The following is an 895529-nucleotide window of genomic DNA, read 5'->3' on the forward strand; positions in this document are numbered from 1 at the left end:
CCCAACGGTTGTTTCACGATTCGGTCACGTCTCGTGGGAATGGGAAGTAGTACAAGAACAGCGACGTTGATCGAGTAATTCCGGTAGGTAGAACGTATCACCACAGTCCGTACATCTCATCTGAACTGAAACATCCACCTCGAGATCGCCCGTCTGAAGGTGGCCGTTCTCCACCCCGCGGTCGATCGTACTCTGGATCACGTTTACTGCTCTCGATCTGGCACCCTGAGTGGTATTGGTTATCTGATCGAATGGGGGGAGAGATTCGTCGGGAGTCACCTCGACACAATTCTGTAAATGTGATCGGGTAGTGACGTGTGAAACGAATGCAGATTCGAGCGTCGAAACGTCAACCCCCGCGTCCGACAGTCGAGCACGCACCTCAGCACGCTTGATATCTGATGTCGAATCGTGCCGGAGAACTTCGTACACGTCTTCCGCGATCTCGTCTCCGGTCAGTGCCGCATGGAGGCTCCGGTTTTGCTCGACATCTGCATCTTCAAGGGCCCGAGCGACGATATTCTGGTTGAAATACGCTGCGATCTTGCGAAAACTATCACCGGCTCTCCGTTTGGTCGAAAGCTCCGAGAGCAACTCCATGGAGTCAAACCGGGAAGCGGTCCGCTGAACTTTACAGCAGGGGGGGTCGTCCAATCCGTCACCGTCTTCAGGTCCAGACGTATCGGAAGCCGGCGTCACGCTGAGTGTTTACTCGATTCTCGATAATATCGGTTGCGATCAACGGAGCGATACACGATTTCGAGTTGTTCGAATCAGTTTTTTTAAGCCACGAACGTTCAGATATACGATGACCGAATGAGCGAACCTACGAACCCGAGAGCAAACGACTCACTCGCTGCTGGGAAACTTTCGCTCTCCGTTCGAAACATTGGCGGTATTCGCGAGAAGCAGGTGACGTTCGAACCGGGTGTGACACTACTTACCGGCCCGAACGCAACCAACAGGACTTCTCTCCTCAGAGCGTTTATTGGCGGGTTGGGCGGTTCGGCTGGCGTACTACGACGTGGGGCCGATAGTGGGCATGTCGGAATCACGATCGACGACCAGGAATACACGCGTCGGTATGAACGCACGGCAGGTGGAATTCACACGACTGGCAACCCGTATACTGAAATCGAGGATGTGGTTGATCTATTCGTCTCTCTGCTCGAAGATAATCCGATTCGGCGCGCAGTCCGTTCCGGAGCGGATCTCACAGACTTGCTTCTGGCCCCTGTCGACACCGACGAACTCGAAGCGGAAATTTCATCCCTCAAATCGGAGCGGAAACGAATCGACGAACGGTTGAATTCGATCGACAGGGAGCGGAACCGTCTCCCCAAATTGGAGAATCGCCGGACTGATCTCCGAGAGGAGATTGCGGAAATCGAATCGAAGCTCGACGAGTTGCGTGACGAGACCGGGAACGTAGAATCGGTGGAGACGGAGTCGGACGAAATCGAGTCGATCCGGCGCGAGTTTGAGAAGACACAGACGGAACTCAAAAAGACCGAATCGGAACTCGAAACCCAGCGAAGTATCCGGGAGGAATTACAATCGGATTTGGAGCAGATTCGCGAAGAACTCGCGGAACTGGAACTGCGTAAGGGAGAACTCGAAGAGATCACACAGGATGTGGATCGCCTCCAAGAGCGAGAAACCACACTCTCATCGACGGTCAACGAGCTATCTACGATCGCCAAGCAAACCCGTGACGTATTGGCCGGAGACGAGACGGTCGTATCGGAGTTGGCGCCCGATGATACGGTGAGTGACCTGGATCCGGCAAGCCAGTCGATAGAGTGTTGGACGTGTGGAAGTCAGGTCAAGCGCCACGCAATTATGGACCAACTCGATGCAATCGAGCAACTCGCCGATAAAAAACGAGCAGAACGTCGGCAGGTCCGTACTCAGCTCGATGAGTTGGAATCCCAGCGAAACAAGATCGAACAGGGAATCGATCGTCATCAAGAATTGACCGACCGCGAGCGCGAGATCCGAGAGGGACTCGAACAGCGAACAGAGATAATCACAGAACTGGTCGATAAAGCCGAATCACTCCGTGAAAAGCTAACGGAGAAACAATCCGAGCTAGAGGCGGCGCAAACTGAGGACAGCAACGAAGAGCTCAACCTGTATGAAGAAGTGAGTGAACTCGAGTACGAACGAGGGCAACGTGAACAAGCGCTCCAAGAGGTCAACGAGGACATAAGCGAGATTGAGTACCAACTCGGAAAGTACGAGGATCTTGAGGCTCGTCGGAACGATCTGACGGATGAGTTGAAAGCTCTCCGGTCACGGATCGAAAGGATCGAACGGACGACGGTTGAGACGTTCAATCAGCAGATAGAGGCGATCATCGATCGACTCGAGTACGAGAACATTGCACGGGTGTGGCTGGAACGACGTTCGAAGGGGAATGACACCACGTTTGATCTCCATATCGTCCGGGAAGACGAATCGGGGACGGTGTATGAGGATTCCATCGATCATCTCAGCGAAAGTGAACGAGAAGTAGTGGGAATCGTGGTCGCCCTGACTGGCTACTTGTCTCACGATATACAAGAAGAGGTGCCGATACTCCTACTGGATTCGTTAGAGGCCATCGATGCTGACCGAATTAGGGAGCTTGTCGATTGTATCAGGACTCACAGTGAATTTCTTGTCGTCGCACTCCTCGAGGAAGACGCTGCGGCGTTTCAGAATTCATATCACCGGATCGACGCTACGGAGCAACTTAGCTGATTGTCCTCCGATCACCCACTCTGCCCCGGGCAGACGAGCGAATTAAACTGAACTGGGTCAGGTTCTGTCGTCCAAAGTGGGTGAGGGGTCGTCGTAACGACGATTTAGGTGTCGCTCAGGCACTTTGGTCCCCCGTGTATATCGATGACGACCGTCGAGAATGTCATATGCGTGTCGAAAAAAGTAGCTCGTAGCGCGGCCAACCGTGTCGATATCCGTTCGCGAGCGGCTTCAATATCCGAGTAGAGCACCAGTGCGTGCTTGATGAGTCGGTGATCTTCCCTGTCTCGCGCCCGAAAGTGATCGATGAGCGTGCGGATTTCGCCGAAGGGCAGTCGCGTGTCGGCCGGTCGGGAGAGCGTCGTCTCGCCGGCCTCGACACGGCGCAGCTGACCCTGCTCGACGAGATCCTGAATTTCTGGGTCAGTGATGCCTGACACAGTGTTTCTCAGATAGCTATAAGTTAACTTGGCTCACAGTCGACCCCACCAGCGAACCGTTATGCACCATCGTCAGTAGTAGTCTGGTGGTGGTGGCGTCGCAGCACACCAACTTTGTTTGCAACCGTCGCCGCTAGGTCTCGGAATGCTTCTGCGGTCTTCGCGTCGTCCTGACGAACGATCGGCTCGCCGGCGTCGGCGCCCACACGGATCGCCGGATCCAGCGGAAGCGATCCGAGGTATGGGACATCGACCGTGTCGGCCAGAGTTCGGCCACCATCCTCGCCGAAGATTTCGTGAGCGTCTCCGCAATTAGGGCAGACAAAGCCGCTCATGTTCTCACCGACCCCGACGGGACTATCGAGTACGCAAACCCGGCCGTCGAGTCGGTCACTGGGTACGAGCGAGACGAGGTACTGGGAGAGAATCCCCGACTCTGGCAATCGGGGAAACACGGCGACGACTTTTATGCAGAGCTCTGGGAACAAATCACGTCAGGGTCGATCTGGGAAGGTGAACTGGCGAATCGCCGGAAATCAGGGGAGCTACTGTGGATAGACGCTACGATCGCTCCGATCACCGAGGACGGAGACGCGAATCGCTACGTCGCGATCGAGCGTGACATCACCGAACGAAAGGAACGCGAAATACGCATCGAGGACCAGAACGAGCGCTTAACGGTGCTGAACAATACGAACGAAGTGCTCCGCGATATCAACCGCGAACTCGTCGCTGCGTCGACACGCGACGAGATCGAGGACGCCGTCTGTGAACAGTTCGCCTCGTCGGAGCTCTTCGATGTGGCTTGGGTCGGTCGTCAAGGACTCGTCAGCGGTACTGTTAGCCCGCACTCGTGGGCTGGCAGCGACCTCGGATCGCTCGAAGATCATATCGAAGCACTGTCTACCGCCGATCCGACACCGGTCGAGCAGGCACTGGGGGAACAAGACCCCGTGTTTGCCGACGTCGAGGATGACCGATCGCAGACTGTCGACAAAAAACGGTGTGTCGTAGTTCCGCTTGCCTACCACGATGCGGAGTATGGCGTCCTCGGTGTAGTCACTAGCAACTCGGACGCGTTTGACCTGATCGAACGGGATGTATTCATCGAACTCGGTCAAACGATCGCAGACGCCATCAGTGCTGTCGAAAGCAAGCAAACACTCATATCAGACAGCGTAACCAAATTGGAGTTCCGGTTAACAGGAGTCGACGAGCCGCTGGCAAAGATGGCAGCACGGCTCGATCGTACGGTCACAGTCGAACACGTCGTCGACGACGGCAACGAGAATCAGATCCAGTACGTTACCGTCACCGACTCCGAGCCGGAAGCCGTCGTCGAGTACGCGGCCGACGCCGACTTCATCGATACCGTACAGCACGTCTACACGTACGAAAACCGGGCGCTTTTCCGGCTATCGGTCGACGAACGGTCGATCGTCACGACGTTAGCGCAGTACGGGGCAAGCATCGAGTCGTTGTCGATTACTGGAACCACCGGACGACTGGTCGCAAGGGTAGCCAGTTCGAACGACATTCGAAGCGTCGTCGACGCGCTTCGGACGACCTACGACGGGCTGACGCTGGTCGCACAGCGAGAGCACGAGCGGGACGTACAGACTGAAGCCGCCTTCCGAAAACAGCTGACAGCTGCGTTGACGGAGCGACAACGGGAGGCAGCCCGAACCGCGTACTTTTCAGGGTTCTTCGATTGGCCACGTGAGCACAGCGGGGAGGAAGTCGCGTCGATGATGGACATCTCACAGACGACGTTCACCCAGCACCTTCGGGCAGCGGAAAAGAAACTCTTCGAAGCACTGTTCGACGAGACAGTAGCCACTTAGTTGAACGAACTCCGCTTCTCTGGTTCATGCTCGCGGGCGTGCTATAGTGAGCCATCATCCTGGAACTAGGGTGGGAGACGGATACCGGGAATCTCAGACGCAGTCGATGTAAACATCCGCTGCTCTCCGGATGAATCCATTTTCGCTGCCGCGGCTATAATACGGTGTATCCGGTGGTCTTTCACCGTTCGACCGACGATCCAAAGCTCCTAGAGCGTGTCGTCGGGGCCGTTGTTACTCACCCCGACGACGAGGTATCCAGAAGCGGTCACACTCGTCGCGAATAGTGGCGGCCCCAACCTCCCACTCGAAAACTCACCGAAGCGCGAACAAATCACCGATCGAACAGGACAAGTGTTACTGCGGTCGAGTTCACCGATGGCGTCGAACTCGTGTCTTCGGGAGTGGGCGAACTGTCTCGGTTACGGGCTGACGGCTGTGCGTATCTGAAACCCTGAGCGATCGCGATTAGAAGAAGAGCGTCGGGATCGTTTTCCGGAAGATATTGAGGGAAATGAGGAACAGCAGCCCGACGACAAACCGGTTGAACTTCTCCTGATCGACCTCCAGTCGTCGCAGGTACGTCCCGAGTAAGAGCCCGACGATCGTCACGACCGCGATGACCGATCCGAGCCAGAGGCGATAGGTCGTCATGAGCTCCGTAAAAAACACCATCTGGAGAATCCGCACCGTGAAGATTGTCCCAAGCACCATGGAAAGCCCGCCGATATACCGCTCGACATCCCGTTCAAAGGTGTGGAAGTAGGCCGGCAGCAACGGGCCGAGATTGGCGGCAGCCAGCAGGAACCCCTCGAGGAAGCCAGCGACGCTGAGGCCGATCGGATGATGCGCCTCCTCGATGGTCACGAAGTTCTCCACGACCTGAAAGACCACGTACCCGAGGATAATGAGCGCGATGAGGAACGGAACGATGGGGCCCGTCCGGAACTGTGCGAGAAAGAACACACCGAGGACCGATCCAACCGTCGCGAGGGCCAATAACACCCATTCCTCGCGAACGAACTCGAGTCCGGTGTCAGTCTCGCCGATCTGGAACATGTTGATCATCCACGGTGGGATCGCGAGGACGACCACCGCGAGCGTCGGGTCGATCACCGACGCGAAAATTGGGGTAGTGATCAGAGCATATCCAAACCCGATCATACCCTTGACCGCCCCCGCAAGGACCGCGACGACGACGAACAGGGCGAGGAGGTTAACGGAGACGTCCGACTGAACGCCTTTCGCGATGTTCTCCACGCCGGGGAAAAAGACGACTGATCCGGCGACGACCGCGAGGGTCGCCACCATCATCACCACTTCGCGATACCGGAGATTCCGCAAATTCTTGAGGAACTGTACTGCGTTGAGGTGGGAGTGGGATGAACTCATATCGGATCAAAACGCTTGTGCGACTCTGATCTGCAAAGACAGGTGATACTCCCGCACTCTTTGCCCTTTCTTCGCCGGTGATAACCGACCAAACCACAGACACCAACGAACGGGAAAAGAACGGGTACAGGCTATTTGGGCCGGATATTCGTCACGATACGGGAGAGATAGGAATCATAGATAGCGGCAAAATACGAACCACTCGCATCTCAACGACAGTAACACGCTATTTCGTCGTGATGGGGGCCATTGAACTCGCGCTCTAAGTCTTGGGCGCCACTTACCACAGATTCCACCAAGATCAGTGGGTACACAGATGGTCTTCCAGCCTGTTCGGGTCGTTTCGTAGCTGTGTGAAAGTTTCTCTAATAGACTGACAGTACTCAAAACAGGAAGCGGCTCCGCCGGACGGGATGTCGCAGTAACGGTCGATTCGCCTGAATCCTGACACGTCTCAAGCAACTCTTTGGCGCCGTGGCGTCCATACTCCAGTGCCGGTGAACGTGATCGCCCGCCGGGTGCCATAACCTCGGACGCACACGGTTCCCCGCCGCGGTTGACGACACTGATTCGGCGAACTTTGGGAAAGAACGCTTTTCCATTGCGCTGTCTCCACCGACGATGGGAACGTCGTCGCCGCGGTGGAACGCACCGTCACAGGCTGCACACGTCGACAGCCCGTTGCCAAGCAGTTCGTGCTCGTTTTCGGCGACGATCGACGCCCATGTGTAAATCGTGTCGCCGGTCGACGTGGAGAGCTCGCGGACCTGGCCGTCTGGAACTGCGTCCTCGATGCGGCCGTGTCGGAACTACGCACCGAACTGCTCGGCCTGCTCTTTCCCGCGTTGGACGAGGTCCATGCCGCCGACGCCGTCGGGGGCCCGAGACGGACCGCGACATCGATCGTCAGCGTGGGGCGACCGCCCGGCCGGTCGCCCGCAAGAGAGAAGGGGTCGAAATCGGCTCGTCCGGCGTAGATCGCTACCGGGAGGTCAGCTATCCCCGAGCCGGGATGACAAGATTTCGCGTCTCATCGGTCAGTTACTCGGTGTACCTCTCGATCAGAGAGCGCAGTTGATCTTCGCCCTGCACCCCGACGATTTCTTCGACCTGCTCGCCGCCGGCAAACAGAATCAGGGTCGGGACGCCCCGAACACCGTAGGCTCCAGCGAGCTGCTGGTTGGCGTCGACGTCAACCTTCACGACAGCGGCGTCGGTCTCTGCGGCGATCGTTTCAACGACCGGTTCGAGCATCTGGCACGGCCCACACCAGTCGGCATAAAAGTCCGTGAGGACGACATCGTGTTCGGCGACGACATCGTCGAGTTGGGTGCCTCCATCGATGTGGATGGGTTCGTCCGTAGTATCGCTTCCGTCCGTGGATGCAGTATCAGTTGCCATCACTAGCTTATAGGCGCCAGCGCTAATTAAGAGTTTTGGGACTCATATACAATACTACAAACCTCGACGAGCGGGCGAGGACACCGATGGGTTCTCGACCTCTTCGGATTAAAACTCAGTTCTCCACTGGTAAATCGGGAGACTACGTAAAAAAGATGCAGCGCTATCCTTCGACGGTTGGAGCCGAGGCTTCGGACTGTTCGTATTTGTCCTCGAACTCCTGGATGAGTTGGCCCATCTTCGCGTACCAGTCGTTGAGCATCCGCTGCATGTCGTCTGCGATCTGTGACGGATCCGTCGGCGAGTAGACGTGGTAGTAACCGCCCTGGTCGTAGTTGATCTGATTCTTCTCGATGAAGCCCGTCTGCAGTAGCCGCTGGACGGCCCGGTAAGCGGTGGAACGCTCCCGCTCAACGGCATCGGCGATCTCGTCGACGGTCAGTGGTTCTTCGGCCTCGACGAGTGTCCTGAAGCATTTCTTGTCGAGTTCTTTGAGACCGTGGAAGCACTCCAACAGTCCCTCACACTCCATATCTCGACGGAGTTGGTCAGACATCGAGTCCGGCATTGTTATCATCCTCACGTAGGTACTGAGTTATTAAAAGACTTTTGTACAGTTTGTACAAGTTCGTGATGTCCCAACTGTATCAGGACGGGAACGGCGCGCGAGTCATTCCTCGTCCATCCGTTGGAATCGATAAGGTGGCTCTTTCCCACGCCTTCAGCCGTGGGATCCCCGAGGGTTGGGATGGTAGGATTTGCAGTCTGCCCGTTCTTTCGGTGTGACCCGTCCGCTCTGTTCCAGTTTCCGTCATCGCGGTTGGACGTGGGGAGTAGCGGTTCTGCGAGATGGCTCGTGGCTATCGAACTCCAGTGCGTACGTAGCTGATTTCAGGCGTGAGCTCTCGTGCTCATGACACACCCAGTGTACGCCAGCGACCGAGAAGCACAGCCGGGCTGAGTGGAGTTTCAACCGCGTCCTTGCGAGCAATCAAATGACAAGTTCAGATTGTTTTCCTGTAGCTGTGCAAGATACGACGCGGGTATCTGGTATCGGAGTCGTCGATAGATTCGCTTTCATCGATCCCATACCTCTGCCGGTCGAGGGTCTCCGGACCGCCGACCCGCTCCCACAATCGTGTCAGTCCACCACTGAATCACCCTCCCCACGTTCGTGGACCCAGACCGTCGAAATTCGGGTCCCCTCAACGCTCGTCACCTCGACGACGTACCCATCGACCTCGACGTGATCGCCACGCTCTGGTGCACGGTTGAGTTGCTCGAGTACCAGTCCACCGATCGTTTCGACCTCTTCACTCGTGAAATCCCCCTCGATCCTGTCGTTGATCTTCGACAGCGAGACGCCCCCGTCGATGTCGTGCCCCTCGTCGCCACGCCGGCGAATCGAGGGTTCCCGCTCGTCCATATCGAACTCATCCCGAAGGTCTCCAACGAGCGCCTCGACGACGTCTTCGACCGTTGCGATCCCCTCAAATGCCCCCCACTCGTCGATAACTGCGACCATTTGTTGTTGATCTTCCCTGAACTGTTTCAGGAGATCGCTCAGTGCCATCGTCTCGGGAGCGATGACGATCTCGCGGGCGATATCGTCGACTACCTCGGCGTCCCCGGGCTCCACCTCGGCTCGTAACACGTCCTTGACGTCCACGAATCCGATCACTTGGTCGCCGTCGTCGGCATCAAGAACGGGATAGCGGGTATGACCAGCCTCGAGGATGATCGACTGGAGGTCGGACAGCGCGGCGTCCGCCGAAACGCTCACCACGTCCGGTCGTGGAACCATGACCTCCCGCACCACGATGTCGTCGAGATCGAAGACCCGTTCGATCATCGTCACTTCCGCAACGTCGATGTCTCCTTGCTCACTGGATCGAGTCAGTACCCGGAGGAGCTCCCGTTCGCCGAGTGTCTCATCCGTTTCGGAAGCGGGGGGCACACCGAGCGCCCGCGTGAATGCGTTGGCAGCCCCGTTAAAGACGACGATACCCGGATAGAGGAGGTAATAGAAGACTTTCATCGGCGGGGCGAGGAACAGGGAGAGTCGCTCGGTCTGGGCGATTGCGAGCGTCTTCGGTGCGAGTTCACCGAAGACGACGTGGAGGAACGTGATGACACTGAAGCCGATTGCAAACGCGACGAGATGGATGAGACCCTCCGGGAGAATCGGTTCCAGTACGGGTTCGATGAGCGCCGCCACGGCTGGTTCGCCGACCCATCCCAACCCGAGCGAGGCGATGGTGATACCGAGTTGCGTCGTCGCGAGATAGTCGTCAAGTCCCACCATCACTTCTTGGAGCGTCCCCGCGCCGGGGCGCCCCTCTTCAACAAGTTGGTCGACCGATGTCCCTCGTATCCGTACGAAGGCGAACTCTGCAGCGACGAAAAAGCCGTTCAACACCACCAGAGCCAGTGCAAGGACGACTTGGGCCAGCGAGAGTGCGACATTTACCATCGGTGGGTCTGGAAGCTAGGGGTACTCGGTTGTCGTGTGTCCATACACGAGTCTCTCGTTCCATCTACTAAAATCATTTAAGACAACGCCAAAGCGAGCTGACTGTTATGTGTATCGAATCAGTCCGATATCTATCCTCACCGAGACTGCCCTGTTGAACACCCCTATTGAGGGTTCTGCGGCCCCGGCGATACCTCGATCCGGGACTACGTGATCTTTCAGAGCGTTTCAGGAAGGCGGGAATCGGCAACGGGTATATTGACTCCTAGATAACAACTTCACTCGTATGACCTCAGACCGTGTCATCGACCTGCTCCAGAAGGCCTACGGCGACGAGATGGAGACCGTGATGAACTATCAGACGAACGCGATCGTCTTGGACGGCGTCCGGGCCGAAGAGATCAAGCAGAGTCTCCAGCAAGACATTCAGGAGGAACTGACACACGCCGGGCAACTCGGGAACCGACTCAAGCAGTTGGATGCCCGACCACCTAGTTCGGCGGAGTTTACCCCCCGACAGGACTCGTTGCGACCTCCCAAGGATTCGACCGACGTCCTCTCTGTTATCCGAGGCGTTCTCGACGCTGAAGAGGACGCTATCGAGACGTATCGATCGCTTATTGACGCTGCCGAGGACGCCGACGATCCGGTCACCGAAGACCTCGCAGTGACGATCCTCGCCGACGAGGAAGCCCACCGAACCGAATTCCGGGGCTTCGAAAAGGAATATCAAAACGACTGAGCCATCTCGGCACAGAACCGAGACAGGAGTTGATCGAGAACGCCATCAGCCACAACGACGATCCGTCGTCGACGCTACGAATCGAGGTGGCGTCCGGAGCCGACCGACACGAGATTTGATTTCACGACGACTGCGACGGCATCCCGGACTACGAGTGGGCGGTCGTCACGGGCGAACGGGAGATCACACAACTCACCCACGGCAGCGGCCTCGGTCTCTGGTTCGTGCGCTGTGTAACCGATTCCGACGGGGGAGCGGTACGGCGGAGATGGAGCGAGGACGGCGGAACGACGGTTCGTCTTCGTCTCCGGCCGACCACCTCCGCCTCGGAGCGGATCGCTCCCCACGACGTACCGGAAGAGTGATGCGATCGACCCAACCGTTTAACCCGTCACGCGTCCGATGGTCACGACGATGCCATCAGCGAAGCCGACCGTTCTCCTCGTCGACGACGAAAAGGACGTCGTCGACGTCTACGCGCTGGCGTTTGCCGAGGACTACCACGTCCGCAAAGCGTTCGGGGGTCAGGAGGCACTCGAGAAGGTAGACGACGCCGACGTGGTCCTGCTGGACCGTCGGATGCCGGGGCTATCAGGCCGTGAGGTACTCGCGAAGATTCGGGATCGGGATATCGACGTTCGAGTCGCGATGGTAACCGCCGTCGATCCCGACTTCGACATCACGGAGATGGGGTTCGACGCTTACCTGACCAAACCGGTCGGTGACGAGGAACTCCGCGAGACCGTCGACGGACTGCTCACCCTCTCGACGTACGACCAGCAGGTGCGCGAACGATTCGCCGTCGCGGAGAAACTGGCGGCGCTGGAGGCGGAGAAACCGAGCGGGGAACTCGCCGAGAGCGAAGAGTACGAGGCGTTGACGGAGCGGGCGGCGGAACTCGACGCGCGCGCCTCGGAGACGGTTGGCGAGATGGACCCAGGTGCCTTCGGGAAAGCGATTTCGGGGATCGAACACCCTGACGACGAGTAGTCGAACGCCGAGCGAGGGCCGGTCGGCTCAGGCGTACTTCGCGACGACGTTCAGGATCTCGTCGAGTTCGTCGCCGTCGAGCGAGTAGCGGCCGTGGGCGAACACCGAGCGGAGTTCGTCCCGGTCCATCGGGAGCAGGTCCGCGATCTTGAACGCAGCAACCTCGTCGACCTGATCGAGTTCGAGCAGTTCCTCGACGAGGTTGCGGGACTCTGCCCCGTCGAGGATGGCGAAGGTGTTGGCGTGCTCGATGGCGCGTGCGAGTTCGTACCGCATCTCGCGGTCCACGTCGGCGGCCCGCTCCGCCTCGACTTCGGCGAGGAGCTCTTTGACCTCCGAGACGGTGACGAACTCCTCGTCGAGTTGCTCTTTGAAGATTGTCATCGGGCGACTACTGCTGAGCCTTCAGGTGTGCCGGACGCGCGATGATCGTCTTCTCCTTGCCGCCGTCGTTGATCTCGATCTGGAAAGCCCGGCCCTGGGTGCCGACGACGGTCCCGGTGTGGCCGTTGAAACGGGGGTGGAACCGACCCTCGGAGACGCTGGGATCGAGCGTGAGGTGGACTTTCTGACCGACGTCGTACTCCTGAATCGCGCGCTGCGGTGGGGACGCGCCGCGGTCCCGCGGATCGTTCGAGAGCTTTCCGCGCGTCCCTTTCAGCGGACCGTTTGAACTCGGCATTGTCGTGAAGATGATTACTATGGTGGCGATTATAAATGGTGCGTTCCGCGCTTCAGATCCGGCCGACGTTCTCGACGGAGACGCTCTCGACGTCGTCGACGCCGGAGAACGCCTCCTCGACGGCCTCCGTCCCGCCCGCGTCGTCGGGGACGATCACGGTCGGGAGCAGCGCCACGAGCCCGAACGCGACCTCGTCGCGCTCGAACCCGTTGATCTTCGCGCCCTCCGGGAGCGACGCTTCGAGTCGCTCCTGGAGTTCGTCGAGGTCGATCTCGGGGCTCTCGGGCATCACCTTCATTTTGGCGGCGACCTTGCCCATCCCTACGGCCCCCTGAACCCGCAGTCGGGACACTCATAGAGGTTGCTCTGTTTGCGACATTTCGCACAGCGATAGATCTGCTGCCCGCAGTCCGGGCATTTGAACGAAGCCGCGCTCATCCCGGAGATGTTGATGCCACAGGAGACACATTGGCGCTCCTGCTTTCCTTCCGTCTGACTCATACAGGGACGAACCCGCTCGCGGGTTTTAATCGTTGTCTTTCGGGTTTCGACCTGCGTTCACGTCCCGCCGGACCTCACGGCTCACCCAGGCGCCCTGAAGGCCTTGATCCGGAACCGTAGGACGACCGCCTCGACGGCGTCCGCATCTCCGGTCCAGGTGATCGACGTCTCCGTCAACCGGTACGCCCCGACGGGGATCGTCCGGGTGTCCAGCGTGGCCCGCCAGTCTGGGCCCTCCACGGTCCGGTCGTCGACCCGTTCGCCACCGAGATTCTCCAGATAGCCGATCGCCTGCGAGGGCGAGAGCCCCCGAAAGCCGCGGGTGATGCGGAGGCGGCCGTCCGCCTCGGTCCGCTCGATCGGCGGAATGGCGTCGAGTGCCGCTTTCCGCTTCCGATCTGCCGGCGTCATCTGTCGTGTGGACATGCGCCTTCACCTAAGTGTACGGACGGCATGTGACGGAATAAACAGGACAGCCGATTCTCTCGGCGTGGGAGTCGTGCCACACGGCCGCGCTCACGGAAGGGCGATTGCGGGCGCTAGCACCGCCATCAGGTGAACGCGGCGCACGCCGAGGGCGGACGGGAGGAGACCGACGAGCGCCGCGAGGGCGAAGACTGCGAGGCCGAGGCCACCGGCAAAGAGGTACGCGAGGCCGACCAGCAGGCATCCCGTCGCCAGCGACACGCGGGTGTAATCGAGGCGACCGACCGTCCGCAGGTAGGCGTCGCCGACGGAGACGACGAGCGCGAAGCCGACTGCCGAAGCCAGCCCCGTCGTCGCGACGAGTGGAAACAGTGGCTCCGTGACGCCGGCCCGCTCCATCGCGACCATCACGCCAGTCCGGGGGGTCCCGAGCGCCACGAGGGCGAAGAGTGCGAACACGGTGTTCGGTTTATGGCTGTACATACAGTGCAAACAACTAACTACGTCGAACGAATAGACAGTACCATGGCTGAACGACCGACAATAGCGTTCAGAGTGGATGGGAGTCAGAAAGAGAAATGGGAATCAGCCGTAGACGACTCTGAGGAATACGACTCCCTGTCGCACCTGATTCGACTTGCCGTCTCACGCGAGTTGAGTGACGCATACGAAACTGGTTCGTCGCAAACTACGGCGGGGGATTCAGGCTCTTTGGGAGATATAGAGTCTGTGCTAACACGTCTCGACGGCAAGGTAGATGACTTGACCGAGGTAGTTGAGTCTGTAGAATCGACTGTCATGGCAAACACAGCCGTCTCAGACGCTACTGTCACAGCCGTCTACGGTGAGTTACCTACGTCTCTCCATACGGCTGTGACCCCCCGAGAGATTGCTGAACAGGTTGGTGTGAGCAAACAAGAGGCTTCTATTGCACTTGCACAGATTAGTGATTCTAATGCTGTGAACATGATTCCTAACGAAGATGAACCCAAATATTGGAGGGAAGAGTAGTATGTCTGAGCAACTATCTCAAGTCGAACAGGCAATTGACGCACACCATTCCTACAAATCCACTCAGTCAGAGAACACTGCAAGAGAATACCGTCGTCATATCCGTCGATTCGTAGAGTATCTTGCAGAACAGACAAACGTTGCTATAGACGACTGTCACAGTGGTCACGTCGAAGACTTCTACCAGTGGATGTTGAACGATCAGGGATATGCGCCGTCGTCTATCCGTGTTGCTCACGCTGCTATCTCAGACTTCTACGAACAGGTAGCGACATACGGGGAGGATGGACGTAGAGGATTCCCGAAAATGGATTTGGGCAATGATCCTACTGAACACGCCACTCCCGAACGAATTGATGGGATGCATAATTCGTCTAAGAAAGAGGTAGAGGGAGGCGAAAAGCCACTTGACCACGAAGAGGTGAGACGGCTGGTCGACCACGTGGATTCACCGACAGTCAGAAACGAACTGATTGTTCGACTGCTATATCAGACTGGTATCCGTCGCAGTGAACTGGTTCGGATTAAACTGTCTCATATCGACAGAGATAGCCGTGAGATAACGATCTACGGGAAGAAAGTGGACGAACCCCGAACAGTCTGGTATCAGCCAACACTGGATTCGTTACTATCCATGTGGCTTGAGGCTGATAGGAATGAAGTGTTCTATGCAGAGGAATCAGAATACCTCTTTCCGACTCGCAGAGGGGTTCGTATGTCCGAACAGACTGTTACGGACGTAGTTACTGAAGCCGCAGAGAAGGCTGGTTTACAGGAAAGTGTCTATGAGAACAGAGGTGGACAGACTGTTAACAGAGTCGGCGCACATACCTTGAGGAAATCCTACGGGGTTGCCTTCATCAACGATGGTGGTGACATTTCCCTACTTGCCGATCTACTGGGTCACGAAGATATTGAGACGACGAAGGAGAATTATCTGAAATACTCAGACAAGGATTTGAGAAAGTCGGCGCAACGGCATGGACCACGTCTCTGAGTCTATTGCCAGTCTATTCGCTTACGACACATGGACAGTGTGGGGGTATTAGACTGTTTCACGTCGGAAATCGGAGGTAAATGCAATCACGTCCAATACCACTGGCTCTGAGGGAGGGGGGTGACACTACAGCCTATGTTAGTCGTTCGCATACTTCTGAATCGACAGACGAATGGCACTCAGACCCCTCCCACCCTCAATAACCTGTCAGACAGCAAGAGTACGAAGCAAGCGAACTATAATATAACAAACTACTACGCAAGCCTCAGGTTCTATTCAAGGAACCTTTCTCTGAATCCCTTTCATCCAAACCTCTTCAATACAATCTAACTCCGTCCCAAAGATTCTACGATACAGACATTCTACTGAGACGTTTCTCTCAAATGGAATATTCACGTAGAGTAGTTCTCAAAGGGGTACTGAACGGTGTGACACTAACCCCCTATATCGACAATAACAGCCGTCTATCTTTGAAATACCATACGTAGAGCGAATATTATAGGTAGAGGGTACTGAGATAGCCACAGACGGCTAATAGAGCGAATTAAATTTGGAGTAAGTCCGTGGAGCCGATTCGTAGCATACGACTGCAAGGGTCAAAGCACTCAGACACACCTTGCAGGCACTTACTTCCCGATATAGGTTTCAACGGAATGTCTCTGAGCAATACGTCTCGAATATACATCTCAGACGAATCTCTACACACTGGCCTTCTACCGTAGAAATCTTTGGGCGATAGTTAGATTATACTGAAGAGGTTCATGATGAAGACCCTTTGAGAAATACGTTCGTAGAATAGAATCTCACGCTGGCGTAGTATGGTTCTTAATAACAGTTCGCTGGCTTCGTACTGGTTCAGTAGTAGGTACTTGGAAATGGGAGGGGGGTTTGATTGCCACTACTTTGTCGATCTAAGAGTATGTGAACCAATAACATAGGCGGTTGCTGTGTTGATTAGGGAACTTTCGGTATCAAACGCACACCCCAAACGTGCCTGTTAGGGCGTCAGTTCCCTGACAGTAGCAAGTAGACGGCTATCAAAGCAGTTCCACTAATTACGCTGGTAGCAACGGACAGAGATACCAGACAGAGTGTTTCCATACCTAATTTGTAATTACCAGACGACGGTCGGTTTACCAGATATATTCCCGAACGAATCTGCTACAGAGTCGGTTTACCGTGCCTATCGCCCTTCCTGTCACAGATACATCCTCGAATGTATATTTACCCTATCTCATGGCGATTTCTGTTCCTCAATTTCTCTTTAAGTGTTGACACTGTGATTACATGGTTATATGGAACGATGGTCCGACGAAACCAAGTTCGACTTTCCGACGATGAGATTGAACAGTTAGATGAATTGAAACAGACGCTTTACGGAACTACCTCGGTTAGTCGCGGGGAAGTCGTTTCCCGCCTAATGGAACTTTTCGAGACGGAGATTGATTCCTAATGGGACGACAGTACGATAAGCACCTTCGAGTTTCGTCTCAGTGCAAAGGGGTTCTGGATGAACTGAAATCTGAAATCTATGAGAATCCAAAAGAGAAGACGTATGGCGAATTGATTGCGTACCTCAGCGGATATTACTGCAAATAAGTAGAATTTCATATTCGTAAACTAATTTGGAAATAAATAAAATGAATGTTCACAATACGACGATAGAAGACCTTGCCGAACAGTACGCCCACGGATACCGCGAAAGAGACGTGTTGATCGTACTATACTACGCTCAACGGAAATCCATGTCTCAGATTGCTGACGGATTTGACGTTTCTACGCAGACTGTTCTCAAGTGGATGAAACGTCATAACCTTCCACGCCGTCAGCGAGGTGGTCACGGTGACTGAACTGTGGTCCGAATCGAATACTGGTTCAATCGACCACCCTGTCGACCATGATTATCTAAGCGATGACAGGGACGGAGGGTCCGTTAACGAGGAACAGAATCCTGAGCCGATTCCAGTCGAATACGACAGTTTACCAAAAGGATTTCACCAAATCGTAAGAGAACGATGGGAGCGTCAGAAACCGACTGATTGCGAACAGACTGAACCACGCCACTCAGAGGTATCCGTCTCAGAAGACCACAATCAAACAACCGAATGGCGGGATTCTGAGCAATTTGAGTACGGTGGCACGAAAGACGATTCAATGCGGACGACGTTCTTTGCGAAAGACTGCGACAGTATCCAAGGTGAATGGAACTTCAATCGACTTTGGAAAATGCAGTTCGGTAAACCGAGGCACGTCGAACTAAATTATCTCGAAGTTCTTGAAGCCAAATCCGTGCAAATCTTTGATACTGATAGTGGGAGTGTCGTCAAGTTCAAAATGAGAGACGTGGATAGTGGGTGGCAGTCGCGTCAAGATCGGCGTGATTTCATCGACAGTCTCGTAGATATGTTGAACGTTCCTCAGACGGTTCGGTCGGAGGTGTGTGACGTGATTGAATCGGAATCGACAAATTACCAATCGGCGTGGAATCGCAACCACAGTGGTCACTGGGGCAAGGTGTTGGGGTACGTCGGTTCGTTGCTGAACCTTGACTGTAGTGATGAACAGTTTGCCGATATGGTAGCCGAGTTGAGAACAGTCGAAGATATGGATATGACTGACGAAGAGATTGAACAGGCAATTGAGTACGGTGAGAAGAGACTGAACGACCGTAACATCAAACCGATTTTCGGAAAACCGTCCGATTAGGGACGGTTCTGATTCAAACAGAATGTCCGTGTACGGACATGGCGACGGGTATGTCCAACCACGCCGCCAATAGGATGTAACTATCTTCCAGAATCCTTACAGACAGACCTTCTACTGTAGATTCTCTGGATAGCAGTTACATCTATGTAGAGAAATGAAGGCAGTGAACAAACGAGTCTCTGCGGGGAGTACGATTCAGCTTGGAGAACAGATTGAGGCAAGTAGCCTTTCTGTTAATCGGGGGAATCGGATTCTCAGGGCAGTCACGTCGGGCGAATCGGCTGAGTACGTATATCTCGAAGGGAGGTTCCAACACAGGGATGAAGTGGACATTCCCGATGCGTCTGAAATCATAGAGGTGGTCGACGGGAATGGTATGTCGAACCCCGTGATTCGCTATCTCGTTCCGACGACGGTTTACCGAGGTGATTCGGAATGAACCTCAGTGCAAGCACCATCGTAGACGTTCGTGATCGGGATGGTGAGTCTGCTGATAAACGCCCCTCTTACGTGGAAGACGCCTTGACTGAACCCAAGCGTCTCGGCTATCGGACGGGCCTTCCCGTGGTCGAGTCAGAGGATAATCCAGACGTGAAACTCGGTGGAAGCGTCCACGAACTGTATGGCAACTACGTTCGTAACGAGGATATTCTGCTTCCCGATGCATCTTCGTTTCTCAGTGAACTGTTTGAATCCGATCTAATCAACTCGGTGGAGGATGCAAGTGAAGAGTTGAATACCGACGAATCTCTTATTCGGAAAGCCGTTGACCTACACGGAATTGAGATAGAAGACCATTCCACTGAACAGGAAACTTCGACGGAACAGTCGCTTACCCTACCCTCAGGCGAATCCTTCCCCTACAGTTTCCTGTCTGAACCAGTTTGGTCTGATAGCCGTGTTCTCACCCAACTGCTTGCCACGGACGGACTTGGAATCTCAGAGACGGCTACGTACCTATCCGACCAACTTGACGACGATGTAAGCACCTCCCAGATTCGTAAGGCGGCTGTCGAATGTGGGTTACTCGAAGGCAGTGTTAACGACGACTCTAATTCCAGTAGTAACCTCTACACAAGTCCCATGAGTCGAAAGGGGTCACACAACACCCATACTGCTGGTTCAGGCAAGACCCTCAGTTCTCCGTGGGACGATTCTGGTTCTGGTGACTCGAAAAACCCCTACAACTAACCTACCGATATGTCTTCCAAGAAACAACGGTTGGTGAAAGACAAATTGGATGACGGTAGTTACGTCTTCGACAGAGAATCCCTGTGTGAGAAAGAAATCGTTCAATACGTCTGTAGCCTTGTAGAGAACGGTGTCGGAATCGCAGTAACCCCGTTGAACGTTCAGCAATTGATTCAGTCACAGTATCAAACCACAGGTGGAATCTGTCTCTTCGAGGTGGCTACGGCTATGGAAATCCACCTGTCTGATTTCAATTGTACTGACGACCACTATTCCACGAAAATGGAGAACGATATACATCGGCATCAATACGAACAGTGACCTTAGACAGACAACAGGAATAGGCAATTCGTGTTTCTTTCACAGGTCACTGAACGCAAATCTATTAGAAAGCCCTCAGACTGTTTCTAAGCGGCTTGAGTTGAATACGATACCTACCACTTACAATTCTATCAAACGTAACATAGAGCAATCTGACGCCGTTGAGTGTCACGTCTTCGACTTGACGAAGCGTGACATAACGTGAGACGTTAGTGTCACACAGAGCAATATGGCAGATAGGCGTGACCGAAATTCCCACCTCAATCTGCTAAAAATATAGAAATCTCGAATCCCGATTAGACTATTCTCAGCCTCAATTGTTTTGACGGTGGTACGTCTGTGTCATGTAGGTACGTCTCGCGCTATATTATCGTCCACCCCAAATTATTTGACACTTTTGCCATAAATGCTAATTTTGTCCGTGTAGGGGCGTGTACCTCCCGAATTGCATATTGGAATCACTGTCTGGTACCACAGTTCTAAATTAGTAGGTTTGTTTGGGTACGTGGTACTACGATTTGCCTCAGAGTAGTGCAAATCAATTCCTTACAGAGATATTAGTCTGTAATTAGTCGAAACTCTCTCATTTGTGATACAATAGCCACTCACTATTCTCCTATTCGAGTCGATTAGTGATTTCCCAAGCAACCAGTGACCTACCCCGATCTACGAACTGGGGGGTTCCTGTTGCTCTTTGAAGGTCACTGTTCGGGATATTCCAATAACCAGTAGGCATAACAATAATCAGTGGGAATACTCATTTCCCTCGCGCACAGGCACGTCTAATAAAATATTTTGGCGATTCGACCGTCTTCTGTCGATTAGACTGTTAACTCTGTCCCTACAGACAAATTCCGAACACGGTGTTGGCCGTGTTGGCCCCACTGGAGGCGACGAGAAAGCCGCGGGCGCCCGAGCGGCCGGGGACGGCGGGCAGGACGAGGACGGTGCCAACGGCCGCGGAGACGCCGGGGAGGTAGCCGACGAGCGCGCCCGCCCCGACGCCGGCGCCCGCCGTCCCGAACACCGTCCGTCCGTCGAGGGTCACCGCCGGGTCGGCCTGTGGCGGGACGCCCTCGCCGTCCAGCGCCTCGATCAGCACCGGCGCCCCGAACAGCCCGGCGAAGAGGGGAGCGAGGACGCCCCCGGTGGCGACGGGTCCGCTCGGATCCCGGTCGAGCGTCAGCCAGCCGAGGCCACCGGCGACGGCGAGGGTGGCCGTCGCGGCGAGGCGACGGCGCCAGGTGGGTTCGGTCGCGACGAGGACGACCGCCGCGCCGGCGAGCAGGAACGGGACGTGGCGCCTGAGCGCCGGGTAGACGGCGTCGACGGCGCGGGTCAGCGGGACGGCGACGGGGAGGGCGACGACGACGGCGACGCCGCTCCCGAGCGCCGAGAGACGGAGCGCCTCCCGACCCCGTCCGTCGAGCACCAGCCGATGACCCGGGAGGGTGACGGCCGCCGTCGCGGGGTCCGGGACGCCCAGTGCGAGCGCCGGCACCACGTCGAGGAAGGTGTGGACGACGCCGGCCGCAAGCATGGCCGCGCCGAGTGCGAGCGGCGGCCCGGGGACCGCCGACACGACCGAGGCCAGCAGTAGCGCGAAGTTGTTCGCGTGGAGCCCCGGCGTCAGCCCGCTGCACGTCCCGAGGGCGACGCCGACGAACGCGTAACCGAGGGTCGTCACGCCGACCGACGAGAGCGCGGCCATCCCGCGACGGTGGGTGCGTCACCTGCCTTCAATCCCGGCACGGCCGCGTGGCTGGTCGGGGAGTGACTCGAAAGAATCGGGTGGTCGGGTGTCGGGCGTGCGCGTCAGCCGAAGAGTTCGCCGAGGCCCTCGCCGCTTGCCTCTTCGTCTTCGTCCTCTTCCTCCTCGGCGGCTTCCTCTTCCTCGGCCTCGTCGGCCGCTTCGTCGCCCTCGTCGTCGTCCTCGTCGTCGCCACCGGCGGCACCGCCGGCGGCGCCGCCCGCGGCGGGCGCGGCGGCGGCCGTCTCGATAGCCTCCTCGATGTCGACGTCCTCGAGGGCGGCGACCAGCGCCTTGACGCGGGACTGCTCCACGTCGACGCCGGCGGCTTCGAGGACCGCGGTCACGTTGTCTTCGTTGATCTCTTCGCCGGTCTCGTTCAGGATGAGTGCTGCGTAAACGTATTCCATTGTCGTGTATCTCCGTAGTTAGCCGAACATCGCGCCGAGACCCTCGCCGGCGTCGCCGCCGTCGTCGTCGTCATCGTCGGGGTCCGTGTCGGCGTCGGCGTCGCCGTCACCGTCGGCTTCGTCTTCAGTTTCGTCTTCGTCGCTCGGTTCCTCGTCGGCGTCCGTCGTCGCCGCCGGCGCGTCCACGCCGCGCAGTTCCTCGGGGAGCGCCTCGTCGTCGTCGATCACGGCCGCGATGGAGCGAACCTGACTGTCCGCTTTGGCCACGAGGTCCGGCAAGACGTCGGGGTCCTCGATGGCGGCGAAGAGTCCGAGCGCCTTGGCCTGACCGGCCGCCTTCGCGAGCAGCGTGCCCGCGGTGCGGGCCGTCGGGTAACTCGCGTTGACCGAGAGGTTGCGCGCGGCGGCCGCAGCCGACTCAACGTCGGCGCGGTACTCCGCGACGTCGATGGCGAGTTCGGCGGGTTCGAACAGGACGCCCTCGGAGTACACCGAGCGCAGATCCAGCCCGACTTCCTTGGGTTCGATACCCAGTTCGCCGAGGACGTTCGCGAGGTCGTTGCTGACCTCCTCGCCGGCTTCGAGCACCGTCGAGTCCGCGGTCACCTTGATCGAGCCGTCCATGATGCGGGCCTCCGCGCCCACCGTCTGGAGTTCGCCGACGAAGGGACCGGGATCGATCCCCGTGTCGCCCTCCGGGATCACGATGTCGTTGGGGGCGATTTCGCCAGCGTTGATCGGGGCGGGCGTCTTCGACGCTTCCAGCTGCTGGTAGAGGCCAAAGGGGTTGTCGTTGGTGCCGATGAGGGCGACCTGCCCCGAGACGTACCCGGAGAGGTCCTCGTGGCCGCCACCGACCTCGTCGAGCGCACGGCGGAGGAGCGTGTTCCGGATCATCCGGACGTCCGCGCTCCCGTGCAGGTCGCGACGCATGTTCTGGAGCTGTCGGCTCGGAATGCCGGCGACGCCGACGATGCCCACGCTGGTGTAGGACTCGATGAAGTCGACGAGTTCGTCGACCTCCTCGCGTTTCCACTGCGGGATCGTCTCGGTTCGCCGAGCGGCCTCGCTCTCGCTCATGCCTCGACCTCCACGGACGGGCCCATCGTCGTCGTGACGTAGATGGAGTCGATGTTGAGCGGGCCCTTCTCCAGTGCCGCTTCGAGGCGACGGACGATGACGTCGATGTTGTCCGCGATGTCCTCGGCGGACATGTCTTCTGCGCCGACGCGTGTGTGGAACGTGCGGCGGTCGCGGCTCCGAAGTTGGACCGTGTTTTTCATCCGCTCGACCGTCTCGACGACGTCGTCGTCGGGCTGGAGCGGCGTCGGCATCTTGCCGCGCGGCCCGAGGACGGTCCCGAGATAGCGGCCGATATCCTGCATCATCGGCGCTTCCGCGACGAAGAAGTCGGTTTCGTCGGCGAGATCCTTGGCGGCGTCGTCGTCGTCCCCGAGGTCTTCGAGTTCGTCGGGGCTGAGGACGTCGTCCGCCACCTCCTCTGCACGGAGTGCGGTCTCACCGGTTGCAAAGACGACGATCTGCGTCTCCTGGCCGGTTCCGGCCGGCAGGACGACGCTCTCGTCGACGCGATTCGACGGGTCGTTGAGATCCAAGTCGCGCAGATTGACGGCGAGGTCGACCGTCTCGCGGAAGTTCCGCGGCGGCGCCTCGTCGAGTGCGCGAGAGACTGCTTGTTCTATATCTGCCATCTTTCACCTCCGTAGTACGCTTGCGCTCCTACGGGTCAGTGAAACAGGCGGTGGCCTGTCTCACCGGAAGGAGGTGGATGTCGGACTTAAGTCCGTCGAAGCGTCCGCAGAGGGAATCAGGAGGGGGACGACCCCGTTTTCGTCGTCGCGGAGACGTTTCCACAGACGTGGAGTCGGTCCGTCGGAAACGTGAGCCACCACTCCTCGCCGACGCGAAGGTCGCGGTCGGTGAAGGTCTCGACCGTGTCGCCGTCGACGGCGAAGGTGACGCGGTTGGTCGCGTCCTCGCGCACGATCCGTTCGACGGTGGCGCGCACGTCTCCGTCGTCGCCGATCCGTATCGCCTCTGGACGGATCGTGACGACGCCGTTCCCCGGCACGTCCAGCGCACGGCGGATCGACGGCGCGTCGTCGAGGTCGAGTGCGTTCGATCCCGTAAACCGGGCGACCATCGGCGAGGTCGGACGCTCGAATATTTCTTCGGGCGTGCCGACCTGGACGACTCCCCCGTCGTTCATCACGGCGATCCGGTCGGCGAGCGCCCGCGCAGTCGTCCGGTTGTGGGTTACGTAAACCGCAGTCACGTCCGCGAGCACGTCCGCGAGGTCGTCCCGGAGCGTCTGCCGAGTCGGCACGTCGAGCGCTGCGAGGGGTTCGTCGAGCAACATCACCTCGGGGCGGATCGCCAGCGCACGGGCCAGCGCAACCCGCTGTTTCTCGCCACCCGAGAGCGTCGGGGGGTAGCGTTCGGTCAGATCAGGGACGCCGAGTGTGGAGAGTAGGCCGTCAGCGTCGCGCGTGTTCCCGTGGTATCGGCTTCCGAACTCCACGTTCTCGCGGACGGTCATGTGCGGGAAGAGCGCGTAGTCCTGGAAGACGAACCCGAAGTTCCGCCGTTCCGGGGGAGTGCCGCTCACCACCTCGCCGTCCAGCGTGACGGGACCCTCGTGTGGGTGAAAGCCCGCGACCGTCTCCAGCAGGAGGGTCTTGCCGCTCCCGCTGGGACCGAGGATCACGAGGCTCTCGCCGCGTTCGACCTCGAACTCGGCGTCGACGTGAAAGGAGTCCGCGCCGTCGGCGGAGAACGTCGCCGAGACGTCGGCGTGGAGACTCATACGATCCCTCCCGACGTCGTACTGTCGCTGGTTAGATACCGGACGAGCAGGAAGATGAGTGCGGACACGCCGAGGAGGATGAACGCGACGGCACCGCTCTCGGCGAGGCCACCCTGCAGGTAGGTGTTGTAGACGAACACGGGGGCGTGCTGGGCGGTCACCTTCCCGCCGGCCGGCGGGTAGAAAAAGGAGACGGAGTACGCGACGACGGCCACGGCACCGAACTCGGAGACGGCACGCGCCCAGGCGAGGACGCCCCCGGTGACCATCCCCCGGACCGCGAGGGGCGCGGTCACGCGGCGGAACGTGTCCCAGCGGTTCGCGCCGTGGATCCGGGAGGCGTACTCCAGTCGGTCGTCGATGGACTCGAACGCCTCCCGCGTCGCGTTGACCGCGTAGGGCGCGCTCACGAACGTCATGGCGAGCACCATCCCGATCATGCTGCCGAGCACCGACACGTTCGGAAAGGCGCCGCCGGCGCCGAAACCAAAGAGGATGAGGATGCCGGCGACGCTGTGGGGGACGACCAGCGGCAGATCGACCAGGCTCTCGACCAACTGCTGGCCGGTAAAGCCCTTGGCGAACAGGTGGGCGAGCGGAACGCCGAAGAGCAGACTGATCACCGCCGCCAGTAGCGGTCCGTACACGCCGAGATAGAGCATTCGGTGGACGTCGGGGCTCAGCGCCTTCTCGACGATCAGCGACGGCCGCTGGCGGGCGACGAACAGGAACAGCGGGAGGGCGAGGGCGATCATCAGGATGCTCCCCATCGTCGCCGCGGCGACGACGAAGGAGTCGCCGTGGACGAGGTACGCCGTGACCGCCGTGCTCGCGATCATGAAGAAGGCGTACCACGTCGGCCGGCCGGCGGTGTACGCCACAGAGAACGCGAGCGCCTGTGCCACGACGAACGCCACCGCCAGCGATCCCCGGTCGATCCCGTCAAGGGAGAACCGCGTCTCAGTGCTCGCTGCCATTGATGTCGTTATTCCCGTTCAGAAACATAGCTGTGTCGGAGCGGTGAGGCTCCGTTAGAGTTCGAGCGGGCCGAGGCTACTTTTCGCCGAAGCGACGTTCATGACGCGATCCGGCACGGCATCCTGACCGCTCTTGGGAACGACGATGGGGTCGACCGGCACCAGACCCTGTTCTTCGAGGATCGACCGACCGGCGTCGGAGCCGAAGTACTCGATCCACGCGGCGCCCGCCTCGGGGTTGGGGGCGACACTCGGGACGGTCATCCCGTAGGCGATGGGTGCCCCGGTGAAGGTTCCGCTGCTGGTCTCGACTTCCGCCTTCGCGTAGTGTTCGGCGTACTTGCTCGTCGCCTTCGAGAGGTCGACCTGGGGCTGGAGATCGATGAACGGCATGTCCGCCGTACTGGAGATGGACTGATAGTAGAAGGCGTAATCGAGGGCGCCGGATTCGAGCTGGCCCTTGAGTTTGGTTTCGGTCCCCGTCGGGACGGTGGAGTTCTCGCGGAGCGTCTCGTAGGTGGACTGGTCGTAGAGCGCGCTCCCCTCGAACTCCTTGGCACCGAGTTGCTGGGTCATGACCGCGCGATACCCGCCGGGGTCGACCGCGGGGTCGGAGTGGCCGATGGTGACGTCGTCACGCGACAGGATCTCCCACCAGTTGTCCGCCGAGATCTCGTCCGCCCCCGGCGAATCCTCTCGGTACTGGATCGACATCGAGTTGGTGGTGAAGATAGTGTACCAGTCCCCGAAGTCGGGGACGATACGGTTCCGGATGAGCCGGAAATCCGAAGTGCCGAGGACCGAGGCTTTCCGGCCCTGCTGAGTGATCTTCTGAGTCGAGGCGACCGAGCCCTTCGGTTCGCGGTTCACGTCGACGCCGTACTCCTCCTCGAACTGGGGTTCGGCCTGGCTGAACGCCGCCGCGAGGCTGCCGGCGTGGAAGATGGTCATCGAGCCGCTGACCGGGTCCGGCGTGCTCGTCCCCGTCGGCGTATCCGTCGTCCCGCCGCTGGTGTCCGTCGACCCGTCCGTCGCCGTGGCCGTCGCGGTCGCTTCGCTGCCGCCACCGCCCCCACTGCCACCGGAACAGCCTGCCAGTCCTGCCATACCGACGGCCCCGAGCCCTTTCAGTACGTCACGCCGCGACCGACCCCGAACGACCTGCTTCCAGTGTTCGTACTGCTCTCGTTGTTTCATTGGTAGCATAACGCCGTTATTTGTTCTTCGACATAATGTCTTTGGTCGACACGGAAGGCCGGCGACAACGCCTTTGGGAAGCGCCCCTGAAGGCGAAGACATGGAGTTCTCGACCGAGTTCGACGCCCGCATCGGCCACGGCGACGTCACCCTCACCGAGCGGGACGTCGCCCTCCTGCGGGCCATCGACGACCACGGGTCGATCAACGCCGCGGCGACCTCTCTCGGCCGGTCGTATTCGCGCGCCCAGCAGCGGATCGTCGAACTGGAGGAGGTCTTCGGCGACCTCGTGGCACGCAAGCGTGGCGGGTCGGGGGGCGGGGGCAGCCATCTGACCGATCTCGCGCGCGACCTCCTGAGTCGGTACGACCGGCTGCGCGCCGAGTTCAGCGGCGTCGCCGAGACCGAGGAGACGGTTCTCGACGGCCGGCTCGTCGAGCGCGAGGGGGAACTGGCGACGGTGGAGACGCGGGCGGGGACCCTCCGAGCGCTCGTCCCGGAGGTCGATAGCGACGGTGAGGGTGGCGATCGCCTCCGACTCACCCTCCGGGCCGACGCGGTGACCCTTCAGAACCCCTCGCGGTCCCCCGATCCGGACCGCACGAGCGCACGAAACCGCCTCGACGGGACGGTCCTCGCCATCGACGCCGGCGAGTCCGTCGCGCTCGTCACCGTCGACGTGGGCGGCGAGGTATCGCTGTCGGCGCTCGTCACCGTCGCCAGCGTCGAAAAACTGAACCTCCACCGCGGGACGCCGGTCGTCGCCTCGTTCAAGGCCACGGCGACCCGCGGCGTTCCGAGCGCCTATAGTAGCGATTGAAAGTCATCACACAGTCGATCGCAGTGCGGCGTCCGATCGGTTGAGCAACCAGTTTCAATCGCTACTATAGGGACCGACCACCAGGACGGGTTTCGTCGCCGTCCGCAGGACCCGTTCGGCGACGCTCCCGAGCAGAACACGCTCCACGCCGGTGCGACCGTGACTCCCGAGTGTCAGCAGGTCGGCGTCGATTTCCTCGGCGTACCCGAGGATCGCTTCGTGCGGGCGCCCCGTCCGGACGGCCACGGTGGCGTCGACGCCGGCCTCGCGGGCGCGGTTCGCGAGGCGCCGGGCGGGATCGTCGTCGTCGCCGACGGTCAGGGCGTGGAGGCGTCCCCGCATCGCGCCCGCGACGGCGATGGCGTGTTCGCCCGCTCGCTCGGCACCGTCGCTCCCATCCGTCGCGACCAGGACGTCCTCGACGGTCCGGGTGGCGTCGCCATCCACGGTCGTCCGGACCGTCAGGACGGGGACGTGAGCGGTCCGGAGGGTCCGCTCGGCGAGACTGCCGAACAGGTAGCGGTCGACACCCGAACGGCCGTGGGTGCCCATCGCTACGAGATCCGCGTCGTAGTCGTCGATGGCCTCGGCGAGGACCGTCGCCGGGCGTCCTTCGCCGACGTGGGTTTCGACCGGGACCGAACTCGCCGCCACGACACGGTCGACGGCCTCGTGGGCTCGCTCCGTGAGGAGCGCCCGTTGTCGACGCACCAAGTCGTCCACGTCCCCGACGGCGTCGGTGAGGAAACGATCGGGGTCGACGACCGAGAGGACGTGAACGGTCGCACCGAACCGCTCGGCGAGGGTCAGGCCGTAACGGGCGGCGGTGGTTGCGACGTCGCTGCCATCGGTCGGGATCAGGATGGTGTCGTACATGGTTAGCTCACCACTGCCTCGGCGGTCGGTTCCGTCTCGTCTCGTTCGATCAGGCGCACCGTCACCAGCGCCGCCGGCAGGATGCCGAAGGCGGCGACAAGCGACAGGGCGATGGCGAAGACGGTCGTCACTCCGAAGTTCGCGAGCACCGGGAACTGCGAGACGGTGAGGACGCCGAAGCCGAAGATGGTGGTGAAACTCGACCCGATCACCGGGCGAGAGAGCTTCGCTACCGCCGTCGTCGCGGCGTCGAGGCGGGACTCTCCCCGTTCGGCCATCTCGTACTCGAACCGCTCGAAGACGTGGACGCCGTAGTCGATACCGATGCCGAGTGTCAGCGACGACATCGTGATCGTCAACGGGTTCCAAGGGACGTCGAGCAGATACATCGCCCCGGTGACCAGCAACGCGGCGCTCCCTGCGACGGCGGCGATCAGCGTCGCCGAAATCCTCACGGATCTGAAGGCGACGGCGAGGAAGGCAAAGCCGAGCGCGAAACTCAACAGCGTCATCGGCGTCAATCCGGCGGTGACGTTCTCGATGACGTTTCGATTGAGCACGGGCTTGCCCGTCACCTGCACCTGATCGGCCGTCGTCAGCGTGTAGTCGGCGTTGCCCTCGAACTCGTCGATGAGCGTCCGGACCGGTTCACCCTCCACGTCGTCGACGTAGAAGGTGAGCAGGAGTTTGCTCGGGGTGTCCGACGGGTCACGGATCGCCGTCGGTCCCTCGTCGCTCGCCGCCCGCAGACTCGCGTCCAGACGGTACTGCGTCTCGGGGACCGATCCCTCGTTCCGTGTTCGCACGGCAGTCACCGGACTCATCACGGCGTTCACGTTCGGATTCTCCAGCATCAACCGCTGATAGGTTGCCACCTCCCGGAACGTCTCGGGGGTGTACGCCTGATCGGTTTCGACGACCACGTAGATTACTTTCGACCCTTCGACGGTGTTCTCTAGCCGCTCCAGGTCCTCCTTGGCGTCGAGGTTCTGGGGCCAGAAGTCCATCATCTGCTGCCGGGGTTCGACCTGCGGATAGGCGTAGGCACCCCCGGAGACCAGCAGGAAGGCGATGAGGAGCGTCACCAGCGGGCGTCCAGCGGTCACGCGGCGGGTGAGCAGTCCGGTCAGGACTTCGAGGCGGTCCTGGTCGGGCGTCCCGTCACCGGCCACGTCGCTCGCACCGGCGTCGAAGCGGACCAGCAACGCGGGCAACAGGGTCACCGAGAGGACCATGCTCGCGAAGACGCTGACGGCGCTCGTGACGCCGAACTGCTGGACCGGCGGGACTTCGGAGACCAGCAGCGAGCCGAGTCCCACGACGGTGGTGCCCATCGCGATGAGGAGCGCACGCCCGGTAGTGCGGGTGGCCAGCCCCGCCGCGTCGACAGGCGAGCGGTCGCTCGCCCGCTCTTCGAGGTAGCGGGTCTGGATCTGCAGACCGTAGTCGATGCCCAGGCCGAGAGCGATGGGCATCACGCCCAGCATGATGGCGTTGAAGTCGTAGCCGAGGACGCCCATCGCACCCATCATGTAGATCAGCGCGGTCATGGCCGTCCCGAGGGGCAGGAAGACGTGCCACCAGCGTTCGACCTTCGAGCGCATGACTAGGTAGACGACGCCAAAGATGAGCGCGAACGCACCCGCGAACAGCGTGATCATCTCCGGCAGCATGAGGCCGAAGGCGGCGTTCTCGAACACCGGCTGACCGGTCACGGTCACCGACAGTCCGGGCGGGAGCGCGGCCAGCGCCGTCTCCTGTTGAACCTGCCGATAGACGATGTCCGAGCCGCGCTCGGGCAGGAGTCGGCCCCGGTCGAAGGTGTCGACTGCGCCGTAGTCGGCGAGAATGATGGTCGTTCCGGCCTCGGGGACGACCTGGGACCGGAGGCCAGCCATCTCGGGGTTCCGAGTGGTGGCACGACCTAGGGCTCGCCGGACGCCGCCCTCGGTCGCTGGGATCTCGCCGCCGTTGCCCGCGCGTACCAGATCCGCGAGGCTGGTCACCCGGTTCGTCTCGTCGAGCGCAGTGTAGCGCCGGTCGAGGCGGTCGATGGCCCGGATCGTCTCGGGGTCGTACAGTCGGTCGGATTCGACGACGACGAAGACGTTGTTACCCGTCTCGAAGTCCTCTTTCAGGGAGGCCCACTCCTCGGCCGTCTGGGAGTCGTCGTCGATGTAGAGGGTCATCCCCATGCTCATCTGGAGCGAGGTGGCGGCGACTCCGCCCGAGACGAGTATCAGCAGGACGACCACGGCGACGACGGGCCGAGGATCGCTGGCGCTCCGCCTGCCCAGCGATTCGAGTCCGTCCCTGACGCGGGTTCCGATGTCCGACATTTACAGGCCCAAGAACTGCAGGATCGAGGAGATGATCCCGCCCCGCTTCTCGGTCACCTCGACGGCAGTCGGTTCGACGTCCGAGACGACCGTCCGTCCGAAACTGTTGTCGTACTTGACGGTCGTGTCGACCGAGTAGGTCTTGGCGGTCGCCGCGCCGTCGACGCTCACGGTGAAGGTGACCGTCGTCGACTCGCCCGACCCGAGGTCGCCGATATACGCCGTATCGTCGTCGGTCTCGAACGGCGTGTTCGCGTTGATCCGGGCGACGGCGTCAGTCATCCGTCCCGGTCCGGTGTTGGTGACGGTCACCTCGATCCGCTCCGTCGATCCGGCGGCGACCGTCGGCGTCCCCGACGTATCGACGGTCATCTCGGGTCCGACGGTAACGGGCACCCTCAGCCGGTCGCTCTCGACGGTCTCACGGTACGCGTCCTCGTAGGCGATCGTGAACGCGAGCGGGTACTCCTGTGCGATGGCCCGATCCGCGACGTCGAGTTTGAATCTCGCAGTCGCCGTCTCGCCGGGGGCGAGCGTCCCGAGGCTCGCACTCGTCGAGAGCGGCGAGAACGGTTCCATCGGGTCGAGGATGGCACGGGCGTTCGTCACCGGCCGATCGCCGGTGTTGGTCACCGACAGCGTTACCGCACCCGTCGAGTCCACGTAGAGGTCGGTGGTCGTCGCCGAGAGATCGAACGTCGGCGCGTCCTCGATCGTTACCGTCCCGGTTCGGATCTGTGACTCGCGGACGACGCCGTTACTGTCCTCGTATCGCAGGCGGAACGGGACCGCGTAGGTGTCCGTGTCCTCGATGTCGGCCATCCCGACGCGGAACGACGCCGTGGCCGTCTCACCGGGGTCGACCGTCCCGAGTGACAGGCCGTTGGTCCGCGGGGTCAACTGGTCGCTCCCCTCGATCAGCAGTTCGGCGTCGCTTGCGGTCTCCGTGCCCTCGTTGCGGACCGTCACCGCCATGCGGCCGTCCTCGTTGGCACGGAGGTTCTCGCCCGCGACCGACTCGACGCCCAGCCTGACCGACGGATCGATCCGTACCGTAACGTGCGAACGAACCGTCACGTCCCGCCGCGTGATGTAGTGTTCGTCGTCGTCGACGCTGACCGTCCGGACGTACTGGTACTCGAGTACGACCGGGAGCCGGTAGGTGCCGGGGGTCGCGTCCTCCGCCACCTCCAACTCCAGGGAGGCCGTCCGCGTCCCGTCGGGGGCGACGGTGCCGACGGACTGCTCGCCGCTCCGAATCTCGACCGGGGCCGACTCGGACTCGAATCGAGCGGTCGTCCCCATCGCGGACCCGGGCTTCACGCCCGCGGACTCGAAGGTCTTCGCCAGGCGGTCGACGCGTCCGTCACCGCTGGTGACCGCCGTTCCACGGTTCTGTATCGCGAGTTCGAGGCTCGCTGTCTCGCCCGGGACCAGAACGTTCGATCCCTGCACGGTCGTCGTCAACTCCGGGCTCTCGTACTCGTCGTATCCAGCGGCTGCCGCCGGCACCGCGACGACCGACAGCAGCGTCACGACCGCCAGCGCCACCGCGAGGATCCGTCGCACCGTTCCGCCGTCGTAGTCATTCATGCTTGTGGGTAAAATATACAATACTAACGTAAAAACCCGTCGCGAGAGGCAGTCGCACGGACCGCCGGCTTCGACAGTCGTATGACGACCGACCCGCTACCGATCGTCGTGCCCGACGACCTCTTTACCTCCCTCGAGATTCGCAGTACCGAGATTCCGAACCGTGTGATGGTCTCGCCGATGTGTCAGTACTCCTGTGACGGTCGGGACGGACTGCCGACCGACTGGCACCACACCCACCTCGTCAGTCGTGCCGTCGGTGGCGCGGGTCTCGTCGTGTCCGAGGCGACGGCCGTCGAACCTCGCGGACGGATCACGCCCCACGACCTCGGCATCTGGAGCGACGCCCACGTCGACGCGCTGGCGGAGATCACGTCGTCGATTCGGGCGAACGGATCGGTTCCGGGCATCCAACTGGCACACGCCGGTCGCAAGGCCTCCAAGACACGGCCCTGGGAGGGCAGCGACCCACTCACCGGCGCCGACGCCTGGGAGACGGTCGCCCCCTCGGCCGTCCCGTGGCCCTACGAGGACGACGAGACGGCGACCCGCAGGATGACCCGCGAGGACGTCGACGACGTGATCGACGCGTTCCGGTCGGCGGCCGAGCGCGCCCGCGACGCTGGCTTCGCAGTCGCGGAGATTCACGCCGCCCACGGATATCTCCTCCACGAGTTCCTCTCGCCGGTCACCAACGACCGCGACGACGACTACGGCGGGAGCTTCGAGGACCGGACGCGTCTCCTTCGCGAGGTCGCGAGCGAGGTCCGGGAGGTGTGGCCCGACGGGAATCCGCTGTTCGTCCGGATCTCGGCGACCGACTGGCTCGACGACCGTCCGTCGTGGACCGTCGCGGACTCGATCCGCCTGGCCGACGACCTCGCTGCCCTCGGCGTCGACCTGATCGACGTGAGCGCGGGCGGTATCCACCCCGATCAGCGCATTCCTTCGACCGGCCCCGGGTATCAGGAACGCTACGCGAGACGGATCAGAGCGGAGTCGGCGGCAAATATCGCGGTCGGTGCCGTCGGCGGCATCACCACCGCCCAGCAGGCCGACGCCCTCGTCCGAAACGACCGTGGGGACTTAGCCATCGTCGGCCGCGAACATCTCCGCGACCCGTACTTCGCGCTCCACGCGGCACGGGAACTCGACCGGCTGGACGCCGACGGCATCGAGGTGCCGGTCCAGTACGATCGGGCGTTCTAGACGTCCCCGGCGGGCGTGGGCGCGGCGAACTCGCCGTCGTCGTCGAAGGCGAGTTCTTGGGGATCGGCGACCACCCGCAAGTCGTCGCAGTCCCGGGCGGCCTCGATCAGGGGTGCCGAGGCGTAACACCGCTCCAGACGCATCGTGTCGGTGACCCGCAGGACGCGCGCCTCGTCGCCGGCGACCGGCCCGATCGTCCCGAGGGCGCCCCGCAATCCCGCTCGATCGTTCCCGACGACCGGTGGCAGGCGCACACCCCGGACGGTACTGGCAGTGATGGCGTTGATGAGCGCCTTCGACCAGTCCAGGTCCGCCTTCACGTCCCGGTGGACGAAGTCCGCCTGCCCCATGCCCATCGCGTTCCCCTTGGTCTTCTCGGTCAGCCCGCGCAGGTAGATCCGTTTCACGTCGGGCGACTCCGGTTCGGGTTCGTTGATCGTGAAGTGCCGACGCCCGGTGACGTTGGTGTCCATCCCCTGGCCGCTCACGTCCTTGCCGATCCGGTCGACGATCAGCACGTCCAACTCCGAGAAAGGCAGTTTCGGCATCCGGTCGTTGGCCATCTCCAGCAGTTCCCGTTCGCGTTCGAGGAAGTCCGACGCGGGGACGCCCTCGATCAGCGTCGTGTCGTCGTGTTCGTCCTCGACGATGGCGACGCCGCCGACCACCGGGAGTTCGGCGAGCAACTGGCTCGTGATTTCGGGGAGCATGTTCCGCAGACTCCAGTCGACCGCCCAGTCGTGGGCCATCTTCGCCCCCTGCTGTTTTCCCATCCCGATGACGAGCATCTTCGAGAGACCGCTCTCCACCTCGCCGCTGAAGTCGGTGTGGGGCTTGATCCGGTTGACCATGACGATGCCGTCGGCGGCGACGGCGTTGGCGTCGGCGTACACCGGAACGCCACGCTCGGGCGTCTCGCCCACCGTCTCGACGTCCATCGTCGCCCGGATCTCACAGCCCACTGTCTCCTCGTTCACCCCGAGCGTGTCGAGTTTCTCACGCTGTCCCTCGGCGGTCGCCCCGCCGTGACTCCCCATCGCCGGGAAGACGAACGGTTCGTACCCCCGTTCGCGAACGCCGGCGACGACGCCGCGGACGATGGCCGCGAGGTTCGCGATGCCGCGACTCCCGGCGCCGATGGCCACCTCGCCGCCGTCGGGCATGGCCGAGAAATCGAGGTCGTAGACGGCGGTCGTGGCCCGGCTCTCGATCTCCGCGGTGGGGATCGGATCGGCGTCCCAGACCTGTTCGATCACGCCCATGCGAGGAAACGTCGTCTTACCCACGGCACTCCGGACGGTGTCCTCGGGAACGACGAGTGAGTCGGTCATACCGCATCACTAACGTGGACGGCGAAAAGAAACCCGCGGATGTTCGTCCGCTTACGCCGCCGCTTCGTCCGCGAACCGGTCGTCGTACTCGCCCTCGTCGATGCGCTCTTTGAACTGCCGGGGGTCGTTGCCCTCGATGGTGACGCCGAGTGTCACGCAGGTGCCGACGATCTCCTTGGCGGCGTTTTTCAGATCGTACGCGAGCAGGTCGGACCGCTTCTGTTCGGCGATCTTCTGCACCTGATCGACGGTGAGGTCGGCGACGAAGGTCTCTTGCGGTTCGCCACTGCCCGTCTCGAAGCCCGCTTCGTCCTTGATGAGTTCGGCCGTCGGCGGGACGCCCACCTCGATGGTGAACGAGCCGTCGTCCTCGTACTCGACGGTGACGGGGACCTCCATCCCGTCGAAGGCGTCGGTCTCGTCGTTGATCCGCTGTACGACGGCCTGCACGTCGACGGGCGTCGGACCGAGTTCCGGCCCGAGCGGCGGGCCGGGCGTGGCCTCGCCGCCGGGAACGAGCACTTCGATGGTTCCAGCCATACCGCATCAAACCCGGGGGCGACCTTTAACGGTTTTCTTTCGGTTCACGGTGTCACAGGCCCTCACACGTCGACCGCGAACGGCTCGCGTTCGGCCGCTCGCCGAGCCATGGCCCCGAGCAACGCCCCCGCGTCGCGAAGATCGGTTTCGTCGATCACCTCGACCGGCGTGTGCATGTAGCGATTCGGCAGGCCGAGGTTCAGGGTCGGCGTCCCGCCGGCGGACGTATAGAAGGCGTCGGCGTCCGTGCCAGTACGGGTGCCCGCCGCCTGTAACTGCACGTCGACGTCCGCCTCGGTCGCGGCGTCCCGTGCCAGTTCGACGAGGACGGGGTGGTTGGCGCTCCCCCGCGTCACGACCGGTCCCGCCCCGAGTTCGACGGGGCCGCGCTGTTTCTCCGAGAGCCCCGGCGAGTCCGTCGCGTGTGTCACGTCCACCGCGACGACGGCGTCCGGCGCGAGGTCGACCCCGACCATCCGTGCACCCTGGAGACCGACTTCCTCCTGGATCGTGCTGACGGCGTACACCGTCGCCTCGACGTCCGCCGCGACCGCCCGGCGCAACCCCTCCGCGACCGCCCAGGTGCCGACGCGGTCGTCGATACCGCGGGCCGCCAGCCGCGACCCGTGCAGCTCCTCGACCGTCGTCGAGAACGTGACCGGATCGCCCACTGAGACCAGCGCCTCGGCCGCCTCGCGGTCGGTCGCCCCGACGTCGACGTACTGCTCGCCGACGTCGTCGTACTCCTCCTCACCCGTCTCCCGGAGGTGGATCGCCGTCTGCCCGATCACGCCCGCGACCGGGTCGTCGCCGTGGATCGTCACGTGCTGTCCCTGGGAGACGGTGCGGTCGGCGCCACCGATCGCCCCGATGCGGACGTAGCCGTCGTCGTCGATCCGGCGGACGATGAACCCCACCTCGTCCGCGTGGCCGGCCATGGCGAACGCCGTGTCGGCGTCGCCGTGGTGGACCGCCACCGCGTTGCCGTAGTCGTCGGTGTGTATCTCGTCCGCGAACTCGCTCACGTAGTCCAGCCAGACCCGCTGGCCGCGCGTCTCGAAGCCCGAGGGACTCGGCGTCTCCAGGAGGCGGTCCAGAAAGGCCCGCCGCTCCGGTTCCAGCGTCATGTGTGTCGGTACGAGGGGCGGGGCAAAACCGTAGCGATTCGACCGGTGACACGAGTACCCGGCGCGCGAGTCCGTGGGACCGACCGGGACCGGACGGTGTGGATCGTGAGACCGAATCACGAACCGAGCGCTCAAGGCGGTGATCCCCGTGGGAGACGGTAGTGACTCAAAACCTCGTTTCGGTGCTGTTCGGGGATTCGTTCGCGGTCACGAACGCGACCGGACTGGTCGCGTTCGCACTCGTCGGCTCGGCCAAGGCGATCCGCGAGGAGTTCGACCTGTTCGGAATCACGGTCGTCGGGCTAGCGACGGCGTTCGCTGGCGGGGTTACGCGCGACCTCCTCGTGAACCGCGTTCCACTCGCGCTTCAGTCGCCGGCCAAACTCGGCTTGGGCCTTCTCGGCGTCGGGGTGGCCGTCGTGCTGAGCGTCGTGTTGCGAGCCCCGGACGAGCATTCGGTCGCGGTCGTCGCCGACGCCGTCGGACTCGCCGCGTTCGCCACGGCCGGGGCGATCGTCGCGACCGAGGCGGGCGTCTCGGCGCCCGGCATCGTCGCCGTTGCAGCCATCAACGCGGTCGGCGGCGGCGCCTTTGCCGACGTCCTCCTCGATCGCTCCCCGTTCATCCTGTTCGACGATTTTTACAGCATTTCGAAGCGAAAGCCCCCCTTCAGGGGTGGGATGAAGCCGACAGCCGGCGAAACGTTGATTATGTCGGCGCTCGTCGGTTGTGGCGCCGAGTCCGAGGTAAGGATACGCACCCTTCGCGGGGGTAGATGAAGCCCGCTATCTCGGTCGGGGGCCGTACTGGCACGGCCCACAACCCCACCGCGTACGAGTGGGGAACCTCCCGCCGTGGACTGCCCGGCCTGTGGTCGGGAACCCCACGGCTTTAGCCGTGGGAGGATGTCAGGCAGGACTGGGACGTACCGACGGTACAGGACCTGCGATCCGGAGACGAGTGATCCGGGTGAACCAGGGTCACTCCCCTCCGGGACCGATCCGTCGGCGGTGTCTCGCTCACGCCGTCCGCCGACCACCGATCACTCGCCGTGTCGCGTCACGCAGGTCGACAGCCCCGTCAGCTCCACCGGTTCCGAGTTGTCCGGCGAGTACACCACCATCTGCCCTTTCTCCATGTACGGCACCTTGTCCTCCAGCGTCGACGGGATGTTGACGCTGCTGATGGCGTCCTCGTCGCCCAGGTTGAGCACGAGTTTCGTGTTCACCTGCTTGAACACCGAGTCGGCGATGTCCTGTGGGTCCTGCGTGATGAGAAAGAGGCCGAGTCGCTCCTTCCGGCCCTGTTTGGCCGCCTCGGTGAACTTCGCGATGACTTTCCGGGCCTGGACGCTCTCGGCGTCGGTCAGGAAGTTGTGTGCTTCGTCCATGCCGACGATCAGGGGCGTCTCCTTGATCCGGTCGTAGGTCGGATCGTTCGACAGTTTCTCGTCGACGAGCAGGCTGGCAACCGCCAAGACGACCAGTTCGGTCGCACGCGAGTCGGTGACGTGATACGTAGGAACGACCGTCAAGCCGCCGGGGCGGACGAGTTCGTGGACCAGGTCGGTCACCGGACGGGCGTCCCGGTCGAAGACCCTCGAGAAGGCGCTCCCGAGCGCCCGCCGACGCACGGCGTCGAACGTGGCCTCGTGGACCCGTCCCGACTCGTCCAGTTCCTCGCGGAGCGTCGGATCGTCGAGGTAGGACTTGAACTCGGCGTAGGTCCCCTCGTCGCCGTAGTCGCGGAAGAAGCGATCGAGTAGGTAATCGAGCGCCTGATACTGGTTGTCGTTGAGGCGGGCACCCGCGACCAGCCAGGGGCGGCGACGCACCATCCGGAAGGGAACGGTGAACGGGACCTGTTCGGCGCGGTGGTTGCCGCCGCCGTAGGACGCCCCCTCGACCGCCGGGACGAGGGCGACGGTGTCGTCGTGGCCGCCGTGGGCGATGCCCTCGCGGTCGAGGCGGCGGGCGACCCCGTCGGTCATCTCGGGGTTGTCGTCATGCATCTGGGCGTACTCGTCCTGCGGATCGAACTGGACCACCGCCGTCGGGGCCTCGCGGCCGTCGTCCATCGGATACGACGCGTCGAGATACTGCCGGAGGACGTTCTTCGAGGCGTGGGTCTTCCCCGACCCGGTGCCGCCGGCGACGAGCGTGTGCCGGAAGACGAGGGGGTCGCCGTCGGCGTAGTCGTCCCGCAACCGGTAGTCGATGGTCGGCGGCGAGGCCGCCGTCCGTACCGTCTCGCCCCCGACCGAGAGGTGACCGAGAAAGACGCCGTCGCTCGGGATGGCCAGTCCCGTCTTGATCTGTGCCGCGTCAGTCGCCTCGCCTACGACCGCGCCTGGTTTCGGTACCCGGTCGGTCATCCGCCGTTTCAGGTCCCCGTCCTCGGAGAACAACACCGCGACGGGATGGAGCGTCGCGACGAACTTGTAGTCACGTTCGGTGAAGTCGTCGCGGCGCATCGCTCGCCGGGCGTGGATTTCGGTCGCGTCGTCGGCCTCGAACTCCTGGGCGTACTCCAGGGCGGAGACCCGACAGAACAGCGTCTCGTCGTCCGGATAGGGGACGAGGACGTACTTGCCGAGCCGGACCGACTCGCGGTTGTCGCTGGTGACGAAGGCCTCGAGCGTCGTATCGTCGCCGTCTTCGGCGACGCGGAGCCCCCGCGAGACGGAGATGGAACCCAGGCCGTGGTCGCCACCGGCGGGCGAGACGTCGTAGGTCCCGAACGTCTCCTCGTCCGCCCCCGCCGGCGCCGTGCCGTCGTCGTCGGTCGTCGGCCCCTCGTCGTCGGCCGTAGACGGCGGGTCGTCCGTCGTATCGTCGGACGAGACTTCCGTGAAATCCCCCAGATCGGACATGTACACGACCACGGAGGTGAGGATGAAACGCCTTTCGACGACGGCCTCAGGTCGACTCCGCGTCGTCGCCCTCGTCGGTGCCACCCTCATCGTTCCCCTCGTCATCCCCGCATCTCACGGTCGTATCGTCCCCGCCGTCGCCCCCGACCATCGCATCGAGGCCGGCCGTCGGCGGTTCGCACACGTACAGGATCCCCTCGTGTGGAACGTAGAGACTGCCGTCCTCAGGGTCCTCGAACACGCGGGCGTCGAAGTCGATGGCGGTGTCGACGAGACCCGCGAGCGTGTCGATCTGGATCCGCGGGCGGTCGCGAACGGTCGAGGGGAGCCGTGCGGTCGTGATCCAGTCGTCGAACTCGTCCCGGGCCGACTGGAACGCCAGTGCCGCACGCTCGGCGTCGGAGACGGCGAACCGATCGTCGTACCGTCCGTACGCGAGTCCGACGATCCCGACGATCCCGGCGATCAGCGCGATCGGCCCGCCGATTCGGTAGGGTGGCCCGTACGTTCGCTGCCGTGTAACCCGCTCGGTCGTGGACCCATCGAGCGTCTCGCCCTCCACGGCACCGGGTTGGTACGTGGTCCCGCTAACCGACATCGGAAGCCGGTAGTCGGCCGTCCGCGATACATCGTTCCCGTTGACGCGCCCCTCCAACTCCACCGTCGAGACGACGAGCATCTGTACGGATCCGGGCGTTCCACCCAACCGCTCGGAGATGTTCGCCATCCGATCGTACGTCCGACTGACGTTGCGCTCGAACGCGAGTTCGACCGACTGACCCGGGGAAACGCCGGTCGTGCTCGCCGTCCCGAGTGGTTCGGTGAGCCGCCAGTATTCGACGCGCTCCCCGTCACCCTCCGTCGACTGCGCTTCGACGGCCCGGAGCACCAGCGTCTGCTGGATCGTCACCGCCAGCGCCCCGCCCTCCGTCGCCCGGTACTCGAATCGGAACGTCCCCTCGACGAGCGGACTGATCGAGAGGAAGTACGCGGGTCGGTCCGAGAGTTCGGTACCGATCGGATACAGCGGGTTTGACTCCGTCACCGCCGCGGCCAGTTCGTACGTCCCGTTGGCCTCCCAGGAGGACACCTGGCGTTGCTCGGTCGTCGTTCCGGGAGCCTCGTACGCGGAGTACGTCGCGTATCCGCCGCCAGCCGTCAGTACCACACCGAACAGGACCACGACCACGAACCAGCGGTCCAGCAGTATCCGTCCGCGCACCCCCCACTCCCGTGACATGTGCCCCCCTTTTCCCGGTACCCCTACAAGAATCTTGAGGGAGCAGGTCCCCGGATCAGCCGTACCGGTTCAACAGACGTCCGAGGGTCGAGACTCCGTCCCGCGAGCGCGAACGTGCTCGGAGCCGTCCGGAGCCAACGAGCCACGTCCCGAGCAGGTAGAAGGGGACACCGATGACGGCGTCGACGAGCACGACCGGCACCCACGGGTGGAGACGGTAACCGGCATCGATCACCGAAGTCGGCAGGATTGCGAGATACCGATACTCCGAGACGTACCGGCGATAGTAGCCCGTCTCCGGTGGAGCGGACAGCGTGATCGTCGCGTTCGTATTCGACCGGCCGGGGACGTGGAGTCGTTCGGGATCGGTCGTCACGCCCTCGCTCGCGGGCGTCAGATAGACCACGACGGGGACGAGGCCTGCGTTGGGGACGCGATAGGTGAGCGTCTCGGCGCTCCCCTGTCGGATGATCGTCGGACTCTCCGAGTCGAACTCAGCGCTCACGACGCCGAACTCTTGGGTCCCTCCGGGAACGACCATCGACGCCGTCGCGGTGAGGACGACCAGCGCCGCGAGTCCGGCGACGATGGTCCGTGTCGAGAGCCCCCGATCTCGGTCTCGTGACCGGGTCCGGTCGCGCTCCGAGCCGTCGCTCGCGAACAGATCGAACACGTAAAGCAGCGCCGAGAGTCCGAGCAATAGGTACGTGAGTCCCTGGGTTCCGAGCAGCGAGCGACTCCCCGTCACCGACGCCAAGAGTCGCTGGGTGTCGGTGACCGCGCTCTGCAGCCCCATCACCGCCGTACCCATGTGTGGGATCACGACGACCGAACCACCGACCTGCCACGCCTTGGCGACGATCTGGGCGTCCTTCACGGGGGGCTCGTCGCCGTCCTGGTCGGTGAAGGGATTGGCGTCGCCGCGGGTCACGTAGCCACGCTCCGTCTGGTCGACGACCCGGTGGGTCGTCAGACCACCGCCCTGGATCCGTTCGGCTCTGAACACGATGACGTCGCCTTCCTCGACGTGGCCGTCGATCGCGGTCGGAATGGCGACGAATCCGTCACCGGGATCCAGCGTCGGTTCCATGCTTCCAGTCTCGACGAATCCGAGCAACACCGGATAGCCGAGCACCTGTCCGGCGACTAACGCGACGACGACGAGAACGGCGAGTGCCTCGCCCGCGACCGAGAGCGTGCGTCGCGGTGACATTCGGGATACGGGACGCTGGCGCCGAACCGGTAAAAAACCCTCCGCCAGCCGGGGCCTCCCGGAGGCCGCTACCCGGTCGGCTCGTCCGCCGCCCGGTCGGCGCCGAACGGGCCCACCGCTAGGCTCACGTACGGACCGAGGAACCCGAGGCAGAATCCGAGTAGGTGTACGTAGTCGTTCGGGACGGTCGCCACGTGTGAGGTTCCAGCGCCGAACCCGACGACCGGGAATCCGAGACACGACACTGTCGCGACGACGAACAGTTCGAGCCAGCCTCGCGTCGACCCCGCCGTTCCGGGACGCCCGACTCGGCGACGGTCGATATCGAGGGCGCGAACGTAGTACGCGCCGAGTAGTCCACAGGTCAGACCGACCCCGAGACTCGTCGTCGACGGCGGCAGGGCGACGACCGTCGCGATCGCAAGCACGACGAAGAACACGGCGGGGGCGTGCCGGTAGTCGACCCACGGGACGAGCCTGGATCGGGCGTACAACGGGAGCAGGACGGCGAGAAGACCCGCGAACGCGGCGGTCACGCCCGAGAAGCCGTAACCGACGGCGCGTCGGGGGACCGCGAGATTCAGCGCCGAGAGCACGGGCGGGAGCGCCAGCAGGTACGTCGCCGTCGCGGCACCGAACAGTCGCCGTCGATCGGCGAGCGTCGCGAGCAGGTACGAGAGGCCGGCGAAAACCACGTATCCGAGCAGGTTGGACGCGAGGTGTGAGACCCGGAAGTGGACGAAATGTGCCGTGAACGCCGTCGAGAGGGAGGGATCGGTGTAGACGAACGTCAGCGACTGGCGGCGCGACTCCGGCAACAGAAAGATGCCGAGTACCGCTGCCGGCACGGCCGCGAGCGCCGCGCAGTCCCGCATTCGGACGAGGCCGGCGACGACGACGCGGAACGGGGGGTCGGCGGCGGAGCGAAGCGACACGGATCGGTCACTCTCCCTCCCCACCGCGTTGCCGGCGGACCAGCCAGACCACGAGCACTGCGACGAGGGCGAACAGCCATCCCATCGACGACAGCGAGAACGTCGCGGGTTCGCCGACCGGCTCTCCCGCCCGGTCCGCGGGAGTCGGTGACGGTGGGGCCGACGAGGGAGAGAGTGCCGGCGGCCCGCTCGCCGCTCCCTCCACCGGTGGGTCGGCAGCGCCCGACGCGGTACCGGGCGATCGGGAGGTGATCGAGGCCGGCGTCGACCTCGGTGCGTCGACGACGAGCGTCCCCGAATCGACGCCGCCGACGCTCACCGCGTACCGTCCCGGCGATTGAGGGGCGACGGCAAACCGGATCGTCGTCGACTCGCCGGGGGCCAGTTCGACGGCACGAGCTGCGGTCCGCTCACCGTCGAGCGAGACGACGAACGTACGCTCGCCGGGGACCAGGCCGTCGTTTCTCACCGAGACCGTCGTCGTCGCCGACTCGCCTAGCGTGACGGTCGAGCGGGACAGGTCGGCACCGGTGACCCGGAGAGCGGACGCCCGGACGCCAACCACGAACGTCGAGAACCCTGGCGACTGGGCTTCGAACACCACACGGCCGTTCCGCGTGCCGACGTGCCTCGCGTCGAGGGATCGCCAGCCACGGCCGTCGTTGCGTCGCACTACGAGGCGGTCGACGGTGGTCCGTCTGGCGTCGAAGTAGGCCGGCGCGGCGCTGAACCGGAAGGCGGCGGACTCGACAGAGCCACCGTCCTCCACCTCGACTGCACCGAGGGGTCTGACGCCGACATCGGCGTCCGGACGCGCCGTCCCGTCGAGTACCCGTACGTCGACCGACATCGGCCCGCCGTCACCGGTCACGATCAGTTCGTCGAGGGTGAGCGTCCCCGTCTCGACGGCGTCGACTACCAGTCGGTCGGCGTCGAGCGTGACCGGCGCCCCGGCTGGAGCGTTCGTCACGGTGAACTCCCGAACGTCGTTGCTCGGCGCGTACGTCCGAATCGAACGGACGGGACCGGACGCGGGAGCGACGTCGGCTGCTCCGACTTCGACGTCTTCCGGTTCGGCGATTCGGGCGTGGACCGTGAGATCCGCCAACAGTTCGTCGGTGGACCCGGTGGCGTCGATCCGCATCCCCACGGTCGCCGACTCGTCGGCCGACAGAACGACGGCGTTCGACTCCGATTCGATCGGCCGGCCGCTCGCTCGGACGGTGATCGACTCCGAGTTGTGCGTGAGCCAGATCCGCGCGAATCGCTCGCCACCGTAGTGAACGACGAACACGTCGTCGACGGTCGTGAGGGTACCGTCGCCGACGCCGTTACCGTGGAGGTTCGGATTCCTCGGGGTGAGATCGACGACGAGGTCGCCGTCGACGACAGAGGCGTAGGCGCCGTTCGCCCCCGACGACGGGGAGAGTGACACGTCTTCACCGACGGGATCCGTCGACCCGGGAGCGAGCGAGGCGCCGGTTCCGACGGCAACGGAGACCGCCGACAGCGTCAGGACGATCACAGCGAGACGCGAGATGGCTCGACTCATCGGACTGGCATCGGTGGACGAATGGATTCCTACCGCTTCAGAGTACGGTGATTGAACCGATTCTCACACCCATTGAACCGATCGTCGAACGACAGCGACTCGCTCCGATCACATGTCGAGACATGTAACACGTCGAGAGCGTCCCAGCGGACGAACTCGTCGGGAAGCCGACCCTCCATCCAGCGTCGTTACCGTGTCCCGGTCGCGAATGGGCCGGACGGCTACTCGGCGGTCGACGCGCCGCCCAGTTCGCCGATCGAGGTGACCTCGTAGCCCTCCCCCAGTCCGCTTGCTGCGTCTTCCGCAGCCGTGGTATCGAGAAAGTACAGTTCGGCGATCTGCGGCGGTCCCGCGGGATCGGACCGTTCGTAGAGAAGTGTGGCGGATAGACTCCCGGTCCCGTCGCCAGTGTCGACAGTCGCGCCGGTGACGTCGTGAGCCGGACCCTCCGATAGACCGTCGAGCGGGAACCGCACGTCCCAGGTCCCGTCCTCGTCGGTATCGACCCGCGTGCCGCGTCTCTCTGGGACGTGGAACGGCAGTTCCTTCGGCTGTTCCTCCGTGTAGAGGATCGGTGTGTCCTCGATCGTGTTGGTCCCTTCGAGCCGGATGCCCCGAGCGGTCGGGGTCGGAGTTGGGTACTCCCCGGACCACGCCGAGACGGCGATGCCGCCCCAGTCGTTGTTCCGGGTAGTGATCCCGTCGAGCCGTACGTCCACGCAGTTCGTGAGGAACACGCCGGTACCGCCGGTGGAACCCGCGTTCTCGTTCGCTCCGTCGGCGACGACGTTCGTCAGCTCCGCACCGACGACGCTGTTGAGATCGATCTGGGAAAGCGACGATCCCGCAACCGTGACGTCCGCGAGGCGGACGTTCTGGCATCCTGCGATCTTGAGCCCGAAGTACGACGCCGGATAGGAGTCGTCGGCCGACGGTTGTACCGGCCCCTCGAGCGTGAACGATTCGAGCGTGGTGCCGTTCGCCTCGACCTGGAACCCGTACGGGTTCGTGAACTGCCCGTCGTCGCTCGCGTCGATGACGACACCGCTCCGACTGGTTCCACGGATCGTGAGGCCGGTCGTTCCGTCGACCACCGGCCGCTCCTCGTAGGTCCCCGACTCCACGACGATCAGGTCGCCGTCGGTCGCGCCGTCGGCGCCGTTGACCGGGTTCGTCCCGTCGATCGCATCCTGAATCGCGTTGAATCCCGGACGGTCGCCGAGGGTCTTGCTCACCAGAACCGCGTCGGGGTACGCGGGGAGTTCCTCGCCCCCGTCACCCGACTCTCCGATGGTCACGCCGAACGCCTCCTCCACCGCGGTGACCTCGTTCGGGGTGAGCACGTCGGCCAGCCACCCCGGGTCGGTCTGCAGGATCCCGCGGGTTGTCCGGTCGAGGACGTCGTTCGGCGTCCCGGACTCGAAGCTCTCCCAGGTGGTGCTGGGTGTCCCCTGGCTCTGATACAGCGCCCGCATCGGCCCGTGTCTGTCGGGCATTACGTGGCCTCCCCCGTGACGGTCATCGTGTCGTCGATCCCGATATCCGGACTCGTGCCGCCCGGGAACGCGTCCACGACGAGGCTGTACGTTTCCGCGTCACCCGGCGTGAGCGTCACCGACGGGAAGCTCGTCTCCGGAACGAGCAACACGATGAGCGTGTTGCCCGAGTCCGTGTCCACGAACGTCAGCGGCGTGATCTCTACCTCGATCTCCTGGGTCCCTTGGTTGCGGACCTCGAAGAGGTCCGCGATGACGGTGACCGCATCGGTGTTGACGCCCTGGCCGCCCGCGCCGGTGGCGTTGTCGCTCGTGAGATCGATACCTAACTGGCCGTCGCTCGTGTCCGTATACGGCGCGTTTGGGCCGGTGGCTTCCAGCGCGAGGAACGCGTTCGCGTCGTCGGCCACCTGAACCGCGACGTCGCGGTCGGCCTGCACGCTCGTGAACGCGCCCGTTCCGGTGACGATCGCCCCGCCACCGCCCAGTGCCCCCATCGCCGCGAGGAGTTGTCGTCGATTCATGAGTAATCGAATCTCCCGCCCGGGCGGGTACGTCGTTCGTTCGATCGCTGTCCGGCGTACCCTCCCGGGAGAAGCCCACCGGCGGAGTCGAACCGCCGTGCTCCGAGTGGGCGAATCGGCTCGTGTCTCGATCCATCCGCCGACGGTCGCGCTCGTAGTCCGGCGGCGTACCATCGGTCCGCGGTTGTCCGCAGGAGACACCAGCACCTCCGCACCTCAGCACGTCACCTCCGCATCCGCGTTGATCACCAGCGCCTCGCCGTCCCCGCCCGGCCGCGTGGCAAACAGGTCGTCACCGTCGGAGACACCGTGAGTTCGGACCACGAATCCCACGCGGGTCGACTCCCCCACGTCGAGACAGACGGCCTCGTCCCGCCCGACGATCCCTCGACTCGGATCGCCACCCCGGAAGAACTCGATCGCGGGGTCACCGGTCGCCGCCACCGCGGCATCGACGGTCACCCAGACGCCGACCGATTGGGTTCCGGCGTTTCGGATCTCGAAGACGTCGTCGAGGACGGTCGTCGCGTTCCGGTTGACGCCCGTTCCGCCGCCGAGGGTCGGGTTTTCCGCACTCAGATCCAGCGACAGTACCCCATTCTCAGTCCGGACGTACTCGCCGTTCGAACTCCCCTCGCAGGGGCCGAGTTCGAGGAACGATTCGGTGTCGCTCGCCACTGCGACCGACACGCTGCGCTTGGCTTCTGCGCTCGTGAACGCGCCCGAACCGACGGCGCCGCTCGTGCCCGCCATGGCGCCGAAACCGAGCAGCAGTCGTCGTCGTTTCATGGTCGTGGTCGCCGTCGATCGAAGCCCACCGGCGGAGTTGAACCGCCTCGCTGCGACCCCCAAAGGTCGGAGGTGCTGCGTGCCAGCGTGGGGGAAGGTCGTACCGGTCGCCGAGGTGCTCGCGGCTACAGGTCGGCGAAGGTTGCTGCGGCGCGGAACGTCACTGGCGTCGAATTGATCGTCGACGTGTCGGGCGATCCGAAGAAGAACGCACCGACGTTGTTTAGCGTCTCACCCGGGGTGAGGTAGACGAGGTCCGGGTTCCCGTCGCTGTCGGCGTCGGGAGCGGTGTCGATGTTCAACTGACCGTCGTTGTTGTAGTTCCCGGCGCTGGCATCGTAGTTTGAACCGCTACCCGACCCGGTGAAATCGGGGTCTTCGTGGTAGAGCGCGAAATTGGCGTTGGTGAGCGTGGTTCCACTGCCATCGCCACCGTAGCCGACGTAGACGCCCTGCGTCCCCTGGTTCGTGATCCTGAGGAGGTCGTCGAACTCGGTGGTCGCGTTGTCGTTGATCCCCTGGCCGTTGCCCGGGGCGTCGGTACTCGTGAAGTCGAGACTCACGGCGTTGCCCGACGTATCCACGTATTCGTTGGCGTTCGGGCTGTTGCTCTCGGGCTCGATAGCCAGGAACGCGTTCGCGTCGTCGGCGACGCTGACGCTGACCGTCCGATCCGCCTGCACGCTGGTAAACGCACCCGTACCGATGGTGGCCGCCCCGGCGGCGGCGAGCGATCCCATCCCGGCGATGAACTTGCGTCGTTGCATGGTTTTTCAGTCGCCCTCTCGGGCGAAGCCCACCGGCGGAGTCGAACCGCCGTGCCCGAACTTCGGCGCTCCTGCGTGGGTGTGGCGGGCCTACGGGGATCCGCCGTTCTCCGCGACGAAGGTGACCGTTCCCGACAGACTCGCGGGTCCCTGTCCCGTCGTGTCGACCTCAAGGTCGAGGACGATGCTGTCTCCGGGCGCGAGCGTGTACACGTCGACGTTACCAGCGTTGCTCCCGTTGTAGGCCAGTTGGTCGGATCCGGCGGACCCACCAGTCTCGGCGGCGTTGGTGGAGTCAGTCGATATCGTTACCGACGCACTGCCGGTGTTGAGACTCGAGATGTCGACCCAGAAGTTGACGTTCTGCGTGCCCCGGTTGGTCACCAGCAACAGATCGTCGATCCGTGTCACCGCGTCGGGATTGAACCCATCTCCCAGGTCGCTCGTCCCGTTCGAACTGCTGAAGTCGAAGCTGATTTCGCCACTCGACGGGGATCCGGTCACGTACGCCTGGGAGTTTGCGCTCCCGGTCACCCTGTCGAGTCCCAGGAAAGCGTTCGCGTCACCGGCGACCTGCACGGCCACACTTCGGTCGGCCTGAACGGTCGTGAACGCGCCGGTGCCGACAGTCGCCGCTGCTCCAGCTGCGACCGATCCTATCGCCGCGATGAACTTTCGCCGTTGCATGTGTGCCACGTGCCCCGTCCGGAGCACGTCTGTCCCCTGCACATCCTCCCTCCTTGTTGTAATCCGATTGAATGGATGATAACGGCCCGTAGATCCGCTTCAACGGGACGTTGACGTGTTCCAAGGACAGTTTGATCGCTTTCAGGGCGGGACTGAGCGACGGCTGGCCGTTCCTGAAACGACAGTCGGCAGCGGTTACTTATGTAGCGTGCCGGGATTATTCCTTCCCGAAACCGAAGGGGGAACTTCGAACGCATGAGCCTTGCACGAGACGACGTATACGAAGTACTGAGCAACCGACGGCGGCGGTTCGTCATCCACTACCTGCGGCGGAACGACGCGCGGGCGGCGCTGGGGGCCCTTGCCGAGCACGTCGCCGCGTGGGAGAACGACATCGACGTCGCCGCGGTGGGTTCGGATGCACGTAAGAACGTCTACACGTCGCTTCAGCAGTTCCACCTGCCGAAGATGGAGGACCTGAACCTGGTTCGCTTCGATCGGCGGGCGGGAGAGGTGGAACTCACCGACGAGGCCGACGAGGTCGACGTCTACCTCGAAGTCGTCGAGGGGAACGACGTGCCGTGGAGTCTCTACTATCTCGGGATGGGGGGACTGGCGGGACTCGTGACACTCGGCCACGCGCTCGGGGCACCCATTCTCGCAGGGTTGAGCGATGCCAGCTGTGCCATGTTCACGATCACGGCCATCGCGGCACTGGCCTCGATCCACACGTACTACACGAGAAAGATGCGCCTGGGATCCGACGGAGCACCACCAGAGATCGACGGATGAGTCGTCGGGCCCGGCATCTCGTCGCGATACTCGCCCTCTGTGTAGCGGCGAGTTCGGCGCTTGGTGTCGGGAGTTACGGTTCGGTAACCGCCGATCGAGGGCTCTCGGTCGCCATCGTCGATAACGACGACGCTTACATCGGATTCGCGGACGACCTGCAGTGCGGGATGGGTCACGGTGTCGGCGACAACGGGGAGTTCGTCAGAAACCAGTTCGTCGGCGAGACTGTCATCGATCGGTTCGTCGTGCGGGCGACCGCCGGTGGCGGCGAGGTTCGCGTCGGGACGGGCGGACCGACCCACCAACTCGCCTCGGGGCAATCGGTGACCCTGACGTTCGTCGGTCCGTACCGCCCCGGAGACGGCGCCGATATCCAGGTAAAACCGCCACACGGCAACGTTTCGGGCGCCGACAGCCTGACCGTCCGCGTCCTCGATGCCGTCGGGGCGAACGTCTCCGTCTCCGGGCCGGTACGGACGTTCGACGTCGACTGTCCGGACGGCGGACCGTCGAACGCGACGGCTGGTGAGACGGGACACGAGGCCGTCGGGACGCCCCGAGCGCGCGGCGGGTGATCACTTTTGTATCCGCGGAGACTACCCTCCGGGCCGTGACCAAGACTAGCTCGACCCCAAGTGCCCTCGCCGCCGCACGTCTGCCATGACCAAGCGGGCGCCGGAGCTCCACCGGGAGGCCGAGGAGATCATCGACCGCGTCGACCTCCCACCGACCCACGCCCTCTCGGTTGCGGGCGCCCGCGACGCCCTCCGTGACCTGCTCGTATCGGAGACGCCGCCGGACGACGACCTCACCGTTCGGGACCTCTCGATCCCCGGGCCGGGCACCGATCCCGAGACGCCACTCCCGATTCGGACGTACTCACCGCCCGGCGAGGACCATCCGGTGCTTGTCTACTTCCACGGCGGCGGGTGGGTGCGCGGTGATCTCGACACTCACGACGGGCTCTGTCGACTACTCGCGGAACGGGTAGAGTGTACCGTCGTGTCCGTCGACTACCGTCGAGCACCCGAACATCGGTTCCCGGCCGCGGTCCACGACGCCTACGCGGCGACGGCGTGGGCCGCCGAACACGCGGGGATCGTCGGCGGTGACCCGGATCGGGTGGCGGTGGGCGGAGACAGCGCCGGGGGGAACCTTGCGGCTGCAGTGACGCTTCTGGCTCGCGAGCGCGGCGGCCCCGACGTTGCCCACCAGGTGCTCCTCTATCCGGCAACCGACCACGCTTTCGACACCGACTCCTACGCAGAGAACGCCGAGGGGTATCTGCTCTCGCGGGCGAGCATGCGGTGGTACTGGAATCGCTACCTCGGCGACGCTCTCGACGGCGCCAATCCGTACGCCTCACCGTTGCAGGCGCCGGAGCTTGGGGGTCTACCGTCCGCGACGGTGATCACGGCGGGCTACGATCCGCTCCGGGACGAGGGAGCGGCGTACGCCGACCGCTTGCGCGCGGCGGGTGTCCCGGTCACTCACAAGAACTACCCGGAAATGGTCCACGTGTTCGCGTCCTTTCCCGACCTGGATCGGGCAGTGGACGCGCGCAGCCTGATCGCGGCCGATCTGGGCGCCGCCTTCGGACGGGAGTGAGCACCGGGCTGGATCGCCACTGGCCCGCCGGCAGTTCTCATCCCCGAGAGTCACCACACACGTCTTTTACGTCGGGGCCGCGTACCGAAAATCGATGTTACTGATCCGTGGGATGGGTGGGGATACGACGCTCACCGGGACCGTGTACGAACGGGGCGAGCGGGCCCCGAGCTTCCAGGGAGCCCCGGACGAAGACGCAGCCTACGTGTGGGTGTGCGACGAGTTCTACGAGGTGGAGAGCGGCGGCTCGACGACGCAGATCGACGGCGAGGAGATTCGGATCGCCTTCGAATCGCCGATGCCTCGCGGGTTCGACACGCGTGACCAGGCGATCGAGGCCGCGAAAGAGCACCTGCGAACCCAGTTCGCCCGGGTCGGCGTCCCGGAGTCGACGGTCGCCATCGAGATCGAGAAGGCCGACCCGATCGACTGATCCGCTTCCCCGCGCCCGATCGTAACCGGCCGACCGCGGCTCAGAACTCCTCGCCCCAGCGGTGGTCGTCGTACGTGCGGACGAACGGGGAGTCCAGGCGCTCTTCGAACTTCCGGCGTAACGCGGCCTTCTCGTCGACGCCGATTCGGGCGAGCGCGTCCGCTCGCTCGACGACCGGGGGTGGCCCCCTCGCGGTCGCCACGTCGCGAAGGATCTGTCGGGTGAGACGGTCGCGTGCCGCGGCGTCGCGGGTCAGCCCCGCTGGCGCCTCGATCCGGTAGCACAGATCCTCGCGGGGGTCGTAGACCACGAAGAAGGTCAGTTCGTAGTCGGCGGGGTCGCGCCGACGGTCCACGCCGAGGGCGTCGCCGTCGGCTGCGAGCGTCCGGTCGGAGCCTCCACGGGAGCGGAACCAGTTGGTGAACGCGAGTCGGTCGGTCCGCCGGTCCTCGCCGTCCGATTCGAGCAGCCGTGTGAAGAACGCGGTGTCGTCGACCCACGGCGCGTCGACACCCCGATCGCGGAGCGTCCGAGTGATCAGCTTCGGCGAGGGGTTCTTGACGAAGCCGGCGATGGCGGCGCCCCGGTCGAGGAATCGCTCGACGAGACGGACGTAGTTTCCGACGATGGCGCGGGGTTTGGCCTCCGTCGCCAGCGCCCCGAGTTCGGCGTCGCGATCCTGCCAGTTGAGGAGTTCCTTCGGGTAGAGCGGGCCGTCGAGGAGGAGACAGTCGTCGACGGCGTCGGCGTGTTCGAGGGCGTGAGAACTCTCGGCCAGATACAGGGCGAGCGCGTGAACGACGCCTTCGGCGTAGCGATTCACTCGGGGCGCGTGGAGGATCTTGCGCCGGAAGTAGCCCTCGTCGCGACGCACCCAGTCGGTGCCGAGCGCGAGCGTCGGGTCGTTGGCGTGGACGGTCGTCACCAGGCTTCGCGCGCGATGGAGGTCGAGGTCCGACGGTTCCGCGGCCATCGCGGCGTGGGCCACGTCCAGTACCAGGCCGTTTTTGAACGTGGTCGGGTTGATCGTCCCGGAATCGAGACCGTGGACCGTCGGGTAGGGCGGCTCGATCAGTGCCACGTCGTCGACGAGGACCGAGCGCAGGCGGCGGTCGCCGACCGGCTCGATCACCACCCGTCCGTCGGCGCGGAGCGGGTCGAGCCACTCCTCGAACGCCGTCCGTGCCAACTCGTCGTGGTCGGTGTCGTCGACCCGGCGACCGAGAAGGGCGGCGAGGTCGGCGATCCCGTCGACGTGGACCGGATCGAGAGTCATGACCCACCCATCGGTCGGCAGCACAAAGACACTCCGGATCCGTTCGCAGACGGCACGCTCATACCCCCTCGGCCGGATAGGGGAAATATGGATACGGCCGCGGTGGCGTTCGACCTCGACGACACGCTCGCCGTCACGAGGGTCGACCGCGAGACGCTGCTGGCGGAGGCGATGCGTGCCGTCGACGCACCTCCGCGCTCGCGGGAGGCGTATCTCGACGCTCACGCCGACAACCTGACAGAACGGAGCCGGGAGCCGGTGTTCGCGCGGCTCCTCGACGAGTTGGACACCGGCGCCGACGCCGACGCACTCGCTCGCGCCTACCGGACCCGGGTGAACGACTCGCTCGAACCGGTGACCGGCGTCGAGTCGATGCTCGCCACCCTCCGGAAGCGGTACCGTCTCGGCCTCCTGACGAACGGACCGGTCGTCGCACAGCGATCGAAGCTCCGGACGCTTGGGTGGACTGACACCTTCGACGTCGCGCTGGTCACGGGCGAACTCAGCGCCGGCAAACCCGACGCGGCGGCGTTCGAGGCGCTCCTCGACGCCTTGGACGCGGACGCCGACGAAACCGTGTTCGTGGGCGACGACGTCGGTGCCGACGTCGGCGGCGCGGTGGCCGCCGGCATCGACGCGGTGCAGGTTCTCTTTCCCGGCGGTCCCGCCCCCGATCCGGCGGCGTTTGCCCACGTGGAGCGTGACGACCTGGCGACGCGGCTTCCGGCGATCCTCGACGCACGGTAGCCACCGAATCAGCGGCTCGTGACAGCGGCTTCGACGACGGCGAGCGCGCGCTTCACCTCGGCACCGTTCTCGACGAAGACGATCGACTGCGGCGGCTCGACTGCCTTGGGACGGCGACGAAGTCCGACGTCGGTCGCGGCCTCGACGACGGCCTCGGGAGCGACCCGGAAATCGAGGCGGACGCGCTCGGGGTGGACGAACGCCGTCGCCAGTGGCTCGCCGTCGGCGCTGACCGCGTAGGCACGTCGTCCGTCCGTCGTCGGCTCGACGTCCGGGTCGGCGTCGGTCACCGTCACCCCCGCGAGCCGTCCCTCGTGACCGACGAGATCAGAGGCGAGTAGCTGGGCGATCCGCATTCCGTCGGAGAGGCTGGTCTCGACCATACGACCCTTTGAGAGCGGAAGGCTTTCAACGCTCCCCGTCGCTGCCACGGTCGCCAACGCGAGTGTCTCCCGACACGATCCCGCTGACAGTATAGCAATAGTTATGAAAGCGGAACCGAAGCCTACACGATGACAAGGATGAACGTGGGAGCCACCGCTCGGGTCGCCGGAGGTCGACCACTGGATGGCGACTGATCGCGGCCGTGACCTCCTCGTCCCCGTCGGCGACTCGGAGACGTTGCGGCGGACGGTTACCTACGCGGTCGAGCGGGCCCACGAATCGGCCGACTCGACCGACGATCCCGTGGCCGTACATTTCATCTTCCCCGCACGCTGGCGGATCTACGAGACCGACCGGGAGAGCGTGGCCTCGGCGTCGTCGCTGCTGGAACGGGCCGTCGCCTGGGCGACGGAGGATCTCGAGGAACTGATCGGCGAGGACCACCCCCCGACCGTCACGTTCGAATCCGCGACCGTCGGCACCGACGAGTACGTGTTCAGTCCCGGCGACTTCGCAGCGGTCGTCGGTCGCTACGCCGAGGCCAACGAGGTCGACCGGATCGTCGTCGACCCCTCGTTTCGCCCCGGCGGGAACGTTCCGCTCCTGCGCTCTTTCGAGGCGGAACTCGCAGAACGCGGCTTCGACGTGCTGGAGGCGCCCGTCACTCGCCGGACGAGCCGTCGCCTCCCATTCACCGAGATCGGTTTGCGCGAACTGTTCGTGGTGTACGCCGCCTCGCTCCTGTTTTATCTCGCCCTCGGGGGCTGGCACGTCACCGACGCCTACGAACTGGTCACCGGCGTCGCGACGGCGGCCGTCGTGACGCTCACGCTGGCCCGCGTGTCGATGAAAGGCGAACTGCCGCGACTCCGGTATGTCGGCGCGACCGTCCTCCGGATGGCCATCTACACGCCGATCCTCCTCTGGGAGATCACGAAGGCAAACGTCGCGTTGGCGTACGTGGTCCTCCATCCCGACCTGCCGATCGAGCCACGGACCGTCGAGTTCGACGCCGCGGTCTGGGGCGACATGCCGGTTACGACGCTTGCCAACTCGATCACGCTGACGCCCGGGACACTGACCGTCGACGTGAGCCGACAGCACTTCATGGTCCACGCACTCATCCCGGGCGCGGAGGACGATCTCCTCGAAGGCACGCTCGAACGCTTCGTCCGCTTCGTCTTCTACGGCCGGGAGTCCGCACGCATTCCGTCGCCGCGCGAACGCCGCGACGACGAGGGAGAACGCTGACCATGGTGTCTGCGATGCTCTCGCGGATCTTCCTCGCTGCTGCCGGCGTGTTCGCACTGTTCGCAGTCGTTCTGCTCTACCGGGTGGTCCGCGGGCCGACCACGCAGGACCGAATCGTCGCCATCAACGTCGTCGGCACGAACACCGTCATCGTCATCGCCCTAGTGAGTGTCGCGCTCGGTGAATACGGCTACTTGGACGTGGCGCTGGTGTACGCCCTCCTCAACTTCGTGATGAGCATCGCCGTCTCGAAGTTCACCGTCGAGTGGGGTGGCGTCATATGACGCCCGTCGAGTATCTGGCGGCTGCGCTCGTCATCGGCGGGACGTTCTTCGGCCTCGTCGCCACAGTCGGGCTACTCCGCCTGCCAGACCTCTACTCGCGCCTCCACGCGGCCTCGAAAAGCGACACGCTCGGTTCGGTGCTCGCCATCGCCGGGACCGCCACGGTCCTCGGGGTCACCACCGAGTCGATGAAGATGGTCTTCCTGCTTCTGTTTCTCTTCCTGACGAGCCCAACCGCCGCCCACGCCATCGCCCGCGCGGGCCGGGCGCAGGACGTCGAGCCGGTCGGCGAGAACGCCGCCTGGGACGAGGACGAGGGGGGAGAGACGCAGTGAGCCTCTCGCTCCCCGTCGCAGCGGTCCTCCTGTTCATCGTCGGGAGCGCCCTCGCTGCCGCCCTCCTCCGCGACGTGGTCGGTAGCATCGTCGCCTTCGCGGGCTACAGTTTCGGCGTCGCCGTTCTCTGGGCGTTCCTCCGGGCGCCGGACGTCGCACTCACCGAGGCTGCCGTCGGCGCCGGCATCACGACCGTCCTGTTCTTGCTCACCATCGCCCGGACCACCGTCTCGCGCTCCGAGCGGTTCGAAGGGATCAGCCTTCGGTCCGCTCTGGCCGTCGTCGCCATCGTCGTCACGGTCGGCGCGACGGTCCCGGCCCTTCCCCCGGTCGGATCCGCCGGGACGCCGATCCTGGGCGGCGAGGTGAGCCAGTATTACCTCGACAACGCCTACAAGCAGACCGGCGTGACGAACGTCGTCACGGCGGTTCTCGTCGGCTATCGGGGTTTCGACACCCTCGGGGAGGCGGCGGTCGTCTTCGCCGCGGGCATCGCGATGCTGCTCGTACTCCGACGGGAGGCGTTCGTATGAGCGATCGGGACCCACCCTCGGCCGCCGACCACACGGACCGGGACGACGCGGCCCCGACCGACGGCCGCCTCACTCGCCCTGCGGAGGATCGACCGCCCTACGTGGAGAGTACGATCATCATGACGACCGTGCGGGTCATCGCTCCCTTCGTGTTGACCCTCGGCGTGTTCGTCATGTTCCACGGCGCGAGTTCCGCCGGCGGCGGCTTCCAGGGTGGCGTCATCGCCGCGACGACCGTCGTCATGCTCGGGTTCGCGTTCGGCATCGAGCCCATCGCGGCCCACCTGCGCAACGAACACCTGGCCGGCCTCGTCCTCGCCGGACTGGGAACCTTCCTCCTCGTCGGCTTCGGGGGGTATCTCGTCGGCGACACCTTCCTGCAGGTCTCCGCGTACGAGACGCTCTTCCATCATGGTAGCAAGTACAGCATCGAACTCGTGGAAGTCGGCATCGGCATGGTGGTCGCCGGCGTCATCACCGGACTCTTTTTCCTGCTCGGGACCGGCGTCGATACCGCCCGCGAAGCGACCGAACCGGGCGAGGAGGACGGCTAGATGATCGAACTCCTGACGACGAAGTACACGTACCTCGCCGTGGTGATCCTGCTCGCCATCGGTGCGTACGTCATGATCGAGAGCGACAACTTCGTGAAGAAGATCATCGGGATGAACGTCTTCCAGACGGGCATCTTCGTGTTCTTCATCTCGGCTGCGTTCCGCACGGGCGGACGCTCGCCGGTCGTCTCGAGCGGCGGGAGCGGTGGCGGCTCGTTCGTCAGCCCGCTCCCTCACGTCCTGATCCTGACCGCCATCGTGGTCGGCGTGAGCCTCACCGCCGTCGCCCTCGGCCTCGTCGTGCGCATCTACGAGAGCTACGGCACCGTCAACGAGGACACCTTGCGGGAGGTGCGGGCGAATGAGTGACGCGTTCCTCCCGCTGCTGGTCGCCATCCCCCTGTTCGGTGCGCTCCTCGCCGTCGCGACGGGACTGGTGACGGTCCGCGGCCCGGCGCTGGTCGCATGGGTGACCCTCGCCGTGCAGACGCTCCTCGCGGCGTGGCTCGGCACGACCGCCCTCACCGAGGGCCCGCTCTCGGTCGGCGTCGGCGGGTTCGTCGCCCCCTACGGCATCGAACTCGTCGTCGACGGCCTGTCGGCGGTCGTACTCGTCCTGGTCGCGGTCGTCTCGCTCGCCGCGCTGGCGTTCGTGAGCGAGGACGACCCCGGCGGCACAGCCTTCTACACCGAGTACCTCCTACTCGCGACCGGGCTCTCGGGGATGGCCGTCACCGGCGACGTGTTCAACCTCTATGTCTTCCTCGAAATCACGGGGCTGGCGACCTACGCGCTGGTCGCGAGCGCCGGAACCGGCCGATCCGCGGTGTCGGCGCTCAAATACCTCCTGTTCGGGACCGTCGCCGCCTCGCTGTACCTGCTCGGCGTCGGCTACGCCCTCGTGGCGACGGGGACGCTCAACATGGCCGACCTCTCGACGGAGCTGGCACGGGCCGGCTACGGCTCGCCGCTCGTGCTCGCTTCCTTCGGGTTCATCGTCGTCGGTCTCGCGACCAAGACGGCGCTGTTCCCGCTTCACACCTGGCAACCCGACGCCTACGGCGACGCCCCGGACAGCGTGAGCGCGGTGATCGCCGCGCTCGTCTCGACCGTGGCGGCGTACGCCCTGTTGCGGCTGGTGTACACCGTCTACACGCCGGCGTTCTTCGAGGCCGTACCCGTCGCTCGGGACGCCCTGATCGCCTTCGCGGCCGTCAGCATCGTCGTCGGGAGCGTCCTCGCCGTCGCTCAGTCCGAGGTCAAGCGGATGCTCGCGTACTCCTCGGTCTCCCAGTACGGCCTGGTCGTCGTCGGGATCGCCATCGGCACGCCGGCGGCCGTCTTCGGCGCCGTCGTTCACCTCCTCGGCCACGCGATCATGAAGGGCGGGCTGTTCGTCGCTGCGGGCGCCGTCGCCGACCTGACTGGCGCCCGGACCGTCGAGGAGTACGCCGGCCTCGCCGACCGATTCCCAGTCCTCGGCGGGGCGAGCGCCGTCCTCATGCTCGCGATGGTGGGCGTCCCACCCGCCGTCGGCTTCGCGGGCAAATGGTACATCGCCCTCGGCGCCGTTCGCGCGGGCACCTGGCCGGTCGCGGTCGTCATCTTCGCCTCGACGCTGCTGACGCTCGCGTACTTCGCTCTGCTCGTCGAGCGGATGTTCGTCGCGCCGGCCTCCGCGAGCGTGCGCGCCGCGACCGACGGCGGGAGCGACGGCCCCGACCGACCCTCCGAGCCGAGTCGCCGTGCGCTCGCCCTCGTCGTCGGCGCCGCCGTCGTCGCCGTTGCCCTCGGCGTCGTCGTCACCGACCTCGGGACTGCGCTCGAACCGACCATCGACACGCTCCTCTCGCCATGACCGACATCGCCTCACTCAGACCGGCTCTGGCCGTCGCCGTCGCGGCGGTGGCCGTCGTACCGATCCTCGCCTCCGCCCGCCGGCCGAACCTCCGTGAAGCGTGGACCGTACTCGCAGCCGGGGGTGCCTTCGCCCTCGTCGCCAGCATGCTCCCCGACGCCCTCGCCGGGACGGTCCACGTCTCGACGCTCGGATCGCTCGTCGCCGGCGTCGAACTCTCCTTGCGGGCGGACCCACTCGGGATGCTTTTCGCTACGGTCGCGAGCCTGCTCTGGCTGGTGACCAGTTTCTACAGCGTCGGCTACATGCGCGGTCTCGACGAGGACGACCAGACACGCTACTTCGCGGCCTTCGCAGCGAGCGTCGCCGCCGCCATCGGCGTCGCCTTCGCCGCCAACCTCGTCACCCTCTTTGTCTTCTACGAACTCCTGACGGTCGCCACGTACCCGCTGGTCACCCACGACGAGACGGCCGAGGCCCGCGCCGCCGGCCGCAAGTACCTCGCGTACACCTTCGGGGGTGGCGTGGCCGTCCTCGCCGGGACGGTGCTGGTGGCGACGCTGACCGGCACGACGGCCTTCTCAGCGGGCGGCATCGCCGGCCTCGCGAACGCCGACCCCGTCCTCGCGCGGGCGGCGTTCGTCCTCCTGATCGGCGGGTTCGGCGTCAAGGCGGCGCTCATGCCCCTGCACTCCTGGCTCCCGGACGCGATGGTGGCGCCGACGCCCGTCTCCGGCCTGCTCCACGCCGTCGCCGTCGTCAAGAGCGGCGTCTTCGGCATCGCGCGGGTCGTCCTCGACGTCTACGGCGTCGACCTCACCGGATCGCTGGGGATGGGGCTCCCGCTAGCTGTCGTCGCCGCCGCCACCCTCCTGCTCGCGAGCGTCATCGCGCTCAGGCAGGACAACCTCAAGCGTCGACTCGCGTTCTCGACGGTGAGTCAGCTCTCCTACATCGTCCTCGGCATCGCCATCCTCGACCCGCAGTCGATCGTCGGCGGACTCCTGCATATCCCCGCCCACGCGTTCATGAAGCTCACACTCTTCTTTACCGCGGGAGCCATCCACGTCGAGACCCACACCGACGACATCAGCGAGATGGCCGGCATCGGCAAGCGCATGCCGCTGACGATGCTCGCGTTCGGCGTCGCTGCCGCAGGAATGGCCGGCATTCCGCTGGTTGCCGGCTTCGTCAGCAAGTGGTATCTCCTGTTGGGGAGTGTCGGCGCCGGTCAGCCGGTGTTCGCCGTCGTCCTTCTGCTCTCGGGCGTCCTCAACATCGCGTACTTCTGGCCCGTCTTCTACCAGGCGTTCTTCGAGAGCGAAGACGAACACGACGCCAAACCGCTCCTCGAGTTCCCGCTGGGCGGCGAGACGCGATCGATCCTCCCCGAGACGCCGACACCGGATCCCGACCCCGTGACTGACGGCGGTCCCGCGAGCGACGAGAGCGGGACCCCGTCGGGCAGGGAGTCCAACGGCGGTCACGAGGATGACGACGTGGTGGAGGAAGCCCCCCACGGCGGCCACGAGAGCCACCACGGCGGGCCGCCCGCGGACGGCTGGGAGCGTCGCGGCTGGCGCGGCGGGGAGAGCACGTGGTTCATACTCGGTCCCATCCTCGCGGCGATGACGGGTGCCGTCGTCCTCGGCGTGATTCCGGGGACTGCGGTCTTCCTCCGGCTGGTGAAGGTCATCACGACGGCGGCGACGGGGGTGGCCGTCTGATGGCCTCGCCGCTCACCGCCGTCCCGCCGGGACTCCTCGTCCTCGCCGCGGCGCTGGTGACGGGGGTGGCCGGCCGCCGCCTCGGCCACCTCGTCGGCGGCCTCACGACCGCGCTGGTCACCGTTTGGGTGTGGATCGTTCCGGCCGGCACCCACCTGCCCGGGACGCTCTTTGGCTTCGACGCCGTCCTCTTCAGGGTCGATCCGTTCTCGCGCGTCGTCGGCCTCGTGTTCGCCTTCATCGCCACCGTCGCCGTCGGCTACTCGTGGGCGACCGACGCGAACGAGCGACAGACCGCCTACGCGCTCACCTACGTCGGATCCAGCCTCGGGGCCGTCTTCGCCGGCGACTGGCTGACGATGGTCGTGTGGTGGGAGCTGATGGCCGTAACGAGTACGATCCTCGTCTGGGACTACGGCGGGAAGGCCGTGCGTGCGGGCTTTCGATACGCCGTCCTCCACGGGGTCGGGGGCAGCCTCGTCCTCGGGGGGATCGCCTGGCATTACGCGACCGTCGGTTCCTTTCTCTTTTCGGCGGCCGACGGCATGGTCGGTACCGTCGCGCAGGCGCTCGTCGCCGTCGGTATCGGCGTCAACGTCGGCTTCATCGGCCTGCACGCGTGGCTCCCCGACACCTACCCGCGCCCGCACATCGCTGCGAGCGTCTTCCTGTGTGTCTACACTACCAAGACGGGGGTGTACGCGATGTACCGAGCGTTCCCCGAGGGTCACCTTTTGATCGCCTACATGGGCGGGGCGATGGCCGTCTTCGGCGCCGCCGCCGCCCTCCTTCAGAACGACATGCGCCGCCTGCTCTCCTATCACATCCAGTCGCAGGTCGGCTACATGGTCGCGGGGGTGGGAATCGGCGGCGCGCTGGCACAGGCGGGCGCGTTCGGTCACGTCTTCAACCACATCCTCTACAAGAGTCTCCTGTTCATGACCGCCGGCGCGGTCGTCTACAGCACCGGCGAGGAGAACCTGAAGCATCTCGGCGGTCTCGCTCGGAAGATGCCCGTCACCGCCGCGGCGTTCACCGTCGCCGCGCTCTCCATCGCCGGCTTCCCCGGGTTCAACGGGTTCGTCAGCAAGGGCATCGTCATCTCCGCCAGCCACTACGAGTTCGTGAAGGGGCCGCTCGTCGTTGGCGACTTCTACACGCTGGAGTTGTTGCTCCTCGTCGGCGGCGTCGGAACCTTCCTGTCGTTCATCAAGTTCGGCTACTACGCCTTCCTCCACGGGCCGTACGAGGGCGACTCCGTGACGCCGGCACCGCGAAGACAGCAAGTTCCGATGGTGCTCGTCGCGGCGCTGTGTGTGTTCTACGGCGTCTTCGACGGTGCGCTGTTCGCTCTGCTCCCGTTCGACGTGACCGACGGCGCCGTCGTCGGCCACGTGTACCACACCTACACCGTCCCCCACGTGGTCGAGGGTCTCGTCCTCGCGGCGGCGGGCGTGGTCGGCTTCGTGATCCTGAAGCGCCCGCTGTCGAAGGTGGGCCGGGTTCCCGACGTCGACGCGGGGTACAACCGGCTCGTCTTCTATGGAACGCGGACGGTGGTCTACGGGGTGACCGAGACGTACGCGGCCGTGGATCGAGTCGCCGTCGCCCTCGCCGACCGTGCCGCAGCGGTCCGCGCCGATCCCGCCGCACTCTCGCGGTTCCGGGCCGACATCGGCGGGAGCATCTTCATCCTCATGATCGTTCTCGGCGGCGTGCTGGCGTGGCTGGGTCTCGTCTGATCCCGACCGGCGACCGACGAGCCGAACGCGCCTCGGCCGGACCGCGGTCCCCCCGTGTGCCCCGGGGCGTCCCTACATTTACAATCCGACACCCAAGATAGTGTCACACGCCGATGAGGGGGTATCTATCTGCGGCCGATGCGGACGGGGGACGGGTTCCGCTCGACGCACACACGGAGCTGTACCGCGAGGCCGAGGAGAACAACCGCGTGGTCGCGGAAACGGCGGGCACCGTCCGGCCGCTCGGGGTGGCCGACGCGACGGTATCGCGCAAGCAAAACGACCGGGCGCCGGTGACGCTGATTCCGCGTGCCGAGTCCGTCGAGATCCGAAACGACGGCAACACCAACGGCGTCACGGTCACCACCGGCGACGACGACTTCGACATCGAGGAGGGATTCGCCGAGACGGTCGCTCGGGACGCGACCATCTCCCTCGGATACCGGACGACGATCCATCTCACCGTCGAGCGCGAGGCGACCGTCGTCCACCAGGGGGAGGGCGACGTGGTCGTGGGCGATCAGACGAATGTAGACCGGAGTACGACCGTCGGCGACGACAACGTCATCAACCGGTCGACGATCGGTGAGGGCGCTGCCCGCTCCGGGCGTCGCGACGCCGAAAGCGGTGGTGACGGCGGGCCGACGACGGATACCGGACCCACGTACTGCACCGACTGCGGCACGAAGCTCGCGGATGGAATCTGCCCCGAATGTGACCGGGGGCGGGCCGACGGGGATACGAAGAAGTTCTGTGAGCGCCACGAACGACCCTACACGGGCGACGCCTGTCCGGAATGTCGGCGGTCGAGGTGACGCGTGATGCCGACCACCGCCGCCGGGACCGACGTCGGTCGGGAGCGTGACCACAACGAGGACGACATGCTCGTGGCCGCCATCGACGACTGGACGGTCCTCGCTGTCGCCGACGGGATGGGCGGCCACCGGGCCGGCGACGTGGCCAGCGAAACCGCCCTCCACGGGTTCGAGGCGGCACTCACGGACAGCCTCGGCGACGACTGCGCGCCCGACGACGTCTCGGCGACCCTCCGGGCGGCGGTCGAAAGTGCCAACGAGCGCGTCCGTTCTCGGGGCGAAAACGGCCGGGAGGAGATGGGAACGACACTCGTCGGCGCCCTCGTTCGGGACGGCCGGGCGACGGTCGTCAACGTGGGCGACAGCCGTGCGTACCACGTCTCCGAGTCGGCGATCGACCGGATCACGGTCGACCAGTCGGTCGTGCGGACCTTGGTCGACGAGGGGATGATCGACGAGTCCGAGGCCGCCGATCACCCACAGCGACACGTCCTCTCGCAGGCGCTCGGGACGAGCGAGACCGTCGATCCCGACGTGTACGAACGATCGCTCGACGGGACGCTCCTGCTCTGCTCCGACGGGCTGACCGAAGAGGTCCCGGAATCGACGATCCACGAGATCGTCACGACGACACCGCTCGATACGGCCGTCGACCGCCTCCTCGAGGCTGCGAACGGAAACGGCGGGAGCGACAACGTCACCGTCGTCCTCGGTCGCGAGTGACGGCTCCACCCCCGACCCGATGCATAAAACATTTGACCCCAGGTAATTATATTTCATTACACGATGAGCGACTTTCCCGACTACCTCGACGTCGACTACACCGACGGTGAGGGCGAGACGCCGGACGACTATCCGACGCTGGAAGACAAGATCGAGAAGGCCATCGAAGTCACCCATCAGGGCCTCGAACAGTACGAGACCCCCGCCGTGATGTGGACCGGCGGGAAGGACTCGACGCTCACGCTCTACTTCATCAAGGAGGTGGCCGAGAAGTTCGACCTCGAGACGCCGCCCGCGGTGTTCATCGACCACTACCAGCATTTCGACGCCATTCACGACTTCGTCGACCGCTGGGCCGAGGAGTGGGACCTCGACGTCATCTACGCCCGCAACGAGGACGTGGGCGACTACGTCGACGAACACGGCCTCGAACCGGGCGACGACATCCCCGTCTCGGCACTCTCCGAACACAACCAGCACCACATCCGCAACATCCTCGAGTACGAGGAGGACGACTTCCCGTTCCTGCTCGACACCTACGTCGGCAACCACCTGCTGAAGACCGTCGCGCTCAACGACGCACTGGAGGAGTACGGCATCGACGGCGTCATCTCCGGCGTCCGCTGGGACGAACAGGAGGCCCGCGCCGACGAGACGTTCTTCAGTCCGCGCCACGACCCCGACATCTACCCGCCCCACGACCGCATCCAGCCGATCCTGCAGTTCGCGGAGCGCGACGTCTGGGACGCCTTCTGGAACTACGTGGTGCCCGACACGGTCGAGGGCTTCCCGGAGGAGGGCTACGTCCCGCAGGGCGCCGAGGACCTACCGAACGGCCTGACGCAGGACGACATCCCGGTCAGTCCCAAGTACTTCGCCGGCTTCCGGTCGCTGGGAAGCGAGGTCAGCACCGAGAAGTCCGACGAGGAGCCCGCGTGGCTCCAGGACATCGAGAACACGACCGAACGCGCCGGCCGCGCCCAGGACAAGGAGGATCTGATGGAGCGCCTCCGCGACCTGGGTTACATGTAGGCCGGTTTCATACGGACTATCGTAAGTCATCACCGCTGGTTCGCCTGGCCGTCTCGGCGAACCAGCGGTAAACAGTTACAATAAACCGTATCACAGCGTGATCACCTGATCGACCCCCGCCTCGCCGAGCGCGGCGTAGAGGTCGGGGAAACAGCCGACCGTCACGCCGTCGACGACGTCCCGTGGTTCGTACCGTTCGCGGCCGCTCGCGTGTTCGCCGGCGCGCTCGGCCAACCCACGTTTCGTCGCACAGCGGTCACACAGCATGAGCAGGATGTCGCGGTCGTCGGCGACCGCCGCGAGGCGCTCACCCAGCGGGTCGCCCTCCCGGAGCGCGTAGACGTTGTCGTGAAAGAAGAACATCCCTGCCACCTCCGCGCCGTGATCGTCCAACTCCAGTTGCGGGACGATCATGTCGCCGAGGACGTAGTCGACTGTTCGACCGGCCGTGGTGAACACGTACGCGACACGCATCGTCGATACCACGTCGCGGGGGATAAAGTCGTCTTGGACGTCGTCCCGGCGTCCACGCGGCGTCGACGACGGTCCAGTCACCGTCCACGGCGTCGACCGCAGTCCCTATGCCGTTGCTCGCCGTATCCCCGCCGATGACCGACCAGTGGGCGAGCCTCTTTTCGGGCGGCAAAGACTCCTCGTGGGCGCTCTATCGCGCGCTCGAACGCGGCCTCGACGTGACGCGACTGGTGACCGTCCACCCCGGCGAGGACTCGTACATGTACCACGTCCCGGCGACCGACCTGGCCGCGCTGGCGGCCGAGAGCATCGGGATCGACCTGCTGGAGATCGACCCGGACGACCTCGGCGCCGCGGCCGCGACGGATTCGGCGACGCAGGGCGACGCCGAACTCGAACCGCTGGAGGCCGCCCTTCGTGACCTCGCGACCGAGATCGACCTCGCGGGGGTCACCGCCGGGGCCGTCGAGAGCGAGTTCCAGACCAGTCGCATCGAGGCCATGTGTGAGCGCCTGGCGATCGACCTGTTCGCGCCGCTGTGGCAACGCGACCCGATCGCTCTCGGCGAAGCCATGCTCGATGCCGGGTTCGAGATCCTGATCGTGCAGGTGGCGGCCGGCGGCCTCGACGAATCGTGGCTCGGCCGTCGACTCGACGCCGACGCCCTGGCGGACCTCGCCGCGCTCAACGAGGAGTGCGGGGTCCACCCGCTCGGCGAGGGCGGCGAGTTCGAGACGCTCGTGACCGACGCGCCACACATGCGGCGGCCGATCGAACTGGCGTCGGAACCGGTGTGGGAGGGCACTCGGGGCTACCTGCGGATCACGGACGCCCGTCTCGGCGATCCAGGCGAGGGTTGATAACCCCCCACGACGAACCGGCGATCATGGACACCCCCTGTCGCGAACGCGGCGTCTCGCCTGTCGTCGGGGTCGCGCTCATGGTGGCGCTCGTGGTGGTCCTGGCGCTCGTTCTCGCGACGCTCGCGCTGGGGGTCGAGATGCCGAGTGATCCTCACCCGCAGTACAGCTACCGGACCGAGTACGTCGCCGACGGGGAGGGCAACACGAACGACCGCCCGTACGTGACGCTCACGCTCTCGGGGGGGCAGATCGAGGTGGGAGAGGACTTCTACATCGTCGACAGTGACGGCAACGAAGTCCGGTGGGACGCCGTCTGGACCACGTCGGGGCCGCTGACGGCCGGCGACTACGCCCACGTCGACGGCTACGGGAGCGACAGCGCGCTGAATCACGCCTGTGAGGGCGAGGTGTACCGGTTCATTCACCGGCCGAACGCCGAAGAGAGCGCCGTCCTAGCGACGATCGAGATCGAACGGCCGGCGGTCGGACCCGCCACCGCTCACTGCTAGGCGCGTAGGGACCGGTTGCACACCTGATTTCACGCAATCTTGCGATCAGGTGTGCAGCGACGTGCGACGGCTAGAATAGGCCTACGCGTCCCGGCTGCCGTCCGTCATCGTCGAGTGGGCGCCGATGAGTGCGTCCGCGAGGTCGAGGTTCTCGACCCGCGTCTCCTCGTCGATGATCGACCCGCGGACGTCCGCGTTGCGGATGGTCGCGTTGGGAAAGACGACGGTCCGTTCGAGCGTCGAGTCGACGACTTCCGCGCCTGCCATCACGTGCACGTCCCCGCGGAGGGTGGCGTTCTCGACGGTGGCCGTCTCGTCGACGCGGACGTCGCCGTCGAGGTGCCAGGCGACGGCGTCGAGGTAGCTCTCCGGCGTGCCGATGTCAAACCACGCGCCGTCGAAGGTGAAGGCGTGAACCGGCTGTCGGGCCTGGATCCACTGGATGAACCACCCGGGTTCGTCCGGATTCTCCCCCGCCGCCAGATACTCCTCGAACAGCGGGAGGGTGTCCGCGGGAAAGGCATAGCAGGCGACGGAGACGAGCGTGCTCTTGGGGTCGTCGGGTTTCTCCTGGAAGTCGACGACGCGGTCGCCGTCGAGATCGACGAGACCGTACGAGCTGGCCCGCTCTTTCGATCCCACGTCGTAGGCCGCGAGCGTGGGCGTTCCCTTGGCGTCGAAGAAGTCGACGAACTCCCCGAGGTCGAAACTGATGAGGTTGTCGCCGGCGACGACGAGCAGGTCCTCCTCGACGCCCTCGCGCTCGATGAGTTGGGCGAGCGCACCGACGACGCCGAACTTCTCGTCTTCGGCCGTCGTCTCCTCGACGGAGAGCGTCGGTTTCTCGAACTCGCTGTCGGCGAGATACGAGGCGAACTCGTCGGCGAACCGTTCGTTGGTGCTGACGTACACCTCGGAGATCCGGTCGTCGGCTTCCAGATCCGCGAAGACGGTGTCGATGACCGTCGACTCGCCGACGGGCAGGAACATCTTGGGCCGATGTTTGGTGATCGGCCAGAGCCGCGTCGCGTAGCCGCCCGCCAGAACGATGGCCTTCATACGAACACCGACCGACTACAGTGCCAAGTTTGTTTTGTATCTCGCCACCGATGGCCCCGGAAGAAAGGGCTATGCGGCCGACCGCCGAACGGGACCGTATGGAACCGACGACACGGGAGCGGATCGCCACCGTCCTTCGGGACGAGGCCGCGACGCCGAGCGAGCTATCGACTCGGGTCGGCACCGCCAGAAACGCCGTCTACGACCACCTCCGACACGTCGCCCGGTCGCTCTCGGACACCGACGAGCAGTTGCTCGTCTCGCCGCCCACCTGCCGGGACTGTGGCTTCGATGCTTTCGACGATCCGCTCAACGATCCCTCGAACTGCCCCGAGTGTCGGAGCGAGAGCGTCGCCGAACCCGCCGTTCGCATCGACTAGTCGTCCGTTCGGCCCGGGAACGGAGACCGGCGGCCCGCGTGCGGCGAGCGTCGTCCCCGCTCAGTTCAGGTGACAGGCACTCTCCCGCAGCGGTCCGAACGCGCCGTACAGTTCGTCGGCCGCATCGGCGGCCCGGCCCGCGATGAGGGCGTCGACCGCCGCTCCGACGGCGTGCTCGGCGGCCGAATCCGAGAGAGGTTCCGGGAGGCGAAAGGCCGCCCGGACTGCCAGGCGGTCGACCCCGCCCTCCCGGTCGGTCCCGTCGGCACACCGCTCGCGGACCCGGTCGGTCACCGCGTCGGCCGGCGCGTCGACGAGCGTCGCCACCCACACCCGGAACTCCTTGATCGCCGCCCACTCCGACGGCGAGAGGTCCGTGTCGTCGGGCACGAGACCGGGTCGATCGCGCCGACACACCGTCGGGAAGGCATCGGCCAGCCGATCGGACGCCCCCTCGTCGTCGCCGACGACGACGCGGTCCAGCGCGTCCGAGAGCGCGGCCTCGGCGCGGTCGTCCGGAAGCGTCGCCGGCACGTCGAACTCCTCGCGGATCGCCGCCCGCACCGCCGCCGGATCGGCGTCGGCGGGGTCGTCGGTCTCGGCGGCGTACGCACGCGCGGCCTCGACGTCGATCCCCTGCGAGGCGATCCGGAGGCGAAGGTTCAATACCGCCCGCCACGTCCCGTCGCCGAGATCGTAGTCAGCGTCGGAGATCACCTCGGGACAGCGGGTGTGGAACCGACAGCCCGGTGGGGGATCGGAGGGGCTCGGGACGTCGCCCGTGAGCCTCGTTCCCTGACCCCGGCGGCGCGGGTCGGCTATCGGCGTCGACCCCAGCAACGCCCGGGTGTAGGGATGGCTTGGGTCCTCGAACAGCGTCTCGGTCGGCGCCGTCTCGACGATTTCGCCGAGATACATCACCGCCACCCGGTCACAGACTTCGCGAACGACGCCCATGTCGTGACTGATGACGAGGATGGCGATGCCGAACGTCTCCTGGAGGCGGTCGATCAGGTCGAGGATGTCCGCCTGTACGCTCACGTCGAGCGCGCTCACCGGTTCGTCGGCGACGATCAGGTCCGGGTTGATGACCAGGGCCCGCGCCAGCCCGATCCGCTGTTTCTGTCCGCCCGAGAACTCGTGGGGATAGCGGTCCACGTCGTCGGCGGACAGGCCGACCCGTTCGAGCAGGTCGCCGACGATTCGGCGGCGGCGGTCCCGGTCGCGCATTCCGTGGACACGAAGTGGTTCGGCGACGGACTCGCCGATGCTCATGCGCGGATCGAAACTCGACGTGGGGTCCTGAAACACCATCTGTGCGCGCCGTCGGAACCGCTTCAGCTCCCGGTCGTCGTAGGCGGTCACGTCCTCGCCGTCGAAGACGACGTGGCCGTCGGTCGGCTCCTCCAGTCGGAGCGCGGTCGTCGCCGCCGTCGACTTCCCACAGCCCGACTCGCCGACGAGGCCGAGTGTCTCGCCCCGCCCGACAGTGAAGCTCACGCCGTCGACGGCACGGACCCGTCCGACCTCGTTTCGGAGGACACCCTCGGTGACCGGGTAATGTTTGGTCAGTCCCTCCACGTCGAGCAGCGGGCGGGTCACGTGCGGTCCTCCCGGTCGGTGTCGGCGTCGGTCCCGTCGCGGTCCTCTCCGAAGGAATCGGCGCGGATCGTCCGGTCCGTCGGCGGGGTACCGACGGTGTCCGGATCGGTCCCGTCGTCGCCGGCCGCTTCGGTCCCGTCTCGACCCTCGGACTCGGGACGGCCCCCCCGAACTACCGACGGATCGCCGCCGGGTTCGTAGTGGACACACGAGACGACGTGATCGTCGTCGCCGTCGACGGCGTAGTCGGGTGGCTGGTCACCTCGCTTACAGGCATCGACGGCGTACTCACAGCGCGGGTGGAACCGACAGCCGTCGGGGGGATCGGTCGCCGAGGGGAGTCGGCCGCCGATCGAGGCGGCGCCGCCGCCACGGCCCGGGAGACAGCCGAGCAGCGCCCGCGTGTAGGGGTGGGACGGCCGCTCGAACGCGTCGAAGACGCCGCCGCGCTCCATCACTTTGCCGGCGTACATCACGACGACGCGATCCGCCACCTCGGCGACGACCCCGAGGTCGTGCGTGATCAACAGGATGCTCATATCGAACTCCGCCTGTAGCTCCGAGAGCAGGGAGAGGATCTGGTTCTGGATAGTCACGTCGAGGGCCGTCGTCGGTTCGTCCGCGATCAGCAGGTCGGGGTTGGTCGCGAGCGCCATCGCGATGGCGACGCGCTGTTTCATGCCGCCCGAGAACTCGTGGGGGTAGTCGTCGAACCGGCGGGTCGCCTCCGGGATGCCGACCCGGTCGAGGAGGTCGACGGCCCGGTCCCGGGCCCGTTCGCGGGCGACGTCCTCGTGGATGCGGATGGCCTCGACGATCTGCCAGCCCACGGTGTAGACCGGGTTGAGCGCACCCTGTGGGTTCTGGAACACGTGAGCGATCCGATCGCCGCGGAGGTCGCGCAGGGCCTCGTCGTCGAGGTTCGTGAGGTCCCGGCCGTCGAAGACGATCTTGCCGCCGGCGATCTCGCCGGGCGGCGTCCGGAGCAGGCGCGTGATGGACTCGCCGGTGACGGTCTTGCCGCTCCCGGACTCGCCGACCAGACAGACCGTCTCGCCGCGGCCGACGTCGAAACTGACGCCGTCGACCGCGCGGACGAGTCCGTCGTCGGTGTGGAAGACGGTTCGCAGGTCGCGGATCGAGAGCAGTGGTTCGGTCATGTTTCCTGTCTCGGGTCGAGTGCGTCACGCAGCGCGTCGCCCATGAAGTTGAACGCGAGGATAGTCATAAAGAGGACGACGCCGGGGAACGTCGACACCCACCACGCCGTCGAGAGGTCGCTCCGCCCGTTGGCGATCACCTGCCCCCACGAGGGGACCGTCGGATCGCCCAGCGAGAGGAAAGAGAGCGACGCCTCGAAGAGGATGAAGCCTGGGATCAGGAGGGTGGCGGCCGTGATGACGCTGTTGGAGACGTTGGGGACGAGGTGGCGCCGGATGACATAGAGCGTTCCCGCGCCGGCGCTCCGGGCGGCCGTGATATACTCCTCCTCGGCCCGTTGGAGCGCCTCGGAACGAACCAGGCGGGCGATGGAACCCCAGCCGGTTAGCCCGAAGATGACGATGAACATGAACAGGCTCCCGCCGAAGAGGTAGGTGAGCAGGAGATAGAGGAAGAAAGCGGGGAAGACGAGTTGGACGTCCACGTACCGCATCAGGAGTTCGTCGACGAGGCCACCCCCGTAGGCCGCCACGGTGCCGACGGTGGTTCCGATGGTCACCACGAGCAGCGTGGAGATGAGGCCGACCTTCATGCTCACCTGCATCCCGTAGACGACGAGGACGAGGATGCCCTTGCCGTCGCCGGTGGTACCGAGCGGGTGGGCCATCGTCCCGGTACAGCGGCCGTTGGCCACCTCGCCCAGACAGTTCACCGGCACCGACGCGTCGACGCTCGTGAGGACGGGGGGCTGGTAGGCTCGTTCCAACGCGAGCGTCGGCTTATCGAGAAAGAGCGGTCCGACGACACCGATCAGGAAGACCACGAACAGGTAGCCGAGACTCACGACGGCCATCCGGTTCTTGCGGAACTCCCGCCAGTAGTAGGCGGTCAGCCGGCGGTTGTCGTAGAGCGGAACGACGACGTAGAAGAGTAGCGCCAGCAGCGTCGAGACGAACAGCCAGTCGAGTTGCGTGACGTTCCACTCGAGCGGGACCGTGATCGTCGGTCGGCTGGCCGGCAGGATCGCGTAGTCGTAGACGAAGACGGCGACGACCCCCAACGCGGTCAGGGCTGCCCACCGATCCCGCCGCGAGAGGGTGGAGAGTCGACTGCGCGTCTCGGTCCAGTCGACCGATTCGAAGGTGTCTTCGCTGCCCATCAGCGATCACCGTAGTCGATCCGCGGGTCCAGTACGGTGTACGCCACGTCCTGTACGAGGTTGCCGATGACCGAGACGAACGTGAAGATGAGGGTCGTCCCCAACACCAGCGACGTGTCCTGGGCGATGATGGCCTTGTACGACAGTTGCCCCAGTCCGGGGATGCCGAAGACCACCTCGACGAGGTACGACGCCGCGAGGAAGATGCCGAGGATGTCGCCGACGAGGATGGTCATCAGGGGCACCGCCGCCGGCCGCAGGATGTGACGGGTGAGGACGCGATAGCCGTCGGCGCCCTTCGACCGGGCCGTCTTGACGAACTCGGCCTCGACGTACTCCAGGGCCTCCGCCCGGGAGTAGCGCATCACGCCCGCGATGGTGCCCGTCACGAGGACGACGACGGGCAACACCAACTGGCGGGCCATCCCGAGGCTGAAAAAGGGGATATCGGAGTCGAAGACCACGGGGAACCAGCCGAGTTGGACGCCGAAGACCAACAGGAGGATGATGCCGAACCAGAAGTTCGGGATGGCGTAGCCGAAGAACGCAAAGAAGGTGGCCGCGTAGTCGGTCTTGGTGTACTGGTGGGTCGCGGAGTAGAGGCCGATCGAGAGGCCGAGTACGATCGAGATGATCGTCGTCGGCACGGAGTAGATCGCCGTGTACGGCAAGGCGTTGGCGATGGCCGTGGTAACGGGCTGTGAGCGACTCTGTGACCAGCCCCAGTTGAGCGTCACCATGTTGTGCATGTACTCGCGGTAGCGGACCCACGGCGAGCGATCCAGGCCGCGCCGCGCCTCGAAGGCCTCCTCGGCGGCCGCCGCGGACCCGCCGCTGGCGGCGGCCTGGAACTGCATCTGTTCGGCCGCCGGGTTCGGCGTGATGGCGAGGAGTCCCCACGTCAGCGAGAGGATGAGGTAGGTCGCGACGACCGCCCACACCACCCGCCGGACCACGTACCAGCGCATGCTCACGGATTCGGTCGCGCCCCCGTCACGCGAAGTACCACGTCTGGGAGTCCCACCCCGTGTTGAACTCCTCGTCGTACCCCCTGACGTCGGACGCGTACCCGGTGATGCTCGACGGTAGGGCGAGGAAGCCGAAGGGTTGTTCCTCGCTGATCACCCCGAACGCCTCCCCGAAGAGTTCGCGACGGCGCTCCTCGTCGGTCGTGGCCGACGCCCGCTCGTACAGCTCCGAGATGTTCGCCTCGGGATAGTAACCGTAGAAGTTGATCCCCCCGCGCTTCTCGAAGAAGCCCTTGCTGGAGGCCGGCGTGAACGGGTACGTGTTGAACTGGAGGTTGATCGACATATCCCACGGCTCGGCGCTGGTGGCCACGTCCCGGGGGCCGCCGTTGAACACGCCCGCGGTCCACTCGGGGTCGGCGCCCTCCGGAGCCGACGTCTGGACGTAGTTGTTCTGGAACGTCGACGACGAGACGGCCTCGGGCTGGACGTCGATGCCGGCGTTCTCGCCGAACTCCTGGGCGATGTACTCCGCGACGGTACCCTCGGTCGGCTGTCCGGAGTCGTAGTAGATGGAGAGGGTCACCTGCTCGCCCGACCCATCGACGAGCGTCTCGCCGTCGTAGGCGTACTCGGTGTCCGACAGCGCGGATTCGAGCCGCGACCGCGTGGGTTCCGGGCCGTACCTGTCGCCGACGCCGAACGCCTCGACCCGGCTGTCGTCGTACCAGTCGGACCACCGCGGCTGCATCGTCTGAGCCACGTCGGCGTAACCCCGGAGGACGTTCTCGACGACTGTCTCCTTGTTCACCGCGAAGGCGAGCGCGCGGCGGACCGCCTTCGATCGGAACGGCTTCCACCCGTTCGCCCGCATGTTGTAGACGATCAACCGGAGGTACGGCTGGGGGGTGACGTTGACCGTGACGTTCGACAGGTTCTCGAACCGCGTGGCTTTGTCGGGCGGGATGCCCGCGGAGTCGACTTCACCGGACTCCAAGGCACCCAGGCGGGTGCTCTCCTCGCTGATGATCCGTGTGGTCTCCCCCTCGAAGTACGGCGCCTCGGCGAAGCGCTCGGGGATCCCCTCGACGTCCTGCAGGTAGTAGTCGTCATTGCGGGTGACGGTGTACCGTGCCGACCGTTCCCACGACTCGTAGGTGTAGGGACCGAGATTGCCCGTGTACGCCAGCGTGTTGAGTTCCTCGTCCTGCTTGAGTCCCTTCGTGTCCTGATTCGGGACGTACTTCTCTAAGATTCCCTTGGGAATACACTGCTGGCGCCAGAGCATCGGCTTGAACGGCAGCGAGGGATCCACCTCGAACAGCCGGATCTCGAAGGTCAGTTCTCCCGTCCGCTCGACGGGGACCGGTTCGCGTTGTCCCGACTCGGGGTTCACCCGGAACCAGTCGCCGGCGTTCGGATAGCCGCTCCAGTTCGGCTGGGCCTGGAAGACGTTCTTGATCATGTAGACCCAGTCCTCGGCGGTCATCCGGCCGTAGCCCGCCCCCCACTCCAAGTTGTCCCGGAGTTCGATCTCGTAGACGCGCCCGTCGTCGGTCGAGTAATCCCCCCAGAGCGGGAAGATCTCCCGGTTCGGCTTGATCGCCCAGATGCCATCGAGCGTGGCGGTGACGAACGAACCGGAGGTGGCATCGGCGATGGTCAGCCAGTTGAGCGACTGGGCGTCGACGCTCGACGCGGAGACGTACCTCCCCCCGACGCTCCGGTCGGTTCCCTCCGTGTTGGTGGTGTCGCTCCCGTTCCCCGAACAGCCAGCGAACCCGGCGACGCCCGTCGCCCCGAGAAGTTTCAACACGTCGCGGCGCCCCCGCCGCCCCCGACGCTCCGCCGTGCCCAGAGTACCCCGGCGGTCGTTACCAGACGCCATACCTCTTCAAAACGTCGGTGCGCACTAATACCCATCGGTCAGTAGAATCGGCCGACTCCGGCGAGACAGTTCGGTTATCCGTCGCCGTGCGGGTCGACGATGATGACCTCGCCGTCCTCGACGGTGACGTTGATGAGCGTCTTGACGCTGTAGCCGGCGTCGTCGAGGTCGTTCGGCCCGGCCTTCTTGATCACCGCGACGACGTCGATCACCTCGGCGCCGATGTGCTCTAGGGCGTCCAGAATCGCCTTCATCGTCCCGCCAGTCGAGAGCACGTCGTCGAGGACGAGTACCCTGTCGCCCGCCTCGACGTCGTTGATGTACATTTCGCTCTCCGAGTAGCCGGTCTGAGCCGACAGCGACACCTCCCCGTCGAGGCCGTACTGGCGTTTCCGGATCACCACGAGCGGAACGTCCGTCATCAGTGAGACGGCGGTGGAGATGTGGATGCCCATCGCCGCGGGCGTGACGATCTTGTCGACATCTTCGAGGTCGGCCTTCCGGATGATCTTGATCACGATCTCCCGCAGGAGTTCGGGACGGAGCATCGGAACGCCGTCGCTGACGGGGTGGACGAAGTACTCGTACTCCCCTTTCTCGATGATCGGCGCGTCGAGAAGCGACTGCCGCAACTGGTCCATGACGCCTCTATCGAACGTCGAGAATAAAAACTGGCGATTCCGGGAGCGCCGGTCGCCTCGTCGGACGGGCCATGCGCTCCCGCGAGGGAGGGATCTTCGCCGCGTGGGGTCTCGCTCGATCAGTCCGTGATGAACTCGTTGTCCCGCCAGTTGACGCCGTTTTTCTCGGCCTGGGACTGGCTGGGGTTCTCGACGACCTCGACGGAGGCGGGCCGGTCCTCGCCCTCGACGATCCGGGTCGCTTTGAGTTTGTCGTCCTCTTCGACGATGGCGGTCAGCGTGCCCTTCTCGGACATCCGTGCGATGTCACGGAGCACGAGGAACATGGGGTACTGCAGGGCGGTGTTCTGAAGTACCGTCTCGCGGTCGCCCTTGAAGCAGGCGAACTCGACGAGTTCCGAGGGAATCTCCTCCTCTTCCTCCTGCCAGGGACCGCCGGCGCGCGGCGGTTCCTCCTCGTAGACGCGCGTCTCGGTGACGCTCGCTTTGAGCTGGGCTGTCGGGGTGTATTTGCTCAGACCCTCGTCCTCGGCGACGGCTTTCAGGATGAGCGTGTTGTTTCGTCGTGTGAGCGTTACGTCGGCGATTTCGGGAGGGAGTTCGGGGTCCCCCTCGAAATAGTCTTGTACGTCTTCGAGTGGCAGTTCGAGCGTCGAATGGAGTCGATATACGCGGCCTGACATAGTTTGTTCTCGGCGAGGGTAGCGCCACTACGCCCGTCTACCGGGACGTAGGGGACCTGTGCTTATATGACCTACTGTTCCCGTTGGTCGGCGAACACGTTGGCGTGTCACGCTCCGGCGAGTGTCGCCTCGAGTTCGCCCCGTTCGTCGAGTTCGGCGAGGACGTCGCTCCCGCCGACGAACTCCCCTTCGACGTACGTCTGTGGTGTCGTCTCCCATCCACTGTGGGCTTCGAGGGCGTCACGGAACTCCGGCAGCGCCGGCAACACGTCCACTGTCTCGAAATCGTCGACGTACTGGTCGATCAGTTCGAGCGCTCGCTGGGAGTAGCCACACTGGGGCATCAGGCGGTTGCCCTTCATGAACAACACCACGTCGTTCTCTTCGATGGCGGCGTCGACACGCGCCTGTACGTCCTCGGCGTCGAGGTCGCTGCCGGGTTGGAACGTCATGCTCCGACGTAGGATACCGCGAGTAAAAGGGGTTGCGCAACCCGAAGCCGTCACTCTTCGGCCAGCGACGACGCCATGCCGGTGTAGCCAGCCGGCGTCAGTGCCCGGAGTTCCGCCCGCACCGACTCCTCGACGTCCAGGTCGTCGAACAGGTCTCGGAAGTCGTCGAGTGTCACCCGCTCGCCCCGCGTGAGGTCTTTCACGCGCTCGTAGGCCTCGGTGTCGCCCTCGCGGCGGAGGATCGTCTGGACCGCCTCGCCGATCACTTCGGGCGTCGCCGCCAGTTCCTCGCGCATCACCGTCTCGTTGGGGACGACCGTCGTCAGTCCCGTTTCGGTCTTGCGGTAGCCGATGAGACAGTGACCGAGGGCCGCGCCCACGTTTCGCTTGACCGTCGAGTCCGAGAGGTCGCGCTGGAGGCGTGAGGTGGTGACGTAGTCCGCGAGGAAGGTCAGATCCGCGTTGGCCTTCGAGAGGTTCCCCTCGCTGTTCTCGAAGTCGATGGGGTTGACCTTGTGGGGCATCGTCGACGATCCCGTCTCACCATCGACGGCCCGCTGACCGAGGTAGCGATCCGAGACGTAGAGCCACGCGTCGCGGTCCAGATCGAGCAGGACGTTGTTGACGCCACGCAGGGTATCGAACAGCGTTGCGAGGTCATCACAGGGGTTGACCTGTGTCGTCAGCGGCGTGTGATCCAGGCCAAGATCGGTGACGAACGCCCGCGAGAAGGCCGGCCAGTCCACGTCGGGGTAGGCGGCGACGTGGGCGGCGTAGGTGCCCGAGGCGCCCGCGAGTTTTCCCGAGAGTCCGTCCGCGGCCGACCGGACCCGGCCCATCGCCCGGCCCAGACGGGCGGCGTACACCGCCATCTCCTTGCCGAACGTCGTCGGCGTCGCCGGCTGGCCGTGGGTCCGGGCGAGCATCGGCGTGTCCCCGTACTCGTGGGCCATCGCCGTCAGTTCGTCGCGAACGTCCGAAAGCGCCGGCAGGAGGACGTCCTCGACGGCCGGTTTGACGAGCAATCGGTGTGCGAGGTTGTTCACGTCCTCGCTGGTCAGGCCGAAGTGGATCCAGGGATGGAGCGACTCGTCGGTGCGCGTCCGGAGGAAATACTCGACGGCTTTCACGTCGTGGTTGGTCGCCGCGTAGCCCGCGGCACCTTCGGTCTCCAGACGCTTGACGAGTCGGGCGTCCTCGGCGTCGAACGAGCGATAGCAGTTCCGGATGGCGGCCGGATCGTCGACGGCGACTGGCGTCGCGTCGAGGGCGGCGAGCGCCAGCAGATACTCGACTTCGACGCGCACTCGGGCCCGCATGAGCGCCGACTCGCTCGCGTACGGCACGAGGGGTTCGGTGTAACGTGCGTAGCGTCCGTCGAGCGGCGAGACCGCCGCGAGCGGGTCGCTCCGTGGCAGATCCGTCATGCCCGGGACTGCCCGTGGACGACGCAAAAGCGTACCGATCCCCCCGACGATGTCGCAACTGTTTTTCCCACGCGCGGACCTCCCTCGACTATGCTCCGAATCGCGGGTCTCGCCGGCAATCGCGGACGGAACCTGATGCACCTCGCGGATCTGGCGCCCGGCGGCGCCGAACTGGCCGTCGTCTGTACCGACGACGAGTCGGCGCCGGTCCTCTCTGCGGCCGCAGACCGGGGAATCCCGACCGAGGTGGTCACGCGCGGCGTCGACGAGTCGAAGGCCGACCACGAGTCACGGCTGCTGGATCGGCTCGGCGACTACGAGTTCGACCTCGTCTGCATGGACGGCTACATGCGCATCCTCTCGGGTGACCTGCTCGACGAACTGCCGACGACGCTGAACGTTCACCCCTCACTCCTCCCGGCGTTCCGTGGCGACGACGCCCACGAGCAGGCGCTCGGGGCCGGCGTCCGCACGACCGGCTGCACCGTCCACGTCGCCACCGAGGAACTCGACGCCGGCCCAATCGTCACCCAGGAGGCGGTCCCGGTCCGCGAGGGCGACGACGCCGCCGACCTCAAGCGTCGCGTCCTCCACGAGGCAGAGTTCAAGGCCTACCCCCGCGCAGTGAAGTGGTTCGCCGAGGATCGCGTGACCGTCGACGACGACGGCGTCACCGTCGAGGGCGACGAGGCGGGGCAGTTCCCGACCCGGCGGATCGTCTCCGACGACCGCTCCCGAACGCTGCGGTACGGCGAGAACCCTCACCAGGACGCCGCGCTGTACGCCGACGCCGCGAGCGGCGAGGCGAGCGTCGTCCACGCCGAGCAGTTGAACCCGGGGGCGAAGGCCCTGTCGTACAACAACTTCAACGACGCCGACGCCGCCCTCGACCTGATCCGGGAGTTCGAGGAGCCGGCGGCGGCGGTGATCAAACACACCAACCCGGCGGGGTGTGCGACCGCCGATACGCTCGCTGAGGCCTACGACGACGCCCTCGCTACCGACGCGATGAGCGCCTTCGGGGGCATCGTCGCGCTCAACCGCCCCTGTGACGCCGCGACGGCCGACTCCATCGTCGAGTCGTTCAAGGAGGTCGTCGTGGCGCCCGGCTACACGGACGGCGCTCTCGACGTACTCACCGAGACGGAGGACCTCCGCGTCCTCGACGTGGAGTCGATCGGCGAGCGGGAGTCGACGCTGCGGGAGAAACCTCTGACGGGCGGTCGCCTCGTGCAGGAACGCGACGACTGGGTTCCGACCCGCGAGGATCTGGAGGTCGTCACCGAACGCGACCCGACCGACGGGGAAATCGAGACGATGCTGTTCGCGTGGCGGACGCTGAAACACGTCAAATCGAACGGCATCGTCTTCGCCTCGGGCACCGAGACGGTCGGCATCGGCATGGGACAGGTCAGCCGGGTCGACGCCGTCCGACTGGCGGCGATGAAGGCGGACGAACACGCCGAGGGGAAGTCCGCGGACGGGGCAGTGATGGCCTCAGACGCCTTCTTCCCGTTCCCAGACGGCGTCGAGGCGGCCGCCGAGGCGGGCGTCGAGGCCGTGATCCAACCCGGCGGCTCCGTCAACGACGAGGACGTCATCGCCGCCGCGGACGACCACGGGATGGCGATGGCGTTCACCGGAAAGCGGTGTTTCAGACACGACTGAGCGACGATTCCCCCGATCGTGCCCGGACGCGAGGTGGTGTAGGTTGACGCCCACGGCCGGGACGTCGCGATCGGGGACGGCTTCGAGCGTCCGAGCCGAGATCACCGGCGTCTCGTTCGTGGACCGAGTGACGCGCGACCGGCGAACCCGGCTCCGGCGAACGACCCCGTCGGCGCGGCCGTCTCCCGTGTAACAACGTTTAAGCGCGGATCGCCACCACGGTCACCTATGACGATAACCGTCCCCGGCCCAACCCTCGGCGTCGTCGGCGGCGGCCAACTCGGCCGCATGCTCGCCGAGGCGGCCGCGCCTCTCGGCGTCGAGACCATCGTCCTCGATCCGACGCCGGACTGCCCGGCCGCACCGGTCGCCCGCGATCAGATCGTCGGCGACTTCGACGATCCCGACGCGATCGGTCGGCTTGCGGATCGCACGGACGCGCTGACCTACGAGATCGAACTCGCGGATCCGGACCACCTCGCGACTGCGAGCGCCGACGCGGGCGTGCCGGTTCAGCCGGCGCCGGAGACCCTGCGGACGATTCAGGACAAGTACGCGGAAAAGGAGATGCTCTCGGGGGCCGGCGTGCCGGTTCCCGACTACCGCCGCGTCGACTCGGTGGCCGATCTCGAAGCCGCCGTCGAGGCGTTCGGCGCGGTGATGCTGAAAGCGCGGACGGGCGGCTACGACGGACGGGGGAACGTCCCGGTTCGGTCCGTCGACGACGCGGCGGCCGCGATCCGGGAGATCGGCTCCGAGGCCGACCCCGACGCGGTCGCCGAGACGTTCGTCGACTTCGAGCGCGAAGTCTCCGTCATCGGCGTCCAGGGCGACGGCGAGGTTCGAACCTTCCCCGTCGGCGAGAACGTCCACGAGGCGGAGATCTTGCGGGAGACGATCGTGCCCGCGCGCACGACCGAGGCCGTCGCGGAGCGGGCACAGGCGGTCGCCCGCGACGTCCTCGACACGCTGGAGGGCCGCGGCGTCTTCGGCATCGAACTCTTCGAGACGAGCGACGGGGAGATACTGGTCAACGAGATCGCGCCCCGACCGCACAACTCCGGGCACTGGAGCATCGAGGGCGCCGTCACGTCGCAGTTCGAACAGCACGCCCGCGCCGTACTGGGGTGGCCGCTGGGGTCGACCCACCGGCGGGCGCCGACGGTGAGCGCCAACGTCCTGGGGAGCGGCGAGAAGTCCCGTCCGGCGGAACTCGCCGGCGTCGAGGCGGTCCTCGAACGCGAGGCGGCTCACCTCCACTGGTACGGCAAGGACGACGTGCGACCCCTTCGGAAGATGGGACACGTCACCGCGACGGGTGACCCGGACGCCGACCCGACCGATCTGCTCGAATCGACACGCGAACTGCGCGAGCGACTGGAGTTCCGATGACCGACGACATCGACGACATCATCGACGACCTGCACGCACAGGCGGCCGACGACAGCGACCCCGAGACGACCCCCGAGGTTGGGATCATCATGGGGTCGGACTCCGACCTCGACATCATGGCGGGGGCCTACGAGGCCCTTCGCGAACTGGGATTCGCGGAGCAGACCGACTACCACGACCCGTCCGAGGCCCGCTTTACTTTCGAGAGCTACGTCGTCTCCGCCCACCGAACGCCGGACCTGCTGTACGCGTACGGCGAGACGGCCGCGGACCGCGGACTGGACGTGATAATCGCGGGGGCAGGCGGGAAGTCGGCCGACCTGCCGAACATGACCGCCTCCATCGCCTACCCGCTGCCGGTGATCGGGGTGCCGGTCCAGGAGAAGTCGGTCGACTCGGTGATCGGCATGCCGACGGGCGCACCGATCGTCGCCGTCGACGCGGGCAAGTCGTACAACGCGGCGCTGTCGGCGGTTCAGATCCTCGGGCGCCGACACGACGAACTCGTCGACCGACTCGGCGCCGAACACGACGCTCTCCGGTCGGGGGTGGCCGACGTCTCTCGGACCCTCCACGACCTCGGCATCGACGGGTTCAGGAACCGTCACGAGTAGTCCGAGTGGCAGGCTCAACAGGCCGTAACTCGGGAGAATTCGGACGTAAATTGGCGTACGGAGTCGAACGGCATAAATCAACGCTTATGAGGGAGCACTCCTAACCGCCAGGACGACAGGAATCAAGGCATGAATCAGTGGATAGCAATCGGTGCGCTCGGCCTCGTGGGCGTCGGCATTCCCATCGGCATGATGGTCGTGTCGGCGCTCCTCCGGCCGAGCGTCTCCGAACAGGGAAAGACGGTCATCTACGAGAGCGGCGAGGTGCCGACGGGGACGGCGCACGTCCAGTTCAACATCCAGTACTACATGGTCGCGCTGTTGTTCGTCGTCTTCGACGTCGAAACCGTCCTGATCTTCCCGTGGACGATGATCTATCGGTCCGCGCTGGAGAACGGGGCGACACTCACACAGACCCTCGTGCCGATGCTGGTGTTCATCGGCGTCCTCGTCGTCGGCCTCGTCTGGGCCTGGCGGAACGGCGCGGTCGAGTGGGTCAAGAGTCCGCGCGCGTCCCGCCGCAAAACCGAGAGACAATCATGAGTAGCGAACAGGAACGATTCGTCACCGACACAAGTCAGGTAGGGAGCGAAACGCGCGACGCCCGCATTGGGACGTCGGGAACCGACAACCGGTTCAACTCGAAGCTTCGGGAGGCCTTTGGCTCCTCGCCGTTCATCCTCACGAAGTTCGACCGGTTCATGGAGTGGGTTCGGGGCTCCTCGATGTTCATGCTACAGTTCGGCATCGCCTGCTGTAGCATCGAGATGATGCACACGTACGCGGTCAAACACGACCTCGACCGGTTCGGTGCCGGCGTTCCGCGTGCGTCGCCGCGACAGGCAGACGTGATCATCGTCCCGGGGACCATCGTCTCGAAGTTCGCCCCGCGGATGAAGCGTGTCTACGACCAGATGCCCGAACCGAAGTTCGTCGTCGGCATGGGGTCGTGTACCATCTCCGGGGGCCCGTTCCAGGAGGGGTACAACGTCGTCAAGGGCGCCGAGGAGGTCATCCCGGTCGACATCCACGTCCCCGGTTGTCCGCCCCGTCCGGAGGCGCTGGTCTATGGCGTCGCCAAACTGCAAGAACGCATCGCCAACGGCGAGAGTTCGCCGGTTACGGTCAAACCCTACGAACTCGAACAGTTCGGCGATCTCGACCGCGACGAAGTGGTCGACAAACTCGCCGAGGAGATCGACGAGGACGACCTCGTCATGCGGTACAACTGGGCCGATTCGCCATGAGCCTCGAAGAATCAGCTCCGGACACGGTCGAAACGGCAGCGACGACCGCCGAGGAGATCGAGGACCTACTGGGCGATCTGGTCCTCGACCGCGACGACCACCTCAACGCGCCGGGCTTCGTCGTCCGGCCCGACGAGGTACAGGACACGCTCTTTCGCCTGCGCGACGAGGCCGGCTACGATCACCTCTCCTGTGTGACGGCACAGGAGTACGAGGACCGCTACGAATCCATCTACCATCTCAAGAAGTACGACGACCCCACCGACGAGGTGAGCGTGGTGGTGCCGACGCCGACCGACGACCCCGTCAGCGAGTCGGCCGAACCCGTCTACCGCACCGCCGACTGGCACGAACGCGAGGCCTACGACCTGGTCGGCATCGAGTACGACGACCACCCCGACCTCCGTCGCATCCTCCTCCCCGAAACCTGGCAGGGTCATCCTCTCGGCCGGGACTACGACCAAGACCGCCCCCAGGTCGTCCCCCTCCGCGAACACGCCAACCCGCTGCAGGAGGATCACGCGGGCGACGCGGGCGACACGATGTTTCTCAACATCGGGCCACACCACCCGGCGACCCACGGCGTCCTGCACCTCAAGACGGTGCTCGACGGCGAACAGGTCGTCGACGTGGAGTCCGACATCGGCTATCTCCACCGCTGTGAGGAGCAGATCTGTCAGCAGGGGACGTATCGCTACCAGATCATGCCCTACCCGGACCGGTGGGACTACATCTCCGCCGGCCTGCTGAACGAGTGGGCGTACGCCCGGGTCGCGGAGGACCTCGCGGACATCGCAGTGCCCGAGTACGCACAGGTCATCCGGACCATGGGCGCCGAACTCTGTCGGATCGCGGCACACATGCTCGCGGTCGGCACGTTCGCGCTCGACGTTTACGGCGACTTCACCGCCATCTTCATGTACGCCGTTCGGGACCGCGAGAAGGTCCAGAACATCCTCGAAGAACTCACGGGCCAGCGGCTCATGTTCAACTACTTCCGGCTGGGTGGGGTCGTCTGGGACCTGCCCGAACCCCGCGAGGAGTTCTTCGAGATGATCCGGGACTTCCTCGACGACCTGCCCGAGGCCCTCGAGGAGTACCACGACATGATCTCGGCGAACGAGATCCTGCAGGTCCGGACCGTCGACACGGGCGTCCTACCCCCCGAAGTGGCCAAAAGCTACGGCGCCACCGGACCGGTCGCCCGCGGGTCGGGCGTCGACTACGACCTGCGCCGGGACGATCCCTACGGCTACTACGACGAACTCGACTGGGACGTGGCCGTCGAGGACGGCTGTGACAACTACTCGCGTCTGCTCGTCCGTCTCCGGGAGGTCGAGGAGTCCGCGAAGATCATCGAACAGTGCGTCGACCTGCTGGAGGACTGGCCCGAAGACGAGCGGACGATCCAGTCGAACGTCCCCCGGACGCTCCGGCCGGACGACGACACCGAGATCTACCGCGCCGTCGAAGGCGCGAAAGGCGAACTCGGCATCTACGTGCGCGCCGACGGCACCGAGAAACCCGCCCGCTTCAAGATCCGGAGCCCGTGTTTCTCGAACCTCCAGACGCTCCCGGAGATGTCCAACGGTGAGTACATCCCCGACCTGATCGCGTCGCTCGGCAGCCTCGACATCGTGCTCGGCGAGGTGGACCGCTGATGGACGGGCTACTCCTCCAGTCGGGGACCACGACCCCGACCGGGACCGCCAACGCCTCGGCCGGGGGGCCGGTGACGACGCTACCCGAGACGATCTCCGGCGCGCTCGGCCTCTCGGGCACGCTCGGTGACGTGGTCGGGGGGCTGATCGGCGCCTTCCTCATCGCCAACATCATGCTCGGCATGACGGCGCTGGCCGGCCCGTGGGCAAAGCGAAAGATCACGGCGGCGTTCACCGACCGGATCGCGGTCAACCGGGTCGGACCCTTCGGGCTGCTGATCATCGTCGCCGACGCGGTGCGTCTGCTCTCGAAGGAACTGATCGTGCCGGACGGGGTCGACCGTCCGGCCTGGGACATCGCGCCGATCATCCTGCCGTTCTCGGCGCTGCTCGGCTTCGCTGTCATCCCGCTCGGGAGCGGCCTGCAGTTGGCCGACCCCGAAACCGGGATCGTCTTCGCGTTCGCCGCGGCCTCCATCGCGTCGGTTGGGCTGGTCATGGCCGGCTACGCTTCGAACAACAAGTACTCGCTGTTGGGATCGCTACGCTCCATCGCCCAGAACCTCGCCTACGAGATTCCGCTGGTCATCACGGCAGCGTCGGTGATCATCATCGCCGGCACCTTTCAGACCAGCGAGATCGTCGCCGCCCAGACGGAGACGCTGGTGTCGATCGCGGGCGTGTCGATCCCCGCGTGGTACGCCTTCGTCAACCCCTTCGCGTTCGTCCTGTTCGTGGCGGCGAACCTCGCGGAGATCGGCCGGAACCCCTTCGACATCCCCGAGGCACCGACCGAAATCGTCGCCGGCTACCAGACCGAATACTCCAGCGTCTACTTCGTGCTGTTCTACCTCGGGGAGTTCATCCACATCTTCCTGGGCGGCGCACTGATCGCCGTCCTCTTCCTCGGTGGACCGGCCGGTCCGGTCCTGCCCGGATTCGTCTGGATGGTCATCAAGATGTGGGCGTTCTTCCTGTTCACGCAGTGGGCCCGCTCGGCGGTCCCGCGCGTTCGTATCGACCAGTTGATCGAAATCGGTTGGAAGGGGATGCTCGTGCTCTCCTTCGCGAACCTGGTGCTCACGGCAGTCCTCGTGGGAGTGATCGCGTAATGATTGGAATACTGAAAGGCATGGCGACGACGATGAAGCACGCGCTGGACGGCAAGACGTTCACCGTCGAGTACCCCGACGTGGCGCCTGAGGTGAGCCCGCGGTTCCGCGGGGTCCACAAGTTCAGCCAAGAACGCTGTATCTGGTGTCGGCAGTGCGAGAACGTCTGTCCGAACGATACGATCCAGATCGTACAGGACGACCAGCGCAACGGTGAACAGTACAACCTCCACATCGGGCAGTGTATCTACTGCCGCCTCTGCGAGGAGGTGTGTCCGACGGACGCGATCCTGCTGACCCAGAACTTCGAGTTCACCGCCGACACGAAAGACGACTTCGTTTACAACAAAGAACAGCTGAAAAACGTCCCGTGGTACAAGGGAATCGATCCCCTCGAATCGCGCAATCCGGACCGTGGGGCGTGGATCGGCGAGGGCGACGGCGAGATCGACTACCAGTAGCGCCGAGTCGGCGCTGTGTCTGCGCCGTCTCGAAACGTTCAAAGGACTACCTCAAACACACTCAAAGCAATGGTGTATGAAACGATCGCGTTCGCGCTGTTCTCCATCGTGACGTTGGGGTGCAGCCTGGGCGTCGTCCTCGTCGAGGACGTGTGGCACTCCGCACTCCTCCTCGGCGGCGCCCTGTTGAGCGTCGCGGTACACTACGTGATGTTACAGGCGGAGTTTCTCGCCGCCATGCAGATCCTCGTCTACGTGGGCGGGGTCCTGATCCTCATCACGTTCGCCGTGATGCTTACGAAATCGACAGCGGCACAGCCCTCGGAGGTGAACGAGGTATGACGTCGAAACCGGAACTGCGCACCGGGTCGCACCTGCTCCCCGGACTCGCAGCGGTTGCACTGTTCGTCGTCATCGCCTCCGTCGTTCTCCGGGCCTCGTTCGGCGCCCCGCAAGGGTTCGCGTCGGACGCAAGTATCACGGCGAGTATCGGCTACGCGATGTTCAACCTCGATATGGGATCGGTCCCGAGCGAGGGCTTTCTCGTCGCCTTCGAGATCATCGACGCCGTCCTCGTGGCCGCGCTGGTTGCCGCGGTGATGCTCGCCCGACGAGAGAGCGACGGCGATATCGTCGCCCTGCTGGCCGACGGCGGCCGGCAGGTCCGTGACCAGTTCGCCGACACCGACGCCGACGACGGAGGTGACCGCTGATGGTTCCGGTCCAGTGGTACCTCCTACTGGCGACGGCGGTGTTCTGTATCGGCCTGTTCGGCATCCTGACCCGGCGGAACGCGCTCCTGTTCCTGATGTCGGTCGAGTTGATGCTGAACGCGGCCAACGTCAACCTCGTGGCGTTCTCCGCGTACTGGGGCAACGTCACCGGCCAGACGTTCGGCCTGTTCGTGATGGCGCTCGCCGCCGCCGAGGTGGCGGTCGGCATCGGCATCATCCTCGTGTTGTATCGCAACTTCGACGACGTGGACGTGACGCTGGCCAAGGGGATGAGGTGGTAAGATGGCCGGAGCATTCGACTACGCGCCAGCCATCGTCCTTCTCCCCTTCCTCTCGTTCCTCGTCTCGCTCGCGGGCGGGAAGTACCTCCCCAAGGGCGGCGCGTTCGGCGGTATCGCCGCCACTGCCGGATCGCTGGTCCTCTCGGCGTGGGTCTTCCTGACCGTCAGCGCCGGCAACGTCTACAACGAGACGCTGTACACGTGGGCTGCGGGCGTAGGCGAGGGGACGACGACGCTCACCTTCGGCCTGCTGCTCGATCCGCTGGCGGCGATGATGTTGCTCATCGTCTCGCTGGTCGCACTGCTGGTTCACGTGTTCAGCCTCGGATACATGAACGACGAAGGCGAGACTGGCCTGCCACGGTATTACGCCGGCCTCGGCCTCTTCACCGCCTCCATGCTCGGGTTCGTCGTCGCCGACAACCTGCTCATGGCGTTCATGTTCTTCGAACTGGTCGGGCTCTGTTCGTACCTCCTGATCGGCTTCTGGTTCCGACAGGACGGCCCGCCGAGCGCAGCGAAGAAGGCGTTCCTGGTCACCCGCTTCGGTGACTACTTCTTCCTCGTCGGCGTCGTCGCCGTCTTCGCCACCTTCGGCACCGCGAAGTTCGCGGGCGAAGGGGCGTTCCCGGTGCTCGCCGAGGAGGCACTCGCCGGCTCCGCCGAAGCCGTGACCACCTTCGGCTTCGCGCCACAGACGTGGTTCACGATCCTCGGCCTACTGATCCTCGGTGGCGTCATCGGCAAGTCCGCGCAGTTCCCGCTTCACACGTGGCTCCCGGACGCCATGGAGGGTCCGACGCCCGTCTCCGCGCTCATCCACGCTGCGACGATGGTCGCGGCCGGCGTCTATCTGGTCGCGCGGATGTACGGCTTCTACGCGCTCTCGCCCACGGCGCTGGGCATCGTCGCGCTGGTCGGCGGGTTCACCGCCCTCTTCGCCGCGACGATGGGCGTCGTGAAACGGGAGATCAAGCAGGTGCTCGCCTACTCCACCATCTCGCAGTACGGCTACATGATGCTCGGACTGGGCGCCGGCGGCTACGTCGCCGCGACCTTCCACCTCATGACCCACGCCTTCTTCAAGGCGCTGCTCTTCCTCGGCGCCGGCGCGGTCATCATCGCCATGCACCACGACGAGGATATGTGGAACATGGGCGGACTCAAAAACGAGATGCCCGTCACCTACTACACCTTCCTCTCGGGGTCGCTGGCGCTCGCCGGCATCGTCCCCTTCGCCGGCTTCTGGTCGAAGGACGAAGTGCTGTACGAAGCCCTGATACACGGACTCGACGGCTCGCCGCTCCTCCTCGCGGGCTACGCGATGGGGCTGGTGGCCGTCTTCTTCACCGGCTTCTACACTTTCCGGATGGTGTTCCTGACGTTCCACGGCGAACCCCGCACCGAGGTAGCCCGCGATCCCCACGGGGTACGGTGGAACGTGAAGGGGCCGCTGGTGGTGCTCGGGGTGCTCGCCGCGACGGTCGGCTTCGTCAACATGGTGCCGCTCCACGACCTGACCGGCGGCTTCCCGCCGGAGTATCTCCACGACTGGCTCGCCCACGGCGAGATCTCGGCGCTGACCAGCGAGCATTACGGTGAACTGCTCCACGACTACGCACACTACACGTCCGCCGACGTGGCGTCGTACGTGGCCGGCGCGGTGTCGCTGGCGCTCGCACTCGCGGGCGTGGTCACCGCGCACGTCCTCTACAACGTCGACGAACCGACCGAGCACACTGAGAAGCTCGGCGCGGTGAAGACGCTGTGGTACAACAACTACTACCAGGACGAGTATCAGGTCTGGCTCGCCGAGTCGGTCGTCCTGCCGCTGTCCCAGCTGGCCGACAAGTTCGACCAAGGCGTCGTCGACGGCGTCGTCAACGGCGTCTCTAGCGTGAGCCTGTTCGCCGGGAGCCGCATTCGGCGGATTCAGACCGGGCTGGTGACCAACTACGCCGCGCTCCTCACCCTCGGGTTGACGGCGTTGCTCGTCGCCTTCGGCGTTCTCGGAGGGTGGTTCGCATGATCATCGAAGCGCTGATCGCCATCACGTTCGTCGCCTCGATGGGCGTGTTGCTGGCCCCGGACGAGTGGGCCGGCCGCCTCGCGGCGGCGCTGAGTCTGCTCCCCGTCGTGGGGAGCCTCTATATGTGGAGTCGCTTCGACGCGACCGGGAACGCCCTCACGGGCGGGTCGGTCGCGTTCGAGACGACGGTGCCGTGGCTGGAACTGGGCGGCTACACGCTCAACTGGCACGTCGGCGTCGACGGCATCTCCCTGCCGCTCGTCGTGCTGACGACGCTGCTCTCGACGCTCGCCATCGTGAGTGCGTGGGCGTCCGTCGACGACCGTCAGTCCCAGTTCTACGGGCTGATGCTGTTCATGGAGGCGAACCTACTCGGCGTGTTCACCGCGCTCGATTTCTTCGTCTGGTTCGTCTTCTGGGAGGCAGTCCTCCTGCCGATGTACTTCCTCATCGGCGTCTGGGGCGGTCCGCGACGGAAGTACGCCGCGATCAAGTTCTTCGTCTACACCAACATCGCGTCGCTCGCGATGTTCATCGGCTTCATCGCGCTGGTGTTCGGTCTCGGCGACTCGGTGTCGTCGCTCGATATGCCGGCTATCGCGGGGGCACTCCGAGCGGGGGAACTCGGTTCGCTGTTCGGGGTCCCCGCCGCCACCCTGCGGAGCGTCGCCTTCGTGGCGATGTTCCTCGGGTTCGCGGTGAAGGTGCCCATCGTCCCCTTCCACACGTGGCTGCCGGACGCCCACGTGGAGGCGCCGTCGCCGGTGTCCGTGATGCTGGCCGGTGTCCTCCTGAAGATGGGGACGTACGCCCTGCTCCGGTTCAACTTCACCATGATGCCGGAGACGGCGACGCAGTTCGCGGTGCCTATCGCACTGATCGCCGTGATCAGCGTCATCTACGGCGCGATGCTCGCGTTGGCCCAGCAGGACCTCAAGCGCATCGTCGCCTACTCGTCGGTCTCCTCGATGGGCTATGTCATCCTCGGGCTGATCGCCTACACGACCTACGGGGTCGGTGGCGCCACCTTCCAGATGATCGCCCACGGCCTCATCTCGGGCCTGATGTTCATGTCGGTCGGCGTCATGTACAACACCACCCACACCCGGATGGTCGGCGACATGTCGGGGATGGCCGACCGGATGCCCGTCACCACGGGCATCCTGGTCGCCGGCGCCTTCGGCTACATGGGCCTGCCCCTGATGGCCGGCTTCGCCGGCGAGTTCTTCATCTTCAAGGGAGCCTTCGCGTCGACGGTCCACGCGGCCATGCCGCTCTTTACCGCCGTCGCGATGTTCGGCATCGTCGTCGTCGCGGGCTACCTGCTCTTCGCGATGCAGCGGACCCTCTTCGGGTCGTTCCGCCTGGAGACCGACTACGAGGTCGGTCCAGCATCGCTCCACGAGACGGTCCCCCTCGCGGTGTTGCTCGTGACGATCATCGTCCTCGGAGTCGCTCCCGACCTCTTCTTCGGGATGATCCAGGACGCGGTCGATCCCCTCCTCGATTTCGGAGGTGACCTCTCGTGATCCCCATTCAGACACAACTGCCGACGTGGACGGCCGTCGCGCCGACGCTACTGCTCGGCCTGACGTCGCTCGTCCTGTTGTTCATCGACAGTATCGACCCCGACTCGACGCGGCCGGCGGTCCTCGCGGGCACCGCTGTCGGTGGCTCGGTCCTGACGCTCGCCGTCGCCGGGTGGTTCCTGCTCGCGGGGACCGGCCAGGAGGGCGGCGCCATCGAACTCTACGGTGGCTCCATCGTCGTCGACGGTCTGAGCCTCTTTTTCACCGTCATCTTCGCGAGCGTCGCCGCCATGGTGTCGCTCGCGAGTTACGACTACCTGCAGGATCGAACCTACCAGGCGGAGTTCTACGCGCTGGTGATGCTCGCGGCGACGGGGATGAGCCTCATGGCGTCCTCGGGGTCGCTGGCGACGGTCTTCGTCAGCCTCGAACTCGCCTCGCTCCCCTCGTACGCCCTCGTCGCCTTCCTCAAGAAGAACCGCGGGAGCGTCGAGGCGGGCCTGAAATACTTCCTCGTCGGCGCGGTCTCCTCGGCGGTGTTCGCGTTCGGCATCTCGCTCGTCTACGCCGTCACGGGATCGCTCCTACTCTCGGAGGTGGCGTCGGCCGTCGGCTCGGCCGGTGACCTCGTCGGGGTCGCGGGCGTGGGTATCGTGATGATCGCGGGCGGGTTCGCGTTCAAGACCGCCTCGGTGCCCTTCCACTTCTGGGCGCCGGAGGCGTACGAGGGCGCTCCGGCCCCCATCAGTGCCTTCCTATCCTCGGCGTCGAAAGCGGCCGGCTTCGCCGTCGCCTTCCGCGTGTTCGCCGTCGCCTTCCCCATCGACGCCGTCGTCCCGATGGGCATCGACTGGCCGCTCCTGTTCGCGGTACTGGCCGTCGTCACGATGACGCTCGGCAACTTCGCGGCGGCGACCCAAGAGAACGTCAAGCGGATGCTCGCGTACTCCTCGATCGGACACGCCGGCTACGCGCTGATCGGCCTCGCCGCCCTCTCGGGCGGCGGTCCCAACGGCAACGTGATGGGTGCGAGCATGGCCCACCTGCTCGTCTACGGCTTCATGAACACCGGCGCCTTCCTGTTCATCGCCATGGTCGAACACTGGGAGATCGGTCGGACCTTCGAGGATTACAACGGCCTCGCGACGCGGGCACCGGTCGCCTGCCTGGCGATGACGGTGTTCATGTTCTCGCTCGCTGGCCTGCCGCCCTTCGGCGGCTTCCTCTCGAAGTACGCTCTCTTCTACGGGGCGATCCAGGGCGGCTTCTGGTGGCTCGCGGCCGTGGGCGCGATCAACAGCGCGCTGTCGCTGTTCTACTACTCCCGCGTGGTGAAAGCCATGTGGATCGAGGATCCCACCGGATCCTTCGACCTCGGTGCGACGCCGCTCGGCCTCTACGTCGCGGTGATGGTCGCGGCGGTCGGCACGCTGCTGCTCCTGCCGGCGTTTGGACCCGTCGTCGAGACGGCACAGAGCGCCGCCACGGCACTGTTCGCGTAGGTTAGAGCACCGATCCGATCGCCCGCGTTACTTCCTTCGAGCGCATCACGGTGATGCCGTCGGTGGTGATGAACACGCCATGATCCCCCTCGACGACACGCGTCACGAACCCGTTGTCGAAGACGCGGAGCGTATACTGGTACTCCCCGAGTTCGCTTCCCTCGTAGGCCATCTGTGCGCGAAATCCTGCCGCCTCGTGTTCGACCCAGCCTGAGAGGTCCGCGTCGGCCTCCAGATCCGCCCGGAGGTACACCTGCTCGTACTCGTCGGGAGTAAAGTAGACGACGCTTCGCAGACTGTCGCCGATGGCGGTTCGACAGGCGCTCACCAGTTGCTCTTCGAGCGCCGGATCGACGAGGTCACGGTGCTCGCTCATGATGTGTGGTACCACGTCACAGAGCGGGTTAACTCCATCGGCGACGCGTGACGGTAGGATTTTGGGGACCCAGCGTCACCCACCGCCATGGTTAGGCGGCTGGTGCTAGGGTGTGGCCGCGACGGGGGACGGGTCGTCGGCGTCGTCTCGACGTGGGGAGGCGAACTCAGGATCGTCACACCGGAGGGACCCCAAACCGACGGCCTCGACTCGACCACGGAGGTGGTCCACGGCGACCCGGCCGATCCGGAGACCTATCCCGAGACGGCCGACGTGGTGCTCGTTCTCGGCGACGCCGACCGCGGCGTCGCTGCCGCCGAGCAGGCCCGAACGGCGTTCCCCGACGCCCTGCTCGTGGCGGTCACGGACGGCGACGGCCCCGCGGACGCGCTGGCCTCGGTCGCGGACCGGGTGGTCGACGCCCGCGCGATCGTGACGGAGCACCTCCTCGATGCGGTGACCGGCGACGGGGCCGAGCGGGTGTGGCGACTGCTGAACGTCCTCCGGGGGATCGACGGGCGACTGGCGATCGTGATGCACAACAACCCGGATCCCGACGCGATCGCCTCGGCGCTCGCGTTGGCCGACATCGCCCAGTCGGTCGGTGTCGAAGCCGACGCCTGCTACTACGGCGACATCTCCCATCAGGAGAACCGCGCGCTGGTGAATCTGCTCGAACTCGACCTCTGTAACCTCAGCCCGGACGAGGGGATCGAGGAGTATGCGGGCGTGGCACTGGTCGATCACTCTCGCCCAGGCGTGAACGACGGGCTCGATCCCGACACCGCCGTGGACGTGGTCGTAGACCACCACCCCCCACGGGCGCCAGTCGAGGCGCGCTACGTCGACCTGCGGAGCGATGTGGGGGCAACGAGCACGCTCCTCGCGGAGTACCTGAACCGACTCGGCATCGATCCGGGTCGCGAGGTGGCAACCGCGCTCCTGTACGGCATCCGAATCGACACTCGGGAGTTCACCCGCGAGGCCGTCGAGGCGGATTTCGAGGCCGCCGCGTTCCTCCAGTCCTACGTCGACGAGTCGGTGCTCGAACGGGTCGAATCCCCGAACGTGACTCCCGAAGTTCTGTCGACGCTGGCCGCGGCGATTCGGAACCGAGACGTCCGGAGAAACGTTCTCACAACGGGCGTCGGCCGCATCCACGACCGCGACGCCCTCGCACAGGCCGCCGACAAACTGCTCGATATGGACGGAATCCGTATCGTCGTCGTCTACGGCTTCATGGACGAGACGGTGTTCGTCTCCGGTCGCGCCCGAGCGACGGACGTCGACCTCGGCGAAGTCCTGCGTGCCGCCCTCGGAGCCATCGGGAGTGCGGGGGGCCACGCCGATATGGCCGGTGCACAGATCCCGCTCGGCATTCTGGGTTCCGTCGAGGAGGAGTCGACCGACTCGCTGACACAGGTCGTCGACGAGGTGATCGCCGAGCGCATCTTCGAAGTGCTCGAGAGCCCCCCGAGCGCCCCGTCCCGCGATCCCGACGACGACGACATCGTCTTTCAGTTCCCGCTCGCCGACGACGGGTGAGGGGTCGACCCCCGCGCCGACGTCTCGCACCGCGACGACCACCCTTTTGAGAGTCGGCTACGTATCACGCGCCGATGGCCGACAACGCGACCGTCGAGGAGTACATGACCCGTGAGGTGGCGACCGTCTCGCCCGACGACTCCGTCGCCGAAGTGTCGCGGCGCATCGTCGAGAGCGAGAGCCACACCGGCTTCCCGGTGACCGATGGCCGCCGAGTGGAGGGGTTCATCAGCGCACGTGATCTACTGTTGTCCGACGACGAGGCCCTCGTGTTCACCGTGATGTCCGACGACCTCGTGGTCGCACACCCGGAGATGAAAGTCGACGACGCCGCGCGGGTGATCCTCCGGTCGGGCATCCAGAAGCTCCCGGTCGTCGACGACGCCGACAACCTCGTCGGGATCATCTCCAACACCGATGTGATCCGGAGTCAGATCGAGCGGGCGACGCCCAAGAAAGTCGACAAACTCCTCCACACCTTAGAGGAGATCCACGACATCGACGCCGTTGAGGAACGCCGTCGGATCCGGCTCTCCGATCTCACCCCGACGCAGGCGCGGGTGTACGCCGACGAGTTGCAGGGCCGGAGTTACGAACTCGAACACGGGCTGGCGGAACCGCTGGTCGTCATCGACAACGAGGGTACGCTCCTCCTCGCGGACGGCCACCACCGGGTCATGGCCGCCAACCGCCTCGACATCGAGGAGATGGACGCCTACGTCATCGTCATCGACGAGGGGGCCGACCTCGAACTCGGGATGGAACGCACCGCAAAAAAGGAGGGTCTCGCCTCCATCGACGACATCTCGGTCGTCGACTACGCGCGTCACCCGCTGATCGAGACGACCGAGCGGCTTCAGGAAGAGGACGGATAGGCGGCCGGGACGCCGGTCCCGCGAACCGCCGTCGTCGGGCCACTGCCGTCAGTCCCGTCGCCGTCTTCGGGTCCGTCGTCACCGTCAGTCCCGTCGCCGTCTTCGGGTCCGTCGTCACCGTCAGTCCCGTCGCCGTCTTCGGGTCCGTCGTCACCGTCCGGCCGTTCGACGCCGACCAAATCGAGTTCGGGGACCAACATGCCGAGGACGGACAGCGAGTAGTAGCGAACGAACGTGAGTGCGGGCACCTGCACGAGCAGTCCGAGCACGATCATCGCGAGGACGAACAGCGCCGCCAGCGGCACGAGCACGAACCAGGCGGCGTGGCCCGCCCCCGCCGCGTTCAGACCCAGGAACAGCAGTCCGCCGACGACCGCGAACGGGATCGCGACGGCGACGGCCACGAGGAGGACGACGATGCTCACGGCGAGACTCACAACGATCCCGAGGACGAACTTCGCGACCACGTAGAGGGCGACCTGCTTCCATTTCGTCCGCAGCGTCGGCCAGAGCCGCCGCCACGCGTCGAGAACACCCCGGTCTTCGGTCAGCATCGTCGGCACCACGAAGTCGGTCGTCAGACCGAGGACGACGCTCGTGGCGATCCCGACGGCGACGAAGAGCACGAGCAACGGCACCAGCAACACCAGCAGGATCGGTGAGAGACCGACCCCGCCAACGATCACGAGGAGGACGGGCAGGGCGATGGTCAGGAGCGTGAGGACGGAGACGACGATCCGGAACCCGAACAGCCGTAGGCCGGGCCGGAACTCCTCGCGGAAGGGCTCCCGGATCGACACCTCGCGGTCGCGCAGTCCCCGCACGAGGACGAACTCCATCACGGCGCCGACGAGACCCCACAGGAGCGCGATCGCGACGATCACGGCGAGGATGGCGACGACGACGGCCACAACCGATCCCACGTCCGGGGGCTGGAACGAGGGCGTCTCGGAGGGCATTCCGTTCCCGGAGGGGAGGCTGGCGTTCCCGCCGCCGGACGGGAGGCCGCCGCCGACGCCGACGAAAAGGGCGATCAGCGCGAGGCGCAGCCAGCGGCCACGATCCACGGGACGGAGGAGGGATTCGGTCGCGTCACGGGCGTCCGACAGGGCGGCGATGGCGTACCAGGAGGGCATACCTACAACCCCGCAGTCTGATGACAAAAATACAGGGGGTCGGCTTCCCGTTAGGAGACGACCGCGGCGACGCGACTTTATTCGCGCGGCGGGAACGGGCGGCCATGACGCCGTTCGAACGCCGGACTCGGCGGGTCCAGTCGCGACTGGCCGCTCCCGGTACCGACGCCGACACACTCGCCCTCTCCCCCGGGCAGGACCTCTACTACCTGAGTGGGGTCGACCGCGACCCCAGCGACCGCCTTCTCCTCTTCGTGGTGCCCGAACGGGGCGATCCGACGTTCGTGGTGCCGGCCCTCGAGGCCCCGTCGGTCCGCGAGGCCACGTGGATCGACGACGTGCGCACGTGGGCCGACGAGACGGGTCCCGATCCGGTCCTCGATCCGGTCCTCGACGACCTGTCGCCGTCTCGCGTCCTCCTCGCGGACCGGATGTGGGCCGCCGTCTCGCTCGACCTCAGGGAGCGCCTCCCGGCGGCGTCGTTCGGCCTCGCGAGCGAGGTACTCGGCCCGCTCCGGCGACGGAAGGACGACCGGGAACTCGACCACCTGCGTGCGGCCGCCGAGGCGGCGGACGCGGCGATGGCGGACGTCCGCGCCCTGGGCGCCGACGCCGTGGGCCGGACGGAGGCGGAACTCGCGGCGTTCGTCGAGGAGCGACTGGACGCCCACGGCGGGACGGGCGTCGCCTTCGACACCATCGTCGCCGCGGGGCCGAACGGCGCCGATCCGCACCACGCGACCGGCGACCGCGAGATCCGCCCCGGCGATCCGGTCGTTCTCGACTTCGGGACGCGGGTGGCGGGCTACCCGAGCGATCAGACCCGGACGGTCGTCTTCGCCGGCGATCCACCGCCGGCATTCGAGACCGTCCACGACGTCGTTCGAGAGGCGACGGCGGCCGGGGTTGCGGCGGTCGATCCCGGCGTCCGCACGGGAGCGGTCGATCGTGCGGCGCGGTCGGTGATCGAGGCGGCGGGGTACGGCGATCGGTTCGTCCACCGGACGGGTCACGGCGTCGGCCTCGACGTTCACGAGGCGCCCGACATCGTCGCCGGCGGCGAGGTGGAACTCGAACCGGGGATGGTCTTCAGCGTCGAACCCGGGATCTACCTCCCGGATCGCTTCGGCGTCCGGATCGAGGATCTCGTGGTGGTCACCGACGACGGCGTCGACCGCCTGAATCGGACGGATCGCGGCTGGCGGTGCTGACCTACTCCGTCGTCGATCCGAGCAGCGCGCCGACGTCGGCGTGATCGGTCAACAGATTCCCCATCACCTCGACCGTGCGCTCGTCGCGGGTGCGGCCGCTGTGGACGACTTCCTCGGCGCGGTCGAGCGTCGTGAGGGTGTCGGTCGAGCAAAGCAGGATGGGAACGCCCTTCTCCGCGGCGGTGCCGAGGACGGTCGACGGGGGGCGTCGACCACCGGTGAGCACCAGACACTTGATGCCCGGCGCTTCGAGCGCGGCGGTGTGGATGTCGGTACGGTCGCCGCCCGTGACGACCGCGGCGTCTTTCGTCCGGCGGAAGAAGCGAAGCGCCTCCTCGCCGCTCATCGCCCCGACGAGGAACCGCTCGACGACGCCGTCGGTGGGGACGTCTGTGAGCACCTCGGCGCCGAGTTCGTCCGCCAGGTCGCCGACGCTCACCCCCGCGAGTTCCGCTTCGCGGGGCAGCACCCCCAGGACGGGGATACCCTTCTCCTCCAGAAACGGCGCGACGAGGTTCTCTACCTCGTCGTAGACGGCGTCGGAGACGCGGTTGAACAGGACGCCCGCGAGCCGATCACCGAGTCGGCGGGTGGCCGCCAGCGTCTCGTCGATGTCTGGCGGCGTCGCGTAGTCGGCGACCAGCACGACCTCGGCGTCGAGCAACTCGGCCACGTCGACGTCGGTGAGGTCGACGACGCCGCCGGTGGTCAACCGACCGCCGCCCTCGACCAGCATCAGGTCCCGCCCCTCGGCGACTGTGTCGAACCCTTCACGGACGCGCTCGCGGAGTTCCTCGGGGCGCTCTCGCCCCTCCATCGCGCTCCGGACGAACGTCGGTGAGTAGACGATCGGTTCCATCTCGTGCATCTCGTCGTCGGTGCCGAGTAGTTCGCGCGCCAGCATCGGATCGCGGTCGAGCGTTTTGCCGACCTGGCTCTGGAGGCGCGTCCCCTTCGGTTTCATGTAACCGACGCTCAGGCCCCGATCCTGTGCGTGGCGGCCGAGCGCGATGGCGACGGCCGTCTTGCCTGTGCTCTCTCCGGTCGCGGTGACGAGTACGGTGTTCATAGCGAGTCTGGATCGACGGTCAGTCTGAGGTCGACGGCCTGTACGCCATCGGGATTGGCCACCAGCGGGTTCACGTCGAGTTCGAGGATGGCCGGGAAGTCGGTGACGAGTTGTGAGAGGCGGCCGAGCGTCTCGGCGACGGCCGCCTTGTCCACCGGATCGCGCCCCCGTGCGCCGGACAGCAACGGGGCGGCGTCGATCTCGTCGAGCATCTCGCGGGCCGTCGACTCGGCGAGCGGCGCGAGTCGGAGCGCGGTGTCCTCCATCACCTCGACGAAGACGCCCCCGAGGCCGAAAAGCACCAGCGGTCCGAACTGCGGATCGCGGTTCGTGCCCGCGATGGTCTCGACGCCCGCGTCCATCTCGACCATCTCTTGGACCTGTACGCCGAGGATCGTCGCATCGGGCTGGTAGTTGCGCGCCCGGGTGACCAGATCCTCGAAGGCGTCGTACACTGCCTCCTGAGAGACGCCGACCTTGACGCCGCCGATATCGGATTTGTGGAGGATGTCCGGGCTGACGATCTTCATAACGACCGGGCCGTCGATCCTCTCGGCGACGTCGAGCGCCTCGACCGGGGAGTCGACGACCTCGCCAGCGGGCGTCGGGATGCCGTAGGCGTCGAGCAGCGGCATGGCCTCGACGCCGAGGCGGGTCGTCCCGCGGTCACGTGCCCGTTCGAGTACCGCGCGGGCGGCCTCTCGATCCACGTCGTAGGTCGTCGGGGTTGCCGGTTCCCGCTCGCGGATCTCGCGGTATCGCGACAGCGTCCCGAGACTCCCGACCGCCCGCGCGGGGTCGAAGTAGTTCGGGATGCCCGCCCCTTCGAGGACGTCCTCGGCCCGTCGCGCGCGCTCGCCCCCCATCAGACACGTCGTCACGGGCAGGCCGTGGCTGGCCTGGAGGTCGGCCACGTCGGCGGCCAGATCGTCGTAATCGAGGGTCGCGGTGGGGGCGGCGATGACCACCGCCGCACCCACGGCGTCGTCCGCGAGGACGGCATCGAGAGCCGTACACATCCGATCGCTGTCGGCGTCGCCGATGACGTCAACCGGGTTGTAGACGTTCGCCCCCTCGGGCAGGCAGTCGCGGAGGCGGTCCAGCGTCACGTTTTCGAACTCCGCGAGCGACAGGGGCACCTCGCCGACGGCATCGGTCGCCATCACGCCCGGGCCACCTGCGTTCGTGACGACGGCGACACCATCGGTCTCGGGGACTGGTTGGCCCGCGAGGACGCGCGCGGCGTCGAAGAGGTCCTGAACGGTGTCGGTACGGACGACGCCCGCCTCCCGGAGGCCGGCCTCGTAGGCGCGATCGCGGCCGGCCATCGCCCCGGTGTGTGAGGAGGCGGCCTGTGCCCCCGCCTCCGTCCGCCCGGACTTCACGACAACGACGGGTGTCTCGCGGGTCACCTCCCGGGCCACGTCGACGAACCGACGCCCGTCCTCGATGGCTTCGAGATAGCCGACGATCACGTCCGTCTCCTCGTCGTCGCCCCACGTGTCGACGAAATCCGATTCGTCGAGGATGGCCTTGTTACCGAGCGACACCACGTCCTTGAAGCCGACGCCGTGGTCCGCCGCCCAGTCGAGGACGGCCGTGACGAACGCCCCCGACTGACTCAGAAAGGACACCGCCCCCGTGGGAGCCATCCGTGGCGCGAACGTGGCGTTCAGCCCCACCGGCGTGCTGATGACCCCGAGGCAGTTCGGCCCGACGACGTTCAGGTCGTACTCGTCGGCGAGGGTAGTCAGGTCGCGTTCGCGGGCGACGCCCTCGCCCCCGGCCTCGCCGAACCCCGCCGAGATGACGACCACGTTTCGGATGCCCGCCTCCGCGGCCTCGCGGACGACGTCGAGTACTGCCGACGCCGGCACCGCCACCACGGCCAGATCGGCACCCGCCTCGCCGACGCCGTCGACCGTCGACAGGCCGCAAACCGTCTCGCAGTTCGGGTTGACGGGAACCACCTCGCCGTCGAACTCGGCGAGGTTCTCGACGAGTGCACGACCGACGGACCCCTGCCGTTCCGTCGCTCCGACGACGGCGACGCGGTCCGGCGCGAACAGCGCGGATAGCTCTCCCATCGAATCGGGGTTTCATCGGCCTCGGTATAAATGCGTGGGCCGGTTCCCGTCGTCCCGTGGGACCGCCCGCGGTTTAGGCCGACCAAATATATCGAGAATATGATAATATTTAACCGGGTCGCGGTTCTCGAATCGACCGATGGCGCTGCTCGGGAACCTGATCTTCGTCTTCCTCGCGGGGTTGGTGACGGCACTAGCGACGGGGCTGGGAGCGATCCCGTTTTTCCTCGTCGACGACGTGAGCGATCGCTGGAACGTAGTACTGTGGGGGCTGGCCTCGGGGATCATGGTCTCGGCGTCGGTGTTCGGCCTGGTGTTCGAGGGCCTGTCGGCCGCCGACTCGCCGCTGGAAATCGTTCCCGGGTTGATCGCGGGCGTGGTACTCGTCGTCGTCGCCCACGAAGTGATCGAGGGGTACGAAGTGAGTCCGAAGACGTACGAGGAGGCCGACTTCCGGAAACTGCTGCTCATCCTCGGAGTGCTGACCGTCCATAGCTTCCCGGAGGGTGTCGCCGTCGGCGTCTCCTTCGCCGATCTGGGGCTGGAGCAAGCCGCCGGAACGACGCTTGGCCTGTTCGGCTTCGCCGTCCCGTTGCTCGCCGTGTTCATGACCGTCGCCATCTCGATCCACAACGTACCGGAGGGCGTGGCGATATCGATCCCCCTCCGGACACTCGGCGTCTCCGAGTGGAAGATGGTCTGGTGGGCGGTCTTCTCCAGTCTCCCTCAGCCGATCGGTGCGGTGATCGCCTTCCTGTTCGTCCGCGTCGCCCGGGAGTTCCTCCCGGTCGGGTTCGGCTTCGCGGCCGGGGCGATGGTCTACCTCGTCGTCACCGAGTTCGTCCCGGAGGCCCTCGATATCGGTGAGGGTCTGCCCGGCGGTGGGCGCCGCGAACTCCTGTTTGGCGTCGTGACCGGCGTCCTCGCGATGCTGCCGCTCCTGTTCGTTTAGTGGCTGTGGCCCGTCGCTTCCTCGAAGGTCATTCCGAAGCGCTCCTCGAACAGTTCCTCGGCCTTCTCGTTGATGGCCTCGAGGTCCGCCGGCACCTCACCGTCGGCGTGGTGGACGATGGCGTGGGAGCGCTGGACAAAGGAGAGCAGCGCGATCTCGGCGACCACGGTCGTCGAGTCCTCGCCTTGCTCGGCCAGCGTATCGACCAGCCCCGCGGGGAGTTCCAGTTCGTCGACGTCGCCGTCCGGCCCCTCGATGGTGTAGGTCTCGGTGTCGACCATGGCGCTACTGCGGCCCCACGGTATAAGGACGTGTGGGAATCCGTGCGCCCCTCGGGCGTCGAACGCCCGTTGGGTTCACACGGGAGTACCGGTGACCGTTCCACCGAACACGGCGGAGCCGTCAGTCCTCCCGGACGACGGTGACCGAGACGGGCGACTGGCGGATCACCCCCTCGGCGACGCTGCCGAGCAGTATCCGGGAGACACCCGACCGCCCGTGGCTCCCCATGACGATCCGGGTTACCCCGTGTTCCTCGGCGTACTCGACGATTTTCCGCGCGGGCTTGCCGACCAGCATCGCGGTGGTCAGTTCGACGCCGTGCTCCGCGGCGACGTCCTGCGCGTCGTCGAACAGTTCCGCCGTCAAGTTCTCCCAGCGGTCACGTGCGCCCTCCCCGAGGGATGGCTCCTCCCACGGCGGGAACGTCGGATCCGGCGGGTCGACCACGTAGATCACGTGGATCTCCGCGTCGCTGTGGTTGGTCAGCGCATCCCGAAGCGCCTTCATCGACAGCGGCGACGAGTCGATGGGAACCAGAATCCTATCTGACATGTGTGGTCGTACACTCATGGATCATATAAGCGCTTTGACCGGTCGCATCTCGTGGGAACCGTCGAGGAGTGAGGCGGGGCGTACGGAGTTCCGGCGACGCGAAACGGGGGCGGAGCTACTCGGACAGGAGGTGGCGCTTCTCTGCCGGGACGCCGTGTTCGCGGTAGAAGTCGGGATACCGTCGCTCGAGTTCGGTGTACTCGACGTCGTAGCCGAAGTATCCCGGCCCCCAGACGTCCAGTGCGTCGGACGTCCGCATGATCTCCGGCGTCGGGATGCCGAACACTCTGACTCGGTATCCGTAGCGAAGGGCTTCGGTCGTCACCGGCCGCCCGGTTTCGCGTTCGAGGACGACGATCAGGTCGGGAACGGTCGCGATGACGTCGCCGTCGAGACGAGCGATCAGGTTTTCGTTTTGGATCTCGATCCGGAGTCGGCTTCCGTCGTCCTCGTTCAGGCCGTCCATGTCGACGTGACCGACCGCGAACCCGCCCTCGGTCCGGCGCTGTACGTCGACGATCTTTCCCTCGAACAGTTCGATGGCCCGTCCGTAGTTCGAGTCGGCGGTCACCCGCTGGAGTGCCCGGATCGGATCTCCCTCCGGTGGATCACGGATCGCGGCGCCGATCTCCATGCCGAGGCTGATCGTGTTCGGAATGCTCGTCTCCTTGACTTGTGTCCCCGACATGGGGTAGTCACAGAGGAACGAGGCCCCGCCCATCTCGATCGTCACCGCCCGGGCGAAACTCTCCAGGACACGATTACTCCCGGTTTCGAACAGGGACACGTCGCCCTGTTCGTCGGAGATGACGGCCGGCGTACCGTCGACACCGTAGACGTTCCAGGTCTCGTGGTGGAGTTCCGGGAACGCACGGCCCATCCCGTCGGCGTCGACGAGGGGGAGATCGGTCCGGGCGGCGACGGTGAACGGGATCGTGGAGTTCATGCCGCCACACTCGATCGGCATCGTCGCGAACACCTCGCGGTCGAACTCCTCGGCGAGTCGTTCGAGCGACCGGATCGCCTCCCTGCCCTCGGGGAGTTTTTCGAGGATGACCGTCGGCGCACCCATCATCGCCGACGGGATCACGAGGGCGTCGTCGGGTACCTCCTCGGGATCGAGCATCGTCACCGGGCCGTACTCCTCGATGGCCTGTTGGGCCATCAGTTTGCCCACGTGTGGATCCCCACCGCCGCCGGTTCCGAGGACGGCCGCCCCGACCGACAGGTTCTCCATATCCTCGGTCGTCACTTCGCGCATCTACGTTTCCTCCCCTTCGACGCGGAGGTCGCCGGCGGCCTGCACCCGCAGTCGAACGGCGTTGCCGGGAAGATAGGAGAGGGGAACCTCTTCGAGATCGACGATCTCGACGGTGTCCGGATCGGCCCCCGCCTCGACGGCGTCCTGCCGAGCGAGGCGCTTTGCCTCCGCCAGCGCCTCCTCGCGGGGTTGATCGTCCAGCGAGAAGACCCGGTCTACGTGCCCGGAGACCTGAGCGATCGCCGCACCGATGGCGTTGGCCACGTCGTAGTGATCGGGTTTGTCGACCTCCGAGGCCCCTGTCAGCTCGGTCGGAAGCAGGATGCTTCCGCCGCCGACCACGGCGACGGGGACGTCGCCGGCACTGGTTTTCATCTCGTCGATCGTTCGCTCCACGCGTTCGACGATGTCGTCGCTCACGGCCGCGACGAGTTCGTCACGCAGTTCGGGGTCGGTGGTTCCGAACGAGGCCCGACCCAACTCGATCGCGACGTCGGTAGCCGTCGTCACCGAACCGCCGAAACAGCGCGCCTCCGATTCGAGTTCGTAGCCGACGCTGTCCGGACCGACGCTGACGTCGCCGTCCTCCTCGCGAACGATGCTTCCGCCACCCAGTCCGATCGAGATCAGGTCGGGCATGCGGAAGTTGGTCTTGACCCCGCCGATCTCGACCGCGACGGCACTCTCACGGGGGAAGCCGTCGGAGAGCGCGCCGACGTCGGTGGTCGTGCCGCCCACGTCGATGATGATTCCGTCCCGGAGTCCCGAGAGGTACGCGGCCCCCCGGATGCTGTTTGCCGGTCCACAGGCGACGGTGAAGATCGGATACCGTTCGGCGTAGTCGACGCCCATCAGCGTCCCGTCGTTCTGGCCGAAGTAGAACTGGGCGTCGAGGTCGTGCCGGTCCATGGCGGTCCGGAACGCCGTACTGGCTTCCCGAATGACCCCCGTCAGTGCGGCGTTGAGGACGGTCGCGTTCTCGCGTTCGAGGAGTCCGACGCTCCCGATCTCGCTCGACAGCGACACCGGGATCTCTTCTCCGAGTTCCTCCCGAACGAGTTCGGCGACACGCCGTTCGTGATCGTCCCGAACCGGAGAAAAGACCGAGGTGACGGCCACGCTGTCCACGACGTCGGCCTTCTCACGACAGAACTCACGCACCGCGGTCTCGTCGAGGTCGGTGATCGGTTCGCCGTCGAACTCGTGGCCACCCTCGACGATGGTGGTGTGTCCGCCGATCGCGCCCACGAGGTCGTCGGGCCACTCCAATAGCGGCCGGATCGCTAGCGTCGCAGGGGCCCCGACTCGAATGACCCCGACCTGATTCAGGTTCCGTCGTTCCGTGACGGCGTTCGTACAGTGGGTCGTACCCAACATCACGGACTCGACGGCGGTCCTGTCGAACTCGTCGCCGAGTACCTCCTCCAACGCGGTGACGATGCCCCCGGTGACGTCCTCCGTGGTCGGCGTTTTCGTTTTCGCGATGAGACGATCCGATTCGTCGAGGACGACGGCGTCGGTGTTCGTGCCGCCGACGTCGATACCGATTCTGTAGCTCATGATGGGGTGTGGATGATGTCGCTGGTTGCCGCCCGCTGCTCGATGGGAACGTACTCGGTCTCGTATCCGAAAAAGGCGGGGCCACCGAGTTCGATGCCCGCTGCCGTTCGCCACGGGTCGGCACATTCGAGACCGAGAACGTCGACCCGGTATCCGTATTTCAGTTCCTCCGTCGTCACGGGCTGACCGGTCTCCTTCTCGATGATGGAGATGAGGTCCGGTGCAGTCGCCAGTATTTCGTCTTCGGTTTCGGCGATCAGAAATTCGTTCTGGAACTCGAGGGTGAGTTCGTGGCCGTCGAACGCGTCGAGTCCCTCGATCGTCGCCGTCCCCTGCGCGAAGCCTTCGGTCGTTCGTCGCTTGACGTCGGTCACCTTGCCGGAGAACAGGTGATGACCGTCGAACTCCCGGGCCAACACCTCGATCGGGGCGGCCGCGCGTTCGTCGACGGTTCGGATCGTCCGACCGATCTCCTCGGCGAGCGAGAGGCTTCCGTGGATCGCGTGCGCTTTGGTCTCCGCGCCGGTGTGACTGTAGATGGCGATCATCGCGGAGCCACCCATGTCGACGCTGATCGACCGGGAGAACGTCTCCGTCCAGGCGTTGTCGACGGTCTCTAAGAACAGCGAGTTTCCCTTTTCGTCCGCCATCGACATCGGCGTCGCGTCGATCCCGCCGAGGGTGAGCGTCGTCTGGGGAATCTCCGGAAACGCGCGGCCCATTCCGTCGGCGTCGACGATCGGTACGTCGAGTGTCGCGGCGACGCCGAGGGGGATCGTCGAGTTCAGCCCGCCGGCTTCGATACTCATCGTCGCGTACGCCTCCTGTCCGACGTATCGCTCGAGCGCTTCGAAGGCCTCGACCGGTTCCGTCCCGCGCGGTAGTTTCTCGAGCATCACCGTCGGTGCGCCCATCATCGCCGAGGGAACGACGAGCGCATCGTCGGGGACCTCTTCGGGATCGAGCAGCGTTACTGGCCCGTTCTTCTCGATCGCCTGCTTGGCCATCAGTTTACCCACGTGTGGATCCCCACCGCCACCGGTGCCGAGAACGGCCGCGCCCGTGGCGATGGATTCGATATGCTCGCTGGTCAGTTCGCGCATCGGTCGACTACTGACTCCCCCCGGGTACTAATCGGCTTGGTCCGGATCTCATCGTCGATCCACCGTTCACGAAGAACACGTTCGTTCTCTAAAATCATATAAAGTTTGGTTTGACAACCTATCCTACACGTATTATTCTATGATTTATTCATCTATCGAGCTTCCAATACAACAAACGACTATGCGATCAAAAGATATTTTTCATAGGGCGCCAATGCAAGCGTGTCAATGTCTGACACTAGCTCATGGCGCGACGATATCGGGGATCACGCCCTCGTACCAGTACCGGACGACGAAAAGAGAAGTATGCTAAACGTGTTCTTGGTGTATTCGGGGGTGCTCGCCGTGTTCGCGTTCATCGCGGTCGGGACGAGCATCGGAACGCAGTTCGCCCTTCGCGAGCAGATCATCATCGCCGTCCTGGCGAGTATCGTGCTCGCAGTGGTGGGCTCGGGGCTCGCCTACATCGGGGGGCTCACGTCCCTCTCGACGTACATCACGATGCGGTATCCGTTCGGGTACATCGGGGCGTGGATCTGGGGCGTCGTGATCAGCGGCATCCCCAGCGGGATCGGCTGGTTCGCCTTCGAGACGTGGCTGTTCGGCGTCACGATCAACGCGCTGGCGCCGAACACGTTCCTAGGTGACGTCGGAATCGCGGCCATCTGGGGCGGCATCCTGATGATGGCGACCGCCTACTACGGCTACGGCGGACTCTCGATCCTGAGTTACCTGGCAGTCCCGATGTTCTTCCTGCTCGCCATCGCGGGCATCATGGTGGGACTGGACGCCACGTCGACGATCGGAGAGCTGTTCGCGATGTCCCCCCAGGATCCCGGGGCCACGATCGGGACGGGCGTGACGATCGTCGTGGGCTCGTACATCGTCGGAGCCTCGATCACGATGGACATCGCCCGCTACGCGAAGCGATCCTGGTTCGCCCCGACCGCCTGGGCGGTCCAGATCTTCCTCTTCATGCCGATCGTCGTCGTCGGCGCGGGGATCATGACCCTGACGACCGGACAGGGCGACTTCGCACAGGTGATGCTCGGCGCCGGACTCGGGCTCGGCGTGTTCCTGATGGCGCTGTTCGGCTTCTGGAGCACGAACGACAACAACCTGTACGTCGGTGCCCTGTCGTGGTCGCTGTTCGTGCCGCTGAAAAAGAAGTTCATCGTGGTTCTGGAGGGGATCATCGGCACCGGGATCGCGGCCTACGTCGGCTTCTCGGCCGGCGCCTCCATGGACCCGTTCGTCGCGTTCCTGGGACTGCTCGGCAACGTCATTCCGGCCGCGGCGGGCGTCATCCTCGCCGACTTCTACATCTATCGCTGGCTCAAGGGGACGAGCCTCGGCGACAGATACGAGTACGCCCCGGGTCAGGAGTTCGGACTCGTCGTGTGGCCCGGCTGGGTCGCCGGGGTCCTCGGCGCCTATCTCGGTGGCTTCTACATGAGCGGCGGGATCGGCAGCGTCAACGTCCTCCTGATCGCGGCGACGCTCCACGTCGTGCTCATGTACGGCGCCGACATTGTCGACATCCCGACGGAACTCGGATCGACCTCGATCGATCAGAGCGGACAGAGCCCCGAAATCCACAAAAACGTCGCTGGCGGCGACGGTCGCGATTCGGTGGGGGGTGACTGACGATGGGGATCACGCTCTCACAGGGACAGGCGGACGATCTGAGTCGAGACGAGTTCCTCTCGGTGTCGGTCCGTCTCGCGTACCTCTCGGCGGGACTCGCCGTGGTTCTGGCCGTCGTCGCCGCACTGATGTGGAGTAGCAACATGTGGACGGCGCTCATCTCGGTGTTGGTCGCTGCCGCACAACTCGTCATCGCCGGGACCCTCCCCACGCGGATGCGAAAGCGAGCCGACCTCCGTGACGCCGGGAACGTGGTCGTCCAGCACAGTTGGTTGCTCCTCTCGATCGCCATCGCGGCACTGGCGATCTATCCGTCGCCCTTCTTCGAGGTCACGACCGTGTGGTTCTCGCTGGCGATGCTCGTGGGGCTCGCGTGGGCCATCATCGGCGTGTACAACCTCCATCGGAGCATCACTCGTGCGGGTGCCCGGCTGACCATCTGAGAGACCGCCTCGACCCGCCATTCGACTCCCGACTTCTCGCCGTTCTAAACGAGGGATTCACGACCGGAGTCCGTCGATTCGAAGGCGTTTCCGAGGGTGCGAGCCGGTCACGACGCCTGCGGATCGCTACTCGCCCCGCAGCGCTCTCGTCGCCTCCCAGTCTATGCTCCCGTCCTCGGTAACGACGACGCCGTAGTCGTCCCGTGCGGACTCCCGCGAGACGTAGCCGTTTCGTACGTCGTCACGGACCGCCTCCGGATCGCGATCGAGCGGATCGCCGTATCCGCCGCCGCCGCCGGACCGGTTCGACAGCACCTCGCCGGCCTCGAACCACCCCTGCATCATCCCCGTGTACTGTTCGTCGGGGTCCGGATCGTAGTCGGCGTCGTTGTCGACGAGGAAGTCGAACCGGTCGCGCCACCCTTCCTCGCCGTTGCTTTCGACGACGACGACGTTTCGCTCCCCCGGTTCGCCGCCGTCGAGTCCCCAGCCCTCGGTTCGGGTCTTTTTGATGAGCGTGATTCCTTTCACGTCGTCGAGGAAGCGGTAGTCCCGACGGACGCCGAGACCGCCGCGGAACTCGCCGATTCCCCCCGAATCCTGTCGAAGGGTGAGTTCGTCGAATCGGATCGGGACCTTGTTTTCGAACACCTCGATCGGGATGTTCTGCACGCGGGTCTCGCTGATGTGCATCAGCGCGTTCGCCCCGTCCATCCCGTCGGTCGCGCCCCAGCCGACGCCCTCGTTCGAAGACTCGATGAACATCTCTCCGGTCTCGGGGTCCTCCGCGACGAGAACGATCCCACAGAGGTCACCGCCGGAACTGGCCGGAACGCGGTCCGGCATCCCCTTCGCGACCGCTTTGTACACCACTTCGACGCCGAGGATGCCCGTCCAGATCGTGAACGTCGGCGCCGGATAGGTCGCGTGAAAGAGGTTCCCCTCCGGGGCGACGACCGAGAGGGGTTCGTACTGCCCGGCGTTCGACGGTTCGTCCGGGGTCGTGAGGGTCTTCAAGACGAGTTTACAGACCGTCTCGGTCATTCCGTAGGGGAGGTTGACCGGGCCGGCGACCTCGTCGGACGATCCGGAGAAATCGACCGTGAACTCCTCGCCGTCCACGGTCACCTCGACGTCCATACGGACGAGATCGTCGGTGATGCCGTCGTTGTCGAGGAAGTCCACGGCCGACCACGTCCCGTCCGGGAGGTCGGCGACACCCTCTTTGGCGGTCCGGCGTCCGTGCTGGAGGATCCGGTCGATTGCCGCGTCGACCGTCGAGGACCCGTATTTCTCGTGCAGTTCCTGAACCCGCCGTTTGCCAGTGTTGAGGGCGGCGATCTGGGCGTTGACGTCGCCGATCACCTTCTTCGGCGTCCGGGAGTTGTACCGGAGGAGTTCGAAGATCTCCTCGTCGGGTTCGCCGCCCTTGTAGATCTTCGTCCCGGGGAACACGAGGCCCTCCTGGTGCATGTCCGTGGAGTCGATCACGTAGCCGGACTCCTTGGCCCCCAGATCGAGCCAGTGTGCGCGGATCACGGCGTAGCCGACGTGTTCGTCCCCGGAGTAGATCGGCGAGAACAGACAGACGTCGAGCGTGTGGGCCGAACTCCAGTACGGGTAGTTCATGATGACGATATCGCCCGGGTCGAGGTTCTCCTCGCCGACGTACTCGACGCCCTTTTTCAGGCCGTAGTCGTTCGCGCCGAGGAACATCGTCAGCCCCGGCGAGTCCGCCACGAGGTTCATGTCGGCGTCGTACAGCGAGATGCCGAAATCCAGGATCTCGTAGATGATCGTGTTGTAGGACGTCCGGATGAGGGTCCGTTGCATCTCGTTTGCCGCCGACGACAGGTAGTTCCGGATGACCTCGACCGTGGCGGCATCGACGTCGCTCATCGGTCCACCTCCGTGATGATGAGGTGACCGTAGTCGTCGACCCTCGCCTCCTGATCCGAGTGGAAGACGATCGTCGTCGTGGGTTCGCGCACGATAGCCGGTCCCGGAATCACTTGCCCCGCCGCGAGTCGGTCGCGACGATACACGTCGAACGCCACCACCTCGTCGCTGGCGAAACAGTGCGCTTCCTGTGTGCCGACCACCTCGTCGCCCGACTCCCCCCCCTCGCGGCGGGAGATATCCGGGGTCTCGGTTTCCCCGATACCGCGGACGCGGAGGTGGACTGCCTCCGCCGGATCGTCCATCGTATGGCCGTAGCGCCGTCGGTGTTGCTCGGCGAACCGATCCGCGAGTTCGTCGACGCTTTCGAGGCCGTCGGCCGGCACCTTGACCGTGTGTTCCTGTCCGAGGTAGCGCATTTCGACCGACCGCTCGGTCCGGCGATCCGTGGGGTCGAACCCCTCGTCGGCGAGCGTGGTGTGGGCCTCCTCTTCCAATCCCTCGAACCACGATTCGAGGGCCGAGCGCTCGACGTCCCGGAGCGGTACGAGTTCCGTCTGGGAGAAGTCGTACACCACGTTCGTCATCTGCATGCCGTACGCCGAGAACACCGACGGTGCCTGTGGGATGATCACCTCCTTGGCGCCGAGTTCGCGAGCCAACAGCGGGACGAACATCGGCCCGGCGCCGCCGTAGCCGACCATCGAGAAGTCCCGGGGATCGAGTCCCTTCTCGACGGTGATCTCACGGATCGTGCCGACGGTGTTGGCGAGCGTGACTTCGAAGACACCCTGACTGACCTCCGAAACCGTCGAATCCAGCGGGTCCGCGAGGTTCGTCTCGATCCCGTCTCTGGTCCGTTTCTCCGCGAGTTCCATCTCACCGCCGAGGAACCACTGGGGGTCGATGTATCCGAGCGCGACCGCCGCGTCGGTCAGGGTCGGGTCCTCGCCGCCCTGACCGTAGCAGATCGGCCCGGGATCGGCCCCGGCGCTCTTCGGGCCGACGCGGAGGATCTCGCCGTCGAGCCACGCGATGGACCCCCCACCCGCCCCGATGGTACGGATGTCGTACACCGGAATCATCATCCGGAGGTTTCCGAGCGACGCCTCGTACTCCACGGACGGCGACCCGTCCTCGATCACGCAGGCGTCCAGACTCGTGCCACCCATGTCCACCGCGATTAGATCCTCCCTGTCGATGATCTCCCCGACCCGCGCCGAACCGATGATTCCGCCGGCCGGCCCGGAGAGGATCGTGTGGACGGGGGCAGTCTTCGCGTTCTCCGCCGCCAGCGCGCCACCACCGGAACGGGTGATGAAGAAGCTACCATCGAACCCGCGGTCCGTGAGTCCCGTCGCTAACCGATCCACGTACGACTCGAAGATCGGCTTGATGTACGCGTCGAGGACCGTCGTCGAGGTCCGTTCGAACTCCCGGTATTCGCCCGTGATGTCCTGTGAGGTCGAGACGCTCACGTCGGGTGCCCGTTCGCGAATGATCTCCGCGGCCCGTTGCTCGTGGGCGTCGTTCTGATAAGCGTGGAGAAAACAGACGGCGGCGGAGTCGACCGCCGTGGCCAACTCGTCGGCGACCCGTTCGACCCCGCCCTCGTCAAGCGGTTCGACCACCTCGCCGTCCGCGTCCAGGCGGCCGGGGACGCCGTAGCGGTGCCGACGCTCCACTAGCGGGTCCGGGGCGTCGTAGGGAACGGTGTACATGTCCTCCACGGGACGGTCGTACCGTCCGATCTCGAAGACGTCGGTGAACCCCTCGTTGGTTACGATTCCGGTCGTCGCCCCCTCGCGCTCCAGAAACGCGTTGATCCCCAGGGTCGTGCCGTGAACGAACGTCCGGATCTCGTCGAGGTCGACGTCCAGTTTCTCGATGGCCGCGAAGACGCCCCGCGTCGGGTCCTCTTCGGTCGTCGGCGCCTTCTCCAACCGCATCTCGCCGCTGTCCCGATCGAAGGCGATCGCATCGACGAACGTTCCACCGATATCGACCGCGAGTTGCTGGTTCATACAGAATCGATCGCATATGTTGGTACCGGTTAACAAATATCTTGTCCACACTCACGATTGGTATTATTGCTTTTTTCACAGAATATTAATAATCGTTCGTGTTGCTCCGCCACGGTGTCGGGACGTCGCAGTTCCGACCGTGGGGAAGGTAGTGAGGTGTCGGGGGGCGAGTCGCTCAGTCGTCGCTCTCGGCCGCCGCTGGTTCGTCGGCCTCCGCGGCCGCGCGCTCCCGATCCAGATCCTCCAGGTAGCCGTCGGCGTCGATGGCGGCCTTACACCCCATGCCGCCCGCGGTGATGGCCTGCTGGTAGTGATAGTCGACCACGTCGCCGGCGCCGAACAGGCCGGGAACGCCGGTCGCCGTCTGGCCGCCGCCCTCGCCGCCGGCCGTCTCCAGATACCCCTCGTCGTCCATCTCCACGTCGAGACCGGTGAGATACTCGGTGTTCGGCGTGTGTCCGATGGCGTAGAAGACCGCGCCGGCATCGAACTCGAACTCCTCGGTGTCGGGGTCGTCGAGGTTGTCCGTGGGGTGACCGTCGGGGTTGTGGACCATGGTCACGTGGTCGACGCCCTCTGCCTGGGTGCCGTGAAGTTCGGTCACCTCGGTGTTTAACTTGAGTTCGATGTCGCCGTCCTCGACGTGTTCCATCACGCGGTCGATCCAGTAGTCCTCGGCACGGAACTCGTCACGGCGGTGGACCAGATAGACCGTCGAGGCGAACTTCGTGAGGAAGACGGCCTCCTCGCAGGCGGCGTCGCCGCCGCCCACGACGACGATCTCCTCGTCGCGGAAGAAGGCCCCGTCACAGGTTGCACACGTCGACAGCCCGTATCCCATGAGTTCGTCTTCCCCGGGGATGCCGAGAGTGCGGGCGCTCGCCCCCGAGGCGGCGATGACCGCGTCGGCCGTGTACGCGTCGCCGTTCGATAGCGTGACGCGGAAGGTGTGGCCAGGTCCCGGGTCGTCGAGTACGTCGACCGACTCGACGACGCCGTTTGCTATCTCGGCGCCGAACTTGCGGGCCTGGGCTTTCATGTCGTTGACCAGTTCCGGGCCGCTGATCCCCTCCGGGAAACCCGGGTAGTTGTCGACCTCGGTCGTCAGCGTCAACTGCCCACCGGGTTCGTCCCCCTCGAACACCAGGGGTTCGTTGTTCGACCGCCCGGCGTAGACGGCGGCCGTGAGTCCCGCGATTCCACTCCCGGCGATGATGAGTCGTCGGTGCTCGACGACGTCGCTCTGGCTCATACGATGCGTTGGGGGGTTGGACCCATTTAGTTTGCGCTGTCGGGCGACCGGACGGGAGAGCGACCGCCCGGCGGTTTCTTGTCGCCGTCGACCCCACCAGTAGCCATGCCCGCCGACCTCGAAGAGAAGACCGACCGCTACGAACGGATGCTCGCGGACGCCCTCGACGAGGCCGAGATCGGAGCGCCCGCGGGGACGCCACTCGGGGAGACGGCCGCCGAGTGCCGGGAGATGGCGGTATCGTATCTCGACGACGGCCGCCACTTCCGCGAGACCGGCGACCCGGTGAACGCCCTCGCGGCCTACTCGTACGGCTACGGGTGGCTCGACGCAGGCGTGCGGATGGGGCTCTTCGTGGTCCCCGAGGAGACGACGCTGTTCACCGTCTGATCGATCGACGACGACGAGGTTCTATGTACCCCCGGGGCCAACGGGACGCTACCCCCACGGCATGTCGTCGTTCCCGGCGTGGGGAGACGCAACCGAACCCATGTCAGATTCGTACGCTTCACTCACTGATGGCGGTATCGAGGTCGATCCGGAACGCTACGCCCGGTTCGATACGCGGGCGGGCAACCCAGCGATGACGCCCGATGGACGACTGATCGTCAGCAACCACCCGTTCCCGTACGGCGAGAACCCCGAGTACCGGGTCGTCGAGTACGTCGACGACGACACCGTCCGGCCGTTTCCGAACGAGGCGTGGAGTACGCCGCCCGGTGACGACGGCGTCGGCATCCACTCGCTCATCGGCCTGCGGGCGGATCCGGACGGCATCGTCCGCATCCTCGACATCGGCGACATCGAGAACGGCCACCTCCCGAAACTCGTCTCGTGGGATACGAACGTCGACCGACTCCGGGCCGTCCACCACGTCCCCGCCCACGCGACGACCGACCTCTCGTTCATGCAGGACTTCGCGTACGACGCGGTGCGCAACGCCGTCTACATCGCCGATCTGGGGCCGGGCGACGAACCGGGCGAGGCCGGCAAGCCGGCGCTCGTGGCCCTCGACCTCGATACCGGTCGGACCCGGCGCGTGATCGAGGACCACCCGAGCGTCTTGCCCGAGGAGGGCGTGCGCTCGGTCATCGAGGGCGACCCCGTCGTCGAGGAGACCGACGACGGCGAGTTCGTCCCCGTCAAGCGTGGCCTCGACGGCATCACAATCGACCCCGCCTTCGAGTGGGTCTACTTCTGTGGCATCACGACGGAGAGCGTCTACCGCGTCCGCGCGGCGAATCTGCTCGACGAGTCGCTCACCGACGCCGAACTCGACGCCCGCATCGAACGCTACGGCGACAAGGAGGTCTGTGACGGCATCACCGTCGACACGGCGGGGAACGTCTACATCACGGATATGACCAACAACGCCATCGGCGTGACGCGGCCCTCGGGCGAGTACGAGATCATCGCCCGGGACGACGAGAAGTTCCTCTGGCCGGACGGCTTTTGTTGTGGGCCGGACGGCCACATCTACTTCACCGTCACACAACTTCACCGAGCGCCCCCCTACAATCGGGGGATCGAGGATTCGTATCACCCGTTCGAACTGTTCCGGTTCGAGAGCCTCGCGCCCGTCACCGTCGGACGATAGACGCCCAGGGACCGCTCGAATCGGCCGGCCACTCCCTTCGACCGCGGCGTCTCGTTCCGCCGTCTCGACGGCCAGCCGGGGTCAAGCACGGCAGCGTCAATCGACTCCCGCGGGCGACTACCCCGTCGGCGCCCCGGCCGGCGGCGCGACGGCGGCCTGCCGGTCGGCGTTGGACTCGCTCGACCAGGACAGATCGCCGGCGTAGTGGAAGGCCGTGTGGTCCTGCGTGGGGTCGACGACGGTCAGTGCGAACCAGCCGTTGTCGAGCAACGCCGCGACGTCCTCGTGGGCGGCGAGGGCGTCGGTCACCCGGTCGACCGGCGCGTGGATCACGGCCGAAAGCCGGAGCGGCTGGTGGTGGGGGTCGTCGTCGGTCGCCATCACCGACTGGAGGGGGAGCCCGGTCATCAGGTCGCCCCCGTTGCCCTGGTACACGCCGACGTTGCCCACGGGGTTGTGGGTGATCTTCGATCCGCTCCCGTAGACGGCGTTGTCGACGGTCGCGAAGTAGTACTGTGCGTTGATCCACTGGGTAACGACCAATGGCCCGGAGAGGATGGCGGCCAGTGCCTCGCCGTCCGGATCGGTGCGCCAGTCGTAGGAGTGGAGGAAGGCGCGACCGTCGAGATCTAGCCCGGCAGTGAGTTCGCGCGGACCGACGACGAAGCCGGCATTGCCGGCCAGTCCCCACTCCGGCCGGGTCTCCGCCCAGTCGACCGCCCGGCGTTCCACCTCGTGGACGGCCGACGTACCGTCCACACCCAGTGCCTCGGTCCGCTCCGCGACTGCGCCGGCGCGGGCGGTCTCCAGGTCCGCACGGAGCCGTTCGACGTCGTCCGCGTGGCTCTCGGGGACCGGATCGGTGTACAGGCTGATCTCGTCCGTCGTCGTGTCGTGTTCGGCCGCGAGGAAGACGGTGTCCGTGGGCACGTCGAACCCGCGGTCACGGAGCGCCGCCTTGACTCGCTCGTCGTTACAGATCGTCGCGAGGACCCGCGCGTTCGGGCCGCCGGGGTTACCGGCACAGGCGCCACAGTCGAGGCTCGCGTCGAACGGGTTGTTGGTGGTCCGACTCGCGTGCCCCGTGAACACGACGAGGCGAGCGAACGTCTCCCAGCCCATCGTCTCGAAGGCGCTCGCGGCGTAGTCGACGCGCTCTTCGAGCGTCATCCCCCGTGGGAGGTCCCCCTCGGCGTCCGGTTCGTGTTCGACCGTCGGCGCACAAAACGCGGCGGGGTCCGGGAGCCGCGCCTCGACGGCGTCGGCGAGATCGGAGACGCGGGCGGGGAGCAGCGTCCGGGCGGCCACGGCGGCGCCGTACCCACTCCCGGCCGCCTCGACGAAGTTGAACGCCGTCGCCGCGTTCGAGGTGAGCGCCTCGACGACCGACCGACCGGCCTCGACGGCGTCACGCCAGCGGTCGTGGTCGGCCCGCCGTTCCTCGCAATCGTCCGCGGGCCGGTCGGCGATCCGGTGCCGTGCGTCGAGGATCGGCGGGCAGGCGTCGACGCTCACCTCGTCGTCGTACCCCTCGTAGCGCATCGGGACACCGAAGAATCCGGCGTAGCCGTGGGTCTCGTACGCGCCCGCGGCCTCGACGTGACGGCGGATGACCTCCGAGCGCGTATCGATACAGAAGACCAACTGGGCGTCGGGACGTTCGTCGTCCGCGCGATCCGACAGCGACGCGCTCGCGTCAGCGACGACCCCCACGAGTTCGTCGCGATACGTCGCCTCCCACGCGGTCAGCCAGGCCTCGCGGAGGGGGACCGTCCCGTCGTCGTCGACGCCGCATTCCCGCGACTCCGACGGATCGAGCGGCGCGTCGAGTGCGTCGGCGAGCGCAAGCCGTACCGCGAGATAGCCGACGAGCGTGACGGGATATGCCGACTGCCAGTCGCCGTCGTCCGCGGCGCGCCGCTTGATGAGCCCCGTCCAGCCGGGCAGCGCGGTCAGGTGCGCCTCGAAGATGGACTCCCACCGATCGCTGGGGTGGTCCGCGAGGAGTTGCTCGACGGCCGCCACGGGCCGATCGGGGAGGTCGGCGAACGCCGTCCGATCGGGGAGTTCGGCGTCGTGACGGGCCAGGCTCCGGACGGCGCGGTAGAACCCCTGCTCGCGGTTCGGCATCGGCCACTTCGCCTGCCCCTCGTCGAGGAACGCCGCCAGCCACTTGACCACGAGACGGTCGACGCGATCCGTCGCCGTCTCGTCGGTCCCCGTCCCCGTCGCCGCCTCCATACGCGCCAGGAGCGCCTCGGGCGACGCGTCGTAGCCGCGGTCGGTCAGTTCGGTCCGCAGGCGTTCGGGGTCGATCCGTCCCGACTCCCAGGCCCGACGGAACACGTCGGCAGTCGGGTAGCCGTCGCCCCCGACGAGCCGCGTCCCCTCCCGGACGGCCTCCTCGAACGGCCGATCCTCGAAGCCGGCGAGCGGATTGGCCGTCACGAACGAGTGAAGCGGCCAGACCGACCCGACCGCCGTCGCCGCCCGCTCGACGCACTCGCGGATCTCGGTCTCAGTAGGCATCGTACTCCTCCCGGTCGGTCAGCAGGGTCGTCGACGGTGGCCGGGTCGCGTTCAGCAGCGCCACGTAGAGGCGCGTGCTGTGGCGGTACAGCCCCGTCTCGATGGCGAGATACGCCCCGAGGAAGGCGACGGCGACCAGTCCGTGAACGACCGTCAGTTCGGCCGGCGCCGTGACGACGGGCACCCCGGTCAGAACACGTCCGACGACGCGGTAGACCGCCGCGTACAGCGCGATGGCCGGCAGGAAGACCAGCGGGATGGCGACGAAGCGAACCGCCGCCGACGGCGTGGTCCGCGCGGCCGTCGTCCGCGCCGCGTGCATCGTGGTCAGGACGACGAGCCCCGTCAGCAACAGTCCGGCGTCCGCTTTGGCGCCCTTCCCGGTGAGCAGGGTGAAGATCCAGCCGCCGACGAGCGCGGTCGTCAACGTCACTGCGACGCCGGCGACGCCGAGCGCGTTCGTCTCCGATCCGGATTTCGGGGCCGTCTGCTCGACCTGACTTCCGGACGAGAGGAACCGGTGGGCCTTGTAGAAGCCGTGCAGGACGAGGTGAGCGAGCGCGGCGCCGAAGAACCCGAGGCCCGCCTGCATGATCATAAAGCCCATCTGTCCGACCGTCGAGCAGCCGAGCGTCCGCTTGACGTCGGACTGGACCGACTTCAGGAGCTTTCCCAGCAGCGCGCTGACCGCACCGACGACCACGATCAGGAGCATGAACTCCCCGTGGACGGTGACCACTGGGGCGACGCGGAGCAACAGCACGCCGCCCGCGTTGACGAACCCGGCGTGCATCAGGGCCGACGCCGGGGTTGGCGCGGTCATCGAGGCGAGCAGCCAGGTGTGGAAGGGGACCAGCGCGGACTGGATCATCGCCGCCAGGAGTAGCGCGCCCGCCCCGACGAGCCACACTCCCGTAGGTACGGCGTCGGCGGCGGCGACGACCCCCGAGACGGTCGTCGCACCCGTCGACCACGAGAGCACTCCGAGTCCGAGGGCCAGAACCGCCCCGCTCGCGAGGAAGTACCGGCGAGCGAGGGCCGCCGCCGCCCGCGCCTGCGGCCATCCCTCGACGTGGCCGATCAGCGCCGCCATCACGAGTCCCATCGCCAGCCACGCGATCACGAACAACGCCACGTGATCGGCCGCGACGAGCGTCATCACGACGAGCGTGAAGGCGAACACGCCGGCGAAGAACCGTTCGACGCGCCGGTGACCGGCCATGTAGCGACGCGAGTAGCTGTGGACGATGCCGCCGAAGAAGGTGACCACGACCCACATCGAGACGGTGAGTCCGTCGACGACGAGAAGGCCCGACAGCTCCCACGAACCGCCGGTCTGAACGTGCGTGAGCAGCACGCCCAGACTCGCGAGCCACAGCACCCAGACGAGTCGCGTGAGAACGACCGGGGTGAGCGGCGTCGCGTTCGTCTCGTCCGGCAGTGCGCCGACGGTCGTCGAGGGATCTTCTGCGGTCATCGTCGATGTCGTCGTCCTCACCAGTACAACGAACGAAATGGCTATTAAATTCTTCTATTTTACCAGAACGTTCGTATATCTCGATTAAAAGAACGTTATAGTTTCTCACTGACGGGCGGTGACGTGCGCCGGTCGGGTGGGTGAGGCGGGGTCGCGGCGTGAACGGACGCGTCGGGAGTCGGCGCCGTCGGTCGTCGTGGACGACGACACCGTTCCGAGACGACGAAGCGTTCGAAATCGAGGGAGACGTGGACGGTCCGTTCGCGTCGACGTGGTGGCGTCCGGGGGCGGGCCACCGGCGTCAGTCGCGGTCGAACTCGCCGAACGGCGTCGTCTCGTGACTCCGGACGAGCACCTCGTCGGCGACGGTCAGCCCCATATCGAGGAGCTCCTGGGCGACGGGGGTGATGTCGCTGTCGGACTCCCCGACGGCGGTGACGAGCAGGTTCCGCTCGCCCGTGACCCGTTCCTGGACGGAGACGACGCCGTCGATGTCCAGAATCTCCGAGACGAGTTCCCCGCGTTCGGGAATCGAAGCGGTACAGAACAGGAGCATCCGGAGCGGATACCCCGACCGCTGGTAGTCGACGTCGGCGCTGTACCCTTTGATGATCCCGGCCGATTCGAGGCGGTGAATGCGCTTGCGGACCGTACTGTCCGAGGTGCCGGTTCGCTCCGCGATATCCCCCGACGACGTGTTCCGCGCGTCCGCCTGTAGCGCGTGGAGGATCGCTCGGTCCACGTCGTCGATGTCGTCGTCGGCCATGACCGTACGTTTCGCGGCCGCGACAAAGGAACTTCGGCTCCGGGGGGTCGGTGGCCGCCCTCGCTCGTCCGCCGTCGCGGGCTGTCAGTACCGGTAGGTCGGCCCGTCGTCGCCGTCCTCGACGGTGATGCCGAGGGCTTCGAGGTCGTCACGCAACCGGTCGGCGCGAGCGTAGTTGCCGGCCTCGCGTTCGGCCTCGCGCACGTCGAGGACGAGTTCGATCAGGTCGTCGGCGAGGTGGACCTCGCCCGTCGCCGTACCGCCGAAATCGAGCCCCAGTACGTCGCCAGCGAGGGCCTCGAACGTCTCGACGGCCCGGCGCAGACCGACGTAGTCGTACGGTGCCCCGTCGTCGACGTGGCGGTTGACCGCCGAGGCGAGTTCCAACAGCGCGGCCATCGCTTCGCGCACCCCGAAGTCGTCGTTCATCGCCGCGGCGAACTCCGCCCGGGTGCGGTCGACGGCCGCCCGGAGCGCCTCGTCGTCGGCCTTCGTCCGTGCGTCGACGCCGTCACAGGCGTCGACGGCCGCCTCGTAGGCGCGTTCGAGGCGCTCCCACCGCTCCCTTGCCTCCCTCATCGCCGCCTCGCTGTAGGTCTGTTTCGACCCGTAGTTGGTCGAGCAGTAGAACGTCCGGACGACGTTCGGCCCGAACTCCGCCAGCGCGTCGGTCACGTAGAAGTAGTTGCCGAGGCTGGAACTCATCTTCTCGCCCGCCGTCTCCAGCAGACCGGTGTGGAGCCAGTAGCGGGTGAACTGCTCGCCGGTCGCCGCCTCGCTCTGGGCGATCTCGTTCTCGTGGTGGGGGAAGACGAGATCGTGGCCGCCGACGTGGATGTCGATGGTGTCGTCGAGGTGGGTCATGCTCATCGCCGAGCATTCGACGTGCCACCCGGGCCGCCCCTCGCCCCAGGGAGAATCCCAGGTCTCGCCGCTCGGTGGGGTTCCGTCGAGCGGCCGGTCGTCCGGGCGGTGGTCGGCCACGTCGCTCGGCGCGACGCCGCCGGCCTTCCAGAGCGCGAAGTCCGCGGGGTGGCGCTTCTCGGACCGCTCCGATGGGTTGCCCTGGGCCTCCATCTCGTCGACCCGCTGGTTCGAGAGCGTTCCGTAGTCCTCGAACTCGGTCACGTCGAAGTAGACCGAGCCGTTCACCTCGTATGCGTAGCCCCGGTCGATCAGCGTCTCCACGAGGTCGACGATTTCGGGGACGTGTTCGGAGACGCGGGGATAGACGGTCGCCCGCTTCAGGTTCAGCCCGCGCATGTCCGCGATGACCGACGAGATGAACCCCTCCGCCACGTCGAGTTCCGACTCGCCGAGGTCGTCCTCGCCGACCCGTGCGACGATCTTCTCGTTCACGTCGGTGAAGTTCTCGACGTGGCGCACGTCGTACCCGAGGTGGGAAAGCCACCGATGCATCACGTCGGCGTGGGTCCACACCCGGGCGTGCCCGAGGTGGGCGTCGTCCGAGACCGTCAGCCCACAGACGTACAACAGGACTTCCTCGCCCGCTGGCTCGAACTCCTCGCGGTCGCCGGTCAGCGTGTTGGTCACGGACAGCGTCATCGGACGTGGATTCCGCGCCGAGGCATTAATATTTGAAGAAACGCTCACGCCGGGGTGGCGTCGAGCGCCGCTTCGACGACTCGGAGCGCCCGTCCGCCGTCCCGGCCGCCCACGGCGACGAGCAGGCGACCGTCCGCGACGCCGGCGGCCGCCACCTCGATTCCAGCGGCGTCGAGCCGTCCCAGAACGGTCCACAACGCCCGCGCGTCCACGTCGCCGATCGCGACGAGGGCCGTCGCCGAACCCGCGTCCGGGACGACCGCACGGTCCCCGACGGTCAGCGACGGCTCGCCGTTCGCGTCGTCGACGACGCCCACGCCCCGTTCGACGGTTACCCGTACGTCGCGAGCGGTCCGTTCGCGCTCTTCGAGATCCGCGGCGAACCGGCGCAGCGCGGCCGCGACGGCTTCCTCGCTGGCGTCGAGGCCGAGCGTCGCCGCCGCGGCGCGGTAGTTGACGACGTCGGCCCGGAGCGCCGCCAGCAGATACGGCCGCTCCCTGACGGCCTCGCGTGTGGCCTCGGCGATGGACATACCCCCCGATGCGTTCCGGACGAGAAAAATCCGACGACCCCACACGGATCCTATCCGATATGTTACAGAATCGCCCTTCGGATTAGGGTTATTGACGTGGGAAACGTCACCACGCATGTCGGTCGTCCCCGCCGACGCTTCGGCGTTCGTCCCCCGCAGCGCCGACGCCGACTGTCCTCCCGGCAGCGCCACGGCCGCCCTCCGCACGCCGCGGACGACGTCGGAATTTTCGCTCGGCTCGGCGACGTGCCCCGCGACGACCGCTTTGCCGCTCCGGCGTGAATCAAAGTCTGTATATCGGGGTCGCCGCCTAGAGGTGGATACGACATGACTACCGTGAGCGTCATCGGGTGTGGCCACATGGGGAGTGCCCTGATACAGGGGCTCTCCGCGGCCGGCACCCACAGGGTGACCGCATGCGACTTGGACACGGACGCCCTCGAAGCCATCGAGCCGTACTGTGCGGAGACGACCACGGACGTCGCGTCGGCGACGGCCGGGGCGGAGGTGGTGTTCGTCGCCGTGACACCCGACGTGGTCGGGGCCGTCCTCGACGAACTCGACCTCTCGCCGGACCAGACGCTGGTCACCATCGCCGCCGGCGTCCCGCGGGACTTCGTGGCGGGCCACACCGACGCGACGGTGGTGCGACTCATGCCAAACCTCGCCGCCGAGACGCGGACCATGGCCGCGGCGGTCGCCTGGGACGCCCCCGACGAGACAGTGGGCGAACTCCTCGACGACCTCGGCGAATACGTCGTGATCGACGAGGCGCTGATGGACGTGGCGACGGCCCTCAACGGTAGCGGGCCGGCCTTCGTCTACTATCTCATCAAGGCGATGCAGGAGAGCGGGGTCGCCGAGGGCATGGACCCGGCCGACGCCCGCACGCTCGCGGCCCAGACGTTCAAGGGTGCCGCCGAGACGGTCCTCCGCTCCGAGGAGTCACTCGAGGACCTGATCGACGCCGTCGCCACCGAGGGCGGCACGACCATCGAGGGGATGCGGGTCCTCTGGGAGAGCGACGCCGACGCCGCGGTGGCGGATGCCGTCCACGCGGCGGCCGACCGCTCGCGCGAACTCGCCGACGGGTTGGACGATGAATGAGGTCGTCGAACCCGAGGAGATCCAGCGGACACGCGAGCTAGCTGCGGGTGCCGACCGCGTCGTCGTCAAGGCCGGGACGAACTCGCTGACCGACGAGGAGTCGAACCTCGACGACACGAAACTCGACAAACTCGTCGACGACATCGAGGATTTACTCTCGCGTGGCAAGGAGGTCCTGTTGGTCTCGTCCGGTGCCATCGGCGCCGGGCAGGGCCGGATCGACTACCCCACCGAGACCGTCGAGGAGTCACAGGCGCTCTCGACGGTCGGCCAGAGCCACCTGATGCGCCGCTACACCGAGAGTTTCGAGCGCTACGGCCGGACGGTCGCCCAGATCCTCCTGACGGATCACGACCTCGAGAACCCCGAACGGTTCACGAACTTCCGGAACACGGTCGAGACGCTACTGGACTGGGGTGTCGTCCCGATCCTCAACGAGAACGACGCCGTCGCCACCGAGGAGATCCGCATCGGCGACAACGACATGCTCTCGTCGTCGGTCGCCGTCGGCATCGACGTCGACCTGCTGGTGACGCTCACCGACGTAGACGGGGTGTACACCGGCAACCCGAAGGCGGACGCGTCGGCCGAGCGCATCGAGGCGGTCGGCCGCAACTACGCCGAGGTACAGGAACTCATCGACGCGAGTTCCGAAGACCAGTTCGGCGGCATCCGGACGAAAGTTCAGGGCGCGCGGGACGCGAGCGAACACGGCATCCCCGCCGTCATCGCCGGGTCGGCCAAACCGGACGTGCTGGAGCGAATCGCTACTGGGAAACCCGTGGGGACCATATTCGTCCCCGTGAACGGAGTCATCGATGACTGATCGAGCCACCGAACGGAAGGTCGCGGAGGCAGGGACCGCCGCGCTGGAGTTGGCGAAACTGGACGACAAGGAGCGGAGCGCCGCCCTCCACGCCATCGCCGACGCCATCGAGGCGAACCACGAGCGGATCCTCGACGCCAACGCGGACGACGTGGCGGAAGGTGAGGAACTCCTCGATGCCGGGGAGTACAGCCGTGCACTCGTCGATCGGCTCGACCTCTCGGCGTCGAAACTCGACGACATCGCCGAGATGGTCCGCAGCGTCGCCGAACAGGAGGACCCGCTCGGCAAGACGCTTTCGGCCCGCCGACTCGACGAGGATCTCGAACTCTACAAGGTCGGCGTCCCCATCGGCGTCATCGGTACGGTGTTCGAGTCCCGCCCGGACGCACTGGTACAGATCGCCGCCCTCAGCCTCAAATCTGGCAACGCAGTGATCCTGAAAGGCGGCAGCGAGGCCAGCCACTCGAATCGCGTGCTGTACGACCTCATCGTCGAGGCGACGGCCGACGTCCCCGACGGCTGGGCGCAGTTGATCGAGGCCCGCGAGGACGTCAACACCATGCTCGGGATGGACGACGAAATCGACCTCCTCATGCCCCGCGGGAGTTCCGAGTTCGTCAGCTACATTCAGGACAACACCAAGATTCCCGTCCTCGGCCACACCGAAGGGGTGTGTCACGTCTTCGTCGACCGCGACGCCGACCTCTCGATGGCCGAGGACGTCGCCTTCGACGCGAAGGTGCAGTACCCCGCGGTCTGTAACGCCGTCGAGACGCTTCTGGTCCACGAGTCCGTGGCCGCCGACTTCCTGCCGGCGATGCTCGACCGCTACCGCGAGGCGGGCGTCACGCTCCGCGGCGACGCGGCGACCCGCGAGGTCGTCGACATCGACCCCGCGACCGACGAGGACTGGGAGACGGAGTACGGCGACCTCGAACTCTCGATCAAGGTCGTCGACTCCCTCACGGCGGCCGTCGATCACGTCAACGCTCACGGCTCGAAGCACACCGAATCCATCGTGACCGAGGACGCCGACCGCGCCGGACGGTTCATGCGGAGTATCGACGCTGCGAGCGTGTTCCACAACGCCTCGACCCGCTTTGCGGACGGCTATCGCTTCGGACTCGGCGCCGAAGTCGGCATCAGCACCGGGAAGATCCACGCCCGCGGCCCCGTCGGTCTCGAAGGTCTCACGACCTACAAGTACCACCTCGAAGGCGACGGCCACCTCGTCGCCACCTACTCCGGGGAGAACGCGAAACCCTACCTCCACGAGGCGTTCGATGGCGAGTGGATCCCCGGACACCGGTCCGGCGGCGGGGAGTGAGGACGACCGCCCGCCACAGTCCCCCGATCACGACGTGCAGTACTCGATGGCGTCGCGGACCACCTCCCGGCGGCCGATGAGTGTCGGCCGGTCGCCGCGGGTACAGTACAGCACGACCGCCGGGCGGACGACGACGACGAGGACGATCACGGCCGTCGCGAGAAACGAGAGCGTTACGCCGACGGTGACGAGGCGGAGCGTCTCCCGGTGGGCGGTGCGGATCCGCTCGACCCGCAGGTGGAACGCACCCTCGAACGTTCTCGTCTCGGTCGCGCGGGTCATCGCGTCCCGTCGAGAAGTGCAACGAGTCGCCGTCGGTAGAGGTAGCCGGCCAGCGAGAGTACCGTGACGACCACGAACAGCGCGCCGGCCGCGGGAAGGTCGCCGTCCGCCACGAGGCCGCCGAAGACGTTGACCAGAAAGAAGGCGGGTGCCCGTCCGACCACGGCAACCAACACGAGTCGACGCAGTGGAATCGGCGTCAGCCCGCCGACGAAACAGAGCGCGTCGTCCGGGAGCCCCGGGACGAGAAAGAGGACGAACAGGGCGGAGAGGCCGCCGCGGTCGACGATGGCGTCGAATCGGTCGAGTACCTCGGCGTGGATCGTTCGTTCGACGTAGGTCCGACCGAACCGCCGCGACAGCCAGAAGGCGAGTGCGCTCCCGAGACCGATCCCGATCATGTTGAACAGCGTCCCCCACCACGGCCCGAAGAGATACCCAGCGACGACGCCGAGGACCTGTCCGGGGATCGGTGCCAGCACCACCTGAAGCGTCTGGAGACCGATCAGGACCACGGGCGCCCAGATTCCGAACCCACGGACGTACGCCCGAACCGCCGCGGCGTCGGTCAGGAGCGACAGTCGGTCACCCAAGACGACCGTCACGCCCGCGACGACGAGGGCGGCCAGGAGCGCGTGGACGACGAACTGCCGGCGTGCCTCGGCGGAAGCGAACACCCTCACGGGTGGCTATCGCGTCGCGCGGGCGGCCAACCAGCATGTCGTCGCCACCCGCCGTTGAGGTGTCCGGATCACGCACGTCCCAGGGTCACGTCGATATCCGTCCCCGTATCGAGGTTGTCGGCGACGGGGCAGCGCTCCTCGACGTCGGCCAGCCACGCCGCCAGCGTCTCGTCGTCGGCGTCCGAATCGACGGTCACGTCGACACGGATCGTCTCGAAGCCGGCACGGGGCTCCGTCGCGTCGCCCCTGTACTTCGCCGTGTCGATATCGCCGGCAACGTGGACGGCGACGTCGCGAACGACGATGCCGTACTCCTTTGCCACCATGTGCCCGATGACGTTGAGACACGCCGCCAGCGACCCGAGGAGATGCTCAAGCGGACTGGCCTCGGTGCCGATGACGAACTCGGCGTTCCCAGTTTCGACGTGCGTGCGCTTCGGTCCCCGTCCATGTCCCGTGATTTCGATGGTCGTCGATCCCGGCCCCGTGGAGTCTCGAGCCATACCGACACGTGACGTCCGGGCTACATAATTGGGCTGGCCGATCCCCGACCGTCGAGAACCGGAACGCCGGAACCGCGGGACCCACCGACGGGGGGACGGAAGGCACCTGGTGGGTTACTCCCCACCGTCGGGATCGTTCACCGGATTTCGGGCGGGCTCCCCACGGAGGATGCCGAGGACGTCCTCGGCGACGGTCCGTCGCATCGTCTCCATCGACGTTTCCGAGTACCAGGCCACGTGGGGTGTATAGACGATGGCCTCGTGGTCGCTCGGCGGCGTGGGATCCGGCGGCTCCTCCGGGAGGACGTCTAGGCCGGCGCCGGCAATCTCCTCGGACTCGACGGCGTCGACGAGGGCGTCCACGTCGACGAGTGCCCCTCTGGCGGTGTTGACCAAGATGGCGTCCTCGCGCATTCGCTCGAACGCCGCCGCATCGAGGAGGTGGTGGGTCTCCTCGGTGAGGGGCGCATGTACCGACACGTACTTCGCACGAGCGAGCAGGTCGTCGAGGTCGACCTTCTCGGCGCCCACGGCCTCGATTTCGCCCGCATCGACGTACGGATCGTAGACGAGCACGTCCAGATCGAAACCGGCCACGAGTTCCAGCAGGCGACGCGGGAGTTTCCCGAACCCGACCACCCCGAGCGTCGCGCCGGTGAGCCGATGGATCGGCTTGCCGTCCGTCCAATCCCACGTCCCGTCCCTAATCGTCCGGTCGTACGCCGGGACCTTCCGGATACAGGCAAGCAGGAGCGCGAGCGCGTGGGTCGGCACCTCCTCGATGCAGTAGTCGGGGACGTTCACCACCTGGACGCCGTGTGCGGTCGCGGCGTCGAGGTCGACTGAGTCGACGCCGATGCCGTACCGACCGACGGCTTGCAGGTCCGGGAGGGCCTCGAACACGGCCGGCGTGATCTCCGCGTACTGGACCAACAGCCCGTCCGCACCCTCGGCGGCCTCGATCACAGCCTCTGGCGTTCTGGCGGACTCCCCTCGGAGATCGACGTCGGCGCCGTCGAGAGCAGCAGTCTCGACGGACAGATCGGGGAAGTCGTGGTCGGTGACGACGATGTGGTGAGTCATCGTTCGGCGTGGCTCGCCGCGGACCCATAAACGTCCCGACGACGTTCGGCCGGCGTCGCGACCCGCCCGTCTCAGTCCTCGACGAACTCGTCGACGAGGCGGACTCGCTCCTCGGTCGCGAACTGCTCCCACCAGGCGTCGGCCTCGTACTCGCGAGCCGTCTCGAGGTCGGGCGCGTTCGCGCCGTAGTTGATCGCGCGCTTCGAGTTCTTGACCGCCCGTCGGCCGGTGTCCTGGATCGCGTCGACGATCCCGTCGACGCGATCGTCGAGCGCCGATCGCGGGACGACGTGGTTGAGAAAGCCGATGTCGCGGGCCTCGTCGGCGTCGACCATGCCGGCCGTGTAGACGAGTTCCTTCACCTTCGCCTCGCCGATCAACTGCGTGACGCGATACGTCGATCCGCCGCTCGGGATCTGTCCGATGTCCGTCGTCGGGACGCCGAACGCGGCGTCGTCGACGGCGATCCGGAGGTCACAGAAGGCCGCAAGGATGAGCCCACCGCCGACACAGTAGCCGTTGATCTTGGCGATGGTCGGGCAGTGCAGGTCGTACAGCCGACGGTAGACGTCCTCGTAGAGGATCCGCTGGCGGTCCTTCTGTCGGGGGTCGTGGTCCTCGGCGTCCCCGGCGTACTGTTCGATGTCCGCCCCGGCACAGAAGGCCTCCGTCCCTTCGCCGGTGATGACCGTCACGTCGATCTCGCGGTCGAGACCGATCTCCGCGAACGCACGGGCCAGATCGAGATACACGGCGGTGCTCAGTGCGTTGTACTTCTCGGGACGGTGGAGGGTGACGGTCGCGACGCCGTCGTCGACGTCGACCGAGATGCTCTCGTACGCTTCGTACGCCATAGGGGAGGACGCACACGACGCCCCGTAAAATCACGGTCGGTCGTGGCGACGGCGCGTCCCGGTTCAGTCCTCGGTCGTGTCGACACCGAGCGCCTCGTTCACCCCACAGAAACAGGTCACGGCGTTGAATCCGAAGCCGAGGGCGCCGGCCGCGGCGAGCAGGCCGGTCGCTCGTTTCCCCCGTTCGAGCGCGCGAATCGCGACGACCGTGAGGAAGGCGGCGAGCAGCGTCCGCACGAGGCGGTCACGGCCACCGACGTTCGTCCCGACCATACACGATGGACGGGATGGACGAGCAAGTACCTTTGGCCTCGATGGAGTGGTTGGCGTAGCCGAGTCCCCGAGTAGGCGAGCGCGCGAAGTCGGCTTTCATCGCCACTCTGGGCGACGCGGCTGAATGTTTGTGAAACTGGTTTGTTCGCCGTTTTACTCAACGAAGGATACGTTCGACGTGGAGTCCGATTCCCACTAATACTGTGCCGGAATCCGATTCCGGAACGGTAACCGGCCGTCCACGACCCAGCGTACCGTCCGGGAGGAGAGTCGTATCGCCGACCGCGCCGTGGTTCGAGGTCGCACCGATGGCGTTCGAAACGCCGATCCCTCGTGAACGCGAACGCTCGCAACCGGGTCATCGGCGGTGTTCGCTCGTCCTGGCTATTTTAAAGATATCTAGTAGGTTCGATATCTTACTCGACAAAATATACGTTCGACGTGGTCCCGGTTCCCGCGTGTACCGTGTCGAAATCGGCGTCCCCAGTGGCGCCAGACCGTTCGCTACCACGGTGTCTCGCCGACCCGGCGTTTCTCGCAGCGTCCGGGGAGTACCGTCAAAGCGATTGCGGTGGTGTTCGTGGGTAGTCGCCGCACGTTAGGGACCGTTGCTATCGGGAACGGCGGCCGCATACCACCGATATCGTCCGTCAAGATATGAATCACCGTTCCGTCGCCCGTAACGTGATATCGACTCGCACCCGTCCGTCGGCCGTCGACCCGTCTTTCACGTCCGATTACGAACGGTGAACCGACGCGATATACCTAACAGTTCGAGACTGCGTACACAGACGATAATTCCGGCCGACCGTCGCGTTTCGTCGCCGGTTCGGGCATCGCCGCTCGCCGCACAGAACCTCCTGTGCAGCGGTCGTCACCGTCGACGAAGCGTGTGATTTCGAACCCCGACACTCGAAGACCGTACCGCCTCGGTTCGATCCGAATCGTACACCGGCTACAAACTCCGCGTCGGCCTTCCATCCCCGTCGGTGTACAGTCGTCCGGTTGCGATCGACACCTATTCATAAATATTCCATTATATATTGGGATTTTATACGTTTGCGGTCTCGACGACAGGAATTCGCCGCCGACCCGGACATCGCCGCTCGCCCCGGAGTTCCTACCATCGCCTCGGAGGCGGTCGAAACTGCACGCGAATCGCTCGATCCGTCGACCGTCGCCGACGCCAAAACCGCGGTCGGCGAGGCGGCCTAGGACGAGTCCCCCCTCGGTGGACCGGTACCCTCTCGTGAATCGATCTCGCGGCACCGGTGCATTCGGCGTCACGGGACGGGCGGGCACCGACCGTCGCACTGTCGTCCACGACGCGTTCGTCGCCTCCGCCGCGTCGTTCGGTATCGGGGTTCCGCACGGTCCCGTGAGGCGGCGCCCGCCCGGAATACGAACTCGGGATCACGGTCGTTCGGGGTGATGCCGGCCATGTCGGCACCCTCGCTCACGCGGAGCGAACGGCCATCGACGGCGTCCGATCCGCCTCAGAGGGCGCTGCGGGTGAACCCGCCGTCGACGAACATCACCTCACCGGTCGTGAAACTCGCGGCGTCGCTGCCGCATATCTGGGTAGCGTCAGCATTGTGGGCGAGTCCGATGCGGGGACAACCGTCTCGATGTGGATCGAACTCGTTCTCCCCGTCGCGTTCGGGCCATTCGTCCTGTTGTACCGTGCGAACCTACGAATCGAAGCCCGCGACAACGACCTGATGTTGCGTCTATGGCCGTTCCACCTCAGAGCGCGAACGATCCCCTACAATGACATGGACCCGATCACCATCAGGGAGATATCTCCGACGGCCGATTTCGGTGGTGTCGGCGTGCGATTCCAGCCCTCGTTCTATCGCTGGGGCATTCGATTCGACGGCCCTGTCGGCTACATCGTTGACGGGCGACAGGCGGTCCGGATCGAGCGAGTTGGTGAGAAGTCACTCGTCGTAACCTCGATGGAACCCCACACGGTCGTCCGAACCGTCGAACGGGTCGGCAGAGTCGGTGGCTGAACATCGCGGGGAGTCCACTTCGGACCGCTACTGTCCACCAAGATGCGTTTCACCTTCTGTCATGGGGTCGTATATTCGGATATCCTTGAACCGAAGAACTATCCTCAAGTCTGAACCGGCGGTTTCAGGTCGGTAACGCGAAAAACAGCGCGGCAATAAAGAGGACGATCGCTGCTCCCATGAGCGTTACAATGTACATCCCAGCAGCGACTCCGAGGCCGGCGATAGTCCGAAGCGTCAACCACTGTTCCATCGATCGTTGCCAACAATACAGACGAACACCTACTGTTCCAAGTCCCAACACCGCTATCGGGTAGGCTACGAGTACTGCGATAAGTCGAAATTCCCGAAACTGCGGATCGCTCTGCGTGGACCCGATATGAAGCACCTGCCAGCCAGCAACGATTGCGACCGCCTGACCGAGTGCGAGAACACCGACCAGTAGCAAATAGTTCACCGGGAATCGATCAGTCGGCCAGCTATCGAGTCGGGCACGAAAGTCCGACACCACAAGTGATGGGAGACACCCGAGGGCAACAACGCCGATTACTGCCAGATACTGCAATAGCGTCGTCGCGATCTCTCCGATGGACGAATACGGAATCACAGTGCTTGTGAGCGTCGGCTAGTATATATTCTTGTTTTTGACTTAATGAGTGATTGAATCCATACTGTGGATGACCACCATACGTGGTCGCTACAGGCTAGCGGTTTGCTGGTTCGAACGTTTTCAGGCGAGCGCTGCGTGATGTTTGTATTCGTCACGCACTGGCGGACTCCTTCGCGGATGGCTCTTCGTCACGAAGTCATAGAGCGGTTGGTGGATCCTGATCGGTTCCATCTTGGTCTTTGAAGCTGTCCGCGAGTGCTTCACGGGACGCTCCGTGTCACAGTTCTATGGAGTTCATGACTCTTCATCTCCTGTAGTTTAATAAAGCCCAGACTATGAAGGTGGTCAAGAAACAGAGGACTGCTCCGTCTTGTGGTGACAGCGCTACCGCACCGACGGCGAACGAGCCAATCATCCAGAGGGTGACGAGCAGCCCGTTAGATTCCATATGAGGTCTCTGTTCGCCGACCCGTATGTATCCCCCCGAACGGTTTCAGTAGTCGCAACGGACGGCGGAGATAAATCAACGGTACTGCAGCACAAGTATCAACAAAACGGCCACCGCGCCGACAACGAGCATCGCTACAAGGATACGACTCGCGAGAGGACTCATTTTTTCGTCGGAGATCGCTTCCGGTTCGAAGTGCCCCGAGAGTATTCCACCGCCGAAGAATGCTAACGTGACTGCCGTAATACCCATAGCCAGCGATACAGTCCTTGATTCGGTAAGAGCAGTCTGCCCCATCCAGATACTCATAAGCAGCATCGATAGCCCAAAGCCTGAGCGGCGCTGCATACCCCCGGTCGTTCAGCGGCGTTTATAATTGTAGTTGAAATTGAAATTTCCGTTCACGATGATACGACGTCTCGACAAATGACAGTTCAGTCGTCAGCCGCTAATACGTGCGTTTCCGAGCTATTCCGATATTGTCGATGCGATCATCAATTACTCTGGCATAACAGTCGGATAATCAATCTTGCGTGGGATGAGGGTTAGATCGAGCGTCACGTTTGCCGTCACCACGTGGGAGTTGAACAGTTACCACTGTTCCGGAGCTGTCGGCGTCGAACGAAAGCGTACCGCCGAGTCGGGTGACGATCCACTGGACCATCCAGATGCCCAGTCCCCGTCCATGACGGAGCTGTGACTGTTCGACGGATCCAAGCACTGCGTACTCCTGTTCGGGGATGCCTGGTCCTTCGTCTTCAATCGTAATCACAGCATGTTGGGCGGATGCGCGAACTGAGACGCGAACGGGTGGCTCGTCCATCTCGGCGTGTTTCATGCCGTTGCTGACGAGTTCAGCCACGACGGTCCGGACGGCCTCACGACTGGTATGCAGCGTTACCGGCTCCGTGTCGACGGTCACGGTCCCTCCGAAATCGTCGGCGACCCGATTTCCCACCTCTTGGGTGAGTTCTCCGATTTCGATCCGTTCCCGGCCGATGTGCTCCTGCGAGAGGAGTTGGTCCATCTCGGTGACGGTCTCGCTCGTCGTTGCGAGCTCTCTGGCGGAATTCGCGATCTGTTTACCACGTTCCGGCTGGTCAGAAAGGAGTTCCGCGTGTGCACGGATCACGTCTACTTTGTTACGGAGGTTGTGACGCAAGAGCCTCACGAGGACGTTTCTCCGCTGCTGGTTGCTCCGCCGTGCTGTAACGTCACGGAAGATGTAGATGTCCCCGGTCGAGTCACCGTTCGCTTCCGTCATCGGGCTGTGGGTCACCTCGAACCATCGGCGCCCGATTTCGGTAGTCAGCTCACGGTCGACGAGAGTATCGTGGAGTTCATCGGGTTCAACCCCGATGAGCGACTCGAAATCACGTCCGAAGGCGTTTCGAGACTGTGCCCCGAGAAACACCTGCCTCGCGGTTTCGTTCATATGAATGATATTTCCACGCGTGTCCGTTACGACCACGGCTTCCGAAACTTCTCCGAGAACCACGCCGCGGGCCAACCGTGCCTGTTTCGTGGTGTTTTCGGCTGCTTCGGTGAACACGCTCGCCGCCAATGGCACTCCAGAGCCGAGGGCGGTGGCCAAGATGAGGTTCTGGACGACACCGTCTTGCAGGGGAGTGAGTGACGCGACGAACCCGACCATAACGAGACTGCTACCGCTGATTGGAAGGAGAACGCCTTGCCACAGCGGGACCAATTTGCGCTTGAGTGTCGCCTGTGAGAGCAGAAAGGTTCCCGCGACGCTCCCGTACGTTGCCGAGATATTGATGATGGCCACCGAGACGTCTTGGATCACTGACACCGGTAGTTGCGTCGCGAACACGAGGGCGACAGCCGTTCCGGTGCCACCGAAAAGTCGCCTGCGCGTGAGTTCTGGACCGCGACCGGTGTGTTCGACTGCGAACCACAACCAGGCTATCGACGCCCCAAACAGGGCGACTCTCACACCGCTGAACAGCGTCTCGATATCAGCCACGCTCAGACGGACGGCCACGTCAAGGACGGCGACCACGGCGAGACACCCGGCAGTGATACCGAGACCGGTCGTCCCGAGTTCCGGTCGACTGGCGATGGCCGTGATTCCGGCCGTGACCAGGGTCACGACGAGGAGGACATCGGCGATGACGAGCAGGTCGATCATCGCTCACCCCCAGACCGGGTCTTGCGTGCGGGAAGCGCCAAGCGGAGATGTTCCCAAGGTGTCCCGTCGACACCCACGCTCCCACCAGCATCGATGGCAATCAACGAGAGCAGCTTCGCTGCGGGATGCTCCGCGGTGGGCTCTGCCACCGGATCGGCGTCATCGTCGCGGGAGTCCGTTCGTATATCGACGTGTACGACTCCGTCGTATCCGTGACCGTCGGCTGCCATAACGGCCAGTTGCGGACCCGGCTGGCGGTTCGATGCGCCCGCATCGGATCCGGTTCCCGACTCGGAGCCAGCGACCGATCCGTCGTTTGCGCCCCGCCCTCCGGTGTCGGCCTCGAACGAGATGGTCACCGAACGGTTCCGGATCGTGACAGTGTCGAAAACGGCCGCGAACCCCGCAATCAAGAGCGGGTGTGGGACTGCGACGGTGTACGACTCTCCGGTCGCTTGGATGGTGTGCTCGTCTGCCTGTATCGAACTGCGCGCCGCGGCGGTCCGAATCCCTGTCAGCAGGTCGCTTGATTCTTCCAAGGAAGTCCCGGCGAGCGCTTGTTCCATCTCTCTTGCACGCTTCCCGACTGTGAGCAGGAGGTCGCTACGTGTCCGGATTCGTTCGCCCACACCCTCGGGGTCGGCCCGCGCGTCGCTCGGCGCGACTCCGGGCGTGTTACAACTATCCCGTTCTTCAACCGACGATGCGAGCCTTGCGATTTCGTCGAGCTGGACGCCGATCACTTCGGAGAGGAGGTCGGTCAGCATGCGCGTTTGCCGCTCGCGGAGCCGTTGGTCGGTCGCGTCTCCGAACAGCAGTACCGTGCCGAGGGGAACGCCGTCGGTGTCGTCAACGGCCTCCGGAACGACGGTCAAGACTCCATCGCTCACTCGAATCAGTTGTCGCTCCTCGTGTGCCAGCACCGCATCGTCGAAGATACGTTGGACGGGGCGTCCGACCACGGCCGCCTGCTCGCAGCCGAACGTGTCTTCGGCGGCAGTGTTGAGATCGACCACCCTGTCCTTGCGGTCGATAGCCACGACCGGTTCCGACAACTCATCGACGATACGACTCTGGACTACCGGCCGGGCAACCGGAAGTTGTTCTAACGGCCGGTGCCAGTGCAGCGTGGCCAAGAGCCCCCCGCCTGCAAGGAGCAGGACGACAGGAAAGATCCGTTCCGAGTGGGCAAATACCGACGACAGGATCGGGGCCAGAGCCAACACGAGAAGTGACCCCGCCGGTAAGAGCCCCTGTCCATACGGCACGGCGTCTCGAGAGATTGCCGCCCAGAGAAGGATGGCTGCGGCGATAGCGTACAGCGGAGTAAGCACTCCGGAGACGAGCCCGATTACGCGCTGAGTGAGGATACCCGCCTGCGATGTCGTCTCGACACCCAGTTCGAACGGGAGGAAACTTACTATCAGAAGTATGACTGGTAGCGATATCAAGAGAGTTCGAACCGACCAAGTGAGCCACTGGCCGCGCCCGGTAAACCTGATAGCGAACAGGAACGCGAAAACGGCGACGAACCCGGAGGTGTTGTACAACGTTACGATCCAAAGTCCCTGATACCGTGCCGGGTAGACGAACATGACTATGAAAGCGATACTACCGAGCGTGAGCAAACCCCCGACAGTAGCTAGCGCTCTGGCTCCGGGCCTGCTTCGTCGATTCCACGCCGATCGGGTGAGCGCAACTGCGATCAGTAAAGCGGCGGCGCCAAGCAGCGAGTGGGAGAGAGAAATCCCGTAGGGTGACATACAGCTACCGATTGGTTGTGATAGGCCGCGGATATAATTTCGGACGCATCATCGATGATCGGGCGTCGGACGCAAATGAGGTGGGATTTTCGGGTGGTTGTATCCGACCCCGTCCCTCTCAGCGGCGTGGCATGAGCGTGCAGTCTTGCAGGCTTCATTTCTCCCGACCGGTGAGACGGTCACAGTCGCTCGGTCGCGGGGGACGCGTTCGGAGACGCGTTGTCCAAGACCGACGAACGGTGTAAGCCGCGCCTGAACTGACGTTCGTGTCATTTGTTGACGACCCTTCCTGTCACAACCTACACCTACCAACCCGCCACTCCGGCTCAAGCCGTTTTTAACCACTCAGAACGCGACAGCAGAGAGCAATAGTGAGTCAGGACTGAAGCGGATTCGACAGATCGAAACGCCGTAGGAGGAGTTCACCACCAGTCGTGACGACCAGAACACCGAGACACGGTGGCAGCAGTCCGACGACCCACACAAGAAGGGCGAACAGCCCGCCAGACTCACCGCCCACCAAGAGGACAAACTCGCCGAGAGCCCACGTCACGCCGAACAACCAGACGAGCGGCGTCCACGTTTCGTGGCTGACCAACAGGTACACCGGAAGAACGAATTGACCCGCGATTACGATTGCAAACCCGACCAGTACGGGGGCGACGAGGGGTGCATCTTCGACCGGATCGAACGCGAACCGCCAGAACACCAGCCGAACCCCGGCCCACAGACCGAGCATGGTTGTTGCGTACGCCGCTCCACCACCGACGAGCAATGGGCGCCTCGTCGAGAACCGCCGACCGACAACCGCTAAAGCGACAGCCCCAACCGCAACCACCACTGCGACGCCCGTCGTCAGCGTCGGATCGAACGCGTGACGTGGCGTGAGCTGTCCCAGAACTGACCCGTTCCATGCGGGAATCTCCGGCCACAGTGTCGCGTCCGTTCCCATCATCTGGAGTTGCCACAGGAGTAGTGAACCACTCGTCTCTGTGTCCAACGAGTGAGTTCGATTGATAAATTCAACGGCTGGTGACTCAGCAGGTCAGATTACAGTCCGAACGTCTCGTGCAAGATGGAACGCGCATATTCACCGGATCACTATTCCACCGTTGCCACTATCTCGAGGACGACGGGTGTCAGAATAAGTATTGCAAAAGCGCCGAGAATTACCCCGAATAGCAACAGAAACCCTCCTCGACCGGCTTTCCTCAACGCGGTGTTTCCTGAATCGTCGTTCATCACCGTCAGGTGAGCTTCCTCGGACATCATAACTGCATCCGCATCCGTGACTGCTTCCGCTGGTACTGGGGTAGCTTTCCCAACAACCGTGATTTTCTCGCCAACGCCGATCGTTCCTTCACTCACCTCGATGGGTTTCGTGGTGTCGCCCAAGACCGATGTGTATACTGATGGTTCCACCTCCAGCCTGTCATCAGCAAGTTCTTGTTCGATTGATTTTTTTGTACTTGGTGTTTTCGTCGTAGTATTCAGCGACAGGCCCTCTTTGTCGGGATCTACGAGGATATCGGTGACTCCGTCAGAAATAATGAATGACTTATAATTAGTGGCAGAGTCAATTCGTGTCCGACCGCTATCCTGTACTACTTTGCGGATATCGTACTCGTAAGCGACGCACTCATCACCTAGTATCGGTGACACAAAAGCATCGTCAGGCTGGGCTGGACGAACGCGACCCTGGATTTGAACCAATTCACTGGCTCCGATAGCCTCATTGATTGGCATTGAATCCGTGGCTACTATACCCCACCAATCTTTTATCGCTTTGACCCCGCTGGTCGTCGCATACAATGCTGCCCAAGCCGCTACGGTTCCAGCCAACAACTTAGCCAAAAATTCATCAACAGTCAGTACAGCCTCCCCAGACAACGATATAAACGCAAGCAAACGCCCCACAAACATATTCCATGCTTCTGTACCCAGCCAAATGGACATATCGATTGGGCACTTATCGGATTGTCACCCGTTCTAATCGCTGACTGAACAGCGAGCAATATTCCTCGGACACCGATGCGAACACCTGCAGTGCGAGTACTCAGAATCCTGAGTCGAGTGATTACTAACTAACTTTTCCGTGTCAGTTGCGACGGTGCTGACAGGGAACATATGAATTTGTTGCCCTCATGTGAGATACCACAACCGGGGGACACAGTTTTCTTTCTGCTGGAAGCCGTATGCGCCCCGTAGAAGATGGGTCAGAAGTCCTCCAGTATCGAACTTGCCGACACGCTATCTGATTTGATGAGCGGTGTGGCCGGGTGGCTCCTTATCGGACTCGGTATCATCGCGTTTCTGGCCGGTACCGGTGGAATCATTCAGACGGCAGGGACAGCCGAGGTAATCGTGCCGCTCCTGCTCGTTGGGTTCGCCGTCCTGTGTATCATTTCAGGAGCATTCGTCAACCCACGTTTTCGCCATCGGCTGGACCGACGTCACGAGCTTTCTCGGTTCGGGGCGGTCAGAACTGTCGAGCATCGGACTCGGTCGGCGACCGAGAACGGACGAGAGTCATGCTCGTATGCGATTCCGACTCGAAAGAGGGGCTCATCCGCCGCTACAGACGGGAGTACGCCGTCGTAGGTGTGCCCCTGTGGACGATATCTGAGAAGCACAACTTCTATTATCCGGACTGTGCGCTCGCGGAATTGTCTGATCGTTCCACAGTCGGTACTGGGGACGACGATACCGCGGAGTGGGCTGCTACCGAAGCCGAGTGATCCTACAGACCCCTCACAATCGGAATCACCGGGATGTACCGCGACGCTCTGTGACCTACTGACCCTCGGTATCTCGCGGCCCGGTTCTGCTGGATCTTTGGTAGTTCAGAGCGCGTATCTCGCACAGAATCATTCTCTAATTCGATCAGAGTAGATCGGTCAAGACAGTACATCAAAATATTAGTTGAGTCGAATACGACAAATTTGTTAGGATGAACCATCAGGAGACGGCAGAATATATCATATCTCTATTCGTTCTGGTTGTCGGTGTAGTAATCCTCACTAACCCATTATTAGGCTACTCACAGTTACTTCCGGACGGCATATTTGAATTGACATTTGGAGGGCTTCTCTTAACTAGCGGCCTGTTGCTATACCAGATCGGAACTAGTACAGAATAAAGCTACGCACGTTCATCTAACGGCTATTTCGTTGCTAGCGAGGCAAAATAAACTACGGCCGATTGCTGCGTACCATCTCTCTATTCAGCAGCGTGTTCCTGGCAGCTCCTGAGCAGATGGCGACTATATGTAGCACAACTATTGTCTTCTTGACGCCCGCAAAAAAACAACCACGAGGCTCAGACGCGGTGTTTCTGAGTCAGAGTCAAGGGAGCAATAGTCAACACACGTCCGAACTAACATGAGTGTATGAATCGCGTTCGACTCCGTTCCCAGCGGAGGCGTCCTCGCCGGCTGTCGACGCTGGCGCGTCCGCAACGAGTATACAGGGAGACGACAGGAGGCCAATGACCGACGAGTGTACTGCGGCGATCCCGGTGGACGCGTTTCCGGATCCCGTTCTCGCCTACGCCGTCGACGGTCGTGACGCACGCATCACGACGACGAACGCGAGCTTCGATCGACAGTTCGGAGATCCCTCACCTGAAGATTTCGTCTCGACGGTATTCGATCGGTTTAGCCACAGTACTACCACCGGGAATCGGGATCCGATAACTCACGTCGTCCGGGACGACCGTGTAGGGATCTATCTTGATGGTTCCGGGAATCGGGGGACGTTTTTCGTACGAGTGATTCCCTCCGAGGAAGGCACCGGGTATCTCGTATTCTCAGACCTAGAGGACTGTCCAACTACCGAGGAACTGCCCGCCGTCGATCAGGTTAGTAGCGTGCTTAGCCATGACCTGCGTAATCCGCTCGACGTCGCCGAGGCACATCTCACAGCAGCGCGAGAGACGGGAGATCAGGACCACTTCGAATCGGTCGCCGACGCACACGATCGGATGGAACGAATCATTCGTGATGTCCTTACCCTCACACGCGGGGACGCCGTCGTGGACCCGTCGGATCAAGTCTCGATCGAAACCGCAGCGACGGACGCGTGGCAATCAGTCGACACTGATGGGGCGATACTCGATCTCATTGGATCGCTCCCGACTGTCACTGCCGACGCTGATCGCGTTCGAAGGCTGTTCGAGAATTTATTCCGGAACGCCGTCGAACACGGTGCAACGGGTAACCGGGCGGACCCCGGTGACAGTGTGGAAGATAACGCTACTGATGGCCTGAGTCAGGCCGACGACAACATCGAACACAGCTCCACGGACAACCGGATGCGATCCGGAGATTCGGTCGATTTCGACTCGGACGCTCCCGCCCCGAACACTCACGGGGACCGGGGAGAACGAAGTCCGGGAACCCGTGAACAGTCGCTCGACCGAAGCGAAGGGACGACCTCCGAAGGCAGCCTGACGGTCACCGTCGGCGCGTTGTCGGACGGGTTCTACGTCGCCGATGATGGCACGGGTATCCCCGCCGACGAACGGGAGACGGTTTTCGAGCCGGGCCACTCGAGCATGAACGGCGGAACTGGACTTGGCCTCGCAATTGTCGAGCAAATCATCACCGCACACGACTGGAACGTAACGCTCACTACAGCTGACTGTGGAGGGGCACGGTTCGAGATCAGATTCTAACGCCGGTGCCGAACTATCCCTTATGACTGATAGAGAACGAACTGACCAGAGCGGTACTCCAAGCTATGGATGATCAACTGCAACGAGCGCCGATCGGCGTTCTCGAGGTGTCAACCGATGGAATTGTACTAGGTTGCAACGAAATCGGTCGGACGCTGATCGACGCTACGGACCCAACTGGCGCACCCATTGCCGACGTGTTCCCTCGGTCCGTCGACGACACCCTCCTGACCGCATTCGACGGCGAATCCGTCACCGAGACGGACTTCGAGGAGTACTATCCTGCCCTCGACAGGTGGCTTGCCGTCTCCGTCGTTGCGCTTGTTGAAGTCGGGACCGTCTACGTTCGAGACGTGACCGAGCGGCGACGCGAGAAACAGTCGCTTCAACAACTCCGACAAGAGCGCAAACGGACGGAGCTCATCGACAATGTGCGTTCGGACATCCTCGCGGCGCTCGTTGATGCCTCCTCCCGTGAAGAAATCGCCGACACGATCTGTCGGGGGCTCGGCGAGACCGACCTGTACGAATTCGCGTGGGTTGGAGAACGCGGTGTGGGACGCGACGGCCTCGTTTCCCGTGCCGTCGCGGGTGAGACTGGCGAAATATTCGAAGCCGTTCGCGACGCAGTCGACGACGAGACGGTGACGACCCCGGAGGAGCGTGCAGTCGAGAGCGGTCGAGTGCAGGCTACACACCCACTCACTGACAGTTCAGGGGTCCCTGAATCGGTCCGGACGGCCGGGTTTGCTGATGGCGTCCAGTCGGCACTGGCCATTCCGGTCGTATACGGGTCGAACGTCCACGGTGTCGTCGGCGTCTACGCCAGTGGCACCGAAGCGTTCTCCGAGCGGGAACGGGCCAGCTTCGAGACGCTGGGTGAGATAGCCGGGTTCGCGATCACTGCGGTTCGAAATCAGAACCTGCTGCTTTCTGACACCGTCACCGAAATCACCTTCGAGCTCGGGGAAAGCTCGGTGCTGACGCGATTGAGTCAGTCGCTCGACTCAACGCTGAAACTGGAAGGGCTGGTTCCACAGGCTGACGATGCGTTGCTCTGTTTCGTCTCCGTCGAAGGCGACGGAATCGACCGTCTCGATCAAGAGACCGCGGGGATGAGAGAAATCAGCGGGACACGAGTTATTAGCGAATCCGACTCCGGTGGTCGGGTCGAATTAACCACCTGTGGCTCGACGCCGCTACTCGCCATCTCCTCGCTCGGTGGAACTGTCCGGCGTGCCAGCTTCGACGGTGAGACGGGACGCCTCGTCGTGGACCTTCCGCCAGACAGTGATGTCCGCCGGATCGTGGATACCGTCAGCCGGGAGCACGACGCGGAGTTCGTCTCGAAGGCGGAACGAAAGCGATCCGTGACGACTGCCCGCGAATTCCGCGACGAATTGGACGACCGGCTGACACAGCGACAGCGGACGGTCCTCCAAACCGCATACTTCGCCGACTACTTCGAGTCACCGCGGGGGAGCACGGCCGAGGAAGTCGCCACCTCGCTGGACATCACGGGGTCGACGTTGCTTCATCACCTCCGCGCCGGCCAGCGGAAGCTTCTGGATGTCTATCTCGATGGACGGAGGAAAGCATCTGAAAGAGAGTGATGGAATCGACGCGCTCCTCACAACTCCTCACGATTGATCTCCTCGAACCGGTCGAGGATGTCGTCATCAGTCAACAGTCGTCTGGCTCGGGCTTCGAGTTGCTCGGCCTGCTCAGCCACCGCTACAAATCGTTCGTGCTCGCGATGCTTCTTTGCGTCCAGTTCGGCTTCGAGCACCGCTCGCTTGGCTTCCACGCTAAAGTACTCCCCAAGCGTTTCGTACGCGAGGATCCGTCGCTGCTGATCGATGACCGCGCGGACATCTTCGCGGTCCACCGGTTTACAGAGATAGTCGTCGAACGGCATATCGAGCACTTCGATCCCAGGATCGACCGCCGTTACCATCACCAACCGTCCGTAGTATCCCCGTTCGACCAGTTCTGATAGCACGTCATCACCCGACATGCCCGGCATATGCCGATCCAGAAGGACGATATCGACAGTCGTATCCGCGACTGTCGAAAGCGCGGCTTCGCCACTGTAGACGGTCTCGACGTCGCAGTAACCTCGCAGTCGGAGTGCGTACGCGTCTGCAACCTCCCGTTCGTCGTCGACGACGAGGGTGCGCACGTCCGCCGCGCTATCGTTTTCGGACATCTCTTTCGATCGCTTACGTGATGTCGAGGCTGCAGCCACATAACTGGTAATCTTCTCCGAGCAACGCCATCTGCATTCCTATAGTCCCGACCGTCACGCGGTCTGCATACTGAGCCCCGATACCCAGTACGAACGGCGTTCTTCTGAGAGTATGTCCGTCAACACGACCCCAAGATCGCAGCGGCAACCGGACTGGACGGAAGAGATCGACCTCTCGGCATCCGAGTTGTTCGACCTCTTCGGCGACGAATACACTCGACGCGTGTACGAGACGATCACGGAGCAGCCACGAAGCGGCCGTGCAGTGGCCGAGGCAGCGGATGTCTCGCGGGCGACGGCATATCGTCGCCTCAACGACCTTCGTGATGCGGGCCTCGTTCGCACTGAGATGATGATCTGTGACGACGGCCATCACAAGGAACGGTTCGAGCCTGTGCCGACCTCAATCTCTATCTCCCTCGACGACGGAATCGGGGCCATGGTCGACGTCGCGGACTGATTCTGCCGTCCACCGATCGAGTCGAAACGTTATGAGCGGCCGCCGACCACAGAACCGTGCGATCGGTGACTCGTTGTAGGGGACCCAGTCGAAAACTGCCCTCAGTCAAGACAATGATATCTGCATAGCTAGACTGCTGCTACTGGCCGGATCCGCATTGATAGCCTCCGATTACAGGGGGAAGCAGTACCAGTACACTGGTAGAGACGATGACGAGTGCCTTTCCACGTCAGAGCCACGTCGAACACAGCCCCCGTGAGCGAGCCGACCTCACCGTCTCCGGCGACTCACGGGTCGAAGCCCTCGACGCGCTGTCGTCGGGGACCGCACAGTCGATTCTGGGGGCGCTGGATGGTGATCCGAAGACGACCTCCGAGATCGCAAAGAGAGTCGATACGTCGATACAGAACGTCCATCATCACTTGCGACGCCTCGAAGAGAACGGCCTCGTCGAACCGATCGACACGTGGTACTCGGTGAAGGGTAGAGAAATGACCGTCTATGCCCTCACAGCCGAGAAACTCGTCGTCCAGTTCGGAGCGGCCGAGCAGTCGCAGTGACGAACGACGGGGCCCTATTCCCGGATGTTACAATCGTCGCACCACCGTTCACCGATGGACGCTATCGATCGAACCACCGAGTGACGAGAAGCCGACTCGCGACGGGTTTGGGCTACCGGTGCTATCTCACTCGGTCTCCGTCTCAGTTTGGTCGGTGAGATCGTCGAGCGTGATATTGACCGTCGTGCCGTCGTCGGTTTCGAACGATAGGTCACCGCCGAGTGCATCGACGCCCCACCTGAGTTGCCAGAGTCCGAGTCCGCGTCCATGTTGGAGGGAGGTTTCGGTTCCGGCCGCCAGCGATTCGAGCTCGGCCGCTGGAATACCGGGGCCGTCGTCGCTGATAGCGATTCTGTACCCTTCTTTATCGGCCGTCGGCGCTATCGAGACGGTTACACTCGACTCCGCGTATTTGACTGCGTTTTCCAGCGGGCTGGTCAGTGTCGTCTGCAGTATCTCGGCGTCGGTCCGGAGCGTGGCCGTCGACGGGAACTCCGTGTTGACCGTGACGTCGTCAGATGTGATCTGCGAGAGCAGACTAGGAACCACCGATGTGAGATCAACCACCGTTGGGTCGGGGTCACGGGCCATCAGACGGTCAATCCGTCTGGCACGCGTGCCGATCGACGCCAGCCGGTCCGTTGCTGCCAAGACGGCCTCAGCATCGTCGCTATCCGTTTGGTCGGCCAACTGCTCAGTGTGGCTTCTGATCACGTCGAGCCGGTTCCTGAGGTTGTGTCTGAGCAGCCGGTTGAACACCTCGAGCCGTTGTTCGCGTTGTTTTCGTTCCTCGATGAACCGCTCTAGATCGTCGCGCATATCGGCCATCGCCTCCCCGACTGGCCCCGGAATCTCTTCGTCCAGCGCCGCGTCGTCGAACTCCCGGCGGGCGATCTTTTCGGCCTGCTGGGTGATCGTTTCGATATACGCCTTCGTTCTGTGGAGGCTGGCTCTAAGCTGTCCGACCTCGTCGATCCGGTTTCCGTCCGGAATCTCGGCCGTCAGATCACCTTCGGCGACTGCTTCCGCCTGACGCGATAGCCGTCTGATCGAACGGATCGGGCCGAAGTGGATCATGCCGCTAATCAATACGAATCCGACGACCGTGAGCCCGATCAGTACCGTCAAGTCGGTCTGGACCTGGTTGGTCACAGCCAGCGCCGTCGACCTGGGTACTTCCTTGACGACGACCCAGTTGACACCGTCGCTCGGGACGCTGTGGTAGCCTCTCACTTCCGTGTCGCCAAGTTCAGCACCGCTGATCGGCGCGAACTGATTTGGTCGCTCTTCGATCCGAGATTCGACCTCGGTGACGGTCGATTCACCCTTGTACGGACGGAACTCGTTTGGCCTGTTCTTCTCGAACATGACGTACCCACTCACGCCGCCGAGGACGACGGTGCTCGTGTCGTTGGTCGCGTCGGCCGCCGCCGCCACTCGAGTGCTGGGATGGTACTCACCGATCAACACGTGGTCGCCATCTGGCGTCGGTGAGGCGATCGCGACCGACATATTGCCGGCGTCCAAATACACCCACGAGACGAGCGTCTCCGTCGTGTTGTCGAACTGGAACGCGACTTCCTCGCCGGTGGCAGTCTGTCCCCAGTCGATCTCGGTCGCCGATAGTGGCTCGCCGGCTAGGCCGTCACTACTCGCAACGATCCGCTCCGTTGTGCCGTTCGACGGCTGTTCCGTCGGCCGCTCGACGACGTGAAGACTGACGAGTTCGTCCGACGTCCGGTCGAGTTCGCCGGCGAGGGTGCGCTCGATTCGTGTTCGGTTCGAACGATCGATCCCCCGATGCGAGGACAGCAGCCGAATCGACTCCTGTTCACCCTCGAACCATCTGGCGAGACTCTCCGCCTCGAGTTCCGCGTTGGCTTCGACCGAGGCCAACTGTTCGTTCGTGACTCGATCGGACACCTGACTGGCGATTGCCATCCCGCCAGCGACGATAACGGCAGTAATGAGCAACGAGACAGCAAAGAGCTTTACTGCGTATCGTGAGCGGATTTTCTCCGGCAGAAGTCCCTCACTGTCCATTCAGGCTCATTTTTGTGAGGGCACTAATAAGAACCAGGCCCGATCACTGATTTGCGCTCCCGGGACACTGGTAGCGTCCACGGCTTCGTCCGGGCCGACATCGACACCCTGAGCGAGTTATCCAAAGCGTCACCAAGTTCGATCCATCCGGGCGTTCACCACGCCGTTGGACGGGTGCCTCCTGTGATGGCGTCGCATCTGTTCGACACACTTCGAAGCGATACGAACCGCTTCAGGGCGTAGTTTCCGATAGTGAAACACGGGGACTCCATCTATTAATTTCGGGGTCCATCGTCTCCATGTCCGCCCAGTCCCCCAGCGGGTGATCTATGTCCCCAACCGCCCAACACGTTCGTCGCTAATCGTGCTCCACGCCGTGCATCGGCCGTCCGATTTCGAGATCGGATCGAGCAGCCACTGTTGTATTCAGCCGATATAACATCCAAATCGCTGTCCGAGATATGGAACGATGATCTCTGGTACCACACTAACTACCTTGGTACTCAGGACCCTGGCTTCCGCCCTATTGTATTGGACGACGTGGAGGGCTTACCGGTCCAGAGACCAGCCCAGTGCGGAACCGTTTCTCGTACTCTCGATCACGCTGACGGTCTGGGCAGTCTCCTCGCTTGGGGCCACGGTCGTCAGCGTGGCAACCGTGCGCGTCCTCGAGTCGCTTTTCGATCTAGTGCAATTCGGTGCCCTGCTGTTTCTCCCCGTCGCTTGGATCGCCTATGCACTCAGCTATGCCGGCCGCGGAATCATGGCGACACGGAAGCGGATCGTGCTGCTATTTGGCATCGTGTTACCGATGGTAGTCGGGGGCATCGCTCTCGCTAGTGGTGCTTCCAAAACGGTTGTCGGATCGGTGATCGGGCTTGCGATCGGATGGGCGGTCCTATACGGTTTCTTACTGTTCCTGTATGCCCTGTATGCGACGTATCTACTGATCGATCTCAGCTGGGGTCATCCCCGGGTGTCGGGCACACAGATAACCGTGCTGACGGCCAGCGTTGCGGCTCCGAGCCTGCTCTCCGTTGCGGAGGCTAATACCTCACTGGTCGGTGGCACGACGCTCGGTCTGCTCGTGTCGGCCAGTTTTCTGACCGCTGCAATACGACGGTACCCGGTACTGACCGGGTTCCCGAAAGCCGACTACGTCGCACGGACACGCGTCGTCGAAACCCTGCAGGAGGCGCTCGTGGTCCTCGACTGGGACGATCACGTCCTGGATATCAATGAGACGACGGCGGAGTTGTTCGACGGGTCCACGGAGGGGATGATCGGCGAACCGGTTCGGTCTGTCATTAACGGACTCGAAGGGACCGAACTCCCCACAGGGGCGACGGGAACAGTCGCACTTCAGACGTCGGAAGGCCGCCGGCGGTTCCAATTCAGCGTCTCCGCGGTCGAGGAAGCCACGACCAACGACAAAGGTAATGCCGTCGCCAGAACCCTACTCTTCCGGGACATCACCGACCGAGAGACCAGAGAGCAGCGACTCACGGTTCTCAATCGTATCCTCCGCCACAACGTGCGCAACGACTTGGACGTCGTGCTCGCGTACGCCGACGCCGTCGACGACGAGGAGCTACAGACCGGCATTCGAGAGCGCGCGACCGACCTTCTCGAACTGAGTAACAAGGTCAGAGAGGCGGAGGCAGTCATGACCGAGAGTACCGATTCACCGGAATCGGTCGATCTGACTGACGTAGCCAGCACTGTCGTCGATCAGTTCCGATCCAAGAACGAGTCGGCCGACATCTCGCTCGTCTGTCCCGACGCAGTGACTATCTCCTCCCATCGAGCCGTCCTTCGCCAGGTGCTTTTCGAACTGGTCGAAAATGCACTCGAACACACGACTGCGGACGCGCCTAGCGTCGAACTCAGCGTTCGGGAGGTGTCGGACGGAGCGGTCGAACTCTCCGTCGCGGATGACGGACCGGGGATTCCCGAGCGGGAACGAGAGATACTCGCTGCCGGAACCGAGACACAACTCGAACACGGCCAGGGTATCGGACTCTGGTTCGTCAACTGGGCAGTCACTCAGTTAGGAGGAGAGATCCAGTTTCGTGAGAACGACCCAGAAGGCAGTCTCGTCACGGTCCGGCTCTACGATTCGGTACAGTAACTGGCCGACCCGCAACCGCAAAAACGAATACGCCCCATAGAGCGGGAGCCAGTGTATTCCGACCGTCCGCGGACGGGGACCGTTCGTACTGCACCGAACGCCACTCTTCGACCGAGCAACACCGTGACGGGATTTTTATATAGAGCGATAGATAACCCAACGTGGTTCGGATTGGTCCCCTCCAGTTGACCGAGACGTGGACGTACGCACTCGTCGGTGGGCTACTTGCACTCCCGTTCACCGCGCTCGAAGTGTGGCGCTCCCCGGAGAACATAACGCTCGGAGCGGTCCTCGTCGGGAGCGTATTCGCCGGGTATCTGATCAAGCGACACGGCGGGAACAGCACCGCGACCGGAATACGGGCCGCGCTTATCGGTGGAATCCCGGCTCTCTGGGCGCTGAACGAACTGCTTTGGGCGATCTCGAACATCCCGAACCCGCCGTGGTTCCAAGCGGTCAGCGTCGGGATGGCACTCGCGTTCGGCGGCCTCATGTTGGTAACAGTGGCCGTCTCCGGAGCGCTCGCCGGTCGCTTCGGCGGCTGGCTGGCCGAACGGAGGGGTCGCGACGGCGTCGCCGACGCACGGAGTCGTACGTAGCGAGGAATCTCGAATGAAAGAAGCTAGAACGCACTCTACACCACTAGTGTTCCTGACACACGACGTATCTCTGTGTGACTACTATCCCTTCCTCGATTAAGACGATGTCGAGCTCGTGGTGGTACGGTGTCGCCCTATTCCCCCTCGTTGCGGTGACGACGCTTCTCTCCGACTTTGGTTCGCGGACGTTTATTCTCGTGTCCTCGTCCGGCGGTGATCCGAACGTCGCTGCTGGCATCGCGTCGTTCGTCCTCGCAGTGGTTTCGTTCTGGGGCGGTATCTTCGTATCCCTCGTCGTTCTTGCGTGCCTGCTCGCAGACATTCGGGCACTCGGCGACGACGAACGATGGTCTCCGAGTATCGCGTGGAGCCTCGGCGGCCTCGCACACCTCGGGGCTGCCGTCTTCTCGCCACTACTGCTCGCTTCGGTTCCGCTCCTGACGTGCTACCTGTATCGACGCCGTGACCGTCTCAGACGTAGTTGAAACTCTCTCCGATCGAACGCTCTTCGGTCACGAACAGACAGCCGCCGGGGATCGCACCTGCGGACGGGAGTCTCGGTAGGATTCGAAGCCGGTGTACCGAAGGTCAACCCAGTAGAGTCGCCCCTCGTATCGGGTAACCCATGACCCGGATGCGGTGTTCACTGAAACCGCCGTGTGGCTGTGGAACGTTTCAAGGAGAGATCGAAACGCCGTGTCGCTGGTGTTCTCCGCGCGATACGTCCCATCGGCCGCCTCGTTCACAGTCTCTCGCGTGTTCGGATCAAGCCCCGACAGCTCGAACACATACTCGTCCTGCAGACATGCGGCGTACGCGTCAGCGGTCGTCGCAACGAGTCTCGGCTGGTACCGATAGACGGTCAGGGGGCGTGGTTCGCTTGACGCGACGTCGACTTCGACCAACGTTCCGTCGTATCTGATCGCATCGTACCGCTGGCCGGCGATGACCGACTGGTTGAGTTCAGATGGACTGTACGTTCGCCGCTCCTTGATGCTTGACCGACTGCCTTCCTCAGCCGTTATCACCGACAGGGGAGTACGAAGCATCGCCCTGTCGACCGGTGGCAAGTCGTTGTACGCGACGGTCGCCCACCCCTTCCGATCTGCCTCGTCCGTAGTCGCGTTTCCGTCGAATCTGTAGGTCACTTGCCGCCCGCTCGTCGTGCCTACAGTCGTGTACGAAAGGGTGTAGAACCGGTCGCCCGTCCGGTATACCGTCGAATTGTTCTTGTGTGGTGGGTCCGTCGCAGCGACCGTCGCGGATTCGTTCCGGACGGCCCGACTGAGAACTTGTGGTTGCGGGCCGCGTTCGTCTTCCGCCGCTAGTTCATCCTCGGGGACGGTCGTACTGGCGTGGTCGGCCAGTTCCGTGTCGTTGACCGGGTCCATCGAGAGCGACCCGGCGGGCTGTGAACAACCGGCGAGGGCAACGAGACAGACCGCTGTGGCCGTGGCAACGAGCAGTCGGGGTTGCATATCGATACGACTCATTCACTGGCTATTGAATGCTCAAACCGGATTTCGCAGTCAGCAACGGGCTGGCTGTGAACACCTTCGACTGTGTCGCATCCGAGCGGGGACCGGGCGACGAGTCGTATTAGAACCAACTGCTGTTGAAGCGTAGTTGGTGTGCGGAGAAGTTTCACGAAGACGTTAGATACGCGGCTGCATCCGCGATTCAGTCCTACCTCATACTCCGAGACTGCCAGGACGGCAGTACAAACCCGCCTCAGGCGAGCGAACGCGTCGCGGACGCCGATCCGCCGCGCAGTTGCACGAACGAATCGGCGATGATGCCGTACATCAGGATAACGAACACCGAATTGATGACGAGCGAGGCGAGTTGCCCGACCGACGGCGAGACGAAGGCAAGTAGCGATCCGATCGCCCCACCGATAGCGCCAACGACGCCGAACAGAACGACGAGGGCGAGCAGTCGCCAGCGGTTGCCACTCGCCAGTTCCCAACTCCGACGGAACGCCTCGATGGGCCCGGTGTCCTCGACGGCGACAGCGAACACCGCGAACTGGAGGCTCACGGCGAGAAACAGGCCGGGAACGATGAGGAACGCGAACCCGACCGTGATCGCCACTCCGAGGACGACGCTGACGACGAGTGCGGACAGGAACGCACGGCCGAGACGCCGGGTGAACAGGTGTCCAGGGAGCGACGAGAGATCGGAGGGGTCACGTGCGAATAGCCGTGCGGTCACGAGAAAGACGCCGATGCCGAGCAACAGCGCGAAGACGGCCAGTCCGGCTGCGACCTCGGTCGGTAGCGGGAGCGCGAAGCCGACCCCGGCGTCGCCGGATCGAACCCCCGATGGAAGTTGGTCCACGACGACGGCGTTGAACGATCCGACGAAGAGGACCTGATAACCGATCATCAGTACGAGCGCGACGATGCCACTGATCGAAAGCGAGCGTCGGGCACCACGCCCGATCGCTGTGCCTAACTGGAGGGCCATACGCGGTGTGACGAGGGTGGGACGTGTGAAACGTCGTCCAGCGTTTCTCGTTCGGAAACCCCCCGCAGGACCCGTCGTTCGCGTTCCGCTCGGTGCGGGGACGCCACGCCGCGTCACGACGCTGTTGCAGGCCACGAAACGCCGCGTCAACAGCTTTTGAAACGTCGGGCTATGGGGACGTGAACGGACATCGCCTACTGGGCCTGCTCCAACTGCCGGTGGCGACGGTCGGCGCAGGACTGGCAGCCTTCGGCTACCGGGCGCTCGTACGGCTGCCATCGCCGGGTACGGGAGGGCTGTTCGGTCCGGCGGTTGCGCTCCTCACGCTGTCGCTCGTCGTCTGGGCCGGTCTGTTTCTCCTCCCGCTCGGGCTGTTGATTCCGCCGACGGGTGGGTACGGCATCGAGTTCGACGACAGCCAGCGACAGCTGCTGATGAGCACGACGATCACCGTGGCTGTCGACCCGTTCGTCGGGGTCGGGATGGCGTTCGTGACGCCCTGGATCGTTCCGCAGGCGCTGACGCTCAGTATGTGTGCGGCGTTGCTCCCGCTGGTTGCCACCCTTCTCTGGCGTGCCGGGCAAACGCTCCGGTCGCACGCGACATAGCGACGACGGCCGGTCGGCCCCGAATCGGTACTCGTGGCCCCAACGGGCCTGACCGAACAATGGTGTCGGTGTTGCCGACTCCGAAACCGCCACGGGGTATTCATTCGCCGTCGCGCCGTCTCGGCGTCCCGTGACAGTCATCAGCGCCACGGACCTCTCGAAGCGCTACGGCGACGTGCTCGCTCTCGACCGCGTGGATCTGACCGTCGACGCCGGCGAAACCTTCGGCTTCCTCGGGCCAAACGGCGCGGGCAAGTCGACGTTCATCGACACCCTGCTCGGATTCGTCGCCCCGAGCGACGGCACGCTGTCCGTGTTCGGCCACGACTGCCAAGACGACGGCGTCGCCGTCCGCGAACGCCTCGGCGTCTTGCCGGAGGGATACGCTCCCTTCGACGCCCTTTCGGGCCGCCAACACGTCGAATACGCGATCCGATCGAAGGGTGTCAACGAGAACCCCGCCGATGTCCTCTCCCGCGTCGGCCTCCGTGACGACGCCGCGAGACCGGCCGCGGACTACTCGAAAGGCATGTGCCAGCGGCTCGCGCTCGCGATGGCGCTCGTCGGGGAGCCGGACCTGCTCGTCCTCGACGAGCCGACGACCGGACTCGATCCGAACGGCGCCGCGGAGATGCGGACCATCCTCCGCGAGGAGGCCGACCGTGGGGCGACGATCTTCTTTTCGAGTCACGTCCTCGAACAGGTCGAGGCGGTCTGTGACCGGGTCGGCATCCTCCAGAACGGCCGGCTGATCGCCACCGACACCATCGCCGGACTGCGTGATTCGATCGGCGGTGGCACGAAACTGGTCATCACGCCCGACCGGGTCGACAACGGGACCCTCGACGCCGTCGAACGGGTCGAAGGCGTCGAGACGGCGGTCGAACGCGACGGCGCCATCGAGGCAACGTGTACGAACGATGCGAAGATGGACGCGCTGGTCGAACTCCACGACGCCGGCGTCGAGGTCGTCAACTTCCGCACCGAGGAAGCGTCGCTCGAGGATATGTTCGTCGAGTTCACCGGAGGCGAGCGGGCGTGACGTGGCGCGTGATCGCCCGTCGGGACTGGCGGGTGGTACTCGATGCCCGACTCCCGAAGGTCGCGCTCGTCGGCCTGATCAGCGTCATGTCCATCGCGGCGTACGTCTACCCCGTCGTCGGCACCCCGCCGATCACGACGAGTCGGTTCGGCGCCTTCGTCGGTGGGTGGCTTGGGGGGTTGTTGGCCCCCATCGGCGTGTTGTTCGGATACGGCGCTATCGCCCGCGAACACGAATCCGGCGCACTGCGGCTCGCACTTTCGATGCCACACGGCCGATCGACGCTCGTACTCGGACGATTCGTCGGCCGAGCAGGCGTGCTTGGAGCCGCCACCGTCGTCGGGATGGCGATTGCGGGTGTCCTGGTCGTCTACCCGTACGGGACGCTGCAACCGCTCCACTTTCTGGCGTTCGTCCTCCTGAGCGTCGGCCACGGCGCCACTTGGGTCGGGATCGGCGTTGCAGCATCCGCGCTGGTCGCGACGAACCGACGGGCGCTCGTTCTCGGCGTCGTCGCGCTCTTCGTCTTGGTCATCGTCTGGGACGCCGCTACTGCAGGAGCCGAGGCCGGGCTAGTGGCGGCGGGGGTCACCGACGGTCCGATCCGTACCGCGGTTCGGGTCAGCCCTCAACTCGACCCCGGGAGCGCCTTCGAGACGCTCGTTACCGCCCTGACTGCGAGCGATCGAGGGGCTGGCGCGTGGTACGACGGGCCGACGCTCGCGCTTCCGGTCTTCGTCGGCTGGCTCCTCGGTCCACTGTCGGTAGCGATACTCCGGTTCGAGTGGAGGGACCTCGCGTGACGTGGCGCGACGTCGCCCTCCGGGACGTTCGTGCCGCCAGCCAGTCGATCGGCATCTGGATCGTCAGCGGGGTTCAGATCCTCCTATTCGTCGGCCTCGCGGCCGTCGAATTCGTGCCCAACGACGGCGCGTTCCCGACGTACCTCGATAGCCTCACCGGGGTCGTCGCGGTGACGGCTCCGCTCGTCGCACTCCTGCTCGGGTACAAATCGATCCTCGCGGAGCGTGCCGGTGGGCAACTCCGACTGGCACTCTCCGTCCCCCACTCCCGCCGGGACGTTGCAGTCGGCAAATTCGTCGGCCGGAGCGTCGTCTTCTCCGTGCCGACGGCGCTCGCGCTCTGTCTCGCCGGCGGCGTAGCTATCGTGCTTGCCGACGGCGGCGTGCCGTGGCTGTGGCTGCCGTGGTTCGTCGGTGTAACGGTACTGTACGGGGTCACGTTCGTCGGTGTGGCCGTCGGCGTCTCGCTGTCGACGGCGACTGGTCGACGCGTGACCGTCGGTACCATCGGTGCGTATCTGGTGACGGTCGTCCTCTGGGAGGACCTCCATACGGCAGTGCTGTTGATCCTCCATCGGTTCGACACGGCGGTCACGAACGACATGCCGGGCTGGGCTCTCTTCGTCCGCCTGTTGGCCCCGAGTGAGTCCTTCGACCTGCTCGTCCGGACCGGGTTCGCCGTCGACCGGGCCGGTCGGTACGTCGACAGTGGCGTCGCGTACGTCGCTTGGCCGGTCGCGCTCGGACTGCTGGTCGCGTGGACGCTCGTTCCCGTCGCGCTCGGCTACTTCCGGTTCAAGACTGCGGATCTTTAGCGGATGTGGATTCGTTGGTGTGCGGGGCTTGGCTCCGTTTGTAGCAGTTCCGGGCAGCCCCGTCGAAATTCGCGACAATCATTGCTAATCGACGACCGAACAGGCGTGTCTCGGGATGTGCGCTGAGATGATCGGCTCTCGGAGTGGCCGAAAAAAATGAGCAGTTTGATGTAATATTCCTGTGCGGTCATCTGAGGGAGCGATCACACGACGGCAAAACAAAACAATCGGGAATCATCCTCGCTCGGATTCGCTGACTTTGAAACAGAGCGAATCGCCCTTGTTTCGCGCAACACCGGGGCATGATATGGGATTGATTGGCCGCCTCAAGATTGGGTTCGCCATGGCACGAAGAAGTGGCCGGGTGCTGCGATCCTATCCGAGACTTCTCGCGTTCCCGCTGCTGGGCGGACTCTCGGGCGCCGCATTCATAGCGACGCTGCTGGGTGGTCTCTACGTGATGGGTCCGTTGCTTCAGGGCCCCGGTCCGGCGATGTACGCGACGCTATTCGTCGCGTACCTCCTCGAGACGTTCGTTGCGTCGTTTTTTACCGCGGCACTGGTCGCGGCGACGCGGACTGTCTTCAACGGTGACGAGCCGTCGATTGGGGGAGCGCTCGCTAATGCTTGGCAGCGGAAACTACCGCTGTTGGCTTGGTCGCTCGTTGCCGCAGCCATCGGCATTATCATTCGGCTGGTCGAAAATGAAAACAATATCGTCACCCAGATCGTCGCCGGAGTCTTCGCAGTCGCGTGGAGTGTGATGACGTTCTTTATTATCCCGGTAATTGTTTTCCGGGATCCGTCGGTCACGGAGATGTTCAAGCAAAGCGCACGGACGTTCAAAGATACGTGGGGCGAGTCTATCGGTGCGCTGGGAACGATCGATGTGGTAACGTTCCTCTTAGTGCTTGCCGGCATCGTTCTGGGAGGGCTGACTTTTGTCGTGACGACCGGGTTGGGGACAGGCCAACTGCTGGCCACGCTCCTGATCGGCGCCACTGCCGTCAGCGTCGGCCTACTCATCGGGAAGGCGCTCAGTGGAATCGCCAGAACGGCGTTGTACCTCTACGCGACTCAAAACACTGCTCCCGAACGCTTCGACGACATGGATTTCAGCAAAATATAGTCGCTTCAGTCTTGTTTAAACCTTCAGTAGTTGATGTGTTTCGACTCGTTTGCTGAACACAGGGCGCAATTCTTGCACGAAACCCAGACCGATGTGCAAGTACGAAAACGACGATGCGGGGAAACCAGATTCAGCTCTTGCCAGTCGTGTGAACGTCGAAGCGAGTACCGCCCGCGTCACTCTCGCCGACCGAAATCGTCCACCCGTGGGCCTCGACGATCCCCTCGACAATCGAGAGGCCGAGTCCCGTCCCGTCTCTGTTCGTCGTATAGCCCTGCTCGAACACCTCCTCACGATCTGGCTCTGGGATACCGGCACCTTCGTCCGCAATGAAGAATCCCGACACCGCCCCCGTCTCATCGGAGAGCAACCCGACATGAATCCTGATCGGTGGGTCGTTGTGTTCCATAGCGTTGCGAAAGAGGTTCTCGAAAACGTGTCGGAGGCGGTCACCGTCCGCCTCCACTTCTACATCGTCTGGGATATCCACGTCGAGTTCGACGTCGTCGCTACTGACGGCCGCCCAGCTGTCAGCGACGACCCCCGCCAGCGAGACGGGTTCGGGGACATCGACACTCTCGCCCGCTCGTGACAGGGTCAGCAAGTCGTCGATCATCGTCTCCATCCGCTCTACGCTTTTGTCGATTGGTTCGACGTGTTCATCAGATCCCACCCCCCGAAGGAGTTCCGCCCGACCCTTGATCACATTCAGTGGGTTCCGCAAGTCGTGACTCACCATGCCGGCAAACTGGTCGAGTTTCTCGTTCGACCGTTCGAGCGTTCGTTTGGTTTCTTCGAGTTCCTGTTCTCGACGCTTCTGTTCAGTAATGTCACGGATGATTATCGAGCGTCCCAGTGTTGTCTCCTCGGGTGGGCCAAGATGGATCACTTCGACGGTGTAGTAGCTTCCGTCGAATTCAACAGGTGGCTCATGTTTGGAATCACTGGCAGTAACTGTCCAGTCCCACTCTCTGAGCGTGGGATAGTCCGCAAACAGTTCGTCGATGTGGTCGCCGACAACGGTGCCAGCGTCGTCCACATCGAATAGCTGACAACTCCGCTTGTTGAGATCGATCACTCGATGATCCTTGTCAAGCGTCACTACACTCGCGTCGAAATGGTCGAAAACTGTCTCCCGCCCGATGGGTATCAGATCGAGGAATCCAGCCCGGAGTATCGCCCACGCGATGAGGGCTCCAGAGATCATGAACATGACTGGCGTCAGATTGAATTGGACATACCCGAACTGGAAGGCGAGGTTCCCGACCAAGGGCCCCAGAGCGGAGAGAATGAGCGCTCCAACCTGCACTCTGAACACGGTGGGTGACTGAGCCCCCCGACGAACCAGAAGACCGATTCCGGCAAATAGTAACAGATTCAGGTACAGTTGGTTCGCCAGAGCAACGCTGGTGAACTCCCACGCATAGCCCGACAGCGTACTCGAATCTGGGCCGACTGGCACCCAGAGATACTCCACATTGATCACCGCGAGAGCGCTGACAACCGCTGGAACGAGTACGACTCCGGTTGAGATTCGTTTTGAGACCGGATTTTTAATGCCAGTGTATTCGATCACGAGCAAAAAGAATCCAACAGTCGCAAGTCCCGCACCGAGCGGGTTGAATCGAGTGACAACGAAGACAGTTGGTGTTCCACGGACAACCGAGACTGTAAGCTTTACTGACACATAGAGCAGGGCACCTGTAACGAGAACAAAAAGCGGCTTTGCGCCCGGTCTGTCTCGGTGCCTAGCAGCCTGGTACAGTAAAAACAGACCGACCACGAGGGAGAGGAGGAGCAAAGCGCGATACGCAGTCAGCCACGGCACTGCCATACTAACCCGGACAATTGCATCACAATTGTCTGTTGCGGTTGGAATATCATCTGTGAAAGTCAAAGCCAACGCCAGCGAATCGAGACGTGCTGACTACAAGCTCTACATTCAGCAGCGTGGTCCTATCAGCTGTTACGAGCTTCAACAGAACCTCGCCTTCGTCTGTCATCACTCACCAGGCAGTCCCTCGTCTTCGACCGATACACGGGATGATGGTCCGTTGTCGTGATCCGCAACCGGTTTTCATCTGAACAGCCACCAGAGCACCTTCTGACGCTCTGATCCGGAATCGGCTGGGGGAGATCGCACAGGCTCTGACTGCTTTCGGCTACTGTCGTCTCACGACAACCGTGTCTGCGACGAGGTCACCGACCCGTTGGTTGTCGTCGGTACCCAGTATCAGCACCATCGCAACCAGATTCGCCGTCGGGTGTGCGTCGACAATCCACAGTAGGTTCCGAAGTATCGACGCGCCGACCGCACAGTTGGAGCCATCCGACGTGACGACGACGAGTCCTAACAGGTACTTTCCGGGCGTGTACCCGTACAAGCCCTCAAGCAAAAAGCCGTAGACCAACGTTGCGACCATTCCCACGAACACCAGTAGAAGGGACCCGGCGTCGTCGAGAGCCGTCCCGGCGAGGACGGCCATACCCCAGATCAGCCCCATGAGGACCGAATCGATGACATACGCGAGTACCCGGTGCCAGATCACATCTCCGCTCGTTCCGAGTTTCGGGGTCGGATATTTCTTCATATCGCTCTTTGAGTGTTAGAGGTCGGCATACAGTTTGGTCAGGCCACATTCCGGGCAAAGGAACGTATGAAGTGGTGTCTGATACCCGATGCCGAGCCGCTCCAGTACACCACCTTCCCTGTCGGTTTCGACGTAGAGGTTGCCGACTCCTTCGGCGGTTACCGCCGTTTTCCCCATCTGGACACCACAGTCCGGACACTGGCGCTCATCCATTGGTCTCAGCTCAGTATTGATGCCAATTCGTAAAAGGCCACATTCGAAATTTCGTGCTCGGAAACACGCTGGGACCGAACTTGGTCGACGCTCTCCAGTAAACTGACGAGCCTGGGAGTACGAAACTCTCCGTGCCGACGGAACTATAGTAGCGATTGAAAGTCATTGCACAGCTGATCGCAGTACGGTGTACGATCGGCTGGGCAACCAGTTTCAATCGCTACGATAGGAGTCAGCTGTGACCGGATTGAACGGAGCTGTTTCTGAGACTGGAACAGTGACCGGTGGTTGATACACTAGTCAGACTATCATTATGATATGACTCGGAGTCAACAGTTCAGTACTGCAGAAGCTGGCGGGTGGTCACTCGCGAACCGTCTCTTCGGCGTCGGCTTTCGTCGTGAGACCTACGCGAACTTGGCGTATCTGCTCGCCCGGTTTCCACTTGGCATCGCTTACTTCACGATCTTGATAACCGGTCTCAGTCTGGGGGTGGGGTTGGTTCCGATGGTCGTCGGCATCCCGATACTGGCCGGTGTTCTCGCGCTCGGCGGCTACATCGGAGTGGTCGAAGCGGAGCTCTTGACCCGGCTCTGCGAGCGTGACGCCTCCGTCAACCTCGCCGACCCTCGCGAACAGTCGGTGACGGAGTATCTGAAAACTGTCGCGACCACCTCTCGCAACTACCTTCTCGTCGGGTTCGGGTTTGTGTCGTTTGTCGTCGGTATTCCGTTGTTCGTTGCCATTACCGTCGTGTTTTCGATCGGGGTCACGCTCGCAGCTACGCCCTTCCTCTACTGGATCCCCGGTGCCGGATACGACGTCACAGGCCTCCGTGGCACCATCGAAGTCGGGTCGTTGACTGTCGACGCTGGGTCTTTGTTCGGAGCCAGCATCAATACGCTTCCGGAGGCACTGGCCGTATCAGCGGTCGGTGTCGTCGTCTGTCTCGCAGGCCTGCACGCAGTCAACCTGAGCGCTTGGCTTCTCGCCGGACTGACCGAGCGCCTACTCACGTTCCAGTTGGAGTGATCGTTCCCCGTTCCAATACGGGGCCGATCTGTCGCAACACACGGCGGACCAACGTCAGAGGCGCTCAACAGCTCGCTCGGCGAACACGCCGACGAGCGCGATGCTCCCGCCGATGACCGTGTAGAGCGCCAGGATCGCACTGATCCCGTAGCCTTGGAGATAGCCGATGCTCGCTAGCCAGAGCATCGCGAGAACGCCGCTCAGTCCTCCGGTGATGGCGGGCGTCAGTTCCTCCGCTGCGAGGTTCACGCTCTCGCATACGTGCCGCCCGGGCATAATAATTGGAGCACTGTACGTTCGTCACTCCTGATGCTGAAGCACCGTTTCGACGGCGTCATCCTGCAACCACACCCTCGCGGCCCCGATCGGAAGGACATACGCTAACAGTACAACAGGCCCCGATACTATATCGGGGAGGACAAACGCGGCTGTCAACACGACGACGGTGATGGGTACGATCACGTACAGGGCGATGATGGCAAACCTGGCGACCGGACGAGGGCCGAGTTCGAGGGCCTCCGCTGGCGATCAGTCCCGATACGAGTGATCGACGAGGAACTCACCCAGACACGTCGTAGTTGTGTGACACAGATAGCGAGTATCACGAGGCTGGCTGTCGGGGAGAGCAACGACGAGACGCTCCGATCTACGACTGAGACAAACATAGCAACAAAAAACGAAAAGAAAACAGCGTACGCAAACATGTTATTCAGGATCAGACCAACGTTTCGCGGATATATCGGCGGGAGAAGTGGAACCGGTTGCACCGGGCTTGGGTCCTCACGCCACTTGTCAGCGTCGTGATCTTCCACCGGCTGTGCTGCAACCAGTGCGACGATCGCGAATAGAACAGCGACGACGACGATTTCACTCAGATAAACGAATATCAGCTCAACGACATCCCACTCGAAACATAGGATCCCATAGTGAGCAGTAGATGCATACCGATCGGCGAAAGGTAACCCGGAGGGATCCCGAGCCGTTCAGCGATCCCTGTTTCAGCCCTCCGCAACATCGCTGGTCTGTCGTTCAGATAGCGGCGCCGTACTGTTCGTTTCGCTCGACGACGGCGTACCCTTGCGCTTCGAGCGCTTCGTCCCAGTACCGGTTCGCGACGATCCGTTGTGGAATGCGCCGCAGGCCGAATCGCCGATCCGCCGTATACTCGTACTCGACGACGGTCCCATCGTCTCGCGTGTCGACGGTGACCACGTACGTCGACCACGGCTGGCCGCCCACCGTGAGTTCCAACTCGATCCGACGGCCGCCATCCGGCGTACGATCCGTCCGTGTCTCGACGGTCACCTCGACCGACCGCAAGCCGAGCAGATACGAGAGCCGGTACGTGACCCTCCCGTCTCCGGTGAGAATCTCGTCAGCGATTCCCCACTGAAACACGAGGATCGGCGGTGTCGGTCCCGTGAACGACTCGGCGACGGATTCGGCGTCCTCGTCGGTTCGAAGACGGACGGTCCCGCGTGATTCGATGATCGGGGCACGTGCGACGACGATCAGCAGTACCCCGACGACGACTGCGGGTACCAGCGACGTTGCGACGAACGTGCCGAGGAATCCGGCCGCGGCGAGCACGACGAGCAGCGCACTCAGCGGTCGTTCACGTCTGAGATATCGCTGCGCGGCGGCGCGTGCCTCCCGTGGCCGGTCGACAGTTCGTGTGGAGGGCATCGCGAGAACGTTATGCCGATAGTCAATTAGTAGTGCTGATGGAACGGAGCCGACGTAATGGTATACCAGGCACGGGAGCGGTGACTCTCCCTCGCAGGGAGGCCGTACCGACCAATACAGGAATCGTTCAGAATCCGCGCTCCGCAAACGCCGTCCGTGCCCGTTCGTATGCCGTCTCACCGCCACTCGTGTAGAGCGACGGGAGATTCACGCGACGCCGATAGGTCGTTTCTCCCTCGGTGTACGTGATAATAAGCCGGGGGCGTGTCAGTCCTTTCTGGCCATCCGTTGCAGAGACCTCCTCGATCGTGTCGAGTCGAATCCGATCCGGCGATCGGAATCCACGCACGCGATCCACCAGCCAGAGCACGATCATCAGACCAACCACGACAGCTATGAGTAAGAAATCGCCACTGCGGACCGCGCTGACGGTCCACCAGAGTCCGATTGGAAATGCAAGTATGTATCCGACAAAGATTCCGTTGTGCCACCACGTCCCACTCTGCCAATATTCTTGATAGAGCGACTGAATGTATCCGGAAAACGACTCGTCGAAGTGCACACAATCCTCGGAGAAGCATGCTGTGCCGCGTTTTGTCGGAAACGACTCGATGGAGGACATACGAGCACCCCTTGGCTATTCGGAACGGTCCGTATAACGTTGCATCACTCCACATTCCGGATAGGGGGGTGCGGAGAGCGGAAGTCGATGCCCGACACCGAGCCAGTCGAGCATACCACCGTCTCTTTCAGTTTCAATATAGAGGCCTCCGGCCCCCTCAGCAGTTACGTTCGTCTGCTCCATTTGGACATTGCAATCCGGACAATAGCCTGCTCTCATTAGCGTCATACCGAGATATGCTATCGATCCGTAAAAAATTCGAGCGCTGTTTCGGAGGCCGAAACGCTGCTCTCGGCACGTTTTTTGGCCGAATTCAGAGGTTATCTCCCGCGTGGCGATCCCCGAGGTCCCCGGCCCGAGATTCGTCTCTCACGTGGAAACGAGCATCCATGCTTATCAATTGCCGACTCGGATTTCGAATATGCCCATCCCGATCGATAATTCCCTCCCTCCTGGTGAATCGAAAGCACGGATTGCTGCCGCATTCGTCACGACTGGCCTGTCACAGTGGTTCGGCGCTCGATACGCTCGCGGCTCAGCCATCGGAGCCCGAACGGGTCGCTGACCGATGGGGGCTGACGACTGGACCGCCGTCGGCAACTGGTCGGAGACGCTATCACGGGAGCAACAATCCCTGGTTCACGGGGCGCTCTGGTTCGCCGTCGTTTCGCTGACTGCGTTTCTGCTCACCGAGAGAGCTAGTATCGAAGCACTCTCTGTTGGTGCGATAAGTGGTGTCCTGTACGCAGGGGTGGTGTACGTATGGAACCCGTACTGAACGGAGTCGGCCGACGTGTCGAACCGCCTATTTTCGTACTATGACCGATCGGGCCCCCGAGGTAGCACTCCCCGTCGCCGGACTGTTCGGAGTGGTGAGTGGTTCCGTCGTCTATCAGTTCCTCCTTCCGGATTGGTTCCCCGCACTCGCCACGGCAGCGACCTACGCCGGGGCGGCGTATTTCTACCTCGCGTTCGACATCCCCCTCCTCGGGATGCACATTGAGTTCACCGACCGTGCAGACAGGGCCGGCTACGCAGTCGGACTGTTCGGCGTGAGCGTCGGACCGTTGGCGCTCGGCGAATACGTCGGGCTGTCGAACTCGGGCGTGATCGGCGTCGTCGTGTGGCAAGTCGGGCTGCTCGCGTTCTTGCTCCTGTCGGCGACCGCTGTTCACCGGCGGTCCTGAATCGACGGGGTCACGCCGTTTGGATGGCTGTTCGGTCCAGTTGATCCCTTATGAGACAGCCGCCCGGTCCGTCTCAGCTCGCCGTATAGAGGAGTTGTACGAGGACGGCGGTCATCCCGGTGGCGATCAGGAACGCCCAGCCGGTCACGCGGACGCGCCGTCCGTACTCGGGTAACTCGTCGCTCTCCGTCCCGAGTATCGTGACGAGCCGACTCGGATGTCTGAACGGACTCGGCGGCCTCGGCTCGGGGAGCCGCCGCCGGAGCCGTCGATAGCGACTAAACGACTGGACGCCGTACAGACACAGCGAGAGGATCATGCCGACCCAGAAGCCGGCCCCCGCGAGCAGGGGGAAGCCGACCGGTCCGAGGAGGTCGGCCTCGACCGGTCGTGCCGACCCCTCGGCCAGGCTCAGGATGCCGAACGCCAACCCGACCATCGAGAGCCAGAACGCCACGAAGCAGACGAGGAGTGACCATTTCGACAGTCGACGGAGCGTCCCGTCGTTGCGCTGGATCCACGTCCGGGACGGTGGCGACCGCACCTCGCGTTCCGGGCGGAGTTCGTGTCGGCCCGGACGCTTCTCCCCCAGTCCGGCCAGTACGACGATACACAGCAGAACGCCCCCGATGGCAAACGCTCGCGTCGGCCACGGGGTCCGCTCCCCGATCAGGAACGCGTCGCCCGGAGTGGACGGCCGGACGTACGCCCGGACCGTCGTCCCCGGCTCGAACGACCGAACGACGGACTCCGCTTTCGACCGATCCGAGTAGGTACGAATCGTCGGGCCCGGGAACACCTGCTCGCTCGTATACGTCTCACCCTGATACTCGTACGTGTACTCGATCTCCGGTTCGTAATCGATGCTTCGCCGGCTATCTATCCGCTCCACGTGTGCACTATCGACCGTTGCTTGGACGGTGACGGCGTTGTTGACCGCCTGTCCCTGCTGGACGTAGCTGTATCCACCGGCCCCGATGAGGGTAACCGCCAGGACCAGTAGGTACACGCTCTTTCGTGAGAGGTGGAGGGTGGTGATTCCCACGGGCAGTTCCATCTCGGTCGCGAATATGGCAATCCAACAGTATGAGAGTGATGTCTGCCGCACGTGTATCCCATCCTCAATCTAGCGTGCGAGCGGCAGCCTCGACCGCGAGTGCGGTCAGGGTAAACGCCACTGCAGCATCGAGGAGGCTTCCGGCCCATCCGGAGACGACGGTCAATAGCCCAACGTAGGTGACGAACGTGGCCGTACACCCGACACTCACCCCGACGACCGCGGAGGCGAACCGTGTCCCCAACAGGTCGTGTGACGTGAGCGTCGTCGGCGTCGAGACGCCGAGGGCTATCAGTCCGAAGAATCCGGCGACGCCCGCACTGACGCGGAGCTGAATCACGTATGCACCGACGACCGAGAGGACAATGGCGACGGTGATACCTACATTCTCCGGCGTGACGAGTCGGACTCGAAGGTCGCGGATGGAGGGCACGTCCCGGGCTTCGTGTGACGCCTCATAAACCCTGTCCGGTGCGGGTCGCCGTCGTACGGTTCGGTCAAGGTTCGCTGCTGTCACTGAGGAGCCCACACGTAAGCTACGACCGCCGTCGCCGTGAGAGATATCCGACACTGGTATTCTTGAGGATAGCTTCGATAGGACACGGTGGTGCCATCGTACGTGCCCTCCGATACGTCCCGAGCGGACTGGACGAGCCCGGAATACGTTGCCACCGTCGTTGGAGTCCTCGCTACCGGCGCGCTCGTGTTCTTCGCCGCGCTTACTCGATCCAGTCCGGCGGTTGACGACGTGATGTTCGTGGTCTTGAGTATCACCGTTCCAGTGACCCTCGCTTACGAACTCGCCCGCCGCTGGCGATGACCGGTGGCCGTTCGTACGAGCCGTTATGAGGCCGAGCAGGAGTTCCCGTCTACGACTCGATTGACATATGCGCGTCAGCCCGCCGATGGAGTGGGAGCGGCGTCGTGTCGGCAGCGTCGCGGCCGTCGCCAACCTCGTTCCGCTGGTCGGCGTCCTGACCCTCGGCTGGGATGTCTACTCGCTTCTGGTGCTCTACTGGATCGAGGGACTGGTGACGGTGTTGCTAGCTGCAGCGAAATCACTGTTCGCCGAACGCGGCTCGCCAGGGCTTCCCGATATCGAGCCGCTCCACGAGCTTCGTGAGAAGCGTGGTGGCTGGCGTCCCGTCTCCCGGCTGCCTGCGGTCTATCCGCGGAACGTCCCGTTCGCGGCGTCGATACTCGGGTTCTGGACCGCCGCCGTCCTCCCGGTGAGCGTCCTCTACTGGCTGACGGCGGCACCGGCGATACGCCCGTCGCTGTCCCTGCTCGTCGGCGGTGTCGGGCTGGTGATCACACAGCTCCACGAGTTCCAGTCCGACTATCTCGCAGGACAGGAGTACGCCGACGTCTCCGCACAGGAGATCCTGCGTGAACCTCTACAGCTCGGCCTCGTGATTCTCGCGTTGGGCCTGATCGCGAGCGCCGGCGATCGATCCGGTGGGCTGGTCCTCCTCACCGGCATCGTCGTTGTCAAGACTACGACCTCGGTCTATCGGATCGTCACTGATCACACGGACCTCCCAGTGCCGTCCGTCCTCGATGGGGCGTTCGACGGTAGCCACGCCGAGCCACTTCCGGATGTCGACACTCCGGACGGACCCATCCGTGGACGGGTATCCGTCGACGCGGCACCCGTCCTGCTCGGCAGCCTCCCGATGGTCGTGTTCGGGTTTGCTCACCGGTCCACGTTCGCTATTCTGATCGGGGTGGCGTTCGCCGCACTCTCCGGTGGGTCGGTCTGGCTCGTCTTGGGGCTACTGTTCGTCCTCGTCGTCGCCGGCGCGCGTATCGGCAGCTACTACCTGCGGTACGGGACGATCGAGTACCGACGGTACGAGGAGCAACTCGTGGCCTACGATACGGCGCTCGGGGCCGTTCAGTGGACCGCCCCGGTGGACTCGGCGACGTTCTCGATCCGCAACGCGATTCCGGACCGACTGCTCAACACCGGTACGCTGGAGGTATCAGGGGCCGCCCCCGACGACCGTGACGCCCAACTTGGCCCGGTTACCGATCTCGACGCCACGATTGAGACACTCGAACTCCCCGCAGCGGACCCCACTCGCCCCGAACGAGATTCGGCCGTCATCGCGTCCGCCCTGGTGCTTGCACTCTTCTTTCTCGCCGTTCCCGCTGGTCTCGCTTTCAGCCCGAAAGTCGACACTGCACAGCTGATCGGACTCGCCATCGGCGTTGGACCGATTTTTCTGCTGCCGGTCGTACTTATGATCTGGGTGGCACTCAGGCGAGTCTAAGGGGCTGTCTGTCGTATTGGCGAGCACCGGACCGGTTCCTCAACGGGAAAGGAAATGTCGATCCGGTTGGAATTCGCACTGCAACTCAGACGGGAACCGACCAGGCAGTGAGATTCGAATTGTCGCTCCCGAGACACGAATACGATACCCTATCCCCGGATAATGACGACCACCGAGAGTGACACTGGCGGCCGGGGCGTTACGTGGACGGTGTTCCCGGATCACGACGCCGACCGATTTCGGCTCGTCGTGTTGCGTCTCGCTGACGGCGTTCCCGTGGTCATCGGACTCGCCGTACCGGTGCTACTCGTGTTTATGGTCGCGGACGGATTCGCGGTGGAAAACGTCGGAGGGGCCGTCCTCGTCGTCGTTCTCGCGCTCATCGGCGGTCCCGCGTCGCTGGTGTATCTCCTGCTCGCGGTCGAGTACGGCTCCGAGCGCGAGGTGCAGAAACTGACCCCGCCGATTGGATGGTTTCGCCTCCGCTACATACCAGTCAACCTGCTCGGTGGCGGCATCCTGCTCCTGTCGTCGGCAATCCAGCCGGTGATCCCGCTTGTGTATCCGATTGGGGTCGTCGTCTGCAAGAGGGCCGTCGACCTTCGATATACGGTCGGTCGGATAGATCCGAAAACGGCAAGCCTCCGGGAGGTAAGCGGTGCAGCAGCCGTGGAATACACCGATGACTGGGGGCTGGACACACGCGACAGGGAGGTGCGGACGTTCGACATCCCACCTCTCGGGCGTGTCTACCAGTGGAAAATAGGCGATCATACCGTTTTCGTCCCCCGATATCAGTCCCGAAGACGGTGGGTCGACCGCTCGTACTCGTCGTCCCGAACGACATCGCTACCGAGGCCAAGACGGCTCTCGATACCGTGGTCCGAACGGACGACTGGGTCCCCGGGCGACGGACTGGACCGGGCAGTTCGAATCGTCCTCGGGGGCCTCGGGGGACTCTTTATCGGGACGACGGGAGGATTCGCCGTTGTCGAGGACGGCGCCTTTCCCATCGTTGCCTATGTGGCCGCGACACTCGGGCTATTGGTGTAATGATGCTCTTTCTCGCGATTCGCGGGTGAGCTGCCGAAGCAGTGTATTCTTTAGACAATTCAGGACACTGTGTCAAGTACCAACTGCATTGAGACGACCAGTCTCAACTACTGTCGTGAACGATTCCGTATAGCGATGTGAGATTTATCGGCTGTGACTCCGCAGAAGTTGAGACTGGGGCTCTCAATGCATACGCGTTGGAATTGTTGCTCGGAAGAAAACTGAAATGACTCATCAACCGGTCTCATGCAGCGCATTTCTGACCTAGCAACGGTGAGTGATTCCTCCGGGTAGAGAATCTCCCCCTTCGTTTATCGTGACTTCTCACGTACTCGTACGTATGGGAGAACTCGAAACTGAAGCCGAGAAAACGCGGTCCGAAATTGCATCGTACCTCCGCGAACTCGCCGAGCAACTCGACGTCGACGACGCTGTGACGCTCGAACTCGGTGGGCAGCAGGTCCAGTTGGACCCGACGAACCCGGTGACGTTCAAACTGGAAGGCGAGTCGGACTGGTCCGAAGGGGACACCGAGGCAAAACAGAGCATCGAGTTCGAGCTCGTCTGGTGGCGTGAGGCCCAGACGGCAGAAGAAGGGGCGTTGGATATCACTACCGAGGGTCAGTAACACCCATTCTTCCCTCAGTCCATCCTATGTACGACCAGATTCTCTTTCCCACAGATGGGAGCGAGCCAGCAGAATCGGTCCTCGAGTACGCCCTCCAGATAGCCTCCGAGCACGAGGCAACGACCCACGTCCTCAATGTCGTAGACACCAGCCAAGACAGCCCTCCCAGAGTACAAGAGGGTGTGAGTGACGCTCTGGAGCAGGACGGAACTGAGATCGTGAACGAAGCAGCACAGCGCGCGACAGAATACGGTATCGACGTGGTCTCGGAGGTACTCCACGGTGACCCTTACGAGGCGATTGTCGAGTATAGTACGCAGTCAGCCATCGAGTTGATCGTGATGCCGACCCACGGACGGCGTGGATTGCAGCGGTTTCTGCTGGGAAGCGTTACAGAGCGCGTTATCAACACCGCAGACATCCCCGTAATTGCAGTCAACCCCGGGACCCAACCGCTCACCTATCCGTGCCAGGAGCTTCTGGTTCCGACGGACGGCAGCCGTGGTTCGGAACTCGCAGTATCCGAAGGGGTCGCCCTCGCAAACGCAACTGGTGCCACGCTTCACATACTCCACGTTGTCGAGACTGGAAGCCTCGGTCCGGATGCTCGCTCTCTGGTGAAAGATGAGGAACTCACCACCCGAGCGGATGAGATCATCGCAGCCGCCATCGAGACCGCAGAGGCGGCGACGGTCGATAGCGTCGAGAGTGAAATCGAATTCGGTGTCCCGTCGAAAGAAATCCGGAACTACATCGATGCCCACGATATCGACTTTGCGATCCTCGGCACACACGGTAAGACTGATTTCAGCCGATACATGATGGGCGGGGTAAGTGCGAAAATCGTCCGAACGTCGCCAGTTCCGGTGATGTGGGTTCGAGAGCCGGACTCGAGTGGTGGGTGAAACGCCTCTGCTGGTGGGTGACAAACCACTTGAGAGGGATGCACGTAGGGACATACAGTACACATGTACGAGGACATTCTGCTCCCGTTCGATGGAAGCGATGGGGCTGCGGAGGCATTACATCACGCGGCTGAGATCGCACACTGGGCCGACGCCACGATCCACGTTCTGTTCGTCGCGGATACGAGACGCGATAGTGTCACGGTCGTCGAAACCGAGGTTGTTGACGCCCTCGTCCAAGAAGGTGAGGACATCGTTGAGGAAGCAGAAAAGACACTGACCACACTCGGTGTCGACTACGATTCCGACGTCGTCCAGGGACATCCAGCGCCGACAATCGTCGAGTACGCCGAGCAATACGAGTACGACGTGATCGTGATGCCAACCCACGGTCGGGAGGGAGTGTCACGATACCTTCTCGGGAGCGTCACGGAGAAGGTCGTCCGTCTGTCTTCGATCCCGGTCCTCACAGCGCGGATGCAGCCAGACGAACAATTGGTGTTCCCCTACGAGAACATCCTCATACCGACCGACGGAAGTGCTGGTGCGTCCCATGCTGCCGAGCATGGCCTCTCCCTTGCAGCGGCGCTCGATGCGACTGTTCACGTCCTGTCTGTCGTCGACGAGACGTCGCTAGGTCTGGACGTTCGCTCAACGATTTCGGGAGGGGAACGTGAACAGGCAGCGACCGACGCCGTTGACGACCTCGTGTCGGAGGCAGAGACACACGGCGTTTCGAATAGTGTCCGGCACGTCGAACACGGGTCCCCGATCGAGGTGATACTCGATACCATCGACTCGAACGGTATCCACGCCGTCGTGATGGGAACGACAGGGAGACGCGGGAGTGATCGAATCCTTCTCGGGAGCGTCGCCGAGAAGACCGTCCGCTCTGCACCAGTCCCCGTCATCACGGTTGGACAAGGGGAGTAGCGATTCTGTGAGATGGCTCGTGTCTATCGACCCCTGTGCGTACGTAGCTGATTTCAGGCGTGAGCCCTCGTGCTCACAGAGCACCGCAGTGCGCGCCAGCGAACGAGGAACACAGCCGGGTTGAGTGTAGCTTCAACCGTGGACTTGCGAGCAATCAAAATAACAAATTCAGGTCATCTTCCTGAAGCTGTGCAAGATTCAACGCGCGTATCTTGTAGCAAACTATCTCAAGAGTAGAACAGAGCGGAGTGATCAACACGATGAGAGGATAGTCTGGATCCGTTTCACAAGAATTATTCTATGCTCGTTTAGACTGAGGCTGTGTTCAGATGGTTTCAATCTAAGGACTTTGCGGTTCAGCTTATTATCCTTGCAGTGGTTTTTGACCCTCTTGGATTCATTGCTGGGTATACGATCGCCCCTTCGGTTGGTATCACACCTCTCTACGGTGGGTTGGCTGGATTAGTCGGGGGGAGTTTCATACTTTCGCTTCACGTGCTTTATACGGTAATGAGTCGGTGAGCAGTACAGAGGTTCTTCACAGCAGAACTGGAACTCGTTCCTGAACGTACAGAGGTATATCGCTCAAACTCGCTTTTGACCGTTCAGATTGTTTATTACTTGGTAGCTATACTGTGCTGGTACTAGAAGCCTGGTGGGTAGCCAACTATGAGATCGGAACTTCACCTGGACAGGCGGTCAGTGATGGGATCGGCTGCTGCCGCGGCGATAGCTGGACTTGCTGGGTGTGTCGGACTGCAAACTGGCGCTGAAGATCCCGCTGCGGCGGGAACTGACCCGTGGCCAGACCCGAAAGAAGGCCAACGCGAGGTGATGCTGCTCGGGACGAGTCATCTGGCACAGACTCCTGGGGACACGGCCAACACCTATGCCACTGATCCAGGGGACGTTCTCGGGAAGCAGCGCCAGCGTGAACTCGAAACACTAACTGATCGACTCGCAGAGTGGGATCCGGACCGGATTGCTGTTGAGGAGAGGGTCTCACAGCAGTCGGTCATTGACGATGCATACGCAGCATACCGTGACGATCCCGACACACTGAGTGCTGTCTCCGGGTGGGAGCGGGACAGAAGCAGCGAAATCGTTCAGGTCGGGTTCCGGCTTGCTGACAAACTCGGACACGACTCCGTTGCCGCTGTGGACTACTTCCAAAGTCCTGCGGCGCTGTTCACCGATGAAGAAAGACAGCAGTTGCCGGATTCGTTGGGACCCTTGCGTGTTGACCCCGACACCGTCGAATATCCGCTTCCAGATATAGCTGACCGGATCGAAGAGGAACAACAGCGTCTCAATGAAGGCTCACTGGTAGACCACTACAAGAGGCTGAATACACTTGATGTGGGGTCGTACGCCTGGGGAAACGACCAGAACTTCTACGCGATCGCGTTCGAGAACAGCGAACCGGGAGATTACACGATGGTAAAACTCATAACAGCGTGGACACAGCGGAACCTGCGTATTGCATCGAACATCTGGAACGTGCCTGAGGCGGATGACGAGCGAGTGCTAGTTGTCTATGGCGCCTCACACGTGCCGCAATTAGGACAAATGCTAACCGGCGCACCGATGATGGCACCGGTCAGTCCGTTGCCGTATCTTACGGACTGACGCGCACAACTTCTCTGCTGGCTCTGCTGACTGATCCTGCCTGATAGTGATTAGTTCGAATCTTTACCTGTAAGATACGGCCAAATGCTGGGTTCGCTGATTGCGTTCACTCCTCGTGAGATGTAGTCTTTCAGCGTCGAGAGATCAGGAACGAGTCGGTACTTGAACCACTCCTGCAACTGGTCCCAACAGCCTTCGACGGCGTTCAGTTCGGGGATTTTTGACGGGAAGTACCACACTTCGAGATCCTCCCCGCGTACGCACGAGACCGAACTGTCTCCGACAGTTTCGGTCTCGCGCTCACCACTCACGTGCTCCCAGAGATCCCGTGCCCAGAAGTAGCCCGCTCGGTCCAAAAACACCACTAACTTTTCACCGAACTGCTCTGTCAACGCCTCTAACAGCCGAATCCCGTGGTGCCGCGTGAGGTTCTCTTCGGTCCAGCAGAAGAAGCTGTCACCGTCGTCGGTGACAGCGCCCAGCACTGTCACCGACTTCCACGACGTTGCAACCTCTATTGTCGGATTTGAGCCAATCGGGTAGAAGCCACGTCGTTGAACGGTTCCAACGTGCTTGGTGAATTGATCGACAACAACGACGGTTTTCTCGGTCAGTTCGGGTCGTTTTTTTCGACTGTCTCTTGAAACTCAGCTTTCTCTTCAGGGTCGGCTTCGTGATGTTGAGGCCGTGCTGTCCGCAGGGACAGCCCGGCCTCTTTCAATAAGTCGTACGCGTAGGTTTCGTGGTATTCGACGCCGTATTCCTCTTTGGCGTGATGAAGCAAGAGTTTCGCTGACCACGCTTGCTGGTCGTAGCCAAGTTCGGTCGGCGGCTGTTGCAACTGTTCAAACAGTTGCTCACGGTCTTCGCCCTCGATTTTTGCTGGCCCTCCCGGCCGAGGAGCATCGTAAGGTGCCTGCTCGATCGGTTCTTCCTCGAACCGATCGAGCCAGTTGCGAATCGTCTTCTCGACAACACCGTGGCGGTCAGCAAGTGCATCCAGTTGATCGCCCTGCTTGCGCCCGATCGCCGCGAGAACACGTTCTCGCGGCTTCCCTTCGTCGATTTGATCCTTTAGCTCATAGAGTTCTTCGAGGGTGATGTCGTCGAGCCGACCCATTACCAACTTCAGTGTCTCTGTAGGTAAAACATTTCCCTAGACACTATGAGAGTCGGAGATGGAATTCTATACCGGATTCGCGCGTTCATCTCACGGCTATTTCGTTGCTGTCGAGGCGAAATGAACGGCGACCAACTGCTACATACAATCTCTACATCTGGCACAGCAGTTCCTGATAGAAACCGGATGAGATGGTTCCCTATCACCGGTCAGAGCCTTGCCCGAACAGTTGAGGTTCTTCGCGTCCTATTGGTAGTAGAAACCCGTGTCATCTACAACAAACAACTACGATATCGTGGTCTGGGGAGCCACAGGATTCGCTGGCCAACTCGTCGCCGAACATCTCACCAGTCACTACCCCGCTGCTGAACTGTCTGTTGCTCTTGGTGGTCGAAATGCATCCAAGCTCCGCCGACTCGCAGAAGGGCTTGCAAATGAGTCTGATCGAGAGGAGATCGCCATTGTCGTGGGTGATGCCACCAAACCGGCGAGCCTCCGTGAGATGGCCGGCCAAACAAAGGTCGTCTGTACGACAGTCGGGCCCTACACAACATACGGGACACCACTCGTCGAAGCCTGCATTGAGGCTGGAACCGACTACTGTGATCTCACCGGGGAGATTAACTGGGTTCGAGAGATGATCGACCGCTATCACGACGATGCTGTGGCTGCCGACGTGAAAATCGTCCACAGCTGTGGGTTCGATTCGATCCCATCCGACCTCGGGGTCAAACTGCTGCAATCGTACGCTACCGAGGAGTTTGGAGACTCTTGTGAGTTCGTTCGTATCTATCTCGAAGATGGAGAGGGTGGGGTGAGTGGCGGCACCTTAGCCAGTGCGGCCGAATTATTCGAAGCCGCCGCAACTGATCCGATTGCCCGAGAAACATTATCGAATCCGTACTCGTTGGCTCCACCGGGCGAACGCTACGGTGTCGATACAGGCGAACAACGACGACCACAGCGAGATTCCATCCGCTCGATATGGACGGCTCCCTCGCCGATGGCAGCCGTCAACGAACGGGTAATCCGACGGAGCAATGCCCTCTTGGAGTATCCGTGGGGCCGAGAGTTTCGGTGTACAGAGGTTATCCCAACCAGTTCTGGGATCGGCGGTGCCGCAGCAGCTGGCGGGATCGCACTCGGCTTGGGTGTCGGAACCGCTGCGATGAAGAGTCGGCTGCTTCGGCGTGGATTGCGTCGGTTCGTGTTCCCTGAGCCGGGCACAGGGCCCTCGGAAGCGGAGATTAAATCAGGTCACTTCTTGATTCGTGTCATCGGCCGAGGGACAACGACCGATGGGCCGTTCACTGTCGTAAGTGAGATCAGAGCCGAACTGGATCCTGGCTATGGCGCAACCGCCCGGATGCTCGGAGAGGCTGGGATGTGCTTGCTGCGAGGTGAGACGGAATCACCGCTAGACGGTGGCATTCTGACGCCCGCTTCGGGGATTGGTGATCCACTCGGTGATCGACTTCGGGATGTTGGCTTCACCGTGACCGCTGGTGCGTGGCAATGAGCAACACATCATGGCGATGACTCTCGGGAGCTAATCGTGGTCTTCAACCGCTTGCCGAAAAGCCGTGAGGACTAATTCTGCACACTGGAGCCTGCTGGGTGTCAACTCCATTCTAACACGTTCTTCGATGTATTCGTTATCCCACTCGATGATCTCAGAAACAGCGGTACCAACCATCTGTTCGGACAACAACGAAGCACCAGCTTGAGATAATGTACATCCATCTCCTGTAAAGCGAACGGCCTCGACAATGTTTCCTTCGTCGCTAAGAGCGACCTGAAGGGAGACACGGTCGCCATCGGGATGAGTTGGGCCGATACACTGCGGGTTCGTCATTTCGGCTTCGATATCAGGTGATTGGAGTTCACCGTAATTCCGTGGATTCCGTGAGTGATCCCCGAGCATCTCTTGAACGAGTTTGTCGTCCATGTCTCTCTGCAAGATCTACAAGATCAAGATTGCTCGGGAAATTGTTATCGGTTGAGTGCCTAATGAGATTTCTTCGGTCGCCGGTTGGAACTTGAGGAAGGTGCGTCTCCAGACCGTGAGCGTGTCTGGTTCCGCAAACACGGCGGTAATACTAGTGACCATCTATGATCCTCAACTCTTTGACTCAGAGCCAACAAGCCCAGATATCGGTACTTCCCAACCGGCGTAATCAACTGAATTGAATCGCCGATGTGATCACGGGAAAGTGTCTGGATCTGGATGTGTTCAAGATCCCCGATCCAGACGGGTACCTTTCGGCCTCGGACGTCAAAGACGTAGCGGAAGAAGTCATTGCTCCGCTCCCCTTGCCGGAGGTCAAGGAGGGCCCCCTCGCCCCCGGCGACATCTGGCTCGTCGTCATCTTGGCCTGTGTTAACCAGACCTCAATCTGGGAAACGTGCAAAGACACCGACGGAACACCCTGTGACGACACGACTCTCACGTATCTTCACACTCTTGACCGTGACTGGCTCGAAGTCTTTGCCAACCTTCTGCTTGGACGCCTCACCATGACGATTCTCGACCCGCCGGTCGAGAATCGTCTCTATCGACTTCATCGACATACCCCATCACGGCGATCACTACGCCGAGGAAGGCGAACTCTGCTCGATGGTTCCCAAAGACGGTACGACGACTTGCCACCGCTACTGTACAACCTATGTCGTCTCCAACGAGAAGCCGGTGACACTGGGGGTGCTGGCTGCGAGTCTGGGACCGCTGACGGGGTTCGTGATTGCCAACATCTTCGTGCTGGGCGGGGTGTTGCAACTCGTCCCGATCGGCCACGACGTGATTGCTGATGCAGTGCTCATTGCCCGCCAGCAGTAGCGTTCCAAGGAATGATCGAAGAATGATACCCGGGCCGACCGATCCACGAATCCACTAATGTACGACACCATCCTACTCCCGACAGACGGCAGCGAGGCGACGACCGACGCCGCACGCGTTCAGCCATGCCGAACGGTACGACGCCACGATACACGTCCTCTCAGTCGTCGAACTCTCCAGCGGGCTCGGAACCGCCGGGCGCGACGAAGAGAAACTCGACCGCCGGAAGCGCGAGCGGGCGGCAACAGCCGAACAGCTCGTCAAGGAGCACGCCCCCGAGGGCGTGGACGCGACCGTCGCCGTCGAGTTCGGAAGCCCCACCCGGGTCATCACGGAGTACGCGACAGAGATCGGGGCCGACCTCGCGGTCATGAGCACCCGCGCCCGGGGTGGCGCCGGGCGAGTCATCTTCGGCAGTGTCACCGAGCAAGTCATCCAGGCCGGCGATACACCCGTCCTGGCGGTCCAGCGCTGACGCCACTTGGAGTATTGTAACCGGCCGGGAACTGGACGCTCCCTGACCGGCTACGGAGGCTCGATTTCACGAGGAGACACTCTTAGTTCCTACGAGACTCGCGATCAGAGGACGCGCAGCCGGTAGCCCTCGGCGGCCGACTCGTCGGTGACGCGCCCCGTCTCGACGGCTGCTGTCAGGACCTCCGAGACGAACTCCTTCGGCACGCGAACGCCGATGAAGTCGTCCCCTTCCCGGGCCGTCGTCAGCCGTGCCATCGTCTTCTCGGTCCCATCATCGTTGTAGATGCTGCCGACTTTCTCGCCGTCGCGACGGAAGCGGAGTGTCACGTCAGTGGGTTCGATCGTCTCGAAGTTCACCTCGAACACGAACTCGTCGTCTTCGATTCGGGCGAGCAGGAGACCGGCGTGTTCGGTGACTGTCGTTCGCATGCACCCCGTTGTGGTGTTATGGCCTTACGCGTTTGTTCTCACACGGGGACGGCTTCGTCGTGCCGAGCGGGCGTCCCTCTCGACCACCGCTAGGAAGAGTTACCCATGTAATCAAAAACCGCCCGGATATCAAAATACCGACCATTAATCCACTTCCGAGTGCTAGCTCACCTATGAGTGAATCAACTGACGAACCGACAGGAGTAGCACGAGAACTGGACGAGAGCGGCCTCGGCCCCGGGGCGATGGCAGCAATGGGCTCCGTTGCGCTCGCTCTGTACTACTACTACGTCCGTGGTGAAAAACAGCGAGGGCAGTTCGTCGGGCTGTGGCCGGCGACGATACTTGGTCTCGCCGTCTACCTCAAGCTGGACCAGATGAAACAGATGTTACAAGACACCGGGAACTGAGGGCGAGGTGCCTCTGGCGACCCACAGTGCTTCGGGCCGAGGTGATGGTGTTTTGGCTGTCGACCTCCTGTAACACGTAATGAGTGAACTCCCAGAAACCCTGGCGGGCGTGTCCGACGTCGACTGTACCGGACTCCAGGCCCTGGTCACGGGATCGACGAGCGGAATCGGTCGCGCCGCCGCGCTGTCGCTCGGCCGACTCGGCGCGGACGTCGTCGTCCACGGCCGGGACCCACAGGCCGGCGCGGAAGTGGTCGAGGAACTCTCCCGGACTGGCGCCGACGCGACGTTTGTCCAGGCAGACTTCGCGAATCTTGAGGCGGTCCAAGATCTCGCGAGCGCTGTGCGCGAAGAGACCGAGGGGATCGACCTCCTCGTCAACAACGCCGGCGGGCTGTTCCGGAACGGGGGGCTGACCGACGCTGGCGTCGAGTACACCTTCCACATCAACCACCTGTCACCATACCTGCTGACGGCTGACCTGCTTGATCACCTCCGCGAGGGCGCCCGGATCGTCACGACTGCCTCCGACGCTCACAAGGGGGTCTCGCTGGATCTGGACCGGGTCCGGGGCGCCGATCGATACACCGGATTCAAAACATACAGCCACTCGAAACTCGCGAACATCCTCTTCGCCACGGAACTCGCCAGAAGACTCGACGCAACCGATCGCAGGGTCACCTCCAACAGTATCCATCCGGGCGCGATTCCGGGGAGTGGGTTCAGTCGGTTCCTCCCTGGACCGCTCCCAGGCCTGTTCCAGCGACTTGAAGCGGTCCCCGGGGTGACGTCTGTCGTCGACGGGGCCGCAGAAATCCTGTTCGTCGCCGTCTCGCCACGCGCTGCGGAGGTATCCGGGCGGTACTTCACGAACCAGAAGCCGCGCACCCCCTCCGAGGCCGCCCGGGATAGCGAGGCTTCCCGGCGGCTCTGGTCGGAGAGTGCAACGCTACTCGGCATCGACGAGCCACTGGCGGAACGCGACCGACAGCCCGTCGCGGCCGGCGATGGGACGACCCCGGGTGACGTCTGACTCCCCCAGCATGAGTCACGACCGTATTCACGCACGGGAGCCCGCTCACCACCGTGATCGGTGGTCGGTCGGGACGATCGCGTCGGTCGCAGAGCGAGACGGCCACTGTGTCGTCACGGTCACCCCCGAGGAGGGCAAGACGATAGACCTCGTCGTCACGCTCGCCGTTCGCGACCTGTTCGTGAGTCGGCTGGATATCGACGAGGAGGAGTCACCCGTCGGCGAGCGTGTCTGGTACCGGAAACACGGCGGTCACACGTCCCAGTCATAGACCTGGGATGCGTTTCTCGCGATCACATCCAAGCCTTTCCGACCGTCTCTGTTGTTGACGCAGGTTACAATCTGACGACGCAATCCCTGATACGGTGAATCGCGTTCGCTATCATATACAGCGTATCTTCAACCAATCATTGACTAGGCTGTTGACCCGCCCCTCGGATTTGAGCACGGGTGTTGATATCCTGAAAAAGAACCTCTAGAAGGGCGCGGCCGGGGCTCCATCGTCTTCTCCGCCGCTTTCCCCGGTGTCGGTTGTTTCTCCAGGGAATGACGGGCTCTTGCCGCCGTGGCCACCCCCGCCACCACCGCCGGTATTAGCGTGAACGGTCTCTATTTCGGCAATCTCGTTCACCATCCGTTTCTTGATGGCCTGGATCGTCATCGGAGAGATACCGCACCCGCTGCACGCACCCCCCAGCTGGATGGACACCTCGCCGCTTTCCCGGTCAAGGTTCTGGATCGCTGCCGATCCCCCGTGCATTTCGATTTGTGGGAAGTTCTTCTGTAGGAAAGTCACGATTTCCTCGCGCAGGTCCTCCTCACTTTTCGCTTCGGAACTCATACCCCTCTGTTTCGACTCTGGCCGTATAACTCTGAATTAACATGATTTTTTGAGTTATTCCAAAGTGACATCAGCAGCGGTATAATTGGGTGCCCCGACTCTCGAGTGGCCGGGGGAGGAGGTGTAATCCCTGCCAGGTCCGGGCACTGAATCTTTTATTTTTCCGCCCGTCGATCCAGTGATGACCGAATTCGACCCGGAGAAATTCGAAGACAAATACGTCCATTACTTCGAAGAACTGGAGACGGCATACTCGAATGCGTACCAGCAACTCCACGGACAGGCCGACTCAGAGGTTCTTCGCGCCATCGACCGACAAGTGCTCAACGAGAGTGAACCGGTCTACGAGGGCGATGGACAATTCCGCATCACCTTACCTGACGATATTGAAGAGCGGAAACAGACCTTGCCCGGCGACGAGGAGACCTTTGATTCCCTTCTCACGGAGTTTGTCGACCGGATCGAAGATGAATTGCGCCAGATCTTCGGATTTGAAGAGTAAGCGCGGGGTGGGATCCCTTGATCTGGAGGGTGGATCAAAAAATAGTCGCCACGAATACAGCGGTAGTGATATCGTTGCGCTCTCGCCCTCTGCGCTACTGAGTTGCGTTATATCTGGTCGCTCCGCTCACGTGTGGCTTCTCCGATGGCAGCATTCGCTGAACAAGCAGGACACGCATACACTACGCCTGTCTCATCGCCAAACACTCGTCTGAACCGATCCGAAACGTGCTCTCCGCAGGTGCTGCATTCTGGCATGGTGTTATCAATACGGAAGGCGTCCAATGCTGGACCTGGGAGTGTCGTCGTCTACGTGATTCAGAACACCCGCAATGCTGATCAGAGCGTCTGCGTACCCACGATAGTTCGACACGACACCGGTTGGGACAGCGGGTGAACGGTGAACCGACATGTCCGTATCTGTCATCGCTCAGTAGAACTCCCGGACGAGGTCAATCGCGTCGTCCGGGGCGCCGTCGGGGATGTCGGCCATGTTCTCGGTGAGTCCTTCGCGCTGTTCCCAGGGGGTGGAGTTCTCGTCTCGGTAAATGATGCCCTGCTACTCCTTGTCGGATTTGAAGTATGTGAATCTGACATCTGAGATCGTGTTGCTATCCTCTCCGCCACTCGATACTGACAGCTGGAGTCTCTGTCGCATTATTTCTCATTCCGGGTCACCAGTCGCTCAAATGACTGCTTGTCATCACTTCGATTGTTTGGGTGTATTGGGATCTACTCGTTCGATTCCTGCCTCAGCGAGTTCGGTTTCCACTGCCGGGGGAAGCGTTTCGAGTGTCTCGTCTACTTGTGGAGCAACTGATATACCGTCGACTCTCAGTGCCACTAACTTTCCACGATTGCCCTGTGCGGCGACCTCGAATTCGAACGGGCGATCTCGTTCGTCGAGCGCATACACCCAGACTTTCGAGAGGCCGTTTGCGCTCTCCCAGTGAGCGCTGTTGAGGACGCTGAGACTTCCTGCAGGGGGAACACACGGCGAGCCACACGCCTGGCACTGGCCGGGATGTGGCGAGGTGCCAACGTACTCGTAGTCGGTTCCACACCGGTAACACTGTAATGTCAGAATCATCGTCAGCGCTCATCCCCCCCGAGTTCAGAGCCTCCCCGCTCGCCCCGGGTCAACGTCGATGGCGTCGACAGGGCAGACATCGACACAGAGCATACAGTCGATGCACTGGTCCTCGTAGGTGGGATCGGCCTTGATTTCGGACTCGGGGTGGCCAGGGGTATCGGTCCACTCGAACACGTCGACGGGGCAGTCCTCCAGACAGGCCCCGTCCGCGATACAGATGTCGAAATCCACTGCGACGTGGGTTCCGTGGATGCCCTGTTCGTCCTCCCTTGGTTCCTCGCCATCTGTCGTCCATACCCGGTGGTCCTCGTGCCGGTCAACTTCCTCGTGGGAGTTCTCGAAATTCGGATCGATAGCCATCGAGATATCCTCTCGTACGTTGTGTAGCGTTCAGCCGACCTGGTCACTACCCGAGCGATCCCTCCATCTCGAGTTCGATGAGCCGGTTCATTTCGACCGCGTACTCGATGGGCAGTTCCTCCGTGAGCGGTTCGATGAAGCCAGCGACAATCATCTGCTTGGCGTCGTCGTCGTCCAGCCCACGTGATTCGAGGTAGAAGACGTCCTCGTCGCCGATCTTCCCGACCGTCGCCTCGTGGGCGACGTCGACCTTGTTCTCCTGGATCTCCATGTACGGCATCGTGTCCGATGTCGACTCGTTGTCGAACATCAGGGCGTCACACTCCACGCTGGTCGAGGAGTTCTCGGCGCCGTCGGCCATGTGGACCAGCCCGCGGTAGTTGGTGCGGCCGCCGTCTTTCGAGATGGACTTGGACTCGATAGTCGACTTCGTGTCAGGCGCGTTGTGGTAGACCTTCGCGCCGGTGTCGATGTTCTGTCCTTCGCCAGCCATGGCGATGGTGATGTGGTTGTCCGTCGCGCCGGGGCCCTTGAGGATGGTCGACGGGTACAGCATCGTGGCTTTCGAGCCCATCGACCCCGACACCCACTCCATTGTGGCGTCCTTTTCGGCGAGGGCGCGTTTGGTGTTGAGGTTGTAGGTGTTCTTCGACCAGTTTTGGACCGTCGAGTACTGGACGTGGGCGTTCTCCTTGACGAACACTTCGACGCCACCGCTGTGCAGATTGAACGCCGAGTACTTCGGCGCGGAACAGCCCTCGATGTAGTGAACTTCGGAGTTCTCCTCGGCGACGATGAGGGTGTGCTCGAACTGACCCATCCCCTCGGAGTTCATCCGGAAGTACGCCTGCACGGGCATGTCGACGTTCGTGTCCTCGGGGACGTAGACGAACGAGCCGCCCGACCAGATCGCACCGTGTAGCGCCGCGAACTTGTTGTCGCTGGGCGGGACGGCCTTGGTCATGAAGTACTCCTTGACGATGTCTTCATGCTCTTGGACGGCCTTGTCCATGTCACAGAAGATGACGCCCTTGTCCTCCCAGCGCTCTTGCATGTTCTGGTAGACGATCTCGGACTCGTACTGGGCGCCGACGCCCGAGAGGGCGTTCTTCTCCGCCTCGGGAATGCCCAGTTTGTCGAAGGTGTCCTGAATCTCCTCGGGAAGGTCTTCCCAGTTCTCGGCGCCGCCGCGCGTCTCGATGTCCGGGCGAATGTAGGGGACGATTTCGTCGATGTCGACCTCGCTCAGGTCAGGCTGACCGGGCCAGTCGGTTGGCATCGGCATCTCCTGGAACTGCTTCAACGCTCGCAGCCGGCGCTGGAGCATCCACTCGGGCTCGTCTTTGTCTTCCGAGATCAGGCGGATGGTCTCCTCGGTGAGCCCTTTCTCAGCCTCGAAGGCCGACTTCTCCTCCTTCTTGAACTCGAAGCGAGCTTCGGTATCGGTGTCCTGAAGATGGTCTTGTTCTGAACTCATGAACTTACGTTGAGACTCTGGGCCCATAAGTTTGATTCATAACTATCTTTGATAGCCATCTGTACGAATAATCTCTCAATCTCTGATTCTGAGTATTCAAATTGGTAATCGATTTTTGCTATATAAAAACTTACTATCGCACAGGCTCAAAAGCGGCATATGGTATCATTATTCACCGCTCGTCAGTCCAGGAAGCAGTCTGATAGCCGACCTCTGCTCAGAGCCGGTATACCCAGTTCGTCTGCTACTTTCCGGAGTTGCCGGGCTTGGGATATCCGCTTGTCCCGCCGGCAGCGACGCTCCCGCTCTGTTATCGGGGGGAGCTGAACGTGACTGGGTCATTTACTACGCCAAGGGTTCGCGAACAGGGCTCTCCCGAGGAACACGGTGAGACGGCCGAAGAAGAGCAGAATGACCTGTCGGCCAAAACGTGTCCGGAGTGCAGTGGACGCATCGTCCACGACGAGGCACAAGCCGAAACCCACTGTCAAGACTGTGGTCGCGTACTCGAATCAGATCAGATTGACCGCGGACCTGAATGGCGTGCGTTCGATTCGCGCGAAAAGAATGACAAGTCGCGGGTCGGAGCCCCCCAAACCCAGCAATTACACGATGGCGGCCTGTCGACGGTTATCGACTGGCGAGACGAAGACGCGTATGGACGGTCGCTCTCGTCTCGTCAGCGAAAGAAAATGCGACGTCTTCGGAAATGGGACGAGCGGTTTCGGACGAAAAACAATCGGGAACGGAATCTAAAGCAGGCGCTGGGGGAGATCAACCGGATGGCCTCCGCGCTTGGATGTCCCGATCCGATCAGGGAAACGACGAGTGTGTTGTATCGGCAGGCACTGGAAAAGGACATGCTCCGGGGCCGGTCGATCGAGGGAATGGCAACAGCAGCCCTCTACGCCGGGTCACGTCTGGAGAATGCGCCCCGGACACTCGATGAAGTTACTGCCGTGAGTCGTGTCGATAAAATCGAGATCGAGCGCACCTATCGCTATCTGGCAGATGAACTGGAGCTCGAAATGGCCCCGACGGATCCCGAAGCATACATTGCCCGGTTCGCTTCCCAGCTGGAGTGTCCCGATGAAACGGAACGTCGAAGTCGGGAACTGACTCAAGCTGCAGTCGAAGCGGGTGTTCACAGTGGGCGAAACCCAGTCGGGATTGCAGCATCAGCGCTATATGCAGCTGCCAAACTCACAAATCAAGACGTCATCCAGGACGATCTGGCCGAAATCGCTAACGTGAGCAAGGTCACGATTCGGAACCGGTACACGGAAATTCTTGAAGCGGCAGACGAGGTGTCAAGTGGGTGAATAGATCTAAGCGGAAAGCAGTCCTCTTCTGTTCGTCATGTGGGCACGAAACCCCCATTGAAGGCGATTGGAACGTTCCTTCTGATGGTGGCCAGTACCGGCTCGAATGCCCAGACTGTGGAGCTCGACTATTCGCCGTTAGCTAAAGTACTGTGAGGGTGCAGCCTGTATCTTAACAGTCTTGAGCCTCTACTGGTAGATAATGAGAGAAACCGATCCGGATCACTCTGAAGGAACGGTGTATGTGTGCCGAGAGTGTGGAACCGGTGTTAAAAACGCGGGGCAGGGAAACAAGTGTCCCGATTGTGGTGGCCCAATGCGAAACACAGCTGTCCCGCATGACTAATCGTTCATTATTCTGAACAGTACATCATAGCCAGTTGACTCAAACGAACGCTCGTGACTCCGCCGATCAAGTGGAACCCACCGGGATCAAGGGCTTTATCCGATGAAATCAGGCATCTAAACAAGACCCAGAGAGTGTATGCAGCAAACACTCCGAACAAGAATTACTGATCGCTGACCACTAATTGCAGACGGTATGTGAGTCTCAGTGCGAGTCCCGTCCGGACGAGTGCGGTCAAACGTCGTGCTCGTTACTCGCGTTTATCTTTCCAAGTGACAGTGCGCCCCCACGTCGTCGCCTTGCCCCACAGGCCCGAGCGCATACACTCCAGCTCGACGATCTGGCTGTTGTCGACGAACAGGTTCACCTCGGGGCCGAAGTTCTTGATGTACCACTCGAACATCTCCGGTCCTGGAGCCTCGAACACCAGATTCTCCGTGCCGAGTTCGTTGGCGATCCGGTAGGCGACGTCGGTGCGCCACTCTTCGACCTCTTCGGTAATCCCTTCAGCCTCGACCATCAGCAAGTCCGCGCCTGCGTCGAGGTGCTTTCGCCCCTCCTCGATTGCCTGTTCGGGGTCCTGCTGGCCTTGACGCTCCAGTTCCTCGGGATCAGAGGCACCGCCCGCGCCGAACTGGACATTGATTTCGGGTTTCGGTTCGATATCGTACTCCTCATCTGCCACCTCGGTCAGGCGGACGATGTCGTCGCTACCCATTGCGAGGAATCCACTGGAGATCTCGACGACGTCGAACCCAAGGCGCTCGGCTTCCTCAAAGTACTCGTGGATCTTGTCGTTGTCCCGCACGAGGACGTTCTCGATGTACCCTCCAGTGGAGACCTTCACGTCGTGTTCGTGGCAGATGTCGATGAGGTCTGTGACGGCGTCCTCGGGCATCAGCGCGAACGACCCGCCGGAGAACTTGTAGATGTCGACGTACTGGCCCATCGTCTCTAGGATATCCCGTAGCTCCCGAGGGCCCATCGGATCGTAGTAGGGCCCCCGAATCTCCGTGATGCCCCTCTCGCGTGGCTTCTCCTCCCTCTCGTTGTGGTGCAGGAACTCGAAGGTGCGCTCAACCATCGTTCATACGGACATTCGTCCGCTTGGCACTTAGAGACAGCGTCAGAAGGGAAGCGGACTGCCGTTGCCACGTATGGCCAGGACCTATGCCAGCAATCCTACGAGGTCGTCGAGGTCGGTCGATTCGAGATCTCGCACCGTTTCGACGACCTCCGTGCGACGGCGCTCGTCGAACTGGCTCGCCGTAGCATGGAACTTCGCCTCGACCTGGTCCCAGTCCATCGGCTGCGTGGGATGGCCCTGGAAGGCATTCTTTTCGACGACGTGCGTGGTGCCGTCGGTCATCGTGATCTCGATGCGCGCAGGCATCTCGCCGCCCTCGAACTGTTCGGTGAACGTGCTGTCCTCCTCGACTTCGACCGTCCGTAGCAGCCGCTGGACATCGTCGGCCCGGATGCGCTCAGCCTCGTACTGCTCGTTGCCCATCTCCCGGTCGATGAGCGCGGCCGCGAGCATGTAGGGCAGCGAGTGGTCGGCTTGGGCCTTCGTCTCGACTGCGTATCGGTCGCCCTCGCCACCGCCGATAATGAGAGCCGCGCCCCCGAACGTGTCCAGGTGGATAGAGTCGACCCGCCCGTGGTCGATGTCCTCGGCCTCGGCGAGTTCGATGATGCCCTCGACGGCCGACTGCGCGTAGGTCTCGGCGACGTATCGCTTGGTCATTACGTCGTGGACCCGCGAGCAAGCGGGGTCGAGATCGACCGTGAAATCGCCGCTGATGACCTGCTTCCAGCCCTTCTGGCCCTCGAAGAGGTTCTTCGGCCCTTCCATGCCCTCCTGCGCGAGTAGGCAGGCGTACGTCGCATTGCGTGCGGCGTTTGCAGACGCGATGCCTTTCCACTCGTTGATACCGCCGGTTCGGGTGACCCGGAGAGCGTTGTGGGCGGTACCCGCGATGCCAATGGCGTTCCTCGTCGCCTCAACGTCGAGGTTCAGCATCTTCGCGACGCCGCAGGCGGCCGAGATGACGGTGTGGGTCACGTGGTCGAATCCTTCATCCCGGACCGGCGCATTCCAAGCGAGTTCCCCTTGGACCTCGTAGGCCACGCCGATGCCTTCCAGCAGTTCCTCCCCTGTGGCGCCGGCCTCCTCTCCAGCGGCGACGATGGCACCGATGTTGTCGCTGGGGTGGGGCGTCTCTCCAGGCGCCAGAAACGAGTCCATGAAGTCGAGGTACCGGGTGAGAGCAGTGTTATGCATCGCGGCACCGACCGGCGAAGCTGACTCGCTGCGCCCCCATAACGTACAGCTGGTGCCTGGATTCGCCCGGCGGCAGATGTCGTAGACGTCTTCGACCGGTTCATGACCCAGCGCGGCGATGCCGATTCCGAGGGAATCCAGTGTGCGTTTCTTTAGCTCTTCGCGTGTGTTCTCCGAGAAGTCCTCGTGGGAGACGGCGTCGACGAACGCGGCGAGTTCTTCGGTAGTTGTCATGGACGTGTGAGTACGAATCCCAAACGGAAATCGCTTGGCCGTCCTTGTTAACGGACGTCCGTAGTCGGCATCAGTAGCTCTTACCCCTCCCTGTGTCATACAACGGTCATCACGCTACGGAGGATGAAAACCGAAGCGGGAGCCGCCGACGCCGTCGTGCATGATCGCGCGATATCACGCCCGTCGGCTGCTCACGCGTCGTAGGCGTGGCTTTCGAGCGTCTCCAGATCCACGGAATCCAGCACTGCCTCGTTGGTCGCTTCGAGAACAACGGGTGGGACGGTCGTCTCCGGGAGGCCTTCGGCTCGCGTGGCTTCAAGCGCTTCGATCCACCGTCCGAGACAGAGACACCAGCGATCGCCAGGGGAAAGCCCGGGAAACTCTAACTCCGGACGCGGCGTCACAAGGTCGTTGCCCTGCGCTTTGCTGAACGACAGAAATTCGTCGGTCATGACCGCACAGAGCTCGTGTCTGCCTCGATCGTTGGGATGGGTTCCACAGCAGCCATCGCGATCGAAGCCAGTCCTCGGATCAGTGCTACAGGTGGCAAGTTCCTCGCCGACGACGTTTCGTTCGGGCATACCGATAGAGCGTGATCCATGGCCAAAAGCCTCCCCGTCCGGGATCGTTCCTGTGACGCTCCTCCTACCCCATCTGCCTCGTGTCATACTTAGGCGTGCAAAGCTAAGTGACGGGCTCAGGTTTGCACGTTGAGTGATTTACATTCATTTCGTAGAAATACACACGAGAGGTAGTCTTGTGGTGGAGGTCGCGTTAACTTTGGCATCGATCCCACCAGACAGCGAGGGCTTGGAGCCACGATTCTGCTGTCGTCGGCTCCACGTGGCTAAACGTATTTGAAAACGAAGAGGTTCGTCGTTTTATCTCACGAAATAGACGTTCGACGGCATTCCGATTGCCATGGCGTTCGTATCTGCAATCGAGGCCGTGTCGATCGAGGGCAGTTTGAAGCCATTGAGCATTGTCGACGAGAAACACGGCGGTTTCGACGTCGTGTTTCTCGCGTAATTCGCTCAGGAAGATTTCGGTTAAACCAGTCGTATACGTGCTAAAAAGTCGTATGTGAAGGAATGTGTTTGTTTCAGGATCGATGGCGGCGTACAGCCAGTATTGCTGATCGTTGATTCGAATCACGGTTTCGTCAAGCGCAACGTGATTCGGGCTCGCACCGCCTTCGGGCTGTAGATCGGCCTTCTGCACCCAGTTGTGGACGGCCGTTCGAGAGCGTTCGACACCCAACCTCTCAAGAATCGAGATGGTATTCGAAAGTGATAGTCCAGCCACGTGCATCTGAATACCGAGCCGCATCGCGAACTCGGGTGTCCGCTGACGCTCCACAAAATCTAATTCGATCCAGTCGCTACCGTCGCTGAGGCGTGTGATTTCGGGCATAGACACTCAGAAATCAGCACGCCTCACTCTTCACGCTTAACTTGACACGACTGTGGTGGATCACAAAAATCGGTGGACCAGTGAATCGGTCTTCACTGGACTGGGCTTCGCGTAGATCGTGGCTCTTGCAGAGGGAGCCAGCGTGCGATAGACTCTTGCAATCCTATGAGAAGGCCGCTCTGTGTACCATTTTCGGATACTTCAATGTGAGATATTCAATTTGCCAAGCTGAGTTTCAGGAAAGAGAAAATATGCCACCGTCCGTGACGAACACGACAAACCGTACGAACGTAATATACACCCAAATCGACCGAATTCGTGACCTTCGTACTCGTTATGCCTGTACGCTCATCTGTAGAAGCGTATACCTGTACTTGCCGATCCGTTATCTGGAGTGTCTCGGAAGCTCACAGGTGCGATCAGACCACCGGTTTTCCGCAGGTACCGACTTCTTCAGATGAGCGTTCGTAGTATTAACTGAATGCGAATGGACAGCGTTCATTGTTCCCCACTCCCAACCTCGTGATACTCACTCTATGGCAACAGAGCACTTCTCCCACGATCCAGCGGCCGACGAACGGGCCGACTACGACTACCAGGGCCAGCGGGTCGAACGGCCGGGGCTCGTCGACGATCTCAAGGACCTCGCGGGCGACGTTCGCTTCGACGAGTACTCGCGGCAGATGTACGCGACGGACGCGAGTGCCTACGAGGTGACGCCGATCGGCGTGGTCTTCCCTACTTCGACCGACGACGTCGCGGCCGTCGTCGACTACTGCGCCGACCGCGAGATTCCGGTCCTCCCGCGGGGCGGCGGGACGAGCCTCGCCGGACAGGCCGTCAACGAGGCTGTCGTTCTCGACTTCACCCGGCACATGAACGGGGTGACGTCGATCGATCCGGAAGGGCGTACGGCGACCGCGGAGCCCGGCGTCCTCCTCGGCGAACTCGACGCCGAACTCAAGGAGTACGACCTGAAGTTCGCGCCGGACCCCGCGTGGGGCGATAAGAGCGCGCTCGGGGGCGCCATTGGGAACAACTCGACGGGCGCACACTCGCTGAAGTACGGGAAGACCGACGCCTATGTCGAGGAGATCGAAGCCATCCTCGCGGACGGCACCGTGACGACGTTCGGCGAGATTGCCGTCGACGACCTCCACGATGCGGCCGACCCCGACGCGGACGATCTCCTCGCGCGCATCTACGCCGAGGTCGTCCGTATCCTCGACGGGGAGGCCGGCGAGATCGAGAAACAGTACCCCGACCTGAAGCGCAACGTCTCGGGCTACAACCTCGACGTGCTCGTCGGGGAAGCCCGCGACGGCGACACGGTCAACCTCGCCCGCCTGCTCGCCGGCTCGGAGGGGACGCTCGCGATCGTCACCGAGGCGACCGTCTCGCTCGAACCCATCCCGAACACGAAGTCGGTCGCGCTGCTCACCTACGAAGGGCTCGTCGACGCCGTTTCGGACGTCGCGCCGATCGTCGAGAACCACGACCCAGCCGCCGTCGAACTCGTCGACGACACACTCATCGACCTCGCGTCCGACACCTCCGAGTTCGAGGATGTCGTCGAGAAACTTCCCGGGGGAACCCGATCGGCGCTCCTCGTCGAGTTCTACGCCGAGGACGATGATGACGGGCGGAAACAGGTCGCGGACCTGCTCGCCGACCGCGTCCCCTCGGAGGGTGGGGACGCCGACACCGTCATCGACGCCGATGTCGACCGGTACGCCTTCGACGCGCTCGAGGCCCACGACGAGGAGACGCGGGCGCAACTCTGGAAGCTCCGGAAGTCCGGGCTCCCGATCCTGAAGAGCCGGACGACCGACCGAAAACACGTCTCGTTCATCGAAGACTGTGCAGTCCCGCCGGTGCGTCTCCCCGAATACGTCGAGGGCTTTCGCGACATCCTCGACGACCACGACACCTTCGCGTCGTTCTACGCACACGCCGGACCGGGCGTCCTCCACGTCCGTCCGCTCCTCAATCTCAAGGACGGGGCGGATGTCGAAGCGATGGAGGACATCGCCGACCGCGTCACCGACCTCGTCGTCGAACTCGGCGGCAGTGTCTCGGGCGAGCACGGCGACGGCCGCGCCCGCTCGCAGTGGAACGAGAAGCTCTACGGTGAGGAGCTCTGGGGGACGTTCCGTGCGCTGAAGACCGCCTTCGACCCAGGCTGGCTTCTCAACCCCGGGCAGGTCTGTGGGGTCGACCCGTCCGAGACCGGCGGTGACGGCCCGCCTCAGCGCGCGGCGACTGTTTCGACGACCGAGAATCTCCGGTACGGTTCGGAGTACGACTTCGAGGCAGACTTCGAGCCCGAACTCGAGTGGCGCAACGACAACGGATTCCAGGGGATGGCCGAGCTCTGCCACGGTTGTGGGGGATGCCGCGGCGAGCAGGAGACGACGGGCGACGTGATGTGCCCGACCTACCGCGCCTCCAAGGAGGAAATCACGAGCACTCGCGGGCGCGCGAACCTGCTCCGGCAGGCGATGAGCGGCGATCTCCCCGAGGACGAGCAGTTCGACGTCGAGTTCATGCACGAGGTGATGGACCTCTGTATCGGCTGCAAGGGCTGTGCGAACGACTGCCCGAGCGAGGTCGACATGGCGAAGATGAAGGCCGAGATCACCCACGAGCACCACCAGCGCGAGGGCGCCTCGCTGCGCGATAGACTCTTTGCGAACGTCGACACGCTGGCGGAGATCGGCAGTCGCACCGCCCCGATCTCCAACTGGGCGACAAAGATATCGGGTGCCCGCGAACTGCTGGAGGAGACGGTCGGCATCGCGGCCGACCGGACGCTCCCCACCTTCAGGTCGGAGACGTTCCAAGACTGGTGGGAGGACCGCGGCGGCGCCCAGGTCTCGAAGTCCGAAGCCGAGCGCGAGGTCGTCTTCTTCGCGGACACCTACACGAACTACAGCGACCCCGAGGTGGGGGAAGCCGCGGTCCGTGTGCTCGAGGCGGCCGGCGTCCACGTGGCGGTCGCCGAGCGCACGGACAGCGGTCGCCCCGCCCACTCGAAGGGTTTCCTCGAGAAGTCCCGCAAGACCGCGAAGGCGAACGTCCGCGAACTCGCGCCGAAAGTCGAAGACGGCAAGGAGGTCGTGCTGGTCGAGCCCTCGGACGCGGTGATGTTCCAGTCGGACTACCTCGACCTCCTCGACAGCGAGGCGGCGAAGACGCTCGCCGGGAACGCCTACGGCGTCTGCGAGTACCTCGACACCTTCCGTCTCGATGAGAACGTCGACTGGGACACCCCGGACGCCTCGTTCGCCTACCACGGCCACTGCCACCAGAAGGCGACCAAGAAGGACCACCACGCGGTCGGCGTGCTCCGACGCGCGGGCTACGATATCGATCCCCTCGACTCGGGGTGTTGCGGCATGGCCGGCTCGTTCGGCTACGAGGCCGAGCACAAGTCCATGAGCGACGCCATCGCCGCGATCCTCTACGACCAAATCGACGACTCGCCCGCCGCCCGCGTCGTCGCGCCCGGCACGTCCTGTCGCACCCAGCTCGGCGACCGCGACGGCCGCAGCGAAGAGCCGCCGACGCCGGTCGAGGTGCTCGCGCGGGTTGCGTCGGTGTGAACACCGGGGTCGCCCGAGTCGAGCGACCGCGACCGTCATTCAATCACCGCCACTATCAAACAGCATCACGTACTTCCTCCGCGAGGTCGGGATGGTGTTCGTCAAGAATTTCGACATCGGTCGCTAATCGCTGGATTTTCTCGCATCCCTGTCGTCAACGAAGCTGGTAACCTGACCGGTATCGTCTCGCTTGATGATCTCGTCGCCGTCATCGGCGAGCAGCTCGAGGAGGTCTCGGGAGCGATCGAGTTTCAATCGCCGGAATACAGTCCATAATTCGGGGATATAACACTGTCCGGTTTCGCGACCCTCACCGCTACGACGAGATCCAAATGCCCGGGGATATCAGGCAGACTCGTTCCGGTTTCATATCGGGGGTCCCGCGCACCTATGATGGGGCAGCGGGGCTCCGAGCGTTCGTGCGACCGCCTCAGTGGCCCGAAATCCGCACCACGTACGGCTACAACGGTGCTGTGCGAGAACTTGCTGTGCAAGCTCCTGATGTACACGAGGAAGGCACGATCATCGTGGACGGCCGATTCCAGCCGTATGATGCTACGCTGCCCAGCGAACTACATTGCGGGTTCGAGGTACAAGCTTCACAGTCAGGGCCGCTCGGCCGGAGGGTACGCGCCGATGGGCGCGAAACGTTCGACGTATCCGTGCTTGACCTCCCGGAAGGGATTACAACAGCACAGCAGCGGAGATCCCCACCGGCCACAAGCAGTCGACCGGTGGACCATAGCCTTCGCTACAATCCACGATGCCATCACCCCTACGTGGAACCATGCGTCTTTAGCTAACTGAAGAACCGCCGGACAGCACGGTCTATCGAGGCTTCTTTTCGAGAGCGCTCATCTGTAGAAGTCAGTACTTAGAATTTGTTCGAACCAGTTGTCGGTGTTGAGAATCCAGCCCAAGAAATTCAGATAGCCCTGTAAGTGGTGTTTTGAGACGCCTCGGAACCTTCGCAACCAGTTGCGAAGCTGTCCCGTTTCGAGTATTTAAAACCCGGCGGTGAGTTCTACCGGGTACAGTTGAGAGACGTATTCAAAAGCGGTTGCAGCGACTGCAACAAGAAGAAAACGAGTTAGAGCGTTCCCTTTCGACGACGGATGATCAGCTCGCGGACTCGTGCTTCATGGTCAATATCGCCATCGAAGTACGCGGTCAGAATCGCCTCAACAACCTCTGAACGGCTTGCTTGGAGATCAACGCACTGCTCGGTTAGCTCGTCCAGTTCCTCGACGAATTCATCCGAAATGGACACGTCAAATTCCGTGTTTGACATCGCTTAGGAGCCTGTCTGAAAAACATCGCCAGACGGCGCGGTTGAGAGCAAACTAGATTTCCAGTTATATCGTAAATTCTAATTAGCTCTAACTCAGCTTTGTACGTTGTCTAAATGATAAATTCGGGATGAATGAGCGTAAAAACCTATCTGCTGGTGGATTGTATGGGTGCGACCGTGTGACGATCTGTGCCTGATTATATCGGTCTGTCGCATTTCCCCAAATCGTGGCTGATACTGCGCTGTCGATATCATCGGTATTCGCCTGCGGAGGGTCGCTGTATCGCGATTCATATAATCTGTCTAATGTGCAAAGCTGAGTGACGAGGTTAACCCGCTTGAGGCATAACTCGACTGCATGGACGTGGTCAATCCTTCGACCGGTGAACGGATCGAATCGTACGAAACTCATACGAAAGACGACATTGACGGTTCTCTTGATCAAGCCACGACGGCCTTCGAGGAGTGGCGAAATCGTCCGCTCAGGGAACGCGAAGAGCTGCTCGAGAGCGCAGCTGAAGTCCTCCGCGAGAACAAACAGGAGTACGCCGAGACGATGACCCGAGAGATGGGTAAACCCATCACTCAGGCCGTCTCCGAAGTCGAGAAGTGCGCGTGGGTCTGTGACCACTACGCCAAGTCGGCCAGCGAGTATCTCCAGCCAGAAGGCCACTCCAGTCCGCCCGGCTCGAGCGTCAAGACCGTCTACGAACCGCTCGGCCCGGTTCTCGCAGTCATGCCATGGAACTTTCCCTTCTGGCAGGTCTTCCGGTTCGCCGCGCCGTACCTGACTGTGGGCAACGTCGGCCTCCTGAAACACGCCTCGAATGTCCCCGGCTGTGCCAAAGCCATCGAGGATGTTTTTAACGAAGCCGGCTACCCCGACGGTGTCTTCCAGTCGCTGCTGATTCCCTCCGATCTCGTTGACGACATCATCGCCGACGACCGTCTGCGAGCCGTGACGCTCACGGGAAGCGGTCCGGCTGGTCGGGCCGTCGCATCGACAGCCGGTGAGCACCTCAAAAAAACCGTCCTCGAACTCGGTGGGAGCGATCCATTCGTCGTTCTTGACGACGCCGACGTCGCTGAGGCCGCCGAGATGGGTGCCTGGGCTCGCAACCAGAACGGCGGCCAGTCTTGCATCGCCGCCAAGCGCTTCATCGTCCACACGGACGTTTACGACACGTTCGTCGACGAACTCGTCTCGGAAATCAAGTCCTACACGGTCGGCGATCCGATGGACGAAGACACGGACATCGGTCCCCAGGCCCGCCAAGATCTCATGGAGGAACTCCACGAGCAGGTCCAGCAGAGCGTCGACGCCGGCGCGGAAATCGCGACCGGCGGTGAACCGCTTGATCGGGAGGGGACCTACTACCTGCCGACCGTCCTGACTGACGTGCCCGAAGGCTGTCCTGCTGATGCCGAAGAGACATTCGGTCCAGTGGCCGCTGTATATGAGGTGGCCGACGAGGAGCGGGCGATTGCGAAGGCCAACGACACCGACTTCGGACTGGGTGCAAGCATCTGGACCGAGGACCGCGACCGCGGCGAGCGCGTCGGCCGGGAAATCAACGCCGGTTGTGTCTATGTAAACCAACTCGTCAAATCAGACCCCCGCGTGCCCTTCGGCGGCATCAAGGAGTCCGGATACGGCCGTGAACTCTCCGGTGACGGTATCAGGGAGTTCGTCAACAGGAAGACGATCTGGGTGGAATAAATGAAGGCATCGGACCTGTTGGTCGCGGCACTGGAACGCGAGGGTGTCGAGCACGTCTTCGGCCTGCCTGGCGAGGAGATGGAGGACCTGCTGTTCTCGCTGCGAGACTCGGAGGTGACTTTCGTGCCGGTGCGCCACGAGCAGGGCGCGGCCTTTATGGCCGATGTCTACGGACGGCTGACCGGCGAGGCCGGGGTCTGTCTCTCGACGCTTGGACCCGGTGCGACGAACCTGCTGACCGGCGTCGCCGACGCGCATCTGGACAAGAGTCCGCTAGTGGCCATCACCGCGCAGGGTGGTCTTGAGCGGCTCCATCAGGAGAGTCACCAGGCGATAGACGTCGTCGATATGTTCGAGCCGGTCACGAAATGGAACACCCAGATCGATGCCCCAGACATCATCCATGAGTCGGTCCGGAAGGCGTTCAAGCTAGCCGAGCACGAGAAACCGGGCGCGACTCACCTTGAACTCCCCGAGAACGTCGCAGCCGAGGAGACACTAATGGAGCCGCTCGCTGTCCGCGAGAGAGTCGAGTCCGCCGCACCCAACGCGCACGCTCTCGACCGGATGAAGGAGTTACTCAAGAATGCACAGCGTCCGATCATCATCACGGGCAACGGAGCCGTGCGGACCCAGGCAGCGGAACAACTTCGCGAACTCGTCTCCGTGACGGACCTGCCGGTCGTCTCGACGTACATGGGCAAGGGTGCGGTATCGGACGCCGAACGGCACTCGTTGATGACGCTCGGCTCCGGTGCACAGAAGGAAGCGACGAGCGCTATCGACGAGGCCGACCTGGTGCTCACCGTCGGGTACGATATTGCCGAACACGACCCGGCTGACTGGGGACACGGGAACGCCGATATCGTTCACGTCGACAGCGAACCGGCCGAGGTGTACGAAGCCTACTCGCCTGAGGTTGAAGTCGTCGCCGACATCGGACAGACGCTCCAGGAACTGGTCGACTGGTGTCGGGAAGCTGGACTCTCCTTCGACACTGACTGGTACACCGATTACCGGGAACGAATAGTCACTGATGTCGACCGTGAACCAGGGTCGGATCCTCCTTTCACTGTTCGAGACGTGTTGCCAGTACTCCGGGACGCGATGGCTCCCGAGGACGTGCTCATCTCGGACGTTGGCAGTCACAAGATGGCGATCGCACAGAGCTTCCCGACGTACGAGCCGAACACTTGCATCATCTCGAACGGTCTCGCATCAATGGGGATCGCGGTTCCGGGGGGTCTCGCAGCCGACCTGGCGGTCGATGCGAACGTCGTCGCAGCAACTGGAGACGGGGGGTTCCTGATGAATGCCGCCGAGATCGAGACGGCGACCCGGTCCGGTTGTGGCTACACCATCATCGTATTCAACGACGACAATTACGGACTCATTTCGGAGAAACAGCGCGACCACACAGGTGAGTCGTTTGGAAATCAGCTAACCAATCCAGATCTCGTGGCCTTCGCCGAGAGCTTCGGTATCGACGGGTACCGGCCCGAATCGGGACCCGACCTCCAGGAGGTGCTCAGGTCTGCAGTCGGCGATGACATGGCACTCATCGAAGTTCCCGTCGAATGAACACCCCCACCGATTCACAGAGCGAAGAATACGTCGCAATCATCGATCAAGACGAAGTCACCGACGAAGTACGGAACATCGCAGTCAAGTACGATCCGTTGAATCGGTCCGGACACGAGGGCTTTCACATCACCGATGATGGCGAACTCCACATCGACGAGAGCAAGGTGATGCGAGAGCACAAGCTCATCGAAAAGAAAATTCCCAACGACGCGATTCGAATCGTCCCGCTTCCGTCCGAAACAGGCCAGCTCGTTCACCAGTACGCCGAAAACGGATTTCGACTGTATAACCTCCCGGCTCCGGACGATGGAGCGGTTATCGGCCTCCTCGGCCGGAACGGAATCGGGAAGACCACGGCCTTGCGTATCTTGGCCGGTGAGTTGGTTCCGAACTTCGGAACACAAGACCGGATCGACTGGGACAGGGCGGTCGAATCGTTTCGGGGGACAACTCTCCAGACGCATCTCGAACGGCTCCGTGACGGAACGGTTACAACGGCCTACAAAAGCCAGCGAGTCGACTCACTGTCCGATACGGACGACGAGACGGTTCGACAACGACTGCTCTCGCGGTCGACCGACTCCGATGACCTCATCGATACACTTGGCCTCTAATCAATCAGTGGCCGGTCGCTAGGTGACCTCTCCGGTGGTGAACGACAGCGTGTCGCCATCGCAACGACGCTGTTGAGCGATGCAGACCTCTACTTGTTCGACGAACCGTCGTCCTTCCTAGACGCCAAACAGCGGTCGACTGTTTCGCACGTAATCCACGAACGTATTCAGGATACCGATGCGTCAGCGATCGTCATCGAACACGATCTGGCGATGCTTGACCTGCTCTCGGACGGGGTCCATATCCTGTATGGGGCCCCGGGTGGCTTCGGAGTCGCCTCCCAGCGACTCTCGGTTCGTGCAGGTATCAATCAGTTTCTGGATGGATACCTGGCCGAAGAGAACGTTCAGATCCGCGGCGATGCTATCGAGTTCCCTTCAGCCAGCGAGCGTGGGGTACCCAACAAGGACCCAGTCTTCGAATACCCGGAACTACAGAAGGAATTCACCGGATTCGCGTTGTCAGTCGATTCAGGCCAGATTTACGCGAGTGAATCGATCGGTATCGTCGGAGAGAACGCTCTCGGAAAGACGACGTTCGTGAAACTACTCGCAGGGGGTATTGAACCTGATAGCGGAGCTGTTCCGGGTACTCTTTCTGTCTCGTACAAACCACAGTACATAGCGCCGGATAGCCAGGCGACAGTGCGCGAACAGTTCGCAGCGGTTACTGACATCCACTCCCGGCGCTTCAAAACATGGATCCGAGACCCGTTCGATCTCGAGGTGCTGTACGACCGACATCTCGATTCCCTCTCCGGCGGCGAACTACAGCGAGTCGGTGTCGCACTGTGCCTCGCTCGCGATGCCGATCTGTATCTCATCGACGAACCGTCTGCGTTTTTGGACGTTGACCGGCGTGTGTCCCTCGCTGACCAGATTCATCAATTTAGCAAACGAATTGATCAACCGATTTTTGTTGTTGATCACGATCTCTTCGTAATTGATCGATTCGCCGATCGCTTAGTCGTGTTCGAAGGAACCCCAGGAGAACGTGGGCACGCGAAGGCACCACAATCGATACGAGATGGGATGAACACGTTTCTCTCGTCGCTTGAGATTACGTTCCGTCGCGATGAGCGCACGGGACGTCCCCGAGTCAACAAGCCTGGCAGCCAACTTGACCGAGAACAAAAAGCCAATGGAGAATACTACTATGATCGGCGTCGTTGATCAGGCCCACGCCGCCCCGTGCGAAGAGCATGTTCGGGTGGAACAGCAACGCGGCCCCCGGCCGGGTCTGGTCCCCGATCCGGCCTCGCCGAGGCCCGCGGCGCTGTGGGGTCGCGCGTCCGTCCGGTAGACCCCCACCCGCCGGAGCATCACCGTCGGTCCCGCGACGGCTTCGCCGTCGAAAGTGAGTATTTGTGATCGGTGCAGGCTACTCTGGAGCGTATTCTTCGTGAATCCGATCCATGCGCGCTGCCATTACGAAGTCGGTATTATGCAGTCCGTCGATTTTGTGCGTCCACATTTCGACTCGCACCTCGCCCCATTAAAGCGAGATATCTGGATGATGCCACTCTTGTTCAGCAAGTTCCCCGATCTCGTACGTGAACTCAAGTGCATCGCGGAAATCTTCGAACGGATACTCCGCCTCAAGATGATGGTCATTAACGACTTCCCAGACATCATCGTTGATTTCAGTTATGTACTCGGCGTACTCTGCCTCTGTGAGCGGTTCGTCCTCTGATGTACAGGCCTCACTTGCTTCGTCGGCAAGTGATGATACCATGCCCATATGTTCGACGGGCCCGATACTTGTGTGTTCGTTCTCCGGCCCCACTACGCTACAGAAGAGCGATCTCACCAGATATCTCAGAGCGTTCCAACCCTGCTGAGAACTCTACCGGAGTCCGGATGAAAAACACTCGAACACGCTGTCGGAGCCACTCTCTGAATCAACAATGTGCTCGAGAAGAGCGTTCGTCAAATCCGGGGTTAATCCCGATGTTTTAGATTGATGGGGCACAGTCAACGAGCGATCGAAGTCAGGGACTCTTTTCCCCGGGTCCGAACGTTCGGAATGTAGGCGGGTTGGGAAGCATTAACCGACAACCGATGATAGAGTAGCGCTAATCGACCTCCTCCTCGAAAACTGGACGAACTCACGTATTCCGTCTGCGACCTCCTCCCCCGAGTCGGCACGTGCCGAGTCGTGGGCCGGGACATCGATGGTGCCATCACGCATTCAAACTGGAACGTCACCCGGTACACGGGCGTATCATCGGGCTGATGGTGAACTCGGGTCTGCGCGGTACCGCTGTCGTGGGGGTAGATCTCGGTACGGCCACCTTCGCCGTATTCCCACTATCCACATTGAACGGTCTTATTTGAGCCGTTCTTGAAGAACAGTCGGGCAAGCCGTGGTCACGCCCTGAATGGAGAGGATCTGATCGCTAACGATTTCATTCAGCTCGGTACTTCCTGTCGCCTCGAGTTCGGCCATCAACATGTGGTCCCCGGTCGCGGTATATAACGCAGTCAGCGAGTCGAGATCACTGAGTTTACTTGTTGCCTCAACGTACTGGTCGCTCTCGACGTCAATTCCCACCATCGCAATGCTCTGGTGGTTGACTTTCTTTGGATCGATTTCGACAGTGTACCCGACGATAGCGCCTTCCTCCTCGAGTTTCTGGATATACTTCCGAGCGGTAGGTCGCGCGACGCCAGCTTGGTCGGCGATCTCTCCGAGGGAAGCTTTCGGATCCTCTTTGAGAATAGAGAGCAGACGATGCTCAAGCTCCTCAGCGTCCATTGTGTCTACTGTTATATGAAGCGGTGATCATCGTGCTGGCAGTCGTGTTCAGGTGCGGAAAGATTCGCCACAGCCACACTCCGAGACGACGTTGGGATTTTCAACATCAAAGCCTGCGCCTTGGAGACCCGTCTCATACTCAACAACACTCCCCCCAATATATTGGATACTCGCGGGATCAACGAACACTCGCAGGCCGTGGTGCTCGTAGATCATATCATCTTCGTCGGGACTCGTATCGAACCGCATCCCATATGATAGACCCGCGCATCCTCCTTGCTGGACGAACAGCCGGAGTCCTGCCGTGTCAGTGTCCAAGCTTTCTTCCTCTAAGAGAGCGAGAGCCTTATTCGAGGCAGCTTCTGAAACTTCGATTTCAGGTTGTTCACTCTCCTCGGCCGTCGTACTCATACGTTGAGTTGATTGGGCCAGGGTGTTAACCATGGCGCTCAAAACTGTGACGTAGAGTTAAGGCTCGAAATTGTCGAGAGACAGCTATACGCGTGGGCTCAGAGCGGTAGATTCCGCTGAAGACTGCCATCGCCGGACATCGTGAAGTACTCCCGCGCACGGGGCGCGGGGCGTCCGTGTTTAGTCCTGCATTGCTGACGCAACGGACTTTAATTCCTCTCGCGCTCTCATCGCTGGTCGCGCCGACATACCGTCGTCGGTAACACCCGAACCCGATATGGGTCCGTGAGAGTCGGCCGCTCCACCACGGCCCGATGCCGCCCGTCTCACCTTCCGAACGCGCGGAAGGGTTTCGAGAGACGGCACATTTCCAGTTTCTCGTTCCAACCAGTTCTGCACCACGCACACCGCCGCCTTCCTATCAGCGTGGTCTTGGAACCCACACTGCTGGCATTTGAATCGCTTGTTCTGGCGATTCGCCCGTTCCGTGTGCTGGCACTCCGTTCGCGGGCATCGCTGACTCGTGTACTCAGGATCAACCTCATCCGACGGAATCCCCTCCCACGCAGCCTTGTACGACACCATGTCTTGGAGTGTAGCGAACGGCAGCGAGTGGAGGCGACGGTTCATTCGCGTACCGTAGTCGATGGAGTCTCGCATGTCTTTGAGGTCTTCAAAAACGATCACTGGGTCGGTGAATTGCGAGACCCATTCGACTACTCTCCGTGAGACTTTGTGCAGGCAGTCATGCACGTAGTCGCGTTCCTCAGTCTGAACGACCGTCTCAAACGCGGTCTGGTTGGCTTTCTGCATCCGCTTGCGCTTGGTGAAAAACTCGTGACGCTGTTCTTTCACCGACGGGTACTCGAACACCACGGAGTCTTTCATCGAACCACTCCGACTCATCGCAGCGAGTGCGATGCAGTCCTCGTTCACATCCACACCGACGATCGTGTCTGCATCGTGCTTGCTGGCGACTCGATGCGTCTCGTGTGTAACTGTGAGGTGGAGTCGCCACTCATCGTGCTTGTGGACGACTTCAGCCGTTCCAACCCGCCACTCCTCATCGGTGAACGCAGTTCTGAGGCGGTCGAAGTGGTCGGGACTGCCACGAAGTTCGCCTTTGACGTGCGTGCCTCTCGTGGCAGTGATACGGAATCGAACCGTCCCGTGGTCTTCGGGGAACAGACGGTAGCCTTCGCCGTGGTTCATCACCATCGGGTACACCCCGTCGATGTATGGGTATGGACGGCCCCAGTCGTCGTCTTTGTTGTCGTGGTGGGTCTCGATTTCACCGAGTGCCTTGTCAACGATGAGTTGGCTAGTGTTGTTGACGTGATCGGCGTTGTCAACGACGGCCGGTTTGATGTCATCCCAGTTCCAGCCCTGTCGGTCGAGGCGGTTGGTTTCGTTGCGGATGCGGCGGGCCTCAAGACAGCCCGTTTGCAGGTCGTCGCCACTCCCCGTGTGGATGTCTAAGCGGAACGACAAGATTTGGGTGAGTGTGGACGACTGCACTAGGTTTAGATATGGTTATTCACTTGTTAAAAGTTCGCGTTGTGACGCGCTTCACCCCCGACCACGGTGGGTCGGGGTACTCGCGCTGCTATTCTTTATAGAAACCGATCGTCGGACCGAGTTGACCGGATCATGGGCCGTGAGGCGACAAGCCACCCTATTTCAATGTGATATCCGGCACATCGAATCGGGGGACGAACGCAGACACAGAGGATGCCTTGTAATAGTCGTCTTCAGAATCTCATGACGATGTGGACGAATTCTTGAGCGCGTGTTGCCCAATATCTCGTAGTGTGTTCGACTCCTGTGTCTCGCCGAACCGTCTTTCGACGGATCGCCCAACGACAATACGGTGAGTGGCCGGCGTATAATTCGACACCCCTGTACGATCGAACGTCACTCGCCGGACTGGAATCCGATATCCGGACAGTCTCAGAGACGTGGTTCGAACATGAAAGTCACGACTCCGTCGAGGGGTTCGTCTGTGCACTCCCCTTGGCCTACTTCCGGTTCAGCGCCCACGACCGGTATGCGGGGCCGACCCGCTACCAGATGGACACCCTCTTTCGGGTGTTCGTACTGAAAGAACTCCACAGCTGGGAGCACGAAACAGCACTCGTCGACTACCTAAAGAACCGTCCTGAACTCTGTGAGCAACTGGGTTTCGAGACGATCCCGGACCAGTCGACACTGTGGCGAAGCTGGCACGAGCGGTTCATCCCTGACCTCCGAGAGACAGTGGAGACAGCCGCTCGAACGATCCTCATCAAAGCCCAGAATGCAGGTGTCGGGGTTCCGCGTGAACCGACACGAAAGCTCCGATACCACGGGGACGAGTCTGGTGAGTCAGACCCGGACGATCAAACTACGTTGGAGCAGGCAGAGAAAGTCACCGACCACGTCAGTCGCGTCGTTTTCCGGCGTTTTCGCTGGATCGAGGTGAGGGCTGTGAGATCCACGAGAACGCGTACTGGGACCTGCAGACGTATCTCGGACTTCGTGAGCGGCTGGCTGCGAACGAAGGTGCTCGTAGCTTCACCTACGAGTCAACTCGAGAGCGGACGCCGTTAGGTCACGCCCATCGCGAGCAGATTCGTAATCTCTCGGTATCAGAGACTCGCGAGATGTACCGACAGGCCGTCAACACGCTCCTGAGCGAAGTCGAGGAGACAGAGGAGTTCTTCCGAGCCGGAATCATCGCCATCGATATCACCGAGGCCAACCCCTTCACCGGTGATAGAACGGGCCACGAAGACGAAATCATCGGGACGAAGGAGAAGACCGACGAGTACGCCTACCAATGGGCGACAGTCCAGTTGGTCGGCAACGCTATCCCACTCGTGCTTGATGCCCGCCCGGTACGGAAAGGCGAGTCACGTAAGGAGATCGTCGGGGATTTGCTGGATTCGGCTGAAGAGCTCGTCCACGTCGATAACGTGCTGATGGACCGGGAGTTCGATAGTCAGCACGTCCTGGAGATGCTTAGCCAGCGTGGCTTGTCGTATGTCGTGCCGAAGCGGATGCAGACCAGCGAGAAAGCCCAAGCCAAGCGATTACTCCAGCGGGACCAAGACCGGTATGAAACCGACCGGAAGCTCCATCTGGGCAAGAACGAGTGGCACGAAACGACGCTGGTCTACCGCCGGAATGAAGACTCCGAGCACGACGATCACCGGCAGTACTCGGTGTTCATGACGAATTGCGGGAGTGGGCACCTCACGGAGTATGGCTATCGCTGGGAGATCGAGAGTGGGTACAGGTCGATCAAACGGTTCATGGCAGCGACGACGTCGAAGGATTTCGGGCTTCGATTCTTCTACTTCGCGTTTGCGTGTCTGCTGTACTCTATCTGGCGAGCGGTCGATCTGCTCGTGCAGGTTGAGTTGACCGGCGAGTATGAGCACTCACCGCTGATTACAGCGGACAACACGCTGACGCTGTTGAAGAAGGAAACTGGGATCGGGTAGAGAGACACTCAGTCATGGTTAGCGCGCCGTCTGAGTGGCTACGCTGCTGGAAGTCTCAAAAATTTGCCCATATAGTTGGGTGTGTGACAAGAATGCCGCTTCGAGAGCCATCTGAGGTAGTTTCCACAGATCGAACCGGTCAAATTCACGCATCACAGACCCGCTAACACCGATGTAGTCTCAACTTCCATGACTCCGTGTTCCCTCGACGACCGCCCGGGTGACGGACCGGCGGTGTTCGTCGAGTTCCCTTCGAGTCCGCTCACCCGGGGGCGACGACACCGAGTCAGTCGCGGGCGACCCGGAATCCTTAGAAGGAGACGGCCCACAGTTGAGGTATGCGACTGTTCCGGTCGAGCGAACTCCTGGGGATCGCCCGGGAGACACTGGAGTTCGTCCTCGAAGCCTGCGAGGAAACCCACCCGGACGAGTACATGGGGTTTCTCCGCGCCGACGACGCCCGCAAACTCGGGATGGACCGTTCGGGACAGGTGATCACGGACGTCCTCGTCATCCCCGGAACGGTTTCGAACCCGGTGAGTGCGACGGTGAAAACGAACATGAAGCCGAACGACGTCTCGTCGGTCGGTTCGGTGCACTCCCACCCGAATGGCGTCCTCAACCCGAGTTCGGCGGACCTGCGAACGTTCGGACAGGGCAAGGTCCACATCATCGCCGGGGCGCCGTACGGCCGGAGCGACTGGCGTGCCTTCGACAACCGGGGCGAATCGACGACGCTCGACGTCATCGACGTCGACCTACCGGAGGAACGGTTCTTCGATTTCACGCAGGCCGACATCGACGCCGAACTGGTGGCGGAGGGGCGGCGACGTGGTGTCGTCACCCCCGATGACTCGACGGACAGCGACCACGGAACCGAGGAGGACGACGGTGGCGGACTCCTCTCGTGGCTCCGGTGAGGGGGCGACGCCAGACTCCCGTCAGCGTCGGTCCCCGGTGAGTCCGTCGGACGACGAGTCGTCGCCCCCCTCGTCGTCCGCGTCGGCGCGTGCCGTCGTGCGAGCGGCCTGCACCGTCTCGCGGGCCGTCTCCTCCAGTTGCTCCGAGGCGTCGGCGGCGTACGCCTCCAGTTCGTCGATGCCGACGACGGTGTCGGCCGCCTCCAGTCGTCGGTTGAAGCGTTCGAGCATCCCCTCGGTGAACTCCTCCTCGGAGCGCCGACCGGTGGCGACGCCGCTCGTGACGATGGACTGGATCCCCTCCTCGACGGTCAGATCCACGTCGTAGACGTGTTCCGTGGAGACGTGGAGGACGTACCCACCCATCACCGGGTTTGGGGCGAGCGGGAGAAACAGCGTCACCATCTCGCCGTCGTGGTCGGTCGCCTCCTGGACCACGTCGGGCGTGTCCGCGGTCAGGAACCCGAAGGCGTAGGAGCCCTTATCGGGGAACTCGACCAGTTTCACCTCCTGAAAGCTGTCGGTATCGCTGTCGAGGAGGAGGCCGCTCATCTCGTCGATGCTCTGGTACAGGGAGCCGACACCGGGGATGCGGGCGATGAGCGTATCGAAGAGGGCGCCGAACCCGGAACGGCCGGGACGGCGTTCGGTCCAGACGCCGATACAGAAGATGATTCCCAGAAGGGTCACGACCGCGAGGAGTTTGAGGGTCACCTCGGAGGCGGGCTGAATCCCCGTGAGCCGGGTGAGCATCCCGACGACCGGATCGAGTTGCTTGGAGACGAAGTTGACGACCACGCCGAGGACGACGAGCGTGACGATCAGCGGGAGAGTCACCGCGGCACCGGTGACGAAGGCCTGTCGGGCGAACTCCCGGACGCCGTCGTACTCGTCGAAGGCGTCGGTGCCGATGGGACGGTCCATGAGACCACATCGCTCGGCCGACCCAAAACGTTCCGGGGTCCGGGGCCACAGTCCCTAAGTGGCTCAGGGAGCAACCGGCGTCCATGGACGAAGTACTCGACGTCGTCGACGTCGTCGCCGACTCGGGGTTCGAGGGCGTCCTCACGTGGCTCCTCCGGCTCGTCGGGCTGCTCGCGGTGCTCGCGGGGGTCGGCCTGTGGCTACTCACCGACATGGGGCTGCTGGTCGTGCCCGCGCTCCTGATGGTCGTGGGGCTGGTCTTGCTCGTCGCACCGACCGTCCTGCTCGCCTTCGCCGAACTATCGTAGCCCACGTCGGTCAGCACTCCTCCGCCCGCATGGCCGCCTGCGATCGGTGTGCCGACAGTTACACACCGACGATAGCCTGACGACGACGTGGCGACAGGCTTTATCCGCTCCGTGTCGGAGGCTCACGCATGACTGGACAGACGCTCCGTCCGTTCCTGTCGCGGGCGGCGACGCTGTATCCGGATCGGGAGGTCGTCTCGCGGACGGCCGACGGGACGACTCGATACACGTACGCGGCGTACGCCGACCGCGTGAGCCGACTGGCGGCCGCCCTGCGGGCGGCGGGGATCGAACGGGGCGACCGCGTCGCGACGCTGTGCTGGAACCACGACCGGCATTTCGAGGCGTACTTCGCGGTCCCCGACCTCGGCGCCCAACTCCACACGATCAACCCGCTGCTTCCCGCCGAGGACGTGCGAACGATCGTCGAACGGGCCGGCGACCGCCTCCTGTTCGTCGATCCGTCGCTGACCGACGCGCTGACTGCGGCCTACGACCCCGACGCGTTCGAGAGCGTCGAGCAAGTGGTCGTCGTCGGCTCGGAGACCCCCGACCTCCCCGCCGAGTCGGTCACGAGTTTCGAGGCGTTCGTCGCGGGACACGACGCGACGTTCGATCCGCCGACGCTCGACGGCGACGACCTCGCTGGCCTGTGTTACTCCTCGGGGACGACCGGCGACCCGAAGGGCGTCGAGTACACCCAGCGGATGCTCTGGAGTCACACGATGGCGATCATGACGCCGATGGGGCTAGATATCGCCGACCACGACGTCGTGATGCCCGTCGTCCCGATGTTCCATATCAACGCCTGGGGGCTTCCCTACGCGGCGACGGCGGCGGGGGCGAAACACGTCTACCCCGGTCCCTCGCCGGATCCCGCGGACCTCGTGGGGCTGATCGAACGCGAGGGCGTCACGGTCACAGCGGGCGTCCCGACGGTGTGGCTGGGCGTCCTCGACTACCTGCAGGACCACGAGGCCGACCTCTCGACGCTCGATCGGATCGTCATCGGCGGCGCGGCGCCACCGGAACGGCTGATCCGTGCGTTCGACGACCGGGGCGTCGAGGTGGTTCACGGGTGGGGGATGACCGAGACGGCGCCCGTCGGCGCCGTCTCCCACCTCAAACCGGAGCTTCGGGACGCGGACTACGAGACGCAGTTGACCAAGCGTACGAAGCAGGGACTGGTCCTGCCCGGTCTGGAGTTCGACGTGGTCGACGACGCGGGTGAGTCGGTGCCCCACGACGGCGAGTCGATGGGTGAACTCCGGATTCGAGGCCCGTGGGTCGCCGAGGCGTATCTCGACGCAGACCCCGAGGACGTCTTCGCGGACGGCTGGCTCCGTACCGGCGACGTGGTCACCGTCGATGCCGACGGCTACGTCGAACTCGTCGACCGTGCCGCCGACGTGATCAAGTCCGGCGGTGAGTGGATCTCCTCGCAGGCGCTGGAGAACGCCATCATGGGCCACGAGGCGGTGACCGAGGCGGCCGTGGTGGGCGTCCCCCACGAGCGGTGGGGGGAACGCCCGGTCGCCTACGTCGTCGCCGACGCCGCCGATCACGACGCCTTGATCGATACGGTCTCGGACCGACTGCGCGAATCGTACCCCGACTGGTGGGTGCCCGATAGCTTCGAGTTCGTCGAGTCGATCCCCAAGACTGCGACGGGGAAGTTCGCGAAGACCGACCTCCGGGCCCGCCGGGAGGAACCTCTCGACGGACCGGTGGGGGCCGAACCACCGGCTGACGGGGAGACCTAGCCGGCGAGCAGGAGGCCGGCGCCGAGCAAGAGGCCGATGGCGCCGACCAGCAGGCCGGCAAGTGACGTCTTCGAGAGGCGGAGCAATATCCGAGTCGGCGAGCCATCGCCGACGACGAGGGGGTCGATTCGGCCGTCGTCGACCCGGCCGACCACCGTCACCGTATCGCCCGGCGACACCCACCGTTCGTCGTAGCGACGCGTGCCGAGCGAGAGGGCGCGAGCCACGGGAGCCAGAATCGGCGACGGCGACCGGTACCACGTCGTTCGGGAGAGCCCGTCGGCCTCGCGTTCGTATCGCGCGATCCGATCCGGCGGCGACTCCGACGGGGCGACCGTGGCGACGACCGTCGAATCGAGCGCGACCGTCCGGAGCGGCGCGTCCACAAGGACCGTCGCGTCGGGCGTCCGCACCGCGAACGGCCGGCTCCGGGCAGGGTCGTGGACCGTCACGTACGTCGGCAGGAGGAAGGAGCCGAACCGCCGCTCTTCGACCGAGGGGCGGAGGGCGACACAGTCGACGCCGCTGAACGGCGCCTCGAGTGTGTCACCGGCGGCCTCGACGGTACCCGAGAGACGAACGAGCGTCCCCTCGGCGACGCCGTCGACGCTCGACACCGGGTCGGCGCGAACGAGCGCGGTCGACCGCCACACGTAGCGCAGACTGACGAGAGTGACCAAGAGGCCGAGAGCGAGCATGACGACTCCGAACAGTGTGGGAAGGGGAAGAGACATGGATCGAAGCGGGAAGCCGGCCGGTGGCTCAGGACCGCCGCGGACCCTCGGGTGCGAGGGCGTCGTCGTAGATGGTGACGTAGAGGTCGGTGATCTCCTCCCGGGTGGGCTTTCGGGGGTTGTTGTCGGGCGACCCCGAGTCGATGGCATCCTGGGTCATCTCGTCGATCACGTCGAGGTAGTCTTCGCGGGACGGGACCTCGCCGAACTCGTCGAGATAGCCGGTGAGATCCAGATCGGCACACAGCCGGAGTACCCCGTCGGCGGCGGCGTCGGCCGCCTCGCGGGTCGGGGTGTGCGTGTCGGCGACCCCGAGGATACGCGCGATTTCGGCGTACTTCTCGGGGGCAGCCATCGCCGAGAAGTCGACGACGTACGGGAGGATGAGGCCGTTCGCGAGGCCGTGGGAGATATGCAGTTGGGCGCCGAGCGGTCGGGCGAGGCCGTGGACGAGCGCCACGGAGGCGTTGGTGAAGGCCTGTCCCGCCTGGAGCTGGCCGACCATCACGTCGGCGCGGGCGTCGAGATTGTCGCCGTTGGCCCACGCGATCGGGAGGGACCGCGCGATGCGCTCCATGGCTTCCTCGGCGTACCCGTCGGGGACACTGTAGGATTTCACCGAGACGTACGCCTCGATGGCGTGGGTCAGGGCGTCGATGCCCGTGAAAGCCGTGTGGCTCTTGGGGAGCGACCGGGTGAGGACGGGATCCTCGATGGCCACGTCCGGGACGACGTTCGCGGAGACGATGAGGAACTTCGTCGACGTGGACTCGTCGCTGACGACGACCGATCGGGTCGCCTCGCTTCCCGTGCCCGCGGTGGTGTTGACGGCGATCAGCGGCGGGGTTGGGTTGGGAACACCCTCGTAACCGGCCCGATCGACGCCGAAATCGCGGATCGACCCCTCGTTGGCCGCGAGGATACCGACCCCTTTGCCCGTGTCGATGGAGGATCCACCCCCGAGTGTGACGATCAGATCGCAGCCCTCGCGATCGTAGAGCGCGTGTGCGCTCTCGATGTTCTCGACGGTCGGATCCGGACGCACGTCCGTGTACACGACCGGGTCGACGCCGGCTGCCTCCAGTCCCGCGAGGACGGCCTCGCCGTGGAAGTCGAAGATTTGTTCGGTGGCGACGACGAGCGCCGTCTCCCCGTAACGGGCGGCGTGGCCGCCGAGAGAGTCGATCGCGCCGGCACCGAGTTCGATCCGGCCTGGCGAGACGACCGTCCGCGTCTCGCTCGCGAGTACGGTATCGTGCATGACACACCGATGATCGTTCCTGTCAATATTATACCCCGGGGTCGCGTCGGGCGTTGGTCCCTCTCGCGACGACCGAGGGTCACTCTCGTGCCGTATGCGAAAATGAACGTAAATCTATCGTAGTTATAGATGGTACGACAACGTATGTTTTTGAACCACGCGGCGTACCGCCTCCGATAGGGGGTCGATCGGCGGTGGAACCGCGAGGAGGCCACCCTCGGCGAGGCACATCACGGCCGACGTGTTCGGGGATCCAAAGCGGGTCACGGCTACCGATCCGATCGTACGATCGGCCGTCGTGAACAGTCGGCCGGCCGTCGATGGGCGTACCGTTCGAGGACGAAGACTGCCTTCGAATTCGGTAGTTCCGTCGCTCGCCTCTAAACCCCCCATCCGGGAACGATCCGTGGCGTCCCGGCGGCGACCGACGGCCGGATCCCACGGCAGACGTCTCCCCGGTATGTTCCGCCCCGACGTCGGGTGTCCTCCTCGAGGAGTCGGTCGACGCTGTCACACCTAGTGGTGCCGACGCCGTGAACCGCTCGCGGCTGTTCCGTTGCCGGTCGTGATCGCCGACGGACCGGCATGATACATACGCGGCGAATATAATATCTAATACTGATATGTCGGCGTATCAGTCCCGACCGCTCGACGCAGCGACTGCCGCGACACGGGCATCGAGCCTCGTCGTCCGAGCCTCACGGCGTCACGCCGTGTCCCGGGCCGTCGATCTCGGGTGTGTGGGGGCGTCGACGACGTCCGCTGCGAGGAGGCGGTTGCCGTCCAGGTCGACGTAATCGAAGTTTCCGAGGCCGACGGCGCCGCGGACGGGGTCGATCGCCGCGGCTTGCCTCTCACCGGTGACCGGCGGGAGCGGCGAGCCCTCGCCGTGGCCGGTGACTCACGCTTCGATCCCGACGGTGACGGGGACGTTCGACGCGTCCCGCTGTGTGCCGAGGCCGATCACGAAGGGGTTCAATCAGCAGGTGGTCGAACGCGTCGACCGTCACGGCGACGACGTCGCTCACGCTCCCGACTCCGGGGGCCCGTTACTCGCCGTCGGCGCCGCGAGCACGTCACGGACGGCCGAGAGCAACGCCCGTGGGCCATCTTCCTCGAAGACGTTCGCAACCGAGAGGTCGAGACGTGCCGCCTCCGTTTCCGAGTCACCCCACGTCGAAACGGCCGCTACCTCGGCGTCGGAGAGGGCCTCGACGAGCCGCGCTTCCGTCTCGATCCCCGACACTTCGAAGGCGTCGAAGTGGGTCCGGGTCCGCCGTCCGGGTTCGTCCGCGATGACGACGGCGTCGGGCCAGCACCCGTGCAGGACCGAGAGCGTCACGCCGGAGTAGGTCTGGTGGGTGAGCGACGCCTGTCCCTTGACGATGACGATGTCGTGAGCCTCGCCCACCGCGGTCACCATGTCCTCGACGACGCCGGGGGTGAAGTCCGCCGGGACGCGGTCGATGACGGTTCCCTCGTGAGAGCCGATCATGAGTCCCGTCTGGCCGGTCGCGACCCAGCCGGCGTCGTATCCCGCGTCGCGTGCGGCCCGGTAGCGTTCGTAGGTCGTCGTCCGCTTCCCGACCGCACAGTCCGTGCCGAGCGTGAGCACCACGTCCGCTGACACGTCGTCGATCGACCCGTCGCCGACCCGGAGGTCGTCATCGCCGGGTGGTTTCCGGACGTCGATCAGTCGTGTGCCGTGCCGGTCGGCGAGGTCGGTCCAGTGTTCGTCCTCCGAGAGGAACACGTGCAGGCCGGAGACGACGTCACAGCCCGCTCGGATCGCCGCCTCGATGTCGTCCACCCACGACTCGGGCAGGCCGCCCCCTGCGGGCGCCACTCCGATGACCAGTACCTCGACCTCGGGGGCTTTCGCCAGGGCGGTCTCCACCGACGTCACGATGGGCACGTCCGGCGCGTCGCGGCTCTCGAGGACGTCGGCGGGACGACACCCCGCGTGCCGTGAGTCCACCACGACGCGGGTGTCGAACACCTCGCTGCTCGTGACGATGCCGTTCGCGGTCTTTCCCTCGGTCGTCCCGAACTCGCCCTCGGCGAGAACGGTGGCCGGAACGGGTGTCTCGAAGTAGCCTCTGAGGTCCATGGCGCACTCCGTGCGTGGCTTCGTCTAATCTCTCCTCCCTCTCGTGAGAGGGGACCGTCCTCCCGACGGACGAGTTGTAAGTGGTCCGATACCAAATGATATGTACGAGCGGGGAGACACGACGGTATGGATTCAGTGGTGCAGTTAGAGCGCCTGATGCGAATCGAGAGTCACGAGGACGTCGACGAGATCCGGGAGTATCTGCTCGACGTGATCGACGGCGCAAAACTGGACGAGACGGGCTGTGTGTGCGCCGAGAAGCGCGGCGACCGGGACGGCCCACGGATCGTCCTCAACTCTCACATGGACGTCGTCTCCCCGCACGTCCCGTTCGAGCGGGTGGGCGAGGAGATCCGCGGGCGTGGCGCCTGTGACGCCAAGGGCTGTCTCGCCCCGATGTTGGCCGCGTTCTCCCGTGTCGACCCCGACGCCGGGAGCGTACGGCTCGTGATCTCTCCGGACGAGGAGACGACCCAGCGCGGCCTCTACGAGTATCTCTCGGGCGGTATCGACGCCGACTTCGCCATCGTCGGCGAGCCGTCCGGACTGGACGTCTGTCCGTCGGCGCGCGGGCACTACGACCTGTTGGTGGAACTCTTCGGCGCGTCGGCTCACGGGGCAACCCCCGAAAGTGGCACCAACACGACGGTGTGTGCCGCCGAGGCGATCACGCGGATCGGCGACCTCCCCCATCTGGAAGACGAGACGCTCGGAACGAACAACTTCACGCCCACGATCATCGAGGGCGGCAACCGCCCCAACCAGGTGCCGGAGTATACGAAGTTCGTCGTCGACTACCGGACGGTCCCCGGCGAGTCCCGGGAGGACGCCGTCGGCAAAGTCAAGGAGGTACTCCGGGATCTGGTCTGTGAGTCCGAGGTCGGCTTCTACGACGGCGGCTCGTCGCTCGACTCGTTCAAGACGGACGTGACCGACGAGTTCGTCACGTCGTTCCGGGACCACGTGGCGGCGGGTCATGACGACGAACCGGCCGTTCGGCCGTTCGACGCTGCGACCGAGGCGGCGTTTTTCGCCCCGTACATGCCCGTGGTCGTGTTCGGTCCGGGGCTGATCAGCGACGGCGACCAAGCGATCGCTCACTCCGAACACGAGTACGTGCCCGTCGAGGAGGTCGAACGCGCGGGGGCGATCCTGACCGAGTTCCTCGCGGCGACGCTCGCGTAGCCCGGGTCGGTCGGGACGTCGTCGGGTGTCCCCGACTCGCGGCGTCGTCGACCGAGGAGTGCCGTCACGGATCGGGACGAAAAATCGACCGTCCGGGGAGAACCCTCAGATGATCCCCTGGAAGGACAGCACGGTCTGGGCGATGATCGCGGAGCCGAAGAACGTGCCGAAGAAGACGAAGACGGCGACCACGACCAGTTTCCAGCCGATCTGTTTGAGCCGGTCCATCTGCAGGGAGACCGAGAGGCCGGCGTACGCCAGGATCGGCGTGGCCGTCGCGAGGAAGCTGATCCGGTCCGTGTACCGGAGGAAGACCTCCTGTGTCGGCGAGAAGGGAAGGGCCAGCACCATCGCGATGAAGATGGCGTACGCGAACGAGGGGAGTTCGAGCGGGATCTCGCGGGCCAGATACAGCGAGACGATCCCGATCGCGATGATGAGGACGATCCCGGGGATCGATTCGACGATGCCGGCGTCGTACCCCACGGTGTTCCCGATGAGGGTGATGACGCCGACGACGACGAGCATTGCGAGCGCGTTCGTGACGAAGTCGGTTCGGTCCATGTTAGTTCCTCCCGATGATCGGCTCGAGGACGCCGTACAGTTTGTTGATGAGCGGGACGCCGACGAACAGGACGACGTACACGCCGGTCAGTCCCGTGAGCAGGTTACTCGTCGCGGCGAACGCGAGGATCTCGTCTTCCGGCACCGAGGAGACGGCGGTCGCCAGCGACCCGGCACAGGCGGTCATCATGCTTCCGCTTCCCATCCCACAAGCCATCGCGATCGCTCGCGGGTGGAGCCCGGTTATCGGAGCGAGGCCGCCGAGGATGCCGAAAAAGAGCGTTCCGAGGAACGTTCCCGTCAGGTAGGTGCCGAGGACGCCGATCCCTTCGGGCGAGTCGGGCCCGTAGAGGTCCGTGATGATCCCGAGGGTCGGCTCGCGAGCGATGCTGACCGCCGACCCGATCGCTTCCCGCTTGAGTCCGAGCAGGAGAGCAAGCGGGAGCGCGAGGAAAATCGTCCCCAGGTTGCCGAGTTCCTGGAGCAGGAACGCCGGTCCCGCCCCGATGATATCGTAGAAGTTCGGAGCGACCAGCGTCCCGTATTTCACGCCCAGGGGCATCAGCGCCACCACGATCAGCGGCGAACTGATCTCACTCACCTCCTTCGGAACGACGCTCCGAAGTTCGTCGATGTACGCGCCGAGGACTCGGTAACCGAGTAGCATCCCGAACACGACGGCGTAGAGCATCGGGAGGATGACCACTTGGCCCGGGCCGACCGGGTACGTTTGCGTGCCGATGAACTCGGAGACGACGACGATCAGGAGAACCGTGACGTGCGCTTTCAGGTGGAATGTCCAGCGGCCTGACACGCGTATCGGATCCCACCGATCGCCGTCCGAGTCGGCATCGGTCGGTTCGTCGGTCTCTGTATTGGTGTTTGCCATGATATACCTCGACATAGGCTGCAGTGTCACACTACAAAAGCGTTGTTATTGTTTACGGGTCCGGGCGCAACATAATCTAGGAAGGACGACGACGCCTCATATGAGAGGGGTGGTGTATTAGTCACGGACCATCCCAGCGGCCGTATGCAGACGTTCATCCTGAACGGGTCGGACGTAGCGACACACTCACCGATGACGGCCGTCGTCTCGGCCGTCGAGGACGCATTCGCGGCCTACGCGAGGGACGCCGTCGAGATGCCGGCGAAATCGTACGTTGACGTGCCGACCGGAGACTTCCGCTCGATGCCCGCGTACGTCGACGCGGACGAGTGGGAGGCGGCCGGGGTGAAGTGGGTGAGCGTCCACCCCGACAACCCCGGCGCCCACGACCTCCCGACGGTGCTAGGAGTCATGATCTACTCCGACCCGGCGACCGGACGCCCCCTTGCCGTCATGGACGGGGCCGAACTCACGATGCGTCGAACCGGCGCAGCGGCCGCCGTCGCGACCGACCACCTCGCCGTCACCGACGCCACCTCGATGGGACTCGTCGGCGCGGGCACCCAGTCGTACGCCCAACTGGAGGCGGTCTCGACGGTACGGCCGATCGAGGAAGTGGTGATCTCGGATCCCGACGACGACCGCGTCGAACGGTTCGTCGACGCGTTCGCCGATCGGTTCGAGATTCGGTCCGGCGACGTCGCGGACGCCGCCGCCTGTGATGTCCTCTCGACTGTCACCCCCGTCGAGGAGCCGATCGTCGCCGCGGCCGACGTCGGCGATCACACCCACGTCAACGCCGTCGGCGCCGACGCGCCCGGCAAACGGGAACTCGGGGACGGGACCATCGAGGCGGCCAAACTCGTCATCGACGATCACGAACAGTGTACACATTCCGGGGAGATCAACGTTCCTTGGAGCGAGGGACTGATCGACGAGTCGGACGTCTACGCCGAACTGGGCGAGATCGTCGCCGGCCGGCGCGAGGGCCGCGTCGCCGGGGACGGTGTGACGGTGTTCGACTCGACCGGTCTCGCCATCCAGGACGTCGCGACCGCACACATCGTCTACGAGGCCGCACGCGACGACACCCCCGAGACGTTCGGCTTCTCCTCGTAGCGCGGCCCGTCAGGGGCCCAGGAGTTTCGCCTCGGCCTTCCGTAGGTGTTCCAGCACCGTCGCCTTCGCGACCCCGACCTCCTCGGCGAGATCGGTGGCCGAGACGGCGCGCGGCCACTCGTAGTAGCCCCGCGCTCGTGCCAGTTCGAACACCTCGCGCTGGCGATCCGACAGCGCGGGCAGGTCGGCGTCGGCGTCGGCGATCGATCCTTTCGTCGCCACCCGTCGAACCGTGATCTCGGCGTCGTTCTCGCTCGCGATCGCGTCGAGATCCGCCTGCATCCGGTCGCGGCGTTTGTCGACGGCGACCGTCCAGTACTCGTAGCCGTCGCGTATCCGGAGCGGTTCCTGTGGAAGATACCCCCTGGAGACGATGGCGTCGTGGATGCTGTCCGCGGGGTCGAACTCGACGAGTAGGCCGCGAGTCGCCTTTCCGACCGGCCTCGAGGCGAGGCCGAACTCGTCGCGGGGCTCCATCTCGGTGACCGAATCCGTGTGTGTCGACCGGCGCGCCGCCGAGACGAGGTCGTCGACGGCCGCAGTGGTGTCGGCGTGGACGACGACGTGTGCCGTCACGTTCCCGTCGCCGGTGTAGACGGCGTTGACGAGGAGGCGTCCGTCGACCGCCGCGGTCACCTCCGTCATCCAGCAGTTCGGGTGCCGGAGCTTCAGTTTCAGCTGTGAACTCCCGCTGGTCGTGGACCGGTCGCTACGCTGAGTCGCCATCGCTACAGAGTCCCCGACGGGGACGGACTGGTCGGGTGCTGGCGGTCACGCACACAGCCGTTTCACCTCGGCCGACAGTTCCTCCAGTGCCTGCTCGTCGCCCGCGCCATCGAGCGCGCGCACGATGAGGTCGGCGACGGCGTTCATCGCCGTCTCGTCGAACCCCCGGGCGGCCAGGCTCGTCGTTCCGAACCGAACGCCGCTCGCGTCCGAGGGGTATCGCGGATCGCCGGGGACGGACGCCTTGTTGGCGATGATCCCGGCCGCCTCCAGCGCCGTCTCCGCCTCGCTTCCCGGGAGGTCCCCGTGGGAGTCCCGGAGGTCGACGAGCACGATGTGGGTGTCCGTGCCGTCGGTCACGACGTCGATTCCTCGATCCGAGAGGGCGTCGGCGAGTGCCCGCGCGTCGCCGATGGTCCGGTCGACGTACTCGTCGAAGTCGTCGTCGAGTGCCTCCGCGAACCCGGCCGCCTTCCCGGCGATGTTCGGCATCGCCGCCCCGCCCTGAAGCCCGGGGAACAGCGCCTCGTCGACCGCCTCGGCGTACTCCTCGTCACACATGATGATCCCCCCGCGACCGGTCTTGATCGTCTTGTACGTCGATCCCGTACAGAACTCGGCGACACCGACCGGCGACGGGAACGCCCCCGTCGCGATGAGCCCCGAGACGTGGGCGATGTCGGCCAGGTGGTACGCGTCGACCGTCTCCGCGATTTCCTGGAACCGTTCCCAATCGATCGTCCGTGGATACGACGAATATCCGGAGACGATCATGTCGGGATCGACGTCGTCGGCTCGACGGGCGATGGCGTCGTAGTCGAGACGCCCCGACGCCGGATCGAGTTCGTAGTGTGCCGTCTCGTAGAGATCACCGCTGACGTGGAGGTCGGCGCCGTGGGTGATATGTCCCCCATCCCGAGGGTGCAGCGTGAGAATCGTATCCCCGGGATCGAGGGCGGCGAGGTAGACCGCCAGGTTCGCCAGCGACCCGCTGTGTGGCTGCACGTTGACGTGCTCGGCCCCCCACAGCTCCTCCGCGTACGCTATCGCCAACGACTCCACGTCGTCGATGTTCTCCGATCCCGGATACAGCCGCGAATCGGGATACCCGAGCGCGTTCCGGTTCGTGAGGATACTGCCCTGTGCCTCCCGGACGGCGGGGCTCGCGACGTTCTCCGACGCGATCATCATGAGACTCTCCTCTTGCAATCGCGCCTCTGATTCGATCGCCTCGGCCACGGCTCTCGCCGCAGTCTCGACTTGTTCGTGCTGCATCTCACTCTGAGGTTCACTCGGGCTGATATAAACGTTTGGATCACGGTGATCGGTGTTCGATGCGTCGGCGAGTATATAAGCGTCCATCGGAGAGACATTTTTATCACCCCGCCGGCCGACCAACCGTCACATGACCGCCGACGGAAACGTCCTGCAGACCACGACCCGTTCGTTGGAGATCCTCGAGGTCATCAACGCCCACGATAGCGTTCGTGCGGACACCCTCGTGGACGCGCTCGGGATTTCGCGGAGTGCCGTACACAACCACCTGACCACGCTCCGGGAACACGAGTACGTCGTCAAGAAGGGCGATCGGTATTACCTCGGGTTGAAACTGTATCACCTGGGTGAACAGGCCAAAACACGGCGACTCTCCTACGAGGTCATCGGCGACAACGTCGCCCGGATCGCGAACGAGATAGATATGGAAGTGGATTTCTCGGTCGAGGAGTACGGACGGGTCGTGGTCATCTTCGACGAGGTCGGACACAGGAACCGTAGCGGCTTCCAGCTCGGCCGGTACGTGCCGATTCACGCGTGCGCATCCGGGAAGGCGATTCTCGCGGCCTACCCGGCCGAACGGGTCGCCTCGGTCCTCGACAGGCGTGGCCTCCCCCCGGTCACCGACAACACCATCGTCGACCGCGAGGCACTGCTCGACGACGTCCAGGCCAGCCGGGAGCGAGGGTACGCCATAAACGACGAGGAGAGCAACAGCGGTATCAAATCCGTCGGGACGGCGATCAGGGAACCGGACGGGACCGTCGCCGGCGGCCTCTCGATCGCCGGACCCACGTACAACTATCCGCCGTACGACCAGATCGCGGAGACACTGCTCTCCGCCGCCGACGAGATCGAACGGGAGATCGAAACGCGGTGGCAGCGGGCGTTCCAACAGCCGGACCGAGGCGACGACGGATCGTAAGGGGTGTTCCAGCCATGCTGGACGTTCTTGTATAGTAGCGTTTGGAACTGTTTGCACACCTGATCGCCAGACTGCGTGCGATCAGGTGTGCGATGACTTACAAAGGCTACTATAGTATCGACCGGTCGCTCCCTGGCGTCGGCCACGTCGCGACCCGCGACATCACGACCCCTGCCCGGATCCTCTCGACGGGATGGTGAGAATAACACACGTATTCGTGTTATTATCTCGGAGATGGGCGGGATTCCGCCGTGGTTCCGGCCGGAGGCGACGCTCGCTCCGCCGGTCCGTCCCGCGCGAGCGACTCGGCGGGCGGCGTCAGACACGCCGGATCGGCCGCGTTTCCGGCGCCGGTGTGTCCGCTGTCGGGTCGTGAACGCCGACCGCTCGTCCCGTCGACCGGCATCATCGCCTCGACGCCGGTGCGGACCGTTCGACGCTGTCCTCCGTCGACGTCGCGACCCTCGTCCCCACGTCGCCACTCTGCTCACGGACGCCCACGCTTATGCGCCTCCGTCCGTAACCGTCGAGCGCATGACCGCAGACGGTGACACGCCCCGGACGAAAGGTGGCGGCGAGCACGTTTACGACGCGCTCGTGGACGCCGGCATCGAACTCCTCGTCGGGTTGCCGGGTACGCAGACGCTCCCGCTCGACCGCGTCGTCGCGGAGCGCACGGGGATGGAGTACCTGATGGCCCGCCACGAGACCGCCATCCCGCACGTCGCCTGGGGGTACTACGAGACGACCGGCACGCCCGCGGCCACACTCACCGTTCCGGGCCCTGGCGACACGAACGCGATGCACGGGCTGAAGAACGCCTACGACGACCGTGTCCCGATCGTCCACGTCTCGGCCGACGCCGACCCCGCCGATCGGGGACAGGGAGCGATTCACGAGATCGAACCCGACACGTACGACAACGTCGTGAAGGCGAACGTGAACGTCGCTCGACCGGCCGAACTCACGGAGGCGGTCACGCGGGCGATCGAGATCGCACTGAGCGAGCCCCGCGGCCCGGTCCGCCTGGGCGTGCCGAGCAGCGTACTGGCGGCGAGGTTCGCGGCGAATCCCGTGACGGTCTCGCCCGAGACGGTCGACCACGACAACGCCCGAAACTACGACGCGGCGATCGAGGAACTGGCCGCGGCCGAACGCCCCGTCGTGTACGTCGGGGCAGGAGCGCGACGGTCGTCCCACGACTGCCGCGTGACGAGGGATCTCGTGGCCGAACTCGACGCGCCGGTCGTGGCATCGTACAAGGGCAAGGGCGTCTTCCCGGAGGACGATCCCCGGTTCGTGGGAGTGACTGCACAACACCTCCCCGCGGGTGCGAAGCGCGTACTCGCCGCCGCGGACGTGGTGCTCGCACTCGGGACGAACTTCGATGGAGTCACCACGGCGAACTGGACGCTGCCGATGGGCGAGACGCTCGTTCAGGTGACCCGTGACGTCGACGACATCGACGCCGGCTACGGGGCCGACGTCGCCATCGTCGAACGCGTGGGACGGGCAGGGGAGTCGGTACTCGACGGACTGCGGGCGACGGATCGAAGCCGGGGGTGGGACGGCGCGGCGATCGGTCGCCGCGTCCGGGCGGAGTTCTCCGCTCACCTCGACGACGAGGGACTGCTCGACGACGCCCCCGTCACGACGCCCGGCGGACTTCGGACGGTCCGCGAGGCGCTCCCGCGGGACGCCATCGTCACCACGGACGTCGGCGGCTTTCGCCTCTGGTCGAAACAGGTGTTCCGGGCGTACGGCCGGGGAACCTACGTCACCGCCGGTTCCTGGGCCGGAATGGGCGTCGGCCTCCCGGCCGCCCTCGGTGCGAAGGTGTCCCATCCGGATCGCCCCGTCGTCGCCCTCCACGGGGACGGCGGACTGATGATGTGTCTCTCGGAACTGCACACCGCCGTGGAACACGGCCTCGACGTGGTGGTCGTGGTCTTTAACGACGCCGACTACGGCATCATCAGCAAGTCCCCGAAGATCGACGAGTACACCGAGGGTCACCGGTTCGACTGGACGTCCCCCGACTTCGTGGCCATCGCGGGCGGGTTCGGGTGCCGCGGGATCGAGGTCGACTCCCGGAGCGCCCTCCGAACGGCGGTCGAGGAGGGGATGAACGCCGACGTGCCGACGCTCGTCGACGTCCGCGTGCCGGCCGACGAGCCGTCGGTGGTCGAAGCCACCGCGTACGAGTCGTCGATCGACCTCGGGTAATCCGCCGCCTCGCTGCGGACCGCACCGGGAGTCACCACCGGTCGGCGCTCGCCGCTCTCGGCTCCGGCCGACGGGGCGGAATCTCGCCAACATATACGAATACCGTCATACATCGAGATATGATATTTTTTGTCGTCGCCGCACACGACGTCGGGGCGCCGACTCGTCCCGCGCGGACCCGATGGACTCCACACGTCGACCGATCGGGGCGATCCGCCGGTCGGTGGGGCTCCCCGACGTAGTCCCGCCGTTCGCCGTTCCTCCCGCGGTTCTCGTGCGGATCTGGACGGTCCTTTGCCCGGCGGCGACGCCGAGTCACCCCACTCGACGTTCGGCGACGCGGGCGTCGAGAGGGTCGCGTTCCCGTTCCGACGTCTCGGCGGCGGCGATCGATTACCATCGTCTCGATCCGTCGACGAACGGGTGTCAGCACGGGTACTGGCGGCCCGCGTCCGGTTCTCGGGTCCGCTCCGTCACTCGTGCGGTTCGGGGGATCTCGAAAATCAATAGAAATGAATATATGGTAAATAGTCGGAACTACTATATGTCGCGTTTCGGGCGCCGACGGGAGCAGTGGCCGCTCGGCCGTCGGGCCGGAGGTTCGACCGTCCGCGCGGACCCGGTACCGTTCGACGCGGTGGCGGCTCCCGGGCCGGCGGGCGGATCGGCGGTCGGGTCAGTTCGTCGTCAGCCGTGGCTGGATGACGGAGACGAAGGCGTCGAGGTCGCGGGTCTGGTACCAGGCGGTTCCGGGACCGGTGAACTCGAAGACCAGTCCCTCGCCGCCCAGCAGCGAGGACTTCAGGCCGCCGACGCTCCGCGTCCCGAAGTCGATCGTGTCGTCCCACGCGATCAGGTGTTCGTTGTCGAGGACGTAGGACTCACCCGCGTCGAGGTCGAGGCGTTCGAGGCCGCCGTAGGCGTCGAGGAAGGTGGTGCCCGTCCCCTTCAGCGCGAGCGGCGTCAGGCTGGCCTCGCCGAGCATCGACTTGAGGCCGCCGAGTTCGCTGTCGATGTCGACCCCGGGCGTGGCCGCGAGGAAGGCCCCGTCCGTGGCGTACAGCGTCTCGTCGTCGAGTTCGTGTTGCAGCACGTCGCCCGGCGACGAGGGGGCGAGCGTCACCGTCCCCGGGCCGCCCTCGGCGACGAACTCGTTGGCGAAGATGGACTCGCCGCCGAGCATGGACTTCGCGGAACTCAACAGGCCATCGCGGCTGGTCGAGGTTTCGACCGAGACGGTCGGGGAGTGGCCCACCATCGCCCCCGGTTCGGCGACGATGGACTCGCCGTCGGCGAGTTCGACGGTCAGGTGTGTGTACGACGGTCGGTGGGAGAAGTCTGCCTTCATGGAGGGTTCCCCACGTGGACGAGCGGGGGAGACGATCATAACTCTTGTCCAGCGTCTCGGAGCGTGCAGCCGCGCCGCGGATCGTCGGAGGTTTATCCCTGCCGCCCGTGGCCCCGACGTATGCCACAGGTCACGATCGAAGCCGTCGAGACCGTCGGCGAGCGAACCGTCGCGCTGGAACTGGAGACGCCCGACGGGTTCGACGCCGAACCCGGCCAGTTCCTGTTGATCCGCGCGACGGTCGACGGGGTGGAGGAGACCGGCTACTACACCATCTCCTCGCCCGATACCGACGGGACGATGGAGGTGACCGTGGAGTACGTCCCCGAGGGGACCCTCGCCCCGTGGCTCGCCGAGCGGCGGCCGGGCGATACGATCGAAGTCGAGGGCCCCTTCGGCGACGTGCGCTACACCGGCGAGGGATCGGTGGTGATCCTCGCCGAGGGGCCGGGGATCGGGCCGGCCGTCGGCATCGCCGAGCGCGCCCGTGCGACCGATCACGACGCGACGGTCGTCTTCTGGGGCCGGGACCCGCCCCACCGCGACCGCCTCGACGCCCTCGAAACCGACGGGGCGACGGTCCTCCTCGTCGAGTCGCTGGACGAGGCGGCGGACACGCTCGCCGCCGCCGGGGACGCGACGGTGTACGTCTTCGGCTTCGAATCGTTCGTCCGGGACGCGAAGACGGTCGCCGGGGCTGCCGGGGTCGACACTCTGCGGGCGGAGAGTTTCGGGTCGCGGTAGCCTACGCGTCCGCGATGTCGTTGAGCACCTCTGGGTTCTCGATGCTGCTCATGTCGCCGAGTTCCTCGCCGCGATAGACGCCCTCGATGGCCCGGCGGATGATCTTTCCGCTCTGGGTCTTGGGGAAGGCGTCGACGAACAACACTTCACGGGGTCGGAACGGCTTGCCCAGTTCCTCGCCGACGGTGCGTCGGATCGCCTCGCGCAGGTCGTCGCTCTCCTCCTCGCCCGCTTCGAGGACGACATAGAGGACCACGGCCGTTCCCGTCGTGTCGTCGTCGGCGCCGATGGCGGCGGCCTGGTTGACGGCGTCGTGTTCCATCGCGGCCCCCTCGACCTCGGCAGGGCCGACCTTTCGACCCGCGACGTTGAGGGCGTCGTCCGCGCGGCCGTGCAGGAACCAGAAGCCGTCCTCGTCTTTCTGCGCCCAGTCGCCGTGGTCCCAGAGGTCCGGCCAACTGCTCCAGTACTCCGCAAGGTATCGCTCGTCGCCACTCCACAGCGACTTCGTCATGCTCGGACAGGAATCACGCGCCACGAGGAACCCCCGCTCGTGTGTATTCGCTATCGACTCCCCATCCCGATCGACGATGTCGATGTCCATCCCGAGCCCCGGCCCGCCGAGGGTGCAGGGCTTGAGCGAGTTGATGGGCATGGGCATGAGGAAACACCCCATGATCTCGGTGCCGCCCGAGATGTTGACGATCGGCGTGTCGCCGCCGCCGACCGCCTCGTAGAACCAGAGCCACGACTCGGGGTCCCAGGGCTCGCCGGTCGATCCCAGTACGCGGAGCGTGGAGAGGTCGTGGTCGTCGACCCACTCGTCGCCCCGCTTCCGGAGCGCCCGAATGGCGGTCGGCGAGATGCCGAACTGCGTGAGGCCGTGGTCGTCGATCATCCGCCAGAAGCGGTCCGGTTCGGGGTGGTCCGGTGCACCCTCGTACATGAACACCGTCCCGCCGTGGGCGTGAGTGCCCATGAGCATCCACGGTCCCATCATCCAGCCGATGTCGCTGACCCAGAAAAAGCGGTCGGACGGCTTCAGATCCATCCCGAAGTAGACCTCCTTGGCCGCCTGTAAGAGCGCGCCGGCGTGGGTGTGAACGATCCCTTTCGGCTTTCCGGTCGTTCCCGAGGAGTACAGCAGCATCGACTCCTGGTTGGCGTCCAGGGACTCCGTCTCGTAGTCGTCGCTGGCCTCGCCGACCGCCGCCGTCCAGCGCTCGTCGCGCGTCTCGTCCCACGGAATCTCCCCATCGCCGACCAGCCCGAGGCGGTCGTAGACGACCGTGTGATCGACCTGACCTGCCTCCGCGATGGCCTCGTCGGCGGTCCCCTTCAGCGTCACGTGCTCGCCGCGGCGGTAGAAGCCGTCGCCGGTGAACAGGACGGTCGGTTCGGCGTCGGCGATTCGCGTCGCCGTCGCGTCGACGCCGAACCCGGAGAAGACTGGCACCGCGATCGCGCCGACCTTGAAACAGCCATAGAGGATGGCGACGACCTCCGGAACCATGGGCATGTAGAGAGCGACGGTGTCGCCAGTCCCGACGCCTCGTGACTCCAGATAGTTGGCGACGCGGTTGGCCTCCCGGTGGAGTTCGTGGTACGTGACCTCCCGGACGTCGCCGGGTTCGCCCTCCCAGATGCAGGCCACCTTGTTTCGGGGTTCGGCGTCCGGGGCGGCGTGTCGGTCGAGGACGTTGTGGGCGGCGTTGATCCGAGCCCCGGGAAACCACTCCGTAAACTGCGGCCCCTCGGCGTCGTTCCGGATCGCGTCGTACCCCTCGTCGAACTCGATGTCGAGATAGTCGACGAGTGCGTCCCAGAACCAGTCGACGCCGGAACGCGGCTCACCCGGGACCGTGGAGGTGGTCCGCTCGATCAACTCGTCGTAGTCGTCGATGTCGTACGTCTGCATGAACTCCCAGACGTTCGTCGATTCGACGAACTCGCGGGAGGGGTGATGAACCACCGCGTCCGTTCGCTTCTCACGCTCCGGAGCCATGCTCCGAACTCTACCACGAGACGGTAATATAATTTCGTGTCCAACAGTGACCTGTCGGCGCCGTCGCCTCACTCGCCGAAGGCGTCGGCGGTGAAGCCGTCGTCCACGGTCAGCACGCTTCCAGTCGTGTAACTTGCTGCGTCGCTCGCGAGGTAGATCGCGGCGCCGACGACCTCCTCCGGGTCGGCCATGCGGCCGTGGACCGTCCGCCGGGCAATCTCGCGGTACCGGTCGGTGTCCTCGTCGTAGGCACCCTCCGTCTGTTCCGAGCGCACGAAGCCGGGTTTGATCGCGTTGACCCGGATCTCTGGACCGAGTTCCTTCGCTGCGACCCGTGTGAAGGAGTCGATGCCGCCCTTCGCCGTCGTGTAGGGGACGAGATCCGGGATCGCCAGCCGATTCGAGATGGAGGAGATGTTGAGGATCGACCCCTCGTCCATCCGCTCGGCGAACTGCTGTGTCGCGCGATAGGTGCCGTCGAGTTGCACGTCGAATACATGCTGCCAGTCTTCCTCGGTCCCGTCGGACAGGGCCGTGCGCGAGATGGTGCTCTGGGAGTTGACGAGTACGTCCACGCCGCCGAGGCCGTCGACGACGGTCTCCCGGAGGGCCGCGATGCTCTCGCGATCGGTCACGTCGCTCGTCACCTCGACCGTCTCGGCGCCGAGATCCCGCAGTTCCGCCGCGGTGTCCGCGACCGCCGCTTCGGTCCGACTCGTCGCCACCACGTCCGCGCCGTCGGCCGCAAACCCCCGCGCGAGCGCGCGACCGATCCCGCTCGTTCCGCCGATCACGACTGCTCGTTTCCCCTCGACCGTCACGGGTGTGTGTTCGTAGGCCACGGCCCACCGGTTGGGAGTCGACGACTTAGCCGTTGCCCCCATCGTCCCAACTCGGTGCGGGCGATTGCGACACGACCACGAGCGGTGGACCACGGATCGTCGGTGACGCGAACTTTCACGAACACTGTAACCGATTAAGATATACTTCGAAGGTGATATATCGACTGGGACCGACCCCCATCCGTCGTCCCCGGTCGTCGACGTGCCCGAACGAGACACCGAATCCCGCCGACACCGCCGAAACGACGCTCCGGACGGATCTTCGACCGCCGGGCCGCCGACGCGGACGATCGGAACTGGATACGGTTGGACGGATCGTGACTAGACGCGGTCGACTGGGTGTGTTGTCGATACGATCCGCTATCGTCACGGCCGCCACCCGGGGCGTGATCGGGAGGACGATTGTCGTCTTCTGAACCTATCGGATTCAAATATATCACTCGAAAGTGTTAGGTTGGTCGTCGATCGTCGCCACTGGGAGGACCTCGGCGGTACCGGGGCGTCGTTCCGCCCGTTACCGTGCCGAACCGAACGACCGTGCTGACCCACCACACATATGATGGCTCCGTGCGTCGCCTCCGCCTATGCGGGAATTCGACAAGACCATCGTCTCCTGTGCGGTGACCGGAGCGATCCACACGCCGACCATGTCCCCTCACCTGCCGATCACAGCCCGGGAGATCGCCGACGAGGCGATCGCTGCCGCCGAGGCCGGGGCGAGCATCGTCCACGTTCACGTCCGCGACGAGGAGACGGGCGAACCCGTCACCGACCTCGACCTGTTTCGCGAGGTCGCGGAGAGGATCGCGGCCAACTGCGACGCCATCGTGCAGCCGACGACCGGCGGGGCGCCGACCATGGCGCCCGAGGAACGCATCCAGGTCGTCCCCGAACTCGAACCCGAGATGGCCTCCTGTAACATGGGCTCGATCAACTTCGGGCTCTACCAGTTGCTGGACAAGTACGACGAGTTCGAGTACGACTGGGAGGCGGCGTATCTCGACGGAACCCGGGATCTCGTCTTCCAGAACACCTTCGAGGACCTGGAGACGATCCTCCCGGTCTTCGAGGACCACGGCACCAAGCCGGAACTCGAAGTGTACGACGTGGGCCATCTCTACAACGCCAAACACCTGGTCGATCGGGGGCTGTTGGAGACGCCCCTTCACATCCAACTCGTCATGGGCATCCACGGAGGTATCGGCGCGAGCGCGAAGAACCTGAACCACCTCGTCGACGTGGCGGAGGACCTGTTCGGCGACGACTTCTCCGTCTCCGTCATCGGCGCCGGTCGCAACGAGTTCCCCCTCGGGACGCAGGCGGTCTCGATGGGCGGACACGCCCGTGTGGGCCTGGAGGACAACCTCTATCTCGAACGCGGTCGTCTGGCCGAGAGCAACGCCGAGATGGTCGAAAAGATGGTTCGTCTGACCCGCGAGATCGCGGGACGGGAGATCGCCACGCCGGCCGAGACGCGGGAGCTCCTCGGACTGAAGGGACAGTCCGGGACGAACTTCTGAGTCCGAGCGTTCGCCCGTCCGCCGGCGGCGGTCAGTGCTGTCCGTAGCTCTCGAACATCGACCGCAACCGATCGACCTCCTCGTCGGGCAGGACGATCGGATCGCCGACGCTGATCGCCTGGTAGTGGATCCGCGCGCAGTACTCGACCATCATCGACACTTCGAGGGCCGCCTCGGCGGTTTCGCCGACCGCGATGGTACCGTGGTTCTGGAGCAGACAGGCGTCGTAGTCCGTCCCCATCGTCTCGGCGGCGAGGTCCCCGAGTTCCTCGCTCCCCGGTTTCTCGTAGCCCGCGACGGGCACTCGATCGCCGGCGAAGGCGACGAGATAGTGAGAGGCCGGGATCGGGTCCCCGAGGGACGCGAAGGTGCTGGCGTACGGGGAGTGGGTGTGGACGATGCCGCCGACGTCCTCACGCCGGCGGTAGATCGTCGCGTGCATCGGCGTCTCGCTCGACGCGTCGAGGTCGCCCGCAACCCGGTCGCCGTCGAGTGTCACCAGCGGGACCCGCTCCGGTGTGACGTCCTCGTAGGGGACACCGGAGGGGCTGATGGCGACCGTCTCGCCGTCCGTACACCGTTGACTCACGTTGCCGCCCGTTCCCTTGGTCAGCCCCTGTTCGAGCATCGCCCGCCCGAGGTCGCTGACCGTCCGTCGGTCCGTGCCGTACTGTAGCTCGTCAGTCATTGTGTGTTCGTCGTCTCGTCTGGTCCGTCTCCCGCGCGATCCGTCAGTCGCGGCGTGGCCGTCACAGTCGCCTTTCGACGGCCCCCGTGGTGAGTTCTTCGACGTGAGCGGCCGGTCGAAACCGCCGGTCCGGCCCGACGACGACAGGGCGGGACCGTGCGTCGGCACCGTACGAAAACCCTTAGTACGGTTCCTCGGGTAGGCGGAGCCATGCTCTGGGAGAATACCGATCATTCCGCGAGCGAGGCGACGCTCCAGTACACGATGGAGCCGAAAGAGTTCGAGAACCGGTTTCTCCCGTACGACGTGCTGACGAACCTCGCGCACGTGACGATGCTCCATCGGCAGGGCTTTCTCACCGACGACGAACTCGGGGACCTCCGGACGGCGCTCACCGACCTCTACCACGAGGCCGACGAGGTCGAAGGAGAGGACGTCCACACGTTCGTCGAGGAACGAGTTACCGAACGGACGCCGGCGGGCAAGAAGATGCATCTCGCCCGGTCGCGCAACGACCAGATATTCGTCGACACGCGGCTGTTCATGAAAGACGCGACCATCGACCTCGCGACCCGCATCCTCGAGTTCGTCGACGCACTCGATACGTTCGCGGCCGAGAAGAACATGCTGATCCCGGGATACACCCACCAGCAACAGGCGATGCCGTCCTCGACGGGGCTGTGGGCGTCGAGCTACGCCGACGCGCTCGTCGACGACCTGAAGTCGCTCCGGGCGACCTACCGCGTCGTCGACGCCAACCCCCTCGGCGCCGCCGCGTCCTACGGCACGAGCCTCGATATCGACCGGGACCTGACGACGGAACTACTGGGGTTCTCCCAGAAACAGCACAACCCGATCTACTGCTCGAACCGCGGCAAACAGGAACTCCAACTGCTCCAGACGCTGGATCTGGTGATGCTCGACGTCCAGAAGTTGGCCGAGGACCTCATCAACTTCTCAGAGGACCAGCAGTTTTTCGAGTTGCCGGACGACTACTGCACGGGCAGCAGTATCATGCCCCAGAAACGCAATCCGGACATCCTGGAACTGGCACGCGCGAAGGCGGAGGAGGTGTCGGCGGGCAAGGAGACGATCCGGCGGATCATCGGCAAACTCCCGAGTGGCTACAACCGGGACAGCCAGCAGACGAAAAAGCACCTGATCGAAGGGATCGATACGGTTCGGGCCACCGTCGACATCCTCACGCCGTTGATCGGGGCGCTCGAACTCTCCGAGGAGTTCACCGTCGACGAGGGCATCTTCGCCGCCTACACCGCCAACCGGAAAGTCCAAGACGGGATGGCGTTCCGCGACGCCTACCACGAGGTCAAAGCGAGCGAGGAGTACGAGGTCCACGACGACGTGGCCGAGCCGGTCCGCCAACCGCTCGGCGACCTGCGGGAGTTCTGGCGCGCCGAGCGGGAGTCGTTCGACGGGATGTCCGAGCGCCTCCTGTCCGGGGACGTCGCCTGATCCGAGGAGTTACCACCCTCGGGTCGGCCGCCTCACAGGGTGTGTTCGTCGTCGGACTCGTTGCGGATGGCGGGGTCCTGCTGGTCGTCGACGACCTGCGTGAACAGGTCCTCGTCGGCCGCCTGATTCGGCGAGTCGTCGGTCGTGTACGCCGACACGCCGAGCGAGAGCAGTTCCTCCACGGCCTGATCGCGGTTGATGAACTCCCCCTCTTCGACGAGTTGTCTGATCTCGATATCCACGTCGTCCGGCAACGAAATTTCGGCGGAAGGCATATGCTCCACTCAGGCGTTCCTCTATGTTAAAAACCTGGTTTCGACGGGGGTGACGTGGCCGTCACCCGGTCGCCACGGTCGGCCGAGCCGGCGGAGCCGAACACGTTCGGGCCCGAAGCGAGGGACGAGCGCGTCGTAGGGGCGGGTATGTCAACGGTGCCCGCCGACGTCGATACGGACCGGCAGCCGCCGCTCGCGATCCCACTGTGGCACTTCGTGATCGCTCTGGCCTTCCTGCTCGTCGGCACTGGGGTCGGCCTCGGCGACGCGCTCGGTCTCGTTCCCGGCCTCGCCCGTCTCGCTCACCTCCACCTGTTGCTCGTCGGGTTCGTCTGTCTCACCATCGCCGGCGCGATGACGCAGTTCGTCCCGGTGTGGTCCGGGACGGCCCTCCACTCCCGCCGGCTGGCGCGCGCCCAACTGTGGCTCGTCGGCGGCGGCCTCCTGGGTCTGGCCGCCGGCTTCCTGAGCAACCGACTGGCGGTGCTCCCTCCGGCCGGCGCGCTCGTGCTCCTGGGGTTCTGGACCCTCGCGTACAACGTCGGCCGGACGCTCGCGGCGGCGCGTCCGCTCGACGTGACCGAGCGCCACTTCGCCGTGGCACTCGGTTGCTTCGTCGCCCTGACGCCGCTCGGTCTCCTGCTCGCGACTGGCTTCGTCTCGCCCGTGTTCGACTCCCTCCCGGTCACCCGTGGCGGGGTCGTGGGGGCTCACGCCACGCTCGCCGTCTTCGGTGCCGTCCTCACGACCGTCTTCGGGGCGCTGTACCAGCTCGTCCCGATGTTCGGCCAGACGGAACTGGACGGACTCGACCGCCGTCTCCAACGGGTAGAGACCGTGGCGTATCCGGTCAGCGTCGTTCTGCTCGCGCTCGCCCGTCTCGTCGGCTCGGCACCGCTGGCCCGCGTCGGCGCCGTGCTCCTCCTTACGAGCGTCCTCGCTTTCATCCTCGTCCTCGCCCGCCTGCTCGCCGACGCGCGGGCGGCCCGGACCCCGATGCTGGTTCGGTACGCGCTCCTCGTGCCCACCGCGCTGGCGTGGGCGGCACTCACCGTTCCGGCGTGGCTCCGCGCCCCGCTCGACGCGACGACCCGTCTCGGCGCCCCCGATGCCGGCCACCTGCTCGCGCTAACGCTCCTGTTCGTCCTCGTCGGGACGCTCTATCACGTCGTTCCCTTCCTCGTCTGGGTCCACCGCTACAGCGACCGACTCGGCTTCGAGGACGTGCCGATGATCGACGACCTCTACGACGGTCGGCTGGCGAGGGCCGACCTGTATCTCGTCGCGGGCGGGGGCGCCCTCCTCGTCGCGGGCGACCTGTTCGCACGCCCGGGTCTCGTCGTCGTCGGCGGCGGCGCACTCGGCCTCGGACTCGTCACCGTCGCGGCGAACCTATCGCTCGTCATCTGGCGACACGCGCCGGGGTTGTCGGGTCGTGGACCCGCATTCGGGTCGACACGCGGCGAGTGAACCGGCGTCAGAACGGGGTCGACGGCCTGTCGGTCCCGACGCCGTCGGCGCCGGTCGTCCGGACGTCCCCCTCGTCGTCGGGGACCGATCCCGCATTGCGGTACGACGCCTCCAACTCGGCGAGTCGGCCGTTGATTCGGTCGCTCGCCTCGTGCATGGGGGCGACCCGAACGCGGACGAGATCGAACTCGTGGGACGGGCCGACCGCCTCGGCGTTCCACGCCCGGAACGACGCCGTCGCCAGCGTATCGCTTTGCGGACAGAACTCGGTCGTCGGCGTGAACTCCGCCCGCAGGACCGACGGCTCGTCGGCGTCGACGGCGTAGCGGTAGCCCGCGTCGGGATGTCGAGTATCGAGGTTCAGCCGCGCGAGGTTGTAGCCGAAGGTGACGTCGTAGACGGTGCGTTCCTCGAACTGCTCGCGCGTCAGCCGGTGGAACGCGGCATGCTCGCGGCCAGTCAGGACGGCGTGCCCGTCGAGGAACCGGCCCGGTTCGGGCAGGTTCGCCGGCCGGAACGCGTCGTAGTCGTCGAAGTCGTCGCTATCGCTCGACCAGGGACGGGGGACGAGGGGCATGGGTGAACGGAGGGCGTCCCGATACCTACCCCTCGTCCCGAACATCTTCGTCCGGGAGGAACAGTCGTCCGACCGCCTCGGTCGCGACCGGCGAATCCGCGTCGCCGTCGACGGCCTCGCGGGCCGGCGCGAGGACGTCCGCGACGATCCGGCCGGCCATCGACGCCACGATCCGTCGCTGGGCCGGCGAGAGGTCGTCGAGTCGCGCCAGGGCCGTCGCGAGTTCCCGTTCGGCGACGGCGACGCCGCGGTCACGGAGGTGGGAATCGAGACGGGTCCCGGCGTTCCTGTCGGTGACCTCCGCCTCCGCGGCCGAGGCCGGCTCTCCGGTCGGTGACGTGAGTTGTGAGGACATGGTTCAAACGCGGGAGCGCGGCTCCTGACCCTCGGGGAGCGGTCCGTCGTACCCCTCCGGCACGTACGCACACAGGGGGTCGCTCGCGAGCGGATCGCCGGTCTGGGCGTAGGCCCGCGAGCGACTCCCGCCACAGACGCCGCGGTACCCGCAGGCGCCACACTTCCCGCGGAGGGCGTCCGGATCGCGGAGATCGGTGAACAGGTCGGCCTCCCGGTAGCAGTCCACGAGGCTCGTCTCGCGGACGTTCCCGGCCGCCTCGGGGAGAAATCCCGAGGGGTACACGTCGCCGACGTGGCTGACGAAGGCGAACCCGTCGCCGGCGGTGATGCCGACCCGGCGGCCGATGGTGTCGGCCGCGTCGCCGTCGGTCCCGTCGCCGTCGGTCCGGCGCTGCAGCGCGACCCGTCGGTAGTGGGGTGCCTCGGTGGTCTTGATCCCGAAGTCGGCCGCCGCCTCGACGTCGGCCAACCACTCCACCACCCGCTCGGCGCGCGTCGGCGAGATGGAGTCGAGGACGGCGCCACGGCCGATGGGGACGAGAAAGAAGACGGACCACAGCACGGCCCCGAGGTCCGCGACCAGGTCGCGGATCGCCGGGAGTTGGTCGACCGTCTCCGCACAGACGGTCGTGTTGATCTGGAGGGGGAGGTCGGCGTCGCGGGCGGCCCGCGCGGCCCGGATGGTGGCGTCGAAGCTTCCGGGCTCGCCCCGAAACTCGTCGTGGGCGGCCCGCGATCCCCCGTCGACGCTCACCGCGAGTCGACGGGCGCCAGCGTCGGTGAGGGCCTCGACCCGCTCCGGCGTCAGCGACGTCGTCCCGCTCGGCGTGAGCGTCATCAGGAGGCCCCGGTCCGCGCCGTACGCCACGAGGTCGAGGGTGTCGTCGCGGGCGAGCGGGTCGCCCCCCGAGAGCACGACGAGTTGGTTCTCGCCGAAGCGGCGCGCCTCGTCGAGGAGCGCCTTCCCCTCAGCGGTGGTGAGTTCGTCCGGGTGGCGCTCGGGTTGGGCGTCCGCCCGACAGTGCTTGCACGTGAGTTCACACGCCCGCGTGAGTTCCCACACGAGGACGAACGGCCGTCGGTCGGTGTCGACCGCGTTCGGGTGCACTGGCAGTCACTCCTCCACGTGGACCCGTGTGACGTGGCCGCCACAGCCACACTGGTCGACGTACTCCACGTCCACCCCGTCGAAGGCCTCCCGCAGTTCCGCGTAGAGATACGTCGAGGGATGGCCGTGGTCGCCGTGGGTGACGAGGTTGACGTGGTTCCCGGACGTGGTGTGTTCGACGGCGGCGAGTGCCTCCCCGACCATCATGTCTCTGTCGGCGGCGTGTTCGGGACCCTCCAGGTTCGCCGACCACGACGTCTCGTGGGCCGTCTCGGTGCTCGTCTCGGCGTCGTCGTGTGTCGTCATGGTCGTCGGTTGTCGACGCTCCTCCCAAAGCGGTTGCCCGAACAGGTTCGGGAGTGCGTCACTCGCCGAGCGTTTCGAGGTAGTCGAACTGGGCGTCGAGTTCGCGGCGCCGCTGTCGGCTGACGACCGTACTGTCGAGCAGATCACCGACGAGTGACACGTCGAGCGCGAAGTCGGTGGTCGCCTCGACGCGGACGGTGGTCGCGTCGATCGACTCCAACCGGTAGACGGTACGCATCGATTCGAACATCCCGTCGCGCTGCTCGTAGGCGAGGACGGCGTCGTCGAGGTCAAGGATCCCCAGGGTCAACTGGAGTTCGGCGATGCCCACCCGATTGGTGAGACGGATCTCGTCGCCCTCGACGATCACCTCGTCGAAGCCGGCGGCACGCATGAACGGTCCGACGTCCGTGATCGCGTCCCGAACCGTCGATTCCGGCGCCGTGACCGTCCGTGAGACGGAGACTGTCGCCATGGTCGTCGTCCTCCTGCCAGTCACATGAACCCCGGGTACGGTGATCTCCGTGTCGAACCTGTTCGGGGAAAGTGCCTCGACCACCGACCCGTAACGGGGAGGTATGTCAGGCGTCGAAACGCTACTGACCGAGACGGACGCACCGCCGACAGCCAGTCCCGAGGTGTGTGACGTGCGCGAGCTGCCCCCGCCGGAGCCGCTGAAACTGACACTGGAGACGCTAGCCGAGATGGACAGCGACGGCGTCTTCGTCCAGGTGAACGACCGGGTCCCACAGCATCTCTTCCCCCGGCTCGACGACCGGGGGTTCGCGTACGACACCGTCGAGCGCGACGACCGCGTCGTGACGGCCGTCTGGGTGGAGTGACGGCCGTCCGCTCGACCGGACCCGTGGATTTTTACCGACCGACCGCTACCTCCCGAGTAATGAAAGAATCCCTGATGGAGATCCTCTGTGACCCGCTGGACAAGAGTGATCTCGAACTCGAGGTCGACGAGCGCGACGGCGAGGAGATCGTCGAAGGACGCCTCATCGGGACCGTCACGGGCGAGGTATACCCGATCGAGGACGGCATCCCCAATCTGCTGCCGCCGGACATGCGCGACGACTGAGACAGGCCGTCGCCGACGGCGGCGATGCCGACACCCGGTACTGACGCCCGACGGGCCGCGGTCGGGCCGGTCGGCGTCCACGACTTATTTAATCGGCGGCCGCGAACCACGCGTCGATGGATCTCGGCTCGCGGGACGCGTTCGAGCGAATGGGCACGCTCGGCATCGAAGAGGAGTTCTACATCGTCGACGAGGCGGGGCGGCCGACCGCCGGGATCGACGATCTGGTCTACGGGAGCGACCCGCCGGACCCGCTGATCGACCGCCTCGATCACGAACTCTTCCAGTTCACGATCGAGACACAGACGCCGTTGATCGAACGGCCGTCCGACGCGGCCGGCGCGCTGTCGACAGTTCGCGAGGCACTGACCGATCACGCCGCCGACCACGGCTATCGGATCGCGGCGGCCGGCCTCCACCCGACGGCGAAGTGGCGGGAACTCGACCACGCGACCAAGGAACGATACCGCGCCCAACTCGATCGGATTCAGTACCCCCAGCACCGCAACACGACGGCCGGACTCCACGTCCACGTCGGCGTCGACGACGCCGACAAGGCGACCTGGATCGCCAACCACCTCCGGTGGTTCCTCCCCCCGATCCTCGCGCTCTCGGCCAACTCGCCGTTCTGGAACGGGTTCGACACCGGTCTCTCTTCCGCCCGCGCGAAAGTGTTCGAGAACCTCCCGAACACGGGCATCCCGACGGCGTTCGACGACTTCGACGCCTACCGGCGGTTCGAGCGGCGGATGGTCGAAACCGGGTCGATCAACGACCGCGGCGAACTCTGGTACGACGTTCGCCCGCACACGGGCCACGGCACCGTCGAGGTGCGCACGCCCGACGCGCAGGCCGATCCCGACCGCGTGCTCGCGATCGTCGAGTACGTCCACGCTCTGGTCCTCGATCTGGCCGAGCGCTACGCCGACGGCGAGACGCTCCCGACCCTCCGTCGCGAGTTCCTCGACGAGAACAAGTGGCGCGCGATGCGCTACGGCCACGACGCGTCCTTTGTCACGCGATCCGGCGAGGATACCGTCTCGCTCGGAACGTTCGTCGACCGCGAGTGTGATCGTCTCGGCGTCGACGGCATCCGTGATCTGTTCGACACGCCGAGCGGTGCCGCCGCCCAGCGACGCCGCCACCGCGAGGCGGGGGCCGACGCCCTCCGCGAGTCGCTGCTCCTGTCCTGATCGGAGCAAGCCTTTTGTTCGCCGGCTTCTGACCTTATGCAGAGAACACATGTCAGAAGAGCACGGCTCCGAGCGGCCCGACGCGGCCAACGAAACGGACGGCGAGGTATCGGCCCGAGAGCGACTGGAGGCCGAGGCGGACCGTGCGGTGACGGAGTTCGACGAGAGCGTTGTCGATCTGCTGGCGTGGGTACTGGACACCGAAACCCGGGCCCGGATCTACGTCTACCTCAGACAGCATCCCTGCTCGACGAGCGAGGAGATTGCCGAGGGGACCGGGCTCTATCCCAGTACGGTTCGCGAGGCACTGGCCCAACTCAACGAGGAAGAGACCGTCGAGCGTCACAAACGCGAGAGCGCGGGCGCCGGCAACAACCCCTACGAGTACGAGGCCATCGCGCCGAGCACGCTCGTTCGGGGCGTCGTGGGACAGGTACAGGAGCAACTGAACGCGGTGTTCAACCTCGATCGACAGTTGAACGACGACGGGGAAAGGGAGGACGACGAGGAGACCGATCCCGTCCGAATCACCGTGGAGGATACCGACGAATAGCCGGGGGTCGGACGCCGTGAGTCGACCCGTTTAAGGCTCGCCGATCCGTGGAAGCGCACATGCAGGTCGCGCTTGGTGGGACGTTCGACCCGGTTCACGACGGACACCGAGCCCTGTTCGATCGGGCGTTCGAACTGGGTGACGTGACCGTCGGTCTCACGAGCGACGGCCTCGCCGCCGAGACGCGGACGGTGCCCCGACACGTTCGCCCCTTCGAGGAGCGACGGGCGGACGTCGACGCGGAACTCGAATCCCTCGCGGCGACACACGACCGCATCTACGAGATTCGCCGGCTCGACGATGCGACCGGCATCGCCACCGAAGCCGGCTTCGACGCCATCGTCGTCTCCCCGGAGACCCGTGCGGGTGCCGAGCGCATCAACGAGATCCGCGAGTCCCGGGGGCTCGCACCCCTCCGGATCGAGATGGTCGACCACGTCCCCGCCGAGGACGGCGAGCGTATCTCTTCGACCCGTATCGTCCGCGGCGAGATCGACCGCCACGGGAACCTCACGCCCGAGCGGGCCCCCGAGACGGACTGAGAGGGAGCGTCGTAATCGTATCCCGACAGTCGCCGCCCAATCGTCGACGACGGCCGGTTCTGGCGGACGATGGGCCCTATTACCACTCCGGTGGACGGAACCCCGCGTCCGCCAACAGGTCCTTCCACTGTCGCTGGACGCTCAGTCGCGTGACGTCCATCGCCGCCGCGACCGACCCCTGCGAGCGTTCCTCGCCGGCGATCAACGCCCCGGCGTAGAGGCTGGCAGCCGCCACGGTCGGCTTCGACCGCTCCTCGCTGGGCACGTGGGAGAGAAACAGGTCGACTGCGTTCGTCCGCGCCTCGCCACCGAGATCGAGACCGTCGGCCGCCCGCGTCAAGCGAGCCACCCACTCCTCGTTGTCGACGCGGTCCCGCGCTCGATACATGGGCGGTCCTACGCCGGCCGCACACTTAAACTCTCGAGCGGAACGACAGCTACTTACCCCGGTCGGTGGCAAGTCCGTGGTGCGCGCGGGTAGCCAAGCCAGGAAAAGGCGCAGCGCTTAGGACGCTGTCCCGTAGGGGTCCGCCGGTTCGAATCCGGTCCCGCGCAGTGAGGAGCGAAGCGACGAACGAGCAGGCACGGATTTGAACCAGGGAACGGAGCGAATCGGAGTGACCGTGGTTCGAATCCGGTCCCGCCCATGAGCGAACGCAGTGAGCGAAGAGCAGGCACGGATTTGTGGTAGACCGAGGTTCTGCGCCGAAGGTGCAGGTTCTCGGGCGTGGTTCGAATCCGGTCCCGCCCATGAGCGAACACGTCCGCAGCGGGTCGAATCCACCCCCGCCCAACGGAACGCCGGCGGACATCGATCGGCGTCGTCTCGGACGAGAGTCCGGAGTCGATCCCCGGTCGGCAAAAGAGTCAACTTCGTTCGACCGCTCGATTCCGTATGACTCGTCCAGTTGCACCCCGTCGAACGGCCGTGCGGAACGGTCGCCCGCGACGTCGTTCCGTGCGGGGCGGCTCCGGATGACGACTCCGAGCGTAGAGGCCCTCGTCTTCGACGTGTTCGGCACGGTCGTGGATTGGCGGAGTGGCGTCGTCCGCGACGGGAGGCGGATCGGGGACTCGAAGGATCTCACCGTCGACTGGGCGGCGTTTGCCGACGCCTGGCGTGAGGCGTACGACCCCTCGCTGGATCGCGTCCGCCGAGGAGAGACGCCCTGGCGAAACCTCGACGCACTCCACCGGGAGTCGCTCGACGGGTTGCTCGACCGGTTCGGGATCGAGGGGCTGACCGAACGGGAGATCACTCACCTCAACCGCGTCTGGCACCGCCTCGACCCCTGGCCGGATGCGATCCCCGGCCTGCGACGGCTCGAGGCACAGTACGTGATCGCCCCGCTCTCGAACGGTCACGTGCGGCTGCTCACGAACATGGCCAAACGGGCGGGGATCCCCTGGGATCTGATCCTCTCGGCGGAACTCGCGGGGCACTACAAGCCGGACGAGGAGGTGTACCTGACCGCGGCGGACCTCCTGGATCTCGACGTCGACGACGTCATGATGGTCGCGGCACACGAGGGTGACCTCGAGGCGAGTCGCGACGTCGGCTTCCACACGGCGTACGTCCATCGACCGCAGGAGTGGGGGGGCGACGGGGCCGATAGCGCCGAGAAACCCGACGAGTCCGCATACGACCTCGTGGTCGACGACTTCGCGGACCTCGCGGACCGTCTCGACGCCCCGCCGCTGGCCTGACGAGGGAGGGTCACCCGGCCGACAGCACGTGTCACCCGCCGGCTCACCGCCGCGGACGCCGGACGTGTCGCCCCGTCCCAGCCGACGTCGGGGGAAACGATCACGCCGACGCGGGCCGCTCCCGCGGAGGCGGGTTCCGTGGCCTCTTGATCCGGGACCGTCCGTCAGGTCCGAGACCGGCGGACGATCCAGCACTGGTATTTTTTGTGATGTGTGTCGAATCGACCGGACGTGTCGAACACGTGGATCGAGGCGGCGATAAACGGGCGCTGGGGGAAGGAGCGACAGCCCGGATCGCCGACCACCGTCGAGGAGTGTATCGAACAGGGCGTCGCGTGTGCCGAGGCCGGCGCAGCGATCGTTCACGTCCACGCCTTCGATCCCGCCGCGGACGAGGAGGACGACGACGCCGACGTCTACGCCCGAATCATCGAGGGGATCCAGGACCGGGTGGATGCGGTGGTCTACCCCACCACTCCGTCGACTGGGATCGGGGTCGACCCGACGGTCTCCGCGGAGGAGCGGTTCGCCAACCACGACGAACTCGGCCGGCGAGGGCTCCTAGAGTGGTCGGTCGTCGACCCCGGCAGCATCAATTCGACGACGTACGAGGCCGTCGCTCGCGACGAACCGGGCGACCTCTACCTAAATCCCGAAGAACACATCCGGAAGGGGCTCGAAGTAGCGGGGCGCCACGGAGCGTCGCCCTCGTACGCCGTCTACGAACCGGGATTCATCCGACTCGGTGCAGCGCTGGCCGACCGGTTCGACGGCATCGGACAACCGGTCTATCGGTTCATGTTCACCGAGGACTTCACGTTCAACTATCCGCCGGAACCGTACGCGCTGACCAGTCTCCGACGACTGCTGGCCGACGAAGCCGGAGACGCCCCCTGGATGATTTCGGGACTCGGCGTCGATATCACGCCGCTAGTCTCCGAGGCGGTCGAACACGGCGGCCACGTCCGCGTCGGTTTGGAGGACGCCCCGTTGGGAACGGAGAAGACCAACGTCGAGTGGGTGACACACGCGAAACGCGAGATCGAAGCGGCCGGCGGGACGGTCGCGACCCCCGACGACGTCCGGTCCGAACTCTCGTGACGGGACCGCCCCCGGCGATCACGTCTCGACGAACTCGACGCCGGTGATTTCGAACCGCGTACCGCCCCGGGTCCCGTCGGTGATCCGAACTGTCCACCCGTGTGCCTCGGCCACCTGTTCGACGATACTCAGTCCGAAGCCGGTGCCGTCCTCGGCGGTCGAAACGCCGGGATCGAACACGCGCTCGCGATCCGCGTCGGGGATCCCCGGCCCGTCGTCCTCCACGTAGAAGCCGCCGTCCATCGTACCGACGGTGACGGTGAGCGGTTCGACGCTGTCATCGGACTCCGTCCGATTGGTCGTGGAGCCATGCTCCACACTGTTCCGGACGAGGTTCTCCAACAGTTGCTTGAGGCGGCTTCGGTCGCCCCGGATCGTCGTGTCGGCGTCGACGGCGAGCGTCGCCGCGCCCGTCTCGATGTTCAGCCAGCAGGACCGGACCAGCGTTTCGAGCGGGATCGGTTCCGGGTCGTCGATGTGTTTCCCGCTCCGCGCGAGTGCGAGCAGATCCTCGATCAGCGTCTGCATCCGTTCGTGTGCCCGGATCACGGCGTCGAGATGCTCGCTGTCGCAGGTCTCGCGAGCGAGTTCGGCTTGGCCCTGTGCGACGTTCAGGGGGTTCCGTATGTCGTGGGAGACGATGCTCGTGAACTCGTCCAGTCGCTCCTTTTTCCGTCTCAGTTCCTTCCGTTCGGTGATGTCGACATAAAAAGCAAAGGAGCCGACGATCTCGTCGTCGCTGTCCCGTCGCGGGACGGCCCGCAACAGCGTCTCGACGGCCGTCCCGTCGGCAGCGAGCAGCGTTCGGTCCTCGTTGACGGCCTCGCCAGCGAGCACGCGGTCGTAGCCGTTGTCGCCGAGGAGTTCCCGCCGAGAGCCGGGTGCATAGAGGGACGCGAGGTCGCGGCCGACGAGGGCCGCCTTCTCGTAGCCGAGCGTCTCGACGAACTGGCGGTTGCAGTCCTCGACGACCGGTCCCGTATCCTCCGCCCGGGTGACGGCCGCCATAACCGGGGCCTCCTCGAAGAGATACCGGTACTGCGCTTCGAACTCGGTGGACAGGGTCTCCAACTCCTCGGTCCGCCGTTCGAGTTCGCGTTCCCGTTCGCGACGTTCGGTGAGATCCTTGACCACCGCGACGACCGATTCGATGTCGCCCTCCGGCGTCGTCAGGGGTGCGGCGTTGATCGAGAGCCACCGGCGCTGACCGTCGGGCCACTCGATGCCGTGTTCGTAGTCCGACACGGGTTCGCCAGTCTCGACGACGCGGCGGAACGGGAGGTCGTCGCTCTGGATCGGATCGCCGTCGTCGTCGACGATCCGCCACTCCGGATCGTCGTACATGCGATCGGTGATCTCGGAGCGCGTGAGTCCGAGGGTCTCCTGGGCGCGTTGGTTGGCCCGTTCGATGGTCCCGTCCGGACTGAGGATGGTGATGCCGACGGGACTGGTCTCGAAGAGCCGCCGAATCTTCTCCCGTTCCGCCCTGAGCGACGCCTCGCGCGCCCGTCGTTCGGTGATATCGCGGGTGACGCCCACGACGGCGTCGACGGTTCCGTCCACGATCAGCGGCGTGAGGCGATACGACAGTACCGCGTCCCCCGCGTCGGGAAACGTCCCCGTCACCTCGCCCTGGACCACGTCGCGTTCGCCGTCGAGGAGTTCCTGGAACGGGTCCCCGTCCGCGTTCGCCCGGATCGTCGGGACGAGGTAGCTCCGCTCGCCCTCGAGTTTGGCCGGCGCCGTCCCGTAGAAGTCGGCCAGATACTCGTTCACGACCTCGAACCGAGCGTCCCTATCGTAGATGCAGGCGGACTCCTGCATCGTGTTCACCATGCGCTCGTAGCGACGTAGTTTCCGCTCGCGTTCCCGCCGCTCGGTGATGTCGGTGATGAATCCCTCCAGCGCCGCGGCCCCGTCGTCGTCCGTGTCGACGCGGCGACCGCGCTCCCACATCCACTTGATGGTACCGTCCTTGGTGACGATCCGGTACGTGGTCTCGAAGGTCCCGTCGGTCGCCAGCGACTCCTGGACGGCGTTCCACGTCGCCTCCTGGTCGTCTGGGTGAAGGACCGATTCGCCCCACTTCACCTCGTTTCGTTCCAGCGTCTCGGCGGGGTAGCCGGTGAGCGCCTCGACTTCGCCCTCGACGGTCACCATCGACCAGTTCGGATCGTTTCGACACCGATAGACCATCCCCGGAAGGTTGCTGATCAGCGTCTCCAGCCGGCGCGTTCGCTCCGTCAACAACCGACTGGATCGGGTGGCCTCCACCGCGTTCGCGATCCGATTGGCTAGCAGTTCGTACTGTTCGGTCCCCGTCTCCTTCTGGAGATAGTCCGTCACGCCGGCGGAGATTGCCTCGCTCGCGACCGCTTCGGACCCCTTACCGGTGAAAAGGATGAAGGGTAGATCGGGGTATCGCTCACGGACCCGTTCGAGGAATTCGAGGCCGTCCCGTCCGGGCATCTCGTGGTCGGAGACGACGCAGTCGACATGGTCGTCGAGGCGGGCCAACGCCTCGTCGACGTTCGTGACTGTTTCGACCTCGATGCGGTCGTCCTCCCGTTCGAGATAGATTGCCGCCATCTCCCCGAAGGCGGTGTCGTCGTCCACGTGGACCACGTGGATGCGTTCGATTGGCGCACTCATCGTCGTCAACGACAACCGTTCGTTCCTCCGACGGCTAAAACTATCGGGGGGAGCGTGTCGCGTGGGCGTCAGTCCGCGTCGGGGATCGCTCCCTCGGCGCGCAACGCCGCCAACTCCTCGTCGTCGTACCCCAACTCGCGGAGGATCGCCTCGGTGTCCTCGCCAAGCAGCGGCGGGGCGCCGTCGAACCCGGCCTCCGCGTGCTCGTAGTTGAGCGGGTGTTCGATCACCGGCACCGTCCCGAGGGCCGGGTGTTCGATCTCCCGGATCGCGTCGCGGGCCTCGGTCTGTTCGTTGTCGAGGGCGGTCGGCACGTCGTAGACGGGGCCGACCGGGATGCCGTGTTCGTCGGCGAGGAGGTCGACCCACTCCTCGGTCGGCCGCTCGCGGAACACGGCGGCCAGTTCCGCTTCGAGGGCGTCCATGTTCGCGACGCGGTCGGGGTTGCTGGCGAAGCGCTCGTCGTCGATCAACTCGGGGCGGTCGATGGCCACGCAGAGTTCCTCCCAGAGTTTCTGGTTGCCACAGCCGACGTTGAGGTAGCCGTCGGCGGTCGGGAAGGACTGATACGGCGCGAGCACGGGGTCTTTCGTCCCCATGCGGGTCGGCTCTTCGCCGACGAACGCCTTGCCGGCGTGCTTGGTGAGCCACGGGAGTGCAGCGTCGTGCATCCCGATCTCGATCCGGTCGCCCTCGCCCCGGAGTTCCCGCCGGAAGAGCGACCCGACGATGCCGAACGCCGCCCACATGGCCGTGATGAGGTCCGTCTGTGGCAGGCCTACCTTGACCGGGTCGCCGTCCTCGGGACCCGTGACGCTCATGATGCCGCTCGTCCCCTGCACCAGGAGGTCGTAGCCGGGGCGACTGCTCCACGGTCCCGTCTCGCCGAACGCGGAGATCGAACAGTAGACGAGGTCCTCGTTGACCTCGCGGAGGTCGTCGTAGCCGACGCCAAGCCGTTCGGCGGTTCCCGGCCGGAAGTTCTCGACGACCACGTCAGCCTCCGCGACGAGGTCGTAGAGCGCGGTCAGTCCCGAGTCGGTCTTCAGGTTCAACTCGACGCTCAACTTGTCGTAGTTGATCGTCCAGAAGTAGGGGGATTCGCCGTTCTCGTCGGCCGTCCGGCCGGGGCCGTCGTAGTCGGGATCGGGGGCGACGAACGGTGGCCCCGAGTGACGGTTGTCGTCGCCGAGTTCGGGCCGTTCGACCTTGATCACCTCGGCTCCCTGATTCGCCAGCATCAGCGTCGCGAACCCGCCCGTCACGAACGTCGTGAGATCGACGACGGTGATGTCGTCGAGGATGCGATCCGTGTTCCCGTCATCGTCGTCGCCGGTGGCCGTCATACACACCCCTGTGACCGACCCGACCAAAATCCTTCCGGGGTGGCGGGGCTCCCGTCAGCGCAGAAACCGGTCGCTCACGTCCTCGTCGGGAACCATACATCGCTCCCTGCGGCCGAACCAGTCGTAGCGGCGGGCCGCCACGGCGTCGTAGAGGGCATCCCGGAGTCGGCGCGGGACGAGTCGGCCACCCCGTGCGAGACGGTAGGGCCAGCCGAGCAGTTCCGCCACGCGGATGACGGCGGCGGACTTGGTGTACGCTCGCTCCCCCTCGACGAGGACGACCGAGTCGACATCCTCCGGAAGGCCTACCCGCTCCAGTACCGCCCGACCCGCGTCCGACTGGAGCGGGGCATACCGCAGTCGGCCCGCCGGATCGCGCGGGACGAGGAACTGGACCACGCCGTTACAGAGGTTACAGACCCCATCGAACAGGAGGATCGCCCCGTCCGTGTCGACGTCCGCGTTCGCGTCCCCGTGCATCGTCACCGGACCGTACTCCGCGAGGCCGTCACGTCGACGCCGGGACTGTAGTACCGCGTCGGCGTCGATGCCGGCCGAGCGAACCCGTCGGCTTCGAACAGGGTGTTTCGCTCCACCTCAGCCGTCGCCGGGTAGAGCGTCCACGGCTCGTGAGTCACGTCGGCGTACCGGAGTCGGCCGTCGGGCGACTGCGTGTAGAACCGGTAGCGCTCGACGAGGAAGCGAGCCAGCGGGTCCGCCCGCGCCTCGAAGGCCGGTCCCGTGGGTCGGTAGGTCGCCTCGTAGGTCGCGGGTCGGGCGCCCGGGTGGCGCCGTCGACTGACGAACCGAACTTCGTTGTCAACGACGTCCAGCGAGATACGGGCGTAGTAGTACGGCAGGTGCTGGAAGAGCCGCGCGCCGATCACGCCGAGGATCCCCTCGGCGTCGAGACTGAAGAAGTAGACCCCAGGCTCGCCCTCGCAGGTGACGTAGGTTCGCAGGTTGAGTTCGGGAAGCACCATGCCGAGTCGGGCTGGCAGCCCCCGTGGACGCACCGCGACGTTGGTGAACGGGACGACCGAGAGCCACGCGTCGCCGTCGTACTCGTCGACGCTCAGCGGATCGGGTAGGTGCGCGTCGACGAGTTCGGGGTCGACCGGCCAGTTCTCGAACAGCAGGTGTCGCCACCCCATCTCCAGCGGGACCATGATCGGTTTCGGGCGGCCAGCCTGAAAACGACGCCGCCCGAGGTCACTGGAAGATGACGACGAGCGAGACGACGACTGCCCCGACGACGACGCCCGCGCCGACGAGTACCAGCGGGCTGTCGACGGCGTTCGCGACGGACGCCGCGATCCCGATGGCGACGAGACCGAGAAACAGCACCGGGAGCGACCGGCGGCCGGGGAGTACGCTCGCGAGTTGCCGTGTCAGGGGCGTCGACTCCGTCGTCCGTTCGGATTCGGGCGGTCGCGAGAGCGTCTCGTCGACGTCGACGTCGCGGCCCTCGTCCGCGGGTTCGACCGTCACCTCGACGGTTCGGCTCTCCGATCCGTAGCCGGTCGCGATTTCGAGGGTCCCGGTGACCGGCTCCGCCACGTCGCTCACGCCGACGGGGACCGAGCGAGTCGTCTCCCGCTCGACGAAGACGTTGCCATCGGCGTCGACGCGCGCGACGGCCGACAGCGCGTCGTCGGCGTGGACGTGGACGTGGACGGCCTCTCCGTGGTTGCGGAGTTCGACCGAGAACGGCTCGCCCGTCGCGAACTCGGCCGGTGCTTCGACCTCATGGAGCTCCCCACGGTTCAATTCGACGAGCAACACCGGAGTCACAGACCGACGTCACACCCAGGGACGAAAAAACTTCAGGCCGTCTCGTCGACGGAGCCGTGCGTCCGACTCGCCGCCGTCTCGGGTCGGATCCCCGTCCGTCACGGGTGTACTCATCGCTCCGGGTGTACGACCTCGCCCGGTGACGTCCACGAATCGGTCGACAGGACTACGCCGGGCTGTAAACTGGTGTTGACGCCCGTCTTGGCGCCGGGGCCGGCGATGGCGCCGAACTTCCGGCGGCCGGTCGGGTGGCCGTCGACCCCTGCGGCGATGGTTCCCCGTCGTGTCGGAGATTCGCCGTCACGGTTCCGGCGCCGAGGTTCGTCTCCGGCCCGAGGATGCTGTCGCCCACGTACGAGAGGTGGTTCGCGGCTGCTCCGCGCATGAGGAGGCTGCTCTTGACTTCGACGGCGTGACCGACCGAGGCGTCCTCGCCGACGACGGTCGGGCCCCGGACGTAGGCGTTCGGACCGACGGTCGCGCCGCGACGAACGAGGACCGGTCCCTCGACGACCACGCCGGCGTTGATGGACGCGTCGGGTTCGACGACGACGTCGCCACTGAGCGCCGCGCCCGCGTGCACCTCGCCGGCCACCTCGCACTCGATCGTTTCCAGCGCCCGCTCGTTGGCCTCGAGGAGGTCCCACGGGTACCGCCCAAGCGTCGAACTCTACACCGACGACGTCGTCGCCGCCGATCAGCCGCCTGAGCACGTCGGTGAGCTCTCGTTCCCCCGTTCGCTCTCCGGGACGTCGAGGAGCCGACGGGCCGACTCGGGGAACGCGTACGCCCCCGTGTTGGCGAGGGTCGACTGCGGCTCGTCGGGTTTCTCGACGATCCCGGTGACGACGCCGCCATCGGTCGAGACGACGCCGTACTCCTCGGGCGTCTCGACGCGTGTATAGCCCACGGCGGGCACGCGGTCGAACAGGTCCGCGATGTCCGCCTCGTCGTAGATGTTGTCCCCGTTGAGGACCGCGAACGGTCCGTCGACGTGACCGACGACGGCGGCGACGGCGTCCGCGGTTCCCGCCCGCGTCTCCTGGTGTGCGTACTCGATCGGAACGCCGCGGTAGGTCTCGCCGAAGTACTCCTCGACGACCGCCGACCGGTATCCCACCGTGAACACGACCTTCTCGACGCCGGCGTCGATGGCCGTGTCGGCCACGCGTGCGGCGATCGGTCTGTCCCCGACCGGGAGCATCGGTTTCGGCGCCGTATCCGACAGCGGTCGCATCCGCGTCCCTCGCCCCGCAGCGAGAAGGATGACATCCATGGATGGTGAGAGTGCGAGGAGCCACGTTAGTATGCGCCGGCTACACCGTATTACGAACGCGTCGAGCGGATGGCGTCGCGTGCGAGTGCCGTCGCGTCCGCGAGGACGTCCGCCGCCCGGTCCTCGGTGTCGGCTTCCGCCATCACCCGGAGCAGCGGTTGGGTTCCGCTCGCGCGGACGAGAAACCAGCTGTCAGACAGGTCGACGCGCACCCCGTCGAGGTCGGTCACGTCGTCGTACCGGTCGCGGACCCGGGACGCCACCTGGGCGACGGCTGCTCCCCCGTCCTCGCAGTGAAACGACTCGCGTTTCGTGACGAACCGGGGGAACGCCTCGAGACGCTCCGAGAGCGGGATCGACCGTGTCCCGCCCGCCTTCGGCGGAGAGATGAGCGCCGCGATTCAAGCCGCCGGCATCAGCGGGGGCATCGTCCGACCGTCTGCTTCGTTCGGCGGCTAGTTCGGGCCGTTCGTCGTGAACGGCTGTCGGCAACGACGGTCGAAACCGTCCTGGAACGCGGTGTCGGCGACGACACACGCGGTCCTCTGTCGAGTCGCTTTCGTCGTTGCCGAGTGCCTCGGCGTCAGACTGGAGGTCGATTTCCCGGTGACACACGATACCGACTGGCATGACTCGCCGGAGACCTAGGCACACGACGAGCGCGAACGGATTCGCCGGTCACGCACGTTCGCGAACTCGTTTGCGACCCCAGCGTCCCGGTTCGAGGACGACGTGTGGGGGGGGCACACGTGGCTGATCGGTTCGCGGCGCTCGCGGCGGACGGCGCCGTCGTCGGTATCGAACATCTCGGCGCCCTGGCGGAATGCCTCGACGGCTTCGCTCCCCCACGACCTGAGCAGGGCTCCGGCACGGTGGCGACCGGGGCGACCGCCACGGCCGTCGAACGGGGCCGCGACGGTGCCACCCCGGTCACCGCGCGGCCGTCCCGATCGATGGACGATCGACTACCGCCGCGAGCGCGCCGCGCGCGCCTCGCCGCCGTCCCGAACTAGATCCTCACATCGCGGACACACTCGAACGGTGTCGAGGTGTGTCGGTGAAAATACGCGAACGTACTTCTCCGTCACGACGGAATCGCAGTTGTCACAATTGGGCATACCGGCTCCAGAGGACTCGCAGTCATAATTTGCAGTACTTACTCGATTCATCAACTATCGTATCTCCGTGACACACGAACGCCTCGATTTCTCGGATGCCGCCACAAGGGGACTGCGGCCAAGACGGTCCGGTTGCGTTCTCGCTCGTACCGAGTATCCGAACCACCCGACCGGATTCGTGAGCGTCTCCGCGTCACCGAAAAGCGATGCAAACGCATGGAGGAGCGCCGGAGGGGAGGTGGTAGTCGGGCGATCCCGGAGTGGGGAACCCCGACTCTCACCAAGAGTCTCCCACAGGAGTGTTATCATTCATCCTTGTCGGAAATCGTGAGCGGCTTTTACCCGTATCGTCACGGCGGGATGTGTCTTTACTGCTATCGATTACGGAATCGAAATCGCAGACCGCCCTTCTGTCAGCGGATCGAGTGCCGCTCTGAGGGTGGTCGCGAGGAGCAGGACCGCCTCCTCGTGATCGCTTTTCTGTGCGTGAATGGAGTACGCGCTTATATCGAGTGCTTTGTATTCGTTCCAGACCTCGGCCGAGACCGTGCCCTGATCGACAAGGGACTGCGTAATTTCGACGAGTAAGCCGTGAATGTGTACGAGTTCCTGCTTTCGCATGGTTTCCCCAGTGAAGTGCGATCGGCTTTCCACGTACTCCTCTTCCAAGGTGAGAAATATCAATCGGCCACATTTTAATGTTCTATTTTGTTTTCACTAAGAGAGTAAACGATACGAGTTATCTTCCTCACACGGAACGAAGAAACCGCACTCGTAACAACTGATAAGTCCGTCTCGCCACTAACACTGGTATGAGCTACCCGGTTACCTACCACTGTCCGCGGTGTGAGGCCATCGTCGAACTCGACCGCGAGGGGTATCTCGCCGACAAGTCGGTGACCCCCTACCCACTCGAAGGGTGGACGTACGTCGACCCCGACGCGGACGTCGAAGCCGCGGACGGCGTGCGCTTCGTCTGTGGCGAGGACGGGACGCTCCGCGACGACGACGCCACCGGCTGTGGCGAGCCCTTCTACCTGAGCTACGTCCGCTTCGAAGGGGGCGAGGCGGTCGACCCAGTCCCCGAGAGCGAGTACGTCCGGCTCGGTCGGTGAGCGCGGGGAGCGTCCCATCCGGACGTCCCGAACGTGTCGGAGTCGTCGTCGAGAGTCCCGATCGGTGAGCGGTTCCAGCGGTCGTGGTGTACACGGGCGTCGCGGTTACCAGACTGGAACACCTCCCGTATCACATACGGAAACCGACCTGTCTCCCGACAAGCCTGGCCTACCGAACAGAGGGCTCGCCGGACGTATCACTTCCAGCCGACTCCGTACAATTATCACTGCCGTCAACTTATTTATCTGTCATGTCAATGTTGATTAATCATTTCGGAGAGATCGCTCGAAACGTGGAGTCGGCGACCGTACCACGTCGGGGTCGCCCGGATCCACTGGGCGGCACGTTCGATCGAGGGGTCGAACGACGGGAGAGGTGTTGCAGACGATGACGGACCACGAGGGGGAGACGGGTGACGAGACGGACCGAAGGGAGTCCACGCTGCCGTCGCGGCGGGCGCTGCTGTCGTCCGTCGCCGCCGTCAGCGCGGCGAGCGGGCTCGCGGGCTGTTCGGGACTGTTCGGAGATGTCACGTCCGTGGCGGCCACACCGGTCGTCCTCTCACCGCGCGGACAGAGGTTCCTCGGGCTGTCGGCGTTCGAGTTCGAGCCGATGACTCGGACGGTGACCCCGGAGGACGCCCCGGCGGCGGTGGAGGTGACCAGCTACCTCGCGGTCCACGGCGGACCGGAAGAGCCCGACCGGCTCCCGGTGCGGTTCGACGTCGTCGAGCCGGCCGCCCACGCGCTCGGCGCACTCGCGATGCCCGCGACCGACCTCCTCGGGCGGAGCCTCAACCCGGCCGCCGAGCAGCCGTTTCCCGAACTCCTGACCGGCGAGCGCGGCCGACAGTTGGTCAGCCGGGCGGGCGTCCTCGACAGCCCGGAGTTCGACTGGGTCCGGGGGCCGACACAGGTGGGAACCGGCGACGGCGAACTGCTCGGGGCGGGGACGGCCGCAGAGAGCTACCTCGGCGTCGTCTCCGACGGCGACGACACTCGGACGCTGCTGAGCCAACTGACCCGGGTCGACAACGAGGGGGACGTGGTGCTGGTCGGCGAGTTCGTCTGGCGTGACACTCCCGCGGACGCCATCGAGACGGACGGAGACTGCGCAGACGACGGGTGCCAGCTATCGATCGAACAGTTGGAGACGTTCCTCGACCGGCTTACGACCAGCTGGGGGCACGTCGACGTCTGCGAGGCGCTGAGCGACGATCCGACCGGCGGTATCGGCGTCTGCGGCGGCGAGACGACTCCCCCGACGGTCCCACGGCTCTCGGTGACGAACGTCCGGGTCGTCCAGCAGGTCGAGAGCACCCGCGTCGAGGAGTCGGGGAGTTCCCCGTCGGTCCGGTACCGCGAGTCGGATCCGGACCTCGTGCGGGGGGAGAACTCCGCCGTGGCGTTCGAGTTCGACACGCTCGACAACCTCGACGCGATGGGGTCGGGCAGCGAATTCCGGATTGACGTGTTCAGCGGCAACTCTGGCGGGGGCGCCCGCTATCAGCGGGCGGGGACCATCGTCTTCTCGAAGAGCGACCTCGAGGACATCGCCGGGGGCGAGCACACCATCTCCGTGCTGCACGACCTCTCGAAGTCCGGAAGCGACGGCAACCCGGTGTTCGAACTGGAGACCGGCGAGGTGAAGCTCAGCCCGCGGTCGTCGGGGTACGTCCTCGACTCTGGAGTCGCACAGACCCTCGTCGTCCTCCCGAAGAACATCAGAGACGTCGCCCCGCTGCGGGTGGGATTCATCCCGCTCGTAGACGCCCCACGGGACCCGTTCAAGAGCTCGGGCGACAGGTACGGCGACGCGAACGGGCTACCGAGGGTTCCGCTCGACACGTACAAGACCATGGCGGAGTACCTCCAGCGGGTGTACCCCGGCGACGTCATCACCTACCTCCACCAGGATACGCCGTTCCCCGGCGACGCAACGAAGGCGCTGGGCGGGATGAACAAGGAGATGGCCGAGGTGGACAACGTACTGCACAACATCGCGACCGGTGGCGCGCTGACCAACAGCAACTTCCCGAGCGGCGGGACGCTGCGGACGGACGGCCGCAACCGGTCGGCGGTGGTCTCGGACATACGGCAGAACGGGTTCGACGTCACCGTGGCCATCGTCCCCGGCGTCGCCGTCAACAACTCCGGCGCGTCGGACTACTACGACTACCACGGCAAGCCGTGGGCCGGGGTGGCGTTCGGCGCCAACGCCGCGGTCTCCTCCGTCGGCGTGGCTCCGGGCGGCGACGGCCAGTCGGTCTCACACACGGTCGCTCAGGAGATCGGTCACTTCTTCCAGGACGACTACCTGGGGCCGTCGCCGGACCACCCGATGGCCCAGCGGCGTGACAGCGATTCGAACGCGAGCGCCAACGGCAAACCGCTCGACCCGTCCCACGCCCGCCACAAGGGCTCCAGCAACGACGGCATCAGCGGGACGGACGGCCCGGGCGTCGAATCGGTCGGCTACGACCTCGAGGACGGGTTCCGGAACGTCCAGTGGTTCAAGAACCGCGACGGGAGCTTCGAGACCGAGGGGCGGACGCCGTACAACAGCATGGACACCGTCCCGAGTTACATGAGCTACACCAACGTCACCTGGGAGGTGTGGGCCGACGCCCGCATCCACCAGCAGCTCATCGACACCGGGACCGGCGAGCAGTGGACGGCCGGCCTGTTCGGCAACAGCAACGCCAACACGATGCTGACGGCGAGCGGACGGATCGCGGAGGACGGTACCGTCCGGTACGAGGACGTGTGGACGATGGAGGGGTACGAACGCTACGTCGACGACGACGCCAACCCCGTCGAGGTCGCGCTCCTCGGTCCCGACGGGGAGGAACTGGTCGGCGCCCGCGTCCCGGTGGCGGTGGGTGCCACCCACGAACACACCCACGCGGAGACGCCACGCCAGCCGACGTTCACCCTCCCGTTCGAGTCGGGCGGAGTGCGCGTCCGGACCACCTACCAGGACCGCACGACGACGATGAACCCGGTGGTGCGCAGCGTTCGCGATGCCGTCCAACGGGTCCCGGATCGAGGGTTTGCCGGGGAGCACGAGGCCGCCCGCGAGCGGATCGGGACGGCGCTGGACGAGGTTTCCGCCGAGATGGCGGAGGGGAACTACGCCGAGGCCGCGGCCGTGATGGACGGTGACGTCCGCGAGCGCATCGGGGAGTCACTCGTCGAGTACGAGGCGGCGCTCGATCAGCGAACGCCGGCCGCGATGGCGAACCTACTCGACAAGATGGTCGAACGGCTGGCGGCGGCCCGATAGCGACTGCTCGAAGCGCCGACGACTCGTTGGGAGTTCGATCACCCGGTCGGTACTCGAACTAGTGTGGCGATATATGATCTCCGAAGCCCCTGTGTGAGTTCTCGAACGGTGAGACGTTCCGGCGTGTCGAATAGAAGACGCGTATCCCACGGTTCGCTCCGAGAGTGGCGGTCGGCGATCCGGAGAGCGTCAATCGTTTCTCCGGGTCCGAGTCACCGAACCAACATGGCAAAGAGATAAGGTGAGGTGGCCTGCAAGGTCCGGTATGGCAACGCTCAACAAAGCGATCTGGATGTGGCGACAGGTAAAGCGGGGGATCTCAGTCGGGTTGTTCGGTGGCGGCGTCTATCTACTTTGGCTCCTGTACACCGGCGATCTCCAAGGACTCGTTTTGGTGTTCTTCGGGGCACTGCTGACCGGTGGAGGAATCGTCGGAATACTGTTCCCATCGAAGCTAAAGTTCTTGGAAGGTTCGGGAGACGACGAATATTGACGGCTAGGAATCCCTCTCGAGGGGGTAGATTCGACCGGGTGCCATCCGAGACGACAGCAGGGGATACTAGATGTTGAAAACTAATACAATATTGATATGAATTCGACTCCCCGGTCATGATCCACCGGACTTGTCAACATCGAGAGGGCGTAACCGACGGAGTCCGATAGCCAACTGCACGTTGACAGGGATCACTCGCAACGATATCGTCCCTGACAGCAGTGATCGTGGTGGGTTGGTGTCGTCGCGTGAACGTCGAGAACAGTGTTGGTCGCGCTATCGACCGAGAGCGACGTCCTGACTGCTGTCCACCGTTTCGTGTAGTGTGCAGAGACACGGCAGCGCTCACCCGCGACCGACGACTACCCCTTGATATTGCAGACGGGGTACGTCCGTGCGACCTTGTCGCCGATGCCCAGTTCGTCCGAGACCCGAACCACTTCGTCGACGTCCTTGTAGACGCCAGGGGCCTCTTCGGCCACCGTCGCGCCGCTCTGGGCCTTGACGTAGACGTGTTGCTGGTCCCGCAGTTCGTCCTGTACCGTCTCGCCCCAGAACTCCTGTTTGGCCTGAGTTCGGCTCATGAGTCGGCCGGCGCCGTGGGCGGTGGAGCCGAAGGTGAGATCCATCGACGCCGCCCCGCCCCGGAGGACGTAGCTCCCGGCGCCCATGCTCCCGGGAATGATGATGGGCTGGCCGACGTCGCGGTAGGCGGCGGGCACCTCGGGGTGGCCGGCGGGGAACGCCCGCGTCGCACCCTTGCGGTGGACGTAGAGTTCGCGTTCCTCGCGGTCCTGCGGGTCGCCTCCAACCTCGTGGACCTCCTTCTTGGCGATGTTGTGGGCCACGTCGTACAGCAGGTGCATCTCCATCGATTCCCACGACCGATCGAAGATCCGCTCGAACACCTGTCGGACCCGGTGCATGATGAGTTGGCGGTTCACCCACGCGAAGTTGATGCAGGCACACATCGCGCCGTAGTACTCCTCCGCGAGTTCCGACCCTGCGGGGGCGGCTGCGAGTTCCTTATCGGGGAGTCGAGACAGGAGGTCACCGTGGCGCTTCTCGATCTTACGGAGGTAATCCGTACAGGTCTGGTGGCCCAGCCCGCGGCTCCCACAGTGGATGAGGACGACGATCTGTTCGGGTTCCAGTCCGTAGGCGTCGGCCACGTCGTCGCGGTAGACGTCGGTTACGCGCTGGACTTCGAGGAAGTGGTTCCCGCTCCCGAGGCTCCCCAGTTGGTTTTTGCCTCGGTCCTTCGCCTTCTGGGAGACGGCGCTCGGGTCGGCGTCCGGGCGTCGCCCCTCGTCCTCACAGTGTTCGAGGTCGTCGGGCACCGCCCACCCCTCCTCCAGCGCCCAGTCGACGCCGCGGGAGAGCACCGCCTCGACCGTGTCGATCCCGTTCTCGACGATGCCGCCGCCGCCGAGGCCGGAGGGCACGTTCGCGAACAGGGACTCGACGAGTTCCTCCTCGCGGCCCCGCACGTCGTCGTAGGTGAGTCTTGTTTTCATCATTCTCACACCGCAATTAATGTCGTAGCCGACCGCTCCCGGCGAGATACAGCCGTGTTCGGCGTCCGTCGCACCGACGCCGCCGACGGGGAAGCCGTAGCCCTGGTGGCCGTCGGGCATGCAGACCGCGTGGTCGGTCATGCCTGGCAGGTGGGTCGCGTTCTTGAGTTGCTGGAGCGTCTTGTCGTCGCCGATCCGTTCGAGCAGCGACTCGCTCGCGAGCACCCGGGCGGGGACGCGCATGTCGCCCTCGCGGGGGATCTCCCAGACGTGTTCCCGGACGCGTTCGAGACGGATGCCGTCGAACTCGCGCGTGGTCATGCGTGGTCCGAGGTGATCGAGGCGGGAATACGTTACTACACGTCGAGGACGACGTACGCCTTCCAACCCTCTTCGGTCCGCTCGATGCGCATCTCGGAGTAGGTCACCGCCTTCACGTCGCGGGCGACGATCTCCGAGAACGGCACGCCACGGGCGCTCGCCTCGATCACCCACTCGTCGCCGTCCTCCCGGACGGACGCCTCGTTGGCGACCGGAAGGACGCCGCGAACGTCGCGCTCGTAGATCAGTCGATCGAGGTAATCGAAGAGGAGCGCCTCCAACCCCTCGGCCCGGACGGTGAAAGAGAAGCGACCGCCGGTCCGGGGGATCTCGTCGCACGTCGCGGCCGCGAGGCCGTCGGCGACGGCGGCGAACGTCTCGTCGAGGCGTTCGCCGGTCGCTGCCACGGCGACGTCGGCGGTGTGGGGACGGAGTTCGTAGCTCATTGGAGCGGCCGTCGTCGGAGTCGAGGGCCGCCCCCGTCAAAACGTTTGCTCGGCGGGTGCGGGACCGGGCGTTCCGAGGACGGGAGCCGGCGACGATAGACGCCGACGATGCAGTTATATTACCCGACACACTAAACCGCCGATAGTGAGCGTCACCGTCGAGAAACGGGTCGATGGGCCGGGTGCGACCGACCACGCCGACGAGGCCTGGGAACTCAAAGAGCGGATCCGCCGCAACGAGGAGGTCCTGAAACAGCGAAAGCGGTTCTTCATGGACGCGTATCGGCGGGCGAAGACCCACCTGCTCTATCTCGACGACGACCTCGTCGGCTTCACCACGGCCCGACGCGACGGCTACATCCTCTTTCTCGCCGTCGATCCCGACCGACGGGGCGAGGGGTTCGGACGGCGCCTCGTCGCCGAGGTGGCCGAGGAACACCGGACGGTTACCTGCCACGCTCGCGCGACGAACGAGCGAGCGCTCGCCTTCTACGAGTCCGTCGGCTTCGAGATCAAGCGGCGGATCGAGAGCTACTACGAGGACGACGGCGACGCGTACTATCTCCGCCTCGGACCCGACGAACGACTGCGCGACCGACTCTCCGAGTTGATCCGTCGGTAGTCAGCCGTCGTAGTGACCCTTGTCTGTGACCACGTCGTCGACCAGCGACATCGGCGTCGCGTCGTAGGCAGGGTTCTCGATCCGGACACCCTCGACGGGTTCACGGATCACCTCGGCCGGTGGCCGCGACTCGTTCTCGAAGACGAAGTCGTCCTCGATGATCTTGGACTGCGAGCCGACGACGGTGACGGGGACGTCGGCCACCTCGGCGGCGGCGGCCAGCGGAAAGGTCCCAACGCGGTTGTAGAGGGTGTCCTCGACGATACAGTCCATGCCGACGAGCACCCGATCACACCGGTCGAGGAGGAGGCCGGCGGCGCTGTCGACGGCGAGGTGTGGCTCGACGCGGTCCATCTCGGCGAGGCGACGAGCGGTCTTGCGGCCGAGATATCGCGGCCGGGCCTCGGTGACGTACGCGGTGAGGTGACAGCCGTTGGCGGCGGCCGTCTCGATGGCCTCCAGAACCGTCGATGAGAAGTCGTGCGTGAGGAACGTCTCGCCGCTCTCGAACGTATCGGCGGCCGCGGCGGCCGCCCGGTGTTTGCCCGTCTCGATCTCCTCGGTGATCCGGTCGATCTCCCCCTCGGTTCGGGCTTTCGCCCCCTCGACCGTCTCCCCCTCTCCGAGCACGCCGTCGACGATTTCGCGCATCGCCTTGTGGAGCGAGGCGTGGGAGGGGTTGGCCCGACGGAGCGCCCCGGCGTTGCGTTCCAGGTCGCGTTCGTAGGCCTCGACGTTTCGATAGTCCCTATCGAGGAGTTCGCGGAGGGCAGCGGTGGCCTTGACTGCGACCACCGACGAACTGTGGGTCTGCATCCGTCGGATCTCCTCGATAGTCTCGTCGATCATACCGGGTGGTGTCGTGTACGCGGCAAAGACTTTCCGGCCGGGGCCGTCCCGAGGAGGGCGTCAGTCGGCGGTGTCGTCGTCCCGACGACGGGCGTAGCCGTAGGCGAACACCGCGGTGACGAACCAGACCAGCGCGCCAACCCGGACGGCGAAGGCCGCGCGGGCACCCCAGGTCGGGAGCGTCGTCACCGTCGAGAGCGCCGCCACGAGGGGGGCGCCGGCGACGATGGTGGTTACGAACGTCACCTGCATCACCCACCCGAAGTCGACGCCGTCCGGATCGGTTCGCTCGACGCGGTGTGGCACGACTGCGGGTTCGGGGGCGACGCGCTAAGTTGTGGCGATTCGCTCCAGGAACGACGCGACCGCGTCGTTGAAGGCCGCGGGTCGCTCCAGCATCGCGAGGTGGGCCGCGTCGGGGATCGTCGTCCACTCGGCGTCGGGGATCGATTCGGCGAGCGACTCGTGGTACCAGGGCGGGGTGAGGGCGTCGTGTTCCCCGACGACGGCCAGCGTCGGGACCGACACCTCGTCGAGGCGGTCGCGAACGTCGAACTCGTGGCAGGTCCGGAAGTCGCGGTGGGTGACGGTCGGTCCTGCGTCGTGAAGCGTCTCCCGCGAGACGGCCACCAGTCGCTCGTCGGGGTCGTGAAAGAGACGATCCGGGCCGTGGAGGAACTCGACCGCCCGCTCGAAGTCCGTCCGGAGCCACCGGAGCAGGTCGTCGAGGACGGCGAGTTTGGCGCCGGTCCCGGCGAGGATCAGACCCGATGGGTCGAGCGCCGACGCCCGATCGAGCAGGAGCGTCAGGACGACGGCGCCGCCGAGCGAGCTACCACAGAGCACGCCGGCGTCGGTCGCCCGGGCGACGGCGACGACGTCGTCGACGTACGCCGACAGCGCCTCGTAGCCCGGCGCGGCGTCCACGTCCGGGCTCTCCCCGTGGCCGCTCAGGTCGAGGGCGATCACGGGGCGTTCGTCGGCGAGGCGGGCCTGTGACTTCCAGACGCCGCTCGATCCACCGCTCCCGTGGACGAAGAGGATCGGTTCGCCGTCCCCGCCCCGGTCGTGTCGCCGGTAGGCCGTCGTCCGCCCGTGGTGTGTAACCGTCTCCATACAGGCGGTTGCATGGGAAGGGGCATAAACCCCGCCCGCGGCCGAGATTACTGTGAACCGCAATTTCACTGAATAAGACTACCCCGACACTGTACTGCGATTATTCTACGAAAGATTTAAATATATAGCCAACTAACGAGGAGTTAGGAAGTATCATGGTGAACCAGCAATTCGCCGGCGAGGACGAGCGGTTCGTCCGCCGGTACGACTACGAGGATGGGTGGGTCGTCGCCGCCGACGTCGGCGTCGCGGACGACCGCTTGACGGCCGACGTCGTCGACGGGACGGCGATCGTCCTGGTCGACGGGCGGACCGAGCTGGAGTTCGACGTCCCCGGCTCGGCCGACGGCGTCGACACGAACAACGGCGTACTCGTCGTGAGGGGCGAACGATGAAACTCGTCGTCAGACCGCTGAAACAGAAGGACGCCGGTCGCGGCCTCGCGGCCATCGACCGCGCGGCCGCGGCGGAGATGGACCTCGAAGTCGGTGACTACGTCCGGATCGAGGGCAAGGACGGCACCGCCATCGCCCGTGTCTGGCCCGGGTTGCCCGAGGACCAGGGGTCCGGAGTCGTCCGCATCGACGGTCAGCTCCGCCAGCAGGCGAACGTCGGGATCGACGACCGCGTCGAGGTCGAGAAAGCCGACGTGAAACAGGCCGACCGCGTGACCGTCGCCCTCCCCCAGCAGATCGGGATCCGCGGCGACATTGGCCCCTACCTCCGCGATAAGCTCACCGACAAGCCGATCACCAAAGGGCAGACCCTCCGGGTCCCCTTCGGTTTCGGATTCATGGGTGGCCGCGGGAACAAGGCCCTGCCGCTGAAGGTAGCCGACACCGACCCGTCGGGGACGGTCGTCGTCACCGACTCCACCGAGATACAGATCAGCGAACAGCCCGCCGAGCAGATCCGAGAGACCGAGGCCACGGACGCGAGCCCCGAGACCCCGGACGTGACCTACGAGGACATCGGCGGTCTGGACCGCGAACTCGAACAGGTTCGCGAGATGATCGAACTGCCGATGCGCCACCCCGAACTGTTCCGGCGGCTCGGCATCGATCCGCCGAAGGGCGTGCTCCTGCACGGCCCGCCGGGGACTGGGAAGACGCTGATCGCCAAGGCCGTCGCCAACGAGATCGACGCCTCCTTCCACGACATCAGCGGCCCGGAGATCATGTCGAAGTACTACGGCGAGAGCGAGGAGCAACTCCGCGAGATCTTTGAGGAGGCCGAGGAGAACGCGCCCGCCATCGTCTTCATCGATGAGATCGACTCCATCGCGCCGGAACGCGGCGAGGCCGGCGGCGACGTGGAACGGCGCGTCGTCGCGCAGTTGCTCTCGCTGATGGACGGACTCGAAGAGCGCGGCGAGGTCGTGGTGATCGGCGCGACCAACCGCGTCGACGCCATCGACCCCGCGCTCCGCCGCGGTGGCCGGTTCGACCGCGAGATCGAGATCGGCGTCCCCGACCGCGACGGCCGCCGCGAGATCCTGCAGGTCCACACCCGCAACATGCCGCTGGCCGAGGACGTCGACGTCGACGAGTTCGCCGACTCGACGCACGGCTACGTCGGCGCCGACCTCGAGAGCCTCGCCAAGGAGGCCGCGATGAACGCGCTCCGGCGCATCCGCCCGGAGATCGACCTCGAAGAGGACGAGATCGACGCCGAGATCCTCGAATCTCTGGAGGTCGACGAGGCCGACTTCCGCGAGGCGCTGAAAGGCATCGAGCCGTCGGCGCTCCGCGAGGTGTTCGTCGAGGTTCCCGACGTCACCTGGAACGACGTGGGTGGCCTCGAAGACACGAAAGAGCGGCTCCGCGAGACGATCCAGTGGCCGCTGGACTACCCCGAGGTGTTCGAGGCCATGGATATGCAGTCCGCGAAGGGCGTACTCATGTACGGCCCGCCCGGCACGGGGAAGACCCTGCTCGCGAAGGCCGTCGCCAACGAGGCCGAGTCCAACTTCATATCGGTGAAGGGGCCGGAACTGCTCGATAAGTACGTCGGGGAGAGCGAGAAGGGCGTCCGCGAGATCTTCAGCAAGGCTCGCGAGAACGCCCCGACCGTCATCTTCTTCGACGAGATCGACGCCATCGCGACCGAGCGCGGGCGCAACACCGGCGACTCGGGCGTCTCCGAGCGCGTCGTCTCCCAGCTCCTGACGGAACTCGATGGGCTGGAGAGTCTGGAGGACGTCGTGGTGATCGCCACCTCCAACCGGCCGGATCTCATCGACTCGGCGCTCCTCCGGCCGGGACGCCTCGACCGGCACGTCCACGTGCCCGTCCCCGACGAGTCCGCTCGCCGCGCGATCTTCGAGGTGCACACCCGGAACAAGCCGCTGGCCGAGGACGTCGACCTCGACAGCCTCGCCCGGCGGACGGAGAACTACGTCGGCGCGGACATCGAGGCGGTCTGTCGCGAGGCCTCGATGGCCGCCTCCCGGGAGTTCATCAACAGCGTCTCACCCGAGGAGATCGGCGACTCGGTCGGGAACGTCCGCGTCACGATGGCCCACTTCGAGCAGGCCCTCGACGAGGTGACCGCGAGCGTCACCGACGACGTGCGCGAGCGCTACGAGGAGATCGAACAGCGGTTCGGGACCGACGAGGGCGAGGTGGCCACCGAGACCGAGGCCAGCCGCACGTTCCACTAGCCGCGAACCGGTCGCTATTTGACGGCGACCCCACGAGGGTGGAACGTGCCCCTCGGTTCGATCCGCAGACGACGTGCCGCCCTCTGGATTCTGCTCGCCACTGGCTTCCTGTTCGTCAACTTCCACCGAACGGCGACGGCCGTTCTCGCGGACTCACTGGCCCGCACCTTCGACGCGACGGGCGCCGAACTCGGCTTGCTCCACGCCTCCTTCTTCTACGTCTACGCGCCCCTCCAACTCCCGGCGGGACTGATCGTCGACCGTTACGGTCCGCGGCGAGTCGGCACCGCCGGCCTCGGCTTGCTGACTCTCGGCGTCGTCGGCTTCGCGGCGAGCGAGACGCTCCCGGCCGCCTTCCTCGCTCGGGGGATCGTCGGCCTCGGCGGGAGCGTCCTCTACATCGGCACGCTGCGCTTCTGTGCCGCCTGGTTTCGCGCCGATCAGTTCGCCACGATGACCGGCTACACCATCGGCGCTGCGGGGCTGGGTGGCATCCTCGCGACGACCCCGCTGGCGCTCGCCATCGGCGCCGTCGGCTGGCGATCGACGATGATCGTCGCCGCCGCCACGACCGGCGTTCTCACCCTCGCGATCGCGGCGTTCGTCCGGGATACCCCCACCAGTGCGGGCTTCGACGCGGTCGGCCACGGCGGCGACGGGGCCGACACCGCGTCGCTCGCGGAGGTGGGAGCCAACGTCCGGACCGTCGTCGCGGAGCGCGAGACGTGGCTGATGGGACTGATCCTCTTCTGTGTCATCGGAGTGAACTTCACCGTCCTCGGTCTGTGGGGCGTTCCGTTCCTCGCCGACACCTACGGCATCTCGCTGGCCCGCGCCTCGACGTTCGTGCTCGCCGGCAACCTCGGCTTCGTCCTCGGATCGCCGCTGCTCGGGATGGTCTCCGACCGCTTCGGCCGCCGGACGGAACTCATCGCCGGGGCGGCGCTGCTTTTCACCCTCGCCTACGCGACCCTCGTTCTCGTCCCACCGCTCTGGATCGTCGGCCCAATCTTCTTTCTCGCGCTCCTCACCAACGGCGGTGTCTCCCTCGTGTTCACGGTCGGCAAGGAGCGCCACGCACCGTCGGTCGCGGGAACGATCACGGGCGTCGTCAACGGCGTAGGCTACCTCGGCGCCGCGACCCTTCCCGCGGTCCTGGGAGGTATCCTCGACGTCTACTGGACCGGCGAGATGCTCAACGGTGCCCGGGTGTACACCGTCGCGGGCTACCGCGTCGCCTTCGGCATCGCCGCCGCCGCGGGGCTGGTCGCCACGCTCGCAGCGCTCTACCTCCACCGGCGCGAGGGGGGCACGGGACCGACGCCGGCGTCCAGTCAGCCGCGATAGCGGCGCCACCCCGCCAGCGCGACGCCAGCGGCGACGAACAGCCCCCCGAGCGGACGGGCCGCAGCGAGCCCCAGTCCGAGGAGCAACGCCGCCATGTTGAACCCCTCGCTCCGCCGCTCCGTCAGCAGCGAGTACGTCTCCCCGCGATAGCGGACGGCGTAGAGGCCGTCGTTCAGGGCGACATGGTCGCTCGTGTACGTGAACTCCGGTGCCGTCTCCGACGCGCTCTCGACGACGTACGGCAAGTCGTCGACGGCGCGGGCGACGACACGCTGTTCCGGTTCCGAGAGGTTCTCGTAGGCCAGGACGTCCGCTTCCGCGTACGCGATTCCGAACGCGAGGGTTCCGTTCTCGGCCGGTTCGGCCCGGTGAACGTAGTCGACGTCCACCGTGTTGCCGACCGGGACTGCCGAGGCGACGAGGAGGAGGACGCCGACGGCGACGAGGGCCGACTGGAGGGAGGGCTTGGAGACCATGTCCACCCCTGTGATCGCCTCGATACGTGTCTCTTGTGCTCATCCGCGTCGAACCCGAGGGTTTTTCGCCGGCCGCCGACGCCGTAGGCGTATGCGTCACACCGGCACCGTCTCGCTTCTCGGCGCCATCGGACTCTATGCCGGCTCCCGCGCCGTGCAACGGTTCGGCCTCGACGAGACGGTGTTCGGCCTGGCCTTCGGCCCGCCGCTCCTGCTTGGCCTGTCCGTGGCCGCCGTGCTTCTCGCCGCGTACGGCGGCTACCGGCTGGTCGGTGGGGCACTCCTCGCACGCACCACGAACAAGCGCGGCCGCCACGACGTCCGCAACGTCCTCCGTCTGGGCTTCGGGGCGCTCGCCATCGTCACCGCCTTCGGCGTCGTGACGCGCAACTGGGTGAGTGTCCTCTTCTCGCTGGGCGTGGTCGGCGTCGCCATCACGTTCGCGCTCCAGCAACCCCTGTTCTCGCTGATCGGCTGGCTGTACATCGTCACCAAACGCCCCTACGGGGTGGGGGACCGAATCGCCATCGAGGACACCCGCGGCGACGTGGCTGCCATCGACTTCTTCACGACCGAAGTGTGGGAGATCGACGGCGAACTCGTCTCTAGCAACCAGCCGTCGGGTCGGATCGTCACCGTCCCAAACAGCGTCGTCCTCTCCTCGCACGTGATCAATTTCCACGGCGAGGGCGTACCACACGTCTGGAACGAACTCTCGATACAGGTCGCCTACGAGACGGATCTGGCGTTCGCGACCGATCTGATGCCCGAAATCCCGGACCGGCAACTCGGCGACGAGATGGCCACGCACGTCGCGGAGTACCGCCATCGTCTCGAGGAGACGCCGGTCGAACTCGATGTCAACGACCGGCCGACGGTCAACGTGGTGCAGCGGGAGTCGTGGGTCGAACTCCGGCTTCGATATCTGGTCCACCCGCGACGGGGGACCCGCACGCGGAACGCGCTGTACCGTGAGATCCTCGACACGTTCAACGACCATCCCGACCGCGTGAAGTTCCCCGTCAGCCGCAACCGCTGACCGGTGGCCGAGCCGTCGTCCGGCATCCTCTTGTGGGTTTGGACGACACCCCCGACAATCGACCGGGGGGTATCGATAGCCCCACTCGTCGGCGCGACCCCCCGCCCTCGGACCAGCCTTCCGCGGTCCGGTTCCCAGAACTCAGGAACCGGCAGCGCGATATAACTCCTCGGCGGACCGAGAACGAAACGTGAGGTGTGTATCATGGCATACAACGCGTCGAACCCGCTCGATAGCGAGTTCGAATTCGGCGGTGTCGGCCCGATCGCGACCTTCTGGATCGCGTTCCTGCGGGTCGTCGTCGGCTGGTGGTTCTTCCACGCCGGCGTGACGAAGCTCATCGAGTCCGGACTGAACTACACGTACGGACCCGCCTACCTCAGCGAGATGGGAGGGACGGTCCTCGGTCCGGTCGCCGTGTGGATGGGGACCGCGATCCCGGGGTTCATCGCGGCCATCGTCCCGATCGCCGAGACGCTGATCGGCCTCGCCCTGATCGCCGGTGTCGCCGTCCGACTCGCGTCCTTCGGGGGCGCCGTGTTCATGTCGTTCTTCTGGGTCGGCAACGCCGAGTTCGGCCACGGCGTCGTCAACGGCGACCTGATGGGCCTGCTGCTGTTCGTCACGATGATGGCGTTGGCCGCCGGCCGGTACTACGGCCTCGACGCCATCGTCGAGCAGACGGCGCTGGTCGAGAACCACCCGCGGCTCAAATACCTGCTCGGCTGACGAGGTGACCACCCATGACAACCACGATCGACAAGGCGGCGATGGCGCTGAGCGGCACCCTGCTGTCGCTCGGCATCGTCGTCCTCGGCGTCGTAGAGATCGTCGACGGGGCGCCGTACGGGGCGTCCCCGGTGACGAACGAGGCGGGCGAAATCGTCGCTCACCCCGGCGTGGATCCCGCCATCCGGACGGGACTGGTGCTCGCCGGGCTGGGCGTGTTGCTCCTGTGGGGCGGCTATCGGGCCGCCGTGGGCCCCGCCACCGTCGGTTCGACGAGCGACGGCGTGACGGCGGCGCAGTGACCCCCCGACTCCCGCCGTGAGGCCGTCCCGTCAACCGAAGCGTTATCCTTGGGGCGTGTAATTTCGGACCGATGCTGACCGATCCACAACCACTCGAACCGCTCGCCGTCGCGCTGCGTGCCGGCGAGCGCTCCCCGACTGCGCTGATCGACGATTACGCCGATCGCATCGACTCCGTAGACGACGACGTGGCGGCGCTCGTCCCCGAACCGGGTCGACGGACACGGCTCCGACGCGAGGCCGCGGCGCTCGCGTCCCAGTACGACGACCCTGCCACCAGACCGCCGCTGTTCGGCGTTCCGGTCGGGGTCAAAGACATCTTTCACGTCGACGGCTATCGTACACTCGCCGGATCGTCGGTCCCGCCCGCCGCGATCACCGAAACGGAATCGACCGCCGTGCGACGGTTGCTCGACGCGGGCGCTCTCCACCTCGGCAAGACGCATACGACCGAGTTCGCGTACTTCGAACCCGCGCCGACGCGGAATCCCAACGATCTCGCGCACACGCCCGGCGGATCGTCGAGTGGGTCGGCGGCCGCCGTCGCCGCGGGGATGTGTCCGCTCGCGCTCGGCAGCCAGACCGTCGGCTCGGTGATTCGTCCCGCGGCGTTCTGTGGGATCGTCGGATTCAAACCGAGTTACGACCGGATCCCGCGCGAGGGCGTCGTTCCCTTCTCGACGACTGCCGATCACGTCGGCACTTTCACCGCCGACGTGGCCGGCGCGGCCCGAGCCGCCTCGATCCTCTGTGACGGCTGGGTGCCGGCCGATCCCGGCGACCGGCCGGTACTCGGCGTGGTCGAAGGCCCCTACCTCGATCAGGCGACGCCCGCCGGCCGGGCCGGCGTCGAGGCCGGTGCCGACGCGCTCGCCGACGCGGGTTACGAGGTGCGTCGGGTGTCGATGCTGGACGACATCAAGGCGGTGAACGACCGGCACGACGACCTGACGGCGGCCGAACTGGCCCTCTCACACGCCGAACGCTTCGCCGAACACGGCGACGACTTCTCGGAGACGACCGCCGAGTTGATCGACATCGGCCGCGGCGTCGGCGTCGACGAACTGGTCGACGCCCGCGCCGCTGCCCGTGCGTTCCGTGACCGGGTCGGCGACCGGATCCGCGAGGCCGGCGTCGACCTCCTGCTCTCGCCGGCGGCCCCCGGCCCCGCGCCCGAAGGTATCGACGACACCGGTGATCCGATCATGAATCTCCCGTGGACCCACGCCGGCGTTCCCGCCCTGACCGTTCCCTGCGGGCGAGCCGATGACCTCCCGCTGGGGCTCCAGATAGTCGCCCCGTTCGGCGAGGACGAGTCGCTCCTCGCGTGGGGACGTGACATCGCAGCCGCCGTCGCCGACGTGGGAGCGGTGGACGACGGGGCCTGATTGGACAGGATCGGCCGGTCACGCCGTTTCGGTCTCGGTCCCGGGTGTCGTCGTTTCGCTGCTGGCCTGCGTCCGAGCCTCCTCGAACACCGACGCGGGGAAGAGTCCGTTGACCTCCTCGAACTGGAGCGAGTCCAGCAACGCTTCGGGGTCGCCGGTGACGAGCATCACACCGAAGTCGCCCACGGTGTCGTCGACGGTGACCGAAATGTTGCCCGTTCGGTTCCGGAACCGCGACACCGCGTTTCTCGTCAGTTCGATCCGCCGACTCCGGAACTCCCGCTGGGCCTCCGTTCGGTCGAGTTCACCCGACTCGACCTGCGATCGGATCTCCGCCTGGAGTTCCTGCATCGACTGCTCGTCGGGCTGGACGCCGAGTGTGACCGTCGCCATCTCGGCCCCACCGTCACCGCCGCCGCCACCGCCGCCGTCGGCGTTGTGATTCGAGAGCGCACTACAGCCGGCCATCGAGAGTGCCGTCCCAGTCCCGGCGAGTTGGAGAAAGCGGCGTCGGTCGGTGTCGTCGAACATATCGTCACACCTTCGGATACGAACGGCATAAGCCCTCGCTTCCGTCCGAACGACTGTAACGGACGACTCGCTCCGGAAAACACGGGTGCGCCGCGGTTTGGACCCGGACGGGCGATGTTTTCCACGGGCCGTACGGTCGTGCTGGTCTCCCTATTAGGGGGTTCAGTCTTACCTCTAACCCCAGTCAGCCCGTCCGTGTGGATGGACCGACTCGGATCGTCCGGTGAGCCCCCACGGCACTCCCGAGACATTGTCGTATGTTATTAAGGAACGAAAGCTTTCGCCACGCACGGTCGGCGTCAGTCCGGCGAGCGAATCGCCCGACCGAAATCGGTGGGTTGAACCACCGCGATATTGTACCGCCAGTGCGTGCGAGGGTAGCCAAGCCTGGAAACGGCGGCGGACTCAAGATCCGCTCCTGTAGAGGTCCAAGGGTTCAAATCCCTTCCCTCGCATCGAAGGGCCTACGCCCGGCGCGGTGGTTCGGAGCTACCGTGTAAGATGCGGAAGGCGCTCCGGGAGCGCTCTTCCCTCGCAACACTTCTGCGATGTCGATCCGATCGGTAGTCAGCCCAGTTCGAGCGTCTCCACGTATCTGAGAAACGACTCCAGTGCGGGGTTGCCGTGATACCGGACCGTCGAGTCTTCGGGGTCGAACTCGAGGATACCGAGATCAGCCAGTTTCGGCAGATGGGCGTGAACGAGCGACACGCGGACAGTGTCGGCCGACTCGGGGGTCTCACGCGCGGGGATCGACCGCTCCCGTGTCACGACCGCGTCCACGAGGTCGTCCAGCGACAGCGTACCGGTCCCCCGATCTTTCAGGTGATAGAGAAGCGTCCGCCGACGCGGGACCGAGATGAGTTCGAGCATCTGATCGAAGGCGTACGGCATCGGAATCGTCTCGGGGCGAGCCGGATCGGTTCCGGCCGTCCCGCCCGGCGGCGCCGTCGACTGCCGGAAGGAGGGTCGGTCGACGTCGGCCGGCGCCCGCGTCACCGTCCAGCCGTCCTCCGGGACGTGTTCCACCACCGCGTCGTACAGGGGGCGGAACGTGGCGACGATCTCGTCGTCGTGTGCCGAGGGGTCCATGTGGTGATGGGCCGTAGCGCCGACGGAGTCACACAGGTCGTTGAGCGCCGACACCATGGAGATGACGACGTCGCGGTCGAACCGATCCAGCAGGGCCGTCAACGTGTGGAGACAGAGTACCGTCGGCTCCTCCTCCGCCTCCCAGGCACCGAGATAGCGGGCAAGAGCCATACCGAGGTCGATCGGTTCCGCGTTCTCCGGCAGGATATCGACGGCAAGTGTCGTCAACAGATCCGATGCGTCGGGCGCATCGTCCTCCGTGATCGCCTGTTTTCGTCCCTCGCAGGCGGCGACGATGGCTCCGCGGTTCGGCGACTGATCACCCACCGCCCGCTGCCAGAGGGCGACTCGCTCGCCAGGCGGTTCTACGATGGTCGCGCTGAGGACGTTCGCCTGCGACGGACCCCCTATTGTCAGCATGCCAACACATGCGTTGTCGTCGGAGTCGCTCGCGGACGGTGTCAAGAGAAGTACCGACGACGCGTCGTCGAGGGCTTCGTCGACCTGACCCGATGGCCCGTCCATACGGATCGCTGTATGTTGTCAGATGTTAAAAGAGTATCACCCGCGTTCCGTGTCGGCTCCCCCTCACGCTTCCCTGCCGGCCGACCGGTCACGGATCTTGGGACCCATGGTATACCGGATGGCGACCGCTGCTCCGCCGGTTCGTCCGTGTCGGTGGCTGTCCGCTCGGTCGCCCACCGAACGGTCCCACGGAGATTGCCTCCCCCATGGAAGCGCGGACGTTAAACGGCCTCGCCGGCAACGAGGGGGTAATGAGTCAGGACGCGTCCACCGAGGGTGACCTCCGGAACACGGGGATGTCGCTCAAACACGACCGGGAGTGGGACTACGAACTCGACCGCATCGTCGAGGCGGTCGAAGAGCGTGATGCCACCAAGGTCGGCCTCCAGTTCCCGGAAGGGTTGAAACGCCGCGGGCCGGCCGTCGCGGACGACCTCCGGGCGTTGACCGATGACGACGTGACGTACATGCTCTCGGGACAGCCCTGTTACGGCGCCTGTGACCTAGATACCTACCTGATGCGTCGAACCGACGTCTTCGTCCACTTCGGGCACTCGCCGATGAAGGAGTCCGAGAAGATCATCTACGTCCCGCTGTTTTCGAACGTCGATCCCTTCCCGATGATGGAGGACGCACTGGCGGAACTCCCCGAAGACGACGTCGGCCTCGTCACCACGGCCCAGCATATGAACCTCTTCGAGGACATGCGGTCGTGGCTCGAAGACGAGGGCTACACCGTCCATACCCGGAGAGGCGACGACCGCCTCACTCACGAAGGGCAGGTCCTCGGCTGTAACTACGCCTCGGCCGACATCGACGCCGACCAAGTTCTCTACGTCGGCGGGGGGAAGTTCCACCCGCTCGGCCTCGCGATGGAGCATCCGGACAAGAAAGTCGTCATCTGCGATCCAGTGAACAACGTCGTCACCGTCGCCGACACGGAGAAATTCATGAAACAGCGGTACGGCGCCGTCCATCGCGCCATGGACGCCGAGAAGTGGGGCGTCATCTTCTGTACCAAGATCGGGCAGGGCCGCTGGGACATGGCCGAGCGGATCGTCGAGGACAACGACGACGCCTACCTGATCACGATGGACGAGGTGACGCCGGACCGCCTGCGTAACTTCGATATGGACGCCTTCGTCAACACCGGTTGTCCGCGCATCACGACCGACGACGGCCCGCAGTTCCACAAACCCATGCTCACGCCCGGCGAGTACCGCATCGCCGTCGGTGACGAACCCCTCGACTCACTCTCGTTCGACACCTTCCACGGCACCTGGTAATCGAACGCGGTCAGCCTTTTGAGCGCGGCACTCCTCGATCCGCCCATGGAGTGTGACCCCATCGGCACCGTCTACACGCCCCACGAGACGACGAGCGAGGCGCCCCGGCAGGGATTTCACGGAGACGCCGACGGCGTCGTCGACCTCCACCCCGACTACCGCGAGGGGCTGTCCGGGTTCGACGGCGACCGGGTGGTGGTGGTCTGGTGGGCCGACCGGGCCGACCGCTCGGTGCTGACGCTGGATCGCGACCCCGGACGTGGCGTGTTCACGTCGCGGTCGCCCGCCCGGCCCAATCCAGTCTGCATCACGGAGTGTCGGGTACTGGCCGTCGACCGCGAGGCCGGCCGCCTCCGGGTCGCCGGCGTCGACATGGCCGACGGCAGTCCGGTGATCGACCTGAAGGTTCCCGTCGACGTTCAGTGCTGGGACTCGACGTAGTCCACGGCCTCCACGGGCGTCGCGACCGGTTCGACGCCCGGCGCGTCGTGGGTGTCGAGTCCCGCGATCGGCCGGTCGAACACCCCCGCGAACCCGAGTTCCGAGAGCGTCCCAGCTCCGCCGTCGACGGCGATTACCGCGTCGCCGTTCATCACGACCATCGCGTTCCTGGCGTGTCCCATTCCCGTCGCGATAGCGGTGTCGACGTACTCGTTGGCGTCCCGACGGTCGGCCGTCGGCAGAATGCCGACCGTCTCGCCGCCGGCGTCGCTCGCACCGGCACAGGTCGCTTCCATGACGCCGTCGAGCCCACCGCAGACGACGACGTGTCCCCGCTCTCCCAGCACCCGGCCGAGGGTGCGGGCTCGATCGGCCGTCGCCCCGTCTACCCTTCCGCCGCCGATGACGCTGACGCGCATGGGTGAGGCTGGCGAGGCACGGGCAAATACGTTCGGCTCGCACCGACCGTCGCCTCTCGACCACCCACAGTTATCTGATGGTTCCGCGCGTGCATGCATATGTCCGCGATCCGGTGCCTCCGAACGGCGGTCGACGCGCTCTCGCGGAATCCAGTCCTCGTTCTCGGCGGGCTGTGTTACGCGCTCGTGGTCCTTCCCCAGCGCGCGCTCCAACTGGCCGGCGTCCCGCTCGCCCCGGCGGCCCTCCAGATGCTGACGTTCTTCCTCACGCCGTTCGTGCTGGCGGGCGTCGTGGGGATGGCCCGGGAAGCGCTGGACGGCGAGACGGGCCTCGACTCCCTCGTCGCCGCCGGCAAGTCGGAGTACGTCGACCTGTTGCTCGCCACGATGATCGAGTTGGCGATCAAACTGGCGTTCGGCGTCGTCCTGGCCGTACTTGGCATCCTCGCCCTGGTGGCCGGTGGCGGGGCGGGGAGCGTCGGCGGCGCCGCCCTCGTCGTCCTGATCGGGGTCGTCTACCTCGCGGTCCTCTTTCTCGTCCAGTTCTACCCGGTCGTCGTCGTCCTCGACGACGCCGGACCGGTCGACGCCGTCACGGGGAGCGTCGCCTTCGTCCGCGCGAACCTCCTCGGGACGCTCGGGTTCTCGGTCGTGACTGTCCTGCTCGGCGGCCTCGCGGCACTCCCGATCACGGGCGTCGCCGCCTATCGCTTCGCCACGGCCGGCACGGGAATGGGTGGCGATACCCCCGGTCCGATCGGCGGGGGCATGAGTCCCGGCGACGTCGGCGCCGCGAACGGCACGGGAGCGGGGACACCGGCACTGGCCGACGCCTTCGCGAGCGGTGCCGGCGGACTGGGGCTCTCCACGCCCGAAGTCGCCGCGCTGTCGCTCGTCTCGCTCGTGACGACCGCACTGTTCGTCGCCTTCCGGCTGACGTACGCCACCGCCTTCTACCGACGGAACGGTCGGTCGATCGAGGAGCGCGTCCTCGACGACGGGCCGTAGGAACCGCGAACGACGACGGGCCGGGACGAGCGAATCGAGCGTGTCGCACCGGCGGTCTGCGGTGGCTCCGACTACAGCAGGAACGTCTCCTCGCGCTCGGAGAGGTCCATGAACGTATCGGCGGCGTCGACGAGTTCGTCGGCCGTCGAGGAACCGAAAGCCATCACCTCGACGCGGACGCCCTCGTGCCGGAGATGAGAACAGAGGCGGGAGAAATCGCCGTCACCGGTACACAATACCACCACGTCGACGTGGTTCGCGAGGGTGACGGCGTCGAGGCTGATCCCCACGTCCCAGTCGGCCTTCTTCGTCCCGTCGCCGAAGGTCTTGATGTCCTTGATCTTTCGCTCGAAGCCGATCTCCTCGAGGGCCTCGAAGAACCGCTCTTCTTCGGGCGAGTCCGCACGGATGACGTAGGCGATGGCGCGCACGAGTGCGCGGTCCGCGACGCCCTTCGAGAGCAGCGCAGAGTAGTCGATATTTCGTGAATAGAGGCTCTGGGCCGAGTGATAGAGGTTCTGCGCGTCCGCAAGCATCGCGACGCGCTGATTCGCGTGGATATCGGTCACGTTGTCGGACAGTGGGACGCGCGCGACTAAATTCCTTGCTCATCCGCCGTCGCTCACACCTCCCGGCCCTTCTTCGGAATCCAGTCCCCCGTCGGCGACGATACGAGCGATTTAACCCCGCGGCGGGGACAGAGTGGAGCATGCGTACCGAGCAGGCCGCGCCCGTGCTTGGCATCGCCGGCTGTCTCGCCGCCGTCGCCGCACTCGCCCTCCCATTCGCCCTCTTTCCCGGGTGGGGGGCGGAACTGGGGCAGTACTACACCGGCGGGCCACTGGGTGTCGGTGCCGTTCTCGCGTTCGCCCTCGTCGGCGTCGTCGTCTTCCTCGCAGGGGCTCGCGGTCGGACCGACGCGACGACGGCCGCCGGCATCGCCGTTCCGCTCGGCGTCGTCGCGTTCCTCGTCGCGCTCTCGTGGGCGCTCTCGGCATCCCTCGATCCCCTCTTCGGGTTCCCGGCGTCGTGGATCACGGAGCTTCGGTGGGTCGTCCTCGCCGCCACGGGACTCGTCACGCTCGCGGCCGGACTCTACGCCCGAGCCACGCTCGGATGATCAGCCGACGGCCACCGATCGCAGGGCGGAGTCGAAAGGCCCTTAAGAGGAAGCGGCGTACGACTGGATGGACTAGGTCGGGCAGTTAGGCCCTGCTCGTTCACCCGCACTACGGTCTTGAGCGGGGACCGAACCCGGGCGCGTCCGGTCAGACCGGTTCGGGCCTCGGGAGCCAACGTGGAAGCCTCGTCCTTCGGGGACAGCGGTCCACGGCGCGCGTCTGCAGGGACGCTCCGTCGTGGTTCGTCGGCGACACCGGGCCAGGCGCGGAAGCGAGCAGCCCACCGCCGGACGCCCGTCGCTCGAAGGATCGCGGGGTGGAGGAGGCGACCGGGACTCCCCGGATCGGAACGCCGGGCAATCCCGTCGTCCACATTCGTACCGTTTCACACCCCGAGCGGCCGCTCTATCCCACTGGCGCGCGGACGAGACGGTCCGACTCGGCGACGACACGTAACCACGTGACTGGGATGTCCGGGCCGACGCAAAAAATTATATTATTGTTATAAATATCATATAATATAATATTTCGTATACTTTGGGTTCGTCGAGTGCGGTGGGAACGATTTCCGCACGTCGTACTCTGTTGCTCGTGCTCGGTCCGATTCTCTCGGGGGAAATCGGTCGCCGAAACACGGAGATGATTCGACGTCGTACGGTCGCCGTATCGTCGTTATTCCGGTGAGAATTTGTGTATATGTGAATTATTTCGGCGTATGCTGTATCTACGTTCGTTCGTATCCTTCAACGATGTACGGTCAGCATCACCGGTCGTCGTCGTCGTCGTCGTTGTCTCACGATCTCGCGTCGGACGATCCGATCGGAGACCGAGCCACGCTCGGTCCCCGTATCGGTCGTGAATGGCGGTTCGAGATCGATTATCGCCAAAATAATCAGAATTACATATAGTATGTTATTCTGGTAAATCTGTGGTAGGTTCCCCACACCGACCCGCCTCGTGAACTCGATTTCGCTGTCGAGCCGACACGCACGACTCCCTCGGCACGGCCCGCGATAGTCGAAGGCTCGCCACGGTTCCTGCCCCGCCAGCGAGCGCACGAGGTTCTCATTACATCCATAGTTCTGTAATTTTTTGCGGCCGTCTCCCGCCGCCGATTCGGTACGGCAACGCAGCGACGGAGACGGGGTCGCGGTGGCCCGTTCCAGATCCCGTATTGGTGGATTTTATTAACTATCGGACGAGCCGTCGGGGCGTTCGTCGTCGGCACGGCCGGAAACCCGGCGTCTCCGCGACCGGAACGCGCACGGACCGGACTCGGTGTCCCAGCCTCACGCCGCGTTCCCGGTCGTTCGACCGGGAGCCCATGCGACGCTCCGTGCGGGTCGAAGCGGTTTCAGCGATACTGAATATTAAGTTCGACCTCCTCGGCGGTTCCCAACAACAACCCCGAAACGGTCTCGTGGAGTCGGTCGCTATCAACGCGATGGGCCGGCCCGGAAACGCTGAACGCACCGAGTGGGTCGCCTGCGGGGTTCAGTACCGGGACTCCGACCGCTCGCTGTTTCATTATCCGCTCCTCGTCGTTGATAGCGTAGCCCCGGTCACGGATCGTGGACAGTTCCTCGAACAGCGCGTCACGCTCCGTGATCGTCCGGGGGGTGTAGGCGGTCAGCCCGTGTTGGGAGATGATCTCGTCGACTCGACCGTCCGGGAGGTGTGCGAGGATGGCCTTCCCGGCGGCAGTCGCGTGTAGGCCGACGAATTTTCCGGGTCGCACGTCTGTCTGAACGGCGGCATCGCCGATCGTCTCCGTGAAAAGATACACGCCCTGCCCGTCCTGTTCGACGATGAACTGCGACCGCTCCTCCGTCTCACGGGCCAGGAACGTGACTTTCGGCTCTATGAGCGAGAATACCTCGTCGTCGTAGCGGACGCTCCCGCTGTAATGGAGAAATTTCAGCCCGATCTTGTTGAGATCACCGTCCGTCCGGACCAGTCCGTGTTGTTTCAGCGCGCTCAGATGGGCGTGAACCGTACTGTTCGGCATTCCGAGCACGTCGCTCAGTTCGGAAACCCGAGCCCCGTCAGACCGAACCAACGCGTCTAATATTTTGATCGACTTATCCAGTGATTTCATACGCTCAATTCCCTATGTGGGTATATAAAATCCACTAATAGCGGAGAAATTGCATCGTTCGTAAGATGCCATTCCTCCCGGCTTCCGTCGAGGACCCGGGTCGGATCCGTGGACTCGGGTCCTATCGTAGCCTTTGTAAGTCATCGCACACCTGATCGCCAGACTGCGTGCGATCAGGTGTGCAAACAGTTCCAAACGCTACTATAGCTACCGTTCGGCCCGTCGGTCGATCATCTCCACTTCGGACTCGACGCTCCGGGCGTACTGGGCCCCCATCAGCCGCGAGTCGACGGCACCGTCGGCACAGAACAGCGTCGTTGGAGCTCCGTCGACGTCGAACTGGTCGTGCAGGAGTGCCGCACAGTCCGTCCCGTACACCGCGAACAGTCCGTACCGATCCGACCCGTCCTCGAACACCTCGTCGAGAGTCTGCTTCATCGTGTCGCACGCGTCGCAGTCGTGACGCCACGCGTATACGACGGACCGCGGGTGGAGTTCGATGGCGGTGCGGAGATGGCGTCCGCGAACGGGCTGGAACGCCTCCGGAGCCCCACCGAAGTTCAACTGTGGTTCGATGAACTGGTCGATTACGAAGACCAGCGAAAGCTGTGTTTCGAGGGGGAGGTCCCGAGTCTTCTGCGCGACGGCGACGTACTTCTTCAGGAACTCCGGATCGTCGTTACAGACGTCTATTAGCTCCGCTTTCTCGGGGTCGTCCCGGAGCACCGGGTGGTCTTCGATCGGCGTCGGGCCGGACTGCTCGATCGCTCGGTGGATCTCCGGATCGAGTTCGTACGTCTGGTTCGAACGCGGAGTGATCAGGTCACGATTCGTCAGGTCGTCGAGGGTGATGTTGGTTTGGACGGACATCGTCGGTGTGTGGTAGGTACGTTCGGGGTATCGGACGATCGAGGGGGTGAAAACCGGAGTGGCCGTTTAGACGTCGGAAAGACAGGGGAAGTCCTCGGCGGAGGGCTCTTCGCCCTGCGGCCACACGGGTGAGAGATCCGCATCCGGCGGGTAATGGAGGTTACCGTCGGAATCCCATCCCCAGCCGGCGTCTTCCAGAATCGAGGTCGCCATCTCGGGACTTCCCGTGGGGTCGTCGGCCATCTGATACAGTCGGTCGTCGGGGGCTCGCCACGGGTGAGAGGGCATGAAGTGGTTCGCGTAGAGTTCGGGGTCGGCCTCCCCCTGATAGGCGATGTCGCTCAGCTGCTGACGATCGATGCTGGCGGCCAGTGCCTTCCTGAACGCCTCGAACTTCCCGGGGGCGAAGCTGGCTTGCGGATACAGCACGAAACTCAGGAACCCGTCGGCGTAGTACGCCTCGACGTCACTCATCTCGCTGGTGCGTGAGGCACCGCCCGGTGAGACCTCCGGAAGCACCTGAATTTCGTTGTTGTCCAGCGCCTCGATCATCGTGGTTTCGTCGCGGTAGGCGCGCCAGTACAGGTTCTTGTCGGGGACGTCGACGGGGTGGTCTTCGTACGGTTCCCACTCCATGTACGACCCCGCTTCGCTGTCGACGAACTGGTAGGGGCCGGAGCCAACCACGTTCTCGAACTCGAAGCCACCCGGGTTCTCGACTGCCCCGCCGGCCTCCCAGGTCTCCTTGTGCAGGATCCCCCAGCGCGGTGCGATCGCCGAGAGAAAGAGGAGGTACGGCTCGGAGAAGTTGAACTCGACCGTTTTTTCGTCGACGGCGTTGATACTCTCGTACGGTGGCAGGCTCGGTTTGGGGTAGACGCCGGCCTCGGCACCGCGAACCAACTGTTCGAACGTGAACTTGACGTCCTCCGCGGTGACGGGATCTCCGTTGTGGAACGTCGCGTCGTCTAGGATCTGGAACGTGATTCGCTCACCTTCTTCGGTCACTTCGTAACTTTCAGCCAGATAGTTTTCGAGTTCGTACGACTCGTTGTACCAGAGCAGCGGCGAATGGAGCTGGACCTCCCACGGCGCACTCGGGTTACCTGCGGTCTGTGTCAGGTAGTTCCGCGTCTCGAACATGATCGGGTCGACGCCGATGCCGATCCGTTCACGGTCCGTGAGCGACTCCATTTCGATGAAGAAGTTCGCGTTCGTCCGCGTAACGCCTGCATCGTCGATGCCCTGTGCCTCGATCTCGTCGGTTCGCCACGCGCCGATGTCGACGTTCGGCGTCAGTGCGATCGGCACGCAGGCATCGGAGATGATCTCCTGGCTCTGGTAGACGTCCTCCCGTCGCTGATCCTCGGTGGGCGCCGACTCCTGGGCCAGGGCCGCCTCGGTGTACTCGCAGTTCGCCCAGTTGGCCACGTTCGCCCGCCCGTTCGCGCCGGCGTTGTCGGCAGCGAACCACCGAGTGAGCTCCTGTGGATCGAGCCGATAGAAACCGTTCACGTACCAGAAGAACGTGATTTCCGCGTTCCGCTCGTCGTTGAACGTCTCGTCGAGTTGGGTGTTGATTCCTTTGCCGACGCTGTCGATGCTCACGCCGAGAACGTCGTCGGCGTTGCGCTCGATGATCGCCGACATGTTCTCCTGAATCGTGGTAAATCCGCCGTAGTCGGACCAATACTCGTTCGTCACTTCGGGTACTCGTTCGCCCAAGTCACCGGAGGACGAACCGCCGTCCCCTCCACCACCGCCGCCACATCCGGCGAGCCCGACGGCTGATGCGGTACCAATAGCTTGTATCAACCGTCTCCGGTTGATCGTCTCGGTTGTGTCGCTCATTTACCGACGTTATCCCGTAGCCCCATCATGATACATAAATCGTTGGATCAAGACAATATTAGGTGTATTTTCATATCCATATGCCACCAGAATAACCACAAAGCCGAATCTATATTCGTGACTATGTAGTAAACATTCATCCGCATATTCTCGCGAAGACCATCCATGTTTCATGGTATTTGGCACAACAACAAGCTTTTAACCCATCGAACTGCCTCTTCGAGTGAAGAGATGAGTTCGCTGTCGAACACCAATTTGTACGAAAACGCTACCCGGCTGATTTCGGAGCAGCCGTACCTGCGTCAGCTGTACAACACATCGAAAACGATCTTCAGTGATAGATCGATCTGGATTTACACCGGGTTCCTCGGGCTGCTGTTGATCACTGCCGTAGTGGGACCGTCCCTTGCGCCCTACGAACCCGATCAGCCGGTCCGAACCGACAGTGGCGAAATAAAGCAGTTGGCGCCACCGTCGCCTGAGCATCCGTTGGGAACCACCTGGAGGGGGAACGACGTGCTCTCACGGCTGTTGGTCGGCGTGGGACCGACCGTATTAGTGGGACTCATCGGCGGGACGATGATCGCGGGTATCGGCCTCGCCATCGGCGTTACTGCTGGATACGTCGGTGGGACAGTCGGGAATCTGTTGATGCGAGTCACCGACTTCGTATACGCCGTTCCGGTCATTCCGTCGGCGGTCGTCATCATCTCGATTCTGGGGATCGGCTTCTACTCCTCGATCCTCGTTCTCGGTCTGTTGTTGTGGAGATCCAGCGCTCGCGTGATCAGATCGCAGGTCCTCCAGATCAAGAACTACCCGTTCATCCAGGCCACGAAGGCTACCGGAGCGAGCGATTCCCGTATTATTTTGGAAAACATCCTGCCGAACATCGCACCAATGGCGATTTTCTTCTTCGCGTGGGGTATCGGATACACGATACTGGTGCAGTCCAGTCTGGCCTTCCTGGGGATCACGGATCCGTTCGTTCCCAGTTGGGGGATCATGATTCGGAACGTCTACGACACGGGATACATCGCCGAAGCGTGGTGGTGGTCCGTCCCGCCGGGACTCCTGATTTCGTTCACCGTGCTGTCGACGTTCATGATCGGGCGGAAATTCGAGGACCTCTCGAACGAGGGCGACAGTTCGGGCGGTGTTGTGGTATGAGCGAGTCCGCGTCGGGAGCGCTGCTCGATGTCCGTGACCTGACCATCGAGTACGAAACCGACCGAGGGACGATTACGGCCGTTTCGGACGTCTCCTTTACCGTCGACGAGGCGGAGTATTTCGGTCTGGCCGGCGAGTCCGGGTCGGGGAAGAGTACCATCATCAAAGCGATAATGGGAGGACTGGATTCGAACGGCCAGGTCGCCTCGGGCGAGATATACTACAAGGAACATCCGGTCCACGACATGTCCGAGCGGGAGTTAAACGAACACATCAGGTGGAACGAAATTTCCTGGATCCCACAGAGCTCCATGAACAGTCTCGACCCGCTCAAGCGAGTGAGCGATCAGGCCATCGATATCGCGTCCCGGAATAGTGATCTCTCCGAGGACGAGGCGCTAGAACGGTTCAAAGAGATGTTCGAGTTGGTCGGAATTCAGGAAAGCCGCATCCACGACTATCCACACCAGTTCTCCGGTGGGATGCAACAGCGTGCGATCATCGCCCTCGCACTCTTTCTCGACCCGGAACTCATCATCGCCGACGAGCCGACGACGGCACTCGACGTACTCATGCAGGATCAGATATTCCAGTATCTGACGTCACTTCGCGATCAGTCGGAGACGAGTGCGATCGTCGTCACACACGATATCAGCATCATCTTCGAGTCGTGTGACAGCATGGCGCTGATGCACGCCGGTCAGATGGCCGAGATCGGCACGGTCGAGGAGGTGCACGGGAATCCACGCCACCCGTACGCACTCCTGTTCCAGAACGCGTTCCCGGACATCCGGTACCCGAAACAGGATCTGGAGATCATCGACGGTCACCCGCCGGAGATGTTGGGTGAGACGGACTTCTGTAGCTTCGTGGATCGGTGTCCCTGGGCCACCGAGGAATGCCGAAACGAAGCCCCGCCGGAGACCGTCGTCGAGGAGGACGACCAACAGTCCCACCGAATCCACTGCTTCCACGGAGAGACCGCCTATCAGGAGTACCGCTCGGAACGCCAAGCGACCGAACCGGTAGAGATGGAAGATTCGTTCAACCCCTAATCCAATGTCGTCGAAACCACCGTTGTTGGAACTTCGCGGCCTCGAAAAGCACTTCGAACAGAAACGGAGTATCAAGGAAATCGCGTTTCGCAAGGAGAAGCCACCGGTACAGGCGGTCGACGGGGTGTCGTTCGAACTCAACGAGAACGAGTCGAAGGCGATCATCGGCGAGAGTGGATGCGGGAAATCGACGCTGTTGAAGACGCTGATGGGACTGCACGATCACACGGGCGGGCGGTTGTTCTACAAGGGACGTGACACCGGTGGGTTCGTCGACTCCGACTGGAAGGAGTTCCGACGGAACGTACAGATGATCTTCCAGGACCCGTTCAATTCGCTTGATCCGAAGAAAACGGTCAGATCGACGCTGACACAGCCGCTCAAGGTCCACAAGATGTCGGACAAAGAGCAGCGGATTCGGGAGGTACTCGAGGAGGTGGAACTCAACCCCGTCGAGAAGTACATCGATCGGTTTCCCGGACAGTTGAGTGGCGGGGAACGACAGCGAGTCTCGATCGCGAGAGCGTTGGTCCTCGACCCGGATGTCATCCTTGCCGACGAACCGGTCTCGATGCTCGACGTCTCCACACAAGCCGCGATCCTACAGAAGTTGAAGAAACTGATCGAGACGAAGGATATCTCGATGCTGTACATCTCCCACGACGTATCCACCGTCTCCTACGTTGCAGACGTGATCAAGGTGATGTATCTGGGTCGGATCGTCGAGTCGGCGCCCACGGAGACGTTGCTGTCCGAGCCGAAACATCCCTACTCGCAGGCGCTCATCTCCTCGATACCGGTGCCGGATCCGACACACGAACGGGAGCATCCGGACGTCCACGGCTCACCGAGGGATCCCATCGATCTCGGGGAGGGCTGTCGCTTCAGGGACCGGTGCCCCGAGGAGATGGACGTGTGTGGAACCACGCCGGAATACGTGGAGACGGACCCGGATCACAGCGTCGCGTGCCACCTCTGTTATGATCACGACGCCCGGACGAAACGGATGGACGGGGAGGTGGACCTATGAGTTCGCTGCGTTACTATCTCAAGCGCACGCTCCAGTCGCTGGTCATGCTCTGGATCAGCGCGAGCGCGATCTTTCTGCTGTTTCGGCTGATGCCGGGCGATATCACGAGCATGATGACGCTCGGCGGTGCCTCACAGGAAGCGCTGAACGCATTCAGGGAGCGCTGGGGACTCAACGATCCGATTCACGTGCAGTACTGGCGCTTCATGATCAACATGTTCACCCTCGACGCCGGAACGTCGCTACAGTTCCAGATCCCGGTGTGGGAGTACGTCAAGACCCGAATATTCAATACGTTCATCCTCGCAGCACCAGCACTGACGCTGGCCTACGTACTCGGTGGCGTGTTCGGCACGATACTGGGGTATTACAACGACAGCAAGATCGAAGAATACGGGCTCATTCCGGTCATTGCCGTCGGCTCCTTCCCGGAGTTCTTCCTGTCCATCGTGCTTCTCATCACGTTGGCCAGTTGGCTCGGGATCTTCCCGATCTCGGGGATGGTGTCGTCCGAAACCATGAGCGGTGCCTCCACTTGGTACGGTATCTACTTGACTCGGGACTTCCTCTGGCATTACATCCTCCCCTTCGGGACGATCGTGCTGCGATATCTGTTCATCCCGTCGCTGATCATGCGAACGAGCGTCGTCGAGACGATGGGGGAGGATTTCTCTTTCTACAACCGCATGACCGGGATGCCGAAGACCCAGCGCATGGCGAACATTGCCAAGCACGCCAGCCTCCCGGTCATCACGGTGTATCCCGCGACGATGACCAGAGCGATCGGCGGCCTCGTTCTCGTCGAGACCGTCTTCAACTGGCCAGGTATCGGATACGCGTTGGTCAATTCCGTCTTGGCCCGGGACTTCCCGGTGGTTCAGTTCGTGTTCGTCGTCATCGCTGCGTTCGTCATCTTTGCGAACTTCGCAGTGGACGTGCTGTACGCACGGATCGATCCGCGGGTGGCAGTAGATCAGTAGATGATCCACGCATACCGATTGGCCGAGACGGTCGGAAAGTTTCGCGACGGGTCGCCGACCGTTCGAGAGGACCGAAACGAACTCCGGCGGCGAACGGAAGACGGCACCCACGAAATCGCCGCCTTCCTCCCGGATCCCGGGACACCTGTCGGGGGACAGTGTGTAACCCGCTTCGGTTCCGACGAACCTCTATCGAACTGGAGTACTGATCTCGCTCGAACGCTTCGGTCGGCTCAGTAGACAGTTGCTCTCATTAGTTTATCGCGGCAAGAACGTCGTGATCGTACTGCTTGCTGTCGGAGCAGGGGTCCTGGTCCCCAAACTCGGAACCCAACTCCGTCCATTGATCACGCCGCTCGTGATCTTCCTAGTGTATAGCTCGTTTCGGGATACCGATTCCAACTCGTCCACGATCGGGTCGTACTGGGAACTGCTGTTACTGTTCTTACTCCTCTCGTACGGCGTCCTGCCAGTACTCGGGATGTACATCGTCGATCTCCTCCTCTCCGGGGGAACGAGAACCGGGTTCGCGATCATGCTCGCCGCGCCGACCACCGCAGGGAGCGCGATCGTGTGGACGCGACTGTCCGACGGGGAAGTCCAGTTCTCGACGGCAGCATCTATCACGTCCCTATTTCTCGCACCGGTCGTCACGCCGATTCTGTTGGGCCACCTCCTCTCAAATTCGGGTGGCGTCCCCACGCTATCGATCCTCACCAACCTGGCGATCATTCTGGGTGGGGGGGCCCTGTTACACGTTGGGGTTCCCGAGGGGTGGGTCTCGAAGAGGGCGATGGACGTCTCGACCTCGGCGGCTATCATGTCGTTGATATATATCTCGATCAGCGGGAGCGAGATTTCGGGGATCTCTCCCCGGTGGTTCGCTCGCGTGTTCGCTATCTCGACGCTTCTGGTGGCCCTCGGGGCGCTCTTGGTTCTGCTCCTCAAATACGCGTTGGACCTGTCCTACGGCGAAGCCGTCTCTCTGTTCTTCATCACCAATCTGAAGAATTTGGGGATCACCGTCTCGGTGTCGGTCACCTACACGGGGCCGTTGGTCGTGACCACGATCGTGTTCTACTATGTGTTCCAGCAAGTCATCTCTGCCATGGTGTCCGATCTCTAGGCGTCGGAGGGCGTGCATGCTCTCTCACCCCGGGACTGCATCCGCCCGGTCGGGACGGCGTGTGGTTCGATCCCCGGGTCTCCCCTCGGGAGCGCCGTGTTCGAATAGTCAGAAAAATATTATTTGATAGATATATCATATCTTCAGTATTCAGGTGGAGTGGTAATTCCGGGGTGTCCACTCCGAACCCTGGAGTGGTGCCGTCTCGATGTGGCTCCGGACTGGCGAGGGTATCGACGAGCAACGTGGATGCGACAAATATCGCTTTCTCGCGATATTTATGGCGTAGCGTCCACTACTCTGTCCGATACTACTCCAGATGTGTCCTATCGATGGTAGCGTACAGTCGGTAGCACGGTCAGTCGGAACCGAGATACTTCGGCAGTTCAGTCTGACCGTGTTCCGTTCATGATGCCGGATGGGGGACGTGCCGAGTCTTCTCTCGAAAAGACATCAGTATTCTGTTTTATATTTCAATCTGGTACTTAGTTGGAAGACGAAACGCCCGCTCGACTCCCAAACTCGCATGAGCGCTTCCGGTCCGTTGGCGAACGGACCACGGGGATCGAAGGGTATTGCGAGTGATCGAACGAACCACACGAAAGGCGTCTACGCTGGTCGGGAGTCGAACCACGCCGAGACGTTCCTGCTCGCTCCGCACCTCGTTGCGCCGGCCGGGAGTCCCGCGAGCGAACGGAGTGAGCGAGCGGGCCAAGAGCCGACCGAAGGGAGGCTCGCAGGCTTTTGATCGAGCTTTTACAAGCGAGCGAAGCGAGCGCAGTAAAAGGTCGTAGTGCGCCGGCCGGGATTTGAACCCGGGCCATGAGCTTGGAAGGCTCAGGTCCTACCACTAGACCACCGGCGCCCAGATAACGATTCAGGATCGTAGGATAAGGCAGTTACGTTTGTCCTCAGTCGTCGGCGGGCGACTCCACCGTCTCCTCCCGGAACGAGCGTGCCGTTTCGCGGAGCGACGCCGACATCGCCGGTACCTCGTCGGCCTCGACTGCGCCCTGTGTTTCGATCTCCGCGACGCTTCGCGGAAACGGACGGAGATCCATGTGGATCGCGATGCCGGCTTTGGCGCCCTGACCCATGGCGACGGGAATCTGGTTGTGGCCCTGCACGAGGTCGCCGACGGCGTAGACGCCGTCGACGCTGGTCCGACCGTGGTCGTCGACGACGACGGTGCCGTCGTCGTTCAGGTCACAGTCGAGGTCGGCCGCGAGGTCGCTGTTGTACTCGGAGCCGTACATTGGGAAGCCGCCGCGGTACTCGCGGACGGTCCCATCCGCGAACTCGAAGCTCTCCAGCCAGCCGTCCGCCCCGCGGTTCATCCCCGTGATCTCCTCGTGGATCACGTCGACGGGATGAGCGCGGAGCATGCGGTCGGTCTCTTCGCTCCACGTGGGGTCGTCCCCCCGGGTGAGGAGGTCGACCTCGTCGGTGAAGTTCAACATGATCATGGCGACGTAGGCGGCGCTGTCGCCGTGGCCCATCACGTACACCGATTCGTCGACGAACATGTACGCATCACAGTGGAGACAGTAGTGGAGTCCCCGGCCCGTCGGGGGGAGCGGCGGGTCGGGTCTCGCATCCGAGAACCCTGTCGCGAGGACGACCCGATCCGCGTCGACGGTCGCGTCGTCGACCGCCAGGGAGAACGCCCGGTCACCCTCCGGACGGCGATCGATTTCGGAGACGAACCCCCGATGATAGGTCGCGCCGTAGGCCTGTACCTGTTCGCGTGCAGTTTGGAGGAACTCGAAGCCGGAGACGTCCTCGGTGACGCCGATGACGTTGTGTGTCTCCTGCATCATCGCCGCGCGGCCTCCGCCGCGGTCCACGACGACGGTATCCTGTCCGAGCCGCGTGGTGTAGAGGGCGGCGGTCAGACCGGCCGGCCCCCCACCGACGACGGCCACGTCGTAGTCGTCTGTGTCGGTCATCGTGACACACTTTCGACGCCGAAAGGTTAAGTCCATCACGTCTGTGCGCCCCGCCGTCCAGACCACTACGTCTCCGGCGGACCGACGACCGCGTAGCCGTTCCCGCTCGATTCGAATCGTTCGTGGACGAGGAGGTCGCTCGCCTCCAGGTCGGCCGCGAACTCGTCGGGATCGTAGATGTGGTAATACCGCGGAACGGTCTCGCCGTCCGGGAGCGTCCAGTCGACCGTCGTGTCGAATCCGGTCGTCGCGTCGAAGCGGTCGTGAGTCGTGCTCCAGACGCCGACGAGCGCGCGGCCCGTCGGCGCGAGGACGCGCGCGAGTTCGTCGAGGCTAGCGACGCGGGTCGTCCGCGGGTGAAGGTGATGCAGCGTCGCGACGTACACCGCGAGACCGACGCGATCGGGGCGAACGGGGAGGTGGGCCGCGTCAGCCTGGAGGAGATGGGCGTCGAAGCCCCGTGTTGTCCGCCGCTCGCGGGCGGTTTCCAGCAGCCCCCGGCTGACGTCAAGCGCGAGTACGCGCTGGGCGACGGTGTCGAGCACTTCGGCGTGACGGGCGTTCCCGCACCCGACATCGAGCCCCAGGGCGGCCGCCTCCCTGTCGGCGACGAACCCCTCGACTTCCGGCCACGGGTACTCCCGCGTCGCGGCGAAGTGAGTCGCGATACGGTCGTACGTCTGCCGTGGGTCCGGGTGGTCCATACGGGCTCTCAGTGTCCGAACGGTCATAAGACCGCCGCGTCGGCCGCGTCGACCGCATCGCCCCGGTCACCCGATCAGAGCAACACGAGCGCGAACACGAGGTAGGTCAACGCGAGCAGTCCCGCCGCGTGCTTGACGCCGTCGGCGATTCCACCCTCGGCGAGCTGTCCGGCGATGATCCCGGAACAGACCGCCTGGATGGCGGAGAGGTGGAAAAAGAGCAGTTCGTAGGCGTCGGTGTTCACGTCGGTGCCGGCGAAGGCAGCGGTCACTCCGGCGCTCGGCGCGTTCGACGGCGTCGCCGCCGACGTTCCGGCCGCCTGCTGTACGGCAGGGATGAACGCGACGGTCAGCGCGGCGATGATTCCGAGGAAGACGAACACCGAAATGTAGATCACAAGGATGTAGGTGAGCATCTCCTGACGGCGCTCGCGGCGGAGACGGCGGGTGTCCTGGGCCTCGTCGGCGGCGATGCGGAGCACCGGCGCGATGTCGCCGCTCGCGTCCATGGCGTTGGTGATGAGCGTGACGGCTTGGGTGACCATCCGGGCGCGGGTCCGGACGGCGAGTCGGCGGAGCGCAGTCCCGGCGTCCGCGCCCCAGCGGATATCCCGCCAGGTGCGGTTCACCTCGTCTTCGAGGCCGCCGAGGTCGGTGCCGGCCACGCGTTCGATGCTCTCGACGACGGTCATCCCAGCCTCGTTGACGCTCGCCAGACGATCGAGGAAGTCCGGCACGGCGCGTTCGAGGCGCCGAACCCGGCGCTTGTGCGTCTCGTGGAGAATGGCGAAGATGGCCATGACGACCACCGTGGCCTCGATGACCGGATGATCGAGCGTCCCCAGCGCCGACGGTCCGAGGGGGATCGGAACGGACCGATACAGCACCCAGCCCAGACCGAGCGGAACGGTCACGACGAAACTGATCCAGGGCCGTTCGAGCACGCTCCGTGTCGGCTCGCGCAGCCACTCGCGGACCGTCCGGAACCGGTCGTAGGCCGCGAGGCGTTCGACGTTCCGTCGCTGCCCCACGACCGCCGCCCCGCCGTCGGAGAGTGGCGTCGACGGTCGCCCCCCCGTCGCGTCGTCGCCGACCGTCCCGGCGACGTCGTCGCGGACGTTCGTCAGCGCGGTGTCGTGCTGGGTGAGGCTATCGATGTAGACGACGAACGCCGCGGAGGCGAGAGGGATGCCCGCGTACCCGATGATGCGGACGATAGTGACCGTATTCTCGATGACGAGACCAATGACGACGAGGACGGTGATGAGAAAGAGCGGACCGGCGACCAGGACGGTCACGTATATCTCGGCGAACGTGGAGACGAGTTCGAGATACTGCTCTTGCTGGGCCTCGGCTTCTTCCTGGTACCGCTCGTACTGCTCGCGGAGGAACGTCGAGAGGTTGCGCCCGCTACCGAGCACGCTCGCGAGGTTGTCCGAGAACTCCTCCAACCCCTCGCTGGGCGTCCGGTCGGCGGTGTGACGGAGGGCGGTCAGGATATCCGTCGAGAACGCGTTCATGTCCCGTACGGCGACTCCGACCTCCCGGGCGGCCTCGCCGTAGATGTCGTCGTTGTTGGCGAGCGTCTCCAAGACCGTCGGAAAGGGCATACCGCTCCGCGAGAGCGCGTAGACGAAGGCGATCGTTCGGGGGAGCGTCGCTTCGATCTCACTCGCACGGGCCTCGGCCAACTGATCGAGATACGTCCACCGCGCCCAGTAGGTTCCAAGTGCCAGCGTCGATCCCACCGTCGCCCCGAAGAACAGAAAGAGGACGAACAGGCCGAGCAAGGTCAGATCCTGCAGGCGCGTCAGCCCGGCGAGAAAGGAAAGCGGCGGCGGCACCACCCCTAGGATGGCCGCCCGGCTGATCGAGAAGAGATCGACCAGCCAGACGGCGACGTACACCCCGAGGATGGCGCCGACGACGCCCGCGAGGCCGCTGATGAGGAGCGTCCGGGAGGCGAACACGCGGTGGGTGGTGCCGACGTGGGTGGCCCGCAACCGGGACAGCTGCCAGGATCGTCGGGAACTCCGACCCACGTAGTCCCCGAAGATCGGGACGGCCAGCCGGGAGACGAGCAGATCCGCCCGACGGCTCACCGGAGAGAGCAAGACCGGGAGGCCGATGATCGCGACGACGACGAGCGGTACCAGATGTGCGATCACGCGCCGGGCCCCTCGTCGACCAGTCGGTCCACGCGTTCGAGCACCCGGTCGGAGTCGGCGTAGTACTCGTTGACGAGCGCGGTGAACTGTCGGTAGTCGGTGATCCCCTGATCCCGGAGAGCGGTGAGGAAGCGACGGCGGTCGCGAAGCTCTTCGAGCAGGCGCGTTCGGGACCAACCGCGATCATCCTGAATCTCGTCGAGGAGCGAACTGTTCTCTCGGTCGAAGGTGTCCGTGTCGGCGTCCCAGGTGAAGGCGTTGGAGTAGTCGAGTTCGCCGGTTCGCTGGTCGATGCCGCCGATTTCGCTGATCGCGTTGGACCGACGCACCCGCTCGCCCTCCAGACGGGTGAGTCGCTGGACACAGAGCAAGTCGAGCGACTGAATCATCGCCCGGGGGACGTTGATCGGTTCGTTCTCCAGCCGGTTGATCACCGTCTCGATGCTGTCGGCGTGCATCGTCGAGAAGGTTGTGTGTCCGGTGTTCATCGCCTGAAAGAGGGTGACGGCCTCGTCGCCGCGCACCTCGCCGACGATGATGTACTCCGGGCGATGTCGGAGCGCCGACCGCAACAGGTCGTACATGTCGATGTCGGCACCCTCGTGGAGGCGCTCGCGGGTGACACTGGAGAGCCAGTTGTCGTGATACAGCGAGAGTTCGCGGGTGTCCTCGATGGAGAGCACTTTCGAGCGCGGCGGGACGAACATCGACACCGCGTTCATCGAGGTAGTCTTGCCCGACGCCGTGCCGCCCGCGAAGATGAGCGACTTGTTGTTCTCGATGGCGAGCCACAGGTACGCCATCTGTTCGACGTTGAAGGTGCCGTACTCGATGAGGTCGATCGGCGTGAAGGGGTCGTCGGCGTACTGGCGAATGGTAAAGGCCGAGCCACGCGGGGTCACCTCCTCGCCGAGGGCGAGTTCGACCCGGGAGCCGTCCGGCAGCGTCGTCCCGACGACGGGATCACCGACACTGATGTGACGCCCCGACTGCTGAGCGAGTCTGACGACGTAGTTGTCGAGTTCGTCAGGATCCTCGAAGACGACGTTCGTCGCCACGTCCGTGTACTGGTCGTGATAGACGAAGATCGGCAGGCCGTACCCGTCACACGACACGTCCTCGATGTGCCCGTCGTGCATGAGGGGATCGAGTCGGCCGAATCCGTTGAAGTCACGAATCAGATAGTACCGAAGCTTGTGGAACGTGTGCATGTCCACGTCGACACCGTACTCCTCCAGCAGGGACTCGAGTTCTCCTTCGAGGACCGTCTCTTCGGTCGGTTCGTCCTCGGCTCGAAACAACAGCGGGTCGCGTATGTCCTCGCGGATCCGTTCGAGCAATCCCGACTCGAAGGAGTCGAGATTCGGTTCGACCGCGTGATAGCGGTGCTCGCTCTCCTCGGTATTACGGGTGATGACGACGTACGCGAACGGCGCGTTCACCCAGTAGCGGTCGAGTTCCTCGTGACCCGACGGGGGGTCGAACGTCGCGAGCGGTCCGTCCTCGCCCGGACGGAACGGGCGCGCATCGATGGTCGACCCGCGGAGCATCTCGTAGGTTCGGACGACTCGCCGTCGGAGTTCGCCGAGCGTCCCGTCGGCTCCCGACGCCGCGTCCCCTGACATCGTTCGTGGGCGCTAAGCGAGGCACTGACTTAAACGTGCGCCCGACGTGATCGGTCGCGTTAAGTTAGAGGATGAGGCGGACGAGTTCCGAGTGCTTATGGCAGAATTCGACCGCCTCAACGGACGTATCGAGTGGATCGACTTGTCGTTTGTGGAGCGAAAGCGGACTCCCGAGTGGGCGATTCAAGTGGGCATCCGGTGTCATCTCGCGGTATGTCAACGAGATATTTAAGTCAGTTTCTCGATGAGTTGGGAGCCAAACGCAGTCACGTCGCTGTTCACAACTGGGAACACAAGGCCGATCTACAGCCGATGTCGATGATGAGTGCGGATCAGCTCGCGGTCGACGAGAAAGTGATCCGCGTCAACGGCGACGACTACTGGCTGTACAGTGCCATCGATCCCCAAACAAACGAAATCTTGCATTTTAGGCTGTTTCCGGCGACGACGAAACAGACGACGCGATGGTTTTTGTCCGAGCTGCATCGGCGATATCGGCTAGATGGCGTCGAATTTCTCGTTGACGACGCCGATCATGTAGTGAATGTCCTCGACGAAGACGGGTACCGATTCCAGCTGATTTCACACGGGAATCGGAATGCTATCGAACGTATCTTTTTGAACATATAACGACAAACTTCCTCGTTTACAATGACTTTCAACCATGTCGAACCGCAGACAGCAGAATCGTGGCTCCAAGCCCTCGCCGTCCAGCACAACTCACGCCAAAGTTAACGCGACCCGTCACATCGGCCGACCACTTATACCACCTGCGGGCCATCGGTCGAGCATGAGCCTCGATGGCCCCGACCACGAATCGCTTCGGAACCTGCGTCGTGACCTGCATCGCCACCCCGAACCGGGCTGGCGGGAGTTCTACACCACTGCCCGTCTCGTCGACGAACTCGAGAGGCGCAACCTCGACGAACTCCACGTCGGTCCCGAAGTCTTGGCCGAGGACCGGCGCGGCGTCCCCGACGATGCCGAACTCGACGAGTGGCGCGAGCGAGCGGTCGCCGCCGGCGCCAGACGGGACGTCGTCGACCGCCTCGACGGCGGGCACACCGGTGCCGTGGCCGTCCTTCGCCGGGGCGACGGGCCGACCGTCGGTCTCCGGGTCGACATCGACGCCCTCCCGATCACGGAGTCCGACGAGGCGTCGCACCGACCCGCCGCGGAGGGCTTTCGCTCCGAGAACGAGGGATACATGCACGCCTGCGGGCACGACGCCCACGCGACCGTCGGGGTCGGCGTCCTCGACGCCGTCGCCGCGAGCGACTTCGCGGGGACGCTCAAGGTGTTCTTCCAGCCCAGCGAGGAGACCATCGCGGGCGGCGAACCGATGTCCGAGAGCGGTCACCTCGACGACGTGGAGTACCTCCTCGCGCTCCACGTCGGCCTCGATCACCCCACCGGCGAGGTGGTCGCCGGCGTCGACGGGTTCCTCGCGGTGAGTCACTTCCGCGCCGAGTTCTCGGGCGAGACGGCCCACGCCGGCGGGCATCCGGAGCGCGGCCGGAACGCGGTCCAGGCGATGGCGACGGCCATCCAGAACCTCTATGCGGTCCCGCGACACCACGACGGCGCCACGCGCGTCAACGCCGGCCTGGTCGGCGGCGGCACCGCCTCGAACATCGTCCCGGAGGAGGCGTTCATCGAGGGAGAGGTACGCGGCGAGACGACCGAACTGATGGAGTACATGGACGACCACGCGGGTCGGATCCTCCGGTCGGCCGCCGAAATGCACGACTGCGAGGTCGAGGTGGAGTACCAGGGCCGCGCGCCGGGCGGCGAGAGTGACGCGGCGCTCGTGGACGTGGTGTCGTCGGTCGCCGCCGACACGTCGGGCATCGATTCGATCCTCGAACGGGACAGCCTCGGCGGGAGCGAGGACGCCACCTTCCTGATGCGGCGGGTACAGGAGCAGGGCGGTCTCGCCTCGTACGTCTGTGTTGGCACCGATCACCCCGGCGGTCACCACACCCCAACCTTCGACGTAGACGAGGAGACGATTCGGATCGGTATCGACGTGCTGTCGGAAACGATCGAACGGATCGGCAGGGAGCAGCCCTGAGTCAGTACTTCGGGTCGGCACCCGTCGTCTCGTAGACCCGATCCATGACCGCGTCGCGGTCGGCCTGCCACGCCGACAGGCCCGCTGGACCGGATGGATACGACTCGTAGCGGTCCATCAACTCCTCGGCGAGCTGTTTCGTCCGGTAGAAATTCAGAATCGTCCCCCAGTAGCCGAAGCTCCTGATGGCGCTTTTGAGTTTCAACAGCAGCCCCATCGAGGTCGACCCCGAGTACAGCGCCTCGGCGAGTTTCTCCCCGGGGAGGGCGGCCAGCAGCCCCATCAGGTCGTCGACGTCGACGGCCGTCGAGAGGACGTTGTACACGTCGAGACCGGCGTAGCGGCCGCCGAAGTGGTCCATCACGCGCTCGTTGTACTCCCAGAGCGCCGCCTCGGTCGGGTCGTCGTAGGCGTCGACGACGGCGTCGGCTGCGTAGGTGCCGGCGTAGGCCGCCCCCGCGATGCCGCCGCCGGTGGTGGGGTTGACGTGGCCGGCGGCGTCGCCGACGGCGACGAAGCCCGGCGCGACGGCCGAATCGTACGGCCGCCGGGTCGGGAGGGCCGCGCCGAGTTTGTCCGTCACCTCGGCGCCCGTGAACTCGGGGCGGCGCCGCAGGTCGGTCCGAAGGTCCTCCACCAGTTTCATCGGCTCCTCGTTCATCTGGAACCCCAGCCCGGCGTTGATCGTCGTACTGGTTCGCGGGAAGTACCAGAGATAGCCCGCCGCCCGACGGGTCGGTTTGAACACGAGGGCGTCGTCCCACTCGACGGGGTCGGGGACCTCGACGATTTCGCGGTAGGCGGAACAGAACTGGGAGTACGAGACGTTGGTGTCGAAGGTGGTCTCCCCGAAGTCGGCCTTGTCCTGCAGGATCGAGAGGGCGCCCGCCGCGTCGACGGTGACGGCCGCCTCGTAGGTGACGGGGTCGCCCTTCCGGATCCCGCGGACGCCGGTGACGCGGGCGCCGTCCTGAAGCACGTCCTGCACGACGGTGTCGTAGTGGAAGTCGGCGCCGGCGGCCTCGGCCCCCTCGATGATGCGCCGGCCGTACGCGTGGCGGTCGATGACGGCGAGTTCACCGGGCACCGGAATGTCGAGCACCGTATCGTGCTGTGGGAGTTCGAACCGGCCGTGGTCGACACCGGTGTTGGTAAAGGAGTCCTCGATTTTCGACTTCGGGATGGCATCCGGGAAGGTGTCGGCACCCTTCAGGGCGTCGCCACACGCGATATGGCCCGCCTCCTGTTCGTCCTTCCGCTCGACGACGACGACGTCGAGGCCGTCGCGAGCGGCGCTGGCCGCGGCGTAACACCCGGCCGTGCCCGCCCCGACGATGACGACGTCGCACTCGTGGGTAGTCATTGGTGAGGTGTCTCGCCCGCGGTGGGAAAACTCTTTATTCCCGTTTCGTCGCCGTCGTGCCGACGGAACGCGGCGATGGCCGGCGCTACGTCGCCTCGATCGCGCGTTCGATCACGGCTCGCGCCTCGGCGGCCAGGTCGCCGACGTCCTCGCTCTCGACGTAGAGACGGACGTACGGTTCGGTACCGCTCGGCCGGACCAGCAGCCACGAGCCGTCGGGGCGGTCCAGCCGTACCCCGTGACCGGTGTCGACGCTCGCCGCCGGGAATGTCTCCGGGAGCGACCGCTCGATCCGGTCCATCGCCGCGGCCTTCGCGTCGTCGGGACAGGGGACGCTCACCTTCCGGTAGGGCCGTTCGGTCACCGGGGCGCGCAGGCCGGGAAGCCCCTCCGCGGCGACGAGGCGGGCGATCACGACCGCGCTGACCACGCCGTCGATCCACCCGCCGAAGTCGGGGTGGACGTGTTTCCAGGGTTCGGCCGCGAAGGCGACCGTGCCGCCCGACTCGCGGACGTCGGCGATCCCCTCGTGGAGCGCGCCGAGGGCAACGCGCTCGACGCGACCGCCAGCCGCGTCGACGCGCTCGTCGATCCGGGCGGAGGCGTTCGGCGTCGTCACCACCACGGGATCGGCGGCGTCGCTCGCCCGGACGTACCGCTCTGCGACGACGGCGAGGACGGTGTCCTCGTGGACCACTTCGCCCGACCCGTCGACGATCACGATTCGGTCGGCGTCGCCGTCGTGACCGATCCCGAGGGCAGCGTCGCCGTCGGCGACGAACCGGCGGAGGTCGGAGAGCGAGTCGGGTGTGGGCTTGCTCCCACGGCCGGGGAAGTGCCCGTCGACGTTGGCGTGGAGAGCCGCGACGCGCGCGCCGAGGTCACGGAGGACGGCCGGCGTCGCGAGCGCACCCGTGCCGTTCCCGCAGTCGACGACGACACGGAGGCCGTCGAGGGCGCCGCCGAACCCGCGGGCGTAGTCGGCGACTGCCTCGCGGTAGTCTGGGAGCGGCGACGACTCGCGCCGGTCGCCCCACGCGTCCCACGCGACCGGCCCGTCGCCAGCCTCGACCCGCCGCTCGACGGTTCGCTCGGCCGCGCCGTCGTACTCGACGCCGTCGACGAAGGGTTTGATGCCGTTGTCCTCGGGTGGGTTGTGCGACGCGGTGAGCATCACGCCCCGGCGTCCCCGCGAGGCGAAGGCGAGGGCGGGGGTGGGCACGACGCCGACCCGTCGGACCGAGGCGCCACCCGAGAGGGCGCCGGCTTCGACGGCCGCGGCGAGGCCCGCGCCGGTCGTCCGACCGTCGCGGCCGACGACCACTTCCTCGGCCCCGCGGCCGACCGCCCGCCCGACCGCCACTGCGAGTTCCGGCGTCACGTCCGTCTCCACGCTACCGCGGATGCCCGCCGTCCCGAACAGGTCCATACCGATCCTCCGGGAGCCACCGGTTTGTATCGGTCGGTGACGACTATCGAAAGCTTCACCGGCACCCCGGCGGATGGACCGGTATGTCAGCGGCCGAGCCGTCGGAGGGCGCCGGAGTACGGATCGACCGCGTCGCCCTCGCCGTCGTCACCCTCAGCGTCGCCGCCTTGGTCGCCCGCTTCGTCGGCCTCGACGCCCGATCCTTCCACTGGGCCGAGGCACGCGTCGGCTACTGGAGCCTCCGATTCCTCGACACCGGCGCGTTCAAGTACCGCCCCGTCGCTGGCGGCCCGTTCCTCTACGTCGTCGATCGGACCGTCTTCGCCCTCGTCGGCGCCACGGACGCCACCGCACGGGCCGTCGTCGCCCTCATCGGCGGCCTCGCGCCGCTCGTGGCGCTGCTCTTCCGCCCGCGCCTCGACGACGCCGAGACGGTCGCGCTCGCCGGCCTCCTCGCGGCGAGCCCCGTCCTGCTCTACTACGGACGCTTCCTCCGCGGGGACGTCCCGCTCGCCGTCTTCTCCCTCGTCGTCGTCGGCTGTGCGATCCGCGTTCTAGACGGAGGCGGCGCCCGCTATCGCTATCTCAGCGCCGCCGCCCTCGGCCTCGCGGGCGCCACGTCGGGATTCGTCGTCGGCTACGTGGGCTGCTGGCTGGCCGCGGCGGCGCTCACCGTCGACCAGCGACGGCTCGTCGGCGAGGGGCCGGGGGTCCGCGACCGCCTCGAACGGGCCGTCGAGCGACTGCGGGGCTCGACGCGCTCCGCCCTCGGCGCGCTCGGGATCCTTTTCGTCGTCCACCTGTTCTTCTATGCCCCCCGGACTGGCGGCTCGATCCGGCCGTCGCTCGCGACGGTCGAGGCGGCCGTCCTCGGCGCCGCGCGGAAGTTCTATGGCGTGCGCGTCGTCGGCCGGCGCCAGGGTGGCGAGCACGAACTCCTCCCCTACCTGAGCGCGCACGCCGAGACGCTGCTGGCGGCGTCGGGGGTCGTCCTCGCGCTCGCTCTCGTGGGCTTTCTCGTCGACCGCTACGGTCGCGGCCCGTCGCGACCGGTCGTCGCCTTCCACGCCTACTGGGCGGGCGCATCGCTGCTCGTCTTCCCCGTCATCACCGAGGAGAGCGCGGCGTGGCTCGCCGTCCACACCGTCACGCCGGCTATCGTCCCCGCGGCCGCGGCGGTCGGTCTGCTCGGCCGCTACGGTTCGCACGCGCTCGATCGAGCGGACGCGACGAGCGTCGCCGTCGCCGCCCTGATCGGCGTCGCCGTGGTCGGCCAACTCGGCGTCGCCGTCGCGGGCACCGCCTACGGGCCGACGAGCACCGAGAACCCGCTCGCCCACCACGCCCAGGCGGCCGACGACCTCGACCCCTTCGTCTCCGACGTGTCGGCCGCCATTGAGGACAACGAGGGGACGGACGTGCTGTTCTACGGTGAGACGTTCGTACCGGCGGCCGCCGACGGCGTCGATCGCCCCCCGGTGGGCGACGCGTGGGGGAACCGCCTCCCGCTGTCGTGGTATCTCGAACGGGAAGGGGCGGAGACCGACGGCGTCCGCGACGTGCGCGGACTGGAGGCGAGGACGACGACGCCGCCGGTGGTCATCGCCGACGCGAGCCAGCGATCGACCCTCGCCGCACGGCTCGATGGGTACGAGGCGAGCACGTATCGCCTGTCGCTCTGGAACCGAGAGGTCGTGGTGTTCGTCCGCTAGCGGAAGCCCATCGCCTCGATCTGTTCCTGATACCGGTTACGGATGGTGACCTCGGTCACCTGGGCGACGTCGGCAACCTCGCGCTGGGTCTTTTTCTCGTTGCAGAGCAGCGAGGCGGCGTAGATGGCCGCGGCGGCAAAGCCGGTGGGTGATTTCCCCGACAGCAAGCCCTGCTCGGCCGAGACGTCGATGATCTCCGTCGCCTTCGCCTGCACCTCCTCGCTGAGTTCGAGCGCCGAGGCAAAGCGCGGCACGAACTGCTTGGGGTCGACCGGCTTGAGTTCGAGGCCGAGTTCCTGAGAGATGTAGCGGTAAGTCCGGCCGATCTCCTTTTGCGGGACGCGGGACACCTCAGCCACCTCGTCCAGCGATCGGGGAATACCCTCCTGACGACAGGCGGCGTAGAGGGCGGCGGTGGCGACGCCTTCGATCGAGCGTCCGCGGATGAGGTCCTCGTTGAGCGCGCGCCGATAGATCACCGACGCCACTTCCCTGACCGAGCGAGGGACGCCCAGCGCCGAGGCCATGCGATCGATCTCGGAAAGCGCGAACTGCAGGTTGCGCTCGCCCGCGTCCTTGGTTCGGATCCGCTCTTGCCACTTCCGCAACCGATGCATCTGCGAGCGCTTCTCCGAGGAGAGCGACCGGCCGTAGGCGTCCTTGTCCTTCCAGTCGATCGTCGTCGTCAGCCCGCGGTCGTGCATCGTCTCGGTAATCGGGGCGCCAACCCGGGATTTGCTCTGGCGCTCCGAGTGGTTGAACGCCCGCCACTCCGGCCCGCGATCGATCTGCCGTTCGTCGATGACGAGTCCACAGTCGTCACAGACGAGTTCCCCCTGATCGGCGTCCGTGACGATGTTGTCGGATCCACACTCGGGACAGTCAACGGATTCGTCCGCTTCCTGTTCCGTTTCCTGGCTCCGCTGGCGTTGACGGCTCGGACGTTCCATTATAAGTGGCGTGGCGAAGCTCTTATTTAAATCTTTGGTGGGGTGGTCACTCGGGACGTCGATTCGGAGACGGCACCGGGATCATCCGGAGCGGAGCGCCCGGGGACCGAACCGTAACGCTATCCTTCCGCCCGCTGACCCGCGTCGGTCGACTCGTATTTGTCTTCGAACTCCCGGATGAGTTGGCCCATCTTGGCGTACCAGTCGTTAAGCATCCGCTGCATGTCGTCGGCGATCTTGGAGGGGTCCGTCGGTGAATAGACGTGATAGTAACCGCCTTGGTCGTAGTTGACCTGCTCTTTCCCGATGAATCCCGTCTGAAGCAGTCGCTGGACGGCGCGGTAGGCCGTGGATCGCTCCCGGTCCACCGCCTCGGCGATCTCGTCGACAGTCAGTGGCTCCTCGGCGTCGACGAGGGCCTGAAAGCACGCCTTGTCTAGCTGTTTGAGCCCGTGAAAACACTCCAGAAGCCCCTCACACTCCATATCCTGCTGGAGTTGTTCGGACATCGAATCCGGCATTGGTATCCGTCGGTAGTAGCCGCCGGTTAGTTAAAAACTTGTGAGATTCTGGTACAATTTTGCCCGCTCACGTGGGTTCGGTCGGTGAACGACGTCGTGGGCGACGGGCGTCCGGGTTCGGCGGGCCGAGAGCGAAACGAACGCCGCCGCGTGTCCGGGTCCCCGGTGAGACAGCCGTCAGGCCGTCGCCCAGTCGTAGATCCGTCTCGGCGGACAGAATCCTGTGACGCTACTCTGGAGTAGGTTCACGCCGGCGAACGCGTCCACGAGGAAAAACCACTCGTTGACGAACCAACCGAGGACGACCCCGAGCAACACGACGGTTCCTGCAATCCCCCGCACGAACCGTTCTGCGGCGGGATCGCATTCTTTTGTAGTATTCACCATATAGTACAATACTAATCGGGCGACATAACTCTTTTCGTGGCAATCGGCGGTCCGATCCGTCGCCGGGAGCGGGAGCCGACCCCGGACGTCGACCCGCTCGCCGGCCAGGACGATCGGCTAGCGGTCGCCGAGTCCGGCGGCGGTGACCTCGAAGCGGGCGCCGCCGGCGTCGCTCTCGACGACGGTGATCGACCAGTCGTGAGCGTCGACGATCTCCGCGACGATGTCGAGGCCGAAGCCGGTGCCGTCGTCCGCAGTCGAGTAGCCGACCTCGAAGATCTCGTCGCGCTCCCCGTCGGGGATCCCGGGGCCGTCGTCCGCGACGTAGAACCCGTCCTCGACGTGGCCGACCGTGATCGTCACGCCGTCGGCGACCCCCCCGCTCTCGTCCGCGTCGTCGGCCTCCGGCCGACTGCCCGTGGAGCCATGCTCCACGCTGTCCTCGAGAGCCTGCAACCGAGGGCTCGTCGAACCGTGTTCGACACTGTTCCGAAACAGGTTCTCGAACAGTTGTGTCAGCCGGCTGGGATCGGCCGCGACGGTGCCCGCGACGTCGACGTGGAGGTCGCTCTCCGGTGCCTCGACGTTGTCCCAGGCCGCCCGAACCAGATCGGCGAGGTCGACCGACTCGACCTCGTCGACGGAGCGACCGTCACGTGCGAGATCGAGTAGGTCGTCGACGAGCACCTCCATCCGGCCGAGCGCGTCGATGGCCTCGTCGATATGTTCCGTCGAGACGTCCGTCCCCTCACGCTCCCCGGCCTCGTGCGACAGCCGCCCTTGGGCGACGTTCAGCGGGTTGCGGAGGTCGTGCGAGACGATGCTCGCAAAACGTTCGAGCCGCTCGTTTTGCCGTTTCAGCCGTCGTTCCTGTCGGTGTCGCTCCAGCGCGTGCCGGATCGCCCGTTCGAGTAGCGCCCCGTCGAGGTTGTCCTTCAGGAGGTAGTCCTGGGCGCCCTCCTGGATCGCTCGGAGCGCCGTCTCGTCGTCCGTGAGTCCAGTCAGTACCACGACCGGGAGCAACGGAACGTCGTCGCGTGACGCCATCCGTTCTTCCAGCCGTTCCAGCGTCTCGATGCCGCGGCTGTCCGCGAGGCCGAGATCGAGGAGAACGAGGTCGAAATCGCCCCCGGCGAGTCGATCCACGGCCGCCGTGAGGGACTCGACGTGTGTCAGGTTCGGCGGATCGAAAACGGTACTGGTGTCGGTCCGCAGATGATGGCGGATCAGGCGCGCGTCGCCGTCGTTGTCCTCGACGAGGAGTACGTCCAGTTCGTCCGCTGGTTCCCTCGGCATCTCACTCGGGCGGGAGTTTGACGACCTGAAGCCAGAACTCCTCGAGGGTGCTGACCACGTCGATGAAGCCGTCGAAGTCGACGGGTTTGGTCAGGTAGGCGTTCGCGTGTCGCTCGTAGGATTTGATGACGTCCTCTTCTGCCTCCGAACTGGTCAGGACGACCACCGGAATGCGTTTGAGATCCTCGCTCCCCTTGATCTCCTCGAGGACCTCCCGGCCGTCCTTCCGGGGCATGTTCAGATCCAGCAAGACGAGATCCGGCCGCGGCGTCTCCGTGTACGGGCCCTCGCCACGCAGGAACTGCATCGTCTCGACTCCGTCGTTGACGACGTGGAGGTTGTTCGCCAGTCGTCCCTTCTCCAGGGCCTTCCGAGTCAGCTTGACGTCGCCGGGGTTGTCCTCCGCGAGGAGGATCTCGACGGGTTCACGCTCCGACATACGTCAGGCCTTCTGACCGCTCGGGTTTGACTGTTGCGACGAGGGGTTCGGAAATTTGGCGTAGAAAGTGGTCCCCTCGCCGTCGTCCGACTCGATCCAGATCTCCCCCTCGTGACGGTTGACGATCCGTTGGCAGATGGCCAGCCCGATGCCGGTCCCGTCGTCGTCGCGGCTGGACTGCTCGAAGAGTTCGAACACCCGCTCTTGGTGGTCCAGCGGGATACCGGGGCCGTTGTCGGCGACCGAGAGCACGACTCCGTCGCCCCGGTTCTCGCCGTCGACGTGTACCGTCGGCGGGCCGTCGTCGCCGGCGTGTTCCACGGCGTTCGAGACGAGGTTCTGGAGGAGTTGTCGGAGCTGGTTCTCGTCGGCGAAGACCGTCGGCAAGTCCCCCGACGTGACCTCCGCGTCGGTCTCCGCGATGAGGAGTTCGAGGTCCCTCAACACCCGGTCCAGGACGGCATCGGTGTCGATCTCCTCGAACTCCTCTCCCTGCGTATGGACGCGGGAGTACCGGAGGAGGTCGTCGATCATGGCCTGCATCCGCCGAGCGCCGTCGACGGCGAACTCGATGTACTCGTCGGCCTCGTCGTCGAGTTCGTCGCCGTACTCCGAGGCGAGTAGATCCACGTAACTGGACACCATCCGTAGCGGCTCCTGGAGGTCGTGGGAGGCGACGTAGGCGAACTGCTGGAGCTGTTCGTTGGAGCGTTCGAGTTGATCGACCGTCCGCTCCAGTTCCGCCTCCGCCTTCTGGATGTCAGTCACGTCCTGGAAGATGGCGTAACTCCGCGAATCGTCGGTCCGCTCGGTCCCGAACGGCACCAGTTCGACCACGAAGTGTTTCTGCCCCTCCTCGGTTCGGATCGTCGTCTCCGTCGTGAACCGCTCCCCGGAGATGGTACGCTCTCGGAGCGTCTCGAGCGTCCCCTCGCCGAGTTGCGGGAGCGTCTCGGAGAGAGCCTTCCCGGTCGCCGCGCCGAACAGCGACTCGAACGTCGGGTTCGCCGACTCGGTGACGAGGCGTTCCCCGTGACTGCGAAGCCCCACGATTCCAGAGGGGTCGTTCTCGAACAGGGACTGGAAGCGTTCCTTCTCGCGCCGGCTCCGGTCGCGGGCCTGCTCGACGGTCGCGGTCCGCTGGCCGACGAGCAGCCCCGCCGCCGCGCCGACGACCATCGTCTGCAGGACGATGATCGCGGGTTTCAGCTCGTTTTGTGCGACCTGGATGCCGACGACCCAAGCCGTCAACCCGCCCATCGTCACGACGCCCGCGACGGTCCATTTCGTCACCAGACCGAGGAACGCGTCGTCGTACTCGGGGCCACGGAGCTTCCACACCGTGTAGAACACCAGCAGGAGGAGCGCGAACGGGAGTGCGTTCTCGATCATCGTGGAGGCGAGGGTGTTCCCCTGGACGGCCCAGTCCTCGTACACGTCGAACACCAGCACACCGGTCAGCGCCAGTCCGATGCCGGACAACACGCCCAGTGAGATTCGCCGGTCCAGTTGCATTGGTCCACTCTGTGGGGACGGGGACTTAGCCCTTTGTCGGTCCCGTTTTCAGGGCTGGTAATCGCAGGGATGCGTATTTGTCGGTCGGGTCCTCAGGCAGCGCGAGTCATGTCGAACCGACCGCAGTGTGCGATCAGGATAGCATGAGCGCACCCGACGAGCCGTTTCACGTGCTGCACGTGGACGACGACCCGGCCGTCCTCGATCTCACGTCGGCGTTTCTCGACCGGGAGGTCGACTGGTCGATCACGACCGAGGCCGAACCGTCCCCCGAGGCGGCGCTGACCCGGGTCGTCGACGGCGAGGTCGACTGTATCATCAGCGATTACGATATGCCCGGGATGAACGGGCTGGACGTCTTCGAGGCTGTCCGGGATCGCGGCGTCGAGGTCCCGTTCATCCTGTATACGGGGAAAGGAAGCGAGGAGATCGCCAGCCAGGCGCTCAACGCCGGCGTCACCGGCTACTTACAGAAGGGCGGTCCGGACCAGCAGCGTCGCCTCGCCAACCGCGTCCAGCATGTTCTCGACGACCGCCGGACGCAGGCGGTCGCCGATCGCTACTCGACCGTCCTCGAAGCCCTCGGCTATCCCATCTACGTCGTCGACGATGAGGGTCGCTTCGACTTCGTCAACGAGGAGTTCGCGGCGCTTACGGGGTACGACCGCTCGACGATCATCGGCAGTCGGCCGTCGCTGATCAAGGACGACGCCGCCGTCGACAGGGCCGAGTCCGAACTCGGCACGATCCTCTCCAGCGATGGGCCGGATATCAGTCGGTTCTCCGTAGGCATCGTCCCCAAGGACGGCGAGCCGATCCGGTGTCGGGATCACATGGCCGCCCTGCCTTACGACGGGGAATGTTTCGAGGGCAGCGTCGGCATCCTCCGGGACGTCTCCACCGAGCGCCGACGGGAGCGCGAACTCGAACACAAGACCCGCGCGATGGACGAGGCGCCGATCGGGATCACGATGGTCGACCCGTCTCGGTCGGACGATCCGATGACCTACGTCAACGACCGCTTCGTCGAGCTGACGGGGTACGAACGCGACGAGTCGATCGGTCGCAACTGCCGGTTCCTCCAGGGCGAGGAGACGTGTCCGGAGCGCGTCCGGACGCTCCGCGAGGCCATCGACACCGGAGAACCGACCTCGGTCACCCTCCGGAACTACCGCGCGAACGGCGAGATGTTCTGGAACCGAGTCAGCATCGCCCCCATCCGCGACGAACACGGCGAGATCATCCGCTGGGTCGGGTTTCAGGAGGACGTGACCGAGGACAAGAACCACCAACTGGAGCTGAAACGGCAGAACGCCCGTCTGGAGCGGTTGGCGAGCGTCCTCTCGCACGACCTCCGCAATCCGCTGACCGTCGCCCAAGGCGAACTCGAACTCGCCCGCCTCGCGGATGGGACCGGCGAAGAGCACCTCGACGCGGTCGTGGACGCCCACGGACGGATCGAGGGCATCGTCGAGGACCTGCTGGAACTGGTTCGTGGACCCGACGGGGAACTGGTGCCCGAACTGTTGTCGCTCGGTCGGATGGCCAACCGGTGCTGGGAGGGCCTTGACGACCGGAACGCGACGCTGCGGGTCGAGACGGATCGGACGCTCCGAGCCGACCCGCGTCGCTTCCAGCGACTCCTCACGAACCTCCTCGGCAACGCAGTCGATCACGGCGGCGACGCGGTCACGGTCACGGTCGGGACGACCGACGGCGGATTCTACGTCGCGGACGACGGCCCCGGGATCCCCGACAGGGAGCGCGAACGGGTGTTCGACGTCGGCTACTCGACCGCGGACGACGGCACCGGCTTCGGCCTCGACATCGTCCGGGAGTTCGCCGAGGATCACGGGTGGACGGTCACGATCAGCGAGAGCGACGCCGGCGGCGCCCGCTTCGAGATCACCGGCATCGAGGAGTAGGTGGGCCGACCGGCCCGATGGGTCGACCCGGCGTCTCAGACGCCGAACCGTCGCAGGCCGTACTTTTCGGCGTCGACGCCGTCGAGGGATCGGCCGCTGTACGCGACCCGTCCGTCGTCGAGAACGACGAACGAATCGCCGACGGCCGAGGCGAATCCCGGGTAATGCGTGGAGACGACGAAGGTGATCCCCTCGTCGACGAGACCACGGATCAACTCGACGAGCGCGCGCGTTCCGTCGCCGTCGAGGCCGGCCGTCGGCTCGTCCAGCACGACGTAGTCGGGATCCATGGCCAGCACGCCCGCGAGGGCGACCCGCTTTCGCTCGCCGTTGCTCAGCCGGCTACAGAGTCGCCGCTCGTAGCCGTCGAGGCCGACCCGCGAGAGCGCCCGTGTCACGACCTCGTCGGCCGAATCGTCGGCGGCGTTGCGCGGGCCGAAGGCGACGTCCTGCTCGACGGTCGGAGCGACGAGTTGATCGCCCGGCCGCTGGAAGACGAACCCAACGCGGCGCCGAACGGCTTTCAGCGCGTCGCTGTCGTAGGTCAGGCGCTCGCCGCCGACGGAGACGTATCCGCCGTCGGGTTCCAGCAGGCCGTTGAACTGCTTGAGCAGGCTCGACTTCCCGGCGCCGTTGCGCCCGAGGAGAACGGTCACCGCCGCCGACGACGCGGTGACGTCCACGCCGCGGAGCACGGGTCGTTCCCCGTAGCTGAACCGGAGGTCGACGGTTTCGATCACGTGAGCCACCTCGCCGCGGCCAGCAGGGAGAGCACCAGGCCGACGACGACGTACCCGCCGCTCTCGTAGTCGGGGACGGGCATCCGCCCGTCGTAGTTGCGCGACTCCATGGCCGTCCCGAAGGCCTCCGCCCTGTCGATGGAGCCCACGAGCAGCGAGGCAGCGACGTGCTTCGTCGTGCGAAACAAGGTGCGCCGCGAGGCGAAGCCCCCGCGCAGTCGCGCCGCCGTGTGGAGGCGGGTCGCCCGTTCGACGAGGATCTGAATGCCACGGTAGACCAACAACAGGAGTTCCACGATCGGCGGCGGGAGACGGAGGCCGTCGAGCGCGGCGACGAGTTGGGGCACCGTCGTCGTCAGCGCCAGAAAGGACAGCACCGAGAGCGAGGCCACCGATCGCAGTCCGGCGGCCGTCGCGACCTCGACGCCACGGTGGGAGACACTCAGCACCCGGAGTTCGAACGCGGTATCGCCGGGCGTGAGGACGGCGATCACCAGTAGACTGGGGAGCAGAAAGGATAGCGGATACCGGAGCAACGTCAGGTAGGCCCGCCCCACGGCGTGTGTCGACAAGGCCGCGAACGCGACGACGGCGACGAGGTAGACGCTCGGCCGCGTCGTCGTCGCCGTGAGCACCAGCGCGGCGAGAACGAAGTAGACTCTGAGGGGCCCCTCGACCGCGGGCGTCGCCTCGACCTGCACGTCCTCAAGCGTCCGGTGCATCGCTCGTCCGTAGTCGGTCGAGGTAGTAGCCGAGCACGGTCGCTCCGAGGCCACCCTGCAGCGCGAACAGGGCCGATTCGGCGGTGGGTCCCGGCGTCCACGGCGGCGACAGCCACCGGTCGTATCCGGACGCTCGTTCGTCGACGGCGGCGACCGCCCGCTGGTCCGTGCCGGTGAACCCGCTCCCGGCCGTCGTGAGCAGGAGGACCACGGCCGCGACGGCGGCACCGAGAAGCAGGAGTCGCCTCACGACGGCACCCCCAGCCGGCGGTCGGCGGCGGTGTCGATCCGGTGGAGATACCCGACCATCGCCGCCGCGAGGACGCCCTCGAGGACGCCGATGGGCAGTTGCGTGACTGCGAAGATAGCGGCGAAATCCAGCGTGGCGACGAGTACGCCGCCGGGGTCGGCGCCGGCTGGAAAGGCCAATCCGAGCTGGAGCGACGCGACCAGATACGTCGTCCAGTCGGTGACGACTGCGGCGACGAAGGTCGCCTGCGGTAGCGTGAGTCGCGACCGCACGAGCCGATACGCCAGCCAGCCCACGAACGGACCGACGATCCCCATCGACGTGACGTTGGCTCCGAGCGTCGTCAGACCGCCGTGTGCGAGGAGGACGGCCTGATACAGGAGGACGATGACGGAGACGAAGGCGGTGATCGCCGGGCCGAAGAGGACGACCATGACGCCGGTCCCGGTCGGATGCGACGAACTCCCGGCAACGGAGGGGAGCTTGAGCGCCGAGAGGACGAACACGAACGCTGCGGCGACGGCGACGAGCGCCTTCGTCCGAGCGTCCATCCGAACCGTCGATAGCGTCCGGCGCGCGCCGTACGCGACGACCGGCAGGGCGACAACCGTCCAGAGAACCGCCCAGAGCGGGGGCAGGAACCCTTCCATGATGTGCAAGTCGAGATCACTCCGTGCGGAAGCCGATTACCTCACCCATAAAAACAATACCGCTTGCGATAATGAAACTGAACTTTGGGAACCCGGCGCCCGGAGCCGTCACCCTCAACACAAGTGGATTGAAGTTACTGCAAATAACCCTTAGCTAACGATGGACGACGACACCGCTCGCGGGCCGGCACGATCGGGGGACTCGCCGCGGTCGTCCCGGCCGAACGGGGGCGACGAGGAGGCGTCGGGTTCCTCGGCGGTCCGCGGCGCCCCGGTCACGCCGTTCGACGAACGGACGACCGTTCCGGAGCGGTCGCGTGCCGCGGGCGGAACGGTCTATCTGGTCGGTGCGGGACCGGGCGATCCGGATCTGCTGACCGTGCGGGCGCGGCGGTTGATCGAGACGGCAGACGTGGTGTTGCACGACGCCCTCACGCGTGACACGCTCGTCGATCGCATCCCGACGTCGGCCGAGGTTGTCGACGTGGGCAAACGCGCCGGGCACAGAACCCCGCAGTCGGCGATCAACGACCTGTTGGTCGACCACGCCGCGGTCGGCGACGCGGTCGTCCGGTTGAAGGGGGGCGATCCGTTCGTCTTCGGCCGCGGCGGCGAGGAGGCCCAGCATCTCGCCGACCACGGCGTCGCCTTCGAGATCGTTCCGGGCGTCTCCAGCATCATCGCGGCCCCGGGGCTGGCCGGCATCCCGCTCACCCACCGGGATCTCTCCTCTCGGTTCACCGTCATCACCGGTCACGAAACGCCCGACAAGGAGGAGAGTTCGCTGGACTGGTCGGCCATCGCCCGCGAGATCACGGGCGGATCGACGCTCGTCATACTCATGGGGGTGCGAACGCTGGAGCGGAACGTCGCGGCGCTTCGCTCCCACGGGGTCGACGCCGACGTCCCGGTCGCCCTCGTCGAGAAGGCGGCGTGGGACGGACAGCAGGTCGTCCGCGGGACCCTCGACACCATCGTCGACGTGGTCGGGGAGTCCGCCATCTCGTCACCGGCGACCACCGTCGTCGGCGACGTGGTGTCGGTCCGGGACGACGTGGCGGCCCAACTCGGCGACTTCGACCCCGCCTGAGACCGTCCCCGCCGATCCGCGACGCCGAGACCCTCGACGAGCGACGGCGACGCGACTCCGAGTGAAAGTTCACTTTTTGTAGGGCAAGCACAATTGTTTTTACGGGGGCCCGAAATGGTGGAGGTGATGTCGCAGGTAGCGCTCCCGCACGATGCGAAAGCCGGGCCGACGAAACCGGAGATTCGGGCGGTGTCGCTCGGAAAGTTGGACGTGCGACCGTCGGATCACGTCGTCGACGTCGGCTCCTGTACCGGCGCGGTCACCATCGAAGCGGCCCAGCGCGCCGGCCGGGTGACGGCCGTCGAACGGAAACCCGAGCGGCTGGCCGTCACCCGGCGGAACCTCGACGAAAACGAGTACGACGCCAAGGTGTCGCTCCGCGAGGCGGAGGCACCGGCGGGGCTTCCCGAGGACGCGGACGCGATGTTCGTCGGCGGGAGCCGAAACTTCGAGGCCGTCCTCGACCACGCCGTCGAGACGGGCGTCGACCGCATCGTGATGAACGTCTCCCGCGTCGAGGTGGCGGGCGACGCCATCGACGCCTTCCGGGACCGTGACCTGCTCTCGGAGGTGCTCCAGGTGCAGGTGAGCCACGGCTACGAACTCGCCGGCGCGACGAGTTTCGACGCCGAAAACCCCGTCTACGTCGTCGTCGGTCGGGGAGAGGGAGGGTGCGAATGACCGTCTACGGCGTCGGCCTCGGGCCCGGCGAGGCCGACCTCGTCACCGTCCGCGGGAAGCGCGTCCTCGACGCCGTCGACACCGTCTACTCGCCGGGCCGGCTCTCGCGATCGGTCGCCCGGGAGTACGTCCCCGAGTCGGCGCTTGGCGACCTCGATTTCCCGATGACCCGCGACCCGGAGCAGCTCAGGACGGCGTGGCGGACGGCCGCGGACGTCGTCGCCGACGCGGCCGCCGACGGGGACGTGGCCTTCGTGACGCTGGGCGACCCGAACGTCTACTCGACGTTCGGCCACCTCCGGCGAACGCTCTCGGCGTTCCATCCGGGCGTCGACGTCGAGGTCGTCCCCGGGGTGAGCGCGGTCACGGCGTTCGCGACCGCGCTGGGCGTCGAGATCGAGGCCGGCACCGGGCTCTCGCTCCGGGAGGCCGCCGACGGGGCGGCCCCGACCGGCCCGGACCGGATGATCCTGTTCAAGGTGACCGACGCCGTCGCCACCGACGAGAAGCTCACCGCCGCCGGCTACGACGTCCGCTACGGCCGTCGCCTGTTCATGGAGCAGGGTGAGACCGTCGTCACGTCGGACCCGACCGACGTGGCCGAGCGCGACTACTACACGCTCGCGTACGCCGAGAAGCGGGGGATCGAACGCGACCTGGCGACCGCCGAGTTCGACGACGCCGGGACGGAGCGGTCGGCGTGAGCGACGCGTACACCGCCGGCGACGTGCGCGAGGGCGTGCCGTTCGTCGGCGCCGGCCCGGGCGACCCCGGTCTCCTCACCGTCACCGGCAAGCGCCTGACCGAGTCGGCCGACCTCGTCGTCCACGCGGGATCGCTGGTCAACAGCGAACTGCTGGCGGCGTACTGCGCCGACGCGGAGCAGGTAAACAGCGTCGGCAAGGACCTCGAAGAACTGGTGCCGCTGATGGCGGCGGCCTACGAGGACGGCCGGTCGGTCGTCCGACTTCACAGCGGCGACCCGGCCGTCTACGGGGCTGCACTGGAGCAGATGGACGCCCTCGAAGCCGAGGGGGTTCCGACGTACTTCGTGCCCGGCGTCACCTCGGCCTTTGCCGCCAGCGCGACGCTCGGGACGCAACTGACGCTCAACGAGGTGGCCAATCACGTCGCGTTCACCCGCCCACAGGGCACGACCCTCTCCGCGGACGAGGACCACATCAGCGACTTCGTCGGCTTCGGCGACGTGACCACGTGCATCTACCTGGGGACACACGCCGTGAGCGAGACGATGGATCGCCTGCTGGCGGACGGCCACGACCCCGAGACTCCCGTCGCGGTCGTCTATCACGCCTCCTGGCCCGACGAGGACGTGATCCGGGGCACCATCGACACCATCGGCGAGAAGGTCGAGGCGGCCGGCTACCGGGCGTCGGCGCTGGTCGTGATCGGCGAGGCGGCGACCGGTGCCGGGTACGAGCGGTCCTACCTGTACGGCGACTGGGCGAACCGTAGCAACGACGACTCTACAGAAACAGATGACTGACACCACCGACAACGACTGTAACACGGCGGACAGCGACGGCGAAGTCGCCGACGAGATAGCGATCGTCGGCTTCGAGCGCAAACTGGACACGGCCGAGGAGATCCGGGCCGGTCTCGCCGACGACTACGACCGGATCGACGTCCTCGAATACCACGGCGAGGTGTTCGACGAGCACTGGGGCGAGTACGACTGCTTCGTCGGCCTGATGGCCAGCGGGATCGCCATGCGAAAGACCGCCCCGCTGCTCGACGACAAGTGGGCGGATCCGGCCGTCGTCGTCGTCGACGAGGAGCTGACGTGGGCGATCCCGCTCACGGGCGGCCACCACGGCGCGAACCAGGTCGCCTACGACCTCTCTACCCTCGGCGCCGTCCCGGCGATGACGACGGCCTCCGAGGCGGCCGGCAAGCAGGGCGTCGAGAGCCGTGCGAAGGCGCTCGACACCCACGTCGTCAACGGCGACTCGACGGTGGCGACGAACCTCGCCGTCCTCGACGAGGAACTGGGGCCCGTCGCCCGCCTCGACGGACCGCAGGCTGTCCTCGTGGGCGACGACGTGACCGTCCTGAAGCGCAACGCGGACGACGGCGTCGTCCTCGGCACGGGCAGCGTCTCCGGTGCGGACGCCGAGCAGTTCCTGACGGCCTGGACCGAGGCGCTCGACGAGGTGGACTGGTCGCCCGCGGACGTGGAGTTCGTCGCGACGGCGACCCGAAAGGCGGACGAACCCGGTCTCGTCGAGGCCGCCGAGGAGTTCGGCGTCGGCGTGGCGTATCTCGACAAGGAGACGCTGACGGCGTTCGAGGGGCCCACCCCCTCGCGGTCGAAGGAACTAATCGGCTGGCCGGGCGTCGCCGAGGCGAGCGCCATCGCCGGCGGCCGGCACCACGACCTTCTCGTCGAGAAGCGGCGCTACGACGACGCGGTCACCGTGGCGGTGGGACGATGACCGAACGCGGCACGCTCTCCGTCGTCGGCATCGGGCCGGGACTGCCGGGCCACATGACCCAGCGTGCCCGCGAGACCGTCGCGACCGCCGACTGCGTCATCGCCTCGAACCTCTATCAGGAGTTCCTGCGGGCGGACGGGACGCTCCCACCCGAGGACGAGGCGGGACCGACCGATCCCGAAGTCGTCCGCTCGTCGATGGGCCAGCAGGTCGAACTCACCCGCGAGGCGTTCGAACGCGTCCGTGCGGGCGAGGACGTGGCGCACGTCTCCGGCGGCGACCCGAACGTCTACGGCAAGTCCGACCTCGTGTTCGCGATGGCCGAGGAAGACGACGCGACGGACGTGCCGATCGAAATCGTTCCCGGCGTCACGGCGGCCCTCGGCGGCGCGGCGATGATGGGTGCGCCCCTCTCGAACGACTTCTGCACCGTATCGCTGTCCGATAAGTGGCGCGGGTGGGACGAGATCGAGGAGAAGCTTCGTGCCGCCGCCATCAGCGACTTCGTGATCGTCCTCTACAACTGCTGGCGCAACTACGAGCGGGCCGTCGACGCCGTCCGCGAAGAACGAGCCGACGACGTGCCGGTCGGCATCTTCAACGACGCCGGCCGGGGCGACGCCGGGCGAAACGTCGACGGTGAGACGTTCACCGTCACGACGCTCGGCGAGGCGGACACACACGATGAGGAGGTCGGCGGGATGGGGACGTCCATCCTGATCGGCACCCACGAGACGGAGACCTGGCGCAACGACTACGAAACGTACCTCGTCACCCCGCGCGGCGGGCGTGACGTCGACGACTTCTAACCATGAGTGATATGGACACCACCGAATCGGCGTGTGGCGGATCGACGGCCGAGACGACCGACCCCTCGGAATCGGCGTGTGGCGGATCGACGGCCGGGACGACCGAGGAGAACGTGGCGGCGACGGCCGACGACTTCGACGCCGATCCCGGTCGGCTGGTGGCCGTCGGCCTCGGTCCCGGCCAGCCGGGAGGGATGACCGCCCGAGCGACGGAGGCGCTCCGGAGGGTCGATCAGATCGTCGGCTACACGACGTACATCGACCTCCTGCCCGACGACATCGTCGACGGCGCCGAGGACGTCTACTCGACGCCGATGTGTGGCGAGGTGTCTCGGACCGAAGAGGCGGTCGACCGGACCCTCGCCGGCAACGACGTCGCTATCGTCGGCAGCGGCGACCCGAACGTCTACGCGCTGGGCGGCCTGGCGCTGGAGATCCTCGAATCCAAGGACGGGTCGGCGAGCGCAGTCGACTTCGAGGTCGTGCCCGGCGTCCCGGCCGCCCAGTCGTGTGCCGCTCGACTCGGTGCGCCGCTGGTGAACGACACCGTCAGCGTCAGCCTCTCGGATCACCTGACGCCGATGCCGACCATCGAATCCCGCCTGCACGCGGTCGCCAAGGAAGGGTTCACGATCGCCATCTACAATCCGTGGAGTCGCAAGCGCCGGGAGAACTATCAGAAGTGCTGCGAGATCCTGCTCGAACACCGCGACCCCGAGACGCCGGTCGGCATCGTCCACGCCGCGGGACGGGAAGAGGAGGAGACCGAAATCGTCGAACTGCAGGATCTCCCCGAACTCGGCGAGAGCGACCTCGTCGACATGACGACGACGCTTCTGGTCGGCAACGAGGAGACGTACGTCTGGGACGAGCGGATGGTGACTCCCCGGGGCTACGAACGGAAATACGAGTACTGATGTACCGAATCGAACTCGACCGGGCGGCCTGCGACGGCATCTTCGCGTGTCTCGTGCGCGACGAGCGGTTCGTCGAGGACGACGCCGGTCTGGCGACGGTCGATCCGGCGGCCGACGGGGTCGTCGACGTCGATCGGAGGGACGACCGGATCGTCGCGACGTTCGAGGGGAACGCCGCCGACGCGAAACTGGCTGCCGAGGCCTGTCCGCCGGGAGCCATCACCGTCCGGGAGGGGTCCGAGTGAGCCCCGACACCCCATCGGACCTGCTGACGTGTCACCCCGAGACGGCCTACTTCTGGGGCCACGTCGCCGGCGGCGGCGACGTTGGGACGGACGAACTCACCGTCCGGGCCCCGGACGAGGGGTGTGCGGAGCGCCTCGTCGCCGTCGCGGGCGGCGGCGACGTCGACCGGCGCCGGACCGAACGCCCCTACGCCCACGACACCTCGATCACCCGTGTCGAGGACGAGTACCGCGTCACCGTGACCGGCGACGTGGCCGGGCGCGCGAGCGCCGCCTTCGGCCTCCCGATGGGCGACGAGCGCGGCGGCTATCGGTTCGACGCCCTGGCCGACGCCGACCGACAGCTCCTCCGCGGGCTGCTCGAGAGCTGTGGGACGGTCTGTTTCAAGTCCTCGGGCACCGTCGGCATCTCCTTCGTCCACGACGACCGGACGCTCCTCGAAACCGTCGTGGGTCTCCTCGGGGACTGTCCAGTCGACGCGCCGACCGGCGAGATCGACGAGACGTCGTCGGGCGGATACTGGTTCGGCCTCGACGACGAGGCGGCCGGGCCGTTCGGACGCTGGGTGTACGACGGGAGCGAGGGGACGGGCCTGTACGCACCGACGCGCCGCCGGAAACTGCTGCGGAGTCTGGAGCGAGCCGAGAGCGAATGACCGGGGAGACGCCGCTCGACGACGATGCCGTCCTCCTGGTCGGTCACGGCTCGCGCCGGGAGAAGTCGAACGAACAGGTCCGCAGGCTCGCCGCGAAACTCGAAACCCGGCTCGAACTCCCGGTCGACGCGGCCTATCTAGAACTCGCGGAGCCGGCTATCGGCGAGGCCATCGACACGCTCGCGCCCACCTGCCGGACGCTGACGGTCGTTCCGCTGTCGCTGTTCGGCGCGAGCCACGTCAAAAACGACGTGCCGCTCGCCATCCAGACCGCACGCACCCGGCACAAGGACCTGACGATTCACTACGGCTCCCACCTCGGCGTCCACCCGTCGCTCGTCGACCTGCTCGACGACCGGGTGCGCGCCGTCGAAGCCGACCTCGGCGTCGACCGGGAGACGGCGGACGTGAGCGTCGTCGTCTGTGCCCGGGGGTCGAGCGACCCGGACTCGAACGCCGATGTCCACAAACTCGCCCGCCTCCTCTACGAGGGCCGCGAGTTCGACCGCGTCGACGCGTCGTTCATCGGCGTGACGTCGCCACGACTCGACGACACGCTCCACACCGTCACCAAGGACCGACCGGACGCGGTGGCGGTCGTCCCGTACATGCTCGGCGACGGGACGCTGACGGGGCGCATCGTGGACGGCACCGGGGCGTTCGACGACGAGTATCCCTACGTCGACGCGGGCGCGGGAGACCCCCTGGGGACGGACGACCGCGTCGTCGACGTCCTCGCGGACCGCTGGAAGGCGGCGCGCTCCGACAGCGTCGAGATGTCCTGTGACACCTGCAAGTACAAGGTGGAACTCGCGGGCTACGAGGAGGATCAGGGGGGCGCGCGGGCCATGCTCCGCTCGCTCGTCCACCAGGCCGAACACGCCGACCGGGAGTCGGTCGACGACGACCCGCACGTCCACGACGCCCCCGAGAAACACGTCGCAGTCTGTACGAACCAGACCTGTGCCGCGAGCGGTGCGACCGCGGTCATCGAGGGGTTACGGCAGGGGGTCCGGGCAGCCGAGGACTGCGACGCCCGCGTCACCCGCACCTCCTGTCTCGGCCAGTGTGGCGACGGCCCCATAGTCGCCGTCTACCCCGACGGCATCTGGTACGGCGGCGTCACGGCCGACGACACCGATCGCATCGTCTCGTCCCACCTCGATCGGGACCGCATCGTCTCCGACCTCGTACACCAGACACTATAATGGCTTGCGCAGAACTCGAAGCGCTACGACTCGCACTGATGAACCTGAACGGCACCGTCGACGAGAGTGTGCGGCAACACGCTGAAGCGGAGATCGGCGACGAACTGGAGGCGAACGGCCCGATCGCCGCCCTCGCGAACGCCACGACGCTGGACGAGATCCAGCGACACCTCGACGCGGCACTGATCGACCTCGAGGAGGCGGCGATGGCGGCCGACCCCGACGACCCCGACGGAGCGTACCTCCGGGGGCGGGTCGTCGCCGTCCGGGACGCGAAGCGGACGGTCCGTCGGCTCCGTCGCCGGACCGACGACCTGCTCGACGACCTCGGCGAGGCTCACCACACCCTCCACGAGACGTTCCCGACCGAGGAGTGACGACGGTACGGATGCTCACCGACGAACGGCGACGTCCGCTCGGCGACCTCGACCCCGCGGAGAGTCGTCACAACTGGGCCCGGTCGGCGGCGACCGTCGCCGACGGGACCGTCGTCGCCGGGGGCGTCGGCGGCCGCCTGACGGCCGAGCGACCGGACGCGACGCCGGCCGAACGGTGGTCCACCACCGCCGCCGACCCGTCGGCCATCGTCGACAGCTACGTCGTGTCGCTGGCGGCACGCGACGGCACACTCGTCGCCGGCGAGCGAGGCCCCGACGGCCACGTCGCCGCGCTCTCGGCGGCCACCGGCGACCGCCGATGGCGGTACGCGACGGCCGCGGATGTCGGAACGGCGACCACGGAGTCGCTCACCTTCCAGCCGTACGTCGTCGACGTGGCAGTCGGGGGGAGGACCGTCGCCGCCGCGAGACGGTACGACCGCGACGGCGAGAGCCGCGACTGGTCGAGCGTCGTCCTCGGCTTCGATCCCGACGGCGACGTTCGGTGGCGCTACCCCGCCCGTGCGGCACCGCTCGCACTCGACGCCCGCCACAGCCGCGTCGCCGTCGCGTACAACCGGTGTACGGACGCCCACGCACACGGACTGGTCGTCCTCGATGCCGACACCGGCGCCCCCGTGATGAACTGGGACCCCGGTACCGAGGGTGACCGCCGCGTCGGGGACGTGGCGTTCCTCGGCGACGGCGTCGCCGTCGCGAGCCACGGCGACAAGCACGGCTACCTGCTCGACGCCGACGGCGGCGAACGCTGGCGCGTCGACCTCGCGAGCGAGCGACGCGTCGGCGGCGAGACGGTCTACGCCTACCCCACGCACGTCCGTGCCGCCGGCGACGCCGCCGTCTTCGTGACGGGCAACACCTACGCCGAGTCGACCCGCGACCCGGACGCACGCCACCCACGCGAGCACACGATCGCCGCCGTCGACGACGGCGACCTGACGTGGACGCACCCCGTCGGCGGCTTCGCCCGCGACGTCGCGGCCGACGGGTCGCTCGTCGCCGTCCCCTCGGCACAGCACTTCCGCGAGCGGCGGGCCGACACGCACGCCGTCCACCTCTTCGACGCCGACCGGGGCCACCTCGACTCGCGGTCGATCCCCGGAATCGCTGCGGCCGTGGCACTCGACGGCGACACGCTCGCGGTCGTCGAGGAACCGGTCGAGTACCACGACGAGGGCGTCACGCACGGCGCCTTCCGCCTGCACACGTGGCGGGTCGACGCCGACGAGCGCTGACCGACTACTCCTCGCCGGCGGTCGCCGCGGCGGCGGCCACCCGCTCGGCGGTCAGATCGTCGAGCGGGATCCGCAGTCCGCCGGTTTCGGTTTCGATGACGTCCGTCAGTCCGGTGCCGTCGTCCCCGGCGTCCACGAGGACGACCGACGCGTCGCCGGCCGCCAACCGACGTGCTGCGGCGCGTGTCGCCTCCGTCGGACTGCCGTCGGCCACGTTCGCGCGGCCGTCGGTCACCACGACGACGAGACTCGCGTCCGCCTCGGCACGGGCGAGGAGTCGGTGGGCGGTGTCGAGTCCGTCGGGAAGCGGCGTCCGGTCGCCTGTGGGGAGGTCCTTCAGATGGCGGGCCGCGAGCGTGACGCTGTTCGTCGGCGGGAGAAGTACCTCGGCGTCGTCGCCCGCGACGGCGACGAACGCCACCTCGTCGCGCTGTTCGTAGGCGTCGCGGAGCAGCGCCATCACCGTGCCCTTGGCCTCGCGCATCGCCGGCCGCATCGACGCGCTGGCATCGACGACGAAGACGACGAGCGTCCGCGCGCTCCCGCTCCGGACCGACGTCCGCAGGTCGCGCTCCTCGATTCGCGTCCGGCCCTCGGCGACGGCGGCACGGACCGACGCCGCGGCGTCCACGTCGTCGTCCGGCGTCGCGCGCTCGGTTCGGACCCGTGACCCGCGGCCACCCTCGGACGCGCTGGCCCGCGATCCCTCGCCCGACGTGGCCGACTCCGCCGCCGGATCGTCGACGGGTGGTGGGCCGGCCTCGCCCACGTCGGCCCGGTTCCGGCCCGGGACGAGCGGAGTAGCGTCGGTGTCGGCGTCGCCGCCATCGGCGTCGCCGCCGTCGTCGCTATCCGAGCCCCCGTCGCCACTGTCGTCCCTCCCTCCTCCGGCCGACGACGGCGTCGGCCGCCCGGTCGGGGCGTCCGGGTCGTCGGCGTCGGCGTCGCTCCCTCCCTCATCGCTCGCGCCGTCCCCGTCGTGGGCGTCCTCGGGCTCTATCGTCCCGGCGTCGTCTCCGTCGTCGCCGTCATCTGTCCCGTCCCCCGCGTCGTCCGCCTCGTCACCGTCTTCATCGCCCTCGCCGCCGTCTCCGCCCCCCTCGAAGTGATCGTCGAGGACATCCTCCGGGTCCGGCGCGTCCTCGAAGGGGTGACCACGGAGTCGGTGGGGGAGCGCGAACGCGGCCGCCTCGCGGACGTCCGATTCGATCACCTTCGTCCGGCCGTCGAGGGCGGCGATGGTCACCGCGGCCCGCGCGGTGGCGATGTCCGCGCGGTGGCCGTCGACGCCGGCGTCCCGGCAGCATTCGGCGATGTCCCGCTTGAACTCGGTCGGAAGGGTCACCTCGTCGACGAGCCGACGGGCCGTCAGGAGTCGGTCGCGCAGGGCGTCGGTCTCGTCCTCGTACGCCGCCGCGAACGCCGCCGGGTCGTCGCCCCTGTCGAGCGCCCGGTCGACGACGGCGACCCGATCGTCGATCTCCCGACAGCCGGAGACCGTCGCCTGCAGCGCGAAGCGATCGCGGAGTTGGGGGCGGAGATCGCCCTCCTCGGGGTTCATGGTCCCGACGAGGGTGAAGTCGGCGGGGTGTTCGACGCTCACGCCGTCGCGTTCGACGTGGTTGACGCCGCTCGCCGCCGCATCCAGCAGGACGTCCACCAGATGGTCGTCGAGGAGGTTCACCTCGTCGACGTAGAGGATCCCCCGGTTCGCGCGGGCGAGGAGGCCGGGGTCGAACGTGGCGTCGCCGTCGAGGGCGTCGGTCACCGACAGCGTGCCGACCACGCGCTCGCGCGTCGCGCCCAGCGGGAGCGTCACGAGCGGCACGGGTCGCGTCTCCACGTCGAGGGTCGAACGGGACCGACACGACTCACACTGGCGTTCGGGATCGTCCGGCGGACAGCCGTACGGACAGTCCGCGACGGCGCGCTGTGCCGGCAACAGATCGGCCAGCGCGCGGACGGCGGTCGACTTGGCCGTCCCTCGCTCCCCGCAGACGAGCAGACCGTCGAGCGCGTCGTTCGCGGCGACGGCCAACAGCGCCCGCTTCAACTCCCCTTGCCCGACGATCGCCGGGAACGGTGTACGGCGACGCTCCATGTGAATACGAAAGTTTACTTGTAGTACCGCAATAACGCTTTATCAACGCATGCCGACGATCGGGCTCTACACGGCGACGGAGAACGAACTGGGGGCGGTACAGCAGGCCGCGGGGCGACTCGACGGGGTGGACCTCGTGGTACGTTCGGAGGGGGACCTCGACGACGAAACCGACGTCGACGCCTTCGTCGACGACGTCGAGTCCGCGTCGGCCGTGGTGCTCTGGATGCACGGCGCCGAGGAGAGCATGCCCGGCTACGACCACGCGGTCGATCGACTCGCGGCGGCGGGCGTCCCGCTCGTCGTCAAGTCGACGGGCGACGCGTTCGCGTTCGAGGACACCACCGTCATCGAGCGCGACCGGGACCGGGTGCACGAATACCTCGACGCCGGTGGTGTGGTGAACCTCGCGAACTGCTGTCGGTTCCTCGCGAGCGAGTACGGCGACGACGACGTCGACTACGACGACCCCGTCTCGCTGCCGACCGAGGGTGTCTATCATCCCGACCATCCAGGCGTCGAGTACGAGGAGTTGCTGGCGACTCACGATCCGGAGAAACCGACGGTCGGCGTCTGGTTCTACGAGTCCCACTGGACGCACGCGAACACGCGGTACGTCGACGCGCTCGTCCGGCGCCTCGAGGCGGCGGGCGCGAACGTCCTCCCCGCCTTTTGCAACCCGGCGACCGACGAGGCGGGTCAGGAGAACGCCGAGTGGGTCGCCCGCAACTGGTTCGCCGACGAGGACGGCCCGCTCGTCGACGCCGTGGTGGGTTCGTTCATGTTCTCGTTGTCGATGAGCGAGCGCGGCCGTAGCGCGAGCGACGAGGGCGAAGGGGCGGAGGACGTGTTCCTCACCGAACTCGGCGTTCCCGTCCTGCAGGCCATCACGACGATGCGGTCCCGGTCGCGCTACGAGGGAAGCGACACGGGCGTGATGGGGTTCGAACTCGCCCTGTCGGTCGCGCTCCCCGAGTTCGACGGCAACGTCATCACCCACCCCATCAGCGGCAAGGAACGGATGGACGACGAGGCGGGCATCGGCAGCGCGCCGAAACAGCATCTCCCGATCGACGACCGGATCGACCACGTCGCCCGACTGGCCGTCAACTGGGCGCGGCTTCGACACCTGCCGAACGCGGAGAAAGACGTCGCGGTCGTCCTCCACAACTACCCGCCGAGCGACGACGGCATCGGCACCGCGTTCGGCCTCGACAGCCCCGAGAGCACCGTCAACCTCCTCGACGAACTCGACGCGCGCGGCTACGCCGTCGACGGGCGCCCCGCCGACGGCGCGGCCCTCATCGACCGCCTCACCTCGCAGTTGACCCTCGACTCCCGGTGGGTCGCGCCCGAGGACGTCCGCGAGATGAGCGTCGACACCGTCTCGCCCGAGCAGTACGCCGCGTGGTTCGAGGAGGCCGACGATCGCTTTCGCGAGGCCGTCGTCGAGGAGTGGGGCGACCCGCCGGACCGACCCTTCGCCATCCCCGGCGTCGAGTACGGGAACGTCCTCGTGACCGTTCAGCCGCCCCGCGGGTTCGGGATGGACCCCTCGAAGGTCTATCACGACTCTGACCTCCAGCCACCGCACGACTACTACGCCTTCTACGCGTGGCTCCGCGAGGCGTTCGACGCGGACGCCGTCGTCCACCTCGGCACGCACGGGAGCCTGGAGTGGCTGCCGGGCAAGACCGTCGGCCTGAACGGCGCGAGCGCTCCCGATCAGTTAATCGACGACCTGCCGAACGTCTACCCGTACATCATCAACAACCCCGGCGAGGGGACACAGGCCAAGCGGCGCTCCTACGCGGCGGTCGTGGACTACCTGACGCCGGTCATGCGGTCGGCCGGCACCTACGACGAACTGGCCGAACTGGAGGAACTCGCCGACCGGTATCGCGAGGCCGGCATGGAGGACGCACGGACCGACGACGGCGAACATCTCGAACGACTCCTCCGCGAGACGGTCGAGGAACTCGACCTCGCGGCCGAACTCGGCGTCGCCGGCACGGTCGACGAACCGGCCGACGTGCGCGGTCCCGAGGCGGCCGGACCGACCCTCGCCGAGGGGGCCGTCGACGGCGACGAACTCGACGTCGACGAACTCGTCGAGCGGATTCACGAGTACCTCACCGACGTGAAGACGACGCAGATTCGCATGGGGCTGCACACGATGGGTGAACCGCCCGACGGCGACCGCCTCGTCGAGTATCTGGTGGCGCTCACCCGTCTGGAGAACCCGGGTGCGCCGAGCCTCCGGCGGGCCGTCGCCGGCGTCCTCGGGGTCGACTACGACCGGATGCGCTCCGAGCCGGGGGCCTACGACGAGCGACTCGGCATGACGCTCTCGGCGGCCGCCGACCACGTCCACGAGCGGTCCATCGAACTCGTCGAGGCGCTGGCGCGTCGTGGCTTCGACGTGCCGGAGTCGGAGACCGACGCCGGCCTCGACGACGAGGTGAACATGAACCTCCTCGTGGTCGACGTCGACCCCCTCGGCGACGCGCGGGCGAAGTCGGGCGCCCACGACGCCCTCCGGGAGGTGCTCGCGTTCATCTGCGAGGAGGCGGCACCGCGGGTCGCCGGGGCGAGCGAGGAGATTCCGCGGACGGCGGAGGCGCTGAACGGCGAGTACGTGCCGCCGGGCGGGAGCGGGGCGCCGACGCGTGGCGGCGTCGACCTCCTGCCGACGGCACGGAACTTCTACACGCTCGATCCCCGGAAGGTCCCCGCCAGGACGGCGTGGGAGGTGGGGGCGGAGGTGGCCGACGGCGTCGCCGAACGCCACCGCGACGACCGGGGCGAGTACCCCGAGGAGGTCGGCGTCGTGGCGTGGGGGACGCCCACGGTTCGGACCCGCGGCGAGACGGTCGCGCAGGTACTCGCCCTGATGGGGGTCGAACCGGTGTGGACCGACGCCGGCCGGATCGACGGCGTGGAGCCGATCCCGCTCGACGAACTCGGACGGCCACGCATCGACGTGACGACGCGGGTGTCGGGGCTCTTTCGCGACGCCTTCCCGCAGGCCGCGAGCGTCGTCCACGACGCCGTCGACGCCGTCGTCGCCCTCGACGAGCCCCACGACGTGAACTACGTCAAAAAGCACGTCGAAGAGGACGCCAAGGAACTAGAGGCCGACGGGATGGACGCCGACGCGGCGGCCGCCGCCGCCCGCGAGCGCGTCTTCACGACGAAACCCGGCGGCTACGGCGCGGGGACGAACAAGGCCGTCGACGGGGGGGAGTGGACGGACCGTGCCGACCTCGCGGACGTCTACGTCCAGTGGGGCGGGTACGCCCTCGACTCCCGCGGGCGGGTCTCGGAGGCCCACGAGAGCTTCGAGCGGCGACTCGGCTCCGTCGAGGCGACGGTGAAAGTCGAGGACACGGCCGAACAGGACGAGTTCGACTCCTCGGACTGGTACGCCTTCCACGGCGGGTTCATCTCCGCGGTCGGCGAGATCGCGGGGACCGAGCCCGCCTCCTACGTCGGCGACTCGGCCGATCCCGACGACGTGACCGTCTACACCAACGAGGAGAAGGTGCGAAAGACGATGCGGGCGCGCGTCCTGAATCCCGACTGGCTGGACAGTATGACGGACCACGGCTACAAGGGAGCGGGCGACCTCTCGACCACCGTCGACGTGGCACTCGGCTGGGACGCGACGACCGGCGTCGTGAGCGACCGCCTCTGGTCGGACCTCGCGGAGGCGTACGCCTTCGACGCGGAGCGACAGGAGTGGCTCCGTGATGTGAACCCGTGGGCGCTGGAGAGCATCACGGCGACTCTGCTGGAGGCCATCGACCGCGGCCTGTGGGACGCAGCCCCCGACGTCAAGGACCGACTCCGGGACATCAACCTCTCTGTCGAGGGCGATCTGGAGGCGCGAACGGCCGAATCGAAGGAGGCGATCTCCGATGACTGACGAGGACTACGCGGACCTCGGCGCGACGACGCAGGACGCGATGGAGATTGCGGAGACGAGCATGGACATCGTCCGCTCGTTCGTCCCGAACGAGACGCTCGAAGATCGGCTCAGGCAGAAAGCGGTCCACTCGACGGGCTCTCCCGACTTCCAGCACCTGCTGCGGTTTCACAACGATCCGGTTCGGGCTGGCGCGCGCGCCGTCCTCGACGACCGCCCCATCGTGACCGATATCACGATGGCAAAGGCGGGGATCACGGGTCGGGGTCACGACTGCCCGGTTCGGAAGGCGATCGGAGCGGGCGGGGATCTGGCCGCCGAGACGGGCATGACCAGAACCGCGGCCTCGGTCCTCGAACTCGACCGCGAGGGGGCCTACGACGGCGCCATCGCCGTCGTCGGGAACGCCCCGACCGGCGCGCTGGCGCTGGCCGACTGCATCGAGGACGGGACTCGCCCCGCGGTCGTCGTCGCGACGCCCGTGGGCTTCGTGAAGGCGGTCGAGAGCCGCGAGCGCGTCCGCGAAGTCGCCGAGGAACACGGCGTCCCCGCCATCACCAACGTCGGGACGCGCGGTGGGAGCGGCCTCGCCGCGGCGCTGACGAACGAACTGATCCACGTCGCCAGCGACACGCGGGAGGGCGACGTCGAGCTATGAGCGAGTACGACCTCGATTCCGGCCCGGATCCGGCGGCGGTCGCCGCCGCCGAACCGGAGCCGTCACGCAACGCCGCCGCCCCGGTCCACGCCGTCGGCATCGGCCCAGGAAACCCCGACTACCTCACCCGGCGGGGCGCGCGGGCCATCCGCGAGGCGGACGTGGTCGTCGGCTTCGAGACGGTCGTCGACTTCGTGGCCGACGAGACGGGGGCGGACCTGCTCACCTGTGGCTACGCCGACGAGGCGGCGACGCTCGATACGTTCGCCGAGCGGGTCCGGGCTGGCGACCGGGGAACCGCGCTCCTGATGGGCGATCCAAACCACTCGGGCTATCAGTTCCTCGGCAAGGTCGAACGGGCGGTCGGCGCCCCCGTGACGGTGATTCCGGGGATCTCGTCGCTACAGGTGGCCGCGAGTCGGGCGCGCACGCCGATGGAGAACAGCGCGTTCGTCACCCTGCACAAGAGCGGCGATCTCGGCGCCGACCTCGACCGACTCGTCGGTGCTGTCGGCGACCGTCACCTCCTGGTCCTCCCGCGGCCCTTCGACTGGATGCCCGGCGACGTCGCCGACCTGCTCGTCGAGTCGGGCGCTCGCCCGGGGCTCGACGCGCTCGTACTCGAACGGCTGACCCACGCCGACGAGCGGGTGACGCGAACGCGCCTCGGCGACCTGCGCGAGTCTGCAGGGGGTTCGGACCCCGACTCGACGCCGTTCTCGGATCTCTCCGTGCTCGTGGTCCGGAGGGACGGATGAAGGGGGTCGTCGTGGCCGGCACGCGGTCGGGCGTCGGGAAGACGGTGGCGACGCTCGCCATCGTCCGCGCCCTGCAGGGGCAGGGCCGGGCCGTCCAGCCCGCGAAGGCCGGCCCGGACTTCATCGATCCGAGCCACCACGAGGCCGTGGCCGCAACCCCGTCGCGGACGCTCGACCTGTGGCTCGAAGGCCACGAGGGCGTCCGCCGCAACTACTACCGCGGCGACGGCGACGTCTGCGTCGTCGAGGGCGTGATGGGGCTCTACGACGGCGACTGTTCGAGCACGGCGATGGTCGCCGAGGCGCTCGACCTCCCGGTGGTGCTGGTCGTCGACGCGAACGCCGGGATGGAGAGCGTCGCGGCGACGGCTCACGGCTTCCACGAGTACGCGTCCCACACCGGCCGCGACGTCGACGTGGTCGGCGTCCTCGCTCAGCGCACTCACGGCGGCCGCCACGAGCGGGGGATCCGCGACGCCCTCCCCGATCACCTGACGTACTTCGGGCGGGTCCCGCCACGGTCGGCGCTGGAGATTCCGGATCGACATCTCGGCCTCCAGATGGGCGAGGAGGCTGCCATCGACGACGAGGCCCTCGACGAGGCTGCCGAGGCGATTCACGTCGACCGACTCCGCGACGCCGCGCGGACGCCGCCGCGCCCCGAGGAGCGCGTGGTCGACGACCCGACCGACGCCCGTGTCGCCGTCGCCCGCGACGCGGCGTTCCGTTTCACCTACCCGGCCACGCTCGAACGCCTCCGGGAGCGGGCGGCCGTCGCCACGTTCTCGCCGCTCGCCGGCGACGCCCTGCCCGACTGCGACGGCATCTACCTGCCGGGAGGCTATCCGGAACTGCACGCGGAGACGCTCGAAGCCAGTCCGACGATGGACGCCATCGCGACCGCCGCCGTCGACGGGACGGCCGTCCTGGGCGAGTGCGGGGGACTGATGGCGCTTTCGGAGTCGCTGACGACGACCGACGGGGAGACCCACGGGATGGCCGGCGTGCTGCCCGCCACCGTCCGAATGCACGACCGGTATCAGGCGCTCGATCACGTCGAACTGCGGGCGAGGCGGGGGTCGCCCACCGCCGCGACCCACGACCGACGGCGTGGTCACGAGTTCCACTACTCCAGTGTGGACGTCGACGGCGACGCTCGGTTCGCGTTCGAGGTGCTGCGGGGCGACGGCATCGACGACGAACGGGACGGCCTCTACGAGTACCGGACGCTCGGAACGTACTGCCACCTCCACCCCGAGAGCGGGGCCTTCGACGCGTTCGTCGAGTCCGCGGCCGAGCGATGACCCGAACGCTGCTCGTCGCCGGCACCGCGAGCCACGTCGGGAAGAGCACGGTGGCAGCCGGGATCTGCCGAGTGCTGTCGGACCGCGGCGTCGACGTCGCTCCGTTCAAGGCACAGAACATGAGCAACAACGCCCGTGCCGTCCTCGCAGCCGGAGATGTGGACGTCGACTGGGGCGAAATCGGCGTCTCGCAGTACGTGCAGGCGCGGGCCGCACGCGCGACGCCGACGACGGACTGTAACCCGGTCCTGCTCAAACCCCGCGGCGACGGCGAGAGCCAACTCGTCGTCCAGGGGGAGGCGGTGGGCCACTTCGAAGCCGGCGAGTACTACAGGGACCACTGGGACCGCGTCCGCGACGCCGCCGAGGAATCGTACCGCCGACTCGCCACGTCACACGACGTCGTCGTCGCGGAGGGGGCGGGGAGCGTCGCGGAACCGAACCTTCGCCACCGGGATCTGGCGAACGTGGAGACGGCGCGCGTTGCCGACGCCGACGTCCTCCTCGTCGCGGACATCGAACGCGGCGGCGCGTTCGCCAGCATCGTCGGCACGCTCGAACTCGCGCCGGAGGACGTCGCCGACCGCGTCGTCGGGGTCGTCATCACGAAGTTCCGCGGCGACCGGTCGATCCTCGATCCGGCCATCGAGGAGGTCCACGACCGGACCGGCGTGCCCGTCCTGGGCGTCCTCCCGCACGACGACCCCGGCTTGCCCGCGGAGGACAGCGTCTCGCTCCCCGACGGCGAGGGCGTCCGCGGCGACGACGACGTCCCACCGGACCGGACCGTCACCGTCGGCGTCCCGCGCCTCCCCCGCGTGTCGAATTTTACCGACCTCGAACCGCTGGCCCGCGTGCCCGGCGTCCGCGTCGCGTACCGTCCCCTCTCGGCCTCGCTCGCCGACGTCGACGCCGTCGTCGTTCCCGGGACCAAAAACACCGTCGACGACCTGCTCGCGCTCCGCGAGGCGGGATTCGACGCGGAACTCGCGGCGTTCGACGGACCGATGATCGGCGTCTGCGGCGGCTACCAGTTGCTCGGCGACCGCATCGCCAACGCACACGTCGAGGGAACCGGCGACCGTCGGACCGTCGCGGGAATCGGGCGACTGCCCGTGGCGACGACCTTCACGACCGACAAGCGCGTCGAAGCGGTCACCGTGGACGCGTCGGGCGCGGGGCCGCTGGCCGGCCTCGACGGCGAGGTCTCCGGCTACGAGATCCACATGGGCGACACACGCGCGCTCCGCGCCGTCGACCGGCCGGTCGGTCCCCAGAGCGCCGCCGTCGGCTCCGTCGCCGGAACCTACCTCCACGGCCTCTTCGAGAACCGGACCGTCCGCGAGGCGTTCGTCGACGCCGTCTACGAGTCGGCCGACAAGGCACGTCCCGAACGGGGACGCGACCGGCGGACGCCCTACGACGCCGCGGCGGCACTCGTTCGGGATCACGTGGACACGTCCGCCTTGCTCCCGGGAGCGTAGCGGTCGGCAGTGGGAGGCTCCCCTCGTCCCGCCACATCGGAAGCGCATTTACAAGCGGGGTGTCTAACTCCACCCATGACCGACGACTCTGCCGACGCCGGTTGGTTCCGGGGACTGGATCCGGGCGACCTGGACGCGGCCCGGGACGCCGTCGACCACGGCGGCACGGACACGCCCGCAGACTGGCCGTCCCGCGCCGTGACCGCCGGCTTCGCGGCCGACGAGGACGACTACTACGACGCGCTCCACGACGCGACGGTGAACGCGACCCGGGAAGCGGTCCGTGAGCGCGAACGGGCGGACGACCAGCAGTTGAAATACGGCGTTCGCGCCATGGACGACGCCGAACGCACGGCGAACGAACTCGCCGAACGTGTCTCGGAGTGGGCGGGTGCGGTGTTCGACGACGCCCCGACGGGCGTCGACGGCGCCCGGGACGTCGCCGCACGCGACCCCGGGACGCCCGCCGAACGCCGCGCGGTCTCGCTCGCCGAACGGGTCGTCGACCTCGCGGACGAGGCCGACGATCTCCGAGCCTACATCGAGCGGACGGCGCCGGCGGTCGCGCCGAACCTGAGCCGGATGGCCGGCGCGGTGTTGGCCGCTCGGCTGATCGCCTTGGCCGGCGGCCTCGGCGACCTCGCGAAGAAACCCTCCGGAACGGTCCAGGTCCTCGGCGCCGAGGACGCCCTCTTCGCGCATCTCTCGGGCCGGGCACCGTCGCCGAAACACGGCGTCATCTACACCCACGACTACGTCCGAAACACCCGTCCCGAGGACCGCGGTTCGGCGGCCCGAGCGCTGGCGGGAAAGCTCACCATCGCCGCACGGATCGACCACTACGCCGGCGACCTGCGGCCGTCGCTACACGAGGAACTCGACGAACGCATCGCGACCATCCGCGCGAGGGCCGACTCGTGAGCCTCCCCGACGGCGTCGAACGACGCCGCTTCGACGGGCGCGAGCGCCTCGCCACCCGCGGCGACCCGGTGTACGGCGAGCCGACCGACGGCTCGTGGCGTCTCTGGGACGCCGGCCGATCGAAACTCGGTGCGATGCTCGAACTCGGTCTCGACACCGGACTCGCGGGCGGCGACGCCGTCCTCTATCTCGGCGCCGCCAGTGGCACGACGGTCAGTCACGTCGCGGACTTCGCGGGACCGACCTACGCCGTCGAGTTCGCCCCCCGGCCTGCCCGTGACCTCGTGGACGTGGCGGCTACCCGCCCGCGTCTCTTCCCACTCCTGAAGGATGCCCGACGGCCCGAGACGTACGCCCACGTCGTCGAGTCCGACCTCGACGTGTTGGTACAGGACGTGGCGACCCGGGGGCAGGCCCGCGTCGCGGCGCGCAACCGGCGGTTCCTCCGGCCGGACGGGCGCCTCCTCGCGAGCATCAAAGCTCGGAGCGAGGACGTCACCGAAACACCGGAGGACGTCTTCGAGGCCGTCCTCGACGACCTGCGCGAGGGATACGAGATCCTAGAGACGACCGGGCTGGATCGCTACCACGACGACCACCTCGCCGTCGTCGCCCGTCCGCGCGACGAGTGAGGCGGAGCGAGGTGGGGCGATCACCGACTGATACAACCCGGAAAACTTCTTGCGTCCGGCCTCCCGAGTACCACCCATGGCCTTCACCGACGACCTGCGACCCTTGGCGGACGACCTCTGGGACGAAATCGTCGATCACCCCATGGTCTCCCGTCTCGGCGACGGAAGCCTCGACGTGGAGCCCTTCGAATACTGGGTGCGTCAGGATTACGTCTACCTGATCGACTACGCCCGGGTGTTTGCCCACGGCGCCGCGAGCGCGCCGACCGTAGCGCGGATGAGCACGTTCGCGGAGTTGCTGTACGAGACCATCGACACCGAGATGGACCTCCACCGGACGTACGCCGCGGAGTTCGGAATCGACGAGGCCGAACTCGAAGCCACCGAGCCGTCACCGACGACCCGAGCCTACACCGACTTCCTCGTGCGGACGGCCGCCACCGGGAGTTTCGGCGACCTGATCGCAGCGCTGTTGCCCTGCATGTGGGGATTCAACGAGACGGCGATACGGCTCGAAGCCGACGGACTGCCGGACGACGACCGTTACGCCGAGTGGATTCGCACCTACGCCGGCGAAGACTTCTCGGAACTCACCGCGTGGTGTAAGGATCTGATGGACCAGGTGGCGGCGGACGCGTCAGGCGCCCGTCGTGACCGCTACCGCGACCTGTTCGTCACGTCCGCACGCTACGAGTATCGGTTCTGGGACGCCGCCTGGCGGCGGGAGACGTGGACGGTGGGACCCGAATGACGGTCGACGACGAGGACCTCCGGACGCTTCACGAACACCTCGTGGCCACCGAGGAACTCCCGGTTCGACCCGACGCGAGTCCGTGGCTCGGTGAGGCAACAGCCATCACGGCGGATCTCGTCGACGCCGATCTCCCCGCCTCCGTCGTCGTCGGGCGGATCGAGCGGGTGGCGGACCTGCTGGACGAGGTGGAGACGACGGGTAATCCGGCGGCCGACGACCACGTCACGGCCGCCGGCCGCGCCGCGTGTCGAATCCTCGACGCCGACGACGGGTGAGAGGGCTGAGAGCGGACGTCAGCGACGTCGAACGTCGAGGCGAGTCGGATGCCTGTGGGCTCGCCGCGGCGGAACGGGCGTGGGCGGGACGGGGACCTCGCCGTCGCGTCAGCGTTATGCCGCCGTCGCTTCCTCGATCAGGTCGTCGACGTACTGGTTCTCCCACTCCCGGCGTGCTTCGAGTTCCCGTCGCCCGCGGCGAGTCAGCGTGTAGTAGTTGGTCCGGCGGTCCCGCTGGCCCTTGTCGATGAGCCCCTTCTCGACGAGCGTGTCGAGATTCGGATACAGTCGCCCGTGGTGAATTTCACTCTCGTAGTAATTTTCGAGTTCCTCTTTGATCGCGAGGCCGTGTGGCTCGTCGAGGCCGGCGATCACGTACAGGAGATCTCGCTGGAATCCGGTCAAGTCGTGCATCGTCACGCTCCACTTATATCTCGATGTTTATATGTCTTCCGTGGAGGGACACGATGGTGGACGATCGGTCCGGTATCCGCCGAGCGGCCCCGAACACCTCGGCTCGCCGGACTTTGTCCGACCAGAGGAGTACGCCGTGTGCCAGGGGATTCGGACAACGTCACCGTCCGCTGATACTGGATCGTGAGTCGTTTCTCAGCGTCGATGGCGAGAGACACACCCGATCGCCGGCCGAACGTCGCGCCGACCGTGACCGCGCGGTGTCGACGGCCGATCCGCCCGCCGGCCAAGGGGGAGACCGGCCGTCGACGTCTCGATAGTCTTACAGGAGAGTGTCCCGGTGTCGTCCCGTCGGTACCGGGACGGGGACGTCGCGTCCCGGTGTGGCCGCCCCTCGGTGGAGTCCCCATCGACCCCCACTCGCCGCCAGGTGATCCGTGAATCCCTGCTCCCAGCGACCACCCTGTTCGGCCCGCTCGGGGGCGTGTTTCAGCCGATCCGAGGGGACCGACGCTCGTCTGGCCGGTCCGTCCGACCCCCGTCTATTCTCGGGGGCGTGTTTTTGTCCGGACGGGGAGAAGACGGCGCCGTGAGCGACGTACTCATCGAGAACGCCCGGATCGTCGACGGGACCGGAGCACCGTGGTTCCGAGGCGCGGTAGCCGTCGCCGGTGGGACAGTCGACACCGTCTATCGCGGCCCCGCTCCCGATACCGACGCGGCGACGACGATCGACGTCGACGACTCGATCATCTGCCCAGGCTTCGTCGATACCCACTCTCACTCCGATATGGAGTTGTTCGACGACCCGACGCTCTCACCGAAGATACGACAGGGAATCACGACCGAAATCCTCGGACAGGACGGGTTTTCGATGGCTCCGATGTACCGCGACGGAGGCGCCGAGGAGTGGTCGAAACAGCTGGGTGCCCTCGCGGGACGGGTGGACACGGAGTGGACCTGGGGAAGCGTCGGCGAGTATCTCGATGCGGTCGAGGAGAACGGGATCGGTCCGAACGTGGGAATCCTCGTCGGTCACGGGACGGTCCGATTCAACGTTCTCGGGATGTCAGACGACGCGCCGAGCGAGGCCGAACTCGCGGAGATGGCGGATCTCGTCACGGAGGGACTCGATGACGGAGCGGTCGGCTTCTCGACTGGACTCATCTATACCCCTTGTACGTACGCCGAAACGGAGGAAGTCCGGGAACTGGCGTCGAGACTCGGCCCGTACGGCCGGCCGTTCGTCGCTCACGTTCGGAGCGAGGGACGCTGGATCTGGGACGCTCTCGACGAGTTCGTCGATATCGGCGACGAGGAGGGAATCCCACTTCACCTGTCACATTTCAAGGTCGCCGGCCGGATGCAACGGGGCAAGGCCGACCGGGCGATCGCACTCGTCGAAGCCGCGCGGGAACGCGGGGTAGACTTCACGGCCGAACAGTACCCCTACACCGCGGGGAGTACGATACTTTCGGCCGTCCTCCCGCCGTGGGTTCACGCCGACGGACCCGATCGGACGCTCGAATACCTCCAGGACGAGGATGCACGCGAGCGCATCGTCCGCGACGTCGAGGAGTGGCGGATCGACGGCTGGGAGAACATCGGCGCCCTCGCGGGGTGGGAGAACGTCGTCATCGCGAACGTCGAGTCGGCGGCAAACGCCCACCGCGAGGGGATGAGTGTTCGGGAGATCGCCACCGAGCGCGGCGTGGAACCGGTCGCGGCGATCTGTGACCTCTTGGTCGAAGAGGAACTCAGCGTCAGCATCTCGCTGCACATGATGGACGAGGACGACGTCCGAGAGATCCTCGGGTACGAGCGAGTCTGTGTCGGGACCGACGGGCTGTTCGGTGGGAAACCCCACCCGCGGGTGTACGGTACGTACCCCCGTATTCTCGGTCACTACGTCCGCGGGGAGAACCTCCTGACGGTCGAGGAGGCGGTCAGAAAGATGACCTCGCTTCCGGCCCGTGCGATGGGACTCGACCGAAAAGGCGTCGTTCGGGCGGGGATGGACGCGGACCTTGTCGTCTTCGACCCCGTGACCGTCGACACGCAGGCCACCTTCGAGAACCCGCGCCGGTATCCGAAGGGGATCGAACACGTGATGGTCAACGGGGAGTTCGTGGTGCGTGGCGGCGAGACGACGGGGGAACTGCCGGGACGAGCGGTGAGGCAGTGAGCGGCCGCGACACGGTCTGGCCGTTCGGTGTCCTGGCGAGGCGGACGTCGCCCGATCACCGTCCATGGAAGGCCGTAGGACTTTGAACGTGAGGGAGGAACTCCGAACCAAGATGAACCTACGAGAGAGATTCGACGTGCCCGTACCGGCCATCGTCCTGGCCGAAGGGGAGTTCGGTACGACCGGCGGCAAGACCGCGAACGGCGTCGTCACACATAGCGAGGTCTTCGACGCGAAAGCCATCGTGGATTCGGAGACCGCCGGGCGACAGCCGAGCGAGGTTCTGGGTACTCCGGACGCACCCGACGTGCCGATCGCCGACTCGGTCGCCGCGGCGCTCGAGGCGGCCCCCGAGGTCGAAGCCCTCGTCATCGGCGTCGCACCGGCAGGCGGTCAGCTTCCGGATCCGTGGGTCGAGGAGATCGAAGCCGCGATCGAGGCGGGCTGTGACGTCGTCTCGGGACTGCACGTCTTCTTGAGCGAGGACGAGCACTGGACGGCGCTCGCGGACGAATACGACGTCAGTCTCGTCGACGTCCGAAAGCCGCCGGGGGGCGACGAACTGCGTGTCGGGGATGGCTCCGTCGACGACGTCGACGCCGACCTCGTGCTCACCCTCGGAACCGACTGTGCAGTCGGCAAACGGACGGCGACGTTCGAACTCTACAGGGCCGCCGTCGAGGCGGGTCTCGACGCGGGGTGGGTCGCGACGGGCCAGACGGGAATCATGGTCGGCGCCCACGAGGGCGTGGTCGTCGACCGCGTCCCAGCCGACTTCGTAGCCGGCGTCGTCGAGGATATGGTGAAAGCCGTCGCCGCCGATCACGACCTCGTGTTCGTCGAAGGGCAGGCATGCCTCACCCACAGAGCGTACTCGAGTGTCACGCTCGGAGTTCTCCACGGGACCTGGCCGGATGCCGTCGTGATCGCCGACGAGCCGTCCCGAGAGAAACGAACCCACTTCGAGCGGTTCGACGTCGACGGCGTCGAAAAAGAGCGATCACTGATCGAAGACCTCTCCGAGGCCACCGTCGCGGGCCTCTCGACATGGGGGGATCCGGAGGCCCAAGAAGAGACGCACGGATTACCGGCGGCGAACGTCTATCACGAGGGTGGGGCGGCCGAACTTCTCGGTATCGTCCGGGACAGTCTCGACGAAGCCCCAACCGCGTCGGCGGGGGACGGAACGGACGGTGAAGCATGAGCGAGATCGTCGATCTGTCCGTGGAGACACTCGACCTGCCGCTGTCCGAGCCGTTCGAAATCTCGCTGGGTGTCCAGCACGAGGCACGAAACGTCCTGGTGACCGTCGAAACCGAGGACGGGACGACGGGCTACGGCGAGGGCGCACCGATCCCCCCAGTGACGGGCGAAACCAGAGAGGCCGCCCTCGCGACTGTCCGGGCCGCCGCAGAAGTCGTCGAGGGGCGACCGGTGGGGAACTACCGCCGGATCGTCTCGGAGCTCCGGTCCACGTTCCCGGGAATGGTATCGGCGACGTTCGCGGTCGAAACGGCGGTCCTCGACGCGTTCTGCCGCGAGCGCGAGATCGCACTGTCGGAGCTGTTCGGCGCCACGCCGTCCCCGGTCGAGACGGACATGACCATCCCCATCGTCCCCGCGGGCACGGCGCGGGAGCGCGCCGCTCGGGCCGTGGAGCAGGGGTACGAGCACCTGAAGATCAAGACCGGGAACGACCTCGACGAGGACGTCGACCGGGTCCTCGCAGTCCGCGAAGCAGCCCCGGAAGCGGCGCTGAAAGTCGACGCCAACCAGGGGTGGACGCCGAAGGAGACGGCACGCTTCGCCGAGCGAGTGGCCGATCAGGGCATCCATCTCGACCTCATCGAACAGCCGGTGGCCGCGAGCGACGTCGTCGGCCTGGCCGAGGCACGCCGGCGTGTCGACGTGCCCATCACCGCCGACGAGACGGTGTTCACGCCCGAGGATGCCATCAGGGTCGTTCGTGAGGGGGCTGCAGACATCGTCAACGTCAAACTCGGGAAGTCCGGGCCGCTGGCCGCCGCCGACATCGCGTCGATCGCGAAAGGCGCCGACCTCGACCTCATGATCGGCTGTATGCTCGAAAGCGCGGTCGGCATCCACGCGAGCGCTCATCTGGTCGCCGGCATCGGGGCGTTCTCCTTCGTCGACCTCGACGGAAACCGGTTGCTCGCCGAGGACGTCGTCGAGACGGCTGAGGGCCCGGTCCACGACATCTCCGGTCCCGGACACGGTGTGGTCCCCGAGCGGTGATCCAACAGTCGACGGCGACGGTCGTCCGGAGCGTCCAGCAGTTCGGATGCCAGACGTTGAGGGTCAGGGAGGTCGTTGCGTGTTCGGTCGAGTCCGTACTCGCGGCCCCGTCCATGTCGTGTGTTCGCACCCCTGTTGCGCTCACCAGTCGTGCCGGCGATCAGACACAACCGCTAAGGCCACCGTAGCGCTACAACCCGTATGGCAGACAAGAAGTACACCCTCCTCGAACTCAACCTCGGCGACGGCACGATCCAGATCGGTCCCGCGACGCTCGGCGGGGACGACGGCCTCGCCGAAGTCGACCTGGACGACGACCTCGACGAGGTCGATCTCGACCTCGACCTCGATTCGGAGGACGACGGCGACGGAAGCGACGACGGGTCCTGTCTCGGTCGCACCGTCGGCAAACTGTTTCTGGCCGTCCTCGCCTTGGTCGTGGTCACGCTCGTCGTGAAGAAGCTTCGCGGCGGGAGCGAGGACCTCGACGAACTCGAGGATCTCGCCGACCTCGACGAGGAGTGACCATCCGGACTTCTTAAGCGACGGCCGGTCCGTATGGTTGCGTATGACGGTATCGAGTGCGCCGGGCAAAGTGTATCTCTTCGGCGAACACGCCGTCGTCTACGGCGAACCCGCCGTCCCCTGTGCCATCGAGCGCCGAGCGACGGTGAGCGTCGAGGCCCGCGACGACGACCACGTGCGGGTCGAGGCGTCGGATCTGAGCCTCGACGGGTTCACCGTCGAGTACGCGGGATCGACCGGCGACCGACCGGACGTCGACGTGCCGGCGCCGCTGGTCGAGGCGGCGATGGGGTACGTCGACGCCGCGGTCGAACAGGCACGCGAAGCCGTCGGCTCGCCGGACGCGGGCTTCGACATCACCGTCGAGAGCGCCATCCCGCTCGGGGCGGGGCTCGGCTCGTCGGCGGCGGTGACGGTGGCGGGGATCGACGCCGCGACACGCGAACTCGGCCGAGAGCTGTCGCCTCGCGAACTCGCGGACCGCGCGTACCGTGCCGAGGCCGCGGTCCAGGACGGCCAAGCGTCGCGGGCGGACACCTTCTGTTCGGCCGTCGGCGGCGCCGTGCGCGTCGAGGGCGACGACTGTCGGGCCATCGAGACGCCGAACCTTCCCTTCGTCGTCGGCTTCGACGGCGGCGCCGGCGACACGGGCGAACTCGTCGCCGGCGTCCGAACGCTCAAAGAGGAGTACGACTTCGCGGCCGACACCGTCGCGACCATCGGCGACCTGGTCCGGACGGGCGAGCGCGTGCTCGACCCCGCCGCCGGGACGGAGGCGACGGATCGTCTCGCGGAACTCGGTCGGCTCATGAACTTCAACCACGGCCTGCTGGAGTCGCTCGGCGTCTCCTCACGCTCGCTCGACAGCATGGTGTGGGCAGCTCGCGAGGCCGGCGCCCACGGCGCGAAGCTCACCGGCGCCGGGGGCGGCGGCTGTATCGTCGCGCTCGATCCCACGCCCGAGACGCTGACGGCGCTGCAGTTCACCCCGGGCTGTGAGGAAGCGTTCCGCGCCGAACTCGCGACCGACGGCGTCCGGAGGGTCGCATGACGACCGTCCTCAAGCTCGGCGGGAGCGTCATCACCGACAAGGACCGTCGGGAGACGCTCGACGACGACGCGCTCTCGGTGGCGGCCGACGCAGTCGCCGAGGTGGGCGTAGACGACCTCGTGTTGGTCCACGGCGCCGGGAGCTTCGGCCACCACTACGCAGAGAAACACGGCGTGAGCGTGACCGAGGGGACGACCGACGCGGGGCCGGCTCTCGAGATTCACGGATCGATGACGACGCTCAACCGGTTCGTGCTCGCACGCCTGCACGACCGCGACGTGCCGGCGCTGCCCGTCCACCCGCTCTCGGCGGGCGCCCGCGACGAGGAATCGGCCCTCGACTTTCCGCTATCCACGGTGCGGACGATGGTCGGCGAGGGCTTCGTCCCCGTCTCGCACGGCGACGTGATCGCTCAGGAGGGGTCGGGCGCGACCATTATCTCGGGCGACGAACTGGTGGTGCGGTTCGCGACGGGGCTCGACGCCGACCGGGTCGGCCTCTGTTCGACCGTCGACGGCGTCTACGACGCCGACGGGGACGTGATCGGCCGGATCGAGGCGTTCGACGACGTGGCCGACGCCCTCGGTGGGAGCGACGCCACCGACGTGACCGGCGGCATGGCGGGGAAAGTGCGCACCCTCCTCGATCCGGACGCGCCCGCGTTCGTCTTCGGCGCCGACGACCTCGCGGCGTTTCTGCGGGGCGAGGACGTGGGGACGCGGATCGAGTGAGCGGGCGGCTCAGCCGTCGGCCGAGGGCAGCGACACGACGACGACCGTCCCCTCGGGGTCGTTGTCCTCCATCCACACGTCGCCGCCGTACGTGTCGACGAGCGTCCGCACGAGATAGAGGCCGATCCCGGAGCCGCCGCTTCCCGCGCCCGTCTCCCCGCGGGCGAACAGGGCTTCCTTCCGTGGGTCGGGGACGCCCGGACCGTTGTCCGCGACCCGCGCGGTGACCGTTCCGTCTCGCTCGACCGCCGAGACGGTCACCTCCGGGACCGACCGATCGTTGTGTTTGATCGCGTTCGTCAGCAGGTTGCGAAACACCGACCCCAGCATCTCCGTCGCCAGAACCGTCGTCTCCGGGAGGTCGCCCTCGACCGAGACGACCGCGTCGGGGTACGCCGCCCGCACCTCGTCGAGTTCGCCGAGGAGCGTCTCCCGCAGATCGACGCGGACGTGTTCGTCGTCGGCCGTCAGCGTCACGTCCGCTATCTCGCCGGCCGTCTCCGTGAGTTCGACCGCGCTGTCGACCGTTTCGAGGATCGTCTCGACGTACTCGCGTGCCTCGTCGCCGTCCACCAACTCGGCGAGCAAGGTGGCGGCGGCGCTCACGACGTGGAGGTCGTTCCGGATGTCGTGCCGGAGCATCTGGTTCAACAGATCGAGATCGTCGCGTTGCCCCTTGAGCCGTCGCTCGTGACGTTTCTGCTGAGTGATGTCGGTCTGAATCCCGAGCATCCTGAGCGGATCGCCCTCCTTGACGACGCCGCGGGCCCGGATCCAGCGCCGGTCGCCACACGCGGAGTCGGCACGGAAGTCGGTTCGGTACTCCTCGCCCGGTTCGGGGTCGTCGCCGAGACAGTCCCTGACGGCGGCGACGTCGTCGTCGTGGACGCGGTCGAGAAACGCCTCGAACGTGGTCGGGACGTCGTCGCCGACGCCGAGCAACCGCTCGCAGGTCTCGTCGAGGCGGAGTTCGTCCGATTCGACGAACCACTCCCAGACGCCGGTGTCGGTCTCGGCCAGCGCGAGTTCGAGACGTGCGGTGAGTTCCTCCAGTTGCCGCTCGCGTTCCCGGCGCTCGGTGATGTCGGTCCCGACGACGTAGACGCGGGAGTAGTCGTCGGCGTACGCCTCGGGGACGTACACGTCGAGGATCTCGTCCCGTCGCTCGCCGTCGAGGGTCCGCGACACCGTCTCGGCTCTGTACCGGGTGTCGCCGGCCGCGACGCTGGCCCACACACCCGCGAGCGCCGCGTTGCTCTCCTCGGGCATCACCGCGTCGAGGTTGGCCATCAACTCCGCCTTCGAGTCGGCACCGTAGTAGTCGACCGCGTTCTCGTTCACGTCCCTGATCTCGACGTGGGACATGAGTCGCTCCAGTTCGTCGGGGTTGTCGCGGAGATACGCCGCGACGTCGTCGACCGACTCGGCCAGCGAGTCGCCGCGGGGCTTCGCCGCCGACAGATCCTCCTCCCAGATGGCACACGGGTTGTTCTCGAACAGCGACCGATACCGCGTCTCTGCGGCCTCTCGTCGCTCCAGTTCCCGTTCGAGCGCCCGTTCGCGCTCCCTGCGCTCGGTCACGTCCCGTCCGATGGCGATCGATCCGCTTATCTCCCCGTCGTCGTCCGTGAGTCCGTACGAGAACCACGAGATGACCCGTTGCTCGCCCGACCGAGTTCGGATCGTCGTCTCGAACCCCTCCAGCCGACGCTCGCCGTTCAGGACCTCCTCCGTGACCGCCCGCATCTCGGCGCGGTAGTCCTCGTCGGGGTACAACCACTCCCAGACCGCGTCGTTACCGACGATCTCGTCGATCGGATAACCGAGGATATCCGCGGCGGCCTCGTTCGTCTCGACGGCCGTCCCCTCGGCGTCGAAGACGCTGACCCAGAGGTCGCTCTCGAAGACGGCCTGCTTGAACTCCCGGAGTTCCCGGAGTTCCGCCCCGCGTACCGTGTCCGGCGCGTCCGACCCGACGACCTTCCCGACCCGACGGACGAGTTCCGCGTGATTCCCGTCGGCACCGTCGCCAGTCACGTAGTCGCTGACGTCACGCCGGACCGCCTCGCCGGCAAGTGACTCGCTTCCCGACGCGGGATAGAGGACGACCGGGAGGGTGGGGTCTACCCCGCGTACGGCATCGAGAACGGGCAGTCCGTCGTGCGACGGGGAGGCGTGGCCGCTGACGACACAGTCCACGGCGCGTTCGGCGAGCGCCGAGCGCGCGTCGTCGAGGGACCGACCCACGACCGCCTCGAACCCCGACGCGTCGAGGGCGGCGGCGGCCGCGTCGGCACGCTCCGTCTCCCCGGCGACGAACAGCACCGTCGACGAACCGTTGTGCGTCATTATCTCACACGATGGCCGTCGAACCGGGTATAGGTTGGCCCGTGTGGGGCCGGTGGTGCCGAGCGCTACCGGCGAGGCGGACCACCCGGGGGTCGGGAGCCGCCGAAGGCCCCTCGATCCGGGGTCCACCGTCCGGACGGGATCGATCGCCGGACACAACCCACTTGGTCGTCCACGCCAAGGGGTACTCGATGGACCGGCCGGAGGAAGAGGCCGTCGACCGGCTGGCGGATCGGGCCGCCGACACCGACGTCCTCAAACTGCTCGACCCCGCGGTGCGCGACTGGTGGGTCGACCGATTCGGGGAGTACGTCCCCGAGAACGGCGGCTTCTTCACGCCGCCACAGCGGGAGGCCATCCCATTGGTCCACGAGGGGACACACGCGCTCGTCTGTGCGCCCACAGGCAGCGGGAAGACCCTCGCCTCGTTCACCGCGATCATCAACGAACTGTTCCGTCGGGAGCGGGCCGATGGGCTGGAGAACGCGGTGTACTGTCTCTACGTCTCGCCGCTGAAGGCGCTCGCCAACGACGTCCACCGGAACCTGGCGGCACCGCTCGACGGGATTCGCGAGCGTCTGGCCGAGCGCGGCGAGTCGACGGCGGTGCGACAGGCCACCCGCCACGGCGACACCGCCGACGCCGACCGTCGCCGGATGCTCGCGGAGACGCCCCACATCCTCAACACGACGCCGGAGACGCTCGCGATCCTGCTCAACTCGCCGAAGTTCCGCGAGAAACTGCGGCGAGTGGAGTACGTGGTCGTCGACGAGGTTCACGCCCTGGCGGCGAACAAGCGGGGCACTCACCTCTCGGTCTCGCTGGAACGTCTGTCCGCGCTGACCGACGGCGAACCGACCCGGATCGGCTGTTCGGCGACGGTCGAACCGCTGGAGACGATGGCCGACTTTCTCGTCGGCCGTGCCGAGCCCGGGGGTCCCACACGGGACTGTGAGATCGTCGACGCCCGCTTCGCCCGCGAGTTCGATCTGGCGGTCGACTGCCCGGTCGACGACCTGGTGGAGACGCCCGGCGACGTCGTCCGCGACCGCTTCTACGACCGACTGCACGACCTCGTCGCGTCCCACACCAACACGCTCGTCTTCACGAACACCCGATCCGGCGCCGAACGTGTCCTGCAGGCGCTCCGCGAGCGCTACGGCTACGACGAGTCGGATTCGGGGTGTCACCACGGCAGCCTCTCCGCCGAGCGACGGCAGGCCGTGGAATCGGCGCTCAAGTGCGGCGACCTCGACGTGGTGACCACCTCGACCAGCCTCGAACTCGGCATCGACATGCCACACGTCGACCTGGTGGTGCAGGTGGGCTCCCCGAAGTCGGTCGCGGCCCTCCTCCAGCGGGTCGGCCGGGCGGGCCACCAGGTCGGAGAGGTCGTCGAGGGGCGGGTGGTGGCGCTGGACCGCGACGATTTGGTCGAGTGTGCCGTGATGGTCCGCAAGGCCGAGTCGGGATTCGTCGACCGAGTGTTCGTCCCCGAGAACGCCTACGACGTGGCCGCCCAACACGTCTACGGGATGGCGATCAACGCCGTCCGTCCCGAAGCGGAGGTGCGGGCGGTCCTCCGCCGGGCCTACCCCTATCGGGACTTCGGCGACGACGATTTCGAGACGCTCTTTCGCTACCTCACCGCCGACTACGAGGGACTGGAAGAACGTAACGTGTACGCGAAGATCTGGCGGGACCGGAACGACCCGCCCAACGGCGACCACCACCACCCCGAGTTCGACGTCGGCGAGCGTCTGATCGGCAAGCGGGGGCGCCTCGCGCGGATGATCTACCTGACGAACGTCGGCACCATCCCCGACTCCTTCTCGTGTGACGTGGTCGTCCGCGGGGGCGAGGAGTGGGTCGGCGAACTCGACGAGGATTACCTCGACACCCTGGAGGCGGGCGACGTGTTCGTCATCGGCGGCGAGCGCTTCGAGTTCCGCTACCGACGGGGGTCGAAGGTGTACGTCGATCGGACGACCGCCCGGCCGACGGTCCCCTCGTGGTACTCCGAACGCCTGCCGCTCTCGGCGGATCTCGCTCACGAGATGCTGGCGTTCCAGCGTGACCTGCTCGACCGCCTGGCGGCCGGCGGACCGCCGGCGGTCCGGGACTGGCTCCGTGCGGACGCCCTCTCGGAGCGGGCGGTGCGCGCGCTGACCCGCCTCTACGACCAGCAGGTGGCGTTCGCCGGGGCGGAGAGCGTCTCGACCCCGACCCGTATCGCGGTCGAGGAGGAACGGGACCGGGAGGCATACCGGCGACGCTACTACGTCCACAGCGTCTACGGCCGGCGGTTCAACGACGGCCTCTCGCGCCTGCTGGCGGCGAAGTGTGCCGACGAGACGACCGCGAGCGTCACGGTCGCCGTCGCCGACAACGGGTTCGTCCTCTCGATGCCGCTGAACCGCCGGATCGACGTAACGGGGCTGCTTCGCGATTTCGATCCCGACGCGGTCCGCGCGGACCTCCGGGCGGCCCTGCGTGGGACCGATCTCCGAAAGCGGTATTTCCGTATCGACGCCACGCGCTCGCTCATGATCCTGAAGCGGTACAAGGGGACGGAGAAATCCGCGGCCCGCCAGCAGGTCGAAAGCGAGACGCTGCTATCGCTCGCCGACGACCTCGAGGACTTCGCGGTGATCGAAGAGACCGACCGTGAACTGCTGGAGGACAAACTCCACGTCGAGAGCATCGAGTCGGTCGTCGAACGTCTCCGCGACGAGGAAATCGAGGTTGCCGAACGGACGGTGGAGACACCGACGCCGCGGGCGTTCGGCCTGGCGACGCTCGCCGCCACCGACACCGTCCTCGCGGAGGACGAAGACGCCGTCCTGCGGGAGTTCCACGAGCGGGTGATCGCGGACATCGAGGACGGAGACGGGACCGACGGTCGACCCGACTCGGCCCCGGACGGATAGCGCGTTCAGGACGTCGGGAACGACCGGCACCCGACTCTCGGGGACCGCGCCCTCCTCGACGCGGTCGGCGGCGTACACGAGACACCCTCCTCGACGACGTCGGACCGTCCGGGATCGTATCACGCGTGTGCCACGATCTGGCCCGACGGGGCCCGCCTACGGGGTGAGAGGACGGGGAGCGCGGCGGCGGTCGACGACTACGAGCGGATTCGGACGAAGGCGGGAGTAGAGACGACGACGAAACCGGGACCGAGGGGTGGGTTACGGACGCGGACGAGTGGTCGGTCACGGGCCGGTGACGTGGTCCCGAGGCGACGATCCGTCGCCTCATCGCCGCGCCCAGTCCAGCATCCGGGCGTAGAACGGCTCCGATGCCAGTGCGTCCGCGTCGCCGACGAGGACGAGCGCCTTCTTTGCGCGCGTCAGCGCAACGTTCACACGGCGCGTGTCCTCGAAGATGGGCCCGTCCAGGTCGCCGGTGGCGACGAAAGAGACGACGACGACCTCTGCGCTCGATCCCTGGAAACGGTCGACGGTGTCGACGGCCACGTCGACCCGGCGGGCGATCTCGGCCACCTGCGCGCGGAAGGGGGCGATCACCACGACGTCGTCGGGGTCGACCCCGGCATCGAGGTACTCCTCGACCACCGCGGCCACCCGGTCGGCCTCGACGGGGTTGGCGTTGCCCTCGCGCCGCCCGCCGGGATCGACGAAGCGGACACCCTGCCGGAGGTGTGCGGGGAGGGTCCCGGCGGCTTCGCCGCCTTCCGGAGGCGTCTCCGACGCCTCCCTGCCGACCCCCGGGAGGTCCGCGAGCGTTCCACCGGCCACCTCGGGGGTCGCCGGCCGGAGCGCGCCGTCGTAGAACTCCGTCGAGGCGAAGGCCTGGATGCGCTGGCTCATGCGGTACTGGCGGTCGAGCATGACCGCCGCCTCGGGATGCTCGTCGTGGAGGCGTTCGAACAGCGACCTCGCGAGCCGTTCGTCGCCGGACTGGACCACGGGCGGGAGTTGCTGGTGGTCGCCGACGAGGACGAACCGGTCCGCGAGGTTGATCGCCGCGAGCGTTCCCGGTTCCGTCAGCTGTGACGCCTCGTCGACCACCGCGACGTCGAACGCCGCCTCCCGAAGGACCCGGGAGCCACAGGTCGCGGTGGTGGCGGCGACGACGGGTGCATCGCGGAGCGCGGCCGCACGGTCGTTGGGCTCCCCCCGACGGTCCAGTCGCACGTCGAGCATATCCTCGCGGACGCCGGTCGTCGTCCCGACGCGCGCCACGTCCTCGAACCCCTGGTCACGGAGGGCGTCGAGGGCGTTGTCAACCGCACGGTTGGTGAACGCCGAGAGGAGAACGCGCTCGTCCCGGTCGACCAGCGCCCGGACGAGGCGGGCGATGGTGTAGGTCTTGCCCGTTCCCGGCGGTCCGTGGACCAGGGTGAAGTCCTCGGCGCCGACGGCCCGCCGGACGGCCTCGTTCTGGGCGTCGTTGTTGTCGATGAACGTCTCCCGCACCTCGTCGAAGCGGGGCGCTCGCCGACCGAACAACACGTCCTTCCGGTCGGGGTCACCCTTCAGGAGGGCGTCGTGGAGCGCCGTCAACTGCCGCGAGACCGAGAGTTCCGACGGGTAGACATCGAGGCGCCGCAGGTCGAGCGGTTCGTCCACCGTGGCGACGACTTCGTCGCCGAGCGACCGGATCCGCCCGAGTTCGGCGTCGCCGCCGATGGGGTCGCCCGCACTGGCCAGCGCCACGTCGCCCTCCCGGAGTTTCGAGACGGCACCGTCCGGGACGCGAGCCCGGAGTTCCCAGTCGCCGCCGGGGAGTTCCCGCCGCTCGATCGGGTCGAGGTCGATCAGCGCGCGGTCCGCGTCGGCCCGTTCCTCGGCGGTTTGCTCCCACAACTTCCGGTACTCAGCGTGGACCGCCCGTCGCTCGTCCTCGATGGCGCGGTAGAACGCCTCGAAGTACTCGCGCTCCTCGGCGGGGATGGCGGTGCCGACCTGCCCGGCCTTGGACTCCTGATCGAGGCGCCCCGAGACGACCATGCAGGTGTCCTGTTCGAAACACCACTCGCATTTGGCGTCGGCTTCGTAACCCGTCGGGACACGCCGTTCGGCCTCGGCGGCCGCGATCTCGTTGCGCGTGCGGACGACGAACTCTAGCAGACCGCGGCCGACGGAGAACTCCTTGGCCGGCGAGAGGTCACCGCTCGCCTCGCTCCGGTCGAGGACCGCGTTTTTCGTATAGAGGAGGGTTCCGGTGTCCGGCGGGTCGCCGGACTCCCCGAGGAGGAGGGCGTACGTCGCCGCCTGAATCTTGTCGTGAAAGCGTGGGTCCCGGTTCGTGTTCTTCCCCGTCTTGAGTTCGACCGGCATGCCCCGGCGGAGCGCGTCCGCGCGTCCCTTGATCCCGAACGTCGGGCTGATGAGCGTGTACTCCGAGCGCCACGCGTCCTCGTCGGTGAGCGTCCCCTGTGCCAGCCACCCCTCGATGGCGGCGGCGTTCCGGCGAACCTCGTCGCGCACCTCGTCGGCCTCGCGGCCGAGCAGGCCGAGTTCCAGTCCCGCGGCCTCGACGTGGTCCGTGACGGCCTCCTCGAGGTCCCGGCCCCGCAACAGGTCGCCGAACACCTCGTGGACGATGGTTCCCTTGACGACGGGGTAGGCCAGCGGGACGCCCGAGAGCTTGTTCAGGTAGTACATCCGCGGACACTGCACCCACGACCGCACGTCGGTCACGTCGACGAGGAAGTCGGGTTCGAGGACGACGAAGGAGTCACCCGTGGTGGCGTAGCCTCGGTCCCGCTCCTCGACGTCGGTCACGAGGAGGTCCATCCCCTCGGCAGCGTGGTCGGCGGTGTGGGTCCACTTGCCCCAGAGCGTCACCGTCACCGATCGGCCGTCGGCGACGGCTGAGGGCCCTGCTCCCCCGGCGCCGTCGTCGTCGTCGGGACACACCGTCGTCTCGACGAGGTCGCGCTCGCCGTACTGCGTCGAGACGGTCCGCACTTCGCCGACGTCCAGAATCGTCCCGCGGAGGTTCACGCCCGAGGGTGGGTGGTCGGCGGCGAAAAACCCTGCGGGAACGGGTGTGTGTGGATCACTGCTTTCGGTCTCGAAGGTCACGGAGGCGGTCGACCGCCCGGTCGTCGTCCGAACCCGACACCGTGGACCGCCCCCGAGGCGATCCGACCGCCTCGTTGCTCGACGACGCGCCGGGCTGTACGTCCGTCGATCCACAGAGCGGACAGCGCTCGGCCGTGCCGTCGACGGTCGTTCCGCATACCGGGCACGCGAACGCGCCGGCTTCGTCGTCCACCGCCTCCCGGTCCGTCGTGTCCTCGCTTCCGTCTTCCGGCGCGTCGGCATCGGGGACGGCCACTCCGTCCACCGGTTCGGGGTGCTCGGGTCCCTCGGCGCCGGTCACCGACGCCGCGTCGGGGTCGACGCCCCCTTCGGCGTCCGGAATGTCGACGCGCTCCGGACCGTCCGAATCGCCCCCGGTCGCGGGAGCCTCGGGCGTCGGGGACACCCGACCCGTGTCCGTCGGCGGCGACGGATCGAGGGCGGCCGGCGTCTCTAGCGGTCGGTCGTCCCGATGGGCAACGGCCGTCTCACGTCCCTCGATCGGGGCGGCCGGACCGGACGGGTCGGCGACCGCAGACCCGTCCTCCTCGGTCGATACTTCGTCGGTTCCGACGAGCGAGCCGAGCCAGGAGCGCAGTCCGTCGAGGACGCCCGTCATCGGTAGTGCTTGAACAGGAGGGCCTTCACGTCGTCCTTGGTCCGAACCTGCTCGGCCGTCCCGTCGGGTAGTTCGACCTCGTACCGCTCGTCGCCACCGGACTCGCCCCACTTGTCGTCGTGGGTGTCGAGCAGGCTCATCATCTCGTTCAGCATGGCGTCGTCGCCGCCGGTCGTCGCCGCGCCGTCGGTACCGTCGCCGCCCTCGTCGACGACGTGGGCCGTGTCCCCTCCGTCGTCGTCCGTCTCGGTCGCCGAATCTCCGTCGTCCGTCTCGGTCGCCGAATCTCCGTCGTCCGTCTCGGTCGCCGAATCTTCGTCGTCCGTCTCGGTCGCCGAATCTCCGTCGTCCGTCTCGGTCGCCGAATCTTCGTCGTCCGTCTCGGTCGTCTCGACCGTCGCGTCACCGGGGTCGGCGTCCTCGTCCTCCTCGTATCGGTCGAGGAGGTATTCGACGGCGTCGCGGGGGCGGACGTGGCCGTACTTGCCCACGACGTCGCGCGCGATGTCCTCCTGGAGCGCGCGCAGACGCTCCTCCTGTTCGGGCGTGATCTCGATTTCGGGCATTGACCGGTGGTTGCGTCCCGTGAACCATGAATGTGGGCGTCTCGTCGACCGACACACTCTCGTGAATCGCGCTGCAACGGCGGCCCATGCGGGTCAGAGACTGGGAGGACATCCTCGACGACGTGAGCGACGGGACGGCGGACCCGGACGGCTGGCGGGCCGTCGCCGGACAGCGCCGGGACGGCGTCGGCGAAGACCTCTATCTCGGCCACCCCGCCGTCGGTGTCTACCACCTGAAGACGTACGCGAAAAACCCCTACGACGTGCGCGGCGTCGGGACGAGAGTCGCGCGGAAAATCGACGACGACATCGACCCTCACCTCCCGTCCGAGGAGTTCGGCGGGCGTTTCGCGGTCCAGTCGCCCCCGGAGGACGAGGAGGCGGCCGAATCGGCGGCCAGACGGCTGGCGGAGACAGTGCGGGTCCACGCCGAGGCGCCGACGTCACCCGACGACTTCTTCGAGGACGTGATGGACGCCATCGACAGTCCGGCCTACGGCCCGATGTCGTTCGAACTCTCGGATCGCCCCGACGGCCTCGATTCGCTCTCCGAGACGTTCGACGAGGCGGAGGAACTCCTCGACGCGGAACTGGAGGATCTCATCGAACGCGACGGCGTGGATCGGGGCTTCCAGTAACTAGTTCGCGTCCGCGGCCCCTTTGGCTTCGAGGAGTTCCTTGTACCGGTTGCGGATGGTGACCTCGCTGATGTTGGCCACCTCGCTCACCTCGCTCTGAGTCACCGTCTCGTTGGTGAGGAGGGCGGCGGCGTAGACGGCCGCAGCCGCGAGGCCGACCGGGCTCTTGCCACTGTGGACGCCCCGGTCGCGCGACGAGCGGAGGAGTTCGCGGGCCTGCCGACTCGACTCCTCGGAGAGGTCGAGTTCGGAGGCGAATCGCGGGACGTACTGCTCGGGGTCCGCGGGCTTGACCTCGAGTTTGAGTTCGCGGACGATATACCGGTACGTTCGCGTCAACTCCATCTTGTCGACGCGGGAGACGGTGGCGATTTCGTCCAGCGACCGCGGAGTGCCGGCCTGGCGGGCGGCCGCGTACAGCGCGCTGGTCGCGACTCCCTCGATCGAGCGCCCGGGTAGGAGGTCGTCGGCGAGGGCGCGGCGGTAGATCACCGACGCCGTCTCGCGGACGTTCTCGGGCAGGCCCAGCGCCGAGGCCATCCGATCGATCTCGCCCAGCGCCTGCTTCAGGTTGCGCTCCTTCGAATCCCTGGTCCGGAATCGCTCGTTCCAGGTGCGTAGGCGCTGCATCTTCTCGCGCTGGCGCGAGGAGAGAGTCTTCCCGTAGGCGTCCTTGTCCTGCCAGCCGATGTTGGTCGACAGCCCCTTGTCGTGCATCATCTGGGTCGTCGGTGCGCCAACCCGGGACTTGGAGTCGCGTTCGCTCGAATCGAAGGCGCGCCACTCGGGCCCGTGGTCGATCTCGTCTTCCTCGACCACGAGGCCACAGTCCGCACACACCGTCTCGCCGTGTTCTTCGTCGGTGACGAGGTTCCCGCTACACTCCGGACAGTCGGGTGTCGTCCGCTCGTCCGTTCGGTTCTGTTCCTCCTCGACCGCTTTCGTTGTACTGTATGTCGTTGTTTCGCTCATTGTGACTGTCGGATACCCCCGTACCGAGAGAGAAACGAAGAGACGAACGGCGGTGGGTCCTTACCTAATGTGCGTTCGCAACGCTTAAAACAATTTCGGCCTCGAACGCTCGAAACCGGACTGTAACGGCCTCATTCGTGTGTTTTAGCGTGTCACTGACACACACACGCCGACACCGCCACGTATATAAATAACTTCTGTCGATCGCCTCTATCGCGGGTGGGGGGACGGTACCCAACTCACGAGCGGGTACCGTCGGGGTCACTCTTCGGACCTCGCTGTCCGGAAGCGACAGATGACAACCGAACCCGGTCGAGTCGTGCGTTCGGGGTCGGGACCGGGACGGTCACGTTCACCGGTCCATCCGGAATCGACCGACCGAACCGATCGCTTGTCAAACGACCAGCAGGGTTTTCGGCGATTCACCCGTTGCCCGGATATGGACAAGATACGCATCGATGATATCGAGGGCCGAATCGACTCGGCGACCGTCAAGCGGCCCCTGACCGACGCGATCAGCGCCGCCAACGTGGCGCTCAACTACTACGAACTGGCACCGGGGGATAGTTTCGCGTACGGATATCATACACACGAGTCTCAGGAGGAACTCTTCGTCATCCGGGAGGGACGAGTGACCTTCGAAACGGAGGACGGGGAGGTCGCCGTCACCGCAGGGGAGATCATTCGGTTCGCGCCCGGTGAGTTCCAACAGGGGATCAACAAGGGTGACGAGCGAGTCGTCGCCCTGGCCATCGGTGCACCCCGGGAAACCGGCGGCTCGGAGCTCCGTCGCGAGTGTGAGGCCTGCGGCGAGCGTACGCCGCACACGGTCGAGCGGGTCCAAGATGGCCGGGCGAAGATCACACGGTGTCTGGAATGTGGAGACGAAACGGGCCGGTTCGAGTAGGACTGCATCGACGTGGGACGTCTGGAGGGGCGTCGGCAGTGAGATGGCGTCGGGTGTGCGACCCCTCCCGGACGCCCCGCCGGCGGCGGTTGGGCCGGGACATCCGAAGCCCGGGGACGGGTCAGCACTCCACCCGTAGCCCGTCGCGGGCGAACCGTACGTCGCCGTCGAATCGCTCCGCGATCGAGGCCAGCATGTCGTCGTGGCGACCCTCGGTGTGCGGATAGAGGTGTGTCAGATAGACGCGACCGTAGTCGTGGCCGGCGAGAGCGTCGCCGAGTCGCGACGGTGTCGGGTGGTTCGATACGTCCACGTCGTCGGGGAAGGAGCAGTCGTGGACGAACAGCGCCGATCCGTCGGCGAAGGCGGCCAGGCCCTCGAACGCTTCTGTGTCGCCGCCGATCGTTAGGTCGCCCGCGTCGCCGGTGAACCGGTAAGCGAGACCGTCGACCGAGTGGCGCGTCTCGTGGGCGCGCACCTCGAAGCCGGCGACCGAGAACTCGTGGGCGCCCACCTCTCGAACCCGGAGGTCGATTCGGCCGTCGAGGTAGTCGAACGCGGCCAGAAGATCGTCCACGAGCGCCTTCGTCCCGTGGGGACCGACGACTTCGAGTGCCGTCTCGCCGGCCAGCCACCGCGCCTTCGCGAGCGCCAGGAGGTCGGAGACGTGATCCAAGTGGCGATGCGTCAGCAGGACGGTCGAGACGCCCTCGTAGCCCGCGTCGGTGCGGGCGAGGCGGTGGAGGACGCCGGCACCGCAGTCGACGAGGAGGCGTCGATCCCCCCGTTCGAGCAACAGTCCGGTCTGTACCCGGTCGGGGAGTGGCATCGCGCTCCCGGTGCCGAGGAAGGTGAGGTGCATGCCCGGCCGTGGGGTGGCCGGTCGGAAAGTGACTTCGACGGGCGCCGACCCGCGAGCGCCGGTCCCGCCGTCACCCGCGCGAGCGGATCGGAGAGAGTCAGGCCCCGTCAGGTGAAGCCGAATTCGGCGTCGACGACCTCCCCGCGAGCGAAGTTCGACCGGACGTCGGTGATCTCGACGCGGATCGTCTCGCCGAGCGACGCGTCGTCGACGAGGACGGCGAACTCCCCCACGTAGCCGACGCCGTCGCCCTCGGAGCCGAGTTCCTCGATGGCGACAACGTACGTCTCACCGGCCATGACCGGCTGGTCTGGCATGTCACTTCGTACCACGTGGAGACGGAAATAAGTCGTGGCAGTGATACATCCGGCGGTCAGGGGGCGAGGCGGTTCTTTCGGCCCTTCAGATGTTCCTCGTAGTGTTCGAAGGTGATCGGACACCACTCGGCGGCCAGATCGAGGATGGCCTCGGTCATCTCACGGATCTCCCACTGGCTGTCGGCCGCGGCACGCATGTCCGCGACGTGCATCAGCATGCGAGCGTTCATCGACATGACGATGTTGACCTCGGTGCCGATGGGGAGTACGAAGCGGGCGTCTTCGGGCGGCATTCCCAGGTCGAGGAGTTCCTGATAGGACTCCACGGAGTCACGGACCGTCTCGCGGAAGATCCGCTCGCGTTCCGCGACGGTCTCCTCGTCGACGGAGCCGGCGGACTGGTTGCGACCGATCCACTCGGGATCCGTCGCGGACGGCGGCGTCACCACCATCGCCCCCGCCTCCACCTCGGCGGGGTCGACGTCGTCGAAAGAGACGTATCGCATGCTCTGGATGTCGAAACTGACGTGCCGGTGACGCGTGATCTGCGCCATACACGAGCGGCTGACGCCCTTGATCGCGAAGGTGGCCTGCGGGTGTTCGAACGGCCCGAAGTGGCCGTGATCCAGCAGGTGACCGATCAGCGTCCGTCGCTTTTCCGCCTCGGTGTCGCCCTCGATGCTCTCCATCGCCTCCGCGAACGAGATGTCGCCGACGAACTCGGAGAGATAGTCGTTTCGCGCCGCCGTACAGATCACCCGCTCCGGATCCGGCGTGGCTTCGAGCAGTTGGACCTCCATGCTTCGGAGGCAGAACCCCCGCAACCTAAACGTATTCGTTGGGGCCAGGGTCAAGCCCCCGGAGCCGGTAGAGGCGGGCGATGACCGACATCGAGAACCTCGCGGCCGACGTGCGAGCGTTCACCAGCAACGTCTTCCTCGTGACCGGCGACCGACGGATCCTCGTCGACGCGGGCGCGAACTTCGACGTCGTGGGCGGGGTCGAGTCCCGGGTCGACGGGCTCGATGCCGTCGTCCTCACCCACACCCACCGAGACCACGTCGGCAACGTCGACGCCGTCCGGAGGGCGTTCGACGTCGAGACGTGGGGGTTCGACCCCGCCCAGTCGACCGTCGACAACGAACTCGGCGACTCGGTACGCCTCGGCGACGACGACTATTCGGTCCTCCACACGCCGGGACACAAGGACGACCACGTCTGCCTGTATGCGGACGGACCGAAGGTGTGTTTCGCTGGCGATCTGGTGTTCGCGAACGGCGCCTTCGGCCGGACGGACTTGGAGGAGGGCGATCGAGAGACGCTAGTCCGAAGCATCGACCGCCTGCTGGACACCGTCGCCCCCGACCTCGCGGTCCTGCATACGGGCCACGGGCCGAGCGTCACGGCCGACGCCTACGCGACCGTCGAGCGCGCGGGGCAGGCCGCCCGGAGGTAGCTAGTCGGTCCGCAGTCCGTAGTAGCCCGGATCGTCGTCCGTCGGCGGTTCGCCGATCACCAGGTCGTCCGCGTTGATCATCACCCACGGCACCGCCCAGTCGACGAGGACGGCCTCGGTGCCTTCGTCCACGTCGGCGTCGGGATCGAGCCCCTGTAGCAGACGCGCGATTTCCTGGATCGTGTACATCTGTTCCGGCTCCAGCAACTCCTCGGGCGTGTAGAACTCGCAGGGATAGACCCCGTCGAACGCGTCTTTCGGCCGTGGCATGGGTAACGGTAGACGGCCATCCCCGTAAACAATACCGGCCGCAGATGCCCGATCGGCCGCTACTCGAAGAACCGGCCACGGTAGAACGTCGCCAGTTCCATGTCGAAGTCGTCCAGACGAAGGATGTCAGTCTCGGAGAGGTCGTCGTACTCGGCGACGTACGCCCTGGCGTCGGCCTCCGCAGCGAACGGAAGCGGGTTGCGCTGCATGGGGTCGTTCACGCGGTCGGCGTTCGTCTCCCTGACGAACCACGCCGTCGTCGCGTCGATCAACTCCGTGGTCGTGTGATCGTGCGCCCAGACCCCCGCGAACGTCGCCCCGTCGTGAGCCGCCTCGAAGTTGCCGGGGTCGACGTGGTACGCACCCATACACCCCGACGAGCAAAAGAAGACGCGGTCGCCCGCCTCGACGGTCGACTGGGCGTTGTAGTCGGGAAACTTTCCCGATATCATGTTACAGACGGCACACGAGGCATCCTCGGGGACGGGGGCGGGATCAGTCAGGGCAGCCGTGGCCGACGTCCCCGTCGGGGTGGTCGTCGGCGTCACAGTCTCCTCGTCGCCGCTCAGACAGCCAGCGAGGCCAGTCGTCAGCGTCCCCGTGACGGCGACGAGCCGGCGCCGCGTGAGTGGCGATGTCGATCCATTCGTCATACCGGTCACTACGCAATCGTCCATCTTGTACGGTCTGGTCGGCACGTCGAAACGGTCGGTCGCGGCGTCGTCACTGGCCGTGTGGGCACCAAAGAATGGCGGATCGACCGAGTCGTCGCTTACTCGAACAGCTCGACGGCCTGCTCGTAGCGCGCGCTCGGCTCCTCCCAATCGACGACCTCGAAGAAGTTGTCGACGAAGTCGCCGCGGGCCGGACCGTAGTCGTGGTAGTAGGAGTGCTCCCAGACGTCGAGCGCGAGGATGGGGTGAGAGCCCCAGAGCGCGCCCTCGTCGTGGTTGTCGACCACGACGTTGCGGAGCTGGTTCGAGAAGCTATCGTACACCAGCAGCGCCCAACCGCTCGCGTTGCCCGCGGCGGCCTCGAATTCGCCCTTCCAGGCCTCGTAGGAGCCGAAGTCCTCCGCGATCCGGTCGGCGAGGTCACCGCTCGGTTCGTCGCCACCCTCCGGCGACATGCTGTTCCAGAACAGGTCGTGGAGGATGTGACCGCTACCGTTGTGGGTCACGTTCCGGATCGCGCCCGGCGAGGAGCCGAAGTCGCCCGCCTCGCGGTTCTCCTCGAGCGTCTCCTCGGCGCTGTTCCAGCCGTTGACGTAGCCCTGATGGTGGGTGTCGTGATGCCACGTCAGCACCTGCTCGGAGATGTGCGGTTCCAGCGCGTCGTACTCGTACGGAAGTGGGTCGAGTTCGTAGCTCATGGGTGTAGCCTCCATACTGAGGGTCGGCCGGGATGCTGTTAAGCTTTGAGGAAGCGTACGCTAACACGCCACACGGTGCGTACGCGGGTGGCTCGGCGCTCGGGGTGGTCCCGCCGGGCGGTCGACAGCGCGGTCACGTGCCTACCGAACGACGACGTCGCCCCGGCGGTCGTACTCCAGCACGTCGGCCACGCTCGCGGCCGTCTCCGCGTCCGCGAACCGCTCGATCAGGTGGAGCGCCAGATCCAGCCCCGAGGTGATCCCGCCGGCGGTCACCACGTCGCCGTCGTCGACGACGCGGGCGTCGACCACCGTCGCGTCCGTCGCCCGCAGGTCGTCGAGCGCCCCGCGGTGGGTGACCGCGGGGCGACCGTCGAGGAGTCCGGCGCGAGCGAGGAGCATCCCTCCGGTACACACGGCGGCGAGCGTCGTCCCGGCGTCGTGGACGCGAGCCAGCGCGTCGTGGACGACGCCACGTTCGGCCTCGGCCCACGCCCCCTCTGATCGACGGTCGTTCCACCCGCCCCCGGGGACGACGAGGAGGTCCGGCGGCTCGTCGATCCGGAGAATCCCGTCGGGGGCGATCCGGAGACCGTGGGCCGCCGTCACGCGTCCGGTCCCACGCTCCTCGAGCGTGACGAGCGAGGTTTCCAGGGGAGCCCCCTCGTCGGCGGCCATCTCGAAGGCCTCGAACGGGCCGACCGCGTCCAGTTCGTCGACCCCGTCGTAGACGAGTATCGCGATGGTCGTCACGTCCGGACCGAGGACCCGAGCGACCATAGACCTACGCCCCGGCCCGGAGTATATGTCCGCGGCCGCCGAAGACGACGCCATGGCGACGATCAAGGACAGCGTCCACGACCACATCGAGGTGACGGGCGTCGCCGAGGCGCTCTTGGACACGCCGGCGATGCAGCGGCTCCGTCGGATCCGCCAGCTCGGGACCGTCTCGCTGGTCTACCCGTCCGCCAACCACACGCGGTTCGAACACAGTCTCGGGGTCTATCACCTCGCCTCGGAGGCGCTCGACCACCTCGGCGTCGCGGGGCAGACGGCCGAACGGATCCGCGCCGCCGCCCTCCTGCACGACGTGGGGCACCCACCGTTCAGCCACAACGTCGAACGTCTGCTCTACCGGTACACGGGAAAGTACCACGACGACGTGACCGACCTCATCGCGAGCGGACAAGTGGGCGCGGTTCTCCGGGAGCACGACCTCGATCCGGCGGCCGTCGCGGCCCTCGTGGCCGGCGAGGGCCGATACGGCCAACTCGTCTCCGGCGAACTGGACGTGGATCGGATGGATTACCTGGTTCGCGACGCCCACCACACTGGCGTGCCGTACGGAACCATCGACCACGGTCGGCTGATCCGGGAACTCGCCTTTCGGGACGGCGAACTCGTCATCGGCGAGGGAAACGTCCAGACCGCCGAGAGCCTCCTACTCGCCCGGGCGCTGATGAACCCGACGGTCTACCAACACCACGTCGCGCGCATCGGCAAGGCGATGCTCCGGCGGGCGACCGAGCGACTCGTCGAGGACGCCGACTACGACCCCGGGACCGTGCGTCGCTGGGACGACGCCGACCTGTTGGTCGCGCTCCGGCGGACGGACGCCACCGCCGACCTGGCGGACCGTCTCTCGACGCGTGACCTCTACAAGCGGGCAGTGTGGGCCGAACTCGACGACGTCCCCGACTCGTTGCGCGAGGCAGACCACGAGCGAATCGGAGACCTCGAACGCGAGGTGGCGGCGGGAGCCGACCTGGATCCAGGATCGGTGATCGTCGACGTGCCGCCGCCGCCGGAGATTCGCGAGTCGTCGTCACGGGTCGTCGTCAACGGCGAGATCCGTCGGCTGGACCGGCAGTCACCGCTGGTGTCCGCGCTCCGGACCGCCGGTCGCAACCAGTGGCGCCTCGGGGTCTACGCCCCGGCCGAGGCCGTCGACCGCGTAGGTCGGACGGCCGCCCGGACGCTCGGACTCGACGTCGACGGCGCACTCGTCTCGGAAGTCCGCCGTGGTCTCGACGCGACGCTCGACGAGTTCGGGTAGTTTCAAGACCCGCGCACGCCCCACTGGACGTATGCAAATCGAGGGTATCGTCCTCCGGGGTCGCGGGTTCGACCCGGTCGAGGGCCGGGTCGTCGTCGAGGACGGCGAGATCGTCGCCGTCGAGGAGACGACCACCGACAGCGACGACATCGTCTGTCCGGCGTTCGTCAACGCCCACACGCACCTCGGCGACTCCATCGCCAAGGAGGCCGGTAGCGGCCTCTCGCTCGACGAACTCGTGGCGCCCCCGGACGGCCTCAAACACCGCCTCCTCCGGGCGGCCACCGACGCCGAAAAGATCACCGCCATGCGTCGGTCGCTCCGCTTCATGCAGCGGTCCGGCACGACCGCGACCGTCGAGTTCCGGGAAGGTGGCGCCGACGGCGTCCGGGCCATCCGGCGCGCGCTCGACGGCCTCGACGTCGACGCGGTCGTCCTCGGTCGCGAGACGGTGGCGGCGATGCACGAGTCCGACGGCTTCGGCGCAAGCGGCGCCCGCGACGCCGACTTCACGAGCGAACGCGCCGCGACCCGCGAGGCCGGCAAACCGTTCGGCATCCACGCCGGCGAGCGAGATCCGACCGACCTCACCCCGGCGCTCGACCTCGATCCCACCTTCCTCGTTCACGTCGTCCACCCCGAACCGGACCACCTCGACCGGATCGAACGCGAGGGCGTCCCCGTGGTCGTCTGCCCGCGGTCGAACCTCGTCACCGGCGTGGGAACCCCGCCCATCGCCGACCTGCTCGACCGGACGAGCGTCGCGCTGGGGACGGACAACGTCATGCTCAACAGCCCCTCGATGTTTCGCGAGATGGAGTTCGCCGCGAAGGTCGGCGGCGTCGACGCCCGCGACGTCCTGCGGATGGCGACGGTCGCCGGCGCCGACCTCGTCGGCCTCGACTGCGGGGTGATCGAACCCGGCCGCCCGGCGAAACTGCTCGTCCTCGACGGCGACTCCGACAACCTCGCCGGCGTCCGCGACCCCGTCCGAGCGGTCGTCCGTCGGGCAGGGGTCGACGACGTCCAGCGGGTCGTCCTGTAGTCGCCGCTCAGTCGGGGGTGCGCCGCAACACCGCTTCGGGGAACTCAGCCTGCCACTCCTCGTTGTCGGCCGCCGCGACCTCGTAGATCCGTTCGAGTTCCGACACCGGGTCCTCGTGATCGTCGACCCTGAGGTCGTTCTGCAGGGCCGGCGTGTCGGGGTGGTAGACCTTGAGCGCCGCGCTCTGGGCGGTCTCGGCGCGCTTGTCGCCGCCGGCCTCCTCCCCGGCGCGGAGCGCCGAGAGCAACTGCTCGGCGAGGGACACCTCGGAATCGGCCGCCTCGAACGCCGTCGCGACGGCGTCGACGACCCGCTCGCCGACCAACATGTTGCCCGCGACGGTGAAGTCGTCACGTTCGAGGGCGCCGTACCAATCGACGCAGTCGTCGCCGGAGAACGCGACCGTGTTCCCCCAGCGGTCGACGCCGTGGACCTGTCGCACCGCGGCGTCGTCGTCCTTGTCCAGCAGGGTCTCGACCGCGTCGTCGACGCTCGCACCCTCGTCCATGAGGCGGGTCGCCTTCACGCCCAGCGGGACGCTGACGAGCGACTGCGTGCTCACGACGCCGTTCGTCGAGAGGAAGGGGGCCAGCGAGCCGACGGCCGGGGCCTTGGTCGCGATCGCGACGCCGTGGACGCCGTTCCGTGTCGCACAGATCGAGTACGTCATCGGTTACCAGATCTCCTTGGCTCTGAACTCGCGGATCGTGTACGCGATGATGATGATGCTCACGACGACGGCCCCGGCGATGCCGAGGCCGACGACGGCGACGAAGAACTGCTGGCTCACCGTCAGCGGGAGGGGGAGCGGGAGCACGCTCACTCACCCCCCTCGGGCGCCGAGCGCCCGGCCCGCTGGAGCTTTCGCCAGTCGAACTCGCTCGGCCAGACGACCGTGCTGCCGGCGGTGATGAGAAACGACAGCCACCCGCTGGCGATGATCCCCTGGAGGTTGCCGACGGTGAAGTACACCGCGTAGCCGCCGACGATGGCGACGAGTGCGGCGACGAACGCGCCGGTCGGGTTCGTCTTCTCCGACCAGAGGCCGAGCACGATCGGGAAGATGAACGCCGCGTTGATCACGCCGAGGAAGATCAGCATCTGGAGCATCGTCAGGATCCGCGGCAGACTCAACAGGAGGCCGAGGACCCCGACGACGACGGTGAGGTACTTGCCGTACTGCAGGCTCTCGTCGTCGGTGACGCCCTCCTTGACGCGGGGGAGGAGGTCGTGCATCAGGAGCGTGGCGAGCGCGTTGATGCTCGCCGCCGTCGTCGAGGCGAGCGCGCTCCAGACGGCGACCAGGAACAGCCAGCCGGCGAACTGGCCGCCGTACACCTGCGCGACCAGCGGAGCGACCTGGTTGATCTGCTCCGGTTCCCGCCCGAAGGCGAGCGCGACGAACGCGAGGCTCGCGACGGCCAGGGGGACCAGCGCCCACCCGATGCCGCTCAGCATGAACATCTTGAGGACGTCCTCCTGGCGGATCGCGTACGCGCGCTGCCAGAAGGTGTTGTCCATGAACACCTCGCCGATGCCGAAGAAGGCGCCGCCGAACATGAACAGGAGCGCCGCCTGGTTGGTGAGGTTCAGGCTCGACGGGGCGTTTTCGAGCATGCCGTTCTGACATCCTCCCACGACTGAAGTCGTGGGGTTCCACGGTCACAGACCGTGCCCACGACGGAGAGGTTCCCCACTCGCGTCGTTCGGTGGGGTTGTGGGCCGTGCCAGTCCGGCCCCCGACTCGGATAGCGGGCTTCATCTACCGCCGCGCTGGCGTGCATATCCTTACCCGAGACTCGGTAGCACAACCGACGATACGAACCGTGGTAGTTGTTTCGGCTGTTGTCGGATTCATCCCACGGCTGAAGCCGTGGGCTTTCTCCTTGAACCGCTGTAAACCGGCGTGAAGCCCACCTGGAAGTAGACGAGCGGCGGGACCACGATGGCCACGACCAGGATCAACAGCACCTGGAAGTAGGCGACGCCGGCGACGCTTCGGAAGCCGCCGAAATACGAGTAGGTGATCACGACGGCGAAGGTGAGGACGACCGAGACCATGTACGGAATCTCGAAGATCTGTTCGAGGAGGACGCCCCCACCGATGCCCTGTGTCACGATGAGTCCGAGGACGTAGACGATCAACAGGGCGATGAACAGGTAGTAGTTCTTGCCGTCGTAGCGGGTCCCGTAGTAGTCCCCGACCGACTTGCCGTGGGGGATCACCTGGTGGATGCGCTTCGAGAGGAAGCCGAACAGGACCACCCCGCTGCCGCCGATGAGCGCGTAACCCAGGGCGCCCGTGATCCCGAAGTTGTACGCGCTCTCCGGGGCCGCGAGCATCGTGTTCCCCGTGATCCAGAACGCGAGCAGCGACGTCATTCCGAAGGCGACGCCCAACTTGCCGCTGCCGACGATGTACTCGTCGGCGCCCTCCACGCGACGTGAGAAGTACCAGCCGGCACCGATGAACACCAGCCCCAAGACGAGGACGATGCCGACGTTGATCCAGGGTAGTGCCATGAGTCAGTTCGAGGTGGATTGGTCGTCCGCGAGGCCGGTATCCCCGGTGCTTTCGTCCTCGATACTCGGCGGATGTCTCGTGCCGTAGACGCCGAAGTACGGCGCGACCAGCAACCCAGTCAACACCAGCAACAGCCCGATCGCGAGGTAGACCCAGGTCATGGTCGATACCAGTGCCATAGTACAGGACCTCGTGGCGTGTCTCGACGTATATAGCTTATTAATGTTTGATATGAAAAACGACGGGTAGAGCAACTAAATCCCAGATATACTTGTATTTCAAAAATTATTTTTCTCTTAGAGTTATATAGAAAACTACGCTGGAGTTAGAAAAATGAAACGCAAATGACGGCCAGTCGGAATTCGAGTCGATAAATGACAATACGGAAATTTCGTTTTACATAATCCGGAACAGCGATCCGGCGCCCTCACGACGGCTCGGCGGTAGCGAGGCGTGCGAGCGCGGCCGCGAGAACCCGGGTCGCGCGGGCGCAGTCCGTCCAGTCGGTCCACTCCCGAGGGTTGTGGGAGATGCCGTCCCGCGACGGCGCAAAGAGGAGTCCGGCGTCGGTCACCCGCGCGACTTCCATGGTGTCGTGACCGGCGCCCGAGTGGAGGTCCATCGTCTCGACGCCGCTTCGGTCCCCGCCGGCGTGGATCGCCGCCCGGCAGCGGTCGGACATGTCGACCGGTCGGATGTCGACGTACCGATCCAGCCGCGTCTCGACGCCGCGCTGGCGTTCGATGCGGGCGAGGCTCTCCCGGGCCCGCCGGACGAGATACGCCATCGACGACGCCTCCACGTCGCGGATGTCGAGGCCGAGTCGGACGTGCCCGGGGACGACGTTGGGGCCGTTGGGCGAGAGGTCGACCCTGCCGACGGTGGCGACGGCCGTGTCGCTCGCCGTCTCGACCACCTCGTTGGCGGCGTCCTCGACGTCGAGTGCGAACTCGGCGGCGCCGAGGAAGGCGTCCCGTCGACGGTCCATCGGCGTCGTTCCGGCGTGGTTCGCCTCGCCGTCGATGTCGATCCGACAGTGGGTGATGCCGGTGACCGAGGTGACGACGCCGACGGGGACGTTTCGCTCCTCGAGGCGGGTCCCCTGTTCGACGTGGAGTTCGAGCCACGCGTCCCACGCCGCCGCGTCGAGTCGGTCCGTCCCGCGGTAGCCGATGGCCGAGAGCACGTCGGCCAGTCGCTCCCCCCGGTCGTCGGTCAGGTCGAGCGCCTCGTCGACCGACAGCGCGCCGGTCGCGACCTTCGAGCCGAGGAGTGGCGTGTCGAACCGGTGGCCCTCCTCCTCGGTGAACGACACCACGTCGACGGGACGGGCCGGTTCGACGTCCGCCTCCTGCATCGCTCGAACCGCCTCGAGGGCGGCGTAGACGCCAAGCGGTCCGTCGAAGATGCCGCCCTCGGGAACGGAATCGAGGTGGCTCCCCGCGGCGACGGGCGGGGCGTCCGGGTCGGCGCTCGCCGGGTGCCAGCGGCCGACGACGTTCCCCACCGCGTCGACGCTCACGGAGAGGCCCGCCGATTCGAGTCGCGCGACGAGATACTCCCGCGCCCGCTCGTCGGCCTCGCTCCCGGTTGGTACCGTCCGGCCGTGGCCCCGGTCGACGTCGATGGCACCGAACTCCCCGGTCGATTCGATGTCGTCACGGAGACGGTCGACACTGACCTCCATACCTCGTGGTTCATTTCCAAAATTATCAATCTGTGGCCTCTTACCCGCCGATTTCGGGGTTCCCGATTGTCAGCATCTCGGGCCGCGGAGGCCGGCCGTACGGTCCGGATTCGCCCGCCCTCGGCGCGGCGACCCGCCGCCGTCGGGTGACGCCGTGGGCGACGGCGGCGTGACATATCTCGACAGCGGGATCGGTGATCCGGGGGCGTCGTAACGGCGTCTCGGCCACGGCATGCAAACGTCTAACACGGAGTGTGCACCTAGAGGCGGTATGTCCACCCCGCTCGACGGCGACGAGCCGTCTCGCCTGTTGAAGACGGCCGCGACCACCCTCGACGTGCTCGACGCGCTCAAGGAGACCGGCGGCACGACCGCCGCCGAACTCGCGGAGCGGCTCGACCTCTCGGAGACGACGACGTACAACCAGCTCACCACCCTCCGCGAACACGAGTTCGTCGTCAAGGACGGCACGGAGTACCGGTTGAGCGGGAAACACCTCCTCTTCGGCGAGCAGGTCCGCCAGGGGAACGCCCTCTACCAGCACGGCCGGGAGGAACTTGAGGAAATCGCGGCCCAGACCGGGGAGTACGCCCAACTGGTCATCGAACAGTTCGGCCGGGGGATCATCGTCTACGAGACGCGGGGCGACGACGCCATCGGCGAGGCCTTCCAGGCCCGGCTCCAGCAGGAGGCGTTCGACCTCCACTACACCGCGGCCGGGAAGGCCATCCTCGCACACCTCCCGGACGCCCGGGTCGGGGAGATCATCGCCGATCACGGCCTGACGGGACGGACCGCCCAGACGATCACCGACCGGGACCGTCTCCGGGAGGAGTTGGCCGAGATCCGGGAGCGGGGCTACGCGTTCAACGACGAGGAACAGGTGGAGGGGCTCCGCGTCGTCGGCGCCCCGATCCGCGGCCCCGAGGGGGAGGTGCTGGGTGCCCTGAGCGTCTCCGGGCCGACGAGCCGGATGCAGGACGAGCGGTACCACGAGGAGCTCCCGCGGCTGGTGACCAAGACGGCGAACCTGATCGAGGTCAACATCAACATGGCCCGGCGGAGCGAGCCGGCGTGAGCGGGGGCGGCCGACGGGGCGGTCGCGAGCGACGACGAAGCGCCACAGGTCGCGTTAACTTTGGCATCGATTCCACCAGACAGCGAGGGCTTGGAGCCACGATTCTGCTGTCGTCGGCTCCACGTGGCTGAACGTATTTGAAAACGAAGAGGTTCGTCGTTTTATCTCACGAAAGAGACGTTCGACGGCATTCCGATTGCCATGGCGTTCGTATCTGCAATCGAGGCCGTGTCGATCGAGGGCAGTTTGGAGCCATTGAGCATCGTCGACGAGAAACACGGCGGTTTCGACGTCGTGTTTCTCGCGCAATTCGCTCAGGAAGATTTCGGTTAAACCAGTCGTATACGTGCTAAAAAGCCGTATGTGAAGGAATGTGTTTGTTTCAGGATCGATGGCGGCGTACAGCCAGTATTGCTGATCGTTGATTCGAATCACGGTTTCGTCGAGCGCAACGTGATTCGGGCTCGCACCGCCTTCGGGCTGTAGATCGGCCTTCTGTACCCAGTTGTGGACGGCCGTTCGAGAGCGTTCGACACCCAACCTCTCAAGAATCGAGATGGTATTCGAAAGTGATAGTCCTGCCACGTGCATCTGAATACCGAGTCGCATCGCGAACTCGGGTGTCCGCTGACGCTCCACAAAATCTAATTCGATCCAGTCGCTACCGTCGCTGAGGCGTGTGATTTCGGGCATAGAGCACTACGAAATCACCACGCCTCACTCTTCACGCTTAACTTGACACGACTGCGCCACACGGGTCAAGAGTTATGTACTGAGCTGTGGTACCATTGAACATGGTCGCGTACGATCGCATTCTCGTCCCGACCGACGGCTCCGACGGCGTCGAGCGGGCCATCGAACACGCCGTCGAGGTGGCGACGATTCACGGCGCGACCGTCCACGGACTCTACGTCCTCAACTCCGACGCCTACGCGGGGCTGGCGATGGAGTCGTCCTGGGAGAGCGTCGACAGCCTGCTCCGGGAGGACGCGGAGACGGCCGTCGCCCGGGTTCGGGAGATCGCGACCGAACGCTCGGAGACGGACGGGACCGCCGTCCCCGTACAGACGGCGGTGGTGGAGGGGAAGCCGAGCCGCGAGATCGTCCGCTACGCCGAGAACCAGGACTGCGACCTCGTCGTGATGGGAACGCACGGCCGCGGCGGCCTCGACCGACTCCTCCTCGGGAGCGTCGCCGAATCCGTCATCCGCGCCTCGTCGATCCCGGTGACGACCGTCCCCGTCGAGGCATAGCGCGACGGTCGGCTGTGCGACGACGTCAATTACCATCGGCGGGCCGCAGGTGCTCGCAGTCGCCCGCGTGGACGGTCCGCTCGCCGTCGTCGGTCCGGACGACGAGCGCGCCCGGAGACTCGACGTCGACGGCCTTCCCCTCGACGGTCCCGCCGGGCGTCTCGACGCGGACTGCACGGCCCAGTGTGACGGCGTGGTCGCGCCACGCGGGAAGAACCTCGTCCGGGTCGAGACCGTGGAACGTCTCGACCACCCGCTGACAGAAGCGCCGGCGGTCGGCAACGCCCCCCTCGGCGCGCACGCTCGTCGCCGTCCCGGGGAGGTCGGACGCGGCGACGTCGACGTTCGCACCCACGCCGACGATCAGCCAGGACACCCGATCGGCCTCCCCTTCCATCTCCGTCAGGACCCCCGCGAGCTTTCGCTCCGACCCGGCGACCAACACGTCGTTGGGCCACTTGATGACCGCATCGACCTCCGCTTCCCGACAGGCGCGGGTCACGGCTACCGCGGCCGCGAGGGTAAAAATCGGGACGTGTGCTGGCGGGCGATCCGGCCGGACGAGGAGGCTCGCGTAGACGCCGCCCGGCGGAGAGGCCCAGGCGCGGTCGAGTCGTCCCCGGCCGCCGGTCTGTTCGCCCGCGACGACCAGTCGGTCGGTCGCCCCCTCGACGGCGCGTTCGCGCGCCCGGTCGTTCGTGCTCGGGAGTCGGTCGTGGTACTCGACGGCGTAGGGGGCGTCGAGCCCGTAGGCGATGGCGTCGCCGCCGTAGTCGGGGACCGACCGAACGGCGTAGCCGTCGGCGCCGCTCTCGACGTCGAACCCCGCCGCCCGGAGCGCCTCGACCTGTTTCCAGACCGCCGCCCGCGAGACGCCGAGGCGGTCCGCGAGCGTCGGCCCCGACACCGGCCCGTCGGCGCCGGCGAGGGCGTCGAGCAGGCGACGCCGGGTGTCGGTCATTCCAGCACGACGAGCGGGTCACCCATGTCGACGCTCTCGCCCTCGCTCACCAGCACCTCGGCGACGGTGCCGCCGCTCTCGGCGACGACGTCGTTTTCCATCTTCATCGCTTCGAGGACGAGCACCACGTCGCCGGCCGCCACCTCGTCGCCGGCCACGACTTCGACCGAGAGGATGGTTCCCTGCATCTCGGCGTCGATACGTTCGCCCTCGCCCGCCGTGACCGCGCCATCGGCGTCGTCGTCGGTGGCGACGTCGGGGCGTCCCATCCCGCTATCGTCGTTCGCGCCGCCCCCCGTAGGGATGGCGGGGGCTCCCCGTTCTTCGAGGTTCACCTCGAAGCGCTTGCCGTTGACCTCGACGGTGAACTCGCGTTCGCTCACCTCCTCGTCGTCCCCGTCGGCGTCCGTGTCGTCGGCCGGCCCCCACCGCTCGACCGCGCGGTCGATCCGCTCGGGATCGAGTTCCTCGTCCAGATAGTTCGTCGTGTGGGTGCCCGCGGTGAACCGTTCGTCCGTCACCATCAGCCGGTGGAAGGGGATGATGGTGTGGAAGCCCTCGACGTCGAACTCCCGGAGGGCGCGTTCGGCCCGCGCGAGACACTCCTCGCGGTCGCTCGCGTCGACGATCAGTTTCGCGATCATGGAGTCGTAATCACCGCCGATATCGTCGCCTTGGCGCACGGCGTCGTCGACACGGACGCCGATCCCGCCCGCGGGGTCGTACGTCGTCAGGCGTCCGGTGGCGGGCGCGAAGTCGTTGGCGGCGTTCTCGGCGTTGATGCGGAACTCCATCGCGTGGCCCTCGATCTCCACGTCCTCCTGAGCGAAGCCGATCTCGGTGCCCGCGGCGACACGGAGTTGCTCCTTGACGATGTCGATCCCCGTGATCTCTTCGGTGACCGGGTGTTCGACCTGAATGCGGGTGTTCACTTCGAGGAAGTAGAACTCGCCGTCCTCGACCAGGAACTCCACGGTGCCGGCGTTCGTGTAGTCCGTGTCGGCGATTCCCTGCCGGGCCGCGTCGCCGATCCGTTCGCGCAGGTCGTCGGTCAGCGCCGGACTCGGCCCCTCCTCGATTACCTTCTGGTGGCGGCGCTGGAGCGAACAGTCCCGTTCGCCGAGGTGACGGACGTTGCCGTGGTGGTCGGCGATGATCTGCACCTCGATGTGTCGCGGGGCGTCGAGATACCGCTCCAAGTAGATGGAGTCGTTGTCGAAGTAGGCCTCGCCCTCGCGTTTGGCCGCCTCGAACTGCTCTTCGATCTCGTCTTCGTGTTCGACGATCTTCATGCCCCGGCCGCCGCCACCCCCCTCCGCCTTGATCGCGATCGGATAGCCGTGTTCCTCGGCGAACTGCGCGACCTCCGTAGGCTCTTCGATGGGGTCGGTCGTCCCCGGGACGACGGGGACGCCCGCAGCGTCCATCACGCGCCGGGCCTTCGTCTTCTCGCCGAGACGCTCCATCGCCTCGGGCGGGGGACCGATCCACGTGATCTCGCTCTCCGCGACGCGTGCCGCGAAGTCGGCGTTCTCCGCCATGAACCCGTAGCCCGGGTGGATCGCGTCCGCGTCGGCCTTCCGGGCCGCGTCCAGGACGGCCTCCTGGTCGAGATACGAGTCCGCCGCGCGGGCCGGACCGACGTTGTACGCCTCGTCGGCGTATCGGACGTGGCCGGCGTGTTTGTCGGCCTCGCTGTACACCGCCACGGTCCGAACGCCCAACTCCTCACAGGCACGCATCACTCGCACCGCGATCTCGCCGCGGTTGGCGACGAGAACTTTGCGGAACATATCCCCCCTTACAGGCGATTCCCCCGTTAGTGTATCGGTGGACCGACCGGCCCGCGACGCCGCGACGACTGTTCCGGTTCGGAACTGATAGCTACTATTGTCTGACGAACGATGAATTGTTCGACCATTTTGGGGTAAAAAGTGACCGATTCGACGGGTCGATCCGATCCCGGGAGCGGCGGCGAATCCAAACCGCCTTATGTGAGTGAGCCGCACGGAGACCCATGACAGTACGAGTCGGTATCCTCGGTGCGACCGGCGCAGTCGGACAGCGTTTCATCCAGCTCCTCGACGATCACCCGACGTTCGAACTCGCGGCGCTCACCGCCAGCGAGGACAGCGCCGGCGAGCCGTACCGCGAGGCCGCGAAGTGGCGGGTCGACTCTCCCATACCGGTCGACGTGGCCGAGATGACGGTCCGACGGACCGAACCGGACGCCGTGCCGGACGACGTCGACCTGCTGTTCTCGTCGCTCCCGTCGAGCGTCGCCGTCGACGTCGAGGAGGACTTCGCCCGCGAGGGCTACGTCATCTCCTCGAACTCCTCGAACGACCGCCTCGCGGAGGACGTGCCGTTGACGATTCCGGAGATCAACCCGGGTCACCTCGACTTGCTCGAAGTCCAGCGCGACGAACGCGGCTGGGACGGGGCCCTCGTGAAGAACCCGAACTGTTCGACCATCACCATGATTCCGCCGCTAGCCGCCATCGACGAGTTCGGGCTCGAACGCGTCGACGTGTCGACGCTGCAAGCCGTCTCGGGGGCCGGCTACTCCGGGGTCACCTCCATGGAGATCATCGACAACGTCCTCCCCCACATCGGCGGCGAGGAAGACAAGATGGAAACAGAGAGTCGGAAGCTCCTCGGCGACTTCGACGGGGCGGAACTCTCGTGGCACGACGTGGACGTCTCGGCCTCGTGTAACCGCGTTCCGACCCTCGACGGCCACCTGGAGAACCTCTTCGTTGACCTCGCGGACGACCCCGATCCGGGCGAGGTGGCGGACGCGATGCGGGAGTTCCCGGGCATCGACCTCCCGAGTGCGCCCAACCAACTCATCCACGTCTTCGACGACCCCGAACGCCCCCAGCCCCGTCTGGACCGGATGCGCGGCCAGGGCATGCAGATCTGTGTCGGCGGCGTGCAGTCGATCACCCACGGCGTGAAGTTCGACTGCCTCGCTCACAACACCGTCCGCGGCGCCGCGGGAGCGAGCCTCCTGAACGGCGAACTCCTCGTCGAGAACGGCTACCTCTGAGCCCGCTCCTCCGACCGGCTCGCTCGCCAACACTGTATTGACCGTTCCGGAGACGGGCCGAGACGAAATGCCGCCCCTCCTCGTCAAGCATCTCGACGACGTCGCGCCGAAGGGGAGGATCATCCGCCGTATCCACGACGAACTGGTGTTGCAGGAACTCGGACGCGAGTATCTGGAGGGCCCGTTTCGGGGAGGCCGGGTGGTACTGCACGATACACCAGTTCGAGAAGGCGATCTGTGTCCACTACGCACGCGGCGAGTTCTCGGGAGCTTTCGTCTCCATCGACAGCGGTGCGGGCGTCGACCTCGATGCGATCGCGGAAACCTGCCACGACCACGTGTCGTGAGTCCGGGGGACGGCCGCTCACTCCAGCAACCGCGCCTCGGTGAACGACAGGTAGGCGAAAACGGAGATCGCGAGCAACAACATCCCCGCCATCATGAACACGCCTTCGTAGATGAACTTCAGGACGAGTACCACGGCGGCGACGATGACCGTCCGAAAGAGCAGGGAACTGAGCAGGACGGTGAGCGACCCCGTCACAGCACCGCTTGGTGCCCGACAGTCAAAAAATCGCCGCTCACACCCCACGAATAGCCGATCGTAGTAGTTCCACGATCACACACAATTATTTATTCTCAGGACGCCTATGGGTGGGTATGGAACGAAACGTCGGTGGAGTCGACCGTCTCGCACGACTCGTCGGTGGACCGATCGTGGCTCTGCTCGGGATCGGCGCCCTCGTCGGCGTGCTTCCGGCGAGCCAGGTCGTCGGCGTCGGCCTGTTCGTCGTCGGGATCGTGTTGCTGGCCACGGGCGTCACCCGGCGGTGTCTCGTCCACCGGCTGCTCGGGATCGACACGTGTTCACGCCGCTGAACGTCGGGTGGTCGGAAACCCGACGTCGAGAGGCCTCTACGTTCTAGGGGTCTGAAAACGCTCATAACCCTGCCCACTCGTCTGACAGTATGGGTACGGACGACGGATCGGAGACGGAGGGGGGCAGCGGCGACGAGAGTGAAGGTAACGACGACCGTTCCCCATCGGAGATCGGCGTCGGCGACGGCCGGGAGAAACACCTCCGCGTCGTGACGAAGTCGGGCAAGGAGATCGACCACGACGAGGTGTATCTCCGGCACACGGAGACGGAGTATCTCGTCTCGTCGGATCCCGAGTTCCCGGCCGCCGAGACGACTCGTTACCGAAAGGAGGATCTCCTCCTCGCGACGGTCACCCAGCACCACTCGAACTGCTTCATCACCACCGCGACCGCCGGAGAGGGGCCGACGCTCGACTCTCTGCGGGACTTTCGCGCCGACGTGATGGCACCGACGCCCGTGGGGTGTGCCCTCCTCCGGGCCTACGAGGCGATCAGCCCCCCCATCGCGGCGACGCTCGGTCGCCATCCCGACGCCACGTCGACTGCCGTGGTCCGCGGCCTGGTCGACCGGTGTGGATCGCTCGCCGACCGGCGGCGGACGACCGAACTGGTGATCACGCGGACGGGGCTGTCGGTGCTCCTTGTCGCCCTCTACGTCGTGGGCGTGGGACTCGCGGCGCTCGCCCACGGATGGCTGCGTGGCAACGAACTCGTCCGGTCGAACGCCGGCGGGATCAACTGAAAAAGCGTGTGACGTTCTCGCGGGGATCGAAGCCGGAGCCGGACTCGACGACCACGTCGAGCGGACGGCCCGCCCCCACGTCCCGGAGGTCCGCTGCGAGGCCGTCGGGGTCGTCGTCCTCGTGGAGGCGGAACGCGTGCGACCGGGCCGTCTCGTCGGCCGGATAGACGGTGAGCTTCGGCCGGCCGAAGTAGCCACCACGATGGAGGACGACCCGATCGATCGCCTCGTAGTTCAACCAGTAGACGGTGTCGGCCTGTAACAACACCTCGTCGAGGCCGTGGACGTCGTACACCTCCTGCATCGCCCCCGCCTCGCGTCGGTGTTTCTTCGTTCCTAGCCCGAACATCGGGGTGATGTAGCTGTACTCGGCGATGTGGAGGCCGTCGCTCGCGAAGAATAGATCGGCGAGACGCAAGGGGAAGGAGCCGGCCATCCCGAAGTGGACGTGGAGTTCGGTCTCGATGTCGGTCGACGGCAGGTCCTCGAACTCCTCGACGTCGACCGTCTCGGCGTCAGACGCCATTGGCACCCCCACCTTCCGTGCGGTACCCCATGTAGGCAAACAGGAACGCGCCCAGGACGAAGAGTCCCCCGGTGATACCGTCTATCTCCATGATCGCGTAGATGCCGACGGCGAGACCGACGACGGCGGTGGCGACGGAGGCGCGCAGGCGGAGGGAGTACGACTCAGTCGGCTCTCCGGTGTGGTCGTCGATGTGGTCCTGTCCGACCCGCCGTTCGGCGACGTACGTGACGATCATCACGGCGAGGCTCACGACCACGATGGCGGTGCGTGCGCCCGGGGAGAGTTCCGTCCCGTAGGCCCGCTGTAACAGGAGCGGGATGCCGATGGCGATCAGGCCACCGAGATAGACCAAGAGTCGATAAGTGACCAAGAACCGCATGAGGGTCCCGAAAGGACGGCCCCGAGACTCCGTTTGGGATGTCATACCGTCCCGTTGACGACGCCAACAAATAAAAACGGTTGCTCGGTGGTCGGCGTTACGACAGGAAGCCTCTGGCGGTGTCCGCCCCGTCGACGGTGCCCGAGGCGTTCATCTTGGCGGTCGCCGAGCGGTACATCGTGTAGATCTGTACGACGAGTGCGAAGACCCACAGTGCGTAGCCGGCCGGTCCGCTCCCGACGACGCCGACCGTGGTCGAGAACGCCGGGAAGTTGAGCCCGTAGGCTTCCGGCGAGGTGAGTACACCACCGATCAGTAACACGGTGAAGTACCCGAAGAAGCCGGTCGCCCACCACATCGCGATGATGCGACCCCACCCGGGCTGGGTGTGTTCGGGCAGTCGAGTCGTGTTCAGAATGGTGACGAGCGCGTTGTACGGCCACATCATCGCACCGGCGATGGCGGCACCGATGACCAGTAGGATCCACGGTTGTTGGAACTGGGCGAGGATGATGAGAATGCCCCACAGGGTAAACAGGGTGAGCAGACCGAGGAAGACCCGCGAGAGGTCCCAGCCGGCCGAACGCCCGTATCCCTCGAAGATGATGTCCACGCTGTTGCGGACGAAGGCCTCGAGGATGGCGTACTGCGTGCTAAACAGGGCGATGAAGATCACCACGTACATCAGCTGCTGCTGGACTGCACCGAGTTGCGGGATAATCACGTCGAGCCACATGTTGATGGCGCCCTGATCCGTGCCGCTGGCGTACTCGGCGGAGATCGTCATCGCGACCGTCGCGACGACGAGCAGGCCGATGACGAACGTCAGGAAATGCTCCTGCTGGGTGACCTTCCACCACTGCTTCCACCGGAGGAGGTTCTTCTCGGTCGGTTCGAACGTGAAGCCGCCGTGAACCTCTTCGGGTTCGGCACCGCGAAGTGGGTTCTTGATGCGGCCCTGGTAGGTGCCCATCCCATATCCCTTCTCGCGTGCCCAGATGCCCTGTGCGAGGTTGATGTATCCGCCGGCACCCGCGTAGGCGAGGCCGCCGAGGAACGTCGCGATGTCCATGTCCGCCGGGAGCGCGCCGAAGTTGACCGCACCGCCGGGCACGCTCGCGAACTGGCCGACCGACCCGGCGATGAAGGCCAGGATCACCGCGCCGAAGATGGCGGCGAACATCATGGCGAGTTGGGCCTTCTCGATGGCGTTGTAGAGGATGGGGCCGGCCTGGTAGCTCAGCCAGATGATGATCATCGTCGCGACGCCGATGACCGCCCAGTTCTCGCGGGGGACGATCCCGGTCCAGACGGCGAACACCTCGGATGCGCCGGCCGCCCAGCCGGGCCAGCCGACGTGGAAGAAGCCGGCTACGAGGAAAAACCACGGCCAGAAGCTGTTCATCCGGTCGAACGCCCGGAAGATGCTCTCCCCGGTGGCGATCGTCCACCGCTGAATCTCGGTGTTGATGAAAAACTGGGTGATAACGCCGACCCAGAACGCCCAGTACAGGCCCCAGCCGTTCTGGGCGACCAGGGTCGGCCAGAACATCGTCTCGCCGCTCCCGAGGGACGCGCCGAGCATGATGGCGCTCGGCCCGACGAGGTGGGATACCTTCGGGACCTTGGGCATGTCGTACTTCCGGAAGCCCCACTTGCCGTCGGTCTCCGGATACTCGCTCGTCTCGGGCGCGACGTCGAGCGCTTCGTAGTCGACGTCACGATACACCGTTGCACGATACTGCTCACCGACCTCCGCGGTCGTGTGGATGTCGTCTTTCGTCAGACCACCGTCGGTTTCGACTCGTATTTCGTCGTGGTTGTCTGTCATTGTCTCCCCTGGTTGGTTGGGATCATACTTCGTGGGTCATGCTACCATCGTCCGTCCGATCCACGTTATCCAGGTTTGTCATATCATAAATAATCATCGGTGAATGATTGTTGGAGTGTCCTTCACGTCGAAAACTGCACGGAGACGCAGCTACACGGTCCGTGGTGGGCACTCGGGGCGATCGAGATTCCGTGGAAAGAACGGACGAGCTATCAGTCGTCAGTGATTCGAACCGTCGCGCCGGCACCGCTCGGGAGGGCCGACAGGGGGGCGACGTCGGCGAGGCGAGCGACCACGTTCACGGGTGAGGCTGCCCGGGGCGTGGCGTCGGTGCTCGCCGGCGTCGGACCCCAGAACAGACACAGGGCCGAGCCCTGTGGCCAGTAGGCGATGGTTCCGGGGTCGACCGCCACACGGGGGTCCTCCGCGTCCACGTCGACGGGAACGCGAAAGTAGAGTTCGTCGCCCCAACGTGTGGCCTCCCCCTCGACGGGAAGGGCATCCGCGAGAGCCCGCCGGGTCTCGGGGCTTTCCTCGGCCCACGTGGCATCGATCTCGGTCCCGTTGACGGTGACGACGAAATCGGCTTCCGACATGGTGTCGAGGGTCGTCACGGGGAAATATATATCCTCGGGCAACCGGAGGGGAGCCGAAGCGTCGACCCGGTACGCCGTCAGTCCACCGCGGCCGCGAGTTTCTCGACCGGATGTGGGGGGTGGTCGTCGTACTCGTCGCCCAACTGTGACCGACAGGAGGCGCCCGGGGCGGTCACCTCCTCGCCCGGGCTCTCTTCGACCGCCTCGAACAGGAGGCTGCCGATGGCCTGGGAGATGTCGTAATGCTCCTCGTGGTACCCGAACGAACCGGCCATCCCACAGCAGGTCGTATCGAGCGGGTCGACCTCGTAGCCCGCACCCTGCAACACGCCGAGTGCGTGGTGGTCCTTGTTCGTCGCCTTCTGGTTGCAGTGGCCGTGGTAGGATAGGGAGGTCCGCGGGGTTTCGAACTCGACCGTGCCGGTCAGCCCGGTCACGTCGGCGTACTCCATGACGCCGTAGGCGGCGTCGGCCACCGTCTCGACGGCCGGTCCCGAGAGAAGGTCGCGGTACTCGTCCTGGAACATGACCGCGTCCGAGGGCTCGACGAACACGACCGACCAGCCGTCCTCGACGGTCTCGTGGAGCGCCGCGACGTTCTTTTCCGCGCGGTCACGACAGAGGTCGAGCATTCCCGAGGAGAAAGCCGCACGTCCCGAGGGCGCCACGTCGTCCGGGATTCGGACGAACACGTTCGCGGCCTCGAGCACCTCGACCGCCGCCTTCCCCGCGTCGGGATAGATGTAGTTGGTGTAGGTATCGGGGAAGAGCAACACCTGATCCTCGGCGTCGCTGGGGGCGACCCGACAGCGACCGCGGCGCTCGAACCACGCTTCCAGGCTCTCGCTCGCGAAGGTCGGGAGTTCCCGCTCGCGGGAGATTCCGATGGCCGCCTCCATCACGGCACGCGCACCGGGGATCTTCGGCGCGAGGTTCGAGACCGGAGACAACATCGACCCGAGCTTCGAGAGCGTGTCGATGTTGGCGAAGACGCGCTCACGGAGGCTGACGCCCTCCTCCTGGTGGTACTGGTGTTTGACCTCCGTCTTCAACTTCGCCATGTCGACGCCGGTCGGACAGTCGCTCTTACAGCCCTTGCAGCCGACACAGAGGTCCATGACTTCCTCCTGGAAACGCTCCGAGTAGATCTCGTCCTCGTCGAGTTCGCCGCTGATCGCCGCCCGGAGCAGGTTCGCGCGGCCGCGGGTGGTCTGGATCTCCTCCTCGGACGCGCGGTAGGTCGGACACATCACCTCGGAGTCCGTCTGGCGGCAGGTCCCACAGCCGTTACAGAGTTCGACGAGGTGTGAGAAGCCGCCCTCGTTCTCGAAGTCGAGGGCGGTCTGGGGTTCGACCGACTGATAGTCGGCGCCGTAGCGGAGGTTCTCCCGCATATCGGCGCCGACGCCGCGTTCGGAGTCGGGACCGACGTCCTCTGGCCCCGCCCGGTAGACGACGTTGCCCGGATGCATCTGCCAGTCGGGATCGAACGCCGTCTTCAGTTCCTTGAACGCCGTCCAGAGCTCTTCGCCGTACATCTTGGGGGTGAACTCCGTGCGCGCCATCCCGTCGCCGTGTTCGCCCGAGAACGACCCGTGGTGTTCGAGCACCAGATCGGTCACGTCCTCCGTGATCGAGTGCATCTTCTGGATCCCTTCGTCCTCTTTGAGGTTGAGGATCGGGCGGATGTGGAGCGTCCCGCTCCCGGCGTGGGCGAAGTAGGCCGCGGAGGTGCCGTGGTCCTCGAGCACCTCCTCGAACTCGAAGACGTACTCGGCCAGTTCCTCGGGGGGTACCGTCGCGTCCTCGATGAACGGGTACGGCTTGGGGTCGCCTTCCATCCCCATCAGCAGGGGGATGGCGGCCTTGCGGAGCTTCCAGATGTCGGCCTGATCCGCCTCGGTGTAGGCCTCGACGGCGTGGAAGGCGTCGCCGTTCTCGACGAAGTAGTCGTTGGTCTCGGCGATGGCCGCCTCGAAGTCGTCGACGAGTTCCGAGTCGAACTCCAACATCAGCGCGGCCGTCGTCCCCTCGGGGATCACGTCGACGTACTGGGCGTACTCCGTCGAGTCGGCGGCGAGTTGGAACACTTCGTCGTCCATCAACTCCACCGCGCCCACGTCGAACTGGAGCGCCTCGGGTACCGCCTCCATCGTCTCGACGAGGTCGTCGAAACAGTAGAGCACCAACGCCGTCTCCTCGGGCAGGGTGACGAGCGACACCTCTGCCTCGACGATGACGCCGAGGGTCCCCTCGGCGCCGACAAGGAGTTTGGAGAGGTTGATGACCTCCTCGCCCGCGTCGTTCTCGTAGATGACCTTCTGGAGGTTGTAGCCCGACACCGACCGCTTGAGGTCGGGATACTTCTCTTCGATCTCCGCCTCGTGATCTTCGACGAGTCGGCGAACCGTCTCGTAGATGTCCGCTTCCAGGCCGTCGCCGGCGACCTTCTCGTCCCACTCGTCGCTGTCGAGGACGATCTCCTCGGTGTGGATCAGCGACCCGTCCGCGAGTACCACGTCCAGTTCCTCGGTGTAGGCGTCGGTGATGCCGTAGCGAACCGAGTGGGCACCCGTGGAGTTGTTACCGATACCGCCCACGACCGTCGACCGGTTCGAGGACGCCGGATCCGGCGCGAACTTCAGGCCGTACTGCTCGAGGTGAGTGTCGAGGTGGTCCTGCACGACGCCGGGCTGGACCACCGCCCGCTGGCCGTCCGGATCGACGTCGACGATGTCGTCCATGTAGCGCGTGAAGTCGATGACGACACAGCCCGGGCCGACCGTCTGGCCGCCGAGTGAGGACCCCGTCCCACGGGGTAGAATCGGGACGCCGTGTTCGGCCGCTGTCTCGACGGTATGCTGAACGTCGTCGACCGTCTTCGGCAACACGACGCCCGCCGGCTTCGCCTGGTAGATGCTGCCGTCGGTCGCGTAGAGCACCTGTGCGTACTCGTCGAAGGAAACGTCCCCTTGGACCCCCGAGCGTAAGTCCTCGGCCAACGCCCGGTACTCCTCGGCGTCCGGGTGTTCGTGCCCCAACGAACCCGCCGAAGTCTCTAATCCCGTTGATCGTTCATCAATGGCCATGCCTCTCACACCGGACTGACCCGATTTAACTCCTGCGCTGCCGTATCGGCGGCTACGTGTCGCTATCCGGCGTTTAACACGAACGTTCGGCGCAAACGCGGTATCCGTAACGTGCCACACGACCGATCACGCGAGCCGACCCGGACCGAGTGCAACCCGTGTCGGCAGCGGGGCCGCCCGCGGTCCATGGCTCGGCGGACGCCTACAGATACGATTTGTCGATGCCCGCACCGACCGTGTAGTTCGGGTCGACCATGTTGCCGAGGCGGACCTGTCCGACCTGCGTCAGGAGCATGTACGCCTCCATCTCGTCGAAGCCGTAGTCGTCGGCCAGCCACGCCACCAGATCGGCGTAGGCGGTGCGCGCGGCGTCCTCCATCGGGCGGGCGCTCCCGACGCTCATCACGAAGTCCTCGGACTCCAGGCGTGGCCACTCCAGGTCCCAGTCCTCGACGACGTCGACCGTGATCGTGGTCGTGGTCGGAATCTCGATGGCGACCCCACAGAGTTCGCCGTCCCCTTGGGCCGCGTGACAGTCGCCGAGGTAGAGATACCCACCCTCTACCTCGACCGGGAGGTAGATCGTGTTCCCGGGACGCACGTCGGGGAGGTCCATGTTGCCGCCGTGTTTGAACGGCGTCAGCGCGTTCACCGAGTCGATCCGGGGCGACGTGCCGATGGTGCCGACGAACGGTTCGTAAGGGATGGTAATGTCGTCGTCCCAGACCGTCCCCTCGGTCGTGACGCGCAGTTTCTTCACGATTTCGGGCAGCGGATCGTGGAGCATCGCGGTCCGGTCCGTCGCCGAGAGCCCGCCGAAGTACGGAACCGTACAGGTCGTGCCGCGGGGCTGTGGCCCCCGCGGTTCGATGCGCTCGATGGTGACCGCCAGCGCGTCGCCGGGCGTCGCCCCCGCGACGGTGATGGGACCGTTCTGTGGGTTGTGGCCCTCCCCGAGGACTTCGCTCGGCAGGTCGTCCTCCGTCTCGATGGCTCCCTCGAAGGCGTCCTCGGTCTCCACTGCGACGGTGTCGCCAGGCTCGATCTCCAACACCGGCTCGGCGTACGGGCCGACGGTGTAGTGGTACTCACCCTGCTTCGCCGCCGTGAGTTCGTGTGCAGTCACGTCCGCTCTCTCTTCTCCAGCGGAACTTAAAATGATATCACGGTGACGCGAGGGAGACGGTACCGCCCGGATCGTCGCCCACGTGGGCGGTTCCGGCGAGTGGCTCCGTCACGGCCGACTCCGTTGCTCCCGCGGCGGTGGGTCGCGGGGCGACTGCGAATCTTTTTGTCGGCGGGGGGCCCTCCCTTGGACGGAATGAGCCTGCTTCACGTCTGTCTGAACGTCGCCGACGCGGCGGAATCGATCGCGTTCTACGAGCAGTTCGGCTTCGAGGAATCGTGGTCGTTCGTGACGCCCGACGGCGAGACGGAAAACCGCTACGTCGCCGACGAGAACGGCATGGAGATCCAGCTCTCCGAAACCGCCGGTGAAACCGAGTTCGACGAGGGCACCGCCTGGGACCACCTCGCCGTCGTCGTCGACGACGTCGACGCCGTCTTCGAGGGGATCGACCACTACGGCGTCGTCGAGGAACCCGGCGATCAGCCCGCGGCCGGGGCACGCACCGCGTTCGTCGAGGACCCGGACGGTCACGTCGTCGAACTCGTCGAGCCGCTGGAGTAGGGCGCGCCCGAGCGGTCGTCGCGGAAGGGGCGTCGCGAGGCCGTCTCCTGTACGCGGTGTGTCTACACGGCGTTCTACAGGGGACGCCGGCCGAACGAGGTGGTCGACCTGTTCGTCGGCTGACCGCGCGTGGCTCGCGTACCGCAGACTCATGCCGTCGACGGAACGACGAGAGCGGTGGCTGTCCGGTCGAGCCGAACCAATAACGGGAGTCGAGGGAACGCCGATCTAGAGGACGCCGGCGGCCCGTGCCTTGTCGACGATGTCCTGAGCCATCTTGTTGGTGGCCTCGTCGACCATCTGGCCGTCGACGGAGACGGCGCCTTTGCCCTCTTCCATCGCCTCGGCGTAGGCTTCGACGATGCGCTCGGCGCGTTCGGCGACCTCCGGATCGGGCGCGAACACTTCGTTGCCGAGTTCGATCTGACTCGGGTGGATGGCCCACTTGCCGTCACAGCCGATCATGTTGGCGCGCTCCGCGGACGTACGGAAGCCCTCGGGGTCGTCGATGTCGGCGTACGGGCCGTCCAGACAGGGCAGGCCGGCGCTTTTCGCCGCGGCGTTACACTCCGAGAGCGCGTGGTGCCAGTAGTGGCCGGGGTACTCCGGGAACTGGCCGATGTCCAGTCCGGGCGTCCCCATCGCGGCGGAGTAGTCGCCGGGGCCGAAGATGATCGAGGAGAGTCGATCCGAGGAGTGGGCGATCTCGTGGACGTTGTGCATCCCCTCGCCGTCCTCGATCTGGGGTTCGAGACCGATGCGCCCGACCTCCAGGCCGTTGTTCTCCTCGACCTGCGTGAGGAGGTTCGCGACCGTGTGGACGTCGCTCGGCCCCGCGACCTTCGGGATGATGATGTCGTCGATATACTCGCCCGCCTGACCGACGACCTCGATGATGTCGTCGTACCACCACTTGGTGTCGATGCCGTTCATCCGGAACGACAGGATCTTCTCGGACCAGTCGTGTGTTTTGGCTGCCTCGACGAGCGGTTCGCGGGCGTCGGCTTTCGCGTTCGGCGCCACGGAGTCCTCTAGGTCGAGGAAGACCTCGTCGGCGTCACTCCGCGACGCGCTCTCCATGAAGTCGGGATCGCTGGCCGGCGTCGCGAGTTGCGTCCGCCGGAGTTCTACGTCTTCAGACATTGTTTCCACCACACATAGTGGCCGGTCGCCACCAAATAAAGATTCCTCAGTCAGCGTGTTTTCGACAATCGACGAACACTGTCGGTGTTGTCTCCCCGATGACCGTCCCTGGAGGCGTCGAGTGACCGCCACACCGCGACTCGCAACGCTTTTCCGGTCGGCGGGACGACCGATTACATGGCAAACGACGTTCCCGAGACGGATCCCTTTTCGTCGAAACTGCAGGTACCGGAGGCACTGACGTTCGACGACGTGCTCCTCCGCCCGATGGAGAGTCACGTCGAACCCGACGAGGCCGACGTGTCGACGCGAGTGTCCACGAACGTCACCCTCAACATCCCCATCCTATCGGCCGCGATGGACACGGTGACCGAGAGTGACCTCGCGATCGCGATGGCTCGCAAGGGGGGGTTGGGCGTGCTCCACCGCAACATGACCGTCGAGGAGATGGACGTCGAGATCGAGCGGGTCAAACGCGCCGACGAACTGGTGATCCGCCGGGACGACGTGGTGACGGCCGACCCGGACCAGACGGTCCAGGAGGTCGACGAGATGATGGAAGGGGAGGGCGTCAGCGGCGCGCCGGTCGTCGACGACGACGACGTGGTGTTGGGGATCATCTCCGGCACCGACATCCGGCCGTACCTCGAAGTCGGCGAGTCCGACGAGGTACGCAAGGCGATGACCGACGAGGTCATCACCGCCACGGAGGACGTGACCGCTCGCGACGCACTCGAACTCATGTACGATCACAAGATCGAGCGGGTGCCGATCGTCGACGGGGAGGACCGCCTCGTCGGCCTCGTCACGATGCAGGGGATCCTCCATCGGCGGGAACACGAGAACGCCGCGCGCGACGACGACGGCGCCCTCCGGATCGGCGTCGCCGTCGGTCCCTTCGAGGACGACCGGGCAGTCGCCGCCGACGACGCCGGTGCGGACGTGCTCTTCATCGACTGTGCACACGCCCACAACCGGAACGTGATCGACAGCGCGCGTGCGATCGGCGAGACGGTCGACGCCGACGTGGTCGTCGGCAACATCGGCACCCGCGAGGCCGCGGAAGCGGTCGTCGACTTCGCCGACGGCGTGAAGGTCGGCATCGGTCCGGGGTCGATCTGTACGACGCGGGTCGTCACCGGCGCGGGGATGCCACAGATCACCGCCGTCTCCGAGGTGGCGGACGTCGCCAGCCGACACGACGTGCCGGTCATCGCCGACGGCGGCATCCGCTACTCCGGCGACGCGATCAAGGCCGTCGCGGCGGGTGCCGACGCGGTCATGCTCGGGTCGTACTTCGCGGGCACGAAGGAAGCGCCGGGCCGGGTCATCACCATGAACGGCAAGAAGTACAAGCAGTACCGCGGTATGGGATCGGTCGGCGCGATGCGATCGGGTGGCGGCGACCGATATCTGAAGGAGGAAGACGACGAAGAGGGGTTCGTCCCGGAGGGCGTCGAGGCGGCCACCCCCTACAAGGGGACGCTCGCGTCGGAGCTCCACCAACTGGTCGGCGGCATGAAGTCGGGGATGGGATACGTGGGCGCGGCCACGCTTCCCGAGTTCAAGCAGCGCTCCCGGTTCGTCCGCGTCTCCGCCGCGGGACAGACCGAGGGTCACCCACACGACGTGATGATCACCGACGAGGCACCGAACTACAGCCCACAGGAGTGAGGTCGGGACCCGGCATGTCGGGTCGCGTATTCGGGGAAACGTTCGTTCCACAAGGGGTATTTTGATATAGTCCGGCGATACATGGACAGTCGTGAGTGGTCGCACTCCCCCCCGGGAGGACATATGAGCGACGATACCCCCCTCGTCCTCGTCGTCGAGGACGAACGTGACCTAGCCGAACTCTACACGACGTGGCTCGCCAAGTCCTACCGCGTGCGAACGGTGAACGACGGTCGAGCGGCGCTCGACGAACTCGACGACGAAGTCAGCGTCGTACTACTGGATCGACGGATGCCGGACCTCTCCGGCGACGAAGTCCTCGACGCGCTCCACGAACGGGGACTCGACTGCCGTGTCGCGATGGTGACGGCCGTCGAACCCGACACGGACGTGATCGACATGGGCTTCGACGATTACCTCGTCAAGCCGGTGTCCAAAGAGAAACTGACCCGCACGGTGGCGAACTTGCTCGTCCGCGACGAGTACGGCGAGGGTGTCCGCAGGCTCTTCTCGCTCGCCTCGAAGAAAGCCCTGCTCGAATCGGAGACGAAGACGAACGCGCTCGAGGAGTCCGAGAAGTACCAGGGACTGCTCGACGATATCGAGAGTCTCCGGGCGGAACTCGACGACAAGCTCGCCCAGCTCAGCGAGGACGGAGACCTGACAAGAATATATCAGGATCTCGGCGAAGACGGCAGCAAAGACTAGTTAGTTAGACGACACTATTGCGGTGCGATTCGTTTTTCGATCCCCGTAGAGCCGTTGAGTCGGGGTGATCTTCGGCATCCGAAGTTTATGTCAGCCATCATCCGATTTAATTGATTATATTTACTATCAGATATTCTCGAAAAATTATATTTCTCTGCCGGCGGACAGGTCAGTTGCAATGTCCGAAAGTGACAGCGGCACGGTGGCAGCGTACCTGAACGACAACCCGCGGATGATGGGCGTCCTGTTCACGATGCTCCTGCTCCTCTCGCAGGCCGGCACCGTGGCAGCGAGCAACGGTGGCGGGATCTCGGGTCCCTAAAGGTCGGAGACGTCGAGTTCGTCGCTCCAGACGAGCGAGCCATCGATTTTCACCGGCACCGCTTCCAGCGAGAGAAACTGCTCCAGTTCGGTACGGTCGACCTCGAACGTCTTCGAGGTGCCCGACCAGAGGTGATACTCGTCGACGTCGTTGAGCCACGGCATCACCAGACTTCCCATCCCGTACGACGTCGAGGGGTACGTCTCCCACTCCAGTTCGTAGCCGTCGCCACACCGACGGAGCGAACAGACGTTGGGTGGACTCCCGTCGGTCCGGGCAAGCGAGAGACTACTGTCGCCGATGATGGTGTACTGATCGCCGATGATCGAGTCGCTGCGAGCGACGTCGAGGGCGCTTCCGACGGTGAATCCCCGGTTGAACAGACGGGCCAACATTCGGCCCATGCGGATGGCGCCGCTGTTGATCACGTCCGAGAGCGTGACGATGCCCGCGATGGCCCCCGCGTCGATGAGCGCCGACCCCTGTTCGTAGGACTGGCAGGCGTTGAGCAGAAAGGCATCGAGCCCCGCCGTCTCGAGCGTGGTGGCGTCGAGTCGACCGTCCGCACACTCGAACCCCGCCGCGTCGATGTGGCCGATGTAATGCAGGAGGTCCGACTCGGCCGAGAGGACCTCCCGTAGTTCCGACCGCCGGAGGTCGTGGTGGACACGCACGTCGAAGGGGAGTTTCTCACGGGAGCCGTACACCTCGTCGACCACGTCCCGTTCGTCGGCCATCCGGGGGTCGTTGCAGACGACCGTGATCCCGATGTCGCCGTCGGCGGGCGACCGGTCGAGGCGGTTGTAGAAGGCGTCGGTGGTGGCCTTGCTGGCGCCGATGGGCGCTCCCTCACCGACCCAGGACTGCTCTAGGGAGTCGGTCGTCTCCGGCTGAACGTACGACCGTGCGGTCCCGTCGGTCGACGCGCTCCGGGTGAACGTCGGGTCGCGGAAGAACTCGTCCGCGGCGGTCGTCTGGACCGCCGAACTCGGCTCGGGTTGGTCCTGTGGCGTCCGGACCACCGCCAGGTCGTTCGTCACGAACGGCAGCAGTTCGACGTTCTCGGGTGTGGGGGCGACGTGTGACGTGAGCCGCCACTCCGGGAGAGCGTCCTCGACGGCGCCGAAGGGAATCGAGAGGTACTCCTCCAGTTGGGTCGCGAGCGACTGATCGTACAACCACCCGAAGTCGAGGTCGAGATCCGTCTCGACGGCCGTACGCTCGTGGAGGTCGACGGAGTAGTACCCCTCCGTCCGCGTCACGCAGTCGAGGAAAAAGGTCTGCTTGAGGACGCGTTCGACCTCCGTTTCGAACCCGCGTACCGTGTTCAGGTCGTGTTCGAACCCCACGTCGGTCACGAGGCGGGGGCGGTCGCCCGGAACCACGTCGGCGGCCAGGTAGTACGCGAGCGGGGCTGCCACGTAGATCGACCGATACTCCGGCGGGAGTTCGAGTCGGACGCCGGTGTCGGGGGAGACCACTCCCTCCGGAACCTCGAGACGGTCGCCGAGTTCGACCAACGGCGGATGTCCCCGGAGCGTCGGATACGACCGCTCCGGCGAGACGGTCTTGAGCGCCGAGGGGAACTCGGAGACGGCGGCCATCACGTCCACGGGATCGTCCGTAGTCGTGAGGGTGGCGGCCGGACCTTCGTGGTGGGAGCGGGCCCCGACGCGGACCGCCCGCTCCCCGTCGAACTCGACGCGCGTCCGGGTGAGATCCGAGGCGACCGTCACGGCCCCCTCGACACGGAGGTAGATCTTGATCGGGCCACAGAGCTCCAGGCTGTAGCTTCCCGGCGGGAACTCCTCGTGGGCGAAATGTTCGGTTTCCGCGAGCATCTCGCCGGCGTCGTCACGGACACAGACCGAGACGACCGTCGGGAGTTCGATCGCCTCGGCGTCGACGGCCACGGCCGCGTCGACGGGGAACCGATGGCCGTCCGGATCGACCGGGGTCGGCGACGCCGGCCGGTCGGTGAACAGTCGGAACTGGTTGCGTTCGATCAGGTCGGTGACGATCAGTCCCGACTCGTCGTCGAGCGTCGTGAACGAGACTTCGAGGGACTCACCGTCCGCCTCGAAGGTCGAGTCGTTCGAACGCTCGGATCGACTCATCTCGTATAGTTCCTTCGGCGTCGCGCACAAAAGCGTATTGTCATCCCGTTGTCTAGTGTGTCACGGTCGATCACCGACCGGGAGCCAGTCCGACGTGATGTCCCGATCCCGGAAGTGCCACCGTTGGTGCAGGTCGTCCCCGTCGACCTGGAGTTCGACGGTGGCGTCGAACAGCGGTTCGAACAGTCCGACGGCCTCCGAATCCACGGCCCGTGGGAGCCGGAAATGCACCAGCCCGGACACCGATCTGGCCTGCGCGATGACCACGTGCAGGAACCGAAACGCGACCTCGCGACCGTGTGTGGCGAGCACCGTCGGGAGACAGTCGAAGGCCATCCGGAACTCCGCCGGTTCGAGGCCGCCCGCGAACAGGTCGAACTCTTCGATCACGTCGGCGATCGTCGTCCCGAGGCCGCGAATCGAGTCGTCGACGACGTGGGTTCGCGGCGTCATCTCGTCGAACGAGTCGGCCACTGCGGCGCTGCGTGCCCGCTCGCCACGGGAGATCACGCGTGCGTACTCCGCGGAGAGCGGACCGGTCTCGCGAAGCCGACGGACCGCGCTCTCCGGGTTCGGCTCCGGCGTCACGACGAGTCGACGCCGCGGCGGATCGGCGTCCGGATCGCCGAGCATCGTCCTCGACGCCTTCGCGAACAGTTCTTCCGGCACTGACCCGACGACGAGAAGCGCGCTTCCCTGCTCTTTCAGCGTTGCTAGGGCGTGGGCGAAACTGATCCCCTCGTCGTCGGGGCCCATCCCACCACCCGCGACCATCGAGTTTAGCCAGGGAACGAGCGCAAATAATTCTTCTTATGTCTTGGCTGCGGACGGCTTCACCGGTCGTCGAGGAACCGCTCGATGCGGTTCATCGCCTCCTTCAGTTCCGACAGACCCGTCGCATAGGAGACACGGAGGTGTCCGTATCCTTCATCGCCGAAGACGCGGCCGGGCACCACCGCGACACTCTCGGCCTGGAGCAGATCCTCCGCGAACTCCTCGTCGTCGTAGGGCGCCTCGGGAAAGACGTAGAACGCCCCTGTCGCCTCGAAACAGTCCAGCCCCATGTCCCGGAAGCGAGAGACGACGAACCGCCGCCGCCGGTCGTACTGCGTGCGCATCTCGGCGACGTCGTCGTCGCAAGACTCCAGTGCCTCCAGAGCGGCGTGTTGGGCCGTCGTCGGCGCCGAAAGCATCGTATACTGGTGGATGCGGTTCATCGCGTCGATGGCCTCGGATGGTCCGAGCGCGTACCCGAGTCGAAGCCCCGTCATGGCGTAGGCCTTCGAGAACCCGTTGATCACGACGGTCCGCTCGCGCATCCCGGGCAGGGTCGCGATGGAGGTGTGCTCACCCTCGTAGGTCAGCGCAGCGTAGATCTCGTCCGAGAGGACCGTCAGGTCGTGTTCGCGCGCGAAGGCCGCGATCTCGCCGAGTTCGTCCCCGCTCGCCGTCGCTCCCGTCGGATTGTTCGGATAACAGATCAGCAGTACCTCGGCGTCCGCGGCGCCGGCACGGTCGAGATCGTCGTAGGTGAGGACGAAGTCGTTCTCCGGACGCGTCGACACCGGGAGAGGGTCCCCGCCGGAGAAGCGCACACCTGGGCCGTAGGAGATGTACGCCGGTGACTGGATCGCGACGGCGTCGCCAGGGTCGACGAGGGCACGAAGCGCCAGATCGACCGCTTCGCTCGCCCCCGTCGTCACCAGAATCTCCTCGTCGGGGTCGTAGTCGAGACCGTACCGCGCGACGTGTTCGGCGATGGCCTCACGCAGTTCGTAGAGCCCCCGATTGGTGGTGTAGGAGGTGCGCCCACGTTCGAGAGAGTGGATGGCGGCCGCCCGCGCCTTCCACGGCGCGCTGAAATCCGGCTCTCCGACGCCGAGCGAGATGACGTCGTCCATCTCCTCGGCGAGTTCGAAGAAACGTCGGATCCCCGACGGCGGCGTCGATCTGGCGCGCTCCGATAGCTTCATGGCGAGATCGAGAGCCGGTCGTCCTCGTCGGTGTCGGTGAACTCCAGGCCCCGGTTCTTGTACGTGTCCATGACGAAATGCGTCACCGTCTGAGTCACCTCCGGGATCGGCGCGATCTGTTCGGCGACGAACATTGACACGTCGCGCATGGAGTCTCCCTCGACGGTCACGTCGAAGTCGTAATCGCCCGAGACGAGGCGAAGCGCCGTCACCTCGTCGAACTTCGCGATCCGACTCGCCACGTCCGCGTACTTCGTCTCCCGGTCGAGTTCCAAGTTGAGTTCCACCTCGGCCGCGACGTGGTCCGTTTCGACACGGCTCCAGTCGACGACCGCCTGATAGCCGAGTACCGCGCCCTCGCCTTCGAGTTCCGCGATCAGTTCCTCGACCGTAGCCTCGTCACAGCCCAGTTGCCGCGAAATCGTCTCCGTGCTTTCACGGGCGTCCTCGAGGAGGATATCGAGTAGCGCAAGCTTGTCGGCCATACGCCCCCCTCGGTGTCCCCCGTTGAAAGAGTTTGCTTACGTGTCAGTATCCGTCCCGACCGGGCCTCGGCGAAAGACCGATAGGCGGCGGCGACACAGTAGCGCCATGGCCCTCTCCGACGTGTTCCTCACGCCGCTGGGGCTGGTCGCCCTCCTGACGGTAATCCCCGTCGTCCTCCTCTATCTCGTCCAGCCCGACCCCCGCCGCGTCGAACTGCCGACCGTCGAGTTCCTGTTCGACGACGATCAGCGCGACGCGACCAACCCGCTGCTCGAACGCCTCAAGCGCAACCTCCTCCTGTTGCTCCAGTTGCTCGTTCTCATCGGGCTCGCGGTGTCACTCGCCGGGCCGTACGTCTCCGTCTCCGAGAGCCAGACCGTCGAGGAGACGGTGGTCGTCCTCGACGGCAGCGCGAGCATGGGCGTCGAAACCGACGGCGGAACCCGCTTTGCCGCCGCCGTCGCCGCCGCCCGCGAGGAGACCACCGGAACCAACGCCGTCGTCTTCGCGGGCGCCGAGAGTCGGATCGTCCTCCGATCCGGCGGCGACACCGAAGTGCAGACCGCACTCGACGGCCTCGCGGTGACCGACGCGTCGGCCGATCTGGGCGCCGCCATCTCGCAGGCGGCCTCCATCGCGGGCGAGAACGCCCGGATCGTCGTGTTCAGCGACTTCGCCGACGAGGACGGCTGGACCGGCGCCGTCCGATCGGCCCGCGCCCGCGACCTGCAGGTCGACCTCCGGCAGTTCGCCGGCGGTGGCGACGCCAACGTCGGCATCATCGGTCGGTCGTTCACCGGCCACAACGTCACCCTCGCGGTCAAGAACTTCGGCGACGAGTCGGTCACTCGGACGGTGTCGCTCGGCGACGGCAGTCGGTCGGTCCGGCTCGGCCCGGGCGGCGTCGAACGGGTGAGCCTTCCCGTCCCGGCCGGCGGGGGACGGGCACGGCTGACCCCCGGCGACGGCTTCCCCACCGACGACGTGGCCTACGTATCGGCCCCCGCCGATCCGACCGTCGACGTCCTCCTCCTGACGAACGACCGGAACCGGTATCTCACGACCGCGCTGTCGGTCGTCGACGAGGTGTCGTTGACGGTCGATAACCCGCCGACGACCGTCGAGGACGGCTACGACGTGATCCTCTACAGCGACCTGGAGTCGGAACGGCTCCTCCGGGGGAACGTCGAGGCGGGACGGGACGTGATCGAGGCGGGCGGCGGTGTCGGCGTCCTGGCCCAGTCGGACCCGCCGGACATCTACGGTGACCTCCTCCTGGTCACCCCGAACGGGACCGCCAGGAACCCGTCGATCGGGCGGGTGGCGACGGCCGAACTCACCCGGGGCATCGACTTCCCGCCGCCGAGCACGTATCTCAGGGGGTCGGTCCGGGAGGGCACGGCGCTGGTCGAGACGGCCGACGGGACGCCGCTCGTGGCGACGGGGACGCGGGGGGCGGGGCGCGTGCTCTACTACGGTTACGTGGGGGCCGACGATCCCTTCCGGTTCAACTACCAGTACCCCGTCTTCTGGAAGCGGGCCGTGTTCTACCTGGCCGGTCGGGAGTCGCTCCAGACGCTCAACCGCGAGTCCGGGAAGCGACTCCAGTTCGGTAACGAGACGCGGGTCGAGACACCGGACGGCCCCGTCTCGGCACGGAGGGTCTCACTTGATACGGTCGGATTCTACGCCGTCGGCGAGCGCCGGATCGGCGTCTCGCTGTACAGCGAATCCGAATCCGACGTCGACGCCGTCCCCCTCGCCGAGCGGTCGGACGAACCCGGCGTCACGACCCGCGAGGAGGAACGCCAGGTCCCGCGCCCGCTGACGTGGCTGGTCGGGCTGGCGGCGCTGCTCGTCGCCGTGGGTGAGGTCGCCTACCTCCGCCGGCGGGGTGATCTCTGATGTGGCTCCTCGCCGTCCGGACGGCGCTGTCCGACGGGACCGTCGTCGGCCTCGAACGACCGCTGGTCCTCGTCGCGCTCCCGCTTGCCGTCGTCGCCTTCGCCCTGTTGATCCGCTATCGGGCGTCGGGCACCGCTTCGGCGCGGAGTCGGCGTCTCCTGCTCGCCTCGCGGCTCGTCGTCGCGACCCTGATCGTCGTCGCGGCCGCCGGTCCCTTCACCGTCGTCACGATGGAGACGCGGGGTGACCCCTCGGTGTCGTTGCTGGTCGACCGCTCGAACAGTACGACCGTCTCCCCCGACGTCGCCGATGACCTCGCGGCCGACATCGAGGCGGCGGGCGTCCCGGCGACGGTCTCGACCATCGCTCAGGGGACCGACTCCCGCGTCGGGGACGGCATCGCCGCCAACCTCCGCGAGAACGCCTCGGTGGTCGTCGTCTCCGACGGACAGGTGACCGGCGGGACGAGCATCACCGAGACGGCGGAGTTGGCTCGGTCGCTCAACGCGACGATCAGCACCGTCGCCACGGAGCCGACCCGCACCGAGCGATACGTCAGCGTCGCGGGACCGAGCAAGGCGAGCGTCGGCGTCGAGAGCCGGTTTCTGGTGCAGGTCGCGGGCGTGCAGGCGGACTCCCCGGTCACCGTCCGCATCGCGGTCGACGGCCAGCCGGTCGCCACCGAACGGATCGACGAGGGGACCGGGAGCGTTCCCGTCACCCACACGTTCGAGGAGACGGGGAGTCACCGGATCACCGCCGAAATCGACGGCCAGGACGTCTTCGCGATCAACGACGTGGCCCGGAAAACCGTCCGGGTCGTCGAGCAGCCACGTGTCCTCTACGTCTCGCGAGGGAACTACTCCCTGCAGGGGTATCTCGACCAACTGTACGACGTGGAGACGGCGGAGTCGGTCCCCGAGAGCTTGGACCCGTACTACGCGGTGGTGGTCCAGAACGTCGCCGCCGGTGACCTGGGGAACGTCGACGAACTCCAGCGGTTCGTCATCGACGGCGGCGGCCTGCTGATGACCGGCGGGCCCCAGAGCTTCGAGAACGGCGGCTACGCCAACTCCTCGGTGGGGTCGATGCTCCCGGTCACCTTCGGGCCGTCGGCGCCCGGCAGCGCCCGCATCGTCATGCTGATCGACGTCTCCGGGAGCGCGGGCAGCGGGATGCGCATCCAGAAGGCCATCGCGCTCGACGCGCTCTCACAACTCGACGACGACAACGTCGTCGGCGTCGTCGGGTTCAACCACCAGGCGTACAGCATCGCCCAGCCTGCGCCGCTGAGCGAGAACCGCGGCACGGTAGAAGACCGGATCAGGCGTCTACAGGCGGGCGGGGCGACGAACATCGCCAACGGTCTCCGAGGCGCCGAGGAGATGCTCGGCGGCGAGCGCGGGACGGTCATCCTCGTCAGCGACGGCGGCGACACCGCGAGTCGGTCGGCGGTCGTGGCCGGCACCCTCAGCGGTCAGGGCATCCGCGTCATCGCCGTCGGCGCCGGACGGAACGTCAACGAGGGCGTCCTCAGGCGGATCGCCGAGGAGTCCGGGGGCAACTACTTCCGGGCCGACGAAACCGACCGCCTGCGCCTGCTCTTCGGCGGCGGAACCCGCCAGTTCCAGGGCGAGGGACTCACCGTCGTCGATTCGGGCCACTTCATCACGAGCGGGGTGACCCTGGAGTCGAACCCCGGGAACCGCAACGACGTGTCGATGCGGCCGGGGGCGGACTTCCTCGTCGCCGGCCCGGACGGCACGCCGGCGGTCGCCTCGTGGCGATACGGGCTCGGCCGGGTCGCCACCATCACGACCTACGGTCCGAACGGCGGACTGGACGGCCTGCTCACCCGGCCGGACTCCCTGCTCGTCACCAAGTCGGTCAACTACGCCATCGGCGACCCCGAGCGGAAGGCGTCGGGCGTGACCGACATCGCGGACACGCGGGTCGGCGAGCCGACGACGGTGATCTACCGGGGCGAGGCGCCACCGAGCGGGACCGACCTCGCGTTCAGCGCCGTCGACGAGGGCGTGTATCGGGCACAGGTGACGCCCACGGCGGTCGGCTTCGACACGGTCGCCGGCGCGACGTACGCCGCGAACTACCCCGCCGAGTACGCGGGCTTCGGCACGTCGCCGGCGCTGACCGAGGCGGTCCGGGCGACCGGCGGCCAGCAGTTCGACCGCGGCGACGCCGCCGAAATCGCCGCGTTCGCCCGCCAGCAGTCGACCCGCGTCCGGGACGTGCGCCGGACCTGGGACTGGGCGCTGTTGACCGCCGCCCTCCTGCTGTACCTGACCGAGGTGGTCGTCCGGCGGCTTCAAGTGTACAACGGTCGTACCAGAACCGAGAGTGGACTGCCATGAGCCTCATCGGCCGATCCATCAACCTCGCGCTCGCCCTCCTCATCTGTCTGGCCGTCGCCGGCACCGCCGGCGCGACGCTGTTCTACCAGGAGTCCGTCGAGGAACTCGACGCCCAGAACAGCCAACTGCGCCAGCAGAACGAACGCCTGCGCGAGGACCTCCGAACGACCGAAAGCGAACTTCAGCGCGCCGAACAGCGCCTGCAGGAACTCAACGAGAGCCTGCAGACGACCAGGAGCGACGTTGGACAGGTCTCGGAGAACCTCGAAGAGACCGAGAGCCAACTGGAGTCGACCGAAGAGGAACTCACCTCGACCCGACAGGACCTGCGGGCCGCCCAGCAGGAAGTCGAAGAGCTACAGGGCGAGGTGAACACGCTCGAATCGCGGAACGACCAGCTCCGATCGCGGGTCGGCACCCTCGAATCCACGAACGAGGACCTCCGGGCGGAACGGGACGACCTGCAAGACGAGGTGGACGACCTGAACGACGAGGTGAGCCAGTTGGAAAGCGACGTGACGAGCCTCGAGGACCAGCTCGAACGCCGGAACGACCGGATCGATCAACTCCAGCGGGAGAACGACCGGCTCCGGAGCGACCTCGCCGCCGTATGTTCCGAGTTCGACGATCCGCCACCGGAGTGTAACTGAGTCCGATGAGCGATTCGACACCCTCCGACGCCGACCCGCAAGCGAAGGCCGCACCCCCGCCAACCGAGCGCAAGCTCCGTCGCGCCCTGAAACAGATCCGTCGGGAGGGGCTGAAGGTCGCCGTCGTCTACGCCGTCGTCGACGCCGCGCTGGCCACCCTGCTCGCGAACCTCGTCGCGACGACCGTGGCGGTCCCCGGGTTGCCGGATCGGGTGCCGATCCCCGCGGCGCTCCTCGACGCCCTCCGGGAAGCGGGCGTGACGCTCGCGGAGCCGACGGTGTCGAGCGGCGCCGTCGTCGGCGCGGCGGTCGGCCTCGTCGTCCTCGTCGTCGAGGTGGCGTGGCGGATCCGCCGACCGCTGGTCGAGCAGTTCGCGGCCGCCAACCCGTCGCTCGCGGAGTCGCTGCGGACCGCCCGCGACGCCGTCGAACACGACCGCCAGTCGCGGATCGTCCTCCGACTCTACGAGGACGTCCTCGCGGGACTGGGGGACGCCTCGAGCATCGGCCTCGTCTCGATCCGTCGGGTCGCGGTGACCGTACTGCTCGTCTCGCTGATCAGCGTCGCGACCATCCATCTCGCGGTAGTCGACCTCTCGCTGACGGGCCTCGGCAACTCGCCGACGGCGGAGCCGGCCAACGGGAATCAGGAGGACTACACGGGACTGCAGGACGGGTCGTCGATCCTCGGCGAACCGGAGGACGTCCCTCCGGGTAGCGAGGAGCTAGAGGCCGGCATCGACACCAGCGGATCGGGGAGTGGCAACGGGACCGACACGGGAGACGCGACGTCGTACGAGAACAGCGGCCTCGGTTCGTCGACCGCCGTCGAGAGCCAGCGCGCGGGGTTCGACGAACGGGACCGCCTCGAAGACGCGGAGTTGATCCGCGAGTACAATCTCCGGATTCGACAGCAGACTGATTCCGACTCAGACACATGAGCGAACCAACGACCGACATCGACACGCTACAGGAACGGCTCGGCCGCGTCCGCCAGGAGGTCGGCAAGCGCATCGTGGGCCAGCGGGCGGTCCTCGAACACCTCCTCGTGTGCATCCTCGCCGACGGCAACGCCCTCCTCGAGAGCAACCCCGGGCTGGGAAAGACCACGATGGTCCGGACCGTCGCGGACGCGATCGACCTCGACTTCTCGCGGGTGCAGAACACCCCCGATCTGATGCCCTCCGACATCACCGGGACGGAGATCATCCGCGAGGCGGGCGGCGAACGCGACTTCGTCTTCGAGAAGGGTCCGATCTTCGCGAACGTCGTCCTCGCCGACGAGATCAACCGGGCGACGCCGAAGACCCAGGCCGCGCTCCTGGAGGCGATGCAGGAAAAGCAGGTGACTGCGGCCGGGGAGACCTACCAACTCCCCCGGCCCTTCTTCGTGCTCGCGACCCAGAACCCGATCGACCAGGAGGGTACCTACCCACTTCCCGAGGCCCAGACCGACCGCTTCCTCCTGAAGCTCGTCCTCGATTACCCCTCCTTCGAGGAGGAACGTGACATCGTCGACCTTTACACCGTGGGCGGGGCGGCCCCGCCGGTCGAGAAGGTGCTGACGCTCGAAGAACTCCGGGAGATCCAATCGCTCGTCCGGGAGGTACCCCTCGCCGACGACGTGCGCGATCGGGCGATCCGGCTGGTGCGGGCGACCCGCGAGGCCGAGACAGTCGATTTCGGCGCCAGTCCCCGGGCGAGCATGGGACTCATCCTCACCGCGAAGGCCCGGGCGTTCCTCCGCGGGCGCAACCACGTCTCTTGGGAGGACGTCGAGGCGATGGCACCGCCCGTCCTCCGACACCGGATCCTCCTCGATTTCCGCGCCGAGCGCGAGGGGTTGACCACCGACGACGTGGTCGAGCAACTGCTGTCCGAGGTCTGAGATGCCCATCGATCCCGGCTTCCTGGACGAACTCGACCGCTTCGAGGCGTCGCTGAACCAGCAGTCGACGGCGATCAAGCAGGGCGAACAGGAGTCGCCGAGCGTCGGCGAGGGGCTGACCTTCAGCGACTACCGCCGCTACTCTCCCGGCGACGACACCCGTCTCATCGACTGGCGCCTCTATGCCCGCACCGAGGAGTTCTTCATCAAGCAGTTCGAGGAGGAGCGCAACCTGACGGTGCACATCCTCCTGGACGCGAGCGCGTCCATGGACTTCGGCGACGGCGACGGCGACGAACACAAGTTCGAGTTCGGCGCCAAACTGGGCCTCGGGTACGCCTACCTCACCGCCGAGGAACACGACGACTTCCAGTTTTCCCTCTTCAGGGACCGAACGGAGCGGATCGACACCGGGAAGTCGACCCGGGGGGAGGTGCTGGCGCTTGTCGACCGCCTCAACGAGACGACGCCTGACGGCACGGCCGACTTCCGGACGGCGCTGGAGGAGTACGCCGCCGCCATTCGGTCACGGTCGCTGGTGATCGTCATCACCGACTGCATCGGCGACCTCGACGGTCTAGAGACGGGACTCGCATCCCTCGCGCGCAACGAGGTCGTCCTCGTACAGCCCCTCTCGCCGGACGAACTCGATCCGAGTGTCGGCGGCGACACCATCTTCGAGGACCTGGAGTCCGACCTGACCCGGCGGACCTACTTCGGCGGTCGCCTCGCCGAGCGGTACCGGTCCCGTGTCGACGCGTTCGTCGACGACGTGAGCGACCGCACACAGGACCTCGGGATCACCCACGAACTCGTGGCGACCGACGAGGACTTCTTCGATGCGTTCTCGTCGGTGTGGATCGGCTGATCGCGTCGTCGGTGACGTCCGTCGGGGTTTTGCGCCCGGACGCCGTACCGTCGAGGGTGGCGTACGCGGACCTCCTCGCCCGACTGCGGGCCGGCCTCGACCCGGTGACCGTCGGGGCCTTCCCCGATGGGAGTGTCGACGACTACTACCGACTCCGCGACGGAGCGACGACGGTGGCGTCCCGCGAGGCGTTCGCCACGGCGATCACTGCGGGTCGTGATTCCTTCCAGTTGGCTCACGTGAGGACCGAGGCGGGGGGGCAGGCGGTCAACGCGGCGCGACAGGCGGCTGCCCTCGGCGACGACGTGACCCTCATCGGCCACCTCGACCACCCGGCTTTCGACGCCGACTTCGGCTTCGAGACGGCGTCGATGGGCGCCCCTGCACGCGTCAGGGTCTGCCTGTTCGACGCCGACGACGTGATGTTCGTCGAGGAGTCGGCCGACCTCTCGGCGTGGACCTTCGCGGACCTGCGGACGGTGCTCGCGGAACCGGTCGCGGATTTCCTCGAACGCGACGCGCTCTGCTGTACGAACTGGGCGTCGACGCCGGGACTCGGCGACGCGATGCACGAAATCGCTGCCCGTGATCCGGACGGTGGAGTCTTCTGTGTGGATCCCGGCCCCCTCACGACGGCCGGCGCACGGAACCTCCTCGACGCCCTCCGACCGCTCGGCGACGCGTACGAGGTAGTGGTGAGCGTAAACGAGGACGAGGCGTCGCGACTCGCAGCGGCGACCGACGGCGGGGCGAGCGAGGATCCGACCGCCGCGGGAACGCTCGATGCCGTCCGCTCGGCGGCGGGAGCGACGGGCGTCGTCGTCCACGGGACGGCGGCGGCCGTCGCGGCGACGCCAGCCGGCCGGACGGCGGTGCCGACCCTCGACGTGTCGCGAGCCCTGACGGAGACGGGGGCTGGCGACCGGTTCAGCGCCGCGCTCGCACGATCGCTGGCGGACGGGTGGGAGTGGGACCTCGCCGTGGCTGCGGGCAACGCCTGTGCCTCACATTACGTCACGGGAGCGGGGACCGCCACGCCGGCGACGCTCGCGGACCACGTGGCGACCCACCGGCCGACGTGAGGGGTGAACCGAAACCATATACTGGTTGCCCCGTGGCGTGAGGATATGGGTTATCTCCAGTGGGCGCTCGTGGCACTGCTGTCGTACTCGGCGGTGGCACCGCTGGTCGGGTTCGCGACGACGGGCGAACCGAAGGTCCCGAGTTTCGTCGCCGCGCTCATCACCAACGGCATCCTCCTGGTGGCGACCGTCGCCGTCGTCCTCTACCAGGGCCAGTCGGTGTCGGCATACCTCGGCCACCCCAAGGCACCTTATCTCTACCTCGCGGGGATCTTTCTCGCCGTGGGCATCCTCGCGTACTACCGCGCGCTCGCACTCGGCCCCGTCAGCGCGGTGGTCCCCATCTTCGGCACCTTCCTCGTGATCAGTTCCGCCATCGGCGTCGTCTTCCTCGACGAGACGATCACCCTTCGCAAGGTCGCGGGCATCGGGTGTGCGGTCCTCGGCATCTACCTCGTCTCGGTGGAGTGACGCCGGTTGCCGTCGGCGGGGAGTATTTGACCGACGCGCCGTTACGATCCCTCATGGCACTCCAAGAATCCGACTCAGAGCTCGAATCCGGCGATCCAGCACCCGACTTCGAACTCCCCGGTGTCGACGGCGAGACGTACAGCCTCGATTCCTTCGAGACCGACGCCCTGCTCGTCGTGTTCACCTGCAACCACTGTCCGTACGCGCAGGCGAAGTTCGACCTGTTGAACGACCTGGCGGCCGACGAGTCGGTGACGGTCGTCGGCATCAACCCCAACGACGCCGAGGAGTATCCCGAGGACTCGGTCGAGAAGATGCGAGAACACGTCGCCGACGGGACGATCGCGTACGACGCCTACCTCCGCGACGAGTCGGCGGACGTGGCCCGCGCCTACGGCGCGGTCTGTACCCCCGACCCGTTCCTCTTCCGGCGCGAGGACGGCGAGTACCGACTGGCGTACCACGGCCGCCTCGACGACGCCATGGGGCCCGACCAAGAGGCCACCGAGAACTACGCCCGCGAGGCGATCGACGCCGTCCTCGCGGGCGAGGCGGTCGACCTCGACCCTGGCCCGTCGCGAGGCTGTGGGATCAAGTGGCCGTAGCCGAACGACTCAGGTGGATGGGTCGCGTACGTGGTGTATGCCGGACACGGAAGCAATCACCCCGCGCCGGGTCGATTCGGCCACCGAACTCGCCGCCGCCGTCGACGGGAACGACCGCCTCCTCGTGGCGTTTCACACGGAGGGCTGTAGCGCCTGTGCCGCGATGGAGCCGGTCCTCGGTATCGTCGCCCGAGAGACGGAGACACCCGTCGTGACGGTGAATCCGCGGGACGACCCGGTCCTGATCGAGGAGTATCAAATCGAGAGCGTCCCGGCGCTCGTCCTCTTCGAGGACGGCAGCCCGGTCCGACGGCTGGCCGAGGGATTCGTCGGCGCGGAGCGAGTGATCGACTTCTTGGACTAGTCCCGGGTCGCTTCGAACGCCTCGCGGGCGTTCTCGACGGCCGACTCGCGTTCGGCGGGGTAGGCCTCGACTTTTCCCCGGAGCGTGATCCCGTCTCCCCGGCGCACGTCGCCCCGGAAGGCAGCCTGTTTGTCCAGCGTGAGATACAGCGAGCAGTCCTCGGCGACGCGGTCGTCGAGTTCGGCGAGGAAGGCGTCGTAGTCCGGCAGGTCGACCAGTCGGCCGAGAACGTGCCGCACGTCGTCGGCGTTCTCCAGCCGGGCCGAGAGGACGGCGATCCGGTCGCCGTGGTGGCCCTCCGTCATCTGCCGGTCGATCTCGTGGTCCGCCGGGAGGTAGGTGCGGAGCGCGCGTTCGACGCGCTTCTCGTCCTCGGTGGCATAACAGAACGTTCGCAGGTCGACGTAGTGAAAGGGGACGTTCGACATTCGGGGCGGCCGTCCGGGTTACTCGTCCGCGTCAGCGTCGGCGTGTTCGAGAGCGTCCTCCGGGACGCCGGTCTCCTGTCCGTCCTCGAAGCTGACCGTGTACGTAGCGTCGCCGAACATCGTCTCCATCACCTGCGTAACCGTCCCGACGTCTCCGTCGTACTCGCTGTGTTTGTCGTGGAGTACGACCGAATCCTCCTTCTCGAAGCTCATGACACGACGTTCCGCCGGCGCACATTTAAGCGCGCTGATTCGCCGACCCGGCCCGGCACGCGTGTCCGCGAATCGGGGATGATAAGAGCGTGAGCCACCACGTCCACGCATGCCACACACCAGACGCGAGTACCTCACTGCGACCGTCGGGGTGGCCGGCCTCGCAGCGACCGCCGGCTGTCTCGGCGGCGAGAGCGCCGGGACCGACGACTGCACCATCGAGACGGAACCGACCGTCTCGTCCCTGTCGGCGCCGTCGCTCGGGCCGGCGGATGCAGACGTGAGTGTCGTCGCGTTCGAGGATTTCTCGTGCCCGCACTGTGCCACCTTCAGCCTAGATGTCCTCCCCGAAATCCGGTCGGAGTACGTCGAACCCGGCGCCGCCCGGTTCGAACACCGCGACTTCCCCATCCCGGTCGACGAGCGGTGGTCGTGGCAGGCAGCCAGCGCCGCCCGTGGGGTGCAAGACGAGACCGACGACACGACGTTTTTCGAGTACGCACACGACCTCTTTGCCAACCAGGGCGACTACTCGCCGCGGTTGATAACCGACCTCGCGAACGACGCCGGAGCACCGGGGTGTGCGATCCAGGCCGACGCACTCAACGAGACCTACCGCCCCGTGGTGTCGGCCGACCGGGAGTCGGGCATCGAGAGCGGGGTCGAGGCCACGCCGACGGTGTTCGTCGCCGGCCGGCCGGTCGAGGCGACCGTCGACGCCATCGCGGCGGCCATCGACGCCGAGCGGTAGTTCGACGCACGCACCACGTCACACTTATCCATCCGGGGCGAACGTCGACCCGATGACCGACGAAACCGGCCGGACGCTCGGTCGCCGACACCTCCTCGCCGGCGTCGCGGGCGCCGGCCTCGTGGGTGCCGGCCTCGTCGGGACGGGGGTCGCCGACCTCGTCGGGAGTGACGGCGCCACCCGCCTCCCGGTCGAGGTGACGACCCTCGACGCCCCGGGATCGACCGCCGGCACACGGCGGGTTCCCGTCCCCGGGACGCCGACCGTGATCGACTGTTTCGCGACCTGGTGTGGCCCCTGTATCGAGCAGATGGACGCCCTGGGGACGGTCCACGACCGCTACACGGACCGCGTCGCGTTCGTGTCGGTCACCAACGAACGGCTGGGCGGCGGCCTCACCCGCGAAGACCTTCGGTCGTGGTGGCGCAACAACGACGGAGCCTGGACGCTCGGGCACGACCCCGAGGGTGACCTGCTGGCCGCCCTCGGAGCGAACGGCCTCCCGTATCTGGCCGTGGCCGACGCGACGGGATCGGTCGTCTGGACACACGGTGGCGTCGCCTCCGTCGAGACGCTGGACGCCGAAATCGCGGCGGTCCTGTGATGACCGACGCCGGCTTTCTCGGCACGCTCACCTTCGCCGTCGGCGCCGGCCTCGCCACCTTCTTCGCCCCCTGTGCGTACCCGCTCTTGCCCGGCTACGTCGGATACGCCGTCCGGAGCGACGACACCGGCATCGCGAGGGCGGCCGTTCGCGGCGTCGCCGCGTCGGCTGGCGCCGTCGTCGTCCTCGCCGTCCTCGGCGCCCTGCTGTTCTCGGTGGGCGGGTGGCTGACCCGGCACCTCCCCCTACTCGAACCACTCGTCGGCGTGGTGCTCGTCGTTCTCGGCGCTCTCCTTTTCTTTGACCGGGCGCCGGCGCTTCACCTCCGACTGCCCGAGCGCCGGACCTCCGTCCTCGGCTCGGTCGTCTTCGGTGGCGGGTACGCGCTCGCGGCCGCCGGCTGTGTCGTGCCCGTGGTGCTGGGCGTCGTCACGCAGTCCCTGACCTTTCCGGCGCCACGGGCGGCCGCCGTCCTCGGCGGATACGCCGCCGCAACGGCGCTCCCGCTGACGGGTGTGACGCTGCTGTCGGCCGTCGGAAGCGACGCCGCTCGGGCGTGGAGCGACCGTATCGGGACGGTCAACCGCCTCGCCGCCGTCGTCATGATACTCGCCGGCGCCGCACAGATCGTCGCCTCCCTTCGCTACCTCGGCGTCCTCTAGACGGACGGACCACACGGACTTTGACCCTGTAGCCCCGCGAGTCGGTATGAATCGGCGAACGTACCTTCGGGGGATCGGACTGGCGGGAGTCGGTGCGACCGCGGGCTGTCTGGGCGGCGACCCCAACACGACGCTCGGGAAACCCGACCGGCGGGGCGGCGTGACGAGCGAGGCACTCGCCTATCCGGCGTGGGGCGAGCGCGTCCCGGACGTGACGCTGCCCGACCCGCTCACCGGGGCGTCGATTTCGCTCCGCGAGGTGGACGAGCCGGCGCTCGTGACGTTCTTTTACTCACACTGCAACAGCATCTGTCCGCGTCTCATCTCGTCGCTCCGCGAGGTGCAGATCCACAGCCTCGACGGGGACTACGCCGACGAGGTGGGTTTCTATCCGATCACGTTCGACCCACAGCGGGACACCGCGGACCGACTCCGCGAGTACGGAACCGACATGAACGTCGCCCTCGACGCCGACAACTGGCACTTCCTGCGGCCGTCGAGTCGCGACCGAGCGAAGGCGGTGCTCGAAGACGAGTTCGGGTTCCGCTTCCAGCGGACACACCCCGAGGACATGGATATGTACATGTTCACCCACATCGGCCTCGTCCTCCTGGTGAACGGCGACGGCTACGTCGAGCGCGCCTACCGCGGCCAGGAGGGCCGCGAGGGGCAGTATATCGAGGACCTGGAGACGGTGCGGACCGGCGGTGGCCTCCTCTAGAGCTGGCCGGAGGCGGGGACCGGTTCGTACGGCTCCTCCAGATACTCGATGTCGCTGTCGCTGAGGTCGATCTCCAGCGCCTCGACCGCATCCTCCAGGTGCTCGACGGAGGTGGTGCCGACGATGGGAGCGTCCACGGCGTCCTTGTGGAGTACCCAAGAGAGCGCGATCTGGGCCATCTTCACGCCGCGCTCCTCGGCGAGTTGCCGGACGCGTTCGTTGATCTCCGGTCCGCCGCCCTCGCGGTAGGGGTGTTCGTACAGGCGTTCCTCGCTCGCGCCCCGGGCAGTCGCCTCGACGTCCTCGTCCGGTCGGGTGAGATACCCCCGGGCCATCGGTGACCACGGCATGACGCCGATCCCCTCCTTTTCACAGAACGGGAGCATCTCGCGTTCCTCCTCGCGGTAGACGAGGTTGTAGTGGTTCTGCATGGTGGCGAAGCGGTCGAGTCCCAGCCGATCACTCGTGTGCAAGGCGTCGGCGAACTGGTAGGCCCACATGGAACTCGCGCCGAAGTGACGCACCTGCCCGCGACGCACCGCGTCGTCGAGGGCGCGGAGCGTGGTCTCGATGGGCGTGTCGTAATCCCACCGGTGGATCTGATAGAGGTCGATGGTGTCCATCCCCAGCCGCTCCAGCGAGTTCGACAGTTCCTGTTCGATGGCCTTCCGCGACAGGCCACCTGAGTTGGGGTCGTCCTCGTTCATCGGGAAGAAACACTTGGTGGCGACGACCTGCTCCTCGCGGCGCCCCTCCAAGGCTTTCCCGAGGATGCGTTCCGACTCGCCGTCGGAGTATTTGTTGGCGGTGTCGAAGAAGTTGATCCCGAGTTCGATTGCGCGGTCGACGAGTTCGATGCCCGCCTCCTCGCCGAGCACCCAGTCCCGCCAGTCGTCCGAGCCGAAGCTCATGCAGCCGAGGCAGATGCGCGACACCTCGATCCCGGTATCACCGAGGGTAGTGTACTCCATACCCACGCCCTCGTCACCGGTCGGCAAAAATCTAGGCTGACTCCGATCGTCTGGGGATCGAGATCCCGCCAGAACTCGTCGGCCGCCTCGAAACCGGTGAGAACGTCGTCGATCAGGTGCGCCGCACGACACCGTCCATGGGAGGGAACGAGATTTTCAACCCGCACGTTCGACGTTATGCCATGGGTATGGATCACGTCACGTCGCTGCGGTGTACGCTCTGTGGCGACCGCTACGATCCCGAGTCGGTCGTCTACACCTGCTCGAACCACGAGGGGGTGACTGGCATTCTGGAGGTGGAGTACGACTACGACCGCGTCCACGACCGGTTCGACGCCGCGTTCGACGGCGTCGTTCCGAGCCAGTGGAAGTATCGGGCGTTCCTGCCGGTCCGCGACGAGACGGAGCCGGTCACGCTACACGAAGGCGGAACGGAACTGATCGAGACGCCGCGGCTGAGCGCCGAACTCGGCGTCGAGACGGTCGTCAAGGACGACGGTCACTGTCCGACGGGCGTGTTGAAAGACCGGGCCAGCAGCGTCTCGACGACCAAGGCCCGCGAACACGGCCGCGACGTCGTCACCTGTGCCTCGACGGGCAACGCCGCGGCGTCGCTCGCCGGCTACGCGGCCCGGGCCGGCCTCGACTGTCGGCTCTTCGTTCCCGGGGACGCCCCCGAGGGGAAACTCGCTCAGCCGCTCGTCTACGGCGCGGACGTGCTTGCCGTCGACGGCACCTACGACGAGGCGTACGATCTCAGCATGGCGGTCACGGAGACGTTCGGCTGGTACAACCGCAACGCGGCCGTCAACCCGTTCCAGGTCGAGGGCAAGCGCACCGTGGGTTTGGAACTCGCCGAACAGACGCGGACGGATCCGCCCGACTGGGTCGTCGTCTCGATGGGCGACGGCTGTACGATCTACGGCGCGTGGAAGGGGCTGCGCGAGAGCCACGAACTCGGCTTCGTCGACGACACGCCGAAGATGCTCGGCGTGCAGTCGGCGGGGGCGAGCGCCATCCACGACGCGTTCCACGACCACGACGACGTGGCCGACGTGGCCGACACCGTCGCCGACAGCATCGCGGTGGGGCGTCCCCGCAACACGGTCAAGGCGTGCACGGCGCTCTCGGAGAGCGGCGGCACCTCTGTCGTCGTCTCCGACGACGAGATCCTCCGGGCGGAGCGGACCCTCGGCTCGACGGAGGGCATCTACGCCGAACCCGCGGGTGCAGCCCCCGTCGCCGGCGTTCGAAAAGCCCTCGCGGCTGGCATCGTCGAGGAAGACGAACGGGTCTGTCTCGTCGTCACCGGCAACGGACTCAAGGACACCGAAAGCGCGATGGCGGCCACCGGTGGGATCGAGCACATCGCACCGGACCTCGAGGACGTGACGGAGCGGTACGCCTGACGGCGGCCGTCGGGGCGTCCCGGAACCGTCGCCGGTCCGATCCCGACGTGGTGACCGGTTTGCGTCGTCCACCGCTCGGCCGACCAGGACACGGCCGACCAACCGCAGGCCGCCCATGGAAGGGTACGAACTGAACTGTGGCGCCCCCGTAGGCACGATCATGGCGACCGACGGGACACGCGACGGGCTAGCCGTCGACGGCGACCGACTCCGACGGCGGTTCGACGCGTTCAACGAGATCGGCGCGACCGATCGGGGCGGGGTGAACCGGCCCGCGCTCTCGGACGCGAACGCGAGGGCACGGGATCGGCTCGTGGAGTGGCTCCGCGAGGCGGGCCTCGACGTGCGGATCGACGAGATGGGAAACGTCTTCGGGCGGCGCGCGGGGAGCGAGGACGCCGCACCGGTCCTTCTCGGCTCGCACGTCGACAGTCAGTACAACGGCGGCCGATTCGACGGCGTCGTCGGCGTCCTCGGCGCCCTGGAGGTCGTCGAGACGCTCGACGACGAGGGCATCGAGACGCGACGGCCGATCGAGGTCGTCGCCTGGAGCAACGAGGAGGGCGTCCGTTTCCAGCCCGACATGCTCGGCAGCGGCGTCTACACCGGGCGGTTCGACCTCGACTACGCCCACGACCGGACGGACAAGTCCGGACGGCGGTTCGGGGACGAACTCGACCGCATCGGCTACCGCGGCGACGGACCGTGCGTGGCCGACGACCTCCACTGTTATCTCGAACTCCACGTCGAGCAGGGGCCGTACCTCGCCGAACGTGATCTGAGCGTGGGCGTCGTCGAGGGAGTCTACGGATTCTCGTGGCTGAACGCGCGGTTCACGGGTGCGGCCGATCATGCGGGTCCAACGCCGATGGACCGCCGCACCGATGCGCTCGTGGCGACGGCAGAGGTGATCCTCGCGACGCGCCGTCTCACCGCGACGGGGGGCGACGACCTCGTCGGAACCGTCGGGTCGGTCGACGTGTCGCCGAACGCGATCAACGTCATCCCCGAGACGGTCGAGTTCACGCTGGATGTCCGGTCGTACGACAACGCGGCGGTCGACGAGGCAGTCGACCGGATCGAGCGCGAGATCGAGTGGGCGGGGGAGCGCGAGGGCGCCGACTGGGCGGTCGAGGAGATTATGCGCGTCGACGCGAGCACCTTCGACGACGACTGTGTGGCGACCATCGAGGCCGCCGCCGAGACAGTCGGCGTCGACCACGTGCGCATGGTGAGCGGGGCCGGTCACGACGCCAACTACCTCAACGAGATCTGTCCGACTGGCATGATCTTCGTCCCGAGCGAGGGCGGCGTGAGCCACACCGAGGCGGAGTACACCGAATGGACGGACGTGGTCGGCGGCGTCGACGTCCTCCTGCACGCGACGCTCTCGAAGGCTCGGGAGTGACCGTCGGGCCACACCGTTTTGTCGGCCAGGTCCCAACGGGTGGGCATGCATTCGGGAGGGTGGCGATGACCGTCTGGCTCCTCGGCGACCAACTCCACCCCGAGAGCCACGTCCTCGACGACGCGGAGCGCGTCCTGCTGATCGAAGCGACGGCGTTCGCCGATCGACGACCGTATCATCCCCAGAAACTCGGTCTGGTGTTCGCGGCCATGCGTCACGCCCGCGACGCCCTGCGGGAGGCGGGCTATACCGTCGAGTACCGGCGGGCCGAAACGTTCGGCGACGGTCTCGATTCCCACTTCGCGGCCCACTCCGGCGACGACCTCCGGGTCATGCGTCCGCCGAGTCACGGCGCCGCCGATCGGCTCCGCGAACTCGTGACCGAACGCGGTGGGAGCCTCTCGATCGTCGACGACGATCGGTTCCTCTGTTCGCCCGCCGCCTTCGACGAGTGGGCCGGTGAGGGAGAGGGACTCCGACACGAACCGTTCTACCGCTGGATGCGTCGGCGAGCGGACGTGTTGATGGACGGCGACGACCCGGTGGGCGGCGAGTGGAACTACGACGAGTCGAACCGGAAGACGCCACCGGAGGGGTGGTCGCCACCGCCGGTCCCCGCGTACCCGCCCGACGCCCTGACCCGCGAGACGCTCGACTGGGTGGACGACCGGTTCGACACCTGGGGGGAGATCGAGGGGTTCGCGTGGCCGGTGACGCGCGCCGACGCGCTGGAGGCCCTCGATCATTTCATCACCCATCGCCTGCCCGCGTTCGGCCCCTACCAGGACGCGATGGTGGGCGACGAACACGCGCTCGCCCACTCGCTGCTGTCGTCGTCGCTGAACCTCGGACTCCTCGGTCCGCAGGAGGTGATCGACGCGGCCGTCGACGCCTGGGAGCGCGACGCGGCGCCGATCGAGAGCGTCGAGGGGTTCGTCCGGCAGGTGCTCGGATGGCGGGAGTTCATGCGACACGCCTACCGGCGGACGATGCCCGACCTCGTCGAGACGGACCTGCTGGATCGGTCTCGGGATCTGCCGCCGCTCTACTACGATGGCGAGACGGAGATGCGCTGTCTCGACGCCGCGGTCTCGCACGTCTACGAACGGGGGTACGCCCACCACATCGAGCGACTGATGGTGCTGTCGAACTTCGCGCTCGTCTTCGGTGCCGACCCGCACGAACTGACCGAGTGGTTCCACTTCGGGTTCGTCGACGCCTTCCACTGGGTGACGGCGCCGAACGTCCTCGGGATGGGGACTTTCGCGACCGACGCGTTCACCTCGAAGCCGTACGCCTCCTCGGGGAGTTACGTCGACCGGATGAGCGACCACTGTGCCGACTGTGCGTACGACGTGGACGCGACGACCGGCGAGAACGCCTGTCCGTTCAACGCGCTGTACTGGGATTTCCTCGACAGGAACGAGGAGCGTCTCCGAGGGACCGGTCGCATGGGCCTGATGTACTCACACGTGGACCGCAAGTCCGACGCCGAGTGGGCGGCCATCCGGGACCGGGTGGCGACCGTTCGGCGTCGGGCACGCGACGGACGACTGTAGCCGCCGCTGGGCGGCGTGAAAAAGGAAGGTCTGATCCAGCGCCGGTTCGAGCGGTCGGGATGACCCGGACTTACAGTCGCTGGAGGTTGGTCGCCCGCGGGCCCTTGTCGGCCTGCTCGATGTCGAATTCGACTTCCTGTCCCTCTTCGAGGTCCGGGCCGCCGATGTCTTCCATGTGGAAGAACACGTCTTCGTCGGAATCTTCGGACTCGATGAACCCGTAACCGCCGGTGTCGTTAAAGAACGCAACCGTACCTGTCGCCATTGCGTTGCGAAACACGAAAAGGAGAAATATAAGGATTGTGGCACTCCTCGAAAAGACATAGCTCGGTCGATAATTTTGGATAGAATACACGATATGCAGTTTGGAACCGAAGTCGGGTCGACGCACGTCCGGGATGCCGAGCGGGGTCAGTCGCCGGCACCGTCGCGGCCGAGCGTATGGAACTCGTCGTTCGGGCGCATGTCTGCGAAACTCGCCAGTCGGTTGCTGAGGTTGAAGAAGGCGGTTACGGCGCCGACATCCCAGATCTCGCGCTCGGAGAACCCCGCCTCGCGCAGAGCGTCGAGATCGGCGTCAGTTACCTCGGCCGGTCGCTCGGTGAGTGTTACGGCCACGTCGAGCATGACCAGTCGCTCGTCGCTGACGTCAGCCGTCCGGTAGTTGGCGACGAGTTGGTCGGCCAGCGTCGGATCGTCGGCGTAGAGTCGGACGAGCGCCCCGTGGGCGACGTTGCAGTAATAACAGTGGTTGACGCCGGAGACGGCGACCACGATCATCTCCACCTCCTCGCGGTCGAGGCTCGTTCCGTCGACGAGGGCGTCGTGGTAGTCGACGAAGGCGCGAAACTGGTCGGGGGCGTAGGCCATGGCCGCGAAGACGTTGGGGGTGAATCCCGCCCGCTCCGTCTCGGCGTCGATGCGCTCTCGCAGGTCGTCGGGCAGGGTCTCGCGATCCGGGACCGGGAACCGGGTCATCGCGTCGTCGTTCATACACTCTCCTCGGTCCCGGGACGGCAAAAACTCACCCCACCCGCGTCGCGAGGAGGGCCGCGACTGCGGTGATACAGACGCCGACCGCGAGGAGGACGTAGTTGGCGACGGTGTTGTCCGCGCGGGTGAGATACACGGAGAAATCACGGCCGGAGAGGGGCCACAGGAACGGGACCCCCGCGGGCGTCAGTGCGTCGGCGAGGAGGTGGGCGATCACCGCGAGCGCACCGATCGCGAAGCCGAAGGGGACGAGCGTTTCGTGGCCGCCCTGAAAGACCGTCGCGAGACCGACGCCGGCCCCGGCGCCGGCGACGCCGACGAGGGCGGCGAACGCGAGAGTGTGGGTCGGGCCGCGATGGGAGAGGCCGGGAATTCGGTGGTCGTAGTCGGGGAGCATCGAGAGCCAGAGCATCGCGACGCCGCCGGCAACGGCAAGTGCCGGTCGGCCGACGAGGACGAGGCCGAAGCCGACCGGCGCGAACACGAGCAGGGTGACACCCCAGTGGCCACGGCGGTACACGGCCGACGGTGGGGCGGGGACCGACCAGAACCTTTCGGCCGACGGTGACGGTGCCGTCGCTGGCAGTGGGTGAGCGCATCGACGAAAGGGAGGGTGTCCGGTACCGTGCCCACGGTAGCAGGGACGTGGATCGCCGGCGCGGTCAGGGCACACCGCGCGTCGACTCACTCCTCGACGACGACCGTTCCCTCCATTCCCGCCGCCTCGTGCGGGATGCAGACGTAGGCGTGTTCGCCCGCCGTCTCGAAGGTGTGGACGTAAGACTGGCCGGCGGCGACGGCACCCTCACCGTTCTCCCACCCGGTACGGGCGGCCTCCTCGGAGTCGAAGCCGCCGGAGGCCCAGTAGGTCGCCCCCTCCGGAATCCCGCTGCCGGAGGCGGTGACGCTGTGGGGTTCGCCCCCGGCGTGGCTCCAGGCCACCGTGTCGCCGACGGAGACGGTGAGTTCGGCCGGATCGTACGCGACGGCGTTCATATCGACGACGTGGTCGGCGTCGTCGGGGACGCCGGAGACGACGTTGGGGCCGCCGGACATCTCGGGTTCGCCACCACCGCCGCCGCCCTCGTCGCCGACGGACATCTCGGGCGCCGCGTCCGGCGTGCCCGCGACGGCGAAGAAGGCCGTCCGGATCGCTTGCGCGAACCGTTCGCCCGCGGCGTCGACGTCGCCGTCCGCTTCGAGCGCGGTGGTGTAGTCCGAGAGCGCCTTCTCGAACGTCTCGTAGGCCCCCCGGTCGCCCTCCTCTAGGGCCTCGTGGACGCGCGCGCTCTCGAAGGCCGCGAACACGTCCGCGACGAGCGGTGCGGCGTTCACGTCGCCGCCGGAGCCACCGTTTTCGACGACGGCGTAGACGGCGGCGGTCGCCTCGTCGGCGAACGTCGTCGCGGCGTCGTAGGCGTCGGCGTCGCCGGTCGTCGCGCCCTGGACGGCCCCGAGAGCCTCCTCGAAGGAGTGATAGCGCTCCTCGCTGGCCGCCTCGACCGCTTCGTGGAAGCCGTTGGCACCGCCCTCGAAGTAGGCGAAGGCGTCGCTGGCGACCGCCTCGGCGCGGTCCGTCGCGCCGACCGTCGCGAGGGTGCCGGCGTCACCGGCCCGGCCGGTCATATACGTCGCGGCGGCGGCGCTCGCGACCGGCGTCGATCCGGCACCGGCCTCGAACGCCACGAGGGCGTCCGTCGCGCCGGCGACGTGAGTCGCCACCGCGTCGTCGTCGCCCGCACGGAAGGCGTCGGGCAGGGCCGCGAGGTGTTCCTCCTCGAAGGTGTGATAGAGGTTCTCGCCCTCCGCCTCCAGCGCCTCGTGGAAGCCGGCCTCGTTCGCCTCGAAGCGGGCGAAAAGGCTCTCCGCCACCGTCGCGGCGACCTCCCCCTCGCCTCGGAGGTAGCGCTCGTGGGCGTCGCCCAGGCGGGCGCGGAAGAATCCGGACTCGAGGACCGGCGCGGCGTCACCGGCCAGCGCCGTGATGCCCGTCGTCAGGCCGTCGTGGACGGTCGTGACGGCCTCGTCGACGCCGGCGTCGTCGCCGTCCTCGATGGCCGAGACGAGGGCTTCTAGCCCCTCGTGTTCGAACGTCTCGTAGGCGGACTCGCTGGCCGCCTCTAGGGCCTCGTGGGCGCGGGCACCCTCGAAGTGCTGGAAGATGGACTGGGCGGCGGCCTTCGCGGCGTCGGGGTAGCCGGCATCGTAGAGCCACGCTGCGTCGCGGACGCGGACCCGGTAGCCGTTGAGGCCGGCGGCGTGGGCGACGCCGAGGCCGTGACCGCCCGTGCCGGTGGCCATCTCGGCGTCGAAGCCGACCGCCCCCATCAAGGAGAGGTGGCCGATCCCTGCGATGGGGTCGGTCGTGAGTTCGTACGCGGCGTCGACGACGCCCTGTGACGCCGACAGCGCGGCCTCGTGGACCGCCCCGGCGTCGCCGGACTGTGCGGCGGCGACGGCGTCTTCGAGTCCGCCCTCGAAGGCCTGGTAATACGCCTCGCCGGCCGACTCGATGGTGTCGTGGACCGCGGCTTCCTCGAAGTCGGCGAGAACCGCCCGTCCGACCGTCGCCGCCGCGTCGGTCGCGCCGGCCATCGCCAGCGCGTCGACGTTTCGCGCGCGGGAGCCGTAGACGTAGAGCGTGAACACCTCGGCGACGTCGCCAGAGGTCCGCCCACGCTGGGCCGCGAGCAGATTCGTCTCCGCCTCCGCGGCCGCCTCGACGGCGTCCTCGGGTGTGCCCTCCTCGAAGCCCGTACGGGCCGCGCCGAGATGTTCCTCGAAGGACTCGTAGGCCGACTCGCTGGTCGATTCCAGCCCCTCGTGGGCACCCCACTCGCCGCCGGCGTTCTCGAAACGGGCGAACACGTCGCCGACGAGCGTCGCCGCCGCGGCTTGGTGGCCGGCGCGCCCGAGCGCCGTCGCGTCGTGGAGTCGTGCTCGCATCACGTTCCACTCGGCGGCGAGAGCGGTCGCGGCCGACGCCTCCGCCGTGGGCGTCTCGGTCGCGGTCGGGTCCGCAGTGTCAGCCGCGGTCGGGCCCACGGTGTCCGTCGCGGTGGGATCGCTCCCGTCGGAACCGCTCCGTCCGCCACAGCCGGCGAGCCCGACGCCGCCGAGTGCGACGCCGGTGGTCTTGAGTAGTCGTCGTCTGGTGTGTCGCATCAGATTTTAGGCTGGCCTAAAAATACAAAAACGCTCCGGTTTTTAGGTCAGCCAAAAACATCGGTCGTCGAGGACTATCGCATCGCTCCTCAAAAGTGGGTCGATCGGTCGAGGGGGCCGGCCGCCACGCCGGACTAGTCGCGCAGGAACCGATCGAACGCCGACGCGAAGGCCGTCTCGTCCTCGGTGGCCTGTTCCCACTCGACGAGGCCGCGTTCCTCTCGGGTTCCCTCGATGGTGTTGTCGAGGACGAACGCGACGAGGCCGCCGACGGCCATGCCCGTCGAGCCGATGACGTAGATCGTGTCGGCGACAGCGCGGGCGCCGAGGGCCGGCCCGAGGACGCTGACGCTCCGCATGCCCTCCCGGAAGGCCGCGGCGCTCCCGACGTTGCCCATGTACGCCGGCACCGCGAGGCCGGCAAACAGCGCGATGCCGACGACGAAGACGTTCCGCGAGGAGTCCAGATCGACGTACTCCAGGTTCGAGAGGCCGACCGCGACGATCTGTCCGAACATGGCGACGTAGAGGCCGCCGACGATGGGGTCGGGGATGGTGGCGATGAGTTGGCCGAAGTAGCCGACGAACCCGACCACTAGCATCACCGCAGCCCCGATCTGGACGACGTAGCGCGAGGCGACGCCGGTCAGGCCGATGGCACCGATGTTCTCGGAGTAGGAGGTGGAGCCGCCGGTGCCCATCAGCCCCGCGAAGACGTTCATCAGCCCCTCCATACCGATGCCGTGGTTGATCCGCTCCTCGCTCGGCGCGCCGATCCCCGAGAGGCGCGCGACGGCGTGGTAGTCGCCGAACGACTCCAGCATCGAGGCCGCGACGCCCGCGAGCATGCCGATCACGAACGCCGTCTCGATCCGCGGCATCCCCCACTGGAGCGGGGCGATGGGCATCAGTGCCGGTGCCGACGCCACCGAGGCGAGGTCGACGAACCCCGAGGTACCCTGGGTGTAGACGCCCGTGACCGACAGAACGGCGGCGACCACCCACGCGACGACGACGCCGAGGAGGACCGGAAAGAGCTGAAACGCCCGGGATCGGTCACCGAGATACTGCGAGAAGAGGACGATCAACCCGAGGGTGAGCCCCAGCAGCCACCAGTTTCCCGTCGCACTCGTCACCTGCGGCGTGTTAAAGAGGGCGAGACCGATCAACGCGATCGTCGGGGCGATGATGACCGGGGAGATGTACGACCGCAAGCGCCCGAGCAAGCCCAGGTAGCCAACCGCCAGCTCGACGACTGCGGCGACCACGATGGCACCCTGCAACTGGAGGAGTGCGGCCTCCCACGCCGGCCCCGTTGGATCGCTCGCCTGGACGACGCCGATCACCGCGAGCGCCGGCGCGAGCATCGAGAAGGGTGCACCCTGCACGATCGGGTAGCGGTTGCCGAAGGTGGTCTGTGCGAGCGTCGCGACCCCCGAGACGACGAAGAAGGTCCCGACGAACCGCGGGACCACCGCGTCCGGCATTCCCAGTGCCCCCGCGAGGATCAGCGGCACCGCCACGTTGGCCCCCACCATCGTCAGGTAGTGCTGGACGCCCAGCAGGATCGACGTGACGATCGGTGGCCTGTCCTCGATCCCGTACTCCACGAACCCGGAGCGGCCGTCCGAGCCGCTCATACTACTGTCTCACCGAGTGCCATACTGCGCCCGTCGTCCTGCCGCGCGTTAAAACCGATCGAAACGAGGTGGCCGAAAGCGTAAGGACCGGGGCGGTCCTGCGTTCGGTCGATGGACGACGGGGTCGTAAGCGAGCGCGTGGGAACCGAACGGGCCGACGTCGACGCCGAAGCGGCCCGCCACTGTTACGAGGGAGAGCAGGTCGTCACGTCGGCGCCACTCGGCGCCGGATGGGCGGCGGTCACCAGCCACCGGGTGCTCGCGTACAATCCGGCGGCCGAGGGACGCCGGTTCGAGGCGGTCGACCGACCGAACGTCGCGGGGGTCGACGTCGACGCCGCGGGCGACCGACGGCTGCTCGGCTGGGGACTCCGCGGCCTGCTCTACGGCCTGGCGGCGGTCGGCGGTGGGGTCGCGCTCCGCGCGATGCGTATCGGCGAGACGCTGTCGGTGGACGCGGCGGGGTCGGCGCCCGTGGGGGGCGTCCGCGCGATCACCGACGCGCTGGCGGCCGCGGTCACGACGCTCGCGGCGCTCCTTTTGGTCGGCGGCGTCGCTCTCGCCGTCGGTGGTCTCGGTCTGGTGGGGCGATATCTCCACACCCGACAGCCGGCCCTAGTGATCGAGCGCTTCGGCGACGAGTCGGTCACACTGTCCACCCCTCGGAGCGACGGGGAACACGCCGCACGGACGCTTTCGGAGGCGCTACGGGAGCGATAGTCACGGCGGCCAATGATATATCCCGCCCGGTCGCGTACGGTGTGGCGATGGAAGTCAGGCGGTTTCTACGCGGTCGGCTCGACGACGACCGACTCGACCGGGTCATCGCGGAGGTCGCGGAGCGGTACGACCGTGAGGACCCGTCGGTCCGGTGTCTCGACGCCGACAACTGGCTCTCGACCCCGCTCGTCCTCGACGGCGACCTCTTTTTGAAGGTGATCTCCAAGCAGAACTCCCTCGTTCACGCGCTCATCACGACCGGGCGCAACCTCGGCGTCTTCTCGGCGGGCACCGAGGGTTTCTTCGAGCATTTCGGGACGCCCTACCAGATGGCGAAACACGAACTCGAAGCGACCGAGCGGATGCGCGAAATCGGCCTGAACGCGCCCGAACCGCTCGAAGCGCTCGAAATCGACGACCTGGGCGTCGTCGTCCTCGAATATCTCCCGGAGTTTCGACCGCTCGACGAACTCGATCGGGAAACCGAACGGGAACTCGCGCCCGAACTGTTCGCCGCCCTCCGGACGATGCACGACCACGGCCTCGCCCACGGCGACCTCCGTGCCGAGAACGTCCTCATCCTCGACGGCGACCTCTATTTCATCGACGCGACGAACGTCGGAACGGGTGGGCGCAAGGATGCCCGATCGTACGACATGGCGTGTGGCCTCGCTGCGCTCGAACCACTCATCGGCGCACCCGCGGCCGTCGAGGCCGCCGCAACAGCCTACACGACGGAGGAACTCCTCGCCGCGCTCGACTTCCTCGATTTCGTCAACATCCGCCCGGACCACGACTGCGACGCCGCGGCGCTCAAAGGAGAGATCGAGAAGCGGGCCGCGTGAGGAAGGGGTGGACGAGGAGTGGGAGTCGAGAAAGCGACCCGTCCCTGCCGGGCGAAGGGAGGGGCCGTCCCGAGGCGAGCGACGACGTGGTGGATTTTGAGTGCCGAGTCTCGACGAGAAAAGCGTCGATGCGTCGGCATCGACCGATAACATCCTCTGGGTGATAAACCCTCCGACCACCGGTCCCGCAACACCGTACGCGGAGCCGGCAGTCGCGACGCCGCGGCCGGCACCGGCGGCCGACTCACTCGCCCCGGAGGCGACCCATCCAGTCCCGGGACGCTGCCGTCACGTCGAAGCCAGCGTCCTCGTAGAGCCGACCGAGGCGGCGACGGAGCCCGTCGACGTCGTAGCGCCGCGAGCTGTGATGGAAGGTATGCTCCGTGGTGGTCGTGTCGACGGTCAACGTCGGCTTCGCGAGCAGCGATCCCGGCACCGTGCGGACCGCCGTGATCTCCGTGATGGGAATCCCGAAGCTCCGCTCGTCGTCGAGTAGGCGGTCCGCAGACGCGGTGAGCGCCCGCGAGCCCACCTCGCGGGCGGCTCGGTTTCGGCCGTCCCGTCGCAGGAGCAGCGACTTGAACGACTCCTCCGCGAAGACGGCGTAGACGGCGTCGGGCTGGAAGAACAGTTCGAAGTGCTCGAACGTCTGGGGGGCGATCCGGTACCACTCGCTCACCCAGAGGCGGTCGGTTCCGTCCGGTGCCGACACGACGGTCGGGGGTGTGGGATCGCTCTCGGCCATCGTCAGTCGGCCTCCACGAGCGGCGGGAGGGTCATCGTGAGCAGCGCCGCCGCGTAGGTCTTCCCCTGCGTGTCGTATCGGAGGCTGGTCTGCCCACCTCCGTCGAGCCCCCGTTCGCAGACGAAGTTGAACGCGCGGACGTTCGACAACGGGTAGCGCCGGACCTCGCCGTCGACCAGGTCCCCGAAGAAGGCGGCGACCCGGTCGGCGGTGAGCTGTGAGTGGAGCCGGCGATATCCCGCGTCGGTCCAGGCGACCACCCCCACGTTGAATCGGTCGCCCTTGTCGCCGGATCTGGCGTGGGCGAGTTCGCCGAGACGGACGGGGCGGGAGGGGTCGTGATCGTCCGACTCCACGTCGCCGGCGGGCTCATTCATACAGGGTCACCTCCGGCGTCGCCCAGCCTTTCGACACCAGCGTCGGCCAGGCGTCGACGATCCGCTGGGGCGACGGCCGCCCCTGGTCGGTCAACCCCGCGACCGCCGGGGGGCCGGCGAGCGAGAGGGGGGCGAACTCCATCGCCAGTCGTCGGAGGTCGTCCCGCGAGTCGCTTTTCGCGACGTACCGGAGGAGGATCTCGTTGTAGGCGTCCCGCGTCGGCGCGACGGGGCCGTGTGCGGCATCGTGCCCGACGTAGTCCACGTGCGTGCGGTCGATCGACAGGTCGAGGGCGTCGACGCGCGCATCGAGGATCGACGCTGCCTCCCTCGCTTTCTCGAGGGCGTCCGGTCTGGAGTAGAGCAACTGCCCGGCAAGCTTGAACCCGGCGGGGTAATGGATCGTCACCTTGTACTCCTCCGGCGGTTCCGTCCCCTTCGTGCCGCTGAGTTTCACCCGGTCGTCGTCGGCCTGTGTCACGGTCGGGCTGGTGAAATCGGCGACAACGTCGGGCGTCACGTACCACTCCGGATCGTCGATCTCGTAGACGAGTTGCTCCGCGACCGTTCCCGTGGTCACCGTCCCGCCCGTCCCGGGCGGTTTCGTGATCGTCACCGTCCCCTCGGCGGTCACCTCGGCGATCGGGAAGCCGATATCCTCGAACGGGACGTCACGCCACTCACCGAGGTAGTTTCCGCCGGTTACCTGTGGCCCACATTCGGTCAGGTGACCCGCGAGCGTGCCGGCCGCGAGTCTGTCGTGGTCGGCCCGAGTCCATCCGAACTCGTGGATCAGCGGGCCGAGCGCGAGCGCCGGATCCGCCACCCGGCCCGTGACGACGACGTCCGCCCCCTCGTCGAGTGCGTCCGCGATGGGGAACGCCCCGAGATAGGCGACCGCGGCGTCCGCGGCCGCGACGTCCTCGAAGGGCTCGCCGGAGTCGACGTTCGCGAGGTCGTTCCCGGCCGCCCGGATCTCGGGCAACCGATCGCGGACGTCGTCGCCGGTGACGTCGGCCACCCGAACGTCGACGTCGCGTTCGCCCGCCAGATCCGTGATCGCCTCCGCACACCCCGACGGATCCAGGCCGCCGGCGTTCGTCACGACCGTCACGTCCCGATCCACGAGGGTTTCGAGGTGGTTCTCGACGACGAACTCTATGAAGTCCGTCACGTAGCCCGGCCGGTCGGCCGCCCTGAGACGGGCGAGGACGCCGATCGACACCTCGGCCAGATACTCGAGGGTGAGGTAGTCGAACTCGCCGTACTCGAGGAGTCGCGCGGGGGCGTCCGGGGAGTCCCCCCAGAACCCCGCGCCGTTCGCGATGTCGACGGTCATTCCGAGAGTTCGTCCACGAGTTCGGCCGCGCGGTCCTCGCGGATCGCGTCCTCCTCGACCAGCCGCTCGGCGACCTCGTCGACGAGGTCGCTCGGCGCCCCGGCCTGAATGGCGATGTTCTTGGCGTGCAAGCTCATGTGCCCGTGCTGGATGCCCTCGCTCACGAGCGCCCGAAGGCCGGCGAGATTCTGAGCGAGTCCGACGGCCGCGAGGACGCCGGCGAACTCGTCGGCCGAGTCGACGTCGAGGATCTCCATAGCTGCCCCGGCGACCGGCTGGAGCTGGGTCGCACCGCCGACGGTTCCGATCTGGATCGGGAGTTCGACGCTACAGGAGAGGTCGCCCTCGGCGTTCACCTCGTAGGTCGAGAGGGGGGCGTAGCCGTCGAGGGCGGCGTAGGCGTGGGCCCCCGCCTCGATGGCCCGCCAGTCGTTGAACGTCGCAGTGGTGACGGCGTCGATACCGTTCATGATGCCCTTGTTGTGGGTGGCCGCCCGATAGGGATCGCTCCCGGCGAACGCCCCGGCGTCGACGATCCGATCCCGGACCTCCGTCCCGTCGAGTTCCCAGTCGTCGTCGGCCAGCACTTCGGGTGGGACGGTACACCGGGCGCGCGCGATCCGCCGGTCCGCGAGGTTCGAGAGGATGCGGAGCTGGACGGTACCGCCGGTGAGCGCCTCGATCTCCGGGGCGAGCGCCTCCGCCATCGAGTTCACGGCGTTGCCACCCATCGCGTCCTGCACGTTCACGACGAGGTGAGTGACGACCATCGGCCCGCGGTCAGTATCGAGGACGCGGGCTTGGACCGCCTCACAGCCACCGCCGTGGTCGACGAGGACCGGATCTTCCTCGTTCGCCAGGTCGACCAGGCGGTCCTCGGCGTCGAGGACGCGCTGTTTCGCGGCGAAGGGGTCGTCGACGCCGACCGCCTGGATCTGGGCGATCATGTGCGGTCCCGTGACCTGGGTGGAGAATCCGCCGTGCTCGCGGGCCATCCGCGCGCCGTAGGAGGCGGCGGCGACGACGCTCGTCTCCTCGACGGCCATCGGGATCAGTCGATCCTCGCCGTCGATGCGGAAGTTCGTCGCGATGGAGAGCGGATATTCGAGCGTGCCCACGACGTTCTCGCTGATCGTGTCGGCGCGGACGGGATCGAGGCCGCGCCCCTCGATCGCGGCGACCGCATCGGCAGCGAGGTTCGCGCGTTCCGCCACGGAATGTCGACGCTCGTCGACATCCTGCTTGTAGAATCCGGGGATGCGGGAGTCCATGCGTCACCGGTATCGAACGATCGTTATTTAAAATTACTGTCGTCGCGCGGATACGGGCCGCTCCGTCACGGTCGCGGCCGACGGGCGGAGTGTACGACAACTGTCGAGTATTTTCGCTGGGAGTTAGAGTTTACTGTGTCGCGACGCCTCGGTCTGACATGGCTGTAACCGCGTCCGTCCCCGGCCGCATCTTCGTCGGCGGCGACCACGCGACCCTCCTCGGCGGCCCGCGTATCGCCGGTGCGCTCGACCTCCGCCTCCGGGTCACCGTCACCGAACGCGACGACGACCGCGTCGTCGTCAGCGGGCCCCTGGGCCGGCGGGACACCACGCTCGACGCGCTTCTCGAATCCACCGACACCAGCGCCGTCCTGACGGTCAGCAAGTCCGGACGCCGCCTCCCGGTCTACACGCTCCTGCGACGGCTCCTCCGGACGATCGGTCGGGACGATCCGGCCGACATCCCGGGGTTCGGGATCGAGATCGACGTCGACGACGCGTTCCCGGTGGGCGTCGGCCTCGCCTCCTCGACGGCGACGACGGTGGCGCTCACGGCCGCCCTCGCGGACACCTTCGGCGACCGGCGGTCGGATCGGGAGGTGATCGACCTCGTCACCGCCGTCGAGGACGACCTCTACGAGGACGCCGTCGCCATCGATCCGGCGGTGATCGTCTCGGGCGGACTGGTGGTCGGCGAGTCGACTGTCACCGACCGAACCACGGCCGACTTGCCGGTACTCGTCGCCGCCACCGAGACCCGTCCCAGTCGAGCGGAGATCCGCTCTCAGGTCGAGCGACGTCGGACGATCACCGGCCCCCTGTACGACGACGTGCGGGCGGCGAGCGACGCGACGACCGACCGACTCTGGGCACACATCACGGACGGCGACCGCGCGGAGATGCGCGAACTGATCACCTTCTACGGGGAGTTGCTCGACGCGCTCGGCTTCTCGAGTTGGCCGATGCCCCGGCTCCGATCGACGGAACTCCTCCAGCATCCTCACGATCTCGGGGTGAAACAGTCGGACTTCGGCAAGCGTGCGACCCTGGTCACGTTCCCGGACGCGGGGAGCGACACGGCCGAACTCGAGCGGATCCTCGGCCGAACTGCGGAACACGTGGTCGCGACGACCACCACCGATCGGGGACTCGAATACGGGACTCCCTCCCGCTGACGGACGACCGTGAGGAGGGCCGTCGGGGCGACGAACGGTCGCCGGGGACACGGTGCGCGACGACCGACGAGGATACTTTTATAAAATTAGATGATATTGTTGCGGGGTGCCATGGCTATACAATGGCAACGTGACAAGACGGTTATCGGTGCGCTCGTGGTACTGGTCGTCATGTTAGTCGCGATGCTGGCGGGTGGACCGACGGGACAGATCCTGTTTTCGTACGCCACCATCGCGATCTTCGGCATCTACATCCTCCTTGGCGTGGAGGGGACGGCGAAGCGACACTCGTACAGGCCGTTTCTCGCCGTCGTCGGCGTGGTCGCCCTGATCCTCGGTGTGGGGTTCGCGCTGTTGTGGCACTTCCACTTCGCGAACCCGTCGTACACCGATCCGGTGTACTGGCTCGGATTCCCGCGGGCCACGTCCGTCCTCGTGTACGTCCTCTGGATGCCGCCGGCACTGGTCCTGATGTTCGCGTACCCCTATCTGTTCGAGAAGTACATCTGGAGTGCGGAGGAAGCCGAGGAGTTCCGGCAGATGGACGGCCCCGACGCGACCGAGGGGGGTGAGCCCTGATGGCGGCCGATCCCCTCATCACCGGCATCGTCGTGGTCTACCTGCTGTTGGTACTCGGCATCGGCGTCTGGGGCTACCGGCAGACGGAATCCACCGAGGACTTCCTCATCAGCGGGAAGCGGTTCGGCATCTGGGCGGTCGCGTTCTCCGCGTTCGCGTCGATCATGAGTGGGTTCGGCTTCATCGGCGGGCCGGGGCTGTTCTACAGCGGCGGCTACGCCTTCCTCTGGATCGCCATCGTCGCCCCGCTTGCCTTCCCTATCTCGTGGTTCGTCCTCGGGAAGAAGATGCGTCTGATGGCGGAGGTCGAACGGATCCTGACGATTCCGGACGCGGCAGACGCACGCTACGACAGCGACGCGGTACGCTTTTTCGTCGCCCTCTCGGTCCTGCTCGGCGTCATTTCGTATCTGGCCGTCCAACTCAAGGCGATGGGGTTCGTCCTCGCCGACATCCTCGGGACGAGCGAACTCGTCGCCGTCGTCCTCGCGACGGTCGTCATCGCCGCGTACACGATCGGTGGGGGGATGATCGCCGGCGTGTTCACCGACCTCGTCCAGGGCGGGATCATGGTCGTCGGCAGCATCCTCGTGTTCTTTTTTGCCCTCGATTACGGGGGCGGCTTCCAGCAGATGAGTCGGGAGATCGCGACCAACAACCCCGAGTTCGCCGGTGCGTTCGGCTCCTTCCCCGTGATGCTCGCCCTGAGCTGGTATTTCCTGTTCACGATCGGGAACTCCGGCCAACCCCACATGGCACACAAACTGTACATGATCCGTGACGTCAAACTGCTGAAGTGGGGGGCACCCATCGCAGGGCTCTCGTATTTCCTCTCCTCGCTCATGATGCTCGGCATCGGCATCTCGGTGCGGGCGGGGGTCGAGACCGGCGCCCTCGACTCGCTCTCGAATCCGGACATGGCCGCGCCCTTCTTCCTCTCGAATTTCGTGTCGCCGGTCCTCGCCGGCATCGTCTTCGCCGCCGCCCTCGGGGCGATCATGAGCACCAGCGACGCGTTCATCAACATCGGCGCGGCGAACCTCGCCCGCGACATCCCCGAGAGTCTGGGGATGGAGTACGACTCGGACCGACAGGAACTCTGGGTGAACCGCCTCGGGAGCGCCGCGATCATCGTCCTCTCTCTGTTCCTTGCGTACTTCGTCCAGATCCTCGTCGGGATCCTCGGCGTCGTCGGCTGGGCGCTGTTCGCAGCCCCGATCGTTCCGCTCCTCGGTATCGGCCTCAACTGGAGCGGCGCCACCCGTGAGGGGGCCCTCGCCGCCGTCGTCGTCTCACTGCTGGTCAACCTGGGGCTGGCCGTCGGGAGTTCGCTCTACGGCGTCTCGCTCCCGCACGGCGTCGTCGCCGGAGCGTTCTCCCTCGTCGCGTCGTCGATCACGCTCATCGTCGTGAGCCTACTGACGAACACCTACTCCGGCGAAGACATCGCCGAGGAGATCTACCGGGTCGTCGTCGCCTGACCGTCACGTCGACGACTCGGACGACGACCCCGCGATCCGGTCGTCCGATCAGTCCCGGCGATCCCGAAGCGCCGGAAACTCCTCGCGGACGGCCGCGATCCGGTCGGGATCGACGTCGGCGACGACGAGCGTTGCCTCGTCGCCCGCACTCGCGAGCTTCGTTCCCCAAGGATCGTAGACGGTCGAGCGCCCGAGGAGGGTGGCCTCCTCGAATTCCGCGGCGCCGTTCGCGGCCGCGAGGTAGGTGAGGTTCTCGATCGCGCGCGCGCCCGTGCCAGGGTCCGCCAGTGTTCGACCCGGGGGTACGGCCACGCGCTCGGCACGCAGACGAGCGTCGCACCGCGGTCGGCGAGTCGGCGGTAGAGTTCCGGAAACCGCAGGTCGTAACACGTCGACATCCCGACGGTAAATCCCTCGAAATCGACGGTCGAGAGGGTGTCGCCGGGCGTGAGGAGCCGAGTCTCGGCGGACTGGTAGCCAAAGAGGTGGTGTTTGCGGTAGACGCCCCGGCGCCCCCCGCCGCGGTCGTAGAAGACGCAGGTGTTGGCGAGACCCTCGGCCGCGGGCACGTCGGCGCCGGCCGCGGCGCTCTCGGCCAGGTCCTCGACGTGGCTGCCGGCCAAGAGACCGATGCCGTGGTCGGCCGCCACGTCGGCGAGACGCCCGAAGGTCGGGCCGTCGAGACCCTCCGCGGCGCGGGCGTAGCTGTCGAACGCGAAGTAGCCGACGGTGAACAGTTCCGGGAGGACGACGAGGTCGGCGCCGCGAGCGGCGGCGTCGGCGACGGCCCGTTCCGCCCGATCGAGGTTGGCGTCCACGTCGCCCGCCGTCGCGTCGAGTTGGGCGAGGGCGAGTCTCATGCGGGCAGTTCCAGATCCCGTCTGAGCGCCGCTTCGAGGTTGTCGAGTTCGGCGTCGAGGCGTTTCTTGAAGAAGCGTTCGACGCCCGGGAGGCGGCCGTCGACGATGAACTCGTTGTGGAGGCGGGTGCCCGTCTCCGCGTCCTCGACCCGGTGTTCGCCGGTGACTCGCATGACGCTCGATCGGCCGACGAACTTCACGTATCTGGGTTCCTCACGCTCGACGTCCTCGGTTTCGACCGTGGCCGTACGGTCGATCAGCGGCAGGTCGAGATCGATCTCCCAGGTGGCGCAGTTGCCGTCGACCTCGTAATCCCGGACGACGCTGATCGCACCGGCTCGCTTGCCGGGATCGGCGATGAAGTCCCAGACCCGTTCGGCCGGTGCATCGAACTCGAATGTCCGACGAACACGGACAGTCATGAATCGAGGTCCCCTCGTACGCTAAAAAATCCGTGGGTCACCCTTGTGTGACACGCCACGTCGTCGACCTGGCGCGGCCCCACTTTTCGATTTCGACGTCCTCGGACTTCTCGGCCAGTCGTGGGAGCCGAGAACCGACCTGTTTGGCCGTCAGCCCGATCGCGTCGGCGATGTTTTTCGCGCGGAAGTAGCGTTCACCCCGAGAGACACTGTCGTGGAGGTACGCGAGGATCCGCCGCTCCTCTTCGGTCAGAGAGGTCATCGTTCACTCCGAGTAGGGGATTCAGCGTCTTAACTCTTTCAAGCCCGTGCGAGCCCGCCGGACCCGTTGGCGTCAGGCGTACGCCTGGGTCGCCACGACCGCCAGCAGGCCCGCGACGACGGCGAGGGCGAAGCCGCCCGCCTTGGTCAACTGCCCGGGCGCCGCGAGCATCGCCAGCGCGCCGACGAGCGCGAAGATGGAAAACAGCACGCCGAACCCGACTCCTCTGTCCGTCACGGCGGCGTCGTGTGCCATACTCCACCCTCCGTCGGGGTGCACTTAGCTCATTCGACTCCGGCAGGGTCCCGGTGGGGGCACGGACAATATAAGACGACGGGGGGCCGTACGGACCGTATGGACTTCAGCCTCTCCGCCGAACAGTCCCAGATGCGTGAGATGGTGGCCGACTTCGTCGACGAGGAGATCGTCCCTGCGGCGGCCGACATCGACGAGACCGACGAGTTCCCGGCCGACCTCGTCGACGACATGGCCGATCTCGGGCTCATGGGAATGCCCTTCGACGAGGAGTACGGCGGCGCAGGGCTCGATTACCACGCCTACGCCGCCTGTCTCGCGGAGATCAGCCGTGGGAGCGGCGGGCTCGGTACCGTCGTCGCCGCCCACACCAGCCTCGCCGGCGGGATGCTCGATGCCTTCGCCGCTCCCGACCAGAAAGAGCGGTTCCTGACGCCGCTGAACGAGGGAACCGACATCGGCGCCTTCGCCCTCTCGGAGGCGGGCGCCGGGAGCGACGTGTCCGCGATGGAGACGACCGCCGTCCGCGATGGCGACGAGTACGTCGTCGACGGTGAGAAACTCTGGATCTCCAACGGCTCCGTCGCCGACACGGTGATCCTCTTCGCGAAGACCGATCCCGACGCGGGCCGGAAGGGCATCTCCGCGTTCGTCGTTCGGCCGGACGAGGATCCGGGGTTCCACATCGAGGGTACCGAGCACAAACTCGGGGACAAGGGCTGTCCGACGGCGGAACTCCGCTTCGACGACCTCCGGGTCCCCGCCGATCGGCGACTCGGCGAGGAAGGAGACGGGTTCGTCCAGGCGCTCAAGACCCTCAACGCGGGACGGATCACCATCGCCGCCCGCGGCGTCGGCATCGCGCGGGCCGCCCTCGAGGAGGCCGTCGCGTACGCGAACGAACGCGAGCAGTTCGGTCGGCCCATCGGCGACTTCCAAGCGATCGGCCACAAACTCGCGGACATGGACACGAAGGTGCAGGCCGCGCGGCTGTTGATGCACCGGGCGGCAGACCGAAAGATGCGCGGCGAGCGGTTCGTCAAGGCGGCCGCTCAGGCCAAACTCTACGCCAGCGAGGTGAGCCGGGAGGTGGCCAACGAGGCGATTCAAGTCCACGGTGGCTACGGCTACACCAAAGACTTCCCCGTCGAACGGTTCTACCGCGACGCCAAACTCAACGAGATCTACGAGGGTACCAGCGAGGTACTCCGCAACACCATCGCCGACGAACTGCGCTAGTCGACCGGAAGGTTCGACAGGCAGGACGCCAAGTGGGTAGTATGGCCGACACCGACGACGTCGTCGCCAACTACTACGAACGGGGTGGCGAGCGTGTCCTGACGTTCAGACGTGACGGACGGACGGCCGCCATCGCCCAGAACAGCGAAGGGTACGCGATGGTGCGGGTGCGCCGCGACCCGGAAGGCGAGGAACTGGAGAAATATTACGGGTTCGACATGGCCCTCGATCACGCGGCCGAACTCCTCGACGTGCACGCCGGGAACCTGCCCGTCCCGGACGAGGCGACCGACATGGGGATGTAGGCGGGGCTATCCCGTCCAGTAGAACCGCGGCCCGAGCGAGAGATAGGCGAGGGAGAGAAAGAGGAGCGCGAACGCGAACACCTCGCCCGGCCGTCCCTGGAGGAGGATGGCAAGCGCCTGGACGATGCCCATCACGAGGGCGTCCTGTGGGTGGAGATCGGGGTACGTGATCCGGGTCACCATGAGCGCCGCGAGCAGGCCGGAGAGCGCGACCAACAGGAGGGGACCGACGAAGCCTGCGAGGATGCCGGCCGAGAGGATGGTCGCCGCGAGCGTCGAGGGGGCGCCTCTGGTCTCCGAGGCGTCGCTGTCGTAGGCGGTGTAGAGTCCGAGGCGGGTGACGGCCATCGCGACGTAGACGGCCGGGAGAAGGATCCCGAGGACATAGAGGAACGGCCGGTCGGCGAGCGTCCAGGCGTCGGCCGCCCGCGACGCGATCAGCATGGCGGGGGCGACGCCGAAGGAGGCGACGTCGGCGAGGGAATCGAGGTACGGCCCGGCGGGCGTCCCCCCACGCTTGCGGGCGACGACGCCGTCGAGCCCATCCGCTACGGCCGCCAGGAGGACGATCCGGGCGGCGAGCGGGGCGTCCCGCGTCGCGACGAACGCGGCCAGAAAGCCGAGCATCGCGTTACCGACGGTCACGGCGTCGGCGAGCCCCAGGCGCCCGACGAACCGCGGTTGCATAGCCCCAACCTCTGGGACCGAGGATTTACGTCTTTATATCGGCCGTTTCGACCGTCGAACCAGTCCACATTTATTCGTTGCTCCCCGAGGGCGGCGTATGCGCAGACGCCGGCTGCTCGCGGCGCTCGGGACGGGACTCGCCGTCGGGACCGCCGGGTGTACCGCCGGCGGCACCGTCGACGGTGTCGACGGCGACGTCGGCATGACCGCCCAGGCGTTCGAACCGACGACGATCACGGTTGCGACGGGCGAGGAGGTCGTCTGGTACAACAACAGCGCCCGCGCCCACTCCGTCACCGCCTACGACGACGGTATCCCCTCGGCGGGCGAGTTCTTCGCCACCGGCGGATACGAGTCCACGGCGGCGGCCCGCGAGGCGTGGGACGGAATGAGCGGCGCCATCACCAGCGGGGAGACCTTCAGCCACACATTCGACGTCCCCGGCCGGTACAACTACTTCTGTATCCCCCACGAGCGGGCGGGGATGGTCGGCCAGGTCGTCGTCGAGGGGTGATCACGCGGCGGGGGTCGGGGACGGGGCCCTCACCGGCCGCTACCCGGATCAGCCGAACGCCCGACACACTACGCTAGTCAGTCTGGACGGTCCGGCGTCAGTCGCACGCAGTCCGTCGAAAAAGTCGGGCGTCGGGACTCAGTCCTCGTCGACGGCGATGTCGTCCTCGTCGACGTCGACGGCCGCCTCCTCCTCGGCGGCGACCTCTTCGGGTCGCGCTTCGAGGGTGAGTTTCTGAACCTCGACCCGCCGAAGCGGGTAGATGGTCTTCGCCTCGCCGTAGATGGCCGAGGAGAGGCGCCCCTCGACACAGCTCTCGACGAAGGACTCGAAGCCGCGCTCGGCGGCCGCTTCCTCGACGAGGTCGATCATGACCCGCCGGATGGCCTGCTCTTGGCTGCGGTCGGCCTTCTTCGTCGTGAACGCGACGGGCTGGACGCGGACGCGGTAGTCGTCCGTCGTCAGGACCGTCACGGTCGCGTCGACCTTCGAGGCGCCGCGACGCACGAGGCTCCGCAGGTAGTCCCGCGTGAGTTCGTGTTTGACGAACTCCGTGTAGGCGGAGTCCGATCCCACGTCCGTGATCTTGAACGTGAGTTTGGTGTTGTTCGCCCCGGCGTCGTCGGTGAGGTCGCCGAGGGTCGTCTCGATGGTTCGTCCGATGATCTTCTCCGGTTCGTCGGCAACCGTCTGGCCGAGTTCCGCCCGGTCGTACTGCTCCGGGGCGAAGACCGTATACCAGCGCTTGCCGCGTTTCTGCTTGGATACTGAGCGTTCACTCATGGTTGTGTCTGTGTTCGCGTGCCGTTCGTGCGACGGTCTCCGCGACCGTCAGGTTCACCACGTAGTCGTCCACGGTCGACTGCAGTCCGCCCACAGTCTCGCGTTCGACGGTCGTGCGGACGACGTCGTCCGCCACGTCGGTCGCCATCGACGGCGTGTTGTCCGGCCGGAGCGCGGCCGCCACCGTCGACGCGTCGTCGTGTGTCGTCTCTACGCAGGCGCGTCTTTCGCTCATAGCGCCTCCCTGAACGCCGTGATCAACCGCGATACCTCCACTGTGTCGTCGAACGTCGCCGTCGCCCGCCGGGGACCACCCCTGCTTTGCCCGTCCGCGTCGACCGACCGACGCGCCTCGGCCATCGTCCGGCCGAGAGCCACGCCGCTCGTGCTCGCCGCCGCGGCTGCGTCGTCCGCGACCACCAACACGACGGGCTCCGGGGACCGAAAGTCCCGACAGAGCCTCGCGATCGTGCCGAGCCGCCCCGGGTCCTCGTCCGCGACGCGTGCGACGAAGACGCCGTCGTACCGACCCGTCGTCGCGTCCGCGAGCGCGGTGTGAGTCCCGGTCGCGTGGGCCCGCCAGGCGTCGAGGACGGCCGACCGTCGCTCCGCGCCGTCGCGGATGGCGAGGGCGACGCCCGCCCCCGGTTGCTCCCGGGCCGCTGCGTCGAGGACGTCGCCGAACCCCTCGACGGTCGCGAACCGGCCGTCGGGGATCGCGTGCGGACGGAGTGCCCGCTCGACCGCCTCGGCGGCCCGCGACGACGACGACGTCGAGGCCTCGATTGCCAGCCACGACGCGAGTCGCCGGTGGCCTTCGTCGCTCGGCTCGACCGACACGCCGAGAGCCGCGAGCGTCTCCTCGGCCAGTTCGGGATCACCCGACTGCGGCGCATGCACCAGCGTCGAGTGGGCGAGACCCTCGGCCAGGTCGGCCGTTGGGATGGCCACGCCCGGTCGCCGGTCGATCGTCCTCCGGCGTGCCGCTGCCTCCAGCAGCGACGCCGCGTCGCCGACGGGACGATCCGCAGCGGCCACGCCGGCCAGCGCGAGCACCGGATCGGGGTCGACGCCGAGTTCGCGTGCCGTCTCGGCGGCCGCGGCGCTCGCCGGCCGCCGGTGGCCGGCCAGCGCGAGGTCGCCGCCCGTCACGCCGAGGCCGACGACGAGGTCGTCGCCGTCGCCGGGCAGCGGATCGGGGACCGGATCGACGCGGATCTGGAAGGGGGTGGATCGTTCCCTGAGCGCCCGCGCGAGGACGCCACTGGCGGCCAGCGAGTCACCGTTCGCGGCCGAGACGACCCCGACGAACGGGGCCTCGCGGAGCGCGGCGGCGAGTTCGCCGGCGTCGGCGTCCTCGACGGTTTCGGGCGCGGTGGACATCTACTCCTCCAGCAGGTCGACGGCGACGTCGTAGCTGTAGGTGAACTCCGCGTCGAGTTCGTCGCCCCGGTAGTAGTCCACCAGCCGGCGAATCTTCGACTCCGTGTTCTGGAGCGCGCGCTTGTTCTGGTGGTCCTGCGGGTTTTCTGCCATGTGCTCGCGCAGACCGATCGCCCGCTCCATCAGGTTCCGCAGATCCTCCGGTAGGTCCGGGGCGGCGTCGTGGGCCTCGAGGATCTCCGTGATCTTCTGTCCCGTCGCTAGCTTCACGTCGGGGATCGGCGTGCCCTTCACGCCCTCGTCACGCAGTTTCATCCCGATGACGCTCGGGTCGTGACCCTGCTCGGCGAGTTCGACCACGCGTGCTTCGATCTCCGATTCGTCTACGTCGCTCCACTCCGGGGGTTCGTCTGCCACCGGCTTGTCCGAACCGGACGAGCCTCGGCGGCGGGTGTGCATTCGTGCCATAGATCGATTGGAACCGCACAGACCGCAGAAGCGAATCCGCGACCGACGGCTGTCGGCCGCGCACTACCGCAATCCCAAGCCCGAAGGCGAGTCGGATTTGCGGTCGTGCTGTTCCCGTCGAGACCAACGCGCTCCACCACTAAACCGTTTCGAATCCGACACGCGGCGGCGAGCCGTGGCGCGTGTGAGACGATGCCGAGGTGGCCCACGTTACCTCCTCGGCGCGTTCGGCGAGGATGGTCACGACGAAGTCGATCGCCCCTGGTCGCCGAGACCACGGTGGGATCAACGGGAGCGGCCGACGACGAGTCGAGAGCCGATTCGAAGCCCTTATTACTCGTACCGCGGTACGGATCGGTGCGTCGCGGGCTCGTAGATCAGGGGTAGATCACTCCCTTGGCATGGGAGAGGCCCCGGGTTCAAATCCCGGCGAGTCCACTCACTTCTTCGCTCACTCCGTTCGCTCAGTCGTTCGTTCCCTCCCCGTAGTCCCCCTCGCCCCCTGTGGTCGTCGCCGGCGCTCCGCGCCGGCTGCCCGGGGGATCTCCGATCCCTCGCTGCTCGCGGGACTCCCGGCGAGTCCATAGATTTCTCAGGATTCGTTGAATTCAGACGGAACCATCGCCGGTCGCCACTTGCGGAACCACGAGTAGGGCCATGCGATACTGATTACCGGCAAACATTTGAGATCGGATTTGCTACTTGCTCGGTAGTCGACACGGCGTCGGCTCCTGATTAGGTTGATACTATTCTACATTGCACCGTTTTTCTCCCACTCCTCGGAGTTGACGACAGTTTGATACGGTTTGGGAAAGGGCTGGTTTCCATGAACGCGCCGCCCGATGGCATTTCGGTCGGAACCCGCCTCACAAAAGAAGACATTGAAGAGGCGTTTGAGACAGGGTTCGGATACCGAATCTCCGGCATCAATCCGCGGCGGGACAATCAAGATAGACGCTACGTATTGGTATTCGCAAACGAGGACGGACCCTACGACGACTCCGTAACGCAGGGCCGGTTCGAGTACGTCGGAGAGGGACTGACCGGCGACCAGAGCGAAACGTCGCCCGATAATTCCACCCTCATCGACGCCATCGGCGGAGGCATCCCCGTCCATTTCTTCTACCGATCCGAGAGCGACGGCAGGTGGGAGTATCGGAGGTTAGTTGACGTGTTGGACTACGATTTTGTGGAGCGGGACGGTCGGGATGTTCTTGTGTTCGGCTCTGATGGGATGAAAGCCTGCTAAGTCCCCAGCGTGCGTGAAGAGGTACTGGGGTGGTCAAAGGCCGATGATTCAACAGCGTCAGAGAACGCGTGGCTCTGATTGGCCTACCTGCCAAGGACGCACTATCATGGGAGGCCGCCCGGATGCTAGCGGCATCCGGGCGGCGAGCCCGAATAGGTGTGGCTCCCTTCACGCACTTCCCACTCCAGAGGAACCATGTACTACCTCGGAATCGACCTTCATAAAGATGAGTCGCACGTCGCTGTTTTGGACGACGATGCCGAGGTCGTCGAAGAGATTCGCGTCAAAAACGCGAATCTCGACGACGTTGCCGAAGAATACGCTGGAGCCAAAGCGGCGCTCGAAGCAACCAGCAACTACTACACGGTCTACGACACCCTCGACGAACACCTCGACGTGGTTGTCGCAGATCCCACACAAACCAAGGCGATCGGCTATGCTGAGGTGAAAAACGACCGGCTCGACGCGAAGTTGCTCGCGCAACTTCGCCGAGCCGGCATGATCGCTGAGAGTTACGTTCCGTCCGAAGAGCTCCGGGAGCGCCGCGCACTTGTGCGCGGCCGGAAGCGATTGGTCGAAAAGCGCACGGACTTCAAAAACGAAGTCCACGCCCTGCTCGACAAACACGGGATCACCTACGACTGGGATCCGTTCAGCGTGAACGGGCGAGAAATCCTCGCCGGCGAGGATTTCTCGCTCGGTGTGGTCGGCGATCAGCTGATGGAGTCGTTCCTCTCGATCATCGACGAGTTAACCAGTCAAATCGAGGAACTCGAAACGTTGATCGAGGAAACCGCTGCGTCTCTCGAGGAGACGCAGCTGTTGATGACGATTCCGGGCGTGAGTTTCTACTCGTCGCTGCTGATCACCTCGGAGATCGGTGAGATCGACCGATTCGACGAGGCGAAGCAGGTGGTGAGTTACGCGGGATTGGATCCGGTCGTCCGCGAGTCAGGCGACTCGCGGACGGAAGGATCAATCTCGAAGCGCGGAAGTGGAGACTTACGCTGGATCCTCGTTCAGTGTGTTCAAACGGCGGTTCACCGGTGTAACGATCCGTATCTTGGACGGTTTTACGCTCGGTTGAAACAGCGGAAGAACCACCAGATAGCGATTGTCGCAACGGCGCGAAAACTGCTCGTGTCGATCTTCCATATGCTGGAGCGTGAGGAGGTGTACGATCCACCAGAGGTGAGTGCCTGAGGGCCGCCGAGCCGGCGGCCCTCATCGGGCGGTCGCAGCGGGTGTGAGCCACAGCTAACGCGTTCACGTTCTGACCGCCTGCCGGCTGGTTCCTGAGCCATCACCGTTCCTGCTTGTAATTTTCTCTCGTGACCAAGCTCGGCATCGATCCCGGCGAAAAATATAGTATCGCAGACGTGGTTTGTTGAGCTAGCAGGCTTTCATAGGTGTTGAAATCCTATTGGTTCGACACCTTTTCCACTGAAACAGCTGTTAGGTAGGACTGCGTACTGATTTCACATATTCATCAGCTAAGAATATCTTGAAGCGGGGATTTTATGCTTTTTCACTCGTGGGATATCCAATACAATGAAACGTCGGGCAATACTCGGACTTTTCGGTTCCGCTTTTTCGGGAATAGTCGCTGGATGTAGTTCTAACAACGAGCCGAGCGGATCGTCGGATAACACCCCGACACAAACCACTATTTCTACGCCTACAAATAGCCCAACGGCCACACCGACACCGACTGCCACACCGACACCGACTGCCACACCGACACCGACTGCCACACCGACTGCCACACCCACACCAAGTACTGAGTTAGAAGAGGACTCACTAGTAGAGTACCGAGCCGGGGATGAGGACTTCGAAAGCGCGAGTCGATCAGGGGAGACCGCCAGTCGATTGTACGGCGAAGAGGGGTATAAGGAAGCGGAAGAAGAGTTCAGCCACACGGTTGAGAGGGCAGAGGCAGCAATTGACCATTTCAATCAAGCAGCGGATCTCGCATCAGAAACAAACCACTCAGAAGCATACAACTTGGCGGATGAGGCAGCGACATACGTTACCGAATACTGGGTGAGATGGGCCGAAAAAGGGATTGAGGCAGCGCAGGCGGCACAGGATGAACGCTTTGATGATGCCGAAGAACATGCAGCAGAAGCGGCGTCGATTTCAGATGCCTCTGAAGATGCTGCGGTCGAGATAACTGCGATTGATGAGTACAGAGAAGCACTCGGTCTTTGAACTATATTGAACGTTCAGAGCGCCTTGTCGATGTTATGAGTGAGACAGCCGACAACGAGTTCACGAAACTGCTTCCACCAACGTCGTGAGCGGACGAATGCGCCATATTTCCGTTTAATACGAGAGTTCACCGTCTCGTTCTGACTCCGTTGCCCGTAGATGTCGGCGTCCAGCCGAGCGTTCCACGCCTTGTGGAGCGGCGAAAATTCTCGATGTTTGATGACCGGACGAATACCATCTTCACGAGCTAACGTGCGAATCTTCTGGTCGTCGTATCCCTTGTCACCGAGGAGAATCGCTACTTCATCGGTATTCCGCTGGATGAGCGACGGCGCGATCTGTGAGTCGTGCTTTCTGGTCGTAGTCACGTGTAAGTCGATGATTGCGTTCACTCTCGTGTCCACGAGAAGTGTAACTTTCAACTGTTGAATCGTCAGCTTCGTTCGTTTCGTGTAGTGTTTCGAGGCGTGACTGCGGTCGAATCCAGAGGCGTCAATCCCGACGACACCGTTGGTCGGGAGAAGCGTGACTGAGAGATTGAGAAGAACCCGCCAAACAGCCATACCAAGGCGGTTAAACGCCTTACACAATGTCGAAGGAGACGGGAGTTCCTCAAGATCGATGGCTTTCCGAATGCGGGGCATCTCGATGAGTTCGTCGAGAAGCGTCCGGTACGTCGTATTCTTCCGCACTTTGAGACAGAGCAGAACGATGTGCTGGTGGAGTGTGTACCGGCGTTTAGAGAACTTCGAGGAGTATCGAGTGACAGCTCGCCGAGCCAAGTGCATCGCTTGCTCAACAAACCGGAGTAACCGCGACTTCGGGAGGGCATCCATTCGGTCAGACTACTAGACGAACCTGTAAGTCTCTGAGGATTTCAACAGAGCCTTGTGTTCGCAATGGAACATCGGGACATCGGGATGACACGCGGTGCCGAAGACTGGCTTGATGCCGTAAGAAAGGAACTTGCACAGTATCAGGAACAGAACGATGAACGAGTCGTCCATCTCGGAGAGATCTACGACTTCTCGGAGCAACGACTGGTATCGAAGTTTCCGGAAAACGACCATGTGAGGGCAAAGATCAGGCAAATGCTTCAGCGACTGCGTGATAGGGGGGAAGTCGATTTTCTGGACGAAGATGGGACCTACCGAATCAACGACTTGGACCTCAACGACGAAATCGACCGGGAGAGTTCGGAAGCCGATGAGTCACGTACACCGGACCCCGATTCGGAACCGCAACTGACCGAAGATGAAGAACGTTTTACGGAAACTCTCCGTCGGGCACGCGATTCCGATTTCATCGAGGCTGTCAGAGAAGCGTACAATCGGACCTGCGTAGTCTGTGGCAGTAGCCGAGAGACTCCCGACGGACAGCCCGAAGTCGAAGCCGCCCACATCTATCCGAAATCAGAGGGCGGTGCGGACGACGTTCGTAACGGCGTCGCTCTGTGCCGACTCCACCATTGGGCGTTCGACACCGGCTGGCTCGCGTTTACTGACGACCACGAGGTTCTGGTGAAGGATGTACCCGAACGCGAAGGGTACTACGAGTTCAAGCAGTTAGAAGGGAACTCGCTGGTGCTTCCCGAGGAGGGTGGCGTGGAACCCCACCCGACGTATCTACAAGAACACCGCGAACTGCACGGGTTTTGACCGCCGCTACATGTTGTCCAAGAACTCCCGCTGTAATCCTCGCTTGTCCTCCTCGGTCTGCGCGTTGTAGTGTTCCCGAAGCACCTCCGGCGACATGTCCAGTCGGTCACTCGCCATCTCCTCCGGCATCCCGTCGTTCAAGTCCCGAGTCGCGGAACCGCGCCGAAGCGCGTGCGGCGAGTGTGACGACGGACACTTCGAGGCAGTATTGTATTCACCGACTTCCTCGCACTCATCGAGGTCGCGGTCGCGCGGGCACTCGTTCGTGTAGTAGCACGGTCGCGTCACGGCGTACACGTTCCGCTGAATCGTAGACCGCGCCGGGCGACCCTGCTCCGTCGTCAGAAGCGGCTCACGTCCATACTCGTCGGTCACGTCGTGCCGAGTCCGGTCGATGTAGTCCACCAACAGGTCGCGCAGGTCGTCACGAATCGGCGGCTTGCGCTCGGAGCGCCACTTGTTCTTGAGCGGGGTCCTCGCGTCGGGCCGATGGACAAATTCGATGAAGGGGCCATCAGGACCGTCCTCGTGGAAGTCTCCAAGGTCAAGCGCCCGGACGCCGCCGATGCGACAGCCGAGGTTCCACAGCAGGTGGAATAGGACGTGCCGGAGCGAGCCGTACTCGTAGGTGCCGAGGTAGTCGAGGATACGCTCGGCGCGCTGTTCGGAGAGCGAGACGTCCCGTGATCGCTCGTGGCGACCCGCCTTCGGGATAGAGAGACTGGAGGTCACGCCGTCAGCGACGCCGTTGATGTTCTCGCAGAACCGCAGCAAGATACGGAAGGTACGCATCTCGTGTTCGAGCGTCGTCGGCGCGACCCCATCGGGGCGGTACGTTTGTAGGCGTGGGCCCTCCGGCGCGTCACCTCGTTCATGTCCTCCACGCCCTCCTCGGGGCACCACTCCAGAAAGCGGTTGAGTCTGCACTTGTGTTCGTAGAGCGTGGTGTGGCTCGGGCTTTCGGTCGTCGGGGGACATCTGTACTGCTTCGGTCGGGTCGATTGAGTCGAGACATCGACCTGTGGCGCGGACGGGACGCAGTCGGGTGTTCCCGTGACGGCGACTTTCAATACGTGACAATCGGGGATACCACTATTTTCGTCTGCGGAGACGTCCGAAACGAGGACACGTAGTTCCAACCGGTAGAACGCCCAGGTGGGTGTAGAGTGGGCGGCAGGGGAACGTGAGTCCGCGCGGCACGTTCCCACGGTGGAGTTCGTCGGCCGCGTGGGAGGCTCTGGGTTCGAACCCCAGCGTGTCCAGATCTACGGCCCCGACCGTACGCGGTTCGGCGCGGACGACCTCCGACTCTCCTACCCCGATCCCGTCGACCACGGTGGACCCCAACGGCTCGTCGCCCGGGCCGTCGGTCCCTATCGGCCCTCGGTCGTGTGCTCCGCGGCCCCTGCCTCGTACACGACCTGAACGGTCGCCCGGACGGTGACGGGGCCGGATTCGAGATCCGAGGGTGGGGCGCCGGTGGCGGCGGGCGTCTCGGTCATGTATGCGCCCTCCTCCGCGGGACGGGGGTCGCCGACGCTCGACGTCCGGATCACGGTCACGCCCGTGACGGTGAGGTTGGCGTCGTCGGCGAGCGTCTCGGCTTTGGCCCGGGCGTCGGCCATCGCGGCGCTCCGGGCCCGCCGTTCGAGTTCGCGCCGGCGCTCGGTCGAGAGCGTGAACGTCACGTCGTCGACCTCGGTGGCGCCGTTGGCGACGGCCGTGTCGACGACGTCGCCCACGCGGTCCGGGTCGGACACGGTGATCTCGAAGTCGTGGGAGGCCCGGTACTGGATGCGGGGGTCGTCACCCTCCTCGCGCGGCCGACGGCGATCCTGATAGATGTCGTACCGCTGGGTGACGATCCGATCTTCGCCGACGCCGATCTCCCGGAGGGCGCCCCGCATTCGCGAGGTGTTCTCGGCGAGACGGCGACGAGCGGTCGCCGCGTCCTCACCCCTCGCGACGACGGACACTCTGACGACCGCTTGGTTCGGTTCCGCATCGGCGCTCCCGCTACCGGCGACGTGAATGGTACTGTCCGAGGCCGGCGTACCCGTCGCGTCGGTCGCCGTCGAGGGTGACGACGAACCGGCCGAACAGCCGGCGACCACGAGTAGGACTGCGAGTCCCGCCGCGACCAGTGCGTGTCGTTGCATGACGGACTCTCCTCGATCGTGTGGTCACAAAGTAGTCCGCAAAACACAAACGGTCGTTTGACGTTCGGCCGCCGGCAGCGGCCACGGGACGGACGGCTCGGAATAAGAGAGGCACGCCGTCGGGGAGTGGTCCGACGGGCGGTCGGGCCGCCACCGCGTTCCAAGACAGCAACGGCGGAACGACGTCGAAAGTGAGTGAAGTTCCGTCAGCCGGGGGCGAACCGATGGCTGAGACCGCGCTGCTCGAAATCGGAGTGCCGGTCGCGGTCCTCGCGGTCGTCGGCGTGCCGCCGCCCGGGCGGACCGCTCGCCCTTCGTATTTCGTCCTGCGGGTGGTCGGTGTGACGGTCCTGCTGGCGGGGGCGGCGCTAGCCGTCGGCGTCGGCGAGGCGGTCGCCGCGTTCTTCGTCGGCATGGCGTTCAGCGCGACGGCCTACGCTCACGACCAAGCACGCTCTCCTCGATCCGGGACGTCTCCGCAGTCGTCTTTTCGTTTTGGATCGGCCTCGTCACCGACCTCTTCGAGATCGTAACGGCGCTCGACTGGATCGCCGTCGTCGTCGCGGAGACGGTGTCGAGGAAACTCTGCGGTGGCTTCCACTGGGGTCGGGTGTGCGGCCTCGGCGACCGTCGATCGCTCCGTGTCGGACTACCCACGCGCGGAGTTCTCGCCGATCATCACCGCGGCGGCGCTCGCGGACGCCGGGAGCGCTCCCCCGGCGGTGACCTAACATCAACGCGACGGCAGTCGGGCAGGTCCTCGTCGTGAGCGCGCCCGGGGCGACACTGAGGGGTGCGTCCGGTCGGCCCGAACGCCTTCTCCCGTGGGTCGCGAACTGAGCCGCGAGGCGTCCCGACCGACGACGGAGTCATCCCCAGAGGGGTCGGAACGTCGGCAAGGGTGTACGAGTCGGAGATGCCCGGCGTCGCCCACACGTGCGAACTCGCCGGGGGAGAAAGCGTGGGAGTGGTGGTCCACCACGACGGGCGCTGTGAACTCTTCTGTCGGAAAGGTCCCGGCGCGGACGGCGAGCGGAGACTCGATCAGAAGGGCCAACTGACCCGTGTGGAACCACGGTCTGAGTGAGGCGTGACCGACGGCGGCTTTTTGACAATGCCGGCCGTATCGCTGACCATGCCACAGACACACACGCTCGTCGGCTACGAGGACGTCGATCCGGTCGGTGGCGGCCTGCATCTCCTGCGTGACGCGCTCGACTGTACGAACCTCGGCGTATCGGTACTGGACGTCGAGTCCGGGTGGAGCGGCAAAGCACACGATCACGCCGACGACGGTCAGGAGGAAGTGTACGTCCTCGTCGAGGGGGCGGCGACGGCGACCGTCGACGGCGAGACGGTGTCAATGTCGGCGGGCGACGCGCTGCGTGTCGGCCCCGACGCGACTCGACGGATCGACGCCGAGGCGGACTCGGTGTTCGTGATCGCGGGTGCGCCCTAGAGGCGCGCGTCGAGGTCGACGAGCGACGTCTCGTCGTCGACGTCGGCGTCGACGAGGTGTCGCCTACTGACCGAGCGGGGGCGCTTCGCCCGTCGCCGGCCCAGCCACCGCCAGCCGAGGTTTCGAAGTTTCCGACGCTGTGCGCGGTCCAGTCGGGATCGGTGGGTGTCGCTCGTATCGCTCATGGCTCGGTCACCCGGATCGGCTCGTCGTCGGTCGATCCGGGCGGAACGTCGGTCACTCCGACCCCGACCGACTTCAATCTGTGGGTATCTGTCACACGGGCTCGGTGTTCGGCCGCCGGTCTGAGCGATACGGTAGACCATCCACAAAAACAGTTATAGACTGTCGCCGGGACCGTCACGACATGCAGAAACCGCTCTTGGTGACCGACTTCCTCGACAGGGCCCGTAACTACTACGGCGACCACGAGGCGGTAGTGGCGACGACCGGAGAACGGTACACGTACGACGAACTCGGCGAGCGCGCGGATCGGTTCTCGGCCGCCCTCCAGGCCCGCGGAATCGAGAAGGGCGACCGGGTGGCGGTGCTCGATCCGAACACGCACTACCACCTCGAAGCGGCCTACGGGATCATGCAACTGGGCGCGATTCACACCCCGCTCAACTACCGTCTGACGCCCGACGACTTCGAGTACATCCTCGACGACGCGGGGGTCGACGCCATCTACGCCGATCACGAGTACGCGGAGAAGATAGCGGCCATCAGGGACGACGTCCCGACGGAGACGTTCGTTACGAACGACCCCGAGGCCGTCGACGGCGACTGGGAGGGGTTCGACGCTGTCGTCTCGGCGGCCGGAACCGCCTACGACCGCCCCGAGATGGACGAAACCGAGGTGATCACCATCAACTACACCTCGGGAACCACGGGCGATCCGAAAGGCGTGATGCGAAGCCACCGGTGTGAGACCCTCCACGCTTACCTCACGACGATCCACCAGGGGATCGCGGACGACGACGTCTATCTCTGGACGCTCCCGATGTTCCACGTCAACGGCTGGGGACATATCTTCGCGATCACGGGCATGGGCGCGAAGCACGTCTGCACCCGCGGGATCGACGCCGAGTGGATCCTCGAGACGATCGCCGCGGAGGACGTCTCCTATCTCTGTGGTGCCCCGACGGTGTTGAACATGCTGAGCGACTACTACCACGACAACGACGTCCCCACGAGCGGCGACAACGACGTCCGCATCGCAACGGCGGGATCGGCGCCGCCGGAGGCCACCATCCGCACCGTCGAAGACGAGTTCGGCTGGTATCTCAAACACGTCTACGGCGCCACCGAGACCGGGCCGCTGGTCACCACCTCCGACGCCCGTCGCCTGTTCGACGACGCGAGCGGCGACCGTTTCGCGGTCAAGAAGCGACAGGGGCTCGGCTTCCTGGGGACGGAGATTCGGGTCGTCGACGAGGACGGCGAGGACGTTCCCCCGGACGACGAGACGATCGGGGAAGTGGTCGTCCGTGGCAACCAGGTGATGGAGGGCTACTGGGAGAACCCCGAGGCCACCGAGGAGGCGTTCAGCGACCGGATCGACGGCTACTACCACATGGGCGATCTGGCGACGGTCGACGAGAACGGCATGATCGCCATTCAGGACCGCAAGAAAGATATCATCGTCTCGGGCGGGGAGAACATCTCCAGCATCGAACTGGAGGACACGCTGTTCGAGCATCCGCAGGTGTCGGACGTCGCGGTGATCCCCGCCCCGAGCGAGAAGTGGGGTGAGGAGCCGAAGGCGTTCGTCGTCCCGGAGGGTGGCGACCCCAACGCACCCGGAGTCACCGCGGCGGAACTGATCGCGTTCACCCGCGACAACCTCGCGGGCTTCAAGACCGTCGGGCAGGTCGAGTTCGTCGCCGGTCTCCCCACCACCGCCACGGGCAAGGTCCAGAAGTACGAACTCCGGTCCGAGGAGTGGGAGGACGAGGATCGGATGATCGGCGAAGGGTGAAAACACGGACTCGATCGGATCCGTCGTACGAGCCGATCGCTATGCCAGCCAGAACCGCGGACGCGACGTGAGAAGGCGACCTGCGGACGGGTGGCGGGACCGTCGGCCTCGGTAGCGGCGCGTACCAGGGCCCGTACGCGTTCGGCGCCCGCTACGAGGACGCCGACGGAACGGATCCCGAGGAACTCGTCGGCGCGGCCGAGGCGGGCTGTTTCGCCATGGCGCTGGCGAACGCCCTCGCCGAGGACGGCTTCACGCCCGAGAGCATCCACACCACGGTGAGTGTCGACCCCGACGCTAGGCCACACCGTCGACGGGATCGGACCGGCGGTCGACCCGAACCGAGCGGTCAGTCGCTCCCCGTCCTCTCCTCGTCCTCGACGACCGTCGACGTCCCGGCGTAGAGGTCGGCCTTCTCGACGTAGTGGTCCGCCGCTTCCTGCCACGACGAGTCGGGAATCTCCTTGATTACCTCGGCGGGTGTCCCCGCGACCAGCGTCTCGGGGGGAACGTCGGTCCCCTCGGTGACGACGCTTCCGGCGGCGACGATAGCCCTCTCCCCGACCGTCGCATCGTCGAGGACGATCGCACCCATCCCGACCAGTGCCCGCTCTTCGACCGTCGCCGCGTGGACGATGGCGGTGTGGCCGACGGTGGCGTGCCGGCCGACGACCGCGTCCTCGTGACAGACGGCGTTGTCCTGTACGTTCGCCCCCTCGCGAATCACGATCGGCTGGTCGCCACGGAGCGTGGCGTTCGGCCAGACGGAGGCGTCGGGTTCGAGAGTCACGTCGCCGATCACGACCGCCGCATCGTCGACGTACGCGTCCTCGTGGATCGTCGGTTCGACGCCATCGACTGCTCTCAGTACCATGCGGACGCCTCGGACCGGGGGCGGATAAAATCCCCCCGACCGCGAACCGTCGGCGCCGACGGCAATCCCTTTCACCTCCGCCCCCCGAAGCCTCGACATGAGCGACACCATCGAGGTGGTGTGGGGCCACGGCGACGCCGGCACGCCGCTGAGCGCGTTCGACGCCGCGCTGGCCGGCGCGGGCATCCACAACTACAACCTCGTCACCTACTCCTCCGTCATCCCGCCCGGGCGAGCGGTCGCCCGCACCGGCCGGACCGAGGCCGCGTACGGCGTCGGGGCGCCGGTCGGGGTGGTGCTCGCGGCCGCCGAGACGACGCGGCCGAGCGACACCGTCGCCGCCGGCCTCGGGTGGGCCCGCGCCGAAGAGGGCGGCGTCCTCATGGAGAGCACCGCGGGATCGGCGGAGGCGGTACGGGCCGACCTCCGGGAGAAACTCGCCGACGCCCGCCGACTCCGGGACTGGAACTGGGAGGAGGAACGGCGACTGGAGGTGCGCGAACACACTGTCGACCGGACGGGAGCGGTGGTCGTCGCCGCGGTGTACGGGCCGCTGGCGTACGCCGAGGACGACGCGGCCCCCGTCCGCTGACCGGGCGATCACTCCAGTCGCTCGGCGTACTCGTAGTCCACCGCCGTTGCCTCCGGGCGCTCCCCGTCGAGTGCGATCCGCCAGCCGTCGATCGCTCCGGGATCGTCCAGCGCCGCGCGGAGGCGTCCTCGCACCTCCTCGACGTCGATCCCGTAGTAGTCGCCAGGCACCCCGTGGAGGTACTGGAGCGCCGTCTCGAACAGGCTCCGCATTCCGTCGTCGTTCTCGAAGTCGACGTGTTTGTACGCGCCGGCCGCGACCTGGACCATCCCGTGGAGGAAGGCGCTTTCGGTGGAGCCGGAACCGTAGTTGTACCACTCGTCCTCGAAGATTGTTTGGATAAGTGTAATTAGTCCCTAGCTATAAGAGAGCAGAGTGACTCTCTTGGAGAGAGGCGTGCCACCATGGCGAAATCAATGCGGGAGCGATACGAAACCGCCCGAAAGCGAATCGAGAATGACGAGGACGTGAGCGACGAGGAGAGGCAGCTAATACTCGAATTTGTAGATGCGAACGACTCCCGTCGGAACACCTACCAAATGCCCGATGGAAAGGTCAAGGAAGACGGGACGCTCGCTCGCTACGCACGGGCGCTCTGCCGCGTGGCACGGGACTTGGAACCGGCGCTGACCGAAGCTACTGCCTACGACATCAACTCCCTGATGGACGCCTATCTCAACGGTAATGTTGCTGGCGTCAAGGACGATGGATTAGAAAGTAGCACTGTGCGGAACTTTCAGGGCCCTACTCGCCGCTTCTACCTCTACCACGATGAGTTAGGAGTTGACCGGGAGGAGATTCACTTTGCTGAACAAGACGAGTCTTCCGTCGACGAGCGGGATATGTTCTCCAAGGAGGATGTGCAGGCCCTCCGCGAAGAAGCCAAACGCCGCGGTTCTCGGGACATCTGTCTCGTCGATCTACTCCTCTACACCGGTCAACGACGGAGCGCGATTTTAAATCTCAGGCTCAAGGACGTGAAACCGGAAGATGGGATCTTCTATCTCAACGACGACGATGGTGACCTCAAGGGTGCGAAAGGCAAACGACCCCTCTTAGGTGCCAATAAGACCGTTCGTGACTGGGTTCGACAACATCCGACCGGCGATCCGGACGATTATCTCATCACGCACAAACACGATCAGAGCAATCGCGACGGCGTGGAGCCGGGAGACAAGCTAGATCCGAGTACCTTGTATCGACAGCTCCAGCGAATCGGGGACGCAGCCGGTGTGGACAAGCCAGTGAACGCTCACAACTTCCGCCACTACTTCGTGACGGTGTGTAAGCGGGACTATGGCATGGACAACGACAACATAAAGCACCTGATCGGACACGAACCCGACAGCAAGGTGATGGAACGCACCTATGCTCACCTCACTGATGAGGATCACATTGAGGCCGCCGAGGTGGCTCGAGGACTCCGCGATCCCGACAAGGACAGTCCGCTCACGCCGCCGGTGTGTGATCGTTGCGGGGAACCACTAGAGGGCGATTGGAAGTCCTGCCCCTATTGTGGGTTGGTGTACTCACCGGACGCCAAAGAGGTGGAGGACAAGGTCAGCACCGATGTAAAAGAGTCCTACAGGCAAACAGATCCCGACGATACGGAGACGCAAGCGAAGATAGACAAGCTGGATGAACTGTTGGATGATCCCGACGTGAAAGCTGCACTTTTGGACAAATTGGCCGACAAATGAATATCTAAGCGTCACTCCGGACGAGGTAAACAGGTAGAGTAGCTCATTCTCCAGAATCCGTTTCTGTTATCCAATCTCTATTCAGTACGACTGTCAACACCGGTCACTACTGAGAATCTCACCGATGTTCTCCAAGCAGAATTAGCGAATCGGTTATTCCCAAACTTCCTCGTACTGCCCGACCTCCAGGAAGTACTCCTCGTCGTCAACGATAGGACGTGGCACCATCCCCCCGTCGAACTCTCGTAGGTGCCCGAGGTGAACAGGAAGATAACCGTCAGCGGGATCGTCCGTCGAACTGGTGGCGACCAGTCGACGATTGACGAGGCGAAGCGTACTGGCGTCACCGCGAGCTTCGGCGTCTTGTTTCCAAGCGGCGACGGCGTTTTCGATCTCGGATCGTTTGTCGGGCATCACGTCGTCGTATGGAACGTTCACCCAGACGTGACCGTGTTCCGTGACGTACAGTCGGCCCGGATTCGGCCGATAGTCACCGTATGCGGCTATCAGTTCCGCGAGGTCTTCACGTCGATCTCGTACCCGAACACTTCGAAATCGTAGGCCGAGAAACTCTCGGGGTTGCACTTGCGGATCGCCCCCTCGTTCTCCCACTCCCACATCTCCACTGGGAGATACTCCCGACAGAACTGTTCGAACGCGAGTTCACCGAGGTTACCCCGGCGTTTGGTGGGCACGTCGTCAGCATCCTGTTTCACGACTTGGTGGTGTGCGCGCTTGCGGTCGACATCGTCGGGCGTATAGAGGTACACTAATTCGACATCTGAAACTCGAGTGATGAATTTATCGGCCACCTCCCATCGTCGACTTTTTCGATAGTATACGTTCACGAACAGCGAGAAGTGAACTCCGAACGGGGAAACACGATTGTAGCTTCGGTTGAATATTTCCCCTATGAATATTCTCGTGATCTCGGGCTGCTCCGGCGACAAGCAGTTCGACGAGGCGCCGATCGGTTGCGAGGAGCTCGACTCAACCAGTCGAGACGACTTACTGGAAACGTATCCCGACTACGTTGCCCCTGCAGCCGAAATGTACACCGGGGACGAACACGAACGTGTCCGGCAAGCGGTAGCGAATCTGCGATCTTACGCGAACGTAACGTGGCGAATCGTTTCGGCCGGATACGGGGTGGTGGCTGAAAACGAGCGGATCGTCGCGTACGATTGCACACTCAGCGACATCAACGCTGTCCGTGATCGTGCGAAACGGATGGGCCACGATCCTTCAGCACTCACGATCGACGAGACGCGACAGGCCGTTGGTCGGGAATTGAACCTCTCGGCGGATTTGAAGGGGGAATTGGCTGAAGGCTACGATCTCGTATTCGTCACGCTCAGTGAGCCGTACCTCGTGGCGACCGGTGAGGCGTTCACCGAGTTGCTGGAAAGGGCGGTTGTGTTCGTGTTCGCGTCGAAGGGAGCCAAACCGTACGTCGGTGACGGGTACTGGGTACCCGCGACGGAGGAGGTAAGGGCTTCGCTCGGGACGACATGGTTCGAGCTTCGCGGGGAATTGCTCTGGACATTCTCGGAGAGCGTGGATGAAACGGCGTTAGCACAGCTCGCGGCGACGCCCGAGTCTGTGGAAGAGTTCGTCTCACCGATCAGCGTTCACGAAAGCGAGTGAGTCTAGTTGCTGTGGCGCACTTGACGGGGATGATGGGCGACGACCGTGTGACTCTCAGCAGTTGATCGAACGTGTGCTGTGGAGAGAGCTATGCACCACGGCTGTTGACCTGTGCTCCGTTCGCGGGATCGCCAACTGCTCTCGCCGCAGCGATTGGAATGTCGGGCGCACAGGGAATTCATACTCGGTGGAGTGGGATGAGGTGGGCGTATAGGAGTGCTAGCGATCGGAGTGCCGGTTAGCTGCGTTTCATAATCGGGATCTACGACCGCAAGAACAGCGGTGTTACGGAAATTGAGTATCAGATGTCCCGTGACTGCGACGATCGGGGTTCGATCCCGTGTCGCGTAAGTGACCCGCTCGCCGTCGCTATCGGCCAATCTGCGACTGTTCTCAACGAAGCGATCGGTCAGGCTTCCGTTGAGTGAAGCTAATCACCAGACGGAGACCAATTATGAACACGACGCTCGCTCTGAGAGTGGGCGGTGTCGCATCGTCCCCTACGCTCGTCGGTACTCACGACCCGTGTGCCAGCCGAATTCGACGGTTGTGAATCCGGCTGATTACAGCGGTTCAAGGAGAAAGCCCACGGCTTCAGCCGTGGGATGAATCCGACAACAGCCGAAACAACTACCACGGTTCGTATCGTCGGTTGTGCTACCGAGTCTCGGGTAAGGATATGCACGCCAGCGCGGCGGTAGATGAAGCCCGCTATCCGAGTCGGGGGCCGGACTGGCACGGCCCACAACCCCACCGAACGACGCGAGTGGGGAACCTCTCCGTCGTGGGCACGGTCTGTGACCGTGGAACCCCACGACTTCAGTCGTGGGAGGATGTCAGGTCAGCTGCCCGACCTAGTTCTGGTGTTAGCGGGTAGACTGGTGCTTCTTGCGGATACTACGGACGAGTATGATACCATGTGAGCAGCTCTAACCTTGATGAAAACGGCGCTTCACCCCGTTTTAATGCCTGAATCCGATTATGAAGACAGACTCATTCGAACCAATCGAAACGTGACGAAACTAAGATACTGAACACAGTCTGGGAATAGAGTTCCAAGAGAACAGCTATACTTCGAGACGCCATCGAGTCGCGAGCACAAAATCCAGTTGACTGATGTTTCCAACCAGTGGCCGTGGAGCACGGGAGGGCGAGCAAAAGTCAGTGGAACAGGCACCCAGTTACCGTACCAAGCGGCGTCGACTGATCTCCGCGCAATTCCGACGCTCTAATTCATAAGGGGAGTCTGGTCATTTGACTCCAAGAGAGCAATCGTGTAGAACTGACGAGTGCGACCATGCATCCACCGAGGTGAGCGACTGATGACTGCTGGCCTCAGTTGCCCAACTTGTGATCGGTCGACACTTGAGTCAGTCTCTGAAGATGCTATGTACGAGTGTACGAACTGTGGGCAACGGACTCACGTCGTCAGGGCTGCCCGCGAGGATCTAGAAGATTTAGCGACTTCCGATCTACCCTGTTCAGATATCGCTGAAACGCTGTTAGCGATCGTTCAAGAGAATGGATAACCGTCGTCTGCGTGCTAATGAGGCCGTGCTGGGTCTGACCTGGAACGGCAACTCTGCTTCCGTGTTTCGCTTTCGTAGCTGGTCAACACGAGATTCCACTAATCAGAAGCTGTCTTGGACGGCATCCATCTTACACTGAACACAGAGGTTGTCGAAGATACAGCCGGCGTTGTCGTAGGGGCAGACGTGGTCTTCAGTTTCGACCGAGAGGCGGCGTTTCTGCTGTCGCCATTCGACCTCCCAAGCGTCGATAGACATCTCGCTGGAGGTGAAGACGATCTCGCCATCGCGGTTCTCGATTTTCGCGACCGTCCCTGGCGCGAGTTCCTCTTTCACGACCGCGATGGCTTCCTCGTAGGACTGACAGTCGCGCCGTTCTCGGTCCGTGTCGAGCAAGACGACCGTGATCGAACGATCAGTCGTCTCGGTTGGTTTGGGGCCTCGTGTCACCATGTACAGCCGTCTCTTAGAGAATAATAAATTCTCGCCTGCCAAGACGATCGATCGAAAGGAGACAACAGGAGAAACGGAAATAATACATCGAACGTCGAGCAACAGTAGATAGACGCCACAGATAGGTATTACACTCGAGCGGTCGATTCATGCACGATGTACAATTTCGCTCCGGCGGCCGAGGACGAACGGATCGTCTTCGGCGCCTGTCGTCCGAATCACCCACCACGAGCGCCACCCGACAGTTCGGTCGACGATTGGGTGCAATATATGCAGGAACGAGACGTCGAACGCGTCTGCTGTCTACTCGACGAGACACAGCTGAGCGAGTACGACGACCCCCTCGACACCTACGCGGCGGCGTTCGGTGAGGATCGCGTGACGCACGCGCCGATCGAGGATTTCAGCGTCGTCGATCGACGGACGCTCCACGAGACGATCCTGCCGTTTCTCGACGTGTCGAACGCCGCCTCGGAACGAGTCGTCGTCCACTGTTCGGCGGGCTCGGGTCGAACGGGACACGTACTGGCGCTCTGGCTGGCACACGATCGAGGCTGTAGCATCGAGGACGCCGTCGCCGAAGTACGTCGAATGGGACGCCGACCGCTCGAGGCCGCGAGTAGGACAGACTTGCGCGCGTTACGGTAGCAGATTGTCGTGTCAGATGCGGTAACGCCTCTCGACTGTGGAATCCGATATCCTGCCAACAGCGCTCACGATAGTATCGGTCGGTGCGATTAGGTGGCTTGGACTACTACTCACCCACATGGACGACCACACCCGAGACAACACTGTGGGCCCCCCAACCTCGGGAGATCCCACCGGGTGGGATAACGGCCGTGGACCGTCTAACGGGTGGGAACACGGAACGCTCCGACGAGCAGTAATTCATGGGGTGCGCCTCTACAACGCCGGCGAGTATCATGAGGCGCACGATTGTTTTGAAGCAGAGTGGTTCAACTACGGGAGTGGATCAACGGAAAGTGCCTTCCTCCACGGAATGGTGCAGGTCGCGGCGGGCGCGTACAAGCACGTCGACTTCGAGAACGATGACGGGATGCGGAGCCTCTTCGAGACGGCGCTTCAGTATCTCCACGGTGTCCCCGACGACTACTACGGGGTCGACCTCTGCGACGTGCGGGCCACCCTTCGGGCCGCGCTTGACGACCCGGCTGTTATCGACGGATGGAAAATCGAACTTGATGGAGAGCATCCGGTTGCGGTGGACTGGGACCGCGAGTACGCCGAGCGATTAGAGTGATGGATTTATTGGCACATCAGAAATCAATCTTGAAGCTCGTGCGATTCGTGGTAGGCGCCGGCGTTGTAGAGGCGGACGCCGTGGACGACCGCTCGCCGGAGCGTGCCGTGTTCCCAGCCGTTCGACGGTGCGCGGTCCGCCCGCCACCCGGTCGGGTCGCCCGCCACCGGCGGCCCGACGCTGTAATCCCGGGTGTGGTCGTCCATACGGGTACACAGTCGTGCCATCGGCCTAACACCTGCGATCGATGAGCACCTGCGGTAGGACGTGACGCGACGGAAACGCACTTTAACACCCGCGGCTAGGAGCGTGTAATGAGGATTCGAGAGTTCGGCGACGACCCCGAGGTGGCTGTCGTCGCGGCAGTCCACGGCGACGAACCCTGCGGCCCGCGGGCGGTCGACGACCTCCTGTCCGATCCACCCGAGTTTCGACGGCCGGTGAAGTTCGTCGTCGCCAACGAGCGCGCACTGGAACGGGACGTCCGGTATCTCGACGACGACCTCAACCGGGCGTTCCCCGGCGAGGCGGACGCGGAGAGTCACGAGCGACGACTGGCGAAACGGCTCCTGACGGAACTCGACGGCTGTACGACGCTCGCCCTCCACTCGACGCAGTCGTACGCCGATCCCTTCGCCCTGGTCGACAGCGTCGGCCCCGAGAAAGCGGCGTTGTGTGCGCAGTTACCCCTCGACGCGGTGGTCGAAACCGACGTGTACGCCGGCGGTCGCCTGATCGACTACCCCGGAATCGTCGAGGTGGAGTGTGGCCTGCAGTGGTCGGAGACGGCCACGGAGAACGCCCGAGCGGTGATCGACGCCTTCCTCGCGGCGACGGGCGTCTTTCCCGAGGCGGCCGGCGTGACCCCGGACGACGACGTACCGATCTTCCGTCTCACCGGCCAAGTCCCGAAGGCGCCCGCCGACGACTACGAGGTGTTCGTCGAGAACTTCGAGCGCGTGCCCGCCGGGGTGCCCTTCGCGTCGGCCGACGGCGAGGAGCGCGTGGCCGAGGATCCGTTCTATCCGGTCCTGATGTCGGCCGACGGCTACGAGAGCGTGTTCGGCTACGCCGGGGAGCGTGTGGGACGCCTCGCCGACGTCGAGAGGGACGAGCCGGGCGATCAGTCCTCGCGGGAGGCGAGTTCGACCAGCGTGAGGTCACGGTCGAGCATACAGTAGTCGTGGGGCGGGTCGCCGACGACCTCGTCGATCCGGTATTCGACGTCGAAGTCCGCCCCGTCGGGGACACAGTAGGCGTGACTCGGACAGTCGGTGTACGGACACGACCCGGCGAGTTTCGCCTTGCTGCCGGCGTAGGCAACCTGCGACGGCACGTTCGCGGGGATCGGCGCGGGTTCGACCTCGACGGCGCGAACGCCGCCGTCGTGGACGGCACAGTCGAGCGTCTGGGCGTTCTCCCGAACGTCCGTGATCCGATAACGGGTGCCGGGGGAGAGATCGAGACACTGTCCGCGATACGGACAGCCCTCGCACGCGCTCGATTCGCCGCGAAAGACGAACTCGCGACCGATCTCGGCGAGACGAGTTCCGATGAGCGTGACCTCGGACATGGGCGGTCGTTCTCGTCCCCGGCGGTTAAGCCTCGCGACCGAGCAGTTCGTCGAGGCGATCGAAGTACGCCTCGCGTGGCACCTGATAGGCGCCGCGGTAGTCGATCTCGCCGGCTGTGAAGGCCCGGGCGATCGTGACGGCCGTCGTGACGGCGTCGTCGCGGCTCGCTGCCGTCGCCACGCGCGCCTCGACCTCGGGTTCGAGATACAGCGTGACGGTCCACCCGTCCTCCGTGACTGCACCGGGACGACGGCGGGGCGATCCCGGCGAGAGATAGATCGTCGGCAGGCAGGGCGCGGGGAAGGCGTCGGTGTCGAACACGTCCGGGCGGTACGCCAGGATCGCCCGTCCGCCCGCCTCCTCGTGCCAGACCGTCCACCCGTCGGGGAGTGATTCGAAGGTCATGTCACCCTGTTCGTCCCGACGGCCCTATACTCCGGTGGTCCCCGCCGCTGTGGGCAACGCCGGACGCGGCCGTGCGAGATTCACCACGGTGACGACCCAAGTCTCCGGGCACGTGCCGTCACCGTGCGTCCACGAGCGATCCAACTGAACCGGTCGAATCAGCCGTCTCCGACGGATACGAACCCGAACGCTGCGACGCGAACCCGGTCCCACGAATGTGGGGGAACGACCGCCCCCGAGAAAGGCTTATTTATATGTATTCCTGACATGGTTTATAGTCTCGGTTACCAGCGGACCGAGCGGTCGTCGATCGCACCCCCGCCACCCGGCATCTCCGACGGACAACGCGACCATCCACCGGTCGCCATCGGACCGTGGTAAGCGAACACATGACACGGCCTCGGCGGCGGGGATGACGTGTCGACGGCACTCGGGTCCGAGACACGAAGAGACAATGACGAAGGAAACCCTCGAAGACCTCAGCCAGCACTACAAGGAATCGGTTCCCGCGGACCTCCGCGAAGCGAAGGCGTTCGACTGGTATCTGGACGAGGTGTACGACGACCCGCGGATCGCCCGTAACGCTCACCAGCGCGTCGCCGACATGTTCGACTACTACGGCACGGAGTACGACGAGGATGCCGGCGTCGTGGAGTATCTCATGGCTTCGGAGGACCCGTTACACGACGGGGAGAACACCTTCTACGGCCGCGAGGTCCACGAGTCGATCCACGAGTTCGTCAACAAGGTGAAAAGCGGTGCCCGGGGACTCGGCCCGGAGAAACGTATCAAACTGTTGCTCGGACCAGTCGGCTCCGGGAAGTCGCATTTCGACTGGATGGTCCGTCGGTACTTCGAGGACTACACCCTGAACGACGACGGCCGGATGTACACCTTCCAGTGGGTGAATCTCGGCGACATCGTCCGCGATCAGGATCCCGCGGACGACACGGTCCTCTCGCCGATGAACCAGGATCCCCTCGTGCTTCTCCCCCAGGAGCAGCGCGACCGGGTACTCGAACGGCTGAACGGTGCCCTCGATGCGCCGTATACGATCCGCAACGAGCAGTCGCTCGACCCTGCAAGCGAGTTCTACATGGACCGCCTGCTGGCCCACTACGACGACGACCTGAAGGCGGTGCTGGACAACCACGTCGAAATCGTCCGACTCGTCGCCTCCGAGAACAAGCGCCAGTGCATCGAGACGTTCGAGCCCAAGGACAAGAAGAATCAGGACGAGACGGAGTTGACCGGCGACGTCAACTACTCGAAAATTGCCATCTACGGCGAGAGCGATCCGCGGGCGTTCGACTACTCCGGGGCGTTCTGCAACGCCAACCGCGGGCTGTTCAGCGGTGAGGAGTTACTGAAACTCCAGCGGGAGTTCCTCTATGACTTCCTGCACGCCTCCCAGGAACAGACGATCAAGCCCAAAAACAACCCCCGGATCGACATCGACCAGGTGATCGTCGGCCGCACGAACATGCCCGAGTACCGGGAGAAGAAAGGCGACGAAAAGATGGAGGCGTTCAACGATCGCACCAAGCGCATCGACTTCCCGTACGTCCTGGAGTACAGCGAGGAGGCCGAAATCTACCGGAAGATGCTCCGAAACGCGGACGTACCGGACATGCACATCGAACCCCACGTCATGGAGATGGCGGGACTGTTCGGCGTCCTCACCCGCATCACGGAGCCCAACGGCGAGAACGTCACGCTCGTCCAGAAGGCCAAGGCCTACAACGGGGAGATCGACGAGACCGACGACATCGACGTGAAGAAACTGCGCGAGGAGGGCGAGGGGAACGCCGACATCGCGGAGGGGATGGACGGCGTCTCCGCCCGCTTCATCGGCGACGAAATCGCGGAGGCGATCATGGACGCCACCCACCGCGGCCGCTCGTACCTGTCGCCGCTCTCGGTGTTCACTCACTTCGAACGCAACCTCGAGAACCACGGATCGATCCCGGAAGAGAACGTGGATCGCTACCACCGGTATCTCGAACTCGTCCGCGAGGAGTACAAGGAGCGCGCCATCGAGGACGTACGCCATGCGCTGGCCTACGACGTGGACGAGATCCGCCGGCAGGGCGAGAAGTACATGGACCACGTCATGGCGTACATCGACGACGCCACGGTGACGGACGAACTCACCGGCCGGGAGCAGGAACCCGACGAGACGTTCCTCCGCTCCGTCGAGGAGAAATTGGAGATCCCGAGCGACCGAAAGGACGACTTCCGTCAGGAGGTGTCGAACTGGGTAAGCCGCCGTGCCCGCGAGGGCGAGGGGTTCGACCCGCAGGACAACGACCGCCTGCGCCGCGCGCTGGAGCGCAAACTCTGGGAGGACAAGAAACACAACATCAACTTCTCGGCGCTGGTGTCGGCGAACGAACTCGACGACGACGAGCGGAGCGCCTGGATCGACGCGTTGATCGAGCAGGACTACTCCCGTGAAGGGGCCACCGAAGTTCTGGAGTTCGCCGGCGCGGAGGTCGCAAAGAGCGAACTGGAAGGATGACGGACGACTACATCCGCGCGGGCGACGAGGCGCTCGCCGGCGCCTACGAGGAGCCGATGAGTCTCGCCGAGTACGTCGAGGCGGCGATGGCCCGACCGTCCATCGCCTCCCACGCGCCGAAGTATCTCCTCGAAGCCATCGAGTCGATGGGGACGCGTGCGGTGGTCGAAGAGGGCGAGGAGCGGGAGCGCTACCGCTTTTTCGACGACCCGGCCAACGACGGCGAACACGCCGTCCTCGGGAACACCGAGACCCTGAACGGGTTCGTCGACGACCTCCGGACCATCGCCGCCGACCGCGGCAAAAGCGAGAAGATCATCTGGTTCGACGGGCCGACCGCGACGGGGAAATCGGAGCTCAAGCGGTGTCTGATCAACGGTCTCCGAGAGTACTCCAAGACCGAGGCCGGGCGGCGGTTCACCGTCGAGTGGAACGTCGCCAGCGCCACCGACGAGCGGGGGTTGAGTTACGGCGACGAGCTCGACCGCGAGGACGACTGGTACGAGAGCCCCGTCCAGTCCCACCCGCTGTCGGTGTTTCCGCCGGCCGTCCGCGAGTCGATCCTCGACGACCTCGGCGAGGCGGGACACGTGCCGACGCGGGTGGATGCCGACCTCGATCCGTTCTGCCGTGAGGCCTACGACCATCTGGAGGAACGATACCGTCGCGCGGGCGGCACCAGCCTGTTCTCCTCGATCACCGACCCTCGCCACCTCCGGGTGAAAAACTACGTCGTCGACGTGGGACGCGGGATCGGTGTCCTCCACTCCGAGGACGACGGCTCGCCGAAAGAGCGGCTGGTCGGCTCGTGGATGCCAGGGATGCTTCGCGAACTCGACTCGCGGGGACGGAAGAACCCGCAGGCGTTCTCGTACGACGGCGTCCTCTCCCAGGGCAACGGCCTGCTGACGATCGTCGAGGACGCCTCCCAGCACGCCGACCTCCTCCGAAAACTGTTGAACGTCCCCGACGAGGGTCGGGTGAAACTCGACAAGGGGATCGGGATGGACATCGACACGCAGTTGCTCATCATCTCGAACCCCGACCTCGACGTCGAACTCGACAAGTACGCCGATCGCAACGGGCGCGATCCGCTGAAGGCGCTGAAGCGCCGTCTCGACAAACACGAGTTCGGCTATCTCACCAACCTCTCGCTGGAAGCGGAGCTGATTCGACGGGAACTGACGAACGAGACGGCCGTCTGGGAGGCCGAGGGGTACGCCGACCTCGACTCGCGGGTACGGGAAGGGTTGTCGCTGTCGATGCGCGACGGGGCGGGTGGGGTCGTCGAGCGGGAACTCGCCCCCCACGCCGTCGAGGCGGCGGCACTGTACAGCGTGGTCACCCGGTTGGATGGCGAGGACGTGCCCGGCAACCGAAGCCTCGTCGAGAAGGCGCTGCTTTTCGATCAGGGCTACCTCCAAGAGGGTGACGAACGGATCGACGCCGACGAGTTCGAGTTCGACGGCGACGACGGGAGTCACGGGATCCCGGTCACGTACACGCGTGACGTGATCGCCGACCTGCTCCAGACCGACGCCGACCGGCACCACGCCGACCTGCCGGTCGAGCGGGTCGTCATGCCGGACGACATCGTGGACGCGATGGCCGACGGGCTGAGCGGCGCCCCCGTCTTCTCGCGGGCCGAGGCGGCCGAATACGAGAACCGGCTCGCGGTCGTGAAAAGCTACGTCTTCGACCGACAGGAGGCGGACGTCCTCGACGCGCTGCTGGCCGAAACGGGCGTCGACGAGGGAACCGTCGCGGAGTACGTCGAACACGTCTTCGCGTGGGCGAACGGCGAGCAGGTTGCGACCGACCGAGGGGCGGCCGATCCCGATCCGTTGCTGATGAAGGTGTTCGAGACCGAGCATCTCGGCCGGTTCGGCCCCGGCGCGTACGACGGCGGGGAACCGGCCGACCGCGTCGAGACGTTCCGCCGCGAGAAGGTCATCACGGCCATCAACCGTTACGCCTGGGAGAACCGCGACGAGGACTTCGCCATCGAGAACGTCGACGTGACGGACATCCCGGTCATCCGGGCGGTGCTCGACGCCCACGACTGGAGCGATGTGAAGCGGCTGTTCGACGGGTTCGATCCGGGCCAGTGGACGGACCCGCCGTCCGATACGGAGACCGAGCGGCTCAAAGAGCAGACGCTCGACCACCTCGAATCGCACGGCTACTCGGCGGCGTCGGCGGAGCTGACCGGGCGCAAAGTGATGCGGGAGGTGAGCTACCGATGGGACTGAGGGAGGACCTCGACCGGTTTCGCGAGGTCGGCGAGCGGCGCCGCGAGGATCTGAAGGAGTTCATCCGCTACGGCGATCTGGGGGGTAGCGGCCCGGACAGCATCCGCGTGCGCATCAAGGTCGTCGACCTCCCGGAGTTCGCCTACGACCCACGGGACCGCGGCGGTGTCGGGCAGGGACAGGACGGAACACCCGACGTCGGCCAGCCGGTCGGCCAGCCCCAGCCGGCCGACGACGAGGACGGCGACGAGGACGGCGACCCCGGCGAGGACGGCGCCGACCACGAGTATTACGAGATGGACCCCGAGGAGTTCGCCGAGGAACTCGACGAGGAACTCGGGCTCGACCTCGAACCGAAGGGGAAGGAAGTCGTCGAGGAAGTCGAGGGCGACTTCACGGAGCTGACGCGTGCGGGACCGAACAGTACGCTCGACTTCGAGCGCCTGTTCAAACAGGGGCTCAAACGAAAGCTAGCGATGGACTTCGACGAGGAGTTCGTCCGCGAGGCCATGCGCGTGGCAGGGGCCACGCCGGGCGAGGTGTTCCGGTGGTGCCGCGAGGAGAACGTCCTCGTCTCCCGGGCGTGGATCGAAGACCAGTGGGACTCGATCCCCGACGAGGAACGTGGCCGCTGGGAGAGCTTCGAGGCGATGGCTGAGCGTGTCGAGCGGACGACGACGCTCGAACGCATCCGCCGGGAGGGGCTTCGCGAGGTGCCGTTCCGCCGCGAGGACGAACGCTACCGTCACCCCGAGGTGATCGAGGAGACGGAGAAAAACGTCGTGGTGGTGAACATCCGCGACGTGTCCGGCAGCATGCGCGAACAGAAGCGGGAACTCGTCGAGCGGACGTTCACCCCGCTCGACTGGTATCTCACCGGCAAGTACGACCGCGCGGAGTTCGTCTACATCGCCCACGATGCCGAGGCGTGGGAAGTCGACCGGGAGGACTTCTTCGGCATCCGCTCGGGCGGCGGTACCCGCATCTCCGCGGCGTACGACCTCGCCGCGGAGATCCTGAACGAACGGTACCCCTGGACGGAGTGGAACCGATACGTCTTCGCCGCCGGCGACTCCGAGAACTCCAGCAACGATACCCGCGACAACGTCGTGCCGCTCATGGAGTCGATTCCGGCGAACCTGCACGCGTACGTGGAGACGCAACCGGGTGGGACGGCGATCAACGCTACCCACGCCGAGGAGGTGGAACGCGCGTTCGAGGACCGCGGCGGCGTCGTCGTCACCTACGTCTCCGAACCCGCGGACGTGACCGACGCCATCTACGACATCCTGAGCACGGAGGACCAATGAGAGACGATCGCATCGACGCACGGAAGGAAGCGAGCCGACTCACCGAACCGGTCGAGGAGGCGGCGAATCTGGCCCGGAAACTCGGCCTCGGTCCGTATCCGGTCAACTACTGGATCGTCGACCACGACGAGATGAACGAACTCATCGCCTACGGCGGATTCCAGCGACGCTACCCCCACTGGCGGTGGGGGATGGCCTACGACCGGCAGCGGAAACAGGACCAGTTCGGCATGGGGAAGGCGTTCGAAATCGTCAACAACGACAACCCCGCACACGCCTTCCTCCAGGAGTCGAACTCGCCCGCCGACCAGAAGGCGGTCATCACGCACGTCGAGGCCCACGCCGACTTCTTCGCCAACAACGAGTGGTTCGGCCTCTTCGGCGACGGCCAGGGCGACGATCAGTCGGAACTCGACGCCGCGGCCATGCTCGAACGTCACGCCGAGACGATCAAAGGCTACGTCGAGGACCCCGAAATCGACCGCGACGACGTCGAGCGATTCATCGACGCCGTGCTCTGTCTGGAAGACACTATCGACCAGCACCGCGCGTTCGCCCGCGCCGGCGAACGGCGGGAACGGGACGCTCCGGCCGACCTCCGGGAGCGACTGGACGAACTCGACGTCTCGGAGGACGTGCGCCGACAGGCGTTCGACGACGAGTGGCTGGACGACCTCGCCGAGTCGGAGCAAGCACGGGCGCGTCTGGAAAACCCCCACGCCGACGTACTCGCCTTCCTCCTCGAACACGGCCGGCAGTACGACGAGGAGTCGGGCAAAGCCGTGGAGTTCGAGCCGTGGCAGAAGGACGTCCTCGACATCCTTCGGACTGAAGCGTACTACTTCGCGGGGCAGAAGATGACGAAGGTGATGAACGAGGGGTGGGCCTGTGTGGATCCCGAGACGCCGATCTTCACGGAAGCGGGATTGATACCGATGCGCGAGGTCGTCGAGGACCGGACTGCGGTGTCGGACGGCAGCGACCGGCGATCGGTGTACGATACGAACGTCATCCCGGATCACGACACCGTCACGATCGAAACCCGCCGGGGGTTCGAGTTGACTGGCTCCGACAACCATCGGATTCGGTGCCCCGATGGTTCGTGGGTCGAACTCGGTGACTTAGCGCCCGGTGATGAGATCGAAATCAGCGGCGGTAGCGGCGTCTGGCCGAACCAGTACGCCGATATCGACTGGGACTCTCCCGAGTGCGTGACCCTCGACGACGTGGCGGATGCGGCCGGCGTCTCGGTGTGGACGGTGATGCGCTACCGGCGCCTCGGTCGTGCGGAGCAGAGTGACGCCATCGAGCGGGCGCTGGAACGATACGATGGCGCGCCACGGAGCGAAGCAGCGAGCGATCCGATCCGCGTACCCGACGAAGTGACCGAGGACATCGGACGGTTCCTCGGCTTACTCGTCGGAGATGGGCACGTTTCGACCGCATCGAACCAAGTGGGATTCACCGCGGACACGAAGCCGAAAGTCGACGAATTCGCCGGACTGGCCGAAGAACTGTTCGGCGTCTCCACGACGGTCAGCGAGGACGGTTCACGGTGGCGCTGTTACGTTTACTCGGCGAACCTCGTCCGCCTGCTCACCGACGCGTTCGACGCGACGGCGGGCGCGGCGGACAAAGCGGTTCCCACGAAGATCCGTCGGTCGCCGAAGTCGGTGGTCGCCGCGTTTCTGCAGGGGTTATTCGACGCCGACGGCTACGCGGGAGATCACGGTGTGATCCTGAGTAGGAAAAGCGAGTCCGTCAGTGAGACGGTCCAGTTACTGCTGACGAACTTCGGCATCCTCTCCCGGCGACGCGAGCAGACCGACGGCTGCTATCACGTCCACCTGACCGGGGCGTCCGCGAAGCGGTTCGACGAGGAAATCGGCTACAGCTACCCGTCGAAAGACGTAGCGCTGAGGACGTATCTGGACGATCTAGAGTGGTTCGAAACGGAACGGTGGACGGACGAAATCGTCGACGTGTCCACGAGTACGGGCGACGTGTTCGACATCTCGGTCGAGGAGACCCATCGATACGCCGGCGCCGGGTTCGTGAACCACAACTCGTACTGGGAGTCGACGATGATGAGCGACGAGGGCTTCGCCGAGGACGACGAGTTCGTCACCTACGCCGACCACATGGCCCGCGTCCTCGGGTCGCCCGGGCTCAACCCCTACAAACTCGGGATGGAACTCTGGCAGTACGTCGAGAACGTGACCAACCGCCGCGAAGTGGTCGATCACCTCCTCCGGGTCGAGGGAGTCACTTGGCGGAACTTCCACGACGTGATCGACTTCGAGGCCGTCGCCGACCTGCTGGCGCCCGATCCCACCATCGCGACGATCACCCCCGAGACGCTCGACGCCCTCGATCCGGCCGATCCGCGGGTGGACGCCGCGGCGCTGGATCGGGCGCTGGACGGCGAAATCGACGTGACGCGCTACCCGTGGAAGGTGCTCACGACCGCGGGACTGGCCGAGCGACACTTCTCGCTGTGCAAACCCCAGAACCGGGGGTTCCTGCGGCGCATCCGGCGCTCGGAAGTCGAACGGCTGTCGCGGTACATGTTCGACGACGCGAAGTACGACTCGGTGGCCGACGCGCTCGCCGACGTGGACTACACGGCTGGCTGGACGCGAATGCGCGAACTCCGGGAGAGTCACAACGACGTGACCTTCATCGACGCGTTCCTCTCCGAGGAGTTCGTGACCGAGAACGACTACTTCACCTACGAGTTCTCACAGGCGACCGGCGACTTCCGTGTCGCCTCGGAGGATCCCGAGGACATAAAGAAGAAACTCCTCCTGCAGTTCACCAACTTCGGGAAGCCGACCGTCGCCGTCTACGACGGCAACTTCGACAACCGGAACGAACTACTCCTGGGTCACCAGTACAACGGCATCGACCTCGATGTCGAACAGGCAAAGCGCGTACTCGAACGCACCTACGACCTCTGGGGGCGGCCGGTCAATCTCATGACCATCGTCAAGGAGTACGACGAGCACGAACTGGAGATCGCACGGCGACGAAACCGGGAGCCGACGCCCAGCGAAGTCGGCAAGCGCATCCGGTACGACGGCGAGCAGTTCGGGATCCACGACCTTGATCCGGATCTCGAAGAGCGGATCGCCGCCGCCGACATCGACTACGACACGAAGCCTGCGGACTGGCTGAACTAATCCGCGTCGCCGAGGACATCGATGGACGTCCCGCCCCCGATCCGGCCACGGCGCACGAGATACGAGTTGACGACGGCGACGACGGCAAAGAGCACGACGATCACGCCGGCGACGGCCAGATCCGGCAGCGAAGAGAAGGGAAACACGTCCAGCCACGTCGCCACGAGAAAGAGCAGGGCCGTCGCCGAGAGGCCGAGATAGAGATCGGGCCACGGAACGCCGCGGTCGCCGACATCCGCCAGATACACGTCGAGTTCGGACGCCCGATCGGCCAGGGTGATCGTTCCCCGATCCCGGTCGTATTCGACGATCCCGGCCTCGTCGAGTTTCGGCAGGTGCGTCTGGTGAAGCGACGTGTACACCCGCTTGCGCTGTTTGTAATCGAGGTCGGCCACCGTCACGTCGTTCTCCCAGGCGGCGATCCGCTCGGCGAGGTCGCGGAGTTCCACCGTCTCGGAGTTCCGGTGAAGAACGGAGAGCACGTACCGCCGACGCTGATTGCTCAGTATCGAGAAGACGGTGTCTTTGGACAGCCGCTCGGGCTGTGAGCGTTCACGTTCCGGGTGTTCTTGTGCGGCCATGTTGGGATTCGAGAGACGATCGAGCGAACGTCGGCAGTCGGACGACCTTGCGGACGCACGCAAGGACACGGTCGGTCCCGACCGCAATCACGTACGCCCTACCGTTCGTTCCGTAGATAAAGCCACCCCTTGACTATCAGCAGTGACAATCGACGCGACCACCCGCTCGGAGACGTCTCGGGACGGACGGAATCCGGAGTTTCGTCCCGGTTGCCGACCCTTGCGAGGCCCGCTCGGCTCACGTGGTTCAAACCTACTCCCGTGCGTCTCGCTCGTCGACGCGCGCGATGATGCTCGGTCAGGGATTCGAACCACGCGAAACGCTCGCTGGCGCTCGCGTTTCTCTAGTTCAAATCCTTCCCTGCGCGTCTCGCTCGCTGACGCTCGCTGCGATGCTCGGTCAGGGATTCGAACCCTGGTCGTCGGCTCGAAAGGCCAACATGATTGGCCGGACTACACCAACCGAGCGCGTTCGGGAGGACGTGGCGGCTATTGATAAATCCGTCTTTTTCGGTCGGCCGCGACGCCGCGCCGGGGTGGCGACGTCGGCTCAGGCCGGAACGACCTCGAACGTCGTCGTCACGGGGTCGGAGGTGCGGTGTAACTGGAGTTCGCCGACGGCCACCCACGCCGTCAGTTCCCCCGCCGGCCACGTGGCCGTCTCGAAAGTCATCGCGGTCTCCCAGGTGTGAAGTCCGGCCGCGTCGACGGAACGATCGACGTCCCGGTACCGCCTGGCGACACGGTCCTCGCCGCGGGTCACGTCGACGCCTTCCTTGAGGTTGATCGTCCCCTCGGGAACGCGAACGCGATAACGGAAGGCGACGACGGCGGGCTGGCCCCGCTGTAGCCGGTCGATCCGGTTGGCCGACAGGTCGCCGGACTCGGCCCAGGTCGAGACGAGCGTCGCGTCGAGCAACTGGGGCCGGTATCGCCGCTCCGGCGGCGTCCGCGCCGGCGTCGCACTCGGCGCGACCGTCGGCGTCGCCGTGGCCCGTCCGGTCGCCGATCGCGTCGCCGTCGCGTCCCCCCCATCCGGCGTCGACCCGGTCGATCCACAGCCGGCCAAACCCGCACTCACGGTGGCCAGAAATGCGCGCCGATCCATGCTCCCCCTGTGGGAGTGAGCGGGATAAGCGTCACTACCCCGGCGCGGACTCGATCACGCCGAACGCACGACGTTGCCCTTGGTGAAGCCCAGTCCCTGATCGATCCGCGACGGCACGGGAGCCGGGGTGGATCGCGTCGTCGAGCGCTTCGGTCGACCTCGGGTGTCGTCCCACCATCCGGAGGGTGGTGATTTTTGAGGCCGTGAGCGAAGGTGAGGCCGTGACCCGATACGCGATCAATCCACCCGGGCTCAAGGACGCCCGCGACATCGGCTACAATCACGCGATCATCGACGGGGGAACGTTCTACATGGCCGGGCAGGTCGCGATGAACGCCGACGCCGAGGTCGTCGGCGACGACATCGAGACCCAAGCACGGAAAGCATACGAGAACGTCGGGATCTTGCTCGACGCCATCGGCAAGACGTTCGACGACGTCGCGAAGGTCACGACACACATCGTCGACCCCGCCGATCGGTATTACGACGGCTACAAATCGGTCTACTGGGAGACGTTCACGGAGCCGTATCCGTGTCACACCGTCCTCGGACACGAGGGATTGGCCAACGAGGACTACCTGGTTGAGATCGAGGTCGACGTGCCGATCACCGACGCCGACGTCGAGGCCCTCGACCCCGACGGGGAGAGCGTCCGCGTGGTGTGAGCACGCCGCGGCCGCCGCGTGGTGGATCACGCGACGCTACGCGATCAAATACTCGAGCAGGTTCTTGACGATCTTGTTCTCCGCACGCCGGAGATGTTCCTCGAAAGTCCGCCGCGAGACGCCCATCGCCTGGGCGACCTCGCCGGTCGTCGTCTCCCGTGGGATCTCGTAGTAGCCCGACTCGACGGCCAGGGCCAGCGCCCGTTGTTGTCCCTCGGAGAGCGAGGGGAGCGCCGAGTCCAGCATCAGAATGGGGACGTCGGGAACCACCGAGCGGATCTCGCGTTTGGCCTTGACCGTCACGTGGTGGTCCTCGCTGATGTCGTGATACACGTCGGTGAGTCGTTCCTCCTCGAGTGCGAGGACGCGGGCCAGGAGCGTTCCGTCGGCGTACGTCAGCGGGGGGAGCGATAGACACCGGTGCGGACGGAGATAGCCCTCCAACAGGTCGTCGCCCGAGTCGAGGAGACAGGAGTCCGTGATGAGGATCGCCTCTCCGTCACGGCGGACGAGGTCCTGAACGCCGATCGTGTCCCGGACGGTCTCGACCGGCGTCTCGACGTCCGTTCCGCTCACGTAGACGAGATCGCAGTACTGGTTGCACCACATCTCGACGTGGGCGTCACACCGGTCTGTGGCGTCCGCGTACGGACTGGTATGATCTATCTGAAATGTGGCTTCGTACATCGCGGGCTGGTCGTCCCACACTTCCGGGAGGTGGTGTTTATAACTACCTCCTTGTGGGAACTCGACCGCGTCCGATCGTCCGGTTGCCATATAAACAACCCGCCACATGCGGGGCTTCGATACTTTACCACGAGCGCTCTTCGTTTCGATCGAGAGATGTTCGACCATCCACGCGACGAACCGCCGAGCGAACGGTGGCGCGCCCTCGATGGCGCCCCCGAAGGGACCGAACTGAACGCCAAGGGATGGCGCCAGGAGGCCGCCTACCGGTTGCTGAACAACAACCTCGATCCGGAGGTGGGCGAGGCCCCGGAGGATCTCGTGGTGTACGGGGGGTCCGGTCGGGCGGCCCGGAGCTGGGACGCCTACGACGCCATCTGCGAGGAACTACTCGACCTGGAGGACGACGAGACGCTCCTCGTCCAGAGCGGAAAGCCGGTGGGACGGTTCCGGACACACGAGCGCGCTCCCCGCGTCCTCATCGCCAACTCGAATCTCGTCGGGAACTGGGACGACTGGGACCACTTCCACGAACTCGAAGCGGAGGGGCTCATGATGTACGGACAGATGACCGCCGGGTCGTGGGCGTACATCGGAACCCAGGGGATCATCCAGGGGACGTACGAGACGCTGGCCGAGTGTGCCAACCAGCAGTTCGACGGATCGCTCGAAGGCACGATCACCGTCACCGCGGGCCTCGGCGGGATGGGTGGCGCACAGCCCCTCGCCGTGACGATGAACGGCGGCGTGTGCATCGCGGCCGACGTCGACGCCGAGCGGATCGACCGCCGCATCGAGACGGGGTACTGTCAGGAGAAAGCCGACGACGTCGCGGACGCCATCCGGCGGGCCGAGGCGGCCGCGGAGGCCGGGGAGCCCTACAGCGTGGGCGTCCACCTGAACGCGGCGGAGCTGTTCGAGGAACTGCTCGACCGCGGCCTCGTGCCCGACGTCGTAACCGATCAGACCTCCGCACACGATCCCATCGAGGGATACTACCCCAGCGGCTACACGCTCGACGAAGCCGAACGACTCCGGGAGGAGGACAGGGAGCGGTATCGCGAGGAGAGCCTGCGGACGATGGAGCGACACGTCGACGGCATCCTCGAGATGCAAGAGCGGGGTGCCGTCGCCTTCGAGTACGGAAACAACATCCGTGGGGAGGTCGCCGACTACCGCGACGGCGACGAACCGTGGCCGCTCACCGGCACGCCGGGCGACGAACGGGAGCCGTTCGACTTCCCGGGGTTCGTCCCCGCGTACGTCCGACCGATGTTCTGTCGTGGACGGGGACCGTTCCGGTGGCTCGCGCTGTCGGGCGCGGAGGCCGACATCCACCGGACCGACGAGGCGATCCTGAACCTGTTTCCCGAGAAGAAGCGCCTCCGGCGGTGGATCGAACTGGCACGGGAGCAAGTCGGGTTCCAGGGGCTGCCAGCCCGGGTCTGCTGGCTCGGGTACGAAACGAACGACGACGGCCTCACCGAGCGTGCGCAGTTTGCCCTCCGGATCAACGAACTCGTCCGAGAGGGCGAGATCTCCGCGCCGATCGTCGTGACCCGTGACCACCTCGATGCGGGGTCGGTCGCGTCGCCGAATCGGGAGACCGAAGCGATGCGCGACGGCACGGACGCGGTCGCCGACTGGCCGATCCTGAACGCGTTGGTGAACTGTGCCGCGGGCGCCGACATCGTCAGCGTCCACGACGGCGGCGGCGTGGGGATCGGAAACTCGCTCCACACCAACAATCACGTCGTCCTCGATGGCAGCGCCGCGGCCGCGGAGACGGCACGGCGGGTGTTCACGACCGATCCCGGGATGGGCGTCGTCCGGCACGCCGACGCCGGCTACGAGGACGCACTCGACGAGGCCGACCGATCGAACGTCCACGTCCCGATGCGGGAGGACTGATGCAGGTCTCGATCGCCGGGGGCGATAGGCACGGGCGGGGGACGATCTGGACCGGACACGGAGCCGGAGGACCGCGTCGATGACCGACATCACGCTCGTCCACGGCGCGCGCCAGGTCGTCCGAGTCGACGAGGACGGCCTCGATACGATCGCGGACGGAAGCGTCGCCGTCGCCGATGGGACCGTCGCCGCCGTCGGGGCGACTGCCGACGTGACCGATCGGTACCCGATCGGCGCGGCCGAGACGGTCGTCGACGCCAGCGGCAAGACCGTCCTGCCGGGGTACGTCGATCCACACACACACGCCGTCTTCGCGGGCGAGCGCGTCGACGAGTTCGCCGCGAAGCTCGGCGGGAAGAGCTATCAGGAGATCCAGGCCGAGGGCGGCGGTATCCTCGCGACGGTCCGGGCGGTTCGCGACGCGACGCTCGAGACGCTCACGGAGAACCTCCTCGACCACCTCGACGTGATGCTCGCCCACGGCACCACGACCGCGGAGGTGAAATCCGGCTACGGTCTCGCGACGGACGCCGAACTGAAACTCCTGGAAGCGATCGACCGGGCCGACGACCGCCACCCGATCGACGTGATTCCGACGTTCCTCGGCGCACACGCCGTGCCCGAGGGGGAAGACGAGGCGGCGTACGTCGACTACGTGATCGACGAACAACTGCCGGCGGTTGCCGACGACGACCTCGCGGTCTTCTGTGACGTGTTCTGCGACGAAGGGGCGTTCTCGCGCGAGCAGTCGCGCCGGGTCCTCGAAGCCGGGATCGATCACGGGGTGACGCCGAAGATCCACGCCGAGGAGTTCGCCAGACTCGGCGGGGTACGACTGGCCAGCGACCTCGGGGCGGTGAGCGCCGATCACCTCCTCCGGGCGACCGAAGCGGACGCCGCGGCGCTGGCCGAGGCGGGCGTCACGCCGGTGTTGCTGCCCGGGACCGCGTTCGCGCTCGGAGCGGCGTACGCCGATCCGACGCTGTTTCAGGACGCCGGCGCCCCGGTTGCGCTCGCAACCGATTTCAATCCGAACTGCTACACACAGAGCATGGAGTTCGCCGTCTCGCTCGCCTGCAACGGGATGCGGATGACGCCGGCGGCCGCGCTCCGCGGTGCGACACGGCACGCCGCCGAAGCGCTCGCGCTCGCCGACGGCCGGGGGACGCTGCGGGAGGGAGCGCCGGGCGACCTACTCGTCGCCGACGTCCCCCGCTTCGAGTACGTCCCGTACAACCCCGGCGTCCGGACCACGGACACCGTGATCAAAGGGGGAGAGGTGGTCCACCGTGAGTGAGGCCGTCGCCGTCGACGGCGAGTCGCTCACGCCGGCCGACGTCGAGGCCGTGGCCCGCGAGGGTGCCGAAGTCTCGATCCCGGAGTCCGTGCGCGAGCGAGTGCGCGACTCCCGCGAACGGATCGAGGAGATCCTGGAGACCGGCGATCCGGTCTACGGCGTCAACACTGGCTTCGGCGAACTCGTCGACGAACGGATCGCCGCCGAAGACATCGAGGCGATTCAGCGAAACCTCGTGCGGAGCCACGCGGCCGGCGCCGGCGACGAACTGCCGACCGAGGTCGTCCGTGGGATGCTGGTGACGCGGCTCAACACGCTCGTCAAGGGATTTTCAGGTATTCGAGAACGGGTCGTCGACCTGCTCGCCGGGCTGCTCAACAAGGGCGTCCACCCCGTCGTCCGGTCGAAGGGGAGCCTCGGTGCGAGCGGCGACCTCGCCCCCCTGGCACACATGACGCTCGTGCTTCTCGGCGAGGGGACGGCCACGGTCGACGGCGAGCGACTGGACGGCGACGCGGCGCTCGAACGCGCCGGCCTCGAACCGGTCGAACTCCGGGCGAAGGAGGGGTTGGCGCTCATCAACGGCACGCAGCTCACCGTCAGTCTCGGCGCCCTGACGGTCCTAGACGCGGAGCGGGCGGTTCGGGCGGCGGACATCGCAGGCGCGATGACGACCGAAGTGACGACCAGTACGACGGCGTCGGCGGATCCCCGGATCAACGACGTCAGACCCCACCGAGGCCACCGCGAGTCCGCCGACAACGTCCGCTCGATCACCACCGACTCAGAGATCGTGGCGTCCCACCGGAACTGCGACCGCGTACAGGACGCGTACTCGATCCGCTGTCTACCCCAGGTCCACGGCGCCGTTCGCGACGCCGTCAGCCACCTCAGAGAGGTCGTCACGATCGAACTGAACAGCGCGACCGACAACCCGCTGGTTTTCGACGCCGACAACGTCGACGGCCACGCGAGCGGTACCGACGACACGGCGGTACTCTCCGGGGGAAACTTCCACGGCGAGCCCCTCGCGCTCCCCCTCGATTACGTTACGAGCGCGCTCTCGGAACTCGCGGCGATCAGCGAACGGCGCCTCGACCGCCTTCTCAACCCGAACGTCCAGGAGGACCACCTCCCGCCCTTTCTCGCCGAGGACGCAGGGCTTCGATCCGGCTACATGATCGCGCAGTACGCGGCCGCGGATCTAGTGAGCACGAACCAAGCCGAGGGCCGGCCGTCGATGACCAACGTCCCGGTGAGCGGCAACCAGGAGGACCACGTGAGCATGAGCGCACAGAGTGCGCTTCGCGCTGACGAGGCGGTCGACCGGACGCGCCGTGTCGTCGCCTCCGAACTCGTCTGTGCGACGCAGGCCCTCGAGTACGTCGACCCGGATCTCGATCCGGGGGACGGGACTGCGGCGGCGCGGGCGTGCGTGCGCGAGCGCGTCCCGAGACTCGACGAGGATCGACCGATCCACACCGACATCGACGCGGCCACCGAACTCGTCGCCTCGGGCACCCTCGAAGGGCAGGTCGAGGACGCGATCGACGGATCCCTCCGATAGTCCCGGATGGAGACGCCCCGATCAACGTCGACGGCCGACGAAGCCTTTCCGGGCGATCCGTCGCTGGCCCGAGACACGGGGGATGAAAACGCCGGCACGGTGTTTCCGAGTCAGAGTCAGAAAGTAACACTAAACGAACCCCGGGACCAAGGGGAGCGTATGAGTCGCGTTCGGACCCTCTTTGGTCGCCGGTATCCCCACCGGCCACCGGGATCGATGGGTTTCCGACACGGTCACGGGGGGACCACGGAGGACCGATGACCGAGGAGCGTGGTACGGCGATCCCGGTGGACGAGTTTCCGGATCCCGTTCTCGTCTACGCCGTGGAGGGTCGCGACGCCTACGTAACGACGGCGAACGAGGCCTTCGAGCGCCGTTTCGACGACGCCCCGCCGGACACGCCGCTCTCGGCGATATTCGAACGATTTGGCGTCGTCGATACGACCGGGGACGAGGAGCCACTCACCCACCTCGTTCGAGGCAATCGCGTCGGACTCTATCTCGATGGAGACGGCGATCGAGGGCCGTTCTTCGTACGAGTGGTCCCCTCGGAGGCCGATACCGGCTATCTCGTGTTTTGTGATCTGCGGGAGTGTCCCGATATCCAAGAACCGCCCGCCGTCGATCAGGTCGGTAGTGTGATCAGCCACGACCTCCGTAATCCGCTTGACGTCGCCAAGGCCCATCTCCAAGCGGCACGTGAGACGGGCGACCCGGAACACTTCGAGTCGGTCGCCGACGCACACGATCGGATGGAACGGATCATCCGCGACGTCCTCACGCTCACGCGGGAGGACGTCGTCGTGGAGCCGTCGGACCGAGTCTCGATCGAAGCCGCCGCGACGGACGCGTGGCGATCGGTCGATACCGACCGGTCGACGCTCGATTTGACGGGAGTGCTCCCGACCGTCACCGCCGATCCCGGCCGTGTTCGGCGACTGTTCGAGAATCTGTTTCGGAACAGCGTCGAACAGGGGACTGAGGACGGGGATAGATCCTCCGATCGAGGCGACGAGGCTGCGTCCGAGAGTGGGGTGACGGTTACCGTCGGCACGCTAGAGAACGGCTTCTACGTGAGCGACGACGGCCCGGGCATTCCGCCGGAGAGACGTGAGGTGGTCTTCGAACCGGGATACTCCACCCAGGACGGAGGGACTGGGCTCGGCCTCGCGATCGTCGAACGGATCGTCGCCGCACACGGCTGGACGCTGACGCTCACGACGGCCGAATGCGGTGGCGTGCGGTTCGAGGTGCGGTTCTGAAGTCGATGTCGGAACGCGTCGCGACGACAACAAAATAAGAGCGGACGACGACAGTAGTATCAGCCATGGATGACCGGCTTCGGCAGTCACCCCTCGGTGTTCTCGACGTCTCGGCCGACGGGACCGTCACGGACAGCAACGAGACTGGCCGGGCACTGATCGGCATCACGACCGACCCGACGGGGGGCTCGCTCGCCGACGTGTTCCCGCAGTCCGTCGACAATACACTGTTCACGGCATTCGAGGGCGAGGGCGTCACCGAGACGGAGTTCGAGGAGTATTATCCCGATCTCGAACGGTGGCTCGGCGTCTCCGTCGTCGCTCTTGACGAGGGGGGGGCGGTGTATATGCGGGACGTGACGGAGCGACGGCGTGCGAAACAGTCGCTCGAACGACTACGGCAAGAGCGCAAACGAACGGCCCTCATCGACGACGTGCGTTCGGACGTCCTCGCAGCACTCGTCGGTGCCACGTCCCGTGCGGAGATCGCCGAAACGATCTGTCGAGGGCTCGGTGAAACCGACCTGTGCGAATTTGCCTGGGTCGGGGAGCGCGATATCGGACGCGACGATCTCGCCGTCCGCGCCGTCGCGGGTGAATCCGGCGAGACGCTCCGGGCCGTCCGTGACGCACTCGACGACGGGACCGTGACGACACCCGAGGAGCGCGCAGTCGAGAGCGGCCGACTGCGGACCGTACAGCCACTCACCGCCAGCTCTGCAGTCCCCGAGTCGGTGCGGACGGCGGGATTCGCGGACGGTATCCAATCGACATTGGCCATTCCGCTCGTCTACGGGTCGAACGTCCACGGGGTAGTCGGCGTCTACGCGGACGGCACCGAGACGTTCTCCGAACGGGAGCGGGCCAGTTTCGAGACGCTGGGCGAGGTCGCAGGATTCGCGATCACTGCGGTCCGGAATCGGAATCTCCTGCTCTCGGATAGCGTCGCGGAGGTCACCTTCGAACTCGGCGGTGGTTCGGTACTGGCGAGGCTGAGTCGGGCGCTCGACTCGACGGTGAAACTGGAAGGGACTGTGCCACAGAGTGACGATGCGTTGCTCTGTTTCGTCTCGATTGACGGCGACGACGTGGATCGAATCGGCCACACGGCCGCCGGGATCGAGGCCGTCGAGGACGCCCGGGTCGTCAGCGAGTCCGATTCGGGTGGCTCCGTCGAACTCACCGTCCGTGGCGGGACACCCTTGCTCGCGATATCCTCGCTCGGAGGCACCGTACGACAGGCGGCCTTCGAGAGGGGGACCGGACGGCTGGTCGTCGAACTACCCCCGGACGGTGACGTCCGGCGTATCGTAGAGACGATCAGTCGCGAGTACGACGCGGAGTTCGTCGCGAAGGAGGAACGTGAACGGGCGGCGACGACTACGCGTGAGTTCCGTGACGAATTGGGCGACCGACTGACGAAGCGACAGGAGACGGTGCTTCGAACCGCGTACCTCGCCGACTATTTCGAGTCCCCGCGGGGAAGCACGGCCGAAGAAGTCGCCTCCTCGCTCGATATTACCGGATCGACGCTCCTGTACCATCTACGCGCCGGACAGCGAAAACTTCTGGATGCGTATTTCGGTGATCTGACGCGACAACCCGAGGGGTAACGATACCGTCGCGGAGGAGTCGGATCCCGAATGTCACGGGCGTTCGTCCACGGCGACGTCGGACTCGCCGAGTTTCGACGGGGACGATCGTTCATCGCCTCTCCAGTCGCACAACCGTCCGGAGTCATATCTCCTCGCGGTCGACCGCGTCGAACCGATCGAGAACGTCGTCGTCGGTCAGCAGTCGTCTCGCCCGGCGTTCGAGTCGTTCCGCTCGCTCGGCCACGGCCGTATATTCCTCGTGTTCGCGGCGTTTCTCGGAGCCCAGTTCGGCTTCGAGCACCGCTCGTTTGGCCTCGGCGCTGAAGTACTCCCCGAGCAGTTCGTACGCGAGGATCCGTCGCTGCTGATCGATGACTGCGCGAATGTCCTCGCGTTCGACCGGCTTGCACAGATAATCGTCGAACGGCATTCCGAGAACGTCGAGGCCGGGATCGACGGCGGTCACCATGACGACTCGCCCGTCGTATCCCCGTTCGACGAGTTCGGACAACACGTCGTCACCCGACATGCCCGGCATGTGCCGGTCCAGAAGGACGACATCGATCGGCGACTCGTCGACGATCGAAAGCGCCGTCTCGCCGCTGTAGGCCGTCTCGACGTCACAGTAGCTTCGTAGCCGCAGTGCATACGCGTCCGCCACTTCCTGCTCGTCGTCGACGACGAGCGTACGAACGTCCGCGCTATCGGTTCCGGACATCTGTTGAGGGTGGTCGCCTTGGTATCGACACTGAACCCACATAACTACTGATCTTTGCCGAGCGCAGTCATCTGCATTCCTAGAGTCACAGGCGTCGTATAGTCTGCATACCTAGCATTCCCATCCAGTAGGAACGGGGTACTCTCCATGAGTATGTCCGCCCACTCGACTCCGAGGTCGAAGCGCTCCACCGGCCGAACGGCGAACGACGATCTCTCGGCGACCGAACTGTTCGATCTCTTCGGCGACGAATACACGCGTCGTGTGTTCGGAGCGATCACGGATCAGCCACGAAGCGGCCGTGCCGTCGCCGAAACAGCGGACGTCTCGCGAGCGACGGCGTATCGCCGACTCAACGAACTTCGTGACGCGGGGCTCGTCCGTACCGAGATGATGATCTGTGACGACGGCCACCACAAGGAACGGTTCGAGGCCGTCGCCACGTCGCTGTCCGTCTCTCTCGACGGCGGACTCGAGGCGACGGTCGACGTCGCCGAGTGATCGTTCAGTTCACTGCTCGAGCGCGACTATCGCGGCTGCCCGACTCGTACGGATGACGAATCCCCGCGCGCTACATCCGCCCCATCCCCCACTTCGTGATTGTGGCCGGGGGCCGACGACGTCGATAGCGTCTCGAGGAAGTCCTTTCGAGGGACTAGTTGCTGGTGGCGAGACGGTGGGTCCCCTTCTATTATCCGTGGGACGAACCGTTCTCGTGCCCGCTCGCTCCCCTGGCGGGCGATCAACTCACCTCCCCGAACACGCCCCCATCGACCGTGCCTCCCCGTGTATCGGCCCTCCAGCCTCGGGGGTCGAACCGATCCCCACGTTCGAATCCGCGTGCAAGGAGCCACTACCATGTGCAATCGACACGAACTCCCGAGAGTGGTCCGAGGTAGTGCGTAATGGTCCCCGTAGCGACGCTGAGCGAACTGGCCCTCAACGCGCTCGCAGCCACGGGGCTGGGGTGGACGACCTGGACGGCCTACCAGTCTCGGGAACAGCCCAGTGCGACCCCGTTCATCGCGCTGCTCGCTACCCTGACGCTGTGGGCGGTCTTCTCACTCGGGTCGGCGCTGCCCGGCGTCTCGGCCGTGAGTCTGCTCTCGTCGATCTTCGATCTGGCCCAGTTCGGCACCGCACTGGCGGTTCCTGGCGTCTGGACGGTGTACACACTCAGTTATACCGGCCGTGGAACCGGGCTGACGTGGAAACGAATCGTTCTACTGGCCGGTATCGTGCTTCCGGTGGTCCTCGGCGCTATCGTCATCGCGGTCGGTACCTCGGACACCGCCGTCGAACGCGCCATCGCGCCGTTGATCGGCTGGGAACTCCTGTATCTGTTCGCGCTGTTCCTGTACGCGACGTATCTTCTGGTCGATCTCGGCGGAAGCCATGCCCGCGTCTCGAACACACAGGTGATCGTTCTGACGACGGGCGTCGCTGCCCCGTACCTCGTGAGCCTCGTCGGCAACGATACCTCTCTCGTCGGCAGTACGACGATCGGGTTGCTCGTATCGGGGGGACTGCTGGCAACTGCCGTGCGACGGTATCCAGTGATGACTGGCTTCCCGAAGGCCGATTACGTCGCCCGAACGCGCGTGGTCGAAACGCTACAGGAGGCGCTCGTCGTCCTCGACTGGGACGACCACGTCCTCGACGTCAACGAGGCAACGGCCGAACTGTTCGATACGTCCGGGAAGGCGCTGATCGGCGAACCGATCCGGTCGGTCATCGACGGTCTCGAAGGAACGGACCTGCCGACGGGAGCGACGGGAACGGTCGCGCTTCGGACGTCGAAGGGACGCCGACAGTTCCAGTTCAGCGTCTCCGCAGTCGACGAAGCCGCGGCTGACGATACGGACGACCCCGTCGCCAGGACCGTCCTCTTCCGGGACGTTACCGACCGACGAACCAGGGAACAGCGACTCACAGTTCTCAACCGCATCCTCCGTCACAACGTTCGGAACGGTCTGGACGTCGTACTCGCGTACGCCGATCGGATCGACGACGAGGAACTTCGGGCCGGGATTCGGGAGGGTACGTCCGACCTCCTCGAACTGAGTAAAAAAGTCAGGGACGCGGAGGAGGTCATGACCGAGAGCACCGATCCCCCGGAGCCGATCGATCTGACCGAGGTGGCGAGCACCGTCGTCGAGCGGTTTCGAACCGACGGCGAGTCGGCCGATATCTCGCTTGTCTGCCCGGAGGAAGTGTCGATCTTTTCTCATCCGACCGTGATTCGAGAAGTGCTCTCCGAACTGGTCGAGAACTCCCTCGCACACACGGCCGCGGATTCGCCACACGTCGAAATCCGGCTTCGGGAGGTGTCGGACGGGACGGTCGAACTATCCGTCGCGGACGATGGACCTGGGCTCCCCGAACGGGAACGGGAGATCCTCGCGACCGGAACGGAGACACAACTCAAACACGGCCAGGGTATCGGGCTCTGGTTCGTCAACTGGGCGATCACCCAGTTGGGAGGCGACCTTCGGTTCCGGGAGAACGATCCCGACGGCAGTATCGTCACGATTCGGCTCTACGACGCGGTGACCTGACCAGCCGGTGTGCGGCCTCGACGCGACCACCCCGCCCGAGAAGGATCTCTCCTCTCTCGATATCCCACCTGCCGGGATGATCCGCGTTCGGGCGTGGCTGTATTGGGACGAGCAACACTGTGGCGGAGTTTTTAGGGGGAGCGACGGAGGGTCTGATATGGTTCGAATTGGTCCCCCCGATCGTCCGAGACGTGGAAGTACGCCCTCGTCGGGGGGTTACTCGCGCTCCCATTTACCGCGCTCGAAGCGTGGCGCTCCCCCGAGAGAATCACGCTCGGAGCGGTCGTCGTCGGGAGCGTACTCGCCGGCTATCTGATCAAGCGACGACGCGGCAACAGCACCGCGACTGGACTTCGTGCCGCACTCATCGGTGGGTTCCCGGCGCTCTGGGCGCTGAACGAACTGCTTTGGGCAGTCCCGACGATCCCGAACCCACCGTGGTTCCGGCTGATCGGCGTCGCGATGACACTGGCCGTCGGCGTCCTCGTTCTGATCGTGGTGGCCGTCTTCGGCGCACTCGCCGGCCGCTTCGGTGGCTGGTTGGCCGAACTCCGTGGACACGGCGGCGTGGCCGACGCTCACCGCCCGTAACCCCGTGCCGAGTTCGTGGTGGTACGGCGTCGCCCCCTTCCCCGCCGTCGCCGTGACGACCCTCCTCGCGCGCTTCGGATCCCGGACGTTCGTCGCCGTCTCCTCGTCCAGCGGAGAGCCGAACGTCGCGGCTGGCATCGCGTCGTTCGTCCTCGCCGTCGCCTCGTTTTGGAGCGGTATCTTCCTGGCGCTCGTCGTCCTCGGGTGCCTGCTCGCGGACGTACGGGCACTCGGGGACGGGGAAGAGTGGTCGCCGAGTGTCGCGTGGGTGTTCGCCGGCGTCACTCACCTCGGCGGTGCCGTCTTCGCGCCGCTGTTGCTCGTCTCCGTCCCGGCGCTGTCGTACTACCTGTACCGACGCCACGACCGTCTCGGAAGCGGCTGATGCCGCGGCCGGCGAGCGTACCGTCGACGGCGTCACACGTCGACTCGGACGTTCCTCCGACACCACCGGGTCGAGAGTCATCGACGCCGCCGGACGGTGAGGTGGAGTCAGGACAGGGACGTCATGGGGGACGTTGCCTCACGCAGTTGCACGAACGAATCGGCGAGAATGCCGTACATCAGGACGACGAGCACCGAATTGATGGCGAGAGAAGCGAGCTGACCGGCCGACGGCGAGACGAAGGCGAACACCGAGCCGACGGCACCACCGATGCCGCCGAGAACGGCAAACAGAACGACAGTGCGAGCAATCGCCAGCGGTTCCCGCTCGCCAGTTCCCAACTTCGCCGGAGCGCGTCGACGGGACCGGTATCCTCGACTGCGACGGCGAACACCGCGAACTGGAGACTCACCGTGAGAAAGAGGCCGGGGAAAAACAGGAGCACGAACCCCAGCGGAATCACCACCGCGAGGACGACACTGACGACGAGCGTGGACAGGAACGCACGGCCGAGGCGACGGGTGAACAGGTCGCCCGGCAGCGACGAGAGGGCAGGGAGGTCGCGCGTCAGCAGTCTGGCAGCGACGACGACGACGACGATGCCGAGCAGGAAGGCGACGAGGCCAAGCGCGGCGGCGACTTCGGTCGGGAGCGGGAGGGTGAAGCCGATCGTGTCGATATCACCGGACTCGACACTCGACGGGAGTCGATTCACGATGACGGTGTTCAGCGAGCCGACGAGGAGGACCTGATAGCAGATCGTGAGCACCAGAGCGACGATACCACTGACCGAAAACGCACGTCGAGCACCGCGCCCGAGTGCTTGGCCTAATCGGAGTGCCATGCGACGTCCTTCGAGGATCCGCCGCGTGAAAACCGAGCCAGCGTTTCTCGCTCGGAAAATCAGCGGACAGTTGGATGCGGGGGGACGATCCGCTCCGGTCTCTCCCCAAGCGGGGGATAACCGACCTCGCCGAGGGCCGACGATATCCCCATCGTGCACTACCGAGTGGTTCGTCCGCGGGAGTTACCCACGAGTTGCTATCGGGGAAACATCGAGACACGTTGAACTGCGTCCGAGACCACCGGCCACCATGTCTGGACGTCGAGACGGTCGACAGCACGACGACGAAGTATCGACTCGACGCCGGCGAAGCCCGGACACGACGCCGCCGGGAGAACCCGACGGCCCACCGGACGCCGGACCCGGACGAACCGATTCTCGGCGGCCGATTTCCCGCAGACGGACCCTCCGGTCTCTCGGTGTCCTCCTCGCCGGCTTCGGAACCGGTTGCATCGGCGGGTCCGGTCCGTCTTCCGACCGAATCCGCTGGAAGAGGGGTATCCGCGGCAGACCCCTCCTCGACGATGGGACGCTCTACGTCATGGGGCGACTGACGCTCCACGCACTGTCGCCGACCGACGGGAGCACACGGTGGACGACCGAATACAGCGAAGGCGACTTCGATCAGCGGCTCTGTCTCGGTAGCGACATCGCAGTCGACGACCGTCGACTCTACGTTCCCGGGTGCGACGGGCTTCGCTCCCTCCGGCGATCCGACGGCGAGCGGACCTGGTTCGTCGGATCGCCACTCAGACAGGGTGTCGGGGTCGGCGACGGACGGGTGTACGCGAACGCCGACGATCTGCTCGCGGTCGATGCCGACAGTGGTGACGTCGTCTGGCGCGCGAACACCGGCGGTGATCGTCTCACCAGACCGGCAGCGACCGCCGACGGGGTCGTCCACACCAACCGCGTCGACGGGGTGGTCACCGCGTTCGACCGCGACGGCGAGCGACGATGGCACCATCGCACCGACACCGAGACCCGAAGTCCAACGATTGCCGGCGAAACCGTCTACGTAGCCACATCGACCGAACCGGGACGGAGGGGTCGACTGCTCGCGCTGAACCGTGCGGACGGCTCCATCCGGTGGGCGGTCGACACGCCGTCGCCGAAACGCGGGACGCGTCCGGTCGTCGACCGTGACACGGTGTATCTCGGCTGTAGTGGCCGGGATCACGGAACGCTCGTCGCACTCGATCGCTCGGACGGCGCCGAACGGTGGTCGTTCACGGACGAGAACAGCACCGTCTACGAACCGGCGGTGACCGACGAGACGGTGTACGCCGGGTCGAACGACGATCACGTCTACGCGTTCTCGCGGACCGGTGACCCCGAGTGGCAGACCGAGACGAACGGCGTCGTCGGGTCGGTCGTCGCCGGCGAGGAGTTGCTCTACGCGGCGACCAACGAACGGCTTTTGGCCATCGAACGGTCGTGATCGCCTCCGTATCGCACAACTCGGGTGGGGTGCTGATGGGCTTCGATCGTGACGGCGGTTCTCGGCCGTCGCGACTGGAGTCCCCGACGACGACGTCCGAACGATCGGGCGTGCAGACGCGGCATTCGGCGGGACGGGAGATCGGACGCCGGTCGTGAGGCGACGGAGTCGATCCGACGCCGACGGATGGCGATACCACGACCGGACCACCGGTGAAATTAAGCCGCTCCTCCGGTAGCGTCCAACATGATCGGGGTCGGCAACGAAACGCCCCGAATTCCGGGATGAGTCTCGACTCCTACCTTCCCGAGTCCGTCCGCTCGCGGTACGCACTGAGACTCTTCGGCGTCTCGCTCGTCATCGTCCTCCTGATTACGGCGCTCACGACTGTGACCGTCTTCCAAGTCTCCGACCGCGTCCGTGACAACCAACTCCGGTCGGTCGAGACGAACGCCGAACTCGAGGCTCGTGCGCTCGGCCAGTGGATCGACGGCAAGCAGCAGGTGGTGCGAACGCTCTCGAACCACGAGGGGCTGACGCCGGTCTCCGGGAACCGAACGCAGGCCACCCTCGACGCCGAACTCGGGTCGCTCTCGCCGGAGACGGCGTCGCTCTCGATCGTCGAACGGCGCCCTCACACCCACTCCAACGGGACGACCGAGACCATCGTCGCCAGCACCAACAGGCGATCGATCGGTCGGTCGCTGTCGGTGACCGACATCGACTGGAAACCGACGGTCGGGTTCAACTTCGAGGGTACCGACGACGTGATCCTTTCGCTGGTGTACACGGACGGCAACGAAACCCTCGTCGCGCTGGCGTCGCCGATGCCGGACGGGGAGCACGTTCTCGTCGCCGAGTACCGAACGAGCGTCCGGGCCGAACGGTTCACCAGCGCGATCTCAGGGACGGACACGCTCGTACTCGGTGGATTCACCGCCTACGTCCTGTTCGACGAGAACGAATCCGACGGGATCACTCCCTACGAGGGTGACCGGGCGAACACGACCATCGGGCGAACGATCCTCCGGTCCGAGCCGACCACCGACATCCACGGGGCAGTACTCACCGATACCGAAGTGAAGGGATACCACAGCGTTCCCGGGGAGAAGGTCGACTGGGTGGTCGTCAAGGAGGTTCCGCGATCGAAGGCCCTCGCGGTGACCGACCGGGTACAGCGTGACCTCTGGTTGCTGGTCGCCATCGTGATGGCCGGCTTTCTACTCATCGGCGGCGTCATCCAACTGGGTCCGATCCGGTCGATCAAACGGCTGGCGAAGCAGGCCAACGCGATTGCAGAGGGCGATCTCAGCGTCGACGTGGACCGCGACGGCCGGATCGACGAGGTCGGAGAGGTTCAGTCGGCGTTCGACAACATCAAAGGCTACATCGAGACGATCACCGAACAGGCCGAGGCGCTCTCCAGAAAAGCGTTCGACGACGACGTGTTGCAGGCCGAAGTCCCCGGTCGCGTCGGCGAGTCGGTGGCGACGATGCACCACGACCTGCAACAGTTCATCACCCGACTCGAAGTCCTGAATCGCATCCTCCGTCACAACCTCCGGAACCAACTCGACGTCATCAACAGCCACGCCGAGGCCCTCGAAGACACCGAGCATCGCGAGGCGATCCTCGCGGCGACTGGGACGTTGGCTGCCCTGGGTGCTCGCGCCCGCCACATCGACTACATCCTCTCTAAGGATCCCAGACCGACGACGATCGATCTCGCCGACCGGATCGAGGCAGTGCTGAGCGACGTCGAGACCGACGACGTTACCGTCGGAACCTCGCTTTCCGACGACGCGACGGTGGTCACCGACGCCGAGATCTGCACCACCGTGCTCCGGAGCCCCCTGGAAAACGCAGTCGAGTACGCCGACGCCAGCGTCACCGTCTCGGTCGAACCCTCCGAGACGGGCTGTATCGTCGAAATCGGCGACGACGGGCCGGGGATTCCCGCGTCCGAACTGGAGCCGTTGTCTACCGAACGGGAGACGTCGTTACAGCACGGCCGCGGGCTGGGGCTCTGGGAACTGAAGTGGGGGGTCGACACACTCGACGGCGACCTCTCGTTCGTAACCGACGACGGCACGACGGTGGTGATCCGGCTGCCGGATCTCGACGCGACCGGGGACAGCCAACCTCGCGACGCGTCCCGCTGACTCGCGGCTCCGGGTCGGCATCCCGAGACACACTCCGTTCGCGTCCCGCCCCGATCGCTCCCCGATTCGAACCACAGGATCGGTTTCGGGGGTTGCACGACTCGCGTCGCTCGCGCCACTCCCTGATTCAAATCCGCAGAAGACGGCTTTCAGGACCGCTCGCTTCGCTCGTGGTCGTTGGAATCCTGAAAATGCGCTGGCCGGGATTTGAACCCGGGTTGTGACCATGGCAAGGTCACGTGATACCACTACACTACCAGCGCACTTCGCATTCACATCAAACCGGGAAGGACAATTAAGCGTTCCGAAATCCGCGCCAACTCGACGCCGGCGTGGGGACGACTGTCGTGGAAGAACTCCCCACGAATCGACGTCTCGGAGCGTGTGACGCCCTCACAGCCCGATCGGTCTTTCGCTACCCTTTTACCGGAGGATGCGGTACGGAGCCTACAGTCTAGTGACGTGACGCGGAAAGGCCCGGCATGACGTTCGACGTACTCGTGCCGTCTTCCCTCGTCCGGGAAGCCGAGGACAAACGCGAGGCGACTCGCAAACTCGGTTACGTCGCCCGTGCGGCGACGGTGTTCCGGGCGGATCGGCTCGTCGTCTTCCCTGACAGGGAGGGCGAACGACGCTGGGGAGGCGGGTTCGTCGAGGTCGTGCTTCGGTACGCCGCCACGCCCCCCTACCTCCGAAAGGATGCGTGGGGACGGCGGGACGAACTGGAGTACGTCGGCGTGTTGCCGCCCCTCCGCGTCTCGTCACGGACCGGCTTCGGACCTGACCGTCCGGGGTCGTTGCAAGAAGGAATCGTGACCGAGGTCGGACCTGACGGCCGCGTTCGGGTCAATTGCGCACTGCAACACCCGATCTCCCTCCTCCTCCCGGACGGGATGGAGGTGAGCGAAGGAGAGCGCGTCGCCATCAGGATCTCTTCGAGAGAGCCGGTCCGCGCCCGAATCGTCGACGAACCCCCACCGGGGTTCGCGGTTCGGCGCGCGGGCCTGTCGGAAGCGCTGGCCCGCCCCGACGCGGGGCTACGGATCGCCACGTCCCGCCACGGGACGGAGCTGTCGGTCGATCGACTGGCCGACGTCGTGGGGCGCTCCGGGGGCGACATGACCGTCGCCTTCGGGGCGCCGGGCCGTGGGCTTCCGGCGATCCTCGACATGCTTGTCGAGGACGTCGCCACGGACGAAGCCGACGCGGACGACTTCGCCGTCGGCGACCCGGACGTCGAACCCGGACCGGGGTTCGACCTCTGGCTGAATACGATTCCGCGACAGGGAAGCGAGACGGTGCGAACGGAGGAGGCGATGTTCGCGTCGCTCGCGCCCCTGACACTCACGGAGTAAATCCATGCCACAACCAAGCAGACCACGAAAAGGCTCGATGGGATTCGGTCCGCGCAAACGCGCGACCAGTGAAGTCCCGCGTATTCGCTCGTGGCCCGACGACGACGGCGCCCCCGCGCTGCAGGGCTTTGCCGGCTACAAGGCCGGCATGACCCACGTCGTCATGGTCAATGACGAGGCCAACTCTCCCCGCGAAGGAATGGAGGAGTCGGTCCCGGTGACCGTCGTCGAGACGCCGCCGATGCGGGCAGTCGCCCTGCGAGCCTACGAAGAGACGTCGTACGGACTGAAGCCGGCAACCGAAGTGTGGACCGACGAGTTCCACCCGGAACTCGACCGCACGCTCGACCTGCCGGCCGAAGACAGCTTCGAGGACGACGCCGAGTCCCTCCGCGAGGCCGTCGAGCGCGGTGCGGTCGACGACCTGCGGATGATCACCCACACGACCCCGAGCGACCTGGCGAACGTCCCGAAGAAGAAACCGGACGTGATGGAGACGCGCGTCGGCGGCGGGAGCCTCGACGAGCGCGTCGACTTCGGACTCGACCTCGTCGCCGACGGCGGCGAACACGACATGTCGGACGTGTTCCGCGCCGGCGAGTTCATGGACGCAAGCGGCATCACGAAGGGAAAGGGCACCCAGGGTCCGGTCAAGCGCTGGGGCGTCCAGAAGCGGAAGGGCAAACACGCCCGCCAAGGGTGGCGCCGACGCATCGGCAACCTCGGCCCGTGGAACCCCTCCCGCGTGCGCTCGACCGTCCCCCAGCAGGGACAGACGGGCTACCACCAGCGGACGGAGCTCAACAAACGCCTGATCGACATGGGTGACGGCGACGAGGCGTCGGTCGACGGCGGCTTCGTCAACTACGGCGAGGTCGATGGGCCCTACGCGCTCGTCAAGGGCTCGCTACCGGGGCCGGATCAGCGCCTCCTGCGTTTCCGCCCGGCCGTCCGACCGAACGACCAACCGCGCCTCGACCCCGAGGTGCGCTACGTTTCGACCGCATCCAACCAGGGATAACCAATGCAAGCAACAGTACGCGATCTGAACGGCGAGGATGCGGGCACGGTGGACCTCCCCGAGGTCTTCGAGACGGCCTACCGGCCGGACCTCATCAAACGTGCCGTCCTGGCCGCACAGGCGAACCGAAAGCAGGCGTACGGAGCCGACCCCTACGCCGGGCTGCGAACCCCGGCGGAGTCCTTCGGCAGCGGCCGCGGGATGGCCCACGTGCCCCGGGAGAACGGGCAGGGCGCCCGCGTGCCCCAGACGGTCGGCGGGCGCAAGGCGCACCCGCCGAAGGCGGAGAAGGACCAGGGCAAGGGAATCAACGACAAGGAACGCAAGCTCGCGGTCCGTTCGGCCGTCGCGGCGACGGCCGACGTCGAGCGCGTGGCCGCGCGCGGACACGAATTCGATACGGACCTCGACCTGCCGCTCGTCGTCAGCGACGACTTCGAGGAGCTCGTCAAGACCCGCGAGGTCGTCGACCTCCTCGAATCGCTCGGCCTCCACGCCGACGTCGAACGCGCTGACGACGGCCGGTCGGTCAGGGCGGGACGCGGCAAGACCCGCGGCCGGAAATACCGCGAGCCGAAGTCGATCCTGTTCGTGACGAGCGAGGAGCCGTCGAAGGCGGCGCGCAACCTCGCCGGCGCGGACGTGACGACCGCCCGGGAGGTCAACGCGGAGGACCTCGCGCCGGGCACGGACGCCGGTCGACTGACGCTCTGGACCGAAAGTGCCATCGCGGAGGTGGCGGAGCGATGACGGTGATCCAGCACCCGCTGGTGACCGAGAAGGCGATGGACGAGATGGACTTCGACAACAAACTCCAGTTCGTCGTCGATATCGACGCGAACAAGGCGGAGATCACCGACGCCATCGAGTCCCGCTACGACGTGCGGATCACGAAGGTGAACACACAGATCACCGCACAAGGCGAGAAGAAGGCGGTCGTCTCCCTCTCCGAGGACGACGACGCACAGGAAATCGCCTCGCGAATCGGGGTGTTCTAAGATGGGACGACGCATTCAAGGCCAGCGGCGTGGTCGCGGTGGGCCAACCTTCCGTGCCCCCAGCCACCGCTACAAGGCCGATCTCGAACACAAGAAGGACGAAGAGCGCGACACGATCTCGGGAGAGATCGTCGACATCGAACACGATCCCGCCCGCTCGGCACCGATCGCGGCCGTCGAGTTCGAGGATGGGGACCGACGCCTCGTCCTCGCGCCCGAGGGTGTGACGGTCGGCGAGACGATTCAGGTCGGCGTCTCCGCGGAGATCAAGCCCGGGAACACGCTCCCGCTGGCGGAGATCCCGGAGGGCGTCCCGGTCTGTAACGTCGAGAGCAGCCCCGGCGACGGCGGCAAGTTCGCCCGGGCCTCCGGGACGAGCGCACAGCTCATGACCCACGACAAGCGCGTCGCGGTCGTGAAGCTGCCGAGTGGCCAGGTCAAACGGCTCAACCCGCAGTGTCGCGCCACGGTCGGCGTGGTCGCGGGTGGCGGCCGGACCGAAAAGCCGTTCGTCAAGGCCGGCAACAAGCACCACAAGATGAAATCCCGCGGCACGAAGTGGCCGCGGGTCCGCGGTGTGGCGATGAACGCCGTCGACCACCCCTTCGGTGGCGGCGGCCGCCAGCACCCCGGCAAGCCCAAGTCCGTCTCGCGGAACGCCCCGCCGGGACGGAAGGTGGGCGACATCGCCTCGAAACGCACCGGACGCGGAGGTAACAAATAATGAGTTCCGAATACCGAACCGGCCGCGAGGGTGAGTTCACCTACCGCGGTCACACGCTCGACGAGCTGCAGTCCATGTCGCTCGACGAGGTCGCGGAACTGCTTCCCGCTCGCATGCGGCGAACCATCACCCGAGGCCTGTCGGTCGAACACGAGAAACTGCTTGACCGTGCCCGCGAGGCCGGGGAAGAGGAGACGGCCAACGACCCGATCCGAACCCACCGACGGGACATGCCGATCGTCCCCGAGATGGTCGGGCTGACCTTCTCGGTCTACAACGGGCAGGAGTTCCAGCGCGTCGCGGTCGAACCCGAGATGATCGGGCACTACCTCGGCGAGTTCCAGCTCACGCGGACGTCGGTCGAACACGGCCAGGCCGGCATCGGCGCGACCAGGTCCTCGAAGTTCGTGCCACTCAAGTAACACATGGGAATCAACTACAGCGTCGAGGCCGACCCGGAGACGACCGCCAAGGCGATGCTCCGAGAGCGGCCCATCAGCATCAAGCACAGCAAGGCCATCGCCCGCCAGATCAAGGGGATGACCGTCGCCGATGCCGAGGCGTACCTGAACGCCGTGATCGACGAAGAGCAGTCGGTCCCGTTCAAACAGCACAACACCGGTGTCGGTCACCGGAGCGACATCGACGGCTGGGACGCCGGTCGCTACCCCGAGAAGGCCAGCAAGGACTTCAAGAAACTGCTCACGAACGCGAGCAACAACGCCGACGAGCAGGGATTCGACGGCGAGGCGATGACCATCAAACACGTCGCCGCCCACAAGGTCGGCGAACGACAGGGGCGCAAGCCCCGCGCGTTCGGTCGCGCGGACCCGTGGAACACCACGCTCTGTGACGTGGAACTGATCATCGAGGAGGAGGACACCGAATAATGGCCGACGAACACCAGTTCATCGAGAACGGTCTGCAGCGCTCCCAGATCGACGAGTTCTTCGCGGACGAACTCGGCCGCGCGGGCTACGGCGGCATGGACGTCGCCAAGACCCCGATGGGGACCCAGATCGTCCTCAAGGCCGAGAAGCCCGGCATGGTCATCGGCAAGGGTGGGAAGAACATCCGCAAGGTGACCACGGAACTCGAGGAGCGGTTCGACCTCGACGACCCCCAGATCGACGTTCAGGAGGTCGACGAACCGGACCTGAACGCCCGCATCGTCGCGGACCGACTGGCCAACGCCCTCGAACGCGGCTGGTACTTCCGCAAGGCGGGTCACACGACGATCGACCGGATCATGGAGGCCGGCGCGCTGGGCGCCGAGATCGTCCTCTCCGGGAAGGTCACCGGTGCGCGGAGCCGCGTCGAGAAGTTCAACCGCGGCTACATCAAGCACAACGGCGAACCCGCCGAGTCCATCGTGGACGAGGGCCAGGGCGTCGCCGTGATGAAACTCGGCACCATCGGCGTGACGGTGAAGATCATCCCGCCGGGCGCCGAACTCCCCGACGACTTCGAGATCGCCGAGGACGCCGACGTCGAACCGGTCGAACAGGCCGCGGAGACCGGCGGCGGCGTCGAGGAACTCCTCGAAGAGGAACCGGAAGAGGTCCCGGACGCCGGCGAGGGCGAGGACGTCGACGTGCCGACTGAGACGCCCGAGGACCTCGACGAGGAGATCGTCGAGGAGGTCGTCGAGGAGGAACTGCCCGACGAGGGCGCCGAGACCGACGAAGACGAGGACACCGACGACCTCGACGAGGCGGACACGGTCGACGAGGAGGTCGACGAGGAGACGATGGACGAGGCGGCCGATCTCGTCGAAGAGATGGAAGCGACTGACGAAGACGAGGAGGAGGACGCATAATGGCGATCCTGCACGTCGAAGAGATCCGCGACATGACGCCCGCCGAACGCGAGGCGGAACTCGAGGACCTCGAAACGGAACTGCTGAACGCGAAGGCGGTCCAGGCGGCCGGCGGGATGCCGGAGGACCCTTCGCGGATCGGCGAACTGAAGAAGACGATCGCGCGGATCAAGACGATCCAGCGCGAAGAAGGCGATTTCGAATAATGCCACTCACCCCCGAGACCCTGTGCCGACACGAACTCAACGGCCTGCGCGTGCGGGTCGTCGAGTCGACGAACCCCGACAGCGTCGGGATCGGCGGCCGCGTCGTCTCTGAGACGATGCGGACGCTCGTCGTGTCGGACGGCTCTCGGGAGTGGCGTGTCCCCAAGCGGGGGACCACCTTCGAGTTCGCCCTGCCGCGCACAGATGAAGCCGCCGACGCCGAGAAGGCGTCGGGGACCGCGCCCGAACTTCCGTCGGAAACTGCCGGCCGAACCGGTCAGTCGGACGGTTGCGAGGACGTGGCCTACGTTACGGTGGATGGCGCACGACTGCTCTCACGACCCGCCTTGCGAACCGAGAAGGCAGGTGTATCCACATGGCGATAGGACTGAACGTAACTGAACCGGAGGAGGCCTGTGCCGACCAGCACTGCCCGTTCCACGGCTCGCTTGCCGTGCGCGGACAGACGCTGGAGGGCACGGTCGCCTCCACAGCGATGGAAAAGACGGTCGTCGTCGAACGCGAGTACGACGTTCGCGTTCCCAAGTACGACCGATACATGAAACGCCGGAGTCGCATTCCGGCCCACGCACCCCCGTGTCTGGGCCTCGAGGAAGGCGACCGGGTCCGCATCGCGGAGACGCGACCCCTCTCGAAGACCAAATCACACGTGGTCGTCGAGATTCTGGGAGGTGACGAGTGATGGAGGCGCTGAAAGCCGACGTCACCCGTGGCCTCGCCAAGGGGTCGCTCGTCACCTGTGCGGACAACACCGGGGCGCGCGAACTGAAGATCATCAGCGTCGCGGGCTACTCCGGAGCGAAGAATCGACACCCCAAAGCGGGCATCGGCGACAAGGTGACCGTCTCGGTCACCAAGGGCACACCGGAGATGCGCCGACAGGTGCTGGAGGCGGTCGTCGTTCGCCAGCGCAAGCCCATTCGTCGCCCAAGCGGCACGCGCGTAAAATTCGAGGACAATGCCGCCGTCGTCATCGACGACATGGAGGAGCCTCGCGGGACCGAGATCAAGGGTCCCGTCGCGCGTGAAGTCGCCGAACGCTTCGGGAGCATCGCATCGACTGCGACGATGATCGTATGACTCGACAGCCACACAAAGAGCGGACACGAAAGCGGACGGCACCCCTGCACGAGCGTCACGACCAGGTTCGCTCCACGCTGGCCGAGGACCTCCGCGAGGAGTACGGCCAGCGCTCGGTCCGGGTCAACGCGGGCGACACCGTCGAGGTGCTCCGTGGTGACCACGCCGGCGAGGAGGCGGAAGTGCTCACCGTGGACCTGACCGACGAGGTCGTCCACGTCGAGGACGTGACCGTCGAGAAGGCCGACGGCGAGGAAGTGCCCCGGCCCCTCGACGCGAGTAACCTTCGCGTGACGGAACTGAACCTGGAAGACGAGCGCCGGCAGGCGCGCCTGGAGGCGGATACCGAATGACTCGACACCAGAAACGACTCTCGGTCCCGAAGTCCTGGCCGGTCGAACGGAAGACCGCGACCTGGACGGTCAAGGCCGGCGCCGGCCCGCACGGCGAGGCGGGGGTTCCCCTGCTGATCGTCCTGCGGGACGTGCTCGGCTACGTCGACTCGCGCAAGGAAGCGAACTACGCACTCAACCAGGGAAGCGTCCTCGTCAACGGGGACGCCGTCTCGGACGTCGAGCGTCCCATCGGGATGTTCGACATCCTGGCCTTTACCGAACGCGAGGAGTTCTACCGCGTGTTCCCGGACGAGGGCGGTCGGCTGGCGCTGACCCCCATCGACGCCGACGCGGCCGACAGCCGCCTCGGAAAGATCGTCCGGAAGACCCAGGTGACCGGCGGTGACTTCCAGTTCACCCTCCACGACGGCACGAACGTGCGCGTCGACGAGGACGAGGCCGGCGAGTACGCCACCGGCGACTCCCTGGTCGTCGACAACGAGAGCAAGGAGATCGTCGCCCACTTCGTCTACGAGGAGGGCGCCCTGGTGACGGCCGTCGCCGGCAGTCACGCCGGCGAGATCGGCGAGATCGACACGATCACCGTTACGCCCGGAAGCGGCGACAACGTCGTCACCGTCACCCAGGATGACGACGGCTTCGAGACGATCGAGGACTACGTCGTCGTGATCGACGAGAACTTCACCGACGGGGAGGGTGACGAATGAGCGAAGCCGAAGCGGACTTCCACGAGATGCGCGAACCGCATATCGAGAAGGTCGTCGTCCACATGGGCGTCGGCGAGGGCGGCCGCGAACTCGCGGACGCCGAGGACATCCTCGAGGACGTCACCGGACAGCAGAGTGTCCGGACGACGGCCCGCGGGACGGTCCAGGACTTCAACATCCGCGAGGGCGATCCGATCGGCGCGAAGGTCACCCTTCGTGGCGACACCGCAGTCGAGTTCCTCGAGACGGCGCTCGGCCTGGTCGACCTCTCGGCCTCGCAGTTCGACGATACGGGGAACTTTAGCTTCGGGGTCGAGGAACACACGGAGTTCCCGAGCCAGGAGTACGACCCGAACATCGGCATCTACGGGCTGGACGTGACCGTCAACATGGTCCGGCCGGGATACCGCGTCGCGAAGCGAGACAAGATGTCGCGGTCGATCCCGTCGGGGCACCGCCTCGACGCGTCGGACGCGGTCGCCTTCGTCGAGGCAACCTTCGACGTGGAGGTAACGCAATGAGTGAAAGTGAATCAGGAACCCAGGACGGACGCGACGTGACCGGAGAGCACGCCACGCCCCGCACGGACGACCGCCATCAGTGTCGTCGATGCGGCCGCAAGCAGGGGCTCGTCGGCAAGTACGACATCTTCCTCTGTCGGCAGTGCTTCCGCGAGGTCGCCCGTGACATGGGATTCAAGAAGTATCGATAACAATGGCAGGGAACGACCCCCTCTCGAACGCACTCTCGGGGCTCGACAACGCCGAGAGCGTGGGACACCTGTCCCACACGGTACAGCCCGCCTCGAACGTGATCGGCTCCGTACTCGAGGTCTTCTACGACCGCGGGTACATCGACGGATTCGAGTTCGTCGACGACGGCAAGTCCGGTCGCTTCGAGATCGAACTGAAAGGCGCGATCAACCAGTGTGGCGTCGTCAAGCCCCGCTACTCCGCGGGGGCGGACGAGTTCGAAAAGTGGGAGAAGCGGTATCTCCCCGCCCGCGACTACGGGGCGCTCGTCGTCACGACCAGCCACGGCGTCATGAGCCACTACGAGGCCCGCGAACAGGGCATCGGTGGCCAGGTGATCGCATACGTCTACTAACAATGAACCGAACAGAAATCGAGATTCCGGACGATGTGTCCGCCGAGGTCGACCACCTCGATCTGACCGTCGAGGGACCGAACGGGAGCGTCACACGACGCCTCTGGTATCCCGACGTGTCGGTCGCGGTCGAGGACGACCACGTGGTCATCGAGAGCGAGGCCGACGACGCCAACACGCGTGCGACGCTCGGCACCTTCGAGAGCCACGTCGAGAACATGGTCCACGGCGTGACGGACGGCTGGGAGTATCAGATGGAGATCTTCTACGCCCACTTCCCGATGCAGGTGAACGTGGAGGGTGACGAAGTCGTCATCGAGAACTTCCTCGGCGAACGCGCGCCACGGACGGTCCAGATCCGTGGCGACACGGAGGTACAGGTCGACGGCGAAGAGATCACGCTCTCCGGCCCCGACAAGGAGGCCGTCGGGCAGACCGCCGCCGACATCGAACAGTTGACGCGGGTCAACGACAAGGACACCCGTGTCTTCCAAGACGGCGTCTACATCACGCAGAAACCGCAGGCAGGTGGGGCGTAGATGAGCGATACCGACGACGACATTCAGGAGATCGAAGACATCGGTGGCGTCGGACCGTCGAAGGCCGAGGCACTTGTCGAGGCCGGCTACGAGTCCATCGAGGACCTCAAGGCCGCGAGCCAGTCGGAACTGGCCGATATCGAGGGGGTCGGCAACGCGCTGGCCGCCCGGATCAAAGCCGACGTCGGTGGCCTCGAAGTCTCGGAGGAGACCGACGCGGAGGTCGAAGAAGAGACCGAAGAAGTGACCGAGGAAGCCGAGGAGACGGAGACGGAACTCCGTCCCCGCGGTCACGCCGACAAGACGCCGGACTTGGACGCGGACGCCGCCCGCGCGCTGGTTCAGAAGCGCCGGGAGGGCAATCCGCAGTTCAACCGCCAGGACTACCACAAGAAAAAGCGCGTCGACCCCTCGTGGCGCAAGCCCCGGGGCAACCTCTCGAAGCAGCGCCGAGGGATCAAGGGCAAGGGTGCTACGGTCGAGGCGGGCTACCGCTCGCCGACGGCCGCCCGCGGCCTGCACCCCAGCGGCTTCGAGGAGGTCCGCGTCCACAACGCGGACGACCTGGAGGGGGTCGACCCCGATAGCGAGGCCGTCCGCATCGCGAGCAGCGTGGGCGCACGCAAGCGCGAACACATCGAAGACGTCTGTGAGGACCGCGAGATCCGCGTTCTCAACCCGACGTACATCGAAGTCGAAATCGAGGGGGAAGCCGAATGACGGATCTGAGCGCACAGAAACGGCTCGCCGCCGACGTCCTCGACGTGGGCAAGGACCGCGTCTGGTTCGATCCGGAGGCCCAGAGCGAGATCGCGGAGGCGATCACCCGCGACGACATCCGTGACCTGGTCGATCAGGGCACGATCCAGCAGAAGGGCACCTCGAACAACTCGCGTGGCCGCGCCCGCGAACGGGCGGACAAGCGAGCCTACGGCCACCAGACGGGGGCCGGCTCCCGGAAGGGGACCGCCGGCGCCCGGAAGGACAGCAAGGAGGATTGGACGAGTCGCATCCGCGCCCAGCGGCGTCGCCTGCGCGAGTTGCGCGACGACGGCCCGCTGGATCGCTCCCAGTACCGCGAGCTCTACAACAAGGCTGGCGGTGGGGAGTTCGACAGCGTGGCACGACTCGAAGCGTACATCGAGAACAACTACGACGTGGAGGTGAACGACTAATGGCAACAGGCCCACGATACAAGGTCCCCATGCGGCGTCGCCGCGAGGACCGAACCGACTACCACCAGAGGTTGCGCCTGCTGAAATCCGGCAAGCCGCGCCTGGTCGCTCGCGTGAGCAACAGGCACGTCAGGGCGCAGCTGATCACCCCCGGTCCGGACGGCGACGAGACCCACGTGGCCGCCTCCTCCGAGGACCTCGCGGAGTACGGCTGGGAAGCCCCCACGGGCAACCTCCCCAGTGCGTACCTCACGGGACTCCTCGCGGGGACGCGCGCCGTCGAGGCCGGCCTCACGGAGGCCGTCCTCGACATCGGGCTCAACACCGCGACGCCGGGCAACAAGGTGTTCGCAGTACAGGAAGGCGCTATCGACGCGGGACTCGATATCCCGCACAGCGAGGACGTCCTCGCGGACTGGTCGCGAAACCGCGGCGAGCACATCGCCGATTACGCTGCACAGCTGGACGAACCGCTGTACAGCGGCGACTTCGACGCGACGGACCTCCCCGAGCACTTCGACGAAGTGCGCGAAACACTGATCGAGGACAATGAGCAGTAACGATTACGGCGACGGCTGGGAACCGCGCACGCGGCTCGGCCGCAAGGTACAGGACGGCGACGTAACGTCGATGAAGGAGGCCCTCGAATCGGGGCTCCCGCTGAAGGAAGCCGAAATCGTCGATCAGCTCCTACCGGGACTGGACGACGAGGTGCTCGACATCAACATGGTCCAGCGGATGACCGACTCCGGGCGCCGGGTGAAGTTCCGGTGTGTCGTCGCGGTGGGCAACCGCGACGGCTACCTCGGCTACGCCGAGGGACGCGACGACCAGGTCGGCTCCGCGATCCAGAAGGCCATCGACGTGGCGAAGCTGAACATCATCGAGGTCGACCGCGGCTCCGGGTCCTGGGAGGACCGCGCAGGCGGCGTCAACTCCCTGACGCGGAAGGCGACGGGCAAGGCCGGCTCCGTGACCGTCGAGATCATCCCCGCCCCGCAGGGGCTGGGACTGGCGGCCGCACCCACCGTGCGGAACATCCTCGAACTCGCGGGCATCCAGGACGCCTGGACGAAGTCGACGGGCAACACCCGGACGACGGTCAACCTCGCGAAGGCGACGTACAACGCCCTGCAGAACGCCTCACAGTCGCGGACGCCCCGGCGTGCCCGCCGCAAGCAGCGCGAAACCGAGGTGAGCGAGTGATGGAGGCGCTCGTCCAGATCCGCGGCGAGGTGAACATCTCCGGAGACATCCAAGACACGCTGGAGATGCTCAACCTCCACGGCGTCAACCAGTGTACGCTGGTCCCCGAGACGGATACCTACCGCGGTATGATCACGAAGGTCAACGACTACGTCGCCCACGGCGAACCGTCGGCGGACGTGGTCGCGACGCTCATCCGGCGCCGTGCCGAACCCGAGCAGGGCTCGGCCGACGTCACCGACGAGTGGATCGCCGAGCACACCGACTACGACGACGTGGACGCGCTGGCGGCCGCGCTGGTCGACGAGGAGACGACGCTGCGCGAGCAGGGTCTGGCTCCGTCGATCCGGCTCCACCCGCCGCGTGGCGGCCACGACGGCCTGAAACACCCGACCGTCGAGAGCGGACAGATCGGCAAGCACACCACCGAGGAGATCGACCGACTGCTGGAGGCCATGCGATGAGCGACAAGAAAAAGCGCCAGCGTGGATCGCGAACCCACGGCGGCGGCACCCACAAGAACCGGCGCGGCGCCGGCCACCGTGGCGGCCGCGGCCGCGCGGGGCGTGACAAACACGAGTTCCACAACTACGAACCGCTCGGCAAGCACGGCTTTACCCGTCCCGAGACCGTTCAGGACGAGGTGCGTGAGGTGACCGTCCAGGAACTCGACGAGAACGCCGCCCTCTACGCGGTGGAGGGGCTCGCCGAGGAGACCGAGGACGGGTACCGCCTCGACGCCCGCGACATCGCCGACGACGGCTACGACGCGGACGTGGTGAAGGTCCTCGGCGATGGACAGGTCAGAAACGAACTGTCCGTCGTCGCCGACGCGTTCAGCGCGAGCGCGGTCGAAAAAATCGAGTCCGCCGGCGGGAGCGCCGACCTCTCGGAGCGCGCCGAGGAGGCCGACGCCGACGCCGAGGACGCGGACGACACCGAGGAGTCGGACGAGGAGTAAACCCATGGGATGGAAGGAGACCGCCGAACCGGTGCTGACGCGGATGCCGTCAGTCGCGCGGCCGGAGGGGCACGTCCCCTTCCGGCGCAAGCTCGGCTGGACCGCGGGCATCCTCGTGTTGTATTTCTTCCTGACGAACATCCAACTGTTCGGGCTGGACGCCGGCACGCAGAGCGACCTGTTCGGCCGCTTCCGGTCGATCCTCGCCGGGTCGCAGGGGTCGATCCTCCAGTTGGGGATCGGTCCCATCGTCACGGCGAGCATCGTGCTGCAGTTGCTCGGCGGCGCGGACCTGCTCGGTCTCGACACGGACGACCCCCGCGATCAGGTGCTGTATCAGGGCCTCCAGAAGCTGCTGGTGGTCCTGATGATCGTCCTGACCGGCGCACCGATGGTCTTCGCCGGCAACTTCCTGCCGGCCGATCCGGCGGTCGGCGAGGCGCTGGGGATCGGGCTCAGGGGCGTTCAGTCCCTGCTCTTCTTCCAGATCGCCGTCGGCGGGATCCTCATCCTGTTCATGGACGAGATCGTCAGCAAGTGGGGCGTCGGCTCCGGGGTCGGGCTCTTCATCATCGCCGGCGTGAGCCAGCAGCTCGTCGGTGGGCTGTTCGCCTGGGAGGGCCTCGGCGGCACGCCCGGGTTCTTCCCGACCTGGTTCGCCATCCTGACCGGCGCCCAGGAGATCGCCTCGCCGCTCACGGCCGAGGGGCTCCAGGCGCTCCTACTCGGCCAGGGACAGTTGCTCGCGCTGGTGACGACGGTGCTCATCTTCGCCATCGTCGTCTACGCCGAGAGCGTCCGGGTCGAGATCCCCCTCTCACACGCTCGCGTCAAGGGCGCCCGTGGGCGCTTCCCGGTGAAGCTCATCTACGCGAGCGTCCTGCCGATGATCCTCGTCCGCGCCCTGCAGGCGAACATCCAGTTCGCGGGGCGCATCCTCAACAGCACGTGGAACCAGATGCCGGCCTGGCTCGGGGCCTACAGCAACGGGCAACCCGTCTCCGGGTTGTTCTACTATCTGGCGCCGATCCAGACCCGAACCGACTGGATGTGGTGGCTGGCCGGCACCGCCGCCGAACCCTGGCAGATCATGATTCGGGTGGGGCTGGACCTCACCATCATGGTGATCGGCGGCGCCATCTTCGCCATCTTCTGGGTCGAAACCACCGGGATGGGTCCGGAATCTACCGCCCAGCAGATCCAGAACTCGGGGATGCAGATTCCCGGATTCCGGCGGAATCCACAGGTCATCGAGAAGGTCATGGAGCGGTACATCCCGCAGGTGACCGTCATCGGCGGCGCGTTGGTCGGTCTGCTGGCCGTCGGCGCCAACATGCTCGGCACCATCGGTCAGGTCTCCGGTACCGGCCTCCTGCTCACCGTGAGCATCACGTACAAGCTGTACGAGGAGATCGCCGAAGAGCAGTTGATGGAGATGCATCCGATGATGCGCCAGATGTTCGGCTCCGAGTAACGAACATCTGTGCTTCTTTAAATTATCCACTACTGGTGAGCGACTGCGTCACTCTCCGTCTTCTCCCGATGGGAGGTGGTCGGCGTGACGGTCTACGTCAAGACCGCACCCCACGAGTTCACGGCGAACTACTTGTTCAACGAACGTGGGTTATTCCCGTTCTTCGCTACCGACAGGCGCGTGAAGCGCGGTGACGGATCGGCGATGGGAACGTTCACTCACGACGGCGAGGAGTGGCAAGCGCGTCTCTCGTATCAAGAGAGTGGTCTCCAGCATCCAGGCGACACGACGCCGCAGGGAACACGATTCGAAATCGAGACCCTCCGAGAGTATCGGCTTAATGTATCGAGTCTCGATGATTCGGTCGGCCAGCGGAAGTTCAATCTCCATCTCGCTCCGCGCTGGCCGGGGATGGAGTCGAAAAATGGGAAGGAAATCCGGATCCCCGAAGGATTCGGCGAGGGAATTAATCTCCGCGTGAGCGGTGCAAACATCGAATTCGACGAGTACCTCCTGCTGATTCGACGTGCCTTCGGTGCCGTCGACATTCAGCCCGAATACTTCACCGACCCGCATCCGTACAGTAACGTCCAAGATGCCGAGCGATACGTCCGACTCGATCAGGAGGTGAGTGGACCAGTTCACGCACGCGATGGGCCGATCGCGCGTCTCGGTCATCTCCTTGAAGACGACCGGAGCGGATACAGAAAGGTCGTCCAGAATGAGCAAAATGGACGGGGAGAGACGTTTCCTGGCTACTACCACACGGTCACCCTCGGACAGGATCGTATCCAGGAGGCGCTACCGTCACACGAACTCCCGAAGGAGATCAAACACTACTACGCGCGGGAAGCCAAATCGTTCTCGCAGGAGGACTTACTTAGTCACCCAAAATTGGGCGCATCGTATCAGGTCAACCGATGGGACGGGAAACTCGGTGTGTCTCCCGAGGAACTCGAACAGCTCTCTCACGAGTTGGACGAGACGGTCCTGTCTACGCTGGCGAACAGCAACCTCGATCTCCGCCCGGGGGGGAGATACGTACGTCTCCGATGCGTACTTCTCGGCTTCGGAGAGCGATCGAGAACGAGAAATAATCGAGTTCAACACGGCCCAGGTGACATCCTCCTCGCCGTAAACGGCGAGGCTTCCCGTGCCGCAGGTGGGATATTTGCTGGTCTACGACACGACCTGTTCTCTCGTGTGAAACGTCCCGCTCTCGCGGTCGAACAGGTATGTCGATGGCTGTGCCACACAGCCGTTACTCCTATCCTCACCGTGAGGACTCGGAGTTATCTTCTGACGCATATTCTCCGCCCCGTTACAATCCGCGTTGGCTACCAACTCACACGACGAGCAGACGTACAAGCCACGCTCGACACGGTTCGATTTCGTGTCGTCTCCACAGCGTGAACACGTTTTCGAGGTGTTCCACTCGTTCTCTTTCAGTACCTCAACACCCCGCATCTCGCCTTTGTATTCGAGGTACTGGTAGATGCGGTCGAATGCCCACGAGTGTAACTTCTTGTTGCCGGTTTTACCCCAGTCTGACGCTCGCACGTCTTCAGGCCAACTCACCGCGAGCGTACCGACACCGCGTTCGACACACTCCGTGATGATGGCGTCCGTCAGCGTGTGGTAGAAGTGTGTCTCAAGTTCGGAGAGTTTCCGACGCGCCCACATCGACTTCTCTGACGGGCCGTTCTCTCCCTCGGTGTCGTACTCAGCTCTGGTGAAGTAGTGTTTGTCTTCTTTGAGCGAGTTGCCGGGGTACAGGACGTATTCGTCCGGGAACGCGACCGTGGAAATATTTGTAATTCCGAGGTCGATCCCCGCAACACCGTCGTCTGCTGTGTCAGCAGATTCGAGCTCGACGTTACAGACGAAGTGGATTTCCCATTCGTCACCGTTCCAGACGGTACGAACATTCTGGACGCTGTTGACTTCCGAGAGATCAACATCAGGTCGAGTCTGGTACTCACAGAGCAGGAAATCCGAGAAGTGTTCTTTCAGATTCGAGCCCTTCGAGAGCCGGACCCGGTTGTTCTCATAGTGTCTAGGGAAATGTTTTACCTACAGAGACACTGAAGTTGGTAATGGGTCGGCTCGACGACATCACCCTCGAAGAACTCTATGAGCTAAAGGATCAAATCGACGAAGGGAAGCCGCGAGAACGTGTTCTCGCGGCGATCGGGCGCAAGCAGGGCGATCAACTGGATGCACTTGCTGACCGCCACGGTGTTGTCGAGAAGACGATTCGCAACTGGCTCGATCGGTTCGAGGAAGAACCGATCGAGCAGGCACCTTACGATGCTCCTCGGCCGGGAGGGCCAGCAAAAATCGAGGGCGAAGACCGTGAGCAACTGTTTGAACAGTTGCAACAGCCGCCGACCGAACTTGGCTACGACCAGCAAGCGTGGTCAGCGAAACTCTTGCTTCATCACGCCAAAGAGGAATACGGCGTCGAATACCACGAAACCTACGCGTACGACTTATTGAAAGAGGCCGGGCTGTCCCTGCGGACAGCACGGCCTCAACATCACGAAGCCGACCCTGAAGAGAAAGCTGAGTTTCAAGAGACAGTCGAAAAAAACGACCCGAACTGACCGAGAAAACCGTCGTTGTTGTCGATCAATTCACCAAGCACGTTGGAACCGTTCAACGACGTGGCTTCTACCCGATTGGCTCAAATCCGACAATAGAGGTTGCAACGTCGTGGAAGTCGGTGACAGTGCTGGGCGCTGTCACCGACGACGGTGACAGCTTCTTCTGCTGGACCGAAGAGAACCTCACGCGGCACCACGGGATTCGGCTGTTAGAGGCGTTGACAGAGCAGTTCGGTGAAAAGTTAGTGGTGTTTTTGGACCGAGCGGGCTACTTCTGGGCACGGGATCTCTGGGAGCACGTGAGTGGTGAGCGCGAGACCGAAACTGTCGGAGACAGTTCGGTCTCGTGCGTACGCGGGGAGGATCTCGAAGTGTGGTACTTCCCGTCAAAAATCCCCGAACTGAACGCCGTCGAAGGCTGTTGGGACCAGTTGCAGGAGTGGTTCAAGTACCGACTCGTTCCTGATCTCTCGACGCTGAAAGACTACATCTCACGAGGAGTGAACGCAATCAGCGAACCCAGCATTTGGCCGTATCTTACAGGTAAAGATTCGAACTAATCACTATCAGGGTCGTGTTTGAACCCGTCTTCTTTGAACGTCACCGTACTCTTGGGTCGGTTGTCGCCGTGTTTGCGGTAGCCGGGGGGATTCGCCTCTTTGGAGTTGTGTCGCAGATCGAACCATGACTGGAAAGCGTCAGAAAGTTCTTCGATGACTTTCTGACTGGATTGTGCGTTCAAATCTTTCCAGCACGACTGGTTTTTCATATACGATTTCAGCACACTCCCGTTTGGGATCTCGCCGGTTGCGTCCCAGATACGGTCGGCTGTCCATCGTGCGACGTTCCAGATTTTCGAGGCGGAGTCTCCGAGCGAATCAAGACCATCACAGACCTGTTGGTGGTTCTGGATGGACCCAACGTAGGTACGTGTGGCCTTAATCGCCATACATAGACTATGTAGACAAACTAACTTAATGGTGTGGATGTGCGTGGAATATCCAACCTGCCGTCCGTGATGGATTGGGTCAGCGTTGTCGGATTCACTCCCGGCGTAAACGCCGGGATTCTCTCCTCGTAGAAAGATAGGTTATCCGAGCGCGGGACCGGGACCGGCACCGGGACCGCCATCTCCACTCGATGTCCGAGTCCCAGGTATGTGGCGGTGGCAGCACTGGAACGGGCTCGCGGCGTGAGACGGATCGGCTCCGAGGACACACTATGAGTACTCTCACTGTTTCCCGCCGAGCGCCGCCCCCGTTGACAGTGCTCGGCGGGACGAGACGAGAGTAATCATTACCAGAGCACCACAACGCTATTGTCCTGACAGTCACATACTGTGGTCGAACAAATCATAAACGGAGTGAGCACTGATGGGCGAGACACTCACAGCGAGCGACTACGAGCCCTGGTTCTCGCCTCTGTTCCCGTCACACGATCTCGGCAGGATCGTACTGGTTGCGGCCGGGATAAGTATCGGCCTGTTCGTGGTGGGGTACGCCGTCGCCACGATCGGGACCCTCCCCTACCTCACCCTCTCCGAGGCGTATCTGGGCGCCTTCGGCGTCTTCTGGATGCTCGTCTGTCTCGGCGTGGCCGACACGGTGTACGTCGACATCTGGGAGGATGTCCGGTCGGCGTTCGCCGTCGACGATGAGACGTATCACGCCGTCGTGGAACCCCACTTGGCGAATATCCACGACACGCGCCGCATCCTCGGTTACACGGCCGCACTCCTCGTGCCCTACCTCGTGGTCGTGAGCGTGGTTTACCTGCCCGGGTCGACACTCAGGGAGCCGGCCGTCGATATGTTTCTCGGCGGGACGACTGAATACCCGCCCAGTGTCGCCGGCACCCTCGTGTTCGTCCTGTTCGGCGGCGCGAACACGTTGCTGTTCGCCACGATCTGTAACGGGTTCGTGAACCACCTCGAACTTGTCCGGGATGTCTTGGAGCTCCCCTTCGAGGACGTGTACGTCAGCGCGTCGGATCTGGAACCCGTCGCCCGCTTCACGATCGCGAGTGCGACTGTCTGGTTCGCCGGCGTCTCGTTGGTCGTGCTTTGGATCCACGCGGGCATCAGCGGCACCGTGGGAATCTCGTTCATCACCGTGCTCGTGTTCACGGGGGCCGTGCTGTTCCTGGCACCACAGCTGATCCTCCACGACGCGTTGGTGGACGCGAAGCGAACGGAACTCGCCACCATCCGGGTGGAGTACAGAGAGATGTACCAACAGGTGACCGATGAAGATGTCGACGAGGATGTCGCGCAACAACTCCGGCTGATCGACCGTCGGCTGGAGAGCGCGAAGGCGATCCGAACGTGGGTGTACAACATCTCTTCGATCGGGAAGCTCGCCACGGCGGCCATCCTCCCCTGGATCACGCTCGTCCAGGAACTCGTCTCGACGGCGGACCTCCTGCTCGGGTCTTGACTGAACCCTCACCACCGTGTGGACAGACGGTCGGTCGAGTGCCCAGCGACCGCCGCGACGACGCGGTCGACCGTGCACTCCAGTTCTGATACGGATTATTGTAGTCAATTGCCGGTCATCGCCGACCCCGTCTCTGGCGATGACCGGTAATTAGTTACAATAATCCGTATGCGAGGTGGTCCGTCACGACGTCGAGGTTGTTGGCCAGGTCGCACCCCTGTCCGGTGGGGAAGACGCGCGAGCACCCGTTACTCGGGGGGTCCCGCGTGTGCGGGTCCGTTCGAGGCACCGGCCGCCACCACGGCACCCCCAAACCATTACTAGCGTTGCTATGGTATCACGGCTATGGACGTTCGCCGCTGGACGCCGTTGACGTTCGTGGCGCCCGCCCGGTACGTCGACCGTGACGACTTTTGGCGATCCTTCGACCTCGAGTCGTGGTCCCAGTCGGAGTACGTCTGGACGCAGGACGAGTGGAACGGCTTCCTTGATCTGGCCAGATATCCACGCGACTGCGTCGAGAGCGGGCGCGGTGACTGCGAGGATTACGCGCTCGTTGCGCTCTCCTGGGCCGTTGCACACGACCGTAACGGAATCGGAATCGGGTTCTGCTGGAGACCACCGTACCCCTGGCCACGGCACGTGATCGCGTACGACGAGGAGCGCGTGTACTCGTCGGGCACGATCCGCGAGGCGAGCGTCGACGAGTGGAAGGCCGATTCGGAATATCGGTTCGTTCTCAGGCGACGCGTGACCGTCTCGCCGTGACGAACTACCGGTGCCCCGACGACAACTAAGGCGGAGGGACTCAACGACCGATGCGAGGCCGTCCTTTCCCCAACTTCACCAGCGCACTCCGGTGTTGACCAACCGGCCCCGCAGCAGCCGAATCCCAACATGTCGGTGCGCATACGACGTTTTCACCCGAAATCGATCGGTCGGCCAATGTTCGAGGCGGTTTCGTCTCTCGGACCTCTCGGAAGAACGACTGGTGAGTACCATTATATGGGTCCGAAATGTTACTTTACCCATGTTTCCGGGAGCGGGGTATCCGTTCCGGTCCGAGAGCTATGAGCCAATCAGCGACTGACGACACGGCTGTGACCGAATCGTCCGTCAGCGGGAGCGTTCGGCAAAACTGGTCGCTGATCCTGCTGTTCACCGTCCTGTCCACCGTCGGTATCGCCCTCTCGACGGGTCACTTGAACCTTGGAGTCGTCGACACCAAGGACACAGCAGCCGGGGCTGTCGCCGTTCCGACGTACGTCTACCTGTACTCGTCGCTGGGTGCGCTTGGCTACATCTTCACGAAGCTCATGTCCCACTTGGAGTACTACGACGAGGCCTCCGAACTCGACCGCCTCATTCAACTGGCACTCCGCATTCCCGTCGCGTGGGTTCTCGGCTCCGGGACGTATCTGCTCTCGACCGTTATGCTCCCAGCGTCGGCCCCCAGTTCGGCCCGGTTCACGGCTGGCGTCGCGTTTCTTGTCGGGCTCTACGTGAACGTCACGATGAAATCCCTCGGCAGCCTCGCCGACCGGCTCCTGGGTCGGGGGAAGACATCCTGACGGCGACCTCAGGTCGTGCCATCGGGGCAGAACCTGGCACCTGGCATACAGAATTAAATAGGTTGGTAACAACTAACAAGTGACAAATATGGACGCTCCACCCCCGACTGTCCAGAAGACCGAACCAACCTCGTCGGCCCGTCTCGTTCAAGACCGCCTCGGCCCAGACCGAAACCCCTGATATGAGTTCGATAAACCTCTGGGATTTCATTCACATCCCGTTCGACGCCGTCCGATACGGCTACCGGCAGTTCCGGAAGGCACTGTTCACGGCACCACGGCCGTCTGGAGAGTACCTCGTCGTGGATCAGTCCGTCTCGGAGATCGAAGCGGAGCTGGGTGGGTACAGTTTCGCGCCCAACTGGGAGTTCTCCTACTACGAGCGCGGCGAGGTCCTGAACCTCGCCCGGGTCATCTACGAACGTAATACGGTCGACGGGACGAGGTACGACTGGTGGCAGACGCACCTTCGTGGCTGGCGCAACGACTCGGGGCGGATCGAACTCCACGCCCACTGGGAACTCGAACCCACCGAGAACGGCAACGCCCACATCGACGGCACCGGATTCGACTTCGACCGTGGCATGACCACATTACAGTCGTTCCTCGAGGAAGCCGGAATCGAGTACGAGCGAACGACCATCGAAACTGGGGAGTCCCACGAGTGACGGTCCCGGCCACACCTTCGACGTTGCCAACCCTTCGGTCGCCTGTACCGGTTCCGGGTAGCGAAGGGACGCATCGCCGAGGGAGACCGTCCACACTGTCTCCAGTCAGCATAGAGACGTGAGGTGATCGAGATGGACAGAACATCCTCGAAAACGGGAGGGAAACGAACAGGGCGACCAAGAGACGGTCGGCCGGTATGGGGCCAAATCGGGGATCACGATGGTCGCTGACAGCTACGATGCCGTGGTGGTTGGCGCGGGGGGTGATGGCCCGGTGGCGGCCTGGAAGTTGGCCGAGGTGGGATTGTCGGTACTGATCCTGGAGGCAGGCCCCTTCCACGGCAACGAGAAGTGGCCAAACCCCCACGAGGAGCCCGGCGGTGAGGCCTCCGCCAGCGTCGAGGATCTGAGCGGCGACCTCCTCGACGAACAGTTCACCACCCGCGAGTTCGAGATGCTGAACGAACTGCTGTTCGGGCCGGCCGACCACGAGCGGGGGTTCTGGTTCCGGAAATTTCCGGGTGACGGGGCGATCCTCCAGTGTGCCGGTGTCGGCGGCACCACGCTGCACTACCTCGGCAACCACCCCCGTGCGTACCCGGCGTCGATCGACGAGCAGGGCCACTGGCCCATCGACTACGCCGACCTCATCCCCTACTACAAAGAGGTCGAAGCGATGTGCGATGTCGCTCCCGCGCCCCAGACCGCCAAAGAGGAACTGTTCGTCCGCGGGGCCGAGGCGGCGGGGTGGGACCTGCTCGACGACAGGAACGTAACCGAACCCGGCTACCGTCCCCAGCCCAACGCGATCAAGCAACCCGACGAGCGCCTCCACGTCGACGCCGACTACGACGGCGACTTCACCTCCCCCGACATCAAGGGCGACACCCTCGCACTCGGCAACATCACGGGTAACCCCCACCCGCGGGGCGCACCGTTCGAGGAGAAGGCCAAACGCGCGAGCAACGTCAGCTTCGTTCCGCCAGCTCTCGAGACGGGTAATGTGACCGTTCGGCCCAACGCTTTCGTGACCGATGTCACGACCGAGACTGCCCTCGGCGACTCCCCGACCGTGACCGGCGTCGAGTTCCGCGACACGTGGTCGGGGGCCGAGGAGTCGGTGTCGGCCGATGTGGTCGTCCTCGCGGCAGGGGCGGTCGAGACGCCGCGGCTCTGGCTCAACTCCGACCTCCCGGCGAACGACTGGGTCGGCCGCGGGATGACAATCCACCTCCCGGACAGCGTGATGGGTCTGTGGGACGACGACGACCTAGAGGAGTCCATCGGCAAGCCGACCGTCGACCAGCATCACGGACAGGACAGCGCTGTCCGGTTCGACTATCCCGGCGTCGGCATGTTCCAGCCGATAACCGCAGGCCCGGGCATCGGGGCGTTTCTGGGTTTCGGCGCCAGCGCCTCGGGGTTCGCCTTCCAGAACGATCCCGCCGAGGCCCCCTGGGACACGATGGGGCGCCTGGCCGGGCGGGAACTCAAAGAAATCCTCGCCGACTATCGACGGATGCTCCCGCTGTTCATCCTGACGGACGATCGGCCCCACAAGCGCAACGGCATCTCAGTCGCACCCGGGATCGCGGACGAACACGGACCGGTCGCCCAGGTCAACTTCGAGCCGAGCGAGGGCGACCGGCTGCGGCGGGACGACCTCGCCGAGATTGCCGCCGAGATCCTCCGGGAGGCAGGCGCCTCCTACGTCCACCGCTCGGACTCCCCCCCGACGGCGATCCACATCCAGAGCACGATGGCGATGGGGAAGGTCGTCGACGAGGCCTGCGAGGCCTACGACGTCGACCGGCTGTTCGTCGCCGACCATTCGGCGCTCGCCAACGGGATCGGCGGGCCGAACCCGACGAACACGGGCCAAGCGCTCGCCGCCCGGACGGGGGAGAGGATCGTGGAACGATACTTCTGACCTATCGCCGTCGCGTGAGCAGTCCCCACGCGAGTCGCGGCAGGTAGGGAACCACGGTGAGGGAGGTGAACCCGAGTTGCTTCGCGATCTTCAGTATGGGCGGATAGACCCGGTGTTCTTCGATCATACCGTCAGCGACCTCGATCTGTCCCATATACCGAACCTCGACCCGCCGTCCGGTCGGCGGGACTCCGAAGAACGTCCCCTCGTGAGTCATCCTCAATCGCCCGTCGTACATCACCGCGTCGTCCTCGGAGAGCATCCTGTGGACCGTCACCTGAAAGTCGGGGAAGCCCGCCACGACGCCCCGGATGAACGTCTCTAAGCCGTCGCGGCCGTGGATTTCGTCCCAGGTCCCGGAGACGTCCGCCGCGAGTGCTGCCGGATCGTACATCACGAACGACTCAGAGACCAGAGACCGGATCTCGTCGTATCCGCGCTCGTTCCAGACGGACTCCAGGTAGTCGCGTGCGACACGTTCGGATTCGGATGGCGCGTGTTCCATGCCTCGTCCCGATCGACGACGGCCGGTCAGATAGCTGTACATGTGGTCTGTCGGACCTATTTTTATCACGTCACCGTAGCCCGCGTATAGAGTACTTCGTCACGGGCGCGACGGGGTTCATCAGGACTCACCTCGTCGAGCAACTGGTGTCCGAGGGCCACGACATCGTGGCGTTGACGCGTCCCGATCGAACGCGGCTCACCTCCCGGAGACCGTGACGGTCGTCGAGGGTGACCTCACGGACAAGGAGAGCATGCGCGGGGCGATGGAGGGCGTCGACGGCGTGTTCCACGCCGGCGCCTGGTTCTACGTTGGCCCGGGTGCGGAGCAAGCCGAGGTAGCTCGGCGCGTGAACGTCGAGGGGAGCCGCAACGTCTTCGAGCTGATGGACGAACTCGACGTTCCGAAGGGTGTCTACACCAGCACGGTCGGCGTTCACCCGGGCACGAGCGGGGCGCGCTCGCCCCGTCCGGGCGACGACCGTCCGTTCTCGCCGACACCGGCGGCAGCTTTACCTCCCGCCCCGTCGTCGTGCCGACATGGTCACAGGGGGGACCACGCGATACACGCCCCACGCACTCGTGTCGGCGGTCGTGTTCGAGTACATGCACATCGCGGACGAACTGGCCGGGAACTGGGCCCCCTTCGAGCCGTTCAACGACCCGCTGGTGGCCACGGTCGGCGTGGGGGTCTTCACGCTCGTCGCGCTCGCGGGGCTGTGGGGCGTCGCCGCCGACCGTCGTGTTGGGTACGCCCTCGCCGCCGGATTCGGCCTCTTCTTCCTGGTCGTGGAGTGTTGGCACTACGTCGATCCGGCGAACATGACCGCTCTCCGGTGGATCGTCCTGTGGCTCGCGCAGGGCTCGGGCGCGGGCGTCGGCATCCTCGGTGTGATCCACCTCCGGGGCGGGGATACCGAGGCGTCTCACTCGGGGTAGACCCCGTCGGGCGACGGGACCGCCCAGAGGTTCGCCGCGATCTCGAGGAGTACGCCGTCGAGTTCCTCACGCATATCGAGGTACCAGAACTTGAGCCCCTCGAAGCGCCCGCTCTGGACGACTTGGATGCCCGCGTCCTCGTAGCGCTCGACGGCGGCGCGCGGGTCGTCGAAGGCGAAGCAGCCGATGTGGTGGATGCCCGTGCCGCCGGCGTCGAGGTGTTCCGTGTACGTACTCGGCCCGTCGAGCGGTTCGATCAACTCGACGTTCAGCCCTGGGACCCCCGGGTTCGGGAACGACGACAGCACCTCGCCGCCGTCCGATCCGGGTCGCAGTCCGAGCCGGTCGCGCAACGCCGTGAGCCAGCCAACGACCCGCTGTAGCGTCCCCCCGGAGACGACCGTCGTCGTCAGGTCGACCGGTCCGCCGACGTCCGTCACCGCCACCCGCATCGAGTACTCCGCCGGCTCCCCGCGGTAGGTCGCGTCGGTCAGGCGCGGTGGCTCGTAGCGGTACGTAACCCACGGCTCCATCCCGAAGAGGGCCCCGAACCGGCGCATGCTCTCTTCAAGGTCATCGACGACGAACGCGACGTGGGAGACCTCCGGGAGCGCCACATCCACCTGCGGAATCGCGCTGTCGGTCATGGGAGTAGCTTCGGCGGAGCCGAAAAATAACTCGGGGGGTCACGCCTCGCTGATCGGTTCGTCGCGGGCGTTCATGACGTAGTAGAGACACAGCCGCTCGTCGCCGGCCTCCGTCTCGGCGTGGAGGTGGCCCAGCGAGCCCTCTTCGGGGGACGGGAGGAGCTGAGTCTCGGTCTGGCAGTACTTCCCGATCATAAACTCCGTCTCGATCTGGCGGATCTCGTCGTGCCAGTTCGAGAAGTCGAACATCTCCATGCGGTCCTCGTCGAAGTCGAGGCGGACATCGCCGCCCGCCGTGTCGAGCACCTCGTACTTCCCGTCGACGCCGTGCTCGGTCCGCTCGAACTGGAACTCGAAGAGCGGGTCCGACAGCCCGGCGTTCGAGACGAGCTGTACGTCCCACGCCCCGTCGAGCGCTTCGGGATCGGGGACCGAGCCCTGATTCCAGAGCACGGCGTGGTCGGCCGGGGCGAGAAAGTCGAAGCCGTACCGGCGCGTCAGCCCGAACGTCAGCGTCTCGATCCCGTACGGGAACCGGCCGAGGTAGGCCTTGCCGACGACCAGGTCGTCGGTCACCGGGAGCAGGAGGTCGTAGAACGGGCGATACACGAGGTCTGTGTACGTGAGCAGGGCGTACGGCCGGCCGTTATGCTCGACTTCGCGGAGCCGGTTGTGTCCCACGACCACCTCGTCCGCGTCGGTGGTCTCGCCGACCAGCGAGCCGTTCTCCCACCAGAAGCGCTTGTGGAACCCCGCGGGGAGCGGGGCGAACTGGTTCAGGTACGTGAAGGTGTGGTCGGTCGGGAAGAACCCCCGCCAGTGTTCGTCGTTCGCCACCTCCCGTTCGTCGACGGCGACCTCCCTCCCCCCCTCGTTGACCAGCGTCTTCATCGGGCCGGGATCGGCGTCGTGGAAGAGCTCGTCGAGTTCCGCGCGGGTGCTGTTCCTCGGATCGGTCTCGAACGTGTCGATGGATGCACTCATGCCGTGACACCGCCCCGCACAGGCCGCTTCCGACGGCTCCCCCACCGGCGACCGCGGAGGATCGTGCCCCTCTACGGTCACCGGTACCGCTCCCCGATGTTGAGCCCCAACCGCATCCAGAGCGGATAGGACGCGAACAACACTACGGCGAGGACATCGGTTCCCGGTTGCCGGGACAGTTCCGTGTCGAGCCCCGAGTTCAACATCCAGTCCGAGCCGCTCATCCACCCTCCCAACCACCACGGGAGGACATCGAGGTACAGCAGCGTGCTCACGACGACGAACACGGCGACGACGCCCGCCGCGAGTCGATTGCGACGCGACCGAGCGTCAATGTACCGGTCGATGGTAACGCCGATGAGCACGAGCGCGGGAGGATCCAACAGGAAGCTCATAGCCTATGCGCAGTGTTCACAATACACGCAGCATTGAAATAGGTTCCCCACCCTCGATAGCCGCCCGCTACCGGCCGTATCGTGATCGATCCTCGTATCGCAGTAACATTTTTTAAACATTAGTGTAACTCGGTCATATGGTAACCGATGGCGTGATACGGCGGCCCATACAATGGCTGGCGTTCGCGTGGCGGGGCCTGCAGTCCGTCGGCGGGTGGGTTCTCGAGGCGTTGGGGATCGGCCCGGATGTCGACCCGCACACGAGGGTGACGTTCCGGGCCATTGTGGACGCGGTGGTCCCCGAGACCCCCGAGCTGGCCGATGAGTTGGGGCCCGAGTACGCTCCCGGGGGACTGGCCATCGGTCTCGACGAGTTCGCCATCACCTACATCGACGACGGCTTCCAGTTCGGACTCCCCGATCTCGGCCCCCAGGGGAACATCGAACTGGCCGATCCGATCGCGCACACGCTCGACGCGGCGGCGTTGAAGCTACTGGAGCAGGGAGACAACGAGGCTGACCCCAGCACGGACCGGGCGCTGTCGCTGCTCGGCCCGGACGACCCGCCGCCGGATGAGGCAAGAAGCGCCGTGGGACCGTTCGCGGAGCTATCCCGGGAGGACCGGCTCCGCGCCATCGCCATCCTCGACGAGTTCGAGATCAAGGTGACGCCGACGGACCACGACCTGTTCGAGATGGACGCCGGTCTCGTCGGCCAACTCGTTATCGGGTTCGTGGAGATGATCTACTACAGCGAGTGGGAGGGGTACGACGACTTCACCGAGCCGCCCAGTGAGCGGGTCCACCCGAACGATCCGAGGGCGGTCCAGAGCTGGCGACAGACCGGCTTCCCGGGGTTCGCGAACGGGTACGCGGCGCTGCGTGGCTACGTCGGCGCGGACGATAGCCCCCTCGGCGAGGGCGAGGAGTGGACGACCGTCGACGAGGGGTCGGGGGTTCGGATCGTCCACGGGTCGGGTTCGTTCCGGGAGAACGACTACGACACGAGCGACTACGAGGAACCCTTGCCCGTGGAGGACTGAGATGGTCGCTGACAGCTACGACGCCGTGGTGGTTGGCGCGGGGGGTGATGGCCCGGTGGCGGCTTGGAAGTTGGCCGAGGTGGGATTGTCGGTACTGATCCTGGAGGCAGGCCCCTTCCACGGCAACGAGAAGTGGCCAAATCCCCACGAGGAGCCCGGCGGCGAGGCCTCCTCCAGCGTCGAGGATCTGAGCGGCGACCTCCTCGACGAACAGTTCACCACCCGCGAGTTCGAGATGATCAACAACCTCGTCTTCGGGCCGGCCGACCACGAGCGGGGGTTCTGGTTCCGGAAGTTCCCGGGAGACGGGGCGATCCTCCAGTGTGCCGGTGTCGGCGGCACCACGCTGCACTACACCGGCTGTCATCCTCGTGCGTACCCGGCGTCGATCGACGAGCAGGGCCACTGGCCCATCGACTACGCCGACCTCATCCCCTACTACAAAGAGGTCGAAGCGATGTGCGAGGTGACCCCCGCGCCCGTCACGGCGAAAGAGCAACTGTTCTTCCGGGGTGCCGAGGCCGCGGGGTGGGAGCTGATCGAGGACCTGAACGTCACCGAGGCGGGCTACCGACCCCAGCCGAACGCGATCAGACAGCCGGACCCGAAACTCCACGTTGACGAGGGATACGCCGGCGACTTCACCTATCCCGATGTCGAGGGCGACACGCTCGCGCTCGGCAACATCGCCGGCAACCCTCACCCGCGGGGCGCACCGTTCGAGGAGAAGGCCAAACGCGCGAGCAACGTCAGCTTCGTTCCGCCAGCTCTCGAGACGGGTAATGTGACCGTTCGGCCCAACGCTTTCGTGACCGATGTCACGACCGAGACTGCCCTCGGCGACTCCCCGACCGTGACCGGCGTCGAGTTCCGCGACACGTGGTCCGGAACCACCGAAACCGTCGACGCCGAAGTCGTGATTCTTGCGGCGGGCGCGATCGAGACGCCGCGGCTCTGGCTCAACTCCGACCTCCCGGCGAACGACTGGGTCGGCCGCGGCCTGACCATCCACTTCGGGGACAACATCATGGGCCTGTGGGACGCCGACGACCTCACGGAGCCGCTGGGAAAGGAGACAATCGACCAGCACGAAGGCCAGGACATCGCGGCACGCTTCGATTATCCAGGTGTGGGTATGCTCCAGACCATCGGGACCGCGCCGGGGATTGGAGCGATTTTGGGCTTCGGCGCCAGCGCCTCGGGGTTCGCCTTCCAGAACGATCCCGCCGAGGCCCCCTGGGACACGATGGGGCGGCTCAGGGGTGCCGAACTGAAGCGTCTCCTCTCGGACTACCGTCGGATGCTCCAGGTGCTCGTCGTGACCGACGACCGCCCCCACAAGCGCAACGGCATCTCGGTCGCGCCCGGAATCGCGGACGAACACGGACCGATCCCGATCGTGAACTACGAGCCGAGCGAGGGCGACCGGCGCCGCCGGGACGAACTCGCCGAGATCGCCGCCGAGATTCTCCGAGAGGCCGGCGCTTCCCACGTCCACCGCTCGGACTCCCCGCCGACCGCTCTCCACGTCCACAGCACGATGCGGATGGGACAAGTCGTCGACGAGGCCTGCGAGGCCTACGACGTCGACCGGCTGTTCGTCGCCGACCATTCTGCGCTCGCCAACGGCGTCGGGGGCGCAAACCCGACCAACACGGGGCAGGCCCTCGCTGCCCGGACGGCCGACGAGATCAACAAACGGTACTTTCAGTGACTTCTCCCACGACTAAAGTCGTGGGGTCCCTCACTGAGGGTTAGGCCCACGTCGTCTGGAGAGTTCGCAGGTTCCATCTCACGGTTGGATCCCTGGAGTACGACCTGCGTTTCGGGCTGAGCCACACCAGCCCCCGCCATCGATAGCGGGCTCTGAATGTGCTTACCGACGGCTCGTTTGCCGATGTTCGACGCCCCGTTCTTGTCTGCGTTGTCGTCCAGTCCACAGTCGTGACACTCCAGACGCCCCTGCACCTCACGACTCGTGTTCTGCGACCCCCACCGCCAGCACGTCACGGACGTGTCGTACCCGGCTACTACAGCGCCCTCAACCACCACGGGCTGACCGAACAGGTCCCCCGGACGGTGTACGTCGTTACGCCGACCCGAGCGCAAAGCCGGGAGATCCACGGCGTCCCGTACCGCGTCACGACAGTCACCGAGCGGAAATTCTTCGGCGTTGAGCCGACATCGATCGAGGGCACGACCGTTCAGGTCAGCGACCTGGAGAAGACGCTGGTCGACTGTGCGGACCACCCCGAGTTCTGTGGTGGTCTTCGGGAACTCGCGACTGCGATGCGTACCGCCGCCGACCGTAATTGCGACTGGGACACCGTCGGCGAATACCTCGAGCGACTCGGCAACGGCGCTGCGACCAAACGAATCGCCTACCTCGCCGACCAACTCGGCATCGACCTCCTTCGCTTTGCGAGCGGGCCGACGCCGGACGGCCTCGCCATATACGAACTCGACGCCGACGGTACCGGTTCCGCACCCGACACGCCGGCCGACGATCCGACGGGCGGCGAGGCGGTGATCCTCGAACACACGGGCAGCGGGGAGCTGCCGATCGACGGCTACGAAGTCGCCTACGACGGACGGGCGGAGACGATCACGAGCGGGGGCCGGGAGCCGCTGTCGGCCCTGGCTCCCGGCGATCACCTCGTCGTCTACACCGGCGACGGCCTCCGCTCCGACCCGGGCGTCCGAACGGTCGCGTTCGGCCTCGACGTGGCGCTCATCCACGACGACGGGACGGTCACCGTCCGGACTCCGACCGGCGAGGTGAGCGCGTTCGCGGAACGCTGAGCGGGGACAAAGTCCTTGAGTGGGCGGGGACGATAGCCGCCGATGGCCGACGGGGAGGACCGAAACCGGCGCCGGGAAGGGGATGACTCCGCCGTCACGTGGACGGCGCTGCCGGACCGCGACGCCGACCGACTCCGACTCGCGGTGTTGCACCTCGGTGCGGGCGTCGCCGGCCTCTTCGGTCTCGCCTTGCTCTCGGCGCTCCTCTTCGTCCTCGTCGACGGACTTGCCGGGGAGAACGTCGACGTTGCCGTCCTCGTCGGTGTACTCGCGTTCGTCGGCGGCCCGGCGTCGCTGTGGTATCTCCTGCTGTCGGTCGAACACGGGACCGACCGCGAGCGCGAGACGCTCGTGCCGTCGGCCGGGTGGCTGCGACTCCGCTACCTGCCGCCCGCCATGCTCGGCGCCGTGGTCCTGTTCCTGCCGCTGGCCGTCGAGCCGGGACTGTTGCTCGCGTACCCCGTTGCCGCCGTGGTCTGTCGGGCGGCGGTCGACAGCCGGTACACGGTTGGACACCTCGACCCGGAGACGGGCACGCTCCGGCAGGTGACCGGGGCGGCCGCCGCGGAGTACGCGGCGGATGCGACGCCGGGTCCGGACGACCGAGCGGTCCGGACGTGGGACCTCTCGTCGCTCCGGGCCGTCCACCGGCGGCGGATCGGCGGGTACACCGTCTTCCTCCCGCGGTATCGGCGCCGTGGACGGTGGGGACGTGCCTACCTGCTCGTCGTCCCGAACGACGCCGCCGACCGGGTCGCGACCGCCCTCGATACCGTCGTCCGGACGAGCGACTGGGAACCGGGGCCGGGGCTCGATCGAGCGGTCAGAGTCGCCCTCGGCGGTCTCGGACTCTGCTTTCTGGGCGCGGCGGGCGCGTTCGTCGTCGTCGCCGGGGAGCGGGCGTCGATCGTCGCGTACGCGCTGGGGACGCTCGGCCTGTTCGGCGCGGCGCTACTCCTCGCGGCGATCCGGGGATGATCGCCGGCTGCGAACCCGTTATGGGCCTCGGGGTCGAAGGCCGGCCGATGCTCGAACCCGGCGATCCGGCCCCCGACGTCTCGGCACCCAACCAGCACGGCGAGTCGGTCACCCCCGACTTCGCGGAGCCGACGGTCGTCTTCTTCTACCCCGAGGATTTCACCAAGGGCTGTACGGTCGAGGCCGGCGAGTTCCAGGAGGCGTTGCCCGAGTTCGTGGAACTCGGGGTGACGGTCTACGGCGTCTCGATGGACGACGCCGAGCGCCACGCCGAGTTCGCGGCGGCCGAGAACCTGCAGTTCGACCTGCTGGCCGACCCCGAGGGCGAGGTCGCCGAGGCGTTCGGCGTCTCGACCGATCTGGGCTACGCCGACCGCCGCACCTTCCTCGTCGCGGACGGCGAGGTCATCGCGACTTACGCTCCCGACCCCGGCGGCCACGCTCACGAGGTACTCGACGACGCCCGGGCGGAGTTCGGCGACGGATAGGGACGGAATCGGCGGCGACAGGCCCTCCCCGGCGACGACGCTCCGATCACCACGCTTCTTCGAGAACCGTCAGGATCTCCGCCGGCGTCGGGTCGATGCCCGAGGGCGCGGCGTCCATGAGTCCGTCGTCGTGAATCTCGTCCGCGACGTCGGGCAGGTGGTCTCGGTCGAGACCGTCGACGGCCCGGAGGCGGGCGGGGAGGTCGAGGTCGGCGGCGACGTCGGCGACGGCGTCGACCACCGCCGCGGCGGGATCGGTCGCGTCGGCTACGCCGAGCGCCGCGGCCAGCAGGTCGCGCCGGGCGTGGGTCCGGGCAAAGACGTATCGGAGGACGTGCGGCGCGAGGATGCCGTGGACGACGCCTTGGTGGGCCTCGTAGTCGTGGGAGAAGCCGTGACCGAAGGCGTGGACGATCGACGCACGGTAGGTGCCGGGCGTGGAGATACCGTACTGCGCGAGGACGACCCCGGCGACGGCGTCGTAGAGGTCGCCCTCGTCCATGGACTCGGCGGACAGGGTCCCAAAGCCCGATGACATCAGCGAGAGCGCACGCATCGCGGTGGCGTCGGTCACGGGCGTGGCGTACGGCGAGTAGAGACATTCGACCGCCTTGTCGAAGCCGTTCATCGCGGAGGCGGTGCGGACGGATTTCGGCGTCGTCTCGAAGAGCGCGAGGTCGTAACACAGCGCCGTCGGCATGAGGCGTGCGTCGCTCACAGAGCCGTTGGGAATCTCGTGATCGGGCGTCCCCGCGGGGTCGAGCGAGAGGCTCACGCCCGCGATGACCGAGAGGTCGGCCCCGGCGAGCGTCGTCGGTACCGCGACGATCGGTAGCGGATCGTCGGCAACCGGGACGCTCCCCGACGCGACGGCGTGTTCGGCGGCCGCCTCGGGATCGTCGTGGCTCTCCAGTGCAGCGATCACCTTCGCTACGTCGAGGCTGCTGCCGCTTCCGACGGCAACGAGGGCGTCGGCGTCCGCCTCGTGTACGCGACGGACGCCAGCCAGCCCCGTCCGCAGGTACTTCGCTGGCGTGGTCTCGTCGAAGACGTCGGCGAGTCGGTCCCCCAGACCGGCTTCGACGGGATCCATCACCGCGCGGTTCGCGCCGACGTTCGACCCGGTGACGACGAGGGCGCGGTCGCGGTTGCGGGCCGCCAGGAGGTCGACGAGGTCGGCGACGCGGCCGCGCCCACACCGGAGTTCGCCGGGGTCGTAGTCGAAGGTGAACTGCCGATCGGGCGCGGCGTCCGTCGGTACCATACCCCGACCACGGACGGCGCGGTGTTAAGCCCGGGGCCCGCCGGTCGATCGGACTCGGGGTATCCACCACGACGATCGACCGTGTCCGCCCGCTAGGGGGCGGTCGAGACGGCGGTCGCGTACCGCCGTTCCGTCGCGCGGTGAGACGTTCCACCAGGCTATATGTGTCGGTGGGGGAGACGTCACGTACTGCATGCCCTCCAGACGGCGTCGGCTCCTCTTGGGAGCCATCGGCACAGCGATCAGCGGCGCAGCCGGCTGTCTCGGCGGATCGTCGTCCGAAACGGACGGGACGGCCGACGACGACGGGGCACTCGCCCTCCCCTCGGTCGTCACGCGTGGCGACCTTCCGGACGGCGAGGTGCGACTCCTCGCGTCGGGGACGGCCACCCTGTTGAACTTCTTCACGACCTGGTGTAAGCCGTGTCAGCGGGAGATGCCCGAGTTCCGGACGCTCCGGGCGGCGTACGACGCTGACGCGCTGCACATGGTGTCGATCACTCCCGAGGTCGACAAGACGCTCGTCCGGGAGTTCTGGACGGAGTACGAGGGGACGTGGCCGGTCGTGGCCGATCCCGCACTCGAGGCCACCGAGCGGTGGAACGCGAACAGCTATCCGACGAACCTGCTGTTCGACGCGAACGGGGAACCGGCGGATGGCGACGGTCCCGAAGTCCGGGCGCGCACGTTCAAGGAGTTCGACGCCCTCGTCTCCCCGCTGGTGGAGGAATCTTGAATGGCCGGACTGGCGCTGCCGCCCCTGTTCGGGCTGGCGTTCTCGGCGGGGGCGGTGACGTTTTTCGCCCCCTGTGCCTTTCCGCTGCTCCCCGGCTACCTGTCGTACTTCTTGGGCGACACCGCGGCGCGGGCGGACGACGAGACGACGGACGCGATCACCGGCCGCGTGCGCCGCCCCCTCGCTCGGGCGGCGCTGATCAGCCTCGCCGCGAGCCTCGGCATCACGCTCGTCTACGTCGGTCTGGCCGGAACGACGGCCGCGCTCGGCGCGCGGGCGCTGGCCGACATCGCCGTTCTCGAAGTCGTCGTCGGGGCCGTGTTCCTCCTCGCCGGCGCCGCGATGGCCGCCGGTTGGCGGGGCGGAACGCTCGGCCACGTCCGGTTGCCGGAGCGGCGGCGGTCGGTCGTCGGGTTCTTCCTCTTCGGCGTCCTGTACGCGGGGGCTGCCGCGGGCTGTACGGCGCCGCTGTTCCTCGCCGTCGTCGCGAAGGGATTGGCGTCGACGCCCGCCGTCGGCGTCGGCATCGCCGTCGCCTACGCCCTCGGTATGAGCGTCGTGTTGACGGTGCTGACGGGCGTCTCGGCGCTCGGCGGGTCGTCGGCTGTCTCGGTCCTGCGTGACCACACCGAGCGGATCTATCGTGCGTCGGGCGGCCTGCTCGCCGCGTCGGGGGTCGCGGAAATCTACTACTTCTTCTACGGGTTCCCGGAGGTGATCCCCCGATGAGAGCGCGGATCGCCCTGCTTTGTCTGCTGGTCGTCGCCGCCGGGTGTGCCGCGCCGACGAGTCAGTCGGCGCCGCCGCCGGGGCTCTCGACCGACGGCGTGACCGACGCGAACGCACTGGTCCGGGCGCACACGGACGCCCTCCAATCCCAGTCGTTCACCGTCCGGTCGTCCACGACGATGCGACCGCAGAACGGGTCGTATCGGGTCGTCAGCAACCGGACGTGGCGGGTCGATCCGGATGAACCGATCCGCGGGCGGGTCGTGAGTAGCCGGCACACCGTCGGCGACACACCGGCGCGCTACGCGGCCGGTCCGACGCGGACCGCCGCCTGGCGCAACGGGACGACGACCTACCAGCGCGTCCGTCGGAACGGCACGGCCTCCTACCGTCGGGTCCCGCTGTTCGACTCGCCGGTGAAACTGAACGCCGCGCTCCAGCGAAATACGATCTACCGGCTGAGCACGCGCCGGAACGCGACGGTCGAACCGGTCGACCGGGACGGACAGCGACTGTACCGCGTCACCGCCGCACTGAACGCAACCGCCGTGGCCTCGAACGCGTCGATGACGCTGCTCGTCGACTCGAACGGCGTGGTACGCACCATCGAGACCGAACAGACGGTGCGGTACCGCTCGGGCAAACGCGAGATCTCGTCGACCGTTCGTATCGACACACTCGGGGCCACGACCGTCGAGCGCCCCGACTGGTACGGAACGGCGGTCACAACGACCGGGAACCGGACCGCCGAGGGGTGATCGACGCCGGCCGTCACTCCTCCGATCGCAGACGGTCGACGACGGCGTCGGTACGGTCCCGTGAGCCGAGGTCGGTCACGGTATCGCCGACTGCGACGGGACCGCCCTCGACCACGTCGGCACAGATCCCACCCCGGCCGTCGCCGAGGGCGCGGGCGACGCCCGCCTCGTCGGCGAGGTCCTCGACGTGTGCACAGGGTGGCCGAGGACGGGTACCGACGAGCGTCGCCCCGCCGACCCGGACGCGGTGATCGAGCAACTCGTGGACGTCGATCCCCTCGACGACCACGTTGCGCCGGTGTCGGCCGTCGGTCAGGTCGATTCCCGTCTCGCGTTCGATCTCGGCGATCGCCTCGGCGGCGACGAGGGTGACCTGACAGGTGTCGTAGGGTGCGTAATGTCCCTCCCCGGTACAGTAGCGATCGCCACGCAGTCCGCCGTCGGCGATCGCTTCGACCCGATCGACCGACTCCATGGGGGCCGACCCGTCGGGCGCGACGAAGACGTCCGTGACACGGGCCATACGGACCCTGGACGGGGACGGCGCATAACCGTTTGGCCCGGACGCGCCGACACCGAAAAAGTATATTAATTCTGGTAGGTACTGTGTCTTGGGTCGAACTATCACGAATGCGTGGAACGAATGCGGAAGTCGTGTTCCGGCGCTATAACTCCTATAGAACCTACGTATCTCACAATAGTGGTTCGTTGACGTCCGACGTCGACCGAATCATCCCGATCGATAACGACATATCATAATCCAGAAACATTTATACACCTGTAGGCGGACGAACTAGTCGAGATGAGCACCACCCACCTCGAGACCCCCGACCCCGACCGCCCCGCCATCGACGTCCCCGACACGATTCGGTCGGCCGAATCCAAACTCGTCTACGTGTTCCTCGCCGCTACCGACGGCGCGACGGTCGACGAGTTACACGACGCCCTCGACCTCCGGAAGATCACGCTGTTCCCGGTGCTCGAGACGCTGATCGAACACGACGCGATCGATCACGAGGGCGCGCGATACGTCCCCGCGTGACCTGAGAGGGGATCGACCGCCCGCAGTCCGTATCTCGACGGATGCGGGTCGACCGACTCGGCCGACGCTGTCGGCCTCGCCGACGCCGCGTTACCCGTTGTCGACGGCTAATACGATATCTTACTGTGGTATGTCGCGAAAACAGGGTGGACGTCCCCTCGGGAGCAAACGGGGACGTCGGCCATGAACGAATACGGGTAGCGTTCCCAGTCGAACCACCCCGGAGACTGACAGTCTCGTGTGGCGTTGACGACGCAGTGGATCGGACCGGAGATCGGTTACGGATCGGACTTCTTCGTTCGTATCTTCGATCACCTCGTCTAAATTATCACACGGGTTTGGAATATAAATGCGTTTGCTTGCATGTCCTTACACACATTTAGCTGTTTAATGACTGTATGCTGCGTAAATCGCGAAGCGACGGGACGCCCCGATCAGGAGGACGCGATGGCGGCGGCCAGGGCGTCGAGTTCGTCGTCGTCGACGTCCGGCCGTTCGTCGATCAGCGCGTGGATCGGGCGGCCACCGTCGCCCTCGAACCGTGGAACGATGTGGACGTGAACGTGTGGCACCTCCTGACCGGCGAGTTCGCCGTTGTTGACGGCGACGGTCGTCGCGCTGGCGTCGACAGCCGACTCGACGCGCTCCGTCAGATCGCGGACCGCGGCGAAGAGGTCCGTCGCGAGGTCGGCGGGCAGGTCGTTGATCCGTTCGTGGTGGCTTTTGGGGATGACAAGCGTGTGTCCGCGGGCGAGCGGATTCGCGTCCAGAAAGGCCATCACGGTCTCGTCCTCGTAGACCGAGTGGTTAGGGATCTCCCCATCGACGATCGAACAGAAGATGCAGTCGGTCATGAGCGCTGGTACTGTGTCCACGCTAAAGAAACTACACGGCTGTCGTCACCACGAGACCCGCCGCTGGACGCCGACGACGAGGCCGAACAGGCCGACGCCGAGTCCGAACAGCACGACGGCCGCCGCGAACGTCAAGGCGGGTTGGCCGTTCGTCATCCCCTGAAGGAGGAGTACCCCGACCCCGGTTTCGGCGACGAACCACTCCGCGACGACGACGGCCGCGAGGCTACGGACGATAGAGAGTTTGACGCCCGCGAACAGCGCGGGCACCGCGTGTCTGAACCGCAGCGCCAGTCGGTGACCGGGGGCGGCGTCGACCAGTTCCAGCAGGTCGGCGTGTGCTGCGGGCATCCGGCGCAGCCCCGCCGCCGTGCCGACGGCAACCGGGAACACCGCCGCGACGGCCACGAGGACGACTGCGGCCTCGAAGGAGATGCGGACCCACACGAGCAACAACGGGACGAGCGCGAGGTCGGGAACGGCACGGAATCCGACCAGCGTCCCCTCGACGGTCGAACGGATCCGCGGAACGAGCGCCGTCGCGGTGCCGACCGTCAGTCCGGTCGCCGCACCCACACTCCAGCCGACGCCGAACTTCGCCAGCGTCTCGACGCTCGTGGTGAGAAACAGGTCCGGAAACCGGGCGAGCGTCGTCGCCACGCCCACCGGTGACGGGAGCAGGGCCGTCGTTCCGGCGGCGACCTGCCACCCTCCGAGAACGAGGGCGGCGGCCGCGATCCCCGACGTGCCACGGATCGCGACGGACGCCGTCCCCAGGACGCCGGTCGCTTCGAGCAGGTCGCCCTCCCCGGTGGCGTCGCCCCGGAGGCGTCGTTCGACGGCCGCCACCCCGGCGAACAGCGCCATGCCCAACGCCGCGAGAACGAGGACGTACGCGAACAGCAGCGCGGTGTCGAACCGTTTGGCCGTCGAGAGGAGTTGGTGGCCGATCCCCCGTTCGGCGGCGAGGAACTCCGCGAGGATGACCCCCTGGACGGCGACGGGCGTGGCGAGTTTCAGCCCCGTCACGAGCGTGGGGACGGCGTTGGGGACCCGGACGTAGAGCACGCGCCGCCAGCGCGGAACGCCGATCGATCGGAGTAAGGCGAGTTGCCCCGCGGGCACCGACCGGAGGCCGTCGAGCGTCGCGACCGTCACGGGGAAGAAGGTGAGGAGGGCAGCGATAAGCGTCCTGGTCAGCAGCGTCGCGTCGAACAGCAGGATCAACAGCGGCGCGAACACCACGACTGGGACGACCTGGACCGCGAGGAGGACGGGCGCGCCGACCAATCTGATCGGCCGGGAGACGGTGAGAACGAGCGCGAGCAGGACGCCGACGCCCGTCCCGACGCCCCAGCCGAGACCCACCTCGTAGCCCGTGTAGACGACGTGGGGGGCCATCTCGGGAGCGTGGCGGACGAGCGTCCTGCCCACCGTCGCCGGAGAGGGGAGCAGGAGCGACGGCACGTCGGTGGCGACGGTCAGGCCGTGCCAGCACAGGAGGACGACCGCGGCGACGAAGCCGGACGCTGCCCGTCGCCCGAGCGTGGGACGCGGAAGTCGGGCGACACGACCGACGACCGAACGCGGGTCCGACACGGCTCAGAGTTCGTAGTCGATCGAGACCTGCGAGGCGTAGGTCCCCACGTACGGATCGGCCGTATCGAGGTACTCGTTGGTCCACGCGTCGGCGACGGCGACCTGTTCGGAGAGGAAGTCGGCCGCGACGAGGGCGTCGACGACCGTCTGCCACGCGTCGTCGGACTGCCACCCCCACCCGTGTTCGCGCACGGCGTCGGTGAGGATCAGTCGCTTTGCGGTGTACTCGATTTTCGTCACGCCGAGGTCGTAGGAGGCCTCCAGCCGGGGACGGGCCGCGACGAGCAGGTCCATCGCCCCCTCTGGATCGTTCGACGCCCACGCCCACCCGCGGGCGGTGGCCCGGAGGTACGCCCGCAGGGTCTCCGGGTTCGACTCGGCGAACGCGGGGCTGGCGACGACCGACCGCCCGACCGTTGGGATGTAGTCGGCGATCCACAGCATCGCGGCGTCGTGGCCCTCCCGGTCGAGCGAGATGCCGTCGGGGAACGCGCCGAGTGCGGCGTTGGCGTCGCCCGACAGCACCGAGGAGGTCAACCCGCCCCACCCGACTTCGAGAAAGGAGACGTCCCCGAGGACGCCCGCGTCCGTCAGGATGGTTTTCAGAAGCGCGAGGTTCGAGGCGGCCGGGGGCACTGCGACCGTCTTCCCCGCCAGCGACTCGGGGCCGTCGAGTTGCCCACCGAGGGCGTCGGCCGTGGTGTACACCACGCTGTTTGGGCCCTGCTGGGCGGCGGCGTAGGCCCGGAGCGGGACGCCCTCGTCGAGGGTGCCGAGAGTCGCGGCGGCGCTGGAAAGCCCCAGTGGATACTTCTCTAGTCCTACCTGCTTCGCCGTCGAGGCCCCGCCCTTGCCGGAGACGAGGTCGACGGTCAGCCCTTCGGCCTCGTAGAACCCTCGGGACGTGGCGACGAAGTGGCCGGCGTGGGTGGCGTTTGCCTTCCAGTCCAGCAGCACCTGGATCGAGGAACGCTCCGGCGTCGCCGTCGCCGTCGGCTCGGCCGTTGCTCCCCCGCCGGTATCGCCCGGACCGCCGAGACAGCCCGCGGCACCGCCCGTGACCGCCGCACCGAGGGCGCCGAGCACGCGTCGTCGTGAGGGTGTAAACGTCGTCATGCGTACCAACTCGCGACCGCGTGACCGGCCCGACGCCGGCCGTGTGTGTCCGTGTCACATAGTTCGACGGCGACGTAAAAAGTGTTTCGCGGGATGGTTTTTATTGTAGGGGTGTGCGTCGACGCCGTGGTCCCGGAGGACCGTCGCCAACGCCCGACGATACCCGTTCCGGTCGTAGCCGAGCCGCGACCGCCACACGTCGGCGTAGGAGGGATGCAGGAGGGCGACGACCGTCGTTTCCAGGGTCGGGCACGCGACCGGGTCGAGCACGCGGTCGACGAACCTGTCGAGGTCACGGCCCTCGGCGGCGAAAAGCGACGCCGTGGCGTGTTTCCCGGTCGAGAGAACCACCGCGGGATCGACGTGATCGAGTTCCGCCCGGAGATGCGTCCGGCAGTTCGACCGCTCGGCGTCCGTGGGTTCGCGGTTCGACCCGTCGCCCCCCGCGGGGAGGCACTTCACCGCGTTCGTGTAGAAGGCGTCGTCGACGCCGACGCTCGCGAGCAGCGCTCGGACGCGACGCCCGGAGTGTCGCGAGATGTAGGCCAGCCCCGACCGGTTGCCGCCAGGCCAGTCGGCGGCGTTGGGGTCGCCCGCGGCGGGCGCCTCGCCGACGACCATCACCGCGGCGTCGGCGGGGCCGTTCCCCCACGCGATCCGGTCGCGCGACGCCACGAGGGCGGGACAGCGCCGACAGTCGGGGGCGAGGACGAGGGCGTCGTCGGGGGCGGGCGGGTCGGACGTGTGGTCCGGCACGGATTACAGCGCGCCGGCGACCGCGGGGGCGACGGAGACGGCCGTCACGTCGCGTTCGATGGTGTCGGTGGCGTAGACCGCCTCGACGCCGGCGCGTTCGAGTTTCGTCCGCGCCGACCGGGCGAACAGCGGGTGGACGCAGGCCACGTACACCGCGGCTGCCCCCCGGTCGTTCAGGACGGCGATGGACTCGCTCATGGTCGACCCGGTTGCGACGATGTCATCGACGACGACAACGTCCCGGCCCTCGACGGCGGCGTCGCTCGGCGTGATCTCCACGTCCGTCCCCGAGTGGCGGACCTTCTCGAAGTAGTCGACGTCGCCGCGGCCGTAGGCGTCGCGGACCGATTCGGCGAGGGCGACGGCGCCCGCGTCGGGCGAGAGAAAGAGCGGGGCCGTCAGGTCGGCGGGCAGTGGCGTCGCGAGGCGGCCGGCGGCCCGAACCACGTCGCAGGGCACGTCGAAGAAGTCCGTGACCGACGCCTCGTGGGGGTCGACGAGGACGACCCGGTCGGTCCCCGTCGAGACGGCCCGGGCGACGGCGCGGGCCGACACCGGCTGGCCGGGTTCGAACGCGCGTTCCTGTCGCCCGTAGCCCATGTAGGGGAGGACGGTCACCACCTCGTCGACGCCCGCCTCGCGGACGGCGTCCTGTAACTGCAGGAGTTCGACGTGTGCGGCGTCGCTGGTCGTCGCGGCGACGACCACCGCCCGGTCGGCGTCGGCGGGACCGTCGACCGACGCCATCCGTTCGCCGTCCGGGAACCGCTCGTAGCGGACCGCGGCGAGCGACTGCTCCGTCTCGGTGGCCAGCGCGGCACCGAGTGCCTGTGACTCCGATCCGGGAACGATCATACGAGGGGGTCGACGGCCGCCCCGAAAACCGTTTCCGTTACTGGATCGCCAGGCGCGACACCCCGGTCACGCCCAGTTCGCGCGTCCGCCAGCCGTCGCCCGCGTCGGCGAGGAGCGTCCCCGTCGCCGTCACCGCCACCGTCGCCGCGTCAGTGAACCCCACGTCGACGACGTCGGTCGCGGGCGTCTCGACCGCCGACCACTCGCCCGCCGCCTCGCGAACGACGACGCCGGATCCGTCGGCGGCAGCGGCCCGGTCGCCGTCTGCGGCGCTCACGGCCACGAACGCGCCGTCGCGTTCTGCCATCCAGCCGTTGCCCAGGCGGTAGAGCCCCGACGCGGTCGCCGCGAGCGGTGTCCCCCGGCCGTGGACGTCGGTCACGTCCCCGAGACCGACGTCGCGTAGGCCGTCGTCGACGACCCGGTGGACGCCGTCGGCCGTGGCGATCAGCCCCCCGTCGACCGCACGGGGGTCGTCGACGGTGCCCAGGGTCGTCCACCCGCCGTCGAGGCGGGCCACTCGGCCGTCCGGCCCGGCGGCGAGCGCGGCACCCGCGTCGTCGAACCCCACGGCGACCGCGGGGCCGAAGCCGGCCGGTTCGTAGCTCCCGACGAGGACGTCCTCGCTCGTGGCGACGACGCGCCGATTCTCGGTCGTGGCCACGTCCCGGACGGGCGCCCGGTGATCGAGTCCGAACTCGCCGACGAGGTCGGCCGAGAGCGACACGGCGACCACCCCCTGTTCGGCGGCGATCAGCACCTCCGCGGCGCCCGTCCGGTCGGCGTAGACGCGCTTCTCGTCGATGGTCAGGTCGTGGGCCATACCCCCACTCCGTGGTCGGTGGTGAAAAACGGTGGTGGGCGGCGATCAGTCGTCGTCCGCCATCGCGCCCTCGGACACCCGCCGCACGTGCTCGGTGAAGTTGTCGAACAGTCGTTTGGTTCGGCAGGCGGCGGCGTAGTTGTCGTCGTCGATCCCGTCGATGACGGCTGCGAGGCGCTCCTCCGGGAGGTCCTTCCCGCGGGTAACCGTCTCGGCGGTGTCCCGGTCGTACTCGGGGTGGAACTGCACACCCCAGCAGTCCCCGCGGCGGAACGCCTGTACCCCGCGGCCGTTCCCGGCGAGACGCGTCGCTCCGGGCGGGAGGTCGACCACCCGATCGGAGTGAGTCTCGAAGGCGACCAGCGGGTCGTCGAGGCCGGCAAAGAGTGGATCTTCCTCGCGGTCGATCTCCCGGTAGCCGATCTCGATGTCGTCCATCGCCTCGACGCGTCCCCCGAGGGCCGCGGCGAGCGCCTGGTGGCCATAACAGACCCCGAGGATCGGCAGGCCGCGGTCGGCGGCCCGTTCGATCCAGGTCAGCAGGTCGGCGATCCAGGGCTCGTCCCAGTAGACCGAGGCGCGCGAGCCAGTCACGACGGCGCCGTCGTAGTCGAACCCAGGAGGGAGGTCGCCGGCGGTCACGTCGAACTCGGCGAGGTCGGCGTCGAGTTCCCGACGGAAGTTGCGTCGGGTGTGGTCGGCGCCGTGCGAGGCGTCGAGCAGTACGAGGCGGAGGCGGCGCATCGTCGGACGCAAGGGGGCCGGGACGGTTGGCCCTTACGCTTCGAAGAGTCCGAACAGCCGATCGTTCACGGCCGCGGGACGCTCGATACCGATCAGGTGACCGCCGTCGAGGCCGACGAACTCCCCGCGTGGCAACCCCTCGGCGAGGCGCCGGCCGCGAGCGATCGGCCAGACGACGTCGTCGCGCCCGTGGATCACCAGCGCGGGGACGTCGATCTCGTAGAGCCGATCCGAGACGTCGAACGCCTCGACGGCGGCGACCTGCGCCGCCCAGGCCTCGCGGGTGGCGTCCTCAGCGGCACGCCAGTCGACGATCCGCCCGATCGCGTCGGGATGGTCGTCCAGAAAGTCCCGCGTGAAGGCGGCCGCGAGCGACGACTCCAGGGCGTCGGGGTCCGAGGGAGAACCGAACAGCGGGTCGAGCGTCAGGCCGGCACCGACGGGGGCGGTGCCGAGGAGGGCGAGCGACCGCGGCCGCGAGGAGATGCGCGCGAGTTCGAGCGCGACCATTCCCCCGAGGCCGGCGCCGACGACGTGGACCCGTCGGCGTCCGTGTGCCTCGAGGACGGACTGGACGTCGGCGACGAGATCGTCGACGGCGTAGGGCCCGGGCGGGGCGTCCGAGCGCCCGGTACCCCGGAGGTCTGTCACCAGCGTCTCGAAGGGGCCCGTCAGTCCGGCGTGTTGCCAGCCCCACTGCCAGGCGCCGTACCCCGCCTCACCGAGGCAGACGACCGTCCCGCCGTCGGGGTCGCCGTCGGCCTCGTAGTACAGCGACACCGAACCGTTGGACGCGGTGGGCATGGACGGGCCTACGCCGGGGAGATACTTAGGATACGCGAGCCAAAAACAGCGAGAGGCCGAGCGCGATGGCCGCGATCCCGACGGCAAGCAGCCCACCGCCGACGGCGAGCGACGTGACGTTGATCGGGTTCGTCCCGGTGACGAGGGCCGTTGGCGACGCTCGCTGCAAGACCGAACCGCCGGGGATCGAGACGGTCACGAGCGCCAGTACCCCCGCGGCGAGTAGCCCGTACACCGACAGCGCGGAGACTCTCGGAGCGCGCGACGATTTCACGGGGGAACTGTCCGCGCAATGGTATATGAACGCTCGCCCGTAGATCTCGCGATTGATAGTCGGGTCCGGTCAGGCGTTCCGGATTGCCCGGAGCACGTCGGGGGCGTCGTCGAGCGCGTCGTCGAGTGCGTCGACGTCGGGGCCGCCGCCCTGTGCGAAGTCCGGCGGGCCGCCGCCACCGCCGCCGACACGGGCAGCCAGACGGCCGACGACCTCGCCGGCGTTCAGATCGACGTCGTCGGGGACGCCCACGACGAACTGGGCGCTCCCGCCGGCGGCACTCCCCAGGACGGCCACCGCGCCCTCGTCGACGATCGCGTTCGCGGTGGCGCGCAACTCGTCGGCGTCGGCGTCCATCCGCCGGATCACGGCCGAGACGCCGCCGACGTCGACGGCGTCCGCGTCGGTCGCCGCCGCCCGCACCTCCGCGAGTTCCTCCTTGAGCCGATCGATCTGCTTGCCCCGCTCTTTCCACTCCTCGAAGAAGCGGTCTGCCGTCTCGGGCACGTCCTCGGGGGAGACGTCGAGGACGTCCGCGGCATCGTAGAGGGCGTCCTCGGTCCGCTGGGTCGCCTCGATGGCGGCCTCGCCGGCCGCGAAGACGATCCGTTCGACGCCGTCCTGGATCGGCTCGGTTGTGATCACCTTGATCGCGCCGATGTCACCCGTCCGCGAGACGTGTGTTCCCGCACACGCCTGGACGTCCCCGTCGACGTGGATGAGCCGGATCTGCTGGCCCGGCGGGACCCCACCCTGATAGAGGTCGAACCCGTGTTCGGCCTCCGCCTCGTGGCGGTCGGGCCACTCCTGGGTGACCGGCAGGTTGCCGGTCACGATTTCGTTGGCGACGCGTTCGATATCCTTGACCTCATCGCGGGTGATGCGCCGGAAGTGACGGACGTCGAGCCGCGACCGGTCGGTCCCTTTCTGGGCGCCGGCCTGGCGGACGTGGTCGCCGAGCACCTGCCGGGCGGCGTGTCCGACGACGTGGGTCGCGGTGTGATGACGCATCAGGCTGAACCGTCGGTCGGCGTCGATCCGGCCCGTGACGAACTCGCCCTTGCCGGGGTTACCGGTCGTCCGGTGGAGGATCACGCCGTCGCGACGCGTCACGCCGGTTACCTCGACCGTCGTCTCGTCCGTCGAGAGAACGCCCGTATCGGCCGGCTGCCCCCCTCCCTCGGGGTAGAACATCGTCTGATCGAGCACCACGTCGTAGCCATCCTCGCGCTCGAACACGTCGAGGACGACCGCCTCGAACTCGATTCGCTCCGGATCGTCGTAGAAGAGTCGTTCGGTCTCGGGGAGGTCGGCCAGTCGGTCGTCACGCTTCGACGCGGTCTCCGGGCTGCCGCCGCCCTCGTGACGGGCGGCGACCAGCCCGTAGAAGTCGTCGGGCACGTCGACCGTGGCGCCGTGTTCGCGGGCGATGTCCGCGACCATGTCCGGCTGGATGCCGTGGGAGTCGTAGAGTTCGATCAGCGTCTCCCGGGGGATCGGCTCGTCGCGGTCGGCGTACTCCTCGGCGATGCTCTCGACTTTCCGGCTGCCGCGTTCGAGCGTCTCGCGGTACTTGCGCTCCTCGGTCCGCACCATGTCGCGGACCGTATCGCGGTTGGTGTAGCCCAGCCGCTCGGCCTGCATGTCGACGAGTTCGTCGAGCGGCGCGTCGATGCCGAGGCCGTCGACGAGGCGTTTGGTCCGCCGAAGTACCATCCGTGCGAGATAGCCCGTGCCGACGTTCGAGGGAACGATGCCGTCGCCGAGCATGTACGCGAGCGTCCGGCAGTGGTCGGCGATGGCGTAGACGTCCTCCATCGGTTCCAGCAGGGCGGTGAGTTCGGCGGCGTCGACGCCGAGTTCCTCGGCCACCTCGGCGCGGGCCGACGCGAGGTCCTCGACCTCGTCGACGTCGAGATAGCCCGAGAGGCGGGCGGCCTCGCGGATCAGCGCCCGCTCCTCGTCCGTATGTTCGATCCCCGCGTGCTCGGTCAGGAAGTCGATCATCTCCGGATACACCGCCTCGTACACCGTCGGCGTCCCCTGACTCATCCACGTCCACCGCTCCAGCCCGTAGCCCGTGTCGACGATGTACGTGTCCATCGGGCTGTAGCGGTTGCCGTCTTTCATCTCGTACTCGCCGTCGGGGTCCTGCTCCATCGACATGAACACGAGCGTGGCGAGTTCGAGGCCGCGATAGATCACCTCGAAGGCCGGCCCGGCGTTGCCGCCGCCGACCCACGGGTCCTCGATGTAGGTGATCTCCGCGGGGTCGACACCCATCGACTCGAAGAACCGATCGCAGTAGGCGACCGTCTCGTCTTTCCAGTACACCTCGCCCTCGTAGGCGTAGTCGTCCTCGGCGTCCTCGCGGACGTTGAACGCGTGGTGGGCCATCATCTCGAAGGCCATCGTGTGCCGGCCGGTCTTGCCGACGTTGTCGATGTCCTGCATCCGGATGCAGGGCTGGCTGATCGTCAAGGGGTTGGCCGGCGGCGGCGTCTCGCCGGACGTGACCAGCGGCTGGAAGTCGTAGATCGACGCCTGCGTCAGGAGGACGTCGTCGCGCCAGCGGTTCGCCGCCACGGGGTAGGGATCGATGCGCTCGTGGCCGTTGTCCTCGAAAAAGGAGAGGAACGCCTCGCGCATCTCTTCGAGCGTGTACGCCTCGTCGAACCCGGGACTACCGATGAAGTCGTAGTCGTCACAGGGTGGCTCGCCACAGGTGTCGCGGTCCACCCGCGCCCAGAAGTGTACGCCACACGAGGCACACTCCTGTCGTGTGAACCCCTCCTCCTCGAAGTACTCGAGGCGGTAGGCGTCTTCGAGTTCGCTCATTACACCCTCCTTGGCCCGTCTCGGCCTAAAACAGTTCCGGGAACGCGTCTCCGGCCCGTCAGCGGCGGTGCGGCCCCGCTACGACTCCTCCAGCGCCAGCGCCGCCAGCATCGCCTCCAACTGCACTCGCTCGTTGGCGCCCTCGGTGATCCGGTAGTCGGCCTCGCCCAGTCGCTCCATCAACTGGACCGTCCGCCGGTCGCCGAGGTCGAACTCCCACGCCGACCGGTGGAGTTGATCGATCACGTCGCCGCCCGCCATGCCCGAGTCCACGAGGAGCGTCTCCAGCGTCGACCGCGCACGCGGGAAATCTCCCTCGATCGCGGCCTCGACCATCGATTCGATCTCCTCGGGGCGGGCGGTGCTGGTGACGGTGTAGACGGCCTCCTCGTCGACCACCTCGCCGGTCGTCGCCGCCGCCTGCAGCGTGTTGATCGCCCGTCGCATGTCGCCGCCGGCCGCGTAGACCAGCGCGTCGATGCCGGCGTCGGTCACCTCGATCCCCTCCGCCTCGGCGATCTCGCGGGCCTGTGCTTCGATCGCGTCGTCCGGCAGCGGCGAGAACCGGAAGACCGCACACCGTGACTGAATCGGGTCGATGATCCGACTGGAGTAGTTACACGAGAGGATAAAGCGGGTGTTGTCCGCGAACTGCTCCATCGTGCGACGAAGTGCTGACTGGGCGTCGGAGGTGTTGTGCGTCAGTATTCCGTTAGCGAGCATGAAGTTCGGCGTCCCCTCCATGCTGATGTTGTAGGCTTCTCCGCGGTGGCTGTGTTCGATACGGCTGATTCCGACGGTTGGGACCGATTGCAGGCCCCCGTCCGACAGGACGGCCGGATCGAACTCGGACCGTTCGTAGTGTTCGTGGTGGGGGAGATCCCCGTCGCCGACGACGACGAACGTGTATTCGTCGCCGTAGGTTTCGAGGAACTCTTCGACCTTCTCCGTCTGCCCCCACAGTTCGGCGACCCCTTTGACCTCGATGACCGTATCGTCGACCAAGAAGTCGGGATGGTACACCGATTCGGACAGTTCGAACGCCGGCTCGTACTCGTAGTCGATATTCGCGTCCTGTAACGCTGTTCCGACTTCGTACTCCCAATCCGACCGAACGAGGTGACCGAGTTCGTCGCTATGTCTGACGTTTCCTCCCGTGGGATCGTGTCCCTGTAATGCGTCCGAGACCTTCCGTGCAACCTCGGGATCGCGCATGGGATTGTTGTCGCCACGGATATCACAGACCGGGTAATCGCAGTTCTCGACGCTCTTTTCGATGACCGCTGCCTTTTCCTCGTCGCTGAGACTCGCCCACCACTCGGACGAAGCCTCCCCGATCTCGTCTTTGACCCGTTCGGGATCGGCGTCGACGACCCACTCCTCCCACGAGGTTCCGGACCGCATCTCGCTTATCGTTTCGCGGACTCGCGCGACCGTCTCGTCGTCCATCTCCCAGACGTGGGTCCCGTGGAACGCTCCACCGTAGTTCGGGTTGTTCTCGCCAGCGAACCGCCCGTCAGAGAGTTTCTCGACGATCTTCTGACGCCGTTCGTCCGACCACGTCGTCCCGTGCATCGGGTTCCGTTCGCCGCTCATATCCCGGCTGTGTCCCTCGTCCTTGCAGTCGACGGAGCAGAACCGCCCGGCCGTCCAAGCATCACAGATTTCGCACCGCGACACGCCGATGTCGTCTTTGAAATCCGCGATCTCGTCTCCCGGGGACAGGTCACGCAACTCTTTTTCCACGAGTTGTCCCTCTTCGTCAACTACGAAGAATGGGTGGCTCAAACTCGCTAGGATCGTCCGACCGTCCTCTAGTTCCATCTCGAAGAAGTCCGCGACGCCCGAATCGACGAGTTTTCCGCTGTCGGACTGGATCACGTTCGTCTCGAAATCGACCGATGGAATCGGTTCTCCCTCCTCGCTCACCTCCTCTATCGGCTTCACTTCGGGTTTCGACGGATACCCGGTAACCACCTCAGTCCCCGGCGGCACGCACAACGAGTCCGCCTCGTCGAGGAATATAACTCGGTAGTCGAACCCACCGAAAGAAGACCGCGCGAAGTTCTTGATTCGGTCGCGCACCACGTCGATGCCGCGCTGGTCCGAGGCGTTGAGTTCGAGGAAGTTCCCCCGCCAGTCCTCGCCGTACACCTCGCGGGCGATGGCCGTGGCGCAGGTGGTGTTGTGCATCACCGTCGGCACGCTACCGGCGACGTAGTTGCGAGTTCCGGGGACGGTGAGGTCGTAGACTCGCTGCGGTTCGTCGACACGCTCGACCGATTCGACTTCGTCGAAGTAGAGGTCGGCGTCCGTGAGCGTGTGTAACGTCGTGAGTGCGTCGAGCACTTCGTCGGACAGCATTCCAGCCGCGACGGATCGGAGACGATCCGCGACGGTTCGGAACCGTGTCAACGACCCGAGGTCGTTGCCACCGTCGAGGAGGCTCTGTACGTCCGTCCCACGCATCTCGGTTCCCTCGGCAACGTGGGCGTACGGAACGCCTAGCACCTCGATCCCGTCCGCAAGCTTCGTTCGAACGTGATCTATGTCGACGTCAGCACCGATCCCGTCGAGGCGATCAAGGAGTTCTATCGTGCGCTCGCTTCCGGGCGTCCGCCGTCCGTCCGCATATTCCAGGAGCCGGTCGGGCCGGACGCCGACCTGTTCTGTGAGCGTTCGACGCATCTCGATGGGCTCCAGTTCGCCTCGTGTGCGGAGCCATTCCGCAGGGATCGCCACGGTTGTGTCGAGGTCGGCGGCGAGTTCGTCGATCCGTTCGAGCGTCCGCTGTGCGTCTTCGAGACGCCCCGTGGCAGCGTCGACGAGATCGTCCACACGGTCGAGATACCGCTCGCGGCCGGGCGACTCGGGATTCAGGCTCTCCGGAACGTGGTCGCCTTTCGTCAGGTAGAGCGGCTCACAGAGCGTGTCGACTGCCGTCTGTGTCGGTACCGTGTCGTCGTTCGGGTTCGAGTCGCGGGCGACGTTGTCCGCGAGTCGTTCGGCCTTTCGGTCGATCGTGAAGCCGATCTCGTCGGCGAACCGTTCGAGATGGTCGGAGCTGGAGACGTACAGGGTGTGGTACTCCCGTTCGGTTCCCGACCCGTTCGTCGGCGTCTTCCGCTCGCGCTTGCGTCTGCTCGGGATTCCGAATCCCGAAAGCAAGTACGAGAGGAGCGTGACGAGGCGTTCGTTCTTCTGTGTCAGTTCGATCACCCCGCCGTCAGTAACGTGTGCCTCGGCGTCGAAAACGGCCCGGAGGAACGCCGCTCGACTCGACCCGTCGGCGCGTACGAGCGCGGAGCCGACACCGTCCGTCCCGCCCATGGCGTCGAAACAGGATTCGAGGAAGTGGGTCAGCGTCCGGGTATTGATCTCCCGGTACGGAACGCCGTCCTGTATCCCCTGCCGCGGCTCGACGCCGAACGCCGACTCGGCCGCCGTCTCGAATCGGTCGAGCAATCCGTCGTCGGTGTTGTAGAACTTCACCCGCCCGCCGTCTATTCGAGCCTCGCTCACGGCCAATCCGACGAACGACGCCAGCGTCGGTGTGAGTTCCCACGGCGGCGTTATCGGAGCGGATCGCTGGTTGTTGCGGTTGACGTACTGGACGGCAGTGACGTGGTTCCGTAGCTCGTCGTGAGAAACGTCGATGTCACGGAGATACGACAGCGAGCAGACGGTACTCGGTTCGTCGAGGGATACGTCCAGCGTCCGGCGATACGACTGCACCGTCTTCTTCGGGGTGCCGGCGGCGTCGGCGATGGTGTCGTCCGACTCTCCCCGTCTGAATCCAGCAACGGCGCGCTTCTTTATGCCGACGTAGCTCTCCTCGGCCGGGATGTCGTGTTGGGCGGCGAACGCCTCGGTGACGTGAACGAACGTCCGGTCGCCGTCCATCGCGTCGATCCAGTTCAGCCGATCCGTTCCCTGCGGAAGTGGGGACCGTCGCGGGCGGACCACGCGTGTACCGGCGTCGAGGTCACCGGCAGGAAGCCACTCCAGTCCGTCGTGACCGATAGTCAACAGTCTGTGTTCCGGCGTCACGGTCAACTCGTTACCGTCACGGGTCGTGACACGAACGAGGTCGTCCGTCGTTTTCCCGAAGACGTGCGACGGCGCCATGAACTCGAATGAACCACGTTCGTCGAACGTCAACACTTCTAGGTCGTCGTCCGGAGGGGCGAACCCGTCCACGTCGTCGACGATCTCCCCGATCCGTTCGACCCCGCGATTCGTCAGAACCGGCGTCTCGCCGGTTACGCACTTGCCGATGCCGGCCGGTCCCGAAAACAGGAGGTGCGGCAGGTCCTCCTGTGCGATGTAGCTTTGCAGTCGGTCGACGATGTCGTCCTGTCCTTTCACGTCCGCCAGGGTCTGCGGGCGGTACTTCTCGATCCAGATCTCCCGCCCCGCCGCCGACCCCTCGGTATCGCTCATACCGTATCGAAGGGGGCGGTCGCCACATAAACTGAGTGGAACCCGAAGGTTCAGGGCGGTCGGCCGACTCCCCTCGACCATGCCGACGGTTCGTGTCGAGGTGGTGGGCGAGGGGAGCCGACGGCTGGATCTCGACGCCGACGCCACCTACGGCGATCTGCTCGTGGCCCTCTCCTTTAGCCCTCACGAGGCGGCCGTCCTCGTCGACGACGCTCCCGTCCCCGAGGACCGCCCGGTCGACTTCGCGGCCGACGAGGTGCGTGTCCTCAGACTGGTGAAGGGGGGGACGAACGCGGACGAGGGATCGGCGACCACGGTGGACGACCGCGTGCGGGTCCGCCCGGCCGCCGCCGACGACCACCTCGACGTGATGCGCGTCGTCGACGGCGCGATGCTGACGGCCGACGCCGAACGGGTGCGGGACCGCATCGACGCGGGGACGGTCCTCGTGGCGACCGTCGAGGGCCGGGTCGTCGGCGCCCTCGTTCGGGAGGGCGACCGGATCACCGCGGTGGCGACCCGCCGGCGGTGGCGGGGGCGGGGCGTCGGCACAGCGCTCGTCTCGGCGGCCGCCGAAGGCCGGGAGCGTCTCGTCGCCGCGTTCGACCCCGGCCTGCGTCCGTTCTACGAGTCGCTGGGGTTCGAGACAGAACCGATGGGGGACGGCGACCGCCTCCGCGGGCGCTTAGAGCGGTAGCCACCGTCGGGCCGCGACCCCCACCTCGTCGGCCCAGTAGAGCAGCGCGACGGTGAACAGGAAGACGACGGTCGAGAGGTCCCACGCGAGGCCGGTCAGCGCCGACCCGAACAGCGTCGTCGCGCCGAGCAGTGGCAACAGGAGGGAGAAGGCACAGCCCACACAGGAGAACAGCCCCAGCACACCGGAGAGCACCGCCCCGGTCGCATCGAGCAGGCGGGCGTAGACGAGGTAGGACATGGCGACGTAGCCGACCACCTTGAACGGGATGATCGACAGCCGGACCCGGGGCGTCCCGTAGACGAGGATCGGCCCCAGCCCCGGGATGTTCCAGTGGACCGAGGCGACCGCGCCGCCGGCGAGTGGACCGCCGATCCCGAGTTGGAGGGTGCCCCCGGCCACCAGCAAGAGAAACAGGTAGCCCGCCGACAGGGCAGCCGCGACGCTCCACTGTCGGCGGTCGACGGCGGGCGTCCGGATCCGGAGCATGGCCCACACGCCGACGTTGATCCAGGCGAACGGGTAGACGACGTACCGGGGTTCGGTGATGACGACGTCGGTGACGGCGAGGTAGGCGGTGACGAGGGCGAGTTCGGCCGCGACGACCAGGAGCCACCAGCGGACGGCGGCCATCTCGGACGCGAGCAGCCGGCGAACCCGCGAGAGGGGTCCGTAGGCGCCGCTCACGCGTCGATCACCCGCGGATCGGTGTCGGGTGCGTCCATATCCGGCCTCGGGGGCGAAGGAATATGGAAATGTCGACTTCGCCGACGGTCACACGAGCGCCGCCACCAGTTCCCGGCCCTCCTCGAGGATGGCGTCCACCCGGTCGCGGCTCTCGGCCTCGGCGTAGACCCGCATCTTGGGTTCGGTCCCGCTCGGGCGCACGAGCAGCCAGGAGCCGTCCGCACACAGGAGTTTGAATCCGTCGAGGGTGACGACGTCCTCGACGGGTCGCCCGGCGACGGCGTCGGGGATGGCGTCGCCGAGGGCGTCGATGACGGCCGCCTTCCGGTCGTCCGGGCAGTCGACGCTCACCTTGTCGGCGACGACGTCGCCGTGGGTGTCGAGTAGTCGATCGACCCGGTCGTCGAGCGGATCGGTGGCCGCGACGTCCGCCGCGAGCAACGCCATCAACACGCCGTCCTTCTCGGGGACGTGGCCGCGGATGGAGAAGCCGCCGGACTCCTCGCCGCCGATCAGGGCGTCGTGTTCCACCATGGCCTCGGCGACCCACTTGAACCCGACCGCCGTCTCGATCACCTCCTCGCCGTGGGCGGCCGCGATCCGGTCGATCAGGAAGGTCGTCGAGACGGTGCGGACCGCGGGCCCCGAATCGGCGGCGAGAAGCGCGTCGTAGATGGCGGCGAAAAAGCGGTTCTCGTCGAGAAAGCCCCGCTCGGGCGTGACGACCGCGAGGCGGTCGGCGTCGCCGTCGTTCGCGATCCCGAGGTCGGCGTCGCCCTCGACCACGAGGTCGACGAGGCCCTCAAGATGCTCTGCGCTCGGTTCGGGGGGGATGCCGCCGAAGGAGGTGTCCCGCTCACAGCGGCGGCGGATCACGGTCGCCCCCGCGGATTCGAGGAGGGCGTCCGTCACGCCACGGCCGCTGCCGTGCATCGCGTCGTACGCGACCGTCAGCCCCGACAGGTCGGCGTCGAGCAGTTCGCGGGCGTGGGCGGCGTGGGCGTCGACGAGCGGCGCGCGCTCGACCGATCCCCGCGGCCCCTCGGCCCGCGGGGCGGCGAGGCGGGCCTCGATGGCGTCGGTGACGTCGGGCAGCGCGGGGGCGCCGTCCCCGGGGATGAACTTCACGCCGTTGTACGCCGGGGGGTTGTGGGAGGCGGTGACCATCAGCGCCCCGGCGAGCCCCCGGTCCACGACCGACCACGCGATCACGGGGGTCGGACAGTCGCGCTCGGGGAGGACGGCGTCGAACCCGTTGGCGGTGAGTACGTCGGCCAGCGACTCGGCAAAGCCCTCGGAGGTCGCGCGGGCGTCGTACCCGACGGCGACCGGGGCGTCCGCTCCCTCGTCGTCGAGGTAGTCCGCGACTGCCTGGCCGACCACGCGCACCCGCTCGTCGGTGAAGGTGTCGAGGCGGGCGCGCCACCCGTCGGTGCCGAAGGAAATGGCGTCCATACGTTGCCCTCCGGCGGCGGTGGCAAAAAGGTGGGCGTCGCCCGAGCGGTGGACGAACGTCCACGCTCACGCCCCGGGCGGTCACTCGGCGTCCACGCCGGCGACCAGTCGCTCTTTGCCCTGCCGGGAGAGGGACTTGATCTCGTGTTCGCGGGACATCGCCGCCGACCGCGTGCCGTAGGACTCGACGTGAACGAGGTCCACCGGCGTCCGACCGCGGGTGTACTTCGCGCCCTCGCCGGCGTCGTGTTCGGCCACACGGCGCTCCACGTCGGTCGTGTAGCCCGTGTAGTACGTGCCGTCGGCACACTCGAGGACGTAGACGTAGTGCATGTCGTAGGCCACGCCGGCCGCGTGTATAAGCGCCGACGGTCGATCGTGGCCGTCGACGGCCGGGTGGGATGCGTGGAAGGTGGCTTCGCGTGGTGGTCGAACGTCGCTGCAGTGGTTACGCGTTTGGGGTGCGTTGTCTGGAGGCTTCGGCGATACCAGCGTTGGCCGAGCAGCTCGGACAAGCCAGGATCCGCCCACTCGCGTCGGCGAACACCCGCGCGAAGCGCTCCGAGACGTGTGACCCACAGTGATCGCAGCGTGCCATGATTGAACCGGCTACAGCGGGTGCCGGTAACTTGGGTTGGGCGCACACGCCTAAATGCTCACGCGCGCGCACGTGAAAATCATACGTGCGTCCAGGAATATTCGCGTCCGGTGTCGTGATGGGCTATTTTACGCCGATCCCCCGTCGCGGGCGGCGGCGACAGCCCGGGCGATCAGTCCCGCCTGCGCTCCCGCGGTGAAGCCGTCGTCGATGTTGACCGTCGAGAGGACGGTACAGGACTGGAGCGTGCTCGCTAGTGCCGACTCGCCCTCGCCACCGAAGCCGTAGCCCGTCGACACCGGTAGGCCGATCACCGGCGTGTCGACGAGGCCGGCGACCACCGTCGGGAGCGCCCCTTCGCGACCGGCGGCGACGACGGCCACGTCCGCTCCACGCAGCGTGTCGAGGTGGTCGACGATCCGACCCAGATGGGCGACGCCCACGTCGTCGACGCGGTCGACCGTCGCGCCGACGGCACGGACGAGCGTCGCTGCCTCCCCGGCGACTGCTGCGTCGGAGGTGCCCGCGGTGACGACGGCCACCGTCGCGTCGAGGGCCGGCGCCTCGAACCCCGGCGCCTCGACGACGAGCGTCCGGGCGCGTTCGTCGTGGTCGACGCTCGCCTCCGTCGGTAGGCCGTCCGTGATGGCCGCGACGTGGGCGTCGTCGGCACGGGTGACGATGACTCGTCCCGTCGTCTCCAGCGCGGCGTCGGCCATCGACGCCACCTCGTCTGGCGTCTTGCCGTCCGCGAGCACCGCCTCGGGGATCCCCCGGCGGCGCTCGCGGGCGGCGTCGAACCGGCCAGCGTCGGTCGTGGCGTACCCGGCGAGTCGGGCTTCCGCCTCGGCCGGCGACAACTCTCCCGCCGCCACCGCATCCAGAACCTCGCGCATACCCGCCGTCCGCCCGTGAGCTACTCGTAGGTGTCGGTTTCCGGCCCGAGTATTTATATAGTTGGGACGAAATGCGCGAGAACCGGTTCTGTGACGGTACGTGCGGCCGATTTGGGAAATCTTATTAATAAGGGTGGGTATGTACTGCTCGTATGGCAGACCTCATCGTCAAAGCCGCCGTCAAGGAAGCGCTCCAGGACAAAAACGTCGCTTCGGACTTCTACGATGCTCTCGACGAGGAAGTCGAGGAACTGCTCGCGGACGCCGCCCGGCGTGCCGAGCAGAACGACCGAAAGACCGTCCAGCCGCGCGACCTGTAAGTCGGTCCACCGCCCGACCGTTTCGGATTTTTTCGGATCTCCGCCGATCAGCGACGGGTTCGTCCGCCCGTCAGGGCGTCCGCACGCGAACGCCGTCAGCGTGGCCGACGTGTACTTCGTCGGCGAGGCCGACGAACAGGCCGTGTTCGACGACGCCCGGCACCGCCGCGAGGTCGGTCGCGAGCGCCGCGGGCGCGGTCACGGACCCGAAATCACAGTCGAAGACGAGGTTGCCGTTCTCGGTCACCACTGGTCCGTCCTTCCGCTCGGCGGCCCGGAGCGTCGGCTCCCCACCAAGGTCGCGGAGCGCCCGCCGGACGGTCACCCGGGCGTCCGGCAACACCTCGATCGGCACCGGTCGACCGAGGGTCCCTGCCTCCTTCGACGGATCGACGACGACGACGCACCGCTCCGCCGCCGCCGCAATGACCTTCTCGCGGGCGTGGGCGGCGCCACCGCCTTTGATCAGATCGAGGTCGTCGCTCACCTGATCGGCGCCGTCGATGGCGACGTCGATCCGCTCGACTCCGGCGAGGTCGACGTGTGGAATCCCGACCTCGCGGGCCAGGTCGCGGGAGGCGTAGGAGGTGGCGACGCCCCGTACGTCGAGACCGGCATCGGCCGCCCGACCCAGCGCCCGGATGGCGTGGGCCGCGGTGCTTCCCGTCCCGAGGCCGACGACGTCGCCGTCGGTCACCAGATCCGCGGCGTGTTCCCCCGCACGACGCTTCGCCGCGTCGGATCCACCCGGCGTCTTCATGCTCACGGCTGGGCGGGCATCGGGCAAAAACGCCGCGGTCCGAGACACGCGAGGGTGCCGGGCACGATCACGAACGCCGGCGAACGCCGTGCCGGCGGCCGTCCCCTGTGAACAAAGCCTTTACCGGCGCCGGCGCGTACCGGAGGACAATGGTACTCGACAATCTCGGGAGTTCCCTCCGCGGCACCCTCTCGAAACTCCAGGGGAAGTCCCGGCTCGACGAGGACGACGTCCAGGAGGTCGTCAAGGAGATCCAGCGCTCCTTGCTCCAGGCGGACGTCGACGTCACCCTCGTGATGGACCTCTCGGAGTCGATCGAGACGCGTGCACTGGAGGAGGACCCCCCCGGTGGAACGAGCGCGCGGGATCACGTCCTGAAGATCGTCTACGAGGAACTCGTCGACCTGATCGGCGAGTCGACCGACCTGCCGCTGGAGTCCCAGACGATCCTGCTCGCCGGCCTTCAGGGGTCCGGCAAGACGACCTCCGCGGCGAAGATGGCGTGGTGGTTTTCGAAGAAGGGACTCCGCCCGGCGGTCATCCAGACCGACACCTTCCGGCCCGGCGCCTACGATCAGGCCGAGCAGATGGCCGATCGCGCCGAGGTCGAGTTCTACGGTGACCCCGACGGCGACGATCCCGTGCAGATCGCCCGCGACGGACTGGAGGCGACCAGCGACGCCGACGTCCACATCGTCGACACGGCGGGTCGACACGCTCTCGAAGACGATCTGATCGCCGAAATCGAGGAGATCGAGTCGGCCGTCGACCCCGACCGCTCGCTACTGGTCCTCGACGCCGCCATCGGCCAGGGCGCGAAAGAGCAGGCCCGACAGTTCGGCGACTCCATCGGCATCGACGGCGTCGTCATCACGAAACTCGACGGCACCGCCAAGGGGGGCGGCGCCCTCACCGCCGTCAACGAGACGGACTCCTCCATCGCCTTCCTCGGCACCGGGGAGACGGTCCAAGACATCGAGCGCTTCGAGCCCAACGGCTTCATCTCCCGGCTGCTCGGGATGGGCGACCTCAAACAGCTCTCGGAGCGCGTCGAACGCGCGATGGCCGAGACGGGGACCGAAGAGGACGACTGGGACCCCGAGGACATCATGGAGGGGTCGTTCACGCTCAAGGACATGCAAAAACAGATGGAGGCGATGAACAACATGGGGCCGCTGGATCAGGTGATGGACATGATCCCCGGGATGGGCGGCGGGCTGATGGACCAGTTGCCCGACGACGCGATGGACGTGACCCAGGATCGGATGCGGACGTTCGACGTGGCGATGGACTCGATGACCGACGACGAACTGGAGAACCCACGGACCATCGGCCAGGAGCGCGTCGAACGCATCGCCCGCGGCGCCGGCGTCCCCGAGGAGTCCATCCGCGAACTCCTCGAACAGCACAAGATGATGGAGCGCACGATCAAGCAGTTCCAGGGGATGGGCGACGGCGACATGCAGCGGATGATGAAGAAACTCCAGCAGGGCGACGGCGGCGGCGGCATGGGTGGCATGGGCGGCATGGGTCCGTTCGGGTGACATCCTCCTCGCGGTAAACGGCGAGGCTTCCCCTGCATGGGGAATACCGGTCAGTCGTCGTCACCAGAACCTCCGGTTCTGGTTGGCTCACGAGACTGCGTCTCGTGAACGCTGGTAGAGGGTTCCGGCTCTTGGAACGCCGTGAGCGTCATCTGCGAGGGTGTCTCGCTCATCTCACGGTGTCGTTCGAGAGACGTACGTCTCTCGTGACCACGAGACGGCGAAGCCGTCTCGGTCGGAGCCGTGGCGGTGTCACAACCGCTCCCATCCCGAGGCGAGTCATCGCGTTCCGCCTTGTCAAGCGGGACGCTCTCTCCCCACGGGTCAACCCGTCGTGCGATATTCGCGGAAGCGTTGATGTCGGCCTGAAACGTCGAAACGTGACAGTCGTCGTGCGGACACCGGAACTCGGCTTGTGAATCCCGCCGACCGATGCGGTTGCACGAGTGGCACGTCTGTGAGGTGTACGCCGGATTCACGTACTCGACCGGGATGCCTGCGTCAGTCGCCTTGTCCTCGATGCGCCCTTGGAGTCGGGCGAACGCCCACGAGTGAAGCCGACGGTTCATGTACTTCCCGTAGTCGAGACGCTCACGGATGTACGTCAGATTCCCCATCACCAACACCGGGTTCTCAAACCGTTTGGCGTACTCGACGGCTTCCCGAGACGCCTTCTCCACGATGTCAGTGAGTGCGTTCTGGTAGTGCGAGAAGCGTTCTTCGATACGCCACTCCGAAGCGTCACGCTCTTGGAGGCGTTTCAGGGTTGTGTGCGTCTCTTTGCGGAGATGCTTCGCTCTGCTTCCGCTACACACGAACGGGTCAGTCGGAGAACCGTCCTTGAGGGCACAGCCCGTAACGAGGGCGGTTTCTCCGATGTCTAAGCCGATGTGCATGGCGTCACCGTCCGTCGCTGGTTCTTCGACCGGGTACTCGACGGTGACGTGCAGTACCCAGTTCTTCCGATGCTGTTGAAGCCGTATCTCGCCCGCCTTCGCGTCCTCCGATACCAGGTCGTGCCAGAGGTCTTCCTGTTCGGGGTTGATGCGGAGCGGTATCCAGAAGTTCGTTCCCCGACCGGGACGGGGAACCCACCACGTGAACTCGTAGTCGCGTTCCTCCGAGTGGTCGAACTTCGCGGCTTGGTTCGTGAGCCGTATCGGGTGTTCGTCGTCCAACTCTTTCGCGTTGTACGTCTTGCGGAGTTTCGGGACGTAGTTACAGAGGGCGGCTTTGGCCTGATACGGGAGGTCGTAGGGCGTCACGATGTCGCTCACCGCCGACATGGTACTCGCCCCGGAGTCGAACGCCGCTTGCAGACCGTCACGGTAGGTTTCGAGCAGGTCGTTGAGTTTCGACTGCTTGTGCGCGGTGGGGGGCGCGAACGTCGCCTGCAACGTTTTCGTGACGGTCGTGGACATCGCTACTGTTCCTCCACGTACTCCATGAGTACGTCGATGCTCACCTGCCCGGTGGTGGCGAGGAAGTACCCCGGTTGCCAGAACGCGCTGTCGAGCGCCTGTCGAACCTCGGGATTCTCGTCACGGATTTTGCGGGACGTGACGCCCTTGAGCGAGTTGATGAACTTGGTGAGGTCCGTGGTGGGCTTCGCCGTGAACAGGATGTGAACGTGGTCGGAACCGCCGTTGACGTTCTGGATGCTCACGCCGAAGTCCTCGGAGATGTCGCTGGCAATCTCACCGATGCGTTCGGCTATCTCGTCGGTGAGGATGTCCGCGCGGTACTTTGTGACGGTCACGAAGTGATATTGGAGTGCGTAGACCGTGTGCGACCCTTTTTCGAGGTTGTACTTCATTTGGCTGTACTGATTTCCACACACCCAATTCTAATAAATATTTGCCGTCGTGGGGTATTCGGCCTGCAACCGACGGTGGAACGTGAGGCAGTTGTCGGCTTCACGCCCGCTCTCAGGCGGGATTCTCGCCTTGAAGAAAGATAGGCCGGCCTCGACGGGGTGGTGTTTTTGTGGGTGACCGTTCGATACTGCTCCCGTGCCGTCCGGCCTCGCGTCCCGGCGTCCCCGCCTCGGATCGTTCGACGTCCTCGCACTGACGGCGCTGCTGTGGTTTCTGGCGAAGTTCCTCCGCTACGCCGTCCCGCCGCTGTTCGGCACCTTTCGAGGACTGTACGGCGTCTCCAACGCGGAACTCGGGGCGATGTTCTCGGCGCTCATGGGCGGCTACGCGCTCATGCAGTTCCCGTCCGGCGCCCTCGCCGACCGGATCGGGGCCGTCCGGGTGATCGTCGGCGGCGCAGTCGTCGCCGCGACCGCCACCCTCCTGCTGTTCGCCTCGACGACGTACGCCGTCCTCGTGGTCGCGGTGGTCGGCGTCGGCGTCGGCACCGGTGCCCACAAGACCGTCGCGATCACCCTCCTCACGGCCGTCTACAGCAACCGGACCGGGCGGGCGCTCGGGGTCGTCGACACCGTCGGCGAGTTCGGGGGCGTCCTCGCGCCCGCGGTCGTCGTCGCCGTCCTTGCGGCCGCGCTCCCGTGGCAGTCGATCTTTCTCGTCGCCGCCCTCGCCGGGCTCTGTCTCGCCGGGACGTTCGCGGTCCGCGTGCCGCGACGTCTGTCGGACCGCGCCGTGGGCACGCCGGACGACGGTGGAGTCCGCATCCGGTCGTCCCTCGCGGCCGTCGCCACCGGGCGCCTCGCCGCGTTCGTCGTCGTCACCGTCTGCTTCGCGTTCGCCGTCGGTGGTGTCACGGCGTTCCTCCCGCTGTTTCTGGAGCGTCGGCCGGGCATCGATACGCACCTCGCCGGCCTGCTGTACAGCGCCTTCTTCGTGGTCGCGGCGGTTCAGCCCCTCTCCGGCGAACTGGCCGATCGAGTCGGTCCCCTGCGCGTGATCGCCGGACTGCTCTGTCTCGGGGTCGCAGCGGTCGGCTGGCTGCTCGCGGCGGCCGGCCCCCTGGCCGTCGGCGCCGCGACGCTCGCGCTCGGGGTCGGCCTCCACGGGGTGCGCCCCGGTCGTGACGCGTACCTGATGACGGTCATCCCCGACGACGGCGCCGGTGGGACCCTCGGCGTCGTCCGCACGATCATGATGGGAGCGAGCGCCGTCGCCCCGGCCGCAGTCGGCTACCTCTCCGAGGCTGCGACGTTCGGCGTCGCCTTCGGGGTCCTGGCGGCGTCGCTCGCGGTTGCGGCCGCCGTGGTCGGCGTCCTCGCGGTCACGCGGTAGGCGGCAGTCCCCCCGACTTTTCATCCCGGCCCGCATTGACCACGACGATGACCGTCCGCGAGGTGGCCGTCGAGGCCTACCGCGAGGCACTTCCGGCGCTCGGCGCCAGCCTCGTCGGCGGATTGCTGGCCGGCCTCGTCCTCGGTGGGATGCGCTCGGACCTGCGCACCGTCGAGGGCTTGCTCGTTCTCGTCCCCGCCCTCCTCGCCACCCGCGGTAACGTGTACGGGTCACTCGGCGCACGCCTGGCGACCGGTCTCCACCAGGGGTTGATCGAGCCCCGGATCCGCGCCGGCGACCGGCGCCTCCGGGCGGCCGCGGCCGCCGCCCTCGCCAACGGCCTCTTCACCTCGCTTTTCGCCGCGGCTGCCGCCTTCGTCATCCTCTCGGCGCTCGGTATGCCCGTCGCCCCGGTCGGGCGTCTCCTCGGCATCGCCCTCGTCGCCGGCCTCCTCTCGGGGACCACGCTCGTCGCCGTCGTCGTCACCGTCGTCTTCGCCGGCTACCGTCGCGGCTACAACCCGGACACGCTCGTCGGGCCACTCGTCACGACGACGGGCGACGTCTTCGGGGTCCTCTTTCTCCTGATCGCGGTCCGAACCGTCGCGCTCGTGCTGGGGGGGATCTGAGTGTCGACCCCGTGGAGCGTCCGTGCCATTTCGCGGGCCATGCTCCCCGTACTCCTTCTCCTGACGCTCGTCGAACTCGGTAGCGGGCTCGTCCTCGGCAGTTTCGAGTCGACGCTCCTCCGGTATCCCTCTCTGCTCGTCCTGATCCCGGTCACCATCGGCACCGCGGGGAACCTGGGAAGCGTCCTCGCGGCCCGTCTCTCGACCGCCTTCCACCTCGGGACGCTCTCCTTTGCCCCCGACGACGAGACGCTCGCGGGCAACGCCGTCGCCACCGTCGCCCTCGCGGCCTCCATCTTCCCGCTCGTCGGTCTCGGCGCGTGGGGACTGAGCGCGCTCACCGGGTCGACCGCCCTCTCGCCGTGGACCGTCCTCGCCGTCTCGATCACCAGCGGCCTCTCGCTCGCCGTCCTCGCCGTCGTCGTCACCGTCGTCGCCACCTACGCCGCCTACCGCTTCGAACTGGATCCCGACGACGTGGTGATCCCCGTGGTCACCAACACTTGCGACGTCCTCGGGGTAGTGCTGCTTTACCTCTCGGTCCTGCTATTCGTCTAGCACCCGCACCGTCCGCTCGCGCGGGCCATCACACTCGACGAACAGGACGGACTGCCACCGGCCGAGTGCGAGGTCGCCGCCGGCGACCGGAACCGTCTCCGACGGTCCCAGCAACAGCGCCCGCAGGTGCGAGTCGGCGTTGCCGTCGAGTTCGTCGTGGGCCCACCCGTCGTCCGGCACGAGATCCGCCAGGACGGTCCGCACGTCCGAGAGCAGGCGCGGTTCGGCCTCGTTGATCGTGACGCCGGCGGTGGTGTGTTCGACGAAGACGGTGACGGTTCCGTCCGTGCCCGCCGGGACTGCGGCGGCGACCCGATCGGTCACGTCCACAACGTCGAGGCGTGTGTCGGTCGAGACGGTGAACTCCATGGTCGTCGCTCGGGTGGCCGACCGAAAAACGCTCCTCATTGCTACTCGACACCGTGGAGCAAGCTATTCGGTACCACGCCGCGTACGACCGTCCATGGTCGACAGCCGCGACTACGAGTTCGAGGGAGACCGTCCAGACGTCGATCCGGACGCACGCGTCAGCCGCGAGGCGACGCTCGTCGGCGACGTGCGCGTCGGCGCCGACGCCAGCGTCTGGCCCGGCGTGGTGCTCCGGGGGGACGTCGCCCCGGTCGAGGTCGGTCGGGAGTCACACGTCGGCGACAACGCCGTCCTGCACGCCTCGACGGTCGGCGACCGGGTGATGGTGGGCCACGGCGCCATCCTCAACGAGTCCGCCGTCGGCGACGGGTCGCTCGTCGGCTTCAACACGACGATCAACGCCGACGTGACCGTCGGCGACCGCTGCATCGTGGCCTCCGGGACCGTCGTTCCGGAAGCCTACGACATCCCCGCCCGCTCGTTCGTTCGCGGCGTGCCCGCGACGGCGACGCCGTTGGCGGAGACGAGCATCGACGCCGACGCCATCTTCGAGGAGTACAGCACCGGCGGCTACACCGACCTGGCCGCACGCCACACTGACCTGTTCTGATCGGTTGGCCGTCCTCGGTCGAGGGCGCGACGTGGTCACTCGTCCGGTCGAATCGGCCGGCCGTCCTCGGTCGGGGGCGCGACGTGGTCGACGAACGTCTCCACGTCGGGGTCGTGGACCGTCACCTGCACCTCGATGTCGCCGAGTTCGTCGGGGTTGCCGACGGCGAAGTTGATCACGCCCTCGAGGGCCGCTTGCTTTTTCAGTGCGAACCCGAAGCCGTCCTCCGTCGCCTCGGCGAAGAATCGCTTACGGGCGGTGTCGAGGATCTCCTGGTCGTGCAGGCGCTCGGCGAACCGCTCCATCGAGTGGGTCTCGCCGACCAACTGCCCCGGCTCCTCCCGGATCTCGGCGGTGGGAAACAGGTTCCGAATCGCGTCGGCGACGCGGTCGGTCACCTCCGTGTCGCGGACGGGTGCGACCACCCGCACGTCGACCCGGTGGATCATCGCTCCACCTCCACGCCGAGCAGGTCGCGAACCCGGGCGTGGAACGACGTCAGCGATCCCGTGTTCTCGACGGTCACGTCGGCCCGGTCCATCACCTCGTCCATCCCGAAGCCGAGTTCGCGTTCCTCGCGCTCGCGGAGGGCCTCGCGGTCGACGTCGGAGTCGTCGCGCTCGCGGTCGGAGAGGCGACTCACCCGGGTCTCGAACGGCGCCTCGACGCTCACGAGGACGAAGTCGTCGCCGAACGCCGCCTCGAAGCGATCCGCCTCGACCGGCGAACGGAGGCCGTCGACGAGGACCGTCTCCGCCTCGTCGAGTGCGTCCTCGATCAACGGGAGCGACCGCTCGGCGATGGCTGCCTCGCCCTCCTCCTCGCGGAGTGCCGTCGCCACGTCGCCGTGGTGTTCGCCCGGATCGAGTCCCCGCTCCCGACACGCCCGTCGGATCACGTCGCCCATGGTGACGACCGGGATGCCCGCCTCGTGTGCGACCGCGGCGGCTTCGCCCTTGCCGCTCCCCGGAAGCCCCACGGTGCCGAGTACCTTCATCGACCTCTCGTACCCGCCTCGTGGCCTTATACTCTGCCGTGTCGTCCCGTCGAGCGCGAGGTTCTTCGCTGTCCGGCGCCTTCCGTCGCTATGGCTCAGCGTTCCCCCTCACCCGTGCCCTCTGGTTCGTCGTCGTCGGGTGGATCGGCTGGCTCTGTGCGAACGTCGCCAGCGCTCTCGCCGTCACCGTCGTCGGCCTGCCCCTCGCGATTCCGATGTTCGATCGCCTCCCGCTTGTCACGTCGCTGTATCGGTTCGACGGCTAAGCCGAACGGTTTTTTGACTCCGCTACCCTCGTCGCCGACGAGGGCACGTAGCTCAGTCCGGATAGAGCGTCGGACTTCTAACTCCGCGCGGTCGCGTGCGGGGGAAGCCATCCGACGGTCGTGGGTTCAAATCCCATCGTGCCCGTACAGCAACACTCGGTTGCCTCCTTCAGCGTGAAAACACGCTTCAGGAGTACTACCGCGTCAATTCTCGCGGTTCTCATTCCCTCCGTCACGCTCTCAATCTGGAGTTCGTTCAACGGCTGAACGCCCCCCTTCGCCTGCTGTCGATTTCTATACTCGGCTCCGGCTGTCAGCGGGGAACTCCACCCACCCATCTACCGACCCACCGGAAACGAACCGGAGTGGGGTCCATGCGGCCCCCGGCGGTTCGTTTCGGTGCATCGACCGGCGGAGCATCCGCCGGGAGCGAGGAAAAGGGAGCGAGGCTCGTCGACGAGCGAGCGACCTTTCGGAGCGACGCGAGGAGATCGGCGTCGGGCGCTAACCGACGCCGACCGAGTGACCGACCGGAAGCGGCCCCCCTTCCATGGGGGGCCGACCCGGAAGTCCGAGCGCACGCTCTCGACCGAAGGGAGAGAGCCAGCGAGGTTGCGGTGCTGGTGCGGGGGCGGTCGTGGTGAGCGATCCAACTTCCGTAACTGGACCACACGCCCCAGACTGGGAGTCGCGCTCTCGGCCTTCCAAGAATAACTGTAAACCAGACTCAAACGAGTCTGAAACCTCCGAAGAACGCATATCCGGTCGCTACTGGTGGCGTCGAAAAAACGAGACTGTCGACGAACTACTCGACACACTCCCCCAGCGGTCGACTCGACCGGCCGCGGTTCGTGAGAAGACAAAATTGCGCGAGGACTGCGTCCGAGATCGCGCTGACGGTGGGCATCGATCTAAACCGATGAGTGCAGTTATCCGCGAATTTCTGAGTTGGTACAACGACTACCGCCACGCTCACCTGGTGTTCAACGACCCCGACGGCAATACTGTTCGCTCAAAGATGGAAAATTCACACCAACCCAGCTATGGGAATCGATACTACGCTCGCTTCAAGGCTCTCGAACGGCAGGTCATTCAGGAATACGATAATCCTCACTCCTGCATCCTAACGTTCTCCGGATCACACAAGAACGCCAACGGTGATTGGCGCTGTCCCGTCGACCACCTTCGCGACGTGATCGACACGTGGCGTCCCGAGCGCGGCGGTGGTGTCTATCATCAGCTCCGTCAATCACTTGACGGCATGGAATGGGAGTATTGCGTCGGTGTCGAACACAATTCGAAGGGTTACGGGCACGTACACGTCGGTGTATTCGTCGACGGTGAAGTTGCTGAATCAGATTTTCACAACGTCATTGACGAACATCTCCGCCTCTGCGATATTGCGCACCGTGATGCTCACAACTACTACCATCCTGATTCCGAGAAGAAGCCAATTTCTGTGCGGCGTATCGATCCGAGCCTCGATCCCGAGGACTACGATGGTTCGAGCGATGTTGTCGGCAACGTCGCATCATATCTTGCTGAGTACATCGGTGCTGCCGCCGATTCGGAGTTATTCGACCGATCTCCCCAGGAACTCTATTTTCGTGCCGCTTGCTGGGCATCTGGAACCCAGCGCGTTCGCTTCTCGACCGGTGCTAACGAGATGATTCGCCACGATCGTGATGAATCACGCCGTGTTGAGACGATGGGGCCAGTAAACCATGGCTGGAAACCCGACGCAACCGCAGAAAAAATCGCTGAAGCCGCGAACCATCCTGACCGCTCGGCTACCGAGTGGCTAGAAGAACCGGACGAAGGATGCTGGACCCTACAGGGAATCGGTCGGGTCGACGATGAGGGTGAGACTACGTTCGAAATCGAACAATCAACGGTCCAGTATCGGGAGATTCACGGTGCGGAGTCTCTTGATCCACCGAAAAAGTTGCCACCTACGCGTCCGATACCAGAGTCAACTGATACATCGTTAGTGGAGTACCATTGATACCTATATTTCCCCGAGATTCGGCCAATCTGCATGATTACAGGCTTCGTACGGGAAGGGTTAGTCTAGTATCAGTATTATTATGATATAGTCGGCATTCTGTCTTCAAGGTATCTGTTGCTTATAAGAATCAATAGAGGCGACATGATTTTTATTCAGGGCTGAATTGTATGGCAATATGGCAATAGAAATTATTGTTGATATCGTAACTCCGCTTTCTCTTGTCGCACTTGTTTACCAGCTCTGGCAGAGAAAAAAGCAATTTACTACTGAATTTGAGGATAATTTCACTGACCAATACCGGGACGTTGCTATCGAGATACCAGTAGACGCCTTATTAGATGACTCTGATGGAGACGGATATCGAGGCGATCTCAAACAATATTATAGATATGTCGATCTAACAAACGAACAAATATTTCTGAGAAAAGAAGGAAGAATAAGCAAATCGACTTGGGAGAATTGGCGGAAAGGAATCGAGTCTCATTTGGATCGGGATGATTTCCGGAGGGCTTGGCAAGAGATCAGATCAAGAGACCCCGATAGTTTTAAAGAATTACAGAAATTTGAAAATAAGGAATTTCCCGATGATCCCCGGCGTTGGGATCACTCATACCGAGCCTTTCTGGAAGCTTGGTGGTATTCAATCTGGAACCGAGGTGGTTGATTGCGATGGTAACTCAAAATTCTGTTCTGCTGCGGAACCCAAATATAATATAGATTGTAAAGTATTGACGTTATGATTGCATGGACTCTATTGATTTGCCCTCCAGTGAAGAGATTCTGCACCCTGATTCACTCCCGCCGGTAGATTCTAATAATATTTCAAATGAACTGAATTTTCTCTCTTCACTCTCTGGATATTCCTCCGATAATATAGTGTATGTACTGAGATGTAGACAGATGGAGCCTGATTCAAAAATTATTTCACGAGCTGAGTTACTTTATGATGATGTTGATACTTACAAGCAACATTATTATCCAAATTGGGTTGATCATGCTCTTGAATCTGAGCTTCTCTTGTATGTTGGGTGGACTAATGATGTTCAAAGGCGGATAACGGACCATTTAACTGGTGAAGGTGCTGTTTTCACAGAAATATTCCCTCCTATAGGGATAGTGAAATTATACCCTGCAGACACATCCAGAGAGGCTAAGCGAATGGAATCACAGGTTGCTTCTCAATTATCTGATGCTGTATCCGGTCGCGGCACAATTGAGTTCGACGATGATGAACCCTATTCCTTTGCCGACTTTATTTCAGAAGTTGAGTCTTCAAATCCTCCGCCTCAATTGGTATCTGAAACCGCATATGTCTATTCACTATAGATCAGATCCCCGTTCTGCAGGTGATTGATTCAGTTCATCACGTTCTACTTTCGACAGTTCTATCTCTATTTTTTCATATTCGTCATATTTCCCCAGATTAGAGTCATGAAAACCTCTATCTGAACATTGTTCATATACTACTTTGCTGATTGACCCATTTTCAGGTATTTTCAGGGTCAGTATCATTCGCACTTTTGCACCTGGATCAATTAGAACTGCTCCAGAAAACCATCCTGGTGGAAGTTCGTCATCGGAAAAGCGATGATCCTTAAGTCCACTGTACATATTTCCGTCTTCGCCAACAAACTGGATATATTTGTCATTATATTCCCAAGTTCCATCACTCAAATTCTCAACAGCTACACAAAGAAACTTCTCATCAACAGGGCCCTCCACATGGTGGATCAATTTTCCTAAATCAATCTGTATAATTCCCAGTATATCTATTCTTATATAATCTCCGCGCTCGGAAGCGACGACATTTTTCATATTATTTCAGTTAGTGACATATCCGAAATATCTATCGGAACTTCAATACTTCTTTTTCAGAGAGCTTCCTCTGCTAGCAAATAAAATCGCCGAGACGGATTTTGAACTGATGAATGTATTGAACCTATTTATTCGCATCTTCTATGTTTTTGACTTCTTCAGGAGAACAGATTTTGGTTACAACCCAATCGTCAGGTGGTGAGTGCTCCCCCTCAATGTGCTCTGCCTTGATATTTTGTCGCATTCTTGCGTACCCTTCATCGGTCAGTGTGTAATGACCGCGTTCGACTTTCTCAACAATATTTCCTGCCTCAAGTGTATTCAGTCGCCGTGAAACCGAACTTCGCGGTCTGTCCAAATTCTTCGCGATTAGTGATGGTGTGAAGATCAAGCCTCGGCCCAGTAGTATGCAGATCTCTCGATCAAGATCAGTGATCCAATCGGGCGGATCAAGCTCCTCGTAGTCATAATCTTCTGTATTCCATGTAACTCCGTATTTTTCATACACCTCATAATCATCTGGCTTCGGTTGCTCGTCAGGGTCAGTCATACCTGTAGGCACGACACTCTGATGCTAAAAGAGTGTCGCCAATCAAAGGCGGTTCAATAGAACGTTACTAATTACACGAAACAACTAAGTGCCGTTGCTATGATGGAGAGTATGTCACGGAACACTGCGGAGCGTGACCCCGTCCAAAGAGACACGCTCCGCGTCACGCCGTGGCATCCAAGGTGGATGCATGAATCAGTACGCAAGCCCAACTCGTAAGATTGCTGGAATCGCAGCACAACGACTATCGATCCGGTGTAGTCACTCGATTTTCCCCGGTTCGGTGGTGGCTCGATGAGCGATCTCGAACCAATCCCGCCGGAGCAGGCCGTGAAGATGTTTCACGATGCCATGCTCGACGAACACGCCGAGTCGACACGCCGTAGCGAAAAACACCGACTCCGCGCTTTCCTCCAATTCTGTGATGAACAGGGAATCGAGGATTTGACCGAACTCTCCGGGCGCGACCTGTACCTATACCGTACGTGGCGACGAGACGGTCAGGGAGACGGCCGTGAATCAATAAAGAAAGTCACCCTCAAGGGTCAATTGGCTACTCTCCGGCGATTTCTCCGATTTGCCGCCGACATAGACGCCGTGCAAGCGAAGCTCTACGAACAGGTTACCTTGCCGACGATGACGAGCGGCGAGGACGTTTCGGAATCAACCCTTTCGGCTGACCGCGCCATCGGGATTCTGAAATACCTCGAACGTGCCCAACCGGGCTCTCGTGATCACATCATCGTCCTTCTCCTCTGGAAAACCGGTGCTCGAACCGGGGCGGTCCGTGGTCTCGATCTCCGTGATCTCGATCTAGATGGCACACACCCGCGAGTCAACGGCCCGGCGATTCACTTCGTCCACCGCCCCGAGACTGGAACGCCGCTGAAGAATCAGACGAAAGGAACTCGGTGGAATCGGATCAGCGAATCAACGGCCCGCTACCTTCAGGATTACATCGACTACCACCGGCACGACGTGACCGACGACCACGGCCGAAACCCATTGATAACAACTGAATACGGCCGTCCCGCGGGCAATACGCTACGGAAATCGCTCTACCGAGTGACCCGACCCTGCTGGCGTGGCGAGGAGTGCCCACATGATCGTGACCTGGAACACTGCGACGCGACGCATCTCGATCACGCCAGCAAATGTCCGTCGGCTCGCTCACCCCACGATCTCCGTAGCGGGCGCGTGACGTACTACCGACGCGAGGACGTTCCCCGCCGAGTCGTCAAAGATCGACTCAACGCCAGCGAGGATATCCTCGACCGGCACTACGACCGGCGTTCGGATCGAGAACAGGCAGAACAGCGTAGCGACCACCTCCCTGACCTATGATTTCACAATTCGATACTAAACGGGTCTCGAACTCCGGTATAGCGGGACCCCATCGTGCCCGCTATCTGCGAACGTCAGTGAGCAGTAGCGGCTACTGGGATTTGAATCAGGGAGCGGCTTCGCCGCGACCGTGGTTCAAATCCCATCGTGCCCGCTCACTCGTTTCACTCGTTCGCAGCCACGATGTAGCCCCGCTCGCTCACTGCGTTCACTCGTGGGACTCCCATCGTGCCCGTGGCAGTACCAAAACATCAGAACTTGGCCGCAGAGATGGTTTATTTCGACGTTTCGAATGCGAGAGCCGTCGAACTCGGATCCCGTATTTCCGAACGGAGTCCATCTATTTCGAAAAACTGACCAACGCAGCCACGACCCCGTTCAATCGAACCCGTAGCGCTTGTGTGCCTCGTCGATGTCCACGATCTCGATCACGCGGACTTCCTCGTCCGCTTCGAGTACGTCATAGAACGCGGTGTGAGTCCGCCCGATATGCAGACGATAGAGTTCCTGTCCCTCGATCACTAGCTTCTCTTTGTCACCGGATCCTGAATCCGGTCTCGAATACGGATCGTCCGCCAACTTCCGGAGATTGTCCGTCACGATGCGTGTGCTCTTCTCGTCTAGCGCGGCGACGTACTCACGGGCTTCCTCCGCGAGGAGAACCTCATAGCTCATCGAGCGCCGTCAGTTCGTCAGTGTCTGCTTCACGGACCTCCGTCGCTCGTTCGACGAGTTGTCGACGCTGGTGTTCCTGGATCAGTTCCCCAAGCAGGTCGTCGTACGTCTCGCCCGCCCCCTTGAGCTCGTTCAGTTCTTTCCACCGCTCCTCCGTGACCGGGATTCGTTTGCTGGCGTTGGACATGCGTGCTGACACCTCTGTTCAATCCTTACAACGCTTACAGCCAAAAGGTTTCGGTGGACGAACTGCGTTCGCTACTATCGGGGTTGCATGTCCCCAAAGAACCGGATTCCATCGTACCCGCTCACTCGTGTCACTCGTTCGCGGCCACGATGTAGCCCCGCTCGCTCACTGCGTTCACTCGCGGGACTCCCATCGTACCCGTGACCGCACGGCCGAACGCCCCGGGGATTCGAGTCAGATGCGACCCTCGTGACCTCGCGAATCGTCGTCTCCTCGCCGTTCCGATCGAGAACGGGCCGCACAGCGCTGCGGTCTCCTCCCCCGGTTCGACCGTCGAACGATCCACCGAATCCCGGGTCGAGCGAACGACCGGGCCAAAATCATCGGATCGTCTTCAGGTATTTGTGTGTACGGGACGTACGCAGGGCGGATAACGATGATCAATCCGACCGACTCACTCGGCGTACTACTCCAGACACAGGGCGAAGTGGTCTCACAGATACAGAACGACGTGTTGCTCAGTTCGTCGCTCTGGGTCAACATCGCTCTGGCGGGATTCGCCGCCCTGTTGTTCGCGTACATGGGGCGAAACGTCTCCGCGGGCCGTCCCCGCCTCATCTGGGCGGCGACGCTCATGATCCCACTCGTCTCGATTTCGAGTTACCTCGGGCTGCTCTCGGGGTTGACCGTCGGCTTCGTCGAGATGCCTGCGGGCCACGCGTTGGCCGGCGAGGAGGTGATGAGTCAGTGGGGTCGATATCTCACGTGGGCGCTGTCGACGCCGCTGATCCTGCTCGCGTTGGGACTGCTCGCCGACGTCGACGCCGGGAGTCTGTTCGCGGTCATCGCGGCGGACGTCGGGATGTGTCTGACTGGTCTCGCTGCGGCGCTGGTCACCTCGTCGTACCTGTCCCGCTGGCTGTTCTACGCGATCAGCTGTGCCTTCTTCGTCGTCGTCCTGTACGCCCTGCTGGTCGAGTGGCCGCAGTCGGCCGCGTCGGCCGGAACGGGCGATATCTTCGGGACGCTTCGGGCACTCACCGTCGTGCTGTGGCTCGGCTATCCGATCATCTGGGCCGTCGGGGTCGAGGGCTTCGCACTCGTACAGTCCGTCGGACTCACCTCGTGGGGCTACTCCGCGCTGGACGTCCTGGCGAAGTACGTGTTCTCGTTCCTGCTGTTGCGGTGGGTCGCCGCCAACGAATCGACCGTCTCCGTCTCCGGTGGCGTCGGGGCCTTCGCCGACGACTGACGGGAGTTCGGCGGCGTCCCGCCGACCCCGTTCACACTCCGTCGACCAGATACGACCCCAGATACCCGCCGAGCGCGCTCAGCCCGACGGTGTAGGCCACGGCGACCGCGCCGCCGACGAGGACGACGAGTAGGCCGCCGATTCCGAGCGCCGACCCGCCGTGCAGGCCGAAGGCGAAGAAGCCGAGAAAGAAGACCGCGAGGAGGCCAAAGAGGACGAGCGGTATCGCAGCGAGCAGTCCCGAGATTGCGCCGACCCGGAGTCCCGCGTTCGCGTCGGCCTCGTTCAGGTAGGCGGCGACGCCGCCGCCGAGGACGGGCGAGAAGGGGATAAACGAGAGGACGACGGTGACGACGGCGCCGAGCAACGCGTGGAGGGTCGAGTCGGAGACCATACGCTCACCTGTCACGCACGGGGCAAATACCTTCGGCTCACGCCTCGGGTACCATCGACAGCGTGCGCGTGTACCGGCGGATCGTGTTCCCGTCGGCGTCCTTGAGGAGGACCTGGAACTGTTTCTGGCCGGTCACCGTCGTCAGTTGTCCCTCGTGGATGTCGAACTCGAACGGGGGCTGGCGGTCGACGGCGATCCGATCCCCGCCGCTTTGCACGACCACGTGGTCGATCCCCGCCGACTCCGTCAGATGGCAGTGAACGTGCGCCTCACCCCCGGCCGACGACTGCGTGCAGAGGAGGTCCGGGTTGATGTCGGCGCTCGTCCCGTCGAGCGACGACTGAAAGTCGAAGGTGACCGGTGCCACGGGGAGGGTGCCGAGGACGACCACGGCGACGAGAAAGAGGGCGAGCCCACCGGTCGGGAGATGCCGGCCGAGGGCCGTCTTCGTGTCGTTGCTCCCACCGCCCCGCCGCCAGCGGAGCGCGAGCGGGATGACGAGAAAGTGATGGACGGGACCGTACAGGATCAGGAGGAAGCCGTAGGCCATCGGATACGTGAGCCAGGTCCACCCCCGTTGATAGGAGAGCAACAGGTTCGACGCGGACCACAGGAAGAAGCCCAAAAAGACGAGCGCGCCACTCTTGAGGAATCGCCAACTGAGCGAGTTGGCGTAGTACACCGACCGTAACGTCCGCCAGGCGTCCCGAAGGCTTCCGGCGAGCCACGCCGACGGCGACCGAACGGTTTCGTCGCTCATCACCTGTCAGTGCGGACCGCAGCCGCAGGGGTGTTGTGACGAACGTGTTCGGATGGGACTCAGCCCGTTACCCGCACCCGGAGTCGGTCGTATGCCCGCACCGCCCGACCCACCCAGTTCGGCGCCGGCGCGGCACGGACGTCCCCGAGGCTCGGTCGGGCGATCCAGAGGCCGACGAACGCCACGACCGTCCCCGTGGCGGCGACGGTCCCGGTCACCAGCGGCCGTCCGGCGACGACGCCGTCCACTCCCCACGCGACGAACGTGACCGTGAGCAGGACGTTCGAGGTAAAAAACGCCCGCACCGCGTGTGATTCGCCGCCGCCGCCGGCGAACGTCCGGTAGGCGAACAGAAAGAGGGGAACGCCGCCGACGAAACTCCCGGCGTAGGCGGGGCCGGCGACGGGGACGAGGGCGGCCGCGACGGCGACGGTCCCGACCGCCGACGTCCAGACGGCGCGGCGCACGCGGTCGACGGGGGCGACCGCCGGGAGCGTCGCGACCCCCGCGGCGGCGAACTCGTCGCGGTAGACGACCGCCAGCGCCCACGCGTGGGCCGGGGTCCAGACGAACACCAGCGTCGCCATGGCGACCGCCGGCACCGCGAGCGGGCGCACGGCAGTCCAGCCGGCGAGGACCGGAAAGGAGCCGGCGGAGCCGCCGAGGACGACGCCGAGCCAGTGCTGTCGCTTCAACAGGACGGTGTAGAGGCCGACGTACGCGGCGACGCCGAGCCACATGTACGCCACCGAAACCGGAGCCAGCGCCCACAGGCCGATCCCCGTCGCGGCGACGAGGAGGCCGACGCCGAACGCCAGCGCCAGCCGGGAGTCGAGCCGCCCCTGTGCGAGCGGTCGACCCGCCGTCCGGTCCATGATCGGGTCGATGTCTCGGTCGTAGTAACAGTTACAGACGGCGGCGCCACCGGCCATGCCGAGTCCCGCGAGGACGAAGGCGAGGAGGTCGGCGAGCGGGAGTCCGCCGGCTGCGAACGTCGCACCCGTTCCGGTGAGCGAGAGTAGCGCGGCGATTCGCGGCTTCGTCAGGGAGAGGAGATCGGAGAACACGGACGATCACCCGACCTGCCAGAGCTGACTGAGCAGGTACCAGTTGAGCGCCCACATCACGACGAACACCCCGAGGAAGACGGAGGTGAGGATGAACGTCCCGCGCATGCTCAGGAGGTGGTGGGGCGTGGCGTCGCCGCCGTCGGCGACGGTCGTGGGTCGCTCGACCGGGAGCGCGCCCTCGTACCGGTCGCCGCCGAGCAGCGATCCGACGGCGACGAGGACGAACAGCGCGCCGCCGAGGATGGAGACGAGCGCCATGATCCCGAAGATGACGAACAGCGGTCGCGCGGCGGCGAAGCTGAACTCGGTCCCCGGAATGTCCATCACCGAGGGGTGTCGGCGCGGGATGCCGTAGAGGATGCCGAGATACATCATCATCAGCGAGGTCACCCCCATCGCGCCGCCGTAGAGATACGGCTGGATCGTCGCGACGGGCCGGGCGATCCACTCGCGGCCGAACACCAGACGGAGGACGTAGTAGCCGAGTCCCATGAACGCGAGCGTGGTGCCCGTGGCGACGGTGGCGTGGAAGTGGCCCACGGTCGCCAGCGTGTTGTGCCAGGTCATGTTCAACTGCATCTGGCCCATCATGACGCCGGTGATGCCGCCGAGGAAGCCAAAGAGGATGATCGAGAGGACCGTCGCGGCAAAGCCGGGATCCCTCCACGGTGCCGACCAGAGCCAGCCGAAGGTGCCGCCGCCCTCGCCGCGCTTCCGCCGGCCGACTTCGAGGCCGGCGGGGATGGCGAAGGCGTGGATCATGCTCGCGATCACGGCGCCGTAGGCGGCGTAGGAGGTGTTCCAGATCCGCCAGGCGGCGGAGACGCCGGGATCGGACATCAGGTGGTGGGCCGCGCCCATGTTGATGAAGAAGAGATAGAGGACGAACGCCGAGCGGGACACCTTCTCGCTCGCCACCTCCGCGCCGCCGACGACGTGAGTCATGAAGTACCAGACCGAGATCATCGCCAGCAGGTTGATCTGCTGGCTGCCGTGGCCGACGATCCAGTACATCTGCCGGTACCACGCGGCGTCGATGTGTTCGACCAGCCCGACCCGCCAGAAGAAGGTCGGCACGTAGGTGATGAGGCCGCCGACGATGGCCTCCGCGGCGACGATGGCCGTGATGAACGCGCCGAAGGCGACGAGGGGCAGCGTCTGCCCCGGATTCTCGCGCTTCTCGCGCCAGATGGTGGCGAGGAAGGGCAGCGCCGCGACGAGGGCGCCGGTCAGGAAGACGACGACGCCGAGGTAGAACCACGGCGAGGAGGGGAGGGGGGCGTAGGAGGTCAGGAGCGGCGCCTGGTTCGGTTGTTTCGTCAACCAGATAGCGACGTTGATCAGCACCGCGCCGCCGAGCATCAGCACGTAGCCCACCTTCGCCACCCGCGGGAGCGATAGCGGCCGACCCAGCACGTACGGCCCGCCCACGTAGAGGACGGCGATCTCCATGAAGATCATCCAGAAGATCAGCAGGTTCCAGGCGTGGATGCTCAGGAAGGTGTAGAAGTCCGCGGGCGCCAACAGACCGACGAGTTCCCACCGCGTCAGCGCGACGAAGATCGCGAAGATCCCGCCGATCAACAGCGCGACGATGGCCGTCAGGCCGAACAGTTTCACCATGTCCTCGGCGGACTTGTGAATCTGCAGGCCGGTCACCGAGCAGTCCCGATACCCCTCGTCGTCGTAGCTGAACGTGCCGAATCCGAACATTTCAGACCACCTCCACGACGCCTTTCATGCCGAGCGCGAGGTGTGGCTGGCAGTAGTACTCGTAGACGCCCGCGTCCTCGAACGTGTGCTGGAGGCTGAACCCCTCGTTCTCGATCGGTTCGTGACCGCTCCAGTCGGCGCCGTCGGGCGCCGATTCGACGAGGACGTTGTGCGTCGGCGACGCCCACTCGAAGGTGACCGTCGTCCCCGGTGAGACACGAACCGCCGCGGGCTCGTAGACGTACTCGCCGCCGGGACCGACGGTGACGGTGACGTCGTCGGCGCCGGTCTCATCCACCGCCGACCCCTCCCAGTTGCCCGCCGCGCCGCCGCGGGCGTCCCCGGTGAGCCAGCCGTCGTAGGCGGTCGCATCGCCGTCGTCGGTGCCGGTACCGCCGCCACCGCTGTTGCCGGCCGATCCACCGCTCCCCGATACGTCCGGCACCGACTCCCGAACCACGAAGGTCGCGTGCATGGTCCGGTGGCCGGTGCCACAGAACTCGTTGCAGACGACGTGGTACGTGCCGGGGTCGTCGAACTGCATCGGCACTTTCCACTCGTAGCCCGGGAGCATCTGGAGCGAGAGTTGCTTGCTCAGCGTGTCCTCCTGTCGGACCGAGAAGCCGTGTTGGACGTCGTACGTGCCGAGGTGGAAGACGTACTCCCGGCCCGTCTCCAGTACGGCGGGCAGGCCGTCGAAGGCGTAGCGCATCGCCCCGACGTAGACGTCGTCCCCGGGCGGCACCAGGCCGGCGTCGACCTCGCCAGCCCGCTGTTTGTACGCTCCGACCTTCTCCCGGTAGTCGGCCGTCGAGAGCTTCAGCGTCTCGCCGACCTGATTCTGCTCGCCGAACTGCATCCAGCCGGCCATCCAGCCGAACAGCGTCACGGCCCACACGCCCGACAGCCCGAGCCAGATGGTCTCGCGGCGGTTCACCCGTTCGTTCCACCAGTCTCCCTCCGGTGGTTGGATCGGCGATTTCATCATCCTGGCTTGACGCTCATGAGGTCGATCAGGCCCCAGACGATGTACGAGAGCGTGAAATACAGCAACGCGGCGCCCGCGAGGAGCCACGGGCTCTCCAGCAGTTGCTGGGGCCACGGTTCGTCCGCTTGGTCGGTCGACGCACCCGATTCTGCCATACGACAATGTGGGCCGATCGGCCGCGTAGACCTAGCTGCGAACGTGTTCGGGGTGCTTCCCACTGGGTGAAACTATCTATCGCTGCCGGTCGATGATCCGCTTTGCCGCCGTCGCCTTCTCCTTCCAGCCGTAGCCCGACTCGTAGACGTGACGTTTCTTCTCGACCAGCGCCTCGGGACTCGCCTCCTCGAAGCCGCCGCGGTCCCACGCGCCGCTCTCGCGGAGCCACTCGACGACGTTCGCCTTCGTCTCCTCCCACGAGAGGCCGACCATCTCGTACCACGCGATCATGGCGAAGACGGCGTTGTCGTGACAGCCGGGGACGCTCCCGCGCTCGTAGACGGTCTTGATCGGGTCGCTGGTCGGCACCGACACCGCCTCGCGGTACTCGTCGGCGGGGAGGAGGCGGAGGCGGTCGTTGGCGTCGTCGACGCGGCCGTCGCGACGCAGGCGCTCGACGGCGGCCTGTCGCAACGGGCCCCACTCCTCGACGCGTTCCGGGAGGGCGTCGGCGTCGGTCACACCTCCCGAGAGCACGGCGACCACGTCGACGTACGCCGCTTCGACGTCGGCCCACGGTGTCCCCTCGAACCGACAGTCCGCGTCGTGGAGGCTGTTGGTCGTCCGGCAGTCGGGACAGGCGTAGTCGAACGTCGGCACTACCGTCACCGGTGGCGGGGCGCGAACTTATGTCGTGTGGTCGGCGTCGCCCCTGACCGTCGCGCTTATCCACCCCGCTCTACAACCCATCGGCGATGCGTCCAGACCCGCTCTACGCCCGGTATCCCTTCCTCGGCGCGGCACGAGCGGCGGTCCAGGAGGCGGACATCTCCCCGCCGCGGCTGGTTACCGAGGGCGACCCCGCCGTCGACCGCGCCCGCGAACGGGTCGAACGCGCGCTCATGTCCGGCACCGTCGCGTCGGAGACGCCCGAGCGCTGGAGCGACCGGGACGAACTTCTCTCGTATCCCATCGCGCGCATCCTCGTCTCGCTGGTCGACGTGCGGGCGGCCGTCGAGAAGTACGCCGACGCCGAGGCGACGACCGCCTTCGAGCGCCTGCGGACGGATCTCTCGGCCGACGACGAGGAACTGCGGAGTGTCTCGACGCCTCGGGCCGACCTGTCGACGTTCCTCGACGAGTTCGACCTCGACGACGCGGTCCGGCGCGTCGACGGGGACCGCGGCGACGACGCCTTCCGCGTCGACGTGACCGCCTACCTCCGTCTGGCCGACCCCGACTGGGGGGCGGACTGGCGGCTGGTCAACCGTGACCTCGCCGACGGCGCGGTGCCCGTCGAGAGCGACGAACTCCACCACCTGCTCCGCGAGGCCGTCCGCCGCCGGGTCGCGGCGGGGCTCCCCTTCGAGGTCCGGGAGAGTGCCGGTGGCGACGCCCTCGCGGCGGCCCTCGACGACGACGTGACCGCGCTCCGTGACCGCCTCGCCGAGCGTGACCGCCTCCCCTCGGTCGACACCGTCGACTCGGAGCAGTTCCCGCCCTGCATGCGGGCGCTGCTCGACGAGGCGGCCGCCGCGGCCGACCTCCCTCCACACTCCGCGTTCGCGGTGACGGCGTTTCTCGTCTCGCTCGGCCTCGACGCCGAGGCCATCGCCGAGCGCTGGCCCGGCCTCGACGACGGTGACCTCACCTACCGCGCGACGGTCCTCGCCGACGAGCGCGGCGCCGGAAGCCAGTATCCCGCGCCCTCCTGTACGACGATGCGGACCTTCGGCGACTGCGTGAACCCCGACGCGCGCTGTGAGACCATCGACCACCCGCGCCGGTACTACGCCGCGGCCGTGGCCGACGCCGAGGACGGCGCCGATTGAGCGCTCGTTCCGCCCTAGTCCGCGAGAAAGAGGCCCACGCCCGCCATCACGAGGATGAACGCCGCGATGCTGGCGACGAGTGCCAGTCCGCCGGCCGGGCCGAGACCGCCGTCGTTGAAACCGGTGCCGATGCCGACGACGAGAGCGACGAAAACGGCCACTGCGCCGACGGAGATGGCGATTTTCCGGGCCATCCCCTCTTCGAGTTCCATGTTCGGGAATCCGCCGGCCTCGGCAAAAGGGCTTCGATGATCTCCCCACCACCGATTCGACCGTATTCGGGAGTCATACCCGATCGGACGAGGGTTTAGGTGTGTCGAGCCCCAACCGCCGATGGGATCGAAGCCGCTCCCGCGTCGGCGTTCTGACCGCCGCGGCCGCCGCGCAGTCGGCGGCCACTGGCACCGGATGCCGGCGATTCACCACACATGACGCATCCAGCATACACACCCGCGTCACTGCCGGCGACCCGTCCGAAGACCACCCTGCCGGCCGCCGGTACGACCGGCCGATCACGGCGTGCCCGGAGCGAGCCGATGGCCGTTCGACCGCTCCGTGACGGCCGCTACGCCGTCGAGACCGAGGGTGGGACCTACGTCGTCGCCCTCGACGCCAACGCCTGCACCTGCCCGGATCACCGGCGCCGGCGCGCCCGGTGTAAACACCTGCGCCGTGTCGCCCTCGAAGTGACCGCTCGTCTCGTGCCGCCGCCGGGGGAGCGCACCGCCGTCTGTGCGGTCTGTGGCGGACGGACGTTCGTCCCCACGGCCGCCACGGGACCGGCGCTCTGTGACCGACACGCTCTCCGGCCCGGAACCCTGGTCGCCGACCGCGAGACGGGCGACCGACTGCTGGTCGTCGCAGCCACGGGCGACCGTGCCGACCGCGTCGAGACCGACGAGGGCCGCCTCGTCGCCGACTACCCCTCGAACGCCGACTACGGGGCGCACGAACCCGTCTTCCGAGCCGTCTACGTCGACGCCCGCCACCGCGACGGCGAGGTGCGGACCTACGCCTTCCCGGCGTCCCGCCTCCGTCGCCTCCGGCACTCCACGGCCGTCGACGGCGACACCGACGCCGACGCGGGACCCACACCGACCGACACTGGCGCCACGCCGACGACCGCCTAGGCGTCGTCCAGGCGCGCCTGTTCGGAGTGGCCGACGAGTTCGTCCAGATCCGTCCCCTCCGCCAGCGCCGTCTCCTTTTTTACCCGGTAGTTGCCGCCGTCGGTGACGTGGCAGTCGCCGGGGTGAAAGAAATACCAGTCCTCGCGATCGAAGCGGACGGCGATCCGGGCGTTGGCGCCGAAGTTGCGGGCGAAGTAGATCAGCGACTCGACTTCCTCGCCGGTGAGATAGATGGGGTCGCCGGCGCTTGATTTCGCCTCGATGGCGTAGAACCGGTCGCCGTCGCCGGCCAGTACGTCGGGCAGGTCGCGTTCGGTCGCGCTGCCGCTCGCGGGGGCGCGCATCACCGCGAAGCCCGCCGCGTCGAGTTCGTTGACGAGTTCGCGTTCCCGGCGGTCACCCTTGCGGTTCGCGGACATACTCCGATTCGGCGGTGGCGGTTCTTAAGTTGCGGGACCGGCCGCTCACGCCGGCGGCCCCCGTGGGGAGCCGGTCGTCGTCATCGTCTGGATGACGAACTCGATGGAGACGACGGTCGATCGGTCGACCCCTCCCAGCCGCGCCAGCGCGACGCCGTACGTGACGGTGTACACGCATCGCCATCCCGGAGAGATAGCAGACGATGAGTCTGTCCCGTCGGGACAGTTCGACCGCCGGGAGAGTCGGGGAAGCGGGGCCATCGTCGGACACACGGCTTCTCGTCGAGAGAGGACATCCCCGTCCGTGCGCCAACTGGGGCGAACATGGCTCTCGGTCGACAGATCCCGATGGTTTTCTACCGCTGGCCAGTGATGGCGTCACGATGGCACTCTGGAGCGGGTTCCCGCACCGACTCAATGTCGGCGGGTTGCTCGTCGCGGCCGTCGGCTACGGACTGACGCGCTACTCGGTCATCGAGTCGCTCCGCCCGGACGCGTCGCTGGTCGGCTTCCTCCTGAGTGACGCGCCGGTCCTGGTCGCCGGATTCGGGCTCACGGCGTTCGGCTTCGGGCTGGCGATGAGTTCGCGCGACTCCGCCGAGGCGGCGGTCGTCGCTCGCTGGTGTCTGCTCGGGACCGGTGCCATGGCCGCGGTGATCGGCCTGACCTACGCGGCCGTCTGGCCGGTCGCACCGTCGACGACCGAGGCACGGCTGATCGCCAACGGGCTCGTCGGCGGAGCTGTCGGGGGGACGCTCACCGGCGTGTGGTCCGTCCGCGCCCGGCGCCATCGACGCGACGTGTCCCGACAGGCCGACCGGCTAACCGTCCTCAACCGCCTCCTCCGGCACGAAGTACTCAACAAGGTGAACGTCATCGAGGGGTACGCGTCGGTCGGCGGCGGGCAGGCCGACGGCGGACGCCCGGCCGAGCCGTGGGACGTCGTCCGCCGGCACGCCGACGCCATCGACGACACCATCGACGTGGTCGGAATGCTGACCGCGGGCGAGGATCCGTATCCGGTCGACCTGCGCGAACACGTCGAGCGGGCCGTCGAGTCGGTTCGACGGACACATCCGTCGGCGACCGTCGAACTGGACGCGGTCCCGGCCGTCGAGGTGTGTGGGTCGGCCCACCTCCACGTCCTGTTCGAACACCTGATCGAGAACGCCGTCGTCCACGACGACCGCCCGACGTCGACGGTCCGGGTGTCCGTCGACGCGGCCGATCCGACCCGGTCAGTGCGCGTCCGGATCGTCGACGACGGACCGGGTCTCCCGCCGGCTCAGCAGCGCCTCGTCCGCGACCAGGTGACTCCCGAGGAGGACGACCCCCAATCGGGGTTCGGTCTCGCCCTCGCGCGACTCATGCTCGACGACGTCGACGGCGACCTGACCGTCGAGACACCCGTCGCCGACGGTCGCGGGACTGCACTGACGGTCGGTCTCCGGCGGGAGGATCCCGCCGAGTGGCACACCGGCGTCACCCCCGACCGTCTCCGGCGTGGGGCGGCCGCGGGGCTGGTGGCCGGGGGCGCGATGGGGCTGCTGACGCAGTTCATCACCGGACGGATCGGCATCATCGGTGCCCTCTACGGCGTCGAAAACGCCGGCGTCGGCTGGGTCACCCACCAGTTCCACAGCGTCTTTTTCGCCCTCCTGTTCGTGACCGCGACGGTGCCGTGGGTCCGCGCCGACGACTGGCGGACGACGACCGCTCTCGGCGTCGGCTACGGCGCCGCGCTCTGGCTGGTCGCCGCCGGCATCGTGATGCCGCTCTGGCTCCGGATGGTCGGCATCCCGGCACCGGTACCGAACCTCCGGTTCCCGTCGCTGGCCAATCACCTCCTCTGGGGGGCCGTCTTCGGCGGCGTCTACGCCTGGCTCCGGCGGCGGCGGTGGCTGCTGGCGGCCGACGACGGCTAAGCGCCCCGAGCGCGGCCGGTCTACGTCCCGTGGTCCCAGGAGTCCATGTACTCCCGTTGCTCGTCACTCAGGTCGTCGATGGCGATGCCCTCGGCGTCGAGTTTCACCTCCGCCACCTCCCGGTCGAGGCGGTCGGGCACCTCGTGGACGCCCGCGTCGTAGGCGTCGGGGTTCGCGGCGAGTTCGCGCACGCAGACCGCCTGCACGCCGAAGCTCTGATCCATCACCTCGACGGGGTGGCCCATCGAGAGCGGGCCGGCGAGGTTCACCAACCGCCCTTCGGCGAGCACGTTCAACCGGCGACCGTCCGGGAGTTCGTACTCCTCGACGCCGTCGCGGACCTCGCGGGCCGAGACGGCCATCTCGTCGAGCCGTTCCAGGTTGATCTCCACGTCGAAGTGGCCGGCGTTGGCGAGGAGGGCGCCGTCGCCCATCCGCTCGAAATGTTCCCTCTCGATCACGCCGCGGTTGCCCGTCGTCGTCACGAACACGTCGCCCTCGCTCGCGGCCTCGGCCATCGGCATCACGTCGTAGCCCTCCATGTGGGCCTCCAGTGCGCGCCGGGGGTCGACCTCCGTGACGATCACGTCGGCGTTCATCCCCGCGGCTTTCTTCGCGACGCCGCGACCACAGTAGCCGTAGCCCGCGACGACGACAGTCTTGCCCGCGATGGCGAGGTTGGTCGTCATCGCGATGTTCGTGAGCGCGGACTCGCCGGTGCCGTGGACGTTGTCGAACAGCGTCTTCATCGGCGTGTCGTTGACCGCGAACATGGGGTACTCCAGCGCGCCGTCGTCGGCCATCGACCGCAGGCGGTGAACGCCGGTCGTGGTCTCCTCACAGCCGCCCTTGAGTTGCGGGATCAGGTCGGGGTGTTCGTCGTGGATGTGGGTGACCATGTCGGCGCCATCGTCGACGGTGATCGTGGGGTCGACGCCGACGACCGCCTCGATGGCGTCGTAGTACTCGTCGGTGTCGATGCCGTGGGCGGCGTAGGAGGTGACTCCGGAGACGGCGTGAAGCGCGGCGCTCACGTCGTCCTGGGTCGAGAGCGGGTTGCAGCCGGTGATGGCAACCTCCGCCCCGCCGATGGCGAGGAGTTCGACCAGTACCGCGGTCTTGGCCTCGACGTGCATCGCCATCGCGATCCGCTCGCCGTCGAGCGGTTGCTCGTCGGCGAACGTCTCGCGGAGTTCGGCGAGGATGGGCATGTGGGCCTCGGCCCAGTCCATCTTCCGTCGTCCCTCGGCCCGCGCGGCCTCGGGGTCGTCCAGTCGCTCGGCGATCGTGGCTGCGGTCATACGCCCCGTAACGGGAGGCGTGGCAAAACGCTACCGTCTCCGCTCGCAGTCGTGTCGGTACGAACCTCTTTCATCCTCGTTCGCAACCCCCCGCGGGTGGCGTGGGTTTCGACCGAGGGGCGGACGTCCGCTCCACGGCGACGATACGACTGCCCGCGGCCGAGACCGACTGACGCCGCCGACGTTCGATCGTGGGAGTCAGGCCGTCTCGTCCCGGACGCCCGCCCGCTTCAGCAACCCGCGGGCCCGCTTTTCGGCTCGCTCCATCACCGCCGCCTCGTCGAGCGTCAACACCTCGCGGTCGCGCATCAGTACCGTCCCGTCACAGACCGTGTGGCGTACGTCCGACCCTTTGGCCGCGTAGGCCAGGTGGCTCACGAGGTCGTGCCGGGGCGTCAGATGGGGGAGGTCCAGATCGAGCACCGCGAGGTCCGCCGCCGCGCCGGGCTCGATCCGTCCCGCGTCGAGCCCCAACACCGAGGCGCCGCCCGCGGTCGCCATCCGGACGGCGTCGGGGGCAGCGACGGCGCTCGCGTCGTCGGCCGCGAGTTTGCCGAGCATGGCGGCGTCGCGCAGCTCGTCGAAGAGGTCGAGGTCGTTGTTCGAGGCGGCGCCGTCCGTGCCGAGGCCTACCGAGACGCCGGCGTCCAGCAGTCGCTGTACCGGCGCCATCCCCGAGGCGAGCTTCATGTTCGAGGCCGGACAGTGGACGACACCCGTTCCCGTCTCCGCGAGCAGGGCCATCTCCGCGTCGTCGAGATGGACGCCGTGAGCGAGGAAGGCCGAGTCGTCGCAGAGCCCGAGGTCCTGCGCCCACTCCAGCGGTCGCTGTCCCCGCTCCGCGACGATGGGGTCGACCTCGTCGACCGTCTCGTTGGCGTGGTAGTGGACCGGCACGCCGGCGTCGGCCGCCCCCTCGGCTGCGAGTTCCAGCAACTCGGGCGTGACGGTGGTGAGGCTGTGGGGCATCACCGCCGTCGAGATTCGCCCGTCTGCGGCGCCGTCGAGTTCCCGGGCCATCGCGATACTCTCCTCGACGTCGTCGCGGGCCTCCGCCGCCGCTTTCCCGGCCGCGATGGCGCCGTGCCCGAGGACGGCCCGCAACCCCGCCCGCTCGACCACGTCGGCCGTGCGGTCGATCTCGAAGTACATGTCCGCGAAGGTGGTCGTCCCCGACCGGATCATCTCCAGAACGCCGAGCGCGGCGCCGGCCTCGATATCCGCGGGTTCGAGCGCCGCCTCGACGGGCCAGATGTCCTCCCGAAGCCACGTATCGAGGGGCTTGTCGTCGGCGTGGCCCCGCAGGAGCGTCATGGCGACGTGGGTGTGGGCGTTCACCAGTCCCGGGATCACGAGGCCGTCCGACGCGTCGAGTTCCTCGTCGCCGTCGAGGCCGGCCCCGATCTCGACGATCTCGCCGGCCGCCCGGTCTACGAGCACGTCCGCCTCGGCGACCGTCATGTCGGGATGGAGGATGCGCCCGTCGCGGATCGCAAGCGTCTGCATACCTCCCCCTCGCCCCCGCTCGGGAAAAGGTATCTGGGTTCGGCGGAAAGACATATGACCCTCGATCCGGGAGTGGCGACGATGCCCTCCATCACGCGCAGACGCGCCCTCCACGGCGCCGTCGCGGTCGTCGCCGGCTTCGCCGGCTGTTCCGGCGAGTCGTCGTCGAGTTCGAGTTCCCCGCCCGACACCAGCGGCAACGTCGAGTTGAACCCCGAGTCGTACAGTATCCGGAACCCCGCCCCCCGCCCCACCCTCTGGACCGGCGATCGGCCGACGACCGCCGACGGCGAGGAGCGAACACAGTACCGCCACCACCTGTTCGTCACGAGCGCCGACGAGGCGGCGACCGTCTCCTTCGCCGACGTCGACGGCGTCGAGGGCGCCCGCGAGTTCCTCGACGCCACCGACTACGGCGCCGCCACCGTCTACGCCGAACAGTGGCGCATCGAGGAGTGTTTCGCGCCGGACCTCTGTTCGATCCGGTGGTCTACGGACGACGTCGATACGAGCTACACCCGCCGCTACCGCGACGCCGACGTGGCCTGCGAGGCCGACGCCGAGGACGTGATCGCGACGCTGATCCGCATTCCCGAGGCGTTCGACCCGAGCGACGTCAACGGCTACGGGTCGAGCTACGGCTCCGGCACCTGCGAGCGGGAGAACGAACGGATCCGACGGCGTCGGAACGCCTCCGACGGGACCGGCGGTGCCGACCCATGACCCGCGGGTGGACCCGCCGCGGGACGCTGGCGCTTCTCGGCGCACTCGCCGGCTGTAGCGGTGGGAACCCCCTCTCCGCCGGGTCGGACGAAGTGCAACTCGACGCCGCCACGCTTCGGGGGATGGTCGACGACGCCTCGCCCGCCCCGGCGCTCTCCCGGCGTCTCCCCGTCCGGATCGCCGACGATCACCTCGCGGCGAGCGAGGCCCGGGCGCGGACCCTGTTGGACGCCGTGCCCGCCACCCTCGGTCCCGCGGAGATCCCCAACGGAGCGATCCGGGAGCGGGTGCGCCACGCCCGCGACCGCGCCGCCGAGGGCCTCGCGACGGCCACCGAGGCACCGACGCCCTTCGCGCGGCTGGCGGCGTTCGCCGACGCCCGGGCAGAGGCGCGCTTCGCCGCCGGCGCGTGGCGCGCCATCGACGCGGGACTGACCCGCGAGGCCCTCGCCGACGCGGCCGAGGCGGTCCGCGCGGACCGGCGGGCGCTCCGGGAGCGGTGGCGGTACGTCGGCGCCGACCCCGTGGACGCGACGCTCGTCCACGCCGCCATCGAGACCCGCGTCGCTGCCGGGCGGAGCGACATCGCCATCGGCGAACCGCACCGATACCGCCCCGGCAACCCGCTCGGCGTCGGCGAGATCGCCGAGGAGATCGAGCGCGCACGCGCCGCCGTCGAGGACGCGGCACATCTCTACGACCGACTGACGGCGTCGATCGACGACCCGGTCGACCTGCGGCGGCGGATGGGGAACGCCCGTCGGCGACTCCACGACGCCTTCGAGGACGAACAGGCCGCCCTGTCGTCCGTCGATCGGGAGGAGCCCTGGCGCGTCGAGGGGGTCGACGTCGAGGACACGCCAGCCGCCGAGGCGCTGGAGGAACTCTTCCGGCCGGTCGATCCGGCGGACGACGACGACGGCTGGGCCGACACGACGCCCGCCGAAGCGCTGACCTGGGCACACGCCTCCTTCGTCAGTCTGGACGCCTTCGGGTCGCTCCGCGAGCGGGTGCGCGAGGGCGAGACGTTCGCCGTCGAGTCGGTCGAGGACGTGGCGGCGATGCGGACGGCCGCCGTCGAGGCGCTGCGCGCCGCCGAGGCGTCGCCCGTCCACCCGGCCCTGACGCGACACTCGACGGCCGACCTGGCCGACCAGTTGGCGTGGACCGACGAGGAACTGCGGGACGTCTCGGACGGCGTCCGTGCGTCGTGGCTCCGCAACGACGCCGCGACGTATCTCACGGTGGCGGCGCGGGCGCGGGCGACGCCGCCGTCGACCGAACGGGTCGTCGAGGCGCTGCGATCGGGGTGAGGCGGGCGCTCCCGGTCACGTTCCGCACCGCGCTCCGCGGGTCGTTCCTCCCCGCTCCGCCACGAGGCCTCGCTCCCTCCGGTCGCTCGGCCTCGCGTTCGCCCCCGAAAGGCAATTGCCCCGTCGGCGAGAGGTGCCACGTAATGCGCATCGCCGTCCCCAACAAGGGCCGCCTGCACGACCCGTCGATCGAGCTGCTCGAACGCGCCGGCCTGCACCTCGAAGGCGGCGCGGACCGGAAACTCTACGCGGACACGGTCGACCCCGACGTGACCGTCCTCTTCGCCCGCGCCGCCGACATCCCCGGATACGTCGCGGACGGCGCCGCGGCCGTCGGCATCACCGGCCTCGATCAGGCACGGGAGTCGGGATACGATCTGGTCGACCTCCTCGATCTGGAGTTCGGCCGGTGTCGGCTCGTCGTCGCGGCGCCCGAGGACGGCGACATCGCGACCGTCGCCGACCTCGACGGGGGGACCGTCGCCACCGAGTTCCCGCGCATCACCCGCGATTTCTTCGCCGACCGCGGCGTCGACGCCGACGTGGTCGAGGTCACCGGCGCGACGGAACTCACCCCCCACGTCGACGTGGCCGACGCCATCGTCGACATCACCTCGACCGGGACGACCCTCAGGATGAACCGCCTCGCCGAGGTCGAGGAGGTGCTGTCGAGTTCGGTGCGCCTGTTCGCTCATCCCGACGTCGCCGACGACCGGAAGGTCCAGCAACTCGTGACCGCCTTCGAGTCGGTCCTCGCGGCCGAGGATCGCCGCTACCTCATGTTGAACGTCCCCGAGGACCGTCTGGACGACGTGCGCGACGTGTTGCCGGGCATGGGGGGCCCCACGGTCATGGACGTCGCGGGCAGCGACGACGTCGCCGTCCACGCCGTCGTCGCGGAACGCGCCGTCTTCGGCGTCATCAACGACCTCAAGGCGATGGGCGCGAGCGACATCCTCGTCACCGAGATCGAGCGACTGGTCGAGTGAGCTAGTCCCGCTCGACCGGGGCCGGCTCCCAGCGATCGGGGTCGGGATCGGCGTCCCCCTCGTCCTCGTCGTCCGCTCGCGTCGACCGCAGGTCGGGCGTCGTCACCGACGCGGCGATCGCGAGGGTCCCCGTCCGCCACCGCGCCCAGAGGGCGATGGCGGCCGTGCCGAGCGCCATCGCGCCGACCCCGAGCAGTCCCGCCTCCGGTCCGAATTCGCCGCCCGTGAGGAGTCGCGGCCCGGTCGTCTCGACGACGATGACGCTCGCGCCGACCCCCAGTCCGGAGACGGGGAAGCCGTAGACGCCGCCCTGAAACAGGTTCCAGGTGATATGCAGGCCGATCGGCACGGCGAGTTCGCCCGTCAGGACGTAGCCCGCGGCCAGCATCACACCAGCGAGCACGATGGCGACGGTGCTCGTCGTCGTGGCGTTCGGGTTGTTGGCGTGGGCGAGCCCGAAGACGAGCGACGACAGAGCGGTGGCAGCCACCACCGCACCCCGACGGCCGACCCACCCGACCAGCCCCTCCGCGGCGTTCGTGAGGAGGTACCCCCGTGCGAGCAGTTCCTCGTAGACGCCGACGACGAGGAAGACACCGACGAGGGCGAGCAAGCGGACGACGACCCCGTCCCGTGGCCGGAACGTCCCCGTGATCTCCACCCACCCGGCGGCGAGGTAGCCGAGAAAGAGCAGCGTCATCAGGCCGGCACCGAGGGCGAGTCCGAAGCCGCAGTCGAGCCACCACGCCCGATTCAGTCGGAAGCCGAAGTCGCGAAGCCGACGCCGGTCGACGTACCGTCCGGCGATGAGGACCGACAGCGAGACCGTCCCGCCCGCGAGGGCCACGCCGAGGACGGCGCCGACCGCCGTCGCGGCTGCTTCGCCGAACGCCGCCTCGAGCGGCGCCCGGACCCCTCCAACGATGCCGCTCGCGCCGAGGCTCGTCCCGACCGCGGGGAGGGCGGTAACCACCACCAGCAGGACGACCCGGAGGGGCGCCCGGGGTCGACGCTCGGTCTCGTTCCACAGGAGCGTCCGTGGGCCCATCGGATACACCTCCAGTGCGAGCCGGTATATCGGTTGTCGTCGATCGTTTCTCCTATCCTAATATTTAGGACGGAAAACATAATGAATATATACGTAAATTATGTGTTGGATGAGACCGAAGCACACACTATGAGCTCCCCCACCGCCACAGACCTGCTTCCGGCGCTCGATTCGCCGCTCGACGCGGTCGACTCGCTCCTCTCGGCCGGGGCCGTCCTCGGTCTGACCGCCTACGGGACGAGTCTCCTCCTCGGCGACGTCGAGGCGGCGACGGTGAGCGTCGGCCTCGGCGTCGCCTGCGTACTCGGGGCGCTCACGTTCCGGAGCGCCAGGGCGCTCGTAGGGGCGTGGCGTGACGATCACCCGGGCGCCGACCGGACGAGCACGTAGAGGCTGAAGATGACGCTCCCGAGGATGACGCTGACGACGGCGTGTATCGCGGTGACGGCGCCGGTCAGCCGGCGGTCGAGGTCGTAGACGTACCGGACGAGCGCGGCATCGAGGGCGAGCGCGAGAAGCACTGCGGGGATGGAGGGCAGTTCGAGCGCCGCCGCGACGACGGCGACGGCGGCGGGCACTGGACCGACGAGGAAGGCGTTCCTGACCGGGACGTCGCCGAGGACGTTTCGGGCGGCCAGATGCGCGGTCAGCGACAGGAACAGCGCGAACACCGCGACGGTGCCGGCGACGGCGACGGCCGGAGCCGAGCCGACACCCGTCTGCAGGGGGACCATCGGTCTGTCGAGCTATTCCAGTAGCCCGAGTTCTTCGAGTCTGGAGACGATGACGTCGACGGCTTCCTCGGCGTCTTCGGGCTGTTTGCCGCCCGTGATGACGAGTTTGCCGGAGCCAAAGAGAAGCGCGACCACGTCGGGGTCGTCGAGGCGGTAGACCAGTCCGGGGAACTGCTCGGGTTCGTACTCGATGTTCTCGAGGCCGAGACCGATGGCGATGGCGTTCAGGTTGAGGTTGCGGCCCAGGTCCGCGCTCGTGACGATGTTCTGGACGACGATGTCGGGGTCTTCGTCGACCTCGATGCGCAGGTCACGGAGTTTGTCGAAGACGATGTGTAGGCTCTCGTGGACGTCCGCGGTCGACTTCGCACCGGTACAGACGATCTTGCCCGACCGAAAGATCAGCGCCGCGGACTTCGGATTCTGTGTCCGGTAGACCAGACCGGGAAACTGTTCGGGGTCGTAGTCGGCCCCTTCGAGGTCCATCGCGACGCTCTGGAGGTCGAGTTCCTGTCCGATGCCGGTCGAGGCCACCACGTTCTCGATGTTTATCGTCTCCTTGGGATCGGTCATGTATCGACTTAAGTGTCGTATTTAAGGTTCAAAAAGGTTGGTGCGAGCAGTTGATAGGTCAGGTCGACGAACGATCGGCCGGGCTCCGGTATCCTCATGGCGCCGGCCCGCCGACAAGAGAGCGTGTACGGTCTCGAACTCGCGGGCGAGGACGACGCCTTCGCGGCCCGGGAAGCCGCGTGTGCGGCGACGGGCGTCGACGTCGTCGCGTCCGGCCTCGCGACGGCACGCGGCGTCGACGTTTCTCGCCTTCGGACGCTCGCCTACACCCATCGCGCCAGCCACCTGATCGGTCGTTCCGCGGCGAGTGTCGACGACGCCCGGGCACTGGTCGAGGCGTCGACGATGGACCGTTCGGGCAGCGTCGCCGTCCGCGCCCGCGACGTCCGCGGCACGGCGGGGGTCGACACCCGCCGCGCCGAACGGGAACTGGGCGCGGCGCTCGTCGACCGCGGCTTTTCCGTCGATCTCGACGACCCCGACCACGAACTCCGGGCGTGTTTCGCCGACGGCTCCTGCCTGATCGGGTGGCTCGTCGCCGAGAGCGTCCGCGACTACGGTGACCGCCTCCCCACCGACCGCCCCTTCTTCCAGCCTGGGAGCATGGCCCCGCTCGACGCCCGAGCCCTGGTCAACCTCACGGGTGTCGCCCCCGGCGACACACTGCTCGATCCGATGTGTGGCACCGGCGGCACCCTGATCGAGGCGGGCCTCATCGGCGCTCGGCCGGTCGGCGCCGACGCCCAACGGAAGATGGTCCGGGGGGCCCGCGAGAACTGCCGGGCGTACCTCGACGACGGCGCGGCCGTCCTGCGCGGCGATGCGACCCGTCTCCCCCTCGGCGACGACGTCGTCGACGGCGTCGTCTTCGACGCGCCCTACGGGCGGCAGTCGAAGATCGAACGCCACTCGCTCGCGGACCTCGTGGCGGGTGCGCTCGCCGAGGCCCGCCGCGTGGCTCCCCGGGCGGTCGTCGTCGGCGACCGCTCGTGGCGGACGGCGGCGTCCGAGACGGGGTGGCGCGTCGAGGCGACGTTCGAGCGGCGGGTCCACCGCTCGCTCACGCGACACGTCCACCTGCTCCGGTGAGGGTGTCGCGGTCAGGCCGCCCCGGGATCGGCGTCTGCCCCGTCCCCGGCGACCCCACCGCTTTCCGCCCGAAGCGCGACCGCTGTCTCGCCGGCCCGAACGGTGTCGCCCTCGGCGACGAGCAGGTCGTCCCGGTCGTAGGCCGCCGGGAGGAGGACGTCGGCCCTACTACCGAAGGCGATGTGGCCGATCCGATCGCCGCGGGCCACCGAGTCGCCCGTCGAGACGTAGGGGTAGATGCGGCGGGCGAACCAGCCAGCGATCATCGAGCACTCGTAGGTGTCGAAGGCCACGTCCACGCGTTCGTTGCGGTCCGAATCCTTGCTGAAGGCGGGGCGGTGGGCACCCGGCCGGTGTGTCGTCGACTGGACGTCGCCCGCCCGGGGCGCCCGGAGGACGTGCACGTCGGTGACGTTCATGAACACGCCGATCCGGAGGCGATCGCCCTCCTCGCGGACGACGGAGACGCGGCCGTCGGCGGGGGAGACGACGCCCCGTGGCGGCGGCGATCGCTCTGGATCGCGGAAGAAGTGGACGACGAAACCGCCGAGTGCGAGCGCGAGCGCACCGAGCGGCGGCGAGACGACGGCCAGCGGAATCGCGGCGACGAGCGGCGGCAGGGCGTACTGCCGGGCGCCGGGCGCCAGGTTCACGCGTGCCCCTCGGTTCGGGCCCCCCACGTCGCCAGCAGGTGCGCGAGGTGGAGGCGGTCGTCCGTTCCGGTCACCAGATCCAGGTCCACCTCGCCGGCGAGGCGGTGGAGGCGTGCGAGTTCGTCGCCGTCGTATCGCTTGCGTGCGGTCGACAGCAGGTCCACGAGCAGGGATTGGCCGTCGTACCCTTCGTCGTCCAGCAGCGTTCCGACGGTCTTGCGGGCGTCGGTCAGGTCGCCCGCCTCCGCCGCCGCTAGGATCGACGCCAGTTCGTCGTCGTACCCCACGTCGCTCAGCGTCTCGTGGACCGTCGTCATCGTCACCTCGTCGGCCCGCTCGGCGGTCGTCTGTGCGCCGAGGATCGCCCGCCGGAGGTCGCCCCCGGCGTAGCCGGCCACGAACTCCAGGCCGTCGTCGTCGTACGGGACCTCTTCGGCGTCCAGGATCTCTCCGACGACGGATTCGATCTCGTCGGCCGTCGGTGCCCGAACGGGGACCGGGAAACATCGCGAGCGGACGGGCGCGATGAGCGTCGAGGGCTGGCGCGTGACGATCACGAACTGAGTGGTGCGGTGGTACTGCTCCATCACCCGACGGAGCGCCTGTTGGAAGTCCTCGCGGATCGCCTCGGCGTTGTCGAGGACGATCGTCTTGTAGTCGCCCGACATCGGGGCGTAGCTCGCCGACTCCTTCAGCACGCGGTTGATCATGTCGCGTTTCGCCATGCGGGAGCGACCGGTGAGGAAGCTCTCGAAGCGTGGGTCCGTCCGGATCTCCTTTTTGGTGCGATCGAAGAAGTCCGCGACGTTGAGCTCCACGAGGTCGTTCACCGGATCCTCGTGGGCCGCGTCCGCGAGGGCGCGCACGGCGGCGGTCTTGCCCGATCCCGGTGGCCCCTGCACGACGAGGTTCATCGGTTCGTCGACCGCCCGCCGGAGGCGGTCGCGGACCGACGACTGGGGCAAGTCGTCGAGGCTCGGCGCGTGGGTGTCCGTCCAGAGCGGGGCGTCCATCGCCGCTCCCTAGTCGACCGACGGGTAAGAATCCCTCTGTCTCGGGGTCGCGCTCGTCTTCGCACTCCTCCGGGTTCGCCGCTCGCGGCCGCGCATCGACACGGGTTTATCGCCGCCGCCCGCAGTCGACGGTATGTCGATGCGCGTGACGTTTCTCGGCACCAGCGGGGCCGTCCCGACGACCCAGCGGGCGCCGAGCGCCGTCCTGGTGAACCGCGAGGGCGAGCGGTTCCTGTTCGACTGCGGCGAGGGGACACAGCGCCAGATGATGCGCTTCGGGACCGGCTTCGACGTCTCCCACATCTTCGTCACGCATCTCCACGGGGACCACATCCTCGGAATTCCGGGGCTGGTCCAGTCGCTCGATTTCAACGACCGCACGGCCCCGCTGGCGATCCACGTCCCGGCCGGCTCCCGGGATGAGATCGAGACGCTGGTCCACGCTGGCGGTCACCGCCCCGGCTACCCCGTTCGGATCCACGAGGTCTCGCCGGGATCGGTCGCCTACGACGCCGCGGACTTCGCCGTCCGTACCGTCGAGACCGACCACCGCACCCGGTCGATGGGCTACGCCTTGGTCGAGGACGACCGCCCCGGCCGCTTCGACCGGGAACGCGCGGAGGAACTCGGCGTGCCGGTCGGCCCGAAGTTCGGCCGTCTCCACGAGGGCGAGTCCGTCGAACTCGACGACGGGCGCATCGTCCGGTCGGAGCAGGTCGTCGGTCCCCCCCGCCCCGGCCGGACGCTGGTGTACACCGGCGACACCCGACCGGTCGACGCCGTGGTCGACGTCGCTCGGGACGCCGACCTGCTGATCCACGACGCGACGTTCGCCGACGACGAGGCCGAACGCGCCCGCCGCACCGGTCACTCCACCGCCCGGGAAGCCGCGGAGGTGGCCGCCCGGGCCGGCGTCGCTCGCCTCGCGCTGACACACATCTCCTCGCGGTACGCCGCCCGGTGGGAGGAGCTCGAACGGGAGGCGCGGGCGGTCTTCGACGGCGAGTGCTTCGTCGCGAGCGACGGGCAGACCGTCGATGTCCCCTTCCCGGACGCCGAGTGAGGCGCTGCCGCCCGGCACGCCGCGTTCGAGGGATCGGTCCCTGCGGTCCCTGCGCTCTCGCGCTCGTCGTTCTCGCGGGCCTGCGGCCCGCTCGATCCGAGGCCTCGCTCCCGTCGGTCGCTCGGCCTCGCTCTCGCCGTGGAGTATTTATTCGGGGGCTCCTTAGCCCGTTCCGTGAACGCCCGGACGAGTGCGCTCGACGCGCTGGTGTTCGGCGTCGACGTACAGAGCGGCGACGTCCGCGGGGACGCTCCCTCCTACGCAACGGTCGCCTACGACGGCGAGAACCTCGACCGGGACGTGGTGTCCTTCCGCAAACTCCGGCGGCTGATCGAGCGCGAGGAGCCGGCCATCGTCGCCACGGACAACGTCTACGAACTCGCGACCGACCGCGACGACCTCGTGCGCTTTCTCCGGTGGCTCCCCGACGGGACGCGACTGGTGCAGGTGACCGGGGCGGAGCGGCCGGAACCGCTCTCTCGGGTCGCCTCGCGCCACGGCGTCCCGTACGGCAAGAAACCGATGCAGGAGGCCGAGGCCGCGGCCCGACTGGCCGCCGCCAACGTGGGCCACGAGGTGACGGCTTTCACCGACACGACGACGGTGAAGGTGTCGCGCGGTCGCTCGACGGGCAAGGGCGGGTGGAGTCAGGACCGCTACACCCGGCGTATCCACGGGAACGTCAAAAAGCGCGCCCGGGAGGTGGCCGAGGCGCTGGATTCGGCAAACCTGTCGTACGAGCGCGAGGTGACCGAGAAGTACGGCGGCTTCGCCAACGCCACCTTCACGGTGGAGGCGGCGCCCGACGACATCCCGATGGGACAGTCCCGCTCGGGCGACACCCGCGTCGAGATCGAGCGTGAGCGCCGCGACGGGATCGAGTTCGAACCGCTGGTGAAACGGCGGGACCGCGTGCTGGTCGGCATCGATCCCGGCACCACGACGGCGGCGGCCGTCGTCTCCCTCGACGGTGAGGTGCTCGACGTCTACTCCACCCGGACTGCCGACACGGCCGGCGTCATCGAGTGGTTGGTCGAACGTGGCCGCCCCGTCGTCGTCGCCGCCGACGTGGAGCCGATGCCCGAGACGGTCGAGAAGTTCCGCCGTAGCTTCGACGCCGCGGGCTGGGAGCCGGACTCGGATCTGCCGGTCGACGAGAAGCTCCACCGTACCCGCGAGCACGCCTACGACAACGACCACGAGCGCGACGCGATGGCGGCCGCCCTCTTTGCCTTCGACGCCTACGCGGACCAGTTCGAGCGCATCACCCGGAAGGTGCCACCGCGGTTCGACCGCGGCGAAGTCATCGAGCGGGTCGTCACCGGCGAGGCGTCGGTCGAGGCGGTCCTCCGTGACCTCGCGGACGACGACGAGTCCGACGAGGAGGAATCGAGCCACGAACCCCGCGAACTCTCCGCCGAGGAGCGCCGCATCAAGCGCCTCGAACGGCAGGTCGATCGGCTGGAGGGGACCGTCGACGACCTCCGCACCCGCCTCGACGAGAAGGAGGAACGCATCGCCGAGTACGAGGCGGAACTCTCCGAGGCCCGCCGCGAGGAGCGCCGCGAGGCCCGCGAGCGCCGCGAGGTGAACCGGCTGGAACGCGAGACCGAGCGGCTGGAGCGCGAGCGCGACCAACAACGCGAGCGCGCCGACGAACTCGAATCGAAGCTCGAACGGCTGAAGACGCTCTGGAAGCTCGATCACTCCGACTTCGCCGACGTCTCCGAGGGGAAGGACCTCGTCCCCGTGAAGGTGATCGAGCAGTTCACCCGCGACGCCGTCGACGCCGCGGACGAAGCGTACGGCCTCGCGGCGGGCGACGTGGTCTACCTCCGCGACGCCAGCGGCGCCGGACGATCGACCGCCGAGCGCCTGGTGACGACCGAGCCGCGAATCGTCCTCCGGGACGGCAACCTCTCCGACGTCGCCGACGAGGTCCTCTTCGAGGCCGACGTCCCCGTCACCCCCGCCGACGACGTGACCATTCAGGAGATCGACGAACTCGCGGTCGCCCGCGAGAGCGAAGTCGAGGCGGCCATCGAGGACTGGGAGCGTCGTGCAGACCAGCGATCCAAGGAGCGAAAGTCGGAGATGGTCGACCAGATCATCAGCGAACACCGCGCCGAGAGCGGGGACTGACCGGCCCGTTCGGCCGTCCGAACCGCCGTCTCCGTGCCGCCCGCACCGCCGAAGCCCAGCCCTCGTGTGAGCGACGATCGTGTCGCAACTCCTATACCCGTGCCGATAGTATTGCACGGTGTGTCCTATACACTGAACAAGCAGGTGGACGGGGAGTTCGACGCCGTCGTCGCCACGACGGTCGACGCACTCGAAGCGGAGGGATTCGGTGTCCTCTGTGATATCGACGTGCAGGGGACGTTCGCGGCGAAGCTCGACGAGGATTTCCGACGGTACCGTATCCTCGGCGCCTGCAACCCGCGATTGGCACGGGAGGCGTTGGGCGCGGAGCCCGAGTTGGGGGCGCTGCTCCCCTGTAACGTCGTTGTCGACGAGACGGACGAGAGGACCGTCACCGTGCGTGCCGTCGATCCGGAACGGCTGCTTGCGGTGGCCGAGAATCCGGCGCTCGACGACGTCGCCGCCGACGTTCGAGAGCGATTCGAGCGTGTGCTGACAACCGTTGCCGAGACGGGCTGACCGATCGCCAGCCCTCCCGACCCCCCACGGCTTTCATCCTCCGTCGAGACGTAGGTGACATGAGCGGGAACACCTCCGGGACGGGGCCCGAAGACGACGATCCGACGGACATGGGTGACCTCTTCGACGAACTCGAGGAACTGGAGGACCTCGTGGACACGCCGGCGGCCCGCGAACAGGTCCGGGAGACGATGCGCGTGGCCATGTCGGCGAGCGCGAGTGCCGCAGCGAGCCCCTTCGGCCGCGTGATTCGAGGGTACGATCGTGCCGACCTCGCGGAGGCGTTCCTCGGGAGCTTCCTGTTTGGCGTCCCGATGGCCGTCGAGGGCGGAACCCAGGAGGTCGGTGAGTTTCTCGTCTCCCGCCCGTTCCACCTCGGCGGGACGATCCTGTTCGGCATCGGCCTCGCCGTCGGTATCATCTACGTCGCCGACTTTCAGGACGTCCGCGTCCACAAGCCGATATTCGGGCTGATCCCGCGACGCCTCGTCGGCGTGACCGGCGTCTCCCTCGTGATGGCGGTCGTCCTGCTGACAGGGTGGGGGCGGGTCGACTGGGCGGACCCGACGCTCGCCTTTGCCAACGTCGTCGTGGCGTTCGTCCCGATGAGCGTCGGCGCGGCGCTCGGTGACATCTTGCCCGGCTCGTAAGGGGAAGTCATATTTTCCCGCTCCCGCTCGTATCCGATATGGACGTCTACGAGCGGATCACCCGGAACGCGACCGAGGTGGTCACCGAAGCCGAGGGGCAGGCGCTGGCCGAAGCGCCCGAGGGCAAACGCGCGTACGTCGGGTACGAGCCATCGGGCGTGTTGCACATCGGTCACATGCTCACCGCGACGAAGCTGATGGACCTGCAGGACGCCGGCTTCGAGGTCACCGTCCTGCTCGCGGACGTCCACGCCTACCTCAACGACAAGGGCACCTTCGAGGAGATTCGGGAGACGGCCGAGCGCATGAAAGCCCAGTTTCTCGCCTACGGCCTCGACGAGGAGCGGACGGAGTTCGTCTACGGTTCCGAGTTCCAGTTCGACCGCGAGTACGTACTGGACCTCCACGCCTTGGAACTGGAGACGACCATCTCGCGGGCCGAACGGGCGATGGCCGAGATCAAAAGCGGCGACGCCGTGACGGTGTCCCAGGCCGTCTACCCCCTGATGCAGGCGCTCGACATCGTCTATCTCGACGTCGACCTCGCAATCGGGGGGATGGAACAGCGCAAGGTCCACATGCTCGCGCGGGACACCTTGCCGAAGATCGGCGAGGCGTCGCCTACCTGCCTCCACACGCCGCTGATCGCCGACCTCGAAACCGGCGTGGGGAAGATGTCCGCGAGCGAGGGCGTCTCCATCTCGATGGAGGACGCACCCGAAGACATCGAGGCGAAGGTCAACGACGCGTTCTGTCCACCCACCCGGGATCCGGCCCCCGACGCCGAGGGGCGCGAGCGCGAGAATCCCGTCCTGCAGATCTTCGAGTACCACGTCTTTCCGCGGTACGAGACGGTGGTGGTCGAGCGGCCGGAGCAGTACGGCGGCGACCTGGAGTACGACGACTACGAGTCGCTGGCGGCGGACCTGGAGTCGGGGGACCTCCACCCTGCGGACGCGAAGGGGGCGCTGGCGACGTACCTCGACGAACTCATCGCGCCCGGGCGGCGCCAACTGCAGGACGCCGCGTCGGACGCCTGATCGGCGGCTAGCGGCCGGGTCGACGATACGTCGGCGGGTTTAACACTCGCCGCCGTGAATTGCCGCGCATGAGCGAGAACGAAAACGGCGGGCGCAAGGACCTTCGAATGCCCGACGACGACGAGGTGTTCGCCGTCGTAACGAACATGCTCGGGGCCAACCGGGTGAAGGTACGCTGTGCGGACGGGGTGGAGCGAACGGCCCGCATCCCCGGCCGGATGCAAAAGCGCATCTGGATCCGCGAGGACGACGTCGTACTCGTCGAACCGTGGGACTGGCAAGACGAGAAGGCCGACATCTCGTGGCGCTACGAGAAGTCGGAGGCGGACCAGTTGCGGCGCGAAGGGCACATCGAGTAGCGGAGACTTTTACGGCGTGACGACGTACGTCGGGTGAATGAGTGACCGCGAGGAGTACGGCTTGCTCGCCCCCGAGGAGGGCGAGGGCGAGGACTTCGGCGACGAGTGGGAGGAGATCGACGTCTCCGACACCGAGGCGGACCGCATCGCCAGAAAGCGGGACCGCGAGTTCGCCGAGTTCCGTAAGCGGCTGAAAGACGCCGACCAGTTCAAGGTGGAACAGTCGGTGTTCGACGACGCCACCTTCGCGGCCATCTACAAACTCGTCCAGGACGGCCACATCGCGGCGTTCGGTGGCCCCATCTCGACGGGCAAGGAGGCAAACGTCTACGAGGCGCTCGGCGGAAACGATATCGACGTGGCGGTGAAGATCTACCGGATCAACGCCTCGAACTTCCAAGAGATGCGGGCGTATCTCGAGGGCGACCCGCGCTTCGAGGGTATCGGCTCCGACAAGAAGAAGGTCGTCCTCGCGTGGACGAAAAAAGAGTTCGCGAACCTGCGCCGGGCCAGGGCGGCCGGGGTGCGAGTGCCCGACCCCATCGCGGTCGAGCGCAACGTGTTGGTGATGGAACTGGTGGGGCTGGTCGAGGACCGCGCCCGGCGACTGGCCGAGGTGGACGTCGAGAACCCCGAGACGGCGTTCGAAGTGGTCCGGGAGTACATGCGACGGCTCCACGGCGCCGGCCTCGTCCACGGCGACCTCTCGGAGTACAACCTCATCATCCACGACGGCGAGTTGGTCGTCATCGATCTCGGGCAGGCCGTGACGGTTCACCATCCGAACGCCGAGGATTTTCTCGCCCGGGACTGCCGGAACGTGGCATCGTTTTTCACTCGACAGGGGATCGACGTCGATCCCGCGGCCCTCCACGAGTTCGTCACCGAGGCCGAACCGGAGCCGTAATTCCCGAGCGAGAACGCTTAAACGGCTCCGTCCGGTATCGGGCGACATGCAACACGTAAAGGTCCCGCAGGACCGCCTCGGCGTCCTCATCGGCGAAGGCGGCGAGACCATGCGCGAGATCGAGGACCGCGCCGAGGTCCGCCTCGACATCGACTCCGAGAGCGGGAGCGTCGCCATCGACGCCACCGGCGACCCCGTCACGGCCATGGTCGCACCCGACATCGTCCGGGCCATCGGTCGCGGATTCAAGCCCGACGCGGCGCTGTCTCTCCTCGACGACGAGATGCGGATGTTCGATCTGATCGACATCGAAGAGGCCACGCGGAACAAGAACGACCTCCAGCGACAGAAGGGACGGCTCATCGGCGAGAACGGGCGCACGCGGGAGTTGATGGAGGAACTCACCGGCGCCGAGGTGGTCATCTACGGCACTACCCTCGGCATCATCGGTCAACCCGAGGAGGTCCAGGCCGTCCGCCGGGCCGCCGAGATGCTGCTCGACGGTGCCCCCCACGGTGCGGTCTACGGCTACCTCGAACGCAAGCACAACGAACTCACCCGCGGCGTCGAACTGTAGCCGACGACGCCGGTCGCCCCGTTCGTCGTCGACTCCCCGATCCACGGTAACGTGTAACGATATTCCCCCACCCTCTCGCGACCGGTCGATTCCGATAATCACGTGACTGCGACACGGTGTGGCACACGACGGATCGAAACTATTTTATAGAATCACAATCAATCAAAGGTTGATTATGTCTCAGCGAATGCAGCAAGGACAGCCGATGATCATTCTCGGCGAGGATTCCCAGCGCACCCAGGGGAAGGACGCTCAGTCGATGAACATCACGGCCGGCAAGGCCGTCGCGGAGTCCGTACGGACCACACTCGGTCCGAAAGGGATGGACAAGATGCTCGTCGACTCCGGCGGGAGCGTCGTCGTCACGAACGACGGCGTCACGATCCTGAAGGAGATGGACATCGACCACCCCGCCGCGAACATGATCGTCGAGGTCTCCGAAACTCAGGAGGACGAGGTCGGCGACGGCACCACGACGGCAGTCGTCATCGCGGGCGAACTCCTCGACGAGGCCGAGGAGCTCATCGACCAGGACATCCACCCGACGACGCTGGCCCAGGGGTACCGCCGGGCCGCGGAGAAGGCAAAGGAGATCCTCGAAGAGAACGCCATCGACGTCTCGGCTGACGACCGCGAGACGCTCGTCAAGATCGCCTCCACGGCGATGACGGGCAAGGGCGCCGAGAGCGCGAAAGACCAGCTCGCGGACTTGGTGGTCGACGCCGTCCTCGCCGTTCGCGACGACGACGGGGTCGACACCGACAACGTCTCCGTCGAGAAGGTCGTCGGCGGCGCCATCGGCAACTCCGAGCTCATCGAGGGCGTCATCGTCGACAAGGAACGCGTCAGCGACAGCATGCCCTACGCCGTCGAGGACGCCGACGTCGCGCTGGTCGACGGCGACCTCGAAGTCAAGGAGACCGAGATCGACGCCGAGGTCAACGTCACCGACCCTGACCAGCTCCAGCAGTTCCTCGACCAAGAGGAGAAACAGCTGCGCGAGATGGTCGACCACCTGAAGGAAGTCGGCGCCGACGCCGTCTTCGTCGGCAGCGGCATCGACGACATGGCCCAGCACTACCTGGCCCAGGAGGGCATCCTCGCCGTCCGTCGCGCGAAGGACAGCGACCTCTCCAGTCTCGCCCGCTCGACCGGCGGCACGGTCGTCGGCTCCGTCGACGACCTGACCGAGGACGACCTCGGCTTCGCCGGGTCGGTCGCCCAGAAGGACATCGGCGGCGACGAGCGCATCTTCGTCGAGGACACTCCCGACGCCAAGTCCGTCACGCTCGTCCTCCGCGGCGGCACCGAACACGTCGTCGACGAGGTCGAGCGTGCGGTCGAGGACTCGCTCGGCGTCGTCCGCACGACCCTGGAGGAGGGCAAGGTCCTGCCCGGGGGCGGTGCGCCCGAGGCGGAACTCGCCCTCGGCCTCCGTGACCACGCCGACTCCGTGGGTGGCCGCGAACAGCTCGCCGTCGAGGCCTTCGCCGAGGCGCTCGACGTCATCCCGCGCACCCTCGCCGAGAACGCCGGTCTCGACCCCATCGACTCGCTGGTCGATCTTCGGGCCCAGCACGACGGTGGCGACCTCTCGGCCGGTCTGGACGCCTACACGGGCGACATCATCGACATGGAGGAGGAGGGCGTCGTCGAACCCCTCCGCGTCAAAACCCAGGCCATCGAGTCCGCCACCGAGGCGGCCGTCATGATCCTCCGCATCGACGACGTCATCGCGGCCGGCGACCTCAAGGGCGGCGGCAGCGACGACGACGGCGACGACGCCCCCGGCGGCCCCGGCGGCGGCGGCATGGGCGGCGGCATGGGCGGCATGGGCGGCATGGGTGGCATGGGCGGCGCGATGTGAGGTAGGCGCGCGCCCCATCCACTCCGGCCCACCGCTGCACCGCACCGTCCGACGGCTCGACCCCCACTTTCTTTCGACGCTATCGCGTAGCTAGCGGCTCGAACGTGGTGACGTCGCGGAAAAACCGAGGCTGCGTCACGCGAACAGGTCGCGAGCCTCGGCGACGGCCTCGACCAGCCGATCGATCTCCTCGCGGGTGTTGTAGACGTAGAAGGAGGCCCGCGCGGAGGCGGCGATACCGAGTTTGTCGTGGAGGGGCTGGGTGCAGTGGTCGCCGGCCCGGATCGCCACGCCGTAGTCGTTGACGATGCTGGAGAGGTCGTGGGCGTGGACACCGTCGACGTTGAACGCGACGAGGCCGCCGCGGTCGTCGCCGGGCGGGCCGTAGATTTCCACGTCGTCGAACTCGGTCAGGCGGTCGTAGGCGTACTCGGCCAGCAGTTCCTCGTGGGCCTGGACCGCCTCCATCCCGATATCCTCGAGATAGTCGACGGCGGCCGCGAAGGCGACGCCCTGTGCGATGGAGGGGGTGCCCGCCTCGAACTTCCAGGGCAGGTCCTCCCACGTCGCGTCCTCGTAGGTCACCCGGCGGATCATGTCGCCGCCGTAGAGGTATGGTTGCATCTCCTCCAGAATCGACTCCTTGCCGTAGAGCGCGCCGATGCCGGTCGGGCCACACATCTTGTGGCCGGAGAAGGCGAAGAAGTCGGCGTCCATCGCCTTCACGTCGACCGGTCGGGTGGGCGCCGACTGGGCGCCGTCGACGAAGATCAGCGCGTCGTGGTCGTGGGCCACGTCCGCCAGTTCAGCCACGGGGACGACCGTCCCGAGCGTGTTCGAGACGTGGACGACCGACACCATCTCCGTGGTGTCGTCGATCAGGTCCGCGGCGTGGTCCATATCCAGATAGCCGTCGTCGTCGACGCGGACGTACCGCACCTCCGCGCCCGTTCGCTTGGCAATCTGTTGCCACGTCACCAGCGACGCGTGGTGTTCCATCTCCGAGAGGACCACGGAGTCCCCGGGGCCGAGTTCGGCCAGTCCCCACGCGTAGGCGACGAGGTTCTCCGCCTCGGTCGTGTTCTTCGTGAAGACGATCTCCTCGCGGCCGTCGGCACCGACGAAGTCGGCCACCGTGTCGTGGGCCTCCTCGTAGGCCACGCTGGCCTCCTGACTCAACTGGTGGATCCCTCGGTGGACGTTGGCGTTGTAGCCGCGGTAGTAGTCGGCGATGGTGTCGACCACCTGATCCGGCGTCTGACTCGTCGCGGCGTTGTCGAGATAGTACAGCGGCGTGTCGTCGTCGGGTCCCTCGCCGGGCGTCTCCACGTCGCCCCCGACGGACCGGTCGAGGATCGGGAAATCGGCCCGGATGGCTTCCACGTCGATCGGATACGATTCCTGGACTCCCATCGACCGGGCGTACGATCCGGAGGGATAACACCCCTTCGGTGTCTCACATCCGGTGCAACCACGACCGGTTACCACCGCGCGCCCAACACTTTCTTGACGTCGCCGGACGCTTACTCACACCCATGGAACGTCGACGGGTCTTGACGATGTGCGGCGCGCTCGCAACGGGGATCCTCGCGGGATGCAGCGGCGACGGTGACGGGGGCGCGCCCACGGGGACGGCGACGGAGACGGTCGAACCGACGGCGACGCCGACGGCCGAACCGACGGCCGAACCGACGGCGACGCCGACGGCCGAACCGACGGCGACGGCCGAATCCGGCCCCGGGGGACCGACACACGAACTCGACGAGTCGTTCGTCGTCGGCACCGGGAGCGATCGGATCGGCTACCGCATCATCGACTTCTACCGCGCCGACCGCATCGGCAGCAGCGCCAACTACGACACGGCCGACGGCGTCTTCCTGATCGTCTTCCTGGAGCTCAGCAACCCGCAGGACACCGACACCTCCTTTCCGCAGAACGCCTTTCTCGCCACCAACGAGGAACAGATCCGGTACATCGACGAGGGGGCGACGCCGAAGATCGCCGACGACGACCGGGTGGATACCCAGGCGCTCGGCTCGGCGACGCTCCTCAGCGGGAGTTCGAAGACGGGTGCCGTGGTGTTCGACCTCGATCCCGACCAGTCCTACTGGCTCGAACTCAGACCGACCGGCGACGCCGGGGACACCCACTACGTCGAGATCGGCACGATCTCCGAGATTCAGGCTCTCGAGAGTTCGATGGTCGGCTAGAGCCAGAGCAACTGGGCGTGGAGCGCGCCGTCCAGATCGAGGACGCGCTCCTCGTCGACGAGGCCGGCGTCGATGGCGACCGACACGCAGCGCTCGCCGACGAGGTTGGCGACCGACGCCCGCGTCAGCGCGTCCACCACGTCGTCCGCGTCGCCCTCGTCGCCGCCGTAGAACTCGTCGGTCACCGTGAGCGACACCCCGTCGCCGTCGTAGGTCTCGCCGAGACACTCCTCGTCACAGACGGCGACGAGCAGTCCCTCGGGCGTGTCCCGTTCGCGGATCAGCATCTATCGGTCCTCGACCAGTTCGCGCTCGGCCTCCTCGCGGAGTTCGGCCGCCTGCTCCTGGACGCGCTCTGCCTCCTCGTTCTCGCCGAGTTCCTCCAGCGCCCTCGCTTTCTCCTCTAGCACCGAGGCGTTGCGCATCCCCAGACGGATGGCGTTGTCGAAGCAGTCGACCGCGTTCTCGTGGAGGCCACGCTCGGCGAGGAAGAAGCCGCGATTGTACCACGCCTGCGCGAACCTGGGATCGACCTCGACGGCGCGTTCGGCGTGGTTGAGCGCCTGTTCGGTTCGCCCCCACTCCCAGAGCGTGTAGGCGAGGTTCGTATGCGCCGAGGCGGCGTGTTCGGAGTCCTCGTCGATCGAGAGGGCCTCCTCGTAGGCGCCGACGGCCTCGTCGTACTCCTCCAGTTGTGCGTGGGCCGCTCCCTTGTTCACCCACGCCTCCTGGGCTACGAGTTCGTCGTCGGCGAAACTCGCCGCCCGCTCGAAGGTTTCGGTCGCCTCTTCGAATCGGTTGATGCCCATATACGAGAGCCCCACGTCGACCAACTGTTCGGCGTCGACCTGGTCGCTGGCGACGTTTCGTTCGTCGAGCATGTCCGTCAGCACCCGCGAGTCGACCGGGTCGACCTCCGACGGATCCACCGATAGCTCCGGGGGGTCGAGCGAGAACTCCTCGTACTCCTCGTCGAACCCCTGCCCCTCCGAGAAGCGATGGGGTCGCTCGTCGTCCATGCCCTCCGCTTGTGTGCCGGGTCGGTTAAGGCCTGCGTCACGGGCCAGAACTTAGGTCCTCGCGCGCCGAGGACCGCCATGCGACTGTTCGTCAGCGTCGACGTCGACACGCTGGCCGACGCCATCGCGGACGCACAGGACCGACTCCCGGACGCCGAGAGCCTCCGCCGCGTCGATCCGACCGACGCCCACGTCACCCTCAAGTTCCTCGGCGACGTCGATCCCGACCGTCTGGACGCCCTCGACGCCGCGCTTTCGACTGCCGTCGCCGACGCCGGCGTCGATCCCTTCACCCTGACACTCGGTGGCTACGGCGTCTTCCCCTCCCTCGAGTACATCAGCGTCGTCTGGGCCGGCGTCAGCGAGGGAGATTCGGAACTCACCCGCCTCCACGAGGCGATCGAGCGGGAGACGACGGGCCGTGGATTCGACCCCGTGGACCACGCGTTCACGCCACACGTCACCCTCGCTCGCATGGACGACGCTCGGGGCAAGGCGGCCGTCCAGCGGCTCGTCGGCGGGGAGGACCCGACCGTGGGCAGCGTCGTCGTTCGCGAGATTCGCCTCGAAGAGAGTACGCTCACCGACGGGGGGCCGACGTACGAAACGGTCGAGCGGTACCCCCTGTAGCGATCCCTCGGTTCCGCGAGTGCCGCTCGGCGCGCGTCCCCGACGGCCCGGCGTCGCGGGCCGGTCACTCCATCGTACCGCCGTCCTCCAACCGCCAGGTGAAGATCGCCCGCAGTACGACGACGAGGCTGTTCGTCTCGCCGGCGCCCCAGATCGCGGTCTCGAACCGCGGCTCCGTGGGGGCTGGGTCCTCGTCGCCGACGAGGACGCTCACGAGCGTCTGCGTTTCGTCGACCATCATGAGCCGTCCCGCGGGCGTGTCCGACCAGACCCACAGCGACTCGAATAGCTCCGCGCCGGGAACGTCGTCCCGGATCCGCTCTTGAACGTCCGGGGACACGCCACCGAGGCTGATCGTCACGCCCCGCTCCGCGGCGGCACGTAACCCGTCCACGACGTCCTCGGTGAGTAGGTCCTCGACGGTCATGTAGACGATTTCGTCCGTCGCGCCGTCCACGAACTCCAGTACGCGGTCCGTGACCGCCGCTTGGCCCTCGACCGTCCAGACGCCCTGTTGCTCCTCGATGTGCTGAGCCGGTTCGAGTTCGTTCAGTGCCGTCGTCAGGACTCCCGTTCGGTGGGTCATCTCCCGTTCGAACTTCCGGCCGGCCGTTTCGGCCGATATCGCCCAGAACTCCTTTGGCGACGACTGCTGGATGTCGACCATGCCCCGTGCGCGCAACTCGTCGACCGCGTCGTAGACGCGAGTCCGCGGCACGTCGGCGGTCCGACTCACGTCCTTGGCGGTGCCCGGCCCGAGACCCACGAGCGCCACGAACGTCCGTGCGGCGTAGGTGCTGAGCCCGAACTGTTCGAGTTGCTCGATGGCTGCAGCACGCGGATCGTCGACGGGATCGAAATCCATAGATCAGGTCCTCTGTACTGTGAAATCCCGCCCACGAAGGTGGCCGGGACCGGCACGCATCGGATCGTGGTTGGGACACAGTTCCGAGTCGCGCGCCGGAGCGTACCTCATGTCCCGACGATGATAATACTTTTGTGATTAACCGAGTTAACTCTAGAAATTGACCGGGGAGCGATCGTCGACGGATACTATTTCGGCCGACAACAATGTAACCCTGCGCATCACAACGACTTACCGAGCGATGAACGACGATCGTACTGCTTCAGCGCCGGGTGTGATTCGGCCACCGAACGCCGCCCGGCTGTACACTCGCCAGTGACAATGCCTATCTACCTGGCGCTCCGATCTTGTTGGAGTCCCGGGATTCTCCGGGTCGTGAGTTGGGACACATGAGCACGGACGAAACAGTACACGAAGCAGTCGAAGCACTCCAGCAACTCGGACTGAAGGAGTACGAGGCACGGTGTTTCGTTGGCCTGTCACAGGTCGAGGCGGGAACGGCAAAGAAACTCAGCGAGATGACCGAAGTGCCCCGGACGCGAGTGTACGACGCGATCCGGGTGCTGGAAGCACAGGGATTGGTCGAAATACAGCATTCGAGCCCACAGCAGTTTCGCGCGGTTCCGCTGGACGAAGCGACCGAGACGCTGCGCGACCAGTACGAGGCCCGCGTCGAGCGTCTCCACGACGCCCTCGATACGGTCGAGATCGTCAAAGACGGCGACGAAGAGCCAGTCCAGCAGGTGTGGGCGATGACCGGGAACGACGGGATCGAAAACCGGACGGAAGAACTCATCCAGACGGCAACCGAGGAGGTCGTCCTCGTCATCGGCGACGAGTCGCTGCTGACCGAGGATCTCATTGCCACACTCAACGAGGTCGGCGACGGCGTCAGGTTGCTTGTCGGCGCCCTGACCGAGTCGCTGCAGGAACGGATTCAGACCGCGGTGCCCGATGCCACGACGTTCATCTCGGGCCTGGAGTGGTTACACGGCGAGGCCGCCGCCGAAGACGAGACCGCGATCGGCCGTCTGTTGCTGGTCGACCGCTCGACGATCCTCGTGAGTTCCATCATGCCGGGGACGAAAGTGGAGCAGGCGATCTTCGGCGGGGGATTCGGGAACGGTCTCGTCGTGATCGCCCGCCGACTCATGGCACAGGGACTACTGACCGAGCGTGACCCCGCTCCGTGACACTTCGGCCACAGGTTCCTGACGCCTTCGGCGCCGTGCGGGACGTCCGACCGAGACGGCCGCCAGTGTGACGCCTCGGCGGTCGCCGGGTCCCATCACTGGGCGCCGCTGTCGACGACGTCGGGACCGCTTTCGTCGCTGATTCGGGGATCTATCGGGCGGAGCGTGAGGTACTCGCCGTTATCGACCGTGACCCAGCACTTGCTGTAGACGAACGTGAGACGGCCACCCGGTCGAGCGGTGACGTCGTGTCGCGAACCGAACAAGGTATCCAGCGCGTCGGGATCGAGTACGTCCGTGAGCGGCCGCAGCGACCGTGGCTCACGGCCTTCGACAGCGCTCACTGCACACACCACGGCCGTACTTACTGATTCGTTCGCTCCAATCTCGTACTCCACACTCTAATGTCGTGGTAGATGCTGAAAATGTGCCCGGTTTTCACCCGTATTATCAAAACAAAGTTGAAGTCCGTCGGCAGCGGTCGTCTCACCCCGGACGCCGCTAGAACTCCTCGAACGTGCCGTCGGTGAAGACCGTCACCCGGCCGTCCTCTTCGCTGAGTGTGATCGCTGCGAACACCTCCTCGCGGGTCGAGGTTTCCAGCGCACTCATGTGTCGGGCACCCATCCACCCGGCGTAGGGAAGACCGTCGTTTCGTCGGCAGTCGGCCGGAGCGAGTTGCTTGGCCCGACCCATCGCCTCCTCGATCGTACCGTCGCTGCGGACGACGACTGCTCCATCGCAGGACAACGAAATGCTCTGTGCAGTCTCGAGAAATGTGCCAGTCTCAGCAAAGACGGTCGCACAGTCCTCGACCGGCCAGCGGTTCGTCCCCATTGGAGTCGCGAAGTCAGCCGCGGAATCCCGCTTGACGACGAAATAGAGTCCGGGTCCACGGGCGTAGGGCTCGTCCCATCGCTCGAATCCGAGGCTGATGTCATTGGCGCATCGCTCGATCCGCTCGAGTACTGCCTCGATATCTGAATCATCGGGCTTCGGCTCCGGCGTCGCGGAACTATAGATGGGATCGGTCGTTCCGTTCATGCCGAATACGGCCGCTGAGAGTTTAGTAGCCCCGAATTTCCGAACGAGACGCTGTCAGGAGCATTCGGGTGAATCGCCGCCGACCGAACGGAATCCCCCGGTCACGCAAAAACAGGATCGGAGTGAATACGCTGTGAGGTACGTATAGCTACATCCCACCCCGCGCTGTGGTCTCGATATCGGCACCGTTCATCAGGACTCCCGTCCCCAGTCGCCGCAACCACTCCCCGTCGGCCGCGAGATCCGTCCTGACATCCTCCCACGGCTAAAGCCGTGGGGTTCCCGACCACAGGCCGGGCAGTCCACGGCGGGAGGTTCCCCACTCGTACGCGGTGGGGTTGTGGGCCGTGCCAGTACGGCCCCCGACCGAGATAGCGGGCTTCATCTACCCCCGCGAAGGGTGCGTATCCTTACCTCGGACTCGGCGCCACGACCGACGAGCGCCGACATAATCAACGTTTCGCCGGCTGTCGGCTTCATCCCACCCCTGAAGGGGAGGGGGCTTTCGCCTCGAAATGCTGTAAATTCGGCGGCAGTATGGGGCAGTCGAAGAAGCGTCCGACAGACGAGAGCAAAGCGTCCGTGGGTGGGGGCTCGGTAGGAAGGGCCCACGACGGACAAACCGCCCTCCACGTCCGTCCGCCCGGATCGTGCGCCGACTCACCACCGCCGACTGGACGTCTCGTGCGAACCTTGATTCACTTGGCCGCCGTCTTAGAAGCATGGTCGAGTTTCCAGACGAGCGACAGATCGTACTAGAGGCACGGTCCCAGTTAGACCAGTGGACGAAGAGTGCCCGGAGAGAGGCGTACGCTGATCTGTTCGACAGCGAGGATTCCGTACTCTCCCCTGAAGAGGTGCGACTCCTCGATGCGCTCGACTCCGAACTGGAGCGAGGGGGCGGCGACGGTGTTTGGGGAACCGATCAGTACGGCATCCACACGGCGGGGACTTCGGGTTCGGATACCTCACTCGGCGTCGTCTGTGTCTATCATCCACAGATCACCGTGGATTCGGTCCTCCGGGGAGCCGACAACCTCGACGACGAGACCGAAGAACGACTCAATGCGGCACTCTGGCAATACAGCGAACGTGTCGCGACACTCATCGAAGCCGAACTCGACGAGTTCGTCAACCAACCCCAGCGGTAAATCCGTCCAGTCGGACGCTCGCTCTCGCCTCGGCGGAGAGAATCCACCGATGGCGCGGAGGCTGTCACACGCTGGTGGCCGTTTTGATATGTGGGTGACGGTAAGCCGAGCCTCGACGAGATTCTACGCCGCGTTTCGGGCCGATCAGCTATGGGGGGCCGGTCTCACGCCTGCACGCGACGTTCTGTATCGCGGTATACGGTTTATTTTGGGTGAGTCGGGCGACGAGGTCAGTCCCGCCCGCGCCGAGGCCGACCTCGGCATCGCCCCAGTCCGGATCCTCCGGGCACGCGGCGGACCAGAGTCATTCCCCCTCGGTGAGCCCTGTCGAGCCCCCCATCCGGGTGAGTAAACTCCATGACGCGATATAGAACGACTCGTGCCCTGCCCGGATTCGGCGACGCCCGAAAGAACAAGATTTTATGCGGCGACGGGGTAGACAAGGCCACTATGGGTAAGAAATCGAAGGCGAAAAAGAAGCGACTCGCCAAACTGGAGCGACAGAACAGTCGTGTCCCCGCGTGGGTCATGCTCAAGACGGATCGACAGGTCACCCGCAACCCGAAGCGTCGCAACTGGCGCCGGAACGACACGGACGAATAGATGAGCGCCAACGACTTCGAGGAGCGTGTCGTCACCGTCCCGCTCCGCGACGCGCGGGCGGCCCCGTCCAACGAGCGCGCCGACAAGGCGATGACGCTGGTTCGGGAACACCTCGCCCAGCATTTCAAGGTCGACGAGAGCGAGGTGCGCCTCGATACGGCTATCAACGAGGCGGTGTGGAAGCAGGGTCGAAACAATCCGCCCAGCAAGCTTCGGGTTCGTGCCGCTCGCTTCGTCGAGGACGGCGAACCGATCGTCGAAGCAGAGCCCGCCGAATAACGTGTTACGCGCCTCCTTCGCCGGATCGTCGTACGTCGGGGTGTTCGCCCGGGCGACGAACGACTGCCTGCTCGTGCGTTCCGACGCCGACGAGGACACCGTCGCCGACATGGCGGCGGAACTCGACGTCGAGCCAGTCCCGACTACGGTGGGCGGCTCCGGCACCGTCGGCGCCCTCACGGTCGGCAACGAGCATGGACTGCTCGTTTCCAGCCGGGCGACCGACCGCGAAATCACGGCCATCGAGGAGGCAACCGGGCTCTCGGTGACGGAACTGCCCGGGCGGATCAACGCCGCGGGCAACGTCGTTCTCGTGAACGACTACGGCGCCTACGTTCATCCGGACCTGAGTCGGGAGGCGGTCCGGACGGTCAGGTCGGCGCTCGACGTGCCCGTCGAACGCGGCGATCTGGCCGACGTGCGGACCGTCGGCACTGCCGCCGTCGCGACCAACGAGGGCGTCCTCTGTCACCCGAAGTCCCGCGAACCGGAACTGGAGGCGATCGAGGACTGTCTCGACGTGCGGGCCGACATCGGCACCGTCAACTACGGCGCGCCGCTGGTCGGCTCCGGACTCGTCGCCACCGAATCGGGCTACGTCGTCGGCACGGATACGACCGGGCCGGAACTCGGCCGCATCGAGGAGACGCTCGGCTACATCGAGCGGCAGTAGGAAGATACTTCCCGCTTCCTCACGACCCTTCTGTACATGAGTGAGTTCGTCGTCAGCGGACGCTTTCAGGACCGAACCGGCTACCGCGCGTTCGAGAAGGATATCGACGCCCCCAATCGGAACGTCGCGCAGGAACACACGCTCGCACAACTCGGGAGCGAGCACGGGCTCAAGCGGACGCAGATCGAGATCGAGGGGGTGACCGCGGCATGATGGGTGGCGGTCAGCAGCAACTCCAGCAGCTCTCCCAGGAACTCGAAGCCATCGACGAAGAGATCGCGGAACTCGAAGCCGAGATCGGGAACCTCCGCACCCGGCAGACCGAGATCGACGAGGCTATCGAGGCCATCGAGACGCTCGACTCCGGCTCGACGGTTCAGGTCCCGCTCGGCGGCGGCGCGTACCTCCGGGCCGAAGTGCAGGACATCGACGAAGTGATCGTCGACCTCGGCGGCGGCTACGCGGCCGAACAGCAGCAGGGCGACGCCATCGACGCGCTCGAACGCAAGCAGGACGTCCTCGACGACCGCATCGACGACGTCGAGGCGGAGATCTCCGAACTCGAGTCCGAGAGCGACGAGATCGAACAGCAGGCCCAGCAGATGCAACAGCAGATGCAACAACAGCAGATGCAGCAGATGCAACAACAGCAGGCCGACGACGAGTAGCGGGTCGATGTTCGACGGACTGAAAGACAAACTGGACGACTTCCGCAGCGACGTCGAGGAGAGCGCCGAACCCGACACCGCACCCGGCTCCGGAGCGGACGGGGACGGGAAAACGGAGACGGCACCCGACGACGCGAACGTGCACGCGGAGGACGCCGCCGAGTCCGAGGACGCGGGCGACGCCGACTCGCCGAGTCGCCTCCAGCGAGCCAAGGCCTTGGCTACCGGCAAGGTCGTCCTCGAGGAGGAGGATCTGGAGGAGCCCCTCTGGAACCTGGAGATGGCGCTGCTGGAAAGCGACGTGGAGATGGGCGTCGCGGAGGCCATCCTCGACCAGATCCGCTCGAACTTGGTCGGCGAGACCAAATCCCAGATGGCGAGCACGGGCGACCTCGTCGAGGACGCCCTGCGCGACGCCCTGCTTGAGGTCATCAGCGTCGGTCAGTTCGACTTCGACGAACGCATCGCGACCGCCGAGAAGCCGGTGACGATCGTCTTCACCGGCGTCAACGGCGTCGGCAAGACCACCACCATCGCCAAACTCGCCCGCTACTTGGAAGAGCGGGGCTACTCTTCGGTGCTCGCCAACGGCGACACCTACCGCGCGGGAGCGAACGAACAGATCCGGGAGCACGCCGAGGCGCTCGGCAAGCGCCTGATCGCCCACGAACAGGGCGGCGACCCCGCGGCCGTCATCTACGACGGCGTGGAGTACGCCGAGGCCAACGACGTGGACGTCGTCCTCGGCGACACCGCCGGACGCCTCCACACCTCCAGCGACCTGATGGCCCAACTGGAGAAGATAGACCGCGTCGTCGATCCCGACCTCACGCTGTTCGTCGACGAGGCGGTCGCCGGCCAGGACGCCGTCGAGCGCGCCCAGCAGTTCGACGATGCCGCCGCGATCGACGGCGCCGTCCTGACGAAAGCGGACGCCGACTCGCAGGGCGGTGCCGCGATCTCCGTCGCCTACGTGACCGGCAAGCCCGTCCTCTTTCTCGGCACGGGACAGGGGTACGCCGATCTCGACCGGTTCGATCCCGAATCACTGGTCGACGACCTCCTCGGCGCGTAAGCCCGGAGCGACACGCCTACCCCGCTCCGTCGCCTACGCGCCCCCATGAGTACCGTCGTCGGCGTCGCCTGCGCGGGCGGCGTCGTCCTCGTCGGCGACCGTCTCGTCACGGCCGACGGCCGCGTCCGGAGCCGGTCCCGCGAACACGTCCTCGACCTCGGGAGCGTCGGCGCAGCCGTCGTCTGTGCCGACGTCGCAGGGTTCGTCGACCGACTCGACGCGGCGGTTCGGTCCTACCGGACGGAGCGCGGACGGCTCCGCATCGGCCCGTTCGCCCGTCTCGTCGGCGACGTAGCGACCGAGTTCGACGCGTCCGTCCTCGCGGCCGCCCGCGACGACGAGGAGCGTCCCCGCCTCCGCTCGGTCGATCCCGAGGGGGGCGTCACCGACGAATCGCTCGCGGCGGTGGGAAGCGGTGCGGCCGTCGCCCTCGGTGGACTCGAAGCCGGCCACGACCCCGAATCGACCCTGGACGCCACCGAGACGCTCGCCCGCGACGCCGTCGGGGCCGCTGCGGAACGCGACGCGGGCACCGGCGCCGACGTCGACGTCTATCGCCTCCCGGCCGAGTCTAGCTCTCCAGCACCGACAGATAGCGGTCGATGATGTCGCTCTTGTGGTGGGTGTCGTGTAAGTGCTCGCACAGGTGATTTCGGGTCCTGCACCCGTGGGTCGCGGATCGGACAGACGTACGGTTCGGCCATGCCGAACGTATCCGGGGCGCGAGCAAAAGGCTCCCGCCGAACGGCCACCAGAGCTATGCGCGCCGACGGCCACCTTCCACGCATGGGTTCGGGGGAGAGACATCCGTTCGAGTCGATCGACGACGCGGACGGTGGGGACGACGCGAACGAGTCCGGCGAGTCGTCACCGGACGGGACCTGGGGCCGACGCGAACTCGCACTCGCCGCCCTGGCTGTCGTAGTGATCGCCGGCGCGGCCACGCTGTTGGTCGGGTCGCTCGGCGGCACGACCGCGGGGGGCGGCGATGCCGGCACGAACGGTGCCACCGCCACAGCCACGCCGACCCCGGAGACGACCGGGACCGCGGCGTCGACGCCGGCGGTCACCATGCGCGTCCGCTCGATCGAAACCTGCGGGACGCGCTGTCGGACGGTCACGATCGCGCTGTCGAACGACGGGGACGACGCCGCTCGCTCGGTTCGCGTCACCACCGAGATCACGACCGGCGGGAGCCTGATCTGGGAGGGGAAATCCGACGTCGGTCGGCTCCCCGCGGGCGAGACCGTCACCCGGACGCGGACGATCCGGGTCGGCTACGTCGACGCCGCGCGCATCGAATCCAACGACGGCCGGATTCGGGTTGAGACGACCGTCCGCACGGCCAGCGGCACCCGCGTGTTCACCGAACATCGGACCGTCTCCTGATCGGCCGCGCCCCGTCCTCGGTTCGCGGGTCGCTGCCGTGTTTCGAAATCCTTTTGCCGATTATCCACCTCGACGGAACTGCGCCGCCTTAGCTCAGACTGGGAGAGCACTCGACTGAAGATCGAGCTGTCCCCCGTTCAAATCGGGGAGGCGGCATTTTCCTGCGAACCGACGAGGGAGCGGAGCGACCGAGCTCGTGAGCAGTGAAAATGCTCCCGACCCGATTTGAGCAGACGAGTCGCACGCCCGCGCAGCGCCGTAGGCGCGAGCAGGAACGTCTCGGCGAGTTCAAATCGGGGACGGCATTCCACTTTTTGCTGCGTCGGGTGTCCTCGCTCGCTTCGCTCGCTGCGGGCACCGCTCCTTGCAAAAACGTGGGGAAAAACCCCTGCTGGCTCACTTCGTTCGCCAGCAGTGAAACTGCGCCTCGCTGCGCTCGGCGCGGTACGCGGAGCCGACACGGATCACTTCGAAGGTCGAGCCGTCTCCCTCTCGCAGGCGAAACGGGGCCCGTCTCGGTCGCCGCGACGACGGCCGACGAGCCCGCCGTGGGTGGCCGGGAGTGTGACGCTCCGGCCGGCGTCACCGGGCGTCGTACAGCTCCTGCAGGTCGTCCCGGAGGTAGACGATGTCGTCGTACCGGTCCTCTTTCTCCGTGGCGAGCGCGGTGAGCAGGACGTCGTCCAGCGCCTCGGGCACGTCGGCCACCGCGCTCGGCGGCGCCGGCCGGTCGTCGAGGATGGCGCGCATCACCCGCGTGGAGTCGCCCTCGAAGGGTGGGCGGCCGGTGAACAGGTCGTAGAGGACGGTGCCCAACTGGTAGATGTCCGTCCGGTCGTCGGCCGGCCCGTAGTCGGCGTCGAACTGTTCCGGGGCCGCGTAGTGCGGTGACAGCCCCTCGACGCTCTGGGAGTGATCGAGGAGGTGCTTCGAGAGGCCCCAGTCGGCGACCTTCGGGACGTCCCACGCGCCGTCGACGCTCCGGAAGAGCACGTTCTCCGGCTTCAGGTCGAGGTGGGCGACGCCGCGTCGGTGGGCGTGACGGACCCCCTTCGTGACCGCGAGGGCGGTCCAGAGTGCCTGCGGCGTCGACAGCCGTCCCGACCGCTCGGAGAGGTCGCCGGCGTCCATATACTCCATGGCGATCCAGGGAAGCGGCTCGGCGCCGTAGCCCACGACGCCGACCACGTGGTCGTGATCGTCGAGTTTGTCCCAGGTTTCGGCCTCTCCGAGCAGTCGCTCGACCGCGTCCGCGTGCAGAGTTCCGGAGAGTCGCGGCCGCTTGACCGCCAGCGACACGTCGCCTCCGGGGGTCGAGAGCGTCGCCTTCGTCACGTCGGCGTTGCCGCCGCCGCCGATCGGTTCCTCGTCGGTGAGGTCGGCGTGGGTGACGGCCACCTCCGGCGCGCGCGGGATGCGACTCGGCTGGCCGGTCGCACCGCCGGGTGTCGACCGTCCGTCGGGTGATGGCGCGTCGCCCGCGGTCGGTGCCGGGGTCACTGGCGTCGACGCCGACACCGCGTCCGTCTCCGTCCTCGTCCCTGCCTGTGTCTTCGTTCTCGTCTCTGACTGTGCCTTCGTCCTCGTCTTCGGTGCTGTCCCGGGATCAGCCCCCGCCCGTCGCGCCCGGAAGACGCCGATCCCGGCTCCGAGAACGAGTCCCACGACGGCCGCCACGACGCCGTAGAGGACGACGGTTTGGGGATCGGGCCCGACTCGCGCCACCTGGAGCGGGGTCGGGAGCGTCGACACGCCCGCCGACCTCCCGATCCACGCTGCGATCCCCGCGCCGACGGCGTCGGCGCCGCTCGACCCGACGCCCGCGTCACGCATCGCGACCACCTCCGTATCTGCGGCCCAGCAGATAGCCCACGAGCAGTCCTATCCCGCCAGCCAGCCCCCAGATCGTGACCGCGAGGGACGTGGCCACGCCGACGGTTCCCTGTAACACGGCTTCGACCATCGTCTTGCTGTGGCGGGGGTCGATTCATAAATGTGGGCTCGGCGGAGCGATCGCCGAGTCGGGTCCCCTCTCGGCGTGGTCGCGGACGCCGAGCACCGACTCCTCGGCGTTACGTGCGCTCGGTCCAGTCGCCGGTCGGACTCGAATCGCTCGTCGACCGAACAAACCGCTCCCTCGGGGACGACCACGTCGACGGGATCGAGCGATCGCCCGCGCGGCGGTCCGCGGGTGCAGTATCCGTCGTTGCAGTCGAAGCGGGCACCGTGTTCGTGACCGACGAGTTGGTCACCGTCGACGAGCGAACCGATCCCCCCGATCGAGTTTCGCCACCGGCTGGTGGGGACAGGCGTTCCGGTTGGCGGCGACTGTCTCTCCGTTGCGGTGCAGAGTCACCCGGTTTGTCTTCGTCCACTCTCCTCGAACCGGGGTCTTCCCCGTCCTGGACGTCCGAGATCGGCGTGATGCGTCGTCGGTCACGATCACCTCTCGGACCCGGCACCGAAACGATCCGTCGAGACTGAAATACGCATCTGAGCCTCTGATAGATTTATGTTCCGTCCGCCGGTATCCCCGGTTGCCGACGCCGCCCGGACGTTCCCCGTGTGCCGGTGGCGTCGGTCCCCGCAACGCGTCTCCCCGACCCGACCGGCGTTTCGCGCCGGCCCTCCCCGAGTTCCCCGACCGGGGATCGGCCGGCCTACCACTCTTTGGTTGGTCACTTCATCTCCGGTCGTCCCGGATCGCCTCGACGTCAGCGGGCGATCCGACGACGACGTCCCCCACGATAGTGCGCGTGAGCGCCGCAGCCGCTGCCCCCTGTGTCAGCGCGCCCTCGACATCCTCACCTTGGTGGCGCCCGGCGAGGAAGCCCCCGACGAACGCGTCGTGGGCGCCGGCGGGGTCGCGCGTCTCCGTCTCGAACGCCGACACCTCGTAGATCTCCTCGCCGTGGAGTCCGATCGTCGGATGAGCGTACCGATCGCGCGTGAGCACCACCGTCTCACACCCGTATCGCGTCCTGAGGCTGTGGGCCGCGGGCACCGGATCGCCGTCGAGGCCGAACACCGCCTCCGCGTCCCCTTCGTCGACGATCAGGACCTCTACGTCGCCGAGGAGGTGATCGTACAGGTCGGCGGCCCGGTCGGGATCGAGCCCCGTCGCGTCGAACCGCGTGTCGAACGCACGCGTCGTGTCCGCCTCGCCCGCGACCGAGAGGAGCGTCGCGGTCGTCTCCAGGAGCGTCTCCGACCGTGCGGGCGTCGCACCGCTGACGAACAGCGTCTCGGCGTCGCGAACCACCCCGAGGGGCAGGTCGTCTGCCGTCGTCGTCGCGACTGCCGCCTCCCCCCGGTCCGGGACGGTCCGTGTCCCCGCCGTCCCGCCGCGTTCGACGAACGCCGTCGACGTCCGCCCCGTCCCGGCCCAGACGACGCCGGTCCGGACGCCGTGGCGACGGAGTTCGCCGACGACGCGTCGACCCAGCGGCGTGTCGGGGAGTTTCGACAGCCACGCGGCGTCGAGGTCGAGCGTCGCCGCCGCGACGGCGACGTTACTCTCCGGTCCGCCGACGTGCGCGGCGAACCCGGTCGCCGTTTCGATGCGTTCGCCCTGCGGCGGCGAGAACCGAAGGGTCGCGTCACCGACGGTCACCAGATCCGTCACGACCTCCCTTCGGTCGACCGACGCAAAAAGTGTGCTCCCCGTCGCTCGGTCTCTACCGGAGTCACTCCGCCCGTCGACCGCCGTGTCCGGGGTAATCGCGTTCGAATCGGTCGGTGATCTCGTCGCGGTCGATCGAGACGACGACCGGCCGCCCGTGCGGACAGGCGAAGGGGTTCTCACAGTCGTCGAGCGCCGCCAACAGGTCGACGACCGACCCCTCGGTCAGCGACGTGTTCCCCGTGATCGAGGGGTAACACGCCAGGTCGGCGAGCAGGGCGTCGGCGACGGCGTCGACGGTTTCGCCCGCCGACTCCGCGGCGAAGCCGGTCAGCGCGTCCCGGAGGTGCGACGGATCGAGCGCCGCGTCGAACACCGTCGGCACGGTCCGTACCTCGACGGTCCGGTCGTCGGTCCGATCGGCGTGAAACCCCAGTTCCGCCAGCGCGTCGCGGTAGGTGTCGAACAGCGCCGCCTCCCGCGCCGTGAGTTCGAGGTCGACCGGCTCGGCCAGCGCCTGCGTCGGCGTCTGCCCCGCCATCTCGGCGCGCAGGCGCTCGTAGTTGATCCGCTCGTCGGCCGCGTGCTGGTCGATCAGCGCCAGTCCGTCGGGCGTCTCCGCGACGAGGTACGTGTCGTCGTACTGTCCGAGGACCCGCATCGCTGGCAGGCGGTCGAACTCGCGGTCCGGCGCCGCCCGCTCCCCGTCGAGTGTCCGCTGCTCGTTCGGCGGCCTGACGCCGCCCGTCGACCATTTCCCGTTCCCGTCGCCGTCGGCGCCCCCCACGCCAGCGGACGAGGACTCGCCGCCGTTTGCCGTCCCGGTTGTCCCCGTCGGCGCCTCCGCCTCGTCGGCCGGCGTCGATCCTCCAGCAGCTGTGCCCGACGCCTCGGCGGCCGCCTCGCCCGACGACTCTCCCGCCACTTCGTCGAGGGTCGGTGATCGCGTCGTCCGGTCGGTCTCCTCCGGTCCGAGTGCCGTTCCGGCGGCCGACTCCTCTCTCTCCTCGTTGCCTTGCCCGACGCCCGCGCCCGCAGTCGCCGCCGATCCGTCCCCCGTCCCGCCGCTCTCGCTCCGGTCGAGGTCACCACCCACACCGTCGGCCTCGCCGTCCGGGCCGTCCCCGGCCGCGTCTTCGGGTGCCGCCTCGCCGCCGGCCACCTCCCGCGTCGGCGACGCCGGCGAAATCTCGGTCTCCGCGGGCGCCGACCGGCCACGAGGTGCCGACGAGCGGACCAGTCCCTCGTCGAGCAACGCCTCGCTGACGGCCGTCCGCACGGCGTCGGCCACGGCGTCCTCGTCGTCGAACCGAACCTCCATCTTGCGGGGGTGGACGTTCACGTCGACGGCCCCGTTCGGCACCTCGACGAAGAGGACGGCGAAGGGGTAGCGATCGGTCGCGAGTTGGCCGTCGTAGGCGTCGAGGACGGCCTCGCGGAGCGTCCCCGCGGTGACGTAGCGGCCGTTGACGAACGTCGAGAGGTACTCTCGGCCGGCGCGGGTCGTCTCGGGATGGCTCACCAGCCCGGACACCGACTCGACGGGGTCGGCCGGGTCGGCCGATACGGCCACCATCGAGGATGCAACCTCCCGGCCGTAGACGGCGAGGATCGTCGATTCGAGGTCGCCGCTCCCCTCGGTGGCGAACACCTCCCGCCCGTCGTGTTCGAGCGTCGTCGCCACGTCGGGGTTGGCGAGGGCGTACTGCGTGACGACGCGGTTGACGTGGTCGAACTCCGTCGCCTCCGTCTTCAGGAACTTCCGCCGGGCCGGCGTGTTGTAGAACAGGTCGTCGACCTCGACGACGGTGCCGGGCGGACAGCCCGAGGGGGTGACCCCACCCACCTCGCCCCCCTCGACGGTCAGTTCGTGCCCGCGCCCGCCCTCGCGGGCGCGCGAGCGGATCGTCAGCCGCGACACCGCGCCGATGGTGTGCAGCGCCTCGCCCCGGAAGCCGAGGGTGCCGACCCGATCCAGGTCCGCGCCCGAACTGATCTTGCTCGTCGTATGTTCCTCGACCGCGCGTTCGAGGTCCGTCGCGGTCATGCCGACCCCGTCGTCACGGACCCGGATCCCCTCGACGCCGCCGCCTTCGACGGCGACGGTCACGCGCGAGGCGTCCGCGTCCAGGCTGTTCTCGAACAGTTCCTTCACGACGCTGGCCGGCCGCTCGACCACCTCGCCGGCGGCGATGCGGCGAACCGTCGCGTCGTCCAGTGCGTGGATGGTCGGCGTGTCGCTCACGACCCGTACCCTCGGGTGGAAGGATCATCAACGCCACGGTGGGGCGGTGCCCCGAAGTCCGTCGCTACTCGACGTCCAGGACGTCGATTTCGAACGTCAGCGTTTCGCCCGCCAGCGGATGTTCGAAGTCGACCTGAACGGCGTCCTCGTCGACGCCGACGACGGTACCGACCGCGCCGCCCTGTGCGCGAACCTGCAGGCCCTCCGCGGGTTCCTGGCCGACCATCCCTTCGAACTGCTGGGGTTCGAATTCGCGGACGTTGTCGCCGTCTGCCTCGCCGTATGCCTCCGCCGGGGGGACCGTGATCGTCTCGGAGTCGCCCGCCTCCAGTCCCACCAGTCCCTCCTCCATCCCCTCGATGAGGTTGCCCGCGCCGACTTCGACGGTGAGGGGTTCGAACTCGCGGTCGGGCTGTTCGTCGAGGAGGCCGGCCTCCTCGGCGACCGATTCGTCGGTGGTGTCGAAGACCGTCCCGTCGTCGAGGCGACCAGTGTACGCGATGGTGACCGAGTCGCCGGTAGAAATCGTCATGCCCAACCCAGTGCCGTGGGACGCATAAGGGCTTGGTATCACTCCGCGGGCTCGTATCCCTCGTAGATGCGGTCCATCCGTGCGGCCATCACGAAGTCGGTCTTGTGGAGACCGTCGATCTTGTGGGTCCACATGTCCACCTCCACTTCCCCCCACGCCAGCGCGATGTCGGGGTGGTGCCACTCCTCCTCGGCGAGTTCGCCGATCTCGTAGGTGAACTCCAGGGCGTCCCTGAAGTCCTCGAAGACGTACTCCGCGTGGAGGTGGTGATCGTCGACGACCTCCCACACGTCCGTCCGGAGGTCGTCGAGGTACTGCCCGTACTCCTCGCCGGTCAGGGGGTCGTCGTCGCTGGTGCAGGCTTCACAGGGTTCGTCTGCCAGTGAGGACATGGATCCCCGTATGGGTGCCGACGGTTTGTACGTTCGGCCCCGTTTCGACCGTCTGGCTCAGGCCTCGTCGACCATCCCGCCGAACGCCTCGCTCGGGGCGACCGAGGCGTTCTGGAACGACCCCTACGCCTCGTCGACCATCCCGCCGAACGCCTCGCTCGGGGCGACCGAGGCGTTCTGGGACGACCCCTACGCCTCGTCGACCATCCCGCCGAACGCCTCGCTCGCGTCCGCCGGCACGTCGAAGTCGTGGTAATGCTCGCCTTTCTCCTTGCTCAGGATGTTCAGCGCCGCCGCCGCGCCGTCGCCCGCCGCGATGACGGCCTGCCACTCCTCGGCCCGGACCATCGCGCCCGTGGCGTAGGCGTCCGTCACGCTCGTCTCCATCTCCACGCCCACCTCGACGACGCCGCCGCCGTCGGTCGCACACCCGAGGTCCTCGGCGAGGCTCCGGTCGGCGCCCGTCGCCAGGATCAGGTAGTCGGCCTCGTGTTCGCCGCCGTCGGTCGTCACGGCGAACCCGTCGCCGCTCTCCGCGAGCCCCGTCACTTCCTCGCCCTGCCGGCGGTCGACGCCGAAGTCGTCGACCTGTTGTCGCGTCACGCCCATGAACTCCGATCCCCCGATCGAGCCGATCCCGGGGTAGTTGAACAGGTGGGCCTTGTGCATCCACGTCTCGTCGGTGTCGAACACCGTCGTGTCGAGGCCGTTTTTCGCCGTGAACAGTGCCGAGCTCAGGCCGGCGGGACCGCCGCCGACGACGATGACTGACGCCATACACCCATGTCACTGCCCCGACTGAAATAGGTGTCTCAACCGGAACCGGACTCGGGTTCGGTCGCCGACGCCAGCGCGCTACATCCCGTCGTCCATCGTCCCGTGTGGCGTCAGCGTCACGCGCACCACGTCGCTCGCCGCGGGGTACTCGTGGCCGTCGTCCACGTCGTCGAGGCGGCGCACGACTCCGCCCTCGTCGTCGCCCTGGTCCGGACGCTCCTGGGCGGGTGCCTGATCCGCTCCCCGTCCCGGGGGCTGGTTGGGTTCGGTCCCCGCGTCCCAGAGGTCGACGCCGGCGGTCACGTCGCCCTCGACCGGGTCGCCGTCCGCGGGCCACAGCGTGATGCCCGACGCGCCCGGCGCGACGAACACGTCGTTCGACGGAACGAACATGCTCGCCAGGGAGAGTCGGTGGCCGGGCCGCGCCTCGACGTCGAACTCGAAGGCACCGCCGGGGGCGATGGGCGACGCCCCGGGCACCTCGCCGGTCGGGTCGTTCGGGTCCGCGACGGTCCGCTCCGGCGTGTACGCCCCCGCGGCGACGACGCCCATGCTCCCCGTCCGCTCCCGGAGTTCGCCGACGAGTCCGGTCTCGCCCTCGAACCCGGTCGGCGGCCCGGCCTCGGCCAGCGCTTCGAGGCCGACCGACGCCCGTTCACCCGGAGTGAAGATGGGGTTCTCGCCCGTGTGGACCGCGAACGCCCCCGGCGTGAGCCAGACGGCCCCGCCCGTCGGCGTCTCCGCGCCGTAGACGTCCATCGGTGCGACGTTCTCCATCCGGACGGTGACGGTGACCGACTCCATCCCTTCGTCCATGGACTCGGTCGCCTCGCCGTCCATTGATTCGGTCGTTTCGTCGTCCATGGACTCGGTGCCGGTCGTTCCGTCGCCCATGGATTCGGTCGGTTCGCCGCCCATGGCGTCGGTCTCGGTACCTCCCTCGCCGCCGCCGCTACACCCCGCGAGCGCCGCGATGGTCGTGCTTCCCGCGACTGCGAGGAATCGCCGCCGTGACGTGTCGTTCGACATCACGTCCGGCACGCCGTCCGGGGGCCGAAAGTAGATTTTTCAAGATCCATCGGGGATGAATCCAAAGGCCGTCTAGAATCCGTCGCAACTGGACGGGACGAGGGTCGCGGCGACCGTCACGGTCGGCGGTCGCTCCGGGCCGTCAGCCCTCGTCGTCGAGACGGTCCTGCCACTCGCGGACCCGCGTCATGAGGTCGACCGGCGACGTCTCCGCGACGCTCGTCTCCCGCAGTTCCGCGAGGACCGACTCCGTCGTCGGATCGAGCGTCCCGTCGTCCTCGTCGTCCGTCCCGTCGGTCCGGAAGTCGCCCGCCCCGAGGTCGAAGACGGCCTGCGTGGTTCCCCCGTCGCCCGCCCCGGCCCCGCGGGCCTCGATGGCTCGGTCCTCGCGCAGGCGGTCGAGCACCTCCCGCGACCGGCCGACGACCGGTTCGGGGACCCCCGCGAGGTCGGCGACGTGGACGCCGTAACTCCGGTCGGTCGGCCCCTCCTCGACGGTTCGAAGAAACGTGATGTCCCCGTCGCCGCCGTCGTCGCCCGCGACGGCGACGTGGACGTTCTCGACCCGTGGCAGGTGATCGGCGAGCGCCGTCAGTTCGTGGTAGTGGGTGGCGAAGAGACATTTACACCCCACCTCGTTGTGGACGTACTCCGTCGTCGCCCACGCGATGGAGATGCCGTCGTACGTCGCCGTCCCGCGGCCCACCTCGTCGAGGACGACCAGCGACTCCTCGGTCGCCGAGTGGAGGATGTTGCTCAACTCCTGCATCTCGACCATGAACGTCGACCGCCCGCCCGCGAGTTCGTCGAGAGCGCCGACACGCGTGTAGATGCCGTCGACGACGCCGACCGTCGCCGCCCGCGCGGGGACGAAACTCCCCGCCTGTGCCAGCAGGACGATCAGGGCGGCCTGTCGCATGTACGTCGACTTGCCGCTCATGTTCGGCCCGGTGACCAGGAGGAAGCCGCGGTCCTCGTCCAGGTGCAGGTCGTTGGGGACGAAGTCGGTCGTCGTCTCGACGACCGGGTGGCGCCCCGCTTCGACGACCAGCGGCCCCGGATCGACCACCTCGGGCCGCGTCCAGTCCTGGCTCGCGGCGTGGGTCGCGAGCGAGGCCAGGGCGTCCACCGTCGCCAGCGTCCGCCCCACGTCCTGCAGGAGTTCGGCCCGGGCGGCGACCCGGTCGCGCAGGTCACGGAAGAGGTCGTACTCCAGGTCGCCGCGGGCCTCCTCTAGCCGTAACACCTCGCGTTCGCGCTCTTCGAGTTCGTCGGTGGTGTACCGCCGGGAGTTTTTCAGCGTCTTGATCTCCCGGTAGTCGTCGGGGACGGCGTCGGTCTCCGAGTTCCCCACCTGGATGTAGTAGCCGTCGGTCCTGTTGCGGTCGACCTGGAGGTGGGTGATGCCAGTCCGGTCCTTCTGCCGGGTGGCGAGGCCGTCGAGCCAGCCCTTCGCCTCCTCGTACCGGTCGATCAGGGCGTCGAGTTCGTCGTCGTAGCCGCGGCGAAAGAGGCCGCCCTCGGTGATCGTTCCCGGGGGATCCTCGACGAGGGCGGCGTCGAGGTCCGCCCGCAGATTCGCCGCAGCCTCCCGGTCCGGCCGGTCGACGATGGCCGGGAGCGGGGAGTCCGCGAGGCGGGTGTCGGCCACCGCCTCCACGAGCGCCGGAAGGACCTCGAGGGTGTCCCGGACCGCGAGCAGGTCGCCCGCGTCCGCACTTCCGCCCGTCGCCCGCGCGGCCAGGCGTTCGAGGTCGTAGGCGTCGCCGAGGATCTCTCGGACCCGGTCGCGGGCTAGCGCCGCCTCGGTGAGTGCCGCGACGCTGTCGAGGCGGCGATCGATCACGTCCCGGTCGCGACGGGGGCGCGTGAGCCACTCCCGGAGGCGGCGCCGCCCGGCGCTCGTGACCGTGTGATCCACCGTCGCCAGCAGCGACCCCTCGCGCTCGCCGTGCATCGTCTCCGTGAGTTCGAGGTTGCGCTGTGTCGTCGCGTCGAGGTCGAGATGATCGCCAGCGTCGTAGGTCCCCAATCGCGTCAGTGCGTCGAGGACGCCGACCCCCGTCTCCTCGACGTACGCGAGGACCGCGCCGGCGGCGGCGACGCCAGCCCGGTCGTCGAGCCCGACGCTGTCGAGGAGGCCGTCGCCGAAGTGATCGCGCAGTCGACGCTCGGCCCGCCCCGGCGCGAACGCCGCGTCGTCGTGTTCGGTCACCGGCGCGTCGGTCCGTTCCTGGATCCGAGCCCGCAGGTCATCGTCGGCCCGGACCGTCGGTCCCGGCAGCACCTCCGCGGGGGCGAACCGGTGGAGTTCGGCGACGACTTCGGCGCCGTCGTCGGTCGTCGTCACGAGGAACTTCCCGGTCGTCACGTCCGCGAGTGCGAGGCCGTAGCGCCCGTCGACGCCGACGACCGTCGCCAGGAACTGCGCCGTCGGGTCAGTCGTCTCCAGCAGGGTACCGGGGGTGACGACCCGCGTGATCTCGCGGGCGTGGCCGTCCTCGGTTTCGTACTGGTCCGCGACGGCGACACGGTAGCCCCGCTCGACGAGCGCCTTCAGGTACGGCGTCAGGTCGTCGACCGGGACTCCGGCCATCGGATACGTCGATCCGTGGGATGACTTCTCCGACACCTTCAGGTCGAGTTCGTCGCCGACGAACTCGGCGTCTTCCGCGAAGAACTCGTAGAAATCGCCACACTGCATCGCCAGCAGATCGGCGTCGGTCTCCGCTTTCAGAGCGAGAAACTCCCCGACGATGCCGTCCGCAGTCATACTCACACCCGAGCCGCCGTCGGATAAAACGCTGTGGGTCTCGGCTACGACTCGGCGGCGTCGAGCAGCGTGAACACCCGCTCGCCCAGCGCCGCCGGCGTCTCGGCGACGAGTTTGATGATCGCCTCCTTGCCCACGTCGCCCCGGTCGAGGACGGCGACGGGCGTCGGGTCACCCGCATCGACGGCTCCGAACGCTTGCCGTGCGCCCCAGCCCATCGTTCCGCTCGCGTCCGCGGGTTCGGCGTCGCGGTCGTACTCGGCGACGGGGCCGTCGAGCGCCGCGGTCGCCGCCTCCGTCCCGTCGTCGAACCGGCAGTTGACGGCAAAGCGGAGGTCGGGGTCGAACTCCCGGGCCGCGAGCAGGAAGCGGGCGACGTGCGAGGAGGCGCCAAGGCGGACGCCGCGATTGGGGGCGACCCCCGAGAACGTGCGGGTGATGCGCCCCTCGACGGCGGCCGTCTCGCCGACCGCCTCGGCGTACTCGGTGGCGCCGACGACGTTCATCCCCACCTCGGGGACGAGTCGGGAGACGTCGCGGTCGACGAACGCCGCGACCACCTCGGCGACGTCGGTCATCGTCCGGTGTCGGTCGGCCGCCTCACGGAGCGCGGCGAGGTGGTGGACCGCGCCCGGCCCCTCGCCGACGTCGAGGCCGTACCGCACTGCCCGCTCCATGAACGCTGTCGCCGCCTCGACGGCGTAGCCGAGCGTCTCCCCGTGGGCTATGTGGGCGGCGATGGCACTCGACAGCGTACAGCCGGAGCCGTGGGTGGCGTCTGTGTCGATCCGAGGGTGTTCGAACGTCCGCACCGTCGGCTCCCCGTCGGGGAGCGCACTGACCAGCGTGTCGGTTACCGTCTCGCCACCGTTCACGTGGCCGCCTTTGACCAGCGCGGCGTCGGCACCCATTTCGACGAGCGCCTCGCCGGCCGCCTGGGCACTCTCGCGGTCCGTGGGCTCGATGCCCGTCAGGACTGCGGCCTCGTCGGCGTTCGGCGTGACGAGTCGCGCCTCGGCGATCAGCGACTCGTAAGCCGCCTCGGCCGCCGCGTCGAGCAGGCGGTCGCCGCTCGCGGCGACCATCACCGGATCGACGACGACGGGTGCCGTGGCGTCGGCTGCTCGGTCGGCCACCAGATCGATCACCGGTTCGGTCGCGAGCATCCCTGTCTTCACCGCCCCGAGGTCGAGGTCCGTCGCGACGGCCTCGTACTGCGCCGCGATCTCCTCGACCGGCAGGACGTGCGTACTCTCGACCCCGACGGTGTTCTGGGCCGTGACCGCGGTGACGACCGAAGTCCCGAAGACGCCGTGGGCCTCCATGGTCTTCAGATCCGCTTGGATCCCCGCCCCGCCGCCGGAGTCGCTCCCGGCGACGGTGAGCGCGACCGGCGGCGAGACTGGCGCCCGAGCGCGAGTCATGCCACGTTCACCCCGGACGCTTCGATCCGACCCAGTCGACGGTCACGACACGGTGCCGCGTCGCATGACGTTGCCATGCAACCGACTATTACGAGCTGATATTTATCGGTGATGGAGGCGTCGCTGTTCGACCGAAGCGACAAGACCTATCTACGATCGGGGAAAACGCAGGGGCACGTAGATGTGGGATCGCTCGTCCAGTCGCCTCGTTGCCGTCGCAGTCGCAGTCGCGGTGGTACTGGTGTCGGCTGTCGTTCCGGTGATCGGGGCCGTTGCGCCGGCAGGGACGTCGTCGCCCCAGATCGCATCGGGACCGACGTTCCAACAGGGCGTCGACACCGACTCCGTTCGGCTGATCGTCTCCGTCGATCGGAACGGCTCGGCCGCCTGGACCGTCCAGTACTGGACGCGTCTCGACGACGAGAACACCACCACGGCGTTCGAGTCGTTGCAGGCCGACATCGAGGCGACTCCGTCGAACTTCTCCGACCGGTTCGCCTCGCGGATGCGCTCGACGGTTTCCACGGCGGAGAACGCGACCGGACGGGAGATGAACGCGACGGACTTCGGCGTGAGCGCAGAGACGCGGACGCCACCCCAGTACGGCGTCGTCAGTTACACCTTCCGGTGGAACGGCTTCGCCGTCGTGGAGGGCGATACCATCCGGATCGGGGATGCAATCGAGGGACTCTTCCTCGACGACCGGACACGGCTCGTCGTGGAGTGGCCGTCCGACTACGCGCCCACCCGAACGGCTCCGGAGCCCGACGAGCGCCGTAGCGGGGCCGTCGTCTGGCGCGGCGCGGAAACGAGTTTCGTCTCAGGGGAACCGCTGATCGTCATCGAGCCCGCGCCGACCGCCACCACGACCGCTCCGGCCGGGGGAGACGGGAGCGGCGGCGAGGGCGGCCCGCCCGCCTCGCCCGACGGCGGCGGCGGGTCGTCTCTCCTGCCGATGGTCGCGCTCGGCCTCCTGTTTGCCCTCGCCGGTGTGGGCGCGTGGCGCTATCGCGACCGACTCGGCGGCGACGGGGCGGCCCAGGCGCCGAGTGCGGACGCGGATTCGGACGCGAACGGCGACGACCCGGACGCCGCCGCGGTCGTCGACGAGTCGGACGCGGCCGACGCGGAGCGCGAGGACCTCCTGAGCAACGAGGAACGCGTGCTCCAGTTCGTCCGGGAACAGGGTGGGCGGGTCAAACAGCAGGAGATCGTCGAGGCGTTCGACTGGACCGAGGCCAGGACGAGCCAGATCGTCCGCGACCTCCGGGACGACGGCTCGCTCGAGGGCTTCCGTCTCGGTCGCGAGAACGTTCTGAAACTTCCGGACGAGGAGTGACGACCCCGATCACCACAATCGACGGACAGCGGCGATTCAGGCTCGGCCTACACGCCGTTTAATCCGGGTTAACCGTCCTTCAGGTTCGTGGCGATTTATCGTCCGTACTCCCGTAGCGGGGACCAAGATGAGCCCGGACGTTCCGAACGTCGTCGTGTTCGCGATCGCCGTCGTCGTCGTCGCCGGCGCGGTGGCGGTGCCGGCGTCGGCGCTGGGGTCGCCGTCCACGCCGACCGCCGCCGACACGACGACCGACGAGGTGTTGCCACAGACGACAGACAACGGCTCCGCGAGCGCCAACGAATCCGTCGCTCCGGGACAACAGCTCGCCGGTGTGGTGGGCGTCCAGGGTGCCGAGATCGACGGCGAGATCGGGGAGCGCTCGCTGTCGACGCAGCTCTCGCGAGCGGAGTCGAACGCCTCGAAGGCGGCGGTGGTCGCGACGGATCTCAACCGGATCCGCGAGCGACTCGTCACCCTTCGCGAACGGCAGGAACGACTCCGGCAGGCACACCGGTCCGGCGAACTCTCGACCGGCGAGTTCCGCGCCCGGATGGCGGTGACGAGCGCGGAAGTTCGTTCGGTTCAGACCCAACTCGAGGCGAACTCGCAGGTGACCCGTGACCTCCCCGACGAGGCGCTGGGATCCTCCGGCGTCGACCGCTCCGAACTCGATCGGCTGCGGGAGGACGCGGACGAACTCCAAGGTCCGGAGGTGGCCGAGATCGCCAGACAGATCGCGGGTGAAAACCCCGGCCGGGAACTCGATCCCGAACGCGGGCCGGGCGAACTCCCCGAACCAGCGCAGGGCGACGAACGCGAGGACGAGACCGAGGGCCCCCCTGACGACCGGACCCCCGGTCCGCCGGAGGACCCGGGGGGCGGCTCGGACGCGAACAACGAAACCGCGACGACCGGCCCGCCGGAGGAGGCCGGAGACGGCTCCGGTAACGAGGGCGACAGAGGGAATGCCGAAAACGGTGAGGATCCGGGAAACGGGAACGGTGACGGTGAGGACGCCGGAAACGGTGAGGATCCGGGAAACGGGAACGGTGACGGCGAGGGCGCCGGAAACGGGAACGGGAACGGTGACGGCGAGGGCGCCGGAAACGGTGAGGATCCGGGAAACGGGAACGGTGACGGCGAGGGCGCCGGAAACGGGAACGGGAACGGTGGTGACCCGGGGAACGGTAACGCCGGCGGTGACAACGGGGGTGGGAACCGATGACCGCCACACCGCGCGTTCTGGTCGCCGATGACGAACTCGCACTGCTCGACCTCTATGCCACTTGGCTCGACGACGTCGATGTCGACCTCGTCCGGGCGCACTGTGGCGCTGAGGCCCTGTCCTACTGCGAGGACGGCGAGGTCGACGTGGCGATCCTCGACCGTCACATGCCGCGGGTGTCCGGCGACGAGGTCCTGGACTCCCTGCGCGAGTGTCCGGCCGGCCCCCGGGTGGCGTTCGTGACGGCCGCGACGCCGGACGTCCGCATCGTCGATCTCGATATCGACGCCTACCTCACGAAGCCGGTCGAGCGCGCGAAGTTCGTCGACCTCGTCCACTCGCTGGTCCATCGTGAGACGCTCCCCGAGACGGTGGATCGGTACGTCGAGAAGCTCTCGAAACGGGCGGCACTGCTCGAATCCGAGTCGCAGTCGGTGCTGCGGGCTGACCCGGTTTACTCCCGTCTCGAATCGGAGCTGTCACGCCTGGCCTCGCGGATCGACGACTACTGCCTCGAGGACCCGTACCTCTGCCGGACGCTCACGGACGGCGACGGAGCCGGCATCGGCGCGACGTTCGACCCGTTGGCCTGATCTCCGGATACGGGCGTCGTTCGGTCGGCCGTGACGGCGAACGTCGCACCTTTTTCCGTTCGCTCCCCGATTCGAGGGCTATGTCCTACGACATCGCGCTCGTTCCCGGAGACGGGATCGGACCGACGGTGGTGGACGCGGCCCTGCCGCTTCTCGACGCCGCCGCGGCGGCACACGGTTTCGACATCGAGACGACGCGCTACGACTGGGGAACCGAACGCTACCTCGAGGAGGGCGCGATGATGCCGGAGGACGGGCTGGATCGGCTGGCCGACGACGACGCCCTCCTCTTGGGCTCGGTCGGTCATCCCGACGTCCCCGATCACGTCACGCTCAACGGACTCCTCCTGCCGATCCGCAAGGGCTTCGATCAGTCCATCTGCAAGCGCCCGGCGGTGCTGTTCGAGGGCGTTCGGAGCCCGCTCCGGGGCTACGAGGGCGGCGACATCGACATCCTCGTCTTCCGCGAGAACACGGAGGGCGAGTACGCGGACGTGGGTGGGCGCGAACACCGCGGCTTCGAGAACGAGGTGGCGGTCCAGAGCGCCGTCTACACCCGACGCAGCACCGAACGCATCGTCCGCGCGGCGTTCGAGGCGGCGACGGAGCGCTCGGGAAAGCTCACAAACGTCACGAAGTCGAACGCCCAGGCCCACGGGATGGTGTTCTGGGACGACGTCGTCGACGAGGTGAGCGAGGAGTATCCCGCGGTCGACGTCGAGCGTCTGCTGGTCGACGCCGCGAGCATGGACTTCGTGCGCCGCCCCGACGAGTTCGACGTGGTGGTCGCATCGAACCTCTTCGGGGACATCCTCACCGACGTCGGTGCCATCGTCACCGGCAGCATGGGTCTGGCGCCGTCGGCGAACGTCGATCCCGACCGGACTCATCCGTCGATGTTCGAACCCGTCCACGGCAGCGCCTTCGACATCGCCGGCGAGGGTGTCGCAAACCCGCTCGCGACGGTGCTCTCGGGGTCGCTCATGTTCGATCACTTGGGCGAGACGGCGGCCGCGGCGGCGCTGTGGGACGCCGTCGCCGCACAGCTGGCCGACCCGTCGGCCCCGCGGACGCCCGACCTCGGCGGATCCGCGACGACCGACGCCGTGGCGGCCGACCTTCGCGAGCGTCTCTGACTCCCCCGGCTCGATTTCCGGGATTCGACCGTTGAAGTGCGGTGGCGTCGTTCGACGACACCATGACCGACTCCCACCTCGGGACGCCGTCGGACGCCGAGGAGCGACTCGTGCGTGGCTACGGGGGACGTCTCCTCCTTCTGGTGTCGCTCGGATGGCTCACGATCCAGGGCGGCCGGCTCGTCCTCTCGCCGCTACTCCCCTCGATCATCGACGACCTCGGGATCACGCCGTTCCGCGCCGGGCTCGCCCTCTCGACGCTGTGGGGGCTGTACGCCCTCGGCCAGTTCCCGAGCGGTCGGCTCTCCGATCGGCTCAGCCGCAAGACGCTCCTCGTCTCGGGGTTGGCCCTCGCGACGACCGGCTTCGCCGTCCTCTCGGCCGCCGTCTCCTTCCCCCTGTTTCTGGTCGGCGCGGCGGTCGTCGGCGTTGGTGCCGGGCTGTATCCCACCGCGGCCCGGGCGCTTCTTTCCGATCACTTCGAGGCGAAACGCGGGGGCGCGTTCGGCCTCCACACCGCCTCCGGCGACCTCGGCGGCGGGGCCGCGGCCGGCCTCGCCGTCGCCGCCCTCGCCGTCGCGACCTGGCGGGGTGCCTTCCTCCCGGTCGTCGGCCTCCTCGCCCCGGTCGCGGTCGTGCTCCACCTGACGAGCCGCGAGTCCTACCGGATCGAGGCCGTCGGGCTCGACGTCCGCGGGACGGGAGCGCGGCTCTTCGCCACCGGCCGGATCCGACGGCTCGTCGTCGCGTACTGTCTGTTCGCGTTCGCGTGGCAGGGCACTGCGGGCTTCCTCCCGACGCTCCTGCAGGCCGAGAAGGACTTCACCCCCGAACTGGCGAGCGCTGGATTCGCGGCCCTGTTCGTCGTCGGCGCGCTGGTCAAGCCGACCGCCGGCCGTCTCGCCGACCGGGTCCGCCGGGGACCAGTCGCCGCCGGGACGCTCGGCCTCGGTGCCGCCGCGCTCGGCGGCCTACTCGTCGCCGAGACTGCCCTCCTCGTCGGCGCCGCGACCGTCGTCTACGCCGTCGGGCTCATGGCCTTCCCCCCGGTGATGCAGTCGTACTTGATGGACGTGTTTCCGACGGACAGCATGGGCGCCGATCTGGGGCTCGCACGGACGACGTACATCGGCTTCGGCGCGCTCGGTCCCTCGGTCATCGGATTCGTGGCCGGCCGGACCGACTACGTGACGGCGTTCGTCGCGCTCGTCGCCGCGCTGGTGGCCGCGGCGCTGATTCTCGCCGTCGAGGTGCGCTAGGTCCCGCCACAGCCGCCGTCGGCCGCGGTGCCGTCGGCTTCGGGGGCGGCGTATGTGGTCCGGAGGTGGTCGAGCACGTCATCGACGGTGTCGGGATCGTACGTCCAGAATCCGTAGAACGATCCCGGCCGTCGCTCCTCAGCCAGCAGCGCGCATTTCATCGCGTCGACGCCGCCGCCGTCGTAGGCGACGAACCACGAGTCGTGGATCTCGGTCGCCGTCGAGAGGTGTAGCGTCGCCTTCGTGGGGCCGTCGAGTTCCTCGCGGCCGTCCGGATGCGCGTAGACGTAGATGTCGAGGTCGCCGCGGTCGGCCAGGTGTTCGTACACGGAGGCCTGGGACGCAAAGCGGGCACAGGTCTGGAACCCGGCGTGGAGTTCGCCGGCCGCCCCCCGCCAGGCGCGGTCCTCGATCTCCTTCGAGGCGGCGACCATCCGCTCGGTGTCGTAGGAGGTAAACAGCGTCTCGTCGAGTTCGTCGAGGACCGTCTCGTAGGTCTCGGGTGTGAAGTCCGGTGTGACGCCCTGTGTCGGTTCGAGCACGTCGCTCACGTCGATGGCAGCGAGGAAGTCGTCGCCGCGGCTCAACACCGCGTAGTTTCGGGGGCCGGCGTCGCTTTCGGTCCGCTCGATGGTGAGGTTGCGGTCGGCGAAGTGTTCCCGGAGCGCCGTCGCCACGCCGGCCTCCGGGTTGAACACGGTCAGAGTCTTTTCCTCCGCGTCGACCGCGGCGATGAGTTCGAACAGCCCCATTCGCTCGTGTAGAGGGGCGGCCGCTATTTGTGCTTTTATCTCGGAACGACGACGATACCACCGGTTCGGGCGACGCGTCCCTTTTGTACGGCGGCGGCCTACGTCCCGCGACGACCGATGACGGTCACCACGCTCCACCGCCCCGCCCACCGAGACGCGCTCGTTCATCTCGAAGATGCCTTCCGGCGCGGCGATCTGGTCACCGTCTTCGGGCAGTGTGCCGTCGAGTACGAGGGTCGAGCGTCGAGCAGCCTCGGCCCCGGTGACCGCCTCCTCCTCCTCAAACCCGACGGATCGGCGCTCGTTCACACCGACGAGGGTCGCACGCCGGTGAACTGGCAACCCCCCGGCTGTGATCACTTCGCCAGCGTCCGCGAGGGCAGTCTGCGGGTGCGGAGCGTCCGGCGGTCGCCCGCGGAACTCCTCGACGTGCGCTTCGACCGCGTCCACCACCTCGCCGCCTACGACGTGACCGACCCCGACGACCTGGACTTGCGGGGGAGCGAGGCGGACCTCAAGGAACACGTCGTGACCCACCCCGAGCGGATCGAACCCGGGTTCGAGCCGCTGGCGACGGAACGTGAGACGGCAGCCGGCCCGATGGACGTGTTCGGCGAGGACGCCGCGGGACGGCCGGTGGCCGTCGAGTTGAAGCGCCGGCGGGTGGGGCCGGACGCCGTCGGGCAACTTCGCCGCTACGTCGACGCGCTCGAACGCGAACTCGGTGACGACGAGACCGTACGGGGCGTCCTCGTCGCCCCCTCCGTCACCGATCGCGCGGCGGCGCTGTTGGACCGTGACGGTCTGGAGTTCGTCGCGCTGGATCCGACGACGGGTCGGCCGCCGGCACACGAGGACGACGCCTGATCGCGCGACTGCGAGGCGGCGCCGCGGGCGCCGACCCCCTCATCCCGGCGTTTAACATGTGTGGTCTCAATAGGCACGGACAATGGATCTCCACCACCGCACCGTCCGCCAGGACGTCCGGGAGCTAGGGGAACTCCTCGGCGACGTACTCGAGGCACAGTCGTCCACGCAGGCGTTCGAGGCGGTCGAGGACCTCCGTACGGCGGCCATCGACTACCGCGACGGCAGTCTGCCCTCGCGCGAACCGTTGCGAACAACCCTCGGCACGCTCGATTCCGATCTGGAGGGAGCAGCCGCGCGGGCCTTCACCGCCTACTTCGAACTCATCAACCTCGCCGAGGAACGCGAGCGGGTGCGTGCCATCCGTCGGAGTTCCCAGGCGGGAACGCTGGCGGACAGTCCACGCGCGACGGTCGCCTCGCTCGTCGAGGGGGACGCGGACGCCGAGACGGTCCAGCGGGTGCTCGACGACGTACTCATCCAGCCAACATTCACCGCTCACCCGACCGAGGCCCACCGGAAGACGGTCAAGGCGAAACTCCGGACCATCACGACACTCCTCGAAGGGCTGGACGAGCGCCGGCTGACCGACGCCGAGCGCCGGCAGTCCTGGGACCAACTGGAGGCGGAGGTGACGAGCCTGTGGCAGACCCCACAGGTCAGGGACCGTGCGCCCGAACCCGAAGACGAGGCACGCAACGTGCAGTGGTATCTGGAGAACACGCTCTTCGACGTGGTCGGCGACACGTACGCCGAACTGGAGGAGGTGCTCGCCGACTCCTATCCCGAGGTCGACGTGCCCAAACTCTTCGAGTTTCGGTCGTGGGCGGGCAGCGACCGCGACGGCAACCCCTCCGTGACCGTCGACGTGACCAGCGAGACGCTCGACCGGCAGCGGTCGGTCGTCCTCTCGAAGTACCGCGACGAACTGAAGCGGCTCTCGGGCATCCTCAGCCAGGACGCCGCCTGGATCACGCCGGGCGAGCGCTTCGAGGCGTCGCTCGTCGACGACCGCGAGCGGCTTCCGGAGGTGGCACGCGACGCCGAGAGGCGATATCCACACGAGTTCTACCGCCAGAAACTCAAGCTGATGCGCGAGCGGCTGGAACGGGTAAACGACGTACGTCCCGGTGGCTACACCGACGCCGAGGAGCTTGTCGACGACCTCGAAGCCATCGACGAGAGCCTGCGTCTGAACGACGCCGAATCGATCGCGGACGCCTACGTCGAACCGCTGCTCCGTAAGGTCGACACGTTCGGGTTCGCCCTCGCGAGTCTCGACCTGCGCGATCACCAGCAGAACCACACCGAGACGGTCGGGGAGTTGCTCGAAGGACGGGGCGTCGACTACCGCGACCGCGACGAGGCGGGTCGGATCGACGTGTTGACCGACGCGATCATGCAGGACGCCGACGTGGTCGACCTCGCGGACCCAGGTGACGTGAGCGAGACGGCCGAGCGGGTCTGCGAACGCTTCGAGGCACTCCGGGAGTGGCAACGGGAGTACGGCACCGACGCCATCGACACCTACTGCATCAGCATGACCGAAGAGCCGAGTCACGTCCTCGAAGTGCTCTTTTTGGCCGACCAGGCCGGCGTCGTCGACCTGCCCGAGTACAGCGGCCTCGACGTGGTGCCGCTGCTGGAGACCGAGAGCGCCCTCGACGGCGCCCGACGGATCATGGGGACACTCTTCGAGAACGAGGCGTACGCGACGGCGCTCGACTGCCGAGGCGACACCCAGGAGATCATGCTGGGATACTCGGACTCGAACAAGGAGAACGGCTTCCTGGCGGCCAACTGGGATCTCTACCGGAACCAGCGGCGCCTCGCCCGCATCACCGACGAGTTCGACGTGTCGATGCGCCTGTTCCACGGGCGCGGCGGCTCCATCTCCCGGGGTGGCGGCCCGATGCACGAGGCGATGCTGGCACTGCCCGTCGAGACGGTCTCCGGCGAGATCAAGTTCACCGAACAGGGTGAGGCCATCGCGGAGAAGTACGGCAACCCGCGGATCGCCGAACGCAACCTCGAACGGATGCTCGACGCGCAGATCCGGGCGCGACGCGAGTCGCTCGCCGGCCCGGGCGAACCGACGCCCGACGCCTGGAGCGAGGCGATGGGGACCATGGCCGGGGCCGCCAGGGACGCGTACCAGGACCTCCTCGACACCGAGGGGTTCATCCCCTACTTCGAGACGGCGACGCCGATCACGGTCATCGAGGACCTCAACCTCGGGTCGCGCCCGGCGTCGCGCTCCGGCGAGCGTACCGTCGAGGACCTCCGGGCCATCCCGTGGGTGTTCTCGTGGACGCAGTCCCGGTGTATCATCCCGGGGTGGTACGGGCTGGCCACCGGGGTCGACGCCTACCTCGACGACGGCGGCTCGATGGAGACCCTGCGGAAGATGTACGAGCACTGGCCCTTCTTCAGAACAACCCTCGACAACGCCGCGCAGTCGATGGCGCGCACGGATATGGAGATCGCCGAGGTGTACGCGGGACTCGCCCCCGCCGAGTTGCGCGACCGCTTTTTCCCACGGATCCGCGACGAGTACGAACGCGCCGCCGACCTCGCACTCGCGATCACCGACCGCGACGACCTGGTGCGACAGGACTGGTTCCGGGAGAGTCTCGACCGGCGCAACCCCTACGTCGACCCGCTGAACCTGCTCCAGACGCGGCTGCTGGCCCGCGACGAACGGACACCCGCCGAGGAGCGGACCCTCCGCCTGACGGTCAAGGGGATCGCGGCGGGGATGAAGAGTACGGGCTGACCTAATGACGCCCTCGGTCACGCTCCACCCCGGGACGGCGGCGCCCGACTACGTCGAGACCCTCCTCGACCGAAACGGCCTCCCCGTACGGGACGTCAGAGCCCATCCGGAGGCGTTCCACTACGCGACGGTCGAGGGCGAACGGATCGGGGTCGGCGGCCTCGAACGCTACGACGACGTCGGGCTTCTCCGGTCGGTCGCCGTCGAGGCCGGGAAACGGGGGTACGGCTACGGGAGCGAACTCTGCGAGGCCCTGGAGTCGAAGGCTCGGGCGACCGGCGTCGAGACGCTCTACCTCCTCACGACGACGGCGTCGGCGTTCTTCGCGGCACAGGGGTACGCCCCGATCGAGCGGACGACCGTCCCGGACGCCATCCGGAAAACGACGGAGTTCGCGGAGCTCTGTCCGGCGACGGCGACCTGCATGCGAAAGTCGTTGTAGCCGCCCGCTGCCGCCGTCGCCCGGCATCGAAGGCTTTATTCGCCGCCTCGGCCTCGGCTACGACAAGTAACCATGTCGGACAAACCCGCCTCCATGTACCGGGAGATCAGCAAACGCCCGTACACGCGACGCGAGTACATCACGGGCATCCCGGGCTCCAAGATCGCACAGCACAACATGGGCAACCTCCAGACCGGTCCCGATGACTACCCGGTCCACATCAGCCTCGAAGTCGAGGAGGAGTGTCAGATCCGCCACGGTGCGCTCGAAGCCTCGCGCCTGTCGGCCAACCGACGCCTCCTGAAGGAGGTCGGCCAGGAGAACTACAAGATGGTCCTCCGGAAGTTCCCCCACCACGTCATCCGCGAGAACAAGCAGGCGACGGGTGCGGGCGCGGACCGCGTCTCCGACGGGATGCGACAGGCGTTCGGCAAGCCGGTCGGCACCGCCGCCCGCGTCAACGCCAACGAGACGATCTTTACCTGTTACTGCAACCCCGAGGACGCCGCCACGGTCAAGGACGCCTTCCGACGGTCGTACAACAAGATCTCGCCACCGTGTCGCATCGTCGTCGAACAGGGCGAACAGCTGCTCGTCGCCTGACGACCCGCGGACTTTTTTCCACCCCGCCGTCAGTGGGGGTATGCTTCGTCTCGCGGTGACCACCCGGGCCGAGACCTTCGACCGTCTGCGTGACCCCCTCGCGGATCGGGGCATCGAGGTCGCCCACCTCGCGGCCGAGGGCCGATCCATCGACCTCTCGACGCCCCCCGCCGAGCGGTTCGACGTCGGCCTCGTCTTCCCCTCGTGTACGCAGGCGGGGGCGGCCCTGTCGGCGCTTCACGACTTGTCGTGGGTGAACGGCCGCGAGACGGTGCTGACCTCGCGCAACAAGGGCGGCGTCCTCGCGACGCTCGGGGCGGCGGACCTCCCGGTCCCCGAGACGACGATGATCGCCAGCCCCGTCGACGAGGACGCCCTCGCCGCCGCCGTCGCCGACTTCTCGTGGCCGGTCGTGATCAAGCCCAACTCCACGACCCGCGGGACGGGGGTGGCGAAAGCGACGGATCTCGACTCCCTACTGGGGATCGCCGACTACCTCGATCTGATCCACGACTACCGCGCCACCGGCGACAAGACGTTCCTCTTACAGGAGTATCTGCCCGACGCCCGCGACTACCGGGTGATGGTCGTCGACGGGGCGTACGCGGGTGCGGTGGAGCGACACCTCCCCGAGGCCGACCGGGCGTCGGGCCGCTGGAAACACAACGTCCACCGTGGCGCCGCGGCGACCGGCGTCGACCTGTCGCCGGAGCTCCGGGACCTCGCCGAGCGGGCGGCCGCGGCGCTCGACGCGCCGTATCTCGGGGTGGACCTGCTGGTGACCGACGAGCGTGTGGTCGTCGCGGAGACGAACGCGCGGCCGACGGTCGACGCCGCGACCAAGTACGTCCCGGACTTCTACGACCGGCTGGCGTCGCTGATCCGGACCACGGCCGACGCGTAATCAGGACTACTCCACGTCGATGGCGGCGGAGTCGCCGAGTTTGTCGACGGTGACCTGGAGGACGCCGTTGTTGAACGTGGCCGACGCGGAGTGTTCGTCGACTCGGGTGGGGAGGCGGACGCGTTCGTCGTACTCGCGGTGGGGGGAGGCGGCGCTGATCGTGAGGGTTTCGCCGTCACATTTCAGTTCGATCCCCTCCTTTTCGACGCCCGGGAGGTCGGCGACGAGTCGGATCCGTTCCGCTTCCTCGTAGACGTCGACGTGGGTCTCGGAGGCGAAGCCGGAGCCGTCGCCGGCGGTGCCCGTCATCTCGTTCATCATCCGTTCGATCTCGTCGAAAATGTCGTCGAACGGGTCGTCGCGGTCGTCGCCTCTCATGGCCTACCGTAGGCCGCTCCCGGTCAAAAACTTTCTGTCGTCGCTCCCCACGGTAGCGGGTCGCATGCTCGTTCGCCCGGAATCGCCCGTTTGAAATACTCGTCCCGCCATCGGACGGACGAGGCTCATGTTCAAGACGCTCGACGACATCGGGTCCGGGAACCGCGTCCTCGTCCGACTGGATCTCAACTCGCCGGTCGAGGACGGCATCGTCAGGGACAATCGACGGTTCGAACGCCACGCCCGGACCGTTCGGGAACTCGTCGAGACCGGGAACCGCGTCGTCGTCATGGCTCACCAGGGACGGCCGGGCCGGGACTCCTTCATCTCGCTCGATCAGCACGCGGACCTCCTGGCGGAGTACGTCGAGACCCCCGTCGCGTTCGTCGACGACGTCCACGGCGAGGCGGCCATCGAGGCCATCCGTTCGCTCGGCGCTGGCGAGGTACTCCTGCTCGAGAACGTCCGGATGTGCGACGACGAACTCCCGGAGAAGACGCCCGCGGAACACGCCGAGAGCGCGTTCGTCCGCGCGCTCGCCCCCGAGTTCGACTGTTACGTGAACGACGCCTACTCGGCGGCCCACCGCGCGCACGCCTCGCTCGTGGGCTTTCCGCTCGTGCTCCCCGCCTACGCCGGCCGGGTCATGGAGGCGGAGTACGAGGCCAACACCAGCATCGCTAGCCGGGAGTTCGACGGCCCCGTGACGATGGTCCTCGGCGGTGCGAAGGCCACCGACGTCATCGACGTGATGTCGGCCCTCGACGAGGCCATCGATCATTACCTCCTCGGCGGCATCGTCGGCGAACTCTTCCTCCGGGCGGCGGGATACGACGTGGGGTACGACGTCGGCGACACCGAACTGTACGACCACCAGTGGGCGGACAACGAGGCGCGGATCCGGGAACTCCTCGCGGAGCGCGGCGACCGCATCCATCTCCCCTTCGATCTGGCGTACGAACGCGACGACGCGCGGGCGGAAGTCCCCGTGGCGGACGTAAAGAAAGATCAGCCGTTGCTCGACGTGGGATCGCTCACCGTCGGTCGCTACGGGAACGTCATCGAAGACTCGGCGGCCGTGTTCGTCAAAGGTGCTCTCGGGGTCTTCGAGGACGAACGCTTCGCCGACGGGACGGTCGGCATCCTCGAATCCATCGCCTCGACGGACTGCTTTTCGGTCATCGGAGGAGGGGACACCTCTCGCGCCATCGAACTCTACGGCCTCGACGAGGAGTACTTCTCGCACGTCTCCATCGCCGGCGGCGCCTACGTCCGGGCGCTCACCGGCCAGTCGCTTCCCGCCGTCGACGCGCTGCGGGACTCCGAGTGCGATGCGTCCGGGGTCTGACGCCTACCGACCGTAGTCGATGCCGACGCCCATCGCGTCCTCGGTCGTCGCCCGGCTCTCGGCCGCGTCGGCGTCGCCGGTGAGCGCCCTGATCGCGTCCACGTTCTCGGGCACCACGTCACTCTCCTGGTGGATCGCCTGGAAGAGGTAGAGGTCGCGGTCCTCGACGGTGATCGACTCCGACCAGATGCAGTTCTCCCAGAGGTCGCCCCGGGGGCGGCCGGCGTCGTTGGCGAACTCCTTGAGTTTCCCCGCGCCGTCGATGTCCGCGGTAGCCGGGATCTGGAACAGTCGTGTCTCGTCCGCGAACAGGTCACGCACGTCGTCGGCGTCCGGCGACGACTCCAGGGTCACGTTGACACTGTGGGTGTGCATCAGCGTCGCCGGCACCTTCAGCCCGAGCGTGTCGATGTCGATATCGGGCAGGATCGTGTTCACGTCGGGGCCGTGATGCGAGGGGAGGGTCACCGGATCCGGGAGAATGTCGTCGATGGGTCCGCGGTCGGTCTGGCCGAGGTCGCCGCCGCGCCGAACGAGCGTGACGCGGGCCTTCTCGACGCCGTAGGTCTCGTCGAGGGGTGCGAGGATCCGCGCGAGCCCCGTGGTGTTACAGGAGACGACTCGCGCGGAGTCGGCGCCGACGGCGTCGGCGTAGTTGGCGCGTGCGTTGAAGCTCACGTCGGCCACGTCCGCGTCCTCGCCGCCCTGGAAGATGGCGGGGGTGTCGTGGGCCTCGTAGCGGGCAGCGTTCTCGGCACCGATTCCGGAGGGCGTACAGTCGACCACGACGTCCGCCGCGACCACCAACTCCTCGACCTCGCCCGCGAGTTCGAGCCCCGCCTCGGCGAAGCGGTCGGCGCGTTCGGCGACGGCCGCATAGAGCGGGTAGCCGTTTCGCACCGCCGCCTCGGCCTCGAAGTTCGGACGGGTCTTGGCGACGCCGACCAGCTCCATGTCCGGCTGTGCCTCGACCGCGTCAGCGACGCGTTTTCCGATGGTTCCGTAGCCGTTGACGCCGACCTTCGTCATACGCGGACTCGACGACCAACGGGCATAATCGTTTCGAGCCGCGTCGTACGCCCTACTGGTACGCCATCGCCTGTGCCACCTTCTGGCCCCGGTAGTACCCCGGGGCTGTCGCGACGGTCGCGGTCTTGATCTCTCCGTCGACGGTCCGGAGGCGGAACTCCGTCTGTGGCAGCGGCGTACCCTCCTCCATGAGTCGCTCGAACCGCTCGGCCGCCCGCGTCCTGTCGTCCGGATGGAGGAATTCGACGAAGTACCACCCTTCCAGTTCCGCGTGTGAGTCGGCGTGTAGGAAGTCGACGGCGGCGTCGTTCGAGTAGACCATCTCGCCGCTCCGGTCGAAGACGATGATCGGGATGGGTGCGGTATCGACGAGGTTGTGGTAGCGCTCCTCGGTCCGCGTCACCGCCGTCTCCGCACGGAACACGCGGACGCTGTTGGCGATGCGGTTGGCGAGTAGTGCGTACTGGTCCGTCCCGGTCTCCTTCTGGAGGTACTCGGTGACGCCGGCCGAGATGGCTTTGCTCGCTATCTCCTCGGAGCCCCGCCCCGTGAACAGGATGAACGGGAACTTCGAATTCGCCTCGCGGACGCGTTCGAGGAACTCGATGCCGGTCCGGCCGGGCATGTCGTGATCGGAGACGATACAGTCCACGTCGGTCGCGCCGAACCGCTCCAACCCCTCCTCGACGCTCGTCGCCGTCACGACGTCGAATCTGTCGTCCGCGCGTTCGAGAAAGGTGGCCGCCATTTCCACGAAATCGGGGTCGTCGTCCACGTGGAGAACGCGGATCCGGGTTCCCATACGCGAGGATACGTCCCGGCGGAGATAGTGTTTGTGATCCTCGTTATCACACAGCACGGTCCTCGACGGGTCGTTTCCCGTCCCGGAACGGGCCGAGCAGGGCGGTCCCGCCGCGACGGAGGGCAAGGGATAACCGACACGCGGCCGTCCGTTCGACCATGTCCAGTCCACTCTTCGAGGCCGCCGAAACCGCGATCCACCAGTGCATGGCGCTCGAGGCCGACGAGTCCTGTGCCGTCGTCACCGACGACGAGCGACTCCCCATCGGCGAGGCGCTCTACGACGTCGCGAGCGACGTGACCGACGACGCCGTCCTCCTGCGGTACCCGCCGGGGGCGCAACACGGAACCGAACCCCCGGCGCCGGTCGCGGCGGCGATGGCCGACGCCGACGTGGTGCTCGCGCCGACGACCAAGAGCCTGAGTCACACTCGCGCACGCAAGCACGCGACCGACGCCGGGGCTCGCGCCGCGACGCTCCCGGGTGTCACGGAGGACGTGATGATCGCGGGGCTGGACGCCGACTACGAGACCATCGCCCGCCACTGCAGCGAGGTACTGGCACAGGTCGCCGACGCCGACGAGGTCCGAATCACCACGGACGCGGGCACCGACCTCACGGTGGTCCCCGGCGACCGGGAGTGGATTCCCGACACCGGGATCGTTCACGAACTAGGAGACTTCTCGAATCTCCCGGCCGGCGAGGTGTTCGTCAGCCCCGAAACGGCGGACGGAACCTACGTCGTCGACGGGACGATGATGCCTCACGGGCTGGTCGACGAGTCGCTCCGGTTCGAGGTCGAGGACGGCTTCGTCACCCACATCTCCGACGACGCGGTCCGCGAGCAGGTGGAGACGGCACGCGAGGCGGTCGGCGAAGACGCTGCGAACCTCGCTGAACTCGGCATCGGGACCAACGTCGGCGTGACGGAACTCGTCGGTTCCGTCCTACTGGACGAGAAGGCCGCGGGCACCGTCCACGTCGCCATCGGCGACGACGCGAGCATCGGCGGCGACGTCGAGGCGCCCCTTCACCTCGACGGAATCATCCGCGAGCCGACGGTGTACGCCGACGGGGAGGTCGTGACACTCCCGACGACCGACCGGCGAGAAGAGTGAGACTGCGGCGGTCACCGCCCTCTTGGCGACCGATCGGGTGAGCGGCGTGGTAGCTATCCGGACGACCCGTCCTCGTCGACTTCATCGTCGAGGAACCCGTGGTACGGACAGACGTACTCGTCGCGGATGATCTGCTCGTCGACGATGTCCAGACCGAGCTCGTCCAGTTCCTCGGCGATCCGATTGAGGTCGTCGTGGTCCCGTCCGATGGCGTTCACGTACACGTTCCGCTTCCCGGTCATGATCTCTCGTACCGCCGTGACGCCGTGCACCTCCCGCGCCCGGTTCGCCAGCGAGTCCCGTTCGGTGACCGGTGCCGTGCAGATGATCTTCGTGTATAGCGGGTAGCCCGCCAGATCGTAGTCGATGTCGATGTGGTACCCGCGGACGATACCGCTCTCTTCGAGTTTGTTGAGCCGTGTCCGGACGGTGCTCGACGACAACCCGAGTTGCTCCGCGATGTCGCTCGACGACGTCCGGCGGGCGTCCTGCTGGAGGTAGTAGAGGATGGATCTGTCGATCGAATCCAGCTCGCCGTCTTTCATGACTGCGGGGTTTCGTCGCCCCCCGTTTGAGGTTTGTGCCCCGACGTCGGGTTCGACCGAGACGGCGAGTCGTCTCCGCACGCTTCTTTGATAACGGGAGTCGTGTAAAATGCGATCTGAAAAGACGATCTGTCAAAATAATCGGTCAATTTATGCTACTGCGTCATATAGTGGGTGGTGACGGGAGCCTCCGACGGCTCCGTCGCCTCACCAGCCATGAGATTACGCTCGAACCTTCACCAGAAGGCGGAAACGTCCGCCGAGGGAGTGGACACGGACTACTACGTCCTCGGCGATAGCCACCTCGGTACCGAAATCGCCAGCCGACTGGACGCGCTAGGGCACGCTGTCTCCGTCGTCCGCCTCGACCCCGACGTCGACGACGCCCCGTCGCTGGAGGGCGATCCGCCCCTCGCCGACGTACTGTTCGATGCCGGCGTGACGGAGACGTCGACAGTCGTCGTGGCGACTCCGGACGACGGCCGAAACCTGCTCGTCGCACAACTCGTCAGAACCCGCTTCGACGTCACCAGCGTCTTCATCGTGGTCCATACGCCGGAGCGCTCCGACCTCGTCGCCGATGCGGGTCACGAACCGATCTGTGCGACGACGCTGTTAGCCGACGGCGTCGTGGCCGACGTCCGCTCGCATCTCCGCGAGGTCGACACGGCATGAAAGGGCTGGAACGGGACCTCGGCCTGCCGTCCGTCCTCGCCATCAGTATCGGGGCGATGATCGGGAGTGGTATCTTTATCCTCCCGGCGCTCGCCCTCGAAATCGCGGGCCCGGCCGTCGTCCTCGCCTACCTCCTCGCCGGCGTCCTCGTGGTGCCCGCCGCCCTCTCCAAATCGGAGATGGCCACGGCGATGCCGGAGGCCGGAGGGACCTACATCTACATCGAACGTGGCATGGGCCCCCTCCTCGGCACCGTCGCCGGCGTCGGTACGTGGTTCTCGCTCTCGTTCAAGGGTGCGCTCGCGCTCGTCGGTGGCGTGCCCTACCTGCTCTTGTTGTTCGACCTCCCGCTCCAACCGGTCGCGCTGGGACTCGCGACGCTTCTGATCCTGGTGAACGTCGTCGGCGCGAAACAGACCGGGCGGCTCCAACTCGGCATCGTCGTCGTCATGCTGGCGGCGCTGGGATGGTTCGCCGCGGGGAGCGCCCCGAGTGTCCAGTCGGCCAACTACGCCGGCTTCTTCGATGCGGGCGTCGGTGGCCTGTTCGCCGCCACGGGGTTGGTGTTTGTCTCCTACGCCGGCGTGACCAAGGTGGCGAGCGTCGCCGAGGAAATCGAGGATCCGGGCCGCAACATCCCGCTCGGCATCCTCGGTTCGCTCGTGTTCACGACGGTCCTGTACGTTGCCATCGTCGCCGTCCTCGTCGGTATCACCGATCCCGGGAGCGTCGCCGGGTCGTTGACGCCCGTCGCCGTCGCCGCCCGGGTGACGCTCGGTCAGGCCGGCGTGATCGCCGTCATCCTCGCGGCCATCCTCGCGCTCGTTTCGACCGCCAACGCGGGCATCCTCTCCTCGTCGCGCTACCCGTTCGCGATGAGTCGGGACAAACTGGCACCGCCGTCGCTCTCGACGGTCAGCGAGCGGTTCGGGACGCCCGTCACGTCGATCACGCTCACGGGCGCCGTGTTGCTGGCGCTCATCGCGTTCGTCCCGATCCTCGAAATCGCGAAGCTCGCGAGCGCCTTCCAGATCATCGTCTTTGCCCTCATCAACGTCGCGGTCGTCGCCTTCCGCGAGGGGAACGCCGACTACGCCCCCGAGTTCACGTCCCCGCTGTACCCCTGGATGCAGATCTTCGGCGCCATCACCGGCGTGCTCCTGTTGACCCAGATGGGAACCGTGGCGCTCCTCGGCGCCCTCGTGATCACCGTCGGGAGCGTCGTCTGGTATCTGGTCTACGTCCGTCCCCGGGTGCGCCGGGAGGGCGTCGCCACGGACGCGATCAGGCGACAGGTGGGTCGGGACGCGCTGGCCGACGTCGAGTCCGCCGCGACGGACGACACCCACCAGGTGCTCGTCGCCCTCACGAAGGCCGTCGGGAGGGAGCGGGAACGGTCCCTCGTCGCGCTCGCGGCGGACGTCGTCCGGCCCCACGACGGGCGCGTGGTCGTCGTTCGATTCGAGGAGATCCCCGATCAGGCGCCGCTCACCGAAGGCGCCACCGTCCAGTCGCCGGCCGACCGCTCCTTCGAGACGCGGGTCGAGGCGCTCGCCGCGGAACTCGACGTCGCGATCGAGGCCGACGAGGTCGTCAGCCACGACACCAAACACGCCATCGTCAACTTCGCCGACCACCACGACATGGACGCGATCATCGCCGAGCACGAACCTCTCCGCCTTCGCTCGCGGCTGCTCGGCGACCCCGTCGACTGGGTCGTCCGACACGCTCCCTGCGAGGTGCTTCTCGTGGATAACGTGGGCTACGACGCCCCGACGAACGTCGCCCTCTCGGGGGCCGGCGGTCCGTACGAGTCCCGTACCGTGGCGCTGGCCGACGCCATCGCCACGGCCAACGACGGCCGGATCTCGCTCTGGTATCCCGAGGATGAGGAGACGGCCAAGCACAGCCGTACCATCGACGACTATCAGTCCGCGCTCTCGTCGCTACTCTCGGCTCCCGTCCGCTCCGAGGTCGCCCGAACCGACGGCGGTAACCACACTCACCCCGACCTGCTCGTGCGGGCCGGCGCCGATCACCGGCTCCGGAACGTCCTGTTCGAGGACCGGCCGGCGGTCCCGAATCCGGGCTGTACGACCGTCACGGTCTACCCGGAGGTAGCTCGCCGGCCGCCGCTCCCCAGGCGGCTGCTCGAACGGGTCGTCTTCTGACGCCGTTTCCTGTCCCCGTTTCGAGACACTCGCGACCCCGAGGCGGCCGAGCGTCTCGACTGACGTCCGACCGGCGGTGTGAGCCGACCCTACGGTCTGCACGCACGTGTCGCCGGTCGCCGCCCTCGACTGCCGTCACGTGCCGTGCCCCCACCGTCCGTCGTCGGAAGGGCGGATTTTTACCGCCTGACCGGCTACGACCAGCCATGACCCATCCCGGACCCGACGCGGGCGACCGCGTCGCACTCGCCTGTCCCTCCTGTTCGACGACGGACCCGACCGTCCACGAGGTGTTGAAACCCGGCGGACAGGTCACTGTCCGCTGTACGGCCTGCGATCACGTCCACAAGGAACGGTACGACCCGCCCCGCGAGGTCGAACTCGACGTGATCGTCTCGCAGGACGACGAGTCGCTGTCGACGACCGTCGACGCGCCCGCCGAAGAGACGGTCGAAGTCGGCGACGAGTTCGTCGTCGACGCGCCCGAGGCGCTCATGCAGGTGCGGATCACCGCCATCGAAGTCGCCGCCGACACGCGCGTCGAGGAGGCGACCGTCGAGGACGTCGGGACGCTCTGGACCCGCGCCGTCGACAACGTCCGCGTCAACGTGACTGTCCACCCGAACGACGGGCGGGCGGACGCCTCACGGAGCATCGCCGTCTCGGTTCCCGGTGACCACGAGTTCGTCGTGGGTGAGACGGTCGCGTTCGGCGACGAGGAGTTCGAGATCACCGGGGTCCAGGTGCGTGACGACGCCCCCGAGTATCGCTTCGAGAAACTCGACCACGACGGCGACGCCGTGTTCGCGAAAGACGCCAAGCGGGTGTACGGGCGCGACGCGACGTCCGCCGCGTGGTCGGCGTGGTGATCGGGGCCGGACGATGGACTTCGACCGCGCTCGCAACGACCTCGTCGACCGCCTGATCGAGGCCGGCCGGATCGACCGTCCCGCGACGGCGCGAGCGATGCGCGCCGTCCCCCGCCACGAGTTCGTCCCCGCGGAGCGCCGCGAGGCGGCGTATCACGACCGACCCCTCCCCATCGGCGGGGGACAGACGATCAGCGCCCCGCACATGGTGGCGACGATGACCGATCTGCTGGCGCCCGACCCCGGCCACGAGGTACTGGAGATCGGGACCGGCTGTGGCTACCACGCCGCGGTGACGAGCGAAGCCCTCGGCGACGGGACCGTCTACAGCGTCGAGTACGAATCCAGTCTCGCCCACGAGGCGCGCGACCGACTCGACCGCCTGGGGTACGGCGACGGCGTTCGCGTCCGCGTGGGCGACGGCCACGAGGGGTGGCCGGAACACGCCCCCTACGACGGGGCGTATCTCACGTGTGCGCCCGTGTCGATCCCCGAACCCGTCGTCGAGCAGGTGCGTCCCGGCGGCCGGATCGTCGGCCCGGTCGGTCGTGGCCGACAGGTACTCGTCAGTCTGACCCGGCGGGCCGACGGCGGCGTCGACCGCGAGACCCACGGCGGCGTTCGGTTCGTGTCGATGCGATCCGCGGAGGACGCCTGAGTCACGGCGACCGCCCGCGAACCACGCCGGCAGGCGGTGACGTGATTCCTATCGGACGAGAATCGCGACCCGCCTTTTATCAACGCTCCGTTGTAGTCGACGGAGGGATGAGTGAGGCCACGACCCGCCAATCGACCGCCCAGGCGTTCGATCTGCAAACCGTACTCGAAACGCTCAACCTCCCCTCGTTCGCGCTCGACGCGTCGGGGACGGTCGTCGCGTGGGACCGACAGATCGCCGACCTGCTCGGCGTCCCCGCGGACGACATCGTCGGCGAACGCGAACTCGGGAGCCAGGTCTACGCGGACGAGACGAAAATGACGCTAGCCGAAAAGGTCCTCCAAGCGCCGGCCGAGACACACGTCGCGTACGAGGACGTCGAACTGGCCGACGAGGAGTACGCGCTACTCAGTAGCGAGACCGGTAACGTCTACGAGGACAAGAGTACGCTTCGCGGACGAGACATCTGGTTCATCGCCGCACCCATCTTCGCGGACGAGGGCGACGACCTGACCGGCGTCATCGAGATCGTTCAGGACGTCTCCGAGTCCGCCCGCCACCAGCGCGAGCTAGCGGAGTTGTTCGACGCGCTCATCGAGACGATGGGTGCCTACGAGACGGGGACGTTCGACGCGACCGTCGAGTTCGACACCGAGGGGACGATCCTCGAAGACGACTTCCTCCGCATCATCGACAACGTTGATCGGATGGGGGCACGGATCCAGACGTTGATCGAGGAGATCGAGATGGATATCGCGGAACTCGATCGTGCCGCGGACGACGTCGCGACCTCCGCCCAGCAGATCAACGATCTGACGAACGAACAGGCCGACGACATCACCCGCATCTCTTCGGAGGTGAGCAACCTGAGTGCGACCGTCGAGGAGGTTGCCTCGACGGCCGACCAGGTCGCGGAGACGAGCACTCGCGCCGAGCGACTCGCGGATCGCGGTAGCGACTCCGCACGAGAGGCGATGACTGTCATGGAGACCGTCAGTGACTCGGCCGACGACGTGGCCGAGGACGTCGACGTCCTCCACGAACGGATGGCCGAGATCGACGAGATCGTCGAAGTCATCAACGACCTGGCCGAGCAGACGAACATCCTCGCGCTGAACGCCTCCATCGAGGCAGCGCGGGCCGGCGAAGCCGGCGAAGGGTTTGCCGTCGTCGCCGACGAGGTCAAGAGCCTCGCCGAACGCTCCCAGAACCACGCCGGCGAGATCGAGGAGATGGTGGCCGAGATCCGTTCCGAGACGGATCGCACCATGTCGAACCTCCAGGAGACGACCGAGCGACTCGACGGTGGTGTCGACCAGGTCGAGGAGGCGATGGCCCGCTTCGAGGACATCGCGGAGGCGATCACCGAGGCGTCCGACGGCATCACCCAGGTCGCCGACGCGACCGACGAACAGGCCGCGAGCGCCGAGGAGATCGCGAGCATGGTCGATCAGGCTGCGAGCAAGGCCGACACCGTGTCGGACGCGGTCGAGGACATCGTCGCCAGCACCGAGGAGCAAGCCGCGATGGTCTCGGAGATCGACGGGAGCGTCTCCGAACTGACCAGCGACGGGTGAGCCCCCGACTGTCGGCCGTCCTCGTTCCGGTTGCCCCCGGTTTCAATAGATGCATAAGCACCCGTTCCGTTGGTCCGACATGGACCAAACGGTGTTGCGCGAGGACATGGTCGACGGCCTCGACCACGCCCTCGGCGGCCTCGACGAGTCGCTCGGGGTCGCCATGCGATCGGTCCCCCGGCACGTGTTCGTCGAGGACCGCCCCTACGACGACCGTCGCGGCGAACACGCCGGGACCGCGGTCCTCGCCCCACGAACCGTCGCCAGGCTCGTCGAGGCGCTCGCCCTCGAGGATGACGACACCGTCCTCGTCGTCGGCGCCGGCGTGGGCTACACGGCTGCTCTCCTCGCGGACCTCGTCGGCGAGCGACGCGTCCACGCGGTCGACATCGCCCGTCGACTCGTCATCGAAGCGCGACACAACCTCGGTCGCGCGGGCTACGAGGGCGTCCTCGTCGACCAGCGTGACGGCGCCGACGGCCTCCCCGAGTACGCCCCGTTCGACCGCGTACTCGTCGAGGCGGCGGCCGTCCGCCCGCCGCGCGCGCTGGTCGACCAGCTCACCCCGGACGGCCGCCTCGCGATGCCGATGGGGACGCCCGACCCGACGCTCGTCGCGGTCGAACCCGACGACTCCGCCGACGGGTACGCGGTCGTCGAGGAGTTCGGTCCCCTGGCGCTCGCACCGTTGCTCGTCGAGGGCGAACAGGCCGACGGCGTCACCCGCAACCGCACCGAGCGCGAAGACCGCGAGTTCGCCGAACAGGGGTACTTCGCGCCGACGGGCTGGGAGCAGGAGTGGATCGACTGGGACGAGCGACTCGACGGTGGGCGCGGCCATCATCGCCGCTGACCGGCGTCACCCGCGCACCACAAGCACCTTCGCGTTCCCTCGACGGTCGACGTAGCCGCTCCCGGCCGGCGGTTTCACCTCGATCAGCAGCGTGCCCTCGTCCTGATTCGACCGGAGGCTGGGCGCCGCCGAGACGGTCACCGTGCCGTCCTCGCCGGTCGTCGCCGTGCGCACCCCGTCGAGGTCCGCGCTCCCCGCCTTCACGATGACCGTCGCGTCGGCCACCGACGATCCGTCGGCACCGACCACGGTGAGTTCGATGGACGTCTCGCCGGGACTCACAACCTCCGGTTCCGGGCGCACGTCGAGTTCCGTCGTCGATAGCCCCTGGATGCCCGTCAGCATGTTCATCATGACGCTCAGACTGGCGACGCCGATGACTAGGGCGATGACCAGTCTGATCGGCAGTCCCTCGATGGCTCGACGATCCGCGCGGAACGACTCGAACATGGGCCGGCTTGCGCCCGGATTCGCATTTGAACCTCCGCCCGTAATTTCATGTGTGGACGGGAGGTCACTCCCGCCGTGCACGTACTCGGACGCGACGACTCGGTGGGCCCGGCGGTACGCCTCGGTCGCTACCGTGCCGCCGACGGCAGCGACGGCGCGGCGGTCGGACTGGATCTGGACCGTCCACACGCCGCGCTGATCGTCGGCAAACGGGGCTACGGGAAGTCACACACGCTCGGCGTCCTCGCGGAGGACGCGGCACGCGCGACTGGCGTCGCCCCCGTCGTCGTCGATCCGATGGGGGGGGGGGGTTCGACGGCCTCGCTGCGGGCGATGCCGTCCCGGCGACGGTCGTCGAGACGCCGCGGGTTCCCGCGGCGACTCTCCCGCCGTCGGCTTGGCCCGCGCTGTTCGACCTCCAGCCGACCGACGCCGTCGGGTCCCTGCTCTGGGAGGCCGCCGCGACGGCCGAAACCCTCCTCGGGATGCGCGCACACGTCGAGGCGGCGCCCGTCGGTGACGACGTCCGGCGCGCCGCGGAGAATCACCTCGCCCTCGCCGACGCGTGGGACGTCTTCGCGGCCGACGGTCTGGATTCCGACACACTCCTGTCGGGGGAGGCGACCGTCCTCGACTGCTCGAGGCTCGACGACCGGGCGGCCGGGGTGCTGGTCCGTGCTGTCGCACTCGGCCTCTACGACGTCTGTGTCGAGCGCCGCGCCGACCGCCTCCCGTGGCTCCTGATCGACGAGGCCCACGCCTTCCTCGACGGCGTCGCAGCCCCGGCACTGGAGACGGTACTGACACGCGGGCGAACCCCTGGCGTCTCGCTGGTCGCCGCTACACAGCGGCCGAGTGTCCTCCCGTCCGTCGCCGTCTCACAGGCGGATCTGCTGCTCGCCCACCGGGTCACCGACGCCGCCGACGTGGACGCGCTGACCGCGGCGACGCCGACTTACCTCTCGGGGACTCTGCGCGAACGACTGCCGACCGATCCTGGCGACGCCGTCGTCGTCGACGACATCACCGAGTCCGTTCACGGCGTGCGGGTGCGCCGGCGCGAGACGCCCCACGGCGGCGCCGACCCGCGGGCGAGCGACCGCGGGGATCAGTCCGCCGCGTCGTCGAGGTCGGTTCCGCAGTCCGGACATTCGTCGTCGACGACGGGGACCGGCGCCGCACAGTCGGGACAGTAATCGAGATAGCAGGCCGGATCGCCCATACCCGATGCCGGGGTCCCACGGGCCTAAGGGTTCGGACGGTACACAGCACGGACAGATCACAAAGCCGATAACCGTTCGCGACCGCCCGCTCGTATGGCTCTCCCCCCGTCGGTTCCCGCGACGTCGTCCCGCTGTTGGGCGCGCTCGTCGCCGGCTTCGCGCTCTTTCTCGTCGTCGGCTACCTCACGCTGTTCGACGTGCTGATCGTCGACTCGGATCTGGTGTTGATCTCCGCCGTCGTCGTCGTCGGCTATCTCGCCGCCCGGCTGGCGGGTCGGTGAACGTGCCTCGAAGGGCCGCGTGACCGGCTTCCGTCGACGACGGGTGGTTCGATCCCCTCGTCGCTACGCCCCTCGCTCGGCGGTTGGCCGTAACAGAAAGCGCCCGGAGCGGGATTTGAACCCGCGTCACGACCGTGACAGGGTCGTATGATGGGCCACTACACCATCCGGGCCTTCGCATCTACACCAACCGGGGACTGGGAAATAAGACTTGCCATCTCCCGGCGCCGTGTGGTGGCGTGACGCGATTCTCGTCGGAACGGTTTTGTACTGGGGGAGCGTGTGGCAAGGCGTACCGAGCCTCGTCCGCCGGACGCTCCGGCGGGTCGAACAGCGTCGCCTCGCGCCTTTTGGAAAGCGTTAAATGGATGGCTCTACAAAGGCGCCGTAGTATCTCGTGATAACTTCTCCACCCAATCCATGGTAGACGTAAGCCAACACAAGCTGGTTCCGGAGCACACAGTCCTCGACGACCCGGACCGGGTCGACGAGGTACTGGCGGAGTACAACGTCAGCAAAACCAACCTGCCGAAGATCAAACTGAGCGATCCGGCCCTTCCCGACGAAGCCGAGCCGGGTGACGTGATCGAAATCGTCCGCGACTCGCGGACGACAGACCGAGCAACTGTGTATCGACTGGTGGTCGAATGAACCGAGAGAGCCGACGCACTATCTCACGGGAGTATTTCTCGCAGGAACGCCTCGCCGAACACCACTTCCGCTCGTTCAACGCCTTCCTCGACCGTGGGATGCAGGAGGTCGTCGACGAGAAAGAGCGCATCGAGACGGACATCGGCGACAAGGAGGGTCAGGAGCCGGTGTTCGTCGAACTCGGCGACGTGCGCGTGGAGACGCCGCGGGTCCGGGAGGCCGACGGGAGCGAGGAACTCCTCTACCCCCAGGAGGCGCGCCTGCGGAACATCACGTACGCCGCGCCGGTGTTCATGGAGATGGCCATCGTCCGCGGCGGCGAGGAGGAGGAGGAAGTCGTCGTCGACTCCACCGAGACGAAGGTAGGTCGCATGCCGATCATGGTCGGCTCCCACAAATGTAACATCGCGGATCTGACCCGCGAGGAGCTGATCGACATCGGTGAGGACCCGGTGGACCCGGGCGGCTACTTCATCGTCAACGGTTCCGAGCGAGTGTTGATGACCAGCGAGGACCTCGCGCCGAACAAGATCCTCGCGGAGTACGACACGAAGTACGGCGACGAGATCCAGGTCGCCAAGACCTTCTCTCAGCGCCGTGGCTACCGCGCGCTGGTCCTCTGTGAGCGCAACCGAGAGGGAATCCTTGAAGTCTCCTTCCCGTCGGTGTCCGGCAGCGTCGACTTCGTGACGCTGGTGCGGGCGCTCGGGCTAGAGTCCGACGAGGAGATCGTCCACCGCGTCAGCGACGACCCTGAGATCGTGAAGTTCATGCTGGAGAACCTAGAGATGGCCGAGGTCCAGAGCGAGGAGGAGGCCATCGAGACGCTGGGCAAGCGGGTCGCCGGCGGCCAAGGGAAGAACTACCAGCTGAAACGCGCCAACTACGTGATCGACCGGTATCTCTTGCCTCACCTCCACGAGGAGGGCGTCGAGGAGGAGGAGGTTCGGATCAACAAGGCGTACTACCTCTGTCGGATGGCCGAGGCGTGTTTCGAACTCGCGCTGGAGCGTCGCGAGGCCGACGACAAGGACCACTACGCGAACAAGCGGCTGAAGGTGAGCGGTGACCTAATGCGGGACCTGTTCCGGACGGCTCTGAACAAGCTGGCCCGCGACGTGAAATACCAGCTCGAACGCGCGAACATGCGCAACCGGCAGCTGACGGTCAACACGGTCGTTCGGTCGGACGTGCTGACCGAGCGGCTGGAACACCCCATCGCGACGGGCAACTGGGTCGGCGGCCGCTCGGGCGTCTCCCAGCTCGTCGACCGAACGGACTACATGGGTGTCCTCTCCCACCTGCGGCGGCTCCGGTCGCCGCTCTCGCGGTCCCAGCCTCACTTCGAGGCGCGGGACCTGCACGCGACCCAGTGGGGTCGCATCTGCCCCTCTGAGACGCCGGAGGGACCGAACTGCGGACTGGTGAAGAACTTCGCGCAGGCGATGGAGCTCTCCCAGAACGTGGAAGACGAACAGGGACTCAAGCGCGAACTGGCGTCGATGGGGGTCGAGGGTATCCCCGGAATCGAAGGCGTCGACTCGATGGCGGATTAACATGGCTCAGGCACGCGAGGCGAAAGTATACGTCAACGGCAGTCTGGTCGGGACCCATCCCGACCCCGAACAGCTCGCAGACCAGATCCGCGAGGCGCGCCGGCGGGGCGACGTCAGCGACATGGTGAACGTCTCCATCAAGGAGCGCACCCGCGAGGTCATCATCAACGCGGACGCGGGACGAGCCCGCCGCCCGCTGATCGTCGTCGAGGACGGCGAACCTCTCCTCTCGGACGATGAGATCGAGGCCGTCGAGAACGATGACCTCGACTTCGAACAGCTCGTCGAGCGCGGCTACGTCGAGTTCATCGACGCCGAGGAGGAGGAGGACATCTACGTCGCCGTCGACGAGGACGAACTGACGGAGAAACACACCCACCTGGAGATCGACCCGCAACTGATCTTCGGAATCGGTGCCGGTATGATCCCCTACCCCGAGCACAACGCCTCGCCCCGGATCACGATGGGTGCGGGGATGATGAAGCAGTCGCTCGGGCTCCCGGCAGCGAACTACCGGATCCGGCCCGATACGCGCCAGCACCTGATGCATTACCCCCAGCTGGCGATGGTCAAAACCCAGACCACCGAACAGATCGGGTTCGACGAGCGGCCGGCGGCCCAGAACTTCGTCGTCGCCGTCATGTCCTACGAGGGGTTCAACATCGAGGACGCACTCGTCATGAACAAGGGGTCGGTCGACCGCGCCTTGGCCCGTTCGCATTTCTTCCGGACCTACGAGGGGGAGGAGCGCCGGTACCCCGGTGGCCAGGAGGACCGCTTCGAGGTGCCCAGCCAGGACGTGCGTGGCGCCCGCGGCGAGGACGCCTACACCCACCTCGACGAGGACGGCCTCGTCAACCCCGAGACGAAGGTGGACGAAAACTCCGTCCTGCTCGGCAAGACCAGTCCGCCCCGATTCCTCGAGGAACCGGACGACATGGGCGGTCTGTCGCCCCAGAAGCGCCGCGAAACGAGCGTCACGATGCGCTCCGGCGAGGACGGCGTCGTCGACACGGTGACGCTGATGGAGGGCGAGGACGGCTCGAAGCTCTCGAAGGTCTCGGTCCGGGACGAACGGATCCCCGAACTCGGTGACAAGTTCGCGTCCCGCCACGGCCAGAAGGGGGTCGTCGGCCACCTCGCACCCCAAGAGGACATGCCGTTCACGCAGGAGGGGGTTGTCCCCGACCTCGTCTTGAACCCGCATGCGCTCCCGTCGCGGATGACGGTCGGCCACGTTCTGGAGATGCTCGGCGGCAAGGTCGGCTCCCTCGAGGGCCGCCGCGTCGACGGCACGGCCTTCCAGGGCGAGGACGAGGACGAACTCCGTGGCGCGCTCGAAGAACACGGCTTCGAGTCCTCCGGGAAGGAAGTCATGTACTCCGGGGTGACCGGCGAGAAGATCGAGGCCGAGATCTTCGTCGGGACCATCTTCTATCACAAGCTCTACCACATGGTGAGCAACAAACTGCACGCCCGCTCCCGCGGGCCGGTGCAGGTGCTCACCCGCCAGCCCACGGAGGGTCGAGCCCGCGAGGGCGGCCTGCGCGTGGGCGAGATGGAGCGCGAGGTGCTGATCGGTCACGGGGCGGCGATGGCGCTCAAGGAGCGCCTGCTCGACTCCTCGGACCGCGAGAGCGTCTACATCAGCGCCGAGACCGGCATGGTCGCCGTCGAGGACGTCGACCAGCGGCGGGTGTACGACCCCGTCTCCGGCGACGAGGACGACATCCACGAACTCGAGGTGAGCTACGCGTTCAAGCTCCTCCTCGACGAGATGATCGCGCTGGGCATCCGGCCACGGCTGGAACTCGAGGACGCAGTATAAACAATGTCAATGCAGACACCAAAGGAGATCGGCGGCATTCAGTTCGGGTTGATGGACCCGGAGACGTATCGAGACATGTCCGCGACGAAGGTCATCACGGCGGACACCTACGACGACGACGGCTACCCCATCGACATGGGGCTGATGGACCCGCGGCTGGGCGTCATCGACCCCGGGCTGGAGTGTCGGACCTGTGGCCAACACTCCGGGTCGTGTAACGGCCACTTCGGCCACATCGAACTCGCCGCGCCGGTCATCCACGTCGGCTTTACGAAGCTCATCCGGCGGCTCCTGCGCTCGACCTGTCGAGAGTGTGGGCGGTTGGCGCTCACCGAAGAGGAACGCGAAGAGTACCAGGAGAAGTTGGTCCGTGCGGAAGAACTCGGCGACGATCCAAACGACGTGCTGAAGGCGGCGGTCCGCCAGGCACGCAAGCAGAGCTACTGCCCCCATCCGGACTGTGGCGGCGTGATGCACGACATCAAACACGAGAAGCCGACCACCTACTACGAGGTGCAGGACGTGCTCGCGGGGGATTACTCGGAACGCATCGCGGAGGCGATGCAGCCCGACCCCGACGACGAGGACGACGAGGGCACCAGCCCTCGTGACCTCGCCGAGGCGGTGGGCGTCGACCTCGATCGCATTAACGACATCATGGCGGGCGAGTTCCGCCCGAAAAGCGACACGCGAAAGAAGTTGGAGAAGGTCCTCGACGTAGATCTGACCGAGGAGGACATGAACAAGCTGATGCCCTCCGACATTCGCGACTGGTTCGAGGACATCCCCGACGAGGACATCGAGGTCATGGGTATCGATCCCGAGCGCTCGCGGCCGGAGTGGATGATCCTGACCGTCCTGCCGGTGCCCCCGGTGACGGCCCGTCCCTCGATCACCCTCGACAACGGTCAGCGCTCCGAGGACGACCTGACACACAAGTTGGTCGACATCATCCGCATCAACCAGCGGTTCATGGAGAACCGTGAGGCCGGAGCCCCCCAACTCATCATCGAGGACCTCTGGGAACTACTCCAGTATCACGTCACCACGTTCATCGACAACGAAATCTCGGGGACTCCGCCGGCACGCCACCGCTCGGGCCGGCCGCTGAAGACGCTCTCACAGCGGTTGAAGGGAAAGGAAGGGCGCTTCCGCGGGAGTCTGTCGGGCAAGCGCGTCAACTTCTCGGCCCGGACGGTCATCAGTCCGGACCCCACGCTGTCGCTGAACGAAGTCGGGGTTCCGGAACGGGTCGCAAGCGAGATGACCCAGACGCTGAACGTCACCGAGCGCAACGTCGAGGAGGCACGACAGTACGTCGCCAACGGGCCCGAGGGACATCCGGGCGCGAACTACGTCCGCCGACCGGACGGCCGACGGCTGAAGGTAACCGAGAAGAACTGCGAGGAACTCGCGACCAAAGTCGAGGAGGAGTGGGAGGTCAACCGTCACCTCGTCGACGGCGACATCGTGATCTTCAACCGGCAGCCGTCGCTGCACCGGATGTCGATCATGGCCCACGAGGTGGTCGTGATGCCGTACAAGACGTTCCGGCTGAACACCACCGTCTGCCCGCCGTATAACGCCGACTTCGACGGCGACGAGATGAACATGCACGCTCTCCAGAACGAGGAGGCGCGGGCGGAGGCACGCGTGTTGATGCGCGTCCAGGAGCAGATCCTCAGTCCCCGGTTCGGCGAGAACATCATCGGGGCCATTCAGGACCACATCAGCGGGACCTACCTGCTGACCCACGAGAACCCTCAGTTCACCGAGACGCAGGCGCTCGACTTGCTCCGGGCGACGAGCGTCGACGAACTGCCCCCGGCCGACGGGGAGGAAGACGGCGCCCCCTACTGGACCGGGCGGACTGTCTTCTCCGAACTCCTGCCGGACGACCTGAACCTGGAGTTCACGTCCTCGGCGGGCGATACGGTCGAGATCGTCGACGGGCAACTCGTTTCGGGTACCATCGACGAGGACGCGGTCGGTGCGTTCGGCGGCGAGATCGTCGACACGCTCACCAAGGTCTACTCCGAGACGCGCGCCCGCGTGTTCATCAACGAGGTGGCCGCGCTGGCGATGCGGGCGATCATGCACTTCGGGTTCTCGCTCGGGATCGACGACGAGTCCATCCCGCCGGCGGCCACCGAGCAAGTCGACGACGCCATCGGTAACGCCTACGAGCGCATCGAGGAGCTCATCCAGCGCTACGAGGCAGACGAACTCGAATCTCTGCCGGGCCGCACCATAGACGAGACGCTGGAGATGAAGATCATGCAGACGCTCGGCAAGGCCCGTGACAGCGCGGGGGAGATCGCCGAGGAGCACTTCGAGGAGGACAACCCCGCGGTCATCATGGCGCGGTCGGGGGCCCGCGGATCGATGCTCAACCTGACCCAGATGGCCGGCTGTGTCGGCCAGCAGGCGGTCCGCGGCGAGCGGATCAACCGCGGCTACGAGGACCGCACGCTGAGCCACTACGAGCCGAACGACCTCTCCGCGGAGGCCCACGGCTTCGTCGAGAACTCCTACCGTGGCGGCCTGACCCCGCGGGAGTTTTTCTTCCACGCGATGGGGGGTCGCGAGGGGCTGGTCGACACGGCCGTCCGGACCTCGAAGTCCGGCTACCTCCAGCGTCGCCTGATCAACGCGCTGTCGGAACTGGAGTCCCAGTACGACGGTACCGTCCGCGACACCTCCGACACCATCGTCCAGTTCGAGTTCGGTGAGGACGGCACCAGCCCGGTGAAGGTCTCCTCGAACGACGACAACCCCATCGACGTCGAGGGGATCGCGGACCGCGTGATCGAGGCGGAGTTCGAGTCCGACGCCGAGAAAGAGCGGTTCCTCGGCAGCGAGGAGCCGCCGACGAATCTCTCGGAGTACGCCGGTCCCGGCCTGAACAAGGCTCAGGGCATGGAGGTGGAGTCCGATGACTGAGACCGGCTACGAACACGTTACCGACGACATCGAGGCGGTCGTCGAGGATACGGAACTGCCCCGCCGGCTGAAAGATCGGATCTACGGGACGATCGAGGAGCGCGGGCCGATCACGACCGAGCAGGCCGACGAGATCGCGCGCGCGACCGAGTCGAAGTACATCGACACGCGGGTCGACCCGCTCGATCCCGTCGGGACGGTGTCGGCCCAGTCCATCGGCGAACCCGGGACCCAGATGACGATGAACACGTTCCACTACGCGGGGGTCGCCGAGATCGACGTGACCCAGGGGCTGCCCCGTCTGATCGAACTGGTGGACGCCCGGAAGACGCCGGACACGCCGATGATGACGGTCTACCTCGACGAGGAGTACGCGACGGACCGCGAGCGCGCCCACGAGGTGGTGTGGGCCATCGAGTCCACGAAGATCCTCTCGCTGGGTGACGTGTCGACGAACGTCGCCGACATGCTCGTGCAGGTCGACCTCAACGAAGAGACGCTGATCGAGCGGTGGCCGACGGTCGAGGACGTCACCGACGTGGCCATCGAAATCGCGGAGACGATCGAGGACGCACTGGGCGTCCAGACCCGGCGCGAGGGGACGCTCATCGAGTTCGGCCCCTCCGAACCCAGCTACCGCGAGCTGCTCCAGTTGGTCGAAGAACTCCGCGACGTGGTGTTCAAGGGCATCGAGGAGGTCTCCCGCGTCGTCATCCGGAAGGAGAGCCTCGAGGACGGCGAGGAGTTCGTCCTCTACACCGAGGGGTCGGCCTTCGGCGACGTGATCGAGATCGAGGGTGTCGACGCGTCCCGGACCACCTGTAACAACATCCACGAGATCTATCGGAATCTCGGGGTGGAGGCGGCCCGCGAGGCCATCATCAACGAGACAATGGACACGCTCGAAGAGCAGGGGCTGGACGACGTGAACGTCCGCCACCTGATGCTCGTGGCCGATATCATGACCAACCGCGGCACCATCGAGTCCATCGGCCGCCACGGCATCTCGGGGTCGAAGGAGTCGGTGCTCGCCCGCGCCGCGTTCGAGGTGACGGTGAATCACCTGCTGGATGCCGCGATCCACGGCGAGCGCGACCGACTGGACGGCGTCATCGAGAACGTCATCGTCGGCAAGCCGGTCGCGATCGGCACCGGCGACGTCGACCTCCGGATGGGCTCGTTCAGCGCGGGACAACAGCCCTCGGACGACTAGCGGATGCGCGTCACCCTGTCGGACCGCGACCGCCGGTTCATCGCCTGCTTCGAGGACGAAACCGGCGCGACCGCCCGCGACTGCCTCGTCGACGAGGAGGGCAGCGAGGACCGCGTCGTCTTCCTCGTCGCCGCCGGCGAGATGGGACAGGCGGTCGGCCCCGACGGGCGGCGGGTACGGTCCGTCGAGGAGACGCTCGGCCGCTCGGTCGCTCTCGTCGAGGACGCCGACACGCCGGAGGCGTTCGTCGCGAACGCGCTGGCCCCGGCGGCGGTCAAGCACGTCACGATCAGCGAACAGGGCGACCGGATCGCCTACGCCGAGGTTCCCGAGGCGGACCGCGGCGCCGCCATCGGGCGTGATGGGCGGAACATCGAGACGGCTCGACGCCTGGCGAAGCGACATTACGACATCGACGACGTGCAGTTGACTTAGCAGCGGGACGCTGAACGTGAACGGTGAGTATGAATCACCTGCCGAGATTTCGGCCAGAACGGAGTCCACGCTGAATCCCACCGCTTTGGCGGTGGGTGAACGAATCCCTCACCGCCAGTCGATCGCTGCCCTGAGAGAGGAGAATGGAAGCGCCGTTCCGACCGATGCGTCTCGTCCCTTCTGGTGGGCCAACTGCGCCGCGGAGACGGTTTCGATCGGTGTGCCCCCGCTGTCGAACACGGTAATCTCGTCGGCGGTTTCCCGTCCCGGTTTCTCTCCCGCGACGACCGCCCCGAGGTCACCGTGGATATGGTCCTCCGTCACGGCACCTCGTTCGATCGCCTGCCGTAATTCCCCGGACTCGTCGAGCGCTCGCTGCCGCGTATCGGGGACGTACTTCGCCTGCTCTATCACGGTTTCGTCCAACTCCCGTCCCGTCGGTTCGTGCTGACCCATGGCTGTCACGTGCGCGCCCGCCTCGAGCAGGTCCCCGTCGAAGACGGGTGTCTCCGAACTCGTCGCCGTGATGACGATATCCGCGCCCGCAACGGGTTCCGTTTCGTCGGCGGCGGTTTCGACGACGGCATCCAACTCCCCGTCCAGTCGTGTCCGGAGCGCTTCCGCGTTCGTTTCGGTGGGCGAGTACACCGTGACTCGCTCCACATCACGCACGGCGGCCGTGGCACGCACTTGGGCTCTCGCCTGCGGACCGCTTCCGTACACGCCGACGGTCCGGGCATCGTCGCGAGCGAGTTCGTCGACTGCGACACCGCCCACGGCCCCGGTTTTGAGGGGACTCAGCGCCGTCCCGTCCAACAGTGCTTTCGGTTCGCCGGTTTCGGCGTCGTAGAGCGGCGTCATGTACCACTGATCCTCGCCGACTGAGGTGTAGAGATATCCCCCCATCGCGCCGGATTCGGGGAGAACTGCGATGTACGTCTTCAACTGCACTGCCTGTCGTTCGGTATTTTCCAACGCGATTCTCGGCGTGATCGGTGCTCCCTCGCCGTATTGGCGATACCCGGCGCGAACGGCTTCCACGTACTCCTCGAACCGTGCGAGGCCGTCGATCTCCTCGGCAGTGAGAACGTGCACTTCGTGCATACCGCGTTATCAGGATACGTAACTGCCTAAACATTCGCCATCGAGAAGGCCTCGCCCGGTCAGGAGCACCGAGCGTGCGGAGTCGGTAGCGACGGATATCCGGGTGTCGGGTGGCGACGATGTCGGAGTCGCCTCCGATACGACAGACGACGTCGCGTACCTCCGGAACGCAGCGTTCGTCACCGGGGAACGCTGAACGCAACCGGCGAAGAACCGATGCGACAAGAGCGGTCTCGAATACCGCGGCCGAGGCCGGTTGATCGAATGTCGTGTCCGCAGTCCAGCACGTACAGTTCCTCAACCGTAGCGAAAAACTGTCGACGAGGACCTCTCCCAGGTCCGCTCCACCCGGGTGACGCTCCGGTCTACCCCGTGACGGTGTCGACTGTTCGAGCAGCCAAGCGCCTCGCGGCGCACCTGTTGGGTCCGGCCGATGGGGTGTCCCCGCCGTCGACCGTCGAGAGCGCCGAACAGCCACGTCCGCGACACGAGCCTGCATTTTCCGGACACCGTACCTCTCTCACGTCCTCTCGGCGCTCTTTCGTCTCTCAGCGTCGCTCTCCGGAGCGAACGCGCAACCGATGAATCCCTCAGATCGGAGTAGCGATGGCCCTAACGCGTTCTGAGACGGTTTCATCGGTCCGGAAAAGGGAGGCTTAAGTAGCTCCGTCGGCAACGAAGGGGCACTATGGCGAACGGCAAGTACGCGGCCCGCAAACTCAAGAAGGACCGCCAGACGCGGCGGTGGTCCGACTCGGAGTACGCGCGACGCGAGCGCGGCCTCCGGAAGAAGTCGGACCCGCTCGAGGGGGCGCCCCAGGCACGGGGCATCGTCCTCGAGAAGGTCGGTATCGAGGCGAAACAGCCCAACTCGGCGATCCGGAAGTGCGTCCGGGTCCAGTTGATCAAAAACGGCAAGCAGGTGACGGCGTTCTGTCCTGGCGACGGGGCTATCTCCTTCATCGACGAACACGACGAGGTCACCATCGCCGGCATCGGCGGCGCGAAGGGTCGCGCGATGGGTGACCTCTCCGGCGTGAACTACAAAGTCGAGAAGGTCAACGGCGTCTCGCTCATCGAACTCGTGCGCGGTAACGCGGAGAAACCGGTGCGATAATGTCCGAGAGCGACACCCCCGAACCCGACGCTCCCGCCGGGAGCGACGATCAGGACACCGACGCCCTGCTGTTCGGCGTCTGGGAGACCGAAGACATCGCGTACTCCGACCCCAGCACGCAGCGGTACATCAACGTCACACCCATCGCCCACACGATGGGTCGACACGCCTCCAAGCAGTTCCAGAAAAGCGAGATCTCGGTCGTCGAGCGTCTCATCAATCGCCTGATGCAGACCGAGGAGAACACCGGGAAAAAACAGCAGGCGATGGGCATCGTCCGTGAGGCGTTCGAACTCGTCGACGAACAGGCCGACGAGAACCCGGTGCAGGTGCTCGTCACGGCCGTCGAGAACGCGGCGCCGCGCGAGGAGACCGTCCGCCTGAAATACGGCGGCATCTCCGTCCCGCAGGCGGTCGACGTGGCGCCCCAGCGTCGGGTCGATCAGGCGCTGAAGTTCCTCGCCGAGGGTACCTATCGCGGGTCGTACAAGACGTCGACGAGCGCCGCGGAGGCGCTCGCGAACCAGTTGACCGGCGCCGCCGACTACGACGTCGGCACCTACGCGATCAACCAGAAAGAGGAAGCCGAGCGGGTCGCCGCCGCGGCGCGGTAATCTCCTTTCGGTCTTTCTTTTCGCTCCTCCCGAAGAGCTATTTCCCCCCCGTCCGACGGGGCGGATATGTTCTCACTCGGCTCGCTCAGCGAGACCCACACCGTCCGCAGCCCCGCCCACGTCGAGTACGGATCGGGCGCCGTCGACGCCCTCGAACCGTTCGCGTCCGAGCACGACGCCGACTCGGCGTTGCTGGTGACAGACGGGGAGTTGGCCCGGAGTGGCGTGATCGACGCGCCCCGGGCACGCCTCGAATCGGCCGGCCTCGACGTCGAGGTGTACGACGGCGTGGCGCCCGAGCCGAAGTTGTCGATGGCCGAGGCGGCCGCCGAACGCGTGGCTGATCACGACCTCGTCGTCGGTGTCGGCGGCGGGAGTTCGATGGACACCGCGAAGCTCGCGGCGGCGCTCGCCGTCACCGATCGGCCGGTCAGGGACCTGCTCGGGACCGACAACGTGCCGGCCCCGACGGGGCCGCTGGCGCTGGTACCGACCACGGCGGGGACGGGCAGCGAGGTGACCGACGTCGGTGTCTTCGCCGACCAGCGCGACGGCGGGGTGAAGAAAGTCGTCTTCTCGTCGCAGCTGTTCGCCGACCTCGCGGCGGTCGATCCCGACCTGACCAAAACGTTGCCGCCGGGGGTCGCGGCGGCGACGGGGCTCGACGCGCTGACCCACGCCATCGAGAGCTACGTCTCCCTCCTCCGGACGCCGTACACGGACACGCTGGCGCTGCGAGCGATCGAACTCGTCGCGGAGAACTTGCGGCCGGCGGTGACACAGGGTCCCGCCAACGACGCGGCCCGCGCGAACATGAGCCTCGCGGCCATGCTCGCCGGGCAGGCGTTCGTCAACTCCGGACTGGGCGCGGTACACGCCCTCACCTACCCGCTCGGCATGGAGTGTGATCTGGGTCACGGCCTGGCCAACGGCGTCTTGCTCCCGCACGTGATGCGGTACAACGTACCGGCGGAGGTCGAGCGGTTCGCCGACGTGGCGGCGGCACTCGGCGTGGAACGGCGCTCCGGCGAGTCCGAGCGAGCGTTCGCCGACCGGAGCGTCGACGCGACCTTCGACCTGCTCGAAGACGTGGACGTGCCGACGAGTATCGCCGCAGTCGGCGAGTTCGACCGGGAGACGTTCGCGGCGTTCGCGGACGTGGCGTTCGAGCACTCCGAGCACAACATCGAGCGGAACCCCCGTGAGATGGATCGGGAGGACGTGATCGCCGTGTTCGAGGCGGCGGCCGCGGGCCGCTAGTCGGCGGCCGGCCCGTCGTCGAGCGCGTACTCCTGGGTCGCGGCCACGAGGTCGCGTCGGAAATCGCTCTCGCTCGGGTCGTCGGCGAGAGAGCGAAACTGGCGCTTGAACGTCTCCATGCCGACGGTCGGGGCGTCGGCAGCGGCGGCCCGTGCCAGGTCGTACAGCCGGTGTTCGGGGTCGATCAGCCCGTGGCGCTCGACAAGCGCCAGGGCGAAGGCGGCGTTGACGGCGGTGATGTCGGGGTCGGAACCGACGGAGACCCGTCGGGAGTCCCCGCCCGGATCGGTGCCCGCCGCCGTGGGGCCGGGGGCGTCGGCGACGGCCGCGGCCAACTGCGATTCGAGGAACTGGACGAGTTTCGCCGCCGGCGCGACCGAGAGGGTGATGTCGTCGGCGTAGATGTCGCGCATGTGGTTGGCGATCTGATAGCAGTGGGTGAGTTTCCGCCGTTCGACGTCGCGCCCGGAGAGCGCCAGAAACAGCGCCTCGTCGGTCGACTGGGTGTGTGAGGCGTGGCCCTGTTCGTAGCGTGCCATGTGAGCGAGTTCGTGGAGCGCGAGTTCGCGGGCCATCGCGCTCGTGGCGGCCTGTCGGGAGATGTTGAGGACGTGGTGGTCGTCGTAGTGTGCCGTCCAGGTCCGTTCGTCGGGGTCGTCCCGGACGCGCACCCGGACCGGTCGGTCGAGATCGTGTTCGGTAGCCAACAGGTCGGCGGCGCCGAGAAACGGGTCGGGTTGTGCGTCGCCCCCTACGCGTACGTCCATGCTTACCGTTACCACGGCACAGATCCCTAAGACGGTTGCGGTCCGGCGCCGCCGACCGAATCTATGGTATCGCGTGACACGCGGGGCAAGCGCCCCGAAATCGGCGGTTTCGCCTCCGGCAAAACACTACCCTTTTGACCCTCCTGGCGGTATGGGCCTGTAATGGGCCGACGAAAGAAGATCGTACAAGAATGTGAACGGCTGATGGACAACCCGGAGAACATCCGGAACATCGCCATCGCCGCTCACGTCGATCACGGCAAGACGACGCTGACGGACAACCTGCTCGCCGGTGCGGGCATGATCTCCCAGGACACCGCGGGCGAACAGCTCGCGATGGACACGGAGGAAGACGAGCAGGAACGCGGCATCACCATCGACGCCGCGAACGTCTCCATGACCCACGAGTACGAGGGTAACAACCACCTGATAAACCTGATCGACACGCCGGGCCACGTCGACTTCGGCGGCGACGTGACCCGTGCGATGCGTGCCGTCGACGGTGCGCTCGTGGTGGTCGACGCCGTCGAGGGCGCGATGCCCCAGACGGAGACGGTGCTGCGGCAGGCACTCCGCGAGGGTGTCAAGCCGACGCTCTTTATCAACAAGGTCGACCGACTCATCTCCGAACTGCAGGAGGGGCCCCAGGAGATGCAGGAACGGCTCCTCGCCGTCATCCACGACGTGAACGAACTCATCCGCGGGATGACCGAGGAGATGGACGACATCGACGACGACTGGACGGTCGGCGTCGAGGACGGCACCGTCGGCTTCGGCTCCGCGCTCTACAAGTGGGGCGTCTCGATGCCCTCGATGCAGCGGACCGGGATGGACTTCGGCGACATCATCGAACTCGAGCGCTCCGACAAGCGCCAGGAACTCCACGAGCGGACGCCCCTGTCCGACGTGGTGCTCGACATGGTGTGTGAGCACTTCCCGAATCCTCTGGATGCCCAGCCCCGTCGTATCCCGCGCATCTGGCGTGGCGACTCGGAGTCGGACATCGCGGAGACGATGCGGCTGGTCGACGAGGACGGCGAACTCGTCCTCATGGTCACGGACATCGGAGTCGACCCCCACGCGGGCGAGATCGCCGCCGGTCGCGTCTTCTCGGGGACCATCGAGAAGGGACAGGAACTCTACGTCTCCGGGACCGCCGGGAAAAACCGCATCCAGAGCGTCGGCATCTACATGGGTGGCGAGCGCGAGGAAGTGGAACACGTCCCCGCGGGTAACATCGCCGCGGTCACCGGTCTGAAAGACGCCATCGCCGGCTCCACCGTCTCGAGCGTCGAGATGACGCCATTCGAGTCCATCGAACACATCTCCGAGCCGGTCATCACGAAGAGCGTCGAGGCCAAGAACATGGACGACCTGCCGAAGCTCATCGAGACGCTCCAGCAGGTCGCCAAGGAGGACCCGACGATCCAGATCGAGATCAACGAGGAGACGGGCGAACACCTCATCTCGGGACAGGGTGAGCTCCACCTCGAAGTCATCGGCCAGCGCATCGAGCGCAACCAGGGCATCCCGATCAACACCGGCGAACCGATCGTCGTCTACCGCGAGGCACCACAGGAAGCCTCCCAAGAGGTCGAGGGCGTCTCGCCGAACCGTCACAACAAGTTCTACATCACGGTCGAACCCCTCAGCGAGGACATCGTCGAGGAGATCCAGCTGGGGAACGTCTCGATGGACATGCCCGAACTGGAGCGTCGCGAGGCGCTGCAGGAGGCCGGCATGGGCAAGGACACCTCCCAGAACGTCGAGCACATCCACGGGACGAACATCCTCATCGACGACACGAAGGGGATCCAGCACCTCAACGAGACGATGGAACTGGTCGTCGAGGGGCTCGAGGAGGCACTGGACGACGGCCCGCTCGCGGCCGAACCCGTCTCGGGTGCGCTCGTCCGGCTCCACGACGCGAAGCTCCACGAGGACACTATCCACCGCGGTCCCGCACAGGTCATCCCCGCCGTTCGGGAGGCCGTCCACCGCTCGCTCATCGACGGCGAGATCCGGCTGCTCGAACCCATCCAGAACGTCCGCATCGACGTGCCATCCGAACACATGGGTTCGGCGTCCGGCGAGATCCAGGGTCGTCGTGGTCGCGTCGACGACATGTACCAAGAGGGTGACCTCATGGTGATCGAGGGGATCGCGCCCGTCGAGGAGATGATCGGCTTCTCCTCGGACATCCGGAGCGCCACCGAGGGTCGTGCCTCGTGGAACACGGAGAACGCCGGCTTCCGCGTCCTCGCGGACAACCTCCAGCCGGAACTGATCGAGGAGATCCGCAAGCGCAAGGGCATGAAACTGGAACTGCCGCCGTCGATCGACTACATCTAACGCGGCGTTCGTCGGCCACCCCTGCGGTCTCTCTCACTTGCGATAACTCGGTGAGCAGTTTCATCACTCGGTAGGTTCTGCCTCCGGCAATGGCAGGAGTACTCGCCCGCATCGACCGGACGCTCGTTCGACTGTTCGGACAGGGGCCGGCCGGCGTAGACCGCCGTCGCGAGCGCCTGGCACGGGTCGGGGCCTGTGCGGTCGTCAGTCTGACCGGCGTTGCGTTGTTCGTGCCGAACATGGCCCCGTTTCTGGTCGGCGTGGGGCCGGCGGTCGGCACCGCCCTCGCCGTGGTGGGGTCGGTCGTCTGTCTCGGACTGGTGGCCGCGGGCGTGCTGTTGTATCGGAGCGCGTTCTCGACGCCCAACGCCGTCCGGATCGCCGTCTGGAACTTCCTCGGTCTCGTGGTACTCGGGATGGTTCTGCTCGCTCACGGTGCTTACCGTGGCACCCTCGGTACCGTTACGCCGGCCGACGCGCTGGCGGCGGGGAACGTCCTCGCGATCAGCGCCGCCGCCCACGTCATCATCGGCGTCCACGACGCCCGGCGAGTGCGGGCGGAACAACTGGCACACGAACGCGAGAAGTTCGCCGTCCTGAGTCGGGTCCTTCGGCACAACCTCCGGAACGACGCCACCGTGCTCATCGGGCAGTCCGAGCGGCTGGCGGCCCAACTGGATGACCCGTCCCTGGCCGAGGTGGCAGAGACGCTCAGTCGGCGGTCACAGGAGATCGGCAGTCTCGCCGAGAAGACCAAGGCGATGGTGGCGGCGTTGGATCGCCGGTCGGCACCCAACGAGCGCCTGCACGTCGAGACGGCGGTCACCGAGGCGATCGCGGCGGTCCGGACGGACGGTGACCGTGCGGTCGACGCCGACGCCGACGTCGATGTTCCGGCCGATCTGTGGATGTGGGCCGACGACGGCGTGGCGACGGCGATCGCCGAACTCGTCGAGAACGCCGTCGAACACGGGGGTTCGCGGGTACAAATCACCGCGACGGCTACCGACGGAACGATCCGCATGCGGGTGGCCGACGACGGGACCGGCGTCCCAGCCGACGAACGGGACGTGGTCACGGGCGAGGCGGAGATCACCCAGCTCAAACACGGGAGTGGTCTGGGGCTGTGGGTCGCGCGCTCGATCGCCGAGTCCGCCGGCGGGCGCTTGACCTTCGATACCGACGGAGAGTGGACGACGGTCGGCCTCGTCCACCGGCGGGCCGATCCGCCGGCCGAGGCGCCCCCGACGGGGTCCGCCCCCGACCCGGTCGGGGCGACGGCCTGACGGCCATGCCCGCCGACCGGTCGGGGACGACCGATGCAATCATATACCCTCTTGGCACAGTGTATACCATGCCTCGCGGCACGACTACCGGCAGTCGACGTGTCGGCACGGAGCTACCCCGCGGCCCTTCCCCGTCGCCGATGACAATTATTGCGTCGACGGGTCGTGCCGCGGGGGTGACGGCCTGAATGGCGGACGAGGTCGTCACCACCGACGACGCGGACAGCACGGACGAGGAGTGCACCGACGGCGGCGAGCGCCCCCAGACCCATACGATCCGGCTGGAACTCGTCGACAAGCCCGGCGAACTGCTGTCGGCGCTCCGGCCGATCGCCGAGAACGGCGGGAACCTCCTCTCGATCTTCCACGAACGCGGCAACCTCACCCCGCGCGGTCACATCCCCGTCGAGGTCGACGTGGAGTGCCCGCCGGACAGATTCGAGACCATCGTCGCGGCCCTGCGTGAGGAGGGCGTCAACGTGATTCAGGCTGGCGCCGAGCGCTACGGCGAACAGTTGACGCTGCTGCTGGTCGGGGACCTCGTCGACACCGACCTCTCGGATACGCTCCAGCGCATCGAGTCGAGCACGGACGCGTCGATCGCGGATCTGTCGCTCTCCTCGCCCGAGGGCCGTGGTGACGCCTCCAGCGCCCGACTGCGGATGGCGACCCGGACCGGCCGGTCGGACGAGGTGTTCGATCACGTCCGGAAGATCGCCGACGAGAAGGATCTCGACGTGATCGAGCCGCTCGTGGAGGTGGCGGAATGAGCCTTCGCCTCGCGGTGATCGGCAGCGGGGCCGTCGGCCGGTCGGTCGTCGAACTCGCCCCGGAGTACGGCCACCGCGTGACGGCCCTGGCGGACTCCCGTTCGTCGGCGATCGACCCCGACGGTCTGGACCCCGCGGCGGTCTTCGAACGGAAGGAACGCGAGGGGACGGTCGGCTCGGACGATCCGGACGACGCGCTCGCCGCGGACTACGACGTGCTTGTCGAGGCCACGCCGACGACCCTCGGCGACGCCGAACCCGGCTTCTCGCACGTGCGGGCGGCCCTGGAACGCGACCGGCACGCCGTCCTGGCGAACAAGGGGCCCGTGGCCGAGCGGTACGCGGACCTGATGGCGCTCGAAGCCGAGAGCGCGGGGACGGTCCAGTTCGAGGCGGCCGTCGGCGGCGCCATCCCCATCCTCTCGACCATCGCGGACTTCGGCCCCGGCCAGATCACGGCCGCCCGCGGCGTCCTCAACGGCACCGCGAACTTCGTCCTCTCGCGGATGGCCGCCGAGGGACTGGGGTACGAACACGTACTGGCGGAGGCACAGGACCTCGGCGTCGCCGAGGCCGATCCCGCCTTCGACGTGGACGGTACGGACGCGGCCCTGAAGTTCGTCATCCTGGCGAACGTCCTCGGAGACGGTAACCAGGTGTACAGCCTCGACGACGCGACCGTCGACGGCATTCGGTCGATCCCGGCGAGCGCGCTCGATCTGGCGGCGGAGGACGGCCGGACGGTTCGGCTGATCGGCGAGGCGACGGCCGACGGCGTCCGCGTGGGGCCGCGTCTCGTCCCCCAACACGACGCGCTGGCCGTCTCGGGCACGCGTAACATCGTGCAGTTCGAGACGGTCAACGCCGGCCAACTCCACCTCAGCGGGCGCGGCGCCGGCGGCCCGGAGACGGCGACGGCCATCCTCTCCGACGTGGGCCGACTGGAGTGATCTGACGCCCACGCCGGCCGGCACCGTCTCGGCATCCGCGCTGCCGCGCCGTCGTGCGGTATGGTGTCACGAACCGCAAGACGGCGTCGGGAGCTTCTGTGATGCGTATCGAAATGGTTTTAGGTCATTCGGGCAAAATAGTCGTCACCAAGCGCCTTAGCGCGTGATTCCCACCATGAGTGACAAACCGCACCAGAACTTGGCCATCATCGGCCACGTCGACCACGGCAAGAGCACGCTCGTCGGCCGACTCCTGTTCGAGACAGGGTCGGTCCCCGAGCACGTAATCGAGCAGTACCGAGAGGAAGCCGAAGAGAAGGGCAAGGGCGGCTTCGAGTTCGCCTACGTCATGGACAACCTCGCCGAGGAGCGAGAGCGTGGTGTCACCATCGACATCGCCCACCAGGAGTTCGACACGGACGAGTACTTCTTCACCATCGTCGACTGTCCGGGTCACCGTGACTTCGTGAAGAACATGATCACGGGGGCCTCCCAGGCCGACAACGCGGTGCTCGTCGTCGCGGCCGACGACGGTGTCGCGCCCCAGACCCGCGAGCACGTCTTCCTGGCCCGCACGCTCGGGATCAACGAACTGATCATCGGCGTGAACAAGATGGACATCGTCGACTACTCCGAGGACACCTACAAAGAAGTCGTCGACGAGGTCAAGCAGCTCCTCAAGCAGGTCCGCTTCGGTACGGAGGACGCCTCCTTCATCCCGATTTCGGCCTTCGAGGGCGACAACGTCTCCGAGCATTCCGACAACATGGGCTGGTTCGACGGCCCGACGCTGCTCGAAGCCCTGAACGATCTGCCGGCCACGGAGCCGCCGACGGACGCGCCGCTCCGCCTGCCGATTCAGGACGTTTATACCATCTCCGGCATCGGGACGGTCCCGGTCGGCCGCGTCGAGACGGGTATCATGAACACCGGCGACAACGTCAGCTTCCAGCCCTCGGACGTCGGTGGCGAGGTCAAGACCATCGAGATGCACCACGAAGAGGTGCCCGAAGCGGGCCCCGGCGACAACGTCGGGTTCAACGTCCGCGGCATCGGTAAGGACGACATCCGCCGTGGCGACGTCTGTGGCCCGGCCGACGACCCGCCGTCGGTCGCCGAGACGTTCCAAGCGCAGGTCGTCGTCATGCAGCACCCCTCCGTGATCACCGCGGGTTACACGCCGGTCTTCCACGCCCACACGGCGCAGGTCGCGTGTACCATCGAATCCATCGACCAGAAGCTCGACCCCGCCAGCGGGGAAGTCGCCGAGGAGAACCCGGACTTCATCAAGTCCGGCGACGCCGCCGTCGTGACGGTTCGACCGCAAAAGCCCCTCAGCATCGAGCCGTCGTCCGAGATCCCGGAACTCGGGAGCTTCGCCATCCGCGACATGGGTCAGACCATCGCGGCCGGCAAAGTGCTCTCGGTCAACGAGCGATAGATGCAGCAGGCACGCGTTCGCCTGGCTGGTACGAGCCCCGAGGACCTCGACGGCATCTGCGACGAAGTCCGCGAGATCGCGAGCAAGACGGGCGTCAACCTCAGCGGGCCGATCCCGCTGCCCACGAAGACGCTGGAAGTCCCGTCCCGGAAGTCCCCCGACGGCGAGGGGACCGCCACCTGGGAGCACTGGGAGATGCGCGTCCACAAGCGACTGATCGACATCGACGCGGACGAACGCGCACTGCGTCAGCTCATGCGCATTCAGGTGCCGAACGACGTCAGCATCGAGATCGTCCTCGAAGACTGACCACACGGCGCTAAGGCGCTTTACCGCCGCCGCTTTTCGGTGACGAACAGAAGCTTACAAGTACGCCCGACGGCTGAGTTAGGTTGCGGGCTCGTAGATCAGTGGCAGATCGCTTCCTTCGCAAGGAAGAGGCCCCGGGTTCAAATCCCGGCGAGTCCATCAAAATTTTACTCGGTCGCTAAGGAAACGAAAGCGGCGCGTCTCGGCCTCTCTCCGTCGATCACGTTTCGACTTTATCACCGTTCGAGACTCCCCGAAAAACGATTCCACCGCGAGGAGTTGTGCGCCTCGACGCAGTCGGGTCATCGACGGAAGGAAATCGAGGGGTGGTCGGCGTGAGGCGGTACTGTCCGACCTGCGGAACGCGTCTCGTCACGACTACCTCCCGCGGTGGTCTCACCCGCCGCGTCTGTCCGGAGTGTAACGGAGGCGTTCAGCGGTGAGCACCGAGCCGATCGGCGGCTACCCCGACCTCGATCTGCCCGACGGGTTCGGCGACTCGACGAGCTGGCAGCGAGCCAGGAACGAGGAGACGGAGATCGAGCCGATCAACCGCGCGGAGTGGATGGTCCGCGTCGGCGACGGTGACCGGCACCGGGTCGTCTTCGGCACCCGCTCGGGAACGCCCGTCGGCGAGTGCCCGTGCAAGGGCTACACCCATCACGACTGGTGCGCCCACGTCGCCGCCATGCTACTGGCCTACGTCCGCGAGGAGATCGTCGTCGCCGATCTCGACGCCGATCCCGACGAGGAACTCGCGATGCTGTGGCGCCAGTACCGGCAGGGAGGTGAGGCGTGATGCACTACCTCGACGTCATGGAGCGCGCCGATCGCGCGATCCACGCGGTCGCCCAGACCCACCTCTCGGAGTTCGTCGGCGACGTCGACCTGTACCCCTCGGTCGGCGAGGGTGACGGGTCGAGCGCACACGCCCCCGCACGCGAGTCCGCTCCGCACACCTCCCCTCCCCCCTTGCATACGGACTCCGAATCACCGCGCCGTCTGGGTATTCACGGCGTATGCACTTCGGGGGTGAGTGAATAAGATGCCCCGGATGGACCACAACCCGAAGAGCCGAGTCTCCTTCGGGTGCCCCGAGGATGTCCTCGACGAATTCGACGACCTCTGTGACGACGAGGGTGTGAGCCGGAGCGAGCGCCTGCGTGTGCTCGTCAAACAGGACGTGGCCCGGCACTCCGACGACGACCAGGAGAGCATGGCGCTTCCCGCAGAGGACCGTCTCGCGGACGCCTACCTGACGCTGCTCGACGCCGCCGAGCCGATCAACGACGCCGGCCTTCGCGTCTCACGGGAGGAAGCCATGAACCGCCTCTACACGAACGACACGCCGAAGAGCGCGGTGATGGACTCGCTCATTCGGCCGCTGAAGAAACAGGGTTTCGTGAACGTCGATCCGAGTATGTCACGGGTCTGGATCGTCGTCCGACCGCCTGAGTAGCGGCCACCCGACTCTATTTTTCGAGATCGTCGACGAGATCGTCCGCGACCGTGTCCGATCGGAGTACTTCGCCACCATCGGGATCGTCGAGGACGACCGCGCCCGATTCGTAGCGCCGTCGGAGGATCGGATCGGGCCACCGGTAGTGTTCAGGCATCCGCTCCCACTCGCGAGGGAGCTTAGCCATCGTCGCCCTCCCGTTTGTAGATCACTTCGGGTTTGAGCATCTCGACGGCTCGCTCGTCGACGTCGAGTTCGTGCGCGAGGCGGTCGTCGTCGACGTCTTCACGACCCTGTGCGAGGGCGACCACGCCGGCCGCGACCAGTTGCACTCGCGGGCGGAGTCGGAAGACGAGCATCGCGAGCACCAAGACGAACGTCGCCGCGTCGATGGGTGAGCCGATCGCTCCGATGTCCATGAAGGCGGGGATCATCTCGTGGCGGTCACCCCGTTGCGCTGGCCCCCAGGGAGGCGTACGGTCGGAGGACGATCAGGAGGGCGAGAACGGCGCCGAGAGCGATGGCGGGGTTGTCGGCCATCGCGCCGAGGGGATCGTCGAGGACGTCGTCGACGGGAACGTCGCCGGCGCCAGGGAACAGTCCCGCTCCCCGCTCGTCGCCGTTCGGCGGGAGATCCGACCCACCGGACCCGACCGTCAGCGGGTACAGATCGGACGTGTCCTTCCCGTTGTCGCCTCTCACCTGGACCTCGGCGGACACGACGTAGTTGCCGGACGAGTCGACCGACGGTTCGAAGTGAACGATCGCGTTCGCTCCGAGCGACGTACTGGGACGCTCGACGGGGATGCACGTCGGTTTGGTCGCGCTCCAGACTACCGCGCCCGTGTCGGCGTCTTCGATCCGCAGGGAGACGTCGGTCATGTGACCGGCGTTCCAGATGCCGTCGGAGGGACAGACGACTGGCCCCCATCCCGCGGGACCCATGCTCTCGTGGTTGTCGATCTTGACGTCGACGGACTGGGGCACGCCCGTCGCCCAGGAGTTGGTCATCTCGACCGCCGTGATCTCGATATTCGCCACGGCTACCAGAGCCCTCCGCCGTCCGATCCGTCGGTATCGAAGATCGATCGGCCGATCCCGACGCCGGGGATGGTCTGTCCAACGTCATCGATGACGTCGGCAGGGCTCCCCGGCTCGAATGGATCATCGTCAGGCAGACTATGCGCCCCGTCGGGGACCGAGGGCTCCGGATCGGTGTCAGTCTCGTCCGTATCGGTCCCCTCGTCTATCGGCCCCCCGAAATCGTAATCTTCCTCGTCCCAGTGGGACTCGGGATTCTCGTAGTCGAAATCATCGCGGTCCGTCGTCTCGTCAGGAAGCGGTTCGGGGTCCGTGCCGAAATCCAGATCGTCCTCGTCCGTCTCGTCCGTAGTGTCCGAATCCTGTCCGAACGAATCCGGAATGTCGATGATCGGACGGGTCGATCCCCCTGACTCCTGGGCCGAGAGCGCCGCCGCTCCTGCTCCCAAGACCGTGATGATCGCCGCCAGTTCGGTCGTGTCGATGTTGGTTGCCATGTCTGTGTCACCTCTGTGTGGCCGCATATCCGAGTCCGAGGAGTGCAACCACGGCCACGGCCGGGCCGAGGTCTCCCGTGCTGGTCGTCGGGTCGGTGCCGCTCGATCCCGAGCCGGCCGCCGGCTGGTCCGCGTCGATTACCTCTCCCTGGTTAGGGCCGTCGACGTAGCGGGCAGCCTCGTCCGCGTCTTGGATCGCCCCGACCTCAACGGTCCGTCCGTCGGGGAGTTCGACGGTCGCTCCCTGCGGGCCGAGAGAAGCGCCCTCTCGTCGGAGGGCCGGAGCGAGGGCGATACCCTGCTCGTTGTCGGCGTTGACGATGCCGGCGTAATCCGATGGATCGATCTCGGGGGCGTCGTTGGTTGTCGGGACTGTCTCAACTGCACCAGGAGGCGACGGGTCCCCCTCGTTCCAATCCGGGGAAATTGTATCGTCCTCAAATACCTTGAGGAAACCTGCCCGTTCGCCGTCGACGCGGACCGTGTACTCCCCAGTCTCCCATCCCGACAGATCAATGCCGAGGTAATCCGTCGAAATCGGGTCGTTTGGGCCGGGGTAGACGCCGATTGAACCTACCGGAACGCCGTCGACCGTCACTTGACCCTCAATCGTTCCGGTGGGGAGCCCGTTCCTGCCGTCGACAGACGACTGAAACCGCAACCGCTTGGACCCTTCCGACAGATAGGCGACACTACTCCCGTATGCCTCTTCGATCCTACTGCGGGCCACGGCCGTCACCCCCCGCATGGCCGGGCGGACCGCGACCCTCGGCGTGGGCCGCACGAATCTCCTCGAACTCCTCGGGACCCTCCGCGGCGTCGAGGGCATCGATATGCTTAGCAGGGGGAGGATTCCCCGCAGCCGTCGCCCCGTCTTCGCGGACCATCCGCCGGTACACCTTTGACCGCTGTGCCTCTATGTGCGTGGATCTCATAGCTTGTACCTCCGTAGAATTGAGTCGAGGGTGGGGTTGCTCGACGTATCCGAACGCGAGAACTTCACCCGGAAACGAACATCATTTTCCGGATCTGCCGGTATCGAATCGCCTCGGCGGATGGGGCCGGCTACATCTGTCCATCCGGGACTGCCCTGTGCCTCCTGCACGTATATCTCGACCGTCTCGCCGTTGAGGGTTCGGGTCATGTACGCCACGTCCCACCCGACCGCATCCGGCGGGGGGGTTCCCGGAGTGCCAAACTCGACAGTCACCGATCCTGACGTAACGGAGTCGTTAGTGGCGGTGATACTCTCTATTGAGTAAGCTACTGTGTCGTCCTCAGAACCACCGTCCCATGATTCGACGGTATCCACGCCGGACACCATGTCGAGCCACTTCGATTCGTAGGGATACGATACGTTTTCGTTGGTCCCTGCCTCCCACCCGTCCGGGCCGTCCACCGCTACGTAGTATTTCGATTCTGCTGATAGGGATGCGTTGAGCGTGACCGTCTCGTTGCCGTTGTAAGAGCCGGACACAGAGTCGAGCGTATTCGCATCGGAGTCGGTGACTCTCACGCCTTCACCACCGCTCACGTTAGAGGATACTGTGACCTCAATAGACGACAAGTCGGACGACGGGACCACTACTACTCCCTTGCCAGTGCTTGAGGTCGTTGAGGTTCCATCGGCAGGTCGGCTAACCGTCGACGTTGACGTGTCTACAAGCTCAACGGAACCGTTCGCAACCCTCGTTGCGTCGGTCGAGACGGTTACATCCGACTCCCCAAACGTCCGAGCCACGTCCTTGAGAGCGGCTGGTGTCGAACGCGATCCGATTCTTTCGACCATTATGATACCTCCATGAACCCGTTTGCAGAGTTTCCGTCGGGGGCTTCGGTCGTGATTTTGAGTCTGACGTATCGGCTTCCGATGCGGTATGTTTGGGTGATTTCTGATTCATTCCCCCAACTGTCCCAGGGACCAAACCAGTTGGTCCCGTCGGGGCTGGATTCGAGGACGTAACTGGCATCGGCCGTTGCGTTAATAGCCAGGTCTAAGATGCGCTTCCCTCGGGTGTCGAGTTCGAAAATCGTCCCTTTCGAGTCGATAGCAGCGCCGTCGATGGTCGTGGTGTACGTCCCGTCGTTGGCGACCGGGACCTGCCGTCCTTCTCCGTCGGTTGCGGTCTCGATGTCGCTGACGTCGGAGGTCGAGTCGAGAGGCATCAGGTCACCTCCCACCCGACTGGCTGGACGACGACGAACCGGTCCGCGGTCGAGTCCAGATTACTTACCTCGACGACGAGCGAGCGGGTGAACGACTTGGCCGGGACGAACGTCACCGAGAGATCGTCGACGTCGGTCGGGGGGATCTTCGACGGACCGTAGATCGGTTCGCCGTCGGCCTTGGCCGTGTAACTCATGTTCGGGAACTTCGAGATCGCGAGGATCGGCAGGTACATCCGCGTCTCGGACTGTTCGGGCGTGAACTCGGCCGTGAGCTTCTGTCCGGGCGAGAGCGTCGTCGCGACGGTTTCGTTGAACGGCGCGTCGTCGTGATCGGGACACGGGACCAGCATCACGAGTCCCCCGTGGTGTCCTCGATCTTCTCTTCGAGGCGACGCTTCTCCGTCTCGACGTCGACGTCCTCGATCTTGCCTTCGGACTTCATCCGCGCACCTCCGTGTACGCCCAGTAGCCGAGGACGAGCGTGTTGATCGCGGTCCAGACGAGGAGGGCGTCCTCGGTAGACAGCTCACCCGGAGCGACGAGGGACTGGATCGTACCGGACACCGTGCCGTCGGTCACCGAGGCGTCGGTGTCGACGTCGGCCGCGCGGTTTCCCGTCGACGTCGACGAGCAGCACCCGGCGCACGCGCACGCCTGTCCGTCGGTGCCGCCGCCGTTCATCGTGTGGTACTGGCCGGTGGGCTGTGGCTGGCCGGTCGTGGCGTCCCAGATAGGGTTCTGCATGATAAACTCCCGAGGGGTCGGGTTACCGACTCCCCATGTCGGATTTGATGAGTTGCTTCAGGCCCGCGACCGTGGTCGCGCCACGCTCGACCGGGATGTGGAGCAGCATGTTGTCCGGGGTCGCGCCGTCGCCGGCGGGGTCCTCGAAGCGGACTTCGTACGGCGCCTTCACGTAGACGTTCAGGCGCATGTCGCTCGCGAGGAACGGCTGGAGGGCCGACTGGTTCAGTTCGAAGAACTCGGGCTGCTCGGCCTGCTTGGTCTGGTTGGCCAGATTCAGGGCCTCGGTGTACAGTTCCTCGTTCGCGCTGGCGCTCGACGAGGGCGTGGCCTTGTACACTTCGAGGGTGGCCGTGTCTCCCGGCATGTACCAGACGTGGACGTTGTTGTTTGAGCCGGGGTCGGTCACGTCGATGGAGTCGTTCGCGTAGTCGACGGCGTCGGGATTGCCGTAGTAGGACCCGCCGATGTAGACGACCACGTTCTGCGTGTTCGGACACTGGATGAGGTCGTGGCTCAGATTGAACGTCTCCGTGTTGCCCCCCGTCCCGTCGCTACTGAACTGCTCGTAGGCAGGCACGGCCACGCGGAAGGGGTTGCTCCGTCCGGAGAGGATTCGATGGACGGTCTCGACGGGAAGTTCGGCGATCAACGACCGGGAGCCGGTCGTGTTGACCGACGTGTCGGCCTCGTCGCGGAAGTTCGTCGGGCCGATCCCGCCCGAGGTACGCGAGACGTCGCGCAGGTCGTCGATGACGTCCTGTGCCGTCCGCGCCATCCTACCGCCCCCGGTTGAACGGCCCTTCGAGGGCGGTCGGGTCGACGTACCATTCGGACTGCGACCAGTCGATCTGCGAGGGGGCTCGCATCGACAGGTAGAGATCCTGAATGTCGGCCCACTCGATGTTGGAGACGGGGTCGCCGCCCATGTTCTCGGGCGAGGTCAGCACCACCTTGGTCGCGTCGACGTTGTCGACGTTGCGCTGTTCTTGGAGGCTGTAGGAGTTGTACACCGAGATCTGCTCGACGCGCTTGGAAACCTTCATGCGCTCGTCGGTGCCCGCCGGGGAGATCTCGAACTGGAGCTTCGCCGAGGTGGCGATGAGGTTCCCGTTCGAGTCCCGGAACTTCCCGTAGATCGGAATACCCTGCTCGCTTCCCTTCGCCACTCGGTTGAGCAGCCGGAGGAAGGTCCCGCGGTCCGGGGTGATCCGGGCGATGGGTGTCATGACGCCCGCCGTGTTCGTCTCCTTGGTGACGATCTCGCTAGTGTCGCCCTCCGAGATGTAGACCTGCGCCATCAGTTACCACCCTCACCGACGGAGGTGACTCGCTGCTTCAGCTCGAACCGTTCGGCGAGCTTGTCGAGCGTGTAGAGGCCGCCCCCCATCCGAGCCATGTTGGTGCCCTCGGGAAGGTAGCCCGCACCGAGTACGACGGCGACGCCGTAGGCCTCGTCGGGGAGGTCCCACGGCAGGTTCGGTTCGATCAGGTTCCGTGCGACTGTGCCCGCGAGGAACGCCCCGAACAGGATGGCCACGTCGGTCCACATGTCCGAGTCCGCGAGCGTGTCGAAGCTGTCTGCAAGTTCTCCCATGCTACAGCCCGAACAAACCGCCAGGGCCATGTAATTCACCGCGATAGGATCTCTGAGATACGAATAGGTTTCATGTGCTTTTGACAGAATCACTGAGTTCCTTGTTCCTCAGAATTTTCCCTAACTGCAGTTGACTGATCGGGGAACAGCTTCACCGCCATTTCGCCGTCGTGAGTAATGGGTAGACATGCGATCTTGTCGCTGGTTCGCAGATATTCAAGAAGCAGACGTTTATCTCCCTCGACGTACGACCTGACGGCAGATTCTGTGATAATTTCACTATCGATTTCCTTCAGTACATTTTCTGGTGATTGCCCAGCTAACTTAGCTACCTTGGGTGCCGATTTATGTGGAGTCACGGAGTATCGGCGATCCGGACGATTCTCGTACCACTTCCGATCAATTAGCCATACGTCTCCGTTTGGGCGGTCCTCTCGAACCATTGTCTCTGTCTTACTTATTCGGCGCTCTCCAAGTTCATGGAGGATTTTATCATAAATAACTTGACTGAGGCTTGATTTGATCGGGTTTCGTTTGGTCCAATCGATCTCTTCTAATTGGTCCCGATGTTCTTCAACGAACAGCTCTACAGCAGCTTGTTCGTCTCCTTCCAAATAGTAGATAGTCCGGCAATCGATAGAATTTGGTCCTATCGGCCAGGAACTGGTGATCCGTAGTGTGCGTACCTCTGACCGTTGCGTTGGCGTGAGTGATCCGATATTCAACCCCGTTTGTGGTTTTGCTTGCAGACGCTCGTATGGAGAGGGCATGGTATTTGCTGGTGAATTACCACCACGGACACAAGATATTTGTTGAATATTCAGATCGTCTCTACTGTCAGAATTCTCCCGCATGAGGGAATCTACTACGTAGTCGCTTAACACAAAGTATTTACCACAGACGATGGTCATAACACCCTGTACCCCTACCAGTGGCTGGCGCAGCGCCGGACCACGAATCGGCACGAAAGAGGAATGCCCTCGGGACTGTCACTGCGAACACAACAACGAAAAATGACAGACTATAACGACAAGATCCGCGCGGTCGTCCTCGCGGCGCTCATGGTGTTCAGCGTCTTCGCTGGTACCGTGGCGTTGTCTGGAACGGCCGCCGCGCAGTCAATCGATACCGGCAACTCGTCGTTGTCGCCGACCAGCGTCGGCTCAACGACAGTCAACCATGATGCATTGGTTGCTGTAGACAGCCTCGACTTCAGTAGTAACTCGCAGAACGCCTCCGTTACTGTCGACTTTGGCAGTGGGGAGCCCGATGCGTCAGCCTCGACCATCAACTCGGTTTCTGTTGGTGGTAGTTCGCTCAACGCGGGCAATTACTCCGTGAGTACGTCTACGAATACACTCACTGTCGAAATTAACGACACGGTTGCTAGTTCCTCGACCGGGGTCGACATCGACATCGACCCGTTGGTCGTTGACTGGTCTTCGGCCAGTGGTAGCCAGAATGTTAATCTGAGTGTTACTGACACCAGTGGTACCTCGTCCAACCTCGGTACCCTGGCGTCCGTTTCCGTCTCGTCCAGTTCGACCCGTGCCGCGCCCAGTAGCGGCGGTGGCGACGTCTACGACGGTGCGACCGTCTTCCAGGGCGAGGAGGACATCAACTTCGTCAACGGATCGACCACGATCAACTCCCTGACTGGCACGAGCGGTGACGCCGAGGGTCAGACCCTCACCGTCCCGATCGACCAGGATCAGGCCACCGGTCAGTACCACGACGGCGACCCGGACACGTCCTTCCGTCTGGGGGACCGCTACGGTGTGACCGTCCTGCAACCGGACGTCACCACCTTCGAGGTCCAGAACTCGAACGGCGAGGACATCGCCGGTGGGTCCGTCCCGCAGGGCACGCCCAGCACGGGCGCCGGTAACCTCACGGTCGTCGCGACCTACAACTACGAGGAAGCCGAAAACCTCGAAATCACCGTCGAGAACGACGACGGTCTCGACGTCACCGGTGACGCTGTGGCGAGCAACGCCGTGAAGTCCGGCTACGGCAGCAACGGTGACGTCTCCTGGAACGTGGACCTCTCGGACCTCAACACCGGGACGTTCACGTTCGAGGTCGCCGGTAGCGACGATCTCGACTTCGGCAGCGCCGCCGAATCGACGACCGTCACCGTCACCGGTGACGACGACGTCACCCTCGACCTCGAATCCGACGACGTCACGCGCGGTGAGGACGTGACCTACACGGTTCGCGGTTCGAACGCTGGCGACCTGCACGTCGTCGCTATCAGCGACCAGGACTTCCGTGACGGCGTCTCCAACAGCGACGCGGATCGGATCTTCCGCAACGTCGGTGACGTCCAATTCAAGGAGTACAACAGCAGCGCGGGCTACGCATTAGCTGTCGTCCAGATCGACGACGGCACCGGTGTCGGCGTGGGCCAAATCGACACGAGCTATCTCGACACGACCGACGTCGACGTCGACCTCTACGGCGCGAACGCGTCGATCGACCTCACGAACTCGGGGACCGCTAGCACGACCGCGGCCAGCGTCATCAGCGGCAACAACCCCGAGGACGATCCCTCGCTCTCGGTCAACGAGGGAACGGTCTCGGTCGACACGCCCGGCAACACCTACGTTGTCGGTAGCGAGATCGACATCAACGGCTCGGCCTCCGAAGGCGTCGACGACGTCGCCTTCTACGTCCGTCGCCAGGGTGAGTACAAGCTTCTCGACCTGGACGGCTCCGGTAACGGCCTCCAGTCGACGATCAGCGTCGATGCGGACAACACCTTCGAGAAGGAAGACGTCATCCTGAGCGAAGGTGGCGACGGTGGCGTGCAGGGTAACGACCTCCTGTCCCAGCCCGGCACGTACCGCTTTGGTGTCATCGACGCCGCTGACGTGAACGGCACGTCGGGCACCACCCAGTCGATCAACGTCTCGGCGTTCAACACGGGCACGAGCAACCAGAAGTCCATCCGCGTGACTGACACCGAGCTCAGTGTCACCTACCAGAGCGTCGGCGGTGCCGTCTCGACCGACGACCGCGTCATCAACGCGACGGGGACGTCGCTCGGATCGCAGACTGTCGCGTTCCTGTTCGTCGACGAGCGTGGTACCGTTGCATACACCACGGTCAACGCGGACGACGACAACACGTTCGAAGAGGACGAACTCGACATCGACGGCACGAACGGCGTCACCCTCGCTGAGGGCCAGGTCAGCGTTCACGCGCTGACGAACGGCCGCGACAACCAGTACGGTGACGGCACGCTGCCGGGTGGTTCGCTCTCCGGCTTCGTCAGCACCCTCAACAGCGACTCGCTGACGGGCGACCAGGCCCGGTCGCGCATCCTCGACCAGACGACCGAGGCAGTTGCGAGTGACGACCGCATGGTCACCTCGCAGTTCCGCCTCGCTGACTCGCAGTCGACGATCGGCTCGGTCTACCCCGAAGGCATGGAAGCCTCGGGTGTCAACCCGGTCGGTGTCGACGACACGGTGGTCGTCGAAGGATCGACCAACCTCCGTCCGGACGACAACGCGATCACCGTGGAACTCATGACCACCGACGGCAGCTCGGTGGCCCTGTCGACCACGGACGAGTGGTCCTACGACGGGACCTGGATGGTCTCGCTCGAGCTGGACGACGTCCAGACGGGCACCTACGACCTCGAAGCCGACGACAGCTACAACACTGACGTCGTCGAGGTAGAGATCGTCCAGAACGTCCAGACGGCGACGCCGGAACCGACGGAGACGCCGGAACCGACGCCGACTGAGACGGCGACGCCCGAGCCGACTGCAACGGCGACGCCGGAACCGACTGCGACGTCGACGCCCGAGCCGACCGACACGCCGACGCCCACCGAGGGCGGCGGTCCCGGCTTCGGTGCGATCGTCGCGGTCATCGCGCTGCTCGCGGCTGCGCTGCTCGCGACCCGGCGCGACAACTAACGACCACGACTGACCGCCGAAAGCGGTCACGCGATTGCGGTTTCATTTTTTGGCGCTATCCCGGTAGTGACAACTGCGATTCTCGTGCCGATACTCCAAGACTACCTCTGCGATCATCGCTGTGAGTTATCGGACCCGGAATTCGTATGTTTCAGTACGCGGATTCAGTAAGAGCATATGCCATACTCATTCGCTTAACTCATTTTTGCGCTGCTCAATCCACTCCGTCCCATTCCTTCATCAACTCGAAAATCACTTCGGGGTTCGTTGGCTCGATGCCGTATCCTTCTTCGAGCTGATCTCGGATTTCACGGAATCGTTCAGCCTTCGATCCATAGAGCGTGATTGGTACTTTTGGTTCGGTCATTCGAACGGATGTTCGAGTTTCTGGTCAGACCCGCCGTGGTGTTCGGCCGTCATGTCGATGCTTGCGGAATTAAGACGATCTATCTTGCCATCGTCGGTCGAGTAGATCCACCCACTTGACCGGACCACGCCGTCCACCTCGGTCTTCTGCAGGGGGACGGGACCGTCCTCAGTATGATGGAGTTCGTTGGGGAGGTTCGGCACTTGGTCGGCCTCGGGGTTATGGACTTCGACAGGATACTCGACGTCGAGCTTCCCCCGGTCCCGGTCACTCCCGAACCCACCGAGCAGATTCGCGTTGTTCTGCGAGATGACCGCCTCGTCGATCTCTTGCAGGCGTTGGGTGATCCAGATAGACGAGACCTTTCCGCGGCCGGTGGTCGCGAGGAGTTTGATCGCTTCGGGGAGCTTCACGTCCTGGGGGGCGACGAGATGGGCCTCGTCGACGCCGACCAAGACGCGACCGTCGACGCGCCGAGCAGCCTTCGCGATGATCGTCGCAACCTCACGCCAGGTATCCGGTCCTAGGACCTCGCCGTCGACGACAACCGTGCCGTTCTGCTCGATGATCTTTCGCCACCCCTCGACGGAGATTCCCATCTCTGCTTGTCCGACTCCGACGTAACTCGCGAGTCCGGACTTCACCAGCCCCCGGAACTCGTTTTTGAAGTCGAGGATGATCGCGTGGTCGAACTCCTTGATGTTGTCTTCGAGGTAGGACTGCCCGACGTACGACTTTCCCCACCCGCTTTTCGCCGCGATCAGCAGCCGCATCGGGTCAGTCCTCCAGTTCGGCGGCGACGCGGTGGATCGACGAGGTCGTCGACGAGAGATGTCCGGCCAGGACGCCCTCGACGGCCTCCCCCTGAGACCAGTCGACCACCTCGGCCGCGAACTCCCGCATCGGGACGCCGAACGTCTCACGGACGTGTAGGTCCGCAATCTGACCGTCGGTCATGCCCTCGACGTGATCGGGCGCGGCGTCCCGGTAGTTCTCTCCCCAGGTGGCGATTTGGTCGGCCCACGCCTCCCGGTCCATGCCGAGGTAGTCGGCTGCTCGGTCGGGATCGTGTAGGTGGCCGGCCGCCACCTCGTCGAGCCACCAGTCTTCCAGGCGGTCATCCGCGAGGGCGTCGGCGAGGTCGAGCAGCTGCTCCTCACGAGCGTCGGCGTCGAGGTGGCCGACCGCCGCCTCGTCGACGTCGGCAGCCCCGGCAAGGCGGGTCACCGCGGCCATCTGCCGGGCCTCGATGGACGCGATGACGTTGGCGAGGGCCTGGGCGACCGGCGTCTCCGAGGGGGTCACCTGCCGCATCGCCCGGCGCATCATCTGTTCTTTCGCGCTCTCAAGCATCCTCACCCACCTCCGCGAGAGCCTGGGCCGGCAGGTCGGTCTTCGAGAGGACCACGGTGCCAGCGAGGATGAGCGTCCCCATCAGAAGCTCCTGCTCGGGGGGCATGTCGGCCCGGCCGCGCTTCTCCATCACTTCCTCGAACGCCTCGTCGAGATGGAGGTCGCGAGCCATCTGCTCGTCTAGGGGCTCGGCGCCGTCCTTCCCGTGTTCCTCGACGATTGCGTTCAGTCCCGAGGTGACGCTGGCGACGTACATGTCGCCCCACCCTCGGCCCGGTCTTCCTCGAGTGTGGTCCTCGCCCGCCTCCTGGTGGACGCCGTCCTCCTGGTCGTCGACGTCTTCGTCGCCTTCGCCCTCGGCGCCGGCGCCGGCGGACTCCTCGATCTCGTCGGCGACCGCGGAGAGGTCCGCGAACTCCTCGTCTTCGATAGGGGGCTTCATCTCCTCATCGTCCCCCTCGTCCGGTGCGTCCTGCTCCTCGGTGTCGTTGACGTCGTCGCTCATGACAGGTCCTCCAGGTCGGTGGCGTCGAAGTTCGGCAGGTCGTCGACGTCTTCGCTGCTCGCCTCCTGGTCGTCGACGTCTTCCTCGTCTCCCTTGCTCCCCTCGTCGACCCCGCCGCCGGAGAGCAGACGGTACAGGATGAGGGCCACGGCCAGGACGGCGACCAGCATGATGATCGTCGACGTGTCGATAGCGGGGAGCAGACCAGTCGCGCTCCCCCCCTCGTTACCCCCCTTCGAGGGGGTGGTTTTGCTGGTCTCCTGGCTGATCTCGTCATCACTACCCGATTCGTCTGGTTGAGCGCCCTGAACACGGCGCTGACGCTGGAGTTCGTCGTCGGTGGGCATGGGGGTATCTCCCTGGTCGTTCTGGTCGTTTTGCTGGTCGTCCTCGTCGCTACCAGCGTCAGAGGGGGCGCTACCCCCCTCGCTACCCCCTTCATCGTCCCTCTCTGGGTGGTCGTCCGGGTGGTCGTCGTCGCCAGTCTCGTCGGGCGATTCACCCTCCTCGGAGGGGGTGGTCTCTTGCTGGTCGTTCTGGTCTACCAGTTCGCTACCAGCATCGAGGTCCCCCCTGACGTCCCCCCACGAAGGGTGGTCGGGGGACCCGTTGATGTGCCCTCGTAGCTGGTCGATCTGGTCGGCTTCGTAGTCGCACCCCTCTACGGGGCAGGTGTGTTTGGTCATGAGAATCGTTCCATCAGTTCGACGTGACCCTCGGCGTCGTGAGCGATGTCACCGACACCTTCGAGGCGGTCGGACAGCTCTTCCAGGCGCTCGAACTCCATCGGCTCTTGCCCGTGGTCGCGACGGATCGCGTTGATCGCCGCGGCGGCGCCCTCGGCCTCGCGCTTGCTCTCGACGACGTCCTCGATCTCCCGGTCGAGGCGGGTGATCGCGCCCTTGTACCCACCCCACGCCCGGCCGAGCGCCCCGGCGGCTTTGCCCGTGATCTCCTCGGCGCCGTCGCCGTCGTCGTCCTCGTCGAGTATCGACGCCACTTCTTCCTCGTCGTACCCGCAAGCGTTCTTCAGGAATTCGCAGGCTTCGGGGTCGCCGTGTTCGTAGTGATCGGCCGCGTGGTCGCACTCGCTCGACTGCTGGGCGCGAGCGGCGTAACGGGCACGGGCGGCCTGCCGTCCCTCGTTGGCGTCGAGACGCTGGCCGCCACCCTCTTCCCGCGCTCGCTCCATTACCTCGCGGTGTTCGTCGACGGTCAGAGTGGGATCGTAGTAAGCGAGCCAGTCGTCGACGCCGTGATCGGCGGCGATGCCCTTCACGGCGCGAGCGTGCGGGACGTTCGCCCGGCCCTTCGAGAAGTCGATTTCGTCGCGTTCCCCGTCGGTGAGGGACGCTTGTCCCGCGGCAGCCGCGCGTTCGGCGCGGCCCTCCTCGGCGTCAAGACGCGCTTGGTCGAGCAGCCAGTCGGGCGTGTCGCTGACGAACGCGACGGTCTTCAACCGGCGGTCGTCGTCGACAGGACAGATGTACTCCTCGTGGTCGTCGCGGTACTGGTCGGCCGCCGCTTTCGATCCGAACTCGACGGTGACACTCATCGGAAGGTCTCGAAGGCATCACCGTCCTCGAACGCCGCCACCAGGACGGCGCCGACCACGAAGGTCACCATGATACACGTCTGTAGGTCGAAGTTGCAGGAGACGAGCGACGCCGCCGACGCGGTCCGGTCTTCGGACTTCGCGCGGTGATGATCGAGGTACTGGTCGTAGTCCCCGAACACTTCTGCGGCCGCCGAATGCTCGAACTCCGGCGGTGTCATCGGATCCATCAGAAGCGTGCCTCCAGTACGTCGAGGGCCCGTTGGTCGGGATGGCCGTCGCCGAGGTACTCGTGATCGCCCTCGACGACCTCGAACGTCTCGACGATCTCCTCGTCGCCCGTGTCGAGCAGGACGGCCCGCTCGGTGTGCTGGTCGTGGCCGTCCTTTCGGTGGACGGTCGTCACCTCGACGTCCTCGACGTCGGCGCTCGCCTCCTGCTCGCCGTCGACGGCGTCACCAGGAGCGTCCGGCTCGTCGGGGCTCACGCAGATCCCTCCGTCGTCGCGTCGACGGACTCGCGGATCGCCTCGGCGCGGGCGGCTTCGGCATGGTAGTTCTCGACCTCTCGGACGTCGATGATGTGATTCGGGTCGGTCGCGTCGCGAACGCCGCGGAGGTAGGCGGCGTACAGCGTTGAGGCGGTGACTCCGGTGATCGTTACTCCTGCGACTGCTGAAACTGGATCCAGCATACGGCCGGGTCGAAGGGGGTGAGTGGGATAACCCGGCCGCCGTTCACAGGCTGATCGGGGAGTCGGTCGGGGAGCGGGTTGGATGTTTAATTACCAGTACGTCCCAACGAGCGGACGTGATGAGTCAAAGTAGTGCCCGGCGGCGGGCGTTGCGAGAACTGTCGGACCCGGACGCACCGATCACTCCACTCGGGACCTGTTCCGTCCAGAACCAGAACGGCTCGCTCTATTCGCTTCTTCCACAAACGCAGGCGGTCGCCGACGGGATCGAGGGCGGGACCGAGATGGTGCTCGGCTACGACGCGGAGACGAACACTTACCTGGCGTCTCCGAAGTGGGCTGTCGTCGAGAATGAAGACCACTGGGCAAGCGATAGTCTACGATGAAGTACTGTCCGTTCTGTCGAATCGAGTTTTTGGCTGCTGATGGCAAGGACGGGTATCCCGTCTGTAGCCTCCCGCCGTGCCGAGAAGGTTCGATGCCCGTATGAGGATGAGATAGTAGCTCTACTCGTTATCGTCGTGGGTTGGTGGATGAGGATCATCTAGGTCTAAATCCTTGTGAAGGATGTGCCATCCTTCGTCCTCGGTGTAATGGAGGGCTGTTTCTTTCCCTTCTTTTTGGAGGAATAGGTGTGTTGCAGGACCACCTTGGTCATCTCGGAGAACGGCATCAAAGGTATCCTGCTCTTGCAGTTGCCGGAATTCGTTCATCGTCAGGCCGCGATCTGGAAGGACATCTTTGAGCGCCATGGACAGAATGTTATTACAATCAGGGATATATGTTCCTTAGAATTTCGTCCGATAATACATCCCAAGTCGGATACCGATGTGATCGAGAACTCCGGACAACCAGCCTTATTCCCGAGCGTACTTCCGCGGGGCAATTAATCAGACTTGAGTTCGAAGTAGTGCTACAGTTATGGCAAATGGGACTCAGATTGCATTATCGACCCTTCAGATCGTCGGATTAGTTCTTCCGGTTACTCTTATCGGAGGCCGGTTCTATCTGGATCTCCTGGAAAATCGAGCTGCTGTCTCTGGGAGTCCTACGGATCGGAAGAAGATAGCAGACTTCCTCAAACATCTCTCCCTCATCGCCAGTCTGCTAATCGCTTCTGCTGCTTTGTCTATCGCTTTTCTTATTCTCCATGCCGATCTCGGTCTAATTCTTCTCGCAGCGCTCGGTCTTATGGGCTTCGCGTTCGCCTATTTCATCACCATACTGCAGAGTATGAAAAAGGAAATTGAACCCGACGTGATGTGAAATTCTCGGATGAACGGTGGCAGTCGTCAGTGGTACGTCCGAGAAGACCGGAAAGTCAGACACGATCGCCCTCGACGCCGGCGTGATCACGGTCGAAAGTACTAGATGCTCACGGTTCTTTGACTGATTTGTGAGGTAATCGGACGCGATGAAGATGGAGGATCACGACGACCACGACGGTAGGAAGGTATGGCTACGTCCCGAGGAGGTCGACGACCTGCTCGACGAAGCGGACGGGACGACACAGACAGTAGCGCTCGGACTACTCGCTCGGTGCGGACTGCGCGTTGCCGAGGCGGCCGACGTGACGCCCGCCGACGTCGTCGACACGCCCGTCGGACCGTTCGTCCGCGTGCAGGACGGGAAGGGATCGAAGTACCGAGAGACGCCCGTCCCGACCGATCTCGCGGCGTCCATGCGGGCGCTGGCGGACGTGCGCGACGAGGCCGCCGACACGCCGCTCGTCGATCGCTCGACGCGTACGATCCGGCGGTGGGTCACCACAGCCGGCGAACGGCTCTACGCCGATACGGGCGACGAGGGATGGACCTACCTCGGTCCGCACGATCTCCGGCGGACGTGGGGCACCCTGCTCGTCGAGCGTGAAGTCGAGCCCGGATTGGTGATGGAGTGGGGTGGGTGGGAGGACTGGGAGACGTTTCGGGAGCACTACCTCGGCGCGTACAGTCTGGATGCGCAGCGACGGGGCAGGGAGAAAGTCACCTGGTTGTAGCAAGCTACTTCCTTATAAACTAATCACCCCTTTCGTTCAACTGAAATTCGCCTTCCCGTCCGCCGATTGTAAACCCGTCATTCCACTTTCGCTCCGGTCTACACATCGTTATACGGATTGGGGGTTTTGCTTGAATCGGGGTTGATGCACCCGCCGCCCGTCACAAGGATCGGTGCATTCCCCACTCCCTCACATGGGAGGACGCTCGACGCCCGGTGACCCTGATCACCGAACTGAGACCGCAGAGACAGAGGCCGATGACAGGTTGGTTAGATCGAAGATGTTGTTGGAAGTCGTCTGGTTGGGGCTGAAGGTCGCACTGCTCATCGCGGGCGCACTCGCCGTGGCGTTCGGCATACTCCCGCCTGAGCAAGTGTTGTAGCAAGCGAGCGGGACTGAACAACCTTCTTGGTTGGTCAGCACCCGCCGCCCGTCACACCACATCCTCCGTAGAGTGGGAATATAATACTTCGCCATCAGTGTGAAAGTGATTCATGAAGAGTAACTATCTGCTATATTTGGAAGATAGCAAGTCTGAGACACCGAATTATACTGTCGCTTGAGTATCGAATCTCCGTACTGCGAAGAAAGAGTTTTTCACGGAGTCTCGTCTACCAGTAACCGCTTCCAGTACTGGCGGGCCCGATGGATTACTCGGGCCTCCGTACCTACGACCCGACAGTGATGCGTAGATCCTTGGCCTGACGGACGAGGATCACGAGCGCGACCATCGTTGTCGGGTCGGCCGAGACGCTAAGCTCAAGCACTGTCTATCACCTCTCTTTGGTTGTCACTCTTCAGTTCGCGGGCGATCCTCACTCCATCGCGGGAGTGCGGAAGAACGGAAACCGCAGTCTTCCAGTACTGGCGGGACCGTTCTTCGTGCAAGATGATGGGAATCGGTGGTGTAAAGGCGTTGGTTCGATCAACACATCCGGTTTCTAGATATTTTGGCACTCACAGGCCGCGAGACACCGATATATGCCTCTGTCTGCATCCCCAATATGAATGGTATGTAGATCAGGGTGAAAATGAATCGCCCGACAATGGTAAATCGGGTCGACGTTACCGTACATGGATGCATCAATTCTGTCATCCCACCGTCCGCCGTCGAGGAAGGCTCTCCGCGTCGAGTTCACCCGCGAGATATAGATAGCCGAGCGTCGTCAGTTCGTACATCGACGCGCCACGGTAGATCGGGGCGATGAGACCCGCGTCGCGTAGCTCCTCGCAACGCTCCTCGATCCGCTCCTCCGACGCCGTGAATCGGAAGTGGCGGCTCATCGTCCCCGGTGACGCCCATCCGTCATCGGCGAGGTGTTCGAGAATCCGCTCGTCGAGTTGGTGCATCCACTTCGCCGGTCGGCGCACGAGTTACCCCTCCTGCTCTTCACTCGCGTCGCGGATGCCGTTGGCCGCCGCGCCGCCGTTCTCGTCGAGACGAACCCAGTTCTGTGTGTCGAGCGTCCCGTCGAGATACGCCTCGCCGTCGTCGGTGAGGACGTACACGCCGTTTCCGAGGTGGCGGAGTAGCCCCTCATCGGCGAGTTTTCGACATCGTCGAGCGATGTGCTGGCGAGAATAGTGAATCGGCCCCTCCTCCATCATTTCCGTTGGCGAGCCCGATTCGTTTTCGCGTATAAATTCCAACACTCTGTCATCAACCAACGTCATCCAGTCACCGGAGTGGCGCATTTGTTCTCGGTGATTAGGTCTATTCCGGCGCACTTGTCATCAGTCAAATTAGCATTAATGGCACTTTAGCTCTATAGCGGCTCGTCGTAACATTCATGTTCCAGTGGAATAACTGTGTGTCACGGAACCGACGCGAGACTCTGTTGGCACTACGAGGTTGGTCGGTGACGCGGGCGGTGTCTGAAGCACCCCCCGCGTTACGGTTCCGCGGTTAAGCCATGTTAACCGCAAACACCACGGGACGAATGTCCCGCACGACCGGAAACGGACCGAGCGGAAATCAACCTGACGACGGCGACTGCGTCGTCTGTGGTGACCCGGCGGACGGGATCGACGCGCCCACGCGCCAGCCTATCTGTCGGCGCTGTGCGTCGATCCGGTGCGACGGCGGACAGGAGATCCGACCGGGACGCCGGCGCGTCACGTCGTCGATCACCTTCGGCGGCGCTTCGAGCAACTACGTCAGTACGCCCGGCGACGACGTGAACCACCTCAGCGGGGAGGTGAGTATCGAGGTGTCCGGCGCGTCGTCGGACTACCCGCACCCGACGCGGCTTCAACGGGAGATCGAGGCCGCCGTCGCCGACGTGCTCGACGACTACACCGATCGGGTGAGCGACGACGTCGACCGCGGCGACGGTGTCGAGACGGACGGCGGTCTTCTCACCGGCGGCGGCCGCTATCACGTCGTCTGTTCGGACTGTACGTTGGAGGACCTGAAGCGCGAGCGTCATCAGGCCGCCCGTGCCGTCGACGATCACCGGACCGACGAGCCGTCCCACTCCGTGCGCTTCGAGGAGGTGCGCGGACGGTGAGCCACTACTCCGACCACGAGAAGGTGATGCACAAGCTGCTCGGTGCCGCCTTCTTCATGACCTACACCGGCCACCACCGGATGGCCGCCGAGATCGCCGCGACGGCCGACACGTACTGGAAGGACGTGCAGCAGAACGGGAGTGATGGGCGTGACTGACGGCGACGCCTACTCGGTGACGGTGAAGATGACCCGCGGGACGTCGAGCGACGACAAGGAAGTCGTGAAGACGGAGGTGTCGGCGAACACGCTCGACGAACTCGACGAGAAGATGGACGCCGTCCGCGAGCGGATGGACGACTGGGCCGGCGACCTGCGCGAGATCCAGCCGGTAGCCCACCCCGCCGGTCACGACGATCAGGCGACGCTCGGGGAGGGGTCGACGTGAGCGACGACCTCGAACCGCTCACGCCCGAGGAGGGCGTCGAGTGGTACCTCGAAAGTCGCGCCGGCGAGGACGCCGCCCACACCGTCGAGAACAAGAAGTACCGTCTCGCGCCGTTCGTCGAGTTCTGCGAGGACCGCGGGATCGAGAACCTGAACGACCTCGGCGGCCGCGAGATCTTCCGATTCTACAAGCGCCGGAAGGGGACGGTGAAGGACGTAACGCTGAAGAACCACCTCGCCACGCTCCGCGTCGCACTCGACTTCTGGGCGGGGATCGACGCCGTCGAGGAGGGGCTTCGGGAGGACGTTCCGATGCCCGACCTCTCCGACGAAGACGAGACCAACGAGACGGTTCTCCGCGAGGAGCGCGGCGGCGACGTGCTCGACGACCTCGGCACGTTCCGGTACGCGTCGCGGGATCACGTCGTCTTCCTGCTGCTGTGGGAGACGGGGTGCCGGATGGGCGCGCTGTACGGTCTCGATCTCGAAGACTTCGACGCGGACGAGCCCTGCGTGAAGTTTCGGCATCGTCCCGAGTCGGGGACGCCGCTGAAGAACGAGGAACGCGGCGAGCGCGACGTGTGGCTCGGGACGCCGGTCGCGGCCGTCGTCGAGGACTACGTCGCTCACACCCGCGAGCCTACCGACGGAGATCGGGACCCGCTCGTCACCTCGAAGAAGGGCAACCGCTTGAGCAAGACGAGCATCCGCGAGACGGTGTACCGAGTGACCCGGCCCTGCGTGTGGAACGGGTGCCCGCACGACCGCGACCCCGCGGAGTGTGATGCTGCCCGGTACCAGAAAGAGGCGAGCAAGTGCCCGTCCTCGGTGTCGTCGCACCCGCTCCGGAAGGGCGCTATCTCGCGGGACCTGAACGAGGGCGTTCCTCGGGAGGTCGTCAGCGAGCGGATGGACGTCACCGAGAAAATCCTCGAAAAGCACTACGACAAGCGGACGGAGCGCGAGAAGATGGAAGTTCGCCGCCGCCTCATGCGGGAGGTGAGCGACCGATGATGCGCTTCAACGCGGTGGGTCGGAGCGCGCCGGTCGGTCAACCCCCGGCGAGTCCACTACCCCGTTTATTCCTGCCGAACTACGACGATAAGCGACAGTAGTGCGTCTCCTGTCGTATTCTACGACGGGAGAGGAACCGTAACGAATCGCGCTTCTGAGCGAAGGACCGACGATTTCGAATCCGTCTCCTCGCTGTCCCCCGATACGATCGAAGGAAACCTGGAGTGGTCGGCGTGACGCGCGCGGACGTGGACGAGAACGCCGTCGGGGTGGGTGGTGCGGGTACAGCGTGGGAAAGGCGACAAGTACCGCGAGACGCCGCTGACGGATTCGTTGGCGGCGACGATCAACGCCTACGCCGACGTCCGCGACGGCGGTCCCGACGACCCGCTCGTGCCGCGCACCACGCGCACCGTTCGCGACTGGGTCACCACCATCGGCGAGCATCGGCTCGACGAGACCGGCGACGACGAATGGTCCCACCTGTCGGCGCACGACCTACGGCGCACCTGGGGGACGCTGCTCGTCGACGACGAAGTTGAGCCCGGGCTCGTCATGGAGTGGGGCGGGTGGGAAGACTGGGAGACGTTTCGGGAGGCGTACCTCGGTACCTATTCGACGAAAGCGAATACTCGGGCGCGGGCGAAAGTCGACTGGCTCTAACCGACCTTTCACCGCCGACTGGCGTAAGTTAGATGAATCTGTATGCAGTCTGTATACACATGAGTACATCCATTCGAGTCTCAGACGACACAAAAGAGATGCTGGAGAGCCTGAAGCGTGATGACGAGACGTTTGATGAGCTTCTCGAACGACTCGCACAGAGCGAGAAACCCATCAACGTCGGCGCTTGGAGTGAAGAGGAAGCCGACCGCGCACGGGAGGCTGTGAAGCGTTCTCGGGAGAGTTTCGAACGGTGACCTTCCTCGATTCCTCCGTTATCATCGACATGCTCGAAGGCGTCCCGGATGTCGTCAAGTACGTCGAAGACCGCGGGCAGCCCTACCTCACGTCGTCGCTCTGCGTCTTCGAGGTGATCGACGGGGAAGTCGGCTCGGGAGAAACCGATGTTGTCGGCGTTCGGCAGGAGTTCGGTGGCGTTCGCTCACTCGACCTGAACGAGCAGATCGCCATGGAGGCCGGCCGGATGCAAGACAGGCTGCTGGACGACGGCGAACGAATGGCTGCCCGCGACCTCCTGATCGCCGCGACTGCGCGGTCCACGGGAGATGAACTCATCGTTGCCGACAGTGACTTCGAAACCCGACATCTATCCGACCTGATGGACGTGACGAACCTCCGCGCTGAAGACTGAGAACGGCGCCAGTTGGAAATTCACCCGACCCCGCTCATTAGTCCGGTCGCGCCGTCGGGAGAGCAGAAATGGTTGCGATGGCATCGTCTGGCTGTAATAGCCCGAATACCACAAAGAAAGAGTTTTTCACAGAGTCTACTCTACCAGTAACTGCTTCCAGTACTGGCGGGCCCGATGGATTACTCGGGCCTCCGTACCTACGACCCGATAGTGATGCGTAGGTCCTTGGCCTGACGGACGAGGATCACGAGCGCGACCATCGTCGCCGGGTCTGCCGAGACGCTAAGCTCGATGACTTTGATCACCTCCTTTGGTTGTCACTGGTCGGTTCGAGGGCGATCCTCACTCACTTGCGTGAGTGCGGAAGAACGGAAACCGCAGTCTTCCAGTACTGGCGGGCCGTTCTTCGTATACGACGTAAATCGACCACGCTTCTTAAACGCTCGCTCGCGTGCGTCCGGCTCCAAAGAAAGTTTTCGATTCCCAAAATTCTGAGAGTGATGGAGCCGTTACAGACGGATGGCTGTACGCCGACACGGGCGACGACGGTGGATTTTTCCTCGGTCCGTACGACCTCCGGCGTACTTGGCATTTTGCTCGTCGAGCGCGAAGTCGAGCCCGGGCTCGTCATGAAGTGGGGCGGCTGGGAGGACTGGGAGACGTTTCGGGAGCACTATCTCGGGGCGTACAGCCTCGACGCGCAACAGCGCGGGATGGAAAAGGTCGGCTATAGTAGCGTTTGGAACTGTTCGCACACCTGATCGCCAGATTGCGTGCGATCAGGTGTGCGATGACTTACAAAGGCTACTATAGCTCTAATACGTCACGACTTCCAGCCCTTCGACATCCTGAAAATCACCGTCGTTCGAGAGGACTGGTTCGTCGAGTAGCAACCCGTGCGCGGCGACGATAGAGTCAACGCCGTCAAGATCGGACAGACGATCCGAATTCATGTGTTCCCCGTTCAGTTTGCCGGCGCGTCGGGCCACCGCAGGCGTGAGGCCGACCGACCCTCGACTAGCGACCAACTGCTCGTACCGTGCACGAAGTAGATCGGCCATGTCCTCGTCCGCGGCGTTGTTGATCCCGGTGTAGGCCTCCCAGATGACGGCGGTCGGGATGCGCGTCGGTACTTGGCGTGCGGTCAGTTCGTGGGCGAGGGCCCTCGCTGCCCCCCGTTCGTCGGCGAGTGCGCCGAGATACTGTGTGTCGAGGATCATCTACTCGTGTGACGGCGGGGTCGCCCCGACCACTCCGTCCGTCGCCTCCTCGACGCTGAACTCGGGGTCGATCTCCGCCATATCGTCGGCGAAATCGACGAGCGTGTAGTCCTCGACAAGTCGCTCCAGCGTCTCCCCCAGCGTCTCATCCTCTCGGTTTTCGCTTTTCACCCGTGCGTACAGGTCCTCGCTCACCCGGATTTGTTTCGTTCCCACGTGCGGCTGTTGACGCCGTTGACAAATGAAGTTGACGCCAGTTATCCGAACCCGGCCCGTACCCCGGTTCCGGTCCCGACGCTTCGAACGGCGCTACCTACACCGAGAACCCGTAGAGGTCGTCGCCGACGTGGTGAACCGACTCGACGACCTTGCCGGCGTCGCCCACCATGTCGTCACCGGGTTCGAGCGCCCGGCCGACCGCCAGCGCCTTGCCGTGGGTTTCCTCGACGATCACGAGCAGATCGCCGACCGCGATATCCGGATCGGCCTCGACGATCCCCGGGCGCATCACGTCGGCGCCGTCGCTGACGAACTGGACGGCACCGGCGTCGACGGTGACGAGTCGGCGCTCGGGCGGGTAGGCGTTCGCCCCGCGGACCGTCAGGAAGGGGTCGCCGTCGACGACGAAGACCGACGGGTCGCCGTCGACGAGGACGAGATCGAACTCGGTACCGACGAGGTCGACGCGCTCGTAGGTGTCGCCGTCGATCTCGACGCCGAGTGCGTCTTCGATGGTCGCAGTTAGCTCCCCGATCTCGTCGCTCCGCAGGTGATGGCGCGATTTGACCTCCATGTGGAGTCGTGGGATCGCTCCCCGCATAAGTCGCCCGTTCCGTCACGATGCCGGGCGCTTCGTCCGCCGCGCGTCCGACGCGTAACAAACGCTAAGTAGGCGTGGTGCCTGCACCCGACCATGTGGCGTTCCGGCTCGGACGGCGGTCGGGATCGGAAGACGGTCGTCTGTATCGCGTGTGGCACCTCGCTGCTCCGATCCGAGGCCCGCGAGTACGACAAGAAGGGCGACCGCTGGAGCCGACACGGCAAGGAGTTCGAACACCTCTGCAAGGAGTGTTACCGGAACCTCTGTCATCAGCCACGCGACGAACTCGAGGCCCTCCTCGTCGACATCGGCGACGGCGACGACCTCTCGCGAGGGGACTTCCTCGAACGGTACTACGGAGCCGTCGAGGAGCGGTACGGCTCGGCCGAGGAACCCGAATCCTGACTACGCCGGCGCCGGCGCCTCGCCCGACACGTCTAACTACCCGTCACGTATAGTCCGGGGCATGACGAACGACGCGCAGGCCCAGGCCGGGACGGCCGAGGGACAGGGGCCGGTCGAGATCAGTCCGGCCGAGGCGAGACAGTTACAGGAGAAACGCGAGGACCTGTTCGAGGAGTTCGAAATCCGGGACGAGTTCCCGTCCGCCGTGCTTCGCGAGGCACGCGACCGGACCGACGGCGTCCAGGGGGAGATTCGGGACGAACTCGACCACCGCGAGGACCTCCGCGACCTGACCGCGTGGACGACCGACCCGATCGACGCCCAGGACTTCGACGACGCGATCAGCGTCCGCGAGGAGGAGGACTGCTACCGGCTGTGGGTCCACATCGCGGACGTCACTCACTACGTCCACCCCGACTCGGCGATGTGGGAGGAGGCGGTCCAGCGCGGCAACACGGTCTATCTCCCCGCCTACACCATCCACATGCTCCCGCCGACGCTCGCGGAGACGGTGTGTTCGCTCGTGCCCGACGAGGACCGCCTCGCACACACCGTCGAGATGGAACTCGACGCCGAGACGCTCTCGTTCGAGGAGATCGACATCTACAAATCCGTCATCCGGAGCGACGAACGGCTGACCTACAGCCAGTGTGAGAACCGACTGGAGGAGCCCGACGCGCCGCTCCACGAGGAGAACGTCCTCGCGTTCGAACTCGCCGACCGGATGCACGAACAGCGCAAGGAGGACGGCTCGCTCGTCCTCAACCCCCGCCGGGACCGCGCCCACACCATCATCGAGGAGTGCATGCTGAAAGCGAACAAGGCCGTCACGCACGAACTGATGTGGAACCGAGGCGTCGAGGCGATGTACCGCGTCCACCCACAGCCCACGCCCGACCAGTGGAACGACGCCCTCCGCGAGATTCAGGAACTCGACGGGGTCTCCATCCCGTCGGACAAGTGGGACGACCCGCGCAAAGCGGTCAACGGCGCCCTCGAAACCGCGCCCGACCGGAAGCTATCGAAGATCCAGCGGGCGGTGCTGAAGGTGATGCCGCGTGCGAAGTACATGAACGATCCCTTCGGCGGCCACCACGCCCTCAACTTCGACATCTACGGCCACTTCACCTCGCCCATCCGCCGGCTCTCGGACCTGATCAACCACTGGATCGTCCACGAGAACGACGTGCCCGAGGACCTGATCGAACTTTGCGATCGGGCCTCGGACCGCCAGAAGGACGGGGAGACGGTCGAACGGCTCTACAAGGGGTTCATGGAGGAGATCGGCCTCGACCCGTACGCGGTGAACAACCGCGGCGTCGTCACCGTCGACGACGACGGCACCGTAATAAACGAGGCGGGGCTGCCGCCCGAGGAGGACTGAGCGGCCGGGACGATCCTGCAGTTCCCGGTCTTGAAAATCGGAGCGACACCTTTGTTTGTCGATCCGACGTATCGCCGCTCGGCCCCCGGCACCGCTCCGGTGGGCCCGCCGTCGAGTCCGGATCGACCATGCATCGACCTCCGTTCCGGCGGCGCCTTTCGTACCGTGAGGAGACGGCGCTTCGTCGGCTCCCGTGCCGCAGCCACCGGTTAGCCGTAGCGTTCCACCGCGGCCTCGTACCCGCGCTTCGCCTGGCGGTATGTCTCTCGCAGGTCGGCCACCGGCGAGTCGCTCGCGTCGACTCGCAGGTCGTGATACAGCGGTTCCCCCGCTCCGGGCGTCGAGACGGCGACGGCCGCGCTGCCGACCGGGAGGTCATCCACCCGACGGTCGCCGCCCGAGCGCTCGCCGGCCCCGAGCGCGGTGAGCAGGCGCCGGACGAGCGACGCGTCGCGTTCGTTCTCCCGGTATCCCTGCGCCATGGCGTCGAGGACCGACTCGTCGGTCAGCGAGGTGCCCCCGACGGTGGTCCCCTCGTTCGTCCGGTGGCCCGCTACCGCGGGACAGTCGGTGCCGGTGTGTGTGGCCGTCGATTCCGTGCCGACGCCGTGGAACTGGCTTCCCTCGCCGCCCGCGGCCGCCAGATCGGCGACCGTCTCGTCGAGACGCCGCCCCGCCGCGAGCGCGGAGAGACACCGTGCCCCCGCGTCGGGGTCCGCGACGCCGGCCACCGCGACCGCTCCGTGATCGCTGACGTGTGGACAGACGCTCCCCACCGCTGGGAGGCGGGTGGCGGCGGCGACGCCGAACCGGTGGCCCCCGTCGGCACGCTCCCGGACGCAGATGCTGTATGTCACGGCGGGGGGACGGGCGCTAGGACAAAAAGGGCCCCGTCGTCGCCGGCGCGACCCCCTCGGACCGGGGCGTCTGACGCAAGAACTAATGAGGCGGTGGCTCCTGTACCTTTCATGGGCATCATGAGCAAGATCCTCGGCGGTGGCGACAGCCACAGCACCGAGGACTACGTCGAACTGAGCCTCGACGACTTCGACACGGCGCGGGCCGAGGCGGGGATGAGCGTTCACTTCGCCGAGATCAGCGAACAGCGAGACGCCATGCCGATCAAGGACGCCGTCTACGACGGCGACCTCGTCATCGCGGACATCACGCGGATGAGTCCGAGCGACAGCGTGGTCGACCGGGTGCTGGAGGACCTCCGGCAGGTCGCCCGCGAGGTCGACGGCGACGTGGTCGTCAAGGAGGACGATCAGGTGATCGTCACGCCGACGGGCGTGAAGATCAGCCGCGAGAAACTGTCCTGAGGGCCCGCCGGAACCGACAGGGTTTCACCGGTCCGGTCCCCAGTCGCGCGTAGATGAGCAAGGACTACATCGAGGTTCGCGGGGCCGAGGAGCACAACCTCAAGGACCTCGACGTCCGCATCCCTCGCGAGGAGTTCAGCGTCGTCACCGGGCTCTCCGGGTCGGGGAAGTCGTCGCTCGCCTTCGAGACGGTGTACGCCGAGGGACAGCGACGGTACATCGAGTCCCTCTCGGCGTACGCCCGCAACTTCCTCGGGCAGATGGACAAGCCACAGGTCGAAGCAGTCGAAGGCTTATCGCCGGCCATCTCCATCGACCAGAAGAACGCCGCCAACAATCCCCGGTCGACGGTGGGCACCGTCACCGAACTCCACGACTACCTCCGACTGCTGTACGCCCGCGTCGGCACGCCCCACTGCCCCGAGTGTGGACGCGAGGTGGGCGAACAGAGCGCCGGCCAGATGGTTCGGCGCCTCCTCGACCTGCCTGCGGGGACGAAGGCGAAACTCTGTGCGCCGATCGTCCGGGACCAGAAAGGCGCCTTCGAGGACCGCTTCGACGACCTGGTGAGCGAGGGGTACAGCCGCGTCGAGGTTGACGGTGAGCCCTACGACCTCACGATGGATCGTCCCGACCTAGACGAGAACTACGATCACACGATCGACGTGGTGGTCGACCGGGTGACGATCGACCCCGACGCGCGGTCGCGCCTCACCGACTCCGTCGAGACAGCGCTGGACGAGGCCGGAGGCGTTCTGAAGGTGATCCTCCCCGACCCGCCCGAGGGGAGCGAACTCGGCGGCGCGACCGCCCGGTCGACGGGCGACCTCGCGGCGGTCGACGGCGAGACCGACGCGGACGATGCCGCCGATGCGGACCGCCTCGTCGTCGAGTTCTCCGAGGCGCTTGCCTGCACGCACTGTGGCATCGACATCCCCGAAATCGAGACCCGGAGCTTCTCCTTTAACAGCCCCCACGGCGCCTGTCCGGAGTGTGAGGGCATCGGGAACACGAAGGAGGTCGACCCGGAGCTCGTGGTACAAGACGAGAGCAAGCCCCTGAAGAACGTCTTCGAGCCCTGGAGCTACAACCGGGCGTACTACCGCCGACAGCTCGACTCCGTGGCGCGTCACTTCGACGTCTCCGTCGACACGCCCTTCGAGAACCTGGACGACGACGTGCGGGACGCCTTCCTCTTCGGCACCGACGAGGAGGTGCTCTTCGAGTGGACGACCAAGAACGGCGTCCGCCGGAAGGAGGAGGCCTTCGAGGGCATCATCGGCAATCTCGAACGTCGACACGTCGAGACGGACTCGGACAACACCCGCGATCACATCGAGGAGTTCATGGCCGTCACGACCTGCCCCGCCTGCGAGGGTTCCCGCCTCAAGCCCGCCTCGCGGGCCGTCCTCGTCGACGGGACGCCGATCACCGCGGTCAACCGTATGAGTATCGCGGACGCGCTCGCCCACTTCGAGGGACTGGAGGCCGACCTGACGGAGCGCGAACGCACCATCGCCGAGGAGATTCTGAAGGAGATCCGCGCCCGACTGGGCTTCATGCAGGAGGTTGGCCTCGACTACCTCACCCTCGACCGCGAGGCGTCGACGCTCTCGGGCGGCGAGTCCCAGCGCATCCGGCTGGCGACGCAGGTCGGCTCCGGCCTCGTCGGCGTCCTCTACGTCCTCGACGAGCCCTCGATCGGCCTCCACCAGCGCGACAACGACCGTCTGCTCGACACGCTGGAGGGTCTGCGCGACCTGGGTAACACCCTCCTGGTCGTCGAACACGACGAGGAGACGATGCGTCGGGCCGACTCCATCATCGACATGGGGCCCGGCCCGGGCAAGCGCGGCGGCGAGGTGGTCGTGCAGGGCGACTTCGAGACGGTGGTCGACGCCGAGGACTCGATCACGGGCGACTACCTCTCCGGACGCCGGGAGATTCCGGTGCCGGAGGAGCGTCGTGACCCCGACGACGGGAGTCTCACGATCCACGGCGCCCGCCAGCACAACCTCGACGACGTGGACGTCTCCCTCCCGCTCGGCCACTTTATCGCCATCACCGGCGTCTCGGGGTCGGGCAAATCGACGCTGATGCACGACGTCCTGTACAAGGGGCTGGCCCGCGAGATGAACGACAACACCTCCGTCGATCCCGGTGAGCATGACGCCATCGAGGGGTACGACGCCATCGAGACGGTGCGGCTGATCGACCAGTCGCCCATCGGGCGCACCCCGCGTTCGAACCCCGCCACCTACACCGGCGTCTTCGACCACGTCCGCGAACTCTTCGCGGAGACCAAGTTGGCGACCCAGCGTGGCTACGAGAAGGGGCGCTTCTCGTTCAACGTCAAGGGCGGTCGCTGTGAGGAGTGCGGTGGACAGGGGACGGTCAAAATCGAGATGAACTTCCTCTCGGACGTCTACGTCCCCTGTGAGGAGTGTCAGGGCGCCCGCTACAACGACGAGACGCTCGACGTGACCTACAAGGGTGCGACCATCGCGGACGTCCTGGAGATGGAGGTCGACGAGGCGCTTGAGTTCTTCGAGGCCAACCCCGGCATCCGCCGTCGCCTCGAACTCCTCCAGGACGTGGGACTGGGCTACATGCAACTCGGCCAGCCCTCGACGACGCTCTCGGGTGGCGAGGCCCAGCGGGTGAAACTCGCCGAGGAGCTAGGGAAGAAAGACTCCGGTGAGACGCTGTACCTGCTCGACGAACCGACGACGGGCCTGCATCCCGAGGACGAGCGCAAGTTGATCGAAGTACTCCACCGCCTCGCCGACGCCGGCAACACCGTCGTCGTCATCGAACACGAACTCGACCTCGTGAAAAACGCCGACCACGTGATCGACCTCGGCCCCGAGGGTGGGGAGGGCGGTGGCGAGGTGGTGGCGACGGGGACGCCCGAAGCGGTCGCCCGCGACGAGGCGTCCCACACCGGGCGCTACTTGCGCGACCTGCTCCCCACCGTCGACCTCACGGGGCCGCGCTCGGATCGGCGGAAACCGGCGAAGGCGGCGAGCGACGACTAATCGCCGAAGGCCGTCCGCACCGCGTCGGCCACTGCGTTCGCCCGCATCGCGTGTTCTACCTCGTCGCGGATGCCGTTGGTGACGTAGGCCATCGCCAGTCCCGACTCGGGGTCGCCCCAGCCGACGATGCTTCCCAGCCCCCCGTGTCCGAACGTCGAGCACGGGGCGACGGTGCCGTACTTGTCCCACGCGGTGCCCGCCCGCTCGAAGCCGAGGGCGTAGCGCCGGGGGACCGCCAGCGTCCCATCGCGCTCCACCTCGGTCTGGAGGCTCGTCGCCGCCTCGACGGTGTCGGGATCGAGCAGCCGTTCCCCGTCGAGTTCGCCGCCGTTGACGAGGCAGGCGTAGAACCGCGCCATGTCGCGGGCCGTCCCGATGCCCGTCGCCGCGGGGACCACCGCCCGTCGGACCGACTCGCGGTTGAACAGTGCCGCCGCCTCGGCGGCCGTTCCCGAGAGCCCGGCGTCGCTCTCCCGACACCGCTCGCCCGCTTCGAATCCCGACAGCGTCGCCGCGTCGTCCGGATCGTCAGCCGGGAGGCCGATGCTCGTGTCGGCCATCCCCAGCGGTTCGAAGACGTTGGCTCGCGCGTAGTCGTCGACCGACTGCCCGCTCACGCGACGGACGAGTTCGCCCACGAGGAACCCGTAGGTGAGCGCGTGATACGCGGCGGTCGACCCCGGCCGGAACGTCGGTTCGAGCTCCTCCATCGCCCGAACGGCGTCGTCCCAGTCGCTCCAGCGTCCCGGCTCCTCGTCCAGTCGGCTGCGCGGGAGGCCGGCCTGGTGGCTGAGGACGTGTCGCACCGTCGCTTCGGCCTTCTCGGTCCCCGGTTCGGCGAACGCGGGCCAGTGGTCGCGAACGCGGTCGTCGTAGGCGAGATGTCCGCGCTCGACGAGATGGTGGAGACAGACTCCGGCGTAGGGCTTCGTACACGAGAACAGCACGTGGCGGCTTTCGGCCGTCGTCGCCGGGCCGTCCGGGGCGACCACCCCCGCCGCGAGGTCGAGTACGAGGTCGCCCCCGTCGTACACCGCCAGCTGTGCGCCGTGATGCAGTCCGGCGGCGACGTGGGACTCGAACACCTGCCGGACGCGGCCCGCCGGATCGGCGTCGAACGTCGACATAGGGACGACGTGTCCCCACGGCGACGAAAACCCGTCGGCGGTAACACGTCCGTTCGTTATCAACCTAGCTTTCATTAGACAAACTTATATTTCTCTAGCCGGTCGAGGCGGACATGGACACGACACGAATTTTCGTCGTCGTCTGTGTGATCGTCGCGACGCTCGGCCCGCCGGGAGTCGGTGCCGCGGCCGCACAGTCCGGGGACTGTGCGTTCCCGATCACGCGGACGGACGCGACGGGGGCCGACGTGACGATCCCCGCGGACCCGGAGACGGTGGTGACGCTCAACCCCAGCGCAGCACAGACGATGTACGAGATCGACGCGTGGGACGAGGTGGTCGGCGTCTCCTCGTACGCCTCCTACCTCCCCGGCGCCGACGGAAAGACGACGGTCGGCACGGGGAACAGCGACGCGACGATCGAACGGACCATCGCGCTCGATCCCGACCTCGTCCTCGCGCCGAACACGATCTACGACTCGACGGTGGCGGATCTGCGCGCGGCCGGGCTGACGGTGTACAAGTTCGAGGAGGCCGAGGACCTCGACGACATCGTCGAGAAGACGCGGCTGACGGGCGACCTCGTGGGCGCCTGTGAGAGCGCGGACGCCACCGCGGACCAACTCGACCGGCGCCTCGACGTCGTCCGCGGTGCGGTCGACGACGTGGAGCGCCCGACGGTGTTTTACACCTTCTTCGGGTTCACGGCCGGCGAGGACACCTTCATCCACGAGGTCATCGAGACGGCGGGCGGTGACAACATCGCGGCCACGCCCGACGGCGCGAACGACACCGGCCGCACGTCGGGATACTTCGCCGTCAGTTCGGAAGTCGTCGTCGACACCGATCCCACGTGGTTCGTCCTCAACAGCGACCAGTACGACACCGCCACCGTCCCGTCCGGTCCGGGCGGCGTCTACGAGGACACCACGGCCTACGAGGAGGACAACGCCGTCGTCCTCGACGCCAACGAGATCAGTCAGCCCGGACCGCGAATCGTCGACGCGATCCTCGACCTCGTTCGGGTCCTCCATCCCGAGGCCTACGAGGAGGAGATCGAGGGGCGGATCGACAGGGACGGTCTCTCGACCGAGCGCGGGACGACCGTCAGCCGCGTCGCCGACGGGAGCGTCAACCTGGCGGCGTCGAACGTCGGCCGCGTGGACCGGGTGCAGTTCGACCTGCCCGCACGCGAGAACGCGACTGCCGACGTGCGACGGGTCGACGTCGCGCTCGCGACGGTGAACCCGACGTTCGACCTCCGTCTGCGCTACGGCGGCAACCACTCGGCGCCGTCCGGGACGCGATCCCTCGAAACCATCGGGCTCTCCGGCAACGGCATCCTCGCCGACGACGTCGACCACCTGACGTTCCGGATCGCGGTGAACCGGAGCCGCCTCGACGGGGCCGACCCCGAGACGGTCACGCTCTACCGATCGAACGGCACCGGCTGGGTACCGCTGCGGACGACGCGGGTGAACGCGACCGCCGACGGGACGACCAACGCCACCGACGCCGCGAACGACACCCTCGTCTACGAGACGCGGACCACCGACCTGTCGACGCTGCTGGTGGCCGTCGAGGAGCCGCGACCGCCGGCCGAATCCGCGGCGAACGCGACGGGGACCGCGACTGCGACGGCCACCGCGTCCGCGACGGCGGCACCGACCGTGACGAGCACCGCCACGCCCGCCGCCTCGACGGCGCGACCCACGGGAACGGCGGGGAGCGCGCCCGGATTCGGGCCGCTGATCGCGGTCCTGGCCGTCCTGCTCGCCGCCACGGCGAGCGCACGGGGGCGACGATGACCGACCGTCCCGCGACTCGCACCGGCCGCCGGGGCACGCTCGCCGCGGTCCTGTTCGCCCTCCTCGTCACGCTCGCGACAGCCCCCGCGAGCGGTGCGGCCGTCGGCCTCGGCGAGACGGACGTCTCGCCGACCGACGTCTCGACCGGCGCGACGACGACGCTCGACCTCTCGGTGAACGCGACCGGCGTGAACACCACCGACGGGACGAGCGGTGCGAACGTCACCGTAGCCGCGCCGACGGCGCTCGACCTCTCGGCCGCGACGGTGTCGGCGCGGGCCGTGACACCGAACGCGACGGGCGTGAGCGCGTCGGTCGACGCCGCGTCGAACGCGGTTGTCGTCTCGTGGGACGACGACGGCGGCGTCGGCACTGAGACGGTGGCTGTGACGGCGACGGTCTCCGACGTCGCCGTCGATCGCACTGGCGATCACGACCTGACGGCGACGGTCGACGCCGATGGCGACAGTGTCACGGACGCCCAGGGTGCGGTCGGAACCGTCACCGCCACGGCGACGGCGGCCGACCGGAGCGTCACGGCGACCGGGACCGTCCTCTATCTCGGCGAGGAGGGAGTCGACCTGACGGGCCTCGACGGCGCCGCGGCGGCCGGGGAGTCCGACCGGTTCTACGGCGTCGGCGGCGAGGCCGACGGGAAGGTTGCGCTCGCCGACGACGCGGCCGCAGTGGACGTCACCGTCGGCGAGGGGTTCACCCAGGGGGTGTACGCTTTCGAGTCGGAGGGATCGACCGTCTTCGCTGTCGAACGCCCGAACGTGACGGACGTCGACCTCTATCCGGGAGAGACGGCCTCGGGGACCGAAGTCGCCGGCTCCTCCGTTCCGGCGACCGTCGAGACGGTCACCGTCGCCCCGCAGTTCGACTTCGAGGCGGCCGACAACGCGACGGTGACCGTCGAGAACGGCGACGGTCTCGACGTCACCGACGAACTCACCACGGACGCGACGGTGGCGACCGACGGCGAGACCGTCCAGCTCGACGTGTCCGACCTCTCGGTCGACACCTACACCGTCCGGGTCGAGGGCGCCGACGACCTCGATCACGTGAACGCGACGACGACGGTGCGGATCCGTACGGAGGCACGGACGGTCTCGCTGAGTCGGACGCGCGTCGTCCGCGGCGAGTCGACGGTGGCCACGGTCAGCGGTCGCCCGGGCGCGGTCCGGTACGTCCGCCTCCCGGCCGACGCGCTCGCCGACGGCCAGTCGGCGACCGTTCCCACCGCGAAGGCCGTCTTCGGGGCCGCCGAAGGACTCGTTTTCGTCGGCGCCAACGCCGCGACCGACTCCGTCTACGCGGTCCTCGGCCTCGACGACGACGGCTTCGCGCGGGTCGAACTCCGGACGGATCGACTGGCCGAGGGGACCCACGACGTGGTCGTGGCGCGAAACGACACCGCGGCCGAGGAGGCGACCGTCCCCCTCACGGTCACGGATCGCGACGTTTCCGTGACGCCCGCGCGGACGACACTCACTGTCGGCGAGACGGTCGAGGTCTCGGGGACCGCCCGCGGCGCCGACGACGTGAAACTGTACGCGGGGGTCGGCGGCGAGTACGCGCCGCTGTACGCCGATACCGACACCGACGGCCTCGCGGAGACGCGGGTCGACGACGACGGCTCGTGGGCGGTCGACCTCGACACGCGCTCGGTGCTGACCGTCCCCGGCCGGTACACGGTCGTGGCCGTCGCCGACCCCGGATCGGCTGCCCTGGGGTCGAGCGACCGGATCGACGAGTCGACACTCAGGGCGTTCGACGACACGGCGACGACCCCCGTCGTGACGACCGACCCCTCGCCGACGGCGACCGTCTCACAGCCCCGGATCGCCACGGGCGTCGGCGACGAGGTGCGCGTGACCGGTCGTGCGCCCGGTCCGGCAGACGAGATCCGTGCGTACGTCGTCTCGCCACGCGGGGCCGTCGACGCCCGTGACGTGAGCGTGGACGACGACGACGCCTTCGACGTCGAGTACGCCGCCTTCGACGCCCCCGGCACCTACCGGATCCTCGTCGTGACGCCCGGCCGCGACGGCGCCTTCGGGTTCGCCGACGGCGGGTCGGCGGCGGCCATCCGGACCCGCCTCACCGACGCGAAGACGGCCGCCGAGACGGTGACCATCCTCCGTGACGCGTACGGAGGCGCCGGCGTGGACGACCGCATCGTCGGCCTGAACGTCACCGCGACTGCACCCCGGGTGGCCGTCGAGACGGTCTCCCGGGCGGGCGACGACCTCGTCGTCACGGGCACCTCGAACCGCGAGAACGGCACGCTCGTCCTGCTTGATCTCCGGGACGGGACCCGACCGGTCGCCGCCGCGGACGCCGAGGTGAACGCCTCGGGGCGATGGCGGACGACCGTCGACGTCTCGGGGGTCGACCCTGGCCGGTACGCCCTCCGGGCCGAGACGGGCGACGCCCTCGACGACCGAACGGTGCGGATCGGCGACGCGCCGACGCCGGCGACGGCGACCCGAACCCCCCGGCCGACCGAGACGTCGACTGCGACGCCGACGCCGCCGACGCCCGAATCGACCGCTGGCGTCGCGGCCGAGACGGGCGAGACGGTCACTGGGGCGACCCGAACCGCGGCCACCGGAGTCGGATTCGGCGCCGTGTCAGCTCTCCTGGCGCTGCTCTCGGCACTCCTGATCGCGGTCGGACGGCGGCCGTAGTCCCGGCGACTCTCCGTCGCAGTCAAAACCCCCGGGCCCCAAGCACCGGTGTGATGTTCGCCGAACCCCGTTCCGGCCGGCCGTCGACCGGTCGGCCCCCGCGTCCCGCATGAACGTCCGCATCCGAGGCATCTACACGACGGCGCTGACGCGCCGCTTTCTGGACGCCGACCACGCCGTCGTCGGCGCCTCCGATCCCATCCGTGACCGGTTCGACGCCGACTTCGGGTCGGCACCGCACGACGCCGCGGTCGAGACGACACGCGACCGGCAGGGCGTCGGCGTGACCGGCGCCCCCGAGGCGGTGGCGACGGCGGTCGAAACTCTCCGTCCGGCCCGCGATACGTTCGCGTGGGCGTCGCCCGCCCCGCGGGACGCCGTCTTCGACGCCCGCGTGACGGAGACGCTGGGGAGCGGCGCGGTGTGTGACCTCGGCGACGCCGAGGGTTTTCTCCCCTTCGGCAACGCGGCCGACCACGTCGCCGTGGGCGACACCCGCCGCGTCCGCGTCGCCGAGTCGTCGGCGCCGTGGATCGACCGCCGGCCCGTCCTCGACACCGACGTGCGGGTACGGTCGGGACCGGCAACGCTCGTCCACGGCGAGTCGGGCGTGACCGTCGACGCACGGGACGACGCTGCGGGCCGCGAACTCGCCGGTATGACGGACCTCCTCGGCATCGATCCGCCGGCCGAGTGGGGGCTCCGCTGGGACGACGCGGCGACCGACGCCGACATGGCGGCGCTGGAGGCGGCACTCTCCCGCGCCGTCGAGCGCGCCGAGGCGATACCCCTCGACGAGTCGGTCGAGCCGGTTCGACGCCTGGCGGCCCCCGCGGCGACGACGTGGGTGTGGTTCGGCCGCGAGGCCCGGTTCGCCCTCGACGCGGACCGGCGGGCGGTGACGGCGACGATGGACGGCCACCACCGCATCAAGGCGGCCTCCGCCGACGCGAGTCGAGCGGTCGACTTCGTGGAGGCGCTGTCGGTCGACGACGGCGACGGCGACTTCCCGTTCGCGGCCGTCACCGACACCTTCGGCCCCGTCGCCGGCAACGCCGTCCGCCTCGAACACGGCAAACCCGACGGCCGGCTGATCGTCCTCGGTCGGGCAGACGTGGTCGATCGGGACCCCGACGGCACGCTCACGCTCCGCCGCGAGATGACCGCCGGCGGCAGCTACGACGCCCTCGGCGTCGCCCGCGAGGCCGGCGACGTCGCGACCACGAAGGTCCGCGAGGGCCGGTGGTGGTATCCGACCGTCTACCGCGACGCCGACGGCGAGCGGAAGGGCACCTACGTCAACGTCTGCACCCCCGTCGAGTGTTTTCCCGACGCCGTCCGGTACGTCGACCTCCACGTCGACGTGGTGAAAGGCCCCGACGGCGAGGTCCGCCGGGTCGACGACGACGAACTCGACGCGGCCGTCGGGGCGGGACAGGTCACCGAGGCGCTCGCCGAGAAGGCGCGGTCGGTCGCGTCGAGTCTGGAGAGCGCTATCTAGCTCCGCCGGTGATCGCGCTCGCGAGCGCCCCCTTGACGACCGCCGCGTCACCGAACGCCGTGAGACGGATCGTCGGCACGGTCGTCGCCACGAGGTCGGGCAGTCGCTCGCGCACCGGGTCCAGGACGTGGTCGGGGTGGTTGCGCGCCACGCCACCACCCACGACCACGGTTCGGGGCGCGTAGGTGTGGACCAGCGCCGCGACGCCGACGGCGTTCCAGCGGCCGATCCGCTCGACGACGCGCGACGCGAACGCATCCTCGCCCGCCGCCCCGAACACGTCCGCGGCGTCGAGGTCGGGATCGTCGAGGGGGAGCGACGTCGCGGCTCCCGCGTGGAGATCACGGGCGTATCCCGGCACGTTCGCTCCCGAGCAGTACGCTTCCCAGTGGCCCGTGCCGCCACAGCCACAGGGCCGTCCCGTTTCGGGATCGGGGTCGACGGTGAGATGCCCCATCTCGGCGGCGTTGCCGTCCCACCCCGAGAGGACGTGCCCGTCGACGACGGCGCCGGCACCGATACCGGTCGAGACGGTCAGATACACCAGGTTCTCCGGGCCGTCGCCGAAGAACCGCTCGCCGAGGGCCGCCGCCGCGGCGTCGTTGTGGAGCGTGATACGTCCCGTCGAACACAGGGTTTCGAGCGGGCCGCGGAGGTGGATTCGCTCCACGTCGTCGGGCAGGTTGGGCGGTCCGACGACCGCCCCGGCGCTCGGATCGAGGGGACCGATCGTCCCGATGCCGACCGCTACGACTGCCCCCGGCGAGACGCCGGCGTCCGCACACGCCTCCCGAACCGTCTCGAGGACCGCCTCGGTGACGGCGACGCCGGTCGGTCCCTGCGGCGTGGCGGCGCTGTGTGATCCCGCGATCCGGCCCGCACGGTCCCCGACGACCGCCCGTACCGTCGTCGCCCCGAGGTCGACGCCGAGATACGTCGCCATCCCCTCACTCGGAGTCGGTGCCGCTGCCGACGTAGAGCACCGGACAGGGTGCGGAGAGCAGGATCGCCTGGCCGACGCTCCCGAAGACGGCCTTCCCCGTCGGCGACCGATCGCGGCCCCCGACGACGACCACGTCGGCGTCGACGGCGTCGGCCATCGCGACGACTTCGTCGCCCGGATCGCCGACCCGTCCGCGGACCGACCACGTCACGTCGGCCTCGTCGAGTACCGCCCCGAAGTCACGGACGGTCGCGTCGCGCCCCGCCACCTCGTCGGTGGTCGGATCGTTGAAGTTGAGCGCCGACTTCACCTCGTCGTACCCGTCATCGCTGAACACGCGGGCGAGGACGACATCTGCCCCCGTCGGCCCGGCGATGTCGACCGTCTTCTCCGCCAGTCGCTCGACGCGTTCTCGGTCGTTCGGTCCGATCGCCACCAGCATGGTTTCGATCGTCATGCCCACCCGTTTCGACATCGGCACACAAATCCCTATCCCCGCCACCTGCCCGACCACCATCCCTACGTACACCCCGGCCCTTCCACGGGTATGCTCACGACCGACCTCTCCGACCGGGTCGCGCTGGTGACGGGGAGCGCGAAAGGGATCGGCCGCGAACTCGCCCTCTCGATGGCGGAGGCGGGGGCGTCGGTGGCGGTCCACTACCACACGAGCGCCGAGGCGGCGCGGGCGACGGCCGCCGTCGCGCGGGAGGCAAGCGGCGCGGCGACGACCGTTCAGGGCGACGTAACCGATCCCGAGTCGGTCGATGCGATGTTCGAGACGGTCGAAGCCGACCTCGGGACCGTCGACTGCCTCGTCAACAACGTCGGCGACTTCGCGCCCCGTCACTGGGAGACCATCGACTTCGAGACCTGGAACCGGGTGCTGGAGACGAATCTCAATGGCACCTATCTCTGTTCGAAGCGGGCGCTGCCCGCGATGCGCGAGGCCGGGTTCGGCCGCATCGTCAATGTCGGATACGCGGGGGCCGATCGGGCGCTGGTCTACCCCAAGAACTTCCCCTATCTCGTCGCGAAGACGGGCGTGATCATGTTCACACGAATGCTCGCGAACGACACGACCGAGGACGGCATCACGGTCAACTGCATCTCGCCGTACGTCGTCGAGAACTCCGACGAGTTCCCCGACGAGGCCCCCCGTGGCCGGTGGGCTTCCTTCGCCGACCTGCGGCAGGTGCTTTTCTTCTTCCTCGATCCGGACAGTGGATACGTGAGCGGCGAGAACGTAGAGGTAGACGGCGGCTGGATTCCGGAGGCGCTCTAAGCGTTCGGCACGTCGTCGGGGTCGTCCTCGACGGAGCGTTTCATCGAGTCGCGCCGGGATTTGGCGTCTCGTCCCGTCACTTCGAGGAGGAAGTCGTTCTTGGCGGTGACGGCGTCTTCGGCGGCGTCGGCGTGCCCCTCCTCGATCACCTGTGCCGCGGGCTTCTCCTCGAAGTGGACCGCGAGTTTGTCCTTCTTGCCGCTGTACTCCGACGCCCCCGCCACGATGCGCTCGAACACGGGGTTGTCCGGCTCCCCGACGACGTAGAGGTCGTTGCCCTCGTACTCCTCTGTCCCCGTCACGGGACCGAAGTAACCCTCGATGGTCCCCTTCAGATCCGGTGCGTTCTCTTCTAAGGTTTCCCCGCGACGCATCTTGTACTCCTTCATGGGATTCCGTTTGGAAGGCGTCGGTTTACCAGTTTCGTCCTCCCGATGCCCGGCTCACCGCTCGCGTTCGGCGATGTATCCCTTGTGGCAGTCGGGACAGATGTCACCGGCGCGCATCGACGAGCCGCCCGCCGTTCTGGCGTGTCCGCAGTTCGGACAGAAAAACTCCGTCGCCCCCTCCGTGCGGTCGTCGTTGACGGGTTCGACCTCCTCGGCGGCGACGAACTGCTTGCCGGCCGCCCCCCCGCCGGCCGCGGCGGTCGCCCCGTTCGTGGCGTCGCCACCGTCCGCCTCTTCGGGCGTCAGTCCACCGCCGAAGGAGACGTCCGACGCCGATCCGTCGCCCGGGTCCGCGTCGAATCCCTCGTCCTCCCCATCGGGAGTGGGCCACTCCTCTCCGCCGCTGACGACGGTCGCGCCGTCGTCGACGGCGTCCGAGAACCCCTCGCGATCCTCCGCGTCGGCCGCCGCGGCCGTCTCGGCCGTCTCGCGGTCGTCCGCGTCGGGCCACTCGCCGTGTCCGCGGTCGACGTCCGACCCCCCGTCGTCGGTGTCGTCGTCGAGGATGACGGCATCGTCCACGTCCTCGTCCTCCTCGTCGGGCACCGGCGTGTCCTCGACGTCGGCCTCGGTAGATTGGGCCGGCGTCGTTCCTTCCCTGCCTCCGGGCGTGTCGCCGTCGGCCGGGTCGGTCGGTACGTCGTCTTCGTCCTCGGCGGCGTCCGCGTCGGCATCTGCCCCGGCCGCGCTCCCCGTTCCTCCGCCGAGGTCGGGGGTTACGCTGCCGTCGTCACCGAGTCCCGTCGTCACCGTCTCGTCCGTCGGATTCCGCACCGGACGCACTTCCTTGTTCTCGCTGACGATGCGGCGTTCCCCACACCGATCGCAGGTCTCGACGGTCCGGTACGTCACGACCACCTCGTCGCCGCGCTCCTCCCGCTCCCGCTCCACCTCGCGGTTCGCGTATTCGTGTCCCAGTAGGCACCTGAGTCCCATTGGCCACGGCTTGCGCGGGGATCACCAAAAGCCTCCGTCAGACGGCCGTCAGACGCCAGCCGCAGCGACGTGGGGCGGGGCGGTACTGGTAAACCGTCCGCGTTCGTTAGTCCCGGCCATGAAGGCCAAACGGGAGTTCCGGGACCGCGAGGACGTGGAGGTGGCCATCCTCGACGCGCTGGTCGACCGGGGGGGTGAGGGTATGACCGTCTTCGAACTCCGTGCGGCCGTCGAGGTGGATATCGATACGCTCGAGGACGCCCTCGGGGAGTTGAAGACGGATTCGCTCATCTCCGTCGAGGCGGACGACGGCCGGACGGTGGTACTCCCAGACGACCGAGTCGTCCCCGATCCGGGAGCGGAGCCCGACGAAGAGGAGGGACTGTTCGACGCAGTTCGTGACCGTCTCGGCCTCTGATACGGCTCGTCGTCCCGTGTCCTGGCTGTCGCCGACGGCGATGACGGCGACAGTCGGTGCGGACGCGTGACGGCCCGTATGATCCCCGCCGACCGCGTCGCTTTTTCCCCCTGCCCGCCTACGACCCACCGATGACACGGGGTCTCCACGCCGACTACGGCGCCGAGTTCGAGACACGCGGTGGGCGGACCGTCGTCGCCCACTACGGTCGTCCCGAGCGGACGCACCTCGCGGTCCGCAACGGCGTCGGCGTCATCGAGATGGGCTACGGCGTCGTCGTCGTCGAGGGATCCGACGCCGTCGACTTCGTCGACAACGCCGTCTCCAACCGCGTGCCACCCGCCGACGGCGAGGGCTGTTACGCGCTCCTGCTCGACCCCCAGGGTGGCATCGAGACCGACTGCTACGTCTACAACGCCGGCGAGCGCCTGCTCTGTTTCACCCCGCCCGACCGAGCCGACCCGCTCGCCGCCGACTGGAGCGACAAGGTGTTCATTCAGGACGTGTCGATCCGCGACGCCTCCGAGGAGTTCGGCGTCTTCGGCGTCCACGGCCCCGCCGCGACCGAGACGGTGGCGTCGCTTCTCGCCGGTGCGAGCGCCCCCGACGAGGGGGACTCGCTCACCTTCGTCCGCGGCTCTATCGCCGACGCCGGCGTGACCGTCGTCGCCACCGACGATCCGACCGGCGAACCGGGGTACGAGGTCGTCTGTGGTGCCGCCGACGCCGAGGACGTGCTCGACGCCCTGCTCACGCGCGGAACGCCGACCACTCCGGCCGGCTACCGTACCTGGGACACGCTGACGCTGGAGGCGGGGACGCCACTGTTCGACACCGAACTCGCCGGCCGAATCCCGAACGTCGCCGGTGTACGCAACGCGCTCGACTTCGACAAGGGCTGTTACGTCGGCCAGGAGGTCGTCTCCCGCGTCGAGAACCAGGGCCGGCCGAGCCGGCGGCTCGTCGGCCTGACGCTCGACGCCGTGCCCGAGCCGGGGGCGGCGGTGTTCGAAGGGGACGCCGCCGTCGGCGAGGTCACCCGGGCCGCCGAGACACCGTCACTCGACCGCCCGATCGCGCTCGCGTACGTCGACAGCGACACGCTGGATACCACCCCCACGTCCGTCCTCACCGCCCGCGTCGACGGCGACGAGGTCGACGCGACGGTGACCGATCTCCCGTTCGTCGAGGGGAGTCGCCGTTCGGGACGGCTGCCCCGCTACTCCGACTGACGCCCCTCCGGGTCGGTCCGCCCCGACTCGTCGTCCGCCCGCGAGGGAAAGACGCCGCCGGCCAGCGCCCGCAGGTGGTTCGCCGAGAAAAAGGAGGTCGGGCGGTCCATGTGGACGCCGATCTCGCCGTCGAGCGCCGACAGTCCCAGTCGTTGCAGCGGCTCCGGGAGCGAGTACGCCCGTCGGATCAGTCCCCCGAGCCGTATCTCTCGGCGGAGGTCGTCGCGCCACGCCCGTTCGTAGTCCGCGAGCGTCGACGGATCGTCGGGATCGACCGTCTCGGCGGCGTGGTCGGCCGCGGTCATGCCGTAGAGGATGCCGCCGCCGGTGAACGGCTTGGTCTGGGCGGCGGCGTCGCCGACGAGGAAGACCCGATCGCTCGTCACGCTGTCGGGCGGGCCGACGGGGATGGCTCCCGAACAGCGGCGGTGGACGTCGACGCCGTACACGTCGATCAGCGCGTCGAATCGCTCGTTCACGTCGTCCCCCGGGGGAGTCGCGAGGCCGTACTCGACGCCCGCCTCGCCACGGGGAATGCGCCACGCGAAAAAGCGCGGCACCGTCAGATGGACGTCGACGAAGTCGCCGTGATCGGGCGTCTCGTCGAACGCGAGGACGCCGTGCAACGTCTCGTCGGGGCCCGGCAAGCCGGCCTCGCGGCGCACCCGCGAGACGGGACCGTCACACCCCGCGACCAGCCGGCCCTCGAACCGGACCGTCTCGCCGTCGGTCCGAGCGGTGACCGTCACGCTGTCCGCCCGTTTCTTGATGCCGGTGACGGTGTGGCCCTCGCGCACGTCGGCCCCGGCCGCCCGGGCGGCGTCCGCGAGCGTCCGGTCGAGCGCCACGCGGTCGATCACGTTCGATACCTCCTCGGACTTGTAGAAGGGGTAGGCTCGCGAGTCCGGCCCACCGAGCCGAAAGTTCGCGCCGTAGATCCGGTTCTGGAGGAGGTCCGCCCGCGCGTCGCCGTCGGAGCTCTCCGAACTCCGATTGACTCGACGAGAGTCGTCGCCCTCTGGAACGTCTGGGACGTACTCCCAGAGGTCGGTGCTGACGTGGCCCGAACAGGCCAGCGGCGTCCCGACCGTGCCCTTCTCCAGGGCCAGGACGTCGTACCCGGCTGCCGCCGTCCGTCGGGCGAGTCGCGCCCCCGCGGGACCGACGCCGACCACGACGAAGTCGTACATGGCTTCGAATCGGGGACGACGAGACTAATAGCCGACGGTCGCTACCCTTGCGGTGCCGCGAGGCGAAAACATTAACGGCTGGATGCCGACGCGTCTCCCATGTCGCGGAGACGGGACCCGATCGAGGAGCGTGCCGACGTCGACGTCGATCTGTACGACATCGCCACCTGGGAGCGGCGCGGCCTCCTCGACGGACTCGCGTCGGGCATCTATCGCGTCCTCGTCGCGTCGACTCGGATCTTCGTCGTGGGCGTCGCCCTGCTCATTCTCGTCGGCATCGGCGGTCTGAGCGCACTGACGGACCCACAGATCGGCGCGTTGACGGCGCTGTCCGCGATTCCGGCGCTCGCGCTCGCCATCTACGTCCGCCGTTCCGACGCGACGAAGGGCGAACCCCTCTCCGTGCTCGTCGCCACGTTCCTCCTCGGTGTCCTCACCGCCAACTTCGCGGCGGTGCTCAACTCCTACACCAAGGGCGTCTTCGCCGGTCTCGGATTCCTCGGCACCGCACTCTTTTTCTTCCTCGTCGTCGGCCCGGTCGAGGAGACGGTGAAACTCCTCGCCGTGCGGCTCTACGCGTACGGTCACGACCGGTTCGAGGCCGTCGTCGACGGCGCAGTTTACGGCGCCGTCGCCGGACTCGGCTTCGCCACCATCGAGAACGCCCTCTACATCACCCAGCGGCTCGACGAGCCGACGGCGACCGCCGGCCTCGGCTTCCTCGGCAACGTCCTCTACGTCCTCCAGGGCGCCGACCCGTCGACGGCGACCGCCGGCCTCGGCCTCATCGGCGCCGGCGGCGGCATCACGGCCATCCGCGCGCTCGCCGGCCCCGGCCACGTCATCTACTCCGCCTTCGCCGGCTACTACCTCGGCCTCGCCAAGTTCAACCCCCGAAACCGCGGTCCCATCGTCGTCAAGGGCCTCCTCGTCGCCGCGCTCATCCACGCCACCTACAACGCCACCGTCGGCATCGGTTCGGGCTTGATCGGCCTCGCGACCGGGCTGGGACAACTCCCCTCTTTTCTCCTCTATGTCCTCGTCTACGACGGCTTTTTCGGCTTCATCCTCTTTCGGAAGATCCGGCGGTACAGCCGAACCTACCGAGCGATCCACGAGGGCGAGACGGCCGAGGAGTCGGCGTTCGAGGCCGAACGGACCGAGTTCGAGTCGTAGCTCACTCCACCAGTCGCTCGACGTACTTCGCGACCACGTCGACTTCGACGTGGATCGGATCGCCCGGTTCCTTCGTCGACAGCGTCGTCAGGTCGTAGGTCGTCGGGATGATGGCGACCGAGACGCGGCCCGCGGTCCGGTCGGCGACGGTGAGGCTGATCCCGTCGAGCGCGATCGAGCCCTTCGAGACGACGTACCGGCCGAGGTCGTCCGGCAGGTCGAAGGTGAACTCCCAGTCGTCGCCCACGCGCTCGACCGCCTCGACCGTCGCCACGCCGTCGACGTGGCCTTGGACGATGTGGCCGTCGAAGCGGCCGTCGGCGGGCATCGCCCGCTCCAAGTTGACGGGGTCGTCGACGTCCACCGCGCCGAGGTACGTCTTGGCGACCGTCTCTTCGGCGAGAAACACCTCGAACCAGTCGTCGCCATAGCGCTCGACGGTGAGACAGACGCCGGAGACGGCGATCGACTGGCCTTCCTCGACGGCGTCGAAGTCGTGACCGATGCGGAGGCGACGGCCGCCCTCGGCGTCGTCGACGCCGATCACGTCACCCGTCGCCTCGACGATGCCCGTGAACATACCACCCCTTCGCCGCCGTCGGTGTAAGTGGTTACGGCATACCCTCGACCGTCGGCCGCCCCCCGCTTTCCACATGAGGTTCAGCGGCCGACTCCGTCCTCGGTTCGTCACGGTGCCCCCTTGGTGACGCCGCTCGCGGTGCCGCTTCCGTCCTACAGTTCGTGTTCGTCTACACGACGGGCGAGCGCCGACGACGTGGACGAACTCCCGCCGGACGTCGTGGGCTGGCCACGGGGGGTCGTAGGGCGCCGGACGACCGCGAAGCGACGTGCGAACCACGCCCGTTTTTCCCGCGCGCCGCGTAGCCTCTGCCGATGCGACTCGGGATCCTCGACACGCTCGGTCTGGCCGCGACCCTGATATTCGCCATTCCGGTCGGCCTGTACGGCGTCGAGAGCGCCCTCGCCGGGCGGCCGATCCTCGGCGTCGGCCTCGTGGTCGTCGCGGCGCTGATGGTCGTCCTGCCGCGGCGGCTCACCACTCCCGCCGACGTGCCGGGTGCCGTCGTCGAACGGGTGATCGGGGGTGCGGTGAAAGATCCCGACGCCGACGACGCCGACGAGGACCGGTGATCCGGCGTCAGTACGCCCCGGGCGACAGCGACGTGGGCAGGGTGTCGAGCGCCCGACAGCCCGACTCGGTGACGAGATAACAGATGCCGATCCGCACCCGTCCGTGGTCCCGGTCGGGGTCGGGATCGACGGCCGCCGGCGCGAGTACGAACACCCGACCGGCCGACAGCGGCGCGTCCGAGTCGAAGTCGATCCGGTCGCCGCCGACCGACCGGGCGACGGGCGTCGCGGCCGTTCCGAGTCCGTATGCGCCGAGTTCGGCCACCGCCTCGTCGACGACTCGACGGGCGGGCAGCCCCGGTTCGACGACCCGCCGGACCGCGTCGTGGGCCATGCCGACGGCGACGGCCGCACGGCGTTCCCAGCCCCCGCCGCCGTCGACGACGAACGTGCGCGAACAGGGACCGGGAACGCCCTCCACGCTCGGTTCCACGGCGACGACGACCGGATCCCCCGGTTTCGGGCCATCCGGCGACTCGACGCGCGCTGCCGGCGCCGTCCCGCCCGCGTCGACGACGGCGGCCTCCGCGGCGGCTTCGAGGCCCGCGAGCGTGAGGGCCTCGCCGTCCGCGTGGAGACGTCCCTCGCGACCTCTCGCGTCGTCGAGACGTCGGGCGACGGCGCGGATGCCGTCGGCAGCCGCCGCGACTGCGCGTTCGGCCTCCGTGGCCGCGGCCGCGTCGCTCACGTCACGGCTCCGGCTCGGGGGCCGGCGTCTCCTGGGCCTCCTCGAGCATCTCCGTCGCGTCCGTCTCCCGGAGTTCGTTGTGCAGGAGGACGCTGATTGGGAGGGTGGGAGCGCCGCCGATCAGGTTCTCTAGCAACACCAGCCGTTCCCGGGCGCGGCTCATCCCGACGTAGAAGACCCGGCGTTCGTTGTCGGTCAACAGGGGGACCGGGCTGGTGTGGGCGGTGAACTCCTCGACGCCCTCGACCGCCGTGGGGTCGTCGACGCTCGCGGCCATCTGTTCGACCACCTTCTCCGTGAGGTCGGTACAGACGAACACGTGGTCGGCCTCGCGACCCTTCGCGGAGTGGATGGTCCCGACCCGAACCCGACTCGGGTCCATGCCGGCGTAGTCCCCTTCGAAGTAGGCGTCGACGGATTTCCGCTGGAAGCTCGTCACCTTGCGGACCATGTCGCCGGCGGCCGCGGGTTCGGGCATGAACGGCACGTGGTCGGTCACCACCTCCGGATCGACGGCGAGTTCCGCGACGTCGTCGGTGTCCGCCGCCTCCTCGACGTCGTCGAGGTGGTCGTAGAAGGCGTCGCGCTCGTTCGTCCCGAACGCCGAGTCCTGGAGCATGTCCGCGAGGCGGCGGGCCTCCAGTCCCGTGATCGGCTCGTCGGCGTCGAGTTTCTCGACGGCGCGGACGTACTGTGTGAGCCGGTCGGTCCACATCCGCTGGTCCGTCATCACGGAGAAGGGGATGCCCTTGGGGAGGAAATCGTCGATGAACTGGAACATCTGGTAGCGCGCCCGGAAGAGGAGCATGATCGTCTCGTCGGTGGTATCGACGGTGTGCTGGACGTTCCGCACCACCTCGAACATCGAGGGGCTCTGGATCCCCTCGACGACGCCGCCCTCCTTGCGCGGGTTCAGATCCTTCTCCTGGCGCACGTCGATATGCCTGATCTCGCGGTTGACGACGTTGAGGATGCGCGAGGGGAGCCGATAGGAGTTGGGGAGCACGACGTCTTCGCTGACCGCGGCGTCGAGCAGGATGCTCGGGTCGGCACCCTGCCACGCGTAGACGACCTGGTCGTCGTCGCCGGCGATCAACACCCCGTCCATGTGGGGTTTCCACTCCTCGTACACCTCGTACTGGAGGGTGGTGATGTCCTGGAACTCGTCGATGACGAGGTAGTCGACGTGGGGGACCAGCGACCGCTCGGACACCCGTTCGAGCATATCGGCGAAGCCGACCAGGTCGTGTTCGCCCTTGTACGACCGCCACGCACGGATCACCTGTGGCACGTCGATGCGTTCGTCGTCCGCGGGCCAGGTCGGGGTGTACTTGTTCCCTTCTTGGGCGTTCGGATCCTCGTCCGGCGGGAGTCGGACCGTTTCCACGTCCCACTGGAAGGGGACGTCGTACCAGTCGGCCACGTCGCGCTGGGTGCGCTGGAGCCACTGGCTGGTCGCGATGATCTTGTTGCCGAGCGTCGTCGACCGGGCGGTCCGCCGCCCGGCGCCCCCGTACTCGTCCTCGTACTCGACGCCGTACTCCTCGCAGAACTCCTCTTTGTCCGACTCGCCGACCACGTCGCCACGCGAGAGGTCCAGCAGTTCGTACGCCTTCGCGTGCATCGTACAGACGTTCCCCTGGAGCGCTCGGGGTGACGTATCGAGTCGCTCGGCGAGGCGTTCGCGAACCTCGGCCGCGGCGGCCCGTGTGTAGGAGACGACCAGTACGTCGCGAATGCTCACGTCGTCCTCTTCCAGCAGCTCGTCGACGCGGTCGAGGAGGGCGGTGGTCTTCCCGCTACCGGGGCCACCGAACAGACGGGTGACCGTAGCGTCGTCGCTCATTGTCGTTCTACACGCCCTCGGGCATGATAAACGGCGCGGGTCGACGGACCGGCCGCTCGTCGGTGTCGGCGTCGGGGCGGAGTGGACGGCGCCGGCGACTCAGGTCAGGACGCCGGGGCCCATCCACAGACCGAGCAGTCAGCGGCCGATTCGTCGTGCAGCGCCCCACAGTCCGGGCACTGCAGTTTGTTATAGGATCGTTCCCAGCGTACCGGTGTGGTCTCGTGGCCGTTGTCCGCGAGGAACTGGTCGAACAGTTCGTCGTCGTGTTCGCTGGGTCCGGCTGCCATACACGCCGTGGTACGTCATGCCATCACTTATGCGTATTGGTGTGAGTGTGTCTCTCACGCGAGCCCCCGGCCGCTCAACAGATCGCGTAGTAGAGGTACAGCGTTCCGTCGTCCAGGATCTCGGCGTAGGCGTCGCCGTAACACTCGCTGGTCTCGATACTGACGCGTTCGGTCGTGTCGCGGGCCGTCACGACGACGGTAAACGACTCGACGCCCACCGGATCGGCCGTGGCGACGTCGTACGCGGTGCGTTCCGCACCGGGATCGACGGTGTACGTCGCCTCGTGAACCGTTCGGTTCGTCGCGTCGCGGACGACGCGGACGCGCATCTCCACGACGCTGTCCCACTCGTTCGCCACAACGACCGCTTTCTCGGGATCGGGACTGTTCGACGCCGCGCGGTGGGTCGGCGGCGTCGCGGTCACGGTCGCGTTCGCGGATGTGGTCGCCGTCGGCGACGGCGACGCCGTCGTTGGCGTCGGCGACGACGATGTGCCACCCGGTGGGGCCGACAGACAGCCCGCTGTGAACAGGAGCGCGACGAGCAGGACCGACCGACGACTCGGGCGCATATCGTGTCCGTCGCGGGCCGGGGCAAAGGCTGCTGTGGTGGTTCACCGAGGCGGTTCGGTTACGCCTCCAGTTCGTACAGCTCCCCGTACTTCTCGGTCGCGTAGTCGACGAAGGCGTCCGCGGACACGTCCTCGCCCGTGGCCCGGCGGACGAGTTCGTTCGTCTCGAAGCGCTTGCCGTGGCGGTGGATCTCCTCGGTCAGCCAGTCGTGGAGTGGGTCGAACTCGCCCGCGCGGATCCGCTCGTCGAGGCCCTCGATCTCCGCTTTGGCGGCGTCGAACAGTTGTGCCGCGATCACGCTCCCCAGCGAGTAGGTGGGGAAGTAACCGAAACTCCCGTGCGACCAGTGGACGTCCTGCAGACAGCCCCCGGCGTCCGTCTCCGGTCGGACGCCGAGATACGACGCCATCTTGTCGTTCCAGACGGCGGGCACCTCCGCGACGTCCAGATCGCCGCGGATCAGCGCTCGCTCGATCTCGAACCGCAGGGCGATATGCAGGTGGTAGGTCAGTTCGTCGGCCTCGACGCGGATGAGGTTCGAGGGATCGACCGCGCTGACCGCCTCGTAGGCCTCGCGGACGCTCGGGTCGCCGACGCCGGGGAATGCTTCGACGACGCGCGGGAGGAACCGCTCCCAGAACGCCCGCGAGCGGCCGACGTGGTTCTCCCAGAGGCGGGACTGGGACTCGTGGATCGAGAGGTCACGCGCCTCGCCAAGTGGGGTGCCGTAGGCGTCGTCGGGCAGGCCCAGCGTGTAGGTGGCGTGACCGAACTCGTGGATCGTCGACAGGAGCGCGCCGATGGGGTCGCGCTCGTCGTAGCGGGTCGTGATCCGGGCGTCGTAGGTCGTCCCCGTCGAGAACGGATGGGGGGCGACGTCGAGTCGTCCCCGCTCCCACGGGTAGCCGAGGTCGTCCAGTGCCTCCCGTACCAGCGACTCTTGACGGTCGGCCGCGAACGTCCCGGCGAAGGCGTCGGTGGCCAGGGTGGCGTCCGAACCCCGGATCCCCTCGACCAGCGGCACCACCGCCTCGCGGAGCGAGGTCAGCACGTCCGCGGCGTGATCGAACGGGAGACAGGGCTCGTACTCCTCGAACAGCACCGCGTAGGGGTCGCGATTCGGGTCGACGTGCTCGGCGTAGCGCCGCTTTAGGTCGAGTAGCTCCGTCAGGTGCGGAGCGAAGGCGCCGAAGTCGTCTTCTTCCCTGGCTTCCCGCCACGCGGTCAGCGCCTCCGAGGACGCCGCGGAGATGCGCTCGACCAGCGCCGTGGGCACCCGCACGGCGCGCTCCTGCTCGCGGCGCACCTCGCGGACCACCGCGCGCTGCTCGTCGTCGAGGTCAGCCGCTTCCAGGTCGTCGAGTAGCCGCCCGAGGTCGTCGTCGGTGAGCAGGTCGTGACGGATCGCCGAGAGCGCCGAGAGCTGACGGGAGCGGGCGGGCGTCCCCGCCTCCGGCATCATCACCTGCTGATCCCAGGAGAGCAGGTCCGAGGCGTGGGAAACGTTGGCGAGCCGCCCGACCCGGTCGAGCAGGTCGTCGTAGGCGGCCGGCGTCGTGTCGCTCATACCCCGACCTGGGGCCGCGCCATAATCAACCCCGCGCCCCGCCGACTATCTCGGTGATACCACCGAGTGGTAACATCTATACGGGCGAGGCGACGACCGGCGTGCATGACTGATACGGACGTGGCCCGTGGATCGACGGGCCTCACGGAACGGATCGAGGGGTACGTCTCCGAGATGGGACCGTCGTGGGTCGCCGGCGCCATCGCGGCTGGCCCGGCGACCATCGCCAGCCTCGTCACCGCCGGCGCCAGCTTCGGCTACCAGCTCCTGTGGGTGGTCGTCCTCTCGGCCGGCGCGGGGGCGCTCGTCCAGTATCTCGCGATGCGGCTCGGCCTCCTGACCGAACGCGGCATCGTCGCCGTCGTCGAGGATCACCTCGGCGGGTGGTGGGCGTGGCTGCTCGTCGCCGACGCCGTGATCGCCGCGGGCGTCGCCCAACTCGTCATCATGAAGACCGTCGCGACGGTCTCCGCAACGATCACGGGAATCGACGCACGGATATGGGGGGTCGTCTGGGCGCTCGTCCTCGCGCTCGGGCTGGCCGGCCGGGGCTATCGCTTTCTCGAACTCGCGGCGAAACTGCTCGTCTCCCTTGTCGTCGTCGCCTTCGTCGCCAGCCTGTTCGTGGTGCCCATCGACGCCGGTGCGGCCGTGCGGGGACTGGTTCCGACTGTCCCCGGCGGGGGCGCCCTCGTCGCCGCGGGCATCCTCGGCGGCGCGGTCCACATCACCCTCATCACGATGCACTCGTATACGATGCGTTCGCGGGGGTGGACCCGCGACGACTACGACACCGCCACCTTCGACGTCGGAGCGTCCATGCTCGTCGCCTTCGGCATCTACAGCCTCTCCATCTTCCTCGTCACCGCGAGCGTCCTCACCTCCGCCGACCTCTCCACCGTCGGCGCCGCGCAGGCGCTCGGCCCACTCGTCGGCCCGAGTGCGAAGTGGCTGTTCCTCCTCGGGCTCTGGGGGGCCGCCGTCTCGACGCTCGGGGGCAACACCATCGTCCCACCCTTCCTCCTGGCCGACAAACTCGGCTGGGGGACCACCATCGCGGACGACCGCTACCGGTGGCTCCTCGTCGCGGCGGCGCTCCTCTCGGCACCCGGCGCGTTCATCGGCGGCGCCGTGCTCGGCCAACTCGTTCTCGTCCTCGCACTGGGGACGGTGGGCACCCCCTTCGCCATCGCCATCGTCCTCTACCTGCTCAACTCCGGGGCGGTCCCGGACCGCAACTCGACGCTCGCGAACGTCGGCGGCGTCGCACTCCTGTTCGTGACTGGCACGCTCGCCGCCAACTTCGTCCGCGAACAGGTGGGCGGCGGCGTCGGCCCCCTCTCCGGGTTCGTGCTCGCCTTCGCCGTCGCCCTCGGCCTCGCCACCCTGGGCCTCGGCGGCAAGTACGCCCGCGACGAGCTCGGGTCGTGACCGACGCCCTCCCCTTCCCGCTCGCCGGGCCGACCCTGATCGTCGGTCCCTCGAACGTCGGCAAGACGCGTCTGACCGCCCGCGCACTGACCGCGTGGCTGGACCGCGAGGGAACCGACGGCGTCGTCGTCTTCGAGTTCGCGCCCGAGGTGGAACGCGACGGGCGCGTCCTCGGCGGCCGCCTCGACCGCTTCGTCACCCCGCCGGCCGACGTCTGGCAGGGCGTCCTCGACGCCCACGCCCCCCGGGCGACCGCCGACTCGGACGCCGCGGCGGCCGACCTGGCGGCCGACAACGCCCGCCGGGCCGAACGGCTGTTCGAGGCCGCACCCGACGAGCCCCGCGCCGTCTTCGTCAACGACGCCACCATCCCCTTCCAGACGCCGGACGCCGACCCGACTCGCCTGCTCGGCTACTGTGCCGGCGCCGAGGTGGCCGTCCTGAACGCCCTCGAAGCGGACGCGCTCGTCGGCACCGATCCGGTCTCCCGTGCCGAACGCGACGCGCTCGCGGCGTTCCGTGACCGCGTCGCCCGCGTGGTTCGCCTCGACGGCGAGACGTAGCCGGCCCCGTCCCGTTCGGCCGACTCTCCCGTCTCGACTCAGCCGACCAGCGCCTCGGCGACCCGCCGGTACAGGCGTTCACACCGCTCCAGTACGTCGACGCCGACGCTCTCCGTCGCGGTGTGGGCCTCGCCCGGTTCGGCGGCGCCACAGACCACGCAGGTCGTCCCGGCGGCCGCCAGCCACCCCGCGTCGGTCGCGTGGGGTTTGACGACGCGCTCGGGGGCGCCAGTCTGCGACTCGCGGGCCGCCGCGAGGACCGCCTCGGCGAAGTCGGCGTCGTCACACGCCATCGGCGGGAGGTCCTGATCGACCGTCCACTCGACGCCCGGGATCGACTCCACCCGCTCCAGGGCCGCCCGCTCGCCCGGCACCGTCCGTTCGTCGACGGTTACCGAACACGCCTCGGGGATCACGTTCCACGCCGACCCGCCCTCGATTTCGGTGACCGCGACGCTTCCCGACAGGTGTCGGTCCAGGACCGTCGTCGTCGGCGCGTCGAGGTCGCGAACGACGTCGACGGCGTCGCAGGCGCGGTAGACGGCGTTCTCCCCGGCTTCTGGCTCGCTCGCGTGGGCGCCCTCGCCGTGCGCGCGGATCGTGCTCCCGCGGCGCCCCTTGTGGGCGACGGCGACGTCGGTCACCCCGGGCGCCGAGTAGCCGGTCGATCCCTCGCCGACGACGGCGTAGTCGGGGGCGAACCCCTCGTCGATGGCGGCCCGGGCGCCGACGCCTCCCTGTTCTTCGCCGACGAAGGAGACGAACAGGAGTTCGTCGACCGGGTCGACGGGCGCGTCGGGCGCACCGAGGGTCGCGTCTCGGAACGCCACCATCGCTGCCGCCAGACTCCCCTTCATGTCGGCGGTACCGCGGCCCTGGAGGCGCCCCGCCCGTTCCTCGACGTCGTACTGCCCCTCGTCGGCCGGCGGCACCACGTCGTGGTGACCGACGAACGCGAGCGAGCGCGGTCCCGCCCCGCGTCGGGCGAAGACGTTGCCGTGTTCGTCGCGCTCGACCGTCGCCGACGTCTCCTTGCGGAGCCACGAGACGACGGCGTCGCCGGCCGCGCGTTCGTCCTCGTGGCTGGGGATCGAAACCAGGCGGCGCGTCAGGTCGCGAACCTCACTCATGACACGGTCCAGGGAGCCCGACGACTTATTGGTCCCGTCGGTGCCGGCTACGACTCCGCCGCGTCCGAGCGGTCGGCCGGCCGGGCGAGGATCGGGACCGTGACGGTGACGACGGTCCCGGTCGGCTCGTTCTCACCGAACTCCACGTCGCCGTCCGCGATGTCGGTCGCCCACTTGACGATCCAGAGGCCGAGGCCGCTCCCGTGGGTCAGCGCGGTTTCGGATCCCCGTTCGAGCGTCTTCGTCTCTTGTGTGTCGATCCCGGGCCCGTCGTCGGCGACCTCGACGCTGACGTGATCGTCCGCCCGTCGAACCGTGATCCGGACGTGCTGATCGTCGCCGACGTTGTGTTGGGCGGCGTTCTCGATCAGGTTCGCGAAGGCCGTCTCGAGTATCCCGGCGACGGCGACGTCGGTCTCGGGTCGCTGGAGGTCGATCGTGGCCTCGGAGTACTCCTCGCGAACGGCCGTCACGGCCTCGACCAGGAGGAGGTCGAGCGAGACGGGATCGGCCTCCTCGCGGACCGCGTCGAACAGTTCGATGGCCTCCCGTCCCTTGCGGCCGAGTTCGGCGACCCGGAACGCCCGCCGTTTGATGGTCTCCGCGCTCTCGCCGGAGAACTGCGCCGCGTGTCCGTGGATGACGTTCGTCTCGGTTCGGATGTTGTGACGGAGGACGCGATTCAGCACCTCGAGTCGCTGTTGCTGTCGGAGGTGACGGCTGATGTCGTGAAAGCGGATGATCCGACCGATCGGCCGCTCCCGGACGTTGCGGATCCGCGTCACTGTCACGTCGTACGGGTGGCTGCCCGCCCCGTTCTCGACCGTCAGGTGGCCGGACAGCGCCCCTTCCTCCGGCAGGCGTTCGTACTCGGGGACGACGTCGTCGGCCGGCGACCCGACCGCTTCGTCCGGCTCGACGTCTAGGATCCGGTCACAGCTGTCGTTCACGTCGACGACGTAGTCGTCCCGGTCGACCACGACGGCCCCCTCCTGCATCCGGTCGAAGAGGAACTCCCGGGCCCGTCTGTTCGGGGCCGGGCTCGTCCCGAACAGCCGAAAGCGGGTGAGGGCACCCAGATACGCCACGCCGGAGATCGAAAAGGAAATTGGGGTCGGATCGATCCCCGCCGTCGCGAGGACGCCGGTGAGATAGAGGACGTTCGTCAACCACGGCGCCGACATCCCGACGAGGAGCGCCGACCCTTGGCCGCGGAAGGTCGTCGCGTCGCTCGTGAGTAAGCCGAACAGCGGGATCATGCCCAGAAAGCCGAGCAGGTACGTATACCCCGCGATCACCCCGTACCAGTCGCCGCCGTATCGGAGCTGTCTGATCCCGTTCGGCCCGATCCCCTGGATATCGACGTAGAGGAGGTCGTGGTACTGGCCCGTCAGGGCGAGCACCACGGTCACCGCCGGCACGACCCCGAGGAGGGCGACGTACCGTGGGCGCACGTACTGATCGTGGCCGGTGTACTCCAGCGAGAACAGGACCCAGGCGACGGGGATGACGACGACGCCGATCCATCCGAGATCCATCCACAGGAGCGTCGAGTCGAGCGTCGTCGCCTGAATCCGGAAGATGATACACGTCGACCACCAGCTCTGGCCGAGCAACAGGCCGACCAGCGGCGTCGCTCCCGGCTTCGGTCGCTGTCGCCACGCCAGTATCGTCGCTGCCGTCCCGACGGCGATGGAGGCAAACAGCCCATGTATCAGGTAGATCGGCGACGCGGCGACCACTATCTGCGGACTTGTCGCGCAGGAACAAAATACCCGTCGACCGGTCGACTCGGGAGTCAGCTCGGCGCTCAGGGCGCGATCGGCGCGTACGCGTCGGTGTCGGAGCGGTGGTGGTCGGTCAGAGACCGCCCCCCGTGAGCGCGAGCAGCACCGCGAAGACGAAGAGGTGTTTCGCCTCGCCGGCGACCCCGAGGCGGCCGTGGTCGTCGGTTCGACCGACGAGCGCGGCCAGCACGAGGGCGTAGCCGAGTCCGGCGACGGCCGCGATCGTCAGGCTCGTCGAGAGCAACCCGCCGTAGAACGCCGCCACGAGGAACGCGATCAGGGCGACGTCGAGCGCGTAGAGGATCTGCCGGGTTCGGCGCACGCCGAAGACGACCGGCATGGTCGACACGCCGATGGCCGCATCGCCCGCCACGTCGGCGACGTTCGGGATCTCGGTGTTGACGAAGGTGTCGAGGAAGAAGTAGACGAAGACGACGGCTGCGGTCGGCGTGACCGCTGCGTCGGCGAACGCGAGCGGAAGAAAGAGCAACGCGATGGCCCACGCACCGGCGACGACGGCGGAGTTGACGACGAGCACGTCCTTCAGTCGCTTGAACGTGGAGCCGAGCGCCGGGAGCCAGTCGGTCGCATAGAGGATCCAGAAGGCGCCGGGGAGGAGCGTGATCGCGAGTGCGAACGGGCCCCCGGCCACCGCGATGGCGACTGCCAGGCCGTAGGACGCCGCCGACAGCACCGACAGCGCGGTCTCGTGTCGCCGGACGAATGCGGTCCGTTCCGGCGCGTCCAGTTCGTCGGTGTCCGCGTCGGCGATCCGGTCGCCGGCGTAGACGGCGAAGGTGACGAGGCCGACCACGAGCGGTGCGGGGTTGGGTGGGAGCGACAGCGCGGCCATCACCGTCGCCACCTCCACGGCCGCGATGACGGCGAGGTACGCCGAACTGTACAGCAGTGCGTCTTTGATTCGTTCGCCGCCGCGTCGCAGCGTCGCGGCGAACGTGCCGTGCCGTATCGTGGCGCTGTCCGCGGGTCGGGACAGCGAGGGTCGTTTCTGGGACATGGGTTCGGTCGACGGCGGCAGTGCGGATCGCCACGTTCAGCCGCCGTCGACTCCGACCAACCGGTCAGCGTATCTCAATCATTGCCACCGAGTACCACGGTTGATAACGAGAGCGGCACGCGCCACGTCGTCGTCGAGAGGACGTCTCGTGACGGCGTTCCCGACTGCCGGCGGCTTGAATACCCTTATCAGTCTCGCCCCCCGAATTCGGACATGAACGTCGTACCGGACACGAGCGCGGTCGTCGACGGCCGCGTGTCCGAACGCGTCGAGTCGGGGGCTTACGAGGGGGCGACGATCACCGTTCCCGAGGCCGTCGTCGGCGAACTCGAGTGGCAGGCCAACGAGGGCCACGACACCGGCTGGGAGGGCATCGAGGAACTGCAACGGCTGGTCGAACTCGCCGACCAGGGCACCATTTCGGTCGACTATTACGGGGATCGCCCCGACGCCGGACAGAAGCGCGGCGCCGACGAGGGCGAGATCGACGCCCTCGTCCGTGACGTCGCCGCCGACCTCGACGCGACCCTGTTGACCAGCGACGTGGTGCAGGCCGAAGTCAGTCGGGCGAAGGGCCTCTCGATCGAGTACGTCGAACCACGGGGCCGCGACGAGGGCGGCGACGACGGCCTCGACATCGAGTCTTTCTTCGACGAGACGACGATGAGCGTCCACCTTCGTGCGGGAGCAAAGCCCAAGGCAAAGCGTGGCGCGATCGGCGACATGCACTACGAGACCATCCGCGACGCGGTGACGACCGAGGCGGAGATGAAGGAGTTCGCCCACGACGTGGGGAAGACGGCGCGAGCGAGTCCGGACGGGTTCGTCGAACTCGACGAACCGGGGATGACCATCGTCCAGTACCGCTCCTATCGGATCGCCGTCGCTCGACCACCCTTCGCCGACGGCTTCGAGATCACCGCCGTCCGGCCCATCGTCAAGACCGACCTCGACGACTACGAGTTCGCTGCGGACCTCAAGGAGCGCCTGTTGGAGCGCCAGCGCGGCGTCCTCATCTCCGGCGCGCCCGGCGCGGGGAAGTCGACGTTCGCCCAGGCGGTCGCCGAGTTCCTCGCGAGTCACGACAACGCGGTCAAGACGATGGAGAAGCCCCGCGACCTGCAGGTCGGCGCCGACATCACCCAGTACACGGCGCTCGGGGGCGACATGGCCAAGACCGCCGACTCTTTGTTGCTGGTCCGCCCGGACTACACCATCTACGACGAGGTGCGCAAGACCGACGACTTCGAGGTCTTCGCCGACATGCGCCTCGCCGGAGTGGGGATGGTCGGCGTCGTCCACGCCACCCGCGCCATCGACGCGCTTCAGCGACTGGTCGGCCGGGTCGAACTCGGGATGATCCCGCAAGTGGTCGACACGGTGGTCTACATCGAGGCCGGACGGGTCGATACCGTCTACGACGTGACCACCGAGGTGAAAGTCCCCGAGGGATTGACCGCCGAGGACCTGGCCCGTCCGGTCATCCAGATTTCGGACTTCGAGACCGGGAAGCCGGCCTACGAGATCTACACCTTCAATCGACAGGTCGTCACCGTCCCCCTCGACGGCGACGAGGGGAGTGAGACGGGCGTCTCCCGGCTGGCGCGCAAGGAGGTCGAACGCGAGATTCGCTCCATCGCCCGCGGCCACGTCGAAGTGGAACTGAAAGGACAGAACGAGGCCGTCGTCTACGTCGAGGAGGACGACATCTCCGCCGTGATCGGCAAGGGTGGGGGGCGGATCAGCGACGTGGAGGACCGCCTCGGCATCGACATCGACGTGCGGACGCTCGACGAACGGCCGTCGAGCGGCGGTACAGGCGGCGCCGCGGGCGGCACCGATCGCGAGGGAACCGTCGTCACGCCCGACGTGACCTCCAGACACGTCGTCGTCGACGCCGCGGAGGCGGCGGAGGTGGGCCAGACCGTCGAGGTGCGGGCCGACGGCGAGTATCTCTTTACGGCGACGGTCGGCCGTGGTGGCGAGATTCAGGTGTCACGCGGGAGCGCCATCGCGGACGAACTGGAGGGTGCAATCGACCAGAAACGGCGGATTACGGTCGTTCCGGCCTAGTCGCATTCGGCACAGGGGGCGTCTGCCTCGCCGCCCTCCTTCGCCAGCGCCGCCTCGTTGAGCTGGTAGAGGTTCTGCCGTGCGTCGGCGAAGTAGACGTCCTCGTCGACGACGCCGATATCCTCCAGTCGTTCGAGCGCGTAGCGAACCGTCCGGGCCGACAGCATCGACTCCTCGACGATCCCCTTCTGGGTCAGCGACCCGTTGTATTCGAGGACCTTGAAAACCAGTTTCGCGCTCGGGGGCAGGTCGTCGAGACCTTCCTTTTCAGTTCCAGCCATCGTGTATTGAAACACGGGGCCACCCTGATAAATGTTCACCGGCGGCGCGACGACAGGTGACACGCGAGTTTTATTATCGGACGAATAGATCTCCCGTAACGATACGGATGACCGAGTCCGAGGCCGATCCAGGCATTCCCGATCCGGTGGTCGCCCCCTTGCTGCCCGACTTCGACTACGGTCGACTCGACGGTCGTGATCCGATCGGCGGGGATGGTAGGACGAGTTCCTTCGAGCCCGCTGCACTGGCGGTAGCGACCGAAGCGATCCGTAGCGAGTTGTTCGGCCGGTCGGGCCGGTGGCGCTTCGTGAACCGGTCGCGGCGGTCGGGGGCTTCACTCGTGTCTCTCGAGGCACGGGGCGAGGAGTTCCAACTGACGGTTCCGGACCTGTAGCCCGCCGGCAGGGTTCCCCGTATCGAACGCCTTTTGATGCCCGGTGCCGGAGGGACGTGTATGGCTACGGAAACGCAGACGGGCCTCACGGGACACGTCCGTGGGGTGACCGTCACCACGCTCGCCTGCCTCGGCGGCCTCGCGGCCGCGGTGGCCGCGGGCGTCGTCGTCGGGACCGGACCCGAGGCGGCGAGTGACGTTCGGGCGCTCGCCTTCTTGGTCGCCGCCGCCGCCGGCCAGTATCCCGTGCTGAAGGCCGTCGGCGTCGACGTCGCCGACTTCGGCGCCAAGGACCACCTCTACGTGGCGTTCATGACGTTCGCGCTCTGGTTCATCACGTTCGCGATCCTGCTCACCACCGGCGCCTCCCTCTAACATGGCCGACGACAGCATCGCGGTCGTCGACCTCGACCGGTGTCAACCCGACCGCTGTAACTACGAGTGTGCGAACTTCTGTCCGCCCAACCGCACCGGCGAGGAGTGTATCGTCACGCTGGAGGAGCGCCACGACGACCCTGACCTCTACGACGGGGGCCCCGACCAGATCAGCATCTCCGAGGAACTCTGCCTCGGCGAGACCTGTGGCATCTGCGTCGAAAAGTGTCCCTTCGACGCCATCGAGATCATCAACCTCCCCTCGGAGTTGAACGAGGACCCCATCCACCGCTACGGCGAGAACGCCTTCTCGCTGTACGGCCTCCCGATCCCCGACTCGGGGACGGTCACCGGGCTCCTGGGTCCGAACGGCATCGGGAAGTCCACCGCCGTCCACGCCCTCGCCGGTGAGATGATCCCCAACCTCGGACGGTACAATGTCGACCCCGAGTGGGAGACGGTACTCGATCGCTACCGCGGCAGCGCGCTCCAGAACTACCTCGAACGCCTGATTGGCGACGAAGTCAGCGTCGCGCGAAAGCCCCAGTACGTCGACCGCATCCCCGACCAGTTCGACGGGAAGACCCGCGAACTCCTCGCGGGAACCGACGAACGGGGCATCGTCGACGACCTAGTCGACCGCCTGTCGATCCGTCCGGTGATGGACCAGGCCATCGACACGCTGTCCGGCGGCGAACTCCAGCGTGTCGCGCTCGCGGCGACGCTCGCCCGCGACGCCGATTTCTACTTTCTCGACGAGATCACGCCCTACCTCGACATCGGTCAGCGTGTCACGGCGGCCCGCCTCGTTCGCGAACTCGCCGACGATGAGGACCGCTCGATGCTCGTGGTCGAACACGACCTCGCCGTCCTCGACTTGTTGGCCGACCGCCTCCACGTCGCGTACGGCGAACCCGGCGCGTACGGCGTCATCACCGACCCCAAGTCGGTTCGCAACGGCATCAACGAGTACCTCCGGGGCTATCTCGACAACGAGAACATGCGCATCCGCCCCGACGAGATCACCTTCGAGGAGCACGCACCCCGCCAGTCGACCTCCGGGTCGCCGCTGATCGAGTATCCCGAACTGACGAAGTCCTACGGCGAGGGCGAGTTCTCGCTGTCCGTCGAGGCCGGGACCATCTACCGGAGCGAAGTGCTCGGGGTCGTCGGCCCCAACGGCATCGGGAAGTCGACGCTCGCGAAACTGTTCGCGGGGTCGCTCGATCCCGACGCCGGCGACCTCGACTTCCGCCTCCAGATCGCGTACAAACCGCAGTACGTCGAGGTGGACCAGCCGATGCGCGTCGACACGTTCCTCTCGTCGATCACCGACGACTTCGGCACCTCCTTCTGGAACACGGAGATCGCCAAACCCCTGCAACTGGAGCGGATCATGGAACAGCAGTTGACGGACCTCTCGGGCGGGGAGCGCCAGCGGGTCGCCATCGCCGCCTGCCTCTCGAAGGACGCCGACCTCTACGTCCTCGACGAGCCATCGGCCCACCTCGACGTCGAGCAGCGGGTGCAGGCCACCACGGCCATCCGCCGCTACGCCGAGAACCACGACGCCACGGCGATGGTCATCGACCACGACATCTACATGATCGACCTGCTGGCCGACCGCCTGATGGTGTTCGACGGCGAACCGGCGAAGCGCGGCCACGCTTCGACGCCCCAGGACATGCGCTCGGGGATGAACGACTTCCTCGCCGATCTCGATATCACGTTCCGCCGTGACGAACGGACGGGCCGTCCCCGCATCAACAAGCCCGACAGTCAACTCGACCGGAAACAGAAGCGCCAGGGCGAGTACTACTACGCGCCCTGACTCGACGGCCGGGGACCGAGGCCTGCGCCCCAGGTGTCTTCCCGATTGCCGTCTCGGGCCGTCGCCTCCCCCGAACGCCCGACGCGACCGAGGTCCGCCGGACGAACGGACACCCCCGACTGGATCGCTCCACCGGACGCCTCGAACCGCTTCGCGCCCGTTCCGGACGAGAGACGAGAGTGTGACCGTCGACAGCACGCGTGCGACGAGGGACCGTCTCCGGCGGGGACTAGTTCCGAATCGAAAGTCGACTCGTCGTTTCCACACACTGAGAAAGGGTGTGTGATTTAATGTCAGAACATCTACCACACTCGCACATGAACTTCGACGAGTTCACAGGCGAGGTACAGCATCGGCTCGAACTCCCCGGAACGGGGGAGGCGGTGCGGGCGACCCGGGCGACGCTACTGACGTTGGGCCAGCGGCTTCCGGAAGGGAACGCCGAGGACCTCGCCGCGTCGCTCCCGATGGAGGTGAAGTGGTATCTGACCGGGGCGGTCCACGACCACGGTCAGCGATTCGACTGGCAGGAGTTCGTCGACCGGGTCAGCGGGATCGAGGGAAGCGATCCGGCCGACGCGGCCTACCACGCCCGGGTCGTCGTCGACCTCGTCCACACGCTGGTTCCGGCGTCCGACTTTCGACAACTCCGTGACGCGCTCCCCGAGAGCGAGGACGACGGGGACTGGCGCAACCTCTTCGAAGTCGTCGACGCCGGTGGCTGGGGCGACACCGAGGAATCGCAGACGGGCGGCAGTCAACAGTCGGACGCGGCGGAGTAGCACGGTCCACGGCACGCCCGACGGTCGCTCCCGGAGGCCCGGGGACGAACGGACCGATCGGGTGGGATGACGGAGTGGACTAACGTGCCTGCCTGGAAAGCAGGTGGCCGAGAGGCCTCGTGGGTTCGAATCCCACTCCCACCGCCTGCCACCGACGCCACGCGATCCCCAAAGCGTTACGGCCCTCGCCCGCGGCCATCCGCCATGACCGAGGCCGCAGACCTCCTCTTGACGAACGCGGAGGTCCACACGCTGACTCGTCCCGACGAGACGGCCGAGGCGGTCGCCGTCCGCGACGGCCGGATCGTCCGCGTCGGCGACGCCTACGAACTCGACTTTCTGGCCGGCGTCGACACCCGGACCATCGACCTCGACGGTCGCGTCCTCCTCCCCGGCTTCGTCGACGCCCACACCCACCTCGACACGGTGGGCCGAAAACGCGTCCACGCGGACCTCTCGACGACCAAGAGCCGCGCCGCCGCAGTCGGCGCGCTCCGCGACCGGGCCGCAGCCGTCGACGACGATGACCCCGTCCTCGGCTTCGGTTACGACGAGTCCGCCTGGGACGAGCGGGGCTATCTCACCCGGTCCGACCTGGACGCCGTCGACGCCGCCGGTCCCGTGGTCGCCGTCCGTGAGGACCTCCACGTCGCCTCACTCGATTCGACCGCGCTGGCGCGGTTCGGCGACGACCTGCCCGACGATGGCGTCCACCTGGAGGCCGGCGAGCCGACGGGCGTCGTCGTCGAGCGGGCGGCGGAGGCGGTCCTCGACGCCCTCGCGCCCGACGAGTCGGAGACGGAGCGACTTCTCCGGGCCGCCCAGACGTACGCGAACGAGCGGGGTGTCACGACCGTCCACGACATGGTTCGGCGCTCGTCGGCGCCCCGGGTCTATCGCGATCTCGACCGCGACGGCGAGTTGACCCTCCGCGTTCGCCTCAACTACTGGGCGGACCATCTCGACGCCCTCGTCGAGACGGGGCTGCGGACGAACCACGGCGACGGGCGGGTCCGGATCGGGGCGATCAAGACGTTCACCGACGGGAGCATCGGCGGCCGGACGGCACGACTCTCCGCACCCTACGCCGACGCCCCGGACGAGCGCGGCGAGTGGACGGTGGCGCCGGCGGCGTTTCGCGACCTGCTCGACCGCGCCGAGGCTGCCGGCTTCCAGGTCGCCGCCCACGCCATCGGAGACGAGGCGGTCGACGACGTCGTCGACGCGTTCGCCGGCGCCGACCGGGGGGTCCGCCACCGGATCGAACACGCGGAACTCGCGAGCGACGAGGCCATCGATCGGATGGCCGACGCGGGACTCGTCGCCTCGATCCAGCCCAATTTCCACCGCTGGGCCGGCGAAGAGGGGCTGTACGCCGACCGTCTGGGCGACCGACGAACGGAGACGAACCGACTCCGCCGACTGGCCGACGCGGGTGTCATCCTCGCCTTCGGCAGCGACTGTATGCCGCTCGATCCGCTCGCCGGCGTCGCTCACGCCGTCGACGCGCCGACCGATCCCCAGCGCCTCGGCGTGACCGAGGCGCTGCGGGCGTACACGCTCGGCGGCGCCTACGCCGGCTTCGACGAGGACCGACTCGGCACGGTCGAGACCGGCAAACGCGCCGACTTCGTCGTGCTGGAGGCGTCGCCGTGGGACACCGACGACATCGGCGCCATCGACGCGGCGCTGACCGTCGTCGACGGCGAGGTGGTGTACGACGGACGATAACCCCTAAGTCCGCGCCCTGCGGAGTCGGCCTATGCCAACCTTCTTCGACCGTCTCGCCGAGCGGATCGACCGCGTCGACAGCGTCGTCTCGATCGGCCTCGACGCCGACCCCGACCGAATCCCCGACTTTCTCGCCGATTGCGACCTGCCGCGGTGGGCGTTCAACCGCCGGATCATCGACGCCACCCACGAACACGCGGCCTGCTACAAACCCAACGCCGCCTTTTACGAGGACGCCGACGGCTGGCGGGCGCTCCGCGAAACCGTCGCCTACGCCCACGGGAAGGACGTGCCCGTCCTGTTGGACGCCAAGCGCGCCGACATCGGCAACACAGCCCGGCGGTACGCGGACCTCCTGGACGGCGCCGACGCCATCACCGTCAACCCCTACATGGGCCGGGACTCGCTCGATCCCTTCCTCTCCCGCGAGGACGCGGGCGTGTTCGTCCTCTGTCGCACCTCCAACCCCGGTGGTGCGGACCTGCAGGACCTCGAACTCGCCTCGGGCGAGCCGCTCTACCGACGCGTGGCGGCGCTCGCGGACCTGTGGAACGAACACGGGAACGTGGGACTGGTCGTCGGCGCGACGGCGCCAGCGGAACTGGAGGGGCTGCGGGCCGAGGTTCCCGACATCCCCTTTCTCGTCCCCGGCGTGGGCGCACAGGGTGGGGACGCCGAGGCCGCCGTGGAGTACGGCCTCGCGGCCGGCGTCGGTCTGGTCAACTCCTCGCGGGGGATCATCTTCGCCGGCGAGGACGCCCCCGAGCGCACCCGGACGGGGACCGGAGAGACCGACGGGGCGGCGTACTTCGACGCGGCGGGCGAGGCGGCGAAGCAACTGAAGCGACGTCTCAACCAGTACCGATAGCCGCCCGTTACCGCGCCCGCGCGGCACAGTCTACGCACAATCCGGTCTCGCGGTCGTAGTGGGTCGTACAGACGTTCGCGCCACAGCCCTCGCAGGTGTGGCCGGCCGTCGCCGCCTCGCACACCTGACAGACTGTCGCCATGCTCATGCCGGCCCTACGGCGCCGCCGGGCTTCAGCGTGTGGGTACAACCGGCAGTCGGTCGAGCGCCGCCGCCTCTCGGCGGGTGCCAACGATTCGTTCGGGCGATCCGCCCCCGTCGCCGGATCGGGCGCCCGAGGACCGAAACGGGCGAGACGCTTACAACGGTGGGTCCCCACGTGTGTGCGTGGACAGGGATCGACTCCTGCTCGGCCTGGCGGCGGTGTTCGCCGGCGTCACGGTGGTACTGACGGTGTCAGCCCTCGCCTACCAGCCGTTCCTCCTGTTTCTGTCCCTCCCCTTCGCTGCGACCACCTACCTCATGTGGTCGCACGCGACGGGACGACTGGCGGAACGCACCCGCCGCCGGGCACGGCGTGCGTCGACCGGCGAGAGGCGGAGCGGTCCGGGCGCCCCCGGCGGCTTCGGCGCGACGGCGCGCGGGACGGCGGGTCCCGGTTCCGGTTCCGGCCCCGGCCCCGGCCCCGGCCCCGGCGGCCGACGCGCCGGCGTGGGAGCCCCCCGCGACACCGGCCAGACCCGTCGCGAGGCCTACGAGACGCTCGGTCTCGACCCGGACGCGGACGACGACGCGGTGCGGCGGGCCTACCGGGCGAAAGTCAAGGAGGTCCACCCCGACACCGAAGACGGCGACGAGGATGCGTTCAAGCGAGTGAACCGCGCCTACGAGACGCTCACGGACTGATCGCTCCTGTGGCAACTATACCCACACTACGGAAAGCGTTTTGCCGAGCCACGGACTATCACGCCCCATGACCGCCGATCGGGCCGTCCTGAAACAGGCCCTGGAACGCGGCGAGGAGGAGGGCGGCCCAATCGAGTTCAAGGAGCGTCTCTCTCGGGACGTCCACCTCGTGGACGGTCGGATGGAGAGCCTGGCGGCACAGTTGCGCCACCGCGTGCTGTCGGGCGACGGCGAGGCGACGTACGTCGTCGGCGTCACGGACGACGGCCACGTCGCCGGCATCGAACCGTCGGCGTTCTCGGAGTCGATGGACGTCCTCTCGCTGCTGGCGGAGGAGGCGGGCGCCCACATCGAGGACGTGGAAACCTGGGGCGTGGGTCGCGACGACGAGGACGGCCTCGTCGGCGTCGCCACGGTCCGGGAGGGTGCCATCCTCGACACCGACGACAGCCACATCGTCGTCGGGACCGCGGGTCACGTCGACCACGGGAAGAGCACGCTCGTCGGCACGCTCGTCACCGGACAGGCCGACGACGGACAGGGTAACACGCGCTCGTATCTCGACGTCCAGCCCCACGAGGTGGAGCGCGGCCTCTCGGCGGACCTCTCCTATGCGGTGTACGGCTTCGACGAGTCGGGGCCGGTACGGATGGACAACCCCCATCGGAAGTCGGACCGCGCCCGCGTCGTCGAGGAGTCCGAACGGCTGGTCTCCTTCGTCGATACCGTGGGCCACGAACCGTGGCTCCGGACCACGATCCGGGGATTGGTGGGGCAGAAACTCGACTACGGCCTCCTGACCGTCGCCGCGGACGACGGTCCAACCAAGACCACCCGCGAACACCTCGGCATCCTGCTCGCGACGGAACTGCCGACGATGGTGGTCATCACGAAGACGGATCTGGTGAGCGAGGAGCGGGTCGAGGCGGTCGAGCGGGCCGTCGAGCGCCTCCTCCGGGACGTCGAGGAGACGCCGCTTCTGATCGAGCGCCACGGCGTGAGCGCCGCCGCCGAGGAGATCGGTGACGTCGTGCCCGTTCTCCGAACCAGCGCCGTCTCGGGGACGGGCCTCGACGCCCTCGACGACCTGTTCGAGCGCCTGCCAAAGACCAACGGCGGCGACGGCGACTTCCGGATGTACATCGACCGGACGTACGCCGTGACCGGCGTCGGCGCCGTCGCCTCCGGCACGGTCAACTCGGGGACCGTCGAGGCGGGCGACGAACTCCTGTTGGGCCCGATGCCGGACGGCGATTTCCGGCAGGTAGAGGTGCGCTCCATCGAGATGCATTACCACCGGGTCGACCGCGCCGAGGCCGGCCGTATCGTCGGCATCGCGCTCAAGGGCGTCGCCGAGACCGACGTCGAGCGCGGGATGGTACTCCTGCCGGCCGACGCCGATCCCACGCCAGTCCGCAAGTTCGAGGCCGAGGTGGTCGTCCTCAACCACCCCACCCGGATCGGGACGGGCTACGAACCCGTCGTCCACCTGGAGACGATCAGCGAGGCGGCCGTCTTCCGTCCCGAGGGCGGCCACCTCCTCCCCGGCGACCGTGGCACGGCGACGGTCGAGTTCAAGTTCCGTCCCTATCTGATCGAGGAGGGTCAGCGGTTCGTCTTTCGCGAGGGGCGAAGCAAGGGCGTCGGCACCGTCACCCGTATCGACGAGTAGGCGACGTGGCGGTGCCGCTCGACCACCACGCCGTCGCCGCGGGCGGCGTGTCGCGCGCTACGCGTCTCCCGGCTCCGGCACCGGGACCGGCTCCCCCGTGTCGATGGCTTCGAGAACGGCGTTGGCCACCTGGAGCGACCGAAGGCCGTCCCGCCAGGTGACGAGCGGCGAGTCGCCGGACCTGACACAGTCGACGAAGTGGGCCGTCTCCCGGGTGAGGTTCGTCGTCAGCGTTCCGCGGAGTTCCGAGGTGTCGACGTAGTCGTAGCCCTCGTCGGTCCCGACGGCGACGTCGTCGTTTTCGAGTTCGAGACGGGCGTAGCCGTCGGTGCCGGTGAGCCGAATCTCCTCGGTGATCGCCGCGGGGTAGCCGTCGGGGCGCGCCCACCCCGTTTCGAGCGTGCCGACCGCGCCGTTCGCGAACTGCAGTGTCGCCGTCACCACGGCGGGTGTCGACAGGTCGCCCAGCCCTCGGCTGGCGATGGCCGACACCTCCGTCACCTCGGAGTCGAGGTACCACCGCATCATGTCGATGTCGTGGACCGACAGGTAGTAGAGCGGGTTGGTCCACTCCGCGACCGCCTCGTAACTCTCGGCCGACGCGATCCGTGCCGCCTGAATCCCGAGGAACTCCCCGAAATCGCCGTCGTCGATCCGCGATTTCAGATTCGCGTACCGTGGGTCGAACCGGCAGACGTAGCCGACCAGCAGGTCGGCCTCCGACGCCTCGACCGCCTCGCCGATCGCCTCGGCGTCCGCGACGGTGTCCGCGATCGGTTTCTCCAGCAGGACGTCCACGTCGCGGTCGAGCACGGTTCGGGTGGGATCGAGGTGAGCCGATTCCGGCGTCGCCACGGTGACGAGGTCGAGGTCGATGGCATCGAGCGCCTCGGGGACCGACCCGAACGACGCCGCGTGGAACCGCTCCGCCACCTCACGGGCGCGGTCCTCGTCCAGGTCGACAACGGCGGCCAGATCGACCCCCGGATGTTCGTCGTAGCTTCTGGCGTGTTGTGTTCCGATCAATCCGCTACCGATCACGCCGGCCTGCAGTTTGTCGTTCGTCATATGGACGCTTGCAGGGAGTGGGTGATAAGTATATGGCCGCACTAACACGGGTCGGACTGACGCCGTTCGCACGACCCGTCGGCCGCCGCCGACCACCCGCCGTCACCGGGTCGTGGCGTCGGGGCGGCCACGGCGCGTTGCCGGCGAGCGCCGAAACGGCGCTGTCGGTGGATATTGCTCGTCTCGAAGCAATCTCACCGCAAATTTTTACATCTCGGGGGAGTTCTCTGGAAACAGATGAATTCAGCAAACGGGTCGATGTTGTCGATCGACGTGAGTGCGAAAACGACACGTGAGGAGGGCATCGACGACGAACTTGCATCTTTCATCGGTGGGCGTGGCGTCGCGACGCGACTCGCACACGAGCGAATCCCCTTCGACGCGGATCCGTTCGGGAGCGAGAACGCGGTGTACTTCTCGACAGGGCCGCTGCAGATGTCGCAGATGAGTTTCACGGGCCGGATGAACATGACCGGGCTCTCGCCGCTGACCGACGGGTTGCTGTCGACGAACGCCGGCGGCTATCTCTCCCGGAACTTCGTCGACACGGGGCACGCAGTCGTCGAGATCACGGGCGAAAGCGACGACCTCGTCGGCCTCCACGTCACCGACGACGGCGTGACCGTCGAAGCGGTGCCTCACCTCAGGGAAGCCACCGTTCCGGACGTCATGTCACACGTGACCGCCGAACACGGACTCGAAAGCGAACACGTGGCCGCCATCGGGCCGGCCGGCGAAAACCGGGTCCGGTTCGCCAGCGTGATGACCTACGATCACCGGGCATTCGGTCGTGGCGGTCTCGGCGCCGTCCTCGGGTCGAAGAACGTGAAGTTCCTCACGTTCCAGGGCGAGTCGCCACCGCAGGTGTCCCTCCCCGACGACGTCCAGTCGACGATCCACCGGGAGGCGGCCACGGCCGACGACATGATGAAGCGCCAGGGCACGACGGCGGGGACGGAGTTCATCAACGACGACTTCTCGTTGCCGACGAGATACTTCTCCGAACAGTCCTTCGAGGACGTCGAGGATATCGGTGGCGACGCCGTCGAGGCAAAGAAGACCAACAAGGCGGCCTGTTCGGTCTGTGCGTTCGCGTGCAAACTCCCGACGAAGGACGAGGAGACGGGGTTGGAAACCGAGGGTCCGGAGTTCGAGACGATCTTCTCGTTCGGGAGCAACGCCGGCGTCGGCGACCTCGTGTCGATCATGCGTTCGAACGAGCGCTGTGACACTCTCGGGATGGACACGATCAGCGCCGGCAACGTCGTCTCGGCGTATCTCGCGGCCAACGACGAGTTCGGGAATACGGACCTCGTCGACGAACTGGTGCGAAAGATCGCCTACCGCGAGGGGATCGGCGATACGCTCGCCGAAGGAGTCGATCGGTGCCACGAGGCGTTGGGTGTGGAAAACTGGTCGATCAAGGGACTGGAACTGGCCGCCCACGACGGCCGCGTTCTCTACGGACAGGCGCTCAGCTACGCCACGGCGAACCGCGGTGGTGACCACATGTACTCGGCGACGATGCTCTCGAACGAGTACGGCGGGGACCTGGACGCCGAGACGCTCGACGGGAAACCCGAGTTCCTGATCACCGACGAGAACCGCGCCGCCGTTCGCGACAGTGCCGTCCTCTGTGATTTCGGCGGCGGCTACGTGAGCGAGGACGCCCACGGCCAACTGCTCGATGCGTCGTACGACGAGTTACTGGCGGTCGGTGGCCGCATCGTCGAACTCGAACGGCATTTCAATAACAAGCGGGGGATGGACCGGGCCGACGACCGGCTCCCGTACGAGATTCCCGGGTTCGAGGACGCACTCGACGAGTATTACGACCGACGGGGATGGACCCGGGACGGGACCGTCCCCGACGAACGGGTCGCCGAGTACGCCGTCGTCGGCTGAGCAGCGCACGGATCCCGCGTCGCGGACGGCGGCGCCGCAGTACTCCTCGTCTGTCGACCACACGCCACCGTCGGCGGGCCGTCCGTCGCGTTCGGTCCCACTCCGTCGGGGCGGGACCGCCCCGAATCCGGAAACTACTGCCGGATGTGTGGCTAGACCGTGCAACTCTCCTCCAAAACGCTGGACGAAGTCCCAGAAGAGCTTTGTAAAACCAGTCGATCGATGGCTGTATGCGAATCGAACAGCTCGGTTCCGGTGAGCCGGCCGTCGCGGTCGTCGCGGCGGTTCACGGCGACGAACCCTGTGGGGTACGCGCCATCGAGCGACTCTTGGACGACGATCCGGACGTCGAACGGCCGGTGAAGTTCGTCGTCGCGAACGAGCGGGCGCTCGATCGGGGCGTTCGGTACGTCGACGTCGACATGAACCGCTCGTACCCCGGCGACGAGACCAGCGACCGACACGAAGAGCGCCTCGCGAGTGATCTCCGGGCGGAACTGGCCGGCACGACGGCGCTTTCGATTCACTCCACACGGTCGTACGCGGACCCGTTCGGTGCGACAGCCGGGCTCACCGACGCGGACCGGCGGGTGTTCGAGCGATTGGGGCTGGAGTACGCCGTCGACGTCGGCGGCGTTTCCGACCGGCACCTGGCACAGCTACCGAACTACGTCGAGATAGAAGCCGGACTCCAGGGCACGGACGCCGCGGCGAGGAACGCCTACGACCTGACGAGACGCTTTCTGCGGGCGACCGGCGTGGTACCGGGTACCCCCGAGCGACGGGACACGTCCTACGTGACGATCTACGAAACCGTCCCGAAGCGGGCCGACGCGACCTACTCGATCACCGCACGGAACTTTCGGGCGGTCGAACCGGACGAGGAGTTCGCACGGCGTGACGGCACACCGATCCGTGCGACGGAGGCGTTCGTGCCCGTACTCATGTCGAGCACCGGCTACGAGGACATCCTCGGGTTCAAATCGGCCGTCGTCGACTGATCGACCGGTCGATGGTTGCTGCCTGAACGGCACTCGACGACCCCGTTCGAGGCCGCCGATCCCGAATTCGGTGGCGCTCCGCCGGTCGACGCCCCGAGTTCCGGATCACTCGAACCTGGCCGCGCCCGATCACCCTGCCGGACGATCACTTCCAAAGGCCCACTCTAATCGGGGAAACATTCTCTGTGCCTCGTCCTTTCTCCGTTCTCGTGGTGAAGACTTATTTGGTTTGTCGGAAATGGTGGCCGTATGGACGGTTCCGAAGCGGTAGACTTGGACTCGGCCGACGACGACACGATTCTCCTCGAATACGTCGATTTGAACGGCATCTCCCGAGGAATGTTTATTCCCGAGGACTCCTGGGATCGGGCCGTTGAGGACGGTGTCGGCTTCGGGTCTATCATTCTCGACTGGTACGAGAGCCACAACAGTCGCGGCATCACGGAGGCGTCGAACCTCGGCCCCAGCGAGGGGGAAATACAGGCGGTCGCCGACCCGGATTCGCTGGTCCCCGTCCCCTGGGTGGACAGCGACATCAAAAAAGCCAACTGCGACCTGCTTCACAACGGCGACCCGACCTCGATGTGTAGTCGATCGGTGCTCGGGAACGTTCTCGATCTGTACCACGACATGGACTTCACCACGTCGGTCGGAACGGAACTCGAATACAACGTCTTCACCGAACTCGACGCCGAGGAGCTGGAGCGCGGCGAAGCGTACCTGCGGGAGGTCGCCGCGACCAAGGGGAGTCCCTACGCGACACGGCCCATCGTCGATCACAGCGCGTACGTGACCGAACTCGCGACGACCATGCGAAAGATGGGTGGTTCCCTCGAAGGGATCCACAAGGAGAGCACGCTCGGGCATTACGAGGCGATACTCGAACATTCCTCCGCCCTCCAGCAGGCCGACACGATCATGTCGTTCCGCATGGCGGCACGGGGTGTGGGCCGGCAACACGATCACATTCCCACGTTCATGCCCCGGCCGATGAGCGAGTTCGAGGGAAACAGTCAGCACTACCACTTCAGCCTGTGGCGCGACTCCCAGAACGCCTTCAACGATCCGTCGGCCGAACGTGGCCTCTCGGACACCGGCCGTCAGTTCGTCGGCGGGATCCTGGAGCACGCCCGCGGACTCACCGCGCTCTGCTCGTCGACGGTCAACTCGTACAAGCGGCTCCAGCCGGGGCTGTGGGCACCGATCGACATCAGCTACGGCTACGACAACAAGACCTGCCCGGTGCGTATCCCACACGGACGGGGCGACGCCACCCGGGTCGAAGTGCGGATTCCCGACAGTTACGCGAACCCGTATCTCGCGATGGCGGGCATCCTCGCGGCCGGATTCGACGGGATCCGTCGCGAGATCGATCCGGGTGAACCGGTCACGTCGGACATCTTCGAGGAGGGTGCCGATCCGGAGAACTCGCTCCCGACGTCACTCGACGAGGCGCTGACCGCACTCCAGGCCGACGATTTCCTCCGGGAGACGTTGGGGGAGGAGGGGATCGCGCAGTACGTCGCGCTCAAGCGAAACGAGAGCGAACGGTACCGGCAGGCCATCACCGACTGGGAAGTCCGGGAGTACGTGGACCAGATCTGAGCGACCGGACGACCGCGATCGATCGGTCGGAACAGTCGAAGAGGTGGGTGTCGGAGCTACTCCTCGCTGGACTCGCCGATTCCGGAGAATCTGAGGAAGAGCGACGAGCCGAACACGAGCCCGAGCGAGACGATCGCGACGATCGACGACAGCGCGAAGAGCGACGCGTTGAGTCCGAACTTCATCTGCGCGAACGTGACCGTCGGGATGGTGGACGACGAACCGATGGTAAAGAAGGTGAGGTTGTAGTCGTTGAACGCGATGATGGTCGGGATGAGGAACGCGCCGAGGAGCGCCCCCCAGATCAACGGTAGCGTGACCTCCTTGAACCGCTGGATGTCCGTCGCACCGTAGACCTTCGCGGCCCTGTCGAGTTCGACGGGATACTGGTTCAGCTGTGCCATCATGATCAGGAAGGCAAAGGCGGTGCCCCGGAGCGACTGCGTGAGCATCGCCAGCGTGACGCTGCCGGACAGCCCCGAGAGTTGGTCGTGTACCAGTGCGGACCCGATGCCGGTAATGAGCGTCGGCACGACCAGCGGCAGGACGAACAGCGTCGCGACGGCGTACCGGAACCGGAAGTCGTACCGAGTGACGCCCCACGCACTGGCCGCCCCGACGGCCATCGAGATGAAGCCGCTACCGAACCCGATCTGGAGGCTGTTCCAGAGCGGTTCGTTGTACTGGCCGGTGAACACCTCGAGGTAGTTCTGCGTCGTGAAATGATAGGGGAACAGCGAGTACGGGTCCACGTTGAACGAGACGAGGATCAGCAGGAAGATCGGCACGTACATGAACACCAGCATTCCAACGAGGAGCGCCTTGTGGATCCGGTAGTTCCGCACCAGGGCCTGAATCATTCGGACTCACCCATCGCTAGCGTTGGCAGACTCCGGAAGGTGTAGCCGACCACGGCGGTGACGAACAGAAACGAGATGACGATCAGGATCGTTCCCAGGGCCGCGCCGGTGGGCCACGCGCCCCCGGCGCCGAACAGTTCCTTGACGGAGTTGCCGATGAGGCTCCCCGAGGCACCGCCGATGAATCGACTGGGGAGGTGGCTGACGAGCGTCGACACGAACACGAGGATCGATCCCATCGCGACACCCGGCAGGCTCAGCGGCCACGTCACCTCCCTGAACGCGACGGCGGGACTCGCCCCGGCATCGATCGCCGCATCGAGCAGCGTGTGATCGACCAGCTCCAGCGAGAGAAAGATCGAGAGCATCATAAACGGAAACCAGAGGTAAATCTCACCGAGGAACACCTGAAACAGCCCGTACTCGAGCAGGCCGAACGTCGGGATGCCGACGGCTCCCAGCAGCTGACTGGCCAACCCGTTGGCGCCGATCAGCGCCTGATGGGCCGACTCTCGGAGCATCGCGCCCACGAAAAACGGCGCCGCAAACAGGAGCAAGACGGGCAGTTGTTGCTCGTCCATCCCCCGGGAGATGTAGTACGCGATCGGATAGCCGAGGATGAGACTGGCGGCCGTCACCGACACTGCCATCGCCACCGATCGGAACAACAGCACGTGATACGACGACGAGGTGAGGAGATAGACGTAGTTCTCCACGGTCCACACGGCGACCAGCTGGTACTGCTGGGTCGTCCAGAGACTGATGACGAACATCATCCCCAGCGCCGAGCCGAAAAACGCGAGCAGATACAGGCTCGGTAGGCCGACGAGGATGGACTTCCACGAGCCCATGCGATCCTTGACTGCCTCCAGTCGGACGGTCCGTGTTCGATTGCTCATTCTCCCTCCGGGAAGACGTGTGCATTCTCCGGGTCCCAGGTGAGTTCGACGGTATCCCCGATCGCCAGATCCGGTCCCTGCTGTCGGGTTACGCTCACGACGATGTCGTCGTCGTCGTCGAGCGTGATCCCCTCCGGATCGATCAGATATTCGATCAGCTTGCCGGTGAAGAAGACGTCACTGACCGAGCCCTCGATCGACCGCGAGGCGTCCGTCGCCGTGGTCGCGAGCTGGAGGTTCTCCGATTTGATACAGAAGACCCCCTCGTCGGCGGCTTCGAGCGACGCACCAGAGCGGCCGCGTAGCGTCACCTCCCCGCTTTTGAGCGTCGCCTGGCCGTCCTCGACCGTGTCCACGACGCCCGGGATGGTGTTCACCTCCCCGAGGAACGTGGCCACGAACTTGGACGCCGGTTCGTTGTACAGCTCCATCGGCTCCCCGACCTGAACGATCTCGGACTCGTTCATCACGGCGACCCGATCGCTCATCGTGAGCGCCACCTCCTGGTCGTGTGTCACGTAGATGAACGTGACGTCCAGCCGACGCTGGTACTTCCGCAACTCGACTTCCAGCGTGTCACGCAGGTTCCGGTCGAGGCTCGCGAGCGGTTCGTCGAGGAGCAACACGTCCGGTTCGTAGATCAGGCCCCTCGCGAGCGAGACGCGCTGTTTCTCCCCGCCGGAGAGTTTGTCGGGATACCGGTCGTAGTATCCCCCCAGATCGACGAACTCCAGCAGCTCCTGACAGCGTTCCTTCCGCTCGTCCTTCGGGACGTCCCGCATCTTGAGCGGGAATTCGACGTTCTCGCCGACCGTCTTGTGTGGGAACAGCTGGAAGTTCTGGAAGATCAGTGCGGTCGATCGCTCGTTCGGTGGGACGTCCGTGATGTCCGTCCCGTCCAGAAGCATCCGTCCCTCGGTCGGCGTTTCGAGGCCCGCGATCATCCGCAGCAGCGTCGATTTGCCGCTGCCCGACGGCCCGACGAGGGTGAAGAACTCGCCGTTGTTGAGCGTGAGTTCCGGCGCGTCGACGGCACATAGATCGCCGAAATACTTCTTGAGATCCTCGATCCGGAGGAGCACGTTCGAGTCGGACTGTGTCGGGTCCCGTGTCTCGCTCTCGCGTTCCGTTGTATCGCGTTCGGTGTCTTGGTCTTGCATCATATATTACCGGAAACGTCCGACAGCTAGCTCCGCTCAGGCGGACTGGACCTGGGTCCAGTACTCTTGCCACGTCGACGGGCACTGCGGAACGCCGAACTGAGTGAGTTTGCTGAACTGGTCGGTGCGGTCCTGGAAGAAGATGCGTGCTTCCCGGTCGGTCAACCGGTCGCGGATGTCCGCTGCCGGGGCGCCACCGACGTTTCTCGCCATCATCTCCATGTAATTTTTCGTCAGCCGCTGGTCCATGAACGCGTAGACGGCGTTTTTCTTCGCCTCCGACTCGACGCCCGACGTCATCATCCACGCTTCGAGCCATCCCATCCCACCTTCCTCCGGTCGGAGGTTGTGTCGAATGTCGTTCCCCTGGAACGCCAGCCGGCGGAACGTGTCCGAGAACTCGGGGAACAGCCACAGCGAGCCGTTGTTGTACAGCCGGTCGAGGTTCCGGGAGTCGCTGTACCGCGTGATCAACCAGTCTTTCTGCTCGGTGAGCAGTTCGGCGATTTTCTGGAGTTGGTCCTCGGAACAGACGTCCCAGATGTTGCCCTTCGGATCGTTGTACCCGAGCGCCATCGCCGTGTTGGCGACGTTCATCGTCATTCTGGCGCTCGTGGCGATGTGACCCGAGTACTCCTCGTTGTACAGCGAACTCATGAAGCTATTGATGTCGTCCTCGGCGACCTCGTTCGGGTTGTACGAGATCCCGTAGCCACCCCAGGCGTTCGGCGGGCCGAGATACTCGCCGTCCTCGCTCACGTGCAGGTCCAGATTGTCGGGGTGGAACGCCGAGACGAGGTTGTCGAGGTTGCTCAGCCGCGACCGATCGACCGGCTGAATGAGCCCGTCCTGGTAATACTGCTTCGGCCACAGCGAGTCCGCCATCACGATGTCGAACTCCTCGGCGCCGCCGGAACGCAGTTGATTGTACGCCTCCGGGTTGCCGTCGAAGTACGCCGTTTGAAGCTGCACGTCGTACTCGTCGACGAAGGCCTGATTCAACTCCTCCGTGTCGTAGTACGGCCACATCAGAATGCGGAGGGTGTCCGCGAACTCGGCACCCCCGCTCGTTCCGACCGTCGTGCCACCACCGCCGTCGCCGTCGCCACCGCTCGTCGTCCCCTCGCTCCCCGATCCGCCGTCACCACTGGATCCGCCCCCACTACAGCCGGCCAGTCCGGAGACGACTGCAGCGGAACTTGCCGCCAACCAGTGGCGGCGGGTGATACCGTTCGTCGACGTGTCTTGCTCAGACATTACCGATTCCTTGCCGACTATCATATATAAAATCACCCCCGTCTATGCTAGATGGGCGAACTAGGGGTGTAGGGCGTAGACCCGAAAAAATAATCATATATTTCTTATCAAACGAAAAAAAGTGATTATATCGGGGCAGAAACGGGCACATGGTGGAATAACTGAATCACACGGCTCCCTCCGAACTATAATGGTTAACGTACCAAAATGTGGGGTCCTCACGGGGCTTCGTCGGGCGTTCGTCGCGGTCGGTGCGCGGAGCCGGTTTCTCCGTCGGGTGGGGTCGTTCTACACCCGCAGGGCGTCACCACGTGAACAGTTCGTTGTGTGCCGCACTCGCCGCGTTTATCATCGCCATCGCTCGGTCGTACGCCACCGGATACGACGCTCCCGTGACGCGGGTCGTCCGACCGCCGACCCGTTCGACCTCCTCGAGATCGTCGGCCCGGTAGGCGTGATTCGTCGCCGCCCACTCGATCTCGATGTCGACCGGTTCGGCGACCTGTGATTGGTCGAAATCGTCGGTGTCGGCTCGCTCGACCGCGGCCGTCGCCGCGCTGGTGATTCGCTCTCGTGCTTCGGGCAACGGCAGGCTGTGCGCGCTGAACCGGTCGATTCCCTCCTTTACGCTGACGGTCTCGACCTCCCCGGTACCGAACTCCCCCTCGGCCTCGGCCGCGGTCTTGTCGTCACCCGTGACCAGTCCGACCGGCGTCCCGTGGTGTTTCGGGAGCCCCGCGTTGATCCCCATCTCCCCGACTTCGCGGCCGTTGATCTCGATACGACTCAACATCTGCGGGAACATCGTGTGGTTCAGCACCGCGTGTGGCGTCCCGGCCATCGCGTGATAGCCGACGAAAAAGACGATGTCGTAACTCTCGTCGAACTCCTGCATCATCAGCCGTCGCTTGCTCGACCCCCGGATCAGTCGTGCGGCGTCGTGCAACTCCGCCGGGGGAATGTTCGTCATCGTCCAGTGGGAGTCGTTCACGACGACTTCCTCGGCGCCGGCCGCGAGCGCTCCCTCGACCGCGGCGTTCACGTCGCCGGCCATCAACTCTTGGCCACGAGCGTACGCCCGTTCGTCCTCGAGGATGTCCCGTGGGTCCGCGATTCCGGTCGTTCCCTCCATATCCGCCGAAATGAAGACGCGCATGGATACCGATGTGGCAGCGGTGGGGAAAAACGTTGTACAGACATAAGACGGGGGTCGCCCGGCGGCGTCGGTCACGCGGTGGCCGCGGCGGCTCCTGGCGGTCACGCTTCCTTCCCTCGATCCGGCGCACGCCCCAGATCCCGTCACTCCGGGCTCAACAGTTTCGCCTCCGCCTTGCGGAGGTGTTCCAACATCGTCGTCTTCGCCAAGTCGAACTGGCTCGCCAACTCCTGAACTGTCACCTCGCGCGGCCACGAGTAGTAGCCCTGTTCGCGAGCGAAATTGAACACCTCGCGCTGTCTCGTCGAGAGGAGGTCGTCCGTCTCGGCGAGCGAATTCCCCGTCTGTTTACTGGACGAGATCCGTGTGATCCGAATCTCTGCATCCATCCTCTCTCGGATCCGGTCGAAGCGATCCTGCAAACACGTTCTGTCCGCCCGCACGACGACGTTCCACGTTTCTCGGCCGTCCTTGATCACGTTCGGCTCGTCCTGGATGAACCCCTCCTCGGCGAGAATCGGATCGATGCTGTTGCCGGAGTCGTACTCGACGAATATCTCCTGTGTGTGGTTTCCGGACGGCAGCGGCCTGTTCATCGTCAGATCCGGATGGAGCCGCTGGACGTGGCTGGTAAGCCGGGAGTCCCGGGCCGCGCTGATCAGGTCCTCGACGTCGTCGGCCGACTCGCCGAACACGGTAAACCGGCCCTCTGCGGCGCCGTTCGGCTGTACGTACGCACCGTGACTGACGAGGTTCCCATCGGTGTTCTCCGTAACCTCGATCGTCCAGCAATCCTCGTGCCAGAGATCGAGTTGGAGTCTCAATAACTCTTTACCGGCCATCGAATGGTCGAACGGCGCCCAGACTAAAATAACTTGTTTTCAGACTCATATATGCTAGTTTGATTCTCATATTAGATTAATATTTGGACACTTCTGTCGTATATATGTACGAATGGATTGGTAACTACGAAAAGGATAGACATACAAATACTGTGATGGTCCCACCGTCGGTCCGTCACCCGATGACTGCCCCATGTCCCCGAGACATCGGGCCGTGTCGGGACCGGTGGCGGCGTGAACGATCACCGGGGTACAGCGGGCACGGCAGGTCACAAACGCTATACACCGTCCGAACGCTCGTGTGGACACATGACAGACAGCGACGGTCGGATCATGGCCAGCGACGCCGAGGCCCGTCCCTACGGCGGGACGTGTCCGGCGTGTAAACGGGAGTACCGGCGAGCGATCACGTTCACCGGTGACAGCGTGATTCGTGGCGACCTCTCCGGCGACGTCTGTATCACGCCCGACTATCTGTTCGCTCACTCCGACCTCACGGTCGCCGAACCCGACGACGACTTTCCGACCAAGGAAGTCGGCGCGATGGGCAATCGCCGCGAAGTGCCCGTCGAGAAGACCGAAGTGACGGGCGTCCGGGTCTTCGAAGGCCCCGACGACCCCGACGGCGACGGGATCGTCTTCCCCGACGCGGACGACGAGTCGGCGGCGTAGCCGTCCCCGTCATCGTCCGGCGTCGACCCACGGTAGCGGGTCGGGACCACGGTATCGTGCCGGTCGTGCCTCAGGGGGACCCAGCCACGGCAGAATCAAGCTCGATGTCCAACTCCTCGCCGCCCCGGACGGCGTCGTCGCGGAGCAGTAGGGACCGAGGAGTCGAGCCACGGCCTGACCGGCGTCGCCGCATCTACGTGATCGGCTCCGACGAGACCGTCCGATCGGAACCGGTCGCCGACCACCTCGCCGATCTCACGCACGGAACTCGATATTTCATTCGCAACGACTTCGAAGACCCCTCGGCGACCCCTGAGGGGTCGTGATTTCGTGGCGTGAGCCGTCCGTCCCCGGGGGCCCGTTCGGTCCTCCGACGCGGGTCGACCGTGTCCCACGAGGGGGCCGCCGGTCCCGAGGGATTTTCACGCTCCGGATCTACCTCCGGCTATGAGCGAACTCGACCCCGGGACGCTGCTGCCGAACGACCGCATGCGCCAGCAGGCCCTCGACGGCGAGGTGACGCAGATCCACCGCGGACAGCGGTACGCGGAGGCGGGCGACACGTTCGAGATCGAGGGGACGACCTTCGAGGTCGTCGCCGTCGACGATCGAACGCTCGGTGACATGACGGACGCCGACGCCCGCGCGGAGGGAGCGCGCGACCTCGACCACTACAAGCAGATTCTGGAACGCGCTCACGAGGACTTCGAGTGGGAAGACGACTCCGAGATCGTCCGCCATCGCTTCCAGCCGGCGGACTGAGAACGGGACGGCCGGCGCTCAACGGCTGGGGGAGGCTTCTTCGGCAGCCCCCGCCTCCGTCGCGTTTCGTTCGTCCTCGCAGGTGAACGTGTTGAGCCGTGTTTTCAGGCTCGCCGTCTGTTCGGTGAGACCGTCCAACTGCGCCCGGATGTCCGTGACCGTCGTCGCCCCCTCCTCGGCGCGGTCGGCGAGCGATTCGCTGCGCTCCGCGATCGCCCGCGAGCGATCGGCCAGACGCTGAATGGCGTCGACGACCTCCTCGGTCGTCCGAGCCCCGTCGTCGGTCGCGGCCGCGACCTCGTCGACCGACGCGTCGACGCCCTCGACGGTCTCGGTCAGCGCCGTGAACGCGTCGCTGGCCTCGTTCATCGTCGTCTTCCCCGTCTCGATCTGGGCCTTGGTCTGTTCCATCTCGGCTTGCACCCGATCGACGTCCTCGACGGTCTTGTCGATGGCATCCTCGATGGCGGCCGAGTGATCCCGGGTCTCGCTGGCGAGGGACTTGACCTCGTCGGCGACGACGGCAAATCCCGCCCCGTCGGTGGTGGCGTGTGCCGCCTCGATGTTGGCGTTCAGCGCGAGGATGTTCGTCTGTTCGGCGATCTCCTCGATGAGGTCGGTACTCTCGGCGACGTCGTCCATTCGACCGTCGAGCGACTCGACGAGCGATGCGAGTTCCTCGACGGTGCCCTCGACGTGTTCGATCGCCTCGATCGCTTCCGCCGCGGTCGCCGTCCCCGTCTCGGCGGCATCGGCGGCGTTGCTCGCCTCCGCGGAGACCTCGCTCGAGTTCGCTGCGATCTCCTCGATGGTCGCCGAGAGCGTGCTCAACTCGTCGGTAGTCGACTCGAGTTCCGCCGCCTGCTCGCGGAGCGACGTCGCAAACTCGTGTACGTCGCCCGCCAGTTCCTCCTGTGACGCTTCGAGTCTCTCCGTCTCGTCGTAGACCGACTTGGTCGTCCCCTCGACGGTCGTCGCGAACTCCCGCAGGTCACGAATGGTCGCGGAGAGTTCGCCCGTCATCGCTTCGAACGCCTCGCTGATCTCCGCGATGGCCTCGATGTCCGCCTCCGTCGGCGGCTCGGCGGTGAAGTCGCCGTCCGCGACCGCGTCCATCGCCGCGGCGACGTCGTCGGCCTGTTCCAGGAGCGTCCGGTTCAGCCGTTCGACCTCCTGCTGTCGGGCTTCGGCCTCCGCTTTCGCCTCCTCGATTTCGGCTTGCTTCTCTTGGAGGTCCTCGATCAACCCTTCGCTCTCCTCGACGTTCTCGATCTGTCGGGCCGTCTCCTCGCGGGAGCGCTCGATCGAGATCCAGTTCTGGATCAGCGCCGCCGAGAGCGCGAGGACGTACACCGCGTGCACGAACGCCCATCCCCACGGGTTCTGGATCGCCGCCGTATGGTTGTACACCGCCGCCGGATTCATCATGCCGAAGACGCCGTGCTGGATGGCCACGTAGAGGATCCCGACCAAGAAGGGAACCCAGTCCTCGTAGACGGCGACCACTGCCACCATCACGAAAAAGTGGAAATGTGCCTCGATGAAGCCACCGGAGAAGTAGACGACTTCGGCCGACGCCATCATCAATCCGACCGCGGCGAGCGCCGTCCGCACTCGCCGTCCGAGTCGGGACCACCGCGCCAGCAGGCCGATTCCGACGAGTAGACCGACGCCGAACAGGACGTACTCGAGGGGTTCGGCGGTGAACGTCGCACCGGTGACGTACGGCTCGGTGCCGGTGAACCGACCGAGTGCGAACAGGAAGGGGACGTGGGCGACAAGGAGTCGGACGATGTTTCGGTGTCGCGCTCGCCACGTCGCCTCCGGTATTTCCTCCCCGGTCGGGATGTATTCGAGGTACTCCCGACGGGTTCGTTGCCACAGCCCCGCCCCCACCGCGCTTGCCCCTGCCATATCCGTCTCTCCACACTGAGTGACATAGGAATTGTGTCGTCCGAATCAGCGCTGATAATCGGCGTGGCGGGGGAGCGGCCGGACGATCGATCGCGGTGAGTCGGCGGGGTCGACGCCCAGGCAGCGTGTCACTCGCGGACGGCGTACCAACGGGTTTTCGCGTCTGGGCCACCGAATGCTCCCATGACGGGCCCGATCCGAGTTCTCCACGTCGACGACGACCGAGACTTCGCCGATATGACGGCCACCTTTCTCGAACGTGAAGACGAGCGCCTGAGGGTCGAACCCGCGACGGACGCGGGCAGCGGCCTCGAACGACTCGCCAGCGACGAGTTCGACTGTGTCGTCTCCGACTACGAGATGCCCGGTCGAACCGGGGTCGAGTTCCTCGACGTCGTCCGGGAGACCCACCCGGAACTCCCGTTTATCCTCTTTACCGGCAGGGGGAGCGAGGCGGTCGCCAGCGAGGCCATCTCGGCCGGGGTCACCGACTACCTGCAGAAAGACACCGGGACCGAACAGTACCAACTGCTCGCCAAACGGATCGTCGACGCGGTCGAACATCGCTACGCCGAGACCAACTACCGGGAGATCTTCGAGAAGATCCCCGACGGCGTCGTCATTCAGGATCCGGCCGACGGGTCGTTCATCGACATGAACGCCCAGTATGCCCGGATGTTCGGCTACGATCGCGAGGAACTGCTTGATGCCGGGTTCGGGGCGATCCACGCCGGCGACCCCCCGTACACGCTGGAAAACGCCCGTCAGCGGATTCGGCGCGTCATCGATCAGGGGCCACGGACCTTCGAGTGGCCTGGCATCACGAAGGACGGCGAGCAGTTCTGGGCGGAGGTCCATCTCACCCCGACCCGCCTCCACGGGAACGAACGGATCCTCGCCGCCGTCCGCGACGTCAGCGAACGCAGGGAACGGAAGCGTCGGTTCGAAGCCATCCTCGACAACACCTACACGTTCATGGGGTTGCTAGACCCCAACGGGACCGTCCTCGAAGCGAACGCAACGGCGCTGAATTTCGGCGGACTGGATCGGTCCGCGATCGCCGGCAAGCCGCTGTGGGAGACCGCCTGGATCGGGTCGAACGCCGATGCCCGGGCTACCGTCCGGAACGGCGTCGAGTGTGCTCGGAACGGGGACCTGTTCCGCGACGAGATTACGATCCAGGGCTCCGATCGCGAGGCGGTGATCGACTTCTCGATCCGGCCGGTCACGGACGTCAGCGGCGAGGTGACGCTACTGGTGCCCGAGGGACGCGACATCACGGACCGCAAAGCACACCAGCGCCGACGGAACCGGATCATCGACCGGGTGACCGACGCCATCGTCGAGGTCGACGCTGACTGGAACGTTACGCTGGTCAACGAGCAGGCCACGGCCCTCTACGGGATGGACGAACGATCGCTCCTCGGCCGTGGGTTCTGGGACGTCTTCTCCGGGGCGCTCGGCACTCGGTTCGAGGCGGAGTACCGACGGGTCATGGAGGCCCGGGAGCCGAGGTCGTTCGTCGAGTACTACGGCGGCCTCGGCGGCTGGTTCGACGTCCAAGTGTACCCCAACGACGACGGTGGGCTCTCCTTTTATTTCCGCGACGTCACTGACCGCCGGGAGCAGTCACGTGAACTCGCCGTCGCCGAGGCACGGTACCGGACGCTGGCCGAGAACGTCCCGAACGGCGCCGTCTTCTACTTCGACGACGACCTACGCTACCGGATCGTCTCCGGGAACGGATTCGATCCCATCGAGACGTCGTCGGACGACATCCTCGACAACACCCCTGCCGAGGTCGACCCGTTCTCCGAGGACGTGGCGCAGTTCCTGCGCGCCGCCATGGAGGCGACGCTCGACGGCACCGAGGTGACGACCGAACTCGCCTACGAGGGCCGCCGCTACGAGCTTCGCTCCGCCTCCGTCCGGGACGACGACGGCGACGTCGCCGCCGGACTGTTCGTGACACACGACGTCACGGAGCGACGTCGTCGAAAGCGAACCCTCGAACGCAAGAACGAGCGCCTCGAAGAGTTCACAAGTGTCGTCTCTCACGACCTCAGGACTCCCCTGGACGCCGCACGGGGGCACCTCGAACTGGCCCGTGAGGGGAACGACGCCTCCCTCGACCGCGTCGCGGACGCGCTGGACCGCAGCCGGCGGTTGATCGACGACCTCCTAACGCTCGCTCGCGAGGGCGAGCGCGTCGGCGAACGGGAACCGGTCGACCTCGCGTCCGTCGTCGAGACGTGCTGGGAGACGATCGAGGACGCCGACGCCACCCTCTCGGTCGACACCGAGCGTACGATTTTGGCCGACAGGGGTGGCCTCCGCCGACTCCTTGAGAACCTCCTCGAGAACGCTACCGAACACGGCGGCGAGCGAATCTCCGTGGGCGACCTCGACGAGGGCTTCTACGTCGGAGACGACGGGACCGGCCTCCCGGAAGGGGACTGCGAACGCATCTTCGACCCCGGTTACTCGACCGCCGAAAGCGGGACCGGCTTCGGCCTCCGCGTCGTCGAACGGGTGATCGACGGACACGGTTGGTCCATCCGCGCGACCCACGGCCCCGAGGGTGGGGCGCGCTTCGAGATCACCGACGTGGACGGCGAGGGGTCTCCGTCGCGCTGACTCTGCCTCCCCCTCCGTGTCGTCCCGGCGCGCGTTCCCGGCCGGAACATACGAAACGTTGATATACCACGGCTCCGTCTGTACGCCCAGATGAGGCGTTTCACCACGTTCACGGACGTGCCCACCGTGAGCGACGGGAACGCCGCCACCGCTATTATCGCGATTATCGGCATTATTGGGGCTCTCCAGTAGAGCCTCATATACCACATCCTTCCCCGTTCGATTCGCACCACATCCGAACCGTCAGTCCCGCTGGCACGTCAGGTTAGCCAGCAACCCCCCCACGACCACCGATGCCCGAACGTTCCGCCGTCCAGACGACCGACGAATCGCTCTCCGACCGCGTCAGCAGCGGCGCCGACGCCGTCGTCGCGGCCCTCGAAGCCGCCGGCGTTGACACCCTCTTCGGCGTCCAGGGCGGGGCCATCATGCCCGTCTACGACGCCCTCTACGAGTCGGCGTTGACACACGTGACGATGGCCCACGAACAGGGGGCGGCTCACGCCGCCGACGCCTACGGAGTCGTCGCCGGCGACCCCGGCGTCTGTCTGGCCACCTCCGGTCCCGGTGCCACCAACCTCGTGACGGGACTGGCCGACGCCGACATGGACTCGGACCCCGTCGTCGCGCTCACCGGCCAGGCACCCACCGACCTCGTCGGGAAGGACGCCTTCCAGGAGGTCGATACGGTGGGCATGACCGAACCGGTTACGAAAGCCAACGCCTTCGCGACCGACCCCGACACCGTCGGCGTGGACGTCAGCGAGGCGCTCGCACTCGCCCGCGAAGGACGGCCCGGTCCGACGCTGGTCGACCTACCGAAAGACGTCACGAACGCGGAGACCGACCAGCCCCCGACTACTCCCGACGAGGTGGAGACACCCGAGGTTCCGGGCGAGGCCGACGGCGCGGCGGTGATGGAGGCAGCGTCGGTGCTCGCGGCGGCCGAGCGGCCGGTCGTCCTCGCCGGTGGCGGCGTAATCAAAGGCGAGGCAACCCCGGAACTCCGCCGGTTCGCGACTGAGTACGGCGTCCCGGTCGTCACGACGATGCCCGGCATCGGAACCTTCCCCGAGGACCACGACCTCGCCATGGAGGTCGCCGGCATGCACGGGACCGGCTACGCGAACCTCGCGCTCCAGCACTGTGACGCGATGCTCGCGGTGGGAACCCGCTTCGACGACAGACTTACCGGCGGCGTCGATACGTTCGCACCCCACGCGGACATCGTCCACGTCGACATCGACCCCACCGAACACTCGAAGAATGTCCACACCGCGTATCCGCTGACCGGCGACGCGTCGGTCGTGATCGACCAGTTGTCCGACGCGATGCCGCGGGCGCCGGACGCGTCGGCGTGGCGCCAGCGGTGCCGGCAGTGGAAAGACGAGTACGCGATGGAGTACGTGGCACCCGACGACGCCCCGCTCAAACCGCAGTTCGTCGTCGAGGCGCTCGACGCGCTCACGCCACGGGAGACCATCGTGACGACGGGCGTCGGCCAGCACCAGATGTGGGCCATGCAGTACTGGACCTACACCGAACCCCGGACGTGGGTCTCGTCGCACGGCCTGGGAACGATGGGCTACGGCCTGCCCGCCGCCATCGGCGCCCGCGTGGCCGCCGACGACGACCAGTCGGTCGTCTGTTTCGACGGGGACGGGTCGTTTCTGATGACGCTTCAGGAACTCGCCGTCGCCGTCCGCGAGGACCTCGATATCACCGTCGTCGTGTTGAACAACGAGGCGGTGGGGATGGTCCGCCAGTGGCAGGACGCCTTCTTCGACGGTCGTCGGATGGCCTCCGAATACCCCTGGGCCCCGCAGTTCGACGTACTGGCCGAAGCGTTCGGCGCCCGTGGGTTCCGTCTCGACACCTACGACGCCGTCGAGGAGACATTCCGGGCGGCGCTCGACTACGATGGACCGTCGGTCGTCGATGCACACGTCGACCCCGAGGAGGACGTCTATCCGATCGTGCCCTCGGGGGGAAACAACGGCAAGTTCGCGATGAACGAAGAACAGTTATCGTAGCGTTTGGAACTGTTTGCACACCTGATCGCACGCAGTCTGGCGATCAGGTGTGCGATGACTTACAAAGGCTACTATAGAGCGGCTGTAGCGGCGGACGATTCGGCCGATCGACGGCTCCGTAGATCCCTCCCGAAGCGTCCCCCGGCTCCTGCCCCGATCCCGTCGTCGACGAGGGGTGCCCTACGAGTCGGTCACGTTCGGCGCGCGACGACCCGTCATCTCCTCGATGTCGAGTTCGTGCCAGACCGGCGCAGCTCCGAGAGCGGTTTGTCGAAGACACTGAGACTGGCGACCGAGGCATACTCCGCAAAGACCCCAGCCGCATCGATCGCCTCCGGCGAGTCGTCCAGAATCGGGGACAGGCGGCCGGTGATGATGACGCTCCGCCAGTCGTCCACGTCGTTCCACTCGTAGGCGACCAGATTCACCGCGTTCGTCTGTTCCAGGGCCGCCTCCTTCTTACTGTCCGCATCCGACACTAACTGGAAGATACACCGGTTGCCGAGCACGTCGTATCCGAACGAAATCGGTAAGCCGTACGGTTCGTCTCCGCCGAACGAGAGCACACCGTGCCCCTGTCGCGTCAGAAACTCCGCGATCTCTTTGCCCGTCATCTGGACGCCGTACGCGGTCATGGGTGGACGTAGTGTCCGCTGTTGGGTAGGGTTTTTGAACGACGTAACGCGCCCCGACGGGGGTGGTCCATCCGTCGCGATCCGGCGTCCCCCGTGAGTCCATCGCCCCCCGCCGCCGCGGGCGCGCTACCAGCCGGTCGGGTCGGCATCCCCGTCGGGAGAGTCTCAGTCGCTAGGTTCGAACTGGACGAGTACGGGACGTCGGTTCGCCGGGACGGTCCATTGATCACTCGATTTCTAACCGGCCTCCGTCACCCGTCTCCTCGCCGTTCTCGCCCCATTCGAGTTCGAACTCGATACTCAACTCGCCGGGTCCGTCCGTCGGCCCCTCCCGTTCGGCTTTGACCTCGAACGTCGGACGGGCTGGCGGCTCCATCGTCACGGATTCGGTCCCTGCTTTCAGTGTGATCGCCTCCCCTCGTTCGAGTTTGTCGGCGACACTGCGGAGGTACGCTGCGACGTCTTCTCGAGATTGCTCGCTCTCCGACTCGAACAGGACCTTCTCGGGCATAGAGCGACAGTACGGGACCTAGCCGGATAATATCATCCCCCGTTCGTGAGTGTACACGGCACCCCGTCGGTCTCTTGGGCCCCGGGCGCCAGTAGCGGTTGGAACCGTGTGTCCCCCCCGCCACGCCACCGTCGCGCTCCTTCGTTCTCGATTGTTGATTATTCGGGGGACACGCTGGGTACATCCCCCTGGGAGGAGAGTCGATGGATGGGGAAGACGGGTGCCTCTGACACACTGCTCTCCCAATTCCCTGATTTTTCTAACTGCGTGCGGTCACGCTGTGTCCGATCACCGATACCGGCGCCACGATGGCGGCGACGTGGGCTCACCAGTCGTGCTGGGTGTCGCTCCGGCGGTGGGTTGGTACGACGCGTAGCGAGGACGAAACACCGTGTCACAGAGCCCGCTTCCTGATCGGTAGCGCCTCTCTGTGACACGCTTGACGAGTCGAACGCTCGGACGTCCCCGCCAATCCCACGACGCCTGTGTTCGTCGATCACGACGACGGTCGCGAAGGTCCGTGCATGGATTCCTCCACTGATCTGTCGACGACGTCCACGGCGTTGGTTGCTAATTCGGCGCCGTTGGCACTATCTCGCTCATGAGATGTCTCGGAAGTAGGATGGGACCGCCGTGATTCGAACACGGGTCCAACGCACCCCATGCGCAGAGGATACCACTACCCCACGGTCCCGCGTTTCGAGCCAGGACCGTCCCCGGGTTAAGCGTGTCGTTTCCGCCTCACACCAACACTCGTTCGAGGTCGACCACGACGCCGTCGGTCGCGTTGGGATCGCCGACCAGCCGGCCGAGACAGACCGCCGAGCCGTCAGGGGTGTAGCAGGCGACGAGGGCGTCCCGTGGGGCCGTCTCGGCATCGAGGACGCCGGGAGCGTAGACGGGGGCGCCGGTCGCCACCTGTTCGGCGGCGCTCGGTGCGATGGTGATCGCGGGCAGGTCGGTGAGGACGCGCTCCGCGGGGTCGACGACCTCGCGCAGCGGTTCCTCGTCGCCGTCCTCGGCGAAGGCGAGGGCGTCGGCGAGGTCGTGGAGCGTCACGAGGTCGCGGTCGTCGAAGGGATCCGTGGCCGTCCGCCGGAGGTCGCCCATGTGCGCGCCGACCCCGAGCGCGAGGCCGAGGTCGTGACAGAGTTTGCGGACGTACGTCCCGCTGGCACACTCGATGCGGAGCAGCGCCTGTCGGTCGCGCGTTTCGAGGAGGTCGAGGGCGTGAATTCGGCGGGTGCGAAGGCGGCGGGAGACGGCGCTCTTGCGCGGCGGCTTCTGGTAGATTTCGCCCTCGAACTCGGCGAGTACGTCGGTCAGATCGGCGGGTGGCCGGCCGTGGAGTTCGAGGACGGCCACGTACTCCTTGCGTCCCTCGAGAAAGGCGGGCGCAAGGCGGGTGGCATCGCCGAGCATGACCGGCAGACACCCCGTCACCTTCGGGTCGAGCGTCCCGGCGTGGGCCGCGCGGTCGACGCCGGCCATGTCGCGCACCCAGCCGGCAACCTGGTGGGCGGAGGGACCGGGCGGCTTGTCGAGGTTGACGACGCCGAAGGAGAGGCGCCCGTCGAGCGTTCGGTCGCCGGGCGGAGCGCGCAGGGTCACGACTGGAAGTCGTCGACGACGGCGACGGGGTAGCGACCCTCGTCGGCCGTGGGCTCGTAGCGTTCGACTGCGGTCGTGAGGATCGCGAGCACGTCCGCGGCGGTCCACCGTGCGGTGTTCACGACGAAGTCGTAGATCGAGAGGTCGTCGATGTCGATGTCGTAGTAGTCGGCGTACCGCTTGTGCTCGCTGCGTTCGCGGCGGAGCGTCTCCTCGCGGGCCCGTTCGACCGACTTCTCCTCGCGGTCGGCGATGCGGGCGGCCCGGACGTCGACGGGGGCGTCGAGCCAGAGGCGGAAGTCGGCGTGGTCGCCGGCGAGCCACCCCGCCAGTCGGGATTCGAGGACGAGTCCGTCGCGATCCCTCGCGATCTCGTACAGGCGGCGATCGAGGTCGCGGTCGATCCGCTCGTCTTCCTCCGCGAGTTCGTTGAACTCGACCGGGGAGTAGCCACGGTCGGCGGCCAGATCACGGAAGATGTCGCCGCCGCTCACGTGCTCCAGATCGAGCGCCTCCGCGAGGCCGGCGGCGGTGGTGCTTTTCCCACTGCCTGCCGGCCCGGACACGGTGAGTAACATATCGCCTCTGATGGTGGCCGCCTAAAAGAGTATGTTCACTTCGCCCCGCTTCGTCTCGCCGCTCCGTTCAGGTTCCCGTCGGACTGATGTCGATGTTCAGTCCCTTGCGGATGATCTGGGTGAAGCCCATCGAGCAGATGAAGTACCAGACGATCCACACCTGCACGGGACCGAGCACCTGTTGCTTCCACGCGACGGTGCCCCGGAAGGGAAGCACCATCGTCCCGAACTGGCCGCTGGACGGGTCGCCGATGCCGACCTTCCAGTACATCCAGAGGAAGACGGGAATGGTGAGGAACATGATCCACACCATCGGACGGAACTGCTCTTTGAACATGCCCATCTGGTCGCCCATGGCTTCCATCTGCTCGTCCTGAATGCGGTCGAGAGCCTCGTCGTCCCCCCGTTCTTTGGCCTTCTTCCGTTTCTCCTGGATCTCCTGCATCTGTTCTTGGTACTCCCCCATCTTCTCGGTGTCCATCAGGTTCGCTTGCAGGAGCGTCGAGTACAGGCCCGTCACCACGGCGAGGACCATGACGACGGCGTAGAAGGGGAGCGCCGCGTTCAGGGGCCCGAGGACGGCGTCCATGATGGTGCCGATGACGTTCCGCATCGGCGCCCAGGAGTAGCCGGCGAACAGTCCGACACTGACGACCGCCGCGCCCTTGTCCCACATCGACCACGAGGACTCGTCTTCGTCGTCGTCGCTCGACGAGGTCGTCGACGTGGTCGTCGGCTCCCCGTTCTCGAGCCCGTCGCGGATCGCCTCGGCGTCGGCCAGTCGGAAGCCCGCGTCGCCGTCGACCAACACGCCCTTCTCGATGAGGCGTCCCCACTCCCCGCTCGACAGCTCGTCACGGACGTCGACCCACTTGACCTCGCCGTCCTCCGCGCGGTCGAGGACCGTCCGGACGACCGACTCCATCTCCGCGTCGTCGGAGACGAGATCCCGCACCTTCCGCTCGATCCGTGCCATTGAGGAGGGATAGCCACCCGCAGGTAATGAACCTTTTACTCTGTCCGCGGGAGCGACCGTCACCCGGCCGGGGTGTCACCCTTCGTCGAGCGGCCGCTCGTAGACGTGTGCTCCGGCGTAGAGCGCGACGTCGACGCCGACGGCCGCCAGCGAGAGGCCGCCGGCGGTCATGACGACGAGCAGGAGGAGTCCGCCGGGTCCACCGTCCCACCCGAGGATGCCGACGGGCAGCGCTAGCCCGAGGGCGACGTTCGCGACCCCGCTCAGCCGGAACCAGCCGATCCTGGCGGTCACCGGGTTCCGGAACGCGGCGACGGCATCGAGGACGCCGGCGGCGCCGATGAGTACCACCTGTACGGCGGTCGTCGGCGTTCGGAATAGGGCCACACCCACGAGCGCAACGCCGGCGACCACGAGCGATAGCAACCCGATGCCGAGGGCGCCACACAGCCGCCGGTGGGTCGTCGACTGTACGAGGACGCCTCCGAACGCCGTGAAAATATAGCTTCGGTCGCCTTACGTCGCCGCTTCGACCTTCTCTCTGATCGACTCGAACACCTCGTCGGGGGTCCCCTCGCCGTCGACTTCTACGAGGACGCCCTCGTCGCGATAATGTCCGACGACTGGGGCGGTGTTCTCCTCGTACACGCGAAGGCGCTCGCGCACCGTCTCCTCGGAGTCGTCGTCCCGCTGGATCAGGTCGCCGCCACACTCGTCACAGACGCCCGCCGTCTCGGGCGGGCTGAACTCGACATGGTAGTTGGCGCCACAGTCGTCACAGACCCGGCGGCCGGTGAGGCGCTCGACGAGTTCTGCCTCGCCCACGTCGAGAAAGAGCACGACGTCGAGGTCGGTGATCTCCGAGAGGTACTCGGCCTGATCGAGGTTGCGGGGGTAGCCGTCGAGGACGTAGCCGTCCGCCTCCTGTAGTGCGGTCTTGACGATCTCGTTGACCACCGCGTCGGGGACGAGTTCGCCGGCGTCCATGTACGCCCGCGGCGTGTCGTACTCGGTGTCCATGTGACCGATGTCCATATCCTTGTTCGCCCGGAGGGCGTCGCCCGTCGTGACGTGCTCGATGTCGAACGCCTCGGCGAGTCGTTTGCTCTGAGTTCCCTTGCCCGCTCCCGGTGCACCGAGCAACAGTACGTGTGGCTCGCTCATACCCCCATCTCCCCCCTCCGAGTATAAATCAGTGAAGAAATCGGGGCGATACCGTCGGAGCCGAACTCATACGGATTATTGTAAGTCATTACCGGTGGTTTGCCGGACCGTCTCGACGAACCACCGGTGAACAGTTACAATACTCCGTATCAGGCCAGGTCCTCGATCCGCTCGCAGACGGCGTCAGCGTACTCGCTGGTTGCGAGTTTCGTGCCGCCCTCGATCTGTCGGTGGAGGTCGTAGGTGACCTCACCGGCGGAGATGGTCGCCTCGACGGCGTCGCGCACGAGGTCGGCGGCGTCGTCCCAACCCAACTGTTCGAGCATGATCCGCCCGGAGAGGATCATCGCGGTCGGGTTGACCTTGTCCTGGCCGGCGTACTTCGGCGCCGAGCCGTGGACGGGTTCGGCCAACACGCGACCCTCGCCGAGGTTCGCGCCCGGTGCGATGCCCAGGCCGCCGATCTGTGCGCCCGCGGCGTCCGAGAGGTAGTCGCCGTTCAGGTTCGGCATCGCCAGCACGTCGTACTGGTCGGTGCGGGTCAGCAGCTGCTGGAGCATGTTGTCCGCGATGCGGTCCTTGACGACCACCACGTCCTCGGGCGCCTCGCCGTCGTACTCGTCCCAGAGTTCGTCCTCCGTGATGAGGTCGTCGCCGTACTCCTCCTCGGCGAGTTCGTAGCCCCAGTCGCGGAAGGCCGCCTCGGTGAACTTCATGATGTTGCCCTTGTGGACGAGCGTCACCGAGTCGCGGTCGTTCTCGATGGCGTAGTCGAAGGCCTCCCGAATCAGGCGCTTGCTGCCGAACTCGGAGATCGGCTTGACGCCGATGCCGACCGGTCCCTCGTGGATGGTGTCCTCGTATCCCATCTCCTCCTCGATGAACTCGCGGACGCGCTCGACGTCGTCGCTGCCGGCTTCCCACTCGATGCCGGCGTAGACGTCTTCGGTGTTCTCCCGGAAGGAGATCATGTCCATCTGCTCGGGCGCCGTGACCGGTGAGGGGACGCCGTCGAGGTAGTAGGTGGGCCGGACGTTCGTATAGAGGTCGAGTTTCTTCCGCAGTGCGACGTTCAGCGAGCGGAAGCCGGAGCCGACGGGTGTCGTCAGCGGCCCCTTGATCGCGACGCGGTGGTCGCGGATCGCATCGACCGTCTCGTCGGGGAGGTTCTCGTCGTACCGGTCGCGGGCCGACTGCCCCGCGTAGAGCTGCATCCAACTGATCGACCGACCGGTCGCCTCGGCGGCGGCGTCGAGTACCTGCTGTGCGGCCGGCCCTACGTCCTGACCGATGCCGTCGCCGTGGATGATCGGGATGATCGGATTCGACGGGACGACAAGTTCGCCGGTCGCCTCGTCGACGGTGATGACTTCGCCGTCGTCGGGAACTTCGATCTGCTCGTAGCTCATATCGTCGCCGAGTTCACCGACCAGCGTGAAAGAACTGCCGTTATTCCGCCGTCCCGCGGTGGCTCAGGGGAAGACCGTGTCCCGCGGCGTGACGAACGTTCGGGCGGGGCGCCCCCGGACCCACTCGATCACGCCGGCACCGTCCGGCCTGCGAACGAGGTCACCCCCGCGTCGGCGTCGATCATCGTCTCCCGCTGGGGCACCGAGACGAGTCCCTCGCGCCCGCTGTCGTCTCGACGAGTATATCGCTCGGACGGGCGTGCCGCAACCTCTTTCCGGGACTCACGCCAAGGGCGCCTATGAGCGTTGGACCCCTCGACGAGGAGACAGTCGAGAAGTATCGCCGGGCTGGCGAGGCGTTGCGAACCGTCCTCGACGAGGCAGCCGCGATGATCGAACCGGGCGTGACGCATCTCGAAGTCGCGGAACACGCCGAGGCGCGGATCGACGAACTGGCCGACGGCCCCGCCTTCCCCGTCAACATCAGCGTCGACGAGGAGGCCAGCCACTCGACGCCCGCCCGCGACGACGACGCCGAGTTCGGCGAGGAGATGGTCTGTCTCGACGTGGGCGTCCACGTCGACGGCTACGTCGCCGACGCCGCGACGACGGTCGATCTTTCGGGGAATCCGGAACTCGTCGAGGCCGCCGAGGAGGCCCTCGACGTCGCCATCGACGCCGTCGCCCCCGGCGTCGACACCGGTACGATCGGTGCCGAAATCGAGGACGTGATCCGCGGCTACGGCTACACGCCGGTTCTCAACCTCTCCGGCCACGGCGTCGAACAGTGGGACGCTCACACGGGACCGAGCGTCCCGAACCGCGGCGTCGATCGCGGCGCCGAACTCGAAGTGGGCGACGTGATCGCCGTCGAGCCCTTCGCGACCGACGGTCGCGGCAAGGTGAGCGAGGGGAACAAAGAGGAGATCTACAGCCTGGAGCGGGAACGCTCGGTCCGTAACCGACAGGCTCGCCAGATCCTCGACACCGTCACCGAAAAGTACCGGACGCTCCCGTTCGCGGCTCGGTGGTTCGACGTGTCGCGTGCGGAGATGGCGCTCCGCCGACTCAAACAACAGGACGTCGTCCACGGTTATCCCGTGTTGAAAGAGGAGGACGGCCGCCTCGTCAGTCAGGCCGAACACACCCTCATCGTCACCGAGGACGGGTGTGAGATAACCACCGCTTAAGCGTCGTTCATCCGCTGGATCGACTCGGCGTCACAGACCGCACAGACTGCGACCCGATACGGCTCCCGCGAGAACGCCGCGTTCGCCGAGCCGGGATTCTCCGTCCGGATCTCCACCCTGACGGCATGCCTGGTCTCTCGTCCGCAGTCGGGACACAGTTCGTGGTTGGCGTCCGGGTTCGGTCGCTTCGCCTTCATCGACAGCCCCTTTCGGAGCCGTTTGCATAAGCACCGCAGTCGGTTAACCCGGATTAAATCCGGTTAATCAGGGCTTAGCCGGATTTCACGGGTGAGAATCAGTAGGGCGTCAGACGGGTGTCACACGGCGACGGCTATCCGTGGGGATGGGTGTTTCCGGCGTTCGTGCGACGGCCACGTGGCGGGCCGTATAAGCGGCTGGATACCCGCTTCCCTCACATGGAACGACTGTTCGCCCCTTGGCGCATCGACTGGGTGACCCGCGACGAGGACGACACCCTCGACGGGTGTCCGTTCTGTGTGCTCCCCGACGGGGACGACGACCGGGCCAACCGCATCGTCGCCCGCAGCGATCACGCCTTCGTCGTCCTGAACAACGCCCCGTACAATCCCGGCCACGCCATGGTGATCCCCTACCGACACGACGGCGAGTACCGCGCGCTCGACGCGCCGGAACTGCTCGATCACGCGCGACTCAAACAGCGGACCATCGAGGCGATAGAGGCGGCCCTCGATTCCGACGCCCACAACGTCGGGCTCAACCTCGGCGGCGGGCCGGCCGGCGGCTCCATCGACGATCATCTCCATACCCACGTGATCCCGCGGTGGGAAGGCGACACCAACTTCATGCCAGTCGTCGCCGACACGAAGGTCATCGTCGAGGCCATCGACGACACGTACGACCACCTCCACGAGGCCTTCGCCGCCCAGGCCGACGCGACGGTCCCCAGCCCGGATCGTGCGGTCTCACTCTCCCTGTCACCGGATTAGACCGAGTCGAAACCTCGCTGCTACGCCCCTAATGACACCGCTTATGTGGATATGGCTCCTTACTGTGGATAGATGTCGGAGGATCGCACCGCGTTTCTCAAGGCGTCGTGGGTCAACGTCGCCTCGAACGTCCTCAAGATCGCCGTCGAGGGGACACTCGGCGTCCTCTCGGGGAGCCTTGCGCTCATGGCCGACGCCGCCCACTCGGTCGCCGACTTACTGGCGAGCGCCGTCGTCCTCGTCTGGGGACGGTTCGTCTACGACGACCCAGACGCGTCCCATCCACACGGCCACGAGCGGTTCGAACCCCTCTCCGCGCTCTTCGTCGGTGGCGTCCTCGTTCTTCTCGGGCTGAAACTCCTCTACGACTCGGGGCAGGCCCTACTCGCCGGTCCCTCCGCCGAGTACAGTTCCATCCTCGTCGTCGGCCTCGCCGTTGCCCTCCTCGTCCGGTACGGCTGTTACTGGTACACCGTCGCCGTCAACCGGGAGGTCGACTCGCCGAGTCTCCGAGCGCTCGCGGCCGACAGCAAGAACGACGTCTACACTACCCTCGCCGCGTTCGTCGGCGTCGCCGGCATGGCGCTCGGCTACCCCATCTTCGATCCGCTGGCCGGCGGTGTCGTCAGCCTCCTGGTCATCCACCAGGGGATCGACGTCTCGCGGGAGAACCTCCGGTATCTCTCCGACGGTGCCCCGCCCGCCGAGGAGCGCGACCGGATCGAACGGGCGATCCGCTCTCACCCGGAGGTCCGCGGCGTCCACGACTTCGTCGCCTACTACTCCGGTCACGTGATCGAGGTGGAGTTCCACGCCGAGATCGACGCCGACCACTCCCTCACGAGCGCTCACGACATCGAGACGGAACTCCGGGAGCGCGTCCGCGAGATCGAACCCGTCTCCGACGTGCACGTCCACCTCGACCCCGCCGGCCTCGGCGAGTGGAAGGACGCCTCCGAGCGCTCCCCGTCGTCGACGCCCACCCGCTAATCCAGCGCCTCGTCCACCCACGCGTAATGCTCGCGGAGCGCCCGCTCACCGGCTTCGGTGAGTTCGTAGCGGTCGTGGATGCCGTCCGCCGTCTTCACGAGGTGACCCGTGTCGGTCAGCGTCCCGAGGGCGCCGTAGAACGTCGACGGGTCGATCCGCTCGTCGTACTGTGACTCCAGGGCCGCCTTACACTCTTGGGCCGTCGGCGATCCCTCGCTCGCGACGACGACACAGACGTCCCGCCGGAGGCCGCTTCGCAGCCACTTCATACCGGTCGGCCGAAGGCGTACATCGTCTCGTGGCCCGTGATCTCCACGTCGAGGACGTCGCCCGGTTCGACCCCGCGTTCGTCCGCGTTCGTGACGATCACCTGCCGGTAGGCGCCGTCGCGACACTTCACCGAATCGCCGGTGCCCGGCCGAACCGCGAGCACCTCCCGACGGTCGCCGACCATCGCCTCGTGGGCCGCGCCGACCACCTCGCGTTTCAGCGCCGACATCGCCTTCGACCGCTCCTTTTTGACCGTGCCACCGAGTCCCTTCAGGTCGGCGGCGTCGGTCCCCGGCCGCTTCGAGAAGCGGGTGACGTTGATCTTCTCCGGACGGGTCCGTCGCAGGAGGTCCATACTCCGTTCGTGGTCGGCCTCAGTTTCGGTCGGGAAGCCGACGATGAAGTCCGTCGAGAGCGTCCACTCGTCGAGGCGGTCCTCGAACGTCTCGACCACCTCCAGAAACTCCGACACCCGGTGCTGGCGCCGCATGTCCGCCAACACGTCGTCGGAGCCCGACTGGACGGGGACGTGCAGGAAGTTGTACAGTTTCCCGTTCGTGGCGAAGACGTCGGCGAGGGCCGCCCGGACGCCGTGGACGCCTTTCGGGTTTGCCATCCCTACCCGCACCCGGAAGTCGCCGTCGATGGCACAGATGCGATCCAGCAGTTCGGGCAGGAGACTCTCTCCCTGATTCCGGTCCCAGCCGTAGACGCCGGTATCCTGGCCGGTGATTCGGATCTCCTTCGCGCCGGCGTGGACGAGCGCGCGGGCCTTCTCGACGTTCTCCGCGACTGGCGGCGAGTCGAGTCGCCCCGTCGCGCGCTTTGTGATGCAGTACGAGCAGTCGCTCATACAGCCTCGAGCGATGGGGAGGATGCCGATCACGCCGTCGAGGATCGGTTCGGCGTCCGGCGTCGTCGTCGGACACTCGCCGTTCATCGCCGCCTCGGGCACCTCGTCCCAGTGGACGACCTGGGCGTCGACGCCCGCCTCGGCAAAGGCCTCGCCCTGGGCCAGCGCCATACAGCCCGTGACGACCAGATCGCCCGTCTCGGCTTCGAGTTCCTCGGCCCGTCGGAGCATGTTGCGCTCCGTCTTCTCGACGACAGTACAGGTGTTGAGGATGGCCACGTCGGCGTCCGCGGGACCGTCGGCAGGGTGGTGGCCGCCGTCGCGGAGCCGTCGCTCGATCGCTCGGCTCTCGCCGCGGTTGGACGTACACCCGTACGTCTCGATGTGATACCGGGCCATTCGCTACCCGGGTTTGCGTGCGCGCGGAGAAAAACGCGACGGTCCTACTCGAAGTCCTCGACGAGTGAAACGCCCGCCGACGCGCCGATCCGCTCGGCGCCGGCCGAAAGCATCGCCCTCGCCGTCTCGGCGGTTCCGATTCCACCGCTGGCTTTCACCGGCAGGTACTCCGCGAGCAGTTCCACGTCCGCGACGGTCGCCGGCCCGGCGAAGCCGGTTCCCGTCTTCAGGTAGTCGGCGTCGGCTTCGACGGCCGCCTCCCCCGCACGGCGCAGTTCCGCGTCGGTCAACAGCGGCGCCTCGACGATGACCTTCACCGGCACGGGCACCGCGGCGACGAGTTCGGCCAGTTCGTCGATCACCGCGCTGTCGTCGCCGGCTTTCAGGCGCCCGACGTTCAGCACCACGTCGAGTTCGTCGGCGCCATCCTCCCAGGCGACGACCGCCTCCTCGCGTTTCGTCGTCGGCGCGTGTTGCCCGTGCGGGAAGCCCACCACCGTCATCAGGATCAGATCCGGCGCGTCCTCGCGCACCTCGGCGACGTAACACGGCGGCACACAGGCGTTGGTTCCGTACTCGGCCGCCGCCGAGACGACTTCCCGGGCGTCGGCCAGCGTCGTCTCCGGTCCGAGGACGGTGTGGTCGATGCGCGCGGCGAAGTCGGCGCTGTCCATACGCGCCGCTCGCGCCCGCGGAGCGTAAGGCTTTCCCGCCGACTCGCCGCCCACTCCCTATGGCGCTGCTTCCAGAGGGGTTCGCTCTCCCGTCGCTCCCCTACCTCTTCGCGCTCCTCGCGGGGCTCGTCGCCGTCGTCGGCCTCCTCCGTCGTCGCCGGCCGCCGGTGACCGAACGACTCGTCCTCGCCGCGACCCCGTGGATCGCCCTCGGCTCCGCGCTCCACGTCCTCTACGTCCTCGGGGCCCTCCCCGGCGCCGTCCGCCCACTCACCGGCACGCCGGCGGTCTATCTCACCGTCGCGATCCTCGCAGGGGCGACGTGGGCGGGCGCCGCGGCGCTCCCCCGGAGGACGGCCACCGTCGTCGTCGGCGTCGGCGCCGCCGCCGCCCTGCCGACCGTCGTCGCCGTCCTCGCGAGCGGTGACCGCCTCCGTCTCGTTCCCTCGGCCGGCATCCTCGTCGGCACTGCCCTCGTCGCCGCCGGCACGTGGGCGCTCCTCCGGCGGGTCCGCCCCGGCGTGGCGGTCACGGGCCGTGTCGGCGCGCTCGCCGTCGTCGCCCACGCCCTCGACGGTGTCTCGACCGCCGTCGGTATCGACCTCCTCGGCTTCGGGGAGCGGACCCCGCTCTCCGCGCTCGTCCTCGAGTTCGCGGCGTCGCTCCCGACGGCCGACCTGCTCGGCACCGGGTGGCTGTTCGTCCTCGTGAAACTCGCCGTCGTGGGCGGCGTGGTCGTCCTGCTGACCGAGACGGTCCGCGAGGCGCCGACCGAGGGCCGACTCCTCCTCGGCTTCGTCGCCGCGGTCGGACTGGGGCCGGGCGTCCACAACGTCCTCCTGTTCGCCGTCGCCGGGTGAGCGTGCGGGCTCGCGGCTCACCGGCGCCGTTCCGTACGAACCGCGCGAACGCCGTAGTACGCACCCACCTGCCACAGGAACGTCCCCACCACGAGTCCGGCGTGGAACGCGCCCCCGCCGGAGGATGACGACACGTCCCACACCCGAGTCACGACGGAGAGTCCCGCGCCGGCGGCGAAACACGCGATATCCGCTCGAACGGTGTAGGTGGTCCCGGGGCGGTCGTCCCCGGCGTCATCCTCGTCGGACGAACCGGATCCGGTAGTCGTAGTACATCCCGTCGTACAGCACTACCCCGGTTCCGGGATCCTCGACGTAGGCGTCCTTCTCGACGTTGCCGTCGAGGTAGGCGCGAGCGTGCAGGCCCCGCAGCACCGTCCGATACGCCTCGGAGTACGGGTGTGTCTCCTCGTACCCGTCGCGTGCGTCACGTATGATGGCCCGCGCGTCGTCCGGGAGGGCGTCCCGCGAGAGGCGAGCGGTGACGAACTGCGCCCGGAGGATGGCCTCCATGCGCTCGGGTGTCTCCGCGACCGGGTCGGCCGTCGCGCGGTAGACGGGTTCGTGGAACCGCTCGCGGCTCACTTCGACCGCGTAGACCGTCCCCCGGTAGCTGACGTGGCTCGGTCCGTCGTCGGCGAGGAGCCGACTCGCCTCGACCGCCGCCGCGTCCCGGTAGACGTAGCCACCGCGCTGGACCAGTCCCCACGGAACTCCGCCCTCGTTGCCCCGCGCTCGGGCGGCCATGTGGCCGACGTGGACCGCCGTTCGGTCCCGCTCAGGTAGATCGTCCGCCGCCGTCGCCGCCGGCACGTCCGCGTCGTCGACGTCGCCGACCGCCGACAGGCGGAGCACCGAACGTGTGACCGCGGCCTCGTCGACGACGACCGCCCCGAGGCGGTAGTACGTCCCTTCGTGGCGGGTGTAGACCGGGTCCTCTGGGCGTGCCCCGAACGGCCGGCGGTGCTGGCTCGTGACCCGTTCGCCGTCGAGCGTGGCCCTGAAGGCGTCCTCGTCCGCCGGCCGGTCGGTCTCGGCGAGGTCGACCACGTACCCCGACCGGAGGGTCGTCGGCTCGCTCGACAGGACGAGTTGGAGGGTGCGCGTCGGGCCGTCGCCGTTGCCGGCGTCGACGTCATCGAGACAGCCGGCCAGTCCGGCGACCCCGGCGGCGCCGGCCGCGAGGAAGCGTCGTCGATCCATGGTCGGCCGGTCGGCGTCCAGTGGGAAGCGTGTACCGGTGACTGAAAGCGCCGACTGAGTCTCGGGGCGGCCCCGGGAGCGAGCCGAGGGTATTTTCTCCACGGCGCGGGTGGAGCCGGTATGGCCATCCAGCCTCACCTACGGGTCGACGAGGGTGACGTTCGTGACGTGGCGCTCCTCCCCGGCGACCCGGGGCGCGTCGAGCGCATCGCCGATCACTGTGACGCGGCAGAGGAACTCGCACACAACCGTGAGTACCGCCTCGTCGACGCCGAGTACGCGGGCGTCCCCCTGACGATCTGTTCGACCGGCGTGGGGTCGCCCTCGGCGGCCATCGCGCTGGAGGAACTCGCGGCTGTCGGCGTCGAGACGGTGATCCGGCCGGGGACGACCGGGGCGCTCCAGGCGGACGTCGAGATCGGCGACATGGTGGTCGCGACGGGCGCCGCGAAAGAGGAGGGGACGACCAAGCGCTACGAGCGGGTGGAGTACCCGGCGGTCCCGGACTTCGCGGTGGTGCGGGCGCTGACCGACGCCGCCGAGGCGGCCGACGAGGCCGTCCACGTCGGGCCCATCGTCACCGACGACGCCTTCTACGCCGAGACGGACGACTACGTCGCCGACTGGGAGGACGCGGGCCTCCTCGCGGTGGAGATGGAGGCGGCCGCGCTCTTCGCGCTTGCCCGCCGGAAGGGACTCCGGGCGGGCGCGGTCTGCACCGTCGACGGCAACCTCGTCAGAGGGACCCAGAAGGGCTCCGGCGACGTCGCCGAGGACGAACTCCCGCCGAAGGCCCGGAACAACGTCGAGCGGATGATCCGCTTGGCCCTCGACGCCGCCGCCACGCTCGGGTGACGATGCTGGAGGGGGTGCTCGCCCGACTCGTCGCCGTCGGCCGCCGACTTCGACGGCTGGAACGGCGCGAACTCGCGGCGTTCGGCCGCTGGATTCAGCACACCGGCAATCTCCTCCACCTGACGGTGCTGGTGGCGGTCCCCCTGCTCATCGGCCTCGTGACCCTCATCTCGAACGCGCTCGCCGAACTCTCCTTCCTGCTCTTTCCGCCGCTCGCGTCCGGCGCGTACACACTCTTTTCCGACCCCGAGGGGCGCTATGCGTCCCCCTGGAAGTTCACCGTCGGCCTGGTCGTCGGCGCGTGCTGTGGGTGGGCAGCCCTCCGACTTCCGGTGTCCCTGCTCGCCGACACAGCGGTCGTCTCGCCAACCAGCGCCGCGCTCTCGATCTTCCTGACCGGCGCCGCGACGTGGCTCCTCGACGTCGAAGAGCCCGCGGCCTTCTCGACGGCGCTGCTCGTTCTCGTCACCGACGACGCCTCGCCCGAGGCCTACGTGACGAGCGTCGCGGTCTTCGGGGCGCTCGTCGCCGGCGTCTTCACCCTCTGGCGGTCGTGGTTCTACGAACGCCGTGCCCAGTACCTCTACGACACCGCACAGGGCGACGATCACGTCCTCGTCCCGATGCGTGGCGATCACGAGGCGGCCGAGCGGACGGCGCTGTTCGGTGCCACTCTCGCCGCCGCCCACGACGCGGGGAAGGTGGTGTTGTTGGGGATGGTCGACGACGGCGACCTCGACGACGCGGGCGACACGGCCGACGACCCCGCCACGACACGGGCCGCCGCCGAGCGGTTGGAAGCGACCGCCCGGACGGTACGGACGCGGGCTGGGGTTCCCTGCGAGGTGGTCGTCGCCCGCGGTGCGCCCGTCCCGACGACGGTCCAGACGGCGACGAACGCCAACTGCGACCTCGTGGTCACGCCGTACGAGGAAGAGCGGGGGCTCCTCTCGCCGTTCGTCCGCGGTGTCTTCGACAGCCGGTTCGACGCCGTCGCCTTCCGGTCGACGACGGGTCGACGTCGCTGGAAGCGCGTGCTCGTGACCGTCGCTCGCCCGGGCGACACCGCACACGCCATGCTCGATTTCGCCGCCCGGCTGGTCGGCCCGAGCGGAACCCTGAGCGTCTGTACCTGCATCGACGCCGAGGTGGAGCGACGGGGTGCCGAGTCGCGACTGGCCGACCTCGCGGAGACGGTCGACGTCGACGTGGAGACGCGGGTGGCCCGGAGCCGCGTCACCGAGTTCATCGGCGCCAACGCCGGCGGGTACGATCTGCTGGTGGTCGGGTCCTCCGGCGACCGTTCCAAGGCCTCGCGCTTCCTCTCGCCGCCGACGTTCGAGCGTCTGCGCGACGTGGACTGTGACGTGGCCGTCGTCGACCGAGGGCGGCCTTAGATCTCGTCGAGCAGGCGATCAGCGACCGCCTCGGTGTCCACGTCCCGCCCCCCGAGGGCGGACTCGACGAGCAGGTGGCCGCCGATGCTTGCGGGGCTGATGACCGTATCGGCACCCGCCCGCCGGAGTTTGTCGACGTTCTCTCGCTGGGTCGCCGCGGCGACGATGTGGACGTCGGGCGCGAGGTGTCGTGCCGTAAGGATCGCCAGCGCGTCCGCTGCGTCGTCGTTCGTCGCGGCGACGACGGCACGCGCCTCCTCGATGTGGGCACGGCACAGCGTCTCCTCGTCGCTGGTGTCGCCGGTGAGCGTGTCGATGCCCCGCTCCCCGAGCGTGCGGGCCTTCTCGCCGTCCGGTGTGACGACGAGGAACGTCGATTTCCCGCGCAGTTCCTGCACGATGGCCTCGGTCAGGTCGCCGTAACCGAGGACGAGTACGTGATCGTCGAGCAAGTCGAGTTCTGATTGTGTCATCTTTCCGAGTGCCTTGACGAGTCTGGCTTCGATGGCTGGGGTCAGCAGGACCCCGAGCGCGATGGCGAAACTCGCCGTGCCGACGACGAGCGCCGAGATACCGAACAGCCGCGCCACCGCCGTTTGTGGCGTGATGTCGCCGTAGCCGACGGTGCTAGAGGTGACGACGGCGAAGTAGACGGCGTCGAGCAGCGTCTGCATTCCCCCGAACTCCTCGCGAAGCGCGTAGGCGCCCGCGGTGATGTACACCTGCGACCCCGAGAGCGCGAGCAACGCGGCGAGTTGGGTCGCCGAGAAGTCGACCGAACGCTCGAACCGACGACGGTTGAGCGCGACGGCGGGCAGAGCGAGCGTCGACAGCACCACCAGCGGGATGGACGTCTCGCTCGCCTGGACGAGCCCCTGTCCCGCCGACACGACGAGCAGGCAGAGCGTGGCGTACCACGCGGACCGCAGTCCACGCCGCAGGCCGAGGGCGCTGGCGAGGAGGAGAAATCCCGTGAGCGTGCCAGTGAACCCGGCGGTGGTACGGGCGACGGGGGGGACAAAGGGAACGAGCGGACGGCCCACGGGCGCAGTCATGTGGACGACCCCCGTCACCATCGAGAGCGCGCCCGCGAGGAGCGTCAGCCCCACGGCCGCTTGCACCCCGACGAGTCGCTCGCCACGACTCACAGCCATGTCTCTCCCCTCGCGGACGGACTGTATAAAGTGTCCGTCCCGATCCCCCTAGGGATTTAGGCTTCGGCCGCGAGACCCGATCATGGCTTCCTTTCCGGTCGAAGTTCTTTTCGGCATTTATGTCGGGGTTCTGACCGGCATCGTGCCCGCACTCGTCTCTTGGGCGTTCGGCTTCGTGTTCAAGTACGTCACCGGCGTCACCGTTCCCGCCTTCGGTGTGGTCGTCCTCGCGGTGGCCATCGCCGGCGTCAACGGCGGGCTGCTGGCGCTGAACGACCCCACCTTCACCCGGTCGGAGAACCAGGTCAGACTGACCGTCGCCGTCGTCGTCGTCCTGATGATCTCGTTGTACGCGCACAACGCGGGCGACAAGATGGGGGTGTCGTTCCCCCGGAAACTGTCGCTTCGCAAACTCACCGAGCGCACCCTCTCGACCGACGTCGTCGAACTCGTCGGCGGTCGGGGGGAGGTGCGGGTAACCGTCTCCGGCGACGTGGGCGACATGGAGGGATATCCGCCCATCCCTGCCGACCTCCGCCGTGAGATCCGCGAGTGGAGGGCCTCCTTCCCCGCGGACGTGCCGGTGGTGGAACTGGAGACGCGGGTGACCGACCGCCTCCGCACGGAGTTCGACCTCGCGGACGTCTCCGTGACCCTCGACGAACGGGCGCGGGCGACGGTGAGCGCCGCGCCGCCCCTGGGTGGCCTCTCGAAGCGCATCCCTACGGGGAAGCGGGGCGTCTCCGTTCGCACGCTCCTGCCGACCGGCACCGCCCGCGGCGACGAGGTGTCGCTCGTGACGCCCGACCGAACCTACCGGGGAACCGTCGTGAGTCTGCGAAGTGATCGCGCCCGCGAGGCCGTCGCCACCGCGGCACGCCCGGGGACGCCCGCCGACGCGTCCGACGCCGAAACGGCTCCGCCGACTCCCGCGGTTCCCGTGGCCGACGGCGGCGAGGGGCGACTGACCGTCGCCGTCGACGCCGGCGGTGCGGAGTCGCTGCTCGGGTCGGCCGTGACCCGCCTCGCCGTCCAGTCACGTGGGACCCGCCGCGAGTACGAACTCCTCAGTCTGCTCCGACAGGCAGGCAACCGGATCGGAAAGGTGACGCTCCGTGACGGGGCCCCGGTCGCCGCCACGACCATCGGCGACGCGGCGCTGCGGGACGCCTACGGCGTGACCGTCCTCGCCGTGCGCCACGAGGGTCACTGGCAGTTCGCACCCCGCGGCTCGCAGGCGCTCGCGGCCGGCGACGACCTCTTTGTCGTCGGAACGTTCGACGCCCTCTCGGCGTTTCGGGAGGCGGTCGCGTGATTCTCTCCCTCCCGGGGCAGGTGTCGGTGCCCGCCGTCGATCCCTCGCTGCTGCGCACGCTCACGCAGTTGATCGCGTTCGTTGTCGGCGCCGCCCTCGTCAGCGGCGTCGCGGCGCTGACGTATCGCTGGTACACCAAACTCCGGCTCCCGCTCTGGCTGTCGATACTTCTGGGCCTCTCGACTGTCGCGCTGACGCTCAACACCGTCGGCGTGTTCACCGACCTCCTGAGCGGCGAAATGGCCATCTTCTCGCCCGCCCGCGTCGTCTTCAACGTCCTCGCACTCGGGACGGGGGCGGTTGCAGCCCCGGTCGGGCGCCTCGTGGGCGACCGGATCGCGACCGACGTGTTCGCGGTAGCGGGCGCCAGAGAACTCGACGTCGAACTGAGCCGCATCGTGCGCTCGGTTGGCCGGATCACGGACGTGACGTTGCCGGAAGATCCCGGCGATATCGCGGACATCGAGGGGTACGACCCCGTCGCCGCCGCGACCAAGGAGGCGCTCGCGGGCAAGACGCTCATCTTTCCTCGTCGGCTGACCCTCGCCGACATGGAGGCACGCCTCGTCACCCGTCTGCAGGACGACTACGGCGTCGGCAACGTCGATGCGGAGCTGTCGGCCGACGGCACCGTCGAGTACCTCGCGCTCGGCAGTCGCGCGACTGGCATCGGGCCGACACTCGCACCCGGAACCGTCGCCGTCGCGGTCCGGGCCGACCCCGCCAACGCCGCCAGCCCCGGCGACCGCGTCCAGGTGTGGCGCACGGATCCGGAGCCGAAACGACTGCTGACGGCCGAACTCCGCGCGCACGCCGAGGACGTGGCCACCCTCGCGGTCGACGAGGAAGACACCACGCGACTCGACGCCGCCGAGACCTACCGGCTGGTGACGCTGCCGTCCGAGCCACGGGCCGAACGCGAGTTCGCCTCGCTCCTGCGCGCGGCCGAGGAGACGATGTACGTCATCACGGTCGCCGCGGGGAGCGACCTCGTGGGGACGTCGGTCGACGCGCTGGACGTCACGGTCGTGGCGGTCAAAGGCGAGGACGGCGGTATCGACACGCTCGCCCGCGACCGGACGCTCGCGGCCGGCGACGAGGTGTACCTCGTGAGCCGCCCGGAGGCGTTCCGCCGGCTGGAGTCCCGGAGTCGCCCCCCCGAGACACAATCCTCTTGACCGGCGGGGTGTGAGACACGCGCATGCAGTGGAAGCTGTTCGCGGATCTCGCGGAGGTCGCCGGTGATCGGGAGGTTCGCGTCGACGTCGGTCCGGGGGCGACGGTCGGCGACGCCCTCGAGGAACTGTTCGAGACCAAGCCGGCGCTCCGCGACCGCGTTCTCGACGACTCCGGCGCGGTCGCCGACCACATCAACGTGCTCCGCAACGGCGAGAACGTCCACGCGGCCGACGGACTGGCGACGGCTCTTGAGGACGATGACGAACTCGCGCTGTTCCCGCCGGTGAGCGGCGGGACGCAGTAGCGTTAGTCCGGGCGCGGCCGGGAGATGAACAGCGTCTGGACGAGGTTGAACGGGTCGTACGTCGACTGGTGACACTGGCAGTAGACGCTGTTGGGGTTCCCGAACCGGGCGGCGTCGGCGGACTGCTTGTACCCCGGGACACAGCAGAAGTGGGTACACTTGTTGAGCCAGGCGATGAACCCCTCGGACGTGCTCGCCTGGAGCCACTCGTCGTCCTGGGCGGCCTCCTCGATGCGCGTACTTCGGAGCAGCTGGATGGGGACCACGTCACTGGCGTCCTCGGAGCGCCACCGGCCGCTCGCGGGCTTTCCCGTCCCCGAGTCGCCGATGCCGTTGCCCCACTCCTCGTAGTCGTTGAAGTCGTCGACGTGGAAGCGGTCGCCTTCCTCCTTGCTGGCGGATTGCCAGTCGTAGGCCGGGTTCGATCCCGTCCGGAAGTAGTTATCGCTCTCGTAGCCGGGCTGGATGCCCGCGTACCCCTCGACGCCGCAGTACTGGAACCACTCCGAGGAGTACGTCGATCCGCCGAGGTCCATCTCGGCGATCTGGATCTGCCGACCGCCCTGCGTGACGGTTTCGACGTCCGGCCAGACGCCTTTGATGTATCCCTCCGAGTCGATCTCGATCGGAATCTGGGGCATCCCGCGCGGTGCCGGCCCCCCGGTGTTCTCGATGGCCCACGCCTGGGTACTCCCCCCACCAGCCCCGGGCGAGGCGGTCGCGCTGTTGACGGTGACCGTCCCGACGGCGCCGACGCCGGCGAGCGCCGAGCCACCGACGACCCCTTTCACGAACCGTCGCCGGCCACTGTCTTCGGGATACTTATCGTCCGCGCTCATGCCCGAACCTTGGTGTGGGACGTAAAAAGCATGACGAAGTACCCGGCCACGTCCGGCGTCTGCTTCCCGCGACGGCACGCGTCGCCGCGCTCAGTGCCACGGGGCGTTCGAGAAGTCGACGACCCGCTCTTCGCGATCGATCCCGTCGATCTTCGCCAGATCCGCGTCGTCGAGGTCGAGACCGAGCGCCGCGTAGTTCTCCCGGATGTGGTCCGGAGTCCCCGACTTCGGGACGGGGACGACACGCTCCTTCGAGAGCGCCCACGCGAGCGACACCTGCGCCGGCGTGGCGTCGTGTTTCTCGGCCACCTGCCGGATCTCGGGGACGTCCGCGACGGCGTTGCGCGCGATGGGGGCGTACGCGACGACGTGGTAGCCGTGGCGGCGCGCGTGTTCGCGGAGCGGTTCCTGCTGGCAGAGCGGGTGCAGTTCGATCTGGTGGGCCGCCGGCGGCTCGCCGAGGCGGTCGATCGCCTCGTCGAGTTGGACGGGGGTGAAGTTACTGACTCCGACGTTCCGGGCCAGTCCCCTCTCCCGCGCCTCGACGAGTGCCGGAAGCGTCTCCGCGGGGTCGTAGGTGTCGAGCGGCCAGTGGACGTACAGTAGATCGAGGGCGTCGACGCCGAGTCGGTCGACGCGCTCTCGTGCGCTCGCGAGGAAGTCGTCGTGTCCGAGGCGGTCACGCCACACCTTCGAGGCGAGGCTCACGTCCTCGCGGGGCACGTCGCTCGCCGCGAGCCCCGCGCCGACGGCCGCCTCGTTGCCGTAGTACTCGGCGGTGTCGACGTGTCGATAGCCCGTCGCAAGTGCCGTCCGGACGGCGTCGCGACAGCGGTCGGGGTCGGTCAACTGGTAGGTGCCGAAACCGAGTCGGGGAAGGTCCATACCCGGTCGAGAGACTCGACCGCCTCGAATCCTGCGGCTGTGAATCGTCCGTCGAAGCCGTCGAGTGCGACCAGCCCCCACGCTGCTCGCCCAGGCGAAACGATTTTGATGCGCGCTCGCGCACGGTCGGTATGCCGACGGAACCCGAGACAGGGTACGACCCGGAACTGGGTCGGAAGTTCGTTTTCGTGACCGGCGGGGTGATGTCCGGTCTCGGCAAGGGAATCACGGCCGCCAGCACCGGCCGTCTCCTGTCGAACGCGGGCTTCGACGTGACCGCGGTAAAGATCGATCCCTACCTGAACGTGGACGCGGGGACGATGAATCCCTACCAGCACGGGGAGGTGTACGTGCTGAAAGACGGGGGTGAGGTCGACCTAGACTTGGGGAACTACGAACGGTTCCTCGGGACCGACATGACCTTCGACCACAACGTCACCACGGGGAAGACGTACAAACACGTCATCGAGAAGGAGCGGGCGGGCGACTATCTGGGGAATACGGTCCAGATCATCCCGCATATCACCGACGACATCAAGCGGCGGATCCGCGAGGCCGCCGAGGGGACCGACGTGTGTCTCGTCGAGGTCGGTGGGACGGTCGGTGACATCGAGGGGATGCCCTACCTCGAAGCCCTCAGACAGTTCGCCCACGAGGAGGACGACGGAGACGTCCTCTTCGCGCACGTGACGCTCGTGCCGTACTCGAAAAACGGCGAGCAGAAGACCAAACCCACCCAGCACAGCGTGAAGGAACTCCGGTCGATCGGCCTCCAGCCGGACGTCCTCGTCGGGCGGTGCGAAGACCGTCTGGACCCCGAGACCAAAGAGAAGATCGCGCTGTTCTGTGACGTACCGACCGACGCCGTCTTCTCGAATCCCGACGTCGAGGACATCTACCACGTCCCCCTGATGGTCGAGGACGAAGGGCTGGACGAGTACGTGATGGAGCGGCTGAACATCGCCGATGAGGCGCTCCCACCGGCGGAGCGTGACAGTCGCTGGCGCGACCTCGTCACCCGCGAACGGACCGGCGAGATCGAGGTCGCCCTCGTCGGCAAGTACGCCCTCGAGGACGCGTACATCTCGATCCACGAGGCGCTGAAACACGCGGGCATCGAGAAACAGGTCGACGTGAACGTCCTCTGGGTCGACGCCGACGAGATGCGGGATCACCACACCGAACGCCTCCGCGAGGCCGACGCGGTGGTCGTTCCCGGCGGCTTTGGCTCCCGGGGCGCCGAGGGGAAGATCGAGGCGATCCGCTACGCACGCGAGAACGACGTGCCCTTCCTCGGCCTCTGTCTCGGCTTCCAGATGGCCGTCGTCGAGTACGCACGAAACGTCCTCGGTCTGGAAGGCGCCCACTCCGCGGAGATCGACGAAGAGACGCCCTACCCCGTGATCGACCTCCTGCCCGAGCAGTACGACCTCGAGGACCTGGGCGGGACGATGCGCCTCGGCGCCCACGAGACCGAGATCGATCCGGGGACGCTCGCCCACGAGGTGTACGACGCCGAGGTCTGCACCGAGCGCCACCGGCACCGGTACGAGGTCAACCCCGAGTACATCGACGACCTCGAAGCCGGCGCCCTCACCTTCTCCGGGCGTGCGGGCAACCGGATGGAACTCGTCGAACTCGACGACCACCCGTACTTCCTCGGGACGCAGTTTCACCCCGAATTCCGCTCGCGCCCCGACCGTGCGAGTCCCCCGTTCGTCGGTCTCGTCGACGCCGTCCTCGACCGCGTCGCCGAGGAACGGGAGGTGGAGGCCTGATGGTCGACGTCGACGAATTCATCGCGGAGGCGACCGCGGAGATCGAGTCCGAGATCGGCGACGCGAACGCCATCATCGCGCTCTCGGGCGGCGTCGACTCGTCGGTCGCGGCCGCGCTGGCCTACCGCGCCATCGGCGACCGTCTCACGCCCGTCTACGTCGACACCGGGCTGATGCGGAAAGGGGAGACTGAGGGGATCCGCGAGACGTTCTCCTTCATGGACAGCCTGCGGATCGTCGAGGCACAGGACCGCTTCCTCGACGCCCTCGAAGGCGTGACCGACCCCGAGGAGAAGCGCCACGCCATCGGCGAAGGGTTCATCCGCGAGTTCGAACGCGAGGCCCGGGAGGCCGACGCCGACTACCTCGTCCAGGGGACCATCTACCCCGACCGCATCGAGAGCGAGGGTAACATCAAGTCCCACCACAACGTCGGCGGACTGCCCGACGTGATCGACTTCGAGGGCATCGTCGAACCCGTCCGCGACCTCTACAAGGACGAGGTGCGGGAGGTCGCCCGCGCCCTCGACCTCGAAGAGGTGGTCTCGGAACGGATGCCCTTCCCCGGGCCGGGACTCGCCGTTCGCATCCTCGGCGAGGTGACCGAGGAGAAACTGGACGTGGCCCGCGAGGCGTGTCACATCGTCGAGGAGGAGGTCGAAGAACACGATCCGTGGCAGGCCTTCGCGGCCGTCATCGGCAAGGCGACCGGCGTCAAGGGCGACAACCGGGTCCACGGCTGGGTGGTCGCCGTCCGGTCGGTCGAGAGCCGAGACGGCATGACCGCCCGCGCCCAGGATCTCCCGTGGGAGACCCTGCAACGGATTCAGAGCCGCATCACCGGCGAGAACGACGACGTCGCCCGCGTCGTCTACGACGTGACCCACAAACCGCCCGCGACCATCGAGTACGAATGACCCGGGCCATCGTCGCCGGCCCGGACGACGCCGGCCTCGGGACCGCCTTGGAGACGGAAGGGATCGAGGTGTGCCGTGTCGAGGGCGTCCTCACCGCCGCAGTGCTCGACGACGCCGGCCTAGCCGACGCCGACCTGTTCGTCCTCACGGATCTCGACGAGGCGACGGCCATCACCGTCGCCAAGGACCGCAACCCCGACGTCCGGGTTGTCGTCTACAGCCACGACTCCCTGCCCGAGTTCGTGCGCGGGCAGGCCGACCTCGCGATGGATCCCGACCTGTTCGGCGTCGACATGGTCGCCGAGGAACTGGCCTGAGTGCCGTCGCCGAAGCCCCATCGTTAAGACGCAGGCGGCCGATTTTCCCCCATGACCCTCGACCGACTGGAGACGCTCGACCCGGCCCCCGAGGAGGTACTGACGGCCGAGTTGGTCGTCAACGACGACGTGTTGGTGAAAGCCTTCGCGCTCGGCCCCGGCGCGGAACTCGACGCCCACGCCCACGCCGATAGCACGAACGTCTTCCACGTGCTCCGGGGTACGGTGACCGTGGTTCAGGGCGGCGAGACGGAGGCCATCACGGCCCCCGGCGTCGTCCACCATCAGCGCGGCGTGAGTCACGGTGCCCGGAACGAGACGGACGAGGTGGCGGTGTTCACCGCCAGCCTCTGTCCGATGCCCGGGTCCGGATGAGGTCGCCCCCGTCCGTCCCCTCGCTGTTTCGGTGAGTCAGTCATGCCACACACGAGCGTCACTGCCCACGCCCGACTTCACTTCGGGTTCTGTAACCTGAGCCTCGCAAACGAACGCCTCTATGGGAGCCTCGGCGTCGGCCTCGACCGGCCGTCGGTGACCGTCACCGCGTCGCCGGCCGCCGCCGTCGACTGCGAGCATCCGACCGTCCGGGAGTACGCCGCACGGTCGGTCAACCTCCTCGGCGTCGACGGCGCAGAGGTGGCCGTCGAGAGCGCGTTCCCGAGACACGTCGGCCTCGGGAGTGGAACCCAGTTCGCGCTCGCGACGCTCGCCGCGGTCGCGCGCGCCCACGACCGGACGGTCGACGTCCGGGACCGCGCTCCGGACCTCGGCCGCGGCGGCCGGTCGGGCGTCGGCGTCGCCACCTTCGAGGACGGCGGGTTCGTCCTTGACGCCGGCCACCCGACCGCCCGGTTCACCACCGACCGGCCGGCGGTCGGCAAGTGGTCGGTGCCGCCGGTCGCGGCCCGACATCCCATCCCCTCCGACTGGCGCTTTCTGGTCGTCGTCCCCGACGCCCCCTCGGGGCCGAGCGGCGACGCCGAGGATCGAAGCATGCGCTCGGCCGTGGAGTCGGCGGCGGCGGCGCCGAGCGACCGCCTCGCCGGCGTGATCCTCCGGCGCGTCCTGCCGGCGATCACGGAGGGATCGGTCGAGCGGTTCGGCGCCGCCCTCGCCGAGGTCGGTCGCCTCAACGGCACTTGGTACGCGGACGAACAGGGCGGCGTCTACCGGCCGCCGGCGGGCGAACTCGTCGCCGCCCTCGACGACGAACCGGCGGTCGACGGGGCCGGGCAGTCCTCGTGGGGACCGGCGGTCTACGGCGTGACCGACGCCGAGCGCGAGACGGCGGCACGGGCGGCGGGGCGGGCGGCCCTCGACGCGGCGGGCGTCGACGGACGCGTCCTCGTCGCCGACGGGCGAAACCGGGGCGCCGAAGCGATGACGGGGGAGCGGTAGCTCCCGGCCTTCCGGTGCCGAAACGAGCGGTTCAGTCCCCGGATCCGGACGGGCTGACGGTGAACTCGACCAGTTCGTAAGCGTCGTCGCCGCGGACGGTCCCCGGATTTACTCCCCGTACCGGCTCGGTGTTCCAGTAGATGCGGATCCGCACGCCGTCGGTCGTCCCAGTCGGGTCCAGATACACGGTCTCCCCGGCCTCCCAGGTGTCGCCGATGCCGACCTGCGGCGGGCGACCGCCGGACGACTCGGAGAACCGTTCCCGCTCGCTCGCGTACGACTCGTCTGCCGGGTGGGCGCCACCCGGCGGGCCACCGATGTCGAGCGCCTTCGACCCGCTGACGTAGAGTCGATCGATCCTGACCGCGTCGCCATCTTCGAGCGTCACCGCCACCGTCGCGTCGCCCCCGTCGTCTATCGTCGTGTGTGAGACGCTGATCGTCGGCGACGGGGGCGGCACGTCGCTTCCCTCGGTGAGGACGAACGCCGAGACGGCCGTGCTGATGATCACGACGATCGCCACCAGCAGAACCAGCCCGACGACCGCCGAGGCCGCCCGCTCGCGCTCGTACGCGTCACTTCCCATGCAATCGAGTTTACATCCTTCGGCTAAATACTCTCGCCCGGATCACGAGCCACCGTGCAGTCGCGACGCTCCCCGCCACGTCCGCCGCCTCGCCGCAACGACTAACCCACCGACGGCCATACCCCCCACATGGCTCGCATTCCCTTCGGTATCTCCCGACTCGACTCGATCATCGGCGGGGGGGCGCCACCGGGGAGCGTCGTCCTCCTGACCGGCGAGGCCGGGGCGGGCGCCCGCGAGTTTCTCCACACCAGCGCCGCGATGAACGGGCTGTACCACGGGGATCGCGAGGCGTTCGAACTCCACTACGGCGACCTGGAATCGGCCGCCGAACCTCCGCCAGAGATCCACTACATCTCTTTTACTGCCGGCCGCGACCACCTCGAACAGGAACTCTCCTACACGATGGACGAGGATCTCGTCCACTCGGCCGTCGAGCACATTCGGTTTCGCGACCTCTCGCCCGAGTACTTCCAGTTGAGCCCCATCCCCCGGGAGTGGTACGCCGGCGAGGCCCAGTCGGTGAGCGACCTGGCCACCCGGGAGCGACTGGAGACCGCGTTGAGCGCGCTCGGGGAGTACCTCGGCGAGCACGCGCCCGGGAACCTCGTCCTCGTCGACTCCATCACGGACCTCGTCGCGGCCGTCAGCGACGACATGTCATGGAGCGACATCGCCCTGCTGATGAAGGGAATCCAGAAGGCGGCCTACGAGTGGGGCGGGTTGATCCTCCTCCTCGTCCAGGGCGAAACCCTCCAACCGACCGAACTCGGGCATCTGATGGACGCCGCCTCCGGGACCCTGCAGTTCGAGTGGGAGAGCGGCGGATCGAAACGTGCCCGGACGATGTTCGTCAAGGAGTTCCGTGGCGTCCTCTCCAGGCTCGAAGCGGAGAACGTCATCCGCTTCGAGACGGAGGTCCACGAGGGCGGCTTCGACGTGAGCGGCGTCCGGAAGATCCGCTAGGCCGACCGATACTTAAGCCGCCGCGTGGTTAGTCACGTACACATGGCAGGGGAACAGTCGGAGGCCTTCCCGACGGAACTCCGGGAGTGGGTCGAACGGCAGGCGGCCGAGCGCGACGCGCCTCCGGAGCGGATCCTCGCCCGCGCGGTGGCGATCTATCGGGCGCTCGATGCCGAGGCCGCCGGCGACGCCGACGATCCCCTCGATATCGACCCGGAGCGCGTCTCGGACCTGCGCGATCGGGTGACGGCCCTCGAGGACCGCGTCGCCACGCTCGAGGACGACCTCGACACGAAGATCGACGACGTCCGTGATCGGGTGGTTCAGGTCAAACGCGAGACCGACGCCAAGGCGCCCCGCGGTCACGACCACCCCGACCTGGAAGCGCGCGCCGACGCCGCCGGGCGCACCGCGGAGGACGTCGATGATCGGATCGACACCCTCGGCGAGCGACTCGACCGCGGCTTCGAGAACTACGAGGAGATCCTGGAGTATCTGACGGACACGACCGACGACCTCGACCGGAAGGTGGAGCAGTTGGCCGGCGCCGTCGTCGACGTGCAATCGGAACTTCATCGCGTCAGCGCCGCGGACCACGACCGCGAGGCAGTCGACGACCTCCGGACCGCCGCGAACCGGCACGGCGAGCGTACGGCAGCGTGTGCCGACTGCGGCGCGACAGTCGACCTCGGACTGCTCTCACGGCCCCGGTGTCCCCACTGCGAGGCCACGTACGTCGACTTCGAACCGCCGAGTGGCTTCTTCGGCAGCGCCACGTTGACAACCGGCGACCGTCCCGCGCTGACCGACGGGACCGACGGCGAGGCCGCCGATCTGTTCGACCTCGACGCGCGGAGCGACGGGAAGGGGGTGTCGACGGATGAGTGAAGACGAGGACGACGACCCGGGCGCCCCCGCGGACGACGCCGGCGCCGACGACGCTCCGCTCGACGACCTCGTCCGCGAGGTGCGCGCCAAGCAGGCCTCCCGCGAGGAGGGGGCGGACGCGAGCGTCGATCCCGAGACGGACCTCTTCGAGGCCGTCGAGGTCGGCGAGGTGGACGACGAGGCCGTCTGGGAGGCGTTCGCCGAGGGGGAGATGGGCCCCGAGGAGCGGGTCGGCGTCGGCGCCGACCCCGAGGACGCGTCGGGAGACGACGAGGCCGTCGTCCCGAAACGGGAGTTCTGTCAGCGATGCCCACACTTCGCGGACCCGCCGGAGACGGCCTGTACTCACGAGGGGACGACCATCGTCGAGGTGGTCGACGCCGACAGCTTCCGCGTGCGGAACTGCCCCGTCGTCGCCGAGGACCGGGAGACAGCCTCGATCGAGTGACGGCTGTGGCCAAAGCGGGATCGCCACCGAAACGGGGCCGGGGAACCTTTGTGGGCCGCCCCGCTACCCCCGGTATGCAGTTCTGCGACGACTGCGGGTCGATGATGGTCACCCGCGACGGCGAGATGGTCTGTACCTCCTGTGGCGCCACCAGCGAACGCGACGAGGAACGCGCCGCTGCCTTCGTCTCTACCGAGGCCCAGAGCGACGACGACGTCATCGAGACCGAGGAGGGAGCCAACTTCGAGGGCAAGCCCACCGCCACCGACGTCACCTGCGAGGAGTGTGGCGCGAGCGAGGCGTGGTACACGATCAAACAGACCGGCGCCGCCGACGAACCGCCGACGCGGTTCTTCAAGTGCAAGGAGTGTGGGTATCGGTGGCGCGAGTACAACTGACTCCTCCGACGGATCGATTCGTTCGGGGATCCGGTTGCTTCGAAAACGGCCCGGGTTCTCGGCATCGAGACGTACGTGGACCCGGACGATCGGCGTATCGGCACGGTCGGTGGGTCGTCGGACACCGACCCGATCCTGAAACGTCCCACTTCGAGCGTCGGCGCGTCGAACGCCACTGGTGAGGATCGAGTCGCCGAGGGAATGACCACCGCGGATGGAACCGTTCGACGTCGGAGACGAGTTCTCCGCACGAGATCGATCCTCGGAGTATAACTGTCTGCCCGGCTAATTTACTCCGGAGAGGTTCAGATGCACGAAGATCCAGACGCCGATACCGACACCGGGACGCTTCGAACGCTCGGAGGTGAGTCAGAAGAGATCTACGAGGTGATCTTCCGTGAAATGGCGGACGCCGTCTTTCTGATCGACGTCGAGCGAACGGGCGACGACTACACGTTCGTTTTTCGACGAAACAACGCCTCACACCGACACCAGACTGGTCTCTCGGAAGACGAAATGCGCGGACAGACGCCACGAGAACTTCTCGGCGACGAGCAGGGTGCGGCCGTCGCAGCGAACTACCGCCGCTGTGTCGAGAAAGGGGATACTATCGAGTACGAAGAGACCCTGGGCCTGCCGGGCGGAACCAGTCACTGGCAGACGAAACTCACTCCGATCACCGAGGGCGGGCGGGTCACTCGGATCGTCGGAGTCGCCCGGGACATCACCGACCGAAAGGAACGAGAACGGGAGATGAAGCGGCTTCACCGTCGGTTCGAGACCGTCCTCGGGACCATGTCCGCGGCGGTGTTTCTGAAGGATACCGACGGTCGGTATCTCATGATGAACAGGGCGTGCCGCGAACTGTTCGACGTAGAAGAGCAAGATATCGTGGAGCTGACTGACGACGACCTCCTCCCTCCGGCGGTCGTCGAAAAGGCCAGAGCGGACGACCGACACGTCATCGAGAACGGTGAGACGATCGAAATCGAGGAGACGGTTCCGGCAGCCACGGGGAACACCGTCCGGCTTACGCGGAAATCCCCCGTCTACGACGACGACGGCGAAGTCGTGGCTCTCTGTGGCGTCTCGACCGATATTACCGGACAGAAACGGCGCGAACGGGAACTCCAGCGTCTCAAGGAACGGTTCGAACTGGCCGTGGAGGGTGCAAATCTCGGCCTCTGGGACTGGGATATGACCTCCGACGAAGTCGAGTTCAACGAACAGTGGGCCAGGATGCTCGGATATTCGCCCGACGAGATCGATTCCCGTATCGAGGCGTGGGAGCGGCGTGTCCATCCCGACGACCTCGACCGCGTCGAAGACGCTCTGGACGATCATATGGCGGGCGAGACCGACCTCTACGAGACGGAACACCGGATGGAAACCGCCGACGGCCGCTGGAAGTGGATTCGCGATATCGGAAAGATCGTCGAACGCGACGAGGACGGCGAGCCGCTTCGAGCCGTCGGCATCCATCTGGACGTCGGCGAGCGCAAGGAGTACGAACGGGCCCTCGAACGGCAGCGGGACAACCTCGAAGTGCTCAACCAAGTCGTTCGCCACGACGTCCGTAACGCTCTCCAACTCGTACTCGCTCACGCAGACATCCTCGAAGAGTACGTCGGCGACGACGGGGAGGCACATCTCCGACGGATCTTGGAAGCGGGTCGTGAAGCCGTCGACATCATCCGAACTGCCGGCGACGTCACCAAGGTGTTACTCCGCTCCGAGGCCGAGCGCACCGCAATAGACGTTCGGCCAATCCTCGAAGAGCAGGTCGACGACGCGCGAACCAGCCACGAACGCGCCATCGTCTCCATCGAAGAGACGATCCCGAACGTCGAGGTGCTGGCCGACGATATGCTGGAGTCGGTGTTCCGGAACCTGCTGAACAACGCTATCGTTCACAACGACAAGGAACTTCCCACCATCACCGTTTCGGCGACTGCCGCCGACGAGGCCGTTCGGATTTGTGTCACGGACAACGGGCCGGGGATTCCCGACGATCAGAAGGAACGAATCTTCGACGAGGGTGAGAAGGGCCTCGACAGTCAGGGAACCGGACTGGGGTTGTATCTCGTCAGGACGCTCGTTGACCGCTATGGCGGTCGTGTCTGGGTCGAAGACAACGAGCCGGAAGGAAGCGTGTTCATCGTCGAGTTGCCCACGTGTGAGTGACCGCCTTGGGTCAGCCCACACGGGAGAGTCCATGACAGCATGCCGTTCCCCCGATACGCTCGTGTTCGTCTCCAGCGTGTGCTCGGCGGCAGGAGCGACGCCATCGGGATACGCCTCGGCCGACCGAACCGGTCTCCGCACGCTCGACCGGAGCGTTGCCGACCTCCCAGTCCCGGAACGGCCGGGGCTCACGGAAACAACCACCTGCGGAGGATGTGGTCACCGCTGGCGTGACTACGACCGACCGCAGCCGACTGGTTCCCCGTCGATCCCGTACTTCCGCCGAACGCGTGGACGAGCGACGCGAGCCAACGGCGTTCCGCTCGACTAGCCGGACAGTATATGTGTCTGTGGTGAAAACTACTCACGTGAGCGAGACATCCGAAGAACGATCGGGCGCACTGGCGGACGAACTCGAATCGAGCGGCCTCGGCCCGGCGGCGTTTGCCTCCATCGGCTCCGTCGCCCTCGCCCTCTACTACTACTACGTCAAGGGTGACGAACAGCGCGGGCAGTTCGTCGGCCTGTGGCCGGCGACGATCCTGGCGATGGCGTCCTACCTCAAGATTTCGCGGATGGAGCGGGTGGCGGACGCCGAATCCGAGTAATCGGACGCGTTACGGGCACGTTCGGTCGGCCGTCGACCGCCGTTCGGAACCCTGTCGGACGGCCTCGGTCGCACCGGTCTCCACGTTCACGAGCATCGCCTGCCCGCCGTAGTCGTGTGCCCGGTCGTGACCCCGGACGACCACACAGGTCGTCCCCGAAGGGAGCGAGACGGTCGCCGACCGCGTGAACTCGCGAGTGCCGTGCGCGTGCAGGAGTTCGCGCCGGCCCAGTCGCTCGCCGGTCGTGGTCTCGACCTGCCACCAGTTCGCGTATCCGTCCTCGCCGTCGTCGTCGTGAAGGAGCGTCACGTCGAAGCGGTGGCCATCGGCGGTCGGGTCGACTGCCACGCCGACGACGTTCGCCTCGCGAAGGTCGAGGTCGGTCGATGCCGTCGCAGTCGGGGTGTCTGTCGTGGTATCGGACGCCGCGTCCGTCGCTTCGGCCGGGACCTCCGACGCGGTCGGCGTCGGGTCGGTCGCACTGGCGGGCGACGTTTCGGTTCCGTCCCCCGCACAGCCGGCGACCCCCGTGACGCCGGCGACGAGCCCCAACACGGCCCGTCGCGTGTGGCGAGTCGGTGACACGGACGTCCCTACGGTCGCCCGGGTCAAGAATCGCCGGGGCTCAGAGCGCGTCACCGAGGAACGTGGCCACGCGCTCCCCGACCGTCCGTTGCTGGCCAACAAAAAAGTGATCGGCCGAGAACCGCTCGACCGTCCCGCCGCGTTCGGCCGCCGCGTCGGCCACGGCCGCGGCGTCGACGGTGTCGTCACGGGTGCCGTACCCGATCCACAGGGGGGCGTCGATCCGACGGACGGCGTCGACCACGTCGCTCCCGTCGTCGAGCCTGGCGGTCGGCGAGAGGGCCGCGACGGGGCGTTCGATCCCGGGTTCGGAGTCGGCGGCGGTCAGCAGGGCGATCCCGCCACCGAAGCTATACCCGAAGAGACCGACCGCGTCGTAGCGGTCGCCGGCCCACTCCAGGGCCGTCCGAGCGTCGGCGCGCTCGCCGCGACCCTCGTCCCACGGGCCGTAGTCGAAGCGGAGGCAGTCGATCCGCCGGGGGAGGGCGCCGCTCACCGCTTCGAGGCGGGGATCGTGACGACTCCCATCGTGCTGAGGGTGAGGCGGGCAGGCGACGACGATGGCGTCGGCCTCGCCGTGCGTATCGAGGCTGGCGGTCAACCCTCGACCGTCGGGTAGGTGAATGCGTTCGGTTGGCACGGTGGCCGTTGAGCCGCCAGCCCCTCAATCCTCCCGTTCGGCGGGTGAGATTTTAAGGCTCGCGCCCCGAACGGAGGGTATGGGAATACTCTCGCGGGCCTCCTACGTCGTCCGGTCGAAGCTCAACGCCCTCCTGAATCGGGCCGAGGACCCGACGGAGACGCTCGATTACTCCTACGAGCGGATGCGCGACGAGTTACAGGAGGTCAAACAGGGGATCGCCGACCTGACGACCCAGAAAAAGCGCCTGGAGATCCAGAAACGGCGACTGGAGGAGAACGTCGACAAGCACAACGAGCAGGCACGGGAGGCGGTCCGGCAGGACCGCGACGACCTGGCGCGGCGGGCGCTGGAAAAAAAGAAAGAGAAGATGAACCAGATCGAGGAGCTGGAGGGACAGATCGCCGACCTCCAGTCCACACAGGATGATCTGGTCGAGAAGAAAAACGAGCTACAGAGCCGGATCGAGGAGTTCCGCACGAAAAAGGAGACGATGAAGGCCAGATACGAGGCGGCGGAGGCGTCCACCCGCGTCTCGGAGGCGATGAGCGGCGTCGGCGACGAGATGAGCGAGGTCGGCCAGGCGCTGGAGCGCGCGGAGGAGCGGACCGACGATATGGAGGCCCGCGCGGCGGCGATGGACGAACTTCAGGAGTCGGGTGCCTTCGATGACGCCCTCTCCGACGAGGACGAGATCGACCGTCAACTGGAGGCCGGTCGGACGGCGACCGAGGTGGACGCGGAACTCGAGACGCTCAAAAGCGAACTGGGCGAGTCGACCGGAGCGGGCGGTGAGGCTGCGGCCGAAGACGACGTGGAGGCGGAACTCGACGAGTTGCGGGAGAGCGAGGGCGAGGCCGAGGAGGAAGACGACGCCGACACCGAGGAGTCGGCCTGATGGAGGCGTCGTCGCTCGTCGACGCGGTGGCGCGCTCGACCGACCTCGACATCCGCGAGGCGTTCGACCGACGCGTCCGCGAACAGGCCGAGCGGATCCGCGAGGACATCCGATCGGGGCGGCTCGACACCGACGAGTTCGCCGTCGGGATGGAACTCGAGGGGTACGCGGTCGACGAGTCGGGGCGTCTCGCCCGCATTCCCGACCCCGTCTTCGACCGGGCGGGCTGTGGGAAGGAACTCGGCGCCCACAACTTCGAGGTGAACTCGCCGGCGACGGTGTTCGACGCCGCCGGAGTCGCCGAACAGGCCGACCACATCCGGGCGAACGTCGATGCCGCGGCCGAAGCGCTCGGGGCGGAGGGGCTGGCTCCCGTCCTCGACGCCGTGTGGACGGTGCCGCCGGTCGGGGGGACCGACGCCTACCTCGGCTCGGTCGAGGACCACGATGGCGTCGTCGTCGCGACGAACATGCGCCACCACCCTCGCTACGTCGCCCTCGACAACGAGATCCTGGAGCGAAGCGGCGGTCGGATCACGCTCGACGTGCCCGGCGTCACCCTCTCGTACCGAACCATCCTGATGGAGTCGCTCGCCACGTCGCTCCAGCCCCACCTCCAGATCCCCGACGTCACCGCCTTCCCCCGGTATTTCAACGCCGCCCTCCGGACGGCGGGGCCGCTCCTGTCGCTCACGAGCAACGCGCCCTTCCTTCCCGCGGATTGTTACGACGACGACCCTGCGGTGATCGACGCGACGCCACACGAACTCCGGATCCCGATCTTCGAGGAGAGCATCAACGCCGGCGCGCCACGCGGCGAGGGGAAAGTCCGATTCCCGAAGGACCTGGAGCGAGCCACGGGCGTGGTCGACCGGGTCGTCGCAGACGAGACGTACGCGCCCGTGCTCGCGGACCGCGAGGACGACCCGGACGCCGGCTCGTACCGGTCGACGCTCCGGGAGTACGATCACAAGCGTGGCGTCCACTGGCGGTGGGTCCGGGGGGTCGTCGGCGGCCAACCCGTCGGCACGGCGCGCGACGGCGCGTCGCTTCGCGTCGAGTACCGCCCGCTTCCCACCCAGCCGACGGTCCGAGACACCGTCTCCGTGCAGGTGCTCGTCGTGGGTCTCCTGCGGGGACTGGTGGCCGCGGACCACCCGTTGACCGATCTCCCGTGGACGGCGGCGCGCGACTGCTTCTACGACGCCGTCGACGCCGGCCCGGACGCCGACCTCGCGTGGGTGACCGCCGAGGGCGACCGGACCGACGACTCCGAGACCGTCTACGACGAGGTGTTCGCGTACGCCCGTCGTGGCCTCCGGGCGGCCGGCCTCGCGGACGACGTGATCGAGGGCTACCTCGACCCGATCGAACGCCGCCGCGACGGGAGCGTCCCGAGTGCGTGGAAGAAGGCCCGCGTCCGCGAGGCGGTCGCCGACGGTGCCACCCTCCCCGAGGCCATCGAGGCGATGCAACGCGAGTACATCGGTCGGGCGGGCGGTGAGACGCCCTTCGTCGACTGGTGAGCGCCGGCGTCGCCACCTCCGGAAGCTATCGGATCGACGACCGTCCGGAACACCGTATTCGTCACACTCGGGACCGGGCGGCCGCCACCGTGGACACGGAGTCACCGTCGGCCCACCGGCCGCCGAGACGGCGGTGTTCGTTCGGTGAGGCTGTCACTGCACACACCCCCGGTCCGTTTGTGATGGATCGGGTGAACTGCGGGATATACCCGGTCACAGCGACATATGGTACCAAATGGCATCCCACGACGATCAGTCCGAGACGGACCGGAACGCCGGTGTGACCCGCGCTGGAACCGCCGACCAGGGCCGAATCTCGTTCGACACGCCGACGAGCCGTCACCTCGAAGCGGCACTCGACACGGACCGCCTCGACGAAAAGAACTACCACATTCGATCCGCACTACAGCGGACGATGATCGCCGAGCAAAACCGTCCCGATTGAGCCTTCGATTCGCCGTTCGGCCTCCCGGGACCGAGCGGTACGTCCGATCCCCGACGAGTCCTCGCATCGTTCGCGACGACCCGCCATTGCCGAAGGCCTCCGCCGACGGGTCCGGTTTCGACGTGGGGTCGGCGGCGTCGTGCCGGGTGCTTCAACGAACCGCGCGCACGCCCGTTCCAGGACGGTCCGGGAAGGTGACCGTCCCGCCCTCGTAGGCGTCCTCGGCGAGGAGGAGCGCCCCGGTCGGCCACCGCGGCCACATCGGAGAGGGTTCGGCAGGACTCGTCGGCGGCCACGGGAAGGGCACTCCGCTCGTGGACACGTCGAAGGCCCTCGCGGTTCTCCGCGGGGACCGGTTGTTCGACGAACTCCACGTCGAGGTCGGCCAGCCACTCGCTTTTCACGACCGCCTCGTGGGGTGTCCAGGCCTCGTTGGCATCGACGCGAATCGTCGCGTCGGGGGGGGGCGGCTCTCACGGCCTCGACGCGTTCGCGGTCCCGTTCGGTTCCCAGTTTCCCCTTCAGGATCCGGTAGCCGTCATCGACGCCGGCCGCGGCCGCCTCGCCCATCGCCCCGGGGTCGTCGATGGCGCGCGTTCGGCGTCGAGGCCCAGAAACGGTAGAGCGGAACGCCCAGTCGGCGGGTCGCCAGGTCGTGACAGGCGACGCTGACGGCCGCGTGCGCAGCGGGGTTGTCACGAACCGTCCCGCGGAGTCGCCGCTCGATCCGGTCGAGCGCCAGGGGGTCGTCGACCGACTCGACGGCGTCGAGTCGGTCGGGCAGGACCGCCGTCACGGTGTCGGCCGTCTCGCCGTAGTGGGCCGAGGGTGCGGCGGCGCCGATGCCGGTCGCCCCCGCGCCGTCGTGGACCCGGACGACGACCGTCTCCACCTCGGTCTGGGCGCCACGGGAGATGGTGAACTCGCCGTCGACCGGGAGGTGCAGTCGCTCGTACTCCGCGTTCATAGCAGAGCGTCGAGCACCTCGTCGGCGCCGAAGCGGACGGGATCGGTCGCCGGCGCATCGAGGGCGGTGGCGTACGCGTCGACGGCCTCACGGGCCGCCACGTCGTCGTCGTCGAACGTCCGTGTATCGAGCGCGCCGGCGGCCACCGTGGTCGGTGCGACCGGCGCCGCGAGCCCCTCGTAGAGGTCGACGTAGGTCTCTACCGGCGGGATGGCGTAGTCCTCGTAGCCGTGGATGACATCCCGGCCGGCGCTGTGGACCATCACCAGCGAGTCGGGCATCGACCCGTGGAGCAGGCTACAGGTGACGCCGGAGTAGGCGGGGTGAACGATCGTCCCCTGCCCCTCGACGAAGAGGACGTCGTGGTCGGGGGCGGCGTCGAGGACCATCCGCTCGACGGCACCGGCGGCGAAGTCGGAGATAACCCGGTCGACCGGGGTCCCCCAGCCCGCGATCATGATCCCCGTCTGTCCCGTCGGGACGAACCCGGCGTCGATTCCCCGATCACGGGCGGCGGCGACGAGTTCGAGCGTCGTCGTCATCTTGCCGGTCGAGCAGTCGGTGCCGACGGTCAACACCACCTCGGCGTCGGCGTCGCGGGCGCGGCCCTCGCTCACCGTGAGATCCTCTGGCGGCCGCCGCACGTCGATCAGGTCGACGCCGCGCTCGGCGGCCAGCGCCGCGAACTCCTCGTCGTCCGCGAGGAAGTAATGCAGGCCGGCGATCACGTCACACTCCGCCTCGATGGCGGTGCGCACGTCCGGGCGCCAGGATTCGTCGAAGCCGCCGCCGATGGGTGCGATTCCGATCACCAGCGCGTCCGGGTCCGCCACGTCGAGGGCGGCGTCCATACTCTCGACGATGGGGGTATCGGGGACGTCGGGCACGTGGTCGGCGACCGTCTCACCGGCGCGATCACGGTCAAGAACCGCCGTCACGTCGTAGTCCGCGTATCGGAGGACGCCGATGGCCGTCTTCGCCCGCTCGGGGAACTTCCCGTGTGCGAGAACGACGACCGAGTCGTCCGGGTCGAGTGAGATCGACATGGTTAGAGCGACGCGGGTGGGGTGAATTAACCTCCCGCTTTCGGCCCGCTTCCACGGGCTTATCCCCGACTCGGCCCAACAGCGGGATATGGCGAGCTACCACCGCCGGACGCGCGTCGACGCGCCGCTGGATGCGGTCTGGGACTTTCACTCCCGGGTGAGCGGACTGGAGGCGCTGACCCCCGACTGGATGAACCTCCGAATCGAGAGCGTCCGTGGCCCAGACGGGGAGCCGGATCCCGAGATCCTGGAGCCGGGCGCACGGATCGACGCCTCGGTCCGTCCTCTCGGCGTCGGGCCACGACAGCGGTGGACCTCCGCCATCACCGAGCGCGAACGTGACGGCGCGACGGCGTTCTTCGTCGACGAGATGACCGACGGACCGTTCCGTCACTGGGAGCACACTCACCGCTTTTTCGCCGACGGTGCCGAAACCGTCGTCGACGATCGGGTCGTCTACGCCCTCCCGTTCGGCTCGCTCGGCGACGCCGTCGCTCCGCTCGCCCGCGTCGGCTTCGAACCCATGTTCCGCTACCGCCACCGTCGGACGCGTGACCTCCTCGAAGGCACCGAGTAGTCGACCGACGCCGTGCCGACGTCTCGGTGTCCGCGGCCGTCTCGACGCTCCCGATCGGGTGACCGTACGGTTTTGAGGACGGCGACCCAACGGCCGCGCATGGACGTCGTCGACATGGACCACGTCGCCATCCGCGTGAGCGATCTCGATCGGGCGCTCGACTTCTATCACGACCTGCTGGGGATGGAGATCCGCGACCGCGAGCGGTACGAGGGCGGCGAGGTGCCGTACGTCGCGGTCGTCGCCGGCGGTCGCCACCTCCACCTCGTGCCGACCGACGAGGCGTTCGACGTGGGTGGAGAACACGTCTGTCTGCTTCTCCGGTCGGACGGGACGGGCACCCGGGCAGAACTCGACGCCTTGCTCGACGACCTCCGGGCGGCGGGCGTCGAGGTCGAATCCGGGGAGCCCAACGAACGCTACGGGGCCTACGGCCGCGACTGGGCGGCGTACGTCCGCGACCCCGACGGCCGGCGGATCGAACTCAAGCTTCACTGACCGGCCGCCGTGCCGACGCGGTGACGTAGATGCCCGCGAGGACGACCGTCCCCCCGACGAGCGTTCCCCACGTCGGTACCTCGGCCAGGAGGACGACCGCGAGGAGCGTGCTCCCGACGGGTTCGCCGAGCAGGGAGACGCTGACGACGTGGGACTCGAGGTGTCCGAGCGCCCAGTTCACGACGGTGTGACCGAGGACGCCCGGGCCGAGCGCCATCGCCGCGAACAGCGCCCACTCGTGGGGAGGATACGCCATCAACGGCAGTCCCCGTGCCACGGCGACGACGAGCAAGACGAACGTACAGGCCGTGTAGACGACCGTCACGTACGGCAACACGCCCAGCCGCCGCCGCAGCGACCGACCGGCGAGGTAGTACGCCGCCACCGCCACCGCGCCGAGGAGGGCGAGCGCGTTGCCGTACTGGGCCCCCGTCACGTCCCCGGCCGGCGCGACCGTCGGATCGAGCGCCGCGAGCAGTCCGGGCCCGAACGAGAGACCGATCATCCCGACCAGGGCGACCCCGATACCGAGCGCGCTCCGTCGGCTCACGCGTTCTCCGAGGAGCACCCACGCGCCGACGGCGACGAACACCGGCTGTGCCTGGACGAGGGTGACGCTCGCGGCGACGGTCGTGTGTTCGAGGCTCTCGAACCACACCACGAAGTGGAGGGCGAGCGCGACGCCGGCACCGACGGCTACCGTCCCGTCGCGTCGACCGACCTGCTCCAGCGACCGCCGGTCTTCGCCGTCGAAGAGCGGTACGAGGGCGCCGACGGTGAACCCCACCCGGTACAGCGCCTTGATCACGTTCGGCGCGTCGCTCCAGCGAACCAGGATCGCACTCGTGCTGATCGCGAGGACCGCGAGGCCGAGTGCGGCAAGCGGCGGGACGGCGACGTCGTCTGCCCCGGGCACACGACGTCGGTCGTGGGGCCGCGGTTTACCGGTGTCGACGCGGATCGAACGTCGGATATCGCTCGATCCGTCTTTCGAAGATAATTTTTCTTCAAACAGTTCCGTAGGAGAGATTATTCCATATCATTTACGTAGTTGGAGATATAAGCACGGTCCAACCATGCGTTCGATACGCGATTGGTTGTGGATCGTGGCGTTCGTCGTACTCGTTACGTTCTCGGTTCCCTGGTTCCTCTGGGGGACCTCGACGGTGGTCGCCGGGCTCCCCGTCTGGCTCTGGTGGCACGTCGGCTGGATGGGGCTCGCGGCGGTCGTCTTCGCGCTGTTCACCCGACATGGCTGGGATCGACTCATGGGCGTCGATAGCGAGGTCGGACTCGGCGTCGACAGCCGGCCGGGTCGAGGTGGTGAGCCGTGAGTCTCCAGCCACTCGGCATCGTCTTCGGGTATCTCGTGCTCGCTCTCGGGATAGGTCTGCTGGCCTACCGCGTCGGCGGCAGCGATGCCGAGGACTTCTATCTCGCCAGCCGAACCTTGGGGACGCTCGTCCTCCTCTTTACGACGTTCGCGACCCTGCTGTCGGCCTTTACCTTCTTCGGCGGGCCGAACCTGGCCTACGCGGCCGGTCCCGAGTGGATCCTCGTCATGGGCGTGATGGACGGCGTGCTCTTTGCTATCCTCTGGTACGTCGTCGGTTACCGCCAGTGGCTCATCGGGCGCGCACGCGAGTACGTCACGTTGGGCGAGATGCTCGGCGACCGCTTTGCCTCCCCCGGCCTCCGGGGGCTGGTCGCCGGCGTCAGCCTCCTGTGGCTCTTCCCGTACGTCATGCTCCAGCAGATGGGCGCCGGCGAGGCGCTCCGCGGCCTCACTGGCGGCGCCGTCCCCTACTGGGGTGGCGCCGCGATCATCACGCTGTTCATGATCGTCTACGTGATGGTCGCCGGCCTGCGCGGCGTCGCCTGGACCGACACGCTTCAGGGGCTGTTCATGCTCTCCGTGCTGTGGATCGCGGTCGCCTGGATCGTCGGCGACATCGGTGGCGTCGGCGCCGCCACGCGGGGCATGATCGCGGCAGAGCCCGACTTCGCCGCCCTCGGCGGCGGCCTCTACACGCCGCAGTTCATCGTTTCCTCGGCGATCACCATCGCCTTCGGCGTCAGCATGTTCCCCCAGATCAACCAGCGCTTTTTCGTCGCCAGGTCGGCGACGGTGCTGAAACGCTCTTTCGCGCTGTGGCCCGTGCTCGTGCTCCTCCTGTTCGTGCCCGCGTTCCTACTCGGTGCGTGGGCCGCCGGTCTTCCCATCGAGGTGCCCGAGGGGGCGAACGTGCTCTCCGTACTCCTCAGCGAGTACACCCCCGGTTGGTTCGCGGCCCTCGTCGTCGCCGGCGCGATGGCCGCGATGATGTCCTCGTCGGATTCGATGCTGCTATCGGGGTCGTCGTACTTCACCCGCGACCTCTATCGTCCCTTCGTCGACCCCGACGCGAGCGACCGCCGCGAGGCCTGGATCGCCCGGGCCGGTGTCGCCGTCTTCGCCACGCTCGCCTTCGTCGCGAGCCTTACCCGCCCCGGTACGTTGATCGAAGTCGGCGACACTGCCTTCTCCGGCTTTGCCCTCCTCGCCCCGCCGGTCATCGTCGCACTCTACTGGGAGGCGACCACCCGCGACGGCATGCTCGTCGGGATCGGCGTCCCACAGGCGCTTTACCTCGCGCACGTCCTCGGTCCCGCGACTCCCGTGCGGGTCGGTGGGACGACCGTCGACCTCCTCGCGCGCTCCTACGGCGGGTGGGACGTCGCCCTCGCGTTCATGCTCCTCGGGGGTCTCCTCACCGTCGGCGTCTCCCTCGTCTCATCGCCGGCGGTCGACGAGGACGCGACGGCCTTCGCCGTCGGCGGCGACTGAACCCCTCGTCAGATCCCGGGTCATCGAGGTGTGGTCCCCCGGCACCGATACCCTGATTGGAGACCCGACCCACCTTCGTCGTATGAGCGACATCCTTGACGACGTCACCGCCGCGAAACTCATCAAACACATCCGGGAGAGCGATCAGCCGAGCCCGCATTTCCAGGCCACCATGATCAACTTCGTCTGGTCGCTCCACCGGAGCGACGGCGATCTGGACGAGATCGTTCTCGAAGACGGCGAGATGGAGGAGATGTTCAACGGCCTCCCGACCGATCCGGAACAGGAACTAGCGTTCATCGAGTAGCCCCGACCGGCCTTCCCTCTCCCGACGGGATTCGGCTCGACGTAACGCACGGTTACGGTTCGAGTGACAAACGTACCGTTCTATGAAGATCGAAACGGCGTTCGTATTGCTATCTTGGGTGAACGCGCAAATTCTTTTATTCGCGTGTCGATGTCCCCTCTGGGGGAACGGCGCCTCTGACATGGACCCATCCGAGTCTCGCTCGGCCGATACCCTGCCCCCGAGTTTCCGTTCGTCGGTTCCGGCCTTCTCGGCCCGGAACCGTTGGTCGACCGCGACCCCGTCCGGTTCGGCTTCGCAGTACGGTCCGTGGTAGTCCGTGACGAACTCTCTCCCCCGTAGCGGCGTGTCGGGGTCGATTTTACGGGACGCCACCTGCCGGTCTCACCCGCCGAAGGTCGCTTCGAACGCCTCGTACTCCTCGACTCCGAGGAGCGACGACACCTGGTTCAGGGGGAGCAGATCCTCGTCGTGATCCCCGTCCTTCGTCATGGAGTCCATGTACGCTTGCATGGCGGGTATCGACGCCTGTAGCATACCGGCGACATCCGACACCAAGGAGACCCCAGCCTCGTCGTACGCCGCGACCGGATGCCAGGTTTCGAACTCGTCGTGGTCCATCTCGACTCCCAGCGCGTAGAACGGAGCGTCGACGCCCGCGGCGATCGTCGAGAGGTCCTCGAGGGGGGCAACTTCCCCCAGCATGAACACGTCCGCGCCCGCCTCGGCGTAGCGATTCCCACGGCGAACGACGTCGTCGATCCCCTCCGTTTCGTAGGCGTCCGTCCGCGCCATGACGACGAACTCGTCGTCGCTCCGGGCCTCGATGGCCGCCGCGAGTTTGTCCGCCATGGTGTCGGCGTCGATCAACTCTTTTCCTTCCAGCAGTCCACATTTTTTGGGCGTCGCCTGGTCCTCTATGAACACGCCGGCTGCCCCCGTTCGCTCGATCTCCGAGATCGTATGTGGGAGATTGACGACGCCGCCGTACCCGGTATCACCGTCGACGACGACGGGCGTCTCACCGGCGGCACGGACCATACTGTGAACGACGTCGACGGTCTCTTTCAACGAGGTGAAATTCAGATCCGGATAGCCGAGCAGACTCGCGGCGGTCCCGTAGCCGGACTGTTGGACTGCGTCGACGTCGGCGTACTCACAGGCGATCTTGGTACTCAACGAATCGTGTACGCCGGCGAGATACGCGACCTCTTCGCGCTCGATCAGTTCCCGCAACCGTTCCCGGCGCGCCGTGTCGTCCATCGTGTGTCACCGATCGTCGTGTTCGTCGGCACCGACTTGAATGCGTCCCTGGGTCGGGTCGTTCGCCGGGTCGTCCCGGGCAACTCCGAGTCGTCAGCGCGAGGCTCTCGACGGATGTCCGCTCGGACTGCGGACGCGACGCTTCGGGTCAGAAGTGTTCGCGATCACGGAAGCAACTTTGAAATCACCCGCCACTGTTGATGGCGTACCCAGCTCTCCATATGACCGATCACGGCTCACAGGGGCAGAAGGCACAACTGGACAAGGCCGAACGCGAACACCTCGAGGACGTCGTCGCAGACATGCGAGGCCGGGTCGAGGCAAACGTCGAACACCGACTCACACAGCGGGGTCTCGACGACGAACCGGATTCCCGCCACGAACGCGACGGCGACACGAAGCAACTGGTCGAAGCCATCGAACTCGAGGCGGTCGATGGCCAGGACTGGGACGAAGCCTTCGAGCAGTACGTCACCGGCGTCGGCTACACGCTCGTCAACCGTCTCGCCGCCCTACGCTGTATGGAGGTTCGTGGATTCCTCGACGAGGAAGTCACGGTGTTCAAAGACGACGGGCTGACGCCCGCCGCCGAGACGCTCGTTCGCGAGGAATTCCTGCTGGAAGGGGAAGCCCTTCTCCAAGCGTATCACGACGCCTGTGACGCCTTCGCCGCGGAGATCGAGATCCTCTTCGACCGCTCGTCGGTGTATAGTCAGGTCGACCCGGACCAGAGTACCTTCGAGGATCTCTGTGAACTGCTCGACGCGGTACCCGACGCCGTCTGGCGGGCCGACGACGTGTTGGGGTGGGTGTACGAGTATTACAACCGACCCAACCTCGCCGACGTGAGAGAACGGGCTCACTCCGGCGGCGGACTCGGAACGGACGACATCGGCGTCGCGAACCAGTTTTATACGCCCCACTGGGTCGTCCGGATGCTCACCGACAATTCGCTCGGTAAGCTCTATCTCGAAACCCGGGACAAACTGGCAGAGACGATTCGATCACAGGACTCGCTCACGGCCGGCGCCCGGAAACGGCGATCGACGGCACCGAGTGAAACCCCGACCGTCTCGGAGTTCTGTACGTATCTGGTACCGTCCGACGCCGGCGAAACGCCGACGTTCGACCATCCCGCCGAAATCCGCGTCATCGACCCTGCGTGTGGGAGTGGCCACTTCTTACTCTATGCCTTCGACGTGCTGGAACGAATTTGGCGTGCGGAAACCGACCTCGACCACGCCGAGATTCCCCGAGAGATCCTCCGGCACAATCTTCACGGTGTCGACCTCGATATGCGAGCCTGTCAGCTCACTGCCTTCAACCTCTATCTGAAAGGTCGAACCCGGGCGGAAAGGGAAGGTGCGGATGGCTTCGACATGCCCGACTCGGGTATCGTCTGTGCCGACGCGGCGGTGGCCGAACTCGACGGTGTCGAGGATGTGTTCGACGAGGTGGCCAAGGGGAGAGAGGACGTCGAGACGGCTCTCCGGACGATCCTCGATGCGTTCGAAGATATTCACGGTCTCGGCAGTCTGCTCGACGTCCGTGGAACGCTCGGCGAACTGTTCGAAGCGAGTGCCGACGGAACGGTACAGCTCACACTCGGCGATGATCCACGGGAGGATCACACGCTCGGTCAGGTTCTCCGCAATCTCCGGGAGGCCGTCGACGAACGGACGGACGACGATTCGTTCCTCGCACGGGATCTGCGGAGCTTCGTGCGACTGCTGGACGTACTGGCCCGGGAGTACGATGTGGCCCTGATGAACCCCCCCTACGGGAGTGGTAAACGCATGCCGGATTCGATCCAGCGGTATCTCGACGAGCAGTACGAATACTACCGGGAATTTTATATCAATTTCTTCGAAGCGTGTTACTCCCTGGCGAAAGACGACGGCCGAATCGGGATGTTGGTCCCGTGGACATTGATGTTCAAGCCCTCGTTTCAGGAGTTTCGAGAGGATTTCATCGGCAACCGCGGGGCGTTCGATTTCCTGGCCGAGTACGGCTACGGCGTCCTCGACAACGCGACTGTAGGGACGGTCGGAACGGTCGTCAGGAAGTCGGCACGGTCGAACCAACAGGGGGAGTTCATACGGTTACACGACGTGGCGAAGGGAAACAAGGAAGGGGTGTTCACCGACGTCATCTCGGGAACGTCGGACGATGTCCGGCGTTACTACTCGATCGACTTGAACGAGTTTTCCGCCATTCCCGGGACGCCGATGATATACTCCATCCCCCGAGCGATCCGTACACTCCACGATACCGAGTTGAAACTCGATCCCGGGCGGGCGGATATCGACGGGACGGGTATCGCCGACGCCGTTCAGGGACTCGCCACCAGCAACAACGATCGATTCGTGCGGTATCACTGGGAATGCGACGGTGACTCGTTCAGACCGTACGCCAAGGGCGGTGCCGATGCGTGGGTGCTGCCACAGTCGACCACTTCGATCAGTTGGGAACGGGACGGAACGGAGATTCAACGACTCTCTAGCTCCCGCTTTCAGAACGAACGGTTCTACATGAGGGAGGGGTTGACGTGGACTTACATCAAACGCACGGGAAGACGGTTCGGATATATGCCCGAGACGATCTTCGATGTCACGGGTTCGATGCTCTTCCCCGACGACGGCTACTCGCCGTGGCGGTTACTGAGCGTACTCAATTCGACAGTGTATCACGGCTTGTTCCTCTCTCTCACGCCGGAGCGCGACTGGCAGATGGGCGTCGTGGGGCGTATCCCGTGGCACGAGGCTCTCGACGATGCCGAACGTCTCGAAGAGATAGCGAGAGCGCAATACGTGGCCGTCGCGACGCAGAAATCCCACGACCCCCGCCATCCACTCTACGTCGCGCCGAGAATTCTGCCGACGGAGGCGACACCGTTCTATCCGGACTCGGAACATATCGCCCGGCACCAGGACGTCGATCTCGACCGGATGGTGGTCGACGAATCGTGGCCGATCGGACGTGCAGCGAGAGTCGGTGAACGGGATCGTCGACGGTCTCGAAGGCGTCTCGAGAAGTTGGCGGACCGGGCCGACGAAGTCGTCGCCGACGCTCTCGACATTCCTCCGGAGGTCAACGACGCGATGAAACAGGAAATATTCCTCCGAACGTCGGAGGAACCGGACGACCGAACGGTTCCCGATCCGGACTCCGTTCCGGAGACGCCCGACGATATCGAACAGCAGGTGACCGACCTCGTTCACCATTTCGCGATGGACATCGTTCGCGAGACATCCGATGGGATCGTCCCGGTCGAGGCCGCCCGGGATCGGGCGACGATGCTCGACCGCATCGTCGATCGGTTCCACGACGTGTACGAAGAGCACGCGGAGGACCGCCTCGTCGAGGTGGACGACGTTCTGGGTGCACGATCCGCCACCGACGAGGCCTATCCGAACCTCCGAGCGTTCATCGCCCAGGATCTGTTCGACTACCACGTCGACCGGATGGAGAAGACGCCGATCCTCTGGCGGCTCACCACCGAGCGCCTCATCGCCGACTCGGTGGGCGAGGGGTTCGCCTGCTTTCTCGATTACCACAGCCTCGATTCGGGTACGTTCGACCGGTTGTCCACTCGATATCTGGAACCACGAAAGGCCGAACTCAGAGAGCGCCGTAGTGCCGCGAATCGCCGTCGTAGCGACGATTCGCTCCCGGCTCGCGAACAGGCTGCGGCCGCCGAGACCTACGAGCACTGTGCGAGCGGGCTCGATCAGATCGGTCGCTTCGAGGACGTGCTTCAGGAACTCGGGAGGATCGACGAACGCGACTTCGACGACGCTGGCCGCCGGCGAGCCGAGGAACTGGCGCCGAAGGTCGCCGCGTTCCGCGAGACGACGCGCGAACGCGTCGAGACGCTAGCGAAACTGCGCGAGCGCAACGGCGAGGCGTGGTTCAAGGACGCGTTCTCGGATACGTTCTGGGAGACGGTCGACGAATGGCGCGAAGAGTGGCTCGACGCGCTGGACGAGCTCGAATACGCCTGCTCGGAGTACGCCGCCCCCGTCGACGAACCCGTCGAGGCACATCTGGCGGACCTGTTCGACTACTTCGGCTGGCGGCTCAAGGGGTCGGATCACTACTCCAGTACGGGGATTCTGTTCATGACCTACTACTTCGAGCGGGAGGGTGCTGACTTCCTCGACGCTGACGGCCAACCACACGACAATCTGACTGCAGACGAACGCCTGCTTGCCTCGCTCGGGATGGGCCTCGATTCCTCGGTCGTCGACGAGACGTCCCTCGAAGCGATCGCCGACGACGAGGGTGTCGACGACGTCGACGAACTCCCGCCGCTTGCCGAGTTCAAGGCACTGGCCGAGGACATCGACGATCGCTGCCAGGCCGTGGACAAGCATATTCCCTCGAACTGGGCCGACCGTGCGCTCTCGGAGATCACGACCGCCGGCTACCAGCCGAATCGGAAATACGGCGTCGAAATCAACATCACACCGCTCGCCGACGCCGAAATCGTCCCGAAAACCGTCGACGACGACGTGTTGTAGTCTCGGGCCCGGCGGGAGGGGTGCGTTCCACGCGCTTTCGAGTCCCCCTCACGACGGCCCCGGGAGGTACAGCAGTCGATCATAAACGATGGGGAACGCTCCGACGGTCTGAGAGCACCGATGCGGTGACGGAGCATATCCATCCGGCTCGTGTTCTTCCCAACGAGACCTACCGCGGTGGCCCGTCCCCAGTACGGGAAGGGCGACAAGTACCGAGAGACGCCACTGACGGACTCGCTGGCGGCGACGATCAACGCCTATGCCGACGTTGCGTGACGACGCCCCCGACGACGCGCTCGTGCCGCGCACGACGCGCACCGTCCGCGACTGGGTCACCAGTATCGGCGAGCATCGGCTCGACGAGACTGACGACGAGGGGTGGTCGTACCTCTCCGCGCACGACCTACGGCGCACCTGGGGGACGCTGCTCGTCGACGACGAAGTCGAACCGGGACTGGTGATGGAGTGGGGGGCTGGGAAGACTGGGAGACGTTTCGGGAGGCGTACCTCGGCACCTACTCGACGAAAGCGAAGACTCGGGCGCGGGCAAAAGTCGACTGGCTCTGACTACAGCCACTCGGTCCCGACGTATTCGAGACCGTCGACCTCTTTCTGGGCATACACCTGCGAGACTCGATGTATCACGTCCGCAACCTGCTTGGCCGACAGGGTCGCGTCGGCGAAGTAGAACGCCGCTCGGTAGTCGTCATCATCGAGTTCGAGGGCGAAATCGTCGTCGTAGGTGACGATGATTCGGTCGGTCTCTCTGGAGTACCGAGCGATTGGTCGGTCGTCAGTCCCCTTCCCGAGTTCGGTCGCGAAGTCGATGTGTTCGACGTCGTGGCCGTAGTTTTCGAGACGGTGGAGTACCTCGTGCTCGACGTTCTCGTCGAGAATCAGCCGATACACCATCCGGTCACTCCTCGGGTGGTGTCAGCGTCGACCGGCGCTTGGCTTCCTCGACGGCCCGCTCGTGTCGCTCCTCGACCTGTTCCATCTCCTCGGGATTGTTGTGGAAGTAGGCCAGCGCCTCGTACACGTCCGCAACGTCGAGGCCGTGACGGTCCGCGACCGTCTCCGGGCGAAGCCCGCGCTCCTCGACGCGCTCGTGGACGTACCGGACGGTAATTCGACTCCCCTCGATGTGGGGCTCTCCGTGGACCGTCGACTCCTCGCTCGACACGATCCGGTATGTCTGCGTCGCCATTCTGCTCACACCTACGCCGTCGATACTGAAATAGATTCGCCGGTCATCCGAACCCCGCCCACCAGCCGGACCGGACCTTATCGGGCGGCCGCACCGCCGGCAACGGCCGCTGTAACTCCGCGTCGACATCCCCACCGAGATACAACTCGCCCCAGCTGGTAATCTCGTACTCGTCGTCAAGGCCGACATCCCGAATGTAGACATCAACGAACCCCGCGTTCGCCAGAACGCGACACCGATGCTCGATCCGACGACGGTCGCCCTCGACGCCCTGATCGTAGGCGATCTCCCACGCCGTCGCCGTCGATACCTCGGACAGATACTCGAGTATCCGCTCGTCGGTGTACTTCATCCAGTGGCCCGTCTTCCGATACTTCATATCTTATGCGCTCGCCGCCCCCTCTCCGTTGTCGCTCGCATCCTCCAATTCATCGGCGTCGAGTTCACCATCGAGATACTTCTTCCCCTCTTCGGTGATGACGTAGACTCCGTTTCCGAGGTGGGTGAGCAGTTGATGATCTGCGAGTTTCTGGAGACGGCGAGAAACGTGCTGTCGAGAGACACGAATAACGTCGGTATCGGCCAATTCGGACGGTGATCCAGACCCTTCCTCCCGGATCACCTCTAAGATTCGATCATCCCAGATCGTCATCCACGTCCCGGATAGTCGCATTAAGCACCTATGTGGACCACTGTCACCTAATAAATGGTAAAATAGCCAAATAGCACCAAATGATTGCTTTAGTGCCTGCGTAAATTATATGTGATGCTGGTGCGGATTAGGTCGTGCAGAGCCGCGTGAGACTCTGTTGGCACTTCGAGGTTGGTCGGTGACGCGGACGGTGCTGGAACCACCGTCCGCGTTACGGTTCCGCGGTTAAGCCATCCGAACCGCGAGTACCACGGGACGAATGTCCTGCATGACCGGAAACGGACCGAGCGGAAATCAACCTGACGACGGCGACTGCGTCGTCTGTGGTGACCCAGCAGACGGGGTCGACGCGCCCACGCGCCAGCCTATCTGTCGGCGCTGTGCGTCGATCCGGTGTGACGGCGGACAGGAGATCCGACCGGGACGCCGGCGCGTCACGTCGTCGATCACCTTCGGCGGCAGTTCGGGGAACCACGTCGCCACGCCCGGCGACGACGTGAACCACATCAGCGGCGAGGTGGACATCGAGGTGTCCGGCGCGTCGTCGGACTACCCACATCCGACGCGGCTTCAACGGGAGATCGAGGCCGCCGTCGCCGACATGCTCGACGACTACGCCGAGCGGGTGAGCGACGACGTCGACCGCGGCGACGGTATCGAGACGGACGGTGGCGAGGATCAGTTTTCGGTCCGCGTCGGCGAGATGGTCCGGGAGATCGAGGAGGACGTCGAGGACTCGACGAAGGCCGAGGCGATGCTGTACGCCCGGTGCTCGGCCGCGTTCGAGGACCTGCTCGACCACTACCGACAGTTCGCGTACGCGAGCCGCGAGCACGTCATCCTCGAACTGCTGTTCCACGTCGGGTGTCGCGTCGGCGCGCTCCACGGTCTCGACGTCGCCGACTACCACCCGGACGAGGCGTACCTGGAGTTCGTCAACCGCGAGCCGGAGACGCCGCTGAAGAACGACGTCCACGGCGAGCGGCCGGTCGCACTGTCCGACCGTGTCGTCGACGTCATCGAGGACTACCGACGGGTGAACCGCCCCGACGTGTCGGACGACCAGGGGCGCCGGCCGCTCATCGCCACGACGCGCGGCCGCATGAGTATCTCGGCGATGCGGGACACCGTGTACCGGATGACCCGCCCGTGCGAGTACGGCGAGTGCCCCCACGACCGGGACCCGGAGAACTGCGAGGCGATGAAGACCGGACGCGCATCACGGTGCCCGTCGAGCCGTGCGCCCCATGACGTCCGCGCGGCGGCGATCATGCGGATGCGCGGACTCGACATCCCTGCCGAGGTGGTGTCTGCTCGGGTCAACGCCACGCAGGAAGTGATCGAGGACTACTACGACGAACGGACGCCTCGGGAGCGGATGGAACAGCGCCGCGAGAAACTGGGTGATCTGGACTGAAATCGACTGACCGCCCGCGAGGGGACCGTCTTTATTTCGTATCCGCCCTCCCCGATTTGAACGGGGGGCAAGCCGATCTACAGTCGGCTGCTCTACCAGTCTGAGCTAAGGGCGGGCACGTAAACGTAATCGCCAGACTGGACTTAAGGATTCTCATTTACTCGGCGGCCGGACCCGAACCCTTTCGTCGGCCGGTCGCCATCGACGTCGCATGGACGAGGAGCGCCAGGCCACCTTCGGGCCGGACGGCGAACTGGAGACGGAGGCGCCGGAGGCGACGGGCACCAACGACTTCGGGGCGGAGACCGGTGCCGACGAGACGGATGGCGGCTTCAATCGCTACGCGGTCGTCAGCCTACTCCAGAAGGCGATCCGACGGGGCGACGAGGAGGCGTCGGCGTGGTGTGCGTGGGAACTCGCCCGATCCGGTTTCGGGTGGAACCTCTGGGAACGACTGAACACCTTCGTCGTCGAAGACCTGAAGGCGGACACGCGAGCGCCCCTGCTCGTGGGTCGATACGAGGAACTGGCCGAGCGATGGGACATGGACTCCCGGCGAGGACAGATGGCGGCGGTGCAGGCCGCACTGGTCGTCGCCCGCACGCGGGGCGCTCGCGAGGGCGCCAACGCGGTCAACGGCTTCCACGCCGTCGCGAGGAAGCGCGCCGAGGCACGGGCCGAAGGCGAGGAGCCGACGCACACGTTCCCAGTCACGGCCGACGACCTGTCTCAGGGCGGCGAGTACGACGTCGCCCTCGACGGCCACACCGGCGAGGGGAAGCGACTGGGTCGTAGCTCGCCGTTCTTTCGGATCCACGGCGCACGTGTCGGCCCCGAAGGCGAAACCGAGGTGAGCGCGCGCTGGAAGCGGCTCTTCCTGGCGCTCGACGAGTACGACTACACCGACGAACAGGTCGCCCACGCGCTCGCGGCGGTCGATCCGGACGACCGGTGGGCCGATCCCGACCTCTAGTCCCAGAGCGCGTACATGTCGTCGCGGATCGGCTCCGTGTAGCGGTTCCCGTTCAGTTCGACGGCCGGTTCGTCACCCTTGATCCGGCCGACGTCGACGGCGGCGATGTCCTCGTCGTGAAGCGCCGAGAGCGCGGCATCCGCCTCGTCGTCGGGGACGGTCGCCAGCAACGCCCCGGAGCCGAGGACTCGAAGCGGGTCGACGCCCACGGCATCACAGAGCATGCGGGTCTCCTCGCGGACGTGGATGGCGTCGGCGTCGACGACGAGGGTAACCTCGCCGGCCAGCGCCATCTCGATCAGCCCTCCGAGGACGCCGCCCTCGGTGGGGTCGTGCATGGCGGTCGCCACCGGTGCGAGGATGGCCGCCTCGGGCATGACGCTGAGGTCGTCGAACGCCGCCCGCGCACGGTCGAGCACGCCGGTGGACACGTCGAGGCGGTCCCGGAAGTCAGTCGCGAGGACGCCCGTGGCCTCGATGCCCGCGCCCTTCGTGAGAAGGAGACGGTCGCCCGGGGTCGCTCCGCCCGTGGCGACGAAGCGATCCGCCATCCCGAGACAGGCGAGCGAACAGAGCGGGCGGTCGAGGCCGGCGACCACCTCCGTGTGCCCACCGGCGATCGCCAGTCCGAGACGATCGGACTCCGCGTCGAGTTGGCCGGTGATCGTCCCCAGCAGGTCGGGGTCCGCATCGGGGAGCAGGAGGGTGCTCAGGAGGTATTCGGGACGGCCGCCGGCGGCCGCTACGTCGTTCGAGGCGACCGCGACGGCCAACTGGCCGATGCGGTCGGCCGCGAGCGAGATAGGATCGGTGCTGACGATCAGCGTTCCCTCCCTGACCCTGATCGCCGCGGCGTCCTCGCCGAACGCCGGCCCCGCGAGCAGGTTCGGGTTGGCGGCGCCCGTCCGGGAGAGGACGAACTCCGACAGCACCGCCGGGTCGAGCTTACCGGTCATGCGCGATCCGTACGCCCGCCCCGCTCATGTGCCTTCCCGTCGGCGGCCGGACCGCACCCTACAAGCCCTCCCGCCGGCAACGTTGACTATGCTCATGACACCCGGTCCGACGGCGCTCCCCCCGTCGGTCAGGGAGGCGGCCAGCGAGGAACTGCTCAACCCCGACGTGGATCCGGCCTTCGCCGACCGATACGACGGCCTCCGCGACACGCTGGCGAGGGCGTACGGCACCGACGACGAGGTGGTCGTCCTCGGCGGCGAGGGCATCCTCGGACTGGAGGCGGCCATCGCGTCGACCGTCGCACCCGGCGACCGCGTGCTCTGTCTCTCGAACGGCCCGTACGGCGACGGCTTCGCGGATTTCGTCGAGAGCTACGGCGGCGAGGCAACGCTCGTCGGCGCCGACTACGACGACCCGCTCCCTCTCGACGCCCTGGAGCGAACACTCGACGACGGCGAGTTCGACCTCGCGACGATGGTCCACTGCGAGACACCGACGGGGACGCTCAACGACCTCTGCCCCGCGCTCGACCTGTTCGACGCCCACGACGTCCTCACCGTCGTCGACGCCGTCTCGTCGCTCGGTGGCGTTCCGGTTCCGACCGACCGCATCGACATCGCGCTCGGCGCGTCACAGAAGTGTTTCAGCGCACCACCGGGACTCGCGGTCTGTGCCGTCAGCGACGACGCGTGGGACCGCATCGAAGCCCGTGACCCCGACTCGCTGTACACCAACCTGCTTCCGTGGCACGACGCCGAACAGCCCTACCCCTACACCCACCTCTCGACGCTCGTCGTCGCGCTGGAGGCGGCGCTGGATCGGCTGCTGGAGGAGGGACTCGACGCCGTCTACGACCGCCACCGTGAGGCCGCCCGCGTCTGTCGGAAGCGGGCGCGCGAACTCGGTCTGGCACCCTACCCCCGTCCCGAGCGGAGTTCGCCGACGGTCACCGCCCTCTCGGTGCCGGGCCGGGCGACCGACCTGCAGGAGCGCCTGCATCGTGAGCACGACGTGACGCTCTCGACCGGGCTCGGCGGTCTAGAGGACGACGTGCTCCGTGTCGGCCACATGGGGTACAACGCCGACGTCGAGAAGGTCGAACGGACCATGGACGCGCTGGCGGCGACGCTCTAGTCGACGCCACGCTCGGTCACGCGGATCCCCTTCTCCGCGAGGTGGCGCATCTGTCGTTGGGCGAAGTCCTCCTCGCTCGTCCCCCGGGTCGCCAGCACGTACACCGTGGCGCTCCCCGCGGGACGCATCGTCCGACCGGCACGCTGGGCGCCCTGGCGACGCGACCCGCCCAGTCCCGAGGCGACGACGGCGAGTTCCGCGTTCGGGAGGTCGATTCCCTCGTCGCCGACGCGGGAGACGACGAGCGTCCGGCGCTCGCCCTCGCGGAACTCGCGGAACAGGCGGTCGCGCTCGTGGTGGGGTGTCTCGCCGCTCACGAACGGGGCGTCGACGGCCTCGGCGATGGCCCGTCCGTGGTCCAGCCAGTCGACGAACACCAGCGCCTTGGCGGTGGGGTGCTCGGCGAGCAGATGCCGGACCTCGTCGACCTTCGCCGGATTCTCCGCCGCGATCCGGTGTTTCGCGCGCCGCTCCGCGCTCGCGTACGCGTTTCGATCCTCGTCGGTCGCCCAAGGCAGATACCGGATCTCCACTTCGGGCTCCTGAACGTAGCCCGCGTCGAAGAGCGCGTCCCAGTCGGTGCCGATCGGCGGCCCGACGAGCGTGTAGATGTCCGTCTCGCGGTCGTCCTCCCGAACGGGCGTCGCGGAGAGGCCGAGACGGTGCTTGCTCTGGAGGTCTGCACTCCGGCGGTACACCTCGCTGGGGATGTGGTGGACCTCGTCGTAGACGATCAGCCCCCACTCCCGACGGTCGAACAGCGACCGGTGGCGGTCCATCCCCGCGATCTGATAGGTGGCGATTGTAACGGGCCGTATCTCCTTCTCGCCGCCGTGGTACTCGCCGACGTTTTCGGGGTCGAGGGTCGTGTGTTCGAGGAGTTCAGCCCGCCACTGACCCGCGAGTTCGCGGCTCGGAACGAGGATCAGCGTCTCGCCGCCGACCGCCGCGAGCGCACCGATGGCGGCGACCGTCTTCCCGCTCCCCGAGGGACCGACGAACACGCCCGCTCGCTGGTCGAGGAAGCGATCCCTCCAGTCGCGCTGGTAGTCCCGCAGCGAGGTCGTCAGTTCCACGTCGAGGGGATCGCCGGTTTCGAGGTCGCGGTCGTCGACGACGGGGTAGCCCGCCTCGTAGAGGATTCGCTTGATCGCCGCCTCGCTCCCCTCGACGACCCAGCTCTCCGTGTCCGAGATCGGTGCGTGGAGGTGGTCCTCGTCGAGTTTCTGTCTGGCGACGTTTCCCATCAAGCTCTCGCTCGCCGCCTCCAGTACGGTGTAGCCGTCCTCGTGCGTCCGGAGCGTGAACTGCTCGGCGCGGGTCCACTGGCGTTCGATCCACTCCTCCAGGTGCGGGGAGCGCCGGGGCAGTACCGACCGGAGGGTGTCCCGGAACCCCTCGAACTCGTCGAACGGTGCCGCCCACACGTCCTCCCGACGGATCCGATAGAGGTAGCCCTTCGTCCCCGAGGTGTCGACCAGGTGCGCGACGCGGGAGAGCTGTGCGCGGGTGTACTGGGTCGGCTGGTCCACGACGAGTTCGCGCCGTTCGGGAAAGAGGATCACGCGCTCGCGGTCGGCGAGGCGCCCCCACTCGGTCGGATACCAGACCACCGGATCGGCGCCCACATCCAGCCGTTCGACGTCGCCGCCGGCGGCCAACCGGTCGAGCGCCGCGCCCGCGGCCGCCTGCGAACAGCCGAGTCGGCGGGCAACTTGTTGGGCGGTGGCGACGGGTCGTCCCTCGTCCTGTAACGCGTCGAGAAACGACTCCAGTGTGACGGCGTCGGCCTCGTCCGTCGGCGTCTCGGTCATCGGCCGCCGTAGGGGCCCGACGGAGAAACGCGTTGTGACCCGGCGGACGGCCGTCGCTGTCGATGGGGCGGGTCGGGGCGGTGGTCCGTGACGCGACCTACCCCAGGAGGCCGAGGTCGTCGATCCGGTCGACGATCACCTCGACCGCCTCGGCGGCGTCGACGGTGCGTTTCCCTCCCGTGATGACGATCTTGCCGCTCCCGAAGAGCAGGATCACCACGTCGGGGTCGTCCATCCGGTAGACCAGTCCCGGGAACTGCTCGGGTTCGTACTCCACATCCTCCAGGCCCAGACCGATGGCCAGGGCGTTGAGATTGAGCGTGTGTCCCAGATCGGCGCTGGAGACGATGTTCTGGACGGTGATCTCGGGGTCCTCCTCGACCGGGATGTGCAGGTCGCGGAGTTTCCCGAAGATGATGCCGAGTGCCTCGTGTACGTCGTCGATGCTCTTGGCGCCCGTACACACGATCTTGCCGGAGCGGAAGATGAGGGCCGCCGCCTTCGGTTCTTGTGTCCGGTAGACCAACCCCGGGAAGTTGTCCGGATTGAAGTCGGCACCGGGGAGGTCCTCGGCCAGTGCCTCCAGGTCGAGTTCCTGTCCGATTCCCGTCGATGCCACCACGTTCTGAATCTCTATCGAATCTGCCGGGTCACTCATCGTATGCGCGACATTGGTATCCCCATCCTTATAAAGGACCACGGCGGCAGGACGGAGGCGCGCCCACCGCCCGTGGGGCCCGCCCCCACGAGAGGGATCACCACGCAAATATCAGTCCGGCAGCCGATTTCGGCGGAGATCAGAGGGGTTAAGTATTCACCTCCCATCGGAATGTAATGCGAAGGGCGAGGGCGACGGTGCCCCCGGCCTCCCCGGACCGGTCACGCCGACCGGGGCGATTCCACGCCCGATCAACGGGCTTATGTGGGTTGCCCTCCTCGGTTCAGGTCCGGACGAAACATGAGGATCCCACCCCTGCGGTCCGCCGTAAGCCGGGATCTGATGTGAGCCTTGGTGGTTCGGTGTCACCCGGTCGGCGCGGTGACTCGAACCACGGACCTCAGTGGTCTATACGACGCGGAGACTGTCTCTCAGAGAGAGACAATCTCCCCGCCACCCCTCACTCGCAAGAGTGAGCCCATTCCGGTTGATCCTGCCGGAGGCCATTGCTATCGGGGTCCGATTTAGCCATGCTAGTTGCACGAGTTTAGACTCGTAGCGAATAGCTCCGTAACACGTGGCCAAACCACCCTCCAGCGAGCGATAACCTCGGGAAACTGAGGCTAATAGCTCATCCCCGTCTCACGTTGGAATACCGAGACGTGCAAAGCTTACGCGCTGAAGGACGTGGCTGCGGCCGATTAGGTAGACGGTGGGGTAACGGCCCACCGTGCCGATAATCGGTACGGGTTGTGAGAGCAAGAACCCGGAGACGGAATCTGAGACAAGATTCCGGGCCCTACGGGGCGCAGCAGGCGCGAAACCTTTACACTGCACGCAAGTGCGATAAGGGGACCCCGAGTGCGAGGGCATATAGTCCTCGCTTTTCAGTACCGTAGGGAGGTGCTGGAATAAGAGCTGGGCAAGACCGGTGCCAGCCGCCGCGGTAATACCGGCAGCTCGAGTGATGGCCGATCTTATTGGGCCTAAAGCGTTCGTAGCCGGCCACGCAAGTTCATCGGGAAATCCGCCAGCCCAACTGGCGGGCGTCCGGTGAAAACTGTGTGGCTTGGGACCGGAAGACCCGAAGGGTACGTCTTGGGTAGGAGTGAAATCCCGTAATCCTGGACGGACCGCCGATGGCGAAAGCACTTCGGGAAGACGGATCCGACGGTGAGGGACGAAAGCCAGGGTCTCGAACCGGATTAGATACCCGGGTAGTCCTGGCCGTAAACGATGTCTGCTAGGTGTGACTCCCACTACGAGTGGGTGTTGTGCCGTAGGGAAGCCGCTAAGCAGACCGCCTGGGAAGTACGTCCGCAAGGATGAAACTTAAAGGAATTGGCGGGGGAGCACTACAACCGGAGGAGCCTGCGGTTTAATTGGACTCAACGCCGGACATCTCACCAGCATCGACAGCAACAATGACGATCAGGTTGATGACCTTGTCAGAGCTGCTGAGAGGAGGTGCATGGCCGCCGTCAGCTCGTACCGTGAGGCGTCCTGTTAAGTCAGGCAACGAGCGAGACCCGCACTCCTAATTGCCAGCACCGGCTTCGGCCGGGTGGGTACATTAGGAGGACTGCCGTGGCCAACACGGAGGAAGGAACGGGCAACGGTAGGTCAGTATGCCCCGAATGTGCTGGGCTACACGCGGGCTACAATGGCCAAGACAATGGGTTCCAACCTCGAAAGAGGACGGTAATCTCCTAAACTTGGTCGTAGTTCGGATTGAGGGCTGAAACCCGCCCTCATGAAGCTGGATTCGGTAGTAATCGCGTGTCAGCAGCGCGCGGTGAATACGTCCCTGCTCCTTGCACACACCGCCCGTCAAAGCACCCGAGTGGGGTCCGGATGAGGCCGTCGCACGACGGTCGAATCTGGGCTCCGCAAGGGGGCTTAAGTCGTAACAAGGTAGCCGTAGGGGAATCTGCGGCTGGATCACCTCCTACTGACCGGGACCTCCCTCACGGGAGGCCCACCACACGACCACTGCCGTCCACGGTTCGCCCACCGCACCGATCGGGCACCGTAGAACCACCACGGCTCACACCACTACGCCAACGCTTCCGCCCTGTGGTGGAAGCGGGCCCATAGCTCAGCGGTAGAGTGCCTCCTTTGCAAGGAGGATGCCCTGGGTTCGAATCCCAGTGGGTCCATGCCAACCCACCCGCGCCGAATCGCACGCCTTAAGTGCGAGACGGCGTTGGGTTGGGTTACGCAAGACCGATGCACCAGCCCGCGAAAGCGCGGCTGGGAAGGGTCGAACGCGCTCGCATCCACGAGAGCGTAATGAGACCGTGTGTACGTGCGATCCAGGCGTCCACTGGACCCGACAGTCAAACCGGGTCACTAGTGTGACAACCATCAATCTGGCTACTGTGCCAGCTGGTGAATGGCTCGGCTCGAGAGCCGATGACGGACGTGCCAAGCTGCGATAAGCCTCAGGGACCTGCATGGAAGGAAAGAACTGAGGATCTCCGAATGGGAATCCCCTCGCAATTGCCTCGCGCAATGGGGAACGCTCCGAATTGAAACATCTCAGTAGGAGCAGGAACAGAACGCAAACCGCGATCCCGTTAGTAACCGCGAGTGAACGCGGGCCAGTCCAAACCGAATCTCTCACGAGACATGTGGTGTCGACTGACGATCACCGTCCGACCCGTCCCGAGAAGTCTCCTGAAACGGAGCGCGATACAGGGTGACAGCCCCGTATCGGGACACGGTACGACGCGAGTCAGTTCAAGAGTAGCGGGGATTGGATATTCCTCGTGAACGTCCCGGGCATCAACCGGGAAGACTAAACACTCCTCGAGACCGATAGCGAACAAGTAGCGTGAGCGAACGCTGAAAAGTATCCCGAGAAGGGAACTGCAATAGAGCCTGAACTCAGTTGGCGATCGAGCGACGGGGCATACAAGGTCCTTCGATAAACGACCGTGGGGCGACCCACCAGTAGGACTCGAAGGAAGCCGATGTTCCGTCGTGCGTTTTGAAAAACGAACCAGGGAGTGCACTTGCTTGGCGAGCCTAACTCGACCATCGAGGAAGGCACAGGGAAACCGATACGGCCGCAGTCTTAGGACCAGGGCCACCGTGTTCAAGCGCGGGGAGTCAAGTGGGTGCGACCCGAAACCGGGTGATCTACGCGTGGGCAGGGTGAAGCGTACCGAAAGGCACGTGGAGGCCCGTTAGGGGTGGTGTCCTACAATACCCTCCCGTGACCTATGCGTAGGGGTGAAAGGCCCATCGAACCCGGCAACAGCTGGTTCCAGCCGAAACATGTCGAAGCATGACCTCTGCTGAGGTAGTCCGCGAGGTAGAGCGACCGATTGGATGACCCGCCTCCGAGAGGAGTCGGCCATCCTGTCGAACTCCGAACTTGCGGACGCCACAGACGCAGGGAGTCCGGTGTGCGGGGTAAGCCTGTGCACCGTAAGGGAGACAACCCAGCGGTAGGTTAAGGTCCCCAAGTGTGGATTAAGTGCGATCGAAGGTGGTCCCGAGCCCTAGACAGCCGGGAGGTGAGCTTAGAAGCAGCTACCCTCTAAGAAAAGCGTAACAGCTTACCGGCCGAGGTTCGGGGCGCCCAAAATGATCGGGGCTCAAATCCACCACCGAGACCTACCCGTGTCCGTCACAGGACAATCGCGTAGGCTGGCACTCCGCTCGGGCGGAAGTACGGGAGAGATTTCGTATGGACCGAGTGGTGACGATAATCCTGGTCACAGTAGCAGCGATAGTCGGGTGTGACACCCGACGGCCTTACGAGCAAGGGTTCCTCGGCACTGCTAATCAGCCGAGGGTTAGCCGATCCTAAGTCTCGCCGTAACTCGACCGAGACAACAGGGAAACTGGTTAATATTCCAGTGCCACCACACGTTGAAAGTCGACGCTTTGGGGACAACCGAGCCGGGCTTTCGCCCGGTCGAATCGAGTACCGCCGTGGAAGCCGTAATGGCAGGAAGCGGCCAACTCTCGAGATAGTGTAAATCGGTCGTACCTAGAGCCCGTGAAAAGACGAGTGTGGTGTTCGTACCGAGATCCGACACAGGTGCTCTGGCAGCGAAAGCCAAGGCCCGTCGGGAGCAACCGGCGTTAGGGAATTCGGCAAGTTAGTCCCGTACGTTCGCAATAAGGGATGCCTGCTCTGTGGAAGAGCAGGTCGCAGTGACTCGGGCGCTCCGACTGTCTAGTAACAACATAGGTGACCGCAAATCCGCAAGGACTCGTACGGTCACTGAATCCTGCCCAGTGCGGGTATCTGAACACCGAGTACAATCGGACGAAGGACCCGTCAACGGCGGGGGTAACTATGACCCTCTTAAGGTAGCGTAGTACCTTGCCGCTTCAGTAGCGGCTTGCATGAATGGATCAACGAGAGCGCCACTGTCCCAACGCTGGGCCCGGTGAACTGTACGTTCCAGTGCGGAGTCTGGAGACCCCCAAGGGGAAGCGAAGACCCTATAGAGCTTTACTGCAGGCTGTCGCTGAGACGTGGTCGCTACTGTGCAGCATAGGTAGGAGGCGGTACACAGGTACCCGCGCTAGCGGGCCACCGAGCCAGCATTGAAATACTACCCGGTAGTGACTGCGACTCTCACTCCTGGCGGAGGACACCGGTAGCCGGGCAGTTTGACTGGGGCGGTACGCGCTCGAAAAGATATCGAGCGCGCCCGATGGTCTCCTCATCCGGGTCGGAAACCCGGAAGAGAGCGCAAGAGCACAAGGAGGCCTGACAGTGATCTTCCCAACGAGGATCGCTGACGCGAAAGCGTGGTCTAGCGAACCCACGAGGTTCATTCATGGGACCCGTGGATGACAGAAAAGCTACCTTAGGGATAACAGAGTCGTCACTCGCAAGAGCACATATCGACCGAGTGGCTTGCTACCTCGATGTCGGTTCCCTCCATCCTGCCCGTGCAGAAGCGGGCAAGGGTGAGGTTGTTCGCCTATTAAAGGAGGTCGTGAGCTGGGTTTAGACCGTCGTGAGACAGGTCGGCTGCTATCTATTGGGGGTGTTGACGGTACCTGACGGGAACAGGCGTATAGTACGAGAGGAACTCCGCCTGGGTGCCACTGGTGTACCGGTTGTCTGAGAAGGCAGTTGCCGGGCAGCCACGCACCACGGGGTAAGAGCTGAACGCATCTAAGCTCGAAACCCACCTGGAAAAGAGGTACCACCGAGGACACTCGTAGAAGACGAGTTAGATAGACTCGGGGTGTACGCGTCGAGGCAACGAGACGTTCAGCCCGCGAGCACTAACAGTCCAAGCCACATTCATTGGAGTTCGCACTGTGACCCGATTCGATTTGACTGTCGGGTCCAGGCGCAAACTGGATCGCACGTACATACGGTCAGACCGACGCTGGCGTGACGACGGTTCGATTCCGTCGGTCGGCATGAAGGCGGCCAGAGCGGCGGGGGCACACCCGTACCCATCCCGAACACGGACGTTAAGCCCGCCTGCGTATCGAGCAGTACTGGAGTGGGCGACCCTCTGGGAGTCTCGGTTCGCCGCCTCACTACTCATACTACGGATGGCGAGCGACGCGTTCGGACGCGTCGCTCGCCCTTTCCATATACACGGAGCGACCGCACCGCCGCTGCCGCCACACCCACGCCCGAACAGCGGCCGCGCCGGTCGTTTCTCCGCCGTCGGATCGGAGGGAGTATCCTTCCAGTAGCCGGATTAAATCCGGCTTAATCGGGGTAAAACGGGCCCGAAACCGGGTTCAGCGCGTTCCCGATTTAATGGGGTTCGGATTCAGGGGACGAACGGAATGAGCACGAACCGAACCGGTGCGATACTGATCACAGTCGTATTACTGGTGTCGGCGGTGGCGCCAGCGACGGTAGCCGCACAGACGGACACGTTGTCGATCGACGTCACGCAGGACGACGAGACGGGCGTCGCGACGGTCTCCGTCGCCAGCAACGGGACAGCAGTCGAGAACGCGACGGTAAACGTGACCAGCGACGAGAACGCGACGTACGCCGGAGTCGGCGAGTACGAGACGGACGCGAACGGGACGGTCACGCTCCCAGAACCGTCGGCGTCGGTGACGGTGACGATCGAAGCGACTGCCGACGACACGAACGCGTCGACGACCGTCACGCTCGATCCGGCACTTGACGTCGTCGTCGAGGAGGCCGACGACGGCTCGGCCGTCGTGACGGTGACGCGCGGGAACGACACGGTGGAGAACGCGACGGTGAACGTGACCACCGACGAGAACGTGACGTACGCGGGGACGGGCGAGTACGAGACGGACGCGAACGGAACGGTCACGCTCCCCGACCCGTCGGCGTCGGTGACGGTGACGGTCGAAGCGACGGCCGATGGTGACGGGGCGACGACCACGGTCACGCTCGATCCGGCGCTCGACGTCGCCGTGGAGGGAGCCGACGACGGCTCGGTCGTCGTGACGGTCACACGCGGGAACGACACGGTAGAGAACGCGACGGTGAACGTGACGGCGAACACGACCTACGTCGACACCGGCGAGTACGAGACGGACGCGAACGGGACGGTCACGCTCGCCAATCCCGACGAGACGACCGAACTGACCATCACGGCCACGGAGGGCGGTGACGAGACGACGACCTCGGTGATCGTCGAACCCGTGCAGACGCTCGGAGTGGGCGTCGAACAGGCCACGGACGGCACGGTGACCGTATCCGTCGGTCGACTCGGCGACCCCGTCACGAACGCGACGGTCGAGGTGACGGCCCTCGACGACGGCACGTACGCCGGTGCTGGCGAGTACGAGACGGACGAGAGTGGAACGGTCGTCCTCCCCGCACCCGCCGAGAACGTCACGGTGGAGGTGACCGCCGCCGACGGGAACGACACGGCGACGACGACGGCAGAGCTGACGGTTCCGGAGCCGGTCGGGCCGTTCGGTCAGGTCGTTGCCGCGTTCGTCGACGCGCTGAAGGGGTCGGGCTTCAGCGGCCCGCTCGGACAGCAGGTCTCGGAGTTCGTGACGAACAACAACCCGTCGAACGCCGACCAGCGCGGCCCGCCCGCCGACGCGGATCCGGACGACGCGGATGACGGAAACGACACCGAGGGGGACGGCAACCAGTCCCGGATCGTTCCGGCCGGACCGCCGACCGAGCAGCCGGGTAACGCGGACGAGGCACCGGGGCAGTCCGACGGCGGCGAGGACGGCCCGGGTAACGCGGGCGATGCACCGGGGCGATCCGAGGAGCCCGAAGACGACGAAACTGAGGAGACTGACGACGAGACCGACGAGGACAAGCCGGGTAACGCGGACGAGGCACCGGGCCGGTCCGACGAACCCGAAGACGAAGCGGAAGACGAGGGCGAGAACGAAGCAGAAGACGAAGACGAAGCAGAAGACGAAGACGAAGCAGAAGACGAGGGCGAGAACGAAGCAGAAGACGAAGACGAAGCAGAAGACGAAGACGAAGCAGAAGACGAAGACGAAGCAGAAGACGAAGACGAAGCAGAAGACGAAGACGAAGCAGAAGACGAAGACGAAGCAGAAGACGAAGACGAAGCAGAAGACGAAGACGAAGCAGAAGACGAAGACGAAGCAGAAGACGAAGACGAAGCAGAAGACGAAGCGGACGGCGCCGCTGGCGGCAACGGTAACGGCGGCGGCAACGGCAATGCCGGCGGCAACGGTAACGGCCGATAACTGACGCGTTCACAGCTCCTCTCGCCGTTCGACGACAGCCCCGAGCGTCGCCCGCGAACAGCCAGCGAGGTCGGCCGCTCGGTCGACGGCGAGGTCGCGCGACTCGACGGCGACGGCCGCGCCGGCGAGGACGAACGGATCGGTGTCGCGTCCGGGGATCCACGCCAGTTCGTCGAGCGAGCGGTCGCCTTCCGGAACGCCCGACCGGTCGGTGGCTGGAGGAGCCGACCGGCCGATCGCTGCCACCGCCGAGCCGACCGCGAGCATCGTGGCCGCGATCGGGTCGCCGACCGTCTCGGTACCGACGGCGTCGACGGCACCGGCCAGCGCGAGTGCGGTTTCGGGGTCGTCACCGACCAGCGCACGGTCGATGGCGGCCGCCCGAACGCAGTCGAGCGTCATTCGCCCGGCACGGAGAGGGTGTGGTCGACGACGGTCCCGTCGGGTGCCAGCGTCACCGTCCCGAGTTCGACGCGCTCGCCTGCGTCGGCGACTCGATCGACGACCTCCAGAGCGCGTTCCCGATCGAGCCGTTCCCAGACGGTTCGTTCGACGAGGCGCTGGAAGGCGTCGCGGTCGCTCCACGCCGCGTCGAGGGTCGAGGGGACGTGGACGAGAAACCGGAAGGCGTCGTCGTCGACGCCGATACTGACGCCGAAGGTGTCGGCGGTCGGCGTCGATTCGGTGTCGTCGGCCATGTGCTCGCTCCGCGCGCCGACGGTATAAGCTCCCGGTGTGTCAGAAATTGACTGCCGGACGTCGACGCGATGGCGGCGTTTTTGTCCGGCGTCTTGGACCGAACTCATGAGCTACGCCATCGGACTCGTCGGCAAGCCCTCCGTAGGCAAGTCGACGTTTTTCAATGCGGTCGTCGGAGCATCGCCCCGATGGGAAGCAGGATCGAAGGTGGTCCTGCGACGGCGACGATGAACGACGTGCCGGAGGATGCGTACCCGTTCACGACCATCGATCCGAGCGTCGCGAGGCGTACGTCCGCGTCGAGTGTGCGGCCTCCGAATTCGACGAGACCTGTACGACGAGTGTCGGATACTGCGACGACGGCGTCCGGTTCGTCCCGATCCAACTCGTCGACGTCGCCTGTCTCATTCCCGGCGCCCATCGGGGAAAGGGCCTCGGCAACCAGTTCCTGAGCGACCCCAACGAGACGGACGTACTGGTTCACGTCGTCGACTTCTCGGGCGAGACCGACAGCCAAGGGGGTGCCGGCGGAGGGCAACGATCCCCGCGACGACATCGACTTCCTCGAGGACGAACTCGACATGTGGTATTCGGAGATTCTGGGAAAGGGAGCCGAGCGCTTCGAGACGAAATACTACGACGCAGATGCGGCCACCGAGGCGGATCTGCCCGGACAGATGAGTGCCTTCCGGATAACCGAGGAGGAGATCGAGCAGATGATCCTCTCGCTCGGGTTCGACCTCGATCCCGAAAGCTGGGACACGGCGGACCGCGAGTCGCGGCACGGGAGATCCGCAAGCGAACGAAGCCGATCGTGATCGCGGCGAACGAGATCGACGATCCATCGGCAGCGAGCTTTGCGGAGATCGCCGCCGACCCCGCATACGGTCACCTGACGTTCGTCCCCGCGAGCGCCTACGCGGAGAAGGTCTTGAAGGCCGCGGACGAGTCGGGGACGGCCGACTACCGCCCGGGCGACGACGACTTCGGTCTCGTCGGCGACCTGAGCGGGGAGCAGGCGCCGGGGTTGGAACGGATTCGGGGCTTGCTGGGGGCGTACGGTGGCACGGGCGTTCAGGCGTCGCTGGAGGCGGCGCCGTTCGACGCCCTCGACCTCATCGCGGTGTTCCCTGGGAGCGACGACGGGTCGACGAGCGAGACGGGCGTTTTCGGCGACGCTTTCCTCCTGCCCGAGGTCGACGACGTCGGATTTCGCCTATCACAGCCACTCGGACCTGGGCGACGGCTTGCTCCACGGCAGCGACTGCCGATCGTCGCGACAGATCGGCGGGGATCACGTACTCGACGACCGCGACGTGGTCGAACTCGTGACGACGAACTAGTCCGTGGCGGCGAGTAGCGTGTCGAGGGCTTGGCGGGCGCTCTCGTTTTTGACCGTCCAGCGATCGCCGTCGAAGACGTGGCGTTCGGCGCGGACGAAGGAGTCGTCGGTCCCCCAGGGAGCAGCGTGGGCGAGGCCGACGAAGACGAGACCGACGGGTTTCTCGTCGGTGCCGCCTGCGGGTCCGGCGATGCCGGTGGTCGAGACGCCCCAGTCGGTCCCCGCGGCGTCGCGGACGCCCTGTGCCATCTCGCGGGCGACGGGGGCGGAGACGGCGCCGTGGGCGTCGAGGGACTCCCGGGAGACGCCTAGTGCGTCGAGTTTGGCGTCGTTCGAGTACGCGACGATCCCGCGGTCGAAGTAGTCGCTCGATCCCGGCACGTCGGTCAGGTAGGAGCCGACCAGCCCCCCGGTGAGCGATTCGGCGACGGCGACGGTCTCGCCGCGTTCCCGGAGGCGGCGGCCGAGTCGGCGTTCGGCGGCGTCGGTGTCGGGACTGTTCGTGGTCGGAGCGTCGGCGGTGGTGTCGGGCACGTGATCGCGTTGGGCGCCGTCGCCTATCAATCGGCCGCCGTCGTGGCCGTCTCGCTCCCCGGTGGCGTCGTCGACCAGGACGCCGTCCGGTCCCCGACTGCCCGGAGATATAATGAACGTTTCTGAGGAAATTTTATCAATGTACAGTCATACACTGCGGATATGGCGACCGACGAGTTCCCCGCAACCCGTCACCGTCCAGTGGTCCCGTCCGGCGACGCCGCGCGTGCCGTTCCCGAGTCGATACGAGGAGTGACCGGTCCCCATTGCGGTGACCCCGGACCCACGCAGGCGGCGCTCGGCGGGGGGAGACCCGGAGGACACGTTGGGGTCACTCGATGACCGAGACGGTTACCTTCCAGTTGAACTGGGAACCGAACGGGTTTCAGGCGCCCTACTTCCTCGCACGCCGGGAGGGATTCTATGCCGACGAAGGCCTCGACGTGGAGTTCGTCGAGGGTCACGGCTCGCCCTTCGCTGCCGAACGGACCGCCAACGGCCGGAGCGACCTCGGTCTCGCCGGCGGGAGCGCCGTCCTCTCGGTGCGGAGTCAGGGGCTCGACCCGCTCGCCGTCGCCGCGGTGAGCCAGAAAACGCCGGCGACCATCTACACCCTGCGGGACGTCTTCGGCGAACCGCTCACCGACCCCGAACAGCTCCGAGGGCGGACGGTCGGTCCGTCGGCGACCAAGACCCGGATTCTAGCGCTCCAGTTGCTCGAGGACCGGGGGATTCGGGATGCGGTCGAGGTCCACGACGTCCAGAAACACACCCACCACCGCGTCGAACACCAGTTGCTCGACGGCGACATCGACGCCGCTGTGGGCGTCGTCACCAACGGCAAGGAACTCGAACGCGAGTACGGTCGGACGGCGGACGAACTCCTCGTCGGCAACTACCTCGACGTGTACGGGATGACGGTCGTCACCAACCCCGACTTCGCCGACGCCAACCCCGAGACGGTTCGCTCGTTCCTGCGTGCGACCGCTCGGGGGTGGGGGGCGGCGACGGACGACCCCGACCGCGCCATCGACGCGCTGATCGCTCGGAACGCCCAACTCGAACACAACCGCGAGATCGAGCACATGAAGTTCCTCGCCTCCGCGGAGGACCTCCAGTTCACGGAGTTCGTCCGCGAGGCGGGGTGGGGTCATTTCGATGCGGAACGGTGGACGAACCTGGCCGGGATGCTCGCGGAGACGGACCTGCTGGAGTCGCCCGTCGATCCCGACGAGGCGTGGACGAACGAGTACGTCGACGACGCCGACCCGGTGATCGCGAACTACGCCGAGCGGATCGGTCGTTAGTCGTCCGCACCGGCGCGCCACAGCGCGCGATACACCGTCCAGCGGTCGTGGCCGGTCCGATCCGAAACGGACCGAACGGAGCCGATATACCGCCGATACGCGGTGGGGCTGATCGAGTCCGGATACGACCCGTCGAGTTCGCCCGCCGCGGACAGGGCCGCCCACTCACGTTCCCCGACTGCGACGTACTCGTCAGGGCGCGTGTACGCCAGAAAGGCGGAGGCGACGGGTACGTCGACGCCCGTGAGCGACATCAACCGCCGGAGTTTCTCGTCGAGCGAATCGGCCGTCGCCGCCCCCTGAATGGCGTCGACCATCGCCTCGTAGTCGTTGTCGAGGAAGCGTTCCTCGGCCTCCCGTCGCTCCGTATCCGAGACGGTCCCGCGCCGGTAGTACCACTGGACGACCCACTCGGCGTCGCGGCGGCCGAAGTCGCCCTCGGCGAACGCGCGCGGAAGCGTCTCGGTGTGTTCTCGCTCCACCAGATCGAACGGTTCGCGCTCCTCGTACTCGTCCGCGAGGGCCGCAATCCGCTCGTGGGTGAGGTCGATTGTGGTTTCGTTTCCACCGTCAGTTCGTGCTCCGTAACCGGTCATACACACTCGTTCACCCCCCCGACGGGTGAACGTTTTCCCACGGGGTCATTTGCCTGAAACGCCACTTTAAGAGCCCGATGGCGGGGTTTCCCACGGTACCGGATGACAACATTGATGGTCCACCATCCTGATTTTTACGTATAATGTCATCCGAATCAAGCGGTGAATCGGACGGGGCGACCAAGACCATCTGCCCGTACTGTGGGGTGGGCTGTGGCATCAAGATCGCACAGGACGACGACGGGGAGGTCACGTTCCGTCCGTGGGGCGACGCACCGGTCAACGAGGGAAGCATCTGCATCAAGGGCGGGGCGGCCACCCAGTCGGTCAACCACGAAGACCGGTTGACCGATCCGCTGGTCCGTGGCGAGGACGGCGAATTCCACGAGGCGACGTGGGACGAGGCCTACGATCTGATCGTCGACGAGATGGAGCACATCCGCGACGACTACAGCGCCCAGGCCATGGGCTTCTATGGCTGTTCGAAGGCGATGAACGAGGAGAACTACCTCATCCAGAAACTCGCCCGCCGTTACGGCACCAACAGCGTGGACACGTGTACGCGGATGTGCCACTCCTCGACGGTGTACGCGCTCAAAAACAGCCTCGGCGAGGGCGCGATGACCAACAGCATGGAGGACTTAGAGGAGGCAGCCGACGTGTTCTGGATTCAGGGTGCCAACCCCGGCGAGCAACACCCAATCGCCAACAGCCAGTACTTCCGGCAGGCCGTTCTGGAAGGTGCGACGGTCATCCAGGTGGATCCCCACGCCAACAAGACGACGCGGTCGTTCGAGATCGACGAGACCGACCGGCATATGCACCTCCAGCTCGAACCCGGGACGGACATTCCCCTGCTCAACGTCGTCATCAAGACGATCCTCGAAAACGACTGGATCGACGAGGAGTTCATCGCGGAGCGCACCGAGGGCTTCGAGCACCTCCAAGAGACCTTGGAGGACTTCGACAAGGAGGCGGCCGCCGAAGAGTGTGGCGTCCCCCTCGAGGACATCGAACTCGCCGCCGAGAAGTACGCGATGGCGAACAACGCCGCCATCTTCACCGGCATGGGGATGAGCCAGCACACCTGCGGCGTCGACAACGTCCAAAACGAGATCAACCTCGCCTTGATCACCGGCAACCTCGGCCGTCCGGGAACCGGTGTCAACCCGCTCCGTGGCCAGAACAACGTTCAGGGTGCCTCGGACGTCGGGGCGATGCCGAACGTCCTCCCCGGGTACCGGGACGTCTCCGACCCCGAGGTCCGAGCCGACGTCGAGGAGGTTTGGGACTTCGAGATTCCGTCCGAACCCGGGCTGACGAACGTCGAACTCTCCCATGAGATCGGTAAGACGGTTCACGGCCTCTACATCATGGGTGAGAACCCCGTGATGAGCGAACCCGACACCAACGAGGTCGAGAAGCGCCTCGAAGAACTCGACTTCATGGTGGTCCAAGACATCTACAAGACCGAGACTGCCGAGTACGCCGACGTGATCCTGCCGGCCACCTCGTGGGCGGAACGCGACGGCACGGTCGTCAACACCGACCGCCGCACCCAGCGGATGCGCGGCGTCGAGAAGGTCCACCCGAACACGAAAGACGACCTCGAGATCCTGTGTGACGTCGGCAGCCGCCTGTTCGGCGACGGCAGTTTCGACTTCGACGGTCCCGAAGAAGTCTTCGAAGAACTCCGGCAGGTCGCACCCATCTTCCACGGCATGACCTACGATGTCCTCGGCGAGGAGGGCGTCCACTGGCCCTGTTACGAGCCCGGCGACGAGGGCGACCCGTTCCTCTACGAGGACGGATTCACTACCGAGAGCGGTAACGGCCAGATCGAGGGCGTCCGCCACCAGCCGCCGAAGGAGACTCCCGACGAGGAGTACCCGCTGATCCTCACCACGGGCCGGATCATCGAACACTACAACACGGGGACGATGAGCCGCCGTTCCGAGACGCTCAACCGCGTCGAACCCGAGAACTTCGTCGACGTCCACCCGAACGACGCCGACCACTACGGGATCGAGGACGGCGACTACGTGACGCTCAAATCCCGGCGCGGCGAAATCGAGGTGGAAGCCCGCGTCACCGAGGACATCAAGGAGGGAACCGTCTGGACGACGCCACACTTCGCGGACGCCGCGGGGAACCGCCTCACGAACGACGTCCTCGACGAGCGCGCAAAGATCCCCGAGTACAAGGCCGCAGCCGCCGAAATAGAGGTCACTGTCGATACGGACGACGCCGACGCCCCGGCCGACGACTAAGTCGGCCGTTCGCCGACGTCCTCTACCAGCCGAACGTCACAGTCGGAGCAGGTCGCCATCAGAACGCGTTCGGATTCGGTACAGCAGGTCTCGATGGTCTCCGTCTCCCCGGCGTCGAGTTCGCCGCCACAGAGCGGACAGGTGTCGCGGTACTTTCTGAGGTCACGGAGCGCCGCCACCCGCTCGTCAGGACCGAGCGACGCCCACGACTCATCCCCGCGTTCCTCGAGGACCGCCGCCGCCGCGGCGTCCGCGAGTAATGCGGATTCGGAGAGCCACCGTCGGAGCCGTTCGTCGACGACGTACGCCGTCTCGCCGACGTTCGACGCCGTCGGGATTCCGAGCAGCGTCGCCACGTCCTCTTCGCCGACGCCGTCGGCACGTAACCGTTCGATCCGATCGTCCCACGCCGACGCGAACGGGTCGAGCAGGCGCCCGCCCTCGGGCGTGGCCCGGACGGCCGTCCCGCCGAGGGGTTCGAGCGGCTCGGGGAGGCGAAGTTCCTTCCCGAACAGTCCGAGGAGCCACGGCGGGAGATAGCGAACGGTGAACGCCGGCGTTCCGGGTACGAGATAGCCCCGGAAGTAGATCACACCGAGGGCACCCACCAGCACGACGGCCCCGCCGGCGACCCCGACCACCGTCGTGACGGCCGCGGCGATGATGGCTGCGATGACGACGTTCACGACCGTACAGGGGAGACACCGGTTTTCACCCGTGTATTCCGGACGTCGCAGGCGATCACCGACCGCAGCGAGTGGGTTACGCATCGCCGTCGGGTAGGGTATACTCCTCGAAAAAGGCTGTGTGCGAGGGCGGCTACTCGTCGCCGTTGTGCCGCAGTGCGCCGTACGCACCCGCACCGATCGCGGTCAGCGCCGCACCGACGCCGAAGCCGGGGCCGCCGCCGTTGGTCTCTCCATCGCCACCGTCACCGCCGTCGCCGCCGTCGCCGCCGTCGCCGCCGTCGCCGCCGTCGCCCATCGGCGTGTCAGTCGCCGTGGCGGTCCCGCCACCGCCGTCGCCGCCGTCACCCATGTCGCCGCCGGTGACGTCGAACTCGCCCCCTTCGCCCATGTGCTCCTCGCAGAAGTACTCCGACAGGCTGGCGGTCGCCTGGAAGTTCACGGTTCGGGTCCGCCCCGTCTCGAACACGTACTCACCCCGTCTGACGACACCGTCTTCGGACGTGATCACGAGGTTGTGTCGTGCCGGCAGTCCCTCGCTCTCGGGGTTGTAACTGTTGGTCCACTGGATAGCGTACCGGTTGCCCGCTTCGACTTCCAGCGTCGGGTTGGTCGTCCCCGCGATGCTCGATGGAGCACGGCCGACGAAGCCTTCTTGGGTCAGTTCGAGTTCGAACGTCGTCTCGACCTGTGCCGTCGCCGATCCCACCGCCCCGGCCAATCCCGCGGTCGTTGCTGCAGCGCCGATCAGGAACATTCTTCGCGTCGCCATGTCCGTCAAGAGAATCCCTCATCAAATAAAATTACGGGAGAACGTTCATGATTTTCACGCTCGCGGTGGCTAAAAACGGACTACTAGAACGTGAAAAAACGGCGAAATCGGCGGAACTACTCTTCGCTGAGGCCGAAGACGGCGATGGTGGAGCCACGACGGCCGCCGTGGAGCCAGCCGGAGCCGCCGACTTGGACCGCGACGTACTGCTTGCCCTCGCCGGGGTCGTACCAACTGGACAGTGAGGAGCAGATCGGTGCGCCGAGCTGGAACTGCCAGAGACGGTCACCGCTCTCGCCGTCGTAGGCGACGAGGTTGCCGTTCTGGGTGCCGGCGAACATGAGGCCGGTCGCGGTCGTGATCGACCCGCCCCAGAGGTAGTCGCTGGTCGTGTCCGAGGAGATCCAGTCGCGCCAGACACGCTCGCCGCTGACCGGATCGACGGCGACGATGGCGCTGAGGTTCCCGTTCCAGTTGGACGGCTCGCTGACGTCGGGCCAGTCGTTGAGGCCGCCACCCCAGTAGGTTTGGCCGGCCTCGTACTCCGCCTCTTCCCAGAAGATTTCGTGGGGGGCGTTGTTCTGGTTCATATACATCAGTCCCGTCGCGTGGCTGTACGACGGGGGCTGCCAGTCGTTCCCGCCGTGAGCACCGGGCACGAAGGAGACCCGACGGTCCTCGTCGGTGTGTGGAACCATCTTCCACATGTTGATGTGTTGGGTCGTCTCCTGGGACCGCTCGAGGAGCCGCCCGTTCTCGGCGTCCATGGTGTAGACCCAGGCGGTCTTGCCGGGGCTGAGGACGACGTCGCGGGTCTCGTCACCCATCTCCATGTCGTTGACACGGATCTTGGTCGCCGAGGAGTCGTAGTCCCACACGTCGTGGGGGCTCTCGCCGTAGTGCCACTGGATGGAGCCGTCGTCGGCGCTGAGCGTCAGCGTCCCGATGGTGTAGCGGTTCGGACCCGGACGGACCGTCCCGTCGAAGTCCGGACCGGGGTTCCCGACCGGCGCGTGGATCATACCGCTGTCGGGGTCGATGGTCGGTGTCATCCACACGGTCCCGGCACCGTGTTCGTGGGAGTCGCCAGCCCACTCCTCGGGTGGCGTCGTGTTGGTCCGCCACATCTCGTCCCCGCTCTCGGGGTCGAGGGCCGCGACGAACCCGGTGACGCCGTACTCGCCGCCGGCGGACCCCGTGATGACCTGTTCGTCGTAGACGACGGGCGCCCACGTGGCGGAGTAGCCGATCTCGTGGTCGCCGGTCGAGGTGTACCACGCCTCCTCCCCGGTGTAGCGGTCGAGCGCCACGACGCCGGAGTCGAGCGTCGTCATGTAGACCTTGTCGCCGTAGACGGCGAACCCACGGTTGTTCGCGTCACAGCAGAGCAGGAGGCCCTGCGGGTTCGCGTACGTGTAACTCCAGAGGGTCTCGCCGGTTCTGGCGTTGATGGCCTTCGCGTGGTTCGGCCCGTTGGTCTGGTACATGACCGGCGGATCGCCCGGAACGACGATCGGAACCCCCTCCATGCTGGAGGCGACGCCGCTCTGTACCATATACTCCATCTCGAGGTCGTCGACGTTGTCCGGCGTGATGACGTCGGCCGACGTGTAGCGCTGTTGCTGGTAGTTCCCCCCGTACATCAGCCAGCTCGTCGGATCGTCGACCGCCGAGCTGTCGAGCATCTCCTGGGTGACGTCTTTCTGGGGGATCTGCTCGACGTTGAACTGGTGGGTGATCGACTCGTCGGGTAGGTTCGTCAGCGTGTACCCGTCTTCGACCGCCACCATCTCGATGTTCTGTGCCGCCTGTGCCGCCTTGTCTACTTCGTGAGTGCTAGCCATGCGTTACGCACCTCCCGTGCGCGGGGCGCGCATTTCGTCCGTGATGCGCATCACGTCGTTCGTCAGGTCCTCCTGTCCGACGACCATCATCGCCGCGCCGGCGGACAGCGCAGCGGTGAGCTGTGCGTCGCCGAGTTCCCGAGCGCCGGCGAGGTCCTCGGCGGCGTTGGCCAACAGATGTAGTCCGGCGTACATCTGCTTGAGGTCCCCGTAGTTGTTGTCGAGGATGGTCTCCGTCAGGAGCACCTCGTTCTGCCAGAGATACGTATCCAGATAGTCCGTCCACAGCAGGACGCCGGCCGCCGCTCGCTGGTGGAGCGGGGCGACGTTCGCCGGATCGAACCCCTCGACGCCGGCCGGAATGTCCTTCGTCGGCACCCACATGGCCAGTCGTTCCTTGTTGTTGACGACGTTGACCATCGTCGACGTCAGTTCCGCTTCGGTGTACCCGATTTCGAGGAGCGCCGACGCGAGCGGTGCCGTGTTGATGAGTTCGCGTGCCGTGGCACCGATATGCTCGGGTGTGAACGCCGGCAGGTTCTCTTCGACGCTCTCGAAGAAGCCGACCTCGACGAGATGCTCGTGGATCGCCCAGCCGGGTTCGGCGAGCTCCTGATACGCCGTACTGTCCTCGGCCGGGACGCCCATCGCACGGAGTTCGTCCAGTTGTGCGATCTGTTCTTCGAGGCCTGCGAGTTCACTGCTCAGGAGACCCGCGTCCAGCTCTCCGGTCAGGTCGTCGCTGATGGCCTCGCCCATCGCGGCGAGTTCCCCCGCCGTCTCCCCTTCTACTTCTCCCCTGAGTTCGCTCAGGGTGAACTCACTACCTGCTGCCACTGCGCCGGTCAACCCGACGACCTTGAGGAACTGACGCCGGTCCTCTCGGTCGATCTGGGGCATTCCGTTTACATGTTGCGACATGCCATACCACTCCGTACATAGGGTAGGAGTTGTCTATATTTAACTTTGTGATATATTTCATTATTTAGAAGGTAAATTAAACAATATTAATAATTATTTTTAATGAGAGATGCCACGGCCGCGGGGGTGAGGCCATCTATCCGTCGTTACCGAATTTGTTCGGGTTATCGAACGGTAAGGTGGCCGATCATGTCGTTGTTCACGTGCAAGATGCAGACGTACGTGTAGTCACCCGTGGTGTCGAACGTGTGCGTGTACGTTGCCCCCTGCGGGTTGATCCCCTGGGGGTTCCCCTCTGGATGGCTGCCGAACGGTTCCGCTCCTTCGGGGAGCGAGACGTCCGAGTGGTGTGACGGATGAGCACAGATGTTGTGGCCTCCCGATTTGAACTCCCATCTGACCGTATCACCCGCAGATATACGAACCCGTTCCGGGACGTAGTCGAAGTAACTCCCATCCGGACCGACTTCGATAACGGCGTCCGCCTCCTCTGTGGGAGTCGACGTGGGGGTCGTCGTCGCCGTGGCTGTCGCCGTCGGCTCCGGCGTGTCGGTCGCCGTCGCCTCCCCACCGTCGCCGCCGTCACCGCCACCGCTACCGCCGGAACAGCCGGCGAATCCGGCGAGAACGGCACTACTGAAGGTGGCTGCGAACTTCCGTCGCGACAGGAACTCCTTTGGCTGTTTTGAGACCATCGAATCGAAGTTCGGTTTGCATCTAATAAACCTGATGAAGTCCCGGCAGTCACTCCCACACACGACCGACCGTGTTCGCGACGTCACCCGTTCGCCTGCAGTTTATATATGGCGCGGGACCAAGTGGCCACCGTGCGAGTTCGAGAGTTTCCGGTCCTCGGCGACGAGGACGAACGGGCGGTCGAGACGTTCGCCGTGGGGCTCGACCGCGAGGCCGCGCGCGTACTCGCCTACCTAGTCGGTCGCGAGGACTCCGACCGCTTCTCCGGGGAGGCCGCGTCGCGGTTGGCCGTCCGCGTCGGTGTCGACCTCGGTCGGGGTCGGGTCTCCGACGTGCTCGCGACGCTCACCGACCACGGCCTGGTCACCGAGACGACCGTCGAGAGCGAGGCACCGGGCCGCCCCCCCAAGGGGTGGCGGGCCGACGCCGGTCACGACCGAACGGCTTCCCGCGTACGCGCCCTCCACTCGGAGGCGTTGCTCGACCGGGCGGCGACGGTCGCTGCGACCCTCGACGACGACCTCGACGTGGACGCTGGGCCCCTCACCGACGACGCCTCACCGATCGAGGTCGGCCTGAACTGGGAGCCGAACGGGCTCCACGCACCCCTGTTCGCGGGCACGTACGACGTGGACGTCTCCCTCTCCGGTTGTCGGGGGTCCCGTGCCGCCCTCTCGGCCGTCGCCGATGGCGACGTCGATATCGGCCTCACCGGCGCGGCGACGTTTCTCCGTGGGCACGCCGACGGCCACGAGGTGATCCCGCTCGCGCTGTACTACCAGCGGGCGATGGTCGTTCTCTACACCACGCGTGGGACGTTCGGCGGCCCGCTCCGGAGCGTCGAGGACGTACGCGGCCGCCGGGTCGCCATGCCCGCCGGCTCCGAAACCGGTGCGCTCGGGCGCCTCTTCCTGTCACAGGCCGGCGTCGTCGACGACGTGACCGTCGTCCCCGCCGACGGCGAGGAGCGCGAGGCGTTGCTCCGCGGCGACGCCGACGTGGCGACCGGCGTCTTCACCGACCCGCTGGCACTGGGCGCCGACGGCCACGAGGTGGATTCGGTGCTCGTCGCCGATCACTTCCCGGTACCCGGTCCCGCGCTCGTCGTCCGCCAGGAGACGCTCCGGGACCGTCCCGCCGCGCTCCGAGCGTTCCTCGAAGGAGCGATGGCCGGCTGGAGCACCGCTCGACTCGACCCCGCGGCGGCCGTCGACGCCGTCGCCGACCACGGTAGCGAACCGGCCGCGGCCGAACGCCGGAAGCTCACCCAGGCGCTCGATCGTTTCGCGTCCAGCGACGCCGTCGAGAAGAACGGCTGGGGGTGGCACTCCGCCGAGACGTGGCAGCGACTCCGGGTCGCGCTCGAACAGGCGGACGCACTATGATCCGCGTAGAGAACCTGTCGGTTGCCTACGGCGACTTGCGTGCCCTCGCCGACGTCTCGCTCGACGTCGCCGACGGCGAGTTCGTCACGGTCGTCGGGCCGTCAGGCTGTGGCAAGACCACCCTGTTGCGGACCATCGGTGGGCTAGAGGAACCGACGACGGGCGAGGTTACCGTCGACGGTGACCCACCCGGCGTCGCTCAGTCCGACGCCCGCCTCGGGTTCGTCTTCCAGGAGCATACGCTCCTGCCCTGGAAGACGGCCCTCGAGAACGTCACCTTCCTCCGTCGGATGGCGGGCAAGGACCCCGATCCGGCGGGGGCTCGCGACCTCCTGGCGACGACCGGACTCGACGGGTTCGAGGACGCCCGTCCCGCCGAACTCTCCGGCGGTATGAAACAGCGGGTCGCCATCGCCCGGGCCATCCATCTCGGCGCCGACGTGTTGCTGATGGACGAGCCGTTCGGCGAACTCGACGAGATCACCCGCGACGAGATGAGCGTCGAGATCCTCCGGCTCTGGCGCGAGACCCGCAAGACCGTCGTGTTCGTCACCCACAGCGTGCCGGAGGCGGTGTTTCTCGGCGACCGCTGTGTCGTCGTCTCGGGCGCCAGCGATCCGGCGGCCGGCGACGACTCGCCCGGACGGATCGTCGCCGAGTTCGAGGTCGACCTTCCGCGTCCCCGCGACGAGTCGGTGTTCGGTTCCGAGGCCTTCGGCGCGCAGGTCGCCCGGGTTCGTCGGGCGCTTCACGACGACACATGAGCGTCGCCGAACGCGTCCCCTTCCCGGACGTGACACTGCCGGTCGCGGGACTCGTCGGCGCCGTCGCCTGCTGGTGGGCGATCACGACCTTCTTTGCCATCCCCGCGTTCCTCCTACCGTCGCCCGTCGCCGTCGCCGCCCGCCTCGCCGGCAACCCGGAACTCTACCTCACCAACGCCGCCGAGACGCTCCGGAAGGTCCTCGTCGGCGGCGCCGTCGGAGTGGTCGGGGGCTTCTCGCTCGCCCTCGTCGTCGCCACGGTCCCCCTGCTCAAGCGAGCGATCTACCCCTACCTCGTCGCCGCCCGCGTCCTCCCGAAGATCGCCGTCGCACCGCTGTTTCTCATCTACTTCGGCGTCGGCTTCGGCACGGCCGTCCTCTTCGTCGCCCTCGTCGTCTTCTTCCCCGTGGTCGTCGGGACGGCGGCCGGCCTCTCGCGGACCCCCGAGGCGCACCTCGACTTGCTCCGCTCGGTCGACGCCGATCCCGTCCGCACCTTCCTCGCGGTTCGGCTCCGGCACGCGCTCCCGGACGTCTTCGCGGGGTTGAAACAGGCGGTCACGCTCGCCGTCGTCGGCGCCGTCGTCGCCGAGTGGATCCTCTCGAACGACGGCCTTGGCTCACTCGTCCTCGTCGCCTCCGAGAACGTGCAGGTGGACGTGATGCTCGCGGCGCTCGCGGTCCTCCTGCCGATCGGTCTGCTGCTCTACGGCGCCGTGACCCTCTGTCAGCGTGCGGTCGTGTGGCAGTGACTCATCCCCAGTCCAGCCGGCGTTCGACCGCCGCCGGCGCGAGATAGAAGCCGAGACCGAGCAGCGTGAGTACGCCGAGCGTGGCGAAGGTGGCGCTCGTTTGCAGGAACTCGGCGGTGTGAAAGAGCCGGTAGCCGAGCCCCGACTGGAGGGTGAGAAACTCCGCGACGACGGTGCCGACGACGGCGAGCGCCGCGGCGAGTTTCACGCCCGCGAAGACGCTGGGTGCGGCCGCCGGCACCCGAATCCGGAGGAAGGTCCTCGTCGACGGCGCACGGACCGAGCGGGCGAGGTCGGTGTACTCCCGGGGGACCGACCGGAGGCCGTCGACCGACGCGATGGCGACGGGAAACACCGTCATCGTGGTGACGAGGGCGCCCCGCGAGAGCACGCCGTCACCGATCCAGAGGAAGACGAGGGGGGCGATGGCGATCAGCGGCGCGATGCGCAGCGCGATCAGGTAGGGGTGAAGCACCGCCGCCGCCGCGCGCGACCCGACCATCGCGAAGGCGAGCGTGAGGCCGACGACGACCCCGCCGACCAGACCGAGCGCCGCCGTCAGCGCCGTGACGCCAGCCGCCGCGAGCAGGGCCCCGCGGGTCGCGACGGCCGCCGTCAGCACGTCCACCGGCGAGGGGAGGACCACGGCCGGGACGCCGGTCGCCGTCACGAACCACTGCCAGCAGCCGACGACGACGGTGAAGACGGCGACGGGTGGCCAGACGTGGCCCGCGACCGACTGGACGTCCGCACGGCTCACCGTCGGCGTCTCGATGGCCGCGAGTCGTCGGTCGGAGGTGGCCATCAGCGCTAGTCCGCGAACGACCCCACGGACTCGGCGTCGGTGCCGAGGTAGTCGTTGGTCCAGACGGTACTCGGATCGACCCGGCCGCCGAGGGCGTCGGCGTCCGCGAGGGCGTCGTGGACGACCCGCCAGGGTTCGGCCTCGCTCCAGCCCCAGCCGTGTTCCCTGACGGCGTCGCTCAGCATGAACTCCTCGGCCATGGTCTCCCACTTCCGTCGCTGCTGGTCGCGTGACTCCGCGAGGACGCCGTTTGCTTCGACGAGCAGGTCGGTCGCCTCGGCGGGCCGCTCGTGAGCCCACGCGGCTCCGCGGGCGGTCGCCCGCAGGAAGGCCCGGACGGCCTCGGGATTCGAGTCCGCCCAGTCCCGCTTGGCCGCGATCACGTGGCCGTAGGAGGGAATCGTCTCCGCGACGGGGACGCTGTCGACCGTGTACCCCTGGGCCTCGGCACTGATGGCGTCACCGAAGACCCCACCCGCGGCGTCGACCTTTCCCGAGAGGAGTTGCTGGACCGTGTCGTAGCCCGTATCGACCATCTCCACGTCCTCCCGAACGCCCGCTTCCTCCAAGAGTAGCGATGTGAGCCTCCGAACCATCCCGGGACCGGTACCCACCGTCCTGCCGGCGAGTTGTTCGACGTCCGTCAGTTCCCCGCCGAAGGTCTCCCGGGTCGAGAACACCACCGCTGGACTCTTCTGCATCACGACACTCACCGACTGCGGCGAGAGCCCCCGACTGTTGATGTTCAACACCTGATCGCTACTGGTGACCGCGAAGTCGACGTTGCCGAGGCCGACCTGCTTCGCCGAGAACGTCGATCCCTCGCCGGTTTCGATCGAACCGAGCGTCAGTCCCTCCTCCTCGTAGAACCCCTTTGCCTTCGCGGTGAAGTACGGCACGTGGAGGCCGCTCGGCTTCCAGTTGAGGAGCAGCGACGACTCGTCCGGAATCGGCGTTCCCGTGGCGGTGCCGGTCGGCGTGTCCGTGTCGGTCGGCGCCTCCGTGTCGGTCCCGTTGCCCCCACCGCCGTTCGTTCCGCCGAGACACCCCGCGAGTCCCGTCGTTCCCGCCGCCCCCGCCGCGACGAGAAAGGACCGTCTCGTCGGTGTCGATTGCATACGCGGCTATCAGGTCACCTTTAGTATAAAAATTCCGGTGAATTATTTATTAACTAACGCCGATCTCGTCCTCCGGTGGCGACCACTCGAACTCGAGTTCGAGTTCGAGTTGGCGGTGGGTCTCGCCCACGAACTCCACCTCAACCTCGATGGGCTCGTCGAACTCGAAGGGGATCTCCCACTCGTCGGTCGAGATGGTGAGACGCGGTTCCGATTCGATCTGATCGGCGAGGTCACGGAGGAACCCCGCCGTCGACTCCCGCGAGAGGCGTACCTCCCGCTCGAAGTAGCCGTCGGTCACGGTCCGTGGCCCGTCGTTCGCGTCCGGCAGGTCGGCCATACGGCTTCTACGGGGAGAGAGGTAAAATAGTGTGCGTCCCAAGGACGGCACGACAGATGTCTTTGTTCGATATCCTCGGGAGCAAGGCACGACTGCAGATCATCCGCGAGCTAGCCACGGAGCCCCGGTACGTCTCCGAACTCGCCGATCGGGTGGGGATGGACGGCAAGACGGCCGTCCACCACCTCTCGACGCTCGAGGAGGCGGATATCGTCGAGAGCTACCGCACGAGCCGCCGCAAGTACTACCGACTGACCAAGCGCATCGAACTCCGGGCGTCGCCCGACCCCGACCCCATGTTTCTCCTGCACGCCGACGACGTCGACGAAGCGGAGCGGTCTCAGTAGTCCGCCGTCCGCCGCGCTCCCGGCTGCGTGTATACTAATTCAATAGATGTTACTACTCACGTACTAACATACATCACAGTCGACCGCTAGCGACTGGTCATGGTACGAACGCGGATGGTCGTCGGTATCGTGTTGTTACTGTCGCTGCTCGTCGCCTCTCCGGCCACGTCCGCGGTCGCTCAGGATTTCGGGGTCGACGGCCCGGCCGGGACGGTCGTCGCACAGGACGCGGGCGAAGGGGGCGAGGAAGGCGAAGCGGGTGACGGGGAAGAAGGCGGAATCGAGGGTGCCATCGAAGGCTTCATCGAGGCGCAGGGAACCATCGGCGCGGTGATCGTCCTTCTCGGCGGTATCCTCCTCCTGACGGCGTGTACGGAGAAACTCATCAGCTACCTCGCCCGTGCGTCGCTCAACATGAAGATGTCGCTGTTCGCACTCGCGATCGTCTTCACCGGCTTCGAGTTCGACGACACGATCCTCGCCTTGGTCCTGTCGAGTGGCGGACTAGAGCAGGCAGCGCTCGGGACGGCACTCGGCACTGGCCTGGCGATCATCGGTATCACGCTCGCGGTGGCCGCAATCATCAAACCGTTCCCGGTCGACTTGCCGACGGACTACATCGTCATCTTCGGACTCGCGCCGCTCATCCTCGTCCCGTTCGTCCTGCTCGGGACGCTGACGTTCGTCCACGGTGTCATCCTGACCGCCTTCTTCGTGTTCTCGTTCGCGTACTTCATCGTCCGCGAACGGCAGCGCGACATCCCGGTCTTCCGAAACACCGAACTCGGACAGGAACTCGAGGATCTGCGAACCGACGGTGGGATGGCACGCCCCAACTCGGTCGAAGAGATCCCCGAAGACCATCTCCTCGGTGACCTCGCCAACTCCGGCATCGTCTGGATCGGCCTCTCCCTCCTCGCGCTCGCGGGTATCGTCTTCGCTGCAATGTTGCTCGAAGGCGGGTCCGAAGTCGTGATCGAAGGGTTCGGCATCGAGGAGACCGTCTTCGGGGCGACGTTCCTCACACTGGTCCTCACGTTCGAGGACATCATGCTCACCATCGAACCGGTCCGCCGTGGCTTCCCCGAGATCGGCGTCGGCAACGTCATCGGAAGCGTGCTGTTCTCCGTGACCGGCAACATCGGCGTCATCATGTTCCTCAGCGAGGTGGACATCTCGTCGTCCGTGCTCACGTTCCACCTCCCGGCCATGATCATCGTGACCGTGCTGGCGGCCTACTTCTTCTACGAGGGGGCGATGAAGCGCTGGCACGGCGCCTTGCTCGGCGGTCTCTACGTCGCCTACTGGATCGTCGCGCTCGTCGTGTTCAGCGGCGTGCCGATCGGGGAGTGAGTCAGACCGCGTAGTTCGCCACCCAGTACGCGGCGTAGGCGGCAAGCAAGAGCGCGCCTGTCGGGCGTCCCACCTTCCCGCGGTAGAAGGCGATGGCGACGATCAGTAGCGTGCCGAAAAAGAACGGCCAGTGGACGGTGACGACGGTTCCGGCCGTGTTCAGGGGCCGGACCATCGCGATCAGACCCGCGTTGGCGCTGACGAAAAAGAGCATGCTCCCCACGACGTTGCCGACGCCGATGTGGGGACGCCCCTGCCGGACGGGTTCGACCGTCAGAAACAGTTCTTCGAGCGACGCGATGAAGCTCATCACCGTCGCGCCGAAGGCGAGTCCGGTCACGCCGAGGAGTGTCAGCAGTTCTTTGGCCCCCTCGACGGCGAGTTCGGAGCCGACCGTCATGCCCACCGCAGCGACGAGGGCGACGCCGAGAAACGCCGGTCCCTCGTATCGTTCGGGGACGTGGTCCTCCACGAGTCCGTCGACGTCGAGGTCCGGATCCACGTCCAGACCGAACCACGTCCCGTCCTCGTCCTCCCCTCGCTCGTCACTGTTTTCGGCCGTGGCCTCGCGTTCCTCCTCCATGATCTCGACGTCCTCGGCCGAGAGGTAACGGGTGTCCGTGTAGCGTTCGAGCGTGTAGATGATGCCGAGGTACGGGACGAACGTCGCGGTCAGGACGGCGCCGTCGAACCGCGAGAGCGTGCCGTCGAGGGCCAGACCGAAGAAGAGAAACGGGGCGAGCAGCGTGATGCCGAGGTAGTTGCGAGGGACGTCCGTCTCGAAGGGGACCAACACGCCGGCGAGGCCGACGGCCGCCCCGAGGATGAAGAGCGCCTCGCCGAAGACGGTGCCGAGCGCCAAGTCGGGCAACCTGTCGTACGCCGCCGCGATGCCGAGAATGACGTTCTCGAGGTCCGTCCCCGCGAGAACGACAGTCAGGAAGAACCCGGAAACGCCGAGCGCGAGTGCCCCCTCGGCGACGGCCTCGATGAACGTCTCGACGCTGACGATGACGATGACGACCCCGACCAGAAACAGCGCGACCGACACCAACTCGCCCGGCAGTCCGAGTACCATGCGACGGGGAGGTACGCCCACCACCACATAAAGTCCTCGCCGACCCCCTCGTGGAGTGTGGGTCGTTCTCGCGACGTCCCACACGCGAGCCCCGACGGCCGCCGTGGTCGGGGCCGCGCGTCGCCGCCGTCGGTGACCCGGTCCCAAACGGTAAAGTCGATCCGCCTCCGGAGAGTGGACATGAACGGGTACGTCGGCGCCGTGTGGCGGTCGACCGCCGTCCACACGGCCACGACTCCGCGAGTCGAGGTGGTGGGATGAGCCTCATCGCGGTCGTCGAAATCGGTCATCCGGATCTGGCGCTCACGCCCACCATCCGCTCGACCGACGCGTCGGTGGAGGTGGTGTCTCACACTGCGACCGATCCCGAGACGGGGATGTTCTTCTTTCTCGTCGAATCGGACTCCTTTCCAACGTTCGAGGCGGCCCTCGAACGCGACCATACGGTCGAGGAATCGATGCTGGTCGCCGAGGCGTCGTCGACGCGTATCTACCGACTCCGTCACTCCCCCGGGACGAAACTCGTCTCCCCGACCACGATCGAGATGGGGGGACTCATGCTCGAAGCCGAGAGCACTGATACCGGCTGGTCGATTCGGACGCAACTTCCCGACCGCGAGACGCTCGGTAGGCTCTGGGAATACTGCGACGGTGAGGGAATCGACTTCGAGATCGATCACATCTACAGCCTCGACGAGTTCTCGGTCGACGACGGCGTCGGACTCACCGACGCCCAGCGTGATGCCCTGCTGACTGCCTACGAGGCGGGGTACTTCGAGGAACCCCGTGGTACCTCGCTACAGGAACTGGCCGACGACCTCGGCATCTCGCCGACCGCCGTCGGCGGTCGCATCCGTCGGGGGACGTCCCGACTCATCGAGCGGACGCTCGTCGAGGACGAGTGAGGCGCCACAGGGATAAACGCCACAGATGAGACACCCGCAGAGTCAACCCGCCGCTCGAACATCTTCGATCAGGAGCATGGCTATCACGGAACTCGACGCGATCCACCACGTCCACCACGACGCGGACGGCGACGAGCGACTGAGCGCCACCCTCGTCGACGCCGTCGCTTCCCTCGCCGACACCGATCCCGCCGATCTGCCGCCGCTCGAAACGCGGATCAACGTGGCCGCGCTCGATGGTCTCTGGGACACCGACTCCCCGGAGCCACCCGCATCCGGTTGCCTCACGTTCACTTACGCCGGGTACGTCGTCGTTGTCCGGAGCACCGGCACCGTGTTTCTCCGGGAGCGGGATGGGGACTAACCGGCGACAGCGACATCCCTATCTCGCGCCGTCGACCGATAGCCGATCCCCCGAACGGCTTCACACCGCCTGTCGAGGTCCGTCTTCGAAAACCGGGAGAGCCTCGATTCGCCCACCGTCCGAGCACCAACGACGGACGCGTCCGCATCGACCCATGCGGTTCGTCAGTCCTCGAGTCGGCCACGCCGCCACGCCTCGGTATCGGCCGCCTGGTTGAACGTGTAGATGTGGAGCCCCCGGATGTCGTACTCGGGGTCGGCGGCGTAGGGGGCCAATCCGTCGACGATCGCATCGGGCGTGTACTTCCCGCGCGAGCCGACGAGTTGGCGAACGAACCCCACGATGCCGCTCGTCTTCCGCAGGAAGCGCACGGAGTCGCCGACGCCGACTTTCTGAGAGATGTTCAACAAGCGCTGGTACTTCATCACGCCCGGAATCCCCACCTCGACCGGAAGGTCGATTTCCCGGTCGCGCACCGTCTCGATCCAGCGGCGGATAGCCTCGGGATCGTAACAGAGCTGTGTCGTGAGATACGTGGCGTGGGGAGCTTTCCGCTCCATCGCCTCGGCCAGCGTCCGGTCGTCGAGGAAGTCGTGGCCCTCGGGGTAGCCGGTGATGCCCACCTCGTCGAAGGCGTAGCCGAGGTCTTCGAGCGCAACGAGGAGGTCGTGGGCCGACTCGAACTCGCCGACGGGGTCTTCGCGGTCGCCACCGGGAACGAAGACGTCGGTGACGCCGGCGTCATCGAGGCGGCCGGCAACCTCGTCGAGATGGTCGTCGTCGCGCACGTACCGGGCGGCGACGTGAGGGATCGGCTCGTACCCCCGGGCGGCCGCCTTCTCGGACCACTCAACCGTCGCGTCGAGGCCGAGTTGGGGCGAGGCCGTGATCGCGATCTCGGCACCCTCCGGGAGCCGTTCCATCTGCCCCTCGACGCTGTCGAAGGGCATGAGCTCGAACCGGGGATCGGTGAGCAGTCTCGATGCACCGTCGGCGGTATCGGTCGATGTGGTGAGGGACATGTCGAATCGGTTCGGCGTCGTCGTCGGTTAGGCCGGGTGATGGTTAGGGCTGTCGGGGGACTACTCCTCGGCGTCCTGCCGGGCGTTCAGTTTTGCCTGCTCCCTGGCGCTGGGGTTCACGGACTCCTTGAACGGCACCTCGGCGACCGTCGCGTACGCGGGTTCGCCCGCCTCCTCGGCGTACTCGTCTGGCAGGTGAACCGCGAACTCCAAGTCGAGGTTCTCCTCGTAGATCTCGTCGTTGAGGAGGGCGTCGGTCTCGGCCTGTAGCTTCTCCGCGGGGACGAAGCCCAGCCCGATGTTCGTCTCCAGATCGGGGTTCCACCACGGCGAGGTCATGTATCCACACTCCGTGCCGGTGTCCGGATCCGAGACGATCCAGAAGTCGGGGGCGTAGTCGCGGATCGGTTCGCCCGCGATCTTCAGGCCGACCATCTTGAGGTTGAACGGGTACTCCCCGTTCTCGACGAGTCGTTGCTGGCGTTCGAGTTCCGCCTTGCCGATGTAATCACCGTCCTTGTCGTTGGGGACCTGATAGCCGAGGTTGACCTGGAACGGCGAGGTCTCGTGGTCCATATCCTGTCCCCACGAGAGGATGCCCGCTGCGATACGGCGGTGGTGTCCGGGCGCGATCTGGCGGCCGCCGTGGTCCTTGACCGACTCCATCACCGGGTCCCAGACCCGTTCGGCGTTTTCGCTCGCGTCCTTGACGTAGACCTCGAAGCCCTTCTCACCGGAGAAGCCCGTCTGACTCACCAACACCGGGCAGCCGTTGATCTCGGCGTCCATCAGCCCGTAGTAGGGGATGTCGCTGACCGCCTCGCCGACGACGTCGACCATCACGTCCTCGGACAGAGGCCCCTGAATCTGCATCGGCGCCACGTCGATCTCGTCGATCTCCACGTCGAAGTCCATGCCGACGTTGACGCCCTGAAGCCACTGCATGAGCGTCGAATCCGAGATGGAAAACCAGAACTCGTCCTCGGCGACCCGCAGGAGGACCGGATCGTTCAGGATGCCGCCGTCCTCGTTACAGAGGATGACGTACTTGCCGGACATCGGGTCGATCTCCGTGGCATCCCGGGTGATGACGTAGTCCGTCAGCGCCTCGGCGTCCGGCCCCTTCACCCGGATCTGGCGCTCGACCGCCACGTCCCACAGCGTCACGCTCTCTGTAAGCGCCTCGTACTCCTTCATCGCGCCGCCGTCTTCGGGTTCGACCAGACCCCGCGGGTGGTAGATCCGGTTGTAGACCGTACAGCGCCACGCTCCCTCCTCGTTGAAGGACTTGTGGAAGAAGGGCGACTTCCGAACGCGGGTCGAGACGAGCATCTCGATGCCCGGGTCGCCGGTCTGTCGCAGGTTCCGTGGAAGGACACGGTCGGACTGGTCGATTTCCGGATGGTTCGGGTGGCCGTCGGGCGCGGTGGAGTCATCGTTTGTCATCGACAATTAACGCCGATCCCCACCCGGATAAGGTTGGACCACAGCTATCTCGGATGTATAAGTACCCTCGACCGATCGCGGCCGGGGCCGGCGAGAAAATTAACACGTATAGTGTTGTTAATTGGGGGGGGTCGCCGACCGACGGGTGACGGGACCCAAGGGTCAATACCCTCCCCTCCGAACCCCTGCGTATGCGTTCGAGCGACGAGCGCCGCGACGTCATCGTCGTCGGCGTCGGCGGCATGGGTAGTGCAACCGCGTACCACCTCGCCGAACGAGGGGTTGACGTACTGGGACTGGAGCGGTTCGACATCCCCCACACCGAGGGATCATCCCACGGGATCACCCGTATCATCCGGAGAGCGTACTACGAGCATCCCTCGTACATCCCGCTGATCGAACGGGCGTACGAACTCTGGGACGACCTGGCCGAGGAGACGGGGCGACCGGTCATCCACCGTACCGGGTCCATCGACGCGGCCCCCCAGGGGCACGACGTCTTCGAGGGGTCGCGACGCTCCTGTGAGGAACACGACATTCCACACGAGGTGTTGACGGGGGCTGAACTGAACGAGCGGTTCCCGGGCTACGACCTCCCCGCGGAGTATCGCGCCGTCTATCAGGAGGACGGCGGGTTCGTCGTCCCCGAGCAGTCGATCGTCGGCCACGTCGAGGCCGCACAGGCCGCTGGCGCCGAGATCCGTGCTCGGGAAGGCGTCTACGACTGGGCCCCGACGCCGGACGGCGGCGTCCGCGTCTGGACGGACAGGGACACGTACGAGGCCGACCGGCTCGTCCTCGCCGCCGGCGCCTGGAACTACAAACTCGCCGACGCCCTCTCCGGGCTGGCCGTCCCCGAACGACAGGTGCTCGCGTGGTTCCAACCCGAGACGCCCGAACTGTTCGACCCCGATCACCTCCCGGTGTGGAACATCGAGGTCCCCGAGGGGCGCTTCTACGGCCTGCCGATCTACGACGTGCCGGGATTCAAACTGGGGAAATACCACCACCTCGACGAGTCGGTCGATCCGGACGACTACGACACCGACCCCGGACCCGCCGACGAGGTGCTCCTCCGTGACTTCACGGAGAAGTACTTCCCGCAGGCCGCCGGGCCGACGATGCGCCTCGCGACCTGCATGTTCACGAACTCCCCCGACGAGCACTTCATCCTCGATACGCTCCCCGACCATCCGCAGGTGACCGTCGGCGCGGGCTTCTCGGGGCACGGCTTCAAGTTCGCGACCGTCATCGGCGAAATCCTCGCGGATCTGGCCGCCGACGGCGACACCGACCACCCCACCGAGATGTTCCGACTCGACCGGTTCGAATCATAAAGGCCGCAGGTGAGGCACCCGGAACCTTTTGACGGGTTCGGTGACACGTATGTGTCATGAGCGCGGACACCACACTCCCGGAGTCGGCACGAACGGTCGTCATCGGCGCCGGGGCAGTCGGCTGTAGCGTCGCGTACCACCTCTCCGAACTCGGTGCCGAGGACGTGGTCGCGGTCGATCAGGGGCCCCTGCCGGTCACCGGCGGATCGTCGACCCACGCCCCCGGCATCATGTTCCAGACGTCGCCGTCGAAGCTCATGACGAAGACCGCTCACTACACCAGTCGACTGCTCGACGACGCGGGCGTCTACGACGAGGTCGGCGGCATCGAAGTCGCCCGATCCGAGGAGCGTATGGACTTCCTCCAGCGGCGGGTCGAACATGCCACCGCCTACGGGCTTCCCGATCCGCAGTTGTTGACCCCCGCGGAGGTCACCGACCACCTCCCGCTGGTGAACGAGGACGCCATCCTCGGCGGGTACTACTCGCCGACCGACGGCCGCGTCGACGGGGTCGCCGCCCTCCAGTGGTACATCGAGGAGTCGGACGCCGACTTCTACGGCCACACGTCGGTGACCGACCTCGACGTGGCCGGCGGCGAGGTGACCGCCGTCGAGACGGACCGGGGCCGCATCGAGTGTGACCGCTGTGTGATCGCCACCAACAACTGGGGCTACCGGACCGGCCAACTCGCCGGTGTCGACCTCCCCATCGCCCCCGTCGAACACCAGTACGTAGTCACGGACCCGCTCGACGAACTGGCGGGTGCGGACCCTGCGACCCGCGTCGACACCGGCGGCCTGGAGGTACCCGGCGACCACCGTATCGCCGACGCCATGGGTCGGGCGCCACATCGCCCGGTCGGCCGCGATCAGGACCACTCGCTGTACTTCCGCACCCACGGCGACAGCCTCGGCCTCGGGTCGTACAACCACGAGTCGCTCAGCGTCGACCCCGACGCGATGGGGACGAACACCGAGACGCGGCAGGCCTCGGTCCACGACTTCACCGACGAACACTGGGAGCGGGCGACCCATCCCGACCGCGACGTCTCGCCGAAACGGGCGTTCGAGGAACTCCTCCCCGTCACCGAGGACGCGTCGTTCGAAGCCACAGAGAACGGTATCTTCGTGTTCACTCCCGACGGCATGCCGGTCCTCGGCGAGACGGCGGCCGTCGACGGACTGTGGACTGCCCTCGCCATCTGGTGGACGCACTCCGGGGGGTACGGGAAGATTCTCGCGGAGTGGATGGAGACGGGCGTGCCGAAACTCCCCGACGGCCCGGTCGACACCGGCGCCATCCACGTCAACCGGTTCGAACCCCACGCCGGCAGCAAGGACTACTTCGTCGACCGCGGCGCGACGCGGTACCGACAGGTGTACAGCATCGTCGAACCCAACTGGCAGCACGACGACCACCGTGGCCTCCGCCGGAGCCCATTCTACCGCCAGCAGGCGGACCTCGGCGCCGAGTTCGTCCAGAGCGGCGGGTGGGAGTCGGCTCAGTGGTACGACGCCAACGCCGACTTGGTCGACCGCTACGCGGACCGCATCCCCGAACAGGCGGGCTGGCGGGGGATCAACCGCTCGCCGATCGAGGGCGCCGAACATCTTCACACCCGAGAGCACGTCTCCATGTTCGACATGACGTCGTTCAGTTCGATCATGGTCGAGGGGGGCCGGGCCGGCGCCTTCCTCCAGCGAGTCTGCAGCAACGACGTCGACATCGACGTTGGCACGGTGCGGTACTCGCTGCTCCTGAACGAGGGTGGCAACGTTCTGGCGGACGTCACCGTCGTCCGCCTCGACGAGGACGAGTACATGGTCACCACCGGCGGCGGCAACTCGCCGGGCATCCACGGGTCCTGGCTGCAAGCCCACGCCCCGGAGACCGTCTCGGTCACCGTCGAAGAGGGCGCCCGCTCTACTATCGGGCTCTGGGGGCCGAAATCGCGGCTCCTCCTCCAGCGCGTCACCGAGGCCGACGTCTCCGACGATGGCTTTCCCTACTTCTCGGCCAAGCGCCTGTACGTCGGCGAGGTGCCCGTAATCGCGCTACGGGTGTCCTACGTCGGCGAACTCGGCTGGGAGTTGTGGGCGCCGGCCGAGTACGGCGCACGCCTCTGGGAGACGCTGTGGGAGGCGGGCCAGGACCTCGACGTGCGCCCGATGGGTGGCGGCGCACTGGAGTCGATGCGTCTGGAGAAGGGCTACCGGCTCTGGGGGACGGACATCGACACCGACACCAACCCCTTCGCCGCAGGCCTCCCGTTCGCCGTCGACATGGACACGGAGTTCGTCGGGCGGGCGGCGCTGGCGGAGATCCGCGGGTCGGGTCCCGACAGCCGTATCGTCCCGCTCACGCTCGACGACTCGACGGACCGCCTGCTGAGCGGCCGCCCCGTCACGAAGGGCGGCGAGACGCTCGGCTACGTCCAGGCCGGTGACTACGGCTACAGTGTCGGCGCGTCCATCGGCTACACGTACGTACCGAGCGAGTACGCGGACCCCGGCACCGCCGTCCAGGTCACCTGCGAGGGCGAGACGTACGACGCCACCGTCCGCGAGGAACCCCTGTTCGATCCGGGTCGGGAGAAGATCCTGCGATAGCGGGCGCTCGGCCGGGCAACACGGGGCGCTGGATCCGCCCGGTCCCTGAACACGGGCCGATTATTCAAAAAAATACCAAGATTTATTTGACATAACGAGTAGGTGTCTATGTGGCTCCCTGTCATGGTGGCGGCTACCTATGCCCACGAAGTTCGTGGGGCCGCTCGTGACGGGGGATGGCGGTCGACTGGGACGGCGTACCGCACGACAACCGACGGTTCAGACACGAACGGACGACCCATGAGCAATTCACCACAGACGACCGGCACCCGCCGGACGGAGGAACGGTATGGCTGACGCAGACGAAACTACCGGGTCGATGTCCGATGGACTCCAGGTGGAACTGTTCCACCCGGAATCGGACCGCGAACCCGGAGACACCAACATCCAGGCGCTCGGCTTCGACATCCACCCGGTCGTGTTCCCGGTCGCACTGGTCATCATCGCCCTCTTCATCGCCGTCACGGTGATCCTCGGTGACCAGGCTGCGTCGGCGTACACGGCCCTGTTCAACTTCATCGGCGAGAACTTCGGCTGGTTCTACCTACTGGCGGTGAACGTCTTCATCGTCGTCTTGCTGTTTTTCGCGTTCAGCAGGTACGGCAAGATCAAGATCGGCGGCGTCGAAGCGGAAAAGGAGTTCAGCGACTTCTCGTGGATGGCGATGCTGTTCAGCGCCGGCATGGGGATCGGTCTCATGTTCTTCAGCGTCTCCGAACCGCTGTACTACTTCCAGAACGTCCCCGGCTTCTTCGGCGCCGAGGCCGAGACCGGTGCGGCGGCCTCGGCGGCGATGGCCCAGACGTTCTTCCACTGGGGCTTTCACCCGTGGGCCGTCTACGGCCTCGTCGGTCTCGGCCTCGCCTTCTTTTCGTTCAACCGCGGCCTGCCGCTCACCTTCCGGTCGATCTTCTGGCCCCTGCTCGGCGAGCGCATCTACGGCTGGCCGGGCCACCTGATCGACCTCGTCACCGTGTTCGCGACCCTGTTCGGCCTCGCGACGTCGCTCGGCCTCGGGGTGGCCCAGGTCAACACCGGCCTCTCCTACGTCGGCGGCGACCTCCTCGGACTCGTCTCGGTGCCGACCAACCCGCTGGTTCAGGTGCTCCTGATCGCGGGCATCACCGGCATCGCGACCCTCTCGGTCGCCGCGGGCCTCGACGGCGGCGTCAAGCGTCTGAGCACGATCAACCTCTATCTGATGTTCGCGCTGCTCGGGTTCCTGCTGCTCGTGGGCCCGACGGTGTTCATCCTCGGCTCCTGGGTCGAGGGGCTCGGCGCCTACTTCAACAACATCCTCGCGCTCGGGTTCTTCCGTGGCACGCTCGCCCCCGGCGGCGGGACGGTCACCGCGTGGACCGTCTTCTACTGGGGCTGGTGGATCGCCTGGTCGCCCTTCGTCGGCATGTTCATCGCCCGCATCTCGAAGGGCCGCACCGTCCGGGAGTTCGTCCTCGGGGTGCTGGTGTTGCCGGCGATGTTCTCGACCATCTGGCTCTCGACGTTCGGCGGGAGCGCGCTCTACAACTCGATCGCGGGTAACGGTGCGGCGCTCGCCACCTACAACGAGGTCGGTCAGACGGTCGCCATGTTCGCCATGCTCGAACAGTTCCCGCTCGGTGCGATCTCGGGCATCCTCGCGACCCTGCTGGTGATCACCTTCTTCGTCACCTCCTCGGACTCCGGGTCGCTGGTCATCGACCACCTGACCTCGGGCGGCAAGCACGACGTGCCGAAGGTCCAGCGCATCTTCTGGGCGATCACCGAGGGACTCGTCGCCGCCATCCTGCTGTACGGCGGCGGCCTGACCGCCCTGCAGACGGCGGCCATCACGACCGGTCTGCCCTTCGCGGTCATCCTCTGTCTGATGTGTTACACCGTCTACCTCGGGCTCAGGAACGAGTACGAGATCCTCGAATCCGAGGAGTTCGCCGAGACCATCGAGGAACTCTCGGACCGCGAGGACGTCGACGTGGTCACCGCGGGCGACGAGATGGTGACCGACATCCGAGATGGTGACGACCCGGCGAGCAGCGACTGACGGCCCCACGGCGTGGCTGCTCCCTTCTCCACTCACCCGTCGACGGCCCGTTCGACCGACTGTGACGCGTGAACCCACCGCCGTGCCGGGCCGCCGACGCCGACCGCGGCCAGCAGGAGCCAGACGGCGAGACCCGGGCCGAACGGCAACGCCAGCCACGCGAGGCCGCTGATGGCCGCGCCGACGAACGGCCCGGCCCACGCCCACCCGCGGTCGAGAATCGTCACCACGGTCGTGCCGACGACGACGAAGCCGGCGGCGACGACCACGAGGGCTCCGGCCGTCCCCAGTGCGACCGCCGCGGTGCCGAGGGCCGTGCCGAGACGGAACGCCTGCGCGAAGGCGTACGCCACCATGAGCCATCCGAACACGACGGCAGCGACGCCGTAGATCGTTCCCCGCGCCGGGCGCTCGACGGTCGCCTCCACGGATCGGTCGAGGACGTCGCCCCACCGATACCGGATCGCGGTCCCGACGACGAGGACGAGGAGAAACGACGCCACCGCGCGGGTCGGCCCGCCGACACCGACGACGTCGATCGGTCCGCCCCCGACGGTCCGGAGGGGGACGATTCCGACGACGGCGCCGCCACGCGTTCGCCAGGTGGGCATCGCTGCGCGGCGTTCGGCGTCTCCCGTGGCCGACAGTCGACGAGGGTTCGACACGCGTTCCCCTTGAGTGGGCGCCGTGGAAAGCCTATCCCCGACGAGCGTTTTATGCCGCTCGCTCCCCAACTGAACCACGGTGGCCGATGATTCTCACGGCCTCGTGGCGACGCTCGCTGCGGCGGGGAGCCGGATACTCGCGCCGTTCGCGTGGCTCCTCGGACGGCTGATCGAGCCACTTCGGACCGGCGACGGACCCAACAAGTTCCGACTGTCGAGCGTCGAGACCCACACGACGACCATCGACGGCGACACCGGATGGGCGTACCGACCGCCCGCGATGCTCGGGTGTCCGGAGTGTGGGGCCGGCATCCTCCAGTCTGACCCGCGGGACGACATCGACTGTCCGTCCTGTTCGGCGACGTTCCCGCCGGGGGAGATGACCGATCTGGAACTCCGATTGTTGATCTGTCCGGTCTGCCGAGCGCGGATGGAACACGGCCAGCGTCATCCGGAGGCGTTCGACGTTCCGGAGTGGGCGACCTGCCACAACTGCCAGTATCACTGGGAGTTCAAGCACTTCTACTGACGTTTTTGTCCCCCCGGGCCGTGGACCCGTCCATGCCCGATCCCGTTCCGACGGCCCTGGCGTTGCTGACGGTCGCCGCGTTCGCCGCCGCGCTGTGGCTGCTGGCCGCGGGCCGACTCACCGTCGCCGGCCTCTCCTTTCTGAGTGCCAGCATCCTCATCTACTTTCGGGAGCGCTGGCTCGGGCGGCGCGCGCCCCGCGGCTAGTCGTTCATCTGCTCGCGAACCGTGACCACGGGCACTCCGGACGTCCGGACGACCTTCTCGGCGGTGCTGCCGAGGAGTGCCCCGAGTTTGCCCCGGTACGCGCTGCCGAGGACGATCGCGCCCATGCCTTCTGCCTTCGCGTAGTCGACGATCTCCTCGCCGGGTGAGCCGCTCCGGATGACCGTCGTGCAGTCGAGGCCCTCCGCGTTCGCCATCTCACACAGTTCGCCCGTCACCTCCTCACCGTACTCGCGATAGCGTTCGCGCATCTCGTCCTCGTCGTCCCTGATGTACACCGTCCGTGGTGCGCCCGGGAGATCGATGACGTACAGCGCGTGGACCGTCGCCCCACACGCGGCCGCGAGGTCGATGCCATGTTCGGCCCCTTTCCGTGCCTCGTCGCTGCCGTCGAACGGGATCAGGATGTTCTCGTACATCGGTCTCTTATTGGTCGTTCTCCTGACGGGAGCAAATAACTTGGGGACGGCAACGGCACACGCTACTCCCCGCTGGTCCCGTCAGACGCCCCCTCGTCGAAGAGCCCATCGAGGGACGCTCCGCGCTCCCCCAGAACCGTTCGACCGAGGAGCCGTCCCCCGATGACCGCCGGGCTGACGACCACGTCGGCGCCGACGGCTTCGAGTTTGTCGACGTGTCGCTGGTCGGTTGCTGCCGCGACGATCCGTACGTCCGGGTTGGCCTGTCGGGCCGCGACGACCGCCAGTGCGTCCCGGGCGTCGTCGTCGGTGGCGACGACCACGCCCCTCGCGGCGTCGATGCGGGCGTCGAGCAGCGGTTCCTCGTCGGTCGGGTCGGCCGTCAGGACGTTCACTGCCCGGTCGTCGAGTGTGGCTGCCAGGTCGGCCTCGGGCGTCACGACGACCACGTCCGTCGTCGTATCGAGTTCGTCCAGAAGCGGTTCCGTCAGTTCGCCGTAGCCCAGGACCAGGACGTGGTCCTCGAGCAGTGTGAGTTCCGAGGCGGTCATGGTTCCGAACGCACTGGAGATCCGTGATTCGAGGGCCGGGACGATCAGCGACCCCGTCGCAACGGTGAACGCGCCCGTCCCGAGGACGATCACCGAGAGCGTGAACAGTTTGGTCACCTGCGTCGTCGGCGTCGCGTCGCCGTAGCCGACTGTCGTGCCGGTGACGATGATGTAGTAGAACGCGTCGGTCAGGCTCTCGACGCCCGTGAAGTCCTCCCGCATCGCGTACGTTCCGACGGTGCCGTACACCTGCACCGCGACGAACGAGAGCAACGCGGTCGTCTGGAACGGGGAGAGGTCGAGCGCCCGGTCGAACCCACTCCGGTTCGCCGTCACCAGCGGCAGGCCGACCGCGCCGCCCACGAACAGGGCGACGTCGGTGGCGTCCCCGGTCACCAGCGGTACGACGAGGAGGACCGGAAACAGGACGAGCGCCCCGTACCACGCGAGGCGGTAGCCCGCCCGCAGTCCCGCGGCGGCGACGGTGAGCAGGAAGGCACCGAGGATGCTCGCGAGCGGTATCACCGCGGCCGTTCCGGGCGGAAGGAGGCCGGCGAGCGGTCCCACCGGGACGACCGACGCCTGACTGAGATGTGAGAGCCCGGCAATAAAGGCGAGCACGGCGGCCGCGCCAGTCACCCACACCGCGGTCCGCGCGCCGGAGAACGCCCGCCAGTAGACGAGCGGTACCCGTTCGGGCCGGTGAAACAGCTCTTCGAGAGCCGTATCGTCCGGCCGTTCGTCCGTATCGGTCGCCACGGCGCTCCTCTTCGTGACGGGGAGATAAAAAGTGTGAGTCGACGACACACCTATGGTTGGGGCCGTCGACGGATGTGATATGGCGACACATGGCGCGACCGGCGTCGAGCGCCTCGTTCGTGCGGCGTTGCTGCCCGTGTGTGCGGCCTCGGGAATGGTCGTCGTCTCCGGATTTTTCTTCCCGTGGATCGTCGGTTCCGTCGTGACCGGCCGAGGGTGGCTCGCCGTCGCGCTTCTCTTTTTCGGGTCCGGGTTGGCCTACCTCGCGCTCCTCCCCCTCGACGACGTCGCGCCCGACGACGAGCGCCCCGGGGCTCCCTACCTCCTCCGGGTCCGGCACGTCCCCTGGCGACACTGGGCGAGCGGCTTTCTCGCCCGTCAGGACCCCGTCACGTTCGGCGTTCCGGTTCTCGTCCTCCTGGCTTTCTTCGTCACCCGACTCGCCGCTCCCGGAACGACGACCGCTGCCGTGGCTGCCGTCGACGGCATCCTCTTCGACGACGCCGCTCCACTCTTTCTCGGTGCGATGTTTCTGGCGGTCCTGTACTGTCTTTTCTTACTCGTGGGGCCGTGGGGGGCGATCAAACTCGGCGGCCCCGACGCGGAGCCGACCTACACCTATCCGACGTACTTCGCGATGGTTTTCACCGCCGGCATCGCCGCGGGCATCGTCTTCTGGGGCCCGGCCGAGTCACTCTTCCATTACGGCTCGCCGCCACCCGCGGCCGACGTCGCCCCTCGGTCCGCCGCCGCCGTCGTCGTCGCGGTGAGCTACGCCCTCTTTCACTGGGGACTCTCGGCTTGGAGTGCCTACCTCGTCGTCGGCCTGCCCATCGCCTACTTCACTTACCGGCACGGCGCCCCGCTTCGCGTGTCGACCATCCTGACGCCCTTCCTCGGGGTGGACGGCCTCGACGGAACCGTGGCGAAACTCGTCGACGTGCTCGCCATCTTCGCCACCATCGGCGGCGTCGCCACCTCCGTGGCCATCGTCGGCCGGCAGTTCCTGGCCGGCGTGGCGTTCCAGTGGGGCGTCGGCTTCGGCGGCGTCGGCGCCTTGCTGTTCGTCGCCGGCCTCGTCGTCATCTACAGCATCTCCGCCGAGAGCGGCGTCCAGCGGGGGATCCGGCGCATCGCCGGCGTCAACATCCTCCTCTTTGCCCTCTTTTCGGCCCTCCTGTTCGCCGTCGGTCCGCGGGGGTTCGTCCTCGACTCCGGGGTGGCCGCGCTCGGCCGCTACGCGACCCGGTTCGTCCCGATGAGCCTCCAGTACGGCGGCGACTGGGCCGCAGAGTGGACGGTCTGGAACTGGTCGTGGTGGTTCTCCTGGGCGCCCTTCGCCGGCCTCTTTCTCGCGGCACTCTCGAAGGGCCGCCGGGTACGGACCGTCGTGTTCACCGGCGTCGTCGCCACGTCGGCGGCCTCCGTCTGCTGGCACCTCCTCCTCGGTGGTACCGCCCTCTCGCTTCAGCACTCGGGGCGGGCGGACGCCCTCGCCGCCGTCGACGCCGGTGGCGGCTCCGAGGCCGTCGCGGGCTTTCCCGTCTTCGCGGCCCTGCCGCTCAGCCGACTCCTGATGTTCCTGTTTCTCGCGCTCATCGTCGTCTTCATCGTCACGTCGGCCGATACGTCGACGCTCGTCGTGTCGATCCTGGCGACCGAGCGGGGGCACGCTCCCACCACCGGAAGCATCGTCTTCTGGGGGGTGCTTCAGGGCGTCGTTGCCGTCGCCGTGTTGCTCGTCGGCGGCGGCGAGTCGTTACAGACCGCGGCAGTCGCGACCGGCGGCCCCTTCGCCGTCCTCTCGCTCGTGTCGCTTCTGGGGCTGACCCGGACCTTTCGCCGCCACGAACGGGGCCACCCGACGCTTCTGGACCGCGCGGCCGTCGTCCTCGCGGACACGCCGCTCGGTCGGCTCCTGTCGCCCGGGAGCGACGATCAACGGGAGCGGTAGACCGACTGGAGATCCGTGGGGCCCTTGTCGTAGCCGAGCCAGACGCTCAGCACTGACGCGACGACCAGCAGATACACGGGAAAGAGGGCAACCGTGACGTACACCGCCGTCGTGGTGGTGAGCGTGCCGGTCCGGTAGAGCCAGGCGAGGACGGTGAGGCCGGCGACACTCGCCACGAGGACGCCGAGTCGGAAGGCGCTCCGGGCGGCCGGCCCGGGTGCCGGCGTGAGGTCGGGGGTCGAATCGGGGTCCGCTGTCGTCATCGATGGCCGGAGTACGCCGCCGGGAGGGATAAATCGGTGGATTTCTGCCCGCCGTGACACACGGACACAGTCTCACTGACGGGCGATTCCGGGTGTTTCGAGGGCGACGGTGTCGAACGTCGTCCGGAGGCGGTCGGCCTCTTCGGGGAGGACCGCCGCCACGACGTAGCGGGCGTGTTCGTCGAAGAAGTCCAGCAGGCCACGGATCCGTTCGGCGTCGAGCATCTCGATGGCGTCGACGACGACGACGGGCACCGACGCCGCAACGTCGTGGACCAGATACCCCGCCAGCGCGATGACCAGGCCGACGACCTCGCGCTCGCTCTTACTGAGGGTGTCGACGGCGGCCCGGTAGACGGTGCCGTCGTCGGTCGTCCGCACCACCTGCAGGTCGAACGCTGTCTCGCCGTCCGTCTCGCGACGGTCGATCCAGACCCGCTCGATCGCGCGGTAGTCCAGCCGATCCAGCACGCGAGCCATACACTCGTTGACCGTCTCGACGGCCTCGCGTTCGATACGGTCGATCCGCTCGCGGAGGTCTGCTAGGCGGTCGCTCACTTCGGCCCGCTCGGCGCGGAGCGAGTCGGCCTCCGACCGGGCGGCCTCCGCGGCCTCGATGTCGTCCTCGACCGCCGCGAGTTCGCGTTCGAGTCGGCCGCGCTCGTACTCCAGATCGCTCACCTCGCGGTGGCGATGCAGCAGGTCGTCGTCGGTCTCGGCCTCGGCGAGGTTCGCCTCCAGGTCGCGGATACGCTCCTCGACCGTCTCGATCCGTTCCTCGATCCCCGAGAGCGCCCGCTCGCGGTCCTCGATCTGGCGTTCGAGGCACCGTCGCCGCTCCTCGAGCTCCGCCCGCTCGTCGAGTCGCGCTTCGAGATCCGCTCGCGTCCGTTGACGCTCCTCGATCCGCGCCTCGACGGCCTTCCGCTCCTCCCGTTTCCCCTGCAGGATCGACTCGACGGCCTCGATTTGCTCCCGGATCTCGCCCCGCTCGACCGACTGGCCGCAGGTCCAGCAGTTGATCGCCTCCGACGCCGGATCGAGTCGGTCGACCACGTCGCTCTCGTCGAACCCCTCCGGCAGCCGACTGTCCGCGAGCAACGCCTGGTTCACCTCGACGATGGGACGCAGGGCGTCGATCGTCTCGTCGAGGCGTCCCTTGCGCTCCCTGAGGGTCGTCAACTCCGCGTCCACGCCGTCGAGTCGGTCACGGACGGTCCCCCCGTCGACGTCCGCCGCGAGCGACGACAGGTCCGCCTCGACGGACGCGAGGTCGTCCTCGAGGGAGTCGATCGCTCGCCGTTTGGTCTCCTGCCTGTCGCGGAGGCGTTCCCGCTCCGTGCGGGCGTCCTCGAGGTCGTCGAGGAGGTCGCGGGTCTCCTCGGCGGCCGCCCGGCGATCCATCTCGCTCAGAGCCGCTCGCTTCTCCTCGAGGCGCGTCGTGACCTCGTCGTGCTCCTCTCGGAGCCGCCGGGCGCGAACCTCCAGTTCCGGCAGGGTGTCGATCTGCTCGTCGAGGGCGGCGAGTCGCTCGTCGAGGTTGTCCCGTCGTCCCCGCAACTCCTCGATCTCGGCGTCGATCTCCTCGGTGTCGATCGGCCGCATGAGCAGGTCGTGGAGGTCGCTCCCGGCGACGACGGCCCGTCGGATCGGGTTGTCCTCGTCGAGGCGGACGAAGCAATCGACGAGCGTCGCGGCCCCGGTATACGGCGTCGCCTCGGCGACGACGGTTTCCCCCTCTTCGCGGACGAGATCGAGTTCGTACCGCTCCCCGTCGAGGTCGAGCGCCACCGTCCCCGTCTCGGCCCCACCTCGGAGCGGCGGATGCGATCCGCCGAGCACGGCCCCCAGGCTCCCGAGTAGCGAGGACTTGTTCGAGGCGTTCTCCCCGGTGACGACCGTGACGCCGGGATCGAAACTCGCCGATGCGTGTTCGATGCCGCCGACGTTCCGGACGCTGACTGCCAATCTCTCCCCGTCCTCGTCTCCGTCCCAGTCCCCGTCCGCGTTCGAATCGTCGGCTGTCATCGTGGATGGCGTCCGATCCCTTTGCGATCGGACGAACGTACTCGCCGTACGATCGGGCTGACGTATTACGTTTGTGACTCCGTTCCCGCGCAGGCACACTCACCGCGTTCGAGCAGGTGGAGGAGGCGATACTCCTCACCGCAGGACTCGCAGGTCACGCGGGCGGTTAGCGTCACCGACAGGTCGCCCGTCTCCAGCGCCGGCGTTCCGGCCAGGCGCGACAGTTCCCGCTCGGTGACGGCCTCCGTGCGGCCGAATAGTTCGAACACCGTGTCGGTGACGCTCCCCGCGTCCACCGGCGTCGACTCCCGGGCCGTGTCGACCCCCGCACACTCCCGGAGATGCGTGCGGACGGTGCCGTAGGTCACGAAGTCCGTTCGGAGCGCGGCAACGTCGACGCCGGCCCGGGAGAGCCGATCCCGCGCCTCCGTGCGTGCGGCCTCGCTCACGTCCTCGTCGGTCAACAGCCGATAGACGTTCGCGGCTCCGGCGTCGAGTAGTTCCATCCCCGCGGCCCGCATCGCCGCCGCCAACAGCTCTCGGTTGAAGAAGCGTTCGAGGTCGCGAAGGCTGTCGTCGTCCTCCGTCCGACGCCGGACCAGTCGATCGGGCAGTGTCGGCAGCCCCCGGCGGGCACACACCTCGTCGATCTTGCAGCCGTTCCCCTCGGCCATCGGTCTCCGTGGCTACGCGGGTCGGGCGCATAAGTTCCGCGCCCACTCTCCGAGCCAAGGCTTAACCGAACCGTGTGAAAACTGTTACACGATGGCGTCGCTCCGCGCTCGCGTCGGATCGTTCTCCGGCCCCGAACTCGCGGTGTTCGTCTCCGGCGTGGCCAGTATGGGGTTGGAGATCCTCGCTGGGCGGCTCGTTGCCCCCCAGTTCGGCTCCAGCATCTACACTTGGGGGAGTATCATCGGCATCTTCCTCGCCGCGCTCTCCCTCGGCTACCATCTCGGCGGCAAACGCGCGGCCGAGCGGGCCTCCGGCGAGCGCCTCGTGTGGCTTCTCGTCGGCACGGCCGCCTACGTCGCCCTCGTGGTGTTCGCGAGCGACGTGTTGCTAGCGACGGCTGCCGCCGTTCCCCTTCCCGGGCGATTCGCCTCCGTCCCTGCCGTGACACTCCTGTTTGGGCCGCCAACGTACCTCCTCGGATTCATCAGCCCGTACGCCGCCGAACTCTCCGGAACCGAGGGAGTCGGCGAGGCCTCCGGTCACGTTTACGCCGTCGGCACCGTCGGCAGCATCGTCGGCGCGTTCGGCACGACGTTCGTGTTGATCCCCGAACTGAGCGTCGAGGCTATCGGCGTCGGCTTCGGCCTGTTGCTCGTCGGCACGGCGCTGTGGCTGGCCCGGGGGACCGACCGCCGCGAACCGACGGTCGCGAGCGTCGCCGTCGCTCTCCTCGTCGTCGGTGCCGGCGTCACCGGTACGCTCGGCGTCTCGGTCGGCGGTCCCGTCCTCTATCACACCCAGACGCCGTATCAGGAACTCGAAGTCACGCAACTCGGCGACGTGCGGACGCTCTACCTCGACGGCCAGCCCCACAGCGCGATGGACGTCTCGGATCCCGATCGTCACGTCTTCGATTACACCCGATACTTCCATCTGTCCTTGCTCATGACCGAGGACGTCGACCGGGTGCTGTTCGTCGGCGGCGGAGGGTTCACCGGGCCGAAACACTTCGCTGCCGAGTACGACGTTACCGTCGACGTGGCCGAAATCGACCCCGCGGTGATCCGGACGGCGAAACGCTACTTCCGTCTCGAGGAGTCCGAGAACCTGAACGTCTACAACGTCGGCGGCCGGCAGTTCCTGCAGGAGACGAACCGCACCTACGACCTGATCGTCCTCGACGCCTACAAGAAGGACAAGGTCCCTTTCCAGTTGACCACCGTCGAGTTCATGCGACTCGCCGAGTCCCGCCTCGACGAGGACGGCGTCCTCTTCGCGAACCTGATCTCCGCCCCCGGCGGTCCGGCCTCGAAGTTCTACCGCGCCGAGTACAAGACGATGGCTCGGGCGTTCCCTCAGGTGTACACCTTCCCGACCGCGCCCGGCAACGCCGTCCAGAACGTCGAGGTGATCGCTACGAAACGGGACGAACGGCTCACGGAACGAACCTTGCAACGCCGCAACGACCGCCGTGACGTCGGAATCGATCTGCGTCGGGAGATCTCCCGCTATCGATCCTCGCCACCAACGGACGACGTCCCAGTCCTCCGCGACGACCGGGCGCCCGTCGACGCCCTCCTCGACCCGATGGTCGGGCGGCGCTACGTCGTCCAGCGAACCACGGAGAACGAGACGCCGACGGCTCGCCCGGCGGCGACCGCCGGCCTCCCCACGACACCGTCGCTCGTCGGGCAGTATCACAAAAAACGCAGACGTACGCTGTCGCCTCGCGGCGACGGTATCCCTGCTTAGACGCGGACGACGTTCGTCGCGCGCGGGCCCTTGGGGGCCTGTTCGATGTCGAATTCGATCTCGGTCCCCTCGGTCAGATCCTCGCCGCCAACGTCTTCCATGTGGAAGAACACGTCGTCGTCAGCATCCTCAGTCTCGATGAAACCGTAGCCGCCAGTGTCGTTGAAGAAATCAACCTTACCGTTTGCCATTGCAATTACGAACAGTTTGACTGCACGGTTAAGGATTGTGTATTCGTACTCTCGATCGGAGGAGACGTGAACGGGCGTTGTGAACTTCTGCTACCCGTGACCGAACGTCCGTTACGGAACTTCCAAGCCGGATCGTCGTCCGATCGGTAGGTTCTCTCCGATCCTCGCTGGTCCCGAATCCACACTTGCGGACGAGAGCAGTGTCCGGATTACGGCTACGAGCGGCAATAGTATCATATTTACAGACAATATAATATTCTGGTAACAAGGGAAAACGCGAGTGTCGGTTCGCTTCACGGCCCTCGCGACGCGTCCGTGGTCCGACTCGTCTATCGATGGTGGTGACCGTCGTCGAAACGTTGGGTAGAGCGATCAAGCGGCCGTCGTGTGCCGATCGTACCGACCGATCATCTGTCGATCGGGACCCGACGATCCCGCCGGCAGTACGCCGACTAGGAGGCCGCCACCGGTTACCCAACGATCGGTGCTGTCCGGTGACCTCCCGGAACGCGGCGGTTCGGCGTCCGTTCGAAAATCGTTAAGCATCGCCCCGTTCGGTCGTCGGGTTCGGCGTCGCGACTTCGACGACGCCACCCTCGGCTGCAGCGACCGACCCGCGGGACACACGACGACTCATGCCGCCGTTCGACGGCCCGGGGACCCGACACCGGTCGCGGTCCCTGGCACTGCGGGACGGGTGACGGCACGGCGACCCCGTCCTGCCCTCGGTTTGATCAGCCTCCGGCACACATTACTATTCTATGACTGTTCATCACTAATATAAAATATATGATATATCTGGCCCCGTACTCGAGTGTCGCGTCGGGTGCCGGGCGTAGGTCGTCGGTACCGGTCCTGATCAGTGTCGAGTCCCACCTCCTCGGAATCGGTTCCGTTCCGGATGCTACGCCACTCCATGTTTCGCGTACCCGCCCTTATCATAACATCTGTACGTTTGTTATTTCGCGGTCTTCGCTCGCGATCCGTCACCCGACCAAGTCAGTTCGAACATGTAGAACGCTCGCTGTCGACGTCCCGTGAGGCGTTTTGAAACGGGTCGGTCGTGGTCCGGCTCTCTCACTTTCCGGGGAAGTTGACGTACCGGTCGAGTTTGTCGCTGGCGTTCTCGATCACCGAGGATCCGTGGAAGACGAGGCCAACGTCGAACTCGTACGACAGCAACCGTTCGAGACTCTCTTCGGCCTGATTCAGACTCTGCGAGTAGACGGCGGGCGGCAGGTGGAACTGTCCCGAGGGAAGTCCACGCTGATCTGCCCCCGACACGGCGTCGCCGAGGACGGCGATTCCGGCCTCCTCGTCGACGAGCGCGTGATTGTCCGGCGCGTGCCCGGGTACGTGGACCGCGGTGAACCTTCCGATCGTATCCCCGCCCTGGTATCGGTGGGTCGGCTCGGGCGTCAGTTCGTCGTCGGTCCGGGTGGGAACCCAGGTTTCGAGGTCGTACGTATCGACCAGTGAACTGTATCCGCCGACGTGGTCGCCGTCGCTGTGCGTGACGACGAGTCGTTTCGGTTCGACACCGATCTCGTCGATCGCTGCACGCACCGTGTCGACCGTGTCCGCGAAGCCGGTATCGAACAGCGTCGGTGTTCCGTCGGTGAAGAGGTAGACCCGATAGCGATCCCCCTCCGGTCCTTCTCGACACGTAATGTCGTACACGTGGTCAGTGACTTGGGTTGGCACACGTCAAACACTCCCACGAGACTACAAAACTCCACCGACGGCTGCCCCCGATCACCGGTTCCGGCGTCGAATCCGGGTCTTTGCCCCTACTGCCCGCGTGCTCTCCCGGACGGTGTGATGATTAACCGTTCCATATAGTAGAACGCACGGGGGTATCGGAGTCCTTTCACGCCCGGAATCACCGGCGGGCGAGGGCAACCTTATTTTATTACCAGTCTGATTGTCGAACATGACCAACGCAACCCTCCGCCGCTCGCAACTCGTGGTGCCGGGAAACGACGTGGAGGTTCTCGACCACGCCGCCGCTAGTCCGGCCGACGAGGTCATCCTCGATCTGGAGGACTCCGTCAGGTCGAGCGAGAAGACCGAAGCGCGGGAACGGATCGTCGATGCACTGATCGAAAACGATTGGGACGACAAACTCGTGAGCTGTCGCATCAACGGCCTGAACACTCGCTGGTGGTACGACGACGTGGTGACGCTCGGAACGAACGCCGGGGAGCATATCGATTCGTTCGTCCTGCCGAAGACGGATAGCGCCGATATGGTGACGGGACTCGACTTCCTGTTGACGCAAGTCGAGGTGAACGCCGGACTCCCATCCGGATCGATCGGCGTCGAGGCACAGATCGAGAGCGCACTCGGGATGAGCAACGTAATCGAAGTGGCTCACGCGGAGGAGCGCCTCGACTCGCTGATCTTCGGGCCCGGGGACTACTCGGCCAGTATCGGCGTCGGCGGGCTCACCACGGGACACAGTAACCTGTATCCTGGCCACTACTGGCACTACGCTCTCTCCCGACTCGTCCACGCGGCGAAGGGGGCCGGCCTCCAAGCGATCGACGGACTGTACGCGGACTTCGAGGACGAAGAGGGATTCCAGGAGGCCTGTAACCGGGCCAAAATGTTGGGCTGTGACGGGAAGTGGGTAATCCATCCGAAACAGGTCGAACACGCGAACACGGTGTTCGCCCCGACCGAAGAACAGGCCCGCTTGGCGACACAGATCACCGAGGCCTACGAGGAGGCGAGACGGGAGGGACAACAGACGGCCACGTTCGAGGGAGAGATCATCGACGACGCGACGTTTCGGATGGCCAAGAACATCATGGAGCGTGCCGAGCGGGCGGGCGTCCTGTAACTCAAAACTCCTCGCCGTCGATCCCCGACGAATTCGAGCCCACGTACGCGCTCAGCGAATGCTTGGCCGTCACGACGTCCTCCGAGCCGTACCACGACTGTTCGAGACGGAGATTGATCTGGTTCGCCACGGTCGTCACCATCTCGATGAGGTCATCCGAGTCGGTACCGTCCGTGTCCCGCCGTTCGATCAGACCGAGCGCCCCCAGAACGTCGCTTTCGTCGCTGTGGATCGGGGCCGCGACGTGTCGGGCCTCGTCGCCCTGCTCGGTGGGGTACGTGACGTATCCCCTGTCTCGCAGCGTCGCGAGGTACTCGAAGAGTTCGTCAACGTCGATTTCGGGCGCATCTTCGACGACCGATCGTATCCGATCGTCGGGGAAGCACGCCAGCATCGCTTCCCCCTCCGGGGTCCCGAGAAGCGAGAACCGCTTTCCGGCGTACCACTCGGTATCCCTCGGCTGTGCGCCGAGTTGCGCGAGGATGACCCCTTCGGTGAGCTCCTCGGTGGCGAGTACGATGGTTTTCGACTGCTCGGATGAGAGCGTCTCGACTTCGGGCCGTGCGGACCGGTACAGCTCCGTCCGCGAGCGCTCCAGACCGCCAAGCTTCAGGAACTTCAACCCGAGACGATAGTTGTCCCCGTCTTTGACCACGTATCCACAGTCCCGGAGCGTACTCAGGTGGTTGTGGACGGTACTCTTGCTCATGTCTAGGTCGTCCGCGAGATGTGTAACCCGTCCCGTCCCGCGTTCGTGGAGTTCCTCGACCAACCGAAGCGATTTCATCGTCGTTTGCGCCCGTGATCGATCACTCGACGTCATACTCGTACCATTCGATCCCGTGAATATATAGTTTTTCAGTAAGTTCTAACATGTCGAACGACCCGGGCTCCCCACGTGGCGTCCCGAAACCACCCGACGTAACCGCTATGACGGTATATTCCCTGATCGGCAATGATAATAATAGTTCATTAATAATAACGCGATTCTATATGATAGAACGTCATACTTCGTGACGTCGCTCGGGTTCGAACGGATCGAGTCCTCGGTGCGGTGCGACCGCCACCGGTCGGGCGCCGAGTTGCCCGAGTGTGTTCGCCGCGGACTCCCGGCGCGCGGGCCGAGTCCCCCGCCGGGCCCATCCCCTCGATGGCCGGTCGGCGACCATCGGAACGCCGGGAGACCGCCGGCCTCGTATCCGATCAGCCTCCCGCCCCGCTGCCGATTCACGAATCGGTTCCCCTTCGTGTGAGAAAATTATTTATATTAGTGTAATTAAGGAGTTCTCGTATGACCCCTGATAACGGCGCACATAAGGGTCGGCGTAGCGTGCTCAAACTGACCGGTGCAGCGCTTGCCAGTTCGGCGCTTGCGGGCTGTTCCAGCCAAGGCGGATCGGACGAGGAGACGCCGACGTCGAGTGACTCGACGCCGACGTCGAGCGGTGGTGGTGATGGCGGTATGGAGGACACCGCCACGGCGACGGAAGCCCCACCATCCTACGATGCACAGGTTCCGGAGGCTCACATCGAGATGGGAACCATTCCCCACCTGGCCGCGGTCCGGGAGATGATGCCGGATAACACGAACGGCCGGATGACGGGCTCGGTCCGACGGTTCGAGAACGTCCGTCTCATCATCACGGCACTGAACGCGGGGAGCGTCGACACGTACACGAACGCGCCCGCGAACCTGTACTTCTCACAGGCCGCCGGCAACGACTACCGCATCGTCGGGCCCAAAGTGATGGGAACGGACTACTACATCGTCGGGCACTCGGAGGAGGCAACGTCGCTGAGTGCATTCACCGAACGTCCGGACGAACTGACGTTCGCGATCAACCAGCCCGGGAACATCGACCACCTGCAGGTCGTCGGCGTGTACGACCAGGAGGGACTGGACTTCACCCAGGCGTCGACTGTCAACGTCGGCGGGTCGAGCGCCCGGATCAGCGCGTTCCTCTCCGGGCGTGCCCAGGGATTCACCTGCCACATCGAGCAGTTCGAGCGGCTCCAGTCTCAGGGCGAACCCGTCGAGCTTCTGGCGCGCGTCTCGGAGTACTTCCCGCAGTTCGTCCAGTCGTGTCTCGCCGTCCCTGCGGCGTCCCTCGAGGATCCGGAATTCGAGGCCTTCGTCCAAGAGTACGTCACGGCCGTCATGCAGGCCAACCAGCGCGCGATGAACGACTTCGACTGGGTCTTCGAGAACCTCCAGGCCTACCAGGCACAGCCGCTCGACCGCGACGAGGCTCGCGGCGCGTACGACGTCCTGGCCGGGGAGATGGAGGCCTGGGCGACCGAGTTCCCGAGCGAACCGTTCCAGTCGGTGTACGACATGCTCCGGAACAGCGGTCAGCTCGAACGCGAACTCGACATCGATTCGATCATCGAGCCCCAGTACGCCGAGCAGGCGATGTCCGAGCTGTGAGACGGCGGACTCGCGTGCGTGGACGACCCCACGCACCGCTGCCCGCCCCGGTTCGGTCGAATCGGCGTGGAAACCCAGCGACGTCGGCTGCCTAGCCACAGGAACTCCGTTATATTTTGACACACATGGGAACTAACGTACAAAATAGGACTACGATCGAGCAGTTAACCGAGCGCATACCGACGGGACGGGTGTTGTCGGCGCTCTCCGTGATCGCCGGCCTGCTGCTCTGGCAGGCCATCGGGTCAGGGATCATCTCACTCCCGATCACCTTCGCCCCGCCGACCGAAGTGGTCGTCGAGTGGGTCGAAATCGTCGCCGACGGCACGTTGCTGGGGGCGATGTTCAACAGTCTCCAGCACATGCTCGCCGGCTACGTGATCGCCGCACTGATCGCGATTCCACTCGGCTTCTTCATGGCGCGGTCACAGATCATCGAGTGGGCGATGAACCCGTTCATCGACGCGGGCTACTCGACGCCGGCGATCGCGTACATCCCCCTGATCATCGTCTGGTTCGGTCTGCATTTCGAGGCGCGCGTGTTCATGGTCTTCACCATGTGCTTTTTCGAGATGCTGATCAACACCCACCAGGGGATCAGCTCGATCGCCGAGGACTACGTCGACGTGGCCAGCTCCTTCGACGCCTCCTGGATGGAACTCCAGCGGAAGGTCCTGCTGCCGGCGTCGCTGCCGCACATCTTCGCCGGCCTCCGCCTCGGCGCCGGCCGCGCCGTCCGCGCGATGATCGTGGCGGAACTGTTCCTCGCCATCGTCAACCTCGGTGCGCTGCTCGAGGCTGCCGGTCGGACCTACGAGACTGACCAGATGATCGCGGTCATCATCTCCATCACCATCGTCGGCGTGCTGTTCCAGCAGTTCGTCGTCTACGCCGAACACAAGGTGATCCCCTGGCACTTCACCGGGGAGGAGGGCCACTGATGGCGGTCAGGGACATCCCCGCCTTCGGTGGCTGGTTCGGCACGCTCAGCCGCCGGCAGAAGAAATCGATCGTCCAGATCACCGCGGTCCTGGCCGTCCTCCTCCTCTGGGAGGCGGTCGGTCAGGCGCTCGGTGCGAACCTCTTCGCACCGTTCACCGAGGTGGTCGCCTCGTACATCGACCTGTTCCAGCGCGGCGCGATGGTCGATAGACTGATCAAGAGCGTCACCGAGATGTTCATGGGCTTCGGCCTCGCCGTCGCCTTCGCGGTGCCGGTCGGCCTGCTCATGGGCCGGAGCAGGAGGTTCGACAGCATCATGACGCCGTGGGTGAGCGCGTTCTTCGCCACCTCGACGTCCGCGCTGCTCCCGCTGTTGATCGTCGTCCTCGGCATCGACCTGCCGTTCCGGATCACGATCATCTGGCTCGCCTGCGTCTGGCACATCCTGTTGAACCTCTATCACGGTGCGCGCGGGGTCAATCAGGAACTCATCGACGTGGGGCAGTCCTTCGACGCCTCGTCGCTGAAGATCTTCAAGGACATCACCCTGCCGGCCGTCATTCCGTTCCTCGTCGCCGGCCTCCGGATGGGGCTCACGCGGGCGATTCGCGGGTTCATCCTCGCGGAGACGTACATCCGGACCGGCTACGGCGGGTTCATCATGGACGTCGGGAACCAGTCCATCTCGACGGCCCCCGTCCTGGCGCTGATCATCAACATCATGCTGCTCGGGTACGTCACGCGGCGACTGCTCGATATGGCCCAGGAATGGCTGGCGCCGTGGGCCAGCGACATGGACACCGCGCTCTAACGCCGGTCGCGTTCTTTTTTTCGGTCGATCGACGACGAGTGACGGCGAGGGGACGAGCCGTCGGCTTCAGACGCTCCACGATCGGACCGGAATCACGCAAAAGGAGTCGGACCGTCCGGCGCCGTTACTGGACCGTCGCGGGTTGTTCGGTGTCCTCGAACAGGAGGTCCCAGATGTGTTCGCGGAGTTCGCCGAACTTCGGCTCTGCCTTGAGATCCCGGCCGAAGCGCGGGCGGTCGAACGGGACGTCGATGATCTCGTGGATCCGTCCGGGGCGGTCGGTCAGGACCACGACGCGATCGGAGAGGAAGATGGCCTCCTCGATGTCGTGGGTGACGAACACGCTCGTCTTCTGGTTCTCCGACCAGATCTTCAGCAGTTCCGTCTGCATGAGCTCGCGGGTCTGTGCGTCGAGCGCGCCGAAGGGTTCGTCCATCAGCAGGATCTCCGGGTCGATGGCGAGCGCGCGGGCCAGTCCGACCCGCTGTTGCATCCCGCCGGACAACTCCTTCGGGTAGGAGTCGCCGAAGTCCTGCAGTCCGACCAGGTCGATGTACTTCTGGGCTTCCTGCTTCCGTTCCTTTTTGCTCACGCCCGCCACCTCGAGCCCGAACTCGATGTTCTTTCGGACCGTCCGCCACGGGAACAGGTTGAACGACTGAAACACCATGCCACGGTCCTGCCCCGATCCACTCACTTCGGTGCCGTCGATGGCGACGGTGCCCGACGTCGGTTCGAGCAACCCGTCTATGATCCGGAGCAGCGTACTCTTCCCACACCCGGACGGGCCGAGGACACTGACGAACTCGGAGTCGTCGACGGTGAGCGAGACGTCGTCAAGCGCAGTCACGGCACTCTCTCCCGTTCCATACACCTTGCTGATATTCTGGAGCTCCAGTCGCGCCATGCATTAATACTGTAATGGTATACCTTATCAATCTTGCTACGTGGTCGCACTGGATCGCCGCGAAACCGACGGGTCGCCGTCCTCGAGATCGACGACTCTGAGAGAAATCTTTTTATTACTCCTTCGTACATTCGTATCCGCACATGCGAAAAATACGCTTCCGCGACCCTGCTGGCTCCGTCCGAACCGGCGAACTGACCGACGGCGAGGTATCGTTCGGCGGGCGATCGTACGATATCGACGAAGTCGACGTCCTGCCGCCGACCGATCCGTCGAAGATCGTGTGTGTCGGTCTCAACTACTCCGACCACGCCGAGGAGACCGGGTCCGAGGTCCCCGACCGGCCGCTGCTGTTCCTGAAAACACCGAACACGGTGTCCTCCCACGGCGCCACCGTCGAACTTCCACGCGAGAAAGACCGGATCGACCACGAGGCGGAGTTGGGCGTGGTGATCGGTGAGCAGTGCCGGAACGTCCAGCCCGAGGACGCGGCGGACGTGATTGCGGGGTATACGTGTGTCAACGACCTCTCGAACCGGGAGGACCAGCGCCAGGAGCAAAACTGGGTGCGGGGGAAGGCCTTCGACAACGCTGCGCCGATGGGCCCCGTGATGGCCACCCCCGACGAGGTTCCTGACGACGCGTCGATCGAACTTCGACTGAACGGGGAGACACAGCAGTCGTCCTCGCTCGACAACCTCATCTTCCCGGTCGACGAACTGATCGCGGAGATCACGACGCTCATGACGCTCGAACCCGGCGACGTCATCGCGACGGGGACGCCGGCCGGCGTCGGGCCGCTCTCCGACGGCGACGTCGTCGAGGTCGAGATCGAAGGCATCGGGACGCTCGAACACGACGTCACCGCCAGCGATTTCACGGGGACCGTCGACCACGACTTCATGCCGGACTTCTGACGCCGGCCGCGAACGATCCACTCCCGTTCTTTTTTGCCCACTGCCACGCCGACGAGAGGGGGCCCGGGACTGCTCAGAACAGGTCCGATTCGAGGACGAACAGTCCGCGGTTGGGGTCGGTACAGTAGATGTATCCGCGCGAGTCGACGGCGACGTCCTCGACCTGGGTGCCGAGTTCGTTACGCGGGCGCGGTCCGTACCGGTGTTCCGGCGGTTCGGGAACGTAGTGACCGGCCTCGAACGGGGCGGTCGGGTTCGAGATGTCGAAGACCCGGATCCCGGCGTTGAAATACGCCATCACGAGATACTCGTCGGAGTGGAACCGGGTGTCCTCGCCGCGGGGGTGGTGCTGGTTGTGCGGCCCGAACCGACCGGGTTTGTCGAAGTAGTCGTCGTACTCGACGTTGTCCGAGGGCGTCGGGACCGGCATCGAACCGATGACCCGCGGGCCGTGGTGGGTGACGTTCTCGAAGCCGGGATCGATCTCCTCGGAGACGTCGACGAGGAAGGTGTAGCCGAGCGGATCGCCGTTCTCGTGATCCCGGGGCCGTCCCTCGAGGATGGCCTCGCTGTTGACTGCCGCGAGGTCGGTTCCCGGGATCGGAATGAACGAGTGGACGCCGTTGTAGCCCCCGAGGGCGTTCCCGAAGCCGACCTCGTACAACTGCGTCGGATTCTCGATGTCGGAGATGTCGAGCGCGATCATGCCGACGCGGCCGTAGCTGAGATACGCACGGTCGTCCATCGCGTAGGCCGGTCCGTGGAAGTAGCGGTTGTACAGATCCCCCTGGGGCGTATCTTCATCCGGCTCCTGTCCGGGATACATGTACGTCGATACCTCCGTCGGATCGCTCGGATCGGAGATGTCGACGATTCGGAGGTGGAAGTTCTTGACCGGCTTCGTGGAGCGGTCGTCGATGGTCGGCTCGAACCCCTCCGGGCTGGCGCACATGAAGACGTAGTCGCCGCCGTTGTAGAAGTTCCGATGGGTTCCACGACCGCCGGTCTCGTACTGTCCGAGCAGTTCGGGGTCGGTCGGATCCGCTTCGAGATCCCAGATGGACGCGCCGGCCTCGTAGGGTTCGTTCCAGTCGGTCGCTTCACCGCGCTCGGGATCGGCCGTCGATGGCCGTTCCAATCCCGTGATCATCTTCCCGTCGGCGACCTGGATCTGCTTCGTCGTCGTGTTGTCCGGTCCCTCGACGAACCGCACGGTCTCCGGGTCCGTCGGGTCGGTGACGTCGACGATCGACCAGCCACGGTGCCACATCGAGCCGAGGTAGACGTACCATCGCCCGCCGACCTCGTCGATCGCGATTTTGAATCCCGGTTTGTCGTTCAGGTCGGTATAGCCGACGAGCGAGACGTTTCGCTGTTCGGTGGCTTCTGGTGCCATTGTCGACACATCCACCGCGGGGATAATAATGCTTCCCCACGGGCGTCGTCGGACGACGGCGCCCGGCTACCACTGCCAGGGGCCTTTCGGCCGGTCGACGATCCGAAACTCCCGGTCGATGTTTTCGATCGTCTCGATGTCCTCGGGGGTCAACTCGAGATCGCGTGCGCGGAAGTTCTCGACGAGGTGGTCCCCGCGTCCCTTCGGGATCGGGACCACGTTGTCCTTGCTCATGAGCCACGCCAGACTCACCTGTGCCGGCGTGGCGTCGTGTTTCGCGGCGATCTCGGTGAGTTCCGGGACCCTGCCGAGATCGCCGCGGAGGAGCGGGGAGTACGCGACGAGATACATGTCGTTGGCCTGTGCGTACTCGGCGAGTTCCGCCTGCTGGAGCAGGGGATGCATCTCCACCTGGTTCGCGAAGATCGGTGCTTCGACGCGGTCGTCGATCTCCTCGATGAGTTCGACCGAGAAGTTGGCCACGCCGAAGTGCCGAAACGCGCCGTCGTCGAACAGTTCGTTGAACGCCGGGATCGTCTCTTCGGGATCGTAACGATCCGTTTCCCCCGAGCTGGCCGGCCAGTGGATGTAGAGCAGGTCCACCGTGTCGAGACCGAGCCGTTCGAGGCTTCGGTCGGCCGTCTCGAGGACGTCGTCGTACCCCAGGTTCGACTCGGCGATCTTCGTCGCGACGAACAGGTCGTCACGAGGGACCGCCGCTCGGTCGAGTCCGTCCCCGACCAGCGATTCGTTGTCGTACTTCTGTGCGGTGTCGATGTGTCGATAGCCCACCTCGACCGCACGGGCGACGGTCCGGGCGCACTGATCCGCGTCGATGTTCCGGAGCGTCCCCAGTCCGGGGGTTGGTAGCTCTTCGGCTGGCATGACGCGGGTAGCAACACGCCCGATCGTGTTAATTGTTTTCGTGGCACGACCGACGTCACCGTGTGTTCGACCCGCGTCGCCGCCAGACACGGTCAGTCGTCCCACGCCGGTGCACCTATGAACGACTGACAAGATTAAAATACGGGTACTGCGAAAATGGCGATAGACCTGATAGCCAGATATGATCGATCCGAAGATAGCGGCTACTGCGAGCCAGCGAAGCGTCCACGTTACCGATCACGATTGCGCTCCACGGTGGACGGGAACGGCCGTCCGAGCAGGCGCGTCGCCGACCGGAGACGTCCGACGGACGTGGACCGCCGGGAGCCCCCTGACCGCGTCGGCTGTCGACGTGTCACCGTCTCCTCCGTTCCCCCAGTCGCGTGTCGCAATCGACACGCTGCGTGGAGATACGTCGTGAGTCGACATCGATGGACTGTGGGCGCCATCGGCCCGTCCCTCGCCCAGTCACGGGTCCGATGTCGGCTGCGGTGTCCCCGGGTCCCCCTAACAACCGATCAACCGAACGAACGTATGACTCAGGCACACGTATCATGACAGACTCTGCCACAGCGCCGGACTTCGACTACAGCGCAGAAGCGCGCGAACTGCTCGGGTTCTCGCGGTGGTGGCTGATCGTTGCTGCCGGAGTGATGATGGGGATGGTGAGTCCCTACCAGTACGTGTGGTCCTCGATCGAGGGACCACTCGCGACGAGTCTCGGAATCCCGTTACCCGCCCTCGGGCTGGTGTTCACCCTCTTCGTGGTGTTTCAGGCGGGGTCCCAGTTTCCGGCGGGCTGGTGGCGTGACCGGTACGGTCCCCGACGACTGACTCTGCTGGCCAGCGTACTCGTCGGCGGCGGCTACGTCGGTCTCGCGTACGCCACGGAAGTTTGGCAACTCTACGTGCTGTACTCCGCCGGAGCGGTCGGCGTCGGCATCGTCTATACGATTGCGGTAAACACCGCGATCAAGTGGTTTCCGGACCGTCGAGGACTAACCACGGGCGTCGGGACGATGGCGTTCGCCGCGGGCAGCGCGCTTTTCATTCCGTACGTCCGGGCGAACGCGACGCCTGCCGGCTACGCCGACGTCCTTCAGACCATGGGGATCCTCATGGGCGCGTGTATCTTCGTGGGGGCACTCGTCCTCCAGGATCCACCGCAAGGGTGGCACACGGAAGTGGACACGACCTCTACCGGCACTGACTCCGACACCGGGACTGGGACTGGGACCGGAACGGGGGCCGAGCCGGAGGCTAAAGAGCCCGACGGCGGCGTGACACACTCGACGTCCACCTTCACCTCGAAGGAGATGATCTCGACGTGGCAGTTCTGGGCGATGTATGCGATGTTTATCGGCGTGAGCGGAGCGGGGCTCATGCTGACGGCGAAGATCGTCTCGTTCGCCCAGAACTTCGAGATGGCGACCTCCGTGGCCACCGCGTCCGCGACCGTGTTACCGATCGCGGGCGGCGTCGGCCGTCTCGTCATCGGCGACCTCTCCGACCGGATCAACCGCGAGCGAGCGATGGCCGTCTCGTTCGTGTTGCTCGGTCTCTTTCTGTATCTCGTCGTCACCTTCGCGCGTCTCGATATGAACCTCGCGTTCATCGCCGCGGTGTTCCTGGCGACGTTCTTCTGGAGCCCACAGTACACCCTGTTCCCGAGCGTCGTCGGGGATTACTACGGCGAGCGCCACTCCTCCGCGAACTACGCGTTGCTCTACTCGGGAAAGATCTGGGGCGGCGTGTTCGGCGGGGTCATCACGGCCTGGCTCGTCACCCAACTGGACTGGACGCTCACCTTCGTCCTCGGCGGTACGATCGCACTGCTGTCCGGCATCGTCGCCCTCGTCCTCCGACCGCCCAAATCCGGGCCGTAGACGCTCGAAGAGGGTGCCGAACACAGCCGTCTCCCCCTCTCGGATCCGCGTCTCACGTTTCGGCCGCCACCTCTCGTAGTCCCCCGGCGATGGACCCCCGTGTCACGAGGATACGACTCCTCGACTCCGGCATGTTCGGATTTCCGCAAGGGGCAGTTATAATTGTGTAACTCGTCTCCGCTGGAATATGGCGGATCAGCACGAAACCGTGTTCACTGGCTACACCGGGCGGATGTCGCTCATCCTTTCGTTCGGCTGGCTGGTCGCACTCCTCGGCAGAGGTGTCCTCTCACCGCTCCTTCCCGAGATCATCGACTCGCTCGCGATCTCCTCGTTTCAGGCCGGCCTCGTCCTCTCCGTGATGATGGCGTTGCACTCCCTCATCCAGTATCCGGCGGGTGCGTTCTCCGATCACCTCTCCCGGACGACCGTTCTCTCCGTGAGCCTCGGGGTCTTGACCCTCGGCTTCGGCCTGTTCGCGTTGTCGAACACGTACTGGACGTTCTTCCTCGGCGGCGCGTTCGTCGGTCTCGGGACCGGACTCTACTACACGCCACAGCGGTCGATGCTCTCGGACCTGTTCGTCGAGCGGCGCGGTCGGGCGTTCGGCGTCAACTTCGCGGCGGGTGCGTTCGGCAGCGCCCTCTCCGCTGGACTGGCCGTCGTCGTCCTCGGCACGTGGGCTTGGCAACGGTCGTTCCTGCCGCTCGTCGTCCTCTCTTTCGTCGTACTCCTCCTCTTGCATACCGTCAGCCGTGAGTCGTACGTCCTGGGTTGGGTGAAGCCCGACGTTGGTGGTACGGCCGGTCGCATCCTGCGGTCGCGGGAGATCAGGGGACTCATCCTCGCCTACGCGCTGTTCTCGTTCACCTGGCAAGGGGTGGTCGGCTTCCTGCCGACGTATCTCCAGGCGACGAAATCGCTGTCACCGACGGTCGCGAGCGCTGGGTTCGCACTCCTGTTCGTCGTGGCGATGGTCGTGATGCCCGTCGCCGGCAACCTGAGCGACTCGTTCCCCCGGCCGACGGTCGCGATCGTCGCCCTCGGCTGTGCCGTACTCGGTCTCGCGGCACTCCTCGCCGTCTCCGCCGTGCCGCTCGTGCTCGTAACGATCGTCGTGTTCTCGGTCGGGGTCCGCGCGTATCCGCCCGTGATGCAGGCCCACCTGATGGATCTCGTTCCCGACGAGAACACGGGCGGGGACTTCGGCGCGATCAAGACCGTCTACACGCTCATCGGCAGCGTCGGCCCCCTGTACGTCGGCTACGTCTCCGACGTGGCGTCGTATACGATCGCCTTCGCCGGACTCGGCGTCAGCCTGCTGGCGAGCATCGTCATCAGTGCCTGGCTGACGCGGTAGTTCCCCGCACGCCGGAGACGATTCGTCGCCGTCAGCCGTCGGACGCCCGGAGGAGGTCACTGAAGCCGATCGCCGCGACGATCACGGAGCTGCCCGCGAAGAAGATGGCGATCAGCAGAAAGGAGAGTCCGATCGACATCGTGTCTATCACGAAGCCGAGTATCACCGGGCTGATGAATCCGCCGAGGGAGCCACCGGAGAAGACGAACCCGAAGCTGCGACCCGAAGACGCCGGCGGGGCGTAGGTACTCACGAGCCGGTCGCGTGCCGGGCGCATCACCCCACTGAACGCGCCGATGACCGCGAACGTTCCGAGGGCGACGACCGTCACGGGGGAAAGCATCCGCGTGGATAGCACGGCCGTCGTCGCGCCGGCGAGCAACAGCGCGACGACGATGACCCAGTGAACGTCGTACCGGTCGGTGATGAACCCGCCGGCGAGGACGCCGACCGCACTGAACGCGAAAAACGTCGTTAGCGCGTAGTTACCGACCGATTCGGGGAGCCCGTACCCCGTGACCAGAAAGACGGTGGTGAAACTCTGAATGCCCGTCCCCGCCATGAACAGGAGCATGAAAAAGAGAAACAGGGCCACGAGCGTCGGCGAGAGCAGCTCCCGAAGCTCCGAGACGAGCCCCGCAGACGACTGATCCGCGGTTCCATCGAGATGGTCGAGATAGACCCGGCCCATGGTGACGAACGCGAAGGCCGCGTAGAGTAGCCCGACGCCTCCGGTAACGAGGAGGGCCGTCCGCCACCCTGCGGCGACTCCGATTCCGCCGACGACGAGCGGCGCGGCGGCGAACCCCGCGTATCCACCGAAGGTGTGGACACTGAAGCCCTTGCCCTCGTTTTCGGCGTCGACGACGGCGGAGAGCAACGCGTAATCGCTCGGGTGGAAACACGACTGCCCGACCCCCGCGACGAACGCGGCTGCCAACAGCGCCAGATAGCCGGGGGACAGACCGGCGAGGAGTGTCGCCGCACTCGTGATCCCGACCCCACTGACGAACACGCGCTGTGCCCCGATGCGGTCGACGAGCTGCCCGACGGGCAACTGTAACACCATGATGGGGAACATCATTACCGAGACGATCAGACCGAGTTCGGTGTTCGAGAGGCCCAACTCGTCACGGAGGAGCGGAAACAGGGGTGGGAACGCGAGGAGATAGAAGTGCGAAAGCAGATGACCGCCGCTGACGGCGCCGACGATGAACCGCTGATCGTTACGAACCGTTGGGAGCGGGAATCCCACGTTTCAGACACCCGCACCGACGTCGCGTGGGCGTGTCGGGCGAACTGCCGAACCGGAGCCCGTCCCTGCGATCATCTCAGTCGAATCGAACGTGGGTGCGGAGCGTTCCGACACCCTCGACCTCGACCTCGACGACGTCGCCGTCGGAGAGCGGCCCGACACCGGCCGGCGTCCCCGTCGCGATGACGTCGCCGGGTTCGAGCGTCATGAGCGTCGTGATCTCCGCGATCAGGTCCGGAATCGGGAAGATCAGGTCGGCGGTCGTCGCGTTCTGCTTGACCTCGCCGTCGTGATGGAGCGTGACTTCGGGATGCTCCGGAACCTCGTCGGGGGTGGCCATCACGGGGCCCATCGGCGCGGCGTTGTCGAAGGCCTTCCCCCGCACCCAGTTTTGCTCCTGGCGCTGGTCCTCCCGGTTCGAGAGGTCGTTGACACACGTATACCCCGCAATCACGTCCGCCGCGTCCTCGGGCTGGACGTTCCGGCACTGCTCACCGATCACCACGCCCACCTCCGCCTCGTACTCGATCCGGCCCCTGTCGGACGGGAGCGTGACCGTATCGCCGTGACCCGAGAGCGCGTTCGGTGGCTTCAAAAAGAGGAGCGGCCGATCGGGGATGTCGGCGTTCCGCTCGTCCGCGTGGGGAGCGTAGTTCCGGCCGATACAGACGATCTTCGAGGGTTCGACCGGCGGGAGCACGTCGACCTCGTCGTGGTCGTACGATCGCCCGCCGAACGCGATACCGTCGTCGGTCCACTCGCCAGTGCGTATGGAACCCGCCGGGTCGACGAATCGAGTTACCTTCATGCGTCCTTCTCGTATGAAATCCTCTAATAAATAGGTTCTTCATGACGTACGATCGGTCGGCGATGGGCGAAACGATCTCCGCCCGATGCGAACCGCGTGTAATGGTAACACATATTACTGTCACCGACGATACAAGGGACGATGACGGGGGACATCGACAGTTTCCACTCCACGACCGCGGCCGAGCGAGTGCGAGCGGAGGTCGCGGTCGTCGAGGACGAACTGGACGCCTTCGAACGGTTCAAAGACCGGATCACCCGTCTCCAGTGTGTACCCGGTGCCGGATCGGAGTTCGCTCTCGCCGAAGGGGGACCCGCGGCGCAGTCGACGGCGCCGTCAGTCCGGAAACTGGAGCGAGCGTACCGGTCCACGATCATGTCGGTCCCTCACTACGAGTCGGAGTACGGTGACGGCTTCGAGGAGAGCGTGCGAGCCGAGTTCGACGAGTCGGTCGCACAGGTGCTCACGGGGGCGGTTCCGTACACTCCGCTGGCCAAGTCTCGGCTCGTCAGCGCCTGTGAGAACGCCCGACACAACCGATTCGAGTTGGTCGACGACCTCGAACGGGAACTCGAAGCGCTGTCCACGGCGGTCACCCGGTTCGACGAGTGGCTCACGGAGATCGAAGGGATTCGCGAACGGATCACACGGTGGGAACGCTGTCGGGCGAGCGAGGAACTGGAGCGGATCGAACGCCTCCGTGACGAGTGTGACTCGCTGTCGGCAGAGCGCCAACGCCGGATTCGCCGGCAACCCGCGGCACTAGGGAAGCAGTCCGAGCCGGACGCCTTCCTCCAGTACCTGTATCGAGATCTGTCCTGTTCGAAGCCGGTCCTCACCGACGTCAGCCTGATCGCGAGGCGGATCGACACCGAACACCGCCGACTGCAAAAGCGACTCATGTGGTGACACCCTCCGCCGTGGTAGTATGTTTGATACTGTCAATCAAAATTTCGAGCAGTGAAACGCGTACGGAACAGCCGACGGCCGAATCCAGTTCGGTCTCCCGAAACACCGAAACTGGGTCCTTTGGTCGCTGGACCCTTTGGTTCCCCTCCCGAGACTCCGACTCCGATCGGGTCGGAGCCGTCGCGGCCCTCGTCTTTTGACATCCCACTCTTTTCGAAAAGCGGCCGAGAGGGATTGATGATATCAAATGTACGATTTCGTAGTGGATATATCCAACGAATGAAAATATATTATGGTCTGTCGGTGATATTCACGATCTATTTTCTATTATTCCGTAAAATTATGTTTCATGAATTATATTGATGGTGAATTTTCACTCTATCTGATTAGAGTACATCAAATCACTGGCGATCACGTCGGTGACGTCTGGAGGTTGATCTCGACGACGTTCTGTGCGTACAGGAGACGTTCGGGAAGTTCTTCTTCAAAAAAGGATCCTTCCAGACGGCTCGTCGGACCGGAAACGCTCAGTGCCCCGACCGGTCTTCCGTTGGGACCGTGGATGGGAACACCGATCGCACGGATACCGTGGATCTCCTCTTCGTCGTTGGTCGCATACCCTCGCTCTCTGATGGTTTCAAGCTCCTCAAAGAGAGTATCGGGATCAGTGATGGTCCGGTCAGTAAGCCGTCTCAGGTCCTCAATGTCGAGAAACTGCTCCACCCGCTCGTCGGGAAACGTCGAAAGTAGTGCCTTCCCCGACGCCGTACAGTGAAGCAAGTTCTGCGGCCGTTCCTGTTTTTTCTGGTAGAGTTCCGTTCCAACCGCGTTCTGACCGAACGCCTCATAGAGAGGAACGCGTTGTCCGTCGAACTCGATGATCGCGTGGGCACACTCGCCAGTCTCGTCGGCGAGTTTGTCTACTTCCTCGCGGCCGGCCTCGTACAGTGGATGGCTGTTCCGGACTCGCCGGCCGATCGTCAGCAACTGTGGACCGAGTGAATATTCGCCGTCGTCGTTCGTCACGTATCCGTTCTGCTGGAGCGTCGCCAGTTGTGTATGGATCGCGCCGGGGGTCAGATCGATCCGGTCGCTCAGGGACGAGGGAGGGGTCGGCTGTGTCCGACTGAGCTGTTCGAGAATCGTGATGGCCCGCTCGACAGATCGGATCGTTCGTCGTCCGTCCTCGCTGTTCATGGATTCGGATCATCATCCATGACCTTATGATTTTCTCCTCTCAAACGACAAGCTCTGGTAGCGGTCGTACGTCATCCTCATCTGATCGAACGACTGCGTGCGAGCAGGTGTGCAGACGGGGACAACCGCTACCGTGCCCGTCGACCCCGTTCCGTCCCGATTCCGTTTTCCCCGTCGGTACCGTTCCCGGTTGGCGCCGCATCGACGACCACGTGGTCGCTCGTTCGAACGGTCGTCGAGAGCGGTGCTATGGTGTCGTCGAGAGGAGATTCAACTCTCGTAGATGAGATCCGTCCACGGCTTCCACCCCCCGAACAGCGAGTCCCGTTCCTCGCGTTCGACCGAACGGAGGCAGTCCCGACATTTCAGCGCGCTGACCCAGCCGTCCTCGCTCAGGACGGGATAACGCTCGACGTTCGTCGACCCACACTCGGGACACTCCACACCGTCGACGGGTTCGCGCTCGACGGAGAGGTGTTCCTCGTCCGGGCGCGAGAAGTGTTGTGTCATCGGTTCGTCACCCCCTTGCTCGACGCGGCGCGCATCTCCTCGCGACGCGTCTCGGTCGCCCCGTAATCGATTTCGAGTCCCTCCCAGGCCTCGCGCGGGCCTTCGATCCCGAGCGTCCAGTCCTCTCCGATCCCGGGGTCCGCGACGACCTCCTCGACTTCCCCCTCGTACATCTTGATGAGATACCGATCATCGCCCACGTCGATGTAGAAGTTCTCGTCGAAGGTGTCGTGTCCCCTCGTGCTCATCTCGGGATCGTCGTTTACGACCTCCCGATACCGGTCCCACCACTCTTCGTCCTCGAATGCTGTCAGACCCATGGTGCGAGCGACTATTCAAAACAGCCGATTAAATAGTTTTGCCTGGCACTCAGAGTTGGCGCTGGAAGTAGATCCGGACCGCGCCGACTATCGAAACGACGATGATGATCGCCCACGAAAGCCCCCCGAGGTCCCCGAAATCCAGCAGTTCCGCGACGAGATAGACGGCGGCCACCGAAAGGAGGAGGAACATCGACGCAACGTAGAGTGAAAACTTGTCCTGAGCGAAATACCCCGCCACGAGAGAGCCCACGATGAGGGCGCCGAAGACGATCCAGCCGGTACGGTCCGGAGCCACGCTGGATACCACGGGTGGAAGCGAAACGCCCCGAATCAACACGAGAGCGAGGGCTGCTACTGCCACGCCAAGTGCAATCTGAAGACCGAATTTGACCAGTTTGTCTCGCGAAGTCATGTCACGGTCGGTGGATGCACGCCCGCTACTTGTGTGTTCTGCGTGCGGCCAAGTGGAGGTTGATCGGCCAACGGCACGGCGGACCGTCGCGAGCGACCGCCTCCACGCGACGGTAGCAGCGCTTCCCAAGTACGGAGTCCAGTCCGGTGGTCATCCCGTCATCGATCGTCCCACCCATCGAAACGGTCTCTCGTCCGGGGATCCGCGGCCAGCCGCGCGCAACGAAGAGTATATCCGGTCAACGACTGCATAGTCGAACGAATGCCACTGAGTGATACCCCTCCATCGGCACGGTCGCATCGCGGACCGGTGCGAGCGTCGACTAGCCGCCCGAGGGCCATTCCCGACGGCGGGGAGGAGATGACGGTGGATTCGGATTTCGACGAGGAACACACCGTCCACTGGCGGATCTCTGCCAATCGCGTCGGACGGATCGTCTCGACGAGTGGCCAACTTTATCTGACGGACAATTATCTCGTGTTCAGTCCGTACCCAACGGGATTCGGGGACGTCAGAGAAACCGGGATCCCGTTCGCGGGGATTCGTTCGATCGACGTGGTTAAACCCGGTACGCGGGGGGTACTCGATACGATCCTCAAAGGAGGATTCCGCACCCGGATCCGTATCGAACTCGAGAACGACCGCGAGGAACTGTTTATCGTCCACGACGTCGACGAAGCACTCTCCAAGATACGGAACGCAATCCACGCCTGAGGCCACCAGCGGTATGGTTTCGTCAGGTCGGGGAGAGCGCGAACGTAATCGCACGTCGAGATCGAATGATACGATTTGTTACACTCTCCCGAATGTGATGCTCTCTAGTCAGTGATACACGAGAACTGAGAGGGGTGCTGTTCGGATAAGGCTCGAGGACGTGATTCGGAGAGAACTTTTCGTGTCTAGGCTCGAAATCCTACACCTTGGAGACACTACCGGCCGATTCGAAATGTCTTCACCGGAGCGAGAGGCGGCACCTGATCCGGCGATTACCCTCGGGATCCGATTCCGTCTGTCCGGCCGATCTATTTTGGGTGCCGGTGGCGTTGCAATATGCAACGAGGCGGTCAAAGATGTGGGTGAGCCATGCTTTCGTTCGACTGCCCCGGCAGTGATAGCGGTTGTATCGAATTAGAATTTCCGGACACGAGAGACGATACCCGATCCGGCGATGACGCTCGGCGTCCGCCTTCATCTGATCATAATACCATTTCCACACACAATATATGTACTCGATGTGTTGTGTGTCTGACGTCACCGAAGGACCGTTCATCGGTGGATGCAGAAGGCCGATTTACAGCCGACGAGTGGTGCTGATCCGAAGCACGTTGCGGTTGGTGAGACCGTGATTCAACTCGACGACACGCGATATTGGCCGTCCACTGCTGTCGATTCCGGCACCGACCGCCTGCTTCACGTCCATCTCTATCCGACGAAGACTACTGCGAATCCCTCGACGTTTCTCCTTGGACTCTGCGAGAAACATCGAGTCGACGATGCACTCTTTCTCGTCGCCAGTGTCCCCCGTTTGCGGACGGCCTGCCGGCGGTATCGACTCCGATTCTAGCATGTCACACGTGGGAATCGGAGTGTCGGCAAACATCTATTTAACCGCGTAAAACGATGGAATAATCAATTCTCGAATATATTCGACCCCGTCGAATCGAGTTCCTTGAAGAGGTCAAAAAGCTCGGAAGGGGATTCGATGGCGATTGAAATGACCTGCTCACACTCGGATATCCGGCCTCGGTGAAACGCGGGAAGCACCACAATCACGGTTTGAGAACTCTCCTGTGGCGCCCTCAAGCATTTACAATTGTGAGCGGAATACGGCTGGTATGAGTGACAGTCATGGGGGTCGCCCGAGCGACACGATGCGGGAGCGCGTGCCGGAGGACAGTCGGAAGTTCTGGCTACTGCTGAACGCGAACCGGTGGCTGGTCGCCGCCGGGATCTCGGGCGGCGTGTTCCTCACGCTCGTCATCATCGGGCAACTCCACCCGACCGGAACGCCAGCACTGTTCAGCCGGGCGGACCCCATCGAGACGTTGTTTCAGGGGCTGCTCACGGCTATCATCACGGGTGTCACGCTCGTGCTCACGCTCAGCCAACTTGTGCTCTCCCAGGAGCAGGGGCCGGTCGGGGACCAGCGCGAGCGCATGGAGGGCGCGATGGCGTTCCGGAACGACGTCGAGGACGTCATCGAGGATTCCGTTAGTCCCGCCCAGCCCTCGGCGTTCCTCCGGTCGCTCGTGACACTCACGAAGCGACACGCCGAAGCCGTCTCGGACGCCATCCAGGACATCGACGACGAGGCCCTCAACAACCGGGTGGCCGTGTTCACAGAGAACGTGACGGGGAACGCGGACGCCGTCGAGAACGGTCTCGAGGACGCCCAGTTCGGCGAGTTCGACGTGGTGTTCTCCGCGCTGAACTTCAACTACTCGTGGAAGTTGTACGCGGCGCGCCGCCTCCGCGCGGAGAACGAAGACGTGCTCACTGACAAAGCGCACCACGCGTTCGACGAACTCATCACCGCGCTCGAACTGTTCGGGCCAGCACGCGAGCATTTCAAGACACTGTACTTCCAGTGGGCGCTCATCGACCTTTCGCGGATGATGCTGTACGCGTCCATCCCCGCGCTCCTCACGGCGGTTGCGGGCATTATCTACCTCGAACCGGCGCTGTTCCCAGGGACCGTGTTCGGCGTGCGCCCGCTCGTCGTGGTGGTGAGCGCGGGCGTGGCCGTTTCCCTGCTGCCGTTCGCGTTCCTGTTCTCCTACATTCTCCGCATCGTCACCGTGGCGAAGCACACCCTCTCCATCGGGCCGTTCATCCTCCGGGAGACCGACCAGTCCCGCGATCTCGACTGGGGCGACCGCGAAACGAAAAGCGGGGAAAACGCGGGCGCCAGCGACGGGGGTGAGTAGAGCGTATCTCTGCCGTTCGCTCGGACTAGCGGACGTTCTCGGCGCTGCAGTAGCGTCCATCACGTCCTCGAACTCGCCCCCGAGAATCGCCCAGTATAGCCATTCGGATCTCAGGACGTCGCAGAACCGGTTACAGCCCGGATTCATACCAGTGCTAACGGACTTCGTTAGAAGCTCCGATTACGACGCGTGTAGAAGACTGCGAGGCCCACCTCGTGTTCAGTTAAGTGTGAAACGTGAGGCGTGGTGATTTTGTGCCGGTCTATGGCAGAAATCACCCGCCTCAGCGGTGACTGCGACCGGCTCGATTTGGATTTTGTGGAGCGTCAGCGGACACCCGAGTTCGCGATGCGGCTCGGTATTCAGATGCACGTGGCAGGACTATCACTTTCGAATACCATCTCGATTCTTGAGAGGTTGGGTGTCGAACGCTCTCGAACAGCCGTCCACAACTGGGTGCAGAAGGCCGATCTACAGCCCGAAGACGGTGCAAGCCTGAATCACGTTGCGCTTGACGAAACCGTGATTCGAATCAACGATCAACAATACTGGCTGTATGCCGCTATCGATCCTGAAACGAACAAATTCCTTCATATCCGGCTCTTTTAGCACGTATACGACCGGTCTAACCGAAATCTCCCTGAGTGAATTACGTGAGAAACACGACGTCGAAACCGCTGTGTTTCTCGTCGACGATGCTCAGTGGCTCAAAACTGCCCTCGACCGACACGGCCTCGATTGCAGATACGAAATCCATGGCAATCGGAATGCCGTCGAACGTGTCTTTAGAGAAGTAAAATGACAAACCTTTTTGTTTTCAAATACGTTTAGTCACGTGGAGCCGACGACAGCAGAATCGTGGCTCCAAGCCCTCGCTGTCTGGTGGAATCGATGCCAAAGTTAACACGACCTGTCGCAAGACACAGGCCTGGTGAAAATCTATGTGCCGATGAGCCACAAGGAGACGTGGCAGCAAGAAGCGGACGAGAAAAATTATAAGAGTACTAGTAAGTACCTGCACGAACTGATCCAAGAGGCCCGGGCGATCAGGGAGGAAGGTTTCCTCGCGCCCCAGGGCAGCGATCAGGAAGTTCAGCGACTCAAGAAGAAAATCGAGGAGTTGGAGGACCGACCGGTACAGGCGAACCAGCAGAACAGGGATTCGGTGACGATTGACGACGCGGCGTTCTTGAAGCAGTTTCTCACTGAGGAGTACCAGACTTTCGACTATAGTAGCGTTTGGAACTGTTTGCACACCTGATCGCCAGACTGCGTGCGATCAGGTGTGCGATGACTTACAAAGGCTACTATAGCTTCTACAGCAGATCGTCGAGAGCGACACGGTAGATGAATTGCTTAGGGAGCCTGTCGAGGACGAGTTGTATTTCTTGGCGGCACGCGAGGAGGTCACGTTTGAGCACGGTCACGGGTGGCGGCTGGCCAGCGGAGGTGAGGAGTGATGGCCGACGACTGGTACGAGACGGTCTATGAGAACAAGCACGACGCGATCAACGACTTCATCAAGCAGAAGCAGACGACTGGCCGCAGTCCACGAACGTTGAACGAGTACAGTCGGGTGCTCAAACGGTACTATCACGAGCACTTCCCCGATCTCACACCGGAGGAGACGGAGGTGCGGCACATCGAGGGGTATCTGCGTATCCTGGACGACCGGGGCGTGAGTCAGAACACGAAGCGTCGCTACCTCGAATCGTTGTCGGCGTTCTTCAGCTACGCGATGAAACGCCCCAGGTTCGAAGAGATCACGGGGAATCCGGCAGGTGTGGTGTTGGAGGAGATTCCGAAGCAGATCCGGGAGCGACCGGACTGTGCGACGTGGGAGAACGCGAAGAAGATCGTGAAGGCGATCCCGGATCCGAGGAACAAGGCTGTCGTCGTTTTACTGGCGAAAACCGGGTGTCGGTTGGGGGAAACCCTGGAGATCAAGACGGACGACTTGATGCTCGGCGACGGATTTGTTCGTCTTCGAGAGCGGAAGGGTGGGAAGCAGACGGTGGTTCCGATCGATCGTGAGACGGTTCGGACGATCCGGCGGTTCAAACTGATTCGTCGGGACACCGACTTGGACTACCTCTTCGTGAGTATCCGTGACGATCGGCTGACGAAGACGGCGATCCAGCGTGCGGTGCGGCAGGCTGCGATCAGCGAGGGTGTTATCGACGACGGCGAGGATCGGTTTCACAAGAAGTTCACGCCACACACGTTTCGGACGGTGTTCACGACGTTGATGCGGAATCAAGGGATGAAGCAGCACGTCCTCCAGTACATCCGTGGGGATGCGGAAAGCGAGACGATGGACATCTACACGCGGGTCGACAGAGACGACGCACGAGAGGGGTATCTGGACTGCATCAAGCCACTGGGCTTGTAGCTACGCGGATTCGGACGTAAAGCTCAGGGCGGGAGGTGTCGGTCGTAGATGTTCCGGCGGTGCCCGACGGCTTCGACGATCAGGCAGTCGTCTTCCCGATTCCACGTGATGATCGCGCGGTAGTCGCCAGCTCGGAGTTTGTAGTAGGGGTAGCCGGTCAGTTTCTCCAGTCGGTGGGAAGTCCAGTCTTTCGCCTCGTCGAGTTTCTTCACCAGTCGCTCTTGGGCTTCGGTGTCGAGTCCTTCCAGTAAATCGAGTGCTTTCGGCGTCCCCTCGACCTCAGTCATCGATGTCGAGTCGTTCCTTCACGTCTGCCTGGGACACCGTTTCGCCGTCGTCGCGTTGCTCGCGGCTCTCTGCGAGATGTTCCAGTGCCTCCTCGGAGAGTTGCATCGGCGGTTCGACGGCGTCGCGGAGCGCGTCGCGGATGAACTCGGACTTGTTCGCGTATCCGCGTTCCTCCCACGCGTCGTCGATGTCGGCGAGCAGCGTCTTCGGCACGCGGACGTTGATCTTCTCCATCTCGCCGTCGGTACCGGCGTCGCTGTCGGTGCTCATGTGCTGTGATACGACTGTATCACACAAGAAGGTTCGCACAAGGAACGAGTGAAATCAGTATGCACAGACCATAGGTGTTGAGCCCGAAGAGGTAGATGTCGAGTGCTGGATGGAAGATGATAATAAGGGGCCGAGTACTTCGGCAGTGTTTACAGCTACGTGTGATTTTAGTTGAGAGATAGGTAACTCCGCCTACGAATTAGTGGAGTTTCCCTACTTTTTGTTATCATCGTCACCCCTTGTAAGCACGATGGGTGACCGTTTGAACCGCCGAGCGGTGTTGCAGGGGGTCGGTGTCGGAGTGGCTGCTGGGTTAGCAGGGTGTTCAGGTAGTGGAGGCAGTGAGTCACCAGAGTCTGATACCAGCGGTGATGGCAGTAATGGAGGTGAGATACCCGATTCGGCCTCAGATACCACCACGGAACCTACTGAAACAGAATCTTCAACCTCAACCCAAGCCGAGTCGACAGGAGGTGAGGTGGTACACGTAGGAGAAGAGGAATTAGAGAATTACATCTCGACTGCTGGGAATCCTGAGGATCTGCCTGAGGGAGCTAGTAGTTATACTACGGTGGGTCAGTCTGAGTATGAGTGGGTTGAGTTTGAGGATATTCGTAATCAGGTTCGTTTTGATTTTGGTGATTTTGGGAATGATGATCCTGCTCGTTTAGATGAGAGAGGGACTTTAGATTCGGTTGATACTTTTCATCTCGCTTTGAGAGATTCTGAGGGGTATGAGACGATTTGGGTTGGTCTTCAGGCTGATGAGTGGATGAAGACTTGTCTGCTGTCGAGAATTATCAGAACTTTTCAAAGGAAGTTCATCTGGTGAAAGCGAGGGCGCTTTAGAGTCATTATTTAACCGGAATGTGAGTGGTTACAATGATTTATCGGATGATTTCCCTCAGGAATATCTTGATCTGATTGAAGAGTAATCATAGATTTTTCAGGGTATTATTTGCCTCTCTAGGGTATATTTAGGAATGAGACCCCCAGATCGAAGCAGTGTGAGATCAGAGAACTCCCTCTTATTGTATTATTGACCGGAAAAGTGCCAACAAAAATTACTCTAGCTGCTGTTCTGGAAGTTATGGGACGAATGACGGTACCACTTCGAAAGGCCTCGGCACTCATAGGGCTCGTCGTCGCCGGGTGCCACCCCGACTCGGAGCGGTGCCCTCGTCATCGGCCATCCGGTCCTACGCCCCGACGGCGAAAAGAGGCTTGCGCCCTACGGGAGTCGGTCGCGTGCGGCGGCGACGAGCAGCGGCAGGGTAATCGTGGCGTCGCCGAGGACGGTCACGTTCTTCGCCGATTTCTCTAGTTTCCCCCACGACCGCGCCTCGTCGAGGGTCGCCCCCGAGAGGCCGCCGGTCGAGGCGGGGTCCGTGGTGAGTTGGACGCCGTAGTCGTAGGCCTCCGGCACCGTGAGCATCGTCTGGAGGACGAAGTTCTTGGGGACGCCGCCGCCGACGACGGTGGCGCCCGCCCGTTCGGCGTCGAACGCAACGTCCGTGATGTTCGTCAGATCCGCGAGCGCGTCGAGCGTGAACGCCGAGACCTGTGAGTGCATCCACGCTTGGATGCCGAGCACGGAGTCCTGTATCCCGGGGACGAAGACGGGCACGTCGTGTTCGGCGGCGGCGGCGGCGATGCCCGCATCCTCGTCGACACCCTCGGCGTCGTTGACCTCGGCGTTGGCGCGGCCGAGTGCCCGCGTGAACTCGCTGGTGGCGACCGTTCCGTCGAACTCGGGGAACACGTGGTCGCGGAGGTGGCCCTCGAACAGCGTGAAATGTTCCTGCGGGAGATAGACGTTGTAGATGCGGTCGACGCCCTCGTCGCGGAGTCGTTCGTCGTGTTCGCGTTCGTGGCCGTCGGGGCCGGTCCGGCCGTGGTGATGTTTCCCACCGATCGCCTCGATGGCGTCGTGTGTGAGGTTCGCGCCCGTCGTCACCAGTGCGTCGATGTGTCCGTCGCGGATCAGTCCCGTCACCACCTCCCGCATCCCACCGGGCACCATCGCGCCCGCGAGGCCGAAGAAGTTGGTCACGTCGTCCCGACCTATCATCTCGGCGTAGACGTCCACCGCCCGGCCCATGTCGGCCGCGCCGATTCCAGCCTTGCCGTACTCCGTCGCGAGGTCGCCGACGGACATCCCCTTCCACACCGCGGCGTGGCCGATGGGGTCCTCGTGGAACTCCTCCCGGGTCGGTTCGTGTTCGTCGTCGGTCATGGCCGGCTTTCCGCGACCGAACGGTTTCAACGGTCCGATCCGTCCCGCCCGGCGCGTCGCGGACGGCCCGATCATACGGATTATTGTAACTGTTTACCGGTGGGTCGCCGGATCGTCTCGGCGACCCACCGGTACTGACTTACAATAAACCGTATCAGAGTCCGGTCGGGTGTTCGACGTACGTCGTCTCGACACCCCACCCCTCGATCAGGTCGCCGAGCCGACGGACTCCGAACGTCTCCGTGGCGTAGTGGCCGGCAAGGAAGACGTTCATGCCCCGGTCCCGGGCCTCGTGGTACGCCTGTTGTTTCCCCTCGCCCGTGACGAGGGCGTCGAGGCCCGCGGCGGCCGCCTCCGCGATCCAGTCCACGCCACTTCCGGTGACGACGCCCACGTCCTCGATCTCGTCGGGGCCGAACCCGAGGATCTGCGTCTCCGTCTCCAGTTCCCGATCCAGCAGGGCGGCCACTTCGTCGACGGTGTACGGGTCCGCCGCCCTCCCCCGCGTCCCGACGACCTCCGAGCCGTGGGCCCCGAAGGGGGCGCGCTCCGCGAGGCCGAGGACGTCGGCGACGCCCGCCGCGTTGCCGAGTTCCTGGTGGCCGTCGAGGGGCAGATGAGAGACGTACAGCGCCACGTCGTTTCGGACGAGCGGTTCGATCCGGTCGTAATGCAGGTCGGTGAGCCGGTCGAACCCACCCCACGCGAGGCCGTGGTGGACGACGAGGAGGTCGGCACCGTGATCGACCGCCGCCTCGATGGTCGCCTCGGCGGCGTCGACGGCGAGGGCCACGCGATCGACCGCCCCGTCGCGCCGGCCCACCTGCAACCCGTTCGCACTCGCGTCCAGGTCGGCGTAGTCGTCGGTTCGGAGTCGCTCGTCCAGTCGGTCGACGAACTCGCTGCGGTCCATACCGACCCGTCGGCCGGCGGGGACTAGTGCTCTTCGCTGGCGCCGTCGGTCGCTTCCGAGCGGACACAAGATATTTTTCGGCGAGGGGTAGGGGGCGAACGTGACCCGTCGCCGATTTCTCGCACTTTGTGGAACGATTCTCGGCGCTGGTGCGGGGTGTCTCGACGGCACGGCCGACGAGCAACGGACTGCTCCGCCGACGGTGACCGACACCCCGACGGTGGCACTGACCGACACTGTCTCGCCGGGGTCGGCGGACAGCGAACGGGCCGCGAGTCCCCACGAGTTCGTCCACGTTGAGCGGGTGTCGACCCGAACCGTACTGGCGGCTCCCGAGAACGAGACGGCGACCTTCGAGAATCTGAGTCGCCAGCGACGACGGACGTTCAGAGTGGCACTGAAGCGAGAGCGAGTGGCTGCCGACGGGTGAAGTTTTTACAACGAGTCCAGGCCGACGTACGTGCGCTACAACGGGGCCTGGTTTCGCGTCCTCGTCGCAGTCCACTGATTCCGCTACGCGTCGGCGTGGGCGAAGACGAACGTCCGCAACAGGTGGCCGCCGAGCGTCGCCGCCTGCCCGTCGTCGCGGTCGTTCACCTCGACCACGTCGGCGCCGTCGGCGTGTGGGGCGACGGCGCGGACCACGGCTTCCATCTCCCGTGCCGCCAGTCCGCCGGGCTCCATCGTTCCCGTTCCCGGCGCGACCCCGGGGTCGGCGGCGTCGATGTCGACACTCAGGTACGTCGTCGCGGCGTCGAGGGTCCCGACGGTCGCACCTGCGGCGTCGACGACGGCCGCCGCACCGCGCTCCCGGACCGTCTCGGGGGCGACGACGGTTACGTCATCCTCGCGCGCCCGTTCCCACTCGGCCTCGCTCCCGGCGCGGGCGCCCACGATCACGGCGTGATCGGCCGTCTCGAGAACCCGCCGCGTCACGCAGGCGTGGCTCCACGGATCGCCGTCGAAGTCGGTCCGGAGGTCGAGGTGGGCGTCCAGACAGACGAACAGGTCGGGGTCGACCGCCCGGACTCCCGCGACGGTGACGGTGTGTTCACCACCCAACAGGAGCGGGACGGCCCCCTCCCGGACGACGTCGGAGAGGTCGCCCGCGAGGAAGTCGACGTACTCGGCGACGTCGCTCCAGGCGTGGAGGTCCCCGGCGTCGTGGACGGCCAGTTCGGAGACGTGTCGATCGGTTCGGTGGTCGTAATCCTCGAACGATTCGGCGAAACGCCGCACCCGGTCAGGGCCGAACCGGGTGCCGGGCTGGAAGGTCGTGGAGACATCGAGCGGTGCGCCGACGACGACGTAGGCCGCGTCCGCGCGGTCGGCGGTCGCACCGGGGAACATTATGATGGTCGCTGTAACTGTCCGCCGGCGGGTCGCCGCGACGTTCCGGCGACCCGTCTGTACTGACTTACAGGCGTCATCATCACACGATCTTCCGCTGTCCCTCGTACTCCAAGTACTCGATTTCGTCGTCGGGCGACAGGTCCTCGCCGTCGGGAACCCGCATCGTGAACGTCTCGTAGGTGTCGAGGTCCATGATCTGGGCGTCGTCGCCGGAGACGGAGACGACCTGCCCGCCCTTCCGTTCGACGATGGGGACCCACACCTTCGCGTCGACCGGTTGGCTGAGCGAGCGCTTCTTGCTGTCGAAGACACCCTTGCCTTCGATTCGAGCCTTGGCACTGCCGTGTTTCCCGGGTTTGGCCGTGCTGTAGGCGTTGATCTTGCATGGGGAGTCTTCCATCATCACGTAGCTCCCTTCCTGCAGTTCTCGGACCTGCTTTTGCTCTCTCGCCATATGCGTCGATAACGGAAGCCGGTGTATAAACCGTTTGGAAAGCCCTGCAGGCCGTTACTCGTCGCGACGCCGACGCATCTCCTGTCTGGTGAACTGGGGGCGTGCACGAACGCCGCGCTTCCGTCGGAGCGAGCGATAGAGCAGGACGCCGACAGGCAGGGTGATGACGCCGGCGACGATGGCCGCCTCCGGCGCTTGGTTGAACGAGTAGAGGATGGCCGTCGAGAGTACGCCGACCGCCGCTAGAATGCTGTAGGTGATGCGTTTGGCCAGTTGATCGAGGACGTCGTGTTCGTCGTCGAGTTGCACCTGGACCGTGAGGTCGTCGCGCTTGACCCGATCGAGGACGTCGTCGAGTTTCGGCGGGACGGTTACCAGCGAGCGGGCCGTCTCCTCCAGTTGGTCGCCCGCCGACTCCACGGCCTGCCGGACGCCCTCCTCGCGGTAGCCCTGTTCGGTGAGGTAGTCGGTCGCTACGGAGATGAAATCGAAGTCGGGATCGAGGGTGACACACACCCCCTCGACAACCGTCGCGACCCGCAGGATGAGCGCGAAGTTCCGCGGCAGACGCAGCGGGAACTCGTAGATGGTGTCCTCGACCTGCTGGATCACCTGCTGGACGCGATACTGTTCGAGGTCCTCGCCGCGCACATCGGCGATGGCCAGTTCCATCACCTGTCCCATCACCTCGCGGTCGGCCGTGGGACTCAGCGTCCCCATCTCGACCATCGCGTCGAGGATGCCGTCGATGTCCTGGTTGGCGACGGCGATGTAGAAATCGACGATCTTCCGCTGGAAGAACGCGTCGACCCGGCCGCTCATGCCGAAGTCATAGAAGATGATCGCCCCGTCCTCGTCGACCGACAGGTTCCCGGGGTGGGGATCGGCGTGGAAGACGCCGTCCTCGATGATCATCTGGAGGTAGATGCGCTGGAGACTCTCGGCAAGGTCGCTCCGATCCAGCCCCTGTTCGTCGAGACGGTCCACGTCGCTGATCTTGACGCCGCCGATGTACTCCATCACCAGGACGCGATCCCCCGAGAGTTCGTCGACGCCTTCGGGGATGCGGATGCGGTCGTTGTCGAGGAAGTTCTCGCGGATCTCGCCGAGCATGCGACGCTCTCTGGCGTAGTCCATCTCCTCTCTGATTGTGTTGGAGAATTCGTCGGCGAGATTCGACACCGAGAAACTCCTGGCCTCGTCGGTAAAGCGGAGGAGAAGCGGCAGGAGCCACTCGATCGCTCGGAGGTCGGCCTCGACGAGGTCCTCGATCCCCGGGCGTCGGACCTTGATCGCCACCTGTTCGTCCTCGTAGGTTGCCCGGTACACCTGACCGAGGCTGGCGCCACTGATGGCCTCCCGTTCGAAGTCGTCGAACACCTCGTCGACGGGCCCGACGTCGGCCTCCAGTACCGGTTTCGTCTCCGCCCACGGGGCCGGGGGGACGTCGTCCTGAAGCGTGGTCAGGACGTCGATGTAGGCGGGCGGGAGGACGTCCGGTCGAGTCGACAGCAACTGTCCGAGCTTGATGAACGTCGGCCCGAGAGTGAGCAGCGAGTCGAGGAGACGGTCGGCCCGCCGCCGCTGGGTTTCGGTATCCACGCTCCGCTGGCCGCCGAAGACGAGGTACCGCCGGCGGTCGCGGGCGTACGCGACGATGAGTGGGAAAAACTGGTAGAGGACACGGACGAAGCGCCAGTACGCGCGGAGATTGACCAGCGTAACCACCCGGGCTTACGCGTCCTCGATCGGGACGGACTGCTCCGGCGCGGCCTCGTACTTCGGGAGTCGGAGTTCGAGGACGCCTCGTTCCATCGACCCCTCGGCACCCGCTCCCGTCGCGTCCGGTGGCAGCGGTAACTCGGCGTCCAGAAAGAGCGGCCGATCCTCCCGCACGTACTCGAACGCTCCCGGGAGCGACTTTTCCCGTCTGGCTTCGACGAGCAGCCGTCCCTTCTCGACGCGGACGTCGAGGGTGTCCGCCGTCGCGCCGGGGAGGTCGACGACAAGCAGGTAGGCGTCCTCGCTTTCGAGCAGATCCGCGAACACTGCCTCGGGAAGGTCCCGAAGCGCGTCCCGCAGTGCTGACATGGACCGAAGTAAGGGACGGGGATCGAAAAAGGCCGCGGTGTCTGCGAGGCTACGGACGCCGGCTACGGGTTTTTGTATCCCCGAACGTAAAGGCGGGTATGAGTCACGACGACCTCGAACGCGCGGGATTCAAGGACCGCACGCGCGTCGCTGAGGCCCTGGAGACCGTCCTCGGTGCGGTCTCGGGGCACGACAGAACCGACCGAGTGGCGCTCGGCCGGGCCGACGGCCGTACGCTCGCGGAGACGGTGACCGCCCCCTCGCCCGTCCCCGGCTACGACCGTGCGGCGATGGACGGCTACGCCGTCCAGGCCGCGGACACCTTCGGCGCGAGCGACCGGTCGCCGGCGGTCCTCCGCGAGAGCGACGACGGTGCCGTGACGCCCGACGCGGCCGTCCGCGTCCACACCGGGAGCGACCTTCCCGACGGTGCCGACGCCGTCGTCATGATCGAGGAGACCGAGACCGTCGGCGACGAGATCGAGGTGTTCGACGCCGTCGCCGAGGGCGAGAACGTCGGCGACGTCGGCGAGGACGTGGCCGAGGGCACGGAACTCTACGATCCGGGACACCGGCTCCGCCCCTCGGATCTCGGCCTGTTGAAGTCCGTCGGCGTCGATCGGGTCGAGGTGTACGACCCGCCGACGGTCGGCGTGATCCCGACCGGCGAGGAACTCGTCCAGCGCGACCCCGCCCCCGGGGAGGTGATCGAGACCAACGGCCTGACCGTCTCCCGACTGGCCGACCGCTGGGGGGCCGTCCCCACCTATCGGAACGTCGTCGACGACGACCCCAACGCCATCCGCGCCGCGATTCAGCGCGATCTCGCGAAGGACGTGGTCGTCACCACCGGTGGCTCGTCGGTCGGCGAACGCGACCACACGCCCGAGGTCGTCGACGACCTGGGTGAGGTCCTGGTCCACGGCGTCGCGCTCAAGCCCGGCCATCCCGTCGCGCTCGGCGTCGTCGAGGGGACGCCCGTGATCATGCTCCCCGGCTACCCCGTCGCTTGCATCGTCAACGCCGTCCAGTTCCTCCGTCCCGTCCTCAAACGCGCCGGCAACGCCCCCGTTCCCGACCTCCCGACCGTCGAGGCCGCCCTCTCGCGGAAGATTTCGAGCGAACCGGGGACGCGGACGTTCGCCCGGGTCCGACTGCGCGAGGCGGACGACGGCCGGATCGCCGAGCCCACCCGTGCCAGCGGGTCCGGCGTCCTCTCCAGTGTCGCCCTCGCCGACGGCTGGGTCGTCGTCCCCGAGGGCCGCGAGGGGTACGACGCCGGTGACACCGTCGCGGTCGAGAACTGGGAGTGGTCGGCATGACGGACCGCAGACAGTTCCGCGACCTCGCCTCCCCTGCGGAGGCCCGCGAGGCCATCGGAAGCCTCGATCTGACGCCCGATCCCGAGGCGGTCCCACTGGACGACGCCCGGGGCCGCGTCCTCGCCGAACGGATCGACGCCGCCCTCGACGTGCCGGGATTCGACCGTGCGAGCGTCGACGGCTACGCCGTCCGCGCCCGCGATACCTTCGGCGCCGACGAGGCCGACCCGGTCGTCCTCGACCGGATCGGAACGGTCCACGCCGGTTCCGAACCCGACGTCGAGGTGCGGGAGGGGACCTGTGCCGAGATTTCGACCGGCGCGGTGCTGCCTCCCGGCGCCGACGCCGTCGTGATGGTGGAACGCACCGACGATACCGAGGCGGGCATCGCGATCCGTACCTCGGTCGCACCGGGTGACCGCGTGATGGTCGCGGGCGCAGACGTGGCTGCCGGATCGCGCGCACTCGGTCCGGGCACCCTGCTCACCCCCCGTGAGATCGGCCTGCTGTCCGCCCTCGGCGTCGACGAGGTGCCCGTCCGCGGCACGCCCACGGTCGGCATCGTCTCGACCGGCGACGAACTCGTCCGGCCCGGCGGGGACCTCCACAGCGAGGCCGGACAGATCTACGACGTGAACTCCTACACCATCGCCGCGGGCGTCGAGGAGGCGGGCGGCGAGGCCGTCCTCTACCCCCACGCCGGCGACGACTACGACGAGATGGAGCGTCTGCTCGTCGAGGCCGCCGACGAGTGTGACCTCGTCCTCTCCTCGGGGTCGACCTCCGCGAGCGCCGTCGACGTGATCTACCGCGTCATCGAGAGCGAAGGGGAACTCCTCTTGCACGGCGTCTCGGTCAAGCCGGGCAAGCCCATGCTCGTCGGTCGCCTGGAGGACTCGGCGTACGTCGGCCTCCCGGGGTATCCGGTCTCCGCGCTCACCATCTTCCGGACCTTCGTCGCGCCCGCGATCCGGGCGGCCGCCGGACTTCCAGAGCCGCGGACGGCGACCGTCGAGGGACGGATGGCGGTCCAGGAGCGCTACAGCGAGGGTCGGACGCGGCTCATGCCGGCGGGGCTGATCGAGGCCGGCGGGGAGACTCTCGTCTACCCTGTCGACAAGGGAAGCGGCGCGACGACGAGCCTGGTCGAAGCCGACGGCGTCGTCGAGGTTGACGCCGACACCGACTACCTCGCCGAGGGCGAGACGGTGACCGTCCAACTGTTCTCGCCGGACGTCCGTGCCCCCACCCTGCTCGGCGTCGGCGAGGACGACCCCGCCCTCTCTCGGCTGCTCGACGGACTGGAGCGCCCGCGCTACCTCGACGTGGGGAGTCGACAGGGACGGCGCCGCCTCCGGGACGGGGTGCCCGACGTGGCGGTCGTCTCCGGCCCCTCGGATCGCGACGTGGACGCCGTGGACCTGGGAGGGTGGACCCGCGAGTGGGGGCTCGTCGTCCCCGGCGGGAACCCTCGGGACGTGACGGGACTGTCCGACCTGGTCGACCGCGACCTCAGGTTCGTCAACCGCTCGACCGACTCCGGGCTCCGTGCCAGCCTCGACGCCGCCCTCGACGACCTCGCCGCCGACCGCGACGTGACGGCCCGAGACCTCGCCGACGCCGTCGACGGCTACGACCTGACGGTCAAGGGATTCGAGAGCCCCGCACGGAAGGTTCTCGGCGGCGCGGCCGACGCCGGCCTCGGCCTCCGGGCGACGGCCGACGCACTCGACTGTGGGTTCGTCCCCCTCGGCACCGAATCCGTGCGCGTTCTGGCCCCCCCCGACCGCACGGACAAACCGAGCGTCGCGGCGCTCGGACGGGCCATCGACACGGCCCTCGACGACGCCGTCTCGGATCTCTCCGGCTTCGACGGCTGACGCGTACTCACTCCGAGCCGACGCTCCGATCGCCTGGGTCCCGGCCGGGACGTCTCGACCCTCCGTCCGTCTCGGCGGACCGACGGAGCGGGGTCGTCGAGGTAGTCGCGGCTCCACTCGCTTCGCCGAACACCCCATTCATGTGGCGGAGGCTATATGTGCCCACACTAGTTACGAGGGGTCGTGTCCGCCCACCCGACCATCCTCCACGTCGACGACGACCCGACGACGCTCGACCTCTCGAGCGACCGGGCCGACGACGAGGGACTGACGTGGCTGACGGCCTCCGATTCGGAGGCCGGACTGGCGATTCTGGCCGAGCGAGACGTGGACTGTCTGGTCAGTGATTCGTTCCGTACGCCCGACGGCGAGCCGTTCGTGACCCGTGCGACCGACGTCGACCCCGATCTGCCAGTCGTCCTCTTTACCGCGGCCGACCGCGACGCGGTCGACGCCGAGGCCCGACGGACGGCCGCCCGGTACGTAAAAAAGGGGACGGCCGACGAGTTCGGTACCCTGCTCGATCACGTCTCGACGCTGCTCGACGGACCCCCGGACGGCTGGCGGTCCATCGGGCGCCACGACTGGGAAAAAGCGGGGACCAGCCTCGCGACGACCATCGTCACTGCCGTCGAGGCCGACACCGGTCGCGACGCCTCGACGATATCACCCCTCTACGAGAGCATCGACGCCGAGACGCTGGCGTCGCTCCTCCGGCGACCGGACGGCGAGGCACGTGACGGGATTCGAGTTCGATTCGGCTTCGCCGGGGAGGAACTCGCGGTGACGAGCGCGGGAGCGGTCCTCGTGCGGACCGAACGGGAGTAGCCTCAGTCTCCCGCCGCTCGGGGGGGCGTCCGCAGTTCGTCGAGCGACCGCACGCGGTAGTCCCCGAGGACACAGCGCCCCCGGCGGTACGGATCGTGGCGTTCGACGTGGACGCCGTCGAGGCCGGCGTTCCACGCCGCCCCCACGTCGTTCGGGCCGTCACCGGCGAGGGCGCCGGCCGCCGCGTCGTCGACGCCGAGATCCGACATCGCGAGGTAGACGGGGGCTGGGTCGGGCTTCCAGCCGACCTCGTGCGTACAGGAGACGACCGTGTCGAACCAGTCTCGGATGTCGAGTCCGTCGAGCACCGGATCGACCAGATACTCCTGACAGTGGGTGACGAGGCCGACCGGCCGGTCCAGGTCGGCGACGAACGCGGCGTCGTCGTGGAGGAAGGTGGCCTCGGCGCGGGCGGCGGGGTCCTCGGCCTCGTGGAGCGCCGCCCAGAACGCGTCGGGATCGATCCCCCACTCGCGCAACTGGGGCGTCCGCTCTCCGGAGAGCCCGTGCCAGAGGATCTCGATCTCGCGATCGGAGAACGACCGGCCCAGTCGGTCGCCGACGCGGTCGAACACGTCCGCGGCGTAGGAGGGCTCGACGTCGACGAGCGTGCCGTCGAGGTCGAACAGCCAGAAGTCGTAGGCGTCTGCGACCATCCACGCCCACGTAGGCGTGGGCGGGACAAGTGTGTTCCGGCGTCCCGTCAGTCGGTCACACGGATCGAACTCCCCAGATGGGCGTGCAGCACCGCCCGCGGCGTGTCGTCGAACGACGGGTCGTCAGCGATGGCGTCACGGAGTGCGTCGAGATACGCCTCGTCGGCGCGCAACTCGCTGAAGCTCACGGCCGTCACGGGGACCGACAACCAGTCCTCGACCCGCTCCCGGAGGTACGCCTCGTCGCTCACCTCGCCGCGCCAGCAGACGTCGCGGAAGAACAGCCACCCCTCGGTCCCCGGGTCGACGGCGGGTCTGGTGACGACCGTCTCGAACGTCTCGGGGTCGGCCGTCACGCCCGTCGGATCGAGTCGAAACGTCACGCGGAAGACGTAGGTGGCGTCCATCGGGGACTCAGACGCGTCCCCGGGACTCATCGTCTCGCTCCACGACGGTGCGTGCGGGACCGCCGTAGCCGGCCGTCGCGGGAACCGCCGACACGGTCGTCACCGTTCGGCCTCGAACAGATCCGCGAGGCGGATGTCGGCGTCGGTGATTCCCCCGGCCTCGTGGCTGGTCAGTCGCACCTCGACCTCGTCGTAACGGATCGTGATCTCGGGGTGGTGAAACTCCTCGTCGGCCACCTCCCCGACGCGGGTGGCGAACGTGACCCCGTCGAGGTAGTCGTCGAACGGGTAGACGCGGACGATCTCGTCGCCGTCTCGCTCCCAACCCTCCGGAAGCCGTCGGTCGATCTCGTCGTCGTCGAGACGATTCGGCATATCCACTTTGTCGCCCGGCCGACGAATAACGGTTTGGGTGGTGCTACTCCTCGCGCAGACGGTCGACGACGTGCTGGGGGATGTCGGCGTCCTCGCTCTCTCTCCCTTCGCGCGGCGTCTCGGCACTCGCCGGCGCCGGCCGCTCGCCGCCGAAGTCGGGGTCGAACAGGCCGAGTGCGGTCTGGATCGTCGTCCAGTCGTCCTCCGCGGCGGCGTCGCGCAGACTCTTGGTCGGGGCCGCGAGCAACTGTCCGACGAGCGAGTCGGCCAGGGAGGCGATCGTCTCGCGCTGTTCGTCCGTCAACTCGCCCTGGGACTCCAGCCGCGACAGCGCGGTGTTGAGTTCGCGCTCCTTGACCATCTCGGCGCCCTCGTACATCGCACTGATGGCTTCGTCGGCCTGGCGTCGCTTGAACGAGTCGATCAGTCGTTCGAACTCCTCGTCGATCATGCGCTCGACCGTCTCGGCGGCCTCCCGGCGTCGCTCCCGGGTCTCGTCGGTGATCGCTTCCAGTGAATCGATGTCGAAGGCGTCGACACCGTCGAGGTCGGCCACGGACGGATCCACGTCCCGGGGCTGAGCGAGGTCGATGACGAGCGTCTCTCCGGCGTCGGCCAGCGTCGAGCGGTCGAGGACGTACGACGGACTACCGGTCGCCGTCACGAGGACGTCAGCCCGCTCGACCGCCGTCGGTGTCCGGTCGAGGCCGATCCCGTCGGCCGGCGTCTCCACCTCGTCGGCGAGGTGTTCGGCGTGGGAAACGGTTCGGTTGGCGATCACGAGTTCCGAGACGGCCGTGTCGTCGAACGCCTGTGCCGCGAGCCGCCCCATTTCGCCGGCTCCGACGACGAGGGCGGTTGCCTCCTCCAGGTCGCGCTCGCGGTCGGCGAGTTCGACCGCCGCGCTCCCCAGGGAGACGACGCCCTCGTTGATCGTCGTCTCGGTCCGCGCCCGCTCGCCGACGTGCAGGGCCTTCGTGATCGCCGGTTCGAGCACCGAGCCGATACCGCCGGCGCCGCGCGCCGTCTGGAACGCCGTGCGGAGTTGGCCGATGATCTGGTCCTCGCCGAGGACGAGCGACTCCAGCCCTGCGGCGACCCGCATCAGGTGCCGGAGGCTCGCCTCGTGGTCCAGTTCGCGGACCGCGCCGTCGCGGACCTGGGGTGCGAAATCCGCGATTGCCGCCCGTCCGGCCGCCGCGTCCTCGGTCACGACGTACGCCTCGGCGCGGTTGCACGTCTGGAGCGCGAACGCCTCGTCGACGCCGTCGCTCGCCAGGAGGTCGCGGACGACGGTCGATTCGTCGTCCGCGGCGGCGGACTCGATTTCGTCGACGGTCGCGCGCTGGTGTGACACCGTCACCCCGCTGATCACGCCCGTCGTCACGGGGACTCACCTCGACACGTGCGGATCATACGCTCCGAATCACGCCCCCGTTCGCGTCCCCTTCACCTAAACTCTTCCAATGACGCCGTCGCTCCCACGCCGGCGGTCGCTCCCGGTTCGGGGTTCGACACGACCCGACCGACCCCGTCACCGGCGACTGGCCGCCCCCCTGGATCCGTTGCATACGCCACCTTCTGAGGTACGCCGGCTTAAAAGTCTCGTCGTCTCCCGATCGATGAAAACTCACTGACAGCGCACGCCCGGCGACGGCCGTGCGGAAGGCTCATCGGCGTCCGCTCCCTACCCCAGCGTCGATGACGGCCTCTCGACGAACTTTCCTCGCGAGTACCGGTGTCGCCCTCGGCGGCGTCGCCGGCTGCCTCGGCGGTGGTCGAAGCGGTAGCGACTCGAACCTCGATGGCTACGAGACGACGACGACCGACGGCCAGTCGGTGCCCTTGGCGCCCCTGGCGGATGTCCACGAGTGGTACGAATCGGATCGGGCTCGCTTCGCCGACGCCCGCTCGCGGGCCGCCTACCGGAAGTCCCACATCGAGGGTGCGGTCTGGAGTCCCGCCCGCCACGGCCAGGAGAGCGACGACCCGGTGGCCGACTGGGACGCCGACACCCTCATCGTCACGTACTGTGGCTGCCCGCATCACCTCTCCTCGATGCGCGCGGCGGCGCTCATCCAGGCGGGCTACGAGCGGGTGGCCGCCCTCGACGAGGGGTTCTGGGCGTGGAAAGACGAGAACTACCCCGTCGCCGGCGGGGCGCCCGACCGCGACCCCCCGCTTCGCGTCGTCGAGGGACGGACCGACCCCGACTTCGCCGGCGAGTGGGCCTGGATCCGCCACGACCCCTCGGGACAACGTGAGGTCGCCCCAATCGCCGACGACGGCTCCTACGCGCTCGACGTTCGGTTCGCCGACGTGACTCCGACCGACAGCGTCCGCGTCACCACTCCGGCCTACGAACTCTCCGCGCCTCTCGGCTCGCTCGCCGAGAGCGTCGTCGGCGTCGACGGTCGACTCGCCTGATCAGCTCTCGACGGTCACGTCCCCACTCTCGTCCGTGACGACGCTCGTCACCTCGTACCCCCGGTCGCGGATGTCGGCCACCAGCGCGTCCTGATCCATCTCGGCCTCGTAGTAGAACACGATGTCGAAGGTGCCGTTCCGGAGGAGCTGCTGGCACTCCCAGACGAACGCGTCGTCGTCGACGGTGAGCCCCTGGAACTGGTTCGAGGAGAAGTTCGGGTCGTCGTTGCCGGCGTAGATGTACGTCTCGCCCTTGCCCGCGTGAGCGGCGATGACCTCGTTGAAATCGACCGTGAGTTCGTGCATCTCCAGGTCCTCCTGGCCCGTGAGCTCCGTGTGGACGATGGCGCCCGCGAGGTCGATGTCGCCGGGTTCGAGCAGCGCCTTCGTCCGCCGGTAGAGGTCGTCGTCGACTACGTCGCTCATGGCCCGAGATGGACGGGCCACGGTGTTACCCGTGACGGTTCGTCGCCGTCAGCCCAACCGCTCGTCGAGGATGAGTCGCGTCTTCGTGTTCTGTACCTCGTCTAGCTCCCGTGCCTGCGTGATGAGTTCGTTGACCGCACGCGTGTCGGCGGCGTCGACGACCATGACGATGTCCTCCTCACCGGAGACCTGCCAGACGAAGTCCACCTCGTCCCACTCGGCCATCCGGTTGGAGACGTCCGTGGTGTCGACATCGACGGCGACCGACACCTCGATCATCGCCTTTACGTTGCCCGTCCGCGTCGCCACGGTGAACCGCTCGATGATCCCCTCGTCGACGAGTTGCTCGACGCGGTTGCGGACCGTCCCCTCGGAGGTACCGACGCGGTCGGCGATCTCCGTGTAGGGGGTCCGGGAATCCCGCCGCAGAATGTTCAGAATCCGGCGGTCCAGTTCGTCCATGCTCGACGTTGTGTCGGGGTCCCCTTACAGATTACGAATTTCGTAATTTAGCTTCGAAAGCAAGGCTTATTGCGGGGACGACCCTGTGTTTCTCGTAATGTCGGACGCCTACCTTGCCTTAGAGGACGGTCGCGTGGTCGAAGCGCGCGGTCGCGTCCCGGGTCGGACGCGTGGCGAACTGGTCTTTACGACCGCGTACACCGGATACGAGGAGAGTCTGACCGACCCCTCCTACGAGGAGCAGGTCCTCACGTTCTCGTACCCGCTTATCGGCAACTATGGCGTCCGTGACGAGCGATTCGAATCCGACCGGGTCCACCCGCGTGCGGCCATCGCCCGCGAGTTCACCGAGGATATCGCCGCGTGGCTCGACGAGGAGGGCGTGCCCGCCATCGACCACCTCGATACCCGCGAACTCGTCACCTCGATCCGCGAGGAGGGGGCGATGAAGTGCGGGCTCGCGGTCGGTCCCGACGCGACGCCGGCGGACGCGAAGGCGGAACTCGCCGACTGTAAGGGCATGAGCGAGCATACGGATATCGGCGCGCAGGTCAGCGTCGACGAACCGGTCGTCTACGAGGGCGGCGACGCCGCGACCATCGCCCTGATCGACTGTGGCGCCAAGGGCTCGATCACCGAGTCCCTGCTCGAACGCGACGTGACGGTCCACGTCCTGCCCTACGACGCGACGCCCGCGGACGTCGAAGCCGTCGATCCGGACGTCCTCTTCATCTCGAACGGCCCGGGTGACCCCGAGAACTTCGAGGCCGCCGAGGCGCTCGTCGACGAGTTCGTCGGCGACCTACCCGTCGCGGGCATCTGTCTCGGCCAGCAGGTCGTCGCCAACGCGCTCGGCGGCAGCACCGAGAAGATGTCCTTCGGTCACCGCGGCGTCAACCAGCCCGTCCGCGACCTGGAGTCCGGCCGGGTCGTCATGACGACACAGAACCACGGCTACACCGTCGGGGAACCGGGAGAGAGCCTCGACGTGACGCAGGTGAACGTCAACGACGGCACCGCGGAGGGCCTCGAAAACGAGGAACTCGGTGTCCTCACACGGCAGTATCACCCCGAGGCCAATCCCGGCCCGCACGACTCGCTCGACTTCTTCGACGACGTGCTCGACCTCGTATCGACGGACGCCCCCGTCGTCTCCTCGGACTGAGACGGATCACTGTAACTGTTTTCCGGTGGTTCACCACGTCGACCAGCAGCGCCTTCGCCCACAGGACGAACGCCGCGCCGGGGACACCCGACGGTCGTGCGTCCCGTTGTGCCCGGGAGACACCCATAGTCGAGGGAGGCAGACCGGGTAAAGGGTGCCGTCGTTTCGGGGGTGTCGACCTTCGGCAGGTTTTTGACCCGACTCGCGCAACCCCGTTGCATGGTTACGGTCAGGGCTCCCGCGACGAGTGCGAACCTCGGCAGCGGGTTCGACGTGTTCGGTGCGGCCCTCGACCGGCCGGCGGACATCGTCCGCGTCGAGAAGGCCGACCGGACGACCATCGAGGTGACGGGCTACGGGAGCGAGTATATCCCCGAAGAGCCCGACGCCAACACCGTCGGTGCGGTCGCCGAGGCGCTCGACGCGCCGGCGCACATCCGCATCGACAAGGGCGTTCGCCCCTCCTCGGGACTCGGCTCTTCGGGTGCCAGCGCCGCCGCTGCGGCGGTCGCGCTCAACGAACTGTACGATCGCGGTCTCTCGCGGACGGAACTCGTCCCCATCGCGGGGCAGGGCGAGGCCACCGTCTCCGGCGAGGTCCACCTCGACAACGTGGCGCCCGCCCTCCTCGGCGGGTTCACCGTCGCCACGGGGGAGAACGTGACGACCGTCGACGCCGACATTCCACTGGTCGCCTGCCTCCCGGAGATCGCTATCTCGACGCGCGACGCCCGGGACGTCGTGCCGGCGGAGGCGACGATGGAACAACTCGTCTACACGATTGGCCGGGCCGCCACGCTGACGATCGGTATGTGTCGTGACGATCCCCGACTCGTCGGCCAGGGGATGCACGACCGACTCGTCACGCCCGCCCGTGCCGACCTCATTTCGGGCTACGACGAGGTTCGCGAGGCCGCCCTCGACGCCGGCGCCACGGGCGTAACCGTCAGCGGTGCCGGCCCGGGCGTCCTCGCGGCGTGTTTCCCCGAGGATCGCCGATCCATCGCGGCCGCGATGGTCGAGGGGTTCGGCGAGGTCGGCGTCGACGCGCGGGCCTACCAGACGGAGATCGGACGCGGCGCGACGCTCCACCCCGAGTGACCGGCGCCCGCGCCGACCGATTCTCACGCGGTGGGTGTTTCCCAGGTACCTATACGTCTCCAGGGGAAAACACCGACAGCACATGTCCGGCGAGCAGGATCGGTCCGCCGATCACGACTACGATGTCTCTCCCTCCGTGACGACTGGACCGTTGGACCCCGCGTGGTTCGAACGCGCCGTCGAAGCGGCCGGACACGCCATCTTCATCACCGACTTCGGCGGGCGGATCGTCTACGTGAATCCGGCGTTCGAGACGGTGACCGGCTACACCGCCGACGCGGCCGTCGGCGAGACGCCGGATCTCCTCAACTCCGGCCACCACGACGCCGACTACTTTCGCCGGCTCTGGGAGACCATCGTCGCCGGCGAGGTCTGGCAGGAAGAGATCGTGAACCGGCGAGCGGACGGCGAGAGATACATTGCCAACCAGACCATCGCACCCATCGGCGACGACGAGGACGGGACGATCACGCATTTCGTCGCCATCCAGACGGACATCACCGAGCGCAAGCGCCACGAGATGGCCCTCGAGCGCAGCCAAGATCTGTCGGCGCGGACCGAAGAGACGGCCGATGTCGGCGGGTGGGAACTCGACCTCGACGCGGGGACGCTCCGGTGGACCGCGGGCACCTGCCGGATCCACGGCGTCGGCCCCGGATACGAGCCGTCGATCGACGAGGCCCTGGCGTTCTATCACCCTTCCGATCGCGACAAAATCCAGCGGTTCGTCGAACGGGCCCTCGAATGGGGCCTTCCGTACGACGTGGAGGCCCGACTCGTCACGGCCGACGGTACTACCCGTATCGTGCGAACGACGGGCCAACCGATCGGGGGAGAGGGTGCGACCCTCCTCCGAGGAACGATTCAGGACATCACCGACCGGAAAGCGCGCGGCCAGCAGTTGATGGTACTCAATCGCGTGCTCCGTCACAACCTGCGTAACGGGCTCAACGTGGTGATCGGCAACGCCGAACGGGTGCTGTCGACGCTCGAGGGGGTGGCGGACGGCTCGGTGTCCGCCGGGGCGGTCGAGGGGGCACGCGCGGATCTCCGGTCCACCGTCTCTTCGGCCGAGGACCTCCTCGACGTCTCGGAGCGAGCGCGCCAGTTCGACAGCCTCTACCAGCAGATCCGTGACGTTCAGCCCGTCGAGATCCGGCCGCTACTGGAGGCGGTCGCCGCGGACTACCGCGACGCGTTCCCGGCGGCCAGCGTCAGCGTCGAGGGACCGAACTCGGTCGTCCTCGTCAATCGATACGCGCTCCGGGTCGCGCTGGAGGAACTCGTCGACAACGCTATCGAACATTCGACGGCCGACCCGGACGTGACACTCCGCGTCTCGGAGGGGTCGGACGGCACGATCAGTCTCGGCGTCGCCGACAGGGGTGACGGCATCCCCGAGATGGAGCGAGAGGTGATCGTCGAAGGGGAGGAACGGCCGCTCAAACACGGGAGCGGACTCGGCCTGTGGATCGTGAAGTGGCTCATCACCCCCATCGGCGGAACGCTCGATATCGAGGATAACGATCCGAACGGTACAGTGGTCTCTATCGTCTTCCCGGCCTCACGGTGGACGCCGACCGTGTCCAACGAGACGACGGATGGGACGTCCGACGCGACGACGTAGCCGATTTCGGGCCGTGCCCGCGGTTAGACGCCGCGCCCCTGCAGTTTCTCCTCTTCGGGCATATCGCTGTTCGACTGGCCTTTCATCCCCTTGCCGACGTTCGTCGCAATCTCGGCCAGGCGGTCGGGATCGTCCCAGTTGTTGACCGCCTCGACGATGGCGGTGCCCATCGACTCGGGGTTTTCGGCGCCGAAGATGCCCGACCCGACGAAGATACCGTCACAGCCATGATGCATCATGAGCGCCGCGTCGGCGGGCGTCGCGATACCGCCGGCGGCGAAGTTGACGACGGGCAGGCGACCCATCTCGGCCGTCTCGTGGACCAGATCGCGGGGGGCGCCGTGTTCGCGCGCCCACCGCTCGCGCTCCTCGTAGGCCATCCCGTCGAGTTCCCGGATGGCGCCCTTGATCGCGCGCTGGTGGGTGACCGCCTGGTTCACGTCCCCCGTCCCAGCCTCGCCTTTCGTACGGATCATCGCCGCCCCCTCGTCGATTCGGCGGAGCGCCTCGCCCAGGTTGCGGGCGCCACAGACGAAGGGCGCGGTGAACTCTCGCTTGTCGATGTGGTAGTCGTCGTCGGCGGGGGTGAGCACCTCGCTCTCGTCGATCATGTCGGCCCCTTTGGCCTGCAGTATCTCCGCCTCCTTGGTGTGGCCGATCCGGGCCTTGCCCATCACGGGGATGGACACCTCCTCCAGAATCTCGGTGAGCGCCGCGGGATCCGCCATCCTGGCGACGCCGCCACGCTTGCGGATGTCCGCGGGGACGGCTTCCAGACTCATCACCGCGACGGCGCCGCAGTTCTCCGCGATACGGGCCTGTTCCGCGTTGACGACGTCCATGATGACGCCGCCCTTCTGCATCCGCGCGAACCCACGTTTCACAAGTTCCGTTCCGCGTCGCAGTTCTTCGAGGTCGGTCATATTCCTCGTTACGCGGGGATCCACTTAACGACGGTCATCGGGCCGACGCCGCCACCGTCAGCGATTTATCGCCCCGTACCGACCGGGGAACTATGAGTTCCGGATCGGCGTGGACACGCCTCCGTGCTGCCGTCGTCGAGGGCGACGGCCTCCCCGACGCCGATCCCCTCCCCCGGTGGCTCGCTCCCCTCCCCCAGGCCGCCGAGAATCTCGGCCTCTCGCTCGCGTGGGCGGTCGTCGCGACCAACCTCGTCGGTACCGCCTTCGGCTTCTGGTACTACCGCTTCCAGTTCGCGGCCGAACCCCCCGTCGCGTGGCCACTCGTCCCGGACAGTCCCGTCGCCACGTTCTTCATCGCTCTCTCGCTCGCCCTCTGGAAACTCGGCCGGTCGAACGAGGTGGTGAACGCCCTGGCCTTCTTCGGTTGCTGGAAGCTCGGCCTCTGGACGCCGTTCGTCCTCGTCGCCTTCGCTGACGGCTTCCTCGCGACCACCGCCCTCCCGATGTACGCCTTCCTCCTCGGGAGTCACCTCATGATGGTCGCCGAGGCGTTCGTGATCCACCGATACAGCGACTTCCCCGTCGGCGCCGTGGCCGTCGCCGTCGCGTGGTACGGCCTGAACGATCTGGTGGATTACTTCATCCCACTGGTGGGGACGCCCCACCACACGCTGATCCCCGGACAGCGGATCGTCGACGGCGCCATCACGCACGTCTCGCCGATCCACGAGATCGCGGCCGCCGGCGCCGTCGTTCTGACGCTCACGGCGACGTTCCTCACGCTCGCGACGCGGGTGCGGAAGCTCGAATCGCGGTAGGCCGCCGATGTCGGCGCTGCGAAGACCGGCCGCGACGACTCGCCGACGCGGAACCGGCCACCGGTCCCGTGACGTACCGTTATCCCGTGTCGGCACATACCGGATGTATGGCCCTCTACGATCGCCTCGCCGACCTCCCCATCCGGGTCGACGGCGAGACTCGAACCTGCCAGGAGCGTGACACCTCCAGTGGCTTCGTCCGTGCGACCACCACCTTCGAACTCCACGGCGACGGCCACGTCGGCCGCGGCGAGGACGTGACCTACGACGTCGAGGATCACGACGCCCTCGCGGACGTCGGCGCCCTCGTCCCGACCGGCGAGTTCACGTTCGACGAGTTCTCGACCGCGCTCGACGACGTGGACTGTTTCCCCACCAAGGACCCCGAACAACCCTCGGCCCGTCACTACCGCCGCTGGGCGCTGGAGAGCGCGGGCCTGGATCTGGCCCTGCGGCAGGCCGATACGGACCTCGCCGCCGCACTCGGCCGCGACCGCTCGCCGGTCCGCTTCGTCGTCAGCACCCGCCTCGGCGACCCGCCGACGACCGACCGCGTCGAGACTATCCTCGACCGGCATCCCGATCTGGGGCTGAAACTCGACCCCACGAGCGACTGGGACGCCGACCTCGTCGACGCCCTCGTGGCCACCGACGCCGTCCGCCTCCTCGACCTCAAGGGACACTACGCCGGGACGACGGTCGACCAACCGCCCGATCCCGAACTCTACGAACTGGTGATCGAGGGATTTCCAGACGCCGTGATCGAGGATCCGGCGCTCACCGACGGGACGCGGGCCGTCGTCGAATCCGCGCGGGACCGCCTCTCGTGGGACGCGCCGATCACCGGCGTCGCGAGCGTGCGTGACCTGCCCTTCGAACCCCGGTGGCTCAACATCAAGCCCTCGCGGTTCGGCACCGTCGAGTCGCTGCTCGACACGGTCGAGTACGCCCGCGAACGCGACGTACGGCTGTACGGCGGCGGCCAGTTCGAACTCGACGTGGGCCGCGATCACATCCAGACGCTCGCGGCGACGCTCTACCCGGACGGGCCGAACGACGTGGCCCCCGGCAGTTACAACCTGCCCGACCTGCCGGCCGATCCTCCCGGGAGCCCGCTGGTGCCGGGCGACGACCCGAGCGGCCTCGAGTTCTAACCCTCGTCCCGGTCGGCGTGGGCGCGCACCCAGAGTTCGCCGATCCGCGAGAGGCGCGTCCGGTAGGACTTCCCGTGTTCCTCCTGTTCGATGTACCCCTTCCCGCCGGGGCCGAGACGGTCGACGTTGTAGATGACCTTCGACCGGAAGCTATCGGTGTACTCCTCGCCGAGTTCGGCCGCGAGCGCCTCCGCGAGTTCGGAGACGGATTCGAACTCGCCGTGGTCGCCGAGTTCGAAGAGGATCACTTCCTCGAAGGGCTTGACGTTCGAGAAGGAAGCCACCGGCAGTTCGACGATGTGGTTGTCGCCGATCCGCTTGGCCCCGATGGTGGTGCCACGCTCGTCGAACTCGTTGAGCAGTTCGGTCGTCCCGTCGAGGCGCTCCCGAATCCGCTCGCCGTCGGGTGATCCCTCCTCGATGAGTTGCTGCAGGAGATCACGGTTCGCGCGCAGTTCCTCCGCCAATTCCGTCTCCAGGTACTTCTCGGGGGCGGTGTAGTAGGTGTGGATGCGGTCCCGGTCGGCCTGGCGTTCGAGCGTAATAGAGTGGGCGGCGGTGGCGAAGGCGAAACTCACCGGCCGGGGCATCGAACTCACGTTGACCCACACCTCGCCGTCCGGCGCGCCCTCGTCGAGTTGCTCGTTGATGAGGTCGAAGGCGTGTTCGAAGGCGGCGTCGTAGTCGTAGACGTCCTCGATGACGACGCGACTGGTTTCGGCGCCGAGCAGGTTCCGGAAATCCTGCTCCAGTTTGGCCGAGATGTTCCGCGAGTACTCAACGTTGGCCTCGCTCCCGACCGCCCCCTCGAGTAAGATGACCCGATCCACGTCGAACTGGTCGCGGATGAGCGGCGCGATCAGTCGGTCGTAGTCGAAGCCGACCGGGACGATGTGGGTCTGCATACGTGGGACGAAGAGGGCGGTGATTAAATAAAACCAGTCTCGCGGCCGGTCACCGGTCGACCGCCGGCGCAGTTCGCTCTTCGGGGTCCGTGGGCTGCGTGGATCATGATTAATAACGGAGCGTCACCATTCCTCTCGCGTGTTAATGAGACGCCGAATCGATCGGGCTCTGAGTGGCGTTTATCGATTCGCTTATCCGGCTTTGGATTCGCTGGGGCTGACGACCACGATCGAGGCGACGTACGAGCGCGCTCGCATTGCCTCCGGGTTCTACGACGAAGTCGACGTCGTGGTGTGTGACTCCACGTTCACCTTCCTCACCGCACCGGGGGCGGCGGCAGATGTCGAGCGATTCCTCACCGAGGACGAGAGTGCGGTTCTTGAGGATATGTGGGAGCACCTCGACGACGACGATGTCGTCTTCGATATTGGTGGGGGAATCGGATACTACACGGTGATCGCCGCCTCGAAGGCATCGGATGGGGAGGTACACGCGTTTGAACCGAACGTACGGAACACGGTGCGAATTGAGAAACATGCGTCGATGTCTGGTACGGCGGACCGGGTTTCGACACACAGGGTGGCGCTGACGGACAAGGCCGATTCGGAGTCGTCGTGGATCGCCAATCATCGGATATCAGGGATTCAGCACACGTCCGGCGATCGACTCGTCGCCTTCAAATCGTTGCCGACGCCGAACGTCGTGAAGATGGACATCCAGGGCGCGGAACTCGACGCGATCAGGGGCCTCACGGAGACGCTCTCCCGTCCCGAATGTCGGCTGGTGTACGTCGAAGTCCACGCGGACGAGGATATCGACTACTCGCTGTCGGAACCGGAACAGGCATCGCTCGAAGACACGCTCCGAAACTGTGGGTTCACCGTCGAGCGGTTCGACGAGAAAGACCACGAGTATTTTGTTCGGGCCATGAAGGAGTGACTACGGTGGCGGGAAGGCGTTCAAAACAGCTCCTGATCTCCACCGAACTCAGGTATCCGTCCTGCGTCGGCCCCTCTCGTCGGCAGATATCGAGGGACTGCACGTTCTATGACTGCTGGAATGGCTGGCGGTGGTCCCCGGGCTGAGTTCATTGCCGTCTCGCCGAACCGGCCGCTCACACATATAGCGACGGCACCGTCACCTCGTCGCCCACAGAGATGGCCCGCCCTCAACTCATCTCGGGCACCTGCGAGATCAGCATTACCGTGTAGTTGTGGGGGAACGCCTCGGGGTCGGCCCACTCCGGAAACGTCGCCTCACGGCGCTCGACGAACCGCTCTTGGAACCGGTCAAGCGGTTCGCCCGTCTTCGGGTCGCGGCTCGGGACGACACACCGCGCAGGGTTCGTACCCCTCGAAGCTGACGTCGTCGCCGTCGACGATGAACCCTGGCGCGTCGCTCCCCACGAACCGATCCTCCCGGAACGCGGGGACGCCGCCGACCTCGACGGGCATGTCGTCGAACCATGACGCCACCGCCTCCAGCGTCGCCGTGCTGATCACCGACGGACCCGCGTCGGGCCGGTCGACGAACGCCGGCGGTTCGTGCCGGCGGAACTCCACGTCGTCGCCGATGAACTCGCCGAACCACTCTTTCGCGACCGCCCGGCCGTCATCGGCCGAAGGGTCGAACTATCGGCGGTCGTCGTCGGCCTTCAGGTCGACCCTCAGCGTCCTCGTCTCGGCGTCGAACGTCGTCCGAAGATCGTGGAATCGGCCGGTCTGCTTGCCGTTGTAGGCCAGCGTCTGCATCTGATTGCCCGTCTCGATCCGGCCGGCCACGGGCTCACACATGCCGAACTCGCGGTCGCAGACCAACGTTCCCGACTCGGCGATCCGCACCGATTCGACCGCCATCCCGTCGAGTTCCTTCACCGGGTACCGCCCGAGCCCTGCGACGTGCGCCATGGGGCCCCGACACGCCCGTCGACCGCATAACCGTTGGTGCGAACGCACGACTGTGTCGGTGCCCGGCGACTGCCGGGGCGCTCCGGGGGCGTGGTCGCTCGCGTCCGACCGGCGAGTACGACAGGTATTTCCCGCCTGCCCAAAAAGTATATAGGCGTACATGGGACGGTCCATGTCGCCATCATCATCACCATCACCCCTACGAGGGGATCATCAATGGACGACACAGCCAAATACCTCATTCACGCATCGATCGCGGCCGACGGCGTCGTCGAGCGAAGCGACGTCGTCGGTGCCGTCTTCGGGCAGACCGAGGGCCTGCTCGGCGACGAACTCGATCTCCGGGATCTCCAGCAGTCCTCCAAAGTCGGCCGTATCGACGTTCAGATCGACAGCGAAAACGGACAGTCCTTCGGTCGCATCACCATCGCCAGCAGCCTCGACAAGGTCGAGACGGCCATCCTCGCCGCGTCGCTCGAAACCATCGACCGCGTCGGCCCGTGTCAGGCCTCCGTCGAGGTGACGAACATCGAGGACGTCCGCGAAGCCAAGCGCCGGAAGGTCGTCGACCGCGCGAAGGAACTGCTCGCCGGATCGTTCGACGAGAGCGTCATGGACTCCTCGAAGATCTTAGAGGAGGTCCGCGAGAGCGTCCGGATCGACGACATCACCGACTACCGGTCGCTCCCGGCCGGGCCACGCGTGGCCGACGCCGACGCTGTCATCGTCGTCGAGGGCCGCGCGGACGTGCTCACCCTCCTCCAGTACGGCGTCAAGAACGCCGTCGCCGTGGAGGGCACCAACGTCCCAGACGCGGTGGCGGACCTGACCGCCGAGCGGACCGTCACGGCCTTCCTGGATGGCGACCGCGGCGGCGAACTCATCCTGCGGGAACTCGCGCAGGTGGGCGACGTGGACTACGTCGTCTTCGCCCCGGAGGGCCGATCCGTCGAGGACCTCGCCCGCCAGGAGGTCATGTCGGCGCTCCGTGACAAGACGCCGTACGGCGACCTCTTCGACGGCGACGATCCGCCGGCGCCCGCCGCCCTGGCCGAGACCGACGATCCCGCCGAGAAAGCGCCCACCGCCGCCGTCTCCGTCGCCACCACCTCGGCGGTCGACGAGTCGGGTCACACCGACGCCGAGACGGGGGACGCGGACGCCGACCGCGCCGAGACGGGGGACGCGGACGCCGACCGCGCCGAGACGGGGGACGCGGACGCCGACGCCGGTGCCGCGGAGAGCAACGGTGTGGCACGCGACGAGTCGTCGACGCTCCGGGGCCACGTCCGAGCGGTGATCGACGCGGAGACCGGGACGGCCCGCCTCCTCGACGGGGACTTCGAGGTCGTCGAGTCGGTGCCCGTGACCGACGCCTTCGACGCGGTATCGGAAGCGGGGACGGCGCCGTACGCGGTGGTCCTCGACGGGGAACTCACCCAGCGACTGCTCGACGTGGCGGCCCAGCGTGGCGTCGAACAGATCGTCGCCCGATCGGCGGCCGAGATGGTCAAGACACCCGTCGACGTTCGCGTCCGGACGATCGACCAGTTGGCGACCGCCGACTGACGGCAGGACCGCGCTCACCCGTCGTCGGTCGACCGCCGATACCGGATCGCCGCCCCATCGGCGAAAAAGTCGGGCAGCCGACGCGTTTTCTCGAACCCACAGCGGCGGTACAGCGATCGCGCTGGCTCGTTGTCCGGGGCGACGGTGACCGTGAGGCGGTCGGCCTCGGCCGCACACGCCGACAGCAACGCCGTCGCAACCCCCTCGCGTCGGTGCTCGGGATCGACGACCAGTTCCGCCACGTAGGTCGTCCCGTCGCCGTGGACGGCGAGCAGGTAGCCCACCGGGGATTCGGCGTCTCCGTCGGCCGTCGCGACGAGGGCCGCCGCCGGCGTGAGGATCTCCCCGTCCTCCTCGCCGCCCGCTCCGTTGTCGTCCCCGTCTCCGCCGACGGCGGCGGCGAGGAGCTCCGGACTCGGCTCCCGGAGGTGCGACTGGAGGCGGGCGAGCGCGGCGCGGTCGCCGGGTCGTGCGCGGCGAATCACAGCAACAGGGCGGCGAACCCGGCGCTCACGACGGCGCCGGCGAGGGTGCCGAGGAAGTTGACGGTCTGGTTGCCGACCCGTCCACCCTCCAGCGTCGCTCCGAGGAGGCTGTCGACGGTCATGCCGGCGACCCCGCCGCAGACGACGGCGAGGGCAGCGAGTCGTGGCGAGGCGAACGCGAAGAAGCCGACGGCGACGGCCGAGACGGCGACGGCGCCGACGGCGCCGACGACGTAGCCTTGCCAGGTGACTCCGCCGTCGGTGCCAGGATCGACCCGCCGGAGCGTCGTGATGAGCCGCGGATCGTCGAACAGGACACCGATCTCGCTGGAGAGCGTATCGCTCATGGCTGCGGCGAGTGACCCGGTGAACGCGAACCGGAACAGGTCGGCGTCCATGGGCATCTGACCGCTGGCGGCGAAGCCGATGACGGCGACGAGCGCCACGGCGGCGTTGCCGAGGACGTTCCCGCTTCCCCGTGCGCCCTCGTTGTCCTCGGCGACGCCTCGCTCCCGCTTCTCCTCGTAGCGGTACTTCGCGGAGAGTCCACCGATGCCGAAGAAAGCGATCAGGACGGCGAACCAGCCGACGCCGCCGAAGACGATGGTGAGCAAGGCGAGCAATACGCCGGTCACCATCCCGGGGACCGACGCAGTGCCAGTTCGGTAGGAGAGATAGCCCAGCGCGACGGTGACCCCGAGGGCGGCACCCACTTCGGCGAGTCCCGCGGCGACGCCGATGGCGTCGAACAACCACAGGAGGAGTCCGGTCGAGAGCATCACCAGCGGATCGTCGCGTTCGTAGAGCATCGAGCGCAGGAGTGCGGCGACGAGGGCCCCGGCCGCGGCGAGGAAGATGGCGGCGGGGAGCGATGGGGTCGTCCCGAGGTTCCACCCGACGAGTAGTTGGCCGGCGAGGGCAGCGAGGAAGGCAACCAGGCCGAAGCCGGCCGTCGAGGCTGCCGGGTCGTTGTCCACCCGTTCGACCGCGCGTGCGCCG

913 protein-coding genes, 15 tRNA genes, 3 rRNA genes, 1 other RNA gene and 29 pseudogenes (1 of these 961 only partly in view) are annotated in these 895529 nt (G+C 65.9%); 499 read left to right on the plus strand and 462 right to left on the minus strand.

The features are described from left to right. Window positions 1-24: 24 nt before the first annotated feature. Window positions 25-699 (minus strand): rod-determining factor RdfA, encoded by a 675-nt coding sequence (rdfA, locus tag NBT82_RS06235; RefSeq protein ID WP_345780679.1) that lies wholly within the window; start codon window positions 697-699, stop codon window positions 25-27. 117 nt (window positions 700-816) lie between these two features. Between rdfA (NBT82_RS06235) and NBT82_RS06240 the strand changes: the two genes are divergently transcribed. Continuing rightward, complete coding sequence (locus NBT82_RS06240; protein ID WP_251330692.1) at window positions 817-2745, plus strand: archaea-specific SMC-related protein; 1929 nt, start codon at window positions 817-819, stop codon at window positions 2743-2745. A gap of 186 nt (window positions 2746-2931) precedes the next feature. Here the strand turns inward: NBT82_RS06240 and NBT82_RS20170 are convergent. Together NBT82_RS20170 and NBT82_RS06250 are read right to left on the minus strand one after the other, a co-directional pair. Beyond that, window positions 2932-3173, minus strand: a pseudogene (locus tag NBT82_RS20170) (DUF7342 family protein); the annotation flags it as partial. Window positions 3174-3244: 71 nt separating this feature from the next. Then, window positions 3245-3520 (minus strand): P-loop NTPase, encoded by a 276-nt coding sequence (locus NBT82_RS06250; protein WP_251330694.1) that lies wholly within the window; start codon window positions 3518-3520, stop codon window positions 3245-3247. Here NBT82_RS06250 and NBT82_RS06255 point away from each other — a divergent pair. Next, window positions 3482-5029, plus strand: a complete 1548-nt coding sequence (locus NBT82_RS06255) for a bacterio-opsin activator domain-containing protein (RefSeq protein ID WP_251330695.1) — start codon at window positions 3482-3484, stop codon at window positions 5027-5029. The two genes, NBT82_RS06250 and NBT82_RS06255, sit on opposite strands and share 39 nt — an antisense overlap. A gap of 468 nt (window positions 5030-5497) precedes the next feature. Here NBT82_RS06255 and NBT82_RS06260 read toward each other — a convergent pair whose 3' ends face one another. From NBT82_RS06260 to NBT82_RS06275, 4 genes are all read right to left on the minus strand, one after another. Further along, window positions 5498-6421 carry a sulfite exporter TauE/SafE family protein gene (locus NBT82_RS06260; protein WP_251330696.1) on the minus strand — a complete coding sequence of 308 codons (924 nt, stop codon included), beginning with the start codon at window positions 6419-6421 and terminating at the stop codon, window positions 5498-5500. Window positions 6422-7462: 1041 nt separating this feature from the next. Further along, entirely contained in the window at window positions 7463-7822 is a 360-nt protein-coding gene (gene trxA, locus NBT82_RS06265; protein WP_251330697.1) for a thioredoxin, read from the minus strand. Window positions 7823-7985: 163 nt separating this feature from the next. Beyond that, on the minus strand, window positions 7986-8390 hold the full coding sequence (locus NBT82_RS06270; RefSeq protein WP_251330698.1) for a helix-turn-helix domain-containing protein: 405 nt from the start codon (window positions 8388-8390) through the stop codon (window positions 7986-7988). A gap of 573 nt (window positions 8391-8963) precedes the next feature. Further along, window positions 8964-10295: a hemolysin family protein gene (locus NBT82_RS06275; protein WP_251330699.1), complete on the minus strand. Its 1332-nt coding sequence runs from the start codon at window positions 10293-10295 to the stop codon at window positions 8964-8966. A gap of 286 nt (window positions 10296-10581) precedes the next feature. Here NBT82_RS06275 and NBT82_RS06280 point away from each other — a divergent pair, with 286 nt between their 5' ends. Together NBT82_RS06280 and NBT82_RS06285 are read left to right on the plus strand one after the other, a co-directional pair. Continuing rightward, entirely contained in the window at window positions 10582-11037 is a 456-nt protein-coding gene (locus NBT82_RS06280) for a ferritin-like domain-containing protein (RefSeq protein ID WP_251330700.1), read from the plus strand. A gap of 414 nt (window positions 11038-11451) precedes the next feature. Beyond that, window positions 11452-12027 (plus strand): HalX domain-containing protein, encoded by a 576-nt coding sequence (locus NBT82_RS06285; protein ID WP_251330701.1) that lies wholly within the window; start codon window positions 11452-11454, stop codon window positions 12025-12027. A 27-nt stretch (window positions 12028-12054) separates the two neighbouring features. On the opposite strand, the gene NBT82_RS06290 is transcribed toward NBT82_RS06285, so the two are convergent. The 6 genes from NBT82_RS06290 to NBT82_RS06315 all read right to left on the minus strand — a co-directional run bounded on the left by NBT82_RS06290 (window position 12055) and on the right by NBT82_RS06315 (window position 14119). Continuing rightward, window positions 12055-12411: an RNA polymerase Rpb4 family protein gene (locus NBT82_RS06290; RefSeq protein WP_251330702.1), complete on the minus strand. Its 357-nt coding sequence runs from the start codon at window positions 12409-12411 to the stop codon at window positions 12055-12057. 7 nt (window positions 12412-12418) lie between these two features. After that, a complete protein-coding gene (locus NBT82_RS06295) occupies window positions 12419-12709 on the minus strand; it encodes a 50S ribosomal protein L21e (protein WP_251330703.1) in 291 nt (96 codons plus the stop codon). 52 nt (window positions 12710-12761) lie between these two features. Next, complete coding sequence (locus tag NBT82_RS06300; RefSeq protein WP_251330704.1) at window positions 12762-13028, minus strand: elongation factor 1-beta; 267 nt, start codon at window positions 13026-13028, stop codon at window positions 12762-12764. Window positions 13029-13030: 2 nt separating this feature from the next. Beyond that, the gene (locus tag NBT82_RS06305) at window positions 13031-13210 is read right to left on the minus strand and encodes an HVO_2753 family zinc finger protein (protein ID WP_157687919.1); all 180 of its coding nucleotides are present in this window, start codon (window positions 13208-13210) and stop codon (window positions 13031-13033) included. Window positions 13211-13291: 81 nt separating this feature from the next. Beyond that, complete coding sequence (locus NBT82_RS06310; RefSeq protein WP_251330705.1) at window positions 13292-13621, minus strand: MoaD-like domain-containing protein; 330 nt, start codon at window positions 13619-13621, stop codon at window positions 13292-13294. A gap of 105 nt (window positions 13622-13726) precedes the next feature. Next, window positions 13727-14119 carry a tripartite tricarboxylate transporter permease gene (locus NBT82_RS06315; protein WP_251330706.1) on the minus strand — a complete coding sequence of 131 codons (393 nt, stop codon included), beginning with the start codon at window positions 14117-14119 and terminating at the stop codon, window positions 13727-13729. A 42-nt stretch (window positions 14120-14161) separates the two neighbouring features. Between NBT82_RS06315 and NBT82_RS06320 the strand changes: the two genes are divergently transcribed. The 4 genes from NBT82_RS06320 to NBT82_RS06335 all read left to right on the plus strand — a co-directional run bounded on the left by NBT82_RS06320 (window position 14162) and on the right by NBT82_RS06335 (window position 19541). Beyond that, window positions 14162-14647, plus strand: a complete 486-nt coding sequence (locus NBT82_RS06320) for a hypothetical protein (RefSeq protein WP_251330707.1) — start codon at window positions 14162-14164, stop codon at window positions 14645-14647. A gap of 1 nt (window position 14648) precedes the next feature. Beyond that, complete coding sequence (locus NBT82_RS06325; protein WP_251330708.1) at window positions 14649-15644, plus strand: tyrosine-type recombinase/integrase; 996 nt, start codon at window positions 14649-14651, stop codon at window positions 15642-15644. Window positions 15645-17486: 1842 nt separating this feature from the next. Next, entirely contained in the window at window positions 17487-18350 is an 864-nt protein-coding gene (locus NBT82_RS06330) for a hypothetical protein (protein ID WP_251330709.1), read from the plus strand. Between the two features lie 435 nt (window positions 18351-18785). Continuing rightward, window positions 18786-19541, plus strand: a complete 756-nt coding sequence (locus NBT82_RS06335; protein ID WP_251330710.1) for a hypothetical protein — start codon at window positions 18786-18788, stop codon at window positions 19539-19541. Between the two features lie 1171 nt (window positions 19542-20712). Here NBT82_RS06335 and NBT82_RS06340 read toward each other — a convergent pair. From NBT82_RS06340 to NBT82_RS06370, 7 genes and pseudogenes are all read right to left on the minus strand, one after another. After that, window positions 20713-21573 (minus strand): annotated as a pseudogene (locus NBT82_RS06340) (tripartite tricarboxylate transporter permease); the annotation flags it as partial. Window positions 21574-21677: 104 nt separating this feature from the next. Next, entirely contained in the window at window positions 21678-22022 is a 345-nt protein-coding gene (gene rpl12p, locus NBT82_RS06345; RefSeq protein WP_251330711.1) for a 50S ribosomal protein P1, read from the minus strand. An 18-nt stretch (window positions 22023-22040) separates the two neighbouring features. After that, on the minus strand, window positions 22041-23102 hold the full coding sequence (locus NBT82_RS06350) for a 50S ribosomal protein L10 (RefSeq protein WP_251330712.1): 1062 nt from the start codon (window positions 23100-23102) through the stop codon (window positions 22041-22043). Further along, complete coding sequence (locus tag NBT82_RS06355; RefSeq protein ID WP_251330713.1) at window positions 23099-23734, minus strand: 50S ribosomal protein L1; 636 nt, start codon at window positions 23732-23734, stop codon at window positions 23099-23101. The genes NBT82_RS06350 and NBT82_RS06355 overlap by 4 nt, the downstream gene beginning before the upstream one ends. A gap of 116 nt (window positions 23735-23850) precedes the next feature. Further along, window positions 23851-24849, minus strand: a complete 999-nt coding sequence (locus tag NBT82_RS06360; RefSeq protein ID WP_251330714.1) for an ABC transporter ATP-binding protein — start codon at window positions 24847-24849, stop codon at window positions 23851-23853. Next, window positions 24846-25826 carry an ABC transporter permease gene (locus tag NBT82_RS06365; protein WP_251330715.1) on the minus strand — a complete coding sequence of 327 codons (981 nt, stop codon included), beginning with the start codon at window positions 25824-25826 and terminating at the stop codon, window positions 24846-24848. The genes NBT82_RS06360 and NBT82_RS06365 overlap by 4 nt, the downstream gene beginning before the upstream one ends. A 54-nt stretch (window positions 25827-25880) precedes the next feature. Next, window positions 25881-27023, minus strand: a complete 1143-nt coding sequence (locus NBT82_RS06370) for an extracellular solute-binding protein (protein WP_251330716.1) — start codon at window positions 27021-27023, stop codon at window positions 25881-25883. Between the two features lie 100 nt (window positions 27024-27123). Between NBT82_RS06370 and NBT82_RS06375 the strand changes: the two genes are divergently transcribed. Next, complete coding sequence (locus NBT82_RS06375; protein WP_251330717.1) at window positions 27124-27843, plus strand: TOBE domain-containing protein; 720 nt, start codon at window positions 27124-27126, stop codon at window positions 27841-27843. Between the two features lie 54 nt (window positions 27844-27897). On the opposite strand, the gene NBT82_RS06380 is transcribed toward NBT82_RS06375, so the two are convergent. From NBT82_RS06380 to NBT82_RS06390, 3 genes are read right to left on the minus strand one after another with little or no spacing between them, the layout of a single operon-like run. Beyond that, the gene (locus tag NBT82_RS06380) at window positions 27898-28719 is read right to left on the minus strand and encodes a universal stress protein (RefSeq protein ID WP_251330718.1); all 822 of its coding nucleotides are present in this window, start codon (window positions 28717-28719) and stop codon (window positions 27898-27900) included. A 2-nt stretch (window positions 28720-28721) separates the two neighbouring features. Beyond that, window positions 28722-31058 carry an efflux RND transporter permease subunit gene (locus tag NBT82_RS06385; RefSeq protein ID WP_251330719.1) on the minus strand — a complete coding sequence of 779 codons (2337 nt, stop codon included), beginning with the start codon at window positions 31056-31058 and terminating at the stop codon, window positions 28722-28724. Continuing rightward, a complete protein-coding gene (locus tag NBT82_RS06390; protein WP_251330720.1) occupies window positions 31059-32651 on the minus strand; it encodes a COG1361 S-layer family protein in 1593 nt (530 codons plus the stop codon). It abuts the gene before it with no gap. Window positions 32652-32759: 108 nt separating this feature from the next. On the opposite strand from NBT82_RS06390, the gene NBT82_RS06395 reads away from it, so the two are divergent. Beyond that, window positions 32760-33860 (plus strand): NADH:flavin oxidoreductase/NADH oxidase, encoded by a 1101-nt coding sequence (locus NBT82_RS06395; RefSeq protein WP_251331362.1) that lies wholly within the window; start codon window positions 32760-32762, stop codon window positions 33858-33860. Here the strand turns inward: NBT82_RS06395 and NBT82_RS06400 are convergent. From NBT82_RS06400 to NBT82_RS06410, 3 genes are all read right to left on the minus strand, one after another. Next, window positions 33857-35191: a nickel pincer cofactor-dependent isomerase, group 22 gene (locus NBT82_RS06400; RefSeq protein ID WP_345780680.1), complete on the minus strand. Its 1335-nt coding sequence runs from the start codon at window positions 35189-35191 to the stop codon at window positions 33857-33859. The genes NBT82_RS06395 and NBT82_RS06400 overlap by 4 nt on opposite strands. 51 nt (window positions 35192-35242) lie before the next feature. After that, window positions 35243-35731, minus strand: coding sequence for a 50S ribosomal protein L11 (locus NBT82_RS06405; RefSeq protein ID WP_251330721.1), 489 nt, complete (start codon window positions 35729-35731; stop codon window positions 35243-35245). A 62-nt stretch (window positions 35732-35793) separates the two neighbouring features. Then, window positions 35794-36852, minus strand: a complete 1059-nt coding sequence (locus NBT82_RS06410) for a M20/M25/M40 family metallo-hydrolase (RefSeq protein WP_251331364.1) — start codon at window positions 36850-36852, stop codon at window positions 35794-35796. Between the two features lie 167 nt (window positions 36853-37019). Here NBT82_RS06410 and NBT82_RS06415 point away from each other — a divergent pair, with 167 nt between their 5' ends. Continuing rightward, window positions 37020-37637: a trimeric intracellular cation channel family protein gene (locus tag NBT82_RS06415; RefSeq protein WP_251330722.1), complete on the plus strand. Its 618-nt coding sequence runs from the start codon at window positions 37020-37022 to the stop codon at window positions 37635-37637. A gap of 263 nt (window positions 37638-37900) precedes the next feature. On the opposite strand, the gene NBT82_RS06420 is transcribed toward NBT82_RS06415, so the two are convergent. The 10 genes from NBT82_RS06420 to NBT82_RS06465 all read right to left on the minus strand — a co-directional run bounded on the left by NBT82_RS06420 (window position 37901) and on the right by NBT82_RS06465 (window position 48975). Continuing rightward, window positions 37901-39730, minus strand: coding sequence for an ATP-binding protein (locus NBT82_RS06420; RefSeq protein ID WP_251330723.1), 1830 nt, complete (start codon window positions 39728-39730; stop codon window positions 37901-37903). A 46-nt stretch (window positions 39731-39776) separates the two neighbouring features. Further along, window positions 39777-40970: a DUF5305 domain-containing protein gene (locus NBT82_RS06425; RefSeq protein WP_251330724.1), complete on the minus strand. Its 1194-nt coding sequence runs from the start codon at window positions 40968-40970 to the stop codon at window positions 39777-39779. Window positions 40971-41025: 55 nt separating this feature from the next. Beyond that, window positions 41026-42183: a signal peptidase I gene (locus NBT82_RS06430; RefSeq protein WP_251330725.1), complete on the minus strand. Its 1158-nt coding sequence runs from the start codon at window positions 42181-42183 to the stop codon at window positions 41026-41028. Window positions 42184-42251: 68 nt separating this feature from the next. Next, entirely contained in the window at window positions 42252-43118 is an 867-nt protein-coding gene (locus tag NBT82_RS06435; RefSeq protein WP_251330726.1) for a rhomboid family protein, read from the minus strand. A 7-nt stretch (window positions 43119-43125) separates the two neighbouring features. Continuing rightward, the gene (locus NBT82_RS06440) at window positions 43126-44670 is read right to left on the minus strand and encodes a CARDB domain-containing protein (protein ID WP_251330727.1); all 1545 of its coding nucleotides are present in this window, start codon (window positions 44668-44670) and stop codon (window positions 43126-43128) included. A gap of 221 nt (window positions 44671-44891) precedes the next feature. Then, entirely contained in the window at window positions 44892-46166 is a 1275-nt protein-coding gene (locus NBT82_RS06445; protein WP_251330728.1) for a right-handed parallel beta-helix repeat-containing protein, read from the minus strand. Then, the gene (locus NBT82_RS06450) at window positions 46166-46690 is read right to left on the minus strand and encodes a DUF1102 domain-containing protein (protein WP_251330729.1); all 525 of its coding nucleotides are present in this window, start codon (window positions 46688-46690) and stop codon (window positions 46166-46168) included. Before NBT82_RS06450 ends, NBT82_RS06445 begins: the two co-directional genes overlap by 1 nt. 216 nt (window positions 46691-46906) lie before the next feature. Next, a complete protein-coding gene (locus tag NBT82_RS06455; RefSeq protein ID WP_251330730.1) occupies window positions 46907-47479 on the minus strand; it encodes a DUF1102 domain-containing protein in 573 nt (190 codons plus the stop codon). A gap of 125 nt (window positions 47480-47604) precedes the next feature. Next, window positions 47605-48246: a hypothetical protein gene (locus NBT82_RS06460; protein ID WP_251330731.1), complete on the minus strand. Its 642-nt coding sequence runs from the start codon at window positions 48244-48246 to the stop codon at window positions 47605-47607. 90 nt (window positions 48247-48336) lie between these two features. Next, the gene (locus tag NBT82_RS06465) at window positions 48337-48975 is read right to left on the minus strand and encodes a DUF1102 domain-containing protein (RefSeq protein WP_251330732.1); all 639 of its coding nucleotides are present in this window, start codon (window positions 48973-48975) and stop codon (window positions 48337-48339) included. 213 nt (window positions 48976-49188) lie between these two features. On the opposite strand from NBT82_RS06465, the gene NBT82_RS06470 reads away from it, so the two are divergent. The 4 genes from NBT82_RS06470 (at window position 49189) to NBT82_RS06485 (ending at window position 51766) form a co-directional block, all read left to right on the plus strand. After that, window positions 49189-49725, plus strand: coding sequence for a DUF7344 domain-containing protein (locus tag NBT82_RS06470; RefSeq protein WP_251330733.1), 537 nt, complete (start codon window positions 49189-49191; stop codon window positions 49723-49725). Continuing rightward, window positions 49722-50300 carry a hypothetical protein gene (locus NBT82_RS06475; RefSeq protein ID WP_251330734.1) on the plus strand — a complete coding sequence of 193 codons (579 nt, stop codon included), beginning with the start codon at window positions 49722-49724 and terminating at the stop codon, window positions 50298-50300. The genes NBT82_RS06470 and NBT82_RS06475 overlap by 4 nt, the downstream gene beginning before the upstream one ends. Before the next feature lie 85 nt (window positions 50301-50385). Then, a complete protein-coding gene (locus tag NBT82_RS06480; RefSeq protein ID WP_251330735.1) occupies window positions 50386-51333 on the plus strand; it encodes an alpha/beta hydrolase in 948 nt (315 codons plus the stop codon). 94 nt (window positions 51334-51427) lie between these two features. Further along, window positions 51428-51766, plus strand: a complete 339-nt coding sequence (locus tag NBT82_RS06485; protein WP_251330736.1) for a DUF7113 family protein — start codon at window positions 51428-51430, stop codon at window positions 51764-51766. Window positions 51767-51806: 40 nt separating this feature from the next. Here the strand turns inward: NBT82_RS06485 and NBT82_RS06490 are convergent, their stop codons facing one another. Next, a complete protein-coding gene (locus NBT82_RS06490) occupies window positions 51807-53042 on the minus strand; it encodes a DNA double-strand break repair nuclease NurA (protein ID WP_251330737.1) in 1236 nt (411 codons plus the stop codon). An 87-nt stretch (window positions 53043-53129) separates the two neighbouring features. On the opposite strand from NBT82_RS06490, the gene NBT82_RS06495 reads away from it, so the two are divergent. Further along, window positions 53130-53789 carry an HAD family hydrolase gene (locus NBT82_RS06495; protein ID WP_251330738.1) on the plus strand — a complete coding sequence of 220 codons (660 nt, stop codon included), beginning with the start codon at window positions 53130-53132 and terminating at the stop codon, window positions 53787-53789. 8 nt (window positions 53790-53797) lie between these two features. On the opposite strand, the gene NBT82_RS06500 is transcribed toward NBT82_RS06495, so the two are convergent. Further along, window positions 53798-54172, minus strand: a complete 375-nt coding sequence (locus NBT82_RS06500; RefSeq protein ID WP_251330739.1) for a DUF7993 family protein — start codon at window positions 54170-54172, stop codon at window positions 53798-53800. 184 nt (window positions 54173-54356) lie between these two features. Here NBT82_RS06500 and NBT82_RS06505 point away from each other — a divergent pair, with 184 nt between their 5' ends. The 12 genes from NBT82_RS06505 (at window position 54357) to NBT82_RS06560 (ending at window position 65027) form a co-directional block, all read left to right on the plus strand. After that, window positions 54357-55424, plus strand: coding sequence for a monovalent cation/H+ antiporter subunit E (locus NBT82_RS06505; RefSeq protein WP_251330740.1), 1068 nt, complete (start codon window positions 54357-54359; stop codon window positions 55422-55424). Between the two features lie 2 nt (window positions 55425-55426). After that, window positions 55427-55708: a cation:proton antiporter gene (locus NBT82_RS06510; protein WP_251330741.1), complete on the plus strand. Its 282-nt coding sequence runs from the start codon at window positions 55427-55429 to the stop codon at window positions 55706-55708. Then, the gene (mnhG, locus tag NBT82_RS06515) at window positions 55705-56043 is read left to right on the plus strand and encodes a monovalent cation/H(+) antiporter subunit G (protein WP_251330742.1); all 339 of its coding nucleotides are present in this window, start codon (window positions 55705-55707) and stop codon (window positions 56041-56043) included. The genes NBT82_RS06510 and mnhG overlap by 4 nt, the downstream gene beginning before the upstream one ends. Beyond that, window positions 56040-56576, plus strand: a complete 537-nt coding sequence (locus tag NBT82_RS06520; protein WP_251330743.1) for a DUF4040 domain-containing protein — start codon at window positions 56040-56042, stop codon at window positions 56574-56576. The genes mnhG and NBT82_RS06520 overlap by 4 nt, the downstream gene beginning before the upstream one ends. Further along, window positions 56573-57130, plus strand: coding sequence for an MnhB domain-containing protein (locus tag NBT82_RS06525; RefSeq protein WP_251330744.1), 558 nt, complete (start codon window positions 56573-56575; stop codon window positions 57128-57130). The genes NBT82_RS06520 and NBT82_RS06525 overlap by 4 nt, the downstream gene beginning before the upstream one ends. Next, window positions 57131-57499, plus strand: a complete 369-nt coding sequence (locus tag NBT82_RS06530) for a cation:proton antiporter subunit C (RefSeq protein WP_251330745.1) — start codon at window positions 57131-57133, stop codon at window positions 57497-57499. It abuts the gene before it with no gap. Then, entirely contained in the window at window positions 57492-58988 is a 1497-nt protein-coding gene (locus tag NBT82_RS06535; RefSeq protein WP_251330746.1) for a proton-conducting transporter transmembrane domain-containing protein, read from the plus strand. The genes NBT82_RS06530 and NBT82_RS06535 overlap by 8 nt, the downstream gene beginning before the upstream one ends. Beyond that, window positions 58985-60715 carry a proton-conducting transporter transmembrane domain-containing protein gene (locus NBT82_RS06540; RefSeq protein WP_251330747.1) on the plus strand — a complete coding sequence of 577 codons (1731 nt, stop codon included), beginning with the start codon at window positions 58985-58987 and terminating at the stop codon, window positions 60713-60715. Before NBT82_RS06535 ends, NBT82_RS06540 begins: the two co-directional genes overlap by 4 nt. Continuing rightward, entirely contained in the window at window positions 60715-62457 is a 1743-nt protein-coding gene (locus NBT82_RS06545; RefSeq protein ID WP_251330748.1) for a Na(+)/H(+) antiporter subunit D, read from the plus strand. The genes NBT82_RS06540 and NBT82_RS06545 overlap by 1 nt, the downstream gene beginning before the upstream one ends. Window positions 62458-62570: 113 nt before the next feature. After that, window positions 62571-63272, plus strand: coding sequence for a hypothetical protein (locus NBT82_RS06550; RefSeq protein WP_251330749.1), 702 nt, complete (start codon window positions 62571-62573; stop codon window positions 63270-63272). A gap of 6 nt (window positions 63273-63278) precedes the next feature. Beyond that, the gene (locus NBT82_RS06555; protein WP_251330750.1) at window positions 63279-63995 is read left to right on the plus strand and encodes a PP2C family protein-serine/threonine phosphatase; all 717 of its coding nucleotides are present in this window, start codon (window positions 63279-63281) and stop codon (window positions 63993-63995) included. A gap of 63 nt (window positions 63996-64058) precedes the next feature. After that, window positions 64059-65027 (plus strand): phosphoadenosine phosphosulfate reductase family protein, encoded by a 969-nt coding sequence (locus NBT82_RS06560; protein WP_251330751.1) that lies wholly within the window; start codon window positions 64059-64061, stop codon window positions 65025-65027. A 90-nt stretch (window positions 65028-65117) separates the two neighbouring features. Here the strand turns inward: NBT82_RS06560 and NBT82_RS06565 are convergent, their stop codons facing one another. Then, window positions 65118-65501: a SaoD/DsrE family protein gene (locus tag NBT82_RS06565; protein WP_251330752.1), complete on the minus strand. Its 384-nt coding sequence runs from the start codon at window positions 65499-65501 to the stop codon at window positions 65118-65120. Between the two features lie 134 nt (window positions 65502-65635). On the opposite strand from NBT82_RS06565, the gene NBT82_RS06570 reads away from it, so the two are divergent. Continuing rightward, window positions 65636-66361, plus strand: a complete 726-nt coding sequence (locus NBT82_RS06570; RefSeq protein ID WP_251330753.1) for a diphthine--ammonia ligase — start codon at window positions 65636-65638, stop codon at window positions 66359-66361. Window positions 66362-66387: 26 nt separating this feature from the next. Then, on the plus strand, window positions 66388-66873 hold the full coding sequence (locus NBT82_RS06575; protein ID WP_251330754.1) for a type IV pilin domain-containing protein: 486 nt from the start codon (window positions 66388-66390) through the stop codon (window positions 66871-66873). Window positions 66874-66954: 81 nt separating this feature from the next. Here NBT82_RS06575 and NBT82_RS06580 read toward each other — a convergent pair whose 3' ends face one another. After that, a complete protein-coding gene (locus tag NBT82_RS06580; RefSeq protein ID WP_251330755.1) occupies window positions 66955-67932 on the minus strand; it encodes a nucleotidyltransferase family protein in 978 nt (325 codons plus the stop codon). 98 nt (window positions 67933-68030) lie between these two features. Between NBT82_RS06580 and NBT82_RS06585 the strand changes: the two genes are divergently transcribed. Then, on the plus strand, window positions 68031-68312 hold the full coding sequence (locus tag NBT82_RS06585; protein WP_251330756.1) for a transcriptional regulator: 282 nt from the start codon (window positions 68031-68033) through the stop codon (window positions 68310-68312). A gap of 390 nt (window positions 68313-68702) precedes the next feature. On the opposite strand, the pseudogene NBT82_RS06590 reads toward NBT82_RS06585, so the two are convergent. The 9 genes and pseudogenes from NBT82_RS06590 to purB form a co-directional block, all read right to left on the minus strand. Then, window positions 68703-69914 (minus strand): annotated as a pseudogene (locus NBT82_RS06590) (ABC transporter ATP-binding protein); the annotation flags it as partial. Further along, entirely contained in the window at window positions 69911-71074 is a 1164-nt protein-coding gene (locus tag NBT82_RS06595) for an ABC transporter ATP-binding protein (protein ID WP_251330757.1), read from the minus strand. The gene NBT82_RS06595 and the pseudogene NBT82_RS06590, both read right to left, overlap by 4 nt. Further along, on the minus strand, window positions 71071-72234 hold the full coding sequence (locus tag NBT82_RS06600) for an ABC transporter permease (RefSeq protein ID WP_251330758.1): 1164 nt from the start codon (window positions 72232-72234) through the stop codon (window positions 71071-71073). Before NBT82_RS06600 ends, NBT82_RS06595 begins: the two co-directional genes overlap by 4 nt. Next, window positions 72234-73202 (minus strand): ABC transporter permease, encoded by a 969-nt coding sequence (locus NBT82_RS06605; protein WP_251331365.1) that lies wholly within the window; start codon window positions 73200-73202, stop codon window positions 72234-72236. The genes NBT82_RS06600 and NBT82_RS06605 overlap by 1 nt, the downstream gene beginning before the upstream one ends. 25 nt (window positions 73203-73227) lie before the next feature. Then, complete coding sequence (locus tag NBT82_RS06610) at window positions 73228-75090, minus strand: ABC transporter substrate-binding protein (protein ID WP_251330759.1); 1863 nt, start codon at window positions 75088-75090, stop codon at window positions 73228-73230. Between the two features lie 74 nt (window positions 75091-75164). Then, window positions 75165-75731, minus strand: coding sequence for a hypoxanthine/guanine phosphoribosyltransferase (gene hpt / locus NBT82_RS06615; protein ID WP_251330760.1), 567 nt, complete (start codon window positions 75729-75731; stop codon window positions 75165-75167). A 119-nt stretch (window positions 75732-75850) separates the two neighbouring features. Beyond that, window positions 75851-76414, minus strand: a complete 564-nt coding sequence (locus NBT82_RS06620; RefSeq protein WP_251330761.1) for a DUF7110 family protein — start codon at window positions 76412-76414, stop codon at window positions 75851-75853. A 107-nt stretch (window positions 76415-76521) separates the two neighbouring features. Then, on the minus strand, window positions 76522-76866 hold the full coding sequence (locus NBT82_RS06625; protein WP_251330762.1) for a glutaredoxin family protein: 345 nt from the start codon (window positions 76864-76866) through the stop codon (window positions 76522-76524). A 50-nt stretch (window positions 76867-76916) separates the two neighbouring features. After that, window positions 76917-78293 carry an adenylosuccinate lyase gene (purB, locus tag NBT82_RS06630; RefSeq protein ID WP_251330763.1) on the minus strand — a complete coding sequence of 459 codons (1377 nt, stop codon included), beginning with the start codon at window positions 78291-78293 and terminating at the stop codon, window positions 76917-76919. Window positions 78294-78383: 90 nt separating this feature from the next. On the opposite strand from purB, the gene purH reads away from it, so the two are divergent. The 14 genes from purH (at window position 78384) to NBT82_RS06700 (ending at window position 92523) form a co-directional block, all read left to right on the plus strand. After that, entirely contained in the window at window positions 78384-79961 is a 1578-nt protein-coding gene (gene purH / locus NBT82_RS06635; protein WP_251330764.1) for a bifunctional phosphoribosylaminoimidazolecarboxamide formyltransferase/IMP cyclohydrolase, read from the plus strand. A gap of 228 nt (window positions 79962-80189) precedes the next feature. Continuing rightward, window positions 80190-81353, plus strand: coding sequence for a 5-(carboxyamino)imidazole ribonucleotide synthase (locus NBT82_RS06640; protein WP_251330765.1), 1164 nt, complete (start codon window positions 80190-80192; stop codon window positions 81351-81353). Beyond that, on the plus strand, window positions 81350-81967 hold the full coding sequence (purE, locus tag NBT82_RS06645) for a 5-(carboxyamino)imidazole ribonucleotide mutase (RefSeq protein ID WP_251330766.1): 618 nt from the start codon (window positions 81350-81352) through the stop codon (window positions 81965-81967). Before NBT82_RS06640 ends, purE begins: the two co-directional genes overlap by 4 nt. A gap of 129 nt (window positions 81968-82096) precedes the next feature. Beyond that, window positions 82097-82510 carry an NADH-quinone oxidoreductase subunit A gene (locus tag NBT82_RS06650; protein ID WP_251330767.1) on the plus strand — a complete coding sequence of 138 codons (414 nt, stop codon included), beginning with the start codon at window positions 82097-82099 and terminating at the stop codon, window positions 82508-82510. Continuing rightward, entirely contained in the window at window positions 82507-83214 is a 708-nt protein-coding gene (locus tag NBT82_RS06655) for an NADH-quinone oxidoreductase subunit B (protein ID WP_251330768.1), read from the plus strand. The genes NBT82_RS06650 and NBT82_RS06655 overlap by 4 nt, the downstream gene beginning before the upstream one ends. Beyond that, entirely contained in the window at window positions 83211-84875 is a 1665-nt protein-coding gene (locus NBT82_RS06660; RefSeq protein ID WP_251330769.1) for an NADH-quinone oxidoreductase subunit D, read from the plus strand. The genes NBT82_RS06655 and NBT82_RS06660 overlap by 4 nt, the downstream gene beginning before the upstream one ends. Further along, entirely contained in the window at window positions 84875-85987 is a 1113-nt protein-coding gene (locus NBT82_RS06665) for a complex I subunit 1/NuoH family protein (RefSeq protein WP_251330770.1), read from the plus strand. Before NBT82_RS06660 ends, NBT82_RS06665 begins: the two co-directional genes overlap by 1 nt. Further along, entirely contained in the window at window positions 85987-86448 is a 462-nt protein-coding gene (locus tag NBT82_RS06670) for a NuoI/complex I 23 kDa subunit family protein (RefSeq protein WP_251330771.1), read from the plus strand. The genes NBT82_RS06665 and NBT82_RS06670 overlap by 1 nt, the downstream gene beginning before the upstream one ends. A gap of 69 nt (window positions 86449-86517) precedes the next feature. Further along, window positions 86518-86790, plus strand: coding sequence for an NADH-quinone oxidoreductase subunit J (locus tag NBT82_RS06675; protein ID WP_251330772.1), 273 nt, complete (start codon window positions 86518-86520; stop codon window positions 86788-86790). Then, a complete protein-coding gene (locus NBT82_RS06680; protein WP_251330773.1) occupies window positions 86787-87161 on the plus strand; it encodes a proton-conducting membrane transporter in 375 nt (124 codons plus the stop codon). The genes NBT82_RS06675 and NBT82_RS06680 overlap by 4 nt, the downstream gene beginning before the upstream one ends. After that, window positions 87161-87463 carry an NADH-quinone oxidoreductase subunit NuoK gene (gene nuoK, locus NBT82_RS06685; RefSeq protein WP_251330774.1) on the plus strand — a complete coding sequence of 101 codons (303 nt, stop codon included), beginning with the start codon at window positions 87161-87163 and terminating at the stop codon, window positions 87461-87463. The genes NBT82_RS06680 and nuoK overlap by 1 nt, the downstream gene beginning before the upstream one ends. A gap of 1 nt (window position 87464) precedes the next feature. Next, complete coding sequence (nuoL, locus tag NBT82_RS06690; RefSeq protein WP_251330775.1) at window positions 87465-89492, plus strand: NADH-quinone oxidoreductase subunit L; 2028 nt, start codon at window positions 87465-87467, stop codon at window positions 89490-89492. Beyond that, window positions 89489-91021 (plus strand): complex I subunit 4 family protein, encoded by a 1533-nt coding sequence (locus tag NBT82_RS06695; RefSeq protein ID WP_251330776.1) that lies wholly within the window; start codon window positions 89489-89491, stop codon window positions 91019-91021. The genes nuoL and NBT82_RS06695 overlap by 4 nt, the downstream gene beginning before the upstream one ends. Further along, the gene (locus NBT82_RS06700; protein ID WP_425601778.1) at window positions 91021-92523 is read left to right on the plus strand and encodes an NADH-quinone oxidoreductase subunit N; all 1503 of its coding nucleotides are present in this window, start codon (window positions 91021-91023) and stop codon (window positions 92521-92523) included. The genes NBT82_RS06695 and NBT82_RS06700 overlap by 1 nt, the downstream gene beginning before the upstream one ends. Before the next feature lies 1 nt (window position 92524). Here NBT82_RS06700 and NBT82_RS06705 read toward each other — a convergent pair whose 3' ends face one another. Further along, the gene (locus NBT82_RS06705; protein ID WP_251330778.1) at window positions 92525-92899 is read right to left on the minus strand and encodes a DUF7522 family protein; all 375 of its coding nucleotides are present in this window, start codon (window positions 92897-92899) and stop codon (window positions 92525-92527) included. 87 nt (window positions 92900-92986) lie between these two features. Between NBT82_RS06705 and NBT82_RS06710 the strand changes: the two genes are divergently transcribed. Both NBT82_RS06710 and NBT82_RS06715 read left to right on the plus strand, forming a co-directional pair. After that, complete coding sequence (locus NBT82_RS06710; protein WP_251330779.1) at window positions 92987-94444, plus strand: DHH family phosphoesterase; 1458 nt, start codon at window positions 92987-92989, stop codon at window positions 94442-94444. Between the two features lie 74 nt (window positions 94445-94518). After that, window positions 94519-95319 (plus strand): CBS pair associated ParBc domain-containing protein, encoded by an 801-nt coding sequence (locus tag NBT82_RS06715; RefSeq protein WP_251330780.1) that lies wholly within the window; start codon window positions 94519-94521, stop codon window positions 95317-95319. On the opposite strand, the gene NBT82_RS06720 is transcribed toward NBT82_RS06715, so the two are convergent. Then, on the minus strand, window positions 95301-96455 hold the full coding sequence (locus tag NBT82_RS06720; RefSeq protein WP_251330781.1) for a DUF7544 domain-containing protein: 1155 nt from the start codon (window positions 96453-96455) through the stop codon (window positions 95301-95303). The genes NBT82_RS06715 and NBT82_RS06720 overlap by 19 nt on opposite strands. Before the next feature lie 104 nt (window positions 96456-96559). Here NBT82_RS06720 and NBT82_RS06725 point away from each other — a divergent pair, with 104 nt between their 5' ends. Next, window positions 96560-97666, plus strand: coding sequence for an aminopeptidase P family protein (locus tag NBT82_RS06725; RefSeq protein WP_251331366.1), 1107 nt, complete (start codon window positions 96560-96562; stop codon window positions 97664-97666). 1 nt (window position 97667) lies between these two features. Here NBT82_RS06725 and NBT82_RS06730 read toward each other — a convergent pair whose 3' ends face one another. Further along, window positions 97668-98735, minus strand: coding sequence for a phosphotransacetylase family protein (locus tag NBT82_RS06730; protein ID WP_251330782.1), 1068 nt, complete (start codon window positions 98733-98735; stop codon window positions 97668-97670). Further along, entirely contained in the window at window positions 98732-100822 is a 2091-nt protein-coding gene (locus NBT82_RS06735) for an acetate--CoA ligase family protein (RefSeq protein WP_251330783.1), read from the minus strand. The genes NBT82_RS06730 and NBT82_RS06735 overlap by 4 nt, the downstream gene beginning before the upstream one ends. Window positions 100823-100961: 139 nt before the next feature. Between NBT82_RS06735 and NBT82_RS06740 the strand changes: the two genes are divergently transcribed. Further along, window positions 100962-101774 (plus strand): ZIP family metal transporter, encoded by an 813-nt coding sequence (locus tag NBT82_RS06740; protein WP_251330784.1) that lies wholly within the window; start codon window positions 100962-100964, stop codon window positions 101772-101774. Here the strand turns inward: NBT82_RS06740 and NBT82_RS06745 are convergent. From NBT82_RS06745 to NBT82_RS06765, 5 genes are all read right to left on the minus strand, one after another. Beyond that, on the minus strand, window positions 101771-102055 hold the full coding sequence (locus NBT82_RS06745; protein ID WP_251330785.1) for a DUF7545 family protein: 285 nt from the start codon (window positions 102053-102055) through the stop codon (window positions 101771-101773). The genes NBT82_RS06740 and NBT82_RS06745 overlap by 4 nt on opposite strands. Window positions 102056-102176: 121 nt before the next feature. Further along, entirely contained in the window at window positions 102177-102608 is a 432-nt protein-coding gene (locus NBT82_RS06750; protein WP_251330786.1) for a universal stress protein, read from the minus strand. A gap of 115 nt (window positions 102609-102723) precedes the next feature. Further along, window positions 102724-103869 carry an S-methyl thiohydantoin desulfurase family protein gene (locus tag NBT82_RS06755; RefSeq protein WP_251330787.1) on the minus strand — a complete coding sequence of 382 codons (1146 nt, stop codon included), beginning with the start codon at window positions 103867-103869 and terminating at the stop codon, window positions 102724-102726. Further along, window positions 103870-105429: a hydantoinase/oxoprolinase N-terminal domain-containing protein gene (locus tag NBT82_RS06760; RefSeq protein WP_251330788.1), complete on the minus strand. Its 1560-nt coding sequence runs from the start codon at window positions 105427-105429 to the stop codon at window positions 103870-103872. It abuts the gene before it with no gap. Next, complete coding sequence (locus NBT82_RS06765; RefSeq protein ID WP_251330789.1) at window positions 105426-106532, minus strand: S-methyl thiohydantoin desulfurase family protein; 1107 nt, start codon at window positions 106530-106532, stop codon at window positions 105426-105428. Before NBT82_RS06765 ends, NBT82_RS06760 begins: the two co-directional genes overlap by 4 nt. Window positions 106533-106838: 306 nt before the next feature. Here NBT82_RS06765 and NBT82_RS06770 point away from each other — a divergent pair, with 306 nt between their 5' ends. Then, window positions 106839-108179 carry an SLC5/6 family protein gene (locus tag NBT82_RS06770; protein ID WP_251330790.1) on the plus strand — a complete coding sequence of 447 codons (1341 nt, stop codon included), beginning with the start codon at window positions 106839-106841 and terminating at the stop codon, window positions 108177-108179. A 2-nt stretch (window positions 108180-108181) separates the two neighbouring features. Beyond that, window positions 108182-108622, plus strand: a complete 441-nt coding sequence (locus NBT82_RS06775) for a hypothetical protein (protein ID WP_251330791.1) — start codon at window positions 108182-108184, stop codon at window positions 108620-108622. A gap of 126 nt (window positions 108623-108748) precedes the next feature. Here the strand turns inward: NBT82_RS06775 and NBT82_RS06780 are convergent, their stop codons facing one another. The 3 genes from NBT82_RS06780 to NBT82_RS06790 all read right to left on the minus strand — a co-directional run bounded on the left by NBT82_RS06780 (window position 108749) and on the right by NBT82_RS06790 (window position 113797). Then, window positions 108749-110521, minus strand: a complete 1773-nt coding sequence (locus NBT82_RS06780) for a hydantoinase B/oxoprolinase family protein (RefSeq protein WP_251330792.1) — start codon at window positions 110519-110521, stop codon at window positions 108749-108751. After that, window positions 110518-112545 carry a hydantoinase/oxoprolinase family protein gene (locus NBT82_RS06785; RefSeq protein ID WP_251330793.1) on the minus strand — a complete coding sequence of 676 codons (2028 nt, stop codon included), beginning with the start codon at window positions 112543-112545 and terminating at the stop codon, window positions 110518-110520. Before NBT82_RS06785 ends, NBT82_RS06780 begins: the two co-directional genes overlap by 4 nt. Window positions 112546-112720: 175 nt before the next feature. Further along, the gene (locus NBT82_RS06790) at window positions 112721-113797 is read right to left on the minus strand and encodes an NAD(P)/FAD-dependent oxidoreductase (RefSeq protein ID WP_251330794.1); all 1077 of its coding nucleotides are present in this window, start codon (window positions 113795-113797) and stop codon (window positions 112721-112723) included. Window positions 113798-113902: 105 nt separating this feature from the next. On the opposite strand from NBT82_RS06790, the gene NBT82_RS06795 reads away from it, so the two are divergent. Further along, window positions 113903-114187, plus strand: coding sequence for a DUF357 domain-containing protein (locus tag NBT82_RS06795; protein WP_251330795.1), 285 nt, complete (start codon window positions 113903-113905; stop codon window positions 114185-114187). Between the two features lie 100 nt (window positions 114188-114287). Next, window positions 114288-115394: a major royal jelly family protein gene (locus tag NBT82_RS06800; RefSeq protein WP_251330796.1), complete on the plus strand. Its 1107-nt coding sequence runs from the start codon at window positions 114288-114290 to the stop codon at window positions 115392-115394. 117 nt (window positions 115395-115511) lie between these two features. On the opposite strand, the gene NBT82_RS06805 is transcribed toward NBT82_RS06800, so the two are convergent. From NBT82_RS06805 to NBT82_RS06825, 5 genes are all read right to left on the minus strand, one after another. After that, a complete protein-coding gene (locus NBT82_RS06805) occupies window positions 115512-117923 on the minus strand; it encodes a DUF2309 domain-containing protein (protein ID WP_251330797.1) in 2412 nt (803 codons plus the stop codon). Continuing rightward, entirely contained in the window at window positions 117913-119400 is a 1488-nt protein-coding gene (locus NBT82_RS06810) for a proton-conducting transporter transmembrane domain-containing protein (protein WP_251330798.1), read from the minus strand. Before NBT82_RS06810 ends, NBT82_RS06805 begins: the two co-directional genes overlap by 11 nt. 301 nt (window positions 119401-119701) lie before the next feature. Next, window positions 119702-120166 (minus strand): Lrp/AsnC family transcriptional regulator, encoded by a 465-nt coding sequence (locus NBT82_RS06815; RefSeq protein ID WP_251330799.1) that lies wholly within the window; start codon window positions 120164-120166, stop codon window positions 119702-119704. Window positions 120167-120250: 84 nt separating this feature from the next. Beyond that, complete coding sequence (gene cysS, locus NBT82_RS06820) at window positions 120251-121732, minus strand: cysteine--tRNA ligase (protein ID WP_251330800.1); 1482 nt, start codon at window positions 121730-121732, stop codon at window positions 120251-120253. A gap of 44 nt (window positions 121733-121776) precedes the next feature. Continuing rightward, entirely contained in the window at window positions 121777-122265 is a 489-nt protein-coding gene (locus tag NBT82_RS06825; protein WP_251330801.1) for a DUF7523 family protein, read from the minus strand. Between the two features lie 327 nt (window positions 122266-122592). Between NBT82_RS06825 and proC the strand changes: the two genes are divergently transcribed. The 3 genes from proC to NBT82_RS06840 are packed head-to-tail and all read left to right on the plus strand — an operon-like array spanning window position 122593 to window position 125528. Continuing rightward, window positions 122593-123372 carry a pyrroline-5-carboxylate reductase gene (gene proC, locus NBT82_RS06830; protein WP_256476685.1) on the plus strand — a complete coding sequence of 260 codons (780 nt, stop codon included), beginning with the start codon at window positions 122593-122595 and terminating at the stop codon, window positions 123370-123372. Then, window positions 123365-124198 carry a glutamate 5-kinase gene (gene proB, locus NBT82_RS06835; protein WP_251330802.1) on the plus strand — a complete coding sequence of 278 codons (834 nt, stop codon included), beginning with the start codon at window positions 123365-123367 and terminating at the stop codon, window positions 124196-124198. Before proC ends, proB begins: the two co-directional genes overlap by 8 nt. Continuing rightward, window positions 124191-125528, plus strand: coding sequence for a glutamate-5-semialdehyde dehydrogenase (locus NBT82_RS06840; RefSeq protein WP_251330803.1), 1338 nt, complete (start codon window positions 124191-124193; stop codon window positions 125526-125528). The genes proB and NBT82_RS06840 overlap by 8 nt, the downstream gene beginning before the upstream one ends. A 27-nt stretch (window positions 125529-125555) precedes the next feature. Here NBT82_RS06840 and NBT82_RS06845 read toward each other — a convergent pair whose 3' ends face one another. The 6 genes from NBT82_RS06845 to NBT82_RS06870 all read right to left on the minus strand — a co-directional run bounded on the left by NBT82_RS06845 (window position 125556) and on the right by NBT82_RS06870 (window position 129206). Further along, a complete protein-coding gene (locus tag NBT82_RS06845) occupies window positions 125556-125810 on the minus strand; it encodes a hypothetical protein (protein ID WP_251330804.1) in 255 nt (84 codons plus the stop codon). Next, window positions 125807-126493, minus strand: a complete 687-nt coding sequence (locus NBT82_RS06850; protein ID WP_251330805.1) for a TVP38/TMEM64 family protein — start codon at window positions 126491-126493, stop codon at window positions 125807-125809. Before NBT82_RS06850 ends, NBT82_RS06845 begins: the two co-directional genes overlap by 4 nt. A 68-nt stretch (window positions 126494-126561) precedes the next feature. Continuing rightward, on the minus strand, window positions 126562-126996 hold the full coding sequence (locus NBT82_RS06855) for an OsmC family protein (RefSeq protein ID WP_251330806.1): 435 nt from the start codon (window positions 126994-126996) through the stop codon (window positions 126562-126564). Window positions 126997-127110: 114 nt separating this feature from the next. Continuing rightward, a complete protein-coding gene (locus NBT82_RS06860) occupies window positions 127111-128079 on the minus strand; it encodes a C-terminal binding protein (protein WP_251330807.1) in 969 nt (322 codons plus the stop codon). 71 nt (window positions 128080-128150) lie between these two features. Beyond that, a complete protein-coding gene (locus NBT82_RS06865; RefSeq protein WP_251330808.1) occupies window positions 128151-128933 on the minus strand; it encodes an enoyl-CoA hydratase/isomerase family protein in 783 nt (260 codons plus the stop codon). A gap of 63 nt (window positions 128934-128996) precedes the next feature. After that, complete coding sequence (locus tag NBT82_RS06870) at window positions 128997-129206, minus strand: YgaP-like transmembrane domain (RefSeq protein ID WP_251330809.1); 210 nt, start codon at window positions 129204-129206, stop codon at window positions 128997-128999. Between the two features lie 1059 nt (window positions 129207-130265). Here NBT82_RS06870 and NBT82_RS06875 point away from each other — a divergent pair. Further along, complete coding sequence (locus NBT82_RS06875) at window positions 130266-130421, plus strand: hypothetical protein (RefSeq protein ID WP_251330810.1); 156 nt, start codon at window positions 130266-130268, stop codon at window positions 130419-130421. Window positions 130422-130834: 413 nt separating this feature from the next. Further along, window positions 130835-131221: a hypothetical protein gene (locus NBT82_RS06880; protein ID WP_251330811.1), complete on the plus strand. Its 387-nt coding sequence runs from the start codon at window positions 130835-130837 to the stop codon at window positions 131219-131221. A 124-nt stretch (window positions 131222-131345) separates the two neighbouring features. On the opposite strand, the gene NBT82_RS06885 is transcribed toward NBT82_RS06880, so the two are convergent. The 6 genes from NBT82_RS06885 to NBT82_RS06910 all read right to left on the minus strand — a co-directional run bounded on the left by NBT82_RS06885 (window position 131346) and on the right by NBT82_RS06910 (window position 138084). After that, window positions 131346-131828 carry a hypothetical protein gene (locus NBT82_RS06885; protein ID WP_251330812.1) on the minus strand — a complete coding sequence of 161 codons (483 nt, stop codon included), beginning with the start codon at window positions 131826-131828 and terminating at the stop codon, window positions 131346-131348. A 526-nt stretch (window positions 131829-132354) separates the two neighbouring features. Further along, window positions 132355-132627: a hypothetical protein gene (locus NBT82_RS06890; protein ID WP_251330813.1), complete on the minus strand. Its 273-nt coding sequence runs from the start codon at window positions 132625-132627 to the stop codon at window positions 132355-132357. A gap of 175 nt (window positions 132628-132802) precedes the next feature. Then, window positions 132803-134431, minus strand: coding sequence for an ATP-binding protein (locus tag NBT82_RS06895; protein WP_251330814.1), 1629 nt, complete (start codon window positions 134429-134431; stop codon window positions 132803-132805). Further along, on the minus strand, window positions 134428-136194 hold the full coding sequence (locus NBT82_RS06900) for a histidine kinase N-terminal 7TM domain-containing protein (protein WP_251330815.1): 1767 nt from the start codon (window positions 136192-136194) through the stop codon (window positions 134428-134430). Before NBT82_RS06900 ends, NBT82_RS06895 begins: the two co-directional genes overlap by 4 nt. Window positions 136195-136570: 376 nt before the next feature. Then, the gene (locus tag NBT82_RS06905; protein WP_251330816.1) at window positions 136571-137149 is read right to left on the minus strand and encodes a hypothetical protein; all 579 of its coding nucleotides are present in this window, start codon (window positions 137147-137149) and stop codon (window positions 136571-136573) included. Window positions 137150-137295: 146 nt separating this feature from the next. Then, window positions 137296-138084, minus strand: coding sequence for a hypothetical protein (locus tag NBT82_RS06910; protein ID WP_251330817.1), 789 nt, complete (start codon window positions 138082-138084; stop codon window positions 137296-137298). A 641-nt stretch (window positions 138085-138725) separates the two neighbouring features. On the opposite strand from NBT82_RS06910, the gene NBT82_RS06915 reads away from it, so the two are divergent. The 3 genes from NBT82_RS06915 (at window position 138726) to NBT82_RS06925 (ending at window position 142481) form a co-directional block, all read left to right on the plus strand. Then, window positions 138726-138932 (plus strand): DUF8108 domain-containing protein, encoded by a 207-nt coding sequence (locus NBT82_RS06915; RefSeq protein ID WP_251330818.1) that lies wholly within the window; start codon window positions 138726-138728, stop codon window positions 138930-138932. Window positions 138933-139680: 748 nt separating this feature from the next. Beyond that, a complete protein-coding gene (locus tag NBT82_RS06920) occupies window positions 139681-140868 on the plus strand; it encodes a sensor histidine kinase (RefSeq protein WP_251330819.1) in 1188 nt (395 codons plus the stop codon). Between the two features lie 65 nt (window positions 140869-140933). After that, window positions 140934-142481, plus strand: coding sequence for a bacterio-opsin activator domain-containing protein (locus tag NBT82_RS06925; protein ID WP_251330820.1), 1548 nt, complete (start codon window positions 140934-140936; stop codon window positions 142479-142481). A gap of 17 nt (window positions 142482-142498) precedes the next feature. Here the strand turns inward: NBT82_RS06925 and NBT82_RS06930 are convergent, their stop codons facing one another. Next, window positions 142499-143077 (minus strand): response regulator transcription factor, encoded by a 579-nt coding sequence (locus NBT82_RS06930; RefSeq protein WP_251330821.1) that lies wholly within the window; start codon window positions 143075-143077, stop codon window positions 142499-142501. 151 nt (window positions 143078-143228) lie between these two features. On the opposite strand from NBT82_RS06930, the gene NBT82_RS06935 reads away from it, so the two are divergent. Together NBT82_RS06935 and NBT82_RS06940 are read left to right on the plus strand one after the other, a co-directional pair. Beyond that, window positions 143229-143576 carry a winged helix-turn-helix domain-containing protein gene (locus tag NBT82_RS06935; protein ID WP_251330822.1) on the plus strand — a complete coding sequence of 116 codons (348 nt, stop codon included), beginning with the start codon at window positions 143229-143231 and terminating at the stop codon, window positions 143574-143576. 209 nt (window positions 143577-143785) lie between these two features. After that, complete coding sequence (locus NBT82_RS06940) at window positions 143786-144136, plus strand: ArsR/SmtB family transcription factor (protein ID WP_251330823.1); 351 nt, start codon at window positions 143786-143788, stop codon at window positions 144134-144136. 126 nt (window positions 144137-144262) lie between these two features. Here NBT82_RS06940 and NBT82_RS06945 read toward each other — a convergent pair whose 3' ends face one another. Next, complete coding sequence (locus NBT82_RS06945) at window positions 144263-146179, minus strand: sensor histidine kinase (RefSeq protein WP_251330824.1); 1917 nt, start codon at window positions 146177-146179, stop codon at window positions 144263-144265. 469 nt (window positions 146180-146648) lie between these two features. Between NBT82_RS06945 and NBT82_RS06950 the strand changes: the two genes are divergently transcribed. Together NBT82_RS06950 and NBT82_RS06955 are read left to right on the plus strand one after the other, a co-directional pair. Continuing rightward, entirely contained in the window at window positions 146649-148310 is a 1662-nt protein-coding gene (locus NBT82_RS06950) for an ATP-binding protein (RefSeq protein ID WP_251330825.1), read from the plus strand. 161 nt (window positions 148311-148471) lie between these two features. Then, complete coding sequence (locus NBT82_RS06955) at window positions 148472-148909, plus strand: DUF5518 domain-containing protein (protein ID WP_251330826.1); 438 nt, start codon at window positions 148472-148474, stop codon at window positions 148907-148909. Between the two features lie 43 nt (window positions 148910-148952). Here the strand turns inward: NBT82_RS06955 and NBT82_RS06960 are convergent, their stop codons facing one another. The 3 genes from NBT82_RS06960 to NBT82_RS06970 form a co-directional block, all read right to left on the minus strand. After that, window positions 148953-149147 (minus strand): hypothetical protein, encoded by a 195-nt coding sequence (locus NBT82_RS06960; protein WP_251330827.1) that lies wholly within the window; start codon window positions 149145-149147, stop codon window positions 148953-148955. Window positions 149148-149421: 274 nt separating this feature from the next. Further along, window positions 149422-150387 (minus strand): hypothetical protein, encoded by a 966-nt coding sequence (locus tag NBT82_RS06965; RefSeq protein WP_251330828.1) that lies wholly within the window; start codon window positions 150385-150387, stop codon window positions 149422-149424. A 253-nt stretch (window positions 150388-150640) separates the two neighbouring features. Continuing rightward, entirely contained in the window at window positions 150641-151378 is a 738-nt protein-coding gene (locus tag NBT82_RS06970; protein WP_251330829.1) for a DUF7847 domain-containing protein, read from the minus strand. Window positions 151379-151557: 179 nt separating this feature from the next. Here NBT82_RS06970 and NBT82_RS06975 point away from each other — a divergent pair, with 179 nt between their 5' ends. The 5 genes from NBT82_RS06975 (at window position 151558) to NBT82_RS06995 (ending at window position 155775) form a co-directional block, all read left to right on the plus strand. Beyond that, complete coding sequence (locus NBT82_RS06975) at window positions 151558-151986, plus strand: hypothetical protein (RefSeq protein ID WP_251330830.1); 429 nt, start codon at window positions 151558-151560, stop codon at window positions 151984-151986. A gap of 130 nt (window positions 151987-152116) precedes the next feature. After that, window positions 152117-153028 (plus strand): ABC transporter ATP-binding protein, encoded by a 912-nt coding sequence (locus tag NBT82_RS06980; protein ID WP_251330831.1) that lies wholly within the window; start codon window positions 152117-152119, stop codon window positions 153026-153028. Beyond that, the gene (locus NBT82_RS06985; protein WP_251330832.1) at window positions 153025-153831 is read left to right on the plus strand and encodes an ABC transporter permease; all 807 of its coding nucleotides are present in this window, start codon (window positions 153025-153027) and stop codon (window positions 153829-153831) included. Before NBT82_RS06980 ends, NBT82_RS06985 begins: the two co-directional genes overlap by 4 nt. Beyond that, on the plus strand, window positions 153828-154646 hold the full coding sequence (locus NBT82_RS06990; RefSeq protein ID WP_251330833.1) for an ABC transporter permease subunit: 819 nt from the start codon (window positions 153828-153830) through the stop codon (window positions 154644-154646). The genes NBT82_RS06985 and NBT82_RS06990 overlap by 4 nt, the downstream gene beginning before the upstream one ends. Window positions 154647-154953: 307 nt before the next feature. After that, window positions 154954-155775, plus strand: a complete 822-nt coding sequence (locus NBT82_RS06995) for a DUF6159 family protein (RefSeq protein ID WP_251330834.1) — start codon at window positions 154954-154956, stop codon at window positions 155773-155775. Between the two features lie 130 nt (window positions 155776-155905). Here the strand turns inward: NBT82_RS06995 and NBT82_RS07000 are convergent, their stop codons facing one another. The 3 genes from NBT82_RS07000 to NBT82_RS07010 form a co-directional block, all read right to left on the minus strand. After that, window positions 155906-157609 carry a sensor histidine kinase gene (locus NBT82_RS07000; protein ID WP_251330835.1) on the minus strand — a complete coding sequence of 568 codons (1704 nt, stop codon included), beginning with the start codon at window positions 157607-157609 and terminating at the stop codon, window positions 155906-155908. Between the two features lie 328 nt (window positions 157610-157937). Beyond that, window positions 157938-158366, minus strand: coding sequence for an RDD family protein (locus tag NBT82_RS07005; protein WP_256476687.1), 429 nt, complete (start codon window positions 158364-158366; stop codon window positions 157938-157940). Between the two features lie 15 nt (window positions 158367-158381). Then, on the minus strand, window positions 158382-158579 hold the full coding sequence (locus tag NBT82_RS07010) for a hypothetical protein (protein ID WP_251330837.1): 198 nt from the start codon (window positions 158577-158579) through the stop codon (window positions 158382-158384). Between the two features lie 318 nt (window positions 158580-158897). On the opposite strand from NBT82_RS07010, the gene NBT82_RS07015 reads away from it, so the two are divergent. Next, the gene (locus NBT82_RS07015; protein WP_251330838.1) at window positions 158898-159611 is read left to right on the plus strand and encodes a sensor domain-containing protein; all 714 of its coding nucleotides are present in this window, start codon (window positions 158898-158900) and stop codon (window positions 159609-159611) included. A gap of 54 nt (window positions 159612-159665) precedes the next feature. Here the strand turns inward: NBT82_RS07015 and NBT82_RS07020 are convergent, their stop codons facing one another. From NBT82_RS07020 to NBT82_RS07030, 4 genes are all read right to left on the minus strand, one after another. Continuing rightward, entirely contained in the window at window positions 159666-159860 is a 195-nt protein-coding gene (locus NBT82_RS07020; RefSeq protein ID WP_251330839.1) for a hypothetical protein, read from the minus strand. A gap of 209 nt (window positions 159861-160069) precedes the next feature. Next, window positions 160070-160531, minus strand: coding sequence for a hypothetical protein (locus NBT82_RS20265; RefSeq protein WP_425601779.1), 462 nt, complete (start codon window positions 160529-160531; stop codon window positions 160070-160072). Window positions 160532-160640: 109 nt separating this feature from the next. Next, window positions 160641-161297, minus strand: a complete 657-nt coding sequence (locus tag NBT82_RS07025; protein WP_251330840.1) for a hypothetical protein — start codon at window positions 161295-161297, stop codon at window positions 160641-160643. Between the two features lie 127 nt (window positions 161298-161424). Beyond that, window positions 161425-161919 (minus strand): hypothetical protein, encoded by a 495-nt coding sequence (locus tag NBT82_RS07030; RefSeq protein ID WP_251330841.1) that lies wholly within the window; start codon window positions 161917-161919, stop codon window positions 161425-161427. 568 nt (window positions 161920-162487) lie between these two features. Between NBT82_RS07030 and NBT82_RS07035 the strand changes: the two genes are divergently transcribed. Both NBT82_RS07035 and NBT82_RS07040 read left to right on the plus strand, forming a co-directional pair. After that, complete coding sequence (locus NBT82_RS07035; protein WP_049934154.1) at window positions 162488-162697, plus strand: hypothetical protein; 210 nt, start codon at window positions 162488-162490, stop codon at window positions 162695-162697. A 40-nt stretch (window positions 162698-162737) separates the two neighbouring features. Continuing rightward, window positions 162738-163106, plus strand: coding sequence for a hypothetical protein (locus NBT82_RS07040; RefSeq protein ID WP_251330842.1), 369 nt, complete (start codon window positions 162738-162740; stop codon window positions 163104-163106). A 73-nt stretch (window positions 163107-163179) separates the two neighbouring features. Here NBT82_RS07040 and NBT82_RS07045 read toward each other — a convergent pair whose 3' ends face one another. Together NBT82_RS07045 and NBT82_RS07050 are read right to left on the minus strand one after the other, a co-directional pair. Continuing rightward, window positions 163180-164163 carry a DUF3592 domain-containing protein gene (locus NBT82_RS07045; protein ID WP_251330843.1) on the minus strand — a complete coding sequence of 328 codons (984 nt, stop codon included), beginning with the start codon at window positions 164161-164163 and terminating at the stop codon, window positions 163180-163182. Window positions 164164-164227: 64 nt separating this feature from the next. Then, window positions 164228-164596, minus strand: a complete 369-nt coding sequence (locus NBT82_RS07050) for a hypothetical protein (RefSeq protein ID WP_251330844.1) — start codon at window positions 164594-164596, stop codon at window positions 164228-164230. A 186-nt stretch (window positions 164597-164782) separates the two neighbouring features. Here NBT82_RS07050 and NBT82_RS07055 point away from each other — a divergent pair, with 186 nt between their 5' ends. The 8 genes from NBT82_RS07055 to NBT82_RS07090 all read left to right on the plus strand — a co-directional run bounded on the left by NBT82_RS07055 (window position 164783) and on the right by NBT82_RS07090 (window position 171587). After that, window positions 164783-164983, plus strand: coding sequence for a hypothetical protein (locus NBT82_RS07055; protein ID WP_251330845.1), 201 nt, complete (start codon window positions 164783-164785; stop codon window positions 164981-164983). Window positions 164984-165050: 67 nt separating this feature from the next. Beyond that, complete coding sequence (locus NBT82_RS07060) at window positions 165051-166439, plus strand: DUF6498-containing protein (RefSeq protein ID WP_251330846.1); 1389 nt, start codon at window positions 165051-165053, stop codon at window positions 166437-166439. Window positions 166440-166715: 276 nt separating this feature from the next. Then, window positions 166716-167492 carry a hypothetical protein gene (locus tag NBT82_RS07065; protein WP_251330847.1) on the plus strand — a complete coding sequence of 259 codons (777 nt, stop codon included), beginning with the start codon at window positions 166716-166718 and terminating at the stop codon, window positions 167490-167492. A gap of 340 nt (window positions 167493-167832) precedes the next feature. Continuing rightward, on the plus strand, window positions 167833-168120 hold the full coding sequence (locus NBT82_RS07070) for an amphi-Trp domain-containing protein (protein WP_251330848.1): 288 nt from the start codon (window positions 167833-167835) through the stop codon (window positions 168118-168120). Between the two features lie 26 nt (window positions 168121-168146). Further along, window positions 168147-169025, plus strand: a complete 879-nt coding sequence (locus NBT82_RS07075; RefSeq protein ID WP_251330849.1) for a universal stress protein — start codon at window positions 168147-168149, stop codon at window positions 169023-169025. A gap of 63 nt (window positions 169026-169088) precedes the next feature. Further along, on the plus strand, window positions 169089-169958 hold the full coding sequence (locus tag NBT82_RS07080) for a universal stress protein (protein WP_251330850.1): 870 nt from the start codon (window positions 169089-169091) through the stop codon (window positions 169956-169958). 321 nt (window positions 169959-170279) lie between these two features. Next, on the plus strand, window positions 170280-170480 hold the full coding sequence (locus NBT82_RS20405) for a DUF8141 family membrane protein (protein WP_251330851.1): 201 nt from the start codon (window positions 170280-170282) through the stop codon (window positions 170478-170480). Between the two features lie 147 nt (window positions 170481-170627). After that, the gene (locus NBT82_RS07090) at window positions 170628-171587 is read left to right on the plus strand and encodes a DUF5694 domain-containing protein (RefSeq protein WP_251330852.1); all 960 of its coding nucleotides are present in this window, start codon (window positions 170628-170630) and stop codon (window positions 171585-171587) included. 50 nt (window positions 171588-171637) lie between these two features. Here NBT82_RS07090 and NBT82_RS07095 read toward each other — a convergent pair whose 3' ends face one another. Then, window positions 171638-172201 carry a transposase gene (locus NBT82_RS07095; protein WP_251331268.1) on the minus strand — a complete coding sequence of 188 codons (564 nt, stop codon included), beginning with the start codon at window positions 172199-172201 and terminating at the stop codon, window positions 171638-171640. Next, the gene (locus NBT82_RS07100) at window positions 172198-172707 is read right to left on the minus strand and encodes an IS630 family transposase (RefSeq protein WP_251330853.1); all 510 of its coding nucleotides are present in this window, start codon (window positions 172705-172707) and stop codon (window positions 172198-172200) included. The genes NBT82_RS07095 and NBT82_RS07100 overlap by 4 nt, the downstream gene beginning before the upstream one ends. Before the next feature lie 265 nt (window positions 172708-172972). Here NBT82_RS07100 and NBT82_RS07105 point away from each other — a divergent pair, with 265 nt between their 5' ends. Further along, entirely contained in the window at window positions 172973-174226 is a 1254-nt protein-coding gene (locus NBT82_RS07105) for a saccharopine dehydrogenase family protein (protein ID WP_251330854.1), read from the plus strand. Between the two features lie 30 nt (window positions 174227-174256). Here NBT82_RS07105 and NBT82_RS07110 read toward each other — a convergent pair whose 3' ends face one another. Then, entirely contained in the window at window positions 174257-174655 is a 399-nt protein-coding gene (locus tag NBT82_RS07110; protein ID WP_251330855.1) for an iron-sulfur cluster assembly scaffold protein, read from the minus strand. A 281-nt stretch (window positions 174656-174936) separates the two neighbouring features. Between NBT82_RS07110 and NBT82_RS07115 the strand changes: the two are divergent. Together NBT82_RS07115 and NBT82_RS07120 are read left to right on the plus strand one after the other, a co-directional pair. Further along, window positions 174937-175411 (plus strand): annotated as a pseudogene (locus NBT82_RS07115) (ISH3 family transposase); the annotation flags it as partial. A 280-nt stretch (window positions 175412-175691) separates the two neighbouring features. Continuing rightward, window positions 175692-176018 carry a universal stress protein gene (locus NBT82_RS07120; RefSeq protein WP_251331368.1) on the plus strand — a complete coding sequence of 109 codons (327 nt, stop codon included), beginning with the start codon at window positions 175692-175694 and terminating at the stop codon, window positions 176016-176018. A gap of 104 nt (window positions 176019-176122) precedes the next feature. On the opposite strand, the gene NBT82_RS07125 is transcribed toward NBT82_RS07120, so the two are convergent. Then, the gene (locus tag NBT82_RS07125) at window positions 176123-176449 is read right to left on the minus strand and encodes a hypothetical protein (RefSeq protein WP_251330856.1); all 327 of its coding nucleotides are present in this window, start codon (window positions 176447-176449) and stop codon (window positions 176123-176125) included. 173 nt (window positions 176450-176622) lie between these two features. On the opposite strand from NBT82_RS07125, the gene NBT82_RS07130 reads away from it, so the two are divergent. The 3 genes from NBT82_RS07130 to NBT82_RS07140 all read left to right on the plus strand — a co-directional run bounded on the left by NBT82_RS07130 (window position 176623) and on the right by NBT82_RS07140 (window position 178163). Then, window positions 176623-176859 (plus strand): hypothetical protein, encoded by a 237-nt coding sequence (locus NBT82_RS07130; protein ID WP_251330857.1) that lies wholly within the window; start codon window positions 176623-176625, stop codon window positions 176857-176859. A 79-nt stretch (window positions 176860-176938) separates the two neighbouring features. Beyond that, window positions 176939-177892, plus strand: coding sequence for an SDR family NAD(P)-dependent oxidoreductase (locus tag NBT82_RS07135; RefSeq protein WP_251330858.1), 954 nt, complete (start codon window positions 176939-176941; stop codon window positions 177890-177892). A 10-nt stretch (window positions 177893-177902) separates the two neighbouring features. Continuing rightward, window positions 177903-178163: a DUF7861 family protein gene (locus NBT82_RS07140; RefSeq protein ID WP_251330859.1), complete on the plus strand. Its 261-nt coding sequence runs from the start codon at window positions 177903-177905 to the stop codon at window positions 178161-178163. 204 nt (window positions 178164-178367) lie between these two features. Here the strand turns inward: NBT82_RS07140 and NBT82_RS07145 are convergent, their stop codons facing one another. Beyond that, on the minus strand, window positions 178368-178733 hold the full coding sequence (locus NBT82_RS07145) for a NifU family protein (RefSeq protein WP_251330860.1): 366 nt from the start codon (window positions 178731-178733) through the stop codon (window positions 178368-178370). 181 nt (window positions 178734-178914) lie between these two features. Between NBT82_RS07145 and NBT82_RS07150 the strand changes: the two genes are divergently transcribed. After that, the gene (locus tag NBT82_RS07150; protein WP_345780681.1) at window positions 178915-179235 is read left to right on the plus strand and encodes a DUF5783 family protein; all 321 of its coding nucleotides are present in this window, start codon (window positions 178915-178917) and stop codon (window positions 179233-179235) included. 107 nt (window positions 179236-179342) lie between these two features. Here the strand turns inward: NBT82_RS07150 and NBT82_RS20270 are convergent, their stop codons facing one another. The 4 genes and pseudogenes from NBT82_RS20270 to sufB form a co-directional block, all read right to left on the minus strand. Then, entirely contained in the window at window positions 179343-179492 is a 150-nt protein-coding gene (locus tag NBT82_RS20270; protein WP_420191838.1) for a DUF7563 family protein, read from the minus strand. 172 nt (window positions 179493-179664) lie between these two features. Beyond that, window positions 179665-179793 (minus strand): annotated as a pseudogene (locus tag NBT82_RS07155) (2-oxoacid:ferredoxin oxidoreductase subunit beta); the annotation flags it as partial. 555 nt (window positions 179794-180348) lie between these two features. Further along, window positions 180349-180687: a 4Fe-4S dicluster domain-containing protein gene (locus tag NBT82_RS07160; RefSeq protein WP_251330862.1), complete on the minus strand. Its 339-nt coding sequence runs from the start codon at window positions 180685-180687 to the stop codon at window positions 180349-180351. 46 nt (window positions 180688-180733) lie between these two features. Next, window positions 180734-182164, minus strand: coding sequence for a Fe-S cluster assembly protein SufB (sufB, locus tag NBT82_RS07165; protein WP_251330863.1), 1431 nt, complete (start codon window positions 182162-182164; stop codon window positions 180734-180736). A gap of 329 nt (window positions 182165-182493) precedes the next feature. Between sufB and NBT82_RS07170 the strand changes: the two genes are divergently transcribed. The 3 genes from NBT82_RS07170 to NBT82_RS07175 are packed head-to-tail and all read left to right on the plus strand — an operon-like array spanning window position 182494 to window position 183832. Next, window positions 182494-183486: a transcription initiation factor IIB gene (locus NBT82_RS07170; protein ID WP_251330864.1), complete on the plus strand. Its 993-nt coding sequence runs from the start codon at window positions 182494-182496 to the stop codon at window positions 183484-183486. After that, window positions 183483-183632 (plus strand): DUF8106 domain-containing protein, encoded by a 150-nt coding sequence (locus tag NBT82_RS20410; RefSeq protein WP_486617152.1) that lies wholly within the window; start codon window positions 183483-183485, stop codon window positions 183630-183632. The genes NBT82_RS07170 and NBT82_RS20410 overlap by 4 nt, the downstream gene beginning before the upstream one ends. A gap of 56 nt (window positions 183633-183688) precedes the next feature. Beyond that, on the plus strand, window positions 183689-183832 hold the full coding sequence (locus NBT82_RS07175; protein ID WP_251330865.1) for a rubrerythrin-like domain-containing protein: 144 nt from the start codon (window positions 183689-183691) through the stop codon (window positions 183830-183832). A gap of 250 nt (window positions 183833-184082) precedes the next feature. Here NBT82_RS07175 and NBT82_RS07180 read toward each other — a convergent pair whose 3' ends face one another. From NBT82_RS07180 to NBT82_RS07195, 4 genes are all read right to left on the minus strand, one after another. Further along, a complete protein-coding gene (locus NBT82_RS07180) occupies window positions 184083-184916 on the minus strand; it encodes a phosphosulfolactate synthase (protein WP_251330866.1) in 834 nt (277 codons plus the stop codon). An 84-nt stretch (window positions 184917-185000) separates the two neighbouring features. Next, window positions 185001-186350: an MmgE/PrpD family protein gene (locus tag NBT82_RS07185; protein WP_251330867.1), complete on the minus strand. Its 1350-nt coding sequence runs from the start codon at window positions 186348-186350 to the stop codon at window positions 185001-185003. Window positions 186351-186541: 191 nt separating this feature from the next. Then, window positions 186542-186931, minus strand: coding sequence for a DUF2237 family protein (locus NBT82_RS07190; RefSeq protein WP_251330868.1), 390 nt, complete (start codon window positions 186929-186931; stop codon window positions 186542-186544). A gap of 193 nt (window positions 186932-187124) precedes the next feature. Then, window positions 187125-187763, minus strand: coding sequence for an IS6 family transposase (locus NBT82_RS07195; RefSeq protein ID WP_251330869.1), 639 nt, complete (start codon window positions 187761-187763; stop codon window positions 187125-187127). 536 nt (window positions 187764-188299) lie between these two features. On the opposite strand from NBT82_RS07195, the gene NBT82_RS07200 reads away from it, so the two are divergent. Then, entirely contained in the window at window positions 188300-191368 is a 3069-nt protein-coding gene (locus NBT82_RS07200) for an FAD-binding and (Fe-S)-binding domain-containing protein (RefSeq protein WP_251330870.1), read from the plus strand. A gap of 141 nt (window positions 191369-191509) precedes the next feature. Further along, a pseudogene (locus NBT82_RS07205) lies at window positions 191510-191644 on the plus strand (CBS domain-containing protein); the annotation flags it as partial. A gap of 578 nt (window positions 191645-192222) precedes the next feature. Here the strand turns inward: NBT82_RS07205 and NBT82_RS07210 are convergent. Next, window positions 192223-192354, minus strand: a pseudogene (locus NBT82_RS07210) (IS1595-like element ISHti5 family transposase); the annotation flags it as partial. 104 nt (window positions 192355-192458) lie between these two features. Beyond that, a complete protein-coding gene (locus NBT82_RS07215) occupies window positions 192459-192659 on the minus strand; it encodes a hypothetical protein (RefSeq protein WP_251330871.1) in 201 nt (66 codons plus the stop codon). A 358-nt stretch (window positions 192660-193017) separates the two neighbouring features. On the opposite strand from NBT82_RS07215, the gene NBT82_RS07220 reads away from it, so the two are divergent. The 4 genes from NBT82_RS07220 to NBT82_RS07235 are packed head-to-tail and all read left to right on the plus strand — an operon-like array spanning window position 193018 to window position 197750. Then, window positions 193018-194379: an NAD-dependent succinate-semialdehyde dehydrogenase gene (locus tag NBT82_RS07220; protein WP_251330872.1), complete on the plus strand. Its 1362-nt coding sequence runs from the start codon at window positions 193018-193020 to the stop codon at window positions 194377-194379. Beyond that, a complete protein-coding gene (locus NBT82_RS07225) occupies window positions 194380-195960 on the plus strand; it encodes an acetolactate synthase large subunit (RefSeq protein ID WP_251330873.1) in 1581 nt (526 codons plus the stop codon). Beyond that, window positions 195957-196577: an ATP-binding cassette domain-containing protein gene (locus NBT82_RS07230; protein ID WP_251330874.1), complete on the plus strand. Its 621-nt coding sequence runs from the start codon at window positions 195957-195959 to the stop codon at window positions 196575-196577. Before NBT82_RS07225 ends, NBT82_RS07230 begins: the two co-directional genes overlap by 4 nt. A gap of 3 nt (window positions 196578-196580) precedes the next feature. Further along, a complete protein-coding gene (locus tag NBT82_RS07235) occupies window positions 196581-197750 on the plus strand; it encodes a ribosome biogenesis/translation initiation ATPase RLI (RefSeq protein ID WP_256476701.1) in 1170 nt (389 codons plus the stop codon). A gap of 208 nt (window positions 197751-197958) precedes the next feature. On the opposite strand, the pseudogene NBT82_RS07240 reads toward NBT82_RS07235, so the two are convergent. The 4 genes and pseudogenes from NBT82_RS07240 to NBT82_RS07255 all read right to left on the minus strand — a co-directional run bounded on the left by NBT82_RS07240 (window position 197959) and on the right by NBT82_RS07255 (window position 201264). Then, a pseudogene (locus NBT82_RS07240) lies at window positions 197959-198312 on the minus strand (4a-hydroxytetrahydrobiopterin dehydratase). A gap of 594 nt (window positions 198313-198906) precedes the next feature. After that, the gene (locus NBT82_RS07245) at window positions 198907-199335 is read right to left on the minus strand and encodes an Lrp/AsnC family transcriptional regulator (protein WP_251330875.1); all 429 of its coding nucleotides are present in this window, start codon (window positions 199333-199335) and stop codon (window positions 198907-198909) included. Between the two features lie 48 nt (window positions 199336-199383). Next, the gene (locus NBT82_RS07250; RefSeq protein WP_251330876.1) at window positions 199384-199746 is read right to left on the minus strand and encodes a HesB/IscA family protein; all 363 of its coding nucleotides are present in this window, start codon (window positions 199744-199746) and stop codon (window positions 199384-199386) included. A 180-nt stretch (window positions 199747-199926) separates the two neighbouring features. After that, window positions 199927-201264, minus strand: coding sequence for an RNA-guided endonuclease TnpB family protein (locus NBT82_RS07255; RefSeq protein WP_425601766.1), 1338 nt, complete (start codon window positions 201262-201264; stop codon window positions 199927-199929). A 291-nt stretch (window positions 201265-201555) separates the two neighbouring features. Between NBT82_RS07255 and NBT82_RS07260 the strand changes: the two are divergent. Both NBT82_RS07260 and NBT82_RS07265 read left to right on the plus strand, forming a co-directional pair. Continuing rightward, a pseudogene (locus NBT82_RS07260) lies at window positions 201556-203231 on the plus strand (transposase). A gap of 338 nt (window positions 203232-203569) precedes the next feature. Further along, window positions 203570-204151: a JAB/MPN domain protein-containing protein gene (locus tag NBT82_RS07265; protein WP_251330877.1), complete on the plus strand. Its 582-nt coding sequence runs from the start codon at window positions 203570-203572 to the stop codon at window positions 204149-204151. A gap of 21 nt (window positions 204152-204172) precedes the next feature. On the opposite strand, the gene NBT82_RS07270 is transcribed toward NBT82_RS07265, so the two are convergent. Further along, the gene (locus NBT82_RS07270) at window positions 204173-205075 is read right to left on the minus strand and encodes a DUF502 domain-containing protein (protein ID WP_251330878.1); all 903 of its coding nucleotides are present in this window, start codon (window positions 205073-205075) and stop codon (window positions 204173-204175) included. Between the two features lie 83 nt (window positions 205076-205158). Here NBT82_RS07270 and NBT82_RS07275 point away from each other — a divergent pair, with 83 nt between their 5' ends. Beyond that, on the plus strand, window positions 205159-205383 hold the full coding sequence (locus tag NBT82_RS07275) for a hypothetical protein (protein ID WP_251330879.1): 225 nt from the start codon (window positions 205159-205161) through the stop codon (window positions 205381-205383). Between the two features lie 128 nt (window positions 205384-205511). After that, the gene (locus tag NBT82_RS07280; protein WP_251330880.1) at window positions 205512-207146 is read left to right on the plus strand and encodes a long-chain fatty acid--CoA ligase; all 1635 of its coding nucleotides are present in this window, start codon (window positions 205512-205514) and stop codon (window positions 207144-207146) included. On the opposite strand, the gene NBT82_RS07285 is transcribed toward NBT82_RS07280, so the two are convergent. The 3 genes from NBT82_RS07285 to NBT82_RS07295 all read right to left on the minus strand — a co-directional run bounded on the left by NBT82_RS07285 (window position 207143) and on the right by NBT82_RS07295 (window position 211251). Beyond that, window positions 207143-207844 carry a hypothetical protein gene (locus NBT82_RS07285; protein WP_251330881.1) on the minus strand — a complete coding sequence of 234 codons (702 nt, stop codon included), beginning with the start codon at window positions 207842-207844 and terminating at the stop codon, window positions 207143-207145. The genes NBT82_RS07280 and NBT82_RS07285 overlap by 4 nt on opposite strands. A gap of 64 nt (window positions 207845-207908) precedes the next feature. After that, window positions 207909-209141, minus strand: a complete 1233-nt coding sequence (locus NBT82_RS07290; RefSeq protein WP_251330882.1) for an iron-containing alcohol dehydrogenase — start codon at window positions 209139-209141, stop codon at window positions 207909-207911. Window positions 209142-210165: 1024 nt separating this feature from the next. After that, complete coding sequence (locus NBT82_RS07295; RefSeq protein WP_251330883.1) at window positions 210166-211251, minus strand: N-acetyltransferase DgcN family protein; 1086 nt, start codon at window positions 211249-211251, stop codon at window positions 210166-210168. A 126-nt stretch (window positions 211252-211377) separates the two neighbouring features. On the opposite strand from NBT82_RS07295, the gene NBT82_RS07300 reads away from it, so the two are divergent. Continuing rightward, a complete protein-coding gene (locus NBT82_RS07300; protein ID WP_251330884.1) occupies window positions 211378-212436 on the plus strand; it encodes a M20/M25/M40 family metallo-hydrolase in 1059 nt (352 codons plus the stop codon). Window positions 212437-212541: 105 nt separating this feature from the next. On the opposite strand, the gene NBT82_RS07305 is transcribed toward NBT82_RS07300, so the two are convergent. Together NBT82_RS07305 and NBT82_RS07310 are read right to left on the minus strand one after the other, a co-directional pair. Beyond that, window positions 212542-213000: a hypothetical protein gene (locus NBT82_RS07305; protein WP_251330885.1), complete on the minus strand. Its 459-nt coding sequence runs from the start codon at window positions 212998-213000 to the stop codon at window positions 212542-212544. A gap of 1 nt (window position 213001) precedes the next feature. Beyond that, complete coding sequence (locus NBT82_RS07310) at window positions 213002-213889, minus strand: DUF3100 domain-containing protein (RefSeq protein WP_251330886.1); 888 nt, start codon at window positions 213887-213889, stop codon at window positions 213002-213004. Between the two features lie 144 nt (window positions 213890-214033). On the opposite strand from NBT82_RS07310, the gene NBT82_RS07315 reads away from it, so the two are divergent. Further along, window positions 214034-215008, plus strand: coding sequence for an ornithine cyclodeaminase family protein (locus NBT82_RS07315; RefSeq protein WP_251330887.1), 975 nt, complete (start codon window positions 214034-214036; stop codon window positions 215006-215008). 9 nt (window positions 215009-215017) lie between these two features. Here NBT82_RS07315 and NBT82_RS07320 read toward each other — a convergent pair whose 3' ends face one another. Both NBT82_RS07320 and NBT82_RS07325 read right to left on the minus strand, forming a co-directional pair. Further along, on the minus strand, window positions 215018-215734 hold the full coding sequence (locus NBT82_RS07320) for a helix-turn-helix domain-containing protein (RefSeq protein WP_251330888.1): 717 nt from the start codon (window positions 215732-215734) through the stop codon (window positions 215018-215020). A 45-nt stretch (window positions 215735-215779) separates the two neighbouring features. Then, complete coding sequence (locus NBT82_RS07325) at window positions 215780-217009, minus strand: serine hydroxymethyltransferase (protein WP_251330889.1); 1230 nt, start codon at window positions 217007-217009, stop codon at window positions 215780-215782. 130 nt (window positions 217010-217139) lie between these two features. Here NBT82_RS07325 and NBT82_RS07330 point away from each other — a divergent pair, with 130 nt between their 5' ends. Together NBT82_RS07330 and NBT82_RS07335 are read left to right on the plus strand one after the other, a co-directional pair. Next, window positions 217140-217934, plus strand: coding sequence for an IclR family transcriptional regulator (locus NBT82_RS07330; protein WP_251330890.1), 795 nt, complete (start codon window positions 217140-217142; stop codon window positions 217932-217934). Between the two features lie 534 nt (window positions 217935-218468). Continuing rightward, window positions 218469-220160: a thiamine pyrophosphate-binding protein gene (locus NBT82_RS07335; RefSeq protein WP_251330891.1), complete on the plus strand. Its 1692-nt coding sequence runs from the start codon at window positions 218469-218471 to the stop codon at window positions 220158-220160. 676 nt (window positions 220161-220836) lie between these two features. Here NBT82_RS07335 and NBT82_RS07340 read toward each other — a convergent pair. Beyond that, the gene (locus NBT82_RS07340) at window positions 220837-221508 is read right to left on the minus strand and encodes a TIGR00266 family protein (RefSeq protein WP_251330892.1); all 672 of its coding nucleotides are present in this window, start codon (window positions 221506-221508) and stop codon (window positions 220837-220839) included. A 120-nt stretch (window positions 221509-221628) separates the two neighbouring features. Here NBT82_RS07340 and NBT82_RS07345 point away from each other — a divergent pair, with 120 nt between their 5' ends. Continuing rightward, window positions 221629-222252 (plus strand): ferredoxin--NADP reductase, encoded by a 624-nt coding sequence (locus NBT82_RS07345; protein WP_251330893.1) that lies wholly within the window; start codon window positions 221629-221631, stop codon window positions 222250-222252. A 1-nt stretch (window position 222253) separates the two neighbouring features. Here NBT82_RS07345 and NBT82_RS07350 read toward each other — a convergent pair whose 3' ends face one another. Both NBT82_RS07350 and NBT82_RS07355 read right to left on the minus strand, forming a co-directional pair. Continuing rightward, on the minus strand, window positions 222254-224257 hold the full coding sequence (locus NBT82_RS07350) for an AMP-binding protein (protein ID WP_251330894.1): 2004 nt from the start codon (window positions 224255-224257) through the stop codon (window positions 222254-222256). A gap of 68 nt (window positions 224258-224325) precedes the next feature. Further along, a complete protein-coding gene (locus tag NBT82_RS07355; protein ID WP_251330895.1) occupies window positions 224326-225099 on the minus strand; it encodes an SDR family NAD(P)-dependent oxidoreductase in 774 nt (257 codons plus the stop codon). Between the two features lie 584 nt (window positions 225100-225683). Here NBT82_RS07355 and kce point away from each other — a divergent pair. Further along, window positions 225684-226619, plus strand: a complete 936-nt coding sequence (gene kce, locus NBT82_RS07360) for a 3,5-dioxohexanoate:acetyl-CoA acetone transferase (protein WP_251330896.1) — start codon at window positions 225684-225686, stop codon at window positions 226617-226619. Window positions 226620-226650: 31 nt separating this feature from the next. On the opposite strand, the gene NBT82_RS07365 is transcribed toward kce, so the two are convergent. Then, entirely contained in the window at window positions 226651-227307 is a 657-nt protein-coding gene (locus NBT82_RS07365) for a class II aldolase/adducin family protein (RefSeq protein WP_251330897.1), read from the minus strand. 210 nt (window positions 227308-227517) lie between these two features. Between NBT82_RS07365 and argH the strand changes: the two genes are divergently transcribed. After that, entirely contained in the window at window positions 227518-228780 is a 1263-nt protein-coding gene (gene argH, locus NBT82_RS07370; RefSeq protein ID WP_251330898.1) for an argininosuccinate lyase, read from the plus strand. Between the two features lie 32 nt (window positions 228781-228812). On the opposite strand, the gene NBT82_RS07375 is transcribed toward argH, so the two are convergent. Beyond that, window positions 228813-229055, minus strand: coding sequence for a DUF7120 family protein (locus NBT82_RS07375; protein ID WP_251330899.1), 243 nt, complete (start codon window positions 229053-229055; stop codon window positions 228813-228815). 147 nt (window positions 229056-229202) lie between these two features. On the opposite strand from NBT82_RS07375, the gene NBT82_RS07380 reads away from it, so the two are divergent. Beyond that, window positions 229203-230525, plus strand: a complete 1323-nt coding sequence (locus NBT82_RS07380; protein WP_251330900.1) for a hypothetical protein — start codon at window positions 229203-229205, stop codon at window positions 230523-230525. Window positions 230526-230532: 7 nt separating this feature from the next. On the opposite strand, the gene NBT82_RS07385 is transcribed toward NBT82_RS07380, so the two are convergent. The 5 genes from NBT82_RS07385 to NBT82_RS07405 are packed head-to-tail and all read right to left on the minus strand — an operon-like array spanning window position 230533 to window position 233348. Further along, entirely contained in the window at window positions 230533-231102 is a 570-nt protein-coding gene (locus tag NBT82_RS07385) for a DUF7998 family protein (protein ID WP_251330901.1), read from the minus strand. Between the two features lie 25 nt (window positions 231103-231127). After that, on the minus strand, window positions 231128-231457 hold the full coding sequence (locus NBT82_RS07390) for a hypothetical protein (RefSeq protein ID WP_251330902.1): 330 nt from the start codon (window positions 231455-231457) through the stop codon (window positions 231128-231130). A gap of 3 nt (window positions 231458-231460) precedes the next feature. Beyond that, a complete protein-coding gene (locus NBT82_RS07395) occupies window positions 231461-232567 on the minus strand; it encodes a TIGR04053 family radical SAM/SPASM domain-containing protein (RefSeq protein ID WP_251330903.1) in 1107 nt (368 codons plus the stop codon). A gap of 6 nt (window positions 232568-232573) precedes the next feature. Further along, complete coding sequence (locus NBT82_RS07400) at window positions 232574-232873, minus strand: CGCGG family putative rSAM-modified RiPP protein (RefSeq protein ID WP_251330904.1); 300 nt, start codon at window positions 232871-232873, stop codon at window positions 232574-232576. Window positions 232874-232931: 58 nt separating this feature from the next. Next, complete coding sequence (locus tag NBT82_RS07405) at window positions 232932-233348, minus strand: SRPBCC family protein (protein WP_251330905.1); 417 nt, start codon at window positions 233346-233348, stop codon at window positions 232932-232934. A gap of 103 nt (window positions 233349-233451) precedes the next feature. On the opposite strand from NBT82_RS07405, the gene NBT82_RS07410 reads away from it, so the two are divergent. The 5 genes from NBT82_RS07410 to NBT82_RS07430 all read left to right on the plus strand — a co-directional run bounded on the left by NBT82_RS07410 (window position 233452) and on the right by NBT82_RS07430 (window position 236248). After that, window positions 233452-233715, plus strand: a complete 264-nt coding sequence (locus tag NBT82_RS07410) for a DUF2249 domain-containing protein (RefSeq protein ID WP_251330906.1) — start codon at window positions 233452-233454, stop codon at window positions 233713-233715. Window positions 233716-233774: 59 nt separating this feature from the next. Then, window positions 233775-233960, plus strand: coding sequence for a methytransferase partner Trm112 (locus NBT82_RS07415; RefSeq protein ID WP_251330907.1), 186 nt, complete (start codon window positions 233775-233777; stop codon window positions 233958-233960). A gap of 116 nt (window positions 233961-234076) precedes the next feature. Then, entirely contained in the window at window positions 234077-235153 is a 1077-nt protein-coding gene (locus NBT82_RS07420) for a glutamate--cysteine ligase (protein WP_251330908.1), read from the plus strand. A gap of 49 nt (window positions 235154-235202) precedes the next feature. Then, on the plus strand, window positions 235203-235706 hold the full coding sequence (locus tag NBT82_RS07425; RefSeq protein WP_251330909.1) for a winged helix-turn-helix domain-containing protein: 504 nt from the start codon (window positions 235203-235205) through the stop codon (window positions 235704-235706). 59 nt (window positions 235707-235765) lie between these two features. Beyond that, window positions 235766-236248 (plus strand): phosphopantetheine adenylyltransferase, encoded by a 483-nt coding sequence (locus tag NBT82_RS07430; protein WP_251330910.1) that lies wholly within the window; start codon window positions 235766-235768, stop codon window positions 236246-236248. Window positions 236249-236327: 79 nt separating this feature from the next. On the opposite strand, the gene NBT82_RS07435 is transcribed toward NBT82_RS07430, so the two are convergent. Continuing rightward, the gene (locus NBT82_RS07435; RefSeq protein WP_251330911.1) at window positions 236328-236636 is read right to left on the minus strand and encodes a cyclin family protein; all 309 of its coding nucleotides are present in this window, start codon (window positions 236634-236636) and stop codon (window positions 236328-236330) included. An 83-nt stretch (window positions 236637-236719) separates the two neighbouring features. Here NBT82_RS07435 and NBT82_RS07440 point away from each other — a divergent pair. From NBT82_RS07440 to NBT82_RS07450, 3 genes are all read left to right on the plus strand, one after another. After that, window positions 236720-236803, plus strand: a tRNA-Leu gene (locus tag NBT82_RS07440). A 420-nt stretch (window positions 236804-237223) separates the two neighbouring features. Continuing rightward, on the plus strand, window positions 237224-237955 hold the full coding sequence (locus tag NBT82_RS07445; protein WP_251330912.1) for a haloacid dehalogenase type II: 732 nt from the start codon (window positions 237224-237226) through the stop codon (window positions 237953-237955). Window positions 237956-238186: 231 nt separating this feature from the next. After that, window positions 238187-239056 carry a beta-keto acid cleavage family enzyme gene (locus NBT82_RS07450; protein ID WP_251330913.1) on the plus strand — a complete coding sequence of 290 codons (870 nt, stop codon included), beginning with the start codon at window positions 238187-238189 and terminating at the stop codon, window positions 239054-239056. Window positions 239057-239074: 18 nt separating this feature from the next. On the opposite strand, the gene NBT82_RS07455 is transcribed toward NBT82_RS07450, so the two are convergent. The 7 genes and pseudogenes from NBT82_RS07455 to NBT82_RS07485 form a co-directional block, all read right to left on the minus strand. After that, a complete protein-coding gene (locus tag NBT82_RS07455; protein ID WP_251330914.1) occupies window positions 239075-241708 on the minus strand; it encodes a hybrid sensor histidine kinase/response regulator in 2634 nt (877 codons plus the stop codon). Window positions 241709-241776: 68 nt separating this feature from the next. Next, complete coding sequence (locus NBT82_RS07460) at window positions 241777-243054, minus strand: CaiB/BaiF CoA transferase family protein (protein ID WP_251330915.1); 1278 nt, start codon at window positions 243052-243054, stop codon at window positions 241777-241779. A gap of 54 nt (window positions 243055-243108) precedes the next feature. Then, window positions 243109-243534 (minus strand): thiol-disulfide oxidoreductase DCC family protein, encoded by a 426-nt coding sequence (locus NBT82_RS07465; protein WP_251331372.1) that lies wholly within the window; start codon window positions 243532-243534, stop codon window positions 243109-243111. A gap of 2 nt (window positions 243535-243536) precedes the next feature. After that, the gene (locus NBT82_RS07470; RefSeq protein ID WP_345780718.1) at window positions 243537-244226 is read right to left on the minus strand and encodes a YqjF family protein; all 690 of its coding nucleotides are present in this window, start codon (window positions 244224-244226) and stop codon (window positions 243537-243539) included. Between the two features lie 40 nt (window positions 244227-244266). Continuing rightward, on the minus strand, window positions 244267-244848 hold the full coding sequence (locus NBT82_RS07475; protein ID WP_251330917.1) for a DUF7524 family protein: 582 nt from the start codon (window positions 244846-244848) through the stop codon (window positions 244267-244269). Window positions 244849-244958: 110 nt separating this feature from the next. Beyond that, window positions 244959-246124, minus strand: a pseudogene (gene glmU / locus NBT82_RS07480) (bifunctional sugar-1-phosphate nucleotidylyltransferase/acetyltransferase). 50 nt (window positions 246125-246174) lie between these two features. Beyond that, window positions 246175-246387, minus strand: a complete 213-nt coding sequence (locus NBT82_RS07485; protein WP_251330918.1) for a hypothetical protein — start codon at window positions 246385-246387, stop codon at window positions 246175-246177. A gap of 471 nt (window positions 246388-246858) precedes the next feature. On the opposite strand from NBT82_RS07485, the gene NBT82_RS07490 reads away from it, so the two are divergent. Beyond that, complete coding sequence (locus NBT82_RS07490; RefSeq protein ID WP_251330919.1) at window positions 246859-247137, plus strand: hypothetical protein; 279 nt, start codon at window positions 246859-246861, stop codon at window positions 247135-247137. Here NBT82_RS07490 and NBT82_RS20275 read toward each other — a convergent pair. Beyond that, window positions 247090-247293 carry a DUF7563 family protein gene (locus NBT82_RS20275; protein WP_425601767.1) on the minus strand — a complete coding sequence of 68 codons (204 nt, stop codon included), beginning with the start codon at window positions 247291-247293 and terminating at the stop codon, window positions 247090-247092. The genes NBT82_RS07490 and NBT82_RS20275 overlap by 48 nt on opposite strands. Window positions 247294-247623: 330 nt before the next feature. Beyond that, the gene (locus tag NBT82_RS07495) at window positions 247624-247911 is read right to left on the minus strand and encodes a UPF0058 family protein (RefSeq protein WP_251330920.1); all 288 of its coding nucleotides are present in this window, start codon (window positions 247909-247911) and stop codon (window positions 247624-247626) included. 143 nt (window positions 247912-248054) lie between these two features. Here NBT82_RS07495 and NBT82_RS07500 point away from each other — a divergent pair, with 143 nt between their 5' ends. The 3 genes from NBT82_RS07500 (at window position 248055) to NBT82_RS07510 (ending at window position 252136) form a co-directional block, all read left to right on the plus strand. Continuing rightward, window positions 248055-248357 carry a DUF7969 family protein gene (locus tag NBT82_RS07500; protein WP_251330921.1) on the plus strand — a complete coding sequence of 101 codons (303 nt, stop codon included), beginning with the start codon at window positions 248055-248057 and terminating at the stop codon, window positions 248355-248357. A gap of 388 nt (window positions 248358-248745) precedes the next feature. Next, a complete protein-coding gene (locus NBT82_RS07505; protein ID WP_251330922.1) occupies window positions 248746-251643 on the plus strand; it encodes a DUF6517 family protein in 2898 nt (965 codons plus the stop codon). Window positions 251644-251908: 265 nt separating this feature from the next. Next, window positions 251909-252136 (plus strand): hypothetical protein, encoded by a 228-nt coding sequence (locus tag NBT82_RS07510; RefSeq protein ID WP_251330923.1) that lies wholly within the window; start codon window positions 251909-251911, stop codon window positions 252134-252136. A 362-nt stretch (window positions 252137-252498) separates the two neighbouring features. Here the strand turns inward: NBT82_RS07510 and NBT82_RS07515 are convergent, their stop codons facing one another. After that, the gene (locus NBT82_RS07515; protein ID WP_251330924.1) at window positions 252499-253974 is read right to left on the minus strand and encodes an RtcB family protein; all 1476 of its coding nucleotides are present in this window, start codon (window positions 253972-253974) and stop codon (window positions 252499-252501) included. Between the two features lie 35 nt (window positions 253975-254009). Continuing rightward, window positions 254010-254420 carry an archease gene (locus NBT82_RS07520; RefSeq protein ID WP_251330925.1) on the minus strand — a complete coding sequence of 137 codons (411 nt, stop codon included), beginning with the start codon at window positions 254418-254420 and terminating at the stop codon, window positions 254010-254012. Between the two features lie 145 nt (window positions 254421-254565). Here NBT82_RS07520 and NBT82_RS07525 point away from each other — a divergent pair, with 145 nt between their 5' ends. Continuing rightward, window positions 254566-255042 carry a GNAT family N-acetyltransferase gene (locus tag NBT82_RS07525; protein WP_251330926.1) on the plus strand — a complete coding sequence of 159 codons (477 nt, stop codon included), beginning with the start codon at window positions 254566-254568 and terminating at the stop codon, window positions 255040-255042. On the opposite strand, the gene NBT82_RS07530 is transcribed toward NBT82_RS07525, so the two are convergent. From NBT82_RS07530 to NBT82_RS07540, 3 genes are read right to left on the minus strand one after another with little or no spacing between them, the layout of a single operon-like run. Next, window positions 255043-255891, minus strand: a complete 849-nt coding sequence (locus NBT82_RS07530) for an eIF2B alpha/beta/delta subunit family protein (RefSeq protein ID WP_251330927.1) — start codon at window positions 255889-255891, stop codon at window positions 255043-255045. It abuts the gene before it with no gap. 60 nt (window positions 255892-255951) lie between these two features. Continuing rightward, the gene (locus NBT82_RS07535; protein ID WP_345780682.1) at window positions 255952-256197 is read right to left on the minus strand and encodes a DUF5822 domain-containing protein; all 246 of its coding nucleotides are present in this window, start codon (window positions 256195-256197) and stop codon (window positions 255952-255954) included. 24 nt (window positions 256198-256221) lie between these two features. Then, complete coding sequence (locus NBT82_RS07540) at window positions 256222-257007, minus strand: alpha/beta fold hydrolase (protein ID WP_251330928.1); 786 nt, start codon at window positions 257005-257007, stop codon at window positions 256222-256224. Between the two features lie 155 nt (window positions 257008-257162). Here NBT82_RS07540 and NBT82_RS07545 point away from each other — a divergent pair, with 155 nt between their 5' ends. Genes NBT82_RS07545 through NBT82_RS07555 form a run of 3 tightly spaced genes read left to right on the plus strand, consistent with a single transcriptional unit; the run spans window position 257163 to window position 261016 of the window. Further along, window positions 257163-257402, plus strand: coding sequence for a DUF7127 family protein (locus tag NBT82_RS07545; protein ID WP_251330929.1), 240 nt, complete (start codon window positions 257163-257165; stop codon window positions 257400-257402). After that, entirely contained in the window at window positions 257399-259669 is a 2271-nt protein-coding gene (locus NBT82_RS07550; protein ID WP_251330930.1) for a CDC48 family AAA ATPase, read from the plus strand. The genes NBT82_RS07545 and NBT82_RS07550 overlap by 4 nt, the downstream gene beginning before the upstream one ends. 45 nt (window positions 259670-259714) lie before the next feature. Then, entirely contained in the window at window positions 259715-261016 is a 1302-nt protein-coding gene (locus NBT82_RS07555) for an MFS transporter (protein ID WP_251330931.1), read from the plus strand. On the opposite strand, the gene NBT82_RS07560 is transcribed toward NBT82_RS07555, so the two are convergent. Continuing rightward, entirely contained in the window at window positions 261004-261492 is a 489-nt protein-coding gene (locus NBT82_RS07560; protein ID WP_251330932.1) for a DUF7979 domain-containing protein, read from the minus strand. The genes NBT82_RS07555 and NBT82_RS07560 overlap by 13 nt on opposite strands. Window positions 261493-261583: 91 nt before the next feature. On the opposite strand from NBT82_RS07560, the gene NBT82_RS07565 reads away from it, so the two are divergent. From NBT82_RS07565 to NBT82_RS07580, 4 genes are all read left to right on the plus strand, one after another. Next, window positions 261584-262531, plus strand: coding sequence for a mechanosensitive ion channel family protein (locus tag NBT82_RS07565; protein WP_251330933.1), 948 nt, complete (start codon window positions 261584-261586; stop codon window positions 262529-262531). 204 nt (window positions 262532-262735) lie between these two features. Continuing rightward, window positions 262736-263260, plus strand: a complete 525-nt coding sequence (locus tag NBT82_RS07570; RefSeq protein WP_251330934.1) for a DoxX family protein — start codon at window positions 262736-262738, stop codon at window positions 263258-263260. Window positions 263261-263274: 14 nt separating this feature from the next. After that, window positions 263275-263562 carry a hypothetical protein gene (locus NBT82_RS07575; RefSeq protein WP_251330935.1) on the plus strand — a complete coding sequence of 96 codons (288 nt, stop codon included), beginning with the start codon at window positions 263275-263277 and terminating at the stop codon, window positions 263560-263562. 71 nt (window positions 263563-263633) lie between these two features. Continuing rightward, complete coding sequence (locus NBT82_RS07580) at window positions 263634-264950, plus strand: amidase (protein WP_251330936.1); 1317 nt, start codon at window positions 263634-263636, stop codon at window positions 264948-264950. Between the two features lie 18 nt (window positions 264951-264968). Here the strand turns inward: NBT82_RS07580 and NBT82_RS07585 are convergent, their stop codons facing one another. Beyond that, on the minus strand, window positions 264969-265481 hold the full coding sequence (locus NBT82_RS07585; protein WP_251330937.1) for a hypothetical protein: 513 nt from the start codon (window positions 265479-265481) through the stop codon (window positions 264969-264971). A gap of 371 nt (window positions 265482-265852) precedes the next feature. Between NBT82_RS07585 and NBT82_RS07590 the strand changes: the two genes are divergently transcribed. Beyond that, window positions 265853-265936: transfer RNA gene (locus tag NBT82_RS07590), tRNA-Leu, on the plus strand. A gap of 112 nt (window positions 265937-266048) precedes the next feature. Here the strand turns inward: NBT82_RS07590 and NBT82_RS07595 are convergent. Then, window positions 266049-267098 carry a DUF7504 family protein gene (locus tag NBT82_RS07595; RefSeq protein WP_251330938.1) on the minus strand — a complete coding sequence of 350 codons (1050 nt, stop codon included), beginning with the start codon at window positions 267096-267098 and terminating at the stop codon, window positions 266049-266051. Between the two features lie 251 nt (window positions 267099-267349). Here NBT82_RS07595 and dph2 point away from each other — a divergent pair, with 251 nt between their 5' ends. Then, a complete protein-coding gene (gene dph2 / locus NBT82_RS07600) occupies window positions 267350-268384 on the plus strand; it encodes a diphthamide biosynthesis enzyme Dph2 (protein WP_251330939.1) in 1035 nt (344 codons plus the stop codon). A gap of 45 nt (window positions 268385-268429) precedes the next feature. Further along, entirely contained in the window at window positions 268430-268825 is a 396-nt protein-coding gene (locus tag NBT82_RS07605) for a TrmO family methyltransferase domain-containing protein (protein ID WP_251330940.1), read from the plus strand. On the opposite strand, the gene NBT82_RS07610 is transcribed toward NBT82_RS07605, so the two are convergent. Next, entirely contained in the window at window positions 268804-269244 is a 441-nt protein-coding gene (locus NBT82_RS07610; RefSeq protein WP_251330941.1) for a TIGR00725 family protein, read from the minus strand. The two genes, NBT82_RS07605 and NBT82_RS07610, sit on opposite strands and share 22 nt — an antisense overlap. 99 nt (window positions 269245-269343) lie before the next feature. On the opposite strand from NBT82_RS07610, the gene NBT82_RS07615 reads away from it, so the two are divergent. Continuing rightward, entirely contained in the window at window positions 269344-270252 is a 909-nt protein-coding gene (locus tag NBT82_RS07615; protein ID WP_251330942.1) for a DUF7847 domain-containing protein, read from the plus strand. 71 nt (window positions 270253-270323) lie between these two features. Here NBT82_RS07615 and NBT82_RS07620 read toward each other — a convergent pair whose 3' ends face one another. After that, the gene (locus tag NBT82_RS07620) at window positions 270324-270821 is read right to left on the minus strand and encodes a LabA-like NYN domain-containing protein (protein ID WP_251330943.1); all 498 of its coding nucleotides are present in this window, start codon (window positions 270819-270821) and stop codon (window positions 270324-270326) included. A gap of 140 nt (window positions 270822-270961) precedes the next feature. Here NBT82_RS07620 and NBT82_RS07625 point away from each other — a divergent pair, with 140 nt between their 5' ends. Beyond that, complete coding sequence (locus NBT82_RS07625; protein ID WP_251330944.1) at window positions 270962-271372, plus strand: DUF7548 family protein; 411 nt, start codon at window positions 270962-270964, stop codon at window positions 271370-271372. Between the two features lie 65 nt (window positions 271373-271437). Continuing rightward, window positions 271438-271748, plus strand: an RNA gene (ffs, locus tag NBT82_RS07630) — signal recognition particle sRNA. A gap of 979 nt (window positions 271749-272727) precedes the next feature. Here ffs and NBT82_RS07635 read toward each other — a convergent pair. The 3 genes from NBT82_RS07635 to NBT82_RS07645 all read right to left on the minus strand — a co-directional run bounded on the left by NBT82_RS07635 (window position 272728) and on the right by NBT82_RS07645 (window position 276045). Continuing rightward, window positions 272728-273471 carry an IclR family transcriptional regulator gene (locus tag NBT82_RS07635; protein WP_251330945.1) on the minus strand — a complete coding sequence of 248 codons (744 nt, stop codon included), beginning with the start codon at window positions 273469-273471 and terminating at the stop codon, window positions 272728-272730. 207 nt (window positions 273472-273678) lie between these two features. Next, window positions 273679-274341, minus strand: coding sequence for a YbbN family protein (locus NBT82_RS07640; protein WP_251330946.1), 663 nt, complete (start codon window positions 274339-274341; stop codon window positions 273679-273681). A gap of 66 nt (window positions 274342-274407) precedes the next feature. Then, window positions 274408-276045: an ABC transporter substrate-binding protein gene (locus NBT82_RS07645; RefSeq protein WP_251330947.1), complete on the minus strand. Its 1638-nt coding sequence runs from the start codon at window positions 276043-276045 to the stop codon at window positions 274408-274410. Between the two features lie 705 nt (window positions 276046-276750). On the opposite strand from NBT82_RS07645, the gene NBT82_RS07650 reads away from it, so the two are divergent. The 5 genes from NBT82_RS07650 (at window position 276751) to NBT82_RS07670 (ending at window position 281553) form a co-directional block, all read left to right on the plus strand. Further along, on the plus strand, window positions 276751-277362 hold the full coding sequence (locus tag NBT82_RS07650) for an ABC transporter permease (protein WP_251330948.1): 612 nt from the start codon (window positions 276751-276753) through the stop codon (window positions 277360-277362). Further along, window positions 277359-278417, plus strand: coding sequence for an ABC transporter ATP-binding protein (locus NBT82_RS07655; RefSeq protein WP_251330949.1), 1059 nt, complete (start codon window positions 277359-277361; stop codon window positions 278415-278417). The genes NBT82_RS07650 and NBT82_RS07655 overlap by 4 nt, the downstream gene beginning before the upstream one ends. 25 nt (window positions 278418-278442) lie before the next feature. Then, the gene (locus NBT82_RS07660; RefSeq protein ID WP_251330950.1) at window positions 278443-279447 is read left to right on the plus strand and encodes an ABC transporter ATP-binding protein; all 1005 of its coding nucleotides are present in this window, start codon (window positions 278443-278445) and stop codon (window positions 279445-279447) included. Next, on the plus strand, window positions 279444-280427 hold the full coding sequence (locus NBT82_RS07665) for an ABC transporter permease (RefSeq protein WP_251330951.1): 984 nt from the start codon (window positions 279444-279446) through the stop codon (window positions 280425-280427). The genes NBT82_RS07660 and NBT82_RS07665 overlap by 4 nt, the downstream gene beginning before the upstream one ends. Window positions 280428-280671: 244 nt before the next feature. Then, on the plus strand, window positions 280672-281553 hold the full coding sequence (locus NBT82_RS07670; RefSeq protein WP_251330952.1) for a bile acid:sodium symporter: 882 nt from the start codon (window positions 280672-280674) through the stop codon (window positions 281551-281553). 794 nt (window positions 281554-282347) lie between these two features. On the opposite strand, the gene NBT82_RS07675 is transcribed toward NBT82_RS07670, so the two are convergent. The 5 genes from NBT82_RS07675 to NBT82_RS07695 form a co-directional block, all read right to left on the minus strand. Then, a tRNA-Gly gene (locus tag NBT82_RS07675) sits at window positions 282348-282418 on the minus strand. Between the two features lie 46 nt (window positions 282419-282464). After that, window positions 282465-283502: an NAD(P)/FAD-dependent oxidoreductase gene (locus NBT82_RS07680; RefSeq protein WP_251330953.1), complete on the minus strand. Its 1038-nt coding sequence runs from the start codon at window positions 283500-283502 to the stop codon at window positions 282465-282467. 65 nt (window positions 283503-283567) lie between these two features. Next, window positions 283568-284206, minus strand: coding sequence for a class I SAM-dependent methyltransferase (locus NBT82_RS07685; protein ID WP_251330954.1), 639 nt, complete (start codon window positions 284204-284206; stop codon window positions 283568-283570). 74 nt (window positions 284207-284280) lie between these two features. Beyond that, window positions 284281-286374 carry a type II secretion system F family protein gene (locus NBT82_RS07690; protein ID WP_251330955.1) on the minus strand — a complete coding sequence of 698 codons (2094 nt, stop codon included), beginning with the start codon at window positions 286372-286374 and terminating at the stop codon, window positions 284281-284283. Further along, on the minus strand, window positions 286371-287999 hold the full coding sequence (locus NBT82_RS07695) for a type II/IV secretion system ATPase subunit (protein WP_251330956.1): 1629 nt from the start codon (window positions 287997-287999) through the stop codon (window positions 286371-286373). Before NBT82_RS07695 ends, NBT82_RS07690 begins: the two co-directional genes overlap by 4 nt. Window positions 288000-288096: 97 nt before the next feature. On the opposite strand from NBT82_RS07695, the pseudogene NBT82_RS07700 reads away from it, so the two are divergent. Both NBT82_RS07700 and NBT82_RS07705 read left to right on the plus strand, forming a co-directional pair. Then, window positions 288097-288734: pseudogene (locus NBT82_RS07700) on the plus strand (IS6 family transposase). Between the two features lie 55 nt (window positions 288735-288789). After that, on the plus strand, window positions 288790-290073 hold the full coding sequence (locus tag NBT82_RS07705) for an amidohydrolase (RefSeq protein ID WP_251330957.1): 1284 nt from the start codon (window positions 288790-288792) through the stop codon (window positions 290071-290073). 1 nt (window position 290074) lies between these two features. Here NBT82_RS07705 and NBT82_RS07710 read toward each other — a convergent pair whose 3' ends face one another. Beyond that, window positions 290075-291436 (minus strand): geranylgeranyl reductase family protein, encoded by a 1362-nt coding sequence (locus NBT82_RS07710; protein ID WP_251330958.1) that lies wholly within the window; start codon window positions 291434-291436, stop codon window positions 290075-290077. An 85-nt stretch (window positions 291437-291521) separates the two neighbouring features. After that, window positions 291522-292865 (minus strand): phosphohexomutase domain-containing protein, encoded by a 1344-nt coding sequence (locus NBT82_RS07715; RefSeq protein WP_251330959.1) that lies wholly within the window; start codon window positions 292863-292865, stop codon window positions 291522-291524. A gap of 83 nt (window positions 292866-292948) precedes the next feature. Between NBT82_RS07715 and NBT82_RS07720 the strand changes: the two genes are divergently transcribed. Beyond that, entirely contained in the window at window positions 292949-294577 is a 1629-nt protein-coding gene (locus tag NBT82_RS07720; RefSeq protein WP_251330960.1) for a flippase activity-associated protein Agl23, read from the plus strand. Here the strand turns inward: NBT82_RS07720 and NBT82_RS07725 are convergent. The 6 genes from NBT82_RS07725 to NBT82_RS07750 all read right to left on the minus strand — a co-directional run bounded on the left by NBT82_RS07725 (window position 294574) and on the right by NBT82_RS07750 (window position 299685). Further along, complete coding sequence (locus NBT82_RS07725; RefSeq protein ID WP_248896880.1) at window positions 294574-295527, minus strand: transcription initiation factor IIB; 954 nt, start codon at window positions 295525-295527, stop codon at window positions 294574-294576. The genes NBT82_RS07720 and NBT82_RS07725 overlap by 4 nt on opposite strands. A 119-nt stretch (window positions 295528-295646) precedes the next feature. Then, the gene (locus NBT82_RS07730; RefSeq protein ID WP_251330961.1) at window positions 295647-296048 is read right to left on the minus strand and encodes a helix-turn-helix domain-containing protein; all 402 of its coding nucleotides are present in this window, start codon (window positions 296046-296048) and stop codon (window positions 295647-295649) included. Between the two features lie 177 nt (window positions 296049-296225). Continuing rightward, the gene (locus tag NBT82_RS07735) at window positions 296226-296435 is read right to left on the minus strand and encodes a YgaP family membrane protein (protein WP_251330962.1); all 210 of its coding nucleotides are present in this window, start codon (window positions 296433-296435) and stop codon (window positions 296226-296228) included. A 117-nt stretch (window positions 296436-296552) separates the two neighbouring features. Further along, complete coding sequence (locus tag NBT82_RS07740; RefSeq protein ID WP_251330963.1) at window positions 296553-297731, minus strand: ATP-binding response regulator; 1179 nt, start codon at window positions 297729-297731, stop codon at window positions 296553-296555. A 1-nt stretch (window position 297732) separates the two neighbouring features. Next, window positions 297733-298170, minus strand: a complete 438-nt coding sequence (locus NBT82_RS07745; protein WP_251330964.1) for a response regulator — start codon at window positions 298168-298170, stop codon at window positions 297733-297735. Between the two features lie 3 nt (window positions 298171-298173). Then, a complete protein-coding gene (locus NBT82_RS07750; protein ID WP_251330965.1) occupies window positions 298174-299685 on the minus strand; it encodes a sensor histidine kinase in 1512 nt (503 codons plus the stop codon). Between the two features lie 143 nt (window positions 299686-299828). Between NBT82_RS07750 and NBT82_RS07755 the strand changes: the two genes are divergently transcribed. Beyond that, complete coding sequence (locus tag NBT82_RS07755; RefSeq protein ID WP_251330966.1) at window positions 299829-301610, plus strand: PAS domain S-box protein; 1782 nt, start codon at window positions 299829-299831, stop codon at window positions 301608-301610. 35 nt (window positions 301611-301645) lie between these two features. On the opposite strand, the gene NBT82_RS07760 is transcribed toward NBT82_RS07755, so the two are convergent. From NBT82_RS07760 to NBT82_RS07775, 4 genes are read right to left on the minus strand one after another with little or no spacing between them, the layout of a single operon-like run. Next, entirely contained in the window at window positions 301646-302350 is a 705-nt protein-coding gene (locus tag NBT82_RS07760; RefSeq protein WP_251330967.1) for an energy-coupling factor ABC transporter ATP-binding protein, read from the minus strand. After that, window positions 302347-303072: a cobalt ECF transporter T component CbiQ gene (cbiQ, locus tag NBT82_RS07765; RefSeq protein WP_251330968.1), complete on the minus strand. Its 726-nt coding sequence runs from the start codon at window positions 303070-303072 to the stop codon at window positions 302347-302349. The genes NBT82_RS07760 and cbiQ overlap by 4 nt, the downstream gene beginning before the upstream one ends. After that, window positions 303056-303322: an energy-coupling factor ABC transporter substrate-binding protein gene (locus NBT82_RS07770; RefSeq protein ID WP_251330969.1), complete on the minus strand. Its 267-nt coding sequence runs from the start codon at window positions 303320-303322 to the stop codon at window positions 303056-303058. The genes cbiQ and NBT82_RS07770 overlap by 17 nt, the downstream gene beginning before the upstream one ends. Then, window positions 303319-303981 carry an energy-coupling factor ABC transporter permease gene (locus tag NBT82_RS07775; protein WP_345780683.1) on the minus strand — a complete coding sequence of 221 codons (663 nt, stop codon included), beginning with the start codon at window positions 303979-303981 and terminating at the stop codon, window positions 303319-303321. Before NBT82_RS07775 ends, NBT82_RS07770 begins: the two co-directional genes overlap by 4 nt. A gap of 151 nt (window positions 303982-304132) precedes the next feature. Between NBT82_RS07775 and cobA the strand changes: the two genes are divergently transcribed. The 12 genes from cobA (at window position 304133) to NBT82_RS07835 (ending at window position 313667) form a co-directional block, all read left to right on the plus strand. Then, complete coding sequence (gene cobA / locus NBT82_RS07780) at window positions 304133-305062, plus strand: uroporphyrinogen-III C-methyltransferase (RefSeq protein WP_251330971.1); 930 nt, start codon at window positions 304133-304135, stop codon at window positions 305060-305062. Window positions 305063-305188: 126 nt separating this feature from the next. Further along, window positions 305189-305743 (plus strand): precorrin-6Y C5,15-methyltransferase (decarboxylating) subunit CbiT, encoded by a 555-nt coding sequence (cbiT, locus tag NBT82_RS07785; protein ID WP_251330972.1) that lies wholly within the window; start codon window positions 305189-305191, stop codon window positions 305741-305743. Further along, window positions 305740-306447, plus strand: a complete 708-nt coding sequence (locus NBT82_RS07790; protein WP_251330973.1) for a cobalt-factor II C(20)-methyltransferase — start codon at window positions 305740-305742, stop codon at window positions 306445-306447. Before cbiT ends, NBT82_RS07790 begins: the two co-directional genes overlap by 4 nt. Next, the gene (locus NBT82_RS07795) at window positions 306444-307250 is read left to right on the plus strand and encodes a cobalt-precorrin-4/precorrin-4 C(11)-methyltransferase (RefSeq protein WP_251330974.1); all 807 of its coding nucleotides are present in this window, start codon (window positions 306444-306446) and stop codon (window positions 307248-307250) included. The genes NBT82_RS07790 and NBT82_RS07795 overlap by 4 nt, the downstream gene beginning before the upstream one ends. Continuing rightward, window positions 307243-308199, plus strand: coding sequence for a cobalt-precorrin 5A hydrolase (gene cbiG, locus NBT82_RS07800; protein ID WP_251330975.1), 957 nt, complete (start codon window positions 307243-307245; stop codon window positions 308197-308199). Before NBT82_RS07795 ends, cbiG begins: the two co-directional genes overlap by 8 nt. Continuing rightward, complete coding sequence (locus NBT82_RS07805; protein ID WP_251330976.1) at window positions 308196-309008, plus strand: precorrin-3B C(17)-methyltransferase; 813 nt, start codon at window positions 308196-308198, stop codon at window positions 309006-309008. Before cbiG ends, NBT82_RS07805 begins: the two co-directional genes overlap by 4 nt. 2 nt (window positions 309009-309010) lie before the next feature. Then, entirely contained in the window at window positions 309011-309925 is a 915-nt protein-coding gene (gene cobJ, locus NBT82_RS07810) for a precorrin-3B C(17)-methyltransferase (protein WP_251330977.1), read from the plus strand. Further along, window positions 309925-310170 (plus strand): ferredoxin, encoded by a 246-nt coding sequence (locus tag NBT82_RS07815; RefSeq protein ID WP_251330978.1) that lies wholly within the window; start codon window positions 309925-309927, stop codon window positions 310168-310170. The genes cobJ and NBT82_RS07815 overlap by 1 nt, the downstream gene beginning before the upstream one ends. Next, window positions 310167-310826, plus strand: coding sequence for a cobalamin biosynthesis protein (locus NBT82_RS07820; RefSeq protein WP_251330979.1), 660 nt, complete (start codon window positions 310167-310169; stop codon window positions 310824-310826). Before NBT82_RS07815 ends, NBT82_RS07820 begins: the two co-directional genes overlap by 4 nt. Beyond that, a complete protein-coding gene (locus NBT82_RS07825) occupies window positions 310823-312034 on the plus strand; it encodes a CbiX/SirB N-terminal domain-containing protein (RefSeq protein ID WP_251330980.1) in 1212 nt (403 codons plus the stop codon). The genes NBT82_RS07820 and NBT82_RS07825 overlap by 4 nt, the downstream gene beginning before the upstream one ends. Continuing rightward, window positions 312034-312411, plus strand: coding sequence for a DUF3209 family protein (locus NBT82_RS07830; protein WP_251330981.1), 378 nt, complete (start codon window positions 312034-312036; stop codon window positions 312409-312411). Before NBT82_RS07825 ends, NBT82_RS07830 begins: the two co-directional genes overlap by 1 nt. Window positions 312412-312422: 11 nt before the next feature. Continuing rightward, a complete protein-coding gene (locus NBT82_RS07835) occupies window positions 312423-313667 on the plus strand; it encodes a PQQ-binding-like beta-propeller repeat protein (RefSeq protein WP_251331261.1) in 1245 nt (414 codons plus the stop codon). Window positions 313668-313671: 4 nt separating this feature from the next. Here the strand turns inward: NBT82_RS07835 and NBT82_RS07840 are convergent, their stop codons facing one another. After that, the gene (locus tag NBT82_RS07840) at window positions 313672-315768 is read right to left on the minus strand and encodes an ATP-binding protein (RefSeq protein WP_251330982.1); all 2097 of its coding nucleotides are present in this window, start codon (window positions 315766-315768) and stop codon (window positions 313672-313674) included. Between the two features lie 49 nt (window positions 315769-315817). Here NBT82_RS07840 and NBT82_RS07845 point away from each other — a divergent pair, with 49 nt between their 5' ends. The 9 genes from NBT82_RS07845 (at window position 315818) to NBT82_RS07885 (ending at window position 326482) form a co-directional block, all read left to right on the plus strand. Further along, window positions 315818-319696 carry a cobaltochelatase subunit CobN gene (locus tag NBT82_RS07845; RefSeq protein ID WP_251330983.1) on the plus strand — a complete coding sequence of 1293 codons (3879 nt, stop codon included), beginning with the start codon at window positions 315818-315820 and terminating at the stop codon, window positions 319694-319696. Continuing rightward, the gene (locus NBT82_RS07850) at window positions 319689-320354 is read left to right on the plus strand and encodes a precorrin-8X methylmutase (protein WP_251330984.1); all 666 of its coding nucleotides are present in this window, start codon (window positions 319689-319691) and stop codon (window positions 320352-320354) included. Before NBT82_RS07845 ends, NBT82_RS07850 begins: the two co-directional genes overlap by 8 nt. Beyond that, the gene (locus NBT82_RS07855) at window positions 320351-321112 is read left to right on the plus strand and encodes a cobalt-precorrin-7 (C(5))-methyltransferase (protein ID WP_251330985.1); all 762 of its coding nucleotides are present in this window, start codon (window positions 320351-320353) and stop codon (window positions 321110-321112) included. Before NBT82_RS07850 ends, NBT82_RS07855 begins: the two co-directional genes overlap by 4 nt. Beyond that, on the plus strand, window positions 321109-322416 hold the full coding sequence (locus NBT82_RS07860) for a cobyrinic acid a,c-diamide synthase (RefSeq protein WP_251330986.1): 1308 nt from the start codon (window positions 321109-321111) through the stop codon (window positions 322414-322416). Before NBT82_RS07855 ends, NBT82_RS07860 begins: the two co-directional genes overlap by 4 nt. Further along, the gene (locus NBT82_RS07865) at window positions 322413-323900 is read left to right on the plus strand and encodes a cobyric acid synthase (protein WP_251330987.1); all 1488 of its coding nucleotides are present in this window, start codon (window positions 322413-322415) and stop codon (window positions 323898-323900) included. The genes NBT82_RS07860 and NBT82_RS07865 overlap by 4 nt, the downstream gene beginning before the upstream one ends. A gap of 75 nt (window positions 323901-323975) precedes the next feature. Further along, window positions 323976-324821 carry an NOP5/NOP56 family protein gene (locus tag NBT82_RS07870; protein ID WP_251330988.1) on the plus strand — a complete coding sequence of 282 codons (846 nt, stop codon included), beginning with the start codon at window positions 323976-323978 and terminating at the stop codon, window positions 324819-324821. Further along, on the plus strand, window positions 324818-325453 hold the full coding sequence (locus NBT82_RS07875; protein WP_251330989.1) for a fibrillarin-like rRNA/tRNA 2'-O-methyltransferase: 636 nt from the start codon (window positions 324818-324820) through the stop codon (window positions 325451-325453). The genes NBT82_RS07870 and NBT82_RS07875 overlap by 4 nt, the downstream gene beginning before the upstream one ends. 76 nt (window positions 325454-325529) lie before the next feature. Further along, on the plus strand, window positions 325530-326204 hold the full coding sequence (gene tenA, locus NBT82_RS07880) for a thiaminase II (protein WP_251330990.1): 675 nt from the start codon (window positions 325530-325532) through the stop codon (window positions 326202-326204). Further along, window positions 326201-326482, plus strand: coding sequence for a DUF8152 family protein (locus NBT82_RS07885; protein WP_251330991.1), 282 nt, complete (start codon window positions 326201-326203; stop codon window positions 326480-326482). The genes tenA and NBT82_RS07885 overlap by 4 nt, the downstream gene beginning before the upstream one ends. Window positions 326483-326596: 114 nt before the next feature. On the opposite strand, the gene NBT82_RS07890 is transcribed toward NBT82_RS07885, so the two are convergent. Further along, window positions 326597-326896, minus strand: coding sequence for a PadR family transcriptional regulator (locus NBT82_RS07890; protein WP_251330992.1), 300 nt, complete (start codon window positions 326894-326896; stop codon window positions 326597-326599). Window positions 326897-327485: 589 nt separating this feature from the next. On the opposite strand from NBT82_RS07890, the gene NBT82_RS07895 reads away from it, so the two are divergent. From NBT82_RS07895 to NBT82_RS07920, 6 genes are all read left to right on the plus strand, one after another. Beyond that, window positions 327486-329081, plus strand: a complete 1596-nt coding sequence (locus NBT82_RS07895; protein WP_251330993.1) for an N-acyl-D-amino-acid deacylase family protein — start codon at window positions 327486-327488, stop codon at window positions 329079-329081. A 112-nt stretch (window positions 329082-329193) separates the two neighbouring features. Further along, window positions 329194-330285: a DUF1611 domain-containing protein gene (locus tag NBT82_RS07900; protein ID WP_251330994.1), complete on the plus strand. Its 1092-nt coding sequence runs from the start codon at window positions 329194-329196 to the stop codon at window positions 330283-330285. Next, window positions 330282-331337, plus strand: a complete 1056-nt coding sequence (locus NBT82_RS07905; RefSeq protein ID WP_251330995.1) for a dipeptide epimerase — start codon at window positions 330282-330284, stop codon at window positions 331335-331337. Before NBT82_RS07900 ends, NBT82_RS07905 begins: the two co-directional genes overlap by 4 nt. Window positions 331338-331538: 201 nt before the next feature. Next, on the plus strand, window positions 331539-331862 hold the full coding sequence (locus NBT82_RS07910; RefSeq protein WP_251330996.1) for a hypothetical protein: 324 nt from the start codon (window positions 331539-331541) through the stop codon (window positions 331860-331862). A 43-nt stretch (window positions 331863-331905) separates the two neighbouring features. Further along, on the plus strand, window positions 331906-332913 hold the full coding sequence (gene mvk, locus NBT82_RS07915) for a mevalonate kinase (RefSeq protein WP_251330997.1): 1008 nt from the start codon (window positions 331906-331908) through the stop codon (window positions 332911-332913). Then, on the plus strand, window positions 332910-333644 hold the full coding sequence (locus NBT82_RS07920) for an isopentenyl phosphate kinase (protein ID WP_251330998.1): 735 nt from the start codon (window positions 332910-332912) through the stop codon (window positions 333642-333644). Before mvk ends, NBT82_RS07920 begins: the two co-directional genes overlap by 4 nt. A 9-nt stretch (window positions 333645-333653) precedes the next feature. Here NBT82_RS07920 and NBT82_RS07925 read toward each other — a convergent pair whose 3' ends face one another. Continuing rightward, a complete protein-coding gene (locus NBT82_RS07925) occupies window positions 333654-335993 on the minus strand; it encodes a PAS domain S-box protein (RefSeq protein WP_251330999.1) in 2340 nt (779 codons plus the stop codon). 191 nt (window positions 335994-336184) lie between these two features. Between NBT82_RS07925 and NBT82_RS07930 the strand changes: the two genes are divergently transcribed. Beyond that, window positions 336185-338923, plus strand: coding sequence for an ATP-dependent helicase (locus tag NBT82_RS07930; protein ID WP_251331000.1), 2739 nt, complete (start codon window positions 336185-336187; stop codon window positions 338921-338923). A 327-nt stretch (window positions 338924-339250) separates the two neighbouring features. Here NBT82_RS07930 and NBT82_RS07935 read toward each other — a convergent pair whose 3' ends face one another. From NBT82_RS07935 to NBT82_RS07945, 3 genes are read right to left on the minus strand one after another with little or no spacing between them, the layout of a single operon-like run. Next, window positions 339251-341968 (minus strand): ATP-dependent helicase, encoded by a 2718-nt coding sequence (locus tag NBT82_RS07935; protein WP_251331262.1) that lies wholly within the window; start codon window positions 341966-341968, stop codon window positions 339251-339253. 55 nt (window positions 341969-342023) lie between these two features. Then, the gene (locus NBT82_RS07940; protein ID WP_251331001.1) at window positions 342024-342668 is read right to left on the minus strand and encodes a hypothetical protein; all 645 of its coding nucleotides are present in this window, start codon (window positions 342666-342668) and stop codon (window positions 342024-342026) included. Continuing rightward, window positions 342665-343234, minus strand: a complete 570-nt coding sequence (locus NBT82_RS07945) for a hypothetical protein (RefSeq protein WP_251331002.1) — start codon at window positions 343232-343234, stop codon at window positions 342665-342667. The genes NBT82_RS07940 and NBT82_RS07945 overlap by 4 nt, the downstream gene beginning before the upstream one ends. Before the next feature lie 86 nt (window positions 343235-343320). On the opposite strand from NBT82_RS07945, the gene NBT82_RS07950 reads away from it, so the two are divergent. Further along, window positions 343321-343872, plus strand: a complete 552-nt coding sequence (locus NBT82_RS07950) for a hypothetical protein (RefSeq protein ID WP_251331003.1) — start codon at window positions 343321-343323, stop codon at window positions 343870-343872. On the opposite strand, the gene NBT82_RS07955 is transcribed toward NBT82_RS07950, so the two are convergent. Further along, window positions 343873-344844: a transcription initiation factor IIB gene (locus NBT82_RS07955; protein WP_251331004.1), complete on the minus strand. Its 972-nt coding sequence runs from the start codon at window positions 344842-344844 to the stop codon at window positions 343873-343875. A gap of 439 nt (window positions 344845-345283) precedes the next feature. On the opposite strand from NBT82_RS07955, the gene NBT82_RS07960 reads away from it, so the two are divergent. Then, window positions 345284-345751: a cupin domain-containing protein gene (locus tag NBT82_RS07960; RefSeq protein WP_251331005.1), complete on the plus strand. Its 468-nt coding sequence runs from the start codon at window positions 345284-345286 to the stop codon at window positions 345749-345751. A 121-nt stretch (window positions 345752-345872) separates the two neighbouring features. On the opposite strand, the gene NBT82_RS07965 is transcribed toward NBT82_RS07960, so the two are convergent. The 3 genes from NBT82_RS07965 to thyX form a co-directional block, all read right to left on the minus strand. Then, a complete protein-coding gene (locus tag NBT82_RS07965) occupies window positions 345873-346613 on the minus strand; it encodes an MBL fold metallo-hydrolase (RefSeq protein WP_251331006.1) in 741 nt (246 codons plus the stop codon). A gap of 107 nt (window positions 346614-346720) precedes the next feature. Next, window positions 346721-346930: a TRAM domain-containing protein gene (locus NBT82_RS07970; protein ID WP_251331007.1), complete on the minus strand. Its 210-nt coding sequence runs from the start codon at window positions 346928-346930 to the stop codon at window positions 346721-346723. 56 nt (window positions 346931-346986) lie between these two features. Next, a complete protein-coding gene (thyX, locus tag NBT82_RS07975) occupies window positions 346987-347730 on the minus strand; it encodes an FAD-dependent thymidylate synthase (RefSeq protein WP_251331008.1) in 744 nt (247 codons plus the stop codon). An 80-nt stretch (window positions 347731-347810) separates the two neighbouring features. Here thyX and NBT82_RS07980 point away from each other — a divergent pair, with 80 nt between their 5' ends. Continuing rightward, window positions 347811-348386, plus strand: a complete 576-nt coding sequence (locus tag NBT82_RS07980) for an MBL fold metallo-hydrolase (protein WP_251331009.1) — start codon at window positions 347811-347813, stop codon at window positions 348384-348386. Here the strand turns inward: NBT82_RS07980 and NBT82_RS07985 are convergent, their stop codons facing one another. The 4 genes from NBT82_RS07985 to NBT82_RS08000 all read right to left on the minus strand — a co-directional run bounded on the left by NBT82_RS07985 (window position 348387) and on the right by NBT82_RS08000 (window position 350808). Then, on the minus strand, window positions 348387-348656 hold the full coding sequence (locus NBT82_RS07985; protein ID WP_251331010.1) for a DUF5827 family protein: 270 nt from the start codon (window positions 348654-348656) through the stop codon (window positions 348387-348389). It abuts the gene before it with no gap. A gap of 59 nt (window positions 348657-348715) precedes the next feature. Then, complete coding sequence (locus NBT82_RS07990) at window positions 348716-349309, minus strand: nitrous oxide reductase accessory protein NosL (RefSeq protein ID WP_251331011.1); 594 nt, start codon at window positions 349307-349309, stop codon at window positions 348716-348718. 119 nt (window positions 349310-349428) lie between these two features. Further along, window positions 349429-350028 carry a superoxide dismutase gene (gene sod, locus NBT82_RS07995; RefSeq protein WP_251331012.1) on the minus strand — a complete coding sequence of 200 codons (600 nt, stop codon included), beginning with the start codon at window positions 350026-350028 and terminating at the stop codon, window positions 349429-349431. Between the two features lie 141 nt (window positions 350029-350169). Beyond that, window positions 350170-350808 (minus strand): DJ-1/PfpI family protein, encoded by a 639-nt coding sequence (locus tag NBT82_RS08000; RefSeq protein ID WP_251331013.1) that lies wholly within the window; start codon window positions 350806-350808, stop codon window positions 350170-350172. 52 nt (window positions 350809-350860) lie between these two features. On the opposite strand from NBT82_RS08000, the gene NBT82_RS08005 reads away from it, so the two are divergent. Together NBT82_RS08005 and NBT82_RS08010 are read left to right on the plus strand one after the other, a co-directional pair. Continuing rightward, complete coding sequence (locus NBT82_RS08005; RefSeq protein WP_251331263.1) at window positions 350861-352084, plus strand: HD domain-containing protein; 1224 nt, start codon at window positions 350861-350863, stop codon at window positions 352082-352084. Window positions 352085-352115: 31 nt separating this feature from the next. Next, window positions 352116-353129 carry an amidohydrolase family protein gene (locus NBT82_RS08010; protein WP_251331014.1) on the plus strand — a complete coding sequence of 338 codons (1014 nt, stop codon included), beginning with the start codon at window positions 352116-352118 and terminating at the stop codon, window positions 353127-353129. A gap of 7 nt (window positions 353130-353136) precedes the next feature. Here the strand turns inward: NBT82_RS08010 and NBT82_RS08015 are convergent, their stop codons facing one another. The 6 genes from NBT82_RS08015 to NBT82_RS08040 all read right to left on the minus strand — a co-directional run bounded on the left by NBT82_RS08015 (window position 353137) and on the right by NBT82_RS08040 (window position 357340). Further along, window positions 353137-353799, minus strand: coding sequence for a DUF1028 domain-containing protein (locus tag NBT82_RS08015; RefSeq protein ID WP_251331015.1), 663 nt, complete (start codon window positions 353797-353799; stop codon window positions 353137-353139). Between the two features lie 3 nt (window positions 353800-353802). Next, window positions 353803-353952: a hypothetical protein gene (locus NBT82_RS08020; RefSeq protein WP_251331016.1), complete on the minus strand. Its 150-nt coding sequence runs from the start codon at window positions 353950-353952 to the stop codon at window positions 353803-353805. Further along, window positions 353949-354746 carry a sodium:solute symporter family transporter gene (locus NBT82_RS08025; protein WP_251331017.1) on the minus strand — a complete coding sequence of 266 codons (798 nt, stop codon included), beginning with the start codon at window positions 354744-354746 and terminating at the stop codon, window positions 353949-353951. Before NBT82_RS08025 ends, NBT82_RS08020 begins: the two co-directional genes overlap by 4 nt. Window positions 354747-354983: 237 nt before the next feature. Next, window positions 354984-355652, minus strand: coding sequence for a sodium:solute symporter family transporter (locus NBT82_RS08030; protein WP_251331018.1), 669 nt, complete (start codon window positions 355650-355652; stop codon window positions 354984-354986). 3 nt (window positions 355653-355655) lie between these two features. Beyond that, a complete protein-coding gene (locus tag NBT82_RS08035) occupies window positions 355656-355832 on the minus strand; it encodes a hypothetical protein (protein ID WP_251331019.1) in 177 nt (58 codons plus the stop codon). Between the two features lie 248 nt (window positions 355833-356080). After that, complete coding sequence (locus tag NBT82_RS08040) at window positions 356081-357340, minus strand: M20 family metallo-hydrolase (RefSeq protein WP_251331020.1); 1260 nt, start codon at window positions 357338-357340, stop codon at window positions 356081-356083. Window positions 357341-357611: 271 nt separating this feature from the next. On the opposite strand from NBT82_RS08040, the gene NBT82_RS08045 reads away from it, so the two are divergent. After that, entirely contained in the window at window positions 357612-358418 is an 807-nt protein-coding gene (locus tag NBT82_RS08045) for an IclR family transcriptional regulator (RefSeq protein ID WP_251331021.1), read from the plus strand. Window positions 358419-358472: 54 nt separating this feature from the next. Here NBT82_RS08045 and NBT82_RS08050 read toward each other — a convergent pair whose 3' ends face one another. Continuing rightward, a complete protein-coding gene (locus NBT82_RS08050; protein ID WP_251331022.1) occupies window positions 358473-359111 on the minus strand; it encodes an IS6 family transposase in 639 nt (212 codons plus the stop codon). Window positions 359112-359212: 101 nt separating this feature from the next. Between NBT82_RS08050 and NBT82_RS08055 the strand changes: the two genes are divergently transcribed. Beyond that, the gene (locus NBT82_RS08055) at window positions 359213-359671 is read left to right on the plus strand and encodes a universal stress protein (protein WP_251331023.1); all 459 of its coding nucleotides are present in this window, start codon (window positions 359213-359215) and stop codon (window positions 359669-359671) included. 25 nt (window positions 359672-359696) lie between these two features. Here the strand turns inward: NBT82_RS08055 and NBT82_RS08060 are convergent, their stop codons facing one another. The 3 genes and pseudogenes from NBT82_RS08060 to NBT82_RS08065 form a co-directional block, all read right to left on the minus strand. Further along, window positions 359697-360632, minus strand: coding sequence for a biotin--[acetyl-CoA-carboxylase] ligase (locus NBT82_RS08060; protein ID WP_251331024.1), 936 nt, complete (start codon window positions 360630-360632; stop codon window positions 359697-359699). Beyond that, window positions 360629-360847 (minus strand): annotated as a pseudogene (locus tag NBT82_RS20280) (biotin/lipoyl-containing protein); the annotation flags it as partial. The pseudogene NBT82_RS20280 and the gene NBT82_RS08060, both read right to left, overlap by 4 nt. A 75-nt stretch (window positions 360848-360922) precedes the next feature. Then, window positions 360923-362425, minus strand: a pseudogene (locus NBT82_RS08065) (acetyl-CoA carboxylase biotin carboxylase subunit); the annotation flags it as partial. A 224-nt stretch (window positions 362426-362649) separates the two neighbouring features. Between NBT82_RS08065 and asd the strand changes: the two are divergent. After that, window positions 362650-363684 carry an aspartate-semialdehyde dehydrogenase gene (gene asd, locus NBT82_RS08070; RefSeq protein ID WP_251331026.1) on the plus strand — a complete coding sequence of 345 codons (1035 nt, stop codon included), beginning with the start codon at window positions 362650-362652 and terminating at the stop codon, window positions 363682-363684. Between the two features lie 212 nt (window positions 363685-363896). After that, a complete protein-coding gene (locus NBT82_RS20415) occupies window positions 363897-364031 on the plus strand; it encodes a DUF7522 family protein (protein ID WP_486617154.1) in 135 nt (44 codons plus the stop codon). Between the two features lie 17 nt (window positions 364032-364048). Here NBT82_RS20415 and NBT82_RS08075 read toward each other — a convergent pair whose 3' ends face one another. After that, entirely contained in the window at window positions 364049-364228 is a 180-nt protein-coding gene (locus NBT82_RS08075; protein ID WP_251331027.1) for a hypothetical protein, read from the minus strand. Between the two features lie 116 nt (window positions 364229-364344). Here NBT82_RS08075 and NBT82_RS08080 point away from each other — a divergent pair, with 116 nt between their 5' ends. Together NBT82_RS08080 and NBT82_RS08085 are read left to right on the plus strand one after the other, a co-directional pair. Next, window positions 364345-364563 carry a YgaP family membrane protein gene (locus NBT82_RS08080; protein WP_251331028.1) on the plus strand — a complete coding sequence of 73 codons (219 nt, stop codon included), beginning with the start codon at window positions 364345-364347 and terminating at the stop codon, window positions 364561-364563. An 89-nt stretch (window positions 364564-364652) separates the two neighbouring features. Continuing rightward, complete coding sequence (locus NBT82_RS08085) at window positions 364653-365306, plus strand: CFI-box-CTERM domain-containing protein (RefSeq protein ID WP_251331029.1); 654 nt, start codon at window positions 364653-364655, stop codon at window positions 365304-365306. Here NBT82_RS08085 and NBT82_RS08090 read toward each other — a convergent pair. The 6 genes from NBT82_RS08090 to NBT82_RS08115 all read right to left on the minus strand — a co-directional run bounded on the left by NBT82_RS08090 (window position 365299) and on the right by NBT82_RS08115 (window position 372856). Then, window positions 365299-365832 (minus strand): hypothetical protein, encoded by a 534-nt coding sequence (locus NBT82_RS08090; RefSeq protein ID WP_251331030.1) that lies wholly within the window; start codon window positions 365830-365832, stop codon window positions 365299-365301. The genes NBT82_RS08085 and NBT82_RS08090 overlap by 8 nt on opposite strands. Beyond that, window positions 365822-366259, minus strand: a complete 438-nt coding sequence (locus tag NBT82_RS08095; protein WP_251331031.1) for a hypothetical protein — start codon at window positions 366257-366259, stop codon at window positions 365822-365824. The genes NBT82_RS08090 and NBT82_RS08095 overlap by 11 nt, the downstream gene beginning before the upstream one ends. A 52-nt stretch (window positions 366260-366311) precedes the next feature. Next, window positions 366312-368045 carry an Nramp family divalent metal transporter gene (locus NBT82_RS08100; protein ID WP_251331032.1) on the minus strand — a complete coding sequence of 578 codons (1734 nt, stop codon included), beginning with the start codon at window positions 368043-368045 and terminating at the stop codon, window positions 366312-366314. A 212-nt stretch (window positions 368046-368257) separates the two neighbouring features. Next, window positions 368258-368641, minus strand: a complete 384-nt coding sequence (locus tag NBT82_RS08105; protein ID WP_251331033.1) for a cyclophilin-like fold protein — start codon at window positions 368639-368641, stop codon at window positions 368258-368260. Window positions 368642-368718: 77 nt separating this feature from the next. Continuing rightward, the gene (locus NBT82_RS08110; RefSeq protein ID WP_251331034.1) at window positions 368719-371730 is read right to left on the minus strand and encodes an FAD-binding and (Fe-S)-binding domain-containing protein; all 3012 of its coding nucleotides are present in this window, start codon (window positions 371728-371730) and stop codon (window positions 368719-368721) included. 202 nt (window positions 371731-371932) lie between these two features. After that, window positions 371933-372856, minus strand: a complete 924-nt coding sequence (locus NBT82_RS08115; protein ID WP_251331035.1) for an acetamidase/formamidase family protein — start codon at window positions 372854-372856, stop codon at window positions 371933-371935. 195 nt (window positions 372857-373051) lie between these two features. Here NBT82_RS08115 and NBT82_RS08120 point away from each other — a divergent pair, with 195 nt between their 5' ends. Further along, window positions 373052-373420, plus strand: coding sequence for a VOC family protein (locus tag NBT82_RS08120; RefSeq protein ID WP_251331036.1), 369 nt, complete (start codon window positions 373052-373054; stop codon window positions 373418-373420). 51 nt (window positions 373421-373471) lie between these two features. Further along, window positions 373472-373543, plus strand: a pseudogene (locus tag NBT82_RS20285) (hypothetical protein); the annotation flags it as partial. A gap of 105 nt (window positions 373544-373648) precedes the next feature. Here the strand turns inward: NBT82_RS20285 and NBT82_RS08125 are convergent. Continuing rightward, window positions 373649-374563 carry an HpcH/HpaI aldolase/citrate lyase family protein gene (locus NBT82_RS08125; RefSeq protein WP_251331037.1) on the minus strand — a complete coding sequence of 305 codons (915 nt, stop codon included), beginning with the start codon at window positions 374561-374563 and terminating at the stop codon, window positions 373649-373651. A gap of 177 nt (window positions 374564-374740) precedes the next feature. Between NBT82_RS08125 and guaB the strand changes: the two genes are divergently transcribed. From guaB to NBT82_RS08140, 3 genes are all read left to right on the plus strand, one after another. After that, window positions 374741-376237, plus strand: a complete 1497-nt coding sequence (gene guaB, locus NBT82_RS08130) for an IMP dehydrogenase (RefSeq protein WP_251331038.1) — start codon at window positions 374741-374743, stop codon at window positions 376235-376237. Window positions 376238-376360: 123 nt separating this feature from the next. Continuing rightward, window positions 376361-376945 carry a response regulator gene (locus NBT82_RS08135; RefSeq protein ID WP_251331039.1) on the plus strand — a complete coding sequence of 195 codons (585 nt, stop codon included), beginning with the start codon at window positions 376361-376363 and terminating at the stop codon, window positions 376943-376945. A gap of 178 nt (window positions 376946-377123) precedes the next feature. Then, window positions 377124-377267, plus strand: a complete 144-nt coding sequence (locus NBT82_RS08140; protein WP_251331040.1) for a DUF7503 family protein — start codon at window positions 377124-377126, stop codon at window positions 377265-377267. On the opposite strand, the gene NBT82_RS08145 is transcribed toward NBT82_RS08140, so the two are convergent. The 4 genes from NBT82_RS08145 to NBT82_RS08160 are packed head-to-tail and all read right to left on the minus strand — an operon-like array spanning window position 377264 to window position 381842. Then, window positions 377264-379384 (minus strand): hypothetical protein, encoded by a 2121-nt coding sequence (locus NBT82_RS08145; RefSeq protein WP_251331041.1) that lies wholly within the window; start codon window positions 379382-379384, stop codon window positions 377264-377266. The genes NBT82_RS08140 and NBT82_RS08145 overlap by 4 nt on opposite strands. 60 nt (window positions 379385-379444) lie before the next feature. Beyond that, window positions 379445-380158: a DUF7504 family protein gene (locus tag NBT82_RS08150; protein WP_251331042.1), complete on the minus strand. Its 714-nt coding sequence runs from the start codon at window positions 380156-380158 to the stop codon at window positions 379445-379447. A gap of 59 nt (window positions 380159-380217) precedes the next feature. Beyond that, window positions 380218-381357 carry a pyridoxal phosphate-dependent aminotransferase gene (locus NBT82_RS08155; RefSeq protein WP_251331043.1) on the minus strand — a complete coding sequence of 380 codons (1140 nt, stop codon included), beginning with the start codon at window positions 381355-381357 and terminating at the stop codon, window positions 380218-380220. Then, complete coding sequence (locus NBT82_RS08160; RefSeq protein WP_251331044.1) at window positions 381354-381842, minus strand: Lrp/AsnC family transcriptional regulator; 489 nt, start codon at window positions 381840-381842, stop codon at window positions 381354-381356. Before NBT82_RS08160 ends, NBT82_RS08155 begins: the two co-directional genes overlap by 4 nt. Before the next feature lie 106 nt (window positions 381843-381948). Here NBT82_RS08160 and NBT82_RS08165 point away from each other — a divergent pair, with 106 nt between their 5' ends. From NBT82_RS08165 to NBT82_RS08210, 10 genes are read left to right on the plus strand one after another with little or no spacing between them, the layout of a single operon-like run. Continuing rightward, window positions 381949-383748, plus strand: coding sequence for a BatA domain-containing protein (locus tag NBT82_RS08165; RefSeq protein ID WP_251331045.1), 1800 nt, complete (start codon window positions 381949-381951; stop codon window positions 383746-383748). Further along, window positions 383748-386120, plus strand: a complete 2373-nt coding sequence (locus NBT82_RS08170) for a VWA domain-containing protein (RefSeq protein WP_251331046.1) — start codon at window positions 383748-383750, stop codon at window positions 386118-386120. The genes NBT82_RS08165 and NBT82_RS08170 overlap by 1 nt, the downstream gene beginning before the upstream one ends. Next, complete coding sequence (locus NBT82_RS08175; RefSeq protein WP_251331047.1) at window positions 386117-386770, plus strand: chromosome partitioning protein; 654 nt, start codon at window positions 386117-386119, stop codon at window positions 386768-386770. The genes NBT82_RS08170 and NBT82_RS08175 overlap by 4 nt, the downstream gene beginning before the upstream one ends. A 5-nt stretch (window positions 386771-386775) precedes the next feature. Beyond that, window positions 386776-387711, plus strand: a complete 936-nt coding sequence (locus tag NBT82_RS08180; protein ID WP_251331048.1) for a DUF7502 family protein — start codon at window positions 386776-386778, stop codon at window positions 387709-387711. Then, window positions 387708-388658, plus strand: coding sequence for an AAA family ATPase (locus tag NBT82_RS08185; protein ID WP_251331049.1), 951 nt, complete (start codon window positions 387708-387710; stop codon window positions 388656-388658). The genes NBT82_RS08180 and NBT82_RS08185 overlap by 4 nt, the downstream gene beginning before the upstream one ends. A gap of 1 nt (window position 388659) precedes the next feature. After that, on the plus strand, window positions 388660-389526 hold the full coding sequence (locus tag NBT82_RS08190) for a DUF58 domain-containing protein (protein ID WP_251331050.1): 867 nt from the start codon (window positions 388660-388662) through the stop codon (window positions 389524-389526). Between the two features lie 56 nt (window positions 389527-389582). Further along, window positions 389583-390608 (plus strand): PfkB family carbohydrate kinase, encoded by a 1026-nt coding sequence (locus tag NBT82_RS08195; RefSeq protein ID WP_251331051.1) that lies wholly within the window; start codon window positions 389583-389585, stop codon window positions 390606-390608. A 45-nt stretch (window positions 390609-390653) separates the two neighbouring features. Continuing rightward, the gene (locus NBT82_RS08200; RefSeq protein ID WP_251331052.1) at window positions 390654-391079 is read left to right on the plus strand and encodes an EamA family transporter; all 426 of its coding nucleotides are present in this window, start codon (window positions 390654-390656) and stop codon (window positions 391077-391079) included. Between the two features lie 53 nt (window positions 391080-391132). Next, window positions 391133-391684: a thioredoxin family protein gene (locus tag NBT82_RS08205; protein ID WP_251331053.1), complete on the plus strand. Its 552-nt coding sequence runs from the start codon at window positions 391133-391135 to the stop codon at window positions 391682-391684. Between the two features lie 37 nt (window positions 391685-391721). Next, on the plus strand, window positions 391722-392048 hold the full coding sequence (locus tag NBT82_RS08210) for a thioredoxin family protein (protein WP_251331054.1): 327 nt from the start codon (window positions 391722-391724) through the stop codon (window positions 392046-392048). Here the strand turns inward: NBT82_RS08210 and NBT82_RS08215 are convergent. Together NBT82_RS08215 and NBT82_RS08220 are read right to left on the minus strand one after the other, a co-directional pair. Further along, entirely contained in the window at window positions 392045-392476 is a 432-nt protein-coding gene (locus tag NBT82_RS08215; protein WP_251331055.1) for an RNA-binding protein, read from the minus strand. The genes NBT82_RS08210 and NBT82_RS08215 overlap by 4 nt on opposite strands. An 18-nt stretch (window positions 392477-392494) precedes the next feature. Next, window positions 392495-392689: a DUF1918 domain-containing protein gene (locus NBT82_RS08220; protein WP_251331056.1), complete on the minus strand. Its 195-nt coding sequence runs from the start codon at window positions 392687-392689 to the stop codon at window positions 392495-392497. Between the two features lie 109 nt (window positions 392690-392798). Between NBT82_RS08220 and NBT82_RS08225 the strand changes: the two genes are divergently transcribed. Genes NBT82_RS08225 through NBT82_RS08240 form a run of 4 tightly spaced genes read left to right on the plus strand, consistent with a single transcriptional unit; the run spans window position 392799 to window position 395427 of the window. Beyond that, on the plus strand, window positions 392799-393440 hold the full coding sequence (locus tag NBT82_RS08225) for a thioredoxin domain-containing protein (protein WP_251331057.1): 642 nt from the start codon (window positions 392799-392801) through the stop codon (window positions 393438-393440). Window positions 393441-393492: 52 nt separating this feature from the next. Continuing rightward, complete coding sequence (locus NBT82_RS08230) at window positions 393493-394044, plus strand: TlpA family protein disulfide reductase (protein WP_251331058.1); 552 nt, start codon at window positions 393493-393495, stop codon at window positions 394042-394044. Beyond that, window positions 394044-394706 carry a cytochrome c biogenesis protein CcdA gene (locus NBT82_RS08235; protein ID WP_251331059.1) on the plus strand — a complete coding sequence of 221 codons (663 nt, stop codon included), beginning with the start codon at window positions 394044-394046 and terminating at the stop codon, window positions 394704-394706. The genes NBT82_RS08230 and NBT82_RS08235 overlap by 1 nt, the downstream gene beginning before the upstream one ends. Before the next feature lie 46 nt (window positions 394707-394752). Beyond that, complete coding sequence (locus tag NBT82_RS08240) at window positions 394753-395427, plus strand: SCO family protein (protein WP_251331060.1); 675 nt, start codon at window positions 394753-394755, stop codon at window positions 395425-395427. On the opposite strand, the gene NBT82_RS08245 is transcribed toward NBT82_RS08240, so the two are convergent. Further along, the gene (locus NBT82_RS08245; RefSeq protein ID WP_251331061.1) at window positions 395424-396398 is read right to left on the minus strand and encodes an aldo/keto reductase; all 975 of its coding nucleotides are present in this window, start codon (window positions 396396-396398) and stop codon (window positions 395424-395426) included. The two genes, NBT82_RS08240 and NBT82_RS08245, sit on opposite strands and share 4 nt — an antisense overlap. A gap of 182 nt (window positions 396399-396580) precedes the next feature. On the opposite strand from NBT82_RS08245, the gene thrC reads away from it, so the two are divergent. From thrC to NBT82_RS08260, 3 genes are all read left to right on the plus strand, one after another. Further along, window positions 396581-397807 carry a threonine synthase gene (thrC, locus tag NBT82_RS08250; protein WP_345780684.1) on the plus strand — a complete coding sequence of 409 codons (1227 nt, stop codon included), beginning with the start codon at window positions 396581-396583 and terminating at the stop codon, window positions 397805-397807. Between the two features lie 160 nt (window positions 397808-397967). Beyond that, complete coding sequence (locus NBT82_RS08255) at window positions 397968-399215, plus strand: Zn-dependent hydrolase (RefSeq protein ID WP_345780687.1); 1248 nt, start codon at window positions 397968-397970, stop codon at window positions 399213-399215. Between the two features lie 65 nt (window positions 399216-399280). After that, on the plus strand, window positions 399281-400774 hold the full coding sequence (locus NBT82_RS08260; RefSeq protein WP_251331064.1) for a cryptochrome/photolyase family protein: 1494 nt from the start codon (window positions 399281-399283) through the stop codon (window positions 400772-400774). Window positions 400775-400844: 70 nt separating this feature from the next. Here NBT82_RS08260 and NBT82_RS08265 read toward each other — a convergent pair whose 3' ends face one another. The 5 genes from NBT82_RS08265 to NBT82_RS08285 form a co-directional block, all read right to left on the minus strand. Next, window positions 400845-401039, minus strand: a complete 195-nt coding sequence (locus NBT82_RS08265) for a cold-shock protein (protein WP_251331065.1) — start codon at window positions 401037-401039, stop codon at window positions 400845-400847. A gap of 146 nt (window positions 401040-401185) precedes the next feature. Then, on the minus strand, window positions 401186-401767 hold the full coding sequence (locus NBT82_RS08270) for a peroxidase-related enzyme (RefSeq protein ID WP_251331066.1): 582 nt from the start codon (window positions 401765-401767) through the stop codon (window positions 401186-401188). Window positions 401768-401798: 31 nt separating this feature from the next. Continuing rightward, complete coding sequence (locus NBT82_RS08275; RefSeq protein WP_251331067.1) at window positions 401799-402287, minus strand: metal-dependent hydrolase; 489 nt, start codon at window positions 402285-402287, stop codon at window positions 401799-401801. 164 nt (window positions 402288-402451) lie between these two features. Then, window positions 402452-404932 carry a DUF5059 domain-containing protein gene (locus NBT82_RS08280; RefSeq protein ID WP_251331068.1) on the minus strand — a complete coding sequence of 827 codons (2481 nt, stop codon included), beginning with the start codon at window positions 404930-404932 and terminating at the stop codon, window positions 402452-402454. Window positions 404933-405066: 134 nt separating this feature from the next. Continuing rightward, entirely contained in the window at window positions 405067-406572 is a 1506-nt protein-coding gene (locus tag NBT82_RS08285; RefSeq protein ID WP_251331069.1) for a uracil-xanthine permease family protein, read from the minus strand. Between the two features lie 111 nt (window positions 406573-406683). Between NBT82_RS08285 and NBT82_RS08290 the strand changes: the two genes are divergently transcribed. Next, the gene (locus NBT82_RS08290) at window positions 406684-407292 is read left to right on the plus strand and encodes a hypothetical protein (protein ID WP_251331070.1); all 609 of its coding nucleotides are present in this window, start codon (window positions 406684-406686) and stop codon (window positions 407290-407292) included. Between the two features lie 47 nt (window positions 407293-407339). Then, window positions 407340-408137, plus strand: coding sequence for an RIO1 family regulatory kinase/ATPase domain-containing protein (locus NBT82_RS08295; RefSeq protein ID WP_251331071.1), 798 nt, complete (start codon window positions 407340-407342; stop codon window positions 408135-408137). 244 nt (window positions 408138-408381) lie between these two features. On the opposite strand, the gene NBT82_RS08300 is transcribed toward NBT82_RS08295, so the two are convergent. From NBT82_RS08300 to NBT82_RS08315, 4 genes are read right to left on the minus strand one after another with little or no spacing between them, the layout of a single operon-like run. Further along, window positions 408382-408882 (minus strand): hypothetical protein, encoded by a 501-nt coding sequence (locus NBT82_RS08300; protein WP_251331072.1) that lies wholly within the window; start codon window positions 408880-408882, stop codon window positions 408382-408384. Window positions 408883-408884: 2 nt separating this feature from the next. Then, window positions 408885-409259 (minus strand): AtuA-related protein, encoded by a 375-nt coding sequence (locus NBT82_RS08305; protein ID WP_251331073.1) that lies wholly within the window; start codon window positions 409257-409259, stop codon window positions 408885-408887. After that, on the minus strand, window positions 409252-410598 hold the full coding sequence (locus NBT82_RS08310) for an acyclic terpene utilization AtuA family protein (RefSeq protein ID WP_251331074.1): 1347 nt from the start codon (window positions 410596-410598) through the stop codon (window positions 409252-409254). Before NBT82_RS08310 ends, NBT82_RS08305 begins: the two co-directional genes overlap by 8 nt. Then, entirely contained in the window at window positions 410595-411869 is a 1275-nt protein-coding gene (locus NBT82_RS08315) for a hydroxymethylglutaryl-CoA reductase, degradative (RefSeq protein ID WP_251331075.1), read from the minus strand. The genes NBT82_RS08310 and NBT82_RS08315 overlap by 4 nt, the downstream gene beginning before the upstream one ends. Before the next feature lie 158 nt (window positions 411870-412027). On the opposite strand from NBT82_RS08315, the gene NBT82_RS08320 reads away from it, so the two are divergent. From NBT82_RS08320 to NBT82_RS08330, 3 genes are all read left to right on the plus strand, one after another. Beyond that, entirely contained in the window at window positions 412028-413044 is a 1017-nt protein-coding gene (locus NBT82_RS08320) for a mevalonate kinase family protein (RefSeq protein WP_251331076.1), read from the plus strand. Between the two features lie 111 nt (window positions 413045-413155). Then, the gene (locus tag NBT82_RS08325) at window positions 413156-413623 is read left to right on the plus strand and encodes a hypothetical protein (protein WP_251331077.1); all 468 of its coding nucleotides are present in this window, start codon (window positions 413156-413158) and stop codon (window positions 413621-413623) included. After that, on the plus strand, window positions 413623-415104 hold the full coding sequence (locus NBT82_RS08330; RefSeq protein ID WP_251331078.1) for a sodium:solute symporter family transporter: 1482 nt from the start codon (window positions 413623-413625) through the stop codon (window positions 415102-415104). The genes NBT82_RS08325 and NBT82_RS08330 overlap by 1 nt, the downstream gene beginning before the upstream one ends. A gap of 48 nt (window positions 415105-415152) precedes the next feature. On the opposite strand, the pseudogene NBT82_RS08335 reads toward NBT82_RS08330, so the two are convergent. The 4 genes and pseudogenes from NBT82_RS08335 to NBT82_RS08350 all read right to left on the minus strand — a co-directional run bounded on the left by NBT82_RS08335 (window position 415153) and on the right by NBT82_RS08350 (window position 416903). After that, window positions 415153-415964, minus strand: a pseudogene (locus tag NBT82_RS08335) (nitrilase-related carbon-nitrogen hydrolase). Next, entirely contained in the window at window positions 415961-416386 is a 426-nt protein-coding gene (locus NBT82_RS08340; protein ID WP_251331079.1) for an SRPBCC family protein, read from the minus strand. Before NBT82_RS08340 ends, NBT82_RS08335 begins: the two are co-directional and overlap by 4 nt. 37 nt (window positions 416387-416423) lie before the next feature. Beyond that, window positions 416424-416648, minus strand: a complete 225-nt coding sequence (locus NBT82_RS08345; RefSeq protein ID WP_114586681.1) for a DUF7123 family protein — start codon at window positions 416646-416648, stop codon at window positions 416424-416426. Window positions 416649-416720: 72 nt separating this feature from the next. After that, on the minus strand, window positions 416721-416903 hold the full coding sequence (locus NBT82_RS08350) for a DUF7525 family protein (protein ID WP_251331080.1): 183 nt from the start codon (window positions 416901-416903) through the stop codon (window positions 416721-416723). Window positions 416904-417002: 99 nt separating this feature from the next. Between NBT82_RS08350 and NBT82_RS08355 the strand changes: the two genes are divergently transcribed. After that, window positions 417003-418142, plus strand: a complete 1140-nt coding sequence (locus NBT82_RS08355) for an acyl-CoA dehydrogenase (RefSeq protein ID WP_251331081.1) — start codon at window positions 417003-417005, stop codon at window positions 418140-418142. 41 nt (window positions 418143-418183) lie between these two features. After that, window positions 418184-418447 (plus strand): DUF7111 family protein, encoded by a 264-nt coding sequence (locus NBT82_RS08360; protein WP_251331082.1) that lies wholly within the window; start codon window positions 418184-418186, stop codon window positions 418445-418447. Between the two features lie 6 nt (window positions 418448-418453). Here the strand turns inward: NBT82_RS08360 and NBT82_RS08365 are convergent, their stop codons facing one another. Further along, a complete protein-coding gene (locus NBT82_RS08365) occupies window positions 418454-419134 on the minus strand; it encodes a protein sorting system archaetidylserine synthase (protein ID WP_251331083.1) in 681 nt (226 codons plus the stop codon). Between the two features lie 97 nt (window positions 419135-419231). On the opposite strand from NBT82_RS08365, the gene NBT82_RS08370 reads away from it, so the two are divergent. Beyond that, window positions 419232-419648 (plus strand): cupredoxin domain-containing protein, encoded by a 417-nt coding sequence (locus NBT82_RS08370; protein ID WP_251331084.1) that lies wholly within the window; start codon window positions 419232-419234, stop codon window positions 419646-419648. Window positions 419649-419786: 138 nt separating this feature from the next. Here the strand turns inward: NBT82_RS08370 and NBT82_RS08375 are convergent, their stop codons facing one another. Genes NBT82_RS08375 through NBT82_RS08390 form a run of 4 tightly spaced genes read right to left on the minus strand, consistent with a single transcriptional unit; the run spans window position 419787 to window position 422282 of the window. Further along, the gene (locus NBT82_RS08375; RefSeq protein ID WP_251331085.1) at window positions 419787-420431 is read right to left on the minus strand and encodes a 30S ribosomal protein S3ae; all 645 of its coding nucleotides are present in this window, start codon (window positions 420429-420431) and stop codon (window positions 419787-419789) included. Further along, entirely contained in the window at window positions 420424-420666 is a 243-nt protein-coding gene (locus NBT82_RS08380) for a KEOPS complex subunit Pcc1 (RefSeq protein ID WP_251331086.1), read from the minus strand. The genes NBT82_RS08375 and NBT82_RS08380 overlap by 8 nt, the downstream gene beginning before the upstream one ends. Then, window positions 420663-421814 (minus strand): exonuclease RecJ, encoded by a 1152-nt coding sequence (locus tag NBT82_RS08385; protein WP_251331087.1) that lies wholly within the window; start codon window positions 421812-421814, stop codon window positions 420663-420665. Before NBT82_RS08385 ends, NBT82_RS08380 begins: the two co-directional genes overlap by 4 nt. Next, complete coding sequence (locus tag NBT82_RS08390; protein WP_251331088.1) at window positions 421815-422282, minus strand: 30S ribosomal protein S15; 468 nt, start codon at window positions 422280-422282, stop codon at window positions 421815-421817. A gap of 366 nt (window positions 422283-422648) precedes the next feature. On the opposite strand from NBT82_RS08390, the gene NBT82_RS08395 reads away from it, so the two are divergent. The 4 genes from NBT82_RS08395 to NBT82_RS08410 all read left to right on the plus strand — a co-directional run bounded on the left by NBT82_RS08395 (window position 422649) and on the right by NBT82_RS08410 (window position 425742). After that, a tRNA-Ala gene (locus tag NBT82_RS08395) sits at window positions 422649-422720 on the plus strand. A gap of 388 nt (window positions 422721-423108) precedes the next feature. Further along, window positions 423109-423531: an SRA domain-containing endonuclease gene (locus NBT82_RS08400; RefSeq protein WP_251331089.1), complete on the plus strand. Its 423-nt coding sequence runs from the start codon at window positions 423109-423111 to the stop codon at window positions 423529-423531. 195 nt (window positions 423532-423726) lie between these two features. Further along, window positions 423727-424734, plus strand: a complete 1008-nt coding sequence (locus NBT82_RS08405; protein ID WP_251331090.1) for an IS110 family RNA-guided transposase — start codon at window positions 423727-423729, stop codon at window positions 424732-424734. A 666-nt stretch (window positions 424735-425400) separates the two neighbouring features. Continuing rightward, a complete protein-coding gene (locus NBT82_RS08410) occupies window positions 425401-425742 on the plus strand; it encodes a hypothetical protein (RefSeq protein ID WP_251331091.1) in 342 nt (113 codons plus the stop codon). A gap of 14 nt (window positions 425743-425756) precedes the next feature. On the opposite strand, the gene NBT82_RS08415 is transcribed toward NBT82_RS08410, so the two are convergent. Next, a complete protein-coding gene (locus NBT82_RS08415) occupies window positions 425757-426578 on the minus strand; it encodes an IS5 family transposase (RefSeq protein WP_251331092.1) in 822 nt (273 codons plus the stop codon). A gap of 63 nt (window positions 426579-426641) precedes the next feature. Between NBT82_RS08415 and NBT82_RS08420 the strand changes: the two genes are divergently transcribed. Continuing rightward, window positions 426642-427400, plus strand: coding sequence for an HNH endonuclease (locus NBT82_RS08420; RefSeq protein WP_251331264.1), 759 nt, complete (start codon window positions 426642-426644; stop codon window positions 427398-427400). A 6-nt stretch (window positions 427401-427406) separates the two neighbouring features. On the opposite strand, the gene NBT82_RS08425 is transcribed toward NBT82_RS08420, so the two are convergent. After that, a complete protein-coding gene (locus NBT82_RS08425; RefSeq protein ID WP_251331093.1) occupies window positions 427407-428192 on the minus strand; it encodes a site-specific integrase in 786 nt (261 codons plus the stop codon). Window positions 428193-428523: 331 nt separating this feature from the next. Between NBT82_RS08425 and NBT82_RS08430 the strand changes: the two genes are divergently transcribed. After that, window positions 428524-428662: transfer RNA gene (locus tag NBT82_RS08430), tRNA-OTHER, on the plus strand. Window positions 428663-428773: 111 nt separating this feature from the next. On the opposite strand, the gene NBT82_RS08435 is transcribed toward NBT82_RS08430, so the two are convergent. Then, entirely contained in the window at window positions 428774-429559 is a 786-nt protein-coding gene (locus NBT82_RS08435; RefSeq protein WP_251331094.1) for an SIMPL domain-containing protein, read from the minus strand. A 224-nt stretch (window positions 429560-429783) separates the two neighbouring features. On the opposite strand from NBT82_RS08435, the gene NBT82_RS08440 reads away from it, so the two are divergent. The 4 genes from NBT82_RS08440 to NBT82_RS08450 all read left to right on the plus strand — a co-directional run bounded on the left by NBT82_RS08440 (window position 429784) and on the right by NBT82_RS08450 (window position 431018). Continuing rightward, window positions 429784-430092: a hypothetical protein gene (locus NBT82_RS08440; protein ID WP_251331095.1), complete on the plus strand. Its 309-nt coding sequence runs from the start codon at window positions 429784-429786 to the stop codon at window positions 430090-430092. A 57-nt stretch (window positions 430093-430149) separates the two neighbouring features. Next, window positions 430150-430290 carry a hypothetical protein gene (locus NBT82_RS08445; protein WP_251331096.1) on the plus strand — a complete coding sequence of 47 codons (141 nt, stop codon included), beginning with the start codon at window positions 430150-430152 and terminating at the stop codon, window positions 430288-430290. A gap of 170 nt (window positions 430291-430460) precedes the next feature. Then, a complete protein-coding gene (locus NBT82_RS20420) occupies window positions 430461-430646 on the plus strand; it encodes a cation:proton antiporter regulatory subunit (RefSeq protein WP_486617153.1) in 186 nt (61 codons plus the stop codon). A gap of 48 nt (window positions 430647-430694) precedes the next feature. Then, the gene (locus tag NBT82_RS08450; RefSeq protein ID WP_251331097.1) at window positions 430695-431018 is read left to right on the plus strand and encodes a cupin domain-containing protein; all 324 of its coding nucleotides are present in this window, start codon (window positions 430695-430697) and stop codon (window positions 431016-431018) included. Here the strand turns inward: NBT82_RS08450 and NBT82_RS08455 are convergent. Next, window positions 431015-431203 (minus strand): hypothetical protein, encoded by a 189-nt coding sequence (locus NBT82_RS08455; RefSeq protein ID WP_251331098.1) that lies wholly within the window; start codon window positions 431201-431203, stop codon window positions 431015-431017. The genes NBT82_RS08450 and NBT82_RS08455 overlap by 4 nt on opposite strands. Before the next feature lie 182 nt (window positions 431204-431385). On the opposite strand from NBT82_RS08455, the gene NBT82_RS08460 reads away from it, so the two are divergent. Next, complete coding sequence (locus tag NBT82_RS08460; protein ID WP_251331099.1) at window positions 431386-432999, plus strand: long-chain-fatty-acid--CoA ligase; 1614 nt, start codon at window positions 431386-431388, stop codon at window positions 432997-432999. A gap of 80 nt (window positions 433000-433079) precedes the next feature. Continuing rightward, a complete protein-coding gene (locus NBT82_RS20020) occupies window positions 433080-433403 on the plus strand; it encodes an OsmC family protein (RefSeq protein WP_256476692.1) in 324 nt (107 codons plus the stop codon). Here the strand turns inward: NBT82_RS20020 and NBT82_RS08470 are convergent. Further along, window positions 433349-433873, minus strand: a complete 525-nt coding sequence (locus NBT82_RS08470; RefSeq protein WP_251331101.1) for a gamma carbonic anhydrase family protein — start codon at window positions 433871-433873, stop codon at window positions 433349-433351. The genes NBT82_RS20020 and NBT82_RS08470 overlap by 55 nt on opposite strands. Window positions 433874-433970: 97 nt before the next feature. On the opposite strand from NBT82_RS08470, the gene NBT82_RS08475 reads away from it, so the two are divergent. After that, window positions 433971-434465 (plus strand): pyruvoyl-dependent arginine decarboxylase, encoded by a 495-nt coding sequence (locus tag NBT82_RS08475; protein ID WP_251331102.1) that lies wholly within the window; start codon window positions 433971-433973, stop codon window positions 434463-434465. Between the two features lie 8 nt (window positions 434466-434473). Here the strand turns inward: NBT82_RS08475 and NBT82_RS08480 are convergent. Beyond that, a pseudogene (locus NBT82_RS08480) lies at window positions 434474-434794 on the minus strand (DUF309 domain-containing protein); the annotation flags it as partial. Window positions 434795-434932: 138 nt separating this feature from the next. Between NBT82_RS08480 and NBT82_RS08485 the strand changes: the two are divergent. Then, complete coding sequence (locus NBT82_RS08485) at window positions 434933-436165, plus strand: tyrosine-type recombinase/integrase (RefSeq protein WP_251331103.1); 1233 nt, start codon at window positions 434933-434935, stop codon at window positions 436163-436165. A gap of 153 nt (window positions 436166-436318) precedes the next feature. On the opposite strand, the gene NBT82_RS08490 is transcribed toward NBT82_RS08485, so the two are convergent. Both NBT82_RS08490 and NBT82_RS08495 read right to left on the minus strand, forming a co-directional pair. Then, entirely contained in the window at window positions 436319-436579 is a 261-nt protein-coding gene (locus tag NBT82_RS08490) for a hypothetical protein (RefSeq protein WP_251331381.1), read from the minus strand. A 95-nt stretch (window positions 436580-436674) separates the two neighbouring features. Next, a pseudogene (locus NBT82_RS08495) lies at window positions 436675-436935 on the minus strand (DUF7961 domain-containing protein); the annotation flags it as partial. Between the two features lie 142 nt (window positions 436936-437077). On the opposite strand from NBT82_RS08495, the gene NBT82_RS08500 reads away from it, so the two are divergent. Next, complete coding sequence (locus NBT82_RS08500; protein ID WP_251331104.1) at window positions 437078-437812, plus strand: DUF6884 domain-containing protein; 735 nt, start codon at window positions 437078-437080, stop codon at window positions 437810-437812. 1631 nt (window positions 437813-439443) lie between these two features. Here NBT82_RS08500 and NBT82_RS08505 read toward each other — a convergent pair. Continuing rightward, on the minus strand, window positions 439444-439791 hold the full coding sequence (locus tag NBT82_RS08505) for a hypothetical protein (RefSeq protein ID WP_345780688.1): 348 nt from the start codon (window positions 439789-439791) through the stop codon (window positions 439444-439446). Window positions 439792-439950: 159 nt separating this feature from the next. On the opposite strand from NBT82_RS08505, the gene NBT82_RS08510 reads away from it, so the two are divergent. Together NBT82_RS08510 and NBT82_RS08515 are read left to right on the plus strand one after the other, a co-directional pair. Further along, window positions 439951-440442, plus strand: a complete 492-nt coding sequence (locus NBT82_RS08510; protein WP_251331106.1) for a protein-tyrosine phosphatase family protein — start codon at window positions 439951-439953, stop codon at window positions 440440-440442. Window positions 440443-440560: 118 nt separating this feature from the next. Then, window positions 440561-441055, plus strand: a complete 495-nt coding sequence (locus NBT82_RS08515; protein WP_251331266.1) for a DUF309 domain-containing protein — start codon at window positions 440561-440563, stop codon at window positions 441053-441055. 35 nt (window positions 441056-441090) lie between these two features. Here NBT82_RS08515 and NBT82_RS08520 read toward each other — a convergent pair. After that, a pseudogene (locus tag NBT82_RS08520) lies at window positions 441091-441261 on the minus strand (DUF309 domain-containing protein); the annotation flags it as partial. A gap of 108 nt (window positions 441262-441369) precedes the next feature. Between NBT82_RS08520 and NBT82_RS08525 the strand changes: the two are divergent. Further along, window positions 441370-442236: a M14 family metallopeptidase gene (locus tag NBT82_RS08525; RefSeq protein ID WP_251331107.1), complete on the plus strand. Its 867-nt coding sequence runs from the start codon at window positions 441370-441372 to the stop codon at window positions 442234-442236. Here the strand turns inward: NBT82_RS08525 and NBT82_RS08530 are convergent. Both NBT82_RS08530 and NBT82_RS08535 read right to left on the minus strand, forming a co-directional pair. Then, on the minus strand, window positions 442179-442628 hold the full coding sequence (locus NBT82_RS08530) for a UPF0179 family protein (protein ID WP_251331108.1): 450 nt from the start codon (window positions 442626-442628) through the stop codon (window positions 442179-442181). The genes NBT82_RS08525 and NBT82_RS08530 overlap by 58 nt on opposite strands. A 25-nt stretch (window positions 442629-442653) precedes the next feature. Next, on the minus strand, window positions 442654-443034 hold the full coding sequence (locus tag NBT82_RS08535) for a DUF5820 family protein (RefSeq protein WP_251331109.1): 381 nt from the start codon (window positions 443032-443034) through the stop codon (window positions 442654-442656). 454 nt (window positions 443035-443488) lie between these two features. Here NBT82_RS08535 and NBT82_RS08540 point away from each other — a divergent pair, with 454 nt between their 5' ends. Genes NBT82_RS08540 through NBT82_RS08555 form a run of 4 tightly spaced genes read left to right on the plus strand, consistent with a single transcriptional unit; the run spans window position 443489 to window position 452299 of the window. Continuing rightward, the gene (locus NBT82_RS08540; RefSeq protein WP_251331110.1) at window positions 443489-445555 is read left to right on the plus strand and encodes a PrkA family serine protein kinase; all 2067 of its coding nucleotides are present in this window, start codon (window positions 443489-443491) and stop codon (window positions 445553-445555) included. Continuing rightward, window positions 445552-447807 (plus strand): PrkA family serine protein kinase, encoded by a 2256-nt coding sequence (locus NBT82_RS08545; protein WP_251331111.1) that lies wholly within the window; start codon window positions 445552-445554, stop codon window positions 447805-447807. The genes NBT82_RS08540 and NBT82_RS08545 overlap by 4 nt, the downstream gene beginning before the upstream one ends. Next, complete coding sequence (locus NBT82_RS08550; RefSeq protein ID WP_251331112.1) at window positions 447798-449117, plus strand: YeaH/YhbH family protein; 1320 nt, start codon at window positions 447798-447800, stop codon at window positions 449115-449117. Before NBT82_RS08545 ends, NBT82_RS08550 begins: the two co-directional genes overlap by 10 nt. Further along, complete coding sequence (locus tag NBT82_RS08555) at window positions 449114-452299, plus strand: SpoVR family protein (RefSeq protein WP_251331113.1); 3186 nt, start codon at window positions 449114-449116, stop codon at window positions 452297-452299. Before NBT82_RS08550 ends, NBT82_RS08555 begins: the two co-directional genes overlap by 4 nt. On the opposite strand, the gene NBT82_RS08560 is transcribed toward NBT82_RS08555, so the two are convergent. The 3 genes from NBT82_RS08560 to NBT82_RS08570 all read right to left on the minus strand — a co-directional run bounded on the left by NBT82_RS08560 (window position 452296) and on the right by NBT82_RS08570 (window position 453988). After that, entirely contained in the window at window positions 452296-452880 is a 585-nt protein-coding gene (locus tag NBT82_RS08560) for a DUF7344 domain-containing protein (protein ID WP_251331114.1), read from the minus strand. The genes NBT82_RS08555 and NBT82_RS08560 overlap by 4 nt on opposite strands. 393 nt (window positions 452881-453273) lie before the next feature. Then, a tRNA-Glu gene (locus NBT82_RS08565) sits at window positions 453274-453348 on the minus strand. Between the two features lie 82 nt (window positions 453349-453430). Continuing rightward, window positions 453431-453988, minus strand: coding sequence for a hypothetical protein (locus tag NBT82_RS08570; protein WP_251331115.1), 558 nt, complete (start codon window positions 453986-453988; stop codon window positions 453431-453433). 203 nt (window positions 453989-454191) lie between these two features. On the opposite strand from NBT82_RS08570, the gene NBT82_RS08575 reads away from it, so the two are divergent. Then, entirely contained in the window at window positions 454192-454653 is a 462-nt protein-coding gene (locus NBT82_RS08575) for a RidA family protein (protein WP_251331116.1), read from the plus strand. 36 nt (window positions 454654-454689) lie between these two features. Here the strand turns inward: NBT82_RS08575 and NBT82_RS08580 are convergent, their stop codons facing one another. After that, window positions 454690-455340, minus strand: a complete 651-nt coding sequence (locus NBT82_RS08580; RefSeq protein ID WP_251331117.1) for a helix-turn-helix domain-containing protein — start codon at window positions 455338-455340, stop codon at window positions 454690-454692. A gap of 156 nt (window positions 455341-455496) precedes the next feature. Between NBT82_RS08580 and hutU the strand changes: the two genes are divergently transcribed. The 5 genes from hutU to NBT82_RS08605 all read left to right on the plus strand — a co-directional run bounded on the left by hutU (window position 455497) and on the right by NBT82_RS08605 (window position 462990). Beyond that, on the plus strand, window positions 455497-457251 hold the full coding sequence (gene hutU, locus NBT82_RS08585; protein ID WP_251331118.1) for a urocanate hydratase: 1755 nt from the start codon (window positions 455497-455499) through the stop codon (window positions 457249-457251). Window positions 457252-457330: 79 nt separating this feature from the next. Continuing rightward, on the plus strand, window positions 457331-458548 hold the full coding sequence (gene hutI / locus NBT82_RS08590) for an imidazolonepropionase (protein WP_251331119.1): 1218 nt from the start codon (window positions 457331-457333) through the stop codon (window positions 458546-458548). Further along, complete coding sequence (gene hutH, locus NBT82_RS08595) at window positions 458541-460115, plus strand: histidine ammonia-lyase (protein WP_251331120.1); 1575 nt, start codon at window positions 458541-458543, stop codon at window positions 460113-460115. The genes hutI and hutH overlap by 8 nt, the downstream gene beginning before the upstream one ends. A 257-nt stretch (window positions 460116-460372) precedes the next feature. Beyond that, window positions 460373-461377 carry a sensor histidine kinase gene (locus NBT82_RS08600; RefSeq protein ID WP_251331121.1) on the plus strand — a complete coding sequence of 335 codons (1005 nt, stop codon included), beginning with the start codon at window positions 460373-460375 and terminating at the stop codon, window positions 461375-461377. A gap of 65 nt (window positions 461378-461442) precedes the next feature. After that, on the plus strand, window positions 461443-462990 hold the full coding sequence (locus NBT82_RS08605; RefSeq protein ID WP_251331122.1) for a bacterio-opsin activator domain-containing protein: 1548 nt from the start codon (window positions 461443-461445) through the stop codon (window positions 462988-462990). Between the two features lie 124 nt (window positions 462991-463114). Here the strand turns inward: NBT82_RS08605 and NBT82_RS08610 are convergent, their stop codons facing one another. Continuing rightward, complete coding sequence (locus NBT82_RS08610) at window positions 463115-463690, minus strand: response regulator transcription factor (protein ID WP_251331123.1); 576 nt, start codon at window positions 463688-463690, stop codon at window positions 463115-463117. Window positions 463691-463843: 153 nt separating this feature from the next. On the opposite strand from NBT82_RS08610, the gene NBT82_RS08615 reads away from it, so the two are divergent. The 4 genes and pseudogenes from NBT82_RS08615 to NBT82_RS08630 all read left to right on the plus strand — a co-directional run bounded on the left by NBT82_RS08615 (window position 463844) and on the right by NBT82_RS08630 (window position 467224). Then, window positions 463844-464191, plus strand: coding sequence for a winged helix-turn-helix domain-containing protein (locus tag NBT82_RS08615; protein ID WP_251331267.1), 348 nt, complete (start codon window positions 463844-463846; stop codon window positions 464189-464191). A 404-nt stretch (window positions 464192-464595) separates the two neighbouring features. Next, the gene (locus tag NBT82_RS08620) at window positions 464596-466248 is read left to right on the plus strand and encodes an ATP-binding protein (RefSeq protein ID WP_251331124.1); all 1653 of its coding nucleotides are present in this window, start codon (window positions 464596-464598) and stop codon (window positions 466246-466248) included. Window positions 466249-466500: 252 nt separating this feature from the next. Continuing rightward, a pseudogene (locus NBT82_RS20175) lies at window positions 466501-466839 on the plus strand (DUF5518 domain-containing protein); the annotation flags it as partial. Next, the gene (locus NBT82_RS08630; protein WP_251331126.1) at window positions 466802-467224 is read left to right on the plus strand and encodes a hypothetical protein; all 423 of its coding nucleotides are present in this window, start codon (window positions 466802-466804) and stop codon (window positions 467222-467224) included. The pseudogene NBT82_RS20175 and the gene NBT82_RS08630, both read left to right, overlap by 38 nt. 178 nt (window positions 467225-467402) lie before the next feature. On the opposite strand, the gene NBT82_RS08635 is transcribed toward NBT82_RS08630, so the two are convergent. Continuing rightward, window positions 467403-468068: a DUF7847 domain-containing protein gene (locus NBT82_RS08635; RefSeq protein WP_251331127.1), complete on the minus strand. Its 666-nt coding sequence runs from the start codon at window positions 468066-468068 to the stop codon at window positions 467403-467405. 250 nt (window positions 468069-468318) lie between these two features. Between NBT82_RS08635 and NBT82_RS08640 the strand changes: the two genes are divergently transcribed. Next, complete coding sequence (locus tag NBT82_RS08640) at window positions 468319-469509, plus strand: outer membrane protein assembly factor BamB family protein (RefSeq protein WP_251331128.1); 1191 nt, start codon at window positions 468319-468321, stop codon at window positions 469507-469509. 284 nt (window positions 469510-469793) lie between these two features. Next, window positions 469794-471671: a sensor histidine kinase gene (locus tag NBT82_RS08645; RefSeq protein WP_251331129.1), complete on the plus strand. Its 1878-nt coding sequence runs from the start codon at window positions 469794-469796 to the stop codon at window positions 471669-471671. Between the two features lie 192 nt (window positions 471672-471863). Here the strand turns inward: NBT82_RS08645 and NBT82_RS08650 are convergent. After that, window positions 471864-471934 (minus strand) — tRNA-Gly (locus tag NBT82_RS08650). A 219-nt stretch (window positions 471935-472153) separates the two neighbouring features. On the opposite strand from NBT82_RS08650, the gene NBT82_RS08655 reads away from it, so the two are divergent. The 26 genes and pseudogenes from NBT82_RS08655 to NBT82_RS20425 form a co-directional block, all read left to right on the plus strand. Then, window positions 472154-473026 carry an RNA methyltransferase gene (locus tag NBT82_RS08655; protein WP_251331130.1) on the plus strand — a complete coding sequence of 291 codons (873 nt, stop codon included), beginning with the start codon at window positions 472154-472156 and terminating at the stop codon, window positions 473024-473026. A gap of 4 nt (window positions 473027-473030) precedes the next feature. Then, on the plus strand, window positions 473031-474047 hold the full coding sequence (locus NBT82_RS08660) for a 50S ribosomal protein L3 (RefSeq protein ID WP_251331131.1): 1017 nt from the start codon (window positions 473031-473033) through the stop codon (window positions 474045-474047). Window positions 474048-474050: 3 nt separating this feature from the next. Then, window positions 474051-474797, plus strand: a complete 747-nt coding sequence (gene rpl4p, locus NBT82_RS08665; protein ID WP_251331132.1) for a 50S ribosomal protein L4 — start codon at window positions 474051-474053, stop codon at window positions 474795-474797. Beyond that, window positions 474794-475045, plus strand: coding sequence for a 50S ribosomal protein L23 (locus NBT82_RS08670; protein WP_251331133.1), 252 nt, complete (start codon window positions 474794-474796; stop codon window positions 475043-475045). Before rpl4p ends, NBT82_RS08670 begins: the two co-directional genes overlap by 4 nt. Window position 475046: 1 nt before the next feature. Continuing rightward, entirely contained in the window at window positions 475047-475769 is a 723-nt protein-coding gene (locus NBT82_RS08675; RefSeq protein ID WP_157690817.1) for a 50S ribosomal protein L2, read from the plus strand. Then, window positions 475769-476191: a 30S ribosomal protein S19 gene (locus NBT82_RS08680; RefSeq protein ID WP_251331134.1), complete on the plus strand. Its 423-nt coding sequence runs from the start codon at window positions 475769-475771 to the stop codon at window positions 476189-476191. The genes NBT82_RS08675 and NBT82_RS08680 overlap by 1 nt, the downstream gene beginning before the upstream one ends. Window positions 476192-476194: 3 nt before the next feature. After that, on the plus strand, window positions 476195-476659 hold the full coding sequence (locus tag NBT82_RS08685; RefSeq protein WP_251331135.1) for a 50S ribosomal protein L22: 465 nt from the start codon (window positions 476195-476197) through the stop codon (window positions 476657-476659). After that, entirely contained in the window at window positions 476659-477588 is a 930-nt protein-coding gene (locus tag NBT82_RS08690; RefSeq protein WP_251331136.1) for a 30S ribosomal protein S3, read from the plus strand. Before NBT82_RS08685 ends, NBT82_RS08690 begins: the two co-directional genes overlap by 1 nt. Continuing rightward, window positions 477588-477794 carry a 50S ribosomal protein L29 gene (gene rpmC / locus NBT82_RS08695; protein WP_251331137.1) on the plus strand — a complete coding sequence of 69 codons (207 nt, stop codon included), beginning with the start codon at window positions 477588-477590 and terminating at the stop codon, window positions 477792-477794. The genes NBT82_RS08690 and rpmC overlap by 1 nt, the downstream gene beginning before the upstream one ends. Further along, window positions 477794-478180, plus strand: a complete 387-nt coding sequence (locus tag NBT82_RS08700) for a ribonuclease P protein component 1 (protein WP_251331138.1) — start codon at window positions 477794-477796, stop codon at window positions 478178-478180. Before rpmC ends, NBT82_RS08700 begins: the two co-directional genes overlap by 1 nt. Further along, the gene (locus NBT82_RS08705; RefSeq protein WP_251331139.1) at window positions 478171-478497 is read left to right on the plus strand and encodes a 30S ribosomal protein S17; all 327 of its coding nucleotides are present in this window, start codon (window positions 478171-478173) and stop codon (window positions 478495-478497) included. The genes NBT82_RS08700 and NBT82_RS08705 overlap by 10 nt, the downstream gene beginning before the upstream one ends. Next, entirely contained in the window at window positions 478497-478895 is a 399-nt protein-coding gene (locus NBT82_RS08710) for a 50S ribosomal protein L14 (RefSeq protein ID WP_251331140.1), read from the plus strand. The genes NBT82_RS08705 and NBT82_RS08710 overlap by 1 nt, the downstream gene beginning before the upstream one ends. Further along, the gene (gene rplX, locus NBT82_RS08715) at window positions 478892-479248 is read left to right on the plus strand and encodes a 50S ribosomal protein L24 (RefSeq protein WP_251331141.1); all 357 of its coding nucleotides are present in this window, start codon (window positions 478892-478894) and stop codon (window positions 479246-479248) included. Before NBT82_RS08710 ends, rplX begins: the two co-directional genes overlap by 4 nt. After that, window positions 479245-479958 carry a 30S ribosomal protein S4e gene (locus NBT82_RS08720; protein WP_251331142.1) on the plus strand — a complete coding sequence of 238 codons (714 nt, stop codon included), beginning with the start codon at window positions 479245-479247 and terminating at the stop codon, window positions 479956-479958. Before rplX ends, NBT82_RS08720 begins: the two co-directional genes overlap by 4 nt. Then, window positions 479955-480479, plus strand: coding sequence for a 50S ribosomal protein L5 (locus tag NBT82_RS08725; RefSeq protein WP_251331143.1), 525 nt, complete (start codon window positions 479955-479957; stop codon window positions 480477-480479). Before NBT82_RS08720 ends, NBT82_RS08725 begins: the two co-directional genes overlap by 4 nt. Further along, entirely contained in the window at window positions 480476-480670 is a 195-nt protein-coding gene (locus NBT82_RS08730; RefSeq protein WP_251331144.1) for a 30S ribosomal protein S14, read from the plus strand. The genes NBT82_RS08725 and NBT82_RS08730 overlap by 4 nt, the downstream gene beginning before the upstream one ends. Before the next feature lie 2 nt (window positions 480671-480672). Next, the gene (locus NBT82_RS08735; protein WP_114449696.1) at window positions 480673-481065 is read left to right on the plus strand and encodes a 30S ribosomal protein S8; all 393 of its coding nucleotides are present in this window, start codon (window positions 480673-480675) and stop codon (window positions 481063-481065) included. Window positions 481066-481067: 2 nt separating this feature from the next. Next, window positions 481068-481604, plus strand: coding sequence for a 50S ribosomal protein L6 (locus NBT82_RS08740; protein WP_251331145.1), 537 nt, complete (start codon window positions 481068-481070; stop codon window positions 481602-481604). Beyond that, window positions 481605-482324 (plus strand): 50S ribosomal protein L32e, encoded by a 720-nt coding sequence (locus NBT82_RS08745; protein ID WP_251331146.1) that lies wholly within the window; start codon window positions 481605-481607, stop codon window positions 482322-482324. Next, window positions 482321-482779, plus strand: a complete 459-nt coding sequence (locus NBT82_RS08750; RefSeq protein ID WP_251331147.1) for a 50S ribosomal protein L19e — start codon at window positions 482321-482323, stop codon at window positions 482777-482779. Before NBT82_RS08745 ends, NBT82_RS08750 begins: the two co-directional genes overlap by 4 nt. Then, window positions 482779-483339 carry a 50S ribosomal protein L18 gene (locus NBT82_RS08755; protein ID WP_251331148.1) on the plus strand — a complete coding sequence of 187 codons (561 nt, stop codon included), beginning with the start codon at window positions 482779-482781 and terminating at the stop codon, window positions 483337-483339. Before NBT82_RS08750 ends, NBT82_RS08755 begins: the two co-directional genes overlap by 1 nt. Continuing rightward, entirely contained in the window at window positions 483329-483985 is a 657-nt protein-coding gene (locus tag NBT82_RS08760; RefSeq protein ID WP_251331149.1) for a 30S ribosomal protein S5, read from the plus strand. The genes NBT82_RS08755 and NBT82_RS08760 overlap by 11 nt, the downstream gene beginning before the upstream one ends. Then, window positions 483985-484449 carry a 50S ribosomal protein L30 gene (gene rpmD / locus NBT82_RS08765; RefSeq protein WP_251331150.1) on the plus strand — a complete coding sequence of 155 codons (465 nt, stop codon included), beginning with the start codon at window positions 483985-483987 and terminating at the stop codon, window positions 484447-484449. Before NBT82_RS08760 ends, rpmD begins: the two co-directional genes overlap by 1 nt. Next, complete coding sequence (locus tag NBT82_RS08770) at window positions 484446-484946, plus strand: uL15m family ribosomal protein (RefSeq protein WP_251331151.1); 501 nt, start codon at window positions 484446-484448, stop codon at window positions 484944-484946. Before rpmD ends, NBT82_RS08770 begins: the two co-directional genes overlap by 4 nt. 4 nt (window positions 484947-484950) lie before the next feature. Beyond that, window positions 484951-486420, plus strand: a complete 1470-nt coding sequence (gene secY, locus NBT82_RS08775; RefSeq protein ID WP_251331152.1) for a preprotein translocase subunit SecY — start codon at window positions 484951-484953, stop codon at window positions 486418-486420. A gap of 84 nt (window positions 486421-486504) precedes the next feature. Continuing rightward, window positions 486505-487395, plus strand: a pseudogene (locus NBT82_RS20425) (DUF7845 domain-containing protein); the annotation flags it as partial. A 204-nt stretch (window positions 487396-487599) separates the two neighbouring features. Here NBT82_RS20425 and NBT82_RS08780 read toward each other — a convergent pair. After that, window positions 487600-488490 (minus strand): annotated as a pseudogene (locus NBT82_RS08780) (RNA-guided endonuclease InsQ/TnpB family protein); the annotation flags it as partial. Window positions 488491-488516: 26 nt separating this feature from the next. Between NBT82_RS08780 and NBT82_RS08785 the strand changes: the two are divergent. Next, entirely contained in the window at window positions 488517-489026 is a 510-nt protein-coding gene (locus NBT82_RS08785; protein WP_251330853.1) for an IS630 family transposase, read from the plus strand. Beyond that, complete coding sequence (locus NBT82_RS08790; RefSeq protein ID WP_251331268.1) at window positions 489023-489586, plus strand: transposase; 564 nt, start codon at window positions 489023-489025, stop codon at window positions 489584-489586. Before NBT82_RS08785 ends, NBT82_RS08790 begins: the two co-directional genes overlap by 4 nt. Here NBT82_RS08790 and NBT82_RS08795 read toward each other — a convergent pair. Then, a pseudogene (locus NBT82_RS08795) lies at window positions 489586-489975 on the minus strand (RNA-guided endonuclease TnpB family protein); the annotation flags it as partial. The gene NBT82_RS08790 and the pseudogene NBT82_RS08795 overlap by 1 nt on opposite strands. Window positions 489976-490399: 424 nt before the next feature. Here NBT82_RS08795 and NBT82_RS08800 point away from each other — a divergent pair. The 5 genes from NBT82_RS08800 (at window position 490400) to NBT82_RS08820 (ending at window position 495630) form a co-directional block, all read left to right on the plus strand. Next, on the plus strand, window positions 490400-491461 hold the full coding sequence (locus NBT82_RS08800) for a hypothetical protein (RefSeq protein ID WP_251331154.1): 1062 nt from the start codon (window positions 490400-490402) through the stop codon (window positions 491459-491461). A gap of 345 nt (window positions 491462-491806) precedes the next feature. Further along, window positions 491807-492229 (plus strand): hypothetical protein, encoded by a 423-nt coding sequence (locus NBT82_RS08805; RefSeq protein WP_251331155.1) that lies wholly within the window; start codon window positions 491807-491809, stop codon window positions 492227-492229. A gap of 332 nt (window positions 492230-492561) precedes the next feature. Further along, the gene (locus tag NBT82_RS08810; protein WP_251331156.1) at window positions 492562-493032 is read left to right on the plus strand and encodes a hypothetical protein; all 471 of its coding nucleotides are present in this window, start codon (window positions 492562-492564) and stop codon (window positions 493030-493032) included. Between the two features lie 182 nt (window positions 493033-493214). Further along, a complete protein-coding gene (locus NBT82_RS08815; protein WP_251331157.1) occupies window positions 493215-493700 on the plus strand; it encodes a hypothetical protein in 486 nt (161 codons plus the stop codon). Window positions 493701-493920: 220 nt separating this feature from the next. After that, complete coding sequence (locus NBT82_RS08820; protein ID WP_251331158.1) at window positions 493921-495630, plus strand: GMC family oxidoreductase N-terminal domain-containing protein; 1710 nt, start codon at window positions 493921-493923, stop codon at window positions 495628-495630. A 1-nt stretch (window position 495631) separates the two neighbouring features. Here the strand turns inward: NBT82_RS08820 and NBT82_RS08825 are convergent, their stop codons facing one another. After that, window positions 495632-496135 (minus strand): ester cyclase, encoded by a 504-nt coding sequence (locus tag NBT82_RS08825; RefSeq protein WP_251331159.1) that lies wholly within the window; start codon window positions 496133-496135, stop codon window positions 495632-495634. Here NBT82_RS08825 and NBT82_RS20180 point away from each other — a divergent pair. Together NBT82_RS20180 and NBT82_RS08835 are read left to right on the plus strand one after the other, a co-directional pair. Beyond that, window positions 496120-496529, plus strand: a pseudogene (locus NBT82_RS20180) (NAD-dependent epimerase/dehydratase family protein); the annotation flags it as partial. The gene NBT82_RS08825 and the pseudogene NBT82_RS20180 sit on opposite strands and share 16 nt — an antisense overlap. 145 nt (window positions 496530-496674) lie before the next feature. Then, entirely contained in the window at window positions 496675-497073 is a 399-nt protein-coding gene (locus NBT82_RS08835) for a hypothetical protein (protein ID WP_251331161.1), read from the plus strand. On the opposite strand, the gene NBT82_RS08840 is transcribed toward NBT82_RS08835, so the two are convergent. From NBT82_RS08840 to NBT82_RS08850, 3 genes are all read right to left on the minus strand, one after another. Then, complete coding sequence (locus NBT82_RS08840; protein ID WP_251331162.1) at window positions 497061-497720, minus strand: VOC family protein; 660 nt, start codon at window positions 497718-497720, stop codon at window positions 497061-497063. The genes NBT82_RS08835 and NBT82_RS08840 overlap by 13 nt on opposite strands. 39 nt (window positions 497721-497759) lie before the next feature. Beyond that, entirely contained in the window at window positions 497760-498704 is a 945-nt protein-coding gene (locus NBT82_RS08845; protein ID WP_251331163.1) for a hypothetical protein, read from the minus strand. 77 nt (window positions 498705-498781) lie between these two features. Further along, window positions 498782-499099 carry a hypothetical protein gene (locus tag NBT82_RS08850; RefSeq protein ID WP_251331164.1) on the minus strand — a complete coding sequence of 106 codons (318 nt, stop codon included), beginning with the start codon at window positions 499097-499099 and terminating at the stop codon, window positions 498782-498784. A gap of 137 nt (window positions 499100-499236) precedes the next feature. Here NBT82_RS08850 and NBT82_RS08855 point away from each other — a divergent pair, with 137 nt between their 5' ends. Beyond that, window positions 499237-500142, plus strand: coding sequence for a hypothetical protein (locus NBT82_RS08855; protein ID WP_251331165.1), 906 nt, complete (start codon window positions 499237-499239; stop codon window positions 500140-500142). A gap of 1 nt (window position 500143) precedes the next feature. Continuing rightward, a complete protein-coding gene (locus NBT82_RS08860; RefSeq protein WP_251331166.1) occupies window positions 500144-501856 on the plus strand; it encodes a GMC family oxidoreductase N-terminal domain-containing protein in 1713 nt (570 codons plus the stop codon). On the opposite strand, the gene NBT82_RS20430 is transcribed toward NBT82_RS08860, so the two are convergent. Continuing rightward, window positions 501850-502266: a zinc ribbon domain-containing protein gene (locus NBT82_RS20430; RefSeq protein WP_486617155.1), complete on the minus strand. Its 417-nt coding sequence runs from the start codon at window positions 502264-502266 to the stop codon at window positions 501850-501852. The genes NBT82_RS08860 and NBT82_RS20430 overlap by 7 nt on opposite strands. On the opposite strand from NBT82_RS20430, the pseudogene NBT82_RS08870 reads away from it, so the two are divergent. From NBT82_RS08870 to NBT82_RS08880, 3 genes and pseudogenes are all read left to right on the plus strand, one after another. Then, window positions 502168-502554 (plus strand): annotated as a pseudogene (locus NBT82_RS08870) (type IV toxin-antitoxin system AbiEi family antitoxin domain-containing protein); the annotation flags it as partial. The gene NBT82_RS20430 and the pseudogene NBT82_RS08870 sit on opposite strands and share 99 nt — an antisense overlap. A gap of 432 nt (window positions 502555-502986) precedes the next feature. Then, on the plus strand, window positions 502987-503922 hold the full coding sequence (locus NBT82_RS08875; RefSeq protein ID WP_251331168.1) for a hypothetical protein: 936 nt from the start codon (window positions 502987-502989) through the stop codon (window positions 503920-503922). 47 nt (window positions 503923-503969) lie between these two features. Beyond that, window positions 503970-504410, plus strand: coding sequence for a peroxiredoxin (locus NBT82_RS08880; protein WP_251331169.1), 441 nt, complete (start codon window positions 503970-503972; stop codon window positions 504408-504410). Between the two features lie 46 nt (window positions 504411-504456). Here NBT82_RS08880 and NBT82_RS08885 read toward each other — a convergent pair whose 3' ends face one another. Next, window positions 504457-505674: an iron-containing alcohol dehydrogenase family protein gene (locus NBT82_RS08885; RefSeq protein WP_251331170.1), complete on the minus strand. Its 1218-nt coding sequence runs from the start codon at window positions 505672-505674 to the stop codon at window positions 504457-504459. 193 nt (window positions 505675-505867) lie between these two features. Between NBT82_RS08885 and NBT82_RS08890 the strand changes: the two genes are divergently transcribed. The 3 genes from NBT82_RS08890 to NBT82_RS08900 are packed head-to-tail and all read left to right on the plus strand — an operon-like array spanning window position 505868 to window position 507897. Beyond that, window positions 505868-506410, plus strand: coding sequence for a TlpA family protein disulfide reductase (locus NBT82_RS08890; protein ID WP_251331171.1), 543 nt, complete (start codon window positions 505868-505870; stop codon window positions 506408-506410). Beyond that, the gene (locus NBT82_RS08895; RefSeq protein ID WP_251331172.1) at window positions 506411-507139 is read left to right on the plus strand and encodes a cytochrome c biogenesis CcdA family protein; all 729 of its coding nucleotides are present in this window, start codon (window positions 506411-506413) and stop codon (window positions 507137-507139) included. Continuing rightward, window positions 507136-507897: a DUF7537 family lipoprotein gene (locus tag NBT82_RS08900; RefSeq protein ID WP_251331173.1), complete on the plus strand. Its 762-nt coding sequence runs from the start codon at window positions 507136-507138 to the stop codon at window positions 507895-507897. The genes NBT82_RS08895 and NBT82_RS08900 overlap by 4 nt, the downstream gene beginning before the upstream one ends. Window positions 507898-507910: 13 nt before the next feature. Here the strand turns inward: NBT82_RS08900 and NBT82_RS08905 are convergent, their stop codons facing one another. Further along, entirely contained in the window at window positions 507911-508420 is a 510-nt protein-coding gene (locus NBT82_RS08905) for an MOSC domain-containing protein (protein WP_251331174.1), read from the minus strand. A gap of 279 nt (window positions 508421-508699) precedes the next feature. Between NBT82_RS08905 and NBT82_RS08910 the strand changes: the two genes are divergently transcribed. Further along, window positions 508700-508939: a TrmB family transcriptional regulator gene (locus NBT82_RS08910; RefSeq protein ID WP_251331175.1), complete on the plus strand. Its 240-nt coding sequence runs from the start codon at window positions 508700-508702 to the stop codon at window positions 508937-508939. 434 nt (window positions 508940-509373) lie between these two features. On the opposite strand, the gene NBT82_RS08915 is transcribed toward NBT82_RS08910, so the two are convergent. The 11 genes from NBT82_RS08915 to NBT82_RS20185 form a co-directional block, all read right to left on the minus strand. Then, window positions 509374-509793: an HIT family protein gene (locus NBT82_RS08915; RefSeq protein WP_251331176.1), complete on the minus strand. Its 420-nt coding sequence runs from the start codon at window positions 509791-509793 to the stop codon at window positions 509374-509376. 45 nt (window positions 509794-509838) lie between these two features. Beyond that, window positions 509839-511392, minus strand: coding sequence for an ABC transporter permease (locus NBT82_RS08920; RefSeq protein ID WP_251331177.1), 1554 nt, complete (start codon window positions 511390-511392; stop codon window positions 509839-509841). Window positions 511393-511395: 3 nt separating this feature from the next. After that, window positions 511396-512508 (minus strand): ABC transporter substrate-binding protein, encoded by a 1113-nt coding sequence (locus NBT82_RS08925; protein ID WP_251331178.1) that lies wholly within the window; start codon window positions 512506-512508, stop codon window positions 511396-511398. 54 nt (window positions 512509-512562) lie between these two features. Continuing rightward, a complete protein-coding gene (locus NBT82_RS08930) occupies window positions 512563-513264 on the minus strand; it encodes a uracil-DNA glycosylase (protein WP_251331179.1) in 702 nt (233 codons plus the stop codon). Window positions 513265-513267: 3 nt separating this feature from the next. Continuing rightward, entirely contained in the window at window positions 513268-514119 is an 852-nt protein-coding gene (gene prs / locus NBT82_RS08935) for a ribose-phosphate diphosphokinase (protein ID WP_251331180.1), read from the minus strand. A gap of 37 nt (window positions 514120-514156) precedes the next feature. After that, on the minus strand, window positions 514157-514942 hold the full coding sequence (locus NBT82_RS08940) for an HVO_0234 family beta-propeller protein (protein ID WP_251331181.1): 786 nt from the start codon (window positions 514940-514942) through the stop codon (window positions 514157-514159). Between the two features lie 45 nt (window positions 514943-514987). Beyond that, entirely contained in the window at window positions 514988-515686 is a 699-nt protein-coding gene (locus NBT82_RS08945) for a type 1 glutamine amidotransferase (RefSeq protein ID WP_251331182.1), read from the minus strand. A gap of 33 nt (window positions 515687-515719) precedes the next feature. Further along, on the minus strand, window positions 515720-516490 hold the full coding sequence (locus NBT82_RS08950; RefSeq protein ID WP_251331183.1) for an alpha/beta fold hydrolase: 771 nt from the start codon (window positions 516488-516490) through the stop codon (window positions 515720-515722). 25 nt (window positions 516491-516515) lie between these two features. Then, entirely contained in the window at window positions 516516-516764 is a 249-nt protein-coding gene (locus NBT82_RS08955) for a hypothetical protein (protein WP_251331184.1), read from the minus strand. Window positions 516765-516833: 69 nt separating this feature from the next. Further along, the gene (alaS, locus tag NBT82_RS08960; protein ID WP_251331185.1) at window positions 516834-519602 is read right to left on the minus strand and encodes an alanine--tRNA ligase; all 2769 of its coding nucleotides are present in this window, start codon (window positions 519600-519602) and stop codon (window positions 516834-516836) included. Between the two features lie 78 nt (window positions 519603-519680). Next, entirely contained in the window at window positions 519681-524045 is a 4365-nt protein-coding gene (locus NBT82_RS20185) for an LAGLIDADG family homing endonuclease (protein WP_345780685.1), read from the minus strand. 79 nt (window positions 524046-524124) lie between these two features. On the opposite strand from NBT82_RS20185, the gene samp2 reads away from it, so the two are divergent. Further along, complete coding sequence (gene samp2 / locus NBT82_RS20190; protein ID WP_345780686.1) at window positions 524125-524742, plus strand: ubiquitin-like small modifier protein SAMP2; 618 nt, start codon at window positions 524125-524127, stop codon at window positions 524740-524742. Here the strand turns inward: samp2 and NBT82_RS08990 are convergent. The 5 genes from NBT82_RS08990 to larB all read right to left on the minus strand — a co-directional run bounded on the left by NBT82_RS08990 (window position 524731) and on the right by larB (window position 528378). Further along, on the minus strand, window positions 524731-525429 hold the full coding sequence (locus NBT82_RS08990) for a DUF7546 family protein (protein ID WP_251331186.1): 699 nt from the start codon (window positions 525427-525429) through the stop codon (window positions 524731-524733). The genes samp2 and NBT82_RS08990 overlap by 12 nt on opposite strands. An 87-nt stretch (window positions 525430-525516) precedes the next feature. Then, the gene (locus NBT82_RS08995; protein ID WP_251331187.1) at window positions 525517-526884 is read right to left on the minus strand and encodes a phosphoglucomutase/phosphomannomutase family protein; all 1368 of its coding nucleotides are present in this window, start codon (window positions 526882-526884) and stop codon (window positions 525517-525519) included. A gap of 81 nt (window positions 526885-526965) precedes the next feature. Then, window positions 526966-527217, minus strand: coding sequence for a GIY-YIG nuclease family protein (locus NBT82_RS09000; RefSeq protein ID WP_251331188.1), 252 nt, complete (start codon window positions 527215-527217; stop codon window positions 526966-526968). A 115-nt stretch (window positions 527218-527332) separates the two neighbouring features. After that, window positions 527333-527482: a DUF7563 family protein gene (locus NBT82_RS20290; RefSeq protein WP_425601768.1), complete on the minus strand. Its 150-nt coding sequence runs from the start codon at window positions 527480-527482 to the stop codon at window positions 527333-527335. Between the two features lie 128 nt (window positions 527483-527610). Then, window positions 527611-528378, minus strand: coding sequence for a nickel pincer cofactor biosynthesis protein LarB (larB, locus tag NBT82_RS09005; protein ID WP_251331189.1), 768 nt, complete (start codon window positions 528376-528378; stop codon window positions 527611-527613). 152 nt (window positions 528379-528530) lie between these two features. Between larB and NBT82_RS09010 the strand changes: the two genes are divergently transcribed. Beyond that, window positions 528531-528698 carry a DUF1931 family protein gene (locus tag NBT82_RS09010; protein ID WP_049937578.1) on the plus strand — a complete coding sequence of 56 codons (168 nt, stop codon included), beginning with the start codon at window positions 528531-528533 and terminating at the stop codon, window positions 528696-528698. A 70-nt stretch (window positions 528699-528768) separates the two neighbouring features. Here the strand turns inward: NBT82_RS09010 and rpiA are convergent, their stop codons facing one another. Continuing rightward, complete coding sequence (rpiA, locus tag NBT82_RS09015; protein ID WP_251331190.1) at window positions 528769-529458, minus strand: ribose-5-phosphate isomerase RpiA; 690 nt, start codon at window positions 529456-529458, stop codon at window positions 528769-528771. Between the two features lie 149 nt (window positions 529459-529607). Here rpiA and NBT82_RS09020 point away from each other — a divergent pair, with 149 nt between their 5' ends. Then, a complete protein-coding gene (locus NBT82_RS09020) occupies window positions 529608-531002 on the plus strand; it encodes a signal recognition particle protein Srp54 (RefSeq protein ID WP_251331191.1) in 1395 nt (464 codons plus the stop codon). 50 nt (window positions 531003-531052) lie between these two features. On the opposite strand, the gene NBT82_RS09025 is transcribed toward NBT82_RS09020, so the two are convergent. Together NBT82_RS09025 and tnpA are read right to left on the minus strand one after the other, a co-directional pair. Further along, window positions 531053-532423: a transposase gene (locus tag NBT82_RS09025; protein ID WP_251331192.1), complete on the minus strand. Its 1371-nt coding sequence runs from the start codon at window positions 532421-532423 to the stop codon at window positions 531053-531055. A gap of 2 nt (window positions 532424-532425) precedes the next feature. Continuing rightward, window positions 532426-532818 carry an IS200/IS605 family transposase gene (gene tnpA, locus NBT82_RS09030; RefSeq protein WP_251331193.1) on the minus strand — a complete coding sequence of 131 codons (393 nt, stop codon included), beginning with the start codon at window positions 532816-532818 and terminating at the stop codon, window positions 532426-532428. Between the two features lie 196 nt (window positions 532819-533014). On the opposite strand from tnpA, the gene NBT82_RS09035 reads away from it, so the two are divergent. The 3 genes from NBT82_RS09035 to NBT82_RS09045 are packed head-to-tail and all read left to right on the plus strand — an operon-like array spanning window position 533015 to window position 535398. Further along, window positions 533015-534211 carry an MFS transporter gene (locus tag NBT82_RS09035; RefSeq protein ID WP_251331194.1) on the plus strand — a complete coding sequence of 399 codons (1197 nt, stop codon included), beginning with the start codon at window positions 533015-533017 and terminating at the stop codon, window positions 534209-534211. Between the two features lie 47 nt (window positions 534212-534258). Next, entirely contained in the window at window positions 534259-534840 is a 582-nt protein-coding gene (locus NBT82_RS09040; protein ID WP_251331195.1) for a magnesium transporter, read from the plus strand. Continuing rightward, on the plus strand, window positions 534841-535398 hold the full coding sequence (locus tag NBT82_RS09045) for a magnesium transporter (protein ID WP_251331196.1): 558 nt from the start codon (window positions 534841-534843) through the stop codon (window positions 535396-535398). It abuts the gene before it with no gap. Here NBT82_RS09045 and NBT82_RS09050 read toward each other — a convergent pair. Next, a complete protein-coding gene (locus tag NBT82_RS09050) occupies window positions 535387-535767 on the minus strand; it encodes a secondary thiamine-phosphate synthase enzyme YjbQ (RefSeq protein ID WP_251331197.1) in 381 nt (126 codons plus the stop codon). The two genes, NBT82_RS09045 and NBT82_RS09050, sit on opposite strands and share 12 nt — an antisense overlap. A gap of 94 nt (window positions 535768-535861) precedes the next feature. Between NBT82_RS09050 and NBT82_RS09055 the strand changes: the two genes are divergently transcribed. Continuing rightward, a complete protein-coding gene (locus NBT82_RS09055; RefSeq protein WP_251331198.1) occupies window positions 535862-536377 on the plus strand; it encodes a gamma carbonic anhydrase family protein in 516 nt (171 codons plus the stop codon). Window positions 536378-536412: 35 nt separating this feature from the next. Here the strand turns inward: NBT82_RS09055 and NBT82_RS09060 are convergent, their stop codons facing one another. Further along, window positions 536413-536826: an RNA-binding domain-containing protein gene (locus NBT82_RS09060; protein ID WP_251331199.1), complete on the minus strand. Its 414-nt coding sequence runs from the start codon at window positions 536824-536826 to the stop codon at window positions 536413-536415. Beyond that, window positions 536823-537374, minus strand: coding sequence for an AAA family ATPase (locus tag NBT82_RS09065; protein ID WP_251331200.1), 552 nt, complete (start codon window positions 537372-537374; stop codon window positions 536823-536825). Before NBT82_RS09065 ends, NBT82_RS09060 begins: the two co-directional genes overlap by 4 nt. A 38-nt stretch (window positions 537375-537412) precedes the next feature. Between NBT82_RS09065 and NBT82_RS09070 the strand changes: the two genes are divergently transcribed. The 5 genes from NBT82_RS09070 (at window position 537413) to NBT82_RS09090 (ending at window position 540974) form a co-directional block, all read left to right on the plus strand. Next, entirely contained in the window at window positions 537413-537640 is a 228-nt protein-coding gene (locus NBT82_RS09070; protein ID WP_251331201.1) for a YccF domain-containing protein, read from the plus strand. A 41-nt stretch (window positions 537641-537681) separates the two neighbouring features. Continuing rightward, window positions 537682-537785: transfer RNA gene (locus NBT82_RS09075), tRNA-Arg, on the plus strand. Window positions 537786-538505: 720 nt separating this feature from the next. Then, window positions 538506-539645, plus strand: a complete 1140-nt coding sequence (locus NBT82_RS09080; protein WP_425601769.1) for a replication protein — start codon at window positions 538506-538508, stop codon at window positions 539643-539645. Window positions 539646-539823: 178 nt separating this feature from the next. After that, complete coding sequence (locus tag NBT82_RS09085) at window positions 539824-540312, plus strand: hypothetical protein (protein ID WP_251331203.1); 489 nt, start codon at window positions 539824-539826, stop codon at window positions 540310-540312. Window positions 540313-540392: 80 nt separating this feature from the next. Next, window positions 540393-540974: a GIY-YIG nuclease family protein gene (locus NBT82_RS09090; RefSeq protein WP_251331204.1), complete on the plus strand. Its 582-nt coding sequence runs from the start codon at window positions 540393-540395 to the stop codon at window positions 540972-540974. Here NBT82_RS09090 and NBT82_RS09095 read toward each other — a convergent pair. Then, a complete protein-coding gene (locus tag NBT82_RS09095) occupies window positions 540969-541463 on the minus strand; it encodes a hypothetical protein (protein ID WP_251331205.1) in 495 nt (164 codons plus the stop codon). The genes NBT82_RS09090 and NBT82_RS09095 overlap by 6 nt on opposite strands. 124 nt (window positions 541464-541587) lie before the next feature. Then, window positions 541588-542013 carry a helix-turn-helix domain-containing protein gene (locus NBT82_RS09100; protein ID WP_251331206.1) on the minus strand — a complete coding sequence of 142 codons (426 nt, stop codon included), beginning with the start codon at window positions 542011-542013 and terminating at the stop codon, window positions 541588-541590. A gap of 294 nt (window positions 542014-542307) precedes the next feature. Between NBT82_RS09100 and NBT82_RS09105 the strand changes: the two genes are divergently transcribed. Further along, window positions 542308-543357, plus strand: a complete 1050-nt coding sequence (locus NBT82_RS09105; RefSeq protein WP_251331207.1) for a site-specific integrase — start codon at window positions 542308-542310, stop codon at window positions 543355-543357. Between the two features lie 378 nt (window positions 543358-543735). Here NBT82_RS09105 and NBT82_RS09110 read toward each other — a convergent pair whose 3' ends face one another. After that, window positions 543736-544032, minus strand: a complete 297-nt coding sequence (locus NBT82_RS09110; RefSeq protein WP_251331208.1) for a type II toxin-antitoxin system RelE family toxin — start codon at window positions 544030-544032, stop codon at window positions 543736-543738. Next, complete coding sequence (locus tag NBT82_RS09115; RefSeq protein WP_251331209.1) at window positions 544022-544219, minus strand: hypothetical protein; 198 nt, start codon at window positions 544217-544219, stop codon at window positions 544022-544024. Before NBT82_RS09115 ends, NBT82_RS09110 begins: the two co-directional genes overlap by 11 nt. A gap of 436 nt (window positions 544220-544655) precedes the next feature. On the opposite strand from NBT82_RS09115, the gene NBT82_RS09120 reads away from it, so the two are divergent. Beyond that, window positions 544656-545471 (plus strand): bacteriorhodopsin, encoded by an 816-nt coding sequence (locus NBT82_RS09120; RefSeq protein ID WP_251331210.1) that lies wholly within the window; start codon window positions 544656-544658, stop codon window positions 545469-545471. Between the two features lie 31 nt (window positions 545472-545502). Here the strand turns inward: NBT82_RS09120 and NBT82_RS09125 are convergent, their stop codons facing one another. The 7 genes from NBT82_RS09125 to NBT82_RS09155 form a co-directional block, all read right to left on the minus strand. Further along, window positions 545503-545865 (minus strand): DUF5518 domain-containing protein, encoded by a 363-nt coding sequence (locus NBT82_RS09125; RefSeq protein ID WP_251331211.1) that lies wholly within the window; start codon window positions 545863-545865, stop codon window positions 545503-545505. A gap of 37 nt (window positions 545866-545902) precedes the next feature. Beyond that, window positions 545903-546625, minus strand: a complete 723-nt coding sequence (locus NBT82_RS09130; RefSeq protein WP_251331212.1) for a hypothetical protein — start codon at window positions 546623-546625, stop codon at window positions 545903-545905. Window positions 546626-546684: 59 nt separating this feature from the next. Then, window positions 546685-547692, minus strand: coding sequence for a protoheme IX farnesyltransferase (locus NBT82_RS09135; RefSeq protein ID WP_251331213.1), 1008 nt, complete (start codon window positions 547690-547692; stop codon window positions 546685-546687). 6 nt (window positions 547693-547698) lie between these two features. Beyond that, the gene (locus NBT82_RS09140) at window positions 547699-549408 is read right to left on the minus strand and encodes a cytochrome c oxidase subunit I (protein ID WP_251331214.1); all 1710 of its coding nucleotides are present in this window, start codon (window positions 549406-549408) and stop codon (window positions 547699-547701) included. Window position 549409: 1 nt separating this feature from the next. Next, entirely contained in the window at window positions 549410-550396 is a 987-nt protein-coding gene (locus NBT82_RS09145) for a plastocyanin/azurin family copper-binding protein (protein WP_251331215.1), read from the minus strand. Then, complete coding sequence (locus NBT82_RS09150; protein ID WP_251331216.1) at window positions 550393-550551, minus strand: hypothetical protein; 159 nt, start codon at window positions 550549-550551, stop codon at window positions 550393-550395. The genes NBT82_RS09145 and NBT82_RS09150 overlap by 4 nt, the downstream gene beginning before the upstream one ends. A 76-nt stretch (window positions 550552-550627) precedes the next feature. Continuing rightward, entirely contained in the window at window positions 550628-551212 is a 585-nt protein-coding gene (locus tag NBT82_RS09155) for a DUF7474 family protein (protein ID WP_251331217.1), read from the minus strand. Window positions 551213-551307: 95 nt separating this feature from the next. On the opposite strand from NBT82_RS09155, the gene NBT82_RS09160 reads away from it, so the two are divergent. Further along, window positions 551308-552384, plus strand: a complete 1077-nt coding sequence (locus NBT82_RS09160; RefSeq protein ID WP_251331218.1) for a DNA primase — start codon at window positions 551308-551310, stop codon at window positions 552382-552384. Between the two features lie 14 nt (window positions 552385-552398). Here the strand turns inward: NBT82_RS09160 and NBT82_RS09165 are convergent, their stop codons facing one another. Then, window positions 552399-552596, minus strand: coding sequence for a DUF7472 family protein (locus tag NBT82_RS09165; protein ID WP_251331219.1), 198 nt, complete (start codon window positions 552594-552596; stop codon window positions 552399-552401). Between the two features lie 216 nt (window positions 552597-552812). On the opposite strand from NBT82_RS09165, the gene NBT82_RS09170 reads away from it, so the two are divergent. Further along, window positions 552813-553514, plus strand: a complete 702-nt coding sequence (locus NBT82_RS09170; RefSeq protein WP_251331220.1) for an SWIM zinc finger family protein — start codon at window positions 552813-552815, stop codon at window positions 553512-553514. Here NBT82_RS09170 and hjc read toward each other — a convergent pair. Then, the gene (hjc, locus tag NBT82_RS09175) at window positions 553511-553933 is read right to left on the minus strand and encodes a Holliday junction resolvase Hjc (RefSeq protein WP_251331221.1); all 423 of its coding nucleotides are present in this window, start codon (window positions 553931-553933) and stop codon (window positions 553511-553513) included. The two genes, NBT82_RS09170 and hjc, sit on opposite strands and share 4 nt — an antisense overlap. A 45-nt stretch (window positions 553934-553978) precedes the next feature. Beyond that, the gene (locus NBT82_RS20025; RefSeq protein WP_256476690.1) at window positions 553979-554107 is read right to left on the minus strand and encodes a hypothetical protein; all 129 of its coding nucleotides are present in this window, start codon (window positions 554105-554107) and stop codon (window positions 553979-553981) included. A gap of 209 nt (window positions 554108-554316) precedes the next feature. Between NBT82_RS20025 and NBT82_RS09180 the strand changes: the two genes are divergently transcribed. After that, window positions 554317-555858, plus strand: coding sequence for an ATP-binding protein (locus NBT82_RS09180; protein WP_251331222.1), 1542 nt, complete (start codon window positions 554317-554319; stop codon window positions 555856-555858). A gap of 20 nt (window positions 555859-555878) precedes the next feature. Here the strand turns inward: NBT82_RS09180 and NBT82_RS09185 are convergent, their stop codons facing one another. Both NBT82_RS09185 and NBT82_RS09190 read right to left on the minus strand, forming a co-directional pair. Further along, a complete protein-coding gene (locus NBT82_RS09185) occupies window positions 555879-557159 on the minus strand; it encodes an adenosylhomocysteinase (RefSeq protein WP_251331223.1) in 1281 nt (426 codons plus the stop codon). A 198-nt stretch (window positions 557160-557357) separates the two neighbouring features. Continuing rightward, a complete protein-coding gene (locus tag NBT82_RS09190; protein ID WP_251331224.1) occupies window positions 557358-558665 on the minus strand; it encodes an amidohydrolase in 1308 nt (435 codons plus the stop codon). Window positions 558666-558746: 81 nt separating this feature from the next. On the opposite strand from NBT82_RS09190, the gene NBT82_RS09195 reads away from it, so the two are divergent. The 3 genes from NBT82_RS09195 (at window position 558747) to hisG (ending at window position 561690) form a co-directional block, all read left to right on the plus strand. Continuing rightward, window positions 558747-559388 (plus strand): hypothetical protein, encoded by a 642-nt coding sequence (locus NBT82_RS09195; RefSeq protein WP_251331225.1) that lies wholly within the window; start codon window positions 558747-558749, stop codon window positions 559386-559388. Continuing rightward, on the plus strand, window positions 559385-560701 hold the full coding sequence (locus NBT82_RS09200; protein ID WP_251331226.1) for a hypothetical protein: 1317 nt from the start codon (window positions 559385-559387) through the stop codon (window positions 560699-560701). The genes NBT82_RS09195 and NBT82_RS09200 overlap by 4 nt, the downstream gene beginning before the upstream one ends. A gap of 143 nt (window positions 560702-560844) precedes the next feature. Beyond that, window positions 560845-561690, plus strand: coding sequence for an ATP phosphoribosyltransferase (hisG, locus tag NBT82_RS09205; RefSeq protein WP_251331227.1), 846 nt, complete (start codon window positions 560845-560847; stop codon window positions 561688-561690). A gap of 1 nt (window position 561691) precedes the next feature. Here the strand turns inward: hisG and NBT82_RS09210 are convergent, their stop codons facing one another. Next, window positions 561692-562738 carry a CPBP family intramembrane glutamic endopeptidase gene (locus NBT82_RS09210; protein WP_251331228.1) on the minus strand — a complete coding sequence of 349 codons (1047 nt, stop codon included), beginning with the start codon at window positions 562736-562738 and terminating at the stop codon, window positions 561692-561694. A gap of 129 nt (window positions 562739-562867) precedes the next feature. On the opposite strand from NBT82_RS09210, the gene NBT82_RS09215 reads away from it, so the two are divergent. Next, entirely contained in the window at window positions 562868-563128 is a 261-nt protein-coding gene (locus NBT82_RS09215) for a hypothetical protein (protein ID WP_251331229.1), read from the plus strand. Here NBT82_RS09215 and NBT82_RS09220 read toward each other — a convergent pair. Beyond that, window positions 563098-563472 (minus strand): DUF7473 family protein, encoded by a 375-nt coding sequence (locus NBT82_RS09220; RefSeq protein ID WP_251331230.1) that lies wholly within the window; start codon window positions 563470-563472, stop codon window positions 563098-563100. The genes NBT82_RS09215 and NBT82_RS09220 overlap by 31 nt on opposite strands. A gap of 12 nt (window positions 563473-563484) precedes the next feature. After that, window positions 563485-564045: a TATA-box-binding protein gene (locus NBT82_RS09225; RefSeq protein ID WP_251331231.1), complete on the minus strand. Its 561-nt coding sequence runs from the start codon at window positions 564043-564045 to the stop codon at window positions 563485-563487. A gap of 96 nt (window positions 564046-564141) precedes the next feature. On the opposite strand from NBT82_RS09225, the gene NBT82_RS09230 reads away from it, so the two are divergent. Next, window positions 564142-565134 (plus strand): methyltransferase domain-containing protein, encoded by a 993-nt coding sequence (locus tag NBT82_RS09230; RefSeq protein ID WP_251331232.1) that lies wholly within the window; start codon window positions 564142-564144, stop codon window positions 565132-565134. A gap of 11 nt (window positions 565135-565145) precedes the next feature. Here NBT82_RS09230 and NBT82_RS09235 read toward each other — a convergent pair whose 3' ends face one another. Then, entirely contained in the window at window positions 565146-565787 is a 642-nt protein-coding gene (locus NBT82_RS09235; protein ID WP_251331233.1) for a protein sorting system archaetidylserine decarboxylase, read from the minus strand. After that, a complete protein-coding gene (locus tag NBT82_RS09240) occupies window positions 565784-566800 on the minus strand; it encodes an AAA family ATPase (RefSeq protein ID WP_251331234.1) in 1017 nt (338 codons plus the stop codon). Before NBT82_RS09240 ends, NBT82_RS09235 begins: the two co-directional genes overlap by 4 nt. A 139-nt stretch (window positions 566801-566939) precedes the next feature. On the opposite strand from NBT82_RS09240, the gene rnz reads away from it, so the two are divergent. The 9 genes from rnz (at window position 566940) to thsA (ending at window position 575924) form a co-directional block, all read left to right on the plus strand. Continuing rightward, window positions 566940-567863, plus strand: coding sequence for a ribonuclease Z (gene rnz, locus NBT82_RS09245; protein ID WP_251331271.1), 924 nt, complete (start codon window positions 566940-566942; stop codon window positions 567861-567863). A gap of 174 nt (window positions 567864-568037) precedes the next feature. Then, window positions 568038-570005 (plus strand): DUF460 domain-containing protein, encoded by a 1968-nt coding sequence (locus tag NBT82_RS09250; RefSeq protein ID WP_251331235.1) that lies wholly within the window; start codon window positions 568038-568040, stop codon window positions 570003-570005. A gap of 120 nt (window positions 570006-570125) precedes the next feature. Then, entirely contained in the window at window positions 570126-570524 is a 399-nt protein-coding gene (locus NBT82_RS09255) for a DUF302 domain-containing protein (RefSeq protein ID WP_251331236.1), read from the plus strand. 59 nt (window positions 570525-570583) lie between these two features. Then, window positions 570584-571174, plus strand: a complete 591-nt coding sequence (locus tag NBT82_RS09260; protein ID WP_251331237.1) for a DUF2391 family protein — start codon at window positions 570584-570586, stop codon at window positions 571172-571174. Window positions 571175-571212: 38 nt separating this feature from the next. Next, window positions 571213-572214 carry a tyrosine--tRNA ligase gene (locus NBT82_RS09265; protein WP_251331238.1) on the plus strand — a complete coding sequence of 334 codons (1002 nt, stop codon included), beginning with the start codon at window positions 571213-571215 and terminating at the stop codon, window positions 572212-572214. Between the two features lie 68 nt (window positions 572215-572282). Further along, the gene (gene eif1A, locus NBT82_RS09270) at window positions 572283-572573 is read left to right on the plus strand and encodes a translation initiation factor eIF-1A (protein ID WP_251331239.1); all 291 of its coding nucleotides are present in this window, start codon (window positions 572283-572285) and stop codon (window positions 572571-572573) included. A gap of 37 nt (window positions 572574-572610) precedes the next feature. Beyond that, entirely contained in the window at window positions 572611-573480 is an 870-nt protein-coding gene (gene rio1, locus NBT82_RS09275) for a serine/threonine-protein kinase Rio1 (protein ID WP_251331240.1), read from the plus strand. Between the two features lie 46 nt (window positions 573481-573526). After that, complete coding sequence (locus NBT82_RS09280) at window positions 573527-574057, plus strand: KH domain-containing protein (RefSeq protein ID WP_251331241.1); 531 nt, start codon at window positions 573527-573529, stop codon at window positions 574055-574057. Between the two features lie 205 nt (window positions 574058-574262). Continuing rightward, complete coding sequence (gene thsA, locus NBT82_RS09285) at window positions 574263-575924, plus strand: thermosome subunit alpha (protein WP_251331272.1); 1662 nt, start codon at window positions 574263-574265, stop codon at window positions 575922-575924. Between the two features lie 135 nt (window positions 575925-576059). On the opposite strand, the gene sufS is transcribed toward thsA, so the two are convergent. Then, window positions 576060-577337, minus strand: a complete 1278-nt coding sequence (sufS, locus tag NBT82_RS09290) for a bifunctional cysteine desulfurase/selenocysteine lyase SufS (RefSeq protein WP_251331242.1) — start codon at window positions 577335-577337, stop codon at window positions 576060-576062. Window positions 577338-577459: 122 nt separating this feature from the next. On the opposite strand from sufS, the gene NBT82_RS09295 reads away from it, so the two are divergent. Continuing rightward, on the plus strand, window positions 577460-578134 hold the full coding sequence (locus tag NBT82_RS09295) for a PT domain-containing protein (protein ID WP_251331243.1): 675 nt from the start codon (window positions 577460-577462) through the stop codon (window positions 578132-578134). Here the strand turns inward: NBT82_RS09295 and NBT82_RS09300 are convergent. After that, window positions 578131-578421, minus strand: a complete 291-nt coding sequence (locus NBT82_RS09300) for a DUF424 domain-containing protein (protein ID WP_251331244.1) — start codon at window positions 578419-578421, stop codon at window positions 578131-578133. The two genes, NBT82_RS09295 and NBT82_RS09300, sit on opposite strands and share 4 nt — an antisense overlap. Beyond that, window positions 578422-579153 carry a tetratricopeptide repeat protein gene (locus tag NBT82_RS09305; protein WP_251331245.1) on the minus strand — a complete coding sequence of 244 codons (732 nt, stop codon included), beginning with the start codon at window positions 579151-579153 and terminating at the stop codon, window positions 578422-578424. Between the two features lie 78 nt (window positions 579154-579231). Here NBT82_RS09305 and thpR point away from each other — a divergent pair, with 78 nt between their 5' ends. Further along, a complete protein-coding gene (thpR, locus tag NBT82_RS09310) occupies window positions 579232-579783 on the plus strand; it encodes an RNA 2',3'-cyclic phosphodiesterase (protein WP_251331246.1) in 552 nt (183 codons plus the stop codon). Between the two features lie 64 nt (window positions 579784-579847). Here thpR and NBT82_RS09315 read toward each other — a convergent pair whose 3' ends face one another. Continuing rightward, complete coding sequence (locus NBT82_RS09315) at window positions 579848-580648, minus strand: TrmB family transcriptional regulator (RefSeq protein ID WP_251331247.1); 801 nt, start codon at window positions 580646-580648, stop codon at window positions 579848-579850. A 389-nt stretch (window positions 580649-581037) separates the two neighbouring features. Here NBT82_RS09315 and NBT82_RS09320 point away from each other — a divergent pair, with 389 nt between their 5' ends. Further along, entirely contained in the window at window positions 581038-581841 is an 804-nt protein-coding gene (locus NBT82_RS09320; RefSeq protein ID WP_251331248.1) for a TrmB family transcriptional regulator, read from the plus strand. A gap of 95 nt (window positions 581842-581936) precedes the next feature. On the opposite strand, the gene NBT82_RS09325 is transcribed toward NBT82_RS09320, so the two are convergent. Together NBT82_RS09325 and NBT82_RS09330 are read right to left on the minus strand one after the other, a co-directional pair. Continuing rightward, complete coding sequence (locus tag NBT82_RS09325) at window positions 581937-582239, minus strand: HalOD1 output domain-containing protein (RefSeq protein WP_256476691.1); 303 nt, start codon at window positions 582237-582239, stop codon at window positions 581937-581939. Between the two features lie 103 nt (window positions 582240-582342). Next, the gene (locus NBT82_RS09330; protein WP_251331250.1) at window positions 582343-582885 is read right to left on the minus strand and encodes a diadenylate cyclase; all 543 of its coding nucleotides are present in this window, start codon (window positions 582883-582885) and stop codon (window positions 582343-582345) included. A 722-nt stretch (window positions 582886-583607) separates the two neighbouring features. On the opposite strand from NBT82_RS09330, the gene NBT82_RS09335 reads away from it, so the two are divergent. The 10 genes from NBT82_RS09335 to NBT82_RS09380 all read left to right on the plus strand — a co-directional run bounded on the left by NBT82_RS09335 (window position 583608) and on the right by NBT82_RS09380 (window position 588879). After that, a complete protein-coding gene (locus NBT82_RS09335; RefSeq protein ID WP_251331251.1) occupies window positions 583608-584036 on the plus strand; it encodes a DUF7539 family protein in 429 nt (142 codons plus the stop codon). A gap of 450 nt (window positions 584037-584486) precedes the next feature. After that, a complete protein-coding gene (locus NBT82_RS09340) occupies window positions 584487-584639 on the plus strand; it encodes a 50S ribosomal protein L39e (RefSeq protein WP_121921429.1) in 153 nt (50 codons plus the stop codon). Further along, window positions 584640-584918 (plus strand): 50S ribosomal protein L31e, encoded by a 279-nt coding sequence (locus NBT82_RS09345; protein ID WP_251331252.1) that lies wholly within the window; start codon window positions 584640-584642, stop codon window positions 584916-584918. A gap of 1 nt (window position 584919) precedes the next feature. Beyond that, window positions 584920-585591 carry a translation initiation factor IF-6 gene (locus NBT82_RS09350; RefSeq protein WP_251331253.1) on the plus strand — a complete coding sequence of 224 codons (672 nt, stop codon included), beginning with the start codon at window positions 584920-584922 and terminating at the stop codon, window positions 585589-585591. A gap of 36 nt (window positions 585592-585627) precedes the next feature. Then, the gene (gene rpl18a / locus NBT82_RS09355; RefSeq protein WP_251331254.1) at window positions 585628-585804 is read left to right on the plus strand and encodes a 50S ribosomal protein L18Ae; all 177 of its coding nucleotides are present in this window, start codon (window positions 585628-585630) and stop codon (window positions 585802-585804) included. Continuing rightward, window positions 585804-586259, plus strand: coding sequence for a prefoldin subunit alpha (gene pfdA, locus NBT82_RS09360; protein ID WP_251331273.1), 456 nt, complete (start codon window positions 585804-585806; stop codon window positions 586257-586259). The genes rpl18a and pfdA overlap by 1 nt, the downstream gene beginning before the upstream one ends. A gap of 7 nt (window positions 586260-586266) precedes the next feature. Next, complete coding sequence (gene ftsY, locus NBT82_RS09365) at window positions 586267-587334, plus strand: signal recognition particle-docking protein FtsY (protein ID WP_251331255.1); 1068 nt, start codon at window positions 586267-586269, stop codon at window positions 587332-587334. Window positions 587335-587379: 45 nt separating this feature from the next. Then, window positions 587380-587940, plus strand: coding sequence for a hypothetical protein (locus NBT82_RS09370; protein WP_251331256.1), 561 nt, complete (start codon window positions 587380-587382; stop codon window positions 587938-587940). 180 nt (window positions 587941-588120) lie between these two features. Then, window positions 588121-588723, plus strand: a complete 603-nt coding sequence (locus tag NBT82_RS09375; protein WP_251331257.1) for a hypothetical protein — start codon at window positions 588121-588123, stop codon at window positions 588721-588723. Between the two features lie 82 nt (window positions 588724-588805). Beyond that, window positions 588806-588879 (plus strand) — tRNA-Phe (locus NBT82_RS09380). A gap of 426 nt (window positions 588880-589305) precedes the next feature. Here NBT82_RS09380 and NBT82_RS09385 read toward each other — a convergent pair. From NBT82_RS09385 to NBT82_RS09410, 6 genes are all read right to left on the minus strand, one after another. Continuing rightward, the gene (locus NBT82_RS09385; protein WP_251331258.1) at window positions 589306-590556 is read right to left on the minus strand and encodes a serine/threonine-protein kinase; all 1251 of its coding nucleotides are present in this window, start codon (window positions 590554-590556) and stop codon (window positions 589306-589308) included. Beyond that, window positions 590549-590686 (minus strand): hypothetical protein, encoded by a 138-nt coding sequence (locus NBT82_RS09390; RefSeq protein WP_251331259.1) that lies wholly within the window; start codon window positions 590684-590686, stop codon window positions 590549-590551. Before NBT82_RS09390 ends, NBT82_RS09385 begins: the two co-directional genes overlap by 8 nt. A gap of 720 nt (window positions 590687-591406) precedes the next feature. Continuing rightward, on the minus strand, window positions 591407-592348 hold the full coding sequence (locus NBT82_RS09395; protein ID WP_251331260.1) for a sugar kinase: 942 nt from the start codon (window positions 592346-592348) through the stop codon (window positions 591407-591409). Between the two features lie 61 nt (window positions 592349-592409). Then, complete coding sequence (gene mutL / locus NBT82_RS09400) at window positions 592410-594590, minus strand: DNA mismatch repair endonuclease MutL (RefSeq protein WP_251327866.1); 2181 nt, start codon at window positions 594588-594590, stop codon at window positions 592410-592412. A 64-nt stretch (window positions 594591-594654) separates the two neighbouring features. Continuing rightward, a complete protein-coding gene (locus NBT82_RS09405; protein WP_251327867.1) occupies window positions 594655-595122 on the minus strand; it encodes an FKBP-type peptidyl-prolyl cis-trans isomerase in 468 nt (155 codons plus the stop codon). Window positions 595123-595160: 38 nt separating this feature from the next. After that, the gene (locus NBT82_RS09410; RefSeq protein WP_251327868.1) at window positions 595161-595514 is read right to left on the minus strand and encodes a 4a-hydroxytetrahydrobiopterin dehydratase; all 354 of its coding nucleotides are present in this window, start codon (window positions 595512-595514) and stop codon (window positions 595161-595163) included. Window positions 595515-595524: 10 nt separating this feature from the next. Between NBT82_RS09410 and NBT82_RS09415 the strand changes: the two genes are divergently transcribed. Further along, a complete protein-coding gene (locus NBT82_RS09415; protein ID WP_251327869.1) occupies window positions 595525-595770 on the plus strand; it encodes a hypothetical protein in 246 nt (81 codons plus the stop codon). On the opposite strand, the gene NBT82_RS09420 is transcribed toward NBT82_RS09415, so the two are convergent. The 4 genes from NBT82_RS09420 to thiD all read right to left on the minus strand — a co-directional run bounded on the left by NBT82_RS09420 (window position 595704) and on the right by thiD (window position 601517). Next, window positions 595704-596291 carry an NAD(P)/FAD-dependent oxidoreductase gene (locus tag NBT82_RS09420; protein WP_251327870.1) on the minus strand — a complete coding sequence of 196 codons (588 nt, stop codon included), beginning with the start codon at window positions 596289-596291 and terminating at the stop codon, window positions 595704-595706. The genes NBT82_RS09415 and NBT82_RS09420 overlap by 67 nt on opposite strands. 78 nt (window positions 596292-596369) lie before the next feature. Next, window positions 596370-597320, minus strand: a complete 951-nt coding sequence (locus tag NBT82_RS09425) for a spondin domain-containing protein (protein WP_251327871.1) — start codon at window positions 597318-597320, stop codon at window positions 596370-596372. 142 nt (window positions 597321-597462) lie between these two features. Beyond that, a complete protein-coding gene (mutS, locus tag NBT82_RS09430; RefSeq protein ID WP_251327872.1) occupies window positions 597463-600093 on the minus strand; it encodes a DNA mismatch repair protein MutS in 2631 nt (876 codons plus the stop codon). 44 nt (window positions 600094-600137) lie between these two features. Further along, window positions 600138-601517 carry a bifunctional hydroxymethylpyrimidine kinase/phosphomethylpyrimidine kinase gene (gene thiD, locus NBT82_RS09435; RefSeq protein ID WP_251327873.1) on the minus strand — a complete coding sequence of 460 codons (1380 nt, stop codon included), beginning with the start codon at window positions 601515-601517 and terminating at the stop codon, window positions 600138-600140. A 181-nt stretch (window positions 601518-601698) separates the two neighbouring features. Here thiD and NBT82_RS09440 point away from each other — a divergent pair, with 181 nt between their 5' ends. The 5 genes from NBT82_RS09440 (at window position 601699) to NBT82_RS09460 (ending at window position 607072) form a co-directional block, all read left to right on the plus strand. After that, window positions 601699-602856: a DUF7345 domain-containing protein gene (locus NBT82_RS09440; RefSeq protein WP_251327874.1), complete on the plus strand. Its 1158-nt coding sequence runs from the start codon at window positions 601699-601701 to the stop codon at window positions 602854-602856. Between the two features lie 127 nt (window positions 602857-602983). Then, window positions 602984-604084: a DUF7096 domain-containing protein gene (locus tag NBT82_RS09445; protein ID WP_251327875.1), complete on the plus strand. Its 1101-nt coding sequence runs from the start codon at window positions 602984-602986 to the stop codon at window positions 604082-604084. Beyond that, complete coding sequence (locus NBT82_RS09450; protein ID WP_251327876.1) at window positions 604081-604677, plus strand: response regulator; 597 nt, start codon at window positions 604081-604083, stop codon at window positions 604675-604677. Before NBT82_RS09445 ends, NBT82_RS09450 begins: the two co-directional genes overlap by 4 nt. 80 nt (window positions 604678-604757) lie before the next feature. Continuing rightward, the gene (locus tag NBT82_RS09455; RefSeq protein ID WP_251327877.1) at window positions 604758-605813 is read left to right on the plus strand and encodes an isocitrate/isopropylmalate dehydrogenase family protein; all 1056 of its coding nucleotides are present in this window, start codon (window positions 604758-604760) and stop codon (window positions 605811-605813) included. 62 nt (window positions 605814-605875) lie between these two features. Continuing rightward, the gene (locus NBT82_RS09460) at window positions 605876-607072 is read left to right on the plus strand and encodes an MFS transporter (protein ID WP_251327878.1); all 1197 of its coding nucleotides are present in this window, start codon (window positions 605876-605878) and stop codon (window positions 607070-607072) included. Here NBT82_RS09460 and NBT82_RS09465 read toward each other — a convergent pair. After that, window positions 607069-607824 carry a DICT sensory domain-containing protein gene (locus tag NBT82_RS09465; RefSeq protein ID WP_251327879.1) on the minus strand — a complete coding sequence of 252 codons (756 nt, stop codon included), beginning with the start codon at window positions 607822-607824 and terminating at the stop codon, window positions 607069-607071. The two genes, NBT82_RS09460 and NBT82_RS09465, sit on opposite strands and share 4 nt — an antisense overlap. A 117-nt stretch (window positions 607825-607941) precedes the next feature. Between NBT82_RS09465 and nucS the strand changes: the two genes are divergently transcribed. The 5 genes from nucS (at window position 607942) to NBT82_RS09490 (ending at window position 613416) form a co-directional block, all read left to right on the plus strand. Further along, a complete protein-coding gene (nucS, locus tag NBT82_RS09470; protein WP_251327880.1) occupies window positions 607942-608691 on the plus strand; it encodes an endonuclease NucS in 750 nt (249 codons plus the stop codon). 82 nt (window positions 608692-608773) lie between these two features. Beyond that, the gene (ppc, locus tag NBT82_RS09475; protein WP_251327881.1) at window positions 608774-611467 is read left to right on the plus strand and encodes a phosphoenolpyruvate carboxylase; all 2694 of its coding nucleotides are present in this window, start codon (window positions 608774-608776) and stop codon (window positions 611465-611467) included. Window positions 611468-611471: 4 nt separating this feature from the next. Continuing rightward, complete coding sequence (arsN2, locus tag NBT82_RS09480; RefSeq protein WP_251327882.1) at window positions 611472-611909, plus strand: arsenic resistance N-acetyltransferase ArsN2; 438 nt, start codon at window positions 611472-611474, stop codon at window positions 611907-611909. Between the two features lie 72 nt (window positions 611910-611981). After that, the gene (locus tag NBT82_RS09485) at window positions 611982-612512 is read left to right on the plus strand and encodes a 50S ribosomal protein L16 (RefSeq protein ID WP_251327883.1); all 531 of its coding nucleotides are present in this window, start codon (window positions 611982-611984) and stop codon (window positions 612510-612512) included. A 40-nt stretch (window positions 612513-612552) separates the two neighbouring features. Further along, window positions 612553-613416, plus strand: coding sequence for an ATP-grasp domain-containing protein (locus NBT82_RS09490; protein WP_251327884.1), 864 nt, complete (start codon window positions 612553-612555; stop codon window positions 613414-613416). 6 nt (window positions 613417-613422) lie between these two features. Here NBT82_RS09490 and NBT82_RS09495 read toward each other — a convergent pair whose 3' ends face one another. Further along, window positions 613423-613794, minus strand: coding sequence for an Hsp20/alpha crystallin family protein (locus NBT82_RS09495; protein WP_251327885.1), 372 nt, complete (start codon window positions 613792-613794; stop codon window positions 613423-613425). 127 nt (window positions 613795-613921) lie between these two features. Between NBT82_RS09495 and NBT82_RS09500 the strand changes: the two genes are divergently transcribed. Beyond that, the gene (locus NBT82_RS09500) at window positions 613922-615142 is read left to right on the plus strand and encodes a phosphoglycerate kinase (RefSeq protein WP_251327886.1); all 1221 of its coding nucleotides are present in this window, start codon (window positions 613922-613924) and stop codon (window positions 615140-615142) included. Between the two features lie 3 nt (window positions 615143-615145). Here NBT82_RS09500 and NBT82_RS09505 read toward each other — a convergent pair whose 3' ends face one another. Then, window positions 615146-616171: a type II glyceraldehyde-3-phosphate dehydrogenase gene (locus NBT82_RS09505; RefSeq protein ID WP_251327887.1), complete on the minus strand. Its 1026-nt coding sequence runs from the start codon at window positions 616169-616171 to the stop codon at window positions 615146-615148. Window positions 616172-616223: 52 nt separating this feature from the next. Further along, a complete protein-coding gene (locus tag NBT82_RS09510; RefSeq protein ID WP_251327888.1) occupies window positions 616224-616973 on the minus strand; it encodes a response regulator in 750 nt (249 codons plus the stop codon). Window positions 616974-617131: 158 nt separating this feature from the next. Here NBT82_RS09510 and NBT82_RS09515 point away from each other — a divergent pair, with 158 nt between their 5' ends. Further along, window positions 617132-618091 (plus strand): aminopeptidase, encoded by a 960-nt coding sequence (locus NBT82_RS09515; RefSeq protein WP_251327889.1) that lies wholly within the window; start codon window positions 617132-617134, stop codon window positions 618089-618091. Window positions 618092-618144: 53 nt separating this feature from the next. On the opposite strand, the gene NBT82_RS09520 is transcribed toward NBT82_RS09515, so the two are convergent. After that, entirely contained in the window at window positions 618145-618636 is a 492-nt protein-coding gene (locus NBT82_RS09520) for an Lrp/AsnC family transcriptional regulator (RefSeq protein ID WP_251327890.1), read from the minus strand. Window positions 618637-618903: 267 nt separating this feature from the next. Here NBT82_RS09520 and NBT82_RS09525 point away from each other — a divergent pair, with 267 nt between their 5' ends. From NBT82_RS09525 to NBT82_RS09550, 6 genes are all read left to right on the plus strand, one after another. After that, window positions 618904-619311 (plus strand): NAD-binding protein, encoded by a 408-nt coding sequence (locus NBT82_RS09525; RefSeq protein ID WP_251327891.1) that lies wholly within the window; start codon window positions 618904-618906, stop codon window positions 619309-619311. Then, window positions 619308-621482 carry a universal stress protein gene (locus NBT82_RS09530; protein ID WP_251327892.1) on the plus strand — a complete coding sequence of 725 codons (2175 nt, stop codon included), beginning with the start codon at window positions 619308-619310 and terminating at the stop codon, window positions 621480-621482. The genes NBT82_RS09525 and NBT82_RS09530 overlap by 4 nt, the downstream gene beginning before the upstream one ends. 206 nt (window positions 621483-621688) lie before the next feature. Next, complete coding sequence (locus NBT82_RS09535; RefSeq protein WP_251327893.1) at window positions 621689-622351, plus strand: HVO_0476 family zinc finger protein; 663 nt, start codon at window positions 621689-621691, stop codon at window positions 622349-622351. A 13-nt stretch (window positions 622352-622364) separates the two neighbouring features. Next, window positions 622365-623009 carry a protein-L-isoaspartate(D-aspartate) O-methyltransferase gene (locus NBT82_RS09540; RefSeq protein ID WP_251327894.1) on the plus strand — a complete coding sequence of 215 codons (645 nt, stop codon included), beginning with the start codon at window positions 622365-622367 and terminating at the stop codon, window positions 623007-623009. Between the two features lie 107 nt (window positions 623010-623116). Beyond that, on the plus strand, window positions 623117-624586 hold the full coding sequence (locus NBT82_RS09545) for a methyl-accepting chemotaxis protein (RefSeq protein ID WP_251327895.1): 1470 nt from the start codon (window positions 623117-623119) through the stop codon (window positions 624584-624586). A gap of 79 nt (window positions 624587-624665) precedes the next feature. Then, a complete protein-coding gene (locus NBT82_RS09550; protein WP_251327896.1) occupies window positions 624666-625439 on the plus strand; it encodes a protein-L-isoaspartate O-methyltransferase family protein in 774 nt (257 codons plus the stop codon). 6 nt (window positions 625440-625445) lie between these two features. Here NBT82_RS09550 and NBT82_RS09555 read toward each other — a convergent pair whose 3' ends face one another. Together NBT82_RS09555 and NBT82_RS20295 are read right to left on the minus strand one after the other, a co-directional pair. Then, window positions 625446-625889, minus strand: a complete 444-nt coding sequence (locus NBT82_RS09555; protein WP_251327897.1) for a DUF7382 domain-containing protein — start codon at window positions 625887-625889, stop codon at window positions 625446-625448. Between the two features lie 215 nt (window positions 625890-626104). Next, on the minus strand, window positions 626105-626386 hold the full coding sequence (locus tag NBT82_RS20295) for a hypothetical protein (RefSeq protein WP_425601745.1): 282 nt from the start codon (window positions 626384-626386) through the stop codon (window positions 626105-626107). Here NBT82_RS20295 and NBT82_RS20300 point away from each other — a divergent pair. Together NBT82_RS20300 and NBT82_RS09565 are read left to right on the plus strand one after the other, a co-directional pair. Continuing rightward, the gene (locus NBT82_RS20300) at window positions 626375-627085 is read left to right on the plus strand and encodes an ATP-binding protein (RefSeq protein ID WP_425601746.1); all 711 of its coding nucleotides are present in this window, start codon (window positions 626375-626377) and stop codon (window positions 627083-627085) included. The genes NBT82_RS20295 and NBT82_RS20300 overlap by 12 nt on opposite strands. A gap of 161 nt (window positions 627086-627246) precedes the next feature. After that, window positions 627247-627393 (plus strand): hypothetical protein, encoded by a 147-nt coding sequence (locus tag NBT82_RS09565; protein ID WP_251327898.1) that lies wholly within the window; start codon window positions 627247-627249, stop codon window positions 627391-627393. A 100-nt stretch (window positions 627394-627493) separates the two neighbouring features. On the opposite strand, the gene NBT82_RS09570 is transcribed toward NBT82_RS09565, so the two are convergent. Next, window positions 627494-627566, minus strand: a tRNA-Asp gene (locus tag NBT82_RS09570). Window positions 627567-627813: 247 nt separating this feature from the next. Here NBT82_RS09570 and NBT82_RS09575 point away from each other — a divergent pair. Genes NBT82_RS09575 through NBT82_RS09600 form a run of 6 tightly spaced genes read left to right on the plus strand, consistent with a single transcriptional unit; the run spans window position 627814 to window position 636019 of the window. Then, window positions 627814-628044: a DNA-directed RNA polymerase subunit H gene (locus tag NBT82_RS09575; RefSeq protein ID WP_251327899.1), complete on the plus strand. Its 231-nt coding sequence runs from the start codon at window positions 627814-627816 to the stop codon at window positions 628042-628044. Next, the gene (locus NBT82_RS09580) at window positions 628041-629600 is read left to right on the plus strand and encodes a DNA-directed RNA polymerase subunit B'' (protein ID WP_251327900.1); all 1560 of its coding nucleotides are present in this window, start codon (window positions 628041-628043) and stop codon (window positions 629598-629600) included. Before NBT82_RS09575 ends, NBT82_RS09580 begins: the two co-directional genes overlap by 4 nt. A gap of 1 nt (window position 629601) precedes the next feature. Then, complete coding sequence (gene rpoB, locus NBT82_RS09585) at window positions 629602-631428, plus strand: DNA-directed RNA polymerase subunit B (RefSeq protein WP_251327901.1); 1827 nt, start codon at window positions 629602-629604, stop codon at window positions 631426-631428. Between the two features lie 9 nt (window positions 631429-631437). Beyond that, on the plus strand, window positions 631438-634371 hold the full coding sequence (locus tag NBT82_RS09590; RefSeq protein ID WP_251331274.1) for a DNA-directed RNA polymerase subunit A': 2934 nt from the start codon (window positions 631438-631440) through the stop codon (window positions 634369-634371). After that, window positions 634364-635584 carry a DNA-directed RNA polymerase subunit A'' gene (gene rpoA2, locus NBT82_RS09595; RefSeq protein ID WP_251327902.1) on the plus strand — a complete coding sequence of 407 codons (1221 nt, stop codon included), beginning with the start codon at window positions 634364-634366 and terminating at the stop codon, window positions 635582-635584. Before NBT82_RS09590 ends, rpoA2 begins: the two co-directional genes overlap by 8 nt. 3 nt (window positions 635585-635587) lie before the next feature. Then, window positions 635588-636019, plus strand: a complete 432-nt coding sequence (locus tag NBT82_RS09600; RefSeq protein WP_251327903.1) for a NusA-like transcription termination signal-binding factor — start codon at window positions 635588-635590, stop codon at window positions 636017-636019. Window positions 636020-636127: 108 nt separating this feature from the next. On the opposite strand, the gene NBT82_RS09605 is transcribed toward NBT82_RS09600, so the two are convergent. Then, window positions 636128-637123 (minus strand): ornithine cyclodeaminase family protein, encoded by a 996-nt coding sequence (locus tag NBT82_RS09605; protein ID WP_251327904.1) that lies wholly within the window; start codon window positions 637121-637123, stop codon window positions 636128-636130. Between the two features lie 688 nt (window positions 637124-637811). Between NBT82_RS09605 and NBT82_RS09610 the strand changes: the two genes are divergently transcribed. The 3 genes from NBT82_RS09610 (at window position 637812) to NBT82_RS09620 (ending at window position 640114) form a co-directional block, all read left to right on the plus strand. After that, window positions 637812-638240 carry a 30S ribosomal protein S12 gene (locus tag NBT82_RS09610; RefSeq protein WP_092635289.1) on the plus strand — a complete coding sequence of 143 codons (429 nt, stop codon included), beginning with the start codon at window positions 637812-637814 and terminating at the stop codon, window positions 638238-638240. Next, complete coding sequence (locus tag NBT82_RS09615; protein ID WP_251327905.1) at window positions 638240-638854, plus strand: 30S ribosomal protein S7; 615 nt, start codon at window positions 638240-638242, stop codon at window positions 638852-638854. Before NBT82_RS09610 ends, NBT82_RS09615 begins: the two co-directional genes overlap by 1 nt. Window positions 638855-638920: 66 nt before the next feature. Further along, a complete protein-coding gene (locus NBT82_RS09620; protein WP_251327906.1) occupies window positions 638921-640114 on the plus strand; it encodes an iron-containing alcohol dehydrogenase in 1194 nt (397 codons plus the stop codon). Here the strand turns inward: NBT82_RS09620 and NBT82_RS09625 are convergent. Continuing rightward, complete coding sequence (locus NBT82_RS09625; protein ID WP_251327907.1) at window positions 640111-640881, minus strand: DUF5781 family protein; 771 nt, start codon at window positions 640879-640881, stop codon at window positions 640111-640113. The genes NBT82_RS09620 and NBT82_RS09625 overlap by 4 nt on opposite strands. 162 nt (window positions 640882-641043) lie before the next feature. On the opposite strand from NBT82_RS09625, the gene NBT82_RS09630 reads away from it, so the two are divergent. The 10 genes from NBT82_RS09630 (at window position 641044) to NBT82_RS09675 (ending at window position 649448) form a co-directional block, all read left to right on the plus strand. Continuing rightward, window positions 641044-643233, plus strand: coding sequence for an elongation factor EF-2 (locus NBT82_RS09630; RefSeq protein WP_251327908.1), 2190 nt, complete (start codon window positions 641044-641046; stop codon window positions 643231-643233). 89 nt (window positions 643234-643322) lie between these two features. Beyond that, the gene (locus NBT82_RS09635; protein WP_251327909.1) at window positions 643323-644519 is read left to right on the plus strand and encodes a sensor histidine kinase; all 1197 of its coding nucleotides are present in this window, start codon (window positions 643323-643325) and stop codon (window positions 644517-644519) included. 188 nt (window positions 644520-644707) lie between these two features. Next, window positions 644708-645289, plus strand: coding sequence for an amino acid-binding protein (locus NBT82_RS09640; RefSeq protein ID WP_251327910.1), 582 nt, complete (start codon window positions 644708-644710; stop codon window positions 645287-645289). Next, window positions 645286-646239: a homoserine dehydrogenase gene (locus tag NBT82_RS09645; protein WP_251327911.1), complete on the plus strand. Its 954-nt coding sequence runs from the start codon at window positions 645286-645288 to the stop codon at window positions 646237-646239. The genes NBT82_RS09640 and NBT82_RS09645 overlap by 4 nt, the downstream gene beginning before the upstream one ends. A gap of 175 nt (window positions 646240-646414) precedes the next feature. After that, window positions 646415-647680, plus strand: coding sequence for a translation elongation factor EF-1 subunit alpha (tuf, locus tag NBT82_RS09650; protein WP_251327912.1), 1266 nt, complete (start codon window positions 646415-646417; stop codon window positions 647678-647680). Beyond that, window positions 647681-647989, plus strand: coding sequence for a 30S ribosomal protein S10 (gene rpsJ / locus NBT82_RS09655; protein WP_251327913.1), 309 nt, complete (start codon window positions 647681-647683; stop codon window positions 647987-647989). It abuts the gene before it with no gap. A gap of 87 nt (window positions 647990-648076) precedes the next feature. Then, window positions 648077-648148, plus strand: a tRNA-Ala gene (locus NBT82_RS09660). Between the two features lie 280 nt (window positions 648149-648428). Further along, window positions 648429-648788 carry a hypothetical protein gene (locus NBT82_RS09665; RefSeq protein WP_251327914.1) on the plus strand — a complete coding sequence of 120 codons (360 nt, stop codon included), beginning with the start codon at window positions 648429-648431 and terminating at the stop codon, window positions 648786-648788. Continuing rightward, a complete protein-coding gene (locus NBT82_RS09670; RefSeq protein WP_251327915.1) occupies window positions 648788-649033 on the plus strand; it encodes a hypothetical protein in 246 nt (81 codons plus the stop codon). The genes NBT82_RS09665 and NBT82_RS09670 overlap by 1 nt, the downstream gene beginning before the upstream one ends. A gap of 1 nt (window position 649034) precedes the next feature. Further along, window positions 649035-649448: a ribbon-helix-helix domain-containing protein gene (locus tag NBT82_RS09675; protein WP_251327916.1), complete on the plus strand. Its 414-nt coding sequence runs from the start codon at window positions 649035-649037 to the stop codon at window positions 649446-649448. A 13-nt stretch (window positions 649449-649461) separates the two neighbouring features. Here NBT82_RS09675 and NBT82_RS09680 read toward each other — a convergent pair whose 3' ends face one another. The 14 genes from NBT82_RS09680 to NBT82_RS09745 form a co-directional block, all read right to left on the minus strand. Next, entirely contained in the window at window positions 649462-649635 is a 174-nt protein-coding gene (locus NBT82_RS09680) for a hypothetical protein (protein ID WP_251327917.1), read from the minus strand. Next, window positions 649628-649882 carry a hypothetical protein gene (locus tag NBT82_RS09685; protein WP_251327918.1) on the minus strand — a complete coding sequence of 85 codons (255 nt, stop codon included), beginning with the start codon at window positions 649880-649882 and terminating at the stop codon, window positions 649628-649630. The genes NBT82_RS09680 and NBT82_RS09685 overlap by 8 nt, the downstream gene beginning before the upstream one ends. A gap of 10 nt (window positions 649883-649892) precedes the next feature. Continuing rightward, complete coding sequence (locus tag NBT82_RS09690) at window positions 649893-650489, minus strand: hypothetical protein (RefSeq protein ID WP_251327919.1); 597 nt, start codon at window positions 650487-650489, stop codon at window positions 649893-649895. A 2-nt stretch (window positions 650490-650491) separates the two neighbouring features. Then, entirely contained in the window at window positions 650492-650986 is a 495-nt protein-coding gene (locus tag NBT82_RS09695; RefSeq protein ID WP_251327920.1) for a hypothetical protein, read from the minus strand. A 7-nt stretch (window positions 650987-650993) separates the two neighbouring features. Next, a complete protein-coding gene (locus NBT82_RS09700) occupies window positions 650994-651584 on the minus strand; it encodes a hypothetical protein (RefSeq protein WP_251327921.1) in 591 nt (196 codons plus the stop codon). A gap of 118 nt (window positions 651585-651702) precedes the next feature. Then, window positions 651703-651921, minus strand: coding sequence for a hypothetical protein (locus tag NBT82_RS09705; protein WP_251327922.1), 219 nt, complete (start codon window positions 651919-651921; stop codon window positions 651703-651705). After that, window positions 651918-652775: a hypothetical protein gene (locus NBT82_RS09710; RefSeq protein ID WP_251327923.1), complete on the minus strand. Its 858-nt coding sequence runs from the start codon at window positions 652773-652775 to the stop codon at window positions 651918-651920. Before NBT82_RS09710 ends, NBT82_RS09705 begins: the two co-directional genes overlap by 4 nt. Continuing rightward, window positions 652775-653152 carry a hypothetical protein gene (locus NBT82_RS09715; protein WP_251327924.1) on the minus strand — a complete coding sequence of 126 codons (378 nt, stop codon included), beginning with the start codon at window positions 653150-653152 and terminating at the stop codon, window positions 652775-652777. Before NBT82_RS09715 ends, NBT82_RS09710 begins: the two co-directional genes overlap by 1 nt. Continuing rightward, window positions 653152-653505, minus strand: a complete 354-nt coding sequence (locus NBT82_RS09720) for a hypothetical protein (RefSeq protein ID WP_251327925.1) — start codon at window positions 653503-653505, stop codon at window positions 653152-653154. The genes NBT82_RS09715 and NBT82_RS09720 overlap by 1 nt, the downstream gene beginning before the upstream one ends. An 88-nt stretch (window positions 653506-653593) precedes the next feature. Beyond that, on the minus strand, window positions 653594-653899 hold the full coding sequence (locus NBT82_RS09725; protein ID WP_251327926.1) for a hypothetical protein: 306 nt from the start codon (window positions 653897-653899) through the stop codon (window positions 653594-653596). Window positions 653900-653921: 22 nt separating this feature from the next. Beyond that, window positions 653922-654677, minus strand: a complete 756-nt coding sequence (locus NBT82_RS09730; RefSeq protein ID WP_251327927.1) for a hypothetical protein — start codon at window positions 654675-654677, stop codon at window positions 653922-653924. Window position 654678: 1 nt separating this feature from the next. Continuing rightward, window positions 654679-655200, minus strand: a complete 522-nt coding sequence (locus tag NBT82_RS09735) for a hypothetical protein (RefSeq protein WP_251327928.1) — start codon at window positions 655198-655200, stop codon at window positions 654679-654681. Then, window positions 655200-655526: a hypothetical protein gene (locus NBT82_RS09740; RefSeq protein WP_251327929.1), complete on the minus strand. Its 327-nt coding sequence runs from the start codon at window positions 655524-655526 to the stop codon at window positions 655200-655202. Before NBT82_RS09740 ends, NBT82_RS09735 begins: the two co-directional genes overlap by 1 nt. 59 nt (window positions 655527-655585) lie before the next feature. Continuing rightward, window positions 655586-656461 (minus strand): hypothetical protein, encoded by an 876-nt coding sequence (locus NBT82_RS09745; RefSeq protein ID WP_251327930.1) that lies wholly within the window; start codon window positions 656459-656461, stop codon window positions 655586-655588. A 48-nt stretch (window positions 656462-656509) separates the two neighbouring features. Between NBT82_RS09745 and csg the strand changes: the two genes are divergently transcribed. Next, window positions 656510-659425, plus strand: a complete 2916-nt coding sequence (gene csg / locus NBT82_RS09750) for an HVO_2072 family ArtA-dependent S-layer glycoprotein (protein ID WP_251327931.1) — start codon at window positions 656510-656512, stop codon at window positions 659423-659425. Between the two features lie 363 nt (window positions 659426-659788). Here csg and NBT82_RS09755 read toward each other — a convergent pair whose 3' ends face one another. The 8 genes from NBT82_RS09755 to NBT82_RS09790 are packed head-to-tail and all read right to left on the minus strand — an operon-like array spanning window position 659789 to window position 663898. Continuing rightward, window positions 659789-660565, minus strand: coding sequence for a hypothetical protein (locus NBT82_RS09755; RefSeq protein WP_251327932.1), 777 nt, complete (start codon window positions 660563-660565; stop codon window positions 659789-659791). Window positions 660566-660569: 4 nt separating this feature from the next. Beyond that, window positions 660570-661145, minus strand: a complete 576-nt coding sequence (locus NBT82_RS09760; protein WP_251327933.1) for a hypothetical protein — start codon at window positions 661143-661145, stop codon at window positions 660570-660572. Then, window positions 661138-661650 (minus strand): hypothetical protein, encoded by a 513-nt coding sequence (locus tag NBT82_RS09765; RefSeq protein ID WP_251327934.1) that lies wholly within the window; start codon window positions 661648-661650, stop codon window positions 661138-661140. Before NBT82_RS09765 ends, NBT82_RS09760 begins: the two co-directional genes overlap by 8 nt. Continuing rightward, window positions 661647-662336, minus strand: coding sequence for a hypothetical protein (locus NBT82_RS09770; protein ID WP_251327935.1), 690 nt, complete (start codon window positions 662334-662336; stop codon window positions 661647-661649). Before NBT82_RS09770 ends, NBT82_RS09765 begins: the two co-directional genes overlap by 4 nt. Then, complete coding sequence (locus NBT82_RS09775; protein WP_251327936.1) at window positions 662333-663205, minus strand: hypothetical protein; 873 nt, start codon at window positions 663203-663205, stop codon at window positions 662333-662335. The genes NBT82_RS09770 and NBT82_RS09775 overlap by 4 nt, the downstream gene beginning before the upstream one ends. Then, entirely contained in the window at window positions 663202-663435 is a 234-nt protein-coding gene (locus NBT82_RS09780; protein ID WP_251327937.1) for a hypothetical protein, read from the minus strand. The genes NBT82_RS09775 and NBT82_RS09780 overlap by 4 nt, the downstream gene beginning before the upstream one ends. Then, window positions 663435-663692 carry a hypothetical protein gene (locus NBT82_RS09785; RefSeq protein WP_251327938.1) on the minus strand — a complete coding sequence of 86 codons (258 nt, stop codon included), beginning with the start codon at window positions 663690-663692 and terminating at the stop codon, window positions 663435-663437. The genes NBT82_RS09780 and NBT82_RS09785 overlap by 1 nt, the downstream gene beginning before the upstream one ends. Further along, the gene (locus NBT82_RS09790) at window positions 663689-663898 is read right to left on the minus strand and encodes a hypothetical protein (protein ID WP_251327939.1); all 210 of its coding nucleotides are present in this window, start codon (window positions 663896-663898) and stop codon (window positions 663689-663691) included. The genes NBT82_RS09785 and NBT82_RS09790 overlap by 4 nt, the downstream gene beginning before the upstream one ends. Window positions 663899-664017: 119 nt before the next feature. Here NBT82_RS09790 and NBT82_RS09795 point away from each other — a divergent pair, with 119 nt between their 5' ends. Next, window positions 664018-664284: a hypothetical protein gene (locus tag NBT82_RS09795; protein ID WP_251327940.1), complete on the plus strand. Its 267-nt coding sequence runs from the start codon at window positions 664018-664020 to the stop codon at window positions 664282-664284. 120 nt (window positions 664285-664404) lie between these two features. On the opposite strand, the gene NBT82_RS09800 is transcribed toward NBT82_RS09795, so the two are convergent. Beyond that, window positions 664405-664650 (minus strand): DUF7964 domain-containing protein, encoded by a 246-nt coding sequence (locus tag NBT82_RS09800; RefSeq protein ID WP_251327941.1) that lies wholly within the window; start codon window positions 664648-664650, stop codon window positions 664405-664407. A gap of 169 nt (window positions 664651-664819) precedes the next feature. Here NBT82_RS09800 and NBT82_RS09805 point away from each other — a divergent pair, with 169 nt between their 5' ends. Both NBT82_RS09805 and NBT82_RS09810 read left to right on the plus strand, forming a co-directional pair. After that, on the plus strand, window positions 664820-665164 hold the full coding sequence (locus NBT82_RS09805) for a hypothetical protein (protein ID WP_251327942.1): 345 nt from the start codon (window positions 664820-664822) through the stop codon (window positions 665162-665164). A gap of 154 nt (window positions 665165-665318) precedes the next feature. Further along, entirely contained in the window at window positions 665319-665897 is a 579-nt protein-coding gene (locus NBT82_RS09810; RefSeq protein WP_251327943.1) for a tyrosine-type recombinase/integrase, read from the plus strand. Between the two features lie 1092 nt (window positions 665898-666989). Here NBT82_RS09810 and NBT82_RS09815 read toward each other — a convergent pair. Next, complete coding sequence (locus NBT82_RS09815) at window positions 666990-667247, minus strand: MarR family transcriptional regulator (protein WP_251327944.1); 258 nt, start codon at window positions 667245-667247, stop codon at window positions 666990-666992. A gap of 24 nt (window positions 667248-667271) precedes the next feature. Beyond that, entirely contained in the window at window positions 667272-667592 is a 321-nt protein-coding gene (locus tag NBT82_RS09820; RefSeq protein ID WP_251327945.1) for a phage repressor protein, read from the minus strand. A 245-nt stretch (window positions 667593-667837) separates the two neighbouring features. On the opposite strand from NBT82_RS09820, the gene NBT82_RS09825 reads away from it, so the two are divergent. The 8 genes from NBT82_RS09825 (at window position 667838) to NBT82_RS09860 (ending at window position 671883) form a co-directional block, all read left to right on the plus strand. Further along, entirely contained in the window at window positions 667838-668407 is a 570-nt protein-coding gene (locus tag NBT82_RS09825; protein ID WP_251327946.1) for a hypothetical protein, read from the plus strand. After that, window positions 668404-668565: a hypothetical protein gene (locus NBT82_RS09830; RefSeq protein WP_251327947.1), complete on the plus strand. Its 162-nt coding sequence runs from the start codon at window positions 668404-668406 to the stop codon at window positions 668563-668565. Before NBT82_RS09825 ends, NBT82_RS09830 begins: the two co-directional genes overlap by 4 nt. Beyond that, a complete protein-coding gene (locus tag NBT82_RS09835) occupies window positions 668558-668794 on the plus strand; it encodes a DUF7389 domain-containing protein (protein WP_251327948.1) in 237 nt (78 codons plus the stop codon). The genes NBT82_RS09830 and NBT82_RS09835 overlap by 8 nt, the downstream gene beginning before the upstream one ends. Beyond that, window positions 668791-669807, plus strand: a complete 1017-nt coding sequence (locus tag NBT82_RS09840) for a tyrosine-type recombinase/integrase (RefSeq protein ID WP_251327949.1) — start codon at window positions 668791-668793, stop codon at window positions 669805-669807. Before NBT82_RS09835 ends, NBT82_RS09840 begins: the two co-directional genes overlap by 4 nt. 276 nt (window positions 669808-670083) lie before the next feature. Continuing rightward, entirely contained in the window at window positions 670084-670470 is a 387-nt protein-coding gene (locus tag NBT82_RS09845; protein ID WP_251327950.1) for a tyrosine-type recombinase/integrase, read from the plus strand. A gap of 59 nt (window positions 670471-670529) precedes the next feature. Next, window positions 670530-670727 (plus strand): antitoxin VapB family protein, encoded by a 198-nt coding sequence (locus NBT82_RS09850; RefSeq protein WP_251327951.1) that lies wholly within the window; start codon window positions 670530-670532, stop codon window positions 670725-670727. Beyond that, window positions 670724-671122 (plus strand): PIN domain-containing protein, encoded by a 399-nt coding sequence (locus NBT82_RS09855; RefSeq protein WP_251327952.1) that lies wholly within the window; start codon window positions 670724-670726, stop codon window positions 671120-671122. Before NBT82_RS09850 ends, NBT82_RS09855 begins: the two co-directional genes overlap by 4 nt. Window positions 671123-671622: 500 nt before the next feature. After that, the gene (locus NBT82_RS09860) at window positions 671623-671883 is read left to right on the plus strand and encodes a hypothetical protein (protein WP_251327953.1); all 261 of its coding nucleotides are present in this window, start codon (window positions 671623-671625) and stop codon (window positions 671881-671883) included. Between the two features lie 54 nt (window positions 671884-671937). On the opposite strand, the gene NBT82_RS09865 is transcribed toward NBT82_RS09860, so the two are convergent. From NBT82_RS09865 to NBT82_RS09875, 3 genes are all read right to left on the minus strand, one after another. Then, complete coding sequence (locus NBT82_RS09865) at window positions 671938-672342, minus strand: PIN domain-containing protein (protein ID WP_251327954.1); 405 nt, start codon at window positions 672340-672342, stop codon at window positions 671938-671940. Next, window positions 672343-672558, minus strand: a complete 216-nt coding sequence (locus tag NBT82_RS09870) for an antitoxin VapB family protein (protein ID WP_251327955.1) — start codon at window positions 672556-672558, stop codon at window positions 672343-672345. It abuts the gene before it with no gap. A 97-nt stretch (window positions 672559-672655) separates the two neighbouring features. Further along, window positions 672656-673135, minus strand: coding sequence for an RNA-binding protein (locus NBT82_RS09875; RefSeq protein WP_251327956.1), 480 nt, complete (start codon window positions 673133-673135; stop codon window positions 672656-672658). 120 nt (window positions 673136-673255) lie between these two features. On the opposite strand from NBT82_RS09875, the gene NBT82_RS09880 reads away from it, so the two are divergent. Together NBT82_RS09880 and NBT82_RS09885 are read left to right on the plus strand one after the other, a co-directional pair. Continuing rightward, the gene (locus NBT82_RS09880; RefSeq protein WP_251327957.1) at window positions 673256-673567 is read left to right on the plus strand and encodes a DUF7562 family protein; all 312 of its coding nucleotides are present in this window, start codon (window positions 673256-673258) and stop codon (window positions 673565-673567) included. Between the two features lie 61 nt (window positions 673568-673628). After that, on the plus strand, window positions 673629-674951 hold the full coding sequence (locus NBT82_RS09885; protein ID WP_251327958.1) for a ribonuclease catalytic domain-containing protein: 1323 nt from the start codon (window positions 673629-673631) through the stop codon (window positions 674949-674951). 209 nt (window positions 674952-675160) lie between these two features. Here the strand turns inward: NBT82_RS09885 and NBT82_RS09890 are convergent, their stop codons facing one another. Then, on the minus strand, window positions 675161-675808 hold the full coding sequence (locus tag NBT82_RS09890) for a DUF1028 domain-containing protein (protein ID WP_251327959.1): 648 nt from the start codon (window positions 675806-675808) through the stop codon (window positions 675161-675163). 111 nt (window positions 675809-675919) lie between these two features. Between NBT82_RS09890 and NBT82_RS09895 the strand changes: the two genes are divergently transcribed. After that, window positions 675920-676273, plus strand: coding sequence for a cell division protein SepF (locus NBT82_RS09895; RefSeq protein WP_251327960.1), 354 nt, complete (start codon window positions 675920-675922; stop codon window positions 676271-676273). A 53-nt stretch (window positions 676274-676326) separates the two neighbouring features. Next, on the plus strand, window positions 676327-679311 hold the full coding sequence (gene uvrA, locus NBT82_RS09900) for an excinuclease ABC subunit UvrA (protein WP_251327961.1): 2985 nt from the start codon (window positions 676327-676329) through the stop codon (window positions 679309-679311). Here uvrA and NBT82_RS09905 read toward each other — a convergent pair. After that, on the minus strand, window positions 679308-680438 hold the full coding sequence (locus tag NBT82_RS09905; protein WP_251327962.1) for a serine hydrolase domain-containing protein: 1131 nt from the start codon (window positions 680436-680438) through the stop codon (window positions 679308-679310). The genes uvrA and NBT82_RS09905 overlap by 4 nt on opposite strands. 113 nt (window positions 680439-680551) lie before the next feature. Here NBT82_RS09905 and NBT82_RS09910 point away from each other — a divergent pair, with 113 nt between their 5' ends. The 3 genes from NBT82_RS09910 to NBT82_RS09920 all read left to right on the plus strand — a co-directional run bounded on the left by NBT82_RS09910 (window position 680552) and on the right by NBT82_RS09920 (window position 686440). Beyond that, window positions 680552-682246: a PGF-CTERM-anchored ABC transporter substrate-binding protein gene (locus NBT82_RS09910; RefSeq protein ID WP_251327963.1), complete on the plus strand. Its 1695-nt coding sequence runs from the start codon at window positions 680552-680554 to the stop codon at window positions 682244-682246. Continuing rightward, on the plus strand, window positions 682243-684939 hold the full coding sequence (locus NBT82_RS09915) for a hypothetical protein (protein ID WP_251327964.1): 2697 nt from the start codon (window positions 682243-682245) through the stop codon (window positions 684937-684939). Before NBT82_RS09910 ends, NBT82_RS09915 begins: the two co-directional genes overlap by 4 nt. A gap of 109 nt (window positions 684940-685048) precedes the next feature. Continuing rightward, window positions 685049-686440: a ribonuclease FAU-1 family protein gene (locus NBT82_RS09920; RefSeq protein ID WP_251327965.1), complete on the plus strand. Its 1392-nt coding sequence runs from the start codon at window positions 685049-685051 to the stop codon at window positions 686438-686440. Here NBT82_RS09920 and NBT82_RS09925 read toward each other — a convergent pair. Next, window positions 686433-687383: an ROK family protein gene (locus NBT82_RS09925; protein ID WP_251327966.1), complete on the minus strand. Its 951-nt coding sequence runs from the start codon at window positions 687381-687383 to the stop codon at window positions 686433-686435. The two genes, NBT82_RS09920 and NBT82_RS09925, sit on opposite strands and share 8 nt — an antisense overlap. Window positions 687384-687387: 4 nt before the next feature. After that, entirely contained in the window at window positions 687388-687840 is a 453-nt protein-coding gene (locus tag NBT82_RS09930; RefSeq protein WP_251327967.1) for a universal stress protein, read from the minus strand. 90 nt (window positions 687841-687930) lie between these two features. On the opposite strand from NBT82_RS09930, the gene NBT82_RS09935 reads away from it, so the two are divergent. Continuing rightward, window positions 687931-688668: an SDR family NAD(P)-dependent oxidoreductase gene (locus NBT82_RS09935; protein WP_251327968.1), complete on the plus strand. Its 738-nt coding sequence runs from the start codon at window positions 687931-687933 to the stop codon at window positions 688666-688668. On the opposite strand, the gene NBT82_RS09940 is transcribed toward NBT82_RS09935, so the two are convergent. Then, the gene (locus NBT82_RS09940) at window positions 688665-689057 is read right to left on the minus strand and encodes a DUF5611 family protein (protein WP_251327969.1); all 393 of its coding nucleotides are present in this window, start codon (window positions 689055-689057) and stop codon (window positions 688665-688667) included. The two genes, NBT82_RS09935 and NBT82_RS09940, sit on opposite strands and share 4 nt — an antisense overlap. A gap of 54 nt (window positions 689058-689111) precedes the next feature. Next, window positions 689112-690053: a DUF7093 family protein gene (locus NBT82_RS09945; RefSeq protein WP_251327970.1), complete on the minus strand. Its 942-nt coding sequence runs from the start codon at window positions 690051-690053 to the stop codon at window positions 689112-689114. 118 nt (window positions 690054-690171) lie between these two features. Here NBT82_RS09945 and NBT82_RS09950 point away from each other — a divergent pair, with 118 nt between their 5' ends. Together NBT82_RS09950 and ygfZ are read left to right on the plus strand one after the other, a co-directional pair. Further along, a complete protein-coding gene (locus tag NBT82_RS09950) occupies window positions 690172-690471 on the plus strand; it encodes a DUF6432 family protein (RefSeq protein ID WP_251327971.1) in 300 nt (99 codons plus the stop codon). Window positions 690472-690602: 131 nt separating this feature from the next. Then, window positions 690603-691703 (plus strand): CAF17-like 4Fe-4S cluster assembly/insertion protein YgfZ, encoded by a 1101-nt coding sequence (gene ygfZ / locus NBT82_RS09955; RefSeq protein WP_251327972.1) that lies wholly within the window; start codon window positions 690603-690605, stop codon window positions 691701-691703. Here the strand turns inward: ygfZ and NBT82_RS09960 are convergent. Continuing rightward, window positions 691691-692893: a geranylgeranyl reductase family protein gene (locus NBT82_RS09960; RefSeq protein WP_251327973.1), complete on the minus strand. Its 1203-nt coding sequence runs from the start codon at window positions 692891-692893 to the stop codon at window positions 691691-691693. The two genes, ygfZ and NBT82_RS09960, sit on opposite strands and share 13 nt — an antisense overlap. Before the next feature lie 99 nt (window positions 692894-692992). Here NBT82_RS09960 and NBT82_RS09965 point away from each other — a divergent pair, with 99 nt between their 5' ends. Beyond that, window positions 692993-694069 (plus strand): PrsW family intramembrane metalloprotease, encoded by a 1077-nt coding sequence (locus tag NBT82_RS09965; RefSeq protein ID WP_251327974.1) that lies wholly within the window; start codon window positions 692993-692995, stop codon window positions 694067-694069. Between the two features lies 1 nt (window position 694070). On the opposite strand, the gene NBT82_RS09970 is transcribed toward NBT82_RS09965, so the two are convergent. Next, the gene (locus NBT82_RS09970; protein ID WP_251327975.1) at window positions 694071-694649 is read right to left on the minus strand and encodes a riboflavin synthase; all 579 of its coding nucleotides are present in this window, start codon (window positions 694647-694649) and stop codon (window positions 694071-694073) included. Window positions 694650-694963: 314 nt separating this feature from the next. Here NBT82_RS09970 and NBT82_RS09975 point away from each other — a divergent pair, with 314 nt between their 5' ends. After that, window positions 694964-695221 carry a DUF7533 family protein gene (locus tag NBT82_RS09975; protein WP_251327976.1) on the plus strand — a complete coding sequence of 86 codons (258 nt, stop codon included), beginning with the start codon at window positions 694964-694966 and terminating at the stop codon, window positions 695219-695221. A 7-nt stretch (window positions 695222-695228) separates the two neighbouring features. On the opposite strand, the gene NBT82_RS09980 is transcribed toward NBT82_RS09975, so the two are convergent. The 5 genes from NBT82_RS09980 to NBT82_RS10000 all read right to left on the minus strand — a co-directional run bounded on the left by NBT82_RS09980 (window position 695229) and on the right by NBT82_RS10000 (window position 700185). Beyond that, window positions 695229-695909 (minus strand): M24 family metallopeptidase, encoded by a 681-nt coding sequence (locus tag NBT82_RS09980; protein ID WP_251327977.1) that lies wholly within the window; start codon window positions 695907-695909, stop codon window positions 695229-695231. Window position 695910: 1 nt separating this feature from the next. Beyond that, window positions 695911-697755, minus strand: coding sequence for a UvrD-helicase domain-containing protein (locus NBT82_RS09985; RefSeq protein ID WP_251327978.1), 1845 nt, complete (start codon window positions 697753-697755; stop codon window positions 695911-695913). A 104-nt stretch (window positions 697756-697859) separates the two neighbouring features. Continuing rightward, window positions 697860-698045, minus strand: coding sequence for an HVO_0416 family zinc finger protein (locus tag NBT82_RS09990; RefSeq protein WP_251327979.1), 186 nt, complete (start codon window positions 698043-698045; stop codon window positions 697860-697862). A 74-nt stretch (window positions 698046-698119) separates the two neighbouring features. Then, window positions 698120-698617, minus strand: coding sequence for a RodZ family helix-turn-helix domain-containing protein (locus tag NBT82_RS09995; protein WP_251327980.1), 498 nt, complete (start codon window positions 698615-698617; stop codon window positions 698120-698122). A 59-nt stretch (window positions 698618-698676) separates the two neighbouring features. Next, on the minus strand, window positions 698677-700185 hold the full coding sequence (locus tag NBT82_RS10000; protein WP_251327981.1) for a carboxypeptidase M32: 1509 nt from the start codon (window positions 700183-700185) through the stop codon (window positions 698677-698679). A 174-nt stretch (window positions 700186-700359) separates the two neighbouring features. On the opposite strand from NBT82_RS10000, the gene NBT82_RS10005 reads away from it, so the two are divergent. Both NBT82_RS10005 and NBT82_RS10010 read left to right on the plus strand, forming a co-directional pair. Continuing rightward, complete coding sequence (locus NBT82_RS10005; protein WP_251331275.1) at window positions 700360-701616, plus strand: divalent metal cation transporter; 1257 nt, start codon at window positions 700360-700362, stop codon at window positions 701614-701616. After that, window positions 701613-702179 (plus strand): hypothetical protein, encoded by a 567-nt coding sequence (locus tag NBT82_RS10010; RefSeq protein ID WP_251327982.1) that lies wholly within the window; start codon window positions 701613-701615, stop codon window positions 702177-702179. The genes NBT82_RS10005 and NBT82_RS10010 overlap by 4 nt, the downstream gene beginning before the upstream one ends. Window positions 702180-702217: 38 nt before the next feature. Here the strand turns inward: NBT82_RS10010 and NBT82_RS10015 are convergent, their stop codons facing one another. From NBT82_RS10015 to NBT82_RS10025, 3 genes are all read right to left on the minus strand, one after another. Further along, window positions 702218-703309, minus strand: a complete 1092-nt coding sequence (locus tag NBT82_RS10015) for a M20 family metallopeptidase (protein WP_251327983.1) — start codon at window positions 703307-703309, stop codon at window positions 702218-702220. 47 nt (window positions 703310-703356) lie between these two features. Further along, the gene (locus tag NBT82_RS10020) at window positions 703357-705051 is read right to left on the minus strand and encodes a sensor histidine kinase (RefSeq protein WP_251327984.1); all 1695 of its coding nucleotides are present in this window, start codon (window positions 705049-705051) and stop codon (window positions 703357-703359) included. Between the two features lie 118 nt (window positions 705052-705169). Beyond that, entirely contained in the window at window positions 705170-706114 is a 945-nt protein-coding gene (locus NBT82_RS10025) for a UbiA family prenyltransferase (RefSeq protein WP_251327985.1), read from the minus strand. A gap of 213 nt (window positions 706115-706327) precedes the next feature. Here NBT82_RS10025 and NBT82_RS10030 point away from each other — a divergent pair, with 213 nt between their 5' ends. Further along, entirely contained in the window at window positions 706328-708187 is a 1860-nt protein-coding gene (locus tag NBT82_RS10030; RefSeq protein ID WP_251327986.1) for a PINc/VapC family ATPase, read from the plus strand. Here NBT82_RS10030 and NBT82_RS10035 read toward each other — a convergent pair. After that, window positions 708184-708468 carry a winged helix-turn-helix domain-containing protein gene (locus NBT82_RS10035; protein ID WP_251327987.1) on the minus strand — a complete coding sequence of 95 codons (285 nt, stop codon included), beginning with the start codon at window positions 708466-708468 and terminating at the stop codon, window positions 708184-708186. The genes NBT82_RS10030 and NBT82_RS10035 overlap by 4 nt on opposite strands. A 107-nt stretch (window positions 708469-708575) precedes the next feature. On the opposite strand from NBT82_RS10035, the gene NBT82_RS10040 reads away from it, so the two are divergent. The 7 genes from NBT82_RS10040 to pyrF all read left to right on the plus strand — a co-directional run bounded on the left by NBT82_RS10040 (window position 708576) and on the right by pyrF (window position 714450). Continuing rightward, window positions 708576-708863 (plus strand): DUF7527 domain-containing protein, encoded by a 288-nt coding sequence (locus tag NBT82_RS10040; RefSeq protein WP_251327988.1) that lies wholly within the window; start codon window positions 708576-708578, stop codon window positions 708861-708863. A 60-nt stretch (window positions 708864-708923) separates the two neighbouring features. Next, on the plus strand, window positions 708924-709238 hold the full coding sequence (locus tag NBT82_RS10045) for an EMC6-like membrane protein (RefSeq protein WP_251327989.1): 315 nt from the start codon (window positions 708924-708926) through the stop codon (window positions 709236-709238). 1 nt (window position 709239) lies between these two features. After that, entirely contained in the window at window positions 709240-711069 is a 1830-nt protein-coding gene (locus tag NBT82_RS10050; protein ID WP_251327990.1) for a ribosome biogenesis/translation initiation ATPase RLI, read from the plus strand. 317 nt (window positions 711070-711386) lie between these two features. After that, window positions 711387-711851: a DUF2267 domain-containing protein gene (locus NBT82_RS10055; protein ID WP_251327991.1), complete on the plus strand. Its 465-nt coding sequence runs from the start codon at window positions 711387-711389 to the stop codon at window positions 711849-711851. A 60-nt stretch (window positions 711852-711911) separates the two neighbouring features. Further along, a tRNA-Ser gene (locus tag NBT82_RS10060) sits at window positions 711912-711995 on the plus strand. A gap of 60 nt (window positions 711996-712055) precedes the next feature. Then, window positions 712056-713582: an amidohydrolase gene (locus tag NBT82_RS10065; RefSeq protein WP_251327992.1), complete on the plus strand. Its 1527-nt coding sequence runs from the start codon at window positions 712056-712058 to the stop codon at window positions 713580-713582. Window positions 713583-713613: 31 nt separating this feature from the next. Beyond that, window positions 713614-714450 (plus strand): orotidine-5'-phosphate decarboxylase, encoded by an 837-nt coding sequence (gene pyrF, locus NBT82_RS10070; RefSeq protein ID WP_251327993.1) that lies wholly within the window; start codon window positions 713614-713616, stop codon window positions 714448-714450. Window positions 714451-714457: 7 nt separating this feature from the next. Here the strand turns inward: pyrF and NBT82_RS10075 are convergent, their stop codons facing one another. Beyond that, window positions 714458-714598: a hypothetical protein gene (locus NBT82_RS10075; protein ID WP_251327994.1), complete on the minus strand. Its 141-nt coding sequence runs from the start codon at window positions 714596-714598 to the stop codon at window positions 714458-714460. 179 nt (window positions 714599-714777) lie between these two features. Between NBT82_RS10075 and NBT82_RS10080 the strand changes: the two genes are divergently transcribed. Both NBT82_RS10080 and NBT82_RS10085 read left to right on the plus strand, forming a co-directional pair. Continuing rightward, the gene (locus NBT82_RS10080; RefSeq protein WP_251327995.1) at window positions 714778-715296 is read left to right on the plus strand and encodes a J domain-containing protein; all 519 of its coding nucleotides are present in this window, start codon (window positions 714778-714780) and stop codon (window positions 715294-715296) included. Window positions 715297-715363: 67 nt separating this feature from the next. After that, window positions 715364-716968, plus strand: coding sequence for a GTPBP1 family GTP-binding protein (locus tag NBT82_RS10085; RefSeq protein ID WP_251327996.1), 1605 nt, complete (start codon window positions 715364-715366; stop codon window positions 716966-716968). Between the two features lie 57 nt (window positions 716969-717025). Here NBT82_RS10085 and NBT82_RS10090 read toward each other — a convergent pair whose 3' ends face one another. Further along, the gene (locus NBT82_RS10090; protein ID WP_251327997.1) at window positions 717026-718036 is read right to left on the minus strand and encodes a Gfo/Idh/MocA family protein; all 1011 of its coding nucleotides are present in this window, start codon (window positions 718034-718036) and stop codon (window positions 717026-717028) included. A gap of 237 nt (window positions 718037-718273) precedes the next feature. Between NBT82_RS10090 and NBT82_RS10095 the strand changes: the two genes are divergently transcribed. The 3 genes from NBT82_RS10095 (at window position 718274) to NBT82_RS10105 (ending at window position 722547) form a co-directional block, all read left to right on the plus strand. Beyond that, the gene (locus NBT82_RS10095; protein WP_251327998.1) at window positions 718274-719941 is read left to right on the plus strand and encodes an aldehyde ferredoxin oxidoreductase family protein; all 1668 of its coding nucleotides are present in this window, start codon (window positions 718274-718276) and stop codon (window positions 719939-719941) included. A 230-nt stretch (window positions 719942-720171) separates the two neighbouring features. Beyond that, on the plus strand, window positions 720172-720942 hold the full coding sequence (locus NBT82_RS10100) for a M14 family metallopeptidase (RefSeq protein ID WP_251327999.1): 771 nt from the start codon (window positions 720172-720174) through the stop codon (window positions 720940-720942). Between the two features lie 249 nt (window positions 720943-721191). Then, entirely contained in the window at window positions 721192-722547 is a 1356-nt protein-coding gene (locus NBT82_RS10105; RefSeq protein ID WP_251328000.1) for a glutamine synthetase family protein, read from the plus strand. A 56-nt stretch (window positions 722548-722603) separates the two neighbouring features. Here NBT82_RS10105 and NBT82_RS10110 read toward each other — a convergent pair whose 3' ends face one another. The 6 genes from NBT82_RS10110 to NBT82_RS10135 all read right to left on the minus strand — a co-directional run bounded on the left by NBT82_RS10110 (window position 722604) and on the right by NBT82_RS10135 (window position 728721). After that, window positions 722604-723407, minus strand: a complete 804-nt coding sequence (locus NBT82_RS10110; RefSeq protein ID WP_251328001.1) for an ABC transporter permease — start codon at window positions 723405-723407, stop codon at window positions 722604-722606. After that, entirely contained in the window at window positions 723404-724306 is a 903-nt protein-coding gene (locus tag NBT82_RS10115) for an ABC transporter permease (protein ID WP_251328002.1), read from the minus strand. Before NBT82_RS10115 ends, NBT82_RS10110 begins: the two co-directional genes overlap by 4 nt. Then, window positions 724303-725469 (minus strand): ABC transporter ATP-binding protein, encoded by a 1167-nt coding sequence (locus NBT82_RS10120; protein ID WP_251328003.1) that lies wholly within the window; start codon window positions 725467-725469, stop codon window positions 724303-724305. The genes NBT82_RS10115 and NBT82_RS10120 overlap by 4 nt, the downstream gene beginning before the upstream one ends. A gap of 33 nt (window positions 725470-725502) precedes the next feature. Continuing rightward, the gene (locus NBT82_RS10125) at window positions 725503-726723 is read right to left on the minus strand and encodes an ABC transporter substrate-binding protein (protein ID WP_251328004.1); all 1221 of its coding nucleotides are present in this window, start codon (window positions 726721-726723) and stop codon (window positions 725503-725505) included. A gap of 304 nt (window positions 726724-727027) precedes the next feature. After that, window positions 727028-727879: a M55 family metallopeptidase gene (locus NBT82_RS10130; protein WP_251328005.1), complete on the minus strand. Its 852-nt coding sequence runs from the start codon at window positions 727877-727879 to the stop codon at window positions 727028-727030. A gap of 143 nt (window positions 727880-728022) precedes the next feature. Beyond that, window positions 728023-728721, minus strand: coding sequence for a helix-turn-helix domain-containing protein (locus NBT82_RS10135; RefSeq protein WP_251328006.1), 699 nt, complete (start codon window positions 728719-728721; stop codon window positions 728023-728025). 309 nt (window positions 728722-729030) lie between these two features. Between NBT82_RS10135 and NBT82_RS10140 the strand changes: the two genes are divergently transcribed. Both NBT82_RS10140 and NBT82_RS10145 read left to right on the plus strand, forming a co-directional pair. Continuing rightward, window positions 729031-729393, plus strand: coding sequence for a hypothetical protein (locus tag NBT82_RS10140; RefSeq protein WP_251328007.1), 363 nt, complete (start codon window positions 729031-729033; stop codon window positions 729391-729393). Between the two features lie 447 nt (window positions 729394-729840). After that, window positions 729841-730155, plus strand: coding sequence for an ASCH domain-containing protein (locus tag NBT82_RS10145; protein ID WP_251328008.1), 315 nt, complete (start codon window positions 729841-729843; stop codon window positions 730153-730155). A gap of 18 nt (window positions 730156-730173) precedes the next feature. Here NBT82_RS10145 and NBT82_RS10150 read toward each other — a convergent pair whose 3' ends face one another. Next, the gene (locus tag NBT82_RS10150) at window positions 730174-732069 is read right to left on the minus strand and encodes a methyl-accepting chemotaxis protein (protein ID WP_251328009.1); all 1896 of its coding nucleotides are present in this window, start codon (window positions 732067-732069) and stop codon (window positions 730174-730176) included. A gap of 183 nt (window positions 732070-732252) precedes the next feature. Between NBT82_RS10150 and NBT82_RS10155 the strand changes: the two genes are divergently transcribed. Together NBT82_RS10155 and ilvB are read left to right on the plus strand one after the other, a co-directional pair. Continuing rightward, window positions 732253-734706 (plus strand): PAS domain-containing protein, encoded by a 2454-nt coding sequence (locus NBT82_RS10155; RefSeq protein ID WP_251328010.1) that lies wholly within the window; start codon window positions 732253-732255, stop codon window positions 734704-734706. Window positions 734707-734999: 293 nt separating this feature from the next. After that, the gene (ilvB, locus tag NBT82_RS10160) at window positions 735000-736739 is read left to right on the plus strand and encodes a biosynthetic-type acetolactate synthase large subunit (protein ID WP_251328011.1); all 1740 of its coding nucleotides are present in this window, start codon (window positions 735000-735002) and stop codon (window positions 736737-736739) included. Between the two features lie 215 nt (window positions 736740-736954). Here ilvB and NBT82_RS10165 read toward each other — a convergent pair whose 3' ends face one another. The 9 genes from NBT82_RS10165 to icd all read right to left on the minus strand — a co-directional run bounded on the left by NBT82_RS10165 (window position 736955) and on the right by icd (window position 743623). Further along, a complete protein-coding gene (locus NBT82_RS10165; protein ID WP_251328012.1) occupies window positions 736955-737374 on the minus strand; it encodes a pyridoxamine 5'-phosphate oxidase family protein in 420 nt (139 codons plus the stop codon). Window positions 737375-737600: 226 nt separating this feature from the next. Continuing rightward, window positions 737601-737885 carry an amphi-Trp domain-containing protein gene (locus NBT82_RS10170; protein WP_251328013.1) on the minus strand — a complete coding sequence of 95 codons (285 nt, stop codon included), beginning with the start codon at window positions 737883-737885 and terminating at the stop codon, window positions 737601-737603. 623 nt (window positions 737886-738508) lie between these two features. Then, a tRNA-Pro gene (locus NBT82_RS10175) sits at window positions 738509-738579 on the minus strand. A 47-nt stretch (window positions 738580-738626) separates the two neighbouring features. After that, complete coding sequence (locus NBT82_RS10180; RefSeq protein WP_251331276.1) at window positions 738627-739490, minus strand: RNA-guided pseudouridylation complex pseudouridine synthase subunit Cbf5; 864 nt, start codon at window positions 739488-739490, stop codon at window positions 738627-738629. A 2-nt stretch (window positions 739491-739492) separates the two neighbouring features. Continuing rightward, window positions 739493-740074, minus strand: a complete 582-nt coding sequence (gene cmk / locus NBT82_RS10185; protein WP_251328014.1) for a (d)CMP kinase — start codon at window positions 740072-740074, stop codon at window positions 739493-739495. A 67-nt stretch (window positions 740075-740141) separates the two neighbouring features. Beyond that, entirely contained in the window at window positions 740142-741050 is a 909-nt protein-coding gene (locus tag NBT82_RS10190) for a DUF106 domain-containing protein (protein WP_251328015.1), read from the minus strand. Window positions 741051-741125: 75 nt separating this feature from the next. Then, window positions 741126-741551, minus strand: coding sequence for a DUF7994 family protein (locus tag NBT82_RS10195; RefSeq protein ID WP_486617156.1), 426 nt, complete (start codon window positions 741549-741551; stop codon window positions 741126-741128). Between the two features lie 15 nt (window positions 741552-741566). After that, entirely contained in the window at window positions 741567-742214 is a 648-nt protein-coding gene (locus NBT82_RS10200) for an adenylate kinase (protein WP_251328017.1), read from the minus strand. Window positions 742215-742363: 149 nt separating this feature from the next. Beyond that, complete coding sequence (icd, locus tag NBT82_RS10205) at window positions 742364-743623, minus strand: isocitrate dehydrogenase (NADP(+)) (protein WP_251328018.1); 1260 nt, start codon at window positions 743621-743623, stop codon at window positions 742364-742366. A gap of 299 nt (window positions 743624-743922) precedes the next feature. On the opposite strand from icd, the gene map reads away from it, so the two are divergent. Then, a complete protein-coding gene (gene map, locus NBT82_RS10210; protein ID WP_251328019.1) occupies window positions 743923-744813 on the plus strand; it encodes a type II methionyl aminopeptidase in 891 nt (296 codons plus the stop codon). Here map and NBT82_RS10215 read toward each other — a convergent pair. After that, window positions 744810-745010, minus strand: a complete 201-nt coding sequence (locus NBT82_RS10215; RefSeq protein WP_251328020.1) for a DUF7835 family putative zinc beta-ribbon protein — start codon at window positions 745008-745010, stop codon at window positions 744810-744812. The two genes, map and NBT82_RS10215, sit on opposite strands and share 4 nt — an antisense overlap. A gap of 219 nt (window positions 745011-745229) precedes the next feature. Between NBT82_RS10215 and NBT82_RS10220 the strand changes: the two genes are divergently transcribed. Continuing rightward, window positions 745230-745781: an HIT family protein gene (locus NBT82_RS10220; protein ID WP_251328021.1), complete on the plus strand. Its 552-nt coding sequence runs from the start codon at window positions 745230-745232 to the stop codon at window positions 745779-745781. A 72-nt stretch (window positions 745782-745853) separates the two neighbouring features. Further along, window positions 745854-746771, plus strand: coding sequence for a cation diffusion facilitator family transporter (locus NBT82_RS10225; RefSeq protein WP_251328022.1), 918 nt, complete (start codon window positions 745854-745856; stop codon window positions 746769-746771). On the opposite strand, the gene NBT82_RS10230 is transcribed toward NBT82_RS10225, so the two are convergent. Genes NBT82_RS10230 through deoC form a run of 3 tightly spaced genes read right to left on the minus strand, consistent with a single transcriptional unit; the run spans window position 746768 to window position 748967 of the window. Beyond that, window positions 746768-747040, minus strand: coding sequence for a PadR family transcriptional regulator (locus NBT82_RS10230; RefSeq protein WP_251328023.1), 273 nt, complete (start codon window positions 747038-747040; stop codon window positions 746768-746770). The genes NBT82_RS10225 and NBT82_RS10230 overlap by 4 nt on opposite strands. Further along, window positions 747037-748293, minus strand: coding sequence for a tRNA (N(6)-L-threonylcarbamoyladenosine(37)-C(2))-methylthiotransferase (locus NBT82_RS10235; protein WP_251328024.1), 1257 nt, complete (start codon window positions 748291-748293; stop codon window positions 747037-747039). Before NBT82_RS10235 ends, NBT82_RS10230 begins: the two co-directional genes overlap by 4 nt. A 44-nt stretch (window positions 748294-748337) precedes the next feature. Beyond that, entirely contained in the window at window positions 748338-748967 is a 630-nt protein-coding gene (gene deoC, locus NBT82_RS10240; protein WP_251328025.1) for a deoxyribose-phosphate aldolase, read from the minus strand. A gap of 59 nt (window positions 748968-749026) precedes the next feature. Here deoC and NBT82_RS10245 point away from each other — a divergent pair, with 59 nt between their 5' ends. After that, the gene (locus NBT82_RS10245; protein WP_251328026.1) at window positions 749027-749827 is read left to right on the plus strand and encodes a DUF63 family protein; all 801 of its coding nucleotides are present in this window, start codon (window positions 749027-749029) and stop codon (window positions 749825-749827) included. Between the two features lie 234 nt (window positions 749828-750061). Here NBT82_RS10245 and NBT82_RS10250 read toward each other — a convergent pair whose 3' ends face one another. After that, a complete protein-coding gene (locus NBT82_RS10250) occupies window positions 750062-751030 on the minus strand; it encodes a hypothetical protein (protein ID WP_251328027.1) in 969 nt (322 codons plus the stop codon). A gap of 120 nt (window positions 751031-751150) precedes the next feature. Here NBT82_RS10250 and NBT82_RS10255 point away from each other — a divergent pair, with 120 nt between their 5' ends. Both NBT82_RS10255 and NBT82_RS10260 read left to right on the plus strand, forming a co-directional pair. Beyond that, entirely contained in the window at window positions 751151-751885 is a 735-nt protein-coding gene (locus NBT82_RS10255; RefSeq protein WP_251328028.1) for a nucleoside phosphorylase, read from the plus strand. 2 nt (window positions 751886-751887) lie between these two features. Continuing rightward, a complete protein-coding gene (locus NBT82_RS10260) occupies window positions 751888-753282 on the plus strand; it encodes a universal stress protein (protein ID WP_251328029.1) in 1395 nt (464 codons plus the stop codon). On the opposite strand, the gene NBT82_RS10265 is transcribed toward NBT82_RS10260, so the two are convergent. Then, a complete protein-coding gene (locus NBT82_RS10265; protein WP_425601770.1) occupies window positions 753279-754430 on the minus strand; it encodes an NAD-binding protein in 1152 nt (383 codons plus the stop codon). The two genes, NBT82_RS10260 and NBT82_RS10265, sit on opposite strands and share 4 nt — an antisense overlap. A gap of 88 nt (window positions 754431-754518) precedes the next feature. On the opposite strand from NBT82_RS10265, the gene NBT82_RS10270 reads away from it, so the two are divergent. Genes NBT82_RS10270 through NBT82_RS10280 form a run of 3 tightly spaced genes read left to right on the plus strand, consistent with a single transcriptional unit; the run spans window position 754519 to window position 757234 of the window. Beyond that, window positions 754519-755751 (plus strand): potassium channel family protein, encoded by a 1233-nt coding sequence (locus tag NBT82_RS10270; RefSeq protein ID WP_251328031.1) that lies wholly within the window; start codon window positions 754519-754521, stop codon window positions 755749-755751. Then, entirely contained in the window at window positions 755748-756929 is a 1182-nt protein-coding gene (locus tag NBT82_RS10275) for a DUF8167 domain-containing protein (protein ID WP_251328032.1), read from the plus strand. The genes NBT82_RS10270 and NBT82_RS10275 overlap by 4 nt, the downstream gene beginning before the upstream one ends. A 23-nt stretch (window positions 756930-756952) precedes the next feature. Beyond that, window positions 756953-757234 carry a ubiquitin-like small modifier protein 1 gene (locus tag NBT82_RS10280; protein WP_251328033.1) on the plus strand — a complete coding sequence of 94 codons (282 nt, stop codon included), beginning with the start codon at window positions 756953-756955 and terminating at the stop codon, window positions 757232-757234. A gap of 2 nt (window positions 757235-757236) precedes the next feature. Here NBT82_RS10280 and NBT82_RS10285 read toward each other — a convergent pair whose 3' ends face one another. Next, on the minus strand, window positions 757237-758073 hold the full coding sequence (locus NBT82_RS10285; protein ID WP_251328034.1) for a Rieske (2Fe-2S) protein: 837 nt from the start codon (window positions 758071-758073) through the stop codon (window positions 757237-757239). A gap of 90 nt (window positions 758074-758163) precedes the next feature. Beyond that, on the minus strand, window positions 758164-758958 hold the full coding sequence (locus NBT82_RS10290) for an aldo/keto reductase (protein ID WP_251328035.1): 795 nt from the start codon (window positions 758956-758958) through the stop codon (window positions 758164-758166). Window positions 758959-759089: 131 nt separating this feature from the next. Here NBT82_RS10290 and pyrG point away from each other — a divergent pair, with 131 nt between their 5' ends. The 5 genes from pyrG to NBT82_RS10315 are packed head-to-tail and all read left to right on the plus strand — an operon-like array spanning window position 759090 to window position 763368. Beyond that, window positions 759090-760736: a glutamine hydrolyzing CTP synthase gene (gene pyrG / locus NBT82_RS10295; protein WP_251328036.1), complete on the plus strand. Its 1647-nt coding sequence runs from the start codon at window positions 759090-759092 to the stop codon at window positions 760734-760736. Beyond that, window positions 760736-761653 (plus strand): glutamine-hydrolyzing GMP synthase, encoded by a 918-nt coding sequence (gene guaA, locus NBT82_RS10300; protein ID WP_251328037.1) that lies wholly within the window; start codon window positions 760736-760738, stop codon window positions 761651-761653. The genes pyrG and guaA overlap by 1 nt, the downstream gene beginning before the upstream one ends. Then, window positions 761650-761970: a DUF7126 family protein gene (locus tag NBT82_RS10305; RefSeq protein ID WP_251328038.1), complete on the plus strand. Its 321-nt coding sequence runs from the start codon at window positions 761650-761652 to the stop codon at window positions 761968-761970. The genes guaA and NBT82_RS10305 overlap by 4 nt, the downstream gene beginning before the upstream one ends. A 51-nt stretch (window positions 761971-762021) precedes the next feature. Then, a complete protein-coding gene (locus NBT82_RS10310) occupies window positions 762022-762345 on the plus strand; it encodes a cupin domain-containing protein (protein WP_251328039.1) in 324 nt (107 codons plus the stop codon). Between the two features lie 42 nt (window positions 762346-762387). Then, window positions 762388-763368: a beta-ribofuranosylaminobenzene 5'-phosphate synthase family protein gene (locus tag NBT82_RS10315; protein WP_251328040.1), complete on the plus strand. Its 981-nt coding sequence runs from the start codon at window positions 762388-762390 to the stop codon at window positions 763366-763368. A 31-nt stretch (window positions 763369-763399) separates the two neighbouring features. Here the strand turns inward: NBT82_RS10315 and NBT82_RS10320 are convergent, their stop codons facing one another. Beyond that, a complete protein-coding gene (locus NBT82_RS10320) occupies window positions 763400-763954 on the minus strand; it encodes a type IV pilin N-terminal domain-containing protein (RefSeq protein ID WP_251328041.1) in 555 nt (184 codons plus the stop codon). A 129-nt stretch (window positions 763955-764083) separates the two neighbouring features. Here NBT82_RS10320 and NBT82_RS10325 point away from each other — a divergent pair, with 129 nt between their 5' ends. The 6 genes from NBT82_RS10325 (at window position 764084) to NBT82_RS10350 (ending at window position 769446) form a co-directional block, all read left to right on the plus strand. Further along, window positions 764084-764920 carry an RAD55 family ATPase gene (locus NBT82_RS10325; RefSeq protein ID WP_251328042.1) on the plus strand — a complete coding sequence of 279 codons (837 nt, stop codon included), beginning with the start codon at window positions 764084-764086 and terminating at the stop codon, window positions 764918-764920. A 42-nt stretch (window positions 764921-764962) separates the two neighbouring features. Next, entirely contained in the window at window positions 764963-765808 is an 846-nt protein-coding gene (locus NBT82_RS10330) for a hypothetical protein (protein ID WP_251328043.1), read from the plus strand. Beyond that, window positions 765801-766256 carry a DUF8135 domain-containing protein gene (locus tag NBT82_RS10335; RefSeq protein WP_251328044.1) on the plus strand — a complete coding sequence of 152 codons (456 nt, stop codon included), beginning with the start codon at window positions 765801-765803 and terminating at the stop codon, window positions 766254-766256. Before NBT82_RS10330 ends, NBT82_RS10335 begins: the two co-directional genes overlap by 8 nt. Before the next feature lie 74 nt (window positions 766257-766330). After that, window positions 766331-766654 (plus strand): transcription factor S, encoded by a 324-nt coding sequence (locus NBT82_RS10340; RefSeq protein WP_251328045.1) that lies wholly within the window; start codon window positions 766331-766333, stop codon window positions 766652-766654. A 309-nt stretch (window positions 766655-766963) separates the two neighbouring features. Then, a complete protein-coding gene (locus NBT82_RS10345; protein ID WP_256476534.1) occupies window positions 766964-768838 on the plus strand; it encodes a sensor histidine kinase in 1875 nt (624 codons plus the stop codon). A gap of 368 nt (window positions 768839-769206) precedes the next feature. Then, window positions 769207-769446: a hypothetical protein gene (locus NBT82_RS10350; RefSeq protein ID WP_251328046.1), complete on the plus strand. Its 240-nt coding sequence runs from the start codon at window positions 769207-769209 to the stop codon at window positions 769444-769446. A gap of 9 nt (window positions 769447-769455) precedes the next feature. Here NBT82_RS10350 and NBT82_RS10355 read toward each other — a convergent pair whose 3' ends face one another. Both NBT82_RS10355 and NBT82_RS10360 read right to left on the minus strand, forming a co-directional pair. Further along, window positions 769456-770031 (minus strand): hypothetical protein, encoded by a 576-nt coding sequence (locus tag NBT82_RS10355; protein ID WP_251328047.1) that lies wholly within the window; start codon window positions 770029-770031, stop codon window positions 769456-769458. Window positions 770032-770071: 40 nt separating this feature from the next. After that, window positions 770072-770671, minus strand: coding sequence for a dienelactone hydrolase family protein (locus NBT82_RS10360; protein WP_251328048.1), 600 nt, complete (start codon window positions 770669-770671; stop codon window positions 770072-770074). Window positions 770672-770750: 79 nt separating this feature from the next. Here NBT82_RS10360 and NBT82_RS10365 point away from each other — a divergent pair, with 79 nt between their 5' ends. From NBT82_RS10365 to NBT82_RS10375, 3 genes are all read left to right on the plus strand, one after another. Further along, window positions 770751-771569, plus strand: a complete 819-nt coding sequence (locus tag NBT82_RS10365) for a PspA/IM30 family protein (RefSeq protein ID WP_251328049.1) — start codon at window positions 770751-770753, stop codon at window positions 771567-771569. Then, window positions 771569-773095 (plus strand): glutamate-cysteine ligase family protein, encoded by a 1527-nt coding sequence (locus tag NBT82_RS10370; protein ID WP_251328050.1) that lies wholly within the window; start codon window positions 771569-771571, stop codon window positions 773093-773095. Before NBT82_RS10365 ends, NBT82_RS10370 begins: the two co-directional genes overlap by 1 nt. Before the next feature lie 235 nt (window positions 773096-773330). Beyond that, window positions 773331-773540: a hypothetical protein gene (locus tag NBT82_RS10375; protein ID WP_251328051.1), complete on the plus strand. Its 210-nt coding sequence runs from the start codon at window positions 773331-773333 to the stop codon at window positions 773538-773540. Window positions 773541-773691: 151 nt separating this feature from the next. Here NBT82_RS10375 and NBT82_RS10380 read toward each other — a convergent pair whose 3' ends face one another. The 3 genes and pseudogenes from NBT82_RS10380 to NBT82_RS10390 all read right to left on the minus strand — a co-directional run bounded on the left by NBT82_RS10380 (window position 773692) and on the right by NBT82_RS10390 (window position 775553). Next, window positions 773692-773862, minus strand: a complete 171-nt coding sequence (locus tag NBT82_RS10380) for a hypothetical protein (protein WP_251331374.1) — start codon at window positions 773860-773862, stop codon at window positions 773692-773694. Further along, window positions 773780-774507 (minus strand): annotated as a pseudogene (locus NBT82_RS10385) (enolase C-terminal domain-like protein); the annotation flags it as partial. The pseudogene NBT82_RS10385 and the gene NBT82_RS10380, both read right to left, overlap by 83 nt. Beyond that, window positions 774504-775553, minus strand: a complete 1050-nt coding sequence (locus NBT82_RS10390) for an N-acetyltransferase DgcN family protein (RefSeq protein WP_251328052.1) — start codon at window positions 775551-775553, stop codon at window positions 774504-774506. The gene NBT82_RS10390 and the pseudogene NBT82_RS10385, both read right to left, overlap by 4 nt. Before the next feature lie 88 nt (window positions 775554-775641). On the opposite strand from NBT82_RS10390, the gene NBT82_RS10395 reads away from it, so the two are divergent. Both NBT82_RS10395 and NBT82_RS10400 read left to right on the plus strand, forming a co-directional pair. Further along, window positions 775642-776130, plus strand: coding sequence for an SRPBCC family protein (locus tag NBT82_RS10395; protein ID WP_251328053.1), 489 nt, complete (start codon window positions 775642-775644; stop codon window positions 776128-776130). Window positions 776131-776229: 99 nt separating this feature from the next. Continuing rightward, window positions 776230-776628, plus strand: a complete 399-nt coding sequence (locus NBT82_RS10400) for a VOC family protein (RefSeq protein ID WP_251328054.1) — start codon at window positions 776230-776232, stop codon at window positions 776626-776628. Here the strand turns inward: NBT82_RS10400 and NBT82_RS10405 are convergent. Beyond that, on the minus strand, window positions 776615-777544 hold the full coding sequence (locus tag NBT82_RS10405; protein ID WP_251328055.1) for a DMT family transporter: 930 nt from the start codon (window positions 777542-777544) through the stop codon (window positions 776615-776617). The genes NBT82_RS10400 and NBT82_RS10405 overlap by 14 nt on opposite strands. Window positions 777545-777704: 160 nt before the next feature. Here NBT82_RS10405 and NBT82_RS10410 point away from each other — a divergent pair, with 160 nt between their 5' ends. The 3 genes from NBT82_RS10410 to NBT82_RS10420 all read left to right on the plus strand — a co-directional run bounded on the left by NBT82_RS10410 (window position 777705) and on the right by NBT82_RS10420 (window position 779762). Beyond that, window positions 777705-777962 carry a DUF3311 domain-containing protein gene (locus NBT82_RS10410; protein WP_251328056.1) on the plus strand — a complete coding sequence of 86 codons (258 nt, stop codon included), beginning with the start codon at window positions 777705-777707 and terminating at the stop codon, window positions 777960-777962. Further along, window positions 777959-779455 (plus strand): sodium:solute symporter family protein, encoded by a 1497-nt coding sequence (locus NBT82_RS10415; RefSeq protein ID WP_251328057.1) that lies wholly within the window; start codon window positions 777959-777961, stop codon window positions 779453-779455. Before NBT82_RS10410 ends, NBT82_RS10415 begins: the two co-directional genes overlap by 4 nt. A gap of 82 nt (window positions 779456-779537) precedes the next feature. Continuing rightward, entirely contained in the window at window positions 779538-779762 is a 225-nt protein-coding gene (locus NBT82_RS10420; RefSeq protein ID WP_251328058.1) for a hypothetical protein, read from the plus strand. Between the two features lie 384 nt (window positions 779763-780146). Here NBT82_RS10420 and NBT82_RS10425 read toward each other — a convergent pair whose 3' ends face one another. After that, window positions 780147-781025 carry an isocitrate lyase/PEP mutase family protein gene (locus NBT82_RS10425; RefSeq protein WP_251328059.1) on the minus strand — a complete coding sequence of 293 codons (879 nt, stop codon included), beginning with the start codon at window positions 781023-781025 and terminating at the stop codon, window positions 780147-780149. A gap of 221 nt (window positions 781026-781246) precedes the next feature. Between NBT82_RS10425 and pglX the strand changes: the two genes are divergently transcribed. Beyond that, window positions 781247-785548, plus strand: coding sequence for a BREX-5 system adenine-specific DNA-methyltransferase PglX (gene pglX / locus NBT82_RS10430; protein ID WP_251328060.1), 4302 nt, complete (start codon window positions 781247-781249; stop codon window positions 785546-785548). A gap of 567 nt (window positions 785549-786115) precedes the next feature. Here the strand turns inward: pglX and NBT82_RS10435 are convergent. The 4 genes from NBT82_RS10435 to NBT82_RS10450 are packed head-to-tail and all read right to left on the minus strand — an operon-like array spanning window position 786116 to window position 787428. Beyond that, window positions 786116-786460, minus strand: coding sequence for a DUF5615 family PIN-like protein (locus tag NBT82_RS10435; protein WP_251328061.1), 345 nt, complete (start codon window positions 786458-786460; stop codon window positions 786116-786118). Between the two features lie 4 nt (window positions 786461-786464). Further along, entirely contained in the window at window positions 786465-786755 is a 291-nt protein-coding gene (locus tag NBT82_RS10440; RefSeq protein WP_251328062.1) for a DUF433 domain-containing protein, read from the minus strand. Between the two features lie 43 nt (window positions 786756-786798). After that, entirely contained in the window at window positions 786799-787134 is a 336-nt protein-coding gene (locus NBT82_RS10445; RefSeq protein WP_251328063.1) for a winged helix-turn-helix domain-containing protein, read from the minus strand. Window positions 787135-787137: 3 nt separating this feature from the next. Then, window positions 787138-787428, minus strand: a complete 291-nt coding sequence (locus tag NBT82_RS10450; protein ID WP_345780646.1) for a helix-turn-helix domain-containing protein — start codon at window positions 787426-787428, stop codon at window positions 787138-787140. A gap of 247 nt (window positions 787429-787675) precedes the next feature. Between NBT82_RS10450 and NBT82_RS10455 the strand changes: the two genes are divergently transcribed. Next, window positions 787676-788824, plus strand: coding sequence for a site-specific integrase (locus NBT82_RS10455; RefSeq protein ID WP_251328065.1), 1149 nt, complete (start codon window positions 787676-787678; stop codon window positions 788822-788824). Between the two features lie 41 nt (window positions 788825-788865). Here the strand turns inward: NBT82_RS10455 and NBT82_RS10460 are convergent. Next, a tRNA-Tyr gene (locus NBT82_RS10460) sits at window positions 788866-788939 on the minus strand. A gap of 96 nt (window positions 788940-789035) precedes the next feature. Between NBT82_RS10460 and NBT82_RS10465 the strand changes: the two genes are divergently transcribed. After that, entirely contained in the window at window positions 789036-789797 is a 762-nt protein-coding gene (locus NBT82_RS10465) for a hypothetical protein (RefSeq protein WP_251328066.1), read from the plus strand. Here the strand turns inward: NBT82_RS10465 and NBT82_RS10470 are convergent. Next, window positions 789794-790753, minus strand: a complete 960-nt coding sequence (locus NBT82_RS10470) for an AIR synthase family protein (RefSeq protein ID WP_251328067.1) — start codon at window positions 790751-790753, stop codon at window positions 789794-789796. The two genes, NBT82_RS10465 and NBT82_RS10470, sit on opposite strands and share 4 nt — an antisense overlap. An 88-nt stretch (window positions 790754-790841) precedes the next feature. Between NBT82_RS10470 and NBT82_RS10475 the strand changes: the two genes are divergently transcribed. Next, entirely contained in the window at window positions 790842-791888 is a 1047-nt protein-coding gene (locus NBT82_RS10475) for a pyridoxal-phosphate-dependent aminotransferase family protein (protein ID WP_251328068.1), read from the plus strand. On the opposite strand, the gene NBT82_RS10480 is transcribed toward NBT82_RS10475, so the two are convergent. Further along, on the minus strand, window positions 791885-793702 hold the full coding sequence (locus tag NBT82_RS10480) for a DEAD/DEAH box helicase (RefSeq protein ID WP_251328069.1): 1818 nt from the start codon (window positions 793700-793702) through the stop codon (window positions 791885-791887). The genes NBT82_RS10475 and NBT82_RS10480 overlap by 4 nt on opposite strands. A 97-nt stretch (window positions 793703-793799) precedes the next feature. After that, window positions 793800-794360, minus strand: coding sequence for a TATA-box-binding protein (locus NBT82_RS10485; protein WP_251328070.1), 561 nt, complete (start codon window positions 794358-794360; stop codon window positions 793800-793802). 480 nt (window positions 794361-794840) lie between these two features. Between NBT82_RS10485 and NBT82_RS10490 the strand changes: the two genes are divergently transcribed. From NBT82_RS10490 to NBT82_RS10510, 5 genes are all read left to right on the plus strand, one after another. Then, window positions 794841-796310 (plus strand): 16S ribosomal RNA (locus NBT82_RS10490). Between the two features lie 137 nt (window positions 796311-796447). Continuing rightward, window positions 796448-796519 (plus strand) — tRNA-Ala (locus tag NBT82_RS10495). A gap of 208 nt (window positions 796520-796727) precedes the next feature. Then, window positions 796728-799644: ribosomal RNA gene (locus NBT82_RS10500) — 23S ribosomal RNA — on the plus strand. Between the two features lie 121 nt (window positions 799645-799765). Beyond that, window positions 799766-799887, plus strand: a 5S ribosomal RNA gene (gene rrf, locus NBT82_RS10505). The 16S, 23S and 5S rRNA genes sit together here with 1 tRNA gene alongside, the layout of an rRNA operon. 257 nt (window positions 799888-800144) lie before the next feature. Continuing rightward, entirely contained in the window at window positions 800145-802031 is a 1887-nt protein-coding gene (locus NBT82_RS10510) for a hypothetical protein (protein ID WP_251328071.1), read from the plus strand. A 9-nt stretch (window positions 802032-802040) separates the two neighbouring features. Here the strand turns inward: NBT82_RS10510 and NBT82_RS10515 are convergent, their stop codons facing one another. Then, window positions 802041-802433 (minus strand): hypothetical protein, encoded by a 393-nt coding sequence (locus NBT82_RS10515; RefSeq protein ID WP_251328072.1) that lies wholly within the window; start codon window positions 802431-802433, stop codon window positions 802041-802043. Next, window positions 802430-802729, minus strand: coding sequence for a DUF8124 family protein (locus tag NBT82_RS10520; protein ID WP_251328073.1), 300 nt, complete (start codon window positions 802727-802729; stop codon window positions 802430-802432). The genes NBT82_RS10515 and NBT82_RS10520 overlap by 4 nt, the downstream gene beginning before the upstream one ends. 106 nt (window positions 802730-802835) lie before the next feature. Between NBT82_RS10520 and ychF the strand changes: the two are divergent. Continuing rightward, window positions 802836-804073, plus strand: a pseudogene (gene ychF, locus NBT82_RS10525) (YchF-related putative GTPase). Here the strand turns inward: ychF and NBT82_RS10530 are convergent. Then, a complete protein-coding gene (locus NBT82_RS10530) occupies window positions 804070-804606 on the minus strand; it encodes a CinA family protein (protein WP_251328074.1) in 537 nt (178 codons plus the stop codon). The pseudogene ychF and the gene NBT82_RS10530 overlap by 4 nt on opposite strands. Window positions 804607-804944: 338 nt before the next feature. Between NBT82_RS10530 and NBT82_RS10535 the strand changes: the two genes are divergently transcribed. Further along, window positions 804945-805913, plus strand: coding sequence for an ABC transporter substrate-binding protein (locus NBT82_RS10535; protein ID WP_251328075.1), 969 nt, complete (start codon window positions 804945-804947; stop codon window positions 805911-805913). On the opposite strand, the gene NBT82_RS10540 is transcribed toward NBT82_RS10535, so the two are convergent. Then, window positions 805910-806509: a hypothetical protein gene (locus NBT82_RS10540; protein ID WP_251328076.1), complete on the minus strand. Its 600-nt coding sequence runs from the start codon at window positions 806507-806509 to the stop codon at window positions 805910-805912. The genes NBT82_RS10535 and NBT82_RS10540 overlap by 4 nt on opposite strands. Before the next feature lie 143 nt (window positions 806510-806652). Between NBT82_RS10540 and fdhF the strand changes: the two genes are divergently transcribed. Beyond that, window positions 806653-808779, plus strand: a complete 2127-nt coding sequence (fdhF, locus tag NBT82_RS10545) for a formate dehydrogenase subunit alpha (RefSeq protein ID WP_251328077.1) — start codon at window positions 806653-806655, stop codon at window positions 808777-808779. Here fdhF and NBT82_RS10550 read toward each other — a convergent pair. The 5 genes from NBT82_RS10550 to NBT82_RS10570 form a co-directional block, all read right to left on the minus strand. Further along, entirely contained in the window at window positions 808776-809549 is a 774-nt protein-coding gene (locus NBT82_RS10550; RefSeq protein ID WP_251328078.1) for a DUF8054 domain-containing protein, read from the minus strand. The two genes, fdhF and NBT82_RS10550, sit on opposite strands and share 4 nt — an antisense overlap. A gap of 49 nt (window positions 809550-809598) precedes the next feature. Further along, on the minus strand, window positions 809599-810237 hold the full coding sequence (locus NBT82_RS10555) for a PGF-CTERM sorting domain-containing protein (RefSeq protein WP_251328079.1): 639 nt from the start codon (window positions 810235-810237) through the stop codon (window positions 809599-809601). Between the two features lie 116 nt (window positions 810238-810353). Then, entirely contained in the window at window positions 810354-812081 is a 1728-nt protein-coding gene (locus tag NBT82_RS10560) for a pyrroloquinoline quinone-dependent dehydrogenase (protein WP_251328080.1), read from the minus strand. 3 nt (window positions 812082-812084) lie between these two features. Continuing rightward, on the minus strand, window positions 812085-812981 hold the full coding sequence (locus NBT82_RS10565; protein ID WP_251328081.1) for a hypothetical protein: 897 nt from the start codon (window positions 812979-812981) through the stop codon (window positions 812085-812087). A 185-nt stretch (window positions 812982-813166) separates the two neighbouring features. Further along, on the minus strand, window positions 813167-813697 hold the full coding sequence (locus NBT82_RS10570; protein WP_251328082.1) for a plastocyanin/azurin family copper-binding protein: 531 nt from the start codon (window positions 813695-813697) through the stop codon (window positions 813167-813169). Between the two features lie 132 nt (window positions 813698-813829). On the opposite strand from NBT82_RS10570, the gene NBT82_RS10575 reads away from it, so the two are divergent. From NBT82_RS10575 to NBT82_RS10585, 3 genes are read left to right on the plus strand one after another with little or no spacing between them, the layout of a single operon-like run. Continuing rightward, a complete protein-coding gene (locus tag NBT82_RS10575; protein WP_251328083.1) occupies window positions 813830-815083 on the plus strand; it encodes an ABC transporter substrate-binding protein in 1254 nt (417 codons plus the stop codon). Further along, window positions 815080-815847: an ABC transporter ATP-binding protein gene (locus tag NBT82_RS10580; protein WP_251328084.1), complete on the plus strand. Its 768-nt coding sequence runs from the start codon at window positions 815080-815082 to the stop codon at window positions 815845-815847. Before NBT82_RS10575 ends, NBT82_RS10580 begins: the two co-directional genes overlap by 4 nt. Then, window positions 815844-816599, plus strand: coding sequence for an ABC transporter permease (locus NBT82_RS10585; RefSeq protein ID WP_251328085.1), 756 nt, complete (start codon window positions 815844-815846; stop codon window positions 816597-816599). The genes NBT82_RS10580 and NBT82_RS10585 overlap by 4 nt, the downstream gene beginning before the upstream one ends. A 1-nt stretch (window position 816600) precedes the next feature. Here the strand turns inward: NBT82_RS10585 and NBT82_RS10590 are convergent, their stop codons facing one another. Genes NBT82_RS10590 through NBT82_RS10600 form a run of 3 tightly spaced genes read right to left on the minus strand, consistent with a single transcriptional unit; the run spans window position 816601 to window position 818862 of the window. After that, entirely contained in the window at window positions 816601-817404 is an 804-nt protein-coding gene (locus NBT82_RS10590; protein WP_251328086.1) for an ABC transporter permease, read from the minus strand. Between the two features lie 5 nt (window positions 817405-817409). Beyond that, window positions 817410-818522: an ABC transporter substrate-binding protein gene (locus NBT82_RS10595; RefSeq protein WP_251328087.1), complete on the minus strand. Its 1113-nt coding sequence runs from the start codon at window positions 818520-818522 to the stop codon at window positions 817410-817412. A 49-nt stretch (window positions 818523-818571) separates the two neighbouring features. Further along, window positions 818572-818862, minus strand: coding sequence for an amphi-Trp domain-containing protein (locus NBT82_RS10600; protein ID WP_251328088.1), 291 nt, complete (start codon window positions 818860-818862; stop codon window positions 818572-818574). 56 nt (window positions 818863-818918) lie between these two features. Between NBT82_RS10600 and NBT82_RS10605 the strand changes: the two genes are divergently transcribed. Together NBT82_RS10605 and NBT82_RS10610 are read left to right on the plus strand one after the other, a co-directional pair. After that, entirely contained in the window at window positions 818919-819209 is a 291-nt protein-coding gene (locus NBT82_RS10605) for an ArsR/SmtB family transcription factor (RefSeq protein WP_251328089.1), read from the plus strand. 99 nt (window positions 819210-819308) lie between these two features. Further along, entirely contained in the window at window positions 819309-820562 is a 1254-nt protein-coding gene (locus NBT82_RS10610; RefSeq protein ID WP_251328090.1) for a sodium:calcium antiporter, read from the plus strand. Between the two features lies 1 nt (window position 820563). On the opposite strand, the gene NBT82_RS10615 is transcribed toward NBT82_RS10610, so the two are convergent. Continuing rightward, window positions 820564-821640: a sodium:calcium antiporter gene (locus NBT82_RS10615; RefSeq protein WP_251328091.1), complete on the minus strand. Its 1077-nt coding sequence runs from the start codon at window positions 821638-821640 to the stop codon at window positions 820564-820566. 257 nt (window positions 821641-821897) lie between these two features. Here NBT82_RS10615 and NBT82_RS10620 point away from each other — a divergent pair, with 257 nt between their 5' ends. After that, complete coding sequence (locus NBT82_RS10620) at window positions 821898-822545, plus strand: helix-turn-helix domain-containing protein (RefSeq protein ID WP_251328092.1); 648 nt, start codon at window positions 821898-821900, stop codon at window positions 822543-822545. A 76-nt stretch (window positions 822546-822621) separates the two neighbouring features. After that, entirely contained in the window at window positions 822622-822909 is a 288-nt protein-coding gene (gene ddfA / locus NBT82_RS10625) for a DdfA family disk-determining factor (protein ID WP_251328093.1), read from the plus strand. A gap of 164 nt (window positions 822910-823073) precedes the next feature. On the opposite strand, the gene NBT82_RS10630 is transcribed toward ddfA, so the two are convergent. Beyond that, entirely contained in the window at window positions 823074-823931 is an 858-nt protein-coding gene (locus NBT82_RS10630; protein WP_251328094.1) for a methylenetetrahydrofolate reductase, read from the minus strand. 60 nt (window positions 823932-823991) lie between these two features. Further along, complete coding sequence (locus tag NBT82_RS10635) at window positions 823992-825377, minus strand: aminomethyltransferase family protein (RefSeq protein WP_251328095.1); 1386 nt, start codon at window positions 825375-825377, stop codon at window positions 823992-823994. A gap of 191 nt (window positions 825378-825568) precedes the next feature. Between NBT82_RS10635 and solA the strand changes: the two genes are divergently transcribed. The 3 genes from solA to NBT82_RS10650 all read left to right on the plus strand — a co-directional run bounded on the left by solA (window position 825569) and on the right by NBT82_RS10650 (window position 831367). Then, the gene (gene solA / locus NBT82_RS10640; RefSeq protein WP_251328096.1) at window positions 825569-826714 is read left to right on the plus strand and encodes an N-methyl-L-tryptophan oxidase; all 1146 of its coding nucleotides are present in this window, start codon (window positions 825569-825571) and stop codon (window positions 826712-826714) included. Window positions 826715-826770: 56 nt separating this feature from the next. After that, the gene (locus tag NBT82_RS10645) at window positions 826771-829326 is read left to right on the plus strand and encodes a GcvT family protein (protein ID WP_251328097.1); all 2556 of its coding nucleotides are present in this window, start codon (window positions 826771-826773) and stop codon (window positions 829324-829326) included. Window positions 829327-829615: 289 nt separating this feature from the next. Beyond that, window positions 829616-831367: a BCCT family transporter gene (locus tag NBT82_RS10650; protein WP_251328098.1), complete on the plus strand. Its 1752-nt coding sequence runs from the start codon at window positions 829616-829618 to the stop codon at window positions 831365-831367. Between the two features lie 32 nt (window positions 831368-831399). Here the strand turns inward: NBT82_RS10650 and NBT82_RS10655 are convergent, their stop codons facing one another. Then, a complete protein-coding gene (locus NBT82_RS10655; RefSeq protein ID WP_251328099.1) occupies window positions 831400-832032 on the minus strand; it encodes a hypothetical protein in 633 nt (210 codons plus the stop codon). Window positions 832033-832111: 79 nt separating this feature from the next. Between NBT82_RS10655 and NBT82_RS10660 the strand changes: the two genes are divergently transcribed. Both NBT82_RS10660 and NBT82_RS10665 read left to right on the plus strand, forming a co-directional pair. Beyond that, window positions 832112-832561, plus strand: a complete 450-nt coding sequence (locus NBT82_RS10660) for a hypothetical protein (protein ID WP_251328100.1) — start codon at window positions 832112-832114, stop codon at window positions 832559-832561. A gap of 32 nt (window positions 832562-832593) precedes the next feature. Continuing rightward, window positions 832594-832767 (plus strand): hypothetical protein, encoded by a 174-nt coding sequence (locus NBT82_RS10665; protein ID WP_251328101.1) that lies wholly within the window; start codon window positions 832594-832596, stop codon window positions 832765-832767. Here NBT82_RS10665 and NBT82_RS10670 read toward each other — a convergent pair. After that, the gene (locus NBT82_RS10670) at window positions 832764-833204 is read right to left on the minus strand and encodes a universal stress protein (RefSeq protein ID WP_251328102.1); all 441 of its coding nucleotides are present in this window, start codon (window positions 833202-833204) and stop codon (window positions 832764-832766) included. The two genes, NBT82_RS10665 and NBT82_RS10670, sit on opposite strands and share 4 nt — an antisense overlap. A 62-nt stretch (window positions 833205-833266) precedes the next feature. Next, on the minus strand, window positions 833267-834514 hold the full coding sequence (locus tag NBT82_RS10675) for an NAD-binding protein (protein WP_251328103.1): 1248 nt from the start codon (window positions 834512-834514) through the stop codon (window positions 833267-833269). A gap of 79 nt (window positions 834515-834593) precedes the next feature. Here NBT82_RS10675 and NBT82_RS10680 point away from each other — a divergent pair, with 79 nt between their 5' ends. After that, complete coding sequence (locus NBT82_RS10680) at window positions 834594-836468, plus strand: BCCT family transporter (protein ID WP_251328104.1); 1875 nt, start codon at window positions 834594-834596, stop codon at window positions 836466-836468. Here the strand turns inward: NBT82_RS10680 and NBT82_RS10685 are convergent. The 3 genes from NBT82_RS10685 to rdfA (NBT82_RS10695) form a co-directional block, all read right to left on the minus strand. Next, on the minus strand, window positions 836453-836731 hold the full coding sequence (locus tag NBT82_RS10685; protein WP_251328105.1) for a hypothetical protein: 279 nt from the start codon (window positions 836729-836731) through the stop codon (window positions 836453-836455). The two genes, NBT82_RS10680 and NBT82_RS10685, sit on opposite strands and share 16 nt — an antisense overlap. A gap of 72 nt (window positions 836732-836803) precedes the next feature. Then, window positions 836804-838759 (minus strand): archaea-specific SMC-related protein, encoded by a 1956-nt coding sequence (locus tag NBT82_RS10690; protein ID WP_251328106.1) that lies wholly within the window; start codon window positions 838757-838759, stop codon window positions 836804-836806. 65 nt (window positions 838760-838824) lie between these two features. Continuing rightward, complete coding sequence (gene rdfA, locus NBT82_RS10695) at window positions 838825-839433, minus strand: rod-determining factor RdfA (protein WP_251328107.1); 609 nt, start codon at window positions 839431-839433, stop codon at window positions 838825-838827. A 91-nt stretch (window positions 839434-839524) separates the two neighbouring features. Between rdfA (NBT82_RS10695) and NBT82_RS10700 the strand changes: the two genes are divergently transcribed. Further along, complete coding sequence (locus NBT82_RS10700) at window positions 839525-841186, plus strand: spermidine synthase (RefSeq protein WP_251328108.1); 1662 nt, start codon at window positions 839525-839527, stop codon at window positions 841184-841186. On the opposite strand, the gene NBT82_RS10705 is transcribed toward NBT82_RS10700, so the two are convergent. Continuing rightward, a complete protein-coding gene (locus NBT82_RS10705; protein WP_049937282.1) occupies window positions 841183-841377 on the minus strand; it encodes a cold-shock protein in 195 nt (64 codons plus the stop codon). The genes NBT82_RS10700 and NBT82_RS10705 overlap by 4 nt on opposite strands. 1077 nt (window positions 841378-842454) lie before the next feature. Beyond that, window positions 842455-843081, minus strand: a complete 627-nt coding sequence (locus tag NBT82_RS10710; RefSeq protein ID WP_251328109.1) for an MBL fold metallo-hydrolase — start codon at window positions 843079-843081, stop codon at window positions 842455-842457. Window positions 843082-843310: 229 nt separating this feature from the next. Between NBT82_RS10710 and NBT82_RS10715 the strand changes: the two genes are divergently transcribed. Continuing rightward, window positions 843311-844222, plus strand: a complete 912-nt coding sequence (locus NBT82_RS10715; protein ID WP_251328110.1) for an HpcH/HpaI aldolase/citrate lyase family protein — start codon at window positions 843311-843313, stop codon at window positions 844220-844222. 1 nt (window position 844223) lies between these two features. Here the strand turns inward: NBT82_RS10715 and NBT82_RS10720 are convergent, their stop codons facing one another. Then, on the minus strand, window positions 844224-845045 hold the full coding sequence (locus NBT82_RS10720; RefSeq protein WP_251328111.1) for an IclR family transcriptional regulator: 822 nt from the start codon (window positions 845043-845045) through the stop codon (window positions 844224-844226). A 468-nt stretch (window positions 845046-845513) separates the two neighbouring features. Between NBT82_RS10720 and NBT82_RS10725 the strand changes: the two genes are divergently transcribed. From NBT82_RS10725 to NBT82_RS10735, 3 genes are all read left to right on the plus strand, one after another. Then, window positions 845514-846650 carry an ABC transporter substrate-binding protein gene (locus NBT82_RS10725; protein ID WP_251328112.1) on the plus strand — a complete coding sequence of 379 codons (1137 nt, stop codon included), beginning with the start codon at window positions 845514-845516 and terminating at the stop codon, window positions 846648-846650. Window positions 846651-846844: 194 nt separating this feature from the next. Next, entirely contained in the window at window positions 846845-847591 is a 747-nt protein-coding gene (locus tag NBT82_RS10730; RefSeq protein ID WP_251328113.1) for an ABC transporter permease, read from the plus strand. Continuing rightward, the gene (locus tag NBT82_RS10735; RefSeq protein ID WP_251328114.1) at window positions 847591-848403 is read left to right on the plus strand and encodes an ABC transporter permease; all 813 of its coding nucleotides are present in this window, start codon (window positions 847591-847593) and stop codon (window positions 848401-848403) included. Before NBT82_RS10730 ends, NBT82_RS10735 begins: the two co-directional genes overlap by 1 nt. 124 nt (window positions 848404-848527) lie before the next feature. Here the strand turns inward: NBT82_RS10735 and NBT82_RS10740 are convergent, their stop codons facing one another. Next, the gene (locus NBT82_RS10740) at window positions 848528-849310 is read right to left on the minus strand and encodes an ABC transporter ATP-binding protein (protein ID WP_251328115.1); all 783 of its coding nucleotides are present in this window, start codon (window positions 849308-849310) and stop codon (window positions 848528-848530) included. A 143-nt stretch (window positions 849311-849453) separates the two neighbouring features. On the opposite strand from NBT82_RS10740, the gene NBT82_RS10745 reads away from it, so the two are divergent. Further along, window positions 849454-850227: a fumarylacetoacetate hydrolase family protein gene (locus NBT82_RS10745; RefSeq protein ID WP_251328116.1), complete on the plus strand. Its 774-nt coding sequence runs from the start codon at window positions 849454-849456 to the stop codon at window positions 850225-850227. A gap of 73 nt (window positions 850228-850300) precedes the next feature. Here the strand turns inward: NBT82_RS10745 and NBT82_RS10750 are convergent, their stop codons facing one another. Together NBT82_RS10750 and NBT82_RS10755 are read right to left on the minus strand one after the other, a co-directional pair. Continuing rightward, a complete protein-coding gene (locus NBT82_RS10750) occupies window positions 850301-851623 on the minus strand; it encodes an LVIVD repeat-containing protein (protein ID WP_251328117.1) in 1323 nt (440 codons plus the stop codon). A 66-nt stretch (window positions 851624-851689) separates the two neighbouring features. After that, window positions 851690-852508: an aldo/keto reductase gene (locus tag NBT82_RS10755; RefSeq protein WP_251328118.1), complete on the minus strand. Its 819-nt coding sequence runs from the start codon at window positions 852506-852508 to the stop codon at window positions 851690-851692. 554 nt (window positions 852509-853062) lie between these two features. On the opposite strand from NBT82_RS10755, the gene NBT82_RS10760 reads away from it, so the two are divergent. Beyond that, window positions 853063-854394, plus strand: a complete 1332-nt coding sequence (locus NBT82_RS10760) for an OFA family MFS transporter (protein WP_251328119.1) — start codon at window positions 853063-853065, stop codon at window positions 854392-854394. Between the two features lie 187 nt (window positions 854395-854581). Next, window positions 854582-855754, plus strand: a complete 1173-nt coding sequence (locus NBT82_RS10765) for an MFS transporter (RefSeq protein ID WP_251328120.1) — start codon at window positions 854582-854584, stop codon at window positions 855752-855754. 31 nt (window positions 855755-855785) lie between these two features. Here NBT82_RS10765 and NBT82_RS10770 read toward each other — a convergent pair whose 3' ends face one another. Further along, window positions 855786-857009, minus strand: coding sequence for an MFS transporter (locus tag NBT82_RS10770; RefSeq protein ID WP_251328121.1), 1224 nt, complete (start codon window positions 857007-857009; stop codon window positions 855786-855788). 76 nt (window positions 857010-857085) lie between these two features. Beyond that, window positions 857086-857817 carry a fumarylacetoacetate hydrolase family protein gene (locus NBT82_RS10775; RefSeq protein WP_251328122.1) on the minus strand — a complete coding sequence of 244 codons (732 nt, stop codon included), beginning with the start codon at window positions 857815-857817 and terminating at the stop codon, window positions 857086-857088. 141 nt (window positions 857818-857958) lie between these two features. Between NBT82_RS10775 and NBT82_RS10780 the strand changes: the two genes are divergently transcribed. Then, entirely contained in the window at window positions 857959-858726 is a 768-nt protein-coding gene (locus NBT82_RS10780; RefSeq protein ID WP_251328123.1) for a DUF7260 family protein, read from the plus strand. Window positions 858727-859137: 411 nt separating this feature from the next. Here the strand turns inward: NBT82_RS10780 and NBT82_RS10785 are convergent, their stop codons facing one another. From NBT82_RS10785 to NBT82_RS10800, 4 genes are all read right to left on the minus strand, one after another. Next, a complete protein-coding gene (locus NBT82_RS10785) occupies window positions 859138-859923 on the minus strand; it encodes an IclR family transcriptional regulator (protein WP_251328124.1) in 786 nt (261 codons plus the stop codon). 270 nt (window positions 859924-860193) lie between these two features. Continuing rightward, window positions 860194-860433 carry a hypothetical protein gene (locus NBT82_RS10790; RefSeq protein WP_251328125.1) on the minus strand — a complete coding sequence of 80 codons (240 nt, stop codon included), beginning with the start codon at window positions 860431-860433 and terminating at the stop codon, window positions 860194-860196. Next, a complete protein-coding gene (locus tag NBT82_RS10795) occupies window positions 860430-860753 on the minus strand; it encodes a hypothetical protein (protein ID WP_251328126.1) in 324 nt (107 codons plus the stop codon). Before NBT82_RS10795 ends, NBT82_RS10790 begins: the two co-directional genes overlap by 4 nt. A 49-nt stretch (window positions 860754-860802) precedes the next feature. Further along, complete coding sequence (locus NBT82_RS10800; protein ID WP_251328127.1) at window positions 860803-861051, minus strand: hypothetical protein; 249 nt, start codon at window positions 861049-861051, stop codon at window positions 860803-860805. A gap of 477 nt (window positions 861052-861528) precedes the next feature. Here NBT82_RS10800 and NBT82_RS10805 point away from each other — a divergent pair, with 477 nt between their 5' ends. The 6 genes and pseudogenes from NBT82_RS10805 to NBT82_RS10830 all read left to right on the plus strand — a co-directional run bounded on the left by NBT82_RS10805 (window position 861529) and on the right by NBT82_RS10830 (window position 866487). Further along, window positions 861529-861882, plus strand: a complete 354-nt coding sequence (locus NBT82_RS10805; protein ID WP_251328128.1) for a hypothetical protein — start codon at window positions 861529-861531, stop codon at window positions 861880-861882. 369 nt (window positions 861883-862251) lie between these two features. Beyond that, window positions 862252-862918 (plus strand): annotated as a pseudogene (locus NBT82_RS10810) (transposase domain-containing protein). 85 nt (window positions 862919-863003) lie between these two features. Continuing rightward, a complete protein-coding gene (locus NBT82_RS10815; RefSeq protein WP_251328129.1) occupies window positions 863004-864095 on the plus strand; it encodes a DUF7972 family membrane protein in 1092 nt (363 codons plus the stop codon). A gap of 264 nt (window positions 864096-864359) precedes the next feature. Beyond that, window positions 864360-864999, plus strand: a pseudogene (locus NBT82_RS10820) (IS6 family transposase). Between the two features lie 45 nt (window positions 865000-865044). Then, entirely contained in the window at window positions 865045-865356 is a 312-nt protein-coding gene (locus tag NBT82_RS10825; RefSeq protein ID WP_251328130.1) for a hypothetical protein, read from the plus strand. 198 nt (window positions 865357-865554) lie between these two features. Next, complete coding sequence (locus tag NBT82_RS10830) at window positions 865555-866487, plus strand: tyrosine-type recombinase/integrase (RefSeq protein ID WP_251328131.1); 933 nt, start codon at window positions 865555-865557, stop codon at window positions 866485-866487. A 23-nt stretch (window positions 866488-866510) separates the two neighbouring features. On the opposite strand, the gene NBT82_RS10835 is transcribed toward NBT82_RS10830, so the two are convergent. Together NBT82_RS10835 and NBT82_RS10840 are read right to left on the minus strand one after the other, a co-directional pair. Continuing rightward, window positions 866511-866774, minus strand: a complete 264-nt coding sequence (locus NBT82_RS10835) for a type II toxin-antitoxin system RelE family toxin (protein ID WP_251328132.1) — start codon at window positions 866772-866774, stop codon at window positions 866511-866513. Continuing rightward, on the minus strand, window positions 866767-867045 hold the full coding sequence (locus tag NBT82_RS10840; protein ID WP_251328133.1) for a ribbon-helix-helix domain-containing protein: 279 nt from the start codon (window positions 867043-867045) through the stop codon (window positions 866767-866769). The genes NBT82_RS10835 and NBT82_RS10840 overlap by 8 nt, the downstream gene beginning before the upstream one ends. A 250-nt stretch (window positions 867046-867295) precedes the next feature. Between NBT82_RS10840 and NBT82_RS10845 the strand changes: the two genes are divergently transcribed. Next, window positions 867296-867877 carry a hypothetical protein gene (locus NBT82_RS10845; protein ID WP_251328134.1) on the plus strand — a complete coding sequence of 194 codons (582 nt, stop codon included), beginning with the start codon at window positions 867296-867298 and terminating at the stop codon, window positions 867875-867877. A gap of 399 nt (window positions 867878-868276) precedes the next feature. Here NBT82_RS10845 and NBT82_RS10850 read toward each other — a convergent pair whose 3' ends face one another. Both NBT82_RS10850 and NBT82_RS10855 read right to left on the minus strand, forming a co-directional pair. Then, entirely contained in the window at window positions 868277-869281 is a 1005-nt protein-coding gene (locus NBT82_RS10850) for a deoxyhypusine synthase (RefSeq protein ID WP_251328135.1), read from the minus strand. A gap of 154 nt (window positions 869282-869435) precedes the next feature. After that, the gene (locus NBT82_RS10855) at window positions 869436-870194 is read right to left on the minus strand and encodes a Nif3-like dinuclear metal center hexameric protein (protein ID WP_251328136.1); all 759 of its coding nucleotides are present in this window, start codon (window positions 870192-870194) and stop codon (window positions 869436-869438) included. Between the two features lie 100 nt (window positions 870195-870294). On the opposite strand from NBT82_RS10855, the gene NBT82_RS10860 reads away from it, so the two are divergent. Then, complete coding sequence (locus NBT82_RS10860) at window positions 870295-870624, plus strand: hypothetical protein (protein ID WP_251328137.1); 330 nt, start codon at window positions 870295-870297, stop codon at window positions 870622-870624. Between the two features lie 83 nt (window positions 870625-870707). Here NBT82_RS10860 and speB read toward each other — a convergent pair whose 3' ends face one another. The 4 genes from speB to NBT82_RS10880 all read right to left on the minus strand — a co-directional run bounded on the left by speB (window position 870708) and on the right by NBT82_RS10880 (window position 874092). After that, the gene (gene speB / locus NBT82_RS10865; protein ID WP_251328138.1) at window positions 870708-871544 is read right to left on the minus strand and encodes an agmatinase; all 837 of its coding nucleotides are present in this window, start codon (window positions 871542-871544) and stop codon (window positions 870708-870710) included. An 82-nt stretch (window positions 871545-871626) separates the two neighbouring features. Further along, entirely contained in the window at window positions 871627-872001 is a 375-nt protein-coding gene (locus tag NBT82_RS10870) for a translation initiation factor IF-5A (RefSeq protein WP_251328139.1), read from the minus strand. 54 nt (window positions 872002-872055) lie between these two features. Continuing rightward, complete coding sequence (locus NBT82_RS10875; RefSeq protein WP_251328140.1) at window positions 872056-873729, minus strand: ABC1 kinase family protein; 1674 nt, start codon at window positions 873727-873729, stop codon at window positions 872056-872058. Window positions 873730-873735: 6 nt separating this feature from the next. Then, window positions 873736-874092, minus strand: a complete 357-nt coding sequence (locus tag NBT82_RS10880; protein WP_251328141.1) for an Hsp20/alpha crystallin family protein — start codon at window positions 874090-874092, stop codon at window positions 873736-873738. Between the two features lie 98 nt (window positions 874093-874190). On the opposite strand from NBT82_RS10880, the gene NBT82_RS10885 reads away from it, so the two are divergent. The 3 genes from NBT82_RS10885 to NBT82_RS10895 all read left to right on the plus strand — a co-directional run bounded on the left by NBT82_RS10885 (window position 874191) and on the right by NBT82_RS10895 (window position 878122). Next, window positions 874191-875414 (plus strand): molybdopterin molybdotransferase MoeA, encoded by a 1224-nt coding sequence (locus tag NBT82_RS10885; RefSeq protein WP_251328142.1) that lies wholly within the window; start codon window positions 874191-874193, stop codon window positions 875412-875414. Continuing rightward, the gene (locus NBT82_RS10890) at window positions 875411-877294 is read left to right on the plus strand and encodes a molybdopterin biosynthesis protein (protein WP_251328143.1); all 1884 of its coding nucleotides are present in this window, start codon (window positions 875411-875413) and stop codon (window positions 877292-877294) included. The genes NBT82_RS10885 and NBT82_RS10890 overlap by 4 nt, the downstream gene beginning before the upstream one ends. Window positions 877295-877477: 183 nt before the next feature. Continuing rightward, window positions 877478-878122, plus strand: coding sequence for a HalOD1 output domain-containing protein (locus NBT82_RS10895; RefSeq protein ID WP_251328144.1), 645 nt, complete (start codon window positions 877478-877480; stop codon window positions 878120-878122). A gap of 2 nt (window positions 878123-878124) precedes the next feature. On the opposite strand, the gene NBT82_RS10900 is transcribed toward NBT82_RS10895, so the two are convergent. From NBT82_RS10900 to hemA, 4 genes are all read right to left on the minus strand, one after another. Next, a complete protein-coding gene (locus NBT82_RS10900; RefSeq protein ID WP_251328145.1) occupies window positions 878125-878778 on the minus strand; it encodes an HAD family hydrolase in 654 nt (217 codons plus the stop codon). 47 nt (window positions 878779-878825) lie between these two features. Continuing rightward, on the minus strand, window positions 878826-879215 hold the full coding sequence (gene lwrS / locus NBT82_RS10905; RefSeq protein ID WP_425601747.1) for an LWR-salt protein: 390 nt from the start codon (window positions 879213-879215) through the stop codon (window positions 878826-878828). Between the two features lie 69 nt (window positions 879216-879284). Further along, window positions 879285-879560, minus strand: coding sequence for a 4a-hydroxytetrahydrobiopterin dehydratase (locus NBT82_RS10910; RefSeq protein WP_251328146.1), 276 nt, complete (start codon window positions 879558-879560; stop codon window positions 879285-879287). Between the two features lie 43 nt (window positions 879561-879603). Continuing rightward, the gene (gene hemA / locus NBT82_RS10915) at window positions 879604-880947 is read right to left on the minus strand and encodes a glutamyl-tRNA reductase (protein ID WP_251328147.1); all 1344 of its coding nucleotides are present in this window, start codon (window positions 880945-880947) and stop codon (window positions 879604-879606) included. A 314-nt stretch (window positions 880948-881261) separates the two neighbouring features. On the opposite strand from hemA, the gene NBT82_RS10920 reads away from it, so the two are divergent. Then, entirely contained in the window at window positions 881262-881987 is a 726-nt protein-coding gene (locus NBT82_RS10920; RefSeq protein ID WP_251328148.1) for a rhodanese-like domain-containing protein, read from the plus strand. On the opposite strand, the gene NBT82_RS10925 is transcribed toward NBT82_RS10920, so the two are convergent. Next, window positions 881988-882413 carry a DUF5778 family protein gene (locus NBT82_RS10925; protein ID WP_251328149.1) on the minus strand — a complete coding sequence of 142 codons (426 nt, stop codon included), beginning with the start codon at window positions 882411-882413 and terminating at the stop codon, window positions 881988-881990. Window positions 882414-882461: 48 nt separating this feature from the next. After that, window positions 882462-882875: an Lrp/AsnC family transcriptional regulator gene (locus NBT82_RS10930; RefSeq protein WP_251328150.1), complete on the minus strand. Its 414-nt coding sequence runs from the start codon at window positions 882873-882875 to the stop codon at window positions 882462-882464. Between the two features lie 97 nt (window positions 882876-882972). On the opposite strand from NBT82_RS10930, the gene carA reads away from it, so the two are divergent. The 3 genes from carA (at window position 882973) to NBT82_RS10945 (ending at window position 886768) form a co-directional block, all read left to right on the plus strand. After that, window positions 882973-884040, plus strand: coding sequence for a glutamine-hydrolyzing carbamoyl-phosphate synthase small subunit (gene carA, locus NBT82_RS10935; RefSeq protein ID WP_251328151.1), 1068 nt, complete (start codon window positions 882973-882975; stop codon window positions 884038-884040). A gap of 219 nt (window positions 884041-884259) precedes the next feature. Further along, a complete protein-coding gene (locus NBT82_RS10940; protein WP_251328152.1) occupies window positions 884260-885141 on the plus strand; it encodes a homoserine kinase in 882 nt (293 codons plus the stop codon). Between the two features lie 82 nt (window positions 885142-885223). Beyond that, window positions 885224-886768, plus strand: a complete 1545-nt coding sequence (locus NBT82_RS10945; protein WP_251328153.1) for a PAS domain-containing sensor histidine kinase — start codon at window positions 885224-885226, stop codon at window positions 886766-886768. A 23-nt stretch (window positions 886769-886791) separates the two neighbouring features. Here the strand turns inward: NBT82_RS10945 and pdxS are convergent, their stop codons facing one another. Then, window positions 886792-887691, minus strand: coding sequence for a pyridoxal 5'-phosphate synthase lyase subunit PdxS (pdxS, locus tag NBT82_RS10950; protein ID WP_251328154.1), 900 nt, complete (start codon window positions 887689-887691; stop codon window positions 886792-886794). Window positions 887692-887783: 92 nt separating this feature from the next. Between pdxS and NBT82_RS10955 the strand changes: the two genes are divergently transcribed. Next, the gene (locus NBT82_RS10955; protein ID WP_251328155.1) at window positions 887784-888509 is read left to right on the plus strand and encodes a DUF1405 domain-containing protein; all 726 of its coding nucleotides are present in this window, start codon (window positions 887784-887786) and stop codon (window positions 888507-888509) included. A 107-nt stretch (window positions 888510-888616) separates the two neighbouring features. Next, window positions 888617-889663 (plus strand): hypothetical protein, encoded by a 1047-nt coding sequence (locus NBT82_RS10960; protein ID WP_251328156.1) that lies wholly within the window; start codon window positions 888617-888619, stop codon window positions 889661-889663. On the opposite strand, the gene NBT82_RS10965 is transcribed toward NBT82_RS10960, so the two are convergent. Further along, window positions 889660-890568, minus strand: a complete 909-nt coding sequence (locus NBT82_RS10965; RefSeq protein ID WP_251328157.1) for an HFX_2341 family transcriptional regulator — start codon at window positions 890566-890568, stop codon at window positions 889660-889662. The two genes, NBT82_RS10960 and NBT82_RS10965, sit on opposite strands and share 4 nt — an antisense overlap. A gap of 202 nt (window positions 890569-890770) precedes the next feature. Here NBT82_RS10965 and NBT82_RS10970 point away from each other — a divergent pair, with 202 nt between their 5' ends. Further along, complete coding sequence (locus tag NBT82_RS10970) at window positions 890771-891508, plus strand: FkbM family methyltransferase (RefSeq protein ID WP_251328158.1); 738 nt, start codon at window positions 890771-890773, stop codon at window positions 891506-891508. 229 nt (window positions 891509-891737) lie between these two features. Here the strand turns inward: NBT82_RS10970 and NBT82_RS20195 are convergent. After that, window positions 891738-892476 (minus strand): annotated as a pseudogene (locus NBT82_RS20195) (MOSC N-terminal beta barrel domain-containing protein). A 216-nt stretch (window positions 892477-892692) separates the two neighbouring features. Between NBT82_RS20195 and dnaG the strand changes: the two are divergent. Next, window positions 892693-894045, plus strand: coding sequence for a DNA primase DnaG (gene dnaG / locus NBT82_RS10985; RefSeq protein ID WP_251328161.1), 1353 nt, complete (start codon window positions 892693-892695; stop codon window positions 894043-894045). Between the two features lie 14 nt (window positions 894046-894059). Here the strand turns inward: dnaG and NBT82_RS10990 are convergent, their stop codons facing one another. Continuing rightward, a complete protein-coding gene (locus tag NBT82_RS10990) occupies window positions 894060-894530 on the minus strand; it encodes a GNAT family N-acetyltransferase (protein WP_251328162.1) in 471 nt (156 codons plus the stop codon). Beyond that, window positions 894527-895529, minus strand: partial view of a DUF92 domain-containing protein gene (locus tag NBT82_RS10995; RefSeq protein WP_251328163.1) — the 3' portion only. It continues 311 nt past the right edge of the window; only the last 1003 of its 1314 coding nucleotides appear in the window; its start codon lies off the right edge, out of view; it ends in the stop codon at window positions 894527-894529. Before NBT82_RS10995 ends, NBT82_RS10990 begins: the two co-directional genes overlap by 4 nt.

Origin of the sequence: Haloplanus sp. HW8-1 (assembly GCF_023703795.1) — an archaeon.
Classification (GTDB): domain Archaea; phylum Halobacteriota; class Halobacteria; order Halobacteriales; family Haloferacaceae; genus Haloplanus; species Haloplanus pelagicus.

Bases quoted from the DNA above. Each gene is read 5' to 3' on its own strand.
- NBT82_RS06240 (WP_251330692.1), top strand. From the start codon at position 817: ATGAGCGAACCTACGAACCCGAGAGCAAACGACTCACTCGCTGCTGGG.
- NBT82_RS06250 (WP_251330694.1), bottom strand. From the start codon at position 3,520: ATGAGCGGCTTTGTCTGCCCTAATTGCGGAGACGCTCACGAAATCTTC.
- NBT82_RS06260 (WP_251330696.1), bottom strand. From the start codon at position 6,421: ATGAGTTCATCCCACTCCCACCTCAACGCAGTACAGTTCCTCAAGAAT.
- trxA (WP_251330697.1), bottom strand. From the start codon at position 7,822: ATGGCAACTGATACTGCATCCACGGACGGAAGCGATACTACGGACGAA.
- NBT82_RS06270 (WP_251330698.1), bottom strand. From the start codon at position 8,390: ATGCCGGACTCGATGTCTGACCAACTCCGTCGAGATATGGAGTGTGAG.
- NBT82_RS06275 (WP_251330699.1), bottom strand. From the start codon at position 10,295: ATGGTAAATGTCGCACTCTCGCTGGCCCAAGTCGTCCTTGCACTGGCT.
- NBT82_RS06280 (WP_251330700.1), top strand. From the start codon at position 10,582: ATGACCTCAGACCGTGTCATCGACCTGCTCCAGAAGGCCTACGGCGAC.
- NBT82_RS06285 (WP_251330701.1), top strand. From the start codon at position 11,452: ATGCCATCAGCGAAGCCGACCGTTCTCCTCGTCGACGACGAAAAGGAC.
- NBT82_RS06290 (WP_251330702.1), bottom strand. From the start codon at position 12,411: ATGACAATCTTCAAAGAGCAACTCGACGAGGAGTTCGTCACCGTCTCG.
- NBT82_RS06295 (WP_251330703.1), bottom strand. From the start codon at position 12,709: ATGCCGAGTTCAAACGGTCCGCTGAAAGGGACGCGCGGAAAGCTCTCG.
- NBT82_RS06300 (WP_251330704.1), bottom strand. From the start codon at position 13,028: ATGGGCAAGGTCGCCGCCAAAATGAAGGTGATGCCCGAGAGCCCCGAG.
- NBT82_RS06305 (WP_157687919.1), bottom strand. From the start codon at position 13,210: ATGAGTCAGACGGAAGGAAAGCAGGAGCGCCAATGTGTCTCCTGTGGC.
- NBT82_RS06310 (WP_251330705.1), bottom strand. From the start codon at position 13,621: ATGACGCCGGCAGATCGGAAGCGGAAAGCGGCACTCGACGCCATTCCG.
- NBT82_RS06315 (WP_251330706.1), bottom strand. From the start codon at position 14,119: ATGTACAGCCATAAACCGAACACCGTGTTCGCACTCTTCGCCCTCGTG.
- NBT82_RS06320 (WP_251330707.1), top strand. From the start codon at position 14,162: ATGGCTGAACGACCGACAATAGCGTTCAGAGTGGATGGGAGTCAGAAA.
- NBT82_RS06325 (WP_251330708.1), top strand. From the start codon at position 14,649: ATGTCTGAGCAACTATCTCAAGTCGAACAGGCAATTGACGCACACCAT.
- NBT82_RS06335 (WP_251330710.1), top strand. From the start codon at position 18,786: ATGAACCTCAGTGCAAGCACCATCGTAGACGTTCGTGATCGGGATGGT.
- rpl12p (WP_251330711.1), bottom strand. From the start codon at position 22,022: ATGGAATACGTTTACGCAGCACTCATCCTGAACGAGACCGGCGAAGAG.
- NBT82_RS06350 (WP_251330712.1), bottom strand. From the start codon at position 23,102: ATGAGCGAGAGCGAGGCCGCTCGGCGAACCGAGACGATCCCGCAGTGG.
- NBT82_RS06355 (WP_251330713.1), bottom strand. From the start codon at position 23,734: ATGGCAGATATAGAACAAGCAGTCTCTCGCGCACTCGACGAGGCGCCG.
- NBT82_RS06360 (WP_251330714.1), bottom strand. From the start codon at position 24,849: ATGAGTCTCCACGCCGACGTCTCGGCGACGTTCTCCGCCGACGGCGCG.
- NBT82_RS06365 (WP_251330715.1), bottom strand. From the start codon at position 25,826: ATGGCAGCGAGCACTGAGACGCGGTTCTCCCTTGACGGGATCGACCGG.
- NBT82_RS06370 (WP_251330716.1), bottom strand. From the start codon at position 27,023: ATGAAACAACGAGAGCAGTACGAACACTGGAAGCAGGTCGTTCGGGGT.
- NBT82_RS06375 (WP_251330717.1), top strand. From the start codon at position 27,124: ATGGAGTTCTCGACCGAGTTCGACGCCCGCATCGGCCACGGCGACGTC.
- NBT82_RS06380 (WP_251330718.1), bottom strand. From the start codon at position 28,719: ATGTACGACACCATCCTGATCCCGACCGATGGCAGCGACGTCGCAACC.
- NBT82_RS06385 (WP_251330719.1), bottom strand. From the start codon at position 31,058: ATGTCGGACATCGGAACCCGCGTCAGGGACGGACTCGAATCGCTGGGC.
- NBT82_RS06390 (WP_251330720.1), bottom strand. From the start codon at position 32,651: ATGAATGACTACGACGGCGGAACGGTGCGACGGATCCTCGCGGTGGCG.
- NBT82_RS06400 (WP_345780680.1), bottom strand. From the start codon at position 35,191: ATGACCGACTCACTCGTCGTTCCCGAGGACACCGTCCGGAGTGCCGTG.
- NBT82_RS06405 (WP_251330721.1), bottom strand. From the start codon at position 35,731: ATGGCTGGAACCATCGAAGTGCTCGTTCCCGGCGGCGAGGCCACGCCC.
- NBT82_RS06420 (WP_251330723.1), bottom strand. From the start codon at position 39,730: ATGTCCGATCTGGGGGATTTCACGGAAGTCTCGTCCGACGATACGACG.
- NBT82_RS06425 (WP_251330724.1), bottom strand. From the start codon at position 40,970: ATGTCACGGGAGTGGGGGGTGCGCGGACGGATACTGCTGGACCGCTGG.
- NBT82_RS06430 (WP_251330725.1), bottom strand. From the start codon at position 42,183: ATGTCACCGCGACGCACGCTCTCGGTCGCGGGCGAGGCACTCGCCGTT.
- NBT82_RS06440 (WP_251330727.1), bottom strand. From the start codon at position 44,670: ATGAGTCGAGCCATCTCGCGTCTCGCTGTGATCGTCCTGACGCTGTCG.
- NBT82_RS06445 (WP_251330728.1), bottom strand. From the start codon at position 46,166: ATGCCCGACAGACACGGGCCGATGCGGGCGCTGTATCAGAGCCAGGGG.
- NBT82_RS06450 (WP_251330729.1), bottom strand. From the start codon at position 46,690: ATGAATCGACGACAACTCCTCGCGGCGATGGGGGCACTGGGCGGTGGC.
- NBT82_RS06455 (WP_251330730.1), bottom strand. From the start codon at position 47,479: ATGAAACGACGACGACTGCTGCTCGGTTTCGGCGCCATGGCGGGCACG.
- NBT82_RS06460 (WP_251330731.1), bottom strand. From the start codon at position 48,246: ATGCAACGACGCAAGTTCATCGCCGGGATGGGATCGCTCGCCGCCGCC.
- NBT82_RS06470 (WP_251330733.1), top strand. From the start codon at position 49,189: ATGAGCCTTGCACGAGACGACGTATACGAAGTACTGAGCAACCGACGG.
- NBT82_RS06475 (WP_251330734.1), top strand. From the start codon at position 49,722: ATGAGTCGTCGGGCCCGGCATCTCGTCGCGATACTCGCCCTCTGTGTA.
- NBT82_RS06480 (WP_251330735.1), top strand. From the start codon at position 50,386: ATGACCAAGCGGGCGCCGGAGCTCCACCGGGAGGCCGAGGAGATCATC.
- NBT82_RS06485 (WP_251330736.1), top strand. From the start codon at position 51,428: ATGTTACTGATCCGTGGGATGGGTGGGGATACGACGCTCACCGGGACC.
- NBT82_RS06490 (WP_251330737.1), bottom strand. From the start codon at position 53,042: ATGACTCTCGATCCGGTCCACGTCGACGGGATCGCCGACCTCGCCGCC.
- NBT82_RS06495 (WP_251330738.1), top strand. From the start codon at position 53,130: ATGGATACGGCCGCGGTGGCGTTCGACCTCGACGACACGCTCGCCGTC.
- NBT82_RS06500 (WP_251330739.1), bottom strand. From the start codon at position 54,172: ATGGTCGAGACCAGCCTCTCCGACGGAATGCGGATCGCCCAGCTACTC.
- NBT82_RS06505 (WP_251330740.1), top strand. From the start codon at position 54,357: ATGGCGACTGATCGCGGCCGTGACCTCCTCGTCCCCGTCGGCGACTCG.
- NBT82_RS06510 (WP_251330741.1), top strand. From the start codon at position 55,427: ATGGTGTCTGCGATGCTCTCGCGGATCTTCCTCGCTGCTGCCGGCGTG.
- mnhG (WP_251330742.1), top strand. From the start codon at position 55,705: ATGACGCCCGTCGAGTATCTGGCGGCTGCGCTCGTCATCGGCGGGACG.
- NBT82_RS06525 (WP_251330744.1), top strand. From the start codon at position 56,573: ATGAGCGATCGGGACCCACCCTCGGCCGCCGACCACACGGACCGGGAC.
- NBT82_RS06530 (WP_251330745.1), top strand. From the start codon at position 57,131: ATGATCGAACTCCTGACGACGAAGTACACGTACCTCGCCGTGGTGATC.
- NBT82_RS06535 (WP_251330746.1), top strand. From the start codon at position 57,492: ATGAGTGACGCGTTCCTCCCGCTGCTGGTCGCCATCCCCCTGTTCGGT.
- NBT82_RS06540 (WP_251330747.1), top strand. From the start codon at position 58,985: ATGACCGACATCGCCTCACTCAGACCGGCTCTGGCCGTCGCCGTCGCG.
- NBT82_RS06545 (WP_251330748.1), top strand. From the start codon at position 60,715: ATGGCCTCGCCGCTCACCGCCGTCCCGCCGGGACTCCTCGTCCTCGCC.
- NBT82_RS06550 (WP_251330749.1), top strand. From the start codon at position 62,571: ATGAGGGGGTATCTATCTGCGGCCGATGCGGACGGGGGACGGGTTCCG.
- NBT82_RS06555 (WP_251330750.1), top strand. From the start codon at position 63,279: ATGCCGACCACCGCCGCCGGGACCGACGTCGGTCGGGAGCGTGACCAC.
- NBT82_RS06560 (WP_251330751.1), top strand. From the start codon at position 64,059: ATGAGCGACTTTCCCGACTACCTCGACGTCGACTACACCGACGGTGAG.
- NBT82_RS06565 (WP_251330752.1), bottom strand. From the start codon at position 65,501: ATGCGTGTCGCGTACGTGTTCACCACGGCCGGTCGAACAGTCGACTAC.
- NBT82_RS06570 (WP_251330753.1), top strand. From the start codon at position 65,636: ATGACCGACCAGTGGGCGAGCCTCTTTTCGGGCGGCAAAGACTCCTCG.
- NBT82_RS06575 (WP_251330754.1), top strand. From the start codon at position 66,388: ATGGACACCCCCTGTCGCGAACGCGGCGTCTCGCCTGTCGTCGGGGTC.
- NBT82_RS06580 (WP_251330755.1), bottom strand. From the start codon at position 67,932: ATGAAGGCCATCGTTCTGGCGGGCGGCTACGCGACGCGGCTCTGGCCG.
- NBT82_RS06585 (WP_251330756.1), top strand. From the start codon at position 68,031: ATGGAACCGACGACACGGGAGCGGATCGCCACCGTCCTTCGGGACGAG.
- NBT82_RS06595 (WP_251330757.1), bottom strand. From the start codon at position 71,074: ATGACCGAACCACTGCTCTCGATCCGCGACCTGCGAACCGTCTTCCAC.
- NBT82_RS06600 (WP_251330758.1), bottom strand. From the start codon at position 72,234: ATGGGCAGCGAAGACACCTTCGAATCGGTCGACTGGACCGAGACGCGC.
- NBT82_RS06605 (WP_251331365.1), bottom strand. From the start codon at position 73,202: ATGCGCTGGTACGTGGTCCGGCGGGTGGTGTGGGCGGTCGTCGCGACC.
- NBT82_RS06610 (WP_251330759.1), bottom strand. From the start codon at position 75,090: ATGGCGTCTGGTAACGACCGCCGGGGTACTCTGGGCACGGCGGAGCGT.
- hpt (WP_251330760.1), bottom strand. From the start codon at position 75,731: ATGGACCAGTTGCGGCAGTCGCTTCTCGACGCGCCGATCATCGAGAAA.
- NBT82_RS06620 (WP_251330761.1), bottom strand. From the start codon at position 76,414: ATGTCAGGCCGCGTATATCGACTCCATTCGACGCTCGAACTGCCACTC.
- NBT82_RS06625 (WP_251330762.1), bottom strand. From the start codon at position 76,866: ATGACGTTCCAACCCGGCAGCGACCTCGACGCCGAGGACGTACAGGCG.
- purB (WP_251330763.1), bottom strand. From the start codon at position 78,293: ATGACGGATCTGCCACGGAGCGACCCGCTCGCGGCGGTCTCGCCGCTC.
- purH (WP_251330764.1), top strand. From the start codon at position 78,384: ATGCTCCGAATCGCGGGTCTCGCCGGCAATCGCGGACGGAACCTGATG.
- NBT82_RS06640 (WP_251330765.1), top strand. From the start codon at position 80,190: ATGACGATAACCGTCCCCGGCCCAACCCTCGGCGTCGTCGGCGGCGGC.
- purE (WP_251330766.1), top strand. From the start codon at position 81,350: ATGACCGACGACATCGACGACATCATCGACGACCTGCACGCACAGGCG.
- NBT82_RS06650 (WP_251330767.1), top strand. From the start codon at position 82,097: ATGAATCAGTGGATAGCAATCGGTGCGCTCGGCCTCGTGGGCGTCGGC.
- NBT82_RS06655 (WP_251330768.1), top strand. From the start codon at position 82,507: ATGAGTAGCGAACAGGAACGATTCGTCACCGACACAAGTCAGGTAGGG.
- NBT82_RS06660 (WP_251330769.1), top strand. From the start codon at position 83,211: ATGAGCCTCGAAGAATCAGCTCCGGACACGGTCGAAACGGCAGCGACG.
- NBT82_RS06665 (WP_251330770.1), top strand. From the start codon at position 84,875: ATGGACGGGCTACTCCTCCAGTCGGGGACCACGACCCCGACCGGGACC.
- NBT82_RS06670 (WP_251330771.1), top strand. From the start codon at position 85,987: ATGATTGGAATACTGAAAGGCATGGCGACGACGATGAAGCACGCGCTG.
- NBT82_RS06675 (WP_251330772.1), top strand. From the start codon at position 86,518: ATGGTGTATGAAACGATCGCGTTCGCGCTGTTCTCCATCGTGACGTTG.
- NBT82_RS06680 (WP_251330773.1), top strand. From the start codon at position 86,787: ATGACGTCGAAACCGGAACTGCGCACCGGGTCGCACCTGCTCCCCGGA.
- nuoK (WP_251330774.1), top strand. From the start codon at position 87,161: ATGGTTCCGGTCCAGTGGTACCTCCTACTGGCGACGGCGGTGTTCTGT.
- nuoL (WP_251330775.1), top strand. From the start codon at position 87,465: ATGGCCGGAGCATTCGACTACGCGCCAGCCATCGTCCTTCTCCCCTTC.
- NBT82_RS06695 (WP_251330776.1), top strand. From the start codon at position 89,489: ATGATCATCGAAGCGCTGATCGCCATCACGTTCGTCGCCTCGATGGGC.
- NBT82_RS06705 (WP_251330778.1), bottom strand. From the start codon at position 92,899: ATGAGCGAGCACCGTGACCTCGTCGATCCGGCGCTCGAAGAGCAACTG.
- NBT82_RS06710 (WP_251330779.1), top strand. From the start codon at position 92,987: ATGGTTAGGCGGCTGGTGCTAGGGTGTGGCCGCGACGGGGGACGGGTC.
- NBT82_RS06715 (WP_251330780.1), top strand. From the start codon at position 94,519: ATGGCCGACAACGCGACCGTCGAGGAGTACATGACCCGTGAGGTGGCG.
- NBT82_RS06720 (WP_251330781.1), bottom strand. From the start codon at position 96,455: ATGCCCTCCTGGTACGCCATCGCCGCCCTGTCGGACGCCCGTGACGCG.
- NBT82_RS06725 (WP_251331366.1), top strand. From the start codon at position 96,560: ATGACGCCGTTCGAACGCCGGACTCGGCGGGTCCAGTCGCGACTGGCC.
- NBT82_RS06730 (WP_251330782.1), bottom strand. From the start codon at position 98,735: ATGAACACCGTACTCGTCACCGCGACCGGAGAGAGCACAGGCAAGACG.
- NBT82_RS06735 (WP_251330783.1), bottom strand. From the start codon at position 100,822: ATGGGAGAGCTATCCGCGCTGTTCGCGCCGGACCGCGTCGCCGTCGTC.
- NBT82_RS06740 (WP_251330784.1), top strand. From the start codon at position 100,962: ATGGCGCTGCTCGGGAACCTGATCTTCGTCTTCCTCGCGGGGTTGGTG.
- NBT82_RS06745 (WP_251330785.1), bottom strand. From the start codon at position 102,055: ATGGTCGACACCGAGACCTACACCATCGAGGGGCCGGACGGCGACGTC.
- NBT82_RS06750 (WP_251330786.1), bottom strand. From the start codon at position 102,608: ATGTCAGATAGGATTCTGGTTCCCATCGACTCGTCGCCGCTGTCGATG.
- NBT82_RS06755 (WP_251330787.1), bottom strand. From the start codon at position 103,869: ATGCGCGAAGTGACGACCGAGGATATGGAGAACCTGTCGGTCGGGGCG.
- NBT82_RS06760 (WP_251330788.1), bottom strand. From the start codon at position 105,429: ATGAGCTACAGAATCGGTATCGACGTCGGCGGCACGAACACCGACGCC.
- NBT82_RS06765 (WP_251330789.1), bottom strand. From the start codon at position 106,532: ATGCGCGAACTGACCAGCGAGCATATCGAATCCATCGCCACGGGCGCG.
- NBT82_RS06770 (WP_251330790.1), top strand. From the start codon at position 106,839: ATGCTAAACGTGTTCTTGGTGTATTCGGGGGTGCTCGCCGTGTTCGCG.
- NBT82_RS06775 (WP_251330791.1), top strand. From the start codon at position 108,182: ATGGGGATCACGCTCTCACAGGGACAGGCGGACGATCTGAGTCGAGAC.
- NBT82_RS06780 (WP_251330792.1), bottom strand. From the start codon at position 110,521: ATGAGCGACGTCGATGCCGCCACGGTCGAGGTCATCCGGAACTACCTG.
- NBT82_RS06785 (WP_251330793.1), bottom strand. From the start codon at position 112,545: ATGAACCAGCAACTCGCGGTCGATATCGGTGGAACGTTCGTCGATGCG.
- NBT82_RS06790 (WP_251330794.1), bottom strand. From the start codon at position 113,797: ATGAGCCAGAGCGACGTCGTCGAGCACCGACGACTCATCATCGCCGGG.
- NBT82_RS06795 (WP_251330795.1), top strand. From the start codon at position 113,903: ATGCCCGCCGACCTCGAAGAGAAGACCGACCGCTACGAACGGATGCTC.
- NBT82_RS06800 (WP_251330796.1), top strand. From the start codon at position 114,288: ATGTCAGATTCGTACGCTTCACTCACTGATGGCGGTATCGAGGTCGAT.
- NBT82_RS06805 (WP_251330797.1), bottom strand. From the start codon at position 117,923: ATGCCTACTGAGACCGAGATCCGCGAGTGCGTCGAGCGGGCGGCGACG.
- NBT82_RS06810 (WP_251330798.1), bottom strand. From the start codon at position 119,400: ATGACCGCAGAAGATCCCTCGACGACCGTCGGCGCACTGCCGGACGAG.
- NBT82_RS06815 (WP_251330799.1), bottom strand. From the start codon at position 120,166: ATGGCCGACGACGACATCGACGACGTGGACCGAGCGATCCTCCACGCG.
- cysS (WP_251330800.1), bottom strand. From the start codon at position 121,732: ATGACGCTGTCCGTGACCAACACGCTGACCGGCGACCGCGAGGAGTTC.
- NBT82_RS06825 (WP_251330801.1), bottom strand. From the start codon at position 122,265: ATGTCCATCGCCGAGGCCACACGCGAGGCCGTCAGGGAGCGGCCGTAT.
- proC (WP_256476685.1), top strand. From the start codon at position 122,593: ATGACTACCGTGAGCGTCATCGGGTGTGGCCACATGGGGAGTGCCCTG.
- proB (WP_251330802.1), top strand. From the start codon at position 123,365: ATGAATGAGGTCGTCGAACCCGAGGAGATCCAGCGGACACGCGAGCTA.
- NBT82_RS06840 (WP_251330803.1), top strand. From the start codon at position 124,191: ATGACTGATCGAGCCACCGAACGGAAGGTCGCGGAGGCAGGGACCGCC.
- NBT82_RS06845 (WP_251330804.1), bottom strand. From the start codon at position 125,810: ATGACCCGCGCGACCGAGACGAGAACGTTCGAGGGTGCGTTCCACCTG.
- NBT82_RS06855 (WP_251330806.1), bottom strand. From the start codon at position 126,996: ATGGCTCGAGACTCCACGGGGCCGGGATCGACGACCATCGAAATCACG.
- NBT82_RS06860 (WP_251330807.1), bottom strand. From the start codon at position 128,079: ATGACTCACCACATCGTCGTCACCGACCACGACTTCCCCGATCTGTCC.
- NBT82_RS06865 (WP_251330808.1), bottom strand. From the start codon at position 128,933: ATGGCGTACGAAGCGTACGAGAGCATCTCGGTCGACGTCGACGACGGC.
- NBT82_RS06870 (WP_251330809.1), bottom strand. From the start codon at position 129,206: ATGGTCGGGACGAACGTCGGTGGCCGTGACCGCCTCGTGCGGACGCTG.
- NBT82_RS06880 (WP_251330811.1), top strand. From the start codon at position 130,835: ATGTGGATCGAACTCGTTCTCCCCGTCGCGTTCGGGCCATTCGTCCTG.
- NBT82_RS06890 (WP_251330813.1), bottom strand. From the start codon at position 132,627: ATGCAGCGCCGCTCAGGCTTTGGGCTATCGATGCTGCTTATGAGTATC.
- NBT82_RS06895 (WP_251330814.1), bottom strand. From the start codon at position 134,431: ATGATCGACCTGCTCGTCATCGCCGATGTCCTCCTCGTCGTGACCCTG.
- NBT82_RS06900 (WP_251330815.1), bottom strand. From the start codon at position 136,194: ATGTCACCCTACGGGATTTCTCTCTCCCACTCGCTGCTTGGCGCCGCC.
- NBT82_RS06905 (WP_251330816.1), bottom strand. From the start codon at position 137,149: ATGATGGGAACGGACGCGACACTGTGGCCGGAGATTCCCGCATGGAAC.
- NBT82_RS06915 (WP_251330818.1), top strand. From the start codon at position 138,726: ATGCTCGTATGCGATTCCGACTCGAAAGAGGGGCTCATCCGCCGCTAC.
- NBT82_RS06920 (WP_251330819.1), top strand. From the start codon at position 139,681: ATGACCGACGAGTGTACTGCGGCGATCCCGGTGGACGCGTTTCCGGAT.
- NBT82_RS06925 (WP_251330820.1), top strand. From the start codon at position 140,934: ATGGATGATCAACTGCAACGAGCGCCGATCGGCGTTCTCGAGGTGTCA.
- NBT82_RS06930 (WP_251330821.1), bottom strand. From the start codon at position 143,077: ATGTCCGAAAACGATAGCGCGGCGGACGTGCGCACCCTCGTCGTCGAC.
- NBT82_RS06935 (WP_251330822.1), top strand. From the start codon at position 143,229: ATGTCCGTCAACACGACCCCAAGATCGCAGCGGCAACCGGACTGGACG.
- NBT82_RS06940 (WP_251330823.1), top strand. From the start codon at position 143,786: ATGACGAGTGCCTTTCCACGTCAGAGCCACGTCGAACACAGCCCCCGT.
- NBT82_RS06945 (WP_251330824.1), bottom strand. From the start codon at position 146,179: ATGGACAGTGAGGGACTTCTGCCGGAGAAAATCCGCTCACGATACGCA.
- NBT82_RS06950 (WP_251330825.1), top strand. From the start codon at position 146,649: ATGATCTCTGGTACCACACTAACTACCTTGGTACTCAGGACCCTGGCT.
- NBT82_RS06960 (WP_251330827.1), bottom strand. From the start codon at position 149,147: ATGCCAGCAGCGACGTTCGGATCACCGCCGGACGAGGACACGAGAATA.
- NBT82_RS06965 (WP_251330828.1), bottom strand. From the start codon at position 150,387: ATGCAACCCCGACTGCTCGTTGCCACGGCCACAGCGGTCTGTCTCGTT.
- NBT82_RS06970 (WP_251330829.1), bottom strand. From the start codon at position 151,378: ATGGCCCTCCAGTTAGGCACAGCGATCGGGCGTGGTGCCCGACGCTCG.
- NBT82_RS06995 (WP_251330834.1), top strand. From the start codon at position 154,954: ATGGGATTGATTGGCCGCCTCAAGATTGGGTTCGCCATGGCACGAAGA.
- NBT82_RS07000 (WP_251330835.1), bottom strand. From the start codon at position 157,609: ATGGCAGTGCCGTGGCTGACTGCGTATCGCGCTTTGCTCCTCCTCTCC.
- NBT82_RS07005 (WP_256476687.1), bottom strand. From the start codon at position 158,366: ATGAAGAAATATCCGACCCCGAAACTCGGAACGAGCGGAGATGTGATC.
- NBT82_RS07010 (WP_251330837.1), bottom strand. From the start codon at position 158,579: ATGGATGAGCGCCAGTGTCCGGACTGTGGTGTCCAGATGGGGAAAACG.
- NBT82_RS07015 (WP_251330838.1), top strand. From the start codon at position 158,898: ATGACTCGGAGTCAACAGTTCAGTACTGCAGAAGCTGGCGGGTGGTCA.
- NBT82_RS07025 (WP_251330840.1), bottom strand. From the start codon at position 161,297: ATGCCCTCCACACGAACTGTCGACCGGCCACGGGAGGCACGCGCCGCC.
- NBT82_RS07030 (WP_251330841.1), bottom strand. From the start codon at position 161,919: ATGTCCTCCATCGAGTCGTTTCCGACAAAACGCGGCACAGCATGCTTC.
- NBT82_RS07035 (WP_049934154.1), top strand. From the start codon at position 162,488: ATGGGGGCTGACGACTGGACCGCCGTCGGCAACTGGTCGGAGACGCTA.
- NBT82_RS07040 (WP_251330842.1), top strand. From the start codon at position 162,738: ATGACCGATCGGGCCCCCGAGGTAGCACTCCCCGTCGCCGGACTGTTC.
- NBT82_RS07045 (WP_251330843.1), bottom strand. From the start codon at position 164,163: ATGGAACTGCCCGTGGGAATCACCACCCTCCACCTCTCACGAAAGAGC.
- NBT82_RS07060 (WP_251330846.1), top strand. From the start codon at position 165,051: ATGCGCGTCAGCCCGCCGATGGAGTGGGAGCGGCGTCGTGTCGGCAGC.
- NBT82_RS07070 (WP_251330848.1), top strand. From the start codon at position 167,833: ATGGGAGAACTCGAAACTGAAGCCGAGAAAACGCGGTCCGAAATTGCA.
- NBT82_RS07075 (WP_251330849.1), top strand. From the start codon at position 168,147: ATGTACGACCAGATTCTCTTTCCCACAGATGGGAGCGAGCCAGCAGAA.
- NBT82_RS07080 (WP_251330850.1), top strand. From the start codon at position 169,089: ATGTACGAGGACATTCTGCTCCCGTTCGATGGAAGCGATGGGGCTGCG.
- NBT82_RS07090 (WP_251330852.1), top strand. From the start codon at position 170,628: ATGAGATCGGAACTTCACCTGGACAGGCGGTCAGTGATGGGATCGGCT.
- NBT82_RS07100 (WP_251330853.1), bottom strand. From the start codon at position 172,707: ATGGGTCGGCTCGACGACATCACCCTCGAAGAACTCTATGAGCTAAAG.
- NBT82_RS07110 (WP_251330855.1), bottom strand. From the start codon at position 174,655: ATGGACGACAAACTCGTTCAAGAGATGCTCGGGGATCACTCACGGAAT.
- NBT82_RS07125 (WP_251330856.1), bottom strand. From the start codon at position 176,449: ATGCGAACGACAGTCACCGAACACGCCGGTCTCCTGCTCGCCCGAATC.
- NBT82_RS07130 (WP_251330857.1), top strand. From the start codon at position 176,623: ATGAGTGAATCAACTGACGAACCGACAGGAGTAGCACGAGAACTGGAC.
- NBT82_RS07135 (WP_251330858.1), top strand. From the start codon at position 176,939: ATGAGTGAACTCCCAGAAACCCTGGCGGGCGTGTCCGACGTCGACTGT.
- NBT82_RS07140 (WP_251330859.1), top strand. From the start codon at position 177,903: ATGAGTCACGACCGTATTCACGCACGGGAGCCCGCTCACCACCGTGAT.
- NBT82_RS07145 (WP_251330860.1), bottom strand. From the start codon at position 178,733: ATGAGTTCCGAAGCGAAAAGTGAGGAGGACCTGCGCGAGGAAATCGTG.
- NBT82_RS07150 (WP_345780681.1), top strand. From the start codon at position 178,915: ATGACCGAATTCGACCCGGAGAAATTCGAAGACAAATACGTCCATTAC.
- NBT82_RS20270 (WP_420191838.1), bottom strand. From the start codon at position 179,492: ATGCCAGAATGCAGCACCTGCGGAGAGCACGTTTCGGATCGGTTCAGA.
- NBT82_RS07160 (WP_251330862.1), bottom strand. From the start codon at position 180,687: ATGGCTATCGATCCGAATTTCGAGAACTCCCACGAGGAAGTTGACCGG.
- sufB (WP_251330863.1), bottom strand. From the start codon at position 182,164: ATGAGTTCAGAACAAGACCATCTTCAGGACACCGATACCGAAGCTCGC.
- NBT82_RS07175 (WP_251330865.1), top strand. From the start codon at position 183,689: ATGAGAGAAACCGATCCGGATCACTCTGAAGGAACGGTGTATGTGTGC.
- NBT82_RS07180 (WP_251330866.1), bottom strand. From the start codon at position 184,916: ATGGTTGAGCGCACCTTCGAGTTCCTGCACCACAACGAGAGGGAGGAG.
- NBT82_RS07185 (WP_251330867.1), bottom strand. From the start codon at position 186,350: ATGACAACTACCGAAGAACTCGCCGCGTTCGTCGACGCCGTCTCCCAC.
- NBT82_RS07190 (WP_251330868.1), bottom strand. From the start codon at position 186,931: ATGCCCGAACGAAACGTCGTCGGCGAGGAACTTGCCACCTGTAGCACT.
- NBT82_RS07195 (WP_251330869.1), bottom strand. From the start codon at position 187,763: ATGCCCGAAATCACACGCCTCAGCGACGGTAGCGACTGGATCGAATTA.
- NBT82_RS07200 (WP_251330870.1), top strand. From the start codon at position 188,300: ATGGCAACAGAGCACTTCTCCCACGATCCAGCGGCCGACGAACGGGCC.
- NBT82_RS07215 (WP_251330871.1), bottom strand. From the start codon at position 192,659: ATGTCAAACACGGAATTTGACGTGTCCATTTCGGATGAATTCGTCGAG.
- NBT82_RS07220 (WP_251330872.1), top strand. From the start codon at position 193,018: ATGGACGTGGTCAATCCTTCGACCGGTGAACGGATCGAATCGTACGAA.
- NBT82_RS07225 (WP_251330873.1), top strand. From the start codon at position 194,380: ATGAAGGCATCGGACCTGTTGGTCGCGGCACTGGAACGCGAGGGTGTC.
- NBT82_RS07230 (WP_251330874.1), top strand. From the start codon at position 195,957: ATGAACACCCCCACCGATTCACAGAGCGAAGAATACGTCGCAATCATC.
- NBT82_RS07245 (WP_251330875.1), bottom strand. From the start codon at position 199,335: ATGGACGCTGAGGAGCTTGAGCATCGTCTGCTCTCTATTCTCAAAGAG.
- NBT82_RS07250 (WP_251330876.1), bottom strand. From the start codon at position 199,746: ATGAGTACGACGGCCGAGGAGAGTGAACAACCTGAAATCGAAGTTTCA.
- NBT82_RS07265 (WP_251330877.1), top strand. From the start codon at position 203,570: ATGCGACTGTTCCGGTCGAGCGAACTCCTGGGGATCGCCCGGGAGACA.
- NBT82_RS07270 (WP_251330878.1), bottom strand. From the start codon at position 205,075: ATGGACCGTCCCATCGGCACCGACGCCTTCGACGAGTACGACGGCGTC.
- NBT82_RS07275 (WP_251330879.1), top strand. From the start codon at position 205,159: ATGGACGAAGTACTCGACGTCGTCGACGTCGTCGCCGACTCGGGGTTC.
- NBT82_RS07280 (WP_251330880.1), top strand. From the start codon at position 205,512: ATGACTGGACAGACGCTCCGTCCGTTCCTGTCGCGGGCGGCGACGCTG.
- NBT82_RS07285 (WP_251330881.1), bottom strand. From the start codon at position 207,844: ATGCTCGCTCTCGGCCTCTTGGTCACTCTCGTCAGTCTGCGCTACGTG.
- NBT82_RS07290 (WP_251330882.1), bottom strand. From the start codon at position 209,141: ATGCACGATACCGTACTCGCGAGCGAGACGCGGACGGTCGTCTCGCCA.
- NBT82_RS07295 (WP_251330883.1), bottom strand. From the start codon at position 211,251: ATGGACCTCAGAGGCTACTTCGAGACACCCGTTCCGGCCACCGTTCTC.
- NBT82_RS07300 (WP_251330884.1), top strand. From the start codon at position 211,378: ATGGATTCAGTGGTGCAGTTAGAGCGCCTGATGCGAATCGAGAGTCAC.
- NBT82_RS07305 (WP_251330885.1), bottom strand. From the start codon at position 213,000: ATGGACCGAACCGACTTCGTCACGAACGCGCTCGCAATGCTCGTCGTC.
- NBT82_RS07310 (WP_251330886.1), bottom strand. From the start codon at position 213,889: ATGGCAAACACCAATACAGAGACCGACGAACCGACCGATGCCGACTCG.
- NBT82_RS07315 (WP_251330887.1), top strand. From the start codon at position 214,034: ATGCAGACGTTCATCCTGAACGGGTCGGACGTAGCGACACACTCACCG.
- NBT82_RS07320 (WP_251330888.1), bottom strand. From the start codon at position 215,734: ATGGCGACTCAGCGTAGCGACCGGTCCACGACCAGCGGGAGTTCACAG.
- NBT82_RS07325 (WP_251330889.1), bottom strand. From the start codon at position 217,009: ATGCAGCACGAACAAGTCGAGACTGCGGCGAGAGCCGTGGCCGAGGCG.
- NBT82_RS07330 (WP_251330890.1), top strand. From the start codon at position 217,140: ATGACCGCCGACGGAAACGTCCTGCAGACCACGACCCGTTCGTTGGAG.
- NBT82_RS07335 (WP_251330891.1), top strand. From the start codon at position 218,469: ATGACCGCAGACGGTGACACGCCCCGGACGAAAGGTGGCGGCGAGCAC.
- NBT82_RS07340 (WP_251330892.1), bottom strand. From the start codon at position 221,508: ATGAAGGCAGACTTCTCCCACCGACCGTCGTACACACACCTGACCGTC.
- NBT82_RS07345 (WP_251330893.1), top strand. From the start codon at position 221,629: ATGCCACAGGTCACGATCGAAGCCGTCGAGACCGTCGGCGAGCGAACC.
- NBT82_RS07350 (WP_251330894.1), bottom strand. From the start codon at position 224,257: ATGGCTCCGGAGCGTGAGAAGCGAACGGACGCGGTGGTTCATCACCCC.
- kce (WP_251330896.1), top strand. From the start codon at position 225,684: ATGCGGGAATTCGACAAGACCATCGTCTCCTGTGCGGTGACCGGAGCG.
- NBT82_RS07365 (WP_251330897.1), bottom strand. From the start codon at position 227,307: ATGACTGACGAGCTACAGTACGGCACGGACCGACGGACGGTCAGCGAC.
- argH (WP_251330898.1), top strand. From the start codon at position 227,518: ATGCTCTGGGAGAATACCGATCATTCCGCGAGCGAGGCGACGCTCCAG.
- NBT82_RS07375 (WP_251330899.1), bottom strand. From the start codon at position 229,055: ATGCCTTCCGCCGAAATTTCGTTGCCGGACGACGTGGATATCGAGATC.
- NBT82_RS07380 (WP_251330900.1), top strand. From the start codon at position 229,203: ATGTCAACGGTGCCCGCCGACGTCGATACGGACCGGCAGCCGCCGCTC.
- NBT82_RS07385 (WP_251330901.1), bottom strand. From the start codon at position 231,102: ATGCCCCTCGTCCCCCGTCCCTGGTCGAGCGATAGCGACGACTTCGAC.
- NBT82_RS07390 (WP_251330902.1), bottom strand. From the start codon at position 231,457: ATGTCCTCACAACTCACGTCACCGACCGGAGAGCCGGCCTCGGCCGCG.
- NBT82_RS07400 (WP_251330904.1), bottom strand. From the start codon at position 232,873: ATGACGACACACGACGACGCCGAGACGAGCACCGAGACGGCCCACGAG.
- NBT82_RS07405 (WP_251330905.1), bottom strand. From the start codon at position 233,348: ATGGCGACAGTCTCCGTCTCACGGACGGTCACGGCGCCGGAATCGACG.
- NBT82_RS07410 (WP_251330906.1), top strand. From the start codon at position 233,452: ATGTCAGGCGTCGAAACGCTACTGACCGAGACGGACGCACCGCCGACA.
- NBT82_RS07415 (WP_251330907.1), top strand. From the start codon at position 233,775: ATGAAAGAATCCCTGATGGAGATCCTCTGTGACCCGCTGGACAAGAGT.
- NBT82_RS07420 (WP_251330908.1), top strand. From the start codon at position 234,077: ATGGATCTCGGCTCGCGGGACGCGTTCGAGCGAATGGGCACGCTCGGC.
- NBT82_RS07425 (WP_251330909.1), top strand. From the start codon at position 235,203: ATGTCAGAAGAGCACGGCTCCGAGCGGCCCGACGCGGCCAACGAAACG.
- NBT82_RS07430 (WP_251330910.1), top strand. From the start codon at position 235,766: ATGCAGGTCGCGCTTGGTGGGACGTTCGACCCGGTTCACGACGGACAC.
- NBT82_RS07435 (WP_251330911.1), bottom strand. From the start codon at position 236,636: ATGTATCGAGCGCGGGACCGCGTCGACAACGAGGAGTGGGTGGCTCGC.
- NBT82_RS07445 (WP_251330912.1), top strand. From the start codon at position 237,224: ATGACGACTCCGAGCGTAGAGGCCCTCGTCTTCGACGTGTTCGGCACG.
- NBT82_RS07455 (WP_251330914.1), bottom strand. From the start codon at position 241,708: ATGAGTGCGCCAATCGAACGCATCCACGTGGTCCACGTGGACGACGAC.
- NBT82_RS07460 (WP_251330915.1), bottom strand. From the start codon at position 243,054: ATGACGGCCACCGGCGACGACGATGACGGGAACACGGATCGCATCCTC.
- NBT82_RS07465 (WP_251331372.1), bottom strand. From the start codon at position 243,534: ATGCACGGGGACGCGAACGCGGACGTCGACACGGACGGGGCGATCCTC.
- NBT82_RS20275 (WP_425601767.1), bottom strand. From the start codon at position 247,293: ATGAATCGAGTAAGTACTGCAAATTATGACTGCGAGTCCTCTGGAGCC.
- NBT82_RS07500 (WP_251330921.1), top strand. From the start codon at position 248,055: ATGAGCTACCCGGTTACCTACCACTGTCCGCGGTGTGAGGCCATCGTC.
- NBT82_RS07505 (WP_251330922.1), top strand. From the start codon at position 248,746: ATGACGGACCACGAGGGGGAGACGGGTGACGAGACGGACCGAAGGGAG.
- NBT82_RS07510 (WP_251330923.1), top strand. From the start codon at position 251,909: ATGGCAACGCTCAACAAAGCGATCTGGATGTGGCGACAGGTAAAGCGG.
- NBT82_RS07515 (WP_251330924.1), bottom strand. From the start codon at position 253,974: ATGACCACGCGCGAGTTCGACGGCATCCGTCTCGAACGCGTCCGGGAA.
- NBT82_RS07520 (WP_251330925.1), bottom strand. From the start codon at position 254,420: ATGAGCTACGAACTCCGTCCCCACACCGCCGACGTCGCCGTGGCAGCG.
- NBT82_RS07530 (WP_251330927.1), bottom strand. From the start codon at position 255,891: ATGATCGACGAGACTATCGAGGAGATCCGACGGATGCAGACCCACAGT.
- NBT82_RS07540 (WP_251330928.1), bottom strand. From the start codon at position 257,007: ATGGAGACGGTTACACACCACGGGCGGACGACGGCCTACCGGCGACAC.
- NBT82_RS07545 (WP_251330929.1), top strand. From the start codon at position 257,163: ATGGTGAACCAGCAATTCGCCGGCGAGGACGAGCGGTTCGTCCGCCGG.
- NBT82_RS07550 (WP_251330930.1), top strand. From the start codon at position 257,399: ATGAAACTCGTCGTCAGACCGCTGAAACAGAAGGACGCCGGTCGCGGC.
- NBT82_RS07560 (WP_251330932.1), bottom strand. From the start codon at position 261,492: ATGGTCTCCAAGCCCTCCCTCCAGTCGGCCCTCGTCGCCGTCGGCGTC.
- NBT82_RS07565 (WP_251330933.1), top strand. From the start codon at position 261,584: ATGCGTCACACCGGCACCGTCTCGCTTCTCGGCGCCATCGGACTCTAT.
- NBT82_RS07570 (WP_251330934.1), top strand. From the start codon at position 262,736: ATGGCATACAACGCGTCGAACCCGCTCGATAGCGAGTTCGAATTCGGC.
- NBT82_RS07575 (WP_251330935.1), top strand. From the start codon at position 263,275: ATGACAACCACGATCGACAAGGCGGCGATGGCGCTGAGCGGCACCCTG.
- NBT82_RS07580 (WP_251330936.1), top strand. From the start codon at position 263,634: ATGCTGACCGATCCACAACCACTCGAACCGCTCGCCGTCGCGCTGCGT.
- NBT82_RS07585 (WP_251330937.1), bottom strand. From the start codon at position 265,481: ATGTTCGACGACACCGACCGACGCCGCTTTCTCCAACTCGCCGGGACT.
- NBT82_RS07595 (WP_251330938.1), bottom strand. From the start codon at position 267,098: ATGGACGGGCCATCGGGTCAGGTCGACGAAGCCCTCGACGACGCGTCG.
- dph2 (WP_251330939.1), top strand. From the start codon at position 267,350: ATGAGTCAGGACGCGTCCACCGAGGGTGACCTCCGGAACACGGGGATG.
- NBT82_RS07605 (WP_251330940.1), top strand. From the start codon at position 268,430: ATGGAGTGTGACCCCATCGGCACCGTCTACACGCCCCACGAGACGACG.
- NBT82_RS07610 (WP_251330941.1), bottom strand. From the start codon at position 269,244: ATGCGCGTCAGCGTCATCGGCGGCGGAAGGGTAGACGGGGCGACGGCC.
- NBT82_RS07615 (WP_251330942.1), top strand. From the start codon at position 269,344: ATGTCCGCGATCCGGTGCCTCCGAACGGCGGTCGACGCGCTCTCGCGG.
- NBT82_RS07625 (WP_251330944.1), top strand. From the start codon at position 270,962: ATGCGTACCGAGCAGGCCGCGCCCGTGCTTGGCATCGCCGGCTGTCTC.
- NBT82_RS07635 (WP_251330945.1), bottom strand. From the start codon at position 273,471: ATGAAATCACTGGATAAGTCGATCAAAATATTAGACGCGTTGGTTCGG.
- NBT82_RS07640 (WP_251330946.1), bottom strand. From the start codon at position 274,341: ATGTCCGTCCAAACCAACATCACCCTCGACGACCTGACGAATCGTGAC.
- NBT82_RS07655 (WP_251330949.1), top strand. From the start codon at position 277,359: ATGAGCGAGTCCGCGTCGGGAGCGCTGCTCGATGTCCGTGACCTGACC.
- NBT82_RS07665 (WP_251330951.1), top strand. From the start codon at position 279,444: ATGAGTTCGCTGCGTTACTATCTCAAGCGCACGCTCCAGTCGCTGGTC.
- NBT82_RS07680 (WP_251330953.1), bottom strand. From the start codon at position 283,502: ATGACCGACACAGACGACTACGACGTGGCCGTCGTCGGTGGGGGGCCG.
- NBT82_RS07685 (WP_251330954.1), bottom strand. From the start codon at position 284,206: ATGGACCACCCGGACCCACGGCAGACGTACGACCGTATCGCGACTCAC.
- NBT82_RS07695 (WP_251330956.1), bottom strand. From the start codon at position 287,999: ATGTCAGGGGACGCGGCGTCGGGAGCCGACGGGACGCTCGGCGAACTC.
- NBT82_RS07705 (WP_251330957.1), top strand. From the start codon at position 288,790: ATGAGCCTCGATGGCCCCGACCACGAATCGCTTCGGAACCTGCGTCGT.
- NBT82_RS07710 (WP_251330958.1), bottom strand. From the start codon at position 291,436: ATGACTACCCACGAGTGCGACGTCGTCATCGTCGGGGCGGGCACGGCC.
- NBT82_RS07715 (WP_251330959.1), bottom strand. From the start codon at position 292,865: ATGGACCTGTTCGGGACGGCGGGCATCCGCGGTAGCGTGGAGACGGAC.
- NBT82_RS07720 (WP_251330960.1), top strand. From the start codon at position 292,949: ATGTCAGCGGCCGAGCCGTCGGAGGGCGCCGGAGTACGGATCGACCGC.
- NBT82_RS07725 (WP_248896880.1), bottom strand. From the start codon at position 295,527: ATGGAACGTCCGAGCCGTCAACGCCAGCGGAGCCAGGAAACGGAACAG.
- NBT82_RS07730 (WP_251330961.1), bottom strand. From the start codon at position 296,048: ATGCCGGATTCGATGTCCGAACAACTCCAGCAGGATATGGAGTGTGAG.
- NBT82_RS07735 (WP_251330962.1), bottom strand. From the start codon at position 296,435: ATGGTGAATACTACAAAAGAATGCGATCCCGCCGCAGAACGGTTCGTG.
- NBT82_RS07740 (WP_251330963.1), bottom strand. From the start codon at position 297,731: ATGCCGAGGGAACCAGCGGACGAACTGGACGTACTCCTCGTCGAGGAC.
- NBT82_RS07745 (WP_251330964.1), bottom strand. From the start codon at position 298,170: ATGTCGGAGCGTGAACCCGTCGAGATCCTCCTCGCGGAGGACAACCCC.
- NBT82_RS07750 (WP_251330965.1), bottom strand. From the start codon at position 299,685: ATGCAACTGGACCGGCGAATCTCACTGGGCGTGTTGTCCGGCATCGGA.
- NBT82_RS07755 (WP_251330966.1), top strand. From the start codon at position 299,829: ATGAGCGCACCCGACGAGCCGTTTCACGTGCTGCACGTGGACGACGAC.
- cbiQ (WP_251330968.1), bottom strand. From the start codon at position 303,072: ATGCACCGGACGCTTGAGGACGTGCAGGTCGAGGCGACGCCCGCGGTC.
- cobA (WP_251330971.1), top strand. From the start codon at position 304,133: ATGGACGACGACACCGCTCGCGGGCCGGCACGATCGGGGGACTCGCCG.
- cbiT (WP_251330972.1), top strand. From the start codon at position 305,189: ATGTCGCAGGTAGCGCTCCCGCACGATGCGAAAGCCGGGCCGACGAAA.
- NBT82_RS07790 (WP_251330973.1), top strand. From the start codon at position 305,740: ATGACCGTCTACGGCGTCGGCCTCGGGCCCGGCGAGGCCGACCTCGTC.
- cbiG (WP_251330975.1), top strand. From the start codon at position 307,243: ATGACTGACACCACCGACAACGACTGTAACACGGCGGACAGCGACGGC.
- NBT82_RS07805 (WP_251330976.1), top strand. From the start codon at position 308,196: ATGACCGAACGCGGCACGCTCTCCGTCGTCGGCATCGGGCCGGGACTG.
- cobJ (WP_251330977.1), top strand. From the start codon at position 309,011: ATGAGTGATATGGACACCACCGAATCGGCGTGTGGCGGATCGACGGCC.
- NBT82_RS07815 (WP_251330978.1), top strand. From the start codon at position 309,925: ATGTACCGAATCGAACTCGACCGGGCGGCCTGCGACGGCATCTTCGCG.
- NBT82_RS07825 (WP_251330980.1), top strand. From the start codon at position 310,823: ATGACCGGGGAGACGCCGCTCGACGACGATGCCGTCCTCCTGGTCGGT.
- NBT82_RS07830 (WP_251330981.1), top strand. From the start codon at position 312,034: ATGGCTTGCGCAGAACTCGAAGCGCTACGACTCGCACTGATGAACCTG.
- NBT82_RS07835 (WP_251331261.1), top strand. From the start codon at position 312,423: ATGCTCACCGACGAACGGCGACGTCCGCTCGGCGACCTCGACCCCGCG.
- NBT82_RS07840 (WP_251330982.1), bottom strand. From the start codon at position 315,768: ATGGAGCGTCGCCGTACACCGTTCCCGGCGATCGTCGGGCAAGGGGAG.
- NBT82_RS07845 (WP_251330983.1), top strand. From the start codon at position 315,818: ATGCCGACGATCGGGCTCTACACGGCGACGGAGAACGAACTGGGGGCG.
- NBT82_RS07850 (WP_251330984.1), top strand. From the start codon at position 319,689: ATGACTGACGAGGACTACGCGGACCTCGGCGCGACGACGCAGGACGCG.
- NBT82_RS07855 (WP_251330985.1), top strand. From the start codon at position 320,351: ATGAGCGAGTACGACCTCGATTCCGGCCCGGATCCGGCGGCGGTCGCC.
- NBT82_RS07860 (WP_251330986.1), top strand. From the start codon at position 321,109: ATGAAGGGGGTCGTCGTGGCCGGCACGCGGTCGGGCGTCGGGAAGACG.
- NBT82_RS07865 (WP_251330987.1), top strand. From the start codon at position 322,413: ATGACCCGAACGCTGCTCGTCGCCGGCACCGCGAGCCACGTCGGGAAG.
- NBT82_RS07870 (WP_251330988.1), top strand. From the start codon at position 323,976: ATGACCGACGACTCTGCCGACGCCGGTTGGTTCCGGGGACTGGATCCG.
- tenA (WP_251330990.1), top strand. From the start codon at position 325,530: ATGGCCTTCACCGACGACCTGCGACCCTTGGCGGACGACCTCTGGGAC.
- NBT82_RS07885 (WP_251330991.1), top strand. From the start codon at position 326,201: ATGACGGTCGACGACGAGGACCTCCGGACGCTTCACGAACACCTCGTG.
- NBT82_RS07890 (WP_251330992.1), bottom strand. From the start codon at position 326,896: ATGCACGACTTGACCGGATTCCAGCGAGATCTCCTGTACGTGATCGCC.
- NBT82_RS07900 (WP_251330994.1), top strand. From the start codon at position 329,194: ATGAACCTACGAGAGAGATTCGACGTGCCCGTACCGGCCATCGTCCTG.
- NBT82_RS07905 (WP_251330995.1), top strand. From the start codon at position 330,282: ATGAGCGAGATCGTCGATCTGTCCGTGGAGACACTCGACCTGCCGCTG.
- NBT82_RS07910 (WP_251330996.1), top strand. From the start codon at position 331,539: ATGGCAGACAAGAAGTACACCCTCCTCGAACTCAACCTCGGCGACGGC.
- mvk (WP_251330997.1), top strand. From the start codon at position 331,906: ATGACGGTATCGAGTGCGCCGGGCAAAGTGTATCTCTTCGGCGAACAC.
- NBT82_RS07920 (WP_251330998.1), top strand. From the start codon at position 332,910: ATGACGACCGTCCTCAAGCTCGGCGGGAGCGTCATCACCGACAAGGAC.
- NBT82_RS07925 (WP_251330999.1), bottom strand. From the start codon at position 335,993: ATGACGCACAACGGTTCGTCGACGGTGCTGTTCGTCGCCGGGGAGACG.
- NBT82_RS07930 (WP_251331000.1), top strand. From the start codon at position 336,185: ATGGACCGGCCGGAGGAAGAGGCCGTCGACCGGCTGGCGGATCGGGCC.
- NBT82_RS07940 (WP_251331001.1), bottom strand. From the start codon at position 342,668: ATGACGGGCGTCCTCGACGGACTGCGCTCCTGGCTCGGCTCGCTCGTC.
- NBT82_RS07945 (WP_251331002.1), bottom strand. From the start codon at position 343,234: ATGCCCGAAATCGAGATCACGCCCGAACAGGAGGAGCGTCTGCGCGCG.
- NBT82_RS07950 (WP_251331003.1), top strand. From the start codon at position 343,321: ATGCGGGTCAGAGACTGGGAGGACATCCTCGACGACGTGAGCGACGGG.
- NBT82_RS07955 (WP_251331004.1), bottom strand. From the start codon at position 344,844: ATGAGCGAAACAACGACATACAGTACAACGAAAGCGGTCGAGGAGGAA.
- NBT82_RS07960 (WP_251331005.1), top strand. From the start codon at position 345,284: ATGGACAAGATACGCATCGATGATATCGAGGGCCGAATCGACTCGGCG.
- NBT82_RS07965 (WP_251331006.1), bottom strand. From the start codon at position 346,613: ATGCACCTCACCTTCCTCGGCACCGGGAGCGCGATGCCACTCCCCGAC.
- NBT82_RS07970 (WP_251331007.1), bottom strand. From the start codon at position 346,930: ATGCCAGACCAGCCGGTCATGGCCGGTGAGACGTACGTTGTCGCCATC.
- thyX (WP_251331008.1), bottom strand. From the start codon at position 347,730: ATGGAGGTCCAACTGCTCGAAGCCACGCCGGATCCGGAGCGGGTGATC.
- NBT82_RS07980 (WP_251331009.1), top strand. From the start codon at position 347,811: ATGACCGACATCGAGAACCTCGCGGCCGACGTGCGAGCGTTCACCAGC.
- NBT82_RS07985 (WP_251331010.1), bottom strand. From the start codon at position 348,656: ATGCCACGGCCGAAAGACGCGTTCGACGGGGTCTATCCCTGCGAGTTC.
- NBT82_RS07990 (WP_251331011.1), bottom strand. From the start codon at position 349,309: ATGACGAATGGATCGACATCGCCACTCACGCGGCGCCGGCTCGTCGCC.
- sod (WP_251331012.1), bottom strand. From the start codon at position 350,028: ATGAGCTACGAACTCGACCCACTTCCGTACGAGTACGACGCGCTGGAA.
- NBT82_RS08000 (WP_251331013.1), bottom strand. From the start codon at position 350,808: ATGGTCGCTCGGGTCCTCGGTCCGGACGTGACGACCATCGCGATACTC.
- NBT82_RS08005 (WP_251331263.1), top strand. From the start codon at position 350,861: ATGGCGACGATCAAGGACAGCGTCCACGACCACATCGAGGTGACGGGC.
- NBT82_RS08010 (WP_251331014.1), top strand. From the start codon at position 352,116: ATGCAAATCGAGGGTATCGTCCTCCGGGGTCGCGGGTTCGACCCGGTC.
- NBT82_RS08015 (WP_251331015.1), bottom strand. From the start codon at position 353,799: ATGACGTACTCGATCTGTGCGACACGGAACGGCGTCCACGGCGTCGCG.
- NBT82_RS08025 (WP_251331017.1), bottom strand. From the start codon at position 354,746: ATGCTCGAAAACGCCCCGTCGAGCCTGAACCTCACCAACCAGGCGGCG.
- NBT82_RS08030 (WP_251331018.1), bottom strand. From the start codon at position 355,652: ATGGCACTACCCTGGATCAACGTCGGCATCGTCCTCGTCTTGGGGCTG.
- NBT82_RS08035 (WP_251331019.1), bottom strand. From the start codon at position 355,832: ATGGCACTGGTATCGACCATGACCTGGGTCTACCTCGCGATCGGGCTG.
- NBT82_RS08040 (WP_251331020.1), bottom strand. From the start codon at position 357,340: ATGGAGGTCAGTGTCGACCGTCTCCGTGACGACATCGAATCGACCGGG.
- NBT82_RS08045 (WP_251331021.1), top strand. From the start codon at position 357,612: ATGTCCACCCCGCTCGACGGCGACGAGCCGTCTCGCCTGTTGAAGACG.
- NBT82_RS08050 (WP_251331022.1), bottom strand. From the start codon at position 359,111: ATGCCCGAAATCACACGCCTCAGCGACGGTAGCGACTGGATCGAATTA.
- NBT82_RS08055 (WP_251331023.1), top strand. From the start codon at position 359,213: ATGGTCGCGTACGATCGCATTCTCGTCCCGACCGACGGCTCCGACGGC.
- NBT82_RS08060 (WP_251331024.1), bottom strand. From the start codon at position 360,632: ATGACCGACACCCGGCGTCGCCTGCTCGACGCCCTCGCCGGCGCCGAC.
- asd (WP_251331026.1), top strand. From the start codon at position 362,650: ATGACAGTACGAGTCGGTATCCTCGGTGCGACCGGCGCAGTCGGACAG.
- NBT82_RS08080 (WP_251331028.1), top strand. From the start codon at position 364,345: ATGGAACGAAACGTCGGTGGAGTCGACCGTCTCGCACGACTCGTCGGT.
- NBT82_RS08085 (WP_251331029.1), top strand. From the start codon at position 364,653: ATGGGTACGGACGACGGATCGGAGACGGAGGGGGGCAGCGGCGACGAG.
- NBT82_RS08090 (WP_251331030.1), bottom strand. From the start codon at position 365,832: ATGGCGTCTGACGCCGAGACGGTCGACGTCGAGGAGTTCGAGGACCTG.
- NBT82_RS08095 (WP_251331031.1), bottom strand. From the start codon at position 366,259: ATGACATCCCAAACGGAGTCTCGGGGCCGTCCTTTCGGGACCCTCATG.
- NBT82_RS08100 (WP_251331032.1), bottom strand. From the start codon at position 368,045: ATGACAGACAACCACGACGAAATACGAGTCGAAACCGACGGTGGTCTG.
- NBT82_RS08105 (WP_251331033.1), bottom strand. From the start codon at position 368,641: ATGTCGGAAGCCGATTTCGTCGTCACCGTCAACGGGACCGAGATCGAT.
- NBT82_RS08110 (WP_251331034.1), bottom strand. From the start codon at position 371,730: ATGGCCATTGATGAACGATCAACGGGATTAGAGACTTCGGCGGGTTCG.
- NBT82_RS08120 (WP_251331036.1), top strand. From the start codon at position 373,052: ATGAGCCTGCTTCACGTCTGTCTGAACGTCGCCGACGCGGCGGAATCG.
- NBT82_RS08125 (WP_251331037.1), bottom strand. From the start codon at position 374,563: ATGTCTGAAGACGTAGAACTCCGGCGGACGCAACTCGCGACGCCGGCC.
- guaB (WP_251331038.1), top strand. From the start codon at position 374,741: ATGGCAAACGACGTTCCCGAGACGGATCCCTTTTCGTCGAAACTGCAG.
- NBT82_RS08135 (WP_251331039.1), top strand. From the start codon at position 376,361: ATGAGCGACGATACCCCCCTCGTCCTCGTCGTCGAGGACGAACGTGAC.
- NBT82_RS08140 (WP_251331040.1), top strand. From the start codon at position 377,124: ATGTCCGAAAGTGACAGCGGCACGGTGGCAGCGTACCTGAACGACAAC.
- NBT82_RS08145 (WP_251331041.1), bottom strand. From the start codon at position 379,384: ATGAGTCGATCCGAGCGTTCGAACGACTCGACCTTCGAGGCGGACGGT.
- NBT82_RS08150 (WP_251331042.1), bottom strand. From the start codon at position 380,158: ATGGTCGCGGGTGGTGGGATGGGCCCCGACGACGAGGGGATCAGTTTC.
- NBT82_RS08155 (WP_251331043.1), bottom strand. From the start codon at position 381,357: ATGAAGCTATCGGAGCGCGCCAGATCGACGCCGCCGTCGGGGATCCGA.
- NBT82_RS08160 (WP_251331044.1), bottom strand. From the start codon at position 381,842: ATGGCCGACAAGCTTGCGCTACTCGATATCCTCCTCGAGGACGCCCGT.
- NBT82_RS08165 (WP_251331045.1), top strand. From the start codon at position 381,949: ATGGCCCTCTCCGACGTGTTCCTCACGCCGCTGGGGCTGGTCGCCCTC.
- NBT82_RS08170 (WP_251331046.1), top strand. From the start codon at position 383,748: ATGTGGCTCCTCGCCGTCCGGACGGCGCTGTCCGACGGGACCGTCGTC.
- NBT82_RS08175 (WP_251331047.1), top strand. From the start codon at position 386,117: ATGAGCCTCATCGGCCGATCCATCAACCTCGCGCTCGCCCTCCTCATC.
- NBT82_RS08180 (WP_251331048.1), top strand. From the start codon at position 386,776: ATGAGCGATTCGACACCCTCCGACGCCGACCCGCAAGCGAAGGCCGCA.
- NBT82_RS08185 (WP_251331049.1), top strand. From the start codon at position 387,708: ATGAGCGAACCAACGACCGACATCGACACGCTACAGGAACGGCTCGGC.
- NBT82_RS08190 (WP_251331050.1), top strand. From the start codon at position 388,660: ATGCCCATCGATCCCGGCTTCCTGGACGAACTCGACCGCTTCGAGGCG.
- NBT82_RS08200 (WP_251331052.1), top strand. From the start codon at position 390,654: ATGGGTTATCTCCAGTGGGCGCTCGTGGCACTGCTGTCGTACTCGGCG.
- NBT82_RS08205 (WP_251331053.1), top strand. From the start codon at position 391,133: ATGGCACTCCAAGAATCCGACTCAGAGCTCGAATCCGGCGATCCAGCA.
- NBT82_RS08210 (WP_251331054.1), top strand. From the start codon at position 391,722: ATGCCGGACACGGAAGCAATCACCCCGCGCCGGGTCGATTCGGCCACC.
- NBT82_RS08215 (WP_251331055.1), bottom strand. From the start codon at position 392,476: ATGTCGAACGTCCCCTTTCACTACGTCGACCTGCGAACGTTCTGTTAT.
- NBT82_RS08220 (WP_251331056.1), bottom strand. From the start codon at position 392,689: ATGAGCTTCGAGAAGGAGGATTCGGTCGTACTCCACGACAAACACAGC.
- NBT82_RS08225 (WP_251331057.1), top strand. From the start codon at position 392,799: ATGCCACACACCAGACGCGAGTACCTCACTGCGACCGTCGGGGTGGCC.
- NBT82_RS08230 (WP_251331058.1), top strand. From the start codon at position 393,493: ATGACCGACGAAACCGGCCGGACGCTCGGTCGCCGACACCTCCTCGCC.
- NBT82_RS08235 (WP_251331059.1), top strand. From the start codon at position 394,044: ATGACCGACGCCGGCTTTCTCGGCACGCTCACCTTCGCCGTCGGCGCC.
- NBT82_RS08240 (WP_251331060.1), top strand. From the start codon at position 394,753: ATGAATCGGCGAACGTACCTTCGGGGGATCGGACTGGCGGGAGTCGGT.
- NBT82_RS08245 (WP_251331061.1), bottom strand. From the start codon at position 396,398: ATGGAGTACACTACCCTCGGTGATACCGGGATCGAGGTGTCGCGCATC.
- thrC (WP_345780684.1), top strand. From the start codon at position 396,581: ATGGGTATGGATCACGTCACGTCGCTGCGGTGTACGCTCTGTGGCGAC.
- NBT82_RS08255 (WP_345780687.1), top strand. From the start codon at position 397,968: ATGGCGACCGACGGGACACGCGACGGGCTAGCCGTCGACGGCGACCGA.
- NBT82_RS08260 (WP_251331064.1), top strand. From the start codon at position 399,281: ATGACCGTCTGGCTCCTCGGCGACCAACTCCACCCCGAGAGCCACGTC.
- NBT82_RS08265 (WP_251331065.1), bottom strand. From the start codon at position 401,039: ATGGCGACAGGTACGGTTGCGTTCTTTAACGACACCGGCGGTTACGGG.
- NBT82_RS08270 (WP_251331066.1), bottom strand. From the start codon at position 401,767: ATGAACGACGACGCGATGACCCGGTTCCCGGTCCCGGATCGCGAGACC.
- NBT82_RS08280 (WP_251331068.1), bottom strand. From the start codon at position 404,932: ATGCGACACACCAGACGACGACTACTCAAGACCACCGGCGTCGCACTC.
- NBT82_RS08285 (WP_251331069.1), bottom strand. From the start codon at position 406,572: ATGAGCGGCTCGGACGGCCGCTCCGGGTTCGTGGAGTACGGGATCGAG.
- NBT82_RS08290 (WP_251331070.1), top strand. From the start codon at position 406,684: ATGGACGACGGGGTCGTAAGCGAGCGCGTGGGAACCGAACGGGCCGAC.
- NBT82_RS08295 (WP_251331071.1), top strand. From the start codon at position 407,340: ATGGAAGTCAGGCGGTTTCTACGCGGTCGGCTCGACGACGACCGACTC.
- NBT82_RS08300 (WP_251331072.1), bottom strand. From the start codon at position 408,882: ATGGCCGAGAGCGATCCCACACCCCCGACCGTCGTGTCGGCACCGGAC.
- NBT82_RS08305 (WP_251331073.1), bottom strand. From the start codon at position 409,259: ATGAATGAGCCCGCCGGCGACGTGGAGTCGGACGATCACGACCCCTCC.
- NBT82_RS08310 (WP_251331074.1), bottom strand. From the start codon at position 410,598: ATGACCGTCGACATCGCGAACGGCGCGGGGTTCTGGGGGGACTCCCCG.
- NBT82_RS08315 (WP_251331075.1), bottom strand. From the start codon at position 411,869: ATGGACTCCCGCATCCCCGGATTCTACAAGCAGGATGTCGACGAGCGT.
- NBT82_RS08320 (WP_251331076.1), top strand. From the start codon at position 412,028: ATGGCTGTAACCGCGTCCGTCCCCGGCCGCATCTTCGTCGGCGGCGAC.
- NBT82_RS08325 (WP_251331077.1), top strand. From the start codon at position 413,156: ATGGCTATACAATGGCAACGTGACAAGACGGTTATCGGTGCGCTCGTG.
- NBT82_RS08330 (WP_251331078.1), top strand. From the start codon at position 413,623: ATGGCGGCCGATCCCCTCATCACCGGCATCGTCGTGGTCTACCTGCTG.
- NBT82_RS08340 (WP_251331079.1), bottom strand. From the start codon at position 416,386: ATGACTGTCCGTGTTCGTCGGACATTCGAGTTCGATGCACCGGCCGAA.
- NBT82_RS08345 (WP_114586681.1), bottom strand. From the start codon at position 416,648: ATGACCTCTCTGACCGAAGAGGAGCGGCGGATCCTCGCGTACCTCCAC.
- NBT82_RS08350 (WP_251331080.1), bottom strand. From the start codon at position 416,903: ATGGCACACGACGCCGCCGTGACGGACAGAGGAGTCGGGTTCGGCGTG.
- NBT82_RS08355 (WP_251331081.1), top strand. From the start codon at position 417,003: ATGGACTTCAGCCTCTCCGCCGAACAGTCCCAGATGCGTGAGATGGTG.
- NBT82_RS08360 (WP_251331082.1), top strand. From the start codon at position 418,184: ATGGCCGACACCGACGACGTCGTCGCCAACTACTACGAACGGGGTGGC.
- NBT82_RS08365 (WP_251331083.1), bottom strand. From the start codon at position 419,134: ATGCAACCGCGGTTCGTCGGGCGCCTGGGGCTCGCCGACGCCGTGACC.
- NBT82_RS08370 (WP_251331084.1), top strand. From the start codon at position 419,232: ATGCGCAGACGCCGGCTGCTCGCGGCGCTCGGGACGGGACTCGCCGTC.
- NBT82_RS08375 (WP_251331085.1), bottom strand. From the start codon at position 420,431: ATGAGTGAACGCTCAGTATCCAAGCAGAAACGCGGCAAGCGCTGGTAT.
- NBT82_RS08380 (WP_251331086.1), bottom strand. From the start codon at position 420,666: ATGAGCGAAAGACGCGCCTGCGTAGAGACGACACACGACGACGCGTCG.
- NBT82_RS08385 (WP_251331087.1), bottom strand. From the start codon at position 421,814: ATGTCCACCGCGCCCGAAACCGTCGAGGACGCCGACGCCGGCGAACTC.
- NBT82_RS08390 (WP_251331088.1), bottom strand. From the start codon at position 422,282: ATGGCACGAATGCACACCCGCCGCCGAGGCTCGTCCGGTTCGGACAAG.
- NBT82_RS08400 (WP_251331089.1), top strand. From the start codon at position 423,109: ATGAACGCGCCGCCCGATGGCATTTCGGTCGGAACCCGCCTCACAAAA.
- NBT82_RS08405 (WP_251331090.1), top strand. From the start codon at position 423,727: ATGTACTACCTCGGAATCGACCTTCATAAAGATGAGTCGCACGTCGCT.
- NBT82_RS08415 (WP_251331092.1), bottom strand. From the start codon at position 426,578: ATGGATGCCCTCCCGAAGTCGCGGTTACTCCGGTTTGTTGAGCAAGCG.
- NBT82_RS08420 (WP_251331264.1), top strand. From the start codon at position 426,642: ATGGAACATCGGGACATCGGGATGACACGCGGTGCCGAAGACTGGCTT.
- NBT82_RS08425 (WP_251331093.1), bottom strand. From the start codon at position 428,192: ATGCGTACCTTCCGTATCTTGCTGCGGTTCTGCGAGAACATCAACGGC.
- NBT82_RS08435 (WP_251331094.1), bottom strand. From the start codon at position 429,559: ATGCAACGACACGCACTGGTCGCGGCGGGACTCGCAGTCCTACTCGTG.
- NBT82_RS08440 (WP_251331095.1), top strand. From the start codon at position 429,784: ATGGCTGAGACCGCGCTGCTCGAAATCGGAGTGCCGGTCGCGGTCCTC.
- NBT82_RS08450 (WP_251331097.1), top strand. From the start codon at position 430,695: ATGCCACAGACACACACGCTCGTCGGCTACGAGGACGTCGATCCGGTC.
- NBT82_RS08455 (WP_251331098.1), bottom strand. From the start codon at position 431,203: ATGAGCGATACGAGCGACACCCACCGATCCCGACTGGACCGCGCACAG.
- NBT82_RS08460 (WP_251331099.1), top strand. From the start codon at position 431,386: ATGCAGAAACCGCTCTTGGTGACCGACTTCCTCGACAGGGCCCGTAAC.
- NBT82_RS08470 (WP_251331101.1), bottom strand. From the start codon at position 433,873: ATGGTACTGAGAGCAGTCGATGGCGTCGAACCGACGATCCACGAGGAC.
- NBT82_RS08475 (WP_251331102.1), top strand. From the start codon at position 433,971: ATGAGCGACACCATCGAGGTGGTGTGGGGCCACGGCGACGCCGGCACG.
- NBT82_RS08490 (WP_251331381.1), bottom strand. From the start codon at position 436,579: ATGCCCGACAAACGATCCGAGATCGAAAACGCCGTCGCCGCTTGGAAA.
- NBT82_RS08500 (WP_251331104.1), top strand. From the start codon at position 437,078: ATGAATATTCTCGTGATCTCGGGCTGCTCCGGCGACAAGCAGTTCGAC.
- NBT82_RS08510 (WP_251331106.1), top strand. From the start codon at position 439,951: ATGTACAATTTCGCTCCGGCGGCCGAGGACGAACGGATCGTCTTCGGC.
- NBT82_RS08515 (WP_251331266.1), top strand. From the start codon at position 440,561: ATGGACGACCACACCCGAGACAACACTGTGGGCCCCCCAACCTCGGGA.
- NBT82_RS08525 (WP_251331107.1), top strand. From the start codon at position 441,370: ATGAGGATTCGAGAGTTCGGCGACGACCCCGAGGTGGCTGTCGTCGCG.
- NBT82_RS08530 (WP_251331108.1), bottom strand. From the start codon at position 442,628: ATGTCCGAGGTCACGCTCATCGGAACTCGTCTCGCCGAGATCGGTCGC.
- NBT82_RS08535 (WP_251331109.1), bottom strand. From the start codon at position 443,034: ATGACCTTCGAATCACTCCCCGACGGGTGGACGGTCTGGCACGAGGAG.
- NBT82_RS08540 (WP_251331110.1), top strand. From the start codon at position 443,489: ATGACGAAGGAAACCCTCGAAGACCTCAGCCAGCACTACAAGGAATCG.
- NBT82_RS08545 (WP_251331111.1), top strand. From the start codon at position 445,552: ATGACGGACGACTACATCCGCGCGGGCGACGAGGCGCTCGCCGGCGCC.
- NBT82_RS08550 (WP_251331112.1), top strand. From the start codon at position 447,798: ATGGGACTGAGGGAGGACCTCGACCGGTTTCGCGAGGTCGGCGAGCGG.
- NBT82_RS08555 (WP_251331113.1), top strand. From the start codon at position 449,114: ATGAGAGACGATCGCATCGACGCACGGAAGGAAGCGAGCCGACTCACC.
- NBT82_RS08560 (WP_251331114.1), bottom strand. From the start codon at position 452,880: ATGGCCGCACAAGAACACCCGGAACGTGAACGCTCACAGCCCGAGCGG.
- NBT82_RS08570 (WP_251331115.1), bottom strand. From the start codon at position 453,988: ATGGATCGGCGCGCATTTCTGGCCACCGTGAGTGCGGGTTTGGCCGGC.
- NBT82_RS08580 (WP_251331117.1), bottom strand. From the start codon at position 455,340: ATGTACGAAGCCACATTTCAGATAGATCATACCAGTCCGTACGCGGAC.
- hutU (WP_251331118.1), top strand. From the start codon at position 455,497: ATGTTCGACCATCCACGCGACGAACCGCCGAGCGAACGGTGGCGCGCC.
- hutI (WP_251331119.1), top strand. From the start codon at position 457,331: ATGACCGACATCACGCTCGTCCACGGCGCGCGCCAGGTCGTCCGAGTC.
- NBT82_RS08600 (WP_251331121.1), top strand. From the start codon at position 460,373: ATGACCGAGGAGCGTGGTACGGCGATCCCGGTGGACGAGTTTCCGGAT.
- NBT82_RS08605 (WP_251331122.1), top strand. From the start codon at position 461,443: ATGGATGACCGGCTTCGGCAGTCACCCCTCGGTGTTCTCGACGTCTCG.
- NBT82_RS08610 (WP_251331123.1), bottom strand. From the start codon at position 463,690: ATGTCCGGAACCGATAGCGCGGACGTTCGTACGCTCGTCGTCGACGAC.
- NBT82_RS08615 (WP_251331267.1), top strand. From the start codon at position 463,844: ATGTCCGCCCACTCGACTCCGAGGTCGAAGCGCTCCACCGGCCGAACG.
- NBT82_RS08620 (WP_251331124.1), top strand. From the start codon at position 464,596: ATGGTCCCCGTAGCGACGCTGAGCGAACTGGCCCTCAACGCGCTCGCA.
- NBT82_RS08635 (WP_251331127.1), bottom strand. From the start codon at position 468,068: ATGGCACTCCGATTAGGCCAAGCACTCGGGCGCGGTGCTCGACGTGCG.
- NBT82_RS08640 (WP_251331128.1), top strand. From the start codon at position 468,319: ATGTCTGGACGTCGAGACGGTCGACAGCACGACGACGAAGTATCGACT.
- NBT82_RS08645 (WP_251331129.1), top strand. From the start codon at position 469,794: ATGAGTCTCGACTCCTACCTTCCCGAGTCCGTCCGCTCGCGGTACGCA.
- NBT82_RS08655 (WP_251331130.1), top strand. From the start codon at position 472,154: ATGACGTTCGACGTACTCGTGCCGTCTTCCCTCGTCCGGGAAGCCGAG.
- NBT82_RS08660 (WP_251331131.1), top strand. From the start codon at position 473,031: ATGCCACAACCAAGCAGACCACGAAAAGGCTCGATGGGATTCGGTCCG.
- rpl4p (WP_251331132.1), top strand. From the start codon at position 474,051: ATGCAAGCAACAGTACGCGATCTGAACGGCGAGGATGCGGGCACGGTG.
- NBT82_RS08670 (WP_251331133.1), top strand. From the start codon at position 474,794: ATGACGGTGATCCAGCACCCGCTGGTGACCGAGAAGGCGATGGACGAG.
- NBT82_RS08675 (WP_157690817.1), top strand. From the start codon at position 475,047: ATGGGACGACGCATTCAAGGCCAGCGGCGTGGTCGCGGTGGGCCAACC.
- NBT82_RS08680 (WP_251331134.1), top strand. From the start codon at position 475,769: ATGAGTTCCGAATACCGAACCGGCCGCGAGGGTGAGTTCACCTACCGC.
- NBT82_RS08685 (WP_251331135.1), top strand. From the start codon at position 476,195: ATGGGAATCAACTACAGCGTCGAGGCCGACCCGGAGACGACCGCCAAG.
- NBT82_RS08690 (WP_251331136.1), top strand. From the start codon at position 476,659: ATGGCCGACGAACACCAGTTCATCGAGAACGGTCTGCAGCGCTCCCAG.
- rpmC (WP_251331137.1), top strand. From the start codon at position 477,588: ATGGCGATCCTGCACGTCGAAGAGATCCGCGACATGACGCCCGCCGAA.
- NBT82_RS08700 (WP_251331138.1), top strand. From the start codon at position 477,794: ATGCCACTCACCCCCGAGACCCTGTGCCGACACGAACTCAACGGCCTG.
- NBT82_RS08705 (WP_251331139.1), top strand. From the start codon at position 478,171: ATGGCGATAGGACTGAACGTAACTGAACCGGAGGAGGCCTGTGCCGAC.
- NBT82_RS08710 (WP_251331140.1), top strand. From the start codon at position 478,497: ATGGAGGCGCTGAAAGCCGACGTCACCCGTGGCCTCGCCAAGGGGTCG.
- rplX (WP_251331141.1), top strand. From the start codon at position 478,892: ATGACTCGACAGCCACACAAAGAGCGGACACGAAAGCGGACGGCACCC.
- NBT82_RS08720 (WP_251331142.1), top strand. From the start codon at position 479,245: ATGACTCGACACCAGAAACGACTCTCGGTCCCGAAGTCCTGGCCGGTC.
- NBT82_RS08725 (WP_251331143.1), top strand. From the start codon at position 479,955: ATGAGCGAAGCCGAAGCGGACTTCCACGAGATGCGCGAACCGCATATC.
- NBT82_RS08730 (WP_251331144.1), top strand. From the start codon at position 480,476: ATGAGTGAAAGTGAATCAGGAACCCAGGACGGACGCGACGTGACCGGA.
- NBT82_RS08735 (WP_114449696.1), top strand. From the start codon at position 480,673: ATGGCAGGGAACGACCCCCTCTCGAACGCACTCTCGGGGCTCGACAAC.
- NBT82_RS08740 (WP_251331145.1), top strand. From the start codon at position 481,068: ATGAACCGAACAGAAATCGAGATTCCGGACGATGTGTCCGCCGAGGTC.
- NBT82_RS08745 (WP_251331146.1), top strand. From the start codon at position 481,605: ATGAGCGATACCGACGACGACATTCAGGAGATCGAAGACATCGGTGGC.
- NBT82_RS08750 (WP_251331147.1), top strand. From the start codon at position 482,321: ATGACGGATCTGAGCGCACAGAAACGGCTCGCCGCCGACGTCCTCGAC.
- NBT82_RS08755 (WP_251331148.1), top strand. From the start codon at position 482,779: ATGGCAACAGGCCCACGATACAAGGTCCCCATGCGGCGTCGCCGCGAG.
- NBT82_RS08760 (WP_251331149.1), top strand. From the start codon at position 483,329: ATGAGCAGTAACGATTACGGCGACGGCTGGGAACCGCGCACGCGGCTC.
- rpmD (WP_251331150.1), top strand. From the start codon at position 483,985: ATGGAGGCGCTCGTCCAGATCCGCGGCGAGGTGAACATCTCCGGAGAC.
- NBT82_RS08770 (WP_251331151.1), top strand. From the start codon at position 484,446: ATGAGCGACAAGAAAAAGCGCCAGCGTGGATCGCGAACCCACGGCGGC.
- secY (WP_251331152.1), top strand. From the start codon at position 484,951: ATGGGATGGAAGGAGACCGCCGAACCGGTGCTGACGCGGATGCCGTCA.
- NBT82_RS08785 (WP_251330853.1), top strand. From the start codon at position 488,517: ATGGGTCGGCTCGACGACATCACCCTCGAAGAACTCTATGAGCTAAAG.
- NBT82_RS08800 (WP_251331154.1), top strand. From the start codon at position 490,400: ATGGGCGAGACACTCACAGCGAGCGACTACGAGCCCTGGTTCTCGCCT.
- NBT82_RS08805 (WP_251331155.1), top strand. From the start codon at position 491,807: ATGGACGTTCGCCGCTGGACGCCGTTGACGTTCGTGGCGCCCGCCCGG.
- NBT82_RS08815 (WP_251331157.1), top strand. From the start codon at position 493,215: ATGAGTTCGATAAACCTCTGGGATTTCATTCACATCCCGTTCGACGCC.
- NBT82_RS08820 (WP_251331158.1), top strand. From the start codon at position 493,921: ATGGTCGCTGACAGCTACGATGCCGTGGTGGTTGGCGCGGGGGGTGAT.
- NBT82_RS08825 (WP_251331159.1), bottom strand. From the start codon at position 496,135: ATGGAACACGCGCCATCCGAATCCGAACGTGTCGCACGCGACTACCTG.
- NBT82_RS08835 (WP_251331161.1), top strand. From the start codon at position 496,675: ATGGTCACAGGGGGGACCACGCGATACACGCCCCACGCACTCGTGTCG.
- NBT82_RS08840 (WP_251331162.1), bottom strand. From the start codon at position 497,720: ATGACCGACAGCGCGATTCCGCAGGTGGATGTGGCGCTCCCGGAGGTC.
- NBT82_RS08845 (WP_251331163.1), bottom strand. From the start codon at position 498,704: ATGAGTGCATCCATCGACACGTTCGAGACCGATCCGAGGAACAGCACC.
- NBT82_RS08850 (WP_251331164.1), bottom strand. From the start codon at position 499,099: ATGAGCTTCCTGTTGGATCCTCCCGCGCTCGTGCTCATCGGCGTTACC.
- NBT82_RS08855 (WP_251331165.1), top strand. From the start codon at position 499,237: ATGGTAACCGATGGCGTGATACGGCGGCCCATACAATGGCTGGCGTTC.
- NBT82_RS08860 (WP_251331166.1), top strand. From the start codon at position 500,144: ATGGTCGCTGACAGCTACGACGCCGTGGTGGTTGGCGCGGGGGGTGAT.
- NBT82_RS08875 (WP_251331168.1), top strand. From the start codon at position 502,987: ATGGCCGACGGGGAGGACCGAAACCGGCGCCGGGAAGGGGATGACTCC.
- NBT82_RS08880 (WP_251331169.1), top strand. From the start codon at position 503,970: ATGCTCGAACCCGGCGATCCGGCCCCCGACGTCTCGGCACCCAACCAG.
- NBT82_RS08885 (WP_251331170.1), bottom strand. From the start codon at position 505,674: ATGGTACCGACGGACGCCGCGCCCGATCGGCAGTTCACCTTCGACTAC.
- NBT82_RS08890 (WP_251331171.1), top strand. From the start codon at position 505,868: ATGCCCTCCAGACGGCGTCGGCTCCTCTTGGGAGCCATCGGCACAGCG.
- NBT82_RS08895 (WP_251331172.1), top strand. From the start codon at position 506,411: ATGGCCGGACTGGCGCTGCCGCCCCTGTTCGGGCTGGCGTTCTCGGCG.
- NBT82_RS08900 (WP_251331173.1), top strand. From the start codon at position 507,136: ATGAGAGCGCGGATCGCCCTGCTTTGTCTGCTGGTCGTCGCCGCCGGG.
- NBT82_RS08905 (WP_251331174.1), bottom strand. From the start codon at position 508,420: ATGGCCCGTGTCACGGACGTCTTCGTCGCGCCCGACGGGTCGGCCCCC.
- NBT82_RS08910 (WP_251331175.1), top strand. From the start codon at position 508,700: ATGAGCACCACCCACCTCGAGACCCCCGACCCCGACCGCCCCGCCATC.
- NBT82_RS08915 (WP_251331176.1), bottom strand. From the start codon at position 509,793: ATGACCGACTGCATCTTCTGTTCGATCGTCGATGGGGAGATCCCTAAC.
- NBT82_RS08925 (WP_251331178.1), bottom strand. From the start codon at position 512,508: ATGACGACGTTTACACCCTCACGACGACGCGTGCTCGGCGCCCTCGGT.
- prs (WP_251331180.1), bottom strand. From the start codon at position 514,119: ATGATCGTTCCCGGATCGGAGTCACAGGCACTCGGTGCCGCGCTGGCC.
- NBT82_RS08940 (WP_251331181.1), bottom strand. From the start codon at position 514,942: ATGGCCCACGACCTGACCATCGACGAGAAGCGCGTCTACGCCGACCGG.
- NBT82_RS08945 (WP_251331182.1), bottom strand. From the start codon at position 515,686: ATGCGCCGCCTCCGCCTCGTACTGCTCGACGCCTCGCACGGCGCCGAC.
- NBT82_RS08950 (WP_251331183.1), bottom strand. From the start codon at position 516,490: ATGCCCACCGCGTCCAACGGTTCGGTGTCGCTGTACTACGAGGCCGAC.
- alaS (WP_251331185.1), bottom strand. From the start codon at position 519,602: ATGAGCGAACTCGAAGACGCCTACCGCCTCGAGTACTTCGAGGAGGAG.
- NBT82_RS20185 (WP_345780685.1), bottom strand. From the start codon at position 524,045: ATGAGCGATACCGAGGGGTCGGCGGCGGGGCGGGAGATCTGGATCGAG.
- samp2 (WP_345780686.1), top strand. From the start codon at position 524,125: ATGCCGACGGTTCGTGTCGAGGTGGTGGGCGAGGGGAGCCGACGGCTG.
- NBT82_RS08995 (WP_251331187.1), bottom strand. From the start codon at position 526,884: ATGGACGCCATTTCCTTCGGCACCGACGGGTGGCGCGCCCGCCTCGAC.
- NBT82_RS09000 (WP_251331188.1), bottom strand. From the start codon at position 527,217: ATGCACTACGTCTACGTCCTCGAGTGTGCCGACGGCACGTACTACACG.
- NBT82_RS20290 (WP_425601768.1), bottom strand. From the start codon at position 527,482: ATGGCACGCTGCGATCACTGTGGGTCACACGTCTCGGAGCGCTTCGCG.
- larB (WP_251331189.1), bottom strand. From the start codon at position 528,378: ATGCGCGAGGTTCTGGATGCGGTGGCGGCGGGAGAGTTGTCGCCGGCC.
- NBT82_RS09010 (WP_049937578.1), top strand. From the start codon at position 528,531: ATGGCAGACCTCATCGTCAAAGCCGCCGTCAAGGAAGCGCTCCAGGAC.
- rpiA (WP_251331190.1), bottom strand. From the start codon at position 529,458: ATGAAGACGCCGGGTGGATCCGACGCGGCGAAGCGTCGTGCGGGGGAA.
- NBT82_RS09020 (WP_251331191.1), top strand. From the start codon at position 529,608: ATGGTACTCGACAATCTCGGGAGTTCCCTCCGCGGCACCCTCTCGAAA.
- NBT82_RS09025 (WP_251331192.1), bottom strand. From the start codon at position 532,423: ATGTCCACGACCGTCACGAAAACGTTGCAGGCGACGTTCGCGCCCCCC.
- tnpA (WP_251331193.1), bottom strand. From the start codon at position 532,818: ATGAAGTACAACCTCGAAAAAGGGTCGCACACGGTCTACGCACTCCAA.
- NBT82_RS09040 (WP_251331195.1), top strand. From the start codon at position 534,259: ATGACCGTCCGCGAGGTGGCCGTCGAGGCCTACCGCGAGGCACTTCCG.
- NBT82_RS09050 (WP_251331197.1), bottom strand. From the start codon at position 535,767: ATGGAGTTCACCGTCTCGACCGACACACGCCTCGACGTTGTGGACGTG.
- NBT82_RS09055 (WP_251331198.1), top strand. From the start codon at position 535,862: ATGGTCGACAGCCGCGACTACGAGTTCGAGGGAGACCGTCCAGACGTC.
- NBT82_RS09060 (WP_251331199.1), bottom strand. From the start codon at position 536,826: ATGATCCACCGGGTCGACGTGCGGGTGGTCGCACCCGTCCGCGACACG.
- NBT82_RS09065 (WP_251331200.1), bottom strand. From the start codon at position 537,374: ATGAAGGTACTCGGCACCGTGGGGCTTCCGGGGAGCGGCAAGGGCGAA.
- NBT82_RS09085 (WP_251331203.1), top strand. From the start codon at position 539,824: ATGGCAATAGAAATTATTGTTGATATCGTAACTCCGCTTTCTCTTGTC.
- NBT82_RS09090 (WP_251331204.1), top strand. From the start codon at position 540,393: ATGGACTCTATTGATTTGCCCTCCAGTGAAGAGATTCTGCACCCTGAT.
- NBT82_RS09095 (WP_251331205.1), bottom strand. From the start codon at position 541,463: ATGAAAAATGTCGTCGCTTCCGAGCGCGGAGATTATATAAGAATAGAT.
- NBT82_RS09100 (WP_251331206.1), bottom strand. From the start codon at position 542,013: ATGACTGACCCTGACGAGCAACCGAAGCCAGATGATTATGAGGTGTAT.
- NBT82_RS09105 (WP_251331207.1), top strand. From the start codon at position 542,308: ATGAGCGATCTCGAACCAATCCCGCCGGAGCAGGCCGTGAAGATGTTT.
- NBT82_RS09110 (WP_251331208.1), bottom strand. From the start codon at position 544,032: ATGAGCTATGAGGTTCTCCTCGCGGAGGAAGCCCGTGAGTACGTCGCC.
- NBT82_RS09115 (WP_251331209.1), bottom strand. From the start codon at position 544,219: ATGTCCAACGCCAGCAAACGAATCCCGGTCACGGAGGAGCGGTGGAAA.
- NBT82_RS09120 (WP_251331210.1), top strand. From the start codon at position 544,656: ATGATCAATCCGACCGACTCACTCGGCGTACTACTCCAGACACAGGGC.
- NBT82_RS09125 (WP_251331211.1), bottom strand. From the start codon at position 545,865: ATGGTCTCCGACTCGACCCTCCACGCGTTGCTCGGCGCCGTCGTCACC.
- NBT82_RS09130 (WP_251331212.1), bottom strand. From the start codon at position 546,625: ATGAGCGACGAAACCGTTCGGTCGCCGTCGGCGTGGCTCGCCGGAAGC.
- NBT82_RS09140 (WP_251331214.1), bottom strand. From the start codon at position 549,408: ATGTTCGGATTCGGCACGTTCAGCTACGACGACGAGGGGTATCGGGAC.
- NBT82_RS09145 (WP_251331215.1), bottom strand. From the start codon at position 550,396: ATGATGAAATCGCCGATCCAACCACCGGAGGGAGACTGGTGGAACGAA.
- NBT82_RS09150 (WP_251331216.1), bottom strand. From the start codon at position 550,551: ATGGCAGAATCGGGTGCGTCGACCGACCAAGCGGACGAACCGTGGCCC.
- NBT82_RS09160 (WP_251331218.1), top strand. From the start codon at position 551,308: ATGCGTCCAGACCCGCTCTACGCCCGGTATCCCTTCCTCGGCGCGGCA.
- NBT82_RS09165 (WP_251331219.1), bottom strand. From the start codon at position 552,596: ATGGAACTCGAAGAGGGGATGGCCCGGAAAATCGCCATCTCCGTCGGC.
- NBT82_RS09170 (WP_251331220.1), top strand. From the start codon at position 552,813: ATGACGCATCCAGCATACACACCCGCGTCACTGCCGGCGACCCGTCCG.
- hjc (WP_251331221.1), bottom strand. From the start codon at position 553,933: ATGTCCGCGAACCGCAAGGGTGACCGCCGGGAACGCGAACTCGTCAAC.
- NBT82_RS09180 (WP_251331222.1), top strand. From the start codon at position 554,317: ATGGCACTCTGGAGCGGGTTCCCGCACCGACTCAATGTCGGCGGGTTG.
- NBT82_RS09185 (WP_251331223.1), bottom strand. From the start codon at position 557,159: ATGACCGCAGCCACGATCGCCGAGCGACTGGACGACCCCGAGGCCGCG.
- NBT82_RS09190 (WP_251331224.1), bottom strand. From the start codon at position 558,665: ATGCAGACGCTTGCGATCCGCGACGGGCGCATCCTCCATCCCGACATG.
- NBT82_RS09195 (WP_251331225.1), top strand. From the start codon at position 558,747: ATGCCCTCCATCACGCGCAGACGCGCCCTCCACGGCGCCGTCGCGGTC.
- NBT82_RS09200 (WP_251331226.1), top strand. From the start codon at position 559,385: ATGACCCGCGGGTGGACCCGCCGCGGGACGCTGGCGCTTCTCGGCGCA.
- hisG (WP_251331227.1), top strand. From the start codon at position 560,845: ATGCGCATCGCCGTCCCCAACAAGGGCCGCCTGCACGACCCGTCGATC.
- NBT82_RS09210 (WP_251331228.1), bottom strand. From the start codon at position 562,738: ATGGGCCCACGGACGCTCCTGTGGAACGAGACCGAGCGTCGACCCCGG.
- NBT82_RS09215 (WP_251331229.1), top strand. From the start codon at position 562,868: ATGAGCTCCCCCACCGCCACAGACCTGCTTCCGGCGCTCGATTCGCCG.
- NBT82_RS09220 (WP_251331230.1), bottom strand. From the start codon at position 563,472: ATGGTCCCCCTGCAGACGGGTGTCGGCTCGGCTCCGGCCGTCGCCGTC.
- NBT82_RS09225 (WP_251331231.1), bottom strand. From the start codon at position 564,045: ATGACCGATCCCAAGGAGACGATAAACATCGAGAACGTGGTGGCCTCG.
- NBT82_RS09230 (WP_251331232.1), top strand. From the start codon at position 564,142: ATGGCGCCGGCCCGCCGACAAGAGAGCGTGTACGGTCTCGAACTCGCG.
- NBT82_RS09240 (WP_251331234.1), bottom strand. From the start codon at position 566,800: ATGGACGCCCCGCTCTGGACGGACACCCACGCGCCGAGCCTCGACGAC.
- rnz (WP_251331271.1), top strand. From the start codon at position 566,940: ATGCGCGTGACGTTTCTCGGCACCAGCGGGGCCGTCCCGACGACCCAG.
- NBT82_RS09260 (WP_251331237.1), top strand. From the start codon at position 570,584: ATGAGCGGGAACACCTCCGGGACGGGGCCCGAAGACGACGATCCGACG.
- NBT82_RS09265 (WP_251331238.1), top strand. From the start codon at position 571,213: ATGGACGTCTACGAGCGGATCACCCGGAACGCGACCGAGGTGGTCACC.
- eif1A (WP_251331239.1), top strand. From the start codon at position 572,283: ATGAGCGAGAACGAAAACGGCGGGCGCAAGGACCTTCGAATGCCCGAC.
- rio1 (WP_251331240.1), top strand. From the start codon at position 572,611: ATGAGTGACCGCGAGGAGTACGGCTTGCTCGCCCCCGAGGAGGGCGAG.
- NBT82_RS09280 (WP_251331241.1), top strand. From the start codon at position 573,527: ATGCAACACGTAAAGGTCCCGCAGGACCGCCTCGGCGTCCTCATCGGC.
- thsA (WP_251331272.1), top strand. From the start codon at position 574,263: ATGATCATTCTCGGCGAGGATTCCCAGCGCACCCAGGGGAAGGACGCT.
- sufS (WP_251331242.1), bottom strand. From the start codon at position 577,337: ATGGGAGTCCAGGAATCGTATCCGATCGACGTGGAAGCCATCCGGGCC.
- NBT82_RS09295 (WP_251331243.1), top strand. From the start codon at position 577,460: ATGGAACGTCGACGGGTCTTGACGATGTGCGGCGCGCTCGCAACGGGG.
- NBT82_RS09300 (WP_251331244.1), bottom strand. From the start codon at position 578,421: ATGCTGATCCGCGAACGGGACACGCCCGAGGGACTGCTCGTCGCCGTC.
- NBT82_RS09305 (WP_251331245.1), bottom strand. From the start codon at position 579,153: ATGGACGACGAGCGACCCCATCGCTTCTCGGAGGGGCAGGGGTTCGAC.
- thpR (WP_251331246.1), top strand. From the start codon at position 579,232: ATGCGACTGTTCGTCAGCGTCGACGTCGACACGCTGGCCGACGCCATC.
- NBT82_RS09315 (WP_251331247.1), bottom strand. From the start codon at position 580,648: ATGGATTTCGATCCCGTCGACGATCCGCGTGCTGCAGCCATCGAGCAA.
- NBT82_RS09320 (WP_251331248.1), top strand. From the start codon at position 581,038: ATGAGCACGGACGAAACAGTACACGAAGCAGTCGAAGCACTCCAGCAA.
- NBT82_RS09330 (WP_251331250.1), bottom strand. From the start codon at position 582,885: ATGAACGGAACGACCGATCCCATCTATAGTTCCGCGACGCCGGAGCCG.
- NBT82_RS09335 (WP_251331251.1), top strand. From the start codon at position 583,608: ATGGTCGAGTTTCCAGACGAGCGACAGATCGTACTAGAGGCACGGTCC.
- NBT82_RS09340 (WP_121921429.1), top strand. From the start codon at position 584,487: ATGGGTAAGAAATCGAAGGCGAAAAAGAAGCGACTCGCCAAACTGGAG.
- NBT82_RS09345 (WP_251331252.1), top strand. From the start codon at position 584,640: ATGAGCGCCAACGACTTCGAGGAGCGTGTCGTCACCGTCCCGCTCCGC.
- rpl18a (WP_251331254.1), top strand. From the start codon at position 585,628: ATGAGTGAGTTCGTCGTCAGCGGACGCTTTCAGGACCGAACCGGCTAC.
- pfdA (WP_251331273.1), top strand. From the start codon at position 585,804: ATGGGTGGCGGTCAGCAGCAACTCCAGCAGCTCTCCCAGGAACTCGAA.
- ftsY (WP_251331255.1), top strand. From the start codon at position 586,267: ATGTTCGACGGACTGAAAGACAAACTGGACGACTTCCGCAGCGACGTC.
- NBT82_RS09370 (WP_251331256.1), top strand. From the start codon at position 587,380: ATGAGTACCGTCGTCGGCGTCGCCTGCGCGGGCGGCGTCGTCCTCGTC.
- NBT82_RS09375 (WP_251331257.1), top strand. From the start codon at position 588,121: ATGGGTTCGGGGGAGAGACATCCGTTCGAGTCGATCGACGACGCGGAC.
- NBT82_RS09385 (WP_251331258.1), bottom strand. From the start codon at position 590,556: ATGCGTGACGCGGGCGTCGGGTCGAGCGGCGCCGACGCCGTCGGCGCG.
- NBT82_RS09390 (WP_251331259.1), bottom strand. From the start codon at position 590,686: ATGGTCGAAGCCGTGTTACAGGGAACCGTCGGCGTGGCCACGTCCCTC.
- NBT82_RS09405 (WP_251327867.1), bottom strand. From the start codon at position 595,122: ATGACGATTTCTACCGGCGACTCGGTCACCATCGCGTACACTGGTCGC.
- NBT82_RS09410 (WP_251327868.1), bottom strand. From the start codon at position 595,514: ATGTCCTCACTGGCAGACGAACCCTGTGAAGCCTGCACCAGCGACGAC.
- NBT82_RS09415 (WP_251327869.1), top strand. From the start codon at position 595,525: ATGGGTGCCGACGGTTTGTACGTTCGGCCCCGTTTCGACCGTCTGGCT.
- NBT82_RS09420 (WP_251327870.1), bottom strand. From the start codon at position 596,291: ATGGCGTCAGTCATCGTCGTCGGCGGCGGTCCCGCCGGCCTGAGCTCG.
- NBT82_RS09425 (WP_251327871.1), bottom strand. From the start codon at position 597,320: ATGTCGAACGACACGTCACGGCGGCGATTCCTCGCAGTCGCGGGAAGC.
- mutS (WP_251327872.1), bottom strand. From the start codon at position 600,093: ATGACTGCGGACGGCATCGTCGGGGAGTTTCTCGCTCTGAAAGCGGAG.
- thiD (WP_251327873.1), bottom strand. From the start codon at position 601,517: ATGACTCGCGCTCGGGCGCCAGTCTCGCCGCCGGTCGCGCTCACCGTC.
- NBT82_RS09440 (WP_251327874.1), top strand. From the start codon at position 601,699: ATGTGGGATCGCTCGTCCAGTCGCCTCGTTGCCGTCGCAGTCGCAGTC.
- NBT82_RS09445 (WP_251327875.1), top strand. From the start codon at position 602,984: ATGAGCCCGGACGTTCCGAACGTCGTCGTGTTCGCGATCGCCGTCGTC.
- NBT82_RS09450 (WP_251327876.1), top strand. From the start codon at position 604,081: ATGACCGCCACACCGCGCGTTCTGGTCGCCGATGACGAACTCGCACTG.
- NBT82_RS09455 (WP_251327877.1), top strand. From the start codon at position 604,758: ATGTCCTACGACATCGCGCTCGTTCCCGGAGACGGGATCGGACCGACG.
- NBT82_RS09460 (WP_251327878.1), top strand. From the start codon at position 605,876: ATGACCGACTCCCACCTCGGGACGCCGTCGGACGCCGAGGAGCGACTC.
- NBT82_RS09465 (WP_251327879.1), bottom strand. From the start codon at position 607,824: ATGGGGCTGTTCGAACTCATCGCCGCGGTCGACGCGGAGGAAAAGACT.
- nucS (WP_251327880.1), top strand. From the start codon at position 607,942: ATGACGGTCACCACGCTCCACCGCCCCGCCCACCGAGACGCGCTCGTT.
- ppc (WP_251327881.1), top strand. From the start codon at position 608,774: ATGGATCTCCACCACCGCACCGTCCGCCAGGACGTCCGGGAGCTAGGG.
- arsN2 (WP_251327882.1), top strand. From the start codon at position 611,472: ATGACGCCCTCGGTCACGCTCCACCCCGGGACGGCGGCGCCCGACTAC.
- NBT82_RS09485 (WP_251327883.1), top strand. From the start codon at position 611,982: ATGTCGGACAAACCCGCCTCCATGTACCGGGAGATCAGCAAACGCCCG.
- NBT82_RS09490 (WP_251327884.1), top strand. From the start codon at position 612,553: ATGCTTCGTCTCGCGGTGACCACCCGGGCCGAGACCTTCGACCGTCTG.
- NBT82_RS09495 (WP_251327885.1), bottom strand. From the start codon at position 613,794: ATGAGAGGCGACGACCGCGACGACCCGTTCGACGACATTTTCGACGAG.
- NBT82_RS09500 (WP_251327886.1), top strand. From the start codon at position 613,922: ATGTTCAAGACGCTCGACGACATCGGGTCCGGGAACCGCGTCCTCGTC.
- NBT82_RS09505 (WP_251327887.1), bottom strand. From the start codon at position 616,171: ATGACGAAGGTCGGCGTCAACGGCTACGGAACCATCGGAAAACGCGTC.
- NBT82_RS09510 (WP_251327888.1), bottom strand. From the start codon at position 616,973: ATGGGAACCCGGATCCGCGTTCTCCACGTGGACGACGACCCCGATTTC.
- NBT82_RS09515 (WP_251327889.1), top strand. From the start codon at position 617,132: ATGTCCAGTCCACTCTTCGAGGCCGCCGAAACCGCGATCCACCAGTGC.
- NBT82_RS09520 (WP_251327890.1), bottom strand. From the start codon at position 618,636: ATGAAAGACGGCGAGCTGGATTCGATCGACAGATCCATCCTCTACTAC.
- NBT82_RS09530 (WP_251327892.1), top strand. From the start codon at position 619,308: ATGAAAGGGCTGGAACGGGACCTCGGCCTGCCGTCCGTCCTCGCCATC.
- NBT82_RS09535 (WP_251327893.1), top strand. From the start codon at position 621,689: ATGACCCATCCCGGACCCGACGCGGGCGACCGCGTCGCACTCGCCTGT.
- NBT82_RS09540 (WP_251327894.1), top strand. From the start codon at position 622,365: ATGGACTTCGACCGCGCTCGCAACGACCTCGTCGACCGCCTGATCGAG.
- NBT82_RS09545 (WP_251327895.1), top strand. From the start codon at position 623,117: ATGAGTGAGGCCACGACCCGCCAATCGACCGCCCAGGCGTTCGATCTG.
- NBT82_RS09550 (WP_251327896.1), top strand. From the start codon at position 624,666: ATGGACCAAACGGTGTTGCGCGAGGACATGGTCGACGGCCTCGACCAC.
- NBT82_RS09555 (WP_251327897.1), bottom strand. From the start codon at position 625,889: ATGTTCGAGTCGTTCCGCGCGGATCGTCGAGCCATCGAGGGACTGCCG.
- NBT82_RS20300 (WP_425601746.1), top strand. From the start codon at position 626,375: ATGCGCGCACACGTCGAGGCGGCGCCCGTCGGTGACGACGTCCGGCGC.
- NBT82_RS09575 (WP_251327899.1), top strand. From the start codon at position 627,814: ATGGTAGACGTAAGCCAACACAAGCTGGTTCCGGAGCACACAGTCCTC.
- NBT82_RS09580 (WP_251327900.1), top strand. From the start codon at position 628,041: ATGAACCGAGAGAGCCGACGCACTATCTCACGGGAGTATTTCTCGCAG.
- rpoB (WP_251327901.1), top strand. From the start codon at position 629,602: ATGGCTCAGGCACGCGAGGCGAAAGTATACGTCAACGGCAGTCTGGTC.
- NBT82_RS09590 (WP_251331274.1), top strand. From the start codon at position 631,438: ATGCAGACACCAAAGGAGATCGGCGGCATTCAGTTCGGGTTGATGGAC.
- rpoA2 (WP_251327902.1), top strand. From the start codon at position 634,364: ATGACTGAGACCGGCTACGAACACGTTACCGACGACATCGAGGCGGTC.
- NBT82_RS09600 (WP_251327903.1), top strand. From the start codon at position 635,588: ATGCGCGTCACCCTGTCGGACCGCGACCGCCGGTTCATCGCCTGCTTC.
- NBT82_RS09605 (WP_251327904.1), bottom strand. From the start codon at position 637,123: ATGCACGAAGTGCACGTTCTCACTGCCGAGGAGATCGACGGCCTCGCA.
- NBT82_RS09610 (WP_092635289.1), top strand. From the start codon at position 637,812: ATGGCGAACGGCAAGTACGCGGCCCGCAAACTCAAGAAGGACCGCCAG.
- NBT82_RS09615 (WP_251327905.1), top strand. From the start codon at position 638,240: ATGTCCGAGAGCGACACCCCCGAACCCGACGCTCCCGCCGGGAGCGAC.
- NBT82_RS09620 (WP_251327906.1), top strand. From the start codon at position 638,921: ATGTTCTCACTCGGCTCGCTCAGCGAGACCCACACCGTCCGCAGCCCC.
- NBT82_RS09625 (WP_251327907.1), bottom strand. From the start codon at position 640,881: ATGGACGTACGCGTAGGGGGCGACGCACAACCCGACCCGTTTCTCGGC.
- NBT82_RS09630 (WP_251327908.1), top strand. From the start codon at position 641,044: ATGGGCCGACGAAAGAAGATCGTACAAGAATGTGAACGGCTGATGGAC.
- NBT82_RS09635 (WP_251327909.1), top strand. From the start codon at position 643,323: ATGGCAGGAGTACTCGCCCGCATCGACCGGACGCTCGTTCGACTGTTC.
- NBT82_RS09640 (WP_251327910.1), top strand. From the start codon at position 644,708: ATGGCGGACGAGGTCGTCACCACCGACGACGCGGACAGCACGGACGAG.
- NBT82_RS09645 (WP_251327911.1), top strand. From the start codon at position 645,286: ATGAGCCTTCGCCTCGCGGTGATCGGCAGCGGGGCCGTCGGCCGGTCG.
- tuf (WP_251327912.1), top strand. From the start codon at position 646,415: ATGAGTGACAAACCGCACCAGAACTTGGCCATCATCGGCCACGTCGAC.
- rpsJ (WP_251327913.1), top strand. From the start codon at position 647,681: ATGCAGCAGGCACGCGTTCGCCTGGCTGGTACGAGCCCCGAGGACCTC.
- NBT82_RS09670 (WP_251327915.1), top strand. From the start codon at position 648,788: ATGCACTACCTCGACGTCATGGAGCGCGCCGATCGCGCGATCCACGCG.
- NBT82_RS09675 (WP_251327916.1), top strand. From the start codon at position 649,035: ATGCCCCGGATGGACCACAACCCGAAGAGCCGAGTCTCCTTCGGGTGC.
- NBT82_RS09680 (WP_251327917.1), bottom strand. From the start codon at position 649,635: ATGGCTAAGCTCCCTCGCGAGTGGGAGCGGATGCCTGAACACTACCGG.
- NBT82_RS09685 (WP_251327918.1), bottom strand. From the start codon at position 649,882: ATGATCCCCGCCTTCATGGACATCGGAGCGATCGGCTCACCCATCGAC.
- NBT82_RS09695 (WP_251327920.1), bottom strand. From the start codon at position 650,986: ATGGCAACCAACATCGACACGACCGAACTGGCGGCGATCATCACGGTC.
- NBT82_RS09705 (WP_251327922.1), bottom strand. From the start codon at position 651,921: ATGAGATCCACGCACATAGAGGCACAGCGGTCAAAGGTGTACCGGCGG.
- NBT82_RS09710 (WP_251327923.1), bottom strand. From the start codon at position 652,775: ATGGTCGAAAGAATCGGATCGCGTTCGACACCAGCCGCTCTCAAGGAC.
- NBT82_RS09715 (WP_251327924.1), bottom strand. From the start codon at position 653,152: ATGCCTCTCGACTCGACCTCCGACGTCAGCGACATCGAGACCGCAACC.
- NBT82_RS09720 (WP_251327925.1), bottom strand. From the start codon at position 653,505: ATGCTGGTCCCGTGTCCCGATCACGACGACGCGCCGTTCAACGAAACC.
- NBT82_RS09725 (WP_251327926.1), bottom strand. From the start codon at position 653,899: ATGCAGAACCCTATCTGGGACGCCACGACCGGCCAGCCACAGCCCACC.
- NBT82_RS09730 (WP_251327927.1), bottom strand. From the start codon at position 654,677: ATGGCGCGGACGGCACAGGACGTCATCGACGACCTGCGCGACGTCTCG.
- NBT82_RS09735 (WP_251327928.1), bottom strand. From the start codon at position 655,200: ATGGCGCAGGTCTACATCTCGGAGGGCGACACTAGCGAGATCGTCACC.
- NBT82_RS09740 (WP_251327929.1), bottom strand. From the start codon at position 655,526: ATGGCCCTGGCGGTTTGTTCGGGCTGTAGCATGGGAGAACTTGCAGAC.
- csg (WP_251327931.1), top strand. From the start codon at position 656,510: ATGACAGACTATAACGACAAGATCCGCGCGGTCGTCCTCGCGGCGCTC.
- NBT82_RS09755 (WP_251327932.1), bottom strand. From the start codon at position 660,565: ATGCGGCTGCTGATCGCGGCGAAAAGCGGGTGGGGAAAGTCGTACGTC.
- NBT82_RS09760 (WP_251327933.1), bottom strand. From the start codon at position 661,145: ATGCTTGAGAGCGCGAAAGAACAGATGATGCGCCGGGCGATGCGGCAG.
- NBT82_RS09765 (WP_251327934.1), bottom strand. From the start codon at position 661,650: ATGAGCGACGACGTCAACGACACCGAGGAGCAGGACGCACCGGACGAG.
- NBT82_RS09770 (WP_251327935.1), bottom strand. From the start codon at position 662,336: ATGACCAAACACACCTGCCCCGTAGAGGGGTGCGACTACGAAGCCGAC.
- NBT82_RS09775 (WP_251327936.1), bottom strand. From the start codon at position 663,205: ATGAGTGTCACCGTCGAGTTCGGATCGAAAGCGGCGGCCGACCAGTAC.
- NBT82_RS09780 (WP_251327937.1), bottom strand. From the start codon at position 663,435: ATGGATCCGATGACACCGCCGGAGTTCGAGCATTCGGCGGCCGCAGAA.
- NBT82_RS09790 (WP_251327939.1), bottom strand. From the start codon at position 663,898: ATGCTGGATCCAGTTTCAGCAGTCGCAGGAGTAACGATCACCGGAGTC.
- NBT82_RS09795 (WP_251327940.1), top strand. From the start codon at position 664,018: ATGAGTCAAAGTAGTGCCCGGCGGCGGGCGTTGCGAGAACTGTCGGAC.
- NBT82_RS09800 (WP_251327941.1), bottom strand. From the start codon at position 664,650: ATGGCGCTCAAAGATGTCCTTCCAGATCGCGGCCTGACGATGAACGAA.
- NBT82_RS09805 (WP_251327942.1), top strand. From the start codon at position 664,820: ATGGCAAATGGGACTCAGATTGCATTATCGACCCTTCAGATCGTCGGA.
- NBT82_RS09810 (WP_251327943.1), top strand. From the start codon at position 665,319: ATGGAGGATCACGACGACCACGACGGTAGGAAGGTATGGCTACGTCCC.
- NBT82_RS09815 (WP_251327944.1), bottom strand. From the start codon at position 667,247: ATGCACCAACTCGACGAGCGGATTCTCGAACACCTCGCCGATGACGGA.
- NBT82_RS09820 (WP_251327945.1), bottom strand. From the start codon at position 667,592: ATGCGCCACTCCGGTGACTGGATGACGTTGGTTGATGACAGAGTGTTG.
- NBT82_RS09825 (WP_251327946.1), top strand. From the start codon at position 667,838: ATGTCCCGCACGACCGGAAACGGACCGAGCGGAAATCAACCTGACGAC.
- NBT82_RS09850 (WP_251327951.1), top strand. From the start codon at position 670,530: ATGAGTACATCCATTCGAGTCTCAGACGACACAAAAGAGATGCTGGAG.
- NBT82_RS09860 (WP_251327953.1), top strand. From the start codon at position 671,623: ATGGAGCCGTTACAGACGGATGGCTGTACGCCGACACGGGCGACGACG.
- NBT82_RS09865 (WP_251327954.1), bottom strand. From the start codon at position 672,342: ATGATCCTCGACACACAGTATCTCGGCGCACTCGCCGACGAACGGGGG.
- NBT82_RS09875 (WP_251327956.1), bottom strand. From the start codon at position 673,135: ATGGAGGTCAAATCGCGCCATCACCTGCGGAGCGACGAGATCGGGGAG.
- NBT82_RS09880 (WP_251327957.1), top strand. From the start codon at position 673,256: ATGTGGCGTTCCGGCTCGGACGGCGGTCGGGATCGGAAGACGGTCGTC.
- NBT82_RS09885 (WP_251327958.1), top strand. From the start codon at position 673,629: ATGACGAACGACGCGCAGGCCCAGGCCGGGACGGCCGAGGGACAGGGG.
- NBT82_RS09895 (WP_251327960.1), top strand. From the start codon at position 675,920: ATGGGCATCATGAGCAAGATCCTCGGCGGTGGCGACAGCCACAGCACC.
- uvrA (WP_251327961.1), top strand. From the start codon at position 676,327: ATGAGCAAGGACTACATCGAGGTTCGCGGGGCCGAGGAGCACAACCTC.
- NBT82_RS09905 (WP_251327962.1), bottom strand. From the start codon at position 680,438: ATGTCGACGTTCGACGCCGATCCGGCGGGCCGCGTCCGGCAGGTGTTC.
- NBT82_RS09910 (WP_251327963.1), top strand. From the start codon at position 680,552: ATGGACACGACACGAATTTTCGTCGTCGTCTGTGTGATCGTCGCGACG.
- NBT82_RS09915 (WP_251327964.1), top strand. From the start codon at position 682,243: ATGACCGACCGTCCCGCGACTCGCACCGGCCGCCGGGGCACGCTCGCC.
- NBT82_RS09920 (WP_251327965.1), top strand. From the start codon at position 685,049: ATGAACGTCCGCATCCGAGGCATCTACACGACGGCGCTGACGCGCCGC.
- NBT82_RS09925 (WP_251327966.1), bottom strand. From the start codon at position 687,383: ATGGCGACGTATCTCGGCGTCGACCTCGGGGCGACGACGGTACGGGCG.
- NBT82_RS09930 (WP_251327967.1), bottom strand. From the start codon at position 687,840: ATGACGATCGAAACCATGCTGGTGGCGATCGGACCGAACGACCGAGAA.
- NBT82_RS09935 (WP_251327968.1), top strand. From the start codon at position 687,931: ATGCTCACGACCGACCTCTCCGACCGGGTCGCGCTGGTGACGGGGAGC.
- NBT82_RS09940 (WP_251327969.1), bottom strand. From the start codon at position 689,057: ATGAAGGAGTACAAGATGCGTCGCGGGGAAACCTTAGAAGAGAACGCA.
- NBT82_RS09945 (WP_251327970.1), bottom strand. From the start codon at position 690,053: ATGGGACTCAGGTGCCTACTGGGACACGAATACGCGAACCGCGAGGTG.
- NBT82_RS09950 (WP_251327971.1), top strand. From the start codon at position 690,172: ATGAAGGCCAAACGGGAGTTCCGGGACCGCGAGGACGTGGAGGTGGCC.
- ygfZ (WP_251327972.1), top strand. From the start codon at position 690,603: ATGACACGGGGTCTCCACGCCGACTACGGCGCCGAGTTCGAGACACGC.
- NBT82_RS09960 (WP_251327973.1), bottom strand. From the start codon at position 692,893: ATGTACGACTTCGTCGTGGTCGGCGTCGGTCCCGCGGGGGCGCGACTC.
- NBT82_RS09965 (WP_251327974.1), top strand. From the start codon at position 692,993: ATGTCGCGGAGACGGGACCCGATCGAGGAGCGTGCCGACGTCGACGTC.
- NBT82_RS09970 (WP_251327975.1), bottom strand. From the start codon at position 694,649: ATGTTCACGGGCATCGTCGAGGCGACGGGTGACGTGATCGGCGTCGAC.
- NBT82_RS09975 (WP_251327976.1), top strand. From the start codon at position 694,964: ATGCGACTCGGGATCCTCGACACGCTCGGTCTGGCCGCGACCCTGATA.
- NBT82_RS09985 (WP_251327978.1), bottom strand. From the start codon at position 697,755: ATGAGCGACGACGCTACGGTCACCCGTCTGTTCGGTGGCCCCGGTAGC.
- NBT82_RS09990 (WP_251327979.1), bottom strand. From the start codon at position 698,045: ATGGCAGCCGGACCCAGCGAACACGACGACGAACTGTTCGACCAGTTC.
- NBT82_RS09995 (WP_251327980.1), bottom strand. From the start codon at position 698,617: ATGCGCCCGAGTCGTCGGTCGGTCCTGCTCGTCGCGCTCCTGTTCACA.
- NBT82_RS10000 (WP_251327981.1), bottom strand. From the start codon at position 700,185: ATGAGCGACACGACGCCGGCCGCCTACGACGACCTGCTCGACCGGGTC.
- NBT82_RS10005 (WP_251331275.1), top strand. From the start codon at position 700,360: ATGGGACCGTCGTGGGTCGCCGGCGCCATCGCGGCTGGCCCGGCGACC.
- NBT82_RS10015 (WP_251327983.1), bottom strand. From the start codon at position 703,309: ATGAGTGAGGTTCGCGACCTGACGCGCCGCCTGGTTTCGATCCCCAGC.
- NBT82_RS10025 (WP_251327985.1), bottom strand. From the start codon at position 706,114: ATGTCCCAGAAACGACCCTCGCTGTCCCGACCCGCGGACAGCGCCACG.
- NBT82_RS10030 (WP_251327986.1), top strand. From the start codon at position 706,328: ATGAACGTCGTACCGGACACGAGCGCGGTCGTCGACGGCCGCGTGTCC.
- NBT82_RS10035 (WP_251327987.1), bottom strand. From the start codon at position 708,468: ATGGCTGGAACTGAAAAGGAAGGTCTCGACGACCTGCCCCCGAGCGCG.
- NBT82_RS10040 (WP_251327988.1), top strand. From the start codon at position 708,576: ATGACCGAGTCCGAGGCCGATCCAGGCATTCCCGATCCGGTGGTCGCC.
- NBT82_RS10045 (WP_251327989.1), top strand. From the start codon at position 708,924: ATGGCTACGGAAACGCAGACGGGCCTCACGGGACACGTCCGTGGGGTG.
- NBT82_RS10050 (WP_251327990.1), top strand. From the start codon at position 709,240: ATGGCCGACGACAGCATCGCGGTCGTCGACCTCGACCGGTGTCAACCC.
- NBT82_RS10055 (WP_251327991.1), top strand. From the start codon at position 711,387: ATGAACTTCGACGAGTTCACAGGCGAGGTACAGCATCGGCTCGAACTC.
- NBT82_RS10065 (WP_251327992.1), top strand. From the start codon at position 712,056: ATGACCGAGGCCGCAGACCTCCTCTTGACGAACGCGGAGGTCCACACG.
- pyrF (WP_251327993.1), top strand. From the start codon at position 713,614: ATGCCAACCTTCTTCGACCGTCTCGCCGAGCGGATCGACCGCGTCGAC.
- NBT82_RS10075 (WP_251327994.1), bottom strand. From the start codon at position 714,598: ATGAGCATGGCGACAGTCTGTCAGGTGTGCGAGGCGGCGACGGCCGGC.
- NBT82_RS10085 (WP_251327996.1), top strand. From the start codon at position 715,364: ATGACCGCCGATCGGGCCGTCCTGAAACAGGCCCTGGAACGCGGCGAG.
- NBT82_RS10090 (WP_251327997.1), bottom strand. From the start codon at position 718,036: ATGACGAACGACAAACTGCAGGCCGGCGTGATCGGTAGCGGATTGATC.
- NBT82_RS10095 (WP_251327998.1), top strand. From the start codon at position 718,274: ATGAATTCAGCAAACGGGTCGATGTTGTCGATCGACGTGAGTGCGAAA.
- NBT82_RS10100 (WP_251327999.1), top strand. From the start codon at position 720,172: ATGCGAATCGAACAGCTCGGTTCCGGTGAGCCGGCCGTCGCGGTCGTC.
- NBT82_RS10105 (WP_251328000.1), top strand. From the start codon at position 721,192: ATGGACGGTTCCGAAGCGGTAGACTTGGACTCGGCCGACGACGACACG.
- NBT82_RS10110 (WP_251328001.1), bottom strand. From the start codon at position 723,407: ATGATTCAGGCCCTGGTGCGGAACTACCGGATCCACAAGGCGCTCCTC.
- NBT82_RS10115 (WP_251328002.1), bottom strand. From the start codon at position 724,306: ATGAGCAATCGAACACGGACCGTCCGACTGGAGGCAGTCAAGGATCGC.
- NBT82_RS10120 (WP_251328003.1), bottom strand. From the start codon at position 725,469: ATGATGCAAGACCAAGACACCGAACGCGATACAACGGAACGCGAGAGC.
- NBT82_RS10125 (WP_251328004.1), bottom strand. From the start codon at position 726,723: ATGTCTGAGCAAGACACGTCGACGAACGGTATCACCCGCCGCCACTGG.
- NBT82_RS10130 (WP_251328005.1), bottom strand. From the start codon at position 727,879: ATGCGCGTCTTCATTTCGGCGGATATGGAGGGAACGACCGGAATCGCG.
- NBT82_RS10135 (WP_251328006.1), bottom strand. From the start codon at position 728,721: ATGGCCGGTAAAGAGTTATTGAGACTCCAACTCGATCTCTGGCACGAG.
- NBT82_RS10140 (WP_251328007.1), top strand. From the start codon at position 729,031: ATGACAGACAGCGACGGTCGGATCATGGCCAGCGACGCCGAGGCCCGT.
- NBT82_RS10145 (WP_251328008.1), top strand. From the start codon at position 729,841: ATGAGCGAACTCGACCCCGGGACGCTGCTGCCGAACGACCGCATGCGC.
- NBT82_RS10150 (WP_251328009.1), bottom strand. From the start codon at position 732,069: ATGGCAGGGGCAAGCGCGGTGGGGGCGGGGCTGTGGCAACGAACCCGT.
- NBT82_RS10155 (WP_251328010.1), top strand. From the start codon at position 732,253: ATGACGGGCCCGATCCGAGTTCTCCACGTCGACGACGACCGAGACTTC.
- ilvB (WP_251328011.1), top strand. From the start codon at position 735,000: ATGCCCGAACGTTCCGCCGTCCAGACGACCGACGAATCGCTCTCCGAC.
- NBT82_RS10165 (WP_251328012.1), bottom strand. From the start codon at position 737,374: ATGACCGCGTACGGCGTCCAGATGACGGGCAAAGAGATCGCGGAGTTT.
- NBT82_RS10170 (WP_251328013.1), bottom strand. From the start codon at position 737,885: ATGCCCGAGAAGGTCCTGTTCGAGTCGGAGAGCGAGCAATCTCGAGAA.
- cmk (WP_251328014.1), bottom strand. From the start codon at position 740,074: ATGTTACTCACCGTGTCCGGGCCGGCAGGCAGTGGGAAAAGCACCACC.
- NBT82_RS10190 (WP_251328015.1), bottom strand. From the start codon at position 741,050: ATGGCACGGATCGAGCGGAAGGTGCGGGATCTCGTCTCCGACGACGCG.
- NBT82_RS10200 (WP_251328017.1), bottom strand. From the start codon at position 742,214: ATGAGCGAGCCACACGTACTGTTGCTCGGTGCACCGGGAGCGGGCAAG.
- icd (WP_251328018.1), bottom strand. From the start codon at position 743,623: ATGAGCTACGAGCAGATCGAAGTTCCCGACGACGGCGAAGTCATCACC.
- map (WP_251328019.1), top strand. From the start codon at position 743,923: ATGAGCGTTGGACCCCTCGACGAGGAGACAGTCGAGAAGTATCGCCGG.
- NBT82_RS10215 (WP_251328020.1), bottom strand. From the start codon at position 745,010: ATGAAGGCGAAGCGACCGAACCCGGACGCCAACCACGAACTGTGTCCC.
- NBT82_RS10220 (WP_251328021.1), top strand. From the start codon at position 745,230: ATGGAACGACTGTTCGCCCCTTGGCGCATCGACTGGGTGACCCGCGAC.
- NBT82_RS10225 (WP_251328022.1), top strand. From the start codon at position 745,854: ATGTCGGAGGATCGCACCGCGTTTCTCAAGGCGTCGTGGGTCAACGTC.
- NBT82_RS10230 (WP_251328023.1), bottom strand. From the start codon at position 747,040: ATGAAGTGGCTGCGAAGCGGCCTCCGGCGGGACGTCTGTGTCGTCGTC.
- NBT82_RS10235 (WP_251328024.1), bottom strand. From the start codon at position 748,293: ATGGCCCGGTATCACATCGAGACGTACGGGTGTACGTCCAACCGCGGC.
- deoC (WP_251328025.1), bottom strand. From the start codon at position 748,967: ATGGACAGCGCCGACTTCGCCGCGCGCATCGACCACACCGTCCTCGGA.
- NBT82_RS10245 (WP_251328026.1), top strand. From the start codon at position 749,027: ATGGCGCTGCTTCCAGAGGGGTTCGCTCTCCCGTCGCTCCCCTACCTC.
- NBT82_RS10250 (WP_251328027.1), bottom strand. From the start codon at position 751,030: ATGGATCGACGACGCTTCCTCGCGGCCGGCGCCGCCGGGGTCGCCGGA.
- NBT82_RS10255 (WP_251328028.1), top strand. From the start codon at position 751,151: ATGGCCATCCAGCCTCACCTACGGGTCGACGAGGGTGACGTTCGTGAC.
- NBT82_RS10260 (WP_251328029.1), top strand. From the start codon at position 751,888: ATGCTGGAGGGGGTGCTCGCCCGACTCGTCGCCGTCGGCCGCCGACTT.
- NBT82_RS10270 (WP_251328031.1), top strand. From the start codon at position 754,519: ATGGCTTCCTTTCCGGTCGAAGTTCTTTTCGGCATTTATGTCGGGGTT.
- NBT82_RS10280 (WP_251328033.1), top strand. From the start codon at position 756,953: ATGCAGTGGAAGCTGTTCGCGGATCTCGCGGAGGTCGCCGGTGATCGG.
- NBT82_RS10285 (WP_251328034.1), bottom strand. From the start codon at position 758,073: ATGAGCGCGGACGATAAGTATCCCGAAGACAGTGGCCGGCGACGGTTC.
- NBT82_RS10290 (WP_251328035.1), bottom strand. From the start codon at position 758,958: ATGGACCTTCCCCGACTCGGTTTCGGCACCTACCAGTTGACCGACCCC.
- pyrG (WP_251328036.1), top strand. From the start codon at position 759,090: ATGCCGACGGAACCCGAGACAGGGTACGACCCGGAACTGGGTCGGAAG.
- guaA (WP_251328037.1), top strand. From the start codon at position 760,736: ATGGTCGACGTCGACGAATTCATCGCGGAGGCGACCGCGGAGATCGAG.
- NBT82_RS10305 (WP_251328038.1), top strand. From the start codon at position 761,650: ATGACCCGGGCCATCGTCGCCGGCCCGGACGACGCCGGCCTCGGGACC.
- NBT82_RS10310 (WP_251328039.1), top strand. From the start codon at position 762,022: ATGACCCTCGACCGACTGGAGACGCTCGACCCGGCCCCCGAGGAGGTA.
- NBT82_RS10315 (WP_251328040.1), top strand. From the start codon at position 762,388: ATGCCACACACGAGCGTCACTGCCCACGCCCGACTTCACTTCGGGTTC.
- NBT82_RS10320 (WP_251328041.1), bottom strand. From the start codon at position 763,954: ATGGGAAGTGACGCGTACGAGCGCGAGCGGGCGGCCTCGGCGGTCGTC.
- NBT82_RS10325 (WP_251328042.1), top strand. From the start codon at position 764,084: ATGGCTCGCATTCCCTTCGGTATCTCCCGACTCGACTCGATCATCGGC.
- NBT82_RS10330 (WP_251328043.1), top strand. From the start codon at position 764,963: ATGGCAGGGGAACAGTCGGAGGCCTTCCCGACGGAACTCCGGGAGTGG.
- NBT82_RS10335 (WP_251328044.1), top strand. From the start codon at position 765,801: ATGAGTGAAGACGAGGACGACGACCCGGGCGCCCCCGCGGACGACGCC.
- NBT82_RS10340 (WP_251328045.1), top strand. From the start codon at position 766,331: ATGCAGTTCTGCGACGACTGCGGGTCGATGATGGTCACCCGCGACGGC.
- NBT82_RS10345 (WP_256476534.1), top strand. From the start codon at position 766,964: ATGCACGAAGATCCAGACGCCGATACCGACACCGGGACGCTTCGAACG.
- NBT82_RS10365 (WP_251328049.1), top strand. From the start codon at position 770,751: ATGGGAATACTCTCGCGGGCCTCCTACGTCGTCCGGTCGAAGCTCAAC.
- NBT82_RS10370 (WP_251328050.1), top strand. From the start codon at position 771,569: ATGGAGGCGTCGTCGCTCGTCGACGCGGTGGCGCGCTCGACCGACCTC.
- NBT82_RS10375 (WP_251328051.1), top strand. From the start codon at position 773,331: ATGGCATCCCACGACGATCAGTCCGAGACGGACCGGAACGCCGGTGTG.
- NBT82_RS10390 (WP_251328052.1), bottom strand. From the start codon at position 775,553: ATGTCGATCTCACTCGACCCGGACGACTCGGTCGTCGTTCTCGCACAC.
- NBT82_RS10395 (WP_251328053.1), top strand. From the start codon at position 775,642: ATGGCGAGCTACCACCGCCGGACGCGCGTCGACGCGCCGCTGGATGCG.
- NBT82_RS10400 (WP_251328054.1), top strand. From the start codon at position 776,230: ATGGACGTCGTCGACATGGACCACGTCGCCATCCGCGTGAGCGATCTC.
- NBT82_RS10410 (WP_251328056.1), top strand. From the start codon at position 777,705: ATGCGTTCGATACGCGATTGGTTGTGGATCGTGGCGTTCGTCGTACTC.
- NBT82_RS10420 (WP_251328058.1), top strand. From the start codon at position 779,538: ATGAGCGACATCCTTGACGACGTCACCGCCGCGAAACTCATCAAACAC.
- NBT82_RS10425 (WP_251328059.1), bottom strand. From the start codon at position 781,025: ATGGACGACACGGCGCGCCGGGAACGGTTGCGGGAACTGATCGAGCGC.
- pglX (WP_251328060.1), top strand. From the start codon at position 781,247: ATGACCGATCACGGCTCACAGGGGCAGAAGGCACAACTGGACAAGGCC.
- NBT82_RS10435 (WP_251328061.1), bottom strand. From the start codon at position 786,460: ATGGTGTATCGGCTGATTCTCGACGAGAACGTCGAGCACGAGGTACTC.
- NBT82_RS10440 (WP_251328062.1), bottom strand. From the start codon at position 786,755: ATGGCGACGCAGACATACCGGATCGTGTCGAGCGAGGAGTCGACGGTC.
- NBT82_RS10445 (WP_251328063.1), bottom strand. From the start codon at position 787,134: ATGAAGTATCGGAAGACGGGCCACTGGATGAAGTACACCGACGAGCGG.
- NBT82_RS10450 (WP_345780646.1), bottom strand. From the start codon at position 787,428: ATGCGACTATCCGGGACGTGGATGACGATCTGGGATGATCGAATCTTA.
- NBT82_RS10455 (WP_251328065.1), top strand. From the start codon at position 787,676: ATGACCGGAAACGGACCGAGCGGAAATCAACCTGACGACGGCGACTGC.
- NBT82_RS10465 (WP_251328066.1), top strand. From the start codon at position 789,036: ATGGACGAGGAGCGCCAGGCCACCTTCGGGCCGGACGGCGAACTGGAG.
- NBT82_RS10470 (WP_251328067.1), bottom strand. From the start codon at position 790,753: ATGACCGGTAAGCTCGACCCGGCGGTGCTGTCGGAGTTCGTCCTCTCC.
- NBT82_RS10475 (WP_251328068.1), top strand. From the start codon at position 790,842: ATGCTCATGACACCCGGTCCGACGGCGCTCCCCCCGTCGGTCAGGGAG.
- NBT82_RS10480 (WP_251328069.1), bottom strand. From the start codon at position 793,702: ATGACCGAGACGCCGACGGACGAGGCCGACGCCGTCACACTGGAGTCG.
- NBT82_RS10485 (WP_251328070.1), bottom strand. From the start codon at position 794,360: ATGAGTGACCCGGCAGATTCGATAGAGATTCAGAACGTGGTGGCATCG.
- NBT82_RS10510 (WP_251328071.1), top strand. From the start codon at position 800,145: ATGAGCACGAACCGAACCGGTGCGATACTGATCACAGTCGTATTACTG.
- NBT82_RS10515 (WP_251328072.1), bottom strand. From the start codon at position 802,433: ATGACGCTCGACTGCGTTCGGGCGGCCGCCATCGACCGTGCGCTGGTC.
- NBT82_RS10520 (WP_251328073.1), bottom strand. From the start codon at position 802,729: ATGGCCGACGACACCGAATCGACGCCGACCGCCGACACCTTCGGCGTC.
- NBT82_RS10535 (WP_251328075.1), top strand. From the start codon at position 804,945: ATGACCGAGACGGTTACCTTCCAGTTGAACTGGGAACCGAACGGGTTT.
- NBT82_RS10540 (WP_251328076.1), bottom strand. From the start codon at position 806,509: ATGACCGGTTACGGAGCACGAACTGACGGTGGAAACGAAACCACAATC.
- fdhF (WP_251328077.1), top strand. From the start codon at position 806,653: ATGTCATCCGAATCAAGCGGTGAATCGGACGGGGCGACCAAGACCATC.
- NBT82_RS10550 (WP_251328078.1), bottom strand. From the start codon at position 809,549: ATGCGTAACCCACTCGCTGCGGTCGGTGATCGCCTGCGACGTCCGGAA.
- NBT82_RS10555 (WP_251328079.1), bottom strand. From the start codon at position 810,237: ATGGCGACGCGAAGAATGTTCCTGATCGGCGCTGCAGCAACGACCGCG.
- NBT82_RS10560 (WP_251328080.1), bottom strand. From the start codon at position 812,081: ATGGCTAGCACTCACGAAGTAGACAAGGCGGCACAGGCGGCACAGAAC.
- NBT82_RS10565 (WP_251328081.1), bottom strand. From the start codon at position 812,981: ATGCCCCAGATCGACCGAGAGGACCGGCGTCAGTTCCTCAAGGTCGTC.
- NBT82_RS10570 (WP_251328082.1), bottom strand. From the start codon at position 813,697: ATGGTCTCAAAACAGCCAAAGGAGTTCCTGTCGCGACGGAAGTTCGCA.
- NBT82_RS10580 (WP_251328084.1), top strand. From the start codon at position 815,080: ATGATCCGCGTAGAGAACCTGTCGGTTGCCTACGGCGACTTGCGTGCC.
- NBT82_RS10585 (WP_251328085.1), top strand. From the start codon at position 815,844: ATGAGCGTCGCCGAACGCGTCCCCTTCCCGGACGTGACACTGCCGGTC.
- NBT82_RS10590 (WP_251328086.1), bottom strand. From the start codon at position 817,404: ATGGCCACCTCCGACCGACGACTCGCGGCCATCGAGACGCCGACGGTG.
- NBT82_RS10595 (WP_251328087.1), bottom strand. From the start codon at position 818,522: ATGCAATCGACACCGACGAGACGGTCCTTTCTCGTCGCGGCGGGGGCG.
- NBT82_RS10600 (WP_251328088.1), bottom strand. From the start codon at position 818,862: ATGGCCGACCTGCCGGACGCGAACGACGGGCCACGGACCGTGACCGAC.
- NBT82_RS10605 (WP_251328089.1), top strand. From the start codon at position 818,919: ATGTCTTTGTTCGATATCCTCGGGAGCAAGGCACGACTGCAGATCATC.
- NBT82_RS10610 (WP_251328090.1), top strand. From the start codon at position 819,309: ATGGTACGAACGCGGATGGTCGTCGGTATCGTGTTGTTACTGTCGCTG.
- NBT82_RS10615 (WP_251328091.1), bottom strand. From the start codon at position 821,640: ATGGTACTCGGACTGCCGGGCGAGTTGGTGTCGGTCGCGCTGTTTCTG.
- NBT82_RS10620 (WP_251328092.1), top strand. From the start codon at position 821,898: ATGAGCCTCATCGCGGTCGTCGAAATCGGTCATCCGGATCTGGCGCTC.
- ddfA (WP_251328093.1), top strand. From the start codon at position 822,622: ATGGCTATCACGGAACTCGACGCGATCCACCACGTCCACCACGACGCG.
- NBT82_RS10630 (WP_251328094.1), bottom strand. From the start codon at position 823,931: ATGTCCCTCACCACATCGACCGATACCGCCGACGGTGCATCGAGACTG.
- NBT82_RS10635 (WP_251328095.1), bottom strand. From the start codon at position 825,377: ATGACAAACGATGACTCCACCGCGCCCGACGGCCACCCGAACCATCCG.
- solA (WP_251328096.1), top strand. From the start codon at position 825,569: ATGCGTTCGAGCGACGAGCGCCGCGACGTCATCGTCGTCGGCGTCGGC.
- NBT82_RS10645 (WP_251328097.1), top strand. From the start codon at position 826,771: ATGAGCGCGGACACCACACTCCCGGAGTCGGCACGAACGGTCGTCATC.
- NBT82_RS10650 (WP_251328098.1), top strand. From the start codon at position 829,616: ATGGCTGACGCAGACGAAACTACCGGGTCGATGTCCGATGGACTCCAG.
- NBT82_RS10665 (WP_251328101.1), top strand. From the start codon at position 832,594: ATGCCCGATCCCGTTCCGACGGCCCTGGCGTTGCTGACGGTCGCCGCG.
- NBT82_RS10670 (WP_251328102.1), bottom strand. From the start codon at position 833,204: ATGTACGAGAACATCCTGATCCCGTTCGACGGCAGCGACGAGGCACGG.
- NBT82_RS10680 (WP_251328104.1), top strand. From the start codon at position 834,594: ATGGCGACACATGGCGCGACCGGCGTCGAGCGCCTCGTTCGTGCGGCG.
- NBT82_RS10685 (WP_251328105.1), bottom strand. From the start codon at position 836,731: ATGACGACAGCGGACCCCGATTCGACCCCCGACCTCACGCCGGCACCC.
- NBT82_RS10690 (WP_251328106.1), bottom strand. From the start codon at position 838,759: ATGACAGCCGACGATTCGAACGCGGACGGGGACTGGGACGGAGACGAG.
- rdfA (WP_251328107.1), bottom strand. From the start codon at position 839,433: ATGGCCGAGGGGAACGGCTGCAAGATCGACGAGGTGTGTGCCCGCCGG.
- NBT82_RS10700 (WP_251328108.1), top strand. From the start codon at position 839,525: ATGGCGTCGCTCCGCGCTCGCGTCGGATCGTTCTCCGGCCCCGAACTC.
- NBT82_RS10705 (WP_049937282.1), bottom strand. From the start codon at position 841,377: ATGGCAAACGGTAAGGTTGATTTCTTCAACGACACTGGCGGCTACGGT.
- NBT82_RS10715 (WP_251328110.1), top strand. From the start codon at position 843,311: ATGACCAACGCAACCCTCCGCCGCTCGCAACTCGTGGTGCCGGGAAAC.
- NBT82_RS10720 (WP_251328111.1), bottom strand. From the start codon at position 845,045: ATGACGTCGAGTGATCGATCACGGGCGCAAACGACGATGAAATCGCTT.
- NBT82_RS10725 (WP_251328112.1), top strand. From the start codon at position 845,514: ATGACCCCTGATAACGGCGCACATAAGGGTCGGCGTAGCGTGCTCAAA.
- NBT82_RS10735 (WP_251328114.1), top strand. From the start codon at position 847,591: ATGGCGGTCAGGGACATCCCCGCCTTCGGTGGCTGGTTCGGCACGCTC.
- NBT82_RS10740 (WP_251328115.1), bottom strand. From the start codon at position 849,310: ATGGCGCGACTGGAGCTCCAGAATATCAGCAAGGTGTATGGAACGGGA.
- NBT82_RS10745 (WP_251328116.1), top strand. From the start codon at position 849,454: ATGCGAAAAATACGCTTCCGCGACCCTGCTGGCTCCGTCCGAACCGGC.
- NBT82_RS10750 (WP_251328117.1), bottom strand. From the start codon at position 851,623: ATGGCACCAGAAGCCACCGAACAGCGAAACGTCTCGCTCGTCGGCTAT.
- NBT82_RS10755 (WP_251328118.1), bottom strand. From the start codon at position 852,508: ATGCCAGCCGAAGAGCTACCAACCCCCGGACTGGGGACGCTCCGGAAC.
- NBT82_RS10760 (WP_251328119.1), top strand. From the start codon at position 853,063: ATGACAGACTCTGCCACAGCGCCGGACTTCGACTACAGCGCAGAAGCG.
- NBT82_RS10765 (WP_251328120.1), top strand. From the start codon at position 854,582: ATGGCGGATCAGCACGAAACCGTGTTCACTGGCTACACCGGGCGGATG.
- NBT82_RS10775 (WP_251328122.1), bottom strand. From the start codon at position 857,817: ATGAAGGTAACTCGATTCGTCGACCCGGCGGGTTCCATACGCACTGGC.
- NBT82_RS10780 (WP_251328123.1), top strand. From the start codon at position 857,959: ATGACGGGGGACATCGACAGTTTCCACTCCACGACCGCGGCCGAGCGA.
- NBT82_RS10785 (WP_251328124.1), bottom strand. From the start codon at position 859,923: ATGAACAGCGAGGACGGACGACGAACGATCCGATCTGTCGAGCGGGCC.
- NBT82_RS10790 (WP_251328125.1), bottom strand. From the start codon at position 860,433: ATGACACAACACTTCTCGCGCCCGGACGAGGAACACCTCTCCGTCGAG.
- NBT82_RS10795 (WP_251328126.1), bottom strand. From the start codon at position 860,753: ATGGGTCTGACAGCATTCGAGGACGAAGAGTGGTGGGACCGGTATCGG.
- NBT82_RS10805 (WP_251328128.1), top strand. From the start codon at position 861,529: ATGACGGTGGATTCGGATTTCGACGAGGAACACACCGTCCACTGGCGG.
- NBT82_RS10815 (WP_251328129.1), top strand. From the start codon at position 863,004: ATGAGTGACAGTCATGGGGGTCGCCCGAGCGACACGATGCGGGAGCGC.
- NBT82_RS10825 (WP_251328130.1), top strand. From the start codon at position 865,045: ATGAGCCACAAGGAGACGTGGCAGCAAGAAGCGGACGAGAAAAATTAT.
- NBT82_RS10830 (WP_251328131.1), top strand. From the start codon at position 865,555: ATGGCCGACGACTGGTACGAGACGGTCTATGAGAACAAGCACGACGCG.
- NBT82_RS10835 (WP_251328132.1), bottom strand. From the start codon at position 866,774: ATGACTGAGGTCGAGGGGACGCCGAAAGCACTCGATTTACTGGAAGGA.
- NBT82_RS10840 (WP_251328133.1), bottom strand. From the start codon at position 867,045: ATGAGCACCGACAGCGACGCCGGTACCGACGGCGAGATGGAGAAGATC.
- NBT82_RS10845 (WP_251328134.1), top strand. From the start codon at position 867,296: ATGGGTGACCGTTTGAACCGCCGAGCGGTGTTGCAGGGGGTCGGTGTC.
- NBT82_RS10850 (WP_251328135.1), bottom strand. From the start codon at position 869,281: ATGACCGACGACGAACACGAACCGACCCGGGAGGAGTTCCACGAGGAC.
- NBT82_RS10855 (WP_251328136.1), bottom strand. From the start codon at position 870,194: ATGGACCGCAGCGAGTTCGTCGACCGACTGGACGAGCGACTCCGAACC.
- speB (WP_251328138.1), bottom strand. From the start codon at position 871,544: ATGTTCCCCGGTGCGACCGCCGACCGCGCGGACGCGGCCTACGTCGTC.
- NBT82_RS10870 (WP_251328139.1), bottom strand. From the start codon at position 872,001: ATGGCGAGAGAGCAAAAGCAGGTCCGAGAACTGCAGGAAGGGAGCTAC.
- NBT82_RS10880 (WP_251328141.1), bottom strand. From the start codon at position 874,092: ATGTCAGCACTGCGGGACGCGCTTCGGGACCTTCCCGAGGCAGTGTTC.
- NBT82_RS10885 (WP_251328142.1), top strand. From the start codon at position 874,191: ATGAGTCACGACGACCTCGAACGCGCGGGATTCAAGGACCGCACGCGC.
- NBT82_RS10890 (WP_251328143.1), top strand. From the start codon at position 875,411: ATGACGGACCGCAGACAGTTCCGCGACCTCGCCTCCCCTGCGGAGGCC.
- NBT82_RS10900 (WP_251328145.1), bottom strand. From the start codon at position 878,778: ATGGTCGCAGACGCCTACGACTTCTGGCTGTTCGACCTCGACGGCACG.
- lwrS (WP_425601747.1), bottom strand. From the start codon at position 879,215: ATGAGTCCCGGGGACGCGTCTGAGTCCCCGATGGACGCCACCTACGTC.
- NBT82_RS10910 (WP_251328146.1), bottom strand. From the start codon at position 879,560: ATGCCGAATCGTCTCGACGACGACGAGATCGACCGACGGCTTCCGGAG.
- NBT82_RS10920 (WP_251328148.1), top strand. From the start codon at position 881,262: ATGACGGCCTCTCGACGAACTTTCCTCGCGAGTACCGGTGTCGCCCTC.
- NBT82_RS10925 (WP_251328149.1), bottom strand. From the start codon at position 882,413: ATGAGCGACGTAGTCGACGACGACCTCTACCGGCGGACGAAGGCGCTG.
- NBT82_RS10930 (WP_251328150.1), bottom strand. From the start codon at position 882,875: ATGGACGAACTGGACCGCCGGATTCTGAACATTCTGCGGCGGGATTCC.
- carA (WP_251328151.1), top strand. From the start codon at position 882,973: ATGTCGGACGCCTACCTTGCCTTAGAGGACGGTCGCGTGGTCGAAGCG.
- NBT82_RS10940 (WP_251328152.1), top strand. From the start codon at position 884,260: ATGGTTACGGTCAGGGCTCCCGCGACGAGTGCGAACCTCGGCAGCGGG.
- NBT82_RS10945 (WP_251328153.1), top strand. From the start codon at position 885,224: ATGTCCGGCGAGCAGGATCGGTCCGCCGATCACGACTACGATGTCTCT.
- pdxS (WP_251328154.1), bottom strand. From the start codon at position 887,691: ATGACCGACCTCGAAGAACTGCGACGCGGAACGGAACTTGTGAAACGT.
- NBT82_RS10955 (WP_251328155.1), top strand. From the start codon at position 887,784: ATGAGTTCCGGATCGGCGTGGACACGCCTCCGTGCTGCCGTCGTCGAG.
- NBT82_RS10960 (WP_251328156.1), top strand. From the start codon at position 888,617: ATGGCCCTCTACGATCGCCTCGCCGACCTCCCCATCCGGGTCGACGGC.
- NBT82_RS10965 (WP_251328157.1), bottom strand. From the start codon at position 890,568: ATGCAGACCCACATCGTCCCGGTCGGCTTCGACTACGACCGACTGATC.
- dnaG (WP_251328161.1), top strand. From the start codon at position 892,693: ATGGACGACACAGCCAAATACCTCATTCACGCATCGATCGCGGCCGAC.